The following is a 695,452-nucleotide window of genomic DNA, read 5'->3' as shown; positions in this document are numbered from 1 at the left end:
GCCCGTAGGGCCGTAACGCATCGGCCGATGCGTTGCGCTTCGCTCCACGCATCCTACGCTTCTCCGCAACCGCGCAGATGGCGCGCGCAAAGCGCGCGGGGGTCAATCCAGAGCGCAAGCCCGGGATCCCTCCCATGGCCACTTTCGGAAACGATCCGGGGCACCACGCGACCAGCCGGGCTGTCGCGAAGCCCGCTCACCGAAGGGGCCAGCCCCCACAGTGAGCACGCTCCTGAGACAACAGAGCGTGGGACTTTGACTTTGAAGAGCAATTTTTGGTGACTTTTTCTTGCTCTGGAGAAAAAGTTACTCGCCATCAGCCTGCGAAGCAGGCGGGCGAAACGCCTTTGACTTGTCGAAGCCACCGAAGCGACCGGTGGCACCAACTCACCAAACGCCCCAAGGATTCAGAGATCAACCGTCCGTCAGAAACGCGCCTCCAACCTACGCCCCCATCCCCGTGCACCGCCACACCAAAACACCAAAAACCCAAAGCACCAAAAAACCATTCATCACAAAGCCGCCGCCCGCGGCCGATTGCGGTAGCGCTCGTAGAGCTGCCGCTGACGATCGCGCGAGAAATCGTAGGCTTCGCCGTCGATCCAGGCGCCCAGCACCTGGGTCGTCGCTTCCAGTGGCGAACCGTCGGTCGTGAAGAAGGTCGCGCGCTTGCCGGGCTCGAGCGTGCCCAGTTCCTCGCCCACGCCGAGGATTTCGGCCGGCCACTGGGTCACGCTCTTGATCGCGTCTTGCTCGGTCAGGCCGAAGGCCACCGCCATGCCGGCGTGGAAGGGAATGTGGCGGGCATTGCCGGCCGTGAAACCCGAGCCGCCGTCGGTAATGGCGAAGCGCACGCCGGCCTCGGCCAGGCGGGAGGCGGCGATGTAGGCGGCATCGTAGGATTCCCAGGCGCGTTCGGGCATTACGTGCACGCCCGTGAGCACCGCATCGATGCCGTTGGCGGCCAGGCGACCGGCCACGTGTTGCAGGTCGGGGCCGCCGACCAGCGCCAGGTTCTCGAAGCCCTGGCGGGCAGCCCAGTCGAGGGCGGCGTTCATGTCGTCCTCGTCGTCGGCATGCAGGAACAGGCGCTGCTCGCCGGCCAGCAGGGGCGCGAGCGCGGCGAACTGATCGTTGGGCGCCGGCCTCGGCGCCTCGCCGCTGCGGTGGGCTTCCATCGCCCCGGCCCAGGCGCGCGCCTGGTCCAGCACGCGGTCGAGCAGCACCAGGTCGTCGTTCTCCTCTTCGTCGGCGGCACCGCGGGGGAAGGCGATATGCATACCGGCCGGTGCGCGCAGGGTCATTTCTTCCCAGTTCCAGCCGGCCAGAGCGATCACCGCCGAGCTGCCGCGAATCAGGCCGCCGCGCGGCACCACGTGGGCGGTGAGCAAGCCATTGCTGGCATTGGGCGCGAACAACATGGAGTCGTGGTTGACGGCGATCTCGGCCCGGATGGCGGCATTGATCTGGCCGGTCTCGGTGGTGTCGTCGGTGCCGGCCACGCTGCCGATCTCGGTCAGGCCAAGCACGGTGCCGGCGTGGATGAGGCCGGGATAGACGTGCTGCCCGGAAAGATCCACGCGGGTCGCCTCCTCGGGCACGGCCACGTCGGCGCCCAGCGCCTCGATGCGGCCGTCGCGAACCAGCACGACGCCCTGCTCGATCGGCTCGCCGCTGACCGGGTGCAGCGTCGCACCCACGTAGGCCACCGGCTCGGCGGCGGCGGTCAGGCTCAAGGCCAGCAGGGAGAGCCCGGCGATTCGAAGTCCGCTTGTTTTCACGATTGTGGTCACGATTGTTGTCAGCGTCGGGGTCATGAGCGGGCTCCTCCCAGCAGGCGTCTCAGGGCTTCGAGCCCCGGTTCGGGATCGGCGTCCTCGGACTCCGGCTCGCCGTCGGCCTCCGGCACCGCTTCGGTTTCGGGCGCTTCTTGCGGCTCGCTCTCGCTGCGGACCAGCTCGATCAGGCGCTGGCGCTCGTCTTCCCAGGCTTCGCGCGCCTCGAGATCGCGCTGGCGGTCGAAGTAGCGCCGGCCGTCGATCCAGGTCTGGTCGACGCGGCTGGTCACCGACAGGGGATGGCCGCTCCAGATGACGAGATCGGCATCGAGATCCTCGACCACCCGGCCGATGCGATCGGCCAGGCCCAGCTGCGCCGCCGGGTTGGCGGTGACCAGCTTCAGGGCCTCGTGCTCGTCCATGCCGCCGTAGCGCACGGACTTGGCCGCCTCGATGTTCATCCGCCGCGCCAGCTCGGGATTGTCGGAGTTGACGCTGGTGAGCACGCCGCGCTCGTGCATCAGGGCGGCGTTGTAGGGAATGGCGTCGCGCGCCTCGTACTTGAAACCGTACCAGTCCGAAAAGGTCGAGGCGGCGGCGCCGTGCTCGACTAGCTCGTCGGCCACCTTGTAGCCCTCGAGCACGTGGTGCAGCGCCTTGATGCGGAAGTCGTGGCGCTCGGCCGTGCGCAGCAGCGCGATGAACTCGTCGGCGCGGTAGCCGTGCGAGTGCACGTGGATGTTGCCGTCGATGATCTCCAGCAGGGTTTCCATTTCCAGGTCGCGGCGCGGCGGTACTGCATTGCGGCCGCGATCTTGAGCGTGCCGCCGCCGATACGCCTCGGCCTGCTGGAACTTCTCGTCGATGATCTGGTTCACGCCCTGGCGGCTGTCGGGGTAGCGCGGCGTGTCCGGCTGCCAGTTGCTCTGCTTGGGGTTCTCGCCCAGGGCGAACTTGATCACGCCCGGCTGGCCCTCGACGATCATTTCTTCCGGATCCGCGCCCCAGCGCAGCTTGACGATGATGTTCTGGCCGCCGATCGCGTTGGCCGAACCGTGCATCAGGTGCATGGCGGTCAGTCCGCCGGCCATCTGCCGGTAGATATTGATCGAGTCGGCGTCGATGACATCGCCCACGCGCACCATGGCCGTGCTGATCAGCGAGGACTCGTTGACGCCGCCGACCATCGCCGCGTGCGAGTGGGCGTCGATCAGGCCCGGCGTGACGTGGCGACCGGCCGCGTCGATCTCGACGGCATCACCGGGTGCGCGCAGGTCCTGTCCCACACCCGCGATGCGACCGCGCCGGATCAGTACGTCGGTGTCTTCGAGGATCCCGGCTTCGCCGGCGGTCCAGACCGTGGCGTTGCGGATCACCACGGCGTCGGGCTGATCGGGCAGCGAGCTGTTCCAGGCCTCGATGTCGTATGCCTGCGCCGTTAGTGCGCAAAGCAGCAGGGCCGCAGCGGTCAGTAATTCGGTCGGTCTCTTCATGCCGTGCCCTCCTTGTCGTCCGGGTCGCTGCCGCGTCGTCCGCGCACTTCGAACTCTCCCTGCGGGCTCGAGCCGCTGCCTCTTCCGCGCTCGTCCTCGATGTCCATGTAGAACGTAATCGCGCCGGGCATGCCCAGCCGCGCGCCGTCGATGCGCACGTCCAGGCGGCTGCCCGAGACACGCGCCTCGGCCAGGGGAACTGAACTGCCCATGACCTTGAGCGTGCCCGACAGGGTCGGCGCCTCGCCTTCGAGCTCGAGCACGGCATCCATGTTGCCCATGCCGGTCACCACCAGGGTCAGATCCCAACTGCCGGCCGGTTCGATCTCGGGCGGCTCGAGCTCGCGCAGGATGTGCTGGCGCCCGTCGATCCAGACTTCTCGCAGCGCCGGCGATTCGACGAAGAGTTCTTCCTCGACCACCAGGAAATTCGCCATGTAGCCGGGTGCGAGCCGCCCTGCCCGGTCGCCGATGCCCAGCATTTCGGCCGGACCCGTGGTCAGCGCCGCCAGCGCCCGCTCGGGGTCGAGACCTCGCTCGATGGCGCGCGCGAGATTGGCGAAAATGGCATCCGCGCTGCCGTGCGGATGGCTGGTGAAAACGACCGGAAGGCCGGCCTCCATCACCCGCTGCGGGTTCTCCGGCGCGAGCTGCCAGTGCCGAAGCTCGTGCAGGGAGATATCGCGCTCGCTGCCGTCCACGTCGGGTGGCTCGGGAAAATCCAGCGGCAGGATCTGGCCCAGGCCGGTCTCGGCCAGGCTGTCGAGGCGCTGGTACTCGCGGCCGTGACCCACCAGCCAGGGTTCGAGCTCGAACTCGCCGGCCACGCGCGCGGCGCGCAGGCTGTCGAGCATGTCGCTCGACTCGATCACGAGCGAACGCCGGCCGTCGAAAACCGGCTCGAGCGCCTCGATGTCCTCGAGGAACGTCGGCCTCGGCTGCGCCGGGTTGCGGGCCCAGGCCGCTCTAGCCCGTACCTGCCACTGCGCATCGATCATGACCTGACGCAGGAGGGCGACTGAGCCCATGCGTGAATTGGGGAACTGCCGACCCGAAGTCGTCGCGCCCAGGGACAGGTGCTGGAACATCGCCGGCTCGATCAGGTTGTCGGCCAGGCCACCCTCGCCCAGGTTGACCAGCGCGCTGTAGCCGCGGAACAAGCCCTTGTCGGGGGCCACTGCCGCGGTGGTGAACCCGGCGCGACGCAAGCCCTGGATCCGCTCCGCCGGCCACCGTTTCGAATCCAGGCGGCGCGCGGGCGTGACGAGCGGATGCGGGTACTGGCCGGGTCGAAGCGTGTCCGTCTCCTCGTCTTCATCGGCATCCCCGTCGCTTTCGCCGGAAAAGGCGATCGGGACGTAGGCATCGATCAGCCCGGGATACACGCGAACCTCGCCCTCTTCGGGGTCGAATTCATGCACCCGGGCGTCGGCGGGAACCGCCACGTCGGCGCCGACGGCTTCGATGATGCCGTCGCGCACAACGATCGTACCGTTGCTGACACGCTCGCCCGGCGCCGTTACCAGGGTCACGCCGGTCAAGGCGTGCACGCCGGGCACGGCTTGGCGCAGCACCGGCTCCTCGGCCCGGGGCGCGGCCTGCACGAACAGCGCGGCAACAAGTATCATGATTCGGAACAAGGCGACTTCCCCTCGGCAAAAGAAGCGTAAAGGTATACCGCTTGCTGCCGGGGAAGCAAGGACGCCCCTCGCTCTGCTACATTGGTCTGCAGCGAATTCCGTCGATTCTCGAGGAGGTACTGCATGTCGGCCAGATCCGCTCACCGCCTGGTATGGCTGGCGGCGCTGCTGCCTTCACTGCTGTTCATCATCAACCTGAAAGCAAGTGACCTCGCCTCGACTACTGCCCTGCTCAACACTGCCGGTCGGCTGACGGGTGTGGCCGGTTTGTCGATGCTGCTGCTGGCCGCGATACTCAGCGCCCGCGTGCCGGGCTTCGACCGCCCCTTCGGCGGGCTGACCCGGCTGTGGCAGACGCACCACCTGCTCGGCGCCTGGTCGTTGATCCTTCTGCTTCTCCATCCGCTCCTGCTGGCTTTTTCAGCCGCCGGCGCGAGCGTCTCGGCGGCGACCAACACCCTTTTCCCGCCATTGTCGGATCTCGGCAGCTGGAGCGGCTGGGCGGCGCTGGTCCTGATGATGATCTTCCTGGCGCCGAGTTTCTCGTTTTTCGGCCACCCCCGCTACGAGCGCTGGAAGAAAGTCCACCGCCTCGCCGGACCGGCCGTGGCGCTGGCCTTGCTGCACAATTTCTGGCTCTCGCGCGGCCTGCCCCAGTGGCTCGACATCGCGCTGTGGTCCACCCTGGCGCTGCTCGCGGTCGGCGCCGTGGGCTGGCGCTTCGTGTTCTCCCGGCGCATCGGGCGAATCGAATACACCGTCAGCGACGTGGCCGCGGCAACCAACAACGTGGTGGAAATCAGCCTGGCGCCGCAGGGCCGGGCGCTACGCCATGACGCCGGCAATTTCATCTATCTCACGCTCGAGGATGAATCGCTGGAGGCCGGCCGCGGCGAGGAGCACCCCTACACGCTCTCTTCCTCGCCCGACGAGGACCAGCTGCGCGTGGCGATCAAGGCGCTGGGCGATGCCAGCCGGGCCGCGCAGACCGTGCGGCCCGGCACGCGCGCACGCGTGGAAGGCCCCTACGGACGCTTCTTTCTCTCACCCGACACGGTGCGAGAACCCGAGCTTTGGGTTGCCGGCGGCATCGGCGTCACGCCCTTTCTCGCGCGCATGCGCCACCTTTTGCGGCGCGGGGAAAGCGCCGACGCCCGCCTGATCTTCTGCGTGCAGGACCCGCCGCGAGAAATTTTTTCCGAAGAGCTGCGGGAACTGGCCGGCAAGCTCGAAGGCTTCGAGTTTCACATCCATTACTTTTACCGCGAGGGCCCGGTGTCAATGGACTACCTGCATGAGACCTGCCCCGATTTCGCTCAACGCATGGTCTATATCTGCGGCCCCGAGCCGCTCAACGCCCTGATCCGGCAACACGCCGCCCGCGCGGGGATACCCGCATCCAGAATCCACACCGAGGAGTTTCAGCTGCTATGAAACAGCTTGTCTACACGATCTTTGTCGCCTTCTGGGCCTCGATCCTGACCATTGCCGCGCTCGATGCGCTCACGCCCACCGCCCGGGCCGGTTCCGGTTCGCACGAGTCGGACGGAGATTCGACCTACACCCTGGCCGAAGTGGCCGAGCACGCCACCATCGACGACTGCTGGATGGCCATCGAGGGCAAAGTCTACGACTTCACCGACTATATCGAACAACACCCCACGCCGCCGGAAGTGCTCGAGCCCTGGTGCGGCAAGGAAGCAACCGAGGGCATGCGCACCAAGGGCTACGGGCGCGACCACTCCGAGCGGGCCTGGCAGATGGCCGAACAGTATCTGCTCGGGGAACTCATGGAAAACGGAGACTGAGAAAACGCAGGCTGACGAGTCAGAACCGATAGCGCAGGGTCGCCAGCACGGCGGTCAACGAGTAGTCCGGCGCCGGCTGGCCCAGCAACAGGATGTTGGCCACGCTGTCGATATCGATCTCGTCGTGGGCAAAATCACGGGCGCGATAGCGCTCGTGCTCGACGCGCAACTGAAGGCGCCAGCCGTCGGGCAGCTGTACGCGCGCCCAGGCGGCCCAGGCCCGGCGTCGGCTCGAGACTTCCGGCAGGGGCTCGACCGATAGTCCTTCGGCCGCGCGGACATCGATATCGCTGCGCGCACGCACGTGGACCAGGTCCGCACCCAGGTCCACGCTGGCGTCGAACCCGAACATCGCGAGGGCCCGCCGGGCGGGCGCGGACTCCCGCCACTCCAGCGACAGGCTGGAGGTCTCGACGCGGTCATCGTGGCTGGCCCACCAGTTTCTGGTCGGATCGAAGGCCAGTTGCGGCGCGAAACCCGGCCAGTCGCGGCCGGACTGTTCCGCCTCGTAGCGGTCGCTTGAGACCAGGCCCGAGAGGCTGACCCGGTCTGCGAGTTGCCAACCCAGGTCGGCGCTGATCGTGCGGGCTTCGGCGCCCTCGAGCCCGAAGCGCGAATCGTCGTAGTCGTCGCGGTTGTAGCCTGCACTCAGGCCCAGGCTCAGGCGCTGCGTGGGCTGAGTATCCATGCGCAGCCGGATGCCGGAGCGATCGCGATCGGCGACGTTGTACTTGCGCAATTCCGGATGATTCTCGAAGTCGTCCGGTTCCACGCTGCCCGGCAAACGCCCGGCGCGGTAAGGCGCCCGGCCCTGGTATTCGTCGAAACGGCGGACGGCGTGTTCGGCGTCGACGCGCAGACGAACGGCGCGCCCGAGCCGTCCTCGCCAACCCAGCTCGCCACCCCACTCGTCGAACTGCGCAACCTCGGCGAAATCGTCACGGTCTTCACGCTTGAAGCCGAGCCCCGCGACCAGTCGCTGGCTGCCGGCCAGGCGCCAGCGACTGTCGAAATCCAGGGTCTGACTGCGCAGGCTGTAGGGCAGATTGATCCGGGTCTCCTCCGGCGCACGCTGGTCCTGAGAATCGGCGCCGACGATGCGCCAGGCGAGCGACGGCGTGCGATTGTCGCGTTCATCGAACCGGTAGTTGATCACCAGGTTGCCGCGATCGGTCCAGGGCGTGACCAGTCGGACATTGCCCAGGGTCGTGCGCATCTCGGCATCGAGCCGCGAGACCGGCAGGGGCTCGTCGACCGCCAGTCGGGGATTGGCCGTGTAGGGAAGCAGCAGGTCGTTCTGCCGCATGGAGCCGAACGCCAGGTCAGCGCCGAGTCGGGCACGCCGTCCCAGCTTCCAGGCACCGAAGGCCCGCAATTGATGCGCCGTGTTGTCCGGATAATCGGCCAGGCGACCCGATCCGTCGGGGTGGCCCGTCCCCGGCGCCCACTGGGGATGAGCGGCGAAGGGGTTGTCGAACGTCAGCGAATCGCGTGCGTTGCGGTAGAAGGAGCTGGACCAGGCCAGGCCCATCTGGTGGCCGCCGGGATCGCTGTAGGTGAGACGGCTCTCGATACGCTGCGTGCGATCGTCGACCACCGCGGGAAGAAGCATGCCCCTTGGATTGCCCCCGGTGTAGCCGAAAATCGCGCCAATGATCCGGTTGCCATCGCGATGCTCTTCGCTGGCGTCGACTTCGACGCGCCAGCGATCGCGAAATCGCTGTCGGAACCCGAGGTCGAGGCGTTGGCGCCGCGAGCGGATTTCGACGGCGTTCAGCGCAGCCGCCGGATCGGAGATCCCGGCCGTGGTCTGCTGGCCCTGCCAGTCGCCCGGCAAGACGTGCCGACCGGTCGAGTCGAGCGAGAACGGCGTGCGACCGCCGGACAGCGTCCAGCCCGGCAGCTCGCGCCAGGACAGCAAGACGGACTGGCGCCCGGCGCGGTCGGCGCGCACGCTCAGCCGTCTCGAGTCGAGGCCGAGCCGGGCGCCATCCAGGCGCCATCGCCAGTCCTCGGGTCGTTCACCCTGGTACTTGAGCGAAAACGAAAGCAGCGGCGCGAAGCCTTGCTCGTCGAGCCCGGAATAGCGCCCGAAGAGCCCCGATTCGTCCTCCAGCCAGGCCAGGCCGAGATCGATGTGGCCGAACAGGCGAGGCGCCTGGCCGAACACCGGTTCCGCTGCGGCCGAGGCGAGCAGGCAGGCGGCGAGCAGGGCTGATCTCGAGACTCGATTCATGACCGCTAACGCGTCAACCCGGGCGACGACGGGTGATTGGAGCCGTGCACCGCGCTGTGGCAATTCATGCAGGACTGGCCGAGCAGGTTGGGATCGGCGCCGCGCGGCGGCAATCCACTACCGCTTCGCACCGTGCTGGGATGGAACTGTGCCAGGTGACACTGCTGGCAAAGCTGCGGCGGACGCTGGCGCAACAGGGCATCGTGGATGCCACCGTGCGGCAGATGGCAGCTGCTGCAGTCCTCCCTGACCGGCGCGTGCTCCCACAGGAAGGGGCCTCGCAACTCCGCATGGCAGTCATAGCAGGTTTCGTTGAGCGTGGCTTGATTGAGACTTGCTGCCGACACGTTGCCGTGCGGGGCGTGGCAGTCGCTGCAGGTCAACAAACCAGTATCCGAAGCCAAGGCGCTGCCGCTGACGGGGTGGCGGTGCGGGCGCTGAAACTCGGCGCGCTCGCGCTGGTGACAGTCGAAACAGGCGGAAACCTGGCGATCGGGGTCGAGCGCCGGATCCCCTTCCCGCTCGTGGACCGCGTGGCAATCCGTGCAGGCCAGCTCCTCGAACTCGTGCACGCTGCCGCTCCAGTGCGGCCCGACCTGGGCGGCGTGACAGTTCATGCAGGTCGCGTTGGCCGCTTCCGGCGCATCGGCATCGCCGAAGGATCGATCCGGCAGCGGCCGGGAGCCGTCTTCATTGACCGAAAAGTGGTCCCGGCTGGGCCCGTGACAGGCCGCGCAGGCCTGCCCGCCGTCACCGAAAAGCACCGCGTGGCTCGAGTGCAGGATGTCATCGGCCGGCCGCGAGGCGTTGGGCCCGTGGCAGACGAGGCAGGCTCGGGCGTCGTCGGAAACGGCCGCAGCGCCATCCTCGCCCGGTGCAGCCAGGCTTGCAGCCACCATCAACAGCAAGCCGCCGCCGACCGCTGCGCCGAGACTCAGCGCGTACCGGTGAATGCTCGAGCTACGTTTCGATGTCCCTGCCATGCCGCGCTCCCTCTACGATCAAGCGGCGAATCCCACACTTCCATGATGGCAGATTGTCACGCCCGTTCAAGTGCGACCTTGATCGGCGTCAATATCGGGCCCGGTATCAGACGGGACCGCGCGCGACCGGCATGGTCATGCACCGGCAGCCGCCGCCGCCGCGCGAGAGCTCCGCGCCGCCGATCGTCACCACGACACGCTCGTCCGGGCCGATCGTGCGCTTGCCCTCAATCAACTCGGGCGCATCGACGACGTTGAATCCGGCGCCCGAGAGCGCCTCGACGGTATAGCGATTGTGCCGGTAGCCCAGGATCTGGCCCGGGCCGAAGGCGAAGAAATTGGCCCCGCTGGCCCACTGCTCGCGCTCCTGGTGGAACTCCTGTTCACCGCCGCAATTGATCGGCGCCAGGTCGACGCCCAGCGCCGACAGCGCGCCGAGCACGTCCCGGTATTCGGTGATCTTCGCATCCGGTCCGCCGTTGAAAGCGCAGTGGAAGGCGCGCGAGCGGTTGGCGCCGGTGATCAGGGGCGGAAACACCACGCACTTGTCGTGGTCGACCATGGTGAAAATCATGTCCAGGTGGATCGTCGCCCGCGTCTTGGGAATCTCGACCACGATGAAATTGCTGATCGGCCCCTGTGAAGCGATCGAGCGCATCAATTGGTCGATGCCGGCCAGCGAGGTTCGCTCGCTGTAACCGATGACTGCCAGGTCCTCGCGGATCACCAGCAGGTCGCCGCCCTCGATGGTGACCTCGGAATTGCGGTTCTCGGTGCCGTCGAAGTAGAAACCGCCGGTGTGAATGTCCGGGTGATACTGAACCACGGCCTTGAGCAGCAGCGCCTCGGCCATGCGCGCGCGGTAGGCCATCGAGCCGATGATGATGCGGTCGTTGACGCACATCGTTGCATCGCGCGTGAAGAAGGTATTCGGTAGCGGCGGAATGGCGTAACGCGAGGGGCTCAGGAATTTCTCCAGGCTGATCGGTTTCTTGGGCGTGCCCACCACCAGCTGCCGCGCCAGGTCCTCGGCCGAGAGATCGAGCAGTTCGTCGCGCACCTCGGGGGAATCGAACAATTCGCACAGCGCCTGCACCAGCGCTTCGCAAACGCGGCCGTCCTCCAGCACCTCCACCAGCAGGTCGTGCAGCTCGATCGTGCGGCACACACGCTCGAGCACACCCTTGAGCTGACGGTGCTCGCCGACGGCCAGTTCCAGGTTGAGAATATCGTCGTACAGCACCTCGGCCGCCGTCTGCGGCGTCATGTTCTCGATTTCCTGGCCCGGTGAGTGGACGACCACGGTCCTGAGCGGTCCGATTTCGGAGTTGACGTTGATATCGATTGTCATGGAGAAGAATCTGCCTTTGCCGTATGAGCTTCTAGGGCCCGCGGGGACGAACCCGGCGTCGCCGCGGGATTATACCCTTCGTGGCCGTTTCGGGGTCACGCCCGGCAGTTGCAAGCACCGTGAAGCCCTGCCAGTATTCGCGCATCGCGTCCGCAACGGAAAGATCGATGAACGAGTCCCGACACACACCGTTTCCGCAGCTCAGCCGTTACCAGATCCTGTGGATCCTGGCCAGCCTGTTGATCGCCGGGTGGCTCCTCTGGCTGCTCGGACCGGTTCTGACGCCCTTTTTCATCAGCGTCCTCATCGCCTACATGGTCAACCCGATCGTCGGCTGGCTCGAAGACAGGCGCATACGCCGCGACCTGGCCGTGGCCGTCGTCTTCGCCCTGGCCTTCCTGCTCATGGTGGTGGTCCTGCTGATCGTCGTGCCCGTGCTGATTCGCGAGATTGCTGACTTCTTCGGCCGGCTGCCGGGCTACGTGGACGCCTTCCAGCAGAACGCGCTCCCCTGGATCGAAGCGCAGCTCGGCATCACGCTCGATCTCCAGTCCTTCGATGTCGAGCGCGCGCGCGGGCTGATCCAGGAGTACTTTTCGAATATCGCCGGAGCGGCCGGCAACGTCCTGAGCATCATGACCCAGTCGGGCGGACGCTTCCTGGTCTGGATTACCTCGATGGTCCTCGTGCCACTCGTCACGTTCTACTTGCTGCGCGACTGGCGGCTGCTGATGGACACCCTGCGCGACATCCTGCCCCGCAACGTCGAACCCACGGTCGTGAAGCTGACCGAGGACTGCGACGAGGCACTCGGCGGCTTCCTGCGCGGCCAGCTAATGGTGATGCTCAGCCTCGGCCTGGTCTATGCCACCGGGCTGTGGATCGTCGGCCTCAACAATGCCATCGCCATCGGCATGATTGCCGGCCTGGTCAGCTTCGTGCCGTACCTGGGCGCCATCATCGGCATACTGCTGGCCGGGATCACGGCGGTGATCCAGGATTTCAGCCTGGTCTTCCTGGTTTCAGTCGGCGTGGTGTTCGTCGTCGGCCAACTGATCGAAAGCTTCGTGCTCACGCCCAAGCTGGTCGGCGACCGGATCGGCCTGCATCCGGTGCTGGTGATCTTCGCCGTCATGGCCGGCGGCCAGCTGTTCGGCTTCGCCGGCGTGCTGCTGGCACTGCCGGCAGCCGCGGCGGGTACCGTGCTCGTGCGCTTCGCCTACAACAATTACAAGCTCAGCGAGATCTACAAGGCCGATCACGACACGGAAGACGAGGAAGACGGGCAAGCCGAGCAGACGCCATGAAAAAGCCCCGACCGACGGAATCGGCCGGGGCTTGCGTCAAGGCATAGCCAGTCGCGCTGTTTACTGCGACTGATCAACCAGGTTGCAATCCACGGTCTGAACCACGCGGTTCAGCGTCCAGGTCGCCTCGGCGCCGCCGTCGAGCATCGCGGTCAGGACAGCCTCGGAGCAGGAGATGAACTCGATGCCGAAGGTTCCGGCCTCTTCGATGTTGGCGCTCTCGTCACCGGCCAGCGTCGCACCACTTGCCGTGTAGAGCGTACCCATCGCCTCGCGTCCGTCGAACCCGGCCTCGCCGGAGTCGAGCGTGAACCAGCGCTGCTCGCCCGAACCGTCCGGTGCATAGGTGTAGACCGAGCCCACGAGCTGATTGCGCGCCGGGATCGGCAGGAGCGCCAGGCCTTCCTCGGCCTCGTTGGCGGACTCCCACCAGCCGTTGACGCTGTTGTCGACCGGCGTGCGCGTCTCGAGCGCCCCGACCGGCAGGGCCAGGATGCCCAGCGGCTGGTTGATGCCGTCACCGATCGCGATCACGGTCACATCCAGACCCGCAGGCAGGTCGGCGGGCAGCGGGTCGATGAAATTGACCGTGCCGTCGTTCGAGGCAACCTTCAGGTCATAGGTACCCGCCGGCACGGCGAAGTAGCCGCTTTCGGCGAAGTAAGGCACACCGACCAGACCGTTGACGACATCGCCCGCGGCCGTGCGGATCGATACCTCGGTATCCTCGGAAGCCGCAGCGAACGGTGCGGCGTGCACGACCCGGATATTCAGGTTGCCGTCGCCCGGAGCGTCAGCATCGTCGACCAGCGGCCACAAGGCCAGGTCCTGCGTGCTGCCGTTGCCGGTCGCAAGCACCGTGTAGTCGACATCATCGGACAACTCGACCGACGCAGACATGGCCGGATCCTCGGCACCGGCCGGGAAAACGGCCAGATCATAGCTGCCGGCGGGGAGTTCGACGTAATCGGTGAAGTCACCGAACCGGAAGTCTTCGAGCAAGGTGTCGCCGTTGGCCGTGACCGTAACCGCGGAACCTTCGAGGCTGTCACTGAAGGGGGCGGCGTGAACCACGCGAACGCGCGCGTCGGCCAATACGGACGAGGCTGCCACGGTTGCGGCAAGACCGACTAGCATTCCGAGCTTGTTCATGGGGAGAACCCTCTGACTGTGAGTGAGTCTGGAAATTACTCCCCACTTGTCGACGAGCGGTCAATAAACTGTCACGAAACCGTGAAGCCCTCGATAAAATTCGAAGAGGGGTGAGACGGAACAGGAAGGATGGTGCCCGGAGCCGGACTCGAACCGGCACGGTGTTTCCACCGAGGGATTTTAAGTCCCTTGCGTCTACCAATTTCGCCATCCGGGCCTGGCCGGAAATCTTAGCAGAGCCCGGCGGCCGGAAACGTGCATTCAACCGGGGTTTTCCAAAACCGGCCCGGTACCGGTAAGATTCCAGTCAGTCGTCGAGGGAATTCGCCGCCATCAGCAACAGCTTCGCCATCTTTACGGTCGCCAGCATCCTGGTGGTGCTCATCGTGCTGGGTCTGATCGAGATGCTGATTCATCGCCGCGTGCTTCGGCAGCTGCCGGTTCGTGTGCACGTCAACGGCACGCGCGGCAAGACCAGCGTCGTGCGCCTGATCACCGCCGGCCTTCGCGCCGGCGGCAAGCGGGTGTGCTCGAAAACCACCGGCTCCTTCGCGTCGGTTACCGGCCCCGACGGCGAGGACTACCCGCTGCACCGCCCCAACCAGCCCAACATCATCGAGCAAATGCGCGTGATGCGCCGCCTGGTGGCGTTCGGGCCCGACATTGTCGTGATGGAATGCATGGCCCTGCAGCCACACTTCCAGGCGCTGACCGAACGCCAGATGGTGCGCTCGACGCACGGCGTGATCACCAACGCCCGCGCCGATCACCTCGACGTGATGGGGCCGCAGGCCTCGGATGTCGCCCTGGCCCTGGCCGGCACCGTGCCTTTCGGGGCCCGGTTGTTCACCGCCGAGCGCGAGCATCTCGACACCTTCCGGATGGCGGCGCAGGATCGCGGCAGCGAGCTGGAGGCAACGACCGCCGATGACGTGCAAGCGGTCACGCGCGAAGAGATGGCCGCGTTCCGATACGCCGAGCACGCCGAGAACGTGGCGCTTGCGCTCGACGTTTGCCGCGCGCTGGGCGTTAAGCGGGCGGACGCCCTGCGCGGCATGCAGGCGCTGGCGCCAGAGGTCGGCGCCACAAGGGTCCAGACGGTCGACTTTTTCGGCCGCGACATCGTGTTCGTCAATGCCTTCGCCGCCAACGACCCCGATTCCACCGAGATGATCTGGGAGCGGGTCGTCGATCACTACGGCCAGGGCCGCTTCAAGCTGGCTGTGGTCAACTGCCGCTTCGACCGGCCGCAACGCTCGCAGCAGCTGGCCGAGGTCGCCGGTCGATGGACACCGGCCGACCACTACGTCCTGATGGGTTCGGGCACGCTGCTGTTCGCCCGGCCCGCGGTACGCGCCGGCATCCCGCCCAGCCGCATGACCGTGGCCGAGGGACTCGACCAGCACGAATTGTTCGAAGTCGTGTTGGAACACACCGAGGGTGACGCCCTGATCGTGGGCATGTGCAACGTCCACGGCGGCGGCGCCGAACTGGCCAGGCAGTTCAACAACCGGGCAACGAGGAGCCAACCCCTATGATCCTGCTCAACCTGCTGGCCGTGTCGATCGGCATCGGCCTGCTCGTTACGCTCTTGCTGGTCGAAGTCTTCGGCCTGGCCGCGGGCGGGCTGGTGGTGCCCGGCTACGTCGCCCTGAAGCTGTTGCAACCCTGGAGCGTGGCCATGACCCTGCTGGCCGCCTACCTGACCTTCATTGCCGTGCGCACCCTGTCGAGCTTCATGGTGGTCTACGGTCGCCGCAAGACGGCGCTGATGATCCTGTTCGGCTACCTGTCGGGCTCGCTGATCGATTTGAGCATGGGCGGTGTACTCAGTTTCCCCAACGCCGAGTCCGGCAGCAGCGCCACGCAGTTCACCTACTTCGAGTTGAGCGTCATCGGCTACATCATCCCCGGCCTGATCGCGATCTGGTTCGAACGCCAAGGGGTAGTCAAGACGCTCGTCGGGCTGATCGTCTCGGCGGTGCTCGTGCGGCTGATCCTGGTCTTGATCATGCCCGACGTGCTGATGACCTACGAGGCCGAGCAGGCGCTCAACCGCGCCGACCTGACCACCGTTTTCCAGGAGTGGTTCGAATGATCCCGCGCGGACAGAAGCTTTACTGGCGCCCCTCGTCCATTCCGACCAGCGCCCTCCTCCTGCTGGCGGTGGCCGCGATCGGGGCCCTGCTCGTCGTCGAGACCTTCACGCGAAAGGAGGCCTCCGACTACTACGACGAAATGCTCGACGCCTCGCGCCTCGTGCAGCAGAGCATCGAGACCCTGCGACCGATTCGCGGGCGAATCGAGCCGATCAATCCCGACGTCGATCCCCTGCGTTCGGGCCTGATCGGCATCGCCTCCTCGCCGACGACCAGCAACAGCGGCGACCTGGAGTCCAAGCAGGCGACGATCAATCCCAACTGGGCCGCCGTCGTCATTCGTCTTCTGGCCCAGGCGGACGTGGAACCCGGCGACCGGGTGGCCGTGGCCGTTTCCGGCTCCTTTCCGGCCCTGAACCTCGCGGTCTATGCCGCGCTCGAATCGATGGACATCGAACCGATCGCGATCGTCTCCGGCTCGGCCTCCCAGTGGGGCGCCAACGTCCCCGAGTTCTCCTGGCTGGACATCGCCCGCGAACTGCGCGAGGCGGAGCTGATCGACATGCAGGCGCAGGCGGCAACGCTCGGCGGCATCGAAGACCGCGGTATCGGTCTCGACGAGGCAGGCCAGAACATGATTCGTCGCGCCGCCGAGCGCGCCGGAGTCGAGTTGATGGTGCCCGATAGCTACGAGGCCGCCGTCAACGATCGCATCCGGGTCTACAACGAGGGCAGCGGCGGCGGAGAGATCAAGGCCCTGATCAACGTCGGCGGCGGCTCCGCCACGACCGGACCCAACAATATCGACCACTACTTCGGCAGCGGCCTGATCCGGACGGCGCCTTCGGGCGCCTTCCGCGTCCCCTCGGTCATGGGCCACTACCTGCAGCAGGATGTGCCGGTCATCAACTTCTCCGGCATCCGCAACCTGGCCACCCAGCACGACCTGCCCTACCCGCCGCAGCGCATGGAGAGCGTGGGCTCGGGCGGCGTCTACCGCGCCGAATCCTACCGACGCTGGCTGGCCGCCCTGATGATCGTACTTCTGCTCGCCCTGACGGCCCTGATCATGCGTTCGGCCAACATCGCGCTCGCCGCCGGACAGTCCGGAAGCGGCAGGAACGCGATGAAGCCCAAGGTGTGATCCGCCAGTTGACCTTTACGCTTCCAATCGCTAGATTCCCGGCTTCCGGCGAGTGAAAGCCAGATGGCACAGGGAGAGGGAGAGGGATCATGTTTCGATTCGTGTTGGCACTTGCCTGCCTTTGCGGGCTGGCGACGGCTGAGGCTCGACTTCCGGTCACTTACAAGGACGCAGTGGCCGCCAACGCAGCGGGACACGCTGATGTCGCCCGAGCGTCGTTCAGGCGCCTTGCCGAAAGCGGGTTTCCAAGCGCGCAATTCAAGCTCGGAAGCATGTTGCTCGAAGGCGAAGGCGGTCCGAAAGACACCGTGGAGGGCGCGCTCTGGATTCGCCTGGCCGCGGAAGAAGGTCACCGGCCGGCCATCGACACGCCGCCCGCTGAACTGGAGACCCTGGAGCCCGCGCAGCGAGAGATGGTCGACAACCGCATTGCCGACTGGCGCGCCCGGTATTCCAGGGGCGCCCTGTTCGCGACACACGCCCCCGTTCTTTGCGAAGCCGACTGCCTCAGCGGTGACTCGGACGGCCTCAGGCGCCCGAAGGGGTCGGCAGAAGTCATTCTGAACGGTAAGCGGGCCCTGCTTGACCAGCATGAACCGATATTCCCGCGAGAGCTTCGTCGACGCGGCATACCAGGCTACGTTCAGATGGGCGCCTGGATCGGCGCGGACGGCGAGTTCGAACACCCGCACGTCATGTTCAGCGACCCGGAATGGATCTTCGACGGACCGGCGCTCGCCGCACTCCAGAAGTGGCGCGTCGAGTGGGTCGATGGCGCACCTGACGCCGACAACCGTTACGTGAGCCAGACCATCGTCTTCTATCTCGAAGGCAGAAGCTGGGGACGCAAGGCCCGGCGACAGTACGAGCGCCTGATCAACGACTGGGATGAAGATCTCGCTGGGGCTTACCGGGCCGCGCGAATGGCATTTACCCTGGAATTCGGCGACCTGGTCGGCGGCCGCGAGGGCCTCGTGGCGAAAACGCACGACGCCGCAAGCGCGGGCCTGGCCCGGGCCCAGATCGATCTGCACGACGACCTGGAGACGGCCAACGGCGTTCGCCACGATGATCGGGCGGCCGCATTCTGGCTGCGACGGGCCGCGTTTTCCGGTCATGCCCGCGCCCAGTTCTTGCTGAGCCTGCGGGACGACCCGAGCCCCGACTTCAAACAGAGCTTGCTGTACAGCGCGGCCGAAAAGGGCTCGGTTCCGGCCATCATGTCGGTACTTCGTCAACAGCTCGCCTCCCCCGAGACCGCCGACAAGGCCCAGCTGTCCAGCCTGGTCGAACTGCTGCCGGAATTCTGGTACATGGTCAATCCCGATCAGACGCTCGTGGATCAAGCCAAACAGCTCATCTCAGGCTAGCCTTGACCCGTCTGTCCGGGTTCGCTAGCTTGAAGGCGGGAAGGGGCTTGATTCAACGAGGAGACTAGCGATGAATCGAATCGTGTTGGCGATGCTGGCCTGCCTGTGCGCGAGCCTGGTGGAGGCCCGGCAACCGGTGGCTTTCGACGAAACGGTCGAAGCGCATGCGGCCGGACAGCTCGAGGAAGCGCGCGCGTCTTTCGAGCGCATGGCGGGCGCCGGCAGGGTCGAAGCCCAGTTCAACCTCGGCGCCATGCTCGCCAATGGCGAGGGAGGCCGCCGGAACGTGGTCGAGGCGGCCCTGTGGATCGCCCTGGCCGAGGAAGCCGGATTCGAAGCCGCCCGGCAGGCGTTACCCACGATCAAGGCCAATCTCGACCAGGAACAGCTGGCCGACTTCGAGCAACGCCTCCCGGCATGGCGGGACGAGTTCTCGCGCGATGCCCTGCTCGCTCGCCATGCGCCGGAGTTTTGCGCCGACTGTAGCGATGACGAGATGAGCGCGCGCGACGCCGAAAGCCGACGACTGGACACGCTGATCAGGGACAAGCAGCTCACGGTCGAGCGCGAGGCGCCCCGCTACCCCCGCGATGCCGCCGGTTCGGGCAGCATGGGCATGGTACTGCTCGGCGGCTGGCTCAACGCCGCCGGCGAACTCGAACAGCCGCATATCCTGTTCAGCGACCCGAAAGACGTGTTTGATCGCTCGGCCCTGCGGGCCTTTTCGCGCTGGCGGTTCGAATGGGCCGACGGTGAACCGGAAGGCACCCCCATCTACATCACCCAGCAGATCAAGTTCACGCTCGAAAACATGGGGGCCGGAGCACCCTACGACAGCATCAGCCTGAAGAAACTGGAACGGCAGCTCGACAAGGCCGACGAAGACCTCCTGGCCGCCTACAAATCGGCCTGGACCCTCGATTTTCTCGGCCTGGCGACCGACCCGGACAATCCCGGCGCCGTCATCGATATCACCCACCAGGCTGCCCGGGCGGGCATCATCCGGGCCCAGCTCGACCTGGCCCGGCGCCTCCACCGGGGAGACAAGGTGGAAGCGGACATCGAAGCCCATCGATTCTGGTTGAAGCAGGCGGCCTTCGAAGGGGTACCGCGGGCCCAGTTCATGCTGTCGCTCAAGGACTCGCTCGACCCGGAGTTTACCGACGCCCTGAGAACGAGCGCGGCCGAGGCCGGATTCATGCCGGCCACGCTGGCGGAGATCAGGCAGCAGGTCGAGCGCAGAGAAATGGCCGACCGCGGCCGACTGGCGCAGCTTCTGGACAGCCTTCCGCACGACTGGCGCAAGTACCACGGCGGCGACGACATGATGCGCCGGGCCGAGGCGCTGGCCGCACGCTGAGACCCACACGAAAAGAGCCGGCAAAATGCCGGCTCGATCGACGATCAATTTGGAGGCCAGGCCCGGAATCGAACCGAGGTACGCGGCTTTGCAGGCCGCTGCATCACCACTCTGCCACCTGGCCGGATGCGCGTCAGATTGTACCCCAACTGCCGGTTGCTTACAGCAGTCGAAGCCCAACGAAAAAGGCCCGGGCAGCAACCCGGGCCTTCGGGGATTTGGAGCGGGAAACCGGACTCGAACCGGCGACCCCAACCTTGGCAAGGTTGTGCTCTACCAACTGAGCTATTCCCGCGAAAGAAGGGAATTTTAGCCGGACAGAAATTCCTGTCAACCCCTTCGGCGTACTTTTTTGAGCCACCCGCCCCAGCAATCGAATTTCGGCATTTCTGCTTGCGTCTGGCTCAGAAGCTGTCAGAATAACGCGGTTTTAATGAATTGAACAGGAATTATGGCAAAGGACGAGCACATCGAAATGGAAGGCAAGGTCCTCGAGACCCTGCCGAACACCATGTTCCGCGTCGAACTCGACAATGGACACGTCATCACCGCCCACATCTCCGGTCGGATGCGCAAGCACTACATTCGCATTCTCACCGGCGACCGCGTCAAGGTGGAGATGACGCCCTACGACCTGTCCAAGGGCCGTATCACCTACCGCATGAAGTAAGCCGGCCCCTCAGTCGGCGATCGGCGCCGTGGCAGCGGAGCTGCGGCAGGCCAGCGTCAGGCCCTCGCCATCTTCGCGCACGCTGACCTCGACTTCTCCGCCCTCGGACAGATCGCCGAACAGCAGTTCGTCGGCCAGCGGCCGCTTGATGTGCTCCTGGATGATGCGCTTCATCGGCCGTGCACCCATCTTCTCGTCGAAGCCGTTCTCGGCCAGCCACTCGCGCGCGGCCGCGCTGATCTCGATACTTACACCCTTGTCGGCAAGCTGGTTTTCCATTTCCATCAGGAACTTGTCGACCACCTGCATGACCACGTCGACCGGCAGCGAACGGAACTGGATGATCGCATCGAGCCGGTTGCGGAACTCGGGCGTGAACTGCTTGCGGATCGCCTCCATGCCGTCAGTGGTGTTGTCCGAGGGCACGAACCCGATGCCGCGACGGCTCATCAGCTCGGCGCCGGCGTTGGTGGTCATCACCACGATCACGTTGCGGAAATCGGCCGTGCGCCCGTTGGCGTCGGTCAGCTTGCCGTGATCCATGATCTGCAGCAGCAGGTTGTAGACGTCCGGGTGCGCCTTCTCGATCTCGTCGAGCAGGAGCACGGCGTGCGGCGTCTGCGTGACTGACTCGGTCAGCAGCCCGCCGCGGTCGAATCCGACGTAGCCCGGCGGCGCCCCGACCAGCCGGGATACGGAGTGCGCCTCCATGTACTCGGACATGTCGAAGCGAATCAGCTCGATGCCCATCGTCATGGCCAGCTGACGCGTGACCTCGGTCTTGCCCACGCCGGTCGGGCCGGCGAACAGGAAGCTGCCGATCGGCCGGTCGACGTCGGCCAGGCCCGAACGCGACATCTTGATCGCCGAGGCCAGGGTCGAAATCGCCTCGTCCTGGCCGAAAACCACCATCCTGAGGTCGCGCTCGAGGGTCTTGAGCGCATCACGATCGGATCGCGACACCTGGCGCGGCGGAATCCGCGCCATCTTCGCGATGACTTCCTCGATCTCGCTGACCCCGATCTGCTCGACGCGCTCGTCCTCGGGCTTGAGCCGCTCGCGCGCGCCGGCCTCGTCGATGACGTCGATGGCCTTGTCCGGCAGATGCCGATCGTTGATGTGACGATTCGACAGCGTGGCCGCCGCCTCCAGGGCTTCGGGCGTGTAGGTCACGCCGTGATGTTCCTCGAAGCGGTACTTGAGGCCGTTGAGTATCTCGATCGTCTCGCCCACCGAGGGCTCGACGATGTCGATCTTCTGGAAGCGACGGGCCAGGGCGCGATCCTTCTCGAACACGCCGCGGTATTCCTCGAAGGTGGTCGAGCCGATGCAACGCAGCTCGCCGTTGGCGAGCACCGGCTTGATCAGGTTCGACGCGTCCATCACCCCACCCGAGGCCGCACCGGCGCCGATGATGGTGTGAATCTCGTCGATGAACAGTACCGCCTTCTCGCGCGACTTCAGCTCGGCGAGCACGGCCTTCAGCCGTTTCTCGAAGTCACCGCGGTACTTGGTGCCGGCCAGCAGCGCGCCCAGGTCCAGCGCCCAGATCTCGGCATCGTGCAGCACGTCGGGCACTTCCTCGCGCACGATGCGCAGCGCCAGGCCCTCGGCCAGCGCGGTCTTGCCCACGCCGGATTCGCCGACGTAGAGCGGATTGTTCTTGCGCCGGCGGCACAGGATCTGGATGGTTCGCTCGACTTCCAGGGCCCGGCCGATCAGCGGGTCGATCCTGTCGGCCCTGGCGCGCTCGTTGAGGTTGGTGGCGTAGCTTGCCAGCGCCGACTTTTCCTCTTCAGCCGCGCCTTCCGCGCCCTGGGCCGCGTCCGTGCCCGCCTGGGGACCCGTCTCGTCGGTCTTGGCGATGCCGTGGGAGAGGTAGTTGACCACGTCCAGCCGGGCCAGATCCTGCTTGCCCAGCAGGTAGACGGCGTGCGAGTCCTTCTCGCTGAAGATCGCCACCAGGACGTTGGCACCGAGGACTTCCTTCTTGTCGGCCGACTGCACGTGGTAGAGCGCGCGCTGCAGCACGCGCTGAAAGCCGATGGTCGGCTGGGTATCGCGCTGGTCACCCTCGGACAGGACCGGCACCGACTCGTCGAGCGCGATGTCGAGCTCGTGGCCGAGCAGCTGGATATCGACGCCGCAGGCCAGCAGCACCTCCCGCGCCGAATCGTTGTCGAGCAGCGCGAGCAGCAGGTGCTCCACGGTCAGGAACTCGTGGCGCTTGCTGCGGGCCGTGTGGTAGGCCTGCGAGATGGATAATTCAAGTTCCTTGCTGAACATCTGGGCAACCTTGCGCTTGCGAAAATTCGTTTGACTTCGAAAAGTTCAGACCCTGCCGGGCGCCGATGATTCCCTGCGCGCGCTCAGTCATCGGTCTCTTCCAGGGTGCACTGTAGCGGATGCTGGTGCTCGCGGGCGTAGTCGTTGACCATCACCACCTTGGTCTCGGCGATCTCGTAGGTGAACACGCCGGCCACACCGCGGCCACGGGTATGGACGTGCAGCATGATGCTCGTGGCCTTGTCGTGCGACAGGCTGAAGAAGCGCTGCAGGACTTCGACCACGAACTCCATCGGGGTGTAGTCGTCGTTGAGGATGACGACCTTGTACAGCGGCGGCTTTCGAACTTTCGGGCGCGCTTCCTCGAGCGCCAGGCCCTCGCCGCTGTTGGGGTCGGAATGCTGTTCCTTTTCGCTCATCGGCGTGGGCTGTACCAAGTATTCATGATAAACATCATACTGCGGCAGCCGCGAGGGCTTTTCAAGCGCCCGAAGCCCGATACGCCGCCCCCTGGTAGAGGGCGCATCGGCCTTCCATCAGGAAGTCGTGATAACGTTGCACATGCGAACGGAAAGTGGCACGCTCGACGCATCAAACGATGCAAATGCCGGGCAAAATGAGGGGGTTGAATTGCGAGCGTGGATCAAGACCATCGCCATGGCCGTTATGGCCCTGTCCGCGGCATCCGCCCTCCACGCCCGGCAGTCGCAGGCCCCCGTTCGCATCGCGAGCGCAATCTACCTGGGGGACGTGCCGACGATCGTCACCGAGGAGCTGCAACTCTTCGCCAAGCAGAATCTCGACCTGATTGAACCCGGCCCGTTGCGCGATCTGAAGCCCGACGCGGTGCGCATCCCGAAGGCCGATTCGCCGGACACTGGCCCGTGAACCTGGACCGGTTGTCGCGGTTCAGCGTCGCGGTCTGCGTGGCGGGCATGCTGCTGCTTCTGGTCCTGAGCATCGACAGCGGCCAGGAAATCTACCAGCGGCAAGAGGCGATCGGCGAACTGCTGGAGCTAAGCGCCCGCATCGACGAGTTTTCCGCCGCCAGCGACAGCCTGGTCCTTTTCGGCGCCGACCCTGGGCGCTGGAAAACCTACGTCGCCGAGGCCAAGGCCATTCGACGGGAGCTGGAAGAAATCGGTGAGCTTCATCCCGATGCACGCAAGGCTGCAAGGCGCGTGGCGCAATTGGTCGATTCCGTCGAGGCAGCCCTGCAGGCCGGCGAATACGGCAATGAACTGGCACGACCCGACCGCTACCTCGAGCCGCTCGAAGTACCCGCACGCAGCCGGATCGTCATGCACCAGGTTGCCGGACAGGGCATCGCGCTCGACAGCGCTCTCGACCGTGCGCTGCGCGAGCGTCAACGGGCGATTACGCGCGAGGCGACCTGGATCGGCGCTACCCTTGCCGGCGCGGCCCTGCTCTTCGGTGCCCTGTGCGTCGTCGCCTTCGCACTGATTCACCGCCGCATTGCACACCCTGTCCGCCTAATGGCCAACACCCTCGAGCGCCGACGGGCGGGCGAAAACGACGCCCGAGCCCCGGTCACCGGCAACGACGAGCTCTCTCGCCTGGCCGAAACGCTCAACCGCACGCTGGACGAGCGCGATGCGGCACAGAAGGAGCTGAAGCGTCAGGGCGCTCTGCTCGACGTGGCCGGACGGGCGGCTCGTTTCGGGGCATGGGCGGTGAATCTGGATTCCATGACCTGCGAATGGTCAGACGTGGTGGCGGAGATTCACGGTATGCCGCGTGGATACACACCCTCAGTCGAGGAAGGCATTCACTTCTACGCTCCCGAATTTCGCGAGCGTATCAGCCAGGTTTTCGAGGCCTGTGCCGAACAGGGCGAGTCCTACGACGAGGAGCTCCAGGTCGTGGACGCAGAAGGCCAGCGACGGTGGGTGCGAACTGTTGGCGAGCCCGTTTACGACAAACAGAGAAACATCATAAGAGTACAGGGCGCCTTCCAGGATATCTCTGAGCGCAAGGCGCTCGAGCAAGAAAGCCGCCATCTGTCCGACCGGCTGGCAGCTATGCTCGAAGCCATTACGGACGGCTTTGTCGCTTTCGACGAGCAATGGCGATATACCTATGTCAACGCCGAGGGCGGTCGAATTCTCGGCAAATCACGCGACGAGTTGATCGGTTCGACCCTGTGGGATCAGTTTCCTGAACTGGCCGGCAGCGCCACAGAACGCGCACTGGTTGATGCCATGGAAGCACGGATCTCCACGACGGCGGACGAGTTCTTCGAGCCGCTGCAAGCCTGGTTCGATGTCCACGCCTATCCCTGGACGGAAGGGATCGCCGTGTTCTTCCGGGACGTCACGGAGAACCACCGCATGCTGGAGCGGCTGCAGGCGCACGAAGCCGCCCTGCGTGCCTCACGCGACGAACTGGATGCCGCCTTGGGTGTCCGCCAGGCTCTGATCAACTCCCTGCCCGCCCACATTGCAATGCTCGACAAATGCGGCAAGATCATGGACGTCAACGACCAATGGCGTCACTTCGGTGAGCAGAATCAGTTTCGCAACGGCGGTTCCGATTTCGGTGTCGGCACCAATTACGTCAGGCTTTGTGAAGCCGCCGAAGGCGAGTGTTCGAAAGAAGCGCAGACCGTGGCCGATGGCCTCAAGGACGTACTCGGAGGCAAGCGCGAGACCTTCGCCCTCGAATACCCATGCCACTCCCCCGACAAGAAACGCTGGTTCCGCGCGATGTTCAGCCGCCTGACGTCGGCGGGAAGCGCAGCCGGCGGCGCCGTCGCCATGCACATCGACATCACCCAACGCAAGCTGGCCGAACAAGAACTCAACCGGCTCGCCTACGAGGACTCCCTGACGGGGCTGCACTCGCGCAACGGCTTCGCCGAGCGGCTCGGCCAGCGATTCGAGCGGGATGAGTGGCCCGCCGGCGGTATCGTCGCAATGCTCGATGTGGTCGGCCAGCACGATATCAACGACGCCCACGGCTACGAAGCCGGCGACCGGGTGCTGGTGGAGCTCGGCCGCCGCCTGCAGCACCGTTCAGGAGAGCAAGGGCTGGCCGGGCGAACAGGCGGCGACGAGTTCGTGGTTTACCTGCCCGATGCATCGGGAATCTCCGCGGACGATCGGCTCCGGCACATCGCTGCCGCCGTGGACGAACCGTTCCACCCGGACGAAACCGGGCTGGATATCGAGGTTGCGGTCCGCATCGGCTACACCCTGCTCGGCGGTCAGCGCCGCAGCCCCCAGGACCTGGTTCGAGAGGCCGAGCTGGCCTTGTTCGAGAATCGTGACGACGATATCGGGGAGACCCCCTGGCTCGCTTTCAGCGAAGGGTTGAACAAGCAAACGCGCGAACGAATCCAGCTGACCTCGGAGCTCCGGCGCGCCCTCGAGGCCGACGAGTTCGAGCTGCATTTCCAGCCCAAGGTCAGTCTCGGCAACGGCCGGATGATCGCGGCCGAGGCGCTGATTCGCTGGCAGCACCCTGAGCGCGGATTGCTGCCGCCGGGAGTGTTCATCCCGGTCGCCGAGCAAAGCCAGCTGATCGGGCCGATCGGCGACTGGGTGCTGCGAGCCGCCTGCAGGCAGCTTCGCGGCTGGCAGGACGCCGGGCTCACGACGGTGCGGGTGGCCGTGAATGTCTCGCAGATCCAGTTCATGATCGGCGACTTTCCCGCCAAGGTTCGGGCCGCGCTCGCGGAATTCGATGTCGATGCCTCGCAGCTCTCCCTGGAGATCACCGAGAGCGTTTTCGAGCGTCAGTCCGACCGCTTGCTGGCGGAACTCAGAGATCTGAGCAACCTGGGCGTGAGACTGGCCCTGGACGACTTCGGCACCGGCTACTCCTCGCTGCTGTACCTGCAGCGCTATCCCTTCGACGAGATCAAGATCGACCAGGGCTTCGTCAATCGGCTCCTCGACGACCGCTACAGCCGGGACATCGTGCGCGCGATCATGAACCTCGCCTGGGCACTGGACGCCGAGGCGGTGGCCGAAGGCATTGAAACGAAAGAGGTTGCCGAGGCGTTGCTGGAAATGGGCTGTTACGAAGGCCAAGGCTACTACTATAGTATGCCCCTGGCCGGCGAGGACTTTCGCTGGCTGCTCGAAAAGCGCAGTAATCTACCCCTGGGCGCGAGCGATCGCGACGGCTGATGACCGCCCGCCCCAAACAACAGGACTGCATAAGATGAGCACCACGGACTGGCGTCTGCAAAAGCGGCCGACCGGCATCCCCGGCCTGGACCGGCTTACCCACGGTGGATTGCCTGAAGGTCAGGCAACCCTTGTACTCGGACAACCCGGCACAGGCAAGACCGTGCTCGGCCTGCAGCTCCTGGCCAACGCGGTCGGCCGTGGTGACGGCGGTGTTTTCGTTACCTTCGAAGAGTCGCTCGGGCAACTCCGACGCAGCGCCGACTCGTTTCGCTGGGGGGGTGAACTGATCGACTCGGATGCCTGGTCGATTATCGACGCACGCACGCCCGCCGGCACCGAAGTCTCCGGTGGGTTCGATATCGACGCCCTCCTCGGGGCGATCTCGGCACAGGCCGATCGCTTCGACAATGCCTGGATCGTGATCGACGGCATCGATCAATTGCTGCAGCACCAGCCCGATCCGAGCATTGCCGCCGACCAGGTACGGCAGATCAACGAGTACTGTGAAAAATGCGGCTGGACCCTCTTGATCAGCGGCAAACTGGATGAGCGGGGCTTGTCGCCCCGCCATCTCGACGGCATCGAGTTTCTGCTGCCGACGATACTGCTGCTGACGGCAAGGGTCATCGACCGTCGCCTGAACCGTCATATCCAGGTGGCCAAGTATCGCGGATCAGCTCACGTGACCGACGTTGTGCCGCTTGTCATGGACGACGACGGCATTCAGTTGCCCTACCAGTCGGCCCCGAGCAAAGAGCCGGCAACCGCCGGCACGCAACGCGTGAGCACCGGCATCGATCGCCTCGACCAGCTGCTCGGCGGCGGACCCTACCACGGCTCCAGCACGCTGATATCGGGCCGCCCCGGCACCGCCAAGAGCACGCTGGCAGCCAGTTTCGCCGAGGCGGCGGCCGGGCGCGGCGGGCGAACCCTGTACGTCAGCTTCGACGAAGTCGAAGCACCCTATGTACGCAATCTGGCGTCCGTTGGTATCGACCTTCAGTCACACATCGACGCAGGACGGCTCCGATTCTGCGCGCTTTCAGCCTGGTCTGCGCTGATCAGCGAGCACTTCCTTCATATCCAGCGCCTGATCGAGGAATTCGAACCGCACTGCCTGGTCATCGACCCGGTTTCGGCGCTGATGAAAGCCACCGGTTCCGAGGGCACCGGGTCCGCCATCGAACGCTTGCTGGCACTCGCGCGCGGTCGGGGCATCACGACGGTCCTGACATCACTCAACGGTGAGGGCGACCCCGAGGGCGAGACCACCCTGGTGCACGTCTCGACCATTGCCGATACCTGGATCGTGCTCGACTACAACGTGCGCGCCGGCGAGCGCAACCGCTCGCTGTCGATCGTGAAATCGCGCGGAACGGCCCATTCCAACCAGCAGCGCGAGCTGGTCCTGTCCGCACAGGGCATCGACCTGGCCGATGTCTACGAGTACGGCACGGAGGTGCTGATGGGTACCGCCCGGGCGCAGAAGGAAAGCGAGGAGCGCGCGGCAACGCGGCGCGCCGCCATGGAGCGAACGCAGCGCCGCCAGGAGCTCGAGCGCCGCATCGAACAGACGCGCAGCGAGATGGACCGCCTGCAGACCGAGCTCGAACTGCAGGAGCAAACCTCCGGTGAAGTTGATCGGATGGATCGCCAACACACCGAGCAGATGAAACGGCGGCGCCAATCCGATCGCGGCCGCGACGAAGAAGGAGGCAGCAAGTGAACGCCGAAACCACGCAAGGCGAATCGGCTGTACCCGCCCTGACCCTCCTGGTGACCGGCGACGCGCCGAGATCGCGGCGGGCCCGGGCCAATCTGGCCGAGGCCCTGAAGACACTGGACAGGAAAGCAATCCAACCGCTGGAAATCGACCTGCTCGCCCATCCGGAGCAGTCGGTGAGCCTGTCGGTCTTCGCCACGCCCGCGCTGCTGCGAACGGGCCAGGATGGAGGGATCTCCGTGCTCTACGGTGACCTGTCCGACGAACGCAAGCTGCTCGCCTTCCTGGGCGATATCGGCTAGCCGCCTGATATCACCCGCACGGCTACAACGGCCGTGCGGGTGAGTCCCGGAGCCTCCTCAGGCGCTTTTGGCGTCGTCGAACTGGTCTTCCTCGGTCGATCCGGAAAGCGCGCCGAGCGAGGACTCACCGCCGCTGATCGCCTGGGCCAGTTGGTCGAAGTAGCCCGTGCCGACCTCGCGCTGGTGGCGCGTGGCGGTATAGCCCTGCGACTCGGCGTCGAACTCCGCCTGCTGCAGCTCGACGTAGGCCGACATCTGGCGCGCCTTGTAGCCGCGGGCAAGCTGGAACATGCTGTGGTTGAGCGCGTGGAAGCCGGCCAGGGTGATGAACTGGAACTTGTAGCCCATCGCGCCGAGCTCGGTCTGGAACTTTGCGATCTCGGCATCCGAGAGGTTCTTCTTCCAGTTGAAGCTGGGCGAACAGTTGTAGGCCAGCAGCTTGTCCGGGTACTCGGCGTGAATCGCCTCGGCGAACTGCTTCGCCTCCCCCAGGTCGGGCTTCGAGGTCTCGCACCAGACCAGGTCAGCATAGGGCGCGTATGCCAGGCCGCGGGCGATGGCCTGGTCCATGCCGGCATTCGTGCGGTAGAAGCCTTCGGAGGTGCGCTCGCCGGTGATGAAGGCGTGATCGGCCTCGTCGATATCGGAGGTCAGCAGGCCGGCGCCCATGGCGTCGGTCCGGGCGATGATGATCGACGGCACGTTCTCGATATCGGCCGCCAGTCGCGCGGAGACGAGCTTCTGCACGGCCTCACTCGTGGGCACGAGCACCTTGCCGCCCATATGGCCGCACTTCTTGGCCGAGGCGAGCTGGTCTTCGAAGTGCACGCCGGCGGCACCGGCATCGATCATGTCCTTCATCAGCTCGTGCGCGTTGAGCGCGCCGCCGAATCCGGCCTCGGCGTCGGCCACGATGGGCGCGAACCAGTCGATTTCACCTTTTCCCTCGGTCGACTGGATCTGGTCGGCGCGGCGGAACGTGTTGTTGATCCGGCGCACCACCGCCGGCACGGAATTGGCCGGGTACAGCGACTGGTCGGGGTACATCTGACCGGCGATGTTGGCATCGGCGGCGACCTGCCAGCCGGACAGGTAGATGGCCTTGAGGCCGGCACGTACCTGCTGCATGGCCTGGTTGCCGGTCAGGGCGCCGAGGGCGTTGACGAAGTCGTCCTCGTGCATCGCCTTCCACAGCTTTTCCGACCCCCTGCGGGCCAGGGTGTGCTCGATGGTCACGCTGCCTCTGAGGCGAACGACTTCGTTGGCGTCATAGGGGCGCTCCACGCCTTTCCAGCGCGGGTTCTCCAGCCAGTCGCGTTCCATCTCGATGATCGGGGTGACGTCCTTGTTCATGCGCTTGCTCCGGTAAGTTCAGTCGTAGTATCAGTCGAGCCGTTCGTAGCCCGGCAACGTGAGAAATTCGACGAAGCCATCGTCGGCGGTGACTTCGTAAAGCAGTTCGGCCGCGCGCAGGAAGTGGCCGCTGGAAAAGGCCTCGTCGCCGAGATCGGCGCGGATCTTCTCCAGTTCTTCGCCCTGCCAGCGACGGATCAGGTCGAGGTCGATGTTGGTCCCGTCCTCGAGCATGCCGCGGGCGTGGCGGGCCCACTGCCAGAGCTGCGCACGGGCAATCTCGGCGGTGGCGGCGTCCTCCATCAGGTGGTTGATCGGCACACAGCCCTGCCCGGCCAGCCAGGCCCCCATGTAGCGGATGGCGACATTGATGTTGCCCCGCACCCCGGCCTCGGTGATGCTGCCCTCGCAGGGCGCCACCAGCGCTTCGGCGCTCACCGAGACGTCCTCGCGCAGCTTGTCGAGCTGGTTGGGCTTGTCGCCCAGGTGCTCGTCGAAGATCTCCATGGCCAGCGGAATCAGCCCCGGGTGGGCGACCCAGGTGCCGTCGTGGCCGTCACCGGCCTCGCGCTCCTTGTCTTCGCGCACCTTCTGGATCGCCGCCGCGTTGGCTTTCTCGTCGCCCTTGATGGGAATCTGCGCGGCCATGCCGCCCATGGCAAATGCCCCGCGGCGATGGCAGGTCTTGATCAACAGCTGGGAATAGGCCTTGAGGAAGGGCACCGTCATGGTGACCTGTGCGCGATCCGGAAGCACTTTGTCAGCATGGTGCCGGAAACGCTTGATATAGCTGAAAATGTAATCCCATCGGCCGCAGTTGAGGCCGACGATGCGGCTTTTGAGTGCGTGCAGGATCTCGTCCATCTCGAAGACCGCCGTGATCGTCTCGATCAACACGGTGACCTTGACGGTTCCGGGCTTGAGCTCGAGCGCACCCTCGATATCGGTCAGCACCCGCTCCCACAGTTCCGCTTCGTGCCGATTCTCGAGCTTGGGCAGGTACAGGTAGGGGCCGCTGCCCTGGTCGATCAGGGACTGGGCGTTGTTGTACAGGTAGACGGCCGCGTCGAAAATGCCGCCCGGAACCGCCCGGTCACCCTCGCGCACGTGCTTTTCGTCAAGATGCCAGCCGCGCGGACGCACGATCAGCACGGCCGGATCGGGCTCGAGCCGGTAGTGCTTGCCGTTGTCGGCCGTGAACTCGATACTGCGGCGCACGGCGTCGAACAGGTTGACCTGCCCGTCGATCATGTTCTCCCAGCTCGGCGTCGAGGAGTCCTCGAAGTCGGCCATGAAAACCTTCGCGTCGGAATTGAGGGCATTGATGATCATCTTGCGATCGACCGGGCCGGTAATCTCGACGCGGCGGTCGCGCAGGTCGGCGGGAATCGGCGCCACTTTCCAGTCGGCCGAGCGAATCTCGGCCGTCTCGGCGGGGAAATCGGGAACCGCTCCGGCGTCAAGGCGCGCCTGAAACTCCTGTCGCGCTTCGAGCAGGGCGTCGACCCGGCCGCGGTAGCGGCGATTCAGGCGGGCCAGCAAGCGGCGCAGTCCGTTCGAGAACAACGGCCTCGCGGCCGAAGGCAGATCGCGGGACAGCTCAAGCCCGCCGTCCCCGGCCTGATCGAGATCATGGTGCTGGGATTGCTTGTTCATCAACCTTCCATTCCGTAACGTATGGATGCTTGAAGACTAGGCGCCGCGAAACTATTTGTCGAATTAAATCTTTTGATGTTTAGTATGTGATTATGTGATACTTCGTCCGGAACACTTTGGCGTCAAGCGTTTTGACCACTTACAAGGGCAACCTCCTCAAGCACCTGCGCGCGTTCATCCAGACGGCGCGGACCGGCAGCGTCTCCGCCGCGGCCGAGCGGCTGTTCCTCAGCCAGCCCTCGATCAGCCAGCAGATCCGCGCGCTGGAGGAAGAGCTGGGCCGACCGCTGTTCGAACGACACGGCCCGCGCCTGCAGCTCACCCCCGCCGGCAAGGCCCTGCTCGAAATCGCCCGCCCCCTGGTCGACCGCCTGGACGCCCTGCCCGATGAGTTCCAGCGCCGCTACGGCTCGCTCGACAGCGGCGAGATCCGCATCGCGGCCGGCGAGTCGACCATCCTGCACCTGCTGCCCTCGCTGATGATGCGCTTCCGGCGCCAGCATCCCGGCATCTTCGTGCATTTGCACAACGTGACCGGCGCCGACGGGCTGGGCATGATCCGCAACGACGACGTCGACTTCGCCGTCGGCTCGATGCTCGACGTCCCCGACGATATCGACTACCGGCCGATCTGGCACTTCAACCCGGCCCTGATCATGAGCCGCGACCACCCGCTGGCGCGCCGCCGTGAGATCGACCTGACCGATATCAGCCCGCACGGCCTGATCCTGCCGCCGAGGCGCCTGAGCACCTACCAGATGGTCGACCTGGTCTTCCAGAAGCACGGCCTGCCCTTCCGGGTGAACCTCGAGGTCGGCGGCTGGGAGGTCATCAAGCGCTACGTGGCGCTGGGCATGGGCATCTCGATCGTCACCAGCATCTGCCTGACCGAAACCGACCGCAAGCAGCTGGTGGTACGCGACATGAGCCGCTATTTCCCGCGCCGCTCCTACGGCGTGGTACTGCGCCGCGGCGCCTACCTTTCGCCCCAGGCCGAGCGGTTTATCGACTTGATGAGCCCGGATCTATTTGGGGAGTGATCTGTTGGGGTCGGGATGGGTTTGGAGTTGCCGCGGGCGGTACTCGGAAAAATGCGCCCCTGGATGGCCAACGCCGCCGACGCCTCCGCAAGCAATGGAGGCGTCAATGTACCAGCATCACTGCGTTTGACGCCCTTTCGGCGCTCGGCGTTCGAAATACACACTCGAGCCTCGCAAAGATGGCCTGGCCTGGGTGGAGCTTCCGTGCCATCCAGGAACGCATTTTTCCGAGCACCACCCGCTCTGACAGGAGGGGTGGCCTTTATTGGTGGTTGCGGCCTCCTCCAACCTGACAGGGCGGGGAGTGGTGGCTGCGATTCGAAAAATCGGGGCGCGGAAGGGCCGCTGAGATCGCCGCCCATCAGCTTGACGAGCGGATCCCGAAGACACCATTCCTCCGATAGCGCCATGGCAATCTCGCCGGCACCCGGACGGCTCCACCGCACGCAGAAGCGACCACGCCGCTCGCCCCGCATTTTTCGAATCGCAGCCGCCACTTCACGCCCCCGCCACCTTAAACTCCAAACACAAAGCCCCTCGCAAAGAACCAACCCCAACCCCATATGCCAAAACATGAGTGATCTGATCATGGTGGCCATGTCCGGCGGGGTGGATTCGTCCACCGTGGCCTGGCTGTTGAAGCAGCAGGGCCAGAACATCGCCGGGATGTTCATGAAGAACTGGGAAGAGGACGACACCGTCAGCGGCTGCACGGCCGAGGACGATGCCGCCGACGCGCGGAGCGTGGCCGAGATCCTGGGGATCGACTTCCACGGCCGCAACTTTGCCGCCGAGTACTGGGACGACGTGTTCGAGCACTTCCTGGCCGAACTCAAGGCCGGGCGCACGCCCAACCCGGACATCCTGTGCAACCGCGAGATCAAGTTCCGTACCTTCGTCGAGCACGCCCGCGACCTGGGTGCGAAGGCCATCGCCACCGGCCACTACGCACGAAGGCGCGACAACGCCGACGGCAGCGTCTCGCTGCTCAAGGGCGTGGACCACAACAAGGACCAGAGCTACTTTCTCCACGCACTGGACCAGGAACAGCTCTCGCACGCGCTGTTTCCGCTCGGCGAGCTGACCAAGCCGCAAGTGCGCGAACTGGCCGCGCGCGCCGACCTGCCGGTAGCCGCGAAAAAGGACTCGACCGGCATCTGCTTTATCGGCGAACGCAATTTCGACCAGTTCATCGCCAGCTACCTGGAATCCGAGCCGGGCGAGATCCGCACCAGTGACGGCACGGTGATCGGGACCCATCGGGGCCTGATCCACTACACCCTGGGCCAGCGCAAGGGGCTCAACATCGGCGGGCTGAAGGACTTCCCGGAAGCCCCGTGGTACGTGACCTACAAGGACATCGACCGCAACGTGCTCTACGCCGAGCAGCAGACCGGCCACCCGACCCTGATGTCGACCCGGCTCGAAGCCGGGATGCTCAACTGGATCCGCCGCCGGCCCGAAGCGGGCGAGCGCCTGCACGCCAAGGTGCGCTACCGCCAGCCCGACCAGGCCTGTCGGATCGAAGCGCTCGACGGAGACCGACTGCTGCTGTCCTTCGAGCGGCCGCAGCGCGCGGTGACCCCCGGCCAGGCCGTTGTTCTTTATGATGGAGACGAATGCCTGGGTGGCGGCACCATCACGGCCAATGATGCGCCGCTGCCCGATCAGATTCGCAACGCACACCAAAAGGAACCGGTCCAAGCATGAGAGACGCCACCATTGCCTTCGCGGGCATGCTTCAAGCCAGCGAACTGGTTCGCCAGACCGCGACTTCGGGCACCTGCTCCGGGCAGGCCGCCCAGGCCAGCGTGGCCAGCATCTTCAACCGCAACCCCGAAGCCACCGAGGACGCCTACGGCGGCATCGGCGGCGTTCGGATGGGGCTGCGCGTGCTGACCGAGCTGTTCAGCGCGCGCAACGACCACGAAAGCCTGCAGTCGCTCAACTACGCGCTGGGACTGGCCAAGCTGACCAAGCAGGTTCGGCGCGACAGGAAACGCCTGGACGCGATCGGCGAGGAACTCGAACTGGTCGAGAAAGCATGGCACGACGCCTCCGAAACACTCGACGAAAGCGTCACCTCTCAACTGGCCGATATCTACCAGCGCCACGTGTCGACCCTGGGGTTCAGGCTGTCGGTCAGCGGCCGCCCCGATTACCTCAAGCAGGCCGACAAGGTCGCTTTCGTTCGCGCCCTGCTGCTGGCCGGCCTGCGCTCGGCGATTCTGTGGCACCAGGTCGGCGGCCGGCAGTGGCGCCTGGTTTTCGAGCGCAAGAAAATGCTCGAGCAGGCGCGCTCGCTGCTGACCGCCTGAATCCCCGAGGCGGCCCGGCCCGCCAACTGGTCGCGCATCGCCATGCTAAAATCAAAGGCTGGCTCCGGGAGCGCGTCGCCACGACGATCACGCCACCCGGTTCACCCCATTCTGACTGGAGGAGAGTCCCATGCGTGACGAGCTCGGCTGTCTCGATCACTTCAAGGCCAACGGCAAGGAATACGGCTTCTACAGCCTGTCCAAGCTGGCTGAACAACACGAACAGGTCAGGAAGCTGCCCTACTCGCTTCGAATCCTGCTGGAAAACTTGTTGCGTCACGAGGACGGCAGCAACATCACCGCCGACGACGTCGCCGCCCTGGCCAATTGGGATCCGAAAGCCGAGCCGAGCAAGGAAATCTCCTTCACACCCGCCCGCGTGGTCCTGCAGGACTTCACCGGCGTGCCGGCCATCGTTGATCTCGCGGCGATGCGCGAGGCCATGAAGGCACTCGGCGGCAAGGCCGACCAGATCAACCCGCTGTCGCCAGCCGAACTTGTCATCGACCATTCCGTGCAGGTCGACAGCTACGGCCAGGCCGACTCGCTCGATCTCAACAACAAGATCGAGTTTCAGCGCAACAAGGAACGCTACGGCTTCCTGCGCTGGGGCCAGGGCGCGTTCGACAACTTCAAGGTCGTGCCGCCCAATACCGGCATCGTGCACCAGGTCAACCTGGAGCACCTCTCACGCGTGGTCTTCGACGGCGAGGCCGACGGCCAGCCCATGGCCTGGCCCGACACCCTGGTCGGCACCGACTCGCATACCACCATGATCAACGGCCTCGGCATCCTGGGCTGGGGCGTGGGCGGTATCGAGGCCGAGGCGGCCATGCTGGGTCAGCCGATCTCGATGCTGATTCCGCAGGTCATCGGCTTCAAGCTGACGGGCAGACTGCCGGAAGGCACCACCGCCACCGACCTGGTGCTGACCATTACCGACATGCTGCGCGAGAAGGGCGTGGTCGGCAAGTTCGTCGAGTTCTTCGGCCACGGCCTGTCGCACCTGCCGCTGGCCGATCGCGCCACCATCGGCAACATGTCGCCGGAGTTCGGCTCGACCTGCGCGATCTTCCCAATCGACGAGGAGACCATCCGCTACCTCGAGCTGTCCGGCCGCAGCAAGGAGCGCGTCGAACTGGTCCGCGCCTACGCCGAAGCGCAGGACCTGTGGCGCAACGACGAAGACACCGATCCGGTCTACACCGACGTACTGGAACTCGACCTGGGCGACGTCGTGCCCAGCCTGGCCGGCCCGAAGCGGCCGCAGGACCGGGTGCTGGTGAGCAAGGCCAAGAACTCCTTCCTGGCCCTGCTTTCGGACATGACAAAGAATCGCGACTCCAACAACGGTTCCGATGTGGGCCGCTTCAACGACGAAGGCGGACGCACCGCGGTGGGCGCGACCCAGATCCCGGGCGCGGCTGAAGTCAACTACAAGGACCAGACCTTCATCCTCAAGGACGGCGCGGTGGTGATCGCCGCCATCACCTCCTGCACCAACACGTCGAACCCGGCGGTGATGCTGGGCGCCGGCATCCTGGCCCGCAACGCCCGCAGGAAGGGCCTGAACGTCAAGCCCTGGGTCAAGACCTCGCTGGCGCCGGGCTCCAAGGTGGTCACGGACTACCTCGAAAAGTCCGGATTGGACGACGACCTCGAGGCCCTGGGCTTCTACACCGTCGGCTACGGCTGCACGACCTGTATCGGCAACTCGGGCCCGCTGCCCGAACCGATCGACGAGGCCATCCGCGAACACGAAATGGTGGTTTGCTCGGTGCTTTCGGGCAACCGTAATTTCGAGGGCCGCATTCACCCCGAGGTCAAGACCAATTACCTGGCGTCCCCGCCGCTGGTGGTGGCCTATGCCATCGCCGGCCGTATGGACCTCGACCTGCTCGAGGAACCGCTGGGCGAAGACCCGGACGGCAACCCCGTCTATCTGAAGGACGTCTGGCCCGACGCCCACGAGATCCAGGACTTCATTCGCGAAAACGTCACCTCGGAGATGTTCTCGCGCAACTACAAGAGCGTGTTCGAAGGCGACGAGCTGTGGAACAGCATGGACACGCCCACCGGCGAGATGTTCGAGTGGGACGAGGATTCGACCTACGTGCGCAACCCGCCGTTCTTCGAAGGCATGAGTATGGATCCGGATCCCATCGGTGACATCACCGGCGCGCGCGTTCTGGCCAAGCTGGGTGATTCGGTCACCACCGACCACATCTCCCCGGCCGGCGCCATCAAGCCCGACTCACCGGCAGGCCACTACCTGCAGGAGAAGGGCATCCAGCCGGCCGACTTCAACTCCTACGGCTCGCGCCGCGGCAACCACGAAGTCATGATGCGCGGCACTTTCGCCAACGTGCGCATCAAGAACGAGATCGCCGAAGGCACCGAGGGCGGCTTTACCACCTACTTCCCGGACGACGAAGTGATGCCGATCTATGACGCGGCCATGAAGTACCAGGAAGACGGCACGCCGCTGGTCGTCATCGCGGGCAAGGAGTACGGCTCGGGCTCGTCGCGCGACTGGGCGGCCAAGGGCACGCGCCTGCTGGGCGTGAAGGCCGTGATCGCCGCCAGCTTCGAGCGCATTCACCGCTCGAACCTGATCGGCATGGGTGTGCTGCCGCTGACCTTTGCCGAGGGCGACGATGCCGAAAGCCTGGGCCTGGACGGCACCGAGACCTTCGACATCACCGGCCTGAAGGACGGCACGGAGAAGGAGGTCGAGGTCAAGGCCACCCACCCGGAAGGCAAGGAAACCACCTTCAAGGCAAAAGTACGCCTGGATACGCCGAAGGAAATCGAGTACTACAAGAACGGCGGCATCCTGCATTACGTCCTGCGGGAGATGGCCCGGGCGGCCTGAAGGTTTCAGGTTTCAGGGAAGGCCCGCTACTGGCGGGCCTTTTTTCGTTGGGGTGTCGCCTTTTGCAGGGCGCTGCGGGCGGGTGAACGGGGCTTCGATCGCGTTCATACGAAATCGGAGATTTCCAAATCACGCGATCGAAGCCCCGTTCCCCCGCCCTCCGCTCGGTGCTCTATTCAGCGCATAGGAGGGTGTCGGGGTGTATGGCGGGCGATTTGGAAATCTTCGATTTCGTATGAGCCCGCCATGCGCCCCGACACCCTCCGCCCCTCGATCTCACGACTCCTCCAGATCCAGGTAGACGGGGAGTTCGTGGTTTCTTCGGTGGGCGAAGATGAGCTGGGTTTCGATGTGGTCGACTTCGGGGCGTTCGGTGAAGGCCGACAGGGCCAGCTCGCGCAGGTGGGCCGAGTCGCGCACGGCCACGTGCACCAGGTAATCGTTGGCGCCGGCGACGTGGAAGATGGTGACCACCTCGATGACGCTCTCCAGGTGCTTTTCGAAAGCCTCCACGTCGGCGCGCGCATGCCGGGCCAGGCGCACGGCGACCATGGCCTGCAGGCCGATGCCGAGCGCGTCGGCGTCGACGTCGGCGTGGTAGCCGGTCAGCACGCGGGCCATGCGCAAGCGGCGCACGCGCTCGAGGCAGCTCGACTGCGCCAGGCCGGTTTTGGCCGCCAGCTCCTTGTTCGACATCCGTGCATTCTTCCGCAGAAGCCGCACGATCCGCACGTCTTTTGAATCTAGTTCAATTGAAGAGCTCATGACCGATCTTTTTTCGGTTTGGAACATTTACGCCGAACATTTTCCTAGAATAGCGTCCGAATTTCAAACAGGATGCACGGTAATGAACTCCTACGACCACACCCGGGGCGTCCACGCGGGGCGCGAAGACCTGCGCGAGCTCGGCGTCCACGCCCTGCCCGTCGACCTTTCGACGACCTATCCCCTCAAGGACCTGGCGACCGGCACCGCCAGCCTGGACGCGCTGGTCGCCGGTGGCGGCGAGGCGGACAATCCCGTCTACGCACGCCTGCTCAATCCCACCGTGGCGCGCTTCGAAAAGGCGCTGGCGCGTCTCGAGAACGCCGACGCGGCCGTCGGCTTCGCCTCGGGCATGGCGGCCCTGACCGCCATCATCCTGGCCATGCAGGAACGCGGGCGGGAAATCGTCGCCGTGCGGCCGATCTACGGCACCAGCGACCACCTGCTCGAAAGCGGGCTGCTGGGCAACCACGTCACCTGGACGACGGCCGACAAGGTGTCCGAAGCCGTGTCGGCGGACACCGCCTTCGTGCTGATCGAAACGCCGGCCAACCCGACCCTCGAGCTGGTCGACATCGCCGACGTCGTCCGGCAAGCCGGCGAGGTCCCCGTCGTTGTCGACTCGACCTTTGCCACGCCCGCCCTGCAGCAGCCGCTGGAGCTGGGCGCGGCGATGGTGCTGCACAGCGCGACCAAGTTTCTCGGCGGGCACGGCGACGTGATCGCCGGCGTGGTGGCCTGCAATGAATCCCTGGCGGCCAAACTACGGCCGGTGCGCGTCGCCACGGGCGCGCTGATGCACCCCTGGGCGGCCTACCTGCTGCATCGCAGCCTGCCGACCCTGAAACTGCGCATCGAGCGCGCCCAGCAGACGGCCATCGACCTGGCCGAAAGACTGGCGGGGCATCCGGCCGTCGAACGCGTGTACTACCCGGGGCGCCGAAGCGCCGATCAGCGTCGCTTGCTGGAGACGCAAATGAGCGGGGGCGGCTGCATTCTCGCCATCGACGTCGCCGGCGGGTACGAGGTTGCCGCCGAAGTGATGGAGCGGGTGTCGCTGATGACCCCGGCGGTGAGCCTGGGGTCGGTCGACACCCTGATTCAGCACCCCGCCGGGCTGACCCATCGAGTGGTCACCGACAGCGGCCGCGAATCCGGCGGTATCGGCCAGGGACTGCTGCGCCTTTCCGTCGGACTGGAAGAGGCCGACGATCTGTGGAATGATCTGTCCGGCGCGCTTACGGCAGCCCGGCAGGCGACCACTGGTCCATCATCTTGCGCTGGGCCGATTCGAGACGCGTACCCATCAGCGCGGAAAATCGCCTGAGCAGGGCATAACCGAACTTCGGTTCGGCCTCGGCCCGCTCCAGGATGGCCAGGCCGTCGAATTCCAGCACCCGGGTCGCCCCCGCGGCCCGGGCGTTGAAGTGCCAGCGGTAAGGCTCGATCAGCCAGGACCAGCCGAAGATCTTGCCCGCACCCAGGCGCGTCACTTCCAGCGAGGGCCCGGTCAGGGCCGGCACCTCCACGACCAGCTCACCTTCGAGCACCAGGAAGAAGCGATCGGCCTTGCTCCCCTGCCGGGCCAGCAGCTGACCTTCGTCGTAAGACCGCTCGGTGGCATGTTCGGCCAGCCACTCCCGGTGCTCGGTCTCCAGGACACCGAAGAATTCCAGGTGCTGCAACTTGTCGGCGATATCGATTGAACTCATCTCGGGACTCCTTTCGACCGGTTGTTAAGTATGCCCTTTTGATATTGGGACTGCCTTGCGCCACGACAATTCCCGGTTCATCACACACACACCGTGTCTGGTACCATACGTCAGCGTATGGTCACTGGCGACCACCTCACCAAGGAGCCCAGAATGCCGAGTTACACCGGACCCGTCGAAGACTTCCGTTTCCTGATCCACGAATTCCTGGACCTGAAAGCCTGTAGCGATCTACCGTCCCTCGCCGAAGTGGACGAGGACATCGTCGACGCCGTCCTCAGCGAGGGCGCGCGCTTTTGCGAGACCGTCCTGCAGCCGCTCAATGCGCCCGGTGATCAGGCCGGCTGCCGTCTCGAGGCGGACGCGGTCGTCACGCCCGAAGGATTCGCCGAGGCCTACCACAGCTACTGCGACAACGGCTGGCCCGGACTGACCGCCCCGACCGAGTTCGGCGGCCAGGGCATGCCGCATATCCTGGGCATCGCCCTGTCGGAAATGATTACCGCCGCCAACACGTCCTGGGGCATGTATGCGGCACTTTCCCACGGCGCCTGGGAACTGATCCACGCCCACGGCAGCGAGGCGCAGAAGCAAACCTGGCTACCCAAGATGGTGTCCGGGGAGTGGACCGGAACGATGAATCTCACCGAGCCGCATTGCGGCACCGACCTGGGGCTGGTTCGCACCCGAGCCGAACGCAACGACGACGGCAGCTACCGCATCTCCGGCACCAAGATCTGGATTTCCGCCGGCGAGCACGACCTGGCCGACAACATCGTTCACCTGGTGCTCGCGCGCACGCCGGACGCGCCCGAGGGCACCCGGGGCCTGAGCCTGTTCATCGTGCCCAAGCACCTGGTTGACGACAACGGCGAAGTCGGCCAACGCAACGGCGTCACCTGCGCGGGCCTCGATCACAAGATGGGCATCCGCGGTTCGGCCACCTGCGAAATGGTCTACGACAACGCCGTCGGCGAGCTCATCGGCGAGGAAGGCAAGGGCCTGAACCTGATGTTCACCATGATGAACGGCGCGCGGCTGGGCACCGGCATCCAGGGCCTGGGTCTCGGCTCGGTGGCCTACCAGAACGCCGTGAGCTTCGCCCGTGAAAGGCTGCAGGGTCGCAGTCTCGACGGCGCCCGCTACCCCGACAAGCCGGCCGATCCGATCATCGTTCACCCGGACGTGCGACGCATGCTGATGATCTCCCGGGCTTTCGTCGAGGGGGCGCGGGCGCTTGCCGTGTTCACCGCGCTCAAGCTCGAGATCGAGCACCGCCATCCGGACGCCGGCGCCCGCGAGCAAGCCGGTCACTGGGTCTCGCTGATGACGCCGATCATCAAGGCCTACTTCACCGACATGGGCTTCGAGGTCACCAGCCTGGCCATGCAGGTGCACGGCGGGGCGGGCTACATCGTCGACACCGGCGTCGAGCAGTTCATGCGCGATGCCCGCATCGCCCGGATCTACGAGGGCACCAACGGCATCCAGGCGCTCGACCTGGTCGGCCGCAAGCTCACCGCGGACAACGGCGAAACCGTCAAGTCCTTCTTCACCGAGGTGGAGACCCTGCTGGCCGAGTGCGCCGACGACGACGCGATGGGCGAGTTCACCGGGCCGCTCACCGAAGCGACGGAGCGGCTCAAGCAGACCACGGGCCTGATCTACCAGAAGATGGCCGCCGACCCGCTCGAAGCCGGCGCCGCCTCGGTCGACTACCTCGAGATGTTCGCCCTGACCGCCATGGCCTGGGCCTGGACGAAGCAGGCCCATATCGCCCGCCAGGCCCTCGATGCCGAAGCCGGCCGCGAGGCCTTCTACCGGGCCAAGCTCGACACGGCCCGATTCTTCATGGCGAAGATGCTGCCCGGCACCCACAGCCTGGCCGAAAGCATCGCCGCCGGCGGCGATACGATAATGGCGCTCGACGAGTCGGCCTTCTGAATCCGTCCGGGTGATCGACGCCGGCGGCCTGACACGCCGCCGGCTTTCTGCCAGAATGACCCGGTTTGAAATCATCCACCGGGAGTGCCCCAATGCCATATCGGCTTCGCATCGCCGCGCTGACCGTCCTGGTCGCCCTGCTCTACCTGCCCCTTGTCGCGGCCGAAACGATTCCAACCCGACAGTTCGTCGACCACTCCGACATCCGGGACATGCGGATCTCACCCGACGGCAAGCACGTGGCGCTGACCTACGAGGAAGGCACGCAGGTCAAGCTGGCCACCATGGCCCTGGAAGACATGGATATCATCGCCAGCTTCGAGTTCGGCGAGAACCAGCACGTCCTGCAATTCTGGTGGGGCAGCAACGAGCGCCTCGTCATGTCGGTGGGCGAGGTGACCGGCAACCTCGACAATACCGGTCGGGCCCAGCAACTCTACGCCGCGGACCTCGACGGCCAGAAGCGTCGCGAGATCTTCGATACCTCCGTACGCGGCGCCTACCAGATGCTCCACCCGCTGCCCGACGATGATCGTCGCATCCTGCTGGCCCGCTACCACGGGGCCGACCGCGGCGAACCCCGGCCGATCCACATCGACATGTACGATGGCGAACTGCGCCCGGCCGGCGGCCTTCCGGTGGACAACGACATCGTCGCCCTGGTGGCGGACAACGACGGCAACCTTCGCGGCGCGGCCGCTCTCGAGTGGGGCGACAGCCTGGACGATCGCGAATTCCGCCTGCACGTCCGGCACGAGGACGAGTGGCGCCAGGTTCAGCTGCAGCCGGAGCGGCCCTCGGCGACGGTCGATTTCCTCGGCTTCTCCAGCGACAACGACCAGGTCTACTTCTCGTCCAATCACGACATGCCCGAGGACGACCGCCTGGGCGTGTTCCGCTACGACTTCAACAGCGGCGAAACCGAACTGCTCTACCGTCACGAGGACATGGATGTCTCCGGGCTGATCCGTGGGCCGGGAGGCGAGATACTCGGCGCCTCGACCCGCTTCGGGCCGATGAACTACCACCTGTTCGACGACAAGGTCGAAGATCAAAAGCGCTCGGTGCAGATCATCAGCGGTCTCGTGCAGGCGTTTCCCGGCAATGACGTGACGCTGACATCCGCCTCCGAGGACGGCGAGCGCGCCATCGTCTGGGTGCGCGGGGACCGCAATCCCGGCGAGTTCTACCTGCTCGAAACCGAGACGATGGAAATGCGCTTTCTCATGGCCGCACTGCCCGACCTGCCGAAGGACGCCCTGGTATCGATGAAGCCGGTCACGATCGAAGCACGCGACGGTCTCGAGCTGCACGCCATGCTCACCCTGCCCAAGGAGCAGGAAGAGGATCTGCCGCTGATCGTCAACGTGCACGGCGGCCCCTTCGGCATCGTCGACCGCTGGAGCTACAACATGGAAGCCCAGCTGATGGCCCATCACGGCTACGCCACCCTGCAGGTCAACTACCGCGGGTCCGGCGGCCGCGGGGACGATTTCCAGCAGGCCGGCTGGAAGGAATGGGGCGGCAAGATGCAGGACGACGTCACCGACGCCACCCACTGGGCCATCGAGCAGGGCATCGCCGACGCGGACCGGATCTGCATCTACGGCGGCAGCTACGGCGGCTACGCCTCGCTGATGGGCGTGATCAAGGAACCCGACCTTTACCAGTGCGCGGTCGGCTACGTCGGCGTCTACGACCTGCCCTGGTTCCGCAGCGGCGACGGCAACGATTTCTCGCGCAACAAGGGTGGCGGCCGCGAAGCCCGCGCCGCCTTCGAGCGCTTCATGTCCACCGCCGTCGGCAACGACGAGGAGCGGCTTCGGCAGAACTCCCCCGTTCACAACGTCGACCGGATCGAGGCCGACCTCTACCTGGTTCACGGCGGCAGCGACGTGCGCGTCGTCATCGGCCACATGGAGCGCCTGCAGGAAGCGCTCGACGAAGCCGGCAAGGACTACGAATCGATGGTCAAGGAAGACGAGGGCCACGGCTTCTACGACGTCGACAACCGGGTCGACTTCTACGACAGCATGCTCGAGTTCCTGGACAGGAACATCGGCCCGGAGGCTTCGGACGGCAAGGCTTCCGCTGACCCGTAATCTTTGCGTCTTCGCGTCTTTGCGTTAAAAATGGTGTTTTAGAGGGAGAACAAACGGATGACCAAGACGCTGCGGATGCCGCACACGCTGGTGCTGATGTTCATCATGATGATCGTCGCACTGGTGCTGACCTGGGTGCTGCCGGCGGGCAGTTTCGAGACGGTTACCAACGACAGCGGTCGTGAAGTCGTCCAGCCGGGAACATTCGGGCTGATCGAGGACGCCGAGATCTTGCCGCCCTGGCACCTTTTCACGGCGGTGCCCAGGGCCATGGCCGATGTGCAGGGCATCATCTTCTTCGTGCTGCTCATCGGCGGCGCGCTGGCGGTGATTCGCCGAACCGGGGCCATCGAGGCATTCCTCGGGTCGGTCATCCAGCGCTTCGGCAACAACGCCTTCTGGCTCATCTCACTGGGCGTGTTCCTGTTCGCGGCCGCATCCGCCACGCTCGGCATGGCCGAAGAGTACATCCCCCTGGCAGCCATCCTGATCTCATTGTGCGTGGCCATGCGCATGGATACGGTCGCGGCCATCGGCATCATGGTGGTCGGCTACTGCGTTGGCTACGGGGCCGCCATCCTCAACCCGTTTACGCTTTTCATTGCCCAGGACATCGCCGAACTCCAGCCCGGATCCGGCATCCTGTACCGGTCGATCATTTTCTGGCCCTTCCTCGCCATCGGCATCCACCACGTGTGGTCCTACGCGCGCAAGGTCCAGGCCAACCCGGAAGCGAGCCTGGTCCACGGCATCGAGTCGGCTCAACCGCCGGCGGAAAGCGAGATGCCGGCGATGACCCGCCGCCGCCAGGCGATCCTGGGGACCACCGCCGTCGCGCTGGCCATCCTGGTCTACGGCATCGTGGCGCAGGGCTGGTACCTGGTGGAACTGGGCGCGATGTTCATCGCCCTGGCGATCGCCGTGGCCCTGATCGACCGCATGTCATTCGACGACCTGGCCAAGACATTCTCCTTCGGTGCCTCCGAACTGGCCGGCACGGCCATCCTGATCGGCTTCGCCAAGTCCATCGCGCTGATCCTCGAGGATGGCCAGGTGCTGCACACGATCGTCAACGCCATGGCCTCGCCCCTGATCGGCCTGCCGGCGGAACTGTCGGCCGTCGGCATGCTCGGGATCCAGAGCGTGATGAATATCTTCGTGTCGTCGGGCAGCGGCCAGGCCTACCTGACCATGCCGCTGATGGCACCGATCGGCGACCTGGTGGGAATCTCGCGCCAGGTATCGGTGCTCGCCTACCAGTTCGGCGACGGGTTCATGAACATGATCGTCCCGACCAACCCGGTCCTGATGGGCATCCTGGGCCTGGCGGGCATCCCCTACGACCGCTGGTTCCGCTTCATCTTTCCGTTGATCCTGAAACTGCTGGCGGCCGCGGCGGTGGCAATGGTCATTGCCGTACAGATTGGCTATAGCTAGTGGGCCATGCGGCCAATTAATCGACGTAAAGGGAACTGACCGACTCGCCTTCAGCCATGCGGCGGATGGTTTCGGCCAGCATCTGGGCGACCGAGAGCTGGCGGATGCGACCGGTGTCGCGGGCGGCCTGGCTCAGTGGGATGGTGTCGGTGACGACGATCTCGTCGAGGCGCGAGGCGTTGATGTTGTCGATCGCCTTGCCCGACAGAACCGGGTGGACGCAGTAGGCCACGACCTTCACCGCGCCCTTGTCCTTGAGGGCGCCGGCGGCCGAGCAAAGCGTGCCGGCGGTATCGATCATGTCGTCGACGAGCACGCAGATCTTGCCTTCGACATCGCCGATGAGGTTCATCACGGTCGCCTCGTTGGCGCGCGGGCGACGCTTGTCGATGATGGCCAGCTCGCAGTCGAGGCGCTTGGCGATGGCCCGGGCGCGCACGACCCCGCCGACGTCGGGTGAGACGACGATGATTTCATCGGAGGTGTAGTGCTTCCAGATGTCGGCCAGGGTCAGCGGCGATGCGTAGACATTGTCGACGGGGACGTCGAAGAAACCCTGGATCTGGTCGGCGTGCAGGTCGACGGTCACGACCCGGTCGGTACCGGCGACCGAGATCATGCGGGCGGCCACCTTGGCCGTGATGGGCACACGCGACGAGCGCGGGCGACGATCCTGGCGGGCATATCCGAAGTAGGGAATGATCGAAGTCACCCGGTAGGCCGACGCGCGCTTGAGCGCATCGATCATCACCAGCAACTCCATGAAATTCTCCGCCGTGGGCTGGCAGGTCGGCTGGATCAGGTAAATGTCGCGTCCGCGGACATTCTCCATGATCTCGACCATGACCTCGCCGTCGCTGAACTGACCGACGTTGGCGCGCCCCATGGGTACACCCAGATTTTCAGCGATGGCCTGGGCGAGTTCCGGGTTCGCGTTCCCGGCAAATACCATCAAAGACGGATGACTCAAGAAAACACCCCATTTGACTGGAGAAAATGGCAGGGACGGCAGGACTCGAACCTGCGAATGCGGGGATCAAAACCCCGTGCCTTAACCAACTTGGCGACGTCCCTGCAGAGCGAAACTGTATATGCCGGTGAACCGGTCAGCAGCACCGGTCGCGATGGCGGGCATTATAACGATTTTTCAGCGCGCTTCGACCCCGAAGCGCCAATCCGCAATGAGAAACCGGACGCGGTAATCGCCGGAGCGTCCCTCCATCCGCGTGGGCAGCAGTCGTCCCTCGTAGGATTTGAAGTGCTGGTAATCGAGCGTCCAGACCGGGCCGTTCACGCCGGCGAGCGTGCCGTCATCGGCAAATCGCAGATCGCCGCCGCCGGGTGGCAGGAGGCCGCGAATCCACCACGACAGGGCATGGACCGGAATCGGCCAGCCGATCGCCTCCTCGACCAGTGGATCGGGGTCGTCCCCGGTCAGGCGGCCGACTTCGCTGCCCTCGAGCACGGCTCGCCCGGGTGAGAACCGGAGTCGCCACTGCTGCCCCCCGGCGGAGGTGCGCAGGTGGATTCGGTGTTCTTCGCCCTCGGCACGCCAGGTAAAGCCCAGCGACCCGCCGCGCTCGCCATCGTGCAGGCCGAGGCGGCCCGAAATGTTCCAGTTCGGATGGTCGTCGAACCAGGCCTCGCGCTCGTCCAGCCAGGCGCCGGCCGGGCGCTGCTCGCGCCCGGCGCAGGCGACCAGCAGCAGGCCGGCGGCAAGCAGGATCGCGACTCGCGCCAGCGCCGCCGGGGCGGGTCTCATGGCAGGCGTTCCAGGCGCTCGAGCGTGGCGCGAAGGTAGTCGTCGTCGGGGTAGTCGGCGAACGCCTGCTCGGCCAGTTCGTCCGCTTCATCGCCTCGCCCGACATGATCGAGCACTTCGATCAGGTGGGCCATGATCTCGGGATTTTCGTCGCCCTCCAGCGCGCGGCGCAGGTAGTCCACGGCTTCGTCGCCCCGGCCCAGGCGGTAGAGCACCCAGCCCATGGAATCCAGTGTCGCGGGGTCGTCGGAATCGAGTTCCAGCGCGCGCTTGATCAGTCGATAGGCTTCCTCGTGACGATCGGTCAGGTCGGTCAGCGTGTAGCCCAGCGCGTTGAGCGCCATGGCGTTACTGCCGTCGATCTGAATGATCCGACGCAGGTCCTGCTCGGCCAGGTCGACGTTGCCGGCCGAGGCAGCGCTCAGCGCCCGGGCGTACAGCAGGTCGGTGTTGCCCGGGTTGTCGGCCAGCGGCTGGCCGAGCAATTCGATCGATTCACTGGCGCGACCGTTGCTGCGAAGCAGTTCGGCCTCGATCAGCCAGGTGTCGAGCGCCAGGGCATCGTCATCGCCCTCGCGCAGCTCGGCAAGGAGCGCGCGCGAGTCGTCGATTCGGCCCAGCCGCCCGAGAATCGCCGCCCGACGCAGTTTCGACTGGTCGAGCCGCGCGGGATCGGAGACTTTCCGGTACCAGTCCAGCGCCGCCTCGTCGCGTCCGACCAGTTCGGCCAACTGCGCGACGAGAAAGGGATGGGCGTCACGACGACGGTCCTGTGGCAGGTCGCGCAGGTCCTTCCAGACCTGTTCGGCCTGCGTTTGCCGATCGAGGCGAACCAGGTAGGTTCCCAGGGTGTAGAGCGTCTCGCTGTCTGCGGGCAGCGAACGCAGCAGCTCGAGCGCGGCATCGTCCCGTTCGAGTTGCCGCAGCACCTCCGCTTCCGCCAGCGCCGTCGTGACATCTTCCGGCTCGCTCTCGCGCGCGCGTCGATACAGCGACAGCGCCTGCTCCAGGTCCTCGCCGTCGACGGCCAGCTGTGCCGCCCAGACCAGGTGGTCGGGATCGTCGCTGAGCCTGGCGCCCTCGAGCGCAAGCTGCAGGGCTTCCTCGGCCCGCTCCTGGCGCCACACAAGGATGCTCTCGGCGTGAGCGATCTCGCCGGCCGGTGCATCGTCACCACGCGCTTCGACGAGCCGATCGAAGACATCGCGCGCCACCTCGTCATTACGGGTGGCGGCCAGCAACATCGCGCCCCGGCGCCACCATCGCGCCGCGTCCGGGCTGCTTTGCCGATCCAGCCACCCGGACAATGTCTCTGCCGCTTCCTCGGTCCGGCCCTGGTTCACCCGGGCTATAATGGCCACGTGATACGCCGAGTCGGCTTCCTGATCCAGTTCGATCCAGCGCTCTGCGGCCGAAACGGCCGTCGACCAGTTCTCCAGTCGCGCAGCCAGCTGGGTGACCATCTGCGCAATTTGCGGGTCGCTGGAAACACGCGCCGCGGCCAGGTATTCCTCGAGGGCCGATTCGTATTCCCCGACGTCGACCAGGCGCTCGGCTGTGGCGATGTGAAAGCTCGCTTCGGACTCGGAGGACTGCGATTCCCCTTCGGACGCCTCGCCCTGGTCTTGACCGCCCGTCGCGCAGGCCCCAAGCAACAGGCAGAGACCGCCGGCCAGAATGGCTCGCTTGATCTGCCGGGCCGCGGGTAGGAAAATTGTCTGTTTGTCCATGAACCAGTCCTGCATGTCGTTATTGACCCTGGGAATCAGCCACCAGACCGCGCCGATCAGCATTCGCGAGCGGCTGGCATTCGCGGCTGAATCGTTGCCGGAAGCGCTTGCTTCGCTTTCGGCAGTTCCAGGCGTGGAAGGTTGCAGCATTCTGAGCACCTGCAACCGGACCGAGCTGTACGTGTCGTCCGAACAGGCTATCACGCGCGGCGTCATGGATTGGTTGCACCAATGGCACGGCCTGGCGCCCGGCCAGTTCCGGGAACACATCTACCAGCTCGAACATTCCGCCTGCACGTATCACCTGATCAAGGTCATCTCGGGTATGGATTCGATGATCATCGGCGAGCCCCAGGTTGCCGGTCAGGCCAAGCAGGCCTGGCAGCTCGCCCAGTCCACCAACACTCTGGACAGTCGGCTCGACCGCATGTTCCAGCACGCCTTCGCCGCGGCCAAGCGGGTTCGCAACGAAACCGGTATCGGCCGGGATCCGGTCACCCTGCCCTTCGCCGCCCTGCGGCTGGCGCGACAGATCTTCGGAAGCGTGGATTCGCTGCGCGTGCTGCTGATCGGCGCCGGCGAGATGATCGAGGACTGCGCGACACACTTTCACGCCAGCGGCATGAACACCCTGACCATCGCCAACCGCAGCGCCGAGCGCGCGAATCGGCTGGCCGAACGATTCGGCGCGCGCTCGGCAACGCTCGACGTGCTGCCGCAATTACTCGAGGAGAGCGACCTGGTGGTTGCGTGCACGGCCAGCCCCAGGGCCATCATCGATCGGCCGATGTTCCGGGATGCACTGCGCAAGCGCCGGCAACAACCGATGTTCGCGCTCGATCTGTCGGTGCCGCGCAATATTTCGGCCGACAGCAGTCGTCTCAACGATCTCTACCTGTATACCATCGACGACCTGAGGGCCATCGTGGAGTCGGCGCAGGAGCAGCGCCACGCCGCCCTGCAACAGGCCAACGCCATCGTCGAATCCGAGGTGGCGAGTTTCGAACGCTGGCTGCGCCTGCAGGCAACCTCGACCACGCTCAAGACCCTGCGCCAGCGCGCCCACGACGAGCGCGACGAACTGCTCGAGCGCGCTCGCCAGGAGCTCGAGCGGGGCGGCAAGCCCGAGGACGTCATGCGGCGGCTGTCGCATCGACTGACCAACCGCCTGCTGCACGGCCCCAGCATCCGCCTGCGGCAGGCGGCCGAGGCCGGCGACGAGGAGCTGCTGGCGGCGGCCCGCTTCTACTTCACCGAAGAGAACTCATGAACGAAGGCATGCGCCAGCGGCTGGCCGAAGCCGGCGAACGATTCGAGGAGATCGAGCACCTGCTCGCCAGTCCCGAGGTGATCGGCGACCGCCACCGGTTCGAACATCTGTCCCGCGAATACGCCGAACTCGAACCGGTCATCCAGGTCTGGCAGCGCTATCGCGACAACGAAGCCGCGATCAGCGAGGCGCGCGAAATGCTCGAGGGCAGCGACGGCGAAATGCGCCAACTCGCACGCGACGAGCTCGAGTCGCTCGAGTCCGAGACCGAATCGCTCGAGGCCCAGCTGCAAACACTTCTGCTGCCGCGCGATCCCAACGACGAGCGCAATATCTTCCTGGAAATCCGCGCCGGCACCGGCGGGCAGGAAGCGGGCATCTTTGCCGGCGACCTGCTGCGCATGTACACCCGCTATGCCGAGCGACGCGGCTGGAAGGTGGAAATCATGTCGGCCCAGGAAAACGAAGCCGGCGGCTATCGCGAGGCGATCGCACGCGTCATCGGCAAGGGCGCCTGGTCGAGGCTCAAGTTCGAGTCCGGCGTGCATCGCGTCCAGCGCGTGCCCGAAACCGAGTCGCAGGGCCGCATTCACACCTCGGCCTGCACCGTGGCCATCCTGCCCGAGGTCGACGACGTCGAAGCGATCGACGTCGATCCCAACGACCTGCGCGTGGACACCTATCGCTCTTCCGGCGCCGGCGGGCAGCACGTCAACACCACCGACTCGGCCATTCGCATCACGCACTTGCCCACCGGCATCGTCGTGGAGTGCCAGGACGAGCGCTCGCAGCACAAGAACCGGGCCCGCGCCATGAGCCTGCTCGCTGCCCGCCTGTACGAGGCACAGGTCCAGCAGCAGAAGGACGAGCGCGCGGCCGAGCGCAAGCTCCAGGTCGGCTCCGGCGACCGCTCGGAAAGGATCCGGACCTACAACTTTCCGCAAGGCCGGGTGACCGACCACCGCATCGGGTTGACCCTCTACGACCTGGACAAGATCGTCGACGGCGAGCTCGACGCCGTCATCGATCCGCTGGTCGAAACCCACCAGGCCGAGTTGCTGGCCGAACTGACTTCCCAGGCACACTGACCGTCATGCACCAGACCGAGCTCATCATCGAAACACAGGGCCGGAACACCCTCGACATCTCCGACCGCATCGCCCGCGAAGTGGCCGCCAGCGGGATCGAGGCCGGCCTGTGCCATGTATTCCTCAAGCACACCTCGGCCTCGCTGCTGATCAACGAGAACGCCGATCCCGACGTTCAGCGCGACCTCGAGACCTTCTTCGCCGACCTGGTGCCCGACGGCGACGAACGCTTCCGGCACAGGGCCGAGGGCGACGACGACATGGCTGCCCACGTGCGCCTGGCACTGACCCATACCGACCTCACCATCCCCGTAGCTGCCGGCCGGCTGGCCCTGGGCACCTGGCAGGGCATCTTTCTGTGGGAGCACCGCTACAGATCCCATCGCCGCCACATCGTGGTCACGATCCGTTAGCTATATTGCGCACACTTCGGCCGAGTTTCGGACGACGTCACGCAGCGATTAAATTCATTACCCATGAATTATATTAGTGTTTTATAATACACAGGTCACAAGCCGGCAAAGGAGATCAGGATCATGGAACTGGACCCCCTTCTGCTATCCAGAATCCAGTTTGCCTTCGTGGTGTCATTCCACGCCATCTTTCCGGTCTTCACGATCGGCCTGGCGTCTTACATCGCGGTTCTCGAGGGCCTCTTCTACCGAACGGAGCGTCCGGTCTACCTGCGCCTGTCGCAGTTCTGGACCAAGGTTTTCGCCCTGGTGTTCGGCATGGGCGTGGTCTCCGGGATCGTCATGTCCTTCCAGTTCGGCACCAACTGGAGCACCTTCTCCTACCAGGCGGCCAACTTCCTCGGTCCGATCCTGAGTTATGAAGTGGTCACCGCTTTCTTTCTGGAAGCCACTTTCCTGGGCGTGCTGCTGTTCGGCCGCAACAAGGTTCCGCCCGGCGCCCACCTTTTCGCCGCCTGCATGGTCGCTTTCGGCACCTTCATTTCCAGCTTCTGGATCCTGGCGGCCAACAGCTGGATGCAGACACCCGCGGGTGTCGAGTTCATCGACGGCGCCATGAAGGTCACTTCCTGGAGCGAGGCCATCTTCAATTCCTCGCTGCCGTATCGCTTCGCCCACATGGGCCTGGCTTCGTTCATCACGGGCGGGTTCGTGGTTGCCGGCGTCAGCGCCTGGTACCTGCTCAAGGGCCGCCACCGCAACAGCAGCCTGACCGCCCTGAAAATGAGCCTGCTGATGCTGGCCGTGGCGACACCGCTGCAACTGGTGGTCGGCGACCTGCACGGACTCAACAGCTTCGAGCACCAGCCGGTCAAGGTGGCGGCCATGGAAGGCCACTGGGAAACCAAGCAGGGCGCACCACTGATCCTGTTCGCGATTCCCGACTCCAGCGCCGAGAAGAACCATTTCGAGATCGGCATCCCTTACCTGGGCAGCCTGATTCTCACCCACAGCTTCGACGGTGAAGTCACCGGACTCAAATCGGTACCGCCCGAGGACCGGCCACCCGTGGGCATCGTGTTCTGGAGCTTCCGCATCATGGTCGCCCTGGGCATCATCTTCATCGGCGTGGCCGTGATCGGCGCGGTGCAGGTGCTTCGCGGCCGGCTCGAACACGCCCCGCGCCTGCTGCGCGTGATCTCGTGGATGATCCCGCTCCCCTTCGTCGCGGTGCTGGCCGGCTGGTTCGTGACCGAAGTCGGCCGGCAGCCCTGGATCATCTACGGGGTGATGCGCGCCAGCGACGCCGTCACCCCGTCGCTGAGCGGCTGGATGGTGCTGGCAACCCTGCTGGGCTACGTTGCCGTCTATGCCATCGTCTTCACCGCCGGCGTGACCTACCTGCGGCGGGTGATCCTGACCGGCCCCGCGCCCGAACCCGAAGTAGGCGAGATCGACTCGGCCCACGCCAAGCGACCGTGGTCGGCCGTTAGCGAAGATTCGGACAAGCCCTTGGCGGAAGGAAGGAGCTGACATCATGGAACTGTTTGACCTGACCCTGATCTGGATCTTCATCATCGGCATCGGCGTGTTCATGTACGTCCTGTTGGACGGCTTCGACCTCGGCGTCGGCATTCTCTTTCCCTTTGCGCCGAGCGACCAGGCGCGCGACGACCTGATGAACTCGGTCGCCCCGATCTGGGACGGCAACGAAACCTGGCTGGTCCTCGGCGGCGCCGGTCTGCTGGCGGCCTTCCCGATGGTCTACGCGGTGTTCCTGCCGGCGCTCTACATTGGCGTGTTCCTGCTGCTGGCCGGTCTGATCTTTCGCGGTGTGGCGTTCGAGTTTCGCTTCAAGGCCAGCAACAACCGTCACTGGTGGGATCGCTCCTTCTCGATCGGCTCGACCATCGCGGCCTTCGCCCAGGGGGCCGTCGTGGGCGCCTACATCCAGGGCTTCGAGGTCGAAGGTTTCTCCTACGTCGGTGGCGCCTTCGACTGGCTGACGCCGTTCACGATCATGACCGGGCTGGGCGTAGTCGCAGGCTATGCCCTGCTGGGCGTGACCTGGGCCATCCTCAAGACCGAAGGACCGACCCGCGAATGGGCCTACCGCGTCGCGCCCTGGCTGCTCGCGGTGGTGATGGGCTTTTTCATCCTGGTCAGCATCTGGACGCCGCTGGCCAGTGAGCACGTGCGCGGGCGCTGGTTCGACCAGGTCTCGCCGCTGTGGACGTTTCCGGTGTTGACGGTCATCGCTGCCGCGTGGATTCTGCGCAAGCTCCGTCAGCGTTCCGACGCCACGCCCTTCATCGGTTCCATGATCCTGTTCGCGCTGTTCTACTTCGGCCTGCTGGCCTCGATGTGGCCCTACGCGGTGCCGCCGGAGCACACCTTCTGGGATGCCGCTTCCGACCCGGGCAGCCAGCTGTTCCTGCTGCTGGGCGTATTGTTCCTGCTGCCGGTCATCATCGGCTACACCGCCTGGTCCTACTGGGTATTCCGCGGCAAGATCCGCCCCGGTGAAGGCTACGCCGGACACTGATCGGCCGCGTCGGCTTCGACATGCGCCAACAGGTCCGCTGGCTGGCCGCGCGCGAGCCCCGGGGCTTGCGCGCCGTCCTGCTCACCCTGTCGCTGGTCCAGGCCGGCTTGATCGTCGCCCAGGCCTGGCTGCTGGCCGGCGTCGTCCACGCGGTAATCGCCGGCAACGACGCGCCCGGCGACCTGGGCTTGCCGCTGTTCCTGCTGCTGGCGGTATTCGTCGCACGCGCCGGCATGGAAACACTCAGGGGCGCGCTGTCTGCCTCGGCTGCAGCAAGCGTCCAGCGCGAGATACGACCACAACTGTTCGAGCATATCGCCGACCGCGGCCCCGCTTATGCCGCGCGTCGCGGCGCCGGGACGCTGTCGACCCTGCTGGTCGAACAGGTCGACCTGCTCGAACGCTGGTACGGTCGCTTTCTGCCGCAGGCGATCACCGCGGCCGTGCTCGTTCCGGCGCTACTGCTGGCGGTGCTGTGGCAGGACTGGCTGGCGGGCCTGTTCCTGGCCCTGGCCGCCCCCCTGATCCCGTTTTTCATGGTGCTCGTCGGCTGGGGCGCCGAGCAGGCCAGCCGCGATCAGCAGCGCGAACTCGGCCGACTCGGCGGCGTGTTCCTCGACCGCCTGCGCGGGCTCGACACCATCCGCCGATTCGGCAGCGAAAGGCAGGAGCTGGCGCGCCTGGGCGAACTGATCGACGACTTTCGACGCCGCACGCTGGCGGTCCTGCGCGTGGCTTTTCTTTCAACCGCGGTGCTCGAATTCTTCAGTGCCGTGGCGATTGCCGCGGTGGCCATCTACGTCGGCCTCGGCCTGCTCGGCTACATCCAGTTCGGGCCCGCCCCCGCGCTGACCCTGCACAGCGGCCTGTTCGTGCTGCTTCTGGCGCCGGAGTTCTTCCAGCCGCTGCGACAGCTCTCGCAGGCCTGGCACGACCGCGCCGACGGACTGGCCGCGGCGGCCTCGATCGGCGAAGTCCTCGCGGCACCGCCGGCCCGGCCCGAACCGCTCGAGCCGGCCGAGATCACGCCTGGCCGGGCCTGCCGGGTCGAAGCCGACGGGCTCTGCATCGAGCGCCCGGGACGCGGCGCGGTACTCGCCGGTGCCGGCTTCGAGATCATGCCCGGGCAGCGCGTGCTCATTCGCGGGGCCAGCGGCAGCGGCAAGTCCACCCTGCTCGATCTGCTCGCCGGATTCCTGGTTCCCGATGCCGGCCGCATCCGCATCGACGGCTTGGATCTGCAACGCATCGGCTCGCAGGATCTCGTGCGGCTGCGCGCCTGGATGGGCCAGGGCGGCGGGCTGTTCGACGCCAGCCTGGCCGACAACATCCGACTGTCCCGGCCCGATGCCGACGACCAGGCCCTGGCCGCGGCCACCACGGCCGCCGGCCTGAACGAATGGATCGCGACCCTGCCCCGGGGCACGGCGACGCCGATTCGCGCCTCGGGCGAAGGTCTTTCCGGCGGCCAGGCACGGCGCGTCCTCCTGGCCCGCGCCCTGCTGCGCCCGCGGCCGCTGCTGCTGCTCGACGAACCGACGGCCAGCCTGGATGCCGACACGGCGCAATCGCTGTGGCGGACCCTGGCTGAGATTTCCGGGCAGGACGGGCCGACGGTGATCTGCGCCAGCCACGATCCACTGGCCGAAGCCTGGGCCGATCGCATCCTCGAGCTCGAAGGCGGAACCATCACGGAGCCGGGACGATGAAGATCAATCGCCTGATTGCCGCGGCATGGCGACAGCAATGGCGCTGGCTGGCACTGGGCATCGTGCTGATGCTGGTCTCGAGCGCCGCCGCGCTCGTGCTGCTCGGACTTTCGGGCTGGCTGATCACCGCCAGCGCCATGACCGGCCTGGGGATGCTCGCCGCCCTCGACATCTTCACGCCGGGCGGCGGCATTCGCATGGCCGCCATCACCCGCACCCTCGCCCGCTACGGCGAGCGCATGGCCACCCACCGCGCCACCCTCGGTTTGCTCGCCGCAATTCGCCTGCGCCTGCTCGAGCGACTTCTCGGGCTCGACGAACTGCAGCTCAGGCGTCTCCAGCGCGGCGACACCCTGGACCGCTTCACGCGCGACGTCGAGTCGCTCGACCATCTCTACTCGGGCGTCGCCGGGCCCATCCTGACCGCGGCGCTCGCGACCCTGGGCAGCGCACTCGCCGTGTTCCTGCTCGCTTCGACCCCGGCGGCGCTGGTGATTGCCGGGCTGGGGCTTGCCGGCACGGCCGTTGCCGCGTCGCTCGGTCGAGCCGGACGGGCGCCCGGGCGAGCCCGGTCACGCTCCGAACCGGCACTGCGGCGCCACTGCGTCGAGAGCCTGGAAGGCCTCAAGTCCCTGGTCGCCGAACGACGCGTGTCGGATCGGCGCGCCACGCTCGAGCGCCTGTCGACCCGGCAGATCGGCTTCCAGCTGACCCTCGACCGCATCGACGCCCTCGGCCGCGGCCTGATCACCTTGGCCGGCCTGGGCGCGGTGTGGCTCATGCTTTATCTGGGCCTGCTCGGTGTCTCCCGCGGCCAGTTCTCCGGCCCGGTGGCCGTGATGGCCGTCATCGTTACCCTGGGACTGATCGAGGTCTGGCAGGCCCTGCCCTCGGCCTGGCGCCAGCTCACGCGCACCCGTCTGGCCGCCGAGCGCGTCGGCGAACTGGCCGCTCGCCGGCCCCTTCTGGCGGCCACCGGCGAGGCCGTTCCGCGCCGCGACGGCGGCGCCTGGTCGATCGAGAACCTCCGCTTCGGCTGGCCGGAAAACCCGCGGCCGGTCGTTCAGGGTCTCGACCTCGAAATCGCCCGCGGCGAGCGACTGCTGATCACGGGCGCAAGCGGGTGCGGCAAGACCACCCTGGCCTTGCTGCTGATGCGACAGGTCGAGCCCGACGCGGGCCACATTCGACTCGACGGCCTGGACCTGCGCGACATCCAGCCCGATGCCCTGCGCCGCCACATCGGCTACCTGCCCCAGCAACCCGTCCTGTTCGCCGACACGCTGGCGGCCAACCTGCGCGTGGCCGCGCCCGGCGCCGGCCCGGCCGAACTGGAACGGGCCCTGCGCGCTGCCGGACTTGGCGATTGGTTCGAGACACTGGAAGAGGGCCTGGACACCTGGCTCGACGAAGCCGGCGCCAGCCTTTCGAGTGGCGAACTGCGACGGGTCGGACTGGCGCGCCTGATGCTCGTCGACCCACCGCTGGTGATCCTCGACGAGCCCACCACCGGCCTGGACCGGCAAACGGCCGCGGAACTGTCATCGAGCCTCGAACGCTGGCTGCAGGGCCGAACCGTGGTGATGATCAGCCACGAGCCGGAGCAATTGCCCCGCTACGACCGTACCCTTCGCCTGTAAGCCGGGCGCACGCGGGCGATCCAGAGCATGGCGGCGAGCAGTGGCAGCAGGCCGAACACGAGCTGCGGCCGGTACTGCGGACTGCCGGGCCAGGCGAGCAGCAAGGCCCCGACCAAGGCCGCGGCCGCGAGCAACCACCACAAACCCGTTCGCGCCGGCCGCGGCAAGGGCAGCAGCATGAGTAGCCAGAGCGGATTGAGCATGAGCACCACCCGGTTGCCGTCGATGACCTCGTGCCCGCTGGCGAACCACATCAGCAGAACGATCACGCCGCCCAGGCCGGTTGCCAGAACCGCCACGCGCCAGGGCAGCATGGGCCAGAAGCCCGGATCGAACCGGAGCGCCACGGCCACCAGCAAGGCCGCCAGCAGCGATACCAGGCCGTAGGACCACCACTGCAGGGACGGCTCGGCCGGCGCATCGTGTCGGCTCGAGGCGTAGAGCGTTTCCGACTCGCCGACCAGCGGCTCGCCGTCGACGCTCACGGTTCCCATCCAGTCGGCCAGCGCCTCGGGAACAAAGCCTTCCTCCCAGGCCGTGCGCGGTCGATCGATCATCGGTCCCAGCAACAGCATCAGGCCGGCGTGCAGTTCCAGCCGGCTTTCGTTGTAGCGGCGGATATGGTCGCGAAAACCGAGCCGCGCGGGCTGCTCCTCGAGTTGTGCGCGGACCTGTCCGTCGACCACGCGATCGATCAGGTCGCGCAGCCAGGTCGAGCAGTTGGCGAAGAAGTAGTCGTAGTCGTAGTACTGGGGAATCGGAAAGATGTTCTCGTGCAGCAGTTCATGCAGTTGGCCGATCCGGGCGTCGTCGAGCGCGAGCTTCTGGATCCGGATGGATCGGTCGCGCATCCGGTAGAAAGCGAACTCCTCCTCGGGCGACGCGGCCGAACCGAAGTACTTCATGATTCCCCGCGCGAAATCGAGGTGAAAGCCGGGCCGATCCATCTCGAAGTAGCCGAAACTGTAGACGTGGTCGAGGCCCAGCTCGGCGTCACGCAGCCAGATGGCGTTGTGACCGAAACGCTCCCAGACCTCCTGGCCAGGGCCGTAGGTCACCAGCCAGGCTTCACGAGCCTGGGCCGGAAGCGCCAGAAAGCCGAGCGCGGCCAGCACCAGCAACAGCCGAAGCGCGGCTGCGAATCGTCCTTTCATGACTCGGAAATCCCGTATCGCGAAAACGCTCATTGTGCCCCATACTGCGGCGGAAACTCAGACAGGAGCCACCACGGACATGTCCCGAATCCGATTCACCAACCGCGACGGCATGAGCCTGACGGGGACGCTCGAGATGCCGCCGGGTGACCGCTACCGCGCGACCGCCTTGTTCGCCCACTGTTTTACCTGCGGCCGGGACGTTCGCGCCGCGCGCGAGATCACCCGCGCCCTCGCCGAAGCGGGCTTCGCCGTCCTGCGATTCGACTTTACCGGCCTGGGCGAAAGCGAAGGCGAGTTCGCGGACACGACCTTCTCGAGCAACCTCGACGATCTCGAGGATGCGGCGCGATACCTGTCAGAGAAGCTCGAGCCTCCGCAGCTTCTGGTGGGCCACTCGCTGGGCGGCGCCGCCGTGCTCGCCGTGGCCGAACGACTCGACAGCGTGCGGGCCGTGGCCACGGTGGCCGCACCCTCGAGCCCGACCAACGTACTCAAGCACTTCGACGATCAGCTCGAGGAAATCGAAGACAACGGCAGCGCCGAAGTGGAGCTGGCCGGCCGCACGTTCCGCATCCGCCGCGACTTTGTCGACGACGCCCGCAGTCATGACCTGGAGCAGCGGCTCGGCGACCTCGGGCGCGCCCTCCTGGTGCTGCACTCGCCGCTCGACAAGACCGTCTCGATCGACCACGCGCAGCGGATATTCGCCGCCGCGAAACACCCCAAGAGCTTCGTCAGCCTCGATCCGGCCGACCACCTGCTCAGCCGGGCCGAGGACGCCGCCTATGCCGCGCGCGTCATCGCCGTCTGGGCGGGAAGGTTTCTGGAGACCGACCGCGTCGAAGCGAGGTAGTTCAGCCGGTCATGACTTCCATGGCGTGCAGGCGGCGATCGTCGGCGCTGGTGACCACGAAAGTACAGCCGTCGATCTCGACCGACTCCCCGGCCTCGGGCAGGCGCCCGAACTCGGCCACCACCAGGCCGCCGATGGTGTCGTACTCGGAATCACTGAATTCCGTCTCGAAGGCCTCGTTGAAGTCATCGATGGCGGTGAGCGCCTGAACCAGGAACTTGCCCTCTTCCAGGCGCTGGATATCCTGGACCGCATCGGCATCGTGCTCGTCGTCGATGTCGCCGACGATCTCCTCGAGAACATCCTCGATGGTGATCAGGCCCGACACGCCGCCGTACTCGTCGACGACGATCGCCATGTGATTCTTGCTGATGCGGAACTCGCGCAGCAAGACGTTGAGCCGCTTGGATTCGGGAATGATGACGGGCGATCGCAACAGGTCCGACAAGCCGATCTCGCCACCGTTGGCAACCAGCTTGAGCAGGTCCTTGGCCAGCAGGATGCCCTTGATCTGGTCGCGATCCTCGCCCACCACCGGGAAACGCGAATGGCCGGATTCGATGATGATCGGCAACACCTCGTCGAGCGGCGTGCCGTCGGGAATGACGACCATGTGCGAGCGCGGAATCATGACGTCGCGAACCTGGAGTTCGTCGACCTCCAGCGCACCCTCGAGCATGGCCAGGGTGTCGGGCTCGATCAGTCCGCCCTCGCTGACGTCGCGCAGCAATCCGACCAGGTCCTCGCGATTGCGGGGCTCGCTGCCGAATGCGCGACCGATTCTTTCCAGCCAGCCTCGCGAGCTGGCGCTGCTACTACCGTTCGAACTGTCAGTGGATTCGTCGTTCATATCGGGAAGGATACCGGCCGGGCGCTCGAAACGACAGCAGGCATCACGTCAGTACTCGTAGGTCAGATAGGGGTTGCCGATGCCCAGGTCGGCCAGCAGCCGGATTTCGCGCGACTCCATGAGCTCGGCCTGTTCGTCCAAGATGTGGTCATGTCCGCGCAGATGCAAGATACCGTGAATCAGCAGGTGCGCAAAGTGATTTCGAACCGGCTTGCCCTGCTCGGCCGCCTCGCGTAAGACCACCGGCGCGCAGATGACGATGTCGCCGAGCAACTCGAAGCCGGTGCCCGCGGGCAGGTCGGCGGGAAAGCTCAGGACATTCGTGGCGTAGTCGCGCTCGCGCCAGCGCCGGTTCAGGGCACGGCCCTCGGGCTCGTCGACGATACGCAGGTTCAGCACCGGGTTGTCCAGGTCGGCAAGCGCCGGTGCGGCCAGGCGGCGTATGTCCTCGTCGTCCGGCAGGGACTCGGACTCGCTTTCGCGCTGAATGGACAGGCCGGGTTCGGCCGGTTCAATCGCTGCGTTCATCGGCGCTCTCGTAAGCCTCGACGATGCGACGCACGATGGGATGACGCACCACGTCGCGGGCATCGAAGAAGGTCGTGCTCACGCCCTCCACTTCCTTCAACAGGCCGACGGCCTGGCGCAGGCCGGAATTGACCTTCGGCGGCAGGTCGATCTGCGTGAGGTCGCCGGTGATGACCGCCTTGGAGCCGAAGCCGATGCGCGTAAGAAACATCTTCATCTGCTCGGACGTGGTGTTCTGCGCCTCGTCGAGGATGACGAACGCGTCGTTGAGCGTGCGCCCGCGCATGTAGGCCAGGGGTGCGACCTCGATGACGTTGCGCTCGGTCAGCCGCGCGGCCTTCTCGAAGCCCAGCATCTCGTAAAGCGCGTCGTGCAGCGGCCGCAGGTAGGGGTCGACCTTCTGAGCCAGGTCGCCGGGCAGGAAACCCAGGCGCTCGCCGGCCTCGACCGCCGGGCGCACCAGCACGATGCGCTGCACCCGGTCGGATTCCAGCGCGTCGACGGCGCAGGCCACGGCCAGGAAGGTCTTGCCGGTACCCGCCGGGCCGACGCCGAAATTGACGTCGGACTCGCCGATGCGCTTGAGATAGCGCTTCTGGTTGGGCCCGCGCCCCCGGATCAGGCCCCGCCGGGTGCGGATGCCCACCTCGATCTCGTCGTTCTCGGGCTCGTCCAGGCCGGACTGCTGCAGCTGCAGGTTGACCGCCGCGGGACTGAGAATCTCGCCCTCCGACTGCCGGTAGAGCTGGCGCAGCACCCGTCGCGCTGCACGCACCGCGTCGGCCTCGCCCTCGATGCTGAACAGGTTGCCGCGCGCGGCGACCGCAACGCCCAGGCGTTTTTCGATCAAGCTGATGTGCTCGTCGAGATGACCGCAGAGATTGGCCAGGCGTTCGTTGTCGACCGGCTCGAGCTCGAGCGTGACGGCCGTTTCCGGAGCCGCTGACATCTAGGCTACCGCTTCCTGGGTACTGTCGAGGCGGCCGCGCAAGGAGTTGGCCAGGGCCTCGGTGACGACGACGTCGACCATTCGGCCGACCAGTTCCGGCGGGCCGGGGAAATTGACCACCCGGTTGTTCTCGGTCCGTCCGGCCAGTTCATTGGCCTGCTTGCGGCTGGTTCCTTCGACGACGACGCGCTGGCGCGAGCCGACCATGGCCTCGGAATACGCGCGGGCCTGGTGGTTGAGCTGGTCCTGCAGGCGCTTGAGCCGTTCCTTCTTCTCTTCCAGCGACACATTGTCGGGAAACGAAGCCGCCGGCGTGCCCGGCCGGGCCGAGTAGATGAAACTGAAGCTCTGGTCGAACTCGAGATCCCGGACCAGGTCGAGCGTTTGCTGGAAGTCGCGCTCGGTTTCGCCGGGGAATCCGACGATGAAATCCGAACTCAGCGCGATATCCGGCCGGACCTCGCGCAGACGGCGCATCTTCTGCTTGTACTCGAGAATGGTATGGCCGCGCTTCATCAACGACAGCACGCGGTCGGAGCCGGACTGGACCGGCAGGTGCAGGTAGTTGGCCAGCCTGGGAACGTCGGCAAAGGCTTCGACCAGGCTGTCGGAGAACTCCACCGGATGCGAGGTGGTGAACCGGATGCGCTCGATGCCGGGGATGTGATCGATGTAGCGAATCAGAAGCGCCAGGTCGGCGGTGCCGCCGTCGTGCATCGGCCCGCGGTAGGCGTTGACGTTCTGGCCGAGCAGGTTGACCTCGATCACGCCCTGCGCGGCCAGTTCGGCGACCTCGGCGATAACGTCGTCGAGCGGGCGGCTGACCTCCTCGCCGCGCGTGTAGGGCACGACGCAGAACGAACAGTACTTGGAGCAGCCTTCCATGATCGACACGAAAGCGCTGCCGCCCTTCTTTCCGGGGCTGGGCAGGTGGTCGAACTTCTCGATCTCGGGAAAGGAGATGTCGATCGCCGGCCGGCCGTTGCCGCGAACGCTGTCGAGCATGCCCGGCAGGCGATGGATGGTCTGCGGGCCGAACACCATGTCGACGAAGGGCGAGCGCTTGACGATGTTTTCGCCTTCCTGGCTGGCCACGCAGCCGGCGACCCCGATGACAACGTCGGGCCGCGTCGCTTTCAGCGGCCGCCAGCGCCCCAGCTGCGAAAAGACCTTTTCCTGCGCCTTCTCGCGAATCGAGCAGGTGTTGATCAGGATGACATCGGCCTCGTCCGCGCTGTCGGTCAATTCCAGGCCGTGCGAAGCCGCAAGCACGTCGGCCATCTTCTCCGAGTCGTACTCGTTCATCTGGCAGCCGTGGGTCTGGATGTAGAGCTTGCCCGCCATCAGTCGCTCATGAAGTTGAAAGGACCGGTCATTTTACCGCACGAAGCCCGCCGCTGCCGACAACCGGGCGACTGCGAAAGCGCACGCGGCGGGTAATCCGGCAAACCAGCTCGTAGGGAATCGTCCCGGCCGACTCGGCGACCGTCTCGATGGGCAGCCCCCGACCCCACAGCACGACCTCGTCACCCACGCTGGCATCGGGGCAGGCAGCCAGATCGATGGTGATCATGTCCATCGAGACACGACCGCAGATCCGGCAGGCCCGGCCGTTGACGAGGACCGGGGCGCCGTCGGCCATGCTGCGCGGATAGCCGTCGCCGTAGCCGATGCTGGCCACGCCCACGCGCATGTCAGCGTCCGCGGTGAAGCGCGCACCGTAGCCGATGCTCTCGCCGCGCGGTACGCGGTTGACCGCCATCAACTCGGCGCTCAGCGTCATGGCCGGCTCGAGCCCCAGCTCCGGGCCGGGTCGGCCCGGCAGCGGCGAGATCCCGTAGAGCACCAGGCCGGCACGCACCCACTCCAGGCGCGACTCGGGCAGGTTGATCAGGCCGGCGGAATTGGCCAGGCAGCGTTCGCCTTCGAGGCCTTTGGTCGCACGTCGGAAGCGCTCGAGCTGCAGCGCGTTGAGCGGATGCGAAGGCTCCTCGGCGCAGGCGAAGTGGCTGACCAGGTTGACCTGCTCGACACCCGGCAATGCCCGCAAGCGGCGATGCATGTCGGGGGCCGCTTCCACGGGCACGCCGAGTCGGTGCATACCGGTGTCGATCTTGAGCCACAGCCGGGCGGCCGGCGAGCGCCCGAAACGCTCGAGTGCCTGCAGCTGATGCGGGTGGTGAACGGTCAGCTCCAGGCCGAGGTCGGCGGCAACCGCCAGGTCGCCGTGATCGCTCACGCCCTCGAGCAGCAGCACCGGCAGACCATTGCCCAGGCGACGGATCGCGCGCGCTTCCTCGATCGTGGCCACCGCCAGCATGTCGGCCGTCTCGAGGGCAGGCAGGCAAAGATCGATCCGGTGGCCGTAGGCGTCGGCCTTGACCACGGCCATTACCCGGCTGTCGGGGGCATGGGCCCGCACCCGCTCGAGGTTGTGGGCGATCGCGGCCGGGTCGATCTGGGCGATGGTATTGCGGGCCATCGGGCGCGGGAATGCGCTCAGCCGTCCTGACCGTAGTGGTCGGGGGTGAAGTCGCGGAAACGCACGAACTCGCCCTGGAAGGACAGCTTGAAGCTCCCGGTCGCGCCGTTGCGGTGCTTGCCGATGATGATCTCGGCCGTGCCCTTGTCGGGCGAGTCCTCGTTGTAGACCTCGTCACGATAGATGAACAGGATCAGGTCGGCATCCTGTTCGATGGCGCCGGATTCACGCAGGTCAGCCATCTTGGGACGCTTGTCGGGGCGCTGCTCCAGGGCACGGTTGAGCTGGGAGAGCGCGATGACCGGAACGCTCAGCTCCTTGGCCAGGGCCTTGAGGCTGCGCGAGATCTCGCTGATCTCGTTGGTGCGGTTCTCGGCGCTGCCGTGCACTTTCATCAGCTGCAGGTAGTCGACCATGATCAGGCCGATGTCGTGTTCCCGCTTCATGCGCCGGGCGCGCGCACGCATGTCCGTGGGCGTGAGCGACGGCGTCTGGTCGATGAAGATATTGGCGCCCTTGAGCAGGGTCATGGCCGAGCGCAGGTTGACCCAGTCCTGCCCCTCGAGCCGGCCGGTGCGCAGGCGCTCCTGGTTGATCTGCCCGAGCGAGGAGAACAGGCGCATGACCAGCTGGGTGTCGGACATTTCCATTGAAAAGACCGCGACCGGCACCTTGTGCCGGATGGCCGCGCGCTCGGCGATGTTCATGGCGAACGAGGTTTTCCCCATCGACGGGCGGCCGGCGACGATGATCAGGTCGGTGTCCTGCAGCCCCGAGGTGCGCTGGTCGAGTTCGCTGAACCCGGTCGGCACGCCCGTCAGGTCGCCTTCGTTCTGCTGCAGCTCGTGCAACAGGTCCATGGCGTTGCCCATGACTTCCCGCACGCTGACATAGCCGGAGCTGCTGTGCGCCCCCTGGTCGGCGATCGCGTAGATCCGCTGCTCGGCCTCCTCGAGCACTTCCTTGGAATTGCGGCCGGCCGTCTGCAGCGCGTTGTCGGCGATTTCGGTACCGATCTGGATGAGCTGGCGCAATATCGACTTCTCGCGCACGATCTGCGCGTAGCCGGAGGCATTCGCCGGGCCGGGCGTTTCGTTGGCCAGCATGGTGAGGTAGGCGCCGGAATCGACCTTCTCGAGCTTGCCGTGGCGCGAGAACCACTCGGTGACGGTGATCGCGTCGCAGGGCTGCCCGTCGTTGGCCAGCTCCGAGATGGCGCGAAAGATCAGGCGGTGGTTTTCGCGGTAGAAATCGACCTCGTCGACCTGGTCGGCCACCCGGTCCCAGACGTCCGGGCCCAGCATCAGGGCGCCCAGCAGCGACTGCTCCGCCTCGTTGGAGTGCGGCGGCGCCTTGACGTTGCTCAGGGTGGATATGCGGGGTTCTGCCACTGCTCTTTGCTGCCGGAACGATTGCTTTGGGACAGGCCGCTCAGTATAGACCCGTTACGACGCGCTTGACCAATCGCCGGGAGCCAGCGGACCGTCCAAAGCGACCGGCGGGCCCGCTGCGCCGGCGTCCGGTCGCTTCGATGCCCTTCGGAAGGATTGCGCCCGGCCTAGTGGGCCGCATGGCCCACTAGCCGGCCGGGCGCGGACGATCAGCTTTCGGCAGCGACGATCGTGACCTTGAGCTCGGTCTGGACGTCGGCGTGCAGGATCAGGCCAACGGTGAACTCGCCGGGCTCGCGAATCGGCCCTTCCGGCATGTCGACCTCGGACTTCTCGACCGGGTAGCCCATTTCGGTGAGCTTGCCCGCGATCTCGTGGGGGTTGATCGAGCCGTACAGGCGGCCTTCCGGGCTGACCGGCACTTCGAAGCGCACTTCGTCGAGCGCATCGATGGCTTCCTTGCGCGCTTCCGAGGCTGCGAGGCGTTCGTTGGCCTGGCGCTGCAGTTCCTCGCGACGGGCTTCGAACTTCTCGACGTTGTCGCGCGTCGCCGGCACGGCCAGGCCACGCGGCAGGAGGAAGTTTCGGCCATAGCCGGCTTTCACGTTCACCGTGTCGCCGAGCTCGCCCAGGTTATAGATATTTTCAAGCAGAATCAGCTTCATGACGTCACCTCGAGCGATCAGTGGTTGTCGGAGTAAGGCAGCAGGGCCAGGTAGCGGGCCCGCTTGATCGCCGTACTCAGCTGACGCTGGAAACGCGCCTTGGTGCCGGTGATGCGGCTCGGGACGATCTTGCCGGTCTCACCGACGAAATCCTTGAGCAGTTCCACGTCCTTGTAATCGACTTCCTCGATTCCTTCGGCCGTGAAACGGCAGTACTTGCGTCTTCTCATGAATCGTGCCATCGGTCAGCCCTCCACCTTTTGCTGATCGTCTTGCTGATCATCGTTGTCGTCCGAAGCATTGTCCGAGTCGTCATCGTCGGAATCATCTTTGGAATCAGCTTCGGAATCGCCTTCGGAACCATCTTCGGAATCGTCGTCGTCATCCTTGTCGTCAACGCTGCTGTCGGCGCGTTCGCGACGGGCGCTGCTCTCACGCTCGTCCTTGCTTTCCTTGCGCTTGAGCATGACCGAAGGCTCGGTCTCGGCCTTGTCCTTGCGCACGATGAGGTGACGCAGGATGGCGTCATTGAACTTGAAGATGCTCTCGAGTTCGGCCAGGGTCTCGGCATCGCACTCGATGTTGAGCATCAGGTAGTGCGCCTTGTGCAGCTTGGCGATGGTAAAGGCCAGCTGAAGGCGACCCCAGTCTTCGCTGCGGTGGACGCTGCCGCCTTTTTCCTCGACCAGGCTGCGGTAGCGCTCGAGCATACCGTTCACTTGTTCGCTCTGGTCCGGGTGGACCAGGAGAACGATTTCGTAATGTCGCATTTTCGACTCCTCGTGGATTTCCAAGTCCGGGGCGCTCGCCCCGGCCTGCAAAGCCCCCGGACGGACTGACGGGCAGTCGCCGTGGAGCAAGGGATGCCCGCCTCGCGGACAAGCCGGCTATTGTATACCCGCCACCGGCTCACGAGCAAGCACTGGCGCCAACCGACTGCTTGACAGCGAAACGGCCGCCGATATACTCGCGAAAGCGCCGATTGCCCGGGCAGCGAGTGGTTTCACCTGGCTCGCACGCCCACCACAGGAAGCCACCGCACACAGAGGGACTCGAGCCATGTCGGACAAGGGCGCAAGCGTCGAACTGCTCACCCTGTACAGGCTCGGCCGCGAGCGCGAGATGTCGGACAAGCTCGAGGAAATGGCCGTGCAGGACATCGCCGGGGCGATGTCGAAGATGCCCGCGGACACTCAGCTTCGAGTGCTGCTCGCACTGCCCCGGGAACGACGCGCGGGCGCGTTCTCCTACCTCAGCCACGGCATCCAGCAACAGGTCATCAGCGACCTCGAGCCCGATCAGGCCCGAACCATCCTGCGCGAACTCGTGCCCGACGACCGCACGGCCTTCCTCGAGAGCCTGGCCCCGTCCGAACTCGAGGGATTTCTCAAGCTGCTCGGCCCGGACGACCTCAATCAGTCGCTGAAGCTTCTCGGCTACCCGGAGGAGTCGGTCGGGCGATTGATGACCACGCGTTATGTATCGGTCCGCCCCGAGTGGAGCGTGAACCGGGCGCTCGACCATATCCGGCACGAGGCGCACCGGGGCGAAACCGTCAACTATGTGTTCGTCACCGACAAGGGCGGCAAACTGCTCGACGCCATCCGCCTGAAAGACTTCATCCTGGCCCGGCAGGATGCCCGCGTCGAGGTCCTGATGGACGACGATGTCATCCACATCGAGGCCGACGCCGACCGCGAGCAAGCCGTCCAGACCATCCAGCACTACGACATCAGCACCCTGCCCGTGACCGACCGCGGGGGCGTTCTGCTCGGCATCGTGACGGTCGACGACATCATGGACGTGGCCGAGGCCGAAATTACCGAGGACTTCCACAAGTTCGGCGGCAGCGGACGGCTGAACATTTCGATGCGCGAGGCCAGTCCGACCTTTCTCTACCGCAAGCGAATCGGCTGGCTGATGGTGCTGGTCATCGTCAACCTGTTCAGCGGCCTGGCCATCTCCTTCTACGAGCAGTCGATCGAAGCGGTGATCGGCCTGGTGTTCTTCCTGCCGATGATCATCGCCGGAAGCGGTAACGCCGGAAGCCAGTCCGCCACGCTGATGGTGCGCGCCCTGGCAACCGGAGACGTCGCCGCCACGGACTGGCTGAAAATGTGGGGCAAGGAGTTGTCTGTAGCCGTGATGCTTGGCCTGACCATGGCAAGCGCGGTCGCGCTCATCGGCGCCTGGCGGGGCGGGACAGAAATCGGCCAGGAACTGGCCCTGGTGGTCGGCCTGTCGATGTTCGCGGTGGTCATCATGGGCGGCATGATCGGCGTGCTGCTGCCCTTCCTGCTGCAGCGCCTGAACCTGGATCCGGCCACCGCCAGCACCCCGCTGATCACCTCGGTGGCCGACGTCGGCGGGATCCTGATCTACTTCTCGATCGCCAGCGCCGTGCTCAGCCTGCCGTCACCGGTCGCCTGAAGCCTCGGTTTGCCAGGTATAAAAGCGCATCGGCGGGATATTGAGCACCTCCATCTCCACGTCCGGCTCGCCCATGATTTCCTTGCCCAGGCGTCCGACCGCACCGCGGAACTGGTACGCGACGAAGCGTCCGCCCGGAGCCAGGTTGTCGCGAATCGCCGCGATGATGGCCAGCCCGATCTCGCGCGGCATGGTGGAGAACGGAATCCCGGAGATGACCACGTCCGGCGCGTCCAGCCCGTGCTCGGCGAGAATGTCGGCCATGTCCGCGGCACTGCCCGTATGCGGAATCAGGCGGGAATCGCCGATCCCCTCGAGGATCGAGGAGAACTGAGGATCGAGCTCGATGGTCAGCAAACGCGCATCGTCGGGCAGTGCGGCGAGAATGGCGCGGGTCGTGCCGCCGGTGCCCGGCCCCAGCTCAACCACGGTGCGCGCGGACGCGACACCGGACGTATTGATAATCCGGCGTTCGAGAAACCGCGAACTGGGAATGATCGATCCGACCTGCTCGGGAGAGCGCAGGAAGCCCCTGAAAAAATCGATGCTGCGCGTCGAACGCTTCGGCGCCGCCTTGCCATTGCCTTCCACAAATTCTCCTTGCGAATACGGCTCAAAGAAAAAGTATTCTAGCGCGAAAATCCGAACGCGCCGGGGTTTACCCGAAAGCCATTTGCCGCTATCCTTTCGCGCTCCGGTCGACAGCAGCGCGAGAAAGCTTGCGTTACAATGCTGACCCGGGTCAATAATCCTAGGAATTGCCGCATGCATGCGGCGGCTACAATCAGGTTTAAGGAGAGGTGGCCGAGTGGCTGAAGGCGCTCCCCTGCTAAGGGAGTAAGGGGTTTTTATAGCCTCTTCGAGGGTTCGAACCGAGCGCCAGCGAGCTCACGAGCCGACAGGCGAGCCCGAAGGGCAAGCGGCCGAAGGTCGCGCAGTAATCCCGACCTCTCGCGGTCCGACAGGACCGCCCGGGTCGACACTGCAAGAATTGCCGCATGCATGCGGCGGTTACAATCAGGTTTACGGAGAGGTGGCCGAGTGGCTGAAGGCGCTCCCCTGCTAAGGGAGTAAGGGGTTTATAGCCTCTTCGAGGGTTCGAATCCCTCCCTCTCCGCCATCATTGAGAAACCCCGCCTCGAGCGGGGTTTTTTAATGATCAGGCTACAGTTCGCGATTCAGCCAATCCCTACCCCCTAAACCGCGATCGAATCCTCCGGCGCCTGGATCATGTTGCCCTGCATGAAATCGGCACCCGACCGCCACATGCTCGCGGCGGTCTGCGAATCCTTGATCATCGGCATGATGATCCGCGTGCCTTGCTCGCGCACGGGTTCGGACAGGTCCATGAAGCGCTCCTGCAGCGACGGCTCACTGGCGAGCCGCGACACGAAACCGGCCGCCATCCGAACGAACCGGGGCGCGAGATCGCTGCTGAGCAACTCCCAGCGGCTGTGCTCGTCGACGTGGGAAAGACAGATGCCGACGCCGTAGTCCCTGGAAAGCTCGAACAGCTGGCGCGCGCCGCGCAGGTGCGACATGGCGTCTTCCAGCGGCACTTCCAGGACAATGCGACTGGCCAGCGCGCGGTCGGCGTCGAGATGATCGCGCAGCCAGTCGCGGCGTTCGGCGTCGGCCAGCAAGGCCTCGGACTGGTTGATGAACAACCGGACCTCGCGCGCACTGAGTGGTCCCCGGAGCAACTGCATGGCGTGCACGGTCATCCACCGATCAATGACCGGCAACAGTTTGGCCTCGCGCGCCCGCGGCAGGAACTCGGCGGCGGTAATCAGCTTGCCGTCGCCGGCCGGAAGCCGCGGCAGCATCTGGTAACTCTCCGTCGCATCCGCGCCGCTGGTGGCCAGCAGGGGCTGGAAAACGACCCGCATGCCGTCGGTGCGCAAGGCTTCCATCAGAAGCCCGAGCATATGATCGCCGGAACCCAGCGCCTGGCTGAGCGAAATTCCGGGCCGGACCTCGGCCATGGCGTTGCCGCCATCCGCCTCGACCGAATCGGCCCGACGAAACAGCGACAGCAGGAGCTCATCGACCCCGGTAAAACGATGATCGAAGCGGGCGTAGGACAGAGTGACGGTCAGGGCGATGTCGTCGTCGCCCACTTCGTAGGTCGCATCGGTCAGCTCGGAGAAAAGCGCCGCCACGGTTTCATGGAAGGCCTCACCCGCGGTGGCGGGGATGGCGATCAGTAGGCTGGTCCAGTCGAAACGGACCGAAAAGTGCCGTTCGTCGAGATGCTCGGCAATGCGCGCTTCCAGCCGCGCGCACAGGGTCGACAGCCCGGTAAAACCCAGTTGATTCCGCAGCGACTCCGCCCGATCGAATCGCAGCAGCACGAGCCCGCCACGGCCGCCGGCGGCACCGGACTTCATCATCTTGGGTAATCGCTGAAGCAGTTGTTCTGGCGACATGACACCCCCTTTTTCTGCAGTCGGAACAGGAGCCTGTTTCGATTCCTGCCGGACAATGCCCGCCGCGGAAAGTGTGCCACAAATCGGGCACGCTGAAAAATGGCCGCTCGCCCCCGGCGTCGCAGCGTCAACCAGACCCCTGTCCTGAACCGTCAGCGCAGAACAGGCGCTCGAGCAGGGCCGCGTGAAAGGCCACGGGGTCACCGCCGGCATAGAGACCGAGCCGCCGCGCGCGTTCAAAAAAGCCTTCTGCCGGCAGCCCCGGACGGGCGCGGCTGGTCACCAGGGCAGCGCGAATCGGCCGACCGGCTTCGAAATCCTGCTTGAGCAGCAGCTCGACAAGGCGGGCGGTCTTGTGGATTCGCTTGGGCGCCGGAACCGCCAGCGCATCGGCGACTTCGAGATAAGTGAGCGTGCGCCGCTGCACGCGCATGCGATCGAGCAGCGCGGCCAGGCGCTCCAGGTAGCGATCGCGCGTCTGTCCGGTGAAACTGCCGGCCACGGCCCGGACTCAGGCGACGTCGGTATCGATGCCGCAGTTGTTCTTCTCGAACACGCGGTCGGCGCGGTAGCTCGAACGCACCAGCGGCCCCGAAACGACTTCCATGAAGCCTTTCTCCAGGCCGATCTCGCGCAGTTCGCGAAACTCCTCGGGCGGCACGAAACGATCGACCGGCAAGTGGTTGACCGTCGGGCGGAGGTACTGGCCGAAGGTGACGATGTCCACGCCGATGCGGCGCAGGTCGTCCATCGTCTCGATGACTTCCTCGTTGGTCTCGCCCAGGCCCAGCATCAGGCTGGTCTTGGTCAGCACCTTCGGGTTGTGCTTCTTGGCGTGCTCGAGCACCTTCAGGGTCTGCTCGTACCCGGCGCGGGGGTCGCGCACCGGATGGGTGAGACGACGCACCGTCTCGACGTTCTGCGCGAAGACCTCGAGCCCGGAGTCGACCACGGTTTCGACATCGTGCAGGCGGCCCTGGAAATCGGGCGTGAGCGCCTCGACGGCCGTTTGCGGATTGACCTTCTTGATTTCACGCACGCAGTCGGCATAGTGCCGCGCGCCGCCGTCGTCGAGATCATCGCGGTCGACCGAGGTCAGCACCACGTACTTGAGATCCATGATGCGGACCGACTCGGCCGAATTGGCCGGTTCCTCCGGGTCGAGCCAGCCGCGCGGATTGCCGGTGTCGACCGAGCAGAATCGGCACGCGCGCGTGCACACGTCGCCCATCAGCATGATGGTGGCCACGCCGGCCGTCCAGCATTCCCCGATATTGGGGCACTTCGATTCCTGGCAGACGGTGGCCAGGCGGTGCTCGTTGACGTTGCGCCGCACTTGTTCGTACTTGCCGCCCTGCGGCAGTTTGGCGCGCAGCCACGACGGCTTGCGGCCGATCGGCGCCGGTTCGGCCCCGGCCCTGGCCTTGATACCGTCACGAATCGCGGTAAAGCCCTGCGGCTTGCGGATTTTCTCACCGCTCTTGACGGCGATCGGAATGCGTCCGGCCTCGGTCACGAGATCAGGCTCCTGTCGCTGAAAGTTTCATTGCGTCATTATCCCATCCCGGGATCGGGTTTGCATGGTATCAACCCAGCGGCAATGTAGATTGCATTCAGTGATCCGGGTCGGCGAGTTCGAAGACCACCGGCAGGACCACGGTGAAGGTCGCACCCTGCCCCGGTGTGGACCGCACGCCGATCCAGCCTCCGGCCTGATCGACGATGCCGTGCACGACCGCCAGCCCGAGGCCGGTGCCGAGTGCGCCCGCCTTGGTGGTGAAGAACGGTTCGAAGACGCGGCGTTCATCGCCCGCCTGCACTCCGGGGCCCGTGTCGGAAACCTCGATGCAGACATGATGCCGGCTTGCCGGCAGCCCCGCCCGACGCAGCGTTTGCGCGTCCGCAGTCCGGGCCCGCACCCGGATACGACCACTGCCCCCCATGGCGTCGCGTGCATTGATGATCAGGTTCATCAGCACCTGCTGGAACTGAACGCTATCGATCAGGCAATAGCCCAGTCGCGACTCGGTTTCCAGGCAAAGCTGGATCCGGCTGGGAATGACCGGCGCGAGAAACTCCCGTGCGCTTTCCAGCTCCCGGCCGAGATCGAGCCAGTCCGGCTCGGCCTGCTGGCGTCGGGCAAAGGTCAACAGCTGGCGCGTCAGGCCGGCCGCGCGCTCGGAAGCCGTCATCATTCGATCGGCATCCTCGTGCGCCGTCGAGTCGATCGGCAGCTTCATGCGCATGAGCTCGATGCCGTTCATGATCACGGTGAGCACATTGTTGAAATCATGCGCAACGCCGCCGGCCAGCAGGCCGATGGCCTCCAGCTTCTGCGCCTGCGCCTCGCGCGCCTGCCGGCGCTGGCGCCGGACGATCATCCAGTATGCGAGGGCCAGCAGCAAGGCGGCGGCGATTACGCCGACAAGAATCCGCACCCACGCGTACTCGTACCAGAACCGTCCGACCTCGACTTCCTGCCGCGCAGCCGTCGACCAGCCCTGGGTCGGAAGACGCGCCTGCACCTCGAAGCGATATTCGCCCGGCGGAAGCTGCCGATAGAGCGCGCTGCGCTCGGGCGTCACGAACCAGCCCTCGTCGTAACCGCCCAGGCGGTAGCGGAACTCGATGTCGTCGGGGTAGAGGAAGGCGGGCGCGGTGTAATGCAACCGCAACCAGTCGCTACCCGGCGGCAATTGCAGCAGATCGCCCAGATCGACGCGACCGAGCTCATTTCTGGCCCTTGCCAGGTAGGCCGTCGGCGAGGCTCCTTGCCCGGCCAGCGCTTCGGGATCGAAGATGGCTGCGCCCTCGGACGTCGGATACCAGAGGCGACCGGAACGATCCCGCCAGACGGCGTACTGGAAACCGCCGTTGGTCTCGCTGCGCGGCATGCCGTCGGATTGATCGAAGTGCATCACCTCGAGCCTGGCCCGCCGCCCGTCAGCGACGGCCTCGAGCTGCGCCTGCGGCATGCGGAAGACGCCGCGGTTGCCGCTGGTCCAGACGTTCCCGTGCCCATCGCGACGAATGGAAAAAGCGATATTCTCGACCAGGCCGTGACGCGAGTCGACAACCGAGATCTCGTCGCCGACAACCCGCACGAGACCCCGGCTGGTGGCAAACCACAGCACGCCTTCCGGAAACTCTTCCAGGTCGTAGACCGCCCGACTCGGCAGGCGCTCGACGAAAGGCGCGGGCTCGAGCCGGCCGCTGCCCGGGTCGAGATAATGCAGGCCGTGGCTGTCCGAGCCGACCCACAGGCGGCCGCTGCTGTCGCGACGCAGCATCAGGATATGCCCCGGCGCCTCCCCCTGCGGCATCGGCACCGGCTCGAGCCGCCCCTGATGCGCCATGAAGAGCCCGTCCACGGAGCCGATCCACAGCCGATCGTTCTCGGCCAGCAAGGCAGACAACGTGGCCAGGGAGGTCTCGAAGGGCTGCGTGACGCGATCGCCCTCGATCCGGTTCAGCCCGGTACGCGTCCCGACCCAGACGCCCTCGCCATCCGGCGCCAGGGAAAGCACGTGATCCCCCTCGAGCGACGCACTACCTTCGCTGAACACGCGCATGCCCTGCTCGTCGAGTCGGACAACACCGCCGCCGAAGGTGCCCAGCCACATGGCGTCGTTGCCACCCTGGACGATGGGCAACACCGGATACGGCGGCATTCCCTGTTCTCGTCCCAGCGGCATGGCCGCGCCCCGCAGCAGCTGGTAGAGCCCGCCCCCGCCGGATGCAATCCACAGGCTGCCGTCGCGGTCCTCCAGAAAGTCATTGATATGGCTCCGACCCAGCTCACCTTCCAGGCCGAAGCGCTCGAAGCGCTCCCGCCCGCGACACAGGCGGGCAATACCCTCCCCGCCGGTTCCGACCCACACATGCCCGTTGGCATCGACGTGGAGGGAAACGACATGCATCCGATCAACCAGCCCGGCCGACTCGCCGTGATGCTCGAGCGCTGATCCGTCCCAGCTGAAAAGACCCTCGCGCGTTCCGACCCACAGCCGTCCGTCGAGATCTTCGGCGAGCGCGGAAATGAACGGATTGGGCGCCTCCTTGAACGGCGCGGAACGCAGGCTGTCTCCTTCGAGCAGCTCCACGCCACCGCCGTCATAGCCGACCCAGAAACCACCACCGGACCGCCGGGCAATCGCCCGAATGGATCGCTCCGACGCGCCCGGAACGGCGATCTCGCCGTCATCGGGATCGAGCCGCAGCAGGGTTTCCCCGCGGGCCCCGATCAACAGCCGGCCGTTGTCTTCGTGCAGCGCCTCGATGCTGCTGCGCAACGGCAGGACCATGGATCGCGCCCGCCCGGTCCGGGTGTCGACCGTGACGACCCCGGAAGAAGAGACCCCGGCAAACAAGGTGTTCGACTCGCCCACGAGCAATGTTCGGATGAACGGCGGTGCACCGCCGACAATGGGTTGCAGATCGACACGCTCGAACTCGTGGCCGTCAAAGCGACTCAGCCCGTCCTCTGTCCCGACCCATACAAACCCGTCGCGATCGGCGGCCAGGGCGTAGACCGTATCCAGCGGCAGTCCGTCGGCGGTGGTGAAGTGCCGCAGCGTCCACTGGTCGAGGGAGCGGTCACAGCCGGCAATATCAGCCAGCGCGCCCGTCGACAGCGCGGCAGTCAGCATCAGTACAGCCGCCCGATGCCGAACTCCGGCGAACGGGAAACACGACAGGAACGGCGATCGTGATGAGGCTGCAGACATCGCGGCATTGGGGCGGAACTGGCCCTGCAGTATATACGTGGCCGGCGCCGATCCGAACCGACCACAACTGCGGCCGAGCCGGTCGCGGCACGTGGTCGGCGCCCGCAGGCCAGCCCCAGCGTTCCTTGAGCCGCCGCGGAAGTTCGTCGATGCATAGCGTCGTCATGGGCTTGCTTCCTCCTCGGAGAGTGGGTCCAGGCTGACGACCAGGCGCTCCGGCCCGCCCGCCACCGGCGCATCGAATGGATAGCAGGTGATCAGGGTCATGGCGTTTCCTGGCCTGTCGAGGTCGATTTCGGTTTCGCGGGCATCGACGACCCGGATCGCCTCGACCCGCCACCACTGGCCCTGCCCCCGGGCATCGGTCAGCTCGAAACGGTCGCCGATTTCCACGGCGCGCAGAAAGGAGAAGTGCGTGTCGCGATGGGCGGCGAGCACGTGGTGCCCGCCCTCGCCCACGGCCATGCCCGGCCCCCAGGCCATCACGGGCGTGTCCAGACCGTCGAGCACCAGGTGATCGATCGACAATCGCGGCATGCGCAAGCGTGCGACCGGGTGGCTGACCGCCCCCGGCCAGGGCTCGACCGCTTCTTCGGCCTCGACCGTCTGCAGCCACGCCCGCTCGAGCAGCCACTGGCCGAGCCCGGCCTTGGCCTGGATCCAGCCGGCCGAACCCAGCTGCCACACGGCCGCCAGCGACAGGGACAGGATCAAGAAGCGACGCATCAGGACGCGTCCGTGTCACGATTGATGCGGCGCTGGAAAAGCAGCAGCAGGACCAGCAGCAGGGCCACCCCACCCCGCAGCGCCGACGAGAAGCTGCCGGCATCGGTCGCGGGCATGGCCTGCAGGCTGCCGGCGCGGCCGTGGGCCGGGCTGGTTTCCAGGCCGAAGCGGCGCAGCGCTTCGGCGCGGCTGCGCTGCGGCGTGCGGTCGACCGCCACCAGGCTGGTCTGGGAGCTGACCAGGGAGTACTCCAGCGCCGTATCCAGCACTTCGGAGTCGATCAGCTGCGCTTCACCGGGCGGCACGATACGGTGCTCCAGCGCCTCGATTCGCGAGCGCGCCCACTGGCTGGCCACACCCGGCGCCGGCTGGAAATCCTCCAACGGCAGGACGCGCTCGAAGTATTGGCCGTTGCTGGTGCCGCGCACGATCACGTCCCCGCTGAGTCGGTCGGTGCGGGCGATGACGCTCAGCGGCTGGCCGACGTACAGGTCGGGAAGGGTCTCGGGATAGAACTCGACCGGATGGGGCCAGACCACCTCGATGTCGTGGATAACCGGGCTTTCGAGCTGCAGCACCAGCTCGCTCATGCGCTCGGCGATCAGGGATGTCTCGGCGATGGCCGTGTAGCTGCCGCGCCCGGCGGTCGCCAGCCGGCGCAGGAATCCGCCGTTGACGCCGTGTCCGATGCCGACGGTGAACAGGCGGCTTTCGTTGAGGTCGGCCCGGGCGCGCTCGAGCAGTTCCTGCTCATTGCTCACCATGCCGTCGGTGATGAAGACGACCTGGCGCAGGTACCCCTCGGCCGGCGGCGCGTCCAGGGCCAGGGCCAGCGGGGGGCCCATGTCCGTGCCGCCGCCGGCCGCCAGTGCGTCGACCCATTGCGCCGCCTCGACGTGGCGCTCTTCGGTAAAGGCCACCGGCTGGCGGTAGAGCGAGCGGGCCTGGTGGTCGAATTCGATGACGTTGAATCGATCACCGGGCTCGAGGCTGGCCAGGGCGTAGTGCAGCGACTCGCGGGCCTGGACGATGGGCTCGTTCGACATCGACCCGGAACTGTCGATGACGAGGACGACTTCGCGCGGCGTTCGATCCGCCTCGAAGGCCTGGGGCGGCACCAGGGTCAGCATGACGTGCTCGCGCCCGCCGAAGGACTCGGCAAAGGCCGCGGTGGCCGCCTGGCCGCTGTCTTCGGGCTCCCAGACCAGTTCGAAGTCGCGGCCCGACCAGTCGGCGCCGTCGGCCAGGGTGACCAGCCAGTCGCTGCCCAGATCCTCGGTCTCGATGGCGTGATGGGTCGAGCGGATCGCGCTCAGCTCGAGCCCCGGGCGCAGGTCGACGGTCAGCTCCACGGGGCGCTGCGGCAAACCACCCTCGAGCGCGGATTCAAGCTGCTCGCGAACGGAGCGCTCGAGACCGCCGGCGCCCCGAAACCTCGGCGCCGTAGTGGTCGGAAACTCGAGCCTGAACTGGCCGTGCTCGTAGGCCACCGCCTGGGTGAAACCGACGCGGATCTCGACCATCTCCCCCGGCGGGATGTTGGCCACGCTGGTGGCGAACAGGTTGCCCTGGTCACGCTCGACGAGTCCGGCGATCTGACCCTGGTCCCGTGCGGCGGCGTAAGTGGCCCGGGCCTGTTGCTTCTCCTGGATCTCGCCCTCGATCAGCCGCTGGCCGAGGCGAATCTGCAGCTGCTCGACGGCAGCCCGCTCCGGCAGCGGAAACCGGTAGCGGCCCTCCGCCCAGTCGCCGGTCTGGTTGAAGAACTTCTGGCGAACTTCCACCATCGCAACGGTGCCGGTGACCTGGATATCGACCTCGGTCGCCAGCGCCAGCGCGGCCTGGCCGCTGCCGGCCTCCCGCTGCTCGAGCCACAGTCCGGATTCGGGTCCGGCGGCAAGCGCCGGAGCGCACAAGACCATCAGGCCGAATAGAAACAGACGCGTCATGGGAACGAACTCCTCGTGTGATCGATGCGCGCCATTACAGCGCGCCGACATGGCGAGGAAGCCGCCCGCCAATGTCGAAGTTCTGATCGAATGTGGCAAACTTGTGGCAGCCACCCCGGCCGGGGCGGACCGTTTCCGGAAAACACGCGTATGAGCCAGCGAGTCATTGCCATCGTCGAAGACGAAGACAGCCTGCGCGACAACTACCGCGAGGCCCTGGAGCGCTACGGTTTCGCCACGCGCGGATACGCCAGCCGGGGCGAGGCCGAATCGGCCCTGGCCGGCCCCCTGCCCGACCTGGTGATCATCGATGTCGGCCTGGGAGACGAGCCCGAAGGCGGCTTCGAGCTTTGCCGCGCCCTGCGCCAGCGTTCGGCCGGTCTTCCGATCATCTTCCTGACTGCCCGCGACAGCGACCTCGACGCCGTCTCCGGCCTGCGCCTGGGCGCCGACGATTACCTGACCAAGGACATCTCCAACCAGCACCTGCTGGCGCGAATTCTCGCGCTGTTCAGGCGCATCGAGGCGGTGCGCGAACCGCGGCGACGCGACGCTCCGCTGCGCGTCGGCTCGGTCGAGCTCGAGCCGGACACGATGCAGGTGCGCTGGAAGCGACAGGCCGTCGCCCTGACGGTGACCGAGTTCTGGATGGTGCACTGCCTGCTTGAGCGCCCCGGCCACGTCAAGGCCCGCCGGCGCTTGATGGAGGCCGCCAGCCTGCTGGTCGATGAATCGACGGTGACTTCGCATATCAAGCGCATCCGCCGCAAGTTCGAAGCGCTCGACCCCGCCTTCGACCGGCTCGAGACCGTCCACGGCGCCGGCTACCGCTGGCAGGCGGACACGGGACCGGCGTGAAACTCGGCCCGCGACTGGCGCTTGTCTCGGCCCTGGTGCTGAGCCTGCCCCTGGCCGGCTGGCAAATGGTCCGATCGCTGGAATCATCCCTTCGCGACAGCTACCAGCAGGCCCTGATCGATACCGCCCGGTCGGTCGCCGACGAGCTGGCGGGTCTGCCCGCGGCGCTGCCGACGGACTCGGGTTTCTATGTCCACACCGCCGAAAGCGCGTTCGTGGTCGACGGCCATTCGAATGACTGGACCCCCTGGCTGGAGCAAGCCCGGGTGCTGCCGACCTCCGACCCGGGCGCATCCCGGGCCCGCGTTGCGCTGGCCGAGCACCGCGACCGGCTTCATGTCCTCGTCGAGGTCGACGGGTCCGACCTCGTCCTGACCCGCCCCGGCGAAGGGTCCGGCGATCGGGTCGAACTCGAACTCGTGACGTCCGAAGGAAGCAGTCGGGTCACGCTGGCACCGATGGCGCCGGGCTGGTTCTCCACCCGCGGCGAGGCGGGCTGGCCCCGGGTCCAGGCCGCGCTGCAACCGCGGGAAGCGGGATGGGCCCTGGAAATCGCGCTTGAGTCGCCGGCCCGCGTTTCCGAACTGGGGATCCGCGTCATCGATTTTGGCCGAAGCGGCGAGCCCGCATCAGGCACGCGACATGCCACCGAACGACCGCAAGCGCTGATTCGCCCGTCGCCCGAACTGGCCCAGCGGCTGGCCGCCCTGCTGCCGGACCGTACGCGCGGCTGGGTCATCGGTCCGGACGCCTGGATACTGGCGCGCGCCGGCGACACGCGCTTGCCCGACCGGGGCCAGGGCGACGAGGCCGCCTGGCTGCTCGCCACCACCGCGGCGCGCCTGCTCGGCGTGCTGCCGGCCGCCTCGCCCCGTCGCGACCCCGATCTCGACCGCCTCGATGACGGCGAGCTGGGCCGGGAACCGACCGCCAACTGGTACCAGCTTGCCGCCGGCGACGGTTTCGTGATCAGCGCCGGGGCGCCGATCATGCGCGACGGCAAGATGGTCGGTCATGTTGTCATCGAGCGCCCGGCCGACCGCTTCATGGCCGGCGCCTATCGGTCGCTGCTGCAGTTGTTCGTGTTCGGACTGGCGGCCATGCTGATCGTGACCGCGGTACTGGTTGGCTACGCCGCCCGGCTGTCGAACCGCATCCGGCGCTTGAGCGATGCAGCCGAGTCGGCCATCGGCGAGGACGGTCGGGTTCGGGGCGAGTTACCGGCGCCCGGCGGCAGCGACGAGATCGCCGACCTCGGCCGCAGCCTGTCCGACCTGGTGGCGCGCCAGCGCCAGCACCAGGACTACCTCCAGACCCTGGCCGGCAAGCTTTCGCACGAACTGCGCACGCCGCTGGCCATGATCCGCTCGTCGCTGGACAACCTGGCGGAAGTCGACGACGAGGCATCGAGAGCGCGCTACCGGCGGCGCGCCGAAGAAGGCTGCCTGCGCCTGCAGGCGATGTTCCAGGCCATGAGCCAGGCCGCCCGCGTCGAGGAAAGCCTGGCGGACGAGCCCCTGGTCGAGCTGGATCTCGGCGAGCTCGTCGAGGGCTATGCCGCGGGCTGTCGCGAGACTTTCTCGCAACATCGCTTCAGCGCGGTCGTACCCAGGCGTGGTAGTGCCCGGATCGCCGGATCGGCGGAGCAGCTGGCCCAGTTGCTCGACAAACTGGTGGAAAACGCGGTCGACTTCAGCCCGGCGGGCAGCCGCGTCACGCTACGCGTCGTACCGCAGGGTTCGACGGTCTCACTGCAGGTGGACAATCCGGGCCCGGGCCTTCCGGAGGGCCGCTCCGAACGCCTGTTCGAATCCATGGTTTCGACGCGAACCGGCGGCGCCCACCTTGGGCTGGGCCTGCATATCGTGCGCCTGATCGCCGCGCGCCACGGGGGTCGGGCCCGGGCCATCGACCGGCCCGGCGGCGTTCGTTTCCAGGTGGACTTCGAAAAACTCGGGAATCAGGAACTGCGGTAGCGGCGATAGAGGATGTTGACGCGGCGAACGTACTCGCGGGTTTCCGGGTACGGCGGGATGCCGTCGTGGCGGCGAACCGCGTTCTCGCCGGCGTTGTAGGCGGCAATGATCCGCTCCAGGTCGCCGCCAAACTGCTCGTCCAGCCAGGCCAGGTAGGCCACGCCGGCGGTGATGTTGTCGAGCGGATCGAAGGGATTGGCGACGCCGAAGCGGCGCTGGGTGGCCGGCATCAGCTGCATCAGGCCCTGCGCACCGGCGTGCGAGACCGCCTCGGGCTCGAACCAGGACTCGGCGTGCATGATGGCCCGCACCAGGGCCTTGTCGACGCCGAAAATATCGCTGGCCGCCTGGATCTCGGCGTCGAAGGCGCTCGGCTCGAGCGGTGTTCTCTGCCAGTCCACGCCCTTCCGGCAGGTGCCGTAGCAGCCCAGGTTGTGTACCCGGTAGCGGTTGCTGTCGGGCTTGCGGTCGGTATAGACCGTCACGCCGTTTTCGTCGGTATAGGTGTAGACCTGTGCCGCGGCATCCGAGGCTGCCAGTACCAGCGCCAGCGCCGCCAGCAAGATCGCGCTATTGAGTCCCTTCATGATCCCGGTCATCCTGCCCTCATCCTGAAATCCGCCGACTAGAATCCGCCGGTCACCGACAGGCCGCCGTCGGCAGTGATTACCTGCCCCGACAGCCAGCCGGAATCTTCCCCGACCAGAAAGGCGATGACGCGGCCGATATCGTCCGGCTCGGCCAGCCGCCTCAGCGGCGTGGTCGTTTCAAAATACTTGACCATGCGCTCATTTTCCAGCAGGGCCTGGGCGAAATCGGTCTTGACCAGCCCGGGCGCGACCGCGTTGACGCGAATGCCGTCGGGACCGAGCTCGAGAGACAGATTGCGCACCAGCTGGTTCTCGGCCGCCTTGGAAAGGCCGTAGGCGCCGATCAGCTTGTTGCCGAACTGCCCGGCGATGGAGGAAACCAGTACCACGGCGGCGGTCCCGGCCCGGGCCAGGTGCGGCCGGCTCAGGTGCGCCAGCCGCATCGAGCCGTAGACATTGTTGTGCATGATTACATCGAAGGCTTCGAGATCGACGTTGTCGGAAGGCCCGTAGACCGGATTGCTGGCGGCGTTCATGACGACCGCGTCCAGGCGGCCGTAGTGGGCGACAGTCTTGTCGACAAGCGCCTGCAGTTCTTCCTCGCGACCGATATGGCAGGCCACGGCCAGGGCATCGCCGCCTTCACCCCGAATGGCCTCGGCGACCGACTCGCAGCTGTCCTGGTTGCGACTGGAAATGACCACGGCCCATCCGCGCCGGGCCAGGAGTCGCGCTGCGGCGCGTCCGATGCCCCGGCTCGAACCGGTAATGATCGCGACCTTCGACTCGCTCATGGGTTTGCTTCCCCTCGTTGGTGACGGCTCAGGCCAGCGTGCGCAAGTCGCCGGATTCGAGATGACGCGTGCAATTGCAGCGCTCGATGCGCCAGGCGCCCTCGACGAGCGCCAGCTCGCTGACCGACGCATTGTACAGTTTCACGGCCAGATCGCGCTGCCAGGCCAGCTCGCGGCGCCCCAGCTCGGCCAGCACGGTGGCGATCACGCCGGCCGAGGTCACGACGATCACGCTGCGCCCGGCGTGGACGGCCGCCTCCCAGGACGAGCGCGCCAGAAGCACGCGCCGGCGAAACGCTGCCCAGGTGCCGACCACCGGATCGACCAGGCCGTCGCTCTGCCAGGCGGCCATCACCTGCGGGAACCAGGCCAGCAGGATGTCGAGATGGGCCACGGGATCGGTCAGCTGGTATCGAGGCGGCACGGCCAGGCCAAGCCGGTCGGCCTGCTGCACGGCCGCACGGACGAGGCCGTAGGTTGAAAACTCGTTGAGATCGGTGGTGCGTCGAACAGTTGCATCCTTCCCGCCGGCCAGCGGCGCGAGAGTCTGACGGTGCCTGAGGAGGGTTCCCGACCATAGATCCGTTCGTCCGGCGGTTCGCTCCGCCAGGCGCTCGGCAAGGCGCCGGGCCTGGTGGTGGCCGCGTTCAGACAATCGATCGTAGTCGTCGCTGCCCAGGCTGGCCTGGCCGTGGCGGACCAGGACCAGCCGGGGCGGCGATTCGGCGTCAGGAGACTGCGCAGCTGCCGCCATTCTTCGCCAGGTACTGCTGGTGATAATCCTCGGCCGGCCAGAAGGTGGCCGCCGGCTCGACCGATGTGGCGATCGGCGAGGCGTAATAACCCTCGGCGTTGATCTCCGCCTTGATGCGCTCGGCGATCTGTCGCTGCTCGTCGTCGTGGACGAAGATAACGGAGCGATACTGCGCGCCGACATCCGGCCCCTGCCGATTGACCTGTGTGGGATCGTGCAGGGCGAAGAAGGCGCGCACGAGTTGCTCGAAATCGATCCGTTCCGGGTCGAAGGTCACCTCGCAGACTTCGGCATGCCCGGTCTGGTCGCTGCAGACCTGCCTGTAAGTCGGGTTGTCGACGTGACCGCCCATGTAGCCGACCGTGGCATCGAGCACGCCGGGCATCTCCCGAAAGCGCATCTCGACACCCCAGAAGCAGCCCGCTCCGAAAGTGGCTTTCTCAGACATCAATCCTGTCTCCTGCCCGAAGTCTCGGGCGATTACGAATCACGAATCATATCCGACCATGGCGGGGGCAAAAAATTCGTGATCGATTGTGGCCTCGCGCCGGGCTCTGTGGAATCATGCACGGCCATGAGCGACGAAACCTTCCTGTGGTACGACTTCGAGACCTTCGGCGCGGATCCGCGCCGGGACCGGCCCGCCCAGTTTGCCGCACGCCGCACCGACGCGGCGCTCGATCCGATCGGCGAACCCGAGATGATCTACTGCCGTCCCGCCGACGACATGCTGCCCCAGCCGATGGCCTGCCTGATTACCGGCATCAGCCCGCAGACCGCGCGCGAGCGCGGCCTGCCGGAGAACGAATTCGCCGAGCGCATTTCCGAGCTGATGAGCCGGCCGCGGACTTGCTCGGTGGGCTACAACAACTTCCGTTTCGACGATGAAGTCGCCCGCCACATGTTCTGGCGCAACTTCATCGATCCCTACGCCCGCGAGTGGGCCAACGGCAATAGTCGCTTCGACCTGATCGACCTCATGCGCATGACGCGGGCCGTGCGGCCGGACGGCATCGAGTGGCCCGACTACGACGACGGTCGACCGAGTTTCAGGCTGGAGGATCTCGCTGCCGCCAACGGTCTCGACACCAGCCGGGCGCACGACGCCCTGGCCGATGTCGACGCCACGATCGCCATGGCCCGGCTGGTCAGAAAGCACCAGCCGAAACTCTGGGCCTGGGCCCTGGATCTTCGCAACCGCGATCGCATCGACCGCATGCTCGGGCAGCAAGAGCCCTTGCTGCACGCGTCTTCGCGCTTCCCCGCCCTGCCCGGCTGCGGCGTAGCACCCATCGTGGCGCTGGGACGGCACCCCCGGTTTGCCAGCCAGTGGCTGGCCTGGAACCTGAACGTCGACCCGACGCCGTTCCTCGATCTGACCGCCGGCGAACTCTCCGATCGTTACTGGACCGCTTCGGCCGACCTTCCCGAGGGTGTGAGCCGGGTGCCGGTGAAGCTGATCCGCAACAATCGCTGCCCGATCCTGGCGCCCATGAATGTGCTTGCCGACTCGCGGGCTGAAGCACTCGGCATCGAGCCGGCAAAGCTGCATGAGCGTGCAGGGCTTGTCGCGCAGCGACCCGATTTCGTCGAGCGCCTGAATACCCTGTTCGCCGGAAGCGGCAGCCAGGCCGGCAGCGCCGATCCCGAGCTCGATCTCTACGGCGGCTTTCCGCCCGGCAGCGACCGCCCGGTCATACAGCGCGTCCAGGGCCTGGAGCCCGGTCAGCTGGCGCGAATGCACGCGCCCTTCCGCGATGAACGACTCAACGAGCTGCTGTTCCGCTACCGGGCCCGGCTATGGCCGGAGACCCTGACCGCGACGGAAAGGGAGGACTGGGAGCAATATCGCCGCAGGCGGCTGATCGACGACCCGGAGCTCGGCAGCGTGCGCCTGCCCGAGTACGAGGATCAGCTCAAGACCCTGATGATGGAGCGCCCGGGAGAGGCGGTTTTGTTGCGCCAACTGGCCGAGTGGCCGAGCGAAATCAAGGCACCACGCTACGATGATGGCGCCAAAACTGAAAATCAATGAGTTACAGCCACCTCATCAAGTAGTGTCTTCGAATGTTATGCACAACTGATTGATTCCCTCCTTGACGGAATCTTGACGCCAGTATGAAGCCTGGATGTCAACCCTTTTAAACATAACCCATTGTTTTTAAAGTTATTTACCTGACTGAGCATTAATTGATCAATCCGCTTGAAGTCCGCTGACCAGCCGATCGAAGGGATTTTGCCCACAAGGTTATCCACAGCTTTTGTGGATAAAGCCCGAAGCGCGCCTCAAACCGCTGTTTTGTGACGTGAATCACGCCAAATCAAGCGGCCAGACCGGCCAGCGGCAGCTGGGATTGCCCGGGGTGCAGCCCGTCGTCGCGACGGATCGCCTGGCGCAACAGTTGGTCGCTGCGCGGCGAGACGAACTCCACCACGCTGCCGTCGTCGAAGCGCATCATCATCACCACCGGTGGCTCCCCCTTCCTGCCGGGGCGCGCGATCACGCCGCTGATGGTCTTGCCCACGATCTCGTCCCGGATGTGACTGCTGCTGACTCGCGTGCTCATGTCTGGAAAACTCCCGTTGTTTGACTGCAGGTTCATTCCACCACGCCGATTTCTCAAAACCTGAGAAGGCGGTTTTCCGAACATTCAAAGCGCTTTTGTACTACAGCAGATCGTTGCATTTTGCCGATTCGCGAGCAGCTGGCTCCCCGGGACAATGTGCCCAACGTCGGGCGACACCCCGGCGGAAACGCGAAACCTCATGCAACGAAACAGGAGATTCATCATGATCCGTAACGCACTCATTGCAATGATCCTTTCCCTGGCCCTGGTTCAGACCGGTCTGGCGCAGGACATGAAAGTCGACATCAACACCGCCAGCGCCGAGCAGCTGGCCGAGGCGCTCGACGGCGTCGGCCCCGCCAAGTCCGAGGCCATTGTCGCCTATCGCGAGGAAAACGGCGATTTCGAGCACATCGACGAGCTGGTCAACGTTCGCGGCATCGGGCTGCGCACGGTCGACCAGAATCGCGAGCGTGTCGAGCTCGACGCCGAGCCGAGCTCCGAAGGCTGAGGCACAAGGCAACCGCCGCGATCGGACCCCTCCGCCGCTCCCGGCGGAGGGGTCTTCTCGTGGCGATCAGAGATTCAGGCGGGAGTTGAAGGCATGCGCGAGCGTAGAACGATCAGTGTGCTCGAGTTCTCCGCCCAGGGGCACACCCTGGGCCAGGCGCGACGTGCGGATGTCACGCGAAATCGCCATCTCACGCAGGTACTGCGCGGTGGCCTCGCCCTCGACCGTGGTGTTGGTGGCGATGATGATTTCACGAACGCCTTCCTGGTCGAGCCGCTCACCGAGCAGATCCAGGCCCAGATCCTCCGGGCCGATGCCGTCCAGGGGCGACAGCCGCCCGAGGAGGACAAAGTAGCGGCCCTCGAAGCCCGTCGCCGCCTCGATCGCCAGGACGTCGCCGGGACTCTCGACGATGCACAGAACCTCGCTGGAGCGCCGTTCGCTGGCGCAGATCCGGCATTCCTCGTCGCTGGTGAAATTGCGGCAAAGCCGGCAGCGGCGGATATCGCGCATCGCCGTTGCCAGCGCGTCGGCCAGACGCCGACCGCCCTCGCGGTCGCGCTCGAGCAGCTGCAGCGCCATGCGCTGGGCCGAACGCGCGCCGACGCCGGGCAGGCAGCGCAGGGCCTCGAGCAGCTCGTCGAAAGGATCGGCGCTCACGCGCGAGTCGGCCTCAGAGATTGAAGCCCGGCGGCATCGGCAGACCACCGGTCAGACCCGCCATGCGCTCCCTGGTTATCTCCTGGACGCGCTTGACGGCATCATTGATCGCCGCCGCGACCAGGTCCTCGATCATCTCGCGATCGTCGGCGACTTCCGGATCGATGCTGACCCGGCGCACCTCGTGCTTGCCGTTCATCTGAACCTTGACCAGCCCGCCGCCGGCTTCGCCGATCACTTCCAGCTCGGCGAGTTCTTCCTGTGCCTTCTTGAGATCTTCCTGGACCTTCTGCGCCTGCTGCATCATTTGCGCGATATTGCCTTTCATATCAGTGACTCCGTGTCAGTGACTCCGTGTATTGATCGGGCGAATGGATTCGCGCACGACTTCCGCATCGAACTGCTCGACCAGGCGCTGCACGAAGGGATCGGTGTCGATCGCCTCCTCGGCCTCCGCCTGTGTTCGGGCCGACTGCTGCTCTTCGAGCACCGCCGGCGTGGCCAGTTCGACATCGTCGACCGGCTCGATGGTGATCCGCAGCGGCTCGCCGGCCCACTGCGTCATCGCCTCTTCCAGTGCGCTACGAAAGCGCTCGCTGATGAGCACCATATCGTCACGCGCGGCCGTGAACTGCACCTTGGGGCGATCGAAACGACCGACAACCAGCATGGCCGCCACCGTGCGGAAGGAATCGCTCAGCGGCAGCTCCTCGAGCACCCTCGGCCAGGTCTCCGGGCCGAGAGGGACGGACGACGGCTCGTCCCTGGCAGTGCTCGTATCGGATCCGGTTGATGCCGCAGGCACCGGCTCGGCCGCTTGAACCCCGGCGCCGGGCCCGGCGTGCGATTGCGCTCCGGCCGGAGCGCCCCCGGCACGCGCGCCGGCGCGCGATGGTGCGCCGGAACCCGCCGCCGAACCCTCGCTCCCGCTACCCGTGCCACCGGCAACCTCGACCGGGCGAAACGCGAACATGCGCAAGATCGTCATCTCGCAACCGCTTCGCTCCGAAGGCGCCAGCGGCAGGTCGCGCCGACCGGTGATGGCAATCTGGTACCACAGCTGCACGTCCTCGGCGTCGAGCTTTCCGGCCAGGGCGATCAGTTCATCCCAGTCGGCGCGGCTGTCGTCGCGGTAGTCGCTGAGCTGCTGGATCAGGGCGATACGGTGCAGCGCCTCGGCCAGGTCGGCCAGCAACTGCCCCATGCCGCGGGCCTGGGCGAAAACCTCGGCCACGGCACCGACGGCGGCGGCCGCATCGTTGCCCGCCAGGCCTTCGAGGATGGCGTGCACGTGGCGCTGCTCCACGCTGCCGAGCATGTCGCGCACATCGGTCTCGAGCAGCTTGCTGCTGCCGGCCAGGGCCTGGTCGAGCAGGCTCAGCCCGTCGCGCATGCTGCCGTCGGCCGCGCGCGCCAGCAGGTCAACGGCCGCGTCCTCGGCTTCGATGTTCTCGGCCGCGAGAATGCGGCGGATCTGGCCACCGATCTCCTCGGTATTGAGGCGACGCAGGTTGAACTGCAGGCAGCGCGAAAGGATCGTGACCGGGATCTGCTGCGGATCGGTCGTCGCGAGCACGAACTTGATGTGCTCGGGCGGCTCCTCGAGGGTCTTGAGCAGGGCATTGAAACTGTGACGCGAGAGCATGTGCACTTCGTCGATCAGGTAGACCTTGAAGCGACCCCGCGTCGGGGCATACTGGACGTTGTCGAGAATCTCGCGGGTATCGTCCACCTTGGTGCGCGAGGCCGCGTCGATCTCGAGCAGATCGACAAAACGCCCCTCGTCGATGGCGACACAGTTTTCGCATTCGCCGCAGGGCGTACTGGTGATGCCCTGGGCACAGTTGAGCGACTTGGCGAGGATGCGCGCAATGGTGGTCTTGCCAACCCCGCGCGTTCCGGTGAACAGGAAGGCATGATGAATCCGCCCCTCCGCCAGGCCGTTGCCGAGCACCTTGACGACGTGCGACTGGCCCACCAGCTCGGAAAAATTGCGGGGCCGCCACTTTCTGGCTAGTACCTGATAACTCACTGAATTAAAAACCGTTTATTAACCATGGACCGGGCGCCAGACCGACTCGGGGGCGCTGCGACTCTGTCACGAGAGAGTTTACACGATCGACTTCCGGCCCAATCCGGGGAATCCGCATTCGGCTTGTCAGGCCGGCCACGGTAATGGGATAATACGCGTTGGTCCCCACCGGTCTTCCCACACTGGTCTTCCCGTCAACCCCGTCAGGCCCGGAAGGGAGCAGCGGCAGCGGGTCGAACAGGTGCTGGGGTCGGGCTGGTGGGGGCCTTCTCTTTCAATCCTGCGCCGGCGCCACGAAGCGATCGTGGAAGACGCGGTCGCGCGGAATCATCTCGACGATCGCCGCTTCACCCGGCGCCAGTGATTCGACAACCGCCACCCGGTAAACGGAATCGCCTTGCACGCGTTCGTAGGGCTGGATCGACTGCCCGTCGATCCGGACCTGCCAGGGTCGGGCCGCGCCGGCCGGCGCCTTGACCCAGACCGATGCGCCAGCCACCGGCGCACTACCCTGGTTGCTGACCCGAACACGCACCCCAGCGCCGGCTGCGGTCAGCTGCTGCATTTCCAGGGCGGAGCGCGCCAGCCACCACTCGGCGATTTCATCCTGGCGTGCCATCCAGATATCACCGCGCGAGATGGCGTACGCCAACAGGTTGTCGACGACATCGAGATGTGGCTCGATCACCCAGGGGTGGTGCAGCCAGGAGAACAGGCCCCGCCTCGAAACGACGTAGTCGAGCTTGTCGAACCAGATCGCCTGGGCATCGGCCGCGCTCAAGTCGTACTGCTCGAAAAGATGCCAATCCATGGGCATGGAAGGAGGAAGCTGGAGCAGATCGCCGCGGAAATGCGGTAGGGTTACGTTGCTCCAGGTGTCCGCGTCTCCGGAATCGTGCGTGAAACCGAGATCGGCCAGGGCCTGCCAGGTGGTCGAGTCCTGCGACAGGTACGGCGCCCGGAAACCGCTCAGGCGCTCTCCTGGCGGCATCAGGGGCTCGATCAACCCGCGCATGTCGTCCAGGCGCTGGTACTGCTCGGCGTAGGACAGCCCATTGAAACTGGCATGAACGTCGCCGTGGCCGGCCAGTTCGCTGCCCGCGGCCAGAATCGCCTGAACCACGCCCGGATGCTCCTGCGCCCCGCTCGTGCCGGCGTCGCCGCCGGCGCGGCCCACGGTATAGAACGTTCCGAACCCCTGCAGGCCCAGTCCGTCGAACAAGTCGAGCAGCGCGGGCACGGCCGTTTCCATGGCAGGCTTCTCGGTATCGCCGCTCCAGGCCAGCGCCGCCGAGTGCGCATCGGGCCAGAGCCCGAGTTCAGCCAGCGCTTCGTCGCGGGCCAGCCACTGCACGGCCCGTTCGACGACGGTTTGCCACGACCGGGGCCAGTCCCAGTTGACGTAAACGCCGGGCAGCGCGCCGCTGTAGATGGCGCGCCCGTCGCCGTACCCGACCGCCGTTGTTGCGACAGCGCCGTCCGGCTGCCCCCAGGGCGCGGATGAATCACGCCAGTGACCGGTCGTCTCGGCCAGCCAGGGTACGGCCTCGTAGCTCGGCCAGCCGCCCTGGGACTCGTCGTAGTAGTAATGTCGGGCAATCGCCGGAAGCTGGCTGGCCGGCAAGGTGGTGCCTGCGGCGATCGGACCATCCCAGGCGATACCGTCGGTGGCCGGGTGACCGCTGGTGAAGCGCACCTCGGTCAGTTCATTGCCGTCGGAAGCCGTCACCGATGCCAGGCCCAGAACCGCCTGCAGGCCGAGACCGGAGCGTCCCGTCGCAAGAAGCCCCCCGCCGTCGAAAACCCAATCGCCCAAGGCCTGGGCACCGGCAAGGTCCAGGGAGAAATCCAGGTGGCAGGCCACCACGACCGATGCCTCGAACGACATGGCGCTGACGGGCTTCAGGCGTACGTCCACCCGCTCACGCGCGATCCCCAGTTCCCCCAGCGCCCGCTCGATGCCCAGACAGTCGAGTTCCGAGGACAGGGAATCGCCGTCGTGCAGCAGAAGCACGCTCGCCGCCGCACCCTGGCAGGCGAACGCGAACAACGTTGCCGACAGCAAACGAAGAATCGAGCGGTCGCCGCTCACCGGAAGTTGGCCCCTTTGTTCAATCGTTGCGGAAGGTGATGGCGGAGAGGGAGGGATTCGAACCCTCGAAGGGCATCAACCCTTGCCGGTTTTCAAGACCGGTGCATTCAACCGCTCTGCCACCTCTCCGTATTTGACGGCGAATTGTAAACGCTTGGATGAGATTCTGCGACGATACTCATAAAAAACCCCGCTCAAGGCGGGGTTTTTCAATGATGGCGGAGAGGGAGGGATTCGAACCCTCGGTACGGGAAAACCGTACACTCGCTTTCCAGGCGAGCCCATTCGACCGCTCTGGCACCTCTCCTTTAAAACGTCACTTTCCAGTCAATTCAACCGCCTTGCGGCGGGCGGCCCGTTGGGCCGCAAGAGGGAGGGATTGACTGCGCGCCTTCGGCGCTTGCCCTCCGCTCCGCTCCGGGTTGCTCCGCCCGCTTCGCGGGCTGCGCATCGAGCTCGCTGCGCTCGGTTCGAACCCTCGGTACGGGAAAACCGTACACTCGCTTTCCAGGCGAGCCCATTCGACCGCTCTGGCACCTCTCCAAAACTCAGATTTTAACTATACGCCTGATCGGAACCACCCAAGAATGGGCGAGACTCATTATCCGAATCATGCGGCCGGAGCGGCTTTCAGACCGCGCCAGCGGGCTGAAAAAAGTGCCGGTCGCATTCCCCAGCAGGAGCCCATTCGACCGCTCTGGCACCTCTCCTGAACTGGCCCGAGTTTTACTAGCACTTGGGCCCGAAACGACTCCGGGACAAGCTTCGAGAAGCGACCATGCGACTGGCAGCACTGCTCGGGGCAAACGAGCATTGTACCCAATCCGCCACCAACAAACCAAGCCCGGATCGGATTTATCTGCCGGTCACTCCGGCTTCTGGAACAGGAAGATTCCCCAGGCCAGGTCACCCCGGCGTCCGCCGTCGACCCAGTGCTGAAGCCCGGCCTTCATCTTGCGGATGTAATCGTCGCTGACGCCGCGGCGGCGGAGTTCGTCCTCGTTGGCTTCGAGCTCGCGCTTGACGCGCGCGTAGTGGCGCTGCAACTGGTCGCCGTGGTCCTCCCAGGCCAGCTCCTCGAGGCCGAGCTCTCCCAGGGTCTCGCGGTAGAAACCGGGGGAACCGAGGGAGTCGAGATGGATCCGGTCGTAGATCGGTTGCAGGCGCGCCGGGTCGGCGTCGTCGCACTGCATCGGGTCGGTGAAGATGAAACGACCACCGGGCCGCAGCACGCGCGCCGCCTCGGCACAAACGCGGGTCCGATCACCGGAATGGAGCATCGCATCCTGCGACCACACGACGTCGAAACTGCCGGGCTCGTAGGGCAGGTTGGTGAAGTCGCCGTCGACGACCTCGATCAATTCGTCCAAGCCCTGCTCAGCGTTCTTTCGCCGGTCCCTCTCGTTCTCGACCTCACTCAGGTTGAGCGCGACGCAGTGGCAGCCGAACTCCCGCGCCAGGTAGCGCATGGACCCGCCGTAGCCGGCACCCAGATCGAGCACCCGCTGGCCGGGATCGAGCGCTCCGAGCAGTTCCGCCATGCGGCGCACGGTTCGCCGGCTGGCATCGGCGATGGATTCGTCGTCTTCGCGGTAGAGACCGATGTGGATGTCCTCACCGCCCCAGACGTGAAAGTAGAAGTTGTCGGCATCTTCGCTGTTGTAGTAGTCGCGGGCGGTCTCGACCACGCGGGAATAGGCCTGCTCAGTCATTCACGCCTCCTGTCCGGTCGATTCATCGTTCTGATAGCGCTTCTCGGCGACATGAATGAAGAAGTCGGGCTCCTCACCTTTCTCGCCCGAGTCTTCCTCGAAATCGGCATAGGTCGTGACGTCCTGGAAGCCCACTTCGCGCATGAGCCTGCGCGTGTAGTCGCGACGCAGCGGAAACATGTTCAGATGGAAAGCCGACTCGTCCGGAAAGGTGTACCGGAATCTCGCCAGACCCTCGTCGACGTGGTCGGGCTCGGCCGTTACCTGGTGTCCGCAGTAGTAGTACTTGTGAGTCGAAGAATGGCCGTGGTCCAGGATCGCGTCGTAGTTGCGCTGATCCAGGATCAGACAACCGTCGTGTTTGAGGACGGCGTAGAACTCCGCCAGAGCCTTGCGACGATCATGCTCGGAGAACAGATGCGTGAAAGAGTTGCCCAGGCAGATCACGGCGTCATAGGTGGCGTGGACATCCCGGTTCAGCCAGCGCCAGTCTGCCTGGATGGTGCGCAGGATGTGCCCCCTTCGCCGACCGTTTTCGAAGGCCTTGGCCAGCATTTCCGCTGAACCGTCGACGCTGCAGACCTCGAAACCCTCTTCGATCAGGCGGACCGAGTGGAAACCCGTTCCGGCAGCCACGTCAAGGATACGTTTGGCGCCGCGTTCCTTCAGCAATTGGATGAAGAAATCGCCCTCACTCCTGTAGCGGGCGTCCCAATCGATCAACTCGTCCCATTTATCGACGAATCGATGAACGTACTCCTTCTGGTAGTGATCGGTATCGCGCACCTCGACCGGGTCGCGACCGAAGTCCTGTCTTGCGGGTGAGCTTGCCTGATTCGACATGGTGTCTGGCCTTTCTCCTCTTGTTGCTTGGCGATTGCACCGCCGACGTTCCTGTCGGCCGCTGCCCGGCGTGGTGGGCACGGTCGCTCGTCCGGCCCACTGACGTGGCGCCGCGATCAGGATCGACGGGATTGGCCCGATACTAACAAGGGTCGCCCGCACTTTCAGGCGAACCGCGAGAACTGTCGGATGCCGTCAAGACGCCCGCCCGGAATCGGTGAGCAGCCCGATATTGATGAGCTTTAAATCGCAGTAAATCATTATTTATGTGATACGCATCACGCATATAAGGCGGCCGGCGTGAATCCTGATTGAAGGATACAATCCATTTACGACCGAACTGAAGGATCACGGCGATGACGTCGTTTGACCGGCCCGGTACGTTGCTATACATTTCACAGTCTGATCAGACAGTTGCAAAGTCTTTATCATGCAAGACTTTGCATCCGGAATTGAGTATGCCGGCTTTCGCCCTCGTGACCACTTTGCAATCGATCGCGCCTGGGCCGTCGGGCATGCCACCAAAGGGGAGCCAGACTTGAATCCATTTCGCAAGCGTGCGCGCAGCCACGCCTTGACCGGGCTGCACCTGACGCCCAGAGTCCTGGCGAGCGCGTCGATCGATTTCCAGCGCGGACGCAAACCGCGGCTGGCGGCGGCCGACTGCCGCGAACTGACCGGCGATGAGGACCTGGAACGCCTGGTGCAACAGGCGGTGTCCGGGCGCGGATCGGCCGTGAATCTTGTACTTCCCGACGGACAGTACGAACTTCTTCTGGTCGAAGCGCCCCGGGTCGATCCCTCCGAATTGCGCGCGGCGGTGCGTTGGAAGGTGCGCAACCTGATCGATTTCCACGTCGACGACGCCGTCATCGACGTCTTCGAGATTCCCGGCCAGAACAACCGCCCCCAGGGCCAGGCCATGATGTATGCCGTCGCGGCGCGTTCGAGGGAAGTCCGCGAACACATCGACCTGATCGAGAACGCCGATTTGAACCTGCAGGTCATCGACATCACCGAGATGGCGCTTCGCAACCTCGCCTCGCAACTGGACGAGGACGTTCGTGGCGTCGCCATGCTCTACCTGCAGGAGAACCACGGCATCATCACGGTCACCCAACAGGGCAGCCTCTATCTCAGCCGTCGACTGGAAACCGGCACCACGCAGGTTCTCGAGGACCCGGACAGCGCCTACGACCAGATCGCCCTCGAAGTCCAGCGCTCCCTGGACTATTACGACAGCCACTTCGGTCAACCGCCGGTGGCCGCGCTCAGCATTCTTCCCGGGTTTCCCGCCCACCAGGACCTGGTCGAGTCGCTGGACGAAGGCCTGAATCTGCCGGTCTTCGGCTACCGTCCCGAGGATGTCGTCGAACCGGACGTCGACGTTCCGGACGAGTTCACCGGCGAGTTCCTGATTGCCCTCGGCGGCGCGCTTCGGCAGGAGGAGGTCAGCCTGTGAGCCAGCAGATCAACCTCTACCAGCCGATCTTCCGCAAGGAACAGATCATCTTCTCGGCACAGACGATCGCCTGGCTTTCGCTGGGCCTGGTCGCCGTGCTGATCACCTGGTCGCTACTCGTCGGCCAGCGCATTTCGAGCCTGGAGGCCGAACTCGAGCGCCAGCAACAGGCCGAGCAACGCGCCGTTCGGCAAGTCGCCGAACTGCAGTCCAGCATGCCGTCAGACCAGCCCGACGCCGCGCTCCAGGCACGGGTCGAGGACCTGCGCGCTCGCCGCGAGGGCCTGCGCGATAGCCTGGCGGCGCTCGAGCAGCGCATGCCGGCCACCGATGTCGACCTGCTCGGTCGACTCGATGCCCTCGCCGTCCGGATTCCGGAGGGACTGTGGCTGACCGGTGTGCTGATGGCCGACCAGGGCCGGACCCTGAGCGTCGACGGGCACGCCCTCGAGGCGCGCCTGGTGCCCGACTGGCTGAACAGCTTATCGCGCGCGAGCGAGTTTTCCGGCATGGGCTTTCGCCGGATCCGGCTGTCCGAGCGCGCCGACGCGAAGCCGGGCGTGCGTTTTTCCGTATCCACCCGGGCGGAGGAAGCGCAATGACGTTTCGTGCCCGCCTGAGAAAAGTCGCCGAACGCATCAACGGGCTGAGCCTGCGCGAGCGGGCGCTGTTGCTGCTGGCCGTTTTCGCGATCATTTTCCTGGTCTGGGATTTCTCGTCGATGCAGCCCCTCGGCCAGCGCCAGGAAACCGTGCGCACCGAGCTCCAGAACGTGCGCCAGCGCGTCGCGGACCTCACCGGCAACCTGCAGCAACTGGCGGCGCAGCGGGGACGCGACCCCGATCGCGAGCTGGCGGCCGAGCGCGACGCCCTGCAGGCCGAAATCGACAGCCTGGAAGCCCGCCTGGCCGACCGCCACGGCGGCATCGCCACTTCGGAGGAATCGGTGTCGGTGCTGGCCGCCCTCCTGGCGCGCCGCGCCGGCGTGAACATCATCGAACTCGAGAACCTGCCCCCCGGACGCCTCGAAAGCGCGGCCGGAAATCCGGTGCCCGGCCTGTTCGTGCACCGGGTTCGCCTGGTGATCGAGAGCGACTTCGAGGGTATCCGCGGCTACCTCGAGCAAACCGCGGACCTGCCGCGCGGCGTATTCTGGGAGTCGCTGGAGCTGAGCATCGAGCAGTGGCCGACCAACCGCATCGAACTGATGCTCTACAGCGTCACGCTCGACGAGCGCTGGCTGGGAGTCTGAACATGCGCACTATCGTGAACATCCCGATCCTGATCCTGACCCTGCTCGCCTCCGCCGCGGCGCTTGCCCGCGACGAAGTGCGCGATCCCACGCGTCCGCCGACGCAGGCCGAAATCGACGCCTGGTTCGGTACCGGCGCCAGCGCCGGCGACCGGGCACCCTTTCAACTCCAGTCGATTCTCCTCGCCGCCGATCGACGCATCGCCATCATCGATGGTCGGCGACTGCGCGAAGGCGAGCGGATCGAAGACGCCGAAGTGAGTCTGATCGAAGCCGGTCGCGTGATTCTCCAGCGCGACGGCGAGACGATCGAACTCAACATTGATACGCACCTGACGGTCAACAACGACGGATCGAGGAACTGATGCTGCCCATCGTCCACCCAAGCACAAGAATACTGACCATCGCGACCCTGGTCGCCGGCCTGGCGGCCTGCGCCACCACCAGCGACCGCGCCGCGGAAATCGATCGCAACATTCGCAGTGAGCTCGACGCGGCGGCCTCGCGAGAAGCACCCGATGTCGAGGAGACCCGCGACTTGCTGATGCCGGAACCCGAGCCGGCTTTCGAGCCGCCGCCGGAAGAACGTTTCCACGTCACGGTCGAGAATGCACCGGCGCGACAGTTCCTGATGAGCCTGGTGGCCGATACCGACCTGAACATGGTGGTTCACCCGGATGTCGAACAGACAATCTCGCTCGAGCTGCGCGACGTGACCATCGGGGAGGTCATGCAGATCGTGCGCGAGATCTACGGCCTGGAATACCGGCGCAATGAAACGGGCTACATCGTTCGCCCGCCGCGTCTGCACAACCGGGTCTACGAGGTCAGCTACCTCGACCTCAACCGCAAGGGCTCGTCGCGCACCCGCGTGAGCTCGGGTCAGTCGACCGACAATCCCGACGCGCTGCAGAACGAGTTCGGCGGACAAGGCGGCGGCCAGGCCCAGACCGGCGGGGGCGACAGCGACATGTCGACCGGCACGCGCATCGAGACCGAGAGCGAGTCGAATTTCTGGGATCAACTGCAGACCGCCATCGAAGGCATCTTCGAAAGCCCCGATGGCCGCAACGTGATGCTCAACCCGATCTCCGGCGTGGTGGCGGTTCGCGCCATGCCGCACGAGCAGCGCGCCGTGGCCGAGCTGCTCGATGCGATCCAGGGCAGCGTCCAGCGTCAGGTCATCCTGGAGGCCAAGATCGTCGAAGTCGAACTCCGCGACGCCTATCGCTCGGGCATCAACTGGCAAGCGCTCGAGGACATCGACGGCCGCCTCGCCGGCTTCGGCCAGGTCGCCGGCTCGAACGTTTTCAGCGACGGCGTCTCCGCGATCCGCGAGCGCCCATACGATGTCAGCCCGGGCGAGGTGGTCCAGGGCTTCGAATCCCGCGCCTTCGGCGGCAGCACGGTCATCACCGCCGACACCGGCAGCTTCAACGCCTTCATCGAGCTGCTCGAGACCCAGGGTGTCACACGCGTGCTGTCGAGCCCGCGGGTCGCCACGATCAACAACCAGAAGGCCGTGATCAAGGTCGGCACCGACGAGTTCTTCGTCACCGGCGTGACCGGGCGCACGTCCACCGGCGGGGCGAGCACGAGCGCGGCCAGCTCGGTCGAACTCACGCCGTTCTTCTCCGGCATCGCGCTCGACGTCACGCCGCAGATCAACCGCAGCGGCGACATCATCCTGCACGTCCACCCGACCGTCTCGGAGGTGCAGGACCAGACCAAGACCTTTACCGTCGGCGGCGAGGAGGAATCCCTGCCCCTGGCCCTGTCGAGCGTGCGCCAGTCCGACAGCATCATCCGGGCGCGCAACGGCCAGGTCGTGGTCATCGGCGGCCTGATGCGCGAGTCTTCCGAGCAGAAGCGTTTCGGCACACCCGGCCTGAGCCGCATCCCGCTGCTCGGCCAGGCCTTCGGCAGTCGCCAGGAAGAAACGGTCAAGACCGAGCTGGTGATCCTGCTGCGCCCGATCGTGGTCGATTCGCCGCGCACCTGGGCGCGCGAAGCCGAGGGGGCGCTGGAGCGGCTCGGCGAGATGGACAGCGAAATCTGGCCCCGCTGATTGCGCCATGATGTATTGCGAGCACTTTGGACTCGACCAGCGACCGTTCCGGCTGACGCCGCACCTGGCGTTTCGCTACCCGGAACCGTCGCAGGCCGACGCGCTCACCACCCTGCGCGTCGCGCTCGACCAGGGCGAGGGCTTCATCAAGGTGGTCGGTGAAGTCGGCCTGGGCAAGACACTGCTCTGCCGCGCCCTGCTCGAGGATCTCGATGCGCCGTTCGTGACCGCCTGGATGCCCGACCCGCATCTCGCTCCCGGCACCCTGCGTTCGGCGCTGGCCCGCGACCTGGGCATCCCCCTGCCCGGCCGGCCGAGCCAGCAGCAGGTTCACGAACTGCTGCAGGAAGAACTGACCGCCATGGCCGCGCGCGGGCAACGCCCGGTGCTGTTGATCGACGAGGCCCAGGCGCTGCCGGCGAGCACGCTCGAGACCGTGCGCCTGCTGACCAACCTCGAGACCGAACAGCGCAAGCTTCTGCAGGTGGTACTGTTCGGCCAGCCCGAGCTCGACCGGCGCCTGGCCATGCCGCAGTTCAGGCAGCTTCGACAGCGCATCACCTACTCCTGCCGGCTCGAGCCGCTCGACCGTCGCGGCGTGGACGAGTACATCGCCCACCGCCTCGAACGCGCCGGCGGACACGCCGGGCTGTTCACCGCCACGGCCATCCGGCGCATTGCCCGCGCCAGCAGCGGCGTCCCCCGGCTGGTCAACATCCTCGCCGACAAGGCCCTGATGTCGGCCTGGGGCCGTGGCGCGCCGGCGGCCGACGCGCGGGATGTCGGGCGGGCGATGGCCGACACCGAAGACACCGCGCGCCTGCTGTGGTGGCCCCGCCTGCAGCCGGCCGCCCGCGTGGCCGCGTTCAGCCTGGTCGCCTTCGGCGCGTTTCTCGCCCTGGAAATGCTTCGCGGAGGCGGCGGATGAGCCTGATCAACGACGTCCTCAAGGACCTCGAGCGTCGCCAGGCAGCGCCGGGCCGGGGCAGCCCGATGCCGGCACGCGACCGCGCCGGCCGCAGCAGGCACCGCCCGACCCGCTGGCCGCTCTGGCTGCTGGCCGCCGTGGCCACCGGCGCGATTTTGCACCTGAGCCTGGACAGCCCCGATCCGCCCGGGCGCTCCGGCGAGCCCCGACCGCTGGTCGCCCAGGCCGAAGCGAAGCCGGAGCCGCGCTCCATCGCCGCGCCGGCCGATGTTGAAATGCCGCAGCCGCAAGCCGCGCGGCAGCCGGAGCGCGCCGACGCCGGCGACCGGCCCGAGATCACCAGTCCCCGCCCGGCACCGGTGGCGCCTGACGCGGCGGACCAGCCCAAGGCCGAGGCTCGCCCGGTACCGGCGCCGACCAGCGACACGGTTTCGAATCCCGGGCCCGCCGCGGCCGAACAGCGCGGCTCCGATTCCGAAGCCGAACCCGCTGAAACGCAGGGCCAGGACGCCACCATATCCATTCGGCGATCGGTCGAAGACGACGACGCCGAGGCATCCGACCCGCTGGCCGACGCCAAGCGCCTGCTCGCCCGCGGCCAGGTCCATCGCGCCGAGTCGCGCCTGCGGCAAGTCATCCGGCAGCGGCCGGATCTCACCGAGGGGCACGAACTGCTCGCCCGGGCCCTGATGGAACGCGAGCGCCCGCAGCAGGCCGCCGAGGCGCTCGAAGCCGGCCTGGCGCAAGCGGCCGGGCCCGATCGACTGGCCGCCCTGCTCGGCCGCCTGCTGCTCGAGCGCGGCGAAAGCGCCCGCGCCAGGTCGATCCTGGCCGAGCACGCTCCGGATATGGCCGAAGCACCCGAGCATCACCTGCTGCTCGCCGCCGCGCTCCGACAGACGGGTGACCACGAGGCCGCCGCCGAGCACTACCGGCGCCTGTCCGAGGTGCTGCCGCATCGCGCCGCGGTCTGGATCGGCCTGGGCGCCTCACTGGAGTCCCTGGACCGGCCCGCGCAAGCCGCCAACGCCTACAATCGCGCCACCGAAGGCGACGATGCCCGGGCCGCAAGCTTCGCGCGCCAGCGCCTCGACGCGCTGGAACCCCTGATCGGAGAGCCGCAATGAGCAACGTCCGCAAGCCGCGCCAGAAGATCCGTCTCGGCGATCTGCTGGTCAAGCACAAGATCATCTCCGAGCGCCAGCTCGAGGACGCCTTGCGCGAACAGAAGCGTTCCGGACACAAGCTCGGCCGCGTGCTCGTCCAGCTGGGTCATGTCACCGAGGACGACCTGCTCGACTTTCTCGGCCGCCAGCTCGACATTCCGGTCATCGACCTCAAGCACTACAACTTCAAGCCGCAAACGGTGCGGCTGCTGCCGGAAACGCACGCCCGCCGCTACCGCGCCATCGTGCTCGCCGAGAAGGACGACGAATTGACCGTCGGCATGGCCGACCCGACCGATATCTTCGGATTCGACGCCTTGAGGAGCATGCTCAAGCGGCCGATCAACATCGTCCTGGTGCGCGAATCCGACCTGCTTCGCACCATCGATATCGTCTACCGCCGCACCGAGGAAATCTCTTCGCTGGCCGAGGAACTGGGCGAGGAACTGTCCGAGAGCGACTACGACATCTCGCAGCTCGAAGACGACGAAGGACAGGTCGACGCTCCGGTCATCAAGCTGCTGCAGTCGATGTTCGAAGACGCCGTGCAGATCGGCGCCTCCGACATCCACATCGAGCCCGACGAGTCGGTGCTGCGCATCCGCCAGCGCGTCGATGGTGAACTGCAGGAGCAGATCATCGAGGGCCGCCGCGTCGCCTCGGCCCTGGTCACGCGCCTGAAACTGATGGCCTCGCTCAACATCAGCGAAAAGCGCCTGCCCCAGGACGGCCGGTTCTCGGTGCGCGTCAAGGACCACAACATCGACGTGCGCCTGTCGACCATGCCCATTCAGTACGGCGAATCGATGGTGATGCGCCTGCTCGACCAGTCCGCCGGCCTGCTCGATCTCGAGAAACTCGGGCTGCCCAAGGGCATGGATTCGCGCATTCGGCAATTGATCAACCGGCCCTCGGGCATGGTCCTGGTGACCGGGCCGACCGGCTCGGGCAAGACCACGACCCTGTATGCCGCGCTCAACCATATCAACCAGTCCAGGCGCAAGATCATCACGGTCGAGGATCCGGTCGAGTACCGACTGCCGCGCATCAACCAGGTGCAGGTCAACAACAAGATCGGGCTGGATTTCGCCCGCGTCCTGCGCACGGCCCTGCGCCAGGACCCCGACGTCATCATGGTCGGCGAGATGCGCGACCGCGAGACCGCCGAGATCGGGCTGCGCGCGGCCATGACCGGGCACCTGGTGCTGTCGACCCTGCACACCAACTCGGCACCGGCAACGGTCATGCGCCTGGTCGACATGGGCGCCCAGGGCTTCATGGTGGCCGCCGCGCTCGACGGCGTCATCGCCCAGCGCCTGGTACGCCGGGTCTGCGATTCCTGCGGCGAAGAAGTCGAGCCCAAGAGCGGCCAGCTGGCCTGGTTGAAGGCGCGCGCCGGCGACGAGGACATCGACGGCATTCGCTTCAAGGCCGGCCGCGGCTGCGCCTACTGCTCCAACACCGGCTATCGCGGGCGCATCGGCGTCTACGAGCTGCTGGAGATGGACGATGAACTGACCGACGCCCTGCGCCGCATGGACACGGCGGCGTTCTCGCGCCTGGCGCGCGAAAGCAAGGGCTACCGCCCGCTGATCGACTGCGCCCTCGACTACGCCCGGGCGGGCATCACCTCGCTAGAGGAAGTGGTCCGCCTCGCCGGCGGCCTTGACGAACTGCTCGACAGCAAGATGGATCCGCCCAGCCCGGTTGAAGAGGCGTCCGAATGAGCGCGTTCCAGTGGCGTGGCCGCAACGCGCGCGGGCAGCTCGTCGACGGCCGCGTGGAAGCCGATTCCACCGATGCGGTCGCGCAGCAGCTGATGCGCCTCGACATTACCCCGATCGAGATCGAGTCCGCTCCGGAACAGGGTCCCGATCGCCCCGGCCTGGGCCAGCGCCTGGGCCTGGACAAGCCGAGCATCAACGACCTGATCCTGTTCACCCGCCAGATGTACACGCTGACCAAGGCGGGGGTGCCGATCATCCACGGCTTGCGCAACGTCAGCGAATCGACCCGCAATCCGCAGCTTCGCGGTGCCATCGAGGACGTGGTCGATGCCCTGGAATCCGGCCGCGACCTTGCCAGCGGACTGGCGCAGAACCCCAAAGTCTTCCCGCCGATGTTCGTCAGCCTCGTGCGCGTCGGCGAGAACTCCGGCAACCTCGAGCAGGCCTTCTCGCAGTTGACCGACTACCTGGAACTCGAGCGCGATTTCAAGGCGCGCCTGAAGCAGGCCCTGCGCTACCCCGCCATGGTGATCGCCGCGATGTTCATCGCCGTGGCCATCCTGATGACCTTCGTGATCCCGACCTTCGCGGACTTCTTCGCCAATTTCAACGCCGAGCTGCCCCTGCCGACGCGCATCATCATCGGCGCGTCCAACTTCACCGCCGACTGGTGGTGGATCATCCTGCTCGCGATCGGGGGCGGGTTGATCGGCTTTCGGGCCTGGATCCGGACGGACAACGGTCGCTACCGCTGGGATCGCCTCAAGCTTCGATTCCCGGTGGTCGGCAACATCCTCTTCCAGGGCACCATGGCGCGCTTCGCGCGCACCTTCGCCATGACCTATCGCTCCGGCGTACCGCTGATCCAGGGGCTCACGCTCACCGCCCGGTCGGTGGAGAACGAATACATCGGCCAGGCGATCAACGACATGCGAACCGGCGTCGAGCGCGGCGAGTCGCTGTCGCGTACCGCGGCGGCCACCGGCCTGTTCTCGCCGCTTGTTCTGCAGATGCTGGGCATCGGCGAGGAAACCGGCGACGTCGACGCCATGCTCACCGAAACCGCCGAGTACTACGAGCGCGAGGTCGACTACGACCTGCGCAACCTCAGCGCCTATATCGAGCCCATTCTGCTGGTCTTCCTGGCCATCCTCGTGCTCATCCTGGCCCTGGGCGTATTCCTCCCGATGTGGGATGTCGGCCGTGCGGCGCTGGGCTGAGCCCCGGCCGGCGCCCAGGGATCAGTCCGGCTTCACCCTGCTCGAACTGGTCATCGTCATCGCCCTGGTCTGCCTGTTGTTCCTGACCGCCTGGTGGCGGCTGATGCCCCTGCGCGGCAGCGCCGAGGCCGCGCACGTGGCCACCACCGTGGGAACCCTTCGCTCCGCCCTGGGCCTGCACGTCGCCGAGCGGATCGTGAACGACTCCCCGGCCGCTGTCGCCGAACTCGACGGCAGCAACCCCATGAAGCTGCTCCAGCAGCGCCCCGGCAACTACCTCGGCGAATTCCCGTCAGCCGGGCCCCGGATCGCGGCCGGATCCTGGTTCTTCGAGACCCGGACCGGCCGCCTGGGGTATCGTCTCCGGTTTCCGCAGTACCTGGTCGGCACGCCGCCCGAACCGGTGGATTTATACTGGCGGATCCGAGTGCGCTTCAATGACCGCAACGACAACGGGGTACTCGATGCCGGCACCGACAGCGTCCGCGCCGTCGAACTGGAAACGCTACACGCGGAACGCTGGCAGACGCTGGACGCTCCGGAAACAAGGACAAGCCCGCAGGAATGAACCTCGATCAAACGCAGCCCGAGTCCAGCCCCGATCAGAAGCTGGCTGTACGTCTGTATCGGCTGCGCATGGCCATGCTGGCCTGGGCCGTCTCCACCGTTCTCACCGTCGCCGCCTGGGCCCTGGGCCTGCTGGATGTGGGCTTCGTGGAAATGGGGGTGCTGGTCCTGATCGTCCTGGTCAGCCAGCTGTTCTTCCACGTCGCGCTCCGCAGCGGCTGGTCGCAGCGCTGGCGCGACCCCAGCATGACGCTCGCCCACATCCTGGTCGCCATCATGGTCGGGCTGTGGATCATCAGCAAGGCCGGCGAGGCGCGCACCATCCTGCTCATGCTGTTCATCATGGCCGCCTTCTTCGGCGCCTTCGAACTGCGCCACCGCCAGTTCATGCTGGTCGCGCTGGTCGCCGTGGCCGGCTACACGATCATCACCGTCCGCGACCTGATCACCGGCGACATCGACAGCTCGAGCCAGGTGGTGATACTGGAGCTGCTGGGATTCGCGGCGCTGATGGTCTGGCTGGCCTGGTTCGGCTCGCATATCGCCGAGATGCGCCGCAAGCTCGGCCGGCGAAACCGCGAGCTGCGCGAGCTCAGCGAGCGGCTGCGGCACCTGGCCGAGCACGACGAACTCACGGGTCTGCCCAACCGGCGTCGGCTCATCAGCCGCCTGGAGGCCGTGACCGAGGCGTCGCGCTCGAGCGGTGCCTCCTTCTGCGTGGCCGTTCTCGACCTCGACCACTTCAAGATCGTCAACGACGAACACGGCCACCAGGCCGGCGATGAAGTGTTGACCCAGCTGGCGCAACGCGCGACCCACCTCCTGCGCGGCGCCGACGCACTGCTGCGGGTCGACGACACGGTCGCCGATATCGGCCGCTTCGGCGGCGAGGAGTTCTTGCTGATCCTGCCGGACACCGAGCTGTCCGGCGCCGGGTTGGCGGCCGAAAGGCTCAGACGCGAAATCGGTGATACGCCTTTCAGCACCTCGGCGGGACCGATTACCTGCACGGCTTCGATCGGCGTGGCCGAGTATCAGCCGGGCGAAGCCGTGCACCGCACCATCTCGCGGGCGGACGAAGCGCTTTACGCCGCCAAGAGCGCCGGCCGGAACCGGGTCAAGACCGCATGAGCGCGACCGCGATTCTCGTTTCGACCGTCCTGATCGTGCTGCTGGTCGTGGCCATTGCCCTGCTCACCGCCTCCATCGCCCTGCTCACGGGCCGTCCAGGAAGAGCGAACACCTCCAGCGGCGGCCTGCTCGAAGCCCTGCAGCTCCTCGACCGGCAGTGGCGAATCGAAAGACTCGTCTACCGCCACCACCGGATCTTCGGCCTGCTGGTGCTGCTCGCCAGCGCTTTTTGCCTGTGGCAGATCGGACGTTCGGAACTGGCCGGATACCTCCACACCGGCTCCGCCGCCTCGGCCATGGTCTGGCTTGTGCTGATCGCACAGGCCTGCAACCTGCTGATCGGGCTCACACTTCTCCTGCGCCCCAGCCTACTGAAGCCGATCGAGGCCGTCGGAAATCGCTGGCACCGCCTGGAGTCCTCGGCCGGCCGGCCAAAAGCCCTGCGCGCCACCGCCGTGCTGCTGGCCCTGGTCGGCCTGGCCGTCCTGCTCGCCTCGGCCACGCTCCTGCTCCAGCAGATCGACGGCCTGGTGGGCCATGCAGCCAATTAGCGACGTAGCACGCCCGCAGAAACTGACAAATCCCGTCACGTCCCGGCCCCAAAACGCGCCTGATCGAGCCGCACAGGCCTTCAAACCCCCTGTTTCCAATAAATTTCCCCGGTTGGCACGGTAAGTGCATCTACTTATCCGTGGGTTGTCACCCCGACGCAATGCCGGAACGGCTGCGGCCGGTTCGACAAAGCTGACGACAACCTTCCAATTCGACCAGGGCCGCGGCCCGCGTCGGAACAACCAAACCGAAATGGAGATTCAGACAATGCAGAACATCAATATCAACAAGTCCCAGGGTGGTTTCACCCTGATCGAACTAGTCATCGTGATCGTGATCCTCGGCATCCTGGCCGCCGTGGCCGTGCCGCGGTTCGTTGATCTGTCCGACGAAGCCGAAGATGCCGCCGCTCAAGGTGTGGCTGGCTCACTGAGCTCGGCAGCAGCCATCAACTATGCTGCCTTTAAGGCAGGTGACGGAGACTACATCAACGTCAACGATTGTGAGGATGTTGCCGGCGCCCTTGAAGGTGGCCTTCCGGCTGACTACACCATCACTGCGGCCGGCGTTGCTGAGGACGAGTCCGTATCGTGCACGCTGCAAAGCCCGGCTGATGTCGATCCGACTTTCCAGGCGATCGGTACCGACTAAGCACTACGAACGAACTAATGCTCGCTGAGAACTTGAGACCCCGTCACCGGCGGGGTCGTTTTCTTCCGAGCATCGGCCATTTTCGGGTGTTTGAGCGCTTCGCTCGAACACAACTGCCGAGAAGTGGCACGCCATGTGCTAATTTCTAAGTACTTACGCGTTCAGGGGCAATCGCTCAACGTGAGATGCCGTCGACCATCAAGCTACTCGAATACTTCGGGGTTCACCCTGATCGAATTCGTCGTCGCCCTGGTCATCATCGGCCTCGGCGCCGCCGTCCTGACCAGCTTCGTCACCCCCACGGCCAGCAGCGCCGACCCCATGCTCCAGGCCCAGGCCCGGGCCATCGCCACCGGCTACATGGACGAAATCCTGTTGCGCAAGCACGACGAAGAAGCCGGTGATTGCACCGGCGGTCGCGGTAACTGGGCCTCGATTCGCTGCTACGACGGCCTGGTCGAAGCACCAACCAACCAGTTCGGCACCCCGATTGGATCGCTCGACAACTACCAGGTCAGCATCGCAGTCAACGGCAGCGGCCCGGCGGTTATTGCGGTCAACGTCTCGCACGCCTCGGGTAGCGCTGCCTTCTCGCTCCAAAGCCAGAGAGGCAACTACTGAGATGAGCAGCGCGGGCCAGCAAGGCTTCACCCTGACCGAGCTTGTGATCATTCTCGTACTCGTTGGCATACTGGCCGCCTTTGTCGCACCGCGCATCGATATCCAGGGTTTCGAACGGCAGGCGTTCGCTTCGGAACTCGTCAACGCCCTGCGCTACGCCCAGAAGACCGCCATCGGCTCGGGCTGCCACGTGCAGGCCGCTGTCGATGCCGCCGCGGGCAGCTACAGCCTGAACTACACCGGCGCCGGCGGCAGCGGCTGCAGCGCCGCAGCCGTCGTGCACCCGACGCGCGGCGGCGGGTTCAGCGGCAATGGCGAAATCGATGCAGGTGGCACAATCGTCTTCGACGGCATGGGCCGTACGGCCACGGGCCTGAGTATCACGCTGGCCAGCGGCGAGACCATCATCGTGGAACCGGAGACCGGCTATGTCCATGACTAGCCCGCATATTGCCCCCACGAGCTACTGCAACGGCCCAATGGCACGCCCTGGCGGCCTTTCACTCGGTCGGCGTGCTCAACGTATCGGCCAATACGCTTGCGCGCACCTCGGTCGCGAAAGCCCACCAGGACGCACCCTTGAACCGGTTCGCTACGCACGCGGGGGCAATATGCGGGCCAAGTCGCGCGGTTTCACCCTCATCGAGCTGATCCTGGTGATCGTGCTCGTCGGCATCCTGTCGGCGGTCGCCACGGTCTTCATCCTGCCGCCCTTCCAGGCCGCCGCCGACATCGAACGCCGCGCCATGCTGGTCGACGCCGCCGACCTGGCCATCAACCGCATCACCCGCGAAGTGCGTAACGCCCTGCCCAACAGCCTGGCGGTATCCGGAAACCGGATCGATTTCATTTCGACCGTCACCCACGGCCGCTACCGGCGCCTGCCCGGGGGTGGGAACAATGACATCTTCGTGCCGGCGCGCTCGTCGGACAGCTTCGACGTGCTCGGGGGCCTGATCGATTCGGGAGCCGTGGAGACACGCTCACCCGGCACTGATTGCGGCGCGTCCACAGGGCACTGCCTGTCGATCTACAACACCGGGCAACCCGGCTTCGACGCCTGGTCGGGCGAGAATATCGCCGCCATCCTCAACGCCGGCACCAACTCCATCGAGTATGACAATGGCGGCAGCGGCCCGGCCTTCGCCACCCACTCGCCGCAGCAACGCTTTCACGTCATCAGCGAAACGGTCAGCTACATCTGCGCCAACGGTGAACTGCGTCGCCATGCCGGCTACGGCCTTTCGGGAGACCCCGACGATGTTACGGGCCGGCTTGTTGCCGACAGCATCAGCAGCTGCCAATTCACCTATAACTCGGGCACATCCGCCCGACGCGGCCTTCTGACGGTGCGCCTGGACCTGGCCGACGAAGGCGAGTCCGTGTTCCTTCTCGGCCAGGCACAGGTGTTGAACACGCCATGATCACGATCAGACAACAACGCGGCGCCGCCCTGTTCGTCGGTATCTTCCTGATCACCGTCGTGGTCGTTTTCGCCGCCGTCGTCGCCCTGACCTCGGCCAGCCAGCACATCAGCCAGGCCCGCGCCGGGCTCGCCGAGCAGGCCTGGTATGCGGCTGTTGCCCGTCTCGAGGACGGCATCCAGGAAGTCCTGGCCAGCGAAAACTGCCCGCCTACGGGCACCCAAACCGTTTTCGAGTTCCGCACCACCCTTGACTGCAGCTCGATCGAAGTAAGCGAAGGCGGCGAGACTTACGCTGTCTATACGCTCAGTGTCAGCGCGGAACAGGGCGACCTCGACCGCGCCGTGTTCGTGCGCCGTTCGCTGAGTAGCCAGATTACGGATCTGGAGATTTCACCATGAGTGCGACTTTCCTTGAACGATTCATCGTCGGCGTCCTTCTTGCCCTCTCGCTCGCAACCTGGCTCGAGCCAAGCCGGGCGCAGGTGCCCGCTTGTTCCGATGTCTTTCCCGGCCCGATCACCGAAGAAACATCGACCACACTGGATCTTCCTCCGTTTCCGGAACCGAACGATGGGGATGCTGAATGGGAGAATGATCTGACACTGCCTGGTGGAACCTACTACTTCGAAGACCTTGATATCGACAACGGAGTGGTGGTCACGCTTGGCGGCCCGGTATTGATATTTGTCGAGAGCGGGGTGGACATCGGCAACAATGCCGTGATCAATGTACCGGGGGATCCCGCCAACTTTGTGCTTATCAGTTACGACGAGATCGCAATTGGAAACAACGCAGCGCTCAATGGCCTGCTCTATGCACAGAACGACATAGACCTCGGGAACAACGTCAATATCACGGGAGCCGTCACCTCGGAAGAGGAAGTCGATACCAAGCAGAACACCTCCGTAAGCTACGACCCGGAGGCGGTTGAAAACGCCGACTTCGGCGGCCTTTGCTCAAACGGATTACCACCGGCAGAGCTTGAAGCCGAGTGGCGAATGGACGAGGTCGAGTGGAGCGGAACCAACGGCGAGGTCATCGACAGCAGCGGCAACAACAATGGCACGGCACGGACTGCTGGCGGTAGCGGCTCTCTGCCTTCGACGGTTCCAGGAAAAGTCTGCAACGCCGGGCGTTTCCGGGGCCAGGGTTTCAATCGGCCGGATGGCTCTTACGTCGACGCTCAGCACTATATCGACGTCCCACACAACCCCGGCCTTTCTCCGCTGGCGGATGTCGGCGGCATGTCGATCGGCGGCTGGTTCAGGCTGGACAGCACGGGCGGCCGGATTCTCCACAAGGGCGAGGGCGGCAACAGCCAGGAGTACCGCCTTTCCGTCGGGGGCGGCCAGCTGACCTTCACGCTATGGAACCGCTACGGAAGCGCGTCGACGATGTCCATCAACCCCGAGTCGCTCTCGACCGACACTTGGTACTTCTTCACAGTGACCGCTTGGCGACTGCCCGGTAGCAACGATATCGAGACCAGAGGCTATCTTTACGATGCAAGCGGACAGATCGGAGACGTCAGCGAGCAAACACTGACGGTCGACTATACCAACAAGGTCACGAATGCCCGGCTGTTCTTCGCAGCAGAGAACTTTGGCGACGCTCCGGTGAACTTCCTCGATGGTCGACTCGACGAGATCCGGATCTACAGTGGCATTCAGGACGCCGATGGCGTCGAGGCGCACTGGAGCACGACGCGCGACTGCCCGGGCACTACTGAACTCCTGCTCGAATACCGCATGGAACAATCGGGCTGGGACGGCACCCCCGCAGAAGTGCTAGACACCAGTGGCAACGACCGCAACGCCACCAGTGTCGGCGGCGCCGACACCAGCGGCAGCGATCCCGCGATCGCCGGCAATCCCGGCAGTTGCCGCTACGGCGAGCTCGACGGCAACAACGGCGGCATCGTGGACGCCAGTGCCAGCGACTACCTGAACGGATTGAGCGCAATTACCGTCATGGGCTGGGTCTACAACACGGACTCGCTCGCCGGCAACAATCGCGGCATCTTCTTTACCAATAGCCCGACCAACAACGACAATCGGCTCGGCCTTAGATACGACACAGACGGCTTCTTCGGCGGCGGCCAGAACCTCATCAAGGCCAGCGTCTTCACCGACGACTGCGACCCGAACCAGGAGTGTCACCAGGTCGAAACCGTTTCCAACGTCATGGTTCAGGACCAGTGGCAACATATCGCGATGACCTGGCGTTCCGGTGAGACGATCCGGGTCTATGTCGACGGCAGCGAGGTCGGCATCTCGAACATCGAAGGCCCGGGCGCGAACGGAACCCTCGCCGGGATTGACCGCCTGGATATCGGCCTGGGCGCCACGAACGAGCGCTGGCAGGGCCGGATCGACGAATTTCGCATCTTCCAGGGCGCGCTCGACGCGCCGGCGATTCAGCAAGAGATGATGAAGACCTTTCCCTGCGAACAAGCCGCGCCGGATCATATCCGCCTGCTCCACCCGGGTAGCGGGCTGACCTGTTCGCCCTCGGAGATCACGGTTCAGGCCTGCGCCAACAGCGACTGTTCGAATCTCTTGAGCGATGAGGTCCAAGTCGGTTTTCTCTCGCCCACCGGCAACTGGGGCCCCGATCCGGTCACCTTCACCGGTCAGACGAATGTCACGCTGCAGGTCACCTCCCCCGGCACCGTGACCCTGGATGCCGCATCCGACCCGGCCGCGACGAACCCGACGCGCTGTTTTGTCGGCACCGCGGAAACCTGCGAACTCGAAATATTTGATGCCGGCTTCAGGATTGAAGTCCCCGACCACATGGCCGACACCTCCGTTACCGGAACCGTGGCCGCCATCAAGGGCGATCCGGCGGATCCACAACAGTGCGTCCCTGGTTTCCAAGACGAGGAAAAGGATGTCGAACTTTGGTCCGGCTATCTCAACCCGGGATCGGGAACCACCCAGGTCGCCATCAACGGCAGCGCAATACCCAACGGCTCGCCTGGCTCACTACAGACGCTGAGTTTCGATATAGACGGCGTGTCGCCCATCGAGGTCCGCTACCCGGATGTTGGCCGGATGCAATTGAACGCACGCTATGAAGGCACCGACCAGGAAGCCGGGCTGGTGATGACCGGCAACGATCACTTCACAACCCGTCCGGCAGCATTCGATCTAGCGATTCCCGGAAATCCGGCGGCAACCGGCCCGGGTGACGAGGCATTCATCGCCTCCGGCGTCGATTTCGAGATCGAGGTCGAAGCACTCAATGCAAGCGGCAACGTCACGCCCAACTTCGGTCGGGAAAACCAACCCGAGAGCGTTGACCTGATCACCGAACTGGTTGCACCCGCCGGCGGCGAAGAGCCCGATATCACCGGATCGTTCGGCGAGTTCGGCCTGGACTGCGACGGCAACCCCGCCGCCCCCGGTACCGCCTGCGGCAAGTTCAACTGGACCGAGGTCGGAATCATCAAGCTCACGCCCCAACTGGCCGAAGTCGGCGGCAATCGAGCGTACCTCGACACCGAAGCGGTAGTCGGCAGTGCGGTGGATCATGTGGGTCGTTTCATTCCGCATCATTTCGAGATCTCGGGCGGCGAAATCATCGACCGTGCAGGACTGGAAGCGCTCACCGAGTGCAGCAGCGATTTCACGTATGTCGGCGAACGGTTCGATGCACGATTCACGGTCATCGCCCGCAACCTGGGCGGAGGCACGACCCTGAACTACGAGGCGGATTTCGCCTTTCTCGCCGCCAATCAACTGGGTCTGGAAGAGGCCGGCGGTCCCGACCTGAACGTCGATGGGCGCAGCATCGCCTGGGTCCTGGGGTCGGGTGATGCCGTCGTCCAGTTGAGCATCGATCGGGGTTCCTTCGACGGTCCTTTCGAACCCTACGAGATCACGAGCCAACCAGTCGACCAGGACGGTGTTGCGCTACTCAACCCACCGGCAAGCATAGACTCAACCGACCTGTACTTCGGCCGCCTGGTGGTCGACAACGCCATCGGGTCGGAACTCGGCGATCTCGCCCTGCCGTGGCGTGCCGAGTACTGGGACGGCAGTACCTGGCGCATCAGAGACGACAATTGCACCGTGATCGATCTCCAGGATCAGGTCATGCTCACCAGCGAAACGGGCGTCAGCTCCAGCGGCAACGAAACCATCAACGTCGGAGGGGGCATTTCGAACGTTACCCCCGACAGCGTTCTGACGCTCAGCGGCGGGCTGGGCCGGTTCATGTTCTCGGCACCCGGCTCGTCAGGATGGATCCAGCTTGAGTTGTTACTTGATGATCCGGCTGCAGCTTACCCGATGCCGTTCCTCCGAGACGATCTGGAAGACGACGACAACGTGTTCGAGGAGAACCCGAATGCCCGCGCCACCTTCGGCCTGTTCGACGGTAACAGTCAGCGCATCTACATTCGCGAAATTGCGCCGCGATAGAGCAACTTGCACGGCGGCGGCGCTTGACGCAAAATGGATTCCCGTAGGGAAGCGGCAACGAGCCGCATGACAAGGGCAGGCAGGAACCCATGCTGCAGGCAATCGATAACTCCAACCGGCATCGGCGTGTGCTGTTTGTCGACGACTCAAGGCTGATGCGCTACGCGGGCAGCAAGTTCCTGCATGGGCACTGCGACGTCGTGCTGGCCGAGAACGGACGCGATGCCTGGCGCACCCTGGCCGGGGACGATCAAATCGACCTGGTCTTCACCGACCTGATGATGCCGGTCATGGACGGTCATGAACTGATCCGCCGCATTCGCCAGTCGTCCGACCAGCGCCTTCGCCAGCTGCCGGTTCTGGTCGTTACCGGTGACGACGAAGCAAGCGCACGCGAGCTGGCCATCAGCGAAGGCGCCAGCGACTTCATTGCCAAGCCCTTCAGTCCGGACGATCTCAGGCATGCCCTGAGCGGCGGAAACCGGGCGAAGTCCGCGCAACCGGCGCCGCGCATCAGGGGCCTGCCGCCCCAGCTGGCGCCGGTGCGCAAGACGAATACCCCCTTCCATCAGCCCGACGAGCCGACCAACTACTGCCGGCGCCTGCAGCAGACCATCAGCTTCCATCAACGACAGCAGCTCGACCTGTCGCTGTTGCACGTGCAGTTCCAGGGCTACTGGCAACTCAACAACCGGTTCGGCCGTCACTGGGCCGACGCGGTCATGCGCAATCTGGATCGGATCCTGGTCGATGTCCTGCGCGATGAAGACAGCATTCACCGCACGGCCGACGACCTGTTCAGCGTCATCCTGATGGCGACGGGGCGAGAGGGCGCCCGCGTTCTCGTCCGCCGACTGCGCCAGCGCCTGCTCGGCAGCCGCATGCGGTTTTCGAGCATGGAGGTGCCCATCGACGTTCGCTTTGCCGTGCAGTTCCCCGATCTGGCCGAGGAAGACGACCCCGAGATACTGCTCGACGAAGCGCTGCGCCTCGTGCACTGGCGGACGTCTGCAGGCGGCCCCGGGCTCATGGATCGCTGAACCATCTTGATGGGGATGGGACGGCAGCCATGATCCGTTCGCTGGTGCTCGAACCGATCGACGAGACGCGGCAGGAAACCGGCGCCATTCGCCTGAGCCGCTTCCCCTGCACCATCGGCCGAAGCCCCGACTGCGATCCGCGCCTCAACCTGCACCGTATCTCGCGTCGTCACCTGCGCCTCGAACTCGACGGCGACCGAATCGTCGTCGAAGACCTGGGCAGCACCAACGGCACTTTCGTCAACGAAGAACGCCTCACAGAGCCGGCGCAGTTGCGACCGGGCGACCGTCTGCACATCGCCGATTACGCCTTCCGCGTCGAGCATTTGCCCGAGGTCGATCCTCAGATCGCTCAGCGAGGCGGCCGGCCCGACACGCTGGCGGGCCAGACGATTGCCGGATTCACCGAAGACCCCACCGGCTTCCCGGTCCAGGCCCCGCAGTTCTACGAGTTGCTCAACGACGCGCTGCTGGAACCCCTGGCGATCGAGCTGACCGTTGATCACGATCCGCACGAGGCACTGCTGGTGACCGCGCGGAGCACGCACCCGACGCTGAACGCCGGCCACGAACGCCTGGCCCACATGGCGCGCCAGCTCGGCGAGGAGGCGCGCTACCACGGCATCCTGCGCGAGCGCGCGGCCGCGACGGCCGACGAAGCCGGCCTGGACAACCGGCTGATCGTGCTCCCCGTCGATACCCTGGAGGTGGAAGACGCCGCCTTGCTACTCGGCGAGCTGGAGGAACTGGCGGGCCGCTTCCGGCGCCTGCAGCTGGCCTGCAGGGTCGGGCTTGCGGAACTCGACCCGACCACCCTGGCCCAGCTGGGCAAGAGCCTCGACCGACTGGGCCTGGTACTGGCCGGCGCCGTCGAAAACGATGCGGACGAAGCGCTCTGCCGGACCTACGGCATCGTTGCATTGAAGGCCGCGCCCGATGCCCCGACCCGCCCCTTGCGAGACTATTTCTGACCGTCTACGTGGTCCGGCAATGGGCCGCGGCCGATCCACGGCTCGAACGGCCAGTCCTCACCCGATCGCATCGCCGCGAGCGCCTCGGACTCGCGCCGGTGGATGGTATTCAGGAACTCATCGGCACCCTTCATTCGCGCGAATGCGTCCAGCCCGCGCTCTAGGAAACTCTGCAGCAGTCCCGCGCCGCCCATTTCGGCCGGACGGCGCATGATGCGCACCAGCCGCCGCACCATGGTCCGGCGCACCGTATGGTCCAGCAGTTCGCCCAGGCTTTGAATCAGCGCGATCTGCTCGAGGCGCTGCTCCCAGTGGCCGTGCTCGCGATAGGCCCGGGCGTAATCGGGCTGACGAATCTCGGTGACCCCAATCAGGATTTCGGCCAGCGCAAAATCGAACTCCAGGCTCACCGCCTGCAGGCGCATGGCCTCACCGGTGGCGTGGAGCAGATGCTCGGGCAGGAAGCGACGCATCACCGGCAGCACGCGCTTGAGCTGCCGATCGCGGGCGTGCACATCGCGACCGCCGTAGAGTTCGTCCAGGAAGAACTCGCAGGCGGGCGCAAAACGCGGCTGCGCGACCAGGTCCGAGTAGGTGGCGTCGAGCCTGGCGCGCTGCCAGAGCTGGAGCCGCTCGAGCGAGTCCCGCAGCGCGCCCGAGTCGGGAATTCGACCGGCGATCGCCAGGTTGCGCTCAACCTGCTGCCGGAGGTGACGAACGGCGGCCGTATCGCTCATTCCAGCTTCGAGATGACCTCGATGAGCTCGTCGCGGCTGCGCCGGAAAACCGCCACCGACTCGACGTGGGCATACCGCACGCAGCCGCGCTCGTCCACCAGGAAGACGCCGCGCTTCATGCCCAGCAGGCCCTTGCAGCCGTAGCGCTCGGCCACGGCCATGTCGGGGTCGCTGAGCAGCGTAAAAGGCAGTTCGTGGCGGCTGCGGAATTGCCGGTGCGAATCGGCGTCGTCGCGGCTGATACCGACCACCTCGACGTCGAGCTCGGCAAACTGCTCGATGCCGTCGCGGTAGTCGCACAGCTGGCGCGTACACACCGGTGTTTCGTCGCCGGGATAGAAAACCAGCAGCACGCGCCGGCCGGCCCGCTCGGACAGGGTGAATGGTCTGCCGTCCTGGTCGGGCAGGGAAAAGTCGGGGGCGGCTTCGCCGATTCGGATCGTCATGGGGTGCATTATAATGGTCGCATGCTCAAGTTGACCCCAGCACTCGCGCCGCGCGCCACCAGCCGCCACCCGACCATCGCCCTGGCCATTGCCGGCGGCGGGCCGCTCGGCGCCATCTACGAACTGGGCGCCCTGCAGGCGCTCGACGAAGCGCTCGACGGCGTTCACATGCACGATCTCGACATTTACGTCGGGGTCAGCTCCGGCGCGATCCTCTCGGCCAACCTGGCCAACCGCATCACCATCAGCCAGATGGCGCGCGTGTTCATGAGCACGCCGGATGCCGAGTTCGCCTTCCACCCCGAGCAGTTCCTGCGTCCGGCCCTGCGCGAGTATCTCGATCGCGCCACCAGCATTCCCTCGGTGATCTTCGAGATGCTGTCGGAAGCCATTCGCCATCCACAGCGCCTGACCAGCCTGGAAAGCCTGGAGGGCCTGAGCCGGCTGATCCCCAACGGCATCTTCGACAACGGCAGCATCGACCGCTTCCTCGCCCGCGTGCTGGACAAGCCGGGCCGCACCAACGACTTCCGCGAGTTGACCGCTCGCCTGCGCGTGGTGGCGGTGGAGCTTGAATCCGGCCAGGCCGTGCGCTTCGGCGAGCCGGGTTACGACTCGGTGTCGATTTCGCGGGCCGTGCAGGCCTCGGCCGCCCTCCCCGGCCTGTATCCGCCGGTGGAAATCGGCGGCAATTACTACGTCGACGGCGCGCTTCGGCGAACCCTGCATGCCTCGGCCGCGCTGGAAGAAGGCGCCGACCTGCTGTTCGCCATCAACCCGCTGGTGCCCTACGACGCCGACGGCGACGCGCCCAACCTGCTGCGAGCGCGCGATCGCATGATCAAGGGCGGCCTGCCGGTCGTGCTGTCACAGACCTTCCGCTCGCTCATTCAGTCGCGCATGCAGATCGGCATGCGCAAGTACGAGACCAGCTATCCCGAATCGGCCATCATGCTGGTCGAGCCCAACCGCAACGACGAGAAGATGTTCTACACCAACGTCTTCAGCTACTCCTCGCGCAACGAACTGGTCAACCACGCGTACCAGATCACGCGCGCGGAACTGCTCGCCCGCGCCGACGACCTGGAGAGCTTCCTCGAGCCCTTCGGGCTGACGCTCAACCGCGAGCTTCTGGCGGCCGAGCGAAGCTTTGCCGACAGCCTGGCTCGGGAGAAACCGCACTACGCGCCGGTCGGCAACTCGCTCGATCGCACGCTCGACAGCCTGGAGCGCCTGCTCAAGTAGCCTGCGTCTCGTTGTACAGCGCCTCGGCCACGGCCGATACCAGGCACGCCTGCGTGTCCTGCCAATCCGATCTTTCTACCAGGTGCTGGCCCACTTCCAGCTCGACGGTGATCAGCCGGTCGGCCGGAAATTCGCGCCGGTGCTGCTGCCCCAGGCCGTTGGCCGTGCCGCGGTAGGGCGCGTTCATCCGAACCCGGAGCTCCGGTCGCCGCTGCTCGATCGCCCGCCGCAACGCCTTGCAGAAGCGTTTCTCGGCTTGCCTCGACGGGTCGTAGAGCAAGCCGATATCCAGGCTGCGCTCTTTGCCCTCGAAAACCGGCGTAAAGCTGTGGCAGGCAATATGAACGACCCGCCCAGGCAGCGACTCGAGATGGTCCCGGTAGGCGCGCCAGTGCGGCAGCCACCAGTCGCGCTCGATGCGCGCGCGCTCGGCGCTCGGCAGCTTCCTGGTCCACTGCGAGTACCGGCGCGGGTGACCGGCCGAGCGATTGAGGTCGATCAGCAGGCGCGTCGCGCGCCCGAGCAATAGCGGCGCGTGGAGGCGATCGGCGAGTTTGCGGCCCAGCTCCGGCGTTCCGGCATCCCAGCCGCGGTGGCTCGCCAGTTCGGACTCGTGGCCGGCAAACAGCTCACGCCAGCGCCCGGGCACCGCCCTGGAGGCATGCTCGCAGGTGATCAGGGCTGAAACAGGCGGTTTCGATCCAGGCATTCGGCCAGCTCCCGATAGCAATCAACAATGGCCGTGCGGGCCGGCTGCTCGCCGAGACGCCGACGAAGCGCTTCGCCCAGGGTTCCGCGCTCGACCATGGTCGAGAGCTTGGCGGCGGCGGCATTCGACACATCCAGGCCGTCGAGCAGATCGAGCCACAGCGCCCGCCCGCTCCGGGACGGACCGGAACCGAAGATCGACAGCCAGGGGGCGTAGTCGAAATCCACCGCACTGCCGCGCTCGGCGGCGGCAAACAGCTGCTGCGACAGCGCCGCTGTCGAGAGCGCCTGGCCGCGTTCCAGCAACTCGTCGGACTGGTAGAGCCGGCAGACCAGCGCAACCACGGCCTCGGCAATCGCCAGGTCGGCGGCCGGGCATTCCTGGATATCGATGATCCGGATCTCGATCGTCTGGCGTTCGAAGCGCGCAATCGCGCCGCGTGAATTGAGCCAGTCGTCGGCCAGGATGCCGTCGGGGTCGTGGGGCTCGATCGCCCGGTACATGGGTCCGAGAATCCGCGCGTGGTAGTCGGCTATCGACTCGACCGCCTCGGGCACGATCCGGCCAGCGATCTCGGGAATTCGCCGCTGGTTGTCGCGGTAGAACTTCAGGCGCGTGTCCATCCATCCCGACCACGCGCCCTCGACCAGGGGTGAGGCCGCCGCCAGCGCCGGAATCAGGGGAAGCGCGATCCGGATGGCGGCGTGCAGGCGGCGGAATTCCTCGCTATCGAAAAACGGCAGATTGATGTGCATCGACTGCAGGTTCGACCAGCCGTGGCCGCGGCAGGTGAAAATCCGGTCGTAGGCCGCGTAGATCTCGTTCTGCCCGTGCGGCCAGAGCCGCGTTTCGGTTTCCGGATCGAACAGCGGATGCATGGCGCCGGGCAGCAGCATGGCGCCCATGGGCGAGAGCTGGATATTGATATCCCTGACCGCCTCGCCGAAGGCTTCGCCCAGGTTTTCAATGGATGGCGCCGGGCCGTTGGTCTTGAGTTCGATCACGTGGAGCACGAGTTCGTTCGACCATGCCAGCGCGCCCTTGTCGACCTCGTTGACGATCTCGCCGGCCTGGAGCGCCAGCAGTCGATCCGCCATGGTGCTGACCGACAGGCTGTCCTGCCCGACGATCATGTACTCGAGCTCGATGCCGTAGCCGGAGAAGGCACGCAGGTAAGGCTGGGGGGTTAGCGGTTCGATGGTCGGCATGTATCGTCCTTTGACTCAACGCACTACCGACGGCCGAGCTTGCGCCGGGTGACGCGATTGAACATCACGCCCATGATCTCGCGGTAGAGGGCGTCGCGCAGTACGGCGTCCTCGCAGCCGGCGTCGATCGAGGGGTTATCGTTGATCTCGATGACCAGCACGCGGCCGGCGACCTCCTTGAGGTCGACACCGTAGAGACCGTCGCCGATCAGGCCGGCGGCCTTGACCGCTGTCTGCACGACGGCCTCGGGCGCTTCGCCCACCGACAGGGTGTCGGCCATGCCCTCGTCGTCCTCGCTGACGCCGGTGGCAGCGTGGTTGTAGATCTGCCAATGGCCGCGGGCCATGTGGTAGCGGCACACGTACATCGCCCGACCGTCGATGACGCCCACGCGCCAGTCGAAGGCGGTCGGCAGGTATTCCTGCGCCACGATCAACTCACTGCCGCGGAGCATCTCGCGCACCGTCCGGTCGAGGGTCTCTCGGTCCTCGATTCGAACCACGCCCAGCGAGAATGCGCTGTCGGGCTGCTTGAGCACGACCGGCAGGCCCAGCCGCGCCTCGATCTCGCCGGCGTTGTCGCGATGCACCAGCAAGGTCCGCGGCGCGGCAATGCCGTGGCGCTGCAGCAGCTCGGCCAGGTAGACCTTGTTCGTGCACTTGAGGATGGAGTCCGGGTCGTCGATCACCACCAGGCCCTCGGCCGCGGCCTTGCGCGCGAAGCGGTAGGTGTGATGATTGACCGCCGTCGTCTCGCGAATGAACAGGGCATCGAACTCGGCCAGACGACCGATCTCGTCGGGCCCCAGCCGCTCGATATGAAACCCCACGGTCTCGGCGGCGCGTTCGAAGCGTGTCAGCGCCTTCTCGTCCGACGGCGGATGGGCTTCCCCGGGGTTGACCAGCATCGCCAGATCGAAACGCGACACCTTCGAGCGCGGCGTGCGCGGGCGCTGGCCGGAAAAATAGCGGGTCGCGGCCTCGCGGACGAAATCAAGGTGCGTTTCGGGAATATCGCTGAACGAAACCGGCGCGATGCGCCTGAGGCTCCAGCCTTCGGCGAGTCGCTTGAAACGGGCGCGCAACAACGGCGCCGGAAACAGGTTGAACAACGCCCGCGACAACCGGTCGTAACGCCGCGCCAGGTTGCGACCGAAGTAGATCGAAAGCGTGAACTCGTCGGACTGCAAGGGCCTGAGCCCGGTTTCGATCAGGCGCGCCAGCTCCACGCCGGTCATGCGAACGATGTCGGGCGCGCGAAAGTCCTGCAGAGTCGCCACCGAGGGCAGCGGCTTGTGCCCGCGCGCGGCTGCCAGCAGCGAAACGTAATAGCCGTTGGACTGGTAGCCGTAGCTGCGACAGAGATTGTAGACGCGCGTCGACCGCCGCTCCGACCAGTCGGGTTGGGTCAGGTAATCGCGCGCGAGAACGCGCTCGACGCCCTCGTTTTCCAGCGGCCAGTCCTCGTTGCGGCTGACGACGATCAGCTGTTGCATGGTCGAATCACGAGCAGGTTCGCATCGTAGGTCAGGGCCCCCAGCAGGATCGCCCCGATTACCCGGTCGATGTGTACACAATAGACCTGGCTGCCCTGCGGATTGGGGCTGGTCGGGTCGGCAACGATCAGCTCGCGCGTCGCGCGTCGATAACCGGCCAGGATCACGAAATGCCCCACGGGTTCGCCCCGGATGTCGTCGTCGGCATCGTCGGGGCCCCATTCGCGCGCGCCGCGATAGAGATAGGTCGCGCTCAAACCGGTCAGCACCGGATGGCCATCGCTCAGCAAACGCCGCAAGAGCGCCCGGTTGAGGTCGTTGAACCGGATTCGACCGCCCGACGCCAGGTAGGCCAGGTAGCCGGCGGTGGCCGTCGACAGCCTCTCGCGCTGCTTGAAGTCCGCCTGGCGCCGCAATCGCTCGGCGAGGTCGACCTTCGGAGTGGCGAACCAGGTCGGGTCGAAGACCTCCAGGTTCCAGGTATGAATGACCGCCCGGTAGCCTCGCGCCAGCGCGTGATTGGCCAGAAACACATCGAGCGTGCCGCCATGGTCAAGGCGCTGGATTTCGTCGATGACCTGCTCAAGGCCGATATCGTCGCCGAAATGACGGTAGACGGCATGCAGGCAGGTAGGGCCGCAGGTCGTGGTATCGGGCTGGGCCTCGATCTCCAGGAGAGCGGGAACGGCAAGCGGCATGAATGGCACCCGAAAGGGTCAAGGACTCTGATTGGAGTATCGCCCGAAGCGCCAGTTCCCACCAGCAAAAAATATTGCCTGATCGGCTAAACTGCCCCATTGCTTTCGCGCGACCGGCATCAATGACCTCCGAACAAACCGAACTCTTCGGCGACGAGCCCGTCCGCCACATCACGCGTGACGGCGTGGACTACGCCCTGCTCGGCACCGCCCACGTCTCGCGCACCAGCGCCGAGGCGGTCGAGCGCCTGATCGACAGCGGGCATTACGACGCCGTCGCGATCGAACTCTGCGCGCCCCGCTACCAGACGCTCACCGAGCGCGACGCCTGGCGTGACATGGACCTGTTCCAGGTCATTCGTCAGGGCAAGGCGGGCATGATGATGGCCTCGCTCGCGCTGGCGGCCTATCAGCGAAGAATCGCCGAGCAGTTCGGTATCGAGCCGGGCGCGGAAATGAAGATGGCCATCGAGGCCGCCCGCCGGGCCGATGTGCCGGTGCAGCTCATCGACCGCGACATCGGCATCACCCTGCGGCGCGCATCCCGAAGCCTGTCGTGGTGGAAGCGCTGGCTGATGCTCAACGGCCTGGTCATGTCGATGTTCTCGCGCCAGGAAGTCAGCGAGGACGACATCGAACGCCTCAAGCAGGGCGATCTACTGACCGAGACCTTCAGCGAGTTCTCCGAGTCCGCCCCGGAACTTTTCGAGGCGCTGATCGCCGAGCGCGACCGCTTCATGGCCGCGCGCCTGAGGCAGGAGAACGGGCAACACGCCCCGCGCAAGGTGCTGGCCGTGCTCGGCGCCGGTCACCTCGAGGGCACCGCCCAAGCACTCGAAGCCCAGAGCGAACCGGCCGAGACGGTCGAGTCGCTCAACACCATGCCGCCGGCGTCGAGACTGCTCAAGACCCTGCCCTGGCTGGTGCTGGTACTGGTCGCGACCGGCTTCATCATCGGCTTTTCACGCTCACCCGAACTGGGCTGGGCGCTGGTGGCCACCTGGGTGATCATCAACGGCACCCTGTCGGCGCTCGGCGCCCTGATCGCCGGCGGCCACCTGCTGACGGTCGGTACCGCGCTGCTGGCCGCCCCGCTGACCTCACTCAACCCGACCATCGGCGCCGGCATGGTCACCGGTGCGGTCGAGGCCTGGCTGCGCAAGCCCCGGGTGGGCGACTTCGAGACCTTGCGCGACGACGTCGTCAAGCTTTCGGGCTGGTGGCGCAACCGCGTCTCGCGCGTACTCCTGGTCTTCTTCCTGTCCAACCTCGGTTCCGCGATCGGCACCTGGGTGGCGGGCTTCAGGATGGTGCAGCAACTGTACTGAACCCCGAACCGATCTGGAGCCATGGCTCAGATCGGTGGCGAGATCCCTATAATACGGACTGACCTTTACACGGCGAAGCACGCGCTCATGAGCATCAAATCCCGCCTCTTCGGCAAGCCCTGGCAGCAGAAAGACCCGGTCGTGCGCGCTCAGGCCGTGGCCGAGAGCGACGATGCCGAACTGCGGACCGAGCTCGGCCGAATCGCCGAGCACGACGAAGCCGCCGAAGTCCGGCTGGCGGCCCTGCGCCGCATCAACACCGAACCCTTCTGGCTCGACGCCCGTCTGCGCGAATCCGACCCGGCCATCGTCGAGGCCGCCGACGCCTTCCTGGCCAGGGTCGTCATGCAGCGGCCGAGCGAAGACCTGGTCAAGGAAAGGCTGGAGTGGTTCCGGCGCATCGACGACGGCGACTATATTCGTCGCGTCGCGACCCGGGCGCCCGACCGGGCATTGCGAACAGAAGCCCTGCTGCGGATCGACTCGCCCGGCTTTCTCGGAGACCGGGTGATCGAGGAAGCCGACGAAGAACTGGCCCTGTCCCTGATCGAGCGCATCGAGCAGACCTCGACCCTCGAACGGATCGCGGGCGCGCTCAAGCGTCGCAGCAAGCGACGCGCGCGCGCCGTGGAGGCGCGCCTTCACGAACTGCAGGCCGCGCGTGGCGATTACGACGCCGCCACCGAGTCCGCCTCGCGCCTGGTCGAGCGCGCCGAGCGCCTGGCGCGCGGGCAGTTCGATGGCGACCGCAAGCACGAGCACGATGAACTCGAAGCGCTCTGGCGAGAAACCGACGCGCCCCCCGAAACCCTCGAGCGACGATTCCGCGGCGCACTGGAGATCGTGCGCAGGGCCCTCGAAGCGCCGGCGCGCCGCGCCGCGGCCGGGTCGGAGCCGCCGGTCGCGCCCGCCGAGGACGAAGCGAACCGCGAGCTCGCCGACCTGGTCGCCCGCCTGGAAGCCCTCGACGCGATCGATCGCATCGGCGCCGACAAGGCCGGTGAGCTGCTGGGCGAGTTCGATCGCCGCTGGCAGAAGATTGTCGAACCGGGCAGCGAAGACGAAGCGCTGCGCGAGCGAGCGCTGCCGATTCTCAGGCAGCTGCAGCAGCGACGCCAGGCGGCCGAGGAAGCGAAGAAGCCGGACAAGGCGCCAACCCGGCAGGCCGATGCCGCCGACAGCACGGACTGGCAGAAGGAACTCGACGCCCTCGCCGAACGGCTCGACGCCGGCGATATCGCCGGGGCCCAGGCCGGCCTGCGGGAATTGCGCAGCCGCATCGATCGACTCAAGCCCAGGCAGCGCCCGCGCGAAGTCGCCGGACGCCTCGGGCGACTCGAGGGACGGTTGCGGGAGATGCGCGACTGGGAGCATTGGTCCAATAACAAGCATCGCGACGAGCTGATCGAGCGGGTGGAGCAGCTGGCCGACTCGGGGCAACATCCCGACGCCATCACCGCGGCGCTCAAGGAAGCCCGCAAGGAATGGCAGCATCTCGAGGATCTCGAGGTACTGCCCGGCGACAAGCGCCAGCACGCCGCCCCGTCCGGGCAGTGGCGGCGCTTCCAGGCCGCCTGCAAGAGCGCCTTCGAACAGGCGCAACCCTTCTTCGAGAAGCGCCACGAGGTGCAGGCCGAAAGTCTCCAGCAGCTCGAGGCCTTCCTCGAACGCGGGCGCGCCGTGGCGGCCGACGGCGACAGCGGCATCGAAGCGCTCAAGCAGTTTCTCAAGAACGCACGGCTGGCCATCCGCCGGCTCGACGACGTCCCGCCGAAGTCCCGGGGCAAGGCGGCAGCTGGATTGCGCGAGCTGATGGACGCGCTCTCGAAGCGCCTCGACGAGGCATTCGATGCCATCGAGAACGACAAGCGGCGGCTGATCCGGGAAGCCCAGGCGCTGGAACACGAGACCGACCACAAGGCGGCCATCGAGCAGGCCAAGGCCCTGCAAGCACGCTGGCAGAAGGCCGGCACGGGCCGGCGCAGGGTCGAGCAGAAGCTCTGGAAGGAGTTCCGTGCGCCGATCGACCCGCTGTTCGAGAAGCTCCGCGGTGAGCAGGATGAGCGCCGCGAAGCCCAGGAAGCCGAGCTCGCCGCCCTGCGCGATCTACTCGCGCAGGCCGAGCAACTGGCCGAGATCGACGAAGCCGAGCTCGACCAGGCCGAAGGCCGAATGCGCGCCCTGAGCTCGGACTGGGCGTCGGCCGGCCGCCGTCCCGCGCAGTTGAACGAGCGCTTCGAAAAGGCCCGGCGTGCGCTCGAAAAGCGGCTTGCCGATCGCCGCCGCGCGGCGCAGCGACGGGCACTCGAGCGACTCGATGAGCTGGCCGGGCAGCTGCAATCGGCCTGGAAGCAACGCCAGTCCGGAGAGCTCCCTTCCATCGATATACCCGACGCCCCCGTGGGTGAAAGCGCCGCGGCACTAAGCGCCGCCGCGGGAATGCTGGCCGATCCGGACGTGACCACGGATTCGATCGCCTCGCAGGTGGAAGAAAACGGTGAAAAGGCCCGCCGGATCGTCATCGAGATGGAATTCCTGGCCGGGCTGGAATCCCCCGCGGAAGATCGCCAGGCACGCATGAATTTCCAGGTCGAACGCCTGGCCCAGCGCATGAGCGAGCGCGGCGACGCGCCCGGCCTTGCCGAGGAACTGGCCGACCTGCGCCGTCGCTGGTACGAAAGCTTTCCCCAGCCCCTCGACCATCACGACGCCATGGCAAAGCGCTTCCACAAGTGCCAGAATGTACTCGAGTCGATGTCGGGTACAGAATGAATTACAACAAGCTCCCCGCCCTGCGCGGCTTGACCCTGTTCGCATTGTTGATCGCCAGCCCCGCCGCCTTCGGCGCCGAAGGCGAGTCCTTCGGTTGGGTGTCGATCCTGCCGCCGGTCATCGCCATCGTGCTGGCGCTGATCCTCAGGCAGGTCGTTCCGGCGCTGTTCGTCGGCATCTGGCTCGGCGCCTGGGCGCTCAACGATTTCACGCTGGTCGGACTTTTTTCCGGTCTCTTGCAGAGCATGGAGACCTACGTCGTCGGCGCTTTCGCGGATTCAGGGCGCGTTTCGGTGATCGTCTTCTCGATGATGATCGGCGGCATGGTCGGCATCATCTCGAAGAACGGCGGGCTTCAGGGCGTGGTCGAACGCATCGTCGGTTTTGCCGATTCGGCCCGGCGCGCCAGTATCGCCACGGTCGTCATGGGGCTGGCGATTTTCTTCGATGACTACGCCAATACCCTGGTGGTGGGCAATACCATGCGGCCGGTGACCGACCGCATGAAAGTCTCGCGCGAGAAGCTCGCCTACCTGGTCGATTCCACCGCCGCACCGATCGCCTGCCTGGCGCTGGTGACCACCTGGATCGGCTACGAGGTCGGCCTGATTCGCGACGCCATGGCGGGCATCGCCGGCCTCGATATGAACGCCTACTTCGTCTTCCTCAATTCGATCCCCTACAGCTTCTACCCGCTGTTCGCGCTGGTGCTGGTCTTTGTCATCGTGCTTTCAGGCAGAGATTTCGGCCCCATGCACGCGGCCGAGAAACGCGCCCGGCACGAGGGGCAAGTCGCTCCGTCTGCCGTGAGCACCGCCCTGATCGACGACGACATGCAGCAGGTCCAGCCCGCCGAGGGCACAAGATGCCTGGCCCGCAATGCCGTCGTGCCGGTGGTCGTATTGGTCGTCACCGTCATTGGCGGGCTTTTCGCCAGCGGTGAGGGCGACACGCTCCAGGCGATCATCGGCGATGCCGATCCCTACCAGTCCCTGCTGTGGGGTTCGCTGCTCGGCGTGGTGTCGGCCATTGCCATGACATTGCTGCATCGCAGCCTGACGATCTCCGAGACGATGGCCGCCTGGTTCACCGGCCTGAGAAGCATGCTGCTGGCGGTGATCATTCTCGTGATGGCCTGGGCGCTGTCCGACATCACCAGCGCGCTGGGCACCGCCGCCTTCCTGTCCGAGCTGCTCGGTGACCGCCTTCATCCCGGCCTGTTGCCGACGGTCGTCTTCGTGCTGGCCGCCGCCACGGCGTTTTCCACCGGCTCGAGCTGGGGCACGATGGGCATCCTCCTGCCACTGCTGCTGCCGCTGACCTGGACGCTGATGAGCAACAACGGCATGACCGGCGCCGAGCACATGCCGATCCTCTACGGCACGGTTGCAGCCGTGCTCGGCGGCGCCGTCTGGGGCGACCACTGCTCGCCCATTTCCGACACCACCATCCTGTCTTCGATGGCCAGCCAGTGCGACCATATCGAACACGTTCGCACCCAGCTGCCCTACGCCCTGTTCGCCGGCGCGGCCGCCATCGTCCTCGGCACCCTGCCGGCCGGGTTCGGGATTCCGTGGTGGGTGTGTCTGCCCGTTGGCGCCATCGCCTTGATTTTGGGGGTTCGGATGGTTGGGAGGACGGTTTAAAGAAGGTTTCAGGTTTCAGGGTTCAGGTTTCAGGGGCGGGCTCCGGAAGTGTTCTCCCTGAAACCTGAAACCTGAAACCTGAAACCTCGATCCGGGCCCTCGCCGTTTATAATCCCCCCATGCCCGACGAAGCCCCAACGCCTTCCGCCCCCCCGAGCCCCTTCGTCCACCTCCGCCTGCACACCGAATACTCCCTCGAGGACGGCATGGTGCGTATCGGCGAGCTGGTCGAGCGCGCCGCGGAGCTGGGGATGCCGGCAGTGGCGGTCACCGACTGGCACAACCTGTTCGGCCTGGTCAAGTTCTACGGCGCGGCCATGGCCCGGGGCATCAAGCCGATCGTCGGCGCCGACGTACGGGTCCAGCAAGCCGGCGATGCCGAACAATTCGGCGTGGTCACCCTGCTGGTCCAGAATCGCGACGGCTACCTCAGCCTCTGCCGGATTCTCTCGCGCAGCTTCCTTGAGGGCCGATTCCGTGGCCAGCCGCGGGTGCATCCGGCCTGGCTGCGCGGCCACACCGACGGGCTCATCGCCCTCGTCGGGCGCCAGTCCGACGTCGGTGAGGCCCTCGCCAACGGCCGCGGCAACCTGGCGCGCAACCGGCTCGAGGAATGGGAGTCGCTGTTCCCCGACCGGCTGTACCTGACGCTTGAACGCATGGGGCGCGAGAACGAGCGGGTGATCGAGTCGGGCCTGCTCGACCTGGCGGTGCAACGCCAACTGCCCGTGGTGGCCAGCAACGATGTTCGCTTTGTCGACCGCGACGACTTCTTCGCCCACGAGGCGCGCGTCTGCATTCACCAGTCCCGCCTGCTCGACGACAAGCGCCGGCCGCGCGAGTACGTCGACGAGCAATACCTCAAGAGCGGCCAGGAAATGGCCGAGCGCTTCGCCGACCTGCCGGTGGCGCTGGAGAACACGCTGCACCTGGCGCGGCGCTGCAACCTCGAGCTGCGGCTGGGCGAGTACTTCCTGCCGGCCTTTCCGGTGCCCGACGGCGAGTCCGAAGACGACTTCGTGCGACGCAAGGCCGCCGAGGGCCTGGACAGGCGCATCGAACGCCACGGCCTGGCCGAGGACGTCGCGCGCGAGGATTACGACCAGAGACTCGAGCGCGAGCTGGAAGTGATCGTCTCGATGGGCTTCTCCGGCTACTTCCTGATCGTGGCCGACTTCATCGCCTGGGCCCGAAACAACGGGGTGCCCGTGGGCCCCGGTCGCGGCTCCGGCGCCGGCTCGGTCGTCGCCTGGTGCCTGGGCATTACCGACGTCGATCCAATGCGTTACGAGCTTCTGTTCGAGCGCTTTCTCAACCCCGAACGCGTCTCCATGCCCGACTTCGACGTCGATTTCTGCGTCGACGGCCGCGACCGGGTCATCGAATACGTGGCCCAGCGCTACGGCCGCGACCAGGTTTCTCAGATCATCACCTACGGCACCATGGCGGCCAAGGCCGTGGTGCGCGACTGCGGCCGCGTGCTGGGTTACAACTACGGCTTCGTCGATTCCATCGCCAAGCTCATCCCGAACCAGCTCGACATGACCCTGGGCAAGGCGCTGGAAGAAGAGCCCGAACTCAAGGCACGCTACGAGAAGGAAGACGACACCCGCAGCATCCTCGACCTGGCGCGCTCGCTGGAAGGCCTGGCCCGAAACGCCGGCAAGCACGCCGGCGGCCTGGTCATCGCGCCCGGGCCGCTGACCGACTACACGCCGCTCTACACGGAGCCGGACGGCCATTCGGTGCTGACCCAGTTCGACAAGAACGACGTCGAATCGGTCGGCCTGGTCAAGTTCGACTTTCTCGGGCTGCGCAACCTCACGATCATCGACTGGGCGCTCAAGGCGGTCAACGCCACGCGCGAGAAGGCCGGCAAGGCGCCGATCGATCTCGACGACGTCCCCCTCGACGACAAGAAATCCTTCGAGCTGCTGCGCGCCGCCCACACTACGGCCGTGTTCCAGCTCGAATCACCCGGCATGAAGGAGATGCTGCGCAAGCTCAAGCCCGACAGCTTCAACGACATCGTCGCTGCCGTCGCCCTCTACCGGCCCGGGCCGCTGGACGCGGGCATGGTCGAGGAGTACATCGACCGCAAGCACGGCAAGGCGCCGGTGCGCTACCCGCACCCCAAGGCCGGACCGATCCTCGAGCCGACCTACGGCGTGATCCTCTACCAGGAGCAGGTCATGCAGATCGCCCAGGAACTGGCCGGCTACAGCCTCGGCGCCGCCGACCTGCTGCGCCGCGCCATGGGCAAGAAGAAGGTCTCGGAGATGGAGCGCCAGCGCGAAATCTTCGTGACCGGCGCGCGCGAAAACGGCATCGAGGCGACGGAAGCCGAGTCGATCTTCAACCTGATGGAGACCTTCGCGCGCTACGGTTTCAACAAGTCGCACTCGGTCGCTTACGCCCTGGTGGCCTACCACACCGCATGGCTCAAGGCCCATTATCCGGCCGAGTTCATGGCCGCGGTGCTGTCGGCCGACCTCGACAAGACCGACAAGATTTCCAACCTGATCGAAGACTGCCGGCTCATGGGCCTGCAGATCCTGCCGCCCGACATCAATCGTTCCGCCTATCGATTCGAAGTCGAAGACGGCGCGATCCGCTACGGACTGGGCGCCCTGAAGGGCGTGGGACGGGGTGCGGTGGAGAACCTGGTGAGCGTGCGCGAGCAGTGCGGACAATTCACCTCCCTGGCGCACCTGTGCCGGGAAGTCGACCTCTCCCGGCTCAACCGCCGCACCCTCGAGACCCTGATCCGATCGGGCGCCGCCGACTGCCTGCACGACAACCGCGCCGCGCTGATGCAGGGCCTGCCGGAAATCGTGACCGAAGCCGAGCGCTTCCAGGCCGACCGGGAAGCCGGCCAGTCCAGCCTGTTCGGCGGGGGCGAACCGGCATCACAGGGCTCGGGCGGCGAACACGAGCGCGCGCTGCCCGACGTCCGCGACTGGACCCTGCGCCAGCGCCTGCGGGCCGAGAAGGAGACCCTCGGCCTGTATCTGTCGGGGCACCCCATGGACGAGCTGCGTGACGAACTGGCCGACACCACGACCACGACGCTCGAGCGCATCGACAAGTTGCTCGGCAGCAACGGCGGTGAGGGCCGGCGCCGAGGCCAGGGCAAGCCGATGACCCTCGCCGGCCTGATCGCCGCCATCCGGCGACGCCCGGGCAAGGGGGCCTTCATCGCCCTCGACGACGGCACGGCGCGACTCGAGGTAGCGGTTTTCGACCGGCTGTATCAGCAAGTTTCGGATCGGCTCATCGCCGACGAAATCGTGGTGGTCCGGGGCCGGGTCGAGGTCGACAGCTTCCGCGGCGGGCACCGGATGGTGGCCGAGGAAGTAATGAGCGTCGACGAAGCCCGCTCCCAGTTCGCGCGGCGCGTGGAAATCGAGATCAGCCGCCCGCCGGCCATGCTCGAACAGGACCTGGCCGCCGCCCTGCAACCCTATCGACCGGGTCGCACGCCGGTGGTCATCCACTACCGCAACCAGTCGGCCCAGGCCCTGGTGCGCCTGGGCGGAAACTGGCACGTCACGCCGTCGACCGAGCTGCTAGCTGCCTTGGGGGGAGTAGCGGGGATCGGGGAAGTGAGGTTGAAATACTAGGGGCGGAAGGGGCCAGGAATTCTCAAGTACCAAGCAACGATTTTCAAACAAAGACCAATGATCGAAATCTCAATGTTCGAAACGGCGCGCGGCCTGAGCTAGGGCCGAAGACGCTTCGGGCACAAAGGTTTTGTTTCGGTCATTGAAAATTGGGTCATTGGACATTGTTTGTAAATTGGTGCTTGGAATTTGAAAATTCGAAGTCCACCCGCAGCCGCTCGGCCGTCCGACTTCGACTATTCCAACCGAAAGCCCGCCAATTCAGAATCCCGCCGCCTGCGCCGAACGATTGACCAGCAAGCGGCCGGTCGTGTAGCAGGCGTTGAGGAAGGCGGCGATGTTTTCCGGTGTTTCGCCCGACAGGCGGTGCAGGTCGTCGATGCCGACCGGTGCGCGGATGAGAATCCGGGCCAGCTTGGCATAGCGCTCGTGCTTCATCGCATCGCTCGGGGCCTGGGTCAGCATGAACTGGACTTCGCCGAGCAGGTCCGGGTGGAGCCTGCCGCGCGACTGGGCCAGGCCGGCAAACCACTTGAGTTCACTCAGGGGGCGACGCACGACCTGTTCGACTGCATCGACCAGGTCGGCACTCGAGACCGGCTTACCGGCGGAGGCCGGCATCGGCCGCGCAAACATCTGGGGCTGCATGTCGGCCATCGTGCCGTCGTAGAACCAGCTGCCGGAACCGGGATCGATCACGAGCCGGGGCCAACCCGCCAGGTCGATCACGACCGGGCTGCTCCAGGTCTGTCGCCGAAGATGTTCGGCCAGGGTGGCGTGATCGGGATCGTCCGACTGCTCGATCCCCAGCCATTCGGGGCGCCCACCTTCATCGGGCGCCTCGATCCGCTCCGACCCGGGGGGCGGAACGTCTTCGGAACTGACCCGCTCGAGCAGATTCAGGAACTCGCGGGAGCGCAAGGGCTTGTGCAGCACGTGCTCGGCCGCGAATTCACGTCGCCGCGTCAGGGCAATCGGGTTGTGGCCGGCCTCGCGCAACTCGCGCCAGCGCGACTCGCCGTCATCGGAGTCCACATCGATGATCGTGACGTTGCCGCCGGGCTCGTCCATCACCTGCCAGGTGCCCCCACCGCTGCGCACACCGGCGAGGTTCAGCAGAGACCGCATGACGGTACGCTCTTTCTGGCCGGTCTCGAGTACGGAAAGGGTCGGGGTTTCGGGCATGCCGTAATCCTCACTGGCTGGTTCGGCAGTCCACTACAGCATAAGACGTAGAACCCGAAAACCCAAGAAGAATCAGGGAGAAGCGGATCACAGTTTGGCCCCGGAAAGCGCCAGGGCAGTTGGCGTGCCGAACCTGTCCCGCCCTTACAGGGCCTCAAGCAGCTTGCGGACCCGGCTCATGGAGCTGGCCAGGACCTCGTGGATGGCGTCCTCGGAAATCGGAGCCTCGTCGAGGCCCGCGGCCGCGTTGGCGACCACGCACAGGCTGGCGTAATCGATCCCCGCCTCACGCGCCAGGGCCGCCTCCGGCATGGTCGTCATGCCCACCAGGGTTGCGCCGTCGCGGCGCATCCGGGCAATCTCGGCCGCCGTCTCGAGCCGCGGGCCCTGCGTTACGGCCACGCAGCCTCCGTCGGCGCAGGCCACCCCCGAGCTGGAAGCCGCCTCCAGCAGCCGCGCGCGGGCGGGGCCGGCAAAGGGTTGGGAAAACTCGATATGGCGCAAGGGGCTGATGTCGTCATCGCTGAAGCTGTGACTCCGACCCCAGGTGTAGTCGATCAGCTGGTCGGGCACGACCAGCGCGCCGGGCCCGGCCGCCGGATCCATGCTGCCGACGGCATTGATCGCCACCACCCGGTCGACGCCCAGGCGATGGAGCGCATCGATATTGGCGCGGTAGTTGACCCGATGCGGCGGAATCCGGTGGGGGCGGCCGTGACGGGCCAGGAACCAGGCTTCGCCGCCGGGCAATCTGACCCGCGCCAGCGCCGCGGACGGGCGCCCGTAAGGCGTGTCCACGCGTCTTTCCTCGAGCACGTCGAACAGATCCAGCGCACCGGTGCCGCCGATGATCGCCAGGCTCATGACGGCAGCGCCCAGATACCGTCAAGCTGCCGCCACAGCCCGCGATAGTCCATGCCGCAGCCGAACACGTAGCGATCCGGCACTTCCAGGGCATGATCGTCCACCCAGTCACGATCGAGGCCGCGGTCGTGACGCTTGCGCGCCAGCACGGCGGTGCTGACGTGCTCGACACCCTGGTCGCGCAGGCGGCTCGCAACGGCGGCCATGGTGTGGCCCTCGTCGAAGATATCGTCGACCAGGAGCACGTGGTCGCCCAGCGGCATGTCTTCCGGCCAGTGCTGCCAGTGAATCTCGCCGCCGCTCGTGGCTTCGCGGTAGCGGGTAGCATGCACATAGTCGATGCGAAGTGCGCTGCCGAGGCGACGGCTGAGCTCGACGGCCGGGTACATCCCGCCCTTCATCAGCGCGATCACCGACAGCACCTTGTCGGCCGCCACAAGGCCAGCGATACGCTCGGCCTGCATGTCGAGAGCGCGGGACACTTCCCCTGCCCCGAACAGGCACTCGGCCCCGGCCGGCCAGTGCGGGTTATCGTGAACCGAATCAGGCACTGCCATCACCACCGTCTCCGCTGTCTCCACCGACGTCGCCGCCGCGCGGCTCGCGCTCATCGTCACCACTGTCGGTCTTGACCTGCTTGCTGGTTTCTTTCTCCCGGCGTGAGCGCTTGGTGGACTTGCCAGCGCCCTTCTTCGAGCGCGAGCCATTCTCCGAATCGCTCTCTCGCCGCTCGGAAAGGGCGGAACCGACAGCGCTTGCGTCCTCGGCCATCTGCTCGGAAAGATCGACCTTGAGCGTACGGGTCGGGAAGGCAACCTCGGCACCAAACGACTCGATGATCTCGCCGACACCCAGCAACACGTCCTCGCGCACCTGGTGATATTCCGTCCAGACCACGGTCTTGGTGAAGCAGTACACCATGATGTCGAGCGAACTCTCCCCGAAGCGGTCGAAGTGCACCATCGTCGTCTGCGTGTTATCAAGCGCGTCGTGATTGTTGATGTATTCGCGAATGGCTTCGACAACCTTGCGCAAAACCGAAAAATCATCGTAGCGCACGCCGACATGCTCGGCGATACGGCGATGGGTCATGCGCGAAGGGTTCTCCAGCGTCACCGTCGTGAAGGTGGCATTCGGCACGTACATCGGCCGCTTGTCGAACTTGCGGATCCGGGTCACGCGCCAGTCGATATGCTCCACCGTGCCTTCGATTTCCCGGTCGGGGGAACGTACCCAGTCGCCGACCGAGAACGGCCGGTCCATGAACACCGTAAGGCCGCCGAAGAAGTTGGCCAACAGATCGCGCGCCGCCAGGCCCACGGCAATGCCACCGACACCACCAGCGGCCAGGAAGCCCGAGATCGGAATCTCGAGGACGCTCAGCGCCGTCAGCACGCCGGTAAGCACGAACGCAATGCGAACGATTCGACCCAGCACGGTTACCGTGGTGAGGTCGACGTACTCGTTGCGCTTTCGTCGTTCCTCGACGAAGGCCTGTTCGAAACCGGTCGTCAGCCGGAAGAAGAACCAGGTAGCCGCCAGCACCAGGCCGAGCTGCTGAGCGGCGTTGAGCAGCGATGAATCGAATGCGATGACATCCGAGTGCGGCGCAATCACACGCGCGGCCATGATCAGTCCCTGCCACCAGATCAGCAGCGACACCGGGCGCTTGCCGGCGTAGACCACCGCATCGTCCCACAGGTGATTGCTCTTGCCGGCCAACCGATCGAGATGCTTGATGAAAACCCGGTAGACCAGTTCCAGCAGCAACGCCGCCAGGATGATCGCAAAGGCCTTGATCGTCCAGCCCGGAATGCCGGCCACGCCGCCAAGATTGTCGATGAACTCCTGCATGCTTCTCCTCAGCTCAATGCCCGCAGCGAATCACGCCAGGCCCGAAACTCGGGCACCCGCTCCTGCTCTTCCAACTCGGCCATTGCGCGGCCGTAAAGCTGCTCCAGTGTGCCGACCCCGGGCGAAGTCCACGAACCTGTCGAGGCAATCAGCCCGCGTGCCGACTCGGGCCGGCAGACCAGCACCGCGTCACACCCGGCGGCCAGCGACTTTGCAACACGCTCCACCAAGCTGCCGGCCGGGCTGGCTCCGGCCATGTCCAGGTCGTCGGATATGACCACCCCCCGGAAATCCAGGCGCTCCCTCAGGATCTCGATGACCCAGGCGCGCGAATAGCCTGCCGGCTCATGATCGCGAGCTGGATAACACACGTGCGCCATCATAACGCTGTCGAGCGAATCGGCCAGTTCGGTAAAGGGCGCAAGGTCGTCCTCCAGAGCGTCCAGGTCACGCTCGTCGACCACCACTTCATCGTGGGAGTCGGCCTCGACCGAACCGTGCCCCGGAAAGTGCTTGCCGCAGCAGCGCATGCCCGCGTCCTTCATGCCCGCGATGTAGTGGGCCGCCAGGTCGGCAACGACCACCGGATCCGAAGACATGCCGCGATCACCGATAACGCTGCTGCCGCGATCGAGATCGAGCACCGGCGCAAAGCTCAGATCGACACCGTGCCCCAGCACTTCGGCCGCCATCACGCGTCCGTGACGGTAGGCCAGGTCGCGGGCCCGGTCCGGGTGCGAGCGGTGCCAGCGGCCCAGCACGGCCAGCGGCGGCAATGGCGTGAAGCCGTCGCGGAAACGCTGCACGCGACCGCCCTCCTGGTCGACGGCCAGCAACAGCCTCGGCGAACGCAGAGCTCGAATCTCTCCGGTCAGACGACGAAGTTGCTCGGGTGACTCATAGTTGCGCGAGAACAGGATGACGCCGCCCACAGCCGGTTGACGCAGCATGTCCGCGGTGGACTCGTCGAGCGACGTACCGTCGATCCCGACGATCAACGGTCCCAGCGGAAGTTGCTCGCTCATAGGCGCTCGAACAAGGCGATGGATTCGACGTGGGCGGTGTGCGGGAACATGTCCGCGATGCCGGCGCCGGCGAGCCGGAAGCCGTGCTGCCTGACGAGTTCTCCGGCGTCGCGGGCCAGGGTGCCCGGGTTGCAGGACACGTAGACGACTCGCTTCGCACCCGAGTCGGCGATCATCGGCAGGATCTCGAAGGCGCCGCTGCGCGGCGGATCGATCAGCACGCCGTCGAAGCCGGCCCGGTACCAGGGTCGGCTCGAAACGTCTTCGGTCAGGTCGGCGACTTCCAGCTCGACGTTCTCGATTCCGTTGCGGCGCGCGTTGGCCCCGGCCGCCTCGATCAGCTCGGCGGCGCCCTCGATGCCCGTGACGTGGCCGGCGCGCTGAGCCAGCGGCAGCGTGAAGTTACCCAGGCCGCAGAACAAATCAAGAACCCGATCGTCGGACCCCGGATTCAGGAGATCCACGGCGCGCTTGACCAGGGCCCGGTTGATGGCGGCGTTGACCTGGATGAAATGCTGGGGGTGAAAGGCCATTTCCAGGTCAAAGTCATCGAGCCGATAGCTCAGCTCATGCGTTTCGGGCCAAAGCCGGTGGACCGTGTCCGGACCCTTGGGCTGCAGGTAGACGGCGATGCCGTTGTCGTCGGACCACGACTTGAGCTTCATGATGTCGTCGGAAGTCAGATCCCGCAGGTGGCGGATGACGATGGCCGAAGCCGCGTCCCCGCTTGCGGTCTCGATCTGCGGCACGGCATCGTCGACTGACAATTCGCCCAGCAGATCCGACAGGCTCCCGAGCCGATCGCTGAAGTCCGGATGCAGCACGCGGCAGTCGCCCACATCGGCCACGAAACGCCCCTGCGGCTCGCGAAAGCCGACCAGCACGCGGCCCTTGCCCCGGACCAGGCGGGCGCTCAGGCGGCTGCGACGGCGGTAGTACCAGGGTTCGGCCGAGATCGGTTGCCACCACTCGTGTGGACTGACCTCGCCGAGTCGTTCCAGGTTGTCGACCAGCCGCTTGTGTTTCCACTCGACCTGGGCGGCGTGATCGAGATGCTGCAGGGCGCATCCGCCGCAGCGATCGAACCAGGGGCAGTCGGGCTCGACGCGCTGGGGCGAGGCCTCCAGCACCTCCTCGCACAGCGCCTCATCGAAACGACGGTTGCGCCCGATGATCTTCGCCGAGACCTTCTCGCCCGGCAATGCACCGTGCACGAACACGGCCTTCTCACCGTGCCGTCCCACGCCGCGCCCGTCGTGCGAAAGATCCGTGATTTCGACGTCAATTGGTTCGGTCGGCAGGCGCCGGCGTCTTTTTCCCATGGGGTTTGGTTCTTTGGAGTTTTTGTGTTTTGGTGTCCCGGGTTCCGGGTTCCGGGTTCCGGACAAAATTGTAGGTCGGGGTCGCGTCCCCGACCTACGCGGGCTTCGATCCGAGCGCGCGGCGAAGCCGCCCCGCGACCCGCGAAATATGCCGCCTGAAACCTGAACCCTGAAACCTGAACCCTTCTTTCAAGTCATTTCTGAGTCCAGGACCCGTCCTCGGTCTGGTAATACCACCCCGAACGCGCATTGGCGATCCACTGACGCGCGAAGGTCTTGCGGATATCGTCTTCCCATTCGGGGTGCCCGTTGGCGATGGCGATCTCGCGGTAGACGGCGTTGCGGTCGGAGTTCTCTTCGCCGACCACGCGCTCGAGATTGCGTCGATCGCCCAGGCTCACGGCTGATCGGTCGCGGATTTCCACCAGGCCGTCGTTCGAGAACCCGATGGCGCCGGCGTCGAACCAGGCGGCCAGGTGCTCGCGCTGGCGCTCGGCCATGCGTTCCTTGATGGCCTGGATCTGAGGCGTGTCGATGTCGATATCGGGGCTTTGCGCGTGCGCCGTACCCACGGGTGAAAGCGCGTGCCACCACTGCGTGCGTGCGGCCTGCGGCTCGCTTGACGGCGCGGCCGGCACATCCTCGCCGAGCACGTCGCGAATGAAGCGATCGGCTGCCTTTTCGGCGGCCGCTTCGGGGAAATAGACGTTGATCGTTACACAGGCCGCCAGCATCATTACGCTGGCGATGGACGTCATGGACAGGAAGCGATGCATGTACCTTCTCCTTGAAGGAAGATCGACGGTGACAGACTGGCACCACCGGCCTGAATCGGCTCTGAATAGTGTAAGGGAATTGGATCGACTCTTCGCGGTCGATCAGATGGCGTCGAGGGCCTGCGCCAGCGTCCGGCAGCCCTTCGCGGTGATGCGCGCCTTCACGCCCTTGAGGTTGGCCTCGGGCACGAGCGCCTGATCGAAGCCCTGCCCGGCCGCCTCGCGCAGGCGCTCCTCGCCGTTGTACACGGGCCGGAGCTCTCCGGCCAGACCCACCTCGCCGAAGGCGACCAGGCCCTTGGGCAGGGGCTTCTCGCGCAGGGAAGACTTCAGGGCCAGGGCGATGGCCAGATCGCTGGCGGTCTCGCTGATGCGCATTCCGCCGGCAACGTTGACGAACACGTCCTGGTCGCCCACCACGATGCCGGCATGGCGATTCATGACCGCAAGCAGCATGGCCAGGCGATTGGGATCGACGCCGACGGCCACCCGGCGCGGGTTCGACAGGTTCGAAGGCGCGACCAGGGCCTGCACCTCGACCATCAGCGGCCGGGTTCCCTCGCGCGTGACCAGCACGCAGCTGCCGGCGGCCGGTTCTTCCTGGCCCGACAGGAAGATGGCCGAGGGGTTGGCCACCGCCTTGAGGCCCTTGTCGGTCATCGCGAACACGCCCAGCTCGTTGGCCGCACCGAAGCGGTTCTTGACCGCCCGCACCAGCCGGTAGCGACTGCCGGAGTCGGACTCGAAATACAGCACGGCATCGACCATGTGCTCGAGCACGCGCGGGCCGGCCAGCGCGCCTTCCTTGGTGACGTGACCGACGAGTACCACCGCGCAGCCGGTCTGCTTGGCGAACTGCACCAGGCGCGCGGCGCACTCGCGCACCTGGGCGACGGCGCCGGGCGCGGACTGCAGCGCCTCGGTCCACAGCGTCTGGATGGAATCGACCACCATGAAGGCCGGCCTGCGTTCGGCGGCCGTGGCCAGGATGACCTCCAGGCTGGTCTCGGTCAGGCAGTCGAGGCGAGCGGGATCGAGGCCGAGGCGGCGCGCGCGCATGGCCACCTGGGCGGCCGACTCCTCGCCGGTCACGTAGAGGCTGCCGTGGCCGGCGGCCAGCGCATCCTGCGCCTGCAGCAACAGGGTCGACTTGCCGATACCGGGGTCGCCGCCGAGCAGCACCACCGAGCCGGGCACCAGCCCGCCGCCGAGCACCCGGTCGAGCTCGCTCAGGCCCGACGACAATCGATCGGAGGCCGCCTCGGCGCGCACCTCGGCCAGGTTACTGACCGCGGCCGAGGCTGTACCCGACCAGTTGCCCCGGCCCTTCGGCCCCTTCGTCGCCCCGGCCGGCTCGACCACGCTCTCTTCCATGGAGTTCCAGGCCCGACAGTCCGGGCACTGCCCCGACCACTTGGGAAAGCTCGCGCCGCATTCGCGGCAGGTGTAAGTCGTCTTCGCCCTGGCCATTGGGGGATTGTAAGGGGTCGCGGAGGTATTGAGTTGGGAGATAAGGTTTCAGGTTTCAGGGTTCAGGTTTCAGGTCGGCAGCTGTTGCGCGGTGGTGGGCGGCTTCGCCGCGATTGCCTCGTGCGAAGCGAAAGGTCAATTCCCTCAGGCCGGGCACGGAAGTTTCGCGGCGAAGCCGCCCCGCAATGATCTCGGTTGCCGCCTGAAACCTGAAACCTGAAACCTGAAACCTGAACCCTTATCCCCCGACCGCGAGCCCCCTCACATCGGACGCTGCCGGTAAGATACGCTCAAGGCACCCAACCCATCCGACGGATGTCATGAACCCCACCGACCAACCTGTCATCGGCGAATCGCCCGCCTTTCTCAGCGTCCTCGAGGACGTCTCGCGCGCGGCCGGGCTGAACCGGCCGGTGCTGATCGTGGGGGAGCGCGGCACGGGCAAGGAAGTGATCGCCGAGCGACTGCATTTCCTGTCTGCGCGCTGGGACGGGCCGCTGGTCAAACTCAACTGCGCGGCCATCAGCGAATCCCTGCTCGAATCCGAGCTGTTCGGCCACGAGGCCGGCGCCTTTACCGACGCCTCGCGCCAGCGCGCCGGGCGGTTCGAGCGCGCCGACGGCGGCACCCTGTTTCTGGATGAACTGGCCAGCACCTCGATGGCCGTCCAGGAGAAAATCCTGCGCGTGATCGAGTACGGGCAGTTCGAACGACTGGGCTCGACCCAGCCCCTGGAAGTCGATGTTCGCCTGGTCGGCGCGAGCAACGTCGACCTGCCCGCGCTGGCCGAGGCCGGGCGCTTTCGCGCCGACCTGCTCGACCGCCTGGCCTTCGACGTGATCACCCTGCCGCCGCTGCGCGAACGCCGCGAGGACATCCTGCCCCTGGCCGAGCATTTCGCGATGCGCATGACGCGGGAGCTGGAGCGCGAGCTTTTCGCCGGATTCGCCCGACCGGTCCTCGAGGCCATGCTGGCCTATCCCTGGCCGGGTAACGTGCGCGAGCTCAAGAACGTGGTCGAGCGCTCGGTCTACCGACTGAGCGAGCCGGACCAGCCGGTCGAAACGATCGAGTTCGACCCATTTGCCTCGCCCTGGCGGCCGGCCGGCCCGGCACAGGACGCCGCTCGATTGCCCGACCCCGCGCTGGAACCGGTCGACCTTCGTGGCTGGCTCGACGAACAGGAAAAGCGGCTGGCCGAGATCGCCCTGGCCGCCAGCGACGGCCACCAGGGAAAGGCGGCCGAAAGGCTGAAGCTGAGTTACGACCAGTTCCGCGGCATCCTGCGCAAGCACGGCCTGGTGCGCAGCCAGAAGGAAGCTCAGGACTGATCGGCAATCTCGATGCGGTTGCGGCCGTTGCGCTTGGCGGCGTAGAGCGCGTCGTCGGCCTTCTTGAGCCAGTGATTGAGGTTGGTTTCATCGGCCGACAGCGGTGCCGCGCCGATACTGACGGTGAGCGTGATATCGCCCCCCTCTGCCGGCAGCACGGTGTCTTCCAGCGCACGCCGCAATCGCTCGGCCAGCTTGCCGGCACGCTCGGCATCGGCCCCCTGGAGCACCACCGCGAATTCCTCGCCCCCGGTCCGGCCGATCAGGTCGTCGTCCCTGAGCACCTGGCGACAGATGCGCGCAAAGGCGACCAGCGCCTCGTCACCGGCCGGGTGCCCGAAGCGATCGTTGATCGACTTGAAGTGATCGAGGTCCATGATCAGCAGGGACAGGTCCCGCTCGCCGCCGCGCGAGCGGTCGAACAAGTCGCCGGCCCGCTCCAGGAAGGCCCGCCGGCTGCTCAAGCCGGTTAGCGAGTCGGTGCTGACCAGCCGGCGCAGTTCCTCTTCCGCGCGCATGCTTCGAATCGCCCCGCCGATCGTTCCGGAAGCGACCTCGAGCGCGTCGATCTCGGCCTGTCCCCACTGGCGCTCGGTGGTGCAATCGTCAAAGCCGATCAGCCCCCAGAACTTGCCGTCGAGAAAGATGGGAACGACCAGGATCGACAGGATCTCCTGGGCTTCGATCAGCTTGCGTTCGATATCGTCCATGTCGGCGGCAAAGCCCACCACCGGCTCCCGGGCCTCGAACAGCGCCCGCCAGTTCGGGATCAGGCGGTCGTAGGACATCCCCTGCATGTCGGGATTGTCGATCTCGGCCCGGATCCCCGGCCGCGTCCATTCGTAGCGCATGCTCGCCAGCAGTTCGCCGCTGTCGGCATCGCTGTGGTTTTCGAACACGTAGACCCGATCGGCCGACACGGCCTTTCCCAGAACGGCCAGCGCCGTGGGCATGACACGGTCGTTTCCCTGTGCGCTGAACAGGATGCGCGCGGCGCGTGCCAGGGCGTGGAGGATGGCCTCGCGCGAGCGTCTTTCCCGCTCGGCACGGCCGGACAGCCAGCCACGGCCGGTCAAGTAGACCAGCCCCAGGCCGAGCAGCACGCCGAGCAGCGCGCCCATACTCCCGTGAAACAGCCAGTTCGACATCCAATTCCTCTCCCTCTACCGATGCCCAGTATGGCGCACGATGGGGTCTAAAATGCCCCATACGCCCCGATTCCCGCAAGAATGGAGACATTCATGCCCCGCCAGACCTGCAATGATCCGAACCGGCTACCCGAGAAACTGATCGAGTGCCTGAGCACCGCAACCCGGCGAGTGTGCGCGCTCACCGGCGCCGGTGTCTCGGCGGAGTCGGGCATTCCGACCTTCCGCGAAGCCCACACCGGCCTGTGGGCGCGGTACGACCCGATGGAACTGGCCTCCCCCGAGGCCTTCGAACGCGAACCGGCCACGGTCTGGGACTGGTACCAGTGGCGACGCAAGCTCATTGCGGAAGCCCGGCCCAACCCCGGCCACGAAGCGCTGGCCGCGCTCGAGGAACATGTGCGGGAACTGGTCCTGATCACCCAGAACGTCGATGGCTTCCATGCCCTGGCCGGATCGACCGGAGTGCTCGAGCTGCACGGCAACATCCAGCGCAACATCTGCTCGCGCAGCCGGCGGCCCATCGATGCCGACTGGATCGAGCGCCACCGGGAAGCGCATCCGCCGCCCTCGCCACACCATCCCGACGGTCTCGCTCGACCGGACGTGGTCTGGTTCGGCGAGGCCCTCGATGCCGGCATCCTCGACGCGGCCTTCGCGGCAGCGCAGGACTGCGAAGTGATGATCGTGGCGGGCACCAGCGGCGCCGTCCAGCCGGCTGCCAGCCTGCCGGTGGCGGCCGCACGCGCTGGCGCCACCCTCATCGACATCAACCCCGAAACGAACGAACTCACCCGCTTCGCGCACTGGCACCTGGCCGGTTCTTCGGCGGCCTGGCTTCCGGCACTGGTCGCTGCGCTCGCCAACGGCCGCTCCTGAGCGGGGATCGGACCTTGTCGACTATAATGGCGGACTTGTTTTCAATCGGAGTTTCTCCATGACGAGCACCATGCGCGCGCTGGTCAAGCCCGATGCCGCTCCCGGCCTGGAACTGCGCGAGGTTCCCGTTCCCGCGCCGGGCCCGAACGAGGTCCTGATCAAGCTCGAGAAGACCTCGATTTGCGGCACCGATCTGCACATCTACCAGTGGGACGACTGGTCGCAGCGCACGATTCGTCCGCCGCTGGTCCTCGGCCACGAATTCGTCGGCCGAATTGCCACGCTCGGCTCGAGCGTGCAGGGCTACGAGGAAGGTCAGCGCGTCTCCGCGGAAGGACACGTGGTCTGCGGCGTGTGCCGCAACTGCCGCGCCGGCAAGCCGCATCTTTGCCCCAACACCGAGGGCATCGGCGTCAACCGCGACGGCGGCTTTGCCGAGTACGTGGTCGTGCCCGCCACCAACCTCTGGCCGATTCCCGACGAGATTCCCTCGGAGCTGGCCGCGTTCTTCGATCCCTTCGGCAACGCCGCGCACTGCGCGCTGCAGTTCGACCTGGTCGGCGAGGATGTGCTCATCACCGGCGCCGGGCCGATCGGCATCATCGCCGCGGGTATCGCCAAACACGTGGGCGCGCGCCATATCGTGATCAGCGACGTCAACGACTACCGCCTGCAGCTCGCCCGCGACATGGGTGCGACGCGCACCGTCAACGTGCGCGAGGAAAACCTGCTCGACGTGCGCAAGGAGCTCGACATCGACGGCTTCGACGTCGGCATGGAAATGTCGGGCAACCCGCACGCCTTCCGCGACATGCTGGATCTGATGTACAACGGCGGAAAGGTCGCCCTGCTCGGCCTGCTGCCCAAGGATGCCGGCATCAACTGGGACCAGGTCATCTTCAAGGGCCTGGAAGTGCACGGCATCTACGGCCGGCGCATGTACGAGACCTGGTACAAGATCACCCAGATGGTTCTCACCGGCTTCCCGCTGCACAAGGTACTCACCCACCAGATCGCCATCGACGACTTCGAAAAAGGCTTCGAGTTGATGGCCTCGGGCCAGTGCGGCAAGATCGTCTGCGACTGGACCGGCGACATTGAATAGGGTTCAGGTTTCAGGGTTCAGGTTTCAGGAAAACCATTCCGAAGCCCGCCCCTGAAACCTGAAACCTGAAACCTGAAACCTTCGAACCAACCGGAGCCAACAAGACATGAGCGACCAATCAACTCTCCGGAGACTGCAGGACGAACTCGAGCAGATCGAAGCCGACGGGCTGTACAAGCGTGAGCGGCAGATCACCACGCCGCAGCGGGTCGAGATCGAGACGCTCGAAGGCGGCAAGGTGCTCAACTTCTGCGCCAACAACTACCTCGGCCTGGCCGACCATCCCGACATCATCGCCGCGGCCAAGGAAGCCCTCGACGGCCACGGTTTCGGTGTGGCCTCGGTACGCTTCATCTGCGGCACGCAGGACCTGCACAAGCAGCTCGAGAAGACCATTGCCGAGTACTTCGGCAAGGACGACGCGATTCTCTACGCCGCCTGCTTCGACGCCAACGGCGGCTTGTTCGAGCCCCTGCTGGGGCCGGAAGACGCGATCATTTCCGACCAGCTCAACCACGCCTCGATCATCGACGGCGTGCGCCTGTGCAAGGCCGAGCGGCATCGCTATCCCAACTCGGACATGGAAGCGCTCGAAGACATCCTGCAGAAAACGCAGGACAAGCGCACCCGACTGATCGCCACCGACGGCGTGTTTTCCATGGACGGCTATGTCGCCAAGCTCGACGAGATCACCGCCCTGGCCGAGAAGTACGACGCGCTGGTGATGGTCGACGACTGCCACGCCACCGGTTTCTTCGGCCCCACCGGCCGCGGCTCGGCCGAGCATCACGGCGTGATGGACAAGGTCGATATCTTCACCTCGACCCTGGGCAAGGCACTGGGCGGCGGCATGGGCGGATTCACCGTCGCCAGCCAGCCGGTCATCGACCTGCTGCGCCAGCGATCCAGGCCCTACCTGTTCTCGAATTCCCTTGCGCCGCACCTGGTCGCCGCCAGCCTCAAGGTCTTCGAAATGCTGTCGGAATCCAGCGAGCTTCGAGATCGCGTCGCCGAGAACACGAAATTCTTCCGCCAGGCGATGACCGACGCCGGCTTCGAGCTGCTACCGGGCGAGCACCCGATCGTACCGGTGATGCTGCACGACGCCCCGCTGGCGCAGAAGATGGCCGACGAACTCTTGAAAGAAGGCATCTACGTCATCGGGTTCTTCTACCCGGTGGTACCCAAGGGCCAGGCGCGGATCCGCACGCAGATTTCTGCCGCCCACACCCGCGAACATCTCGAGCAGGCCGTCGACGCCTTCACCCGGGTCGGCAAGCGCCTGGGCGTGATCGACTAGCTGACGCTGGAAAATGGGCGAAATCGGCAGCGCGGAATGGACCGTCGCCCTGACCACACTCGTCGTGGTCATGCTGGCCATATTCTTTCATTTCGAGGTCATCGCCGCGCTCAATCGCTGGGGTGCCGAGCGGCGCCTGAGACGCAGAGGAAGCAGTCACCATCACCACCGCCCCACCCTGCTGATGGTGATGTTCGCCCTGCTGCTGGCCCACATCGCCGAGATCTGGCTGTTCGGCCTGGCCTACTGGGCCCTGCTGTCCTTACCGGAGCTCGGCGCCATCGAGGGCTACGGTTCGCTGAACTTTCTCGACTGCATCTATTTTTCAGCAACCACCTACACCACGGTAGGCTGGGGCGACCTGTTCGCCACCGGACCGGTGCGCTTCCTCGCCGGCACCGAGGCGCTTGTGGGCTTCATGCTGATCACCTGGTCGGCCTCGTTCGTCTACCTGATCATGGCCCGCACCTGGGGTGAGGACGAAAGCGGATTGTAGCCCCCGCGGTCAGCGCTGGCGCTGCATCGCCTTGCGCACGCCGCGCACCATCATCCGGTAGTACAGACCGGGAAACCAGCGCTTGAGCCGCCACAGCCAGCGCGTGTTGGCGTGAGTGAGGATCATGAACCGCGGCTTTTCCACGGCCCGGAAGACTTTATGGGCAACGTCCTCGACGGTCACGCCGGAGTTGTCCATCCAGCGCTCGACGCGCTTTTGATAGCCGCTGTCGGGCGCCCGCATGGTCTCGGTCAGCCGGGTACGCACGAAAGCCGGGCACAGTACCGAGACCTCGACACCGGCCGCTGCCATTTCGATCCGAAGCATTTCCGACATGGCGATCACGCCGGCCTTGGCCGTGCCGTAGGCGTTGATCTGGGGCGCACCGGCCAGCCCGGCAAACGAGGCGACGTTGATGATGTGCCCCCGGCCGCGCTCGCGCATGCCCGGCGCGAAGGCCTTGCAGCCGGCGACCACGCCCATCAGGTCGATGTCGGTGACCCACTGCCAGTCTTCCAGCGGTGTTTCTTCCAGCGAGCCGCCGACGGCAACCCCGGCGTTGTTGATCAATACATCGAGCCCGTTGCCGGCTTCGGCCACCGCCTCGACCGCGCGCTGCCAGTCGTTCCACTCGGTCACGTCCATGGTCAGCGAAGTTGCGGCCTGGCCCAGTTCCTCGGTCAGCGCCCGAGCGCCTTCCTCGTCCCGGTCAGCGATGATGACGCGCCAGCCTTCGCCGACAAAGCGGCGAGCCATGGCCGCGCCAAGACCCGAAGCCGCGCCGGTAATCAGGGCCGTTCTTTGCTTTTGCTTTGATTCATTCATGCGGGCATTCTCCGCGAGGCCGGCGTCCGGCACAAGCATGGGACATCACGAATAGCCCAGCCAGACGGCCGCCACCAGAACGATCGCCCCAGCCGCATAGAGCTTGAGGATCAGCGGCAGGCAGAACCGGAACCAGCTGGCGTAGGACACGCCGGCCACGCCCAGGATGCCCATCAGGATGGCGTTGGTGGGAATGATCATGTTGGTGAAGCCGTCGCCCATCTGGTAGGCGAGCACCGCCACCTGCCGCGGCACTTCGACCAGGTCGGCCAGCGGCGCCATCAGCGGCATCGTGACGTAGGCCTGCCCCGAGCCGGAAGGAATGAACAGATTGAGCACCGCCTGGATCAGCATCATGCCCACCGCGGACAGCTCGGCGCCGACCAGCGACAGCGGCAGCGACAGGTAGTGAACGATGGTGTGCAGGATCTGGCCGTCTTCCATGATCAGGGCGATCCCGCGGGCGATGCCCACCAGGATGGCCGTCTCGGTCAGGTCGCGCGCACCCTCGATGAACTTCTCCGAGGCAATGCTCGGCCCGAGACGCCCGATGGCAGCGGCCACCAGCCCGAGAATGAAGAAGGCCGCACCCAGCTCGTTCATGTACCAGCCGCGCGTGGCGATGCCCCACACCGCCACACCCAGCGCCGCCAGGAATGCGAACACGATGGCCACGTGGGTGGCGCGAAGACGGGGATAGTCCTCCGGCGGTTCGGCGCCCTCGGGCGGCGGCGTGTCACCGACCAGGCTGGCCGCCGGATCGATGCGAACCCGCTCGGAATATCGCCAGACATGATGCACCGCAATGAGCACGAACGGCAGCAGCAGACCGAGGCGCACCGGCCAGCCCGAATAGGTCGGCAGGCCGGCGATATCCTGGGCCACGACCACCGTGTACTGGTTGAAGGCGGCCACCCCGTAGCCGACACCGTATCCGGCGATGACCATGCCCACGGCGGTCATGGCATCCATGCGCATGGCCCGGCAAAGCGCGACGAGAATCAGCACGAACGGGATGTACTCACCCGACGAGCCGACGGCGCTGGATGCCAGCGCGAAGACGAACACGACCGCCAGTATGAGCATCGCCGGCCGGTCACTGAAGCGTTCCAGCAGGCGGCCGAGCAGCGCATCGATGGTGCCGGTCGCGCGGATGATGGCCAGCACGCCGCCGATGATGAACAAAAAGAAAATGATCGGCGCAGCGTCGGCAAAGGCGCGCGGAATGGCCGTGAACAGATCGAGCGGCCCGAGCAACTCGCGCTCTTCGACCACTTCGTACGACCCGGGGATCACCCGCCCGGTTTCCGGATCCTCGGCGAAAAACCCCTGCGGCACCAGCCAGGTCGCGACCAGCGCGGTCACCATCAGGAAGAACAGCAGGGCGAGCGTATGCGGAACGCGAAAGCTGCGGGTATCGTTCATGATCGAGCCTGAAAAAATTCCGGTTCGCGATTGTAACCGCGTCAGCGCTGCTCCAGCTCGCTGGCGCAGTCCAGGCACAGCGTGCTCGCCGGATCGGCGCGCAGCCGCGCCTCGGCGATGGGCTCGCCGCATTCGATGCATTCCCCGAATTCGCCCCGCTCGAGACGCTGCAGTGCGGCCTTCAGGCGCTGCAGCTGCTGCATTCGACGCCTCTCCGCATTCTTGGCCATCTCCTGACCCTGCAACGCGTCCATCCGGCTGAGCCGACCCTGCCGCGTCTGGTCGAGTTCCACCGTCGCCGTCGCCTCCCGGCTCGACTCGGCCCGGTCTTCGAGCTCGGCAATGCGCTGGCGTATCAGTTCTTCGAAGTCCGTCATCGGGTCATTTTAGGGCATTCCTCTAAAGCATTGTTCTTACCGCAGATGAACGCGGATGAACGCGGATGAAACAAAAAGAACAACACCAGCCTCCAGGGTTCGTTCCATTCTTTTTCATTCATCTGCGTTAATCTGCGTTCATCCGCGGTTCCATATCAATCACCACCCTCGATTACTCTCAACAATCGAGCCCGCAAGGAGCACGACCAAGTGGTCAGCCGCAAACGCGCGCCGGCGAAGGAGATCTTCGGCTGGGCGATGTTCGACTTCGCCAACCAGGCCTACACGCTGCTGATCATCACGGTGGTCTTCGGCGACCTGTTCACGCGCGTGATCGTCGGCGACGCGCCCGACTACCGCCTGGGCAACCTGCTGTGGAGCGTCGCGCTTGCGAGCTCCTACGCGCTGGTCGTGGTGGCCAACCCGATCTGTGGGGCCATCATGGATCACCGCCGCCGACGCAAGGCCTTCCTGTTCGCCAGCTACGTGCTCACCGTCATCGCCACGGCGCTGCTGTGGTTCGTCGAGCCGGGCTGGATCACGACGGCGATGATCCTGGTGATCGTGTCCAATTTCGCCTACGCCATCGGCGAGGGCTTCATCGCCAGCTTTCTTCCCGGCCTCGGGCCACGCAGGGATCTCGGCTGGATCTCCGGCCTGGGCTGGTCGCTGGGCTACATCGGCGGCCTGGTTTCGACCGCCTTCGCCCTGCTCTTTCTCGGCGAAGTCAGCCTGGCCAACTACGACAGCGTGCGCTGGGTCGGTCCGTTCGCCGCCGCGTTCTTCCTCGTTACCGCCCTGCCCACCTTCATCTGGATGAAAGAGCGCGGCGCCCGCCGCGCGCTCGCGCCCGGCGACAGCCCGGTGAGCGTCGGCTTCCGGCGCCTGCGCCGGACCTTCGAACACGTCCGGCATTTTCCCGACCTGCGCTGGCTGCTGGCCTCGATCTTTTTCAAGATGGCCGGCATCTACATCGTCATCAGCTTTGCCTTCATCTACGGCGCCCAGGTCATCGGCTGGGACGAATCCATCCGCATCGCCATGTTCGTGACCGTGCAGGTCACCGCCGCCCTCGGCGCGATCAGCTTCGGCATCCTGCAGCAACGGCTGGGTGCCCGAAAGACCTACCTGATGACGCTCTTCTTGTGGCTGACCGCCATCGCCGCCATCTGGCAGACCCCCGCGGTCGCCGAGCTGGCGCGTCAATGGCTGAACGTGAACTGGGAAGCGCAGCACGTCTTCCTGCTCGCCGGGCTGCTGGCCGGATTGAGTCTCGGCTCCTCGCAGTCGGCCGGCCGCGCCCTGGTCGGCCAGCTCACCCCGCGCGGCAAGGCCGCCGAGTTCTTCGGCTTCTGGGGCACGGCGGGCAAGCTGGCGGCCATCTTCGGCATCCTCGGGCTCGGTCTCCTCCAGGCCTGGCTCGGCCTGGCCACCGCCATCGTCTTCTGCCTGCTCCTGTTCACCGCCGCCATCGTTTGCGCCTGGCCCATCAACGAATCCCGCGGCCACCGCGCAGCCGATAGTTGGCGTGAAGCAAAATAGGCATGCAGAGCAAAACCGCTGACAAGAAAACCGGAACCACCGAATACACCGAAATCACCGAAAATTTGGTGTCTGCAAGTTTCGGTGCATTCGGTGTTTTCGGTGGTTCCATGGTTTTTCATGTCACGATACGGGCATGATGCGAATCGTCAGCCACACGTGCTCGAACACCGAAATCGTCTGCGCCCTGGGCCGGTCGGACTGGCTGGTGGGCGTCGACGATCATTCCGACTATCCGCCCGAAGTCGTCGAAAGCCTTCCGCGTATCGGCCCCGACCTGGACGTCGACGTCGAAAAGATTCTCTCGCTCGAACCGGACCTGGTGATCACCTCGCTGACCGTTCCGGGCCACGAGCGATGCCTGGAAAGACTCCAGCAGGCCGGACTGCCGCTTCTGGTCACACGCCCCCACACGCTTGCCGACGTGGCGGCTGATATCCGCCGTATCGGAGATGCCATCGACGCCGACGACGTCGCCGAGGCGCTCGCGGGACGATTCGAATCCGCCCTGGCAACGGAGGCGCCGGCACACGAGCAAGTTCCGATCCTGGTCGAATGGTGGCCCAAGCCGGTGATCGTGCCGGGACGCGATTCCTGGGTCAACGAGATGCTCGCCCTGGCGGGCGCGCGCAATCCCTGGGCCGACCGACCGGCGGAAAGCCTGGAAGTCGACGCTGAAATGGCCCGGCAGGCCGCCCCGGCAGCCATCGTCATGAGCTGGTGCGGCGTCGACGAAGCCAAGTACCGCCCCCACGTCGTGCGCCGGCGCGAGGGCTGGGAAAGCGTTCCGGCCATCGCCAACGACCGCATCTTTCCGATCAGCGAGGCCTGGCTGGGACGCCCGGGCCCGCGCCTGCTCGACGGAATCGAGAAGCTTCGAGAGATCGTTGAGAAGTGTGAAAGTTAGGCATCTAACGTCCAAAGATTTGGGTTCCGGCGACTCCCCGTAACCCGTAAACCGTAACCACTTAACACTTCAGAGTAGAATACGCCCCCATGACTCAGCCCGACACCGACAAGCGGCCATCCGTGGGCCTGGTCTCCCTCGGCTGCCCCAAGGCCCTGGTCGACTCCGAGGACATCGTCACGCGCCTGCGCTCGGAGGGCTACGACATCGTGCCTTCCTACGAAGACGCCGACCTGGTGGTGGTCAACACCTGCGGCTTCATCGACTCGGCCAAGGCCGAATCGCTGGAAAGCATCGGCGAGGCCCTGTCGACCAACGGCAAGGTGCTGGTCACCGGCTGCATGGGTGCTAAACCCGGCGACATCACCCGGATCCATCCCAAGGTGCTCGACGTGACCGGCCCGCACCAGGCCGAAGCCGTCGTCAAGTCCGTGAACCGGCACCTGCCCAGACCGCATGACCCGCGCTTCGACCTGGTGCCGCCGGGCGGCCTCAAGCTCACACCGCAGCACTACGCTTATCTCAAGATTTCAGAGGGTTGCAACCACAAGTGCAGCTTCTGCATCATCCCCTCGATGCGCGGCCGACTGGCCAGCCGTCCGCTCGGCATGGTCATGCGCGAGGCCGAGCAACTGGCCGAGCGCGGCGTACAGGAACTGCTGGTCATCAGCCAGGACACCAGCGCCTACGGCGTCGACCTGAAGTACCAGACCGACTACTGGCAGGGTCGCGAATACCAGACGCGGCTCTACGACCTGTGCGACGCCCTCGGCGAACTGGGCATCTGGGTCAGACTCCACTACGTCTATCCCTACCCCCACGTCGATCGCATTATCGGGCTGATGAATGACGGCCGCATCCTGCCCTATCTCGATATTCCCTTCCAGCACGCCAGCCGCTCGGTGCTCAAGGCCATGCGCCGGCCCGCAGCAGCCGAGAACACCCTCGAGCGCATTCGGGCGTGGCGTGAGCAGTGCCCCGACCTGGTGATCCGTTCGACCTTCATCGTCGGCTTTCCCGGCGAGACCGAAGCCGACTTCCAGCAGCTGCTGGACTGGCTCGACGAAGCCCAGCTCGACCGCGTGGGCTGCTTCAAGTACTCGCCGGTCGAGGGCGCCGCCGCCAACGAATTGCCCGGCGCGGTGTCGGAAGAAGTGGCGGAGTCGCGCTGGCACCGGTTCATGCAGCACCAGGCCGCCATCAGCGCCGGCCGACTGCAGCGCCGGGTCGGCGGCATCGAACCGGTGCTTGTCGACTCGGTCGAAGGTGACATCGCTATCGCCCGAAGCTACGGCGACGCGCCGGAAATCGACGGCCAGGTCGTCGTCTCGGGAGCAGGTTCACCCCGGGTCGGCGATGCGCTGATGGCGCGCATCATCCGGGCCGACGAATACGACCTGCACGCTGAAGCCGTCGACGAGCAGGAACTGAGCCGGTCGATGAACATCTAATCTTTCGGCCAATCCCCAAAGAACGATCAACTCCATGGAGACTAGCGTGAAAAAAACCATTTGCATTCTGAGTGTTGCCTTTCTGGCCGTCGGCTGCGGCTCCGACGAACCGGCGCCGGCCGAGGAGGCCAGCCAGCCTGCCCAGGAACAGCCCGCACAGGAATCCCGCGAGGTCGTTAGAAGAAACGAAGCCACGGAAGAAACCAAGCCGCTGCCGCGGCGCGATCGCGACGACCCCGAAAAGCGGATTCCCCGCATCGAGGGTGAAGCGAATGAAGAGGGTTACGGCCTGACCATGGTGGTCGACGGCTCCAGTCCCGAAGCCTTCCAGGAAAGCCTCGAACTGATCGCCATGGATACGTCCAGGGAACAGTACCAGGAGCTGGACGCCGCCTTGCGCTTCCTCGGCACCTACGATACGGCGGCGTGGTCGGGCCTGCCCAATCTCTACAAGACCCTCGACGGCATGACCGCCGAGGAAATCATCGAACGAGCCAAAGAGATGCGCGAAAAGCGCCGAAGCCGCTAAGCGACTTCGAAACCGGCAGTCACGCGACCCCGCCGGCCATTCCGGCGGGGTCGCGCATTCAAGCAGCAATCAATGGTGATGCCAGCCATGCTGCCGGCCAAGACCCTCGATGTAGTCCATCGTTTCGGACATCCAGGCGTCACCGCCGGCTCGCTCGAAGAAGAACGGCTCGCGTTCGACCGACTCGGGCAACAGCTGGTTCATCGTCGAGGCCTCGTATAGACGGCCATTGAGCATCGTGTAGACCACGTTCTGGCTCTGCTCGATATCGCCCAGCACATCGCCTTCGATCACGATCAGGTCGGCCAGCTTGCCCGCCTCGATCGAGCCGATATCCTCCCCCATGCCGAAGTACTCGGCCCCGTCGATCGTCGCACCGCGCAGCGCTTCCCAGGGCGAGAACCCGCCCTGAACCATGGCCCACATCTCCCAGTGCGCGGCCAGGCCCGCGAGCTGCCCGTGGGCGCCGATGACGACAGGAACACCCAGCTCGTTGAGCGCCCTGGCCTGCTCGGCGACAAAGACATGGTTGTAGTGCTCATCCGGCGCCGTCGGTCGGCGGATCGAGCGCGGCAGAACGATGAACTCGGGGACGAAGTTCAGCAGACGCTCGTTCTTCCAGACCTCGTAGCGGTCGTAGAAGTACTCCTCGCCCATCAAGCCGCCGTAGGCCACCGCGAAAGTGGGTGAGTACACCACCCCGGTCTGGCTCCAGAGCTGGCGGATGTCGTCGTAGGCGGTCTTGACCGACAGGCTGTGCTCGATGCCCGTATGCCCGTCGACGATCTGGTTGAGGTTCTGCTCCAGTCGCATGCCCCCTTCGGGCACCACCATCACGTCCAGGTTGCGGCCGGCTTCGAGTACCTGCTGGCGCTGGTCACGCCCGAGATAGTTGTAGCTCTTGACCGAGATCGCACCCAGCTCCTTCTGACGCCGGACGTGGAATTCCGCGTCCTCGTAGGATTCAACCTTGGCGGTGGCACCCGGCGCAAGGGCGCCGTAGAGAATCCGACCGGTCGACCAGATGCGCGGCGCCAGCACCTTGCCGGCGCGCTGCAGCTCGGCCATCGAGAAGATGGCGGCATTGTCGTTGGACGGGTCGTGAATACTGGTCACGCCGAAGGCCAGGTTGGCCACCTGGGTCCAGTTCTGCTGCGGCGTGATCTGGCGGCTGCTCATCGGGCCGTGGGCGTGTGCGTCGAAAAGGCCGGGCACGATGGTCTTGCCGGAGACGTCCACCGTCTCGAATTCCGGGGGAATCTCGACGGCGCCCCGCTCGCCCACCGCACGGATGCGATGGCCCTCGATCAGCACCACGCCGTCCTCGATAATCTCCTTCCGTTCCTGCGCATCGCGCATGGTCACCACACGCCCACCGACCAGGGCAATGCGCCCGTCGTGGCGATCGGACTCGAGCTCGAAGCCCAGCTCGATGCCCTCGGTCTCCGGTTCCGGCAATTCCTCCGGTGCGCCCTCGAGAAAGGCGAAGGCGTCGGTCAGCTCGCGCCGGTAGAGTGTGGCGCCGTGCGACCAGCCGACGGCCGAGCTGTCGGCACTGAAGTGCAGATGATCACCGGCGCGCGCGGACACCTGCCGCACCGGGAAGGCCGCGGCACTTCCGCCGACGGCAACCTTGCCACCGGCCGGGAAGAAGGGCGCCACGTAGGCGTTGTAGTGCTCCGTGAACGCAACCCAGCGGCCGTCGGGAGAGACGCGATACTCGGTGACCCACTCACCCTGCAGGTGCTCGCGCTCGTCATCGCCGCGCAGGTTGACGCTATGCAGGGCCAGGCCGTCGCCGGAGCCCTGCGAAAACAGGACGCGCTCGCCGTCGGCGGAAAACTGCGGATTGCTGCCGGAGTCGTGCAGGCGCCGCATGCCCTCGCCATCGGCCTCGGCCAGGTAAAGTCCGGTTCGCTCGGACCAGGCCGGGGACGTGAGGTAGCCGCCGGAGACGCGAACGAAGACGACGCGCTCGCCGTCGCGAGAAAACGACGGCTCGATGTAGTGACCCGGCTCATCGCTGATCGTTCTGGTGCGACCGCGCCCCACCGGCGTCACGCGCACCGAGCCCAGCTTCTCGTCATGCCAGGTGGTATAGACCACCGACCGGCCGTCGGGCGAGAAGCGCGGATAGAATTCCCAGTGCTCGTTCTGGTCGGTCAAGCGACGCCGGGTATCGCGTTCGAGGTCGTGCAGCCACAGATAGCCCATGGCCTGGGAGACCGCGTAACGCCCGTCCGGGCTGCGCTGCGTCCAGCGCGCCATGCGCACGGGAAAGGTCTCCGGCGAGACCTCGACCGATCGCTTGAGCGCCGGATGGATCTTCTTTTCGGCCACGACACGCACCTCGATCGCCTGGCGCGAGCCGTCGGTACCGACGCGGTGGAACTTGCCGCCGCTCCAGATCACGATTGATTCACCGTCGGGCATCCAGGAGAAACCGGGGAAGTTGCCCATGTCGCCGGAGGTCTCCTGCTTGTCGCGCTCGATACGCTCCAACAGCGTGCGTTCGATGCCCGACTCGAGATCCTTGACCATCAGCCGCGAAGTCAACTCGGTCGCATTGCGCCGCACGAAGGCCAGCTGGCTGCCATCGGGCGAGAGTACCGGTCGAACCGCGCCGCCGGGGCCGGAAACCACGGTCTCGGTCTCGCCGGTTTCGCGGTTGAGACGGCGAATGGCGAAGATGCCCTTGTTGGCATCCTTGTTGTATTCCCAGACCGAGCCGGAGGTCACGTCCTGGCTGTAGTAGACGTAGCGTCCGTCGGGGGAGAAGCGGGGCTCGGCGATGTTCTTCTGCGATTGCTCGCCGTGCAGGCGATCGACCAGGCTCACGCCCTTGCCGCCACCGCGGTGGTAGAGCCAGATCGAGCCGGCCGGAATGGAGCGCTGCGAGACGTAACCCTTGCGCGCGGCGATGTAGTCCCCGTCGGGGGACCAGGCCGGGTTGTGCAGCAGGTGGTCGCTTTCATCGCTGACCTGCTGCAGGTTGGAACCGTCGGCGTCCATGATCCAGATATTCTCGGCGCCGTCGCGATCCGACACGAAGGCGATCTTCTCGCCGTCGGGGCTGTAGCGGGGCTGGAAATTCCAGGCCAGGTCGCTGGTCAGCGCGCTCGCCTCGCCACCGTCGATGGCGACGGTGTAGATGTCGCCGAGCATGTGGAAAACGAGCGTCTCGCCGTCGGGATGGACGTCGACATCCGACCAGGTCACCTCGTCGGTATCGATCGTGATCGTCTCCCAGTCCCCCGGCGGTTCGGTCACCGACCAGTCGGCATAAGGGTCTTTCTCGGCGTCATCACCCTCCCCGTTCTCCTGAGCTAGTACAGGCATGGTCAGAACGAGCAGGAACAGCGTCAGTAGCAATCTATGCAACATTATTACTCTCTCAGGCAGTAGATGTGTTGAATCAAAACCTTTCTAAACGCAAAGACGCCAAGACGCAAAGTGGATAAAGAGCTTTTTGGAATTCTTTGCGTCTTCGCGTCTTTGCGTTTCAAGATTTTCAGGTTTTTTTCTCGTTGGCGACGCCGTGCGGCACGTGGCCGGTGGCGATCTCGCGGCTGGCCGGGCCGGTGTGCAGGGTCTGGTCGTCGAAGAAGATGTCGGCGCCGAAGGAGCGCAGGTAGGGCGTCTTCTCGCGCCCGCCGAGGAACATCGCCTCGTCGATGCGGATGCCCCAGGCGCGCAGCGTCAGGATGACACGCTTGTGCGCGGGCGCCGAGCGCGCGGTGATCAGCGCCGTGCGGATCGGGTTGTCTTCGAGCGGATAGGCCGACTGGATGCGCTGGATACCCTCGAGCACGCCCTTGAAGGGACCGGCCGCCAGCGGGCTGGCCGCCTGCGCGCGCTCGCTGGTGGAAAAGGCTTCCAGCCCCTGTTCCTTGTAGATGCGCTCGGCCTCGTCGGAGAAAATCACCGCGTCGCCGTCGAAGGCCAGCTTGAGCTGCTCGGACCGGTTCTCGCGAATGGCCGTGGGCAGGATCGTCGCCGCCGCATAACCGGCGATCAGCACACGCCGGACATCGTCCTCGTTGGCCGACAGAAACAGCTGCGCGCCGGAAGGCTCGATGTAGTCCGCTGGGCTGGCACCGTTGGTGAACACCGCGCGCTGGATGTCCAGGCCGTAGTGTTCGATCGAATTGAAGATCCGAAGCCCCGTGTCGGCGCTGTTGCGCGACATCAGGACGACTTCCACGCCCGGATGATTCATGCCGTCGTGGTTGAGGCGAAGCAGCTTCTCGGCCAGGTGGAAGGCCACGCCCTTGCCGAGAATCTCGTCCTCACGCTGGCGCTGGTACTGCATGTAGCGCTCCAGGCCCTGCTCCTCGAAGACCCGATGCGACTCGTCGAGGTCGAACAACGCCCGCGAGGAAATCCCCACGATCAAGGGACCCGGTTCGGCTTCGCTGGAGTTGGCCGGTTTGGCGGACATGGAGGGATTATAACGGGCGGGGAAAAGGTTTCAGGTTTCAGGTTTCAGGTTTCAGGTCGGCAGCCGCTGCGGGTTGGTGGGCGGCCTTGCCGCGATGTTTCTGTGCCACGTGGAAGGGGCATCCCTCAGATCCGGCAGGGGCGTTTCGCGGCGAAGCCGCCCCGCAATGATCCCGATTGCCGCCTGAAACCTGAACCCTGAACCCTGAAACCTTCTTCACTGAAAAAACTGCTCGGAAAGAATCCGCTCTTCCAGCGAATGCTCGGGATCGAACAGCAACCGATGCGTGATGTCGCGCTGCTGGCGGACGTCGACCCGGGCGACGTTGCGCACTTCATCGTAGTCCGCCGTGGCGCTCACCGGACGTCGCTCGGGCTGGATCACTTCGAACCGCACTTCCGCGGAGGCCGGCAGGATGGCGCCCTGCCAGCGGCGCGGGCGGAAGGGGCTGATCGGCGTGAGCACGACCGCTTCGGTTCCCAGCGGCAGGATGGGGCCGTGCGCGGAAAGATTGTAGGCGGTCGATCCGGCCGCCGTGGCCAGCAGCACGCCGTCGGCGACCAGGCGCTCGACCCGCTCTCGACCGTTGACCAGGATGCGGATATGGGCCGCCTGGTTGGTCTGGCGAAGCAGCGCAACCTCGTTGATGGCCACGGCGCGATGGGTCGCGCCTTCCTGGTCGGTGGTCAGCATCTGTAGCGGGTTGAGAACCACCTCGCGCGCGGCGGCGATTCGCTCGGGCAACTCGTCCTCGGCGAAGCGGTTCATCAGGAAGCCGACCTCGCCCAGTCGCATCCCGAACACCGGCAGGTTGCGGTCGACGTGCTCGTGAAGGGTATGCAGCATGAAACCGTCGCCGCCGAGGACAACCAGCACCTCGGCGTCGTCGAGCGCCACGTCGCCATAACGCTCGCGCAGCGCCCGGGCCGCCTCCTGGGAACCGGGATGGGCGCTGGCGAGCACGGCCATTTTCATTGGCCGCTACCCATCGGTTGCGTGCAGCAACTGGCCCAGGCCGTTGACGGCAACCTGGAGCACGGCGTAGTCACGCGTGGCCGTGTTGCGCATCTCCTCGAGCATCAGGCTGATGCGATCGACGGCCTCGGCGTGGCGGCGCATCCAGGCCCTGACCGGTTCGGGCTCGTCCCCGGCCTCGCTCAGGATACGACGCGTGAGTTCACGGTGGTGGCGATAGAGGTCGTCGCGCAGGTGACCGCGCGCGTGCGCATGCCACTGGCGCTCGACCGGCAGCTCCTCGACCTGCATACGCAGCCACTTCAGGCACAGGTGATCGAACAGGCGGAAGTAGATGCGCGCCACGTCCTCGACTTCCAGGTTCTGCATACGCGCCTCGTCGACGATATCCAGGGCCGAGAAGGCAAAGCGCAGGCCGGCGACCTCCGCGGCAATGTCCTCGGTGAAGCCGGCCGCGACGAGTTCATCGCGTCGCGACTCCAGCGCCTGGCGCAGATCGCCCTGGAGCATCTCGGGCAGGGCCTTGCGGTAGCGGGCTATGCCGGGCGCGAAGCGGTCGACCTTGCTCGAGATATCGATCGAGTACCCGCCGGGCAGCGTGATGACCCTGCGGGTGACCTGCCGCAGCAGGTTCCACATCTCCAGCTGGGCATCGAGCTGGATGCGCGCGGGCACCTTGTTGTCCAGCGATTCAATCTTCTGCCAGAAATCGCGTGCGGCGAAGATCTCGCGAGCGACGGTGTAGGCCTTGGCCGCCATGGCGGAGCTCGCGCCGGTATCCTCGCGGATACGCATCACGAACGGCGCGCCCATGCGGTTGACGATGCTGTTGGTCACCCGGGTCGCAATGATTTCTCGCCACAGACGATGCTCCGGCATCAGGTCGCTAAAGCGCTCGCCAAGCGGCGTTGGGAAGTAGTCCTTCAGCTCGGCGGAAAGGTAGGGATCCTCGGGTACGTCCGAGTCGAGCAGATCCTGGTAGAGCGTGATCTTGCTGTAGGAAAGCAGCAGCGACAGCTCCGGACGCGTCAGGCCCTGGCCGCGGGCCACGCGCTCGCGCAGTTCCTCGTCGTCGGGCAGCTGCTCCAGGTCCCGGTCGATCACGCCCTGGTGTTCCAGAACGGCAATGAAGTGAGCCTCCGCGCCGAGCCGATCGCTGGTGATCGACTCCATCATGCTCAGCGCCTGGTTCTGCAGGTAGTTCGAACGCAGCACCAGGTCGCTGACTTCGTCGGTCATTTCCGCCAGCAGCGCGTTACGTTGCTCGAGGCTGATCATCTCGCGCTCGACTGCCTCGTTGAGCAGGATCTTGATGTTGACCTCGTGGTCCGAGCAGTCCACGCCGGCGGAATTGTCGATGAAGTCGGTATTGATCCGTCCGCCGCGCCGCGCGAATTCGATGCGCCCGCGCTGAGTCAGACCCAGGTTGCCGCCCTCGCCCACCACACGGGCACCGATCTCGCTGCCGTTGATCCGCACCAGGTTGTTGGCCAGGTCGCCGACGTCGGAATGAGCCTCGGCCTCGCCCTTGACGTAGGTGCCGATGCCGCCGTTCCAGAGGAGATCGGCCGGCGCCTTGAGCAGGGCCCGGATCAACTCGTGCGGCGCCAGGGCCTTGGCGTCCACGCCCAGCCACTCGCGCACTTCGTCGGAAATCTCGATCGACTTGGCCTGGCGCGAGAACACGCCGCCGCCGCTGGAGATCAGCTTCGCGTCGTAGTCGGCCCAGGTCGTTCCCGGCGTTTCGAACAAGCGCTTGCGTTCCTCGTAGCTGGCCGCCGCGTCCGGATCGGGGTCGAGGAAGATATGCATGTGGTTGAAGGCGCCCCGGAGGCGTATATGCTTCGACAGCAACATGCCGTTGCCGAAGACGTCGCCGCCCATGTCGCCGATGCCGACGCAGGTGAAATCCTCACGCTGCGTATCGAGCCCGAGTTCGCGAAAGTGCCGCTTGACCGACTCCCAGGCACCCTTGGCGGTGATGCCCATCTTCTTGTGGTCGTAGCCGTTGGAGCCGCCGGAGGCGAAGGCATCGCCGAGCCAGAAGCCGTGATCGGCGGATATGGCGTTGGCGATGTCGGAAAAGGTTGCCGTTCCCTTGTCCGCGGCGACCACCAGGTAGGGGTCGTCATCGTCGTGGCGCACCACGTCGCGCGGCGGCACCAGGTCGTCGCCTTCGAGATTGTCGGTGATATCGAGCAGGCCGTTGATGAAGCTGCGATAGCAGTAGACCACTTCGGCCATCATCGCCTCGCGGTCGCCCCCTTCGGGCAGTTGCTTGGCCACGAAACCGCCTTTGGCGCCGACCGGAACGATCATGGTGTTCTTGACGTTCTGCGCGCGCATCAGTCCCAGCACCTCGGTACGGAAGTCCTCGCGGCGATCCGACCAGCGCAAGCCGCCGCGAGCGACCGGGCCGCCGCGCAGGTGAACACCCTCGACGCGCGGCGAATAGACCCAGATTTCCCGGTAGGGCCGCGGCTGGGGAAGATCCGGCACCCGCGACGAGTCGAGCTTGATGCTGAGATAGTCGTGATACTCGCCGCGCGGATCGCGCTGGTAGGCGTTGCTGCGCAGCGCCGCGCGGATCAGGTCGCAGAACCCGCGCAGGATGCGATCCTGGTCGGCGGAGCTGACCGAATCGAGCGCGCGCAGGATGGTCTTGCGCATGACCAGTTCCGTCTCTGCCGAGGGATCGGACTCGCGCGCCTGGCAGACCTCGTCCAGGTACTCGCAGAGCACATCGTCATTGAAGGTTTCGCGCAGCTCCCGACACTGGGATTCGAGTTGCTTTCTCGCGCTGCTCCTGTGCTGCCGCCGCTCGTCACGCCGCGCCGGATCGAAGCGCATTTCGAAATATTCGACCAGCAAGCGGGCGACCAGGGGCCAGGCGGCCAGGGTCTGCTCCATGTAGGTCTGCGAGAACGGCATGCCGGTCTGGAGCAGGTACTTGCAGCAGGCGCGCAGCAGGTTGGCCTGGCGCCAGTCCAGGCCGGCCAGCATCACCAGGCGGTTGAAACCGTCGTTCTCGCAGCGCCCGCGCCAGATCTGCTCGAAGGCCTGCTGAAACTTGTCCCGGACGCGGTCGAGATTGACCTCGCCGTCGTTGGGCGGACGCATGTCGAAGTCCTGGATCCACACGCGGTGGCCGTCGGAAACGGTCAGCTCGTAGGGGCGTTCCGACACGATCCGCATGCCCAGGTTCTCGAGCATCGGCAGCACGTCCGAAAGCGGCAGCGGCGAGCTGTGCTTGAAAATCTTGAAGCGCAGCAGGCCCGAGCCGCGGCGCCGCGGCTTGTACAAGCTCAAGCGCAGATCGTCGAGATCGCGCAGCTTCGAAACGTTGACGACGTCGTAGCTGGCAACGTTGGGCGAAACGTCGTCGGCATAGGACACCGGAAAGGCGCGACCAAAGCGCCGCGACAGCTCCAGGCCGTGTTCCTCGCCATGTTCGCGCACCAGGATCTCCCTGAGCTCGTCGTCCCAGGAGCGGATGGCCTGCTTGATCTTCTCTTCGATCGACTCGATGTCGAAATCGACCGTGGCCTCTCCCTTGGGACGGACCACGAGGTGGACTCGCGCGAGTTTCGACTCGCCCACCTGCACCGCGAAATCCAGGCGCTCGCCCTTGAGCGAGCGCTTGATGATGTTCTGAATCTTCTCGCGGTTCTCGGTATTGAATCGGTCGCGCGGAATGAACACCAGGCAGGAGAAGAATCGGCCGAAGCGCTCGCGCCGAACGAACAGACGCGTCTGGCTTCGTTCCTGCAGGTCGAGAATTCCCATCGCCATTTCCAGCAGGTCTTCGCTGGAGGCCTGGAACAACTCGTCGCGCGGCAGGGTCTCGAGAATGTGCATGAGCGCCTTGCCGGCATGGCTACCCGCCTGCAAGCCCGACATCTCGACCACGTCCTGGACCTTGCGCCGCACCAGCGGCGTGTCCTGGCAGCGCCGGATGTAGGCGCCCGATGTAAACAGCCCGATCAGGCGCTTCTCGCCGGTGACGTTGCCGTCATCGTCGAAATACAGCACCGAGATGTAGTCCATGTAGCCACCGCGGTGGACGCTGGACGTGGCGTTGGTCTTGGTGATGATGATCGGGTCGTCGGGCGAAGGCCTGTTGCTGCCGTGCCCCAGATCGGCGAGCGCACGAACCGGCGCCTCCCGGTGTTCGGGGTGCATGATGCCCAGCCCGCTGTCGGGGACCGCGCTCAGCACCCGGCCGTCGTCGCCGTCCTCGATGACGTATTCGCGGTAGCCGAGAAAGGTGAAATGATCGTTGGCCAGCCATTCGAAGAAGTCCTGCGCTTCGCGGCGCGCCTCTTCGGAAAGCGCGGCGTGCGTTCTGGGCAGTTCGCTGGCGATCTCGTGCGACCGTGCAAGCATTGCTTTCCAGTCTGCAACCGCTCGCTGCACATCGGCCAGCGCGGCAAGGATCCGCTTCTCGATCTTCGCCAGCATCTCGGGATAGTTCTGGCGGTCGACCTGGAGATGCATCATCGACTCCGGGCGGCCGGATTCGGCACCGCTCTCGCCGTCTTCGGAAAGCTGCATCAGGTGCCCGCCCTGATCGCGCACGACCCGCATGACCGGGTGAATGATCAGGTGCGCCGAAATACCGAGTTCGGACAGGGCCAGAACCACCGAGTCGACCAGGAAAGGCATGTCGTCATTGACGATCTCGATGATCGTATGGCTCGACTCCCAGCCATGGCGGTCGGCGTGCGGGTTGTAGACGCGAAAGCGAATCTCGTTGCCCACCCGCTGGCGGGCGAGTTCAAGGAACCCGGTCGCCAGCGCGGCCAGATCCTCGACCGACATGTCCGACACTTCCGAAATGGGCATGCGCCGGAAAAGGCGCCGGACGAAGCCCGAGCCAAGCTCTCGCCCCTCCGCGCGCGCCACGATGGCGCTGACCTGCTCGAGGATCTGTTCCTTCTTTTCGTGACTGTGACTCATCCGATCAATTCCTGATGCTATCCACACCCCCGCACTGAAAAGCGATTCAGCGCAAGCCGCTTTCGGTACGCGCGATCACCATGCGCTGGATTTCGCTGGTGCCCTCGTAGATCTCGGTGATCTTGGCATCGCGGAAATAACGTTCCACGGGCATCTCCTTGCTGTAGCCCATGCCGCCGTGGATCTGGACCGCCTGGTGGGCAATCCACATTGCCGCTTCGGATGCAAACAGCTTGGCCATGGATCCGTCAAGGGTGAAGCGCGAACCGGTTTCGGTCGCCTTCATCTTGGCCCAGGCCGCTTTAAGTGTGAGCAAGCGGGCCGCTTCCAGCCGCGTCTTCATGTCGGCCAGCTTCGACTGGATCATCTGGAAGGTGCCGATCTCCTGGCCGAAAGCCTTGCGCTCGCGGGCATAGTCGAGACTCGCATCGTAGGCGGCCTGCGCGATGCCGACGGCCTGGGCGGCGATGCCGATGCGCCCGGCGTCGAGCACACCCATGGCGATCTTGAAGCCCTGGCCCTCATCGCCCAGGCGGTTCTCGACCGGGCACTTGTAGTCAGTCAGTTCGATCTCGCAGGTGGCGGAGGCACGGATGCCCAGCTTGGGCTCGAGCTTGCCGCGGTGGAACCCTTCCTGCTCTGCATCGATGATGAAGGCGCTCACACCACGCGCACCCGCATCCGGATCGGTCATGGCGAACAGGACCAGGTAGCGCGCCACCGGCCCGGAGGTGATCCAGGACTTGCGCGCATTGATCACGTAATGGCTGCCGTCGTCGCTGAGCACCGCGCGCGACTTCATGTTGGCCGCGTCCGACCCCGAGGCCGGCTCGGTCAGGGCATAGGCGCCAATCTCCTCGCCGGCGGCCACGGCCCGCACGTAGCGCTGCTTCTGCTCTTCCGTGCCGTGCTTGAGGATGCCGTTGCAGAACAGGGAATTGTTGACCGACATGATCGTGCCATGCGCCGCATCGGCCGCCGATACCTCCATCATCGCCAGGGCATACCCGATGGTGTCCAGGCCGGCCCCGCCGTATTCCTCGGGCACCTCGATACCCATCAGGCCAAGCTCACCCATGCGCTGGATCGTGGCGAGCGGGAACTCGCCCGATGCATCGAATTCATGCGCAATCGGAGCAATCTCGTCACGGGCGAAATCGCGTGCAGCAGCCTGGATCATCTGCTGTTCATCGGTCAGTTGAAAGTCCATTGGAATCGCTTTCCCGGCTTGTGAAAACAGGCCCGGGATTATACCCCGAAGCCCGCCTTCAACAGGTCGAGACCTGCCCCACGGACGCCGATTCCACCGCTCCGGGCGCAGCGATTCGGGCGATTTCCTCGCCGCGAGGCGCATGGGAATGAGAACTGGTTCACGTTCCGGAAAACTCGTGCTTGACACCGCGCGGCGCCCCCGTACAATCGGAATCTCCGGACCGGGGTTCCCCCCTTCCCCATCCGGATCGTGGCCCAGGTTCCCCCCTTGCCTGGGCCACACCTAATCCGGCGGCCGGAGTGCACACACTCCGGCCGCCTTCTTTTAGGCGGGGAAAAGACGAAAACAGTTTGGAAAACAGCGCAGCTTGAACTATAATGCCGCGCTTCCACCGGCCCAGGTGGCGGAATTGGTAGACGCGCTAGCTTCAGGTGCTAGTATCCGAAAGGATGTGGGAGTTCGAGTCTCCCCCTGGGCACCATCTTATTTCCCCAAGACCCGCCGCCTCGTGCACCTGAAGCTGCATGAACAAATCGCGGAGCGCGTGCGGTTTTGCGCGCAGCGCAAAGAAGCGCGCGCGGAGCACCGCAACCGCTAGTATCCGAAAGGATGTGGGAGTTCGAGTCTCCCCCTGGGCACCATTAACACCCCCACTTTCAGCAGCCTCGTGCACCTGAAGCGACTCGAAACCAATCGCGGAGCGCGTGCGGTTTTGCGCGCAGCGCAAAGAAGCGCGCGCGGAGCTCAATGCAAAATCCCGCGCCCCTTGAGGAAATCGAGCACCACATCGACCCCCTCCTCGACGGAAAGCTTCTCGGTATCGACGACGATCTCGGCGTGCTCGGGCGGCTCGTAGGGCGAATCGATGCCCGTGAAGTGCCGAATGGCCCCCGCCCTGGCCTTGGCGTACAGGCCCTTGGGGTCGCGCTGCTCGCACACTTCGAGGCTGGCCTTGACGTGAATCTCGACGAACTCGCCCGGCTCCATCAGTTCCCGAACCATGGCGCGGTCGGAACGAAACGGCGAAATGAACGCCGTCAACACGACCAGGCCGGCATCGGCCATCAGGCGGGCCACCTCGCCGATCCGGCGGATGTTCTCCACTCGGTCCTCGTCGGTAAAGCCCAGGTCCCGGTTGAGCCCGTGGCGCACGTTGTCGCCGTCGAGCAGGTAGCTGTGATGGCCGCGCTGGAACAAGGCCTGCTCGAGCGCGTTGGCCACCGAGGACTTGCCGGCGCCGGACAGGCCGGTAAACCACAGCACGGCCGGGCGCTGGGCCTTCTGGCCGGCACGCTGGGTCTTGTTGATCTTGTGCTCGTGCCAGACCACGTCGCGCGACTTGTCGGCCAGGGTGTCGGTGACCGGCCGCACGATCATGCCCGCGCCGACCGTCAGGTTGCTGATGCGGTCGATGACGATGAATGCGCCGGTCTGGTGATCTTCCTGGTAGGTGTCGAACGCCGCCGGCCCGCCCAGGCGCCAGCGAACCAGCCCGATCTCGTTGAGCCCGAGCTGCTCGACATGCTGGTGCTCGAGGCTGTTGACGTCGATGCGGTGGTGCACCAGCTCGGGAATGGCGCTGAGCGACTTCGGCCCCATCTTGATGTCGTACTGCCGCCCCGGCAGCAGGGGTGAATCCGCCATCCACACGATCCGCGCATCCAGCGCCTCGGCCACGCGCGGACGAGCCTGCGGGGCAACCAGCAGGTCGCCGCGGCTGATGTCGATTTCGTCGGCCAGGGTCAGGGTAACCGCCTGCCCGGCACTGGCCGAATCCAGGTCGCCGTCGAAGGTCACGATCCGTTCGACCTGGCTCTGACGCCCGGACGGCATGACCATCACCGGCGCTCCGGGCGCGATGCGCCCGCGCGAAACCGTGCCGGAAAAACCCCGGAAATCGGAGCTGAGACGATTGACGTACTGCACCGGCAGGCGGAAATCGCCCTCGGGAAGCATCTCGCCGACCGGCAGGGTCTCGAGCAGCTCGATCAGGGTCGGCCCGTCGAACCAGGCGAGGTTGTCGCCTTTGAGCGTGACGTTGTCGCCGCCCAGCGCCGCGACCGGCAGGAACTGCACGTCGCCGAACTCGAGCTTGTTGGCAAAGGCCCGGTAGTCCTCGCAGATGGCCTCGAAGCGCTGCTGGTCATAATCGACCAGGTCCATCTTGTTGACCGCCAGGATGACCTTGTCGATGCCCAGCAGCGACACGATGTAGGAATGGCGCCGCGTTTGCGTCTGGATGCCCTTGCGCGCGTCGACCAGAATCACCGCCGCATCGGCCGTCGACGCGCCGGTGGCCATATTGCGCGTGTATTGTTCGTGGCCCGGCGTGTCGGCAATGATGAACTTTCGCCGGGCGGTGGCGAAGTAGCGGTAGGCCACGTCGATGGTGATGCCCTGCTCGCGCTCGGACTGCAGGCCGTCGACGAGTAGCGCCAGGTCGGCTTCCTCACCCGTCGTCCCCCACTTGCGCGAGTCACGGGTGACCGCCGACAGCTGATCTTCGTACACCTGCTTGGAGTCGAACAGCAAGCGGCCGATCAGCGTCGACTTGCCGTCGTCGACCGATCCGCAGGTGATGAATCGAAGCAGATCCTTGCGTGAATCCGCTGCCAGTACCTTTTCGATTTCGAGTTCAGCCATGAATGTCCCGTTCGAAGCTCGTCTTGCGGCGCGCGAAACCGCCCGTTCAGAAGTAGCCCTGGATCTTCTTCTCTTCCATGCTCGCGCCCGAATCCTTGTCGATGGCGCGCCCCTGGCGCTCGGAGTGGCGCACCGAGATGGTTTCCTCGATGACCTCGAGCAGGGTCGTCGCGTTCGACTCGACCGCTCCGGTCAGGGGGTAGCAACCGAGCGTGCGGAAACGCACCTTCCGCATCTCGGGCGTCTCCCCGGGCTCGAGCGGAATGCGATCGTCGTCGACCATGATCAGCATCCCGTCGCGCTCGACCACCGGCCGTTCGGCCGCGAAGTACAGCGGCACCATCGGAATGTCCTCGGCGTGGATGTACTGCCAGATATCGAGCTCGGTCCAGTTCGACAGCGGAAAGACGCGGATCGACTCACCCTTATGCACGCGCCCGTTGTACATGTTCCACAGCTCGGGACGCTGGTTCTTCGGATCCCAGCGATGATTGCGGTCGCGGAAGGAAAACACGCGCTCTTTGGCGCGCGAGCGCTCCTCGTCGCGCCTGGCGCCGCCGAAAGCGGCGTCGAACCCGTACTGGTCCAGCGCCTGCTTGAGCGCCTGGGTTTTCATGATGTCGGTATGCACCTTCGAGCCGTGCGTGAACGGGCCGATCCCCTGCGCAACGCCCTCCTCGTTGGTGTGCACGATCAGCTCCATCCCGACTTCCTTCGCGATCCGGTCGCGGAATTCGTACATCTCCCGGAACTTCCAGGTGGTGTCGACATGCAGCAAGGGGAACGGCGGCGGCGAGGGGTAAAAGGCCTTGCGCGCCAGGTGCAGCATCACACCGGAATCCTTGCCGATGGAATACAGCATCACCGGGTTGGAAAACTCCGCCGCCACCTCTCGGATGATGTGGATGGATTCGGCCTCGAGGCGGCGCAGGTGGTCGCTGAGTTTTTCGCTCATGAGTCGAATTTCCGATTCGTGATGCACACAGGTGTTGCCATGACGCGGATCATGTCCGCGAGCAGGATCGACCGCGGCCGATCGCGTAATAGGCCAGTCCGCGCGCCTCGACATCCGCGGGCTCGAAGAGGTTGCGCCCGTCGAACAGCACGCCATCCGACAGCGAACGCTCGAGCAGGCGGAAATCGGGGCTACGGAACTGCTTCCACTCGGTCAGGACAACCAGGGCATCGGCCTCGCTGGCAGCCGCCTCGGCGCTGTCGCAGAAGACCAGGTCGTCGCGCTGGCCGAAGACGCGCCGGGCCTCCTCCATCGCTTCGGGATCGTAGGCGCGAACGACCGCGCCGGCCTCGTGCAACTGGGCGATCAGGGTGCGGCTCGAGGCCTCGCGCATATCGTCGGTATCCGGCTTGAACGACAGGCCCCACAGCGCGAAGGTTTTCCCCCGCAGGGCCGCCGTACTGCCGTAGTGCCTGAGTAGCAGCTCGAACAGGTGACGCTTCTGCCGGTCGTTCACCGACTCCACGGCGGCAATCAACTCCGGCTGCAGATCGTGCTCGCGGGCGGTGCTGGCCAGGGCGCGCACATCCTTGGGAAAGCACGAGCCCCCGTAACCGGCGCCGGGGTAGATGAAGTGCCAGCCGATGCGCGGATCCGAGCCGATCCCCTTGCGGATCATCTCGATGTCGGCACCGACGCGTTCGGCCAGGTTGGCCATTTCGTTCATGAAGCTGATCTTGGTCGCGAGCATGGCGTTGGCCGCATACTTGGTCAGCTCTGCCGAGCGCACGTCCATGACAATGACGCGGTCGCGGTTGCGATTGAACGGGGCGTAGAGCTGCCTGAGCCGATCGGCGACCTCGCGGGATTGCGTGCCGACGATGATCCGGTCGGGGCGCATGCAGTCTTCCACCGCGGCCCCTTCCTTGAGGAACTCCGGGTTGGATACGACCTCCAGGTCGAACGACGCGCCGCGCGCAGCCAGGCGGTCACGGATGACCGCATCGACCTTTTCCGCCGTACCGACCGGCACCGTGGACTTGTTGGCCACGATCAGCGGCCCGGTCGCGTGGTCGCCGACCGTCTCGGCCACCTTCAGCACGTACTGCAGGTCCGCGCTGCCGTCCTCGTCGGGCGGCGTACCGACGGCGATGAACACGATCTCTGCATCGCTCAGCGCCTCCGGCGCATCGGTGGTGAAGTGCAGGCGGCCGCCGCGGACGTTGTCGCGCACCATCGGCTCGAGGCCGGGTTCATAAATTGGAATGTGGCCCTCGTTGAGGCCGGCAATCTTGTCGCTGTCGATATCGACGCAGGTGACGTGGTGACCGACTTCGGCCAGGCAAGTGCCCGTCACCAGCCCGACGTACCCCGTACCGAAAATGCATACCTTGAACATGATGAACCGCTTGTTGTTGGGCCGACCGGACGTACGCCCGGCCCGCAGAATCCCCCACGGTCCCGCTCAGGACCGCCACCGGAAAGGCTGGTGCCGAGGAGAGGACTCGAACCTCCACGGGTCGCCCCACCTGGACCTAAACCAGGCGCGTCTACCAATTCCGCCACCTCGGCACGAGCGGGCATTGTAGCGGGTCGCCCCGCCGATTTGGACCCACCGGAACGAAAAACCCCGGCTCGGTGGCCGGGGTCTTTCGGGTCTGTCGCGTCAGATCGCGCGGCAGTTACCCTTCGCCGTCGATGATCAGCCCGCGGCGTTCGAGCAGCGGCTCGATCGAGGGTTCTCGACCGGCGAAATCCATGTAGAGCTGCATGGCTTCCTTGCTGCCGCCCTTCGACAGGATCGTGTCGCGGTAGTGCTGGCCGGTCTCGCGGTCGAGCCCGCCGTTTTCCTTGATCCACAGCACGCTGTCGGCATCGAGCACCTCGCTCCAGATGTAGGAGTAGTAGCCGGCGTCGTAGCCGCCCATCGAGTGCGAGAAATACGGCGTGCGGTAGCGCGGCGGCACCGGCTCGTAGTCCAGGCCGTGATCGGCCAGGACCGTCGCCTCGAAGTCCATGACCTCGTCGGCGGCCGGCGTGTCTTCCGGTGCCAGCTGGTGGAGGGCCTGGTCGATGATGGCCGCGCCCAGGTATTCGGTGGTGCGGAAGCCTTCGTTGAAGGTCTCGGCCTCGATCACCTTGTCCAGCAGCTCCTGCGGGATCTGCTCGCCGGTTTCATGATGCTGGGCGTAGTTGGCCAGCACTTCCGGCCAGGACGCCCACATTTCGTAAACCTGCGACGGGTATTCCACGAAGTCACGCGGCACGCTGGTGCCGGCAAAGCTCGGGTACTCCACGTCGGAGAACAGGCCGTGCACGACGTGGCCGAACTCGTGGAACATGGTCGTGGTCTCGTCCCAGGTCAGCAAGGTCGGCTCGCCTTCCGGCGGCTTGGGCACGTTCAGGTGCATGCCCACGACCGGACGTCCGCCCAGCAGCTCGGAATTGAGGCGGTAGGCGTTCATCCAGGCCCCGCCGCGCTTGGTGCCGCGGGCGTAGAAGTCCATGATGACGATGCCCAGCGAGCTGCCGTCTTGCTCGAAGGCTTCCCAGGCGGTGGCGTCCTCGTGCTGGGTCGGCAGGTCCTCACGCTTTTCGAAGGTGATGCCGAACAGCTTCTCGGCGGAGTAGAACACGCCGTTGACCAGCACGTTTTCCATCTCGAAGTAAGGCTTGATCTGTTCCTCGTCGAAGGCGTAGCGCTCCTGACGAACCTGCTCGGCGTAGTGGAACCAGTCCCAGGACTCGAGATCGAAGGGCTCTTCCTCGGTCTCGTTGATCATCTCCTGGATGTCCTCGCCTTCCAGGCGGGCGTTGGCGACGGCGATCGGGGCCAGCTCGCCGAGCATGCCGTTGACCGCATCCACGGTCTGGGCCGTGCGGTCTTCGAGCACGTAGTCGGCGTGCGTGTCGTAGCCCAGCAGCCGGGCGCGCTCGGCACGCAGGCGCACGATGTCCGCCACCACACCGGTGTTGTCGAACTCGTTGCCGCGCGAACCGCGTGCCAGCGAAGCCTTCTTGACCTTCTCGCGAGCGTCCCGGTTCTCCATGTTGGCTATCGGCGGCTGGATGGAGGTGTTCACCAGGGTGATCACGTACTTGCCATCCTCCAGCTCGCGGTCGGCGGCCTCATCGGCGGCCGCCTCGATGCGGGACTCGCTCAGCCCGGCCAGCTGCTCTTTGCTGTCGAACACGACCGCCGAGGCATTGACCTCCTTGAGCACGTTCTGGCTGAACTGCGTTGTCAATTCCGACAGCTCGGAGTTCATGGCCTTGAGCGTTTCCTTGTCCTCGTCGCTCAGCATCGCGCCGGCACGGACGAAGTCCTTGTGGTACTCCTCGACCAGGCGCAGGCCTTCAGGGCTCAGGTCCAGTTCGTCGCGCATCTCGTAGACGGCCTCGATGCGCGCGAACAGATCGGCGTTGAGGTTGATCGCGTCGCTGTGGGCCGAGAACTTCGGCGCCATCTTGCGCTGGGTTTCCTGCAGGGTGTCGTCGGTGACCGTTCCGGTCATATTGGAGAACACGCGGCCGATGTACTGCAGCGTCTGGCCGGAGCGCTCCAGGGCCAGGATGGTGTTCTCGAAGGTCGGGTCCTCCTCGCTGCCGGCGATCTCCTCGATCTCGGCCATGTGCTCTTCCATGGCGGTCTCGAAGGCCGGCATGAAGTGCTCGGACTCGATCCGGTCGAACGGCGGCATGCCGTAGGGCAGATCGTTATCGGCCAGAAGTGGGTTCTCTTCCGCGGCCTGAGATTCGGACGCAGCTTCGGATTCGGTCGCTTCCGGGGCTTCAGCCTCGGCGGCTTCAGGCGCCTCGGGCGGCTCCGGCGGCGGCGGCGCCTGCTCCGAGCAGGCTGCCAGCAGGCTGGCGGCAACCACCAGCGTCAAAAGATTCAGGGGTTTGTTCACGATTTTCCTCGTACTTGAATTGAACAGAATCCGAAATGGTAGCACTTATCACCGGGGCGATGCCCGCCGGGGTTGGCTGGTTGGCTGGTTGGCTGGTTGGCTGTGGTCGGTGGTCTGTGGGCAGTAGAACGCCGATGCCATGATGCGTTGCGCTTCGCTTCACGCATCCTACGATCCTGTGCGCGGCCCGGCCTACCGCCGACTGCGGAAGAATTGGCGCAGCATTTCGGCCGATTCCTCGGCCAGGACACCGCCGGTGACTTCGCAGCGGTGGTTGAGCTTGGGACTCGTCAGGACTTCGAAGACGGAGTGATGCGCCCCGGCGCGCAGGTCGTCGGCGGCGTAGACCACGCGCCGCACGCGCGCGTTGACCAGGGCGCCGGCGCACATGCTGCACGGCTCCAGCGTTACATAGAGCGTGGTGTCGGGCAGCCGGTAGTTATCCACCGCTTGGGCGGCCTGCCGCAGGGCGACGATTTCGGCGTGCGCCGTGGGATCGGCGTCCGCGATCACGCGATTGAAACCTTCGCCCAGGACCTGTCCTTCCGCGTCGATCAGCAGCGCCCCGATCGGCACCTCGCCCATCGCCTCGGCGCGCACGGCCAGTTCGAGGGCGTGGCGCATCCAGGCGATGTCGGCATCCGGCGCCATGACCAGCCGGCCTAGTGGACGCGCCAGTAGAACTTGAAACCCAGCGACACGGCGATCAGCACCACGAAGTAGGTGAACAGCCAGCCGCGCATCCAGCCCGGGCCCAGCGGCAGGATTTCGTGCGCCGGCAAGTCCAGATCGATCGACTCGACGGGACTGTCGTCAGCCAGGTAGCCGGCCGGATTGCCGATCAGCAGGTTCCACCACTGACGCTTGTGCAGGATGGGCGTCGGCGCCTCGTGCGGCAACGCCACCGCCTGCTCGCCGGCCGCCGTTTCGAGCGCGGCGGTCTCAGCCGGCCAGCTCAGCCGCCAGCGCAGCGGCTCGTCGACCGCCGAAGGCAGGTGCTTGGCTTGCGTGCCGGCCCAGCGCCAGTTGTCGGCATCGCGCTCGACGGACTCGCTGCTGACCGCCACGTTGACCGGCTCGCCCCCCTCGGGGAAGTGTCGGCCAAACTCATTCGAACCCCAGACCAGCACGAACAGCACCGGGATACCGGCGACCAGGGCCGGCCCGATGGCCAGGCCGATATGGCGACCGGAGAGCCGGAAATTCTCGCGAATCAGCGGGATCAGGCCGGAAAACTCGCCGTCGTAGCGCTTGAGCTTGTCCTGCACGGCCTTGACCTGCGGCTTGAGCGTGGCCAGCTTGTCCTGGTTGGACACGGCGCGGTAGACCCACATCGTCGCCCAGCCCGACACGAAGGCCCAGAACACCAGCGTTACCGGCAGCGGCAGCACGAGCAGCAATGCCTGGTTGATCCAGCCGAAGACGATGCCCGGCCAGTCGAGAATGCCGAGATTGCTCACGACTCGTCCTCCCGGATCTGCCGGCGGGTCAGCTGCCACACGTCGCGGATGGAACCGATCTCGACCTCCGGCTGGAAGTTCGAAAAGAGCACGCCAGGCACGAGTGCCGGGTCGATGCAGTGATCACCGCTCCACTTCTGGCGGTTGGGCTCCATCATCGACTTGGGGATCGCGCCCAGCGTCGTCTGCCAGGAGGCGCGGTAGCCGCGCTCGTAGCCGATCACCAGGTCCGGCGCATCACCCCGCTCGGGGCCGCGATAGGCCTCCTCGCCGTCGAACACGCGGCGCACGACCGACTCACCGGTTTCCGGATCGGCCCATTCCTCCAGGCCGGCCGCGATCTCGGCCTGCAGGGCCTCGACCTCGTCGGACTCGACGATGCCCTGCCCCTCCCGGCCGGACAGGTTGAAGAACAGGCCGTTGAGGCCTAGCGCATAGGCCCGGGACTGGCTCCAGTCGACACTGGAAAAGACCACGTCGGACTCGCTCGCGCCCTCTTCGAGCACCAGGTAACCGTTGTCGACCAGCCAGCGGTTGAGATGCACCGCCTTGCGGAACGGCGCGAAACCGTGGTCGCTGATGACGATCAGGCGGTCGTCGGGGCCGAGCCGGTCCATGGTCTCGCCCAGGATGCGGTCGGCCTCGCGATAGATCCACTCGACCGAATCGCGATGCTCCGGCGCGGTGTCCTCGTAGCGCGGATGCTGCTCGTCCAGGCCGCGATAGAACATATGCGTGACCCGGTCGGTCTGCACGAAGGCGCCGACGACCAGCTCGCTGTCGTGCTTGTCGAGTGTTTCGTACCACATGGCCTCGCGCTCGGCCAGGATGGTCTTTTCCATCTCCAACCAGGCGGCGTCGGAGATGTGTTCCTCGTTGAGCGACCACGTCTCCTCGGGCATGCCGATGGTGTGGAACAGGCCGATGTCCTCGACCAGTTCGGCCGCATAACCCGACGGCGAGGCGATCTCGACGGCCGGGTTCTCCGGGTCGATCTGGATCGGCGAGACGTACAGGCGCGGCTGCGGATAGCCCTGTACCAGCAGCAGGCGCACCGTGCCGGTCACGCTCACGGGCCCGGTCACGTCGAAGGCCACGCGAATCCAGTCAGACCACTCGCCCGGCTCCAGGCTGACCTCGTCGTCGCCCAGGCGCACGACCGCACCCGCCTCGGCCGGCCGGATCACCAGGGGAACCGTCATCGACTCGCCGGACTCGAGCAAGGGATCCGGCGGCCCCTCGAACTCCGATTCGATACGCCCGCGGCGGTCGGGACGCACGCGCACGGTGCGCGTGCTAGAACCGGCATCGCCCAGCCGCGTGGTCGTGTAGAAGGTATAGGTCCCCTGCGTGCCGAGCAGATCCGGCACCCCCATGCCCGAAAGCATGCGATGAATATCGTCCGGCGGATAAGTGACGGGAATCCGCAGCACCGAGGCTCTCGCGCCCTCGTCGCGCTCGGCCTTGACCCAGAACGCCTCGCCCTGTCGGCGATTGCGGACCTCGCCGCTGCCCAGCGGCACCTGCAGGCCGAACAGCTTGATGAAGCGCTCCGGAGGGATGTTCTCCGAAATCGAGAAATTGGGCGTGTAGGTCTCGGGATTGCGGCGCAGGAAGTCGAAAATCCCGTGCTCGCCCGGCCCCTTGCCGGTGGCGAAACTCGACCAGGCCACCGGCGACTGCGGCGGATTGCTGGTTCCGAGCTCCTGGAAGTGCCCCTCCTCGGCCAGGCGGCTGAAGTTGGGCAGCTTGCCCTCGTCCATCCACTGGCGCGCCAGCACCGGATCCATGCCGTCGAAGCCGAGCACGACCACGCGGGAATCGACCGGCTTCGGCTCGCCGCCACAGCCGACTACCAACAGCACGGACAACAGGGCCCCGGTCAGCGCCGAGAGGCGCCGCAAATTACGCAACTGGATCATGAATCACTCGGACCGGTTGGAAGGCTGTTCCGCGTCAACGGCATCGGATTCTTCGGCCGCGTCACCGGAGCCGGCCGCAGCCTCGCCCCGCTTGCGCCGCAGGCGGCGAAACATGTAGCGAATCGGCCAGATCAGGACAGCACCGACGGCCAGCACGATCGCGACCAGAACGCCCCAAAGGCCACCGAGCAGGCTGATGCCCGAGCCGGGGCCGATGTAGGCCAGCGCCGATATCGGTGCGAGGGCAGCGACCATTGTCAAAAACCTTGCAAGCATTCCTGGCTCCCGGATTCCCAAATGCATCAGCCGCCTAGTATACGATCGGGCCACGGTGCGCTGGCCGGCAAACGATCAGGGCTCGGATTCCCGGTCCGCCGGCGACCGCTTATCTCCCTGGGACGATTCCTGCGACGACGACTCAACGCCCTGCAAGTAACCCATGCCCTTGAGTCGTTCGACCATGTCACTACCGAGTTCCGGCGGCAGGTAATCCTGAGAATTAAACCACTCGAAGTAGTCGCCCAACAGATCGTCAAGCCGATCAGCGAGGGCAATGCGACCTGGTTCTACAGGATCCCGCTCTAGTAGATCGCGCGTGAGGTCGTAGAACTCACGCGCGTTGTCGGCCTCGTGCCAGATCAATTTCATGCCACTTGAGATCACAGCCAACTGCTCGGGGCCGTATGCGATACCGGAGGCAAACAGCGGTCTTTCGCTATCGTTCCACATCTCGCGCCGGCTGGCTTCCCAGGAGAACGCCCCGTTCTCGGCCTCATGGACCCAGCCGCCGAAGGAGCGCCCTGGATAGTCCACGTTCTCCGGCAATGCGATCCCGAGCCAGTCGGCAATCGACGGTAGCACGTCGACCAGACTCACCGGGGTGGAAATGACCTTCCCGCGGTGGTCGGGGTGCCAGACAATCAGCGGAACATGAAGCTGCTCCTGGTAAAGGCTCTGCCCGTGACCGAACCCGTAGAACCCGCGCGGATCCTGGTCCCGTTGCTCGGCACGTCGTTGATGGTCATGAAACTCCTCTCCGTGATCCGAATACAGCAAGACCAGCGTGTCCTCGAGTACACCCCGCTCCTCCAGCCCGGCCAGCAATGAAGCGATGTCGGCGCGCAGGTCCAGCGTCGCCTCGGCGTACTGCACGTAACGAGCGCATATCCCACTGTCCCGGTCGGAGCAAGCCGACGCTGGCGCCGTGGCCGTCAGAAGGTCGAGCCGCTCCGGATCCATGGCTGCCACGGTCCTTCTGGAACGCGGTAGATCCAGGTGGGGATCGTGCGCGTGCATGTAATGAAGGTACAGAAAGAAAAAGCCCTGCCCGGTCATCCTGCACCGATCGTGTAGACTTGTGCAAGCCTGCTTCTTGGATCCTCGACAGACTCGACACAACCTCGAACAGGTCACATGAACAGCGACCGACATTAGCATCATCATGGAGCGACAAACACCGTTCTGCAGAAAGCACATCCCGCCCCGGTTGCACCTGAAGTCCCGGTTCTTCGGCGCCGGCAAAGCGTTGTGGCGAAAGCTCGGCGATCTGGAGTCATCGGTATTGCGCGCCGAACTCGAAAGCACGCCAATCCGGCAACCTGTCTACGTGACCGGTGTGCCTCGTTCGGGCACTACCATTCTCACCGAGATGCTGGCGCAGCATCCGCACATTGCGACCCACCGCTACGCCGATTTTCCTAACGTTTGGACGCCGTTTTGGCGCAACTGGCTCGCCGACCGGGCATGGCGAAAGCCAGTCCAGACCGTGGAGCGAGCCCATCGCGACCGCATCATGGTCTCCGAGAACAGCCCGGAAGCGGTCGAGGAAGTCGTCTGGATGGCGTTCTTTGATGGCCTGCACGATCCCGGCAGCCGTCAGATCCTGGACGAAGCGACCGAGCATCCGACCTTTGAGTCCTTCTACCGCGACCACATTCGAAAACTGCTTTTGGTGCGCGGAAGGTCTCGCTACGCCAGCAAGGGCAATTACAACGTTTTTCGTCTGCGCTACCTGCTCAAACTGTTTCCTGACGCCCGCTTCATCATTCCCTACCGCAACCCCGTCAACCAGGTGGCCTCGCTGCTCAAGCAGGATCGACTATTCCATCGCGCGCACTCCGAGGACCAGCGCGTGGCCTACCAGCTTCGTCTATCCGGCCACTTCGAGTTTGGTCCGGGCAGGCGCGCGGTCAATGTGGGAAGCGACGCGGCCGCAAGGATCGCGGCCTATTGGGGCGAAGGGCGCTGGGTCGCCGGCTGGGCCCTGTACTGGAATTCAGTTTACGAACATGTCCTGCGGCAACTTGAGCGACACGACGGACTGAGGTCCGCCTCCTTGCTCGTGTGCTACGACGATCTTTGCCGTGCACCGGCTGAAGGCATTCAGGCGGTGTTCGATCACGCCCGACTTCACGATAACGATGCCCAAGCCATCATCGGCAAGTATTCGCGGCAGATCAGCGCACCGGACTACTACCACCCCGACTTTACCGACCGCGAACTCGACGAGCTGTTGGAGCTGACGCGGCCAGCGGCTTCAGCGCTGGGTTTCGACGAGGTGGTCTGATTCGGCCGAAGCGCACGGCACCTGCTGTATTCACGGCCGCCGAACCAGCACGGTCGTTGACAACCACGCCAGCGCTTCGACGGACGTGGCAAGCAGTCGCAGCCACAGCACGCTCACCAGCGCGATCTCGGGCGACAAGCTCGTGGTCAACAGCACGAAGGCGCCTTCACGCACGCCGATCCCCGCCGGGGCGACCGTTGCGAGCTGACCGACAATGCGGGCAGCCGCATAGGCGCAAACTACGCCGGCCATTTCGACGAACGAAAGCTGATCGGCAACGTCGGCAAGCGACTGCCACAACGGAATGATCGCCAGCCCCTGCAGGACGCCGACCAGCATGAAAATCCCGAATCCGGCGCTCCACTGCCATACGGCACCCCGAAAGACCAATTCCCGGCGCCACCGCTCGCGAATGGGCAACACCCCGCCCAGCACCCCGAAGACCGTCCTGGGGAAAAGAGCCCATGCCAGACCCGCAACCGCGGTGAGTGCAACCAGTGACGTGGTCCAGGAAGACGTCGGCGACAGGCCTGATGCCATCCAGGGCAGCACGCCGGCGGCCAGGACCGCCCCACTGGCAAACAGGTGCAGCTGCTGCAGGAAGTAGCTCCGGAGCACATCAGCCGGCGCCAGCCGGTCGCGCAACTGCTCATAAAGCGCCACGGCCGACCACACCTTGCCCGGCACATAGCGCGACACGAAGGCATGCATGAACACGCGGGCCAGAACGACCAGGGGCGGCAGAGACTTTGCTCCGGTGTGATAGCGCAACACCCACATCCAGCCCAGGGCCATGGCAACCAGCCACAGCGCGCTGACTATCCAGCTCGCGAACAGGGCATGCCAGGCGGGTAGCACTGCTCTGGATTCGACCGAGTGACCAAGCTCGAACATCGACCGCCCCAGGAAGAACATTGCCGCGGCCAGCAGGAGCCAGCCCAGTAGTCTTCTGAGTACCGAGCGCCCCTTCATCAGTTGTTGACGGGTATTGGGCCCAGGGTCTTCAGGGCACGCTTCCGTCGCATTACGCCGGACAGGTAGCCCGACCGATGACGGCGGTAGTGCATCAGTTGCTTGAAGATGCCGGGCACTCGTCCCAGACGCACGCGCCACAGATAGGATGTGGAGGGCCCGATGCGGGGCGGGCTCTCGACCGCGTAGCCAAGCTCCTTCATCAGCGGTCCAGCGAGCCGTTCCACCAGTGCCACTTCCCGGTCAGACAACCTGTCGCGCCAACCCTCGGCAGCGGACGGAGAAACCGGCTTGCCAAGGCCGGAGTGAATCTGACTGTAGTAACTGCCGTACTCCGAAGGAGCTTGCTGGTGAAATCGCAGCATGTCGTCAACGAACTCAAGGCCAAGGAACTCGCACACCCGTCGAATCTCTCTCTCGGGATCAGAGACCAGCGCTTCGTAGTGCACGCGAAGCGCATCCTCCGGAAAGTCCAGCTCGAGCGCCAGTCCAGCCCCGACATCGTTCCGCCACCGATTCGCACCGTGATAGAGCGTCGACTGATGGACCTGTGAGCGCGCCAGCGAGCTGGCCACCGCCCTGGGATCCCTGACCAGGTGGATGAACTGCGCGCGGGGAAAATGCCGCTTGACCAGCGAGCCATAGCGCACGAAACGTGGCGTCTTCTGACCCCACCGCCGTTTTCCATTGTGCGCTAGATAAAGCTCGTGAACCCTGGCAATGAGGTCACTTGCGTTGTCGCAATCTTCCAGATCGGACTGCGAGACCTCGATCCCCCACTCGGAGAGCTCGTACTCTAACGGTAACAGCGCCCGCATTCTCTCCACCGGCTGGGTGCTCAACAGGTAGTCGATGATGAACAGCGACTCCAGCGGAACGCCCACATCGGGATGAGCGTCGAGGATGGAACGAAGCAGCGTCGTGCCGGATCTGCCGCAGCCGACGATAAAAAATGGCGGCTTGTCGGATGACATACCCCGGATCAGCTCCGATCTGCACGGGACACGGCACCCGTCCGCGACACGTCCGCCGACAGGCCGAGCTCGGACTTTCGAATCCGGTACCGCAATTCTTCCAGCAATCGCCGATTGACTGCCAGGAGATCAGCCACGAACGCGACAAGGATGGTCTGGAACCCGATTCCCAGCAGAACGGCAGAGAGAATCAGCGACTGGACATGGCCGTTGCCATCGCCTGTTGCGAAGTAGTAGAGAAACCGCAGGCCGATGAGCATGCCGAGCGAGAGCAAAGTCACCCCAATCAGGATGAAGAACCGAAACGGCTTGTAGATTACGAATATTCGCACGATGGTCGCAACCGACCGCCAAACGTAGGACGAGATTGTCTTTAGCAAGCGCGAGGGCCGCAGGTCCGGATTCGTCCTGACCGGGACCGAAGTGATCGACATGTTCTTGCGCCCGGCCTGGATCAGAGTCTCAAGGGTGTATGTGTAGCTCGAAAAGACATTCAGCTGCAGGGCTGCCTCGCGCGACATCGCACGGAATCCGCTGGGAGCGTCAGGTATGTCCGTGCCACTCGCCTTTCGCACTACCCAACTTCCGAGGCGTTGCAACAGCTTCTTGGTCGCCGAAAAGTGCCTGGTTTCCGTAATGGGGCGCTCCCCGACCACGATTTCCGCCTTTCCGGCGAGAATCGGCTTGACCAATTCGGAGATGTCTTCGGCGTTGTACTGATTGTCCGCGTCCGTGTTGACGATGATGTCCGCGCCGGCCGACAGCGACGCTTCCAGGCCGGTCGTGAACGCCGTCGCCAACCCCCGGTTGCGCGACAGGGAAACCACATGGTCCACACCGTGCTCGCGGGCGACATCAACCGTGCGGTCCGAACTGCCGTCGTCGATGATCAGCCACTCGATTTTGTCGATGCCGGGTATTTCTCGCGGCAAGGCCGCGAGCGTCACCGGAAGCGTCTCCTGCTCGTTGAAGCAGGGAATCTGGATGACAAGTTTCATGTCACTGGTATTCCGTTGTCGATTGAGGTTGCAGTCGAATCTCGTGGGCAACCCACGATAGCGGGCGTCCGTTCCCGTTCAGAATCGCACTAGCGCGCAGTTGGACGGGCACCGAATTAGTCTTCGGCGACAACTCGCAGTCCTCGAGCAACCAAGTCAGGTCGAACTTTCCCGAATTGTCCGGATACTGCCACCCGAGATCGCAGTCGGCAACCCTGGCCCGAATACCAAAGCGCTCATGATCGCCGGGGAAACGGTAATGAGCCGGAGCACGGCTGCTGCCGCGAACAACGAGGACGTCTTCTCCTTCATACGCGAGCACCGCAGCAGCGAGTGGCTCGGCCCAGCGCCAACCATCTCGCTCCGGGGGAAACATCCCGCGTACCGGACCATCATCACCGGCAAGAAAATCGATCTCAGGCCTCGACGACTGAGATTCCTCGTCGTCAAACGGCGACAATTCGTACTCGCTTGTGAGCTTGACCACTCGTCCCCAGTTAGAGTCCTCGAGAACTTGCTCGTGCTCGAACCCCCGTAGTGCTTTGTCGGCGGCGCCCGCGCTGTTCATGTATCCATCGATGGGAAGGAAGTGTGGCCCTTGCTCGGGCGTTATCCAGTACTTGTGCTTGTCGATGTCAAATATCGGTCGCCCGGAATACAGCCCAAACACCGGTTGTGAATACCAGCGATAGCCGAAAAATCTCGCATTTGGCGGGGCTGCCTTCATGAAGTCCACAACAGCCCGGGTGGAACGCTCACGAACCTCCTGACTGATGGGCATCGTGAGGGTAAAGCGCTGCAACGATCCGCCAAGGAGAAGGGCCACGCTCACTACGGAGACCGCGATCGATAAGGAATAGCGCCCGGCGTGTCGTGCCAGAGCGGGCAACAGCGGCGCACAGAGCATCAGCAGCAACACGCCGTTGAATATTCGGCGATACCATGCCTTCTGCGTCGGAGTGACCAGCAGCCACCAAGTAAAGTAGGCCAGGATACATGCGCAGACCATCATCGCCACCAGCGCGCCCGCATCCCGAATGCCTTCCTTGCGAATTCGGAGAAACAGAATCACTGCAATCGTGGCGGGAATCCCAAGCAAGACAGGAAGAAGCCACAATGGCAGCCCCAGACTGCCTGCAAGCACGTCGGCGTGAGCAATGAGTTTCTCGGCATGCCCCGGACTATCCTGGAACCCCTCGCTGACGCCGGCCTGCCTCAGGATGCTGTCGAGCTGGACCTGCCACCAACCAAGCCAAGGAGTCACACCGCCGATAGCCCAAAGCTTCCATGCCTCCCAACAGACAATGGGCACGAGCAAGCCTGCACCGGTTCGAGCCGGATCCCTCCAGTTTCGTTCGGACCAGAGCAGCGCTGACGCCAGCAGACCGAGGACAACGCCAACCGGCATCAACATGACGGTCTTGGTCAATATGGACAGGCCGAAGCACATCCCCGCCACCATGTAGCGCCAGCGGCCGTCGGCGTCGAGGGCGCGGTGCAATACCCAAAGTCCCGTCAGGAGCCAGAACAGCGCCGGCACTTCTCCATAGCCGTTGGCACCCAGGCGAGAAAGCTCCGGCACGACCAATACCAGCACGCAGGCAATCAGCGCCGAAACCGGGCCTGCCAGACGCCGCCCCAGCAGGAAGATGATCAGAACCAGGCCTGCGAGGTAGGCGAGAGAAACGAGCTGAGCAGTGGCAAGGGAGACACCGAACAGGGCGAAAACCAGGGCCGCCGGGAACAAGTATGGCGCATTGGTCTGAATCTCACGCGGAAACAGAACCCATTCATCGAAGAATCGCCCGTAGCCTCGCCCCTCCGCCAAGGACGCCGCCACCTGCAGGTTCATTGCCCCGTCGAAAGAAACAGGCGTGCCCCAGATCAGCGAAAAGGCATGCACCAGCAGCCCCACAACCAGCAAAGCGAGTACGACGGTCAAGGCGCGGCGCCTACCAATGGGATCCCTGAAAATGCTGCTTTCCTTCATTACGCCGGCTGAGCGGTAATCGGCCCGCGGTTTTGACCGAGCAGCAACATCGAGCAGGCTCTCATGGTCGCGCTCCGACGCACGTCACTCCCACTCGATCGTCGCTGGCGGCTTGCCCGAGATGTCGTAGACCACGCGCGAGACACCGTCGCACTCGTTGATAATCCGACGCGAGACGTGGTCGAGAAAGTCGTGGTCCAGGTAAGCCCAGCGGGCGGTCATGAAGTCGATGGTCTCGACGGCCCTGAGCGCGATGACGTATTCGTAGCGGCGCGCGTCGCCCACCACGCCGACCGACTTGACCGGCAGGAACACGGCGAAGGCCTGGCTGACCTTGTCGTAGAGGCCGGCGGACCGTAGTTCCGAGATAAAGATATGGTCGGCCTTCTGCAGCGGTTCGACGAACTCGGGCTTGACCTCGCCCAGGATGCGCACACCCAGGCCCGGCCCCGGGAAAGGATGGCGCATGACCAGCGATTTTGGCAGGCCCAGCTCGACGCCGATCTTGCGCACTTCATCCTTGAACAGCTCGCGTAGCGGCTCGACCAGCTTGAGGTTCATGTCCTCGGGCAGGCCGCCGACGTTGTGGTGCGACTTGATCACCTTGGCCTTGCCGGTCTTGGCGCCGGCCGACTCGATCACGTCGGGGTAGATCGTGCCCTGCGCCAGCCAGCCGGCTTCCTGGTGGCCCTTGGCGGCGGCATCGAAGACCTTGATGAACTCACCACCAATAATCTTGCGCTTTTCTTCCGGGTCGGCCACGCCGGCGAGCGCGTTCATGAACTGGTCGCGGGCGTCGACGCGCTCGACGCGCACACCCAGGTGCTCGGCGAAGATGGCCATGACCTCGTCGCCTTCCTGGAAGCGCAGCAGGCCGGTGTCGACGAAGATGCACAGCAGCTGGTCGCCGATGGCCTGGTGCAGCAGCGCGGCGACCACGGATGAATCCACGCCGCCGGACAGGCCCAGCAACACGGTGTCCTTACCGACCTGCTCGCGCACCCGCTCGATCTGGTCGTCGATGATCGCCTCGGTGGTCCAGGTGGCCTCGCAGCCGCAGATATCGTGCACGAAGCGCTCGAGAATACGCCGGCCCTGGCTGGTGTGGGTCACTTCCGGGTGGAACTGCAGGCCGTAGAGGCGCTGGCCTTCGTTGGCCATGCCGGCAATCGGTGCTGACGGCGTGGTACAGGTCGTCACGAAGCCGTCCGGCAGGCCGCTGACCTTGTCGCCATGGCTCATCCAGACCTCGAGCAGGCCCTGGCCGTCGGCCACACGATCCTCGATACCGGCAAACAGCCTGCCCGGCTCGCTCAGCGCCACCTCGGCATAGCCGAACTCCTTTTCATCGGACGGGCTGACCGCGCCGCCGAAATGCGCGGCCATCGCCTGCATGCCGTAACAGATGCCCAGCACCGGCACGCCCAGGTCGAAAACCAGCGGCGAAATACGCGGGCTGTCCTCGTAGGCGACCGATTCGGGTCCGCCGGAGAGAATCACGCCGCTGGCGCCGAAATCCCGAATGGCCTCGTCACCCACGTCATAGGGCATGATCTCGGAAAACACCCCGATCTCGCGCACCCTGCGGGCGATCAGCTGGGTGTACTGCGAGCCGAAGTCGAGAATCAGGATGCGGTGAGAGTGAATATCCATATTTTGCCCACAGATGAACACAGATAAACGCAGATAAGCACTAACTCCGCTTGATCAGCGCGTCGTAGTCGGCATGTGAGCCAACCCAGAACCAGAGAACGCCGTCTGAAACATCGACACCCAGTGCGCGATACGCCAATCCAAAAGGCAGGTCCAGAATCGTAAAGATGCAAAGTGCCTCACAATTCCCGCGAATTGCCCTTCTTGTACTCGGCAACCGCCTCCGCGGCCATGTCGTCCAGCCCGCCGGCTTTGGAGTCGGCCTGAATCTGACGATCCCAGCAGCGTTCGTCGAATTCGAGGTACCACTCACGAAACTGGGCCAGTTCGGCCTCCGAAAGGTCTTTCACTTCTTCTTCAAGCCTGGTCACCTTGCTCATGCCGACGCATCCATTTTCTGAAACCTGAGACCTCAGGCTTATCCGAGCTTGTAATTCGGCGCTTCCTTGGTAATCGACACGTCATGGGCGTGCGACTCGCGCACGCCGTTGGCCGAGATGCGCACGAATCGCGGCCGGGTTCGCATCTCTTCGATGGTTGCGCAGCCGACGTAGCCCATGGCCGAGCGCACGCCGCCCATGAGCTGGTGCACCACCGTGCCGATCGGGCCCTTGTAGGGCACGCGGCCCTCAATGCCTTCGGGCACGAGCTTGTCGATGTCGGCCTCGGCCTGGAAGTAGCGGTCTTTCGAGCCCATCTCCATGGCGCCGAGCGAACCCATGCCGCGGTAGCTCTTGTACGAGCGACCCTGGTAGAGCTCAACTTCGCCGGGGGCCTCTTCCGTGCCGGCGAGCAGGCTGCCGATCATCACCGTCGATGCCCCGGCGGCCAGTGCCTTGGCCACATCGCCGGAGAAGCGGATGCCGCCGTCGGCAATTACCGGTACGTCATGCTTCATCAGTGCTTCGGAGGCAGCCGCCACCGCGCTGACCTGCGGCACGCCGATGCCGGCGACCACGCGCGTGGTGCAGATCGAGCCCGGCCCCTGCCCGATCTTGACCGCGTCGGCGCCGGCCTCGGCCAGATCGCGCGCACCGTCGGAAGTCGACACATTGCCGCCGATGACCTGAACGTCCGGGTAGTGCTTCTTGACCCACTTGACGCGATCGAGCACGCCCTTGGAGTGACCGTGCGCCGTGTCGACAACGACGATATCGATGCCGGCGGCAACCAGCGCCTGGATGCGGTCCTCGGTGTCGCCCCCGGTACCGACCGCGGCGCCGACCAGCAGCTGCTCGGCCGAATCCTTGGCGGCGTTGGGGAAATCACGCGATTTCTGGATGTCCTTGACGGTGATCAGGCCCTTGAGCTCGAAGTTGCCGTTGACGACCAGCACCTTCTCGATGCGGTGCTTGTGCAGCAGCTCGAGCACCTCGTCCTGACTGGCCCCTTCCTGGACGGTGATCAGCTTGTCCTTGCGGGTCATGATGTTGCGCACGGGATCGTCGAGCTTGCGCTCGAAACGCATGTCGCGGCTGGTGACGATGCCGACCAGTTCGTTGCCGTCGACCACCGGCACGCCCGAGATGTTGTGCCGGCGCGTGAGCTCGATGACCTCGCGGATGGTGGTCTGGGGGTCGACCGTGAAGGGATCCTTGATCACCCCGGCCTCGTACTTCTTGACCACGCGCACGTGGTCGGCCTGGCGCTCGATCGACATGTTTTTGTGGATCACGCCCACACCGCCAGCCTGGGCCATGGCGATGGCCAGGCGCGCCTCGGTGACGGTGTCCATGGCCGCCGAAAGCAGGGGAATGTTGAGCTTCAGATCACGCGTGACCCGGGTGGACAGATCGACGTCCTTGGGCAGAACCTCGGTGTAGTCCGGAACCAGTGAAACGTCGTCAAAAGTCAGGGCTTCTTCGATCAAACGCATAATTGGCGGGCTCCGGCTGGTAAATCCGCCCATTTTAGCGCGCTTGGCTTACGGTAGGCAATTCGCGGATCAAATTCGAAATTCGAAGCACCAAACTCGAAACAAACCACTGGCCCGGAGGCCCAGCCCCGTTTGGGTTTTCGGATTCCGAGTTTGTTTCGGATTTCGGGTTTCGAATTTAGGATTTCCGTCGGCGGGATCACCCGCCCACGGTAAAGCTCTCTCCACACCCACACTCACCCGTCACGTTGGGATTGCGGAACCGAAACTCCCGCACCAGGCCCTCGTTGACGAAATCGACCGTGGTGCCGGCGACCATGGGCATGGCCTTGTCCGAGACGACGACTTTCAGGCCGTCCTGCTCGAAAACGTGGTCGGAATCGCCCACTTCGTGCGCCAGGCCGACGTCGTAGGCGTAGCCCGAGCAGCCGGTTCGGCGGATATCGATGCGCAGTCCCACGCCGCCGTCGCGCTCGAGGAACTCGCGCACGCGCCCGATGGCCGATTCCGTGAGAAGAATGCCGCTTTCGCTCGCGTTTTCTTGGGTTGCCGTTGCCATGTTGGGTATTATTGCGGCTCGCTCCATGTCTTTCAATGAAAAAGGTTCTCAACACCATGCAGACTGCCAGCATCAAACAGGTGCTCGGCGGCGAAATCGCCGTCGGATCCGAGGTGACCGTCCAGGGCTGGGTGCGCACCCGCCGTGACTCCAAGGCCGGATTTTCCTTCATCCACCTCAACGACGGCTCGACCCAGGGCAATCTGCAGCTGGTGGCCAACCAGGATCTGCCCAATTACGAGGAAGAAATCCGCCATCTGACCTCGGGCTGCTCGCTGAGCTGCCGCGGCACCGTGGTCGAATCCAAGGGCCGCGGCCAGAGCGTCGAGATCCAGGCCGCCGAGATCGACGTGGTCGGCTGGGTCGAGGACCCCGACACCTACCCCGTCCAGCCCAAGAAGCACAGCTTCGAATTCCTGCGCACCGTCGCCCACCTGCGCCCGCGCACCAACACCTTCGGCGCGGTCACCCGCGTGCGCCATGCCGCCATGCAGGCCATCCACGAGTTCTTCGACAGCCGCGGCTACTACTGGATCAACACGCCCATCGTCACCTCCTCGGACGCCGAGGGCGCCGGCCAGCTCTTCCGCGTCTCGACCCTGGATTTGATGAACCTGCCCAAGGACGACGACGGCAAGATCGACTTCCGCGAGGACTTCTTCGGCCGCGAGGCCTTCCTGACGGTTTCGGGCCAGCTCAACGTCGAGGCCTACTGCCTGGCCATGAGCAAAGTCTACACCTTCGGCCCGACCTTCCGCGCGGAAAACTCCAACACCGCCCGCCACCTGGCCGAGTTCTGGATGGTCGAGCCCGAGATCGCCTTTGCCGACCTCGACGACCTGGCCGACCTGTCCGAGGACTTTCTCAAGGCCATATTCAGCCGCGTGCTCGATCGCTGCGGCGAGGACATGGCCTTTTTTGCCGAGCGCATCGAGCCCGAGGCGGTCACCCGCCTGGAAACACTCGTCGAAACCGATTTCGTCCAGATGGACTACGCCGAGGCCATCGACATCCTCAAGGCCTCGGGCAAGAAGTTCGAATACCCGGCCGAATGGGGCCTGGACCTGCAGACCGAGCACGAACGCTTTCTGACCGAGCAGCACTGCAAGGCGCCGGTGGTAGTCAAGAACTACCCCGACGAGATCAAGGCTTTCTACATGCGCCTGAACGACGACGGCAAGACCGCCGCGGCGATGGACGTGCTCGCCCCCGGCATCGGCGAGATCATCGGCGGCTCGCAGCGCGAGGAGCGCCTGGACGTGCTCAAGCGCCGCATGGCCGAACACGGCCTGGATGCCGAGACCTACAGCTGGTACGTGGACCTGCGCCGATACGGCACGGTGCCGCACGCCGGCTTCGGCCTGGGCTTCGAGCGCCTGCTCAACTACATCACGGGGCTGACCAACATCCGCGACGTCATCCCCTACCCGCGCACGCCGGGTCACGCGCCGTTCTAGAACACCCATCCTGCAAGGAAATACCACAGCGGGACGGTCACGGCCGACAGCAACACGCCCCAGGCGACCAGCGCGGAAGCCAGCGGTGGCGCCAGGCGGGCCGAGGACAGCAGGGCCGCGGCGGTGATCATCGGCGGCATCGAGGCTTCCATCAGGGCCACCCTGGCAATATCCGGCTGGGTATCGAGCAGCAGGATCAGCCCCAGCGCCACGGCCGGCAGAATGACCAGCTTGCTCGCCAGGCCGATGAACAACGGGCGGCGATATTCGGACACCAGGCGCAGGTGCAGGCTCATGCCGATGGCGAGCGTCACCAGCGGCAGAAGCATGTCGGCGAAATTGTTTGCCAGGTCCATCAGCCAGTCCGGGAACCAGGCGTTGCCCAGCAGCAGTGCGCCGACCAGGGCGATGAAGGGCGGGAAAGTGACGATCCGTTTCGCCATGTCGCCAAAGGCCGGCCGCTGCCCGGTGCCGAACCAGGCCAGCACGAACAAGGCGTGCGTGCACACGATCAGAAACGACCCAAACTGGTCGTAGACCACCGCGTAACGCACCTGGTCCTCGCCCAGCAGCGCCTCGACCAGCGGAAAGCCCAGAAACGACGTATTGCCCAGCGGCAGCAGCAGCAAGAGCACGGCCACCGCCTCGCGCCGCAAATCCAACCAACGCGCCAGCAGCAGCACCATGGCGACGCTGACCCCCAGCAAGGCCCAGGGCACGATCACCAGCGGCAGCAGCGCCGTGCTGGCTTCCAGGGTCGGTACGTGGATAAAGATCAGCGCCGGCAGGCACAGCATGATCACCACGCGGTTGAGCACTTCCGGCGCGCTGGCGGGAAACGCCGGCGCCAGGAGCCGCCCGACCACGATCAGGGAGATGATGACGAAATAGGCCGACATGGGAGCAAATCATACGGTAGATTCGGGTATGAAACCGCGCCCCGGATTGCCTGAAAGCCTTTCGACAGGTATTGCCCAAACGGTTTTGCTCGACTGTCTCCTCCTGCCACCCCTAGGGAGTATTCGACATGAGAGCAATACTTGTTACCGCCTGCTGTAGCGTCCTGGCCACCAGCCCGGTCTGGGCCGACGACCACGATGATCAAGCCGAAGACTGGGTCCAGCGCATTTACATGGAACACGTCAAGAGCGATCAGCACGATGCCTACAAGGAAGTCGTCGCCGATTGGAACGATTGCATCAGGGAAGCCGACGACAGCGCCGAGTGGACCGTCTACAAGGCAGAAACCGGCGATGTGGACCGCTACGCATTCGTGCTCAACCAGCAACGCTGGGCCGAGTTTGACGAGGACACTCCCGAGCTCGACGCATGCTACGAGCAGTTCAAGGAGCGCTACCACGCCGCTGTCGAAAAGGTCTACGCCACCTTCGATGTCTATCTGGGCGAGCACAGCCATCACGTCGACGACGACACCGATCGCAAGATTGCCTGGGTGACGGCCTTCGAGCTCGACGATTCGAGAGCATTCCTCGAGAACGTCAAGAAGTACGCCGAAGCTGCCGCCGAGAAGGACTGGCACGAACCCTTCTACTTCTACTCATCCATCGGCGGTGAGCACAACAGCGGTATTTACGTCGTCTCGCCTGCCGCGAGCTTCGCGGAGTTCGACGGCGACAACGGCTTCTGGAAAATGCTCGAAGAGCACTTCGGCGAGGAGGAATTCAACAAGATGCGCGAAATCGACCGGGAAGCGATCACCAGCTACTACGCCGACATCTGGGTGCGCAACGACGACCTCAGCCATATGAAGGATTGAGGCGAAGGCGGACCGGAATCCCCGGCGCCCGCGCGGCGCCGGGGTCGAGGAAGCGTGTCCGCTCAGCCCGCGGTCTGAGAGGGCGACTCGCCGAAATGGCTGCGGTAGGCGCGGCTGAACCCCGACACGCTCGAAAAGCCGACCGCGAAGGCGACGTTCGAGACGCTCGCCCCCTGCTCGTGCAGCATCTGGCGGGCGATGCCCAGGCGCACGTCGCGGATGAACTCGCCCGGCGAGCGGCCGGTTTGCTCGACCAGGCGGCGATGCAGCTTGCTGCGCGACATGAACAGCGATTCGGCCAGCTTCTCCACCGAAAGGCTGCCGTGCTGAACGTTGTTCTCGACCCAGGCGCGCACCTCGTCGGCAAGCAGCGACGCTTCGCCGGGCGATGAATCGACCGGTCGCCGCGCCTCGCCGCCGTTCGTCGCCGACGCGTCGGCCGACAGGGCGCTTTCGGCGCGGCGTTGCTGACGCATGGCCTCGACGGTCCGACGCTCGACTTCGCGGTGCAGGTACTGCTGGAGCCGAATCGCCGCGCGGCGGCGACGCATCAACCAGAGCGCGATCAGGGCAACCAACGCAAGCGCCAGCGCGAATCGAACGTCCTTACGCTCGTGAAACAGGGCCGGCACGTCGATCGTCATGCCGGCCACCGGGCCCGAGAGACCGCTGTCGGCATCGACGGCCGCGATCTCGAGTTCGTGCCGTCCCGGGCGCACATCATCGAAAGTCAGATTGCGGTCCGCGCCGAGTTCCACCCACGGGCCGCGGTTCATCCGATAACGGAAGTAGGTCTGCCCCGTCAGCCCCGGCTTGATGCCGGTAAACCGAAGCGAGAACACGCGTTCCCCCAGGGGGACTTGCACCGTCCCATCGGCCGGCAGATCGCTGCCGTCCGGCAGCCGGACTTGCTCCAGCACAACCCGCGGCACACCCTCGAGATCCCGCACATTGTCCGGATCGAACACGACGATTCCGCCCTGCCCCGGAAACGCCAGGCGCCCGTCATCCAGGCGGATGCCGGCATTCTGGACCCCACCGTTGCCCTCGCGGTCGGGCAGCCCGTCTCTTTCGGTATAGACGCGGGGATAGACGCGGCTCGACCGGCCGTCCAGCACACGCTCCAGGGCCCGCCGATCGACCCGGAAGACGCCCATGTTGCTGTTGAACCAGAACCGCCCCTGATCATCGGCCAGCAAACGGTGGAGGCTGTTGGAGTACAGGCCTTCGCTTTCACCCATGCAGGTGAACACCAGTCCCGATTCGGTCTCGGGCCGGTCGGAGCGGCACAGTCCGCTGTCGGCGGTCACCACCCACAGTCGCCCCGCCGCGTCTTCGTGCAGATCGCGAATTCGGTTGCTGGAAAGCCCCTCGGCCGATCCCAGGGCGACGACGTCGCCGCTGGCCGAGCGGCGACGCAGACCGCTGGAATCGGTGCCGAACCAGAGGTTGCCGCTACCGGCCTGCATGATCACCTGCGCCTGCACCCGGTCGGGCAGGGCCAGCGCCGGCTGCATGTTCTGCCATCGCCCCTCGAAGCGCCGCCACAAGCCGGCCTGGCTGCCCACCCAGAGCCCGCCGCGCGCATCCTCGAAGATGCTCCTGACCAGGCTCTTGCGCAAAACCCGCGGCAGCCGGGAGGGCGTTACGCAACCGGCGGCCCCCATCCGGCACACGCCGCCCTTGCCGACCCAGACCGCGCCATCGCCGTCGGTCGCCACCGTGCCCACCACCTGACCCGACGAGCCGGCCTCGTGCAGCATGCTGACCTGCCCGTCCCGGATTTCGGCGACCAGGCCCGCCCCGACGCTCGCCCAGACCCGACCCGCATCGTCCTCCACCAAACCGTAGACCGGCCCATCGGGCAGGCCGCGATGCTCGGATATCGTTTCGAACTGCCGCTGCCTGAGCCGCCACAGCCCGTCGCAAAGCGTGGCCAGCCAGACCCCGCCGACGGCATCGAATTCGAAGTCGCGAATCGGACAGGAAGCGCGCACCACGGATTCTCCGTCGCGCAACAGCTCGTTCTGGCGCACCCGCCATTCCGAACCCTGCGGCCCGGCAGCGACAAGCCGCACGTAGCCGCCGATCGGGCCGGCGTTGTCGACCCGCCAGCGTCCGTCCGAGAGGCGATAGCTTCGATCGTAGGCCTGCGCGATCACGTCCCCACCGGGCGCCAGCTCCAGGTCGTTGATCGTTTCACCCATGAAGCCATGCAGCATTTCAGCCCGGCCGTCGACGATCGTCGCCAGGCCGCCCGCGCCGCCGGCCCAGAGGACACCATCGTCGTCGACCAGCAGCGCCCGGACATCGGCCAGCGCAAGTCCCGCGGCGGCATCCACGACCTGCCGCACGTCGACGCCTGACAGGCCCACGACCACCCCGGCGGCGGTTCCCGCCCAGATGCCGCCGTCGGCGGCATCGGCAAACGTCTGCACGGCGCGTCCGTCCAGGCTCCGGTGCCCGATGCTCTTGAAGCAGGACGGACCGCAGGCGCGGGCCAACCCCCGCTCCGTGCCGGCCCACAGGCGGTCGCGGCCGTCGAGATGCAGCTTGAGCGCGCGCTCGGCGGGAAGTCCCTGCGCGGTACCGGCCGCATGGAATCGGCGACCGTCGAAACTGGCCAGGGCGTACTGCTCGGTCAGCACCCAGATCAGGCCCGAGTCTTGCTGCACCAGGCGAGTGAGGCGGTTTCCCGGCAGTTGGTCATTGCTGGCGTTGAAAGTTCTGAACCGGTACCCGTCGAAGCGCACCAGTCCGTCGAAGGTCGCCAGCCACAGGTAACCCCGATTGCCGATATGCACATCGGTCGTGCCGTTGACCGGCAGCCCGTCCACGTTGGTCCAGCGATCGAGGAGATAGCCCTCGTCCAGCCAGTCGGGTTGTGCGACCGCCAAAGGCGATGCGCTAAACGCAGCGGCAAGCAGGAATGAGGCGAACAAGCGGGCGCATCCGGGAAGGCACCCAGGCCAAACAAGGGGCATGAAAAGCGACAGTCAGAAAGACAGCGCACAAGTCTAACGACAAAGCGTCGGACCCAGTTCACATCCCCGGGGAAAACCGCCCCGTGCAACTAACGATCGGCGCCGGCGCGTCCCTGAGAAATGACGACGACCCGCGGCCTGTCGCCGTAAGGGCTCCCCCCCGCATCCGCCGGAATGCCCGCCGGGACGGACGACCCGGCATCGGTTTCGCCGGCTCCGGGAGAACCCGCCGCCGGCCAGAGCGCAACCGCCATCGCCGCCAGCAAGTACAAGCTCGCACCGCGCTGTGCCATTCGTTTCCCCTGTTCGACTCGAATGTCCTACTGTGCGGTCTTCGGCGCAGGCTTGCTTGCTCGCAAGTTGCAGGCTGTTTGCCGATTGTTGCAAGCCCCCGGGGAAAGACAAAAAAAACCCCGGCGCCCAGGGGGAGCCGGGGTTGATTGCTGACGAATGTCGCCCGATCAGGCCAGGTCGAAACGGTCGGCGTTCATCACCTTGTTCCAGGCGTTGATGAAGTCCTGCACGAACTTCTCCCGGCCGTCTTCGCTGGCGTAGACCTCGGCCACCGCCCGCAACTGCGAGTTGGCGCCGAAGACCAGGTCGTTGCGCGTGGCGGTCCACTTGACCTCGCCGGTCTGACGGTCGCGGCCTTCGTAGATGCCTTCCCGATCGGTCTCCTTCACATCCGTGCTCATGTCGAGCAGGTTGACGAAGAAGTCGTTGGTCAGCTGACCCGGCCGGTCGGTCAGCACGCCGTGCGCGGTCTGATCGTGGTTGGCGCCCAGGGCGCGCATGCCGCCGACCAGTACGGTCATCTCCGGCGCAGTCAGGCCCAGCAGGTGGGCGCGATCGACCAGCAGTTCCTCGTGCGGACGGTCGTGACCGTGGCCGAGGTAGTTGCGGAAGCCGTCGGCCTTCGGTTCGAGCCATTCGAAGGAATCGACTTCGGTCTGCTCGTCGGTGGCGTCGGTGCGGCCCGGATGGAACGGCACCTTGGCGTCGAAGCCGGCGTCCCTGGCGGCCTTTTCGACCGCGGCAACACCGCCGAGCACGATCAGGTCGGCCAGCGAGACCTTCTTGTTGCCCGACTGGGCGTCGTTAAAGGCCTTCTGCACGCCCTCGATCGCATCGAGCCAGCCGCCGAGCTTCTCGGGCTGGTTGGCTTCCCAGTCCTTCTGCGGCGCCAGGCGAATGCGCGCGCCGTTGGCGCCGCCGCGCTTGTCGGTGTGCCGGAAGGTCGAGGCCGAAGCCCAGGCCAGGAAGGTCAGTTCGGACACCGACAGGCCAGAGTCGAGCAGCTTGCCCTTGAGTTCAGCAATGTCGGACTCGTCGATCAGTTCGTGGTCGACCTTCGGGACGGGATCCTGCCAGATCAATTCCTCGTCCGGCACTTCCGGGCCGAGGTAGCGATCGACCGGACCCATGTCGCGGTGCAGCAGCTTGAACCAGGCACGCGCGAAGGCGTCGGCGAACTCGTCCGGGTTCTTCCAGAAGTGCTCGGAGACCTTGCGGTAGTCCGGGTCGACCTTCAGCGCCAGGTCGGTGGTCAGCATCATCGGCGCGTGGGTTTCGTCGGGGTCGTGCGCGTCGGGGACGATGCCCTGCGCCTCCTCGTTGACGGGCCGCCACTGCCACGAATCACCCGGGCCCTTGTGCTTTTCCCATTCGAAGTTGAACAGGTTCTCGAAGAAGGTCATGTCCCACTTCGTCGGCGTCTGCGTCCAGGCGCCCTCGATGCCGCTGGTGATGGTGTGCTTACCCTTGCCGGTGCCGAAATCGTTCTTCCAGCCCAGGCCGCCTTGCTCGATCGGAGCGGCCTCGGGCTCCGGACCCAGGTGCGAATCCGGCGCGGCGCCGTGGCACTTGCCGAAGGTGTGTCCACCGGCGATCAGGGCGACGGTTTCGTAGTCGTTCATCGCCATGCGGCCGAAGCTCTGGCGAACATAGAAAGCCGCCTCGGCCGGATCCGGGTTGGCGTTGGGGCCCTCCGGGTTGACGTAGATCAGACCCATGTGGTCGGCGGCCAGGTCACCCATCAGTTCACCGTCTTCGCGGTGACGCTCGTTGCCCAGCCATTCGCTTTCGGGACCCCAGAACACGTCGCCTTCCGGCTCCCAGATATCCTCGCGGCCGCCGCCGAATCCGAAGGTCTTGAAGCCCATCGACTCGAGCGCGACGTTGCCGGTCAGGATCAACAGGTCGGACCAGGACAGCTGCTTGCCGTACTTCTGTTTGATCGGCCACAGCAGGCGGCGCGCCTTGTCCAGGTTGCCGTTGTCGGGCCAGCTGTTGAGCGGGGCGAACCGCTGGTTGCCGGTCGAACCGCCGCCGCGGCCGTCGGCCACGCGGTAGGTGCCGGCGGCGTGCCAGGTCATCCGGATGAACAGCGGGCCGTAATGGCCGTAGTCGGCCGGCCACCAGTCTTTCGACTCGGTCATCAGGGCGCGGATATCCTTCTTGACCGCATCGAGGTCGAGCTTCTTGAATTCCTCGGCGTAGTTGAATTCCCCGCCCATGGGATCGACCTTGGGCGAATTCTGATTGAGAATTCTCAGGTTCAGGCTTTCGGGCCACCAGGTCGAATTCGACAGGCTGCCGCTCGCGGTATGCCGGAACTTCGCCGGTGCAAACGGGCACTTTGCTTCGGTATCCATGTATCTCTCCTCCAGTGTCAGAAAATCTAGTACGCCCCGTCGCCAGCGCGACAGCGCTTCGCCGGGTTCAACCGTTCAATGTACCCTGATGATATCGACTCTGCACGTATTTATGAAATCAATTGTTGTCATGCCTGCCATAGGTTTTGATTATGGCTCGACCAGGCCGGCCGCGGCCGCGTCATGAAACGCCGGCTCTTGGTCGTAGTCGGTGTCGTTCTCGGGCTGTGGCTCGCCTGGGGCGCCTGGACGGAACGCTATCCGGAAGAAGAACGCGAGCTGCGCATCCAGGTGCAGGAACAGCTCTGGGACTGGTTTCCCGAGCAGATGAGCCCGGCCGAGCAAGCCACCGGTTTCTTCCGCCACGACCAGGCCGTGCAGCCGCCTGCCGACGTAGAAGTCGTCCTGGTCCACGGCGTGGACGAGCCCGGCGGCATCTGGTCTCAACTGCAGCAGCGGCTCGATACCGAGGGCATCGAACAGGTCGAGTTCCGCTACCCCAACGACCAGGCCGTCGACGCCAGCGCCGACGCGCTGGCAAGCGCCTGGCCCGGGCTGGCCTCGTCGCGGCGGGTCGTGCTGGTCGGTCACAGCATGGGCGGGCTGGTGATCCGCGATTTCGTCTCTCGCCATCGCCATCCCGTCGAGTCGGCACCGACGGTGGACGGCCCCGAAGTACGCGGGACAATCCTGATCGCCACGCCCAATCACGGCTCGGAGTGGGCGCGGCTGCGGGCCTGGCTGGAACTGCGCGAGTACGCCGCTGATCTGCCCGCAGGTGATTTCTCGCTGTTTGCCGCCCTGCGCGACGGCACGGGCGCGGCCAAGATCGACCTGCGCCCGGGCAGCGAGTACCTGCAGCAACTCAATGCCCGACCGTGGCCGGATACCGTTCCCATCCGGATCATCGGCGGACGCATCGCCGAACCGACCCCGGTGATGGAACGGGAACTCGCCGACCTGAGCCAGGAACTCGGGCTACCCGAACTGAAGAAGACCATCAGCGAGCTGTGGTCGCAAACCGGGCAGTCCATCGGCGACGGCGCCGTGGCGGTTGACTCACTGCCACTGCAAGAAGCGCCGCCGCCGATGGTCCTGCAGGCATCTCACCGCGGGCTGATCGCGCCCATGCCCTTCAGCGATCGAACCCCACCGGCGATTGCGCCGGTTATCGATTACCTGAACGAATGGCGCGATTCGCCAACTGCATCACGGACTCGGAATTGACGCGGTGCTAAAGTGATAGGCACTAAGTAGGGGGACCACTACGGAGTCGCCCCGAATGCATGTCAGTCCCCGCTTCACGTTGGCATCCATCGATCGCGCAGTCCGCGCCATGGTGCTGTCTACATTCCTGCTCGCCGGTGCCGCCCAGGCACAGCAGACCGGCGGCATCGTGACCCTCGAATCGGTCAGCGGCGCGCCGGGCAACACGGTTTCGGTCACGTTCGAATTCGACAACACAGACAACGCCGACTCGCTGGAGGCTCGCGCACGCATCCAGGGAATCGAAGCATTCAGCCAGGTCGACGTTTCCGATATGTGCGAATCGTCCACTGCCTTCTTCGCGAGCTGCCAACTCAACGACACAAACCGCATCGTCGTAGCAGTGGCCAACCTCACCGGAATGCCTATCGCCTCGTTTTCAGGCTCGATCGCCTTCACCATTGATCCGGCAACTCCGGACGGTACGGATGTTGCCCTGGAATGGGATGCCCCTGAGGATGAAGGTCGACCATTCACGCCATCCAAGGCCATCGACGGCCTGGTATCCGTCGAGGTCGACGGACCACTGATCTCGCTTGAGCCCGGCGCACTGGATTTCGGCGAGCTGGAAGCGGGCCAGACCAGCACGCCCCTGACCATCCAGGCCGTCAATTCCGGCAATGCCGACGGACTCATCATCGAGGGCGTTTCGACCGATATCACCGATTTCACCATCGCCGACAACGGCTGCGACCAAGTCACGTTGGCCGAGGGGCAGACCTGCTCGATCGAGGTGGTGTTCGCGCCCGAGTCCGACACAGAGCGCTCCGGCCAGCTTCTCGTCGCAACGAATGTCGGCACCCGCAGCGGTGAATTGACCGGCACCGGCATCGCTCCACGGCTGACGGCCGACCCCAAAGCCGGGGAAGTCGATTTCGGCCTGGTCGCGCCGGGCGACAACGCCTCGGTGTCGGGACAGTTCACCAACAGCGGAACGGCACCGCTCGACATCGAGTGCAACCTCGCCGCCGGCGCGGGCGAGTTCCAGACGCAACCCGACCCGCTGAGCTGGGCCGGGATTGCGCCGTCCGATGCGGTCGACTTCACCCTGGTCTTTGCACCGACCAGCGGCGAGCAGCAAAGCGCCGTACTGGACTGTCAGTCCAATGCCGTCGACCAGCCCCAGTTCCAGTACCTGCTGACCGCGCCGGGCATCTTCATCTTCACCGATCGCTTCGAGCCCTGAAGGCAGTCTACGCGCCGCAGCTGCATCCGCACCCGGCCGCTTCGGCGGCCGCGGCCTTTGCCGGCACGTCGCCCTTGACCACGAACACCTCCCAGCGATTGCCGTCCGGATCAGCCACCCAGACCTTGTCCTGGATGGCGTGGCAGCAGTCGGTGTCGGTTTCGGTAAACGTGCCCAGGCCGGCGGCCTTCAGGCGCTCGATCTCGGCGAAGACCGCGTCACGGCCTTCCACCTGCACACCCAGGTGCGAAACGCTGGACTGCCCCGCTTCGTTCAATGCCAGCTTCAGCGGCGGGTTGTCCAGATCGAAGTTGGCGTAACCGGGCCGCAGCTTGGCCGGCTCGGCCTGCAGGAAGTTGCGATAGAACGCCACGGCCGCGTCCAGGTTCTTCACGTCCAGAGAAATGTGGGTCTTGTTCATGACTTGCTCCTATATTTCCGCAATTATCGAATTAAAGGATCAAAAAAAGCCGCTGAAACAACCGAACACTCGGCCTAGCAACAGCGACCGGCCAGGTCCGAGTCCACCACCGCGTTGCGGCTGCAGCACTCGGAATAAAGAAAATCGAGTAGCGACTCCAGGGTATCCGCGCGCGCCGCGTAACGGATCCACTGGCTTTCGCGCAGGGAATTGACCAGGCCCACTTCGCGCAGCTTGTGCAGGTGATGCGACAAGGTCGAAGCGGGGATCCCCAGCTTTTCCTGGATCTCCCCGGCCGCCACCGCATCGGGATAAGCCGCCAGCAACAGGCGCATCACGTCCAGACGCGCACCCTGCCCCAGCGCGGCAAATACGGGCGCCAGGTCTTCTGCGGAACTCATTTGGGAAGCTGGTGATTTCATATTTCCAGAATACTCGAAATACCGGCCATGTCAAGCAATTCTTCGCGCACACGGTATCCTTTGGCGCTTCCGTGCCAGCCAGGCCTGTTTACGCAACATGAGCGATACCCCGCACGCTACCGCCGACGAACTCAAGGCCATGATCGAGCTCGTACTGCTAGGCGCCATCTGGGGCGGGTCGTTCCTGCTCATGCGCGTGGCCGCGCCGGAGTTCGGGCCCTTCGCCCTGGTCGAGATCCGGCTGGTGTTCGGCGCCCTGGTACTGCTGCCTTTCGTTTACCGCGCCCGCCATCGCCTGGCCGGGCGCTGGCGCGTGCTGTTCGCCATCGGCATGATCAACTCGGCCGTGCCGTTTACCCTGTTCGCCTGGGCGACCAAGATCGCCCCGGCGGGCATCAGCGCCATCGCCAACAGCATGACCGCCCTGTTCGCCGTGCTCTTCGCCGGATTAATGTTCGGCGAGAAGATCGGCACCCGCCGCGGCTTCGGCCTGGCCTCGGGCATCATCGGCGTGATCGTCATGGTCGGCATGCCGATGGCCGGCGTACCCGTCGGCTGGGCCGCGCTGGCAGCGACCACGGCCGCGGCCTGCTACGGCCTGGCCGGCAACCTGGTCAAGCGCCATCTCGCCGGCCTGCCGCCAATCGCACTCGGCGGCGCCACCCTGTCGTGCAGCGCCGTCGTACTGTCACCGATGGCCATCTGGCACTGGCCCGAACAGTCCATCAACGCCACCGTCTGGGCCAGCGCCATCACCCTCGGCGTGCTGTGCACCGGCATCGCCTACGCCTTCCTGTTCCGCCTGCTCGAGACCATCGGCCCCAGCCGCACCGCCACCGTCACCTACCTGGTGCCCCTGTTCGGCGTCGCCTGGGCCTGGCTGGTCCTGGCCGAACCCGTCACCCCCGGCATGATGATCGCCGGCGCCCTCATCCTGGGCGGCGTAGCCCTGAGCCAGTCCCGCCGCCCACCCCCGGTCATTCCACGCCAGGCGTGAAGCAAGCTTGGCAGAAGGCTGCGTTCCGGGTGATGATGGGACTTGGCTGAACCCGCTGGACTCGACCCGGAACCCGCACCATGAACGCGCAATCGCCCAATCGCTGGATCGCCCTGCTACGCGGCATCAACGTCGGCGGCCACAACAAGATCCCCATGGCCGAGCTGCGCAACATCTGCGCCGACATCGGCTGGCAGAACGTGGCCACCCACATCCAGAGCGGCAACATTCTGTTCAGTGCCGAAGGCAGCACCTCGGCGCTGGAGAAGCAGCTCGCCGGCGCTATCGCCTCGCATTTCGGTCACCGCGTGTCGGTGATCGTGCGCCCGGCCGCTGCCTGGCCGCTGTACATGGAACTCAATCCGTTTCGCGAAGCCTCGGCCTCCGAACCCAACCGCGTCATGCTGGGTTTGGCCGAGAAGCAATTGGCGCCCGACGCCGCGGAAAAACTCAGCGAGTACGCCGCCTCGGGCGAGACGATCGCGCAACGCACGGGCAGCCTATGGATCCACTACGCCTCCGGCCAGGCCGGCTCCAAGATCACCCCCGCCCTGCTCGACCGCCTGGCCGGCTCGCCGGTCACCACCCGCAACTGGCGCACGGTGCTCAAGATCAACGAGCTGATCGGCTGATCGCCCACAAAAACCTCCGGCTTGCACACCGCCTCTACCGCCCCGATAATATCTAGCCAATCTAGCTATTTTCAGTGACCCATGGACTGGAAACTCGCCGACGCCAAGAACAAGTTCAGCGAAGTGGTCACCCGCGCGCTGACCGAGGGGCCGCAACGCGTATCGCGACGTGACGATGCGGTCGTGATTCTCTCCGAATCCGATTACCAGCGCCTGACGGGCAAGCGCCCCGGCTTCGCTGCGTTCCTGCTCGGCAGCGGCCCGAGCCTGGAGGGCGTTGATTTAGCGCGAGACCGCGCGAGCGACCGCGACGTGCCGCTGTGAGAGTCCTGCTCGACACCTGCGTTCTATCGGAAATCCGGCATCCGCAGGGCGATCCGCGCGTACGTGCGGCCGTCAGGGAACACGCCGACGACGAACTGTTCCTGAGCGTGCTGACAATGGGAGAACTGGCCAAGGGCATCGCACTGCTCGAACCGGGCCGCCGCAAGAGCGAACTGGAAGCCTGGCTGTCCCAGCTGCACGCGCACTACGGCGACCGCATCCTGCCCATCGACAGCGAAACCAGCCTGATCTCGGGCGAAATCACCCCCGCCGCCCGCGCCAACGGCCGCAGCATCCCCGCCATCGACGGCCTGATCGCCGCCACCGCCCTGCGCCACGGCCTGGCCCTGATGACCCGCAACGTCGAAGACTTCGCGCCCACCGGCGTGCGAATCATCAACCCTTGGGCAGCCCCGGGAGTTCACGACGCCTGACCGGGAACCACCGGACTTTGGCTTGTCGCCCCGGCTCGCGGGTCGCGCGCCCGCTACTTCCAGGTAGCCTCCATCCGGGCCACCGACTCACGGATCAGCGTTTCCAACACCTCCGGATCGGCGTTCTCCAGCTTGGTCAGATAGAGACAGGACTTGCCGGTCTTGTGCTTGCCCAGCCGCTGCATCAGATCTTCGTACGGTTCGAACCCCGGCATGATGTAAATCGACAGTGCGCGCTTGCGCGGGGCAAACCCGGTCAGGAACCAGTCGCCCTCATGGCCGGATTCGTAGCGATAGTGATAATGGCCGTAGCCGATCATCGAAGAACTCCACAGCTCGGCCTCGAGCCCCGTGGCCCGATGAAAGATCTCGAGCAGCTGCTCGCACTCACCCCTGCGACGCTCATAGTCGAGACCGTCGACGTAGTCGCGCACTTCCTGGCTGACTGGTGCACTCATCGTGAACATCCCTGTGTAGAAAGCCCCTTGGTCGAGCCATGCTACGGGTTGGCCCCAACGACGCGCAACGCCCACGACGCGCGAGACCCTCATCCATGGAATTTGACATCATTTCTACATCACTGTAGTTTCGGCGCCATGGTACGCACCCAGATTCAACTCCCCGACGAGCTCTACCGCGAAGCCAAGCGGATTGCCGCCGAGCAGGAAATCAGCCTGGCGGAGGTGCTGCGCCGCGGCCTGGAGCACATGCAACGAATCTATCCGCCCGGACGCGGCGACGGCCCGTGGCAACCGCCCGCCCCCGACGCCCTGGGCGAGTTCCAGGCCCCGGAAGATTCCTGGCGCGAACTGGGCAACGCCTGACTTGCTCTCCATCGACACCAGCATCCTGCTCTACGCGCACAATCGCGACTGCCCCGAGCATCAGCCAGCGCGGGGCTTCATCACCGAATGCGCGGTACGCGACGATGTCGCCATCTGCGAACTCGTCCTGATGGAGCTCTACCAACTGCTGCGCAATCCCGCAGTGCTGAGCAAACCGTTGAGCGCACCGGACGCAGCCGGCATCTGCCGCGCCTGGCGCAGCAACCCGCGCTGGGCCCTGATCGAGAACGCGCCGGTCATGGACAAGGTATGGAACGTTGCGCAACACCCCGGTATCGCCCGACGAGCCGTGTTCGACGCACGCATCGCGCTGACCCTGCGCCACCACGGCATCACCGAATTCGCCACCCGCAACACCGCCGACTTCGAAGGCTTCGGCTTCACCCGCCTGATCAACCCCCTCGACGACAGCGATCACCAGATCCACGAGAGCACTTAACCGGCCATTCCCCCACCCGCCACGATGCTGGTAGTCTTTACCCCAGCATTTAGGGGAACCCGCACCACCACGCATGAACGACTCCACCGACAAGCACACACCACAGGCCGTCGAAGCCTTCATCGACCGCTGGCAAGACACCGGCGGCAAGGAGCGCGCCAACTACCAGCTCTTCCTGACCGAGCTGTGCCGCCTGCTCGACCTGCCCGGTCCGGAACCGGCCGGCCCCGAGCCGACCAAGAACGGCTACGTATTTGAACGAAGAGTCGACATCAACCACCCCGACGGCAGCACGACGCGCGGCTACATCGACCTCTACCGCCGCGGCCACTTCGTGCTCGAGGCCAAGCAGGTCAGCGAAAAGCACGAATCCAGCCGCTGGGACAAGGCCATGCTGCGCGCCGCCGCCCAGGCCGACACCTACATCCGCGCCCTGCCCGCCGAGGAAGGCCGCCCGCCTTTCCTGCTGACCTGCGATGTCGGCAAGACGATCGAGGTCTATTCCGAGTTCACCCGCTCGGGCGCGACCTACGTGCCCTTCCCGGACCCGCGCAAGCACCGCATCCACCTGGAAGACCTGCGCGAAGAAAAAGTCCGCGAGCGCCTCAAAAAGATCTGGACCGACCCCGACAGCCTGGACCCGTCCAAGTACGCCGCGCGCGTCACCCGCGAGATCAGCGACACCCTGGCCAAGCTGGCGCGCACGCTGGAAAAGGACGGCTACAAGGTCGAACGCGTCGCCCACTTCATCAAGCGCTGCCTGTTCACCATGTTCTGCGAAGACGTTGGCCTGCTGCCCAAGGGCGAGTTCACCGCCCTGCTGCAAAAGCTCAAGGGCACGCCGCAGCACTTCCCCAGCGCCATCCAGAACCTGTGGGAGACGATGAACACCGGCGGCTACAGCGGCGTACTCAACACCGAGATCCTGCGCTTCAACGGCAACCTGTTCCTCGACATCAACCCGATCGCGCTCGACGCCGACCAGATCCAGCTCTTGATCGACGCCGCCAAGCACGACTGGAGCCAGGTCGAACCGGCCATCTTCGGCACATTGTTGGAACGTGCGCTAGACCCCGAAGAACGCCACAAACTCGGCGCCCACTACACACCCAGGGCCTACGTCGAACGCCTGGTCATGCCCACCGTCATCGACCCGCTCAGAGACGAATGGAAAAACGTCCAGGCCGCCGCCGCAGCCCTGGAAGCACAAGGCAAACACGACAAGGCCGTAAACGAGATCCGCGACTTCCACCGCAAGCTGTGCGAGATCCGCATCCTCGACCCCGCCTGCGGCAGCGGCAACTTCCTCTACGTCACGCTCGAACACATGAAACGCCTGGAAGGCGAAATCCTCGGCACCCTGGCCGACTTGGGCGAAGGCCAGAACCTGCTCGAAATGCAGGGCAACACCGTCGACCCGCACCAGTTCCTGGGGATAGAAATCAACCCCAGAGCCGCCGCCATCGCCGAAATGGTCCTTTGGATCGGCTACCTCCAATGGCACTTCCGCACCCACGGCCACATCAACCCGCCCCAGCCCGTCCTGAGAGCCTTCGAAAACATCGAATGCCGCGACGCCGTCCTGGCCTACGACCGCTGGGAATACAAAATGGACGAACACGGCCGCCCCATCATGCGCTGGGACGGCAAAACCTACAAGCTGAGCCCCACCACCGGCGAAGACATCCCCGACGAGTCTGCCCAGGTGCCGGAGGAGGTTTATGTCAATCCGAGGAAGGCGGAATGGCCTGAGGCGGATTATGTGGTGGGGAATCCGCCGTTTATTGGCAACAAGCGAATGCGTCTAGCGCTAGGCGACGGTTACGTCGATGCGCTGCGAGACGCATGGACGAAGCACGTACCTAGATCATCGGACTTCGTAATGTACTGGTGGCACAAGGCAGCAACTCTTTGTCAGAAGGATGATCTCAAGCAATTTGGGCTGATTACAACCAACAGCATTCGCCAGTCCTTCAACAGGAAGGTGTTGGAACAGTTTCTCAGCTCGAAGAAGTCGCTTTCACTGCAATTTGCCATTCCAGATCACCCTTGGGTCGACTCTAGCGCGGGTGCTGCTGTTCGCATTGCAATGACAGTCGCCAGGGCCGGTGACTTCGAAGGGGTGCGGGGAGTCATAATCAACGAAGCCACCTCCAGCGAGAAGGAAACTCCGACCTTTACTATCGATTGGACCAAGGGGAAGATCTTTTCCGATTTAGGTGTTGGGGCCAACGTTACTGGTGCCGAAATTCTTCAGTCAAACACTGGCTTATGCAGCCGAGGGGTTATTGTACATGGCGCTGGTTTCATTCTTAGCCCTGAGCAGCGACATGCATTCCTCCAACGCGCACCAAAGGAGGAGACCCTTCTAATGCGCTTAATGAGTGGCAAGGATGTCAATCAGAAAGATCGTAACCTTAGCGTTATCAATACGTTTGGTCTATCGCTGGAACAGCTGCGGGTTGAATATCCTTTTTCCTATCAGTGGCTTCTAGAACGAGTAAAGCCAGAGCGACTACAGAAGAAAGCCAAGGGATTGGCCGAAAACTGGTGGCTACATTGGCGGCCAAGGACAGAGCTGCAAGCAGCCATGAAAGACATCGGGAGTTATGTCGCGACAACTTACGTCAGCAAACACCGCTTCTTTGTGAGGCTGAAGAAATCAGTCTTGCCTGACGACGGCCTTGTTGGAGTTGCTCTTCATCACCTGTGGCAACTTGGCACCCTTTCCAGCCGTCTGCACGTTCTTTGGTCACTCAGAGCTGGCGGCAGACTCGGTGTTGGGAACGATCCCATGTATAACTCAAAATGTTTCGGCACTTTCCCTTTCCCGGTTCCTGACGAGGCCACCGCCAATCACATCACCACCCTGGCCAAGCAGTTGGACACGCACCGTAAACGCCAACAGGGCCAACACCCCGGCCTCACTATGACCGGCATGTACAACGTCCTGGAAAAACTACGCCGCGAAGAACCCCTGACCCACAAGGATAAGGAAATCCACGAACAGGGCCTGGTCTCCGTCCTGCGCGAACTCCACGACGACCTCGACCGCGCCGTCTTCCACGCCTACGGCTGGGACGACCTGGCCGAAAAACTAGTCGGCCGCCCCGGCGCCACCACCCCCTGGCCCGAAAAGCCCGAAGACCAACTCGAAGCCGAAGAAGAACTCCTCCAACGCCTCGTCGACCTAAACCACCAACGCGCCGCCGAAGAAGCCAAAGGCAAAATCCGCTGGCTCCGCCCCGACTACCAGGCCCCGGAAGAAACCGCCCAACAAGGCGAACTGGCAGCAGAGTCCGCCGAGGCCACCAACAAGCCAACCAGCAAACAAGCCAACGAGCCAACCAAGAAACTACCCTGGCCCAAGACCCTACAAGCCCAAATCCGAGCCGTCCGCGACCAACTCACCACCGGCCCGATGGACGCCCCTACCCTGGCCACTCACTTCAAGCGCAAACCAGAAAAATCCGTGATCCAGGTAGTCGAAGCCCTGACCGACCTCGGCATGGTCGGTGAGGACGAATCCGGCCAGTACCGCCTGAGGGAATCCTGACCGTGGCCCCAATGTCCAAAACCACGCAACTGGCGCATAATCGAAGCATGCACCCCGGAGAGCCCAAATGACCCAGCGCTTCACCGCCATTATCGAACGCGAAGACGATACCTACGTCGCCCTGTGCCCGGAACTCGATATCGCCAGTCAGGGTGAGTCGGTGTCCGAAGCCAGGAACAACTTGCGAGAGGCCATCGAGCTATTCCTCGAATCGGCCTCTCCCGACGAGATCCAGAGCCGCCTGCACGACGAAATCTATGTCACCCAGATGGAGGTCGCCGTTGGGTCGCCTTAAAGTCCTGTCGGGAGCGGACGTCTGCAAGATTCTACAGTCGCATGGATTCGAGCAGGTTCGCCAGAAAGGCAGTCATGTCATCATGCAGAAATCGGTCGCCAACTCAACCGTCACGGTTCCGGTCCCGCTACACAAGGAATTGAAAAGCGGCACCCTGCAGTCGATCATCCGTCAGAGCAAACTCGAACGTAAACTCTTCGAGGCATAGAATGCGCCGATACGGGCTCATAATTTTCTGGAGCGACGAAGACAACGCCTTCATCGCGGAAGTTCCGGAACTCCCGGGCTGCCAGGCCCACGGTGAATCTCAGGGGGAGGCGCTGAACAACGCCCAGCAGGCTATCGAACTCTGGCTAGATACCGCTCGAGAGTTCGGCGACCCGATTCCCGAACCCAAGGGCCGCCACCTGAGGTACGCCTGAGGGCTTGGTAACGCTAGCCGTTAGCCGCGCGAGGTACGAGCGTCGGCTCGATGGCCTTGATGTACATAGTCGGGCTACAAGATCTCATGGATACGAAGATAGATATTTCCGGTCTCCGCGGCCTTACGCCGCTTCCGATAGAGCAGCTGGACGAGATCAATCCGACCCTCGAGAACTGCCATCAAGTCGCTGCCATCCATCAGAATCACCAAGCGGCGGCCAGATGAATGGACCTTGACGGCATCTTCTGAGAATCCATTAACGGACAGGAACAGACCCAGTGTATTTTCGAGCTTGCGAGACAACTTGCCAGCGAGGCTATCTAGCTCCTTTGCCGGCACCGGCTCTTGCTGCCATTTGGCTTCCAGGAGGTAATCGATTCCCTCGAAACTAAAGGCTCCGTCAATCTGCTCGCCGGTGTTGCGAAATGATGCTTTTGGGTCCAGTTCAAACAGGACAAACAGACCTCGGAGGACCTTCTCCAGACAAAATCCGCGCTGCTGCGGGTCTTCTGCGCTAACAAGCGCAAAGAACTCCCGTTTCAGCTTGTCAAGTTCGTCCTGGACGGCGTTAACACGCATCATTTTTTCGTGGGAACGTTGTCGCCTTTCCTCGGCTGCTTTCTCCTCGTCTTGCAGGTCACGATACCCTTTAACCTGTTCTCGAAGCGCGTCCACAGCGGCTTTCGCTTCTAAGGCCTTCTTCTCTCCATCATCGAGTTTGCTGAGATGCGAGAAGTCGGTGACGTTGCAGGTTTCCGTCATTAGCCGTAACAGGTCCCGCTGATAGACTTCTTCATTCTTTGCCAGATGGTCGACGAGAGTGGCGACAATATTCCTCTTATATTCACTCCAATTTATACGTGACAGTAGGGCTGGGTCCGACAAACAGTGAGTGAGAAAGCTTCGTAGATCGGACTTATACCAATAGACTTTAGCCAGCGCTTCTTTCAGTGCTTGAATCGCCGCGGCTGAGATCTTTTGTGTTGGCATACGTTACAGCGCCCTACTATGCACAACGCCTGAGTTCAGGTGCGTTTGAGGCGACGGCCGTTTTTGCGGCAGCGAAAATGGGCGGTGGGTCAAACGTCACCTGCAGCGACTTGTTGGGCGGCGACGCTCCCCTAGATACGGTTTTTTGCGACAAGCCTACGATAATGTTCTCCCAATGCCGTCAACCGGCATGATTTGCTCTCCATTGCAGCATTCCACATATGGTCAGCATCAACAGGCACTAGCAAGTTAAGCCGATTGTACCGTTGGAGGATTGCAAATACTTTGACATTCTCAGGGTCCGGGTCTGGCATGCCTGGGTCCCGCCCTTTCATCTCCGGTTCGTATGTTGGGTTAAGTGCAAATTCATGCCCTGGCGAAGGGAAGAACTCTGTCAGTCGCCTTAGGTCGTCAATATCGATCGGTGGGGCACATTTTCGCAATGAAACGAACTGCGTGACGTTTGTCTTAAATACCGGGCGCTGCTCCCATGGTCCAAGAGATTGATCAACGTGAGCGTAAACGCTGCCCGGAGTTACATCTCCTGTCAGATTTGCCGCACTGCCGCTCAGCCCATCCACAAGGAGAGTAGTAAATACACCCCTGCCATTCTCCTCCGAAGCATATTGGTCCTTGGTGGACGCGGTGAGAACTGTAGTTCCCTCTGTTAAGTTTGCGTGGGCAGCCCCATTTGGGGGCGTCCCAGCAATTCCAGAGTGACAGCTATCAAGAATGATTATTCGATTCTTCGAGGGTGAGGCATTGGCTAGCGTCAAGATTTCGGAAAGTGACACGCCCTCATCAGGTCTTGCCGCCTCGGACGTCAACACGTACCCGCCCGTTGCCTCAATGTGCCCATGGCCGGCGAAATAGAATAGCGCTATCTCACTGTCAGTGTTGAATAGTTGTTCGACTTGGTCCTTGAGCTCGCCTCGTTTGACGAGCTCTGATGGGCCCGTTCCAGTCAGCAGCCGACAATCGAAGTTTACGGCTCCACCGTCGTGTCGTTCGAGTACGGCCTTCACAGCATGGGCATCATTCACACAACCGAAAAGGGACCCGCCATTTTCGTAGTGGTTGATCCCGACAATAAGTGCCATTCTCATGATTGAGACTCCCGTAGCCTGTCAGAGGCTATCGATAAAATCCTCTATGGCCTTCCATGTCCACACGACGGTTCTCACACCCGCGAGATTCGTTCGGTCGTCCGTGTATGCCCAAATGCCCAAGAGCTTCTTGTTCTCTTCCTTGGCACAAGCGATCTCCCACTCCTGCCCGCTGGAGGTGAGCGAATTCTTGCTCACCAGAGCGATCACACCGTCAGAACGCTTGATCCGGGTGCGGACCCGCTTCTTCCATTCGGTGTCGTAGGGCTCCTTCACCGACATGTCGATGAACTCGAAGGATGTTTTCGTATTGAGTGATTGGCCCTTGAGAAAATCACGCTGGCGCTCGTCATCAATTGCAAACGCGATGAACACTACCTTTTTCTCAGACATTCGATGTCTCCTGATCGACTCTAAATTCTCGTGTCAGCCTACCTAAGGCACGGCTGTGCGGACTAGCATTACGGCCCGGTTTCCGGCCAAAGCGCCGCAGCGATTTGGGCAGTCTACTGCAGCAACTTGTCAGCCATCAATTGGGTAGTACCTTGCGCCACGAGTTTTACCCTTCATGCGAAGACGACTATCAAGCTCGTTGCGTACGGCAAGTTTGGCAAGGTCTATGTTCACTCCAACGGCCTTAGAGATATTGGTTACTGTCTGGCCCGGCGATTTATTGACTAACTCAACGATTCGATCTTGAAGCATCGTGAGAAAATTTTCAGCCTCCGGGTCGGCTGCCGGAGGAAGCATCTGGGCTATCAGACGCTCAAGCTCATCTTCCAGTGTCGAAAAAGACGTGTAGTTGAGCCTATCGACCCCCTTGAGGTCGGAAGGGACATCATCTAACTCAGTTTCAGTAGGATTTAAGGAGATGAACACTCGTTCTCCCATTCCGAGAGCGAGCCCAAGCTCTAACGTAACATTTGGATTCCACGCCGTAATATCGTAAATCCCAAGCTGAGATTCTCTGATGGAGTTGGCAATCTTTTGCAGGATATGAAGAGATGAAATCTTCTCGTCAGCAAAGACGAAATCAACATTGAAGGCCTTACCAATTTTGGCTCTTCACTGAATCGTGTGGGTAGCAGTCATTTTCGGACAGCCTCCGGGTAGAGATCGAGGCCACCCAAGTGGAAGTAGATCGCAGCCTTGAATCGCTCCTTGTTTCGGAACCCGCGGGCGTCACGCTTGATTTTCTGGATCATGGTGTTGAAGCCTTCGGCGCGGGCATTGGTCGCACCGGTGACCACGGCCGTCAGGATGCCCTCGAGATGAGCCTTGATCGTTCGCGCGACCTTCTTGACCGGCTCCAGGCGCGAGCGGATCGCCCAGTTGTACCAGTCCATCCAGGCTCTGCGCGCCCAGCCTCTGGCTTGGTAGTCCCACAAGCACATGGCATGGGTCTTGATCGCCCAGGCCCGGGCGGTCTTGAGGTTGGCGGACTTGAGCGCCTGGAGACGGCCCCAGCTCTTGTCGGTCATATTGTCGGGGTGCTGCAGCCAGAGATAGCGGCTCTTGATCAGGACCGACTCGCCCTCGGCCAGCAAGGCCTTGTGCTCGGCCCGGCGAACTTTGTCGACGGCATCGCCGAGATGCATGGCGACGTGGAACTTGTCGAAGGCGATCTTGTGCGCCGCCCCCGGAACGTGGGCCAGCGTCGAATCGATGAAAGGGCGCCACATGTCCATCGTCACCGTGCGCAAGCCTGCCAGCGCCTCGGCCGGCTGCGCCGCGTACCAGGCATCCAGGCTCGCACGCTTGCGGTCGTCGGCGACGTGCAGCACCCGATTGCCGCTGCTGATCACCGTCACATACTGGTGCCGGCGCTGAAACGCGGTCTCATCGATGCCGATCGAATCCGGAAAATCCTGCGCCCGGCGCGCCAGGCCGCGGGCTACCGCACGTTCCTGCACGCCGCTGACCGCAGACCAGCTCAATCCAAGACGCTCGGCCACTTCGGAAATCGTGCCGATCTTGAGCCAATCGATCACCAATGCCTCGAACAGCGCCGTCAGTCGAGAGTTGTTCTCGGCCCAGGGCACCGGCAGCTGATGAACGCCGTGCTCCGGACACCGAACCCGCGGCACCTGCGCGACCAGCCAGGTCTTGTACTGGCAGGTGTCGAGATGCCGCCACTTACGCTCGCGGGTGTCGTAGCCCGAGCAAGCCGCGCCGCACTGCGGGCACGCCAGATCCGAACCAGAATGCTGAATGTGGACCGTCACGCCGGTGCCGGGCAGGTCGACGTCCACCTCGGAAACCTCCCAGGGCGGCTGAATGCCGAGAATCTGGCGGTAGAGCTCGCGGTCGTGCATGAAACTGGACTCGAATCGGGGCCAGCCGGTAGCCTATCCGAACCGGTCAGCCCACACAAAACCGAGAAGAGCCCCAATTTTTTCGTATGCCTTCCTATAATCTCTCTGATCAAAGTGACGGTAGCTGTACGCAACAAATACTTGTCGCGGATTCTTGGTAAGCGAAGAAAGAGACACATCAATGAATGATTCGTTGTTCGGCATGCTGCACTTTCCTAGATTTTACTGTCGGCTAACTAGTGATTCTCTTGCAAAGCGATTCGGCATGGAGTATCAGCGCAGAAAGTTGGAACTCTCCATGCCAGAGCGGAACGCTGAATACTCTGCGGATTCGCCGGACACCTTCCGGATCACCGGCGATTCCACGCTGATTTAGAGCACGCTAGAAGCCGCCTGCTCAACGCAGTATCTGGACAAGAGCCGCCAACGCCAAAATATCTATGCAGATCGCGCTTGGCCACGATCATTCTCCCTTCAGTAATCTGCAAACCCGTCCTGCCCCTTCCCAAGTTCGGCCGGATTTCGGCTCAGACTAGCATACGCGCCGGAGCTGACGCCAGTAGCGGTATTGCCGACGCTTCACCGCCCTTCCAAACACCCCCACGCCGCCGAAAGCAGCAACGCATGCCGCGCCTGCGACACGCTGAAGTCCTCCGGATCGAAATCATCTCCTGCCCATCGCACGAAGGCGCGGTCATCCTCGTCAAGGGTTTCGGGCGGCGCATTGATGGCCTCGATCAGCCGTTGATGGCCAGATACACCCCCGCAGTCTTCCGGCGGCCCGCGCCGCTCGCCGTCGACCAGCCAGGGAATCCAGCCGGGGTCAGCGGACACCTCATCGTCTTCCACTTCGATCCGGTGGATCCAGTTGTCGCCAAAGTCATAGACGTAGTGGAAAACCTGGCCGGCCCTGGTGATCAGTTTCGACAGCCTGGCCCTGGTCGAGTCCTCGCCCTCTGCCTCATCCTCGGGCGCTTCGAAGCATGTGTCGTCGATATCGAACTGGTAGAGATGGTAGTCGTACCAGTCGAACAGCACCTGGATGGCCCGGTGCAGCTCGTGCAGCGTTGCGTCACGCGGAAAGATCACGGTTCGCCAGATGGGCGGCTCGATGCCCTCCAGGGTGATTCGGAGACGCAGTGCGGGATTAAGGTTCTTTCCGGGCATTGCCTGGCCTCACTCGGTGTTGTCAGAAGCGCACCCGGCTGGACGACGTTTCAGCGGAAACGTGCAGCCAAGATCAGGCCGCGCGGAACTCGATTTTTTCCACAGCATCGAGATCCAGCGTCTGTCGGGCGTGCCAGAGTTCGTAGTTGTCCTGCATCAGGAGCCAGCTCTCGGGCGATCGACCGAGTGCCTTGGAAAGGCGAAGCGCCATTTCCGGGCTGATGCCGCTGCGACCCTGCAGGATGCGATTGAGCGTGGATGGCGAAACGCCCAGCTTCGAAGCCAACTGACGCCCGGTCATGGAGTGGGGCTCGAGATATACCTCGCGGATGAATTCGCCTGGATGCGGGGGATTGTGCATGGTCATCAGTGATAGTCCTCGTAATCAACGACATGAGCCTGACCGTCCCGGAACTCGAAGGTCAGCCGCCAGTTTCCACTGACGCGGACCGACCATCGGTCGGCGTGTTTTCCCTTGAGCTGGTGCAGTCGAAACCCCGGAACATCCATGTCCTGAACGGATGCGGCTGTATCCAGGGCAGCCAATATCATTCTCAAGCGTTTCGCATGGTTAGGCTGAATTCCCGCCACCGAGCCGGTTTGATAGAACTTTGCCAGGCCCTTGTGGCGAAAAGACTGAATCATGGAAGGAGTGTAGCGTGGTGCGCAACACCAGTCAATGGCAGGCTAAAGCGTGACTCCCTCTTGGCCGGTGACCCCCATAAGCTGTGATCGTCATGCCCTGGCCTGCCAATTGCCTCAGTTGTATGCTTGATCTAGCATATTCGGCATGAGCACAGACCCAATCATCACAATCGAGCCCGGCAAACGCGGCGGCAAGCCGTGCATCCGGGGTCTTCGGATCACGGTTTACGACGTACTCGAGTACTTGGCCTCCGGCATGACGGAAGACGAGATTCTCGCCGATTTCCCGGATCTGACCCGGGAGGATATTCGGGCATGCCTGAAATTCGCGGCTGACCGGGAACGCAAGCTGGCCACCACCCGCCCCGCGGCCTGATCCTATGCGTCGCCACAAGATCATCAACTTCTGGAGCGACGAAGACAACACCTTCATTGCGGAAGTCCCAGAACTCAAGGCCCACCGTCTCATGTACCCACAAAGCCTCTATGAAACATGAAACAGCGCTTCACAGCCATCATCGAACGCGAAGTCGACACCTATGTCGCCCTTTGCCCGGAACTCGACATCGCCAGCCAGGGAGAAACTGCTCTATACGCTCGCAGGAACTTGAGCGAAGCGCTCGAACTCTTTCTCGAATTGGCGTCACCTAGTGAAATCCGCGATCGCTTGCGGTCTCGAACTCTCCCCAAAATCTGAAACACAGCTAATCCGAGGGCAGGAAACGCCCAAAGAATGTCTGATCCACTTCGTAAACCGTTTTCGGACTCAAACCCAGCCCGGCGGCCTCGAACATTTCCACCAGTTTTTCGCCGTCCACCAGTTCGACCGGCGGCGCTCCATCGCGATCAGCTTCCTTGCGAGCATCTGCCGTGAACGTGCCGGTGGTCATGATGATGCCCTTGTCCGCTCGACCGATCATGGCGTTGCGAAAATCGCCAACCTGCGCGCGCGACACCGATCCCTGGTAGCGCTTGCACTGAAAAAGCACCTTGAAGCTGACGAAAGGATTGACCTGGAGGATTCCGATTCCGTCGATCCCTTCATCCTTCGGACCGCCGGTAACGGTCACTTTCTCGAATCCTGACTCTCGCAACAACCTCGCACAGATCTGCTCGAAGCCCTCCGGAGTCACCTTCTTGAGCAATTCAAGCAGGAGCTGGCGGTGATCCTCATCCGGAATCCCTACTTCGGCATCTGGAGATTGATCGTTGGGCTCGGAATCCTTGCGGGCATCGGCATGAATCTTCACCCACTTCAGGAACAGATCGCGCGACTCACTTTCAGACAGCTGAGTCTCGAACCCCCTGTCAGTCAAGGTCCAGACGCCCCGTGTGGAAGCATCGAGAAGTCCTTCCCAGACCAGATACTGACGCGCCCAATGGACTTGGTTGTAGAAGCGGGACTGGCCAGACTTCAGGGTTTCTTCCAACGGCGTTCCCTGGATCTGATGTTTCTCGGAAATCCACTCGGAGACCTCACGCGGCTTCCCCGATCCGCCGAGTTCCCGCAGCGCATCAAGGATGGGGCCCATCCACCTCACGAATTCGGATTTTCTCTTTGTCATCCCGAAATCAGCCGAGCCCGCTCGCCCGAATCAATCCGCTCAGGAATCCAAGATTTCGCCATATCGCCCTCCCATTGCGCCCGGCCCCGCGGGCAAGCACTTGCGCCAATCCGCCTCTTTTTACCGCGACAGCAGCGCCAAATGCAAACGCGCAGCCGGCATGCCCAGCCGATCTAGCAGCTTTCACCCCTATTTACCTGCCAGACGCCTTGGGATTATCCAATCCCCGAAAACACCTACTGAGTGTTCTGATAGTCCGAAGCCTTGATTGGAAGATGGCGGATGCGGATCCTGGTCGCCGTTACCGTAACCGCTGCGCCGCGTTCTATCGATTCGGCAATGTCCGGCAATATCACCATCATCGTGTCGGTAAATTTTCCGGCATCTAACCCCTGTACACGAACACGAATTACCGAAGGCGCGCTCGCCCCACTCAGCGCCAGAAGCGTATGGAAATCGGCATCAAGGGTAACAACAACGAAACCATGATCGCGGGCATGCTGCAAGATTTCTGCATCGCCGGACCTGCTCATGCCCAATCGCGATACATGTTCTGCCTTCATGTTTCGCGCATTCAACAAGTCAACAGAAGTTTGCGGGACACCTTGGTCGAGCAAGAACCTCAAGCGACGTCACGCTCCACGATCTCATCGTCCAGATTGCAGGCTGCCCAGGCTAAAGCTTGGCGAATGTCTTCGGACTCCAGATCCGGATAATCCTTCAGCACGGCATCCTGATCTGGATAGGTCGCAAGCGCCTCCAGCACCCGCCGCACCGTCAGACGCATGCCCCGAATGCAGGGCTGCCCGTTCATCTTGCCCGGTTCGATGGTAATGCGGTCAAAGCTTTTCATGCGGTCTGCCCAGAGCCTCAAGACTGCATCAGTCTAGCACTCGAGGCTGACACAGAACAATTGCATGGGCGCTTCCCAGTCACAACCTCTGGAGCTAGCCGACATCCGAGAATGTGGGCCTTCCACGTCCGCTGTCACCGCTTCAGGACCAAGCGCTTGGGGCAGAGAAGGCAGTGGCCTGCTGGGGCGCCAAACTAACTAGTTCTTGCAGCCGTTCTTCTTGCAGGTAATCCGCTCGTGCGTACTAACCCAGTGATTCGGATGCTCGCGGGTGTCGAAGCCGCATCCGGTCGTTCCGCCCTTGGTGCCCTTGTGAACTTCGTTTGTCGGGGTGTGCTTTACAGCCATTGCTCTGTTCTCCTTTCGACGCATGAGTTTGCGGGCGTAGTCTTCAGGGATCTGCCCGCTGAAATGTGATGCCCGTCACACGAAATATAGTTTACAACGTGGGATATGTCAACAATACTAGTAAACCTATACACCGTCCAACGTGAAACACCGAAATGCTCGGAACCCGCATAAAACAAGCCCGCGAAGCCGCCGGCCTGAACCAGCGCGAGCTCGCCGCAGCCTGCGGCGTTTCCGCCATGGCCATTTCCAAGTACGAGCGGGGTCTTTTGGTGCCGTCCTCTAAGGTGCTGATGCGGCTGGCCGAGGCGCTGGGCGTGCGTGTGGAGTATTTCTTCCGCACGCAGCAGGTCGCGCTGGACAAGCTGGAATTCCGCAAGCACGCTCGCCTTCCTGCCAAGCAGGAGAAGCGCGTGCTGGCCGACGCGCTGGAGCAAATGGAGCGGTGGCTGGCGTTGGAAGACGTGCTGCCCAATGAATGGTCGTGGTCGTTCCGGGTACCGAAGGGCGTTCCGGCGGCGATTGAGAGCGGCGAGGATATCGAGCGAGCAGCGTCTGCCGTGCGCAAGGCCTGGGGCCTGGGCACTGAGCCGATTGTAGACTTGATCGAGGTGCTCGAGGAACACGGCCTGAAAGTGCTGCTCAGCGAATACGCGCAGGCCAGCGACTTCGATGGTCTGGCCGCCGAGGCCAACGGGCATACCGTCGTGCTCGTGGGTGCCAACATGCCCGGCGACCGTCAGCGATTCACGATTGCCCATGAGCTTGGGCACCTGGTGCTGGCCGGTCGGCTCAAAGGTGAATTGGCCAAGGACGAGGAACGTGCCTGCCACCGCTTTGCCGGCGCTTTTCTCGTGTCGGCCGAGGAGGTCCGCAAAGCGCTGGGCAAAAGCCGTTCGTGGATCGAGCCGCGCGAACTCTACCTGCTCAAGCAGCAATGGGGCCTGAGCATGGGCGGCTGGTCGTACCGCGCCTCTGACCTGGGCATTATCAATCGTAGCACCCTGGGTCGTTTCTGGGGCCTGATGCGCAAGCACGGCTGGAAAGAGCGCGAACCCGACCCGCAGTATCCGCCAGAAAGCCCCCAGCGATTCGAACGCCTGATCTACCGGGCGCTGGCCGAGGAACTAATCGGCGAATCACGCGCGGCGGAACTCCTCGGCATTCCCGCGAGCGAGCTGGCCAGGAAGCGCAATCTGGAAGCCGACTATGGCGTTGATCATCAGTGACGCCAACATCCTGATTGATTTTGAATGCGCGGCTCTCACGCCGCGGCTATTTCAGCTCGATCTCGATCTTGCGGTACCCGACCTGCTCTACCACGACGAACTGAGCACACACCACGGCGACCTGCCCGCACTCGGACTCCAGCTTCTGGAACTGCCTCCGGAACTGATTAGCCAGGCCTATGAGTATCGTTCCCGCTACTCAAAGCCCAGCATCTACGACCTGTTCGCCCTGGTTCTCTCACTAGATCGGCAATGCCCCCTTCTGACCGGCGACAAAGCATTGCGCGAACTGGCGCGCAGCAAGGATGTGGAGGTGTTTGGAACGATCTGGCTGATGGAACAACTATTCGATGCCCGGCTCGTCACCATCGATGAGATGGAGTCGGCCTATGGAATCATGCTCGACAACCAGAGCCGATTGCCCGAACGTGAGATCGGAAGGCAGCTCAGGCGGCTAAAGGCCAGGTTCTGACCATCAACGTTTCAGCGGAAACGTGCAGCCATCGCCTGCAGCTCAGGCCGCTTCTTCGCTATTGGACTTCGGCTCATGCAACGACTTGAGCCGAACCTTCTTGTGGCCGGGAAACTCCACGTTCAGTTCCAGACGACCGCCCAGCGCCTGCACGTAATCGTCCAGGGTGCTGAGCAGCATGTCGGTTCGGCGTTCGAGACGCGAAACCGTTTCCTGACCCACCTTGAGCTGCTCGGCCAGCGCCGTCTGGGTCATGTCGAGCGTCTTGCGTAGTTCACCCAGGGTCAACTCCTGGTCAATCAAATCAGCCGCTCGGGCTAGAATACGCTCCCGTCGATCAGCGGGCAGCGAACTCCTGTCCCGAATCCGCGCCGAACGTGAGGCCACGTCAAAGGCGAACTCGCCCCGAACGGCCCGCGCATGAGGCCGGGATGCCATTATCAGGCATGCAGTCGGCAATTGCGGGCGGTATTGTAGAATGCAGAAGTATCGCGCCCAACGCCGCGAGGATGACACGATGAACTCTGCCTCGAAGAAGCCACTGAACAAGTCCGCCGTAATCCGCCTGCTGGAGCAGCAGAAGCCTTTCCTCGCCCAAGAGTTCGGTGTCACCGACCTGGCGCTGTTCGGGTCCGTCAGCCGCAATGACGCAGAAAGCGGGAGCGATGTGGACATTCTGGTTAGATTCGACGGTCCGGCCACTTCCCGACGCTACTTCGGCGTGCAGTTCCACCTAGAGGACCTGCTGGGGCGCCCGGTCGATCTGGTGACAGAAAAGGCCCTGCGCCCGGAGCTGCGGCAGTACATCGAGAACGAGGCGGTGTATGTCCAATAGCAAGCGCCCGGAACGCGAGTGGCGCTTTTACCTGGACGACATGATGGATTTCGCTCGTCGGGTTCTGGACTATACCCACGAGCTCGACCAGGCGGCGTTCATCGAAGATCAGCGAACCTATGACGCCACCTTGCGCAATCTGGAGTTGATCGGGGAAGCAGCAACGAATCTCCCCGAGTCCGTTCGGGCTGGTCACCCGGAGGTGCCCTGGCGGCTCGTCATTGCCACGCGCAATCGATTGATTCATGCCTACCTCGGAATAGACGACGACACCGTCTGGAGCATCATCCAGGACGATGTTCCCAGCCTGTTGGAAAAACTCGAACACATTGAAGATCAATTGAAATGACTAGCAACGACAGTCGCCACGCACTCGTCCAGAAAGTCTGGAGCTACGTCCGGCGCTTCGAAGCATCTGCCGTCGATGTCGAACTGGTACAGATGGTAGTCGTACCAGTCGAACAACTCCTGGATGGCCCGGTGCAGCTCGTGCAGGGTTGCGTTGCGCGGAAAGATCACGGTTCGTCAGATGGGCGGCTCGATGCCTTCCAGGCTGATTCGAAGGCGCAGTGCGGGATTGAGGTTCTTTCCGGGCATTGTCTGGGCTCACTCGGTGTTGTCGGAAGCGTGCCCGGCTGGTCGACGTTTCAGCGGAAACGCGCAGCCAAGATCAGGCCGCACGGAATTCGATTCTCTCCACAGCATCGAGATCCAGCATTTGTCGGGCGTGCCAGAGTTCGTAATTGTCCTGCATCAGGAGCCAGCTCTCGGGCGATCGTCCGAGTGCCTTGGAAAGACGAAGCGCCATTTCGGGGCTGATGCCGCTACGACCCTGCAGGATTCGATTGAGCGTGGATGGCGAAACGCCCAGCTTCGAAGCCAACTGACGCCCGGTCATGGAATGAGGCTCGAGATAGACCTCGCGGATAAACTCGCCTGGATGCGGGGGATTGTGCATGGTCATCAGTGATAGTCCTCGTAATCAACGACGTGAGCCTGGCCGTCCCGAAACTCGAAGGTCAGCCGCCAGTTTCCGCTGACGCGGACCGACCATCGGCCGGTATCTTTTCCTTGTAGCGTGGTGCGCAACACGGGTCAAGGCCTGACTGGCTACAGCTATCGCCGGTCCAACCACAACTGCAGCAAACGCGGCACTTCATCGTCCTCGAATGCAGGCTCCGCAATACCCTGCATCTCGAAGCCCGCGCGCATGGCTTCGGAGACGAACTCGGAGACCGAATGCTTCCAGGCCGGAACGATCTCTTCGCGGTCGCTGCCCTCCGACGTGAACCGGGCCTGGCCGCCGGCGAGCTGGCGATACGGGTGCAATTCGGCGATGTAGAGCAGCCCGCCTTTGCACAGAACACGCCGGGCCTGGGTGAACACCAGTGCGAGGTTCTCGACATGCTCGAGCACCAGGGTAATGACGACCAGATCGCAGGAATCGTCCTCGGCTGGCCAGCGCTGCGTGACATCACCGACCTCGAACTGCACCGAGGACAGACCGACGCGAGCTCTTGCCCGTTCGAGCATGGCATCCGAGAAATCCATGGCCACGACCTGCGCGCCCTGCCCGGCCAGGAATTCGGTGTTCAGGCCGGTGCCGCAGCCTGCCTCGAACACCCTGGCGTTGGCCAGCGGCAGCTCGGCCTGGCGCAGGCACTGCATGTTCAGATCGCGCGTGCGATTGTGGTTCTCGTCGTACTGCTCGGCCCAGCGGTTGTAGGCTTCCTGGACGCTCATTGTCTGGACTCCGTTGCGGCTGCGAAGGCTATTTCACCACACCACGTTGGCGCTGGCACGATTCGCAGCGTTTGCAGCAGACAGACGGGCCTCAATCCCATGATTTATTGAGATTTTGTCCGGATTACTGTATACTTGTATAGTATTCGAACGAGGGCAGAATCATGGCGTTGAGCACACCGATGACCCCCACCCTGCCGGCCGACGAAGTTCGCCGGCTCGAAGACCAGATCACCGAACTGGCCGCGCATATTCATGCCGCCAATTACCGCTTTCTGACGCTGATTCGGCGCTTTGACGAGACAGCCGGCTGGGCCGATCCCGGTATCCGTTCCTGTGCCCATTGGCTGAACTGGAAATGCGGCATTGGCCTGAACGCCGCGCGCGAGAAATTGCGGGTGGCGCATGCCCTGGGCGAGTTGCCGAAAATCAGTGCTTCTTTCTCCAAGGGTGAAATCAGCTACTCCAAGGCGCGGGCCATGACTCGGGTGGCCACGCCCGAGAACGAGGAATTCCTGCTGATGATTGCCCTCCACGGCACGGCCTCGCATTTGGAACGCGCGGTGCGCCAATTCCGGCGGGCCAGGCGCAATGAAGCGCTGGACGCCGAGAACGAGCGCCACGAGCGGCGCCGCGTGGTGTGGCATATGGACGAGGACGGCTGTTGGGTAATGCACGGTCGCTTCACGCCGGAACAGGGCGAGCGGATCCAGAAGGCCGTGGATGCGGCCATGGACGAGATTGCGCAGGAGCAGCAGGACGTTTCCGCGGAAACGTCGAGCGCACCCGATCCCAAGCGCCCGATGCCCTGCCCGGTCGAACAACGCCGCGCGGATGCGCTGGAGCGGCTGGCCGACGGTTTGCTTTCGGGAGACGGCGGCGCAGTCCATGGCGGCGACCGCTGCACGGTGCATGTGCATACCGACCTGGACACGCTGCGCGAGGACGGCTGCGGCGCCGAGTCGACGCTGGAGAATGGCGGAAACGTTTCAGCGGAAACGTCGCGGCGCTTGGGGTGTGATTGTGGGGTGGTGCCCTGGCGCGAATCGGCCGGCGGCAAGACACTCGATGTCGGGCGCAAGTCTCGCTCGATTCCGCCCGCCATCCGGCGCGCACTGCAGCGTCGGGACGAGGGTTGTCGCTTTCCCGGCTGTACGGCGCACAAGTACGTCGATGCGCATCATGTCGTGCACTGGGCCGATGGTGGGGAGACGAAGCTCGATAACCTGGTGACCTTGTGCCGGCACCATCATCGCGCCGTGCACGAAGGCGGTTTCGATGTGCGAATGGACCCGGGCGGGCAGCCCGTTTTTCTCGACCGCCGCGGTGAACGCATCCCGGAAGCCCCGCCGATGCGTTTCCGCGGAAACGTCTTTGCACTGATGACGCAGAACCGCCTTGCCGGCGTGGACGTTTCAGCGGAAACGTGTATTCCGGACTGGCACGGCGAGCGCATGGACGACGATCTGGTGGTCGAGAGCTTATACCAGTTGCGGCGCGGCTGAGCTGGAAGCGTCATTGCCGCAATCAGCGGATCGGATTCTTCTGACTGCAGCCCTCCGTCGACGTTTCAGCAGCCTCGTTCTTGCACTTATAACGTTTGACGTTATTAACGCACCACGTTAATATTTTGCCATGATCCGGTCATTCAAGTGCCGTGATACGGCCCGGTTGGCATCCGGATCAACGATCAGCCTCGTCTGTGCTTTCGATGGAGAGACGACGGTGCTGAAGATGTCGAGATCGTGGATTACCACCAGTGAGGCACATGATGGACAGAATCGAACCCGTCACTCCCGGAGAACTCCTGCTGGAAGAATTTCTCAAGCCCATGGGCATCAGCCAGTATCGCCTGGCCAAGGAGATTGATGTGCCGCCCCAGCGCATCGGCGAAATCGTGAAGGGGCGTCGAGCCGTCACGGCCGATACGGATCTGCGGCTGTGCCGATTCTTCGGCCTTTCCGACGGCTACTGGCTGCGGGCGCAGGCCGCGCACGACACGGAGACGGCTCGCGAAGCGCTTGCACCAACTCTGGCCCGAATTCAGCCGTGGCAGCAGGACCAGGCCGATTGAGCCGAAGTTCGATGGGCCCTTTAAGCAGTGTGTTCCCCGAACTACTGCAGGATGTACTCGATGGTCGTCACCACCCGCACCAGTTTGACTTCGGGCGTGGACGGGTCGCGTTCATTGATCGAGAAGAAGCCCTGGCGGGCCGAGCGGATGGCGCCGACGGCCGCGTCGGAATCGGCGGCGAACTGGGCGGCGGCTGCGCGTGCGTCGGCGGTGGCCTCGGCGATCATTTCGGGCTTGATCGATTCCAGGCCGGTGAACAGGAACTGCACGGACTGGCCCCAGTTGGGCGTGAGCACCACGCCCTGGCTGATCAGGTCGGCGGCTTCTTCCAGCGCCTTGCGCGTGGCCTCGACCCGGGTGGTGCGCAGGGTGATGCCGCGCTCGGCCATGTAGCGGTTTTCCGGGCGCTGGTCACCGTAGGCGTGAATCCATTGGTCGGTGATGCGCGGCGGGGTGCGGCTGATTTCCTCTTCGTCGAAGCCGCGCAGCTTTAGATAGGCAATCACCGCCTCGTCGGCCGCGTCCATCGCGTTGCGGATCTCGTCGAGCGTCGTCGCGGAGAGCTGGTACTGGATGGGCCAGATAGCCAGGTCGGCCTGCACCTCGCGCTCGGCCAGGCCCTTGACCTCGACAAAGCGATCGCTGATACGGAAGTCGCGGATGGCCGCGCCCATCACGACGGCCGCCACGATCAGGCCCAGGGACAGGAGAAGCGCGGAGATCCAGCTTTGCCGGTCTTGCATGACGGTTACCGTTGCGATTGATTAAGTTGGAGCAATGTAGCGCAGAAACCGGCCGCTGTCGCGCTCACGGTAAATGATGCGTTGCGTTTCAGCGGAAACATGCACCTGCGGCGGACCGGTCTGACAACCGCAGCTCCATCGAGTCAATCAGGGCCGCTCATGCAGGAACCAGGTGTCGCTGGCCATCAGCGCCAGCGCATGCTCGAGAAGCGACACGCCCGGCAGCGCCGTGGTGCAGGGCGCGACCAGCTCCTGCTCCCATGCCAGGCGCAATGCCTCGGCTATGCTCGCAGGGCGGGTGCTGACCTGGAACTGCAGCATGGTGCCGTAGTGACAAACCAGTTCCGCGCCGTAGCGTTCATGCCACTTTCTGAGCATGGCAATGACGACTTCCGTGCCAATGGATTCGGCGCCGAACCATTGCAGGTATGCCGGCGCATCACAGGGGTTCGCGGTGGGCAACAGCACGATGGCAAGCGTGTCATTGTCCTGGGGCTGGAACCAGTCGATGTGGGCGGTTTCCACCTGGAGTTCACAACCCTGCGCCAGCAGCCATTGATGCAGGTACTGATTCATGGCCATGCGAGCTGTGGGGGCCCTGGTATCGATCTGCGCCAACACCTCGGCCTGATCGGGCGCCTTTCCATACACTGACTCGATCTGCTCGAGTTCGAACTCGAGAATCTCTTCAATGGGCTCTTCGTTGAGTTCGGCCATTTCCACGAGAGACTGGTCGATATCAACGTGGCTCGCACCGGCAATCAGGGCCGCGGGACTCAGACCGTGGCGGACGCCGTCATACACCTCGGACTGATAGGGTTCGCGCATGAAAAGGTCGGCACTCCGGATGGCTTCCTCCCAGCCATCTCCGCCCTGACCCCAGCCGATCGTCACGATTGGCCAGCGCCCGGTTTGCTCGACCATGCCGCGCAAGGCTTTCCAGTCGTCGATCAGTGTCGACGCGCTGGTCCGAATGGCAATGGCCGCTTGATCAGAGTCCGGGATGTCCAGCAGACAGGTCTCGGCGCGTCCCATCGAACCGCCTTCGATGAGCTTCCGAAATGCGTCGAGACCGACAACATCGTGTGCTGGCTCAGGAACCGGCTCCGGTGCCGGTTTGGCGACGGATTGTCTGGCGGCGAATGCCGCAAGATAAGTGGCCACGGCCTCGTCATCCAGTTCCAGGTGGTCGCGCAGCGCACCTGATCCGAGCAGCCGGAATAGCGGTGGCCAGGTCACCAACTGCAGGAGATCACCCAGATCGTCATCGGTCATGAGAATCCTCAGCTGCTCGAGCGCAAGCTCGGACTGGTCTTCCGACAGGGCCAGGATCATCGCGGCGGTGAAGCAACGTTGCGCCATGTAGTCCAGACCATGGGGAAACCGGTTGAAGCAACGCGCCAGAACATCGACCAGCTTTCGGGTCGAGTAGTTTCGACTTGCTTCGGCCACGCGCAGATCGGGGCCGGCTGAATCATCAGCGGCAAGCGCAAATCCCAGCCCGCCCAACAGATCGCGGCCGTTACGGTTCAGCGCGGTACGCAGCCGGTCCTTCAGGACGATATCGAGCTCGGCGGAGAATTGCCCGTAGTCCTTGTAGATCCCGTCTTCCAGTTCCATCCGCTCGACTTTCGCAAAATACGCCTCGCTCCAGTCGTGGCCGGCCTCCCCATTCTGGATTCGATCGCTCGTAACCATGAAATCCAGGCAGTCTTCAAGATCGGCTTCGAACTCGGCCTTCAGCTGCGCGAATTGCCTGGCGGGCTCGTCGGCGAAACCGGGGAAATCGGATCGGTTGGCCCAGCAAAAGATCGAGTGCACCCAGGCAAGATGCCCTGCCAGATCGTTGTGCGCATCGAGCGCCCAGGGGCCGGGGCCGACCATCTGATCGGTCACCTGCATGGCCTCGCTGAAGTAACCGCAGAGAAACAGGCGCTTGGAATTTTCCAGTGCCTCTCGTGCGGCCTTTCGAACGCTGTTGTCGTGCAGGTAGCGGATCGTAAGTGACATTCGATGAGTCCCGGGGCATCTTTTTGGCAGGTGCCGGCATTGTAGTCCGGAAGTCACGAGAGATCCGTGTCAGGTTTGCTTCGATCGGGCTGTCTATGGAAACCAAGACAAACAACAACCATTGGAAGCGCCCATGAATATTGCCAAGACAATCTCCCGGCCCTTGACCACCGGCACCGACCAGCACGGCATTGCAACGTTTCTCGATTGGCTGGCAAACGGGTGGCGGCTGTTTCTTGTCGCACCGCTGAGACTGTTCGCTGTGATGGTGCTTCTATTCGCCGTCGAGATCCTGGTTCAGGCCGGCATCCCGTCGATGGGCGTGCCTGCCTCCAAGTGGGTGCTGGGCATGCTCACCGGCGTCATCTGGCTGGCGCTCGACCAGCTCGATACCGGCGGGCGGCTGCAGCTGACTCGTGCTGCGGGTCGCATCGGCGGCAAGTGGGCGGCGCTGGCCGGGCTGGCGCTGCTATCGCTCCTGGTCTACTTCCTGCAAGTTGGCGTCGCCTGCCTGATCCTGGGCCCCGAAGCAGTCGACCTGCTGGTGTTTTCCAACCCGGCGCCTGATCTGTCGCTGAGCGCGTTCGAGATGGGGCTGATATTCTCGGCCGGAATTCCGCTCTCGACCCTGCTGATGTTCGCGACCCCGCTACTGCTGATCCAACGACCGCCTCCCGGGCGGGCAGTCATGACAAGCATCCGTCTGGTCGTGCGACACGTCGTGCCGATGGGCCTGCTGGCGCTGCTGACCATGGCCGTTGTCTTCCTGGCGCCGGCGACCTTCCTGTTGAGCGCGCTGCTGACCGGACCCTGGCTGCTGTGTGTCGGCCTGGTGGCTTTCCGCAGCATCGCTCAGCCACTCGCCGAGGACGGAGCGTGGCGCTGAGCGATTCCGATGCCCGGCTCGAACAATTGCTGCATGAGTTCGGCCCCATGCTTTCGCGTGTAGCCATGAGCTACGAGGCGGATGCGGCGCTTCGCGAGGACCTGCTTCAGGAGATCGTGTTCTCGATCTGGAAGGCGCTGCCCTCGTTCCGCGGACAGGCCAGCCTGAAGACCTTCGTCGCCCGCGTGGCGCACAATCGCGCGATCGATCACGTGATGCATCGCCAGCGAATACTGGATCGCCATGCTTCCGCCGAGGATCCCGCCGAGCTGTCTGGACCCGCCGCTCAATCGCTGCCCGACAAGCTCGACCTTGCCGCCGCCATTCGACGCTTGCCGCTGAACTATCGCCAGTGCGTGGAGCTGATGCTCGAGGGTTTCAGCCATGCCGAGATCGGGGAAACGCTGGGGCTTGAAGAGAACGCTGTCACTCAACGCCTCAGCCGGGGGCGTCGGCAATTGAAGGAACTGCTTGCAAAGGATGCTGCCCATGAACACTGATCACGAACTCGAACAATGGCGGCAGGAATGGCAGCGGGAGTCGGCTTCCACGCTGGACGTCGAAGCCCTGCTGTCCGATACGCACCGGCGCAATCGCCGCGAAAAGGTCGTTACCGCGTTCGAGGCGACCTTCAACCTGATCGTGATCGCGGCCTGCCTGGCCGTGGCGACGTTCCAGGACCTGCATGCAATCGAGCGGATGCTCGTCGTCGCGCTGGCAGGCCTGACCGGGTGGTTCTCCTGGTGGGTCTATCGACTGCGCCGGAGCAACTGGCTGGCTTCTCCAGCCGATGCGACAGCGCTGCTGGCCCTGGAGCGTCGCCGTCAGCTGAACCGGCTTCGCTACTGGCGCGTCAGCTTGTGGTTGGTTGCAGGGCTGTTCGCTGCAGTCCTGGTTGTAGCCGCCGTGAGTCACTACTCGGGCGCTGAAGATGCCGAGCACTGGCTCAATACCTCGCTGGCCTTGGTGGCCGTTGTCATCGTCACGGGCTTGCTCTCCGTAGCGATCCGCAAGCGGGCCCAGCGCCGACTCGAACATCTGGATGCACTGGATTCACGGTCAAGGTAAACCCATGCAACGTGTATCCCAGCCTGGGACGGGGAGCGGATTGAGCGTCAGAGACCTGGGCAGATTGAATTTCCTCCCGACCCCATCATGTAGCCACCGGCACAAAGCCCGGCCGGTTGGCCGCACTTGCAACCGATGCAGTGGGCCGCTCCGATGCGGGTCAAGCCGCTTTCGGTCAAGCTGACCGAGCGCTCGTCCCGGGCGGCCTGAACCACTTCTTCCTGATCGCCGATACCGAAGAGCGCTCCCAGGATCTGCGCAAAGCGCCAATAGGGGTCAGCCTGGTCGTCGCCCTGCCCTACGACCTTGCCCTCCCAGGTAACGTACTGCAGTTCGCCCAGCGATTCGTAGTGCCACTGTGACGCATAGTCCAGTGCCTTGCAGATCGAGGGGAACCAGCGACAGAACTCCGCTTGCCAGGATGCCGGCATGAGTTCATGGAACAGCTCGTAGAAGGCATCGGTCGGCGGCAGGAAAGGCACGAGGTCGAGGTAGTTTTCGAATCGGGCTACCTTGATGGCGGACGGATAGCCTTTGACGAAATCGCTGTCACCCAGATGCGGTGAGGCGAAGGTGATCACTTGTTCGATCGGCATGTCGTCTGTGAGACAGAGCCTCGCGGCGCCAAGGCTGGCCAGCGGTCCGCCCTTGCTGTGCCCGGTGACCAGCAGCGGCGCGGACGGGTGAGCGGCGCGCAGGCCCCGGACGGCGGCCAGGACATCGCTCCAGAGCGTGTCGAGGGCGGCGAGAAACCCCGAGTGAACCTTGCCGGGCAGCGGCGCGGCCGACACCGGCTCCGAGTCGACGATGTCCTGCCACCAGTCCTCGAGGCTGGCCACGGTCCAGGCCGGCGGAAGCGTTCCGCGAAACGCCAGGACAATACCGTCGCCGTTGCGGCCCACCAGGCAGGCGTTGACACGCGGGCCGTCGGGCTGGCCGGCTTCGGGGGCGGAGATGGGTTCGGGGGTGCCAATCCACCCGACTCCCGCTTCGTAGATATTCGGCGGCGCGTAGTGGCCGTCATTCGAACTGATGCCGTAAGCGCAGTTGCATGCGCAGGCAAGACGCGACGCCAGTGTCGGAGCGACTGATGCTTTGTCATTCATGGGATTGTCCCTCTGCTTCGAGCCAACCCTTCCCGCAAACATCCTAACGCGCAATCGCGAGCGGCGCACTCAGCGGCCTTTTACCGCCTTTTCATACAGGCCCGGGAAGCGCCCCCCGGGATCGCACTCCCGTTTGAGGGATTGGTAGGTTTCTCGATCTATCTCCGACCAGAAGGTTGCTTCATCGTAGGTGCTGCGCGAGTAGAAGCTCTTCTTGCCACCGTGTTTGGCGACCAGTTCTTCGACCAGTGCGTTGTAGTGGCCGTCCGGTTCGTTCGAACGGACCATGTCCCAGAACCCGAAGTTGATGTAGGGCGTGTCGGTGCGCAGCTCGAACAAGGAGAAGCGGCCGTCGGGGACGACGAAGGGGCAGATCCAGACCGGGCGGATGCCGATGTGTTGTTCGAAGTCGGCGAGGAAGGCCGCGGCATTGTCGATGGGAATGTCCACGTCCTGGATGACCGACTCGGTGCGTGGCCTCACGTACTGGAGCATGCTCAGGGGCCAGTGGTGGCTGGCGCGCATGATCTTCTGGTATGTGATGCTGTTCAGGCGCTTGCGGCCCATGATGAAACGCAGGGGTCTGAAGTTCATGCCGAGGTTCTTGCTGCACCAGAACCAGTCGGTGTCCCAGCGCCACAGGTAATCGTGGATAGTGAGGTAGTCCTCGCGCCTGGTTCGCAGGCTTTGCCAGTACTGCTGCATCCAGGTGTAGTCGCTCGGTGTCGTGTCCGCGGGCAGCGAATCCACGAAGCCGGCGCGCGTGAGCACGAACTCGCCGGGCGCGAAATAGACGCCGTCGAGATAGTCGCAGGTCGGTTCTGCGCATTCTTCGGCTATTTCGGCGAACAATTTGTGCGGATCGCTGAACCGGGTGTGCTCCAGGCGAACGTACTTACCGACCGGAATGAGCCCCACGCGAAGTCGGGTGGTGTAGCCGAGGCTGCCGTAGGAGTTGGGGAAGCCGAAGAACAGTTCCGGGCGTTCGTCCGGTGAACAGGTCAGCACGCGGCCGTCGGCGACGAGCACGTCCATGTCCCGGACGGTGTGATGCACCAGCCCGTAGCGGAACGCGCTCGACTCGATGCCCAGGCCGGTCATCGCGCCGCCGACGGTGATGCTCTTCAGTTCCGGAACGATGGCGGGCGCGAAGCCGTGCGGCAGGGTCGCTTCGACCAGGTCGGCGTAGGGCGTCATGCCCTCGACTTCTGCCACGCCGGCATCGGCATCGATTTCGATGACATGGTTGAGCGAGGCGACGTCGAGTTCGGTGCGCCCGGCATCCTCGCGCGGACGGAACAGGTTGCTGGTGCGTTTGCGAAGCCGTACGGGGCCGTCGGAGTCGGTGAGCGCGGCCGCCAGTGACTCGACACGCCGCCGGTGTGCCTGCCAGTTCGCAGCACTCATGATTCAGCGAACTGGCACGTAGCGGGGCACGTCGCCGTGACTGAACACCATCTGCCACAGGTTCATGCCGCGCGCCCGGAAGCCGCCGGCCGACATGTTCAGGTAATAGCGCCACATGCGGTAGAAACGCTCGTCGAGGCCCTCGGACGTTTTCAGCTCCGGCCAGGCATCGAGAAAGTTCGCCTCCCAGGCCATCAGCGTGCGGTCGTAGTCCGGGCCGAAGTTGTGCCAGTCCTCGAGCACCAGCAAGTCTTCCTTGGCGCGCGTGATTTGCGCCTCGGACGGAATCACGCCGCCAGGGAAGATGTAGCGGGTAATCCAGGGATCGGCGGCGGTGCGGCTGGCGTTGCCGCCAATGGTATGAACCAGGGCCAGGCCGCCCGTTTTCAGGCGCGACTTGATGAGCTCGAAGAACCCCCGGTAGTTCCTTGGCCCGACGTGCTCCATCAGGCCGATGCTCACCACCCGGTCGAATTCATCCGCCGCCGTTCCGGCATCGCGGTAATCCTGTTGCCGGATATCGACGGGCAGGCCCTGGCAGATCTTGCGCGCGTACTCGACCTGGCGTCGGGAAATGTTGTAGCTGACCACCTCGCAGCCGTGCTCGGCCGCCAGGTAGCGCGCCAGCTCGCCGAACCCGCCGCCGAGTTCGAGCACGCGCATTCCGGGTTCGAGGTGCAGCTTGCCGGCAATCAGCGCCAGCTTGGCGCGCTGGGCCTGGTCGAGGGTCCTGTCCTCACCCTCGGGGCCGTAGTAGGCGCAGGTGTACTGCATGGTGGGCCCGAGCATGGCCTCGTAGAGGCGGTTGGACAGGTCGTAGTGCTGTTCGGCCACCTGGCGCGAGCGTCGGCGGTTCTGACGGTTGCCGATCTTGCTCAGCAGCACCTGCAAAAGGGTTGAAGGCGCGCGGATTTCGCGATCGAGTCGCGCGCGCTGGACGCGGGTGAAGAATTCGTCGAGCTTGTCGACATCCCACCAGCCGTCCATGTAGGCCTCGCCGGCGCCCAGGGAACCCTCGGCCATGACGCGGTCGAACAGCCGCTCATCACGGACCTGCACGTCCCAGGGGCGCTCGCCATCGATCTCGATGTCGGCAGCGCGCAGTAATGCGACGACTTTCTCTTTTGCTGACACGATTGAACTCGCCGTGAAGTTCGAATGGGGCTGAACCTTTCCGTTCGGGGCGCCGCCGGTATCCCCGGCCGACGGGGCCGAAGAAAGCTTAGTCCTGCAGCTGCACTCCGGTCAAGCCACGGCGCGCGAACCGCTCCTGCTGCTATCCTCTGCAGTCCGCTTGATTTCAGGAAATGCTCCAGAGGGCGTAGTGATGGAATGGCTGCCGAGCTTCTCGATACCCGACTCAGCCTTCAGCCTGGTCGTCAGCACGGTCATCCTGCTCGCTTCCGTGCTGTTGACGCGCGCCCTGACGGCGCGCTTTATCCGCCGGAGGGTCGCCGCACCCGAACTCCGGCGCAAGTGGCTGGTCAACTCGCGCAACGGCCTGTTGCTCCTCCTGCTGCTGGGGCTGGTCCTGATCTGGGGCAACGAACTGCGCACCCTGGCGCTGTCGATCGTTGCGATTGCAGTCGCCTTCGTGGTTGCGACCAAGGAACTCATCCTGTGCTTGAGCGGATCACTGCTGAAGAGCGGCTCGAGCGCTTTCAACCTGGGCGACCGTATCCAGGTCAAGGACTTCCGCGGCGACGTCATCGACCAGAACCTGCTGGCGACGACCATCATGGAGGTGGGTCCTGGCAAGTCCATGCACCAGCGCACGGGACGGATGATCGTCATTCCGAACGCGCTTTTCGTGTCCAAGCCGATCGTCAACGAGAGCTTTACCGAGAATTATGGCTTTCACGTCTTCACCGTTCCGTTCCGCCGGGAAGACGATTGGCAAAGTGCCCGTCAGGCTTTCCTCGAGGCGGCCAAACGACAATGCGAGCCGTTCATCAGCCTGGCGCGGCAGCACATGGGCCGCGCCGGCGAAATGCGGGGGCTGGGAATTCCGCCCGTGGAACCGCGGGTCACGCTCCACGTGCCGAGTGCGACGGAAGTTCACCTGGTCATCCGCCTTCCGGTTCCTGCCGGACAACGGAGCACGGTGGAACAGGCGATACTCGACGAGGTGTTGCCCGGAACCGGCTTGCCCGCCGCCGTGGGGAAGAAGTCCGGCGAGCAGGAGATCGAGCGGCCGGAATAAGCCGGACGCGCTCAGCGCAGCAGCAGGACGGGAATCATGCAGCTTCGCAGCACCGATGTCGTCGTGCTGCCGACGATCAGGTGCCGGATGCGCGAGTGGCCGTAGGCGCCCATGACCAGCAGGTCGATATCGAGCTGTCCGACCTGGTCGATGATGACCTGTTCGGCATCGCCGGGCTGAACGACAGTCCGGGGTTCGAAGCCCGCCGCCTCCAGCTCCTGCCGCGCCCGGCCCAGGCTCTCGCGAAGCTTGTCGTCTTCGCTGCCGGCGACGATCAGGTGACACGCCAGGCCCTTGAGCAGCGGGCTCATGCAGACCATTTCGACACATTTGCGGGTTGTGGCGCTGCCGTCGAAGGCGATGGCGAAACGCTCGATCGGGCGAAACTTGCGCGAGGTCACCAGCAAGGGCCGGTTGACGCCGCGAACGGTGCGCTCGAGATTGGCGCCCAGGTGGCCCTTGTTGAAATCGACCGACTCGCCGCGCTTGCCGATGACGAACAGGCGGACATCGTCCTCCAACTCCGTGGCCGTTTCGACGAGCGAACCGTGCCGCTGCAGGGCTTCGGGCTCGATCGCTCCGGCCGAGACGGCACGCTTCGTGGCCCGCTCGAGCAGCGAGCGGCCCTGTCGCATGGCCGCGCGCGAGCGCTGGGCGTCGAGCTCGGCGAGCTCCTCGAGCAGCGCGGATTGCGTGTCGATACCGATATTGCCGCTGTAGTCAGCCGTGGGGGAGTGGGCCGTCTCACGGTCGAGCACGTGCAGGCACACGAGCGCTGCATCCAGCCGCTTCGAGGCCCAGGCTGCGTGATCGATCACCGAGTCGGCGTAGATCGAGGCATCCACGCAGGCCATGATCCTGCCGTCGGCGGGAATGGTGTAGGCGGTCTTGCTCATCGCGTGCTCCTCAGTGTCCCAGCAGTTTCTCGGCGTCGGGCTTGTCGTGGACGCCCAGGCGATCCACGAGGGTACGACTGGCTTCATCCATGCCGACGAGTTCCACCTCGACCCCTTCACGACGGAATTTCAGTATGACCCGATCCAGCGCGCCGACGGCGCTCAGGTCCCAGAGATGGGCGCCCGTGACGTCGATTCGGACACGCTCGATCACCTCGCGAAAGTCGAAGGCGGCGAGAAATTCACCCGCCGAGGCGAAGAAGACCTGACCGGTGACGGTGTAGCGCCGCGTCCGGCCTTCGTCCTCCAGGTGCTTTCCGACGACGAGCACCTGGCTGACCTTGCGCGCGAACCCCAGGGCCGAGAGCAGCACGCCGGTGAGAACGCCCTTGGCCAGGTCGTGGGTGAACACGGTGACCACGACGGTACCGATCATCACCAGGCTCGAGGTCTTGGGGTGATGCTTCAGGTTGGCGATCGACTGCCAGCTGAAGGTGCCGACGGAAACCATGATCATCACCGCCACCAGGGCGGCCATCGGAATCATGCCGACATAGTCGCCCAGGAAGACGATCATCAGCAGCAGGAACACGCCGGCGGCCAGGCTCGACAGGCGTCCCCTGCCGCCGGACTTCACGTTGATCACCGACTGCCCAATCATGGCGCAGCCGGCCATGCCGCCGAACAAGCCCGACACCACGTTGGCGATGCCCTGCCCCTTTGCTTCGCGGTGCTTGTTGCTGGGCGTATCAGTCAGATCGTCGACGATCTGCGCGGTCAGGAATGATTCGAGCAGGCCCACGACCATCAGGGTGAGCGAGACCGGCAGGATGATCATCAGGGTCTCGAAGGTCCAGGGGATGTTCGGCAACAGGAAGGTCGGCAGGGCGTCGGGCAGCTCGCCCTTGTCGCCAACGGTGGGCAGCTGGATACCGAACACCACCGCGAGGACGGTCAGCAGCACGATGGCGATCAGCGGCGACGGCACGGCGCGGGTGATCAGCGGCAGGCCGTAGATGATGACCAGGCCGAGGACGACCATCGGGTAGACGGCCGTCGGCACGCCGATGAGCTCGGGGATCTGGGCCAGGAAAATGAGAATGGCCAGGGCATTGACGAAGCCGGTGACGACCGAGCGCGAGACGAAGCGCATCAGGTCGGCCAGCTTGAGGTAGCCGGCAAGGATCTGCAGCAGGCCGGTGAGAATGGTCGCCGCGAGCAGGTACTCCAGCCCGTGCTCGCGCACCAGTGTCACCATCAGCAGCGCCATCGCGCCGGTGGCCGCGGAGATCATGCCCGGGCGGCCGCCGGTGAAGGCAATCGTCACGGCAATGCAGAACGAGGCATACAGGCCGACGCGCGGATCGAGACCTGCGATCAGCGAGAACGCGATGGCCTCGGGAATCAGCGCCAGCGCGACCACCAGGCCGGCGAGCACGTCGCCGCGCAGGTTGGAGAACCAGTCGCGGCGGATGGCGTACAGAGCATTCATGGACAGCAAAACCTTGTCGGCCCGGGCGGCGATGCCCGGCCTGGCGGAAACCCGGAGGTCGAATCGGAGGGATGGCGCGGCCGGATGAGCCGAAACCCACCCAGGATGGACCGCAATTGAAGCGGCGCGCATTGTACCCCGCTTCGCGGTTCTTGACAGTTCTAAACGGACAAGTTCGGTGCGAACGCGCTACATTGGGGGCATGACTCAGCCCAGGGTTCTGATCGTCGACGACGATGTCGAGCTTTGCGCCATGCTCGAGGAGTTTCTCGGTGGCGAAAGCATGGCGGTCGACTGCGTTCACGACGGCGAAAGCGGCCGCGAGCGTGCACTGGCCGACGCCGCGTTGGACGCCGTCGTGCTCGACGTGATGATGCCCGGCGCCAACGGCTTCGACGTGCTGCGCGAGATCAGGCGCCACAGCAACGTGCCGGTGATCATGCTGACCGCGCGCGGCGACGACACCGACCGGATCGTCGGCCTCGAGCTTGGCGCCGACGACTACCTGCCCAAGCCCTTCAACCCGCGCGAGCTGGCGGCACGCCTGCGCGCGGTCTGGCGACGCGGAGAACCGGTTTCGGGCCAGGCCGCCGGGCGGTCGGTCCAGGTCGGGCGGCTGCAGCTCGATACCGGCAACCGGCGCGCCCGCAGCGCGACCGGCGAGATCGCCCTGACCGGTGCGGAGTTCGGGCTGCTCGAGCTGCTGGCCGAAGCGCCCGGCGAGGTCCGCTCCAGGGATGCGCTGTCGAAGCACGCGCTCGGGCGCGATGCCCAGCCCTTCGACCGCAGCGTGGACACGCACGTCAGCCGCCTTCGACAAAAGCTCGAGGCGGCCGACGCCGGCGTGACCATCCGCAACATCCGCGGGCGCGGCTACTGCCTCACACCCGAAGAGCCGGGCGCATGAAGCGGCTGTCGATCCGCATTTTCCTGGCCTTCTGGGCGGTGATCGTGCTCAGCCTGGTCGCCGTGGTGCTCATCAACACCCAGATCCATCGCTACCAGCGCGGTGAAGAGCTCGAGCGCGAAGCGTTCATCGAGGAGCGCGTCGTCGAACCGGCGCAGTCGGCCCTGGCTCGCCACGGCGAACGCAGCTTGCGGCACTGGCTGATGCGCACCCGGGCGCGCTCGCGCGCGCTCGAGCTCCACATCGTCGACCGCGACGGCGAGGAGATCCTGGACAACCGCCTGCCGCGTTCCAGCCGCTCGCTGGTCGCGGCCTGGCGCGACGGCGAGACGCCCGACACGGAGACCTCGTCTCGCCGCTGGACGCGCGTACTGGAAGCCCCGGGCGGGCGCGAGTACCTGCTGATCATGACGCGCCCACCCCGGCCCTTCCTGTTCCGGCTGTTCGGCCCCTTCGGCCCGCTCGGGCTGCTGGCGGTCGCGATCGTCATGAGCGGGCTGATCAGCTTCGGCCTGGCGCGTTATATCGCCGGCCCCCTGCAGCGCATGCGCGAGGCCGGCGGCGCGCTGGGCGGTGGCGACCTGGCCGCCCGGCTGCCGCCGCGCCTCACCCGCCGCGGCGACGAAATCGGCGGGCTGGCGCGCGACTTCAATCGCATGGCCGAGCAGCTGTCGGGCATGATCCAGGGGCAGCGCCAGCTTCTGCGCGATGTCTCGCACGAGCTGCGCTCGCCGCTGGCGCGCATCCAGGTCGCACTCTCGCTGGCTGAGCGCGAGCACGATCCGCGCCACCTCGACCGCATCCGGCTCGAGAGCGAGCGGCTCGACGCCCTGGTGGGCGAAATCCTTGCCTACGCCAGGCTGCAGCACGCCGATCCGCTGGAAAGTGCCGATTTCGACCTGGTCGACTGTCTCACCGAAATCGTCGCCGACGCGCGCCTCGAAGGCCGCTCGCGCCGGATCGCTGTCGCGCTCGAAGCACCGCAAGCGCTCGAAGTCCACGGCGACGAGTCCATGCTCGCCCGGGCGATCGAGAACGTCGTTCGCAATGCCGTCCGCCACTCGCGGGAAGGGACCACCGTGACCGTCCGGCTCGAGGCAGGGAGCGACGACACCCGGCTGACCGTGGCCGACCAGGGCCCCGGCGTTGCACCCGAAGAACTCGAACGCATCTTCGAGCCCTTCGTGCGCCTGAGCCCCGGACGCAGCGAATCCGGCGCCGGCGGGGGCATCGGGCTGGCCATCGCCCGCGCCGCCGTGGAACGGCATGGCGGCCGCATATCGGCGCGCAACGCCGCGACGGGCGGGTTGGAAGTCAAGCTGACGCTGCCGCTGTCGAACCGCAGTGCCTGAACGGGACACTTCTTGACACTTCGAGCGATGACTTGACCCAACTTGTCGGAGCGAACTCGCACACTGGAATCGTGGATGATCGAGGTCGGTCACCGCCCTAACCCAAACCATCAAGGAGTGTGCAATGAAACATTTCCGACTGACGACTACCATCGCCGCCCTGACGCTTGCCGGCGTCTCGTCGATCGCCCTCGCCCGGGGCCCGGTCGATCACCTGGCCGAAAGGCTGGACCTCGACGAACAGCAGACGGCGACCCTGACCGTCCTGTTCGATGAGTATCGCGACCACGTGGCCAAGGAAATCGATTGGCGCGACGCCGACGGCAAGCCCGATCCCGAAGCCCGGCAGCAGGTTCGCAACGCACGCGAAGCCCTGGACCGGGAAATCCTTGCCGTCCTGGACGCCGAGCAGGCCGAGGCCTATACCCGAATGCGGGAAGAGCGAAAAGGACAGCGCGGCGGGAAACGTCACGGCCCCGGACATGGCCGCGTGCTGGGTCAGCTCGACCTGAGCGAGGCGCAGGAGGAAGCGTTGCGTACGCTGATCGCCGAGCGCAAGGCCAGGCACATGCAGGACCGCGCGCGCTTTCGCGATGACCTGGAGTCGATCCTGAGCGACGAGCAGCTGGCCCAATGGTCGGCCATGCGCGAGAATCGGCGCGGCAAGCACCGCGATCGATAAACGGACTGGCCTCCCGCCGATCCACCGGGTCGGCGGGAAGGCTCGCTTCCCTCCGGAGGCAGCCACGAACGGACTGTCGTATCCTGCGGCTACTTTCACCATACGCTCGAGGCCGACAGAGTGATGCCAGACCGTCCCGCTTTCCGAACCGCAGCCACCCTGACCGTTGTTTCACTACTGGCCGTGAGCCTGGCGACTGCCAGCCCCGATCGCGTCCGCTCGCGCGCTGCCGGCTTCGTGCAGTCGATTGCCGTCGGGAACTGCGACATTGCCGCTTCGCTGGTCGAGTGGCCACTGAAGTTCGAAGACGAATCGATCGAGCTCGACGGCTGGCAAGCAAGCTGCGAGCGCCTGCGCACACGGCTGATTACCGCGCGTATCGACGCGGTCTTTCAGGCCGACGAACTCACTTCCACGATGCCGCCGCGCCAGCTCGAGCGCGACGAGGTCTACTTCGTCGATCTCGTCACGGCACAACGCCCGGGCCGCGATCAGGAGGCCACCGGCATGAATCTCGCCTTCGAGTGCAGCGAGGCCGACTGTCGCCTGCTCGCCATTCACGAGCGCCTGCTCCATCACCGCCAGTATCTTCAGCGCGAGCGCGATGGGGACGCACAAGGCGCCCGGCCCGAACTCGAACGCGCCATGCGCGCGGCCCGGCTCGCCGGGGTTGTCCAGAACATGGCGCCGTTGAAGCTCATGCTCACCGAGCACTACCAGGTCAACGGCGAGTGGCCCGAATCGGTCGAGGAGCTCGGGCTCGAGCCGGACCGGCTGCATGCACGGGGGATCGAGAAGATCGAACTCCTGCCCGGCGGCGGCATTCGCGCGCATCTTTCAGCCGACTTCGGCAACGGCCGGACCCTCGATCTGGTGCCGGCCGAGCAGATGGACGGCCTGTCGACGCGCTGGAACTGCCGCACGAACCTGCCCGGTGAACTGACCGCTTCCGTGGGGGGCTTGAACTGTCGCAGTCGGTAGGCTGGTGACGGAGAATTTCTTCCCGGCCGGTCGAATGAACGCCTCGAACCGGGGTCTTAGACAAGGACCCCGATTTGCGTCATCTTGACGAAAACGGGTCGAAATGGAGACCGACATGACCAAGGGCAGAGACACGCAGGCGAAGGAAGGCAAGAAGAAGCCGGCCAAATCCCTGAAAGAGAAGCGAGCCGACAAGGCGGCCAAGAAAGACGGCACCTACAAGCCCACGGCAGGAATCGAGAAGTTGCGGGGCCATTGACCGGCCTGGACGCGGTCGCAGTCGCTCGTGGACAATAGGCCCGTTTCCACATAGCCGAGTAATCCATGCGTGCCATCCTGATCAGCGAGTTCGGTGACCCGTCAGGCATTCGCGTCAGCGAGATCGATACACCGGCAGCGCCGGGAAGCAAGGAAGTGCGACTCGACGTCGGGGGTGTCGGCGTCGGGTACTTCGACGGTCTGCTCATTCGCGGCGATTACCAGATCCGCCCCGACTTGCCCTTCGTGCCCGGCTCTTCCCTGGCCGGCACGGTCGAGTCGGTCGGCGACGGCGTCACCCACCTCAAGCCCGGCGATACGGTCGCCGCATTTGCGCCGCACGGCGGCATGGCCGAGCGGATCGTGCTGCCGGCCAGCTCCTGCGCACCGCTGCCGCCGGGGATCGAGCCGGTCGACGCCGCCAACTTCTTCATCTCCTGGGCGACCAGCCTTTACGGCCTGCGCGAGATCGGGCGGGTCGCCGAAGGCGAGACCGTCCTGGTACTGGGGGCTTCGGGCAGCACCGGAACAACCGCGATCGAATGCGCGAAGGCGCTGGGCGCGAAAGTGATTGCCTGCGCCTCCAGTGAGGAAAAGCGTCAGCACTGCCTCGACCACGGCGCGGGCAGCGTCGTCGACTACACGAGTGAGGGCTGGCGCGACGAGGTCAAGGCAATCACCGACAAACGCGGCGTCGATGCGGTCTACGACCCGGTCGGCGGCGAGATGTCCGAGGCGGCGCTGCGCCTGATGGCGCCGGGCGGGCGTTTCCTGGTGGTGGGCTTCGTTACCGGCATCGCGAAGATTCCCATGAACCTGACGCTGCTCAAGCGCTGCGCCATCCACGGCGTCAACTGGGGCGGCACCGTCATGGCCGACCCGAGCGTGGTGCCGCCGGTGATCAAGACCCTGGCCGAGTGGGCAATCAAGGGCAGCATCGATACGGCCCCGACCCGCAGGTACAAGCTGGAAGAAGCTGGCGACGCCTTTGCCGACCTGTTCGGCCGGCGATCGAGCGGCAGCCTGGTCGTAACACCCTGAATGACTTGAGAATACGCGCCCGGGCCCCCAGAAATTCCTCTACACACCAATCAGTAGAGGGAGCCATGCGAACCGTAATCGCCATCCTGTTTGCCCTGTTCATCATCCCGGCCGCGGCCGAAACCGGACTGCCCGCGCCGTGCAGCACGGACTTCAACGTTCATGCCTACGTCGACGGCCAGCCCGACGGCGAGGCGTTGGTCGATGCGAGCGGTGTCCGCGGCGTCTCCCGCCGGGCCGAAGACAGCGAGCGCCTGATGATTGCGCTCACCGAGCCGGCCGCTGCAAGCATGGAAGCGTTCACCAGCGAAAACATCGGCGAACAACTCGTCGTGGTCTGCGACGGCGAGTCCGTTTGGCGTGCGCGCATCAATGCCGCCTTCGGCGATCGTTTCGAGATCAGGATTCCCGGGCCCTCGGCTCGCTGATAAGGCATCCGGCCTCTGGCGCACGTGGCACACGCTTGCTCGTGCGCTGAATCTCCAAACTCGCGTGCGGCATGGTCCTGACAGGTCGATGAGACCCGAGTTGTCTACTGGCTCTGGCCGCGTTCAGACCGGAAGACGCCGCCGAATCCTCCCACGTAGAGGACGGAATTCTTGCCACTGCCGCTCAACTCCAATCGCTTCGCTCCCGAGATCTTCTCGATCTCTCCATGCGGGAGCCAGGACGTCCCGCCGTCCGTCGTTCGATATACATTGGGAGTTGACGTCACGTAGACGACATCAGGATCGGAGGGATCAACCTCAATCGCTTGAATTTGAGACGCAGATGGAATGCCGTCATTGGCCTCGAACCAGCTTTCGCCGGAGTCGACCGACTTGAAGACGACGGAGGGATACCAGATCGTTTCGGGACCGTCATCGCCGATGCCAGAGTAGTAGGCTTCTTCAGCGATTGCGTAGAGAGTATTCGGATCAGATTCGGAGATTGCCAATGCGTTGATATCCCAGTGCCCTTCCGACTCCTCTCCCCCCATCATCGGAATACCGTTACTCTTCAATTCCCAGGTCGCCCCACCGTCAATGGACTTGAAAACGCCGTTCTCCGGATAGTTGGTCTCCGAGCTAATCACTTCTCTAAAAGCGTAAGTGCCTGCATAGAGCGTGCTTGAATCAGTCGGGTCAATCACGATATCCCTGACTTGCACTACACCTTCGAATGGACATGAGACAGGGAGGCCCGAGTCTGCAGAATCCCAGCTCTCACCGGCATCGAGAGACTTGTAGATTCGATGACCGAGCAGGCTGCACCCAGACGCGTCTTCTTCCGATAGTGCATTACCGGCAACGTATACCACCTCCGCGAAACCCGACTCGTTGCGCGGGCCGTTGTGATCAATCACAACAGCGTGCCTTTCCGGGTCGGGTGGAAGCGTAAAGGCGCCGCCTCTCTCAGCATGTGCGGGGATCACTTCGACCCCCACCCCCGATTCGGACCAGCTACTTCCCCCGTCCTCCGATTTGAAGACTCCGCTATGGTCGACCCACTCGCCGCCGAGAACGACGGAAGCCCGGCCAACGGCGTACAGATGTGATGATGCCAGCTCGGCCGATGGCCCTGAGTCCACGGCAATTCCCTGAACTCCCGGCAAATTCAACCCGTGTGACTTCACTTCCCAGCTTTGACCTGCATCCTCACTGGACCAGAATAAATCGGAGGCCGCACTTGGTGTCCCCATGCCTGCGGCAAGAACGACATCGGGATTCTCGGGATGGCTGGCAACGGCTTGGATCTCTGTTGCCTTGATCCCCTGTGAGACTCGAGTCCAGCTTTGGCCACCATCCATGGTCTCAAAAAGTCCGGCATAGACAGATCCAACATACAATGCATCTTCATCAACTGGATCCGTCGCGATAGAGAATGGCATGACGGTTCGATCCGGCTGCTGCTCAAGGATCAGATTCTGAGAAATCAGGCTACAGCTTTCGAAATCAGAGCTGATGTAGTAAACACCTTGGTCGCTTGCCGCGTAGAAACCTCCACTTTGCGCTTCTGACAGAGAGTAAATCCGCTGGTCTTCGAGATTCTCTACCGGGCAATCAATGAGCAACTCCGACCAGCTTTCGCCGGCATCCAGACTCTTTAGCGCCCCCGCCCGGAAGTAGGACCCTATTGATACTACCACTCCGTCTCCTAGCGAAAGAAATTGCTGGGAGCTAAGGTAAAGCCCCGCCAAGTTCCAAGTTATCCCGCCATCGCTGGAGAGATGAAATCGTGATATGCCATCCTGTCTGCTGGATGCAACAATGCGCTCACGATCATCCTGCAATAACGCGAAGGATTCGATACTTGGCAGGTAGTCCGAGTTGAGCTGGCCCCAGGTCAACCCACCATCCGACGATTGGAGGATTCCCTCCCCCTCCGTATCGGCCACCTTAATCGACTGGCTATCATTCGGATCAATGTCAATTGTCACCCCGCCGTAGTCCGTGTCGGACAACTCAATATCCAGTTCTTCCCACGTCTCGCCGCCGTTTTCACTCTTGTACAGTTCAGGCCGCATGGCGGCATAAACGATGTCCGAGTCTGTGGGATCCACTGCAAGGTCCTGGATGCGCCTTCGGGGAAGGTCTCCAGCAACACGTTGCCAGGTCGCAGCCGAATCAGTCGATTTAAACAAGCCGTTCCGGGTTCCAAGGTACAAGGTCGAAGGAGCAGTTGGCGCAACCTCAACCTCGTCAACACGGCCGCCAAACGGCCCGTACGAGCGCCAGAGGACAGGGGGTGCCTCAAAACGGTCGGTGAAAATCAAGCTCTCGCCAACCCTTTCTCCCCCGGCTTCTGCCTCCATGTTTACATGAGCCCTGAGAGCCGGACTCTTGGCAACCACAGGAACGAAGCAAGAAATGGAGCTTAGCAGAAGGAATAAAACTGGCATCGCCAGCGACCGAAACCCACGAAATGTCTCTTCTTTCAATGCACTACACCCGACTGGCAATCTGTTGATGAATACGAGTCTACTTGCCGACAGCGCATCAGTCGAGTCGACAATGCCTTTTCAAGGACTCGACGGTCTCATGGGCCGCCTCTGCAAAGCGTGACTTCTGGCTCATGACCTACAGGCGTGCGTGTCGTATCCTTCCCGGTCGAAAGAAACCTGACCGGAACGACCAACGACCATGAAGAAATTTCTGAAATGGGGCGCCGTCAGCCTCGCTGTTCTGATGCTGGCCGGCGGCCTGCTGTTCGCCAATTTCTGGTATTTCAAGCCGCTGTCGATCGACTGGTTCTACACGCGAGCCTTTCTGAAGTTCAGCCTGCAGCAACCGGAAATGCTGACTTCGCTGCGGATCCTGGACCAGTTCGGAATTCGCGGCCACAACGCCGAGCTGGGTGACTCGTCGCCGCAAGCCGCCGAGGACATGCTGGCCTACTGGCGCGACGAGCACGAGGTGTTCAAGCGCTATGACCGCGCCGACTACGAGGGCCAGGACCTGCTGTCCTACGATGTGTTCGACTTTTTCATGTCGAACCAGCTGGCCGAAGCCGACCGCTGGCGCTTCCACAACTTCCCGGTCAACCAGATGTTCGGCGTGCAGAGCAACCTGCCCGACTTCATGGTGCAGCAGCACGTGGTCGAGGACGAGCTGGGTGCCGAACATTACATCGCGCGCCTGAACCAGTTCGACGAGAAGTTCGACGGCGTTCTGGAAGGTTTGCGGGTGCGCGAAGAGCGCGGCATCCTGCCGCCCTCGTTTGCCGTGACCAAGGTCATCGACCAGGTCGAAGGCTTTCTCGAAAGCGCGCCGCGGGATCATCTACTGGTCACCAATCTGGACGAGAAACTCGCCGATATCGACGAGTCCGAGCTCGGTGAGCAGCGGCGCGACGAACTGCGCTCGCAGGCCGTCGAAGCGGTCGAGCAATCGGTCTACCCGGCCTACGAAAACCTCCTGGCCTACCTGCGCGAACTGCAGCCGAAGGCCACGAGCAACGGCGGCGTCTGGCGGCTGCCCGACGGCGACGAATTCTACCGGCAGGCCATCAAACAGCACACGACCACCGAGATGAGCGCCGACGAAATTCATCAGATCGGCCTGAGCGAAGTCGAGCGCATCGGCCGTGAGATGGACGCCATCCTGCTCGACGAAGGGCTCACGGAAGGCACCATCGGCGAGCGCGTGCAGAAGCTTTCCGAGCGCCCGGACCAGCTCTACCCCGACACGGATGAAGGCCGCGAGCAGATCCTGGCCGACTACCAGGCGATCATCGACGAGATCGATCCGGCCATGGACGAGTACTTCAACCTGCGCCCCGATACCGGCGTCGAGGTCAAGCGCGTACCGGAGTTTTCCGAGGAAACCTCAGCCGGCGCCTACTACCAGCGGCCGTCGCTGGACGGCGAGCGCCCCGGCGTGTTCTTCGCCAACCTGCGCGACGTCTCCGAGGTGCCGAAGTTCAGCATGCGCACTTTGGCGTATCACGAGGGCATCCCCGGCCACCACTTCCAGATCGCCATCACCCAGGAGCTCGACGGCATTCCGATGTTTCGTCGCATCATCCCCTTCACGGCCTATTCCGAGGGATGGGCCCTGTACACCGAGCAACTGGCCTGGGAGATCGGCTTCCAGGACGACCCGCTCGACAACCTGGGCCGCCTCCAGGCCGAAATGTTCCGCGCCGTCCGACTGGTGGTCGACACCGGCCTGCACCACAAGCGCTGGAACCGCGAGGAAGCCATCGATTACATGCTCGAACACACCGGCATGGGCCAGAAGGACGTCACCGCCGAAATCGAGCGCTACCTGGTCATGCCCGGCCAGGCGCTGTCGTACAAGGTGGGCATGATGAGGATTCTCGAACTGCGCGAGCGCGCCCGCCGCGAACTGGGCGATGACTTCAGTCTTCCCGAGTTCCACGACCAGATCCTGGGCCACGGCGCGCTACCGCTGACACTTCTCGAACAGGTCGTCGACGACTGGATCGAGCGCAAGCGCAGCGCCTGACGGCGCCGCCTCAGTCGATCAGGTCGACCTGGAACGACGCGGTGTAGGCCTGCAGGCCGAAGTGACCGTAGGGGAAGCTGTAGGTCGCGTCCTCTCCGCTGATGCGCGAGCTGTGTCTGCCACCAACCGTGCAGGTCCCGGTGGCACAAACGACCTGGTCCGTCCAGGACTTGATCGAGTAGACCCGGCTACCCAGCGTCTTGCCGTCGAGCCAGTCGAGGAAGGGACTGCTGACCGACAGCCCCCAGTAGCCGCAGGTGCTGCTCCAGACGTTCCAGGGGTAGGTGCCGCAAGTCCACAGGCCGCGAAAGGCGCCGGCCACGCCGACAAAACTGTCAACCTGACCCGCAAGGCCGTAGTCGGCGATCTGCTTGGCTGCCAGGGTCGCTCCCATGGAATGCCCGATGACGTCGATCTGGCCGCTGCAGGAGACCGCCAGCGCTTCGACCAGGGCGTCGACCACCGGGTCTTCCTCGCTGCCGCTGTGGTTGTTGCAGGCCGCGCAGGACTTGCTGCCCCAGTCGGGCCGCTGGATTTCCGCGGCGCTGTAGCCGGCGTCGAGAAGCTCGCTGTAGGTGTTGTCCCAGTCCGACGGCGAACCGGTATTGCCGTGCACGAGGACGACCGCATCGTTGCAGGCCCAGGCCTGTACTCCGGCAAGCATCACGATCGCGAAAGCGGTGCATCGAATCACTGTATGCATCATTGTCTCCCTCTCGTTCTTTCGATGGCACTTGCAGCATGGCCCCGGCATGCAGGCGCGGGCAATTGGACGAAAGGGAAGGATGCCAGAGCGGCCGGCGCGCGAACGGCCGATTCGGATACCCGATCTTCAGGTCACCGCCCTTGCGCTGTACTTGGTTGTCATTTTCGGCGGCGGCTTCGTGATGGGCTCCGGGGAATGGGGTTTCGATGACGCTAATTTCCGAAGTGATGCCGGACTTCGCCGCCGCAATCCTGGTCGCGGCGATCATCGGTGCCATCATGTCGACCGTCGACTTCCCGGTCATCGTTACCGGCGCCCTGGTTTCACTGCTCCTGTATGGGCCGGTCTCGCCAAACACGCCACCGAGCACTCGCGACCCGGCCCTGGATGACGTGGGCTGATCGCAAGCCGGGTGTATACTCCCGCGTGTAGGCATTGGCGCGGTGAAGGTGGTCGACCCGGACCGTCACAGTCTTGAGCCTAGAACCTTTCCGAAGTATCTCACCGGAGCAGCACCATGGGCGTTTCCAGCGAACCGGCTCCCACTGACATGGCCGACGAGGTCCGGTCGGCGATTCGTTCGCAGCAGCGTCGCGGTTGGATCGGCAAGCTGTCCTGGATACTGACCGCTGTCGTCCTACTTGCATTCGTCACCTGGTGGCTGTGGCCCCACGAGGAATCGGTCGAATGGCAGGCCCCGATCGTCGATCGCGGCGACATGGTGCTCACGGCGACCGCCACCGGAAACCTCGAGCCGCGCCGGGAGGTCACGGTGGGCGCCGAAATCTCCGGCCTGATTCGCGAAGTGAATGTCGGCGAGAACGATAGGGTCGCCGTCGGTGATGTCCTCGCGCGATTCGACACCGAGGAACTCGAGGTGAGCCTGGCGCAGGCGCAGGCGCGGCTGGCGCTGTCAAGGGCCTCGGTGGCAGAAGCAGAGGCCACGTTGGAGGAATCCCGCGCCAACGAGCGGCGACTGGCCAACCTGGTCGAGCGCAGTGTTGCCTCGCAGGCGGAACTGGACGCGGCCAGTGCCGCGGTCAAGCGGGCGGCTGCCCGGATCGACTCCTCGGAGGCCTCGGTCCGCGAAGCCGAAGCTTCGGTTTCAGCCGCCCGCACCCGGCTGGACAAGGCCGTCATTACCTCCCCGATCAACGGCGTCGTGCTCAAACGCGATGTCGAACCCGGCAACACGGTCGCGGCCAGTTTCCAGGCACCCGAACTTTTCGTCCTGGCCGAGGACCTGCGCGAAATGGAACTGCACGTCTCGGTCGACGAGGCAGACGTGGGCCTGATCGAGGCAGGCCAGCCGGCAAGTTTCACGGTCGACGCCTGGCCCGGTCGCGAGTTCGAGGCGCACGTGCTGCGGGTCTTCCTGTTCCCGAACATCGAAAGCAACGTGGTCACCTACACCACCGTGCTGGATGTAGACAACAGCGACGAAAGCCTTCTGCCGGGCATGACCGCCACGGCTACGATCACGACGGGAACCCGCGAGGACATTGTCCGGATTCCCAACGCCGCGCTTCGTTTCCAGCCGCCGGCAGAACAGGTCGGCGGTGGCATGCTTTCGGGGCCGCCCGGGATGATGCGAAGCGGGTCAGGCGCGGCCGGGAGTGCGGTCTGGCTCTTGCGAAACGGCCAACCCGAAAGAGTACCGGTGCGAACGGGGCATACCGACGGCCTGTATACGGAAGTGCTCGGCGAGGCTGTATCGGCCGGCGACCGGGTCATCGTCGGCCTGGTCCGCTCGGACAGCTGATTCGCGCCGACCGTGTCCATCCGGAACGACCCCAGCAGGACTACTTCGCCCACCGTGCTGCAGATGAGCGGCATCTACAAGCTCTACGGCCAGGGTGCAGCCGAGGTTCGTGCACTCGACGGCATCGATCTCGACATCACGGCCGGCGAGTTCGTGGCCGTCATGGGCCCGAGCGGTTCGGGCAAGTCGACCTGCATGAACATTCTCGGCTGCCTCGATGTCCCCAGTGCCGGCGAGTACCTGTTTCGAGGCGTGGATGTCGCCTCGCTCGATCGCGATGAACTGGCCTTGCTCAGACGCAAGTTCATGGGCTTCGTGTTCCAGAGCTTCAACCTGTTGCCGCGAACCAGCGCCCTGGCGAACGTCGAATTGCCCCTGATCTACGAGAACGTCTCACGCAAGCGCAGAGAGCGCCTGGCGCTCGACGCCTTGAGGCTCGTGGGGCTGGAAGACCGTGCCGACGCCAGGCCCAACCAGCTATCCGGCGGCCAGCAGCAACGCGTGGCCATCGCCCGTGCGCTGGTCACCGAACCACCCTTCCTGCTGGCCGACGAGCCGACCGGCAATCTCGACACGCGCACGGCCGACGAGATCATGCACCGCCTGGTCGAACTCAGAACCGAGCGCGACCTGACCATCGTCATGGTCACGCACGAACCCGACATTGCCGCATACGCCGAGCGAGTGCTGTACTTCGTCGATGGGAAGATACAGCGCGACGGTCCTCCCGGGGAGGTGCTGGCTTGAATAGCGCCGACACACTGACCATGGCGGGCCAGGCCATTGCCCGCAACAAGCTTCGTTCCTTCCTGACCACACTGGGCATCATCATCGGCGTGGCCAGCGTCATCACCATGGTCCACCTCGGCCAGTCGGCCACGCGATCGGTCGAGCAACAGTTCGCCAATATCGGTTCGAACCTGTTGTTCGTGATGCCGGGCGTATCCCAGCAAGGCCCAAGCGCGCTTCGCGTTTCAGCCGAGGCCTTCGAAATGGAGGATGTAGCCGCCATTGGCCGCGAAGTGCCCGGCATCCTCGTCGCACCCGCGGTCTCGCGCAACGAAACGGTGGTTTTGGGCAATGCCAACCAGAACATTCGCGTGGAGGGGAGCAGCAATGAGTACTTCACGGTGCGCAACCACCCGGTCGCCCGCGGCCGCGAGTTCGAACAAGCCGAGCTGAGCTCCGGCGCGGCCGTTTGCATCATCGGCACGACGGTCGTCGAGGAAATGTATCTCAACGCCGAACCCCTGGGATCCAGTCTGCGCGTCGGCCGGACAGCCTGCCGCGTGATCGGTGTTCTGGAGGAGCGCGGCTTGTCCATGGGCCAGGACCGCGACGACGTCATCATCATGCCGATCAAGGCCGTACAGCGACGCCTGGCGGGCAATCTGGACGTCAACACCATCTATATTTCTGCGCTGCAGGACGGGACCAGTGCGCGCGTGAAAAGCGATGTCGAATCCCTGATGAGGCAGCGCAGACGCGTCGTACCGGGCGAGGAGGACGACTTCTACGTCCGGGACACGCAGGACATCATGGACGCGCTGTCGGAAACCACCGCAACCATGACGCTGCTGCTGGGCGGGATTGCCGCCGTCAGCCTGCTGGTCGGCGGCATCGGCATCATGAACATCATGCTGGTGTCGGTCACCGAAAGAACACGGGAGATCGGCATCCGCCTGGCCATCGGAGCCCGTTCCCGCGACGTGCTGCAACAGTTCCTGGTCGAGTCGGTGGTGCTGGCCACGCTGGGTGGCGTAATCGGTGTCCTGATAGGAGTGGCCGGCACCTGGCTGATGACCCGGCAATTCAACATGCCCTTCGTCGCCTCGCCCGGCGTGATCGTGCTCGGCTTTACTTTCTCGATGACGATCGGAGTTGTATTCGGCTACTTTCCAGCGCGCAAGGCGGCGCATCTCAACCCGATCGATGCTTTGCGGCATGAGTGACGGCCTTTGAAAGGAAAAAGGCCCGCATGGCTGACGCTGCGCGCCAGCGAGCTCGCTTTGCTCGGTTCGAACCCGTACATGGGCAACCGAAAGCTTTGGGACTTCGGGAATCAAGGCGATTGCTGGGTTGTCGTCACTTCGGATTGCTGGGTTCGAATGCGGCGTGGGGGCGTCAAAACAAAAAAGGCCCGCACTTGGCGGGCCTTTTCTGTTTTGGCGTCCCCACGGGGATTCGAACCCCGGTCGCCGCCGTGAAAGGGCGGTGTCCTAGGCCTCTAGACGATGGGGACTGAAAACGTCTTACGGAGATGCTTTCAGAAACCTATTTGGTGGAGCCAGGCGGGATCGAACCGCCGACCTCTACAATGCCATTGTAGCGCTCTCCCAGCTGAGCTATGGCCCCACAACAAGCCGCGCATTTTAGTCGAGGTTCCGGGGGCTGTCAAACCCTTTCGGCTGTTTTTCAGGTCGACTTGAGCACCAGGTCGGAGAAACTGAACAGGCCGGCCGGCTCGTGGAGGATTCGGCGTGCGGCCAGCAGCGCGCCGCGCGCAAACACCCGCCGGTCGCTCGCCCGATGTGTCAGCTCCAGGCGCTCGCCGTCAGCGAGAAAGTAGACCGTGTGCTCGCCCGCCACGTCGCCGCCGCGAATGGCCTGGAAGCCGATTTCGCCGGGCGTGCGGGGCCGGCGATGTCCGCTACGGTCGTTTACGGCCTGGTCGGCGAGCTTGTGACCGCGCGCCCGGGCCACGGTTTCACCCAGCCACAGCGCGGTTCCGGAGGGTGCATCCAGCTTTCGCCGGTGGTGGGCCTCCAGGATCTCGATATCGAAGTCTTCACCCAGCGCGCGGGTGGCGCGTTCCGCCAGCTGCAACAGCACGGTGACGCCGATGCTGAAGTTGGCCGCCTGGCAGACCGCGATGCGTTCGGCGGCCTCGTAGAGTTCGCACTGGCGTTTCTGGCCCAGGGCGGTGGTTCCCGTGACCAGGGGAATTCGCCGGCGCACGGCAAAGTGCACCACCTGTTCTAGCAGTTCGGGATGGGAAAAATCGACGATGACGTCGGCGTCGACATCCGGTTCGAAGAAGTGGCGGCTGGTCGCCTGGCCGGCCAAGGCCAGGTGATCGTCGGATTCGATCACGTCGAGAATCGTCCGGCCCACCGCGCCGGTGGCACCGCTAACAAGAATCTGCAGGCTCATGCGGCCAGATTACCGCATCGGAATGCGCTCAACCAGCCAGGGGATCGAAACCCCGGGTCAAAACCCCATCCGGTCGAAGAAACTCTTGACCTTGTCGGTCCAGCCGGAGGACTGCGGACTCTGCTCGGGCTGGTCGTCGAGCGTTTCCTCCAGCTGCTTGAGCAAGTCCTTTTGATCGCGCGTGAGATTGACCGGCGTTTCGACGTCGACGCGGCAGAGCAAGTCCCCGGACGTACGCGAGCGCACCGACTGCACACCCTTGCCGCGCAGGCGAAACACCTTGCCGGACTGCGTTTCGGGCGGAATCTTGAGGATGACCGAACCGCCGAGCGTCGGCACCTTCATCTGACCGCCGAGGGCGGCCGTCGTGATGGTGATGGGAACCTCGCAGAACAGGTCGTCGCCATCACGCTGGAACAGCGGGTGCGGGCGCACCTGGATGTCGACGTACAGGTCTCCGGCGCCGCCGCCCTGCGCCCCGGCACCGCCTTCGCCGCCGAGGCGGATGCGGTCGCCGGTGTCCACGCCGGCGGGAATATTGATCTGCAGGGTCTTCGTTTCGCGCACCTGGCCGGTTCCGCTGCAGTCGCCGCAGGGATCCTTGATGGTCCGGCCGCTGCCGCGGCAGGCCGGGCAGGCCTGCTGGACGGAGAAGAATCCCTGCTGCATGCGCACCTGCCCCTGCCCGCCGCAGGTGGAGCACACGTCGAGCTGGCCGCTCTTCGATCCGGTGCCCTTGCAAGTACCGCACTCGCCCAGGGTGGGCAGGCTGACTTCCTTCTCGATGCCCGCGACGGCTTCCTCGAGATCGAGTTCGAGCGTGTAGCGCAGGTCCTGGCCGCGGCGCGACTGGCTCTGCCGCCGGCGCCCTCCGCCGAAGATATCGCCGAAGATATCGCCGAAGATGTCGTTGATGTCGCCGAAACCGCCCTGGGGACCGGCACCACCGCCGCCCATGCCGCCGTTGACGCCGGCATGCCCGAAGCGATCGTACGTGGCGCGCTTTTGCTGGTCCTTGAGAACATCGTGGGCCTCGCGGACCTCCTTGAACTTGTTCTCGGCGTCGGGATCGTCCGGATTGCGATCCGGATGATACTTGCGCGCCTTGCGCCGATAAGCCTTGCGGATTTCGTCGGTCGAGGCGTCGCGCGAGACGCCGAGAATGTCGTAGTAGTCAGCGGGCATTGCAGAAAAGTTAGCTTGTTGGCTGGTTAGCTTGTTTGCTGGCTGGATTGTTCGCCGGTTGACCGACTAGCTGGAATTTCAACCAGCTAAGCAGCCAACCAGCGAACGAACCAACCCTATTTCTTTTCATCGTCGTCGACTTCGGTGAACTCGGCGTCGACCACTTCCTCGTCGCTGGAGGAGGCATCGCTGCCCTGCTCTGCGCCGGCTTCGCTGCCGCCCTCTTCGGCCTGGGCCTTCTCGGCGGCGGCCTTGTAGAGCTCGGAACCGGCCTGCTGCAATTCACCCACAGCCGACTCGATGGCTTCCTTGTCGTCACCCTTCATGGCCTCGTCGACCTTGGCCAGGGCGTCTTCGATCTGCTTCTTGACCGAATCATCGAGGTTGTCGCCGTGCTCCTGCAGGCTGGTCCGGGTGGCGTGGGCCACGCTATCGGCGTTGTTGCGAGCGCCGACCAGCTCCTGGAACTTCTTGTCTTCCTCGCGGTGCGCCTCGGCGTCCTGGACCATCTGATCGATTTCTTCGTCGGACAGACCCGATCCGGCCTTGACCTCGACCTTCTGCTCGCGACCCGTGGCCTGATCCTTGGCCGAGACGTGCAGGATGCCGTTGGCATCGATGTCGAACGTAACCTCGATCTGCGGCACGCCCCGGGGCGCGGCCGGAATGCCGGTCAGGTCGAAGCGCGCCAGCGACTTGTTGGCCGAGGCCTGCTCGCGTTCACCCTGCAGCACGTGCACCGTAACGGCCGACTGGTTGTCTTCGGCGGTGGAAAACACCTGCGAAGCACGCGTCGGAATGGTGGTGTTCTTCTCGATCAGCTTGGTGAACACACCGCCCAGGGTTTCGATACCCAGCGACAGCGGCGTGACGTCGAGCAGCAGCACGTCCTTGACGTCGCCGGACAGCACGCCGCCCTGGATGGCGGCACCCACGGCTACGGCTTCGTCGGGGTTGACGTCCTTGCGCGGTTCCTTGCCGAAGAAGTCGGTTACGGCCTTCTGCACCGCCGGCATGCGCGTCTGCCCGCCGACCAGGATGACCTCGTCGATCTCGTCAACCTTCAGACCGGCGTCGTTGAGCGCCGTGCGGCAGGGCTCGATCGAGCGCTTGACCAGCTCTTCGACCAGCGACTCGAGCTTCGAACGCGTGACCTTGATGTTGAGGTGCTTCGGACCCGCCTGATCAGCCGTGATGTAGGGCAGGTTGATCTCGGTCTGCTGGGCGGAGCTCAGCTCGATCTTGGCGCGCTCGGCGCCTTCGCGCAGGCGCTGCAGCGCGAGCGGGTCGTTGTGCAGGTCGATGCCCTGCTCCTTCTTGAACTCGCCGGCGAGATAGTCGATCAGCCGGAAGTCGAAGTCCTCGCCACCCAGGAAGGTATCGCCGTTGGTTGCGAGCACTTCGAACTGCTTCTCGCCGTCGACATCGGCGATCTCGATGATCGAGATATCGAAGGTGCCGCCGCCGAGGTCGTAGACCGCGACCTTGCGGTCGCCGCCTTCCTTGTCCAGCCCGTAGGCCAGCGAGGCGGCCGTCGGCTCGTTGATGATGCGCTTGACGCTGAGACCGGCGATCTTGCCGGCGTCCTTGGTGGCCTGGCGCTGCGAATCATTGAAGTAGGCCGGCACGGTAATCACCGCCTCGGTCACTTCCTCGCCCAGGTAGTCCTCGGCGGTCTTCTTCATCTTCATCAGAACGCGCGCGGAGATTTCCGGCGGCGCCATTTTCTTGTCGCCGACCTGTACCCAGGCGTCGCCGTTGTCGGCCTCGATGATCTTGTAGGGGACGAGCTTGATGTCCTTCTGGACGACCTTCTCGTTGAACTTGCGGCCGATCAGGCGCTTGACCGCATAAAGGGTGCGGTCCGGGTTGGTAACAGCCTGGCGCTTGGCCGGCTGGCCGACCAGTACTTCATCGTCCTTGGTGAATGCCACTACGGACGGCGTCGTGCGATCGCCTTCGGCGTTCTCGATGACGCGCGTCTTGCCGCCTTCCATGACGGCGACACAGGAGTTGGTCGTTCCCAGGTCAATGCCGATTGTCTTGCTCATGGTGTCTTGATCCTGTTCGATTCGTTTTGAAACTCGGTTTATCGAAAGTGCCTTGATGCACTCAATTACGCTCTAGCCGTTTAGTGGGGCCCGCGAGGCGTCATTTCAATCACTGCCGGGTTCTGCGACCGCCTCAAGGTGCGCTGGCGACGATCACCCGGGCGGCGCGCAAGAGCCGATCATCCAGGCGGTAGCCCTTCTGCAGAACCATCAGGACGGTATCGGGTTCGGCGTCCTCGCTCGGCTGCATGCTCATCGCCTCGTGCCACTGCGGATCGAAACGCTCGCCCTCGGGATTGAGCACTTCCAGCCCGTGATCCTCGAGCGCCTTGAGCAGCAGCTTGCGCGTCAGCTCCAGGCCCTCACGCGCCGAATCGCCTTCGCTGGCGTTCTCCAGCCCCTGCTCGAGCCCGTCGATGACCGGCAGCAGGTCGCGCATGATCGACTCGTGCTGGTAGCGGCGCGCCTTGGCCATCTCGCGCTCGGACCGCTTCTGCATGTTGTCCATGTCGGCGCGCGTGCGCAGCAGCGCCTCGCGCAGCTTCTCGACCTCGCGCTCGAGCGCGCCGGATTGTTCTTCAGCTGGCGCAGCATCCGCTTCGGCCTCGACATCGGCCGCGGAGTGCTGCTCCTCGGACTGATCCTGCGCGGCCTTGGCTGCTTCCTTGTCGTCACCCATATCACTTCGCCTCGGTCGTGAAAGTATTGATCCTGCGCGCAAGAATGGGGGCCGGGTGTCGGCAATACAACCGGCATTGCCCAAGCCGGTTCTTGGTGCTAGTTTGTGGGGCTTCTGGCCCGACCGGAACCGTGCATGCTTCGTCACCTCGCGATTCGCCATTTCGCCATCATCAGCGAAGTCGAGATCGATATTGAACCCGGATTCACCGCGATCACCGGCGAAACCGGCGCCGGAAAATCCATCCTGGTCGACGCGCTCGGGCTGCTGCTGGGCGATCGAGCCGAATCGGGTTTGATTGCCGAGGGACACAAGCAGGCGGAGCTGGAAGCGGTCTTCAGACTCGACGAAGACGATCCCGCACGCCACTGGCTGGCCGAGCAGGCGCTCGAGGAGGGAGACGAGCTCATCCTGCGCCGCGTCCTGACCGCCCCGAGCGGCTCGCGGGCGTGGATCAACGGTCGATCGGCCACCGTCGGTCAGCTATCCGAACTGGGCGGCCTGCTGGTCGAGATCCACGGCCAGCACGAGCATCAGCAGCTGGAGAAACCGGCGGTGCAGCGACGCCTGCTCGATCGCCAGATCGACGGCAAGACGGTCGAAGCCGTGGCCGAGACCTATCGCCACTGGCACGAAGCCCGCCAGGCCCTCGATGTACTCGAATCCGAACTGGGCGACAGCGACCGACTGGATCTCCTGCGCTTCCAGGTCCGGGAACTGTCGGACCTTGCCCTGGCGGATCGGGAGTTCGAGTCGCTCGAGCTCGAGCAGGAGCGGCTCGCGCGCAGCGACGACGTGCGCCTGGCCGTCGTCCAAGCCGGCAACGCGCTCGACAGCGATGAAGGCCCGGGCGCCCGCAGCCTCCTCCACCAGGCCATCCAGGCGCTCGAGCCGGTGCGCGAGCTCGAATCCGAGCTCGACGAGACGACAAGAATGCTCGAGGAGGCGCGGATCAACATCGACGAGGCGCTGGCCGCTCTCGAACGCCTCGGCAGCGAGGACGAGGGTGACCCCGAACGGCTTGCAACCGTCAACCGTCGACTCGAGAAAGCGCTGGATCTTGCGCGCAAGCACCGCGTCCAGCCCGGCGAACTGCCGGCGCTGGCCCACGAGCTCTCCGAACGGCTGGAATCACTTGAGAACCAGGGCGAAAGGCGCGAGAAGCTCGGCCGCGACCTGGAGCAGGGCCTGGAGCGCTGGCGCGAGGCTTCCCGGCAGCTGACCCGGGCACGGTCCAAGGCAGCCGCGGACCTTTCCGGGAAGATCACGGCGCGGCTCGGGGACCTGGGCATGGACACGGCAGATTTCGCCTTCCGGGTCGAAGCCGACGCCGATGCCTCACCCTCGGATCACGGCATGGACCGCGTTCGCATCGAGTTCAGCGCCAATCCGGGCCAACCGATGCAGCCGCTATCGAAAGTTGCCTCCGGCGGCGAACTGTCGCGCGTGGCACTGGCATTGATGATCGCGGCCGACCGACAGGACGGCCCGAAGACGCGCATCTTCGACGAAGTGGATGCCGGTGTCGGCGGCGAGACGGCGCACATCGTCGGGCAATTCCTGCGCGAGGCGGCCGGAACCGGCCAGGCCATGTGCGTGACCCACCTCGCCCAGGTCGCCGCGCGCGCCGACCACCAGCTGTGGGTGCGCAAGGAAAAATCGAAGGGTACGACCGCCCTGATGATCGAATCGCTGGATGCGCAAGCCCGGCAGCGCGAGATTGCAAGAATGCTCGGCAGCGCCGACTCGGAGAAGAGCCGGGCGCACGCGGCGGAGCTGTTGGGCGAGAGCTGATCCTGAAACTTGCCCCCTGAAACCTGAGCCCTACTTCTTCGGCCGCACGTAGAGCACCATCGAGTGGTCGACGATTTCGTAGCCGTGTTCGGCCGCGATTTCTTCCTGTCGCTTTTCGATAGCTTCGTCGAAGAACTCGAGGACTTCTCCGGTCTCCAGGCACACCATGTGGTCGTGGTGGTCGCCCTCGTCGAGTTCATAGCAGGCCTGCTGGGACCGGCCGGTGCCGTCGTCGAACAGGTGCTTGCGCACCAGGTGGGCCGATTCGAACTGGGCCAGGACACGATAGACGGTGGCCAGCCCGATTTCCTCGCCATGGTCGACCAGGGCGCGGTAGATGTCGTCGGCCGTCATGTGCTTCTGGTCGGTTGTCTCCAGCAGGCGCAGAATCTGCCGGCGCGGGTGCGTCACCTTCAAGCCGGCCTTCTTGAGTTCGCTACTTTGTCCCTGCATGCTGCAACCTGCCTGGGTGACCCGTGAACTGGGCATATATTGTATCATTGCGCTCATGAACCAAGCCTCCTTTGCAATGACTCTGATTCGGATTTCGACCCTGCTTGCCGCCGGGGCGCTCTGCGCCTGCAGCAGCCTCGCCTACAAGCAGGACATTCAGCAGGGCAACGTGCTCGACAACGAGGACGTGACCCAGCTCGAGACCGGCATGACCAAGCGTCAGGTCCAGGTGCTTCTGGGTACACCTTCCATCCGCAGCCCCTTCCACACCGACCGCTGGGACTACATGAATTCCTACGCGCCTGGCGGGGAAGACCCGGAGATGCGCGTGCTGACCCTGTTCTTCGAGAACGGTGCGCTCGCTTCGATCGAGGGAAGCTACCTCGACGAGGAGAGCATGGCCAGCGAGGCACTCGACGAGCTGCAGGATCCGGAAGACGCGCCGATCCAGAACCTCGACTCCCTGCGACAGGAAGAGCGCGACGGCCCCGGAAGCCCCGGAAACTGAAGCCGCGGCGCGGTTTTCAGTTCTTTTTCCCGGCCCCCCGGGCGAGTTCGGCGAGTTGGCGACGTACCTCCTTGGGGTCCGCAGCCAGCGGGCGATAGACTTCGGCACGATCACCGTCCTGCAGAACGGTATCCGGCGGGCGCAGCTTGCCGAACACACCCAGGCGCTGATCGTCGACTTCCAGCTCCGGCAGCACGCTCGACAAATCGGCCAGGGCCACGGCTTCGGCCAGCGTGGTGCCGCACGGCACCTCCAGGGGAATCACCACTTGCCGCCGCGGCAAACCAGCGGCCACCTCGATGGAAATCCGCTCAGCGTCCATGAACCTGGTGAGCGCGGCGGGTGAAGTCATCGACCATACGGTCGGCCATGCGCGAGAAGTTGCGCTGAAAGGGGCGCAGGAACAGGCTGCCGCTGACGTGAAAGCGCAGGTCCAGGCTGACCCGGCAACCATCCCCCAGCGCGGAAAACTTCCAGCTTCCGCTCAAATCCTCGAACGGCCCCCGGTCGAGCGCCATGACTAGCTCCTCGTCGGGCACCAGGGTATTGCGCGTGGTGAAGCGTCGCACCAGTCCGGCCAATTGCACTTCCAGCGTCGCCAGCTGGTGGCGCTCGTCCTCACGGTGCACTTCGGCCGCGCGCACCCAGGCTAGGAACCGGGGATAGCTCTCGACGTCCCGGACCAGCCCGTACATCTGGGCCGCGGTGAAGGGAACGAGCGCTGAGCGGTGGACTTGGGGCATCGAAAGAAGGGTTCAGGTTTCAGGGTTCAGGTTTCAGGAGAACAAGGCCACCCGCCACCTGGCCGGGCATTGTACCGCCCGGGAACACCGCTCGCCGCGCGTCTTCGTTCCGGAAACCGGAACCCGTATCTTTTTCCTGAAACCTGAAACCTGAACCCTGAAACCTTCTTCACCAAACCTGAAACCTTGTCCCTGCGCTATCATTGCCCCCCGTTCTCAATCGATCGCCCCCAAAGCAATGGCCAAGCAGTCCTCCTCCACCATCGCCCTGAACAAGCGCGCCCGGCACGAGTACCAGCTCGACGAGCGGCTGGAGGCCGGCATCGCCCTGGAAGGCTGGGAAGTCAAGTCGTTGCGCGAGGGCAAGCTTCAGTTCGGCGACAGCTACGTGCTGCTCAAGAACGGCGAGGCTTTTCTGTTCGGCTGCCTGATCACGCCGCTGCCGTCGGTGTCCACGCATTTCACGCCCGATCCCACGCGCACGCGTCGATTGCTGCTGCATCGCCGCGAGATCGACCGCCTTGTTGGCCTGGTCGAGCGCAAGGGCCAGACCATCATCCCCACGGCCATGTACTGGAAGCAGGGCAAGGTCAAGGTCGAGATCGCCGTGGCCACCGGCAAGAAACAGCACGACAAGCGCCGGGCCGAGAAAGAGAAGGACTGGCAGCGGCAGAAGAGCCGCATCCTCAAGCACAGTTGAATACCCCCGCCAATCCTCGAATCGCCCGACTCGGGCTATCATGACGGCATGAAAGGGGAACAAGACAGCAACTCCGAGGCGGCGCGCAAGGCGGCGCGATTGAGCGATCTCGGTCTCATGCCGCGCCGCGTCTATCGTTTGCGCATGCTGGGCATGGGCCTGGCCGCACCACCGGTCAGCGTCGTCCTGATGGAAACCGACGCCGGCTGGCCGAGCTGGGCACTGCTTGTCTTCATCGCGCTGATCTGGCCGCAGCTTGCCCTGCTGCTGGCCCGCTCCAGCCGCGACCCCTACCGCGCCGAGCTGCGCAACCTCATGATCGACTCGGCCGTGGCCGGGCTGTGGGCGCCGCTGATGCACTTCAACCTCTTGCCCAGCGTGCTGTTGATCACCCTGGCAACGGTCGACAAGATCAGTACCGGAATTCGCGGCCTGTGGCTGTGGTCGCTGCCCGGGCTGTTCGCCGGCCTGCTCGGCGGGGCGCTGGTGACCGGTTTTCGGTTCCAGCCCGAGTCGAGCATGCCGGTGATCCTGGCCTGCATGCCCCTGCTGCTGATCCACACGATCGCCGTGAGCCTGACCGGGTACCGACTGGTGCGCAAGGTCCAACGCCAGAACCGTCAGCTCGACGAGTTGAGCCGCATCGACATGCTGACCGGCCTGGCCAGCCGCGGTCACTGGCAGGCGCAGGCGGAATTGATGCTGCAGGCACGCCACGAGGGCGGCGACACCGTCAGCCTGTTGCTGATCGACCTGGACGAGTTCAAGGTCATCAACGACGATCACGGCCACACCGCCGGCGACGACGCGCTGCGCGGCGTGGCCGGCGTGATCGGCCGGCAGATCGGGCGCGGTGACGTGGCCGGACGCTTCGGCGGCGACGAACTGACCGTCGCGATCGAAGGAGGTGTCGAACGCGCGCAGGCCGTGGCCGAGTCCATCCGCGCGGGGGTGGCCGGACTCGACCTGCCCCACCTCGACGGAGACCGCCTGTCCGTCAGCATCGGCTTCGCCGAAGCCCGCGACCGCGACCTGGGCCTGCGCGAATGGCTCGAGTCGGCCGATCGCGCCCTCTACCGCGCCAAGGAAGCCGGGCGCAACCGCGTTGCCGGCCTGGCCGATGTCGACGGCGAAGCGCCGCTCGCGCCCGCAACCGGAAACTGAACCGGTTCGCATTGCGGAACTCTGCCCGATACTGGTAGTCTTAGTAAACAACTTCGGGGGCGTTCCGGCTTCGACGCGGATCAGACGTACCCTGGGGCATGCCGAGGTCTCAACTCACCTCGTAAAACAAGTTGAACCAAAGTTAGTTGCCAACGACGACAACTACGCACTGGCTGCCTAAAAACCAGCCTGCTCTCCGCCGGTTGAGCCTGCGCTTCCGACCGGAGATCATTTAGCAGGATCGCGTCATGTCGCGTCTCTGGGCATGGTGTTAAATCAAACAGGGACTGGTCGTTGCATATGCCCTGCCCCTCGGGCGTTGTAACGACGAGAAATAATCGAGCGGGCTAAGCATGTAGAACCAGGATCAGAAGGTTCGCGGACGGGGGTTCGACTCCCCCCGCCTCCACCAAGATCCCCGACGAAAAAGCCGGCCTCGCGCCGGCTTTTTCGTGTCCGAAACCGTCATTCGATCCGCTCGGCCCGCTGCTCGATGCCGCCCTGGTGCAGCACCAGCGCGTCGACTTCGCCCTGCTCGTTGCGCTGGAAGTGCAGCTCGGCGTCGACCACCTTGTAGAAGAAAACGTCGTCACCCTTGAAGTGGATCGGGAAAAAGGGCTGGCCCGTCAGCCGCGCTTCCAGGCCGTCGTCCGATATTCGAATCGTGAAGCGGGCGCCAGGCGCCAGGGCATACTCGCCAACATAGTCCGCCAACTGGTCCCGATCCGTTTCCAGGCTGCGGCGCGACAGGACTCGAGCGGTGTCCGCGACTTTCTCCGCGCGCTGCGTGCGCCCGTTCTGCACCAGCTCCACCGCCGTGATCTCGCCGTCTTCGCGCAGGAACTTCATGCTGGCGTCGGCGACGTTGAAGGCGTACCAGCCATCGCCGGCCGGCATGATCGGCGTCGGCGACTGCCCGCTCAGCTGCGCCATCGGTCCCGAGTCAGCTTCGTAAACGCCAATGCCGACCTGCGGCGTGAGGCGGTATTGACCGGCCATGCCCGCCTCGAGGGCCGGGCCGTCGTCGGCCCCCGACGACGCGTCGAACCAGGCCAGCGCCAGCTCGGCCGGATCCAGGTCGCCGGCGGCAAGCAGGACGACGGCGTCCGCAGTGGCCGGACGGAAGCCGATGAAACTGCGGTGACCGGCGGTCGCGCCGTTGTGCCAATAAACCGGGCCGGCGGGCGTTTCGGCGACATGCCAGACCGGGGTTACGGCCCGTCCCCCCTTTGCCGGCGCGACGATTTCCCGCCCCTGGGCGGGCTCGTGTTCGAGGGCCCGTTCGGCGAGCCCGAGCTCGGCCCGGGCCAGCCGTGCCATGTCGGCGGTCGTGCTCCACAGGGCGCCGGCGCCGGCCAGTGCCGCGAGGTTCCAGGCGGGAACGGCTTCACCACCGGTGAAGGCAGCGGCCACGGCTGTGCGCGGCTCGACGCCGGTGTCGGCCAGGCCCAGCGGCTCGAGCACCAGCGCTTCGAGCGCCGCACTGTAGCCGCCGCCGTGCACGCGTCCCAGCAGGTAGCCCATCAGTCCGACCCCGTAGTTGGAATAGGCGTACCGATCTCCCAGGGGCTGGCCTTCGCGCGTTCTGCCGAGGGCGTCGAGAAGATCGGCCTCCCCGTAGTCGGCGTAGGGGTCGGCGGGGTCGCTGATGCTCAGGTTCAACGGCAGCCGCGGCAGGCCGCTTGTATGCGTGGCCAGTTCGAGCAGGGTGATCTCACTGACGGCGGGATTGGCGAACTCGATCTCGTCTCCGAGCAGATCCGCCACGCGCGTGTCGTAGGCCACCTTGCCCGCGGCAACCATTTCGGCCAGCAGCAGGTTGGTGAATGCCTTGCTGACCGAACCGATCTGGTAGGACGTGGCGGCATCCGGCTCGGCTTCGCCGCCGGGCTCGAGACGCCCTGCGCCGAAATGGCGCAGCTCGCCGTCGCGCACGATTGCGGCGCGGGCGGACAGCACGCTGCCCGATGCAACCGCCTCGTCCAGTTCGGCCTCGATCGAAACATTCGATTCGGCGGCCGCAAGACCGAAAGCCATGGTCAGTGCGATCGGGGCCACGGCGCCCCGCAGAAACGTCCATTTTGAGTCAATACGCATCGTCTTCCTCCATTCTTGCAATCTGTTGTTCGAGTTCGTCCAGCGCCGGCTGGATATGCGTGCGAACCGCTGCCCGGTTGGCGTATTCGATGATCAGGCTGACCAGCACCACGACCGCCACATAGGCCGCCGACTGCCAGTGCCAACCCCGGATACTGACGTAGAAACCGATGACGCCAACGGCAATCGGCCCCCAGTACCAGCGCCAGACCGATGCCAGCATGGCGCGTTGTGCGAGCAGGGCCCGGCGCTCGACGCGCAGGAATTCGATCACCGGCTGCTCGGGATCGGCTTCCGGAATGAGTCGGCGCACCCGCGCGAGCTTGAGCGGAATGTAGATGCACACCAGCGTCAGCCAAACCGCGAATCCCGCCGGCACGGGCATCGCTGCCAGGAGCAGCACCCCGGCCGTCGCACCGAAGAACAGCGCCAACAAGACGGCAACGGCCGTCTCTACCCAGTCGCGCCGGCGAACGCGTCGCCACAGGCGGCTGAAGCGGGCGGGTGGCAGTAGCGTACGGTCGGCCGCCTCGGCGGGACGCGACTGCCAGTCGGATCGAATGCGGTCCCAGTCCATTATCCTTCCTCCACGAATTCATCGTTGAAGCGCTGCTTCAGGCGGGTCATCCGAACCGCGACCGCCCCCGGGCTGATCCCGAGCACCTCGGCGATTTCCTCGCGCGAGAGCCCTTCGAGGTCCATCAGCAATACCGCACGGTTGACCGGATCGAGCCTCGCCAGGAACGACTCCAGCAGGGCCATGTCGTCACCCACATCGGTGCTGCCCGCCGGCTCGTGCGAGAGTTCTCCGGTTGCCGGCCGCCGCTTGCGGACGAACTGCAGGGCGGTGTTTACCGCCACTCGATAGACCCACGTCGACAGATGCGACCGACCCTCGAAACCGGGCAGGCCCTTCCATAACGCGACGGTGATCTCCTGCAGCAAGTCTTGCCAGTCATTGGGACCGGCATACTGGCGGGCGATGCGCACGAGTCGCGCTTGGTGGTCGCTGATGAGCTGTTCCAGGGCCTGATTCACTTCGGGCATGATCCTTTATAGATCCTTCCACTCCTTGGATGCACGAAGCGGCCGTTTTTTACACGCCCTCTGATTCCCGCGATTGGCGATTCGAGCCGGGAAAGGTTTATCCTCGACCCAGGCGCATCAACCGGGGGCGGAATCTGGCACCCGACCACGGGGAAACCGGAGATCTTCAAGGGAATGCATATCGCCACTATCCTCATGATCGTACTGGCCGCGGGCCTGGCCAGCCAATGGCTGGCCTGGCAAGTCCGCCTGCCCGCCATCGTCGTCCTGATCGCCAGCGGTCTCGTACTGGGCCCGGTCACCGGGTTGATCGATATCGCCATGGCACCGGGGGAGTTGACCGAGTTGATCGGACTGGGTATCGCGATCATCCTGTTCGAGGGCGGAATGGATCTCAAGCTCGGCGAGTTCCGGCGCGCGGGCCACGGCATCACGCGACTAACGACGATCGCCCCCCTGCTGGCATGGCTGTTCGGCACGCTCGCCGCGCACTTCGTGGCCGGACTGACCTGGCCGGTCGCCATCGTTCTGGGCGCCATCCTGGTCGTGACCGGGCCCACTGTCATCGTGCCGCTGCTGCGTCAGGCGCGCCTCAACAAGGAATCCGCCTCGCTGCTCAAGTGGGAAGGCATCGTCAACGATCCAGTCGGCGTGCTGCTCGCGGTCCTGGCCTTCCAGTACTTCACGATTTCCGGAGAGGGCTGGTCGGATGTACTTCTGGGCCTGGGCAAGGCCGTTGCCGTCGCCGCCCTGCTTGGCGGGCTCGGCGGCTGGCTGACCGGCTGGTTCTACCGCCGCGGCATCGTGCCGACCCACCTCAAGCCGCCGATGCTGATGGTGCTGGTCCTTGCCGCATACTGGTCGAGCAACCAGGTGCAGCACGAGGCCGGGCTACTGACGGTCACGGTGATGGGCATGGTGCTTGGCAACATGCAGCTGGTCGAGCGCGAGCCGTTGCGCCATTTCAAGGAAAACCTCACCGTCGTGCTGCTTTCGGTGTTGTTCATCGTCATTCCGACCCAGCTCGACGCTTCCCATCTCCAATCCATCGGCCTGCCCGCCTTGATGTTCGTGCTGGTGGTACTCGTGCTCGTTCGGCCCCTGACGATCGTGCTCGCCACAGCGGGCGCGCCCATGCGCTGGCAGGACAAGGCGCTGCTGGCCTGGGTCGCCCCGCGCGGTATCGTGGCCGCGGCCACCGCCAGCATTTTCGGCCCCGGCCTGGTGGCCGCCGGCTACCCGGAGGCGGAGGTCCTGATGCCGCTTGTATTCCTGGTCATCCTGGTCACCGTGATCCTGCACGGCGTCACCCTCGGTCCGCTGGCGCGCCGGCTTGGGCTGGCCGCAGAGGAAGAAAACGGGCTGATGATCGTGGGGGCCGGCGACTGGACGCGCGCACTGGCCTCGAAGCTCGAAGAGCTCGACATCAATGTGATGATTGCCGACGGCTCATGGCATCGCCTCAAGCCGGTGAGGATGGACGGCATTCGCACCTATTACGGTGAAGTTCTTTCCGAGCACGCCGAGCACGAGCTCGAAGACGAACACCTCAGTTACCTGCTGTGCGCAACGGAAAACGACTACTACAACGCCCTGGTCTGCAAGGCACTTGGTGCCTCGTTCGGCCACCATCGCGCCTTCCAGCTGGCGCCGCCGAAGGAATCCAGCGACGAGCAACGGCGCCTGACCCTGCAGCAGCGCGGCTACTTCGCCTTCGAACCGCCGGTGGACGCCCACTCGCTCGAGGAGAAGTTGCAACAGGACTGGACAATCCAGACCACCCGGCTGAGCAAGGACTTCGACATGGAGCAGCTGGAGGAAAAGCTGGGTGACCCGGGCGACGACTGGCTGCTGCTCGGAAGCGTCTCGCCCGACGGGAAGCTCAAGCTGTATTCGCGCGAGCACGCATTCAGCCCCGAGGAGGGCTGGCTGCTGCTCTACTTTGCGCCGTCGACGTCGTGACGGATGAACCAGCATCGGTGAATACGCGGATTGCGCTCGAAGTCCTTCGGGACGGACCAGCGCGACCGGTCCTCGACCGACCAGGATTCGGAAACCTGCTCGTCCAGGCGAAAGCTGCGGAGGTTGGTGGAAAATACCAGCGTGCCGCCGGGTGAAAGGCAGCGCATCGCGTCGTCGATGAGCCCGACGTGGTCGCGCTGGATATCCAAGCTGCCGTCCATGCGCTTGGAGTTGGAAAAGCTCGGCGGGTCGAGAAAGACCAGGTCGTATTGTTCCCCGCATTCGGCCAGCCAATCGCGCGCGTCGGCGTGGACCGTTCGATGGCGTTGTTCGTCGCAGCCGTTGAGCGCGAGGTTGCGACGCAACCAGGCCAGGTAGGTCTTCGACAGATCGACGCTGGTGGTTTCAACCGCACCGCCCAGCGCGGCTTGCGCCGTGGCCGCACCGGTGTAGCAGAACAGGTTCAGAAACCGCTTGCCGCGCGCGTTCGCGCCCAGCCATTCGCGCACCGGGCGATGGTCGAGAAACAGGCCGGTATCGAGGTAGTCGGTCAGGTTCACCTCCAGCCGGCAGGGGCCTTCGCGCACGATCAGCGTGCGCGACTGCTCGCTCATGCGCTCGTACTGCTCGCTGCCGCGCTGACGCCGCCGAACCTTGAACACCATGCGCTCCGGCGGCACGCCGATCGCGGCGGGAATGGCGGCCAGGGCCGAACGCAGTCGGGCCTGTGCCTTGCCCGGGTCGATGCTGCCCGGCGGCTCGTACTCCTGCACGTGCAGCCAGCCGCCCGACTCGGCGCCGTAGACATCGACGGCGAGGGCGTACTCGGGAATGTCCGCATCGTAGAGACGATAGCAACTGATATCCGAGCGGCTGAGCCACTTCCTGAGCTGGCGTTGGTTCTTGCTCAGGCGATTGACCAGGTCCGGCGCTGCTTCCTGTCGGGTCGATTCGCCGGCATCGACGCCGATCTCGAAGCGCTCGAGCCGGCACTCGAGCGCGCCGTTGAAAAGCTGCCAGCTCTTGTCCGGCTTGAGGCCGATCTGGCAGCCCGCGCCGTTGAGTACCACGGCCCGCCAGCCGGGAAAGCGGGTGCGCAGGTTTTCGCCCAGGCGCAGGTAGAGCGGCACCAGCTCGTGCTGCTCGCCGATGCGCTCACCATACGGCGGGTTGGTCGCCACCAGGCCGGCCCGGACGCCGGAAGGGGGCGAAGCCTCCGAGACTTCGCGCCGCTCGACGTGAACTTGGCCGGACAGTCCGGCGCGCTCGACGTTGATCATTGCCAGGCGGACGGCCTGCCGGTCGTGATCGAATGCCACGATCGGCGGCAGCCGCGCCATGCCGGCCTCCTGGCGATCGAGGGCCTCGTCGACCAGGGCCTTCCAGATTGCGTCGTCGTGCCCGCGCCAGCGGTGAAAACCGAAGCGGGTCCTGAGCAGGCCCGGCGCCGTGTCGGCGGCCATCCAGGCGGCCTCGACGGCCAGCGTGCCCGAACCGCACATCGGGTCGACGAAGCCGCCACCCGCGACGGCAATCTCCGGCCAGTCGGCGCGGTAGAGCATGGCCGCGGCGAGATTCTCCTTCAATGGCGCGGAGACACCGGTCTCGCGATAGCCGCGCTTGTGCAGGCTCTCGCCGGACAGGTCGATGGCCACGGTCACCTGCGTGGCGTGCATGTGGACGTTGATGCGAACGTCGGGCTGACGGATATCCACCGAGGGACGCCCGCCGTCGGCCTCGCGCAGCTGGTCGACGACGGCGTCCTTGACGCGCTGGGCGGCAAATCGACTGTGGGTGATGGCGGCCTGGATGCCGGTGAAATCCACCGCGATCGTGTTGTCCGCGCCGAGATGCGCGCGCCAGTCGATCGAGCCCGCGCCGCGATAGAGACCGTTGTCGTCCTCGGCCTCGAACTCGGCAAGCGGTAGCAGCACCCGGTTGGCGATCCGCGACCACAGGCAGGCACGGTAGGCCGCTTCGAGCTCGCCCTCGAAGGTCACGCCGCCGCGCCGGGCGTGAACGCCGGCCAGGCCCAGCGAGGTGAGCTCCGTCGCCAGCAGGTCCTGTAGTCCGCGGGGCGCTGTTGCAAACAGCGTGATGCGCCCGCTCACCCGCTCGCTCCCGAGCCGGGCTGCAGCCCGTCGCAGCCAATACGAGCGCGGTTTCTTCGTTGCTTCATTCGATGCATTCATCCTCGGCTTCACTGCAAGTCGTCTACGATAACCGTTTGCACATGCAGCGAGTGACCGACGCGATGGATTCGGACCAATGAAACGTCTCGCAGTACTTTTCGTGCTGGTCGCCCTTGCCGGCGGCCAGGTCGTTTCCGCCTGGGGACAGACGCCGGTGACGGTGGTCGAGCCGAGCACCGGCCGCAGCACCGAGTCGCTGCGCATGACCGGTAATCTTCTCGCGCGCCAGGTCTCGGGCCTGTCGACACAGGAGTCCGGCCTGATCGCCGCCATCCATGTCGATGCCGGCGACGCCGTCGAACAGGGCGACCTGCTGCTCGAGCTCGACGCGGGCCTGGTCGAGCAGGATGTGGCCCGGGCCGAGGCCGCGCGCGACGAGGCCGCCGCATCGCTCGCCGAAGACCGACGGCTGGCGGCCGAGGCGCGCCGCCTCGGCGACGACAGCTTCTTCCCGGAGACCGAGCGCCGCGCCCGCGAGTCAGCCGTGGTGCTGGCCGAGGCGGCGCTGGCGCGCGCCGAAAGCGAATTGTCGCGAGAGCGCGAGCGGCTCGAACGCCATCGCCTGCACGCGCCCTACGACGGCATCATCAGCCGGCGCCATTTCGACCGCGGCGAATGGGTGGCCCCGGGCTCGGCCGTGGTCGAGCTGGTCAAGGTCGACGAGCTGTGGCTGGATGTGCGCGTTCCGCAGCGCTACTGGTCGGAGCTGCGTGATCGCGACAAGGTGTCCGTCCGGGCCTGGGCGGACGTCGATCCCGAGCGCGAACTCAACGCCCGCGTCCACGCCCGCGTACCGGTCAGCGACCCCACCGCCCGCACCTTCCTGCTCCGGCTTCTGGTCAGCGACGATACGGGGGCCATCACGCCGGGCATGTCGGCCGGTGTCGAGGTCACGATCGAGCGCGACGAGACCAGCGTGCGCGTCCCGCGCGACGCCATCCTGCGCTACCCCGACGGCACCACCACGATCTGGATCGTCGAGGAAGGCTCCGATCGCGTCGCCGAGCGCGAGGTGATCGTGCGGCGCAATATCGGCGATGTCGTTGAACTCGAGGACACGCTGCCCGAGGACGTTCGCGTCGTCACGCGCGGCAACGAAGTCCTCAGCGAGGATGAACGCATCCGAATCGTCGAGGGCGAGTCCTGATGTTCGAAGGCATCATCCGCCACGGCATCATCGTCACCGTGGTCGTGCTGATCATTGCCGTGCTGGGGGTTCTCGCGGCCCTGCGCATCCCGGTGCAGATGATTCCCGACCTGGAAGTGCGCGTTATCGGCGTCGAGACCAACTGGCCGGGCGCGACACCGCAGGATATCGAAAAAGAAATCCTGATCGAGCAGGAGCAGTACCTGCGCGGCATCCCCAGCCTCGATCGCATGATCTCGACGGCCAGCTACGGCAGCGCCGAGATCGAGCTGGAATTTCCCTTCGGCACCGACATCAACGAGGCGCTGATCCGCGTCAACAACGCGCTCAGCCAGGTGCCGTCCTACCCGGAGAACGTCGACGAACCACGGCTGGAGGCGAGCTCCTTTTCGCAGAATTCCTTCATGTACTTCCGGATCACGCCGCTGGAGGGCAATCCCTTCGAGCTCGACATGCGGCTGATGTACGACTTTCTCGATGACAACGTGCGCCCGCGCCTCGAGCGGGTCGACGGGGTCTCGCGCATCAACATCGGCGGCGGCGCCGAACGCCAGATCCGCATCCTGGTCGACCCGGGCGCCCTGGCCGAGCGCGGCATCACGCTCACCCGGGTGCGCGATGCCGTGCGCGGGCGCAATCGCGACACCTCCGCCGGCGACGTCGAGCTGGGCAAGCGCCGCTACCTGCTGCGCACGGTCGGGCGATTCGACAGCCTCGAAGAGATGGAGCGCCTGATCGTCGACCGCCAGGGCGACAGCCTGGTCCGGCTCGAGGACGTCGCCCGGGTCGAGGAGTCCTACTACGAGCAGCGCAGCCTGAGCTTTGCCGGGGGCCGACCGAGCCTGAGCATCTCGGTCGATCGCGAACCCGGCTCCAACGTCATCGACATCAAGCGCGCCATCCTGCCCGAAGTCGAGCGCATCAACGAGGAAGTGCTGGCGGCGGCGGGCATGCAGATGGCCCTGACCAGCGACGACGTGCGCTACGTCGAGGCCTCGGTGGCCAACGTATGGCAGAACCTGATCATCGGCGCGGTGCTGGCTACTCTGGTCATGTTCCTGTTCCTGCGCTCGTTCGGGGCAACACTCGTGGGCGTGGTCGGCGTGCCGATCTGCACCATCGCCGCCTTCCTCGGACTGCTGGCGGCCGGGCGCACCATCAACGTCATCTCGCTCGCCGGCGTGGCATTCGCTGTCGGCATGACGCTCGACAACAGCATCGTCGTGCTCGAGGCGATCGAGCGGCGGCGGCGCGAAGGCCTGGACCGACTGGCCGCCGCCATCGACGGGGTCAGGCAGGTCTGGCCGGCGGTTCTGGCCTCGACCATGACCACGGTGCTGGTGTTCGCCCCCATTTTCTTCATCCGGCAGGAAGCCGGGCAACTCTATTCCGACGTGGCCGTGGCGATCTCGGCGTCGATCCTGGCGAGCATGCTGGTCGCCATCTCGGTCGTCCCGACCCTGAGTGCCCGCCTGAACTTCGGCGTGCGCGAGTCCGGGCGGGCGCACGGCCACGCCCTGCGCGACAAGCTGCTCGGCGGCGTGGGCTGGCTGATCGAATCGGCCCGGCGGCGCTGGGCCACCCTGGCGGCGGTCCTCGTCGGCGTGGGCCTGATCATTGTCGTGCTCACCCCACCGGCCGAATACCTGCCCGAGGGGGAGGAGCCCAAGACCTTCGCCACCCTGATCGCCCCGCCCGGCTACAACCTCGAGGAAATGCGGCGCATCGGCAAGCGGGTCGAGGACTACCTGATGCCTTTCGTCGACGATGATCCGGCGCGCTTCGAGCGCGGCGAGGCCGAGGTGCCGGCCATTGCCTACTTCAACCTGCGCGTGAGCACCGACAGTATCTGGGTGCTGGCCGAATCGGTCGATCCCGGTCACATCGAGGACCTGATGAGCGCCATCGAGGCGCACTACGAGACCTACCCCGGCATGCGCGCTTTCGTCAGCCGCGGCTCAATCATCTCCAGCAATGACGGCGGCACGCGCAGCGTCAACCTCGATATCACCGGGCGCGAGCTGGCCGACATCTACCGCGTGGCGAGACTGGCCTACGATCGCGCCGAGGACCTGTTCGACAATCCCCGGCTGGGATCCTCGCCCTCCTCGCTGTCGCTGGACCAGCCGCTGGTCGAAATTCGACCGCACTGGGACCGCGCCGCCGAGATGGGCATCGACGGCGCCGACCTGGGCTTCTCCGTGGCGGCCCTGACCGACGGCGCCTTCATCGACGAGTACTTCCGCGGTGACGACAAGATCGACATCTTCCTGTTCAGCCAGGCCGGCAACCAGCAGCGGCTCGACCGGATCGAGGAATTGCCGGTGCACGTGCCCAACGCCGGCGTGGTGCCGCTTTCCAGCCTGGCCGAGGTGGTCGAGACGGTCGACACCGACGCCATCCGCCGGCTCAACGGCCGCCGAACCGTCACGCTCAACATCATCCCGCCGCGCTCGGTCGCGCTGGAAACCGCCCTGGGCGAGGTCCAGACGGAAGTCGTCGACTGGCTTGCCCGCGAGGGCCACCTGGCCGATGAAATGAGCCTCGACATCTCCGGTGCCAGCGACCAGCTGATGGAAACGCGCGCCGCACTCGGCGGCAATTACATCGTGGCGATCATCCTGTGTGCGCTGGTCATGGTTGCCATCTTCGGGCACTGGGGCTGGCCCTTCGTGATCCTGACCTCGGTGCCGCTGGGTATCGCCGGGGGGATCGGCGGCCTGGCCCTGCTCAACGGCGTGGGCAGCCTGCTGCCCCTTGTTGGCGGCGCGCAGATCAGCCAGCCTTTCGACATGATCACCATGCTCGGCTTTCTGATCCTGCTCGGGGTGGTGGTCAACAACCCGATCCTGATCGTCGACCGCACCCTGCGCAACCTGCGCGAGGGCGTGACCGACGCGGTCGAAGCGGTTCGCGAGGCCGTGGCCACGCGTATTCGTCCGATCATGATGTCGATGATCACGACCCTGTTCGGCCTCGCACCCCTGGTATTCATCCCCGGCGAAGGCACCGAGCTCTATCGCGGGGTCGGCGTGGTTGTCCTGTCCGGCCTGCTGTTCGCGACCGTCGTGACCCTGACCTTCCTGCCGGCGCTGCTGGTGACGATCCTGAAATTCAACGAACGGCGGGCGGGCGCTTCCGGGCGGTAGGCAGTAGCCGGTGTCCGGTGGCGCTTCGCTTTACAACCTTTTTGTCCACAGATGAACACAGATAAACACAGATACTGACTAAACAAAAAACAATGAAATCCTTGATCATTGGTTCCCGTTTCCAGTCTGTAGACAGGTTCTCGAATGCGGGTTTCATTCTTTCATCTGTGTTCATCTGTGTTCATCTGTGGACAATTAGGTTTTTTCGGCTAGTGGCACAAAACAAGATCCAGTTTCCGGCGGTTGGGGTAATCTACCGGCCTTGGCGAATCGCTTCGGAGGAGTTCGTAGTGCAGTTGATTACCCGCAAGACCGCCGGCCTGGCGTTGCCTGGCCTGTTGTTCGTCTCGATGCTTTCGGGTTCGGCCGGTGCCGCCGAGCTGCTGGTCGCCCCCGGCGTGACCAGCCAGGGTGAAACCACGGCGAACATCAGCCTGGCTTTCGACTGGGACAGGCGCTGGTTCGAAAGCCAGACCGGGCATCTGGGCGGCTACTGGAACGTGGCGTATACCTGGTGGGAAGCCGGGCGCTTCGGCAGCGACGAGCAGTCCCTATCGGTCTCGCCGGTGTTCGTCTATCGCTTCAACGCCGACGGCTGGCAGCCGTTTATCGAGGCCGGCATCGGGGCGGCCTACTTCAGCGACGATCAGGTGGGCGACCGCGATCTGGGCTCGCAGGCACATTTTGAAGACCGTTTCGCCCTGGGCGTGCAGCTCAGCGAACGCGACGCGCTGCGGCTGCGTGTGATTCATTACTCGAACGCCGGGCTGGAAGACCCCAACCAGGGCATCAACTCCTGGTCGCTGGTCTACAGCCGGCGCTTTTGAATCGAGTCTTTCAGGGCGCGTCTTTCTTCCCGGAGTCCTGGTCGACGGCGTCTTCCTTGACGGAAACTTCCGGGTCATCGCCTTTGTTGGTCGACGACCGGGGTTCTGAAACTCCGGGTGTCCGGCCGGAGGGCCCGGATGGCCCGGATGGCCCGGATGGCCCGGAAGGACGATAGTCCCTGGGCGCCCCGATATGACGCAGCCGCACCTCGCTGTGGCCGACCTGCGGCATGCGCTCGCGCACCGCCTCGCTGTCGACCAGGCGATCGGCGCCGTCGCTGAGGTGGTCGAACACCTTCTTGTAGCTGTCGGTCAGTTCGTTGATCAACTCGGCCGTCTGGACGAAGTGGGCATTGACCTCTTCGCGAAAGCGCGCGTTCTCCTTCTTCATTTCGTTGACCGACATCGGGCCGGCGCGACGCACGGCCAGCATCCATACCAGTCCGGCACCGATTGCACCGCCGACGACCAGGCCTATGACGACCCAGATGATGGTATTCACTGAACAACTCCTGCCTTCGAGCCAGACTGCATCCTAACAAGCCTTGCGTTACCGGGCCGTTATTCGTCCCCGTCCTTCCAGCGCAGCTCGTACAGGTCGTGGCGGCGATCGGCGAGATTGCGCACCGAACCGTGCGAGCGAATCTCGCGCAGGTTGTCGAGGTCGAGGTCGGCGATGAGCATGGTCTCGGTGTTGGGCGTGGCCTCATGCGCGATGGCATCGTGCGGGAAGGCAAAATCCGAGGGCGTAAACACCGCGGCCTGGGAATACTGCATGTCCATGTTCTCGACCTTGGGCAGGTTGCCGACCGAACCGGTGATGACGACGTAGCACTCGTTCTCGATCGCGCGTGCCTGCGAGCAACGCCGAACGCGCAGGTAGGAATTCTTGGTATCGACCCAGTAGGGCACGAACAGGATGTTCATGCCGCCGTCGGCCAGCAGACGCGGCAGCTCGGGGAACTCCACGTCGTAGCAGACCAGGATGCCGATCTTGCCGCAGTCGGTGTCGAAGACCTTGACCTTGTCACCGCCTTTCAGGCCCCAGTAGCTGACCTCGTCGGGCGTGACGTGGACCTTGTACTGGCGATCCCAGGTGCCGTCTCGCCGCAGCAGGTAACAGACGTTGCGCAGGCGTTCGCCGTCGTACTCCGGCATGGACCCGGCGATGATGTTGATGTTGTAGGACACCGCGAACTTCAGCATCTGGTCGCGGATGGTCTCGGTATAGCCGGCTAGCTGCCGCACGGCCTCGGCCGGGCCCTGGTCGTTCCAGGGCGCCATCAGCGGGCCGTTGAAGAACTCGGGAAAGAGGACAACATCGGCCTGGTAGCCGGAAACGGCATCGACGAAATACTCGATCTGGCTGTAGAGGTCGTCGAGCGTCTTCATCGGACGCATCTGCCACTGCACCGCGCCGACGCGTACGTCCGACGGCCGCCCGCCGATCATCTTCTGCGCGCCCTCGTCGAAGTAGATATTGACCCACTCCAGCAGGACGGCGTAACCGGCGGAATCGCGGTCATCGGGCAGGTAGCCGCGCACGATGCGCCGAACCTGGAATTCGTTGGCCAGCTGGAAGGTCAGAATCGGATCGACGAGCTCGCGGGCTCGCACCCGCGCCACGTACTGCTGCGGCGTCATTTCTTCGGCGTGATGGCGATAGCCCGGGATCCGCCCGCCGACGACGATACCGCGCAGGTTGAGGTTCTCGCACAACTCCTTGCGCGCATCGTAGAGGCGTCGGCCCAGCCTGAGATCACGGTAATCCGGATGGACGAACACATCGACTCCGTAGAGCACGTCGCCCTTGGGGTCGTGGGTGGTCAGGTAGCCGTTACCGACAATATCCCAGTAGCGGTGCTCCTGCCCCCAGCGGCTGTACTTGACGATCAGGGAAATCGCCGCGGCGACGACCTTGCCGTTGTCCTCGATGCAGATCTGGCCTTCCGGGAAACGCGTGACCTGGGACTCGAACTGCTCGCGCTCCCAGGCGCCGTCCAGGCCCTTGTAGACCCGGTCCATGATCTCGGCGATGTCGTCGTAGTCCTCGATCCGCGACTGGCGCAGGATCAGGCGGTGGGATTCGGAGCTGGAGTCGGAGTCAGTACTGTTCACAAATGTGATCCTGGAGCCTAAGGCAAAAAATGATCTAACCGCAGATGAACGCAGATTAACGCAGATGGACAATCCTCCTGGTGATTTTCTCCTTATCTGCGTTCATCCGCGTTCATCCGCGCTCATCCGCGGTTCCTTCATTCCATCTTTTGAAAGACCGTCTCGCCAGCGACGACAGTCTGCAAAACTTCGACATCGGCCAGGCCGGAGGCTTCCACTTCGAAGGGATCGGCATCCACCGTGATGAAGTCGGCCTGCTTGCCGACCGCCAGGCTGCCGACTTCTTCTTCGGCGAACCCGGCATAGGCCGCATCGCGGGTGAAGCCGCGCAGCGCCTGCTCGAGCGTCAGGGCCTCCTGCGGGCGCCAGCCGCCGGGCGGCAGGCCGTCGCGCTGGCGGGTGACGGCGGCGTGGACGCCCAGCCAGGGGTTGACCGGTTCGACCGGGAAGTCGGAGCCCAGGGCCAGGTGAATGCCCTGCTCGAGCATGGTCGCCCAGGCGTAGGCGCCTTCGAGGCGCGCTTCGCCCAGGCGATCGCCGGCCCAGCGCATGTCCGAGGTGGCGTGGATGGGCTGCATGCTGGCGATGATCTCGTGATCGGCCAGGCGCGGGATATCGTCGGGATGGATGATCTGGACGTGCTCGATGCGGTGGCGGCCGGGATTATCGGAATGGGCCTCCTTGCCGACGGCGATGGCATCGGTCACCTGCCGGTTGGCGGCATCGCCGATGGCGTGGATGCCCAACTGCAGGCCGCAGCCCATCGCCCGGTCCACCAGGGCCTGGAGGTCGTCGTCGGACTCGAACAGCAGACCGCTGTTGTCGGCATCATCGCTGTATTCGTCGAGCAGGGCCGCGCCGCGGCTGCCCAGGGCGCCATCGGCGTAGAGCTTGACCGAGCGTGCGTTCAGTCGATCTGACTGGTACTGGCCGTTCTCGCACAGCCAGTCCAGCATGGCCTCGTCGCCGTCGGCGAAGGCGGTGATGCGCACCGACAGCTCGCCGGCGGCGTCGAGCCGGCGGTAGAGCCTGAAGTCCTCGAGGCTCGCGCCCATGTCGTGCACGCCCGTCAGTCCGAAGCGGGCCATCTCTTCCAGCGCCAGCTCGAGCGCGCGTTCGCGCACTGTTTCGCCGGCGGCCGGCATGGCGTCCTCGACAAAGCGCATGGCCGTGTCGATCAGGATGCCGGTCGGCCGATCGCCGTCGTCGCGGTGAATCGACCCGCCCTGCGGCTGCCATTCGCCCGACAGGTCTTTTGTCGCGCGCTCGAGCGCGGCCGAATTGGCCCAGCCGGCGTGGCCATCGACGCGCACCAGCCAGACCGGGCGGTCGGGAAAGACCTCGTCGAGGTCGGCGGCCGTCGGAAAGGCCTGGCCTTTCCAGCGCGTCTGATCCCAGCCGCGCCCGGTCAGCCAGGCGCCTTCGGGCAAGGTCTCGGCGTGTGCCTCGAGCATCTCGATGGCGGCCTCGAGACTGTCGGCGGCGCTCAGGTCGGCCTGCAGCCTCGCCAGGCCCATGCCCATGACGTGCCCGTGGGCGTCGATCAGCCCCGGCAGGATGGTCCTGCCGCCGGCGTTGAGGGTTTCGAGCCCGGGATGCTCGGCCGCCAGCTGGTCGGCTTGACCCAGGAAGGTGATGCGCCCCTGCCCGTCCCAGGCCATCGCCTGGACAAGCGGGGCATCCGGGTTCATGGTATGAATGCGTGCGTTGACAATCGCGCCGGGCTCGACGGCACGGGCGATCAGGGAAACGAGCAGGAGCAGGACGGACAGGGCAATGCGTGACATGGCGGAATCGATTCAGGCAGTCGGGACAACGCCGGCCAGTCTCCATCGCCGTCACGGTTTCGTCAAGCGCTTGTCACCGACCTGCCACGCACCCATCCTAGCCTGCAGTCACATCCTTTCCGAGGTGGCGACATGACACAGCGCAACCCGTTTCCATTCAAGCGCAACGTCCGTACGATCTGGATCTCCGACGTGCACCTGGGCTTTCCCGGCTGCAGCGCGGACTACCTGCTCGATTTCATTCGCGACATGCGCTGTGAGACCCTCTACCTGGTCGGCGATATCGTCGATTTCTGGTACCTCAAGAAGAAGCGCCACTGGCCGCAGAGCCACAGCAACGTCATCCGCTCGCTGCTGGGCAAGGCCAAGCACGACACGCGCGTGGTCTTCGTGCCCGGCAATCACGACGAGGCCATGCGCCAGTACGACGGCATGACCATCGGCAATATCGAGGTCACCAACGAAATCATTCACGAAACCGCCGACGGTCGCCGCCTGCTGGTGCTGCACGGCGATCAGTTCGACGCCGCCGTGGTCAGCTCGCCGCTGCTGGGCCTGATCGGCTCGCGGCTCTACGACGGGCTGCTCAAGCTCAATCGCCTGGTCAACTGGGCGCGCACGAAAATGGGGCGCGATCACTGGTCGCTGGCCGCCTACCTCAAGCAGCGGGTGAAGAAGGCGGTCAAGTTCATGTCCAACTTCGAGGAGGCCGTGCGCCGTTCGGCCGAGAAGAACGAGGTCGACGGCCTGGTCTGCGGCCATATCCATCGCCCCGAGATCGCCGTCGGCGAGGAGGTCATCTACCTCAACTGCGGCGACTGGGTGGAGAGCTGCACGGCCCTGATCGAGCACCACGACGGCACGATCGAGCTGATCCGCTCCAGCGACGTGCAGGAAGTGGTCAAGCGCCTGCCGCCGCGGCGCAAGCACGCCCCGACCCCGGACGCGGTCAAAGCGGCATGAACATACTCCTGGTCACCGACGCCTGGGCGCCGCAGGTCAACGGCGTGGTACGCACGCTCGAGCGCACCCGCGATGCCCTGGTCGAGCTGGGACACCGGGTGACCGTGCTGTCGCCGGCCGGCCGCACCCTGCCCTGCCCGGGCTACCCGGAGATCCGCCTGACGCTGCGGCCGCGCAAGCAGATGCGACTCGCCATGGCCGGCGGCCCCTTCGACGCCGTCCATATCGCCACCGAGGGCCCGCTGGGCCTGGCGGCGAGCCGCTGGTGTCGGCGCCACGGCCTGCCCTTCACGACCTCCTATCACACGCGCTTTCCCGAGTATCTTCGCATGCGCGCGCCCGTTCCCCTGGGCCTCAGCTACGCCTGGATGCGCTGGTTCCACTCCCGCGCGAGCCGAACCTTCGTCCGCACGCAGACCCAGAAGACACTGCTGGCCGAGCGTGGCTTCAGAAACCTGCACGTTTGGCCCGGCGGCGTCGATACCCGGCTTTTCCGGCCGCGCGAGCGCGATCGGCTCTGCCTGCCCCGCCCGATCAGTCTCTACGTCGGGCGAGTGGCGGTCGAGAAGAATATCGAGGCCTTCCTGGAACTGGACCTGCCCGGCTCGAAGGTTGTCATCGGCGGCGGCCCCGCGCTCGCCGAGCTGGAAGAGCGCTACCCCGGCGTCCACTTCCTTGGCTACCGGCACGGCGAAGAGCTGGCCGGCCTGATGAGCTCGGCCGATGTCTTCGTCTTTCCGAGCCGGACCGACACGCTCGGCCTGGTCATCCTCGAATCCATGGCCTGCGGCGTCCCGGTCGCCGCCTTCCCCGTGCCCGGCCCGGCCGACCTGATCACCGACGGCGGCAATGGCGCGCTCGACGAGGACCTGCGCGAGGCGGTCTTTCGCGCCTTGTCGATCGACGGCGACAGCTGCGTCGAGTTCGCCGCCGCGTTTTCGTGGCGCGCTTCCACCCAGCGCTTCCTCGGCCTGCTCAAGCCGGTCGATGAGAGCGGCTCGCAGCGGCGGTATAATCCCGCCCCATGTCACTCCCCGCCCCCGGACCCGAAACCCGCGTCTATCGGCCTGCCGAACTGAACAAGGAAGTCCGCTTCCACATCGAGGCGGGATTTCCCAGGCTCTGGCTGTCGGGCGAGATTTCCAACCTGGCCCGACCGCCATCCGGGCATATGTACTTCACGCTCAAGGACGAGCGCGCCCAGATCCGCTGCGCCCTGTTTCGCGGCAACGCCGCCGGAATGGGCTTTCGGCCGGAAAACGGCACGCAGGTGCTGGTGCGCGGGCGGCTGAGCCTCTACGAACCGCGCGGTGACTATCAGCTGATCGCCGACGGCATGCTCGAAGCCGGTGCCGGCGCGCTGGCCCAGGCGTTCGAGGCGCTGAAGAAGAAGCTCGAGGGCGAGGGCCTGTTCGCCGACGAACACAAGCAAGCCCTGCCGCGCTGGCCCGAACGGATCAGCGTCGTGACCTCGCCCTCCGGGGCGGCCATCCGCGACATCCTGCAGACCCTGGAAAAGCGCTGGCCGCGCGCGAGGGTGCGCGTCTACCCCAGCCAGGTGCAGGGCGAGGCGGCCCCGGCCGAACTGGTTCGCGCGCTGCTGGCCGCCGACGGGCACGGCTTCGGCCAGGTGATCGTGCTGGCACGCGGCGGCGGTTCGCTCGAGGATCTGTGGGCCTTCAACGACGAGAACCTGGCCCGCGCCATTCATGCCTGCAAGACCCCGGTCATCAGCGGCGTCGGCCACGAAACCGACTTCACCATCGCCGACTTCGTCGCCGATCTGCGCGCGCCCACGCCGACGGCCGCGGCGGTTGCCGCCACGCCCGACGGCCCCGAACTTCTGGTCCAGCTGGGCCGCCAGGAGTCTCGCCTGCAGCGCGCCATCGATCAGCTGCTGCAGCGGCAGATGCAGCGGCTCGACCACGCCGAGAACCGACTCCGGCAGCAGCACCCCGAACGCCGCCTGGACGAACTCGCGCGGCGCGGCACGGAACTCGAACGACGCAGCGAGCTGGCCATCAAGCGCCAGCTGGACATGCGCGATCGGCAGCTGCGGAGCCTCGATGGCCGCCTGCTCGCCCGCCATCCCAGGCGGCAGTTCGAACAACTCGAGCACCAGCTCGACGCCCTGGGGGCGCGGCTCGAACGCGCTGCGAGGCAGGCGCTGGAACGGCGCCAGCAGCAGCTGGCGGCGGTTGCCCGCTCGCTCAACAACGTCAGCCCGCTGGCCGTGCTCGAACGCGGCTATGCCGTCGTCCGCGATCCCGAGGGCCAGGCGATGACCGAGAGACAGCAATTCAACAAAGGCAACAAAATCAATATCCTGATGGATTCTTTTGAAGTCGATGCGGAGGTCGTGACCGAGCCCCGGGACGCCAGCCTGAAATGAGCCATCGCCTGATCGCACCGGTCAGCCTCGAGGCCGAGATCAAGAAGAGCCGGTTCATCGCCCACGCGGCGGCGGCCGACGACGAGGACGCGGCCAAAGCGTTCATCGAGCGCGTCAGCGACCCGGGCGCCAATCACAACTGCTGGGCCTGGCTGATCGGCGACAACTACCGCTTCGACGACGACGGCGAGCCCGGCGGAACGGCAGGCCGCCCGATCCTGCAGGCGATCGAGAGCCAGGGCTACGACTTCACCGTCGTGGTGGTCACCCGCTTTTTCGGCGGCACCAAACTCGGCACCGGCGGCCTTGCAAGAGCCTACGGCGGCACCGCCAACGAGGCACTTCGCACCGCCGAGGCCGCGCCCATCGTTCCCAAGGTCCGGCTGCGCCTGAGCCTGCCCTTCGAGTTTGTCGATGCCGCCCACCACGCCCTGTCGACGTTCGAGGGCGACAAACTCGACGAGGACTACGATAGCGACGGCCTGACCCTGATCGTGACCATCCCCGCCGCCAGCCGCCAGGCCTTTGCGGATCATATGAGGGATCTTGCGAAGGGGCGGGTGAAGGTGGCGAGGATTTAGGAACGAAACCGGCAACCGATGGCGCTATGGCTTTCGATCAAGCTCGGAAATTTTCAAATCCCAAGCACCAAGTACCAAACAAATTTGAATGACCGAAATTCGAATGATCGAAACAATGGCAGTGCTGAAAACCAAGCCACTGCGGGTGCCCCGGAACCAATCCACACAGACGAGCAAACCTCAAAAACCAAGGTCGCGCAGCCGCCACGTATCCTTCGGCACTTCACACAATGGATGAAGTGTACAAAAGCCAACTTATCAGTCAGTTGGAAGCCACAAGTAATACTCTTTGGGATGTTCGTTTCGATCAATGAACCGCAGCGCTTCGGGGTAAACTGACCTGACGATGCCTTCGGACTCCAGCCACTTCCATGTCGCCATTGTCGGCGCCGGGTTCGCCGGTATCGGTACGGCAATTCGACTGCGAGAGCGGGGGGAGACGAACTTCCGGATATTCGAGAAATCCGGGGGAGTCGGCGGCACCTGGTGGGTCAACCGCTACCCCGGCTGCGCTTGCGACGTACCCTCGCGGCTTTACTCGCTGTCCTTCGCCCCCAACCCGGACTGGACGAGGCATTTCGCGCCGCGCCGCGAGATCCAGGCCTACCTGGAACGCCTGGTCGATCAGCATGAACTGAAACCCCGCCTGCTCAGCGGCACCGAGATCATGCAGGCCCGGTGGCAGGACTCGGACGGCTACTGGCGACTGACCGACGGCCAGGACCGGCACTACACCGCCGATGTACTCGTGAGCGCGATCGGCGGTCTTTCGCGGCCGGCCTGGCCGCAGTTTCCGGGACTCGATGCGTTTGCCGGACGGGTTGTGCATTCCCAGGAGTGGCCCGACGAGCTCGACCTGACCGGACAACGTGTGGCCGTGGTCGGCACCGGCGCTTCGGCCGCCCAGCTCGTGCCGGAAGTGGCAAGACGGGCCGGGCAGCTGACGGTCTTCCAGCGCACGCCGGCCTGGATCATTCCGCGCCGCGACCGGCCGATCGGGCCGCTGAGGCGCCGCCTGTTCCGCCGCTTTCCCTTCCTGCTGCGCCTGGCCCGGTTCACGATCTTCGCGCGCAACGAACTGCGGGTGCCGGCCCTGATGCGCTGGCACTGGCTCGGCGCCGGGCATCGCTGGCTGGCCGATCGGCATCGCCGCCGCCAGGTCGCCGACCCCCGCACTCGCCGGGCACTGCGGCCGGATTACGACATCGGCTGCAAGCGGGTCATCCTCTCCGACGACTTCTACCCGGCCTTCAACCGCGACAACGTCACGCTGGTCGACCGGTCGGTCGAGCGCGTGACCGACACCGGCGTCGTGGACGCCGATGGCCGGCATCACGAGATCGACACGCTGATCCTGGCCACCGGCTTTCGCGCCACCGAACCGGTGCCGGAAGGCATGATTCTCGGTCGCGGCGGCCGCGACCTGGCCCGCCAGTGGCGCGACGGGCCGGCCGCCTACAAGGGCACGACCGTGCACGGCTTTCCCAATCTGTTCATCCTGCTCGGCCCGAACACGGCGCTGGGACACAGCTCGGTGCTATTGATGATCGAGTCGCAGATCCGCTACCTGCTCTCGGCGCTGGATCATCTCGGGTCCGACGACGAGCCGCTGGAGGTCAGACAGGAAGCGCAAGCAGGCTGGAACGAGTGGATCGAACGGCGACTGTCGCGTTCGGTGTGGAACGCTGGCGGCTGCAGCAGCTGGTACCTGCACCCCGGCTCGGGGCGCAACACCACCATCTGGCCGGGTTTCACGTTCGACTTCCGGCGCCGACTGCGGCGTTTCGACCCGCAAGCCTACAGCGTCCCGCGACGCTGAGCGCTTCTTCGGTGTCTTCGGTGTCTTCGGTGATTTCGGTGGTTGCCTTGTTGTACTACGGTTTCCTCTCAGCTGGTGACGAACCACACGATATTTGGAAGAGCCTCCCTACTTGAGTAAGCCGATTTCGCGCAGGCGCTCGAGCAGGTAGTCGTGCGAGGCGATCGGCTTGTAGCGGTCGGGATTATCTTCGCTGGCGCAGCCGGGCAGCGTCTCGATGACGAAATCCGGGTTCGGGTGGAGGAAAAAGGGGATCGAGTAGCGCGAACGCTTCGCCGCCTCGCCCGGCGGGTTGACCACCCGGTGCGTGGTCGAGGGATAGACATGGTTGGTCAGGCGCTGCAGCATATCGCCGACGTTGACCACGATGGTGCCCGGCAGGGTGGTCACGGCAACCCAGCGCCCGTCGCGGGTGAGGATTTCCAGACCCTGCTCGCGCGAGCCGACCAGCAGGGTGATCAGGTTGATGTCTTCGTGCCGGGCGGCGCGTACCGCGCCTTCCGGGGCATTGTCGATCGGCGGGTAGTGCAGCGGGCGCAGGATGGAGTTGCCGTAATGGGTCTTGTCGGCGAACCAGTCCGGCTCGAGGCCCAGGTCGCAGGCGGCCGCGGAAAGCACGCGATCGCCGACCGACTCCAGCGAGTTGTAGACGGCCGTCGCCCGCTCCCTGAAGCCCGCGACTTCCTCGGGCCACAGGTTCGGCAACAGGATATCGGGGTGCGGGTTGTTGCCGGGCGCCAGTTCACGGCCCACGTGCCAGAACTCCTTGAGATCCGGCACTTCCCGCCCCTTGGCGTGTTCCACCCCGAAGCCGGTGTAGCCGCGCGCACCACCCTTGCCGGGCTGCTGATAGCGCATCTTGGTGTCTTCGGGCAGGGCGAAAAATTCCCGGAAAGCATCGTAGGCATCGTCGATGATCTTCTGGTCGATGCCGTGGTCGGTGATGCCGACAAAGCCGAATTCGCGCCATGCCTGGCCGAGCGCGTCGCTGAAATCGCCGCGTCGGCCGTCGAAGTCGGCCAGGGAAAGTACGGGAATACCGGTGTCGTGTGTCGTCATGCTACCAATGCCTGTTTGACCGAGCCGGCCAGTTCCTCGGCCAGCCGTTGAACCTGTTGCGAATCGAAGCCTTCGACCGTCACGCGAACCAGCGGTTCGGTGCCGGACGGGCGCAGGATAACCCGCCCTTGTCCGTCGAGTTCCTCCTCGACCCGGCGTACCGCCGAGTCGATCTGCTCGTTGCCGTCGAGCACGGAACGGCCGTTGCCGCCGCTGGGGACGTTGATCATGACCTGCGGGCACTTGGTCATGCCCGAGACGAGTTCGGCCAGCTTGCGGCCGCTTGCCGCGACGACCTCCAGGACCTGCAGGGCGCTGACGATGCCGCAGCCGGTGGTGGCCCGGTCCAGGCACAGGATGTGTCCGGACGACTCGCCCCCGAGCACCCAGCCGCGTTCGACCAGGGCCTCGTGAACGTGCCGGTCACCGACCGCGCTGCGCACGAATTCGATGCCGTGTTCGGAAAACGCCTGCTCGAGGCCGAAATTGCTCATCACGGTACCCACCACGCCGCCGTGGAGGCCGCCGTTGGCGTGCCGGGCCTGCGCCAGGACATACAGGATCTGATCGCCATCGACCAGCTCGCCGCGGTGGTCGACCATGATCACCCGGTCGCCGTCGCCGTCGAAGGCCACGCCCAGGTCGGCTCGCTCGGCGGTGACCATGCGCGCGAGATTCTCGGGATGGGTCGAGCCGCACTCGCGGTTGATATTGAGCCCGTCGGGCCGGTCGAAAATGCTGATGACCTCGGCGCCGAGCTCGCGAAAGACTTCCGGGGCGATGCGATAGGTTGCGCCGTTGGCGCAGTCGACCACGATCCGCAGCGCATCGAGCCGGGTGCCCCAGGTGACGGTGCCCTTGCAGTACTCGACGTAGCGTCCGACCGCGTCTTCCATGCGGTGCGCCTTGCCCAGCCGCTCGGGACTCACCTGCTTGAAGGGCGCGTCCAGGCGGGCCTCGATCGCGGTCTGCAAGCTGTCCCCCAGCTTCTGCCCTTCACCCGAGAAGAACTTGATGCCGTTGTCCTCGAAGGGATTGTGCGAGGCCGAGATCACGATCCCGGCGGCGGCATGCATGCTGCGCGTCAGGTGCGCGATGGCCGGGGTGGGCATCGGACCGAGCAGCAGGATATCGACCCCGGCGGCGGCGAATCCGGCTTCCAGCGCCGATTCGAACAGGTAGCCGGATATACGGGTGTCCTTGCCGATCACCACCGTGGCGTCCTCGCCGAAGGCCTCGACCAGCACGCTGCCGGCGGCCCAGCCGAGCTTGAGCACGAAATCGGCCGTGATCGGTGGCTCGCCCACGCGACCGCGTATGCCGTCGGTTCCGAAATACTTCATTGTCGTCATCCCCCTAGTTTACGAGTTTACGGTGCTTACCGGGCTTGCCTCGACCGCCTGCAGAACCTTGAGCGCGTCCACCGTCTCGGCCACGTCGTGGACGCGGACCACCGCTGCCCCTTTCTGCGCGGCGAGCAGATGCGCGGCCACCGAGGCAGCAACGCGCTGAGACGGGTCCTCGCGGCCGGTAATCTTGCCGAGCATCGACTTGCGCGACATGCCGGCCAGGACGGGGAAGCCCAGCGCCACCAGCGCGTCGAGCCGCGCCAGCAGTTCCAGGTTGTGCGCCAGGGTCTTGCCGAACCCGAAGCCGGGGTCGAGCACGATGCGCGAGGCCGGAACGCCCGCCTGCTCACAAGCGTCCACCCGTTCGCGCAGAAAGTCGCGGATATCGTCAACCACCGACGCGTAGCTCGGGTTCTTCTGCATCGTGCGCGGTTCGCCGAGCATGTGCATGATGCACACCGGCACGGCGAGTTCGGCGGCGGCCTCGAGGGCGCCGTCGGCCCGCAGACCGTTGACGTCGTTGATCATCGCCGCACCGGCGGCGACCGCGCGACGCATGACGCCCGGCTTGGCCGTGTCGATGGAGACCGGCACCGCGGTGGCCGCAACGATGCCCTCGATGACCGGCAGGACGCGCCGAAGCTCCTCGGACTCGTCGACCGGCGCGGCGCCCGGCCGGGTCGACTCCCCGCCCACGTCGAGAGTATCGGCCCCGGCTTCGACCAGCGCGAGCGCGTGACGAACGGCCCGGTCGGGCGCCAGGAACTCGCCGCCGTCGGAAAAGGAATCGGGCGTGACGTTGACCACGCCCATGACCAGGGTCCGGCCGGTGGCGTGCGCTTGCTGCAGGCGTTGTTCGAGCGAATCGGTCATGGTCTCGCGGGGGTCGGAAATCCAGCCGGGCATTTTATCGTGTCGGGCGCCCTCGCCGAAGCCCGCGGCCGGGGAAATGAGGTCACGAATCGGAATGCGCGCGGGCGTCGGCGGCGATATGCTTTCGCCATGGACGATGCCGACCTTCAAACGCAGAGACTGGCCCAGGCGCTCAGGACCGCCGCGGTTGACGACTTCGACATCGACGTCGCCGGGCTGGCGAGCCTGACCGGCTACAGCCGCGGCCACTTCCAGCGCCTGTTCCGGCGCCACTTCGGGATCAGTCCGGGACAGTTCCTGCGTCATTCCCGCATCGACCGCTTCGGCCAGCTGCTGCGCAGCGGCCTGGGTGTCACCGAGGCGGCCTGCGAGGCCGGCTTCGGCTCGGCGAGCCGTGCCCACCAGGCCGCACGCGACGGCCTGGGCATGCAGCCCTCGAAGCTCGCGCGCGGCGCCGCCGGTGAGGTCGTGCGATTCGCCACGGCCAAATGCCATCTCGGCCGGGTGCTGGTTGCCGCGACCGCCCGCGGGCTGTGCGCCGTGCTGCTGGGCGAAACCGACGCCCGACTCGAGGCCGAACTGGCCAAGCGTTTTCCGCGCGCCGAGCGGCGCGCGGGCGATTCGACGTTCAGCGCGACGCTCGAGTCCGTGCTGGCCCTGATTGATGGAGGTCGAAGACCGGCCGAGGCGCTACCGCTGGACCTGCGCGGCACCGTCTTCCAGCGTAAGGTCTGGGCGGCATTGCAGCAGATTCCGGCCGGCTCGACGCTGACCTACGGCCAACTGGCCCGCCAGGTGGGCCTGCCCGGCGGCGCCCGGGCCGTGGCGCAGGCCTGCGGCGCCAATCCGGCGGCGGTCATCGTGCCCTGCCACCGGGTAGTGGCCGCGGACGGAAGCCTCGGGGGCTATCGATGGGGAATCGAAAGGAAGCGGGTATTGTTGGCGCAGGAGCAGCGTGACGCGTAGAGCCAACGGCTTGGAACGTTGGCTGGTTCGCTAGTTCGCTGGTTGGCTAGTTCGACAACCGGCAGCGTTGCGGGGCGGCTATGCCGCGAGACCGATGGAGAAGGTTTCACATCGGTTTGCCATCCGTACTTTCGCGGCAGTGCCGCCTCCCAACCGTCCCGGATGCCGAACCAGCCAACCAGCGAACCAGCCAACCAGAATCACCCCATCGCTGGGTGCCCCGAGGGCTCCTCATCACCCTTGTCGTCGCCGTCGCCGCCGCTCGGCGGTTCGCTGTCGTTCCAGCCTTCGGGCGGGTCGGGTTCTTCGCCGTTCATGATCTGGTCGATCATTCTCGAGTCGATGGTCTCGAAGCGCATCAGCGCGTCGGCCATCAGGTGCAGCTGCTTGTCGTACTCGGTCAGGATCTCCCTGGCGCGACCGTAGGCCGAATCGATGATCTTGCGAACTTCCGCGTCGATCTTGCGATGGGTCTCGTCGGAGATGTTCTTGTGCTGGGTCACGGAGCGACCGAGAAAGACCTCGTCCTCGTTTTCGTCATACGACAGCGGGCCGAGCTCGTCGGACAGGCCCCACTTCGAGACCATGTTGCGTGCGATGGCCGTGGCGCGCTCGATGTCGTTCGATGCCCCGGTCGTGACCTTCTCCTTGCCGTAAATCAGTTCCTCGGCCACGCGGCCGCCGAACAGGCTGGCCAGCTGCGAATCGAGTTCGGTCTTGTTCAGGCTGTACTTGTCTTCCTCGGGCAGGAACATGGTCACGCCCAGGGCGCGACCGCGCGGAATGATGGTGACCTTGTAGACCGGGTCGTGCTCGGGCACGATGCGGCCCACGATCGCGTGCCCGGCTTCGTGGAAGGCGGTCAGGCGCTTGCCTTCCTCGGACATGACCATCGACTTGCGCTCGGCGCCCATCATGATCTTGTCCTTGGCCAGCTCGAAATGTCGCTGCTCAACGGCCTTGCTGTCCTCGCGGGCGGCGAACAGGGCCGCCTCGTTGGCCAGGTTGGCCAGGTCGGCCCCCGAGAAACCGGGGGTGCCGCGCGCGATGACGCGGGCATCGACGTTGTCGCCCAGCGGCAGCTTGCGCATGTGGACCTTGACGATCTGCTCGCGACCCTTCAGGTCGGGCAGCGGCACGACCACCTGGCGATCGAACCGACCGGGGCGCAGCAGCGCCTGGTCGAGCACGTCCGGCCGGTTGGTGGCCGCGATCATGATGATGCCTTCGTTGCCCTCGAAACCGTCCATTTCGACCAGCAGCTGGTTGAGCGTCTGTTCGCGCTCGTCGTGACCGCCGCCGAGGCCGGCACCACGCTGGCGGCCGACCGCATCGAGTTCATCGATGAAGATGATGCACGGGGCGTGCTTCTTGGCCGTCTCGAACATGTCGCGAACGCGCGAAGCGCCCACGCCGACGAACATCTCGACGAAATCGGAACCGGAAATCGAGAAGAACGGCACCTTGGCCTCGCCCGCGATGGCGCGCGCGAGCAGGGTCTTGCCGGTACCGGGCGGGCCGACCATCAGGATGCCCTTGGGAATATGGCCGCCCAGGCGCTGGAACTTGCCGGGGTCGCGCAGGAAGTCGACCAGCTCGGTCACCTCGTCCTTGGCTTCCTCGCAACCGGCGACGTCGTTGAACGTGACCTTTACCTGGTCCTCGCCCTGGAGCTTGGCGCGCGACTTGCCGAAACTCATCGCACCGCCCCGGCCGCCAGCGCCGCCCTGCATCTGGCGCATGAAGTAGACCCACAGGCCCACCAGCACCAGCACGGGCAGCAGGCTGATGAGGATATCGAGAACGATGGATCGGCCCTCGGGCGGCTTGGCCTCGATCTGCACGTCGTTGTCGAGCAGGTCCTTGATCAGGCCATCGTCGCGCGGCGCCATGACCCGGAACTCCTGGCCGTCGCCGGTCTGACCCGTAATGGTCTTGCCGCCGCTGCCTTCCTGGATCTCGACGCTGGACACGTTGCCGCTCTCGACCTCTTCGAGGAACACCGAATAACTCATCTCGCGCGGCTGCGCATCGGGCTGTGAATAGTGATTGAACACGCTCATCAGCACGACGGCGATGATGATCCACATCACCAGGTTCTTGGCAAAATCACTCAAAATGCTTGTCTCCGTTGGGAGCGGTCAGTCAGGGTCAGCCTCGAAACTAGATTCTACGACAATGCGATCAAGGCTGCGTTCAACCGCGCGGCCGGCTGGCGACGATATAGACCTCTCGGCTTTCAGCCCGCGAGGCGCGGGGCTTGCGAACGCGAACGGCCGTGTACTTGTCTTTCAACTCGGCCAGGAAGGGATCGAAACCCTCTCCCTGGAACACCTTGACGACGAAACTGCCGGTCGAATCCAGCCACTCATCGGCAAAGGCCGCGGCCAGTTCCGCCAGGTGGATGCTGCGCGCCTGGTCGGCCGGGCCGATACCGGAGATATTGGGGGCCATGTCGGACAGCACAAGGTCGGCCCGACGGCCGTCCATCGCCGTCTCCAGCGCCGCCAGCGGCTCGTCCTCCCGAAAGTCGCCCTCAATGAACACGACACCGTCGATCGGATCCATGGGCAGGATGTCGAGCGCGACCACCCGGCCCCGCACGCCCACCTTCTCCAGCGCCACCTGGCACCAGCTCCCCGGCGCCGCGCCCAGGTCGACCACGAACTGCCCCGGCTTGAACAGCCGATCCTTCTCGTCGAGCTCCAGCAGCTTGAAAGCCGCCCGCGCCCGGTAGCCCGCCTCGCGGGCGCGCTTGACGTAGGGGTCGGATTGTTGGCGCTTCTTCCAGTCCATGGGGGTGGTTCGTTGGTTCGTTGGTTCGTTGGTTCAGGGATAGTAACGGTTTACGGTTTACGGTTTACGGCGGCATCGTCCGGGCGTTGGGGGGCGGCTTCGCCGCGTTGCCGGGTCGGAATCCGTGTAGGTCGCGGTTACATCCGCGACGGACGAGCCCAGAAATCTTGAACACGCGTAGCTACGCACGAACCACTCCGGAGCTTCGTCTTGTTTCCCGTAAACCGTAAACCGTAAACCGCAAACCGGAACCCGGAAACCGATTCACGTTACCATTACGGGCTCAATCCAAGCGTCACCCGCCATGCCCCTGACCAACGTCCAGAAGAAGCACCTGCGAGGCCTCAGCCACGACCTGCATCCGGTGGTGATGGTGGCCGACAAGGGGCTCAACGAGAACGTGCTGTTCGAGGTCGAGCAGGCGCTCGAGCATCATGAACTGATCAAGATCAAGCTGCGCGGCGAGCGCGAGCAGCGCAGCGCCTGGGTCGACGAGCTGGTTTCGACCACCGGTGCCGAGCTCGTTCACCGCATCGGCCAGGTCGTGTGCCTGTACCGCCGGCACCCGAAGAAACCGAAGATCGAGCTGCCCCGCCGCTGAACGAGCCGTCCCATGGAACTGACCGAACACACGGCCGGCAATTACCACCAGATTCGAGGCGTCGAACCGGGCCGCGTGTTCGTGACCGACCAGTGGTACGAATCGAGCCTGGTTGTCGGCGCGCGCTACCTCGATCCGGACTGGCCGATCAAGGACCTGTCCGAGCTGGACGAGGCAGGCATCGCCACCCTGGTCGAACTCGGGCCGGAGCTGGTGATCCTCGGCGTCGGGCAGCGTCAGCAGTTCCTTTCCCCGCAGCTGCAGGCCCGCTTCATCCGTCGGGGCATCGGTATCGAATGCATGACCCTCGACGCCGCCGCCCGCACTTTCAACGTCTTGATGAGCGAAAACCGCCGCGCCCTGGCGGCGCTGATCATCTCTTCGGAAGATAATCGAGGGGATTGACCGGCTCGCCGTCCCGGCGAACCTCGAAGTGAAGCATCTCTTCGCGGCGGTCGTTGCGGCCCATCTCGGCGATTTTCTGGCCGCGCTCGACGCGATCCCCCTCACCGACCAGCCTGCGCCGGTTGTGGCCATAGGCCGACAGGAGCTTGTCGGAATGCTTGATGATGATCAGCTCGCCGTAGCCGATCAGGGCCGTGCCGCTGTAGACGACCTGCCCCGCCGCCGCGGCCACGACATCCTGCCCCGCCGCACCGGCCAGTCCGATGCCCTTGCGGGTATCGGCCGGATCGAAGGATCGGGCCAGGCGGCCCTCGGTCGGCCACTGCCAGCCCACGCCGGCAACCGTTCGGGTTTCCCCCGCATCCGAGGAATCGCCGCCGGCGGGCGGCGGCGCCCTGGATTCGGAAGGCTCGGGGGCATCATCCTGTTCCGGCGCCGGCTCGGGTGACGGCGCCGGAGCCTGCGTGGTCTGCTCGGCTTCCTGCCGCTGCGACGGCGGCGCCGGCGGCGCGCTCATGCGCAATTCCTGCCCCACGCGAATGGTGTAAGGCGCCTCGACCCCGTTCCAGTCCGCGACCCGACGCCAATCGAGACCATAGCGAAACGCTATGGAATAGAGCGTGTCGCCGCGCTGCACCCGGTACCAGGCCGGTGGCGCCTGGACAACGCGCCGGTCTGCTTCGGCGCGTTGGGGCGACGGACGGTCCGGGCCCGGCTGCCAGGGCGCACATGCGGCCAGCAGCAACACGGCCAGCAGCAGCGGCCATGCGGCTCTTGTGCCTACCAGAACCACCAGATCAGCCCACCGAGGGCAACCGCGGCAACGACCAGCCAGCCGATCAGGTCGACCCAGTCGCCCAGTCGTTCCGCGGCGCGCTCGCCGCCGGCCCAGATAATGCCCGAGACCAGATAGAAGCGCGCGCCCCGCCCGACCAGGGAACCGACGACGAAACCCAGCATGGGGGTGCCCAGGGCGCCGCCGGCAATGGTGATGATCTTGAACGGGATGGGCGTGAACCCGGCGATCATCACGAACCACACGCCGTATGCTTCGAATGCCTCGACCGCCGACTGGTAGGCGTCGAGATAGCCGACCCGCTCGATCAGGGGCAGCACCGCCTCGATCGCCAGCCAGCCGATCAGGTAGCCGAACAACCCGCCGAGAACCGAGCTCGCCGTGGTCAGAAATGCCAGCCGCCAGGCCGCCGAACGCTCGGCCAGCACCATCGGTGCCAGCATGACGTCGGGCGGAACCGGGAAGAAGGTCGCTTCGGCGAAGCTCAGCCCGGCCAGGTAGCGCCGCGCGTGGCGGTGGCGCGACCAGACGAGCACTCGATCGTAGAGGCGCCGGAACATGGGATCAGCTCGCCATGGGTCAGTCGAGTCCCTCGAGCAAGGGCACGAAAGTCACCGCGCCCAGCGTCTCGCGCTCGAAGCCCGTCTCTGTCCGGGTGATTCGGACCAGCTGCTGGTGATGGTCGGCGTGCTCGGGGGCGACCAGAACGCCGCCGACGCCCAGCTGCTCGAACAAGGCTTCGGGAATGCGTCCGCCGGCGGTGACCACGATGGCGTCGAAGGGCGCTTGAGAGGCCCAGCCTTCCATGCCGTCGGCGTGCCGGGTGTAGATGTTGTGCAAGCCCATGCGGTGAAAGCGCTGGCGGGCGCTGCGTTGCAGTTCGCCGATGCGCTCGGTGGTGAAGACCTTGTCGGCCAGGCGCGCCAGGATGGCGGCCTGGTAGCCCGAGCCGGTGCCGATCTCGAGCACCTTTTCGAGCCGCTCATCACGCATGACCGCCTGCGTCATCATCGCCACCACGTAGGGCTGGGAGATCGTCTGCCCGCGCCCGATCGGCAGGGCGGTGTCCTCGTAGGCGCGCGAGGACAGCGCCTCGTCGACGAACAGGTGGCGCGGGGTTTCGAGGATCGCCTGCAGCACGTGCTCGTCGCCGATGCCCTTTTCGCGCAGGCGCCGCACCAAACGCTGGCGGGTGCCCTCCGAGGTCATGCCGATCCCGCTGTGCGCCCTCGTCGTCATCATCGCGCTTGGCGGTAGCGCCCGCTGTTGAGTTCGTCGATCCAGTGACTGACGTCGTCGAGCGCCTGGTAGCGCGTCAGGTCGACATGGATCGGGGTGACCGACACGTAGCGATTGCGCACGGCGTGAAAGTCGGTTCCCGGCCCGTTGTCCTCCTCCGAGCCCGCCGGACCAATCCAGAAGAACCGGCGCCCGCGCGGATCCTCGATCGGAATGACGTCCTCGGATCGATGACGATGTCCCAGTCGCGTCGTTTCGAAGCCCTTGATCTCTTCCCACGGCAAGTCGGGTACGTTGACGTTGAGAATCGTATCGGCGGGCAGCGGCTTTTCCTTGAGCTGCGCCATCAGCAGACAGGCCGCCTCGGCCGCCGTGGCGTAGTGATGAGGCTGACCCTCGCTGTAGACCAGGGAGACGGCCATGGCCGGAAGCCCGAGAAAACGGCCTTCCATGGCGGCAGCGACCGTGCCCGAATAGAGCACGTCGTCTCCCAGGTTGGCGCCGGCGTTGATGCCCGAAACCACCATGTCGGGCTCGTCGCCGAGCAGGCCGGTAATGGCGATATGAACGCAGTCGGTCGGCGTGCCGTAAACCTTGAACACGCCGTCCCGGCGCTTTTCGACCCGGATCGGCTGGTCGAGCGTGAGCGAATTGCTGGCTCCGGAGCGGTCGCGGTCGGGCGCGACGACCGTGACCTGGTCGGAGTGTTCGACCAGGCGTTCGGACAACAGCTGAATCCCGGGCGCGTGAAGCCCGTCGTCGTTGGCGATCAGAATATGCATGCTTGAACCGGAAGGTCAAAGGCATAACTATAAACGAAGACCGCAATCGAGAAATGACCATGAGCGAATCCGACGACGATACCGACCTGTTCCGTTCCGCGGTCGGCGACGTGCGCCGGATCCGCAGCAAGCGTGATCATTCCCGGCCGGCGCCCCCGCCACCGCGACCGAGCCAGAGAGAGCGCGACGAGGCGCAGGTGATGCACGACCTGGCGCACGGCCCGATCGATTTTTCCAGCGTGGAGACGGGCGAGGAAATCACCTACCTCCGCCCGGGGCTGCAGAACCGCGTGCTCACCCGGCTTCGGCGCGGCCACTGGCGGGTCGAAGACGAGCTCGATCTGCACCACATGAATCTGGAGGCAGCGACCGGCTCCATCCGGCGGTTTCTGCAGGAAGCCGATCGGGACCGCATGAGCTGCGTGCGAATCATCCATGGCAAGGGATTGCGCTCCGGACCTCAGGGGCCGCAACTCAAGCGCCTGACCGCCCGGCTGCTGAGCCGCCACGACCGCGTGGCCGCCTTCGCCTCGGCCCCGCCGCATGACGGCGGAACCGGCGCGGTCTACGTGCTATTGCGAGCCCGGCGATGAGCGGACTGGAAGGGCCTTTCGGGGCCTTGCTCACACTCGCGGCGGTCATCGTGTTCTGGCTTTCGGCCGTCAACGCCCGGGACCGGGCGCGCGAACTGGCGCGCAATTTCTGCAAGCGCCAGCACTGGCAGTTGCTCGACCAGACCGTGGCATTGCGATCCCTGCGCCCCGTCCGGACCGGAGACGGCCTGCGCTGGCAGCGCCGCTACCGCTTCGATTTCAGCCCCGAGGGCACGGGACGACGATCCGGGGAACTGACCCTGATGGGGCGGCGGCTGGTTCGGGTTTGGGGGGAACTGGATGACGGTGGGCGCTTGATCGAGCCGGAGTAGGAAGACGGTTTACGGTTTACGGTTTACGGTTTACGGTTTACGGGTTACGGATTACGGGTTCTGGATTCCGTAAACCGTAAACCGTTGACCGTAACCCGTTATTTGACCACCTTCAGATTCGGCCGGGACTTCCGCTCCGGCCCGGACCGGTCGTCGGTGCTGTCACCCGATTCGGACTCGTCCGCGCCGTCTTCGTCCTCATCGACAGGGAACATCATGCCGCGGCCGTTCTCGCGCGCGTAGACGGCCTCGATGCCGGGCATCGGCACGGTCACCGCGCGCGAGGCACCGCCGAAGCGGGCCACGAAAGTGACCATTTCGCTGTCGATCAGCAAGTCGCGCACGGCACTGGGCGACACATTGAGCACGACCCGACCGTCCTGGATGCTCGACTGCGGCACTTCGAGCCCGGGCTGGTCGGCATTGACCAGAAGATGCGGTGTCAGGCCGCTGTCGACAATCCACTCGTGAATGGCACGAACCAGGTACGGACGACTCGAGAGCATGTTCACTCGCCCTCCCGCAGAATGCGCTCGGCCTCCGTCAGGCTGCGCTTGAAAGAGTCGCGGGCGAACATCCGCTCCATGTACCGCAGGGTGTTCGGCGCCTTCCTGGCCGTCAGGTCAACGTCGTAGGCGGGCAGGCGCCAGAGCAGCGGCACCAGGGCGCAATCGACCAGCGAAAGCTCGTCGCTGAGCAGGAAGGTGCGCAGCCCGAACAGCTCGTCGGAGGCGATGATCTCCTCGCGCAGCTGCTTCTTGGCGGCGGCGACCTTCTTCTGGCCGCCCGAGGTCTCGATGATCTTGGCCGCCTCGACCCAGTCGCGATTGATGCGATACATCGCCTGGCGCAAGTAGGCGCGAGAGAGGGGATCGACCGGCATCAGGGGAGGATGCGGATAGCGCTCGTCGAGATACTCGGTGACGACCCAGGTTCCGTAGAGCTTGAGGTCCTTGTCGACCAGGGTCGGCGTCTCGCCATAGGGATTGAGTTCGGCGAGATCGGCCGAGGCGGCCCTGTCCTGCTCGACGTGGATGATCTCCACGTTGATTCCCTTTTCTGCCAGCACGAACCGGACGCGATGGCAATCCAGGCAATTCTCCGAAGAATAAAGGGCCATCATAAAGCAGCTACTCCCTTGGTCAGTGCATCGAAACGTTGCCCCCGCCCACGCACGATCACTTCTTCACATCCTTCCAGAACTCCTGGTAGAGGAGCCAGGCCAGGCAGGTGAAGGCAACCAGGAAGAGCAGCACCCAGATACCGATTTTCTCGCGCTTGAGCACAGCCGGTTCGGCCGCGTAGCTCATGAAAGCAACCAGGTCGCGCATATGGTCGCTGTAGGCTTCCGGCGAAAGCTTGCCTTCCTCGTCGAGCTCGAGGTCGACCACCTCGGAATGCTCGATGCCATCATCGTCAGTGTAGGACTCGGTGATGGGGCGCTGGATCCCCTGCAGTTCCCACAGCACATGCGGCATGGATGCATTGGGCAGAACCGTATTGTTCCAGCCCTCATCGGTGAGGTAGAAGCTCTTGAGGTAGCTGTAAATCCAGTCGGCACCGCGCGAGCGTGCGGTCAAGGTCAGGTCCGGCGGTGCGATCCCGAACCACTCCTCGCCCGCCTCGGCACTCATGGCGCTGAGCATCGGGTCCGCCACCTCCTGGTCGCCCTGGACCAAAAACTTGTCCACCTGCTCCTCGCTCAACCCGAGGTCCTCGACCAGGCGGTTGTAGCGCAGGTATTGCATGGAATGGCAGCCCAGGCAGTAGTTGACGTACATCGCGGCACCGCGCTGGAGAGAGGCCTTGTCGTGCACGTTGATGTTGGCGTGCTCCAGGTCCTCGCCACCGCCGGCGGCGGAGGCCAGTCCGGAAGCCAGCAAGGCGGCCGCTGCAAGAATGTTTCTGAGTCTCATCACTTGGTCACCCGCTCCGGTTCCGGTTTGGTTTTTTCGAACTTGGTCACGAACGGCAAAAGCGCGAAGAACGCGAAGTAGTAAATCGTCCAGATGCGCGATTCGAGCGTCTGGAGATCCGTCCCCTCGCCCAGCGCCAGCATGCCGAGGCGAATGAAGCCGACCACGAACAGGGCGAGCATGATCTTGCTCGGCAGGCCCTTGTAGCGGATCGAGCGCACCTTCGAGCGATCCAGCCAGGGCAGGAAGAACAGCACGAAGATGGCCGCACCCATGACGACCACGCCCAGGAACTTGTCGGGCACGGCCCTGAGCATGGCGTAGTAGGGGGTGAAGTACCAGACCGGGACGATATGCTCGGGCGTGACCAGCGGATCGGCCGGCACGAAATTATCCGGTTCGAGGAACAGCCCGCCCATCTCCGGCGCATAGAACAGCACGAAGGCGAACAGGATCAGAAACACGCCGGCGCCGAACAGGTCCTTGACTGTGTAGTACGGGTGGAAGGGAATGCCGTCGAGGGGACGACCCTTCGTATCCTTGTTCTTCTTGATGTCGATGCCGTCGGGGTTGTTGGAGCCGACTTCGTGCAGCGCCACCAGGTGCAGCACGACCAGCGCCAGAAGCGCCAGCGGCAGGGCCACGACATGCAGCGCGAAGAAGCGGTTGAGCGTGGCGTTGGAGATCATGTAGTCCCCGCGGATCCACTCGACAAGCACGTCGCCGACGACCGGTACCGCTCCGAACAGGGAAATGATCACCTGCGCACCCCAGTAGGACATCTGGCCCCAGGGCAGCACGTAACCCATGAATGCCTCGGCCATCAGCACGAGCAGGATGAACACGCCGAGAATCCAGATCAGCTCCCGCGGCTTGCGGTACGAGCCGTACAGCATGGCGCGGAACATGTGCAGGTAGACGACGATGAAGAAGAACGACGCCCCGGTGGAGTGCATGTAGCGAATCAGCCAGCCCCACTCGACATCGCGCATGATGTATTCCACCGAACCGAAGGCCTGGTCGGCCTGCGGCGTGTAGAACATGGTCAGCCAGATACCCGTGACCAGCTGGTTGACCAGCACCAGGATCGCGAGGGAGCCGAAGAAGTACCAGAGGTTGAAGTTCTTGGGCGCGTAGTACTCGGTCAGGTGATCGCGCCAGAACTGGCTGACCGGAATGCGCTCATCGATCCAGGCGCCGACCGCCTGGGTTGTCTTGCTGAGGTTGCTCGCGGGCTTGGCCATGATCAAGCTGCTCCTTCGGGACCGACGCCGATGATGATGGTATCGTCGTCAACGAAATGGTACGGGGGAATCACGAGATTCAGCTGCGCCGGTACGCCGTTGTAGACCCGCCCGGCGAGGTCGAACTTCGAGCGGTGACAGGGGCAGAAGAAACCGCCGCGCCATTCCGCGTCGAACGGCTGCGCCTCGACTTCCGGCAGCACCTGCGGAATGCAGCCCAGGTGCGTACAGTGGATGTTGGCCACCAGGTACTCGGGCTTGATCGAGCGGTGCTCGTTCTGGGCGTACTCCGGCTGTTGCGAGTTCACATCGGACTGCGGATCAGCCAGCTTCTCGTTGAGCCGCGGCAGATCTTCGATCATGCGCTCGCTGCGGCGCATGATGCCGATCGTCTGCCCGCGCCAGACCACGCGCATGATCTGCCCGGACTCCAGGTTGCCGATGTTGACTTCGACCGGCGCGCCGACGAGTCGGGCCTTTGCGCTCGGCTTCCAGGATGCGGCAAATGGCCACAGCGCCACACCCGCACCGACGGCGCCGACCACACCCGTCGTCCAGGTCAGCAGTCGACGCCGGCCGGGATTCTCCGGCGGCTGCGTGGACGCAAGATCAGTTTCCGACATGAAACACTCCCGATAAATACGATCAAAAGATCAATCCAAATCGCCGGGCAGCCCTGTGCTGGCACGGCCTGGCGACGCTTAACCCGAAAGCGCCGGCGGAGCCGTTGGCAACCACGGCGACCGGTGTTCCGGCAACGAGAAGGCAATCAGCCCGCTATTTTAGCGAAAAATTAAGCAAATACTCAATTCCGGACTGGTATCCTGCGTCATTCGCGACGGCGGCAAGCCGTCGTGCCGTGCCCGCCAGGGGATTCATCGGCAGGCGCCCTATAATTTACCCGTTCCCTAGCCTGACAGATTCCACCCTGCCAAGTCCATGACGCGCATCATTCATTTCGCCGTACAATTCGTGCTGATTGGCCTGGCCGTGGCTTTCATCCTCGTGTGGATGTGGCCGCAACTGCTGCCGGCGTGGCGGGAGCCGGCGGCTGAGCCGGTGCGATCCTACGCCGACGCCGTCAACCGCACGGCCCCGTCGGTCGTCAGTGTCTATACGCGCACCATGGTCACCGAGCCCCTGGGGCTGGAGTTTTCCGACCCGCTGTTCAGCCGGCTCTACCGCGACCGCACGGTAACGCGACCGCGCCGCGGGCTCGGCTCGGGCGTGATCATTTCCAGCGACGGGCTGATCCTGACGACCCGGCACGTCATCTCCGGCGTCGACGATATCCTCGTCGCGCTGTGGGACGGCCGGGTGGCCGATGCCAACGTCGTCGGATCCGATCCGGCAACGGACCTGGCGCTGCTGCGCGTCGACCTCGACGATCTGCCCGTGGCCACCCTGGCCGGAGACGCCCAGCTGCGCGCCGGCGACGTGGTGCTGGCCATCGGCAACGCATTCGGCCTGAGCCATACCGTGACCATGGGCATCGTCAGCGCAACCGGGCGCGGCCACCTCAGTCTTGCCTCGCACGAGGACTTCATCCAGACAGACGCCGCCATCAACGCCGGCAACTCCGGCGGGGCCCTGATCAACCCGGCCGGCGATGTCGTCGGCATCAACAGCGCTTCCATGGGCCAGGAGACCGGCGCCCAGGGGATCTCCTTCGCCATCCCGGCCTCGGTCGTGCAGCGCGTGACCGAGCAGATCATCGAGTACGGACAGGTCACGCGAGGCTGGATGGGCGTGGAACTGACCGACGTCAACCTGCGCCTTTCCAACGCCGAGGCGCTGCAACCCGGTGCCCGGGTCAGCGAAGTCCATCGCGGCAGCCCGGCCTGGCAGGCGGGACTGCAGCGCGGCGACGTTCTGGTCAGCAGCGACGGCCAGCAAGTCCAGAGCGCGCGTGACCTGATGCAGCGCATCGCCGGCAAGGAACCGGGCTCGGAGATGGAGATGGAAGTCATCCGCGGCAACCAGCTGTTCACCACCAGCGTGGAGTTGATCCAGCAGCCGCCACCTCAGGATTGACCGTCCCGAAGCCATGCGATAATCCGGCACCCGCACGCTGCAACTTGAGACACCGAAGAACATGAGCATCAAATCCGACCGCTGGATTCGCACCATGGCCGAGGAGCACGGCATGATCGAGCCGTTCGAGCCCGGCCAGATTCGTCAGTCGCAAGACGGACGCAAACTCGTCTCCTACGGCACCTCCAGCTACGGCTACGACGGTCGCTGCGCGAACGAATTCAAGATCTTCACCAACATCAACTCCGCGGTGGTCGATCCCAAGGCCTTCGACGAGAAGAGCTTCGTGGACTTCACCGGCGATGCCTGCATCATTCCGCCCAACTCCTTTGCCCTGGCCCGCACGGTCGAGTATTTCCGCATCCCGCGCAACGTGCTCACCATCTGCCTGGGCAAGTCCACCTACGCGCGCTGCGGCATCATCGTCAACGTCACGCCGCTGGAGCCGGAGTGGGAAGGCCACGTCACGCTGGAGTTTTCCAACACCACACCCCTGCCCGCCCGCGTGTACGCCAACGAAGGGGTGGCGCAGTTCCTGTTCCTCGAGTCCGACGAGCCCTGCGAGATGTCGTATGCCGACCGGGCCGGGAAGTATATGGGGCAGCGGGGGGTGACGTTGCCGAAGGCTTGAAAAGAAGGTTTCAGGTTTCAGGGTTCAGGTTTAAGGGGGCGAACGGAGAAGGCGGCTGGTGCGGTGCCGAAAGCCAGCTGCAGATCACGCCGCGACACCAAGGCGAATCGAAGCCGACCTGAAACCTGAACACTGAAACCTGAAACCTAATCCGAGTTACGGATTCTCAATCCGTAATCCGGATTTTAGGCATCCGCACCTTCGCCTCGCGCGACTGGGTCGAGAGGCGGCCGGCGACGCGGCGGGCGATTTCCCTGAATCGCAGGGCGGCCGGGTGGTCGGGCTCGGCGACCACGATCGGTGTGCCTTCGTCCGTGGTTCGCCCCACCACCGACTCGAGCGGTAGCTGACCCAGGTTGGGCACACCCGTCTCGCGGGCGATGCGCTCGCCACCGCCGCGCCCGAACACGGAATCCTCGTGTCCGCAGTTCGAACAGATATGGGTGCTCATGTTCTCGATGATGCCCAGCACCGGCACCTTGACCTTGTTGAACATGGCGACCGCCCGGCGAACGTCGTCGACGGCCACGTCCTGCGGCGTGGTCACCGTCACCGCCCCGGCCACGGGAATACGCTGCGCCAGGGTGAGCTGGATATCGCCGGTACCCGGCGGCAGGTCGATGACCAGGTAGTCGAGCCCTTCCCAAAGCGTCTCCGAAACCATCTGTTGCAGCGCCTGCGTGGCCATCGGTCCGCGCCAGATCATCGCCTGGTCGGTGTCAACCAGCACGCCGATGCTCATCACCTGCAATCCGTGGGCCTGCATGGGCAGGATGCGGCGGTTCTCGGTGGTCTTGGGGCCGCCGCTGAGCCCCAGCATCCGTGGCTGGCTCGGGCCGTAGATATCGGCATCGAGAACGCCCACGCGGGCGCCCTCGGCCGCCAGGGCCAGGGCCAGGTTGGCGCTGACCGTGGACTTGCCCACGCCACCCTTGCCGGAAGCCACGGCAATGATATTGCGCACGCCCTCGATCGGGTCGAGGCCGCCCTGGACGGCGTGCTGCGGAATCTGCCAGTCGATGTCGACGGTGACCTCGTCGATCTGCTCATCGGCGCGCAGGCGTTCGGACACGATGCGTGCCAATTCCTCGCGCCAGCCGGCCGCGGGATAGGCCAGGCGAATATCGACGGCCGCGCGCCGATCGCGCACGGCCACGCCGCGCACCGCATCGCCCAGCGGGCGGCCGGTGTTGGGGTCCTCGATCGCGGCGACCAGGGACCTGACTTCGTCGTTGTTCATGCCGGATATCATCTGTCTGAATCTGGACTGATATTGTACCGGTTTGCTTGGTTCGCTAGTTGGCTAGTTCGGCAACCGACGGCCTGGCGGGGCGGCTGCGAGAGCCTGAAGCCAGCCGGCGAGTTGCCACCATTCACTCCGCGGCGAAGCCGCCCCGCCAATCGATCGGCGCCGAACAAGCCAACAAGCCAACAAGCAAACCAGTCAGACGCATGCGATAATCGTTCCGCGCCTCAAACCCAACTCAACGCCCGCTTACCATGACCACCCCCCGCCGCATCCTGGTCACCGCCGCCCTGCCCTATGCCAATGGCTCGATCCACATGGGGCACATGCTCGAGTACATCCAGACCGACATCTGGGCACGGTTCCAGCGCGCGATGGGCCACGAGGTGGTGTTCGCCTGGGCCGACGATGCCCACGGCACGCCGATCATGCTGCGCGCCGAAAAGGAGGGCGTTTCACCGGACGAGCTGATCGAGCGGATGCACGCCGAGCACCTGAAGGACTTCGAGGACTTCGCCCTGTCCTTCGACAACTTCTCGTCGACGCATACCGACACCAACCGGGCGCTCGTCGAGCGCATCTGGTCCGCACTCAAGGACCTTGGCGCGGTACGCACCGATACGATCGAGCAGTACTACGACACCCAGCGCGAGATGTTTCTGCCCGATCGCTTCATCAAGGGCAGCTGCCCGCGCTGCGGCGCCGAAGAACAGTACGGCGACTCCTGCGAGGCCTGCGGCGCCACCTACGACCCGACCGAGGTGGTCGATCCGCGCTCGGTGGTTTCGGGCACCACCCCGGTCATGAAAAAGACCGAACACTATTTCGTCACCCTGTCGGCTTTCCAGGACAGCCTGCAGGAATGGATTCGCTCCGGCGCCCTGCAGGGCGAGGTGGCCAACAAGCTCGACGAGTGGTTCGCCGACGGCCTGCGCGACTGGGACGTGACCCGCGACAAGCCCTACTTCGGCTTCCGGATTCCCGACACCGACGACAAGTTCTTCTACGTCTGGATGGACGCGCCGGTGGGCTATCTCGCCAGTTTCATGGAGCTGTGCGAGCGCCACGGCTGGGACTTCGAGGACTGGCTGCGGCCGCAATCGAACGCCGAGATGCACCACTTCATCGGCAAGGACATCATCTATTTCCACTGCTTGTTCTGGCCGGCCATGCTCGAAGGCGCCGGCCTCAAACGCCCGACCGGCGTTTACGCCCACGGTTTCCTGACCGTCAACGGCACCAAGATGTCGAAATCGCGCGGCACCTTCATCATGGCGCGCACCTGGCTCGATCACCTGCACCCGGACTACCTGCGCTACTACTTCGCCGCCAAGCTGGGCTCGGGCCTGGTCGACATCGACCTCAACTTCGAGGACTTCCGCTACCGGGTCAACGCCGACCTGGTCGGCAAGCTGGTCAACATCGCCAGCCGCTCGGCCGGCTTCATCCACAAGTTCGGCGGGGGCAGGCTGGCGGCCGAACTGCCCGACCCTCAGCTGCACCAGCGTTTCGTCGGCGAGCACCTGGCCATCGTCGAGGATTTCGACAAGCGCAACTACCACTCGGCCATCCGCCGCATCATGGCCCTGGCCGACGAGGCCAACGTCTACATCAACGAACGCGAACCGTGGAAGCTGGCCAAGGAAGGCGGCCGTGAAGACGAGGTCGTGGCCATCTGCACCCAGGCGCTCAACCTGTTCCGGCTGCTGATGACCTGGCTCTCACCGGTCATTCCGCTCACGGCCGGGAAGGCGGCCGAATTCCTGAATACCCGCCTGGACGACTTCAGCCTGATCGGCGAGCCCCTGCTCGACCACGAGATCGGCAAGTTCAAGCCGCTGCTCACGCGCGTGGAAGAAAAGCAGACCGACGCGTTGATCGAGGCCAGCAAGGCCTCGCTCGAGGACGCCGGCAAGAAGCCCGAAGCCAACAAGTCAGACGAGAACGACATGATCCAGTTCGACGATTTCATGCAAGTGGACCTTCGCATCGCCCGCATCGAGCGTGCCGAAGAGGTCGAGGGTGCGGACAAGCTGCTGCGCCTGCAGCTCGACCTGGGCGAGATGGGGAGCCGGCAGGTCCTGGCGGGCATCCGCGGCCACTACGAGCCGAGTGAACTCGAAGGCCGCCTGACCATGGTCGTGGCCAACCTGGAGCCGCGCAAAATGCGCTTCGGCGTATCCGAGGGCATGGTGTTGGCTGCCAGCGGCAAAGACGGCCGGCCGTTCCTACTCGAACCCGACTCGGGCGCCAGACCGGGCATGCGCATCAAGTAGAACAATGGAACCACCGAATACACCGAAAGCACCGAAGGCAATGAATTTCCAACTTTATTCGGTGCGTTCGGTGCATTCGGTGGTTCCAAGGCCTTAGTGGAAAGATGGACTTGGTGTTGATCGTCATATCGGCCGCGCTGGTCAATAACTTCGTGCTGGTCCAGTTCCTCGGCCTGTGCCCTTTCATGGGTGTATCCAGCAGCGTGTCCTCGGCGGTGGGCATGTCGATGGCGACCGCCTTCGTGCTGACCCTGGCCTCGGTGGCGAGCTTCATGATCACCGAGTGGCTGCTGATTCCGCTGGGGCTGGAATATCTCCGAATCGTCGCCTTCATCCTGGTCATCGCCGCGCTCGTGCAACTGACCGAGTTGTACATGCGTCACGCCGCCCCGCTGCTGCACCGCGTGCTCGGCGTCTACCTGCCGCTGATCACGTCCAACTGCGCCGTGCTCGGCGTGGCCCTGCTCAACGTGCGTGAGCAGCACAGCCTGGTCGAGTCGGCTTTCTACGGCTTCGGCGCCGCGCTGGGCTTCGGCCTGGTGCTGGTCATGCTGGCCGCCGCGCGCGAGCGGATCGCCATGGCCGACGTACCCACCAGCTTTCGCGGGGCGCCGATCGGGTTGATTACCGCCGGGCTGATGGCGCTGGCCTTCATGGGCTTCGCCGGCTTCGCGAAGCTGTGATCCGCGGCTGCTAAGATACCGACATTATCGGACCAGCCTCACCTGGAGGAAATCAGCCATGAAAACCCTTTTGCTTGTCATCGGCACCATCGTGCTTGCCGCCTGCAACACCGAACCGAGCTCCAGCGCGGCCGAGCAGGAACCCGCCAGCGACGCCTCCAGCACGACGGCGGTCGACGGCGGCGAGCAGGAATCCACCGCCAGCGCTGCAGGCGAGGAAGGGGAAACCGAAAGCCCCCGTACGGAGGAGACCCGCGACCGCGAGGCGCCGCACCTGGAGCCGGCTTTCTCGGGACAGACGCGCGCGCCGATTCCCGAGAACACCGAGAACTGGTCGCTCGAAACGGTGGCCGAGGGTCTCGAACATCCCTGGGCCATTGAGTTTCTCCCCGACGGTTCGATGCTGGTCACCGAGCGGCCGGGCCGGTTGCGTCACATCACGCCGGACGGCAGCGTCTCCGACCCGCTGGCCGGGGTGCCCGAAGTCGACAACCGCAAGCAAGGCGGGCTGCTCGACGTGGCGATCGCGCCCGATTTCGAATCGAGCCGCACCGTTTTCCTGAGCTTCTCGGAGCCGCACGACGACGGCACGAACAACACCGCGCTGGCCCGCGCCCGCTTGAGCGACGACCAGACGGCGCTCGAGGACGTCGAGGTCATCTTCAGCCAGGAGCCGGCGGTCGAGTCGACCGGGCACTACGGTTCGCGCATCGTTTTCCAGGACGACGACACGCTCTGGCTGACCATGGGTGACCGCCAGGGTCACCCGGTGCGTCAGAACGCGCAGGATCCGACCAACCACATCGGCACCGTGGTGCGCCTGAACGTCGACGGCTCCGTGCCGCAGGACAACCCCTTCGTCGACCACGAGGAGAACGCGGCGGAGATCTGGTCCTGGGGCCACCGCAACATCCAGGCCGCGGTCATGGACGCCGACAGCCAGCTCTGGACCATCGAACACGGCCCGCGCGGCGGTGACGAACTCAACCTGACCCAGGCGGGCAAGAACTACGGCTGGCCGACGATCAGCTACGGCATCGAGTATCGCGGCGGCGATGTCTACGAGGGCCGCACCGAGGCCGAGGGCATGGAGCAGCCGGTCTACTTCTGGGACCCGGTGATCGCGCCCTCGGGCATGGACTTCTACACCGGCGACGCATTCGAGGCATGGCAGGGCGACCTGTTCGTCGGCGGCCTGCGGGAGCAGCGCGTCTCGCGCCTGATTCTCGAGAACAACCGGGTCACGGGCGAGGAGTGGCTGTCGATCGGCGCTCGCGTGCGCGACGTCAAGACCGGACCGGACGGCGCCATCTACCTCGTCACCGACCAGCCCGACGGCGGGGTCATGCGGATCGTGCCCGAAGACCGCTGAACGGCAGCCGGCCCATGAAGAACCGAACCGCGATTCTGCGCGAGGCGCCGATCAAGCCCCAGGTCATCCGCTACCAGCTCTGGGGTACGGCGATTCTGCTGACACTCATCGTCGTCGGCATCCCGCTGATCCCGATCGTGCTGCCCATCGTCTACCTGGTGCTCAAGCGCTACTACGCCCGCCTGGAGATCGTGCTGACCCGGCGCGATCTCAAGGTTCGCCGCGGAATCTGGAACGTCGAGGAGAAAAGCATTCCGCTGGAGAAGATCACCGATCTCGCGCTCTACCAGGGCCCCATCATGCGCCTGTTCGACATCAAGGGGATGCGCGTGGAAACCGCCGGCCAGTCGTCGCAGGGCGCGCTGGTCAGCATCGTCGGCATCGACGAGGTGGATGACTTCCGCGACGCCGTGCTCGATCAGCGCGACCGCATCAGCGACTGGCAGGAGTCCGACGACACAACGGCGACGCCGGACCCGGCATCGGCCGAGACCGCCGGCACGCTGGGCCTGCTCACCGAGATCCGCGACAGCCTGCAGCGAATCGAGCGCGGCCTGGCCGACGATCGCGACGCGGGCCAGTGAACGCGGCTTCGAAACAGCCGACGCCGCCGGAGGAACTGCCCTTTGCCGCACCCTGCCGGCAACTGGCGCTGTCCGAGCCCATCGGCTGGCTTCGCCTCGGCTGGGCCGACCTCAAGGCCGCGCCGCGCCAGAGTCTTTGCTACGGCGTCATCATGCTGGCGCTGAGCTACCTGATCACCGCTGCGACCTGGCTGTTCGGCAACGCCGGGCTCTACCTCGGACTGGTGTCGGGTTTCGTATTCGTCGGGCCGTGGCTGGCGCTGACCCTCTACTCGATCAGCCGCCGGCTGGAGGAAGAGCGACGGGTCAGCCTGGCGCGCAGCATGGGCGATGCCGCCCGCGCCGTCGGCAACGCCCTGGTTTTCGCCGTGATCCTGACGGTGGTCTTCCTGGTCTGGGCCCGGGCGGCGACCATGGTGCACGTGTTCTTTCCAGCCGCCGACAATCCGGGCTGGTCCGAGCTGCTGCCCTTCCTCGCCGTGGGCTCGCTGATCGGCGCGGTCTTCAGCGCCATCGTGTTCGCGGCCAGCGCCTTTTCCCTGCCGATGCTGATGGACCGGCGCACCGACACCGTCACCGCGGTGGTCACTTCGATCAACGCGGTGTTGAGAAACAAGGGCGCGATGGCGATCTGGGCGGCCATCATCGTCGGCTGCGTCCTGCTGGGCGCGCTGACCGCGTGGCTGGCATTCATCGTTCTGTTGCCGCTGATCGGTCACGCCACCTGGCACGCCTACCGGCGCACCATCGACGCCGGCCAGTGGCCGGCGCTCGAATACTGACGCCGATCAGGACGCCTCTTCCCGGGATTCGTGCTCGGTGCCCGGCTCGTGCTCCGGCGGCGAGTAGGTGGTGTAGAGCTTGAGCATTCCGGAGCCGGTGTTCTTGAAGTTGTGCCAGGTGCCCGAGGGAACGATGCTCACGTCGCCGGCAACGACTTTTTCTTCGCGCTCGCCGATCTTCGCCAGCCCCTCGCCGTCGACGAACCACAACAGCTGGTCGTGGCCTTCATGCACCTCGCCGCCGATTTCGTCGCCTTCGGCGATGGCCATCAGCACCAGCTGACTGTTTTCACCGGTCCAGATGACCTTGCGGAACTCGTCATTGTCCCGGGCCATCTGCACGATCGGCAGGGTTGTCTTGTTGGTCTCGCTCATTCCTCTTACCTCACTGTTCCGAAACGCGTCAGTCGGATTATGCCGCACATCAACCCTGCTGCATTTGCTTCAAATCAACGGCCACGCAGGCGATTCAATCGCACTATCATGACGCCATGATCACCGCCATTCTGACGCTGACCGCCATGGCGCTCTTGATCGGGGCCGTGCTGTTGTGGCTCGGCCGTCGCCTCGCGCCCGACGAGGACAGCCTGGTCGAGCACATCAACGCGACCCTGCCGCAGACCCAGTGCGCACAGTGCGGCTACCCGGGCTGCCGACCCTACGCGCAGGCCATCGCCAACGGCGAGGCCGACATCAACCAGTGCCCGCCCGGCGGCGAGCAAGGCGTGAAGAAGCTCGCCGCCCTGCTCGACGTCGAACCCAAGCCCCTCGACGAGACGCGGGGCGAGCACAAGCCGCCCATGGTGGCGGTCATCGACGAGGAGCGCTGCATCGGCTGCACGCTTTGCATCCAGGCCTGCCCGGTCGACGCCATACTGGGAGCGCAGCGCCAGATGCACACCATCATCGAGACCGAGTGCACCGGCTGTGAACTGTGCATCGAGCCCTGCCCGGTCGACTGCATCGACCTGGTCGAACTGGGCGAACCCTGGCGCTGGCCGCGCCCGGCGCCCATCCCGATCAGGATCCGGGAGCCGGCGCATGGATGAAGCCCTTCCCGGCGACCGTATCCACGGGTTTCCAGGCGGGCTGAAGCTCGCGCACCACAAGCAGGTCGCCTGTCGCCAGCCGATCGCGCGACCTGCGCTGCCCGGCCGCCTGTTCATCGCCCTGCGCCAGCACCAGGGCGATGCCGGGCGTCCAGTCGTCGCCGCCGGCGACCGGGTTGCCAAGGGCCAGGCGCTGACCGAAGCGGGCGACGATTTCATCGTGCCCGAGCACGCGCCGACTTCCGGCACGATCGAGGGCGTTGTCGACCACCCCGCCGCCCTGCCGCCCGGCGGCACCCGGCGAAGCATCGTACTGGTCCCCGACGGCGAAGACCGCTGGACGACCACCCATCCCCTCGACGACTGGTCGCGGCGCTCGCCCGAAGCAATCGTCGACCACCTGCACCGCTTGGGCCTGGCCGGCCTGGGTGGTGCCATGTTCCCGTCCGCGGCCAAGCTTCGCGGCGACTGGGCGCGGCTGCACACCGTCATCCTCAACGGCGCCGAATGCGAACCCTGGATTGCCTGCGACGAGATGCTCATGCGCGAGCGCGCCAGCGACGTGGTCGAGGGCGGCCTGGTCCTGGCGCGTGCCGCCGGCGCGCGGCAGGTCGTCATCGCCATCGAGGACCGCATGGGCGCCGTCGAGGAGAAACTGCGCCAGGCGCGAAGCGAGCTGGAGGCCGAAGCGGCCGTGCGGATCCGCAAGGTCTTCACGGTCTATCCCGAGGGCGGGGAACGCCAGATCGTCCAGGCCCTGACCGGCCGCGAAGTGCCCTTTGATGGCCTGCCGCAGGACCTGGGCATGGTCGTTCACAACGTCGGCACGGCCGCGGCGGCGCGCGACGCCGTGGTCGAGGGCCGTCCGCTGATCGAGCGCGTCGTCACCGTCACCGGTCCGGGCATTCGCGCGCCGCGCAACCTGCTGGCGCTGATCGGCACGCCTTTCAGCCACCTGGTCGAAGCCGCCGGCGGCTACCAGGGGGAGGTGACCCGGTTGATCCTGGGCGGCCCGATGTCGGGCACCGCCCTGGCCAGCGACGAGATCCCGGTCACCAAGGGCAGCAACTGCGTGCTCGCCCTGACCCGCCGCGAAACCTCGCCGACGCAACCGGTGATGCCGTGCATCAACTGCGGAGAATGCGTGCGCGTCTGTCCGGCGCGTCTTCTGCCGCAAACCCTGTTCAAGCTCGTCGAGGCTGCGAACTACGACGGCGCAGCCGACTACGACCTGGCCGACTGCATCGAATGCGGCTGCTGCGCGGCGGTCTGCCCCAGCCATATTCCGCTGGTCGACTTCTACAAGCACGGCAAGGACGAGCTGGCCCGCCGCCAGCTCGACCGCCGCCGGGCAACCCTGGCGAAGAGGCGCTACGAGGCGCGGGAAGAACGCCTGGCGCGGGAGAAAGCCGAGCGCCAGGCTCGCCGCAAGGAGCGCGAGAAAAAGCTCCAGCGGCCCGACAAGGCGCAGGACGAAATCCAGGCCGCCATCGAGCGGGCCAGGCGCAAGAAGGAGGGGGGCGATGACTGAGCGTCCGCGGTATGCCGAAGTCGTTGCGGCAAGGATCGGCGAGGTTTCAGGTTTAAGGTTTCAGGTTTCAGGAAAACCACCTCGCGACCGACGGGGGCCCGCGTGAAATTCCCCGTCTCCGGCGCCCCTTTTCAGCCGCCTGCCACCAGCGTGGGCGGGGTCATGCGGCAGGTGCTGTATGCCCTGGTGCCGGCCGTTGCCGCGCATATCTGGTTCTTCGGCTACGGGATTCTTTTCCAGATCGCTCTGGCCGTCGGTTTTGCCGTCGGTTTCGAGGCGATCATGCTCAAGCTGCGCGATCGCCCGGTCCGGCTGTTCCTGTCCGACTACAGCGCAGTTGTCACGGGCGTGCTGTTCGCCCTGTGCCTGCCGCCGCTGGCGCCGTGGTGGATCGCCGCCATCGGCATGCTGTTCGCGGTCGTCATCGCCAAGCACCTCTACGGCGGGCTCGGCTACAACCTGTTCAACCCGGCCATGGTCGGCTTCGCCGCCGTCATCGTCGCGTTTCCGATGGAGCTGAGCCAGTGGCTTCTGCCGCGCTCCCTCTCGCCGGGCCTGCCCGGACTGATCGAAACCGGCCGGGCCGTCCTGACCGGCAGCCTTCCGGCCGGGCTGGACATCGATGCGGTCACCGGCGCGACGCCGCTGGACACGCTTCGAACCGGCGTGCGCGAAAGCCTGCTGGTCACCGAAATCCGCCAGGCCCCGATTTTCGGTGACTTCGGCGGTCGCGGCTGGGAGTGGATCGCCAACTTCTACGCCCTGGGCGGCCTCTACCTGGTCTGGAAGCGGGTGATTTCCTGGCACGTACCGGTCGCCCTCATCGCCACGACCATCATCGTGTCGATGCCGCTGTGGCTGCTCGGACCCGATATCCACCCCTCGCCGGCGCAGCACATCTTCTCCGGCGCGCTCGTGCTGGCCGCCTTCTTCATCGCCACCGACCCGGTCAGCGGCTGCAGTACCCCGCGCGGCAAGCTCGTCTTCGGTGCCGGCGTCGCCATCCTCACCCTGGCCATCCGTCGCTGGGGCGGCTATCCCGACGGCGTGGCCTTCGCCGTGCTGCTGATGAACATGGCCGCGCCGCTGGTCGATCGCCTGACGCGGCCGCGAACCTACGGGCACTGAAGCCATGGATAACAGCAGCGTGAACTCCCCGGCGCCAGGCTGGGTCGCCAGCCGCGAAGCGCTTGCGTACAATCCTGATCGTGAATCCGGTTTCGAAATCGCTTCTTTCACCCCTTGCCGCCCTCGGTGCGCTGGGGCTGGCGGCGGCCTTGTTGCTGGCCGGGTTGAACTCGGTGACCGAGGAGCGCATCGCGGCGGAACGTCGCGACCACGCTTTGCGGGGGATCCTGTCGATGCTCGAGGGCGTGGATCACGACAACGACCTGCTCGAGACCGGTCGGAGGATCGACATCGGCGGCCTCGAGGCCGTCCGTGTCTATACCGCTCGACGGCAGGGTCGGCCCGAGGCGTACGTGACAGACTTGACCACGCCGGACGGCTACAGCGGCGACATCCGGCTGCTCGTCGCCATCGACTCGGGGGGGAGCGTGCTGGGCGTGCGCGTGCTCGAACACCGCGAAACGCCCGGCCTGGGCGACAGAATCGAGCGCAGCAAGAGCGACTGGCTGAAGCAGTTCGAAGGCAAGTCCCTGGCAAGCCCGCCAGCCGACGCGTGGGCGCCGGATCGCAGGGGCGGCGAGTTCGATACCGTCACCAGCGCAACCATCACGTCGACCGCCGTCATCAATGCACTCAAGATTGTCCTGCAGGCCTTCGAGGCGAACCGGGACACGCCGTTTGCGGGCATGGAAGACACCGACAGCCGGGGGCAGGATGATTGACCGCAAGCGCATCTGGGGCGACGGGCTTTGGCGCAACAACCCCGGCCTCGTTCAGTTGCTGGGCCTGTGCCCCCTGTTGGCCGTAACCAACAGCGCGATCAACGGGTTGGGCCTGGGCGTCGCCACGCTGCTGGTGCTGACCATCAGCAGCCTGCTCGTTTCGATGCTGCGCGCATCCTGGCGCCCCGAGATCCGCATCCCAGCCTTCGTCCTGATCATCGCCACGACGGTCACGGCCATCGATCTGGCGATGCAGGCCTGGCTGCACGAACTCAGCCGCACCCTGGGCATTTTCGTGCCGCTGATCGTGACCAATTGCACCATCCTGGCGCGGGCCGAGGCCTTTGCCTCCAGGCAGCCCGTGGGGGCCGCCGTGCACGATGCCCTGGCCCAGGGCAGCGGCTTCGCCGCGGTGCTGATCGTGCTGGGTGCCGGACGCGAGATCGTCGGCCAGGGCACCCTGCTGGCCGACGCGGAGATGCTGTTCGGCCAAGCGGCCGCCGACTGGACACTGCGGCTGCTGCCTTTCGATCAGGGACTGCTGCTCGCCGTCCTGCCGCCGGGCGCCTTCATCGGCCTGGGACTGATGGTGGCGCTGTGGCAGTTCCTGGCCCGTCGGCCGCGCAGCCGTGAAGTAGAATCCGGCGCTTCGCCAGCGACTGCCGAAGCGACGACCCCATGAACAAGGCCGACCGAGAAGCGTTCTTCCACCGTCTCCGGGAGCTCGATCCCCACCCGACCACCGAGCTCGAATACGACAGCCCCTTCGAACTCCTGGTCGCAGTGATCCTGTCGGCCCAGGCCACCGACGTCGGCGTCAACAAGGCCACGCGCAGGCTGTTTCCCGTGGCCAACACGCCCGCGCAGATCCTCGCGCTGGGCGAGGACGGCCTCAAGGAATACATCAAGACCATCGGCCTGTTCAATTCCAAGGCGAAGAACATCATGCGGACCTGCCGGGACCTGATCGACAAGCACGATGGCGTGGTGCCGGATTCGCGCGCTGAACTGGAAGCGCTGGCCGGGGTGGGACGCAAAACCGCCAACGTGGTGCTCAACACCGCCTTCGGCCAGCCGACGATGGCCGTGGACACGCATATTTTCCGGGTCGCCAACCGCACGGGACTGGCGCCGGGAAAGACGCCCCTGGCGGTGGAGAAAGCCCTGCTCAAGCGCGTTCCAGAAGCCTACCTGCAGGACGCCCATCACTGGCTGATCCTGCACGGCCGCTATACCTGCAGGGCGCGCAAGCCCCTGTGCGGCCAGTGTCCGGTCTACGACCTGTGCCGCTGGCGTCAGAAGCAGCGCCACCTCGAGGCAACTCGCCCGAACCCGATGTAACCGGGCTTCTTCCGTAGCGGGCAGACCACGTAATTTCCCCTAGCGACTGTTTAACCTTGAGGTGCTAGAGTAATTGACGAACATCAAGTTCGGTGTTCGGTCTCATTCCAATTCAATGGAGGATCTGTCATGTCCGACAAGAAACACCTGTTAACCGCGATCAGCACCGTGGCCGCCGCTTCGTTTTCCCTCAGTGCAATGGCTTCCCAGGGCGCCGGCGCGGATCCCTTCCAGGCCGAGGATCTCCCGGCCGGATTCCAGGTCTCCGCCGACGACCACAAGGAAGGCAAGTGCGGTGAAGGCTCCTGTGGTGAAGACAAGGACGAAGAAGGCAGCTGCGGCGAAGGCTCCTGCGGCGAAGGCTCCTGCGGCGAAGACTCCGATGACGACAAGGATGACAAGGACGACAAGGACGAAGAAGGTTCCTGCGGCGAAGGAACCTGCGGCGTCGCTTGATTCGCACAGGGTCATGTCACAGCCAACAAGCTTCGAACTCGGGGGAGCCGGCCTGGGCCTAAGGCGCGGCCTGCTCGAACCCCTCCGCGAGGCCGACCTCTCCGAGGTCGGCTTCATGGAGGTCGCTCCCGAAAACTGGATCGGCGTCGGCGGCCGCCTCGGCCGCCGCTTCGCCGAGTACACCGAGCGCTTTCCGTTCGTCTGTCACGGGCTGTCGCTCTCGCTGGGCGCGCCCGATCCGCTCGATCGCGGCTTTCTCGAGCGGGTTCGGCGCTTTCTCGACGAGCACGACATCCGCGGCTACTCCGAACACCTGAGTTACTGCTCCGAGCACGGCCACCTCTACGATCTGATGCCGATTCCGTTCACCGAGGAAGCCGTCGACTGGGTCGCCTCGCGCATTCGCCAGACCCAGGACATCGTCGGTCGCCGCATCGCCGTGGAGAACATCTCGTATTACGCGACGGTCGGGGCGGAAATGAGCGAGCTGGAGTTCATCAATGCCGTGCTCGATCGGGCCGACTGCCGGCTGCTGCTCGACGTCAACAACATCTACGTCAACAGCGTCAACCATCGCTACGACCCGCACGCCTTTCTCGCCGGCCTACCCGCCGAACGGGTCGCCTACATTCACGTCGCCGGCCATCACAACGAAGCCGAGGACCTGATCGTGGACACGCACGGCGCGCCGGTCATCGACCCGGTCTGGCAACTGCTGGCCGAGGCCTACCAGCGCTTTGGTGCCGTCCCGACCCTGCTCGAACGCGACTTCAATTTTCCGCCGGTCGAGGAGTTGCTCGCCGAAGTGACCCGGATCCGCACCCTGCAGGACCAACATGCCACCGCTCAAAGACAGCAATACGCCTCCTGACAGCCTGCTCGCCCTGCAACGGCGGTTCGCCGGGCATATCCGGGACCCGGAGCGGGTCGAGGCACCGGAAGGACTGGAAGACCGCCGCCTGGCGATCTACCGCCGCCTGTTCTTCGGCAACCTGAGCAATCTCTTCTCGAAGAACTTTCCGGTGCTGTTCAAGCTCGTCGACACGGAACGCTGGCAGGCGCTGATCCGGGAGTTCATGACCGGGCACCGCGCCACGACCCCCCTGTTCACCGAAATCGGGCGGGAATTCGTGCGTTTCCTCGAAACGGAGCAACCCGACAAGCTGCCGCCGTTTGCGCTGGAGCTGGCACACTGGGAGTTTCTCGAGACCTGCGTTCGTCTGGACGAAGCGGACCCCGACGCGGTCGACTGCAACGACGACGGCGACCTGTTGTCGGCGGCGATCGCGATCAACCCCACGCTGCGCCTGGCGCAATACCGCTGGCCTGTGCACGAAATCGGACCGCGGTACCAGCCCGAAGCGCCGCTCGAGCAGCCGCTGATCCTCGCTGCCTGGCGAAAGCGCAACGACCACACCGGATTCATGAAGCTCAACGCCGTCACGGCCCGCCTGCTGGAGCTCATCGAGCGCGAACCCGAAAGCCGGGGCCGGGCGATTCTCGAGCGAATCGCCGAGGAAATGAAGGCGGCCGATCCGGGCCCCATCGTCGAATCCGGCCGTGCGATGCTCGAGCGCCTGCGCGAGCGCGAGGTCATTCTCGGCGCCCGTTGACGCCGGCTCAGTAAATCTCCTCGAGCCGCCAGCCGCGCTGCCTCAACAATTCAATCAAACCATTGTCGCCGTGCAGGTGCAAGGCGCCGACGGCGATGATCAGCCCGCCTTCTTCCAGCCAGCCCTCGGCCCGCTCGAGCATGCGCCGGTTGCGCTCGTTCAGCCCACGCTCGGCGAAATAGCGAACCAGCCCCTCGTCCAGCCCGGCCAGCTGTTCGGTGGCCAGGGCGTCGAGGCGAGCGAGGTCGCCGTCGAGGTAGGCCGCGACCAACTCGTCGAACTCGGCCGCGTAGGCGTCGTGGTCGACAACGGTTTCACGAATCAGGCTGATCTGGTCGGCTCGCCGCATACCGGCCAGGAAATCGATCTGCTCGTCGACCGACTCCAGGGCCACCACATCCAGCCCGGCGCCCTGGGCGCGGTAGGACAGCATCAGGTCCATGTACATGCCCGTCTCGGGCGGCTGCGTGCCCAGGGTCAGCGCCGCCGCCCAGGGTTTCAGCCGGTCCACGGCCGGCTCGCTCATCCCGTACTTCTCGGTCAGGATGGACACCACGCGCTCGTAGAGCGCCGGTTCCAGGACTTCGCTGAGCGGCTCGTCGCGCGAGCGCATCGCCGCCTGGAGCGTGTCGAGCATGCCCGCGTCGGGTACCAGCTCGAGCGCGATGCGATCAGCCTGGCGAAGCGCATCGACCAGGGGTTCCGGCCACTCCAGCAGGCGCGGATCCTCGCTGTGCATGGTACCCAGCAGCCAGTTCTGTCGCCCCTGGTCGTCCGTGACCGACCAGAAGACCGCCGCCGGGGCCGACAGCGGTAGCAGCAACAGCAACGCGAGAAGGGGGCGCCACCGACTTCGGTGGTCAAACGGGAGTCGGTGCATTATCCTGCCTCTTTTGCCTGCTCGCATTCTCATGCCTTCAATCGTCAACCGCTTCCGCGGTTTCCAGCCCGTAGTCGTCGACGTCGAAACCGGCGGCTTCAACGCTCGAACCGATGCCCTGCTGGAACTGGCCATGTGCATCATCGAAATGGATGAAGACGGCTGGCTTTCGCCCGGCGAGGTCATGATGCAGCATATCAAGCCCTTCGAGGGCGCCAACATCGAAGAAGCCGCGCTCGAGTTCAACGGCATTCGCCCCGACCACCCGCTGCGCCCGGCGGTGACCGAGCGCGAGGCCCTGCAGCAGCTGTTCCTGCCGGTACGACACAGCCTGCGCGAGACCGGCTGCAAGCGCGCCGTGCTGGTCGGCCACAATGCGCATTTCGACCTCGGTTTCCTCAACGCAGCGGTCGAGCGCACCGGCTACAAACGCAACCCCTTCCACCCCTTCAGCTGCTTCGACACCGCCACGCTCGGCGGCCTGGCCTATGGTCAGACCGTACTGGCGCGGGCAGTGGTCGCCGCCGGCCTCGACTGGGACAAGAGCCAGGCCCACTCGGCCGCCTACGATACCGAACGGACGGCCTCGCTTTTTTGCAATATCGTCAACCGCTGGCGTCATCTCCAGGAAATCGAGGATGAAATCGGATGAACGCCAGGTAGCGTGGATTCGCGCCCCCTTGAAACGAAGGGTTTATCATTCGCACATAGTTTATTGACTGTCCAAGCAACGGAGGAACGCACCATGGCTTTTGAGCTTCCCGAACTGCCCTACTCGATGGATGCGCTCGCACCCAATATTTCCCGCGAGACGCTCGACTACCACTACGGCAAGCACCACCAGACCTACGTGACCACCCTCAACGGCATGATCGACGGCACCGAGTTCGCCGACATGGACCTCGAGGAAATCGTGCGCAAATCCTCCGGCCCGATGTTCAACAACGCCGGCCAGATCTGGAATCACAACCTGTACTGGCGCTGCATGACGCCCGACGGCGGCAAGCAGCCCGAAGGCAAGCTCGGCGAGCTGATCCAGCGCGACTTCGGCGACTACAACCGCTTCGTCGACGCTTTCACGCAAGCCTGCGTCAAGCGCTTCGGATCCGGCTGGGGCTGGCTGGTTCAGACCCCGGACGGCAAGCTGGAAGTGACCTCCACGCCCAACGCCGAGAACCCGCTGCTGAGCGACAACACCGCCCTGCTCGGCTGCGACGTCTGGGAACACGCCTACTACATCGACTACCGCAACGCCCGCCCCAAGTACGTCGAAGCGTTCCTTGAAATCGTCGACTGGGACTTCGTCGCCTCGCGCCTTCACGGCTGAGCGCATCGGCCGGCCCATTACCGGCGGCGCGAACGCGCCGCCGGTACCCGATCAGCGGTAGAATGACCGCGTCCTTCACTTTCCGACGCGCTTGATGACGCATCTGTTCAACACCTATGCGCGCATGCCGGTGCGCATCGTCCGCGGCGAGGGCGCCTGGCTGGTCGACGATCAGGGCAAGCGCCACCTCGACGCCATCTCCGGCATCGGTGTGTGCAGCCTGGGCCATGCCCATCCGAAACTGGCCGACGCGATCGCCGACCAGGCGCACAAGCTCATCCACACGGCCAACATCGTCGAGCTGCCCCTGCAGGAGCAACTCGGCGAGGCGCTGTCCGAAATCAGCGGCCTGGACGCCGCCTTCATCGCCAACACCGGCGCCGAGGCGATCGAGTGCGCACTCAAGCTTTCGCGCCTGCACGCCCGCGAGCGGGGCATCGAGCGCCCGGCCGTCCTGGTCGCCGAACACGGCTTTCACGGCCGCACCCTGGCCGGCATCAGCGCTTCGGGCAACCCCGCCATCCAGGACGGCTACGCGCCGCTGGTCGAGGGCTTCGTGCGGGTGCCGTTCGGCGACACGGACGCGGCCGAGCGGGCCCTGGCCGACAACCCCGGGATCGTCGCCGTGCTGGTCGAATCGATCCAGGGCGAGGGCGGTGTGCACGTACCGCCCGACGACTACCTGCCCGGTCTGCGCCGTCTGTGCGACGAGCACGGCGCCCTGCTGATGCTCGACGAGATCCAGAGCGGCATGAACCGCAGCGGATGCTGGTTCGCCTTCCAGCATCACGCCGGCCTCGAACCCGATGTCGTCACCGTGGCCAAGGCGCTGGGCAACGGTGTGCCGGTGGCTGCCTGCCTGGCGCGCGAGCCTGTGGCCGCGTTGATGAAGCCGGGCAGCCACGGCACGACCTTCGGCGGCAATCCCCTCGCCTGCCGCGCGGCGCTGACCGTCATCGACATCATGCGCGAGGACGGCATCGGCGCGCGCGCCGCCAGCGCCGGCCGCCGACTCGTCGACCGGCTTCGGCAGGGACTCGACGGACTGCCTCCGGTCAGGGAGATTCGTGGCCGCGGACTGATGGTGGGGATCGAACTCGACCGCGACTGCGCCGACCTGAAGGCCGACGCCCTCGACGCCGGCGTGATCATCAACGTCACCCGCGGCCGGACCGTTCGCCTGCTGCCGCCCCTGATCGTGGACGAGGACGAGGTCGACCGCATTGCCGATGTGGTCACCTCGAGTATCCGCAAGCGCTACTGCCCATGATTCTCGAAGTCGACGATATCTGGCTCGGCTACGAGGAGACCAGCGTCATTCGCGGCCTGAGTTTCGAGCTCGACGTCGGCGAAATCGGTTGCCTGCTGGGCGCGTCGGGTTGCGGCAAGACCACGGCCCTGCGCGCCATCGCCGGCTTCGAACCGCTGCGCGCCGGCGAGATTCGCATCGGCGGCCGGGTCGCCTCGACGCCCGACTTCCGGCTGGCCCCGGAAAAGCGCAGCGTCGGCATGGTGTTCCAGGACCATGCGCTGTTCCCGCACCTCGACGTGGCCGGTAATGTCGGGTTCGGCCTGCGCAAGCTCTCGCGTGCCGAGCGCGGGCGCCGCATCGACGAGTTGCTCGAGCTGACCGGCCTGGGCGGCTACTCGCATCGCTATCCCCACGAGCTTTCCGGCGGCCAGCAACAGCGCGTGGCCCTGGCGCGCGCCCTGGCGCCCGAGCCGGACGTGCTGTTGATGGACGAGCCCTTCTCCAACCTCGACGCCCGCCTTCGGCGCCACGTCGGCGAGGAGGTCCGCAGCATTCTCAAGGCACGCGGCACGGCTACGCTGATGGTCACCCATGATCAGCAGGAAGCCTTCGCCCTAGCCGACCGGGTGGGGCTGCTCAAGGACGGACGCATGCTGCAATGGGATTCGCCCTACCAGCTCTACCACCGCCCGGCCAGCCACTACGTGGCCGCCTTCACCGGTCGAGGCAGTTACCTGCAGGCGCATGTCGAGGAGGAGATGCTGGTTCACGGCCTGGGCCGTTCGGCGCTGCCGCGGGAACGACCCGAAGGCGACGAGTTGGCCCTGCTCATCCGCCCCGACGATATCCGTCCCGACGCCGACGGCCCGCGCGCACGGGTGGTGGCCCGCCAGTTCCAGGGCGCGCAGATTCTCTACCGCCTGCGGCTCGACACCGGCGAGGAAATCGCGGCGTTGTTCCCCAGCCACGATGACTACGCCGTCGACGAGCTCATCGGCGTGACCCTGGACGCGCGCCACCTGGTGCTGTTTCCAACGGCGCAGGCCGAATCCTTCATCAGCCCGAGCCAACATGAGCACTGAAGACGCACGCCAGCCCTCGCTCTTCGTCGTGTGCCTGGGCGGGCGCATCGCCGGCTGCCGGGTCGAATTGCACGATATCGCCTTCGCGCTGGGGACGGATATCGAGGCAACCCACCATCAGTTGCTCGATCAGTGGTTCGGCGACCCGGACGGACTGCACATCGACGCATGGGCGCGAATCGAACAGGTGCCGGGCTATCAGGTGGCACTGTCGCGGGCGCCCTCGGAGACCGGCATGCGCCTGTACTTCGTCAACATCGGCGGCTACGCCCCGGGCGAGCTTTGGGAGCGCCACGCCTATGCGCTCTATCCGGGACAGTCGCTGGCCGAAGTCAAGGCGCGGGCCCGCAAGGAGCTGCTGATCGGCCGCGATTCGGTCCATCGCGACGATCTCTACGATATCGACGATGTGCTCGAAGTACGCCCGGGCTCGTCGCAGGAGTGGCATATCCATCTCGAGCCTGATCCCCGAGCCGGCGAGCCGGCCGTCACCAACGGCTACCTCCCGATTCCCCGGCGCAGCGTCGCCGAGTGGCGGCAGCGACAGCAGCCGGGCTGATCACTGGCTTCAGATCTTCACCAGATCGGCGAGCAGGCGATCGAGCGGCTCGGGCAATTTGCGCTCGAGCTCGAGCGCGACGGGCACCAGCGCGGGCCAGGTCTCGGCCATCAGCGTGGCATGGCCGACCTTGCGGCCGGGCCTGTCCTGCTTGGCGTAGTCGTGCCAGTGCAGGTCCGGGACCCGCAGCCATTCACCAGCCGGCGGCATCTCGCCGATCCAGTTGAACATCAGCGACGGCGCGCGCAGCTCGGTGCTGCCCAGGGGCAGGTCGCAGACGGCCCGGATGTGATTCTCGAACTGTGAACAGACCGCGCCCTCGATGGTCCAGTGGGCGGAATTGTGCACGCGCGGGGCAAACTCGTTGCCCAGGATACGATCGCCGGCGACGAACAGCTCGAGGGTCAGGCAGCCGACGTAGTCCAGGTGCTCGGCCAGCAGCTTGCCGCAGGCCTCGGCGCGCTTGCGCAGGCCGTCGTCCACGCCCGCCGGTGCAGCCACCAACCGCAGCATGCCGTCGGCATGTACGGTGCGCGAGAGGGGATAGCAGCGCATTTCGCCGGTGGCGCTGCGCACGACCGTGATCGCGCACTCGAAGTCGAAGTCGACCCAGCCTTCGAGAATCAGATCGTGATCACCCAGCTCGGCCCAGGCCGGCTCGAGGTCTTCACGCGAACGAAGCAGATACTGCCCCTTGCCGTCGTAACCCATGCGCCGGGTCTTGAGCAGCGCGGGATAGCCGATGCGGTCGAGTGCTTCGAGCAGGTCGGTGCGACCGGAAACCGGCGCGAAAGGCGCCACCTCGATACCGAGGGACTCGATCAGGCGCTTCTCGGTCAAGCGATCCTGCGCCGCGGAGAAGGCGTTCGCGGCCGGGCGAACCGGATGCCCGGACTCGGCCAGGCCCTCGAGGACCGCGGCCGGCACGTTCTCGAAGTCGCAGGTAATGCGATCACAGTCCGCCAGCTGCGCCAGCGCCGCCGGGTCGCTCCAGTCGGCGACGATCAGCTGGCCGAGCGGGCCGGCGCAGGCATCCGGCTTGGGATCGAGAAAAACGAAGTCCGCGCCCAGCTCCAGCCCGGCCTGCGCCATCATGCGAGCCAGTTGCCCGCCGCCGAGAATGCCGATCCTGCTCATGAACGCGGGTCGGTCGCGGCCAGGACGGCATCGGTCTGTTGCTGCCGCCACTGGCGATAGCGATCGCGGATGTCGGGATGGGCCTGGCCGAGCATCGATGCGGCCAGCAGCCCGGCGTTGATCGCACCCGCCCTGCCGATGGCCAGGGTGCCGACCGGCACGCCGCCCGGCATCTGGGCGATCGACAGCAGCGAGTCGAGACCGTTGAGGGCGCGCGACTGCACCGGCACGCCGAGCACCGGCAGCACGGTCCGGGAAGCGACCATGCCGGGAAGGTGCGCCGCGCCGCCGGCACCGGCGACAATCACCTCGATACCGCGCTGCTCGGCCGATTCGGCGTACTCGAACATTGCCTCGGGCGTACGGTGTGCGGACACGACCTTGACCTCGTGGGGCACATCGAGCGCCTCGAGCATGTCGACCGCGTGCGACATCGTCTCCCAGTCGCTTTTCGAGCCCATGATGATGCCGACCAGGGGTTCACTCGCCATGACGGTCCCTCCCGCAGGGGAAAAGCGAGAATGTTAGCAGCGCCCGGAGCCCGAGTAAACGCGCTTCCCGCGCCGGCGCCGAGCGGATACAATCACGGGCATGGCCATTGCTGATCCCCTCCTCGACATCCTGTGCTGCCCGGTCAGCCACCAGCCGCTGCGGCCGCTGGAGAAAAGCCGGGTCAAGAAGCTCGCTGACCGCATCGCCGCCGGTGACGTCCAGTACGTCGATCACAGCCCGGTGGCGGAAAAGCCGCGCGAGGCCCTGATCACCCGCGACGACAAGGTCATCTACCTGGTCGTCGACGGCATCCCGGTCCTGCTGCCCGACCGCGGCATCGGCACGACCCAGTTCACCGACCCGATCTGAATTCACAGCTCGTCGACCCGGCGCTTGACTGACTCGGCCCGCGCCTCGACCGCGCGGCGCCGCTCCCCGCTCATCCGGTCGACGTGCCGGTACATCATCTTCATGCGGGGATTGGATTCGAAGCGCTCGCGATGGCGGATCAGGAAATCCCAGTACAGCGCATTGAACGGGCAGGCCGACTCGCCGGTCGTTTCCTTGACCTTGTAACGACAACCGGCGCAGTAGTCGCTCATGCGATCGATGTACTTGCCGCTGGCCGCGTAGGGTTTCGAACCCAGCAGGCCGCCGTCGGCGTGCATCACCATGCCGAGCGTGTTGGGCAACTCCACCCAGTCGAAGGCGTCGGCGTAGACCGCCAGGTACCACTTGCAGACCTGCTCGGGCACAACGCCGAGCAGCAGGGCGAAATTGCCGGTCACCATCAGGCGCTGGATATGGTGGGCATAGGCATTGAGGCGGGTCGCGCCGATGGTCTCGCGCAGGCAGTTCATGCCCGTTTCCCCGCTCCAGTAGAAAGCCGGCAGATCGCGCTCGTTGCCCAGGCCGTTGAGACCGGCGTAGGCCGGCATCTCGCGCCAGTAGATACCCCGGACGAACTCGCGCCAGCCGATGATCTGGCGGATAAAGCCCTCGGCGGCATTGAGCGGCATGTCGCCGCCGCGCCAGGCCTGCTCGACCGCGTCGCAGACCTCTGTCGGCGTGAGCAGGCCGATGTTGAGGCTCGACGACAAGCGACTGTGGAAGAGCCAGTCCGAGTCGCTGTGCATGGCGTCCTGGTAGTCACCGAAATGGGCGGCGGCCGAGCGCATGAAGTGCGACAGCGCGCGGCGCGCCTGCTCGCGGGTGACGGGGTAGTCGAAGCCTTCGAGCTCGCCGAAGGCGTCGATGTGCTGCGAGACCGTAGCGATCACCTCGCGCGTGATCGCGTCGGGCGTGAACGACATGGGGCTGGCCGCCGGCGGGTCGCCCTTCCAGGCCTTGCGATTGGCGCGATCAAAGTTCCATTCGCCACCGGCCGGTGAATCGCCGTCCATCAGGTAGCCCGTCTGGCGACGCATGAGGCGATAGAAGAACTCCATGCGCAGCTGCTTGCGCCCGGCCGCCCAGTCGTTGAAGAACTCGAGCGTGCTCAAAAACCGCGAATCGGGCAGGAGGGTCACCGTCACATCCAGGGCATCGGACCAGGACTGGATTTCCTCCAGCACGCGCCACTCGCCCGGCCAGGTCACGACGATCTCATCGACGTCGTTCTCGCGGCAGGCCTTTTCGACCAGGTCCGTGAAGCGCACGATGCCGCAGTCGGCGTCGAAGCGGTGGTAGTCCACGCGCCAGCCTGCATCGCCCGCGGCTTCGGCGAAATGGCGCATGGCCGAGAAGATCAGCGCGATCTTCTGCGCATGGTGCCAGACGTAGCGCGTCTCGCCGGCGAGCTCGCCCATCAGCAGGCGATCGCGATCCGGATCCAGCGCCGCGCAGACCGGATTGGGCCAATGCAACTGGTCGCCGCAGATCAGGCCGAGACGAATACCCATGCAGCTTTCTCCCCGTGGAAACGCTCAACGCTAGCACGCGCGGCGTCGCCGTCGCGTCGCCACCTCATCGTGCCCGATGCGGCGATGCGGGCTAGAATGGTGGCTTTGGTTCATGGAGTGCGCGCATGGGTCCGGCCACCCGCTACTTCGATCTCGAGAAACCGTTTTCGCTCTACCGCGGCGGGCGGCTTCCGCATGTTCGCCTGGCCTGGGAATCCTGGGGCACGCTCGATGCCGACAAGTCCAACGCCATCCTGATCTTTACCGGCTTGTCGCCCGGGGCCCACGCGGCGTCGAGCGCGCAGGATCCGGAACCGGGCTGGTGGGAAGACATGATCGGACCGGGGCGCTACATCGACACCGATCGCTTCTTCGTGCTGTGCGTTAACTCGCTCGGCTCGTGCATGGGCTCGACCGGGCCGGCGAGCATCAACCCGGAATCCGGCAAGCCCTGGCGCCTGGCCTTCCCCGAGCTGGCCATCGAGGACATCGCCCGCGCCACGCGCCTGGTGGTCGAAGATCTCGGCATCGAGACCCTGCATGCGGTCATCGGCCCGTCCATGGGCGGCCTGACGGCGCTCGCCTGGCTCAAACAGTATCCGCAGAGCACGCGCAAGCTGGCGCTGATCTCGAGCGCCTGCTCGGCCACGCCGATGGCCATCGCCATCCGCTCGCTGCAGCGCGAGGCCGTCGTGACCGATCGCAATTTCCGCGACGGGCAGTACACCGAGGACAACTGGCCGGAAGTCGGCATGCGCCTGGCGCGCAAGCTGGGCATGATCTCCTACCGCTCGGCCACCGAGTGGCAGGCGCGATTCGGGCGCCAGAGCCAGGACTACTTTCCCCCCACGCTCTTCGGCATGCGATTCGCCGTGGAATCGTACCTGGAATCCCATGCGCGCAAGTTCGTGGGCCAGTTCGATCCCTGCAGCTACCTCTACCTGTCGCGGGCCATGGACAATTTCGATTTCTGCGACAGCGACGAAACGCTCAAGCGCATGTTCGATCGCTGCTTTGCCGGCGAGGCCCTGGTGCTGGGCGTGAAAACCGATATCCTCTTCCCCCTGACGCAGCAGAAGGAACTCGCCGCCGCGCTCGAGAGCAGCGGCAACGAAGTCAGCTATCATGAATTGCCGTCGGTGCAGGGGCACGATGCCTTCCTGGCCGACATCCCGACTTTTGGAAAACCGATCAGGAAGTGGTTGAAATGAGCCTTGATTTTCCCGGCAAAACGCGCATGATCCAAAAGATCCACCACGCCGTCTCGGCCGGCAGCGCCGAGGAAATCACGCAGAATCTTCGCCAGTGTCTGTGCGAACTCATGGCCGACGATTCCATCCGCCTGCCCGACTGTGTCTACGAATACAGCAACGACCACTACTGCCGCAGGCTGTTGCATCAGGACGAGGAGCTTGGCTACAGCGTGCTGGCCATGACCTGGGGCCCGGGCCAGGGCACGCCCCTGCACGACCACGCGGGGATGTGGTGCGTCGAAGCCGTCTGGCACGGTGAGATCGAAGTGGTCCAGTACGAACTGGTCGAACGCGGCACCGACGAGTTCCGGCTCGAACCGCGCACCACCATGCGCTCGGGCGTCGGCAGCGCCGGCAGCTTGATCCCGCCGCACGAGCATCACACCATTGCCAACCCGAGTGGCGACGAGCCGGCCGTCACAGTCCACATCTATTCCGGCGTAATGGACGAATGCTGCGTGTTCAGGCCGGTCGAGGGCGACTGGTACCAGCCAAGCCCCACCCCGCTGAGCCTGGATTCGGATTAGTCGGCTGCTGGTCTGGACAAAAGCCGGCGCGCAAAAGACAATAGGCCTCCCGCTGCCGGGGTGGCGGAACTGGTAGACGCGACGGACTCAAAATCCGTTTGCCGAAAGGCAGTGCGGGTTCGATTCCCGCCCTCGGCACCACAATATCCACGGGCCTTACAGCCGATCTCGGCTACCCGAAGAGTCAAACGAAGATTTCAGCGTGTAGGCACTGTGTAGGCACCAGGGCGAATTCCGCCGGCCTACACGCCGCCTACATGCCGCAGCGGAAAGACGGGCGCGCGGATCTCCTACGGACTGGCAGGCAGGATTCGGACAGGATCGCGGGGCGGTATGATGCGCGCTTTCGTTGCCGCCGCTGTCGGGCTGATCTGACTCACGCCTGCCGATGTTCGATGTGTTCATCGTCGCCGTGGTGCCGTGCTTGGTGGTGTAGGTACGGGGTGGGGGCGGTTCGTCATTCTCACTGGTAACCGTTTCCAGTGATACTCGAATGCGCGACACGAACGGATGAGTGACCGAGCACTTTCTCGCAATCTCCCGATCCGACCACTGCGACCATTCATCATCTTCCAGCAACGTCATCACCGCCTTGCGCTTGTCGGCATTGGTGCGGCGCTGGCCGTGGGCGGCGTTCGCTCCGACGCTGTAAAGGATCGCGTCTCGAAGTCATCTTCGGGCACGTTGGCGACCCGGAGTGCTTGCTTGCGTTGGTGGTCGGACATGCCGGCAGATTCGGCGGCTTGTTTGCGCGTTAACCTGGGGTGGTCGCCCTCCCTAGGTTCTACGTCTGTCCGCGCTCCGGCTGCCGGCTCTATCTGCCTCAGCAGCTCCCCGGCCCGACGAATGGCGCGGGCCTGGATTCGGTCATTCGACCGCCTGTTCATCCTCGGGCTGTTCCTGCTGCTGTTCCTCCTGCGGTTCCTCCTCCGGCTCGCCAAAGGCCGGGCGGAACATCGGTCGGAACATGGGGCGAAACATCGGCTTGAACATAGGCGCTCCGAATAGAAAAAAGCGCGGCCGACTGCCAATTGCGAAAAAGCCGGCCGCGCGGGCACCCTCGCGCGGGTGCTAGGTGGTCTTTCGCGAGGACCGGCACCACCACTCCGGCTGGATCTGGATTACTTCCGGTCGCGGGCGATCTGATCGACCTTCGCGTAGTCGCCAGGCAGGCCGGGGCGGATATTGAAGCCGCCATGCCGACCGGCCAGCATTGCCGACGCGGTATCGAACTCACGCTTGCTCGGCAGACCTTCGGGCAGTTCGGCCAGCTTGGGGGCGGCCACGTCCAGTTCGCGCGCGGCGCGTTCGCTGCCGTCGCTCAGGATCGAATACGCGGGCGCGATGCCGGTCGCCAGGGCCATTGCTTCAAGGTCAGCCACCAACTGCCTCACGCGCTCAACTGAGGGCATCAACTCTTCGGCTCGGTCGGCAAGGCGCTTGGCGTTGTCGGGCGCTTTCTCGACAAGCTCAGTCAATCGCTGCTCGGCTCGCTTGCTCTGCTGTTCGGCTTCGGCCTTGCGCGCGGCTTCGCGGCTTTCCAGCTCTTGTTGAATGGCGACGATGCGGCGCTCGGAGCGTTCGACCGCTGCGAGATTGTTTTGCATCGACCGATTGCCTTGGGCGCGCTCTTTCCACGCAGCCGGGGCCATGCCGTCTCTGTCCGGCTTGGTGCTCTCGGTTTCCATTAGCTGCCGGATGAATTGAATGTCACTAGACAGGCATTGCTTCAGCTGGTCGTCGTTGGCGTTCGATATCGAAGGCATACCGAGACCGCCAGGCAGTTGCATGCCGGTCATCTGTTCGGCGGCGGCGCTCATGACAGCACCCCCTTGTTGAGCGGGCGGGACTTCTTCGGCTTGTTCTGATTGAACAGGCCGCGATTCGTGGCCGGCGCTGCGGTCTTTTCGGATAGCTGGCGCTCCAGTTCCTGTTCGACCTTGCGGGCGATATCTTCACCGCCGCAAGTGCAGCCGCCGCCGTTGTGAACTACAAACTTCCTTTTCATGACGTTTACCTCTTGGGTTGTGGTTTCACCAGGTGCCGGCCCGTTTGCGCTTAGGCTTGGTTGAAGCGACAAGGCCAGCGACAGCGTTACAAAGATCGTCATTAGCGCCGGGCGCATGGTCGATGGCATCGCGGCCTGCTCGCCCGGCTCGGCGTTCCAGTCCGCAGAATTGAGCGACCAGACGATCATTGTCTAGAAGCTCAACACGTTTTGAATTGAGCAATGGCAAGGTGTCTTTGTATAGCTCTGTTCGCGGCTTGCGCGCAACGTCGTAGGTTATTCGGTGAACGCTGAATCTTTCGCGGGGCCATTCGCCGCCATAGCGATCACCTTCAACGCGACTAATCCTGTATTCGCGCATTAGCTCGGAAAATTCCGCCACTACCGCTTCGGGGCTGAATGGTGGGACAGCTTCGCGGATAGCGTCGATAACAATGGTCTGCCCCTCTTCATGGCCGATACACAGTGTCATTGAATCACTGCTACCGCCGGATGGATCGCAGAATGCGCGATAGCTGTTGCAGCTCAAGAACGGCAGCTCATAGCGGCCAGGGATAACGCAAGCATCCACAACCTCGCGCTGAACAAACGAAGCAATGTCGTTTCGGAATTGTCCCAGCCATTCGGCCTTCGCGGCCTCGGGATCATCTTCCATTGCTTCATCAATAATTCGCTTGGGCAGCGTCGGATTGAAATCCAGCGTACCCCCTTGCACAACCAGGACATCACCACTCTTGCCAAAGTGCTGCCTGTGCTTTTGCCAGAGCAATCCTTTTTGAGCGTATGGACTGGAGACGCCAATCAGCAGGCCGCCGGTTGTGGCAAGCGACGGGACAACGGCGCGATACGTTTCAATGTCCGGGCTGGCCGTTTGGTCGCTGCGGTAAAAGGCGCATTCGTCCAGGATCACGGCTAGCAGGGTGCGGCCTCGAACGGCCCGGTAATTGTTGGTGAACACCTCAATTCGCACGCCATTAACAAGCTCGATGGCCTCGGTGCCAGACTTCGCCACCATTCGCGATAGCAGCGGGCTGTTCTCCAGGATGCCGCCAATGTAATTCGACAGCACTCGGGCCTGGTACCGATCAACCGCTAGCAGGGCTACCACTGGGGTCTCGCCAGGACTGAGCCGGCTTAGGATTTGCTCGGCTCCGACCGTCGCGAGATAGACAGCGACACCAGCGCTCACGTTGCTCTTCGCGCTACGGCGGCCAGCGACCGCGTAGAACTCACGGACTTGACTCTGGGGCGGCCTACGGCCCCCGGCTAGCCGTTTGAATGCGTCTAGCCGCTTACCGCTCAGGGGCAGGCCGAAAGCGCCAGACAGGGCAGCTCGCCAGGCCTCCCAGGTAGCGCCGGAGAATGAGCCGCCCATAAGCTGCGAATCGCTCATGGCGTCTAGGATCGTCATTGCCTGGTCAGTCTTTCGGGCCGGCTCGGTCATCGTGCTACCCACCAGTAGAACAGCAGCGTGATGGCGGTCATGTCCATCAGCTCGCCTCTGCCTTTTCGGCTGCCCGTTGACGCAGGTAGGTTTGCAGGTCAGGAACCTGTGATGCTTTCCGCTCCAGCCCTAACGTCTTCAATATCCCGATCAGCGAGTTAAGGGCGCTCACCTGCTGGCCGATCTCGATCTTCTCCCCATCGGCTGCGTTGGCCTCCTGGGTCTCGATCCAAGCTTCCAGCCAGACCGCGCGACGGGCTAGCGACCGCTGCGCATAGGACAGCTGATCCGCACCCCCTAGATCGGACTGGATCTCCGCAAGTCTCTGGCGAAGAACGCGGGCGGTCTGGGTGCGACCGTCCAGGGTGTCCAGAAACCGGGGCCGGAATTCCGATGGCAGGGTGTCACGTGGCATCGATGCCTACACCTTGCCTACATACAATACTCATGGCGTTCCTATCATGTTGGTTTAACGTGTCTTTCGTGCGTCCAACCTACGGATATATTATCCGATATGCCCCGATAATACTATATTTTCATACAGAACAGGTGGTACGGCAAAAGTCGGCCCGATTTGCGCGCTCCCCTGAGACCAGCTCGTCATTCCAATCACCGACCCGCTCGGGCATCCTCACCTCGACAGCGACCTTGCCGCTGAGGCGATGCGCCAGCGTGAAGGCGGCGGCTTGGCCTGCGAAGTTCAGGTCATGGTCTGCGAAGACGACAACGTGCCCGACGCCTTGGGGTGGCGTCCATGCCTTGAGGAGGGAGGTATTCAGTGCGGCCCATACGGGAATACCGAAGAGCATGTGCGCAGCAATCGCGGTCTCTACCCCCTCCGCGATTCCGAGCGTCTGGCCGGCGGGATAGAGTTCGACCGCTCCGCCTTTCAGGCCAGGGCCGGGTAGTAGCTTCCGGCATGGGTCGACCGGGGCCTTGTGGCCGTCCTGTAGATACGTGACATGCATCGTCAGGAATCGACCGGCTCGGGTTACTGGCGCGAGCATCGCGGGATACGTGCCGACCAGCTCACCATCCTGTCGGTATTCGACATTCGGGTGCCAGAGTAACCCCGGCGGCAAGATCAGCCCCCGGCCTTCAAGATACCGGCTGCGGGGTGTCCTTTCCGCCTCGCCTCGCAGTCTCTGAGCGTAGGATTTTGACTGCGTAAACGATGGGTCTATTTTATCACGTGGACGCTCTCCGATCACCTCTTCGACTAGCTTAACCGCCCCTTTGAAGTCGACATGACGGCAGCATTGGATCAGGTCGAAGCCATCCTTATCACCATCGGAGCATCGGCAAAAATAGTTGCCCCTGCCATTGATGTTGCTGAACCTGAAACAGTCCCGACCATCACCGTTCGGGCAAGGGTGATGTTTACCGTCGACGTACTCGGAGCCGACTACCGCTTCGATGATCTCCGGCCATTTTCCATGCGCCCATTCGGAAGACTTCATGGTCTGGCCTCCCTTTTCTGGCGCTTGGCAAACCGGATGTTTTGCGACCGCACCCAGGCTTGTGTTTCAAGCGAGGGTTCTATCGGCGGCTCGTCTTTCAGACCTTGAGGCCAGACGCCGGTTTTCGTCCGGTACTTGTGCGCTACCCATCCAGGCTTGTAGCCGTGGCGCTGGGCAATGGCCTTTAGCTCTGCGTAAAATCGACGCTTGTCCTCGAACGTCCATTGCCGGGCGTCGGCAAGTTTCCGCTGCCTGTCGATTTCACGCAGCTCCGCTTCATGCGCTTCGATGGCCTTCGAGTAGGTACCGCCCTGCTCTGCCCCGCAATTCGGACATTCACGTGCGGGCCGGAACTCAGCGCCACAGTCACCGCATTGGATCGGCTCGGGTTCCGACCGCTCGCCGGCAATACGATCCTGTACCGTTTCCTTCCCTTCCAGGCTCCACGGCATCGGGTCGTCGACGAAGCCAATTTGCTGAACAGCGCCAGCGTGGTCTAGCACCAGGCAGTCGTCCTTTCTGGGGTGCGTCCGCAAACCCCGCCCGACCATCTGGAAGTACCGCGCGATGCTCTTCGTCGGCTTGGCGAGCACGACGGCAGAGACGGGAGGAAAATCGACGCCATAACTCAGCACGTCGCAGTTCGTTATCACCTGCGTATCGCCTCGCCGGAGCCGTTCTAGGATCTCCGCACGCTCATCGTTAGGCGTATGTCCATCCAGGTGTTCGGCCTTTACGCCGATGGCCTGGAATTCCTCACACAGTGCCCGACTGTGCGACACGTTCACCGCGAAAACGAAGCTCTGGCGATCTCGGGCGATGCGCGCCCAGTTCTCGACAACATCACCGATCAGCTCGACACGGTTAACGCGCTCTCCCAGTTCTCGCTGGTTGTAGTCGCCGGCCTGAACCTTGACGCCTTCGAGGTCGGGCTTTGCGCCGGCAAAGTACCGGGCGGGCACCAGGTGGCCTTCGTTGATCAGCGTGGCAACACTCGGCCCTTCCACCAGGTCATCGTAGATTTGTCCGAGACCAGCGCCGTCACTTCGGCAAGGCGTGGCCGTGAGACCGATAACCGCCGCTCCCTTGTCCACGTAGGCGTCGATGATGGCGCGGGCGGTCTTGGCGATGCTCAGGTGCGCTTCGTCGACCAGCACCAAGTCCGCCTTGGGCAGGGGCAGGCGTTCGTCCGCGATGCATCGGCGGTACATGGTCGGAATGCAGCCCACCTGTACTTCGGGATAGAGACTTCGTGGCTCGCCGGCCATCAGCACGCCGTGATTCACGTCGACGCCGGCCAGCTTCTCGGAGGTCTGGTAGATCAGTTCCCGGCGGGGCGCGAGAAACACGGCACGATTGCCCTTGTCGACGCAGGCGCGTATCAGGTGCGCGGCCACGTGCGTTTTGCCGGAGCCTGTCGGCATCACGAGACAAGGCGCTCTGCGGCCCTGGGCAAGGGAAGCTCGCAGGGCGTCGACCGCATCAGATTGATAGGGGCGTAAGGAGGTCATCAGTACGGCACCCCGCTTACATCATCCCCTTGCACAAGGGAGTCTTTAGAAGTGTTTTCCCTTTCTGGTTTCACTCTCCCGAACGGTTGTGTTCCGCTCTCCCGAACACTTCGACCTTCACTGTTACGCTCTCCCGAACAGCTGGCCGATTCACCAGGTGTTATTGGCTCCCGAACAGTAGGTGTTACGCTCTCCCGAACAGTGTTGAGGTGATAGACGGTCGACCTACCTCTGCGCTTCTCGGTTCGAACTAACCCCTGCTCCTCAAGTTTTCGGACAGCTTGGACTGCTCCGGTCATCCCGACGCCGGCATACTTGCAAAGATTCCTGATAGACGGATTGCAGGTCGGATCGTCTCGCTTGGCTCGAATGGCTAGAACCAGCCCGACAGCTCGGACAGTAGGCGTCGTCCTGGGTGATTCGGCCAGGCGCTCGAAGAAGGCCCAGTTCATACCCGCCCCCTATTCCGCCAGGCGGCGAACGATGCGGGCCAATATGGCGGGCGGCGGCGCAGGGTGTTAGGATTAACCCTAGATCGCTTGCCGCTGATCTCTGGCCGGTTCCCTGTTTGCTCCAGGGGCCGGCCTTTTCGATGGGGCCTCACTACGCAACCTCGCCGATCGTATTTTCACGCAGGCGAGATTCAATCCAGGCATCCAGATCGACGAGACGGTAGCGAACGGCGCGCCCCATCTTCACAAACCGGGGGCCACCTCCACGGCAGCGCCAGGCTTCGAGGGTGGATTTCTGGAGACCGACATACTCGGCGGCCTCCTCGGTGGTCAAGAATGATTTGTTCGGCATGTTCCAGTCCTATCGGTTTGAACCTGATAGGCCAGTGTTCGACTGGCCATGACTGGAATGTTGGCGTTACACTTTTCGTTTGGGGGGCAAAAAAGGAGGGAGAAGTTTCACACGTCTTACTCTATGGGTTCCGGCACAAGCTGGTCCGTATTCATGATGCGCAACCCGGGAAACTGCTTTTGCCAAGTGCCTTCATGATCCTGCTTCATGAAACTCAAAAGCATATCGCCATGAGCGCGCTGTTCATCGTTCAAGCCATTGAAGTCGTAATACAGTCTCCTGAGCGACTGGTGATCAAAAGCGGTGTATTCCCTGGTGCTGGGCTTAGACTCGGCACCTTTACGCCATCGCCGATCATCCGTGTTGTAAATGGAGAATCGGCTTCCGGTTTTGACTAGAAAGTTCTCTAGTCGCCGGCATGACTGAGTTACGTCCGTGCCGTCCCGCCACATGAGAAACTTAATCCTCGCCCAGATAGAAGCCATTACCTCAGCCGTCCGCTTTTCGCGGGTGTCAGTCACTTCACGCGGGTTCGGCCCGGCGGCGTCATTGTCGAATGTCCGCCCCCTCTCGATAAACTGATTGACCAGCTCGTTGAACTGCTCCGGGTCTGCGCGCCAAAGTTCAGCCAGCTTCTGCTGAAAGTCACTCATGCCCGCTTGCCCTCCATGCTCACCACGTTATCGGCCTCGAATATGCGGCGCTGATCCTCATAGAAGGCAGCGATACGGTCGGCCTCGGGCTTGAGGAAACGGCGGTCGGGATCATTCGCATAGCTGGCGAGCGTGACGTCATTTTTCGGCAGCGCGTGATTGCTCAGCAGCTTGACTCGGAATATCTCGATGCGCTCTTCGCCGGGCAGGTATTTCAGGCCGATTTGAATAAAGGTTCTGCGCAGATCGTGATGGGTAACTCGAACGCCGGTCTGCTCAGCGATCAGTTCCAGCTGACCGCGCGCATCCACTAGATGCCCCTTGCCGGATCGGGCCGGGAAGAGATAACCAGTGCCCTGTCGGTTGCGCAGAATGTCGACGGCCAGGTCGGAGAGCGGCAGAATGGCGTCCGCCCTGTTCTTTGTATCCGTCAGCGTCACACTTGGATCTTCGAGGCAGACCTGATCCCAAGTGAGCGAGCGCGCCTCGCTGAGCCGCAGGCCGGTCAGCGCGATGAACGCCACCAGGTCGACGGCGGATCGACTCGAACGGGTCAGACCGGGATCAGCGCGCATGGCCTGTACCGCGCTCCACCACCTACCCAAGTCCTCCCTGTCGACCTTCGACTGCCTGGCCGGCACCTCACGCCACAGTGACCGCTTTTTGAGCACCTCGACAGGGTTGTAGGAGATGATCGGCTTGTTGTCTGCGTCCCGGCTCGCGGACGCATAGTCGATCAGCGCGCGCAGATTGCGCATGGCCTGATTCGCCTGGGCAACTGATCGGCGGCAAAGTGCGGAGTATCGCGCCGTGACCATATCGTGCGTGATGGCAGTTACCGGCCTGTCCGCCCAATCCGCGAAACTGGTCTTGAGGTGACGCCGGATGTCCGCCTTCGTCCTATCCTTAAGGGCTTTGCCGCCACGGGTGCGCCGATTTTCGAGGTAGTCCCGCACCAGATCAGCGAGCGTCTGTGATTCGACCTTGAGGCGTTTGCGCTCGGCATTGGGGTTGACGCCTTGGGCCATCCCCCCAAGTTCGCCCTTGGCGATCTTGCGCGCCTGTTCAGCCGTAAAGGTGCCGTGCTTTCCAATCGTGACGCGGCAGGTCTTACCGTTAACTCGGCCCTCGGCTATGTAGCTCCGCGCGCCGGCTGCCGTGACGCGAACGCCGAAGCCGGACAGGTCATCATCCCAGTGCAGCTCATACCCCTCCTGGGGCTTCTCCAGATTGCCGACCGTCGTGTTGGTAATGTTTATCTTCTTCTTTGCTTCTTTCTTCATTTTCTGAATCCGTTGCTTTGCCGTGTAGGCACTGTGTAGGCATATGTAGGCATATCCCATCCAAGTGCATCGGATTCATTATCGCGCTATGTCACTGATTTATCAATACCCGTCTGCCTACATAGTACGCAGTCAAACCCCTAGAAAATGGACTCAAAATCCGTTTGCCGAAAGGCAGTGCGGGTTCGATTCCCGCCCTCGGCACCAATTTCCTTTTACGGCTACTTGCCGGTCAATCTGGTGATACCCAGCGCCTTGAGCACGTAGCGCTCGTAGACCGGCTCGGCGTGTCCCTTGCGCACCTTGCGCAAGAAGTACTTCTCGAACGCGATCTTGGCCCAGTGGACCCATTTACCCTGCCGAGCCCAGGTCACATTGCGCGGCGGAATCTGTGGCAGGGCCACGAAGGCGACCCCCGAATCGCCGAGATCGGCCAGGCAGATGGCGTTCCAGGTTGCCTTCGATTCGACCGGCTTGCCCTCGATGTCGGCGGCGATGTTGCCGACGATGGCGCTGATCATCGACTCGATCATGTAGCCGGTCTTGGGCGCGCCGACGGGCAGCGGCGTTTCTTCCACCGGGGGTATCGCAACGCACACGCCGGCCGAGTAGATTTCGGGATACTCGGGATTGCGCTGGTAGTCGTCGATATTGACGAATCCCTTCGGGTTGCACAGTCCCTTGGTATTGGCCACGGCGGGCACACCCCTGAACGACGGCAGCATCATCGAGAACCGGAAGGGCAATTCCTGGCTACGGCGGTCCTCGCCGTCGTCATCGACCTCCGTGATGTGCATCAGCCCGGCTTCGACGCGGTCGACCCGGGCATTGGTCACCCAGCGGATGTGGCGTTCGCGCAGCTCGTGTTCCATCAGGCTCTTGGAGTCGCCCACGCCGCCCAGGCCGAGGTGGCCGATGTAGGGCTCACTGGTGACGAAGGTGATCGGAACCCGGTCGCGCAGCTTGCGCTTGCGCAGGTCGGCATCGACGATCATCGCGAACTCGTAGGCCGGCCCGAAGCAACTCGCGCCCTGCACCGCGCCGATCACGATCGGTCCGGGGTTTTCGAGAAAGCGCTGGTAGTCGCGCCAGGCCGCCTCCGAATGCTCGAGCGTGCAAACCGAATGGGTGTGCCCCGCCTCGGGCCCGAGCCCTTCGATCGCATCGAAGGCAAGCTCTGGCCCGGTGGTGATCACCAGGTAGTCGTAGTCGAGCGTTTTACCGCCTGCGAGGGTGACCTGCCGATTCTCAGGCTCGATGGTCGTCGCCGTATCCTCCAGGAAACGAATGCCGCGCTTCTCCATGGGCCCTGCCAGCTCGACGGTGATCGCCTCAGCATCGCGCCAGCCCACTGCCACCCAGGGATTGGAGGGAACGAACTGAAAATAGGACTTCGCACCGACGATGGTGATTTCGTGCTCGGAACCCAGCGTATCCCGCAGCTCGTAGGCTGCCGGCACGCCGCCGATGCCGGCACCGATGATGACGATTCTGGCCATTCTCCACCTCCTGGTAAGGGGGCTCACCCACCATCGGCCGACAGACCGGGCGCGGCGCGCCGCTTAATATCAGACGCATCTAATATACGAGCTTGCGCGTCGCTGTGCAAGCGAGTCGCCCGCAAGGCGTCCGGGTGGAAGAAAAACGGTCGCGGATGAAGTTGCCGGGCCCGGTGGACCCGGCGATTATCGATCTCGGCTTACAAGTCGCGCGCGATGCGAAAGCCCACGCGCATATCCGTACTGGTGGTCGAACTCGAAATGCGAAACGCCGAGCGCGACATCGACGGCGTGCTGGACCAGGATGCACCCTTGATCACGCGGCGCTCACAGCCCGGGTTGACCCACGCCGACCCGTCGCTCGGCGCACGCACGAAGCTGTCATGCCAGCAGTCCTGGACCCACTCCATGACGTTGCCGCCCATGTCGTTGAGCTCGAAGGGATTGCGCATCAGGCTGCCGACCGGGGCCGGCCCCCAGTGCCCGTCAGCGTAGCGCCGGAAGGCCACATTCCAGCGCGCACCAGTGGGCGATGTGTCGCGGTCACCGGTGACATTCTCCATGTTGTTCTCCGGCGGTGAACCGTCGCCCCACCAGTAGGGCGTCTGGCTGCCGGCTCGAAGGGCATACTCGAACTCCGCTTCCGACGGCAGCCGATAGCTGCGACCGGTTTCCTCGGCGAGCCACTCGGCATAGGCGTTGGCATCACGCCAGGAGATATGGATCACCGGCAGGTCATCGCTCGCCTCTTCGCCCGAATAATCGAGACGCCAGTTCACGTCGCTACGCTGATCCATGCGGCCCGAGTCCAGATCATAGACCCTCGACCCGCCGGACATCTCGGCGTCGGTTCGATAGCCGGTGGCGCGAACGAAGGCGGAAAACTGTCCGACCGTGACTTCCGTTCGCGACAGCGCGAAGCCGCGATCGAAGGTCACGCGATGTTGGGGACCCTCGTTGTTCATGCGATCTTCTTCGTCCTCGGGAGAGCCCATCATGAAAGTGCCGGCTGGAACCACCACCATTTCCGGGCCCGAACTACCGAGCCGCGCTACTTCGTCGCTGAAAACCTGACCGGGTTCGAAACTGCCGTACAGGCGCGCATCGGCCAGCGATGCCTGCAGCGACTCGACCCGCTCCCGATCGTGGCCCAGGGCAACCAGCTCCGTAATGCTCGCCTCGGCCTCGTCGTAGCGCCCTTCGTCGATATGCGTAAGCACTTCGGCGTGTAGGTCCGCAATATGCCCTTCACGGAATTCGGCAATGCTCTCACGGGCCTCGGCGACGGCATCGGGCGCCTCTTGCACATCCTCGGCCTCGGCCAGGCGTGCCTCTGCACCCTCGAAATCGAGGTCCTCGCGCGCCATGGCAAGGGCATCGGCCACGATCGCGTCGTGGGTTTCCGCCAGACCCGACTGCGCCGTCGGGTTGCCCGGCTCGATTTCGAGTACGCGGGCGAACAGCTCCGCCGCATTGTCACCGGCCGGCTGCGTCAGTCGGCCGCCCTCGAGCGCGGCAGCGGCCTGATCCAGCGTCTGTCCAATGGTAGACTCGCGATCGACAGCGGCCTCGACCTCCTGAACGATCGCGCGCTCGGAATCGACTTCGGCCACGACGCTCGCCAGTTGCTGGGCCAGGGTCAGATCCTCATCGGCCAGCGCCTGTTCGATATCCGCCTCGACTTCGTCGAGCAGGTCGCTGATGGCCGCCAGGGTATCCTCGTCGTTGGGAACGAAGGCACGCGTTCGCAGGAGCGTCTGCAGCCTCTCGTCCTGCTCGGGATCGGGCAGGCTGACCTCGGGCACGTCCTCGACCGGCTGCTCCGGGATGTCCAGGCCCTGGAAATCGATATCGAATTCCGCCGTGCCGGAACCGACGATATCGCCCAGCCGGCGGACCCGACGTTGCTCTTCCGAATCCTCGGCCTCCGCCTGGGGTTCGGCCCCTTCCGTCGCCTCGGATTCGTCCTGGGCACTCGCGCCCCAGGGTGCGAATATCAAGGCGACGCTCATTGCGAGCAGCAGATGTCTCATCTGAGTTTCAGCTCCTGTTGCTGGTAAAACGAATGGCTGGCGTTCCCCTTGCGGGCATCACGTGCCCTGTTAAAGCGTCAGTCACGCCAGCCGAATGTGTGAAAATAGCGTATCGAGCCGCTCGCGACAACCATCGCCCTCAACGGAGTACCGCATTCAATGCCCGCAGAACTTCCCAGCCAGCCCGTTGCGGACGACGATCTCCGCGCCGCCCGCGAGGCGGTCCAAAACGCGCGACTCCTCGATAGCGAGGACGCCGTCAGAAAGGCGCTCGAAAATCGTGACCCGGCGCACACTGTCGGCATCGACACCGAGTTCGTCCGCGAGCGCACTTTCCAGGCCCGTCCAGGGCTGATCCAGATCAGTGACGGTCACAGCGTGTGGCTACTCGACGCGGTGGCCTTGCCAGAATCCGCCGCACTCGGCGACATGCTGGCCCATTCCGGAACCACCAAGGTCCTTCACAGCGTGGGCGAAGATCTTGATGTGCTGCATGCCGTGGGCGCGCGCTGGCCCGAACGGCTGTTCGACACGCAGGTCGCGGCCGCCCTCCTCGGCATGCCGCTGCAGCTTCGATACGAACACCTGGTCGAGGCCACCCTGGGTGTCGAGCTCGAAGGCGGCAAGGCGCGCAACGACTGGTGCCGGCGACCGCTGGCTCCGGCGCTGCTCCAGTACGCCGCCGAGGACGTCATCTGGCTGCCGCGGCTGAAAGCGCACCTCGAAGCGCTGCTCGAAAGCGCCGGTCGTCTCGACTGGCTTGAAGAGGACTGCGAGCGCATCCTCGAGCGGGGCCGGGCCGGCGACACGACGCCAGCGCTGACCCGGGTCAAGGGAGCGGGTCGCCTGGAAACACCGGCGCTTGCGCGGCTCGACGCCCTGGCGCAATGGCGCGAAACGGTCGCACGTGAACGCGACCTGCCGCGGCGTTTCGTGGTTAGCGACGAGGCGCTGGTCGATCTCGCCCAGTCGGACAACAAGGGCACGCTCGGCCAGGCCCTCGGGCGGCTGCCCGGAAAGCTGTCCAGGCGCTTCGGCCCGGCCATCGAAGCCGAGCTGACGGCAGTCGACCCGAATGCCTACCAGCGCCCCGGCTGGATCGATCCACTCAGCCCCGGGCAGCGCGATCAATTGCGCGAATTGCAGCAAACCGTCAAGCAGGTCGCGGCCGATCTGGGCATCGAACCGGCAGTCATCGCCAGCAAGAAAGCCCTGACCCCGCTCATCCGCGGCGAACGACCGGAATGGCTAGACGGCTGGCGCGGTCACGTTCTGGCCGGGCGACTCGAGGCGGCTTCTGTTAGTATTTCGGCTCCCTGATCGACGCCCACGCAGCTTCCCCGCCCCGGTAGCTCAGCAGGATAGAGCAGCCGCCTCCTAAGCGGCAGGTCGCAGGTTCGAATCCTGCCCGGGGCGCCAGTCTTATGAGTTGACTCCAGCGTTTAAGGCACGCCATTCAATCGAACGAGAACTCCATTCGAACCTGCGACTCATGACAATAAGGTTCGAATTGTGCGAAGCACAATCGCTGGAGCGAAGCGACAGGCCGAAGGGCAAGCGGCCACAGGCCGCGCAGCAATCCTGCCCGGGGCGCCATTCCGATGAGTTCACTCCAGGCTTTAAGACACGCCACTCAATCGAACGAAGGCTAAATTCGAACCTGCGACCCATGACAATTAGGTTCGAATTGTGCGCAGCGCAATCGCTGGAGCGAAGCGACAGGTCTTCGGATGCGTGGAGGCCTTGTGGCCGCAACGCATCTTCGCCCGGGCCTCGCCTGATGCGTTGCGCTGACGCTCCACGCATCCTGCGACCTACGGACGAGCAAGAACGTCTTCACCGCCCGCAGAACGCGGCAAAGTTCTTGCTCCAGCCGGCCACCTGCTCGGCGAGCTTGTCGTCCGGCTTACCGTCCTCGCCGAGCCGATCCCCCGCCCGCGATATCCTCAGGTGATCCGGAAACAGGTGGCAGCCGAGCTGGCGCAGGTTGATCAGGGCGCCGGCTTGGGCGAAGGCGGTTCCCCAGGCGCCCGGTGTGGCGCCGGCCAGGGCGGTCGGCCGGCCGCCGAACGTCGGCTTCATTTCCTCGCCGGGCCGCGTCAGCCAGTCCAGGGCATTCTTGAGCACGCCAGGCATGGCGGCGTTGTACTCGGGCGTGACGATGATCAAGCCATCGGCGGCCTTGATCCGCCCACGCAGCGACTCGACCGCCTCCGGGATGCCGTTGGCATCCTCATCATCGCCGTCGTAGAGGGGAATTTCGTGGAGCGTCGCCACTTCCACGTTCACGTTATCGGGCGAGCGATCGGCGATCGCTTGTGCCAGGCGCGTGTTGAACGACTGCCTGCGCAGGCTTCCGGAAACTGCAATCCATTGCATGTCACGACTCCATCGGGGTGGAAGTTTGCTCACGTCGATGACCCAAACGGCCCTCGATCAACGAGTAGGCGGCCGGTACGACCACCAGGGTGAGCAGCGTCGAACTCAGCATACCGCCGATGACGGCAACGGCCAGTGGACCATTGGTATCGGCGCCCGCGCCCAGCCCCAGGGCCGGCGGCATGAGCGCCAGGATCACGGTGAAAGAGGTCATCAGCACCGGCCTGAGGCGAACCGGACAGGCGTTCTTCAAGGCTTCATCGACATCCTGGCCGCTTTCGCGGTACTGATTGGCCAGGTCCACCAGAAGAATGGAGTTCTTCGCGACCAGGCCGACCAGCAACACCATCCCGATCATCGAGTAGATATTGAGGGAGTGACCGGTCAGCCAGAGCAGGAAAATGCCGCCGATGACGGCCAGCGGCTGGGCCGTCATGACGATCAGGGGCTGGATGAAGGAATTGAACTGGCTGGCCAGGACGATGAACACCAGCACCACCGCCAGGCCGAAAGCGAACAGCAGGTAGCCAAGGGTTTTCTGGAACTCCCGCGCCTCGGCCTTGTAGGCGACGCGATAACCCAGGGGCAGAATGTCCTCGGCCGCGCGGTCGATGGCATCCACCGCCTGGCCCAGGGGCATCTCGGGGTTGCCATAAAAGTCGGCGGAGTAGCTCAGATCGAAACGCGTGATCACTGCCGGACCGACCGTCTCCCGGGCCGTGGCCAGCGAATCGAAGCGAACGAGCGAGCCATCGGGCGAGCGCAGGTAGATCCGGCCCAGATCCGACGGCTGCGTGACGTCACCCCCGGCCGCCTTGACGCGAATATCGTAACGCTCGCCGTCGCCCGGTTCGTCGTTGTAGCGGGCGATGTCGACACCGCCGACGAGCATGTTCACGGCGAAGGCGACATCGGCCGCCCGCAGGCCCGCTTCGGCCGTCCTGACGCGATCGACCTCGATGTCCAGCTGCGGCAGGTTGAGCTGCAGGTCGAGATCGAGCTGCCCCATGCCCTCGAGATCCTCCAGGCGCTCGCGCATGCGGTCGGCCAGCTCGGCCACCTGGTCGAGATCGGGGCCGCTGACGACGAACTGTAGCGGGTCACCGCGCTGCCCACCGACGATCGACGGCGGCGAGGCGAACGCACGCACGCCGGGAACGTCGGCCAGTTCGGACCGGATGGTATCCAGGAAGACCTGCTGGGAGACTTCGCGCTCGTCGCGGTCGACCATGCGCACGAAGGCGATACCGCGGTTGACCTCGCCGGCCTGCCCCAGGCCGATGGCCGTGAAGTAGGTCCGGATCTCCTCGTGCGAGGCCAGCAGCTGCTCGATCCGGGCGAGATAGCGATCCGTGGCCTCGATGCCGCTGCCCAGCGGGGCCCGGAAGGACACGACGAAGCGCCCTTCGTCTTCCTCGGGCACGAATTCCTTGTCGATATCCAGCAGGAAAAAGGCCGAGCTGAGCACGACCACGAGCGCCAGCAAGAGCACGCCCCAGCGATGGTCCAGGGACCAGTGAAGGGCCCGGCCGTAGGCGTCGTTCATGCCGGCGAAAAAGCGGTCGAGCGCGCGGTAAAGCCGGCCGTGCTCTTCGCCCTTGCGACGCACGCGCAGGAAACGGGAGCTGAGCATTGGCGTGAGTGTCAGAGATACCACGGCCGAAGCCAGCACGCCGACGGTGACCGTCACGGCGAAGGACTCGAAGAAGCGGCCGATGATACCGCCGAGAAAGATCACCGAGGCGAAGATCGAAACCAGGGTGAGCGTGGTCGCGATGATGGCGAAGAAGACCTGGTTGCTGCCGGCGATGGCCGCCTCGATGGGGTCGGGCGTGACCTCCTCGCGGAAGCGGTAGATGTTCTCGAGCACGACGATGGCGTCGTCGACCACCACGCCGATCAGCAACAGCAGCCCGAGCAGCGTCATGGTGTTGAAGGTATAGCCGAGCATGTAGATCGCGGCCACAGCAGCCAACAGCGACACCGGGATGGCCAGGGCGATGATGATCGTGCCGCGCCAGCTGCGCAGGAAGAACAGCACGACCAGGGCGGCCAGCAGCGTGCCTTCGATCAGGTGGTCCTCCAGCGCCTGGACGATCTCCTCGATCAGCTCGGAGTCATCCGAGGCGATCTTGATGGTCATTCCCGGCGGAAGCTGTGGAATGATTTCCTCGTCGAGCCGCCGCTGAACTTCCTCGACAATCGCCACGGTGTTGGTGCCGGCGATCTTGACGATGCCCAGACCCACCGTCGGCTCGCCCATGAAGCGTGCGACGGAGCGGTTGTCGGCCAGCCCGTCGACGATCTCGGTGAAATCCGACAGGCGCACCGGCGCGCCGTCGACATGGCGAACGACCATGTCGCCCAGGGCTTCGGGCGAGTGATACTCGAGGTCCAGCTTGACCAGCGACTCGGTCGCGCCGGACACGAGAAAGCCGCCGGGAAACTGGACGTGCTCACCGGCGAAGGCCGCGCGAACATCCTGCGCGGTTACGCCCAGACTCGCCATGCGGTCGAGATCGACCTCGACGCGAATGGTGCGCTCGCGCCGCCCGCCGATCTGCACCTCGCCCACCCCGTCGATGGTCTCCAGGCGCTTGCGGACCACGTTGTTGGCGTACTGGTTGAGCTGCTGCAGCGTGCGGTCACCCTGCAGGGAAACCCACATGATGGCGCTCGCGCCGGCCTCCACCTTTGCGACCACCGGCGGGTCGGCGTCTTCGGGCAGCTGGCGCAACACCTGGTTGACCTTGGCCTGCACCTCGTTGAAGGCCACGTCGATGTCCTTGTCCAGGCCGAAGGTCACGACGACGTTGGAGACCCCCGGCGAAGAGTTGGACTGGATGAAATCGATGCCGGGCACGCTGTTGACCGAGCTTTCGACGATGTTGGTGATGCTGGCATCGACGATCTCGGGACTGGCACCGGGAAGCACCGTTGTGATCGACACCAGGGGGAACTCGATTTCGGGGAAGCGATCGACGCCGATCGACCGAAACCCGATCAGCCCGAACAGCACCATCACCGCCGAGATCATCCACGCCAGCACGTGCCGGCGGATCGATAGCTCCGGCAGGGTCACGAACCGTCTCCCGAGTTGCGGATGTCGAGCAGCGCGCCGTCGGTCAGAAAACCGGCGCCGTCGACGACGACTTCCTGGCCGACCTCGACCCCGTCGACGATCTCGACCCAGCCTTCACCGCGCAGACCCACTTCGGTCGTATGCTCGCGGGCACGCTCGCCATCGACGACATAGACCACCGTACCGGCGGGACGGCGCACCACGCTGGTCGGCGGCACCACCACGCCCTCGTGGCGCTCGAGAATGATCCGGGCGTTGACCGAACCGCCCGGGCGCCAGCCCTGCGGATTGTCGAGATCGACGATCAGTTCGATCGCCCGCGAACCCTCGCCGATGACCGGCCGAAGATCCGTCACTTCGGCCTCGATTTCACGACCCGGTCGAGCCGGCACCGACAGATGCACCGGCTGGCCGATTCCGACCTCGTCCTGGAACTGCTCCGGCAGCGGCAGGATGGCTCGCAGGGCCTGGCCGGAAACCAGTTCGAAGACCGGCATCCCCGGCGTGACGTAGTCGCCGACGCTGATCATGCGCGCCTGAATCCGTCCGCTCACCGGGCTGACAATGCGCGTGTATCCGAGATTCAGCTCCGCATCCTCGACCCTGGCCCGGGCGGCTTCGATCTGAGCGGCAATCGTCTCGACGGCGGTTTCGGCTTCATCGAGCTGGTCCTGGGGAATCGACTGCTGCTCGGCCAGGTTGGTCAATCGCCGGACGCGGCGGCGTTCGTTGTCCAGCAACGCCCCGAGGCGAGCCAGTTCCGCGTGCGAAGCGTTGACCGCGATCCGCTGGACCTCCGGATCGATCTCGGCCAGCACGGTGCCGGCTTCGACGGTGTCGCCCGCGTCGACGTGGATCGCGCGAATGCGCCCGCCGGTCTCGGCCGATACCGCGGGGGCGGTATGGGCCCGAAGGCGGCCGATGGACAAGGCCACCCGTTCGACCTGCCGGGTCGTCACCGCGGTGGTCGTCACCGGCGTGGCTCGCTCCTGCGATCCCGGCTCTTCCGATTCGCCGCAGGCGACCATCAGCAGGGACAGGGCCAGCAAAACCAAAATCCTGGCATTCATGTTTCGGCTCCGTTCGTGTCCTGGGGCGCAAGCCCGTTGTAGAGAACGTCGATCACGGCCTCGGCAAAATCGTCGGGGCTGTCGGTCAACTGCAGGCCCGGCAGCTCGGCCAGTTCGCCGGCATGCTGGAAGAAGAAGGCGTTGGTGGCGAAAAGCACCAGGGCCGCGACCGGGCCGTTGGCCGTTGACCTGACCCGCCCCTCCTGCCGGGCCGCTTCGAGGCGGCGGACAAGGCGGGTGAAGTTGGTCGACAACAGCTCGATGATCAGCGGGCGCTTGTGCTCGAGCGCCGGGTCCTGCAGTTCGCGCAGGATCAGTCGCACGACCTGCCGGTGGCGCTGCATGTGGTGGATATGCTCGCGCTGGAAAATCTTCAGTGCCGTGGCGATGTCGCCTGAAACCGACAGCGCATGGTCCAGCCGCTGCCCGAAATCGGCGACCGCCTCGCCGATCACGGCCAGGTAGAGCGCTTCCTTGGACGGGAAATGATGAAACACCGTCGACTTGCTCATCCCCGCCGCGCGCGCGATCCCGGCGATCGAAGTGCCGGCATAGCCGCCCGAGGCAAAACACGCGGCGGCTGCCTCCAGCAGCCTCTGGTGCCCGCTGGGAGCGTCTTCAAGGTGACTGGCGGCAATACCCATGCAGTTTCTCCTGGCGAGCCGACCGACCGGTCGGTTGGTGTCATTCTAGCATTGCGGCCGTTACAATCTGCGCACTTCCAGACAAACAGAAAAAGGAAACGGAAACATGGGCATGCTCGAAGGCAAGAAAGCCTTGATCGTCGGGGTCGCGAGCCAGCGCTCGATCGCCTGGGGAATCGCCGAGGCGATGCACCGCGAAGGCGCTGAACTGGCGTTCACCTACCAGAACGAAAAGCTGCTGTCGCGGGTACAGAAAATTGCCGACCAGACCGGATCAAGGCTCATCATGCCGCTGGATGTCGGCAGCGACGAGCAGATCGCGGCGGTTTTCGAAACCATCGAAAAGGAATGGGGCGCGCTCGACATCATCGTCCACGCCGTCGGCTACGCTCCGCGCGAGCAGCTCGAGGGCGAGTTCGCCGATGTCGTCGATCGCGAGGGCTTCCGCGTCGCGCACGATATCTCGGCCTACAGCTTTCCGGCCCTGGCCCGCGCCGGCCGCCCCCTGATGAAGGGGCGCAATGCCGCCCTGCTCACGCTCAGTTACCTCGGGGCGGTGCGGGCCATGCCCAGCTACAACGTGATGGGCCTGGCGAAGGCGTCGCTGGAAGCCTCGGTGCGCTATCTGGCCCACGGCCTGGGCGCCGACGGGATCCGGGTCAACGGCATCTCGGCCGGCCCGATCAAGACCCTTGCGGCCTCGGGCGTTTCCAAGCTGCGCGCCATGCTCGACCACGTCGAGGAATCCTCCCCCATCCGGCGCAACATCACCAAGGAAGACGTCGGCAATGCAGCCGCCTTCCTCTGCTCCGACCTGGCGGCCGGCATCACCGGCGAAATCACCTACGTCGACGGCGGCTACAGCATCGTCGGCATGGCCGGCCTGGACTGACCCAAAACGAAAGAAGCCGGGCAGTGCCCGGCTTCTTTCTGATTCCTGCTGACTACCCGCCACGCCGCGGGCCCTTGTCAGAGTCGATCCTCCACCACGGTAATTTCGGTCTCCTGGCGCAGGCGCGACAGCAGGCCCTCGATGGCCTCCTGGGTGCGCGTCATGCGCAGCTGTCGACGCATCATCTCGCGTTCGCTGTCGCTGGCCTCGGCCGGATCACCGGCGGTTACGCCCTCCAGACGCACCACGGCGGAACCGCCCTGGCGGGGCAGGACGTGCAGCGCGGGCTCCTCGCCCGGAGCCTGCAGGCTGAAGACCTCGCGGACGAACTCAGGGCCCTGTTGGAAATCACGACGGCTGAGCGCATCGATCCGCAGCATTTCGACCTCTTCGGATTCGGCGATCGATTCCATTGACGCTTCGCCGGAGGCGATCCGTTCGCGCAGGGACTCCGCCTTCTCCTCGGCCAATTCACGGCTGCGCTCGGTCGTCAGGCGCTCGCGAATCTGATCGGACACTTCGGACAGCGGGCGCGGCTCCGAGGGCTCGTGCTCAACCACCCGGATCGCAACCATGCGGTTGCGCTCGATCTCGATGGGATCGGACACCGCCTTGTCCAGCAGCACCAGGTCGGAAAAGGCGGCTTCGACCACCTCCTCGTTCGAAGCGATGCCTTCCTCGGCGCCGGCTCGCGTAAACCAGTCCGTCTCGGAGATCTCCAGACCGATTTCCTCGGCGATCGGCTCGAGGCTGCTGTCGTCGGCGAAGACCAGATCGACCATGCGCTCGGACATATCCATGTAAAGCTCTTCGCGCTCGCGCTGCAGATGGTCGTCGAGGATCTCCTGGCGCGCCTCCTCGAAGCTCATGCCCTGCGGCGGGCGAACTTCTTCGAGCCGGATCAGATGCCAACCGAACTGGGTCTCCACCGGCTGCGACAAATCGCCCGGCTCGTCCAGTTCATAGAGGCTGTCTTCGAACGGCTCGACCATGTCTTCCGGCTCGATCCAGCCCAGGTCGCCGCCCTGCTCGGCCGAGACCGGGTCATCGGAATACTCCATGGCAAGTTCTTCGAAGGACTCACCGTCGGCGATACGCTCGCGCAGTTCCTCGGCCAGCGCCCTGGCGGACTCTGCATCACCGGCCGAATCCGGCGTGATGAGAATGTGCGAAGCCTGGCGCGCTTCAGGCGTCAGGTAGCGCTGCCTGGCCGCCTCGTAGCGCTGCCGCAGCTCTTCTTCGCTCAGCGACGCCTCCTCGATCAGTTCCTCGGGCCGCAGTTCGACGTAGGCCAGGCGAACGCGTTCCTCGGTGGTGAAGGAATCGATATTGTCTTCGTAATAGGACTCGATGTCGGCCTCGGTGACTTCCACCTGATCCTCGAACTGCTGCGCGTCGACCTGGAGCAGGCTGAGTTGCCGCGTCTGTTGCTGCAGGCCCATCATGCGATCGATCTCGGCCTCGGTAACCACGGCCGACTCCGACACCGCCTGCGGAACCAGGCTGGTCTGGATGTCCTCGCGCAGGCTGCGTTCGAAACTCTGCGGGCTTTCTCCGGCGCCCCGCAGCGCCTGACGGTAAGCATCGGGATTGAACTCGCCCTCGATCTGGAATGCGGGAATGTCGCGGATGATATCGGCCACCGCGCGATCACTTACCTGCAGGCCGAGGTCGGCAGCGTACTGGCGAAGCAGTAGCTGGTCGATCATGGTCTCGAGATGCTCGCGACGCACGGCGGGCTGATTGGTCTCGATGTCGCTGTAGCGATCACCGAGTTGCTCACGCTGCTGTGCCCGGTACTGGGCAAAGCTCGTCTGATACTCGCTTGAAGAAATCTCGTCGCCGCCGACCACGGCCACCGCATCCTGCGGTACCGAGCGCATGTAGCTTTCCATGCCGAAGAAAAGAAACGGAACGGCCAGCAGGCCGAGCACGAAAATGGCGACGATCCCGGTTACGCGATCACGAATGGCCTGAAGCATGATCCTTGAAGACCCCGGTTGTAGTTTCAGTTGTCAGAAATGAACAGGGCGCCCGTCGGGCGCCCTGTAGATTAGTGGCGGAGTGGACGGGACTCGAACCCGCGACCCCCGGCGTGACAGGCCGGTATTCTAACCAACTGAACTACCACTCCTAATCCTGGTGGGTGCTGGAGGGCTCGAACCTCCGACCCTCGCCTTGTAAGGGCGATGCTCTCCCAGCTGAGCTAAGCACCCCGGGCACAAGCCCGTTATTTTATCGCGTCTTTGAAGCCTTTACCAGCCTTGAATGAAGGAGTTTTCGAGGCCTTGATCTTGATCGTCTCGCCGGTGGCCGGGTTACGGCCCGTGCGAGCGGCGCGCTTCTTGACGGAGAAGGTGCCGAATCCAACCAGCGACACCGTGTCTCCCTTCTTCAGCGTCTTGGTAATGGACTCGATGGTGGAATCCAGGGCGCGCTGTGCGTCCGCCTTGGACAGGCCGGCGCCATCAGCAATGCTGTCGATCAATTCAGATTTATTCATATTTCTGTCGCTCCAGACATTATCTGTTCATTGTGGGTGGCAGCGGCCAGTCCCCGCACTGCTGCGTGCGATGTCCCCCATGGGCAGCAACCGACCGTCTGTTGGCCATCGATGGTATATCACCGAACCCCGTGCATCAATAGGAGTGGCGAGAAAAAACGCCGAAAAGGCCGTTTTACGGGCCTTTCCGGCCTTCCATCAGTGCGCGCGAACGCCCGTCGTCGTTTCACGACCACCGGAAGCCGTCTCTTTTTCGTCGGCTTCCTCAACCGGCGGCAAACCCGCCAGGGCTAGCTCCAGCACTTCGTCGATCCACTTGACCGGCCGGATGTCGAGATCCTTCTTGATGCGCTCGGGAATTTCGTCGAGATCCTTCCTGTTCTCCTCCGGGATGAGCACCATGCGGATGCCGCCGCGCAACGCCGCAAGCAGCTTCTCCTTGAGCCCGCCGATCGGCAGAACCTTGCCCCGGAGAGTGATCTCACCCGTCATGGCGACATCGGCGCGAACCGGCACACCGCACAGCACCGAGACAAGCGCGGTGACCATGGCGATGCCGGCGCTCGGTCCGTCCTTGGGCGTCGCGCCCTCGGGGACGTGAACGTGCAGGTCGCGATTCTGGTAGAAATCCTCGGGGATGCCCAGGGCGGTTGCGCGCGATCGGACCACCGAGAGCGCCGCCTGAACGGACTCCTTCATCACGTCGCCGAGCTTGCCGGTGTGCGTCAGCTTGCCCTTGCCGGGGACCACCGTCGCCTCGATCTGCAGCAGCTCGCCGCCAACCTCGGTCCAGGCCAGCCCGGTCACCTGGCCGATTTCGTTCTGCTCCTCGGCCCGGCCATAGCGGTAGCGACGCACGCCGAGGTACCGGTCCAGGTTCTTGACCGTGACGTGTCGCTTCTCGAGCTTGTCGTCGAGACTCAGTTCCTTGACCACCTTGCGGCAGACCTTGGCAATCTCGCGCTCGAGGCTTCGCACGCCGGCCTCGCGCGTGTAATGGCGGATCATGTCGGTCACCGCGCCTTCGCTGAGCTGCAGCTCGCCGTTCTTGAGCCCGTGCTGCTCGAGCTGCTTGGGCAGCAGGTAGCGCATGGCGATGTTGAGCTTCTCGTCTTCCGTGTAGCCCGGAATCCGGATGATCTCCATGCGGTCGAGCAAGGGCGCCGGAATATTGAGCGAATTGGCCGTGGCCACGAACATCACTTCCGACAGGTCGAAGTCGACTTCCAGGTAGTGATCCGAGAACGAGTTGTTCTGCTCCGGATCGAGCACCTCGAGCAGCGCCGAAGACGGGTCGCCGCGGAAGTCCATCGACATCTTGTCGAGTTCGTCGAGCATGAACAGCGGGTTGCGTGTCCCCACCTTGCTCAGGCTCTGGAGCACGCGACCCGGCAGCGAACCGATGTAGGTGCGGCGATGACCGCGGATCTCGGCTTCGTCACGCACACCGCCCAGGCTCATGCGAATGAACTTGCGGCCCGTGGCCCGGGCAATCGAGCGACCGAGCGAGGTCTTGCCCACACCCGGCGGACCGACGAGGCAAAGAATCGGGCCCTTGAGTTTCTTGACCCGCTTCTGCACGGCCAGGTATTCGAGAATGCGATCCTTGACGCGCTCCAGACCGAAATGATCCGCTTCCAGGATCTCCGAGGCACCCTTGATATCGTGGCTGATCTTGCTGCGTTTCTTCCACGGCAGCATCAGCATCCAGTCGAGATAGTTGCGCACCACCGTGGCTTCCGCCGACATGGGTGACATCATCTTCAGCTTGTTGAACTCGGTTCGCGCCTTCTCCAGCGCCTCGGACGGCATGCCGGACTTCTCGATCTTGGCTTCGAGATCACCCAGGTCGTTGCCCGACTCGTCCAGATCCCCCAGCTCTTTCTGGATGGCCTTCATCTGCTCGTTGAGGTAGTACTCGCGCTGGCTCTTTTCCATCTGGTTCTTGACGCGACCGCGGATGCGCTTTTCCAGCTTGAGGACGTCGATTTCGCCCTCGACGAGCCCCATCAGGAACTCCATGCGATCGGAAACCGGCGCGATCTCGAGTACGCGCTGCTTGTCTTCGATACGCACCGCCAGGTGCGCGGCGATGGTGTCGGACAGGCGGCTGGGGTCCTCGATGCCCGACAGGGTCGTCATCAGCTCCGGCGGCACCTTGCGGCTGAGCTTGACGTACTGCTCGAACAGGTTGGTCAGGCTTCGGGTGGTCACTTCCAGGGCGCGCGGATCCTCGGACTCGTCGCCACCCAGCTCGGTGAAACGGGCAGCCAGGTACTCCTCGCCATCCTCGAGTTCGTCGACCTGCACGCGCTGTCCGCCCTCGACCAGCACCTTGGTGGTGCCGTCGGGCAGGCGCAGCATCTGAAGCACCGTTGCCATGGTGCCGCAACCGAACAGATCCTCCGGCCCCGGCTCCTCGACCTCCGGGTTCTTCTGGGTGACGAGCAGAATCTGCTTGTCGACATTCATGCACTCCTCGAGCGCACGAACGGAACGGTCACGGCCCACGAACAGCGGAATGACCATATGCGGATACACCACCACATCGCGCAGGCTGAGAACCGGCACGGGCTGGCGGGGCGGATTGGTTTTGCTGACTTTATCGTCGGCCATTGATCTCTCTGGATTCGCCGCGGACCGGGTGGCCCGTCAGGCTTGGTGTGAACTGCAATCAGATATTGGCCCAGCAGCGGGCCGATTCAACCCGCGCGGAGCCGTGTGAGGGCACCGGGCCTTCGCGAACCCCTCAGGATTCGGCGCCGGCGCGCTGGGGCTGGTTCTCGTAGATGAGGTAGGGAGCGGACTCGCCGTTGATCACGGCTTCGTCGATGACGACCTTGGACACGTTCTCGGTCGAAGGCAGGTCGTACATCACGTCCAGCAGCACGTTCTCGATGATGGTGCGAAGCCCGCGCGCGCCGGTCTTGCGAGCCATCGCCTTGCGGGCAATGGCGTGCAAGGCGTCGGTGCGAACTTCCAGCTCGCAATTATCCATCTCGAACAGCTTGTAGAACTGCTTGACCACCGCGTTCTTCGGCTCGGTGAGAATGCGAACCAGCGCCTCCTCGTCGAGCTCGGTGAGCGTGGCCACGACCGGAAGCCGGCCGACAAACTCGGGAATCAGGCCGTACCGAATCAGGTCCTCGGGCTCGACGCCCATGAGAATCCGGGAGACGTCCTCGGTCTCGGGGTTGCGAACTTCGGCCCTGAAGCCGATGCCCGCCGACTGGGAACGTTCCTGAATGACCTTGTCGAGGCCGGCGAATGCGCCGCCGACGATGAACAGGATGTTGCGCGTGTCGACCTGCAGGAATTCCTGCTGCGGATGCTTGCGCCCGCCCTGCGGCGGAACCGAAGCCATGGTGCCCTCGATGAGCTTGAGCAGGGCCTGCTGAACGCCCTCGCCCGACACGTCGCGCGTGATCGAAGGATTCTCGGCCTTCTTGGAAATCTTGTCGATCTCGTCGATATAGACGATCCCCTGCTGCGCCTTCTCGACGTCGTAGTCGCATTTCTGCAGCAGCTTCTGGATGATGTTCTCGACATCCTCGCCGACGTAACCGGCCTCGGTGAGCGTCGTGGCGTCGGCAATGGTGAACGGCACGTTGAGCATGCGCGCCAGGGTCTCGGCCAGCAGGGTCTTGCCCGAACCGGTCGGACCGATCAGCAGGATATTGGACTTGGCCAGCTCGACATCGTCGCGGTGCTTGTAGGACTCGAGGCGCTTGTAGTGGTTGTAGACGGCCACCGAGAGCACTTTCTTGGCCGGCTGCTGGCCGATGACATAATTGTCGAGAAAGCCGTGAATCTCGTGCGGCGTCGGCAACTCCTCGCGCTCGGCCTCACCGGCACCTTCGAGCTCCTCGCGAATGATGTCGTTGCAAAGCTCGACGCACTCGTCACAGATGTAGACGCTGGGACCAGCTATCAGCTTGCGCACTTCGTGCTGGCTCTTTCCGCAGAACGAGCAGTAGAGAATCTTGCCGTCGCTGGGGGATTCGCTCATGGTCCGTACATCTTCCTGATTCTACTCATAGAACCCGAGTTTAACCGAAAATGCCTTCGGTTACTGTGAGTGGCGGTCGCTGAGGACGTCGTCGACCAGCCCGTATTCACGCGCATCCTCGGCCGACATGAACTTGTCGCGGTCGGTGTCGCGCTCGATCGTTTCCATGTCCTGCCCGGTGTGCTTGACCAGGATACGGTTGAGCGTGTCCTTCATCTTGAGTATCTCGCGGGCGTGGATGTCGATATCCGACGCCTGACCCTGGTAGCCGCCGAGCGGCTGGTGGATCATCACCCTCGAATGCGGCAGCGCATAGCGCTTGCCCTGCGCGCCGGCGGCCAGCAGCAGCGCGCCCATGCTGGCGGCCTGGCCGATGCACATCGTCGCCACATCGGGCTTGACGAACTGCATCGTGTCGTAAATCGCCATACCGGCCGTCACCGACCCGCCGGGCGAGTTGATGTAGATATTGATGTCCTTGTCGGGATTCTCCGACTCGAGGTAGAGCAGCTGCGCCACGATCAGGTTGGCCGAGTAGTCCTCGATCGGCCCGACGATGAAGATGACCCGCTCCTTGAGCAGGCGCGAATAGATGTCGTAGGCCCGTTCGCCGCGAGCGGACTGCTCGACGACCATCGGCACCAGATTGAGCGCTTTCTCGTTCATCCCTGCCCCATCAGTTCGTTGAATGTCATGGTCTTGTTGCTGACCTTGGCATTTTCAAGCACCCAGTCGATCACCTGCTCTTCGAGCACCATGTTCTCGACCTGGTCCATCAGGCGCGCCTCCGAGCGATACAGCTCGATGACCTGCTCGGGCTGGTCGTAAGTCTCGGCCAGCTCCTCGATCTTGGACTGGACGCGACCGGGATCGACCGAAATATCGTGCTGGCGCGCCACTTCGGCCAGCAGCAGGCCCAGGCGAACGCGCTTTTGTGCGCCTTCCCGGAACTGATCCGCCGCCGGCGGCTGCTGCCCGGTCTGCTGCTGCATCTGCTCCTGCATCTGCCGGATCTCCTGGTTGACCGCGCTGGCCGGCAGACCAAGGTCGCCATAGCGCGCGGCCAGCCCGTCGGTCACGGCCTGCTTGACCCGACTGGTCACGGCCTGGCGCATTTCGCGCTCCAGGTTCTTCTTGACATCCGCGCGCAGCTGGTCGACCCCGCCTTCGACACCGAAGCTCTCGGCAAAGGCCTCGTCAACCTCCGGCATCTCGGACTCTTCCACGGCCTTGACGCGCAGCTTTACCGGGGCGGTCTTGCCCGCCAGGCTGGCATGGCGATAGGACTCGGGGAAGGTCAGCTCGGTCTCCTTCTCGTCGCCGGCGCTGGCGCCGCGCAGCAGCTCCTCCAGCTCCGGGAAGGACGACAGCTGGCCGATGACCGGAGCGATCTCGTGCTCGCCGACATCGGGAATCTGCTCTCCGTCGAGCTCGGCGACGTAACCGAGGCGGACGCGGTCGCCGTCTTCGGCACCGCGGCTGACTTCCTTCCAGCTGCGGCGCTGCTCGCGCAGGGTGTCGATCATGTTGTCGACGTCGGCTTCCGCGATCTCGACCTCCGGCCGTTCGATTTCGAGGTCGCCGACCTCGATTTCCGGCATCTCCGGAAACACTTCCAGCTCGGCGGTGAACTCGAAGTCGCCCTCGCCTTCACGCGGCTTGGGTTCTATCCGATTGACACCGGCGACACGCATTTCCTGCTCGCCGATGGCCTCCTGCAGGCTCGACTGCATCACTTCCTGCAGAATCTCGTCGCGCACCTGCTCGCCGTATCGCTTCCGGATGATGTTCATGGGCACGCGCCCGGGCCGAAAGCCCTTCAGCCGCACCTGCCGGCGCAGCTCGTCGAGACGGCCGGAAACCTTGCTGTCGATGCTGTCGCCGGGCACCTGGACGGTCATTCGCCGTTCCAGATCGCCGGTCTTTTCAACGGATACCTGCATATTCGTGTCTTTATGAAGTGTCGGTCAGTATTGAATGGAGCCGGCCGGTGAACCCGGCCGGCCACAGAAATGGTGGGCCGTCAGGGACTCGAACCCCGAACCTACTGATTAAGAGTCAGCTGCTCTACCAATTGAGCTAACGGCCCTCTGATGGGGTGAGCGACGGGGTTTGAACCCGCGACCTCTGGAGCCACAATCCAGTGCTCTACCAACTGAGCTACGCCCACCATTGAACAAATTTTATGGCGACTCGCGGTCGCGAAACCGCCATTATAACCCGTAAAGCGACGGGTTGGCGCGCCCGGCAGGACTCGAACCTGCAACCCTCGGCTTAGAAGGCCGATGCTCTATCCGGTTGAGCTACGGGCGCTGAAGTCGCCTGCCGGACCGTTCCCACGATGCGACTTGGTCGGGGTGACAGGATTCGAACCTGTGACCTACTGCTCCCAAAGCAGTTGCGCTACCAGGCTGCGCTACACCCCGATATTCCAAGCCGATCAATATTACGGACTCCCGCCCAACCGGTCAACTGCCGAAATCGCTTTCACAGCCCCGGTCCGCATCGATGCGCGCCACGCGCACGCGCTGCACATCGTTGTCGCGCCCCGTCCAGGCGATCACCGGACGGCAGCCGTGCAGAACCCCGAGCCGCGGAAAGCCGCTCGCACGACCGGCATCCAGCCCCTCGATCGCCGCCGCGCCCAGCCGCCGACCCTGCCAGCCGTAATCGACCAGTTCCACTACACCCGCCGGGCCGGCGCGATCGACCCAGGACAGCACGAAGCCGCGCTCCGACAGGGCCAGGTCGACGCGCCCCAGGGCGGTGCCCTCACCCAGCGTGTCGATCCGCTCGAACGACTTTCCGCTGTCGCGCGAGATCGCGAGCTGAACCCGCGGCGCGCCATCGGCCATGGTGAACCAGGCCACCGCCACGCGCTCGCCGTCGGCGATGATCGCGGGGCCGTTGACCGGACAGCCGCCGATGCGCCAGTTGTCCTCGTGAACGAGCGCGGGCTCGCTCCAGCCGTCGGCGGTTCGCCGCACGACGAAGTGATCGCGAATCTCGTCGCGGCTGCGGCCGCGATAAACCACGATGGGGCCGTTCGCCGTTCGAGCCGATGCAGTCTGACAGCAGTCGCAGACTCGCTCGTCGAGCAATTCGCGCTCGGAGACGCTCTGGTCACGCTCCAGCACGGCCGTTCGCAGGGTCATGGCGCCCTCGCCTTCCGGCTCGGTGTGCATCCTGCGCCCATCGAGCCAGACCACGCCGACGGCATGATCCGAAGCGGCGAAATAGCTGACAAAGCCGTGCTCGGTGGGCGTGCCGTCGCGGTGCGGAGCGATCGGGTCGCTCCAGCTCGCGCCGTGGTCCGTTGATCGCGCCAGGGTCACGTCGTAGGCATAGATCGACGGGCCGGACTTGACCAGCCAGTGAGCCACCCAGTCCCCGCCGGGCAGGACGAACAGCCCGGGCGTATCCGCCCAGTTCGCGAACCAGTCCTCGCCCCGGGCGATGGTCTTCGCAGGCCCAAAGCCGCCATCGTCCAGCAGGGAAAACTTCAAGGCATGACCTCCCTCGAAGGGCTCGAGCCAGGTCAGGACAAGCCGCCCGTCGGCCAGGGTCGCGATCGAAGGCGCCAGGCTGCCGGCGGCCGCAGGGCTATCGAGCTCCTGGAACTTCGCGGCGGACGCGGAGAAGGCCGCGAGAAGTAGCGCAATGGTCAGGGAAACTCTGGGCAGGCGGGGCATGGCGGGCGGGGGCGATTGGTGTATCCGGAAACGTTACTACAGATTGACTCCGCAAGGGCGCCTGGAAGGATGGCTGACGCTCCGCGTCAGCGAGCTCGCGCCTTAAGGCGCTCGGTTCGAACCGATTGTTTATTGGTCGGAGGTTCGAATCGAGGCTTTAGATACGAAAAAGCCCCGTCCGGGGACGAGGCTTTCTCTAATTCTTGGCGCGCCTGGAAGGATTCGAACCTCCGACCGCCTGGTTCGTAGCCAGGTACTCTATCCAGCTGAGCTACAGGCGCGTTGTGAAGCGGGGCATTATCGGGAAAGGGGCGGGCTCTGTCAAGCCCGTCGCTGGATTCCAGACATCTTGAAGCATTCTAAGTGCTTCTTTGTGGCAGTATGAACTCTGTAGAGGAGGTTTCGGTGAGACTTTTCACCGGGCAACCGGAGACGACGGATTTGATCTGGCTCAAAAGGTGGATTGGATATGCATCTAATATGGGCATCAGGCAAAAGCCGTCTCACCCAACTGGAGGGCAGACATCATGAGCACACCGCACTACACCATTTACTGGCTCGGGGCCATCGGCCTTTCCCTGGCGGTCACCACCGCATGCGGGGCCGAAACCTCGCAATCCTCGCAGAACGATGCCGAGGTGCACGCCGCGGAGGTCGCCAAGGCTTCGGCGGGCGACATGGAAGCCGGCGAGAAGGGATACAAGACGCACTGCCAGGCCTGCCACCAGGCTGACGGCAGTGGGCTGCCCGGGGCCTTTCCTCCGTTGGCGGACAATCCGAATCTCGACGGCAACGCCGGGATGGTCATCGAGAACGTACTGGCCGGGCGTTCGGGCGAAATCGACGTCGACGGCGTGACCTACGACGGCGTCATGCCGCCGATGAGCTACCTCTCCGACCAGGAAGTGGCCGACATCGTCACCTACGTCATGAAAACCTGGGGCAACGACGACGCCAGCATCAGCACCGAGCAGGTTGCCGACAAGCGCGTCGAGCTGGGCCTGACCGATCGGGCCGAGGGCGAGCGCCACTCCGGCGCTTCCGAAGGTGAAATGGCCTACCGCGGCGCGCCCTCGCCCGTCGAGGGCGGCAAACAGGTACGCACGCCCGGCGCGCCGGACATGACCGAGGCCGAGTTCGAACGCTCGCAGGAGATCTACTTCGAACGCTGCGCGGGCTGCCACGGCGTGCTGCGCAAGGGCGCGACCGGCAAGCCGCTGACCACCGACATCACGCAGGAAAAGGGCTCCGACTACCTCAAGGCACTGATCAACTTCGGCTCGCCGGCGGGCATGCCCAACTGGGGCACCTCGGGCGAGCTCAGCGACGAGGAAATCGACATGCTCGCGCGCTTCCTGCAACACGACCCGCCGCAGCCGCCGGAATGGGGCATGCCGGAGATGACCGACAGCTGGACCGTCCACGTCGCACCGGAAGACCGCCCGGAATCACCTCAGCACGACTACGACGTCGACAACTTTTTTGCCGTGACGCTGCGCGATGCCGGTGAGGTCGCCATCATCGACGGCGACAGCAAGGAAGTCGTCAACTACGTGCCGACCGGTTACGCCGTGCACATCTCGCGTGCCTCGAGCTCGGGCCGCTACTTCACCACCATCGGCCGCGACGCCAAGGTCGACCTGATCGACCTCTACATGGATCCGCCGCAGGTGGTCGCCGAGATCAAGATCGGCATGGAAGCCCGCTCGGTCGAGAACTCGCGCTACGAGGGCTACGAGGACAAGATCGCCATCGCCGGCGCGTACTGGCCGCCGCACTACGTGCTGATGGACGGCCAGACGCTCGAGCCGAAGAAGATCGTCTCCACCCGCGGCATGACGGTCGATACGCAGGAATACCACCCGGAGCCGCGCGTGGCCGCCATCGTCGGCTCGCACCAGCACCCGGAGTTCATCGTCAACGTCAAGGAAACCGGCCAGATCCTGCTGGTCAACTACGAGAACATCGACAGCCTGCAGGTCACCACGATCGGCGCGGCACCCTTCCTGCACGACGGCGGCTGGGACGCCAGCGGACGCTACTTCCTGACCGCGGCCAACGAGTCCGACAAGATCGCGGTGGTCGACGCGCTCGATCGCGAGCTCGAGGCCCTGGTCGACGTCGAGCGCATCCCGCACCCGGGTCGCGGCGCCAACTTCGTCCACCCCGAGTTCGGCCCGGTCTGGGTGACCAGCGCCCTGGGCAACGCCGATATCACGCTGATCGGCACGGATCCGGAAAACCACCCGGAACACGCCTTCAAGGCCGTACAGGTGCTCCAGGGCCAGGGCGGCGGCTCGCTGTTCGTCAAGACGCACCCGGAATCGACCAACCTGTGGGTCGACACGCCGCTGCACCCGGACGAGGAGAAGGCCCAGACCGTTGCGGTTTTCGACATCAACGATCTTTATGCCGGCTACGAAGTGTTGCCGATCGCCGAATGGGCCGATCTTGGGCCCGGGCCGAAGCGCATCGTCCAGCCCGAGTACAACAAGGGCGGTGACGAAGTCTGGTTCTCGGTCTGGTCAGGCATGGAGGAAGAATCCGCCATCGTGATCGTCGACGACAAGACGCGTGAGCTCAAGCACGTGATCAAGGGCGACAAGATCGTCACGCCGACCGGCAAGTTCAACAACTACAACACGCGCAAGGAAATTTACTGATCCCGGACGCGCGAAGTTACCGACCCTGCAACCAGCGCCCCGGAACTCCGGGGCGCTTTGCGATCGAGAATGATCAATGCATTTCAAAAGCCTAAATCTTACCGCGCTTCTTCTTGCAGCTACCGCACCCGTCCTCGCTCAGAATGATCCGGCGAACGATGACGATGGGAAGGAGGAGTCCCGCGAGCTGGACCCGATCACCGTCGTCGCTCACCGCCAGCCGCGCCAGCTCTCCGAAGTGGCCGGCACGGTCACCGTCATCGGCCAGGAAAGGCTCTCGCGCGACATGGTGTTCGACGCCGCCGACCTGGTGCGCTACGAACCCGGGGTGGAGATCGACGGCGGCGGCACGCGCTTCGGCTTCAACGGGTTCCGCATCAGGGGCATCGGCGGCAACCGCACGGCCATAGTCATCGACAACGTTCCGGTGGCCGACCAGTTCGATATCGGCAGTTTCGCCGACTCCGGCCGGGGACTGCTCGAACTCGGCCTGGCCCGGCGCGTGGAGATCCTGCGCGGACCGGCGTCGACGCTTTACGGCTCGAAGGCGCTCGGCGGCGTGGTGGCGGTCACCACCATCGACGCCGACGACATCATTACCGACGGCCGCCGCGGCACCCGCATCGGACTGCGCGGGGCCAGCGACAGCAACCGGGCACGACTGACGGCGGCCACGGCGATGCGCCAGGGCGACTTCGACCTGCTGATCGCCGGCGCCGCCCAGGTCGGCTCGGAAACCGACGTGGCCGATCGCCCCGAGGGCACGCCGGTCGACCGACTCGAGCGCGAACACAACGCGGTCCTGGTCCGTAGCGGCCTGGATACCGACGCGGGTCGCATCCGCCTGACCCTCGACGGCATGCGCGAGACCCGCGACGCCGACATCCGCGCCATGCTTGGCGCCGGCCGGCTGGTGAATACCGAATCCCTGCTCGGCGACGACCGCCGGCACCAGTGGCGCGCGCTGCTCGACCAGGAACTGACGGCCATCGACCCGGTCAGTCGAGGCCAGTGGCGGGCCTGGCACCAGGTCAGCGATACCCTGCAGGAAACCGACGATCGTCGCCCCAACGCAGCGACGCCGGTGTCCGTGTTCCGTCGCTTCGAGTTCCGCCAGGAAACCACCGGCCTGGGCACCGACCTGGAAACCGATTTCAACGCCCTGGGCCTGTCGCACCGGCTGGGCTACGGTTTCGAGTACAGCCGCTCGGAAGTGATCAACAAGCGCGACGGCCTGCAAAACAATCTCGAGACGGGAGAGACGACCAGCAACATCATCGGCGAGTCCTTTCCGCTGCGGGATTTCCCGCGCAGCCGCGTGAGCGAGCTCGGCGTCTACCTGCACGACGAGATCCGGCTGTGGTCGGGCGGCCCGACCCTCAGCCCGGGCATTCGCTACGAGTACTACGACCTGTCGCTGCTCGACGATCCGCTGTTCGAGTCGTCCTTCCCGAACGCGGAAACGACCGAGCTGAGCACCAGCAGCTGGCTGCCCAGGCTGGGCCTGGTCTGGCCGCTGGGCGATTCCATGGAGTTCTTTGCCCAGTACGCCCGCGGCCTGCGCGCCCCGCCCTTCGAAGACGTCAACATCGGCCTGGAGTATCCGCAGTTCAACGTGCGCGCCATTGCCAATCCCGACCTCGAGCCCGAGAAGGGGCGTACCGTCGAGGCGGGGCTGCGCTGGCGCGGCAACGATACGCTGGCCGAGCTGGCGCTGTATCGCAACGACTACAAGAACTTCATCCAGACCCGCGCACCGCTGGGCTTCGACCCGGCCAGCGGCTTCCTGCTGTTCCAGTCGATCAACCGCGACCGCGTCCGCATCGAGGGCGGCGAACTGCGCCTGAGACAAGACCTCGGTGGCGGCTTCAGCACCGAACTGGCCGGCGAATGGTCGCGCGGGGAAGACCGCAACAGCGGCCGCGCCCTGCCCGGCATCTCGCCGCCGGGCCTGATTGCCGAACTGTCCTGGCGCTCGCCCGACGCCAGCCTGGACACCCGGCTGATCGCAACGGCCCGGCGCGGTCAGCGCCGGCTGGTCGACGAGGAAGGCGAGGTGCTGTTTTCACCGCCGGGCTATGCCACGGTGGACTGGCTGACCCGATGGTTTCCGCGCAACGACCTGGAAGTCAGCCTCGGCCTGTTCAACCTGGCCGACCGGCAATACTGGCAAACGGGCCGGGTGATCGGCCGCGCCCCGGACGACCCCACCTTGCCCTTGTTGGCCGAAGCGGGTCGCTGGGCCATGATCAGCCTGACCTGGCATCGCTAGACCCTCAACCCGACGTCAATCTACATTGCCGCCGAGCCAATAAAGTACTCTGGAGGCCTTGAAGCCAGACCGGAGCGCCTCATGCCACACCATCGACTGATCATTCTCGGGGCCGGCACCGCTGGCCTCAGCGCCTGGAAGCAGGCACGCGACCTGACCGACGACATCCTGATGATCGACCCCGGCCCGCTGGGCACGACCTGTGCGCGCGTCGGCTGCATGCCGTCAAAGGCCCTGCTGCAGGTCGCGAAGGACCATCAGGCCGCCTGCGGCCTGCACCGGAAGGGGCTGATGAGCGGCACGGCCGGCGAGCTGGACGGCGCGGCGGTGATGAAGCACGTGCGCGATCTGCGGGATCGATTCACCGCCGGCCCGGTCCGCGCGGTGGAGAAGATGGGCGATGGCTTTGTCCGAGGCGCCGCGCGCTTTGTCGGGCCCGACTGTGTCGAGGTCGACGGTACGCGCTACAGCGCCGACGCGTTCGTCGTGGCCGCGGGCACAAAGCCGTTCGTACCCGGCCCCTGGCGGGAACTGGCCGAGCGCCTGCTGACCAGCGACGATCTGTTCGAGATGCCCGATCTTCCGGCACGCGTGGCCGTGATCGGTGCCGGCGCCATCGGCTGCGAGATCGGCCAGGGCCTGGCGATGCTCGGGGCAGATGTTCACCTGTTCGGCCGCGAGAAGGTTCTGGCCGGCATCGCGGACTCCGATATCAACTGCATCATGGACGAAACGCTGGGCCAGCAGCTGGCGTTACACCTCGGCGACGACGCCCTGCCCGAACCCGCGAACGACGGCGCGACCGTGCGCTTCGGCGAGGAACGCTTTGAAGTCGACCTGGTCATCGCCGCCATCGGCCGCCGCGCCCCGCTGGATGCACTGGGGCTCGAAGCGCTGGGCGTGCCCATGGACGACAAGGGAATGCCGCAACTCGATCCCGACAGCCTGCGCGCCGGTGATGCCCCGGTCTGGTTCGCCGGCGACATCAACGGCATCCGCCCGATCATGCACGAGGCCGCCGACGAAGGCCGCCTGGCGGCCTGGCACGCCATGCACCCGGATGCCGAATGCATGGCCCGGCGAGCGCCCATGGGCATCGTCTTCACCGAGCCCCAGGTCGCCTGGGCGGGGCTGCGCGGCCGGGAGCTTCCCGACGATGCGCTCACCGGCGAATGCGACTTCGGCAGACAGGGCCGATCCATCATCAAGGGCTACGACACCGGCCTGATGAAGGTTCATGCCGACGCCTCGGGCCGGCTGATCGGAACGGAAATGGCCTGCGCCGGCGCCGAACACCTGGCGCACGAACTGGCCTGGCTGATCCAGCGTCGCGTCAATGTCGTCGAGGCCCTCCAACTGCCCTTCTACCACCCCGTGCTCGAGGAAGGCCTGCGCACGGCGCTGCACGGCGTCCGTCGCCAGCTACCCGAGCGCGAACGTCGGCCCGACCTGCCCTTGTGTCGGGACGGAGACGACGTACTGCCCGGCGCCTGATCCCACCCGATCGTCGAAATCCGCGCCGAAAACCCGCCCTGATTGACCCAGGTCAAGTCGCTCCAGGCCGCATCGATTAAGATGCATGCGAAATGCATGTTATGGCATTTCGGACATCGAAATCGTGCTCGCAAAGGAGCTGCAAAAATGAAACTGTTCAAGTCCCCGACCATCGCAACCGCCCTCGCCTTCGGCCTGATCTCCGGCGGCCTGAGCGCCGACGACCGCCTCGTCCACGACGGTGAATTCATCGTCGACGGCAAGATCTTTGGCCTGCCCGAAGCCCGCGTCTACACCGAAGACTACAGCGGCCCGCCGGTCGTGGGCGATTACCTCACGGCCGTGCCCCACCTGGCCGAACTCGACTACGAGGGCAACCGCAGCCACGATGTGCGCATGGACGTCATCGCCCAGCAGATCGAGGTCGCGCCGGGCAAGTCCTTCAACGCCTGGACCTTCGGCGGCAGCGTGCCCGGACCGACCCTGCACGTGCGCGAGGGCGACCGGGTCGTGTTCACCATGAAGAACCGCTCCGACGAACCGGTAGTCATCACCGAACCGGTCGCCGGCGGCAGTCCCTTCTTCGCCCAGCTGCAGGCCAACCCGACCCAGAACCACCAGCCGGCGACCAGCCCCATGCCGCACTCGATGGATTTCCACAGCGGTACCGTGGCGGCCAACGACAAGTGGCAGACCATTCCTCCCGGCGCCACGATCGAATTCGAATGGGTCGCGAACTACCCCGGCGTGTACATGTACCACTGCGGCACGCCCAGCGTGCTGATGCACACCGCCCAGGGCCAGTACGGCGCCGTCGTGGTCTCGCCGAAGAACGGCTTCCCGACCGACGCCCAGGTGGACCGCGAGTACGTTCTGGTCCAGTCCGAGTTCTACCTGACCGAGGACGACTACAACGGCGGCTACCGCTACGACCACGCCGCCGCGATGGCCCGCGACCCCAGCCAGGTCACCTTCAACGGCCACGTCAACGCCCTGCACGATGCGCCGCTGCGCGCCAATGCCGGTGAGCGGGTTCGCCTGTACGTGCTCAACGCCGGCCCGAGCGGCACATCCAGCTTCCACGTCATCGGCGCCATCTTCGACCGCGTCTGGTACGAGGGCAACGTCGAGAACGACTGGCACGGCATGCAGACCGTCCTGCTAGGCGCCAGCAACGGTGCCGTGATGGACTTCATCGTGCCCGAGGAAGGCAGCTACAAGCTGGTCGACCACGAGTTCGCCGACGCCGAACGCGGCGCCGCGGGCACCCTGGTGGCCGGACCGCGCCGACAGTAGTCGCACCCCACATCCCAAACCCCAAGGAGCCGCCGTCATGCGCACACTGCTGATCATTCTTCTGCTGGCCCTGCCCCATGCAGCCCTCCCCGAAGATGCCGGCATCGTGCTCATCGACGGCGGCGATTGGCAGCTGCCCATCGTGCGCGAGGACAACGGCGACAGCGGCCCTGTCGATGACTTTCTGCTCGATAGCCGCCAGGTCACCAACGCGGAGTTTCTCGACTTTGTCCAGGCCCATCCCGAGTGGCGCCGCGACCGCGCGCCCGGGATCTTCCGGGATCGCCGCTACCTGGCGCACTGGCCCGGGCCCGACACACTCGGCGGCGGCAATGCCGCTGCCGACCGTCCCGTCACGCGGGTTTCCTGGTACGCCGCGCGCGCCTACTGCCGCGAACTGGGCGGGCGCCTGCCGAGCATGATCGAATGGGAGTACGCCTCCGAGCGCCAGCGCCGCGCGCTGGGCATCAGCGACGACGACTACGCGCACGAGCTGTTCGGCTGGTATGGCAACCCGTCCGCCGGAAACCTTCGTGCCGTCGCCGACGGCCCGGCCGGGGGACTGGGCATCCACGACCTGCACGGCCTGGTGCTCGAATGGGTGGAGGACTTCCAGTTGGTGCTCGGCCGCGGCGACGATATTGACCTGCTCACCGGCTCCTGCGGCGACACCGCGCGCTTTTTACCGGAATTCGACGAGGCCCACTACGCCACCTTCCTGCGCTTCCAGTCGCGCAGCAACTACCAGCCCGACACCACGACCAGCACACTGGGATTCCGCTGTGCCTACGACCCGGAGTAAGACCATGAAAACCGCAATGATCACCCTGACGATCAGCTCGCTGATGGCCCTTTCGGCCTTCGCCAACAACCCGCACGCCGGGCATGACGCTCACGCGAATCACACGCCGATGAGCGCCGAAGCGGTCACGCAAGACCATTCCATGTTCCACCTCGATGCCGACTGGCTGGCACAGGATGGCCGCTCGTTCCGGCTCGATCAACTGGCCGGCAAGCCGACGGTCATCACCATGATCTACGGTTCCTGCACCACCGCCTGCCCGGTGCTGGTCAACGACGCGCGCCGCGTCGAGCGCGCCCTGCCCGAATCGATCCGGAAGGATCTGCAGGTCGTCGTCGTCAGCTTCGACCCGGCCCGCGATACCCCCGAGCGCCTGGCCGACTATGCCGCCGATTACGACGTCGACCCCGAGCGCTGGTACTTCCTACAAGGTAACGCGGCCGACATCCGCACCCTGGCGGCCATGCTGGGCATTCGCTACCGCGACAACGGCGACGGCACTTTCGACCACAGCAACGTGGTCACCCTGCTCGATGCACGGGGCCGGATCGCCGAGCGCAGCGAGGGACTGGCGCGGCCGGTCGAACCCCTTGTCGAGGCGCTCGAACGCCTGCGCTAAGCTGCTAGGGACCTCAGGATCAGTGATCGAGCGCGGCTAGGAGTCGCCGCGCCCGCGCTTCGATGCCTTCGAAGTCGCCGGCGGCGACAAGCTGCGGATCGAACAGCGGCGCCACGAAGCCGATCGCGTGCGCCCCGGCCGAAAGCCAGTCGGCGGCGTTGGCCTCGGTCACGCCGTGGGTCGGCACGATATTGAGAAACGGCATCGGACCCAGGCAGGCCTTGACGAAGTCCGGCCCGATTCCGGGCGCGGGAAACAGCTTCTGCAGGCCCGCGCCGGCGCGATGCGCGCGCAGCATCTCGGTCGGCGTGTGCGTGCCCGGCATGGCGGCCACGCCCAGTCGACCGGCCGCCTCGATCACCGCCTCGTCGGTCACCGGCGAAACCAGGAACTTCGCGCCCGCCTCGACGGATTTCTCGGCTTCGGCGACCGTCAGAACGGTACCCGCGCCGAACACGACGTCCGGGTAGCGCTTGGAGAAATCGGCGATCAGTTCATACACGCGGGGAACCGTGAGCGTGAACTCGCAGATTTCGAACCCGCCGCGAATGGCCGCTTCCATGGCCTTCTGCGCCGCGTCGGCGTCGTCGGTGCGGAGGATGGCGGAGGCGCGGGTCTGGCCGAGGTGATGGACGAAGTCGTTGGGGGTCATGGGGGTTTCTAGGTTTCAGGTTTCAGGGAGAATAACGGTTTACGGTTTACGGTTTACGGTTTACGGTTTACGGTTTACGGGTTACGGGTTCCGGGTTCCGGGGTCCGGGTTCCGGATTACAGAGCAGCTAACAGGCAATTCGTTACGCGATCAATCTGTTCCTCGGTCATCTCGGGGTAGATCGGCAGGGACAGGCAGCGCTTGGCAACCGCCTCGCTGTTGGCGAGGGAGCCGGCGCGGTTGTAGTGGGAGAACGCCGGCTGGCGGTGCAAGGGTGTCGGGTAGTAGACGGCGCTGGCGATGTCGGCCTGCTTGAGCGCGGCCTGGAGGGCCTCGCGGCGGCCTTCCGGGACCAGGGTCGTGAACTGGTGGTAGACGTGTCGGCCGTGGCCGTCCTCGAGGGGCAGCTCCAGCGCCGAACCGGCCAGGCGCTCGCGATAGCTTGCCGCCACGCGCCGGCGCTGGCGGTTGAAGTCGTCGACGTGGCCCAGCTTGACCCGGAGGATGGCGGCCTGGAGTTCATCCAGGCGGCTGTTGTAGCCGACCTTCTCGTGCTGGTAGCCATCGACCCGCCGGCCATGATTGCGCAGCATGCGCAGTTCGTCGGCCAGGGCCTCGTCGCGGGTCGTGACCAGCCCCCCGTCGCCGCAGGCACCCAGATTCTTGCTGGGGAAAAAGCTGAAGGCCCCGGCCAGGCCGAGCGAACCGGTCTGGCGCCCACCGATGGTCGCACCGAAGCTCTGGGCGCAGTCCTCGATCAGGATCAGGTCGTGGGCGTCGGCGATCGCCTGCAGAGCCGGAATGTCCGCGGGCTGGCCGAACAGATGAACCGGCAGGATCGCCCGGGTTCGTTCGGTCACGGCCGCGGCGACGCGCTCGGGATCGATATTGAAACTGCGCGGGTCGATATCGACGAACACCGGCTCGGCACCGCAGTAGCAGATGGCCTCAGCCGTGGCGATGAAAGTGAACGGGGTCGTGATCACCTCGTCGCCCGGACCGATACCGGCCGCGCGCAAAGCCAGGTGCAAGGCGTCGGTTCCGGAAGCACAGCTGACGGCATCGGCCACGCCCAGGTAGTCGGCCAGTTCGGACTCGAGGGCCTGGACGTTGGGGCCGAGAATGTAACGGGTATCGGCCATTACGGTGGCCATGGCCTCACCCAGCCCGGGTTGAAGACGCTCGTGTTGAGCGCGCAGGTCGACCATCGGAACCGGCTTCATGCCGAGCGAACGTGTCCGGGCTTCGGCGCCGACTCGACCAGTGCGCTGATATGCATGGCCGTCTCCAGCGCCAGCAGGCCATCTTCTCCGGTCACGACCACCGGTGCCCCATCGCGTACCGAGGCGACGAAGGCCTCGATCTCGCGTCGGAGCGCATCGTTTTGCTCGAACGAGGACTCCTCGCGCAGGATTTCGGGCACACCCGGAAACATCTCGCGGTCGCCGATGCGGTGCACCGCGAGGCCACAGTTCTGGAAATCGATGGAGATATAGGCCTCGGGCTGGAAGATGCGCATGCGCCGCTCGGACTTGACGCTCACCCGGCTGGAGGTGACGTTGGCCACGCAGCCGTTGTCGAATTCCAGGCGCGCATTGACGATGTCGAGTTCGTCCGACAGCACCGGCGTGCCGTTGGCCGCCAGTGAGCGCACCGGGCTGTTGACCATCCCGAGGATCAGGTCGATATCGTGAATCATCAGGTCGAGCACGACGTTGACGTCCGTCCCGCGCGGCTTGAAAGGCGCGACGCGGTGCGACTCGATGAACAGCGGGTTGAGTTTGAAACCGCCCAGATCCATGAACGCGGCGTTGAAGCGCTCCAGGTGGCCGATCTGGAAGACCACGCCGCGCTCGCGCGCCAGGCGCGTCAGGGCACGCGCCTCGTCGAGCGTGCTGGCAATCGGCTTTTCGAGCAGCACGTGCACGCCGGCATCGAGAAAATCACGCGCAATGTCATAGTGGCGCACCGTCGGCACGGCGATCGAGACGGCTTCGACCTCGCCGATGACATCCCGGTAATCCGTCAGGGCACGGCAGCCGCAATCCTCGGCCGAACGTCGGGCAGCCTGCTCGTCGATGTCGACCACGGCAACAAGCTCGGCCGAGTCGATGGCGGCGTATTTCTGGGCATGAAAACGGCCCAGATAGCCCACTCCGACGACGGCGCACTTGGTCAGTTGCATGGTGATCGGTCCGACATTTGGTGATCGAGGCCCGAAAAGCCCGCCTCCCTTCGATTCGGACCCGTTGGCGGCGTCTTGCGGGTGTGGAATTCGGCTGTGATTATCGGCTGCAATTAGTGGCGGAGAGGGAGGGATTCGAACCCTCGAACGGGGAAAACCCGTTACCGGTTTTCGAGACCGGCGCATTCAACCACTCTGCCACCTCTCCGTTTTGTCCGGCCCGCGAAATCGCGCAGCCACTTCGAAACTTTGTGCCCGGGGCGGTCCTGCGGACCGCGAGAGGGAGGGATTACTGCGCGACCTTCGGTCGCTTGCCCTCCGGGCTCGCCAGCCTGTCGGCCGGCTCGTGAGCTCGCTGACGCTCGGTTCGAACCCTCGAACGGGGAAAACCCGTTACCGGTTTTCGAGACCGGCGCATTCAACCACTCTGCCACCTCTCCTTATTCAGCGGGCGAATTATACATGACAGACCCGGACGCCGCAGTGCCGGTTATAGCCCTGCTGGGGAAAATCCCAATTACCAAATTCCAATTTTCAAACAATTTTCAATGATCGAAGCTCCAATGACAAAAACGGGGACGATCCGCGCCGATGGCAGGCGTGTCAGACCGTTTGGTCATTGGAAAACTGAGCATTGGTCCTTGTTTGAAAATTGATGCTTGAGAATTGGACATTGGACCGATTTACAACCGCTCCCGCAGCCAGTCCGCCACCGAGTCCAGGGCAGCCGGCAGCGCCGAGGCATCACTCCCCCCGGCCTGTGCAAAGTCGGGTCGCCCACCACCCTTGCCGCCGACCTGGCTGGCGACGTGGTTGACCAGGTCGCCGGCCTTGACCTTGCCGGTCAGGTCCTTGGTGACACCGGCGACCAGGCGCACGCCGTCGCCGGCGGCCGTGCCGAGCACGATCACGCCCGAGCCGATCTTGTTCTTGAGCTGGTCGACGGTGTCACGCAGGCTGTTGGGGTCGGCACCCTCCAGCTTGGCGGCGATCAGCTTCACACCCGCGACTTCGACGGCCTGCGAGGCCAGGTCGGAGCCGGCCGCCGAGGCCAGCTTGCCCTTCAGGCGCTCGAGTTCCTTCTCAAGTTCGCGCGAGCGGCCCAGGAGTTGGCCGACGCGCTCGGACAGCTGGTCCGGGCTGGTCTTGAGCGCGCCGGAGGCCTCGCGCACCGAGTGGTCGAGCCGCTGCAGCCAGTCGACCGCCACGCGGCCGGCGACCGCCTCGATCCGGCGCACGCCGGATGAAATGCCGGTCTCGGAAACGATCTTGAACAGGCCGATATCGCCCATTCGATTCACGTGCGTGCCGCCGCAGAGCTCCATCGAAAAATCGCCGAAGCGCAGCACGCGCACGTCGTCGCCGTACTTTTCGTCGAAGAAGGCCAGCGCGCCGGCCTCGATCGCCTCGTCGAAGGGCATCTCCTTCACTTCGGCGGCGACATTGGCCTGGATCTGCTCGTTGACCATCCGCTCGATCTCGGCCAGTTCGTCGTCGCTGACCGGCGCATGGTGCGAAAAATCGAAGCGCAGGCGGTCGGGCGCGACCAGCGAGCCCTTCTGCTGGACGTGCTCGCCCAGGACCGCGCGCAGGGCCGAGTGCAGCAGGTGCGTGGCCGAGTGGTGGCGGACGATATCGGCGCGGCGCTGCGAGTCGATCTGCCCGGAGAGGCGGTCGCCGACCCTGAGCGAACCTTCCGCCAGGCGGCCGACGTGCCCGTGGAAAGCGCCGGCAAACTTGCGCGTGTCGGTCACTTCGAAGCGCTTGCCCTCCTTGCCCAGGGTGCCGGTGTCGCCGACCTGGCCGCCGGACTCGGCGTAGAACGGCGTGCGATCGAGCACCAGCACGGCCTCGCCGCCGGCATCGATGGCGTCAACCGACTTGCCGTCGACCAGGATCGCCAGCACCTCGGCGTCCTCCACGCTGTGCTGCTCGTAGCCGAGAAAGAGCGTAGCCGGCAGCGCCGCGATCAGGTCGGCCGGCATGCCGTCGCCGCCGGCAAACTTACCGGCCGCGCGTGCGCGCTCGCGCTGCTGGCCCATTGCGTACTCGAAACCTTCCTCGTCGACCGTCAGCCCGCGCTCGCGTGCGATGTCGCGTGTGAGGTCGACAGGAAATCCGAAGGTGTCGTAGAGCTTGAAGGCCACATCACCCGGAATCTCGCCACCGTCGAGATCGGCGATCGCGCCCTCGAGCAGCGCCATGCCCTGCTCGAGCGTCTCGCCGAAGCGCGTTTCCTCGCGCTCGAGTACGTCGGTGACGAATTCCTGCTTGTGCACCAGCTCCGGGTAGGCCTCGCCCATCACCTCGGCCAGCGGCGCGACCATGCGGCTGAAGAACAGGTCCTCGCAGCCGAGCTTGTAGCCGTGGCGGATGGCCCGGCGGATGATGCGGCGCAGCACGTAGCCGCGGCCTTCGTTCGAGGGCAGCACGCCGTCGACCACCAGGAAGGCGCAGGCGCGGATATGGTCGGCGATGACCTTCAGCGAGGCCGCGCCACGATCCTGCGCGCCCGTCAGCTTGGCCGCTTCGTCGATCAGGTGCTCGAACAGGTCGATTTCGTAGTTGGAATGCACGCCCTGCAGGATGGCCGCCAGGCGCTCCAGGCCCATGCCGGTATCCACCGAGGGCGCCGGCAGCGGGCTGAGCGTGCCGTCGGAAGCGCGGTCGTACTGCATGAACACCAGGTTCCAGACCTCGATGTAGCGGTCGCCGTCTTCCTCGGGTGTACCGGGCGGGCCGCCGGGCACTTCGGGTCCGTGGTCGTAGAAGATCTCCGAGCACGGCCCGCAGGGCCCGGTGTCGCCCATGGCCCAGAAATTGTCCTCCGCGCCGATGCGCGAGAACCGCTCGGGGTCGACGCCGATTTCCTTCAACCAGATATCGGCCGCCTCATCGTCCTCCTCGTAGACCGTCACCCACAGCTTCTCGGGCGCAAAGCCGCAGGTCTGGGTCAGGAATTCCCACGCGAATTCAATCGCCTCGCGCTTGAAGTAGTCGCCGAAACTGAAATTGCCCAGCATCTCGAAGAAGGTGTGGTGCCGCGCCGTATAGCCGACGTTTTCCAGGTCGTTGTGCTTGCCGCCGGCGCGCACGCAGCGCTGCGAGGTGGTCGCGCGCGAATAGGCGCGTTTCTCCGAGCCGAGAAACACATCCTTGAACTGCACCATGCCGGCGTTGGTGAACAGCAGGGTCGGGTCGTTGGCCGGAACCAGCGGGCTGGACGGCACGATGCGGTGATCGCGCTCGGCGAAGAAGTCGAGAAAGGCTTGGCGGATTTCAGCGGTGGTTTTCATCGGGTCTGTGGGCGTCGCAGTTTTTTGAAATGTACCCCTATAGTTTAAGGGCTTGGGCGAAGGAACGAGCCGGAAGTTTCTCGTATCCGGTATTCCGGCGAGCGAAACGGGGGCGAACAGTTCCCGAATGTACTCGTGGGCGAAGCCACGCCGTGCCAGGGCCTGCTGGCGTCGCGATGGCGCATGTGGCCCTCGGCAAAGCGCTCGTCGGACTGCAGGATTCAGACAACGATCTGAGCTCGCCTGAAAATCAGGCGGGAAAAGGGGAGAATGAGCCTGATCGAATGAAGTCCGCAAACGAGGGAGCCGTGTCTCACCATTTTCCCAGCCAGAAAGACGGCGCGACGCAGTCCGGATGGGCTCGATTGTCCGAACGGATGCGAGCGGACCTGCGGCTGGCGGTCGTCACGCTTTTCGCCGTCAGCTCATTCTGCATCATCGGTCCCTTTGCCCTGTACCGCTTCTCGATCGGACAGTGGCTGACCGGGCTGGCCGACGTGGTCATCATTGCGATTTTCTGCGGCATGGCGCTATTGGCCTGGATTCCGCGCTGGACAAAGCTGGCGGCCAACATCTTCGCGACTGCCGCTTCACTGGGCGGGCTGTTCATGGTGCTCGGTCTGGGAAATAGCGCCATGTGGCTGTTCGGCGCCCTGGTCGGAAACTTCCTCATGGCCGAGCGGCGCTTGGCGATAGCGGTCAGCGTGGTCGTCATCGCCAGCGTGGCACTGCGGCCGACAACATTCTCGAGCGGGACTGAATACTTCACCTTCATTGCCGTCGCGACGATGGTCAGCCTGTTCAGCCTGATCTTTTCCACCCGGGTCGACAACCAGCACCGGGAACTGTCGAGAATCGCCGCCCGCGACGGGCTGACGGGCGCGCTAAACCGCCGGTCGCTGGATCGGGACCTCAGCGCACTGGCCGAGGACTTCGATCCGGCCGACGACCCACACTGCGTCGTGATCATGGATATCGACAACTTCAAGGAGCTGAATGACGTGCACGGCCACGAAACCGGCGACCGCGTCCTGGCCCGCCTGACTGAACTCGTTCAGTCGAACACCCGCAGCAGCGATCGTTTTTATCGCTACGGTGGCGAGGAATTCGTGCTCATGCTGCCCAATACGACCCTGGACGGCGCCAGGACCGCCCTGGACAAGCTGAAGGGCATGCTGGCCGCACAACTCAGCGGTCCGGAACGGTCAGTGACCGTCTCCTTCGGAATTGCCGAACTGCACCCGCACGAACCGGCGTCCGACTGGCTTTCGAGGGCCGACAAGGCCCTGCTGCTCGCCAAGCGCTCGGGCAAGGACTGCTACAAGGTCGCCTGAAGTCACCGTCGGAGTGGTTGCTCAGTCGATCAGTTCCCGAATGTGCTCGTGGGCGAATCCACGCCGTGCCAGGGCCTGCTGACGTCGGGACTTCTCCTTAAGGTCGATCGGCGCTTGGGCACCATATCGACGCTCGTACCAATCGGCCGCGATGGCGAGCCAGTCGGGTGACTCGGCCTCCATCGCCCGGGCGGCCTGGCTGGCATCGATGCCGCGCTCGGACAATTCTCCCCGGATGCGTACCGGCCCGTAAGCCTTGGCGGCGCGCTGGCGCACGTAGCCCTCGGCGAAGCGCTCGTCGGACTGCAGGTTCTCGGCCGCCAGTTCATCGACGACCGGGTCGATATCCGAAGCCGCCCAGCCGCGGCGGGTCAGCTTGCGGGTCAGTTCAAGGCGCGAATGCTCGCGCCGCGCCAGCAGGCGCAGCGCGGCCTCGCGCAGCTCGGCCGGGTCGGTGGGGTTGTCTTGGCTCAAGCCCGGCCCCGGATCAACCGGCTTTCGACTCGGCTTCTTCGCCCTCGGTCGCCTCGGCCTCGGCCGCCCCCGGCGTCGACTTGGGCAGCAGCTTTTCGCGCACCCGGCGCTCGATATCGGCGGCCATGTCGGGATGCTCCTTGAGGAACTGGCGCACGTTGTCCTTGCCCTGGCCGATGCGGTCGTCGCCATAGCTGTACCAGGCGCCGGACTTCTTGACCAGGCCGTGTTCGACGCCCAGTTCGATCAGTTCGCCTTCGCGCGAAATGCCCTCGCCGTAGAGAATCTCGAACAGGGCCTGCCTGAACGGCGGGGCCATCTTGTTCTTGACCACTTTTACGCGGGTCTCGTTGCCCACTGCCTCGTCACCGCGCTTGATCGCGCCGATGCGGCGGATATCCAGGCGCACCGAGGAGTAGAACTTGAGCGCGTTGCCGCCGGTGGTGGTCTCGGGCGAGCCGAACATCACGCCGATCTTCATGCGGATCTGGTTGATGAAGATCACCAGGCAGTTGGTGCGCTTGATGTTGCCCGAGAGCTTGCGCAGCGCCTGGCTCATCAGCCGCGCCTGCAGGCCGACGTGGGAGTCGCCCATCTCGCCCTCGATCTCGGCCTTGGGGGTCAGCGCCGCCACCGAATCGACGACGACGATATCCACCGCGCCGGAGCGCACCAGCATGTCGGTGATCTCCAGCGCCTGCTCGCCGGTATCGGGCTGGGAGACCAGCAGGTCGTCGACGTTGACGCCCAGCGCCTCGGCGTAACTCGGATCCAGGGCGTGCTCGGCGTCGACGAATGCCGCCGTGCCCCCGAGCTTCTGCGCCTCGGCGACGGCATGCAGGGTCAAGGTCGTCTTGCCCGACGATTCCGGCCCGTAGATCTCGATGACGCGACCACGCGGCAGACCACCGACGCCCAGTGCCACGTCCAGCGCCAGCGACCCGGTAGAGACCACCGGCACATCCTTGCGCCCGGCGTCGTCGCCCATGCGCATGATCGCGCCCTTGCCGTACTGCTTTTCGATCTGGCCCAGTGCTGCGGCCAGTGCTCGTTTGCGATTGTCGTCCACGATAGATGTCCTCTCTTCTCGATTCGTTTCGGGGGTGCCGCGATCGGCTGCGATTATCTCACAGCGCCGTCACGATCCAAGCGATCGCCGGGCAGCCGCAAGCATTTCCTACACTCGATCGCGTCGTGTTCCTACGTTCTTGCCGAAGATTCTAAGGGCCACGTTCTCAGAACCTGATAAGGACGGCCGGAAATCGACTCGACGAGGGCAAATTCCCGCACCGGCCAGTGCAATGGCCGGGGTTCAGGCAGTTCGGGCCGGCGCCGGACTTTCCGAAACAGCGTCACATGCGGCCGGAACGGGCGTGGATCGAGCTCGATCCCCAGCGCCGCCATGGCCGCGCCGAGCTCGCCGGCCAGGGCGAGCATCGGATCCGGAGCCTCTCCACCAAGCCAGACGACCCCGGCGCGCGCGAACCAGCCGAAGCGATCGAGAACCAGGTCGAAGGCTTCCGCCTTCAATCCATCAGCCGCGCGCTCGATGGCCACAAGCTCGGCGTCGGGACGATCGCCGATAAAGACCAGCGTCAGGTGCAGGTTGTGGTCCGGCACCTGCTGACGGCTGACGCGGCCCAGACGCTCTCGCCGCGTGGCGATTTCTTCGCGAATTTCGTCGTCGGGCCAGAGGGCGAAGAACAGGCGGCGGGTAGGTTTGGGCATCAATTCGGTTTTCGGTTTTCGGTTTACGGTTTACGGGCTCCGGGTTCCGGGTTCCGTAAACCGGAAACCGACAAACATCCCCTCCCGCCCGGTCAGCATCAAACGGCCAGACGCTCCAACAAGCCCTCCAGGGCCCGGGCGACGCTGGCGCGGCGCACTTCGTCGCGATCGCCGGTGAAACGATGGATTTCGGTTTCAACGATGTCTCCGGGCAGGGCCCAGCCGAAGCACACGGTGCCGACCGGCTTGTCGGGCGAGCCGCCGCCGGGGCCGGCGATGCCCGAGACCGAGACGGCCACGTCGGCCCGGCTGTTGTCGACCGCGCCGCGCGCCATGGCCGCCGCAACTTCCTCGCTGACGGCGCCGAACCGCTGAACATTGCCGGCTTTTACGCCCAGCAGCTCGCGCTTGGCCTCGTTGGAGTAGCTCACCAGACCGCGCTCGAACCATTCCGAACTGCCGGGGAGGTCGGTACAGACCTTGGCGATCCAGCCGCCGGTGCAGGACTCGGCCGTCACCAGCCGGCGCCCGAGCATCTTCATCTCGGCCGCCAGGGCGGCGGCCAGCATCGAAAGCGCTTCGTCGTCGTGTCGGGTTGCCATGACTTCTATAATGCCTTGAATGTAAGGTTTCAGGTTTCAGGGTTCAGGTTTCAGGGCGGGCGCCGGTGTCCGTGCGGGGCGGCTGCGCCGCGTTGCCCGATCGAAATCCGCGTAGGTCGCGGTTACATCCGCGACGGACGACGTAGACGGTCTGTACACAAGTAGCGATGCGTGTACAGATCTTCAACGTCGACCGTCGGCGATGCGACGCCGACCTACGCCATCTTCGGTCACCCGCACAGCCCACGCGGCAAAGCCGCCCCCCATACCAGTATGATGCCGCCTGAAACCTGAACCCTGAACCCTGAAACCTTTTCCACCACCATATCCCGAAGCCAGAAACCCAAGCCGATTCCACCCTGATGTCAGACGCCACCCCCCAACACACCCCCCTGATGCAGCAATACCTCCGGATCAAGTCGGATTATCCGGACATCCTGCTGTTCTTTCGCATGGGCGATTTCTACGAGTTGTTCTACGACGACGCGCGGCGCGCGGCCGGCCTGCTCGACATCACGCTGACCCACCGCGGCAAGTCCGCCGGAGAGCCCATTCCGATGGCCGGCGTGCCCTATCACAGCGTCGACGGCTACCTGGCCCGGCTGCTGAAGAAAGGCGAGTCCGTGGCGATCTGCGAACAGATCGGCGACCCCGACACCGCCAAGGGGCCGGTCGAGCGCAAGGTCGTGCGCATCGTCACGCCGGGCACGGTGACCGAGGAATCCCTGCTGGAGGAGCGCGCCGAGCGCCTCCTGGCGGCCATTCTGCCGGCGAAAGACGGCTTCGGCCTGGCCTGGCTCGACCTGGCCGGCGGCCGACTACGCTGCTGCACCCTGGCCTCGGCGGCGGAACTGAGCGCCGAACTCGAGCGCCTGCGCCCGGCCGAGATCCTGCTGCCCGAGGATGCCGAACTGCCCGTCAGCCAGGACGGCACGGCCGTGCGCGAGCATCCGCCTTGGGCTTTTGACGTCGAATCGGCCGAGCGCGAGCTGTGCCGGCAGTTTCGCGTGCAGGACCTGTCGGGTTTCGGTGTCGAGGGTCGCGGCCCGCAGGTCGGCGCCGCCGGCGCCCTGCTCGGCTATGCGCGCGACATGCTTTCCGGTGACTTGCCTCACCTGGCCGGCATGCGCGCCGTGCGCCCGGCCGAACACCTGATCCTGGATGCCGCCACCCGCCGCCACCTGGAAATCGACATCCATCCCGACGGCCGGACCGAACACACCCTGGTCGGCCTGATGGACACCGCGGCCACGCCCATGGGCAGCCGCAAGCTCAAGCGCTGGCTGACCCATCCGCTGCGCGATCGCGCCCTTCTCGGCGCGCGTCATCGGGCCGTGTCCGCGCTGCTGGAAACGCATGCGCACCCCGACCTCAACGAGCAGCTCTCCGGCCTGGGCGATATCGAACGCGTGCTCACCCGCATCGCGCTCAAGACCGCCCGGCCGCGCGACCTGGCCACCCTGCGCGAGGGCCTGGGCCGGCTTCCGGCGCTGGGCGACGCGCTCGAGCGCGTCTCGGTGCCGTTGATCGACGAGCTGCGCGACGACCTCGCGCCCTGTCCAGACCTGTCCGAGCTGCTGGAATCGGCCGTCGTCGAGCAGCCGCCGATGGTCATCCGCGACGGCGGGGTGATCGCCGAAGGCTACGATGCCGAACTGGATGAACTGCGCGGCCTGAGCCAGAACGCCGGCGACTTCCTGGTCCGCTACGAGGAACAGGAGCGCGAGCGCACCGGCATCCAGACCCTCAAGGTCGGCTACAACCGGGTGCACGGCTATTACATCGAGATCGGCAAGTCCCACGCCGAGAAAGTGCCGACCGAATACGCGCGCCGCCAGACCCTCAAGAACGCCGAGCGCTACATCACCGAGGAACTCAAGGCCTTCGAGGACAAGGTGCTGTCGGCGCGCGAACGGGCGCTGGCCCGCGAAAAGGCGCTGTACGAAGCACTGGTTGAGCGTCTGGCCGGCGAGCACGGCCGCCTGGCGATCATCGCCGCCGGGCTGGCCGCGCTCGACGTGCTGGTCGCCTTCGCCGAGCGCGCCGAAACCCTGCGCCTGAACGCCCCCCTGCTCGACGAGCAGCCCGGCGTCGACATCGTCGAAGGCCGCCACCCGGTCGTCGAACGCGTCCAGGACGAGGCCTTCGTGCCCAATGACTGCCGGCTCGACCCGGACCGGCGAATGCTGGTCATCACCGGCCCCAACATGGGCGGCAAGTCCACGTATATGCGGCAGGCTGCGCTGATCACCATCCTGGCCCATGCCGGGGCTTTCGTGCCGGCGAAGTCGGCGCGCATCGGCCCGATCGACCGCATCTTCTCGCGCATCGGCGCCGGCGACGACCTAACGCGCGGGCGCTCGACCTTCATGGTGGAGATGGTCGAAACGTCCAATATCCTCCACAACGCCACCGAGCACTCGCTGGTGCTGATGGACGAGATCGGCCGCGGCACCTCGACCTTCGACGGCCTGGCCCTGGCCTGGGCGGTGGCGACCGAGCTGGCACTGAACCTGCGCGCGCTGACCCTGTTCGCCACCCACTACTTCGAGCTCACGCGCCTGGCCGAGGACCACGCGGGCATCGCCAACGTGCACCTCGACGCGCGCGAGCACGGCGACGAGATCGTGTTTCTTCATTCCGTGAGAGAAGGCCCGGCCAGCCAGAGCTATGGCATCCAGGTCGCGCGCCTGGCCGGCGTGCCCAAGCCGGTTATCGCCCAGGCGAGGAAGCACCTGGATCGTCTCGAAAACGATGCCGCCGCAGCCAGCACGCCCCAGCTGGGCCTGTTCAGCGCCCCGGCACGGGCACAGGAGTCCCCGGCCGATCCGCTGCGGGAAATGCTCGACGACATCGACCCCGACGATCTGAGCCCGCGCGAGGCACTGGACTGGCTCTACCGGCTCAAGAAAACCGGCGACTGAGCACCGAGATCAAAGCAGCACGTAGGCCAGCAGCAGGCCGCCGAGCACGATCCGGTAGGCCACGAAGGGCTGCATGCCGATGCGCTTGATGAAGGCCAGGAAGTAGTGGATGCAGACGTAGGTACTCAGCGCCGAAACCACGAAGCCCAGCAGCAGCAGACCCCAGGGCGTGGTCAGTTCGGCGGCCGACAGGTCGCGCAGCCCGAGCACGGTCGCACCGGTGATGACCGGGATCGACAGCAGGAAGGAAAAGCGCGAGGCGGCCTCGCGGGTCAGGCCCATGAACAGCGCGGCGGTGATGGTGATGCCCGAGCGCGAGGTGCCGGGAATCAAGGCCAGCACCTGGGCGAAACCGATGACGAGCACGGCCCGCAGCCCGAGCTGGTACTCGTCGCGATCACGCCGCCCACGCCAGTCGGCCCAGCCCAGCAGCAGGCCGAAGACGATCAGCGAAGTGGCCATGATCCAGATGGCGCGCAGCTCGTCCTCGGCCAGGTCCTTGAGCAGGAAGCCGAAAACCACCGCCGGCAGGGTGCCGATGATGATCCACCAGGCCAGGCGCGAATCGCCGTCGGCGCGCCCGCCAACCAGCGAGCCCGTCCAGGCGCGCGCCATGACCAGCAGTTCCCGCCTGAAGTACGCGACCACCGCCAGCAGCGAGCCGGCGTGCAGGATGATGTCGAAATCCAGCCCCTGGTAGACGCCGCCCGTGGCCCAGGAGTACAGCACCAGGTGCGCCTGGCTGGAGACGGGCAGGAACTCGGTCAGGCCCTGGATGAGGGCGATCAACAGGGTCTGCAGCCAGTCCACGCTTTCTCCTCGAGCTTGCTTGGTCGTCGCCACGCACCCGATCGGCCTGCGCCGCGGTCGTTGACTCGACATTGGAATCCGGACGGTATGATACCGTTCGAATCGATCGGCCGGAGCTGTCCGGCTGAATACCTTCGGGGAGAGTCAGAATGAAAGCACTCCGCATCATCGTTCTTGCCACCGCCGTGGTCGCCGCCCTGCTGCTGCTGGCCGCCGGTCCGGGTACACGCATGGAATGGTGGGATTTCGGCTTCGGATTCACGCTCATGCGCTGGGCGCTTTACGGCGGGGTGGCCGCCGGCGGACTGGCGGTGCTGATGCTGCTCATCCCGGCAACGCGTCGCGGCGGCGCCGTGGCGCTGCTGGTCGCGGCCGTGCTCGGCCTGGGAACGGCCGCCCTGCCCTTCTCCCTGGTGCAGAAGGCGCGTTCCGTGCCGCCGATTCACGACATCACCACCGACACGACCAATCCGCCGGAATTCGTCGCCATCGCACCACTGCGCGCCGACGCACCCAACCCGGTCGAATATCCCGGCGAGGAAACGGCCGAGCAGCAGCGCGAGGCCTACCCGGACATTCGCACGCTGCAAGCCGAGGCCTGGCCGGCGATTGTCTTCGAACGCGCCCTCGAGACGGCCCGGGCGCAGGGCTGGGAGATCGTCGAGGCCAACGAGGAGCAGGGGCGCATCGAGGCCACCGCCACGACCTTCTGGTTCGGCTTCAAGGACGACGTGGTCATCCGCATCCGCGGGGACAATGACGGTACGGCTGTCGACATGCGCTCGAAGTCGCGCATGGGCCGCAGCGACGTGGGCGCCAACGCCGCGCGCATCGAGGCCTTCCTGGACGATCTGCGGGCGCGACTGAGGTCCTGAGAAGTCAGTCGCACGCCCCGTGCTGCGCCAGCGCCCACTCGACGTGCTCGCGAACCAGTTCAGAGGCATGATCCCGGCGCGCTTCAAGCGCGGCGACGACCCGGCCTGAACTCGGGGCGTTGCCCAGGGCGACGGCCAGGTTGCGCAGCCAGCACTCGTAGCCGGTGCGGCGGATCGGATTGCCCTCCGTGCGTTGCAGGAAGGTCTGCTCATCCCAGCCGAACAATTCGACCAGGTCCCCGCCGTCCAGGTCCTTGCGCGGCGCGAAGTCGGCCTCGCCGGTGTGCTGCGCGTAGCGATTCCAGGGGCAGACCATCTGGCAGTCGTCGCAGCCGAACACCCGGTTGCCCATCAGGGGACGCAGCTCTTCCGGAATCGATCCCTTCAGTTCGATCGTCAGGTAGGAAATGCAGCGGCGCGCATCGAGCTTGTACGGCCCGGTAATGGCCTGCGTGGGGCAGACATCGATGCACTTGCGGCAGCTTCCGCAGTGCGGGGTCACGGGCTCGTCGGGGGGCAGCGCCAGGTCGGTGTAGATCTCGCCGAGAAAGAACCAGGAACCAGCGTGACGGCTGAGCAGCAGGGTGTGCTTGCCGATCCAGCCCAACCCGGCCTTCTCGCCCAGCGGTTTCTCCAGCACGGGCGCCGAGTCGGTGAAGACGCGGTGACCGAAGGGGCCGATCTCGCGCTCGATGCGCTGACCGAGATGCTTCAAGCGCTTGCGGATGAGCTTGTGATAGTCGCGCCCCAGGGCGTAACGCGAGACGACGGCGAGATCAGGCTGCTCGAGCAAGTCCTCGACCTTCCGGGCGGACTCGGGCAGGTAGTCCATGCGCGCGACGATCACCGAGCGGGTACCGGGGTGGAGTAGCGCGGGTCGGCTGCGCTTGCGGCCGTGGGCGGCCATCCAGTCCATCTCGCCCTGCCGGCCGTCGGCCAGCCAGTCATCGAGGCGCTGCTCGTAGACGTCCAGATCCGTGTCGGCAATCCCGACCTGGGCGAAGCCCAGTTCCCGGCCCCAGGCTCGAATCTTTTCGACCAGTTCCCCGGCGTCGAGCTCGCCTTGCCTATAATCGCGGTCATGACTCATGCGCGACATTATCCCATCGTGCCGCTCTACCGTGCCGAATCGGTGCGCGAACTCGACCGGCAGGCGATCGAAGAACACGGTATCGACGGCTACGAGCTGATGCGCCGGGCCGGCCGGCGGGCTTTCGAGATACTGCGGGCGCGCTGGCCGGAAGCGAAATCGGTCAGCATCTGCTGTGGCGGCGGCAACAACGGCGGCGACGGCTACGTCATCGCGCGCCTGGCCAGCGATGCCGGGCTGGCCGTGCAGCTGATCGCCATGAAACCGCCTGGCGAGCTCGCTGGCACGGCGGCACGGGCGGCGAAGGACTGGCTGGACATGGCCGGTTCGATCGAGGGCCCCGGCGAGCGGCTGCGTGGCGACGTGATCGTCGACGCCCTGCTCGGTACCGGTCTCGACCGGCCGGTGCGCGAGGACCATGCACGAATGATCGACCATATCGAGGCGTCCGGACGACCCGTGCTGGCCGTCGACGTACCCTCGGGTCTCGACGCCGACACCGGCATGCCGCGGGGCCGTTGCGTGCGCGCGGCAGCAACGGTGACCTTTATCGGTCGCAAGCGAGGTCTCTACACCGGCCAGGCGGGCCGCTGGTGCGGCAGCGTGCACTTCGACCGGCTCGACACGCCCGCGTCAATCGAGCAGTCGGTCAAAGCGGATGCGACGCTGCTCGACGCCGGGCTGCTGAGGGCCTTGCTGCCGACCCGCCGCCCCGACACGCACAAGGGCGAGCTCGGGCGGACGCTGATCGTCGGAGGCAATCACGGCATGGCCGGTGCGCCGGTGCTGGCCGGGCGCGCGGCGCTGCGAACCGGCAGCGGGCTCGTCACCCTGGCCACGCGCGCCGCCCATGCTGCGCTGGCGCCTTCGCTGCAGCCGGAGCTGATGAGCCACGGCGTCGAAACCCTGGCGGAACTCGAGTCCCTGCTCGAAGACAGCGACGTGCTGGCCCTGGGCCCGGGCCTGGGCCGCGACGACTGGGCCCGGGCCGTGTGGAAGCGCTCGATCGAGCAGGACTGCCCGCTGGTGGTCGATGCCGACGGACTCAACCTGCTGGCCGCCGAGCCGACCCGGCGCGACAACTGGATCCTCACGCCCCACCCGGGCGAAGCGGCGCGCCTGCTCGACACCAGCGTGGCCGATGTCCAGGCGGATCGCTTTGCCGCCGCGGCCTGCCTGGCCGAACGATTCGACGCGGTCGTGATCCTCAAGGGCCACGGCAGTCTTGTCGCCGGCCCCGGCGCGACCGTGGCCGTTTGCCCGCACGGCAACCCCGCCATGGCCTCGGCCGGCATGGGCGACGCCCTGACCGGCATCGTCGCGTCGCTGTTGGGCCAGGGCCTCGGCCCGCATGATGCCGCCTGCTGCGGCGCACTGGTCCATGCCCTTGCAGGCGACCGCGCCGCCCGCGGCCAGCGCCAGATCCTGGCCAGTGACCTTATCGCCGCCCTGGCCGGAGAGCTGCCGGCGTGAGTGACGCGCGCGAGTTCGTCGCGGCCGACGAATCGGCCACCCTGGCGCTGGGCCATGAACTGGCGGACCTGTTCCGCCTCGGCGGCATCGTCTATCTCTCCGGCGACCTGGGCGCGGGCAAGACCACGCTGGTCCGGGGCCTGCTGCGCGCGCTGGGGTTCGAAGGCCGGGTGAAGAGTCCCAGTTACGGGCTGATCGAGAGCTACACGATCGGCGGCCGCGACATTCATCATCTCGACCTCTATCGCCTGGGGCACGGCGAGGAGATCGCCTATCTGGGCCTGGAAGACCTGGTGGGCGAAAGCAGCCTCCTGCTGGTCGAGTGGCCCGAGCGCGGCGCAGGCTGGCTGCCGGCCGCGGACTGGCAGGTGCGCATCGATGACCACGCCGGCGGCGGACGCCGCATCGTCGTTGCACGGCCCGCGGACTAAAAGTTGCGCGTGGAAGCCTTTTGGGCCGCCGCTTGCTACAATATCCGGTTTATTCCGCTGCGAGACCACCCTACAAGGAGACGCGCGTGAGCATCATCAGCAAACTCGACACCCTGCGCAAGATCGGCGGCAAGCCGCTGACCACCGGCCTGGCCGACGACGTCATCGAACGCTTTGCCGAAAGCGATCCCCGCCTGCCCCAGGCCGTGGACGATGCGCTGGGCGTGCTGGAGTGCTGGCGCGAAGCCTACCCGGAGCTGATGGCCATCGACGAGGCCGACCAGAAGGAAGCCCTGCAGTCGGGTTACGTCAACTTCTACGCCGACGACTGCGTCAACCCCTACGTGGCGCTGGCTGCCCGCGGGCCCTGGATCGTCACCGCCAAGGGCGCGGTGCTGCACGATTCCGGCGGCTACGGCATGCTCGGCCTCGGCCACAACCCCGACGCCGTCCTGCAGACCATGAACCAGCCGCACGTGATGGCCAACATCATGACGCCGAGCTTCTCGCACCAGCGCTTCTTCGATGCGCTCACCACGGAGATCGGCAATCGCCGTCAGGACGGTTGCCCGTTCCACCGTTTCCTGTGCATGAACTCCGGCTCCGAGGCGGTTACCGTCGCCGGGCGCATCTGCGACATCAACGCCAAGCTAATGACCGACCCGGGCGGCCCGAAGGCGGGCCACAAGCTGCATCGCCTGTCGCTGTCGGGCAGCTTCCACGGCCGTACCGACCGGCCCGCGCGCTTCTCCGACTCGACCCGCAAGACCTACACGCAGCACCTGGCTTCCTACCGCGAGGAGGACACGCTGATCACGGTCGAGCCGAACAACATCGAGCACCTGCAGCAGGTCTTCGACTGGGCCGCGAAGAACAAGGTGTTCATCGAGGCCATGTTCCTCGAGCCGGTGATGGGCGAAGGCAACCCGGGCATGGCCGTCACCCCCGAGTTCTACGCCGAGGCCCGGCGCCTGACGGCCGAGCACGGCACCCTGCTGCTGATGGACTCCATCCAGGCCGGCCTGCGCACCCAGGGCGTGCTGTCGGTGGTCGACTACCCCGGCTTCGAAGGCCTGGAAGCCCCCGACCTGGAAACCTACTCGAAAGCGCTCAATGCCGGGCAGTATCCGCTGTCGGTGCTGGCCATGAACGACAAGGCCGCCGACCTCTACCGCAAGGGCGTTTACGGCAACACCATGACCGCCAACCCCCGCGCGCTCGACGTGGGCACGGCCGTGCTGCGCCAGGTCACGCCCCAACTGCGCGACAACATCGTCGAGCGCGGCCGGGAATTCCTCGACAAGTTCGGCAAGCTGGCCGATGAGCTGGACGGCCGCATCACCCGCGTCCAGGGAACCGGACTGCTGTTCTCCGTCGAGCTCGACAGCAGCGTCTACAAGGCCTATGGAGAAGGTTCGACAGAGGAGTACCTGCGCATGCACGGCATCAACGTGATCCACGGCGGCGCCAACTCCCTGCGTTACACCCCGCCTTTCGGCATTACCACCGCCGAAGTCGACCTGATCGTCGAAGCCACGCGTGACGCGCTGCTCAACGGTCCCGTCCGCCGGTCGGAACAAGCCGCCTGACAAGCGCAAATAAGCGCGCGGACCCGCCGGGTCCGGCGCCCGGCGGACCACGCCGCACTAGTGCCCGCCGACGAGCCCGGAAACGAGCATCATGCCGGTCGTCAGTGCGAGTGCGAGGCTGGCGAGCGCCAGCAGTTCACCGGCCAGGGCGCCGAGCTGGCGCGTCTGGTGGCGAAAAAAGTCACGGCGCCGGGTTCGTGAACGGGCCTGGTTGAATCGTATTGCCGCCTGCATGGCTGTACTCCATCACTTTTAAGGTGATGACAGTTCAGCACGGCACCTTCTCAAAACCTGAGAAACCCGTTCGTCCGGCGGCAATGAGATTCCCGCCGGGCCAACTCAGCTCGACGAGCTGCCGTCGCCGAGCTCGCGCTCCATTTCGGCCAGGCTGGCGTGGCGAAGGTCCTTGCCTTCCACCAGGTAGACGATGTATTCGCCGATGTTCTTGGCGTGGTCACCGATCCGCTCCATCGAGCGAGCCACCCAGATGGCGTCGATGATGCGCCTGGTATTGCGAGAGTCCTCGACCAGGTAGGTGTGGTACTGGCGCAGGGCCGCCTCGTAGTCGGCGTCCACGTTCTTGTCCTCGCGCACCAGCTCAACGGCTACCTCGGGCGCGAGGCGCACGAAACCGTCAAGGGCGTCGTGGAGCATGCCGCGCACCGTCGTGCCCATGATCTCGAGCTCGCGGTAGTTGTTCCGCGGCCGGTCGGCTTCGGCCAGGCTGATCGCCATGCGGGCGATCTTCTCGGCTTCATCGCCGATTCGTTCGAGGTCGTTGATGGCCTTGATCATGGCCACCACCAGGCGAAGGTCGCTGGCGGTCGGCTGGCGCCTGGCCAGTACCATGATGCAACGCTCGTCGATGGTCTTCTCCATCTCGTTGACGCGATCGTCGGACGCGATGACCTTCTGCGCCAGCTCGGTGTCGCCCTCGACCACCGCGCGCGTTGCGTCGTTGATCATCTCCTCGGCCAGCCCCCCCATGGCCATGACCTGCTGACGCAGTGACTCCAGCTCCTCGTTGAACTGGCGAGAAATATGCTTGTCGAGATGAAGCTTGTCCATATCTGATTACCCGTAGCGACCCGTGATGTAGTCTTCCGTCGCCTTGCGGCGCGGGTTGGTGAACAGGCGCGAAGTATCATCGAACTCGATCAGCTCCCCCATGTACATGTAGGCGGTGAAGTCCGAAACGCGCGCGGCCTGCTGCATGTTGTGCGTCACGATGACGATGGTATACCGTTCTTTCAGCTCGATGATCAATTCCTCGACCTTGGCGGTCGAAATCGGATCCAGCGCCGAGCAGGGCTCGTCGAGCAGGATCACCTCCGGTTCGATGGCAATCGCGCGCGCAATGACCAGGCGCTGCTGCTGACCACCCGAGAGCCCGAAGGCGTTGTCGTCCAGTCGGTCCTTGACCTCGTCCCACAAGGCCGCCGCGCGCAGGGCGTTCTCGACCACTTCCGAGAGCTTGCGGCGATCGTTGACGCCCTGAAGGCGCAGCCCGTAGGCAACGTTCTCGTAAATCGACTTCGGGAACGGGTTGGGCTTCTGGAACACCATCCCCACGCGCCTGCGGTGCTCGGCCACGTCGACATTACGGTGGTGGATATCCTGATCGTCGATCAGGATTTCACCTTCGATCCGGCAGATATCGATCAGGTCGTTCATCCGGTTGAAGCAGCGCAGCAAGGTGGACTTCCCGCAGCCGCTGGGCCCGATGAAGGCGGTTACCCGGTTGCGCGGAATGCGCAGGTTGACGTTCTTGAGCGCCTGGTCCTCGCCATAGTAAAGATCGAGGCCGCGCGTTTCGATGCAGATGTCCTCGCGCTCGATATTGAGCGCCTGGCGCTCCTGGTTGACGGATACACCGGGCGAAATCTGCGTTGCCTGTTGATTCTCTTCCATTATTGACTGCTCAGTTCTCGACGTTAATTTTGTTGGAACCACTAAAGACACCGAATTCACCGAAATCCGAATCAAAGTAGACGCAAACCCCACAGAACCTTTTCGGTGACTTCAGTGTGTTCGGTGGTTCTGTCATTTTGAATCGCTCCATGGAAACGCTCAATCGCTTTCTGAGCGATATTTCTCACGCAGGCGATTGCGGATCGCGATCGCGCTCAGGTTCAGGATCAGGATCAGGGCTACCAGCGTCAAGGCCGTGGCATACACCAGCGGCCGAGCGGCTTCCACGTTGGGGCTCTGGAAGCCGACGTCGTAGATGTGAAAGCCCAGGTGCATGATCTTTCGCTCGAGATGCACGTAGGGGAACTCGCCGTCAACCGGCAGGCTGGGAGCGAGCTTGACCACGCCGACGAGCATCAGCGGCGCCACCTCGCCGGCAGCGCGCGCCACGGCCAGAATCAGCCCCGTCATCATGGCCGGCGCCGACAAGGGCACGACCACCTTCCACAGGGTCTCCCACTTGGTCGCGCCCAGGGCCAGCGAGCCCTCGCGCACGGTACGCGGAATGCGCGCCAGGCCTTCCTCGGTGGAAACGATGACCACCGGCAGCGTCAGCAAGGCCAGGGTCAGCGACGCCCAGAACAGGCCCGGCGTACCGAATGTCGGTGCCGGCAGGCGCTCGGGGAAAAACAACTGGTCGATACTGCCGCCAAGCATGTAGACGAAAAACCCCAGGCCGAAAACACCGAAGACGATCGAGGGCACGCCGGCCAGGTTGTAGACCGACACCCGGATCATCTTCAGGATCGGCCCCTGGCGGGCGTACTCGCGCAGGTAGATGGCCGCCAGCACGCCGAACGGTGTAACCAGCACCGACATGATCAGCACCATGACAACCGTGCCGAAAATCGCCGGGAAAATGCCGCCCTCGGTATTGGCCTCGCGCGGGTAGCCGGTGAGGAAGTCGGTAATGCGATGCCAGTAGAAAGACAGCTTGCCGCCGAGACCCAGCGCATTGTTCTGCGACGCCATCACGATCTTGGCGACCTGAATGCTCACCTCGCGCCCGTCGGCCGTTCGCGCGTGCAGCACATCGCCCTGGTTTCGCTGCTGAAGATCATTGCGCTGCGCGCGCAGGGCTTCGTACTCCTCTTGCAGCACTGCCCGGCGCGCGTCCAGGTCGGCCATCGCGGCCTCACGCTCGGCACCGGTTACGCCGCGGTGATCGAGACCGCGTTCTTCGAGCCGGATGGCTTCCAGTTGACGGTTGATGCGGCCGATTTCGTAGCGCTCGATCTGCTGGATGCGCTCGTGCAGTTCGTTGGCCCGCTTGATGCGGACCTGGAGTTCCGGCCACAGCGCCTCGCCGCGGGCCACGGTCTCGCCATTGTCTTCGAGCCGGAGTGGATAGCCGTAGAAATTGCCCCACTCCCGCCGCTCGAGCATCATGGCGTCCTCGGGGTAAGTCCACGGCCCCATCGCGGCCTCCAGGTGCCAGACGAAATCCCGCCCGGTCTGGTCGCGGTTGCCGACCTTGAACAAATGCCGCGTGATGACCAGCGTGTCGTCGTCGATGAGCTGCCCGGCCTCGCGAACACGGTCGGCGGGCAGCGTCTCGCTCTCGACCACTTCGCCGAGAATCACCGATTCGCTGCCGTCGACGGCCGTGACCGTCGTTTCGACCAGCTCGGCCGGCCAGAAGTGGGCAAATCCGCGAACGGCGATCAATAGCAGCAGACCCACGACCATGATGATCGAGATACTCAAAGCACCGCCGATCATCCAGATCCACGGATCGCCCGACTTGAACCATTCCCTGAACTTCACTGCGACCTCACAGATTGCTGTAGCGCGCGCGCAGACGCTGACGCACGATTTCGGCGATGGTGTTGACGATGAAGGTCATGGCGAACAGCACCAGGCCGGCCAGGAACAACACGCGGAAATGGGTCGAGTTGACGGCCGTCTCGGGCAACTCCACGGCGATGTTGGCCGACAAGGTGCGCATGCCTTCGAAGATATTGAAGTTGACCACCGGACTGTTGCCCGTGGCCATCAGCACGATCATGGTCTCGCCGACGGCGCGGCCGAAGCCGATCATGACCGCCGAGAAGATACCGGGACTGGCGGTGAGCAGAACCACCCGGGTGACCGTCTGCCAGGGCGTGGCACCCAGCGCCAGCGAGCCCTGCGTCAGATGTCTCGGCACGGTAAAAACAGCGTCCTCTGCGATCGAGAAGATCGTGGGAATCACGGCAAAGCCCATGGCGATGCCGACCACCAGCGCATTGCGCTGATCGTAGTTGATGCCGATATCGGTAAACCACTGCCGCATCGAACCGTCGAAGAACCAGATTTCGATCAGCGGCGAGAGCTCGACGAGGCCCCACACCAGCAGACACACGACCGGCATCAGTATCACCGCCTCCCAGCCGCCGGGCACGCGATTGCGGAATCCTCTCGGCAGTTGCGACCAGACCCAGGCAATGAACAGGAACGACAGCGGCAAACCGAGCAACACCGTGAACACCGCCGGGATGTGATTTTCAAGGAACGGCGCCAGCCACAGACCGGCCAGAAAGCCAAGAATCACTGTCGGCAGCGCTTCCATCACCTCGATGGTGGGCTTGACCTTGCCGCGCAGTTTGGGCGACATGAAATAGGCGGTGTAGATCGCCCCGGCAATCGCCAGGGGCATGGCGAAGAGCATGGCGAAGAAGGCGGCCTTGAGCGTGCCGACGGTCAGCGGCACCATCGAGTACTTGGGCTCGAAACTGTCGCTGCCCGACGACGCCTGCCAGACGTAGTCGGGATCGGAGCGGCCTTCGTACCAGACCTTGCTCCAGAGAGCACGGAACGAGGTTTCCGGATGCTCGTTCCATACATCGAACTCCGTGATCGTGCCGGTCCGGTCCTCGACGAGGATACGCTCGTTGACGGGAGAGACGGCAACGCCGACGAGGGGCTCGTCGGATACCCGGTCGAGAAACAGCGTTCGCGCCGAGGTGCCGTAGTGAAGGCCGAGATGACCGGCGTCGTCGACGGCGATAAAGCCCTTGCGCGCGTACTCGGGCTGAATCGCCATGATCGCACCCGGGTGCTGTTCGAAGTCCCGTGCCCGGGCCAGGTAGAAAATGTTGTCGCCGGCGTCCTCGGTCTCGTCGCGCACGAGAAACCATTGGGACAAGTTGCCTTCCGAGGTGCCGACGACGGCCGAAAAAGTGCCGTTGAGAAACTGCAGGCTGGTAATCGATTCGCCCTGTTCACCGGCGACCTGGCGGCGATCGCGCATCACGGCCTCGGCAGGCCGGGAAATATCCCAGTAGATCAGGCTGCCGCCGGCATCCGCGGCGACCAGGTTCCAGAGGTTGGCGCTTAGCTGAAGCTGGGTGACCGGCGTGCCGAAAGCCGGAAGGTCGTGCTGCTCACGCTGGATCTCGCGCTCGCCCGACAGAAAGCCGGTGCGCACCCGGTAGCGCACGAACAGCATGCGACCGTCGGCCGTCTGCGCCGCCACGCCCGTGTCGTCGCGCGACTCCTGGACGGCAATCGCGGTCAGGGGCTCGCCCGAATCGTCGACCACGACGGGGTCGGAGCCGACGGGAAAGCTCGGATCCGGAACCACGTTGCGAACGCCCGCTTCGGGAAACTCGAGTTCATGGTTGTGCTCGACAATGATCGCCGTACCGTCGCTCAGGCCGAAGGCTACCCGCCGGGCGCGCGGCTCGCCGTTTCCGACGCTGGTCACCCGTACGCCTTCAGGCACGGCCAGGTCGATGCGGCGGATCACCTCGCCGTCGCCGAGCCGGAAATATACCAGTTCGCCGGAACGACTGTAACGCATGCCGATTTCGCCATAGCGCTCCAGCGCCATATAGGCCGGCGCCGTCGTCCCTGAATCGGCCGTAACGTAGCTGTCCTGGCGCTCCACCGATGCACCCTTGAACAGTGGCAAGACCTCGCTGAACAGGTACACGAAAATCAGCGCCAGTGCCACAACCACACCGCCGCCGCCGGCGCGCACCATCCAGCGCGCTGCACCGTCAGCCAGGTAGCGGCTGCGCCGACGACGCGCCATTGCCTCGGCGCTGGGCAGATTGGACTGCCGCTGGCCTGCTTGTGTCGCGTTGTTGCTCATCCAGGAACTCGTGATGGATCAATGATGGTGGTAACCGGCAGGTCGATATCGAACGGCCCCGAAAGTGGCGGGGCCGTTCGGACTCAACATGCGATCCGGACGATGTCTATAGTCCCAGCTCGTCGCGAATGCGCGAAGCAGCCGACTCCGGCAGGGGAATATAGCCGTCGCGCAATACAACCTGCTGACCCTGGCGTGACAGAACCATTCGGAAGAACTCGCGTTCCAGCGGCGGCAGCTCGCGGTTGGGATTCTTGTTGACGTAGACCAGCAGCAAGCGGGCCAGCGGATAGTCGCCGCTGACGCCGTTGTCGGGAGTCGGCGCGAAGCATTGGTCGTCACCGACATGGGTCAGTTCAATCGCCTTGACGCCGGAGGTTTCGTAGCCGATACCCGAGTAGCCGATGCCGTTGAGCGATTCGCTCACGCCCTGCACGACCGATGCCGATCCCGGCTGCTCGTTGATCGAGGGCTTGAAGTCACCGCCACAAAGCGCGTTGTCCTTGAAATAACCGTAGGTGCCCGACACCGCGTTGCGGCTGTAGAGCGAAAAGTCGCGGTTGTCCCACTCGCCTTCCAGGCCGAGCTGGCCCCAGCGCGTGATGTCGTTGGCGCCGCCGCAGCGTCGGCCAACCGAGAAGATCGCATCGACCTGCTCCATGGTCAGGCACTCGACCGGGTTGTCCTTGTTGACGTAGACGGCCAGCACGTCGATCGCCGTGCCGACGACCGTCGGCGGATAGCCGTGCTTTTCCTCGAAGGCCTGTACCTCGGAGGAACGCATGTGGCGGCTCATCGGGCCGAAGTTGGCCGTGCCTTCGGTCAGCGCCGGCGGTGCAGTCGAAGACCCGGCACCCTGGATCTGGATATTGACGTTGGGATAGTAGTCCTGGAACTCCTCGGCCCACAGCGTCATCAGGTTGTTGAGCGTGTCCGAACCAATCGACGACAGGTTGCCGGAAATTCCGGAAACGGGCTCGTATTCCGGCAAGTCCGGATCCACTTCGGCCTGCGAAAAGGCCGCGCCGCTGGCCAGCATTGCGGCACAGGCGGAAATCTTGAGCAGGTGCTTGATCATCTTGATCGACTCCTTGGATAACTGATTGGGCATTGTATGAACGGAAAATGACACTTCGGTTACATCGTGACGCTTCGGCGCTGGGGGGCCTGGCAGCTGCGCTCGGCGGGAAAAACGCAGCGAAACACGCTGCCTGCCCCGGGCTCGGAATCCACCTCCAGGCGCGCCCCGTGGCGCTTGAGCACATGCTTGACGATGGCCAGGCCCAGGCCCGTGCCACCCTGCGATCGGCTGTGAGAACTGTCCACGCGGTAGAAACGCTGGGTGATGAAGGGCAGGTGCCGCCGATCGATGCCCACGCCCTGGTCGCGTACCTCGAACACCAGGCTGCCGTCATCCGGGGCATGCCAGGTGACCGACACCGGCCGTCCCGGGTCGCTGTATCGAAAAGCGTTGATGACGAGGTTCGAAAGCGCGCTGTAAAGCTCGTTCTCGGCGCCCAGAAGGCAACGCTCGGAATCCACACGCAGATCAAGCGGATGCGCCTCGGCATCGGCCAGGACGGCGTCGCGCGCCAGCCGTCGAATCAGGGCCGGCATGTCCACCGGGCTGTCGAGGGGCGCATCGCTCTCCTCGGTCTCGAGCCTTGAGAGCTCGAGCAAGTCGTTGACCAGATTGTTCATGCGCGTTGTCTGGGCCCGCATCTGGCGAACCGGCCCGCGCCAGGCCGGGTCGAGATCGCGGTCCTCGACCATCGAGTCGAGGTAGCCGCCGAGCACTGTCAGCGGTGAGCGCAGCTCGTGGGACGCATTCGCGACAAAATCCCGGCGCATGGCCTGCAGTCGATGCAAGCGGGTGACATCGCGAATCAACAGCAGGTACTGCTGATCGCCGTAGGGTACGAGTCGCAGCATCAGCCGGCGACTCGAGTCGATCGGCGAGGCGATTTCCACGGCGTTGTCGTAGTCGCCCGCCTCGATGAACCCCACCAGCTTGGGGCTCCGGATCAGGTTGGATACCGGTTGACCGAAATCACTACGGCTGGTCAGCCCCGCCAGCCGGCAAGCGGCCTGGTTGTACCAAAGGATCCGGAAGTCGCGATCGAGCACCAGCGTGCCGTCGGGCATGGCCGCGGTGGCCTCGCGGAATTCGCGAATGACCGCGGCCAGCCGGCGTTTGCTCAGATGGTGCCGACGCCGGAGTCGATAGTAGTCGTCGAAAAGCTGGCCCCAGACGCCCCAGGACGCCGGCGGGTTGCGCCTGCGGCTGCGTAGCCACCGGTCTAGGCGATGGAGCTGGCGGAACCAGCGGGCGTTCAGGACGACGAAGGCGAGCAGAAGAAACCATGGAAGATGACCGAAAAGCAGCGCCAGAAAGACGGCGCCGGCCAGCAGGACCGCCAGAAACAGCAGTTCGCTGATCCAGGCGCGCGACATCAGGCCGTCTGCACCGCCGAAAACCGGTAACCGGCGCCCCGAACGGTCTGGATGTAGCGATCGAAACCCAGCGGTGCCAGCGCCTTGCGCAGGCGCAGGACGTGCACGTCGACGGTGCGCTCCTCGATGTAGACCCCGCCGCCCCAGACGTAATCCAGCAATTGCGTGCGCGAGTATACGCGGTCCTGGTGGGTCATGAAGAAGCGCAGCATGCGGAACTCCGTCGGTCCGAGATCGATCGGCTTGCCCTGGGCGGTCACGCGATGGCTGGCGGTGTTGAGCACCAAACCGTCGACAGCCACCTCCTCGTCGGCCCCGCCGGGCGCGGTGCGGCGCAGCAGGGCGTTGATGCGGGCAATCAGCTCGCGCGCGCCGAACGGCTTGGTGACGTAGTCGTCCGCGCCGCTATCGAGACCGCGAACCTTGTCGTCTTCCATGGTGCGGGCGGTCAGCATGATGATCGGAAGCTCCTGGGTCATCTCGTCGCGACGAAGGCTGCGGGCCAGCTCGACCCCACTGGTGTCGGGCAGCATCCAGTCGAGGAGCAGGAGATCCGGCAGGTCATCGGCAATCCTTACCCGTGCGGTCTGGCAGTCGCCCGCCTCCAGAACCCGGAAACCGGAGCGTTCCAGGTTGAAAACGATCATGTCGCGGATCGCCTCGTCATCTTCCACTACCAGAATGGTCTGGGTATTCATGGTTCGCCTTGCAGTGACCTGCCGCCATTGCAGCAATGTCATGTGACCATTTCATGACAGGACCGTTACAAGCTCCCTACAATGTCCTTTCTACGCCCCTCGCGACGCGATTTCCAGCGGCGCGCTAGCGATAGTGACCCAGCGCCGCCTCCAATTGACTGGACACCGACTCGCGCAGGAACCCGGGAGACACGACCTCGATGTCGGCGCCGTAGCGCAGGATCTCCATGATCAGCTCGCGGCTGCGGCCAAACGGCACGGTCAACTCGAAGCGGCCGTCCTTGCGCCACTCGGCGCGCTGCTCCGGGTGCCAGATCTCGTCGGCCGCCCAGCGCGCCGCCTCGGAACTGAAGCGCAACACGGCCTCGTGCTCGGCCGGCCCGGAGAAAATGCCGAAAGCCTGGTCGAAATGCCGGGCGATCTCCTCCTCGGGCAATTCCGTGCCTTCCTGATCGAGCCGGTCGATGCCGCGGATACGCTCCAGGGCGAAGCTGCGCAGACCTTCCGAGCGATGGCACCAGGCGTCCAGGTACCAGCGATCGCGATAGCTGGTCAGGCGCTGGGGCGAGACCTCGCGTTCGCTGACGTCGTCGCGGCGGCGGCCGTGATAGGTGATGACCAGACGCTGACGCTTGAACAGTGCCTGAAGCACGTCCTCGAACAGATCGGCCGGAACGGGCCGCCCGGCGTCATGGCGAATATTGATGCGCCCGGGCTGCGCGGAGAAGTTCAATCCCTGCGCATCGAGCAACTGGTTGATGCGTTGCTGGACGCCCTCGAGCTCGTCCTCGAGCAGGCCCGGCTGCACGTTACCGAGCACGTGACGGGCGGTCAGCAGCGCCTGGAGTTCGTCCGGACTGATCCACAGGCCGGGCAGCTCGAAACTGCCCGCGAGGCTGCGATCGTAGTAAAAGCCCCGGCCGTCGGCGTCCTGCTCCAGCGGCGCGCCGAGGTGGTCGCGCAATTCGTTGATGAGGCGGTAGAGCGTGGCCTGGCTGCAGCCGAGTTCGGCCATCAGGTCCTGGCGGGATATCGGCGTGCGCCGCTGGCGCAGGATGTCGTGCAGGTGATAGAGACGCTCGCGGCGGCTCACTCGCGACCGGCCTCGCGACAGTCGCTGCACAGCCCGTAGATCTCGAGCACCTGGCGGCTGGGACGGAAATGCTCGTGCTCGGCCGCCTCGCGCAGGTGGCGGGTCAGGCCTGCGTCGTGAATCTCGATCACCGACTGGCAGCCGTCGCAAATCAGGAACTGCCCCTGGTGCGACTCGGCCGGATGGAAACAGCTGACGAATGCGTTGAGCGACTCGAGACGGTGGATGAAATGGTTATCGAGCAGGAATTCCAGGGCCCGGTAAATGGTCGGCGGCGCCGCATTGGGCTGCTCGGCCTTGAGCAGGTCGAGCAGGTCGTAGGCCTTGACCGGCCCCTCGGCCGACAACACCAGCTCGAGCACCCGCCGCCGCGTCGGCGTCAGCCGCAACCCACGCTGCCTGCAGCGCTGCTCAACCTCACGAATGACCTGGCTGGAATCCATGCTTTCATTCTATCAGGACGATTGAATGGAGCCGACTGCAAAGTCTCGAAGAAAAACCGAGGAACCACCGAAGACACCGAACGTCACCGAAAAAACCAAGAATTGAGTGGTCTTGGCCTTAAGCAACCTCAGCAGGTCAAGTCGTTCTGATCTGCATCGACTAACACCGCTCGTGCAATTTCGGTGATTTCGGTGTCTTCGGTGGTTTAATGGTTTTTAGGGGCTATTGCCCGCCAACCTCAACCCTGCGCCGCAGCGCGGTCGGCGATGTGGGCCAGGGCGCGGTCGATGCGCGCGAGGGTGCGTTTGCGGCCCATCAGCCAGAGGGTCTTGTCGATCGATGGCGATTCGCCGTGGCCCATCAGCGCCACGCGCAGGGGCATGCCGATCTTGCCGAAACCGATACCCAGTTCGTCCACCGTGGCCTGCACGGCTGCCTGCAGGTCCTCGGCCCGCCAGTGCGCCAGTTCCGCCAGTCGATCGCGCAGATTCTGAAGTGGCTCGGCGGCGACCGGCCGCAGGTGCTTTTTGGCGGCATTGCGCTCGTAGTCGGCAAAATCCTCGTAGAACGGGCGGCTGCGTTCGACCAGCTCGACCAGGGTCTCGACCCGCTCGGCCTGCACCGGGATCAAGTCGGCCAGCGGCGGCCCGTTCTCCGCGTGCAGGCCCGTTCTCTGCAGGTGCCACAGCACTTCGGAGTGGACCTGGTCGCGGTCACCCTCGCGCAGGTAGTGCTGGTTGAGCCAGTTGAGCTTCGCCGTATCGAAGCGCGATGCCTTGTGATTGACGTCGGCGATATCGAACAGCTCGACCAGTTCCTCGCGCGAGAACACTTCCTGGTCGCCGTGCGACCAGCCCAGGCGCGCCAGGTAGTTGATCATGGCGTCGGGCAGGTAGCCCTGTTCGCGCCAGGCCATGACGCTGACCGCCCCGTGCCGCTTGGACAGGCGCGCCCCGTCGTCGCCGAGGATCATTGGCACGTGGGCAAATTCCGGCGGCTCGGCGTCGAGCGCGCGGTAGATATTGATCTGGCGCGGCGTGTTGTTGATGTGGTCGTCACCGCGGATGACCAGGTTGATCGCCATGTCGAGATCGTCGATGACCACCGCGAAGTTGTAGGTCGGCGAACCGTCGGCACGCATGATCACCAGGTCGTCGAGTTCACCGTTCGAGACCTCGATTCGGCCGCGCACGCGATCGTCGAAAACCACCGTGCCCTCGAGCGGATTGCGGAAACGAATGACCGGGTCGACCCCTTCGGGCGCTTCATCGAGATGGCGGCAATGGCCGTCATAGCGCGGCTTCTCGCCGGCATTCATGGCCGCCTCGCGGAGCTTCTCCAGGCGCTCTTTCGAGCAGTAGCAGCGATAGGCCTGGCCGTTGTCGAGCAGTCGATCGACCACTTCACGATAGCGATCCATGCGCTCGCTCTGGTAGAACGGGCCTTCGTCCGCTCCCAGGCCCAGCCAGGCCATGCCGTCGAGGATCGCCTGCACCGACTCGGCGGTGGAGCGCTCGCGATCGGTATCCTCGATGCGCAGCACGAACTCGCCGTCGGTAGCTCGCGCGGCGAGCCAGCAGAACAGCGCCGTGCGCGCCCCGCCGATGTGAAGAAAGCCGGTGGGGGACGGTGCGAAACGGGTGCGAATCGCTTGGGTATCGCGGGCCATGGCCAGGTCGCTCGAGCAGAGAAAAGCCGGCTATTCTAGCAGAGGCAGACGGCTTAAGCTCAGACCGAAAATCCGCTATAAAGGACAATGTGATTTTCCGCACGGCGCTCGCATGACCCACCATCGCCACCGCCCGCCCAAACCGATCATTCCGGCCCCATGAATGACCGGACAAAGCAGGCGGGCCACGCCACCACAGGCTGGCGCCACGCCCTGGGCCGGCGACTGGGCACGCTCGGCCGGGTGCTGGCGATCGCGCTCGCGATCCTGATCGCCACGACTTCCGGCGACAGCGGGCTGACCCAGGTCGATCGCATCCAGGCTCGCGGCAACCTGGTGATGCTGACGGTCAACGGCGCCTCGACCTACTACCTGGGCCCGGAGGGAGAAACCGGATTCGAGTACGAACTGGCCCTGGCATTCTCCCGCTACCTCGGCGTACCGCTTCAGGTGATTACCGTCCCGAGCGTGGGCGACCTGATTCCGGCACTGGCCGAGGGTCGGGGGGACTTCATCGCCGCCAACCTGACACGAACCGCCCCGCGCCAGTCGCAACTGCGCTTCGGTCCCGCCTACGAGGACGTCGTGCCCACGGTCGTCTACCGGCGCGGGTCGCGGCGACCGCGGTCCGTCTCGGAACTGTCCGACGGGCGGCTGGCGCTGATGGAAGGCACTGTTTACCGACCCCTGCTCGCCCGGCATGATGTCGACCTCGAACCCGAAATCCGCCCGCATGCCAGCATCGAGGATCTGTTCGAGGCCATCAGCAACGAAGAGATCGACTACACGATCATCGACTCCAACATCCTCGAACTCAATCGCCGCTTCTTCCCGGCCATCCGGCCGGCGTTCGAGCTGGGCGAGCCCCAGCCACTGGCCTGGGCGACCGAGCGCAGCGATGACGATTCGCTGGTGCAGGTCATGCGCGAATTCTTCCTGGTGGCCGAGGCCGACGCGCTGCTGGCCGAATTGCGCCAGCGCCACTACGGACACATCGACAACTACGAACCCGTCGGCACGTTCACCTTCATGCGCCAGATTCGCGAGCGGCTGCCGGTCCTCCGGCCGCTTTTCGAGGAAGCGGCCGAATCCCACGACCTCGACTGGCGCCTGCTGGCCGCGGTCGGTTACCAGGAATCGCACTGGGACCCCGGCGCCGTTTCCCGCACCGGCGTGCGCGGCATCATGATGCTCACCCAGCGCACGGCGCGGCAGCTGGGTGTCGACAACCGCGTCGATCCCGAGCAGAGCATAATGGGCGGCGCCCGCTACCTGCGCTCGATGATCGATCGGGTTCTCGAGCGCATCGACTACCCCGACCGCCTGTGGCTGGCCATGGCGGCCTACAACGTCGGCTACGGCCATCTGGAAGACGCGCGCAGACTGACCGAGATTCGCGGCGGCGATCCCGACCGCTGGGTGGACGTGCGTGAATCCCTGCCGCTGCTTACCCAGGAGCGCTGGCACTCGCAGACCCGCTACGGCTATGCGCGGGGCTACGAACCGGTGCAGTACGTGGAGAACATCCGGACCTTCTACGAGATCCTGCTGTGGATGGAGGGACGGGATCATCCCCTTCTGGTCGGGGCGGAGGCGTCGAACCCGGGATCACCCGAGGCCTCCGAAGACGAGGGTGGCGAGCGCCAGTAAGGCTTCAGTCCTGGCTCAACGCATCCTGCCAGATGCAATGCCCGGCGCTTTCCCGGATCGCCTCCAGGCGCGCACGATGCGCGGCCAGTTCCGATTCATCGGCCGCGCGAACGACCAGCCTGGAGACATCGACCTCCAGCACCATGTCGCTGGCGCTGTCGCCGCCGTCACGCTCACCCGAGAGATCCAGCGCCAGGTCGACCTGGCCGCCGGTCATGGCCAGGTAGACCTCGGCCAGCAGCTCCGAGTCGAGCAGTGCGCCGTGAAGATCGCGGCCGGAATTGTCCACTTCGTAGCGCTTGCACAAGGCATCCAGGCTGACGCGCTGGCCCGGGTGCAGTTCGCGCGCCAGGGGCAGCGTATCGAGGATGGTGGCGTGATCCTCGACGCAGCTGGGTGTTTCCAGGCGGGCCAGCTCGGCGTTGAGGAAGCCCACGTCGAAGGGCGCGTTGTGGATGATCAGCTCGGCGTCGCGGATGAACTCGACAAAGTCGTCCGCCAGGTCGGCAAAACGCGGCTTGTCGGACAGGAACTCGTTGGAAATCCCGTGAACCGCGAGGGCACCGTCTTCGACGTCCCGCTCCGGGTTGATATAGACGTGAAAGCTGCGCCCGGTCTGGCGCCGCTCGATCATCTCCAGGGCGCCGATCTCGATGATCCGGTGGCCATCGCCGGGTTCCAGGCCGGTGGTTTCGGTGTCGAGTACGATCTGCCTCATTTGGGAAAAACCCTATTCGTCCACAGATGAACACAGATAAACACAGATAAAAGAAAATAACAGTAGATAAAAGAATTCATTGCGGTCATTGAACGGCGAATTTCGACATCAAAATCTTCGATTGATGAACGGAGCCGAAAATAGTCTTTCTGTTTTTATATCTGTGTTCATCTGTGTTCATCTGTGGACAAAAGGTTTTTATTTCTGGGCACTCGCCGCCGCACTGGCCAGTTCGTCGGCGCGTTCGTTCTCGGGGTGGCCGCTGTGGCCCTTGACCCAGTCCCATTGAACGTCGTGACGCTCGCGCGCCTTGTCGAGACGCTGCCACAGTTCGGCGTTCTTGACCGGCTTCTTCGCCGCGGTCTTCCAGCCGTTCTTCTTCCAGTTGGTCATCCACTCGGTAATGCCCTTGCGCACGTACTGCGAATCCGTGGTCAGGACCACGCGGCAGGGGCGCTTGAGCGACTCCAGCCCGCGTATGGCGGCCATCAGCTCCATGCGATTGTTGGTCGTCTCGGGCTCACCGCCGGAGAGCTCGCTCTCGTGGCCGTTCCAGCGCAGCAGAGCGCCCCAGCCACCCGGCCCGGGATTGCCCAGGCAGGCGCCGTCGGTCCAGATGTGCACCGGCTCGCTCATGCGGCGCGGCACTGGCTGGGCACGGGCGAGCCGCCGGCGAGCCGCGGCTCCCGGAAGCGAACGGGCGTGATCCGCGCTGGCTCCGAGGGTTTGCGCGCGACCAGAACGAGTACCGGGACCAGCCCCGGGACCATTCCGCGAAGCTGGACGTTGGCCGAAATCGACAGCTTCAGCTCGCAACGGACATGCATCCACTGGAACTGCGGCCAGCTGGGCAGGCGCAAGGCAGCACGCCCCAGTTCCCGCCAGGCCAGCCGATGCCAGGGATTGGCCGAGACCGAGACCAGCACACCGCCGGGCTTGAGCACGCGCGTAGCCTCCTGGAGGAGGTCGCCGCGGACGGCCGGCTGCCAGACGTGACGCAGCAGCACGGCAGGAACGCTGTTGTCGTCCAACGGCCAGCAGTCGAGCGCCGCGCGGAACGGCCAGCAACAGCTATCAGCGTCGACCAGCACGCGGCTGCGCCGCAGGTCGACCTGGGGCGAAGCGCTGGCCGTGGGCGCGACTTCCAGGATCCAGTTCGGGTGCGGCTGATCGAACCCGGCCTCGACCAGGCGGGTTTCCAGGGGCTGCAGGCCGGAAAACCCGGCCGGCATGCGCGGCGCGTTAGAATGCTTCTCGGTCACGCGAAAAGGATACCAGACGGAGCCGCCCATGCCGCTGTCGTTCAATGCCATTCCCACCCTGGAAAGCAACTACGTGTGGGGCCTGCACGACGGCCACCACGCCCTGCTGGTCGACCCCGGCGAAGCCGGCCCGCCGCTGGACTGGCTGGAAGAGAACGGCCTGACCTTGAGCGCACTGCTGATCACCCATCACCACTGGGACCATACCGACGGCATCGACGACATCCTCGCCGAGCATCCGGTTCCGGTCTACGGGCCCGAAGACCGGCGGATTTCGCAGATCGACCATCCCCTGCGCGAGGACGATCGCGTGGAGATCGACTCACCCGAGGCGCGATTCGAGATCCTCAGCGTGCCGGGCCACACGAGCATTCATATCGCCTTTTTCGGGCACCGGATGCTGCTGTGCGGAGACGCCCTGTTCTCGGCCGGATGCGGGCGCATGTTCGAGGGCACGCCCGAACAGATGCTGGCCTCTCTCGACAAGCTGGCGGACCTGCCCGCCGACACGCGCGTGCTCTGCGCCCACGAGTACACCCAGGCCAACTGCCATTTCGCATTGGCGGTCGAGCCGGACAACCCGGACCTGCAGGAGCGGGCCCGTGAAGTCGAGGCCCTGCGCGAAAAGGGCCAGATCACCCTGCCTTCGAGCATCGGCGCCGAGCGGCGCTTCAATCCCTTTCTGCGCACGCGCGAGGCGGCCGTGATCGAAGCTGTCCGGGCACACGATCCCGACTGCGGCAAAGCGCCGGTCGAGGTGTTCGCCGCGCTGCGGCGCTGGAAGGACAATTTCTGAACCATGGTCGCACTCGCCCCCGTCGAGCAGATCGATAACGTCGAAGCCTCGACCTTCCAGGCCGATTACAAGCAGCCGGCGCGCCCGGTCGTCATCAAGCGCCTCACCCAATCCTGGCCGGCGCGCGAGAAGTGGACGGTCAGGCATCTCAAGGAACGCGCCGGCGACGTGGTCGTGCCGCTGTACGACAGCAAGCCCTCGCGCGACCACAAGCACCAGCACGCGCCGGCCGCGCGCATGCCGCTGGGCGAGTACATGGAGCTGCTGGAGAAGGGCGAGAACGACCTGAGGCTGTTTTTCTTCAACTTCTTCAACACCATCCCGGATCTCAAGCAGGACTTCGAGTACCCGGATCTGGGGCTGAAGTTCTTCACGAAGCTGCCGGTTCTGTTCATGGGCGGCAGGGGCTCGCGCGTGCAGCTCCACTTCGACATCGACCTGGCCGACATCATGCTCTGCCACTTCGGCGGCCCCAAGCGCGTGCTGCTGTTCGCACCCGACCAGACCCCCTGGCTTTACCGCGTGCCCTTTTCCTTCAGCGCCCTGTTCGATGCCCGCGTCGACCAACCCGACTACGACAGGTACCCCGCGCTCAGGCAGGTGCAGGGCCAAGTCGCCGAGCTGGAGCACGGCGACGCGCTCTACATCCCGCCCGGCTACTGGCACTTCGTCGAGTACCGCGACATCGGCTTCTCGATGTCGCTGCGCGCCTTCCCGCGCACCCCGGGTAACCTCTCGAAAATGCTCTACAACCTGCTGGTGCTGCGCACCGTCGACGGGCTGATGCGCAAGACCGTGGGCCAGGCCTGGAATGACCGCAACGAGCGGCGGGCCGTGACGCGAACCCACAGTCGGCTGGCCCGGGCCCGCTGAGCAGGACGAGGCCTGTCCAGCCCGAACTCGCGAGTAGGAATTTTCCTACGAACGACTCGGAAAATTGCTACTTTTTTCCAAGAACCGTTTGCGTTACAACCTGCCCTGACTGTAAGCACCGGACAGGAGAATGACGATGAACTCGGAATTGAGCAATCGGCTTGCAAGACAATTGCTGAAGCTGCAGATCACCGCCTGGATGCCGCCGGTCTTCGCCATCATTGGACTCGCCATGGTGATGATGTACCTGACTGCAAGTACCGGCGACGGCGGCGCACTCGGGTTCGGCGTCGCCAATCTACTGCTGTCGCTGTACCTGTTTACCGTGCGGGGGTTCCAGCAACTCCTCGGCAACACGCGTCACCAGCAGCACCCGATCAGCTGAACCCAGTGAGCCGACCAGCGGACCCGGGCACAGCACGACCGTCCGCAAGCCTTGCGCCGGGGCATGGAAGACGTACGGGCCACACCACAGAGCCTGCCTGACCCATTCGTCCAACGCATCGCTCCATTCCTTGGCCCACGCGATCGAGCAGAGTCCCGTGCCACGCGATGAGCCCGGCCAGAACAATCGGTTGCAAAAACCGCGCCGCAGAACTAACCTACGATATCTCTTGATCGCGATAAAAGGATATAGTCATCGACCTGGAGCGCGTAGGGCGGCTCTGCGGACTGCTGGGAGACGCCACCCGGTTGAGGCTGCTGGCGCTGTTGGAGACCGAGGAACTGACGGTGGCCGAGCTGGCGCAGATCACGCGCCTGGCGCAGCCGCGGGTGTCCACGCACCTGGCGAGGCTGCGCGAGGCCGGGCTGGTGGTCGATCGGCGCGACGGTGTGTCGGTGTACTACCGGCTCGGCAACGCCGAGGACAACCCGGAACTGCACCGTCTGTGGGCCCTGTTCCGCGATGATCTAGACGACGCCGTGGTGGCCGCCGACGCCGAGCGCCTGCCCGAGATCATGGCCCAGCGTGCCGCGGGCGGCAACTGGCCGGATTCAGTCGCCGGCGACATGGAGCGCCACTACTCGCCGGGACGAACCTGGGAAGCGACCACGCGTGCGCTGGTGCAGCTGCTCGCCCTGGGTCGCGTGCTCGATATCGCATCGGGTGACGGCGTGATGGGCGAACTGCTGGCGCGCCAAGCCGAGACCATCGACTGCGTCGACGTGTCGGAGAAAGTCGTCGCCGCCGGACGCAAACGCGTCAAGCCTTTCGGCAACGTGCGCTTCCACCTCGGCGATATGCACGCCCTGCCCTTCGACGAGAACGCTTTCGACAGCGCGCTGATGATGCACGCGCTGACCTACAGCGACCGCCCGGAGCATGCCCTGGCCGAGGCTGCTCGCATCATGAAGCCCGGCGGTCGCCTGGTGGGCGCAACGCTCAAGAAGCATCGCCACAGCGCCCAGGTGAGAACCTTCGGGCACGCCAATGACGGCTTCTCGCCCCGGCAGTTGAGCAAGCTGCTTGAAACGGCGGGCCTCGAGGCGACCTTCTGCGACGTCAGCTCGGTGGAGCGCAAGACCCCGCATTTCGAAATCATCACATTCCTCGCGGAGAAACCATGACCCTGCAATGGCACGATACCGACACCGTCGAGGCGCTTTTCGGCGCCCTGTCCGAGCGCATCCTGCTGCTCGACGGCGCCATGGGCACGATGATCCAGAACGAAAAGCTCGACGAGGCCGCGTTCCGCGGCGAACGCTTCGCCGATCACGGCGACGACCTCAAGGGCAACAATGACCTGCTCACCCTGACCAGGCCGGATCTGGTCACGCGCATCCACCACGATTTCCTCGATGTGGGCTGCGACCTGGTCGAGACCAATACCTTCAACGCCAACCGCATCAGCCAGGCCGACTACGCGCTGGAAGAGCTGTCGGAAGAGATCAATCGCGAAGCGGCGAAGCTGGCGCGCCGGGCCTGCGACGAGTCGGCCGAGAAAAGCGGCCGGCCGCGCTACGTGGTGGGCGTGGTCGGGCCGACCAACCGCACCGCTTCCATTTCCCCGGATGTCTCCAGCCCGGGCTACCGAAATATCGACTTCGCCAGGCTGGTTGAAGCCTACACGGAAGCGACGCGCGGCCTGCTCGACGGCGGCTCCGACCTGATCCTGATCGAGACCATCTTCGACACGCTCAACGCCAAGGCGGCGATCTACGCAGTGCACGAAGAGTTCGAGCGGCGCGGCAAGCGCTGGCCCCTGATGATTTCGGGGACCATCACCGACGCATCCGGGCGCACCCTGTCGGGCCAGACGCCCGAGGCTTTCTACTATTCGGTCGAGCACGCCGAACCGTTCTCGGTGGGCTTCAACTGCGCCCTGGGCGCCGACCAGCTCAAGCCGCACATCAAGTCTCTCTCTCGCGTGGCCGATTGCCTGGTTTCCGCCCACCCCAATGCGGGGCTGCCGAACGAGTTCGGTGAGTATGACGAAACGCCCGAGCAGATGGCCGACACCATCGAGGCCTACGCCCGCGACGGCCTGGTGAACATCATCGGCGGCTGCTGCGGCACCACGCCCGAGCATCTTGCCGCGATCGCCGAAGTGATCGACGGCCATTCTCCGCGTCCCATCCGACAACAGAAGGCGGCATGAGCGAATCCGAGCAGAACAAGCGCTACACCCGGCTGAGCGGCCTCGAACCGCTGGTGATCACGCCCGAGCTGAATTTCGTCAATATCGGCGAGCGCACCAACGTCACCGGCTCGGCGAGGTTCAAGCGCCTGATCGCCGATGAAAAGTACGAGGAGGCCGTCGAAGTCGCCCTGCAGCAGGTCGAGAACGGTGCTCAGATCATCGACGTCAACATGGACGAGGGCCTGCTCGACTCGGAACAGGCGATGGTCGACTTCCTCAACCTGATCGCGGCCGAGCCCGACATCGCGCGGGTGCCGGTGATGATCGACTCGTCGAAATGGAGCGTGATCGAGGCGGGCCTGCGCTGCCTGCAGGGCAAGGGCGTGGTCAATTCGATCAGCCTCAAGGAAGGCGAGGAAAAGTTTCTGGAAGAAGCGCGCAAGATCCGGCGCTACGGTGCCGCCGTGGTGGTCATGGCCTTCGACGAGAACGGCCAGGCCGACAACGCCGAGCACATGGTCGAGTGCCTGGCGCGCGCCTACAAGCTGCTGACCGAGGACGCCGGCTACCCGCCCGAGGACATCATCTTCGACCCCAATATCTTTCCGGTCGCCACGGGTATCGAGGAGCACGACAACTACTCGGTCGAGTTCATCGAGGCGACCAAGGCGCTCAGGAAGCGCTTTCCCGACTGCCACGTATCCGGCGGCGTGTCGAACATGTCGTTTTCATTTCGCGGCAACAACCCGGTACGCGAGGCCATGCACTCGGTCTTTCTATACCACGCCACCAAGGCGGGCATGGACATGGGCATCGTCAACGCCGGCCAGCTGGCCGTCTACGACGACATCGACCCGGAACTGCGCGAACTGGTCGAGGACGTGGTCCTCAACCGCCGGTCCGACGCCACCGAGCGCCTGCTTGACGCGGCCAGCAAGTTCAAGGGCGACGGCAAGAAGGAAGAAAAGGACGAAGCCTGGCGCGAGAAGCCGGTGGCCGAGCGCCTGAAGTACAGCCTGGTCAAGGGCATCGACAAGTTCGTGGTCGAGGACACCGAGGAAGCACGCCAGCAGTTCGACACCTCGCTGGAGGTCATCGAAGGACCGTTGATGGACGGCATGAACTACGTCGGCGACCTGTTCGGTGACGGCAAGATGTTCCTGCCACAGGTGGTCAAGTCCGCGCGCGTGATGAAGAAGGCCGTGGCCCACCTCGTGCCCTACCTCGAAGCCGAGCAGACCACCAAGGAAAAGAAGGGCAAGGTGCTGCTGGCCACGGTCAAGGGCGACGTCCACGACATCGGCAAGAACATCGTCGGCGTGGTGCTGGCCTGCAACGGCTTCGACGTGCACGACCTGGGCGTGATGGTGCCGGCCGAGAGAATTCTCGACGAGGCGCGCAAGTCCGAGGCCGACATCATCGGCCTGTCCGGCCTGATCACGCCCTCGCTCGACGAGATGGTCAGCGTCGCCGAGGCCATGAACGAGGCGAAGTTCGAGCTGCCCCTGCTGATCGGCGGCGCGACCACGTCCCGCGCGCACACCGCGCTCAAGATCGACCCCGCCTACGAAGGCCCGGTGTGCTGGGTCAAGGACGCCTCGAGATCGGTCGACGTGGTGCGCAAGCTCGCCAGCAAGCAGCACCGCGACGGCTACGCCGCCGATATCCGCGCCGACTACGAGGAATACCGGGAACGCAGCGCCAAGGGCCGCCGGCGGAAGCAGTTGATCTCCATCGAGGCCGCGCGGAAGAACGCTTTCGAGCCCGACTGGAGCGAACACCGGCCGGAGACGCCGAAGCAGCCCGGGCTGCACGTCTACGACGACTGGCCGCTGGCCGAGCTGGTGGACTATATCGACTGGACGCCTTTCTTTCAGACCTGGGAGATCAAGGGCCGCTATCCCGACATCCTCGAAGACGAGGAAGCGGGCGAAGCCGCCCGCAGCCTGTTCCAGGACGGACAGGACATGCTCGAGCGTATCATCGACAACGACTGGCTGACCGCGCGCGCCATCTGCGCGCTGTGGCCGGCCGCCCGCGAGGGTGACGACCTGCTGTTCTACACCGACGAGTCGCGCAGCGAGATCATGGAACGCATGGTCATGCTGCGCCAGCAGGCCGACAAACCCTCGGCCAACCTGTGCCTGTCGGATTTCGTGGCCGAGGCCGGCAGCGGCATCGACGACTGGGCCGGCCTGTTCGCCGTCACCACCGGCGTCGGGCTCGAGGATGCCCTCGAGCAATTCCCCGAAACCGATGACTACAGCCGCATCCTGCTGCAGTCGCTGGCCGACCGCCTGGCCGAAGCGCTGGCCGAGGCGCTGCACCAGAAGGTCCGGCGTGAGCTGTGGGGCTATGCAGACGACGAAACCCTGGACAACCGGGAACTGATCCGCGAGAAGTACCGCGGCATCCGCCCGGCACCCGGCTACCCGGCCTGCCCCGATCACAGCGAGAAGGCAAAACTGTTCCGGCTGATGGAGGTGACCGACAACATCGGCGTGGAACTGACCGAGGGCTTCGCCATGCGACCGATGGCGGCTGTCAGCGGTTACTACTTCGGGCATCCCGACAGCAAGTACTTCGTCGTCGGCAACCTGGGCAAGGACCAGGTCGAGGACTACGCCAGGCGCAAGGGCGTCAGCGTGGCCGAGGCGGAGAAGTTCCTGCGGCCGAACCTGGATTACTGAAAAAAGGTTTCAGGGTTCAGGGTTCAGGTTTCAGGAAAAGAAGGGATGGAGTCACGTAGGATGCGTGGAGGCGCAGCCGTAACGCATCAGCCGCGCCAACCGGGAGCCGATGCGTTGCGCTGCCGCTCCACGCATCCTACGAAACCCAGAACCCGTCTTTTCCTGAAACCTGAACCCTTAAACCATACTTCTACCAGACGAGGTCGTCGGGCACCGGGGGATAGTGGCTGCCGTCGTCCTCGGGTTCTTCGCGGCCTTCCAGGTTGGGCACCAGGTCCGGGGCGACCTCGCGGTACTTTTCCAGCGTTTCGTTCGCGACCAGCAGGTAGGAGCCGCGCAGGTTGACCACGCCGATCTCGCCGCGGTTGAGCTGCTCGCGCTGCTCGGGCGTGCACAGGACGCGGCGGATGCGACCCATGTGCTCGAAATAGCGCGGCACTTCGGCGTCCTTGCGGTTGAGGGTGTTGCCCTTGATGATCGCGTCGAGCTGAAGGTTGCGCCTGCGTCGTTCTTCCTGCTCGGCGACCCGGCGCTGCTTCTCGGCCTCCTTCTCGCGCTCCTCCGCCTTGCGGCGGGCCGCGTAGGCCCGGGCAAGATCCGAATCGGCGCTCGCCTTCTTGCGCGCTGCGTGCTTCTTTTTCCTGGCTGGACCGGCGGCCTTGGCCTTGCCGGGGCCGGAATTCCCGGCGCCGGGCTTGCCCCGGCGCCGAGGTTTCTCGACCTGCTTTTCGTCAGCCAGCCCTGCCTTGAGCAGGGCGTCCTGCAATGTCCCCATGGCGATAAGTGTCGTCGCTGATTATTCCTGGGACTCGCTGTCGGCCACTTCCAGCAGCTCGACTTCGAAGATCAGGGTCGAATTGGGGCCGATCGGGCCGGGCCGACCCTGCTCGCCGTAGGCGAGCTCGGAAGGAATGAAGAACTCGTACTTGGCGCCTTCCGACATCAACTGGAGACCTTCGGTCCAGCCGGGAATGACCTGGTTGAGCGCGAAGGTAGCCGGCTCGCCGCGGTCATAGGAGCTGTCGAACTGGGTACCGTCGATCAGCGTGCCCTTGTAGTGGACGGTCACGCGATCCTCGGCGACCGGGCTGGCGCCCTCGCCTTCCTCGATGACGCGATACTGAAGGCCTGAGTCGGTCACCATGACCCCGTCGCGATCGGCGTTCTCGGCCAGGAAGGCTTCACCGGCCTCCTGGTTGGCACTGGCCTCTTCCGCCTGCTGGGACTGCATCTGCTGCTGACGACGCTGCATGAATTCCTCGCGCTCGGCCAGGGCTTCTTCCTGCGTCAGGCGGGTTTCCTCGCCGTTGTAACTGGCGCGCAGGGCCTCGACCAGCAGGTCCAGGTCCAGGTCCATGTCCTGATCCGACAGAGACTGGCCGATGTCCATGCCGATGGTGTAGCTGAGGCGATCTTCAGGTGTTTCGAGCGCATCGTCCTGGGCAATGGCCAGCGTCGAAACGCTCGCGGCCAGCACGGAGCCGGCCAGGATTCGGGCAATCTTCATGGGTTAAAACTCCTTAAAACTAGAACGGGAAATCGGGAATCTCGGGTTTGCCTGTGACCCCCTCGAAGGGCGGTCAGTTCCAGAGCGAAAGTCTACCAGATCGAAACCCGCGACTCCGGGTGGCGCGATTACGCGAAGATTCCCCTTGACTCTGTAGTGGTGTTTTACTAGACTAATACACCAACACGACAGCCAAAGGAGCTGAACATGTTGCCTATCTCGAAACAACGCACGTTCGTCATCCCGCACCGGCTGGCACTGGTTGCCGCGGCCGCGTGCCTGGCGCTGTCCTTCACAGCCGATCGGGGAGAGATGCCGCAGCAGTTGCAGGCCGAACACCACTCGCCCGCAGAACAGCTCGAAGCGTCCAACGGCGGCTCCGCTTCGATCAACCGGCAGGAAAAGGCGGCCAAGCCCCGGAGATCCGGGGGCAATCCGACCCTGCTGCCCTGGTTCTCCGGGCTGCTCCCCTGATCATGGAAGCCCGCTGGGACGACAACCAGCCGATCTACTGGCAGCTGCGCGAAAAGACCGTGGCAGCCATTCTGGACGGCACCTTGCGCGAAGGCCAGCCTTTGCCTTCGGTGCGGCAGGTGGCCGTGGACTTCCAGATCAATCCGCTCACCGTCTCCAAGGCCTACCAGTCGCTCGTCGACGACGAGCTGGTGGAAAAGCGGCGGGGCGTGGGGATGTTCGTGCGTGAGGGCGCACGCAGCAAGCTCCTGGCGAGCGAACGAAAACGGTTTCTCGATGAAGAATGGCCGCGGCTGGCACTGCGCATCGAAAAACTCGGCCTGTCCATCGAGGATTTGCTGGCCGCAGCCAGAAAAGAGGAGAGCAATTCATGAGTTTGACCATTCACGCGCGGAACCTGAAACGTCATTACGGCAGCAATCGGGCGGTCGACGGAATCGACCTGGAGATTCCCGCGGGCCGCATCGTCGGCCTGATCGGCCCGAACGGAGCCGGCAAGACCACGGCGCTGAAAGCGATACTCGGGCTGACCGGATTCGACGGCGAACTCGAGGTACTCGGCCGCAAACCGAACAGGGATCGCGATGAACTGATGGAAGACGTATGCTTCATCGCCGACGTGGCCGTCCTGCCCCGCTGGGCGCGGGTGTGGCAGGTCATCGAGATGACCGAGCGATTGCACCCGCGGTTCTCCAGGGAACGCTGCATGCACTACCTGGAAAACACCAAGGTGCGGCAGAAAGCCAAGGTCAAGACCCTGTCGAAAGGCATGGTCGTGCAGCTGCACCTGGCGCTGGTCATGGCCATCGACGCCAAGCTGCTGGTGCTCGACGAACCGACCCTCGGGCTCGACATCCTGTTTCGCAAGCGCTTCTACTCCAACCTGCTCAACGAGTACTTCGACGAGGAGCGCACGATCCTCATCACGACCCACCAGGTCGAGGAGGTCGAGCATATTCTGACGGACCTGATGTTCATCAAGGACGGCAAGCTGGTTCTGAACGCCACCATGGACGCCGTGCACGAGCGTTATCGCGAGGTCATGGTCAAGCCCGACCGGGTCGACGAGGCGCGGACGATGAACCCGATCCACGAGCGCGTCCTGTTCGGGCGCCACATCTTCCTGTTCGACGGCGGCGACACCTCGCGCCTGAAGGAGATCGGCGAGCTGCACCGTCCGAGCGTCGCCGATCTTTTCGTGGCCCTGATGGGCGAGGAGTACGAGAATCGCGCCGAAACGGAGGACGCGGCATGAGCATGCGAATGACCAAGACGCTCTGGACGCTGATGCGCCGCGAGCTGTGGGAAAGCCCCGGCGCCTTCAAATGGGCGCCCGTGACGATACTCGGCCTGACCCTGTTCTTCATCGTGTTCGGGCTGATCCTGGGCTCGCGCTTCGACAACGAGATGGCCTTCACCCTCGACGCGATCCGGCAGTTTGCCGACGTGCCGGCCGATCAGAAACGCCTGTTCGTGACCGGCGCGCTGTTCTCCGTCTCGACGCTGTTCTTCCAGGTGCTGCTGCTGGTGCTGCTCTTCTATCTATCGAGCTGCCTCTACGACGAGCGCAAGGATCGATCCATCCTGTTCTGGAAATCCTTGCCCGTCTCCGACACCGTGACCGTGGCCTCGAAGATCTTGACGGCCATCCTGCTGGCACCGGCGATCTACCTGGCCGTCGTCATCGTCACCCAGTTGATCGTGCTGATGATCGCGACGGTCTACGGGTGGTTGGGCGGCATCAACCCATTCACGGCGTTCTGGCTGCCGGCATCCCTGCCACACCTGTGGGCGGTGATGGCACTGGGCCTCCTGATCCAGGGCCTGTGGCTGCTGCCGGTCTATGCGTGGCTGGTCTTCTGTTCGTCCTGGGCGCCGCGCGTACCGATCCTGGTCGCGGTCGCCGTACCCGCTGTCATATCGCTGGTGCAGCACGCCTGGAGCCTGTTGTCGAGCTTCAGCATGCCGCAACTGAATGTCGGCATGATCATCCTCAAGCGCCTGGGCAGCGGCATCCTCCCGAGCAACGTGAGCTGGAGCGTGGACTCGAGCGGCGAGGAGATCACCATGAGCGACGTGGAGTTCAGCGAGCAACTCTTCATGAGCTTCTCCAACAGCCTGGAGTACCTGTTGCGTCCGGGTATGTGGATCGGGATCGGCATTGCCCTGGCACTGCTGGCCGGATCGATCTGGTTCCGCCGCCGCGCCACCGACAATTGATGCCCACAGCCGCGGCGATTGCAGCCCTGGCCGCCGTTCTGGCCGGGGCCGCGACCGCACTGGCTCAAGGCGCACCCTGGCAGTATCCCGCCGGCGCGGCGCTTGCCGCCGCCGCGCCGCTGGCCTTCATCCTGATTCGCCACCGATCGGGCCAGCCGCTCGGCGGCCATCCGGTGACGATCTCGGTCCTCAGCGGTCTCGGCTGCGTTACGGCGATGATTGCCCGGCAGCGCTTCGGCCCCGGCTACGAGTGGACCTTGTGGCTGGCGCTGGCAGCGCTGCTCGTGTGGATGCTGTGGCAGCGCGGACGCCGCGATACCGACAGCAACGGCGGCAGCGGCACCTGAAAGCCGTCGGGTTACAATCCGACCCCGATCAGTCAGACAAGAGTCCAGGGGGCGCCTCGATTGGCGCAATTACCCTAGAAACACCGTAATGTCTGCAGTAACACGAACCATCGACACCCGCACCAAGCCGACGGATTGCCCATGAAACTCGACGCCCCTTTCATCCGCCTGCCCTATCGCTTCGACGCCTCGGTGGTACGGGCCGAAATCGAGGCGCTCGACGACACCGACGGGTGGCAGCCGCACCCGCGCCAGTTCGAAGGGCACGAAATCCTGCCGCTGATCAGCGCCGACGGCGAAGGCGACGTTGCGCGCATGGAAGGCAGCATGCAGCCCACGTCCTGGCTCGAGAAACTCCCGGCGCTCGAGAAGTTGCTCGCGGCACTCGACACGATCGTCGGTCGCGCCATGCTCGTCCGCGTCAAGCCGGGCGCATCGGCGCCGAGAACCGTCGACGCCGGCGGCTACTGGCATCGGCGCGCCCGGGTGTTCATGGTCATCGCCGGCGGCGACCATGCCGAGTGGCGCTGCGGTGACGCCGCCACGTCGATTCCAGACGGGCAGGCCTGGCTACTGGACGGCTGGCGCGGCTACCAGTACAGCGCTGCCGACAAAGCCGAGCTGCTCTACCTGGTCGTCGACACGGTCGGATCGGCGACCTTCTGGTCGACGGTCAAGTCGGCCGACCGGCCGCTCGATGCCGACAGGGATTCCGGCATGAGCCCGCGCCAGATCAACCTCCAGACGGCCCAGCGGCAGCTGGATACCGAAACGGTCAGAACCGGCCGGGTCATGTCGCCCTGGGAGATGGAGAGCCTGGTCAAGGACATCATGTCCGACGTCAGGGCGGTCGTGCCCGACAATGCACCGCACCTGCCCAAGCTCGAAGCGGCGCTGGACCAGTACGTCAACCAGTGGCAGGGCATCCACGCCCGCCACGGTGACGACGAGTCCGGAGATCCGGCCTACCGCCAGGCGATGGAACAACTGGTCGCGCAGGCCGGCATGTTTGCCGGCAACTGGACGCTGCCCAACGGTCTCGATGCAGCCCAGGCGCTGTACCAGACGATCGTTGTCGGCGCACTGCGCGATGCCGATGGCAAGCCGGTCGTGGTGGTGCCGCCCAACGCCCGGCGCCAGCAGCAGGCTGCGGCCGGTGCCGCCGCACCCCAGGCCGGCTCGAATGCCAACGACAATGCCGAGCAGGAAAGCGGCCCAGCGCCCGCCGTCGGAACGCCCATGCGGGCGCCGGCCGGCGCCGCCGGAGCGCCGCAAGGTGGCCCGCAAGGCCATCCCGGCGCGCCCAACCAGGACGCCAACATCCAGGATCCGAATCAGTCGCCGCTGAGAAGCGTCCACACCGCGAGCCTGCCCAAACTGCTGCAGCAGGCGGCCAGCTCCCTGCTGGTCAGCACCTACCAGGCCGGAAAGCTGGTCATCCTGCGCGAGAACGAGGGCAAACTGAACACGCATTTCCGCGTCTACAACCGGCCGATGGGCCTGGCGGCGGACGGCGGCCGCATGGCCCTGGGGACGGCAGTATCTGTGGAGTACTACCGCAACATGCCGGAAGTGGCCCGCAAGCTCGAGCCCGAGGGCAAGCACGATGCGGCCTTCCTGCCGCGCCACGGCCACATCACCGGCAACATCGACATTCACGAGATGGACTGGGCCGGTGATGAACTGTGGCTGGTCAATACCCGCTTCTCCTGCCTGTGCACGCTCGACAACGAGCACAGTTTCGTCCCGCGCTGGCGACCGAAGTTCATTTCCGGCTACGCGGCGGAAGACCGCTGCCACCTCAACGGCCTGGAAGTGGTCGACGGCAAGCCGCGCTACGTCACCGCGCTGGGCACATCCGATACCGCCGGCGGTTGGCGCGAAAACAAGGCCGGCGGCGGCGTGCTGATCGACATCGAGTCGGACGAGATCATCTGCCGCGGGCTGTCGATGCCGCACTCGCCGCGCTGGTACCAGGACAAGCTCTGGGTACTGGAATCGGGCAACGGCACGCTGGCCACGGTCGACCCGGAAAACGGCCAGCTCGAGACCGTCGCCGAACTGCCCGGCTTCACCCGCGGGCTGGACTTCCTCGGACCCTACGCCTTCGTCGGCCTGTCCCAGGTGCGCGAGTCGGCGGTGTTTTCGGGGATTTCCCTGACCGAGCGGGTGAGCGAACGCAATTGCGGGGTCTGGGTCGTCGATGTCCGGTCCGGCAAGACCGTCGGCTTCCTGAAGTTCGAGGATGCCGTGCAGGAAGTCTTCGCCGTATCCGTCCTCGGCGGCATGCGGTTTCCCGACGTGCTCGGCGGCAACGACAAGCACCTGGCGATCAGCTACTCCCTGCCCGACGAGGCGCTGAAGGAAGTCGTCCGTGCGGAACCGGCGGCGTCCTGAACTACTGCGCGGGCGAGGCCTGTTGAACGGCCGCGCCCGGCTCCTTCAGGCGCGCCTGCCTGAACCAGTAGACCCGGCACTCCAGCCCGCGCGGACTGCGGCCGATATAGACGAAATCGATGCGCGGCCAGACGGGCATGCGCCCGGCTTCGCCAAAGCGCTTGTTCTCCAGTTCCAGCAAGACACCGATGCAGGGCCAGTCGTGCTCGCGGGCATCCTCCTCGAGCAGCCTGACGCCCTTGCGTAGCAGGTTGTAGACCACCCGCGTGTGCCGCCAGGCCGGCGCGACGAAGCTGCGATAGTAGTAGACGGGCTGGGCCAGCTGGGGCGGTAGCTGGGGGACGGCTGTGCCGACCGCGGCCACCTCACCTTCTTCATCACGGGCGAACATCACCACCTGGCCGACGCGCTGCCGGGCATCCTGACCACCCGGCAAGGCTTCTTCCCTTTGCCAGAAGCGGATGATGTCCTCGGCGTCGGCCGGCGTCAGCTGATCCCAGCCAGCATGGTAGGTGAATCGTGCTGTCGCGCTCTTGCGCTCGCTTGCCCCGCTCATCGTCCCATCCGTTCCTTGAATGACATCCCGACACTTTAACGAAATTTCCTCGCCCGGACCGTCACCGGCAAAAACAGGACTGGACTTGCGTATGCAAATGATTCGCGTTTAGAATCGCGCCTCGTTCGAAACGCTTCAACCCAAAACCCGAGGAACACGCCCCGTGATCAGAAAGTACCTGTTCGCCGCTCTCGCCATCGGCCTTGCCACCGGCGCTGCGGCCCAATCGGAAGACAACAACCGGGAGGCTGCGTCAGACCGTGGCCAGGAAGAGGCCCGAGCCGCCCAGCAGACCCTGCAGTCCATTCTCGACCGCCTGCGCATCGTCGGCAGCAGCGCTGACGCCCGACGGCTGTCGGGCACAGGGGCCGTGATCGATCCGCAGCAGATGGAAATCGAGGCGCAGACCGATATCAACCAGCTGCTCAAAACCGTCCCCGGCGTGTATATCCGTGAGGAAGACGGCGAGGGCCTGCGCCCGAATATCGGCATCCGCGCCGCGGCCGGCGGCCGCTCCAGCAAGGTCACCCTGCTCGAGGACGGGGTGATGATCGCCCCGGCGCCCTACTCCAACCCGGCCGCCTACTACTTTCCGCAAGCCTTCCAGATGCACGCCGTGGAAGTCCTCAAGGGCGCTCCCCTGCTGCGCCACGGTCCGCAGACCACCGGCGGCGTGATCAACCTGGTCACCACGCCCATTCCCGCCGAGACCAGCGGCCGCATCCTGACCATGCTGGGTGAGCATGGCCGCCACGACACGCATGCCTGGGTCGGTGGTCGCGAGGGCGACTTCGGATGGCTGGTCGATACCGTCTACCGCGACAGCGACGGCTTCAAGGACATCGACCGCAGCAACCGCGACACCGGATTCGACATCGAGAGCTACATCCTCAAGTTCGGCTGGACCGGTGAGCGCCAGAGCTTGCTGGCCAAGGCCCAGTACTCCGAGGAAACCTCGAACGAAACCTATGCCGGCCTGACCGACGCCGACTTCGATCGCGACCCCAACCGCCGCTACGGCCTGTCGGAAATCGACCAGATGAACAACGACCACCAGGGCTTCTCCCTGGCCTGGGACTTCGACCTCTCCGACCGGATGGCGCTCTCGGCGCTGGCCTACTACAACGAGTTCGCCCGCGACTGGTTCAAGGGCAGCTTCGGCTCCCTGGTCGACGCCGCCAATGCCGGCGATCCCGAAGCCCTGGGCGTACTGCACGGGGAAGTCGATATCGCCGGCCTGGGATACAAGCACAACAATCGCGAATATGAGTCCTACGGCCTGGAGCTCGCCCTCGACGCGGAGTTCGGTGATCACCGGCTGCAGCTCGGCGCACGAGATCACAGCGACCGAATGGACCGATTCCAGCCGGTCGAAGTCTACGACCAGATCAACGGCAGCCTCGTGTACCGAGACGTCATCGCGCCCACTGGTGGCGACAACCGCCTCGAAGGCGCCGATGCCATCGCCCTCTGGGCCATGGACCAGTGGCAGGTCACTCCGGATCTCAAGCTCGACCTGGCCCTGCGCTACGAAGACGCCGAGACCTTCCGGCGCCAATTCGGCAGCCCGGATCGCGCAGATGAGCCCGCGCGCCGCAGCAGTTCCGCCAGCGAATGGCTGCCCGGCGCCTCGCTGACCTGGGACTTTGCCAACCGCCAGCAGCTCCTGGCCGGCGTGCACCGCGGATTCGCGCCCCTCGGCGGCGGCGCCACCGAAAACGACGAGCCGGAAACCAGCGTCAACTACGAACTGGGATGGCGCTACTTCAACGAGGACCTGTTCGTCGAACTGGTCGGCTTCCTCAGCGACTTCGAGAACCAGGCCGAGGTCTGCTCGAACGCCAGCCCCTGCAGCAACGGCGCCACCTCCGGCACCTTCGTGACCGGCGAGGCGGTCGTCAAGGGCGTCGAGTTCCAGCTGGCCAATGAATGGCGGACCGGCGGCCTGACCATTCCGCTGAGCTTCAACTATACCTACAGCGACGCGCAGATCAGCGAGGACAACCCCGTCACCGGCGTATTCGACGGCGACGAACTGGCCGACATTCCGGAAAACATCTTCAGCCTGCGGCTGGGCTTCGAACACAGCAGCGGCTGGGACAACCACTTCATCGCCAAGTACATGGACGAAACCTGCATCCAGGTCGGCTGCAACCGCGCCGACGGTGCCTTCGAGCGCACCGAGTCACTGTTCGTGGTCGACTGGATCTCGCGCTATGCGATCACCGACGAGGTCACCGCCTTCGTCAAGGTCGACAACCTCCTCGACGAGCAGGTCATCATCTCCCGCCTGCCCCACGGCGCCCGCCCCAACAAGCCGCGTACCGGCATGGTCGGCGTCGACTATCGCTTCTGACACCGCGGGAGCAAACCGGTCCGGGCCTGAACCGCAGGCCCGGACTTTTCTCCAACCCTGTGCGCGATGCCAAGCGCGTTGACGCCGCAGCACCTCCCGCCTATCGTAGGCGCCATGATCCTTCCGAATATCGACGACCTCGTCCGATGAAGACACTTCTGACTGGAACCGCTGCGGCCATTCTCCTGGCAACCGGCTGCACCTGGGTAAAACTCGAGCGCGGCGCCGAGGGCGTCCGCCTGGTCGAAGCCTCGCACGTGCGCAACTGTGAGAGGCTCGGAACGACCACGACTTCGGTTCGAAGCCGCGTCGCCGGCGTCGAACGCAGCGCAAGCAAGGTCGAGGCCGAACTGGCCGACCTCGCCCGCAACAGCGCCTGGGACATGAACGGCGACACCATCGTCACCGACGGGCCGGTCGAAGACGGCGAGCAGCGCTTCGTGATCTACCGCTGCCGGAGCAGGTAGCGACGCGGCTCAGTCCAGCGCCGCCAGGATGGCCCTGCAGAAGGCCGGCAGGTCGTCCGGCACGCGGCTGCTGATCAGATTGCCGTCGACGACCACTTCCTCGTCCACCCACTCGGCCCCGGCATTGACCATATCGTCGCGAATCGACGGGAAGGATGTGACGCGCCGGCCGCGCACGATATCGGCCGAAACCGGCACCCAGCCGGCATGGCAGATCCAGGCAACCGGCTTGCCCGCCTCGTGCAATGCGCGCACGAAGTCGACCATCGACTTATGACGGCGCATCTTGTCCGGCGCCATGCCGCCCGGGATCACGACCGCATCAAAATCCCCGGCCCGCACATCCGAAGCATTGACGTCGGCCTTGACCGCGTAGCCCTTACCACTGTGGTATACGTCCTTGCCCGCACCCAGCACGGCAACGCGCGCACCGGCCTCGATCAGGCGCAGCCGCGGGTAGTGCAGCTCCAGCTCCTGGTAATCGTCTTCGACGAGAATCGCGATGTGTTGGTCGCTGATCGCCATGCATGCCTCCTGTTGCGAAACTCAATCTGATCTTACTGCACGTGCATCAACGATCATTCAAGACCCGAAGCCGGACCACACGCCACCAGTCTCGTCAAACCTCACAATTGAGCATGGCATTCAAGTGCTGCTCCTCTTCGCTGAGCAAATCCCGATCGAAGAGTCCGCCAGCGTAAACGTACTGCTTGCCGAACAACGAAGTGAGCTCGTAGATTTCTGGCGGCTCGAGTTGCGCCTGCAGTTCGCCGGGTGCAAACCCAAGAAGCCTGTCGTCTTCTGCGAACCGCATACTGGCCAGGAAACGTTTTCGGCCTTCGGTCGAGAGCATCTGCAATGGCGACTCACCACCGCTTTCTATCTCGTCAAGGTGGCGCTCGAGGTCGTTGCGCGTATTGATCGCGGCGCTCTCCCGAATGCGTTCCCAGGCCTCACCGCGCTCCGGGCAGCCACGCGTGTATGAAGGCTTGTCCGCATGGGCGAAAACGTCGTCCGGCAGCTGCGAGGCATCGAGCAGCCCCAGGCGGTCGAATCCATCGGCGAGCGCTTTCAAGCCTTCGGGGCCGCCCCGCCACCCGACGAGCGTGTCGACGATTTCGCCGTCGCGAACGAAGTGAAACTGGGGTGTCGAATCGAACTCGGCAATCGGCCAGTCGGCCGGATCGTCGACCAGTAGCGTGGGCGAGTCTGGATAATGTTCGTTCCAGTGGGTGATCGAGCGGAAGGTGTTGTTCTTGGAGCGCTCGGCCAGCCAGACCGAGTGCGACTCAACCAGCGGACCCAGCACCTCGTCGACCGGCAATTCGCGGACTGCGACCTTGCAATAACTGCAGCCCGGCGAAGTCACGACCAGCAGCTTCGCGCTCTCCAGCTCCAGCCAGTCGCCGCTCAGGCGATTCGCCTCGCCATCCACGTGCCAGACCTTGCGAGCCCCGTCCGGGCGCGGCGCCGGGGCAGGGACGACCTCCGGCACCTGCGGCAGACCCGCGTCCGGAAAGTCGGCGCGAAGCCGCCGCGCAGCCGGGTAACGTCCCGCCGCCTGATAGGCCGTGAACAGATGACTCAGTTCCCCTGAATCGACCAGCCCTCGTGAAAGCGCCTCTTCCACCACGGCACGGAGACGGGCCAGCGTCCAGTCCGCGCGAGCATGCAAGACCGCCCGTCGAGCCGCCCGCAGCCGAATCGACACGGCCTCGTCGGTGGCTTGTTTCAGTCCTTCGCCGTAGGCCCGATCGCACCACAGCAAGCGAAAACGCTCGAGAACCTGATCGACCAGATCGCTGATCTCGCCCTCGGTGTAGTCGAACTCGTGGGACACCGCCACGAATTCGGTAAAGCGCTCATCATCACTGCGCGCACCCTGCTCGCAAGCCGGATCGGCGGCGATGGCCGAGATGGAATACAACGCCAATAGAACAACAACAACGCGCAACGCCACTTTCGCTTCCTCTCCGGCCGAACCGGTCCATCGCCCCTGTTGAAATACTGCAACGGAAACCGGCCGGATTCAAGTCATCCTTCGCGAGAATGGCGAAGCAACTGGCAGCTTGGCGACGCCAGACCTCATCCGATGAGCCCATGCCCGACCATTCCCATCAGGAAGCCCGCCACGGCGCCCAGCGGCGGCGCCCAGTGGCGGTCGAGGCGGGCCTGGGGAGCGATGTCCTGGAAGACCAGGTAGAGGATGCCGCCGGAGGCGAACAGCATGATGGAAGACACCACGGCGGGCATCTCCACCAGGAACACGAAACCGAGCAGTGCCGCGATCGGGCCCATCAGTGCGATGGCGCCGAACGCGAGCAGAATCTTCCCGGGTTCGGCGCGTGTGGTGGCGTTGATTTCCCGGTAGGCGTTGAACGACTCCGGCAGATTCTGCAGCGTGATGAGCACCGCCAGCAGCACGGCGACGTTCGAACCGGATGCAAACACGGCGCCGAGCGCGAGGGCTTCGGGCCCGAAATCGGCCAGCATTGCCGCGAGTTGGCCGGCCGAGGATTCATTTCTTGCGAGCAGCCAGTCCAGGCCGAAGAAGAACACGCCGCCGAGCACGAACCAAAACGCTGAGGCGGTGACCGGCAGCTCCTCCATGCCCCTGGGCACCAGCACCAGTGCAACCGCGGCCAGAAGGGCACCGCCGCCGAAGGCGATGACCGTGTGACGAAGTTCCTCTTCGAGCCAGTCGGGCCGGATCCGCTCTACCGAGGCCAGCGCTGCACCGGCGGGAACGCTCAGGCCGGCGCCGGTCGCGATCAACAGGACGATGATCCACTCGGGCATTGTCTGTCAGCCTATCTGGCGGCCTTCCAGGCGATAGTTTCGCATGTATGCGTCAAGTCGCGACCTTGAAGCCCTGGTCGCGGATCTTGTGGATGCGGTCGCGGATCTCGGCCGCCTTTTCGAACTCCAGGTCCTCGGCCGCGTTGAACATCTCCTTTTCCAGCTTCGCGATTTCCTTTGCGGCATCCGCGGGCGAGACCGGCTCGACCGAGTACTCGGACTGGCGATCCTCGGCCACCTTGCGCGCCGGCTTCTTCTTGCCCGGCATGTGCTGGGCATCGGCCATGATGTCTTCGATGTTCTTAACGATCGTCTGCGGCGTGATGCCGTGCGCTTCGTTGTGGGCGATCTGCTTGGCGCGCCGGCGCTCGGTCTCCTCGATGGCGCGCTGCATCGAATTGGTGACCTTCTCGGCATAGAGAATCGCCTTGCCCCGCACGTTACGCGCCGCCCGGCCGATCGTCTGGATGAGCGAGCCTTCCGAGCGCAGGAAGCCTTCCTTGTCGGCATCGAGAATGGCCACCAACGACACCTCGGGCATGTCCAGGCCTTCGCGCAGCAGGTTGATGCCGACCAGTACGTCGAAAGCGCCCAGCCGGAGATCACGGATGATCTCGACGCGCTCGACCGTGTCGATGTCGGAGTGCAGATAGCGCACGCGCGTGTCGTGCTCGGCCAGGTACTCGGTCAGGTTCTCGGCCATGCGCTTGGTCAGCGTGGTCACCAGCACGCGATCGCCCTGCCCCACGCGATCCCGGATTTCCGACAGCAGGTCGTCGACCTGGGTCGAGACCGGCCGGACTTCCACCTCGGGGTCGACCAGGCCGGTCGGTCGCACGACCTGCTCGGCGACGGTCTGCGAGTGATCGAACTCCCACTGACGCGGCGTGGCGGAAACGAGCACCATCTGCGGCGCCCGTTCCTCGAACTCCTCGAAGGTCAGCGGCCGGTTGTCCAGCGCCGAGGGCAGGCGGAAGCCGTAGTCGACCAGGGTTTCCTTGCGGGCCCGGTCACCCTTGAACATGCCGCCGATCTGCGGAATGGTCACGTGCGATTCGTCGACGATCAGGATCGAACCCCGGGGCAGGTAATCGAACAGGGTCGGCGGCGGGTCGCCGGGCTGGCGGCCGGTGAGATGGCGCGAGTAGTTCTCGATGCCCTGGCAGTAGCCCAGTTCGAGCATCATCTCGATATCGAACTCGGTGCGCTGCCTGAGGCGCTGCGCTTCGAGCAGCTTGCCGGAGCGCTCGAGCTGCTCGAGTCGTTCCTTGAGCTCGGCCTTGATCGCCCCGACCGCGTCGAGCACGACCTGCCGGGGCGTGACGTAGTGCGTTTTCGGGAAAATCGTCAGTTCATCGGTCTTCTCGTGCAGCTCGCCGGTGAGCGGATCGAAGAAGCTGATGCGTTCGATCTCGTCGTCGAACAGCTCGACGCGCACGGCCTCCATTTCCGAGTCGCCCGGGAACATGTCGATGACCTCGCCGCGCACGCGGTAGGTGCCGCGCCGCAGCTCGAAGTCGTTGCGCGAGTACTGCATCTCGGCCAGGCGGCGCAGGATCTCGCGCTGGCTCATGCGCTCGCCCACTTTCAGCGGCAGGGTCATCTTCAAAAAGGAGCTGGGATCACCCAGACCGTAGATCGACGAGACCGTGGCGACGATCAGCGCATCAGGCCGTTCGAGCAGGGCCTTGGTCGCCGACAGGCGCATCTGCTCGATATGCTCGTTGATCGAGGCGTCCTTCTCGATGAAGGTGTCCGACGAAGGCACGTAGGCCTCGGGCTGGTAGTAGTCGTAGTAGCTGACGAAGTACTCGACCGCGTTATCGGGGAAGAAGGCCTTGAACTCGCCGTAGAGCTGCGCGGCCAGGGTCTTGTTCGGCGCCATCACCAGGGCCGGGCGCTGGATGCGCTCGATCACGTTGGCCATGGTGAAGGTCTTGCCCGACCCGGTCACCCCGAGCAGGGTCTGGTGCGACTGCTCGGCCCCGAGCCCCTTGACCAGGGCATCGATGGCAGCCGGCTGGTCACCGGCCGGGGCATAGCTCGAGGCCATGCGGAAACGCTTGCTCATTGACCGGAATCACTCTTCGCCATTGCATGACGATTATAATGGTTCACTCGTTCGCGGCCGTGATCGGCCGCACCACACGAATCCAGTAGGGAGTTGTATCGTGACATTTCGATTTGCATCGCGCGTCAGCCAGGTCAAACCGTCTGCCACCATCGCCATGGCGGCCAAGGCCGCCGAGCTCAAGGCTGCCGGCAAGGACGTGATCTCGCTGAGCATGGGCGAGCCCGATTTCGACACGCCGGCGCACATCCGCCGCGCCGCGGCCGAGGCGATCGAGGCCGGCCAGACGCGCTACACGCCGGTCGATGGTACGCCGGAACTCAAGCAGGCCGTGATCTCGAAGTTCCAGCGCGACAACGAACTGAGCTACGAGCCGAACCAGATCCTGGCCTCCACCGGGGCCAAGCAGAGCCTGTACAACCTGATGCAGGCGCTGATCGGCGAGGGCGACGAAGTGCTGATCCCGGCCCCGTACTGGGTTTCCTACCCGGACATGGCCCGCCTGGCCGGCGGCGCGCCGGTGACGCTCAACACCACGGCCAAGAACAACTACCTGGTCACGCCGGCCCAGCTCAAGGCCTCGATCACCGAGCAGACCCGGCTGCTGGTTCTGAATTCGCCGAGCAACCCGAGCGGCCGCGCCTACACGCGCGAGCAGCTGGCCGCCATCGGCGAAGTGCTGCTCGAGTACCCAAAAATCATCGTCTGCACCGACGACATCTACGAACACATCTGGTGGGCGGACGAGCCGTTTTCCACCCTGGCCCAGGTCGTGCCGGCACTGCAGGACCGCACCCTGGTGGTCAACGGCGTCAGCAAGGCCTACGCGATGACCGGCTGGCGCATCGGCTACACCGCCGGCCCGGCCGAGATCATCAAGGAAATGAAGAAGATCCAGGGCCAGAGCACCTCCAACCCCAGCTCGGTCAGCCAGGCCGCGGCGGTTGCCGCGCTCAACGGCGACCAGGCCTGCGTGGGAGAAATGTGCAAGGCCTTCAAGGAACGCCACGACTGGCTGGTTCCGGCACTGAACGAACTGCCGGGCGTGAGCTGCGAGCCCGGCGAGGGCGCGTTCTACGCCTTCGCCGACTTCAGCGGCGCGATCGAGAAGCTGGGCCTGTCCGACGACATCGAGCTGGCCGAGCACCTGCTTGAAAAGGCGCTGGTCGCATCGGTTCCCGGCACCGCCTTCGGCACCGTCGGCCACCTGCGCCTGTCCTTCGCCTGCGGCCTGGATACCCTCAAGCAGGCCGTCGAGCGAATCGGGGACGCGCTGTGAGCAACGGACCGGAGCACGACGGCCCGGAGGGCACGCCTGAACCGGCCGACGAACAAGAGGACGGCACTCGCCTGAGCGCCGTCGAGGCGCGCGTGCTCGGCTGCCTGGTCGAAAAGGAATCGACCACGCCCGACGCCTATCCGCTCACGCTCAACGCCACCACCACGGCCTGCAACCAGAAGAGCAGCCGCGAGCCGGTCATGAAACTCGAGCCCGGCCGCGTCGGCCAGGCCCTGCGCGAACTCGAACGCAAGGGCCTGGTGCGGCACGACTTCTCGGCGCGCGCCGAACGCTACCGGCACACCGCCGAGAAAGGCCTGGAGCTGACCGAGGCCCAGCTGGCCCTGATCACCCTGCTGATGCTGCGCGGCCCGCAGACCGTCAACGAGTTGCTGACCCGCACCGAGCGCATCCACCGCTTCGATGACGCCGACGACGTGGTTTTTACGCTCGAACGCCTGATGCAGAAACAACCACCCATGGTCGTACGCCTGCCCCGGCAGTCCGGCCAGCGCGAAGACCGCTACATGCACTTGCTTTGCGGCCCGGTGGAAACCGGCGGCGCAACAAGCGAGCGGCGTTTCGAAGCGGACTCCGCCGCCGAGACGGAGTCCGAACTGGTTGCACGCCTGGAAGCCCTCGAGGACCGGGTGGCCAGACTGGAAGAGCGACTCCCGGCGAGCCAGGACGACTGACGCCGAAGCGTTTGCCGACAGTTCCAGCAGCGCCGTCGCACAGAACGGGGCGGCGATTTCCTACATTTTTTCCCGACCAATAGCGACTGACTCCCACACCGCTTCTGGCGGATGCTGAGCACCGGCATCCACCACAACGCGAGGAGGGTTTCATGTCGGATCGGAAAGAACGCGGTTTCACGCTTGTCGAAATGGCGCTCGTGGTCGCCGTACTGGCGGTCATTCTCACGGTCGCTGTCCCGGCGCTCGGCCGTTTCGTCGAACAACAGCGCCTGACGGCCTCGGCCAACCACCTGGTCGCGCACCTGCAGTTCGCCCGCGGCCAGGCCATCAGTCACAACACGCTAGTGGCCGCCTGCCCCAGCAGCGACGGCCTCAGCTGCACCGGCCGGAATCGCTGGGAAGACGGCTGGATCGTCTACCTCGATCCGGACAAGGTCGGCCAGCCGGCGCGCCCGGAAGACGTGCTGCGGGTCGTCGATGGCAACCCGCGGCTGACCATGCACTCCGGTGGACGCGAACGGGTGCGTTTCAAGGGCAGCGGTGTGGCCTACGGCACCAACCTGACCATCCGCGTGTGCACGCCGGGCAATCCCGAAGCCGCCCGCGCCGTCATCGTCTCCAACCCCGGCCGCGTGCGCGCCACCCGCGATGTCGACCCGGCCGAGTGTGGTGGCGGTTGAGGACGCTGGGGGGTCATCATCAAAACCTTTGGAAACGCAAAGACGCAAAGACGCCAAGAATGGAAAAGATCTTCAGGAATGGATGAATCAGGCCGAATCAACCCCAAGCAGCCCCTGGCAAGGCTTGCCGCAGCTCTGCAACCCGGGTGATTCGTTCCGAGCGACTGCATCACCATGCCGCGCCAGCTCCCCCGACTGGAACATACCCCTTCCTTTTTCTTCGCGTCTTTGCGTCTTTGCGTTTCAAGGATTTTGCTTCTCAAAGCTTGAACAATGCGCACCGGGAGCGTAGGATTGAAACAGCTGTTTGAATCGAGCGTTTCAATTGTCTGTTTCGACCCGAGACCGCATCCTCGACGCCGCCGAGCGCCTGTTCGCCGAACAGGGTTTTCACCTGACCACGCTCCGACAGATCACCCGGGCCGCCGAGGCCAATCTGGCGGCGGTCAACTACTATTTCGGGTCCAAGCAGGAACTGATTCGCGCCATATTTCGCCGACGTCTCGACGCGCTCAACGCCGCCCGGCTCGAGCGCCTGGACGCCATCGAGGACGACGATCAGGCCCCTGACCTCGAGGCAGTGCTCGACGCCTTCGTGGTGCCGGCGCTGGAATTCACGCGCGGCGGCGACGCCGAGGGCCAGCGCTTCATGCAACTGCTCCTGCGCGCCTTTGCCGACCGCGACAATGCGCTGCATGAAGCCATGCGGCACGAGTACGCCCACGTAATGCGCCGTTTTGCCGACGCCGTATCGGCCGCCCTGCCCCGGGCCGATGCCACCCGGCTGCGGCACCAGCTCGATTTCATTGTCGGCGCCTTGACACTGACCATGGCCGAATCGGCCCTGAAGGACACCCGCATCATCGCCGCCGAGCTGGTGCAGTTCGCTGCCGCCGGCCTGCGCGGCAGTCTCGATAACCGTATCCCTGAAAGTGCCCGTCGCACTCTGGAGGCAACATCATGACCTGGCTGTTGATCATCACACTCATCGCCGGCCTGCTCGCGCTGGCCTGGTTCCGTGCCCCGTCCTGGCTGGCGGCGTTGCTGGCCGTCACTGCCCTGATCGGCACGATCTCGCAAGCGGCCGCCTGGCCGGTGATCACCCTGTACGCGATCACCGCCGTGGCGCTTGCCGTCGTGGCCATCCGACCGCTGCGACGCCTGCTGGTCTCCGACCGCCTGTTCGGGTGGTTCAAGTCGGTACTGCCACCGCTGTCCGATACCGAGCGCGAGGCGCTCGACGCCGGCTCGGTCTGGTGGGACGCCGAACTGTTTTCCGGGCGGCCGCGCTGGAAGAAGCTGTTCGGCATCGACAAGCCGGCGCTTTCGGCCGAGGAGCAGGGCTTTATCGACCAGGAAGTCGAGACCCTGTGCGCCATGCTCGACGAGTGGGAGATCAACACCGACCTGAAGGACCTGCCGATCGAGGCCTGGCAGTACATCCGCGAGAAGCGGTTCCTGAGCATGATCATCCCGAAGGAGTACGGCGGCCTGGGCTTTTCCTCGCAGGGCAATGGCGCGGTGGTCACCAAGATCGCTTCGCGCAGCCTCTCGGCGGCCGTTTCCGTGATGGTGCCCAACTCGCTCGGCCCGGGTGAACTGTTGATGCACTTCGGCACCGACGAGCAGAAGAACCACTACCTGCCCCGCCTGGCCCGCGGCGAGGACATTCCCTGCTTCGCGCTGACCTCGCCGCTGGCCGGCTCCGACGCCGCCTCCATGCCCGACGAAGGCATCGTCTGCAAGGGCAGCTATAAGGGCGAGGAAGTGCTCGGCCTCCGGGTCAGCTGGGACAAGCGCTACATCACCCTGGCGCCGGTGGCGACCGTGCTCGGCCTGGCCTTCAAGGCGAAGGATCCCGACGGCCTGCTGGGCGACCGGAAGAACCTGGGCATCACCTGCGCCCTGATCCCGACCGAAACGCCGGGGGTCGAGATCGGCGACCGCCATCTCCCCGGCGGCAGCGTGTTTCTCAACGGTCCGACCCGCGGCAAGGACGTATTCATCCCGATGGAATGGGTGATCGGCGGCCAGGAGCGCGTCGGCCAGGGCTGGCGCATGCTGATGCACTGCCTGGCGGCCGGGCGCGCCATTTCGCTGCCCGCCCAGAGCGTGGCCAACGGCAAGCTCACCAGCATGACCACCGGGGCCTACGCCCGGGTGCGCTACCAGTTCAAGCAGCCCATCGGCCACTTCGAGGGCATCGAGGAACCGCTGGCGCGCATCGCCGGCGAGACCTACCGCATGGAAGCCGCGCACAAGCTCACGCTCAGCGCGCTCGACCACGGCGAGAAGCCGGTGGTGCTGTCGGCCATCCTCAAAGCCTACCTGACCGAAGCCAACCGCCGCGTGCTCAACGACGCCATGGACGTGCACGGCGGCAAGGGCGTGGTCGAGGGCCCCAACAATTACCTGTCGATTCCCTGGCAGTCGATCCCGGTCGCGATCACCGTCGAGGGCGCCAATATCCTGACGCGATCCATGATCGTCTTCGGCCAGGGCGCGATCCGCTGCCACCCCTGGCTGCTCAAGGAAATGGAGTCGGCCGCCGACGACGACGCCAGGGCCTTTGACAGCGCCCTGTTCGGTCATATCGGCTTCGTGATCTCGAACTTCGTGCGCGCGCCCCTGCTGGGCCTGACGGGCGGCCTGCTCAGCCGCTCGCCCGTGTCCGGACCGACCGCCAGGCACTACCGCAGGATCAATCGGCTGAGCGCGGCCTTCACCCTGACGGCCGACCTGTGCCTGCTGATCCTCGGCGGCAAGTTCAAGTTCAAGGAAAAACTCTCCGGCCGCCTGGCCGATGCACTGGCTCACCTGTACATGGCCTCGACCGCGCTGCGCCGGTTCGAGGACGACGGCCGGCCCGAGGAAGACCTGCCGATTCTCGAGTGGGCCGTGGCCGACAGCCTGCACCAGGCCGAGGACGCCCTCTTTGGGGTGCTGCAGAACTTCCCGGTCGGTGGCCTGGGCGGCATCCTGCGTCCCCTGCTCTTCCCCTGGGGCCGCCGGCACCATCCGGTCGACGATCGCACCACCCATCGCATGGCCCGCCTGATGATGGAAGACTCGCCCAGCCGTGACCGCCTGATCGCCGGCGCCTACCAGTCGAAGGCCGACGACGGCACGGGGCTGGTCGGCCAGGCATTTGCGGCGGTCCTCAAGGCCGCACCCGCGGAGATGGCGGTACGCAACGCGCTCAAGGTCGTACCCAGCCCGGTCAACGTCGACAAGGTGGTCGCCAAGGCCGTCTCCGCCGGCGTGATCACCGAGGAACAGGGCACGGATCTCAAGCGCGCGCAGGAACTGACGGCGAAAGTCATCGCCGTCGACGAGTTCACGCCCGAAGAGATCGGCGGCCAACAGGCAATGAAACCACCAATGGCCAAGGCCAGTTAGGTGATGAACCGAGAGGAAACCACCGAAGACACCGAAACACACCGAATAATTTCTCCCAATTTCGGTGCCTTCGGTGAGTTCAGTGGTTCCAGCATGTATTGAACAGCAACGAGTGAATTGAAGGAAATCAAATGACAGATCACAAGCTCCAGGTACGACGTGCTGCGGTACTGGGTGCGGGTGTGATGGGCGCCCAGATCGCCGCTCACCTGACCGCCGCCGGCATTCCGGTCGATCTCTACGACCTGCCCTCCGACGACGGAGACCGCAACAAGCTGGCCGAGCAGGGTCGCCAGGGTCTGCTCAAGCTCAAGCCCGCGCCGCTGGGCAGCAAGGACCTGGTCGAGTTCATCCGCCCGCTGAACTTTGCCGATGACCTCGACAAGCTGGCCGAATGCGACTTCATCATCGAGGCCGTTGCCGAGCGCATGGACATCAAGCGCGACCTCTACGGCAAACTGGCTCCGCACGTGCGCGACGGCGCAATCTTCGCGTCCAACACCTCGGGACTTTCCATCACCGAACTGTCGAAGGAACTGCCCGAGAAGCTGCGCGGCCGTTTCTGCGGCGTGCACTTCTTCAATCCGCCGCGCTACATGCACCTGGTCGAACTGATTCCGCATGCCGGCACGGACGACAAGGTCATGGACCTGCTCGAGGACTTCCTCACCCGGAACCTGGGCAAGGGCGTCGTGCGCTGTCGCGACACGGCCAACTTCATCGCCAACCGCGTCGGCATGTTCACCATGCTGTCGGTGATGCACCACGCCGATCGCCTGGACCTGGGCTTCGACACGGTCGACGCGATGACCGGCCCTGCAATCGGGCGGCCCAAGAGCGCGACCTTCCGACTGGCCGATGTCGTCGGGCTCGATACGATGGGCAACGTCATCAACACCATGAAGGCCCAGCTCGAGGACGATCCCTGGCACGCCTGGTTCGAGCAGCCCGAGTGGCTGCAGAAACTGATCGAAGCCGGCGCCCTCGGCCAGAAGGCCGGCGCGGGCGTCTTTCGCAAGGAAGGCAAGACCATCCGCGTCCTCGATCCGAAGTCCGGCGACTACCGCGACACCGACTACGGCCTGCCCGACGAGGTCAAGAAGATCCTGGCGATCAAGGACCCGGGTGAAAAGCTGGCCGAACTGGCCAAGTGCGACAACGCGCACACCGAGTTCCTGTGGTCGATTCACCGGGACCTCTTCCACTACTGCGCCTACCACCTGGCCGAGATTGCCGACAGCGCGCGCGAAGTCGATCTGGCTATCCGCTGGGGCTACGGCTGGAAAGTCGGCCCGTTCGAAATCTGGCAGTCGGCCGGCTGGAAGAAGATGGCCGAGCTGATCGAGGCCGACATCGGCAACCGCAAGACCGGCGTCGAAGCCGGTCTGCCCGAATGGGTCCGGCAGATCGAAGCCGCGCACGCGGCGGAGGGATCCTGGGCGGCCGACCAGGCGCGCTACCTGCCGCGCCCCGACCTGCCGGTATTCCAGCGCCAGTACCAGCCGGTGCGCCTGCTGGGCGAGAAGACCGACTCCGGCACGACCGTGTACGAGACCGACTCGATCCGCCTGTGGACCCTGCACGACGACGTGCTCATCGCCAGCCTCAAGAGCAAGATGGCGGTTATCGACATCGGCGTTGTCGAGGGGCTCAACGCGGCCGTGGACCGGGCCGAATCGGATTTCGAGGGCCTGGTGATCTGGCAGCCCGCCGGCCCGTTCTCGGCCGGCGCCAACCTCAAGGCCGCCGCCGAAGCCATCCAGAAGGGCGATTTCGAAAGCGTGCGCGACCTGGTCGGCGGCTTCCAGGCCGCCAACCTGCGCCTGCGCTATGCGTCGGTACCGACCGTCGCCGCCGTACGCGGCCTGGCCCTGGGCGGCGGCCTGGAGCTGGCCATGCACACCGCCGTTCGCGTGGCGCACCTGGAGAGCTATATGGGCCTGGTCGAGGCCGGCGTCGGCCTGCTGCCGGCCGGCGGCGGGCTGGGCACCCTGGCGATGCAGATCATCGACGACGTCAAGGCCGGCGACAGCTACCCGCTGCTCGAAAAACGCTACAAGCAAATCGCCATGGGCCAGGTTGCCGGCTCGGCCATGGAAGCGAAGGAAATGGGCTACCTGCGCGAGCACGACCGCATCGTGCTGCACGAACACGAACTGCTGCATGCCGCCCACCACGAGGTGCGCGCCATGGCTGCGGCCGGTTTCCGTCCGCCGCTGGCCGGCCGCAAGTTCCCGGCCGCCGGCGACGTCGGCATCGCCACGCTCAAGATGCTGCTGGCCAACATGCTCGAAGGCCACTTCATCTCCGAGCACGACTACGAGATCGGCTCGCGCATCGCCACGGTGCTGTGCGGCGGCGAAATCGACCGCGGCTCGAAGGTCGACGAGGAATGGATTCACCGCCTTGAGCGCGAGCACTTCCTCGAGCTGGCCGCGATGGAAAAGACCCAGGAACGCGTGGCCCACATGCTCAAGACCGGAAAGCCGTTGAGGAACTGAAATTAACGGTTTACGGTTTACAGTTTCCGGAAGCCCGCCCGTAAACCGTAAACCGTAAACCGGAACCCGAATCAATCAGACATCCGAGGACTCCACCCATGAGTGACGCATACGTAGTAGCCGCCGTTCGAACCCCGGTCGCCCGGGCGTTCAAGGGCGCATTCAGGAATTACCGCCCCGACGACATGCTGGCCCACGTGATCCGCGAATCGCTGGCCGAAGTACCCGAACTGGACCCGGCCCGCGTCGAGGACGTGATCGTCGGTTGCGCCATGCCGGAAGCCGAACAGGGCATGAACGTCGCCCGCATCGGCGCCCTGCTGGCCGGGTTGCCGGATTCGGTGCCGGGCGTGACCGTCAACCGCTTCTGCTCGTCGGGCCTGCAGACCATCGCCATGGCCGCCGACCGGATCCGCCTGGGCGAGGCCGACGTGATGATTGCCGGCGGCACCGAAACCATGACCATGGTGCCGATGATGGGTCACAAGGTGGCCATGAACCCCAAGGTGTTCGAGGACGACAACATCGCCATCGCCTACGGCATGGGCATCACGGCCGAAAAGGTCGCCAGGAAATGGGATGTCTCGCGCGAGGACCAGGACCAGTTCGCCTACCAGTCACACCAGAAGGCCATCGCCGCCATCGACGGCGGCGAGTTCTCCGAAATCCGCCCGGTCACCGTCACCAACCGCGTGCCCGGCCCCGACGGCACGGTTCGCGAAACCGAAACGGTCGTCGACACCGACGAGGGCCCGCGCCGCGACACCACGCCCGAGGCGCTGGGCAAGCTGCGCACCGTCTTCGACGCCAAGGGCAGCGTCACTGCCGGCACCAGCTCGCAGATGTCCGACGGCGCCGGTGCGCTGATCCTGGTTTCCGAGAAGGTCGTCAAGGAACTGAACCTGAAACCGCTGGCCGTATTCCGCGGCTTTTCCGTGGCCGGCGTTCCGCCGGAAATCATGGGCATTGGCCCGATCGAGGCCATCCCGAAGGTGCTCAAGCAGACGGGTATCGGCAAGGACGACCTGGACTGGATCGAACTCAACGAAGCCTTCGCCGCCCAGGCCCTGGCCGTGATCCGCAACACCGAAATCGATCCGGACAAGGTCAACCCGCTCGGCGGCGCCATCGCCCTGGGGCATCCGCTGGGAGCGACCGGCGCGATCCTGGCGTCCAAGCTCATCCACGGCCTGCATCGCCGCGACCAGCGCTTTGGGATGGTCACGATGTGCATCGGCACGGGCATGGGCGCGGCCGGTATCTTCGAACGGGTTTAGTGTACCCCGTCACTCATATTGTGACTTATAGCGAGTGCCTCAGGGGCCAGATGCAAGGCGCGATTGCGCCGGCGTAGTGGCGCTACGTCAAGCAATCGCAACGCCGCAGATGGCCCCTGAGGCGCTCGCCCGAGGGGAGCCCCGTACAAGCCCGATCGCGGCGTTGGCGCTCTTGCAAAGGGCACCACCCTTCCCGGCGAGCGCCGCCTTGCGCTCGGGCTTGTACGGCGCTCTATAAGTTACAAGATGAGTGACGGGGTACACTAGGCCCATTAAAAAAGGCGGCGCAGGGGATGCGCCGCCTTAACCCCCCAGCGCGTCCCTTCCGGGACGCTACCGGGTGCGCCCGTACCAGCAAACGGGCTGACCTGCCAAGCTTGTTGATGAACAGTCTGACAAGGTCTTCGGCTTCGGCCCAGACGCAATTCGCCGCGAAAACCTGTAGGAAATTCACCCGCGTCCTTGTAGGAAATTTCCTACAAAGGTCAACCGCGATCCCGCCAGCGGTCGACCAGCTGCGCCTTCCAGTAAATCCCCTGCCCCACCGCACGGCCCAGCAGTCCGCCGGCCCAGACCGGCCGCCAGCGCTCGAACTCGGCCAGGCGCTGACCCTGCCCGCTCAGCGCTTCGGCCATGATTTCGCCGGCCAGGGTCGTCGTCGCCATGCCGTGGCCGCCGAAAGCCAGCGCGTACCAGAGGCCGTCGCTCGTTCGACCCAGCAGCGGCATCTCGTGCCGCGCGTAGCTCATCCAGCCGCCCCAGGCGTAGTCCAGGCGAACTCCGGACAGCCTCGGAAAGACGCGCGCCAGGTCTCGCCGCATCAGCCGGCGAATGGCGGCCGGTGAGCGACTCGCCATGGAGATGCGCCCGCCCCACAGCAGGCGGGTGTCGGGCAGCGGCCGATAGTAATCGAACGCGAAACGCGTGTCGTAGACCGCCACGGACCGTGGCAGGCACTCGGCAAGCCGCTCGCCCAGGGGCTCGGTCACGGCAATGTAGGTGGCCACGGGCTGCAGCGCCCGCTGGATCGACGGCACCAGGCGCCGATCATAGCCGCCGGTGGCCAGCACGACCTGCCCGGCTCTGAGCCGACCCCGTCGCGTTTCCAGCCGCCATTCCGCGCCATGCCTGCCGATCGCAGTAACCGCAGAGTCGCCGAGCACGCGTCCGCCAGCGGCCTCGATGACCCGGCACAGGCCACGTACGTGCCGCAGCGGATGAAAATGGAAGCTGCCGGGCTCGAACAGGCCGCCGCCGTAGCGCGGCGAGTCGACCCAGTCCGGCATGGCCTCGGGCGGCACCCAGTCGAGCTCGAATCCGAGTCGGCGCTGCATCCGGTCGGCGATCGACTGCATGCGCTCGGGCTCACCAAACCAGTCGGCCAGCAGCACGCCGGTGTCGTCGACCCGGCAATCAATGGCGTGGCGGTCGATCCGCCGGCGAATCAGGGCGACCGCGTCGCGCGTGTAGCCGTGCAGGCGCGCGGCATCTTCATCACCGACCTGTTCGATCAGCGCGTCGTTGCCCAGCGAATAGCCGGCGAACACGAATCCGCCGTTGCGGCCGGATGCACCGGCCCCCGGCGCTTCGGCGTCCAGCACGACCACGTCCGTCATGCCGCGCTCGACCAACCCGAGCGCGGTGGCGATACCGGCCAGACCACCGCCGACGACGGCCACGCCGCAGCGCTGATCGCCATCGAGCACGGGCCAGGCCCGGTCGCCGGCCTCGGCCTGGTACCAGCTCTTTCCCGGCCAGCGATCAGCGCCCGCGTTCATGGCAGCCGGCCGCACGGGTGATAAGATTGGAGACAAAATTCAAGGAGGTGCTCATGGGCAAGTCAACCAAGTACGAAGCCAAGGTACCGGACGAAAATGGCATCATCCCGTACTCGGATGAAGAGCATAGCGTCTGGCGCGACCTGTATGCACGCCAGATCGAAGTCATCCAGGGCCGCGTGTGTCAGGAATTCCTCGACGGCCTCGAGATCCTGAACCTGCCCACCGACCGCATTCCCCAACCGACGGAAGTCTCCGAGGTGCTGCGTGAGCGCACCGGCTGGGAAGTGGCGCCGGTGCCGGCCCTGATCAACTTCGACAAGTTCTTCAAGCTGCTGGCGGAAAAGAAGTTCCCGGCCGCCTCGTTCATCCGCACGCGCGAGTCGATGGACTACCTGCAGGAGCCGGACATCTTCCACGAGATCTTCGGCCACACGACCATGCTCACTCACCAGGCGTTTGCGGACTTCACGCATGCCTACGGCCTGGCCGGCATCAAGGCCAGCAAGAAAGAACGCATCTTCCTGGCGCGGCTTTACTGGTTCACGGTCGAGTTCGGCCTGATCCAGAACGGCAGCCAGCTGAGCATCTACGGCGGCGGCATCGCCTCCTCGCCCGGGGAAACGATCTACTCGCTCCAGAGCGACGAACCCATCCGCCGGCCGTTCGATCCGATCGATGCGCTGCGCACGCCCTACCGCATCGACATCTACCAGACGGTCTACTACGTGCTCGACCAGATGGACGACCTGTTCGAACTGGCCAACGCCGATCTGCTCGCCCTGATCCGCAAGGCACGTGCACTGGGCGAGTTCGAACCCACCTATCCACCCAAGACCAAGGAAGCAGCCTGATCATGTCCGATTCCCTGACCGAAAAGAAGTGCGCCCCCTGCGAGGGCGGCACCGACCCCCTCGACCGCGACCGCGCAGAGCAGTTGCTGGCCCAGGTGCCCGGCTGGCAGATCGACGACGACGGCAAGATGATCTACCGCCGTTTCGAATTCAAGGGCTTCTACAAGACCATGGCATTCATCAACGCCATGGCCTGGATCGCAAACCAGGAAGGCCACCATCCGGACTTCGAGGCGGGCTACAACTTCTGCCTGATCCACTTCACGACGCATGCCATCGACGGGCTGAGCGAGAACGATTTCATCTGCGCCGCCAAGGTCAACGCGCTGCTGGATGAGTGAGCAATCGACGGCCCCCGCCGGGGGCCGAGCCGCCGAGGATCTGGGGCAGGCCCGTCGGCAGGTCAACGAGATCATCGTCGACAAGCACGAGGTCATCGACCTCGCCTTCTCGGCGCTCCTGGCCGGCGGACACCTGCTGATCGAAGACCTGCCCGGCGTGGGCAAGACCACGCTGGCCCAGGCGCTGTCGATGGCCGTGGGTGGCAACTGGCAGCGGATCCAGTTCACCAGCGACATGCTGCCGGCCGATATCCTGGGCGTATCCATGTATCGCCGTGAGGGCGAGCAGTTCGAGTTTCGCCCCGGCCCGATTTTCGCCAACGTGGTGCTGGCCGACGAGATCAACCGGGCCACGCCGCGCACGCAGTCGGCCCTGCTTGAGGCCATGGCCGAAGGCCAGGTCACCGTCGACGGTCACACCCATACGCTGCCGAAGCCCTTCTACGTCATCGCCACGCAGAACCCGCTCGATCTGACCGGCACCTATCCGCTGCCGGATTCGCAGCTCGACCGGTTCCTTTTGCGCACGCGCATCGGCTATCCGTCGGCCGCCGAGGAGCGACGGCTTCTGACCGAGCCCGACCGGCGCGACATGCTGCAGGAGATGCAGTCGGTCCTCTCGCCGCAGCGCGTGATCGAGTTGATCGAACAGGCCAGTCGACTGCACGTCTCCGAGCCGGTGCTCGACTACATCCAGGCACTGGTGGCGGCGACCCGCTCGCACCCCGCGGTCAAGGCCGGCCTGTCGCCGCGCGCGGCGCTGGCGCTGATTCAGACCGCCCGCGCCCACGCGCTGGTCATGCAGCAGGACTTCTGCCTGCCGGACAACGTACGCATCGTTTTCCCGGCCCTGGCCGCGCACCGCCTGCAGCCGGCCGCCGAGTCGAGCATGGACGGCGATGCGGTCGCTGCGGAAATCCTGGAGTCCACACCCGTTCCCTGATGCGCACAGCAGACGGGTCACGGGCCGGCGTCGGGCGCCCCAGGCTTTTCGACCGCTGGCTCAAGCGGCGCGCGCGGCTGGACCTGCCGCTGACGCTCGCCTACAGGCAGATCTTCATCCTCCCCACGCGCTTTGGCTGGATGCTGGGCGTGCTCATGGGCGCGATGCTCATCGGCAGCCTCAATTTCAACAACAACCTGGGCCTGCTGACAACTTTCATTGTCGCGGCCACCGCCATCAACTCGATGCTGCTGTCGTTCCGCAATCTGAACGGCCTCAGACTGCGCCACGGCACGGCCCGACCCGTGCACGCCGGTCAAGCGGTAAGCTGGCAGCTTGCGGCAATCAACCCCGATCCACGCGATCGCCCGGGCCTGATCCTGCGCGCGGGCGAGTCGAACAGCCGCTTCGACCTGCCCGCCAGCAGTGCGCGTGAGGTCGCCATCACCCTGCCCGCCGGACACCGGGGCTGGCACCGGCCCGGCCGCCTGCGCATCGAAACCACGCAGCCCCTGGGCCTGTTCCGGGCCTGGTCCTGGATCGAGCCCAGCGCGCCCTTCCTGGTCTGGCCGCGGCCGGCCGAACACGCGCCGCCCCTGCCAGAGGGCGGGGACGCCCGGGCGGGCCAGCGCAGCCAGGCGCGGGAAGAAGGCGAGGACTTCCACAGCCTGCGACCCTGGCGCGAAGGCGACCCGCTGCATCGCATTGCCTGGAAAGCGAGCCAGCGCCACCAGACCCTGCTCTCGCGCCAGTTCCGGCGTGAACTGTCGCGGGATCTCTTCCTCAGCCTCGAGCGGGCGCCGGGACGCGACGAGGAAGAACGTATCCGGATCGTGACCGCGTGGATCCTGCGCGCCGACGACCAGGGGCGACCCTGGACGCTCGAATTGGGGGGCAATCGACTCGGCCCCGATCGCGGCGAGCGCCACAAGCACGCCTGCCTGCGTGCACTGGCAGAACTGTGAAGCGCCCGCAGGAACATCTTCCATTCGCCCCGCTCGCGTGGACCATCGCGGCCTTCCTGATCGCGGCCACGCCGCATCTGCTAGCCATGCCGCCTGTGCTCGGCCTGGTCGTGGTCCTCACCTGCTCCTGGCGCCTGGTCGCTGCCCGGCAGCGCTGGAGCCCGCCGCCGGGCTGGCTCAGGCTCATCCTGACCCTGGCCGCGATCGCGCTGCTGGCGGTCAGTTTCGGCGGCCTTTGGGGTCGACGAGCGGCCACCGGCCTGCTTTGCCTGATGCTGGCCGCAAAGATGCTCGAGCTGTATCGAATTCGCGACCTGCGCATGGTCGCGTCCGTTTCGTTGTTCCTGATCTCCACGCAGTTCCTTTTCGACGAAAAATTCGTCTACCTCGTCTACCTGTTCGGCGGCGTCGTGGTGGTCTTCACCGCCCTGCATCGCATCCAGGGCGTCGAACTGGGCCATGCATCGGCGCCGGGCGGCGAGCGGCGATTCCTGCGCGACGGTGCGTTCATGCTGCTCGCCGGGCTGCCGGTAGCGCTGATCCTGTTCGTGACCTTCCCGCGCCTGGCCGAGCCGCTGTGGGGGCTGCCCGATGAAGTCATGGACGGCAAGACGGGCCTGTCCGATAGCATGTCGCCGGGCTCGATCGCCGAACTGTTCCTCGACGACTCACCCGCCTTCCGGGCCGAGTTCGAGGGCTCACCGCCGCCGCCGAGGCAGCGCTACTGGCGCGGCCCCGTGCTTTGGCGCTTCGACGGCGACACCTGGCAACGCGCTTTCATGCCCGCGCGAACGCCGTCGGTCAAGGTTCCGCCGAGCCCGGAAGATCTTCACTACTCGGTGCAGCTCGAGCCGCACGAACGCCACTGGCTGTTCGCCCTCGACTACCCGGTCAACACGCCGGAACAGTCGAGCATCTCGCTCGATTTCCAGATCACCCGCCGCGATCCGGTCACGACCCTGACCCAGTACCGCATGCGCAGCAACCCGGGCTTTACCGATATGCCGCGCCTGCCCGAGACGATACGCCGGCTGGCGCTGGACCTGCCGGACGATCGCAATCCGCGCACCCTCGAGATGGCGCGCGACCTGCGCCAGCGCTTCGACGACGACCGCGCGCTGATCGAACACGTCCTCGACTGGCTGCGCGAGGAGCCTTTCTACTACAGCCTCGACGCCTCCCCGCTCGGCCGACACAGTGCCGACGAATTTCTCTTCGACCTGCGCGAGGGTTACTGCGAGTACTACGCGTCGGCGTTCGCCATCCTGATGCGGGGCGCCGGCATTCCCACGCGCGTCGTTACCGGCTACCAGGGCGGCTTCTGGCAGGAAAGCGGCGAGTACCTGCTGGTGCGCAATTCCGACGCGCACGCCTGGGTCGAAGTCTGGCTCGACGGCAACGGCTGGACGCGGGTCGATCCGACCGCTGCGGTGTCGCCGGCGCGCATCCAGAGCGGCGCTCGAAGCGCCGCCGGAGACAGGGCGGGCCTGGACTGGCTGCGTAGCCTGCGCAATCGATACGACCGAATCCAGCACATCTGGAATGCCTGGGTGCTCGGTTTCGATGCCGAACGCCAGAGCCGTATGATGCGCTTGCTGGGCATGCCCGGCCTGTCGAGCACCGGCATGGCCGTGCTGATGGTCGCGACCCTGGGCGTGGTCGTCCTGCTCGTCGCCTGGGCCTGGTTCCGCCAGCCGTCCCGGTCGAGCGACCCCGCGCAACGCGCCTGGCTGAAGCTGCAGCGCCGGCTGCGGCGGCGCGGTCTCGGCCCGGCGATCGGCGAAACCCCGCTGCGATGGGCCACGCGAGTCGCACCACGACTGTCCGAGGGCAACCGACTGCTGGAACTGGCCGGCGCGTACTGCCTGATCCGCTACGGGGATCGCGGCGGAGACGCGCCCGTGCGAGAATTCAAGCGCGACTGCCGCCGGCTGTCCGTGCGCAAGCGCGCTGAACCGCGGACGCTTGCCGGCGTCTAATCTATTGATGCCGCCTGGCACGTTCCGCACCCTGAACAGGAGAGTCGGTTCATGATTACCATTCCTCGTCTGGTTCCGGCCGTCGGCCTGCTCACCCTGCTGGCCGCCGGCTGCGCCACGATACCCGAACCGCTCGGCGGCGAGTTCCCGCCCCTGTCGCCCGAGCAGTCCGAAGACCGGCACGTCGGTCAACGCGTGCGCTGGGGCGGGAGTATCGTCGATACCCGCCCGGGACGCGAGGAAACCTGCATCGAGATCCTGGCGCGCGAACTCGACAACCGCGCCCGCCCGCACGGCGGTGACGCCGACCAGGGACGCTTCCTCGCCTGCCGCGAGGGCTTCGAGGACCCGGCGGTGTTCGAGAGCGGGCGCGACATCACGGTGGTCGGCACCCTGACCGATTTCGTCGAGGGCCATATCGGTGAGTTCCGCTACATCTACCCGCGGGTCGCCGCCGATACGCTCTTTCTTTGGGGTGAGGACCGTCCGGTTCACCAATACCACGACCCGTTCTGGCGCTACGATCCCTGGTGGCCCTACGCCCGTTTTCCCTGGTCCCATTCACGCTGGCACTTCTCGGGCCACATCATCATCAAGTGATCGAAGGCCCATGCTTTTCGAACTGTTCTTTGATACAGTTTGAGCGATGGACCTGACGCCGCGCCAGCAAGAGATTCTCGAGTTCATCGAGCAGCGACTGCGCTCCGACGGGCTGCCGCCAACGCGCGCGGAAATCGTGGCGCATTTCGGTTTCGCCTCGCCCAACGCCGCCCAGTGTCATCTCCAGGCCCTGGCCAGGCGCGGCGCCATCGAACTGCGCGCCGGAAGGGCGCGCGGCATCATGCCCACGCGCCCCCAGGCGCCACCGGCCGGAGTGGAGGCAGGCGTGCGCAAGCTTCCCGTGATCGGTCGCGTCGCCGCGGGCTCCCCACTTCTGGCCATCGAGAACTTCGAGGACGAAGTCTGCGTCGACCCGCAACTGTTCAGCCCGGCACCCGACTATGCCCTGAAGGTCCGCGGCGACAGCATGACCGGAGCCGGTATCGAGGACGGCGATCTTCTTCTCGTCCACCGAACACCCGACGCGCGCGCCGGCCAGGTCGTGGTCGCCCGCATCGACGGCGAAGTGACCGTCAAGCGACTGCGCCGCAAGGGCCGAGGTATCTTCCTCGACAGCGAGAACCCCGACTTTCCCAACCTCCACGTGGTCCCGGGCAGTGACTTCGCCATCGAGGGCCTGGCGGTCGGGACCATCCGCGCATTCGGCGCCGCGTGAGGCGCCACGACACCGTTCGTACACGTTGATGACGAATTCAGTAAACTGGCGGTTCAAATCCAGCCGCCACACGGCATCCACTGAACAATGAGGATCAGCAACATGATCGGCAGAATCATCAGCACGGCGCTCCTGTTGAGTACCGTCATGACTACCGGGAGCGCTCATGCCGAGCCGATTCCCGCTGAAGACCTGGCCAAGGTCGCCAACATCCAGTCGGTTTCCATGAGCGCCGACGGCGAACATATCGTCGCCATCATCGCCCTGCCCGGCTCCGACAACCAGGAAACGGCCCTGGCGACCTGGGAACTGGACAATATGGACCAGGACCCCGAGATCACGCCCAGCGGCGACAAGATGAAGTTCATCGGCGCCGGCGCACTCAAGGCCGGCCGCCTGTTGGTCTTCGGACGGCAGGAGTGGACCGGCCAACTGGGCGGCTGCGGCGAAGGAAAGATCTCCGGCGCCACCAAGACCTTCGTGACCAAGCCCTACCTGACCGACGTGGAGCACGAAGAATTCGAGGAGGCATTCGCCCGCAACGTGCGCCGCATCGGCATCAGCAAGGACACCCAGACCTGCCTGGAAATCAGCGGCGAAGCATCGCTGGTGAGCACCCTGCCAATGGACCCGCATCGCGTGATCATCCAGCAGCTCAACGGGCTGACCCTGCAGGGCAACTTCTACCTGTACGACCTGCGCGACGGCAGCACCGAACTCCTGGTCAGCTCGAGCGCGGGCAGTTCGCCGAGCCTGTTCCATCCGCGCACCGGCGAAGTCCTGGCCAGAAACGAACTGGAGTCGGTCGACGGCGAGTACGTCCAGCGCTACCTCCTGCGCAACGATGAAGGCGATTTCGAGGTCCACGACAAGCTGAGCACCAAGCTGAGCGAGCGCCATTCCGTGACCATCGAAGGCGTGGACGAGGAAAGCGGCAAGTTCTACGTCCTCACCGACCAGTTCTCGAACCTGGTCCAGGCATGGATGTACGATCCGGGCAAGCGCGAATTCGATCCCGAGCCCCTGGTCGCCCACGATAAATATTCCATCGGCAGCCTGGTATTCGGAAACCGACCGTCGAACTTCAACCAGCTGCTCGGCTTCCGGATTTCCGGACCCCGCATGCAGACGGTCTACGTCGACCCCCAGATGCGCAGCATCCAGGAAGGTCTGGAACAGGCCTTCCCTGATCAGGTCGTCTCCATCAACAGCTACACCGACGACATGTCCACGGTGCTGTTCACGACATCCAGCCATCGCCATCCGCCCGCCTACCACCTGCTGCGCGATCGCAAGCGGGTCGAGCCCCTTGGCTCGCAACGGCCCTGGATCGACCCGGACGAAATCGGCGAACAGCGCTGGGTGACCTACGAGGCCCGCGACGGCATGGAAATCCCGGCCATCCTCGACCTGCCGGCCGGCTGGGAGGAAGGCGACGACGCGCTGCCGACCATCATCCACCCGCATGGCGGCCCCTGGGCTCGCGACGCGATGGGTTGGGACGCCTCCGGCTGGGTGCCTTTCCTGACTTCGCGCGGCTACGCCGTGCTGCGGCCGCAGTATCGCGGCTCTGCCGGTCTTGGACGGGATCTGTGGCTGGCCGGCGACCGGGAGTGGGGCCAGAAGATGCAGGACGACAAGGACGACGGCGCCCGGTGGCTGGTCGAGCAGGGTATCGCCGACGAGGACCGGATTGCCATTTTCGGCTACTCCTACGGCGGGTTCGCGGCGGTGGCCGCCACCGTGCGGCCCAACGGGCCCTATCAGTGCGCCATTGCCGGCGCGCCGGTCAGCGACCTGGGCCGCCTCGGCGTGACCTGGAGCGACAATCGCCTGCAACGCATCCTGCAGGGACAGACGGTCACGGGCATGGATCCCATGCGCAATACCGACAAGGCCGATATCCCGATCCTGCTCTACGTCGGCGACCGCGACGTGCGCACGCCTTCCTGGCACGCGGAGAACTTTTACAACGCCGTCAAGGAACACGTGCCGGCGCGCTTCCAGCTGATCTCCGACATGCCCCACAGCATGCCCTGGTACCCGCGCCACCAGACCCAGAGCCTGGCGCTGATCGAGGACTTCCTCGAAGGACAGTGTGGAATGGGCAGCGATTCCTGACCCCGACGCATTTCAGCTCACGACATGGCCCGCCGCGTCTTCGGATGCGGCGGGCTTTTCTTTGGTCGTCCTGATGCGTTGCGCTGCGTTCCACGCATCCTACGTTGCCTGCGATCTCCGCGGGCCGAGCCCGGTTCCGTAGGATGTGTGGAGGCCGGAGGCCGTAACGCATCAATTCCGGCGGTTGCATGAATCATCCGCGTGGGGGCGGCCGCAATGTCGTCCTGATGCGTTGCGCTGCGCTCCACACATCCTACGGTGCCTGCAATGCCCGTGGCCGAACCCGGTTCCGTAGGATGTGTGGAGGCCGCAGGCCGGAACGCATCATCGCCGGCGGTTGCATGAGTCGTGCGCGTGGGGGTGGCCGCAATGTCGTCCTGATGCGTTGCGCTTCGCTCCACGCATCCTGCGTTGCCTGCGATCCTGGTGGCCGAACCCGGTTCCGTAGGATGTGTGGAGGCCGCAGGCCGGAACGCATCATCACCGGCGGTTGAATGCGTCGTGCGCGTGGGGGCGGCTGCCATGTCGTCCTGATGCGTTGCGCTGCGCTCCACGCATCCTACGTTGCCTGCGATTCTGGTGGCCGAACCCGGTTCCGTAGGATGTGTGGAGGCCGCAGGCCGGAACGCATCATCACCGGCGGTTGCATGAGTCGTGCGCGTGGGGGTGGCCGCAATGTCGTCCTGATGCGTTGCGCTTCGCTCCACGCATCCTACGACCCGACGATCCTCCGGCAATTCGACTTTCCTCCACGGCTGGAAGGGCCAGGTCATGGCGCTTGGCGCCATACCTGGCGCACATAAAAAAGGGGCGGTGCTCACGCACCGCCCCAATGACTTCAGAAGCGTCTGACTTGCTTAGAAGTAGTAGTTGAGACGAACGAAGCCGGTACGTCCGCGCATGTCGTACTGGGTTGCGACCAGCGGGATATTGCCGCGACGGGTCACGACACCGCTCGAAACGAGGGGCGGGTCTTCGTTGAAGAGGTTACGCACACCCACCAGGACCGACCACTTGTTCTGCTCGTATTCGGCGGAAATGGTGTGGTAGATGGCGCGTTCGGCCGTGACATCGCGATAGGCCGGATCGAAGCCGAAGTAGGTCGTTTCCTCGTCGAGGAAACGCTTCTGGTCGGTTCGACGCGTGTACTCGGCGTAATAGTTGAAGGTCCAGTCATCGCGAGACAGCGTGGCGCGCAGGTTGCTGACCAGCTTCGGCCGACCAATGTTGCCGTTACGGTTGTTGTTGTCGAAGCCCTGGGCCAGGCTCGGGTCGAACAGCTGCTCGAGATCCTCGAACACCCAGGTGCTCTGGTTCTCGATAACCAGTCGACCGAACGAGAACAGGCTGTCGTAACGGAAGTTCACGTCGACACCGCGCGTCTTCTGACGATCCACGTTGAGGTACTGATCGCGAACCTCGGTGATGGAGAACGGTGCGGTCGGATGGTCCGCCGGATTACGATCGAACAGATCGCAGAAAGCGTTGGGATAGTTCGGCGAGCCATAGCAACCGCCAATGATGGAACCCGGACCGAGCTGAGCGACCTGGTCTTCCACTTCCATCTCAAAGTAGTCGACCGCGATGCTGAAGTCGGTGGCAGCCGGAGTGAGAATGATGCCGGCCGTGAAAGCGGTCGAGGTTTCCGGTTCGAGAACGCCCAGGCCACCGCCCGAGACGATGGTCGAGGACGTGGCGCCGCCAGCATAGTCGCCGGGGATGCCCGCAGCGGCACAGTTGTCACGCAGAAAGTCATTGTTGCTTTCTTGCCAGTCGATGCAGGGATCGATGCCGAGCTGGGGCTGGAAACCGGTCTGGTCGCCCAGGAACAGTTCGTACAGGGCCGGCGAGCGATACGAGGTGCCGTAGGTGCTGCGCAGGCGAACGGTCGGATTGATCTGCCAGTTCAAACCAGCTTTCCAGACGGAGTCGGAACCGGTCGTGTCGTAGTCGAACACGCGCGCTGAAGCATTCAGCGTGAGGGACTCGAACGGCGTCTGACCGGCAAGCAGCGGCACATCGATTTCCGCGAAGCCTTCGACGACCGAATCGGAGCCCTTGGTCACCTGGGCCGAGGTGGAACCCCAGAGGTCGCCACCCTGCGAAAGGTCACTGGGACGGTCGTCGATGCTGAAGTCGCGGTACTCGGCACCGAAGGCCACGCCCATCGGGCCGGCCGGCAGCTGAAACAGGTCGCCGGTGATGATACCGGTCGTCACGAACTGGTCGTAAACCGTGTTGCCGGTATGAACCTGCCCGACAGCGTTGACCAGCTCATTCATGCGGGCACCGCTGAGGATGTCCGGATCGAAGTAGTCGACGTCCGGCCCATCGGGGTCGAACTGAACGTCGCCCGAGCGCGAGGCAACAATGCCGTTGTTGGTGTAGTCACCGTCCGAGCGCGAGTAGGACGCGTCGACCGACCAGGTCCAGAGGCTGTTGCCGACGGAGCCCTCGAGGCCCGTGGCCACGTAAAAGTAGTCGACTTCAATCGTATTGTTGGACGGGTACGGCATGATCGGCTGTGCGATACCGGAGGGTACTGGCGTCTCGAAATTCGGGTTGTCGGGATACCCATAACCCGGAGCGACGGCCGTTGCGCCACCCATCAGGGGGAAGAATTGACGCCAGCCTTCGGTGGTGGTTTCGCGGCTGTTGTAGAGCCACTCGGTGTCCCAGGTGACGCCCCCTGCGAAGTCGAGGTTGAACTCCGAGGAACCGTACACACTCATGCGCTCCTGCCGATTGATCGCCATGTCGGTGTTGGCGAACGGGAAGTTCAGCTGGTCTTCATAGAACGCCTGGCCACCGGGATCGTCGTAACGGCCATTTGCGCGCGGGCGGTAGCCCGGAATCAGGCCAATGGTCTGACCATCGGGCGCCGGAACGTAGCGGTCTCCGAACGCGGCATCAATGACGGTATTCGCGTAGAGGTTGTTGCAGCCGGCCAGATCCGTTCCGGCCAGGACCGAGCGATCCTCACGGTCGATACGATTACCTTCGGCGTCCCAGAAAAGGTCTTCCGGGCAGCTGAGGAAATCGCGATCGCTGCGGCGGAGCTCTTCCTGGAAGAAGTACTCCGCGGCGACGACGACGCTACCGCTTTCAAAGTTCCAGCCGTAGCCGGCCGAACCCTGGTAGACGGCACCGCCCGACTCTTCCGGCTGGTTGATCTGCAGCGAAACTTCGCCGCCGTCCAGGTTCTTGCGGGTAATCACGTTGGCCACGCCGGCAACGGCGTCGGAGCCGTAGATCGACGAGGCGCCGTCCTTGAGCAGCTCGATGCGCTGAACAATGACTTCAGGGATCACGTTGAGGTCGAAAGCCCCGACCTGGCCACGCGTGCCGGCCGGACCCGGACGTCGGTTATTGAGCACGACCAGGGTGCGCTGGGCGCCCAGTCCACGCAGGGAAAGGGAGTTGATGCCCGTTCCACCCTCGATCACGAAACCATTGAACGTGTTGTTGAACTGGGTGGAACCCGCCGCAACGCTGGAGCGCTGCAGGTACTCGGCCGTGCTGACCTGGCCGACCTGGGCCTGCGTTTCCGCGTTGATGACCTGAACCGGCGAGGTGGAACTGTATTCAGCGCGGCGAATCAGCGAACCGGTGACCTGCACACGTTCGAGATCAGCCGCTGCTTCCTCTTCTTCTTCGTCTTCGGCCGCGTCTTCGGCCACATCCTGATCCGTCTCGGGATCCTGGGCCTGTGCCATGACCGGGGCGCAGATCAGACCCAGTAAAGCGAAGAGAATCAACAGGCTGGAGAGAACCAGCCGCTTTCTGATTAGCGTCAACATCCCTATCTTACTCCCTGAAGTTACATAATGGTTAAGGGAGTATAGCCGCAGGCCGGGGTACGAGCAACCTCGTATTTAAAAAAGAATTAACGTTTTCTGAATACACCGGAAACCAAGCGAAAATCGTCGCCATCGGCCAGGAAGGGCAGCGCCTCTCGAAAGTCGCGCAGCTGAGAAAGGCGCATCGACACCCGGGCGCTTTCCTCGGCCGCCCCCAACTCCACGATTCGCCGACCGTCCGGCCCGCGAAGCACGGTGTCGCCCGCGTAGTTCACGCCGTTGCCGTCACGGCCGCAACAGTTGACGCCGATGACATAGGCCTGGTTCTCGATCGCGCGGGCCTTGAGCAGGCTGCGCCAGTGGTCGGCCCGGGGCGCGGGCCAGTTGGCGACGAAGATCTGCACGTCGAAATCGCGGCTGTTCCGGCACCAGACCGGGAACCGCAGGTCGTAGCAGACCTGCAGGTCGAAGCGCCAGCCGCGCCATTCGGCCACGACCGGGCCCTCGCCGGCGGTGTAGCGCTCATCCTCGCCGCCGAAGGAGAAACGATGTCGCTTGTCGTAACAGACCGGTTCGGCATCGGGCGGCATGAAGACCATGCGGTTGAAGCGACGCCCTTCGCCATTGCCGATGACGAGGGAGCCGGCAATGGCCGCGCCGCGCGAGCGGGCCTGCTCGCGCAGCCAGGCGATGCTCGGCCCGTCCATGGTCTCGGCGTCCAGACCGGCATCTCCCAGAAAACCGGTGGTAAAGGTCTCGGGGATGACGTAGAGATGGCAGCCGGGCTGCGCGTCCATCATCGCCGCCAGGCGGCGGCGATTGGTTTCGGGATCCTGCCAGGCCAGCTCGGCCTGGACCAGACCGACCTCGAGGGTATCGGCAACGTCGTGCGCTGCCGGCACCGATCAGGCCTTCTGGATGGCGTCGACGAGTGCGTCGGCGAAGCCGGAGGTCTTCACTTCCGTGGCGTCGTCGCGCTGACGGGCGAAGTCGTAGGTCACCGTGCCGCCGACAACTACCTTCTCGAAGGCGTCCTCGATCAGGCGACCCACTTCCGGCCAGCCGATGTAGTCGAACATCATCACGCCCGAGAACAGCAGCGAGGAAGGATTGACCTTGTCCTGGCCGGCGTACTTCGGCGCCGTGCCGTGGGTGGCTTCGAACACCGCCACGTGGTCGGCCATGTTGGCACCCGGGGCGATGCCGATACCGCCGACCGAGGCGGCCGCCGCGTCGGAGAGATAGTCGCCGTTGAGGTTCATCGTCGCCAGCACGTCGAACTCGGCCGGCCGAAGCTGCAGCAGCTGGAACATGATGTCGGCGATGCGGTCCTTGATGACGATCTTGCCTTCGGGGCGCTTGCCGTCGTGCTTTTCCCAGAGTTCGTCCTCGGTGATGGTCACGTCGCCGAACTCCTCGGCGGCCAGCTCGTAGCCCCACTTGCGGAAGGCGCCCTCGGTGAACTTCATGATGTTGCCCTTGTGCACCAGGGTCACCGACTCGCGCTTGTTCTCGATGGCGTGCTCGATCGCCTTGCGCACCAGGCGCTTGGTGCCGAACTCGGAAATCGGCTTGACGCCCAGGCCGGCGCCGTCGAAGAACTTCGCGCCCATTTCCTCGCGCAGGAACTTCGCCAGCTTCTCGTTTTCGGCCGTGCCGGACTCGAACTCGATGCCCGAGTACACGTCTTCGGTGTTTTCGCGGAAAATCACGACGTCGAAATCGTCGGGATTCTTCAGCGGCGAGGGCACGCCCTGGTAGTACTTGACCGGACGAACGCAGGCGTAGAGGTCGAGCGTCTGACGCAGGGACACGTTCAGGGAGCGAAAGCCTTCACCGACCGGCGTGGTCAGCGGCCCCTTGATGGCCACGGTGAGATCCTTGATGGCGTCGAGGGTTTCGTCGGGGAAATAGTCGCCGTCGTAGATACCGGCGGCCTTCTCGCCCAGGTAGAGCTCGGCCCAGTGCACCTTGCGCTTGCCGCCGTAGGCCTTCTCGACCGCGGCGTCCCAGACCTTCAGGCAGGCCGGCGTGATGTCGACACCGATGCCGTCACCTTCGATGTAGCCGAGAACCGGCTCGTCGCCGACGATCATCTGGTCGTCTTCGACGCGAATCTTCTCGCCCGATTCGGGCAGTCTGACGTGCTTGAAACCCATCTTGCATCCTCTTAACGCGAAAGCCGCTAGTTTACCATCGCTCAATCACGACTCGCTGCCGGACATGGGCTCGAACGGGGACAAGCGACGCATCTGGCCGACAGCGGCCGTACTGGCCCTGTCGGTGCTGGCGCACGCGGCGCTGATGCTCCTGCCGCTGCCCGGACCGCGCCAGGACTCCCCCCGACGCGATCGCCCGACGATGGTCGTCGACCTCGCACCCGGGCCCACCGAGCGCGCGGCCGAAACCCCGCAAGGACTTCCGGAGCCGGAAGCGGAGCGATCGCCGCCCGAGCAAATGCAACAGCCCCAAGAGCCCCAGGCAACCGAACCCGCGGATGCGGCGCAGTCCGCGCTGGCGTCATCCGCCCCGGCCGAAACGCCGGCCGAAGCCGTCCCGGCCGATGCAACAGCCTCAGCCGATCGAATGCAGGCCCAGCTCCTCGACGCCGCCCGGACGCTCGGCCGCGAAAGCGAACAGGACGCTGGGGACAACGGACTGCAGTACAACGAAACGCCCGCCCTGCCCTCGCAGCCGGGCTGGCTGAACCAGTACACGGGGACGGTCAGTACATCCATTGATCAATGGAAGGGCATGGACGGCAGCCGCAATGTCCGGTTCGTCACCGCCAGCGGGCAAACCTATTGCGTACGAATCCGTCCTCCGACGATCTGCGAGACCTTCAATCCCGGGATGTCGTCGGCAGTTCCAATGATCCGCGATTGTGGACGGGCAAGCCCGCAAGCGCCCGAGCTGGACAATCCCTGGTTGCGACAACCGCGGGCGGAGTAGGTTTCAGGTTTCAGGGTTCAGGAAAACATGGGCTTGTAGGCTTTGTTTCAGGTTGGTGCCATCCGTCTCGCGGCGCAGCCGCCCACCCATTCCTCCGGTTGCCGACCTGAAACCTGAACCCTGAAACCTGAATCCTATTTCTTTTTCCGGAACCCCGAACCCGAGAGACCTAGGTGACCACCTCCAGGCAGGCTTCGAGCAACTCTTCCTCGGTCGCCAGGATCAGGTTGGCTGCATCCCCCAGGGGAATGTAGCAATCCGCGCCGGTCAAGCGACGAATGGGCCGATCTGCCACGCCAGCCTCGACCAGTGCGGTAACCAGCCCCTCGCCGATACCGCCGTCGGGCCGGCCTTCGTCGAAGACGACAATGGCGGAGCATTCGGCTGCATGTCGGGCGACAGCCTCGACGTCGAGCGGCTTGAGCCAGCGCAAGTCCAGGACGCGAACGCCTGTGCCCCGCTCTCGCTCGAGCTCGCGCGCGCAGCGCAGTGCCATGGGCACGCCGTTGCCGAAGGTGACGATCAGCAGGTCGCTCGCCGTCTCGTTATAGACGCGCGCGGCAAACGGCTCGATATGCTCGCCCGGCGCGGGATAGGGAAAGCTCCATCGCCCGTCGTCCTTTTCGTACAGGTCCTTGGTCATGTACAGCGCAATCGGCTCGAGGAAGGCCGAGACGCGACCATCGACCTTGCCCAGGGCCGTCATGGTGCGCAACATCGTCACCGCATCGTCACCGCGCGAGGGACAGCCGATGATCAGCCCGGGAATATCGCGCAGGGCGGCAATCGAGTTGTCGTTGTGGAAATGCCCGCCGAAACCCTTCTGGTAACCCAGGCCGGCGATGCGCATGACCATGGGGTTGCGGAAGCGGTCGTTGGAGAAGTACTGGAGCGAGCAGGCCTCGCCGCGAATCTGGTCGCAGGCGTTGTGGAAATACGCCAGGTACTGGATCTCGGGAATGGGCAGGTAGCCCATCGCAGCGTAGCCCTGGGCCAGGCCGAGGATGGTGGTCTCGTCGAGCAGGGTATTGAAGACCCGCCGCGGCCCGAAGCGCCAGGCCAGGCCCTTGGTCACGGTATAGACACCGCCCTTGCGCGCCACGTCCTCGCCGAAGGACAGGGCCTGGGGATACTTGACCAGCAGGTCGGTCAGGGCGCGATTGATCTGGACGGCCATGTGCTTGGCCGGCTGGTGCTCCGGCAGCAGGCGCTCGTTGCCGAACACGCGCATGCGCGCTTCCTTCGAAGGCATGCGGGCCGCTTCTTCGGCGACGGCGTCGGGCGACAGCGGCGCCAGGGACCGCATCGCCTCGTCCCGCGTTGTAATCCGTCCCGCCCCGTCGGCGCGGTCGGCCTCGGCCAGGCAGCGCTCGGCCAACGCGCGGTAGCGCTCGCGAACCTGGGTCGGCGTCATCAGGCCGCGGCCGACGATCGCCTCGGCCGAGGTCTTGAGCGGATCCCGGGCTTCGGCCGCCTCGAGTTCGGCGCCCGGACGATACTCGATCTCGAAGTCGGTGCCGGCATGCCCCATCAGGCGGGTGGTCTTGAGGTGCAGGAAAACCGGTCGACGACGCGTGCGGCACTCGTCGACGGCCCGCTGCACGGCTCCGAAGCCCTCGACCAGGTCGAGTCCGTTGGCGTAGTGATAGCTGATGCCGTGACGGGAACGCATGCTGTCGGCCACCCAGTTGGTGGGCGTGGGCACGGAAATGCCGATGTCGTTGTCCTCGCAGACCAGCAGCACCGGCACGGGCAGGCTCTGGTGCCGCGACCAGGCGCAGGAATTGATGGCCGTCTGGGCGGCGGCGTGGTTGAGGCTGGCGTCGCCAAAGCTGCACACCACGATCGAATCGTCCGGCACCGGCAACTCGTGCTTGCCGCCACGGCCGTGCGCAATGGCAAGCGCCGTGCCGACCGCCTTGGGCAGGTGGCTGGCGATGGTCGAGGTCTGCGGCAGCACCCACAAGTCGGGATGCCCCCAGACCTTGTGCCGGCCGCCCGAAGCCACGTCCTCGCGCGCGGCGGCGAAACTCAGGCAGGTGTCGCGGATGAAATCCAGGCCCGAACGCTTGCGGTAGCGCTCGGCCATGAATCCGCCCGAGCGATAGTGGAGGAAGGCCGGGTCGTCCGCCCGGGTCAGGCGCCCGACCAGGGCATTGCCCTCGTGCCCCGAGGAGCCAATCGTGTAGAAGACCTTGTTTTCCAGGCGCTTGATGCGGGCCATCAGATCGAGCTGGCGCGAGGTCATCTGGCTGTCGAACAGCTCGAGCAGGTCGGCGTTGGGCAGCCCGGGCCGGTCGAAGACAGCCACCCGGCCGTCCTCGATACCGGCCAAGTGGTCGAGAAAGTTCTGATCGACGACTTCGGCGCGATTGATGTTACGGGACTGCGTAGGTTTGTTCATGAATCTGGCCGGTAAAGCTATTGCGATCGTCCGGGCATGATCGAATGCCTCAAATTCGAAATTTCAAGCACCAAATCCGAAACAAATTCGAATGTTCGAAATCCCAATGTTTCAAACGAGCCCGAGAAATGGTCTACAGAAACGAAGCGAACGCTTGGCACGGTCTCGTTTCGGTCATTGCGATTTTGGTCATTGGGTTTTGTTTCGAATTTGGTGCTTCGAATTTCGGATTTCGCGTTCACCAGAACGCGTCAAAACGCGTTGTGTCCGGTCAATTCGCGGCCGATGATCAGCTGGTGGACCGTCTCGGTGCCCTCGTAGGTGATCACCGACTCCAGGTTCAGGGCGTGGCGGATGGCCGAGTACTCCAGCGTGATTCCCGATCCGCCGAGCAGGTCGCGGCATTGGCGCGCGATGTCGATGGCCATGCGCACGTTGTTCCACTTGGCCAGGGACACCTGGCTGGGGTGCAGCTTGCCTTCGTCCTTGAGCCGGCCCAGGCGCCAGGAAAGCAGCTTGGCGCTGGTGATTCGCCGCGCCATGTCCGCGAGTTTGATCTGCGCGCTCTGCGTGGCCGCAACCGGCCGGCCAAACAGTTCGCGCTCTTCGCAGTAGTCGATGGCCTCCTTGAGGCAGGCCGTGGCCGCGCCGATCGGGCCCCAGGTGATGCCGTAGCGCGCCTGGTTGAGGCACGACAGCGGCCCCTTGAGCCCCTTGACGTTCGGTAGGCGGTTGGCGTCGGGAACGCGAACATTGTCGAGGTACAACTCGGAGGTGATCGAGGCGCGCAGCGACATCTTGGCGTGAATCTCGCGCGCCTCGAAGCCCTTGAAATCCTTCTCGACGATGAAACCCTGCACGCCCTCGTCGGTCTGCGCCCACACGATGGCGATGTCGGCGATATTGCCGTTGGTGATCCACATCTTGGCGCCGTTGAGGATCCAGTCGTCGCCGTCCTTCTTGGCGCGGGTCTTCATGTTGGACGGATCGGAACCGCCCTGGGGCTCGGTCAGGCCGAAACAGCCGATCACCCGGCCCGCCGCCATTTCCGGCAGCCAGCGCTCCTTCTGTTCCTCGGAACCGAAGGCGTGGATGGGGTACATGCACAGCGAAGACTGTACGGAAACGAAGCTGCGCAGCCCCGAATCACCGCGCTCGAGCTCCTGGCAGATCAGGCCATAGCTGACGGCGTTCAGGCCGGCGCAGCCATAGCCTTCCAGGCTGGAACCAAGCAGGCCCAGCTCGGCGATCTCCGGAATCAGCTCGTCGGGGAAGCGGGCCTCGTCGAAGCACTTGGGGATCAACGGCAGGGCTTTTTCATCGACGAAACGGGCCACGGAGTCGCGGATCATCCGTTCTTCGTCGGTCAAAAGGTCATCGATTTCGTACAGATCGAGCGGATCGAGGGAGCGCATGGACAGTCTGGCATCACTATTTGGGCAACCGGCCCATTGTACGTGATCACGTCGAAACGATCATCCGGGGATCGTTCACCCAGGCGGCTCTGGCCGCTCCCGTTCAAGGCCCGAGTTGCCCTGTCGGAGCTGCCATGGTATGAACAAGGTATGGCTGCTGGCAGGATCCGGAAAAGTAAGCTCCCCCGATTCCGCCATCAGCCGGCTCCCTCATTCAGGACGGAGGTGGAACATGACCTATCGCAGCATGACGATTCTCGCCACAATCGCGCTGGCGGCAGTCTTTCAACTGGCCTTTGCCGGCAACCAGGCTCCCGCCAAGGCGCGCGTGGTCGGCGGCCCACCCAATCCGGTGCAGTACATCTACGAGGTGGAACTGACCGCGATCAACGGCGAGCGGATCATCCCGCGCGACATGCTCACGCTCGAACCCGGTGATTACACGCTCACCGCGCGCGTGCCGGCCCGGGTCACCGAGCCCGCCGTCGGCCAGCGCAAGCGCCGCTGGAGCGAGGACGTGAACTTCGATATCACGCTCGAAGCCGGCCGCGACTACAGCGTCCGGGTCCAGTGGAACCGCAGCAACTTGCAAACACCCTACGAACTGGTCATCGCCGAGCTCGACTGACCGCGAACGACGGGGCGGGAAAAGGCGAACCACCCACCGCCCGTCCATCGGTGACACGCGAAACCCGGTCGAGAGCAGCCGGAGGTTCCTCCTCGCCGATCGGCCGGGTATAATAGAAGTTTGACCATTTCCTACTGGCGAACTACATGCTGAAGCGAATTCTTGTCGTTGCGGTCGCGGCGATGCTGAGCCACGGCGCACTGGCCCAGAACCAGAACGATGGCGACCCCGAGCGCGGTCGCGAGATCGGTTATACCTGTTTCGGATGCCACGGCGTCCCCTACCAGACGAACGTCTATCCGACCTACCGGGTGCCCAAGATCGGCGGCCAGACCTACGGCTACATCGTATCGGCGCTGAAAGCCTACCGTTCGGGAGCGCGCCAGCACCCGACCATGCAGGCGCAGGCCAACACCCTGAGCGACGAGGACATCAGCGATATCGCTGCCTATTTCGTCAGCCTCAACGAAGGAGACGACTCATGAAGCCCTTCGCATTTGCCCTCACCGCTTCCCTTTTCGTGCTGGTCGGCTCCGACGCCCTGGCCGCCGGCAACGCCAGCCGGGGGCTGGAGAAGTCCGAGTCCTGCCAGGCCTGCCACGGCAAGGACGGCAACCAGGCTGCGACACCGGATACGCCCATGCTCGGCGGCCAGCACGCCGACTACCTCGAGTACGCGCTCAAGCAGTATCGTTCGGGCGAGCGCGAGAACGCGCAGATGAACGGCTTCGCCAGCGGCCTCAGCGACCAGGACATCGCCGACCTGGCGGCCTGGTATGCCAGCCGGGAAGGCCTGGTCACGCCGAGGCTCGACAAGAAGTAACCGCTTCGGCCGATCCCGACCGTCGCCGAGAAGGCCGCCGTTCTGGCGGCCTTTTTCGTCGGGGGGTCGTTTGTGAGGGGGCAGGGTCAGGGCTGACGAGATTGCTGATGGCGCCCGTTGTGGCGGGGCACTTTACGCCCTGGGCGTTGGGCGGGTTGGCGCCACCGGTCGTTCGGGTGGCCTCGACACGTCAAAGGCGGTTTCGCCCGCCTGCTTCGCAGGCTGATGGCGAGTACCTTTTTCTCCAGAGCGCGACCAACGAGAACGGGGTTGGGCCGAGGCTCAGAGTTTCGGACGCGTTCGCCTGCAAGGCGAGACGGCGCCGGCGTAGTGGTGCTACGTCAAGCCGGCTCAACGCCGCAGGCGGGCGCGTCCGAATCTCCCGAAGGGCTCGCTGTGAAACGTCCGTGGCAGCGCAGGCGGAACTCGAGGGCGGTTTCGCTTGGCGAAGAAGCCCTCGTGTGTAGCCGTTGCGCGTGTTCTCGACGCTTGATGTAGCACCACTACACCTGCGCGTCGACGCCTTGCCACGGACGCTTCACAGCGAGCTGAGCCACGGCCCAACCCCGTTCTCGTTGGTTGAGTCACCAAAAATCGCTTTTCAACTTCAAAGTCCAACGCTCGGTTGTCTCAGGAGCTTGGTGACTGTGGGGGCTGTCCCCTTCGGTGAGCGGGCTTCGCGACAGCCCGGCTGGTCGCGTGGTGCCCTGGATCGTTTCCGAAAGTGGCCCGGGGAGGAATCCCGGGCTTACGCTCCGGATTGACCCCCGCGCGCTTTGCGCGCGCCATTTGCCCGGTTGCGGAGAAACGTAGGATGCGTGGAGCGAAGCGCAACGCATCGGCCGATGCGTTACGGCCCTACGGGCCTCCACGCATCCTACGCGCCTGGATCGAGCCCGCGCGCGCAGCGCGCCCCACACTCGAAGCCGAGCCGTTCTCGTGCGGGCTTCGCCCCATTCCTGCTAGCGCCACCGGATCCTCCGACCGAGTCTTCGCGAAGCCCGCTCACCGAAGGGGCCAGCCCCCACAGTGACCAAGCTCCTGAGGCAACTGAGCGTGGGACTTTGACTTTGAAAAGCGCTTTTTCGTATCTTTTTTCGCTTTGGAAAAAAGGTACTCGCCGAAAGCGCCTGCGAAGCAGGCCGGGCGAAACCGCAGTTGACGTGTCGAGGCCACCACACCGTCCGGTGGCCCCAACCCACCCAACGCCCCACGGTCGTGAAGCGCCACCTCAGTAGTAAGGATTCTCACCCGTGGCGTGATCGGTGGCATCCACAACCTGCCGCACCTCGGGCACGGCCTGGCGCAGGGTCGTTTCGATTCCCTGCTTGAGCGTGACATCGACCATGCCGCAGCCGTGGCAGCCGCCGCCGAACTGCAGCACGACATCGTTCTCCTCGGTGACTTCGACCAGCCCGACCTGGCCGCCGTGAGAGGCGACCATCGGGTTGACCTTGGACTCGAGCACCCAGGCAACGCGCTCGGCCAGGGGCGCGTCGTCGGAAGGCGCCCGGCCCTTCAGCCCGGGTGCGCGGATGCACAGTTCGCCGCCCATCCGGTTGGTCTCGTAGTCGATCATGGCCCCGTCCAGGGTCTCGGCGGAAGTCGTCTCAACGAACAGCGTGAACACCTGGCAATCAACGGCTTCATCGCTGTCGGTCTGTTCGTTCGGGCCGCAGAAGGTCAATTCGACATCGGCCGAAGGTGTTCCCGGGTCGGTGACCCGCAGGCGCAGGTTGGTGCCGTCGGGCTGCTGGGCCAACAGGTCGGAAAAATAGTCGCGTGCCGCGGGCGTGACGGTCAGCATGTCGGATTCCTGTACCTGGAAGTGTAGAAACTATGTGCCGTCGGCTCAGGCGGCTTTCAAGCGCGCGGCCAGCCACGGCAGCGAGTGGTCGTACCGCCAGTCGATTCCCGAGTGGGTACCGTCGAACTCCTCGAAGTGATGCGCTACGCCGCGCTCGGCCAGGGCCTGGTGCATCTGCCGCGTGCCGTACTGGATGAAGTACTGGTCGCGACTGCCGACATCGATCCAGAGTCCGGCCAGGTCGGCGAGGCGACCCGACTCGTCCGCCACCGCCCGCCGCGCGGGGTCAAAGGCCAGCCAGCGCTGCCAGATCGCTTCGTCGAGTTGGCAGGTGTAGAGATCGAAGGGCAGACGAAGCCCCAGCGGACAGTGCTCGTCCGGCGAATAACTGGCCGCCAGACACAGCGTCATCAGGGTGTGGAACTGGGCGCCGCCGGGCCGCTTGTCGCGCCAGAACGTGCGCACGAAGTGCTCGACGTCGCCGTCGTGGCGGGCCAGGACGCTCGCCGCCTGCGGGAAGTCGCCCAGGTAGGCGCGATCAAACCCCGCGTCACCGGCGTGGCTGGCAACGGCGGCCCAGTAGCCCGGATGCGACAGGCTCAGGTGCAGGGCGCCGAACCCGCCCGAGGATTTGCCGAAAACCGCCCGCGCGGACGGCTCGGGAATGGTTCTGAAGGCGCCGTCGACGGCGGGAATGAGTTCCTCGGTCAGGTAGTCGGCGTATGCGCCCATCGCCGGCGTGTTGACGTACTGGTTGCCGCCCAGGCTGGTATAGCAGTCGGGGAAAACAACGAGCACCGGCGGCATCGCGCCGCTGTCGATCAGACGATCCAGGCGCTCGGGCAGGTTCTCGCCGTGATTGCGCCAGTTGACCTGGCCGGGTCCGGCATTGGTGTAGGCGGCCAGACACCACAGCACCGGGTAGCGACGATCGGCCTCGTCGTACCCGGCCGGCAGATAGACCGGGTGGTGCCGACGCGAAGGGTCTCCCAGCGGATTGCCCTCGAGCAGGCGGGAGTCGTGCTCGAATGCGACCACGCGCCCGCGACGGGCAGCGGGGTCGGGACGAAATCTCGGCATGACGGCTCCTCTGGAATCGGACGTTCTTTTTGGGGTGATGCGCGTTTGCTTCCGAGCCCGATTCAGCCGCTGAGCGGAATCACCTTCCGATCCCGCCTCGGCACCTTGCCCAGTTCGGGCACCAGGTCGAGCAGGATGGCCCTGAGCTCGGCGTTGTCGTAGCGCATGACGGCGGCCTCGGCCCGGCGCAGCTTCTCGTCGATGCCGTCCAGGCCCTGGCTGGCGCCCTGCGAGAGAAAGATCTTCTCGTGGGCGGTCGTGGCATAGGATTCGTCTTCGTGGAAAAGCTCCTCGAACAGCTTCTCGCCGGGACGCAGGCCGGTGTAGAGGATCTCCACATCGCGGCCCGGCTCCTTGCCGGCCAGGCGGATGAGCTGCTCGGCCAGGAAGCTGATTCGCACCGGCTCACCCATGTCGAGCACGAACACTTCACCGCCACGGCCGAGCACGCCGGCCTGCAGGATCAGCTGACCCGCCTCGGCGATGGTCATGAAGTAGCGGGTAATCTCCGGATGCGTGACCGTGACCGGACCACCGCGACGAATCTGCTCGTTGAACAGCGGCACGACCGACCCGGTGGAATTCAGCACGTTGCCGAAGCGCACCGTGATGAACCGGGTATCCGAGACCTGGTTGAGGTGCTGGACGTAGAGCTCGGCAATCCGCTTGGTCGCGCCCATGACGTTGCAGGGATTGACCGCCTTGTCGGTCGAAATCAGCACGAAGGTGCCGACACCGTAGCGTACGGCCGCGTCGGCTACGCGGCGTGTGCCGACGACGTTGTTCCGGAAGGCTTCGCGGACCTGGTTCTGGAGCATCGGCAGATGCTTGTAGGCGGCAGCATGAAAGACCACTTCCGGCCGGGCGCGCTTGATGACCGTCTCGACCGTGGCCGGGTCGCAGACATCGCCGAGCACGGTCTCGACCATCAGGTCGCGAAACTCGGCCTTAAGCCCGTAGTCGATGCGGTAGAGATTGAACTCGCTGTTGTCGAGCACCACCAGGCCGGCCGGATCCAGGCGCGCGATCTGTCGACAGAGTTCTGCACCGATCGAGCCGCCGCCACCGGTCACGAGCACGCGCTTGCCGGCCAGGCCGGCGCGAATGGACTCCCAGTCGAGCGAGACCGGCTCGCGGCCGAGCAGGTCGTCGATGGCGACAGGCTTGAGGTCGTCGAAACGCGTCAGGGAAGCGCCCAGTTCCTTGAGGGTGGGCACGGTACGGAATTCCACGCCGGCGCGCTCGCAGATCTCGACGACCCGCTGCATCTGGGCATTGGTGGCCGAAGGAATGGCGATCGCCGCCATGTCCAGGTCGGCCTCGCGGGCGATTCGCGGCAGGCTGGCGATATCGCCGAGCACCGGCACGTCGTCGATTTCGGTATTGCGCAGACCGCGGTCGTCGTCGAGGAAGCCGACCACGTCGAAACCACCCCGGCGGCGCAGCTCCGGCAGCAATAGCCGCCCGGAGCGGCCTGCACCGAGGATCACCGTGCGGTGGGTCTGGCGTCGACGATGGACCTCCAGTCGCATGTCCTTGAACACGCGATAGGTCAGGCGGGGGACACCCAGGTTGAACAGCAGCAAGGCCGGAAAGAGCCACACCATGAGCACCATCAGCTCGAGCGGTGCGTCGAGCAGCAACAAGACGGCGGCGCCGGAGACGGCGGCAAGAATGGCTGCACGAACGAGATTGCCCAGGTCGGGCAGGCTGGCGAACCGCCAAACGCCCCGGTAGAGGCCGGCGCGCCAGTGAAGAAAACCCTGGAGAACGATGATGAGATTGGCTTCGATCGCGACCTGGCGCCAGTCCATGGCGGCGCTACCCAGCAGCCAGACCGACGCCAGCCGCGCCAGTAGCCAGGCCGCTGCCACCATGATCAGGTCATGGGCGACCACCAATGCACGAAGATTCAGAATCGCCCCACGCTTTTCCGGCTGTTCGGTCACAGTCATGCCTTGTCTTTGTTCACTGTCGCAGCCGACTGAACGACCCGCCACCCCACGGCAAGCACCGCCGCCAGACCGGCAGCCAGCAAGGTGTCAAGCTGCGGCCAGCGCACGGCCGCCGCAATGACCGGCAGCACCACGATCACGTTGATCAGGAGGTAGAGCCCCAGCACCTGTCCATGGCTCCATCCCAGATCGAGCAATCGCTGGTAGGCATGCTGCCGGTGGGGAGTATACCACCGCTCCCCCCGAACGACTCGCGCGAGGAGGGTGGCGGTCGCATCGACCACGAACAACGAGGAAATCATGAAGCTGACCCAGATACTGATCGAGCCGGTGACGGCGCCCAGGACGGCGCAGGCCGCGAGGCCCGCTCCGAGCGCCAGCGAGCCGACATCGCCCATGAAGATGCCCGCCGGCGGCCGATTCCAGAACAGGAAACCGCCCCAGGCCCCGGCCAGGGCCAGCGCGAAAGCCGCCAGCATGGGTTCTCCGCCCAGCTGGAAAACGAACGCCGTGACCAGCCCGGCCCAGAGCCCCTGCCCGGCCGCCATGCCGTCCGAGCCGTCCATGAAGTTGTACAGGTTGATCAACCAAACCACGCCCACCAGACCGAGCATCGTCCAGAGCCACGGCAGCTCGATCGGTACGCCGAATACCACCACCTGGCGGATCCCGCCCACGGACGCCAGCAGGCCGACGGCAACCAGCAACTGAGCGGCAAAGCGCAGGCTCGCCGGCAGCGGTCGGCGATCATCCAGCCAGCCGATCAGGGCCATGGTGAGCACGGCCAGCATGGGTTGCCACCACCCCGGCAAAGCGCCCGGCCAGGCCAGCCAGGCCAGCACCATGGCAAGAACCAGCGCCAGCCCACCCCCGCGCGGCGTCGGGCTGGCATGGCTTCGCCGCGCTTCGGGAAGGTCGAGGAGGCGCTTGCGGAGCAGCCAGTGACGAATCGGCGCGGTCAGCGCCGCGGAAACCACGGCCGCTCCGGCGAAGAGCAGCCACAGGGCGGCATCGCTGATCACTCGCCGAGTACGCCGGTAATGGCGCGGGTGGTGTTCCAGCGACGGCAGCCGGGGCACAGCCAGTGCCAGGAGCTGCCGCTGAATCCGCAGTGTTCGCAGCGATAACGGGGCTGGCCCTCGAGCAGGCGCTGGAGAATGTCCTGGATCAGCTCGGGACCGACTTCGTCCAGGCTCGCGCCCTGGCGATAGACCAGATCGATGAGATAGTCGAGCCCGCGCACGGTCGGTCGGCGCGACAGGTGGTCGAGCAGAAAGGCCACCGCCGCACGCGGATCCCGGGCCGCCTTCATGCGTGCCAGGGCGAGAATGCCGGTGGTCATCGGACTGCGTTCGACCAGGGCTTCCAGCCAGTCCTCGAGCGACTCGAGCAGGTCGGCCTGGCGATGGCTTTCAAGCAACTGATCGAACGCGAAACTCAGGCAGTCGGGATCGATCTCGCAGGCCTTGCGGAAGTGTTCGGCCGCGTCCGTCCATTCCGCCTCGCGGATGGCGATCTCGGCCTGGATGAGGTGGGCCCGGGCATTGGCCGGATCATGGCGTCGCGCCTGGCGAAGCGAACGACGCGCGGCCTCCACGTCGTCTTCATCGAGCGCCTGGCGGGCCAGCTCGCAGTGGAAACTGGCGATCAGCGCGGCCGAGCGCTCACCGTCGACCTGGCGAAGTCTGGCGGCCTGGACGATGGCCTTCTCCCAGTCTTTCTCCTGCTGGTATATATCGAGCAGCTGCCGCACGGGCCGAATATGCGAATCGTCGTGATCGAGCAGGTCCGAGAAGAGATACTCGGCGCGATCCAGCAAGCCCGCCTGCATGTAGTCCTCGCCCAGTTCCATCAGCGCCTGGGCCCGCTGCTCGTCGGTCAGGCCGGGTCGGGTAATGATGTGCTTATGGAAGCGGATCGCCTTGTCCATCTCGCCCCGACGCCTGAAAAGGCTACCCAGCGCGAGGTGGGTTTCGACCGTGTCCGGATTGACCTCGACCAGCTTGAGAAAAACCTCGATGGCCTTGTCGGGCTGCTCGTTGAGCAGGTAGTTGAGCCCACGAAAATAATTGCTCGACAGCGAGCTTGCGCGCTTGCGGCTATGCCGCGCGCTCTGGCGCCGGGCGAGGTACCAGCCGCTGGCCGCGGCAACGGGGAGCAGGAGGAAAAGAACGACCCACTCAGCCATGGGGCCGGTCAGCCAGGTCGGTCCCCTTGTTGCGTTGACGGGATCGGGAAGCGCGTCGCAGGCGCCCGGGCAGGAAGAAAAGGAGCCAGGCAAGTGCCAGCCCCACCACCAGGCCGAGAGCCAACGCGAGTAGCACCAGCGCACCGAGCGGCAAGCTTACCTCGAGAACCAGCAGGTCCAGGCTGACGATGTCGGCATTGAGAACGCCCACGATCAGGCCCGCGACAGCGGCGGCGAGGACAAGCAGGATCAGGAGCCAGCGAAACATGGGCCGATCAGTCCGACGAAGCCCCTTCGTTGACCCGCTCCCGCAGCGCCTTGCCAGGCTTGAAGTGCGGCACGTATTTGCCCGGCAGGGCAACCGACTCGCCGGTTCGGGGATTACGCCCCATGCGCGGCGGACGATAGTGAAGCGAAAAACTGCCAAATCCACGGATTTCTATCCGTTCCCCTTCTGACAGCGCCCGACTCATTTGCTCGAGAATGCAACGCACCGCCAGCTCGACATCGGCCTGGCTGAGGTGATTCTGCTCACCGGCCATGTGTTCGATCAGTTCGGATTTGGTCATAGCCCTCCCCGTGCGGAGCCGGCCGGCGCCATCACGGTGCGATGGCGCCGGCTCGGTCATCCCGTATCAGTCGTCCTTGTTCTCAAGCTGTTCCTTGAGCAGGTCACCCAGCGTGGTGCTGCCGCCGCTACCGGAACGCTTGTACTGGTCGACCGCATCGGCCAGTTCGTCGTCGTCCTTGGCCCGGATCGACAGGGTCAGGTTGCGGGACTTGCGATCCAGGGCGACGAACTTGGCTTCGATCTTGTCGCCTTCCGAAACCACCTTTGTGGCATCGTCGACGCGCTCCTTGGCCAGGTCCGAAGCCTTGATGTAGCCGTCCACGCCGTCGGCCAACTCGACCACGGCGCCCTTGGCGTCAACTTCCTTGACGGTACCGTTGACGATGGAGCCACGCGGATGCTCGGCCATGTAAGTGGCAAAGGGATCCTGCTCGAGCTGCTTGATGCCCAGTGAAATCCGCTCGCGCTCCGGGTCGACGGCCAGAACGGTGGCTTCGACTTCCTCGCCCTTGCGGTAGTTGCGGATTGCTTCCTCGCCCGGGGTCATCCAGGAGATGTCGGAGAGGTGAACCAGACCGTCGATTCCGCCGTCGAGACCGATGAAGATGCCGAAGTCGGTGATCGACTTGATCGAACCGGAGACCTTGTCGCCCTTGTTGTGCGTGGCGGCAAAGGCTTCCCATGGGTTGGGCGCGCACTGCTTCATACCCAGCGAGATGCGGCGACGCTCTTCGTCGACATCCAGCACCATGACTTCCACTTCCTGGCCGACATGAACCATCTTGGCCGGGTTGACGTTCTTGTTGGTCCAGTCCATCTCGGAGACGTGGACCAGGCCTTCGACGCCGTCCTCGATTTCGACGAAGCAGCCGTAGTCGGTGATGTTGGTGACCTTGCCGAACAAACGGGTCGTCGGCGGATAGCGGCGGTCGATGTTTTCCCAGGGATCGTCACCAAGCTGCTTGAGACCCAGCGAAACGCGCATGCGTTCGCGGTCGAAGCGCAGCACGCGCACTTCGAGTTCATCGCCGACATCCACGACTTCGGACGGATGACGCACGCGCTTCCAGGCCATATCGGTGATGTGCAGCAGGCCGTCGATACCGCCCAGGTCCAGGAAGGCACCGTAGTCGGTGAGGTTCTTGACCACACCCTTGACCACCGCGCCTTCGGTCAGGCGCTCGATCAGGTCTTCGCGCTCGGCTGCGTACTCGTGTTCGACCACGGCGCGGCGGCTGACCACCAGGTTGTTGCGACGGCGGTCGAGCTTGATGATCTTGAACTCGAGGTCCTTGCCCTCGAGGTAGGCCGGGTCGCGCACGGGGCGGACGTCGACCAGCGATCCGGGCAGAAAGGCGCGGATGCCGTCGATGTTGACCGTGAAGCCACCCTTGACCTTGCCGGAAATCTGACCGATCACATTGTCTTCGTTCTCGTAGCCCTGCTCGAGCTTGGTCCAGACGCGGGCCCGCTTGGCCTTCTCGCGCGACAGGCGGGTTTCGCCGAAACCGTCCTCGACGGTATCGAGCGCGACTTCCACCTCGTCGCCCACTTCCACTTCCAGCTCGCCGTCAGGCTTGCGGAACTGGTGGATGGGAACGATACCCTCGGACTTCAGTCCGGCATTGACGACGACCACGTCGTCGCGGATATCGACAATCTTGCCCATGACGATCGCACCGGGGCGAAGGTCCTTCTCGGCAATACTCTGTTCAAATAGTTCGGCAAATGATTCGGTCATTACGCTTGATTCTTCCTGCAAGATCTGCGCGGTATTGGCATTCAAGGTGCGCTTGTCTCTCTGGTTTCCGCGTCTGCTCGGACAGACACTCGTGAAAAAAACCGACCGCCGCCGCTTGCGGGGCCGGGACTTGGTTCAGGTTTTCTCTTCACGACCCGGTCGCTCGGCAACCAGATCGAGGATCCGTTCGACCACCTGTTCCAGCGCCAGTTCGGTCGAGTCGATGACCGTGGCATCGGACGCTGGAACCGTCGGCGAAACGGCTCGCTCACGATCCCTGCGGTCGCGCTCGGCAAGGTCGTGAAAAAGACGGGAGAATTTAACACTTTCTCCTTTTTCTTTCAACTGTTTATGCCGGCGGCGAGCGCGTTCGGCCACGCTGGCGTCCAGAAACACCTTCACCGGGGCGTCGGAAAACACGACCGTACCCATGTCGCGGCCGTCGGCCACCAGGCCGGGCGCCCGGCGAAATGCCCGCTGCAGACCCAGCAGGGCCCGGCGCACGGGCGGGCGAGACGCGATTCGCGAGGCCATCACCGAAACCGCCTCGCTGCGCAGCCGCTCGTCGACGGGACGACCGTCGAGCAAGACGGCAATGCCGTCCTCTCCCGAACGGAACTGCAGGTCCAGGTCGTCACACAAGGCCACCAGCGCCGGATCGTCTTCCGGATCCACGCCACGGTCGATGGCAGCCAGCGCCACCGCGCGGTAGACCGCCCCGGAGTCGAGCAGGTGCCAGCCGAGGCGCCCGGCGACGATGGCCGAAACCGCGCCCTTGCCGGCGCCCGACGGGCCGTCGATGGTGAGGACGGGTATTTCATTGTCGGGGGATTCGGTCATGCTTCTATCGGTCGTTTCGGAGTGGCGACATTATCGGTGATTGGAATGATCAAATCACAATGATCAAGTACCAAACAATGTCCAACGACCGAAATTCGAATCACCCAAACGAAAAGCGTCGCCACGTTCGGCGCCGGGCCCGGTTTCGGTCATTGGAATTTGGCTGTTGAACATTGTTTGGAAATTGGTGCTTGGTTCTTGGTCATTACATTGCCCCGCAGACCATTCAATCCCACTCCATCTCCGCCCCCAGGGCCCTCATGTCCTCCACGAACCCCGGATAACTCGTCCGGATCCATTCGGCATTGTCGATGGCGACCGGGGCTTCGGCCACCAGCGCCAGTACCGCCAGGCTCATGGCCACGCGATGGTCGCCGTGGCTGTCGACTTCGCCGCCGCGCACCCGGCCGCCGGTGACGATGGCGCCGTCTTCGAGCTCTTCGAGTTCTACGCCCAGCCGGGACAGTTCGCGACACATCACGGCGATCCGGTCGGACTCCTTGACCCGAAGCTCGCTGGCGCCGCGGATTCGGGTCGCTCCCCCGGCCGCGGCGGCCAGGGCCATGATCAGCGGAAACTCGTCGATGGCCAGCGGCACCTGCTGCGGGGCGACATCGACGCCCGTGAGCGCAGCGGCGCGCACGACCAGCCGGCCCAGCGGCTCGCCGCCGTCCGACTGCCCCGCCTCGATCGCCACGCTGGCACCCATGGCGCGCACGATATCGACGAAGCCGCTGCGCGTCGGGTTGAGTCCGACGCCGTCGAGTTCGATCTCCGAACCCGGAACCAGCAAGCCGGCTGCCAGGGGGAAAGCGGCGGAGGACAGGTCGCCGGGCACCTCGATGCGGGTTCCAGAGAGCTTCTGCCCGCCGCGAACGCCCACCCCCGGCTCGCCGTCATGCAGCGACACCCCGAAGGCCGGCAGCATGCGCTCGGTGTGATCGCGGCTCACGCCCGGCTCGACGACGACGGTCTCTCCTTCGGCGTGCAGTCCGGCGAGCAGAACGGCCGACTTGACCTGGGCGCTGGCGACGCTCAATACATGCGTTGTACCGGTCAGGGCAACCGGCTCGACGAGCAGCGGCGCCCGGCCCTCGCGGCTGTCGATCTTCGCACCCATGCGCGCAAGCGGCTCGATGATGCGCGCCATCGGCCGGCGCGAGAGCGACGCGTCGCCGATCATCTCGATGCGACGCCCGTGAAGATCGGGATGCCCGGCCAGGGCGCCTGCGAGCAGGCGCATGCCGGTGCCCGAGTTGCCCAGGTCCAGCGGCCCGTCCGGCGCCCGCAGCGCCCCGCCCCGCATCCGGATCACGCCGTCGTGCTCGTCGACCCGGGCGCCGAGCTGCCGCATCGCCTCGAGCGTGGCGCGCGTGTCGGCGCTGTCGAGAAAGCCGAGAATCTCGGTCTCGCCGGAACCCAGTCCGCCGAGAATCGCTGCCCGGTGTGACACGGACTTGTCGCCGGGCGGCCGATATCGACCGCTCAAGGCGCCGGCGGCAGGATGGACGATCAGTCGCATCTTCTAGAGCACATCCGACAGCGCGGCCAGAAGGCGCTCATTCTGCTTGCTCGTCCCGATAGTGATTCGCAGGTAGTTGTCGAGGCCGTAGTTGCCCACGGGTCGAACAATCACGCCGCGGCGAAGCAGCGCCTCGTTGAGCTCGGCGCCGGGCCGATCGAACTCGACCAACAGGAAATTGGCCGCCGACGGAATGACCGTCAGGCCCAGCTTCTCGAAACCTTCTGTGAGTTGGCGCATGCCGGCGCTGTTCATGCGACGCGTCTCGTCGATGAACGCCTGGTCGTCGAGCGCGGCACGGGCGGCCGCCAGCGCCACGGCGTTGACGTTGAAGGCCGGACGCACGCGATTGAGCAGGTCGGCGATACCGGGGTTCGACAACGCGTAACCCACACGCAGGCCGGCGAGGCCGTAGGCCTTCGAGAAGGTGCGCGTGACGACCAGGTTGGGGAACTCGTCGAGCCAGGTCGAGGCATCGCCCAGGGTGTCCGACTCGGCGTATTCGGTGTAGGCCTCGTCGACCACGCAGATGACATGCGGCGGCAGCGAACCGACAAAGTCCTTGAGCCGGTTGCCGTCGAGCCAGGTGCCGGTGGGGTTGTTCGGGTTGGCGACGAAGACCAGGCGCGTGTCGTCCCCGACGCGTTCGAACAGCCCCCTGAGGTCATGACCCAGCGGCATCGTCGGATGATCCGCCGGCAGCGCCGGGGCGATGTTGGCCCGCGCGCCGACCATCTGCGTGGCGATCGGATAAACGGCGAAGGCGTACTGCGAAAACACCGACTCGAGTCCCGGCTGCAGGAAAGCCTGCGCCAGGAACACCAGCACGTCGTTGGAACCATTGCCCAGGGTGATCGCCTCGACCGGCACGCCGTGCTTTTCGGCCAGGGCCTGTTTGAGATGAAAACCGTTGGCGTCCGGGTAGAGCCAGACATCGTCGAGCTCGGCGCGCGCCGCCTCGATCGCCTTCGGGCTGGCACCGAGGGGATTCTCGTTGGAGGCGAGCTTGATCGAATCGCTCACCCCGTACTCGCGCTCGAGCTCGGAAATCGGCTTGCCCGGCAGGTAAGGCATCAGTTCCCGCACACCCGGCGCGGCCAGATCACTGTAGTCGCGTTGCTTCATTCAACTTCCTTCAAAAAAACCAAAATCATTTGTCCACAGATGAACACAGATAAACACAGATGGATAACAACAGCGCCCGAGCGCTTTGCGGGCGGTAGACCATCGCGTAGATGCTCAGGCGTGGCAGGACCTTATTCTTTCTCTATCTTTGTTTCTCTTGTTTTTTATCTGTGTTCATCTGTGTTCATCTGTGGACAATTCTTTTCTTTTGAATTTAATCCTTTGACTTGACGGCTCACTCCCGCTCGCCCGGCAATCGGCCGACGACGGCGCGGGGGTAGCAGCCGAGGATGCGCACTTGCGCCGCGCGGGTCTCGATTTCGGCCAGGGCCTCGGCCAGGCCCGGGTCGTCGACGTGGCCTTCCATGTCGATGAAGAACACGTAGTCCCAGCGCCGCTCGCGCGACGGCCGCGACTCGATGCGGGTCATGTTCACACCGTGCCTCGACAGCGGCTCGATCAGGCCGAACAGCGCGCCGGGGCCGTCGAGGCCGGCGACCATCAGGGTGGTCTTGTCCTCGCCCGAGGGAGGCAGCAGTTCGCGGCCGAGCACCAGAAAGCGCGTCGTATTGTCGGCGTGATCCTCGATATTGGCAAACATCACCGGCAGGCCGTAGAGCTCGGCCGCGTTGCGACCGGCGATCGCGGCGGCATCCGGCGCCGTGCGCACCCGCCGCGCCGCTTCTGCATTGCTCGACACGGCGATCAGCTCGGCGTGCTCCAGGTGCCCGGAAAGCCACATCCGGCACTGCGCCAGGGACTGCTGGTGGGCATACACGCGCTCGACGGCTTCGAGCGAAGAAGCCCGGGTCAGCAAATGCTGGTGAATGCGCAGCTCGACCTCGGCGGCGATGCGCACGTCCGAGTGCATGAACATGTCGAGCGTGTGGGTGACGATGCCCTGCGAGGAGTTCTCGACCGGCACGACGCCGAAATCGACTTCCCCGCCCTGCACGCGACGGAAGACCTCGTCGATGCCGGTCTCCGAGCTGGCGCTGACCGAGTGCCCGAACTGGGTGAAGACCGCCTGCTGGGTGAAGGTACCCTCCGGACCCAGGTAGGCCACCCGCAGCGGTTCCTGCTGGGCCAGGCAAGCGGACATGATCTCGCGGAAAAGACGCAGCATGACCGAGTCGGCCAGCGGACCGTGGTTGCGCTCGATCACGCGCCTGAGCACCTGGGCCTCGCGGTCGGGCCGGTAATACTCGGCCGGCGTGGCCGCCTCGCCCTTGGCGGATCGAACGGCCTGCGCCAGCCCGGCGCGCTCGGCGATCAGGACCTGGATGCGCTCGTCGAGCTGGTCGATCTGCCGACGGATATCGTCGAGATCGATCCTATCCGTGCCGTCGTTCGAATTCCCGCATGAAGTCAACGAGGGTCTCCACCGCGTCAAGAGTCTGGGCATTGTACAGGCTGGCCCGCAGGCCGCCGAGCGCGCGATGGCCTTTCAGGCCCTGCAGGCCAGCTTCCTCGGCCTCGGCCACGAAGCCCGGCACCAGCGCTTCGTCGGCCGGCCAGAACGGCACGTTCATCACCGATCGGCAATGTTCGGCCACGGGGTTGGACCAGAAGTCCGAGCGGTCGATGGCGCCATAGAGCGTTTCGGCCTTGGTCCGGTTGCGCTCGGCCATGGCCTCGAGCCCGCCCTCGCGCTCGATCCAGCGCAGCATCTCCAGGGCGGCGAACCAGGCCAGGCTGGCCGGCGTGTTGTACAGGCTCAGATCTTTCGCCCAGCTGCGGTAGTCGAGAAAGCGCGGCAAGGTGTCCGGCACGCGCTCGAGCAGATCACGGCGCACCAGAACGACCGTCAAGCCGGCGATGCCGAGGTTCTTCTGCGCCCCGGCATAGGTGATCGCGATATCGCGGTAGGGATAGGGCCGGGACAGAAACTCCGAGGACATATCGGCCGCCAGCGGCACGGCCACGCGCGGCGGCTGCTCGTACTGCAGGCCGTGGATCGTCTCGTTGCCGGTGTAGTGCAGGTAGGCGCAGTCGGCCGGCAGGTGCCCCATTTCGGGCAGGTCGGTGAAGTCGCTCTCCTCGCTGCTGCCGACCACCTGCGTGCGCGCCACGCGCTCGGCCTCGGCCAGCGCCTTCTTGCCCCAGTGTCCGGAAATCAGAAAGGCGGCCGTGCGCTCGGCGGCCAGGTTCATCGGCAGCTGCGCGAACTGGCAGTTCGCCCCGCCGTGCAGCAACAACACGGCATGCTCCTCGCCGATGCCGGTCAGGTCCCGCAGCCGCTGGTGCAGCTCCTCGGCCAGCGCCGTGAAACGCGGGCCCCGGTGCGAGACTTCGGCGATCGAGGGCGTGCCGTCGGACGAGGGCGCCAGCGCCTCACTCAGACGCTCGCGCACCTCGAGCGGCAACATCGACGGACCGGCGGAGAAGTTATGGATTGAATTTGGCATAAGGTTTCAGGGTTCAGGGTTCAGGTTTCAGGCGGCAGCGTCCGGGCGATGCGGGGCGGCCATGCCGCGAGACCGGCTCGAAGCCCGCGTAGGTCGCGGTCGCATCCGCGACGGGCAAGATCTCATGGGCCACCACACGGGTCTCACACGTGCCCCACTTCGAAACGGCACCTCGTGTAGAGCCCGGTGGACCATTCCGAAGTCTCGTCCGTCGGGGATGCAACCCCGACCTACGCCATTCCCGGAACAAGAAACGCGTCAAGCGGCCCTCGCGGCGAAGCCGCCCCGCAATGCCTGGAAAAAGCCGCCTGAAACCTGAAACCTGAACCCTGAAACCTTTCCTCACCCAACCTCGAGCCGCTCCAGGCCACCCATATAGGCCCGCAACGCCTCGGGCACGACGACCGCCCCATCCCGCTGCTGATAGTTTTCCAGCACGGCGACCAGGGCGCGGCCGACGGCCAGGCCCGAGCCGTTGAGGCTGTGGACCAGCTCGGGCTTGCCGGTCTCCGGGTTGCGCCAGCGCGCCTGCATGCGGCGGGCCTGGAAGTCGCCGAAGTTCGAGCACGAGGAAATCTCGCGGTAGGCGTTCTGCCCGGGCAGCCAGACTTCCAGGTCGTAGGTCTTGCGCGCGGAAAAACCCATGTCGCCGGCGCACAGGGTCATGACGCGGTACGGCAGTTCGAGGGCCCGCAACACGCTCTCGGCATGGCCGGTCAGTTGCTCCAGGCTGTCGTCCGAATCCTCGGGCCGAACAATCTGCACGAGCTCGACCTTGTCGAACTGGTGCTGGCGGATCATTCCTCGCGTGTCCTTGCCGTAGGCCCCGGCCTCGCGTCGGAAGCACGGCGTGTGGGCAACGAACCTCAGCGGCAGGTCGGCGGCGTCGACGATCTCGTCGGCGACCAGGTTGGTCAGCGGCACTTCGGCGGTCGGAATCAGGTAGCGCACCGGGTCGTCGTCGATGGTGAAGGCATCGTCGGCGAACTTGGGCAGTTGACCCGTGCCCTGCATGGCGTTGTCGAGCACCAGGTAGGGCACGTACATCTCGCGGTAGCCGTGTTCGCCGGTGTGCAGGTCGAGCATGAACTGCGCCAGGGCGCGGTGCAGCCGCGCCACGGGGCCACCCAGGACGGCAAAACGGCTACCGGAAAGCTTGGCGGCGCGCTCGAAATCGATGCCGTCGAGCAGCTCGCCGAGTTCGACATGGTCGCGCGGTTCGAAGTCCAGTTCCGTCGGCTCGCCGAAGCTCCGGGCCAGGGCGTTGTCCTCCTCGTCATCGCCATCGGGCACGACGTCGTCCGGCAGGTTGGGCATGTCGAGCTGGACACGCTCGAGCTCGTGGCGCAACTGCTCTAGCTCCTCGCTGGCGGCCTTCAGATCATCGCCGAGCTTGCCGACCTCGGCCAGCAGCGGCTCGATGTCTTCGCCGGCGGCCTTGGCCTGGCCGATCGATTTCGAACGCCGGTTGCGCTCGGCCTGCAGCTCCTCGGTGCGCGTCTGCAGCTCCTTGCGGCGGGCCTCCAGCGAAGCATAGTTCTCGATGTCGAGGTGATAGCCACGCCTGGCAAGGCGCGCGGCCACGGATTCCAGATCGTTTCTCAATAGATGGGGGTCAAGCATGAGATCTCTTCTTCGCTAGTTGGGCGCGCCAAATTCGAAATTCCAAGCACCAAATCCGAAACAAGTCCGAAATCCGAATGTTCGAAACAGGATCTTCCACGAGCCGTGCACTACGAAGTACGAAATTGCCAAAGTGATGTCAGGCCGTTTCGAATTTCATGCTTCGAATTTGTTTCGGATCTCGGATTTCGAATTCCTGATTTTCCGTTTTCAATCGTCACCCAGCACCGAAAGGATGCCTGAGAATGACATTGGCGTCACGCTCCGGCCCAGTTGACAACATGTGCACCGGGGCCTCGATCAATTCTTCCAGGCGATCGAGGTAGGCCCGCGCCTCGGAAGGAAGCTTGTCCTGCTCGGTCAGGCCCTGGGTCGAACCGTCCCAGCCGGGCATGTCTTCGTAGACCGGCGTGGCGCGCTCCCATTCCTCGGCACCGACCGGGAAGCCTTCCACGCCGTCGTAGTCGACGCAGATGCGCACGCGCTCGAAGGCGTCGAGGACGTCGAGCTTGGTGATGCAAAGCCCGGTCACGCCGTTGATACGCACCATGCGCTTGAGCGCGACGGCGTCCAGCCAGCCGCATCGGCGCGGGCGACCCGTGGTGGCACCGAACTCGACACCGCGCTCGGCCATCATGCGTCCGTCGGCATCGTGCAGCTCGGTCGGAAACGGCCCGGAGCCCACGCGCGTCGTGTAGGCCTTGGTGATCCCCAGCACGTAGTCGATATCGCCCGGACCCACGCCGGTGCCGGTCATGACGCCGCCGACGGTCGTGTTCGACGAGGTCACGAAGGGATAGGTGCCGTGATCGATATCGAGCAGGCTGCCCTGCGCGCCCTCGAACAGGACCGAGCGGTTCTCGCGCCTGAGTTCGTGCAGCTCGCCGGTGACGTCGGCAAACATGGGCTTGAGTTCCTCGCCCATGGCGGCGGCCTCTTCGGCGATGCGGTGGCCGTCGACCGGATCGGCCTCGTAGTAGTTCGTCAGCAGGAAGTTGTAATAGTCGACCAGCCCGCCGAGCTTCTCCTCGAGCCGCACCGGATCGGCCAGGTCGGCCAGGCGCAGGCCCATTCTCGAAGCCTTGTCCTCGTAGGCCGGCCCGATGCCGCGGCCGGTCGTGCCGATGGCTTTCTTGCCGCGGGCCAGTTCCTTGGCCCGATCGAGCGCCTCATGAAAGCCGAGGATGGCCGGACAGGCCGGCGAGATCCCCAGGCGCGAGCGCACGTCGATGCCCCGGTCTTCCAGCCCGCGAATCTCGGACATCAGGGCGTGGGGCGCAACCACCACGCCGTTGCCGATCAGGCAGCGCGCGCGATCGGTCAGCACGCCGGAGGGGATGACGTGCAGCACGGTCTTTTGACCGCCCACGACCAGCGTATGGCCGGCGTTGTGGCCGCCCTGGAAACGAACCACGGCGTCGACATCGTGGGCGAGCAGATCGACGATCTTGCCCTTGCCCTCGTCGCCCCACTGGGTGCCGAGAATCACGACAGAACGAGACATTGATTATCCCCGGTAGATTGAAGTCAGCCGGCCTACAAGCTAGTCCTGCTGGTTGTCGAGGTAGCGGAAGAAGTCCGACTCGGCGTCGAGCAGCATGACGTCGTTCTCGGTTCCGATACTCTCGTCATAAGCCTCGAGGCTGCGCCAGAACGAGTAGAACTCCCGGTTCTGGTTGAAGGCCTCGGCATAGGTCGCGGCCGACTGCGCGTCGCCCTCACCACGCAAGCGTTGTCCGTCACGTTCGGATTCGGCCAGAAGGATGCGAACACGGCGATCCGCGTCGGCGCGGATGCGCTCGGCTTCCTCGCGACCGAGCGAGCGCAACTCGTTGGCATACTCCGTTCGCTGCGTTTCCATGCGGTCGAACACCGAGGTCAGCACTTCGTCGGTCAGCTCGATTTTCTTGATGCGCACGTCGATCACGTCGATCCCGAAGTCCTCGAAACGACGGTCGGCGCGAACCACCAGGTTCTCCATCATGTCGCGACGCTGCTCGGAAACCACTTCGCTGAGCGTGCGCTGCGCGAATTCGTCGCGCAGGTCATTGCGAATCAGCTCGGACAAGCGTGCCCGGGTGAAAACCTCGTCGCCGCGTGTCGCAACGTAGTAGTCGCGCGGCGACATGATCCGCCATTTGACGTAGTAATCCACCTCGACGAATTTCTGCTCGGCGGTGTTCATCTGCTCCGGCCGCATGTCCATGGTGATCAGTCGGTTGTCGAACTTGCGGACGTTGTTGATGAACGGCATTTTCCAGTGCAGGCCCGGCTCGTAGTCCGCGCGCACGACCTCACCAAGCCGGAACTTGATGGCGTATTCGGTTTCCTTGACGATGAACAGGCTGCTGATGGCGACCACCAGCGCGACGATGAGCACGATCGGTAGAAGAAGTCTCATCTCAACGGCCCTCCCGGCCGGTGCGGCCTCTTGAATCATCTCGCCCGGGCCCGGGGCCCGAGTTCTGTCCGCGCTGCTGCTCCTGTGGCGTCATCAGCGGCGGCGCTGCCAGAGCCGGGTTGCCGTCGCGGATACGATCGAGCGGCAGGTAGAGCATATTGTTGCTCGACGAGACGTCCATCAGCACCTTGGCGGACCGGCCGAAGACCGTCTCCAGAGTTTCCAGGTAGAGACGCTCGCGCGTCACCTCCGGCGCCGCTTCGTACTCGGCCAGCAGGGCCTTGAAACGATCGGCCTCACCCTGGGCCTGGGCGATCTTGGAGTCGCGATAACCTTCGGCCTCCTCGAGGATGCGGGCGGCGCGACCACGCGCCTCCGGCACCACCTGGTTGGCGTAGGCCTGGGCCTCGTTGGCGAAACGGATCTGGTCTTCGCGGGCGCGTACCACGTCGTCGAAAGCCGGACGCACCTGCGAGGGCGGGCGCACCTCCTGCAGGTTGAACGAAGTGATCTCGATACCGACCTCGTAACGATCGATGATTTCCTCCAGCAGCGCCTGGGCGTCGAGGGCGATCTGACCGCGACCGATCTCAAGGATGAAGTCCATGTTGTTGGTGCCGACGATCTCGCGCGTGGCGCTGTCGGCCGCGTGGGCCAGCGAAGCTTCCGGCTGGGCCACGTTGAACAGGAAGTTTTCCGGTTCGAGCACGCGGTACTGAACGGCGTAAGCCAGATCGATCAGGTTCTCGTCGCCGGTCAGCATGCGGCTGGAGTTTTCCAGCGAGCGCACGCGGCTGACGTTGACCTTCATCAGCTCCTCGACCGGCTGGGGCAGCGTGAACTTCAGGCCCGGGTTGAGGGTTCGGCTGTATTCGCCGAAGCGCAGAACGACGCCGCGCTCGGACTCGTCGACGATGTGAATCGAACTCCAGGCTACCCAGACCACCAGCAGCAGCACGACCAGGCCGATGATGGGCGCGAAGGAACCGCCGCCCGAACCGCCCTTGCGGCCGCCGCCGTCATCGCCGCCGCCGCCCATTATCTTCTTCAAGCGGCGCTGAACATTGGCAAACACTTCATCCAGGTCGGGTGGCTGCTGGCCGTTACCGCCTTTCCAGGGGTCTCGGTCACCGCCGCCGCCACTGCCGCGTCCGGGTTCATTCCAGGGCATTGATCTCTCCGTGATTGATTCTCGCGCCGGGCGGTCGGCCGGCACATTGCCGCCGAGTCCCTGTTGCCGCATCGAGCCGCGCGACGCCCGATGCCGGTAATCGGCTAGTTTAACAGGAGTTGTTCGGCCAGTCGTCCATCGGCACCCTTCAATCGCGCCAGCCTGCGGGCATCGCGCTGATCAAGATCGACCTCCATTCGGCTGGAGCCGTCGTCCTCGACCTGCTCTTCGAGCACCACGCCCAGGTCGAACAAGCGAGAGCGTAGCCGCTGACCCTCCACCGGAACGTGAATCCTGCGCCGGATGCGCCCCTCGGTGAGGCGTTCGGTAAGGGCCTCGGCCAGGTCTTCGAGCCCTTCGCCGGATTCGGCCGAAAGCCAGACCGCCGAGATGCGGCCGTCGGCGTCGCGCTCCACGCCCGGTTCGCGCTCGACCAGGTCCACCTTGTTGAAAACCTTGAGCACCGGCAGCTCGCCGGCGCCGATATCGTCGAGCACTTCTTCGACCACCGACTGCTGCTGCAGACGATCCGGGTCGGCGGCGTCGATGACGTGAACCACGAGGCTGGCCGAAAGCGTCTCCTCGAGCGTCGACCGGAACGCGGCCACCAGCTCGTGCGGCAGTTCGCGAATGAACCCGACCGTATCGGACATGAGTACGGACGATCCGGCCAGCCCCTCGATGCGGCGCACTGTCGGGTCGAGCGTGGCGAAGAGCTGGTCTCTCGCCATGACCTCTCCGAGCGTGAGCCGGTTGAACAGCGTCGATTTCCCGGCGTTGGTGTAGCCGACCAGGGCGACCAGCGGAATGTCACCGCGGTTGCGGGCACGCCGACCCTGCTCACGCCGCTGCTGGACTTTTTCCAGCCGCGCGGTCAACTGGCGAATACGGTTGCCGAGCAGACGGCGGTCGGTTTCGAGCTGGGTCTCGCCGGGACCGCGCATGCCGATGCCGCCGCGCTGGCGCTCGAGGTGGGTCCAGCCGCGCACGAGGCGGGTCGACAGGTGCCGAAGCTGGGCCAGCTCGACCTGGAGCTTGCCCTCGTGCGACCGCGCCCGTTGGGCGAAGATGTCGAGGATCAGGGTGGTGCGATCGAGCACGCCGCGCTTGAGACTGCGGCTCAGGTTGCGCTCCTGGACGGGACTGAGACGGGCGTTGACCAGCACGAGGCCGGCTTCGCAGGCATCCGCGCGCTCACGCACCTCGTCGACCTTGCCACGGCCCACAAGAAACCCGGGATCGGGGGTGTCACGCGGCGCGAGCACTTCGTCAACCACGTCGAGGCCGGCCGAGCGGGCCAGCAGGCGAAATTCGGTGCGCGATTCCTCATCCTGCCCGGGCCCGAAGACCGGGTGCAGCAGCAAGGCTCTGGATGCGCCGCCGGCAACCGCTGGCGCGAAATCTTCTATCAGGGCGCTTCGTCCTCCGCCACTTCACCGACGTGCACGTTGCGTGCCGGCACGATGGTGGAAATGGCGTGCTTGTAGATCATCTGGCTGACCGAGTTCTTCAGCAGAACCACGAAGTTGTCGAACGACTCGATCTGCCCCTGAAGCTTTATGCCGTTGACCAGGAAGATCGACACCGGAACGCGCTCACGCCTGAGCGCATTGAGAAACGGATCCTGCAACGACTGACCCTTGGACATTGTGACTCTCCTTGAAAGTTCTTATTGGACTTAGTAATTCTTATGGGGTCGACGCCAGGTCGTGAACCGGCCGCGAGCCGGTGCACATTCAGCCGGACGACTGCCGGAATCGTGAGTGTGCAAAAAAATCACCTACCTGCCTGAAAATCAACTCAATTGTACGTTCTTGCAGTGAATCGTGCCACAACGTGCCGGGAAACCTGCGCAACGCCGTCAACTGCCGCTTGGCCAGCTGCCGCGTGGCGGCCACCGCCCGGTGGCGACAATCGGCAAGGCTCGACCCGCCGTCGAGATGGTCCCAGACCTGACGATAACCGACGCTCTTCATCGAAGCGTGATCGGCGGTCAGGGCGGGTCTCGACCGGAGGCATTGGACTTCTCTGAGGAAGTCGCCTGCCAGCATTTCGTCGAAGCGTCTTTCAATGCGTTCATGCAGGATATGGCGATCACGCGGCGTCAGGACAAGGCGCAGGGCGGCAAGCCTCGGACACCGATTGTGGCCATGGTGGGCGCTCGGCCCTTCGCCGGTCAGGCGCAGGATCTCGACGGCACGCTGTATGCGCTGGACATCGCCTTTCCGGATGGCGGCCGCGGCAGCCGGGTCGTGCCGCGCCAGCTCGGCGTGCAGTGCGTGCCAGCCGCGCGCCGCGGCCTCGGCGGCGATCCTTTCGCGAAGATCGGGGTCGGCCGGCGGCATGGGGTCGAGCCCGTAGAGCAGCGCCCGGTAGTAGAGCATGGTCCCCCCGACGAGCACCGGCCAGCGGCCGGCGGCGTGAATACGACGAATCTGTGCCTCGGCATCGACAGCGAAATCGGCCGCCGAGTACGTGTCCTCCGGCTCGCGGATATCGATCAGGGCGTGCGGGTAGCGGGCCAGCGTCGGCGCGTCGGGCTTGGCCGCCCCGATATCCAGCCCACGGTAGACCTGGGCGGAGTCGACGCTGACCAGCTCGACCGGGAAACGCTCGTGCAGCGCGAACGCGGTGGCGGTCTTTCCGGCAGCGGTCGGCCCCATCAGGAACACCGCCGGCGGCAGGGCGCGTTCGGGACGGGCGCTACTGGCCACGCAGGAAGAGCCGGTCGAGGGCCTTCATGTCGAGCTGGACCCAGGTCGGCCGGCCGTGGTTGCACTGATCCGAGCGCTCGGTGCGCTCCATGTCGCGCAGCAGGGCATTCATCTCGTCGATGTTCAGGCGCCGGTTGGCGCGGACCGAGCCGTGGCAGGCGATCGTCGAGAGCAGTTCATCGAGCACCGCATCGATACGCTGGCTCTGTCCCAGCTCGACCAGATCGGCCAGCACGTCGCGCACCAGGCCCGGGCCGTCGGCTCGCGACAACAGCGCCGGCACCGAGCGGATCACCACCGATTCGGGCCCGGCCAGGCCCAGCTCGAAGCCGAGTCGGCGCAGGCCCGCCACGTGCGCTTCAAGCGCCCGGGCCTCGCGTTCGGACACGGCGATCCTTTCGGGCACAAGCAACTGCTGCGAACGCACCCGCTCTTCTCGCCAGGCCTGCTTGAGCTGCTCGTAGACGATGCGCTCGTGCGCCGCGTGCATGTCGACCACGACCATGCCGTCGGCGTTCTCGGCCAAGATGAAAACGCCGTGGATCTGGGCGACGGCGAAACCCAGCGGCGGAACATCATCCCCGGCCCGATCGTTCAAGGCGTCCGGCGCGCGCGCCAGTTCCGCGTAACGCGAGACCGTTTCGGCCACGCCCAGGCCCAAGCCGGCCTGGGGACTCCCCTGCCCCTGCCCGAAAGCCGGCGCACCCGCGTGAGCGCGTGAGGCGGCCGCCACCTGCGCGGCCTCGCTTCCCGGACGCGTATCGGACAGGGCGTGGTGGATAGTCTTGAACAGGAAATCGTGCACCAGCCGCCCGTCGCGAAAGCGCACTTCGTGCTTTTGCGGGTGCACATTGACGTCGACGCGCTGCGGGTCGAGCTCGAGCATCAGCGCAAAAGCCGGGTGCCGGCCGTGGTAGAGCACGTCGCGATAGGCCTGGCGCACGGCGTGCGCCACCAGTCGGTCGCGCACCAGGCGGCCGTTGACGAAGAAGAACTGCAGGTCGGCCTGGCTGCGCGAAAATCCCGGCCGCGCGATCCAACCGATCAGCCTCAGCCCGGCATGCGCCTCGTCGAGCTCGATCGCCTGCGCCATGAAGGCATCCCCGCACACGGCGGCCACGCGGCGGTTGCGCGAGGCCTCGTCTGCGGCCGGGCCGAGGCTGCGCACCACGCGACCGTCGTGGGCCAGGTCGATGCCGACGTCCATGCGCGCCAGTGCCAGGCGCTTGATCAGATCGTCGATGTGGCCGAACTCGGTGCGCTCGGTGCGCATGAACTTGCGCCGCGCCGGCGTGTTGTAGAACAGGTCGCGCACCTCGATCACGGTGCCCTCGGGCATGCCGGCCGGGCGCGCGTCGCCGACCGAACCGCCCTCGGCCTCGACCTCGTAGCCGCTGTCGGCCCCGCCCGGGCGTGAAGCCAGGCGCAGGCGCGATACCGACGCGATCGACGGCAAGGCCTCGCCCCGGAAACCCAGGGTGGCCACGCCCTCGAGATCGTCGAGGGACGTGATCTTGCTGGTGGCATGCGCACTCAGGGCCAGGGTCAGCTCGTCGCGCGTGATGCCGCAGCCGTCGTCGGTCACGCGGATCCGCCGCGCACCGCCGCGCTCGACCTCGATGCGAATACGGCGCGCACCCGCGTCGAGACTGTTCTCGACCAGTTCCTTGACGATCGATGCCGGCCGCTCGATGACTTCACCGGCGGCAATCTGGTTGACGAGATGGACGGGGAGCTTGCGGATCGGCATGCGGCACAGTTTACCGGACCAGCTAGGTTTCAGGGTTCAGGTTTCAGGGTTCAGGTCGGCGGCGTCCGCGCTATGTCGGGCGGCTCGGCCGCGAAACGGCGTGGCCACTCGGAAAGCCCCTCGGTATTGATTTCGCGGATACGTAGAGGCCGTAAGCTGCAGCACGTCGGTTGCGGTTAGGGGGCACTGACGCGACATGCTCCGCCGCACGCGTCCTATGGTTCGAGCCAGACCGTGCGCTGGCCTTGCGCGGCGCAGAGCCGCCCACCAATCCGAGGAAAATGCCGCCTGAAACCTGAATCCTGAAACCTGAAACCGGAAACCTTCTTCAAGACCCGGCCGGAATGACCAGCACGGCGCCGGGATGGATGACGTCGCCGTCGATGTTGTTTGCCTGGCGGAGCCGCGAAACGCTGGTGCGGTACTTGCGGGCGATCACGCCCAGGGTGTCTCCCTGCTCGACGATATGGCGGTCGCCGTCTCGGTTGGCGGCGATCCAGGTTCCCTGCGGGGCGGTCTCGAAGAAATGTCGGCGTACGCCGTTGACGATGGCTGCGGCAAGCTGGCTGCGATGGGTGCCTTGGTTGAGATTCGCCTCGTCGTGCGGATTGCTGATAAAGCCCACTTCCACCAGGACGCTGGGAACGTCGGGCGAGCGCAGCACGACGAAGTTGGCGCGCTCGACCTGCTTGCGGTGTTGCTTGCCCACCGCCGCGAGCTCGCCCAGGATCGCCTCGGCCGCTTCGGTGCTGTACTCGATGGCCACGTTCTGGGACAGGTCGAGGAGCACTGAACTAAGCACATCGTCGCCGCGATCGAGCTTGACGCCACCGACCAGGTCCGAGCGGTTCTCGCTCCTGGCCAGCAGGCGCGCCGCTTCGCTGGACGCACCACTGCGCGAGAGCACGTAGACCGAGCTGCCCCGCACGCGGCGGTCGCGAAAGGCATCGGCATGCACCGAGAGGAAAAGATCGGCCCGGGACTCGCGGGCTCTTGCGAAGCGCTCCTCCAGGGGAATGTAGTAGTCGCCGGTGCGGACGAGCATGGCGCGCATGCCCGGCTCGTCGTCGATCTGCCGCTTGAGCTCACGCGCCAGGGCCAGGACGACGGACTTCTCGTGCGTTCCGCCCGGGCCGATGGCGCCCGGATCCTCGCCGCCGTGACCGGCATCGATGGCGACGATCATGTCGCGCTCGCCTTCCATCGCCGGCTGCACCGCCTCGCGGATGCGCTCTTCGGGCGCCTGTGCGTCGCGGGGATAGAGGTCGACGACCAGGCGATGGCCGTACTCGCCGGCAGGCGCGAGCAGAAAGCTCTGCGGACGAACGTCGCCTTCCAGATCCAGCACCACGCGCAGGTCATCACCGTCACGCGCGCCGTGCCGAACGCGCCGAATGACGCCGCTGTGTTCTTCGTCGAGTTCCAGCGCCCGGTCGAGATCGACGCCGTCGATATCGATGACCACGCGCGAGGGATTGTCGAGGGTGAACAGCCGGTATTCCACGCGCTCATCCAGGTCGAGCACCGCGCGCGTGTTTTCCGGACCGGCCCAGACGCGCAGGCTGCGCACCTCACCCGCAACCGCGGAGAAGGCCATCGACGTCAGCATCAATCCGACCAGGAAACCCAGCTTGCGCATGTTGGAACGACTCTCGGCCGCAAGTTCGCCTCAATAGTGCACCGGCGAAAGGGATTTTTCAAGTCAAAACGAAAGCTTGCAAAAACTTCCCAGAAGCCACATTGGAAAACCCGGTCAACTTGCTCAACCGGCATCCCCGATCGTTCGTCCGGTTTCGGCCGGGGCCGACTCCACCCGGATGCCGAGCAAGCGAGACAGCTCGCCGCGGCGCGAGCCGCCGAGGATATCGGCCAGGGTGTAGCGGTCGAGAACGTTGAGGAACGCCTTGCGGGCTTCGGCCAGCATGCCGGTGAGCGCGCACGCCGGCGTGATCACGCACTCGTTGCCGGGGCGCATGCATTCGACCAGCCCGAGATCCGGCTCCATGGCGCGGACGATACGACCGACGTTCAGACGGGAACAATCGCTCGAGAGGGTCAAGCCCCCGCCGACTCCCCGCACCGATTCGATGAAACCTTCCGCCGCCAGTTGCTGCACAACCTTCATCAGGTGGTTGCGGGAGATCCCGTAGGCCTCGGAAATCTCGCGAATGGTGCAGCGGCGGTCATCGTGCAGGCCCAGGTAAATGAGCACGCGCAGGGAGAAGTCGGTGTATTGGGTCAGGCGCATGACCAGATTCTAACCTGCCGGCCTGCAGCTTTTGTATAGTGATCCTTCACATCACTTCGATGACGGCCAGCGGACCTCATGACGAACGACGACAATACTGCCGGGCTTTCCGAACTGGACACCCACCGGGTCTTCAACCAGCCCGAGGCGCTGGTCGAATACGACCCCTTCGAACGCCACCCTGCCCTGGCCGAGGCACTGCGACGCGAAGGGGGCGATGCCTTCGCGCCAGAGGTTGCGGCGTTCGGTTGCCTGGCCGCGGCCGAGATCGGGCCGCTCGGCTTCGACGCCAACGAATTCGCACCCCGACTGAAAACGCACGACCGCTTCGGCCATCGCATCGACCGGGTCGACTACCACCCCGGCTATCACCGCATCATGGAAATCGGGCTGACGCACGGCCTGGCCAGCCTGACCTGGTCGGGCCGGGCCGGTGCACGCGTTGCCCGCTCGGCCATGATGTTCCTGCACAACCAGTTCGAAGCCGGCACGATGTGCCCGATCACCATGACCCACGCGGTCGTCCCCGCCCTGCGCGCGCAGCCCGAAGTGGCGGCCGAGTGGGAACCCCGGGTTCTGGCCTCGGCCTACGACCCACGCTTTCTGCCGCCGGGGAACAAACGCGGCGTGACCCTGGGCATGGCGATGACCGAGAAACAGGGCGGCTCGGACGTTCGCGCGAACACGACGCGCGCCACGCCGCTGGGCGCACCCGGTGGCGGAGGGGAGTACGAACTGATCGGCCACAAGTGGTTCTGTTCGGCGCCGATGTGCGACGCCTTCCTCACCCTGGCCCAGACCGACGAGGGCCTGAGCTGCTTCCTGGTGCCGCGCTTTCGGCCCGACGGCTCGGTCAACCCTTTCCGGATCATGCGATTGAAGGACAAGCTGGGCAATCGCTCCAACGCTTCGTCCGAAATCGAGTATCCGGGCAGCTGGGCCGTGATGGTCGGCGAAGCCGGTCGGGGGGTTGCGACGATCATCCGCATGGTCGCCGAGACCCGCCTCGACTGCGTCATCGGTTCGGCCTCGCTGATTCACAAGGCCGTTGTCGAAGCCATCCATCACTGCCGCGGACGGGATGCATTCGGCGCAACCCTGGTCGACCAGCCGCTGATGCAGAACGTCCTCGCCGACCTGGCGATCGAATCGGAGGCCGCGGTCGCCCTGGCGATGTTCCTCGCCGGCGAGTTCGAGCGCGCCAGCGCGGGCGACGAGCAGGCCGAACGTCTGGCGCGCATCGCCACGCCGGTGGCCAAGTACTGGGTGTGCAAGCGCGCCGTCGGCACGATCAACGAGGCGCAGGAATGCCTGGGCGGGGCCGGTTATGTCGAAGAGACCATCCTGCCCAGGCTCTACCGCGAGGCGCCGGTCAACGCCATCTGGGAGGGCTCGGGCAACGTGCAGTGCCTGGACGTGCTGCGCGCGGCCACCCGCGATCCACGCTCGATCGACGCCTTGCTGGCACGGCTCGAAGCACAGCGCGGCGCCCATGCGGGCATCGGGCCGCGCCTCGACGCCGTCGCCGATCTTCTGGCCCGGCCCGACGCCGCGCCGAGCCAGGCCCGACAGTTGACCGAAGATCTCGCACTGTGCCTGCAGGCGGCGGTCCTGATCGAAGCCGACAGCCCGCTGGCCGAGGCCTTCTGCGAGGCCAGGCTGGCGCCGCGCGGCGCCGGCCTGTACGGCAACCTTCCCCAAGGCATTGATTTCGCGGCCATCATCGAGAGAACCTTTCCGGCGTGAAATGCAGCGAAAACGGGCGGTTGAAAGCGCCGGAACCACGCTCCATGTTAGTTTGTTCAACAAATTCGAAAGCAGGATCATCATGGAAATTGCGAACAACACCGTCGTCAGCATCGACTACACCCTGACCGGAGACGACGGCCAGGTCATCGACTCCTCCGAGGGCCGCGAGCCGCTCGAGTACCTCCACGGCCATCAGAACATCATTCCGGGCCTGGAAAAGGCGATCGAAGGCAAGGCAGAGGGCGACGAACTCGAAGTGGCCATCGACCCGGAGGAAGGCTACGGCCCCTACCGCGACGAGCTGGTCCAGGACGTTCCCAAGGATGCCTTTGCCGGCGTCGAAAAGGTGGAACCGGGCATGACCTTCCGCGCCGAGTCCAATGCCGGCCCGATGACGGTCACGGTCAAGGAAGTCGGCGACGAAACGGTCACGGTCGACGGCAACCACATGCTGGCCGGCCAGGTCCTCAACTTCAAGGTCGCCGTCAAGGGCGTGCGCGAAGCCACCGAGGAAGAAGTGTCCCAGGGCACGGTCGCCGGCTGAACGCTTCGGCAAAATTCGTGTCAGCGACGAGGGCCTCCACGCGAGGCCCTTTTCGTTTCCGGCGGCGGGGGATTGGGTATCATCCGAGCCAAGCCCCCGACGATCGCGTAACGCCGATGGCAACCCGATGACGCACTGGCATGCCCTGACCCCGGACGAGGCGCTCGAGCAACTCGAGAGCACGCGCGAGGGGCTGGATACGGCCACGGCCCGCCGCCGACATGAAAGCGAGGGGCCCAATACGCTGCCGGCCACGCCGCGCCGACCCTGGTGGCGACGCCTGCTGGCCCAGTTCCACAACATCCTGATCTACGTACTGATCGTTGCCGCCGTGCTGGCCGGTGCCCTCGAGCACTGGATCGACGCCGGCGTGATCGCCGCGGTCGTCATCATCAATGCGCTCATCGGCCTGGTGCAGGAAGGCAAGGCCGAGCGCGCGATGGAAGCGATCGGCCAGATGCTGGCACTCAAGGCACAGGTCCGGCGCGACGGTCGCTGGCAGGTCATCGCTGCCGAACAGCTGGTCAGCGGCGACATCGTGCGCCTGCGTTCCGGCGACCGCGTACCCGCCGACCTGCGCCTGCTCGAAGCCCACGGCCTGCGCGTCGACCAGGCCGCGCTCACCGGCGAATCGGTCCCGGTCGAGCGCATGACCGAGCCCCTCGACGAGGATGCGGCACTGGCCGATCGGCGCTGCCTGGCGCATTCCGGCACCCTGGTGACCGGCGGCCAGGGCATCGGCGTGGTCGTGCAGATCGGCAGCGATACCGAACTGGGTCGAATCAGCGCCCTGCTGGAAACGGTGGAGAACGTGACCACGCCGCTGCTGCGGCAGGTCAATCGTTTCGGCAAGCTGCTGTCGGCCGTTGTCGTGGCGTTTACCGTCGCGGTCGTTGTGCTGGGCTCTATCCTGCACGGGATATCCGCCAGCGACGGATTCCTGGCCGGCGTCGCTATAGTCGTTGCCGCCATCCCGGAGGGTCTGCCTGCGATCATCACCATCACGCTGGCCATCGGCGTGCAGCGCATGGCCTCGCGCCAGGCCATCATTCGACTGCTGCCGGCGGTCGAAACCCTCGGCTCGGTCACCACCATCTGCTCGGACAAGACCGGCACGCTCACGCGCAACGAACTGCAGGTTCGACGCGTACTCGACGCCAGCGGCGATTTCGGCCTCGAAGCGTTGCCGATCGACGACGCGCCGACCCGGGCGCTGGCCGAAGCGGCCGTGCTGTGCAGCGACGCCGAAGTCGACAGCGACAGCAATGACCCGATCGAGCGGGCGCTGCTTGCGATCGCCGAAGGGATCGGCCTGGATCTCGGGGAGGTTCGCTCTTCGGCCCCGCGCACGGCGGTCCTGTCGTTCTCCTCGCACCGGAAGATGATGGCCAGTGCACACGGCAAGCGCCTGATCATCAAGGGCGCGCCCGAGGTCATCCTGCAGCGCTGCTCCCGGATCCTGGAGCGGGAAGGCGAGCAGCCGCTCGATGCCGCGCCCTGGCAAGGCGCGCTCGACGAGCTGGCCGGCGACGGCCTGCGGATGCTGGCGCTGGCCGAAAGAGCAACCGACCGGCCGATCGAATCGCTGGATGACACCGAAACCCTGGGTGAAGACTTCGTCCTGCTCGGCCTGATCGGCTTTGCCGACCCGCCGCGAGCCGAGGTGCCCGCCGCCATCCGTGCCTGCCGTGATGCGGGTATCACCGTCCGGATGATCACCGGCGACCATGCCGCGACGGCGCGCGCGATCGCCCGCGACCTGGCGCTGTCCGATGACGGCACGGTCCTGACCGGGCCGGAACTCGACCGACTCGACGACGACGAGTTTTCCCGCCAGGCCGGCCGGGTGACCGTCTACGCGCGCACTTCCCCCGAGCACAAGCTTCGGCTGGTGACCGCCCTGCAGGCCCGCGGCGAGGTGGTGGCCATGACCGGAGACGGTGCCAACGATGCGCCGGCGCTCAAACGCGCCGACATCGGCGTGGCCATGGGCATCAAGGGGACCGAGGCCGCTCGCCAGGCCGCCGAGATGGTGCTCGCCGACGACAATTTCAGCACCATCGTCGCCGGTATCGAGGAAGGCCGCGGCGTCTACGACAACATCCGCAAGGCCGTGCTGTTCATCCTGCCGACCAACGCCGCCGAGGCGCTGGTGGTCGCGATCGCGGTGTTGGCTGGCATGGCACTGCCGATCACCCCGGTGCAGATCCTGTGGATCAACATGGCCACCGCGGTGACGCTGGCGCTCGCGCTGGCCTTCGAGCCGACCGAGGGAGACGTGATGCGGCGCGCACCCCGCCCGCAGTCCGAGGGCCTGATCACCGGCTTCGTCGCCACCCGCATCGTCTGGGTCGGGCTGGTGCTCACCGGCGCCACCTTCGCCCTGTTCCACTGGAGCCTGACCGGCGACGGCGACGAGGCGCTCGCGCGCACGCTGGCGGTCAACCTGCTGGTGACCGGCGAGATCCTCTACCTGTTCAACTGCCGACGCCTGTTCGCTCCCAGCCTGACCCGCGAGGCCCTGACCGCCAACCGATGGGCCTGGCTGATGGTCGGCATCCTGGTCGTTCTGCAGCTCGGCTTCACCTACCTGCCGTTCGCGCAGTGGATCTTCGGCACCACCGGGCTGGCGCCGGGGCACTGGCTGCTGATTCTTGCGCTCATGGCACCCCTGATGCTGCTGGTCGAACTGGAAAAATGGTGGTGGCGGCGCCGGCTCGCCCGGACGGACTGAGGGTGGACTCGCGCCGTCATCGCCCCCGCGACGGGGCCGTTGTCGCGCGCAAACGCGCGGTGAGCAAGGGCGGCACCAGCAGCACGTAGGCCAGGCAGACCAGACCGATCGTCCGCAAACCGACCGCAAGCTCGAACAGCAGGCCCAGCACCACCGGACCCGCCGCGGTGGACAGCACCATCAGGGCGGCGTAGACGCCGCGAATCATCCCCAGCCGGGCAGAACCGAACAGCTCCACCCAGACGGCGCCGCTCACCACGCCGTTGACACCGGCGCTCATGCCCAGCCCGGCGAACATCACCCACATCGAAACGGACGGCGGCAACACGCCCAGCGAAAGGACGCCGAGCCCGAGGGGGAGCAGGTAGACGCGCAGCAGTGCGCGGGCGCTGAAGCGGTCGACCAGCCGGCCGCCACCAAAGGCCGCCAGGGCCTGCATCGCCGCGAACAGGACGAAGCCCGAAGCAACTTGCGACAGCGACCAGCCCAGGCGCTCGGCCAGCGATCCCTGGTGCAGGAAAAGCGCCGTCACCACCAGGGGCGAGACCAGCACCACCGAGAGCGTGCGCAGGAAATGTCCATGGACGAAAAGTTTGCGGCGCGTGGTGATGACCGCGAACCCGTCCGTCCCGGAGGCGTCGACTTCACGACCGCGCCCGACCAGCGGCCGGGCCAGCCACCACAGCAGCGGCAGGGCGCCAAAAACGATGGCGCACGACGCCAGCAGCCAGACGCTGCGCCATTCCAGCCAGCCCAGAAGGCCGGCGACCACGGGTGGCAGCAGGGCTTCGCCGGCGATGAACCCGTAGCTGGCCATCGCCACCGCCCGGCCCCGGCGCCGCGAACTGTAGCGTGCCGCGGCGACGACCGCCAGGTGTCCGGCCAGCCCCTGTCCGGCGAGCCGGACCATGAAAAGCCCGGCAAGCAGCAGTGCCGCGTGCGGCGACCAGGCAATCATCGCGCAGCCGAGCGCCAGCAGGCTCATGACCCCGGCGATGGCCCGACGCATGCTCAGGTGATCGGCGATCGCACCGAGCCAGAACATGCTCAGGCCACTGATCAGCGTGGCCGTGCCGTAGAGCGTGCCCAGGGCCGATTCGCTCAGGCCGAAATCGGCGCGGAAATCGGCGCCGAACAGGCCGATGTAAAAGGTCTGACCGAAGGAGGAACACAGCGCGGCCAGGAAGGCGAAGCGGCCTGCCGGCGGCAGGCCGCCGGGGCGGTCGTCAGGCATGAACTGCCCTGCCCGGCCCAAGGGAAGCCAGCGGAACGGCGACGCTCGAAGTCATCGGCTCAGTTTATCCGCTGTTCATCGGGACCACGATACCGATTGCTCAATCGAACTCACCCCTGAGCTGAATCCAGATCGTGCGTCCCGGCTCGGGAATGCGGCCGGCCAGCGCACCCAGTTCAGCCGCGCCGCGCTGCAGATGCTCGGCGTAGCGGCGATCGAACAGGTTATCCAGGCCACCCGTCAAGGTCCATCCGCCCGGTAGCTGGCGGCCGCCGTAGAGCGAGGTGACCGCGAAGCCCGGCGTGGGCGTGGTATCCAGCGAGTAGATTGTGCCGTAGCCGGGATGAATGCGATCCTGGCGCGCAACGCCCCTGAGCAACCCCCCGCCGAACCAATGCCCGCGCTCGAAGTCCAGGCCGAGTGTCGCCTCCAGCGGTGGTGTCTGCGCCAGCGGCACGCCGTCGCTGTCATTGTCCGAGCGCACCCAGGCGACACTGCCGCCGATCGACAGCCCCCGGGCGAGCGCAAACCGCCAGTCGAGTTCCGCTCCGCGGGTGGTCGCATCGACGTTGCGTGCATCGAGCGCTTCCCGACCCGGGGCGACGATCAGGATGTAGTCGTCGATCCGCCCGTAGAACAGCGACAGCGTGGCGCTCGAACGCTCGCCTGTGTAGCGGACACCCAGATCGAGCTGTGTCTGCGCCTCGTTGTCGAGCCCGAAGACCCGCTCGCGCTCCCAGTAGTCGGGCGCTCGCTCGGCCCGCCCCAGGCCGGCGTAGAAAGCCAGCGGCCTGTTGGCCAGGCGATGCTCGTAGCGCGCGAAGCCGCTGACCTGTTCGCGCCGCTTGCCGTGACCGGAAGGCACACCTCCGAAGCCCTCGACCAGGGCCCGGCCGCGGCTTTGATCGACGCGCAGCCCCCACACGGTCTTGCGGCGGTCATCGATGCGGTGTTCCAGCTCGATGAACCCCCCGGCATCGGTGAAGCGAGCCGTCTCGATGCGTGGTTCCTCGTTCAAGCGGCCCACCGCCGTTCCGCCCAGCATGCCGTCGCGGTGGCGATTCTGCATCCAGTCGACGCCGGCTTGGACGACGAGGGCGTCATCGGGACGGAACTCACCGGCCACGCGCGCGCCCTGCGTGCGACGGTCCGGAAACCGCACCATCGGCATCATCGGCGGCCGACGCAGGGTGTAGTTGTCCATGACGTGATCGACGTAGTTGTGAAACAGCAAAAGCTCGAGCTCGCTGAACCAGGGGCGGATATCGGTCTGCACGATCCGCAGGCTGTAGCCGCTGCGGTCGAAGCGCGTGCCATCCATCATGCGATCGTCATAGGCGGCCTCACCGTCACTCTGGTCGATACCCAGTTCGACACGGGTGTTGTCGCCCGGCGTCCAGCCGGCCAGCAGGCTGGTACTCCAGCGCTCGTAGCGCGAGTGAATTCGCTCACCCGAGCCGTCGCGGTAGTCGTCACGACTCGACCAGGTGCCGGTCAAGCGGGTATAGCCTCGTTCGTTTCCCAGCATGACTTCCGCGGTGCCGTCGCGGCGATCGAAGCTGCCCAGGACCGCGCCGAGGTACCCCCGTCGGGTGGGTCCATCGAAGACCGGATCCTCGCGCTCGAAACGCACGACTCCGGCCGCCGAGGCGCCGTGGCGCACCGACTGTGGCCCCTTGATCACCTCGATCAGGTCATAGACCTCCGGGTAGACGTAGGCCGTGGGCGGATCCATGCGACCGCCGCAGCCGCCCAGCACCGTGGTGTCGTCAAGCAGGATCTTCAGCCGCGAACCGCCAAGGCCGCGCAGGGCGGGATCGCCGCTCGTACCACCCTTGCGTGACAGGGCAAAGCCCGGAATCGACTTGAGGTAGGAGCCGCCGTCGTGCGCCGGCAGCGGCAGGCGCGGCTGGCGCGGGTCGGTGGTCACGCGGAACGGGTCGCTCATAACCGCCGCGGTGACCACCATCGGTTGCAGCTTGAGCCGTTCTTCGAGGCGTTCGGCGACGCTTCGACCGGAGTCCGGGCGTTCTTCCCCGGCCGCCGCATCGGGGCCGCCGGAGGATTCGCCCGCCCATGCGGGCAGGCACAAGAGGACGGCCAGCAAGCCGCCTGGAATACTCGTTTTCATCGCGATTTCCTCTCGCTGAACGCGCGCCCGCCGGTCCCGAGGGAGCGGGCACGACAAAAAGGATCATGTACGGGGTTCAGTTGTTCAGCAGAGAATTCGAGGGGGCGCCCGCGCCGGGGGCAGCGAGACGGATTGGCCGGTCGGGCGACCGGCTGCAAACCGCTCGGGGGGCGAAACCGGTTCATACGGCACGGCCAGGCCCGGCGGGCCTGGAGGCATTGCCGCGGGAAAGAAGGCGTAGGCCCAGGGACATTCGGCGGAAAGCGACTCGTCGACCTCGACCGCCTCGCCGGTCGTCGGATCGATGACGACCGTAACCATGCCATCAGGCGTACAAAGGCGAATGCCCCCGTCCTGATCGGGCATGTAGCCGTCGGCAAGCAGCGCGCGCAGAAAGACCGCCGCCGCCAGCAGCGTCACCAAACAGATGCGTTCGCGCTGCGACAAACCCATGCTCCGGCGAAAAGAAGAACGGACATCGAATGCCCGAGCTCTATTATAAGCAATTCCTAAAATGCCGGCGCGGACCAGTTGCCGATTCGCCCGGGTGCCGGAAACCGGGCCGGCTCAATCGCCGCGGTTGATGCGGCGCAGCTGCCGCCGCTCGCGCTTGTCGGGCCGCCGGTCCGGGGCCGCACCCGCTGCCCGCTTGAGCCTGTTCTCCTCGGCCTGCCGCTCGCGCGCCTTGCGCCCGGCTTCGGTCTCGCTGTACATCTGCTGCGCCAGCGCTGCGGACACGCGTTTCTCGCCGATTTCCTCGACCACGATCTCGAAGCGCGTCTCTCCCTTGGTGACCTGCAGGCGGTCGCCGCAGCGCACCAGGCGCGAGGCCTTGGGCGAGGCGCCGTTGATCTCGACCTTGCCGCCCTTGATCGCCTGCTGGGCCTGGCCGCGCGTTTTGAAAAAGCGCGTTGCCCAGAGCCACTTGTCGAGTCTTACGGCGTCGGTCATTGGGTTCGGGTTTACGGTTTACGGATCACGAGCGTTGCTTCGTAGGTCGCGGTTACATCCGCGACGGTCAACATATCAATCTTGTTCACGCGTAGCTGATGTTTGTACAAGCCCGATGCCTCGTCCGTCGGCGATGTAACGCCGACCCACGTTGCGGCTTTCACACGGACCCCGTCAACCGTAAACCGTAAACCGTTAACCGTCGTGCTGCTCCAGCCGCTTGAGGCGTTCATTGATGGACCTGAGCTCGGCCAGCAGCTCGCGCCGCTCCAGATCCTCTTCGTCCTGGTGGATGGACTGGGTAGCCGTGACGATGATGGCGATGAACAGGTTGAGCACCATGAAGCTCGAGACCAGTATGAAGGGCACGAAATACGCCCAGACCCAGGGAAAGACCTCGGCCATCGGCCGGGCGATGCCCGATGACCACGACTCCAGGGTCATGATCTGGAACAACGAGAACAGGCTCGCGCCCAGGTTGCCCCAGTACTCGGGGAACTCCTGGCCGAACATCATCGTGCCCATGACGGCAAAGACGTAGAAAACCAGCACCAGCAGCAAGGCCGTCCAGCCCATGCCCGGCAGGGCACGCAGGAGCGACTCGATGATCACCCGCAGCTTGGGAACCTGCGACAGCAGGCGAAGCACCCGCAGCACGCGCAGGGCACGCAGGATCTCCAGCGGGCCGGCCGTGGGCACCAGGGAAATACCCACGACGAGGAAGTCGAACACGTTCCAGCCAGACTTGAAGAAACGCGGCCCGAAGGCGACCAGCTTGAGCGCAATCTCGATGACGAACGCGCCGAGAATGGCTGTATTCAGAGCGACCAGGACATCGCCGAAGCGCGCCATCACCGCCGGCGACGTCTCCAGGCCGAGGATGACGGCGTTGACGATGATCAGCGCGATGATGAAGCGACTGAACCCCGGCCCTTCGACCCGTCGACCCAGCCGTTCGCGCCAGCCGCCGCCGGGGGCGGCCGAGGCGAGGATCTCGCCGTCAGGCCGATGCGGCACGATCGTCGCCCTTGTCGCGGCCCAGGGCGCCAACCAGCAGGGCGTTGACCCGCTTGACGTAGCCGGCCGGGTCGGCCAGCTCTCCGCCCTCGGCCAGCAGCGCCTGGTCGAACAGCAGCTGCGAGAGTTCACCGAAGCGTGCATCATCATCCTCGGCCGCCATGGCTTCGAGCAGGGGGTGACCCGCGTTGATCTCCAGGTCGGGCTTGCTTTCGGGCACCTCCTGGCCGGCCTGGCGCAGCATCTTCTGCATCTGCAGGCTCATGGCGTTGTCGTCGCTGACAATGCAGCCCGGCGAGTCGGTCAGCCGCGAACCCGCGCTGACGTTGCCGACCTGCTCGCCCAGCGCCTTCTTGATGCGACCGGCCAGCTTTTTCGCCGCTTCATCCGGCTCGACCTGATCGTCTTCCAGGTCCAGCTGACCGCTGGCCGCGGATTTGAGCTGCTTGCCCTTGTACTCGTGCAGGTGGGCGACCAGCCATTCGTCGATGCGGTCGGTCAGCAGCAGCACCTCGATACCGCGCTTGCGGAAGGCCTCCAGGTGCGGGGAGTTCTTCGCCACCTTCAGGCTGTCGGCGGTCAGGTACCAGATGGTGTCCTGGCCTTCACTCATGTTCTCGATGTAGGCGTCCAGGCCGACCGACGCGTCATCGGAATTGCTCGAGGCAAAGCGCAGCAGCGAGGAGATGCGCTCGCGCTGTTCGAAATCCTCGATCACGCCCTCCTTGAGGACGCTGCCGAAGGCGCTGTAGAACTTCTGCCAGGCTTCGCCGCCCTCCCTGGCCAGCTTCTCGACCAGGTCGAGCGAGCGCTTGACCACGGTCGAGCGGATCTTCTTCAGCAGGGGATTGTCCTGCAGAATCTCGCGCGAGATGTTGAGCGGCAGGTCGGCCGAATCGATCACGCCACGCATGAAGCGCAGGTAGCGCGGCACGACCTGCTCGGCGGCGTCCATGATGAACACCCGCTGGATGTAGAGCTTCACGCCCTCTCTTTCATCACGGTTGATCAGCATGTCGAAGGGGGCCTGCGACGGCAGGTAGAGCAGCATGCTGTAGCGCTGGCTGCCCTCGACATGGTGGTGCGCCCAGCTCAGCGGCGCTTCCTCGTCGCCGGTCAGGCTGGTGTAGAAATCCCGGTAATCCTCGTCGGAGATCTCGGACTTCGCCCTCGCCCACAGGGCCTTGGAATCATTGACCGTTTCGGCCTCGTCGTCCTTGCCGGCCTGGGCCAGACGGATCGGGAAGGCGATGTGGTTCGAGTAGTGCCGGATGATGCGCCTGAGCTGCCAGTCCGACAGCAGATCCTTGTGATCGTCCCGGATCGTCAGGGTGATGGTGGTGCCCTGCGCTTCGCGCTCGATCGACTCGAGCTGGTACTCACCCTCGCCGGCCGAGGTCCAGCGCAGGCCCCTGGCCGCGGGTTCGTCGGCCCGGCGCGTTTCGACCGCGACCTCGGAGGCGACGATGAAGGCCGAGTAGAAGCCGACGCCGAACTGACCGATCAAGGCGGCATCCTTCTGCTTGTCGCCCGACAGGGATTCGAGAAACTGCTTCGTCCCCGAGCGCGCGATGGTGCCGAGGTTGTCGATGACCTCCTCGCGGTTCATGCCGATACCGCGATCGGAGACGGTCAGGGTGCCGGCCTCGGCGTCGAAACGAACGTCGATGGCCAGGTCCTGGTCGAGGCCCTTGAGGTCATCGTTGGTCAATGCTTCGAAGCGCAGCTTGTCGCTGGCGTCCGAGGCGTTCGAGATCAGTTCTCGCAGAAAGATTTCGCGGTTGGAATACAGCGCGTTGATCATCAGCTTGAGCAGCTGATGGACTTCGGTGTCGAATCGGCGGGTTTCCGGGGCGTTCGCTTCGCTCATGACGCTTCATCAAGGTTGTCTGGACTGGTGACGAAGTGGGCGCAACCGGCCCGGCTTTCAAGGCGTCGGGTGGCAAAACACCCGATCGCCCCGTCCAATCGTCACCGTCTTCGTGACAGCGGGGTACGGCTTACGACTCGCCGATTCCGAGCACGTCCTTGCCCTGACGGAACGTCACATCGACCGGGATGCCGGCATCGTCGATGCGATCGAGGTCGGACTGCAATTCCTCGCCGATGACGCCGAGCTCGTCCAGCATTCTTGCGGCCTGGTCGTAGTCGCCGTCGCCCTGCATGACCAGGATCTCCTCCGACAGCGCGTCGATGGCTTCGCTGAAGCGCTCCGGCACCACGCGGTAGTGCCCATTGTCGTCGCGTTCGAATGCCCCGAAGTCGGCGAAGTAGTTGAAGCGCATCATGTTGGCCCGGCCGTGCGCGCTGGAGGCGCCGAAGCGCACCGAGCGGAAGATGCCGGCCAGGAAGGTGACGTAATAGTCCATGATGTCGCCGTCGAGCTCGCCGGCCTCGCTGAGCTCACGCACCATGTACAGGCCCAGCACGTCGGCCTTGCCCTCCTCGTGCGGACTAGCGTGCTCCTTGAGCGCGGCGCGCACCGTGCCCTCGCCGTCGACCCGGTTCTTGATGCCCAGGCCGTGGGCGACCTCGTGAAACATCGTGTTGCCGAAAAACGCGTCGAAGCTGATGTGTTCACGCTGATCCTCGGCGATGACGACGTCGGCAATCGGCAGCAGGATGCGGTCGAACTTGGCTCGCATGGCGTTTTTCAACTGCGAGCGGCGCGTGCCCTTGGCCAGCTGCACCTCTTCGTCGTTGGGCAGGTTCACGGCGATGGTCTTCGAACCGGCATTCGAATCGCCGGCGTAATAGACCACGTCGTAGGCATTGAGCTCGGCATCGCCACCCGGCTGCTCGGCCTTGTAGGCCTCCGGCACGGGCAGGTTGCGCTGCAGCTCGGGCAGGAACTCGGCGAAGCGCGCCAGGCGCTCGCTCCACTCGAGATCCTTGATCAGAACGTAGGACTCGAACGCGGCCTTGTAGCCGTAGCGCTGGTCCTCGTAGGTTTCGATCGGGCCGTAGATCAGATCGATCTTGTTGCCCTTCACGTCCATCCAGGCCAGGTCGGAGGGCTGGTAGCGATTCGTGCGCAGGGCCTCGGCCCGCAAGCGGAGATAGCGCGCGAAAGACGCGTTCTCCGCCAGATCGGCGGCACGCTCGAGCAAGCCGGCCGCCTCGTCGAGGGAATCGGCGTAGAAAGTGTTGTAAGGCTCGACCGTCAGCTCGCCGGCGTCGTCACGCCGGATGAGGCTGTAGAGGTCATCCTTGCGGGCATCCTCGAGCGACTCGAATTCCGCATCCGTCATGTCGGCCGGATAGAAATTGGCGCCGGCGGGTTTCGGTCCGTGGCCAGCCACGAACGGTCGATTGCCGGCCAGGCGGTCCCAGGGGCCGTAGTTGATGCGGGCGAACTCGCGCGCGGCCTCGTCGTCGATGCTCGCAAGCAAGGCGTCGCGGTCACCGTAGGCCTGGTGCCAGAACAGGTCGTCCATGATCCGGCTGGCGTCGATCAGCACCGCCACCATCTCGCGCTGCGCATCGCTGAGATGATCCAGGTCGGCCTCGAGCGTGAATTCCGAATAGATTTCCGGTCGTGCGTCGGCAACGGCCGGGGCTTCTTCAGCGCTTTCGTTCACGGCCGGCTCGGCGGCCTGCTGCGACTCGGCAGCCGGTTCAGCGGTAGCGGCCGCCCCGGTCTCACCGGGGATATCCTGCTCGTCGGCACCACCGCAGGCAGCCAGGAACGAACACAGGGCAAGGACGAAAAACGGCTTGTTCATGGACCAGTCTCCATCGAGCTGAGAAATTCGCAAGGATGGCATTCTAACCCGCCGGCCACCGGGGGCGTTTGCAACCAGCCGGCGGCCCTCGCATAATTGGCGGCCCAGCGGCGCGCCGGGCTGACCCGAAACCGGGTCCTCGCGGTGCGGACACCAACAACGACAACCAGCGAAACCAGCGAATGCGGCAACGCTTTCACGTCACCATCACCGACTACCGCGGCTCACGCCATTTCACCCTCGACCAGCTCGTCAGGCGAGTCATTGCCGGGGCGGGGATCGGCCTGGCCGTGATCCTCGTCGTCGGAGCGGCGGGCATCTTCATGCTTGCCGGCCGGGTGGGTACGCTCAACGGCCAGGTCGCCGAGCTGGCCGCCGAGAAGGCAGCCATCGAAGCCGACAAGCAGCGTCTGGCCGAGCAGCGCCGCGAACTCGAAGGCGAAGTCCAGCGACGAAGCCGTGAACTGGCCGTTCTCGGTGGCGAACTTCAACGTATCGAGAGCCTCGTCGGCGTGGACCCGGTCGAGGATCGCCCGCTGGCGCAGCGCGTCGACATCGCCGCCCAGACGGCGTTCGAGAAGCGCCTGATGCTGCGCTCCATTCCGAGCGGCTTCCCGGTGCAGTCGGAGCGCGTGACCAGCGATTACGGCATGCGCCGCCACCCGATTCACGAGCGCGAAGCGCTGCACGGCGGCGTCGATCTGCGCGCCAAGCGCGGCACGCCCATCTATGCCACCGCCGACGGCGTGGTCGAGTGGGCGGCACCGCACGAGAGTTCCGGGCTGGGAAACATGGTCAAGCTCGTCCACAACTACGGCTTTTCCACCATTTTCGGCCACATGGACGACATCGAGGTCGCCGCCGGCAGCTACGTCAAGCGCGGCGATCTGCTGGGGTATTCGGGCAACACCGGCCAGTCGGCCGCACCGCATCTGCACTACGAGGTGCGCTACCTGCAGCGTCGCCTCGACCCCTCACCCTTCCTGCGCTGGTCGCTGGAAGAATATGACGTACTGTTCAGCGAAGAGGAACGCGTTCAATGGGAATCATTAACCGAGGTCGTGCGGACGGCGGCCAACACGCCGGAACGACCGTCATTGCAGCAGGTTCAAAGCTTGTCGGCGACCTTGCCCTGAGCGATAACCTGCACGTCGACGGTCGCATCGAGGGCACGATTCGCTCCGAGGCGGAGGTCGCGGTTGGCCAGGAGGGAGAAATCGTGGGCGACCTGCAGGCCGATCACATCGTCATCAGCGGCAAGTTCGAGGGCAACATCGATGCCCGGCGGCTGGAAATCGTCAGCGGCGGCCGGGTCGACGGGGATCTTTCCGTCGCCGAACTGGTGATCGAACCGGGCGCACATTTCAACGGCAACAGCCGCATTCGCGAGTCGCAGGCGGCGTCAAAGCCCGCCCCGGCGGACGGCAAGAAAGCCGCTGCGAAAACGGGCAAAGACGAGGAATCCCCGTCCCAACCGCAAGCCAGGGCGGGCTGACCCCGAGCCGGAAAACAAAAAGGCCAGCGCTGAGGCTGGCCTTTCTGCTTTCGGAGGGTTGTCCGGTTCAGGCGCTGGCGCGCTTGCGCCCCGAGCCCGAAAGCTTTTCCTTGATTCGAGCCGCCTTGCCTTCCAGGTTGCGCAGGTAGAAGAGCTTGGCGCGACGCACCTTGCCCTTGCGCTTGACCGTGATCGACTCGATCAGCGGGCTGTAGGTCTGGAAGACGCGTTCGACACCGGTGCCGTGCGATACCTTGCGAACGGTAAAGGCCGAGTTCACGCCGCGGTTGCGCTTGGCGATGCACACGCCCTCGAAGGCCTGTACACGCTGGCGATCCCCCTCGCGAACCCAGAGGTTGACCACGATCGTGTCGCCCGCCGCGAATTCCGGAATCTCGCGTTCGGTCTGTTCCTTGTTGATCTCGTCGATGATATTGCTCATGACTGCTTGTTCCCGATTGCGCATTGACTTGAGCGCGTCTACTGAGCGCGCGCTTTATTGCCCCACCCGGGGCAGACAAGCCGGCAATTGTAACCGTTTTTTCAGTTCTTGTCTCGCCCCGCTTTGGAAAATTCCGCCATTGCCGCCTCATCCGCCGCATCGAGTCCGCGCTCGCCCAGCAGATCGGGGCGTCGCAGGCGCGTGCGCTCGATCGCCTGCGCAAGCCGCCAGCGCGCGATGCGCGCGTGATCGCCGCTGCGCAGAACTTCCGGCACGTCGCGCCCGCGCCAGGATTCCGGGCGCGTGTAGTGCGGGCAGTCGAGCAAGCCTTCGGAGAAGGAATCCTGCTGCGCCGAAAGTTCATGGCCAAGAACCCCGGGCAGCAGTCGGATCACCGCGTCGATCATGACCGCCGCCGCAGGCTCGCCGCCGGAGAGCACGAAGTCACCGATCGACCACTCCTCGTCGACCAGGGCGTCCATCACGCGCTCATCGATGCCCTCGTAACGCCCGCACACGAGAATCAGGCGCTCGCGCTGCGCCAGCTCCTGCACCGCGGCCTGATCCAGTCTACGGCCCTGGGGGCTGAGGCAGCCGACGCGCGCTCCGGGATCACCGCCGCGCGCCGACTCGATCGCCTGCGCCAGCGGCTCGGGCCGCATCACCATACCCGGACCACCGCCATAAGGACGGTCATCGACGCTGCGATGAACGCCCTCGGCAAAGTCGCGCGGATTCCAGCACTGAAGTTCGACCGTGCCCTCGGCAATCGCCCGCCCGGTCAGGCCGAGTTGCCTCAGCGACTGAATCCAGTCGGGAAAAAGCGTGACCACGTCGATGCGCGAGAGCATGCGGTCAAACCGGCTCGGTCCATTCCAGCGGCCAGTCGACCGTGATGCGGCCGCCGGCCAGGTCGACGTCCTGCACGAACTCGCCGGTCACGAAGGGAATCAGAACGGTGCCGCCCTCCTCGCCCCGGATCTCGAGCACGTCGTGCGCGCCGGTCTCCTGCATCCGCTCGACCCGCCCATAGACGTGGCCCTGGAGGTTGACGACTTCCAGGCCGATCAGGTCGTGCCAGTAGTATTCGCCGGATTCGGGCTCCGGCAGGCTCGAACGGGCAACGCGAATGGTCTCGCGGCCAAGCGCGGCCGCTGCCTCGGGCGTGTCGACGCCGCGCAGCTTGACCACCAGGCGGGGGCCCGCCTGCTGCCACTGTTCGATTCCGAGGGGATCACCGCGCTCGCCGACGAGCCACGGCTGGTAGTCGAAAATGGCGACCGGCGGCCGGGTCTCGGACCACACCTTGACCCAGCCGCGCACACCCCAGGGGCCGTTGAATCGGCCGACGACGACCGATTCGTCCGGCGTCACCGGTTCAGGCCGCCGACTGGGCCCGGCGTGCTTCGTTGGCCAGATCGCGAACGCGCTCGGAAATCTGCGCGCCCTGCCCCAGCCAGTAGTCCACACGCTCGACATCGAGGCGCAGGCGCTCGTCCTGGCCACGCGCGACGGGGTTGAAGAACCCGAGCCGCTCGATGTTGCGACCGTCGCGGGAATTGCGACTGTCGGTTACGATGATTTGATAGAAGGGCTGCTTCTTGGCGCCGCCCCGGCTCATGCGGATCTTGACCATGTTCTCTCCTGAAACGCCTCGGAGCCGGTCATGGCCCCGCTGCTGCAATTGCTGAATTCGGCAAACCCGCAATTCTAGCGGATTCTTGCGGTATATGGAAGGGTTAAGGCATCCCGCCCCCGCCGCCGGGCATTCCCCCGGGCAGGCGCTTCATCATCTTGGCCATGGCGCCCTTGCTGCCGACTTTTTTCATCATCTTCTGCATCTGCTTGTGCTGCTTGAGCAGGCGATTGACGTCCTGGATCTGCAGACCCGAGCCGGTTGCGATTCGGCGCTTGCGCGAGCCCCTGATGATATCGGGATACCGGCGCTCCTTGGGCGTCATCGAGTTGATGATGGCGACCATGCGCCGGGTCTGGCGATCGTCGACCTGGGACTTCACCGCGTCGGGCAGATTGCCCATGCCCGGGAGCTTGTCCATCAAGGCCCCCATGCCGCCGAGCTTGTCCATCTGCTGCAGCTGATCACGGAAATCGTCCAGCCCGAAGCGCCGGCTGCCCTTGCCGACCTTGCCGGCCAGCTTCTTCGCCTGCTTCTGGTCGACCTTGCGCTCGACATCCTCGACCAGGCTTAGCACGTCGCCCATGCCGAGGATGCGCGAGGCAAGGCGATCGGGATGGAAAGGCTCGAGCCCGTCGATCTTCTCGCCCGTGCCGAGGAACTTGATCGGTGCGCCGGTGATGTGGCGGACCGACAACGCCGCCCCGCCGCGGGCATCACCATCGGTCTTGGTCAGCACCACGCCGGACAGCGGCAGCGCCTCGTGGAATGCTTTCGCGGTGTTGGCCGCGTCCTGGCCCGTCATCGCGTCGACCACGAACAGCACCTCGGCCGGATCGATCGCGGCGTGAACGCGGCGGATTTCGTCCATCATCGCCTCGTCGACCGCCAGGCGGCCGGCGGTGTCGAGGATCAGCACGTCGGCAAACTGCCTTCGGGCATGACCGACGGCATCGTCGGCGATACGCACCGGGTCGGCAAGCTCCGGGGAGCGGTAGAACCCGGCCTCGACCTGGCCGGCGAGGGTCTCGAGCTGGTCGATGGCCGCCGGACGGTAGACGTCGCAGCTGGCGAGCATCACCTTCTTGCCGTGACGCTCCTGGATGAGCTTGGCGAGCTTGCCGGCGGTGGTGGTCTTGCCCGCACCCTGGAGCCCGGCGAGCAGGATCACCACCGGAGGCTGGCGATCCAGGGCCAGCGGGGTCTGCTCGTCGCCCAGCACGTGCTTGAGCTCTTCGTGCACCACCTTGACCAGGGCTTGACCCGGCTTGAGGCTCCGGGTGACTTCCTGGCCCACGGCGCGATCCCCGACGCGCGCGATGAAGTCCTTGACCACGGGAAGGGCGACGTCGGCCTCGAGCAGCGCGACGCGAACCTCGCGTAGCGACTCACGAATATTGTCCTCGGTCAGCCGGCCGCGGCTCCTGAGCCGCTCGAGCGAACCGGAAAGTCTTTTGCTGAGCTGGTCGAACATGAGAATGCTTCTTACGAATCGGCTTTGACCCATTATACTGGGCCGAGGCCTAATTCAGTCGTCGATCCTTGGACAAGTCCGCCCTGCTCCACTTACTGCCCATCGTCATCTACCTGGGCGCCGCCGGCGACCTGGTTCTGGCCGAGCTGCGCGACCGACGGCAGTTCCGCTACTCCGGGCTGTTCTTCTCGGCGCTGGGCGCCGTGCTGCACGGCTTCGCCCTGTCCCATGCCATGGGCACGCCGGTCGGCCTGGACGCCAATTTCCTGAACATCCTGTCGCTGGCCGCTCTGCTGATCATGGCCACGCTGATCGTCACCGCCGTCGCATCGCGCGCCCCGGAGGCCCTGATCGTCGCCCTCCCGGGTGCCGCCGTGTGCGTGGCGCTGGGCTGGCTGGTACCGGTCGACGCGCTGGTGCTCGGCGACATCACGGCCACGACCCGGCTGCACATCGTCAGCTCGCTGCTGGCCTACAGCCTGTTGAGCATTGCCGCGATCAATGCCCTCATGCTGGCCGCCCAGGATTACGCACTGCGCCACCCGAGGATGGTGCGCCGGCTCGAGTTCCTGCCGCCGCTGACGGTGATCGAGACGATCATGTTCCGACTGATCCTCGCCGGCTGGCTGCTGCTCACACTCAGCCTCGCTTCCGGCCTGGCCTTCGTCGACAACTTCTTCGCCCAGCACCTGGTTCACAAGAGTGCGCTGTCGATCCTTTCCTGGCTGCTGTTCGGCATGCTTCTGCTGGGCCGCTGGCGGCTGGGCTGGCGCGGCCGGCGGGCGGTGCGATGGACGCTCATTGCAATGATGGTGCTGGCGCTGGCCTACTTCGGCAGCAAGCTGGTTCTCGAGGTTTTCCTCGATCGCAGTTGGCAAACCCCGATGCGGGGCTGACGCCATGTCCGACGCCCCCCTGAGCGCCTTGTTCACGCTGTTGGCCGTACTGATCGTGCTGTCGGCGTTCTTCTCCAGCTCGGAGACCGGGCTGGTTGCCCTGAACCGCTATCGCATGCGCCACCATGCCAACAATGGTCATCGCGGAGCGCGCCTGGCGCAGCGCCTGCTGGCCAAGCCCGACCGGATGTTCGGGATCATTCTGCTGGGCAACAACATGGTCAACATCCTGGCCGCTTCGGTGTCGACCGTCATCGCCATCAGACTGCTGGGCGACTCGGGCATCCTGGCCTCGACCCTGGCGCTCACGGCGGTGATCCTGGTGTTCGCCGAAGTCGCACCCAAGACCCTGGCCGCGCTCAAGCCCGAACGCATCGCCTACCCGGCCAGCTACGTGCTGGTTCCCCTGCTGAAACTGCTCTACCCGGCGGTGTGGGTGGTCAACCTGCTGGCGGCCACCCTGTTGCGCCCCTTCGGCGCCCACAAGGCCGGTAGCGGCCAGGACTCCATCAGTCGCGAGGAACTGCGCAGCCTGGTCAAGGAAGGCGGACGGCACATTTCGCTCGACCACCGCCAGATGCTGATCAACATCCTCGATCTCGAACACGGCTCGGTCGACGATGTCATGGTGCCGCGCCAGGACATCGTGGGCATCGACCTGGACGCGGACTGGGACGAAATCCTGCAAACCCTCGAGACCAGCATCTACACGCGCCTGCCCGTATGGCGCGGCGACCTCGACAACATGGTCGGTTTGCTGCACATCCGCTCCGCGCTGCCGGGCCTCACCCAGGGCCGGCTGGATCGGGCCGTCCTGGAGAAGGCTGTTCGTTCGGCCTATTTCGTGCCGGAAGGGACGCCGCTGACGCAGCAACTGCTCGAGTTCCAGACCCGCGAACGCCGCCTCGGGCTGGTTGTCGACGAGTACGGCGACATCCAGGGCCTGATCACTCTCGACGACATTCTCGAGGAGATCGTGGGCGAGTTCACCAGCGAGCGCGGCAACCGGCAGCGCCTGGTCCGAAAGCTCGAAAACGGCGACTGGATCGTCGACGGCGGCGCCAGCTTGCGCATGCTCAACCGCCGCTACGACTGGCAACTGCCGATTACCGGCGCCAAGACCCTCAACGGCCTGATCCTGGAGCACCTCGAATCACTGCCCGACGGCCGCACCAGCCTGCGCATCGGTCGCCACATTTTCACCATCGTCGACATGGTCGACAAGCGCATCCGGAAGGTTCAGGTCAGGCAGGTTCGGTAATTCAGCCCTGCGTCATCGCCACCAACTGCGCCACCAGTCGCGGCCAGTCGATCAGGCGGCGATGACCGACCACGTCGAGGTGGGGCAGACCACGGCCCTCGACGATATAGAAGCCGCCCGATTCATGCGGCGCCACGCCGTCGATGTGGCAGATGTTGCGGTCGAGCCGGCACGCCAGCCCGGCGCGGCGATAGGGGAACTCCTCGAACATGCGCAGCACGGTCGCTCCGATGGCCGCCGCGCCGCCGCCCAGGCGGGACAGGTTTTCCACCGCGCGCTGGCTGATTCTCCGGCGCGGCGCATCCTCGTGCGTGAACAGGCGGGCGTCCATGGCCACCGGCCGCCAGTCGAGCAGCCGCAGGTCGCGCATCCAGCCCGAGAGCTCCCCTTCCATGTGTCCGATATCGAAGGCACCGGTCAGCTCGGCCAGGTCGAGCCGGTCGATCTCGACCTGGGCCGCCAGTGCCGGCAGCGAGCCGAAGGGGCGCTCGATGACCAGCTCGCTCAGCCGAATGCCGCCGGAAAACGCCGTCACGTCGATTCCGCCGGAAAACGTGATCCGGTCGCCGCCGAACTGTATGCCCGGAAACTGCCCGGACAGGGCGCCGCCAAACACCGGGAAGCCCAGCATCCGGGTCAGATCCGCCAGGTCGAGCGGCTCGATGCGCGCATCCAGCAAGACCGACGGCGTGGCGGCGTTCTGCTCGGCGATTTCGAGACGGTCGATGACCACGGCTCCGTCGAGTAGCGGCAGCCGCAGGGGCTGTTCGAGCCCCCAGTCGGCCGGCGCCCCGCCGGCAACCAGCCGCGACGCCCCGAACACCAGGCTGAAAAGCTCCAGGCCCTCCCAGGCCAGATCGGCCTCGAATGTCTCCGATCCACGAAGAACGCGACCGGCCATCTCCTCGAGCGCAATTCTTCCGGCCGAATCACGCACGCTGAATCCTTCCAGCCCGAGCGACAGCGACTCGAGTCGACCGGAAGCCCATGCCGCGGAGACCGTGATCGTGCCCGCGGTCTCGAGGTCTCCGAAGCCCCTTGCGGCGGCCGGTCCGTCGCCCCAGCGCCGCCATGCCCCGGGCAGGTCGAAGCGTGCCCGATCGAGGCTCATCCGGGCCAGGTGCCATGCTCCGGAAGCGGCGTCCGACTCGATCCGCAGGGCGCCCTGCGCTTCGACCAGGCCGCCGTCGTCCAGGGTCATGCCGCTCAGCTCGACGTGGCTGCCGACCTCGAACTCACCGGACACGTCGAGGGCCAGGGGCCTGTCCGGGGGCGGCAGGTAGACGGGGCCGGCCAGGATCTCGCCGTCGCGCTGGTCCAGGTCGAACGAAAAGTCGATCGCTTGACCCCCGCCGAGGCCGTTCACCACGCCCGAGACGGCAAGCGCCAGGCCGGCGGCTGCGATCCGGCCATCGCGCCGGTCGAAGCCGGCCTGTTCGAAGTCCAGCTCGAAACGGAGTCTTTCGTCAGCGAGCTCGATCGAACCATCCGCCCGACCCTCGAGCACGCTCAGATCCAGCGCCGAGAGCAGGCCGGCCGGTAGCGCTGAAAGATCCAGGTCTTCCAGGCGCAACGCCGCTTCAAGCGATTGCTCGCCCGGCCACTGCAGCCGGCCCGACAGGCCGTGCCCCTCGAGTTGAAAGGTCATGCCGCTGCCGCGCTCGGGCTCGCCGATCCGTCCCGCCAGGCTCTCGCCACCGCCATCCGGACGCCATTCGAAGCGACCGTCGGCGCAGCTAGGGCGGCCCTGCCGGAATCCACCGTCGGCGCATTCGACGCCGAGCCCGCCACGCAGGCCCGCGACCTCCAGGCCGGCCACGTCGATCTGCCACCGCAGACCGCCCGGCGCCTCCTGCGCCGGAGCGATCATCAGCGCCGCCGACTGCCACTCGACGGCGCCGGCCCGACCCGCCTGCGACTCGAGCGTGAGGCGGCTACCCCCGGCGGCCGCCGATCCCTCGGCCAGAAGGATCAGCGCCAGCAGCGCGGTTTTTCCGACCGCCCGCCTCGGGTAAGATGAAAACCATGGAATCCGAAGCATCACGCTACTCGATCGACAGCCTGGCCGTGCTGGTGGTCGACGACCACCGCATCAACCGTGAGTTTCTCGGCACGGGGCTGAGCCGGATGGTCGATCGGGTGGTGCTGGCCGAGGACGGCCCCGAGGCGGTCGAGCTTTGCGAACGCGAAGTTTTCGACGTGATTCTCATGGATCTGCACATGCCGCGCATGGATGGGCTGGCCACGGCCAACAGAATACGCGATCTCGACACCCGTTCGGCCCACGCCCAGATCGTGGCGCTGACCGCGGACGCACGGCCGGAAGAGCGAATGCGGCTGCTCGAAGCGGGATTCGACGATTACCTCAACAAGCCGATCAGCATTCCCGACCTGGTTCAGTCCATCGAGGCCCTGTTCAACCCCGGCGCCCGCCGCCTCCCGCGCGAACAACCGGCGGCGCCCACCCAGCTGCTCGACCGCAGCCGCGCCCTGGCGGCCGCCAACGGCGATACCGCCTTGGCGGAACGACTGCAGGACATGCTTTCGCGCGAACTGGACGAAAAACTGCCGGAGCTCGACCGGATGATCGCGACACGTGCCTACGACGACGCCGCCGAACTGCTGCACCAGTGGGCGGGCGCCGGCGGCTATGCCGGCGCCACGCGCATGACGCAGGCTTGCCGCATGCTGCGCCAGCGCCTGCTGTCCGGGCTCGACAGCTCGCCGGGCACCTCCTACCTCAATTTCCTGCGAATCGCCCACGCCACGCGGCACTGCCTGCGCCACGTCTGAGAACGGCGGTCAATTCTCGCCAATCAACTGCCGCATCTCCCGTACGGCGGCATCGAGCCCCGTAAAGATCGCGCGCGAGACGATGGCGTGGCCGATATTGAACTCGGCAATGCCGTCGATGCCGGCCACCGGGCGGATGTTGTGGTAATCGAGCCCATGCCCGGCGTTGACGACCAGGCCAAGCTGTCGTCCGGTCTCGACGGCAGCTTTCAGCCGGGACAGCTCGTTGGCCGCCGCCCGCCCCCGGGCCTCGGCATATGCGCCCGTATGCAGTTCGACCACCGGCGCGCCCACGGCGACTGCCAGCTCCAGTTGCCCGGGATCGGGATCGATGAACAGGCTGACGCGAACTCCGGCCGCCGCCAGACGCTCGCAGGCCGCGGCAATCCGCTCTCGGCCGGCGCCGATGTCGAGACCGCCTTCGGTGGTCAGCTCTTCGCGCCGTTCCGGCACGAAGCAGACGTCGCTCGGCCGCAGCTGCTCGGCCAGGGCGATCATTTCATCGGTGACGGCCAGCTCCAGGTTCATCCGCGTGCCGATGACCGTCGACAGCAAGCGGACATCTTCGTCCTGGATATGCCGCCGATCCTCGCGCAGGTGAATCGTGATGGCATCGGCTCCGGCCTGCTCGGCGGCGAGGGCGGCCTGCACGACCGAGGGATGGTGCCCCTTGCGGGCCTGTCTCAGCGTGGCGACGTGATCGATATTGACGCCCAGCAGGGCCTGGCTCATGACTCGTTTCCTCCTGTCTTGCGGGTTGTCGAACCGGACAACAGCCGGCGCGTGGCCAGCTCGCGACCGGCGAGGTGATGGTCGATCAGCATGCGCATCAGCTCGCGCATTTCGCGCGCGGTTTCGCGGTCGTCGGTCTCTCCGAGCGCCAGCGCCCGAACGACGCTGCCGCGAAACACCCCGCGGCCGGGACGCTCAACCGGCACGAAGCCTGCTTCCGGCTGCAGATGATACAGCCCCTCGGGCGAGATGGCTTCGCCGCTGGCCGCATCGAAGGCGAAATCCGGCGCCACCCCCATCCCCTCGAGCAAAGCGCGCTCGAAACGCCGAAGAAGCAGCGATTGCGGCACCTCGCCGCGCGCCAGGCCGTCGAAGACACGGCCGCAGGCGTCGAAGACTTCTGGGTGTGGATCGTCGCGTTCGAGCAAGCGCAGCAGCAGTTCGTTGACGTAGAGCCCGCACCAGAGCGCGCGGCCGGAAAGAGCCTGCCGCGGGCCGTTGGATTCGAGGCCGGTCAGGGTTCCCATTTCGCCGCGCCGGGACCAGGACGCGACCAGGGGCGTGAACGGCTCGGCCAGCCCGCGCCAGGCCGAACGTGCCGAGCGGGCGCCCTTGGCCACCAGGCCGACGCGACCGTATTCACGGGCAAAGAACTCGATCAGCAGGCTCGATTCGCGCCAGGGGCGGCGATGGACAACCCAACCCGGCTGCTGCTCGGCCCGGACCATGGCGCTCAGGCGTCGCGGCTGTAACCGAGCTCGTCGAGCGCGCTCTCGTCGTCCATCCAGTCGGTGCGCGTCTTGACGTGCATCTCCAGGTGCACGCGCTCGCCGAAGAGCTCGGCAATCGCCAGGCGCGCACGCGTACCCACACGTTTGAGCACCTGGCCGCCCTTGCCGATGACCATGCCCTTGTGCCGATCGCTGGCGACGAGGATCAACGCGTCGATCTCCAGGCGCGAAGGCATGCGCTCGAATCGCTCGATGACCACGGTCGCGCCGTAGGGAATCTCCTGGTGAAGCTGCAGCATCAGCTGCTCGCGCACCAGTTCGGCGGCCAGGAAGCGTTCGGACTTGTCGGTGAACAGGTCGGGCTCGAAGACCGGCTCGGCCTCGGGCAGGTGCCTGAAAACCTCCTCGAGCAGATCTTCGAGTCCCTCCTTCTTCTGGCCCGAGAGGTAGACGACCGCGTCGAACTGGACCAGCGCGGTCAACTCGGCGGTTTTCTCGAGCAGGCGGCCGCGATTGTCGAGCAGGTCGATCTTGTTGAACGCCAGGATCCTGGGAACATCCAGCTGCCCGACCATGTCCAGCACCATCCGGTCTTCATCCGTCCAGCCGGTGGCATCGACCAGCATGACGATCAGGTCCACCCCCAGACGCGTATCGGCCGCCACCCGGTTGAGACGACGATTGAGTGCGTGGTCTCGCCGCCGGTGCAGTCCCGGCGTGTCGACGAATACCACCTGACCCTGCTCGCGCGTGACGATGCCGGTGATGCGGTGGCGGGTCGTCTGGGGCTTGTGCGTAACGATCGCCACGCGTTCGCCCACCAGGGCATTCAGCAGAGTCGATTTGCCGGCGTTGGGGCGGCCCAGAAGGGCCACGTAGCCACTGTGTTTGGCGGAATTCATTCGGTCAGCCTTCGTTGTCTTTCGTGGCCGAAGCGCGGCCGCCGCGCGTAAACAGGGTCTCGAGCCTGTCGTGCATCAACCGTGCGGCGGCCTGCTCGGCCTTGCGCCGACTAGCCGCTTCGGCCCGCACCGGGTCGACGAGCGAGCCGGCCCGGCACTCGACCTCGAAGCGCTTGGCGTGATCGGCGCCTGACTCGGCCATGACGTGGTATTCGGGCAGATCGTAGCCGCGCCCCTGCAACAGCTCCTGCAGCCGGGTCTTGGGATCCTTGAGGCTGTCGGCGTCCGGCAGGTCGGCGAGCCGATCGGAAAAAAGTTCGCGGATGACGCGACGAGCCTCGGGGAAACCACCGTCGAGAAAGATCGCGCCGATCAGCGCCTCGACCACGTCGGCCAGGATCGACTCGCGCAGGAAACCGCCGCTCTTGAGCTCGCCCACGCCCAGGCGCAGGTGATCGCCCAGGCGCAGTTCGCTGGCCAGGCGGGCCAGCGTGACGTCGCGAACCAGCCGCGAACGCAACCGGCTCAGGTCACCCTCGGCCGCGTGGGGTCGCGCATGGAAGAGCTGCTCGGCGATGACCATGCTCAGCAGGCTGTCACCCAGGAACTCCAGGCGCTCGTAATGGCCCGGCCCGAAACTGCGGTGCGTGAGCGCCTGCTCGAGCAGGCCGACATCGTCAAACCGGTAATCGATGCCGGGAATTCGGTCGATGCGATCAGTTGCGGAGCGTTTCGGCACTTTTGAAACGGATGAGCGCATCGATATTGCCGATCAGGTGTTGTTGAACTTCGTATTGAACGACGAGCTGAACCTGGTCACCACGCTCGATCGTGATGTGCTGCGGCTCGACGTAATCCACGTAGCTCACACCCAGGCGGCGGATCAGGTCCCGGCGGATGGTATTGGGCGCCTTGTTGGCCGATCCCGGCTCGGAAGCCACGGCCTTGACTTCACTCGATACCGACATGTGGTTGAGATACACGGGAACCAGCTTGATGCCGATATAGGTAAAGAAGAGAACCAGAACAAGAACGAACATGAAGCCGAGCAGGCTCAGCCCGCGCTGGTTAGGCATTGAATTCATTGTCGCTGATCCCTCTGTTTTTCGACGCCCGCTTGATTACTCGATTCTATCACCGATTCGTCCGAAGTCGACACAGCCACGCGAGCAGTCCCAGTGCATCCAGATACGGACCGCCTTCCCGACCAGGTTCGCCTCCGGAACGAACCCCCAGGAGCGGCTGTCGAGCGACTGGTCCCGGTTGTCGCCCATGACGAAGTAATGACCTTCGGGCACCGTGACCGAATCGACGCGCCCGTTGGGTCGGTCAGGATAGACGACGATGGGGTGTGGCTGGTCCGTGAGATGCTCCAGGCGCATGACCGGGCTGCTGCCGGGCGGATTGCGATTCAGTCCGACGCCCTCCCAGCGCCCCGCCGCTTCCTGCTCGATCGGCTCGCCGTTGATGTAGACCACCTTGTCGCGGTAAGTGACGGTGTCTCCGGGCAAGCCGACCACGCGCTTGATGTAGTTGATGCGCTCATCCTCGGGGAAACGGAACACGATCACGTCACCGCGTTCGGGATCGCCGGTTTCGACGATCTTGGTATTGAGCGCCGGCAAGCGCAGGCCGTATGCATACTTGTTGACGACGATGAAGTCGCCGATCCAAAGGGTCGGGATCATCGAGCCCGACGGAATCTTGAACGGCTCGAACAAGAACGACCGGAACACCAGCACAAGCACCAGGACGGGAAAGAGCGAACCGATGACCTCGACGCCCTTGTGCGCTCCCCGGGGCGCCTCCTCGCCGCTTTGGCGACGGCGGAACCAGAAACGCTCGACGAGCCAGAACACGGCCGTGACCAGCGTGAGCACGGTGAGAATGAGGGCGAAATCCAGATGCATTGTTCTATTTCTCCTGGTCGGTCCGCAGCACGGCCAGGAAGGCCTCCTGCGGAATCTCGATCTTGCCGACCTGCTTCATGCGCCGCTTGCCGGCTTTCTGCTTTTCGAGCAGCTTGCGCTTGCGACTGACGTCGCCGCCGTAGCACTTGGCGGTCACGTTCTTGCGGTAGGCCTTGACCGTCGAACGGGCAATGATATGCGAACCGACGGCGGCCTGGATGGCCACGTCGAACATCTGGCGCGGGATCAGCTCACGCATGCGATCGGCCAGTTCGCGCCCGCGGCGCTCGGCCTGGTCGCGATGCACGATGGTCGACAGCGCGTCGACTCTTTCGCCGTTGATCAGCAGATCCAGCCGCACGAACGGGCCGGCCTCGAATCTGAGGAAATCGTACTCGAACGACGCGAAGCCCCTCGAAACCGACTTGAGGCGGTCGAAGAAGTCCATCACCACTTCCGCCATCGGCAGGGCGTAGGTCAACTGAACCTGGCCACCGATGAAGCGCATGTCGCGCTGCTCACCGCGCTTTTCCTCGCACAGGCCGATGACGCCGCCCACGTAGTCCTGGGGAACGAGGATGTTGGCGAGAATGACCGGCTCGCGGACCTCGGAAATCTTGTTGGCCGGCGGCAGACCGGAGGGGTTGTCGAGCGAAACGATCTCGCCGTCGCTCAACTCGAGCTCGTAGATGACCGTCGGCGCGGTGGTGATGAGGTCGAGATCGTACTCGCGTTCGAGCCGCTCCTGCACGATCTCCATGTGGAGCATGCCGAGAAAACCGCAGCGGAAGCCGAAACCCAGCGCCATCGAGGTTTCAGGCTCGAACTGCAGGGCCGAATCGTTGAGCTGCAGCTTCTCCAGTGCCTCGCGCAGGTCGGGATAGTCGGAAGCGTCGATCGGAAAGATCCCGGCGAATACGCGCGGCTTCAACGGCTTGAAGCCCGGGAGCGGCTTGTCGGCCGGCGTTCGTGCGCTGGTGATGGTGTCACCCACCGGGGCCCCGTGAACCTCCTTGATGCCGGCGGAAATGAACCCAACCTGGCCGCAGCCCAGTGCATTGCGCGGGCTGCGCTTGGGCGTGAAGATCCCGATCTGGTCGGCCTGGTGCTCGTCGCCCAGGGACATCACGCGAATCTTTTCGCCCTTGCCGAGACGGCCTTCCTTGATTCGCACCAGCGAGTTGACGCCCAGATAGTTGTCGAACCAGGAGTCAATGATCAGGGCCTTCAGGGGCGCGTCGGACTTGTCCTCCGGCGGCGGGATGCGGCGCACCAGGGCCTCGAGGATCTCGCGCACGCCGTCACCGGTCTTGGCGCTGACCATCAGCGCGTCGGACGCGTCGATGCCGATGATGTCCTCGATCTGGTGCTTGACGCGTTCGGGGTCGGCCGCCGGCAGATCGATCTTGTTGATCACCGGAATGACTTCCAGGCCCTGCTCGACCGCCGTGTAGCAATTGGCCACGCTCTGGGCCTCGACCCCCTGGGCGGCGTCCACGACCAGCAGCGCGCCTTCGCAGGCGGCCAGGGAGCGCGAAACCTCGTAGGAGAAATCCACGTGCCCGGGCGTGTCGATGAAATTGAGCTGGTAGACCTGGCCGTCGTCGGCGTGATAATCGAGCGTGACGCTCTGCGCCTTGATGGTAATGCCGCGCTCGCGCTCGAGGTCCATCGAGTCGAGGACCTGCTCGGCCATCTCCCGTTCGGTCAGACCTTCGCAGACCTGGATGAAGCGATCGGCCAGGGTCGACTTGCCGTGGTCGACGTGGGCAATGATCGAGAAATTGCGAATTTGGCGGGTATCGGTCATCGGTCCTTCATCGGTGCGCAATCAGATCGCCCCCGCGGAATACGGGGGCGATCGCTGCTTCAAAGATCGTCGATTATACCGGCCCGACCGGGCCGACGACCAACGGGATCATTCCCCGTTACGGTCTTCCGGACGATAGGCCAGGAAAGCGGTTGCACCGTCAGCCTGCTGAACCAGCAGCGCAACCGTCCGTCCGGGCTCGATCTCGGAGACGATCCGGTCGAAGTCTTCCATGCTCTCGACCGGCTGGTTGTTGATCATCAGGATCAGCTGACCGCGGCGAATTCCGGCGCGGTAGGCGCCGTCGCTTTCGACATCCGCGATCACCACGGCCGCATCCGGGTCGCCGTAGCGACGGCGAAGCTCTTCGGAAAGCGGCTCGACGACCAGGCCCAGCGCATTCGAGGGCGTGACCTCACCGTCGCCATCCGGACCGCGCTCGTCCGCATCGGATTCGCGCTCGCCGAGCGTGACCTCAAGCGTCTGGCGCTCACCCCAGCGCCAGATGGTCAATTCGGCCTCGGTGCCGGGGCGTTCCATGCCGACCAGGGGCGGCAGCTCGGAGTGCCGGTCGATGGGCGTCTCGTCGAAGGCCAGGATCACGTCGCCGACCTCGATACCGGCCTCTTCCGCCGGGCTGCCGGGCTCGACCCGGTTGATCAATGCACCGGCGGGACGCTCCAGGCCCAGGGCGTCGGCCTGCTCGCGGCTGACGGCCTGCAGCTGGACGCCCAGGAACCCGCGCGCCACGGTCCCGGTATCGAGCAACTGCTCGATGGAATTCTGCGCCACCTCGCTGGGAATCGAGAACGACAGGCCGATGTTGCCGCCGTGCGAACTCAGGATCCAGGAATTGATGCCGACGACCTTGCCCTCGGTGCTGATCAGGGGGCCGCCGGAGTTGCCGCGGTTGATTGCCACGTCGGTCTGGATGAAGGGCACGTACTGCTGGCGAGCGCCCTGGCTCCTGCCCTTGGCGCTGATGATGCCGGCGGCCACCGACTGCTCGAACTGGAACGGCGAGCCGATTGCGATGACCCACTCACCGGGCTTGAGCGGCTCGGTCGATCCGAAATCCAGTGTCGGAAGGTCGTCGGCGTCGATGCGCAGCAGCGCGATATCGGTCTCGGCGTCGGAGCCGACCAGCTCGGCTTCGAACTCCCGCCGATCGGACAGACGAACGATGATCTCGTCAGCCTCGTCGATGACGTGGTGATTGGTAACGATCAGGCCGTCGGAATCGATGATGAAGCCGGAGCCACCCCCCATGCGATCGGGCTGCCCGCGACGGCCGTACGGCTCGTCGAAGAAGCGACGGAAGAACTCGGGCATGTCTTCCGGCATGCGGCTGTCGTCTTCCGACGCCTCGTCGGGGCGCGTACCGAAACGCGTGGTCTCGATATTGACGACGGCGGGAATCGAGTCCTCGACCAAGCCCGTGAAGTCAGGTTGGGCATGGAGCGGCTGGACGAACAGCGCCAAAAGAAGGATCGCGGTTGCCTTGAGTGTGCTTTGCATAGTGAGCAGTTCCTCTGCTGTTTTAGCTGAAGGATGATTTGGTGTCGCTATCCGTGCATGACAAGCGCTCGACGGCGGGGTTCCATGCCGGCCGAAGCCTGCCCGACACCCGTCCGGCCGCCAGCATGAAGCCGGCCAGGCCGAGCGCGAGCGCGGCCAGGTCACGATAGGCCGCCTCGGGCACCACGGCCTGGCCGACGACGGCACCGGCAAGAAATCCGGCCAAAGGCAGACCGTAATGCAGGCTTGCCGCGCGCGCGAGCTGCTTCGGATCGATACCGACGCGCACCCAGTCGCTGTCGGACAGCGCCGGGCGGGCGGGGACGACGATCCGGGTCTCACCCCGGCTGAAGAGTCGTGCCAGAGCGCCGGCGCCGCAGCCGTTGCCGCGCGCGCAGCGTCGGCAGTTTTCCGGCGGCGAGATGACAAGCGTCAATCGCTCGGCGTCACGGGCGACCACGCGGGCGATCTGCCAGATCATGCCGGCCGGTCAGCGACGCGACGGCAGGCGGCTGGTGCGGCGCAGCTGGCGGCCGACGAATTCGACCGTGGCGGCCGGCACCTCGCCGACGACCGTGAATAGCCGGCCACCGCCCTGCGTGGTGTAGACGTGAACCGGCCCCATCGTTTCCACGCGCCCGGCCATGGCGTCACTGCCGGCTCGCTCGACGTAGATCGAAAAGCTCGACAGGCCGTCGCTGTAGAGGAGATGCTCGAATTCGCTGCCGTCGGGCCCGCGTCCCTTGCCGGCATTGGCCAGACGAAATCCGCGCGGCACGCGCGGACGTACCGTAACCGGACCGGCAACCGAGCCGGCCGGCTGCATCGACTCATCGATCGACTCGGTGGAGACCTCGTTGCCGACGAGGCTCGGCTCCAGCTCCGAATCGGTAATCTTGGCGCCCAGGTCCAGGGACGTGAACGAAAGCTGCTGCAGCTGCTCGCCGTCGTGGTCGATCAGCGCGTAGCGAAGCAGCATGCCGGTGCGCTCCTCGAGCCACAGGCGTGAACCGTAGCGGTAGGCATCGCGCGGCTGGATATGGATGATGCGCGCCATCATGTCGGCCACGCGCTCACGCCCGCCCAGGGACATCCGGTAGCCGGATTCCGGCCCCAGCAAGCGATTGACCGGCAGCGACGGCAGCAGACGCCCGGCCAGCTGGCTTTCGAGCATCATGGGCTCGTCTCCGGGCAACACACAGCGCACGCTGTCGCCGTTGCGCAGCACTTCGCGCGGCACGCCATCGACGGAGTAGATGCGCTGTCGCACACCGTCGCTGTCGGCGCGATGGACGATGCGCAGGGTATCGACCCGGCCGTTTCGAACGTGAACAAGCGTGCCACGATAGTCGAGCGACTCGACGGCCCGGGCCATGCGGTCGAGCCAGTGCTGCACGCTGTCTTCCGCCCGGGCGGGCACGAGGGCGGTCAACACGATTCCGGCGATCAGGGTCGCCAGGATGCGATGGGGCAGCAGGGTCTGCATCGACTCAGGGTTCGCCCACCCGAGCTTCGACGCTGGGCGACGTCGCCTGCTCCTCGTCTTCATTCATGTCGGTCACGATCGGCACCCAGGACACGAAGCCGGTGCTGCCGGCCGCCTGGTGGTGGCGCATCACGTAACCGCTGATGCGCTGGCGCTGGGATCGGCGCTCCTCGGAGTAACTCACGGGCACCGCCGACTGATTGAACGGTTTGTCGAGTTCTGTTGGCCGGCTCACGAAGCCCGGCTCGTCGGACTGCGGCGCGGCCGCATCCTGCTGCTCGAGCATGCTGGCATTGATCCCGACGATGGCCATGACCGCCACGCTGGCAGCAATGGCGCTACCGGCCACCGGCCGCAGCAGTCGCGCGGACAAGCTGCGGCTGGGCGCCGGCTCGTCTTCCAGCGCCGCGGCAACGCGGCCGACCAGATCGCCCGTGACCAGGCGCTCCTGATGCAGACAGGCCCGCACGGTATGCAGGCGGTTCCAGCTGGCCTTCATGTCGGCGTCGCCGGCAAGTCGACGCAGCAGGAACTTGCGCCCCTTGCGGTCGAGTTCGCCGTCCATGAGGCTCGACAGGTTTTCCCGGCTTGATTCAGTCATGTATCCACACTTCCTATTGGTTGTCCAACAACGGCCGCAACCGCGCATCGATGGCCTCGCGGGCCCTGAAGATTCTCGACCGGACGGTGCCGATTGGGCAGTCCATCGTCCGGGCGATATCCTCGTAACTCATGCCGTCGAGTTCGCGCAGGGTGATCGCCACCCTGAGATCCTCCGGCAGATCGGCGATTGCCGAGTGGATCGTCTGCTCGATTTCGCCCCTGAGCGCATCGTGCTCGGGCGAGTCCTGTTCCTTCAGACGCGAATCGACCTGGTATTGTTCCGCATCCTGGGCATCGACGTCGGATTGGGGCGGGCGACGACTCTGCGCCACGAGGTGATTCTTGGCCGTGTTGATCGCGATGCGATACAGCCAGGTGTAGAAAGCGCTGTCGCCGCGAAAGCGACCGATGGCGCGATAGGCCTTGATGAATGCTTCCTGGGACACGTCCATGGCTTCAGCATGGTCGGAGACATAGCGGGAAATCAGGCTGATGATCTTGTGCTGGTACTTGCCCACCAGCAAATCGAATGCCGATTTGTCACCGCTCTGAACTCGCTCTACCAGTTCTTGATCGACTTCCCGTTCGCCCATCGGGGCAATTCCTGTCCTTGCATAGGCGACCGGGCTCACGCTGGAACTAGACCATGCCCCGGCCGGATAGTTTCATCTGATTCGTAGGGATATCCCGCTGCACGAGAATATCACGCCGGGACTCTGACCCGTCCGCCGCAGGATGCGATAATACCCGGTTTGGCACAAGTACAAACTCCAGGAGACAGCGGTCATGAGCAATCACAAGCAACTTCTCGAACGTCTGGGACTGCAGGCAATCAACCCCGGCGCCTGTTTCGGCCCCGGCCAGTACGCGCCGGTGCGTGAAGACGGCCTGGTCGAGTCGATCAACCCGACCGACGGCTCGGTCATCGCCCGCGTCAGCGGCGCGAGCGAAGCCGACTACGAGAAAGTCATCGAGACCGCGCGTGAAGCCGCCGAAGCCTGGCGCATGGTGCCGGCGCCCGAGCGCGGCAACGCCGTGCGCCTGGTCAACGACGCCCTGCGCGACTACAAGGATGCGCTGGGTTCGCTGGTGTCGCTGGAGATGGGCAAGATCAAGCCCGAGGGCGACGGCGAAGTCCAGGAGATGATCGACATCGGCGATTTCGCGCTCGGCCAGTCGCGCATGCTCTACGGCAAGACCACCCATTCCGAGCGTCCGGGCCACCGCCTGTACGAACAGTGGCACCCGCTCGGCGTGGTCGGCGTGGTCACGGCTTTCAATTTCCCCGTCGCCGTCTACGCCTGGAACGCCTTCATCTCCGCGATCTGTGGCAACGCCACGGTATGGAAGCCTAGCCCGAAGGGCGTGCTGTGCTGCAGCGCCGTGCAGAACATCATCAACGAGGCGCTGGCCGAAACCGACTATCCGCCGGTGTTCACCTCCTTCATGGAAGCGGGCAACGAGCTGGCCGGCCGCTTTATCGACGACGAGCGCGTCAACCTGCTGTCGTTCACCGGCTCCAGCCAGGTCGGCCGCATGGTCGGCGAGCGCGTCGCCAAGCGCATGGGCAAGAGCCTGCTGGAACTGGGCGGCAACAACGCCATCATTCTCGACGAGACGGCCGACCTCGACCTGGCCGTGCCGGCGATCGTCTTCGGCGCCGTCGGCACCGCCGGCCAGCGCTGCACGTCGACCCGCCGCCTGATCGTGCACGAGTCGATCGAGGAAAAGGTCACCGAGGCCGTGGTCAAGGCCTACAAGCAGGTGCGCATCGGCAACCCGCTCGACGGCGACACCCTGATGGGCCCGCTGACCGACGAGAAGGCGGTCGAGCGCTTCGAACAGGCGGTCGAGCGGGCGAAGTCCGCCGGCGGTGAAGTGCTGGCCGGCGGCAAGCGCATCGAGCGCGAGGGCTTCTTCGTCGAGCCGACCATCATCAAGGCCGAAAACGACTGGAACATCGTGCAGGAAGAGACTTTCGCGCCGATCCTCTACATCATGTCCTACAAGACCCTGGAAGAAGCCATGGCCATGCACAACAACGTGCGCCAGGGCCTGTCTTCGTCGATCTTCACCACCGACATCCGCAACGCCGAGTTCTTCCTCTCGCACAAGGGCTCGGACACCGGCATCGCCAACGTCAACGTCGGCACCTCTGGTGCGGAAATCGGCGGCGCCTTCGGCGGCGAGAAGGAGACCGGCGGCGGCCGCGAATCGGGCTCGGATTCCTGGAAGGCCTACATGCGTCGGCAGACCAACACCATCAACTGGTCGCGCGAAATGCCGCTGGCCCAGGGCATCAAGTTCGACCTGTGACGGGTGTCGGGACTCGGGACTCGGGGCTCGGGATTGTTGTGAGCGGGACTCGGGACTCGGGACTCGGGACTCGCTACTGCGGGCGGCGGGATTGGATTCTCTTGCCAGAGACTTCGATCGAAGTTGGCATCTTCAAGCCCGCAAACCTTGCTCGAAGCGAGATTCAGGCCTGCATCAGAGCCCGAACCACCGAAGCGGCCACGCCAACATCAATAGCGAGTCCCGAGTCCCGGGTCCCGAGTCCCGACCCTTTACCGAGTCCCGAGTCCCGAGTCCCGAGTCCCGAATAGATGTACCAGTGGCTCCGCAACGGCCTGTTCCTCCTCCCGCCCGAGACGGCGCATGAGGTGGCGCTGGGCGCGCTGTCGGCCGGCAGGCTCATCGGCCTGCCGCGGCTGATGGGCAGCCGGGTGGTGTCGAAGCCCGTCAAACTGATGGGCCTGACCTTTCCCAACCCGGTCGGCCTGGCCGCCGGGCTGGACAAGAACGGCGACCACATCGACGCGCTCGGCCAGCTCGGTTTCGGCTTCATCGAAGTCGGCACGGTCACCCCGAAGCCGCAGCCGGGCAACCCCAGGCCGCGCATGTTTCGCCTGGCCGAGCACCAGGCCCTGATCAACCGCCTGGGCTTCAACAACAAGGGCGTCGATCACCTCGTCGAGCGCCTTGGCCAACGGCGCTTCACGGGTATCGTCGGGGCCAACATCGGCAAGCAGAAGGAAACCCCGGTCGAACAGGCGGCCGCGGACTACCGCCACTGCCTCGAGAAGGTGTTTCCCGTCTGTGATTACGTGACGGTCAACATCTCCTCGCCCAACACTGCGAACCTGCGCCAGCTCCAGGACACCGGCCATCTCACGGAGCTGCTCGAGGAGCTGACCTCCGCGCGCGACGAGCTGGCGCGGCAGCACGGCCGACAGCGTCCGGTCCTGATCAAGATCGCGCCGGACTGGGACGAGCAGGCCCTGTCGGCTTCCCTTCGGGTCATCGGGGAATCGGGCATCGACGGACTGATCGCCACCAACACGACGCTCGAGCGTGCGCCGGTCAACGGTCACGAGCACGCCAACGAGGTGGGCGGCCTGAGCGGCGCCCCGCTCAGGCAGCAGGCCGACCGGGTTCTCCGCCACGCCCGCTGCGTACTCGGCCCGGACTTTCCGATCATCGGCCTGGGCGGCGTCATCTGCGGTGACGATGCGCGCGAGAAGCGACGCATCGGGGCCGACCTGGTGCAGGTCTATACCGGATTCATCTACCGCGGCCCCGCCCTGATCGGCGAGTGCGTACGTGCGTGGAGTGACGATGCCGCCACATCACGCGCCTGAGATCCATCGCAACGCCGATCTGACGGCCCTGAGCACATTCGGCCTGCCGGCGCGCGCCGCCGAACTGGTCTGCATCCGCTCTCCCGAGCAGCTCGCCGAGCTGCCGCCGCCACCCGGGCCCGAGATCGTGCTCGGCGGCGGCTCCAACACCCTCTTCCTGGGCGACTATCCCGGCCGTGTCATCGTCAACCGCATGCGCGGCACCCGCATCCGGGCTCGCGGCGAGGACGTACTGGTCACCGCGGCCGCCGGCGAGAACTGGCACGACCTGGTGCTTCAATGCCTGGACGAGGGGCTGCACGGAATCGAGAACCTGGTCATGATCCCCGGCAGCGTCGGCGCGGCGCCGATGCAGAACATCGGCGCCTACGGCGTGGAACTGCGCGACGTTTTCGAATCGCTCGAGGCGCTCGACCGGCAAACCGGGCGCGTCGTCACGCTGGGGCGGGAAGACTGCCGGTTTGCCTATCGCGACAGCCGGTTCAAGTCGGTCGATCGCGACCGGTTCCTGATCGCCGCGGTCACGCTGAGACTGTCGCGCAGATTCGAGCCGAACACGACCTATGCCAGCCTGGCGGCCGAACTCGATCGATGCGGCGTCGACCGACCGACCCCGCGCCAGCTGGCCGCCGCGGTCATGCGCCTGCGCCGGCACCGCCTGCCCGCACCGTCACGGCTGGCCAATGCCGGCAGCTTCTTCAAGAACCCGGTGGTGAGCACCGATGCCGCCACCGCACTGCTGGCCGAACACCCGGACCTGCCGCACTGGTCGATGCCCGACGGTCGCTGCAAGCTGGCCGCCGCCTGGATGATCGAGCAGCTGGGCTGGAAGGGGCGCTCGCTGGGCCGGGTCGGCGTGTACCGCAACCACGCCCTGGTGCTGGTCAACCACGGCGGTGCCAGCCCGTCGGAACTGGCTCGGCTCGTGGACGCCATTACCGCTTCGGTCAGGCGGTCGTTCGGCCTGACGCTCGAGCCGGAACCCCGCCTGGTGGGCTCGTCAGTGTGAAGCCCGGTCGCAACCCGCCCGGCCTTGGGGTAGCATGACGCGCTGTCGTTCCAACCCAACAAGTGGATTCATCATGTCGATGTTCAAATCTTTCCTTGTCCCGGCCGGCGCCCTCGGCCTGATACTGATCACCGCCTCGGCGCATGCTGGCGTTGACGCCACCGGATGCGACGACCTCGGGGGCATCGCCGAGACCCCCATGGTCGATTTCGAGTCCCAGATTCAGCCGATCCTCAACAACTGCACCGGCTGCCACGGCGACAACGGCCTGGCCGGCATGGACCTTCGCCCCGGCGAGTCCTTCGACAACCTGGTCGATGTCACCAGCACCACCAACCCGGCGCGACTCCGCGTGGAGCCGTTCGAACCCGAAAGCAGCGCGCTGCTGCTGGCGACCAACTGTGACGCGCCCGGTGGACCCGGTTTCCAGATGGGCAATGTCTCGCTGGAGGAACGGGCCCTGATCCGCGACTGGATCGCCCAGGGCGCGCTGCCCGAACCGGCCGGCGGCCCCGAGCCCATCGGCGTACCGATCGGCGGTCCGGGGGCGGCGGGCGCCCTGATCCTGCTCATGTTCCTGCTTGCGGGCGCCTGGTTGCGCCGGAATGGCGCAGCGTCAGGAACCGCCTGAGGAGGCAGCAGCTTCGCCCATCGGCTCGATGCCGGTGACCCAGGGTGCCCCGCTTCGACCGAACGCCAGTCGGACGCGAAAGCGCGGTGGCGCGTCATGCGGGGCCCGGTGCTCCTGCGTCGCTTGCTGTAGCGGCGCTTGAAACCGCCGCGGCACGTGCACGCGCCGCGGCAAAAGCGACTCGATCCTGCCCCGCACTTCGGCCTGCTCGCCACCCGGCCTGCTGACCGTGTACATGCGCAGGCGAGCGGGCATCACGGCATAGCGATCGCGGTCGGGATAGCGCTCGCGCAGGGCCTCGGCATCGCGCGCGGCGTCGATCGCCACCAGGCGCGACTCGACCCGTTCCAGCCGTTCGAGCGACGCCCGGGCGCGCTCGACCTGCCGACGGTTCGCCTCGTCGCTGTCGAGGCCGACACGCAGGGTTTCGAGTTCATCCTGCTGCGCGGCCACCAGGGCGTCGAAGGCGGGACCATCGAACTCCAGCGCCACGAAGGCCCGCCGAGCCAGGGGGCGACGGCGGTCAGCCGCGCGCGCTTCGCGGCCGTCAACGTCGAATCCGAGCGCCGCCAGCTTGTCGCGATCGAGCCAGTCCGCATCGCGCCCGACCCGTCGAATGGACAGCGCCACACCCGAGTTTTCCCGCCGGGCCCAGCGGCCGGAAGGCAAAGCCAGCTCGCGCTCGGTCAGCGCCAGAACCGCTTCGGGTTCACCGCTGCGATTCCAGGCAACCCCCGCCAGCAACCAGGCGTTGACCAGCGCGACCAGCACGATCGCGAAAACGGACAGGCGAATTCTCACGCCCCTGCTCCCGCGGCGCCGGCACGCCGGACCCTTCCGAGCAGAAAAAGAAACGCGACGGCGATCGATCCGACCAGCAGGAAGAACAGCCATTTCGGCAGCCACGCCCACCACCAGTCGAAGATCTTGGTGTACAGGAAGAGCATGAAGAAGGTCGCACCCAGGTTGAACAGCTTGCCGTCGTCACGGCGAATGCCGGCGGCGATCACCGCCGCGCTGCCGATAAAGCCCAGCAGCTGGTAGGCGGCCTCGGCGGTCGCGGGTGCGAGCGGCAGGACGCTCGCGCGCCCCCAGTGCGACAGGATCAGCACGGCGATGAGGGCGACCAGCAGGCCGAATACGCGGTAGACGGCGGCGAACTCGGGTCTCGGCAGGCGCGCGATCCATCCCGGCAGCGTGATCGCGAGCCCGGCAACCAGGACGGTTTCGGGGCGCTCACCGAACGACAGCCAATAGACCCCGCCCCAGGCCCCCACCGTTGCGGACAGAAAAGCGATCAGGCTGACGAGCCCGGCCGTCAGCACCAGTTTCAGCCCCCAGGAATAGGCCAGGATCAGCGCGAACATCCCCCAGGCGAGGAAGGCATTGCGGCTGGGTTCCAGGTTGAAGATCTGACCCATCACGCTCAGGTTCAGGACGAAACAGGCCACGGCGACCAGCGCCACCAGCGAGGTCAAGTAGCCCGTGCGTTCTCGCCGGTAGACAAACCCGGCCAGCCAGGTGGCGGCAACCGGGGCCGCGATCAGCAGTACCACCTGAACCGGCGTCCCCAGGTATCCCCAGACCCGGTGGAAGAAAAAGAAAACCGCTGCAGACAGCGCCACGGCGCCGATCAGCGAGGCGATCCGCATGCCCAGCGAAAGCCGCTTCTGGGCGCCGTCGAGATCGACATCGAAATCGCGACGCAGCTGCGCCAGCGCTCGCTCGTGATGGGCCTCGATTCGCTCGTGCGTAGCCGAATCCAGCTCGACGCCCTCGCCTTCCAGCGCGTCGAGTTCCGCGCGGAAAGCCCGGATGCGGTCGATTCGCGCCTGGGCCGCGGCGCGGTCGGTGATGCGGTCGCAAGCGTCAGGGGTCGGGGCGGAAGTCACCGGGGCATCTTAGACAGCTCGGTGCCGCTCGGCAAGCTCGTCCGAGGCCCCGGAATGGCGCCCCTGCACGAAAAAAGGGAGCGTCTGGGCTCCCTCTTTTCGTCGTCAGCTTGAGGCTCCGTGCGCGGCTTCAGGCCTCGAACCGCGCCTTGAGCTTTTTCAGCGCCGCCGCCTCGAGCTGGCGGATGCGCTCGGCCGAAACGTCGTACTTGTCGGCCAGCGTCTGCAGCGTGGTCTTGGGATCCATCAGCCAGCGACTCTGAATGATGTCGCGCGAGCGATCATCCAGGTTCTCGATCCCGTCGAACAGCAGATCGTGATGGTGCTGTTCCCAATCCGCAGCCTCGGCCGCCTTGTCCGGCGAAGCCGTCAGGCCTTGCAGGTAGGCGGCAGGCGCCATGTAGGTCGACTCGTCATCGTCGTTGGACATGTCGAAACCGACGTCCTGGCCCGACAGACGGGATTCCATCTCCATCACGACCTCGGGCTTGACACCCAGATCGTCGGCCACTGCGTTGACTTCGGCCTGGTTGAGCCAGCCCAGGCGCTTCTTCTGCTTGCGCAGGTTGAAGAACAGCTTGCGCTGCGCCTTGGTGGTGGCGACCTTGACGATGCGCCAGTTACGCAGGATGAACTCGTGGATCTCGGCGCGAATCCAGTGCACGGCAAACGACACCAGGCGTACGCCCTGGTCGGGATCGAAGCGTTTGACCGCCTTCATCAATCCGATATTGCCTTCCTGGATCAAGTCGGCGATCTGGAGGCCGTAGCCGGAATAGCCGCGCGCGACGTGCACGACGAAGCGCAAGTGCGACATGACCATCTGCCGGGCAGCATCGAGGTCTTCCTCGTCGCGGTAACGACGGGCGAGACTTTGCTCCTGTTCAAGCGTCAGTACCGGAATGCGGTTGACCTCCTGGATATAGGCATCCAGCGAACCGGTGCCGGCCGGCGCGAGCAGATGACTGGGTACAAGCTCTTTGCCCATTTCTTCCTCCTTCAATTCAATGCAAATTGTACCAAATCGGCCGTGATCTCTCGAATCAGGATCAATCTGGTACTTTTTGCCACTCGCACACTTTGACGGCGCTCGGTCCCCGAAGTTCCAGACCTTGGGGCGGCCGGTTTTAGTTGCAAGTTGTCAATCGCAAGTTGCAAGCACCTAATCAGCGCCCGCCCCGAGGCGGTCATGCAGGTAGGCGTAGATCAGGCCCGACAGAAAGGCGCGCTGCTCGAGATTGGCCGCGCCGCCGTGTCCGCCCTCGATGTTCTCGTAGTAGAGCACGTCGTGGCCCTGGTCGAGCATTCTCGCCACCATCTTGCGCGCATGCCCCGGGTGAACGCGGTCGTCGCGGGTGGAGGTGGTGAAGAAGGCCCTGGGGTACTCGGCCTCGGCCGAAACGTTCTGGTAGGGCGAGTACTCGCTGATGTAGGCCCATTGCTCAGGGTCGTCCGGGTTGCCGTACTCGCCCATCCAGCTGGCGCCGGAGAGCAGCTTGTGGAAGCGCTGCATGTCGAGCAGGGGCACCTGGCAGACGACGGCATTGTACAGATCGGGGCGCTGCACCATCACCGCGCCGACGAGCAGGCCGCCGTTGGAGCCGCCCTGGATACCCAGGTGCTCGGATGAGGTGATGTTGCGCTCGATCAGATCCTCGGAGACCGCAATCAGGTCGTCGAAGGCGCGCTGGCGGTTTTCCTTGAGCGCGGCCTGGTGCCACTTCGGGCCGAATTCGCCACCACCACGAATATTGGCCAGCACATACACGCCGCCGCGCTCGAGCCAGGCCGAGCCCGTCACGCCCGAATAGAAGGGCGTGCGCGAAACCTCGAAGCCGCCGTAGGCCGAAAGCAGGGTCGGATTGGCGCCGTCGGCCTCGTATCCGCGCGGCATCACGACGAAATACGGAATCTTCGTGCCGTCGGCCGACTCGGCCTCGTACTGCGCCACCTCCATGCCTTCGGCGTCGAACCAGGCCGGCTCGGAACGCACCTTGCGACGGCTGTCCGCCACGGCATCCGCCTCGAACAGGGTCGACGGCGTCAGGAAGCCGGTGTAGTCAAAGAAGAAGCGGTCGGAATCGTCGTCGGTGGTGACCACCGAGATCGTGCCCATCTGCGGCACATCGAGTTCGTTCTGTTGCCAGCGACCGTCCTGCCGGGTAAAGCTCAAGAGCTTGCCGTTGACGTTGTCGAGCAGATTGACCAGCACCGCGGATCGGGTCGTGGCCACGCCGTTGATCGACTGGCGCTCACCCGGCTGGAGCAGGACTTCCACGCTCGGCGAATCCTCGAGGAAGCTTTCGACCGAGCCGGCGACCAGGGCGCCCTGCCGGAGGGTCGTCCCGTCCAGTGCCCAGTCGGACTTGAGATCGATCAACAGCTGACCGTCGATCACGCCCGTCAGCTCGGCGTCCTCGGGCACCTGCAATCGCCTCGTTTCGCCGTCTTCGTACAGATAGTACTCGCGCGTGAAAAAGGTCGGCGCGCGGGTGATCACGTCGTAGTGATCGTCGCCGTCGTGGATCCGCGCGGGAAAGACGCCGACATCGCCGCGCTCGCCCTCGAACACGGTCTCGGCCTCGGACAGGTCGGTGCCGCGCCGCCATATGCGCACGCTGCGCGGGTAGCCCGAGTCGGTGACCTCCTCGTCGGTGTAGGCCGGGCCGACGAAGACGCTGTCGCGATCGCGCCAGCCGATGACGCTCTTGGATTCGTCCAGCCGGAATCCGTCTTCGACGAATTCGCGCGTTTCCAGGTCGAATTCGCGCCGTACGGCAGCATCGGCCCCGCCCACGGACAGGCCGACGATGCAGCGATCGTAGGCCGGATAACGGCACTGGGAACCGGCCCAGACCCAGTTCCGTTCCTCGCGTTCGGCCAGCGCATCGATGTCCAGGATCACCTCCCAGTCGGGCGACTCGCCGCGGAAACTCTCGAGTGAGGTCCGGCGCCAGATGCCGCGCACGTGCTCATCGTCGCGCCAGAAATTGTAGACCTCGCCGCCCATCAGCGAGGGATAGGCGATGCGGTCGTCGGAGGTGAGGATCTCGAGCGCGCGCTCGTGAATCGGATCGAACAGTCGGTGCGACTGCAGATGGTCGAGCGAGCGTTCGTTCTGGCCTCGCGCCCAGGCCAGGGCGTTCTCTCCCTCGACCTGTTCGAGCCAGAGCCAGGGGTCATCAGCATCCACGGCGGCTACCGGCAAGGTCAGCGACGCCATCACGACTGCAGCGAAGAATTGCTTCATGTTTCATGTCCAGGGTTGGGTTCAAACCAACGGCATGATGCCAGATCGCTCGTCAATCCGCCCGTGCCGTTGGTCACGCACCCCGTCCGCCGCCGAAGACCCGGCGTGGTTTATCATTCGCTGCATGAAGAAAATCGTGTTAATCCTGGCCGCCGTCGCCGTTCTTGCCGCCTGCGCACCCACCGGACCCGGCGTTAGAGGCGACGGCGCCGACGGCGCGGACATCACCCGTATCGAACGCATGCTCGCCGCCGGCGAATACGAGCAAGCCGCACTGGCGTTCGAGCAGCAAGCACTGACCCGCCCGCTCGACGGCGACCCCCTGCTGATTCGGGCCGCCGAGGCCTGGCTGCAGGCCGGGCGGCTCGACCAGGCCGAGCTGGCGCTGGGGCGCATCGATACCGCTGCCCTGGTGGATGACCAGCTCGTACGGCTGGATCTCGCCCAGGCGGAACTGACCATGCGCCGGGGCGACCTGGCCAATGCCGGCTGGCTGCTGGCGAGCACGGCCGACCGGCTGCCCCAGTCGCTCGAGGCGCGACACGCCGAGCTCGAAGCCCTCTTGCGGGAGCTCGAGTCGCGCCCGGTCCGCGACGCCCTCGCCGCCTTGCAGGATGCCGTGGCCGAAACCGATTTCAGCGGCGAAACCGCGCTGGCCCTGATGCTGGAGTTCCCGGTGACCGAACTCGAGCGCGTGCTCTACCAGGTCGCCGACCAGCCACGACTCCTGCCCTGGCTCGACCTGGTCATCAGCGCGCGCGAGCACCTGCTCGACGACGCGGCCCTCGACGAGGCACTCACCGACTGGCAGCAGCGCTGGCCCGAGCTCGACTATGACGCCGAGCAGGCCGGCCGCTGGATCCGGGCCTGGCGCCAGACCCGGCCCATGCCCGAGCACATCACCGTGCTGCTGCCGGCTGCCGATACGGCCCTGCATCGACCGGGCGAGGCCTTGCGCGAGGGTCTGGTTGCCGGCTGGCTGCGCCTGCCGCCGGGCCAACGCCCGCGCCTGGCCTTTCGCTACGTCGGCCCCGAACCCGAAGACATCGTGGCGGCCTGGTTCGACGCTCGGGAAAGCGGGACGGATTTCCTGATCGGACCGCTGGATCGTGGCCAGGCCCGGGCGCTGGCCGAACTGCCGGACGCCGGTCTGATCCCGACCCTGTTGCTCAACCTGCCGGAAAACGCCGAACGCCTGGCCGAAGCCGGTGGGGAAATCACCGCCCTGGCCCTGCCGCCGGAGACCGAGGCCGAGCTGGCCGCGATTCACGCCCTCGCCATGGGCCACCGCCGCGCCCTGGTTCTGTCGCAGTACTCCGACTGGGGCGAGCGCGTGGCCGAAGCGTTCGCCGACACATTCACGCTCGGCGGCGGCCGGGTGCTGACGGATCGAATCTACGACCCCCAGCTGCCCGATCACTCGACGCTCCTGCGCGAAATACTCGAGGTCGACCGCTCCGAGGCTCGCATCGACCGACTCGCGGGCATCCTCGGCGAGGACATGGAATCCGTGGCCCAGCGTCGCAGCGACGTCGACGTGATCTTCCTCGGCGCGCGCGCCAGCGATGCGCGCCTGCTGCGGCCCCAGCTGGCGTTCTTCGACGCTGGCGACCTGACCATCATGGCCACTTCCCATGTCGTCGACGGCGCGCCCCAGCCACAACGCGACCGCGACCTCGACGGCATCAGCGCACCGATGCCGCCCTGGTTCCTCGACTACACCACAGCGGGCGCCCTGCGCGAGCGTGCCCGCTCGCTCTATGCCGGCCTCGACAATTCGACCCTGTCGCGGCTGCATGCCCTGGGGCGCGACGCGATCGCGCTGGTGCCCTGGCTGTCGATGATGCGCGCCGACCCGACGCTGTCCATGCCCGGCATGATGGGTGAGCTGAGCCTGCCCGACGGCCATATCTTCCGCCGCGACCTGCCCGTGGTGCGCATCGAGGGCGGCGTGGCCAGCCCGGTGGAATTCGAGTATGGACCGTCGGCGCAGCGGTGAGCAGGGGGAGGAGCGGGCCGAACGCTGGCTCGCTGAGCGAGGCCTGAAGCTGGTCGAGCGCAACTACCAGTGCCGCGCCGGCGAGATCGACCTGGTCATGCTCGACCCCAACCCGAGCGACACCGAGGTGCTCGCGTTCGTCGAAGTGCGGCTGCGCGGACCCGGCGCGCGCGTTGACAGCATCGACAGCGTCGACGAACGCAAGCAGCGTCGCCTGATCAGCGCCGCACGTCACTTTCTGATGACGCGGCCCGAATGGGGCGAACACGCCTGCCGCTTCGACGTGGTCGGCATCGACGGCAAGGAGGGGCAATTGCGCTGGATTCCCGGCGCCTTCGAGCTTTCCGGCTGAAGCCGGCGTTCTACACGCCCGGCAGCAGCGCCTCGGCCAGCAACAGGCCCGCCAGGGCGAAGCCCGCGGCCAACAGATCATCGAGCATCACGCCGAAGCCGCCGTGAACGCGCCGATCGAACCAGCCGATCGGCCAGGGCTTGGCGGCGTCGAACACCCGAAACAGCGCGAAGCCCGCCAACCACCAGCCCCAGTGATAGGGGACCAGGACCAGGACCAGCCACAGCCCCACGAACTCGTCGAAGACGATGCCGCTGTGATCGTGCACGCCCAGGCGCTGCCCCACCCGTCCGCACAACCAGACGCCGAAAACGAAGGCCGCGGCGATCACGGCAATAGCCGCCGGAAGCGGCAGGTAGACCAGCGGCAGGGCCAGCGGAACGGCCGCCAGGCTGCCGGCCGTGCCGGGGGCGACGGGCGACAAGCCGCTGCCGAAACCGAAGGCCAGGAAGCCGTCGACCGAGCCCAGCGCCACCTGCCGTGTCGTGGCCCGGTCAGTCATCGCGAAAATGGTCCCAGCCGGCAGCGCCCTGGGCGGGCAGTTCGATTCCGGACGGACGCAGGATGATGCGTTCGCTGTCGGTGACCCGTCCGATCTCGGTCAGAGCGACACCGGCCGCCCGGGTCAGGGCGCCCAGGTCCGCCTCGGGCGCCAGAACCGCCAGCAGCTCGTAGTCGCTGCCGCCGCCGGCCTGCAGCCGCTGTCGCTCGACCGGATCGGGGACGGCCTCGGTCAGGGCCGCGGAAGCCGGTAGGGCGTCCAGATCGAGTTCGGCGCCCTGCCCCGCCCCGAGCATGTGCCCCAGGTCGGCCACGAGCCCGTCGGATAGATCGATCATGGCCCGCGCCCGGCCCCGTAGCGCTTCGCCGGCCTCGACCCGGGCCTGCGGGCGCCGCAGGCGCTCGAGCAGGCCGCTGCCGGCCGCCTCGCCCAGGCGAAGGGCCGCCGCGGCATCGCCCGGGGTTCCGGTGACCACGATGCGATCACCCGGGAACGCGCCGCGCCGGGTCACGGCCTCACCGGCCGGGACCTCACCGATCAGCTCGACGCCGATATTGAGGGGGCCGCGCGCCAGATTGCCGCCGACGAGCGCCACGGCATGCGCGCCCACCGCGTCGAGAAAACCGTCGAGAAAGCCGTCGAGCCACGTTTCGTCGGGCTCGGGAAGGGTCAGTGCCAGCAAGGCCCAGCGCGGTCGCGCGGCCATGGCGGCCAGGTCACTGAGGTTGGCCTGGGCGGCGAGATGGCCGATATCGGCCGCCGGCCACCCGGCCGTGAAGTGACGCTCGAGCACAAGCGAATCGGTGGTGACAACCAGCTCGTGCCCCGGCGTGGGCGAGAGGACGGCGGCATCATCGCCGATGCCCGTGACCACCCCGTTTCCGGGGCGTGCACGAGCGCGGATGCGGTCGATCAGTTCGAATTCACCCATCGCCGCCGGCGAGTTCACGCTCGGTCGCGCGGACATCCCTGGAGAGCCGGTCGAGAACGCCGTTGACGAAGGTATGCGCCTGCTCCGAGCCGAAACGGTGGGTCAACTCGACGGCCTCGTCGATGATCACCCGGTAGGGCGTTTCGGGATGGTGGACCAGCTCGCAGGCCCCGAGCCTGAGGACAACGCGCTCCATCTGGTCGAGGCTGGCATCGACCCGTCGCACGTGGGGCTCGAGCATTCGGTCGAGCGCTTCGCGGTTGGCCACGACCTCGCGCACCAGGGTTTCGAAGTAGGCTTCGTCGACGCCCTTGAAATTCTGTTCTTCGCGGAACTGTTCGATGATCGCCGCGGCCGAATCGTCGTTGATCTGCCACTGGTAGAGCGCCTGCAGGGCGCGACGGCGCGCGCGGCGGCGGGGTTCGAACGGGCTGACGGTCCGGCGTCGACTCATGAAGCAACCTCGCGCTTGAACGCGATCATGTCGAGCACGGCCAGGGCCGCTTCCCGGCCCTTGTTCTTGCGTTCGGGGTCGGCGCGCTCCATGGCCTGCTCGCCGTCTTCCGGGGTAAGCACCCCGAAACCCATCGGCAGGCCGGTCTCGAGCTGGGTCTGCTGCAGCCCCCGGGCGCACTCGGCGGAGATGAAGTCGAAATGCGCGGTTTCGCCCCGGACCACCGCACCGAGGGCGATCACCCCTTCGTAGCGCCCGGAATCGGCCAGCTCGCGCGCCGCCAGGGGCAGCTCCCAGGCGCCGGGGACGGGAAAGACGTCGATGCGCGTCTCGTCCACTCCGGCGTCGAGCAGGGCCTGGCGACAGCCGGCCAGCAGCAGGTTGGTCACGTCCGGATTGAAGCGGGCGACGGCAATGCCGATACGGCTGCCTTCGCTGGCGGGATGCTCATTGCTCATGTCTGCTCAGCCCTCTCCTTCGGGAACGACATAGTCGGTAATCTCGAGGCCGAAACCGTCGAGCGCATGCAGTCGCTTCGGCGCGCCGAAGACCTGCATGCGACGAATACCCAGCTCGGCGATGATCTGCGCGGCGATGCCGTAGCTGCGAAGCTCGTGGGCCGCCTGGCTGTGCGCGCCGCCGTCGGGGCCGGTGCCGCCGTCCTTCAGGCCGGCGAGGCGATCGGCGTCGTCTTCATCATAGCCCAGCACCAGGGCCAGGCCCTGGCCCCGGCGCGCGATATCGGCCATGGCCGCATCCAGGGGCATGCCGAAACCCGGTTCCGTGATGCCCATGACATCGCCGAGCAGCTCGGGCACGTGCACGCGCACCGGAAAAGGTTCGTCGGGCCGGATCTCTCCCCGGATCAGCGCCCAGTGCAGTCGCTGGGTGATGCGGTCGCGAAAGACCTTCAGCCGGAACGCGCCGTGCGCGGTGCCCACTTCCTGGCTGTGCACGCACTCGACATTCTGCTCGGTGCTCATGCGGTAGCGAATCAGGTCAGCGACCGTACCCATCTTGAGCTCGTGCTGCCTGGCGAAAGCCTCCAGCTCGGGTCGACGGGCCATGGTGCCGTCCTCGTTGAGGATTTCGACCAGAACCCCGGCCGGCTCCTGGCCGGCAAGCAGGGCCAGATCCATGCTCGCCTCGGTATGGCCGGCACGGGCCAGCACGCCGCCGGGCTGGGCCATGAGCGGGAACACGTGTCCCGGCTGGGTCAGGCTGTCGAGCCCGGCGTCGGGCGCGACGGCCGTTCGAATGGTGTGGGCACGATCGTAGGCTGAAATGCCGGTGGTCACGCCGGTCGCCGCCTCGATGGAGACCGTGAAGTTGGTCTGATGGTGACGGTCGGTATCGCGGACCATCAGCTGCAGGCCGAGCTGCCGGCAACGCTCGCGCGTGAGCGACAGGCAGATCAGTCCGCGGCCGTAGCGGGCCATGAAGTTGATGTCCTCGGGACGAACCAGGGGGGCGGCCATGACGAGGTCGCCCTCGTTCTCACGGTCCTCGTCGTCGAGCATCACGACCATGCGACCGGCGGCAATATCCTCAAGGATGGATTCGATCGAATCAAAACTCATTGTCGGGCTCCTGTCAGCCGTTCGAGATAGCGCGCCAGGAGGTCGACCTCCAGGTTCACGTGATGGCCGGGCTCGAGCCGGCCCAGTGTGGTCACGGCCAGGGTGTGGGGAATCAGGTTGACTTCGAACGCCCGCCCGTCGACGGCGTTGACGGTCAGGCTCACGCCGTCGAGCGTGACCGAACCCTTCTCGGCGATGAATCGCGCCAGGGCTTCGGGCACCCGAAACCGGAAGATGCGGCTTTCGCCGGCCGGCCGGATCGAGACCACCTCGGCCAGCCCGTCGACGTGACCGCTGACCAGGTGGCCGCCGAGACGATCACCGACGGCCAGGGCGGGTTCGAGGTTGACCGGAGCGCCGCTTTCCAGGCCGCCCAGGCTGGTGCGCTCGAGCGTTTCGGCCGAAAGGTCGGCGGAAAACCCCGCCTGATCGATGGCCAGGGCAGTCAGGCAGCAGCCGGCCACGGCCACGCTGTCGCCCTCCCGCCAGGCGCCCGGGGCAAGCTCGGCGCAGTCGATTCGCATGCGGCAACCCGCCTCGGCGGGCGTGATCCGGCTGACCGTTCCAACGGCCTGGACGATTCCGGTGAACATGGCTGAACTCTCAGGAGGTCCGACGGTAGAGAAATCGACGGTCCGGGCCGAGCCGGCGCTCGTCGATCAGGTCAAGGTGGAGGCGATCATCGAATTTTTCCATCCCCGGCAGTTCGAGCAGCGGCCGCCCGCGGCCGATCAGGCAGGACGCCTGGTAGATCAGGAGTTCATCGGCCAGCCCGGAGGCGACCAGGGCGCCGGAGAGAGTCGGCCCGGCCTCGACATGAACGGTATTGATATCACGCTCGGCCAGGCGCCCCATCAGCGCCGGCAGACTGACGCGACCCGACAGGTCCGGCGGCAGCTGCCACCAGGTCACGCCCTCGACCGCGCGCGGCTCGGCGCAGGTAGCAACGACCAGCGGACCGGGCAGGCTGGCCAGGCGCAGGCCGTCGGGCAGGCGCGCCCTCGAATCCACCACCAGGCGCAGCAGCGGGCGATCGAAACCGCTCAGGCGAACGTTCAACCGCGGGTCGTCGGCCAGGACGGTACCGATGCCGGTGAGAATGCACGAAGCCCGCGCCCGCCACTGCTGCACATCGGCCCGCGCCGACTCCCCGGTAATCCACTGCGAGCGACCGTCCGGGCCGGCAGTGAAGCCGTCCAGGCTGGTGGCCAGCTTGACGCGAACCCAGGGGCGGCCGCGTTGATGCCGGCTGACAAAGCCGCGATTGAGTTCGCTCGCAACCGACTCCATCAGCCCCGTGCGCACGATGACGCCGGCGCGGGCCAGCAGGTCGTGGCCGCTGCCGGCCACCCGCGGGTCGGGATCGGGCATGGCCGAAATCACGGCGGTCACGCCGGCCTCGACCAGGGCACGGGCACAGGGCGGCGTGCGGCCGTGATGACTGCAGGGCTCGAGCGTGATGTAGGCGGTGGCCCCGCGCGCACGCGCCCCGGCTTCCTGCAGGGCCAGGGTTTCGGCATGCGGCTCGCCGGCGACCCGATGCCAGCCGCGTCCAACGACCACGCCCTCGCTGACGATCACGCAGCCGACCGCCGGATTCGGATCGGCCGTCAACCGCCCCTTCTCGGCGAGACGGAGCGCTTCGGCCATGAATCCGTGATCGTCGGCGGTGAAAGACATTATCCAATCCGCAAGCACACCATCATCGCTCGTCTTCATCCAGCAGCGGAATCTGGCGGCGATCGATGATGCCCGGGTTGTCGCGTTCGAGCTTCTCGATTTCCTCGCGGAAAGCCTGGACGTCCTCGAAGCGACGGTAGACCGAGGCGAAACGAACGTAGGCGACCTTGTCGAGCCGGGACAGCTCGGCGGCGACCCAGTCGCCCAGCTGCTGGCTCGAAATCTCGGATTCCTCGAGCGTGCGCACCTCCCGCACCAGCTTGCGAATGGCGCGCTCGACCAGCTGGGTCTCGACCGGCCGCTTCTCCAGCGCCTTGAGCATGCCGCGCCTGAGCTTGTCTTCGTCGAATGCCTCGCGCGAACCGTCGGACTTGATCACGTTGGGCGCCTTGAGCGCCGGGGTCTCGAGCGTATTGAAACGCGCCCCGCAAGCGGCACACTCACGACGCCGGCGGATCTGGAAACCGTCGGAAGCCAGCCGCGAGTCGACCACGCGGGTATCGGTGTGATTGCAGAAGGGGCACCACATGGAGGTTAAGAAGGTTTCAGGTTTAAGGGTTCAGGTTTCAGGGCGGCGGCCGCTAAGCGATGCGGGGCGGCTGCGCCGCGAACCCGCGTTGCAAACCGAATGGCTAGTTCTTTCGTGGCCTGAATGCTGCTCGAGCTTGGGGAGTCATGAGTTTCAGACCGGCACGTTGCTTCCGCGGCCAGGCCGCCCCGCAATGCCCGCAGCTGCCGCCTGAAACCTGAAACCTGAAACCTGAAACCTCGGTTAACCATAAACCGGATACTTCCGACACAGCTTCAGCGCCGCCTCCTTCACCCGCGACTCCACGGCCTCATCCCCCATGTTGTCAAGGATGTCGCAGATCAGGCCGGCCAGCTCGCGGCTGTCGTCCTCGGTGAACCCGCGCGTGGTGCACGCCGGGGTTCCGATCCGCAGGCCGGAGGTGACGAAGGGCGAGCGCGGCTCGCCCGGCACGGTGTTCTTGTTGACCGTGATGTTGGCCCGGCCCAGGGCAGCCTCGGCGTCCTTGCCGGTGATATCGGCGTCGATCAGGTCGATCAGGAACAGGTGGTTGTCGGTGCCGCCGGAAACGACCTTGTAACCCCGCTCGATGATGACCTCGGCCATCGCGCGCGCGTTATCGACGACCTGTTGCTGGTAGCCCTTGAAGCCCGGTTCGAGCGCTTCCTTGAAAGCCACCGCCTTGGCGGCGATGACGTGCATCAGCGGCCCGCCCTGGCAGCCGGGGAACACCAGTGACTGAAACTTCTTGACCAGCTTCTCGTCATCGCCGGCCGCCAGGATGATGCCGCCGCGGGGACCGCGCAGGGTCTTGTGGGTCGTGGACGTCACGACATGGGCATGCGGTACCGGGTTGGGATAAACACCGGCGGCGATCAGTCCGGCGACATGCGCCATATCGACCATGAACCAGGCACCGACCTCGTCGGCGATCTGTCGCATCTTCGCCCAGTCGACCACGCGCGAGTAAGCCGAAAAGCCACCGATGAGCATCTTCGGCTTGTGCTCGCGCGCCAGCTCGGCCATCTGCGCATAGTCGATCTCGCCCGTCTGGCGGTCCAGGCCGTAGTGGACGGCATTGAACAGCTTGCCGGAAAAGTTGACCTTGGCGCCGTGGGTCAGGTGCCCACCCTCGGACAGGTCCATGCCGAGGATCGTATCGCCCGGCTCGAGCAGGGCCAGGTAGACGGCCTGGTTGGCCTGCGAACCCGAGTGCGGCTGGACGTTGGCGTAGCCGGCGCCAAACAGCTTCTTGACGCGCTCGATGGCGAGGTTTTCGGCGATATCGACGAACTCGCATCCACCGTAGTAGCGCTTGCCCGGGTAGCCCTCGGCGTACTTGTTGGTCATCACCGAGCCCTGGGCTTCCATCACGCGCGGGCTGGCGTAGTTTTCCGAGGCAATCAGCTCGATGTGTTCCTCCTGGCGGCGCTCTTCCGAACGCATCGCGGAAGTCAGTTCCTCATCGAACCCGGCAATGGTGAAAGTCTTGTCGAACATGGGGCGAAAATTCCGGATTGGGCAGCGCTGCAATGGTATCACCAACTCGTCCACGCCAGCCGCCAGCGGGGATTCTCGCAAAGTTGATGCCAGTCAATTTCGCACCGGCCGACCGAGCATAGACTGCGCTTCGTCACAGACCCCTAACCGCCGATGGAGGCACCAGAATGAACCACAAGAAAACCCTGATCGTGGCCGCACTGGCCCTGTTTTCCCTTGACGCCATGGCGCAGTCGCAGGGCGACTGGCTGGTCCGGCTCGGGCTCGGCTACGTCTCGCCCGACGTCGACAGCCAGAACCTCGTGTTCGAGGGCATCGAGCTCGACACCTACCAGATCGATGTCGACGAAGACATCCGGCCCGTGGTGAACTTCACCTACATGGCCAGTGATCGCCTGGGCGTGGAGCTGCTCGCCGCCTGGCCGTTCAGCCACAGCGTCAAAGGCGACGGCGCCCTGGCGGGTCTGGGCAAGCTCGGCAGCACCAAGCACCTGCCGCCCACCCTGAGCCTGCAGTATCACTTCCGCCCCGACCAGACATTCCGACCTTACGCCGGCGTGGGCCTGAACTACACCAAGTTCTTCGACGAGCAGACGACCGAAGCCCTGCACCAGGGCATCATCGGCACGTCCAACGCCGCGCTCGGCACCGACTACGCCGGTGGAAGCACCGACATGTCGATCGACGACTCCTTCGGTATCGCGCTGCAGCTGGGTGCCGACGTCGCGCTCAACGACGCCTGGTTCGTCAACTTCGACCTGCGCTGGATCGACATCGAGGCCGACGCGGAACTGCGCTCGACAACGATCGACGGCGACGGCTTCGAAGTCGACCTGGCCAGCCGCATCAAGGCCGACATCGACCCCTGGGTATTCTCGACCGCAATCGGGCTGCGCTTCTGAAACGCACCAGCCGGAGTCGCCTTCATGCCGCGCCCTGCGCGGCATGAAGCAATCGTTGGCACCTGACCATCGATCAACCCGGACCGTTGGCACAAGTATCCAGACGGCGCAGCAGCCGCTCGATCGGCTCGGCTCGATGAAAACGATAACCCTGGGCGAAGTCGACCCCCATCTGTTGAAGTGCGCGAGTCACTGACTCCGTTTCGACGTATTCGGCGACGATTTCGATTCCCCGGGCCTTGGCCGAAGCGATCATGCCCTCGATATCGGTTTTGAGCGCGCCTGCCTCGAGTATCCGGCTAACGTAGCTGCCATCGATCTTGATGACGTCGATCGGCCACTGAATCAGGCTCTGATAGTTGGAGTAGCCGCTGCCGAAATCGTCGAGCGCGATGCGGCAGCCCATCGCCCGCAACTGTCGCACGTTGCACAAGGCCACTTGCCGGTCGCAAATGCGAGAGCTTTCGGTGATCTCGAAACACAGCTTCCCGGGATCGGTTCCGTGGACTCGGATGAGCCTTCTGATCTCGGCGAAGGCGGACTCACTCGAGAGGGTAATGCCCGACAGGTTGATCGAGCATTGCGCTAACGCCGCCGTGCAAGTGCGGTGACGGTCCAGCGTACCGAGCACCCGGCCGATCATGTGCAGATCCAGCGCGACCGCCAGGCCGAGCTTCTCGGCCGCCAGGAAAACCCGCCCCGGATCGATCCGCTCACCCCTGCGGTCCCGCAGGCGACACAACACCTCGAAATGCAGCCTCGGCGATTCTTCGCCCTCGTGTAGCCGGCTCAGCGGAACGAGTCGCTGAGCATGCACATCGATGCGTCCGGCCCGCATCGCATGCCGGATCTCGTGACCCAGCGCGTAGACTTGCGAATCCTGTTCAGCAGCCACGATGACGCGATCGTGTCCGCGCACCCGGGCGATATGACAGGCGTTGACGGCCCGGGCGAGCAGGTAGTCGAGCGTCATGCCGGCATCCGCTCGCGCCACGCCAATGCTGAGCGTCGTGTAAAAGGGATTGATGTCGGTACCGAGATTGAGGCTGCAGAAATCCGCCCTCAGGGCCTCGGCGAGCTCGCTTGCACCTTCATGGCTCATCTCGGCCAGGTGGACCAGGAACTCCGTGGCGCTGAAATGTCGCGCCACCAGCCCCCGCCGCGCCGGACCCCAGCCTTCGACCCGATCGCGCAGCCAGCGAGCGGTCAGGACGATGGCATGATCAGCCACGGCCTTGCACTCGAAAGCAAGCGCGGAGAAGTGATCGATGTCGATGTTCAGCAAAGTATGCCCGTCGTCGCGACGGGCCTGCCGATTGTTGCGGTCGAGCCTGACCACCGCATCGTGAAGCCCGCGCCAGTTGAGCAGGCCGGTGGCCTCGTCATGCAGCGCCTGGTGACGAACACGCTCCTGCAAGGCGTATTCATCCGAGCAATCAACCATCATCCCGACGAAGCCGGCGAGCTCGCCCGATGCGGCGTGAACTTCATTGACAGTCAGTGTGATGGGGACCGCCCGCCCGTCCGAAGCGACGGCCGAGAATCGCAGGAACTCGCCATCCGGCGACCGCAGCTCGCGTGGAAAATGCCGGGTCTGGCGCACGATCGGCGAAGCCCGGACCCGCCCGGCAGCGCGACGCCTGATGTAGTCGGACAGGTACCCCGCGTGCCGCTCTCTCAGCGCCCCGGGCAACAGCACCTCGATCGATTGCCCGATCAGCTGCCCGGGCGGGTAGCCGAAAATGCGCGATACGCCGGCGTTGGCATGCCGGATGCGGCCATCCAGGTCCACGTGGACGAAAGCCACCGAATCGATCTGCATCAGGGCCTGCCAGCTGCGCTGGGGAACGCCCTGGAGCAGCCCGAAGTCACCCATTTGCATCGCCATCACGCGGACGACCGAGCGCCACGGCCTTCGAGGAAAGCCGCCTGCAATCACCGCAGTAGAGACTTCCTTCGCGCAGCTGAAAACTGACAAGCTCGCCCCGCTCTATGATCCGCTCGCAACCATCACAACAGCCGCCATCCTCGAGCACAGCCTCCTCGAGCCCGTCGAGGAGAACATCGCTTTCCCCGATGCGGCGCGGCCAGGGGGCCTGCTTGACGATATCGCCGCGAAAAAAGTCTTCCAGTGCGTGCCAGCGCCCGACCCAGGGTTCGGTCAGGCCGTGATCACGCATGCACTGTTCCATCAATTCCAGCCGATAGTCGAACAACCAGCCCGGAATCACCATCCAGTGGTGGGCATTGCGCGGACGCTGGCCCATGTAGTCCCGCGTTCCCAGCATCAGGCTACGAAGAAACGAGTACTGTTTCTCGCGCAGTCGCTGGCGGGTCACGTCCTGGAAGTACGGGCCGAGATGCTCATCCTCGAAGGCGATATCGTAGAAATCGCGTAGCACTTCGCGCAGCACACGGCCATTGCCCAGCCTGCGCCAGAGCTCGGGATCCCGGGGCGGCGCCCGCCGCTCGCGCCCCCCGTCGGTCGCGTCTCCAGTCGGCGGCAAGACCTCGATGACGTCGGGCGCGACCATGTCGGCCCCGAGGACCTCGCAGCGGGTCGCCCGCCGCGGCAGCGAGGGCTGCTCGACCTCGAGCGGCTCGGTCGGCCGGCATAGGCAGGGCAGAAAGTAGCCCTGCTCGACCTGGGCTGACGGCAGCCCCCTGCAGGCATCTTCCGGCGGCCGGCCCTTCGTCGCCCGCATCAGACAGGTATGACAGGCGCCTGCCCGACATGAATAGCGCACCGGGAGCCCCTGGCGCAGCAATGCCGACAGCAGGGTTTCGCCGGTACGAACTTCGACCGACTGCTGCCGATAGCGGACCTGCGTGCTGTGCCTCACTTTGCCGAAGCCAGACAGTCCTGGAGCGCGGTGGCGGCCCGACGCGCATCCAGGAACACCTTGCCCATGAGCGCCCCCGGCTCGGCCGAAACGGCGAGGACCGCGTCAGTCCCGGCCTGTACCAGCAGCACGGCGCCTTCGGTGCCTTCGATCAGCAGCTGCCGGAGACGCCCGCGCTGAATCTCGTCGATTTCGCGTTCAGCCAGGGCCAGCAGCGAAGCGGACATGGCGGCGAAGCGATCGGCGTCGACGCCTTCCTGCAGCACCGAGGCGATGACCATGCCGTCACCGGTAATCGCGGCCGCGGCATCGACGCTGCCGCCGGTCGAGCCCATGAGTCCACGCAGAATGGAGCGGACTCGCGTAGCGCTCGGATGCTCGACCCGGGTCGGCTGATTGGCAGCTCCGTGATCCAATGCTAGAACTCCCGAGTTGAATGACTGACGGCCCGGAAGCCCGGGCCGGACTCGACCACCCGTCCCGAACGCTTCAGGCCGCGGCCTCGACCGTCGCCATGGCCTGGCGCGCCTTGGTGACGACCATGCCGAGGTTGGCCGAGCGACGACAGACAAAGCAGGCAACCTGATCGGCGGAGCTCTTTGCCCGCATGAAAAAGTGAATCAGGTTGTCGCTGTTGACGATCATTTCCTGGAAATAGTGTGAACCGTCATCCTCGACGCCCCGGGCCTTCTTGAAGATGCGCTCGATGGCGACAACGTTGGGCCCCTGGAACATTTCCGCCGTCGCGGCAGCCAACATGTCCATGACCTCGTCCGGGTGTGAATCAACGGTCTTGATGCCGATCAGCATCCCCGAATCGAGATCCACGTAGCCGGCGGCAAGACACTCGGGAATGCTCTGAACGGCTTGCTGCAGGGCTGAATCGAAATCGGACATGGGTACTCTCATTGATGGTTGGTTGGGTTTCTGGTTTACACCGAATCACGCTGGCCCGGACTGCAGCCATTCGGCGAGCGTCCGGACCCTTGCATGAAGCTTTCGAATCGTTCGAGGAACTCGACCTGCTCGCGGGACTGGATCCAGCGGCGCTCGATGCTGCGCAGGCTGTCGATGGCATCGACCGCCGACATGCCCCGCCAGACGCACCAGGCGGCCAGCGCCGTACCCGTGCGACCGTGCCCGGCGTGGCAGTGGACGGCAACCACTTCGCCCTGTTGCAGCCATCGCCAGATCTGGCGGCAGAAAGTCACCGCCTGGGTAATGGTCGGCGCGGTCATATCGTCGACGGGCACGTGAATGGCCTGCATCCCGCGGTGGGACAGCTCGGCATCGCAGTCGAGCGGAGCCTCCAGCAGCGTCAGCAGCCGGGTGACACCGACGCGGACGAGCGCGTCGAGATCCTGCTCAACCTCGTTGACAACGCCGGGCCGGGGTGTACCCGCGAGCCGTCCCGGCTCGAGCCAAACGAATCCGCGCGGACCGGCCCAGGCGCTCATCGCGCACCGGGCCTGATCAGGCAGCGGCGGTGGCGGCGGTGTCTCGTCATCGAGCACGTCGGAGGCAATGTCGGGGCTGGGACTGGAACAGGTACCCAGGCGGATGAACTCACGACCGGCGTCGCTGGACGGTCCGGCAAAGAAGCTCGCCGCCGGCGCCTGCTCGCCGATGCGTCCACTGACGAGCAGCACGACACGATCGGCATGCGATCGCGCCTGGCCCTGGTGGTGCGTCGCCATCAGCACGGGCCGCTGGTCGGCTATTCGTCGCAGCAGGCCAAGAACCCGTTCCGCGCCCGAGCCATCCAGCCCCACGGCGGGTTCATCCACGCACAGCACCGGCGGATCGCCCAGGCACTGCCGCAGGATCGCGATCATGCGCTGGTCGGTCAGCGTGCGATCGACCACCGGCTGTTCGAGGCATTGCATCAGCTCGCTGCAGCCCAGGCGATCGAGGGCAAGCCCGAGCGCCTTTCGCTGCTCCGGAAGCGTCAGACTGGAGCGATCGGGCAGTCCGCCAACCAGGTTCTCCTGGACGGTCGAGACCAGCAGGCGGGCATCCTGGACCACCAGGCTCGGCCAGCCGGACTCGCCTGGCATCAAACCCCGGTAGCGCATTTCGCCCCAGGTCTTGAAACTGGCGTTCTGCTGAGCCAGGCCGCAGATCGTGCGCAACAGCGTCGACTTGCCAACCCCGGTCGGTCCCATCAGGGCGACCAGACCGCTGTCGGATATCTCGAGATCGATCTCGGCCAGCACCACGCGCTCGCCGTAGCCGGCGCCGAACCCCTGCAGCCAGAGCACCGGTGATCCGCGATCGTTGGACTGCAGCTCAGGCATCATGCCGGTTGCCGCCGGTGTATCGCCGGAGTGAGCTCGGCGGCCAGAGCCAGCAGAACCACCTTGACGTCCTCGCGCTCGCGCGCGTCAACCTCGAAAACCGGCAAGCGCCGCCCGAGGCGCTCGAGCTCCTCGCGGTAGTCGGCCAGATCCGGCCGGGAGGCGATATCGCAACGGGTGACACCCACCACCGCGGCCGCACCGCGGCGCTCGAGCAACTCTCCGAATGCCTCGAGGTAGAAAGCCATGTCCTCGAGGGGGTTCGGGCGCGCGTTGTCAACCAGGACAACCACGCCGATGGCGCCATGCGCGAGGATCTCCCACATGAAATCAAAGCGCGCCTGACCCGGCGTGCCGACCAGCTGGATGGTGAGGTTCGGGTCGATCTGCAAGGTGCCGTAGTCCATGGCCACGGTCGTACTCTGCTTGCGCTCGACGACCTCGTCGCTGGCACGCGCGTCGGTGTGGATCACCGGCGAGTCACTGACTGCGGCGATCGCCGTTGTCTTGCCAGCGCCCACTGGTCCGGCAAACAGAATCTTGTGCAGCTGGCTTCCCATGACTACAAGCCCGAAATGCGATCGAACAGTCGCGACCAGAAGCTCCCGGCTGGGGCCGCTTCCGCGGATTCAGACAGGCCGTCGCCTGCGTCTGCTTTCGGTTGCGCGCTGATCGTCCGGACATAGCCGGCCGCAGTCACCGCGCTGTAGAAACGCAGGGCATCGGCCTCCGGAATCCGCATCATCCGATAAGCGAAAGTCAGACTGGTAGGGCGACGCGACAACAGTGAAGACAAAAGCAGAACGTGGCGGGTGTGGGGCAGACGGGTGAAGTTGGGCCAGTAGCGAAGCTGGATGACATCGAAGGGGTGGCAGTCTTCCAGCAGTGCATTCTCCGGCCCGTACCAGGCCGACTGATAGAGCAACTCATCCACCGGTCGAACCAGCCCGTCCGTGTTCAAGGCCCGCCGACTTGACAGCTTCAGCGCGGCCTCGGGCATGGAGAAAAACGCCGGCGGGGAATCGATTTCGGCAGCGTACCGAGCGCTGTCCGGATCGAGCCAGATACGCCCTTGATCCCGGATCTCGAGGCAGGTCACGCCCGGTTGCTTCAGCGCTTTTCGAAGACTCCCAAGCAGACAATCGCTGGCAGCGTAGCGGGCCACGTTACTTGGCATTCCGCGACCGGCACGCTGCGTGCCGCACATTCCGACGTCTTTGTTGCTTGAGTAATGCATAGGCGATCCCCCGATTTCCCCTCGACACGTCAAACGGCGTTGCAAGCAGGTGTCCGCAACCCCGAACCGAATCGCTCATCCCTGCCGAACGGATCAGGGGGCGGCCCGTAAGGCCCAAGAGTGGGCGCTTGTATCCTCCGACAGCGTCCCCGCCTCACTTCCTCAAACATGCGATGCAGACCCCTTTTGCTGTTCGGGGACTATCATTGATGCCTTCACGCAAGCCTGTCTATCGGGGATCCCCTGATTTTCATCCCCGCGGGATGCATGCCATGATATGCAACTTTTCTAATTCAGGAAAAGAAAGGGGAGCATGCACGATTCCGCCATTCAGGTATCGATCCTGATCAACAGCGAGATCTTTGCGCGCGGACTGCAACAAGCACTCACAGAGATCAGGCGTGAGGACGTTCATGTTCAGATGCAGTCGCCCGCACAAGCCCTCGACTCAGTCAGGCGGGGCCGCATTGATATCCTGGTCCTCGATGTCGAGTTGGCGCCCCAGATCGTGCCCAGCCTTTCGCAGGGGCGACAGAATCCCAAATTGATCATGGTTTCCGAGCGTCGGCACGCCGGGAGCACCCTGCCGGTAAAAGAACAGGATGCCTGTGGCTTCTTCCCGGCCCGGGCACCGGAATCGCGCCTGAAGTACTACTTGAGCCTGATGGTCGATTGCGAGCGGCGCGGCCTGGGCGCCGGGGCCTGCAAGGACTGTCCCATCCCCAGGAGCCTGCAACCGAAAAACCTGCTGCTGACCCGGCGCGAGTCGGAGGTCTTCAAACTGCTCGGTCTTCTGTACACCAACCAGGAAATCGCCGAAAGACTCTGCGTGAGCACCAAGACCGTGGAGACCCACTGCGCCAATATCAAACGCAAGCTCGATCTCGCCAACAGTCGCGAACTACTTCAGTCGGCGATCGCATGGGTCGAGGGGCGCTAGCAAATACTAGTCAGCGTGGTTCCGCATTTCCAGGTGCAGCGTGTAGACCAGGAAACTGCGGATGAGGACGATCATGCCGAGCATCAGTACGCTGTCCAGGGTGTAGTCGACAGCCACGGTCTTGATGATGTCGGCGGCAACCAGGAACTCCAGGCCGAGGATGAGCCCGCGCACGCTCTGGCGGCGATAGGCGACGTAGTTCTGGTGCATTGAGCGGTCCAGCAGATGGCGTAGCCACATCAGCGTCGCCACCAGGAAGCCGGCCACGATCACCAGGATGCCGATCCCCTCCAGCAGGTAGATCAGGAACTGCACAGCTTCGCGGAACATTGCAAGGCTCAACGGTTGACCCGCGCGAGGTCGCCGTCGACGTGCGGCAGGGCCAGCAGCCGGGGATTCATGACCCGGAACCACAGCGGCGGGAAGTAGGCGAGCAGGAACATTCCGGAGTAGCCGGTCGGCAGCTCGGGCAGATCCTTGAAATGGCGCAGGGATTGATAGCGCCGCGTGGGATTGGCGTGGTGGTCGGCGTGACGCTCGAGATGGAACAGCAAAAGGTTGGAAAAGACGTGATTGCTGTTCCAGGAATGATGCGGTCGGCAGCGCTCGTAGTCCCCGCTTTCGGTCTTGCCGCGCAACAGGCCGTAGTGCTCGACGTAATTGGCGCTGGTCAGCTGGAACCAGGCCACAAGGTTGTGGATCAACAGGAAAGCCAGCGCCAGCCAGCCGAAACAGACCACCAGCGTGCCCTGCAGCAACAGGGTCATCAGCCAGGACTGGAGAATGGTGTTGTGCGGGCCCCAAACAGCACGACCACGTCGCGCGAGGCGTCGGCGCTCGATTCGCCAGGCACGCAGCAGCCCGCCCGGCATTTCGCGCAGCGCGAAACGATAGATCGATTCGTTCATGCGCGCGCTGGCACAGTCTTCCGGCGTGGCCACATGCTTGTGGTGACCGAAGTTGTGCTCCACCGTGAAATGCCCGTAGCCGGGAACGGCCAGGGCCAGCCGACTCAGCCATTGCTCGACCGCGGTGTGCTTGTGCCCCATCTCGTGGGCCGTATTGACCGCCAGCCCGGAAGCCAGGCCGGCCACCACCGCCAGGCTCAACCAGCCGATGGGACTCAGGCCCTGGGTAGAGGCCCATGCCACCGCCACGATCAAGGCGACAACGTGCAGCGGCACGGTCAACCAGGTGAGAACCCGGTAATAGCGATCGCCCTCCAGCTCTGCGACCGTCTGCTCGGGCGGATTGCTGCGATCCTCGCCCACGAGAACATCGAGCAGCGGCACCAGGCCGTAGGTGAACAGGATAGGCAGGGCCAGCATCCACTCGCTGCCGGTCGTCGCATGCAACGCAACGGCAATGACCGGCGACAGCGGATAGACAACCGAGAGCAGCCAGAGCACGCGCTTGCGGTCACGGTAGGACCGCGGCCGTCCATCGGCATCCGTGAAGTGGAAAGATCGGGTCAGCATGGCCACCTCCTTAGGCGAGCCGGGTTGCGTCCATTCTAGCGCCCGGCGTCCCGCGCGCAAGTCTGTGGTCGGTGGCCGGTGGTCGGAAATCTGAATCCTGAAACCAACATCGTGTACGATTTCAGCCGAGTTTTACGGCAGAGGCGTTATGCAGAAACTTTCCAACTCACCGTTCAAGGCGTACGACATCCGCGGGCGCGTTCCCGACCAGCTCGACGAGGAGCGCAGCTTCCTGATCGGACAGGCCTTTGCACGAGTCGTGCAGCCGCAGGGCCCGGTCGCCATCGGTTTCGACATGCGCTTGTCCAGCCAGTCCCTGGCAGCCGCCCTGGCGCGCGGACTCAACCGGGCCGGCGTCGACACGCGCGACATCGGCCTGTGCGGCACCGAGCTGGTCTACCACGCCGCGTCTCTCGAGGGCATGGGCGGCGGCATCATGATCACCGCCAGCCATAACCCGGCCGACTACAACGGCATGAAGATGGTTCGCGAGCAAGCCATCCCGATCAGTGCCGACACCGGCCTGAAGGAAATGGAGGCGCTGCTTGCCGCTGGCATGGAGCCGGTGACGGTCGACGATCCCGGCCAGCATCAGCACCTGGCGGTGTTCGACGGCTATGTTCGCCGTGCGCGCGCCTTCGTCGACAGCGACCGCATCGGTCCCACGAAGATCGTCGTCAATGCCGGCAACGGCTGTGCCGGACCGGCGTTCGACGCCATTGCCGAAGGCCTGCCGCTGGAGGTGACCCGCATCCATCACGAGCCCGACGGGACATTCCCCAACGGCGTTCCCAATCCCCTGCTGCCCGAAAATCGCGAGGAAACCTCGCGGGCGGTCATCGAGGCCGGCGCTGACCTGGGCGTCGCCTGGGACGGTGATTTCGACCGCTGCTTTTTCTTCGACAACACCGGGCGGTTCGTCGAGGGTTACTACCTCGTTGGCCTGTTCGCGCGGCAGCTGCTTGAAAGATCACCGGGTGAGAAGATCGTTCTCGATCCTCGACTGACCTGGAACACGCTCGCCGAAGTGGCCGATGCCGGCGGTGACGCGCTGGTCAACAAGAGCGGCCACGCCTTCATCAAAGAGCGCATGCGTTCCGAGAACGCCCTCTACGGCGGCGAGATGTCCGCACATCACTACTTCCGGGACTTCAGCTACTGTGATTCGGGCATGATTCCCTGGCTGCTCCTGCTCGAACGAATTCATGCAACCGGCAAGTCGCTGGCCGAACTGGTGGACGAGCGTATTCGCGCCTTTCCCTGCAGCGGCGAGATCAACTTCACCGTCGAGGACACCGAAACCGTCCTCGATCGCGTTCTGCGGCATTTCGAGTCCGACCAACCGAGCATCGACCGGACCGACGGCATCAGCCTGTCGTTCGAGCGCTGGCGATTCAACCTGCGCGCGTCGAATACCGAGCCGGTGATCCGCCTGAACGTGGAAACACGCGCCGACGAGCGGCTGCTGGCCGAAAAGACCGAGCTGCTGCGCTCCCTGATCGAACACCATTGAAGGAGATCGCCCTCGGGCTGAAAACTCAGGCGATGCCGTCGAGTGGCTCGTGTGGCGGGGCGATTTCAACCCGGTCACGTCCGTTGGCCTTCGCCCGGTAGAGGGCCTGGTCGGCCCGTCTGAGCAAGCGCTCCCAGTCGTCAACGAGTGGATCGAAGGTCACCACGCCGACACTGGTCGAGACGGTCATCGTCCGACCCAGGCACTCGAAGGGCACGTCCACCAGGGCACGCCGGAGGCGCTCGGCCACCTGCTTCGCGACCGCCGTGCTTGCACCGGGCAACAGGACCAGGAACTCCTCGCCACCAACCCGAAACGCGATGTCGGCTTCGCGAATGATCTCGCGCACGCGGCTGGCCGCCTGAACCAGCACCTGGTCACCGGCGGCGTGGCCGTGCTGATCGTTGACCTGCTTGAAGTCGTCCAGGTCGAGGACCACGATCGACAGATCATGCTCACCGCGCTCGACGCGGGCGACCTCCCTTGCTGCGTACTCATCGAGCGAGTAGCGGTTCAACAGACCGGTCAGGGCGTCGTGCCGGGCCATGTAGCGCAGATGCTCTTCCTTGCGCCGGAAGAGCATCAGGGCCAGGGCCACGTTGAGCGCCATGTAGAAAAGCATGGACGACAGGAATGCCGGCACCATGACATTGACGGCACCGGCGCCGGTGGACTCACCGTGGCCGAGCAGGATGTAGAACGCGCGCACCAGCATGAGTATCGCGTTGCCCAGGATGACCAGCGCCACCGCCCGGCGATAACTGGCCAGCATCCGGTTGCCGGCTCGCCACAGCAGCACGGCGCTGACAATCCCCAGGAGCAGGTAGACCAGCGCAAAGAGCATGACCCGCAGCCCCGTGTTGGCATACATGCCCGGCCACCACAGACCGCCTGCCAGTGCGGCCAGGGCCAGCGCGAGAACGACCGTCGAGGACCGGCGAAGCCCCAGGTGCTGCTGGACCCCCAGCAGGATCAATCCATAGGCGACCAGGATGCTGGTATTGCCCATGGCGATGATCACCCGGGTTTCCAGGAGATTGCTGCCGGCCATGGCCAGGTTGCCCATGACATGGCCGGCGCTGAAGAGCAATCCCGCCAGCGCCCAGTCGGCAATCGCGCGTTCGCGGTTGCCCGCCAGATAGATACCGGCCATGGTAACCGCCATGAAAAAGGCGGCAAGAGCCGACACGACTGCCAGCGTGTAGGCGTCCAGGCTCGACATGTTTTCCCCTCCCGTCCCCGGAACCCCGGGGCAGCTTGCGATCAGTCCGCTTCGGTCATCAGATCGGCAATCGTATCGACCGGCGCCGAACCGTAGCTCAGAAACTCGTTGTGAAAGGCCTTGAGGTCGAACGCCTCGCCCTTCTCGTCCTTCAGCCGCTCGCGCAACTCGTAGATCGCGGCATAGCCGGCATAGTAGGAAGTCAACTGGACCTGGCTGAGCGTCAGCCGGCGCCACTTCTGGGTGGCCTCGGAGTTCTCCTGGAAGGCCTCCTCGCGCATCATGCCGACCGCCTCGTCCCGCTCCATGCCGCGGACATGTACGGCATAGTCCAGAATCGCGTTGTGCGTCACGCGCAGCAGCCACTTGCCGTGCATCAGCCAGAGTTCGGGCTCGTCGTCACCCCAGCCGGCTTCCAGCATCATGCGCTCGGCATAAACCGCCCAGCCCTCGACCATCGCGCCGTTGCCGAACAGGCTCTTGACCAGGCTGGGCGACTTGTTGGCGTGCAACAGCTGCGTGTAGTGGCCCGGAATACCCTCGTGTATGTTGAGGATCTGCAGCATCCAGTCGTTGTACTCGCGCAGGTAGCTGGCCGCCAGCTCCTCGCCGTAGGTCTCCAGCGGGGTGACGTTGTAGTAGGTGTCCGCGTCGGGGTTGAACGGCCCGGGGGCGCTGACCGAGGCGATGGCGCCGGTGCCGCGCATGTACTCGGGTGTTTCGCGAACCACCAGCGGTTTGTCCGGATCCTGGTCGAGCAGGTCCTTCTCGCGCACGAACTCGGCCAGCTCGGGCATCTGCCGTCGAATTTCGTCGACGAAATCCTCGACTGCAACATGCTCCTCGGAGAGCCGATCGATCATTCGGCCGATGCGCGCGAGACGATCCTCGGGCATTGCCTCATCGGCAAAGTACTTCGGCCACAGTTGCTCGGTGTAGTCGTCCATCTCCTCGAGAAGGCGCTCCTTCTCCGACAGCGCGCGCTGATAGAGCTCGGCCGCCGTAAAGTCGGCCTGGATGTCGTGCGCGAACTTCCGCTCGTAAAGCGCTTCACCCAGGCGGAACGAACGTGCCTCGCCCGAGGCCTCGAGTTGGGCCTGTCGCGTCTCGAGCCAGCCGACCCAGTCGTTGACGGCGATTTCAGCGCCGGCGAGGGCTTCCGAAAGCGACGCCGACAGGTCCGGGTCCAGCTCCGCTTCGGCGGCGCTGTCGCGGATGTCGGCCAGCACGCTCAAGCCGCCGCGATTCTGGCTTACGGCCAGCTCGGTGTGTTCCAGCGTCGGCGTGCCCAGGCTTTCGCGTGCCGCCTGGTAGTACGCGGGCACCTGTTCGAGCCGGTCGCGAATCAGTGCCAGGCGCTCCGGCAAGGGGGCGAACTCGGTGTTGAGCAGGATACTCAGGGGGCCTGCGACGTTGTAGCGGGACGGCTGCCATTCCCAGTTGCGCAAGGTCTCGGTATAGAAACGGGCAGACTCGAGGCGGTTGACCAGCAGATCGTGGTCGGTCTGCCGGTCGACGGGCAAGGCGTCTCGATCGAATTCCCCGAGCCGGTCGAGCGAGCGCTCGATGAACTCGAGCTCCTGCTCGCGGTGCTCTGCATCGGGAATGGTCACCTCACCGGCGTTCTCGTAGCGTCCTTCGTAGATCGCCCATTCCGGGGAGCGCCGCAGCATCTCGTCGATCAGCGACTGAACGAAGGCATCGAACGCTTCCGCGCTGGCGCCGTCCGGTTCGACGGCATCGGCACCGGCAGCGTCGGGCGCGACCTGCTGTGCTTGCCCGTCACTCGATTCGAGGCCGGGCGCATCCGCTCCGCCGCAAGAGGCAAGGATGGAAAGTACGAGGCAAAGCGTGAGTGGGCGCATCAGGTCTTTCATGGGTATCCTGCAGGAGGTTCGCGAACCGTCAATCCTACCCCATCCCGAGCCCGCCACGCACAGCATCCGGCTTGCAGTGCGGGCAGCCCCGGCCTATATTCGGCCGCATGAGCCTGATGAAGAGCGATCATCACCGGGAAGAACTGCTCAACGCGCTCACGCACGGGCTCGGCGCGATTCTCAGCGTCGGTGCCGGCGCCGTGTTGATCACGCTGGCCGTCATTTTCGCCGGGGCGCGGGAAGTGGTCAGCGTGTCGGTCTTCGTCGCCTCGCTGACCCTGCTCTATACCGCCTCGACGCTTTATCACGCCGCTCGCCATCCGCTGTGGAAAGCGCGGCTGAAGGTTCTCGACCACTGCGCCATCTTCCTGCTGATCGCCGGCACCTACACCCCGTTCACGATCGCCGCGCTGCGGGGCGGCTGGGGCTGGTCCCTGTTCGGCACGATCTGGGGCCTGGCCGTCGCCGGCGTGATCTTCAAGGTGTTCTTTACCGGGCGATTCCATGCCCTTTCGACGGCCACCTATGTCGGCATGGGCTGGCTGGTCGTGGTCGCGCTCGCGCCGCTCAGCCAGGTTCTGACTCCGACCGCCATGCTCTGGCTGGTGCTCGGTGGGGTGCTCTACACCGCCGGAACCGTGTTCTACCACGCCGAACGCATTCCCTACGCGCACGCCATCTGGCATCTTTTCGTCCTGGCCGGGAGCGTCTGCCATTTCGTTGCCGTCACTGCCCAGATGATTGCGCATCCGGCCTGATCCGGGACAGCGCATCGACGATTGCGGGCACTTCACCGGCCGGCAGGGCGCGGCTGAAGAAATGCCCCTGGAAGCAGTCGCATTCCATCTGCGTGAGGATGTCGAGCTGGTCCAGACGCTCCACGCCTTCGGCGACGACCTTCAGCCGCAAGCAACGCGCCATGCTGATGATGGCCGCGACCAGGTCGCGATCGGAGTCGCGCCCGGCCAGATCCATGATGAACGAGCGGTCGATCTTGAGGGTATCGAGGTCGAACTCCTTGACGTAGGACAGGGATGAGTAACCGGTGCCGAAATCGTCGAGCGAGATGTGTACGCCCAGGGCGCGCAGCTTCTGAAGCGCGTCCTGTCCTGCCTGGATCTGCTCCATCAGCATCGACTCGGTGATCTCGAGCGTCAGCAGACCGGGCGCGAGCCCGGTTCGCTCCAGCACCTGTTCGACGGTTTCCACCATGCGCCCGGTCTGGAACTGGCGCGCCGACAGGTTGACCGACACGGGCAAGTCCTCGATGCCCTGCTCGGCCCAGCGGGCAGCCTGCACGCAGGCCTGCTCGAGCACCCAGTCGCCGAGCGGCACGATCAAGCCGCTCTCCTCGGTGGCGCGGATGAACTCTGTCGGCATGATCAGTCGACCGTCCAGAGAGCGCCAGCGCACGAGCGCTTCGACACCGCAAACGTGGTACTGCGGCGCGGCGGCGACGATCGGCTGAAAATGGAGCTCGAACTCCTGTGCATCCAGCGCATGACGAAGGCGTGCGTCCAGCTGCAGGCGTTTGCTCGCCGAACGCACCATCGAATCGTTGAAGTGCTGCCAGGTATTGCGGCCGCGCCGCTTGGCCTGGTACATGGCGGCGTTGGCGAACTGCAGCAGCTCGGTCACGGACTGCGCGTCATCGGGATACACGCAGATACCGACGCTGGCGCTCACGTAGACCTCGCTGCGGTTGGCCAGGACGAAGGGCTCGGCCATCGCTTCGAGCGTTCGGCTGGCGCAGGCGGCCGCCTGCTCGGGTGCGTGCGGGCCGGTCAGGTATATGACGAATTCATCGCCCCCCATATGCGCCAGGCCGGCATCCGCAGGTAAGCCGCCGCGAAGCCGGCGCGCCACCATGACCAGCATGTCGTCGCCGATGGGGTGACCGAAACTATCGTTGACGTTGCGGAAATGATCAAGATCGATGTAGAGCACGGTGATGCGCTGTTCGCCCTCGCTTGCGCCGGCCAGCATGCGTCGCAGGCGGTCCTGCAGCATGAGGCGGTTGGGCAGGCCGGTCAGCGCATCGTAATAGGCCAGCTGCTCGAGACGTTTCTGGGCCTCCTTGAGCTCGCTGACGTCGGTAAAAATCCAGGCATATTGCTCGTTGCCGCCGCGGTCTGCGCCGACATTGGTCACCGTGGCCAGAAACGGACGTTCGGCGCCATCGGCGCTGCGGTTCCAGATTTCGCCGGTCCAGTAGCCGCGTGTCTCGACCGAGCGCTCGAGATCGGCAAAGAACCCCGCGTCGTGGCGCGAAGAATGGAGCGTGGCCAGGTCCCGCCCGATCAGGCGATCCTGCTCGACGCCACTCATGCGCTCGAAAGCGGGGTTGGCCGATACAATGCGCTTGCGACGGTCGGTGAGAACCACCCCTTCGTGGGTTCGCTCGAAAACCACGGAGGTCTGGCGCAGCTCCCGAATCAGGCCGGCCTGATCGCCGAGCGCGCGCCAGCTGAGCCAGAACACCAGCACGGAACTGGCCAGCACGAACAACCAGCCCTTGTAGGTCTGAAAGGTGGTCAGAAGCGCCCGGTCGCCGGCGAGGTGTTGCACGGCGGAATCGGAAAGGAAGATCCACAGCGCCCCGGCGGCCGCATAGATCAAGGCGACCTTGAGTGCGTAGCTACCCGTAAGCTTCATTGACACCCTCCCTTCCGGGCGGGGTCGCGGCGCGCCTTGCACGCGGCCGAACCCGCCGGTGAACCAACTATACTACGAAAGCGTCGAATCACCGAAATGCCGGCTTGCGCCGGCCCTACTCGTTACCGGAGAGAATCATGTCAGTCAACGCCCCCAAGACCACGCCCTTGATCTCCGTGATGCTGCTGCTTGGACTGCTGGCCGGCTGCGCATCCACGCCGTCAGACGACGCCCTGGTCAGCGAGTCGCGCTCGGCACTGGCCAGTTTTATCGACCGTGACCCCGCGCTTCAGCGCTGGCTCGACCAGGCGCACGGCTATGCGGTGTTCCCCAATATCGGCAAGGGCGGATTCTGGATCGGCGGCGGCTTCGGGCGCGGCATTGTTTTCGAGCAGGGCAAACCGGTCGGCCGGGCGACGGTCTCCCAGGCCACCATCGGCCCGCAGATCGGCGCCCAGTCGTACAGCCAGCTGATCTTCTTCCGCGACGAAGCCGCGCTGCGGCGCTTCCAGCGTGAAAGCTTCGAGTTTTCCGCCCAGGCGACGGCCGTGGCCGCCACCGAGGGGCGCGCTGCAACGACCAGCTACGAACGCGGCGTGGCGGTGTTCAACCTTGCCCGGGGCGGGCTGATGGCCGAGGCTTCCGTAGGCGGCCAGAAGTTCCGGTACTGGTCACTGTAAGCGTCCATGCGAGGCTCCAGTCAGCGGGACGATGGCTCGGTCCCCTCGTCTGCCAGGAACTGCAGTCTCGCCAGGCGAGCGTAGAGCGGGCTCTCGGCAACCAGGGTGTCGTGGCTGCCCTGGGCGACCACGCTGCCCCGATCGAGCACCACGATGCGATCGGCGCGCCGTACGGTGGCCAGGCGGTGGGCAATGACGAGTACCGTCCGGTCGTTGCTGATGTCGTTGAGCGCCTCCTGGACCAGGCGCTCGCTCTCGGCATCCAGGCTGGCGGTTGCCTCGTCGAGCAGCAGCAGCGGGGGCTGCTTGATCAGCGCACGGGCAATGGCGATGCGCTGGCGCTGGCCGCCGGAGAGGCGAATCCCGCGTTCGCCCAGGAACGTGTCGTAGCGCTCGGGCCAGCGCTCCACGAACTCGTCGGCGTGGGCGCTATGGGCGGCGCGTTCCACCTGCCCAGGGCTCGCATCGGGCTGCCCGTAAGCGATGTTGTCGGCCGCGCTGCCGGAGAACATCACCACGTCCTGCGGCACCACGCCCAGGCGTTGTCGCAGCTCGCAAAGATCCAGGTTTCGAACATCGATCCCGCCCAGGCTCACGCGGCCGGTGTCGGTATCGTAGAAACGCAGCAGCAACTGGAACAGGGTCGATTTGCCGGCGCCGGACGGACCGACGATGGCGACGGTTTCACCCGCCCGGACATCGAAGCTCAACCCGCGCAGCACCGGCTCATCCGGCCTCGACGGGTATGCGAAGGCCACATCTTCGAAAGCGACCGCCAGCGGCCCTTCCGGCAGACCGCAGGGGTTTTCGGGGCTGATGATGGTGGGATGGGCCTCGAGCAGCTCTGCCAGGCGCTCCATCGCGCCGGCGGCGCGCTGGAGTTGACTCCAGATCTCGCTCAGGCTCGCCGTCGAGCCGGCGGCTATGGCGGCATACAGAACGAACTGACCGAGCTGGCCGGGCGTCATCTCGCCGCTGAGGACCGATCGCGCACCGAGCCAGAGCACGAAGGTGATCGCGCCGAAGGTCATCATGATGACCAGAACGATCAGAAGCGTGCTGGCGCGAATCCGGTCGCGCGCGGCCACGAAGGCCGACTCGACCGACTCGTCGAAACGCGCTCGCTCGCGCGCCTCCTGGGCAAAGGTCTGGACGGTCTGGACGGCGTTGATCGTCTCGTCGCCGCGGGCACTGAAATCGGCCACACGGTCCTGGGCGCTGCGCGACAGCCGCCGCACCCAGCGCCCAAGCAGAACGACCGGCACGATGATCAGGACGATCAGCAGCGCAATCACACCAGCAAGCGACGGTGCGGTCACCGCCAGGGCAATCGAACTGGCCGCCAGCATCAGCAAATTGCGCACACCGAAGGATACGGTCGAGCCCACGAGCGTTTCGACCAGGGTGGTATCGGTATTGAGCCGTGAGAGCACTTCACCGGTGCGCGTGGTGCCGAAGAACTCGGGGCTCATCGACAGCACGCGCCCGTAGACCGCTTGTCGAATATCCGCCACGACGCGCTGGCCCAGCCAGCTGACCCAGTAGAAACGCAAACCGCCGCCGACGGCCATCATCGCCGCGGCCGCAAACAACAGCCAGAACCAGCGGTTGATGTTGGCGATATCCTCGGCCATGAAGCCGCGATCGATCACCTGGCCCACGGCCGCCGGAATCGACAGGGCGCCAGCGGCCGAAATCACCAGGAACAGCAGGGCCAGGCCGATCTGCAGGCGATAGCGCGCGATATAGGGCCGGAGCGCACGCAAGGAACCCAGACTGCGACTGGCCGGGCGCTGGATGGCTTCGGAGTCGCTCATGATGCTTCCTGCAAGGTGACGCGCGCCTGCCGGTATGATCGCCAGCTGGCGACCGAGAACAGAATCAGGGCCGTCCAGACGCAGGCGAAGGTCACGGCGTGGTCCGGCGTAAAGGGCTCGTCGAACAGAAAGACGGCCAGTAGGAAGGTCATGCTGGGCGCCAGATATTGCATGAGCCCTATGGTACTCAGATTGAGGCGTCGCACGGCGGTCGCGAAGAAGACCAGCGGCAGCAGCGTGACCAGGCCGGTGCCGGCAAGCAATGCCGCCTGAGACGGCTCGGAAGGCGCGAACGCCAGCGCGTCACCCAGATCCAGCCACAGCAACCACAAAAGCGCCAGCGGCGTCATGAGCAGGGTTTCCCAGAACAGCCCCACGATCGGTCCGACATCGGTTTTCTTTCGGACCACGCCATAGAGCGCGAAGCTGAAGGCCAGCACCAGCGCGATCCACGGCAACTGGCCCAATCTCAGGGTCATCCAGGCGGTTCCGATGAATGCAAGCACCACGGCAACGGCCTGCAGGGTGCCGAGACGCTCGCGAAAGATCAGCATGCCGAGCAGAACATTGACCAGCGGGTTGATGAAGTAGCCCAGGCTCGTGGAGAGCACGCGTTCGGTGTTGATGGCGTAAACGAAGACCAGCCAGTTGGTGGCGATGAGTACGGCGCTGATGGCAAGGGCGACGAGCACGCGCGGCCGCACGCGAATCGCCACCCGGAATCGCCGCCTCGACCGGAGCCCCAGAACCAGGCCGAGGAAGACCATTGACCAGACCACGCGATGGGCGATGATTTCGTCGGCGCCCACGTGACCGAGCAACTTGAAGTACAACGGCGCCAGGCCCCAGATGCAGAAAGCTCCCAGCGCGGCAGCCAGCCCGACAAGACGCTCTCGATCCGGGTTCATTGCCGGGTTTCGGCCCGCTGCGAATCCTGCTGTTCGGGCTCGGCATCGGCCTCGCCCGGATCGGTCGGTACCAGCCGGGGTCGCGCAACCGTACCGGACAATCCGAAGTGGATTGCGGGCAGCCCCGCGGCAAGAAACTCACCGCCGACCTGCCCGCTGTCCAGTTCAACGGCGGCCCAGCCGGCACCGGCGAGATCGCTGCCCTGGACGACGAAGGCCGGCAACTCGAGGAAACCGGGGGTGATGCGCAGATCAGCGTTGAAGCGATCGAAGGTCCGCCGCACCGGCTGCTCGTCGTCGCCGAGAAAGCGCCAGAAGCCCTGCCACAGATCCGCCTCGCCTTCGAGCAGAAAACCCCGTCCGGCCGGGTCCGGCCAGTGAAGCACAAGACGGGCCTCGCCGCTGCCACCGGCGACCGCCGGCAGATCAAGGGCGTCGAACAACTGGGACAATTCCGCCAGGCTGACGTCGATCGCCAGGGAGCCCGGGACTGCGGCGCCGACGAGGCCGTTGGCATCCACCATGCCCCCGGGGAAAGCCGCGGAGAGATTGATCGCCAGACCGCCATCCCGCGATCGGAGATCCACGCGAGTACTGGAAAACGCCAGCGGACCCATGCGCAGGCGATCGAACTGGGCCTGGGCGCGAAGATCCACGCGCCGGGCCGCCACCGCCAGCAGGCCTGCGGAATCCGCACCCAGGTGCTGGGTCAGAAATCGGGCAGCGACTTCGCCGTCCAGCGACACGCCGGAAAACAACAGATCCACAGCGGGAGGATCCCCGGCCTGATAGTTGAACGACAGGTCGAACTCCTGCGCCCCGACGCGCAGACGTCCACCGGAGAGAATCAGGCGAAAGGGCTCGTCGCTCCGCGTGGTCACATCGCCCTCGAGGCCGATCGTCGTCTCACGACCCGGCAATCGACCCTGTAACTGCATGTCGCGAAGCCGTACGGCGGAATCCGGCGATGCGGGCACCATCAGGTAGCCATTGACCTCCACCGCCTCGAGAACAGCCGGCTCACCGAGATCTCCGCGGAAACGAAAGGCAACGGGCCGGTCAAGGCTGAAACGCTCCAGCTCCACGAAGTCGATGGCAACGCTGTCCCTGCCCTCCCCGTGGGACGATGGCCGCGTCACCGTAACGTCCTGCAAACGGACACTACGTCCCGACAAAAGCCTGGCGCTGGACCGGATCGCCTCCAGCGGATCCGGGTCCTCGTCACCGTCCTCCTCGCTGGCAGCAAGGCTGATGACCGCCCCGCTCAACTGCATCTGCCCCGGAGAAAGCTCGCCACGAAGCAGGGGGGCCAGGCGCAGCGCCATGACCACCCGATCCGCGCGAAGGGTTGCCGGGCCGGGCGCACCCTCCGGCGCGTAAATCACCAGACCGTTGGCCACCACGCGCGCGCTCGGAAACAGGCGAAAGCGCAGCTCTCCCACGATTTCGACCCGCCGGCCGACCTGCTCGCTGAGTCGGTCCGAGACGATGGCTTTGAGCCGATCCTCATCGAAATAGATCACCGCAGTGCCCCACAGACCGAGCAGGATGATGGACAAGGCGGCGATTAGAATGATGGTACGGCGCATCCGGATCCCGGCGAGGTGGTGCACGGCCGCGGCTTCGACAGTCGCGGGACGTCATTGTAGCCCACAGCGATAATCCGGGCGAAAAAAAGCCCGGCAGCAGGGCCGGGCTTCCTGAACCTCCGGTCTGAACCGGAAATTATTCCGCGGGCTCGGCTCCGGGTGCATCCGGCCGATCAACCAACTCCACGTACGCCATCGGGGCGTTGTCGCCGGCGCGAAACCCGCACTTGAGAATGCGCAGGTACCCGCCCGGCCGTTCGCGATACCGCGGACCCAGTTCGGCGAAAAGCTTGCCCACTGCGTCGCGGTCACGCAAGCGATTGAAAGCCAACCTGCGGGCGGAAACGTTGTCTTCCTTTGCCAGGGTAATCAGCGGCTCGGCAACGCGGCGCAATTCCTTGGCCTTGGGCAGCGTGGTCTTGATGAGCTCGTGCTCGATCAGGCTGGCGGTCATGTTGCGGAACATCGCGCGCCGGTGCGGCGAAGTGCGGTTAAGCTTGCGACCTGCTTTACGGTGACGCATCGTATTCTCCTCAGTGCTCGGTGCGCGCCAACGACGGCGGCGGCCAGTTTTCCAGGCGGGTACCCAGCGACAGATCGTGGGTCGCCAGCACCGTCTTGATTTCGGTCAGAGATTTCTTGCCCAGGTTGGGCGTCTTGAGCAGCTCGGTCTCGGTCCGCTGAACCAGGTCTCCGACGTACTGGATGTGCTCGGCCTTCAGACAGTTGGCCGAACGCACGGTCAGCTCAAGATCATCGATCGGGCGCAGCAGGATCGGGTCGAAACTCTCGGTTGCCGTCTCTGTTTCATCCTTCTCGCGCGCGACGAAGTCGACAAAGACAGACATCTGGTCGACCAGGATGCCCGCAGCCAGCTTGACCGCGTCCTCGCAGCTCATCGTACCGTTGGTTTCGATATCCAGCACGAGCTTGTCGAGGTCGGTGCGCTGACCGACACGCGCGCTCTCGACGCTGTACGCAACACGGTGCACCGGGCAATAGGAAGCGTCGAGTTGCAGACGTCCAATGGTCCGGGTCTCTTCCTCGTTGAACTTCAGGGCCGCTGCCGCCTGGTAGCCGACGCCGCGGGTCACCTTCAGCTGCATTCGCAGCTTGCTCGCCTTGGTCAGCGTGCAGATCACGTGCTCGGGATTGAGTACATCGATATCGTGATCGAGCTGAATGTCTCCAGCCGTAACCGGGCCGGCCTTGTCCTTGCTCAGGGTCAGCGTGGCTTCTTCGCGGCTGTGCATGCGAATGGCCACGTCCTTGAGGTTGAGCAGAACCTCGACGATATCTTCCTGAAGCCCTTCGACAGCCGTATATTCGTGCAATACGCCGTCAATCTCGGCCTCGGTGATGGCGCTGCCCGGAATCGACGACAGCAGGATGCGTCGCAGCGCATTGCCCAACGTATGCCCGAAACCGCGCTCGAGCGGCTCCAGCGTAATACGGGCACGGCGCGGCGAGATCTCGTCGACGACCAGGCCCTTGGGCTTGAGCATCGTGCCGATAAGTTCGCTTATCTGGCCTGACATGATTGCCTCTCCAAAATCGGTTCTCGTGTGAAGCGCGGGAGCAAGTCCCGCGGCTTACTTCGAATACAGCTCGACGATCAGGTTTTCGTTGATATCCGGCGGCAAATCATCCCGTTCAGGGGCGGACTTGAATACGCCTTCCATCTTTTCGAAATCTGCATCGATCCATGCCGGCACCAGATCCAGTTCACGCGCCACGTTGATGGCTTCCTGGATGCGCAGTTGCTTCTTCGCCTTCTCGCGAATCGACACGCGGTCTTCCGGCTGCACCTGGTAGGAGGGGATGTTGACCACCTTGCCATTGATCTCGACCGACTTGTGGCTCACCATCTGCCGCGCCTGCGCGCGAGTGACGGCGAAACCAAGCCGATAGACAACGTTGTCCAGACGGCTTTCGAGAAGCTGCAGCAGATTCTCGCCTGTAGCGCCTTTGCGGCGGGCCGCTTCCTTGTAGTAGTTGCGGAACTGCTTCTCGAGCACGCCGTACATACGGCGCACCTTCTGCTTTTCACGCAGCTGAAGCGCGTAATCCGACAAGCGCTGGCGACGACTGTCGCCGTGCTGGCCCGGGGGCTGATTCAGCTTGCACTTCGACTCCAGACCGCGCGCGGGGCTCTTGAGGTTGAGATCAACGCCCTCGCGGCGAGCGAGTTTGCAGGTGGGTCCAATATATCTAGCCATATCTCTTCAGTCTGCCTGCCGGTGACTTACACGCGACGTTTCTTGGGTGGACGGCAGCCGTTGTGCGGAATCGGCGTGACGTCAATGATGTTGGTAATCTTGAATCCGGCCGCATTCAGCGACCGAACCGAGGACTCCCGTCCCGGTCCAGGACCGTTGACGCGAACCTCGAGGTTCTTCATACCGTACTCCTGGGCGGTGCGACCGGCGTTGTCGGCCGCCACCTGGGCGGCAAACGGCGTCGACTTGCGCGAACCGCGGAAACCGGAACCACCCGAAGTGGCCCAGGAAACCGTGTTGCCCTGGCGATCGGTGATCGTAATGATCGTGTTGTTGAACGAGGCATGCACGTGTGCAATGCCGTCGACAATGGTCTTCTTGACCTTCTTGCGAGTCTTGGCGGTCTGCTGCTTGGCCATCAGTTACTACCTCAACGAATCGGACGACGCGGACCCTTGCGGGTACGGGCGTTGGTGCGCGTGCGCTGGCCGCGAACGGGCAGACCACGGCGATGACGCAGACCGCGGAAGCAGCCCAGGTCCATCAGACGCTTGATGTTCATCGACACCTCGCGACGCAGATCCCCCTCGACGCTCATTTGACCGATCGTCTGGCGCAGCTTTTCCTGCTCTGCTTCGGTCAGGTCGCGAACCTTGGTATCCGGGGCCACACCAGTGACCTCGCAGATTTCGTAGGCCCGGGTTCGACCGATGCCGTAAATGTGAGTCAATGCCACCCAGGTATGCTTCTGGACGGGCAGATTGACGCCTGCTATACGTGCCATTTGCTTGCTCCGTAAACCGTTACGCCCGCTCGACGCAAACCAGCAATTTTACCGGGTTTCCCGGCATTTGCCAACCCCATCGAGGAACAGTGTTTCATCCCTGCCGCTGCTTGTGCTTCGGGTCGCTGCAGATCACGTAGACCACACCTTTCCGTCGCACCACCTTGCAGTGGCGGCAAACCTTTTTGACTGATGCCTGAACCTTCATTACTGCTCTCCAATCATTCCGGCCGTGAGACGGCCCTCACATCAGCGGCGTACCACGCCGCTCCGGCCATAACCCTTCAGGTTGGACTTCTTGAGCAGGCTGTCATACTGATGCGACATCAGATGCGCCTGCAATTGGGCCATGAAATCCATGGTCACAATCACGATGATCAACAGCGACGTACCGCCAAAATAGAACGGGACGTTCCACTGCATGATCAGAAACTCCGGCAGCAGGCAGACCGCCGCCAGGTAGAACGCGCCGACCAGCGTCAACCGCGTCAGGACATAATCGATGTAATCCGCTGTCTGGCGTCCCGGCCGAATTCCCGGAATGAAGGCGCCCGACTTCTTCAGGTTGTCGGCCGTCTCCTTGGAATTGAAGACGATGGCCGTGTAGAAAAAGCAGAAAAACATGACAAGACCGCCGAAAATCGCGATGTAGATCGGCTGGCCGGGGCTGAGCTGCTGAGAGATGCTCTGCAGCCATCCCGACTGGCCGGCCTGACCAAACCAGGTCGAGATCGTCGCCGGGAACAGCACCAGGCTGGAAGCGAAAATCGCCGGAATGACGCCGGCCATATTGACCTTCAGCGGCAAGTGCGTCGACTGGCTCCGATAGGCCTGGCGGCCCTGCCGCTGGGCATAGTTGATGGTGATCCGCCGCTGGCCCCGCTCGACGAAGACGACGAAGGCCGTAACCGCCAAGGCCAGAATCAGGAGGAACGTGGCCGCCAGAATGCCCAGCTGACCGGTACGGACCAATTCCAGCGTCGAGCCGATGGCTCGCGGCAACTCCGCCACGATGCCGGCAAAGATCAGTATGGAAATACCGTTGCCGATACCGCGTTCGGTGATCTGCTCACCCAGCCACATCAGGAAAACCGTGCCGGCAGTCAGCGTGATCACCGCGGCCAGGACGAATCCGGGACCGGGGGAAATCACGACCGGCAGATCTGCACCCGCGCTCTGGTTCTGCAGCGCGATGGCAACCCCGAAAGACTGAAACGCGGCCAGAACAACAGTGAAGTAGCGCGTGTACTGCGTGATCTTTCGACGACCCGACTCGCCTTCCTTTCGAAGCTGCTGCAGCTGCGGAATGGCGTGGCTCATCAGCTGAATGATGATCGCCGCGGAAATATACGGCATGACGCCAAGCGCGAAGATCGAGAAACGACCCAGCGCACCACCGGAGAACATGTTGAACACGTCGACGATGGTGCCGCTGGACATGTCCATCAGCTCCACGAGCGCGATCGGGTTGATGCCCGGCACCGGGATAAACGTCCCGAACCGGAAGATCAACAGTGCGACCAGCACCACGAACAGGCGCTGGCGCAACTCCTTGAGCCGACCGATTCCGCCGAGCATGCCGGCCATTTCCGAAGGATTGCTTGCCATTATTCGACCTTACCGCCCGCGGCCTCGATCGCCTTGGCCGCCCCGGCCGTCACGTGCACACCCCGGACGGTGACCGCACGCTCGATCGCGCCGGTGTTGACGACGCGAACCTTGCGCGTTGCCTTGCTGATCAGACCGGCTTGCCTGAGCGCGTCGAGGTCGACCACGTCGCCCTCCATCGCGTTGATCTGGTACAGGCGCAGCTCCGCCGTGTGCCGGTTGACCGCAGAGCGGAAACCGACCTTCGGAACCCGGCGCTGCAGCGGCATCTGGCCGCCCTCGAAACCGACCTTGTGATAGCCGCCCGACCGAGCCTTCTGGCCCTTGTGGCCGCGGCCGCCGGTCTTGCCCAGGCCGGAACCGATGCCGCGGCCGACGCGCTTGCGTTCGCTGCGGCTACCTTCTGCGGGCTGAATCGAATTGAGTTTCATGTCACCGTCCAAAAAGTTGAAATCAGGCTTCTTCCACCTGCACCAGGTAGTCGACCTTGCGAATCATGCCGCGCACGGCCGGCGTGTCTTCCAGCTCGACCGTATGGTGCATGCGGCGCAGACCCAGGCCACGCACGGTATCGCGATGCTTCCCGATCGTATTGTTGATCGAGCGAACCAGCGTTACACGGATCTTTCCTGCGTTCTTCTTAGCCATGGTATTCCAGAACCTCCTCGATCGGCTTGCCGCGCTTGATCGCGACCGTTTCCGGCGACGCCATGGCCTGCAGGCCCTTCAAGGTGGCGCGGACCAGGTTGATGGGGTTGTTCGAACCCAGACTCTTGGCCAGAACGTTGTGTACGCCGACCGCTTCGAATACGGCGCGCATCGGGCCGCCGGCAATCACGCCGGTACCTTCCGAGGCGGGCTGCATGTAGACACGCGATCCACTATGGCGAGACTTGACCGGGTGCCAGAGCGTGCCCTCGTTGAGGGAGATCCGCACCATGTCACGCCGGGCACGTTCCATCGCCTTCTGGATGGCCAACGGCACTTCACGCGCCTTGCCGTAACCAAAGCCGACCTTACCATCGCCGTCACCGACAACCGCGAGCGCAGTGAAACTGAACTGGCGGCCACCCTTGACGACCTTGACCACACGATTGACCGCGACCAGTTTCTCGATGAAATCGTCGGTGCTGTTTTCTCTAGCCATGATGAATTCCGTTAGCGTTAAAACTTCAGACCGGCTTCACGCGCGGCATCCGCCAGCGCCTTGACCCGTCCGTGATACCTGAAACCCGAGCGGTCGAAGGCCACGCCATCGACGCCGACCTCGAGCGCGCGCTCGGCAATCTTCTTGCCGACTGCCTCGGCAGCTTCCACGCTGCAGGTACTCTTGAGGCCCTCGGCAACGTCCTTCTGAACCGTCGATGCCGCGGCAACCGTATGCTGACCGCCAGCGGCGATCACCTGCGCATAAATATGCTTTCCGGAACGGTGCACGGACAACCGCGCCTGCCCCGAACGCGTGATGCGAGCGCGATTCTTGCGCGCACGCCGCAGTCTGGATTGATTCTTGTCCTTCATGATCGCTTCCTCAGGCCTTCTTGGCTTCCTTCATCACCACGCGCTCACCGGCGTAGCGCACACCCTTGCCCTTGTAGGGCTCCGGGGGTCGATGGGCACGGATCTCGGCGGCAACCTGGCCGACGAGCTGCTTGCTGCTGCCCTTGATCACGACCTCCGTCTGGCTCGGCGTTTCAATCGTCACACCGTCAGGGATCTCGAACTCGACCGGATGGCTGAAACCAAGCTGCAGGTTCACCTTCTGCCCCTGGACCTGGGCGCGGTACCCGACACCAACCAACTCGAGCTTCTTTTCGAAACCGTCAGTGACACCCTGAACCATGTTGGCGATCAGCGCCCGCATCGTTCCGGCCATGGCCATCGTGCCCGATTCATCCGGAGCCACAGTGACCACTCCGTCGTCGACACTCAGCGACACCGTCGGGTGCATCTGCATCTCCAGCTCACCCTTCGTGCCCTTGACCTTCACCACGCCGTCGGCATGGCTGAACTCGACGCCCTTGGGCAGTTCGATCGGGGCTTTTGCAATTCTCGACATTGTTAGTCTCTCCGAAACTCTATCAGGCGATCAGGCAGAGCACTTCACCGCCGTGACCTTCAGCTCGTGCCTGGCGATCCGACATGACGCCGTGAGACGTGCTCACGATGGCCACGCCGAGCCCGTTGAGCACGCGCGGCAGTTCGTCCTTACCGAAGTAGCGACGCAGGCTCGGGCGGCTGTAACGGTCAAGGCGATCAATGACGCCGCGGCCGTCTACGTACTTCAGCTCGATCGTCAGTTCGCGCTTGGCGCCTTCTTCCTCGACACGGAAGTCGCGGATATAGCCTTCGTCCTTGAGGACGCCGGAAATGGCGACTTTCACCTTGGACGCCGGCATACTCACAGTCCGCTTGTTGACAGCCTGCGCGTTCTTGATGCGTGCCAGCATATCGGCGATGGGATCACTCATGCTCATTGCGATATCTCCTTACCAGCTCGCTTTGCGCAGACCCGGGATATCGCCACGCATCGCCGCTTCACGCAGCTTGGTGCGGGCAAGTCCGAACTTGCGATAGAAACCACGCGGCCGACCCGATTGACGGCAGCGATTGCGACCACGCACCGGCGACGAGTCCCGCGGCAGCTTGTTCAGCTTGTGCATCGCGGACTGCTTCTCGTCGAAATCGGCCTCGGGATCGGCAATGATGCGCTTGAGCTCTGCGCGCTTCTCGGCGTACTTCTCCGCAAGCTTGGCCCGGCGCACGTCGCGTTCAACCATCGAAATCTTAGCCATACTCTAAATACTCCTCACTTGGCCCGGAAGGGGAAGCCGAACGCTTCCAGCAGGGCCAGACCTTCTTCATCAGTCGCTGCCGTCGTAGTGACGGCGATATCCATCCCGCGCAACGTATCGACCTGGTCGTAGTTGATCTCGGGAAAGATGATCTGTTCCTTGATGCCCAGGTTATAGTTGCCGCGTCCGTCGAAGGACTTGCGCGGAATGCCGCGAAAATCGCGCACACGCGGCAGGGCAACGTTCACCAGGCGATCCAGAAACTCGTACATGCGTTCACGCCGGAGCGTCACCATGCAGCCGATCGGGTAGTCGTCACGGATCTTGAAGCTGGCAACCGACTTGCGAGCCTTGGTGATCACCGGCTGCTGGCCCACGATCTTGGCCATGTCGGACACGGCATGTTCGATGACCTTCTTGTCACCAACCGCCTCGCCAACACCCATGTTCACCGTGATCTTGGTGATCCGCGGCACCTCCATCGGGTTGGAATAGCCGAACCTTTCGGTCAGCTTTCCGACGACTTCGTCCTTGTAGAATTCTCTTAGCCTTGCCATTGTCTTTTCCAGAAAATTTTCGGTTTCCAGCTCTCAGCTGACGGCCTGCGCCGACTCAGATATCGACCACTTCTCCGGTCGAACGGTAAAATCGAACCTTTCGGCCATCCTCGAGGTTCTTGAAGCCAACCCGATCACCCTTGCCGGTTCCCGGGTTGAACAGCATGACGTTTGAAGCGTCGATCGGCGCCTCGCGCTCAATGATGCCGCCGGGCTTCTGGTTCTGCGGGTCGGGCTTTTGATGGCGCTTGACCATGTTCACGTTCTCGACCAGAAATTTCTGGTTCTTGAGAACCTTGAGCACGTGACCACGCTGACCTTTGCTGCGGCCTGCGATCACGATGACTTCGTCGCCCTTGCGAATACGTTCCATCTTGAACTCCTTACAACACTTCCGGTGCGAGCGACACGATCTTCATGAACTGCCCCGTTCGCAGTTCGCGCGTGACCGGCCCGAAAATACGCGTGCCAATCGGCTCGAGCTTGTTGTTGAGCAGCACGGCGGCATTTCCGTCAAAACGGATCAGCGAACCGTCGCGGCGCCGAACGCCCTTGGCGGTGCGCACCACGACTGCATTGTAAACCTCGCCCTTCTTGACCTTGCCGCGCGGAATGGCGTCCTTGACGGTCACCTTGATGACGTCGCCAATATTGGCGTAGCGGCGCTTCGAGCCACCGAGCACCTTGATGCACATGAGCTCGCGCGCTCCGCTGTTATCGGCTGCAGACAGCCTTGACTGCATCTGAATCATGTCTCTAGCTCCGCTTACTGGGCCCGTTCGACCACTTCAATCACTTGCCAGGCCTTGGTCTTGGAGATTGGCCGGGTCTGCTCGATACGCACGGTATCGCCTTCGTTACAGCTGTTGTCGGCATCGTGAGCATGAACTTTGCTCGAACGGCGCACGTACTTGCCGTATAGCGGATGCTTGACCAGCCGCTCGAGGCGAACCGTCACGGTCTTGTCCATCCTGTTGCTCACGACGCGTCCGACGACGCTGCGCTGCTTGCGGTCTTCGCTACTCATGCCTTCTTCTCATCCTGCTTCTGGTTGAGCACAGTCTTGACCCGTGCAATATCCTTGCGGACCCGGCGCATATCGTGGGGCGTGCCCAACTGGCCGGTGCCGTGCTGCATGCGCAGGGAGAACTGTTCCTTGCGCAGGTCCAGGAGCATGTTGTTGAGCTCGCTGGAACTCTTGTCACGCAATTCATTCGCTTTCATCACAGCGTCCTCGCTACAAACGTGGTGCGAACGCTCAGCTTGGCAGACGCGCGACGGAACGCCTCACGTGCAATATCCTCGCTGACGCCCTGGATCTCGTAAATAACGCGACCGGGCTGGATCGGGGCAACCCAGTACTCGACGTTGCCCTTGCCCTTACCCATCCGGACTTCCACCGGCTTCTTGGTAATGGGCTTGTCCGGAAACACCCGGATCCAGAGCTTACCGCCGCGCTTGACGTGACGGGTAATGGCACGTCGGGCCGACTCGATCTGACGCGCAGTAATGAAGCCGCGCGTGGTCGCCTGCAACCCGTACTCGCCAAAGCTGACGCGGTTGCCCACGTGAGCCAGGCCGCGGTTGCGCCCCTTCTGCTGCTTTCTGAACTTGGTGCGTTTCGGCTGCAGCATCGTTTAACTCTCCTTGCGCGCACCGCCCTTGGCCGGTGCATTTTCCGAACTCTTCTCGGCGTAAAGGTCGAAAACTTCGCCCTTGTACACCCAGACCTTGATCCCGATAACCCCGTAAGTCGTGCGGGCTTCGGCCGTGCCGTAATCGATGTCGGCGCGCAGCGTGTGCAACGGCACACGGCCTTCGCGGTACCATTCGCTTCGCGCAATATCCGCGCCATTGAGGCGACCACCGACCTGAACCTTGATGCCCTGGGCGCCAAGGCGCATCGCGTTGCCGACCGAGCGCTTCATGGCGCGGCGAAACATCACGCGACGCTCGAGCTGCTGGGCGATGCTTTCAGCGACCAGCTTGGCATCGAGCTCGGGCTTGCGGATCTCGTTGACCCGAATATGCGTCGGCACACCCATGATCTTGCTGAGCTCGCGACGCAGCTTGTCGATGTCCTCGCCCTTCTTGCCGATCACGATACCGGGGCGCGCCGTATGCACGGTGATTTCGGCGGTCTTCGCAGGGCGCTCAATCTCGATGCGGCTGACGGCTGCATGAGCAAGCTTCTTCTGCAGGAACGCCCGAGCCTCGAGATCGGTGTTGAGCTGGTCGGCGAAGTCGCCCGATTCGGCGTACCACTTCGCGCCCCAGTCCTTGGCGATTCCAAGACGAATTCCGGTTGGATGTACCTTGTGACCCATGATTAGTCCTCTGCCACGACAATGGTGATGTGACTCGTGCGCTTGAGAATGCGCGTAAAACGACCCTTTGCGCGCGGCATACCCCGTTTGAAGGTCGGACCTTCATCGACGAAAATCGTCCGCACCTTCAGCTCGTCGATATCGGCGCCGCTGTTGTGTTCCGCATTCGCGATCGCGGACATCAGCACCTTGCGAACGATATGCGCCGCCTTCTTGTTGCTGAACGTCAGAACCTCGTCGGCCCGTTCGACGGGCAGTCCGCGAATCTGGTCCGCGACCAGGCGGGCTTTTTGCGGCGAAATTCGCGCGCTTTTGAGCTTTGCTGTAGCTTCCATCACCGTCTCGAACCCTTGTTACTTGGATCTACGGTCACCGCTGTGACCCTTGAAAGTTCTCGTCGGCGCGAATTCGCCGAGCTTGTGTCCGACCATGTTCTCGTTGATCAGGATCGGCATGTGCTGCCGGCCGTTGTGTACCGCGATGGTCAAACCAACCATCTCGGGCATGATCATCGAGCGACGCGACCAGGTCTTGATCGGACGCCGGTTGTTTGCTTCGACCGCCGCTTCGACCTTCGACTGAAGGTGATGGTCGATAAACGGGCCTTTCTTGATAGAACGTGGCATGACGAATTCCTGTTACTTGCGCTTGCGCGAGCGCGTGATGTACTTGTCGGTGCGCTTGTTCTTGCGGGTGCGCTTGCCCTTGGTCGATACACCCCAGGGCGTGACCGGGTGACGGCCGCCCGAGGTCCGGCCTTCACCGCCACCGTGGGGGTGATCGACCGGGTTCATCGCAACACCGCGCACGGTAGGCCGAACACCGCGCCACCGCTTTGCACCGGCCTTGCCCAGCTTCTCGAGGTTGCGCTCGACGTTGGACACCTGGCCGATCGTCGCGCGGCAGTTGACGTGCACCTTGCGCATCTCGCCGGAGCGCAGCAGCACGGTTGCATACTGCCCTTCACGCGCCACCAACTGCACGGTCGCGCCGGCACTGCGCGCCATCTGGGCGCCCTTGCCCGGCTTGAGCTCCAACGCGTGGATCTGCGTGCCCACGGGGATGGAGCGCAACTGCATGGCGTTGCCCGGCTTGATCGGCGCCTCTGATCCACTCAGGATCTCGTCGCCGTCGCGCACGTGGCGCGGGGCGAGAATGTAGCGGCGCTCGCCGTCGAGATACTTGATCAATGCGATGTGCGCACTGCGGTTCGGATCGTATTCGATCCGCTCGACCACGCCCCGAATGCCGTCCTTGTCCCGACGGAAATCGATACGGCGATAGTGGTGCTTGTGACCACCGCCGCGGTGACGCGTCGTGATGCGGCCGGCGTTATTTCGGCCACCGGTCTTGCCCTGGGCTTCCAGAAGCGGAGCATGCGGCTCGCCCTTCCAGAGGTGGGCGTGCCGGATCTGCACCTGGCCTCTACGGCCCGGAGATGTCGGTTTTGACTTTACGATTGCCATGATTCTATTCCCGGCTCGCTAATTTTCAGTCTGCCTGCACTTCTTCGATGGTCTGTCCGCTCTTGACGCGCACGTAGGCTTTCTTCCAGCCCTTCTGGCGCCCCGGAACAAGACGGAAGCTCTTCTGCTTGCCCTTCACGTTCAGGACCTGCACTTGCTCCACGTCGACCTCGAACAGGCCTTCAACCGCGCGCTTGATGTCGCCTTTGCTGGCGTCACCGCGCACCTCGAAAACGTACTGATTGCTGTCTGCCTGCAGGAGCGCCGTCTTTTCGGAGACGTGCGGCCTGCGGACGATCTGGTACATGCGTTCGGTCTTCATGCCAGCCACTCCTCGATCTTGTTGACGGCCGCCTTGGTCATGACGACCTTGTCGGCGCCGACGAGGCTGACCGGATCGAGCGTATCGACCGTCAGCGCCTGCACGCCCTTGACGTTACGGCTGCTCAGATAGACATTCGTATCGAGCTCTGCGTCGACCAGCAGGCCACGCTCCAGGCCGAGCTCGGAACACTTCGCCAGCAGCGACTTCGTCCTGGGCTCGCCGACGTCGAACTGTTCGACAACGACCAGGCGTTCCTGTCGCACCAATTCGGAAAGAATCGCCTTGATCGCTGCACGGTACTGCTTGCGATTGACCTTCTGGCTGAAGTCGCGCGGCTGCGCCGCGAAGGTCACTCCGCCCGAGCGCCAGAGCGGGCTACGGATCGTGCCGGCGCGCGCATTACCCGTTCCTTTCTGGCGCCACGGCTTGCGACCGCCGCCGGACACCGCCGATCGGTTCTTCTGCGCCTTGGTTCCGGCTCGTCCACCGGCCAGGTAAGCCGTGACCACCTGGTGCACAAGGCTTTCCGAAAAATCGCGGCCGAAGACCTCGTCGGAGACCTTGATCTTGTTGCCGCCGTTTACTGCGAGTTCCATCACTCTCTCCTTCAGGCCTTGATCGACGGACGAATCATGACGTGCCCACCGGTTGCGCCGGGGACAGCACCGCGTATCAGAAGCAGGTTTCGCTCGGCATCGACACGCACGACCTGGAGGTTGAGAGTCGTCTGACGCTCATCGCCCATGTGACCGGCCATTTTCTTGCCCTTGAACACCCGACCCGGGGTCTGGCACTGGCCGATCGAACCCGGCGCACGGTGCGCCAGCGAGTTGCCGTGGGTTGCGTCTTGCGTACGGAAGTTGTGCCGTTTGACCACGCCGGCAAATCCCTTGCCCTTGGTGATACCGGTCACATCAACTTTCTGGCCCGCTTCGAAACGCTCAACCGTCAGCTCGGTGCCGATTTCGAGACCGTCACCGTCGCTTCCTTCGAGTCGAAACTCCCACAGACCTTCGCCGGCTTCGACACCCGCTTTCGCGAAATGCCCGGCCAGCGGGCGGGAGACCAAAGACGTACGCTTGCTGCCGCAAGTAACCTGGATCGCGGCATAGCCGTCCGTATCCTGTCCGCGGATCTGCGTGATCCGGTTCGGGCTGACCTCGACCACCGTTACCGGGACGGAGTTACCTTCCTCGGTAAAGATGCGGGTCATGCCGCGTTTGCGTCCTACCAATCCGATAGCCATTGTTCTACTCGCCTCAATACAGCTTGATCTGCACATCAACGCCCGCAGCCAGATCCAGCTTCATCAGGGCATCGACCGTCTTGTCGTTGGGATCAACGATATCCAGCAACCGCTTGTGGGTGCGAATCTCGTACTGGTCTCGCGCGTCCTTGTTGACGTGCGGAGACGTCAGCACCGTGAAGCGCTCCTTGCGCGTGGGCAGTGGAATCGGACCACGAACCTGCGCACCCGTGCGCTTGGCGGTATCCACGATTTCCTGGGTCGACCGATCGATCAAACGATGATCGAAACCCTTCAAACGAATACGGATTTTCTGTTCGGCCATTGCCGTACGCCTTCAGTCTGTTAAAGATCAAAATCTATTCACCCGCCTTTCGGCGGACACGATTGCGACCCTTTCGAATCGCGCCCCTGCTCCAGGCAGGGGTCAGGGGTCAGAATTGAGGCTACAAGGTTCAGCGTACCCGCGGCTAAGCCGCGTCCTGAACCCTGAAACCTGAATCCTTAAACCTTTATTCAATAATCTTCGACACCACGCCGGCGCCCACGGTACGACCGCCTTCGCGAATCGCGAAGCGCAGGCCTTCTTCCATGGCGATCGGCGCAATCAGCTCGACCGTCATCTGGACGTTGTCGCCCGGCATGACCATCTCCGTGCCTTCCGGCAGCTGGCAGTCACCGGTGACGTCGGTCGTACGGAAGTAGAACTGCGGGCGATAGCCCTTGAAGAAAGGCGTGTGGCGGCCGCCTTCGTCCTTGCTCAGCACGTAGACCTCGGCCTCGAACTTGGTGTGCGGCGTGATCGACCCCGGCTTGGCCAGAACCTGGCCGCGCTCGACGTCGTCGCGCTTGGTACCGCGCAGAAGAACGCCCACGTTGTCGCCCGCCTGACCCTGATCGAGCAGCTTGCGGAACATCTCGACACCCGTGCACGTCGTCTTCGTCGTGTCCTTGATACCCACGATCTCGATCTCGTCGCCGACGTGAATCACGCCGCGCTCGACACGACCGGTCACAACCGTACCGCGGCCGGAAATCGAGAACACGTCCTCGATCGGCATCAGGAAATCCTTGTCCAGGTCGCGCTCGGGCTCGGGAACGTACTCGTCCAGGGCCTCGACCAGCTTCAGGATCGACGGCACACCAATCTCGGACTCGTCGCCTTCGAGCGCCTTGAGCGCCGAACCGGTGATCACCGGCGTGTCGTCACCCGGGAAATCGTAGTCGCTGAGCAGCTCGCGAACTTCCATCTCGACCAGTTCGAGCAGCTCGGCGTCGTCGACCATGTCAGCCTTGTTCAGATACACCAGAATGCACGGAACGCCAACCTGGCGGCCCAGCAGAATGTGCTCGCGCGTTTGCGGCATCGGGCCATCAGCGGCCGAAACCACCAGGATCGCGCCGTCCATCTGCGCCGCACCCGTGATCATGTTCTTGACGTAGTCGGCGTGACCCGGGCAGTCCACGTGAGCATAGTGGCGGTTGTCCGACTCGTACTCGACGTGCGCGGAGGCAATCGTGATACCGCGCTCGCGCTCTTCCGGCGCATTGTCAATCTGGTCGTACGCGCGGAACTCACCACCACGCGCTTCCGCGCACACCTTCGTCAGCGCCGCCGTCAGCGTCGTCTTGCCGTGGTCGACGTGACCGATGGTGCCCACGTTGACGTGCGGCTTATTACGTTCGAACTTTGCCTTGGACATAGCTGCTAATCCTCTTCTGATTCTCTGGAGCTCAGGCGCTCTTCTTCATGATGTTTTCAGCCACGCTATTGGGCGCCTCTTCGTAAGCGAGGAACTCCATGACGTAGTTGGCACGGCCCTGGCTCATCGAGCGCAGGTCGGTGGCGTAACCGAACATTTCCGACAGCGGAACGTTGGCGCGGATGACCTTTCCGGCCGGGGCATCTTCCATGCCCTGGACCAGGCCGCGACGACGATTCAAATCGCCCATCACGTCACCCATGTATTCTTCCGGCGTGACAACCTCGACCTTCATGACCGGCTCGAGAATGACAGGCTTGGCCTTCTGGGCACCGTCCTTGAACGCCATCGAGCCGGCGATCTTGAACGCCATTTCGCTCGAATCGACTTCGTGGTACGAGCCGTCGTACAACGTGGCCCGGATATCGACCATCGGGTAACCCGCGAGCACACCGTTCTGGAGCGCCTCCTCAATTCCCTTGCCGACCGAACCAATGTAATCCTTGGGTACGACGCCGCCGACGATCTTGTCGATGAACTCGAAACCACCGCCTTCGCCCATCGGCTCGAGCTTGATCTTGACGTGACCGTACTGGCCGCGACCGCCCGACTGGCGAACGAACTTGCCCTCGGCCTCGACCGACTGACGAATCGTTTCGCGATAAGCCACCTGCGGCTTGCCGACGTTGGCTTCGACCTTGAACTCGCGCTTCATGCGGTCGACGATGATGTCGAGGTGGAGCTCGCCCATACCGGAAATGATCGTCTGGCCCGACTCTTCGTCAGTCCGAACCCGGAACGACGGGTCTTCCTGCGCCAACTTGCCCAGCGCGAGGCCCATCTTCTCCTGGTCGGCCTTGGACTTCGGCTCAACCGCAACAGCAATGACCGGCTCCGGGAACTCCATGCGCTCGAGCGTGATCACGTCGGACGGGTCACACAGGGTGTCGCCCGTGGTCACATCCTTGAGGCCCACGGCTGCGGCGATATCGCCGGCGTAGACTTCCTTGATCTCTTCGCGCGAATTGGAATGCATCTGCAGCAGCCGCCCGATGCGCTCCTTCTTGCCCTTGATCGGATTCAGGACGGTGTCGCCGGCCTTGACCACGCCGGAATACACCCGGAAGAAGGTCAGGGAACCGACGTAGGGGTCAGTGGCGATCTTGAACGCCAGTGCGGCGAACGGAGCCTCGTCGGACGTCGGCCGCCGCTCTTCCTCGTCGTTCTCGTTCAGGCCGCGGATGTCCTTCACCTCGGTCGGCGCCGGCATGTACTCGACGATCGCATCCAGCAGCGCCTGCACGCCCTTGTTCTTGAAGGCAGTGCCGCACAGCACGGGCACGATTTCGTTGGACAGCGTCTGCTGACGCAGCCCAGCAATGATCTCTTCGGCGGTCAGCTCACCGTTCCCGAGGTACTTCTCCATCATTTCTTCGGAGGCCTCGGCGGCCGACTCGACCAGATGCTCGTGGGCGGCCTGCGCCTCTTCGGCGAGCTCGGCGGGGATGTCGCGAGCCTCATAGGTCGTACCCATGTTGTCCGCGTCCCAGTAGATGGCACGCATCCTGACCAGGTCCACGACACCTTCAAACTCTTCCTCGGCACCGATCGGAAGCTGGATCGGAACCGGGCGCGCGCCCAGGCGCTTCTGAATCTGTTCGACAACGCGGTGGAAGTTAGCGCCGGTTCGGTCCATCTTGTTGATGAACGCCATGCGCGGCACCGCATACTTGGTGGCCTGGCGCCAGACCGTTTCGGACTGGGGTTCCACACCGCCGACGGCACAGAACACCGCTACGGCACCATCGAGCACGCGCAAGCTACGCTCGACTTCAATCGTGAAGTCGACGTGACCCGGGGTATCGATGATGTTGATGCGGTATTCCGGCCATTCCTTGTCCATGCCCTGCCAGAAGCAGGTTGTGGCCGCGGAAGTGATCGTGATGCCACGCTCCTGTTCCTGCTCCATCCAGTCCATGACGGCATTGCCATCATGCACTTCGCCCAGCTTGTGCGAAATGCCGGTGTAGAACAGGATGCGCTCGGTCGTCGTCGTCTTGCCCGCATCAATGTGGGCCATGATCCCGATATTCCGATAGCGCTCGATGGAAGTTTTGCGTGACACTTTTAAAACCTCGGTTGCTTTACTGCTTACCAGCGGTAATGAGCGAAAGCCTTGTTGGCTTCGGCCATCCGGTGGGTATCTTCGCGCTTCTTCACGGCAGACCCGCGCTCTTCCATGGCGTCGAGAAGCTCGCCGGCCAGCCGGCGCGGCATCGTATTCTCACCGCGCTTGCGCGCCGCATCGATCATCCAGCGCATGGCGAGAGCCTGCTGACGCTTGGGGCGAACCTCGACCGGCACCTGGTAGGTCGCACCACCCACCCGGCGAGACTTGACCTCGACGGCGGGCGCGACGTTATCGAGGGCCTTTTCGACCGCTTCGAGCGGCTCGGCCTGGCCCTTGCGCTCGATCTCTTCGATCGCACCGTATACGATTCGCTCTGCGACGGACTTCTTGCCGTCCATCATCACCATGTTGATGAAGCGGGCGATCATCAGGCTGCCAAATCGGGGATCCGGCAGGATGTCGCGCTCAAAATTCGAATGCTTGCGGGACATTATCTAATTCCGTCAGTTCTTCGGACGCTTGGCGCCGTACTTGGAGCGACCCTGGCGGCGGTCCGAAACACCTGCGGTGTCCAGGCTGCCGCGAACGGTGTGGTAACGCACACCGGGAAGATCCTTGACACGGCCGCCGCGAATCAGCACCACCGAGTGTTCCTGGAGGTTATGCCCCTCCCCACCGATGTAGCTGGTCACTTCGTAACCATTGGTCAGGCGCACACGAGCCACCTTGCGAAGGGCCGAGTTCGGCTTCTTCGGCGTGGTGGTGTACACGCGGGTGCACACGCCGCGCTTCTGCGGAGAAGCCTCCAGCGCAGGCACGTTTGACTTTACTTCCTGGGGCCGCCTTGGTTTGCGGACCAACTGATTGATCGTCGCCATAATTTTTTGATATCACAAGAAAACAAACGACAGACCGAAAATCCGGCCTGCCGAAGAACGAGAATTTTAAGGGGTAGCTGACGGCGTGTCAATACCTGGTGCCGCCTAATTAGGCCGGGAGGGCGGTTTGGGGATCGGCGCCCGGGCCGGGGCCCGGAAATCTCAAATTCCAAGCACCAATTTCCAAAAAAGGACCAATGACCCAATTCCCAATGTCCCAAACGAAAAGCCCGGCTCCGACTCCCGAAATGGCAGCCGTTTGGGTCATTGGAGCTTGGAATTTAGAATTTGTTTGGTACTTGGTGCTTGGTCCTTGAAAATTGAGCCTTCTAGAAACCGCGGCGCCGGAGTCCGACGCCGCAGCAAACCGGAGAGACCTACTCCTCGGCATCCCCACCAGCCGGCTCTTCGACCTGCGGCGCCTCCTCGGCATCCGAGGCGCGCAGCAGCGCCGCCAGCTCGGCATCGGCCTCCTCGTGGCGGTGCTCCTTGCGGCGCTGAACCGCGATCCGCCCGGTGCCCGCGGGAATCAGGCGACCGACGATGACGTTCTCCTTGAGACCGCGCAGGCTGTCGACCGTGCCCCGAACGGCGGCGTCGGTCAACACGCGCGTGGTCTCCTGGAACGACGCGGCCGAGATGAAGGACTCGGTCGCCAGCGACGCCTTGGTGATGCCCAGCAGTACCGACTGGAAGCGCGGCGGAATCTGGCCGGCCTGCTCCAGGCGCTCGGCTTCTTCCAGGGCGCGCGTGCCTTCGACCTGCTCGCCCCTGAGGAAGCTGCTGTCGGCCGCATCCGTAATCTCGACCTTGCGCAGCATCTGGCGAATCACGACTTCGATGTGCTTGTCGTTGATTCCCACACCCTGCAGCCGGTAAACGTCCTGGATTTCCTGCACCAGGTAGTCGGCCAGTCGCTCGACGCCCAGCAGGCGCAGGATGTCATGCGGGTTGGGTTCACCATCGACCACGGTCTCGCCCTTGGCCACGTGCTCGCCCTCGAACACCATCACCTGGCGCCACTTCGGAATCAGTTCCTCGTGGGTATCACCATTTTCGTCGGTAATCACCAGGCGCTGCTTGCCCTTGGTCTCCTTGCCGTAACTGACGACACCGGAGGCTTCGGCCAGGATGGCGCCTTCCTTGGGCTTGCGCGCCTCGAACAGGTCGGCCACTCGCGGCAGACCACCGGTGATGTCGCGCGTCTTGGACGACTCCTGGGGAATGCGCGCAACCACGTCGCCGACCTTGATTTCCTGGCCGTCGGCACAGTTGATGACCGCGCCGGCCGGCAGGTAGTACTGCGCCGGCTGTTCGGTGCCCGGAATGTTGAGCACCTTGCCCTTCTTGTCGAGCAGGCGGACCATCGGCCGCAGGTCCTTGCCTTCGGAGCCGCGCTTCTTCGGATCGGTGACGACCATCGAGGTCAGCCCGGTCACCTCGTCGACTTCCTCGGTGACGGTCACGCCGCCGATAAAGTCGTGGAAGCTTGCAAAGCCGGCCAGCTCCGCAACCACCGGGTGGGTGTGCGGGTCCCAGTTGGCAACCTGCAGCCCGACATCGACCTTGTCGCCTTCCTTGACGTGGAGCAGCGCGCCGTAGGGAATCTTGTAACGCTCTCGCTCGCGCCCGTGCGTGTCGATAACGGACAATTCGCCCGAGCGCGACACGGCGACCAGCTTGCCGTCCACGTTCTCGACCGACTTGAGGTTGTAGAGTCGGACCGAACCGGCAGACTTGACCTCGATATGATCGACGGCCACGGAGCGGGAAGCGGCACCACCGATATGGAAGGTCCGCATCGTCAGCTGGGTGCCGGGTTCGCCAATGGACTGGGCAGCGATCACGCCAACCGCCTCGCCGTGGTTGACCATCGAGCCCCGCGCCAGGTCACGACCGTAGCAGGCCGCGCAGATGCCGTGGCGCGTCTCGCAGGTGATCGCCGAGCGCACGAGAACACGGTCGATGCCGTTCTCTTCCAGCGTATCGACCCACTCTTCGTCCAGCAATGTGCCGCGCTCGCACAGCACTTCGTCGCTGTCGGCCGGGTAGATGTCCTCGGCGACGACACGGCCGAGGATACGTTCGCCGAGGGGCTCGACGACATCGCCGCCCTCGACGATCGGCAGCATTTCCAGGCCGTTCTCGGTGCCGCAATCGTCTTCGATTACCACCAGGTCCTGGGCCACGTCGACCAGGCGACGCGTCAGGTAGCCGGAGTTGGCGGTCTTGAGCGCCGTATCCGCCAGGCCCTTTCGGGCACCGTGGGTGGAGATGAAGTACTGCAGGACGTTGAGGCCCTCGCGGAAGTTCGCGGTGATGGGCGTTTCGATGATCGAGCCGTCCGGCTTGGCCATCAGGCCGCGCATGCCGGCAAGCTGGCGGATCTGCGCCGCCGAGCCACGGGCGCCGGAGTCGGCCATGATGTAGATCGAGTTCATCGAATCTTCCTCGACCTCGTTACCGTCGATGTCGATACGCGTGCGCTTGCCGATGCGCTTCATCATGGCCCTGGCGACTTCTTCGTTGCAGCGCGACCAGATATCGACCACCTTGTTGTAACGCTCGCCGGCCGTGACGACACCAGAGGCGTACTGGTTCTGGATATCCAGCACTTCCTTCTCGGCACGCTCCAGAATCGCCTTCTTCTCCGGCGGCACCTGCATGTCGTCGAGACCGATCGATACACCGGCACGCGTCGAGTAGCCGAACCCGGTGTACATCAGCTGATCGGCGAAAACGACGGTCGTCTTCAGTCCGAGCTTTCGGTACGACTCGTCGATCAGGCGCGAGATCTGCTTCTTCTTGAGCACCTGGTTAACCAGCTCGAAGGGCAGGCCCATCGGCAGGATTTCACGCAGCAGGGCTCGACCGACCGTCGTTTCGTAACGATTGAAGACTTCCTTCTCGTTGCCGTCCTCGTCGATCTCCAGCTCCCGGATGCGAACGGTCACAGCGGCCTGCAGATCCACCTTCTGGTTGGAATAGGCGCGATTAACCTCTGCGACACTGGAGAAGAACATGCCTTCACCGCGGGCGCCGGCATTGTGACGAGTCATGTAGTACAGCCCCAGCACCACGTCCTGGGTCGGCACGATGATGGGCTCGCCGCTGGCAGGCGACAGGATGTTGTTCGACGACATCATCAACGCGCGCGCTTCGAGCTGAGCTTCCAGCGAAAGCGGTACGTGGACGGCCATCTGGTCACCGTCGAAGTCGGCGTTGAAAGCGGTACAGACCAGCGGATGGAGCTGGATGGCCTTGCCTTCGATCAGGACCGGTTCGAACGCCTGGATACCCAGGCGGTGCAGCGTCGGCGCGCGGTTGAGCAGAACCGGGTGCTCGCGGATGACTTCCTCGAGAATGTCCCAGACCTCGGGCTCTTCACGCTCGACCAGCTTCTTGGCCGCCTTGATCGTCATGGCGAGGCCGCGACGCTGCAGCTTGGAGAAGATGAACGGCTTGAACAGCTCCAGCGCCATCTTCTTGGGCAGGCCGCACTCGTGCAACTTGAGCGTCGGGCCGACCACGATGACCGAACGGCCGGAGTAGTCGACGCGCTTGCCCAGGAGGTTCTGGCGGAAGCGACCCTGCTTGCCCTTGATCATGTCGGCCAGAGACTTCAGCGGCCGCTTGTTCGTCCCGGTGATGGCGCGACCACGGCGGCCATTGTCGAGCAGTGCGTCGACCGATTCCTGCAGCATGCGCTTTTCGTTGCGCACGATGATGTCGGGCGCGTTGAGCTCGAGCAGTCGCTTCAGGCGGTTGTTACGGTTGATGACGCGGCGATAAAGATCGTTGAGATCCGAGGTCGCGAAACGCCCCCCGTCGAGCGGCACAAGCGGACGAAGATCCGGCGGCAGCACAGGCAGAACCGTCAGAATCATGTACTCCGGCCGGTTGCCCGACTCGAGGAAAGCCTCCATCAGCTTGATTCGCTTGGACAGGCGCTTGATCTTCGTTTCGGAGTTGGTCGCCGAGATATCCTCCCGCAACTGGTTCAGCTCCGAGTTGAGGTCGATATTCTTGAGCAGCTCGAACACCGCTTCGGCGCCCATGCGGGCGTCGAACTCGTCACCGTACTCCTGCATCGCGTCGAGGTACTCCTCGTCGGTCAGCAGCTGACCACGCTCGAGCATGGTCATGCCCGGGTCGAGCACCAGATAGGACTCGAAGTAGAGGATGCGCTCGATATCCCTGAGCGTCATGTCCAGCATCAGGCCAATACGGCTGGGCAGCGACTTGAGGAACCAGATGTGCGCCACGGGCGAGGCCAGGTCGATGTGACCCATGCGCTCGCGACGAACCTTGGTCAGCGTGACCTCGGTACCGCACTTCTCGCACTTCACACCGCGATGCTTCATGCGCTTGTACTTGCCGCAGAGGCATTCGTAGTCCTTGACCGGACCGAAAATGGCCGCGCAGAACAGGCCCTCACGCTCCGGCTTGAAGGTCCGGTAGTTGATGGTCTCCGGCTTCTTGACCTCGCCGAAGGACCAGGAACGGATCAGCTCCGGCGGAGCCAGCCCGATGCGGATCGCGTCAAATTCAGTAATCTGGTTCTGACGCTTGTACAGATTGAAAAGGTCGCGCACTTGCTGCCTCCTCCTGAGATCAGGATGATTCTTCGAGTTCGATATTGATGCCCAGCGAGCGGATTTCCTTCACCAACACGTTGAAGGATTCCGGCATGCCCGCGGTCATCTGATAATTGCCGTCGACGATGGACTTGTACATCTGGTTGCGGCCCTGCACATCGTCAGACTTGACGGTGAGCATTTCCTGCAGCGTGTACGCCGCGCCGTAGGCCTCCAGTGCCCAGACCTCCATCTCGCCGAAGCGCTGGCCGCCGAACTGGGCCTTGCCGCCCAGCGGCTGCTGGGTCACGAGCGAGTAAGGTCCGGTGGAGCGGGCGTGCATCTTGTCGTCGACCAGGTGGTTGAGCTTGAGCATGTACATGTAGCCAACCGTGATCGGCCGATCGAATGCATTTCCCGTACGACCGTCGTAGAGCATCATCTGGCCGCTCTCCGGCAGGTCGCCCATCTTGAGCAAGCGCTTGATCTCGTCTTCGTGGGCACCGTCGAAGACCGGGGTGGCCATCGGCACCCCGCCCTTGAGATTCCCGGCCATTTCCAGGACCTCGCCGTCGGTGAACTGCTTCATGTCCACGCGGCCTTCCTGGTCGGAGTTATAGACGTCACCAAGGAACTTGCGCACCTTTTCAGTCTTCTCGTTGGCCTCGAGCATGGCCTCGATCTTGTGACCGAGCCCGCGCGCTGCCAGGCCGAGGTGAACTTCGAGAACCTGTCCGATGTTCATTCGCGACGGCACACCCAGGGGACTGAGAACAACATCGATGGGGGTACCATCCTCCATGAACGGCATGTCCTCGGTCGGCACCACGGTTGAAATCACACCCTTGTTGCCGTGACGGCCGGCCATCTTGTCGCCCGGCTGCATGCGGCGCTTGACGGCCAGGTAGACCTTGACCATTTTGAGCACGGCCGGTGCCAGCTCGTCACCACGGGTGATCTTTTCCTTTTTCTCCTCGAAGCGCTTGTCGAAGGCCTTCCGCTGCGCCTCGATCTGGCGGGCCGCGCGCTCGAGCAGCTCCTGGGCTTCATCGTTGCGCATGCGCAGCTTGAACCAGTCGTCTCGCTTGAGCTCGCCCAGATAGGCCGGGGTCACCTTGGCGCCCTTCTTGAGGCCGCCGGGGCCCTTGTCGGCCACCTTGCCGGACAACACCGACTCCAGGCGCGAAAAGATGGCGTCTTCCATGATGCGGAGCTGATCGTCGAGGTCCTTGCGGACCTGGCGGATCTCGTCCTTCTCGATGGCGATGGCACGGGCGTCCTTGTCGACACCCTCGCGGGTGAAGACCTGGACATCGATGACGGTGCCATCCATGCCGGTCGGAACGCGCAGGCTGGTGTCCTTCACGTCGGACGCCTTCTCGCCGAAGATGGCACGCAGCAGTTTTTCTTCCGGCGTCAGCTGAGCCTCGCCCTTGGGCGTGACCTTGCCGACCAGAATATCGCCCGACTTGACTTCGGCACCGATGTAGACAATGCCCGACTCGTCGAGCTTGGCCAGGGTGGATTCACCGACGTTGGGGATGTCGGCCGAAATCTCTTCCGACCCCAACTTGGTGTCACGCGCCACGCAGGTCAGCTCCTCGATATGAATCGAGGTGAACCGGTCTTCCTTGACAACATTCTCCGAGATGAGAATGGAGTCCTCGAAGTTGTAGCCGTTCCACGGCATGAACGCGATCAGCATGTTCTGGCCCAGCGCCAGTTCACCGAGGTCGGTCGAAGGACCATCGGCAAGCACGTCCTTCTTCTCGATGACATCACCGACGCGCACCAGCGGACGCTGGTTCATGCAGGTGTTCTGGTTGGATCGCTCGTACTTGACCAGGTTGTAGATGTCCACGCCCGGATCATTCTCACCCACTTCGTCGTCGTTGGCGCGAACCACGATACGACCGGCGTCGACCTGGTCGACCACGCCACCGCGGTTGGCGACGGTCGTCACGCCGGAGTCGGTCGCCACGGCACGTTCCATGCCGGTTCCGACAAGCGGCTTGTCGACTCTCAGCGTCGGCACGGCCTGGCGCTGCATGTTCGAACCCATCAGCGCACGGTTGGCGTCATCGTGCTCCAGGAACGGCACCATCGATGCGGCCACCGACACGATCTGGCGCGGCGAGACGTCCATGTAGTCGATCTCGTCAGGACGCTTGAGGGTGAATTCACCCTGGTAACGACACGGGACCAGCTCGTCCTTGAACTTCTTGTTCTTGTCCAGGTCGGCGTTGGCCTGGGCAATCACGTACTCGCCCTCCTCGATCGCAGACAGGTACTCGACTTCATCCGTCACCTGGCCGCCGCCAACCTTTCGATAGGCGGTTTCGAGGAAACCGTACTGGTTGGTGCGCGCGTAGCAGGCAAGCGAATTGATCAGGCCGATGTTCGGCCCTTCCGGCGTCTCGATCGGGCAAAGACGACCGTAATGGGTCGGGTGCACGTCGCGCACCTCGAACCCGGCGCGCTCGCGCGTCAGACCGCCCGGGCCGAGTGCCGAAACACGGCGCTTGTGAGTCACTTCCGACAGCGGATTGTTCTGATCCATGAACTGCGAAAGCTGCGAGGAGCCGAAGAACTCCTTGATCGCCGCCGCCACGGGCTTGGCATTGATGAGATCCTGGGGCGACGAGCCTTCGCTCTCGACCGTGGTCAGGCGCTCGCGCACCACGCGCTCGACACGGACCAGGCCGATACGGAAAGCATTCTCGGCCATCTCGCCGACCGAACGCACTCGCCGGTTGCCGAGGTGGTCGATGTCGTCGACCGTTCCGTTGCCGTTGCGGATATCGATCAGCACGCGCAGGACCTCGAGGATGTCCTCGCGATCGAGAACGCCCGGCCCTTCGATCTCCTTGCGGCCGACCCGGCGATTGAATTTCATGCGGCCAACCGCCGACAAGTCGTAGCGGTCGGGCGTAAAGAACAGGTTGGCGAACAGGTTCTGGGCCGCTTCCTTGGTCGGCGGCTCACCTGGGCGCATCATTTTGTAGATTTCCCACAGCGCCTCGAGCTCACTGCTGGTGGGATCGATGCGCAGGGTGTTCGAGATGTACGGACCCTGGTCGAGATCGTTGACGTAGAGCACGTCGAACTTCTTGACCTTGGCCTCGCGCATACCCTCGAGGACTTCTTCGGTGATCTCGTCGTTGGCTTTCGCGACCAGCTCGCCGGACTCGGTATCAACGATGTCGTGCGCCAGGATCTTGCCGATCAGGTAGTCGTCCGGCACGTCGAGGGTCTTCACCCCCGCCTGCTCGATGAGCTTGACGTGGCGCGCGGTGATGCGCTTGTCCTTCTCGACGATGACCTTGCCGTCCTTGTCGACGATATCGAACAGCGCGTTCTCGCCGCGCAGACGCTGCGGCACGAGGTCGATCTTGCCGTCACCCTTGCGGAGCGTGACCCGGGTCTTCTCGAAGAAGTAGTCGAGCATTTCTTCTTCGTTCATGCCCAGCGCACGCAGCAGGATCGTCACCGGCAGCTTGCGGCGGCGATCGATGCGCGTGAAGATGCAGTCCTTGGGGTCGTACTCGAAGTCGAGCCACGAGCCGCGGTACGGAATCACCCGTGCCGAGTACAAAAGCTTGCCCGAGGAATGGGTCTTGCCCTTGTCGTGATCGTAGAAGACGCCCGGCGAACGGTGCATCTGGTTGACGATCACCCGCTCGGTACCATTGACGATGAACGTGCCGGTGTCGGTCATCAGCGGCAGATCGCCCATGTAGACGTCCTGCTCCTTGACTTCCTTTACCCGCTTGTTCTTGGCAGGACTTTCCTTGTCATAGATAATCAGTCGGACCTTGACGCGAAGGGGCGCGGTATAGCTCATGCCCCTGAGCTTGCACTCGGTCACATCGAACTCGGGCGAACCCAGTTCGTAATCGACGTATTCCAGCGCGGCATTGCCCGAATAACTGGTAATCGGGAACACCGAACTGAGGGCGCCGTGCAGACCCGTTTCCTGGCGATCGACCTCGCCGACGCCCAACTGCAGAAACTGCTTGTAAGAGTCGATCTGGGTAGCCAGCAGAAACGGCACTTCGAGCACCTGCGGGTGCTTGCCGAAGTTCTTGCGAATACGTTTCTTTTCCGTGAAGGAGTAGCTCATGAGCGTCTTTCCCACCTGGTGTTGCGTCGGCCGGGACTTGTCATACAATGCTGCCCTGGCACCCGGTGACATTCCCGGGCAGCGACCGCGTTCGCGGTACAAACGGGAACGGGCCGGGCACCTTTGCGGCACCCAGCCCTGCTTCCATCAAACAACTGAATATGCGGAATGGTTACTTGACCTCGACGGTCGCACCCGCTTCTTCCAGCTGCTTCTTGACGTCTTCGGCTTCCGCCTTTTCCACACCTTCCTTGACCGGCGTGGGCGCGCCTTCGACCAGTTCCTTGGCTTCCTTCAGACCCAGGCCCGTAATGCTGCGGACGGCCTTGATGACGCCAACCTTGTTGTCGCCAAAGCTGGCGAGAACCACGTCGAACTCGGTCTGCTCTTCGGCAGCGGCGGCTTCGCCACCACCGGCGGCGGCACCGGCTACGGCCACGGGGGCAGCAGCGGAAACACCGAACTTTTCTTCCATGGCTTCGATGAGGTCAACAACCTCCATCACGCTCATTTCGGAAATGGTTTCGAGAATATCGTCTTTTGAAACGGCCATTTTCTTTAGCTCCAGAATGTTTCGAGATTGATTAAATCAGGCAGCTTGCTTGCTGTCGCGAACTGCTGCGACCGTGCGAACCAGCTTGGTGTGCGGCTCGGCAAGGGTGCGGACAAACTTCTCGATCGGCGCCTTCATGACACCCATCAGCATGGCGATCGCCTGATCGCGCGTCGGCAACTTGGCCAGGCGCTCGAGTTCACTGGCATCGTGAAGCTCGGCACCGACCGCCACCAGGCGGGCAACCAGCTTGTCGTTCTCCTTGGAATAGTCCTTGATCAGGCGCGCTGCCGCACCCGGGTCTTCCATGGAAAACGCAAACAGCAGCGGGCCGACCAGGCCCTCGCTCATGCATTCAAAGTCCGTACCCTCAACGGCACGCTTGACCAGCGTGTTCTTGGCAACCTTCAGATATACGCCTTCGCTGCGCGCCTTGACGCGTAACGCGGTCATGTCACTGACGGTCAACCCACGGTACTCGGCAGCAACTGCAGAATGTGCAGACTTCGCCGCATCGGCGACTTCCGCCACCACTGCCTTTTTCTGCTCAAGTGTGAGCGCCATTGGCTACCTCCATTGAGTTTGGATCGACCGGCCGGAGCCAGCCTTTCCATACCATCCCGCATCTCGCGATACGGGTCCCTGGTGGCCGTTTCTCCCGTACCAACGGGATAATCGGGCGACACCATCTGCGCGGGCGGGCCTTTCGGACCATTACCGCCGCCGGCTCGTCACCGGCCGCGACCCGCGGTCTTGGACGGGCGCCTCCCCTTGAGGGGAAGGCGAACGCCCGGAAGAAGGAAAGGTTTCAGGTTTCAGGGTTCAGGTTTCAGGGGCGGGCTGCCGCTTCCCTCGCGGGAAACATCAACGCGCCTGCTGAGACCGGATCCTCGTCACCCAAATACCATTCCTTCTCCTGTTCTTTTCCTGAAACCTGAACCCTGAAACCTTCCTTTGGAATCAGACGCTCAGACTGCTCGTATCGACGACCAGGCCCGGACCCATCGTGGTCGAGACCGCGACCTTGCGCAGGTACTGACCCTTGGCCGAAGGCGGCTTTGCCTTGACCAGCTCGGCGACCAGCGCCTGCAGGTTCTCGCGCAGGGCATTGACGTCGAAGTCCGCCTTGCCGATCGTGCTGTGCACGATGCCGCCCTTGTCGTTGCGGAACTGCACCTGGCCCGCCTTGGCGTTCTTGACCGCCGTCTCGACATCTGTCGTGACCGTACCCACCTTGGGGTTGGGCATCAGGCCCCGCGGACCCAGCACCTGGCCGAGCTTGCCGACCACGCGCATGGCATCGGGTGTGGCGATGCAGACATCGAAATCGATGGTGCCGCCCTTGATCGTTTCGGCCAGATCGTCCATGCCGACGATATCGGCGCCGGCGGCCTCGGCTTTCTCGGCGTTCTCACCCTGGGCGAAAACAGCCACGCGAACGCTCTTGCCCGTCCCGTGCGGCAGCACCAGCGCGCCCCGGACCACCTGGTCGGACTTGCGCGGGTCCACACCCAGGCGGACGGCGACGTCCACGGACTCGGTGAACTTGACCTTGCTCAGGGACTTGAGCAGCTCCAGGGCTTCATCGATGCCATAGGACTTGCCCGCTTCAATCTGTTCGCGCATGGCGCGAATACGCTTGGACTTGGCCATCACTCGACTCCTTCCACATTCAGACCCATGCTGCGCGCGCTGCCGGCGATGGTGCGCACGGCGGCGTCCATGTCGGCTGCCGTCAGGTCGGGCTCTTTCATCTTGGCGATTTCTTCGAGCTGATCGCGGGTAACCGTGCCCACCTTGTTGGTGTTCGGCTCACCCGAACCCTTCGGGATCTTCGCCGCCTTGCGCAGCAACACCGCAGCCGGCGGAGTCTTGGTGACAAAGCTGAAGCTGCGATCATTGAAAACGGTGATCACGACCGGGATCGGCAGCCCCTGCTCGGTGTCCTGCGTCTGGGCATTGAACGCCTTGCAGAACTCCATGATATTGACGCCGTGCTGACCCAGCGCCGGACCCACGGGTGGGCTCGGGTTTGCCTGGCCGGCCGGCACCTGCAATTTGATGTAACCGGTGACTTTCTTAGCCATGTTTCACTATCTCCTCGGGTTCTGGCGCCGGGCCACTTAGGACACTCGGCTCCCCGTGTTGGTTCATTGAAGGGACTCGGGACTAGGGAACAGGGACCAGTTTGGCTTCGATATCGCCTTTTCTGGCCCCTGGCTTCTAGTGCCTGGTCCCTGCGCTCACAGTTTTTCCACCTGGGTGAAATCGAGCTCCACGGGCGTGGATCGACCGAAGATCGATACCGCCACGCGCAACCGGCTCTTTTCGTAGTTGATCTCTTCGACCACACCACTGAAATCATTGAACGGGCCTTCCGTGACCCGCACCATTTCGCCGGGCTCGAACAGAACCTTGGGACGCGGCTTGTCGACCCCTTCCTGCACGCGCTGCAAAATGGAATCGGCCTCGGCCTTACTGATCGGCGCCGGGCGATCCTGGCGCCCGCCGATAAAGCCCATCACCTTCGGCACGTCCTTGACCAGGTGCCAGGTGTCGTCGTTCATCTCCATCTCCACCAGCACGTAACCGGGGAAGAACTTGCGCTCGCTGCGTCGCTTCACACCCTTGCGCATCTCGACCACCTCTTCGGTGGGCACGAGGATTTCGCCGAACATCTCTTCCATTCCGGCGCGCTTGACGCGCTCTTCGAGTGAACGCTTGACCACCTTCTCGAAGCCCGAGTAGGCGTGAACGACATACCATTGCTTGGCCATCAGCTGCCCCCGGCGGAACCGATCAGCTGACGCACGATCCAGCCAAAGATGGTATCCATGATGAACAGCAGGATCGCTGCAATGATCGTGAGGACGATAACCACCAGCGTGGTCTGTACCGTTTCGTTGCGCGTTGGCCAGACAACCTTTCGACGCTCGACGTCCGCCTCGCGCATGAAAGAGAAAAACTGTCGTCCGCGCACGGTCTGGGCGACCACGAAGGCCGCGATCACGATCGAAACCAGCAGCCCGGCTGCCCGGACGGGGGTCATCACTTCATCGGCAAACTGGTAAAACCCGTACAGACCAGCGGCTATGATCAGCAGCCCGATGGTCCAGATCAGGTAGTCACGTGCAGACGTCTTTTCAGCAGCCATTGAGTTGCCTTGATTGTTCGGTGGCAGGCGAGGAGGGACTCGAACCCCCAACCTGCGGTTTTGGAGACCGCTGCTCTGCCAATTGAGCTACTCGCCTTCAAAAAGGTTTCAGGTTTCAGGTTGAAGGTTTCAGGGTTGAGGAATTTCGCGGCGAAGCCGCGCCCTGAACCCTGAAACCTGAACCCTTAAACCTTTATTCAATAATCTTCGACACCACGCCGGCGCCCACGGTACGACCGCCTTCGCGAATCGCGAAGCGCAGGCCTTCTTCCATGGCGATCGGCGCAATCAGTTCCACCGTCATCTGGACGTTGTCGCCCGGCATGACCATCTCCGTGCCTTCCGGCAGCTGGCAGTCACCGGTGACGTCGGTCGTGCGGAAGTAGAACTGCGGGCGATAGCCCTTGAAGAACGGCGTGTGGCGGCCGCCCTCGTCCTTGCTCAGCACGTAGACCTCGGCCTCGAACTTGGTGTGCGGCGTGATCGACCCCGGCTTGGCCAGAACCTGGCCGCGCTCGACATCGTCGCGCTTGGTGCCGCGCAGCAGAACGCCGACGTTGTCGCCCGCCTGACCCTGGTCAAGCAGCTTGCGGAACATCTCGACGCCCGTGCAGGTCGTCTTGGTCGTGTCCTTGATACCCACGATGGCGATCTCGTCGCCGACGTGAATCACGCCGCGCTCGATACGGCCGGTCACGACCGTGCCGCGGCCGGAGATCGAGAAGACGTCCTCGATCGGCATCAGGAATTCCTTATCCAGGTCGCGCTCGGGCTCGGGAACGTACTCGTCGAGCGCCTCGACCAGCTTCAGGATCGACGGCACACCAATCTCGGACTCGTCGCCTTCAAGCGCCTTGAGCGCCGAACCGGTGATCACCGGCGTGTCGTCGCCCGGGAAATCGTAGTCGCTGAGCAGCTCGCGAACTTCCATCTCGACCAGCTCGAGCAGCTCGGCGTCGTCGACCATGTCGGCCTTGTTCAGGTACACCAGAATGCACGGAACGCCAACCTGGCGGCCCAGCAGAATGTGCTCACGCGTTTGCGGCATCGGGCCATCGGCCGCCGAAACCACCAGGATCGCGCCGTCCATCTGCGCCGCACCCGTGATCATGTTCTTGACGTAGTCGGCGTGACCCGGGCAGTCCACGTGGGCATAGTGGCGGTTGTCCGACTCGTACTCGACGTGCGCGGAGGCAATCGTGATACCGCGCTCGCGCTCTTCCGGCGCATTGTCGATCTGGTCGTACGCGCGGAACTCACCGCCGCGCGCTTCCGCGCACACCTTCGTCAGCGCCGCCGTCAGCGTCGTCTTGCCGTGGTCGACGTGACCGATCGTGCCCACGTTGACGTGCGGCTTATTGCGTTCGAACTTTGCCTTGGACATGCCTCAAAACTCCGTTTTGCTTTGCTTTGCAGTTGTCGATGATCGTGGTGCCCACGACTGGACTCGAACCAGTGACCTCTCCCTTACCAAGGGAGTGCTCTACCGCCTGAGCTACGTGGGCGCTCAACTTAAACCCGGCAACGAAACACCCGCGGTATTCGTTGCTTGCCGCTTGCGGCACATGCCCGCAAACGACTTTATTTCATGACCCGGGACCCGCGGCCCGGGCACTGGCGCGACACCCCTGCCGGGATGCCGTGCCAAGCAATGCTGGAGCGGGTGATCGGAATCGAACCGACATCATCAGCTTGGAAGGCTGAGGTTCTACCGTTGAACTACACCCGCCCGAGTTAACCTTTCCAAACCTCGAAATCTGGTGGAGGGGGCAGGATTCGAACCTGCGAAGGCTAAGCCAGCAGATTTACAGTCTGCCCTCGTTGACCGCTTGAGTACCCCTCCGGAAATCCGTACATCACGTTCGATCGGACAATAGCGACTGATCGACTTTCCAGACGAAGCCCGCAATTTTGTCCGATTGCGCACGACAAGTCAACCGCTTTACGCGATTCAGGACGGTTGAATGCGCTTGAGGTGTCGACCCACTGCCAACCAGGAGCCGACGACGCCGAGGATACCACTGCCGAGCACCAGCGTCACGACCACCTCGAGTGGGGGCGAGGCCAGGGCGAAGCTGCTGTCATAGGTCCCGCTGAGGCGCCCGACCGGGCCGGACAGCACGAACAGACCGAGTTCCACGACCAGCCAGGCCGCCAGGCCGCCGACCAGGCCGTACCAGAACCCGGAATAGAGGAAAGGCCGGCGCACGAAGCCGTTGGTGGCGCCGACCAGGGCCAGAACGCGGATTTCTTCGCGCCGGTTATGAATATCCATGCGAATGGTGTTGCCGATGACGAAAGCGACGGCCACGGCGAACAGCACCCCCAGCAGGATCGCCAGGCGCTCGAGCAGGGCCAGGATGGCCTGCAGTCGCTCGAGCCACTGCAGGTCCACGACCACCTGGTCGACGCCGTCGGCCCCGCGAAGTCGTCCGGAAAGCAATTCGGGATCCTGCCCGCCCGCGGGCGTGACCTCGAGCACCCAGGGCAAGGGGTTGGACTCGATCTGGTCTGACAAATCGTCGAGCTGCAGGCGTCCGGTGAGCTCGGCCATGCCCGCTTGCGGGCTGATCGGGTCGACGGCGACGATGCCCGGCCAGGTGCTCAGCAGCGACGCCAGTTGCGCGGCCCCACGCTCGCCCGAATCGACCTCGAGAAAGACCGAGATCGTGTCCAGCCGTTCCCAGCCGTCGCTGATGCGTTCGGCGTTTGTAAGGGTCATGTAAAGCCCGGTCGGAAGGCTCAGGGTGATTGCCAGCACGACAATCGTCATCAGCGTTGCCAGGGGTTGGCGCACCATCGAGCCGAGCGAGGACAGCAGGCTGTAGGCGTGCCTGCGGCCCCAGGCCCGCATGCCGCCCGGCCAGGGTACCCCGCCGGCTTGCGAACCGCCCCGCCGGCTCACGAGGCCGCCACCTGGCGGGCGGGCACGTCATCGGCCAGGGCGCCGTCCTTGAGCACCAGCACCCGCCTCTGCAGGCGACGGATCAGGTCGAGATCGTGACTGGCGATCAGCACGGTGGTCCCCAGTTCGTTTAGCGACACGAAGAACTGCATCAGCTCGGCGGATAGCTCGGGATCGAGGTTGCCGGTCGGCTCGTCGGCCAGCAACAGGGGTGGCTTGGCCACGATGGCCCGTGCGATGCCCACGCGCTGCTGCTGACCGCCGGAAAGCATCGGCGGGTACATGCGCTCCTTGGCCAGCAGACCCACCTTGTCGAGCGCGGCGCGCACGCGCCGACGGATTTCCGGGTAGGCGACGCCGGCGATGACCAGGGGCAGGGCCACGTTGTCGAACACCCGCCGATCGCTGAGCAGGGAATGATCCTGGAACACGATACCGATCTGCCGCCGCAGCCACGGGATCTGTCGGCGCGAGACCCGGCCGACGTTGCGGCCGTCGAACAACACGCGCCCCCGGCTGGGTCGCTCGAGCAGCGCGATGAGCTTCAGCAGCGTCGACTTGCCGGCGCCCGAATGCCCGGTCAGAAAGACCATCTCGCCGCGGCCCAGCTCGAAACTGATATCCGCCAGGGCCTGGATCCCGCCCGGGTAGCGCTTGGCCACCTGCTCGAATCGGATCAATGCGTCGGAAGCTTGCGTATTCATGTGACGGGTCAGGACAACAACTGGCTCATGGACATAATGGGCAGCATGATAGCGAGCACGATATACAGCACCACCAGCCCCACGGCCAGGATCAGCATCGGCTGGAGAACGGCCAGCAGCAGTTGACTGGCAGCCTGCAGCTCGCGCTCCTGCAGCCTCGCGGCCTGCTCGAGCATCGGCGCGAGCTCGCCGCTGCGCTCGCCGCCGGCAAGCAGTCGGCGGGCCATGGGCGGCAGCCAGTCATACTGCCCGAGAGCCTGGGTCAGGGACACGCCTTCGCGCACCTGCGCGCCCGCGGCCGCGACGTCGGCGCGGATACGTCGATTGCCGACCACCTCGCCGGCCACGCGCAGGGCATCCACCAGCGGCACCGCGCTGGCGACCAGGATGGCCAGGGTGCGCGTGAGGGTTGCCGTCTCGCGCGAGCGCGCCAGGCGGCCCAGCACCGGCACACGCAGCAGCCAGGCATCGAAGCGAATCCGCAGGCGCGGCTGCCTCAAGGCGATGAAGGCCGCGGCGCCGGCCGCCAGCAGCGCCAGCAATACCAGCCAGCCCCAGCCGGCGATGAAATCGGACAGCCCCAGCAGGCTGCGGGTCAGCAGGGGCAGGTCGCGGGAAGCCTGTTCGAAAACCCCGACCACGCGCGGCACGACGAAACCGATCAACCCCCAGACCACCGCGATGGCGACCAAGGTCAGCACGACCGGATAGACCAGCGCCAGCGACAGACTCCGACGCATCTCTTCGCGCTGCTCGGCGAAAGTCGCCAGGCGGTCGAGTACGCCGTCGAGCGCGCCGGCACGCTCGCCGGCGGCGACCGAAGCGCTGTAGAGCGACGGAAAGAGCCGCGGCTGCTCGGCCATCCCCGCCGACAGGCTCTGCCCCTCCATCACGCGCGCCCGGATGGCGCCGAGCTGACGGCGAGAGCGCGACTGGTCGGCCTGCTCCACCAGCACCGAAAGCACTTCCTCGAGCGGCAGTCCGGCGGCCAGCAGCGTGCTCATCTGGCGCAGCAGCAGGGCGCGCTCCCGCCCCTGCCCGCCCAGGCCGGCGCCGGCCCGTCGCTGGCTCTCCTCGACCCCCTGCACCTCCAGCGGAATCAGGCCGCGCTCGCGCAGCTGCGAGCGCGCAGCGCGCGCGCTGTCGGCCTGCAAAACGCCGCGGGCGGTCGCGCCGGTGTCGGTCAGTGCCTGGTATTCGTATGCTTGCATGGAAAGAAGGTTTAAGGTTTCAGGTTTAAGGTTTCAGGGGCTGCGCGGGCTTTCGGGGGTGCCGTGCCAAGCCCCTGAAACCTGAAACCTGAACCCTTATCATCACGCCGTCCTCGTCACACGCAAAACCTCCTCCAGCGAGGTCGTGCCCGCCAGCGCCCTGCGCCACCCATCCTCGAAGATCGACGGCGCCAGTTCGCGCGCGAGCTTTTCCAGCGCCTGCTCGGAGGCGCCGTCGTGGATCAGGCTTCGCATCCGCTCGTTGACCGGTATCAGCTCGTAGATCCCCGTGCGGCCGCGGTAGCCGGACTGCTCGGCCGGCAGGTCGGCGCGCGGGCGATAGAGGGTTGCCGAGCCATCGACTGCCGCACCCAGGCGCTGCAGCTCGGCCGCGTCCAGCGTGTAAGGCTCGATCGCGTCCGGGTCGAGCACGCGCACCAGGCGCTGCGCGATCACGCCGATCAGGCTCGACGCCAGCAGGAAAGGCTCCACGCCCATGTCGACCAGGCGGGCAATCGCGCCCACGGCGGTATTCGTATGCAGGGTCGACAGCACCAGGTGGCCGGTCAGGCTGGCCTGCACCGCGATCCGCGCGGTCTCGAGATCGCGAATCTCGCCGACCATGACCACGTCCGGATCCTGGCGCAGGATGGCGCGCAGGCCGCGCGCAAAGGTCAGGTCGACCTTGGGGTTGACCTGCGTCTGGCCGATGCCGTCGAGATCATATTCGATCGGGTCCTCGACGGTCATGATGTTGCGGCTGCGGTCGTTGAGCCGCATCAGCGCCCCGTAGAGGGTTGTCGACTTGCCCGAACCGGTCGGGCCGGTGACCAGCAGAATCCCGTGGGGGCGCTGTATCAGGGACTCCATTCGCTCGCGCGTGGCCTCGTCCATGCCCAGCTCGGCCAGGTCGAGCCGGCCGGCCTGCTTGTCGAGCAGCCTCAGCACCACGCGCTCGCCGTGGCTCGACGGCAGGGTCGATACGCGAACGTCGACCGGACGCCCGGCGATGCGCAGGCCGATACGGCCGTCCTGCGGGACGCGTTTTTCGGCAATATCGAGACGCGCCATGACCTTGATGCGCGAAACGATCAGGCCGGCCAGGCCGCGGGCGGGACTCATCACCTCGCGCAATACGCCGTCGACGCGAAACCGGATCGACAAGCGCTCCTCGAAGGGCTCCAGGTGAATGTCGGACGCCCCCTCGCGGATGGCCTGGGTGAGCACGCCGTTGATCAGGCGGATGATCGGCGCGTCGTCCTCGCTCTCGAGCAGGTCGGCCGGCTCCGGCAGGTCCTCGGCCAGTCGCGCCAGGTCGAGATCGTCCCCGAGGTCCTCGGCGGCATGCCGCGCGGCGGCATCATCGGCCTCGTAGAGCTCGGTGATCAGGCGGTCGTAGGCTGCCGAATCGAGTCGCTCGATGCATACCGGGCCCGCGAGACGCCGACGCACTTCCTGGAGCGCGGCAACGTCCACCGGTTCGCGCACGACCAAGCGGGCCCGACCGTCGCCGTCGCGTCCGGCCACCCCGACGCCGCGCTTGCGCGCGAAGCCGTAGGAGGGCCGGAATTCACCGGTCATCGCCGCCCGCATCTCCCGCATCGCCGGAACCAGCCGATCCGGCCTGCATGAAGGCTTCCAGTTCCGGCAGCAGCGGCATTTGATCCTTGCGGCCCAGGCCCTTGACCGACTCGCGCTGCTCGAGCTGGGTATCGCGGATGCGCGTGTATTTCGATCGCGTCACGCTGTCCATCAGGGCCTCGTCGTGCAGAATCTTGGGCCGGATGAACACCATCAGGTTACGCTTGACCTTGTTGGACGTGCGGTAGCGGAACAACTCGCCGAGCAGCGGAATCCGACCCAGGCCGGGAACCTCTTCGCGGCCTTCCTGGAGGTCGTCGCTCATCAGGCCGCCAAGCACCAGGACCGAACCGTCGGGCACCATCACGCGCGTGGAGATGGTGCGCTTGTCGGTCACCAGGTCGACCGCCCCGGTCGAGGGCACCAGCTTCGAGATCTCCTGCGAGATGTCGAGCATGATGCTGTCACCCTCGTTGATGTGCGGGGTGACGTTGAGCTTGATACCGATCTCTTCGCGATTGATGGTCTGGAAGGGATTGACCTGCCCCTCCCCGGTGGACACACCCTGGGTGGAATAACTGCCCGACAGGAAGGGCACTTCCTGGCCAACATTGATGCTGGCTTCGTGGTTGTCGAGCGTCACGATCGAGGGTGTGGACAGGACGTTGGTGTTCGAATCGCTCGTCAGCGCACGCGCCAGACCGCCGATTTCAAGGAGCTCGACACCGAGCAGGCTGGTGGTCCCACCCACGTAGCCGAGGTTGAGGCCGCGACCCGGCAGCAACAGGTTGCCATCCTCGCCGCCGCCCAGGCCGCCGCTGAGATTGAGCACGTTGTTCCCGCCGCTGTCGAAATTGGTGCCCCCGAAAAAGCCCGAATCACCGGACTCGAAAGCCTGCCATTGAATGCCCAGCTCCCGGCTGGTATCGACGGTCACCTCGGCGATGATCGCCTCGACCAGCACCTGGGCCCGTCGGACGTCAAGCTGGTCGACGACCGACTCGATCGACCGGAACACCGACGGCGGTGCGGTCACGACCAGGGCGTTGGTCTCGCCGTGCGCCTGGATTCGGGCCCGGGTGCCGTCCTCGGTGTCGAGTTCGAGCATGCCCTCGAGCACCGGCACCAGGGTATCGGCCGTGGCGTAGCGCAGGTAGATGACCTGGGTGCTGCCTTCCGTCTCCAGGGGCGTATCGAGATGGCTGATCAGGGTGCGAAGGCGCAGGCGTCGGGCCGGGTCACCGGACAGCACCACGGTGTTGCTGCGCTCGTCGGCCACCGCCGACTGCGCCCCGCCGTTGGCCGGGTAAATCTGGTTGATCAGCTGCACGACCTCGGCGGCATCGGCATGCGAAAGCGCGATGACCTCGACCTCCTGATCGATGGCCTCGTCGAGGCGCTCGATGATCTTCTCGATGCGCTGGATGTTGCTGGCCCGATCACTGACGATCAGGCTGTTGGAGCTGTCGTGATGCACCATGTAAGCCGACTGCGGCAGCAGCTGGCGCAGCAACTGCGACACCTCTGCGGCGTCGACATGATCAAGCTGGATGATGCGCGTGACCGGATCGTCGCCGCCGCTGCGCATGTCGTCGACCGGCACGCGACCGTCCTGGCGGGCGTTGACATCGGGCACCACTCGCACGGTGTCGTCGTCGCCCACCGCAGCGTAGCCGTGCACCCGCAGGATGGACTGGAACACATCCCAGACCTCGTCATCGTCGAGAGACTGCGAAGAGATCACGGTCACCTGCCCGGACACTTGCGGGTCGATGATGATCGACCGCCCGGTCATGTCGGCCACGGCCGTGATCAACGCACGAATATCGGCATCCTTGAAATTGAGAACGTGACCGTTATCTTCCGCCGCCTCCTGGGCCGCGGCCGGCAACGACAAGACCAACAGGACGGCCATCAGTCGAATGGATTGCATCATCTTGATTGCAGACTCCCCATGATTTCCTCGATATCGGGCCGCAGCGTCCTTTCCTGGCCGTCGCGTCGCACCGTGATTGAAACTTCGCCGCTCGACATGACTTCGCTGAACAGTCCGCGGACGGCCTGCGTCGACTCTAGCGGCTGCCCGTTGACCGCCACCACGACGTCGTTGACCTGAAGACCGAGCGCCTCGAAAACGCGCGCATCGCGCCCCGGCCGCACCCGGAATCCGCCGTCGGCAACTGGCATCACCGAAACCGACTGGGCCAGCTCCCCGGCATTCAGGCCCAGGGAACGCGCGGCATCGGGCAGAGAGGATACGCTCGCCCCCGACGACGCATTGAAGCCCCGGATTCCGGGAAGCCGCTGCGTCGGCTCCGCGGCGTTGCCCTGGTTCCGGTCGACGCGCGCGGTGCGCGGCCCCGACGAACCCGCGTCGGGGTCAAGCGCCAGGGTTTCGCGGCGACCGTCCCGAAGAATGATGACCTGGCGGGACTCGATCGCCTCGACTTCGCCACCGCCGGGCATTTCGTCGCCGACACGGTAGACGTCCTCGCCCGAACCGCTGACTGAAATGATCGCATAACCCCGCTCGCCGGCCATGACCCCCCGGAGCCGGAGCCGGCTATCGGAGACGGGTACCGGCTGCAGCCTCACGGCGGGCGCGGAAGAACGACCGAAGAGGTTCCAGCGGAACTCGCCGCTCGTCCCGCCCGACTCCGACATCCGCGGCACCGGTAACGCCGGGGCCGAATCGACCGAAACGCCGCCGAGCACCAGCCAGAACGCCCGCACGCCGAGCCAGACCACCGCAAGCGCCAGAATCGCGCTGCTGATCAGGGCCAGTCGCGAGGACCAGGCGGGTGACAACATGACGGTCACGAAAAGACTACTCCGAGGCGATATCTGGCGGGAGATTAGCACAGACCGGCCGCGGTTCGGAGGGATCAGAGAGCCGGCGGGGCAGTGAATCGGTGCGTCTGATGAACTGGCATTCTGCCGTACCGACGCACTGACCTACCGACGCGGCCGACCGCCGCCTCGCCCTCGCCCGCTTCCGCGGCGGCCGCCCTTTCTATCGCCGCTTTTCTTCGGCGGCGGTGCCGGCCGCTCCAGCTCGGGAAGATCGTCGGGGTCGTGCTGCTCGACCGGCAGCGACATTTCGATGTACTCCTCGATCTCGGGGAGGTGAAAAGCGTAGTCCTCGCAGGCGAAGCTGATGGCGTCGCCGGTGGCGCCCAGACGGGCCGTGCGGCCGATGCGGTGGACGTAGTCGGCGGCATCCTGCGGCAGGTCGAAGTTGATAACGTGGCTGACATCGGGAATGTGCAAGCCGCGTGCGGCGACGTCGGTGGCCACGAGCACGTCAAGCTCCCCTTCGCGGAAGCGCTTGAGCAGGGTCTGGCGCTTCTTCTGGGGCACGCTGCCGGCGAGCATGGCGGCCTTGAATCCGTTAGCCTTGAGCGTCCTCGCCACCCGGTCGGTCACGTGGCGGGTGTTGACGAAAACCATCACGTGGCCGTCGGGCATGCCGCGCAGCAGCTGGACCAGCAGCGGCAGCTTTTCCCGGTTGGCCGGGTAGTAGACCACCTGGCGGACGCGGTCGCTGGTGACCTGCTCCTCCTCGAAGCGGATGGTCTCGGCCTCGTTCATGTGCTCGTAGGCCAACTCGGTGACCTTCAGGGGGAAGGTCGCCGAGAACATCAGGGTCTGGCGCTTGTCCACCGGCGGCATCTTGCGGAACAGGTAGCGGATATCGGTGATGAAGCCCAGGTCGAACATCCGGTCGGCCTCGTCGAGCACGGCCACCTCGGTCGCCTTGAGGCTGTATACGCCCTGCTTGAGGTAATCGATCAGGCGCCCGGGTGTGCCGATGAGGATGTCCACACCGGAGGCGATCTCCTCGCGCTGCTTGTGATAGTCGACCCCGCCGTAGGTCAGCACCGAACGCAGGCCGGTGTGCTTGCCCAGAAGCTCGGCGTCGCGGTGGATCTGGATCGCCAGCTCGCGGGTTGGCGCGACGATGATCGAGCGCGGATTGGCCCCCGGACCGATCGAATCGGGCGAGAGCAGTCGCTGAAAGACCGCCATCAGAAATGCCGCGGTCTTGCCGGTGCCTGTGCGCGCCTGCCCGGCAATGTCTCGGCCCGAGAGCACCAGCGGCAGGGTCTTCTCCTGAATCGGCGTGCAGTACTCGAAGCCGGCTTCGGCCAGGCCGCGCCGGATATCGGGGTGAAGGTCGAAAGAATCGAAGCGGGTTTCGGTCAGCACCTGCTGGGCGCCTGTGTCTTCTGTCACGGAGATGATGTCGTCCTTGAATTCCTGAGTGGTTGCCTTGAAATAGCGTGTCATTCCCGGCGGCCCGATGCCACCCGACCCGCTGGAAACGGGAGAAACGACACACGGGCGAGAATGGCATAGTATATTGTCAATCGTCCGCTCCTGCCGAGCGCGGACGCAATTCGCCGCCGCAACCCCACCGCCTAAGGAGCAAAACGAGCCGTGAGCGACAAGATCATTCATGTAACCGACAGTGATTTCGAGGACAACGTCCTCAAGGCCGACGGACCGGTTCTGGTCGACTACTGGGCCGAGTGGTGCGGCCCGTGCAAGATGATCGAGCCCATCCTCTATGAACTGGCCGACGAGTACGGCGACAAGCTCAAGATCGCCAAGCTCAATATCGACGAGAATCAGCAGGTCACCAGCCGCTACAAGATTCGCGGCATTCCCACCCTGATGATCTTCGAAAACGGCGAGCACCAGGGCACGAAGGTTGGCGCGCTGACCAAGTCCGCACTCAAGTCATTCGTCGACGAAACCATCTGACACCCGGTTCGCCGCGCCCGGCGGATTGCCCGGCCCGGCTGGACTCGGCCGCAGAATGGTGCTAACTTTACCGCATGGGCGGGTCACCGCCCGGCAGTTCCTTGAATTCCCGAACCCTTTCCCGGACCTCCGGGGCAATATGCGATAGAACCTGACCATGGTCCTTGTCCGGTCGCCGCGACCGGTGAACTTCCCTGTTTGCCCGCGGTGCGACCAAATATTCCCGTAAAGACACTCATAACGATGAATCTGACCGAACTCAAGAAGAAATCCGCCAAAGAACTGGTCGAGATGGCCGAAGAACTCGGCATCGACAACATGGGGCGCTCGCGCAAGCACGACGTCATCTTCGCCATCCTCAAGGCCAAGGCCCAGAAGAAGGACGCCATCTACGGCGACGGCGTACTCGAGATCCTGCAAGACGGCTTCGGCTTCCTCAGGTCGGCCGAGGCCTCCTACATGGCCGGGCCCGACGACATCTACGTCTCACCGTCCCAGATCCGGCGCTTCAACCTGCGCACCGGCGACTACATCTCCGGCAAGATTCGCCCGCCCAAGTCGTCTGAACGCTATTTCGCCCTGCTCAAGGTCGAGGAACTCAACTACGACCGGCCCGAGCAGTCGAAGAACAAGATCCTGTTCGAGAACCTGACCCCCGAATTCCCGCGCGAGCAGCTGCTGCTCGAGCGCGGCAACGGGTCGACCGAGGACATCACCGGACGCATCGTCGACCTGATCGCACCGATCGGCAAGGGTCAGCGCGGCCTGGTGGTCAGCCCGCCCAAGGCCGGCAAGACCATGATGCTGCAGAACATCGCCACGGCGATCCGGGCCAACAACCCGGAAACCCACATGATCATTCTGCTCATCGACGAACGGCCCGAGGAAGTCACCGAGATGGAGCGCGGCGTCGACGCCGAAGTCATCTCCTCGACCTTCGACGAGCCGGCCACGCGCCACGTGCAGGTCGCCGACATGGTGATCGAGCGCGCCAAGCGCCTGGTCGAGCACAAGCACGACGTGATCATCCTGCTCGACTCGATCACCCGCCTGGCGCGGGCCTACAACACCGTGGTGCCCTCTTCCGGCAAGGTGCTCACCGGCGGCGTGGACGCCAACGCCCTGCAGCGGCCCAAGCGCTTCTTCGGCGCGGCGCGAAACATCGAGGACGGCGCGAGCCTGACCATCATCGCCACCGCGCTGGTCGACACCGGCTCGAAGATGGACGAGGTGATCTACGAGGAGTTCAAGGGCACCGGCAACATGGAAATCCATCTGAGCCGTCGCATTGCCGAGAAGCGCGTCTACCCGGCCATCGACATCAACCGCTCGGGCACCCGCCGCGAGGAACTGATGATCGGCAACGACCAGCTCCAAAAGACCTGGATCCTGCGCCGCATCCTGCACCCCATGGACGAGTCCCAGGCGATCGAGTTCATGCTCGACAAGCTCAAGGTCACCAAGACGAACGAAGAATTCTTCAACTATATGAAGCGGTAGACCGCTCGACCACGTCGAGCGGAATGACCAAGTACCAAGCACCAATTTTCAAACCCGTGTTTGGTCATTGGTGCTTGGAATTTGGTCATTCGCCCCGGAACGGGGCGTTCATTCACCTGGCGTTGACATTCCCCGCCTAAACTGTCGTCTTTCACAAATGTGAAGGATTGACCCAATGTCCGAAGAAGCCCTGCCCCAGGCCACCATCCTGCTGGTCGAGGATCATGACGACCTGGCCGCCACCATCGGCGCCTGGCTGGAAGACGCCGGCTTCGCCGTCGATTTCGCTGCGGACGGCGCGATTGCGCTGAACCTGGTGTCCGACAATGAGTACGACGCGATCGTGCTCGATCTGATGCTGCCGCGCGTCAACGGCATTCGCGTTGCCGAGAAGCTGCGCGACGACGGCGTGGCCACCCCCATCCTGATGCTCACCGCCCGCGACCAGCTTGACGACAAGATCGAGGGTTTCAACGCCGGCGCCGACGACTACGTCGTCAAGCCGTTCGAAACCGAGGAACTGATCGCGCGCCTGCGTGCGCTGATCCGCCGCGCCCGCGGCGAGACCGGCGAAGGCCAGCTCAAGGTCGGTGACCTGATGTTCGATCCGCGCCTGATGCGCGTCGAGCGCGCCGGCCAGCGCATCACCCTGTCGCCCACGGCGATGCGGATCCTCAAGGTCCTGATGCGCGAGTCACCACGCGTGGTCAGCCGCGAGCAGATCGAAAACGAGCTCTGGGGCGACACCCTGCCCGACTCCGACACCCTCCGCAGCCACGTCTACAACCTGCGCAAGGGCATCGACCGCCCGTTCGAGCACAAGCTGCTGCACACGGTTCAGGGGATGGGGTTCAAGCTGGCGACGCCGGAAGAGGCCTGAACCAGGCAGAGCCTGGAATGACCAATATCCAAGCACCAATGATCAAACACTGACCGAAACGGCCATCGCCTACCTCTGACGATGGCCGTGGGTGGTTTCGGTCATTGATTATTCGGGATTTGTTTGAAAATTGGTGCTTGGTAATTGGTCATTACGAGATCATTCCAGCAGTCGCTCGACCCGCTCCCAATATTCTCGCCGCAGTTCGCGCCACTCCATCCGGAACCACGGGGTGACATCGGCTGACTCGTCGTCGACCAGTGCGTCCACCTCGGCGGGGGTGAGAAACCGCCAGCCGGCGATCTCGGAGGGATTGGGTCGCACATCGTCTTCGCGCGTGCGGCCGATATAGACCCAGCACAATTCGTGCTCGGCGCCCAGGTCGAGGTAGTTGGCCTGGTAGCGGAACTTGTAGACGAACTCGACTTCGGCGGTCACGCCCAGTTCTTCTCGGGTGCGCCGCACGGTCGCCTCGTCCATCTCTTCGCCGGCGCGCGGATGCGAACAGCAGCTGTTGGCCCAGTACAGCGGCCACAACCGCTTTTCGCCGGCGCGCTGTTGAATCAGGAGTCGACCCTGCGCGTCGAACAGGAACACCGAAAAGGCGCGGTGCAGAATACCGTCACCATCGTGGCACGCGCCCTTCGACAGCGTCCCGATCTCCCGATCATCCTCGTCGACCAGGATCAGCTTCTCGTTGTCGGACGAAACCACGCGGGCCGGTCCGGCCTGCTCAAGCGCCACCGATCCGTACCTCCAGCGCGTTGTAGCCGGCCGCGCGGATGGCGCGAGCGACCCGCGCGCTGTCGTCGGGACACAGCGCGATGATCGACCCGCCGCCGCCACCGCCGGTGAGCTTCGCGCCCACTGCACCATTGCTGCGCGCGACCTGCAGCAGTTCCTCGAGCTCCCAGCTGGAAACCTGCATGGCGTTGAGCAGGCCCTGGCAGACGTTCATCAACTCGCCGAGCGTGTCGTAGTCGCCGCTTTTGAGCGCATCGAGGCCGTTGCCCGCCAGTGTGTCGATCTCGTCGAAGATGCGCTCGTAGAGCCGTGGGTTCTTCTTCCAGGCCTCGCGCACGCGCGCGACGGTGCGCGCGGTCAGGCTCTCGACGCCGCTCATGCCGATGACGATGGGCAGCGGCTCGGTCACCTCGATGACTTCCCGCTGCGGCTGCTCGCCGTTGCGGAAGAGCATGAATTCACCCCAGGTCGCGAGCGTGTTGTCGATGCCCGAGGGCGTGCCGTGCGCGACTTTCTCGCATTCGAAGGCCAGTTCGTTGATGCGCTCGTCGCTCAGGCCCAGCAGGAAATGGGCGTCCATTGCCCGGATGACCGCGACGGCCAGCGCCGCCGAGCCGCCCAGCCCCATTGCCCTGGGCACGTTGGGAAAGACCTCGATGCGCATGCCGCGGCCCTGCAGCCCCAGCGCCTCGAGCACGCGCCCCATCGAGCGGGCGAAGGACTGCGGGTGCTTGGCATTGAAATCCAGGCGCTGCTCCACGCCCCAGCGCGGGATGATCAGCTCCACGCCCTCGCGCGCGTCTTCCACTCGCGCCTGGATGGCCAGGGGAATCGGCGCGGCGATGGCGCGGCGACCGTAGACCACGGCGTGCTCGCCGAGCAGGATGACCTTGCCGTGGCCGGCCCCGAGCTTTTCGCCCTCGAGCGTTTCCCCCGCCTTATCCGATTCGTTGCCCTCGATCGTCACGGTCGAAGGTTCGCTCTGCGCGCGAACCTCCGTGATGATCTCCTCGGCTTTCCATATCTTGATCTCACCCGAGGCGATCAGGCGCTCGACCACCGTGTCGAACAACTCCGGCGGCGTGCCGGCGGCCGTCGCCACCGAGCGCGCGTGCAGGGTCATATGGCCCTGCTGGATACCCTCGGTGACGAGCGCGCGAATGGCGGAAAAATTCTGGGCCAGACCCACGGCACCCATGACCTCGGCCAGTTCCCGGGCCGACTCGACGCCCAGCATGCGCATGTTCAGCGCAACGGTCGGATTGGTCTGCAGCGGGCCGCCGACGGTGCCGACCTTGATCGGAATCTCCAGCTCGCCGACCAGGGCGCCGTCGTCGTCCTTGTACCACTGCGTCAGCGAGGCATAGCGACCGCCGCGGGCGGCGTAGGCGTGCGCGCCCGACTCGATCGCGCGCCAGTCGTTGCCGGTGGCCAGGGCAACGGCGTCGATCCCGTTCATGATGCCTTTGTTGTGGGTCGCCGCCCGGTAGGGATCGATGCGGGCGAAATCGTTGGCCACGATGATGCCGTCGCGCACCTGCTCGCCGTCGAAGCCCTTGCCGGTCAGCCCCTCGACCGGGATGCGTACCCGCGCCTTGACCAGGGCACGGTCGGTCAAGTTGGAGAGAATGCGCAAAAAGACCCGGCCGTCGGCGATGTTCTCGACCAGCGAAGCGACGCCCTCGCACATCGTGTTGACCAGGTTGGCGCCCATCGCGTCGCGGGTATCGACCAGCAGGTGCACCACCACCATGTCGCCGCCGGGCCCCTGCGAGGGGTGAATGAACACCTCCAGGTCTCGGGCGCCGCCGCCGCGGGCGATCATCTTCGGATGCAGGCTATTGGCCAGGTTGAGGATCTCGTTCTTTCGCTGCAGCAGCGCGGCCTTGGCGCGCGCCGGGTTGGCCACGTCGACGATCTGGATCTGACCGATCAGCTGCGGCTCCATGCTCTCGACAGTAAAGCCGCCGGACTCGCGCGCCAGCTTGGCCGCCGAAGACAGGGCGGCCACGATCGAGGGCTCCTCGACCACCAGCGGCACGACGTATTCCTTGTCGTTGATGAGGAAGTTCAGACCCAGGCCCACCGGCAGGCCCATGACGCCGATGACGTTCTCGATCATCTTGTCGGCAAGTTGCACCGACAAGGTGTGTCGACCGGATTGCAGATCCTTGTAGTCGTCCGGGGTCAACAGACCGCGATCGCGCACCATCCGCACGCGCTCAGGCACGGACATCTTGTAGAAGCGGGGAATCCGGGATCGTTCCATCAACTCATCACTCTGTGGTTACCTGCACGCCCTGCGCGGCCGGACGAATCGGCAGCATGCTCAGCCCGGCCTGCCGGCAAAGATGCTGCATGCGCGGCCGGAAGGACGCCTCGCGCGAAGCGGCCAAACCCAGATCGCCACCGCCGGCGCCGCAGGGCTTGTAGACCCCACCCAGCAACTCGGCCAGTCCGGCGGCGATCCGGTGCTCGGTGGTGACCACCTCGCACCCGACCAAATCGTTCATTTTACCCATTATTTCGCCGTAATCGGACCAACGGGCGATAATTTCGCCCACGTCGCCGCGCTCGACCGCCGCCAAACCCGCGCCGGACACAGCCGTCATCTCTCCGAGCAGGCGCCCATGCTCGCGCGGTGCGGTCTCGCGCGAGCGGCGCCAGGCGGCCAGCAAGTCGGTGGTGGAAGCGGGCTCTCCGGCCCAGACGAAGCAGGTCTCAATCCCCTTCGGCAGAGCCAGGGGCCGAATCTCGACTCGCTCGCCGACGATACGGTAGCCGAGCAGGCCGCCGCAGACGCTGGCCGCCAGGTCGATACCACTGCCGGCATTGCCCTGGGCCGCGCGCCCCGGCACGAGCAGGCGCGCAACGGTATCGGCTGGCGTTTCTTCCCCGTTGCCCCCGGCAAAGGCCGCGTGCAGCACCGCATCGATGGCAACCGCGGTGGCCGCGCTTGAGCCCAGGCCGAGCTTCACCGGCCGCGACCGGTCCGAATCGAACAACTCGGCGGTATCGACACGCAGCCGGAATGGCGTCACCTTGCCCCCCAGTGCGCGAACATGATCCAGCACGCAATCGACCAGAGCGGCCGTTCTCGCGAACGGTTTCGGCAACTCGTCCCGCCACCGCGGCCGGCCGTCGTCACCGAGTTCGAAGCGCGCCGGCGCGGTATCGAGCTGAGGCGCTTCGAGGCGACAGTCCGCCGGACTGCAGAGCTTCAGATCGACGCGGCAACGCCGGTCGACCGCCAGAACGAGCGCGGGTGCGCCCTCGAGCACAGCGTATTCGCCCAGCAAGACGACCTTGCCCGGCGCCGTTGCGACCCAGGATGTCACGGCAGGGCCTCCGTCGACGCGCCGAGCCCGAGCGCGGTCGTGACAATCTCGGCCACCCCCGCCTGATCGCGCAGGACCGCCGCGACCTGCTCGCCCTGCCCGGGCAGGCAGACGGCCTTGACCTGCGGGCCGGCGTCGATCGTGAAGAACACGCCCGTGCCCTCGGCACGCAGGGCCCGCACGGCGTGAATACACGACAGCGTGGCGGCGTTCCAGTAGATCAATCCGGGCCGGGCAGCCAGCATCGAGGCGTGCATCTTCAGCGCACTATGTTCGCTCACTTCGGCCAGGGCCTCGAAATCACGCGCCGCGATCGCCGAACGCGCTTTATCCAGATCGTCGGACACCGTTTCCACCCAGGCCGGGTAGTAGGGCGAGGTCCGCATGGTGTGGTTCATGCCGTCTCTTGACCCCACGGCCTTGCCGCCCGAATCGGTGATCGCGACCACGACCTCGAGGGGCCAGTCGCCGGCCGACAGCAGGGGATGGGCTACAGCGTCGGCGCCGTCGTCGCGACGACCGGCGTCCATCTCGACGAAACCGCCGAAGATCGAGCGCGCCGCCGAACCCGAACCCCGCCGCGCCAGGCCGGACAATTCCCGCCCGGAAAGATCCAGGCCGAAGGCACGGGCGGCGGCCAGCACCAGCGCGGCGAACCCCGACGCCGACGAGGCCAGCCCGGCACCGGTCGGAAAATTGTTGCGGCTCTCGACTCGGCAGGCCGCCGTTTCGCCGGCGCGCTCGCGCAGAAGGTCGAGCACCGCGGATACGCGGCCCGGCGCCTGCTCGGCACCGTCGAGCGTGAAGCGGTCGCCTTCGAGCGAGGGATCGGGCACAACGGTGGTCCGGGTTTCGAGGCCGGCCAGGGTGATCGAGATCGACCCGGCCGCCGGCAGGTTCAACTGCTGGTCGCGCTTGCCCCAGTACTTGACCAGCGCGATATTGGCCCCGGCCCGCGCAGTGGCTTGATTCATCTAGCTTTGGTGTGTGCGTAGCGCCAAGGGGCATGATAAGCGCTTGTGCCACACTATGGCAGTGGGAGTGAAGGTTTCAGGTTTCAGGGTTCAGGTTTCAGGGGTGGCTTCGATCAGGTTTTCCTGAAACCTGAACCCTGAACCCTGAAACCTAGTTCTCACTGAACGGCTTGAAACTCGCCTGCGGGAATTCAACGCGGATCTCGGTGCCCGCACCCAGTTCGCTGTCGGCGTGCAGGTGCCAGCCGAAGCGGTCGCAGAGGCGACGGACGATCGAAAGCCCCAGGCCGTAGCCCTCGTTGGAGCGGTCGTGTCCGCGGTAGAACGGCTCGAACATGCGCTCGAGGTCCGTCTCTGCCATGCCGCATCCGGAGTCCTGCACCGTCACGCCGTTGCGGTCGATGAGCACCTGCACGTGACCCTTCTCGGTGTAGCACAGCGCGTTGCGCAGCAGGTTGGTGAACACGATGGCCAGCACCCGCTCCGGGGCACTGATCTCGAGCAGGCCATTGGCGCGCACGGCCGTGGACACCTCCGGACGATCGATCGCCGATGCCAGCTGATCGAGCAGGTCCGCCAGCATGTCGTTGAGCACCACCGACGACCAGTTCAGCCGCGACTCGCTCTCGCGCGCCAGGATCAGCAGGGTTTCAACCAGGGCCTCCATGTCGCGCACCGTGCGGTTCATGCGATCGACCGTCTTGGCGCGCGCCTCGGGGTCGGACTGTTTTGCCAGCAGGCCGATATTCGAGCGCAGCACGGCCAGCGGCGTGCGCAGCTCGTGGCTGGCGTTGCGGGTGAAGTTCCGTTCGCGCTGGATGAAGGATTCCAGCCGGTGAATGAACTGGTTGAAAGCGTTGATCAGGGCCAGCGTTTCGGTGTCGGTGGTCTCGCCAAAGCTTTCCTCGCTGAGTTCTTCGAGCTTGCCCGAGCGAAAGTCGTAGTTCCGCACCGCCTCGGCCAGCTGCACCACCGTCGAAACCGCGCGCCGCGACATGACGTAACCGATCCAGGTCAGCAGGTAGATCAGCAGCAGCACCCCGGTCAGCGGCGCGATGCCGAAGTACCACGCCAGAGAAGACACCTGCATCTCATCGAACACGAGGTAGAGACGATCGTCCCCGCGTTGGGACACGTGGATGACGGGCATCGAGTCGTCGTGGCGATGTCCCCGCCGGAATCCGGGCGCTTCATCGCGCAGCCATTCGGGCACGTTGGAAGGATCGCCGTCGACGGCGAGGTAAGCCGTCAGGTTATTGGTATCGGGGCGCGGAAACTCCGGGTTTTCAGTGTAGCGGTCCCAGAAGTACTCCGCCTCGCCGTTGAGCGCCTCCTGCACGAGGACCCGCTCGACCACCCAGGCGGCGGCATAGACGCCGAGCACCGTCGCCACACTGATCGCCAGGACCTGCAGCAGGAAAACCCGGACAAGGCGGGTGCGCAGACCACCGGTGAGCAGACGGTTAAGCGGTTTCATCGCGCCTTGCGAAAGAGAAAATGCCCCACCAGCCACTGGCGGCCGCGATCAAAGCCGAACAGTTCCTCGCAGGCCATGAAAAAGATGCGCCAGCGCTGCTGCCACAGCGCGGCATCGTCGCCGTAGGCTTCACGCATGACCGCCCGCACCTGGCGGCGGCCCTGATCGAGGTTGTCGAGCCAACCGCGGGCGGTTCTTGCATAGTGCTCGCCCGAGTACAGCCAGCGTCGCTCGATGACCACATCGTCGGCGAAGTGTAACAGCGTGTCGGCGGCGGGCATCAGGCCGCCGGTAAAGAAATACCGCCCCATCCAGTTGCCCTCGCCCTGCGTTTCGAAGGGGTAGGCCAGGAAACGATGGCAGAAGATATGGACGAACAATCGCGCGTCAGGCTTCATCCACCCCGAGATTCGCTCGAGCAGCTGGCGATAATTGCGCACGTGCTCGAACATCTCGACCGACACGACCCGGTCGAACTGCCGCTCGAGCGTCAGCTCGTTGACGTCGCAGGTGATGACCTCGACATTGTTCAGTGCCAGTTCCTTTGCACGCGCCTCGATGTGCCGACGCTGCGAGTTCGAGTTGGACACCGCCGTGATGCGGCTGGCCGGGAACTGCGCCGCCATCCACAGGGTCAGCGAGCCCCAGCCGCAGCCGAGTTCAAGGATGTCCTGGCCGTCGACCAGCCCGGCGTTGCGGCAGGTCTGGTCGAGCATGAGCGTCTCGGCATCGTCAAGGTTGTCGACCCCGGGCGGCCACAGCGCGCTCGAGTACTTGAGCCGGCGCCCGAGCACCTGCTGATAGAAGGCGGCGGGAACCTCGTAGTGCTGTTCGTTGGCCGCATCGGTCTGGATGGCAATTGCCGATTCCGACAGTTCCTCCATCAGGGCCTGGTAGCGCTCCGATTGCGCCTCCGGGTCGTCGATCCGTTCATCGCGCAGGCGTCGTTTCAGCAGCGCGCGAATGCCGCGCCGTATCAGGAAATCGGGAACAAGGCCTTTCTCGGCCAGTTCGATGGGCTTCATCAGGTCACGCTCCGGGAGATGGATTCGTTGGGCTTGCGTCGATCGTGCTTGCCGGGACTGCGCCGAGCCAGCCAGAACAGGGCGGGCAGAACCAGGCCCCAGCTCAGGCCCGTGGCGAGCACCACCTGCCAGGCCGGCGCCAGCCATTCGACCGCACCGAAGCGCGATCCGGCAAAGTAGGACATGGGTGAACCGACGGCGGCAAGCAGGCCGATGAGCAAAAGCCGTCCCTTGAACACGCTCATCGAGTGATTGAGGACCAGGGCCAGGGCCACCCACAGCAGCAGGATCCAGAACGGCGCGAACTGGTCCGAAGGCCACGGCATGGCGAAAGCGAGCAGCCCGACTTGCACCCACAGCGTATCGAGCGCGAAGCCAAGCCCCAGGCACAGCGCGATCATGCGCCAGTCGTTGGGGTGGCGGCGCCGCGGCTGCAGCTGCCAGAACACCAGGGCGAGAACGACCGCCGGCCCGGTCCAGCCGGCGATGCCCCAGGCCGCGCCGACGACGCAGGCCGGCCAGCTGAGCTGGAAAAGGCCCTGGTTGATCCAGAAATCGCGCTTCATGCAAGCAACTCGCCGCCGCTCAGCCCGGACTCGGATGCGGGCCGCCACCCGGGCCCGGCCAGCAGCAGGTGAACGTCGCTGATGGCGCGTTCCCGGAAGCCGCCCTCGCAGTAGGCCAGGTACCACAGCCAGCGGCGGCGGAAGGTCTCGTCAAAGCCCATCTCGCGGATGCGCTCCCAGTCGGCCTCGAAGCGCTCGCGCCAGGCTGCCAGGGTACGCGCATAGCTGGCACCGAAGTCGGCCAGCTCGACCAGGCCGAGGCGGCTGGCGCGCGCCATGGATTGGGTGATGGCACTGACCGAGGGGATGAAGGCACCGGGAAAGATGTAGCGCTTGATGAAGTCGACCGATTTCAGGGCGCCGGCGTAGCGGTAGTCCTCGATGGTGATCGCCTGGATCAGGGCCAGGCCGTCGGGGCTGAGCAGCTCGTCGATCTTGGCCAGGTAGGTATCGAGGTACTGGTGACCGACCGCCTCGATCATCTCCACGGAGACGACCTTGTCGTACCGGCCCTCGAGCGCGCGGTAGTCGCGCGTGAGCAGCGTGATGCGGTCTTCCAGGCCGGCACTTCGAACCCGCTCGCGGGCAAATTCGTACTGTTCCTGCGAGATGGTGGTGGTCGTGACGCGGCAGCCGTAATGCTCGGCGGCGTGAATCGCCAGGCCGCCCCAGCCGGTACCGATTTCGAGCAGGTGGTCTCCTGGGCCGAGTTCGAGCTTGCGGCAGATCCGGTCGAGCTTGTTGACCTGCGCGCGCTCGAGCGTGTCGTCGTCGGCCAGGTAGAGCGCGCTGGAATACATCATTCGCTCATCCAGCCAGGCGGCGAAGAAATCGTTGCCGAGATCGTAGTGGGCGGCGATGTTGCGCCGGCTGCCCTTGAGACTGTTGCGGTTGAAGGCGTGCCACAGTCCAAGGAGGCGATTGGCCAGGCGGGCCGCCACGGTCTCCATTTCGTCGAGCAGGTGGCGATTGCGCGTGAGCACCTGGACGACGGCCACCGGATCGGGGCTGTCGAAAAGCTGCGCCATCCAGGCCTCGGCCGCACCGACGCTGCCGCCGCCGGCAAGCAGGCGCCAGAAGCGCAAGTCCCGAATCAGCACGGTGGCTTGCAGGGCGTCGTCGGCATTGCCGAGAACGTACTCGCCGTCGGCGTCCTGGATCGTGAGCCGACCCTGCTCGATCGTGCCCAGGCGCGCCAGAACCCGCCCGCGCAGCCAGCGATCCAGCCCACCGCCGTCGCCGGCTTCGAGTTCGTCGATCATCCTGTCCGAATGCGTCATTGCGTCACCTTGTCGGGGTGGGAGTGGAACGGCACCCGCTTGAGCCAGAGGCGCAGGGCCTGCCAGTAGATTCCGACAACCACCCGGGCGGTCATCAGGGGAAACTTCAGCGGCATCCGGCGCATCGTCTTGGTCGTCATCGGCTCCAGCGCCAGCCGCATGCCGGCCGCGAAGCATTCTCGGCCCGAGTCGATCAGGCGCATGTGAACGCCCAGGCTCTGGCCCTCGATGCGAAAGCGCCAGTCATAGTGAATCGACATCGGCATGAAGGGCGAGACGTGAAAGGCCTTGTCGAAGTCGAAGCGATACTCCGGCCCCGGCTGCTCGCGGCAGTCGAGCACATAGGCATGGCGCTCGTTCCAGGGCGTGTTGTGCACCTCGGCGACAATGGCTTCCAGCGCGTCGTCGGCGCCGAGACAGAAGTAGAAGCTGACCGGGTTGAAGCAGAGCCCCCACTGGCGCAGGTGCGCGAGGACGAAGACGCGGCCCCGCGGTCGGTGACCGGTGACCTCGGCAACGCGCGCAATCACGACCTCGCGCAGCGGCTGATCGTGCGGGGGCAGGAAATCGCCGCGCCTGAAGCTCACCAGGTTGCCGCGCCCGACCGACCACAATCGACTGCGTCCGAACACGGCTTCGACGCGATCGATGTCGAGCAGGGTATAGCTGGTGCGATAGGCGAAGCGGTGTACCTTCGGCGAATGCCGCCGATGCCAGATCCGGCCGGTGGCGATGGCGTTATCCATGGCGCGCACCGATGTCGTCGATCACGCGCCGCGCGCTGCGCGCGCCGTCCTCGTGGAATCCCCAGCCCCACCAGGCGCCGCAGAACCAGGTCCGCCGCAGGCCGTTGATATCGCGCCAGCGCGACTGGGCGGCGACCGCCTCGGGCGTGAACACCGGGTGCGTGTAGTTGCGGCGCACGAGAATATGCTCGGGATCGATGCGCTCGGTCTGGTTGAGCGAGACGATGAAATGCTGCCGGCTGTCGATGCCCTGAAGCAGGTTCATGTAGTAGGACACGCGGCACTGGCTGCGTTCCCGGCCGTCGATGTGCACGTTCCAGGCCGCCCGGGCGGACGGCTGGGCCGGCAGCACGGACACATCGGTGTGCAGGACGACCTCGTTGGGCTGGAAGTCGAACGCCGAGAGCACGCAGCGCTCGACCGGGCTCGCATCCTCGATCAGGCGCAATGCCTGGTCGGCGTGGCAGGCGAATACGGCCGCATCGAAGCAGGCATCGTCGTGCGGCGTGCGAACCCGAACACCGCCGTCGTGGCGTTCGACAGAGCGCACCGGCGTGCCCGTGACGAACCGCGCGGGGCAGCTTCGCGCCGCCTCCACGTAACGCCGACTCCCGCCGCGCACCGTCTCCCAGGCCGGACGGGCACCCAGGGTCAGCATGGAATGATTGTCCATGAACGCCAGCAGGTGTTTCATCGGAAATTCGGTGACGTCGCCCATCGGCGCCGACCACAACGCCGAGGCCATCGGCAGCATGTGCCGGCTGGCGAACATCTCGCCATGATCACTCTGGCTGAGCCATTGACCCAGGGTCACGTGCTCGTCGAGCTCCTGCAGCAGCGCCGGAGCGCGCCGGTAGAAGCGGGCGATGTCGAGCACCATGCCGTGAAAGCGGGGATTGAACAGGTTGCGACGCTGGCAATAAAGCCGCCCCAGCGTGCTGGCGTTGTAGGCCAGCCCGGAGACCGCATCGCTGACGCCGAAGCTCATGTCGGAGGCGGCCGACTCGACGCCGAGCGTGTCGAACCAGTCGGTCAGGAGCGGATAATGCGCCCGGTTGAATACGATGAATCCGGTGTCGATCGACTGCGTCGCGCCCGCGTCATCGACGAGCTGGGTGTCGGCATGTCCGCCGAGCCGGTCTTCGGCTTCGAACACGGTCACCTCGTGCTGCCGGGAAAGGTGCCAGGCCGCGTAGAGTCCCGACACGCCGGCGCCCACGATCGCGATCTTCATGGTGCGACTCGACGCGCCGCGCGAATCCGCGCCGGCACCGGCTTGAGGCCGCGCACCAGGCCCACCCGGCTCATCGTCCAGAGCAGGTAGTAGCTGATGTCGATTTCCCACCAGTAGAAGCCCTGGCGGGCCGAGCCGGGGAAGTGGTGGTGATTGTTGTGCCAGCCCTCGCCGAGCGTGAGCAGGGCAAGGAAGAAGTTGTTGCGGCTGTCGTCACGGGTGGCATAGCGGCGGCTGCCCCAGACGTGGGCGAGGGAGTTGATGGTCAGGGTCACGTGGATCAGGACCACCGTCGAGACGAAATAACCCCAGACCAGCAATTGCCAACCGCTGGTCTCGAGTCCCGGCGCCCACCAGTTCAAGACGGTACCGAGTCCGAACATGAACGCCGCGTAGAACACCGGCACCAGCAGATCGTAGCGATCGAGCCAGCGCAGCTCGGGGTAGACGACGAGGTCGGGGATTTGCTCGGCGCGCGTCTCGAAGTTCTCCCGGCACAGGAACCAGCCCATGTGGCTCCACCAGAAACCGTGTCGCGGCGCGTGCACGTCGTCGTCGGTGTCGGCATGCTTGTGGTGATGCCGGTGGTGAGCCGCCCACCACAGCGGCCCGCGCTGGGTGGCCGATGCGCCGATCAGCGCGAACAGGAACTGCACCGGCCGGCTGGTGCGAAAGGTTCGATGCGCGAAGTAGCGGTGGTAAAAGGCGGTGATGGCGAACATGCGCAGAAAATAGCTGAGCACGAAGACCACGACGGCGGTTGTCGAGACACCCACGAACAAAACGCCCAGGCAGGCCAGGTGCAGGCCGATAAAGGGGACGATACGAAACCAGTCGACGCGACGAGGATCGTCGGCGCCGTCGCGCAGGCGCTGTCGGGAGTCGAACCAGGCAAGAAACTGCTGCATTACTTAAAGGGACTCGGATTCCAGTTGCCGCCGATTAGACGCCCGGGGCCATCAAGTCGACGTGAAACTCGCCCTTCACTCGCGCTCAACGCGCCGGGGCGCATCATCGCGACCATGAATTCTCCAACTATTTTCAAACGCTGCACGGCCGCCTTCCTCCTCCTCGGGGCGACGGCTGCCTGCGCGGGGAGCGGATCGATGACCGATAGCCGAACGGTCGAGGCCTATCACGAGGCGCTCGAGCAGATCCCGGGGCACAGCGCGGGTATCGACAGCGGTGTCGCCTCGTTCCGGCAGACATTTTCCGACCTGACGCGAGACGATCTTGCGCGGCGAATCGGCGAGCTCTACGCCGAGGATTTCTACTTCAACGACACCGTCCACATCGCCCGCGAACGCTCGGAGCTGGTCGACTACATGGCCCGAACGGGCCAGACGCTGGAGCAGAACCGGGTAGAGGTGCACAAGGTCATCCGTGACGGTGCCGACGTCTACGTGCGCTGGGAAATGACTTTCCGGACCCGCGCCCTGGGCAAGCGCGTGGAATCGCACTCGATCGGAATGACCCATTTGCGCTTTGACGAAGACGGACGGATCGTGCTGCACCAGGACTTCTGGGACAGCGGCAGCGCGCTCTACGCCCACCTGCCGGTGGTCGGTTTCTTCGTGCGCCGCGCCCAAGGTGCAATGGAATGATGCGCTCGGGCCTGGCCGTCCTCCTGCTCGCCGCCGCATCGGGCGCGGGCGCCGCGGCCGACGCGGGCGATCTGACGCGCTGCTCCGAGGTCGAGCTGAAGGTCATCGGCCTGTTCAGCGTGGGCACCGCCAGCCTGCACCTGGCCGATTGCGACGAAGCCGATCGCGTCCTCGAGCGGGTTCCGAAGATGTTCTCGCTCGAACTCGACCGCGATATCGCCGGCGAGGACCTGATCGAAAGCGCCAACGAACTGCTGGTCGAAAACCTCGACGTCGACACGCCCGACGCCCTGCCCGGGGAACTGAGCTGCCTGGCCAATGCCTACGTCGACGCCAGCGAGGGCGAACGCTTCGACGTCGTGTACCAACCCGACGAGCGACTGGCCCTGTACCGCGACGACAAACTGCTGCGCGAATGCCCCGACGACGGGCACGGCCACGAATACTTCCAGATCTGGTTCGGCGAAGAACCCTTCAACGACAAGATGAAGCGGCGCTTGCTAGAGCGAGCTGGCCGATGAAGCCTACAAAAATACAAAATTTATCCACAGATGAACACAGATAAACACAGATGAAAAACTCCGCTGTTTGATCGATTGAATGGCACCGACCGCCGGGCTTCACGAATCCCAAGGCGCTAGTGGGCCATGCGGCACTCAGAGATGAAACGCGTAGCCGGTTGACCGTTTAGGTCATTCGAATTTCAGTCATCGAGATTTGTTTGGTACTTGGTGCTTGGAATTTGAGATTTTCAAAGCTTTTCCCTCGCATTGAAGTGAACTCTGCAAAGAGCCACTTACCAGCACGCCCATTCGCATTCTCGGCATTTATCTGTGTTCATCTGTGTTTATCTGTGGACAAATTTGATTTTCTAAGCCTTGGACGGCCCAACCCAGACCTGCTGCGCGTTGACGAATTCGCGGATGCCGTGCGGTCCGAGTTCGCGGCCGATGCCGGAGCGCTTGACGCCGCCCGAGGGTAGTCGGGGGTCGGTCTTGACGATACCGTTTACCGCGACCTGGCCGGTCTCGAGCCGGCTCGCCATCGCCACGCCGCGCTCGGCGCGGGTCCAGACCGCTGCGGCCAGGCCATAGTCGCTGTCGTTGGCCAGCGCCACGGCCTCGTCCTCGCCGGCGACCTTCATCACCACCGCCACCGGTCCGAAGGTTTCCTCCTTCGCCGCGGTCATCTCGCGCTTAACGTGGGTCAGCAGGGTCACCGGGTAGAAAAAGCCCTCGCCCTTGGGCAGCTCGCCGCCGAGCGGACACTGGGCGCCGGCCTCGACCGTCTCGCGCACCTGCCGGTGCAGGTTCCCGCGCAGGTCCGCGCGGGCGATCGGCCCGATATCGGTTTCTTCTGCGGCCGGGTCGCCCAGCTTCAGGCGCGCCAGGCGCTCATGCAGCATCCCGACGAAGCGCTCGTGCACCGCCTCTTCCACGATGATGCGTTTGGCGGCGATACAGCTCTGCCCGGCATTGATGATGCGCGAAAGGCAGATGGTGTCGGCCGCCTTTTCCAGGTCGGCATCGGCCAGCACGATGGCAGGATCCGAGCCGCCCAGTTCCAGCACCGAGTGCTTGATCTCGGCCGCCGCGGTCGAGGCGACGATACCGCCAGCCTTTTCCGAGCCGGTGAACGACACCGCCTGCACCCGACTGTCGCGGATCACGCCGGCCGCTCGCTCGGTCTCCAGCGGCAGGTTGGCGAACACGCCGGCCGGCGCACCGACGCGCTCGAAAAGCTTGCCGATGGCCTCGGCGCAGGCGGGCACATTGGGGTCGTGTTTCATGACGCAGGTATTGCCGGCCATCAGGGTGGGGGCCGCGAACCGGAACGCCAGCCAGAACGGCGCGTTCCAGGGCAGGATGCCCAGGATGACGCCCAGTGGCAGGTACTGAACGTAGCTCTGGCTCGCGTCCGAGTCGAGGTGTTCGGCGGCGAGATAGCGCTCGGCATGCTCGGCATAGTGCTCGGCGCACCAGGCCGACTTCTCGACCTCACCACGCGCCTCGCGGACGGGCTTGCCCATCTCTTCGGTCATCAGCCGCGCCAGGTTGTCGACATCCTCGCGCATCAGCGCCGCCACGTCGCGCAGCACCCTGGCCCGCTCGTCGAAACCGGTCGCCTTCCAGCCGGCGAAAGCCGACTGCGCGGCCGCCAGGCGTTGTTCCAGTGCGCTGTCTGACAGGGTCTCGACCTCATGCCGGGGCTTGCCGGTGGCCGGGTTGATTGAACGCAGTATCGTCATTGCCTACGGGCCTCCTCGATATTCATGACCGGTTCCCTGCCCGGGGTGCCGTCGCGCTTTTCCTTCGGCGGCACGCCGGCCTTCGGACGCGGCAGTTCCCGCGGTGCCTGGTCGGACTTGACCAGGAAGTTCTCTTCGAGATCGAAGAAGGACTCGCAACCATCGGAAGTGATATGGATGGTGTCGGAAATGCCGACCGTCTTGTCGCCGTCCACACCCCACATCCAGGGAATGATGTGGAAGGTCATGCCTTCCTTGAGCACGCGCGAATCGCCCTGCTTGAGACTGATGATGTAGCCCTCGTCCCAGCTCGGCGGAAACGCGATGCCAATCGAATACCCGGAACGCGTGATCAGGCGCGCGCCGACTTCGTTGGCGGTAATGATGTTGCGCACCAGGTTGTCGGCATCGGAGACCGTCATGCCGGGGCGGATGGCCTGCTTGATCTCGAACAGGGCCTGCTTCATGCGGTCCTGGGCGTGTTCCATCGACGGCGAGAGTTCGCCCAGCACGACCGTGCGCATCATTGCCGTGTGGTAACGGCGGTAGCAACCGCCCACTTCGAGGAACACGTGCTCACCCGGTTGCACGGTGCGCCCTTCCCAGGTGGCATGGCCGATCATGCTGCGCGGCCCCGAGGTGACGTAGGGCATTACCGCCGGCGGTTCGCCGCCGGCCCGGAACATGCCCGACGAAATGGCCGCCCCGATCTCGTTCTCGGTCACGCCGGCCGCCGCCGCCTCGAAACCGGCGCGCATGCCGGCCTCGGTGGCGGCCGCTGCCTTGCGCATGATCTCGATCTCGTGCCGGGACTTGCACACGCGCCCTTCCTCGACGATGCCGAAGCAGTCGAGCAACCTGCCGTCGAGAAAGGTCGTGAAAATGCTGTCCTGGTGATAGGCGGGGAGGAAATAGCTGTTGCGCTCGTAACCGATGCACTTGCCCGTCAGGCCGAACTCGCGCAGCGACTCGACCAGCATCTGGATGGCATCACCCGTGTCCGGGTAGGGACGCGTCTTCTCGATCCAGGTGCGGGCGTGGACGTTGGACTCCTCGAGCATGCGCGTGATCATGAACGGCTCGTCTTCGAGCGGCACCACCAGGGCTTGGAAGAAGCTGTACCCGGTGGTCTGATAATCGGTGAGATACATCAGGTTTTCCGGGTCGGTGATCACCACCGCGTCGAGCAGGCGTTCGGCCATGCGTTCGCGCAGCGCCTCGAGCCGACGCTGGTACTCCTCGAACGGAAAGGTCATGTCGTCGCGCTGTCTCATGCCGCCGCCCTCCGTGCGGTGGCGATGGACTGCTCGAGAATATCCAGGCCCTCGGCCAGGTCCGCTTCGGGAATGGTCAGCGGCGGAATCAGCTTGAGCGTTCGACCGCCGGTGCCGCAGGCGCCGATCAGCAGGCCATTGTCGAAGGCCGTCGAGGCGATGTGCTTGGCCAGGTCGCCGTCGCCGACATCCAGGGCCTGCATCATGCCGCGCCCGCGCACCGAGAACCCGTCCTGCCCGCGGGCAATGGCGTCCAGGCGCCGACGCATGGTCTCGCCGTTGGCCCGGACCGCGTTCGTCAGTTCATCGTAGTCGAAGTACTCGAGCGCCACGGTGCCCGCGACAAAACTCAGGCCCTGGCCGCGGAAGGTGCCGGTGTGCTCGCCCGGCGACCAGTGCTTGTCGTATTCGGGCTTGACCAGGTTCATCGCCATGGGCGTGCCGAATCCGCCGATCCCCTTGGCCAGGGTGATGATGTCGGGGTCAAGCCCCATGCCGTCGAAACTGAAGTAGTTGCCCGTGCGGCCACAACCGGCCTGGATGTCGTCATAGATCACCAGGGCGCCGAGATCCCGGGCGAGGTCCTGGACGGCTGTCAACCATTCGGATCGCGCAACGTGCACGCCGCCCTCGGCCTGGATGGGCTCGATCACGAAAGCCGCCGGCGGCTCGAGGCCGCTGGAAGAGTCCTCGTACATGGCGCGCAGCTGGTCGACCCAGGCCAGGGCCTGCTCGAGCGGCACTTCCTCGCTGCCAAAAGGCTGGCGAAGCACGTGGTCCAGCGGCACCCCGGCGGCATTGCGGAAGTAGGCGTTGGCGGTGCAGGCCAGCGCGCCGAGGGTCATGCCGTGGAAGCCGTGCTCGTAGGCCACGACCGAGCGCCGGCCGGTGACCTTGCGCGCGAGCTTGAGCGCCGTCTCGACCGCGTTGGTGCCGGTCGGGCCCATGAACTGCAGCTTGTGGTTCCAGCCCCTGGGCTTGACGATGGTCTCGACGAACTTCGCGATGAAATCGCGCTTGACGTCGGTGTACATGTCGAGGCTGTGGGCCACGCCGTCGCGCTCCAGGAACTCGATCATGGCGCGCTTCATGCGGGCATTGTTATGGCCGAAATTCAGCACGCCGGCGCCGGCGAAGAAGTCGATGTAAGACTTGTCGTTCTCGTCGACCTGGCGCGCGTTGGACGCCGATTTGAACACGGTCGGATAAAGCCGGCAGTAGCCGCGAATGTCCGATTCCCACTGTTCGAATACCTGCATGGTGTACCTCCTTGGGCTCTGTCCCGACACGATTCCGGCCGGGCGCTCGTGCTAGTGCTCCTTCACCGGACAACCAGCGATTCGGGCATAGATTCGGCCGACCACGTCGATCAACCGGTCGTTGAAGTCGTATTTCGGGCTGTGGCAGGCATGGTGGTGGCCCTGCCCGTCGTCGGCGCCGATCAGCGCGAAGGCGCCGGGAATTTCCTTCAGGTAGTAGCTGAAGTCCTCCGAAGCCATGATCGGCGTCTTCAAGTCAGCGTCGAGCCCGTCGCCGCCCAGTTCGGCAAGCAGGGCCTCGCGGTAGCGCGCCGCCTCGCCGGGGTGATTGACCGTCGCGTCGTAGCGCGGATGAATGCGCACATCGGCTTCGACGCCGCAAGCCGCTGCGGTGTTCCGTGCAACGGTCTCGATCAGCTCTCCCATGGCCGTGCGGGTATCGGGATCGCCCAGGCGGAAACTGCCGCCGAGCGTGGCGGTGTCCGGAATGACGGTCGGCGCGCCCTCGGCGCGGATGTTGGTCACGCTGAGCACCGTCGGCGCCTGCGGCGATATCCGCCGGGCCACCACCTGCTGCAGCGCCGTGACGATGCTCGATGCCGCCAGCACCGGATCGCGGCACAGCTCGGGCTGGCTGGCGTGCCCGCCCTGCCCCTGGACCGTGATCTCGAAAGTGCCGTTGCCGGCCATCACCGCGCCGTCCGGGCAGACCGCCTTGCCGAATGGAATCGCCGGCCAGTTGTGCCAGCCGAAGATCGACTCGACGCCTTCGAGCGCGCCGTCGTCGATCATCGCCTTCGCGCCGTGACCGCCCTCCTCGGCCGGCTGGAACAGCAGGGTCACCGGCCCCGGCAGCTCGGCTTCGTGCGCCTTGAGCCAGCCCGCGGCCGCCAGCAGCGTAGCGGCGTGCCCGTCGTGCCCGCAGGCATGCATGCAGCCATCACGCGTCGAAGCCCAGTCCACGCCGCTTGCCTCGATAATGGGCAGGGCGTCGATATCAGCGCGCAGGGCCATCGAGCGCCCGGGCGCGGCCTCGGCCAGCGTCGCCACCGTTCCGGTGCCGGCGCAGGCACGCCAGGCAATGCCGAAGGCATCCAGGCAACGGCGAATGGCCGCCGCCGTCTCGTGCTCCTCCCAGGTCAACTCCGGGGCGCGATGCAGGTCACGACGAATCGTCACCGCCTCGTCGACCATCGTGCGCCAGTTGTCAGCCAGGTGGTTCGCCACGGACGGGACTCCCGAAAGAATCAACCCGGCAGGCACCGGGTCGAGGGAAAAAGCAAAAGGCTCCAGCAGCCGCCGAGCCCGCCATCTACGCCTAGGCTAGACCCGCGATCAGCCCCCGTGCAAGCACTTTCGTTTAGGCCCAAAACAGTTGCGCGGCAAGTATTTGGCGGGGGCGCATCGGGGACTCGCTACGGCTCCAGATAGACCATCATCAGATTCGTCCCTCGCGATACCACCACCTTGATGCGCACCATTCATGCGCATACTATATGAGATGTTTACACGCATTGGACGAGACCATGCCAACCACTCGAACAACCGGCCCGGCCCGAAAAGCCTGCAACCTGTCGCTGGACCGCACGCTGCTTGATGAAGCGAGAGCGCTGGGGCTGTCGATCTCTCGGGCCGCCGAAGCCGGCCTTAGCGAGGCGGTCCGCCAGCGCAAGAGCGAAATCTGGCGCGAAGAAAATGCCGATGCCCTGAAAAGCTCGAACGCCTGGGTCGAGGCCAACGGCCTGCCGCTGGCGAAACACCGCCGGTTCTGATGGCACGATTCGACGTCTACCGCAATGCCGGTGGCGCCGGCTATCTGCTGGACGTGCAGTCCGATTTGCTGCAGGGCCTGAACACCCGGGTCGTCGTCCCACTGTTGCCGCCGGAGGAAGCACCCCAACCCGCCCGGCGCCTGAATCCTGTGTTGAAAGTAGAGCGAACGCAGGTCGTGATGACCACCCAGTTCCTCGCCGCCGTCGCCGATTCCGAACTCGGCCAGGCCATCACGCGCCTCGAGCAGGACCGGGACGAGATCACCGCAGCGCTCGACATGCTGTTCATCGGCTTTTGAGCCCGCCACGAAATCGGGGCGCGCCTCGCGGCACGGGCTTGAGGTTCAGCTTCCGGCGCACCGCCTTCGGAATCTCCACCTGATATTTCGAAGAAACCCTGACCGTTTCCATAGATTTGCCATCGATAGAAAAACGTTGAACAACACTTCAGGCGATTGCCCTTTCTACTGCAATGGCCACAGCCCAGATGCGCCAACGCGGCTCCATACGCCGCCAGGCGCTGCTTCGTGTCCGATCCGGCAGGCAAGGTCTCGAGTCAGGCCGCGTCGTCAACGCTCAGACTGATGCGCAGTCCGGCGGCTGCCGCCAGGCCCACCAGGCCGTCCAGGGAAAACCGGCTGATCTTGCCGCGAATCAGGTCGGAAATACGCGGCTGACTCACACCGAGATGCCCGGCGGCCTCGCTCTGCGTCCAGCCCTGTTCCTGAATCCGGTCGCGCAGCGCGCGCATCAGGGCAGCACGCATGCGCATGTTCTCTGCCTTCTCCGGCTCGTCGGAAATGGCATCCCAGACGTTGTCAAACACTTCAGCGTTCATTGATCCTGCTCCTGCATCAAGTGCCGGTAGCGCTTCTGCGCCAGTTCGATATCTTCTTTCGCCGTTTGCTGCGACTTCTTCTGAAAGCAGTGCAGCACGTGAATCGCATCGGCAAGCCGAGCAAGGTAGATCACCCGGTAGGCGCCATCGGAATCCCGAATCCTGATCTCACGAACGCCCTTTCCCACAGTCTTTATCGGCCGCCAGTCATCGGGATCGAGACCCAGTTGAACCTGATCAAGCTGGAAACCCACATCCTGCCGGGCCGAGTCGGGAAAAGATCTCAAGTCCGCCAGCGCACCACGATGAAACCGAATCGGCTTCCTGCGATCTGTCATGAGTGGATTATATTAGTTTTTATATAACCGGGCAACGGGTGGCCCCGCCAGGTCTAGATGTCAACAGAGGGCGCGGCCCCGGCTTTGCTGCAGGCCGCCTCAACGCGCTTCTCCAGCACGAACAGCAGGCCATCCTCGATGCGGCTGCCCAGCGTGAAACGACGGGCCCTGGGGAACCTGTCCAGATGCGGCAGCATCCAGGCCAGCAGGCCGTGGCAGTCCTCGATGGCCTTGGGCGTGGCGTCTCGGGCTCGGGATTCGGTCTGGGTCATCGATTCAGCCCGCTACAAAGAAACTTCGATGGGGGCTCCGCCCCAATACCCCCGGTTCGGCTCACGCCGGACGCAAAGGGTAAAAGCACAAAGCTCATAGATTGACGGACCTGGCCACACGAAAGCCCGCGTGGAAGGCGCGGTAGAAGGGGTTGCCCAGACTGCGGTTGGCCGAACGCAGGAACAGACCGTAGCCGAACCAGGCGCCGCCGCGCGAAACCCCGCTGCCGCAATCGCCGCTCATCCAGGCGCTGCCGTCGGTAGGGGCACCCTCGTAGCTGCCATTCCAACAGTCCTGCACCTGTTCCCAGACATTGCCATGAGTGTCGTACAGGCCAAAGGCGTTGGGGGCGAAGCCGCCCACCGGCAGGGTCTGGTCTCTATCTATGCCGATGGGGCAACCCTGGGCCGGGTAGTTGCCATTGAAATTAGCCTGGTCGGTGGTGATGCAGTCACCGGTATTGAAACGCCCGGTGGTGCCGGCGCGGGTGGCGTATTCCCACTCCGACTCGCTGGGCAGACGATAATCGTGGCCGGTCTGGTTGCTCAACCAGGTGACGTATTCCTGGGCGTCGTGCCAGTTGACGTTGACTACCGGCCGGTCCCCACGGCCCCAGCCTTCGTCGTCCGGATTGTGACTGCAGCCACTGTCGGCCACGCAGGCGTCCCACTCTTCGAAGGTCACCTCATATTGACCCATTGCAAAGGCCGGAACGTTGACCGTGCGCTGCGGGCGCTCGTCGCTGTGGCTTTCCGGTTCGTCGGGCGGGCTACCCTGGACGAAGCTGCCGGCCGGGATCATGACCATGGTCGGGCAGTCGGGGCAGTCCTTGAACCCGGGCTCGAAACGGTCCTGGAAAATAACCTGGCCCAATGCAACCGGAGCGAGCAGGCCCAGGCAGAGAAGCAGGACAACGAACAGCAACCCGAATCCAGACAAACGCGATTTATTCTTCATCATTCCCTGATTCCCTTGATTTCCCCGTTTTGATGCGACCTGCGCAGGTACGAATGGCGGGCATGAAGGAGACTAGCTGCTTGGTGTGCGGAGCTCAAGCCGGAATTGGGGATCCCGCACCCCGGAGCCAGCGCTGCGTCAATGGATCGAAAAATTGTCCAGAAGCCCCTCGTAGTTCCAACCATTGCCGTAATGCATGATTTCAGTGATCCATGTCACCTGCGGCCAGTGCTCAGCCACAACTACCTGCAATGTCACGCAGCCAAGTGTCTTGCGGTACAGAATAGGCGACTTGTTTGTAATTACCGTCGGTTTGATCATCAATTGCCGTGCCATAGTTAGTGCCGATTCGCAGGCGAAACTCGTTTCAGCTGTTGTCTTCCAGGCGCAGATGGACCCCGACGGGATATTCGCGACAGGTCCATCCACAGCCACCACCGACTGAGCGATGGATCGGCCTGGCATCAAAATCGATCACCGTTGTTGGCGTAACAGGAATGTCCTCAGCTCGGCGAATCCCAACAGTCATTGCCCGGAGCATTGTCCCGAAAAATGTGCAGCTCACCGTCTTCTATCTGCACCAACCCAGGCTTGTCGTCGCCATTAACCTCTTCCCATACTGGATTTGCGGTGAAATCACCATCATCAGCGCCTGCCAGTCGCCCCGCCAAAACCCCTGCCCGAAGGTTTCGAGATAGCGCCCGTCGCGCCAGCGCCCAGATCTCGGGCTGACTATCATCCAGGCCGCTGAACCGGAACGGGGCATCGTGAATCAGGCGGCGACAGTCCCTGCCGCCGTGCGGGCAGTGCACCACCCCGGACTCCAGGCTGGAGAACCACCATCCGTCACTTCCCGCGTCGAGCACGTGCGTTTGCGAACCGCCCAGCGCTTCGGACCAGCCCGCCAGGGACTCGAAGCGGCCGGACTCCGAATCGAGCTCGAGATCCCAGACATCGGGAGTGGACAGAATGCCCCTGTCAGAGACGGCGCCGTAGCGAGCGAGCGTTTCGCCTTCGGGCGTCAGCCGATACAAATCGGCGTCCGCTGTCCCTGCCCAGATCCCGCCATCCTCGGCCTCCAGCAGGGACGGCACGGCCACACCACTCGGGCCGTCGAACTGGAACAGTCCATCCTGGGTACCGATCCAGATCGTGCCATCCTCGTCGTCGACGACAGTGTTGACGCGCGCGCTGGCCAGCTCCGAAAAAGCAGCGAAACGATCGAACGCGTACTGCAGCTCGAGCCGGACCTCCGCCCGAAGTCCGACCGGCACCAACCAGATCACCAGAACGAACAACAGAAGGCAGAGCGCACTCCCCCTCGACCGCCGCTTTGCGATCCGCTCGTCCCCGCCGCGGGCCGGTCGCCGCTTGTTCGCTCCCTGCAAGAATCCTCCCTGATGCATTCCTCCAGCGGCATCGCCGAGTCGGATTTCCCGATCCGACACATGCACTTTTCGGACAAGCCTGTTCACGCAAACGACTCCAGCCGGGTGCGGCATGGCGGAACCAAGCGCTCGAGTCGAAGGACTGCCCGCCGCCGACCCCGCTCCGATATCATGCCAGCATCCAAACTGCCCGCCTTACGCCACGCACTCATGAAGGCTTCGACCCTCCGCCTGCTGTTCAACCTGTATCCGCCCTACCTGGGCACCGGTATTCGTATTCGGCGCATTTCGCCGGATTATCGGCATGTGGTGGTCGAGATGGCGCTGCGCTTCTACAACCGCAACTACGTTGGGACGCATTTCGGCGGCAGCCTTTCGGCGATGACCGATCCGTTCTACATGCTGATGGTGATGAACAACCTCGGGCGCGAGTACATCGTGTGGGACAAGGCGGGCACAATCGATTACCGCAAGCCCGGGCGCGGGCGCGTGCGGGCGGAGTTCCGGATCGGGCAGGCGCTGATCGACGAGATTCGCCGGGCGACCGAAGGCGGGCGCAAGTACGAGCCGACGCTAGCGGTCGACATCGTCGACGAGGCCGGCGAGGTGGTTTCGCACGTCACCCGGACGCTCTACATTCGCCGCAAGCGCAGGTCCGGCACCGGAACGAGGTAGGATTCTGGAAAAAGCAGGATTCTGAAAAAAGAAACGCCGGCGCTCCCTCGAGCGACCGGCATTTCTCCCCCGTCCCGTATCGTCCCCCACCTGCCAGTGGGTCGGTCGTTCCCGACCTGTGTTGGGCGTGTCGGCCAGCCCGCTGTCGGGCTCGCCTGAACATCGAGTGTAGAAGCATCGTAACCGCCTGATCCAGAAAGGGCCTTGCACAAAAACGACCATCAGGTGCACTTATACGACAATCAGGGAAACCACCAGGCTCAGCCCTGCTGTCGGCGCCAGTTCGAGGGGGAAGTGCCCGCCTGCTGGGTAAACACGCGCGAGAAATATTGCGGACTGGAAAAGCCGCAGCTGTAGGCGATATCCTGGATCGATCGGCTCGTCTCGACCAGCAGGCGCCGCGCGCATTCGAGGCGATAGCTCTGCAGATGCGCCGCCGGCGTGCGGCCGGTCAGCGCCTTGAGCTTGCGCTGCAGGGTGCGCTGCTCCACAGCCACGAATTCGGCCAGTTCGGCCACGCCGGCCTCGGGGTCGTCGAAGTTGGCCTCGAGCCAGCCGCGCACGCGCTCGAGTAGCTGTTCGTCCCGCTCGGACAGGTCGGGAAGGCCAGAGTCTGCCTGCGGGCGCGGCGCCTCGGGGCGCTGACCTGACGTCTCCAACTGTCGCCACAGGCGCGTCTGGACGCGGGTCCGGATATCGATCATGCGGCGCAGGCGCAGCCTGAGTTCGGCGGGGTTGAAGGGCTTGGCGAGGAAGTCATCCGCGCTAAGGGTATAACCCTGAAGGCGCGTCGCATCATCCTGCCGGGCCGTCAGAAGCAGCACCGGCAAGTGGCTGGTACGCACATCCTGCCGCAGGCGCCTGAGTAGCTCCAGGCCGTCGAGGCGCGGCATCATGATGTCGCTGACGACCACGTCGGGCAGGCGCTCGCGGGCGATCTGCAGCGCCTCGGCGCCATCCCCGGCTTCCAGAACCTGCCAGTCGCCGGACAGCGCTTCGGCCAGATGCTTGCGAAGGTCCTGGTTGTCTTCGGCCACCAGCGCCGTTCCGAAGCGGCCGCCGCCCGCCGGTTCGCCACGCCCCTGTTCGATATCGAAGTCGCTATCGGGCGCCAGGGTTTCCAGCTCCAGTTCGAGGCGCTGACCGGCCAGCTGGTCGACCGGCGCGCCCTCCATGTGCCCGCGCCAGGCCGGCAGCCAGACCCGGAACTCCGCACCCTCGCCGGGCTCGCTGACGACTTCGGCATGACCGCCGTTGGAGCGGGCGGCCTCGCGCACCAGGGTCAACCCGATGCCGGCGCCCTCGATACGGCCGTGCTCATGGGCCGGCATACGATTGAAACGCTCGAAAATGAAATCCTTCTGTCCCGCCTCGATGCCCGGACCGTTGTCGCTGACGGAAATGAGGACACCGCCGTCGCCGTCGCCGACGCGTACTTCCACGCGCGAGCCCGACGGGCAGTACTTGAGCGCATTGCCGATGAGATTAAGCAGGATCCGCTCGACGTCGGCCTGCTGGCACTGGGTCGACCAGCGGCCGTCCACCGACAGTTCGAGCTCGATGCCCTTCTGCTCGGCCAGTGGCCGAAATGCCTCGACGGTCATCGCAACCACCTGGTCGATGGACCAGGGATCGGGTCGCGGCAAGTCGCGGGAAGACTGCAGGCGCGATAGATTGAGCAGCTGATCGACCAGGCGCAGCAGCCGCCTGAGATAGCGCCGCGCCGACATCACGGCGCCGGTGTCGTCGGGGTTGCGCGCCAGCCGATCGATACCGGCTTCGACCAGGGTCAGCGGCGTTCGAAACTCGTGCGAAATATTGGCAAACAAGGTGGTTCGCGTGTCGAGCACCTCGGCCAGCTCGGCGGCCTGGCGGTCGACCAGGTCCTTTTGCTCTCGCAGTTCGTGCGTGCGCGTGGCCACGACCTGCTCCAGCCGGCGCCGGCGCCGCCGCTCGACCAGCAGGACGCCGATGATCAACAGGGCCGCCGCGGCGGCGTACAGCGAGTAAGCCCAAAGGGTCAACCAGGGCGGCGAGGCCACCGAAGCCCGCAGCAGCTCCCTGGGCTCGGACCAGACGCCGTCGCTGTTGGCGGCCCGGACCAGGAACCGGTATTCTCCCGGAGGCAGGTCCGGGTAGCGGATCCTCCTGACCGAATCACTCTCCACCCAATCCTCGTCGACGCCGGCCAGTCGATAGGCATAGCGATTGCGATCGGGCTCGACGAAGTGCAGGCCGACGAACTCCAGTACCAGCGAGTTGCGGTCGTGCGAGGTGTTGAGGGTGGTCACCTCGCCGGCACGGATGGGCAGATTGTCGCCACCGACCTCGGCCCGCTGCAGGTAGACACGCGGCGGCTCGGGGTGCAGCTCGATCTCGTCGGGGCGAAACACGTTGACCCCGTTGATGCCGCCGAAATAGAACAGGCCGCTTTGCCCGATCGAGGCAACGGTATTGTTGAACTCCAGGCCCTGGAGACCGTCGCCCAGCGTGAAGTGGCGCGATACGCCCGTGCGGGGATTGAAGCGGATCAGACCCCGGTTGCTGCTCAGCCACAGCCGGCCGCGTTCGGACGGGAGGATGGCGTAGACGGTGTTATCCGGCAAGCCGTTGTTGCGGTCGTGCCAGTGCCAGTCCGTGAACCGGCCTTCGTCGAGCGCGCCATGGGCCAGGCCGCCCTGCTCGCTGCCGAGCCAGATCCGCTCGTCGGCGGTCTGGGCCAATCCGAAAATAAAATTGCGCGGATGCTCACCCGGCTGACCGGCCGGGTAATTGCGCGTCAACTCGCCGCTGACCGGATCCCACAGAATGACGCCCCGACGCATTCCGACCAGGAGCTCGCCCGAGCGCAGCCGAATCATGTCGAAAGTGCCATGCTCCTGTTCATCTGCACCGGGCGGCGTAATGGACTCGAAATGCTCCAATCGAAGCTCACGCCCCTCGGGACCGATCTCGAAGGTCAGCAAGCGCCGTCCCCCGGCCGCCCAGAGCATTCGCCCGTCGTCCGAGAAAACCATGGCCTTGATCCGGGTCGAACGTCCGTCGAGCTCGACGGGGTGGCGAGCCTGAACTTCGAAGTCATCGGCCGATAGCACCGCCATCCCCTCGCTGGTGCCGACCCAGACCTCACCGGTGACCGGATGCTCGGCCAGTTCCCAGACCGAGTTGTCCGGAAGGCGTTGCCGCGGCGCGGACAGCGCGTGCAACTCGGCAACCGATCGATCATAGGCCCCGGCCTCCCGCTCCCACACGCGAATGCCGCTGAAAGTCAGGCCCGTCCATAGAAGTTGCCGGTCGTCACGGCTGGTCTCGAGAACCGAGCGCACCACGTTGTCCACGCCGAAGTACTCGCTACTCGAGGGCTCCATGACGTGCTCGAATCGCGCGCTCTGGGGAGAAAAGCGCGAAAGGCCGCCCAGTCCCCCACCCACCCAGACGGTCCCGAAGTCGTCGACGTAGACGTCGTACAGGGCCGACCAGGGCGAGGCCGTCAGGGAGGACGGCCGCGTCGGGTCGTGGCGCATGAGACGAATGCTCTCGCTGTCCGGGGAATAGAGGCCGACGCCTTCCGGCAGCCCGATCCAGACGAAACCCCGCGGATCTGCCGCCAGCTCGATCTCGTGGTCGAGGTGGTCATCCGTCGCTTCGGGGTACCAGCGCCTCAAGCGCCGGTGCCACTCTCCCGACTCGACCTTGTACTGAACCAGCGATCTCCGGGTCAGCAACCAAAGGTGACCGGCAGGATCGGTAACAAGCGCCGGCACCCAGTCGTCGGCATGCCCGAAATCCGTCGGCCGGATCCGATCCACGACGGTCTCTTCATCCGGGTCGAACAACAGAACACCGTCACGCCCGCCCAGCGCCAGCAATCCGGAGGGCAGGCTGGCGATGGAATGTTGTCGGACTTGACGCTCTTCGAGCGGATGCCTCAACACATGCCGCAGCAACGGACCCTCCGGATCGAAGCGCCAGAGCCCGTCCGAATTGAATAGCCAGACGCGACCGCTCTGGTCGGTGATCGGTACGCCGGAAGCCTCGCTCGATACGGGATGTTCGAATGGAAGGGGCTGGAAGACCCCACTGGTTCGTTCGATGTAGGCGACGCCCTGCAATGTCTGCACGACGAGGTTGCCCTCGCCGTCCTCTGCCAGCTTCCGAATCTCGGGCTGATCGTTCGCCGGACGGATTCCATCGGCGTCCGAGAAAGCGATTCGCCGGATCTCCAGGGTCTCGGGATCGAGCCGATTCAGGCCATTGCGGGTGCCGATCCAGATGGCACCGTCGCGCCCGCGGAGCAGCACCTTGATGCGGCTGTTGCTCAGGGAATTGGGATCTTCCGGGTCGTGCCGGAAGTTGCGGAACACGTACCCGTCGTAACGGCTCAGGCCGTACTGCGTGCCGAACCACATGTATCCGAGCTCGTCGCTGACCATGTCCTGCACGGCCGATTGCGCCAGGCCGTGCTCCAGCGACAGGTGCTCGAAGCGCACCTCCGAGTAGGCCCGCAGTTCGGGACTGAACAACAGCAACAGCAGGAATGCCGCCTGAGGAATGACGCTTCGTCGCAACCCGGCCAGCCCCCCGCAACCGATTTCCATTTTCATCATTCAGACACCGCCCGGGAGAGCGTGACAACACCATCCCGCCGGATCCACAACCAGGAAACAGTCTACATGACCGTGCGCGGGCTAGTGGGCCATGCAGCTGACTAGTGGGCCACCGGCCGGAGTTCAGCTAGAATGTCGCGCTGGATCCAGCCAAACCAACTCCGGATACAGCATGCGCATCGGCACCACCCTGACCCATTACATCATCCGCAATCAGCGCGAAATCGAAGGCGCCAGCGGTACCTTCACCGGGCTGCTCAACGACATCTGCGTGGCCTGCAAGAAGATCGCCGCGCTCGTCGACAAGGGCGCGCTGGTCAACGTGCTCGGCAGCGCCGAAAGCGAAAACGTCCAGGGCGAACAGCAGAAGAAGCTCGACGTGATCTCCAACGAAATCATGATCGAGGCGCTGGAGCACAACGGGCATATCGCCGCGCTGGCCTCGGAGGAAATGGAGGGCATTCACCCGATGACGGCCGAACGCCGCGGCCGCTACCTGCTGCTCTGCGACCCGCTCGACGGTTCCTCGAACATCGACGTCAACGTCTCGGTCGGCACGATCTTTTCCATTTTGCGCGCGCCCGAAGATGCCGCAGAACCCACCGAAGCCGACTTTCTCCGCCCCGGCACCGAGCAGGTCGCCGCCGGCTACTGCCTCTACGGCCCCTCGGCCATGATGGTCCTGACCACCGGCGAAGGCGTGAGCATGTTCACCCTCGACCGCGACATCGGCGAGTTCCTGCTCACGCGCGAGAACGTCACCATCGACGCCGACACGAAGGAGTTCGCCATCAACGCCTCGTACCAGCGTCACTGGGACGAACCGATCAAACGCTACATCGACGAGTGCCTGGCCGGCGAGGAGGGCCCCCGGGGCAAGAACTTCAACATGCGCTGGGTCGCCTCCATGGTCGCCGAGGTGCATCGCATCCTGACCCGCGGCGGGATCTTCATGTACCCCTGCGACAAGCGCATCCGCGCCGAGGGCAAGGCCGGCAAGCTACGCCTGATGTACGAGGCCAACCCCATGGCCATGATCGTCGAGCAGGCCGGCGGCGCAGCCACCGACGGCACGCAGCGCATCCTCGAGATCGCTCCGGACGAGCTGCACCAGCGCGTACCGGTGATCCTCGGCTCGCGCAACGAGGTCGAGCGCGTGAGTGGCTATCACGCCTGAAGACGCACCGTTCCCGGCGCGCCGGACAACGAAAAAGGCCGCCCGGGGGCGGCCTTTCTCGCTCAGAGAGACGACGCGAAGATCACTCCAGCGACCACAGCGCCGTGAACTTCGGCACCGGCATGGCCTTGAGTGAATCGAACTGCCCGGTCGCCTGCATGATGGCGCCGGCCTGGCGGGCCGACAGCTGACCGGCGACGGCGCGCTCGAACTTGTCTTCCAGCAGCGGGATGCCTTCTTCGCGGCGGCGGCGGTGGCCGACGGGATAGTCGATCGAGACCTTCTCGGTGCTCGAGCCATCCTTGAAGAACACCTGCACCGAGTTGCCGATGGCGCGCTTGTCGGCGTCGAAGTACTCCTCGGTAAACCGCGGGTTTTCCTTCACGGTCATCTTCTCGCGCAGCTCGTCGATGCGCGCATCGGCGGCCACCTCGTCGCGGTAGGAATCGGCCGTCAGCTCACCGAAGATCAGCGGCACGGCAACCATGTACTGCAGGCAGTGATCACGGTCGGCGTAGTTGTTCAAGGGGCCGGTCTTGTCGATGATGCGGCAGCCCGCCTCCTGGGTCTCGAGCTCGATGCGTTCGATCTCGTCAATGCGACCGGCGACTTCTTCGTGCAGCTTGTAGGCGCACTCCACGGCGGTCTGGGCGTGGAACTCGGCCGGGAAGGAGATCTTGAACAGCACCTGCTCCATCACGTAGCTACCCAGTTCGCGCTCGAGCACCAGCTCGTTGCCCTTGAACAGCACGTCCTGGAAGCCCCAGCCCTTGGCGGTAAGCGCCGAGGGATAACCGATTTCGCCCTTGAGCGTGATCAGCGCCAGCTGCACCGCGCGGCGGCAGGCGTCACCCGCGGCCCAGCTCTTGCGCGGGCCCGTGTTGGGCGCGTGGCGGTAGGTTCTCAGCGCACCGCCGTCGATCCAGGCCTGGCTGACGGCGTTGACGACATCGTCGCGGTCGCCGCCGAGCATCTTCGTGACCACGGCGGTGGAGGCCACGCGCACCAGCAGTACGTGATCGAGGCCAACCCGGTTGAAGCTGTTCTTCAGCGCCAGGATGCCCTGGATCTCGTGAGCCTTGATCATGGCCTCGAGCACGGCCTCGATCTTGAGCGGCTCGCCGCCTTCGGCAATATTGCGACGCGAGACGTAGTCGGCCACGGCCAGGATGGCGCCCAGGTTGTCGGAGGGATGCCCCCACTCGGCCGCCAGCCAGGTGTCGTTGAAATCCAGATAGCGCACCAGCACACCGATATTGAAGGCGGCCTGGACGGGATCGAGCTTGTAGGGCGTGCCCGGCACGCGCGCGCCGGATTCGAGCTCCATGCCCGGAACGACGGGACCGAGCAGCTTGACGCACTCGGGAAACTTCAGCGCCAGCATCGAGCAGGCCAGGGAATCCTTGAGGCAATAGTGCGCCGTTTCCCAGGCTTCTTTTGAAGTGATTTCATAATCGACGACGTAGTCGGCGATGTCCTGGATCAGCTGGTCGGGGTCCGGGCGCGTCGCCGAACGAATATCGATCTCGCCACTCATGGGTGGGGCTCCTGATGGGTGTGGGTCAAACGGGCTATTTTAAGGCACTGAACCCAGGCAGGCGGCGGTTTGACCCACAAATTCGAAATTCGAAACGGTCACTGGTGCGGGAGGAGCCTGTTTCGGATTCGGTGCTTCGAATTTCGAATTTGCTTTTCACCCGGCTGCCCACTCGGCCAGTTCCCTCCGGCGGATCTTGGCATTGTGGCGGATGTCGACGGGGAAGGACTCCTTGAACAGCACGCGCCGGATTTCGCGGGTGAGCCAGTGGCGCGAGAGGACCTCGCGCACGGCGGCCTCGACGACGGCCTGGTCAGCGTCTACCTCGGGCTCGATGACGATCACCGGTTCCTGCCGGCCTTTTTCGCCGACGCCGACCAGCGCCGAGCGGAACACGCCCTCGACGGCGTTGACCGGGCCCTCGACGCATTCGGTGAACAGCGTGCCCTCGGGTGTGACCACGCGCTCGGACTTGCGGCCACAGAACCACAGCCGCCCCGCGTCGTCCATCCAGCCCAGGTCGCCCATGCGGTGCCAGACGCGACCCTGGCTGTCGGTCATCTTGGCCTCGCGGGTCTGGCGCTCGCGCTTGAAATAGGTATCGGTGACCGTGGGACCGGCCACGCAGATCTCGCCAATATCACCGTCGGCGACTTCTCCCGCGTACTCGGTCAGGTCGATCGGCTGGTCGGAAACCGGAATGATGCGCACCTCGTTGGCGGCCAGCGGCCGACCGATGCAGATGCCCTTGCCGGATCGATTGCCGTCGGAGAGTTCGCCGACCAGCTCGCGCCCGGCCATGGTGGCCACCGGCAGGGCCTCGGTCGCGCCGTAGGGGGTGTGGATATCCGACCAGGGGTCGAGGGCTGAGTGCATGCGCTCGATCACCGCCGGCGGCACCGGCGCGCCGGCCGACAGCGCGCGCTTGACGCCCGGAATGCGGATAGCGTGCTTCTCCATGTGGCGGCTGAGCGTATTCATCAGCGCCGGTGAGCCGAACAGGTGGGTCACGCCATAGGTTTCGATCAGGCTGACCAGCATGTCCGGGTCGGCCTTGGCCGGTCGCGTGAAGTCCATGATCGGGATGACCGAGGTCATGCCCAGCGCCGGATCGAACAGGGCGAACGGCGGAAAGGTCGGCAGATCGACCTCGCCGGGCTCGACCCCGAAGGTCTCGCGCAGCAACTCGACCTGGGCGGCGAACATGCGGTGGCGGTAGACCACGCCCTTTGGAATACCGGTCGAGCCGGAGGTGAACAGGATGGCCGCCTCGTCTTCGGCGCCGACCTCGGGAGCCGCGAAATCCTCGATGCGCGCCGACAGCAAATCGGAATATTTCAGGCCCCGCCAGAACGGCCGCGGACCGACGGTGATCGTCTGCCGGATGCTGCCGCGCGCCCAGCCGAAGACCATGCGTGCGATCTGCGCTCGAGTGACCCCGATGAACACCTCGGGCTCGGCCTCGGCCAGACAGGTCTTGAGGGGTTTGAGCCCGATGCCCGGATCGATCAGCACCGGCACGGCGCCGGCCTTGAACAGGGCAAAGAACAGGGCGAAGAATTCCAGCGAGGGCGGCACCATGAAAGCCGCGCGGGTGCCTTTGCCGATACCCTTCGCCTGCAGCCCGGCGGCCAGCCGGTCGGTCAGTTCGTTGAGCTGGCGATAGGTCCAGCGCCGGTCGACCCAGCCGTCGGCCGATCGTTTCGTCGGCAGGATCAGCGCAATCGCCTCCGGCTGAGCCTCGGCCTGCCGGGTCAGGGCGTGGGCGATGTTGATTTGCTGTTCAGGGGCCATGATTCCACAAAAAATCAAAATCTAATTGTCCACAGATGAACACAGATAAACACAGATAGAACAAGAAAACTCGAACCAGAACACCCTGAAAGAAACCCTTTATCTCAGAAGATCCGGCTATTCCGTCAGGTTCCTTCTTTTAGATCTATATCTGTGTTCATCTGTGTTCATCTGTGGACAAAGCTTTTTACTGACCGAGAAACTGCCGAATACCAGCTACGACCCGCTCCGGCGCGTCTTCGAGGACGTAGTGACCGGCGTTTTCGAGGTACTCGATCTCGGCCTGCGGCCAGGTCTTGCGCCAGATATCGAGCACGCGGTCGTCGAAGACGAAGTCCTTGCCGCCCCAGATGAACTTGATCGGCTTGTCGGCCAGGCGGTCGAGATGCTTCTCGGTTTCGGCCAGTACCGGCCAGGCCTTGTCGGATGCCTTGAGGGGAATGTCCTGCACGAAGCGCAGCGTGGCCAGGCGACTCTTCGGGCCATCGCGGTACGGCGCGGTCAGGCCCTGCGCGACCTGGCGTTCCAGCTTGCCGGTGGTCGCCATCTTCACGGCCAGGCCGGAAAAGGCGTTGAAGCGGTTGACCAGGAAACCACCCAGGCCGGTTCGGGCGAACTTCAGCGCCATCGGCAGGCTTTCGTCCTCGGGGATGGTAAAGGCCCAGGTATTGAGCAGCACGATGCGCCGAACGCGCTCAGGGTTCTGCACCGCCCAGGCCATCGCGATCGCCCCGCCCCAGTCGTGCACCACCAGATCGATCTCGCGCTCGGGCTCGACCTCGTCGAGCCAGTGGCCCAGGTCGGCCACGCGGCTGGCCATTGTATAGTCGTAGACCGACTCGTCGGGCCGGTCGGAAAGTCCCATACCGACGTGATCGAGCGCCAGGCAGCGGCAGTCTCCCTTCAAGGCGGTGATGACATTGCGGTAGTAGAACGACCAGGTCGGATTACCGTGCACCATCACTACCGGCTGACCTTCCAGCGGCCCCTCGTCCACGTAGTGCATGCGGTGGCCGGCGGACTGGAGATGGTAGTGGCTTTCGAAGGGAAAGAGTTTTTCGGATCCCACGGGCATTCGCTTGCCTTTGTTGGCTAGTTTGCTGGTTGGCTAGTTGGCTGGTTCCGGCAACAACAAGCTAACCAGCCAACCAGATAACAAGCCAACGCGTTTACCAGACCACCTCGGCCATGCAGCAGTTCAGTCCGGAACCAATCCCCATAAGGGCAATCTTGTCGCCACGCTGAACGCGGTTTTCGTCGACGATCTTGCTCAGCACCGTCGGGATGGAAGCGGGGCCGATATTGCCGAATTTCGGGAAGATGCGGTAGACGCGTTCGGGTTCGACGCCGAAGGCGCGGATGAAGGCTTCGGTGTGGACGCGTGAGACCTGGTGAATGACCACGTGATCGAGCTCGTTGGCGACCCAGCCGAGCACCTGGCGGGCGGTGGAATAAGTCACGCCGGCGAGCTTCATGCCCTCGCGCAGTAGGCTTTTCGTGTCGGTCCACATCTGGTGATTGTAGCCGCGGCAGAGGTTGTTGAACTCGGTCGCCGCGCGCGAGACCCCGCCCTTGTACTGGTGACCGTCGGGTTCGAGATCGCCGCGCGACATGATCATGGCCGCGGCGCCGGAGCCCAGGGTCAGGCTGGCGAACTCGCTCTTGAACTGCTTGCGCGTGACCTTGGGCTGGAGCAGGCGCTCGATCGTGGTGTCGTTGATCTCGCGGCTGTTCTCGGCATTGACGATCAGGGCGTAGTCGATCTCGCCGCGGTCGAGCATGTGCGCGGCGATGTTCATGCCGTTGATGAAGGCCAGGCAGGCATTACCCACGTCGAAGCTTTCACAGGTATTGGCCAGCTTGAGATTGCCGTGCACCATGCAGGCCGTCGACGGCTCGAGAAAATCGCGCGACACCGATGTATTGATCAGGATGCCGACCCGGTCGGGATCGATGTCGGCCCGCGCCAGCGCCTTTTCGGCGGCCATGGTCGCCGCCTGGGAAGGCATGACGCCCTCGTCCCAGAAGCGACGCTCCTCGATACCGGCCAGGTCGATCAACGGGTTGCCCCGCACGTGCAGCTTCTTGAGGGTGGGTTCGAGGCGGTCGCGAGTTTCGGCACTCGTGATCGTGTGCGGGGCATCCACCGAGGCCACCGACTTGATGACGACATTGTCAAACAGCATTGATTTCTATCCTGGCCGCGTTGTAGGGCAGTTCGTGAAGTTAACAGGTTATTATAGCCTGAAAATGCGGTCGAAACCCTTCACCAGACTGTGACTCCCCTGTCCCCCGTCGCTGACCGGATCACGCGCGCGGCCGCGGCCCTGCGCGAAGCCGAACAACCACTGCGCATTCTCGGGCTGCTGGCCTGGCCGCTCGAGGTGCGCGAACGCTTCCTCGCGCGCGGCGGCCGCGAGCTGCCGCAGGTGGACTACCCGGCCGTCGAAACCGCCGCCGTGCACAACGCCCTTCAGCGCGCCCGCCCCCTGATCGCCGAGAGCGGACCGGCGCGCGAATGGCTCGAGCGCATCGCGCAACGCCTGGGCCTGGCCGCCCGCATGCTCGAACACATCGGCACCCCGGACTTCTTCGCCGCCTCGCGAGAGCTCTACGGAAGCCCCGGGGAGGCGCTTCCTGACTCCAACGACAGCCCCCTGCAGCTGGCGCGCCGACTGCACGAGGTGATCGACCGACTCGACCACCTCGACCTGGGCGCGCCCGACGACGCCAGCGCCACCGACGAAGACGTCGCCCGCCGAATGCGCGCGGCCGCGACGCGATTTTTCGGAGACGACGCACCCGAGGTGGAAATCGTCGATCAGCTCTCGGCCAACGCAACCGCCGGGGCCGACCGCATCCGCATCCGCGCCGGCGCCCGTTTCACCGACCGCGACGTCGAGCAGCTCATTCACCACGAAGCCGGCATCCACGTCGCGACCGCGCTCAACGGGCGCGCCCAGACGGCGCTTCCCATCCTCGCCGCCAGCCATCCGGGCACCACGCGCACCCAGGAAGGCCTGGCCGTGTTCGCCGAGTTCATCACCGGCGGCATGGACGTCGATCGGCTCAAGCGCCTGGCCGACCGCGTCCTGGCCATCCAGATGGCCGTCGACGGCGCGGATTTCGTCGAGGTCTACCGGCACTTCCTCGAGCAGGGCCGCATCGCCGCGGCACGGCAGGCCGTTGCACCGACCGACGGGGAACTGCAGCGCACCGCCTTCGAGCAGGCCCGCCGGGTCTTCCGCGGCGGCGTGCTCGGCGGCGGCGCGCCGTTCACCAAGGACGTGGTCTACCTCGACGGCCTGTTGCGGGTGCACGACTTCCTGCGCTCGGTGGTCGCCGCCGGCCGGGCCGACGTGCTGCAGCTGCTGTTCTGCGGCAAGCTGGCGCTGGCCGACATGCCGGTGCTGTGCGAGCTCGCCGAGATGGGGCTGCTCAAGGCACCGAAGTTCCTGCCCCGCTGGGCCGCCGACCGCCGCTTCCTGGTCGCCTACCTGGCCTACTCCGGCTTTCTCGGGCGCGTTCGGATGGGACGCGTGCACGAGCGATACGCTGAAGTACTGGCGACCGCGCCAGTGGCGAGGTTTTCTTGAGCTTGGCAAAGCCGGTTGGTATAAGCACCAATTACCAATTACCAATTACCAATTTTCAAACAATTTTCGAAGGACCGAATTTTCAATGACCGAAACGGTCATGGAGCCAAAGTGGTCCGTCTGTGGACATGGTCAGGTACAGGCATCGTGTTGCAAGGTCCGTTCGGGTCGATCCGGTCGGGGACAGCGGCAAATCCCGTGACCTGGCCAGGGTTCCGTTTGGGCTCATTGGAATTTTGGTCATTGGAATTTGTTTGAAAATTGGTGCTTGAAATTTGGAATTTTCAAGCTCGAACCATGACCTGAAGACCGGGGATTTACGGACCCCAATCGAGGACTCCACCCCCGACTCCGGTCACCCTCCTCGTCGCCGGCGCGGCATCATTCGCGTCATCAGCGAACGCAGCGCCAGGGGACGGATCGGCTTGTGCAGGAACTCGCAGCCGGCCCGCCGGGCCGCCTGCCGTACTTCGGCGGCGTGATCGGCGCTGATCAGGATCGCCGGGCGCCGGCAGCCGGCCTCGCGCAGGGCATCGAGCAACTCCAGGCCGGTGTGCCCCTCGTCGAGATGAAAATCGACCACCAGCAGCTCCGGCTCGAAACGCTCGGCCGCCGCCAGGGCCTGCTCGGTATTGCTGGCCACGCGGACTTCGAAGCCCCAGCCCGACACCAGCGTATCCAGGGAGCCGAGCATGGCCGCCTCGTTGTCGACGATGAGCACGCGCCCCGAACCCGGCTCGGAACGGTCCTGCTGACGGCCGGGCGCCGCCCGCTCGGCTTGCGCGCGCGGCACGTAGACCCCGAACATGGTGCCCCGGCCAGGCTGGCTGGCCAGTTCGATCTCGTGGTCGAGCAGCCGCGCCATGCGCTCGGCGATGGCCAGGCCCAGCCCCAGGCCCGGCGCGTGCTGGCGATCGTCCAGGCGGCGGAACTCCTCGAAGATGACCGCCTGGTCCTCGGCGCCAATGCCCGGCCCGGTATCCCAGACCCCGATGAGCACGCGATCACCGCGCCGTCGGCAGCCGATGAGCACCCGCCCCTTGCGGGTATAGCGCACGGCGTTGGAAAGGAAGTTCTGCAGGATTCGCCGCAGCAACTGCGGGTCGGTCTCCACCCACAGCCCGGTCTCCACACAGGCGAGTTTCAGGCCGCGTTCGCTCGCCAGCACCGAGAACTCGCCCTGCAGCTGCGAGAACAGCTCGCCCAGCGGGAAACGGCTGAGCCGGGGCTCCATACCGCCCGCGTCCAGGCGTGAGATATCGAGCAGCCCCTCGATCAGGTCTTCGGTCGCGCCCAGCGCACCCGAGATCTGGGCCAGCGACTGGCGCGATCGCGCGTCTGAGACGCGCCCCGCGAGGGCGTGGGTGAGTAGCTGGGCGGCATTGAGCGGCTGGACCAGGTCGTGGCTGACCGCCGCCAGGAAACGCGTCTTTGCCTCGCTGGCGCGCTCGGCTTCCACCTTGGCCTGCTCGAGTTCACCGGTGCGCGCGACGACGCGCTGCTCCAGAGTTTCGTTGATGCGCCGAAGTTCTTCCTCGGCGTTGCGGAAAGCGGTCACGTCGGTGAAGGTCGCCACGAAGCCGCCGCCGGGCATCGGGTTGCCCCGGATCTCGATGATGCGCCCGTCGGGCCAGGGACGCTCGATGCGGTGACGCGTCCCGGCGCGCTTGTGGGCCAGACGGCGCTGGATCTTGCGTTCGATGTCGCCGCCGCCCATCAGGCCGGACTCGGCGTTGTGGCGCAACAGGTCGGCGACCGGACGGCCGACCCGGATCAACTCCTCCGGATAATCGAACAGCGCCAGGTAAGCGCTGTTCCAGGCCACCAGGCGCATGTCGCGATCGACCACGCACACCCCCTGGCTCATGTTTTCCAGCGCACCGGACAGGACCTCTCGGCTGAAGCGCGCCTGCTCGGCGGCCTGCCCGACCAGGTCGGCGACGGTGTCCAGCGGCGCCGGGGTGCGCCGACGCGCGGCATCCAGCAGCAGCCGCGCCGAGGCCGAACCGACCACAGCGGCCAGTTCGTGTTCGAGGCGGGCGGCCATCGCGCGGGCATCGCGGCGTTCGGCGAAAAGCGACTCCAGGCGCGCTTCGGGCAGAAATCGCTCGGCCAGGCGATAGAGAATATCCGGGCGCATCGGGTCTTCTTCGTCGGCGTCCTGCCCCGGCGCGGGACCGAGCCGAACCCCGAGCAGCGTCACGATCAGGTTGACCGCCAGGCTGGCCACCACCGCCCGGGTCAGGGGCGCGAACGCCTCCATGCCGAACAGGTTCTCCGGCGCCAGCCAGGTCAGGCCGAGCGGCCCGGTGCTCATCCAGTCGGCCTGGGCGCCGAAACCGGTCAGCAACAGCGGCAGGAACAGCACATAGGCCCAGACGCCCACGCCGGCAACGATGCCGGCCAGGATCGCGCGCGCCGACAGGCCCGGCCGGTAGACGGCCAGGATCACCGCCGGGCCGAGCTGCGCCAGCCCCGAGAAGGACAGCGCCCCGATATCGGCCAGGGCGTCAGCGACCCCGATCGAGCGACTGTAGACGTAGGCCAGCAACAGCACGACGACGATGCCCAGCCGGCGTTGCTGGCGCACGGGGATACCCAGCTCGCTGACCCGGCCCCAGTGCCGATTGAGCAGTGCCGGCGTCAGCCAGTGATTGCCGATCATGATCGACAGGGTCAGGCTGGCGAGGATGACCATCGAGGTCGCGGCACTGAGCCCGCCCAGGAAGGCCAGCAGCGCCAGGCCCTGCTGCCCCTCGCTCAGCGGCAGCATCAGCACGTACAGGTCGGGCGCGACCACGCCTTCGAGCAGCGCATTGCCGGCGCGCGCCAACGGCAGGATCGGCAGGCTGATCAGCACCAGGAACAGCGGAAACAACCAGCGCGCCGTGCGCAGGTGGCGCTCCTGGCGGCACTCGACCACGCCGATATGGAACTGGTGCGGCAGCGTGAACATGGCCAGCGCTCCGAGCAGCATGAGCGTCAGGAAGGAGTCGAGCCCGGAAAACTCCGGCGAGGGCGCGCGCTCGGCAAAATCGCCCGGCCCGGAGAACAGGCCGAAGATCACGAAGCCGCCCAAGGCCAGCATGGCGGCCAGCTTGAGCAGGGATTCGAATCCCATGGCCAGCACCAGGCCGCGGTTGTGCTCGGTCGCCGCCGCCCGGCGCGTGCCGAAGAGCATGGCGAACACGGCCATGATGATCGCCGCGTACAGGGCGAGATCCTGCCAGGCAGCCGACTCGCCGGCGGCAACCCGGCCGTGCACGGCCTCAAAGCTCATGGCCACCGCTTGCAGCTGAAGCGAAATGTAGGGAACGATGCCGATGACCGCGACCCCGGTCACCGCGGCGGCCAGCATCGACGATTTACCGAAGCGCGTGGCGATGAAGTCGGCGATGCTCGTGGCATTGGTGGCCTTGCTCAGCGCCACCAGGCGACGCAGGAAGGGAAAGAAGACCACGAACAGGACAATGGTGCCGATAAAGGTCGGCGGTATGGGCCAGCCCGAGCGGGCCGCCTGCGTGGTGGTGCCGTAGAACGTCCAGGCCGTGCAGTAGACCGCCAGGGACAGGGAATAGACAACCGGCCAGAGCTTTTGCCAGCGCGTTTGCGAGCGCTCGCCGAATAGCGCGACGGCAAACAGCAGGCCCAGCCAGGCCAGCCCGGCGGCAACGAGCGTCAGCGTCGACACGGCTCGTTATGGAAAGAAAAGGGAGCGTTCATGGGCAACAGTTTAAAGACTCTGGCAATCAACGGGCTTCCAGCAACTCAACGGTTTCGGTGATTCAGATAAAAGAAGGGCCGGCAACCGCAGGACGGTTCCGGCCCAAAGAGGAGAGTCAAGCAATGATCAGAAGTTGATGGTGCCGGTCAGCGTGACTGTGCGCGGCGGCCCGTAGAAGGCATTCATCACGCCTTCCAGGCCCAGCGTCGAGGCGCTGCCGTCGGGCGTGGCGAACACGTAGCCGGACGTCTTGTACTGCTCGTCGCTGAGGTTACGCCCGTGCAATCCGATCTCGTAGCGACCGTCGCTGCGCTTCCAGACCAGGTGCAGGTCGTAGAGCGAGTAGGCCTCCTGGTCGAGGAACTGCGAGGGCACTTCGAACTGGTTGGTCTCGCCGCGGTAGGACCAGGCGCCGATGACCGAGAACAGGCCGTCATTGCCGAACAGGTCCATGGGCACGTCGTAGCGCAGGTTCCAGTGGCCGGTCCAGTCCGGCGTGTTCTGGAACACGCGCTCGTCGGATACGTCCTCCAGCGCGGTCTCGCCGGTCGCCGGGTTGGTCACCGAAGTGACGAACTCGTCGTAGTCGGCATCGATGTAGCCCAGGGTCAGCATGCTGGTCAGCGCATCACCCGAGGTCGCCATGTTGCGCCCCAGCAGCGCGTTCGCTTCCAGCTCCACGCCCTGGACGGTGGCGGCGCCGGCGTTGGTCGTCACACCGGCAAAGGTATCGGAGACGCCGTCGCCGGTCGTGTCGACCCCGATCGAACCCGGCACCTGGATATCGGTGTAGTCGCTGTAGAAGAACGCCAGGCTGGTATTGACGCGGCCGTCGGCGAAGGAGGACTTGGCGCCGATCTCCCAGGTGTCGACCGTCTCGGGTTCGAAGCGCATGAATTCGAACACTTCGTCTTCACTGACGGTGCCGTCGCCGTTGAAGTCCGGCGCCGCGGTGGTCAGTCCGCGCGGGTCGAAACTGCCGCCCTTGAAGCCCTGGCTCCAGGACAGGTACAGGTTGTGCTGGGCGTTGGGCTGCCAGGCAATGCTGGCGCGCGGCGTGAACTCGGAGAAGGTGTCCGAGCCTTCGAAATCGGAGGTGGTCGCGATCACGACCGGATCCCCGCCGAAGTAGGAGGAGGCACCGAGCATGTTCTGGCGCAGCACGCGCGAGGAGCGCTTGTCGCTGGTATAGCGGCCGCCCAGGGAAAGCTCCAGGCCGGTGTCGAGATCGAACATGCCGGCCAGGTCGAAACTGGCATCGGCAAACGCCGACCAGGTCTCGGTATCGACATCACCCAGGGTAAAGGCGTTGAGCTGGGGTGCGCCGATCACCTCGCCGGTCTGGTACAGGCGGACGTCGAACGGGCCGAAGGCATTGGCGTCCAGGTAGTACAAGCCGGCCACGCCGGTGATGTTCTCGCCGCTGTAGTTGAGCTGGAATTCCTGGCTGAACTGCTCGTTCTCGTAGATCGTGGCCACGTCCAGGTCAACCGGCGGCAGCGCCTCGAAGTCGATCTGGTTGATGGTGTCGTCGGCGCGCCAGGCCGTGATGCTCTTGAACAGCCAGGAGGGATTGATGTCGTACTCGACCAGCAGGCTCAAGCCCTGCTGCTCGGTCTCGTTCTCGCCGGTGATGCCGCCGCGCGTGTCGTAGACATCGTCGAGCACGGGTGCGCCGGAGAACAGACCGGGGATCAGGCGATGCCCGCCGACGGGGTTGGAATCGTCCTTGTAGTAGTCACCGGCGAGGCGCACGAACAGGTTGTAGTTCGGCGTCCACTCCATGCTGGCGCGGGCGGCCATCACTTCCTTGTTGTAGTTCTCCGTGCCCAGCGTCAGGTTGTCGCCGAAACCGTCGCGATTGAACGTGGCCACGGCGCCGCCGATGGCCAGGCTGTCGCCGATCGGCGTCTCGCCCTTGACCACCAGGTCGGCCTGGGAATAGCTGCCCACGCTGGCGCGGACGCTGGCCGATGGCTGGCGACCGAGGCGTCGGGTTACGTACTTGACCGCGCCACCGATGGTGTTGCGACCGTAGAGCGTGCCCTGCGGACCGCGCAGCACCTCCACGCGCTCGACGTCGTAGATGTCGAGCACCGCCGCCTGGGGGCGATTGAGATAGACATCGTCGATATAGATGCCGACACCCGCCTCGAAGCCGGCGACCGGATCCTGCTGGCCGACGCCGCGAATGAAAGCGGTCAGCGTGTTGCTCGTGCCGCGCGAGACTTCCAGGGTGGTATTGGGCACGACCTGGTTGAGGTAGGTGATGTCCTGTGCGCCCGAGTCCTGCAGGCCTTCGCCGGTAATCGCGGTGACCGAGATCGGCACATCGCGCAGGTTCTCCGAACGGCGTCTCGCGGTGACTTCCAGGTTGCCCAGGTCGGTGGCCTCCTCGGCGGTTTCGTTTTCATTGTTGTCTTCGGATTGTTCGTCCTGGGCCGACACCCCGGCCGTCATGGCCAGTCCCAGCACGATCGCCAGGCTGAGCCTGGACAGCTTCAGCGATTTGTTGGACAGCTTCAGCGATTTCATTTGAACTCCCTTGTTACGAAGGCTTGCTCGCGGTTTCATGGCACTCCGGCTACTGGAGTGACCGACACGCCTTGCAGCCTAGACAAGCCGCCGATGACTGTAACTTGTACCTTGGTACAGTTACGCGCGGCACGGCGCCTTGCCAACATGGCCGCGAATTCAAGCGGAAGCACCCAACATGCTCAGCCTGATCGGCCTGCTCGGGGGACTGGCCCTGTTGATCGTACTCGTCATGCGCGGCATGAGCCTGTTCGTGGCCACGCCGCTGTGCGCTTTGCTGGTCGCGCTGACCAGCAACATCGCCCTGCTGCCGCCCCTGTCCGCCGAAGGCCAGGCCGACCTGATCACCCAGTACATGGACGGGTTCACGGGCTTCATCGCCTCGTGGTTCTTCGTTTTTCTGCTCGGCTCGCTGTTCGGCAAGCTGATGGAATCCTCCGGCGGCGCCGAGTCGGTCGCCCACTGGATCGTGCGCCGGCTGGGCACCAGGCAGGCCGCGCTGGCGGTGGTACTCGCCTGCGCGGTGCTGACCTACGGCGGGGTGAGCCTGTTCGTGGTCGCCTTCTCGGTCTACCCGATGGCGCTGGCCCTGTTCCGCGACGCCGACCTGCCGCGTCGCTTCATTCCCGCCACCCTGGCCTTCGGCTCGGTGACCTTCACCATGACCTCGGCCGGCTCGCCGGAAATCCAGAACTGGATTCCCATCGAGCACCTCGGCACCGGCCCGCTGGCGGCCTGGCAGGCCAGCCTGGTGGTCGCGATCTTCATGGCCACCACCGGCTACGTCTGGCTGCAGTGGATGCTCAAGCGCGCCGTCGAGCGCGGCGAGGTCTTCGAGGAGCGTGACGCCGACCCGGAAAGCGGACGCGACGACCTGCCGAACCCCGCCCTGTCGCTGATTCCGCTGATGCTCGTGCTGGGTTTTTCCTTCACCCTGCACGACCACCTGGGCATCTCGGCCTTGATCGTCGCCCTGCTGGCCGGCTGCATCGGTGCGGCCGCGATCAACCTGCGCAATCTTCATCAGCCGGGCGCGGCCCTGACCGAGGGCGGCGTCGGCGCGCTGATCGCCATCGGCAATACCGCGGCCGTAGTCGGCTTCGGTACGGTCGCCAAGGTCTCGCCGGCCTTCGACGCCGCCGTCGTCTGGGTCACCGGCCTGCCCGGCAACGGCCTGGTCAGCGCCGCCATCGCCGTGTCCGCCATCGCCGCCATGACCGGCTCGGCCTCCGGCGGCCAGGCGATCGCCCTCCCCATCCTGGGCCCGCACTACGTCGATGCCGGCGTCGATCCGGACCAGCTCCACCGCGTGGTCTCGATATCCTCGGGTGCGCTCGACTCCCTGCCGCACAACGGCTACGTGGTCACCACCATCCGCGCCATCTGCAACGAAACCCACTCGGCCGCCTACCCGGCCATGGGCGCGCTGACCGTCCTGATCCCGGTCGCCGGACTGATCCTGTGCCTGGGGCTGTTCGCGCTGGGGCTTTGAGGGGGACTAGGGACTAGGGACTAGGGACTAGGGACTAGGGACTAGGGACTAGCGAGAGTCTAGCTACAAATCCCTGGTTCCTAGTCCCTGGTCCCTAATCCCTGGTCCCTAGCCCCTCTCGACACCTTGCGCTATCATGCCGGGTCGCTGCCGCGGCGGCATTCCGGATCACACGCAGGGACTGACATCGTGAGCGATTACGACAATTCGGCGGCCGCGACCGCCCAGCGCAACTGGTTCACCCGCTTCCTGGACGTTGTCGAGTGGCTCGGCAACCTCCTGCCGCACCCGGTCACCCTGTTCGCCATCCTGGCCACCGCCATGGTGTTCCTGTCGGGTTTCTTCGGCTGGCTGGGCGTGAGCGTGGAAGACCCGCGGCCGAGTGCCGGCGTCGGCGCCACGATCGAGGCGGTCAGCCTGCTCAATGCCGAAGGCCTGCGACGGATCCTGGGCGGTCTGGTCGACAATTTCGTCAACTTCGCCCCGCTGGGCGTGGTGCTGGTGGCCATGCTCGGGGTCGGCGTGGCCGAGAAGTCGGGTCTGCTCTCCGCCCTGGTGCGCGGCATCGTGCTGTCGGCGCCGAAGCACGTGGTCACCGTCGCCGTCGTGTTCGCCGGCGTGCTCTCGAACACCGCCTCGGAGATGGGCTATGTCGTGCTGGTTCCGCTCGGCGGCGCCATTTTCCTGGCCCTGGGCCGTCATCCGCTCGCCGGCATGGCCGCCGCCTTCGCCGGCGTGTCGGGCGGCTACAGCGCCAACCTGCTGCTGGGCACCATCGATCCCCTGCTGGCCGGCATCACCGAGGAAGCCGCCCAGCTGATCGACCCCGGCTACACCGTCTACGCCACGGCGAGCTGGTATTTCATGATCGTGTCGACCTTCATGATCACCCTCATCGGCTCGCTGGTGACCATCTTCATCGTCGAGCCCAAGCTGGGTGAATACGACGATTCCAACGCTGACCCGTCTGTACTCGACAACAGCCAGATGCAGCCGCTGACCGGCTCGGAGAAAAAGGGCCTGGGCACCGCCTTGTTCGCGACCCTTGCCGTGCTGGCGCTGATCGCGCTGCTGGTCGTGCCCGAGAACGGCGTACTGCGTGACCCCGAGGCCGGCGGCGGCTTCCTCGAATCCTCCGGGCCCTTCTTCGACTCCATCGTGGCCTGGATCTTCGTGTTTTTCCTGGTCGTGGGCTTCGCCTACGGCAAGGTCGTGGGCACGATGAAGAACGACCGCGACGTCATCGACGGCATGGCGTCGGCCATCTCCACACTGGGGCTGTACGTGGTCCTGGTGTTCTTCGCCGCGCAGTTCGTGGCCTTTTTCGGATGGTCCAACCTCGGCCTGATCACGGCTGTGACCGGGGCCGACTTTCTCCAGAGTATCGGCCTGACCGGGCCGCTGGTGTTCGTGCTGTTCATCATCATGTGCGGAATCGTCAACCTGTCGCTGGGCTCGGCCTCGGCGCAGTGGGCGGTGACCGCACCGATCTTCGTGCCCATGCTGATGTTCATCGGCTATTCCCCCGAGGTCATCCAGACGGCCTACCGGATCGGTGACTCGACCACCAACATCATCACGCCGATGATGAGTTACTTCGGCCTGATCCTGGCCTGGGCGACGCGCTACGACAAGAAATTCGGCATCGGCACCCTGATCGCGACCATGCTGCCGTATTCGATCTTCTACTTCATCGGCTGGAGCCTGCTATTCCTGCTGTGGGTATTCGGCCTCGACCTGCCGGTCGGCCCGGGTTCACCCACCTATTACGAAGCGCCATGAGCGAGCGGCAGGCGGTCGACCTCAACTACGAGCGCGGCCGGCGCATACTGACCGTGACCTTCGACGACGGCGAGCAGTTCGAACTGCCGGCCGAGTACCTGCGCACCCACTCGCCCTCGGCCGAGGTGCGCGGCCACGGTTACTCGGAACCGAAGCTGATGACCGGCAAGGAAAACGTCGACATCAGCGCGATCGAGCCGATCGGCAGCTACGCGGTCCAGATCCGCTTCGACGACGGCCACGATTCTGGAATCTATTCATGGTCTTTCCTTTATGATCTGGGCAGTCGGATGGAAAGCAATCTGGCGCGTTACCGACAACGGCTCAAGGAAGCGGGAGTGGAATGAGGTTTCAGGTTTCAGGGTTCAGGGTTCAGGAAAACCAAGGCAGGCAGGTAGTCGGGTGCCACTCGGGCGTGCGCCGTTTTTGCCAGGCGCTGGCAGGCGCGCCTTGCTGTCAATCTGGCCCATGAGCCCGAATCCCGAGCCGCGAGTCCCGAGTCCCGAGTCCCGAGTCCCGAGTCCCGACCCCTGAAACCTGAAACCTGAAACCTGAAACCTTAATTTGATGACCGATTTCGGCTACCGCGAAGTATCCCCCGAAGAGAAGACGCAGCTCGTCGACCGCGTTTTCTCGTCGGTGGCGAAGCGCTACGACCTGATGAACGACTTGATGAGCCTGGGCATCCACCGGCTCTGGAAGCGGCATTTCGTGGCTTCCTGCGGCATCCGCCGGGGCCAGAGGTTGCTCGACCTGGCCGGCGGAACCGGCGACATTGCCAGGCTCGCGCACGAACGCGGCGCCGACGTGGTGGTCGCCGACATCAATCGCGAGATGCTGACGACCGGCCGCTCGCGCATGGACGACATCGGACTGGTACAGGGCCTGGAATGGCTGCAGGTCAATGCCGAGGCCCTGCCGTTTGCCTCCAATCACTTCGACCACCTGACCATCGCCTTCGGCCTGCGCAACGTCACCTGGCGCGACAAGGCCCTGGCCGAAATGCACCGGGTGCTGCGACCGGGCGGACGGGTGCACATCCTGGAATTCTCGAAGGTAGGCCTGCCGGCGCTGGCGATGGTCTACGACACCTGGTCATTCGAGGTACTGCCGCGACTGGGCGAGCGGATCGCCGGCGACGGCGAGAGTTACCAGTACCTGGCCGAGTCGATCCGGCGCTTCCCCGACCAGCCGGCCCTGGCCGAGCAGCTGCGCGATGCGGGTTTCGAGCGGGTGCGCTGGTCCAACCTTTCCGGCGGCATCTGCGCCATCCACCGGGGCGCAAAGGTCTGAGCCGATGACGCGCTACATGACCCCGTTGCCGGGCCTGTTGGCCGCCGGCGTCGAGCAGGCCATCGCGCGCGCGATCGCGCTGGACCCGGAAGCCTCGAGCCGGCTGCGACCGCTTCGCGACAAGCGGGTGAAGCTGGAACTGAAAGGCCTGGGCATCGACCTGTTCTTCCACGGCCGCGATGACGGCCTGGGCGTCAGCGCCGAGGACGAGGCCCGCCCGGACACCACCATCAGCGGCACACCCGTGGCCCTGCTGGCCATGACCGTGCCCGACTGGCGCGCGTCCGGCAGCGGCGTGCGCATCGAGGGCGAGGCCGGCACCGGCCAGGCCTTCGAGAAACTGCTCAAACAGCTCGACCCGGACTGGGAAGCGGTCTTCGTCGAGCGCTTCGGCCCGGTTGTCGGCCACCAGCTGTGGCGAATGCTGGGCGAGGCGCGCGCCGGCGCGCGCCACGTCTCGACCACAGCCGCCGAGCAGGCGGCGCGCTTCCTGCGCGAGGAATCCGGCCTGCTGGTCACGCGCGAGGAGGTCGACGAGTTCGTGAGCGAGGTCGACGAGCTGCGCGAAGCCACCGACCGGCTCGAAGCACGGCTGCGACGCCGGGGCCGGGCATGATTGCCCGCGGCATCCGGCTGACCAGCATCGCGCTGACCCTGGCGCGCTACCGGCTCGACGAGTTGCTGGTAGCCCTGCCGCCGCTGAAGTTCGCCCGGGCGATCCGTCTGCTGCCCTGGGGCCGGCGGCACGTGCGGCATCTCTCGCGCGGCGCGCGCCTGCGCCTTGCGCTGCAGGAGTTGGGGCCGATCTACGTCAAGTTCGGGCAGATTCTCTCGACCCGCCGCGACCTGCTGCCCGAGGACATCGCCGAGGACCTGGCCGGCCTGCAGGACGATGTTCCGCCCTTCCCGTCGGAACAGGCACGAGCGATCATCGAGCAGCAGCTCGGCGCGAGCATCGCCGAACTCTTCGACGCATTCGAGGATCGCCCCCTGGCCTCGGCCTCCATCGCCCAGGTCCACGCCGCACGGCTCGAAACCGGCGAGGAAGTCGTGGTCAAGGTGGTGCGCCCCGGCATCGAACGCCGCATTCGCCGCGACCTGGAGCTGTTGCGCGCGCTCGCCGGGCTGGTGCGCCGCTACCATCCCGAGGGCGAGCGCATTCGCCCCGACGACATCGTCTCGGAGTTCCAGCGCGTCATTTTCCGGGAGCTGGACATGAAGGCCGAGGCCGCCAGTGCCTCGCTGCTCAAGCGCAACTTCGAGGGCTCGCGCGATCTCTACATCCCGGCCATCCACTGGCGACTGACCGCCGCGCGCGTGCTCGTCATGGAACGCGTCGAGGGCGTTCCCGTCAAGGACATCGCCGAACTCAGACGGCGCGGCGTGAATCTCGAGCGCCTGGCCCGCCGCGGCATCCGGGTCTTCTACGGCCAGGTCTTTCGCGACAACCTGTTCCACGCCGACATGCATCCGGGCAACCTGCTCGTCGACACCACCCACCCGGAAGACCCGACCTGGATCGCGCTGGACTTCGGCATCGTCGAGAGCCTCACGCCGGAGGATCTCTACTACATCGGCGAAAACTTTCTCGCCATCTTCAATCGCGACTACCGGCGCGTGGCTGAACTGCATATCGAGGCCGGCTGGGTCCCGGCCGACACGCGTATCGACGAGCTCGCCGCGGCGGCCCGCACCGTCGGCGAGCCCAACTTCACGCGGCCGCTGGAAGAGGTCTCCTTCGCCGAAATGGTGATCGAGTTGTTCTCGGTCGCGCGCGCGTTCAAGCTGACCCTGCAACCGCAGCTGATCATGCTTCAGAAAACCCTGCTCAACATCGAGGGCATGGGGCGGGAACTCGACCCGCGCCTGAACATCTGGGACGTGGCCAAGCCGGAACTCGAAGCGATCTTCGCCGAGCGCTACGGCCTGCCGCGCACGGTCCGGCGCATGGCCAGGGAACTGCCGCGCTGGCTGTCGCGCTCACCGGAACTGCCGGGGCTGCTGCACGACTTTCTCGAGACCACCGGCAAGGGCCGGCTGCGCACCCGAATCGACTCCGAAGACCTGGAAAAACTGGCAGGCGAGCTCGGCCGCCACAACCGCCGCCTGCCCGGCGCCATCCTTGCCGCCGGCCTGCTGGTCGCCGGCGCGGTACTGGCGGGCTACCAGGTCGCGCCCTTGTGGGGCGGGCACTCGATTCCAGCCGCCGTGGCCGCGCTCGGCGGCCTGGTACTGGGCTGGCGCGCCTGGCGCTCGGCCTGAGTCAGCGCAGCGGCGCCTGGTATTCCGATGTCCTGGTTTCGCCGTCGACCTCGTGGCGGAAACTGGCATGTTCCAGCGCGCCGCCCTCCCCGAAGGTCAGCTTGATGGTCTTGGCCCGCTGAACCTGCTCGAGCATGTCAGCGTCGAGCTGGAATTTTTCCTGCATCATCTCGTTGCTGACCGGCGGCAGCGGGCGACGGCGATCCGGACCGCCGAAGCGAATCTGGTTGTAGCGCGACCAGCCGACGATCGTCAGGGCGGTCACGGCGACGACGATGGCGTAGCCGGTCAGCGTCAGCAGGTAGCCGCTTCGAACCGGGTCGAACATGTACTGGCGAAAGGACTCGATGCCGAACCACCACGCAGCGACGCTCAAAAGCGGCAGGAACAGGTAGAACCACATCAGCCAGGCCACGAAGGTGATGCCGGAGAACAGGGCACGGCGGGCCGGCGGCTGCAGGTCAGGCCGATAGATGATGTCTGGATGCTCGGGGACGTGCCGCGTCATGGCCGCACCCCCCGGTCGGGGCTGGTCCAGATGGCGCGCTCTCCGTGGCCCTTGACCAGGGCCTTGGGCACGGCCACCACGGTGGTCAACATGCTGATCACCCAGAACGCCAGCGGATACCAGATGACCCAGAAATAGACCCGCCACAGTCCTTTCTCGTAGCGGCTGTCGATGATCAGGCTAACGGCGAACTGCAGCAGGCAGGTCACGCCGAGCACGACCCCGTTCCACTGCGGCATGATCGTATCCACCCTCAGGGTCTCGGGCAGCGGCAGGAGGAGGCCCAGGAAGTAGAGCGCGAAGATGCTCGCCATCACGTAGGCCCAGATCACGCTGAGCGTGTACTCCATGACCACGCCCCACATGCGTCGCTGGCGCCATCGCAGGGCCTTGAGGCCATAGCGCAACAGCACTTCCACGCCGCCCTGCGCCCAGCGCAAGCGCTGTTTCCACAAGCCCCGCAGGGTCTCGGGCATCAGGATCCAGCACAGCGCATTGGGCTCGTAGCGCACGTCCCAGTGATCGGACTGCAGCAGCCAGGTCACGTCGATGTCCTCGGTGACCATGTCGGTGTTCCAGTAGCGGTTGCGATGCAGGGCGGCCTTGCGGAAGCCCGAGACCACGCCGGAGACGGTGAAGATGCGTCCGTAAATGCGCTGGGCGCGCTTGATCAGGCCGATGATCGACGAGAACTCGCCGACCTGCAGCCGACCGAGCATGGTCGATCGGTTGCGGATGCGGGGATTGCCCGTCACCGCGCCCACGCGCGGGCCGGTGATGAAGTGCCACATCATCCACTGCAGCGCCGTCTTGTTGAGCACCGCATCGCCGTCGACGCAGAACAGGAACTCGTGCCTGGAAGCCACGGCCGCGACGCGAAGCCCCATGGCCTTGCCCTGGTTGCTTTCGAAATGAATGACGCGAACATTGTCGTGGCGGGCGGCCAGCTCCTCGAGAATCTCGCCGGTGTCGTCCGTGCTGGCATCGTTGACGGCGATGATCTCGAAGTTGGGATAGGTCTGCTTGAGCAGCCATTCCATGGTCTCGCGCACCTGCGCGCCCTCGTTGTGGCACGGTAGCAGGATGGAACAGCCCGGATACTCGTCGAGCTCGGGCGGCTCTTCCGGGGTGCGCGAAATACGCCGCTCCCAGTGAAAGAAGTACCACAGCCCGCCGACCATCCACAGCCAGGCCATGAACAGCGGGTAGAAGAACGCGAAATTGAACAGCGCGGCCAGCAGGCCGGTGCTATCACCCCAGGACAACATCGATCTCTCCCCTTTTCATTTCATTCCTCGGCAGGCGCATCAGAACACCCCCCGCAGCCAGACCTGGCCGTCGATCCTCGATTCGCGATCACCGTCATAGACCCGGCTGGCCACGCCCAGGCCATAGTGGAAGAACCAGTGCTGGCTCAGCTGCCACAGGTGCTCGTAGCGGGCCAGGCCGATGGCATGCGTGCCGTGGTGCTTCTGCCAGTAGGCGCCGCCGCCGACGACAAAACGCTGCGTGAACGAATGCTCATAGCGGCGCCAGGTGAGCCAGTCGTGCTGGACCACGTAGGCCAGCGAGGCGTCCTCTTCGGGATTGAAGTAGGGGCCGCCGGTCCGGCTGGCGCGGGCGGCGTAGAGATCGAGCGTGCCGTCGGTTGTGTGGTAGGCGGACACGCGCAACCGGTGGTTCAACGAGGCCAGCACCGAGTCGCGCTCGTTGCCGTCGGAGATCGCCAGGCGCGATACGCCCAGCCTCAGGCCCAGCGACTCGTGCGCCTGCCAGCGCAGCGCCGCCTCGGCCTTCCAGCCGTCCAGGCCCTGCCCGCGCGCGCGCAGCGGCACGTCGGTCGAGAAGCTTTCGTAGCGGGTCGCCAGGCTCCAGTGGTCGTCGATCTGTAGATCCCAGCCGGCGGTGAAGCCGTCCTCGTCCGCGCCGTGGCGATTGCGGTGGAACTCGAGGTTGACTCGATGATCGCCCCGGCGGTAGTCGACGCCGACTCCCAGCCTGTCGTAATCAGCCTCGCCCTCGGGAAAGGTCGCATGGCTGTACTCGCTGCGCAGGTAGGGCTGCAGGTAAGGGCCGATCCAGGGCGCCGAAAGGCGCGTACGCAGGGCCCGATCGCGGCTGCCGAACTCACTCACCCCGTCGCTCTCGCCGTACTCCGCGTGGGCCGAGATCGCCCAGCGGTCGCGTGTTTGCCAGTCGGCGTAATCGCGCTGAACGTGTCGATCTTCGGGATGCTCGCGGTGGAGCGCCTCCAGGATCGCCCCGGCGGCCCGGTAGCGTCCGACATCGCGCAGAAGGGCGGCGTGCAGCAGGCGATTGTCCGTGCTGTCGGGATCCGAGGCGAGCAGGGGTTCGGTCAAATCGAGCGCTCGCCGACTCCAGCCGCGCCAGCGATAGATGGTGGCGAGGGACCGCGTGGCGGCCTGGCTTTCCGGGTGCTCGGCAACGACAGCCTCCAGCGCTTCCATGGCCTCGCTGAGGCGATTGGCGTAGCCGCGGCCCATGGCCGCGGTAATGCGCGCATCGCGCCGCAGGCGCGCATTATCGGCGAGGTCGGGGTGCCCGGCCAGACCGTCGATTGTCGCCAGCGCCGCGTCGAAGTCCTCTTGTTCGAGCTGCGCCCAGAACAGGGACTGGCGGGTTTCAATGCGCTCGGGCTGCTCGTCTAGCACCGCCAGGTAGAGTTCCGCGGCGCGTTCGGGTTCGCGCAGGTACAGCAAGGCATCGGCGGCGGCGACAGTGACATAGCTCGGCGGATCAAGTTCGTCTTCGAGTAGTGCTTCCCAGGCCGCGACGGCCTCGGCCATCGATTCGCGGGTGCGCAGGGCCACGACGCGATCGAACTGGCTGCGTCGGAACACTTCGCGGTCGGCACGCGGATGCTCGACGGCCGCATCGAGCAGCTCGAGCGCTTCGTCGATCAGCGCATTGCGTTCGGTGATTCGATCAGCGGCCGCGGCGGCGCGGATCTTCCCGGCCGCACGGTCGCCGAGCGCCGCCGGCGACGAGGGCCCGTCCCCTGCCGCGACCGCGGAAGTCAACGCGAGCATGGCCGCGCAGGCACATGAAAACGAAACCCGGCGCCAGAAGGCGCCGCGAGATTGCTCGGTAGGCAACGGTATTCCCCTTTTTGTTCGGTCTTGTTCCGTCGGCTTTTGGCCCCGAGCTGGAAATCGGGGGGGGGGGCGTCAGAAAACGTGATTTATATCACATTTTGCCGGATTCGCAAGTCCTTTTCATTCCCCGGCTCAGTGCTGGGCCAGGAACGCGCGGTAGTCCTCCAGGGCGTCGGCCAGCCCGGCCTCGTAGAAGCGCCTGCCGTGCTCGCGGGTGGCCCGGTGGGGCTCCGAGCCCATGCGGCCGTCGGCAAATCGCGACCGGAAATCGACGGCATCCCGGATCGGTCCATCGGGCGCGCGCAGCGGATCGAGCTTGTCGCGCCGCTCCGCCTCGGGGTAGGCGTACCAGGTCAGCGCGATTTCCGAGGCCGTGGCGTGGCTGCCCTCGGCATCGCCGTACAGTTCCCGCGCCAGGGCCTGCACGCGCCTTCCGGCGAACCAGTTGCCCATCTTCATGCGCTGGCCCGAGGCGCGACCGGCCAGGCTGGCATCGGCCCAGACCTCCGCAAAGCCGGCGTTGACCGTTGCGATATTGCCGCCATGGCCGTTGAGGAAATAGAAATGCGTGAAGCCGTGCCGGGTCAGCGAACCGACGACGTCGCGCACCACCGCCATCAGGGTCGACGGCCGCAGACTGATCGAACCCGGAAAACCCAGGTGGTGCTGGGCCATGCCGATGCTCAGGGTCGGTCCGATCAGGATGCCCTCCTCGGCCAGGCCGCCGGCAATCGTCTCCGGGCAGATCGCGTCCGTGCCGATCAGACCGGTGGGTCCGTGTTGCTCGGTCGATCCGATCGGGATCACGATGCCGGTGGAGCCTTCCAGGTAGGTCTCGACTTCGGGCCAGGTCGCGCGTTGTAGATACATACCGGGTTTCCTTGGGTGAGCGCCGTGCGGCGCGTTGAGCTTGGGCGAGGTCAGGCGCCGATACGCCTGAGCACGGGCGTGACCGGGCCCTGCGTAACCGCGAGATGCCCGACCAGGCCGCTCGGCATCGACAGGCCGGCCAGCGCCATCGACCGCGGGCCGGACCAGTCGCCGGGCAGGCGCCGAATCGTGGGCGGCTGCCAGTCGAGCTCGATCTCCCCGAGACAACCGGCCAGGCCGCAACCGCGGGCCTTGACCAGGGATTCGCGCGCCGTCCACTGTTGCAGAAACTGGCGGGAGCGGAACGGTTCATCGAGCTCGACCAGCCATTCGGCTTCCGCTGGCGAGAGAAACCGGCGCGCAAGCAGCTGCGCGCGCGGGAGGCGACGCTCGACTTCGATATCGATTCCCACGCCGACCCCCTCGGCAACCGCGATCGCCAGCCAGTCGCCCGAGTGCGAAACGTTGAACCGAAGCGGGCTGTCGGCATGCTCACCGGCGAGCATCGGCTTGCCGCGATCGCTGCGAACCAGTTGGACGGATTTGCCCGGGCAACCCAGGTAGGCGGCCAGCAGCAGGCGAAGGAAGAACTGCTGCTGCACGCGTTGCCGCATGATACGTTCGCGGCGCTCGGATCCGGCTGGGCCGGCATCGAGGGGCAGCTCGCTCAGGCGCGTGAACCACACATCCACCGATCCGGCCTCGGGCATCGGGCGCGGACGTATGGGCAGCCGTACCGTTTCGATCACGACCAGGTCTCTCCCGCAGCGTACGTGCCGGCCACGCCGAAACCGCCGCGCTCGCGCGCGCCGGAAAGGTCGCCCGGCCCGACGCCACCGCGCGCATAGACTGGCAGCGGCGAACGACGGCTCAGTCGCTCGAAGCCCGCCCAGCCCAACGGCTCCGCATGTTCGACGCCCTCGGTGCCGAGAACGGGAGAAAGCGTGACGAAATCGAGACCCAGGGCGCCCGCCCGCGCCAGATCGGATTCGTTCCTGCAGCAGGCCATGACCAGTTTCTCGTCGCCCAGTGGTCGGGCATCGAGAGAACGCAGACCGGGGGCATCGAGGTGCACGCCGTCGGCGGCCGCTTCGATGGCCAGCGCCGGCGGACCGTTGAGCAGCCATCGCCCGCCCGCCGCGGCCACGGCCTCCCCGAAGGCCCGCGCCATCGAAGCGAGGCTTGCGGCGTCGACCGACCCGGCGCGCAGCTGAAACAGGCGCAGACCCCGATCCAGTCCCTCGCGGGCCCAGGCCAGGATGCCTTCGATATCGCCGGAATCCCGCGGCTCGGGACTGATGGCATAACGGTCGTCGATGCCGAACGCGCGCACGATCGGGCGGTCGGCCGCCGGCATCGGCATCGCGTTCATCTGGGCAACGCTGACCCAGTCCAGGGACTGACCTTCCAGCCCACTTGGCTGCCCGCGCCACTCGTCGACCTCGTACAGCTTGAGACGCACGGCCAGCTCGGGATAGTGGTGGGTCAGCGACAGCCAGGGCCGCGACGAGACAACCTCGATATCCAGTTCCTCGGCCAGCTCGCGGGCCAGCGTGCGGGCATCCGATTCATCGCCTTCGCGCTTGCCGCCGGGAAACTCCCAGGTGCCGGCAAGATGCTTTCCCGCCGGGCGCTGCGCCAGCAGGATGCGGCCACGGTCGTCGCGGATGACACCGGCGACGACCTCGATCAGCCGAACGGACTGCGCCGGCCGGCCGCTCACGACCGCTGCCCTATCCCAGCCTGCCGTGGCACTGCTTGTACTTCTTGCCCGATCCGCAGGGACAGGGTTCGTTGCGACCGACCTTGCGGCCTTCGCGCACGAACGTGTCGGGCTTTTCGTCCGCACCGGCCTGCTGCTGCCCCCCGGCGGGCGCGTTGCCGGCGGTCGCAGACTGCGCCTCGGCGTGCTGGAACTGCATCGGCGCCTCGCGCTTGCGCTGCTGATCGACGGCCTCGACGTCATCCTCGCTCCGCACGCGCACGCGTGCCAGGCCCTTCATCACCTCGTGCTTCATGTTGTCGAGCATCTCGGTGAACATCTCGAAGCCTTCGCGCTTGTACTCCTGCTGCGGCTTCTTCTGGGCAAAACTGCGCAGACTGACGCTGCGGCGCAGGTAGTCCATGCTGGCGAGGTGCTCCTTCCACTGCTGGTCGAGAATCGACAGCATCAGGGCCTTCTCGAACTGGCGCATGACCGAGGAGCCGACCATGTCTTCCTTGGCCTGGTAGTGCGCTTCAACAGTTTCCAAGACCCGCTTGCGCAGGCCTTCCTCGGCCAGGTCCTCGTCCTCCTCGAGCCAGCGCTGGATCGGCACCTCGATGCCGAACTCGCCCGCGAGGGCGCGTTCGAGTCCCTCGGTGTCCCACATCTCGTCGATGGAACCCGGCGGCACGAACTGGCTGATGAGCCGATCGAACACCTCCTCGCGGATGGCTTCGATGGTCTCGCCGATATCGTCGGCTTCCATCAGCTCGTTGCGCTGCGAGTAGATGACGCGGCGCTGGTCGTTGGCCACGTCGTCGTACTCGAGCAGGTGCTTTCGCATGTCGAAGTTGTGCGCCTCGACCTTGCGCTGGGCATTCTCGATGGCGCGGTTGACCCAGGGATGCTCGATCGACTCGCCGTCGCGCATACCCAGCTTCTGCATCATGTTGCCCATGCGCTCGGAAGCGAAAATGCGCATGAGATTGTCGTCCAGCGAGAGGTAGAAACGGGTCGACCCCGGATCACCCTGGCGGCCTGAGCGCCCGCGGAGCTGATTGTCGATACGCCGCGACTCGTGCCGCTCGGTACCGATGATGTGCAGGCCGCCGGCTTCGATCACCCGATCGTGACGGGCCTGCCAGTCTTCCCTGACTTTGCGACGCTGATCCTCGCTGGCGTCCTCACCCAGGTCGCGCAGCTCGGCCTCGAGGTTGCCGCCCAGAACAATATCGGTGCCGCGGCCGGCCATGTTGGTGGCGATGGTGACCGCGCCGGGCTGACCGGCCTGCTCGATGATGTGCGCCTCGCGCTCGTGCTGCTTGGCGTTGAGCACCTCGTGGTCGATGCCGGATTTCTTGAGCTCCCTGGAGATCAGCTCGGAGTTCTCGATCGACGTCGTGCCCACCAGCACGGGCTGGCCGTTGGCCACGCGCTCCTTGATATCCGCCACGATGGCGTCGAACTTTTCCTGCTTGGTCAGGAAAACCAGGTCGGCGTGGTCGATGCGGACCATCGGCTTGTGGGTGGGAATGACCACCACCTCCAGGCCGTAGATCGACTGAAGCTCGTAGGCCTCGGTGTCGGCCGTGCCGGTCATGCCCGAAAGCTTGTCGTAGAGCCGGAAGAAGTTCTGGAAGGTGATCGAGGCCAGGGTCTGGTTCTCGCGCTGGATCGGCACGCCTTCCTTGGCTTCGACGGCCTGGTGCAGTCCCTCGGACCAACGCCGTCCCTGGAGCGTGCGGCCGGTGAACTCGTCGACGATGATCACTTCACCGTCGCGCACGATGTAGTCGGTGTCCTTGTGGAACAGGTGGTGGGCGCGCAGCGAGGCATTGAGCGTGTGCATCAGTCCAAGGTTGACCGAGTCGTAAAGGCTCGCGCCCGACTCGATCATGCCGGCATCCGCCAGCAGGCCCTCGACCTTGGCCATGCCGTCTTCGGTCAGGTAGACCTGCTTGGTCTTCTCGTCGATGGAAAAATCGCCCGGCCCGTCTTCTTCCTGCTGCGGTTCGAGCGCCGGCACGATCCGGTTCATCTTCACGTAGATGTCCGGCCCCTCGTCGGTGGGCCCGGAGATGATCAGCGGCGTACGCGCCTCGTCGATCAGAATGGAGTCGACCTCGTCAACGATGGCGAAGTGCCGGCCGCGCTGGACGCGCTGCTCGAGCGAGAAGGCCATGTTGTCGCGCAGGTAGTCGAAACCGAACTCGTTGTTGGTGCCGTAGGTGACATCGGCGTTATAGGCTTCGCGCTTGGCATCCGGGCTCATGCCGGGCACCGAAACGCCAACGGTCAGGTCCAGGGCCGAGTAGATCGGCCGCATCCAGTCGGCATCGCGAGCGGCCAGGTAGTCGTTGACGGTCACCACGTGCACGCCCCGGTCGGGGATGGCATTGAGATAGACCGCCAGGGTGGCCACCAGGGTCTTGCCCTCGCCCGTCTTCATCTCGGCGATCTTGCCCTGATGGAGCACCATGCCGCCGATCAGCTGCACATCGAAGTGCCGCATGCCGAGCGTGCGCACGGAGGCCTCGCGAACCGCGGCAAAGGCCTCCGGCAGCAACTGCTTCAGGCTTTCGCCCTGCTCGTGGCGCTGGCGAAACTCGGCGGTTTTGGCCTTGAGCTCGGCGTCGCTGAGCTTCTGGAATTCCGGCTCGAGGGCATTGATCGCCTCGACATCCTTGTAGAGGGCCTTGACCAGCCGCTCGTTGCGGCTGCCCACCACCTTGGTGATCAGGGATTTGAGCATGAATTGTCCGTCGTCTTGAAGAAGTGGTTCTTCCCGAAGTGAATTTACTTGGGGTCGGCACCGCATGGGTGCAAGCACAGCCTGCCATTGTAGCCGCCCGGGGGGTTAAACTGCAGGCTTTCGGCTCGAGGGCATCCGATGGCAGCAAGCAGGCACCGATCCGAGCGCCCGATCACGGAGATCTCGTCGAAACACGACGGGCTGGGGCGCCTGCTGGCCACCGCCCGCGCGCTCGACCAGCTCGACGCCAGCCTGCGCCAGGTCCTGCCCGGGAGCATGCGCGAGCACATCGGGCTGGCCTGCATCGAGGGCAAGACCCTGGTGCTGGCCGCCACCAGCCCCGCCTGGGCCAGCCGCGCCCGCCTGATGGCCGATGATCTGCTGCGGGAAGCCAATCGCCAGCTCGACGAGAGGCTGGAGGGGACGCGGGTGATTGTAGTTCCCGGGATCCGCTAAATGACCAATGACCAAATTCCAATTTTCAAACAAGGACCAATTCTCAATGATCAAATGACCGAAGCACGAGCCGCCGGGGCGGCGCCTCCTGTTTGTAGCATTGGTCATCGAACATTCGGAGTTTGTTTGGTCCTTGGTGCTTGAAAATTGGTCATTCCGGCGCCCCAAACAAAAACGGGCGCCGCAGCGCCCGCTTCACGATCTAGCTTACAGCCGAAACCCCTCAGACCGCTTGCGCCGGCTGAACATAGGAAATCGGCGCCGTTTCGTCGTCTTCGAAGGTCACCTCTTCCCAGGCTTCCTGGTCGGCGAGCACCTGGCGCACGAGCTGGTTGTTGAGCTCGTGGCCCGACTTGTGGCCGAAGAAGGCGCCGATGGGGTTGCGGTTGAGCAGGTACAGGTCACCGATGGCGTCGAGTACCTTGTGCTTGACGAACTCGTCCTCGTAGCGCAGGCCGTTCTCGTTGAGCACCCGGTAGTCGTCGAGCACCACGGCGTTGTCGAGGCTGCCGCCGAGCACCAGGTTGCGCTGGCGCAGATACTCGATATCGCGCATGAACCCGAAGGTGCGCGCCCGCGCCACTTCCTTGAGGTAGGAGGTGGTGGAAAACTCGACGTCGGCCTTGCAGGAATGCGAGCGGATCACCGGATGGTCGAACTCGATGGTGAAGTTGACGCGGAATCCCTCGTGCGGCTCGAAGCGCGCCCAGCGATCCTCGTCGCGCACCTCGACGGTCTTCTTCAGGCGAATGAAGCGCTTGGCCGCGTTCTGCTCGGCGATGCCGGCCGACTGGATCAGGAAGGCAAAGGGGCCGGCGCTGCCGTCCATGATCGGCACTTCGGCGGCGCTGAGATCGATATAGAGATTGTCGATGCCCAGGCCGGCCAGGGCCGACATCAGGTGTTCGATCGTGGCCACGCGCACGCCGTTGTCGTTGACCAGGGTGGTCGACAGGGCGGTGTCGCGAACCAGGTGCGGGTCAGCCTTGATTTCGGCGACCGGATCGAGGTCGACGCGGCGGAAAACGATCCCGCTGTTGGCCGGCGCAGGGCGCAGCGTCATCAGGACTTTTTCCCCGGTGTGCAGGCCTACGCCCGTGGCGCGGATAACATTCTTGAGTGTTCTTTGGCGGATCACTACGTTGACCGATTGCTGGTAGACGCCGCGGAGCATAGCACAGGCAACTGTAGCAAAAAAGCAATTTTTCGTGAAATCCGCCACAGATGTTGCCGAAAAACCACAGCGGCAGTCATGCGGCGGTCAAAAACCGGTCGGCACGGGCGTTCGTGGCGAGTCGAACGCCCGTGCCGACGGTTGCATTTCCGACCGGCACAGTCGGCTGAAGCTCCCTTCCGCCTCTTCAGTCCGCCTGGTTGCGCAGGAAAGCCGGGATGTCCAGGTAGTCCATCTCCTTCTGCTCTCCGAACAGCTTGCGGCTTTCACCCGGCCGGCCGTCCTCTGCCCGGCCTTCGGCGGCACCGCCCGGCTCGTCGTCCTCGTTGGCGCGGAAGGCGGGTCGGTTATCGGTTCCGGTGCGGACGACTTGCATCGGCCGCTCCTGGCGCTTTGGGCGCTGCGATCCCAGGCCCGTGGCCACAACAGTCACGCGCAGTTCGTCGTTCATGTCCGGGTCGATAACCGTGCCGATGACCACGGTGGCATCCTCGCTGGCGAGGTCGGCAACGGTGGTGCCCACCTCCTCGAACTCCTTCATGCTCAGGTTCATGCCGGCGGTGACGTTGACCAGGATGCCGCAGGCTCCGTTGAGGTCGACGTCTTCGAGCAACGGCGATCCGATGGCTGACTGAGCCGCCATCAGGGCACGATCCTCGCCCTTGGCCGTACCGGCACCCATCATCGCCATGCCCATTTCGCTCATCACCGTGCGCACGTCGGCGAAGTCGACGTTGATCAGCCCCGGCCGGGTGATCAGTTCGGCGATGCCCTGAACGGCACCGGAAAGCACCTGGTTGGCCGACTTGAACGCGTCGAGCAGGGTGATTTCCGCGCCCAGCACGCTCAGCAGCTTGCCGTTGGGAATGGTGATCAGGGAGTCGACGTGGTGCGACAGCTCGTCGATACCCTGCTGGGCCACGGCGCCACGACGCTGGCCCTCGAAGGGGAAGGGCTTGGTGACCACGGCCACCGTGAGAATGCCCATCTCCTTGGCGGTCTGCGCGACCACGGGTGCGGCACCCGTCCCGGTCCCGCCGCCCATGCCGGCGGTGATGAAGACCATATCGCAGCCTTCGAGCATCTCGCTGATGCGGTCGCGGTCCTCCAGCGCCGACTGGCGCCCCACTTCGGGGTTGGCACCGGCGCCCAGGCCCTTGGTCACGCCAGAGCCGATCTGCAGGGTGGTCTTGCCCGCAAAATTGCGCAAGGCCTGCGAGTCGGTGTTGACGCAGATGAATTCGACGCCCTCGATGGCCTGCTCGACCATCTGGTTGACAGCGTTGCCGCCGCCTCCGCCGATCCCGACGACCTTGATGGTCGCTCCGGGTGTGTAGTTTTCGATCAGTTCAAAAGGCATGTCGGTTTCTCCTTTCGCTCGCCATGTCGATCAACAAAATCCGGTCATTCCGGAATACTTCTTCAAAGGGATGACGGCACGCGTCTTCTTGCTGGACGCTTTGTGCCGCTCCCATGCCTTGCCCGAGGTACATCGAGTTCGGGCATACACTCGTTGGAACCGCTGGTTCCATCTCAAAACTCTCCCTGGAACCAGTTCTTGATCCGGTTCCAGAGGCTCTCGCCGCCACGCGCCAGTCCGGTGCGTCGGGGTGTGTCCATACGGCTGCCGTAGATCAGCAAGCCCACTCCGGTGGAGTGGATCTGGTTGTTGACCACTTCCGACAAGCCCGTGACGTGCTGGGGTGCGCCCAGGCGCACCGGCATGTGCAGGATCTCCTCGGCCAGTTCGACCACGCCCTCCATCTTCGAGCCGCCGCCGGTCAGCACCAGGCCGGCCGGAATCCTCGATTCGAAACCGGACTGCCGCAGCTGCTTGTGGACGTGATGAAACAGCTCGCGATAGCGCGCCTCGACTACCTGCGCCAGGGTCTGGCGCTCGAGCCGCCGTGGCGGCCGGTCGCCGACGCTCGGCACCTGGATGGTCTCGTCGGAACTGGCCATCTGCTCGAGCGCGCAGGCGTACTTGATCTTGATTTCCTCGGCGTGCACCGTCGGCGTGCGCAGGGCCACGGCGATGTCGTTGGTCACCAGGTCGCCGGCAATCGGGATGCAGGCGGTATAGCGGATCGCGCCCTCGGTGAACACGGCGATGTCGGTGGTGCCCGCGCCGATGTCGACCAGGCCGATCCCGAGGTCCTTTTCGTCTTCGCTGAGCACGGCGTAGCTCGAAGCCAGTTGCTGCAGGATCAGGTCGTCGACCTGCAGCCCGCAGCGCGCCACGCACTTGGTGACGTTCTGCACGGCACTCACCGCGGCGGTCACCAGGTGCACGCGGGCCTCGAGGCGCACGCCCGACATGCCCACCGGCTGGCGGATGCCGTCGGTCGAGTCGATGACGTACTCCTGCGGCAGCACGTGCAGGATGCGCTGATCGGCCGGAATGGCCACCGCCCGGGCCGACTCGAGCACGCGCTCGACGTCGCCGTCGGTGACTTCCTTGTCGCGGATGGCCACGGCGCCGTGCGAATTCAGCGAGCTGATGTGGCTGCCGGCGATGCCGGCGAAAACCGAGTGGATCTGGCAATCGGCCATCAGCTCGGCCTCCTCGATGGCACGCTGGATCGACTGTTCGGTCGACTCGATGTCGACCACCACGCCGCGCTTGAGGCCGCGCGACGGATGCGAGCCGAGGCTGACCACCTCGACCTGCCCGTCCGACTGCACTTCGCCGACGATGGCGACGATCTTGCTGGTGCCGATATCGAGTCCGACGACCAACGATTTTTCCGGTCGTTTAGCCATGGCTCGCCTGTTCTCCCTTGTCCGTTTCGTTGTCGTTCGGCGTCTCGGCCCAGCGCACCGCCAGGCCGTTGGTGTAGCGCATGTCGATGCGCCGGACCGGCCGTTCCAGCTCGGCCAGGGCCGCCTGTGCGCTGATGTAGCGATCCAGGCGCTGATCGACCTGCTCGCGTCCGAGCACCAGCGTGACGTCGTTGTCGAGAACGACGACCCAGGCCCCGCGTTCGTCGACGCTCAACTCAGCCACGTCACGCCCGACACTACCCAGCCGGCGGCGCATCGCCTGCCAGCGCTCGAGCACGTCGTCGTCGCGCGACTCCGGCCCGCGAAGCTTCGCCAGGCCCTGCATGCCCTCGCTACCGCTGACGCTGAAGACCTCGCCGCGATCGCTGAACAAGCGATCCTCGTTCCAGCGCGCCACCGGACGGTGCTCGGCGATCTCGATCAGCAGGGCATCCGGCCATTCCCGGCTGACCTCGGCGCGCGCGACCCAGGGCAAGGCCTCGACCCGGGCGCGCAAGTCCTCGAGATCGGCGGCGAAGAAGCCCTGTGAAGCCTCGTCGGCGACCGCGCCCCTGACCTGGCTGGCGCTGGTGCGCTCGAGCTCACCGGCCACATCCAGCCAGCGAATCGGCCACTGTTCGCTGCCGATCAGCCCGGAACGCAGCCACAGCGCGAGCAGCAACGCCAGGCCGGCGAGGACCGCGCTGGCCAGCCAGGCCGGCCTCACTGCGCGTTCAGGCTGGTTTCCAGAATCCGCCATACCAGTTCCTCGAATTCGATTCCCGCCGCTTTCGCGGCCATCGGCATGAGCGAGTGATCGGTCATGCCCGGTGTCGTGTTCACCTCCAGCAGCCAGGGCTGCCCGTCGTTATCCATCATCAAATCCACCCGGCCCCAGCCCGAGGTGCCGAGCACCCGGAAGGCGTCCAGGCACAGGTCGGCCAGGCGCGACTCGCCGGCCGCGTCCAGACCGCAGGGGCAGCGATACAGCGTGTCGCCGGATTCGTATTTCGCTTCGTAGTCGTAGAACTCGCGCGGGGTCTCGAGCCGGATCAGCGGCAACACCCGCTCGCCGAGGATGGCCGCGGTGTACTCGCGCCCCTCGATCATGCGCTCGACCAGCACCGTCGAATCGTGCGACAGGGCCTTTTCGAGAGCGGGTGCCAGCTGCACCGCTTCGCTCACCCGGCTCATGCCCAGGCTCGAGCCCTCGCGCGCCGGCTTGACGAACAGCGGCGGCGCCAGGGCCTGGAGAATGCGCTCCGCGTCTTCGGCCTTGCGGGCCACCGCCCACTCCGGGGTCGGCAGGCCGCAGGCGGTCAGGATCCGCTTGCTCTGCAACTTGTCCATGGTCAGGGCCGAGGCGAGCACGCCCGAGCCGGTGACCGGCACGCCGTAGATGCTCAGCGCACCCTGCAGGGTGCCGTCCTCGCCGCCGCGCCCATGCAGGAGGTTGAACACGCGGTCGTAGTGGCCGGCGGCGACGTGCTCGAGCAGGCGGCGCGCGCCATCGACCACGCTGAACTGGATGCCGAGCGTTTCCATCGCCGCCGCGACGGCACGCCCGCCCCGGAGCGAGACTTCGCGCTCGCCGCTTTCGCCGCCGACGACCAGGGCCACCTGGCCGAATTGGCGTGGGTCGCCGAGGTTCATGCCGCCTCCTCCGCGTAGCGTGCTTTCAACAATGCACCCAGCCGGCCGACATCGCCGGCGCCCATGACCAGCAGCAGATCGCCGTCGGCGACCAGATCGGGCAGGACGTCAACCGCCTCGTCCACCGCGCCGACGCGCGTGACGGGCAGCTCCCGCCGGCGACCGACGGCCCGCGCCAGCGCGTCCGAATCGATTCCCGCCAGCGCGGCTTCCCCGGCCGGGTAGAGATCGGCCAGCACCAGGGAATCGGCGCTGGAAAGCACGCGCGCGAAGTCATCGAACTGGTCGCGGGTGCGGGTGTAGCGGTGCGGCTGGAAGAACAGCAGCAGGCGCCGGTCCGGCCAACCGTCCCGGGCCGCCTGGATGACCGCCTCGAGTTCGGTCGGGTGGTGACCGTAGTCCTCGAAAGCCAGGACCTGGCGCCCAGCCACGTCGAGCGGGCCGATCTCGGCGAATCGCCGGCCGATGCCGCCGAAGCCCTCGAGACCGCGCACGATCGCCTCGGGCGAGATACCGATTTCGCAAGCCACCGCCGCGGCCCCGAGCGCGTTGAGCACGTTGTGCCGCCCGGGCTGGGCCAGGCTGACCGCACGGGCGGCCTCTTCACCCGGCAGCCACAGGTCGAAATGCATGTGCCGGCCCTGTTGGCGAACGTTCGTGGCGCGCACGTCGGCGTGCTCGTCGAGGCCGTAGGTGACGACCGCCCGGCCGACCTCCGGCACCAGCTCGGCGACGTGCGCATCGTCGATGCACAGCACCGCGACACCGAAGAACGGCAGGTGGTGGAGAAACTCCAGGAACGCACCCTGCAGCTGGTCGAAGCTGCCCTGGTAGGCGTCGAGGTGATCGCGGTCGATATTGGTCACCAGCGAGATCACCGGCTGCAGCTTGAGAAAGGAGCCGTCCGATTCGTCGGCCTCGGCAACCAGATACTGCCCGCCGCCCAGGCGCGCCCCGGTTCCGAAGGCGTTGACCAGCCCGCCGACGATGAAGGTCGGATCCAGCCCGCCCTCGGCCAGCAGGGTCGCGATGAGCGAGGTGGTTGTGGTCTTGCCGTGCGTTCCGGCCACGGCAATGCCCTGGCGAAAGCGCATCAACTCGCCCAGCATCTCGGCCCGGGCAATGACGGGGATGCGCCGCCTGCGAGCGGCAATCACTTCGGGGTTGTCTTCCGGCACGGCGCCCGAGACGACGACCACGTCGGCTTGACCGAGATGCGCTTCGGCATGCCCGATGCGAATGTCGGCGCCCAGCTGTTCCAGGCGCGCCACGGTCGTGGAACGCTGAAGGTCGGAACCGCTGACCTCGAATCCCAGGTTGATCAGGACCTCGGCGATGCCGCACATGCCCGCGCCGCCAATGCCGACCAGGTGGATGCGGCGCGTGCGGTGCATCAGGTTCGGTGCCTGCGCGCGAGTATTCATGCCGCCACCTCCAGGCAGGCATCCGCGACCGCTTCGGCGGCGGCATCGCGAGCCATTCCGCGTGCATTGCGGGCCATGGCGAGCAACTGCCCGCGCGTCATCGCGGCAAGGTGCTCGGCCAGCCAGCGCGCGTCGAACTCGCTCTCGCGCACCAGCCATGCGGCCTTGCCGTCGGCCAGGTAGCGACCGTTGTCGAACTGGTGATCGTCGACCGCGTACGGAAAGGGCACCAGCACGGCAGCCAGGCCCGCTGCAGCGAGCTCGGCGACGGTCAGCGCGCCGGCTCGGCATACCGCCACGTCGGCTTCGGCCCAGGCTGAAGCCATATCGTCGATGAACTCGACCACCTCGCCTTCGACCCCGGCTTCCTCGTAGGCCTTCCGGGTTGCCTCGAGCTGACGACCGGCCTGGTGGACGACGCGCGGACGGCGCGAATCGGGCAGGCGCGAGATCGCGTCGGGAATCACCCGGGAGAAGGCGCGAGCGCCCAGGCTGCCGCCGACGACCAGCAGGCACAGCGGTCCGTCGCGGTGTTCGAAGCGCCGATCCGGCTCCGCCAGCGCCGCGATATGCTGCCGCACCGGGTTGCCGACGTGCTCACCGCGCGGCAAGGTTTCGGGGAAGCCCGTCATGACGCGCCGGGCCAGCGGTCGCAACCAGCGGTTGGTCAAGCCGGCGACGGCATTCTGTTCATGGATGACCAGCGGAACGCCCTGGAGCCGGGCGGCGACCCCGCCGGGACCGGCTACGTATCCACCCATGCTCAGCACGCAGTGCGGACGATGTTTGCGAATCAGGGCCCTGGCCTGGAGAACGGCCTTGAACACGCGCCAGGGCGCGGCCAGCCAGCCCACCAGGCCCCGGCCGCGCAGGCCGGAGATGGCAATGCGTTCGAGCTCGAAGCCGGCAGCCGGCACCAGGCGATTCTCCAGCCCCGCGGGCGTGCCCAGCCAGCTGACCTCGACACCGCGGTCACGCAGCACTTCGGCCACCGCCAGGCCCGGGAAGATATGCCCACCGGTGCCGGCGGCCATGATCATGACGCGGGTGGTGCTCATACCTGCCACCCCCGGCGTCGGCGCGGCTGCTGGCGCGCCTCCATGTTGAGCTCCCACTGCACGCGCAGGACCACGCCGATGGCGGCCAGGGTCATGATGAGGCTGCTGCCGCCGGAGGAGATCAGCGGCAAGGTCAGGCCCTTGGTCGGCAGCATGCCGAGATTGACCGCCATGCTGACCAGCGCCTGCATACCGATCCACAGCCCGATCCCCCAGACCAGGAAGGCCGAAAACGGTCTGTCCTGTCGCTGTGCCTGCAGGCCGATCAGGAACATCCGACCGACCAGGAGGGAGAACAGGGCCAGAACGAACAGGATGCCGATCAGCCCGATCTCCTCGGCCAGCACGGCAAAGATGAAATCGGTGTGGGCCTCGGGCAGGTAGTAGAGCTTCTGCACGCTCGCGCCCAATCCGACGCCGTCGATCTGACCGCGACCGACGGCGATCAGCGCCTGGGTGAGCTGAAAGCCGCTGTTGAACGGATCGGCCCAGGGGTCGACGAATGTCATCACGCGCTGCAGGCGGTAGGGCTCCAGCGCGGCGAAGGTAATCAGCGGCACGCTGCTGAGGCCGAGCACGAACAAATGCTTCCAGGCCGCGCCGGCGAGCCAGATCATGCCGCCGACGATCGCACCCAGAACCACCGCCGAGCCCATATCGGGCTGCTTGAGCAGGATCGCGGCCAGGAGGCCGACGAGCAGCAGGGGCTTGAGCGTCTCCAGAAAGCGCGCCTGGCCCAGCTGCGGCCGCTTGGCCAGGTAGCCGGCCACGAACACGATCATCATCAGCTTGACCGCCTCGACCACCTGGAACCGCGCGATGCCGAAGTCGATCCAGCGCGTCGAGCCGTTGACCTCGTGCCCGATTCCCGGAACGAACGGCAGGAGCAGTATCAGAACCGCCAGCGGAAACGCCATGGGTGCCACACCCTGCAGCAGGCGCGTGCCGACCAGGTGCAGTACGGCGGCGGCGGCCAGGCCGATGCCGACGTAGATGATGTGTCGGACCAGGAAATGCCAGATCGAAACGGCGTAGCCCTCGGCCACGGCGATCGAGGTCGAGGCGACCATGATCACACCGACGACCAGCAGCCCCAGGGTGGCCAGAACGATGATCTGGTCCGGCCCCGCCGAGGGCGCGGCATCTCTGGAGCGGTATGCCTGTCTGACCTGTGCCATGGCGATCACCGGATCTTCATCGTGGCGAGGCCGGCGAGCACGAGCATGACGGCGATGATCCAGAAACGAACGATGACCTTCGGCTCGGGCCAGCCCTTGAGCTCGAAGTGGTGGTGAATCGGCGCCATGCGGAAGATGCGCTTTCCGGTCAACTTGAACGAAGCCACCTGCAGGATGACCGACAGGGTCTCGATGACGAAGATGCCGGCCATGACCGCGAACACGACTTCCTGGCGCACCGCCACGGCGACCAGGCCCAGGGCGGCCCCCACGGCCAGGGCGCCGACATCGCCCATGAACACCTGCGCCGGGTAGGTGTTGAACCACAGGAACCCGAGGCCGCCGCCGGCCAGCGCGGCACAGAAGATGGCCAGTTCACCAACACCGGGTATATAAGGCATGGCCAGGTAGTCGGCGAAGACCGTATGCCCGGTGGCGTAGGCGAAGATGCCCAGCCCGGCGGCCACGAACACCGCCGGCATGATGGCCAGTCCGTCGAGCCCGTCGGTAAGGTTGACGGCATTGGACGAGCCGACGATGACGAAATAGGCCAGCACCACGAAGCCCCAGCCCAGCGGCAGGGCAAAGTCCTTCAGGAAGGGCAGGAACAGCTGCGTGTTGGCCGGCACGTCCGCCGTCTGATAGAGAAAGACGGCGACCACGACCGCCGCCAGCGACTGCAGTCCGTACTTCCAGCGCGCCGACAGGCCTTCGCTGTTCTTGTACTTGAGCTTGCGCCAGTCGTCGACGAACCCGATCGCACCGAAGGCCGTGGTCACGAACAGTACCGTCCAGATGTAGCGATTGGCCAGGTCGGCCCACAACAGGGTCGAGATGATCAACGCGATCAGGATCAGCGTGCCGCCCATGGTCGGCGTGCCCGCCTTGGTCAGGTGCGACTCCGGGCCGAGCTCGCGAATCGGCTGGCCGATCTGGCGCTCGGTCATGTGGCGAATGAACAGCGGTCCGACGATCAGCGAGACGATCATGGCCGTCAGCGCCGCCATGACGGTGCGGAAGGTGATGTAGCCGAACAGCGCGACGTCGGCCATGAGCACGTGATCGAGCAGCCAGGTCAGCATGGATTCACCTCCCCGAGCAGGCCCTCGACGACGCGCTCCATGCCCATCGAGCGCGAGCCCTTGACCAGGCAGATCACGCCCGGACGGAGGGCTTCGGCAAGCGCCGCCATGAGCGCATCCCGGGATTCGAAATGGCGGGCCGGGCCATCGAAGGCGTCCGCGCTCGAGCGCGCCAGCTCACCCAGGGCGTACAGCCGGTCGACGCCGGCGTCGCGCGCCGACCGCCCCATTTCGGCATGCAGCCGCGGGCCGTCCGGCCCGAGTTCGGCCATGTCGCCGAGCACCAGCCAGCGCTCGCTGCCTTGCTGCCCGGAAAGCACATCGAGCGCGGCGGCAAGCGAGGCGGGGTTGGCGTTGTAGCTGTCGTCGATCAGCTGCCAGCCGTCGGCGTGGCGATGGGACTGCAACCGCCCGGGCAGGCTCCGCATGCCCGACAAGCCCTGCGCGACCGCCGCAAGCGGTACCGCCAGCGCCACCGCAACCGCGGTCGCCGCCAGCGCGTTGAGGAAATTGTGGCGTCCCGGGAGCGCGGGCTCGAAGCAGAAATCGCCGCTCGGGGTATTGATTAGTGCCGTCCCGCGCGAGAGCACGCCCGAGACGTTGGCCGCGCCGTCGCTGCCGAAGCTGATGATGCGCCGCTCGCCGGCCAGCTCGCGCCACAGCGGCGCGAATTCGTCGTCGGCGTTGATCACCGCCGTGCCGTCGGCCGGCAGGGCCGAGAACATCTCGCCCTTGGTGCGCGCCACGCCGGCAACGCTGCCGAGCCGCTCAAGGTGCGCCGGGCCGGCATTGGTGACCACGCCCACGTCGGGGCGGGCGATCGAGGCCAGGTAGTCGATGTCGCCGGGGCGGTTGCAGCCCATTTCGACGACGGCGTAACGGTGCGAGGCATCCAGGCGCGCCAGGGTCAAGGGCACGCCCAGCTCGTTGTTGTAGTTACCCTGGGTGGCGAGCGTCGGCCCCTGCGTGGACAGGATCGCGGCGACCATTTCCTTGACCGTGGTCTTGCCGTTGCTGCCGGTGATGCCGACGACCTCGACGTCCAGTTGTTCCCGCCAGGCGCGCGCGATGCGCCCCATGGCGTCGCGGACGTCGTCGACCACGACGCGGGGCAGCGCGTGATCGGCGGCGCGGCTGACCAGCGCGGCGGCAGCGCCGTTGTCCCGTGCCTGGTCGAGAAACGCGTGGCCGTCGTGATGTTCGCCGGGCAGTGCGCAGAACAGGTTGCCCGTTTCGATGCGCCGGGCATCGTGCAGCATGCCGTGGACCTCGACATCGTCTCCGATCACGCGGCCGCCGGCGATCTCGGCCAGCTTCGAGAGCTTGAAGCGCATCATGCCGCCGCCTCCAGCGCTTCGCGCACGCTGACATGATCGTCGCAAGGCAGGCGCCGGTCGCCGACGACCTGGTCGACCTCGTGCCCCTTGCCGGCCACCAGTACGATGTCGCCGGCTTCCCCGCTCCTGAGCGCGTGCGAGATCGCCCTGGCGCGGTCGCGAATCACGACCGTGCGCTGCGGTTTCTGCATGCCGGCCTGGATGGCGCGGATGATCGCAAGACCGTCTTCGCGACGGGGATTGTCGTCGGTGAGCACGATCCGATCGGCCAGGCGTTCGGCGACGCGGCCCATGCGCGGGCGCTTGTCGCGGTCGCGGTCACCGCCGCATCCGAACACGCACCACAGGTTGCCCCCGGTCAGTTCCCGGGCACTCATCAAGGCGTTCTCGAGGGCGTCAGGCGTGTGAGCGTAGTCGATGATGGCAAGCGGGAAACCGGCGCGACCGATCGGCTCCATGCGCCCGGGCACCGGCTCCAGCGCGGCCAGGCATTGCGCGATGGCCGACGTTTCTCGGCCGCGCTCGGCGAGCTCGGCCGCCACGATCAGCAGGTTCCAGAGATTGATTCGGCCGACCAGACGCGAACGCGCCTCGAAACGGCCGCCGGCCAGATCGAACTCGGCGTGGAGTCCGTCCATGTCGGCCGACAGCAACCGGGCCCTGGCCCGGGCATCGGGATGCGCATCGAGGGAGTAGCCGACCACCCGATTCGCCGCACCCAGGCGAGCGGCGAGCGACTGGCCGAACTCGTCGTCGAGATTGATCAAGCGGCGATCGCTCGAAAAGTCGGTGAACAGGCGGGCCTTGGCCGCGCCGTAGGCCGCGCGGTCACCGTGGTAGTCGAGGTGATCGTGGCCCAGGGAGGTGAATATCGTGCTGGAGAACGACAGACCGTCGAGTCGCCCCTGATCGAGGGCGTGTGACGAGGCCTCGAGCACGACGTGTTCAACACCCTGCCCGGCGAGTTCGGCGAGCTGGCGGTAGACGCTGAAAATATCCGGCGTCGTCAGGTTGCCCGGTCGGTGCTGCCCGGGACGGCCGCATCCGAGCGTACCGAGCATCGCGCCGTCGAGCGCCTGGGCCAGCAGCCAGGCGACCGAGCTCTTGCCGTTGGTGCCGGTCACCGCCACCAGGTCGAGCCCGTCGATCGCCTCGCCCCAGAAGCGTGTGGCCAATTCAGGCAGGTGACCGCGAAGCCCGGGAACGGCCAGTTCGGGCAGGCCCAGATCCTCGGGAGCGGCCGCCCGGCCGTCGTGCACGACCGCGGCGGCACCGCGCTCGCGCGCCTCGTAGACGAAGCGCATGCCGTGGCCCGTGCCGCCGGCCAGGGCCACGAAGGCCTCGCCCGGACGGACCCGGCGCGAATCCAGGCACAGCCCGGTCAGCCTCGGCCAGTCAGCGGCCGGAGGATCGACCAGTCCGCCGAGCAGTTCGCGCAAGCTCATCGAACGCTCACTCATGCGGAGCCTCCCCCCGGGCCATCAACAGGCCCGGGTCGTCCGGCGGGACGTTGAACAGGCGCAGGCCGGCGGCCATCACGTCGGAGAAAAGCGGTGCGGCGATCTGGCCGCCGTAATATTGCTCTCCCGAAGGATCGTTGACCACGACCACGGCCACCAGCCTGGGGTCGGAAACCGGCGCGAAGCCGGCGAAGCTGGCCACATAGCGGTCGCCGTAGCCGCCGGCTGCGGCCTTGCGGGAAGTACCGGTCTTGCCGGCCACGCGATAACCCTCCACGCGCGCCTCCTGGCCGGTGCCCTCCGGTCCGGTGACCGTCTCCAGCATGCCGGCCAGTTCGCGGGCCAGGTTGGGATCGAGCACCGAATGGGTCGAGCTGTCGGTGTCGGCGATGAAGGTCGGTTGACGCAGGCGCCCCTCGTCGGCGATGGCGCCCATTGCGCGGGCGAGCTGCAGCGGCGTCACCGACAGGCCGTAACCGTAAGCCAGGGTCGCCTGCTCGAGCTTGCGCCAGCGCTCGTAGTCACGCAGCACGCCGGCGGACTCTCCCGGAAAGCCCGTACCCGCAACCGAACCGAAGCCGAAACGCGAGTACATGCTCCAGAGATGGCGGGCGTCCATCGACAGCACCAGCTCGACGACGCCGACGTTGGAAGACTTGGTCAGCAGCTGCTCGACGGTCAGCTCGCCGTAGTCGCGCACATCGCGGATATCGTGACCGGAGACGTTGATCACGCCCGGCGAGGTATCGACCACCATGTCGCGCTGGGCCAGCCCCGCTTCCATGGTCGCGGCGACGGCAAAGGGCTTCATCACCGAGCCGGGCTCGAGCACATCGGTCAGCGCCCGGTTCCTCAGCCCCTCCGAGGGAATGCGCGTGGCGGCGTTGGGATTGTAGGACGGGTAACTGACCATGGTGAGAATCTCGCCCGAGTCGACGTCGAGCACGACCACCGAGCCGGATCGCGCGCCGAACTCCATCACGGTGGTCTTGAGGTCGCGAAAGGCCAGGTACTGCAGTCGGCGATCGATGGTCAGCTGCAGGTCGCGACCGGGGCTGGCCTCGCGGATCAGTTCGACGTTCTGCACCACCCGGCCGAAGCGGTCCTTGATCACCCGCTTTTCACCGGGCCGGCCCTGCAGCCAGTCGTTGTAGGCCAGCTCGAGCCCTTCCTGGCCGATGTCGTCGATATTGGTGAAGCCCAGCACCTGGGCGCTGACCTCGCCGGTGGGGTAGAAACGGCGATACTCGCGCTGCAGAAACACGCCGGGAATCTCGAGTTCGCGGATCTTGTCGGCGAGATCGGGATTGATCTGGCGACGCAGCCACACGAACTCGCGATTGGCGCGCTGCGTCAGTCGTCTTTCCATGTCGTCAGCATCGGCGTCGAGCAGGCCGGCCAGCAGGGAAATGTGATCGGCCGCCTGCAGCAGTTCGCCGGGATGTGCCCACACCGACTCGACCGGCGTGGACACGGCCAGGGGTTCACCGTTGCGGTCGAGAATGCTGCCGCGAACGGTCGGGATCGATACATCGCGCAGGTAGCGCGCCTCGCCCTGGCTCTGCAGGAACTCGGTTTCCATGACCTGCAGGTTGACCGCCCGCGCGACCACGGTCACGGCCGCCAGCAGCATGACGCCGGCGGTGATCCATACGCGCAGGTTGCTGCGATTGTTCGGCGCGTCGGTCATGGCGAAGTCACCAGGATTCGAACGTCTTCGGGCGATTCCATCTGCAGCTGCTCGCGCGCCTGGCTCTCGACCCGGCCGGCATCGCCCAGCCAGGCCTGCTCGAGCTGGAGGCGGCTCCACTCGACCCGTGCCTCGTCACGCTCGGACTCGGCCTCCTGCAGGCTCACGAACAGCTGTCGCGACTCGTGGCGCAGCACCACCACGCCGATGGCGCTGGCCAGTACGGCCGCGGTCAGGAAAAGCAGAAGCAGCCAGCGAATCATGCGCCCTCCCCGGTCGGCTTCTCGGCCACGCGCATACGCGCACTGCGGGAACGCGCATTGCGCTGAATCTCCGCCTCGTCGGCCTGGACCAGGCCACCGACGAGCTTCAAGCGCGGCACGAAGGGCTCGAGCGTGGGCAGCCGACGGTTCGCGGGCGGCGGCTTGGCGGCCTTCTGGAAGGCGCGCTTGACCCGCCGGTCCTCGAGCGAATGAAAGCTGATGACGACAAAGCGCCCGCCCGGCGCGAGCAGTTCGATGCCGGCCTCGAGCACCTGGTCGAGCGCACCGAGCTCATCGTTGATGAAGATGCGAAGCGCCTGGAAAGTGCGCGTGGCCGGGTGCCGCGGGGACGGCGAGCCCGGCACGGCCGCGCTGACGATCGCGGCCAGCTGCGCGGTGCGCCGGATGGGCGTGGCGTCGCGTTCACGCACGATGGCGCGGGCGATTCGGCGCGCGAAGCGCTCTTCACCGTAATCCTTGATGATGCGGGCGATCTCGGCTTCGTCGGCGCGGGTGAGCCATTCGGCGGCAGATTCCCCGGTATCGGGATCCATGCGCATGTCCAGCGGACCGTCGTGCTGGAAGCTGAAGCCGCGTTCGGGGTCGTCGAGCTGGGGAGAGGAAACGCCGATATCCAGCAGCAGGCCGTCGACCCGGCCGGTCAGGCCGAGTTCATCGATGATCGATCCGATCTGTGCGAAATTTCCCCGGCGAATCGTCACGCGGCCGTCGTCGGCGTATTTCGCGCGCGCATCGGCAATGGCCTGCGGATCTCGATCTGTTACCACCAGTCGCCCTTCCTCGCCGAGACGGGCCAGCATGGCCGCGCTGTGCCCACCCCGACCGTATGTGCCATCGACGTACACGCCATCGGCACGAATTCTCAACGCATCCAGTGCCGGCCCCTGCAGCACCGGTACATGTTCGTGGTCCGTCGCCATGGGGCTAAAGGACCAGTTGCGCCATTTCTGGCGAGGCCTGCTCCTGGATCTCGCGCTCCTCGGCAGCACGGCGCTGATTGAGGATGTCTTCGTTCCAGATTTCAAAGCGCTGGCCCATGCCCATGAAGACCGCGCGCTTGTCCAGCCCGGCCACTTGTCTGAGGGTGACCGGCAGAAGAATTCGGGAGTTGGAGTCGAGCTCGAGCTGGGTGGCCGAGCCCACCAGCCGCCGCTGCAGGCTGCGGTGGCTGGCGTTGAAGGTGGAAAGACCCATCACTTCGTCGCGGATGCGCTCCCACTCCGGGTGCGGGTAGAGCCACAGGCAACCGGCGTCGAAAGCCGAGTAGGTGAGCACCAACCGATTGGCGCATTCCGCCTCGAGATCCTCTCGATAGCGCGTCGGCACCGCGAGGCGGCCCTTGGCGTCAAGATTGATGGCGGTTTCACCAAAAAACACGGTTCGACACTCGTTTGCACTCGGTTACCACTAAATCCCACAATTTCCCACTTGGCGCCACCTTAGCCCTCGGGCCGCGGAGTGTCAAGCAGTTTCAGGGGGTTGGGGGCGGCCGGCAGGGGCGGCGGGATCGAGAGTTGGGTGGTCGGTTGCTGGCGAAGTGAAGTAGAGAACAGGTTTCAGGTTTAAGGTTTCAGGTTTCAGGCGGCGCGGGACGGTTTTGGGGGCCGGCTTCGCCGGGGTGGGCGCGGAGCAGGCTGAGATGCGGGGCGTGTTCGGTGTTCGGTGTTCGGTGTTCGGTGTTCGGGGTTCGGGGTTCGGGGTTCGGGGTTCGGGGGTGTGGCTACTGGGCGGCAATGCGAGCTGCGGGCTTCTTGAACACCCGAACCCTCCGAGGCCGCCTGTTTTCCTGAAACCTGAAACCTGAAACCTGAACCCTTGCTTTTAGACCCTGAACCCTGAAACCTGTGTTTATCCCACGATGCGATAGCAGGGCTCGTACGGCTTGTCGCCCGGGAGCTTCATGCGGTGCTGGTCGACGAAGCGTCTGAGCAGGTCATCGAGGGCGCGGAGGATGGCCGGTTCGCCCTTGATCTCGAACGGGCCGTGTTCCCGGATGGCACGCAGGCCCTGGGGCTTGACGTTACCGGTAACGATGCCGGAGAACAATCTACGCAGGTTGGCCGCCATCTCGTGAACCGGCAGGTCGCGGGAGATGTCGAGCCCGGCCATGTTTTCATGGGTGGCCTCGAAGGGCTCCTGGAATGCAAGATCGATCTTGAGCATCCAGTTGAAGTAGAACGCGTCGTTGGTATCCACGCGCCACTGCCGCACGCGCTGCATGCCTTCGGCCATGTGGCGCGCCACGGCAACGGGGTTGTCGATGATGATGCGGTAGCGCTCGCGCGCGGCCTCGCCCAGGGTCAGGCCGACGAAGCGATCGATCTCCTCGAAATAGTCGCGCGCCGACTCCGGGCCGGTAAAGACCAGCGGGAACGGCATGTCCTCGTTGTCGGGATTGAGGAGCACACCCAGCAGGTAGAGGATCTCCTCGGCCGTGCCCACGCCGCCCGGGAAAACGATGAATCCATGACCCAGGCGCACAAAGGCTTCGAGGCGCTTCTCGATATCGGGCATGATCACCAGGTCGTTGACGATGGGGTTGGGCGACTCGGCGGCGATGATACCGGGCTCCGAGATGCCCACGTAGCGGCCGGGCAGCGTGCGCTGCTTGGCGTGCGCGATGGTCGCGCCCTTCATCGGTCCCTTCATGGCGCCGGGCCCGCAACCGGTGCAGATGTCCATGCCGCGCAAGCCCAGCTGGTAGCCGGTTTCCTTCGTGTAGTCGTATTCCTCGCTGCTGATCGAGTGCCCGCCCCAGCACACCACCATCCGGGGATCGATGTCGGTATCGAGCAGCTTGGCGTTACGCAGGATCTCGAAGACGGTGTTGCTGATGCCGTCGGAGCTGTCGAGATCGAAGTAGGGGCTGGGGTGAATCTCGGTGTGGAAATAGACGATGTCGCGCACCACCGACGAGAGCAGCTCGCGGATACCGCGAATCATCTCGCCGTCGACGAAGGCGCAGCCCGGGGCGTTCTCCAGGTCGATGCGCATGCCGCGATTGACCTGGTGAACCTCGATGTGGAAGTCCTTGTAGGTCTCGAGCATGCGCTCGGCATCGTCGCCCTGCTCGCCGGAGGTCAGCACGGCCAGCGCCACCTGCCGCAGCAGTTCGCCGACTTCCTCGGTGGCGTCCGAAAGGCGTGCGACCTCGGCGCGTGAGAGCACCTTGAGGCTGCGCGCCGGGTAGACGCTGGTCGAAATCGTTTCGCTGAGGCACTCGCCCCGCCGTTGTTCACTATGACTCATGGCTTCTCTTTATCTTGTCTTCAACCGGACATTATCACCCGCACAAAAAGGAACGGCCAGCACGATGGCTGGCCGTTCCGGTCTGGAGAACCCGGCCGGGGCCGGGAACTCGTCCTGCTTACGCCGATTGATCAGAAATCGTAGCGCAGGGTCAGGCGGATTTCGTAGACCGAACGCTGGCGATCGGTAAAGGCGGTCGGGTCGTTGTCGAAATCGTTGTAGCGGTACAGGCAGTCGCTGGCGGCCTGGCAGGTCTGACGCGGCTGGTCGCCGGTCAGCGCCTCGGCGCCGTCGATGCCGTTGGCGGCCACATCGGCGGCCGACACCAGGTCGGCTTGCACGATACCAGCCTGCCCGAAGAAGGGACCATTCGTGTAGCGGCCCCAGTCGTCGTTGATCAGGTTCAGGAAGTTCTCGATATCGAGAATCAGCTTGAACCGGTTGTCGCCGACGAGGTTACCCAGGCCCGGAATACCCGGCAGCTCCTGCTGGAAGCGCAGGTCCCAGATGTTGTTCCAGTCGTTGGACGTCGACGAGTACGGGTCGTGGATCTCGCCGGTCGGGATGCCGTTGTCGCGCACGTAGTCGGCAAACCCGTCCACGTCGAAGCCCGAGCCGTAGACGACGCGCGGGTCGCCGTTGAGGTCCGGAATGTAGAGCGGGCTGTTGTCGTAGGGAGATTCACCCAGACCCGCACGGCCGAACAGGGAGTTGTCCGGATTGACGTCGTAGGAGGTGCTGAAGACATCGCCCTTGAAGACGCGACCGAACAGGTCGACGCGGGTGGCGTAGTCACCGACGAAGGCACGCTCATAGCCCAGGCCCAGCTTGAAGGAATGCTCGATGTCCCAGGGCGAGCGACGCGGATCCGGGTTGTTCTTGTCAGCGGCAAAGATCGAGCGCCAGTTGGAAATGCCGCGCGAGGACGTACCCTCGGAGACGATCTCGGTGTCCTGGTAGGCGTAGCTGAAGTTAAAGTTGATGCCGCTGTCGTAGTACTTGGACAGGCCGACCGAGAGCACGCTGCTCTTCGAGCCGCTGCTGTTGGTCAGCTGCGTCAGGTTCGGAATGCCCAGGTCTTCCAGGTCAGCGTAGATCGGACGGCCGTCCGGCGCAGTACCCAGGGGCAGCGCGTCTTCGTTCTGGTGAGCCAGGTTGTCCCAGATGAAGCCGTCACGCGCCTCGGTGTAGAGCCACTGGGCCGTGAAACGATAGTCGTCGCCGAAGTCCAGACCACCGATCTCGAAGTCGAAGCCCTGCTCGAAACGCAGCGAGGCCTTCCAGTCCGACGGGGTGTCGAAGTCTTCGTCGATATAGTCGATCGGCGTGGCCGTGCCCTGCGAAACCTGATCGATGAGCTCCTGCGGAACCTGGGTGAAGTCGACGTTCTGGACATCGCCGGCAAAGGCGCCGAAGGTGGCCTTCTGGAAAGCATTGGAGGTCCAGACCTTGGGATCGCCGCCGGCGAACAGGCCGAAGCCGCCGCTGATGCTGGCGCGGTCCCAGGGCCGCCAGAAGAAGCCGATGCGCGGCATGATCAGGTCGTTGCCGTCGATGTTGTTGCTGGTGTCCACACCGTACTCGTCGAACACGGCCTGGCTGAATTCGGGCGCATCACTCTGGTCGAAGCGCTCGTAGCGCAGACCAAAGCTCAGCTCGAAGTCCGGTGTGACCGACCAGGTGTCCTGCACGAAGAAGGCCCAGTGGTCATAGCCCCACTGAGCGGCACCCTGCTGGGCATTATTCGACGAAACGTTGCTGTAGAACACGTCGGCCGTGCCGTTGACCAGGTTGTCGTAGCTGCTGAACTGAAAGTCGCCGTTCGAGAACGGGATGAAGGCGTTGAACAGATCGTACTGCTGGTACTCGGTACCAAAGGTGATCAGGTGATCGCCCATGAAGTACTCGCCCGAAGCGAAGACCTGCAGGCGCTCATCGTCGAAGGCATTGGCGTGACGGAAATTATCGCAGCCGGCGGTGAAGTCCCCGGTTTCGGTAACCAGGCCCTCGAACGGGCTGCCGGCGATATCGTCGAGATCGAAGAAGTCGAGCGAGATCTGGCCGTACTGCGTGCCGGCACGGCAATCCTGACCGCGCACCTTTTCAGTGTGGTTGATGCGCAGGTTGGTGGAGAAGTTGTAGGTCCAGTCGGAGAAGACCTCCGCCGTGTAGGCCTCGATCGACAGGGGAATGTCGTACCAGGCCGACTCCAGCGCGGTCGAGCTGACGCTGACATCGTTCTCCTCGGACTTCTGGTAGGTCAGCGAGAGGCGGTGGTTGGCATTGATGTTCCAATCGACCTTGGCCAGCGTCCGTTCCGAAGTCTGCGGCACGTTTACGACCTGCGGACGACCGCCGGGATCGAAGCCGTAATTGTCGCGGATGACCTGGCGCGCCGTCTCGAAGAAGGCCGGGTCCACGCCGTTCTGATTGTCGGCGTTGGAAAAATCAACCGGCGAGGCGTTTTCATACTCGTCATAGGAGACGAAGAAGAACAGCTTGTCCTTGACGATCGGGCCACCGATGGTGAAGCCGTATTCCTTCTCCTCGAAGTTGCCGGGATCGAACGTGCCGCCGTCATAATCGTTGCCGATCATGCCGTCGTCCTGGTAGGCGTAGTAGAGCGAACCGTCGAATTCATTCGTGCCGGACTTGGTCACCACATTGACCAGGCCGCCGGTGAAGCCGCTGGAAGCCACGGAGTAATCGGAGGCGACCAGGGTGGCAGACTCGATGGCGTCGAGATTGATCGGAGAACGGGTCGTGGCATAGGTGCCGTCGGACAGGCCGAAATCGTCCTGCTGCAGCGAGCCGTCGATGGCGAAGGCATTGAAGCGCGGATTGACGCCGGCAACCGACATGATACCGGTCTCTTCGGTCTGAACCAGCGGATCGCGCGCCAGCGTCGAGATCACGTCACGATCGGCCGACGGCTGATTCTGGATATCCCGAGCGCTGAAGGTCGAGCCGACGCCGTTGTTCAGCTCAACGGCCGAGGAAATGGCGGAACCCACCACCTGGATGGAGCCGAGATCGCGGTCGGCTTCACCCAGAGTGAAGCTCAGCGGATCCTGAGAACCGGGTTCGAGGAAGATATCCTCTTCCTGATCACCCTCGTAGCCTTCCGCCTGAACGGTAATCTGGTACGGACCGCCCACGCGCAGGCCGGCGCGGAAGAAGCCACCGGACTCGCCGGTAACGGCTTCGGATACCGTGCCGGAAGGCAGGTGAAGAATCTGGACCGTCGCGCCGGAAACGGCGCTGCCGTCCTCGGCGGTGACGCGACCGCGGACGTCGGCGGAAGTGCTCTGGGCGTAGACGTCGGTGACCGGCAGACTGACCAGCGTCAGAATGCCAAGCACCATGAACGCCGACCAGACGCGTGAAATCCGCGAAAAGTCTACAAATTTCATGAAATTACTCCATTGGGTGACATATTTTAAGGATCCGAATTACTTCAAGACACGACGCGCAGCTCGCGCCTTGACGAGTGCGATGCATTCTAGAAACCCTCGGTGACAGCGGGATTACAACATTTTAACTTTCCCGCGACCGCGGGACAACTCCGGATTGAGGGTCTAGCACACACCGAGCCTTACCTGAACCCCGCAACTCCCTGCTCCGGCCGCAAACGCGGAATCCGGCGCACTCGACTCGGGCCCGACCCCTGCCCGAAATCCGTCCGGCAACTATACGCCGATTCACGCACCGATTCGAACCGCGCACAGCCCCTCCGCCCCGCACAGCAATGCCTTGTCGCGCCGACACCTGAGCAACAAGGGCTTGCCACCTTCCCGGAGTTTGCATAGAATGGCGGGCTTCGTCGGGGTGTAGCTCAGCTTGGTAGAGCACTGTCTTCGGGAGGCAGGAGTCGCTGGTTCGAATCCAGTCACCCCGACCAGTTGAATCCCGAACAAACGCCGGCCCTCGCGCCGGCGTTTTTTCGTTTCAGATCAGCCAGATACAACCCAAGACGCCAAACTCCTGACGCCCTCCCCGGCCGGCTGGGAACTCTCTCCCTGGCGCGTCAGATCGATCCTGTGCCCATTCTGTGCCCAAATCGTGCCCAGTTCGTTACAGTAATGGGCGGGATTCGACTCCTGCCCAACTGTGCCCGACTCCCTCCGCTCCTCAGTCCCCTATTTCCTGTCAGGGCATAGCCGCTAGAATCATGGCCCAACCTCGGGGGAACAAGGCCAGGAGCAGAAATGATTACCGGCGAGATCAAATCGAAGGTCGACAAGATCTGGGACACGATGTGGGCCGGGGGGATTTCCAACCCCCTGTCGGTGGTCGAGCAGCTCACCTACCTGCTGTTCATCAAGCGCCTGGACGAAATCGAGAAGCGCGAGGAAAACAAGGCCCGCCGCACCGGAAAATACTCCCGGGAGCGCCTTTTCGGGGAGGACCAGCAGCATCTGCGCTGGTCGCATTTCCGGGAAACGGCGCCGGAGCGGCTGTTCGAGGTCGTGCGCGACGAGGTCTTTCCGTTCATGAAGTCGCTCGGCGAGCGGGTCGGCGAGGCTGGCGAGGGCGGCAGCACCTACAGTCACCACATGAAGGACGCCCTGTTCATGATGCCCACGCCGCGGGTGCTGGCCAATGTGGTCGACCAGCTCGACGACATCGACATGGCCGACCGCGACACCAAGGGCGACCTGTACGAATACATGCTGGGCAAGATCGCCAGCGCCGGCCAGAACGGCCAGTTCCGCACCCCGCGCCATATTATCAGGCTGATGGTGGAGATGACCGCGCCGACGCCAGCCGACATCATCTGTGACCCGGCCTGCGGCAGCGCCGGTTACCTCGTCGCCGCCGCAGAATACCTGCACGACCACCACGGCGACGAAATCTACCGCTCCGAAGCCAGCCGCCGGCGCTACAACGAGGGCACCTTCCACGGCTACGACTTCGACACGACGATGCTGCGGATCGGCTCGATGAACATGCTGCTGCACGGCGTCGAGAACCCCGATATTCGCTACAAGGACTCCCTGGCTGAATCGACCGAGGACGACGCCGGGCGCTACACGCTGATTCTGGCCAATCCGCCCTTCGCCGGCAGCCTCGATTACGAATCCACCGCGCGCGACCTGCAGCAGATCGTCAAGACCAAGAAGACCGAACTGCTATTTCTTGCCCTGTTCCTGCGCCTACTCAAAACCGGCGGGCGCGCGGCGGTCATCGTGCCCGACGGCGTGCTGTTCGGCTCCAGCAAGGCCCACAAAACCATTCGCAAGCTGCTCGTTGAAGACCAAAAGCTCGATGCGGTCATCTCCATGCCCTCGGGTGTGTTCAAGCCCTACGCTGGCGTCAGCACCGCCATTCTGCTGTTCACCAAGACCAACTCCGGCGGTACGGATAATGTCTGGTTCTACGATATGCGCGCCGATGGCTTCTCTCTGGACGACAAGCGCACGCCGCAGCCAGAGAAGACCGACCTGCCCGACATCCTTAAACGCTGGCAGAACCTGGAAGTCGAGGCCAAGCGCCAGCGCACGGACCAGAGTTTTCTCGTCCCCAAGGAAGAGATCGCTGGCAACGACTTCGACCTGTCCATCAATCGCTACAAGGAAGTCGAATACGAAGCCGTCGAATACGACCCACCGAAGGTGATTCTGGAGCGGCTGGCTGCCTTGGAGGATGAGATTGCAGAAGGCAAGCGGGAGATTGAGGATCTACTCGAATGAGGCGTGTAGCGCTGGGGGAGCTTGCCGAGATCAATCCACGCCTTTCCAAAGGTGCGATTGATGCAGGTCACCTTGTTTCGTTCGTGCCGATGGCCGCGGTTTCGGAGCTATCGAAAAGCATTGTTGAGACGAAGGCTAAGCCCTATGTCGAAGTGTCAAAGGGCTACACCTACTTCGACAATGGCGACCTGATCGTAGCTAAAATCACTCCTTGTTACGAGAACGGCAAGATGGCGTTGGCGGAAGGTCTGGCGCATTCTCCGGCCTTCGGTTCGACTGAATTCCATGTCATTCGGCCGGGAGAAAAGCTGCTGGGGAGATTCCTTTTCCACCTCTTGCAGTCTCCCGCCGTCAGAGTATCTGGCAAGTCGCGCATGAAGGGTGCTGCTGGACAAAAACGAGTACCACCTGACTTCTTCAAGGAACTGAAGGTTCCATGCCCCTCACTGCCCGAACAAAAACGTATCGCCGCCATCCTGGATGCGGCCGATGCCTTGCGGGCCAAACGACGCGAAACTCTCGCCCAGCTCGACACCCTGCTGCAATCCACCTTTCTGGAGATGTTCGGGGATCCAGATACGCCAGGATGGCCTGTCGAGACAGTCGAGGATCTGACGCTGAAACAGAAGGGCTCTATCCGGACAGGTCCGTTTGGTAGCCAGTTACTACATAGCGAGTTTGTTGACAACGGCATTCCTGTCCTCGGCATTGACAATGCCGTGGAAAATGAATTTCGCCCTGGCAAGCCAAGATTTATCACGCCAGCCAAATATGAAAAACTAAAGCGCTATACCGTCAGACCAAAAGATTTACTCATAACAATCATGGGCACGTGCGGAAGATGCGCCATCGTTCCAGAGGATATTGGGGTGGCCATCAACACAAAACATCTTTGCTGCATTTCACTCGACCAGGAGCGCTGCTTGCCAGAATACTTGCATGCCTTTTTCTTACGTCACCCAATGGCGCGCCGCTATCTTCAGGACAACGCCAAAGGAGCGATCATGTCAGGCCTTAACATGGGAATCATCAAGCGCCTTCCAGTCCCCGCCCCTCCTTTGGCGATGCAACGCCGATTCGCGACAATCACCCAAGCAATAAAGCAGCAAAAATCCCGCCTGCGCACCCATCTGGCCGAACTCGACACCCTGTTCGCCGCCCTGCAGGCGCGTGCATTTGCCGGGGAGCTCTGACACGCCGAAGTGTCAGGCCACTTGACAGTCAACGCCTGTTCCCCCAATATTCAAAGCTACAGCCCCGGACTGCTTCGGTAGCCGGGCCGCACGGCTCCTTCGGGGGCCGTTGCCTTTTCTGGGTTCGGGAAATTGGCGTGGCAAATCATGCGCGGACGGCTGTCTACGTAGACGGATTCAATCTCTACTACGCGGCCCTGAAGGGAAACGACGAATTCAAGTGGTTGGATCTGGACCGACTGGCCAGCGCCCTCCTGCAAAGCCACAACACGGTGGTGTCCCTCCGTTACTACACCGCTCGAGTTTCCGCCACGCCAGCCGACCCCGACCTGCCAACCAGACAGGACATCTACATCCGGGCCCTTCAGGCTCACATCCCGCACATCACCTGCCAGTTCGGCCAATTCAAGGTGGAAACAAAGACTTGCAAGCTGGTTCAACCGCTCGGCGGGCAGCAGTTTGCCGAGGTCTGGGTCAGGGAGGAAAAGGGGTCGGACGTGAATCTAGCGGTCAACCTGGTGAACGACGCCTGGGCCGACCGTTTCGATGTGGCCCTGGTGATTTCCAACGACTCCGACCTGGCCGAAGCTCTGCATCTAGCGCGAGCGCAAGGCAAGACGGTTGGGGTGGCCTCCGTGGCCAATCGGCCGACCCGGGAACTCAACCTGAACTGCGACTTTTTCAAGCACATTCGCCCCCATCACCTCAGAAACAGCCAGCTACCCGATCCAGTCATTGCCGGGCACGGACGCCAGATTCGCAAGCCAGACGCTTGGAGACAGCCGTAGTACCCGCCTGGTGAGGCTTCCAGCTCTGCTGATCAGCTAGTGACTCAAGTGCAACTTAAATGTTAAAGTGCATGTTTAATATCAAAGTGCAAGTTTGAGTTATACTGAATCGGCGCCATCCAACGCGGGAGGAGATAGCCATTCGCAGCAGCCACTCCAATCTGATCACCTCGCACGATGTTGCCGTGCTGCCCGTCCTCAGGCCCCACGCCGTGCGGGATTTGCGTGCGGCGCTGATGGAACTGGCCGGGTGGCTGGCCGACCATCCAGAGCACCGCGGCCTGCTACTGCTGTTGGGCAATCGGCTCAGCGCCCAGCGCCTGGAGGACGAGGTGAACAGTGCCGGAAAGATACTTCAGCCGGCAGTGTACGAACGCCTGCGGATTCTCGAGCTTCCAGAACACGATTTACTGCCCGCCGCCCTGCGAGAAGCGGGGCTTACTGCGGAAGAAGCGGACAGCGTGGACCATGCGCTGCTGGGGCACTTCACAAAGAAATCCACCGCTCGGCCGCCCCGCCCCGCTGCCCAAGACCTGGTCTTCGAGCATCTAGTAAATGCCTACTTGCTCGGTACGGGCCCGATGACCACCGAATCGATCACTGCGGCAACCGACTTCAGCTACCCCACAGTGGCCAATGGGCTCAGCAAGCTGGGCCCGAGCATCCGGCGCCATTCGGATCGCCGGGTCGAGCTGAAGCATTTCCCGCGCCAGGAATGGAGCCGCTTCGTCAGCGCCTATGAGCGCGGCCAGTTCTGCCGAAAGTTCACCGTGGCGACGGAACTGGCTCGGACGCCGGAAAGCCTGCTGAAGCGCTTTCTCAAGCTCGCTCTGCCCGAGACCGCGATCGGCGGTATTCATGCCGCACATCACTATGATCCCGAATTCGACCTCGTAGGGTATTCGCGCCTGGATATCTGCGTGAGCGGCAAACTGCTGGATCGGTCAAAGGAACTGGCCCGGCAGATCGATCCGGCGCTGGAACCCGCACCGTTCAGCACTGCCAACCCGGCTCTGGTGATCTGGCCGGTCCACCGCGCCGAACCCCTTTTCCAGCACGACCCGCAATCCGACACGCGCTGGGCCGATCCGGTCACTTGCCTGCTGGCCCTGCACGATGCCCGACTGGAAGCCCAAACCGAAGAGCTGATCAAGGCCTTCGAGCAGGGCAGAACCCGCCACACGGCGAGAGCGTGAATCCATGCTGACCTCACCCCACGGGACGCTCCGACAACTGGCCGCCGCTCTGCCAGAAGACATCCGCGACGATGCCATCATCATCGGCAGCCTCGCGGCCGCAGCTCGCTTCGTGTCTCCGGATGACGAGGAACCGGTCAGAACCAAGGACATCGATTGCCTGCTTTCGCCCCATTTGCGCGCGCAGGCCTCGGGACGGAAGACTGCCGAAGCGCTGCTGAAGAATGGCTGGCGAATGAGGGAAGGCACAGAGTGGTCGCAACCGGGAGACGCCAGCGACCCAACCGAGCAATTGCCGGTCGTTCGCCTTGTGCCGCCCGAGGAGGATCAGTGGTTTCTGGAACTACTTTCATCCCCTGAAGAAGGCCAGCAAGCTGGGCGGCGATTTCAGCGGCTGGAGACTGACTTCGGGCACTTCGCCTTGTGCAGCTTCCGCTTTCTGGCATTGGCAGAACTCGATCCGCTTCCGACTGATTCGGGCCTGAAGATCGCCAGGCCGGAAATGATGGCCCTGGCCAACCTGCTCCACCACCCGCATCTCGGCACCGAAACCATGTCCGGCCTGATTGCCGGGCGGCGCATTCGGCGATCGAGCAAGGATCTGGGCAGGGTGCTCGCGCTGGCATTTCTGGCAGAAAGAGAGGATGAAGACGCGATTGGGTCATGGCCAGAAGCCTGGGCCACTGCGCTGAGTACCACATTCCCCGATGACTGCGGTCCCTGGCTTGCAACCATAGGAAGCGGCCTGGAACAATTGCTCCAGCCCGAGCATTCGGAGGATCTCGAAGAGGCCCACCATACCTGCATCACCGGGTTGCTGGCCCGCCATCGGCCTAGCCTCAAGACCTTTGAGTCACTGGGACGACGCGTGATGGGCGAGCTAATCGAACCGGCCCGACGTCTGGCCGAATGAGGCTGCTCGATGCCAAAAGTCCAAGTTTCGGCGGGCTCGATGTGTCGATAGAATCGGCTTATTTCGACAGGTTCGGGGGAAATGTCGATGACATCTACCTATTTCGTAGAGCCCGAGCTTGTTGCTCACTCTTGCGCAACAAGATCCGTTGTTGATCAAATCCGACCAAATTTGATCAACAAACCGGTTCCTCCATGGCTCCGGACGAGCCTTTATTTCGCGGCACACGCCCGGTAAGCTGCCGAAGCTATGAGTAATTTCGCCTTCCTCCCCGACCGCTTCAGCGCCATTGGCGAGGCGGCCCGGCGGGCGGAAGGTCATGTGTTCGGCGACCCACGCGCGGCTTGCTTCCACGCCCGCTTCGGCCTGGAGGCATTGGTCCACTGGCTGTATCGCCACGATCCGGCGCTGCGCATGCCCTACGATCAGAAGCTCGGCGCACTGATTCACGAGCCCAGCTTCCAGAATTTACTGCCGCCGCCGCTGTTTCAGAAGGCGCGGCTGGTGCTAAAGGTCGGCAATTTGGCCGTGCACCAGCAGCGCAAGATCCATCAATCCGAGGCGCTGCAGGTAGTCAAGGAACTGCACAACCTGTGCTACTGGTTGGTGCGCACCTACACGCCGGACGTCTCGCGCGCCGGGGCGGCCTTCAGCGACGAGCGCGTGCCCCGCCCGATCAAGCCCGAGGAAGCGGTGCCGCGCGCCGAGTTGGAAGCCCTGGAACAGCAACTCGCCGAACAGAACGAGACCGCATTGCGCCGCCAACGCGAGCGCGACGCGCTCGATGCGGAGCTGCAGGAGCTGCGCGCGCAGATCGCCGAGATCCGTGCCGAGAGCGAATCCCGGCCGCTGGACATCGACCTGTCGGAAGCCGACACCCGGCGGCTGCACATCGACACCAGCCTGCGTCTGGCCGGCTGGACGCTGGACGGCCCGCACGATCGGGAGTACAAAGTCACCGGCATGCCCAACGAAAAGGGCACGGGCTACGTCGACTACGTACTGTGGGGCGACGACGGCAAGCCGCTGGCCGTGGTCGAGGCCAAGCGTTCCACCGTCGACCCGACCACCGGCCGCCAGCAGGCCAAGCTCTATGCCGACTGTCTGGAGGCCATGCACGGGCAACGCCCGATCATCTTTTACACCAACGGCTACCAGACCTGGCTGTGGGACGATCAGGCCTACCCGCAGCGCGAGATTGCCGGCTTCTACAAGAAAGCCGAGCTCGAACGCTTGATCCTGCGCCGACAGCAGCGTCAGAGCCTGGCCGTGGCCGAAGTCAACGACGAAATTGCCGGGCGCTACTACCAGAAACGCGCCATCGCCCAGATTTTCGAGCAGTTCGCCAGCGCGCGCCGCAAGGCCCTGCTGGTCATGGCCACCGGAACCGGCAAGACGCGCACCGCCATCGCCCTGGTCGATGCCCTGCAGCGCGCCGGCTGGGTCAAGCGCGCACTGTTTCTGGCCGACCGCGTCTCGCTGGTCAACCAGGCCGTCGGCGCGTTCAAGGCCCACCTGCCCGAGTCCAGCCCGGTCAACCTGGTCACCGAGAAAGACCAACAGGGCCGGGTGTACGCATGTACCTACCCGACCATGATGAACCTGATCGACGCGAGCGACGGCGGCGAGGCCCACTTCGGCGTCGGCCATTTCGATCTGGTCATCATCGACGAGGCCCACCGCTCGGTCTACCAGAAGTTCGGCGCCATTTTCCGCTACTTTGACTCCCTGCTGGTTGGCCTGACCGCCACTCCGCGTGAGGAAGTGGATCGAAACACCTACGAGCTGTTCGACCTCGAGCCCGGCGTGCCCACCGACGCCTACGAGCTCGACCAGGCCGTGCGCGACGGCTTTCTGGTACCGCCCAGGGTGCAGCAGGTTGATCTCAAGTTTCCGCGCGAGGGCATTCACTACGACGAGCTCAGCGAGGAGGAAAAGGCCGAATGGGAAAGCCTGGATTGGGGTGACGATGTCGACGAGGCCGGCCTGCCCCGCCAGATCAACGCCGGCGCCGTCAATCAGTGGCTGTTCAACCAGGACACCGTCGACAAGGTGCTCCAGCACCTGATGGAACACGGCCACCACGTCGAGGGCGGCGACCGCCTGGCCAAGACCATCATCTTCGCGCGCAATCACGACCATGCCGCGTTCATCGAGAAGCGCTTCGACCACCACTACCCGCATCTCCAGGGCTCGTTCGCACGCGTGATCGACAACCGCGTCAAATACGCCCAGACCCTGATCGACGACTTCTCCGACCCGGACAAGCCGCCGCACATTGCCATTTCGGTCGACATGCTCGACACCGGCATCGATGTGCCCGAGGTCGCCAACCTAGTGTTCTTCAAGCCGGTGTATTCCAAGATCAAGTTCTGGCAGATGATCGGCCGGGGCACCCGTCTGCGACCGGACCTGTTCGGCCCCGGCGAGAATAAACAAGACTTCCGCGTCTTCGATTTCTGCTTCAACTTCGATTTCTTCCGCGAGAACCCGAAAGGCATCGAGGCCCACCCCAGCGCGCCCTTGGGCGAGCGCCTGTTCCGTGCCCGAGTCGACCTCCTCACCCACCTGCAGACCTCACCTGATCTTGATCCCGACCAGCACCTACACAATCGCCTGGTCGACACCCTGCACGGCCAGGTACAGGCCATGAATCACGACAATTTCATCGTGCGGATGCACCTGGAGGCGGTCGAGCGATTCAACGACCTGGGCGCCTGGCAGCGGATCAGCGACACCGCCCGGCAAGTACTGCACGACGAGGTGGCCGGACTGCCCAGCGAGCAACCTAACGACGATATCGAATCGCGCCTGTTCGATCTGACTGCCCTGCGCCTGCAACTGGCGCTGGTCGAGGCAGACACCGGCACATTCGAGCGCCACAGAAAGCGCGTCGTCGAGCTGGCCGGCCTGCTGGAAGAGAAGACCAACGTGCCTGCCGTCAAGGAGCAGCTCGGGCTGCTCGCGGCCGTGCAGGAAGCCCAGTGGTGGGAAGGCACGAACCTGGAGCTGCTCGAAGATCTCCGCTTACGTCTGCGCGGCCTGGTGCCGCTACTCGAGCGCAAGGAACGCACGGTGATCTACACTAACTTCCAGGACGAGGTCCGCGACATCCGGGACGAGGATGTTGTCCCCATGCCCAAGATGACCGGAGCGCAGTACGAGAAGAAGGTCCGCGAATACCTGAAGAACCACCAGGACCACTTGGTCATCCACCGGCTACGGACCAACCAACCGCTGACCGAAACCGACCTCGAGGGCCTGGAACGCACGCTCACTGAGATCGGCGACGAAGACGGACCCCGCTTGCTCAATAATCTGCTAGAACGAAACGGCGCCCCTTCACTGGCCTGGTTTGTCAGAAGCCTGGTCGGCATGGACCGAACAGCAGCCCAGGAAGCATTCGCCGAGTTCCTGAATGACCGCAGCCTCAGCCCAGACCAGATCCGCTTCGTTGAGATGATCATCGAACAACTCACCGCCCGCGGTGTCATGCCGCCGGAGGCGCTCTACGAGCCGCCCTTCACGCGAATCCACGACGGCGGCCCTGACGAGCTTTTTGCTAGCGAGGAAGACATCATTGACGCGTTGTTCAGTCAGCTCAACGTCGTCCACGAAAACATTCGTGCCGAGATGGGCTGAGCCGCAGTAGAAGTGCAGGATCATCCGCGAGACAAGCCCGATCCCATTGACCTTGCAATGGCGCTTGCGTTTTGAAAGAATTCAGGCAGTGAGGGGACCGGATTCCGCCACCGAACTTCAAGACGCAGCACAACCAGCCTGACCGCTCCGCTCCGTTGTGCCTGCGACCATTGGGGACAAAACGCTACAGAATCGCTTGATGAGAGTTAGCCGACCGAGCACGGACCATCATTGGCTCGCCATGCCGCGCCAATTCAGGCGGCTAGACAGACTTCATTCGAGCATTGGGGTTGATTACAGGATGTTTCAAAAACCGCTCCAAATAGGTCTATTGACCGCCTTGTTCGGCCTAGCACCTCTTCTCGCGCAGGACCGAATCTTCACCGATGGCTTCCAGGCTGAAACCATCGCCAATATTCGGGGGTTGGAAGAAGGCTTCGAGGGTATGCGCCTGGTACAGGCCCGAGTCTGCGATTACGAAAGCACCGGAATCGACGAAGTTCGCCTCCGCTATCGCGCCGTAGGTGGTGATCCAAATTGGAGTGAGGTTCTTCTCATGCCCTCAAGCGGCTCGACCTCCACCGGCGCTGTCTGTCAGGAGCACGAAGCAGCTTCAGAGATCTCCTTCGAATACGCGACTATCCTTGAAGACAACGGTCAACTTGAGTGGCAGTTTGACGTCTATCGTTCAAACAGCACAATCGAAACTTACCCTGACGGTCTTACAGGAACAACGAAATACTGGGCCAATGAAGAGACTGCACAGCAGGCAATTGAAGGCAATCTCAATTCAAACCCTAGCGTTTATGTTTTCTGCTACGACTGTAATATAAACCTTAACTCTGATACCGAAGGACCTTACGATTCGAATTTTGCGATCACGAACGAAACTAACCATCTTGTTGCCGTAGAGTATAATGGAGAACGGCGAGTGAAAGAAAGAATGGTTGAATTAAAAACGTTTTATCACTCCCCTGACAATGATAGATACTTCTTTGAGGTAAACATAGGGTCAGTTAAGAGCATCCATAGTTCGTTGGATAGCTTCATAATCAGTTTCTTGTAGCCCGCAAAGAGGCTTCACTTTCTACCCCGCTGCGTCGCCGTCTAGCCGGTGGTTGTCAAGATAGATGTCGCCTTATCCATGCTTAGGCAGCTCGACGTTTCGGCTGCTCTTCCTTCGCCGGGTTCAGCCACACGGTTCCGACCGGTGACCAGTCCCGGGTATCTCTGCTCCAGCGCTGTGGGTTCCGGTCTCGTGCCTCCTGGTAGACGGCGTGCCTCTTGGCCAGGATCTCGATGTCCTGCCCGGTGTGGCGCTGGTGCGGCGTGACGTAGTTGATACCGCGATGCTTGTGCTGATGGTTGTACCAGTCGACGAAGTCACGGACCCACTCGCGCGCGGCCTCGAGCGAGGCGAAGCCGGTCTTCGGGAAGTGCGGCACGTATTTACAGGTTCTAAACAGCGATTCGACGAAGGCGTTGTCGTCGCTGACCCTCGGACGGCTGAACGAGGCGGTGATCCCGAGCTTGCCGAGCATGACCTGCACCGTCTGACCCTTGATCGGGCTGCCGTTGTCACCGTGAAGCACCAGCGTCTTTCCGGTACAGCCCTCCTTCCAGACGGTCCGCTGGACCAGGTCGCTGGAGTGCACGGCGCTCTCGTTCTCGTGCACTTCCCAGCCCACGATCTTGCGGCTGAACAGGTCCATGATCAGGTACAGGAAGAAGAAGCGGCCCCGGATATCGGCAGGCAACCAGGTGATGTCCCAGCACCACACGGCGTTCGGCATATCGGCACCGTGTGTCGCCGGTGGCCGGGACGAGCGCGGCTGCTTGGCGCGTCCGCGATGATGTTGCTGATCTTCAGCCGAAAGGACGCGGTAGAACGTCGATTCCGAGCCCAGGTAGCGGCCTTCGTCGGCCAGCTTCGGCACGATCTGGCCCGGCGGCATCGAGGCGTGCTCGGGCTCGTTGCAAGCGGCCACGATGGCCTGTCGCTCCATATTACTCAGAGCATGAGACGGCAGCGGACGAACCGCTTCCGGCCGCCGGTCGGCGTGGACGCTGCCATCTGTCGTCCAGCGCTGATAGGTGCGCGCCGTGATGCCCATTGCCCGGCATGCGGGCCTGAGACGGGCGCCAGAGTCTCGGGCCTCGTTGATCAGCTCAACAGCTTTGTGGCGATCCGGGGTGCTGATCATTCGTCCTCTCCGTCCCCCCAGATCGCCCGGGCTTTTTTTGACAAGGTGAGCAAGGCAGCCGTCTCGGCCAGGGCCTTGTCCTTGCGCGCCAGCTCGCGCTCGAGTTCGCGCGTGCGGCGCCGTTGCTCGCGGTCGGCCTTGATCTGCTGGGCACCGCGCTCCTCGGCCCAGTCGTTGGCCTGTTCGCAGGCCCGGCGCCAGGCGGCCAGCTGCTCCGGATACAGCCCGCGCTTGCGGCAGTACTCCGAGCGCTCGGACTCGTTCATCGGTGCGGTTTCTATCACGGCAGCGAACTTGTCCCGGGCGCTCCAGCCCTGGGCGTCAGAGCCGGCGTCGGGGTACAGCTCACCACGGTCGCGAGCCTGCTTGCGCCAGTTGTACAGGGTGGCTTCCGAAACACCTTCCTCGGCGGCAACCTCTCGCACGGATCGGTTGTGCGGTGGGCAAAGCTTGGCCAGCACGGCCCGTCTGCGTTCTTCTGAATACTTCACTGTCAGCTCCTGTCCGCCCCCTCTTAGAGACCATTTTAGAGGAGGCGGTCGAGTCGGCCGAGGGAACTGCCCCCTCGGCCGCTCACAGAACCCGGCGTGAGCCTCTCGACTCACCGGGCTCT

The 695,452-nt window shown here is 64.9% G+C and carries 625 protein-coding genes, 29 tRNA genes, 2 other RNA genes and 2 pseudogenes; 248 read left to right on the top strand and 410 right to left on the bottom strand.

Annotated elements, in window-relative coordinates; all coding sequences use genetic code 11:
* Window positions 1-512 precede the first annotated feature (512 nt).
* Genes ACDC67_RS03290 through ACDC67_RS03280 form a run of 3 tightly spaced genes read right to left on the bottom strand, consistent with a single transcriptional unit; the run spans window position 513 to window position 4,899 of the window.
* Window positions 513-1,817: an amidohydrolase family protein gene (locus ACDC67_RS03290; protein WP_376690535.1), complete on the bottom strand. Its 1,305-nt coding sequence runs from the start codon at window positions 1,815-1,817 to the stop codon at window positions 513-515.
* Window positions 1,814-3,271 carry an amidohydrolase family protein gene (locus tag ACDC67_RS03285; RefSeq protein WP_376690533.1) on the bottom strand — a complete coding sequence of 486 codons (1,458 nt, stop codon included), beginning with the start codon at window positions 3,269-3,271 and terminating at the stop codon, window positions 1,814-1,816. The genes ACDC67_RS03290 and ACDC67_RS03285 overlap by 4 nt, the downstream gene beginning before the upstream one ends.
* Complete coding sequence (locus tag ACDC67_RS03280) at window positions 3,268-4,899, bottom strand: amidohydrolase family protein (protein WP_376690531.1); 1,632 nt, start codon at window positions 4,897-4,899, stop codon at window positions 3,268-3,270. The genes ACDC67_RS03285 and ACDC67_RS03280 overlap by 4 nt, the downstream gene beginning before the upstream one ends.
* Window positions 4,900-5,034: 135 nt before the next feature.
* Here ACDC67_RS03280 and ACDC67_RS03275 point away from each other — a divergent pair, with 135 nt between their 5' ends.
* Entirely contained in the window at window positions 5,035-6,345 is a 1,311-nt protein-coding gene (locus tag ACDC67_RS03275; protein ID WP_376690530.1) for a ferredoxin reductase family protein, read from the top strand.
* A complete protein-coding gene (locus tag ACDC67_RS03270) occupies window positions 6,342-6,719 on the top strand; it encodes a cytochrome b5 domain-containing protein (RefSeq protein WP_376690529.1) in 378 nt (125 codons plus the stop codon). Before ACDC67_RS03275 ends, ACDC67_RS03270 begins: the two co-directional genes overlap by 4 nt.
* Window positions 6,720-6,738: 19 nt before the next feature.
* Here the strand turns inward: ACDC67_RS03270 and ACDC67_RS03265 are convergent, their stop codons facing one another.
* The 3 genes from ACDC67_RS03265 to ACDC67_RS03255 all read right to left on the bottom strand — a co-directional run bounded on the left by ACDC67_RS03265 (window position 6,739) and on the right by ACDC67_RS03255 (window position 11,289).
* Window positions 6,739-8,955, bottom strand: a complete 2,217-nt coding sequence (locus ACDC67_RS03265; protein ID WP_376690527.1) for an MtrB/PioB family decaheme-associated outer membrane protein — start codon at window positions 8,953-8,955, stop codon at window positions 6,739-6,741.
* A gap of 5 nt (window positions 8,956-8,960) precedes the next feature.
* Entirely contained in the window at window positions 8,961-9,938 is a 978-nt protein-coding gene (locus ACDC67_RS03260) for a DmsE family decaheme c-type cytochrome (protein ID WP_376690525.1), read from the bottom strand.
* A 106-nt stretch (window positions 9,939-10,044) separates the two neighbouring features.
* Window positions 10,045-11,289 carry an arginine deiminase gene (locus ACDC67_RS03255; RefSeq protein WP_376690523.1) on the bottom strand — a complete coding sequence of 415 codons (1,245 nt, stop codon included), beginning with the start codon at window positions 11,287-11,289 and terminating at the stop codon, window positions 10,045-10,047.
* Window positions 11,290-11,456: 167 nt separating this feature from the next.
* Here ACDC67_RS03255 and ACDC67_RS03250 point away from each other — a divergent pair, with 167 nt between their 5' ends.
* Window positions 11,457-12,596: an AI-2E family transporter gene (locus ACDC67_RS03250; protein WP_376690521.1), complete on the top strand. Its 1,140-nt coding sequence runs from the start codon at window positions 11,457-11,459 to the stop codon at window positions 12,594-12,596.
* 60 nt (window positions 12,597-12,656) lie between these two features.
* Here ACDC67_RS03250 and ACDC67_RS03245 read toward each other — a convergent pair whose 3' ends face one another.
* Both ACDC67_RS03245 and ACDC67_RS03240 read right to left on the bottom strand, forming a co-directional pair.
* A complete protein-coding gene (locus ACDC67_RS03245) occupies window positions 12,657-13,748 on the bottom strand; it encodes a DUF4397 domain-containing protein (RefSeq protein WP_376690520.1) in 1,092 nt (363 codons plus the stop codon).
* A 130-nt stretch (window positions 13,749-13,878) separates the two neighbouring features.
* Window positions 13,879-13,965 (bottom strand) — tRNA-Leu (locus ACDC67_RS03240).
* Between the two features lie 115 nt (window positions 13,966-14,080).
* Between ACDC67_RS03240 and pgsB the strand changes: the two genes are divergently transcribed.
* From pgsB to ACDC67_RS03215, 5 genes are all read left to right on the top strand, one after another.
* Window positions 14,081-15,286, top strand: coding sequence for a poly-gamma-glutamate synthase PgsB (gene pgsB, locus ACDC67_RS03235; RefSeq protein WP_376690577.1), 1,206 nt, complete (start codon window positions 14,081-14,083; stop codon window positions 15,284-15,286).
* Window positions 15,283-15,846 carry a poly-gamma-glutamate biosynthesis protein PgsC gene (gene pgsC / locus ACDC67_RS03230; RefSeq protein WP_376690518.1) on the top strand — a complete coding sequence of 188 codons (564 nt, stop codon included), beginning with the start codon at window positions 15,283-15,285 and terminating at the stop codon, window positions 15,844-15,846. The genes pgsB and pgsC overlap by 4 nt, the downstream gene beginning before the upstream one ends.
* Window positions 15,843-16,991 carry a poly-gamma-glutamate system protein gene (gene pgsW, locus ACDC67_RS03225; protein WP_376690516.1) on the top strand — a complete coding sequence of 383 codons (1,149 nt, stop codon included), beginning with the start codon at window positions 15,843-15,845 and terminating at the stop codon, window positions 16,989-16,991. The genes pgsC and pgsW overlap by 4 nt, the downstream gene beginning before the upstream one ends.
* Window positions 16,992-17,080: 89 nt before the next feature.
* Window positions 17,081-18,361 (top strand): energy transducer TonB, encoded by a 1,281-nt coding sequence (locus ACDC67_RS03220; RefSeq protein WP_376690515.1) that lies wholly within the window; start codon window positions 17,081-17,083, stop codon window positions 18,359-18,361.
* Window positions 18,362-18,431: 70 nt separating this feature from the next.
* Window positions 18,432-19,721, top strand: coding sequence for a TonB family protein (locus ACDC67_RS03215; protein WP_376690513.1), 1,290 nt, complete (start codon window positions 18,432-18,434; stop codon window positions 19,719-19,721).
* 50 nt (window positions 19,722-19,771) lie between these two features.
* Here the strand turns inward: ACDC67_RS03215 and ACDC67_RS03210 are convergent.
* Both ACDC67_RS03210 and ACDC67_RS03205 read right to left on the bottom strand, forming a co-directional pair.
* Window positions 19,772-19,845 (bottom strand) — tRNA-Cys (locus ACDC67_RS03210).
* A 95-nt stretch (window positions 19,846-19,940) separates the two neighbouring features.
* Window positions 19,941-20,016: transfer RNA gene (locus ACDC67_RS03205), tRNA-Gly, on the bottom strand.
* Between the two features lie 156 nt (window positions 20,017-20,172).
* On the opposite strand from ACDC67_RS03205, the gene infA reads away from it, so the two are divergent.
* Window positions 20,173-20,391, top strand: a complete 219-nt coding sequence (gene infA, locus ACDC67_RS03200) for a translation initiation factor IF-1 (protein WP_116649482.1) — start codon at window positions 20,173-20,175, stop codon at window positions 20,389-20,391.
* Between the two features lie 9 nt (window positions 20,392-20,400).
* Here the strand turns inward: infA and clpA are convergent, their stop codons facing one another.
* Together clpA and clpS are read right to left on the bottom strand one after the other, a co-directional pair.
* On the bottom strand, window positions 20,401-22,677 hold the full coding sequence (clpA, locus tag ACDC67_RS03195) for an ATP-dependent Clp protease ATP-binding subunit ClpA (RefSeq protein ID WP_376690511.1): 2,277 nt from the start codon (window positions 22,675-22,677) through the stop codon (window positions 20,401-20,403).
* A gap of 83 nt (window positions 22,678-22,760) precedes the next feature.
* Window positions 22,761-23,096 carry an ATP-dependent Clp protease adapter ClpS gene (clpS, locus tag ACDC67_RS03190; protein ID WP_376690509.1) on the bottom strand — a complete coding sequence of 112 codons (336 nt, stop codon included), beginning with the start codon at window positions 23,094-23,096 and terminating at the stop codon, window positions 22,761-22,763.
* 142 nt (window positions 23,097-23,238) lie between these two features.
* Between clpS and ACDC67_RS03185 the strand changes: the two genes are divergently transcribed.
* Genes ACDC67_RS03185 through ACDC67_RS03170 form a run of 4 tightly spaced genes read left to right on the top strand, consistent with a single transcriptional unit; the run spans window position 23,239 to window position 28,859 of the window.
* Window positions 23,239-23,565 (top strand): hypothetical protein, encoded by a 327-nt coding sequence (locus tag ACDC67_RS03185; protein ID WP_376690507.1) that lies wholly within the window; start codon window positions 23,239-23,241, stop codon window positions 23,563-23,565.
* On the top strand, window positions 23,562-26,831 hold the full coding sequence (locus ACDC67_RS03180) for an EAL domain-containing protein (protein ID WP_376690506.1): 3,270 nt from the start codon (window positions 23,562-23,564) through the stop codon (window positions 26,829-26,831). Before ACDC67_RS03185 ends, ACDC67_RS03180 begins: the two co-directional genes overlap by 4 nt.
* Window positions 26,832-26,865: 34 nt before the next feature.
* Entirely contained in the window at window positions 26,866-28,560 is a 1,695-nt protein-coding gene (locus ACDC67_RS03175; protein ID WP_376690504.1) for an ATPase domain-containing protein, read from the top strand.
* Window positions 28,557-28,859 carry a thioredoxin domain-containing protein gene (locus ACDC67_RS03170; RefSeq protein ID WP_376690503.1) on the top strand — a complete coding sequence of 101 codons (303 nt, stop codon included), beginning with the start codon at window positions 28,557-28,559 and terminating at the stop codon, window positions 28,857-28,859. The genes ACDC67_RS03175 and ACDC67_RS03170 overlap by 4 nt, the downstream gene beginning before the upstream one ends.
* A 57-nt stretch (window positions 28,860-28,916) precedes the next feature.
* Here the strand turns inward: ACDC67_RS03170 and aceA are convergent, their stop codons facing one another.
* Both aceA and aceB read right to left on the bottom strand, forming a co-directional pair.
* Window positions 28,917-30,212: an isocitrate lyase gene (gene aceA, locus ACDC67_RS03165; RefSeq protein WP_376690501.1), complete on the bottom strand. Its 1,296-nt coding sequence runs from the start codon at window positions 30,210-30,212 to the stop codon at window positions 28,917-28,919.
* A gap of 30 nt (window positions 30,213-30,242) precedes the next feature.
* Window positions 30,243-31,868 (bottom strand): malate synthase A, encoded by a 1,626-nt coding sequence (gene aceB, locus ACDC67_RS03160; protein ID WP_376690499.1) that lies wholly within the window; start codon window positions 31,866-31,868, stop codon window positions 30,243-30,245.
* A 131-nt stretch (window positions 31,869-31,999) separates the two neighbouring features.
* On the opposite strand from aceB, the gene ACDC67_RS03155 reads away from it, so the two are divergent.
* The 4 genes from ACDC67_RS03155 to acnA all read left to right on the top strand — a co-directional run bounded on the left by ACDC67_RS03155 (window position 32,000) and on the right by acnA (window position 38,101).
* Window positions 32,000-32,908 carry a LysR family transcriptional regulator gene (locus ACDC67_RS03155; RefSeq protein WP_376690498.1) on the top strand — a complete coding sequence of 303 codons (909 nt, stop codon included), beginning with the start codon at window positions 32,000-32,002 and terminating at the stop codon, window positions 32,906-32,908.
* 573 nt (window positions 32,909-33,481) lie between these two features.
* On the top strand, window positions 33,482-34,618 hold the full coding sequence (gene mnmA, locus ACDC67_RS03150; RefSeq protein WP_376690496.1) for a tRNA 2-thiouridine(34) synthase MnmA: 1,137 nt from the start codon (window positions 33,482-33,484) through the stop codon (window positions 34,616-34,618).
* Entirely contained in the window at window positions 34,615-35,226 is a 612-nt protein-coding gene (gene hflD / locus ACDC67_RS03145) for a high frequency lysogenization protein HflD (RefSeq protein WP_376690494.1), read from the top strand. The genes mnmA and hflD overlap by 4 nt, the downstream gene beginning before the upstream one ends.
* A gap of 130 nt (window positions 35,227-35,356) precedes the next feature.
* Entirely contained in the window at window positions 35,357-38,101 is a 2,745-nt protein-coding gene (gene acnA / locus ACDC67_RS03140) for an aconitate hydratase AcnA (protein WP_376690493.1), read from the top strand.
* A 276-nt stretch (window positions 38,102-38,377) separates the two neighbouring features.
* Here the strand turns inward: acnA and ACDC67_RS03135 are convergent, their stop codons facing one another.
* The gene (locus ACDC67_RS03135) at window positions 38,378-38,866 is read right to left on the bottom strand and encodes an Lrp/AsnC family transcriptional regulator (RefSeq protein WP_376690491.1); all 489 of its coding nucleotides are present in this window, start codon (window positions 38,864-38,866) and stop codon (window positions 38,378-38,380) included.
* A gap of 82 nt (window positions 38,867-38,948) precedes the next feature.
* On the opposite strand from ACDC67_RS03135, the gene ACDC67_RS03130 reads away from it, so the two are divergent.
* Window positions 38,949-40,193: a trans-sulfuration enzyme family protein gene (locus ACDC67_RS03130; protein ID WP_376690489.1), complete on the top strand. Its 1,245-nt coding sequence runs from the start codon at window positions 38,949-38,951 to the stop codon at window positions 40,191-40,193.
* On the opposite strand, the gene ACDC67_RS03125 is transcribed toward ACDC67_RS03130, so the two are convergent.
* Window positions 40,105-40,578, bottom strand: a complete 474-nt coding sequence (locus ACDC67_RS03125) for a Crp/Fnr family transcriptional regulator (protein WP_376690487.1) — start codon at window positions 40,576-40,578, stop codon at window positions 40,105-40,107. The two genes, ACDC67_RS03130 and ACDC67_RS03125, sit on opposite strands and share 89 nt — an antisense overlap.
* 153 nt (window positions 40,579-40,731) lie before the next feature.
* Between ACDC67_RS03125 and ACDC67_RS03120 the strand changes: the two genes are divergently transcribed.
* The 3 genes from ACDC67_RS03120 (at window position 40,732) to ACDC67_RS03110 (ending at window position 46,061) form a co-directional block, all read left to right on the top strand.
* Window positions 40,732-42,522, top strand: coding sequence for an acyl-CoA dehydrogenase C-terminal domain-containing protein (locus tag ACDC67_RS03120; protein ID WP_376690486.1), 1,791 nt, complete (start codon window positions 40,732-40,734; stop codon window positions 42,520-42,522).
* Between the two features lie 92 nt (window positions 42,523-42,614).
* Window positions 42,615-44,624, top strand: a complete 2,010-nt coding sequence (locus ACDC67_RS03115; protein ID WP_376690484.1) for an alpha/beta hydrolase family protein — start codon at window positions 42,615-42,617, stop codon at window positions 44,622-44,624.
* A 57-nt stretch (window positions 44,625-44,681) separates the two neighbouring features.
* Window positions 44,682-46,061 carry a YfcC family protein gene (locus tag ACDC67_RS03110; protein WP_376690483.1) on the top strand — a complete coding sequence of 460 codons (1,380 nt, stop codon included), beginning with the start codon at window positions 44,682-44,684 and terminating at the stop codon, window positions 46,059-46,061.
* 16 nt (window positions 46,062-46,077) lie between these two features.
* On the opposite strand, the gene ACDC67_RS03105 is transcribed toward ACDC67_RS03110, so the two are convergent.
* From ACDC67_RS03105 to ACDC67_RS03090, 4 genes are all read right to left on the bottom strand, one after another.
* A complete protein-coding gene (locus ACDC67_RS03105) occupies window positions 46,078-47,013 on the bottom strand; it encodes a ribose-phosphate diphosphokinase (RefSeq protein WP_376690481.1) in 936 nt (311 codons plus the stop codon).
* A 45-nt stretch (window positions 47,014-47,058) separates the two neighbouring features.
* Window positions 47,059-47,135 (bottom strand) — tRNA-Gln (locus tag ACDC67_RS03100).
* Window positions 47,136-47,208: 73 nt separating this feature from the next.
* Window positions 47,209-47,823, bottom strand: a complete 615-nt coding sequence (lolB, locus tag ACDC67_RS03095) for a lipoprotein insertase outer membrane protein LolB (RefSeq protein ID WP_376690479.1) — start codon at window positions 47,821-47,823, stop codon at window positions 47,209-47,211.
* Window positions 47,820-49,553 carry a tetratricopeptide repeat protein gene (locus tag ACDC67_RS03090; protein WP_376690478.1) on the bottom strand — a complete coding sequence of 578 codons (1,734 nt, stop codon included), beginning with the start codon at window positions 49,551-49,553 and terminating at the stop codon, window positions 47,820-47,822. Before ACDC67_RS03090 ends, lolB begins: the two co-directional genes overlap by 4 nt.
* A gap of 13 nt (window positions 49,554-49,566) precedes the next feature.
* On the opposite strand from ACDC67_RS03090, the gene hemA reads away from it, so the two are divergent.
* The 7 genes from hemA (at window position 49,567) to cydC (ending at window position 58,218) form a co-directional block, all read left to right on the top strand.
* Window positions 49,567-50,823, top strand: a complete 1,257-nt coding sequence (gene hemA / locus ACDC67_RS03085) for a glutamyl-tRNA reductase (protein WP_376690477.1) — start codon at window positions 49,567-49,569, stop codon at window positions 50,821-50,823.
* Entirely contained in the window at window positions 50,820-51,911 is a 1,092-nt protein-coding gene (gene prfA / locus ACDC67_RS03080; protein WP_376690475.1) for a peptide chain release factor 1, read from the top strand. The genes hemA and prfA overlap by 4 nt, the downstream gene beginning before the upstream one ends.
* 5 nt (window positions 51,912-51,916) lie before the next feature.
* Entirely contained in the window at window positions 51,917-52,324 is a 408-nt protein-coding gene (locus ACDC67_RS03075) for a secondary thiamine-phosphate synthase enzyme YjbQ (protein WP_376690473.1), read from the top strand.
* A 123-nt stretch (window positions 52,325-52,447) separates the two neighbouring features.
* A complete protein-coding gene (locus tag ACDC67_RS03070) occupies window positions 52,448-53,857 on the top strand; it encodes a cytochrome ubiquinol oxidase subunit I (protein WP_376690472.1) in 1,410 nt (469 codons plus the stop codon).
* A gap of 4 nt (window positions 53,858-53,861) precedes the next feature.
* Window positions 53,862-54,869, top strand: coding sequence for a cytochrome d ubiquinol oxidase subunit II (gene cydB / locus ACDC67_RS03065; protein ID WP_376690471.1), 1,008 nt, complete (start codon window positions 53,862-53,864; stop codon window positions 54,867-54,869).
* A gap of 20 nt (window positions 54,870-54,889) precedes the next feature.
* On the top strand, window positions 54,890-56,578 hold the full coding sequence (gene cydD / locus ACDC67_RS03060) for a thiol reductant ABC exporter subunit CydD (protein ID WP_376690469.1): 1,689 nt from the start codon (window positions 54,890-54,892) through the stop codon (window positions 56,576-56,578).
* A complete protein-coding gene (gene cydC / locus ACDC67_RS03055) occupies window positions 56,575-58,218 on the top strand; it encodes a thiol reductant ABC exporter subunit CydC (protein WP_376690467.1) in 1,644 nt (547 codons plus the stop codon). Before cydD ends, cydC begins: the two co-directional genes overlap by 4 nt.
* Here cydC and ACDC67_RS03050 read toward each other — a convergent pair.
* Window positions 58,194-59,372, bottom strand: a complete 1,179-nt coding sequence (locus tag ACDC67_RS03050; RefSeq protein WP_376690465.1) for a lipoprotein N-acyltransferase Lnb domain-containing protein — start codon at window positions 59,370-59,372, stop codon at window positions 58,194-58,196. The two genes, cydC and ACDC67_RS03050, sit on opposite strands and share 25 nt — an antisense overlap.
* A 79-nt stretch (window positions 59,373-59,451) precedes the next feature.
* Between ACDC67_RS03050 and ACDC67_RS03045 the strand changes: the two genes are divergently transcribed.
* Window positions 59,452-60,228, top strand: coding sequence for an alpha/beta hydrolase family protein (locus tag ACDC67_RS03045; RefSeq protein ID WP_376690463.1), 777 nt, complete (start codon window positions 59,452-59,454; stop codon window positions 60,226-60,228).
* A 1-nt stretch (window position 60,229) separates the two neighbouring features.
* On the opposite strand, the gene ACDC67_RS03040 is transcribed toward ACDC67_RS03045, so the two are convergent.
* The 9 genes and pseudogenes from ACDC67_RS03040 to rpsF all read right to left on the bottom strand — a co-directional run.
* Entirely contained in the window at window positions 60,230-61,078 is an 849-nt protein-coding gene (locus ACDC67_RS03040) for an HlyC/CorC family transporter (protein WP_376690462.1), read from the bottom strand.
* Window positions 61,079-61,126: 48 nt separating this feature from the next.
* Window positions 61,127-61,606: an rRNA maturation RNase YbeY gene (ybeY, locus tag ACDC67_RS03035; protein WP_376690460.1), complete on the bottom strand. Its 480-nt coding sequence runs from the start codon at window positions 61,604-61,606 to the stop codon at window positions 61,127-61,129.
* The gene (locus ACDC67_RS03030; RefSeq protein ID WP_376690458.1) at window positions 61,590-62,555 is read right to left on the bottom strand and encodes a PhoH family protein; all 966 of its coding nucleotides are present in this window, start codon (window positions 62,553-62,555) and stop codon (window positions 61,590-61,592) included. Before ACDC67_RS03030 ends, ybeY begins: the two co-directional genes overlap by 17 nt.
* Window positions 62,556-63,899, bottom strand: a complete 1,344-nt coding sequence (gene miaB / locus ACDC67_RS03025) for a tRNA (N6-isopentenyl adenosine(37)-C2)-methylthiotransferase MiaB (RefSeq protein WP_376690456.1) — start codon at window positions 63,897-63,899, stop codon at window positions 62,556-62,558. It lies immediately after the preceding gene.
* A 28-nt stretch (window positions 63,900-63,927) separates the two neighbouring features.
* Window positions 63,928-65,037, bottom strand: coding sequence for an alanine racemase (alr, locus tag ACDC67_RS03020; protein ID WP_376690454.1), 1,110 nt, complete (start codon window positions 65,035-65,037; stop codon window positions 63,928-63,930).
* Window positions 65,038-65,054: 17 nt separating this feature from the next.
* The gene (gene dnaB / locus ACDC67_RS03015) at window positions 65,055-66,428 is read right to left on the bottom strand and encodes a replicative DNA helicase (protein ID WP_376690452.1); all 1,374 of its coding nucleotides are present in this window, start codon (window positions 66,426-66,428) and stop codon (window positions 65,055-65,057) included.
* A 209-nt stretch (window positions 66,429-66,637) separates the two neighbouring features.
* Window positions 66,638-67,093, bottom strand: a complete 456-nt coding sequence (gene rplI, locus ACDC67_RS03010; protein ID WP_376690450.1) for a 50S ribosomal protein L9 — start codon at window positions 67,091-67,093, stop codon at window positions 66,638-66,640.
* Window positions 67,094-67,110: 17 nt separating this feature from the next.
* A complete protein-coding gene (rpsR, locus tag ACDC67_RS03005) occupies window positions 67,111-67,335 on the bottom strand; it encodes a 30S ribosomal protein S18 (protein WP_376690448.1) in 225 nt (74 codons plus the stop codon).
* A 129-nt stretch (window positions 67,336-67,464) separates the two neighbouring features.
* A pseudogene (gene rpsF / locus ACDC67_RS03000) lies at window positions 67,465-67,863 on the bottom strand (30S ribosomal protein S6); the annotation flags it as partial.
* Window positions 67,864-68,152: 289 nt separating this feature from the next.
* On the opposite strand from rpsF, the gene mgtE reads away from it, so the two are divergent.
* Complete coding sequence (gene mgtE, locus ACDC67_RS02995) at window positions 68,153-69,523, top strand: magnesium transporter (RefSeq protein ID WP_376690446.1); 1,371 nt, start codon at window positions 68,153-68,155, stop codon at window positions 69,521-69,523.
* On the opposite strand, the gene ACDC67_RS02990 is transcribed toward mgtE, so the two are convergent.
* On the bottom strand, window positions 69,509-70,294 hold the full coding sequence (locus ACDC67_RS02990; RefSeq protein ID WP_376690445.1) for a class I SAM-dependent methyltransferase: 786 nt from the start codon (window positions 70,292-70,294) through the stop codon (window positions 69,509-69,511). The two genes, mgtE and ACDC67_RS02990, sit on opposite strands and share 15 nt — an antisense overlap.
* Before the next feature lie 256 nt (window positions 70,295-70,550).
* Here ACDC67_RS02990 and ACDC67_RS02985 point away from each other — a divergent pair.
* Window positions 70,551-70,643 (top strand) — tRNA-Ser (locus tag ACDC67_RS02985).
* A 76-nt stretch (window positions 70,644-70,719) separates the two neighbouring features.
* On the opposite strand, the gene ACDC67_RS02980 is transcribed toward ACDC67_RS02985, so the two are convergent.
* The 6 genes from ACDC67_RS02980 to ACDC67_RS02955 form a co-directional block, all read right to left on the bottom strand.
* Window positions 70,720-71,916, bottom strand: coding sequence for an EAL domain-containing protein (locus ACDC67_RS02980; protein WP_376690443.1), 1,197 nt, complete (start codon window positions 71,914-71,916; stop codon window positions 70,720-70,722).
* Window positions 71,917-72,079: 163 nt separating this feature from the next.
* Entirely contained in the window at window positions 72,080-72,454 is a 375-nt protein-coding gene (locus tag ACDC67_RS02975; protein ID WP_376690441.1) for a hypothetical protein, read from the bottom strand.
* A 9-nt stretch (window positions 72,455-72,463) separates the two neighbouring features.
* Window positions 72,464-73,468 (bottom strand): lipoyl synthase, encoded by a 1,005-nt coding sequence (lipA, locus tag ACDC67_RS02970; protein WP_376690440.1) that lies wholly within the window; start codon window positions 73,466-73,468, stop codon window positions 72,464-72,466.
* Window positions 73,469-73,565: 97 nt separating this feature from the next.
* The gene (locus tag ACDC67_RS02965; protein ID WP_376690438.1) at window positions 73,566-76,601 is read right to left on the bottom strand and encodes a two-component regulator propeller domain-containing protein; all 3,036 of its coding nucleotides are present in this window, start codon (window positions 76,599-76,601) and stop codon (window positions 73,566-73,568) included.
* A 240-nt stretch (window positions 76,602-76,841) separates the two neighbouring features.
* The gene (locus tag ACDC67_RS02960; RefSeq protein ID WP_376690437.1) at window positions 76,842-77,405 is read right to left on the bottom strand and encodes a sortase domain-containing protein; all 564 of its coding nucleotides are present in this window, start codon (window positions 77,403-77,405) and stop codon (window positions 76,842-76,844) included.
* Window positions 77,405-79,354 (bottom strand): marine proteobacterial sortase target protein, encoded by a 1,950-nt coding sequence (locus ACDC67_RS02955; protein ID WP_376690436.1) that lies wholly within the window; start codon window positions 79,352-79,354, stop codon window positions 77,405-77,407. Before ACDC67_RS02955 ends, ACDC67_RS02960 begins: the two co-directional genes overlap by 1 nt.
* 150 nt (window positions 79,355-79,504) lie before the next feature.
* Here ACDC67_RS02955 and ACDC67_RS02950 point away from each other — a divergent pair, with 150 nt between their 5' ends.
* Window positions 79,505-80,212: a response regulator gene (locus tag ACDC67_RS02950; RefSeq protein ID WP_376690435.1), complete on the top strand. Its 708-nt coding sequence runs from the start codon at window positions 79,505-79,507 to the stop codon at window positions 80,210-80,212.
* Window positions 80,209-82,188, top strand: coding sequence for an ATP-binding protein (locus ACDC67_RS02945; protein WP_376690434.1), 1,980 nt, complete (start codon window positions 80,209-80,211; stop codon window positions 82,186-82,188). The genes ACDC67_RS02950 and ACDC67_RS02945 overlap by 4 nt, the downstream gene beginning before the upstream one ends.
* Here ACDC67_RS02945 and ACDC67_RS02940 read toward each other — a convergent pair.
* Genes ACDC67_RS02940 through msrA form a run of 4 tightly spaced genes read right to left on the bottom strand, consistent with a single transcriptional unit; the run spans window position 82,173 to window position 84,774 of the window.
* On the bottom strand, window positions 82,173-82,775 hold the full coding sequence (locus tag ACDC67_RS02940; protein ID WP_376690432.1) for a transglycosylase SLT domain-containing protein: 603 nt from the start codon (window positions 82,773-82,775) through the stop codon (window positions 82,173-82,175). The two genes, ACDC67_RS02945 and ACDC67_RS02940, sit on opposite strands and share 16 nt — an antisense overlap.
* Before the next feature lie 38 nt (window positions 82,776-82,813).
* The gene (locus ACDC67_RS02935) at window positions 82,814-83,572 is read right to left on the bottom strand and encodes an SDR family NAD(P)-dependent oxidoreductase (RefSeq protein WP_376690431.1); all 759 of its coding nucleotides are present in this window, start codon (window positions 83,570-83,572) and stop codon (window positions 82,814-82,816) included.
* Window positions 83,573-83,600: 28 nt separating this feature from the next.
* Complete coding sequence (locus ACDC67_RS02930; protein WP_376690429.1) at window positions 83,601-84,326, bottom strand: histidine phosphatase family protein; 726 nt, start codon at window positions 84,324-84,326, stop codon at window positions 83,601-83,603.
* Window positions 84,301-84,774: a peptide-methionine (S)-S-oxide reductase MsrA gene (gene msrA, locus ACDC67_RS02925; RefSeq protein ID WP_376690427.1), complete on the bottom strand. Its 474-nt coding sequence runs from the start codon at window positions 84,772-84,774 to the stop codon at window positions 84,301-84,303. The genes ACDC67_RS02930 and msrA overlap by 26 nt, the downstream gene beginning before the upstream one ends.
* Window positions 84,775-84,900: 126 nt before the next feature.
* On the opposite strand from msrA, the gene sbcB reads away from it, so the two are divergent.
* Entirely contained in the window at window positions 84,901-86,361 is a 1,461-nt protein-coding gene (gene sbcB / locus ACDC67_RS02920; protein WP_376690426.1) for an exodeoxyribonuclease I, read from the top strand.
* A gap of 286 nt (window positions 86,362-86,647) precedes the next feature.
* Here sbcB and ACDC67_RS02915 read toward each other — a convergent pair whose 3' ends face one another.
* Window positions 86,648-86,893: a hypothetical protein gene (locus tag ACDC67_RS02915; RefSeq protein ID WP_376690424.1), complete on the bottom strand. Its 246-nt coding sequence runs from the start codon at window positions 86,891-86,893 to the stop codon at window positions 86,648-86,650.
* A gap of 223 nt (window positions 86,894-87,116) precedes the next feature.
* Here ACDC67_RS02915 and ACDC67_RS02910 point away from each other — a divergent pair, with 223 nt between their 5' ends.
* Window positions 87,117-87,404 carry a ComEA family DNA-binding protein gene (locus ACDC67_RS02910; protein ID WP_376690423.1) on the top strand — a complete coding sequence of 96 codons (288 nt, stop codon included), beginning with the start codon at window positions 87,117-87,119 and terminating at the stop codon, window positions 87,402-87,404.
* A gap of 66 nt (window positions 87,405-87,470) precedes the next feature.
* Here ACDC67_RS02910 and recR read toward each other — a convergent pair whose 3' ends face one another.
* Genes recR through dnaX form a run of 3 tightly spaced genes read right to left on the bottom strand, consistent with a single transcriptional unit; the run spans window position 87,471 to window position 90,096 of the window.
* On the bottom strand, window positions 87,471-88,064 hold the full coding sequence (recR, locus tag ACDC67_RS02905) for a recombination mediator RecR (protein ID WP_376690422.1): 594 nt from the start codon (window positions 88,062-88,064) through the stop codon (window positions 87,471-87,473).
* Between the two features lie 13 nt (window positions 88,065-88,077).
* Window positions 88,078-88,392, bottom strand: a complete 315-nt coding sequence (locus tag ACDC67_RS02900) for a YbaB/EbfC family nucleoid-associated protein (RefSeq protein ID WP_376690420.1) — start codon at window positions 88,390-88,392, stop codon at window positions 88,078-88,080.
* Between the two features lie 15 nt (window positions 88,393-88,407).
* Entirely contained in the window at window positions 88,408-90,096 is a 1,689-nt protein-coding gene (gene dnaX, locus ACDC67_RS02895; protein WP_376690418.1) for a DNA polymerase III subunit gamma/tau, read from the bottom strand.
* Between the two features lie 166 nt (window positions 90,097-90,262).
* Between dnaX and ffs the strand changes: the two genes are divergently transcribed.
* An RNA gene (gene ffs / locus ACDC67_RS02890) (signal recognition particle sRNA small type) lies at window positions 90,263-90,360 on the top strand.
* A gap of 10 nt (window positions 90,361-90,370) precedes the next feature.
* Here ffs and ACDC67_RS02885 read toward each other — a convergent pair.
* The 6 genes from ACDC67_RS02885 to ACDC67_RS02860 all read right to left on the bottom strand — a co-directional run bounded on the left by ACDC67_RS02885 (window position 90,371) and on the right by ACDC67_RS02860 (window position 94,743).
* Window positions 90,371-92,188 carry a polysaccharide deacetylase family protein gene (locus ACDC67_RS02885; RefSeq protein WP_376690417.1) on the bottom strand — a complete coding sequence of 606 codons (1,818 nt, stop codon included), beginning with the start codon at window positions 92,186-92,188 and terminating at the stop codon, window positions 90,371-90,373.
* Between the two features lie 39 nt (window positions 92,189-92,227).
* A tRNA-Ser gene (locus ACDC67_RS02880) sits at window positions 92,228-92,317 on the bottom strand.
* Window positions 92,318-92,404: 87 nt separating this feature from the next.
* Window positions 92,405-92,495: transfer RNA gene (locus ACDC67_RS02875), tRNA-Ser, on the bottom strand.
* A gap of 130 nt (window positions 92,496-92,625) precedes the next feature.
* Window positions 92,626-92,724, bottom strand: a tRNA-Ser gene (locus tag ACDC67_RS02870).
* Between the two features lie 330 nt (window positions 92,725-93,054).
* A complete protein-coding gene (locus ACDC67_RS02865) occupies window positions 93,055-93,900 on the bottom strand; it encodes an SAM-dependent methyltransferase (protein ID WP_376690415.1) in 846 nt (281 codons plus the stop codon).
* A complete protein-coding gene (locus ACDC67_RS02860) occupies window positions 93,901-94,743 on the bottom strand; it encodes a glycine/sarcosine N-methyltransferase (RefSeq protein WP_376690414.1) in 843 nt (280 codons plus the stop codon).
* A gap of 538 nt (window positions 94,744-95,281) precedes the next feature.
* On the opposite strand from ACDC67_RS02860, the gene pilM reads away from it, so the two are divergent.
* From pilM to ACDC67_RS02760, 20 genes are all read left to right on the top strand, one after another.
* Entirely contained in the window at window positions 95,282-96,205 is a 924-nt protein-coding gene (gene pilM, locus ACDC67_RS02855; protein ID WP_376690413.1) for a pilus assembly protein PilM, read from the top strand.
* Complete coding sequence (locus tag ACDC67_RS02850) at window positions 96,202-96,807, top strand: PilN domain-containing protein (RefSeq protein ID WP_376690411.1); 606 nt, start codon at window positions 96,202-96,204, stop codon at window positions 96,805-96,807. Before pilM ends, ACDC67_RS02850 begins: the two co-directional genes overlap by 4 nt.
* Entirely contained in the window at window positions 96,804-97,457 is a 654-nt protein-coding gene (locus ACDC67_RS02845) for a hypothetical protein (RefSeq protein WP_376690409.1), read from the top strand. The genes ACDC67_RS02850 and ACDC67_RS02845 overlap by 4 nt, the downstream gene beginning before the upstream one ends.
* Before the next feature lie 2 nt (window positions 97,458-97,459).
* Entirely contained in the window at window positions 97,460-97,822 is a 363-nt protein-coding gene (locus ACDC67_RS02840) for a hypothetical protein (RefSeq protein ID WP_376690408.1), read from the top strand.
* Window positions 97,822-99,525, top strand: coding sequence for a pilus (MSHA type) biogenesis protein MshL (gene mshL / locus ACDC67_RS02835; protein WP_376690407.1), 1,704 nt, complete (start codon window positions 97,822-97,824; stop codon window positions 99,523-99,525). The genes ACDC67_RS02840 and mshL overlap by 1 nt, the downstream gene beginning before the upstream one ends.
* Window positions 99,526-99,532: 7 nt before the next feature.
* Window positions 99,533-100,453 (top strand): ExeA family protein, encoded by a 921-nt coding sequence (locus ACDC67_RS02830; RefSeq protein WP_376690405.1) that lies wholly within the window; start codon window positions 99,533-99,535, stop codon window positions 100,451-100,453.
* Complete coding sequence (locus ACDC67_RS02825; RefSeq protein WP_376690403.1) at window positions 100,450-101,580, top strand: tetratricopeptide repeat protein; 1,131 nt, start codon at window positions 100,450-100,452, stop codon at window positions 101,578-101,580. Before ACDC67_RS02830 ends, ACDC67_RS02825 begins: the two co-directional genes overlap by 4 nt.
* Complete coding sequence (locus ACDC67_RS02820; protein ID WP_376690402.1) at window positions 101,577-103,346, top strand: GspE/PulE family protein; 1,770 nt, start codon at window positions 101,577-101,579, stop codon at window positions 103,344-103,346. The genes ACDC67_RS02825 and ACDC67_RS02820 overlap by 4 nt, the downstream gene beginning before the upstream one ends.
* Window positions 103,343-104,566 (top strand): type II secretion system F family protein, encoded by a 1,224-nt coding sequence (locus ACDC67_RS02815; RefSeq protein WP_376690400.1) that lies wholly within the window; start codon window positions 103,343-103,345, stop codon window positions 104,564-104,566. The genes ACDC67_RS02820 and ACDC67_RS02815 overlap by 4 nt, the downstream gene beginning before the upstream one ends.
* Complete coding sequence (locus ACDC67_RS02810) at window positions 104,550-105,134, top strand: type II secretion system protein (protein ID WP_376690399.1); 585 nt, start codon at window positions 104,550-104,552, stop codon at window positions 105,132-105,134. Before ACDC67_RS02815 ends, ACDC67_RS02810 begins: the two co-directional genes overlap by 17 nt.
* The gene (locus ACDC67_RS02805) at window positions 105,131-106,264 is read left to right on the top strand and encodes a GGDEF domain-containing protein (protein ID WP_376690397.1); all 1,134 of its coding nucleotides are present in this window, start codon (window positions 105,131-105,133) and stop codon (window positions 106,262-106,264) included. The genes ACDC67_RS02810 and ACDC67_RS02805 overlap by 4 nt, the downstream gene beginning before the upstream one ends.
* Window positions 106,261-106,815 (top strand): hypothetical protein, encoded by a 555-nt coding sequence (locus ACDC67_RS02800; protein WP_376690395.1) that lies wholly within the window; start codon window positions 106,261-106,263, stop codon window positions 106,813-106,815. The genes ACDC67_RS02805 and ACDC67_RS02800 overlap by 4 nt, the downstream gene beginning before the upstream one ends.
* Before the next feature lie 268 nt (window positions 106,816-107,083).
* Complete coding sequence (locus ACDC67_RS02795) at window positions 107,084-107,467, top strand: type II secretion system protein (protein WP_376690393.1); 384 nt, start codon at window positions 107,084-107,086, stop codon at window positions 107,465-107,467.
* Between the two features lie 180 nt (window positions 107,468-107,647).
* Window positions 107,648-108,088, top strand: coding sequence for a type II secretion system protein (locus ACDC67_RS02790; protein WP_376690392.1), 441 nt, complete (start codon window positions 107,648-107,650; stop codon window positions 108,086-108,088).
* Window position 108,089: 1 nt separating this feature from the next.
* Window positions 108,090-108,530, top strand: a complete 441-nt coding sequence (locus ACDC67_RS02785) for a GspH/FimT family pseudopilin (RefSeq protein WP_376690391.1) — start codon at window positions 108,090-108,092, stop codon at window positions 108,528-108,530.
* A gap of 169 nt (window positions 108,531-108,699) precedes the next feature.
* Complete coding sequence (locus ACDC67_RS02780) at window positions 108,700-109,512, top strand: type II secretion system protein (RefSeq protein ID WP_376690389.1); 813 nt, start codon at window positions 108,700-108,702, stop codon at window positions 109,510-109,512.
* Window positions 109,509-109,913, top strand: coding sequence for a hypothetical protein (locus ACDC67_RS02775; RefSeq protein WP_376690388.1), 405 nt, complete (start codon window positions 109,509-109,511; stop codon window positions 109,911-109,913). Before ACDC67_RS02780 ends, ACDC67_RS02775 begins: the two co-directional genes overlap by 4 nt.
* Entirely contained in the window at window positions 109,910-113,941 is a 4,032-nt protein-coding gene (locus ACDC67_RS02770) for a DUF6701 domain-containing protein (RefSeq protein ID WP_376690386.1), read from the top strand. The genes ACDC67_RS02775 and ACDC67_RS02770 overlap by 4 nt, the downstream gene beginning before the upstream one ends.
* An 89-nt stretch (window positions 113,942-114,030) precedes the next feature.
* Complete coding sequence (locus ACDC67_RS02765; RefSeq protein ID WP_376690384.1) at window positions 114,031-114,981, top strand: GGDEF domain-containing response regulator; 951 nt, start codon at window positions 114,031-114,033, stop codon at window positions 114,979-114,981.
* A gap of 29 nt (window positions 114,982-115,010) precedes the next feature.
* On the top strand, window positions 115,011-115,952 hold the full coding sequence (locus ACDC67_RS02760) for an FHA domain-containing protein (protein ID WP_376690382.1): 942 nt from the start codon (window positions 115,011-115,013) through the stop codon (window positions 115,950-115,952).
* Here ACDC67_RS02760 and ACDC67_RS02755 read toward each other — a convergent pair.
* Window positions 115,943-116,689: an FFLEELY motif protein gene (locus ACDC67_RS02755; RefSeq protein ID WP_376690380.1), complete on the bottom strand. Its 747-nt coding sequence runs from the start codon at window positions 116,687-116,689 to the stop codon at window positions 115,943-115,945. The genes ACDC67_RS02760 and ACDC67_RS02755 overlap by 10 nt on opposite strands.
* Window positions 116,686-117,135, bottom strand: a complete 450-nt coding sequence (locus tag ACDC67_RS02750) for a peroxiredoxin (RefSeq protein WP_376690379.1) — start codon at window positions 117,133-117,135, stop codon at window positions 116,686-116,688. Before ACDC67_RS02750 ends, ACDC67_RS02755 begins: the two co-directional genes overlap by 4 nt.
* A 21-nt stretch (window positions 117,136-117,156) precedes the next feature.
* On the opposite strand from ACDC67_RS02750, the gene ACDC67_RS02745 reads away from it, so the two are divergent.
* Entirely contained in the window at window positions 117,157-118,380 is a 1,224-nt protein-coding gene (locus ACDC67_RS02745; RefSeq protein WP_376690377.1) for a patatin-like phospholipase family protein, read from the top strand.
* On the opposite strand, the gene ACDC67_RS02740 is transcribed toward ACDC67_RS02745, so the two are convergent.
* The 4 genes from ACDC67_RS02740 to ACDC67_RS02725 are packed head-to-tail and all read right to left on the bottom strand — an operon-like array spanning window position 118,373 to window position 122,491.
* Window positions 118,373-119,089: an N-formylglutamate amidohydrolase gene (locus ACDC67_RS02740; protein ID WP_376690375.1), complete on the bottom strand. Its 717-nt coding sequence runs from the start codon at window positions 119,087-119,089 to the stop codon at window positions 118,373-118,375. The two genes, ACDC67_RS02745 and ACDC67_RS02740, sit on opposite strands and share 8 nt — an antisense overlap.
* Window positions 119,056-120,297: a carboxylate-amine ligase gene (locus tag ACDC67_RS02735; RefSeq protein ID WP_376690373.1), complete on the bottom strand. Its 1,242-nt coding sequence runs from the start codon at window positions 120,295-120,297 to the stop codon at window positions 119,056-119,058. The genes ACDC67_RS02740 and ACDC67_RS02735 overlap by 34 nt, the downstream gene beginning before the upstream one ends.
* Window positions 120,298-120,320: 23 nt before the next feature.
* A complete protein-coding gene (locus tag ACDC67_RS02730) occupies window positions 120,321-121,793 on the bottom strand; it encodes a RimK family protein (protein ID WP_376690372.1) in 1,473 nt (490 codons plus the stop codon).
* Window positions 121,781-122,491 (bottom strand): cysteine peptidase family C39 domain-containing protein, encoded by a 711-nt coding sequence (locus ACDC67_RS02725; RefSeq protein WP_376690370.1) that lies wholly within the window; start codon window positions 122,489-122,491, stop codon window positions 121,781-121,783. Before ACDC67_RS02725 ends, ACDC67_RS02730 begins: the two co-directional genes overlap by 13 nt.
* Window positions 122,492-122,613: 122 nt before the next feature.
* Between ACDC67_RS02725 and ACDC67_RS02720 the strand changes: the two genes are divergently transcribed.
* The 4 genes from ACDC67_RS02720 (at window position 122,614) to dnaE (ending at window position 131,860) form a co-directional block, all read left to right on the top strand.
* Complete coding sequence (locus ACDC67_RS02720; protein WP_376690369.1) at window positions 122,614-123,819, top strand: TraB/GumN family protein; 1,206 nt, start codon at window positions 122,614-122,616, stop codon at window positions 123,817-123,819.
* Window positions 123,820-123,906: 87 nt separating this feature from the next.
* Entirely contained in the window at window positions 123,907-126,591 is a 2,685-nt protein-coding gene (locus tag ACDC67_RS02715) for a DUF349 domain-containing protein (protein ID WP_376690367.1), read from the top strand.
* Window positions 126,588-128,237, top strand: coding sequence for a Na+/H+ antiporter NhaC family protein (locus ACDC67_RS02710; protein WP_376690365.1), 1,650 nt, complete (start codon window positions 126,588-126,590; stop codon window positions 128,235-128,237). Before ACDC67_RS02715 ends, ACDC67_RS02710 begins: the two co-directional genes overlap by 4 nt.
* Before the next feature lie 119 nt (window positions 128,238-128,356).
* On the top strand, window positions 128,357-131,860 hold the full coding sequence (gene dnaE / locus ACDC67_RS02705) for a DNA polymerase III subunit alpha (RefSeq protein ID WP_376690363.1): 3,504 nt from the start codon (window positions 128,357-128,359) through the stop codon (window positions 131,858-131,860).
* 261 nt (window positions 131,861-132,121) lie between these two features.
* Here the strand turns inward: dnaE and ACDC67_RS02700 are convergent, their stop codons facing one another.
* The 8 genes from ACDC67_RS02700 to radA form a co-directional block, all read right to left on the bottom strand.
* Entirely contained in the window at window positions 132,122-133,045 is a 924-nt protein-coding gene (locus tag ACDC67_RS02700; protein WP_376690361.1) for a hypothetical protein, read from the bottom strand.
* 144 nt (window positions 133,046-133,189) lie between these two features.
* Window positions 133,190-133,909 (bottom strand): S-methyl-5'-thioinosine phosphorylase, encoded by a 720-nt coding sequence (locus tag ACDC67_RS02695; RefSeq protein ID WP_376690360.1) that lies wholly within the window; start codon window positions 133,907-133,909, stop codon window positions 133,190-133,192.
* The gene (locus ACDC67_RS02690) at window positions 133,906-134,466 is read right to left on the bottom strand and encodes a phosphoribosyltransferase family protein (RefSeq protein WP_376690358.1); all 561 of its coding nucleotides are present in this window, start codon (window positions 134,464-134,466) and stop codon (window positions 133,906-133,908) included. The genes ACDC67_RS02695 and ACDC67_RS02690 overlap by 4 nt, the downstream gene beginning before the upstream one ends.
* On the bottom strand, window positions 134,453-135,763 hold the full coding sequence (locus ACDC67_RS02685) for a mechanosensitive ion channel family protein (protein ID WP_376690356.1): 1,311 nt from the start codon (window positions 135,761-135,763) through the stop codon (window positions 134,453-134,455). The genes ACDC67_RS02690 and ACDC67_RS02685 overlap by 14 nt, the downstream gene beginning before the upstream one ends.
* An 8-nt stretch (window positions 135,764-135,771) precedes the next feature.
* Entirely contained in the window at window positions 135,772-136,788 is a 1,017-nt protein-coding gene (gene nagZ / locus ACDC67_RS02680; protein ID WP_376690355.1) for a beta-N-acetylhexosaminidase, read from the bottom strand.
* The gene (gene rlmD / locus ACDC67_RS02675; protein WP_376690353.1) at window positions 136,785-138,110 is read right to left on the bottom strand and encodes a 23S rRNA (uracil(1939)-C(5))-methyltransferase RlmD; all 1,326 of its coding nucleotides are present in this window, start codon (window positions 138,108-138,110) and stop codon (window positions 136,785-136,787) included. The genes nagZ and rlmD overlap by 4 nt, the downstream gene beginning before the upstream one ends.
* Before the next feature lie 194 nt (window positions 138,111-138,304).
* Entirely contained in the window at window positions 138,305-138,886 is a 582-nt protein-coding gene (locus ACDC67_RS02670) for a YdbL family probable chaperone protein (RefSeq protein ID WP_376690351.1), read from the bottom strand.
* Between the two features lie 102 nt (window positions 138,887-138,988).
* Window positions 138,989-140,356, bottom strand: a complete 1,368-nt coding sequence (gene radA / locus ACDC67_RS02665; protein WP_376690350.1) for a DNA repair protein RadA — start codon at window positions 140,354-140,356, stop codon at window positions 138,989-138,991.
* A 320-nt stretch (window positions 140,357-140,676) separates the two neighbouring features.
* Between radA and pspF the strand changes: the two genes are divergently transcribed.
* Window positions 140,677-141,687, top strand: a complete 1,011-nt coding sequence (pspF, locus tag ACDC67_RS02660) for a phage shock protein operon transcriptional activator (RefSeq protein ID WP_376690348.1) — start codon at window positions 140,677-140,679, stop codon at window positions 141,685-141,687.
* On the opposite strand, the gene ACDC67_RS02655 is transcribed toward pspF, so the two are convergent.
* Window positions 141,678-142,835: a GGDEF domain-containing protein gene (locus tag ACDC67_RS02655; protein ID WP_376690346.1), complete on the bottom strand. Its 1,158-nt coding sequence runs from the start codon at window positions 142,833-142,835 to the stop codon at window positions 141,678-141,680. The genes pspF and ACDC67_RS02655 overlap by 10 nt on opposite strands.
* A gap of 93 nt (window positions 142,836-142,928) precedes the next feature.
* Here ACDC67_RS02655 and ACDC67_RS02650 point away from each other — a divergent pair, with 93 nt between their 5' ends.
* The 4 genes from ACDC67_RS02650 (at window position 142,929) to ACDC67_RS02635 (ending at window position 146,615) form a co-directional block, all read left to right on the top strand.
* On the top strand, window positions 142,929-143,714 hold the full coding sequence (locus ACDC67_RS02650; RefSeq protein WP_376690344.1) for an SIR2 family NAD-dependent protein deacylase: 786 nt from the start codon (window positions 142,929-142,931) through the stop codon (window positions 143,712-143,714).
* Window positions 143,715-143,772: 58 nt separating this feature from the next.
* Complete coding sequence (tdh, locus tag ACDC67_RS02645; RefSeq protein WP_459117367.1) at window positions 143,773-144,819, top strand: L-threonine 3-dehydrogenase; 1,047 nt, start codon at window positions 143,773-143,775, stop codon at window positions 144,817-144,819.
* A gap of 106 nt (window positions 144,820-144,925) precedes the next feature.
* Window positions 144,926-146,119, top strand: a complete 1,194-nt coding sequence (gene kbl, locus ACDC67_RS02640) for a glycine C-acetyltransferase (protein WP_376690343.1) — start codon at window positions 144,926-144,928, stop codon at window positions 146,117-146,119.
* Window positions 146,120-146,132: 13 nt separating this feature from the next.
* A complete protein-coding gene (locus ACDC67_RS02635) occupies window positions 146,133-146,615 on the top strand; it encodes an ion channel (RefSeq protein ID WP_376690341.1) in 483 nt (160 codons plus the stop codon).
* Window positions 146,616-146,624: 9 nt separating this feature from the next.
* On the opposite strand, the gene ACDC67_RS02630 is transcribed toward ACDC67_RS02635, so the two are convergent.
* The 3 genes from ACDC67_RS02630 to ACDC67_RS02620 are packed head-to-tail and all read right to left on the bottom strand — an operon-like array spanning window position 146,625 to window position 149,242.
* On the bottom strand, window positions 146,625-147,440 hold the full coding sequence (locus ACDC67_RS02630) for an SDR family NAD(P)-dependent oxidoreductase (protein WP_376690339.1): 816 nt from the start codon (window positions 147,438-147,440) through the stop codon (window positions 146,625-146,627).
* Between the two features lie 45 nt (window positions 147,441-147,485).
* A complete protein-coding gene (locus ACDC67_RS02625; protein WP_376690337.1) occupies window positions 147,486-148,865 on the bottom strand; it encodes a YfcC family protein in 1,380 nt (459 codons plus the stop codon).
* Window positions 148,866-148,906: 41 nt separating this feature from the next.
* Complete coding sequence (locus ACDC67_RS02620; RefSeq protein WP_376690336.1) at window positions 148,907-149,242, bottom strand: TraR/DksA family transcriptional regulator; 336 nt, start codon at window positions 149,240-149,242, stop codon at window positions 148,907-148,909.
* 258 nt (window positions 149,243-149,500) lie between these two features.
* On the opposite strand from ACDC67_RS02620, the gene ACDC67_RS02615 reads away from it, so the two are divergent.
* From ACDC67_RS02615 to ACDC67_RS02595, 5 genes are all read left to right on the top strand, one after another.
* Window positions 149,501-150,784 carry an MFS transporter gene (locus ACDC67_RS02615; protein ID WP_376690573.1) on the top strand — a complete coding sequence of 428 codons (1,284 nt, stop codon included), beginning with the start codon at window positions 149,501-149,503 and terminating at the stop codon, window positions 150,782-150,784.
* 2 nt (window positions 150,785-150,786) lie between these two features.
* Window positions 150,787-150,924 (top strand): hypothetical protein, encoded by a 138-nt coding sequence (locus tag ACDC67_RS02610; RefSeq protein WP_376690334.1) that lies wholly within the window; start codon window positions 150,787-150,789, stop codon window positions 150,922-150,924.
* Window positions 150,921-151,691, top strand: a complete 771-nt coding sequence (locus tag ACDC67_RS02605) for a cobalamin-binding protein (protein WP_376690332.1) — start codon at window positions 150,921-150,923, stop codon at window positions 151,689-151,691. The genes ACDC67_RS02610 and ACDC67_RS02605 overlap by 4 nt, the downstream gene beginning before the upstream one ends.
* An 89-nt stretch (window positions 151,692-151,780) precedes the next feature.
* Window positions 151,781-153,142 carry a 30S ribosomal protein S12 methylthiotransferase RimO gene (gene rimO / locus ACDC67_RS02600; protein ID WP_376690330.1) on the top strand — a complete coding sequence of 454 codons (1,362 nt, stop codon included), beginning with the start codon at window positions 151,781-151,783 and terminating at the stop codon, window positions 153,140-153,142.
* A gap of 46 nt (window positions 153,143-153,188) precedes the next feature.
* Window positions 153,189-153,671 (top strand): hypothetical protein, encoded by a 483-nt coding sequence (locus tag ACDC67_RS02595; protein WP_376690328.1) that lies wholly within the window; start codon window positions 153,189-153,191, stop codon window positions 153,669-153,671.
* A 69-nt stretch (window positions 153,672-153,740) separates the two neighbouring features.
* Here the strand turns inward: ACDC67_RS02595 and ACDC67_RS02590 are convergent, their stop codons facing one another.
* From ACDC67_RS02590 to ACDC67_RS02570, 5 genes are all read right to left on the bottom strand, one after another.
* A complete protein-coding gene (locus tag ACDC67_RS02590) occupies window positions 153,741-157,055 on the bottom strand; it encodes an amidohydrolase family protein (RefSeq protein ID WP_376690327.1) in 3,315 nt (1,104 codons plus the stop codon).
* 127 nt (window positions 157,056-157,182) lie between these two features.
* Window positions 157,183-158,112, bottom strand: coding sequence for a 5'-nucleotidase (locus ACDC67_RS02585; RefSeq protein ID WP_376690325.1), 930 nt, complete (start codon window positions 158,110-158,112; stop codon window positions 157,183-157,185).
* Between the two features lie 216 nt (window positions 158,113-158,328).
* Window positions 158,329-159,087 (bottom strand): NAD kinase, encoded by a 759-nt coding sequence (locus ACDC67_RS02580; RefSeq protein ID WP_376690323.1) that lies wholly within the window; start codon window positions 159,085-159,087, stop codon window positions 158,329-158,331.
* A gap of 6 nt (window positions 159,088-159,093) precedes the next feature.
* Window positions 159,094-164,046: an NAD-glutamate dehydrogenase gene (locus ACDC67_RS02575; RefSeq protein WP_376690322.1), complete on the bottom strand. Its 4,953-nt coding sequence runs from the start codon at window positions 164,044-164,046 to the stop codon at window positions 159,094-159,096.
* Window positions 164,047-164,092: 46 nt separating this feature from the next.
* On the bottom strand, window positions 164,093-165,256 hold the full coding sequence (locus ACDC67_RS02570) for an acyl-CoA dehydrogenase family protein (RefSeq protein ID WP_376690320.1): 1,164 nt from the start codon (window positions 165,254-165,256) through the stop codon (window positions 164,093-164,095).
* A 397-nt stretch (window positions 165,257-165,653) separates the two neighbouring features.
* Between ACDC67_RS02570 and ACDC67_RS02565 the strand changes: the two genes are divergently transcribed.
* Together ACDC67_RS02565 and ACDC67_RS02560 are read left to right on the top strand one after the other, a co-directional pair.
* Window positions 165,654-165,740, top strand: a tRNA-Leu gene (locus tag ACDC67_RS02565).
* A gap of 79 nt (window positions 165,741-165,819) precedes the next feature.
* A tRNA-Cys gene (locus ACDC67_RS02560) sits at window positions 165,820-165,900 on the top strand.
* 103 nt (window positions 165,901-166,003) lie between these two features.
* On the opposite strand, the gene cysN is transcribed toward ACDC67_RS02560, so the two are convergent.
* The 10 genes from cysN to ACDC67_RS02510 form a co-directional block, all read right to left on the bottom strand.
* On the bottom strand, window positions 166,004-167,902 hold the full coding sequence (gene cysN / locus ACDC67_RS02555; protein WP_376690319.1) for a sulfate adenylyltransferase subunit CysN: 1,899 nt from the start codon (window positions 167,900-167,902) through the stop codon (window positions 166,004-166,006).
* Window positions 167,903-167,948: 46 nt separating this feature from the next.
* Window positions 167,949-168,857, bottom strand: coding sequence for a sulfate adenylyltransferase subunit CysD (cysD, locus tag ACDC67_RS02550; RefSeq protein ID WP_376690317.1), 909 nt, complete (start codon window positions 168,855-168,857; stop codon window positions 167,949-167,951).
* 49 nt (window positions 168,858-168,906) lie between these two features.
* Complete coding sequence (locus tag ACDC67_RS02545; RefSeq protein WP_376690315.1) at window positions 168,907-170,256, bottom strand: UDP-glucose dehydrogenase family protein; 1,350 nt, start codon at window positions 170,254-170,256, stop codon at window positions 168,907-168,909.
* Between the two features lie 88 nt (window positions 170,257-170,344).
* Window positions 170,345-170,429 (bottom strand) — tRNA-Leu (locus ACDC67_RS02540).
* A 110-nt stretch (window positions 170,430-170,539) separates the two neighbouring features.
* Window positions 170,540-172,768, bottom strand: coding sequence for a M3 family metallopeptidase (locus ACDC67_RS02535; protein ID WP_376690313.1), 2,229 nt, complete (start codon window positions 172,766-172,768; stop codon window positions 170,540-170,542).
* A gap of 192 nt (window positions 172,769-172,960) precedes the next feature.
* Window positions 172,961-173,419, bottom strand: coding sequence for a tRNA adenosine(34) deaminase TadA (gene tadA / locus ACDC67_RS02530; RefSeq protein ID WP_376690312.1), 459 nt, complete (start codon window positions 173,417-173,419; stop codon window positions 172,961-172,963).
* Window positions 173,420-173,430: 11 nt separating this feature from the next.
* Window positions 173,431-174,228, bottom strand: a complete 798-nt coding sequence (locus tag ACDC67_RS02525; protein WP_376690310.1) for a hypothetical protein — start codon at window positions 174,226-174,228, stop codon at window positions 173,431-173,433.
* On the bottom strand, window positions 174,225-176,150 hold the full coding sequence (locus ACDC67_RS02520) for an alkaline phosphatase family protein (protein WP_376690309.1): 1,926 nt from the start codon (window positions 176,148-176,150) through the stop codon (window positions 174,225-174,227). The genes ACDC67_RS02525 and ACDC67_RS02520 overlap by 4 nt, the downstream gene beginning before the upstream one ends.
* Window positions 176,151-176,153: 3 nt before the next feature.
* Complete coding sequence (locus ACDC67_RS02515; RefSeq protein WP_376690307.1) at window positions 176,154-176,405, bottom strand: hypothetical protein; 252 nt, start codon at window positions 176,403-176,405, stop codon at window positions 176,154-176,156.
* Between the two features lie 96 nt (window positions 176,406-176,501).
* Window positions 176,502-177,485 (bottom strand): sulfatase-like hydrolase/transferase, encoded by a 984-nt coding sequence (locus ACDC67_RS02510; protein WP_376690305.1) that lies wholly within the window; start codon window positions 177,483-177,485, stop codon window positions 176,502-176,504.
* A gap of 106 nt (window positions 177,486-177,591) precedes the next feature.
* Here ACDC67_RS02510 and ACDC67_RS02505 point away from each other — a divergent pair, with 106 nt between their 5' ends.
* A complete protein-coding gene (locus ACDC67_RS02505; RefSeq protein ID WP_376690304.1) occupies window positions 177,592-178,716 on the top strand; it encodes a sulfotransferase in 1,125 nt (374 codons plus the stop codon).
* A gap of 30 nt (window positions 178,717-178,746) precedes the next feature.
* Here ACDC67_RS02505 and ACDC67_RS02500 read toward each other — a convergent pair whose 3' ends face one another.
* From ACDC67_RS02500 to ACDC67_RS02465, 8 genes are all read right to left on the bottom strand, one after another.
* Window positions 178,747-179,688 (bottom strand): hypothetical protein, encoded by a 942-nt coding sequence (locus tag ACDC67_RS02500; RefSeq protein ID WP_376690302.1) that lies wholly within the window; start codon window positions 179,686-179,688, stop codon window positions 178,747-178,749.
* Complete coding sequence (locus ACDC67_RS02495) at window positions 179,688-180,662, bottom strand: sulfotransferase family protein (protein ID WP_376690300.1); 975 nt, start codon at window positions 180,660-180,662, stop codon at window positions 179,688-179,690. Before ACDC67_RS02495 ends, ACDC67_RS02500 begins: the two co-directional genes overlap by 1 nt.
* Before the next feature lie 8 nt (window positions 180,663-180,670).
* The gene (locus ACDC67_RS02490; RefSeq protein WP_376690299.1) at window positions 180,671-181,660 is read right to left on the bottom strand and encodes a glycosyltransferase family 2 protein; all 990 of its coding nucleotides are present in this window, start codon (window positions 181,658-181,660) and stop codon (window positions 180,671-180,673) included.
* Between the two features lies 1 nt (window position 181,661).
* Window positions 181,662-183,602 carry an ArnT family glycosyltransferase gene (locus ACDC67_RS02485; RefSeq protein ID WP_376690298.1) on the bottom strand — a complete coding sequence of 647 codons (1,941 nt, stop codon included), beginning with the start codon at window positions 183,600-183,602 and terminating at the stop codon, window positions 181,662-181,664.
* Between the two features lie 132 nt (window positions 183,603-183,734).
* The gene (gene guaA, locus ACDC67_RS02480) at window positions 183,735-185,303 is read right to left on the bottom strand and encodes a glutamine-hydrolyzing GMP synthase (protein WP_376690297.1); all 1,569 of its coding nucleotides are present in this window, start codon (window positions 185,301-185,303) and stop codon (window positions 183,735-183,737) included.
* A 179-nt stretch (window positions 185,304-185,482) separates the two neighbouring features.
* Complete coding sequence (locus ACDC67_RS02475; RefSeq protein ID WP_376690295.1) at window positions 185,483-185,683, bottom strand: hypothetical protein; 201 nt, start codon at window positions 185,681-185,683, stop codon at window positions 185,483-185,485.
* Window positions 185,684-185,721: 38 nt separating this feature from the next.
* Window positions 185,722-187,179, bottom strand: a complete 1,458-nt coding sequence (gene guaB, locus ACDC67_RS02470) for an IMP dehydrogenase (RefSeq protein WP_376690294.1) — start codon at window positions 187,177-187,179, stop codon at window positions 185,722-185,724.
* Between the two features lie 199 nt (window positions 187,180-187,378).
* On the bottom strand, window positions 187,379-187,738 hold the full coding sequence (locus tag ACDC67_RS02465) for a HesB/IscA family protein (protein WP_376690293.1): 360 nt from the start codon (window positions 187,736-187,738) through the stop codon (window positions 187,379-187,381).
* Window positions 187,739-187,773: 35 nt separating this feature from the next.
* Between ACDC67_RS02465 and asnS the strand changes: the two genes are divergently transcribed.
* Window positions 187,774-189,195, top strand: a complete 1,422-nt coding sequence (asnS, locus tag ACDC67_RS02460; RefSeq protein WP_459117366.1) for an asparagine--tRNA ligase — start codon at window positions 187,774-187,776, stop codon at window positions 189,193-189,195.
* Here the strand turns inward: asnS and ACDC67_RS02455 are convergent.
* Complete coding sequence (locus ACDC67_RS02455; RefSeq protein WP_376690292.1) at window positions 189,192-190,094, bottom strand: AEC family transporter; 903 nt, start codon at window positions 190,092-190,094, stop codon at window positions 189,192-189,194. The genes asnS and ACDC67_RS02455 overlap by 4 nt on opposite strands.
* Before the next feature lie 128 nt (window positions 190,095-190,222).
* Here ACDC67_RS02455 and ACDC67_RS02450 point away from each other — a divergent pair, with 128 nt between their 5' ends.
* A complete protein-coding gene (locus tag ACDC67_RS02450) occupies window positions 190,223-190,972 on the top strand; it encodes a hypothetical protein (protein WP_376690291.1) in 750 nt (249 codons plus the stop codon).
* Window positions 190,973-191,034: 62 nt separating this feature from the next.
* Here the strand turns inward: ACDC67_RS02450 and ACDC67_RS02445 are convergent, their stop codons facing one another.
* Window positions 191,035-193,869, bottom strand: a complete 2,835-nt coding sequence (locus tag ACDC67_RS02445) for an AraC family transcriptional regulator (protein WP_376690290.1) — start codon at window positions 193,867-193,869, stop codon at window positions 191,035-191,037.
* 548 nt (window positions 193,870-194,417) lie between these two features.
* The gene (gene katG, locus ACDC67_RS02440) at window positions 194,418-196,610 is read right to left on the bottom strand and encodes a catalase/peroxidase HPI (RefSeq protein WP_376690288.1); all 2,193 of its coding nucleotides are present in this window, start codon (window positions 196,608-196,610) and stop codon (window positions 194,418-194,420) included.
* A gap of 183 nt (window positions 196,611-196,793) precedes the next feature.
* Here katG and ACDC67_RS02435 point away from each other — a divergent pair, with 183 nt between their 5' ends.
* Window positions 196,794-197,837 (top strand): alpha/beta fold hydrolase, encoded by a 1,044-nt coding sequence (locus ACDC67_RS02435; protein WP_376690287.1) that lies wholly within the window; start codon window positions 196,794-196,796, stop codon window positions 197,835-197,837.
* 55 nt (window positions 197,838-197,892) lie between these two features.
* Window positions 197,893-199,062 (top strand): choice-of-anchor D domain-containing protein, encoded by a 1,170-nt coding sequence (locus ACDC67_RS02430; protein WP_376690285.1) that lies wholly within the window; start codon window positions 197,893-197,895, stop codon window positions 199,060-199,062.
* Between the two features lie 7 nt (window positions 199,063-199,069).
* Here the strand turns inward: ACDC67_RS02430 and ACDC67_RS02425 are convergent, their stop codons facing one another.
* Window positions 199,070-199,483, bottom strand: coding sequence for an ArsI/CadI family heavy metal resistance metalloenzyme (locus ACDC67_RS02425; RefSeq protein WP_376690283.1), 414 nt, complete (start codon window positions 199,481-199,483; stop codon window positions 199,070-199,072).
* Between the two features lie 74 nt (window positions 199,484-199,557).
* Complete coding sequence (locus ACDC67_RS02420) at window positions 199,558-199,884, bottom strand: ArsR/SmtB family transcription factor (protein ID WP_376690281.1); 327 nt, start codon at window positions 199,882-199,884, stop codon at window positions 199,558-199,560.
* Between the two features lie 118 nt (window positions 199,885-200,002).
* On the opposite strand from ACDC67_RS02420, the gene ACDC67_RS02415 reads away from it, so the two are divergent.
* From ACDC67_RS02415 to ACDC67_RS02400, 4 genes are all read left to right on the top strand, one after another.
* The gene (locus tag ACDC67_RS02415) at window positions 200,003-200,902 is read left to right on the top strand and encodes a DMT family transporter (protein WP_376690279.1); all 900 of its coding nucleotides are present in this window, start codon (window positions 200,003-200,005) and stop codon (window positions 200,900-200,902) included.
* Window positions 200,903-200,982: 80 nt separating this feature from the next.
* Window positions 200,983-201,534: a DUF1697 domain-containing protein gene (locus ACDC67_RS02410; RefSeq protein WP_376690278.1), complete on the top strand. Its 552-nt coding sequence runs from the start codon at window positions 200,983-200,985 to the stop codon at window positions 201,532-201,534.
* Between the two features lie 81 nt (window positions 201,535-201,615).
* Window positions 201,616-201,858 (top strand): type II toxin-antitoxin system prevent-host-death family antitoxin, encoded by a 243-nt coding sequence (locus tag ACDC67_RS02405; protein WP_376690276.1) that lies wholly within the window; start codon window positions 201,616-201,618, stop codon window positions 201,856-201,858.
* Window positions 201,855-202,292, top strand: a complete 438-nt coding sequence (locus tag ACDC67_RS02400; protein WP_376690274.1) for a type II toxin-antitoxin system VapC family toxin — start codon at window positions 201,855-201,857, stop codon at window positions 202,290-202,292. The genes ACDC67_RS02405 and ACDC67_RS02400 overlap by 4 nt, the downstream gene beginning before the upstream one ends.
* 53 nt (window positions 202,293-202,345) lie before the next feature.
* Here ACDC67_RS02400 and ACDC67_RS02395 read toward each other — a convergent pair whose 3' ends face one another.
* Window positions 202,346-202,750, bottom strand: coding sequence for a DUF1801 domain-containing protein (locus ACDC67_RS02395; RefSeq protein WP_376690273.1), 405 nt, complete (start codon window positions 202,748-202,750; stop codon window positions 202,346-202,348).
* A gap of 138 nt (window positions 202,751-202,888) precedes the next feature.
* Between ACDC67_RS02395 and ACDC67_RS02390 the strand changes: the two genes are divergently transcribed.
* From ACDC67_RS02390 to ACDC67_RS02365, 6 genes are all read left to right on the top strand, one after another.
* Window positions 202,889-203,116 carry an antitoxin gene (locus ACDC67_RS02390; RefSeq protein ID WP_376690271.1) on the top strand — a complete coding sequence of 76 codons (228 nt, stop codon included), beginning with the start codon at window positions 202,889-202,891 and terminating at the stop codon, window positions 203,114-203,116.
* Between the two features lies 1 nt (window position 203,117).
* The gene (locus ACDC67_RS02385) at window positions 203,118-203,576 is read left to right on the top strand and encodes a TA system VapC family ribonuclease toxin (protein ID WP_376690269.1); all 459 of its coding nucleotides are present in this window, start codon (window positions 203,118-203,120) and stop codon (window positions 203,574-203,576) included.
* 73 nt (window positions 203,577-203,649) lie between these two features.
* On the top strand, window positions 203,650-207,132 hold the full coding sequence (locus ACDC67_RS02380; protein WP_376690267.1) for a class I SAM-dependent DNA methyltransferase: 3,483 nt from the start codon (window positions 203,650-203,652) through the stop codon (window positions 207,130-207,132).
* 67 nt (window positions 207,133-207,199) lie between these two features.
* On the top strand, window positions 207,200-207,427 hold the full coding sequence (locus ACDC67_RS02375; protein ID WP_376690266.1) for a type II toxin-antitoxin system HicB family antitoxin: 228 nt from the start codon (window positions 207,200-207,202) through the stop codon (window positions 207,425-207,427).
* On the top strand, window positions 207,414-207,635 hold the full coding sequence (locus tag ACDC67_RS02370; RefSeq protein ID WP_376690264.1) for a type II toxin-antitoxin system HicA family toxin: 222 nt from the start codon (window positions 207,414-207,416) through the stop codon (window positions 207,633-207,635). Before ACDC67_RS02375 ends, ACDC67_RS02370 begins: the two co-directional genes overlap by 14 nt.
* A gap of 1 nt (window position 207,636) precedes the next feature.
* Entirely contained in the window at window positions 207,637-207,849 is a 213-nt protein-coding gene (locus ACDC67_RS02365) for a type II toxin-antitoxin system HicB family antitoxin (protein WP_376690262.1), read from the top strand.
* Between the two features lie 74 nt (window positions 207,850-207,923).
* Here the strand turns inward: ACDC67_RS02365 and ACDC67_RS02360 are convergent, their stop codons facing one another.
* The 8 genes from ACDC67_RS02360 to ACDC67_RS02325 all read right to left on the bottom strand — a co-directional run bounded on the left by ACDC67_RS02360 (window position 207,924) and on the right by ACDC67_RS02325 (window position 214,074).
* Entirely contained in the window at window positions 207,924-208,841 is a 918-nt protein-coding gene (locus ACDC67_RS02360; protein WP_376690260.1) for a restriction endonuclease, read from the bottom strand.
* A gap of 131 nt (window positions 208,842-208,972) precedes the next feature.
* Window positions 208,973-209,947 (bottom strand): caspase family protein, encoded by a 975-nt coding sequence (locus tag ACDC67_RS02355; RefSeq protein ID WP_376690258.1) that lies wholly within the window; start codon window positions 209,945-209,947, stop codon window positions 208,973-208,975.
* Window positions 209,948-209,968: 21 nt separating this feature from the next.
* On the bottom strand, window positions 209,969-210,340 hold the full coding sequence (locus ACDC67_RS02350; protein WP_376690257.1) for a TIR domain-containing protein: 372 nt from the start codon (window positions 210,338-210,340) through the stop codon (window positions 209,969-209,971).
* A 129-nt stretch (window positions 210,341-210,469) separates the two neighbouring features.
* The gene (locus ACDC67_RS02345; protein WP_376690255.1) at window positions 210,470-210,826 is read right to left on the bottom strand and encodes a hypothetical protein; all 357 of its coding nucleotides are present in this window, start codon (window positions 210,824-210,826) and stop codon (window positions 210,470-210,472) included.
* Window positions 210,827-211,035: 209 nt separating this feature from the next.
* Window positions 211,036-212,262: an ISL3 family transposase gene (locus tag ACDC67_RS02340; RefSeq protein WP_376690253.1), complete on the bottom strand. Its 1,227-nt coding sequence runs from the start codon at window positions 212,260-212,262 to the stop codon at window positions 211,036-211,038.
* Window positions 212,263-212,841: 579 nt separating this feature from the next.
* Window positions 212,842-213,429 (bottom strand): plasmid pRiA4b ORF-3 family protein, encoded by a 588-nt coding sequence (locus ACDC67_RS02335; RefSeq protein WP_376690252.1) that lies wholly within the window; start codon window positions 213,427-213,429, stop codon window positions 212,842-212,844.
* 73 nt (window positions 213,430-213,502) lie between these two features.
* Window positions 213,503-213,796, bottom strand: coding sequence for a HigA family addiction module antitoxin (locus tag ACDC67_RS02330; protein WP_116649910.1), 294 nt, complete (start codon window positions 213,794-213,796; stop codon window positions 213,503-213,505).
* The gene (locus tag ACDC67_RS02325) at window positions 213,796-214,074 is read right to left on the bottom strand and encodes a type II toxin-antitoxin system RelE/ParE family toxin (protein ID WP_376690250.1); all 279 of its coding nucleotides are present in this window, start codon (window positions 214,072-214,074) and stop codon (window positions 213,796-213,798) included. Before ACDC67_RS02325 ends, ACDC67_RS02330 begins: the two co-directional genes overlap by 1 nt.
* A 145-nt stretch (window positions 214,075-214,219) precedes the next feature.
* On the opposite strand from ACDC67_RS02325, the gene ACDC67_RS02320 reads away from it, so the two are divergent.
* Together ACDC67_RS02320 and ACDC67_RS02315 are read left to right on the top strand one after the other, a co-directional pair.
* A complete protein-coding gene (locus ACDC67_RS02320) occupies window positions 214,220-214,450 on the top strand; it encodes a DUF433 domain-containing protein (RefSeq protein WP_376690249.1) in 231 nt (76 codons plus the stop codon).
* Window positions 214,451-214,567: 117 nt separating this feature from the next.
* Entirely contained in the window at window positions 214,568-214,771 is a 204-nt protein-coding gene (locus ACDC67_RS02315) for a type II toxin-antitoxin system HicB family antitoxin (RefSeq protein WP_376690247.1), read from the top strand.
* A gap of 7 nt (window positions 214,772-214,778) precedes the next feature.
* On the opposite strand, the gene ACDC67_RS02310 is transcribed toward ACDC67_RS02315, so the two are convergent.
* The 3 genes from ACDC67_RS02310 to ACDC67_RS02300 all read right to left on the bottom strand — a co-directional run bounded on the left by ACDC67_RS02310 (window position 214,779) and on the right by ACDC67_RS02300 (window position 216,492).
* Window positions 214,779-215,606, bottom strand: coding sequence for a restriction endonuclease (locus tag ACDC67_RS02310; protein WP_376690246.1), 828 nt, complete (start codon window positions 215,604-215,606; stop codon window positions 214,779-214,781).
* Between the two features lie 269 nt (window positions 215,607-215,875).
* Window positions 215,876-216,256 (bottom strand): DUF5615 family PIN-like protein, encoded by a 381-nt coding sequence (locus tag ACDC67_RS02305; protein ID WP_376690570.1) that lies wholly within the window; start codon window positions 216,254-216,256, stop codon window positions 215,876-215,878.
* A 5-nt stretch (window positions 216,257-216,261) separates the two neighbouring features.
* Window positions 216,262-216,492: a DUF433 domain-containing protein gene (locus ACDC67_RS02300; RefSeq protein WP_376690244.1), complete on the bottom strand. Its 231-nt coding sequence runs from the start codon at window positions 216,490-216,492 to the stop codon at window positions 216,262-216,264.
* Between the two features lie 503 nt (window positions 216,493-216,995).
* On the opposite strand from ACDC67_RS02300, the gene ACDC67_RS02295 reads away from it, so the two are divergent.
* Window positions 216,996-218,069 (top strand): helix-turn-helix domain-containing protein, encoded by a 1,074-nt coding sequence (locus tag ACDC67_RS02295; RefSeq protein ID WP_376690243.1) that lies wholly within the window; start codon window positions 216,996-216,998, stop codon window positions 218,067-218,069.
* The gene (locus tag ACDC67_RS02290; RefSeq protein WP_376690241.1) at window positions 218,050-218,541 is read left to right on the top strand and encodes a PIN domain-containing protein; all 492 of its coding nucleotides are present in this window, start codon (window positions 218,050-218,052) and stop codon (window positions 218,539-218,541) included. Before ACDC67_RS02295 ends, ACDC67_RS02290 begins: the two co-directional genes overlap by 20 nt.
* 42 nt (window positions 218,542-218,583) lie before the next feature.
* On the opposite strand, the gene ACDC67_RS02285 is transcribed toward ACDC67_RS02290, so the two are convergent.
* Entirely contained in the window at window positions 218,584-218,844 is a 261-nt protein-coding gene (locus tag ACDC67_RS02285; RefSeq protein WP_376690240.1) for a helix-turn-helix domain-containing protein, read from the bottom strand.
* A 214-nt stretch (window positions 218,845-219,058) separates the two neighbouring features.
* On the opposite strand from ACDC67_RS02285, the gene ACDC67_RS02280 reads away from it, so the two are divergent.
* Together ACDC67_RS02280 and ACDC67_RS02275 are read left to right on the top strand one after the other, a co-directional pair.
* Window positions 219,059-219,376, top strand: coding sequence for a nucleotidyltransferase family protein (locus ACDC67_RS02280; RefSeq protein ID WP_376690569.1), 318 nt, complete (start codon window positions 219,059-219,061; stop codon window positions 219,374-219,376).
* Entirely contained in the window at window positions 219,366-219,725 is a 360-nt protein-coding gene (locus ACDC67_RS02275; protein WP_376690238.1) for a HepT-like ribonuclease domain-containing protein, read from the top strand. Before ACDC67_RS02280 ends, ACDC67_RS02275 begins: the two co-directional genes overlap by 11 nt.
* On the opposite strand, the gene ACDC67_RS02270 is transcribed toward ACDC67_RS02275, so the two are convergent.
* The 4 genes from ACDC67_RS02270 to ACDC67_RS02255 form a co-directional block, all read right to left on the bottom strand.
* On the bottom strand, window positions 219,713-219,895 hold the full coding sequence (locus ACDC67_RS02270; protein WP_376690236.1) for an IS1096 element passenger TnpR family protein: 183 nt from the start codon (window positions 219,893-219,895) through the stop codon (window positions 219,713-219,715). The genes ACDC67_RS02275 and ACDC67_RS02270 overlap by 13 nt on opposite strands.
* Before the next feature lie 151 nt (window positions 219,896-220,046).
* Window positions 220,047-220,340 carry a HigA family addiction module antitoxin gene (locus tag ACDC67_RS02265; RefSeq protein WP_376690234.1) on the bottom strand — a complete coding sequence of 98 codons (294 nt, stop codon included), beginning with the start codon at window positions 220,338-220,340 and terminating at the stop codon, window positions 220,047-220,049.
* Entirely contained in the window at window positions 220,340-220,468 is a 129-nt protein-coding gene (locus ACDC67_RS02260; protein WP_376690233.1) for a type II toxin-antitoxin system RelE/ParE family toxin, read from the bottom strand. Before ACDC67_RS02260 ends, ACDC67_RS02265 begins: the two co-directional genes overlap by 1 nt.
* A 24-nt stretch (window positions 220,469-220,492) precedes the next feature.
* Window positions 220,493-221,119, bottom strand: a complete 627-nt coding sequence (locus ACDC67_RS02255) for a class I SAM-dependent methyltransferase (RefSeq protein ID WP_376690231.1) — start codon at window positions 221,117-221,119, stop codon at window positions 220,493-220,495.
* Window positions 221,120-221,283: 164 nt separating this feature from the next.
* Here ACDC67_RS02255 and ACDC67_RS02250 point away from each other — a divergent pair, with 164 nt between their 5' ends.
* Both ACDC67_RS02250 and ACDC67_RS02245 read left to right on the top strand, forming a co-directional pair.
* Entirely contained in the window at window positions 221,284-222,624 is a 1,341-nt protein-coding gene (locus tag ACDC67_RS02250) for an HNH endonuclease signature motif containing protein (RefSeq protein WP_376690230.1), read from the top strand.
* 263 nt (window positions 222,625-222,887) lie between these two features.
* Window positions 222,888-223,193: a HigA family addiction module antitoxin gene (locus ACDC67_RS02245; RefSeq protein WP_459117365.1), complete on the top strand. Its 306-nt coding sequence runs from the start codon at window positions 222,888-222,890 to the stop codon at window positions 223,191-223,193.
* Window positions 223,194-223,234: 41 nt separating this feature from the next.
* Here ACDC67_RS02245 and ACDC67_RS02240 read toward each other — a convergent pair whose 3' ends face one another.
* Entirely contained in the window at window positions 223,235-223,936 is a 702-nt protein-coding gene (locus tag ACDC67_RS02240; protein ID WP_376690228.1) for an SIMPL domain-containing protein, read from the bottom strand.
* A gap of 147 nt (window positions 223,937-224,083) precedes the next feature.
* Window positions 224,084-225,946, bottom strand: coding sequence for a DUF4253 domain-containing protein (locus tag ACDC67_RS02235; protein ID WP_376690226.1), 1,863 nt, complete (start codon window positions 225,944-225,946; stop codon window positions 224,084-224,086).
* 133 nt (window positions 225,947-226,079) lie between these two features.
* Between ACDC67_RS02235 and ACDC67_RS02230 the strand changes: the two genes are divergently transcribed.
* From ACDC67_RS02230 to ACDC67_RS02220, 3 genes are read left to right on the top strand one after another with little or no spacing between them, the layout of a single operon-like run.
* Complete coding sequence (locus ACDC67_RS02230) at window positions 226,080-226,832, top strand: hypothetical protein (protein ID WP_376690224.1); 753 nt, start codon at window positions 226,080-226,082, stop codon at window positions 226,830-226,832.
* Window positions 226,823-227,332 carry an RNA polymerase sigma factor gene (locus tag ACDC67_RS02225; protein WP_376690222.1) on the top strand — a complete coding sequence of 170 codons (510 nt, stop codon included), beginning with the start codon at window positions 226,823-226,825 and terminating at the stop codon, window positions 227,330-227,332. Before ACDC67_RS02230 ends, ACDC67_RS02225 begins: the two co-directional genes overlap by 10 nt.
* The gene (locus ACDC67_RS02220) at window positions 227,322-227,900 is read left to right on the top strand and encodes a hypothetical protein (RefSeq protein WP_376690221.1); all 579 of its coding nucleotides are present in this window, start codon (window positions 227,322-227,324) and stop codon (window positions 227,898-227,900) included. The genes ACDC67_RS02225 and ACDC67_RS02220 overlap by 11 nt, the downstream gene beginning before the upstream one ends.
* Before the next feature lie 47 nt (window positions 227,901-227,947).
* Here the strand turns inward: ACDC67_RS02220 and ACDC67_RS02215 are convergent, their stop codons facing one another.
* The 3 genes from ACDC67_RS02215 to cfa all read right to left on the bottom strand — a co-directional run bounded on the left by ACDC67_RS02215 (window position 227,948) and on the right by cfa (window position 231,547).
* Window positions 227,948-229,006, bottom strand: coding sequence for a lipase family protein (locus ACDC67_RS02215; RefSeq protein ID WP_376690219.1), 1,059 nt, complete (start codon window positions 229,004-229,006; stop codon window positions 227,948-227,950).
* Window positions 229,007-229,075: 69 nt separating this feature from the next.
* Window positions 229,076-230,413, bottom strand: coding sequence for an FAD-binding protein (locus tag ACDC67_RS02210; protein WP_376690217.1), 1,338 nt, complete (start codon window positions 230,411-230,413; stop codon window positions 229,076-229,078).
* Between the two features lie 3 nt (window positions 230,414-230,416).
* Window positions 230,417-231,547, bottom strand: coding sequence for a cyclopropane fatty acyl phospholipid synthase (cfa, locus tag ACDC67_RS02205; protein ID WP_376690215.1), 1,131 nt, complete (start codon window positions 231,545-231,547; stop codon window positions 230,417-230,419).
* A 193-nt stretch (window positions 231,548-231,740) separates the two neighbouring features.
* On the opposite strand from cfa, the gene ACDC67_RS02200 reads away from it, so the two are divergent.
* Window positions 231,741-232,616 carry a mechanosensitive ion channel domain-containing protein gene (locus ACDC67_RS02200; protein ID WP_376690213.1) on the top strand — a complete coding sequence of 292 codons (876 nt, stop codon included), beginning with the start codon at window positions 231,741-231,743 and terminating at the stop codon, window positions 232,614-232,616.
* Between the two features lie 11 nt (window positions 232,617-232,627).
* Here the strand turns inward: ACDC67_RS02200 and ACDC67_RS02195 are convergent, their stop codons facing one another.
* Together ACDC67_RS02195 and ACDC67_RS02190 are read right to left on the bottom strand one after the other, a co-directional pair.
* Entirely contained in the window at window positions 232,628-233,512 is an 885-nt protein-coding gene (locus tag ACDC67_RS02195; protein WP_376690211.1) for a universal stress protein, read from the bottom strand.
* Window positions 233,513-233,522: 10 nt separating this feature from the next.
* Complete coding sequence (locus tag ACDC67_RS02190) at window positions 233,523-235,004, bottom strand: SulP family inorganic anion transporter (RefSeq protein WP_376690209.1); 1,482 nt, start codon at window positions 235,002-235,004, stop codon at window positions 233,523-233,525.
* Between the two features lie 202 nt (window positions 235,005-235,206).
* On the opposite strand from ACDC67_RS02190, the gene ACDC67_RS02185 reads away from it, so the two are divergent.
* The 7 genes from ACDC67_RS02185 to ACDC67_RS02155 all read left to right on the top strand — a co-directional run bounded on the left by ACDC67_RS02185 (window position 235,207) and on the right by ACDC67_RS02155 (window position 240,653).
* Entirely contained in the window at window positions 235,207-235,911 is a 705-nt protein-coding gene (locus tag ACDC67_RS02185; RefSeq protein ID WP_376690208.1) for a response regulator, read from the top strand.
* The gene (locus ACDC67_RS02180; RefSeq protein ID WP_376690206.1) at window positions 235,908-237,263 is read left to right on the top strand and encodes a sensor histidine kinase; all 1,356 of its coding nucleotides are present in this window, start codon (window positions 235,908-235,910) and stop codon (window positions 237,261-237,263) included. Before ACDC67_RS02185 ends, ACDC67_RS02180 begins: the two co-directional genes overlap by 4 nt.
* A 124-nt stretch (window positions 237,264-237,387) precedes the next feature.
* A complete protein-coding gene (locus ACDC67_RS02175; protein WP_376690204.1) occupies window positions 237,388-237,945 on the top strand; it encodes a hypothetical protein in 558 nt (185 codons plus the stop codon).
* Between the two features lie 123 nt (window positions 237,946-238,068).
* Window positions 238,069-238,926 (top strand): pilin, encoded by an 858-nt coding sequence (locus tag ACDC67_RS02170; protein WP_376690202.1) that lies wholly within the window; start codon window positions 238,069-238,071, stop codon window positions 238,924-238,926.
* 103 nt (window positions 238,927-239,029) lie between these two features.
* Window positions 239,030-239,185 carry a hypothetical protein gene (locus ACDC67_RS02165; protein ID WP_376690201.1) on the top strand — a complete coding sequence of 52 codons (156 nt, stop codon included), beginning with the start codon at window positions 239,030-239,032 and terminating at the stop codon, window positions 239,183-239,185.
* 65 nt (window positions 239,186-239,250) lie between these two features.
* Complete coding sequence (locus ACDC67_RS02160) at window positions 239,251-240,225, top strand: NADPH:quinone oxidoreductase family protein (RefSeq protein WP_376690199.1); 975 nt, start codon at window positions 239,251-239,253, stop codon at window positions 240,223-240,225.
* Window positions 240,226-240,290: 65 nt separating this feature from the next.
* A complete protein-coding gene (locus ACDC67_RS02155; RefSeq protein WP_376690198.1) occupies window positions 240,291-240,653 on the top strand; it encodes a SecDF P1 head subdomain-containing protein in 363 nt (120 codons plus the stop codon).
* 104 nt (window positions 240,654-240,757) lie between these two features.
* Here ACDC67_RS02155 and ACDC67_RS02150 read toward each other — a convergent pair whose 3' ends face one another.
* Window positions 240,758-243,145, bottom strand: coding sequence for a WD40/YVTN/BNR-like repeat-containing protein (locus tag ACDC67_RS02150; RefSeq protein WP_376690197.1), 2,388 nt, complete (start codon window positions 243,143-243,145; stop codon window positions 240,758-240,760).
* Between the two features lie 202 nt (window positions 243,146-243,347).
* Here ACDC67_RS02150 and ACDC67_RS02145 point away from each other — a divergent pair, with 202 nt between their 5' ends.
* Entirely contained in the window at window positions 243,348-245,174 is a 1,827-nt protein-coding gene (locus ACDC67_RS02145; protein WP_376690196.1) for a DUF885 domain-containing protein, read from the top strand.
* A gap of 10 nt (window positions 245,175-245,184) precedes the next feature.
* On the opposite strand, the gene ACDC67_RS02140 is transcribed toward ACDC67_RS02145, so the two are convergent.
* Window positions 245,185-245,880 carry an alpha/beta fold hydrolase gene (locus ACDC67_RS02140; RefSeq protein ID WP_376690194.1) on the bottom strand — a complete coding sequence of 232 codons (696 nt, stop codon included), beginning with the start codon at window positions 245,878-245,880 and terminating at the stop codon, window positions 245,185-245,187.
* A 206-nt stretch (window positions 245,881-246,086) separates the two neighbouring features.
* Here ACDC67_RS02140 and ACDC67_RS02135 point away from each other — a divergent pair, with 206 nt between their 5' ends.
* The 4 genes from ACDC67_RS02135 to ACDC67_RS02120 all read left to right on the top strand — a co-directional run bounded on the left by ACDC67_RS02135 (window position 246,087) and on the right by ACDC67_RS02120 (window position 249,594).
* Window positions 246,087-246,281, top strand: coding sequence for a sodium:solute symporter family transporter (locus tag ACDC67_RS02135; RefSeq protein WP_376690193.1), 195 nt, complete (start codon window positions 246,087-246,089; stop codon window positions 246,279-246,281).
* Window positions 246,282-246,397: 116 nt separating this feature from the next.
* Window positions 246,398-247,642, top strand: a complete 1,245-nt coding sequence (locus tag ACDC67_RS02130) for an efflux RND transporter periplasmic adaptor subunit (RefSeq protein WP_376690191.1) — start codon at window positions 246,398-246,400, stop codon at window positions 247,640-247,642.
* A gap of 63 nt (window positions 247,643-247,705) precedes the next feature.
* Window positions 247,706-248,389 (top strand): ABC transporter ATP-binding protein, encoded by a 684-nt coding sequence (locus tag ACDC67_RS02125; RefSeq protein ID WP_459117369.1) that lies wholly within the window; start codon window positions 247,706-247,708, stop codon window positions 248,387-248,389.
* Window positions 248,386-249,594: an ABC transporter permease gene (locus tag ACDC67_RS02120; RefSeq protein ID WP_376690188.1), complete on the top strand. Its 1,209-nt coding sequence runs from the start codon at window positions 248,386-248,388 to the stop codon at window positions 249,592-249,594. Before ACDC67_RS02125 ends, ACDC67_RS02120 begins: the two co-directional genes overlap by 4 nt.
* A gap of 214 nt (window positions 249,595-249,808) precedes the next feature.
* Here the strand turns inward: ACDC67_RS02120 and ACDC67_RS02115 are convergent.
* The 6 genes from ACDC67_RS02115 to grpE form a co-directional block, all read right to left on the bottom strand.
* Window positions 249,809-249,884: transfer RNA gene (locus ACDC67_RS02115), tRNA-Glu, on the bottom strand.
* 37 nt (window positions 249,885-249,921) lie between these two features.
* Window positions 249,922-249,997: transfer RNA gene (locus tag ACDC67_RS02110), tRNA-Ala, on the bottom strand.
* A 60-nt stretch (window positions 249,998-250,057) separates the two neighbouring features.
* Window positions 250,058-250,795: a 4-hydroxy-tetrahydrodipicolinate reductase gene (gene dapB / locus ACDC67_RS02105; protein ID WP_376690186.1), complete on the bottom strand. Its 738-nt coding sequence runs from the start codon at window positions 250,793-250,795 to the stop codon at window positions 250,058-250,060.
* A 57-nt stretch (window positions 250,796-250,852) separates the two neighbouring features.
* Complete coding sequence (gene dnaJ / locus ACDC67_RS02100) at window positions 250,853-251,980, bottom strand: molecular chaperone DnaJ (RefSeq protein WP_376690184.1); 1,128 nt, start codon at window positions 251,978-251,980, stop codon at window positions 250,853-250,855.
* Between the two features lie 116 nt (window positions 251,981-252,096).
* Complete coding sequence (gene dnaK, locus ACDC67_RS02095; RefSeq protein ID WP_376690565.1) at window positions 252,097-253,977, bottom strand: molecular chaperone DnaK; 1,881 nt, start codon at window positions 253,975-253,977, stop codon at window positions 252,097-252,099.
* A 187-nt stretch (window positions 253,978-254,164) separates the two neighbouring features.
* Entirely contained in the window at window positions 254,165-254,710 is a 546-nt protein-coding gene (gene grpE, locus ACDC67_RS02090; RefSeq protein WP_376690182.1) for a nucleotide exchange factor GrpE, read from the bottom strand.
* Between the two features lie 135 nt (window positions 254,711-254,845).
* On the opposite strand from grpE, the gene recN reads away from it, so the two are divergent.
* Window positions 254,846-256,504 (top strand): DNA repair protein RecN, encoded by a 1,659-nt coding sequence (gene recN / locus ACDC67_RS02085; RefSeq protein WP_376690181.1) that lies wholly within the window; start codon window positions 254,846-254,848, stop codon window positions 256,502-256,504.
* A gap of 30 nt (window positions 256,505-256,534) precedes the next feature.
* Here recN and fur read toward each other — a convergent pair whose 3' ends face one another.
* Window positions 256,535-256,957, bottom strand: a complete 423-nt coding sequence (gene fur, locus ACDC67_RS02080; RefSeq protein WP_376690179.1) for a ferric iron uptake transcriptional regulator — start codon at window positions 256,955-256,957, stop codon at window positions 256,535-256,537.
* A 76-nt stretch (window positions 256,958-257,033) separates the two neighbouring features.
* Here fur and ACDC67_RS02075 point away from each other — a divergent pair, with 76 nt between their 5' ends.
* A complete protein-coding gene (locus tag ACDC67_RS02075) occupies window positions 257,034-257,465 on the top strand; it encodes an outer membrane protein assembly factor BamE (protein ID WP_376690177.1) in 432 nt (143 codons plus the stop codon).
* 16 nt (window positions 257,466-257,481) lie between these two features.
* Here ACDC67_RS02075 and ACDC67_RS02070 read toward each other — a convergent pair whose 3' ends face one another.
* Entirely contained in the window at window positions 257,482-257,787 is a 306-nt protein-coding gene (locus ACDC67_RS02070) for an RnfH family protein (protein ID WP_376690176.1), read from the bottom strand.
* Window positions 257,777-258,208, bottom strand: a complete 432-nt coding sequence (locus ACDC67_RS02065) for a type II toxin-antitoxin system RatA family toxin (protein ID WP_376690174.1) — start codon at window positions 258,206-258,208, stop codon at window positions 257,777-257,779. The genes ACDC67_RS02070 and ACDC67_RS02065 overlap by 11 nt, the downstream gene beginning before the upstream one ends.
* A 238-nt stretch (window positions 258,209-258,446) precedes the next feature.
* Here ACDC67_RS02065 and smpB point away from each other — a divergent pair, with 238 nt between their 5' ends.
* From smpB to ssrA, 3 genes are all read left to right on the top strand, one after another.
* Entirely contained in the window at window positions 258,447-258,908 is a 462-nt protein-coding gene (gene smpB / locus ACDC67_RS02060) for an SsrA-binding protein SmpB (protein ID WP_376690172.1), read from the top strand.
* A gap of 48 nt (window positions 258,909-258,956) precedes the next feature.
* Window positions 258,957-260,072 carry a diguanylate cyclase gene (locus tag ACDC67_RS02055; RefSeq protein ID WP_376690170.1) on the top strand — a complete coding sequence of 372 codons (1,116 nt, stop codon included), beginning with the start codon at window positions 258,957-258,959 and terminating at the stop codon, window positions 260,070-260,072.
* Window positions 260,073-260,127: 55 nt separating this feature from the next.
* Window positions 260,128-260,484, top strand: a transfer-messenger RNA (tmRNA) gene (ssrA, locus tag ACDC67_RS02050).
* Between the two features lie 53 nt (window positions 260,485-260,537).
* Here the strand turns inward: ssrA and ACDC67_RS02045 are convergent.
* The 3 genes from ACDC67_RS02045 to ACDC67_RS02035 are packed head-to-tail and all read right to left on the bottom strand — an operon-like array spanning window position 260,538 to window position 263,216.
* The gene (locus tag ACDC67_RS02045) at window positions 260,538-262,169 is read right to left on the bottom strand and encodes a serine hydrolase (RefSeq protein WP_376690168.1); all 1,632 of its coding nucleotides are present in this window, start codon (window positions 262,167-262,169) and stop codon (window positions 260,538-260,540) included.
* Window positions 262,159-262,746, bottom strand: a complete 588-nt coding sequence (locus tag ACDC67_RS02040) for a hypothetical protein (RefSeq protein ID WP_376690167.1) — start codon at window positions 262,744-262,746, stop codon at window positions 262,159-262,161. Before ACDC67_RS02040 ends, ACDC67_RS02045 begins: the two co-directional genes overlap by 11 nt.
* A complete protein-coding gene (locus ACDC67_RS02035) occupies window positions 262,746-263,216 on the bottom strand; it encodes an RNA polymerase sigma factor (RefSeq protein ID WP_376690165.1) in 471 nt (156 codons plus the stop codon). Before ACDC67_RS02035 ends, ACDC67_RS02040 begins: the two co-directional genes overlap by 1 nt.
* A 174-nt stretch (window positions 263,217-263,390) precedes the next feature.
* Between ACDC67_RS02035 and ACDC67_RS02030 the strand changes: the two genes are divergently transcribed.
* On the top strand, window positions 263,391-265,178 hold the full coding sequence (locus ACDC67_RS02030; protein ID WP_376690163.1) for a cation:proton antiporter: 1,788 nt from the start codon (window positions 263,391-263,393) through the stop codon (window positions 265,176-265,178).
* Here ACDC67_RS02030 and rlmKL read toward each other — a convergent pair.
* Window positions 265,154-267,289, bottom strand: a complete 2,136-nt coding sequence (gene rlmKL / locus ACDC67_RS02025) for a bifunctional 23S rRNA (guanine(2069)-N(7))-methyltransferase RlmK/23S rRNA (guanine(2445)-N(2))-methyltransferase RlmL (RefSeq protein WP_376690161.1) — start codon at window positions 267,287-267,289, stop codon at window positions 265,154-265,156. The genes ACDC67_RS02030 and rlmKL overlap by 25 nt on opposite strands.
* A 157-nt stretch (window positions 267,290-267,446) precedes the next feature.
* Here rlmKL and ACDC67_RS02020 point away from each other — a divergent pair, with 157 nt between their 5' ends.
* The 3 genes from ACDC67_RS02020 (at window position 267,447) to ACDC67_RS02010 (ending at window position 272,493) form a co-directional block, all read left to right on the top strand.
* The gene (locus ACDC67_RS02020) at window positions 267,447-268,517 is read left to right on the top strand and encodes an efflux RND transporter periplasmic adaptor subunit (protein WP_376690159.1); all 1,071 of its coding nucleotides are present in this window, start codon (window positions 267,447-267,449) and stop codon (window positions 268,515-268,517) included.
* The gene (locus tag ACDC67_RS02015; protein ID WP_376690157.1) at window positions 268,517-271,666 is read left to right on the top strand and encodes an efflux RND transporter permease subunit; all 3,150 of its coding nucleotides are present in this window, start codon (window positions 268,517-268,519) and stop codon (window positions 271,664-271,666) included. Before ACDC67_RS02020 ends, ACDC67_RS02015 begins: the two co-directional genes overlap by 1 nt.
* 290 nt (window positions 271,667-271,956) lie before the next feature.
* On the top strand, window positions 271,957-272,493 hold the full coding sequence (locus tag ACDC67_RS02010) for an acyloxyacyl hydrolase (RefSeq protein WP_376690155.1): 537 nt from the start codon (window positions 271,957-271,959) through the stop codon (window positions 272,491-272,493).
* 10 nt (window positions 272,494-272,503) lie between these two features.
* On the opposite strand, the gene ACDC67_RS02005 is transcribed toward ACDC67_RS02010, so the two are convergent.
* The 3 genes from ACDC67_RS02005 to ACDC67_RS01995 all read right to left on the bottom strand — a co-directional run bounded on the left by ACDC67_RS02005 (window position 272,504) and on the right by ACDC67_RS01995 (window position 276,398).
* The gene (locus ACDC67_RS02005; protein ID WP_376690154.1) at window positions 272,504-272,995 is read right to left on the bottom strand and encodes a Z-ring associated ZapG family protein; all 492 of its coding nucleotides are present in this window, start codon (window positions 272,993-272,995) and stop codon (window positions 272,504-272,506) included.
* A gap of 59 nt (window positions 272,996-273,054) precedes the next feature.
* On the bottom strand, window positions 273,055-274,518 hold the full coding sequence (locus tag ACDC67_RS02000) for a GNAT family N-acetyltransferase (protein ID WP_376690563.1): 1,464 nt from the start codon (window positions 274,516-274,518) through the stop codon (window positions 273,055-273,057).
* Window positions 274,519-274,748: 230 nt separating this feature from the next.
* The gene (locus ACDC67_RS01995) at window positions 274,749-276,398 is read right to left on the bottom strand and encodes an amidohydrolase (RefSeq protein ID WP_376690153.1); all 1,650 of its coding nucleotides are present in this window, start codon (window positions 276,396-276,398) and stop codon (window positions 274,749-274,751) included.
* Window positions 276,399-276,530: 132 nt separating this feature from the next.
* On the opposite strand from ACDC67_RS01995, the gene ACDC67_RS01990 reads away from it, so the two are divergent.
* From ACDC67_RS01990 to ACDC67_RS01970, 5 genes are all read left to right on the top strand, one after another.
* Window positions 276,531-277,361, top strand: coding sequence for a UDP-2,3-diacylglucosamine diphosphatase (locus ACDC67_RS01990; protein WP_376690151.1), 831 nt, complete (start codon window positions 276,531-276,533; stop codon window positions 277,359-277,361).
* Complete coding sequence (locus ACDC67_RS01985) at window positions 277,358-278,440, top strand: glycosyltransferase family 4 protein (RefSeq protein WP_376690150.1); 1,083 nt, start codon at window positions 277,358-277,360, stop codon at window positions 278,438-278,440. Before ACDC67_RS01990 ends, ACDC67_RS01985 begins: the two co-directional genes overlap by 4 nt.
* Window positions 278,386-279,753 (top strand): exodeoxyribonuclease VII large subunit, encoded by a 1,368-nt coding sequence (gene xseA / locus ACDC67_RS01980; protein ID WP_376690148.1) that lies wholly within the window; start codon window positions 278,386-278,388, stop codon window positions 279,751-279,753. Before ACDC67_RS01985 ends, xseA begins: the two co-directional genes overlap by 55 nt.
* A complete protein-coding gene (locus ACDC67_RS01975) occupies window positions 279,750-280,334 on the top strand; it encodes an IMPACT family protein (RefSeq protein WP_376690147.1) in 585 nt (194 codons plus the stop codon). Before xseA ends, ACDC67_RS01975 begins: the two co-directional genes overlap by 4 nt.
* Window positions 280,335-280,680: 346 nt before the next feature.
* Window positions 280,681-282,153: a flavin-containing monooxygenase gene (locus ACDC67_RS01970; RefSeq protein ID WP_376690146.1), complete on the top strand. Its 1,473-nt coding sequence runs from the start codon at window positions 280,681-280,683 to the stop codon at window positions 282,151-282,153.
* 108 nt (window positions 282,154-282,261) lie between these two features.
* On the opposite strand, the gene ACDC67_RS01965 is transcribed toward ACDC67_RS01970, so the two are convergent.
* From ACDC67_RS01965 to folP, 3 genes are read right to left on the bottom strand one after another with little or no spacing between them, the layout of a single operon-like run.
* A complete protein-coding gene (locus ACDC67_RS01965) occupies window positions 282,262-283,212 on the bottom strand; it encodes an isopenicillin N synthase family dioxygenase (protein WP_376690145.1) in 951 nt (316 codons plus the stop codon).
* On the bottom strand, window positions 283,209-284,555 hold the full coding sequence (gene glmM / locus ACDC67_RS01960; protein WP_376690144.1) for a phosphoglucosamine mutase: 1,347 nt from the start codon (window positions 284,553-284,555) through the stop codon (window positions 283,209-283,211). The genes ACDC67_RS01965 and glmM overlap by 4 nt, the downstream gene beginning before the upstream one ends.
* Window positions 284,556-284,573: 18 nt before the next feature.
* On the bottom strand, window positions 284,574-285,467 hold the full coding sequence (gene folP, locus ACDC67_RS01955; protein WP_459117364.1) for a dihydropteroate synthase: 894 nt from the start codon (window positions 285,465-285,467) through the stop codon (window positions 284,574-284,576).
* Between the two features lie 96 nt (window positions 285,468-285,563).
* On the opposite strand from folP, the gene ACDC67_RS01950 reads away from it, so the two are divergent.
* The gene (locus tag ACDC67_RS01950; protein WP_376690143.1) at window positions 285,564-286,400 is read left to right on the top strand and encodes a methylated-DNA--[protein]-cysteine S-methyltransferase; all 837 of its coding nucleotides are present in this window, start codon (window positions 285,564-285,566) and stop codon (window positions 286,398-286,400) included.
* Window positions 286,401-286,600: 200 nt separating this feature from the next.
* Here the strand turns inward: ACDC67_RS01950 and ftsH are convergent, their stop codons facing one another.
* Both ftsH and ACDC67_RS01940 read right to left on the bottom strand, forming a co-directional pair.
* Window positions 286,601-288,517 (bottom strand): ATP-dependent zinc metalloprotease FtsH, encoded by a 1,917-nt coding sequence (gene ftsH, locus ACDC67_RS01945; protein ID WP_376690142.1) that lies wholly within the window; start codon window positions 288,515-288,517, stop codon window positions 286,601-286,603.
* A 79-nt stretch (window positions 288,518-288,596) separates the two neighbouring features.
* Window positions 288,597-289,196, bottom strand: a complete 600-nt coding sequence (locus ACDC67_RS01940) for an RlmE family RNA methyltransferase (RefSeq protein WP_376690141.1) — start codon at window positions 289,194-289,196, stop codon at window positions 288,597-288,599.
* Window positions 289,197-289,500: 304 nt separating this feature from the next.
* On the opposite strand from ACDC67_RS01940, the gene yhbY reads away from it, so the two are divergent.
* Together yhbY and ACDC67_RS01930 are read left to right on the top strand one after the other, a co-directional pair.
* Window positions 289,501-289,797 (top strand): ribosome assembly RNA-binding protein YhbY, encoded by a 297-nt coding sequence (gene yhbY / locus ACDC67_RS01935; protein ID WP_376690140.1) that lies wholly within the window; start codon window positions 289,501-289,503, stop codon window positions 289,795-289,797.
* 12 nt (window positions 289,798-289,809) lie between these two features.
* Window positions 289,810-290,202, top strand: a complete 393-nt coding sequence (locus tag ACDC67_RS01930) for an Mth938-like domain-containing protein (RefSeq protein ID WP_376690139.1) — start codon at window positions 289,810-289,812, stop codon at window positions 290,200-290,202.
* On the opposite strand, the gene ACDC67_RS01925 is transcribed toward ACDC67_RS01930, so the two are convergent.
* From ACDC67_RS01925 to surE, 4 genes are read right to left on the bottom strand one after another with little or no spacing between them, the layout of a single operon-like run.
* Window positions 290,171-290,995 (bottom strand): peptidoglycan DD-metalloendopeptidase family protein, encoded by an 825-nt coding sequence (locus ACDC67_RS01925; protein WP_376690138.1) that lies wholly within the window; start codon window positions 290,993-290,995, stop codon window positions 290,171-290,173. The genes ACDC67_RS01930 and ACDC67_RS01925 overlap by 32 nt on opposite strands.
* Complete coding sequence (locus ACDC67_RS01920; protein ID WP_376690137.1) at window positions 290,983-291,558, bottom strand: YqaA family protein; 576 nt, start codon at window positions 291,556-291,558, stop codon at window positions 290,983-290,985. Before ACDC67_RS01920 ends, ACDC67_RS01925 begins: the two co-directional genes overlap by 13 nt.
* Before the next feature lie 19 nt (window positions 291,559-291,577).
* Window positions 291,578-292,237: a protein-L-isoaspartate(D-aspartate) O-methyltransferase gene (locus ACDC67_RS01915; protein WP_376690560.1), complete on the bottom strand. Its 660-nt coding sequence runs from the start codon at window positions 292,235-292,237 to the stop codon at window positions 291,578-291,580.
* Complete coding sequence (gene surE, locus ACDC67_RS01910; protein ID WP_376690136.1) at window positions 292,237-293,019, bottom strand: 5'/3'-nucleotidase SurE; 783 nt, start codon at window positions 293,017-293,019, stop codon at window positions 292,237-292,239. The genes ACDC67_RS01915 and surE overlap by 1 nt, the downstream gene beginning before the upstream one ends.
* A gap of 59 nt (window positions 293,020-293,078) precedes the next feature.
* Between surE and ACDC67_RS01905 the strand changes: the two genes are divergently transcribed.
* Together ACDC67_RS01905 and ACDC67_RS01900 are read left to right on the top strand one after the other, a co-directional pair.
* Entirely contained in the window at window positions 293,079-293,612 is a 534-nt protein-coding gene (locus ACDC67_RS01905; protein WP_376690135.1) for a Smr/MutS family protein, read from the top strand.
* Window positions 293,609-293,944: a DUF3301 domain-containing protein gene (locus tag ACDC67_RS01900; protein ID WP_376690134.1), complete on the top strand. Its 336-nt coding sequence runs from the start codon at window positions 293,609-293,611 to the stop codon at window positions 293,942-293,944. Before ACDC67_RS01905 ends, ACDC67_RS01900 begins: the two co-directional genes overlap by 4 nt.
* Window positions 293,945-294,042: 98 nt before the next feature.
* Here ACDC67_RS01900 and ACDC67_RS01895 read toward each other — a convergent pair whose 3' ends face one another.
* The 5 genes from ACDC67_RS01895 to petA are packed head-to-tail and all read right to left on the bottom strand — an operon-like array spanning window position 294,043 to window position 297,727.
* Entirely contained in the window at window positions 294,043-294,450 is a 408-nt protein-coding gene (locus ACDC67_RS01895) for a ClpXP protease specificity-enhancing factor (protein ID WP_376690133.1), read from the bottom strand.
* 2 nt (window positions 294,451-294,452) lie between these two features.
* Window positions 294,453-295,067, bottom strand: a complete 615-nt coding sequence (locus ACDC67_RS01890) for a glutathione S-transferase N-terminal domain-containing protein (RefSeq protein ID WP_376690132.1) — start codon at window positions 295,065-295,067, stop codon at window positions 294,453-294,455.
* 55 nt (window positions 295,068-295,122) lie between these two features.
* The gene (locus ACDC67_RS01885) at window positions 295,123-295,860 is read right to left on the bottom strand and encodes a cytochrome c1 (RefSeq protein ID WP_376690558.1); all 738 of its coding nucleotides are present in this window, start codon (window positions 295,858-295,860) and stop codon (window positions 295,123-295,125) included.
* A complete protein-coding gene (locus tag ACDC67_RS01880; protein ID WP_376690131.1) occupies window positions 295,860-297,104 on the bottom strand; it encodes a cytochrome b in 1,245 nt (414 codons plus the stop codon). Before ACDC67_RS01880 ends, ACDC67_RS01885 begins: the two co-directional genes overlap by 1 nt.
* 2 nt (window positions 297,105-297,106) lie before the next feature.
* Window positions 297,107-297,727, bottom strand: coding sequence for a ubiquinol-cytochrome c reductase iron-sulfur subunit (petA, locus tag ACDC67_RS01875; protein WP_376690130.1), 621 nt, complete (start codon window positions 297,725-297,727; stop codon window positions 297,107-297,109).
* A gap of 316 nt (window positions 297,728-298,043) precedes the next feature.
* On the opposite strand from petA, the gene ACDC67_RS01870 reads away from it, so the two are divergent.
* Window positions 298,044-299,138, top strand: coding sequence for a S1C family serine protease (locus ACDC67_RS01870; protein ID WP_376690129.1), 1,095 nt, complete (start codon window positions 298,044-298,046; stop codon window positions 299,136-299,138).
* Between the two features lie 61 nt (window positions 299,139-299,199).
* Entirely contained in the window at window positions 299,200-299,769 is a 570-nt protein-coding gene (dcd, locus tag ACDC67_RS01865) for a dCTP deaminase (RefSeq protein ID WP_376690128.1), read from the top strand.
* A gap of 166 nt (window positions 299,770-299,935) precedes the next feature.
* Here the strand turns inward: dcd and apbC are convergent, their stop codons facing one another.
* Complete coding sequence (gene apbC / locus ACDC67_RS01860; RefSeq protein ID WP_376690556.1) at window positions 299,936-301,018, bottom strand: iron-sulfur cluster carrier protein ApbC; 1,083 nt, start codon at window positions 301,016-301,018, stop codon at window positions 299,936-299,938.
* Between the two features lie 251 nt (window positions 301,019-301,269).
* On the opposite strand from apbC, the gene metG reads away from it, so the two are divergent.
* The 5 genes from metG (at window position 301,270) to ACDC67_RS01835 (ending at window position 306,712) form a co-directional block, all read left to right on the top strand.
* A complete protein-coding gene (gene metG, locus ACDC67_RS01855) occupies window positions 301,270-303,291 on the top strand; it encodes a methionine--tRNA ligase (protein ID WP_376690127.1) in 2,022 nt (673 codons plus the stop codon).
* 104 nt (window positions 303,292-303,395) lie between these two features.
* A complete protein-coding gene (gene rsxA, locus ACDC67_RS01850) occupies window positions 303,396-303,974 on the top strand; it encodes an electron transport complex subunit RsxA (RefSeq protein WP_376690126.1) in 579 nt (192 codons plus the stop codon).
* A 58-nt stretch (window positions 303,975-304,032) separates the two neighbouring features.
* On the top strand, window positions 304,033-305,346 hold the full coding sequence (locus tag ACDC67_RS01845) for a PQQ-dependent sugar dehydrogenase (RefSeq protein ID WP_376690125.1): 1,314 nt from the start codon (window positions 304,033-304,035) through the stop codon (window positions 305,344-305,346).
* Window positions 305,347-305,360: 14 nt separating this feature from the next.
* Complete coding sequence (locus tag ACDC67_RS01840) at window positions 305,361-305,930, top strand: PH domain-containing protein (protein ID WP_376690124.1); 570 nt, start codon at window positions 305,361-305,363, stop codon at window positions 305,928-305,930.
* Complete coding sequence (locus ACDC67_RS01835; protein ID WP_376690123.1) at window positions 305,927-306,712, top strand: DUF2189 domain-containing protein; 786 nt, start codon at window positions 305,927-305,929, stop codon at window positions 306,710-306,712. Before ACDC67_RS01840 ends, ACDC67_RS01835 begins: the two co-directional genes overlap by 4 nt.
* Before the next feature lie 6 nt (window positions 306,713-306,718).
* Here ACDC67_RS01835 and ACDC67_RS01830 read toward each other — a convergent pair whose 3' ends face one another.
* On the bottom strand, window positions 306,719-307,087 hold the full coding sequence (locus ACDC67_RS01830) for a cupin domain-containing protein (RefSeq protein WP_376690122.1): 369 nt from the start codon (window positions 307,085-307,087) through the stop codon (window positions 306,719-306,721).
* A 116-nt stretch (window positions 307,088-307,203) separates the two neighbouring features.
* Here ACDC67_RS01830 and rsxB point away from each other — a divergent pair, with 116 nt between their 5' ends.
* The 9 genes from rsxB to ACDC67_RS01785 all read left to right on the top strand — a co-directional run bounded on the left by rsxB (window position 307,204) and on the right by ACDC67_RS01785 (window position 314,552).
* Window positions 307,204-307,761 carry an electron transport complex subunit RsxB gene (gene rsxB / locus ACDC67_RS01825; RefSeq protein WP_376690121.1) on the top strand — a complete coding sequence of 186 codons (558 nt, stop codon included), beginning with the start codon at window positions 307,204-307,206 and terminating at the stop codon, window positions 307,759-307,761.
* Entirely contained in the window at window positions 307,754-309,292 is a 1,539-nt protein-coding gene (gene rsxC, locus ACDC67_RS01820; protein ID WP_376690120.1) for an electron transport complex subunit RsxC, read from the top strand. The genes rsxB and rsxC overlap by 8 nt, the downstream gene beginning before the upstream one ends.
* Window positions 309,293-309,394: 102 nt before the next feature.
* Window positions 309,395-310,420 carry an RnfABCDGE type electron transport complex subunit D gene (locus ACDC67_RS01815; protein WP_376690119.1) on the top strand — a complete coding sequence of 342 codons (1,026 nt, stop codon included), beginning with the start codon at window positions 309,395-309,397 and terminating at the stop codon, window positions 310,418-310,420.
* Between the two features lie 62 nt (window positions 310,421-310,482).
* The gene (locus tag ACDC67_RS01810) at window positions 310,483-311,142 is read left to right on the top strand and encodes an RnfABCDGE type electron transport complex subunit G (protein ID WP_376690118.1); all 660 of its coding nucleotides are present in this window, start codon (window positions 310,483-310,485) and stop codon (window positions 311,140-311,142) included.
* On the top strand, window positions 311,135-311,824 hold the full coding sequence (locus ACDC67_RS01805) for an electron transport complex subunit E (protein ID WP_376690117.1): 690 nt from the start codon (window positions 311,135-311,137) through the stop codon (window positions 311,822-311,824). Before ACDC67_RS01810 ends, ACDC67_RS01805 begins: the two co-directional genes overlap by 8 nt.
* Window positions 311,821-312,483, top strand: a complete 663-nt coding sequence (nth, locus tag ACDC67_RS01800; protein ID WP_376690116.1) for an endonuclease III — start codon at window positions 311,821-311,823, stop codon at window positions 312,481-312,483. The genes ACDC67_RS01805 and nth overlap by 4 nt, the downstream gene beginning before the upstream one ends.
* A 129-nt stretch (window positions 312,484-312,612) precedes the next feature.
* Window positions 312,613-312,939: an HvfA family oxazolone/thioamide-modified RiPP metallophore gene (locus tag ACDC67_RS01795; protein ID WP_376690115.1), complete on the top strand. Its 327-nt coding sequence runs from the start codon at window positions 312,613-312,615 to the stop codon at window positions 312,937-312,939.
* 13 nt (window positions 312,940-312,952) lie between these two features.
* Window positions 312,953-313,810, top strand: coding sequence for an HvfB family MNIO-type RiPP peptide maturase (locus ACDC67_RS01790; RefSeq protein WP_376690114.1), 858 nt, complete (start codon window positions 312,953-312,955; stop codon window positions 313,808-313,810).
* Window positions 313,776-314,552, top strand: coding sequence for an HvfC family RiPP maturation protein (locus tag ACDC67_RS01785; protein WP_376690113.1), 777 nt, complete (start codon window positions 313,776-313,778; stop codon window positions 314,550-314,552). Before ACDC67_RS01790 ends, ACDC67_RS01785 begins: the two co-directional genes overlap by 35 nt.
* A gap of 7 nt (window positions 314,553-314,559) precedes the next feature.
* Here ACDC67_RS01785 and ACDC67_RS01780 read toward each other — a convergent pair whose 3' ends face one another.
* Window positions 314,560-315,375 carry a TraB/GumN family protein gene (locus ACDC67_RS01780; protein WP_376690112.1) on the bottom strand — a complete coding sequence of 272 codons (816 nt, stop codon included), beginning with the start codon at window positions 315,373-315,375 and terminating at the stop codon, window positions 314,560-314,562.
* Window positions 315,376-315,463: 88 nt separating this feature from the next.
* Between ACDC67_RS01780 and rnt the strand changes: the two genes are divergently transcribed.
* From rnt to ACDC67_RS01755, 5 genes are all read left to right on the top strand, one after another.
* A complete protein-coding gene (rnt, locus tag ACDC67_RS01775; RefSeq protein WP_376690111.1) occupies window positions 315,464-316,084 on the top strand; it encodes a ribonuclease T in 621 nt (206 codons plus the stop codon).
* 93 nt (window positions 316,085-316,177) lie between these two features.
* Window positions 316,178-316,759: a superoxide dismutase gene (locus ACDC67_RS01770; RefSeq protein ID WP_376690110.1), complete on the top strand. Its 582-nt coding sequence runs from the start codon at window positions 316,178-316,180 to the stop codon at window positions 316,757-316,759.
* A 94-nt stretch (window positions 316,760-316,853) separates the two neighbouring features.
* Complete coding sequence (locus tag ACDC67_RS01765; RefSeq protein WP_376690109.1) at window positions 316,854-318,029, top strand: aspartate aminotransferase family protein; 1,176 nt, start codon at window positions 316,854-316,856, stop codon at window positions 318,027-318,029.
* Entirely contained in the window at window positions 318,026-319,093 is a 1,068-nt protein-coding gene (locus ACDC67_RS01760) for an ABC transporter ATP-binding protein (protein WP_376690108.1), read from the top strand. The genes ACDC67_RS01765 and ACDC67_RS01760 overlap by 4 nt, the downstream gene beginning before the upstream one ends.
* The gene (locus tag ACDC67_RS01755; RefSeq protein WP_376690107.1) at window positions 319,083-319,652 is read left to right on the top strand and encodes a DUF1543 domain-containing protein; all 570 of its coding nucleotides are present in this window, start codon (window positions 319,083-319,085) and stop codon (window positions 319,650-319,652) included. Before ACDC67_RS01760 ends, ACDC67_RS01755 begins: the two co-directional genes overlap by 11 nt.
* 9 nt (window positions 319,653-319,661) lie before the next feature.
* On the opposite strand, the gene ACDC67_RS01750 is transcribed toward ACDC67_RS01755, so the two are convergent.
* Together ACDC67_RS01750 and purE are read right to left on the bottom strand one after the other, a co-directional pair.
* Entirely contained in the window at window positions 319,662-320,789 is a 1,128-nt protein-coding gene (locus ACDC67_RS01750) for a 5-(carboxyamino)imidazole ribonucleotide synthase (RefSeq protein ID WP_376690106.1), read from the bottom strand.
* Window positions 320,786-321,280 (bottom strand): 5-(carboxyamino)imidazole ribonucleotide mutase, encoded by a 495-nt coding sequence (purE, locus tag ACDC67_RS01745; protein ID WP_376690105.1) that lies wholly within the window; start codon window positions 321,278-321,280, stop codon window positions 320,786-320,788. Before purE ends, ACDC67_RS01750 begins: the two co-directional genes overlap by 4 nt.
* A gap of 100 nt (window positions 321,281-321,380) precedes the next feature.
* Here purE and ACDC67_RS01740 point away from each other — a divergent pair, with 100 nt between their 5' ends.
* Window positions 321,381-321,650 carry a Trm112 family protein gene (locus ACDC67_RS01740; protein WP_376690104.1) on the top strand — a complete coding sequence of 90 codons (270 nt, stop codon included), beginning with the start codon at window positions 321,381-321,383 and terminating at the stop codon, window positions 321,648-321,650.
* 2 nt (window positions 321,651-321,652) lie between these two features.
* Here ACDC67_RS01740 and ACDC67_RS01735 read toward each other — a convergent pair whose 3' ends face one another.
* Window positions 321,653-323,182: a cryptochrome/photolyase family protein gene (locus tag ACDC67_RS01735; protein WP_376690103.1), complete on the bottom strand. Its 1,530-nt coding sequence runs from the start codon at window positions 323,180-323,182 to the stop codon at window positions 321,653-321,655.
* Between the two features lie 125 nt (window positions 323,183-323,307).
* Between ACDC67_RS01735 and metX the strand changes: the two genes are divergently transcribed.
* The 3 genes from metX (at window position 323,308) to ACDC67_RS01720 (ending at window position 325,103) form a co-directional block, all read left to right on the top strand.
* Window positions 323,308-324,393, top strand: coding sequence for a homoserine O-acetyltransferase MetX (gene metX / locus ACDC67_RS01730; protein ID WP_376690102.1), 1,086 nt, complete (start codon window positions 323,308-323,310; stop codon window positions 324,391-324,393).
* Between the two features lie 26 nt (window positions 324,394-324,419).
* The gene (locus ACDC67_RS01725) at window positions 324,420-324,962 is read left to right on the top strand and encodes a cysteine dioxygenase family protein (RefSeq protein WP_376690101.1); all 543 of its coding nucleotides are present in this window, start codon (window positions 324,420-324,422) and stop codon (window positions 324,960-324,962) included.
* Window positions 324,963-325,016: 54 nt separating this feature from the next.
* Window positions 325,017-325,103, top strand: a tRNA-Leu gene (locus ACDC67_RS01720).
* 726 nt (window positions 325,104-325,829) lie between these two features.
* Here the strand turns inward: ACDC67_RS01720 and ACDC67_RS01715 are convergent.
* The 12 genes from ACDC67_RS01715 to ACDC67_RS01660 all read right to left on the bottom strand — a co-directional run bounded on the left by ACDC67_RS01715 (window position 325,830) and on the right by ACDC67_RS01660 (window position 337,657).
* Window positions 325,830-325,955: a hypothetical protein gene (locus ACDC67_RS01715; protein WP_376690100.1), complete on the bottom strand. Its 126-nt coding sequence runs from the start codon at window positions 325,953-325,955 to the stop codon at window positions 325,830-325,832.
* Window positions 325,956-326,083: 128 nt separating this feature from the next.
* Window positions 326,084-326,782 carry a hypothetical protein gene (locus tag ACDC67_RS01710; protein WP_376690099.1) on the bottom strand — a complete coding sequence of 233 codons (699 nt, stop codon included), beginning with the start codon at window positions 326,780-326,782 and terminating at the stop codon, window positions 326,084-326,086.
* The gene (locus ACDC67_RS01705; RefSeq protein ID WP_376690098.1) at window positions 326,779-326,970 is read right to left on the bottom strand and encodes a hypothetical protein; all 192 of its coding nucleotides are present in this window, start codon (window positions 326,968-326,970) and stop codon (window positions 326,779-326,781) included. The genes ACDC67_RS01710 and ACDC67_RS01705 overlap by 4 nt, the downstream gene beginning before the upstream one ends.
* A 25-nt stretch (window positions 326,971-326,995) precedes the next feature.
* The gene (locus ACDC67_RS01700) at window positions 326,996-328,345 is read right to left on the bottom strand and encodes a terminase large subunit domain-containing protein (RefSeq protein WP_376690555.1); all 1,350 of its coding nucleotides are present in this window, start codon (window positions 328,343-328,345) and stop codon (window positions 326,996-326,998) included.
* A 115-nt stretch (window positions 328,346-328,460) separates the two neighbouring features.
* Window positions 328,461-328,829: a hypothetical protein gene (locus ACDC67_RS01695; protein ID WP_376690097.1), complete on the bottom strand. Its 369-nt coding sequence runs from the start codon at window positions 328,827-328,829 to the stop codon at window positions 328,461-328,463.
* A 121-nt stretch (window positions 328,830-328,950) separates the two neighbouring features.
* Window positions 328,951-329,874, bottom strand: coding sequence for a toprim domain-containing protein (locus ACDC67_RS01690; RefSeq protein ID WP_376690096.1), 924 nt, complete (start codon window positions 329,872-329,874; stop codon window positions 328,951-328,953).
* Window positions 329,871-331,385 (bottom strand): DEAD/DEAH box helicase, encoded by a 1,515-nt coding sequence (locus ACDC67_RS01685; RefSeq protein ID WP_376690095.1) that lies wholly within the window; start codon window positions 331,383-331,385, stop codon window positions 329,871-329,873. The genes ACDC67_RS01690 and ACDC67_RS01685 overlap by 4 nt, the downstream gene beginning before the upstream one ends.
* Before the next feature lie 603 nt (window positions 331,386-331,988).
* Window positions 331,989-332,189, bottom strand: coding sequence for a helix-turn-helix transcriptional regulator (locus ACDC67_RS01680; RefSeq protein WP_376690094.1), 201 nt, complete (start codon window positions 332,187-332,189; stop codon window positions 331,989-331,991).
* A gap of 116 nt (window positions 332,190-332,305) precedes the next feature.
* Window positions 332,306-332,842 (bottom strand): hypothetical protein, encoded by a 537-nt coding sequence (locus ACDC67_RS01675; protein WP_376690093.1) that lies wholly within the window; start codon window positions 332,840-332,842, stop codon window positions 332,306-332,308.
* On the bottom strand, window positions 332,839-334,125 hold the full coding sequence (locus ACDC67_RS01670; protein ID WP_376690092.1) for a tyrosine-type recombinase/integrase: 1,287 nt from the start codon (window positions 334,123-334,125) through the stop codon (window positions 332,839-332,841). Before ACDC67_RS01670 ends, ACDC67_RS01675 begins: the two co-directional genes overlap by 4 nt.
* A gap of 221 nt (window positions 334,126-334,346) precedes the next feature.
* A complete protein-coding gene (locus ACDC67_RS01665; protein ID WP_376690091.1) occupies window positions 334,347-335,624 on the bottom strand; it encodes an NAD(P)/FAD-dependent oxidoreductase in 1,278 nt (425 codons plus the stop codon).
* 200 nt (window positions 335,625-335,824) lie between these two features.
* Complete coding sequence (locus ACDC67_RS01660) at window positions 335,825-337,657, bottom strand: formylglycine-generating enzyme family protein (RefSeq protein WP_376690090.1); 1,833 nt, start codon at window positions 337,655-337,657, stop codon at window positions 335,825-335,827.
* A 159-nt stretch (window positions 337,658-337,816) separates the two neighbouring features.
* On the opposite strand from ACDC67_RS01660, the gene ACDC67_RS01655 reads away from it, so the two are divergent.
* Window positions 337,817-338,977 (top strand): ribonuclease D, encoded by a 1,161-nt coding sequence (locus ACDC67_RS01655; protein ID WP_376690089.1) that lies wholly within the window; start codon window positions 337,817-337,819, stop codon window positions 338,975-338,977.
* Between the two features lie 22 nt (window positions 338,978-338,999).
* Window positions 339,000-339,076 (top strand) — tRNA-Arg (locus ACDC67_RS01650).
* A gap of 417 nt (window positions 339,077-339,493) precedes the next feature.
* On the opposite strand, the gene ACDC67_RS01645 is transcribed toward ACDC67_RS01650, so the two are convergent.
* The 4 genes from ACDC67_RS01645 to ACDC67_RS01630 are packed head-to-tail and all read right to left on the bottom strand — an operon-like array spanning window position 339,494 to window position 344,832.
* Window positions 339,494-340,036 (bottom strand): NADPH-dependent FMN reductase, encoded by a 543-nt coding sequence (locus ACDC67_RS01645; RefSeq protein WP_376690088.1) that lies wholly within the window; start codon window positions 340,034-340,036, stop codon window positions 339,494-339,496.
* Window position 340,037: 1 nt separating this feature from the next.
* Window positions 340,038-343,118 carry an efflux RND transporter permease subunit gene (locus ACDC67_RS01640; protein WP_376690087.1) on the bottom strand — a complete coding sequence of 1,027 codons (3,081 nt, stop codon included), beginning with the start codon at window positions 343,116-343,118 and terminating at the stop codon, window positions 340,038-340,040.
* Entirely contained in the window at window positions 343,115-344,188 is a 1,074-nt protein-coding gene (locus ACDC67_RS01635; RefSeq protein ID WP_376690086.1) for an efflux RND transporter periplasmic adaptor subunit, read from the bottom strand. Before ACDC67_RS01635 ends, ACDC67_RS01640 begins: the two co-directional genes overlap by 4 nt.
* On the bottom strand, window positions 344,185-344,832 hold the full coding sequence (locus ACDC67_RS01630; RefSeq protein WP_376690085.1) for a TetR/AcrR family transcriptional regulator: 648 nt from the start codon (window positions 344,830-344,832) through the stop codon (window positions 344,185-344,187). Before ACDC67_RS01630 ends, ACDC67_RS01635 begins: the two co-directional genes overlap by 4 nt.
* A gap of 106 nt (window positions 344,833-344,938) precedes the next feature.
* On the opposite strand from ACDC67_RS01630, the gene ACDC67_RS01625 reads away from it, so the two are divergent.
* Window positions 344,939-345,724, top strand: coding sequence for an enoyl-ACP reductase FabI (locus tag ACDC67_RS01625; protein ID WP_376690084.1), 786 nt, complete (start codon window positions 344,939-344,941; stop codon window positions 345,722-345,724).
* 77 nt (window positions 345,725-345,801) lie between these two features.
* Here the strand turns inward: ACDC67_RS01625 and ACDC67_RS01620 are convergent, their stop codons facing one another.
* The 14 genes from ACDC67_RS01620 to ACDC67_RS01555 form a co-directional block, all read right to left on the bottom strand.
* Window positions 345,802-347,706, bottom strand: a complete 1,905-nt coding sequence (locus ACDC67_RS01620) for a SurA N-terminal domain-containing protein (protein WP_376690083.1) — start codon at window positions 347,704-347,706, stop codon at window positions 345,802-345,804.
* A gap of 75 nt (window positions 347,707-347,781) precedes the next feature.
* A tRNA-Asp gene (locus ACDC67_RS01615) sits at window positions 347,782-347,858 on the bottom strand.
* A 6-nt stretch (window positions 347,859-347,864) separates the two neighbouring features.
* Window positions 347,865-347,940: transfer RNA gene (locus ACDC67_RS01610), tRNA-Val, on the bottom strand.
* A gap of 14 nt (window positions 347,941-347,954) precedes the next feature.
* On the bottom strand, window positions 347,955-348,227 hold the full coding sequence (locus ACDC67_RS01605; RefSeq protein ID WP_376690082.1) for an HU family DNA-binding protein: 273 nt from the start codon (window positions 348,225-348,227) through the stop codon (window positions 347,955-347,957).
* Window positions 348,228-348,425: 198 nt separating this feature from the next.
* Window positions 348,426-350,843, bottom strand: coding sequence for an endopeptidase La (lon, locus tag ACDC67_RS01600; protein ID WP_376690081.1), 2,418 nt, complete (start codon window positions 350,841-350,843; stop codon window positions 348,426-348,428).
* A 133-nt stretch (window positions 350,844-350,976) separates the two neighbouring features.
* A complete protein-coding gene (gene clpX / locus ACDC67_RS01595) occupies window positions 350,977-352,236 on the bottom strand; it encodes an ATP-dependent Clp protease ATP-binding subunit ClpX (protein WP_376690080.1) in 1,260 nt (419 codons plus the stop codon).
* A 60-nt stretch (window positions 352,237-352,296) separates the two neighbouring features.
* Entirely contained in the window at window positions 352,297-352,902 is a 606-nt protein-coding gene (gene clpP / locus ACDC67_RS01590) for an ATP-dependent Clp endopeptidase proteolytic subunit ClpP (RefSeq protein WP_376690079.1), read from the bottom strand.
* Complete coding sequence (tig, locus tag ACDC67_RS01585) at window positions 352,899-354,179, bottom strand: trigger factor (RefSeq protein WP_376690078.1); 1,281 nt, start codon at window positions 354,177-354,179, stop codon at window positions 352,899-352,901. The genes clpP and tig overlap by 4 nt, the downstream gene beginning before the upstream one ends.
* Before the next feature lie 70 nt (window positions 354,180-354,249).
* Window positions 354,250-354,325: transfer RNA gene (locus ACDC67_RS01580), tRNA-Lys, on the bottom strand.
* A 5-nt stretch (window positions 354,326-354,330) separates the two neighbouring features.
* Window positions 354,331-354,406, bottom strand: a tRNA-His gene (locus ACDC67_RS01575).
* Window positions 354,407-354,472: 66 nt separating this feature from the next.
* Window positions 354,473-354,549 (bottom strand) — tRNA-Arg (locus tag ACDC67_RS01570).
* Between the two features lie 36 nt (window positions 354,550-354,585).
* Window positions 354,586-354,662: transfer RNA gene (locus tag ACDC67_RS01565), tRNA-Pro, on the bottom strand.
* A 42-nt stretch (window positions 354,663-354,704) separates the two neighbouring features.
* Window positions 354,705-355,928, bottom strand: a complete 1,224-nt coding sequence (locus ACDC67_RS01560) for a hypothetical protein (protein ID WP_376690077.1) — start codon at window positions 355,926-355,928, stop codon at window positions 354,705-354,707.
* Window positions 355,929-356,132: 204 nt separating this feature from the next.
* Window positions 356,133-356,209 (bottom strand) — tRNA-Arg (locus tag ACDC67_RS01555).
* A gap of 246 nt (window positions 356,210-356,455) precedes the next feature.
* Here ACDC67_RS01555 and ACDC67_RS01550 point away from each other — a divergent pair.
* The 6 genes from ACDC67_RS01550 (at window position 356,456) to ACDC67_RS01525 (ending at window position 365,074) form a co-directional block, all read left to right on the top strand.
* Complete coding sequence (locus tag ACDC67_RS01550; RefSeq protein ID WP_376690076.1) at window positions 356,456-358,591, top strand: cytochrome D1 domain-containing protein; 2,136 nt, start codon at window positions 356,456-356,458, stop codon at window positions 358,589-358,591.
* A gap of 76 nt (window positions 358,592-358,667) precedes the next feature.
* Window positions 358,668-360,863, top strand: a complete 2,196-nt coding sequence (locus tag ACDC67_RS01545; RefSeq protein WP_376690075.1) for a TonB-dependent receptor domain-containing protein — start codon at window positions 358,668-358,670, stop codon at window positions 360,861-360,863.
* Between the two features lie 81 nt (window positions 360,864-360,944).
* On the top strand, window positions 360,945-362,357 hold the full coding sequence (locus ACDC67_RS01540; RefSeq protein WP_376690074.1) for a dihydrolipoyl dehydrogenase: 1,413 nt from the start codon (window positions 360,945-360,947) through the stop codon (window positions 362,355-362,357).
* Window positions 362,358-362,504: 147 nt separating this feature from the next.
* Window positions 362,505-363,653, top strand: a complete 1,149-nt coding sequence (locus ACDC67_RS01535) for a multicopper oxidase domain-containing protein (protein ID WP_376690073.1) — start codon at window positions 362,505-362,507, stop codon at window positions 363,651-363,653.
* 37 nt (window positions 363,654-363,690) lie between these two features.
* Entirely contained in the window at window positions 363,691-364,455 is a 765-nt protein-coding gene (locus ACDC67_RS01530; protein ID WP_376690072.1) for a formylglycine-generating enzyme family protein, read from the top strand.
* Between the two features lie 4 nt (window positions 364,456-364,459).
* Window positions 364,460-365,074 carry an SCO family protein gene (locus ACDC67_RS01525; RefSeq protein ID WP_376690071.1) on the top strand — a complete coding sequence of 205 codons (615 nt, stop codon included), beginning with the start codon at window positions 364,460-364,462 and terminating at the stop codon, window positions 365,072-365,074.
* Between the two features lie 19 nt (window positions 365,075-365,093).
* Here the strand turns inward: ACDC67_RS01525 and ACDC67_RS01520 are convergent, their stop codons facing one another.
* From ACDC67_RS01520 to alaS, 6 genes are all read right to left on the bottom strand, one after another.
* Window positions 365,094-365,726, bottom strand: coding sequence for a bifunctional 4-hydroxy-2-oxoglutarate aldolase/2-dehydro-3-deoxy-phosphogluconate aldolase (locus ACDC67_RS01520; protein WP_376690070.1), 633 nt, complete (start codon window positions 365,724-365,726; stop codon window positions 365,094-365,096).
* 116 nt (window positions 365,727-365,842) lie between these two features.
* Window positions 365,843-366,949, bottom strand: coding sequence for a DegT/DnrJ/EryC1/StrS family aminotransferase (locus ACDC67_RS01515; protein WP_376690069.1), 1,107 nt, complete (start codon window positions 366,947-366,949; stop codon window positions 365,843-365,845).
* On the bottom strand, window positions 366,946-367,917 hold the full coding sequence (locus ACDC67_RS01510) for a Gfo/Idh/MocA family protein (protein ID WP_376690553.1): 972 nt from the start codon (window positions 367,915-367,917) through the stop codon (window positions 366,946-366,948). Before ACDC67_RS01510 ends, ACDC67_RS01515 begins: the two co-directional genes overlap by 4 nt.
* Window positions 367,918-368,028: 111 nt before the next feature.
* Window positions 368,029-368,119, bottom strand: a tRNA-Ser gene (locus ACDC67_RS01505).
* 144 nt (window positions 368,120-368,263) lie between these two features.
* Window positions 368,264-368,343, bottom strand: a tRNA-Ser gene (locus tag ACDC67_RS01500).
* A 251-nt stretch (window positions 368,344-368,594) separates the two neighbouring features.
* On the bottom strand, window positions 368,595-371,207 hold the full coding sequence (gene alaS / locus ACDC67_RS01495) for an alanine--tRNA ligase (RefSeq protein WP_376690068.1): 2,613 nt from the start codon (window positions 371,205-371,207) through the stop codon (window positions 368,595-368,597).
* 365 nt (window positions 371,208-371,572) lie between these two features.
* On the opposite strand from alaS, the gene ACDC67_RS01490 reads away from it, so the two are divergent.
* Window positions 371,573-372,541 carry a GGDEF domain-containing protein gene (locus tag ACDC67_RS01490; RefSeq protein WP_376690067.1) on the top strand — a complete coding sequence of 323 codons (969 nt, stop codon included), beginning with the start codon at window positions 371,573-371,575 and terminating at the stop codon, window positions 372,539-372,541.
* Between the two features lie 21 nt (window positions 372,542-372,562).
* On the opposite strand, the gene ACDC67_RS01485 is transcribed toward ACDC67_RS01490, so the two are convergent.
* The 4 genes from ACDC67_RS01485 to ACDC67_RS01470 form a co-directional block, all read right to left on the bottom strand.
* The gene (locus ACDC67_RS01485; RefSeq protein WP_376690066.1) at window positions 372,563-373,015 is read right to left on the bottom strand and encodes a regulatory protein RecX; all 453 of its coding nucleotides are present in this window, start codon (window positions 373,013-373,015) and stop codon (window positions 372,563-372,565) included.
* 13 nt (window positions 373,016-373,028) lie between these two features.
* On the bottom strand, window positions 373,029-374,084 hold the full coding sequence (gene recA, locus ACDC67_RS01480; RefSeq protein WP_376690065.1) for a recombinase RecA: 1,056 nt from the start codon (window positions 374,082-374,084) through the stop codon (window positions 373,029-373,031).
* A gap of 131 nt (window positions 374,085-374,215) precedes the next feature.
* Window positions 374,216-374,743 carry an RNA 2',3'-cyclic phosphodiesterase gene (thpR, locus tag ACDC67_RS01475; RefSeq protein WP_376690064.1) on the bottom strand — a complete coding sequence of 176 codons (528 nt, stop codon included), beginning with the start codon at window positions 374,741-374,743 and terminating at the stop codon, window positions 374,216-374,218.
* 98 nt (window positions 374,744-374,841) lie between these two features.
* Window positions 374,842-375,345: a CinA family protein gene (locus tag ACDC67_RS01470; RefSeq protein ID WP_376690063.1), complete on the bottom strand. Its 504-nt coding sequence runs from the start codon at window positions 375,343-375,345 to the stop codon at window positions 374,842-374,844.
* A 362-nt stretch (window positions 375,346-375,707) separates the two neighbouring features.
* Between ACDC67_RS01470 and mutS the strand changes: the two genes are divergently transcribed.
* Window positions 375,708-378,269 (top strand): DNA mismatch repair protein MutS, encoded by a 2,562-nt coding sequence (gene mutS, locus ACDC67_RS01465; protein ID WP_376690062.1) that lies wholly within the window; start codon window positions 375,708-375,710, stop codon window positions 378,267-378,269.
* Window positions 378,270-378,278: 9 nt separating this feature from the next.
* Here mutS and ACDC67_RS01460 read toward each other — a convergent pair whose 3' ends face one another.
* Window positions 378,279-379,079 (bottom strand): undecaprenyl-diphosphate phosphatase, encoded by an 801-nt coding sequence (locus ACDC67_RS01460; protein ID WP_376690061.1) that lies wholly within the window; start codon window positions 379,077-379,079, stop codon window positions 378,279-378,281.
* Window positions 379,080-379,228: 149 nt separating this feature from the next.
* Between ACDC67_RS01460 and ACDC67_RS01455 the strand changes: the two genes are divergently transcribed.
* On the top strand, window positions 379,229-379,954 hold the full coding sequence (locus ACDC67_RS01455) for a DUF1499 domain-containing protein (RefSeq protein ID WP_376690060.1): 726 nt from the start codon (window positions 379,229-379,231) through the stop codon (window positions 379,952-379,954).
* Between the two features lie 4 nt (window positions 379,955-379,958).
* On the opposite strand, the gene queG is transcribed toward ACDC67_RS01455, so the two are convergent.
* A complete protein-coding gene (gene queG, locus ACDC67_RS01450) occupies window positions 379,959-381,044 on the bottom strand; it encodes a tRNA epoxyqueuosine(34) reductase QueG (protein WP_376690059.1) in 1,086 nt (361 codons plus the stop codon).
* On the opposite strand from queG, the gene ACDC67_RS01445 reads away from it, so the two are divergent.
* The 3 genes from ACDC67_RS01445 to ACDC67_RS01435 all read left to right on the top strand — a co-directional run bounded on the left by ACDC67_RS01445 (window position 381,036) and on the right by ACDC67_RS01435 (window position 384,537).
* Window positions 381,036-382,517, top strand: a complete 1,482-nt coding sequence (locus tag ACDC67_RS01445; protein ID WP_376690058.1) for an NAD(P)H-hydrate dehydratase — start codon at window positions 381,036-381,038, stop codon at window positions 382,515-382,517. The two genes, queG and ACDC67_RS01445, sit on opposite strands and share 9 nt — an antisense overlap.
* Complete coding sequence (gene tsaE / locus ACDC67_RS01440; protein ID WP_376690057.1) at window positions 382,514-382,948, top strand: tRNA (adenosine(37)-N6)-threonylcarbamoyltransferase complex ATPase subunit type 1 TsaE; 435 nt, start codon at window positions 382,514-382,516, stop codon at window positions 382,946-382,948. The genes ACDC67_RS01445 and tsaE overlap by 4 nt, the downstream gene beginning before the upstream one ends.
* Window positions 382,949-383,034: 86 nt before the next feature.
* Window positions 383,035-384,537 (top strand): aminotransferase class III-fold pyridoxal phosphate-dependent enzyme, encoded by a 1,503-nt coding sequence (locus tag ACDC67_RS01435; RefSeq protein WP_376690056.1) that lies wholly within the window; start codon window positions 383,035-383,037, stop codon window positions 384,535-384,537.
* A 57-nt stretch (window positions 384,538-384,594) separates the two neighbouring features.
* On the opposite strand, the gene ACDC67_RS01430 is transcribed toward ACDC67_RS01435, so the two are convergent.
* The 11 genes from ACDC67_RS01430 to gltX all read right to left on the bottom strand — a co-directional run bounded on the left by ACDC67_RS01430 (window position 384,595) and on the right by gltX (window position 396,944).
* Complete coding sequence (locus tag ACDC67_RS01430) at window positions 384,595-384,771, bottom strand: hypothetical protein (RefSeq protein ID WP_376690055.1); 177 nt, start codon at window positions 384,769-384,771, stop codon at window positions 384,595-384,597.
* Window positions 384,772-384,876: 105 nt separating this feature from the next.
* Window positions 384,877-385,605, bottom strand: a complete 729-nt coding sequence (gene phoU / locus ACDC67_RS01425; RefSeq protein WP_376690054.1) for a phosphate signaling complex protein PhoU — start codon at window positions 385,603-385,605, stop codon at window positions 384,877-384,879.
* A gap of 6 nt (window positions 385,606-385,611) precedes the next feature.
* Window positions 385,612-386,448 (bottom strand): phosphate ABC transporter ATP-binding protein PstB, encoded by an 837-nt coding sequence (pstB, locus tag ACDC67_RS01420; protein ID WP_376690053.1) that lies wholly within the window; start codon window positions 386,446-386,448, stop codon window positions 385,612-385,614.
* 159 nt (window positions 386,449-386,607) lie between these two features.
* Entirely contained in the window at window positions 386,608-388,230 is a 1,623-nt protein-coding gene (gene pstA, locus ACDC67_RS01415; RefSeq protein WP_376690551.1) for a phosphate ABC transporter permease PstA, read from the bottom strand.
* 52 nt (window positions 388,231-388,282) lie between these two features.
* Window positions 388,283-390,586: an ABC transporter permease subunit gene (locus ACDC67_RS01410; RefSeq protein ID WP_459117363.1), complete on the bottom strand. Its 2,304-nt coding sequence runs from the start codon at window positions 390,584-390,586 to the stop codon at window positions 388,283-388,285.
* Window positions 390,587-390,692: 106 nt separating this feature from the next.
* Complete coding sequence (locus ACDC67_RS01405) at window positions 390,693-391,664, bottom strand: PstS family phosphate ABC transporter substrate-binding protein (protein ID WP_376690052.1); 972 nt, start codon at window positions 391,662-391,664, stop codon at window positions 390,693-390,695.
* 59 nt (window positions 391,665-391,723) lie between these two features.
* Window positions 391,724-393,040, bottom strand: coding sequence for a phosphate regulon sensor histidine kinase PhoR (gene phoR / locus ACDC67_RS01400; RefSeq protein WP_376690051.1), 1,317 nt, complete (start codon window positions 393,038-393,040; stop codon window positions 391,724-391,726).
* Window positions 393,040-393,738: a phosphate regulon transcriptional regulator PhoB gene (phoB, locus tag ACDC67_RS01395; protein WP_376690050.1), complete on the bottom strand. Its 699-nt coding sequence runs from the start codon at window positions 393,736-393,738 to the stop codon at window positions 393,040-393,042. The genes phoR and phoB overlap by 1 nt, the downstream gene beginning before the upstream one ends.
* Before the next feature lie 124 nt (window positions 393,739-393,862).
* On the bottom strand, window positions 393,863-394,831 hold the full coding sequence (locus ACDC67_RS01390) for a helix-turn-helix transcriptional regulator (protein ID WP_376690049.1): 969 nt from the start codon (window positions 394,829-394,831) through the stop codon (window positions 393,863-393,865).
* Window positions 394,828-395,274 carry a Fur family transcriptional regulator gene (locus ACDC67_RS01385; RefSeq protein ID WP_376690048.1) on the bottom strand — a complete coding sequence of 149 codons (447 nt, stop codon included), beginning with the start codon at window positions 395,272-395,274 and terminating at the stop codon, window positions 394,828-394,830. The genes ACDC67_RS01390 and ACDC67_RS01385 overlap by 4 nt, the downstream gene beginning before the upstream one ends.
* A 239-nt stretch (window positions 395,275-395,513) precedes the next feature.
* A complete protein-coding gene (gltX, locus tag ACDC67_RS01380) occupies window positions 395,514-396,944 on the bottom strand; it encodes a glutamate--tRNA ligase (RefSeq protein ID WP_376690047.1) in 1,431 nt (476 codons plus the stop codon).
* A 159-nt stretch (window positions 396,945-397,103) separates the two neighbouring features.
* Here gltX and mltF point away from each other — a divergent pair, with 159 nt between their 5' ends.
* On the top strand, window positions 397,104-398,594 hold the full coding sequence (gene mltF / locus ACDC67_RS01375) for a membrane-bound lytic murein transglycosylase MltF (RefSeq protein WP_376690046.1): 1,491 nt from the start codon (window positions 397,104-397,106) through the stop codon (window positions 398,592-398,594).
* 4 nt (window positions 398,595-398,598) lie between these two features.
* On the opposite strand, the gene dnaQ is transcribed toward mltF, so the two are convergent.
* The 3 genes from dnaQ to ACDC67_RS01360 form a co-directional block, all read right to left on the bottom strand.
* A complete protein-coding gene (dnaQ, locus tag ACDC67_RS01370) occupies window positions 398,599-399,312 on the bottom strand; it encodes a DNA polymerase III subunit epsilon (RefSeq protein WP_376690045.1) in 714 nt (237 codons plus the stop codon).
* A 198-nt stretch (window positions 399,313-399,510) separates the two neighbouring features.
* Complete coding sequence (rnhA, locus tag ACDC67_RS01365) at window positions 399,511-399,948, bottom strand: ribonuclease HI (protein ID WP_376690044.1); 438 nt, start codon at window positions 399,946-399,948, stop codon at window positions 399,511-399,513.
* The gene (locus tag ACDC67_RS01360; RefSeq protein ID WP_376690043.1) at window positions 399,945-400,619 is read right to left on the bottom strand and encodes a methyltransferase domain-containing protein; all 675 of its coding nucleotides are present in this window, start codon (window positions 400,617-400,619) and stop codon (window positions 399,945-399,947) included. Before ACDC67_RS01360 ends, rnhA begins: the two co-directional genes overlap by 4 nt.
* Between ACDC67_RS01360 and gloB the strand changes: the two genes are divergently transcribed.
* The 5 genes and pseudogenes from gloB (at window position 400,603) to metH (ending at window position 407,515) form a co-directional block, all read left to right on the top strand.
* Window positions 400,603-401,370 (top strand): hydroxyacylglutathione hydrolase, encoded by a 768-nt coding sequence (gene gloB, locus ACDC67_RS01355; RefSeq protein WP_376690042.1) that lies wholly within the window; start codon window positions 400,603-400,605, stop codon window positions 401,368-401,370. The two genes, ACDC67_RS01360 and gloB, sit on opposite strands and share 17 nt — an antisense overlap.
* A gap of 3 nt (window positions 401,371-401,373) precedes the next feature.
* On the top strand, window positions 401,374-402,243 hold the full coding sequence (locus tag ACDC67_RS01350; protein WP_376690041.1) for a cupin-like domain-containing protein: 870 nt from the start codon (window positions 401,374-401,376) through the stop codon (window positions 402,241-402,243).
* A 136-nt stretch (window positions 402,244-402,379) separates the two neighbouring features.
* Window positions 402,380-402,628 carry a hypothetical protein gene (locus tag ACDC67_RS01345; protein WP_376690040.1) on the top strand — a complete coding sequence of 83 codons (249 nt, stop codon included), beginning with the start codon at window positions 402,380-402,382 and terminating at the stop codon, window positions 402,626-402,628.
* A gap of 248 nt (window positions 402,629-402,876) precedes the next feature.
* Window positions 402,877-403,812, top strand: coding sequence for an ArsR/SmtB family transcription factor (locus ACDC67_RS01340; protein WP_376690547.1), 936 nt, complete (start codon window positions 402,877-402,879; stop codon window positions 403,810-403,812).
* Window positions 403,809-407,515: pseudogene (gene metH / locus ACDC67_RS01335) on the top strand (methionine synthase). The gene ACDC67_RS01340 and the pseudogene metH overlap by 4 nt, the downstream one beginning before the upstream one ends.
* 190 nt (window positions 407,516-407,705) lie before the next feature.
* Here metH and ACDC67_RS01330 read toward each other — a convergent pair.
* Entirely contained in the window at window positions 407,706-408,290 is a 585-nt protein-coding gene (locus tag ACDC67_RS01330; protein ID WP_376690039.1) for a DUF2058 family protein, read from the bottom strand.
* A 21-nt stretch (window positions 408,291-408,311) separates the two neighbouring features.
* Complete coding sequence (locus tag ACDC67_RS01325) at window positions 408,312-409,022, bottom strand: FKBP-type peptidyl-prolyl cis-trans isomerase (protein WP_376690038.1); 711 nt, start codon at window positions 409,020-409,022, stop codon at window positions 408,312-408,314.
* Window positions 409,023-409,229: 207 nt separating this feature from the next.
* On the opposite strand from ACDC67_RS01325, the gene ACDC67_RS01320 reads away from it, so the two are divergent.
* The 6 genes from ACDC67_RS01320 to ACDC67_RS01295 all read left to right on the top strand — a co-directional run bounded on the left by ACDC67_RS01320 (window position 409,230) and on the right by ACDC67_RS01295 (window position 414,460).
* Window positions 409,230-409,496 (top strand): hypothetical protein, encoded by a 267-nt coding sequence (locus ACDC67_RS01320; RefSeq protein WP_376690037.1) that lies wholly within the window; start codon window positions 409,230-409,232, stop codon window positions 409,494-409,496.
* A 2-nt stretch (window positions 409,497-409,498) separates the two neighbouring features.
* Window positions 409,499-409,870, top strand: a complete 372-nt coding sequence (locus ACDC67_RS01315; protein ID WP_376690036.1) for a GntR family transcriptional regulator — start codon at window positions 409,499-409,501, stop codon at window positions 409,868-409,870.
* Entirely contained in the window at window positions 409,867-410,751 is an 885-nt protein-coding gene (locus ACDC67_RS01310) for an ABC transporter ATP-binding protein (RefSeq protein WP_376690035.1), read from the top strand. Before ACDC67_RS01315 ends, ACDC67_RS01310 begins: the two co-directional genes overlap by 4 nt.
* Entirely contained in the window at window positions 410,748-411,716 is a 969-nt protein-coding gene (locus tag ACDC67_RS01305) for a hypothetical protein (protein ID WP_376690034.1), read from the top strand. Before ACDC67_RS01310 ends, ACDC67_RS01305 begins: the two co-directional genes overlap by 4 nt.
* Window positions 411,716-412,063 (top strand): hypothetical protein, encoded by a 348-nt coding sequence (locus ACDC67_RS01300; protein ID WP_376690033.1) that lies wholly within the window; start codon window positions 411,716-411,718, stop codon window positions 412,061-412,063. The genes ACDC67_RS01305 and ACDC67_RS01300 overlap by 1 nt, the downstream gene beginning before the upstream one ends.
* Window positions 412,064-412,204: 141 nt before the next feature.
* Entirely contained in the window at window positions 412,205-414,460 is a 2,256-nt protein-coding gene (locus ACDC67_RS01295) for a TIGR03032 family protein (protein ID WP_376690032.1), read from the top strand.
* A 1-nt stretch (window position 414,461) separates the two neighbouring features.
* Here the strand turns inward: ACDC67_RS01295 and ACDC67_RS01290 are convergent, their stop codons facing one another.
* Window positions 414,462-415,016 (bottom strand): hypothetical protein, encoded by a 555-nt coding sequence (locus tag ACDC67_RS01290; RefSeq protein WP_376690031.1) that lies wholly within the window; start codon window positions 415,014-415,016, stop codon window positions 414,462-414,464.
* Between the two features lie 163 nt (window positions 415,017-415,179).
* Here ACDC67_RS01290 and ACDC67_RS01285 point away from each other — a divergent pair, with 163 nt between their 5' ends.
* Entirely contained in the window at window positions 415,180-417,372 is a 2,193-nt protein-coding gene (locus tag ACDC67_RS01285) for a TonB-dependent receptor family protein (RefSeq protein WP_376690030.1), read from the top strand.
* Window positions 417,373-417,518: 146 nt separating this feature from the next.
* Complete coding sequence (locus ACDC67_RS01280) at window positions 417,519-417,839, top strand: DUF4156 domain-containing protein (RefSeq protein WP_376690029.1); 321 nt, start codon at window positions 417,519-417,521, stop codon at window positions 417,837-417,839.
* A 9-nt stretch (window positions 417,840-417,848) separates the two neighbouring features.
* On the opposite strand, the gene ACDC67_RS01275 is transcribed toward ACDC67_RS01280, so the two are convergent.
* The 4 genes from ACDC67_RS01275 to uvrB form a co-directional block, all read right to left on the bottom strand.
* Window positions 417,849-418,364, bottom strand: coding sequence for a type 1 glutamine amidotransferase domain-containing protein (locus ACDC67_RS01275; protein ID WP_376690028.1), 516 nt, complete (start codon window positions 418,362-418,364; stop codon window positions 417,849-417,851).
* Between the two features lie 94 nt (window positions 418,365-418,458).
* On the bottom strand, window positions 418,459-419,799 hold the full coding sequence (locus ACDC67_RS01270) for a hypothetical protein (protein WP_376690027.1): 1,341 nt from the start codon (window positions 419,797-419,799) through the stop codon (window positions 418,459-418,461).
* A gap of 125 nt (window positions 419,800-419,924) precedes the next feature.
* Entirely contained in the window at window positions 419,925-420,638 is a 714-nt protein-coding gene (locus tag ACDC67_RS01265; protein ID WP_376690026.1) for a ZIP family metal transporter, read from the bottom strand.
* 52 nt (window positions 420,639-420,690) lie between these two features.
* Window positions 420,691-422,709, bottom strand: a complete 2,019-nt coding sequence (gene uvrB, locus ACDC67_RS01260; protein WP_376690025.1) for an excinuclease ABC subunit UvrB — start codon at window positions 422,707-422,709, stop codon at window positions 420,691-420,693.
* A 100-nt stretch (window positions 422,710-422,809) separates the two neighbouring features.
* Between uvrB and ACDC67_RS01255 the strand changes: the two genes are divergently transcribed.
* From ACDC67_RS01255 to ACDC67_RS01225, 7 genes are all read left to right on the top strand, one after another.
* Entirely contained in the window at window positions 422,810-423,988 is a 1,179-nt protein-coding gene (locus tag ACDC67_RS01255; RefSeq protein WP_376690024.1) for a pyridoxal phosphate-dependent aminotransferase, read from the top strand.
* The gene (locus ACDC67_RS01250) at window positions 423,985-424,683 is read left to right on the top strand and encodes a YceH family protein (protein ID WP_376690023.1); all 699 of its coding nucleotides are present in this window, start codon (window positions 423,985-423,987) and stop codon (window positions 424,681-424,683) included. Before ACDC67_RS01255 ends, ACDC67_RS01250 begins: the two co-directional genes overlap by 4 nt.
* Before the next feature lie 152 nt (window positions 424,684-424,835).
* Window positions 424,836-425,366 carry a GspH/FimT family pseudopilin gene (locus ACDC67_RS01245; RefSeq protein ID WP_376690022.1) on the top strand — a complete coding sequence of 177 codons (531 nt, stop codon included), beginning with the start codon at window positions 424,836-424,838 and terminating at the stop codon, window positions 425,364-425,366.
* A 325-nt stretch (window positions 425,367-425,691) separates the two neighbouring features.
* Window positions 425,692-426,330: a TetR/AcrR family transcriptional regulator gene (locus tag ACDC67_RS01240; RefSeq protein ID WP_376690021.1), complete on the top strand. Its 639-nt coding sequence runs from the start codon at window positions 425,692-425,694 to the stop codon at window positions 426,328-426,330.
* A complete protein-coding gene (locus tag ACDC67_RS01235) occupies window positions 426,327-428,765 on the top strand; it encodes an acyl-CoA dehydrogenase (RefSeq protein ID WP_376690020.1) in 2,439 nt (812 codons plus the stop codon). Before ACDC67_RS01240 ends, ACDC67_RS01235 begins: the two co-directional genes overlap by 4 nt.
* Before the next feature lie 131 nt (window positions 428,766-428,896).
* The gene (locus tag ACDC67_RS01230) at window positions 428,897-431,266 is read left to right on the top strand and encodes a 3-hydroxyacyl-CoA dehydrogenase/enoyl-CoA hydratase family protein (protein WP_376690019.1); all 2,370 of its coding nucleotides are present in this window, start codon (window positions 428,897-428,899) and stop codon (window positions 431,264-431,266) included.
* A 98-nt stretch (window positions 431,267-431,364) separates the two neighbouring features.
* A complete protein-coding gene (locus tag ACDC67_RS01225) occupies window positions 431,365-432,543 on the top strand; it encodes an acetyl-CoA C-acyltransferase (protein WP_376690018.1) in 1,179 nt (392 codons plus the stop codon).
* 485 nt (window positions 432,544-433,028) lie between these two features.
* Here ACDC67_RS01225 and ACDC67_RS01220 read toward each other — a convergent pair whose 3' ends face one another.
* Entirely contained in the window at window positions 433,029-434,321 is a 1,293-nt protein-coding gene (locus ACDC67_RS01220) for an NAD(P)/FAD-dependent oxidoreductase (protein ID WP_376690017.1), read from the bottom strand.
* A gap of 53 nt (window positions 434,322-434,374) precedes the next feature.
* Between ACDC67_RS01220 and phhA the strand changes: the two genes are divergently transcribed.
* From phhA to ACDC67_RS01180, 8 genes are all read left to right on the top strand, one after another.
* A complete protein-coding gene (gene phhA, locus ACDC67_RS01215; RefSeq protein WP_376690016.1) occupies window positions 434,375-435,175 on the top strand; it encodes a phenylalanine 4-monooxygenase in 801 nt (266 codons plus the stop codon).
* A gap of 2 nt (window positions 435,176-435,177) precedes the next feature.
* The gene (locus ACDC67_RS01210; protein ID WP_376690015.1) at window positions 435,178-435,516 is read left to right on the top strand and encodes a 4a-hydroxytetrahydrobiopterin dehydratase; all 339 of its coding nucleotides are present in this window, start codon (window positions 435,178-435,180) and stop codon (window positions 435,514-435,516) included.
* Window positions 435,509-436,459 (top strand): AAA family ATPase, encoded by a 951-nt coding sequence (locus ACDC67_RS01205; RefSeq protein ID WP_376690014.1) that lies wholly within the window; start codon window positions 435,509-435,511, stop codon window positions 436,457-436,459. Before ACDC67_RS01210 ends, ACDC67_RS01205 begins: the two co-directional genes overlap by 8 nt.
* Window positions 436,459-437,424 carry a DUF58 domain-containing protein gene (locus ACDC67_RS01200; protein ID WP_376690013.1) on the top strand — a complete coding sequence of 322 codons (966 nt, stop codon included), beginning with the start codon at window positions 436,459-436,461 and terminating at the stop codon, window positions 437,422-437,424. The genes ACDC67_RS01205 and ACDC67_RS01200 overlap by 1 nt, the downstream gene beginning before the upstream one ends.
* Window positions 437,421-439,403 (top strand): transglutaminase family protein, encoded by a 1,983-nt coding sequence (locus ACDC67_RS01195; RefSeq protein ID WP_376690012.1) that lies wholly within the window; start codon window positions 437,421-437,423, stop codon window positions 439,401-439,403. The genes ACDC67_RS01200 and ACDC67_RS01195 overlap by 4 nt, the downstream gene beginning before the upstream one ends.
* A 51-nt stretch (window positions 439,404-439,454) precedes the next feature.
* Window positions 439,455-440,003, top strand: coding sequence for a Slp family lipoprotein (locus ACDC67_RS01190; protein ID WP_376690011.1), 549 nt, complete (start codon window positions 439,455-439,457; stop codon window positions 440,001-440,003).
* Between the two features lie 46 nt (window positions 440,004-440,049).
* Window positions 440,050-440,679, top strand: a complete 630-nt coding sequence (lexA, locus tag ACDC67_RS01185) for a transcriptional repressor LexA (protein WP_376690010.1) — start codon at window positions 440,050-440,052, stop codon at window positions 440,677-440,679.
* A gap of 102 nt (window positions 440,680-440,781) precedes the next feature.
* The gene (locus tag ACDC67_RS01180; RefSeq protein WP_376690009.1) at window positions 440,782-442,800 is read left to right on the top strand and encodes an alpha/beta hydrolase family protein; all 2,019 of its coding nucleotides are present in this window, start codon (window positions 440,782-440,784) and stop codon (window positions 442,798-442,800) included.
* A gap of 857 nt (window positions 442,801-443,657) precedes the next feature.
* Here the strand turns inward: ACDC67_RS01180 and ACDC67_RS01175 are convergent.
* From ACDC67_RS01175 to icd, 3 genes are all read right to left on the bottom strand, one after another.
* The gene (locus ACDC67_RS01175; protein ID WP_376690008.1) at window positions 443,658-446,600 is read right to left on the bottom strand and encodes a TonB-dependent receptor plug domain-containing protein; all 2,943 of its coding nucleotides are present in this window, start codon (window positions 446,598-446,600) and stop codon (window positions 443,658-443,660) included.
* Between the two features lie 86 nt (window positions 446,601-446,686).
* Entirely contained in the window at window positions 446,687-447,502 is an 816-nt protein-coding gene (locus ACDC67_RS01170) for a nitrilase-related carbon-nitrogen hydrolase (RefSeq protein WP_376690007.1), read from the bottom strand.
* Window positions 447,503-447,505: 3 nt separating this feature from the next.
* Window positions 447,506-448,759, bottom strand: a complete 1,254-nt coding sequence (icd, locus tag ACDC67_RS01165) for an isocitrate dehydrogenase (NADP(+)) (RefSeq protein ID WP_376690006.1) — start codon at window positions 448,757-448,759, stop codon at window positions 447,506-447,508.
* A 64-nt stretch (window positions 448,760-448,823) separates the two neighbouring features.
* Here icd and ACDC67_RS01160 point away from each other — a divergent pair, with 64 nt between their 5' ends.
* Window positions 448,824-449,552, top strand: coding sequence for a hypothetical protein (locus ACDC67_RS01160; RefSeq protein ID WP_376690005.1), 729 nt, complete (start codon window positions 448,824-448,826; stop codon window positions 449,550-449,552).
* Window positions 449,553-449,721: 169 nt separating this feature from the next.
* On the opposite strand, the gene ACDC67_RS01155 is transcribed toward ACDC67_RS01160, so the two are convergent.
* Complete coding sequence (locus ACDC67_RS01155; RefSeq protein ID WP_376690004.1) at window positions 449,722-451,956, bottom strand: transketolase C-terminal domain-containing protein; 2,235 nt, start codon at window positions 451,954-451,956, stop codon at window positions 449,722-449,724.
* 251 nt (window positions 451,957-452,207) lie between these two features.
* Window positions 452,208-453,371, bottom strand: a complete 1,164-nt coding sequence (locus ACDC67_RS01150; RefSeq protein WP_376690003.1) for an acyl-CoA dehydrogenase family protein — start codon at window positions 453,369-453,371, stop codon at window positions 452,208-452,210.
* A gap of 232 nt (window positions 453,372-453,603) precedes the next feature.
* On the opposite strand from ACDC67_RS01150, the gene ACDC67_RS01145 reads away from it, so the two are divergent.
* From ACDC67_RS01145 to ACDC67_RS01135, 3 genes are all read left to right on the top strand, one after another.
* Complete coding sequence (locus tag ACDC67_RS01145) at window positions 453,604-453,999, top strand: hypothetical protein (protein WP_376690002.1); 396 nt, start codon at window positions 453,604-453,606, stop codon at window positions 453,997-453,999.
* Window positions 454,000-454,145: 146 nt separating this feature from the next.
* A complete protein-coding gene (locus ACDC67_RS01140; protein WP_376690001.1) occupies window positions 454,146-454,484 on the top strand; it encodes a c-type cytochrome in 339 nt (112 codons plus the stop codon).
* A complete protein-coding gene (locus ACDC67_RS01135) occupies window positions 454,481-454,822 on the top strand; it encodes a c-type cytochrome (RefSeq protein ID WP_376690000.1) in 342 nt (113 codons plus the stop codon). The genes ACDC67_RS01140 and ACDC67_RS01135 overlap by 4 nt, the downstream gene beginning before the upstream one ends.
* A gap of 1,231 nt (window positions 454,823-456,053) precedes the next feature.
* Here ACDC67_RS01135 and ACDC67_RS01130 read toward each other — a convergent pair.
* From ACDC67_RS01130 to ACDC67_RS01020, 23 genes are all read right to left on the bottom strand, one after another.
* Entirely contained in the window at window positions 456,054-456,629 is a 576-nt protein-coding gene (locus ACDC67_RS01130) for a NifU family protein (protein ID WP_376689999.1), read from the bottom strand.
* A gap of 45 nt (window positions 456,630-456,674) precedes the next feature.
* A complete protein-coding gene (locus ACDC67_RS01125; protein ID WP_376689998.1) occupies window positions 456,675-457,709 on the bottom strand; it encodes an alpha/beta hydrolase in 1,035 nt (344 codons plus the stop codon).
* A 62-nt stretch (window positions 457,710-457,771) separates the two neighbouring features.
* The gene (locus ACDC67_RS01120; RefSeq protein ID WP_376689997.1) at window positions 457,772-459,664 is read right to left on the bottom strand and encodes a polysaccharide biosynthesis protein; all 1,893 of its coding nucleotides are present in this window, start codon (window positions 459,662-459,664) and stop codon (window positions 457,772-457,774) included.
* Window positions 459,661-460,686, bottom strand: a complete 1,026-nt coding sequence (locus tag ACDC67_RS01115) for an MraY family glycosyltransferase (RefSeq protein WP_376689996.1) — start codon at window positions 460,684-460,686, stop codon at window positions 459,661-459,663. The genes ACDC67_RS01120 and ACDC67_RS01115 overlap by 4 nt, the downstream gene beginning before the upstream one ends.
* Entirely contained in the window at window positions 460,683-461,852 is a 1,170-nt protein-coding gene (gene lapB / locus ACDC67_RS01110; RefSeq protein WP_376689995.1) for a lipopolysaccharide assembly protein LapB, read from the bottom strand. Before lapB ends, ACDC67_RS01115 begins: the two co-directional genes overlap by 4 nt.
* Window positions 461,845-462,120 (bottom strand): lipopolysaccharide assembly protein LapA domain-containing protein, encoded by a 276-nt coding sequence (locus tag ACDC67_RS01105; RefSeq protein WP_376689994.1) that lies wholly within the window; start codon window positions 462,118-462,120, stop codon window positions 461,845-461,847. Before ACDC67_RS01105 ends, lapB begins: the two co-directional genes overlap by 8 nt.
* A gap of 7 nt (window positions 462,121-462,127) precedes the next feature.
* A complete protein-coding gene (gene ihfB / locus ACDC67_RS01100) occupies window positions 462,128-462,421 on the bottom strand; it encodes an integration host factor subunit beta (RefSeq protein ID WP_376689993.1) in 294 nt (97 codons plus the stop codon).
* A gap of 66 nt (window positions 462,422-462,487) precedes the next feature.
* Window positions 462,488-464,209, bottom strand: a complete 1,722-nt coding sequence (gene rpsA / locus ACDC67_RS01095) for a 30S ribosomal protein S1 (RefSeq protein ID WP_376689992.1) — start codon at window positions 464,207-464,209, stop codon at window positions 462,488-462,490.
* A gap of 90 nt (window positions 464,210-464,299) precedes the next feature.
* Window positions 464,300-465,004, bottom strand: coding sequence for a (d)CMP kinase (cmk, locus tag ACDC67_RS01090; protein ID WP_376689991.1), 705 nt, complete (start codon window positions 465,002-465,004; stop codon window positions 464,300-464,302).
* Window positions 465,005-465,230: 226 nt separating this feature from the next.
* Window positions 465,231-466,526, bottom strand: coding sequence for a 3-phosphoshikimate 1-carboxyvinyltransferase (aroA, locus tag ACDC67_RS01085; protein ID WP_376689990.1), 1,296 nt, complete (start codon window positions 466,524-466,526; stop codon window positions 465,231-465,233).
* Between the two features lie 3 nt (window positions 466,527-466,529).
* Window positions 466,530-467,651: a histidinol-phosphate transaminase gene (hisC, locus tag ACDC67_RS01080; RefSeq protein ID WP_376689989.1), complete on the bottom strand. Its 1,122-nt coding sequence runs from the start codon at window positions 467,649-467,651 to the stop codon at window positions 466,530-466,532.
* A 235-nt stretch (window positions 467,652-467,886) separates the two neighbouring features.
* Entirely contained in the window at window positions 467,887-469,023 is a 1,137-nt protein-coding gene (gene pheA, locus ACDC67_RS01075) for a prephenate dehydratase (protein WP_376689988.1), read from the bottom strand.
* A complete protein-coding gene (serC, locus tag ACDC67_RS01070) occupies window positions 468,986-470,059 on the bottom strand; it encodes a 3-phosphoserine/phosphohydroxythreonine transaminase (RefSeq protein WP_376689987.1) in 1,074 nt (357 codons plus the stop codon). The genes pheA and serC overlap by 38 nt, the downstream gene beginning before the upstream one ends.
* Before the next feature lie 342 nt (window positions 470,060-470,401).
* Complete coding sequence (serS, locus tag ACDC67_RS01065; RefSeq protein ID WP_376689986.1) at window positions 470,402-471,682, bottom strand: serine--tRNA ligase; 1,281 nt, start codon at window positions 471,680-471,682, stop codon at window positions 470,402-470,404.
* Window positions 471,683-471,899: 217 nt separating this feature from the next.
* Window positions 471,900-473,186, bottom strand: coding sequence for an adenylosuccinate synthase (locus tag ACDC67_RS01060; RefSeq protein WP_376689985.1), 1,287 nt, complete (start codon window positions 473,184-473,186; stop codon window positions 471,900-471,902).
* A gap of 39 nt (window positions 473,187-473,225) precedes the next feature.
* Window positions 473,226-474,083 carry a protease modulator HflC gene (gene hflC / locus ACDC67_RS01055; RefSeq protein ID WP_376689984.1) on the bottom strand — a complete coding sequence of 286 codons (858 nt, stop codon included), beginning with the start codon at window positions 474,081-474,083 and terminating at the stop codon, window positions 473,226-473,228.
* A 1-nt stretch (window position 474,084) separates the two neighbouring features.
* Window positions 474,085-475,254, bottom strand: coding sequence for an FtsH protease activity modulator HflK (gene hflK, locus ACDC67_RS01050; protein ID WP_376689983.1), 1,170 nt, complete (start codon window positions 475,252-475,254; stop codon window positions 474,085-474,087).
* 104 nt (window positions 475,255-475,358) lie between these two features.
* Entirely contained in the window at window positions 475,359-476,618 is a 1,260-nt protein-coding gene (gene hflX / locus ACDC67_RS01045; protein ID WP_376689982.1) for a ribosome rescue GTPase HflX, read from the bottom strand.
* A gap of 44 nt (window positions 476,619-476,662) precedes the next feature.
* Window positions 476,663-476,902, bottom strand: coding sequence for an RNA chaperone Hfq (hfq, locus tag ACDC67_RS01040; protein ID WP_376689981.1), 240 nt, complete (start codon window positions 476,900-476,902; stop codon window positions 476,663-476,665).
* Window positions 476,903-476,990: 88 nt separating this feature from the next.
* Window positions 476,991-477,917 (bottom strand): tRNA (adenosine(37)-N6)-dimethylallyltransferase MiaA, encoded by a 927-nt coding sequence (gene miaA / locus ACDC67_RS01035; protein ID WP_376690545.1) that lies wholly within the window; start codon window positions 477,915-477,917, stop codon window positions 476,991-476,993.
* Between the two features lie 40 nt (window positions 477,918-477,957).
* The gene (mutL, locus tag ACDC67_RS01030; RefSeq protein WP_376689980.1) at window positions 477,958-479,718 is read right to left on the bottom strand and encodes a DNA mismatch repair endonuclease MutL; all 1,761 of its coding nucleotides are present in this window, start codon (window positions 479,716-479,718) and stop codon (window positions 477,958-477,960) included.
* A 328-nt stretch (window positions 479,719-480,046) separates the two neighbouring features.
* Complete coding sequence (locus ACDC67_RS01025) at window positions 480,047-481,357, bottom strand: N-acetylmuramoyl-L-alanine amidase (RefSeq protein WP_376689979.1); 1,311 nt, start codon at window positions 481,355-481,357, stop codon at window positions 480,047-480,049.
* A gap of 123 nt (window positions 481,358-481,480) precedes the next feature.
* Window positions 481,481-481,966 (bottom strand): RrF2 family transcriptional regulator, encoded by a 486-nt coding sequence (locus tag ACDC67_RS01020; protein WP_376689978.1) that lies wholly within the window; start codon window positions 481,964-481,966, stop codon window positions 481,481-481,483.
* 78 nt (window positions 481,967-482,044) lie between these two features.
* Here ACDC67_RS01020 and ACDC67_RS01015 point away from each other — a divergent pair, with 78 nt between their 5' ends.
* The 3 genes from ACDC67_RS01015 to ACDC67_RS01005 all read left to right on the top strand — a co-directional run bounded on the left by ACDC67_RS01015 (window position 482,045) and on the right by ACDC67_RS01005 (window position 486,993).
* Entirely contained in the window at window positions 482,045-483,712 is a 1,668-nt protein-coding gene (locus ACDC67_RS01015) for an acyl-CoA dehydrogenase family protein (RefSeq protein WP_376689977.1), read from the top strand.
* A gap of 82 nt (window positions 483,713-483,794) precedes the next feature.
* A complete protein-coding gene (locus tag ACDC67_RS01010; RefSeq protein ID WP_376689976.1) occupies window positions 483,795-484,259 on the top strand; it encodes an FKBP-type peptidyl-prolyl cis-trans isomerase in 465 nt (154 codons plus the stop codon).
* 127 nt (window positions 484,260-484,386) lie between these two features.
* On the top strand, window positions 484,387-486,993 hold the full coding sequence (locus tag ACDC67_RS01005) for a cation-translocating P-type ATPase (RefSeq protein ID WP_376689975.1): 2,607 nt from the start codon (window positions 484,387-484,389) through the stop codon (window positions 486,991-486,993).
* Between the two features lie 16 nt (window positions 486,994-487,009).
* Here ACDC67_RS01005 and ACDC67_RS01000 read toward each other — a convergent pair whose 3' ends face one another.
* The 7 genes from ACDC67_RS01000 to ACDC67_RS00970 form a co-directional block, all read right to left on the bottom strand.
* Window positions 487,010-488,227: an MFS transporter gene (locus ACDC67_RS01000; protein ID WP_376689974.1), complete on the bottom strand. Its 1,218-nt coding sequence runs from the start codon at window positions 488,225-488,227 to the stop codon at window positions 487,010-487,012.
* 100 nt (window positions 488,228-488,327) lie between these two features.
* Entirely contained in the window at window positions 488,328-490,358 is a 2,031-nt protein-coding gene (locus ACDC67_RS00995) for a TonB-dependent copper receptor (protein ID WP_376689973.1), read from the bottom strand.
* A gap of 84 nt (window positions 490,359-490,442) precedes the next feature.
* Window positions 490,443-490,805 carry a hypothetical protein gene (locus ACDC67_RS00990; protein WP_376689972.1) on the bottom strand — a complete coding sequence of 121 codons (363 nt, stop codon included), beginning with the start codon at window positions 490,803-490,805 and terminating at the stop codon, window positions 490,443-490,445.
* Between the two features lie 120 nt (window positions 490,806-490,925).
* A complete protein-coding gene (locus tag ACDC67_RS00985) occupies window positions 490,926-491,309 on the bottom strand; it encodes an RNA-binding S4 domain-containing protein (RefSeq protein WP_376689971.1) in 384 nt (127 codons plus the stop codon).
* Between the two features lie 195 nt (window positions 491,310-491,504).
* On the bottom strand, window positions 491,505-492,326 hold the full coding sequence (locus ACDC67_RS00980) for an ion transporter (protein ID WP_376689970.1): 822 nt from the start codon (window positions 492,324-492,326) through the stop codon (window positions 491,505-491,507).
* Window positions 492,310-494,196, bottom strand: coding sequence for a molecular chaperone HtpG (gene htpG, locus ACDC67_RS00975; RefSeq protein WP_376689969.1), 1,887 nt, complete (start codon window positions 494,194-494,196; stop codon window positions 492,310-492,312). The genes ACDC67_RS00980 and htpG overlap by 17 nt, the downstream gene beginning before the upstream one ends.
* A gap of 130 nt (window positions 494,197-494,326) precedes the next feature.
* The gene (locus ACDC67_RS00970; protein WP_376689968.1) at window positions 494,327-496,051 is read right to left on the bottom strand and encodes a dipeptidyl-peptidase 3 family protein; all 1,725 of its coding nucleotides are present in this window, start codon (window positions 496,049-496,051) and stop codon (window positions 494,327-494,329) included.
* A gap of 182 nt (window positions 496,052-496,233) precedes the next feature.
* On the opposite strand from ACDC67_RS00970, the gene ACDC67_RS00965 reads away from it, so the two are divergent.
* Entirely contained in the window at window positions 496,234-497,187 is a 954-nt protein-coding gene (locus tag ACDC67_RS00965; RefSeq protein WP_376689967.1) for a M23 family metallopeptidase, read from the top strand.
* Complete coding sequence (locus ACDC67_RS00960; RefSeq protein ID WP_376689966.1) at window positions 497,091-497,546, top strand: bactofilin family protein; 456 nt, start codon at window positions 497,091-497,093, stop codon at window positions 497,544-497,546. The genes ACDC67_RS00965 and ACDC67_RS00960 overlap by 97 nt, the downstream gene beginning before the upstream one ends.
* Before the next feature lie 67 nt (window positions 497,547-497,613).
* On the opposite strand, the gene rplS is transcribed toward ACDC67_RS00960, so the two are convergent.
* The 5 genes from rplS to ffh all read right to left on the bottom strand — a co-directional run bounded on the left by rplS (window position 497,614) and on the right by ffh (window position 501,098).
* On the bottom strand, window positions 497,614-497,988 hold the full coding sequence (gene rplS / locus ACDC67_RS00955) for a 50S ribosomal protein L19 (RefSeq protein ID WP_376689965.1): 375 nt from the start codon (window positions 497,986-497,988) through the stop codon (window positions 497,614-497,616).
* Window positions 497,989-498,089: 101 nt separating this feature from the next.
* Window positions 498,090-498,839, bottom strand: coding sequence for a tRNA (guanosine(37)-N1)-methyltransferase TrmD (gene trmD / locus ACDC67_RS00950; RefSeq protein ID WP_376689964.1), 750 nt, complete (start codon window positions 498,837-498,839; stop codon window positions 498,090-498,092).
* A 4-nt stretch (window positions 498,840-498,843) separates the two neighbouring features.
* Complete coding sequence (gene rimM / locus ACDC67_RS00945) at window positions 498,844-499,362, bottom strand: ribosome maturation factor RimM (protein ID WP_376689963.1); 519 nt, start codon at window positions 499,360-499,362, stop codon at window positions 498,844-498,846.
* 4 nt (window positions 499,363-499,366) lie between these two features.
* Entirely contained in the window at window positions 499,367-499,624 is a 258-nt protein-coding gene (rpsP, locus tag ACDC67_RS00940) for a 30S ribosomal protein S16 (protein WP_376689962.1), read from the bottom strand.
* Window positions 499,625-499,727: 103 nt separating this feature from the next.
* Window positions 499,728-501,098 carry a signal recognition particle protein gene (ffh, locus tag ACDC67_RS00935; RefSeq protein WP_376689961.1) on the bottom strand — a complete coding sequence of 457 codons (1,371 nt, stop codon included), beginning with the start codon at window positions 501,096-501,098 and terminating at the stop codon, window positions 499,728-499,730.
* A 68-nt stretch (window positions 501,099-501,166) separates the two neighbouring features.
* On the opposite strand from ffh, the gene ACDC67_RS00930 reads away from it, so the two are divergent.
* Both ACDC67_RS00930 and ACDC67_RS00925 read left to right on the top strand, forming a co-directional pair.
* A complete protein-coding gene (locus ACDC67_RS00930) occupies window positions 501,167-501,994 on the top strand; it encodes a cytochrome C assembly family protein (RefSeq protein ID WP_376689960.1) in 828 nt (275 codons plus the stop codon).
* A gap of 4 nt (window positions 501,995-501,998) precedes the next feature.
* Window positions 501,999-503,255 (top strand): HlyC/CorC family transporter, encoded by a 1,257-nt coding sequence (locus ACDC67_RS00925; protein WP_376689959.1) that lies wholly within the window; start codon window positions 501,999-502,001, stop codon window positions 503,253-503,255.
* Window position 503,256: 1 nt separating this feature from the next.
* On the opposite strand, the gene ACDC67_RS00920 is transcribed toward ACDC67_RS00925, so the two are convergent.
* Window positions 503,257-505,296, bottom strand: a complete 2,040-nt coding sequence (locus ACDC67_RS00920; RefSeq protein ID WP_376689958.1) for a translocation/assembly module TamB domain-containing protein — start codon at window positions 505,294-505,296, stop codon at window positions 503,257-503,259.
* Here ACDC67_RS00920 and ACDC67_RS00915 point away from each other — a divergent pair.
* On the top strand, window positions 505,281-506,048 hold the full coding sequence (locus ACDC67_RS00915) for a response regulator (protein ID WP_376689957.1): 768 nt from the start codon (window positions 505,281-505,283) through the stop codon (window positions 506,046-506,048). The genes ACDC67_RS00920 and ACDC67_RS00915 overlap by 16 nt on opposite strands.
* 9 nt (window positions 506,049-506,057) lie before the next feature.
* Here ACDC67_RS00915 and pdxJ read toward each other — a convergent pair whose 3' ends face one another.
* From pdxJ to rpoE, 12 genes are all read right to left on the bottom strand, one after another.
* On the bottom strand, window positions 506,058-506,780 hold the full coding sequence (gene pdxJ / locus ACDC67_RS00910; protein WP_376689956.1) for a pyridoxine 5'-phosphate synthase: 723 nt from the start codon (window positions 506,778-506,780) through the stop codon (window positions 506,058-506,060).
* Window positions 506,777-507,508, bottom strand: a complete 732-nt coding sequence (recO, locus tag ACDC67_RS00905; RefSeq protein WP_376689955.1) for a DNA repair protein RecO — start codon at window positions 507,506-507,508, stop codon at window positions 506,777-506,779. Before recO ends, pdxJ begins: the two co-directional genes overlap by 4 nt.
* Before the next feature lie 5 nt (window positions 507,509-507,513).
* On the bottom strand, window positions 507,514-508,413 hold the full coding sequence (gene era / locus ACDC67_RS00900; protein ID WP_376689954.1) for a GTPase Era: 900 nt from the start codon (window positions 508,411-508,413) through the stop codon (window positions 507,514-507,516).
* Window positions 508,414-508,417: 4 nt separating this feature from the next.
* Complete coding sequence (gene rnc / locus ACDC67_RS00895; RefSeq protein ID WP_376689953.1) at window positions 508,418-509,152, bottom strand: ribonuclease III; 735 nt, start codon at window positions 509,150-509,152, stop codon at window positions 508,418-508,420.
* Window positions 509,130-509,498, bottom strand: coding sequence for a DUF4845 domain-containing protein (locus tag ACDC67_RS00890; RefSeq protein ID WP_376689952.1), 369 nt, complete (start codon window positions 509,496-509,498; stop codon window positions 509,130-509,132). The genes rnc and ACDC67_RS00890 overlap by 23 nt, the downstream gene beginning before the upstream one ends.
* A gap of 36 nt (window positions 509,499-509,534) precedes the next feature.
* Entirely contained in the window at window positions 509,535-510,323 is a 789-nt protein-coding gene (lepB, locus tag ACDC67_RS00885) for a signal peptidase I (protein ID WP_376689951.1), read from the bottom strand.
* Window positions 510,324-510,327: 4 nt separating this feature from the next.
* Complete coding sequence (gene lepA, locus ACDC67_RS00880) at window positions 510,328-512,133, bottom strand: translation elongation factor 4 (protein WP_376689950.1); 1,806 nt, start codon at window positions 512,131-512,133, stop codon at window positions 510,328-510,330.
* A 108-nt stretch (window positions 512,134-512,241) separates the two neighbouring features.
* A complete protein-coding gene (locus ACDC67_RS00875; RefSeq protein ID WP_376689949.1) occupies window positions 512,242-513,651 on the bottom strand; it encodes a DegQ family serine endoprotease in 1,410 nt (469 codons plus the stop codon).
* Between the two features lie 22 nt (window positions 513,652-513,673).
* Complete coding sequence (locus ACDC67_RS00870; protein ID WP_376689948.1) at window positions 513,674-514,132, bottom strand: SoxR reducing system RseC family protein; 459 nt, start codon at window positions 514,130-514,132, stop codon at window positions 513,674-513,676.
* 9 nt (window positions 514,133-514,141) lie between these two features.
* Complete coding sequence (locus ACDC67_RS00865) at window positions 514,142-515,137, bottom strand: MucB/RseB C-terminal domain-containing protein (RefSeq protein WP_376689947.1); 996 nt, start codon at window positions 515,135-515,137, stop codon at window positions 514,142-514,144.
* 4 nt (window positions 515,138-515,141) lie between these two features.
* Window positions 515,142-515,738 (bottom strand): sigma-E factor negative regulatory protein, encoded by a 597-nt coding sequence (locus ACDC67_RS00860; protein WP_376689946.1) that lies wholly within the window; start codon window positions 515,736-515,738, stop codon window positions 515,142-515,144.
* Between the two features lie 13 nt (window positions 515,739-515,751).
* Window positions 515,752-516,333 carry an RNA polymerase sigma factor RpoE gene (gene rpoE, locus ACDC67_RS00855; RefSeq protein WP_376689945.1) on the bottom strand — a complete coding sequence of 194 codons (582 nt, stop codon included), beginning with the start codon at window positions 516,331-516,333 and terminating at the stop codon, window positions 515,752-515,754.
* A gap of 193 nt (window positions 516,334-516,526) precedes the next feature.
* On the opposite strand from rpoE, the gene amaB reads away from it, so the two are divergent.
* The 4 genes from amaB (at window position 516,527) to ACDC67_RS00835 (ending at window position 521,021) form a co-directional block, all read left to right on the top strand.
* Window positions 516,527-518,056 (top strand): L-piperidine-6-carboxylate dehydrogenase, encoded by a 1,530-nt coding sequence (gene amaB, locus ACDC67_RS00850; RefSeq protein ID WP_376689944.1) that lies wholly within the window; start codon window positions 516,527-516,529, stop codon window positions 518,054-518,056.
* Between the two features lie 290 nt (window positions 518,057-518,346).
* Window positions 518,347-519,381 carry a quinone-dependent dihydroorotate dehydrogenase gene (locus ACDC67_RS00845; protein ID WP_376689943.1) on the top strand — a complete coding sequence of 345 codons (1,035 nt, stop codon included), beginning with the start codon at window positions 518,347-518,349 and terminating at the stop codon, window positions 519,379-519,381.
* A complete protein-coding gene (murB, locus tag ACDC67_RS00840) occupies window positions 519,359-520,390 on the top strand; it encodes a UDP-N-acetylmuramate dehydrogenase (RefSeq protein WP_376689942.1) in 1,032 nt (343 codons plus the stop codon). Before ACDC67_RS00845 ends, murB begins: the two co-directional genes overlap by 23 nt.
* 79 nt (window positions 520,391-520,469) lie before the next feature.
* Window positions 520,470-521,021, top strand: a complete 552-nt coding sequence (locus ACDC67_RS00835) for a hypothetical protein (RefSeq protein WP_376689941.1) — start codon at window positions 520,470-520,472, stop codon at window positions 521,019-521,021.
* Here ACDC67_RS00835 and ACDC67_RS00830 read toward each other — a convergent pair.
* The 4 genes from ACDC67_RS00830 to ACDC67_RS00815 form a co-directional block, all read right to left on the bottom strand.
* Window positions 521,007-521,822, bottom strand: coding sequence for a DUF4824 family protein (locus ACDC67_RS00830; protein ID WP_376689940.1), 816 nt, complete (start codon window positions 521,820-521,822; stop codon window positions 521,007-521,009). The two genes, ACDC67_RS00835 and ACDC67_RS00830, sit on opposite strands and share 15 nt — an antisense overlap.
* Window positions 521,819-522,913 (bottom strand): DUF2157 domain-containing protein, encoded by a 1,095-nt coding sequence (locus tag ACDC67_RS00825; RefSeq protein ID WP_376689939.1) that lies wholly within the window; start codon window positions 522,911-522,913, stop codon window positions 521,819-521,821. Before ACDC67_RS00825 ends, ACDC67_RS00830 begins: the two co-directional genes overlap by 4 nt.
* 130 nt (window positions 522,914-523,043) lie before the next feature.
* A complete protein-coding gene (rpoH, locus tag ACDC67_RS00820) occupies window positions 523,044-523,901 on the bottom strand; it encodes an RNA polymerase sigma factor RpoH (RefSeq protein ID WP_376689938.1) in 858 nt (285 codons plus the stop codon).
* A 174-nt stretch (window positions 523,902-524,075) separates the two neighbouring features.
* Window positions 524,076-526,163 carry a prolyl oligopeptidase family serine peptidase gene (locus ACDC67_RS00815; RefSeq protein WP_376689937.1) on the bottom strand — a complete coding sequence of 696 codons (2,088 nt, stop codon included), beginning with the start codon at window positions 526,161-526,163 and terminating at the stop codon, window positions 524,076-524,078.
* Window positions 526,164-526,299: 136 nt separating this feature from the next.
* On the opposite strand from ACDC67_RS00815, the gene ACDC67_RS00810 reads away from it, so the two are divergent.
* Together ACDC67_RS00810 and ACDC67_RS00805 are read left to right on the top strand one after the other, a co-directional pair.
* Window positions 526,300-528,162 carry a penicillin-binding protein activator gene (locus tag ACDC67_RS00810; protein WP_376689936.1) on the top strand — a complete coding sequence of 621 codons (1,863 nt, stop codon included), beginning with the start codon at window positions 526,300-526,302 and terminating at the stop codon, window positions 528,160-528,162.
* Window positions 528,140-528,514: a YraN family protein gene (locus ACDC67_RS00805; protein ID WP_376689935.1), complete on the top strand. Its 375-nt coding sequence runs from the start codon at window positions 528,140-528,142 to the stop codon at window positions 528,512-528,514. The genes ACDC67_RS00810 and ACDC67_RS00805 overlap by 23 nt, the downstream gene beginning before the upstream one ends.
* A gap of 10 nt (window positions 528,515-528,524) precedes the next feature.
* Here the strand turns inward: ACDC67_RS00805 and ACDC67_RS00800 are convergent, their stop codons facing one another.
* The 9 genes from ACDC67_RS00800 to glyA all read right to left on the bottom strand — a co-directional run bounded on the left by ACDC67_RS00800 (window position 528,525) and on the right by glyA (window position 535,690).
* Window positions 528,525-529,016, bottom strand: coding sequence for a phosphatidylglycerophosphatase A family protein (locus tag ACDC67_RS00800; RefSeq protein WP_376689934.1), 492 nt, complete (start codon window positions 529,014-529,016; stop codon window positions 528,525-528,527).
* Window positions 529,009-529,947, bottom strand: a complete 939-nt coding sequence (gene thiL, locus ACDC67_RS00795; RefSeq protein ID WP_376689933.1) for a thiamine-phosphate kinase — start codon at window positions 529,945-529,947, stop codon at window positions 529,009-529,011. Before thiL ends, ACDC67_RS00800 begins: the two co-directional genes overlap by 8 nt.
* On the bottom strand, window positions 529,940-530,401 hold the full coding sequence (gene nusB / locus ACDC67_RS00790; protein ID WP_376689932.1) for a transcription antitermination factor NusB: 462 nt from the start codon (window positions 530,399-530,401) through the stop codon (window positions 529,940-529,942). The genes thiL and nusB overlap by 8 nt, the downstream gene beginning before the upstream one ends.
* Entirely contained in the window at window positions 530,398-530,859 is a 462-nt protein-coding gene (ribH, locus tag ACDC67_RS00785) for a 6,7-dimethyl-8-ribityllumazine synthase (protein WP_376689931.1), read from the bottom strand. The genes nusB and ribH overlap by 4 nt, the downstream gene beginning before the upstream one ends.
* 6 nt (window positions 530,860-530,865) lie before the next feature.
* Window positions 530,866-531,981, bottom strand: coding sequence for a 3,4-dihydroxy-2-butanone-4-phosphate synthase (ribB, locus tag ACDC67_RS00780; protein WP_376689930.1), 1,116 nt, complete (start codon window positions 531,979-531,981; stop codon window positions 530,866-530,868).
* Window positions 531,978-532,574 (bottom strand): riboflavin synthase, encoded by a 597-nt coding sequence (locus ACDC67_RS00775; RefSeq protein WP_376689929.1) that lies wholly within the window; start codon window positions 532,572-532,574, stop codon window positions 531,978-531,980. Before ACDC67_RS00775 ends, ribB begins: the two co-directional genes overlap by 4 nt.
* 10 nt (window positions 532,575-532,584) lie before the next feature.
* Window positions 532,585-533,661: a bifunctional diaminohydroxyphosphoribosylaminopyrimidine deaminase/5-amino-6-(5-phosphoribosylamino)uracil reductase RibD gene (ribD, locus tag ACDC67_RS00770; RefSeq protein WP_376689928.1), complete on the bottom strand. Its 1,077-nt coding sequence runs from the start codon at window positions 533,659-533,661 to the stop codon at window positions 532,585-532,587.
* 22 nt (window positions 533,662-533,683) lie between these two features.
* Window positions 533,684-534,190, bottom strand: a complete 507-nt coding sequence (gene nrdR, locus ACDC67_RS00765; protein ID WP_376689927.1) for a transcriptional regulator NrdR — start codon at window positions 534,188-534,190, stop codon at window positions 533,684-533,686.
* Window positions 534,191-534,433: 243 nt separating this feature from the next.
* Window positions 534,434-535,690, bottom strand: a complete 1,257-nt coding sequence (gene glyA, locus ACDC67_RS00760; RefSeq protein WP_376689926.1) for a serine hydroxymethyltransferase — start codon at window positions 535,688-535,690, stop codon at window positions 534,434-534,436.
* 167 nt (window positions 535,691-535,857) lie between these two features.
* On the opposite strand from glyA, the gene ACDC67_RS00755 reads away from it, so the two are divergent.
* Entirely contained in the window at window positions 535,858-536,592 is a 735-nt protein-coding gene (locus ACDC67_RS00755; RefSeq protein ID WP_376689925.1) for an OmpW/AlkL family protein, read from the top strand.
* 73 nt (window positions 536,593-536,665) lie between these two features.
* Here ACDC67_RS00755 and ACDC67_RS00750 read toward each other — a convergent pair whose 3' ends face one another.
* The 7 genes from ACDC67_RS00750 to ACDC67_RS00720 form a co-directional block, all read right to left on the bottom strand.
* Window positions 536,666-538,468 (bottom strand): EAL domain-containing protein, encoded by a 1,803-nt coding sequence (locus ACDC67_RS00750; RefSeq protein WP_376689924.1) that lies wholly within the window; start codon window positions 538,466-538,468, stop codon window positions 536,666-536,668.
* Window positions 538,461-539,435: a 2Fe-2S iron-sulfur cluster-binding protein gene (locus ACDC67_RS00745; protein WP_376689923.1), complete on the bottom strand. Its 975-nt coding sequence runs from the start codon at window positions 539,433-539,435 to the stop codon at window positions 538,461-538,463. Before ACDC67_RS00745 ends, ACDC67_RS00750 begins: the two co-directional genes overlap by 8 nt.
* The gene (locus ACDC67_RS00740; RefSeq protein WP_376689922.1) at window positions 539,432-539,770 is read right to left on the bottom strand and encodes a roadblock/LC7 domain-containing protein; all 339 of its coding nucleotides are present in this window, start codon (window positions 539,768-539,770) and stop codon (window positions 539,432-539,434) included. The genes ACDC67_RS00745 and ACDC67_RS00740 overlap by 4 nt, the downstream gene beginning before the upstream one ends.
* A 154-nt stretch (window positions 539,771-539,924) precedes the next feature.
* Window positions 539,925-540,332 (bottom strand): hypothetical protein, encoded by a 408-nt coding sequence (locus tag ACDC67_RS00735; protein ID WP_376689921.1) that lies wholly within the window; start codon window positions 540,330-540,332, stop codon window positions 539,925-539,927.
* Window positions 540,333-540,367: 35 nt separating this feature from the next.
* Window positions 540,368-541,735 (bottom strand): phosphatase domain-containing putative toxin, encoded by a 1,368-nt coding sequence (locus ACDC67_RS00730; RefSeq protein WP_376689920.1) that lies wholly within the window; start codon window positions 541,733-541,735, stop codon window positions 540,368-540,370.
* Window positions 541,732-542,292 (bottom strand): GTP-binding protein, encoded by a 561-nt coding sequence (locus ACDC67_RS00725; RefSeq protein ID WP_376689919.1) that lies wholly within the window; start codon window positions 542,290-542,292, stop codon window positions 541,732-541,734. Before ACDC67_RS00725 ends, ACDC67_RS00730 begins: the two co-directional genes overlap by 4 nt.
* 2 nt (window positions 542,293-542,294) lie before the next feature.
* A complete protein-coding gene (locus ACDC67_RS00720; protein ID WP_376689918.1) occupies window positions 542,295-542,897 on the bottom strand; it encodes a hypothetical protein in 603 nt (200 codons plus the stop codon).
* Window positions 542,898-543,282: 385 nt separating this feature from the next.
* Here ACDC67_RS00720 and ACDC67_RS00715 point away from each other — a divergent pair, with 385 nt between their 5' ends.
* Window positions 543,283-543,909, top strand: a complete 627-nt coding sequence (locus tag ACDC67_RS00715; RefSeq protein ID WP_376689917.1) for a response regulator transcription factor — start codon at window positions 543,283-543,285, stop codon at window positions 543,907-543,909.
* A gap of 6 nt (window positions 543,910-543,915) precedes the next feature.
* On the opposite strand, the gene ACDC67_RS00710 is transcribed toward ACDC67_RS00715, so the two are convergent.
* On the bottom strand, window positions 543,916-544,239 hold the full coding sequence (locus ACDC67_RS00710) for a DUF1622 domain-containing protein (protein WP_376689916.1): 324 nt from the start codon (window positions 544,237-544,239) through the stop codon (window positions 543,916-543,918).
* An 8-nt stretch (window positions 544,240-544,247) separates the two neighbouring features.
* Window positions 544,248-545,387: an alkane 1-monooxygenase gene (locus ACDC67_RS00705; RefSeq protein WP_376689915.1), complete on the bottom strand. Its 1,140-nt coding sequence runs from the start codon at window positions 545,385-545,387 to the stop codon at window positions 544,248-544,250.
* A gap of 148 nt (window positions 545,388-545,535) precedes the next feature.
* Between ACDC67_RS00705 and ACDC67_RS00700 the strand changes: the two genes are divergently transcribed.
* Window positions 545,536-546,900, top strand: coding sequence for a phosphohexomutase domain-containing protein (locus ACDC67_RS00700; protein WP_376689914.1), 1,365 nt, complete (start codon window positions 545,536-545,538; stop codon window positions 546,898-546,900).
* Window positions 546,901-546,925: 25 nt separating this feature from the next.
* Here ACDC67_RS00700 and ACDC67_RS00695 read toward each other — a convergent pair whose 3' ends face one another.
* Both ACDC67_RS00695 and ACDC67_RS00690 read right to left on the bottom strand, forming a co-directional pair.
* The gene (locus ACDC67_RS00695) at window positions 546,926-548,122 is read right to left on the bottom strand and encodes a GGDEF domain-containing protein (protein WP_376689913.1); all 1,197 of its coding nucleotides are present in this window, start codon (window positions 548,120-548,122) and stop codon (window positions 546,926-546,928) included.
* A gap of 41 nt (window positions 548,123-548,163) precedes the next feature.
* Window positions 548,164-549,999, bottom strand: a complete 1,836-nt coding sequence (locus tag ACDC67_RS00690) for a DUF885 domain-containing protein (RefSeq protein WP_376689912.1) — start codon at window positions 549,997-549,999, stop codon at window positions 548,164-548,166.
* A 107-nt stretch (window positions 550,000-550,106) separates the two neighbouring features.
* Between ACDC67_RS00690 and trhA the strand changes: the two genes are divergently transcribed.
* Window positions 550,107-550,757 carry a PAQR family membrane homeostasis protein TrhA gene (gene trhA, locus ACDC67_RS00685; RefSeq protein ID WP_376689911.1) on the top strand — a complete coding sequence of 217 codons (651 nt, stop codon included), beginning with the start codon at window positions 550,107-550,109 and terminating at the stop codon, window positions 550,755-550,757.
* Here trhA and ACDC67_RS00680 read toward each other — a convergent pair.
* Window positions 550,726-552,654, bottom strand: coding sequence for a putative bifunctional diguanylate cyclase/phosphodiesterase (locus ACDC67_RS00680; protein WP_376689910.1), 1,929 nt, complete (start codon window positions 552,652-552,654; stop codon window positions 550,726-550,728). The genes trhA and ACDC67_RS00680 overlap by 32 nt on opposite strands.
* A gap of 137 nt (window positions 552,655-552,791) precedes the next feature.
* On the opposite strand from ACDC67_RS00680, the gene ACDC67_RS00675 reads away from it, so the two are divergent.
* On the top strand, window positions 552,792-553,334 hold the full coding sequence (locus tag ACDC67_RS00675) for a lipid-binding SYLF domain-containing protein (RefSeq protein ID WP_376689909.1): 543 nt from the start codon (window positions 552,792-552,794) through the stop codon (window positions 553,332-553,334).
* 20 nt (window positions 553,335-553,354) lie between these two features.
* On the opposite strand, the gene ACDC67_RS00670 is transcribed toward ACDC67_RS00675, so the two are convergent.
* From ACDC67_RS00670 to ACDC67_RS00400, 55 genes are all read right to left on the bottom strand, one after another.
* Window positions 553,355-555,151: an ABC transporter transmembrane domain-containing protein gene (locus ACDC67_RS00670; RefSeq protein ID WP_376689908.1), complete on the bottom strand. Its 1,797-nt coding sequence runs from the start codon at window positions 555,149-555,151 to the stop codon at window positions 553,355-553,357.
* Complete coding sequence (gene rarD / locus ACDC67_RS00665) at window positions 555,148-556,059, bottom strand: EamA family transporter RarD (protein ID WP_376689907.1); 912 nt, start codon at window positions 556,057-556,059, stop codon at window positions 555,148-555,150. Before rarD ends, ACDC67_RS00670 begins: the two co-directional genes overlap by 4 nt.
* Complete coding sequence (locus ACDC67_RS00660; RefSeq protein ID WP_376689906.1) at window positions 556,056-557,648, bottom strand: AsmA family protein; 1,593 nt, start codon at window positions 557,646-557,648, stop codon at window positions 556,056-556,058. The genes rarD and ACDC67_RS00660 overlap by 4 nt, the downstream gene beginning before the upstream one ends.
* A gap of 136 nt (window positions 557,649-557,784) precedes the next feature.
* Window positions 557,785-558,171, bottom strand: a complete 387-nt coding sequence (rplQ, locus tag ACDC67_RS00655) for a 50S ribosomal protein L17 (RefSeq protein ID WP_376689905.1) — start codon at window positions 558,169-558,171, stop codon at window positions 557,785-557,787.
* Window positions 558,172-558,181: 10 nt separating this feature from the next.
* Window positions 558,182-559,186 (bottom strand): DNA-directed RNA polymerase subunit alpha, encoded by a 1,005-nt coding sequence (locus ACDC67_RS00650; RefSeq protein WP_376689904.1) that lies wholly within the window; start codon window positions 559,184-559,186, stop codon window positions 558,182-558,184.
* Between the two features lie 54 nt (window positions 559,187-559,240).
* Window positions 559,241-559,867, bottom strand: a complete 627-nt coding sequence (gene rpsD, locus ACDC67_RS00645) for a 30S ribosomal protein S4 (RefSeq protein ID WP_376689903.1) — start codon at window positions 559,865-559,867, stop codon at window positions 559,241-559,243.
* 26 nt (window positions 559,868-559,893) lie between these two features.
* Window positions 559,894-560,286 carry a 30S ribosomal protein S11 gene (rpsK, locus tag ACDC67_RS00640; protein WP_376689902.1) on the bottom strand — a complete coding sequence of 131 codons (393 nt, stop codon included), beginning with the start codon at window positions 560,284-560,286 and terminating at the stop codon, window positions 559,894-559,896.
* Window positions 560,287-560,297: 11 nt separating this feature from the next.
* Entirely contained in the window at window positions 560,298-560,651 is a 354-nt protein-coding gene (rpsM, locus tag ACDC67_RS00635) for a 30S ribosomal protein S13 (RefSeq protein WP_376689901.1), read from the bottom strand.
* Window positions 560,652-560,745: 94 nt separating this feature from the next.
* Complete coding sequence (rpmJ, locus tag ACDC67_RS00630) at window positions 560,746-560,859, bottom strand: 50S ribosomal protein L36 (RefSeq protein WP_376689900.1); 114 nt, start codon at window positions 560,857-560,859, stop codon at window positions 560,746-560,748.
* 41 nt (window positions 560,860-560,900) lie between these two features.
* Window positions 560,901-562,259: a preprotein translocase subunit SecY gene (gene secY, locus ACDC67_RS00625; RefSeq protein ID WP_376689899.1), complete on the bottom strand. Its 1,359-nt coding sequence runs from the start codon at window positions 562,257-562,259 to the stop codon at window positions 560,901-560,903.
* Window positions 562,259-562,690, bottom strand: coding sequence for a 50S ribosomal protein L15 (gene rplO / locus ACDC67_RS00620; protein WP_376689898.1), 432 nt, complete (start codon window positions 562,688-562,690; stop codon window positions 562,259-562,261). Before rplO ends, secY begins: the two co-directional genes overlap by 1 nt.
* A gap of 22 nt (window positions 562,691-562,712) precedes the next feature.
* Window positions 562,713-562,907, bottom strand: a complete 195-nt coding sequence (gene rpmD, locus ACDC67_RS00615; protein ID WP_376689897.1) for a 50S ribosomal protein L30 — start codon at window positions 562,905-562,907, stop codon at window positions 562,713-562,715.
* On the bottom strand, window positions 562,900-563,406 hold the full coding sequence (gene rpsE / locus ACDC67_RS00610; RefSeq protein ID WP_376689896.1) for a 30S ribosomal protein S5: 507 nt from the start codon (window positions 563,404-563,406) through the stop codon (window positions 562,900-562,902). Before rpsE ends, rpmD begins: the two co-directional genes overlap by 8 nt.
* 17 nt (window positions 563,407-563,423) lie before the next feature.
* Complete coding sequence (rplR, locus tag ACDC67_RS00605; RefSeq protein ID WP_376689895.1) at window positions 563,424-563,780, bottom strand: 50S ribosomal protein L18; 357 nt, start codon at window positions 563,778-563,780, stop codon at window positions 563,424-563,426.
* Window positions 563,781-563,790: 10 nt separating this feature from the next.
* Window positions 563,791-564,318, bottom strand: a complete 528-nt coding sequence (gene rplF, locus ACDC67_RS00600; protein WP_376689894.1) for a 50S ribosomal protein L6 — start codon at window positions 564,316-564,318, stop codon at window positions 563,791-563,793.
* Between the two features lie 22 nt (window positions 564,319-564,340).
* Entirely contained in the window at window positions 564,341-564,736 is a 396-nt protein-coding gene (gene rpsH, locus ACDC67_RS00595) for a 30S ribosomal protein S8 (protein WP_376689893.1), read from the bottom strand.
* Window positions 564,737-564,748: 12 nt separating this feature from the next.
* On the bottom strand, window positions 564,749-565,054 hold the full coding sequence (rpsN, locus tag ACDC67_RS00590) for a 30S ribosomal protein S14 (protein WP_376689892.1): 306 nt from the start codon (window positions 565,052-565,054) through the stop codon (window positions 564,749-564,751).
* Between the two features lie 14 nt (window positions 565,055-565,068).
* A complete protein-coding gene (rplE, locus tag ACDC67_RS00585) occupies window positions 565,069-565,611 on the bottom strand; it encodes a 50S ribosomal protein L5 (protein WP_376689891.1) in 543 nt (180 codons plus the stop codon).
* Between the two features lie 55 nt (window positions 565,612-565,666).
* Complete coding sequence (gene rplX / locus ACDC67_RS00580) at window positions 565,667-565,984, bottom strand: 50S ribosomal protein L24 (protein WP_376689890.1); 318 nt, start codon at window positions 565,982-565,984, stop codon at window positions 565,667-565,669.
* Between the two features lie 10 nt (window positions 565,985-565,994).
* Entirely contained in the window at window positions 565,995-566,363 is a 369-nt protein-coding gene (gene rplN, locus ACDC67_RS00575; protein ID WP_116650677.1) for a 50S ribosomal protein L14, read from the bottom strand.
* Between the two features lie 14 nt (window positions 566,364-566,377).
* Window positions 566,378-566,638 (bottom strand): 30S ribosomal protein S17, encoded by a 261-nt coding sequence (rpsQ, locus tag ACDC67_RS00570; RefSeq protein ID WP_376689889.1) that lies wholly within the window; start codon window positions 566,636-566,638, stop codon window positions 566,378-566,380.
* Window positions 566,635-566,835 (bottom strand): 50S ribosomal protein L29, encoded by a 201-nt coding sequence (gene rpmC / locus ACDC67_RS00565; RefSeq protein ID WP_376689888.1) that lies wholly within the window; start codon window positions 566,833-566,835, stop codon window positions 566,635-566,637. Before rpmC ends, rpsQ begins: the two co-directional genes overlap by 4 nt.
* The gene (gene rplP, locus ACDC67_RS00560; RefSeq protein ID WP_376689887.1) at window positions 566,835-567,245 is read right to left on the bottom strand and encodes a 50S ribosomal protein L16; all 411 of its coding nucleotides are present in this window, start codon (window positions 567,243-567,245) and stop codon (window positions 566,835-566,837) included. The genes rpmC and rplP overlap by 1 nt, the downstream gene beginning before the upstream one ends.
* Before the next feature lie 3 nt (window positions 567,246-567,248).
* Window positions 567,249-567,938 carry a 30S ribosomal protein S3 gene (gene rpsC, locus ACDC67_RS00555; protein WP_376689886.1) on the bottom strand — a complete coding sequence of 230 codons (690 nt, stop codon included), beginning with the start codon at window positions 567,936-567,938 and terminating at the stop codon, window positions 567,249-567,251.
* Window positions 567,939-567,940: 2 nt separating this feature from the next.
* The gene (rplV, locus tag ACDC67_RS00550; RefSeq protein WP_376690543.1) at window positions 567,941-568,273 is read right to left on the bottom strand and encodes a 50S ribosomal protein L22; all 333 of its coding nucleotides are present in this window, start codon (window positions 568,271-568,273) and stop codon (window positions 567,941-567,943) included.
* Between the two features lie 18 nt (window positions 568,274-568,291).
* On the bottom strand, window positions 568,292-568,564 hold the full coding sequence (rpsS, locus tag ACDC67_RS00545) for a 30S ribosomal protein S19 (protein ID WP_376689885.1): 273 nt from the start codon (window positions 568,562-568,564) through the stop codon (window positions 568,292-568,294).
* A gap of 12 nt (window positions 568,565-568,576) precedes the next feature.
* Entirely contained in the window at window positions 568,577-569,404 is an 828-nt protein-coding gene (gene rplB, locus ACDC67_RS00540) for a 50S ribosomal protein L2 (protein WP_376689884.1), read from the bottom strand.
* Window positions 569,405-569,429: 25 nt separating this feature from the next.
* The gene (rplW, locus tag ACDC67_RS00535; RefSeq protein WP_376689883.1) at window positions 569,430-569,726 is read right to left on the bottom strand and encodes a 50S ribosomal protein L23; all 297 of its coding nucleotides are present in this window, start codon (window positions 569,724-569,726) and stop codon (window positions 569,430-569,432) included.
* Window positions 569,723-570,325: a 50S ribosomal protein L4 gene (rplD, locus tag ACDC67_RS00530; RefSeq protein WP_376689882.1), complete on the bottom strand. Its 603-nt coding sequence runs from the start codon at window positions 570,323-570,325 to the stop codon at window positions 569,723-569,725. The genes rplW and rplD overlap by 4 nt, the downstream gene beginning before the upstream one ends.
* A gap of 11 nt (window positions 570,326-570,336) precedes the next feature.
* Complete coding sequence (gene rplC, locus ACDC67_RS00525; RefSeq protein WP_376689881.1) at window positions 570,337-570,975, bottom strand: 50S ribosomal protein L3; 639 nt, start codon at window positions 570,973-570,975, stop codon at window positions 570,337-570,339.
* Between the two features lie 13 nt (window positions 570,976-570,988).
* A complete protein-coding gene (gene rpsJ / locus ACDC67_RS00520) occupies window positions 570,989-571,300 on the bottom strand; it encodes a 30S ribosomal protein S10 (protein ID WP_376689880.1) in 312 nt (103 codons plus the stop codon).
* A 187-nt stretch (window positions 571,301-571,487) separates the two neighbouring features.
* A complete protein-coding gene (gene tuf / locus ACDC67_RS00515; protein ID WP_376689879.1) occupies window positions 571,488-572,678 on the bottom strand; it encodes an elongation factor Tu in 1,191 nt (396 codons plus the stop codon).
* A gap of 31 nt (window positions 572,679-572,709) precedes the next feature.
* Entirely contained in the window at window positions 572,710-574,803 is a 2,094-nt protein-coding gene (gene fusA, locus ACDC67_RS00510; protein ID WP_376689878.1) for an elongation factor G, read from the bottom strand.
* Between the two features lie 26 nt (window positions 574,804-574,829).
* Entirely contained in the window at window positions 574,830-575,300 is a 471-nt protein-coding gene (rpsG, locus tag ACDC67_RS00505) for a 30S ribosomal protein S7 (RefSeq protein WP_376689877.1), read from the bottom strand.
* A gap of 12 nt (window positions 575,301-575,312) precedes the next feature.
* On the bottom strand, window positions 575,313-575,687 hold the full coding sequence (rpsL, locus tag ACDC67_RS00500; protein ID WP_376689876.1) for a 30S ribosomal protein S12: 375 nt from the start codon (window positions 575,685-575,687) through the stop codon (window positions 575,313-575,315).
* Window positions 575,688-576,064: 377 nt separating this feature from the next.
* Window positions 576,065-580,282 carry a DNA-directed RNA polymerase subunit beta' gene (gene rpoC / locus ACDC67_RS00495; protein WP_376689875.1) on the bottom strand — a complete coding sequence of 1,406 codons (4,218 nt, stop codon included), beginning with the start codon at window positions 580,280-580,282 and terminating at the stop codon, window positions 576,065-576,067.
* A gap of 19 nt (window positions 580,283-580,301) precedes the next feature.
* Complete coding sequence (gene rpoB / locus ACDC67_RS00490; RefSeq protein WP_376689874.1) at window positions 580,302-584,387, bottom strand: DNA-directed RNA polymerase subunit beta; 4,086 nt, start codon at window positions 584,385-584,387, stop codon at window positions 580,302-580,304.
* A gap of 172 nt (window positions 584,388-584,559) precedes the next feature.
* Window positions 584,560-584,940 (bottom strand): 50S ribosomal protein L7/L12, encoded by a 381-nt coding sequence (gene rplL, locus ACDC67_RS00485; RefSeq protein ID WP_376689873.1) that lies wholly within the window; start codon window positions 584,938-584,940, stop codon window positions 584,560-584,562.
* A gap of 36 nt (window positions 584,941-584,976) precedes the next feature.
* Window positions 584,977-585,504, bottom strand: coding sequence for a 50S ribosomal protein L10 (rplJ, locus tag ACDC67_RS00480; RefSeq protein ID WP_376689872.1), 528 nt, complete (start codon window positions 585,502-585,504; stop codon window positions 584,977-584,979).
* A 396-nt stretch (window positions 585,505-585,900) separates the two neighbouring features.
* A complete protein-coding gene (gene rplA, locus ACDC67_RS00475) occupies window positions 585,901-586,593 on the bottom strand; it encodes a 50S ribosomal protein L1 (protein ID WP_376689871.1) in 693 nt (230 codons plus the stop codon).
* Entirely contained in the window at window positions 586,593-587,027 is a 435-nt protein-coding gene (gene rplK, locus ACDC67_RS00470) for a 50S ribosomal protein L11 (RefSeq protein WP_376689870.1), read from the bottom strand. The genes rplA and rplK overlap by 1 nt, the downstream gene beginning before the upstream one ends.
* Before the next feature lie 156 nt (window positions 587,028-587,183).
* Window positions 587,184-587,717 (bottom strand): transcription termination/antitermination protein NusG, encoded by a 534-nt coding sequence (gene nusG, locus ACDC67_RS00465; protein WP_376689869.1) that lies wholly within the window; start codon window positions 587,715-587,717, stop codon window positions 587,184-587,186.
* A complete protein-coding gene (gene secE / locus ACDC67_RS00460; protein ID WP_376689868.1) occupies window positions 587,717-588,094 on the bottom strand; it encodes a preprotein translocase subunit SecE in 378 nt (125 codons plus the stop codon). Before secE ends, nusG begins: the two co-directional genes overlap by 1 nt.
* 21 nt (window positions 588,095-588,115) lie before the next feature.
* A tRNA-Trp gene (locus tag ACDC67_RS00455) sits at window positions 588,116-588,191 on the bottom strand.
* Window positions 588,192-588,287: 96 nt separating this feature from the next.
* Window positions 588,288-589,478 (bottom strand): elongation factor Tu, encoded by a 1,191-nt coding sequence (gene tuf / locus ACDC67_RS00450; protein WP_376689867.1) that lies wholly within the window; start codon window positions 589,476-589,478, stop codon window positions 588,288-588,290.
* A 45-nt stretch (window positions 589,479-589,523) separates the two neighbouring features.
* A tRNA-Thr gene (locus tag ACDC67_RS00445) sits at window positions 589,524-589,599 on the bottom strand.
* A gap of 150 nt (window positions 589,600-589,749) precedes the next feature.
* Window positions 589,750-589,823 (bottom strand) — tRNA-Gly (locus ACDC67_RS00440).
* Between the two features lie 29 nt (window positions 589,824-589,852).
* Window positions 589,853-589,937 (bottom strand) — tRNA-Tyr (locus ACDC67_RS00435).
* 108 nt (window positions 589,938-590,045) lie between these two features.
* Entirely contained in the window at window positions 590,046-590,999 is a 954-nt protein-coding gene (ftsX, locus tag ACDC67_RS00430) for a permease-like cell division protein FtsX (protein WP_376689866.1), read from the bottom strand.
* Complete coding sequence (ftsE, locus tag ACDC67_RS00425) at window positions 590,996-591,679, bottom strand: cell division ATP-binding protein FtsE (protein WP_376690541.1); 684 nt, start codon at window positions 591,677-591,679, stop codon at window positions 590,996-590,998. The genes ftsX and ftsE overlap by 4 nt, the downstream gene beginning before the upstream one ends.
* Before the next feature lie 32 nt (window positions 591,680-591,711).
* Window positions 591,712-592,914, bottom strand: a complete 1,203-nt coding sequence (gene gspF / locus ACDC67_RS00420; RefSeq protein ID WP_376689865.1) for a type II secretion system inner membrane protein GspF — start codon at window positions 592,912-592,914, stop codon at window positions 591,712-591,714.
* A 102-nt stretch (window positions 592,915-593,016) separates the two neighbouring features.
* A complete protein-coding gene (gspE, locus tag ACDC67_RS00415) occupies window positions 593,017-594,495 on the bottom strand; it encodes a type II secretion system ATPase GspE (protein WP_376689864.1) in 1,479 nt (492 codons plus the stop codon).
* Window positions 594,485-596,431, bottom strand: a complete 1,947-nt coding sequence (gene gspD / locus ACDC67_RS00410; protein WP_376689863.1) for a type II secretion system secretin GspD — start codon at window positions 596,429-596,431, stop codon at window positions 594,485-594,487. The genes gspE and gspD overlap by 11 nt, the downstream gene beginning before the upstream one ends.
* On the bottom strand, window positions 596,428-597,306 hold the full coding sequence (locus ACDC67_RS00405; protein ID WP_376690539.1) for a type II secretion system protein N: 879 nt from the start codon (window positions 597,304-597,306) through the stop codon (window positions 596,428-596,430). The genes gspD and ACDC67_RS00405 overlap by 4 nt, the downstream gene beginning before the upstream one ends.
* A gap of 144 nt (window positions 597,307-597,450) precedes the next feature.
* Window positions 597,451-598,731: a DEAD/DEAH box helicase gene (locus tag ACDC67_RS00400; RefSeq protein WP_376689862.1), complete on the bottom strand. Its 1,281-nt coding sequence runs from the start codon at window positions 598,729-598,731 to the stop codon at window positions 597,451-597,453.
* 204 nt (window positions 598,732-598,935) lie between these two features.
* Here ACDC67_RS00400 and trxA point away from each other — a divergent pair, with 204 nt between their 5' ends.
* From trxA to ACDC67_RS00385, 3 genes are all read left to right on the top strand, one after another.
* Window positions 598,936-599,262, top strand: a complete 327-nt coding sequence (gene trxA / locus ACDC67_RS00395; RefSeq protein WP_376689861.1) for a thioredoxin TrxA — start codon at window positions 598,936-598,938, stop codon at window positions 599,260-599,262.
* Window positions 599,263-599,505: 243 nt separating this feature from the next.
* Window positions 599,506-600,762: a transcription termination factor Rho gene (rho, locus tag ACDC67_RS00390; protein ID WP_376689860.1), complete on the top strand. Its 1,257-nt coding sequence runs from the start codon at window positions 599,506-599,508 to the stop codon at window positions 600,760-600,762.
* A gap of 175 nt (window positions 600,763-600,937) precedes the next feature.
* Window positions 600,938-601,642, top strand: coding sequence for a response regulator transcription factor (locus ACDC67_RS00385; protein ID WP_376689859.1), 705 nt, complete (start codon window positions 600,938-600,940; stop codon window positions 601,640-601,642).
* A 159-nt stretch (window positions 601,643-601,801) separates the two neighbouring features.
* On the opposite strand, the gene idi is transcribed toward ACDC67_RS00385, so the two are convergent.
* From idi to ACDC67_RS00330, 11 genes are all read right to left on the bottom strand, one after another.
* A complete protein-coding gene (idi, locus tag ACDC67_RS00380) occupies window positions 601,802-602,386 on the bottom strand; it encodes an isopentenyl-diphosphate Delta-isomerase (protein ID WP_376689858.1) in 585 nt (194 codons plus the stop codon).
* On the bottom strand, window positions 602,376-604,655 hold the full coding sequence (locus ACDC67_RS00375) for a hydroxymethylglutaryl-CoA reductase, degradative (protein WP_376689857.1): 2,280 nt from the start codon (window positions 604,653-604,655) through the stop codon (window positions 602,376-602,378). Before ACDC67_RS00375 ends, idi begins: the two co-directional genes overlap by 11 nt.
* A 7-nt stretch (window positions 604,656-604,662) precedes the next feature.
* Window positions 604,663-605,724, bottom strand: a complete 1,062-nt coding sequence (locus ACDC67_RS00370) for a mevalonate kinase family protein (RefSeq protein WP_376689856.1) — start codon at window positions 605,722-605,724, stop codon at window positions 604,663-604,665.
* Entirely contained in the window at window positions 605,721-606,698 is a 978-nt protein-coding gene (mvaD, locus tag ACDC67_RS00365; RefSeq protein ID WP_376689855.1) for a diphosphomevalonate decarboxylase, read from the bottom strand. The genes ACDC67_RS00370 and mvaD overlap by 4 nt, the downstream gene beginning before the upstream one ends.
* A 151-nt stretch (window positions 606,699-606,849) precedes the next feature.
* Complete coding sequence (locus ACDC67_RS00360; RefSeq protein WP_376689854.1) at window positions 606,850-608,175, bottom strand: sensor histidine kinase; 1,326 nt, start codon at window positions 608,173-608,175, stop codon at window positions 606,850-606,852.
* Complete coding sequence (locus ACDC67_RS00355) at window positions 608,172-609,203, bottom strand: SAM-dependent methyltransferase (protein ID WP_376690537.1); 1,032 nt, start codon at window positions 609,201-609,203, stop codon at window positions 608,172-608,174. Before ACDC67_RS00355 ends, ACDC67_RS00360 begins: the two co-directional genes overlap by 4 nt.
* Window positions 609,200-609,766, bottom strand: a complete 567-nt coding sequence (locus ACDC67_RS00350; protein WP_376689853.1) for a DUF2878 domain-containing protein — start codon at window positions 609,764-609,766, stop codon at window positions 609,200-609,202. The genes ACDC67_RS00355 and ACDC67_RS00350 overlap by 4 nt, the downstream gene beginning before the upstream one ends.
* A complete protein-coding gene (locus ACDC67_RS00345; RefSeq protein WP_376689852.1) occupies window positions 609,763-611,046 on the bottom strand; it encodes a class I SAM-dependent methyltransferase in 1,284 nt (427 codons plus the stop codon). The genes ACDC67_RS00350 and ACDC67_RS00345 overlap by 4 nt, the downstream gene beginning before the upstream one ends.
* On the bottom strand, window positions 611,043-611,792 hold the full coding sequence (locus tag ACDC67_RS00340) for a DUF1365 domain-containing protein (RefSeq protein ID WP_376689851.1): 750 nt from the start codon (window positions 611,790-611,792) through the stop codon (window positions 611,043-611,045). The genes ACDC67_RS00345 and ACDC67_RS00340 overlap by 4 nt, the downstream gene beginning before the upstream one ends.
* Window positions 611,785-613,026 (bottom strand): NAD(P)/FAD-dependent oxidoreductase, encoded by a 1,242-nt coding sequence (locus tag ACDC67_RS00335; RefSeq protein ID WP_376689850.1) that lies wholly within the window; start codon window positions 613,024-613,026, stop codon window positions 611,785-611,787. The genes ACDC67_RS00340 and ACDC67_RS00335 overlap by 8 nt, the downstream gene beginning before the upstream one ends.
* Window positions 613,023-613,934, bottom strand: a complete 912-nt coding sequence (locus tag ACDC67_RS00330; protein ID WP_376689849.1) for an acyl-CoA desaturase — start codon at window positions 613,932-613,934, stop codon at window positions 613,023-613,025. The genes ACDC67_RS00335 and ACDC67_RS00330 overlap by 4 nt, the downstream gene beginning before the upstream one ends.
* A 198-nt stretch (window positions 613,935-614,132) precedes the next feature.
* On the opposite strand from ACDC67_RS00330, the gene ACDC67_RS00325 reads away from it, so the two are divergent.
* Together ACDC67_RS00325 and ACDC67_RS00320 are read left to right on the top strand one after the other, a co-directional pair.
* The gene (locus tag ACDC67_RS00325) at window positions 614,133-614,630 is read left to right on the top strand and encodes a nuclear transport factor 2 family protein (RefSeq protein ID WP_376689848.1); all 498 of its coding nucleotides are present in this window, start codon (window positions 614,133-614,135) and stop codon (window positions 614,628-614,630) included.
* The gene (locus ACDC67_RS00320; RefSeq protein ID WP_376689847.1) at window positions 614,627-615,151 is read left to right on the top strand and encodes a chalcone isomerase family protein; all 525 of its coding nucleotides are present in this window, start codon (window positions 614,627-614,629) and stop codon (window positions 615,149-615,151) included. Before ACDC67_RS00325 ends, ACDC67_RS00320 begins: the two co-directional genes overlap by 4 nt.
* 350 nt (window positions 615,152-615,501) lie before the next feature.
* Here ACDC67_RS00320 and ACDC67_RS00315 read toward each other — a convergent pair whose 3' ends face one another.
* Genes ACDC67_RS00315 through doeB2 form a run of 4 tightly spaced genes read right to left on the bottom strand, consistent with a single transcriptional unit; the run spans window position 615,502 to window position 620,638 of the window.
* Window positions 615,502-616,878 (bottom strand): NAD-dependent succinate-semialdehyde dehydrogenase, encoded by a 1,377-nt coding sequence (locus ACDC67_RS00315; protein ID WP_376689846.1) that lies wholly within the window; start codon window positions 616,876-616,878, stop codon window positions 615,502-615,504.
* Window positions 616,875-618,152, bottom strand: a complete 1,278-nt coding sequence (gene doeA / locus ACDC67_RS00310; protein WP_376689845.1) for an ectoine hydrolase — start codon at window positions 618,150-618,152, stop codon at window positions 616,875-616,877. Before doeA ends, ACDC67_RS00315 begins: the two co-directional genes overlap by 4 nt.
* On the bottom strand, window positions 618,149-619,411 hold the full coding sequence (locus ACDC67_RS00305; protein WP_376689844.1) for an aspartate aminotransferase family protein: 1,263 nt from the start codon (window positions 619,409-619,411) through the stop codon (window positions 618,149-618,151). Before ACDC67_RS00305 ends, doeA begins: the two co-directional genes overlap by 4 nt.
* A 51-nt stretch (window positions 619,412-619,462) precedes the next feature.
* Window positions 619,463-620,638, bottom strand: coding sequence for a N(2)-acetyl-L-2,4-diaminobutanoate deacetylase DoeB2 (gene doeB2, locus ACDC67_RS00300; protein ID WP_376689843.1), 1,176 nt, complete (start codon window positions 620,636-620,638; stop codon window positions 619,463-619,465).
* Between the two features lie 287 nt (window positions 620,639-620,925).
* Between doeB2 and ACDC67_RS00295 the strand changes: the two genes are divergently transcribed.
* A complete protein-coding gene (locus ACDC67_RS00295) occupies window positions 620,926-621,183 on the top strand; it encodes a type II toxin-antitoxin system CcdA family antitoxin (RefSeq protein WP_376689842.1) in 258 nt (85 codons plus the stop codon).
* Complete coding sequence (locus ACDC67_RS00290) at window positions 621,183-621,482, top strand: CcdB family protein (RefSeq protein WP_376689841.1); 300 nt, start codon at window positions 621,183-621,185, stop codon at window positions 621,480-621,482. The genes ACDC67_RS00295 and ACDC67_RS00290 overlap by 1 nt, the downstream gene beginning before the upstream one ends.
* Here ACDC67_RS00290 and ACDC67_RS00285 read toward each other — a convergent pair.
* The 7 genes from ACDC67_RS00285 to ACDC67_RS00255 all read right to left on the bottom strand — a co-directional run bounded on the left by ACDC67_RS00285 (window position 621,469) and on the right by ACDC67_RS00255 (window position 625,064).
* On the bottom strand, window positions 621,469-621,594 hold the full coding sequence (locus tag ACDC67_RS00285) for an AbrB/MazE/SpoVT family DNA-binding domain-containing protein (RefSeq protein WP_376689840.1): 126 nt from the start codon (window positions 621,592-621,594) through the stop codon (window positions 621,469-621,471). The two genes, ACDC67_RS00290 and ACDC67_RS00285, sit on opposite strands and share 14 nt — an antisense overlap.
* Window positions 621,595-621,739: 145 nt before the next feature.
* Complete coding sequence (locus ACDC67_RS00280) at window positions 621,740-622,021, bottom strand: helix-turn-helix domain-containing protein (protein ID WP_376689839.1); 282 nt, start codon at window positions 622,019-622,021, stop codon at window positions 621,740-621,742.
* Entirely contained in the window at window positions 622,018-622,359 is a 342-nt protein-coding gene (locus ACDC67_RS00275; protein WP_376689838.1) for a type II toxin-antitoxin system RelE/ParE family toxin, read from the bottom strand. The genes ACDC67_RS00280 and ACDC67_RS00275 overlap by 4 nt, the downstream gene beginning before the upstream one ends.
* Window positions 622,360-622,412: 53 nt before the next feature.
* A complete protein-coding gene (locus tag ACDC67_RS00270; RefSeq protein ID WP_376689837.1) occupies window positions 622,413-622,631 on the bottom strand; it encodes a hypothetical protein in 219 nt (72 codons plus the stop codon).
* 94 nt (window positions 622,632-622,725) lie between these two features.
* Complete coding sequence (locus ACDC67_RS00265; protein ID WP_376689836.1) at window positions 622,726-623,592, bottom strand: formylglycine-generating enzyme family protein; 867 nt, start codon at window positions 623,590-623,592, stop codon at window positions 622,726-622,728.
* A 135-nt stretch (window positions 623,593-623,727) separates the two neighbouring features.
* Complete coding sequence (locus ACDC67_RS00260; RefSeq protein ID WP_376689835.1) at window positions 623,728-624,054, bottom strand: hypothetical protein; 327 nt, start codon at window positions 624,052-624,054, stop codon at window positions 623,728-623,730.
* Window positions 624,055-624,092: 38 nt separating this feature from the next.
* Window positions 624,093-625,064, bottom strand: a complete 972-nt coding sequence (locus ACDC67_RS00255) for a two-component regulator propeller domain-containing protein (protein ID WP_376689834.1) — start codon at window positions 625,062-625,064, stop codon at window positions 624,093-624,095.
* A 123-nt stretch (window positions 625,065-625,187) separates the two neighbouring features.
* On the opposite strand from ACDC67_RS00255, the gene ACDC67_RS00250 reads away from it, so the two are divergent.
* Window positions 625,188-625,652, top strand: a complete 465-nt coding sequence (locus ACDC67_RS00250; RefSeq protein ID WP_376689833.1) for a DUF4442 domain-containing protein — start codon at window positions 625,188-625,190, stop codon at window positions 625,650-625,652.
* A gap of 260 nt (window positions 625,653-625,912) precedes the next feature.
* Here the strand turns inward: ACDC67_RS00250 and ACDC67_RS00245 are convergent, their stop codons facing one another.
* The gene (locus tag ACDC67_RS00245) at window positions 625,913-630,259 is read right to left on the bottom strand and encodes a response regulator (protein WP_376689832.1); all 4,347 of its coding nucleotides are present in this window, start codon (window positions 630,257-630,259) and stop codon (window positions 625,913-625,915) included.
* 172 nt (window positions 630,260-630,431) lie between these two features.
* On the opposite strand from ACDC67_RS00245, the gene ACDC67_RS00240 reads away from it, so the two are divergent.
* Complete coding sequence (locus tag ACDC67_RS00240) at window positions 630,432-631,436, top strand: class 1 fructose-bisphosphatase (protein ID WP_376689831.1); 1,005 nt, start codon at window positions 630,432-630,434, stop codon at window positions 631,434-631,436.
* 82 nt (window positions 631,437-631,518) lie between these two features.
* On the opposite strand, the gene ACDC67_RS00235 is transcribed toward ACDC67_RS00240, so the two are convergent.
* From ACDC67_RS00235 to ACDC67_RS00220, 4 genes are all read right to left on the bottom strand, one after another.
* Entirely contained in the window at window positions 631,519-632,973 is a 1,455-nt protein-coding gene (locus ACDC67_RS00235; RefSeq protein ID WP_376689830.1) for a bifunctional 2-methylcitrate dehydratase/aconitate hydratase, read from the bottom strand.
* Between the two features lie 156 nt (window positions 632,974-633,129).
* Window positions 633,130-634,767, bottom strand: a complete 1,638-nt coding sequence (locus ACDC67_RS00230) for a fatty acid CoA ligase family protein (protein ID WP_376689829.1) — start codon at window positions 634,765-634,767, stop codon at window positions 633,130-633,132.
* Window positions 634,768-634,954: 187 nt separating this feature from the next.
* On the bottom strand, window positions 634,955-635,842 hold the full coding sequence (locus ACDC67_RS00225) for an alpha/beta fold hydrolase (RefSeq protein WP_376689828.1): 888 nt from the start codon (window positions 635,840-635,842) through the stop codon (window positions 634,955-634,957).
* A 94-nt stretch (window positions 635,843-635,936) separates the two neighbouring features.
* Entirely contained in the window at window positions 635,937-636,953 is a 1,017-nt protein-coding gene (locus ACDC67_RS00220) for a 3-oxoacyl-ACP synthase III (RefSeq protein ID WP_376689827.1), read from the bottom strand.
* A gap of 90 nt (window positions 636,954-637,043) precedes the next feature.
* Here ACDC67_RS00220 and ACDC67_RS00215 point away from each other — a divergent pair, with 90 nt between their 5' ends.
* A complete protein-coding gene (locus ACDC67_RS00215) occupies window positions 637,044-638,363 on the top strand; it encodes a flavohemoglobin expression-modulating QEGLA motif protein (RefSeq protein ID WP_376689826.1) in 1,320 nt (439 codons plus the stop codon).
* Window positions 638,364-638,718: 355 nt separating this feature from the next.
* Here the strand turns inward: ACDC67_RS00215 and ACDC67_RS00210 are convergent, their stop codons facing one another.
* Both ACDC67_RS00210 and ACDC67_RS00205 read right to left on the bottom strand, forming a co-directional pair.
* On the bottom strand, window positions 638,719-642,054 hold the full coding sequence (locus tag ACDC67_RS00210) for a hybrid sensor histidine kinase/response regulator (RefSeq protein WP_376689825.1): 3,336 nt from the start codon (window positions 642,052-642,054) through the stop codon (window positions 638,719-638,721).
* Window positions 642,055-642,213: 159 nt separating this feature from the next.
* Complete coding sequence (locus tag ACDC67_RS00205) at window positions 642,214-644,622, bottom strand: TonB-dependent receptor (RefSeq protein ID WP_376689824.1); 2,409 nt, start codon at window positions 644,620-644,622, stop codon at window positions 642,214-642,216.
* 178 nt (window positions 644,623-644,800) lie between these two features.
* Between ACDC67_RS00205 and ACDC67_RS00200 the strand changes: the two genes are divergently transcribed.
* The 6 genes from ACDC67_RS00200 (at window position 644,801) to ubiB (ending at window position 651,451) form a co-directional block, all read left to right on the top strand.
* A complete protein-coding gene (locus tag ACDC67_RS00200) occupies window positions 644,801-646,114 on the top strand; it encodes a GntP family permease (RefSeq protein ID WP_376689823.1) in 1,314 nt (437 codons plus the stop codon).
* Window positions 646,115-646,303: 189 nt separating this feature from the next.
* Complete coding sequence (locus ACDC67_RS00195; protein ID WP_376689822.1) at window positions 646,304-647,896, top strand: AbgT family transporter; 1,593 nt, start codon at window positions 646,304-646,306, stop codon at window positions 647,894-647,896.
* Window positions 647,893-648,243 (top strand): gamma-butyrobetaine hydroxylase family protein, encoded by a 351-nt coding sequence (locus tag ACDC67_RS00190; protein WP_376689821.1) that lies wholly within the window; start codon window positions 647,893-647,895, stop codon window positions 648,241-648,243. The genes ACDC67_RS00195 and ACDC67_RS00190 overlap by 4 nt, the downstream gene beginning before the upstream one ends.
* A gap of 220 nt (window positions 648,244-648,463) precedes the next feature.
* Window positions 648,464-649,189, top strand: coding sequence for a class I SAM-dependent methyltransferase (locus ACDC67_RS00185; RefSeq protein ID WP_376689820.1), 726 nt, complete (start codon window positions 648,464-648,466; stop codon window positions 649,187-649,189).
* 4 nt (window positions 649,190-649,193) lie between these two features.
* Window positions 649,194-649,805, top strand: coding sequence for a ubiquinone biosynthesis accessory factor UbiJ (locus ACDC67_RS00180; protein ID WP_376689819.1), 612 nt, complete (start codon window positions 649,194-649,196; stop codon window positions 649,803-649,805).
* Complete coding sequence (gene ubiB, locus ACDC67_RS00175) at window positions 649,802-651,451, top strand: 2-polyprenylphenol 6-hydroxylase (RefSeq protein WP_376689818.1); 1,650 nt, start codon at window positions 649,802-649,804, stop codon at window positions 651,449-651,451. Before ACDC67_RS00180 ends, ubiB begins: the two co-directional genes overlap by 4 nt.
* A 1-nt stretch (window position 651,452) precedes the next feature.
* On the opposite strand, the gene pgaD is transcribed toward ubiB, so the two are convergent.
* The 7 genes from pgaD to secA all read right to left on the bottom strand — a co-directional run bounded on the left by pgaD (window position 651,453) and on the right by secA (window position 660,402).
* Window positions 651,453-651,959, bottom strand: a complete 507-nt coding sequence (gene pgaD / locus ACDC67_RS00170) for a poly-beta-1,6-N-acetyl-D-glucosamine biosynthesis protein PgaD (protein WP_376689817.1) — start codon at window positions 651,957-651,959, stop codon at window positions 651,453-651,455.
* Window positions 651,956-653,227 (bottom strand): poly-beta-1,6-N-acetyl-D-glucosamine synthase, encoded by a 1,272-nt coding sequence (gene pgaC / locus ACDC67_RS00165; RefSeq protein WP_376689816.1) that lies wholly within the window; start codon window positions 653,225-653,227, stop codon window positions 651,956-651,958. The genes pgaD and pgaC overlap by 4 nt, the downstream gene beginning before the upstream one ends.
* Before the next feature lie 39 nt (window positions 653,228-653,266).
* The gene (gene pgaA / locus ACDC67_RS00160) at window positions 653,267-655,075 is read right to left on the bottom strand and encodes a poly-beta-1,6 N-acetyl-D-glucosamine export porin PgaA (RefSeq protein ID WP_376689815.1); all 1,809 of its coding nucleotides are present in this window, start codon (window positions 655,073-655,075) and stop codon (window positions 653,267-653,269) included.
* Window positions 655,076-655,207: 132 nt separating this feature from the next.
* Window positions 655,208-655,945 carry a creatininase family protein gene (locus ACDC67_RS00155; RefSeq protein ID WP_376689814.1) on the bottom strand — a complete coding sequence of 246 codons (738 nt, stop codon included), beginning with the start codon at window positions 655,943-655,945 and terminating at the stop codon, window positions 655,208-655,210.
* 50 nt (window positions 655,946-655,995) lie between these two features.
* Complete coding sequence (locus ACDC67_RS00150; RefSeq protein WP_376689813.1) at window positions 655,996-656,694, bottom strand: 4'-phosphopantetheinyl transferase family protein; 699 nt, start codon at window positions 656,692-656,694, stop codon at window positions 655,996-655,998.
* Window positions 656,691-657,668: a Nudix family hydrolase gene (locus ACDC67_RS00145; RefSeq protein ID WP_376689812.1), complete on the bottom strand. Its 978-nt coding sequence runs from the start codon at window positions 657,666-657,668 to the stop codon at window positions 656,691-656,693. The genes ACDC67_RS00150 and ACDC67_RS00145 overlap by 4 nt, the downstream gene beginning before the upstream one ends.
* Window positions 657,669-657,678: 10 nt before the next feature.
* Entirely contained in the window at window positions 657,679-660,402 is a 2,724-nt protein-coding gene (secA, locus tag ACDC67_RS00140; RefSeq protein WP_376689811.1) for a preprotein translocase subunit SecA, read from the bottom strand.
* A gap of 138 nt (window positions 660,403-660,540) precedes the next feature.
* Between secA and ACDC67_RS00135 the strand changes: the two genes are divergently transcribed.
* Window positions 660,541-660,858, top strand: coding sequence for a DciA family protein (locus ACDC67_RS00135; protein WP_376689810.1), 318 nt, complete (start codon window positions 660,541-660,543; stop codon window positions 660,856-660,858).
* A gap of 223 nt (window positions 660,859-661,081) precedes the next feature.
* On the opposite strand, the gene lpxC is transcribed toward ACDC67_RS00135, so the two are convergent.
* From lpxC to ACDC67_RS00050, 17 genes are all read right to left on the bottom strand, one after another.
* On the bottom strand, window positions 661,082-661,996 hold the full coding sequence (gene lpxC / locus ACDC67_RS00130; protein ID WP_376689809.1) for a UDP-3-O-acyl-N-acetylglucosamine deacetylase: 915 nt from the start codon (window positions 661,994-661,996) through the stop codon (window positions 661,082-661,084).
* Between the two features lie 223 nt (window positions 661,997-662,219).
* Window positions 662,220-663,392: a cell division protein FtsZ gene (gene ftsZ, locus ACDC67_RS00125; protein WP_376689808.1), complete on the bottom strand. Its 1,173-nt coding sequence runs from the start codon at window positions 663,390-663,392 to the stop codon at window positions 662,220-662,222.
* 173 nt (window positions 663,393-663,565) lie between these two features.
* Window positions 663,566-664,795 carry a cell division protein FtsA gene (gene ftsA, locus ACDC67_RS00120; protein ID WP_376689807.1) on the bottom strand — a complete coding sequence of 410 codons (1,230 nt, stop codon included), beginning with the start codon at window positions 664,793-664,795 and terminating at the stop codon, window positions 663,566-663,568.
* Window positions 664,788-665,522, bottom strand: coding sequence for a cell division protein FtsQ/DivIB (locus ACDC67_RS00115; protein WP_376689806.1), 735 nt, complete (start codon window positions 665,520-665,522; stop codon window positions 664,788-664,790). Before ACDC67_RS00115 ends, ftsA begins: the two co-directional genes overlap by 8 nt.
* Window positions 665,519-666,448 carry a D-alanine--D-alanine ligase gene (locus tag ACDC67_RS00110; protein WP_376689805.1) on the bottom strand — a complete coding sequence of 310 codons (930 nt, stop codon included), beginning with the start codon at window positions 666,446-666,448 and terminating at the stop codon, window positions 665,519-665,521. The genes ACDC67_RS00115 and ACDC67_RS00110 overlap by 4 nt, the downstream gene beginning before the upstream one ends.
* Window positions 666,445-667,872, bottom strand: a complete 1,428-nt coding sequence (murC, locus tag ACDC67_RS00105) for a UDP-N-acetylmuramate--L-alanine ligase (RefSeq protein ID WP_376689804.1) — start codon at window positions 667,870-667,872, stop codon at window positions 666,445-666,447. Before murC ends, ACDC67_RS00110 begins: the two co-directional genes overlap by 4 nt.
* Window positions 667,869-668,930: an undecaprenyldiphospho-muramoylpentapeptide beta-N-acetylglucosaminyltransferase gene (murG, locus tag ACDC67_RS00100; RefSeq protein WP_376689803.1), complete on the bottom strand. Its 1,062-nt coding sequence runs from the start codon at window positions 668,928-668,930 to the stop codon at window positions 667,869-667,871. The genes murC and murG overlap by 4 nt, the downstream gene beginning before the upstream one ends.
* Window positions 668,927-670,108 (bottom strand): putative lipid II flippase FtsW, encoded by a 1,182-nt coding sequence (ftsW, locus tag ACDC67_RS00095; RefSeq protein WP_376689802.1) that lies wholly within the window; start codon window positions 670,106-670,108, stop codon window positions 668,927-668,929. The genes murG and ftsW overlap by 4 nt, the downstream gene beginning before the upstream one ends.
* Window positions 670,109-670,113: 5 nt before the next feature.
* Window positions 670,114-671,190, bottom strand: coding sequence for a phospho-N-acetylmuramoyl-pentapeptide-transferase (gene mraY / locus ACDC67_RS00090; RefSeq protein ID WP_376689800.1), 1,077 nt, complete (start codon window positions 671,188-671,190; stop codon window positions 670,114-670,116).
* Window positions 671,184-672,527, bottom strand: coding sequence for a UDP-N-acetylmuramoyl-tripeptide--D-alanyl-D-alanine ligase (locus tag ACDC67_RS00085; RefSeq protein ID WP_376689799.1), 1,344 nt, complete (start codon window positions 672,525-672,527; stop codon window positions 671,184-671,186). Before ACDC67_RS00085 ends, mraY begins: the two co-directional genes overlap by 7 nt.
* The gene (locus ACDC67_RS00080) at window positions 672,524-673,987 is read right to left on the bottom strand and encodes a UDP-N-acetylmuramoyl-L-alanyl-D-glutamate--2,6-diaminopimelate ligase (protein WP_376689798.1); all 1,464 of its coding nucleotides are present in this window, start codon (window positions 673,985-673,987) and stop codon (window positions 672,524-672,526) included. The genes ACDC67_RS00085 and ACDC67_RS00080 overlap by 4 nt, the downstream gene beginning before the upstream one ends.
* Entirely contained in the window at window positions 673,980-675,677 is a 1,698-nt protein-coding gene (locus ACDC67_RS00075; RefSeq protein ID WP_376689797.1) for a peptidoglycan D,D-transpeptidase FtsI family protein, read from the bottom strand. The genes ACDC67_RS00080 and ACDC67_RS00075 overlap by 8 nt, the downstream gene beginning before the upstream one ends.
* Window positions 675,674-675,940 carry a cell division protein FtsL gene (gene ftsL / locus ACDC67_RS00070; protein WP_376689796.1) on the bottom strand — a complete coding sequence of 89 codons (267 nt, stop codon included), beginning with the start codon at window positions 675,938-675,940 and terminating at the stop codon, window positions 675,674-675,676. The genes ACDC67_RS00075 and ftsL overlap by 4 nt, the downstream gene beginning before the upstream one ends.
* The gene (gene rsmH / locus ACDC67_RS00065; protein WP_376689795.1) at window positions 675,937-676,881 is read right to left on the bottom strand and encodes a 16S rRNA (cytosine(1402)-N(4))-methyltransferase RsmH; all 945 of its coding nucleotides are present in this window, start codon (window positions 676,879-676,881) and stop codon (window positions 675,937-675,939) included. The genes ftsL and rsmH overlap by 4 nt, the downstream gene beginning before the upstream one ends.
* 4 nt (window positions 676,882-676,885) lie before the next feature.
* Entirely contained in the window at window positions 676,886-677,338 is a 453-nt protein-coding gene (mraZ, locus tag ACDC67_RS00060; protein WP_376689794.1) for a division/cell wall cluster transcriptional repressor MraZ, read from the bottom strand.
* Window positions 677,339-677,809: 471 nt separating this feature from the next.
* The gene (ppnN, locus tag ACDC67_RS00055) at window positions 677,810-679,210 is read right to left on the bottom strand and encodes a nucleotide 5'-monophosphate nucleosidase PpnN (RefSeq protein ID WP_376689793.1); all 1,401 of its coding nucleotides are present in this window, start codon (window positions 679,208-679,210) and stop codon (window positions 677,810-677,812) included.
* Window positions 679,211-679,341: 131 nt separating this feature from the next.
* Complete coding sequence (locus ACDC67_RS00050; RefSeq protein ID WP_376689792.1) at window positions 679,342-682,623, bottom strand: TonB-dependent receptor; 3,282 nt, start codon at window positions 682,621-682,623, stop codon at window positions 679,342-679,344.
* A 411-nt stretch (window positions 682,624-683,034) separates the two neighbouring features.
* On the opposite strand from ACDC67_RS00050, the gene ACDC67_RS00045 reads away from it, so the two are divergent.
* The 8 genes from ACDC67_RS00045 to ACDC67_RS00010 all read left to right on the top strand — a co-directional run bounded on the left by ACDC67_RS00045 (window position 683,035) and on the right by ACDC67_RS00010 (window position 693,701).
* Window positions 683,035-683,111: transfer RNA gene (locus ACDC67_RS00045), tRNA-Pro, on the top strand.
* 307 nt (window positions 683,112-683,418) lie between these two features.
* Entirely contained in the window at window positions 683,419-684,903 is a 1,485-nt protein-coding gene (locus ACDC67_RS00040) for a type I restriction-modification system subunit M (protein ID WP_376689791.1), read from the top strand.
* Complete coding sequence (locus tag ACDC67_RS00035; protein ID WP_376689790.1) at window positions 684,900-686,096, top strand: restriction endonuclease subunit S; 1,197 nt, start codon at window positions 684,900-684,902, stop codon at window positions 686,094-686,096. The genes ACDC67_RS00040 and ACDC67_RS00035 overlap by 4 nt, the downstream gene beginning before the upstream one ends.
* A gap of 137 nt (window positions 686,097-686,233) precedes the next feature.
* A complete protein-coding gene (locus ACDC67_RS00030) occupies window positions 686,234-686,884 on the top strand; it encodes an NYN domain-containing protein (protein ID WP_376689789.1) in 651 nt (216 codons plus the stop codon).
* 185 nt (window positions 686,885-687,069) lie between these two features.
* Window positions 687,070-688,080, top strand: a complete 1,011-nt coding sequence (locus tag ACDC67_RS00025; RefSeq protein WP_376689788.1) for a hypothetical protein — start codon at window positions 687,070-687,072, stop codon at window positions 688,078-688,080.
* Between the two features lie 4 nt (window positions 688,081-688,084).
* Window positions 688,085-688,993 carry a hypothetical protein gene (locus tag ACDC67_RS00020; RefSeq protein ID WP_376689787.1) on the top strand — a complete coding sequence of 303 codons (909 nt, stop codon included), beginning with the start codon at window positions 688,085-688,087 and terminating at the stop codon, window positions 688,991-688,993.
* Between the two features lie 249 nt (window positions 688,994-689,242).
* Window positions 689,243-692,635, top strand: coding sequence for a DEAD/DEAH box helicase family protein (locus ACDC67_RS00015; RefSeq protein ID WP_376689786.1), 3,393 nt, complete (start codon window positions 689,243-689,245; stop codon window positions 692,633-692,635).
* A 301-nt stretch (window positions 692,636-692,936) separates the two neighbouring features.
* Window positions 692,937-693,701 (top strand): hypothetical protein, encoded by a 765-nt coding sequence (locus tag ACDC67_RS00010; RefSeq protein ID WP_376689785.1) that lies wholly within the window; start codon window positions 692,937-692,939, stop codon window positions 693,699-693,701.
* An 82-nt stretch (window positions 693,702-693,783) separates the two neighbouring features.
* Here the strand turns inward: ACDC67_RS00010 and ACDC67_RS00005 are convergent.
* Window positions 693,784-695,336, bottom strand: a protein-coding gene (locus tag ACDC67_RS00005) for an IS3 family transposase (protein WP_459117368.1) whose coding sequence is annotated in 2 segments (ribosomal slippage) — window positions 693,784-694,865 and window positions 694,865-695,336 — 1,554 coding nt in all. Because the reading frame shifts where the segments join, the coding sequence is not laid out codon by codon here.
* Window positions 695,337-695,452 lie beyond the last annotated feature (116 nt).

The organism is Wenzhouxiangella indolica (assembly GCF_042310355.1).
Classification (GTDB): Bacteria; Pseudomonadota; Gammaproteobacteria; order Xanthomonadales; family Wenzhouxiangellaceae; genus Wenzhouxiangella.
Note: the sequence above shows the minus strand (reverse complement) of the source record. Positions and strands in the feature narration are given on the sequence as shown.

Excerpts from the sequence above, each read along its gene's own strand:
- ACDC67_RS03290 (WP_376690535.1), bottom strand. The coding sequence starts at position 1,817 with ATGACCCCGACGCTGACAACAATCGTGACCACAATCGTGAAAACAAGC.
- ACDC67_RS03285 (WP_376690533.1), bottom strand. The coding sequence starts at position 3,271 with ATGAAGAGACCGACCGAATTACTGACCGCTGCGGCCCTGCTGCTTTGC.
- ACDC67_RS03280 (WP_376690531.1), bottom strand. The coding sequence starts at position 4,899 with ATGATACTTGTTGCCGCGCTGTTCGTGCAGGCCGCGCCCCGGGCCGAG.
- ACDC67_RS03275 (WP_376690530.1), top strand. The coding sequence starts at position 5,035 with ATGTCGGCCAGATCCGCTCACCGCCTGGTATGGCTGGCGGCGCTGCTG.
- ACDC67_RS03270 (WP_376690529.1), top strand. The coding sequence starts at position 6,342 with ATGAAACAGCTTGTCTACACGATCTTTGTCGCCTTCTGGGCCTCGATC.
- ACDC67_RS03265 (WP_376690527.1), bottom strand. The coding sequence starts at position 8,955 with ATGAATCGAGTCTCGAGATCAGCCCTGCTCGCCGCCTGCCTGCTCGCC.
- ACDC67_RS03260 (WP_376690525.1), bottom strand. The coding sequence starts at position 9,938 with ATGGCAGGGACATCGAAACGTAGCTCGAGCATTCACCGGTACGCGCTG.
- ACDC67_RS03255 (WP_376690523.1), bottom strand. The coding sequence starts at position 11,289 with ATGACAATCGATATCAACGTCAACTCCGAAATCGGACCGCTCAGGACC.
- ACDC67_RS03250 (WP_376690521.1), top strand. The coding sequence starts at position 11,457 with ATGAACGAGTCCCGACACACACCGTTTCCGCAGCTCAGCCGTTACCAG.
- ACDC67_RS03245 (WP_376690520.1), bottom strand. The coding sequence starts at position 13,748 with ATGAACAAGCTCGGAATGCTAGTCGGTCTTGCCGCAACCGTGGCAGCC.
- pgsC (WP_376690518.1), top strand. The coding sequence starts at position 15,283 with ATGATCCTGCTCAACCTGCTGGCCGTGTCGATCGGCATCGGCCTGCTC.
- pgsW (WP_376690516.1), top strand. The coding sequence starts at position 15,843 with ATGATCCCGCGCGGACAGAAGCTTTACTGGCGCCCCTCGTCCATTCCG.
- ACDC67_RS03220 (WP_376690515.1), top strand. The coding sequence starts at position 17,081 with ATGTTTCGATTCGTGTTGGCACTTGCCTGCCTTTGCGGGCTGGCGACG.
- ACDC67_RS03215 (WP_376690513.1), top strand. The coding sequence starts at position 18,432 with ATGAATCGAATCGTGTTGGCGATGCTGGCCTGCCTGTGCGCGAGCCTG.
- infA (WP_116649482.1), top strand. The coding sequence starts at position 20,173 with ATGGCAAAGGACGAGCACATCGAAATGGAAGGCAAGGTCCTCGAGACC.
- clpA (WP_376690511.1), bottom strand. The coding sequence starts at position 22,677 with ATGTTCAGCAAGGAACTTGAATTATCCATCTCGCAGGCCTACCACACG.
- clpS (WP_376690509.1), bottom strand. The coding sequence starts at position 23,096 with ATGAGCGAAAAGGAACAGCATTCCGACCCCAACAGCGGCGAGGGCCTG.
- ACDC67_RS03185 (WP_376690507.1), top strand. The coding sequence starts at position 23,239 with ATGCGAACGGAAAGTGGCACGCTCGACGCATCAAACGATGCAAATGCC.
- ACDC67_RS03175 (WP_376690504.1), top strand. The coding sequence starts at position 26,866 with ATGAGCACCACGGACTGGCGTCTGCAAAAGCGGCCGACCGGCATCCCC.
- aceA (WP_376690501.1), bottom strand. The coding sequence starts at position 30,212 with ATGAACAAGGACGTCACCCCGATCATCGAGATGGAACGCGACTGGCTG.
- aceB (WP_376690499.1), bottom strand. The coding sequence starts at position 31,868 with ATGAACAAGCAATCCCAGCACCATGATCTCGATCAGGCCGGGGACGGC.
- mnmA (WP_376690496.1), top strand. The coding sequence starts at position 33,482 with ATGAGTGATCTGATCATGGTGGCCATGTCCGGCGGGGTGGATTCGTCC.
- hflD (WP_376690494.1), top strand. The coding sequence starts at position 34,615 with ATGAGAGACGCCACCATTGCCTTCGCGGGCATGCTTCAAGCCAGCGAA.
- acnA (WP_376690493.1), top strand. The coding sequence starts at position 35,357 with ATGCGTGACGAGCTCGGCTGTCTCGATCACTTCAAGGCCAACGGCAAG.
- ACDC67_RS03135 (WP_376690491.1), bottom strand. The coding sequence starts at position 38,866 with ATGAGCTCTTCAATTGAACTAGATTCAAAAGACGTGCGGATCGTGCGG.
- ACDC67_RS03130 (WP_376690489.1), top strand. The coding sequence starts at position 38,949 with ATGAACTCCTACGACCACACCCGGGGCGTCCACGCGGGGCGCGAAGAC.
- ACDC67_RS03125 (WP_376690487.1), bottom strand. The coding sequence starts at position 40,578 with ATGAGTTCAATCGATATCGCCGACAAGTTGCAGCACCTGGAATTCTTC.
- ACDC67_RS03120 (WP_376690486.1), top strand. The coding sequence starts at position 40,732 with ATGCCGAGTTACACCGGACCCGTCGAAGACTTCCGTTTCCTGATCCAC.
- ACDC67_RS03115 (WP_376690484.1), top strand. The coding sequence starts at position 42,615 with ATGCCATATCGGCTTCGCATCGCCGCGCTGACCGTCCTGGTCGCCCTG.
- ACDC67_RS03110 (WP_376690483.1), top strand. The coding sequence starts at position 44,682 with ATGACCAAGACGCTGCGGATGCCGCACACGCTGGTGCTGATGTTCATC.
- ACDC67_RS03105 (WP_376690481.1), bottom strand. The coding sequence starts at position 47,013 with ATGGTATTTGCCGGGAACGCGAACCCGGAACTCGCCCAGGCCATCGCT.
- lolB (WP_376690479.1), bottom strand. The coding sequence starts at position 47,823 with ATGAGACCCGCCCCGGCGGCGCTGGCGCGAGTCGCGATCCTGCTTGCC.
- ACDC67_RS03090 (WP_376690478.1), bottom strand. The coding sequence starts at position 49,553 with ATGGACAAACAGACAATTTTCCTACCCGCGGCCCGGCAGATCAAGCGA.
- hemA (WP_376690477.1), top strand. The coding sequence starts at position 49,567 with ATGTCGTTATTGACCCTGGGAATCAGCCACCAGACCGCGCCGATCAGC.
- prfA (WP_376690475.1), top strand. The coding sequence starts at position 50,820 with ATGAACGAAGGCATGCGCCAGCGGCTGGCCGAAGCCGGCGAACGATTC.
- ACDC67_RS03075 (WP_376690473.1), top strand. The coding sequence starts at position 51,917 with ATGCACCAGACCGAGCTCATCATCGAAACACAGGGCCGGAACACCCTC.
- ACDC67_RS03070 (WP_376690472.1), top strand. The coding sequence starts at position 52,448 with ATGGAACTGGACCCCCTTCTGCTATCCAGAATCCAGTTTGCCTTCGTG.
- cydB (WP_376690471.1), top strand. The coding sequence starts at position 53,862 with ATGGAACTGTTTGACCTGACCCTGATCTGGATCTTCATCATCGGCATC.
- cydD (WP_376690469.1), top strand. The coding sequence starts at position 54,890 with ATGCGCCAACAGGTCCGCTGGCTGGCCGCGCGCGAGCCCCGGGGCTTG.
- cydC (WP_376690467.1), top strand. The coding sequence starts at position 56,575 with ATGAAGATCAATCGCCTGATTGCCGCGGCATGGCGACAGCAATGGCGC.
- ACDC67_RS03050 (WP_376690465.1), bottom strand. The coding sequence starts at position 59,372 with ATGAAAGGACGATTCGCAGCCGCGCTTCGGCTGTTGCTGGTGCTGGCC.
- ACDC67_RS03045 (WP_376690463.1), top strand. The coding sequence starts at position 59,452 with ATGTCCCGAATCCGATTCACCAACCGCGACGGCATGAGCCTGACGGGG.
- ACDC67_RS03040 (WP_376690462.1), bottom strand. The coding sequence starts at position 61,078 with ATGAACGACGAATCCACTGACAGTTCGAACGGTAGTAGCAGCGCCAGC.
- ybeY (WP_376690460.1), bottom strand. The coding sequence starts at position 61,606 with ATGAACGCAGCGATTGAACCGGCCGAACCCGGCCTGTCCATTCAGCGC.
- ACDC67_RS03030 (WP_376690458.1), bottom strand. The coding sequence starts at position 62,555 with ATGTCAGCGGCTCCGGAAACGGCCGTCACGCTCGAGCTCGAGCCGGTC.
- miaB (WP_376690456.1), bottom strand. The coding sequence starts at position 63,899 with ATGGCGGGCAAGCTCTACATCCAGACCCACGGCTGCCAGATGAACGAG.
- alr (WP_376690454.1), bottom strand. The coding sequence starts at position 65,037 with ATGGCCCGCAATACCATCGCCCAGATCGACCCGGCCGCGATCGCCCAC.
- rplI (WP_376690450.1), bottom strand. The coding sequence starts at position 67,093 with ATGAAGCTGATTCTGCTTGAAAATATCTATAACCTGGGCGAGCTCGGC.
- rpsR (WP_376690448.1), bottom strand. The coding sequence starts at position 67,335 with ATGGCACGATTCATGAGAAGACGCAAGTACTGCCGTTTCACGGCCGAA.
- mgtE (WP_376690446.1), top strand. The coding sequence starts at position 68,153 with ATGTCGGACAAGGGCGCAAGCGTCGAACTGCTCACCCTGTACAGGCTC.
- ACDC67_RS02990 (WP_376690445.1), bottom strand. The coding sequence starts at position 70,294 with ATGCATGCGGCAATTCCTAGGATTATTGACCCGGGTCAGCATTGTAAC.
- ACDC67_RS02980 (WP_376690443.1), bottom strand. The coding sequence starts at position 71,916 with ATGATGAAGTCCGGTGCCGCCGGCGGCCGTGGCGGGCTCGTGCTGCTG.
- ACDC67_RS02965 (WP_376690438.1), bottom strand. The coding sequence starts at position 76,601 with ATGCTGACTGCCGCGCTGTCGACGGGCGCGCTGGCTGATATTGCCGGC.
- ACDC67_RS02960 (WP_376690437.1), bottom strand. The coding sequence starts at position 77,405 with ATGCGTCGCTTCTTGATCCTGTCCCTGTCGCTGGCGGCCGTGTGGCAG.
- ACDC67_RS02955 (WP_376690436.1), bottom strand. The coding sequence starts at position 79,354 with ATGACGCGTCTGTTTCTATTCGGCCTGATGGTCTTGTGCGCTCCGGCG.
- ACDC67_RS02950 (WP_376690435.1), top strand. The coding sequence starts at position 79,505 with ATGAGCCAGCGAGTCATTGCCATCGTCGAAGACGAAGACAGCCTGCGC.
- ACDC67_RS02940 (WP_376690432.1), bottom strand. The coding sequence starts at position 82,775 with ATGAAGGGACTCAATAGCGCGATCTTGCTGGCGGCGCTGGCGCTGGTA.
- ACDC67_RS02935 (WP_376690431.1), bottom strand. The coding sequence starts at position 83,572 with ATGAGCGAGTCGAAGGTCGCGATCATTACCGGTTCGAGCCGGGGCATC.
- ACDC67_RS02930 (WP_376690429.1), bottom strand. The coding sequence starts at position 84,326 with ATGGCGGCAGCTGCGCAGTCTCCTGACGCCGAATCGCCGCCCCGGCTG.
- msrA (WP_376690427.1), bottom strand. The coding sequence starts at position 84,774 with ATGTCTGAGAAAGCCACTTTCGGAGCGGGCTGCTTCTGGGGTGTCGAG.
- sbcB (WP_376690426.1), top strand. The coding sequence starts at position 84,901 with ATGAGCGACGAAACCTTCCTGTGGTACGACTTCGAGACCTTCGGCGCG.
- ACDC67_RS02915 (WP_376690424.1), bottom strand. The coding sequence starts at position 86,893 with ATGAGCACGCGAGTCAGCAGCAGTCACATCCGGGACGAGATCGTGGGC.
- ACDC67_RS02910 (WP_376690423.1), top strand. The coding sequence starts at position 87,117 with ATGATCCGTAACGCACTCATTGCAATGATCCTTTCCCTGGCCCTGGTT.
- ACDC67_RS02900 (WP_376690420.1), bottom strand. The coding sequence starts at position 88,392 with ATGAAAGGCAATATCGCGCAAATGATGCAGCAGGCGCAGAAGGTCCAG.
- ACDC67_RS02865 (WP_376690415.1), bottom strand. The coding sequence starts at position 93,900 with ATGACTGAGCAGGCCTATTCCCGCGTGGTCGAGACCGCCCGCGACTAC.
- ACDC67_RS02860 (WP_376690414.1), bottom strand. The coding sequence starts at position 94,743 with ATGTCGAATCAGGCAAGCTCACCCGCAAGACAGGACTTCGGTCGCGAC.
- ACDC67_RS02845 (WP_376690409.1), top strand. The coding sequence starts at position 96,804 with ATGACGTTTCGTGCCCGCCTGAGAAAAGTCGCCGAACGCATCAACGGG.
- ACDC67_RS02840 (WP_376690408.1), top strand. The coding sequence starts at position 97,460 with ATGCGCACTATCGTGAACATCCCGATCCTGATCCTGACCCTGCTCGCC.
- mshL (WP_376690407.1), top strand. The coding sequence starts at position 97,822 with ATGCTGCCCATCGTCCACCCAAGCACAAGAATACTGACCATCGCGACC.
- ACDC67_RS02830 (WP_376690405.1), top strand. The coding sequence starts at position 99,533 with ATGATGTATTGCGAGCACTTTGGACTCGACCAGCGACCGTTCCGGCTG.
- ACDC67_RS02825 (WP_376690403.1), top strand. The coding sequence starts at position 100,450 with ATGAGCCTGATCAACGACGTCCTCAAGGACCTCGAGCGTCGCCAGGCA.
- ACDC67_RS02820 (WP_376690402.1), top strand. The coding sequence starts at position 101,577 with ATGAGCAACGTCCGCAAGCCGCGCCAGAAGATCCGTCTCGGCGATCTG.
- ACDC67_RS02815 (WP_376690400.1), top strand. The coding sequence starts at position 103,343 with ATGAGCGCGTTCCAGTGGCGTGGCCGCAACGCGCGCGGGCAGCTCGTC.
- ACDC67_RS02805 (WP_376690397.1), top strand. The coding sequence starts at position 105,131 with ATGAACCTCGATCAAACGCAGCCCGAGTCCAGCCCCGATCAGAAGCTG.
- ACDC67_RS02800 (WP_376690395.1), top strand. The coding sequence starts at position 106,261 with ATGAGCGCGACCGCGATTCTCGTTTCGACCGTCCTGATCGTGCTGCTG.
- ACDC67_RS02795 (WP_376690393.1), top strand. The coding sequence starts at position 107,084 with ATGCAGAACATCAATATCAACAAGTCCCAGGGTGGTTTCACCCTGATC.
- ACDC67_RS02785 (WP_376690391.1), top strand. The coding sequence starts at position 108,090 with ATGAGCAGCGCGGGCCAGCAAGGCTTCACCCTGACCGAGCTTGTGATC.
- ACDC67_RS02780 (WP_376690389.1), top strand. The coding sequence starts at position 108,700 with ATGCGGGCCAAGTCGCGCGGTTTCACCCTCATCGAGCTGATCCTGGTG.
- ACDC67_RS02775 (WP_376690388.1), top strand. The coding sequence starts at position 109,509 with ATGATCACGATCAGACAACAACGCGGCGCCGCCCTGTTCGTCGGTATC.
- ACDC67_RS02770 (WP_376690386.1), top strand. The coding sequence starts at position 109,910 with ATGAGTGCGACTTTCCTTGAACGATTCATCGTCGGCGTCCTTCTTGCC.
- ACDC67_RS02765 (WP_376690384.1), top strand. The coding sequence starts at position 114,031 with ATGCTGCAGGCAATCGATAACTCCAACCGGCATCGGCGTGTGCTGTTT.
- ACDC67_RS02760 (WP_376690382.1), top strand. The coding sequence starts at position 115,011 with ATGATCCGTTCGCTGGTGCTCGAACCGATCGACGAGACGCGGCAGGAA.
- ACDC67_RS02755 (WP_376690380.1), bottom strand. The coding sequence starts at position 116,689 with ATGAGCGATACGGCCGCCGTTCGTCACCTCCGGCAGCAGGTTGAGCGC.
- ACDC67_RS02750 (WP_376690379.1), bottom strand. The coding sequence starts at position 117,135 with ATGACGATCCGAATCGGCGAAGCCGCCCCCGACTTTTCCCTGCCCGAC.
- ACDC67_RS02745 (WP_376690377.1), top strand. The coding sequence starts at position 117,157 with ATGCTCAAGTTGACCCCAGCACTCGCGCCGCGCGCCACCAGCCGCCAC.
- ACDC67_RS02740 (WP_376690375.1), bottom strand. The coding sequence starts at position 119,089 with ATGCCTGGATCGAAACCGCCTGTTTCAGCCCTGATCACCTGCGAGCAT.
- ACDC67_RS02735 (WP_376690373.1), bottom strand. The coding sequence starts at position 120,297 with ATGCCGACCATCGAACCGCTAACCCCCCAGCCTTACCTGCGTGCCTTC.
- ACDC67_RS02730 (WP_376690372.1), bottom strand. The coding sequence starts at position 121,793 with ATGCAACAGCTGATCGTCGTCAGCCGCAACGAGGACTGGCCGCTGGAA.
- ACDC67_RS02725 (WP_376690370.1), bottom strand. The coding sequence starts at position 122,491 with ATGCCGCTTGCCGTTCCCGCTCTCCTGGAGATCGAGGCCCAGCCCGAT.
- ACDC67_RS02720 (WP_376690369.1), top strand. The coding sequence starts at position 122,614 with ATGACCTCCGAACAAACCGAACTCTTCGGCGACGAGCCCGTCCGCCAC.
- ACDC67_RS02715 (WP_376690367.1), top strand. The coding sequence starts at position 123,907 with ATGAGCATCAAATCCCGCCTCTTCGGCAAGCCCTGGCAGCAGAAAGAC.
- ACDC67_RS02710 (WP_376690365.1), top strand. The coding sequence starts at position 126,588 with ATGAATTACAACAAGCTCCCCGCCCTGCGCGGCTTGACCCTGTTCGCA.
- dnaE (WP_376690363.1), top strand. The coding sequence starts at position 128,357 with ATGCCCGACGAAGCCCCAACGCCTTCCGCCCCCCCGAGCCCCTTCGTC.
- ACDC67_RS02700 (WP_376690361.1), bottom strand. The coding sequence starts at position 133,045 with ATGCCCGAAACCCCGACCCTTTCCGTACTCGAGACCGGCCAGAAAGAG.
- ACDC67_RS02695 (WP_376690360.1), bottom strand. The coding sequence starts at position 133,909 with ATGAGCCTGGCGATCATCGGCGGCACCGGTGCGCTGGATCTGTTCGAC.
- ACDC67_RS02690 (WP_376690358.1), bottom strand. The coding sequence starts at position 134,466 with ATGGCAGTGCCTGATTCGGTTCACGATAACCCGCACTGGCCGGCCGGG.
- ACDC67_RS02685 (WP_376690356.1), bottom strand. The coding sequence starts at position 135,763 with ATGCAGGAGTTCATCGACAATCTTGGCGGCGTGGCCGGCATTCCGGGC.
- nagZ (WP_376690355.1), bottom strand. The coding sequence starts at position 136,788 with ATGAGCGAGCAACTTCCGCTGGGACCGTTGATCGTCGGGATCGACGGT.
- rlmD (WP_376690353.1), bottom strand. The coding sequence starts at position 138,110 with ATGGGAAAAAGACGCCGGCGCCTGCCGACCGAACCAATTGACGTCGAA.
- ACDC67_RS02670 (WP_376690351.1), bottom strand. The coding sequence starts at position 138,886 with ATGCATCGCTTCCTGTCCATGACGTCCATCGCCAGCGTAATGATGCTG.
- radA (WP_376690350.1), bottom strand. The coding sequence starts at position 140,356 with ATGGCCAGGGCGAAGACGACTTACACCTGCCGCGAATGCGGCGCGAGC.
- pspF (WP_376690348.1), top strand. The coding sequence starts at position 140,677 with ATGAACCCCACCGACCAACCTGTCATCGGCGAATCGCCCGCCTTTCTC.
- ACDC67_RS02655 (WP_376690346.1), bottom strand. The coding sequence starts at position 142,835 with ATGTCGAACTGGCTGTTTCACGGGAGTATGGGCGCGCTGCTCGGCGTG.
- ACDC67_RS02650 (WP_376690344.1), top strand. The coding sequence starts at position 142,929 with ATGCCCCGCCAGACCTGCAATGATCCGAACCGGCTACCCGAGAAACTG.
- tdh (WP_459117367.1), top strand. The coding sequence starts at position 143,773 with ATGACGAGCACCATGCGCGCGCTGGTCAAGCCCGATGCCGCTCCCGGC.
- kbl (WP_376690343.1), top strand. The coding sequence starts at position 144,926 with ATGAGCGACCAATCAACTCTCCGGAGACTGCAGGACGAACTCGAGCAG.
- ACDC67_RS02635 (WP_376690341.1), top strand. The coding sequence starts at position 146,133 with ATGGGCGAAATCGGCAGCGCGGAATGGACCGTCGCCCTGACCACACTC.
- ACDC67_RS02630 (WP_376690339.1), bottom strand. The coding sequence starts at position 147,440 with ATGAATGAATCAAAGCAAAAGCAAAGAACGGCCCTGATTACCGGCGCG.
- ACDC67_RS02625 (WP_376690337.1), bottom strand. The coding sequence starts at position 148,865 with ATGAACGATACCCGCAGCTTTCGCGTTCCGCATACGCTCGCCCTGCTG.
- ACDC67_RS02620 (WP_376690336.1), bottom strand. The coding sequence starts at position 149,242 with ATGACGGACTTCGAAGAACTGATACGCCAGCGCATTGCCGAGCTCGAA.
- ACDC67_RS02615 (WP_376690573.1), top strand. The coding sequence starts at position 149,501 with ATGTTCGACTTCGCCAACCAGGCCTACACGCTGCTGATCATCACGGTG.
- ACDC67_RS02610 (WP_376690334.1), top strand. The coding sequence starts at position 150,787 with ATGCAGAGCAAAACCGCTGACAAGAAAACCGGAACCACCGAATACACC.
- ACDC67_RS02605 (WP_376690332.1), top strand. The coding sequence starts at position 150,921 with ATGATGCGAATCGTCAGCCACACGTGCTCGAACACCGAAATCGTCTGC.
- rimO (WP_376690330.1), top strand. The coding sequence starts at position 151,781 with ATGACTCAGCCCGACACCGACAAGCGGCCATCCGTGGGCCTGGTCTCC.
- ACDC67_RS02590 (WP_376690327.1), bottom strand. The coding sequence starts at position 157,055 with ATGTTGCATAGATTGCTACTGACGCTGTTCCTGCTCGTTCTGACCATG.
- ACDC67_RS02585 (WP_376690325.1), bottom strand. The coding sequence starts at position 158,112 with ATGTCCGCCAAACCGGCCAACTCCAGCGAAGCCGAACCGGGTCCCTTG.
- ACDC67_RS02580 (WP_376690323.1), bottom strand. The coding sequence starts at position 159,087 with ATGAAAATGGCCGTGCTCGCCAGCGCCCATCCCGGTTCCCAGGAGGCG.
- ACDC67_RS02575 (WP_376690322.1), bottom strand. The coding sequence starts at position 164,046 with ATGAGTCACAGTCACGAAAAGAAGGAACAGATCCTCGAGCAGGTCAGC.
- ACDC67_RS02570 (WP_376690320.1), bottom strand. The coding sequence starts at position 165,256 with ATGGACTTTCAACTGACCGATGAACAGCAGATGATCCAGGCTGCTGCA.
- cysN (WP_376690319.1), bottom strand. The coding sequence starts at position 167,902 with ATGGCTGAACTCGAAATCGAAAAGGTACTGGCAGCGGATTCACGCAAG.
- cysD (WP_376690317.1), bottom strand. The coding sequence starts at position 168,857 with ATGAGCGAAAAACTCAGCGACCACCTGCGCCGCCTCGAGGCCGAATCC.
- ACDC67_RS02545 (WP_376690315.1), bottom strand. The coding sequence starts at position 170,256 with ATGTTCAAGGTATGCATTTTCGGTACGGGGTACGTCGGGCTGGTGACG.
- tadA (WP_376690312.1), bottom strand. The coding sequence starts at position 173,419 with ATGGCGCCGGATGCCGACATCGCCTGGATGCGCCACGCCCTCGAACTG.
- ACDC67_RS02520 (WP_376690309.1), bottom strand. The coding sequence starts at position 176,150 with ATGATCCAGTTGCGTAATTTGCGGCGCCTCTCGGCGCTGACCGGGGCC.
- ACDC67_RS02515 (WP_376690307.1), bottom strand. The coding sequence starts at position 176,405 with ATGGTCGCTGCCCTCGCACCGATATCGGCGCTGGCCTACATCGGCCCC.
- ACDC67_RS02510 (WP_376690305.1), bottom strand. The coding sequence starts at position 177,485 with ATGACCGGGCAGGGCTTTTTCTTTCTGTACCTTCATTACATGCACGCG.
- ACDC67_RS02505 (WP_376690304.1), top strand. The coding sequence starts at position 177,592 with ATGGAGCGACAAACACCGTTCTGCAGAAAGCACATCCCGCCCCGGTTG.
- ACDC67_RS02500 (WP_376690302.1), bottom strand. The coding sequence starts at position 179,688 with ATGAAGGGGCGCTCGGTACTCAGAAGACTACTGGGCTGGCTCCTGCTG.
- ACDC67_RS02495 (WP_376690300.1), bottom strand. The coding sequence starts at position 180,662 with ATGTCATCCGACAAGCCGCCATTTTTTATCGTCGGCTGCGGCAGATCC.
- ACDC67_RS02490 (WP_376690299.1), bottom strand. The coding sequence starts at position 181,660 with ATGAAACTTGTCATCCAGATTCCCTGCTTCAACGAGCAGGAGACGCTT.
- guaA (WP_376690297.1), bottom strand. The coding sequence starts at position 185,303 with ATGGATATTCACTCTCACCGCATCCTGATTCTCGACTTCGGCTCGCAG.
- ACDC67_RS02475 (WP_376690295.1), bottom strand. The coding sequence starts at position 185,683 with ATGAGCAAGGTGACCAGGCTTGAAGAAGAAGTGAAAGACCTTTCGGAG.
- guaB (WP_376690294.1), bottom strand. The coding sequence starts at position 187,179 with ATGCGTTTGATCGAAGAAGCCCTGACTTTTGACGACGTTTCACTGGTT.
- ACDC67_RS02465 (WP_376690293.1), bottom strand. The coding sequence starts at position 187,738 with ATGGCAACGGCAACCCAAGAAAACGCGAGCGAAAGCGGCATTCTTCTC.
- asnS (WP_459117366.1), top strand. The coding sequence starts at position 187,774 with ATGAAAAAGGTTCTCAACACCATGCAGACTGCCAGCATCAAACAGGTG.
- ACDC67_RS02455 (WP_376690292.1), bottom strand. The coding sequence starts at position 190,094 with ATGTCGGCCTATTTCGTCATCATCTCCCTGATCGTGGTCGGGCGGCTC.
- ACDC67_RS02450 (WP_376690291.1), top strand. The coding sequence starts at position 190,223 with ATGAGAGCAATACTTGTTACCGCCTGCTGTAGCGTCCTGGCCACCAGC.
- katG (WP_376690288.1), bottom strand. The coding sequence starts at position 196,610 with ATGGATACCGAAGCAAAGTGCCCGTTTGCACCGGCGAAGTTCCGGCAT.
- ACDC67_RS02435 (WP_376690287.1), top strand. The coding sequence starts at position 196,794 with ATGAAACGCCGGCTCTTGGTCGTAGTCGGTGTCGTTCTCGGGCTGTGG.
- ACDC67_RS02430 (WP_376690285.1), top strand. The coding sequence starts at position 197,893 with ATGCATGTCAGTCCCCGCTTCACGTTGGCATCCATCGATCGCGCAGTC.
- ACDC67_RS02425 (WP_376690283.1), bottom strand. The coding sequence starts at position 199,483 with ATGAACAAGACCCACATTTCTCTGGACGTGAAGAACCTGGACGCGGCC.
- ACDC67_RS02420 (WP_376690281.1), bottom strand. The coding sequence starts at position 199,884 with ATGAGTTCCGCAGAAGACCTGGCGCCCGTATTTGCCGCGCTGGGGCAG.
- ACDC67_RS02415 (WP_376690279.1), top strand. The coding sequence starts at position 200,003 with ATGAGCGATACCCCGCACGCTACCGCCGACGAACTCAAGGCCATGATC.
- ACDC67_RS02410 (WP_376690278.1), top strand. The coding sequence starts at position 200,983 with ATGAACGCGCAATCGCCCAATCGCTGGATCGCCCTGCTACGCGGCATC.
- ACDC67_RS02405 (WP_376690276.1), top strand. The coding sequence starts at position 201,616 with ATGGACTGGAAACTCGCCGACGCCAAGAACAAGTTCAGCGAAGTGGTC.
- ACDC67_RS02395 (WP_376690273.1), bottom strand. The coding sequence starts at position 202,750 with ATGAGTGCACCAGTCAGCCAGGAAGTGCGCGACTACGTCGACGGTCTC.
- ACDC67_RS02390 (WP_376690271.1), top strand. The coding sequence starts at position 202,889 with ATGGTACGCACCCAGATTCAACTCCCCGACGAGCTCTACCGCGAAGCC.
- ACDC67_RS02380 (WP_376690267.1), top strand. The coding sequence starts at position 203,650 with ATGAACGACTCCACCGACAAGCACACACCACAGGCCGTCGAAGCCTTC.
- ACDC67_RS02375 (WP_376690266.1), top strand. The coding sequence starts at position 207,200 with ATGACCCAGCGCTTCACCGCCATTATCGAACGCGAAGACGATACCTAC.
- ACDC67_RS02365 (WP_376690262.1), top strand. The coding sequence starts at position 207,637 with ATGCGCCGATACGGGCTCATAATTTTCTGGAGCGACGAAGACAACGCC.
- ACDC67_RS02360 (WP_376690260.1), bottom strand. The coding sequence starts at position 208,841 with ATGCCAACACAAAAGATCTCAGCCGCGGCGATTCAAGCACTGAAAGAA.
- ACDC67_RS02355 (WP_376690258.1), bottom strand. The coding sequence starts at position 209,947 with ATGAGAATGGCACTTATTGTCGGGATCAACCACTACGAAAATGGCGGG.
- ACDC67_RS02350 (WP_376690257.1), bottom strand. The coding sequence starts at position 210,340 with ATGTCTGAGAAAAAGGTAGTGTTCATCGCGTTTGCAATTGATGACGAG.
- ACDC67_RS02340 (WP_376690253.1), bottom strand. The coding sequence starts at position 212,262 with ATGCACGACCGCGAGCTCTACCGCCAGATTCTCGGCATTCAGCCGCCC.
- ACDC67_RS02335 (WP_376690252.1), bottom strand. The coding sequence starts at position 213,429 with ATGCCCGGAAAGAACCTTAATCCCGCACTGCGTCTCCGAATCACCCTG.
- ACDC67_RS02330 (WP_116649910.1), bottom strand. The coding sequence starts at position 213,796 with ATGACCATGCACAATCCCCCGCATCCAGGCGAATTCATCCGCGAGGTA.
- ACDC67_RS02325 (WP_376690250.1), bottom strand. The coding sequence starts at position 214,074 with ATGATTCAGTCTTTTCGCCACAAGGGCCTGGCAAAGTTCTATCAAACC.
- ACDC67_RS02320 (WP_376690249.1), top strand. The coding sequence starts at position 214,220 with ATGAGCACAGACCCAATCATCACAATCGAGCCCGGCAAACGCGGCGGC.
- ACDC67_RS02315 (WP_376690247.1), top strand. The coding sequence starts at position 214,568 with ATGAAACAGCGCTTCACAGCCATCATCGAACGCGAAGTCGACACCTAT.
- ACDC67_RS02310 (WP_376690246.1), bottom strand. The coding sequence starts at position 215,606 with ATGGGCCCCATCCTTGATGCGCTGCGGGAACTCGGCGGATCGGGGAAG.
- ACDC67_RS02300 (WP_376690244.1), bottom strand. The coding sequence starts at position 216,492 with ATGAAAAGCTTTGACCGCATTACCATCGAACCGGGCAAGATGAACGGG.
- ACDC67_RS02295 (WP_376690243.1), top strand. The coding sequence starts at position 216,996 with ATGCTCGGAACCCGCATAAAACAAGCCCGCGAAGCCGCCGGCCTGAAC.
- ACDC67_RS02290 (WP_376690241.1), top strand. The coding sequence starts at position 218,050 with ATGGCGTTGATCATCAGTGACGCCAACATCCTGATTGATTTTGAATGC.
- ACDC67_RS02280 (WP_376690569.1), top strand. The coding sequence starts at position 219,059 with ATGAACTCTGCCTCGAAGAAGCCACTGAACAAGTCCGCCGTAATCCGC.
- ACDC67_RS02275 (WP_376690238.1), top strand. The coding sequence starts at position 219,366 with ATGTCCAATAGCAAGCGCCCGGAACGCGAGTGGCGCTTTTACCTGGAC.
- ACDC67_RS02265 (WP_376690234.1), bottom strand. The coding sequence starts at position 220,340 with ATGACCATGCACAATCCCCCGCATCCAGGCGAGTTTATCCGCGAGGTC.
- ACDC67_RS02255 (WP_376690231.1), bottom strand. The coding sequence starts at position 221,119 with ATGAGCGTCCAGGAAGCCTACAACCGCTGGGCCGAGCAGTACGACGAG.
- ACDC67_RS02250 (WP_376690230.1), top strand. The coding sequence starts at position 221,284 with ATGGCGTTGAGCACACCGATGACCCCCACCCTGCCGGCCGACGAAGTT.
- ACDC67_RS02245 (WP_459117365.1), top strand. The coding sequence starts at position 222,888 with ATGATGGACAGAATCGAACCCGTCACTCCCGGAGAACTCCTGCTGGAA.
- ACDC67_RS02240 (WP_376690228.1), bottom strand. The coding sequence starts at position 223,936 with ATGCAAGACCGGCAAAGCTGGATCTCCGCGCTTCTCCTGTCCCTGGGC.
- ACDC67_RS02235 (WP_376690226.1), bottom strand. The coding sequence starts at position 225,946 with ATGTCACTTACGATCCGCTACCTGCACGACAACAGCGTTCGAAAGGCC.
- ACDC67_RS02230 (WP_376690224.1), top strand. The coding sequence starts at position 226,080 with ATGAATATTGCCAAGACAATCTCCCGGCCCTTGACCACCGGCACCGAC.
- ACDC67_RS02220 (WP_376690221.1), top strand. The coding sequence starts at position 227,322 with ATGAACACTGATCACGAACTCGAACAATGGCGGCAGGAATGGCAGCGG.
- ACDC67_RS02215 (WP_376690219.1), bottom strand. The coding sequence starts at position 229,006 with ATGAATGACAAAGCATCAGTCGCTCCGACACTGGCGTCGCGTCTTGCC.
- ACDC67_RS02210 (WP_376690217.1), bottom strand. The coding sequence starts at position 230,413 with ATGAGTGCTGCGAACTGGCAGGCACACCGGCGGCGTGTCGAGTCACTG.
- ACDC67_RS02200 (WP_376690213.1), top strand. The coding sequence starts at position 231,741 with ATGGAATGGCTGCCGAGCTTCTCGATACCCGACTCAGCCTTCAGCCTG.
- ACDC67_RS02195 (WP_376690211.1), bottom strand. The coding sequence starts at position 233,512 with ATGAGCAAGACCGCCTACACCATTCCCGCCGACGGCAGGATCATGGCC.
- ACDC67_RS02190 (WP_376690209.1), bottom strand. The coding sequence starts at position 235,004 with ATGAATGCTCTGTACGCCATCCGCCGCGACTGGTTCTCCAACCTGCGC.
- ACDC67_RS02185 (WP_376690208.1), top strand. The coding sequence starts at position 235,207 with ATGACTCAGCCCAGGGTTCTGATCGTCGACGACGATGTCGAGCTTTGC.
- ACDC67_RS02180 (WP_376690206.1), top strand. The coding sequence starts at position 235,908 with ATGAAGCGGCTGTCGATCCGCATTTTCCTGGCCTTCTGGGCGGTGATC.
- ACDC67_RS02175 (WP_376690204.1), top strand. The coding sequence starts at position 237,388 with ATGAAACATTTCCGACTGACGACTACCATCGCCGCCCTGACGCTTGCC.
- ACDC67_RS02170 (WP_376690202.1), top strand. The coding sequence starts at position 238,069 with ATGCCAGACCGTCCCGCTTTCCGAACCGCAGCCACCCTGACCGTTGTT.
- ACDC67_RS02165 (WP_376690201.1), top strand. The coding sequence starts at position 239,030 with ATGGAGACCGACATGACCAAGGGCAGAGACACGCAGGCGAAGGAAGGC.
- ACDC67_RS02160 (WP_376690199.1), top strand. The coding sequence starts at position 239,251 with ATGCGTGCCATCCTGATCAGCGAGTTCGGTGACCCGTCAGGCATTCGC.
- ACDC67_RS02155 (WP_376690198.1), top strand. The coding sequence starts at position 240,291 with ATGCGAACCGTAATCGCCATCCTGTTTGCCCTGTTCATCATCCCGGCC.
- ACDC67_RS02145 (WP_376690196.1), top strand. The coding sequence starts at position 243,348 with ATGAAGAAATTTCTGAAATGGGGCGCCGTCAGCCTCGCTGTTCTGATG.
- ACDC67_RS02140 (WP_376690194.1), bottom strand. The coding sequence starts at position 245,880 with ATGATGCATACAGTGATTCGATGCACCGCTTTCGCGATCGTGATGCTT.
- ACDC67_RS02135 (WP_376690193.1), top strand. The coding sequence starts at position 246,087 with ATGACGCTAATTTCCGAAGTGATGCCGGACTTCGCCGCCGCAATCCTG.
- ACDC67_RS02130 (WP_376690191.1), top strand. The coding sequence starts at position 246,398 with ATGGGCGTTTCCAGCGAACCGGCTCCCACTGACATGGCCGACGAGGTC.
- ACDC67_RS02125 (WP_459117369.1), top strand. The coding sequence starts at position 247,706 with ATGAGCGGCATCTACAAGCTCTACGGCCAGGGTGCAGCCGAGGTTCGT.
- dapB (WP_376690186.1), bottom strand. The coding sequence starts at position 250,795 with ATGAGCCTGCAGATTCTTGTTAGCGGTGCCACCGGCGCGGTGGGCCGG.
- dnaJ (WP_376690184.1), bottom strand. The coding sequence starts at position 251,980 with ATGCCCGCTGACTACTACGACATTCTCGGCGTCTCGCGCGACGCCTCG.
- dnaK (WP_376690565.1), bottom strand. The coding sequence starts at position 253,977 with ATGGAAGGCGGCAAGACGCGCGTCATCGAGAACGCCGAAGGCGATCGC.
- grpE (WP_376690182.1), bottom strand. The coding sequence starts at position 254,710 with ATGGGTGACGACAAGGAAGCAGCCAAGGCCGCGCAGGATCAGTCCGAG.
- recN (WP_376690181.1), top strand. The coding sequence starts at position 254,846 with ATGCTTCGTCACCTCGCGATTCGCCATTTCGCCATCATCAGCGAAGTC.
- fur (WP_376690179.1), bottom strand. The coding sequence starts at position 256,957 with ATGCAGGGACAAAGTAGCGAACTCAAGAAGGCCGGCTTGAAGGTGACG.
- ACDC67_RS02075 (WP_376690177.1), top strand. The coding sequence starts at position 257,034 with ATGACTCTGATTCGGATTTCGACCCTGCTTGCCGCCGGGGCGCTCTGC.
- ACDC67_RS02070 (WP_376690176.1), bottom strand. The coding sequence starts at position 257,787 with ATGGACGCTGAGCGGATTTCCATCGAGGTGGCCGCTGGTTTGCCGCGG.
- ACDC67_RS02065 (WP_376690174.1), bottom strand. The coding sequence starts at position 258,208 with ATGCCCCAAGTCCACCGCTCAGCGCTCGTTCCCTTCACCGCGGCCCAG.
- smpB (WP_376690172.1), top strand. The coding sequence starts at position 258,447 with ATGGCCAAGCAGTCCTCCTCCACCATCGCCCTGAACAAGCGCGCCCGG.
- ACDC67_RS02055 (WP_376690170.1), top strand. The coding sequence starts at position 258,957 with ATGAAAGGGGAACAAGACAGCAACTCCGAGGCGGCGCGCAAGGCGGCG.
- ACDC67_RS02045 (WP_376690168.1), bottom strand. The coding sequence starts at position 262,169 with ATGCGTATTGACTCAAAATGGACGTTTCTGCGGGGCGCCGTGGCCCCG.
- ACDC67_RS02040 (WP_376690167.1), bottom strand. The coding sequence starts at position 262,746 with ATGGACTGGGACCGCATTCGATCCGACTGGCAGTCGCGTCCCGCCGAG.
- ACDC67_RS02035 (WP_376690165.1), bottom strand. The coding sequence starts at position 263,216 with ATGCCCGAAGTGAATCAGGCCCTGGAACAGCTCATCAGCGACCACCAA.
- ACDC67_RS02030 (WP_376690163.1), top strand. The coding sequence starts at position 263,391 with ATGCATATCGCCACTATCCTCATGATCGTACTGGCCGCGGGCCTGGCC.
- ACDC67_RS02020 (WP_376690159.1), top strand. The coding sequence starts at position 267,447 with ATGAAACGTCTCGCAGTACTTTTCGTGCTGGTCGCCCTTGCCGGCGGC.
- ACDC67_RS02015 (WP_376690157.1), top strand. The coding sequence starts at position 268,517 with ATGTTCGAAGGCATCATCCGCCACGGCATCATCGTCACCGTGGTCGTG.
- ACDC67_RS02000 (WP_376690563.1), bottom strand. The coding sequence starts at position 274,518 with ATGGACCGGGTCTACAAGGGCCTGGACGGCGCCTGGGAGCGCGAGCAG.
- ACDC67_RS01995 (WP_376690153.1), bottom strand. The coding sequence starts at position 276,398 with ATGTCACGCATTGCCCTGTCCGTCCTGCTCCTGCTCGTTTCCCTGATC.
- ACDC67_RS01990 (WP_376690151.1), top strand. The coding sequence starts at position 276,531 with ATGACACAGCGCAACCCGTTTCCATTCAAGCGCAACGTCCGTACGATC.
- ACDC67_RS01985 (WP_376690150.1), top strand. The coding sequence starts at position 277,358 with ATGAACATACTCCTGGTCACCGACGCCTGGGCGCCGCAGGTCAACGGC.
- xseA (WP_376690148.1), top strand. The coding sequence starts at position 278,386 with ATGTCACTCCCCGCCCCCGGACCCGAAACCCGCGTCTATCGGCCTGCC.
- ACDC67_RS01975 (WP_376690147.1), top strand. The coding sequence starts at position 279,750 with ATGAGCCATCGCCTGATCGCACCGGTCAGCCTCGAGGCCGAGATCAAG.
- ACDC67_RS01970 (WP_376690146.1), top strand. The coding sequence starts at position 280,681 with ATGCCTTCGGACTCCAGCCACTTCCATGTCGCCATTGTCGGCGCCGGG.
- ACDC67_RS01965 (WP_376690145.1), bottom strand. The coding sequence starts at position 283,212 with ATGACGACACACGACACCGGTATTCCCGTACTTTCCCTGGCCGACTTC.
- glmM (WP_376690144.1), bottom strand. The coding sequence starts at position 284,555 with ATGAAGTATTTCGGAACCGACGGCATACGCGGTCGCGTGGGCGAGCCA.
- folP (WP_459117364.1), bottom strand. The coding sequence starts at position 285,467 with ATGCCCGGCTGGATTTCCGACCCCCGCGAGACCATGACCGATTCGCTC.
- ACDC67_RS01950 (WP_376690143.1), top strand. The coding sequence starts at position 285,564 with ATGGACGATGCCGACCTTCAAACGCAGAGACTGGCCCAGGCGCTCAGG.
- ACDC67_RS01940 (WP_376690141.1), bottom strand. The coding sequence starts at position 289,196 with ATGGACTGGAAGAAGCGCCAACAATCCGACCCCTACGTCAAGCGCGCC.
- yhbY (WP_376690140.1), top strand. The coding sequence starts at position 289,501 with ATGCCCCTGACCAACGTCCAGAAGAAGCACCTGCGAGGCCTCAGCCAC.
- ACDC67_RS01930 (WP_376690139.1), top strand. The coding sequence starts at position 289,810 with ATGGAACTGACCGAACACACGGCCGGCAATTACCACCAGATTCGAGGC.
- ACDC67_RS01920 (WP_376690137.1), bottom strand. The coding sequence starts at position 291,558 with ATGTTCCGGCGCCTCTACGATCGAGTGCTCGTCTGGTCGCGCCACCGC.
- ACDC67_RS01915 (WP_376690560.1), bottom strand. The coding sequence starts at position 292,237 with ATGACGACGAGGGCGCACAGCGGGATCGGCATGACCTCGGAGGGCACC.
- surE (WP_376690136.1), bottom strand. The coding sequence starts at position 293,019 with ATGCATATTCTGATCGCCAACGACGACGGGCTTCACGCGCCCGGGATT.
- ACDC67_RS01905 (WP_376690135.1), top strand. The coding sequence starts at position 293,079 with ATGAGCGAATCCGACGACGATACCGACCTGTTCCGTTCCGCGGTCGGC.
- ACDC67_RS01900 (WP_376690134.1), top strand. The coding sequence starts at position 293,609 with ATGAGCGGACTGGAAGGGCCTTTCGGGGCCTTGCTCACACTCGCGGCG.
- ACDC67_RS01895 (WP_376690133.1), bottom strand. The coding sequence starts at position 294,450 with ATGCTCTCGAGTCGTCCGTACCTGGTTCGTGCCATTCACGAGTGGATT.
- ACDC67_RS01890 (WP_376690132.1), bottom strand. The coding sequence starts at position 295,067 with ATGATGGCCCTTTATTCTTCGGAGAATTGCCTGGATTGCCATCGCGTC.
- ACDC67_RS01885 (WP_376690558.1), bottom strand. The coding sequence starts at position 295,860 with ATGAGACTCAGAAACATTCTTGCAGCGGCCGCCTTGCTGGCTTCCGGA.
- ACDC67_RS01880 (WP_376690131.1), bottom strand. The coding sequence starts at position 297,104 with ATGGCCAAGCCCGCGAGCAACCTCAGCAAGACAACCCAGGCGGTCGGC.
- petA (WP_376690130.1), bottom strand. The coding sequence starts at position 297,727 with ATGTCGGAAACTGATCTTGCGTCCACGCAGCCGCCGGAGAATCCCGGC.
- ACDC67_RS01870 (WP_376690129.1), top strand. The coding sequence starts at position 298,044 with ATGACGCGCATCATTCATTTCGCCGTACAATTCGTGCTGATTGGCCTG.
- dcd (WP_376690128.1), top strand. The coding sequence starts at position 299,200 with ATGAGCATCAAATCCGACCGCTGGATTCGCACCATGGCCGAGGAGCAC.
- metG (WP_376690127.1), top strand. The coding sequence starts at position 301,270 with ATGACCACCCCCCGCCGCATCCTGGTCACCGCCGCCCTGCCCTATGCC.
- rsxA (WP_376690126.1), top strand. The coding sequence starts at position 303,396 with ATGGACTTGGTGTTGATCGTCATATCGGCCGCGCTGGTCAATAACTTC.
- ACDC67_RS01845 (WP_376690125.1), top strand. The coding sequence starts at position 304,033 with ATGAAAACCCTTTTGCTTGTCATCGGCACCATCGTGCTTGCCGCCTGC.
- ACDC67_RS01840 (WP_376690124.1), top strand. The coding sequence starts at position 305,361 with ATGAAGAACCGAACCGCGATTCTGCGCGAGGCGCCGATCAAGCCCCAG.
- ACDC67_RS01830 (WP_376690122.1), bottom strand. The coding sequence starts at position 307,087 with ATGAGCGAGACCAACAAGACAACCCTGCCGATCGTGCAGATGGCCCGG.
- rsxB (WP_376690121.1), top strand. The coding sequence starts at position 307,204 with ATGATCACCGCCATTCTGACGCTGACCGCCATGGCGCTCTTGATCGGG.
- rsxC (WP_376690120.1), top strand. The coding sequence starts at position 307,754 with ATGGATGAAGCCCTTCCCGGCGACCGTATCCACGGGTTTCCAGGCGGG.
- ACDC67_RS01805 (WP_376690117.1), top strand. The coding sequence starts at position 311,135 with ATGATTGACCGCAAGCGCATCTGGGGCGACGGGCTTTGGCGCAACAAC.
- nth (WP_376690116.1), top strand. The coding sequence starts at position 311,821 with ATGAACAAGGCCGACCGAGAAGCGTTCTTCCACCGTCTCCGGGAGCTC.
- ACDC67_RS01795 (WP_376690115.1), top strand. The coding sequence starts at position 312,613 with ATGTCCGACAAGAAACACCTGTTAACCGCGATCAGCACCGTGGCCGCC.
- ACDC67_RS01790 (WP_376690114.1), top strand. The coding sequence starts at position 312,953 with ATGTCACAGCCAACAAGCTTCGAACTCGGGGGAGCCGGCCTGGGCCTA.
- ACDC67_RS01785 (WP_376690113.1), top strand. The coding sequence starts at position 313,776 with ATGCCACCGCTCAAAGACAGCAATACGCCTCCTGACAGCCTGCTCGCC.
- rnt (WP_376690111.1), top strand. The coding sequence starts at position 315,464 with ATGCCTTCAATCGTCAACCGCTTCCGCGGTTTCCAGCCCGTAGTCGTC.
- ACDC67_RS01770 (WP_376690110.1), top strand. The coding sequence starts at position 316,178 with ATGGCTTTTGAGCTTCCCGAACTGCCCTACTCGATGGATGCGCTCGCA.
- ACDC67_RS01765 (WP_376690109.1), top strand. The coding sequence starts at position 316,854 with ATGACGCATCTGTTCAACACCTATGCGCGCATGCCGGTGCGCATCGTC.
- ACDC67_RS01760 (WP_376690108.1), top strand. The coding sequence starts at position 318,026 with ATGATTCTCGAAGTCGACGATATCTGGCTCGGCTACGAGGAGACCAGC.
- ACDC67_RS01755 (WP_376690107.1), top strand. The coding sequence starts at position 319,083 with ATGAGCACTGAAGACGCACGCCAGCCCTCGCTCTTCGTCGTGTGCCTG.
- ACDC67_RS01750 (WP_376690106.1), bottom strand. The coding sequence starts at position 320,789 with ATGAGCAGGATCGGCATTCTCGGCGGCGGGCAACTGGCTCGCATGATG.
- purE (WP_376690105.1), bottom strand. The coding sequence starts at position 321,280 with ATGGCGAGTGAACCCCTGGTCGGCATCATCATGGGCTCGAAAAGCGAC.
- ACDC67_RS01740 (WP_376690104.1), top strand. The coding sequence starts at position 321,381 with ATGGCCATTGCTGATCCCCTCCTCGACATCCTGTGCTGCCCGGTCAGC.
- ACDC67_RS01735 (WP_376690103.1), bottom strand. The coding sequence starts at position 323,182 with ATGGGTATTCGTCTCGGCCTGATCTGCGGCGACCAGTTGCATTGGCCC.
- metX (WP_376690102.1), top strand. The coding sequence starts at position 323,308 with ATGGGTCCGGCCACCCGCTACTTCGATCTCGAGAAACCGTTTTCGCTC.
- ACDC67_RS01725 (WP_376690101.1), top strand. The coding sequence starts at position 324,420 with ATGATCCAAAAGATCCACCACGCCGTCTCGGCCGGCAGCGCCGAGGAA.
- ACDC67_RS01715 (WP_376690100.1), bottom strand. The coding sequence starts at position 325,955 with ATGTTCAAGCCGATGTTTCGCCCCATGTTCCGACCGATGTTCCGCCCG.
- ACDC67_RS01710 (WP_376690099.1), bottom strand. The coding sequence starts at position 326,782 with ATGAGCGCCGCCGCCGAACAGATGACCGGCATGCAACTGCCTGGCGGT.
- ACDC67_RS01705 (WP_376690098.1), bottom strand. The coding sequence starts at position 326,970 with ATGAAAAGGAAGTTTGTAGTTCACAACGGCGGCGGCTGCACTTGCGGC.
- ACDC67_RS01700 (WP_376690555.1), bottom strand. The coding sequence starts at position 328,345 with ATGGGCGGCTCATTCTCCGGCGCTACCTGGGAGGCCTGGCGAGCTGCC.
- ACDC67_RS01695 (WP_376690097.1), bottom strand. The coding sequence starts at position 328,829 with ATGCCACGTGACACCCTGCCATCGGAATTCCGGCCCCGGTTTCTGGAC.
- ACDC67_RS01690 (WP_376690096.1), bottom strand. The coding sequence starts at position 329,874 with ATGAAGTCTTCCGAATGGGCGCATGGAAAATGGCCGGAGATCATCGAA.
- ACDC67_RS01685 (WP_376690095.1), bottom strand. The coding sequence starts at position 331,385 with ATGACCTCCTTACGCCCCTATCAATCTGATGCGGTCGACGCCCTGCGA.
- ACDC67_RS01680 (WP_376690094.1), bottom strand. The coding sequence starts at position 332,189 with ATGCCGAACAAATCATTCTTGACCACCGAGGAGGCCGCCGAGTATGTC.
- ACDC67_RS01675 (WP_376690093.1), bottom strand. The coding sequence starts at position 332,842 with ATGAGTGACTTTCAGCAGAAGCTGGCTGAACTTTGGCGCGCAGACCCG.
- ACDC67_RS01670 (WP_376690092.1), bottom strand. The coding sequence starts at position 334,125 with ATGAAGAAAGAAGCAAAGAAGAAGATAAACATTACCAACACGACGGTC.
- ACDC67_RS01665 (WP_376690091.1), bottom strand. The coding sequence starts at position 335,624 with ATGGCCAGAATCGTCATCATCGGTGCCGGCATCGGCGGCGTGCCGGCA.
- ACDC67_RS01660 (WP_376690090.1), bottom strand. The coding sequence starts at position 337,657 with ATGAGACATCTGCTGCTCGCAATGAGCGTCGCCTTGATATTCGCACCC.
- ACDC67_RS01655 (WP_376690089.1), top strand. The coding sequence starts at position 337,817 with ATGCCCGCAGAACTTCCCAGCCAGCCCGTTGCGGACGACGATCTCCGC.
- ACDC67_RS01645 (WP_376690088.1), bottom strand. The coding sequence starts at position 340,036 with ATGCAATGGATTGCAGTTTCCGGAAGCCTGCGCAGGCAGTCGTTCAAC.
- ACDC67_RS01635 (WP_376690086.1), bottom strand. The coding sequence starts at position 344,188 with ATGAATGCCAGGATTTTGGTTTTGCTGGCCCTGTCCCTGCTGATGGTC.
- ACDC67_RS01630 (WP_376690085.1), bottom strand. The coding sequence starts at position 344,832 with ATGGGTATTGCCGCCAGTCACCTTGAAGACGCTCCCAGCGGGCACCAG.
- ACDC67_RS01625 (WP_376690084.1), top strand. The coding sequence starts at position 344,939 with ATGGGCATGCTCGAAGGCAAGAAAGCCTTGATCGTCGGGGTCGCGAGC.
- ACDC67_RS01620 (WP_376690083.1), bottom strand. The coding sequence starts at position 347,706 with ATGCTTCAGGCCATTCGTGATCGCGTAACCGGGATCGTCGCCATTTTC.
- ACDC67_RS01605 (WP_376690082.1), bottom strand. The coding sequence starts at position 348,227 with ATGAATAAATCTGAATTGATCGACAGCATTGCTGATGGCGCCGGCCTG.
- lon (WP_376690081.1), bottom strand. The coding sequence starts at position 350,843 with ATGGCCGACGATAAAGTCAGCAAAACCAATCCGCCCCGCCAGCCCGTG.
- clpX (WP_376690080.1), bottom strand. The coding sequence starts at position 352,236 with ATGAGCGAATCCCCCAGCGACGGCAAGATTCTCTACTGCTCGTTCTGC.
- clpP (WP_376690079.1), bottom strand. The coding sequence starts at position 352,902 with ATGAACGAGAAAGCGCTCAATCTGGTGCCGATGGTCGTCGAGCAGTCC.
- tig (WP_376690078.1), bottom strand. The coding sequence starts at position 354,179 with ATGCAGGTATCCGTTGAAAAGACCGGCGATCTGGAACGGCGAATGACC.
- ACDC67_RS01560 (WP_376690077.1), bottom strand. The coding sequence starts at position 355,928 with ATGCCCCGCCTGCCCAGAGTTTCCCTGACCATTGCGCTACTTCTCGCG.
- ACDC67_RS01550 (WP_376690076.1), top strand. The coding sequence starts at position 356,456 with ATGAGCACACCGCACTACACCATTTACTGGCTCGGGGCCATCGGCCTT.
- ACDC67_RS01545 (WP_376690075.1), top strand. The coding sequence starts at position 358,668 with ATGCATTTCAAAAGCCTAAATCTTACCGCGCTTCTTCTTGCAGCTACC.
- ACDC67_RS01540 (WP_376690074.1), top strand. The coding sequence starts at position 360,945 with ATGCCACACCATCGACTGATCATTCTCGGGGCCGGCACCGCTGGCCTC.
- ACDC67_RS01535 (WP_376690073.1), top strand. The coding sequence starts at position 362,505 with ATGAAACTGTTCAAGTCCCCGACCATCGCAACCGCCCTCGCCTTCGGC.
- ACDC67_RS01530 (WP_376690072.1), top strand. The coding sequence starts at position 363,691 with ATGCGCACACTGCTGATCATTCTTCTGCTGGCCCTGCCCCATGCAGCC.
- ACDC67_RS01525 (WP_376690071.1), top strand. The coding sequence starts at position 364,460 with ATGAAAACCGCAATGATCACCCTGACGATCAGCTCGCTGATGGCCCTT.
- ACDC67_RS01520 (WP_376690070.1), bottom strand. The coding sequence starts at position 365,726 with ATGACCCCCAACGACTTCGTCCATCACCTCGGCCAGACCCGCGCCTCC.
- ACDC67_RS01515 (WP_376690069.1), bottom strand. The coding sequence starts at position 366,949 with ATGAAGCCGGTTCCGATGGTCGACCTGCGCGCTCAACACGAGCGTCTT.
- alaS (WP_376690068.1), bottom strand. The coding sequence starts at position 371,207 with ATGAAAACCACCGCTGAAATCCGCCAAGCCTTTCTCGACTTCTTCGCC.
- thpR (WP_376690064.1), bottom strand. The coding sequence starts at position 374,743 with ATGCCCAAACCTACCCGCCGCCTGTTCTTCGCCCTCTGGCCCGACGAC.
- ACDC67_RS01470 (WP_376690063.1), bottom strand. The coding sequence starts at position 375,345 with ATGGCAACCCGACACGACGACGAAGCGCTTTCGATGCTGGCCGCCGCC.
- mutS (WP_376690062.1), top strand. The coding sequence starts at position 375,708 with ATGTCAGACGCCACCCCCCAACACACCCCCCTGATGCAGCAATACCTC.
- ACDC67_RS01455 (WP_376690060.1), top strand. The coding sequence starts at position 379,229 with ATGAAAGCACTCCGCATCATCGTTCTTGCCACCGCCGTGGTCGCCGCC.
- ACDC67_RS01445 (WP_376690058.1), top strand. The coding sequence starts at position 381,036 with ATGACTCATGCGCGACATTATCCCATCGTGCCGCTCTACCGTGCCGAA.
- queG (WP_376690059.1), bottom strand. The coding sequence starts at position 381,044 with ATGAGTCATGACCGCGATTATAGGCAAGGCGAGCTCGACGCCGGGGAA.
- ACDC67_RS01430 (WP_376690055.1), bottom strand. The coding sequence starts at position 384,771 with ATGCAGGCGGCAATACGATTCAACCAGGCCCGTTCACGAACCCGGCGC.
- phoU (WP_376690054.1), bottom strand. The coding sequence starts at position 385,605 with ATGGACAAGCTTCATCTCGACAAGCATATTTCTCGCCAGTTCAACGAG.
- pstB (WP_376690053.1), bottom strand. The coding sequence starts at position 386,448 with ATGGAAGAGAATCAACAGGCAACGCAGATTTCGCCCGGTGTATCCGTC.
- pstA (WP_376690551.1), bottom strand. The coding sequence starts at position 388,230 with ATGATCGGCGGTGCTTTGAGTATCTCGATCATCATGGTCGTGGGTCTG.
- ACDC67_RS01410 (WP_459117363.1), bottom strand. The coding sequence starts at position 390,586 with ATGAGCAACAACGCGACACAAGCAGGCCAGCGGCAGTCCAATCTGCCC.
- ACDC67_RS01405 (WP_376690052.1), bottom strand. The coding sequence starts at position 391,664 with ATGATCAAGCACCTGCTCAAGATTTCCGCCTGTGCCGCAATGCTGGCC.
- phoR (WP_376690051.1), bottom strand. The coding sequence starts at position 393,040 with ATGTCGCGCGCCTGGATCAGCGAACTGCTGTTTCTGGCGGTCCTGCTG.
- phoB (WP_376690050.1), bottom strand. The coding sequence starts at position 393,738 with ATGAATACCCAGACCATTCTGGTAGTGGAAGATGACGAGGCGATCCGC.
- ACDC67_RS01385 (WP_376690048.1), bottom strand. The coding sequence starts at position 395,274 with ATGGATTCCAGCCAGGTCATTCGTGAGGTTGAGCAGCGCTGCAGGCAG.
- gltX (WP_376690047.1), bottom strand. The coding sequence starts at position 396,944 with ATGGCCCGCGATACCCAAGCGATTCGCACCCGTTTCGCACCGTCCCCC.
- mltF (WP_376690046.1), top strand. The coding sequence starts at position 397,104 with ATGAATGACCGGACAAAGCAGGCGGGCCACGCCACCACAGGCTGGCGC.
- dnaQ (WP_376690045.1), bottom strand. The coding sequence starts at position 399,312 with ATGAGGCAGATCGTACTCGACACCGAAACCACCGGCCTGGAACCCGGC.
- rnhA (WP_376690044.1), bottom strand. The coding sequence starts at position 399,948 with ATGAGCGAGCCGGTGCACATCTGGACCGACGGCGCCTGCCTGGGCAAT.
- gloB (WP_376690042.1), top strand. The coding sequence starts at position 400,603 with ATGCCGCTGTCGTTCAATGCCATTCCCACCCTGGAAAGCAACTACGTG.
- ACDC67_RS01350 (WP_376690041.1), top strand. The coding sequence starts at position 401,374 with ATGGTCGCACTCGCCCCCGTCGAGCAGATCGATAACGTCGAAGCCTCG.
- ACDC67_RS01345 (WP_376690040.1), top strand. The coding sequence starts at position 402,380 with ATGAACTCGGAATTGAGCAATCGGCTTGCAAGACAATTGCTGAAGCTG.
- ACDC67_RS01330 (WP_376690039.1), bottom strand. The coding sequence starts at position 408,290 with ATGGGGACATTGCAGGACGCCCTGCTCAAGGCAGGGCTGGCTGACGAA.
- ACDC67_RS01325 (WP_376690038.1), bottom strand. The coding sequence starts at position 409,022 with ATGAAGATTGCCCGAATCCTGGCCGGCTCCGTGCTGGCCGCGAGCGTT.
- ACDC67_RS01320 (WP_376690037.1), top strand. The coding sequence starts at position 409,230 with ATGTTGCCTATCTCGAAACAACGCACGTTCGTCATCCCGCACCGGCTG.
- ACDC67_RS01315 (WP_376690036.1), top strand. The coding sequence starts at position 409,499 with ATGGAAGCCCGCTGGGACGACAACCAGCCGATCTACTGGCAGCTGCGC.
- ACDC67_RS01310 (WP_376690035.1), top strand. The coding sequence starts at position 409,867 with ATGAGTTTGACCATTCACGCGCGGAACCTGAAACGTCATTACGGCAGC.
- ACDC67_RS01305 (WP_376690034.1), top strand. The coding sequence starts at position 410,748 with ATGAGCATGCGAATGACCAAGACGCTCTGGACGCTGATGCGCCGCGAG.
- ACDC67_RS01300 (WP_376690033.1), top strand. The coding sequence starts at position 411,716 with ATGCCCACAGCCGCGGCGATTGCAGCCCTGGCCGCCGTTCTGGCCGGG.
- ACDC67_RS01295 (WP_376690032.1), top strand. The coding sequence starts at position 412,205 with ATGAAACTCGACGCCCCTTTCATCCGCCTGCCCTATCGCTTCGACGCC.
- ACDC67_RS01290 (WP_376690031.1), bottom strand. The coding sequence starts at position 415,016 with ATGAGCGGGGCAAGCGAGCGCAAGAGCGCGACAGCACGATTCACCTAC.
- ACDC67_RS01280 (WP_376690029.1), top strand. The coding sequence starts at position 417,519 with ATGAAGACACTTCTGACTGGAACCGCTGCGGCCATTCTCCTGGCAACC.
- ACDC67_RS01275 (WP_376690028.1), bottom strand. The coding sequence starts at position 418,364 with ATGGCGATCAGCGACCAACACATCGCGATTCTCGTCGAAGACGATTAC.
- ACDC67_RS01265 (WP_376690026.1), bottom strand. The coding sequence starts at position 420,638 with ATGCCCGAGTGGATCATCGTCCTGTTGATCGCGACCGGCGCCGGCCTG.
- uvrB (WP_376690025.1), bottom strand. The coding sequence starts at position 422,709 with ATGAGCAAGCGTTTCCGCATGGCCTCGAGCTATGCCCCGGCCGGTGAC.
- ACDC67_RS01245 (WP_376690022.1), top strand. The coding sequence starts at position 424,836 with ATGTCGGATCGGAAAGAACGCGGTTTCACGCTTGTCGAAATGGCGCTC.
- ACDC67_RS01235 (WP_376690020.1), top strand. The coding sequence starts at position 426,327 with ATGACCTGGCTGTTGATCATCACACTCATCGCCGGCCTGCTCGCGCTG.
- ACDC67_RS01230 (WP_376690019.1), top strand. The coding sequence starts at position 428,897 with ATGACAGATCACAAGCTCCAGGTACGACGTGCTGCGGTACTGGGTGCG.
- ACDC67_RS01225 (WP_376690018.1), top strand. The coding sequence starts at position 431,365 with ATGAGTGACGCATACGTAGTAGCCGCCGTTCGAACCCCGGTCGCCCGG.
- ACDC67_RS01220 (WP_376690017.1), bottom strand. The coding sequence starts at position 434,321 with ATGAACGCGGGCGCTGATCGCTGGCCGGGAAAGAGCTGGTACCAGGCC.
- phhA (WP_376690016.1), top strand. The coding sequence starts at position 434,375 with ATGGGCAAGTCAACCAAGTACGAAGCCAAGGTACCGGACGAAAATGGC.
- ACDC67_RS01210 (WP_376690015.1), top strand. The coding sequence starts at position 435,178 with ATGTCCGATTCCCTGACCGAAAAGAAGTGCGCCCCCTGCGAGGGCGGC.
- ACDC67_RS01205 (WP_376690014.1), top strand. The coding sequence starts at position 435,509 with ATGAGTGAGCAATCGACGGCCCCCGCCGGGGGCCGAGCCGCCGAGGAT.
- ACDC67_RS01200 (WP_376690013.1), top strand. The coding sequence starts at position 436,459 with ATGCGCACAGCAGACGGGTCACGGGCCGGCGTCGGGCGCCCCAGGCTT.
- ACDC67_RS01190 (WP_376690011.1), top strand. The coding sequence starts at position 439,455 with ATGATTACCATTCCTCGTCTGGTTCCGGCCGTCGGCCTGCTCACCCTG.
- lexA (WP_376690010.1), top strand. The coding sequence starts at position 440,050 with ATGGACCTGACGCCGCGCCAGCAAGAGATTCTCGAGTTCATCGAGCAG.
- ACDC67_RS01180 (WP_376690009.1), top strand. The coding sequence starts at position 440,782 with ATGATCGGCAGAATCATCAGCACGGCGCTCCTGTTGAGTACCGTCATG.
- ACDC67_RS01175 (WP_376690008.1), bottom strand. The coding sequence starts at position 446,600 with ATGTTGACGCTAATCAGAAAGCGGCTGGTTCTCTCCAGCCTGTTGATT.
- icd (WP_376690006.1), bottom strand. The coding sequence starts at position 448,759 with ATGGGTTTCAAGCACGTCAGACTGCCCGAATCGGGCGAGAAGATTCGC.
- ACDC67_RS01160 (WP_376690005.1), top strand. The coding sequence starts at position 448,824 with ATGGGCTCGAACGGGGACAAGCGACGCATCTGGCCGACAGCGGCCGTA.
- ACDC67_RS01155 (WP_376690004.1), bottom strand. The coding sequence starts at position 451,956 with ATGAACAAACCTACGCAGTCCCGTAACATCAATCGCGCCGAAGTCGTC.
- ACDC67_RS01150 (WP_376690003.1), bottom strand. The coding sequence starts at position 453,371 with ATGCGCTCCCTCGATCCGCTCGATCTGTACGAAATCGATGACCTTTTG.
- ACDC67_RS01145 (WP_376690002.1), top strand. The coding sequence starts at position 453,604 with ATGACCTATCGCAGCATGACGATTCTCGCCACAATCGCGCTGGCGGCA.
- ACDC67_RS01140 (WP_376690001.1), top strand. The coding sequence starts at position 454,146 with ATGCTGAAGCGAATTCTTGTCGTTGCGGTCGCGGCGATGCTGAGCCAC.
- ACDC67_RS01135 (WP_376690000.1), top strand. The coding sequence starts at position 454,481 with ATGAAGCCCTTCGCATTTGCCCTCACCGCTTCCCTTTTCGTGCTGGTC.
- ACDC67_RS01130 (WP_376689999.1), bottom strand. The coding sequence starts at position 456,629 with ATGCTGACCGTCACGCCCGCGGCACGCGACTATTTTTCCGACCTGTTG.
- ACDC67_RS01125 (WP_376689998.1), bottom strand. The coding sequence starts at position 457,709 with ATGCCGAGATTTCGTCCCGACCCCGCTGCCCGTCGCGGGCGCGTGGTC.
- ACDC67_RS01120 (WP_376689997.1), bottom strand. The coding sequence starts at position 459,664 with ATGACTGTGACCGAACAGCCGGAAAAGCGTGGGGCGATTCTGAATCTT.
- lapB (WP_376689995.1), bottom strand. The coding sequence starts at position 461,852 with ATGGCTGAGTGGGTCGTTCTTTTCCTCCTGCTCCCCGTTGCCGCGGCC.
- ACDC67_RS01105 (WP_376689994.1), bottom strand. The coding sequence starts at position 462,120 with ATGTTTCGCTGGCTCCTGATCCTGCTTGTCCTCGCCGCCGCTGTCGCG.
- ihfB (WP_376689993.1), bottom strand. The coding sequence starts at position 462,421 with ATGACCAAATCCGAACTGATCGAACACATGGCCGGTGAGCAGAATCAC.
- cmk (WP_376689991.1), bottom strand. The coding sequence starts at position 465,004 with ATGACCGAATCCCCCGACAATGAAATACCCGTCCTCACCATCGACGGC.
- aroA (WP_376689990.1), bottom strand. The coding sequence starts at position 466,526 with ATGCGACTGATCGTCCATCCTGCCGCCGGCGCCTTGAGCGGTCGATAT.
- hisC (WP_376689989.1), bottom strand. The coding sequence starts at position 467,651 with ATGAAGCAACGCGACTACAGTGATCTGGCCGCGCCGGGTGTGCGGGAA.
- serC (WP_376689987.1), bottom strand. The coding sequence starts at position 470,059 with ATGCCAAATTCAATCCATAACTTCTCCGCCGGTCCGTCGATGTTGCCG.
- serS (WP_376689986.1), bottom strand. The coding sequence starts at position 471,682 with ATGCTTGACCCCCATCTATTGAGAAACGATCTGGAATCCGTGGCCGCG.
- ACDC67_RS01060 (WP_376689985.1), bottom strand. The coding sequence starts at position 473,186 with ATGTCTCGTTCTGTCGTGATTCTCGGCACCCAGTGGGGCGACGAGGGC.
- hflC (WP_376689984.1), bottom strand. The coding sequence starts at position 474,083 with ATGAGACTTCTTCTACCGATCGTGCTCATCGTCGCGCTGGTGGTCGCC.
- hflK (WP_376689983.1), bottom strand. The coding sequence starts at position 475,254 with ATGCCCTGGAATGAACCCGGACGCGGCAGTGGCGGCGGCGGTGACCGA.
- hfq (WP_376689981.1), bottom strand. The coding sequence starts at position 476,902 with ATGTCCAAGGGTCAGTCGTTGCAGGATCCGTTTCTCAATGCGCTCAGG.
- miaA (WP_376690545.1), bottom strand. The coding sequence starts at position 477,917 with ATGGGGCCGACCGCTGCCGGAAAGACCGCCACCGCGTTCGCGCTGCAC.
- mutL (WP_376689980.1), bottom strand. The coding sequence starts at position 479,718 with ATGCCGATCCGCAAGCTCCCCGTCCATCTCGTCAACCAGATTGCCGCC.
- ACDC67_RS01025 (WP_376689979.1), bottom strand. The coding sequence starts at position 481,357 with ATGCGCAAGCTGGGTTTCCTGGTCGGATTGATGCTGACGTCGATGGCC.
- ACDC67_RS01020 (WP_376689978.1), bottom strand. The coding sequence starts at position 481,966 with ATGCGCCTGACCCAATACACCGACTTCTCCCTGCGCGTGCTCATTTAC.
- ACDC67_RS01015 (WP_376689977.1), top strand. The coding sequence starts at position 482,045 with ATGACGAACGACGACAATACTGCCGGGCTTTCCGAACTGGACACCCAC.
- ACDC67_RS01010 (WP_376689976.1), top strand. The coding sequence starts at position 483,795 with ATGGAAATTGCGAACAACACCGTCGTCAGCATCGACTACACCCTGACC.
- ACDC67_RS01005 (WP_376689975.1), top strand. The coding sequence starts at position 484,387 with ATGACGCACTGGCATGCCCTGACCCCGGACGAGGCGCTCGAGCAACTC.
- ACDC67_RS01000 (WP_376689974.1), bottom strand. The coding sequence starts at position 488,227 with ATGCCTGACGACCGCCCCGGCGGCCTGCCGCCGGCAGGCCGCTTCGCC.
- ACDC67_RS00995 (WP_376689973.1), bottom strand. The coding sequence starts at position 490,358 with ATGAAAACGAGTATTCCAGGCGGCTTGCTGGCCGTCCTCTTGTGCCTG.
- ACDC67_RS00985 (WP_376689971.1), bottom strand. The coding sequence starts at position 491,309 with ATGACCGACGCCGTAAGACTCGACAAGTGGCTCTGGGCAACGCGCTTT.
- htpG (WP_376689969.1), bottom strand. The coding sequence starts at position 494,196 with ATGAGCGAAGCGAACGCCCCGGAAACCCGCCGATTCGACACCGAAGTC.
- ACDC67_RS00970 (WP_376689968.1), bottom strand. The coding sequence starts at position 496,051 with ATGAACAAGCCGTTTTTCGTCCTTGCCCTGTGTTCGTTCCTGGCTGCC.
- ACDC67_RS00965 (WP_376689967.1), top strand. The coding sequence starts at position 496,234 with ATGCGGCAACGCTTTCACGTCACCATCACCGACTACCGCGGCTCACGC.
- ACDC67_RS00960 (WP_376689966.1), top strand. The coding sequence starts at position 497,091 with ATGGGAATCATTAACCGAGGTCGTGCGGACGGCGGCCAACACGCCGGA.
- rplS (WP_376689965.1), bottom strand. The coding sequence starts at position 497,988 with ATGAGCAATATCATCGACGAGATCAACAAGGAACAGACCGAACGCGAG.
- trmD (WP_376689964.1), bottom strand. The coding sequence starts at position 498,839 with ATGCTCTCGCGCATCGACGTGGTCACGCTTTTTCCCGACTGGATTCAG.
- rpsP (WP_376689962.1), bottom strand. The coding sequence starts at position 499,624 with ATGGTCAAGATCCGCATGAGCCGGGGCGGCGCCAAGAAGCAGCCCTTC.
- ffh (WP_376689961.1), bottom strand. The coding sequence starts at position 501,098 with ATGTTCGACCAGCTCAGCAAAAGACTTTCCGGTTCGCTCGAGCGGCTC.
- ACDC67_RS00925 (WP_376689959.1), top strand. The coding sequence starts at position 501,999 with ATGTCCGACGCCCCCCTGAGCGCCTTGTTCACGCTGTTGGCCGTACTG.
- ACDC67_RS00915 (WP_376689957.1), top strand. The coding sequence starts at position 505,281 with ATGGAATCCGAAGCATCACGCTACTCGATCGACAGCCTGGCCGTGCTG.
- ACDC67_RS00920 (WP_376689958.1), bottom strand. The coding sequence starts at position 505,296 with ATGCTTCGGATTCCATGGTTTTCATCTTACCCGAGGCGGGCGGTCGGA.
- pdxJ (WP_376689956.1), bottom strand. The coding sequence starts at position 506,780 with ATGAGCCAGGCCCTGCTGGGCGTCAATATCGATCACGTCGCCACGCTG.
- recO (WP_376689955.1), bottom strand. The coding sequence starts at position 507,508 with ATGGTCCGGGCCGAGCAGCAGCCGGGTTGGGTTGTCCATCGCCGCCCC.
- era (WP_376689954.1), bottom strand. The coding sequence starts at position 508,413 with ATGAATTCCGCCAAACACAGTGGCTACGTGGCCCTTCTGGGCCGCCCC.
- ACDC67_RS00890 (WP_376689952.1), bottom strand. The coding sequence starts at position 509,498 with ATGAATTCAATGCCTAACCAGCGCGGGCTGAGCCTGCTCGGCTTCATG.
- lepB (WP_376689951.1), bottom strand. The coding sequence starts at position 510,323 with ATGCATCTGGATTTCGCCCTCATTCTCACCGTGCTCACGCTGGTCACG.
- lepA (WP_376689950.1), bottom strand. The coding sequence starts at position 512,133 with ATGACCGATACCCGCCAAATTCGCAATTTCTCGATCATTGCCCACGTC.
- ACDC67_RS00875 (WP_376689949.1), bottom strand. The coding sequence starts at position 513,651 with ATGCAAAGCACACTCAAGGCAACCGCGATCCTTCTTTTGGCGCTGTTC.
- ACDC67_RS00870 (WP_376689948.1), bottom strand. The coding sequence starts at position 514,132 with ATGATCTGGCAGATCGCCCGCGTGGTCGCCCGTGACGCCGAGCGATTG.
- ACDC67_RS00865 (WP_376689947.1), bottom strand. The coding sequence starts at position 515,137 with ATGCAGACCCTGCTGCCCCATCGCATCCTGGCGACCCTGATCGCCGGA.
- ACDC67_RS00860 (WP_376689946.1), bottom strand. The coding sequence starts at position 515,738 with ATGACTGAATCAAGCCGGGAAAACCTGTCGAGCCTCATGGACGGCGAA.
- rpoE (WP_376689945.1), bottom strand. The coding sequence starts at position 516,333 with ATGGGCGAACGGGAAGTCGATCAAGAACTGGTAGAGCGAGTTCAGAGC.
- amaB (WP_376689944.1), top strand. The coding sequence starts at position 516,527 with ATGAGCAATCACAAGCAACTTCTCGAACGTCTGGGACTGCAGGCAATC.
- ACDC67_RS00845 (WP_376689943.1), top strand. The coding sequence starts at position 518,347 with ATGTACCAGTGGCTCCGCAACGGCCTGTTCCTCCTCCCGCCCGAGACG.
- murB (WP_376689942.1), top strand. The coding sequence starts at position 519,359 with ATGCCGCCACATCACGCGCCTGAGATCCATCGCAACGCCGATCTGACG.
- ACDC67_RS00835 (WP_376689941.1), top strand. The coding sequence starts at position 520,470 with ATGTTCAAATCTTTCCTTGTCCCGGCCGGCGCCCTCGGCCTGATACTG.
- rpoH (WP_376689938.1), bottom strand. The coding sequence starts at position 523,901 with ATGGGCAAAGAGCTTGTACCCAGTCATCTGCTCGCGCCGGCCGGCACC.
- ACDC67_RS00815 (WP_376689937.1), bottom strand. The coding sequence starts at position 526,163 with ATGAAGCAATTCTTCGCTGCAGTCGTGATGGCGTCGCTGACCTTGCCG.
- ACDC67_RS00805 (WP_376689935.1), top strand. The coding sequence starts at position 528,140 with ATGGACCGTCGGCGCAGCGGTGAGCAGGGGGAGGAGCGGGCCGAACGC.
- ACDC67_RS00800 (WP_376689934.1), bottom strand. The coding sequence starts at position 529,016 with ATGACTGACCGGGCCACGACACGGCAGGTGGCGCTGGGCTCGGTCGAC.
- thiL (WP_376689933.1), bottom strand. The coding sequence starts at position 529,947 with ATGGGTGAATTCGAACTGATCGACCGCATCCGCGCTCGTGCACGCCCC.
- nusB (WP_376689932.1), bottom strand. The coding sequence starts at position 530,401 with ATGAGTCGACGCCGGACCGTCAGCCCGTTCGAACCCCGCCGCCGCGCG.
- ribH (WP_376689931.1), bottom strand. The coding sequence starts at position 530,859 with ATGAGCAATGAGCATCCCGCCAGCGAAGGCAGCCGTATCGGCATTGCC.
- ribB (WP_376689930.1), bottom strand. The coding sequence starts at position 531,981 with ATGAGTTTTGATTCGATCGAATCCATCCTTGAGGATATTGCCGCCGGT.
- ACDC67_RS00775 (WP_376689929.1), bottom strand. The coding sequence starts at position 532,574 with ATGTTCACCGGAATCGTCCAGGCCGTTGGAACGGTCAGCCGGATCACG.
- ribD (WP_376689928.1), bottom strand. The coding sequence starts at position 533,661 with ATGTCTTTCACCGCCGACGATCACGGATTCATGGCCGAAGCGCTCCGT.
- nrdR (WP_376689927.1), bottom strand. The coding sequence starts at position 534,190 with ATGTGGTGCCCCTTCTGCAATCACACCGATACCCGCGTGGTCGACTCG.
- glyA (WP_376689926.1), bottom strand. The coding sequence starts at position 535,690 with ATGTTCGACAAGACTTTCACCATTGCCGGGTTCGATGAGGAACTGACT.
- ACDC67_RS00755 (WP_376689925.1), top strand. The coding sequence starts at position 535,858 with ATGAACCACAAGAAAACCCTGATCGTGGCCGCACTGGCCCTGTTTTCC.
- ACDC67_RS00750 (WP_376689924.1), bottom strand. The coding sequence starts at position 538,468 with ATGGGTGACTTCGGGCTGCTCCAGGGCGTTCCCCAGCGCAGCTGGCAG.
- ACDC67_RS00740 (WP_376689922.1), bottom strand. The coding sequence starts at position 539,770 with ATGGGCTCGACCGGCGGCAGCGTCGATGCCGCGGCCGCGATTACCGGT.
- ACDC67_RS00735 (WP_376689921.1), bottom strand. The coding sequence starts at position 540,332 with ATGTCCGATTTCGATTCAGCCCTGCAGCAAGCCGTTCAGAGCATTCCC.
- ACDC67_RS00730 (WP_376689920.1), bottom strand. The coding sequence starts at position 541,735 with ATGATGCCTGAGCTGCAGTCCAACGATCGCGGATCACCGGTGCTCTGG.
- ACDC67_RS00725 (WP_376689919.1), bottom strand. The coding sequence starts at position 542,292 with ATGGGAAGCCAGCTGCACAAGATTCTGTTTGCCGGACCAGTGGGCGCT.
- ACDC67_RS00715 (WP_376689917.1), top strand. The coding sequence starts at position 543,283 with ATGCACGATTCCGCCATTCAGGTATCGATCCTGATCAACAGCGAGATC.
- ACDC67_RS00710 (WP_376689916.1), bottom strand. The coding sequence starts at position 544,239 with ATGTTCCGCGAAGCTGTGCAGTTCCTGATCTACCTGCTGGAGGGGATC.
- ACDC67_RS00705 (WP_376689915.1), bottom strand. The coding sequence starts at position 545,387 with ATGCTGACCCGATCTTTCCACTTCACGGATGCCGATGGACGGCCGCGG.
- ACDC67_RS00700 (WP_376689914.1), top strand. The coding sequence starts at position 545,536 with ATGCAGAAACTTTCCAACTCACCGTTCAAGGCGTACGACATCCGCGGG.
- ACDC67_RS00695 (WP_376689913.1), bottom strand. The coding sequence starts at position 548,122 with ATGTCGAGCCTGGACGCCTACACGCTGGCAGTCGTGTCGGCTCTTGCC.
- ACDC67_RS00690 (WP_376689912.1), bottom strand. The coding sequence starts at position 549,999 with ATGAAAGACCTGATGCGCCCACTCACGCTTTGCCTCGTACTTTCCATC.
- trhA (WP_376689911.1), top strand. The coding sequence starts at position 550,107 with ATGAGCCTGATGAAGAGCGATCATCACCGGGAAGAACTGCTCAACGCG.
- ACDC67_RS00680 (WP_376689910.1), bottom strand. The coding sequence starts at position 552,654 with ATGAAGCTTACGGGTAGCTACGCACTCAAGGTCGCCTTGATCTATGCG.
- ACDC67_RS00675 (WP_376689909.1), top strand. The coding sequence starts at position 552,792 with ATGTCAGTCAACGCCCCCAAGACCACGCCCTTGATCTCCGTGATGCTG.
- ACDC67_RS00670 (WP_376689908.1), bottom strand. The coding sequence starts at position 555,151 with ATGAGCGACTCCGAAGCCATCCAGCGCCCGGCCAGTCGCAGTCTGGGT.
- rarD (WP_376689907.1), bottom strand. The coding sequence starts at position 556,059 with ATGAACCCGGATCGAGAGCGTCTTGTCGGGCTGGCTGCCGCGCTGGGA.
- ACDC67_RS00660 (WP_376689906.1), bottom strand. The coding sequence starts at position 557,648 with ATGCGCCGTACCATCATTCTAATCGCCGCCTTGTCCATCATCCTGCTC.
- rplQ (WP_376689905.1), bottom strand. The coding sequence starts at position 558,171 with ATGCGTCACCGTAAAGCAGGTCGCAAGCTTAACCGCACTTCGCCGCAC.
- ACDC67_RS00650 (WP_376689904.1), bottom strand. The coding sequence starts at position 559,186 with ATGTCAGGCCAGATAAGCGAACTTATCGGCACGATGCTCAAGCCCAAG.
- rpsD (WP_376689903.1), bottom strand. The coding sequence starts at position 559,867 with ATGGCTAGATATATTGGACCCACCTGCAAACTCGCTCGCCGCGAGGGC.
- rpsK (WP_376689902.1), bottom strand. The coding sequence starts at position 560,286 with ATGGCCAAGCAGCAGACCGCCAAGACTCGCAAGAAGGTCAAGAAGACC.
- rpsM (WP_376689901.1), bottom strand. The coding sequence starts at position 560,651 with ATGGCACGTATAGCAGGCGTCAATCTGCCCGTCCAGAAGCATACCTGG.
- rpmJ (WP_376689900.1), bottom strand. The coding sequence starts at position 560,859 with ATGAAGGTTCAGGCATCAGTCAAAAAGGTTTGCCGCCACTGCAAGGTG.
- secY (WP_376689899.1), bottom strand. The coding sequence starts at position 562,259 with ATGGCAAGCAATCCTTCGGAAATGGCCGGCATGCTCGGCGGAATCGGT.
- rplO (WP_376689898.1), bottom strand. The coding sequence starts at position 562,690 with ATGAAACTCAATTCGATTCAGCCCGCAGAAGGTAGCCGCAGCGAACGC.
- rpmD (WP_376689897.1), bottom strand. The coding sequence starts at position 562,907 with ATGGCTAAGAAGAACGCAGGAAAGATCCGTGTAACGCTGGTTCGCTCG.
- rpsE (WP_376689896.1), bottom strand. The coding sequence starts at position 563,406 with ATGGCTAGAGAAAACAGCACCGACGATTTCATCGAGAAACTGGTCGCG.
- rplR (WP_376689895.1), bottom strand. The coding sequence starts at position 563,780 with ATGAAGGACAAGAATCAATCCAGACTGCGGCGTGCGCGCAAGAATCGC.
- rplF (WP_376689894.1), bottom strand. The coding sequence starts at position 564,318 with ATGTCGAGAATTGCAAAAGCCCCGATCGAACTGCCCAAGGGCGTCGAG.
- rpsH (WP_376689893.1), bottom strand. The coding sequence starts at position 564,736 with ATGAGCATGAGTGATCCCATCGCCGATATGCTGGCACGCATCAAGAAC.
- rpsN (WP_376689892.1), bottom strand. The coding sequence starts at position 565,054 with ATGGCTAAGATTTCGATGGTTGAACGCGACGTGCGCCGGGCCAAGCTT.
- rplE (WP_376689891.1), bottom strand. The coding sequence starts at position 565,611 with ATGGCAAGGCTAAGAGAATTCTACAAGGACGAAGTCGTCGGAAAGCTG.
- rplX (WP_376689890.1), bottom strand. The coding sequence starts at position 565,984 with ATGGAACGTATTCGCAAGGGCGACGAAGTCATCGTGATCGCAGGCCGC.
- rplN (WP_116650677.1), bottom strand. The coding sequence starts at position 566,363 with ATGATTCAGATGCAGTCAAGGCTGTCTGCAGCCGATAACAGCGGAGCG.
- rpsQ (WP_376689889.1), bottom strand. The coding sequence starts at position 566,638 with ATGAGTAGCGAAGACCGCAAGCAGCGCAGCGTCGTCGGACGCGTCGTG.
- rpmC (WP_376689888.1), bottom strand. The coding sequence starts at position 566,835 with ATGAAAGCGAATGAATTGCGTGACAAGAGTTCCAGCGAGCTCAACAAC.
- rplP (WP_376689887.1), bottom strand. The coding sequence starts at position 567,245 with ATGCTGCAGCCGAAACGCACCAAGTTCAGAAAGCAGCAGAAGGGGCGC.
- rpsC (WP_376689886.1), bottom strand. The coding sequence starts at position 567,938 with ATGGGTCACAAGGTACATCCAACCGGAATTCGTCTTGGAATCGCCAAG.
- rplV (WP_376690543.1), bottom strand. The coding sequence starts at position 568,273 with ATGGAAGCTACAGCAAAGCTCAAAAGCGCGCGAATTTCGCCGCAAAAA.
- rpsS (WP_376689885.1), bottom strand. The coding sequence starts at position 568,564 with ATGCCACGTTCTATCAAGAAAGGCCCGTTTATCGACCATCACCTTCAG.
- rplB (WP_376689884.1), bottom strand. The coding sequence starts at position 569,404 with ATGGCAATCGTAAAGTCAAAACCGACATCTCCGGGCCGTAGAGGCCAG.
- rplW (WP_376689883.1), bottom strand. The coding sequence starts at position 569,726 with ATGAAGACCGAACGCATGTACCAGATCGTCCGCAGGCCGCACGTCTCC.
- rplD (WP_376689882.1), bottom strand. The coding sequence starts at position 570,325 with ATGGAACTCGCAGTAAACGGCGGCAACAAGATCAAGGTCTCCGACGAG.
- rplC (WP_376689881.1), bottom strand. The coding sequence starts at position 570,975 with ATGGCTATCGGATTGGTAGGACGCAAACGCGGCATGACCCGCATCTTT.
- rpsJ (WP_376689880.1), bottom strand. The coding sequence starts at position 571,300 with ATGGCCGAACAGAAAATCCGTATTCGTTTGAAGGGTTTCGATCATCGT.
- tuf (WP_376689879.1), bottom strand. The coding sequence starts at position 572,678 with ATGTCCAAGGCAAAGTTCGAACGTAATAAGCCGCACGTCAACGTGGGC.
- rpsG (WP_376689877.1), bottom strand. The coding sequence starts at position 575,300 with ATGTCCCGCAAGCATTCGAATTTTGAGCGCGACATCCTGCCGGATCCC.
- rpsL (WP_376689876.1), bottom strand. The coding sequence starts at position 575,687 with ATGGCGACGATCAATCAGTTGGTCCGCAAACCAAGGCGGCCCCAGGAA.
- rpoB (WP_376689874.1), bottom strand. The coding sequence starts at position 584,387 with ATGAGCTACTCCTTCACGGAAAAGAAACGTATTCGCAAGAACTTCGGC.
- rplL (WP_376689873.1), bottom strand. The coding sequence starts at position 584,940 with ATGGCCGTTTCAAAAGACGATATTCTCGAAACCATTTCCGAAATGAGC.
- rplJ (WP_376689872.1), bottom strand. The coding sequence starts at position 585,504 with ATGGCGCTCACACTTGAGCAGAAAAAGGCAGTGGTGGCGGAAGTCGCC.
- rplA (WP_376689871.1), bottom strand. The coding sequence starts at position 586,593 with ATGGCCAAGTCCAAGCGTATTCGCGCCATGCGCGAACAGATTGAAGCG.
- rplK (WP_376689870.1), bottom strand. The coding sequence starts at position 587,027 with ATGGCTAAGAAAGTCACCGGTTACATCAAATTGCAGGTGCCGGCCGGC.
- nusG (WP_376689869.1), bottom strand. The coding sequence starts at position 587,717 with ATGGCCAAGCAATGGTATGTCGTTCACGCCTACTCGGGCTTCGAGAAG.
- secE (WP_376689868.1), bottom strand. The coding sequence starts at position 588,094 with ATGGCTGCTGAAAAGACGTCTGCACGTGACTACCTGATCTGGACCATC.
- tuf (WP_376689867.1), bottom strand. The coding sequence starts at position 589,478 with ATGTCCAAGGCAAAGTTCGAACGCAATAAGCCGCACGTCAACGTGGGC.
- gspF (WP_376689865.1), bottom strand. The coding sequence starts at position 592,914 with ATGCAAGCATACGAATACCAGGCACTGACCGACACCGGCGCGACCGCC.
- gspE (WP_376689864.1), bottom strand. The coding sequence starts at position 594,495 with ATGACCGGTGAATTCCGGCCCTCCTACGGCTTCGCGCGCAAGCGCGGC.
- gspD (WP_376689863.1), bottom strand. The coding sequence starts at position 596,431 with ATGATGCAATCCATTCGACTGATGGCCGTCCTGTTGGTCTTGTCGTTG.
- ACDC67_RS00405 (WP_376690539.1), bottom strand. The coding sequence starts at position 597,306 with ATGTTGTCACCCGCCTGGTCCTCGCGACTGGCCCTGATCAGCAGCGCG.
- rho (WP_376689860.1), top strand. The coding sequence starts at position 599,506 with ATGAATCTGACCGAACTCAAGAAGAAATCCGCCAAAGAACTGGTCGAG.
- ACDC67_RS00385 (WP_376689859.1), top strand. The coding sequence starts at position 600,938 with ATGTCCGAAGAAGCCCTGCCCCAGGCCACCATCCTGCTGGTCGAGGAT.
- ACDC67_RS00375 (WP_376689857.1), bottom strand. The coding sequence starts at position 604,655 with ATGGAACGATCCCGGATTCCCCGCTTCTACAAGATGTCCGTGCCTGAG.
- mvaD (WP_376689855.1), bottom strand. The coding sequence starts at position 606,698 with ATGAATCAAGCCACTGCGCGGGCCGGGGCCAATATCGCGCTGGTCAAG.
- ACDC67_RS00360 (WP_376689854.1), bottom strand. The coding sequence starts at position 608,175 with ATGAAACCGCTTAACCGTCTGCTCACCGGTGGTCTGCGCACCCGCCTT.
- ACDC67_RS00350 (WP_376689853.1), bottom strand. The coding sequence starts at position 609,766 with ATGAAGCGCGATTTCTGGATCAACCAGGGCCTTTTCCAGCTCAGCTGG.
- ACDC67_RS00345 (WP_376689852.1), bottom strand. The coding sequence starts at position 611,046 with ATGACGCATTCGGACAGGATGATCGACGAACTCGAAGCCGGCGACGGC.
- ACDC67_RS00340 (WP_376689851.1), bottom strand. The coding sequence starts at position 611,792 with ATGGATAACGCCATCGCCACCGGCCGGATCTGGCATCGGCGGCATTCG.
- ACDC67_RS00335 (WP_376689850.1), bottom strand. The coding sequence starts at position 613,026 with ATGAAGATCGCGATCGTGGGCGCCGGCGTGTCGGGACTCTACGCGGCC.
- ACDC67_RS00330 (WP_376689849.1), bottom strand. The coding sequence starts at position 613,934 with ATGCAGCAGTTTCTTGCCTGGTTCGACTCCCGACAGCGCCTGCGCGAC.
- ACDC67_RS00325 (WP_376689848.1), top strand. The coding sequence starts at position 614,133 with ATGACCGATAGCCGAACGGTCGAGGCCTATCACGAGGCGCTCGAGCAG.
- ACDC67_RS00320 (WP_376689847.1), top strand. The coding sequence starts at position 614,627 with ATGATGCGCTCGGGCCTGGCCGTCCTCCTGCTCGCCGCCGCATCGGGC.
- ACDC67_RS00315 (WP_376689846.1), bottom strand. The coding sequence starts at position 616,878 with ATGACGATACTGCGTTCAATCAACCCGGCCACCGGCAAGCCCCGGCAT.
- doeA (WP_376689845.1), bottom strand. The coding sequence starts at position 618,152 with ATGAGACAGCGCGACGACATGACCTTTCCGTTCGAGGAGTACCAGCGT.
- ACDC67_RS00305 (WP_376689844.1), bottom strand. The coding sequence starts at position 619,411 with ATGCAGGTATTCGAACAGTGGGAATCGGACATTCGCGGCTACTGCCGG.
- ACDC67_RS00290 (WP_376689841.1), top strand. The coding sequence starts at position 621,183 with ATGGCACGATTCGACGTCTACCGCAATGCCGGTGGCGCCGGCTATCTG.
- ACDC67_RS00285 (WP_376689840.1), bottom strand. The coding sequence starts at position 621,594 with ATGGAAACGGTCAGGGTTTCTTCGAAATATCAGGTGGAGATTCCGAAG.
- ACDC67_RS00280 (WP_376689839.1), bottom strand. The coding sequence starts at position 622,021 with ATGAACGCTGAAGTGTTTGACAACGTCTGGGATGCCATTTCCGACGAG.
- ACDC67_RS00275 (WP_376689838.1), bottom strand. The coding sequence starts at position 622,359 with ATGACAGATCGCAGGAAGCCGATTCGGTTTCATCGTGGTGCGCTGGCG.
- ACDC67_RS00270 (WP_376689837.1), bottom strand. The coding sequence starts at position 622,631 with ATGACCCAGACCGAATCCCGAGCCCGAGACGCCACGCCCAAGGCCATC.
- ACDC67_RS00265 (WP_376689836.1), bottom strand. The coding sequence starts at position 623,592 with ATGATGAAGAATAAATCGCGTTTGTCTGGATTCGGGTTGCTGTTCGTT.
- ACDC67_RS00260 (WP_376689835.1), bottom strand. The coding sequence starts at position 624,054 with ATGCCAGGCCGATCCATCGCTCAGTCGGTGGTGGCTGTGGATGGACCT.
- ACDC67_RS00250 (WP_376689833.1), top strand. The coding sequence starts at position 625,188 with ATGAAGGCTTCGACCCTCCGCCTGCTGTTCAACCTGTATCCGCCCTAC.
- ACDC67_RS00245 (WP_376689832.1), bottom strand. The coding sequence starts at position 630,259 with ATGATGAAAATGGAAATCGGTTGCGGGGGGCTGGCCGGGTTGCGACGA.
- ACDC67_RS00240 (WP_376689831.1), top strand. The coding sequence starts at position 630,432 with ATGCGCATCGGCACCACCCTGACCCATTACATCATCCGCAATCAGCGC.
- ACDC67_RS00235 (WP_376689830.1), bottom strand. The coding sequence starts at position 632,973 with ATGAGTGGCGAGATCGATATTCGTTCGGCGACGCGCCCGGACCCCGAC.
- ACDC67_RS00230 (WP_376689829.1), bottom strand. The coding sequence starts at position 634,767 with ATGGCCCCTGAACAGCAAATCAACATCGCCCACGCCCTGACCCGGCAG.
- ACDC67_RS00225 (WP_376689828.1), bottom strand. The coding sequence starts at position 635,842 with ATGCCCGTGGGATCCGAAAAACTCTTTCCCTTCGAAAGCCACTACCAT.
- ACDC67_RS00220 (WP_376689827.1), bottom strand. The coding sequence starts at position 636,953 with ATGCTGTTTGACAATGTCGTCATCAAGTCGGTGGCCTCGGTGGATGCC.
- ACDC67_RS00205 (WP_376689824.1), bottom strand. The coding sequence starts at position 644,622 with ATGAAATCGCTGAAGCTGTCCAACAAATCGCTGAAGCTGTCCAGGCTC.
- ACDC67_RS00200 (WP_376689823.1), top strand. The coding sequence starts at position 644,801 with ATGCTCAGCCTGATCGGCCTGCTCGGGGGACTGGCCCTGTTGATCGTA.
- ACDC67_RS00190 (WP_376689821.1), top strand. The coding sequence starts at position 647,893 with ATGAGCGAGCGGCAGGCGGTCGACCTCAACTACGAGCGCGGCCGGCGC.
- ACDC67_RS00185 (WP_376689820.1), top strand. The coding sequence starts at position 648,464 with ATGACCGATTTCGGCTACCGCGAAGTATCCCCCGAAGAGAAGACGCAG.
- ACDC67_RS00180 (WP_376689819.1), top strand. The coding sequence starts at position 649,194 with ATGACGCGCTACATGACCCCGTTGCCGGGCCTGTTGGCCGCCGGCGTC.
- ubiB (WP_376689818.1), top strand. The coding sequence starts at position 649,802 with ATGATTGCCCGCGGCATCCGGCTGACCAGCATCGCGCTGACCCTGGCG.
- pgaD (WP_376689817.1), bottom strand. The coding sequence starts at position 651,959 with ATGACGCGGCACGTCCCCGAGCATCCAGACATCATCTATCGGCCTGAC.
- pgaC (WP_376689816.1), bottom strand. The coding sequence starts at position 653,227 with ATGTTGTCCTGGGGTGATAGCACCGGCCTGCTGGCCGCGCTGTTCAAT.
- ACDC67_RS00155 (WP_376689814.1), bottom strand. The coding sequence starts at position 655,945 with ATGTATCTACAACGCGCGACCTGGCCCGAAGTCGAGACCTACCTGGAA.
- secA (WP_376689811.1), bottom strand. The coding sequence starts at position 660,402 with ATGCTCAAATCCCTGATCACCAAGGTGGTGGGCAGCCGCAACGAGCGG.
- ACDC67_RS00135 (WP_376689810.1), top strand. The coding sequence starts at position 660,541 with ATGGCAGCAAGCAGGCACCGATCCGAGCGCCCGATCACGGAGATCTCG.
- ftsZ (WP_376689808.1), bottom strand. The coding sequence starts at position 663,392 with ATGCCTTTTGAACTGATCGAAAACTACACACCCGGAGCGACCATCAAG.
- ftsA (WP_376689807.1), bottom strand. The coding sequence starts at position 664,795 with ATGGCTAAACGACCGGAAAAATCGTTGGTCGTCGGACTCGATATCGGC.
- ACDC67_RS00110 (WP_376689805.1), bottom strand. The coding sequence starts at position 666,448 with ATGAACCTCGGCGACCCACGCCAATTCGGCCAGGTGGCCCTGGTCGTC.
- murC (WP_376689804.1), bottom strand. The coding sequence starts at position 667,872 with ATGAATACTCGCGCGCAGGCACCGAACCTGATGCACCGCACGCGCCGC.
- murG (WP_376689803.1), bottom strand. The coding sequence starts at position 668,930 with ATGAGCACCACCCGCGTCATGATCATGGCCGCCGGCACCGGTGGGCAT.
- ftsW (WP_376689802.1), bottom strand. The coding sequence starts at position 670,108 with ATGGCACAGGTCAGACAGGCATACCGCTCCAGAGATGCCGCGCCCTCG.
- mraY (WP_376689800.1), bottom strand. The coding sequence starts at position 671,190 with ATGCTGACCTGGCTGCTCGATCACGTGCTCATGGCCGACGTCGCGCTG.
- ACDC67_RS00085 (WP_376689799.1), bottom strand. The coding sequence starts at position 672,527 with ATGATGCGCTTCAAGCTCTCGAAGCTGGCCGAGATCGCCGGCGGCCGC.
- ACDC67_RS00080 (WP_376689798.1), bottom strand. The coding sequence starts at position 673,987 with ATGAGTGAGCGTTCGATGAGCTTGCGCGAACTGCTCGGCGGACTGGTC.
- ACDC67_RS00075 (WP_376689797.1), bottom strand. The coding sequence starts at position 675,677 with ATGACCGACGCGCCGAACAATCGCAGCAACCTGCGCGTATGGATCACC.
- ftsL (WP_376689796.1), bottom strand. The coding sequence starts at position 675,940 with ATGATTCGCTGGCTGCTTCTGCTTTTCCTGACCGCGGCCGTACTGGCC.
- rsmH (WP_376689795.1), bottom strand. The coding sequence starts at position 676,881 with ATGGCGACGGACCACGAACATGTACCGGTGCTGCAGGGGCCGGCACTG.
- ppnN (WP_376689793.1), bottom strand. The coding sequence starts at position 679,210 with ATGAGTCATAGTGAACAACGGCGGGGCGAGTGCCTCAGCGAAACGATT.
- ACDC67_RS00050 (WP_376689792.1), bottom strand. The coding sequence starts at position 682,623 with ATGAAATTTGTAGACTTTTCGCGGATTTCACGCGTCTGGTCGGCGTTC.
- ACDC67_RS00040 (WP_376689791.1), top strand. The coding sequence starts at position 683,419 with ATGATTACCGGCGAGATCAAATCGAAGGTCGACAAGATCTGGGACACG.
- ACDC67_RS00035 (WP_376689790.1), top strand. The coding sequence starts at position 684,900 with ATGAGGCGTGTAGCGCTGGGGGAGCTTGCCGAGATCAATCCACGCCTT.
- ACDC67_RS00020 (WP_376689787.1), top strand. The coding sequence starts at position 688,085 with ATGCTGACCTCACCCCACGGGACGCTCCGACAACTGGCCGCCGCTCTG.
- ACDC67_RS00015 (WP_376689786.1), top strand. The coding sequence starts at position 689,243 with ATGAGTAATTTCGCCTTCCTCCCCGACCGCTTCAGCGCCATTGGCGAG.
- ACDC67_RS00010 (WP_376689785.1), top strand. The coding sequence starts at position 692,937 with ATGTTTCAAAAACCGCTCCAAATAGGTCTATTGACCGCCTTGTTCGGC.